Below are 907,871 nucleotides of genomic sequence, written 5' to 3'. Positions count from 1 at the left end.
GTGGCGGCCAGCAGGCCCCAGTTCGACGCGAGCCAGCTTTTCTCCTTTGGCGAAGCCGGGGCGGCCGGCCGCGCGGACGGTTGAGCGGCAACAGACATAGGTTTTCTCCGAAGCATGAGCCTGCTTGGAGCGCCATGATCCGTCGCGATGGCCCGCTCGCGTTGAGCAAGATCAAAAATGTGGTAGCCGAGAGATCAGGAGAACTGCGTATCGGCCGCGCTGCACTGCGTCATCGCGTCGTCACAGCCGGAACACCTCGCGAAAGACAAAGGCGCGCGCCGCGCCTCATCGGAGGCCGCAGCCGCGCGCCTTTTCCACGCTCCTGATGGTCAGGCAGCGGACTTCACTTCGACCTTCTTGGCTTGCGCCGGCGCCGGCTTCGGCACCGTCACCTTCAGCACGCCCTTGGCGATAGTGGCCTTGATCGCGTCGGCGTTGACGCCTTCCGGCAATTGGAGCGACCGCTCGAATGCACCGTAGCTGCGTTCGACCAGGCGATAGTTCTTGTCCTTCTCTTCCTTCTCGGCCTTCTTCTCACCGCGGATGGTGAGGAGATTGTCGGCGACGTTGATCTGAACGTCCTTTTCCTCGAGGCCGGGAAGTTCGGCCGTGATCTCGATCTCCTTGTCGGTCTCCGTCACGTCCATGCTGGGCAACAGCTTGGCGGCGCCGTTGCCGCCGAGTGCCGGCAGTCCGCGCGAGAAGTCATCGAACAGACGATCGATCTCGCGCTGCAAGGATACGAACGGGCTGACCGAGCCGGCAAAGCCGTGCTCACGGCCAACCGGGAGCATTGATTTGAGGTTCATGAAAGTCTCCACCGTTTTCGAACAGAGGGAGCCGGGCATGTCCTGTCCTGGCGGCTGTAGAACACCACCAGCGATGCTCGGCCTCCTTGAGGCAAGTCAAACGGCATGCGCTACACCGGACGCACGGGACCCGCCGGGCGCACACGCGCAACGAACGGGAGCGCCAGAATTATTCTATCTTTACTTGGCCGCGAGCGCTTTTAGTCTCACGTTTATTACGTCGCGATGCGCGAGAAAACCCCGATTTTATTGACTTATATTCATCTCGGTGGTGCAGGACAACCACCCGGCGCGGCCATTCAGTTCATGAGCGATTTACCGGCCAGCGCTATCTCATGCGTGGGCGCGACTATGTCGATCGGTGACACCGATGCGCAAGCTCGTGAGCAGGCTGCAAGTTACATCCCGTGCATTCGCGCGATCGAAACGCGGCAACGTCGCCATCACATTCGCGCTGGCCGCGATACCGCTACTCGGCTTTATCGGCGCGGCCATCGACTATAGCGCGGCATCCGCTGCGAAGGTCGATCTGCAATCGGCGCTGGATTCCACCGCCCTGATGTTGGCGCGCGAGGCCGCATCCGACAGTTCCAGCCAGCTGCAGACCCATGCGTCGCAATACTTCACCGCGGTATTCCGGAAGCCGCAAGCCTCGAACGTTGCGATCACCGCCACCTACACATCGAGCGGCGGCTCGCAGGTGACGGTCGCCGGCTCCGCCAGCATCGCAACCGCGTTCATGTCGATCCTCGGCTTCCCCTCGCTCAACATCAGCGGCTCCTCGACCACCAAATGGGGCATGTCGCGTCTGCGCGTCGCGCTGGTTCTCGACAACACCGGATCGATGGCACAATACGGCAAACTGAGCGCGCTGAAGACCGCGACGCAGAACCTGCTGTCGCAGCTGCAAGCCGCCGTCACCACGAACGGCGACGTCTACGTGTCCATCATCCCCTTCGTGAAGGACGTCGATCTTGGCGCCGGCAACTATGCCGCGTCGTGGGTCGACTGGACGGATTGGAACAGCAATAACGGGACCTGCAGTTCCGGATGGGGCTGGGGCGGCACCACCAAGAGCACATGCAGCGGGACCTGGACGCCGGCAAACCACAATACGTGGAACGGCTGCGTCACCGACCGCGGGACGTCATCGGCGCCGAGCTCCGGCAATTACGACACGAACGTCGTCGCCCCCTCCACCGCCATCGTCGCGACGCTCTACGCCGCCGAGCAGTATTCGTCCTGTCCGCAGGCGGCGATGGGCCTCAGCTATAACTGGTCGGCCATGAACACGCTGGTGAACAACATGGCGGCGAACGGCAACACCAACCAGGCCATCGGGCTTCAGCTCGGCTGGATGTCGCTGGTCGGCGGCGGTCCGTTCACCGCTCCCGCGCAGGACCCGAACTACACCTATTCGCAGATCATCATTCTGCTGACCGACGGTTTGAACACTCAGGACCGCTGGTACAGCGATCAGGGCTCGATCGACGCTCGTCAGCAGATGACCTGCAACAACATCAAAGCGGCCGGGATCACGCTTTACACCATTCAGGTGAACACGGACGGCGATCCGACCTCGACGCTCCTGCAGAACTGCGCCAGCAGCACGAGCGATTTCTTTCTGCTGACCTCGGCCAATCAGATCGTCACGACCTTCAATACGATCGGCACGAATCTGAGCAAATTGTACGTCGCCAAATAGCGCGCCCCACACCGCGACCGGGCTGCGCCTTATATCGATGGAAAAGGAATGCCCGCCGGGAGTCCTGGCGGGACAGGCAGGCGGCCTCCCATCGCGGCGCGAATTGGAGTGGGACGGACCGCACCGTCGGATTCGATCTCTTATTGACTTAAAACTTCTTTCTTGTTCGGCTGGGTTGCCGGCCACCATGACGATTTGCACCGGGGGCGCGATCGTCGATGCCGTATGCGCCGCCGTCTGGCGCGGCCGCGGGCCAGGAGGGGACATGTCCGCGGACGCGACAATTCGCGAATGCAGCCGTAAGAAGCAATGGCGCGCCGTGATCGCGGCCTCGATCGGCAATGCGCTCGAATGGTTCGACTTCATCGTATTCGGCTTCTTCGCCGGCACGATCGCGGGCTTGTTCTTTCCGACCGGCAACGAGACCGTCTCCCTGTTGCTGACCTTCGCCACCTTCGGCGTGACTTTCTTCGTCCGGCCGCTCGGCGCCGTCGTGCTCGGCACCTACGCCGACCGGCACGGCCGCAAGGCGGCTTTCAGCCTGACGATCGTGCTGATGATGGCCGGGACGGCGATTATCGCCGTGACGCCGAGCTACGCGTCGATCGGCGTGCTGGCGCCGGCGTTGATGGTGGTGGCGCGTCTCCTGCAAGGCATCTCAGCCGGCGCCGAGTTCGGCAGCGCCACGGCCTTTCTCGCCGAACAGAACCCGGCGCGCCGCGGCTTTTTCGGGAGCTGGCAGTTCGCGAGCCAGGGTTTGACGACGATCCTGGTGACGATCGTCGGCTTCGCACTGACCAGCACGCTCACGGCCGCGCAGATGTCCGATTGGGGATGGCGCGTGCCGTTTTTCCTCGGCCTGCTCATCGGCCCTGTCGCTTATTACATCCGCCGCCACGTCGACGAGACGGCCGAGTTCAAAGCCATTCAGACCAGCGAGCGCCCGCTGCAAGAGACCCTCGCCGGCGGCAAGAAAAGGCTCGCGATCGCCTTCGGCGCCGTGGTGCTGTGCACGGTCGGCATGTACACGATTCTGTTCATGCCGACCTATGCGACGCGCCAGCTCGGCCTGCCGGCCGCCGGCGCTTTCGCCGCCGGCTTCTTGAGCGGCGTGATTCAGTTCGCGCTTATTCCGATTGTCGGCGCCTGGAGCGATCGCATCGGCCGTCTGCCGGTGGCGTTCGCGTCCGCGACCGCGGTGCTGATCGCGATCTATCCGCTGTTCTGGTGGCTGACGGAACAGCCATCGATCGCAACGTTGCTCGTGGTCGAAGCGATCATGGGCTTGCTGCTCGCCGGCTATATGGGCGGACTGGCCGCGCTTCTATCCGAGTTGTTCCCGACTCGCATGCGCACGACGGGCCTGTCGATCAGCTATTCCTTCGCGGTGGCTTTGTTCGGCGGCTTCGCGCCGTTCATCAACGCTTGGCTCATCGGCGTCACGAACAACAATCTCGCGCCGAGCTTTTATCTCATGTTGGCTGCCACACTTAGTCTCGTCGCGCTCGTCGCGGCGCGGAAGCTCGGCATCAGATGACCGAGCCGACACATGCGAATTGCGTCGTCGGTACTTCCGTACAGCGATATGCACAGCCATAGCGCGTAATATTACAAACAACATCCATCGCGCTAACCGCTTAACGGCGTATTAGCCAGTTTAAATCTCGATACGGCACGCGGTTCCTTAAGAACTTTGCACAATGATACGTTCGCTTTTCTCAATCACGGACTGGGCACTTCGTCGGAATCGATCATGCGGCGTCCGCCAATCATATCTCGGATTGCCGACCGCCTGACCGGCTTCACGCCGGATCGGGATTTGCATTTCGAGTTGGTGCGGGGACTCTACAACGCCACCAGCACGCCCAATGCCATTCTGGGCGCGACCGCGGCAGCGCTGGTCGTGGTCGGCACCGCGGGCGCGCTGAGCGACGACAAATTCTTCACCATCTTGTTCTTCGGCTTCCTGCTTGTCGGCATCGCGCGAAGCCTGGGCAGCAGACGCTATTTCCAGATCGAACACGACCCGACCGCCATCGACGAAACGAAGCGGTGGGAACTGAACGCGCTCGCCGGCGCGTGGTCGTTCGCCCTCCTCGTCGGCATTACCGGCGCCTACGCCCTGTTCAACCACGCCGGCACCGACGTCGAGATCCTCATCAGTTGCTGCGTCATCGGCTATATCGCCGGCGCATCGTCGCGCAACGCCAGCCGTCCGCTGATCACCATCGGCCAGATCAGCCTGACCTGCCTGCCCTTCCTTGCCGCGTTGATCCTGCGCGCGGACGTCGTGCACACGATACTCGCGACGTTCATCGCGATCCTGTATTTCGGAACGATCATCGTCAGCCGCAGCGTGTTCGAGAACATCGTCCAGCGCCATCTCGCGTTCAAGCGCGTCGAAACGCTGGCCCGTCGCGACGCTCTGACCGGTATCTGGAACCGTGGCGCTTTTCTCGAGCTCATCGAGAAGCGATTTGCCGCCTCCGCCGGCGCTAACGGCCACCTTGCGCTGATTTCGATCGATCTCGACCGCTTCAAGGACATCAATGACACGCTGGGGCATCCGGTCGGCGACAGCGTGTTGAAGGAAGTCGCCGAACGGATTCAGTCCGTCGTCATGCCGGGCGACGAAGTATCGCGGGTCGGCGGCGACGAGTTCCTAGTGATGCTGGCGGATGGGCGCGCGCGCGACGTCCATAACGTGGCCGAAGCCATACTTGCCGTGTTGGAAGATCCGTTCTTCACCGCCGAAACGCGGAGCATCTGCGGCGCGAGCATCGGCTATGCGGTCGCGCCGCAGGATGGCGCCTCGCTCGATGTCCTGCTGCGCAACGCCGACCTCGCGCTCTACAAGGCGAAGAACATCGGCCGCGGGCAGATCGTCGCCTACACAGCGACGCTGTCGACCGACTACGACAAGCGCGTCGCGCTCGAACACGAGCTGCAGTTCGCGCTGGATAACCACGAGCTCTATCTCGAGTATCAGCCGATCGTCGACCCGAGATCGGGCCGCGCGATTTGTTGCGAGGCCCTGCTGCGTTGGCGGCATCCGACGCTCGGCATCATCCCGCCGGATGTGTTCATCCCTATCGCCGAGGCCACCGGCTTGATCGTGCCTATCGGCACATGGGTGTTGGTGACGGCTTGCACCGAAGCCATGACCTGGCATTCGGACGTCAAGCTCGCGGTCAACCTGTCGCCGGTCCAGTTCCGGCGCGGTCGCGAAATCGTCGATTTGGTGACCCGCATCCTGACCACGACAGGGCTGCCGCCGCGGCGGCTCGATCTCGAGATCACCGAATCCGTTCTGCTCGACGACAATGCGGCAACGATGTCGCTGCTCGAGGACCTGCGCTCGCTCGGCGTCGGCATCTCGCTCGACGACTTCGGCACGGGCTTCGCCTCGCTCGCTTACCTCAACGACTTCCCGTTCTCGAAGATCAAGATCGACCGGAAATTCACGCAGGATATCGACGAGTCGCCGCGCACGCTCGCGATCATCAAGGGCATTTCGCAGATCGCACGCGAGCTCCATATCGAGCGGGTCGCGGAAGGCATCGAGACCTTCGCCCAACTCGAGCGCGTGCAAAGCTTCGGCATCAACGCCATTCAGGGTTACGTATTCAGCAGGCCCGTCGCCGCAGCGGTGCTGCGCGAACTTATCAAGCAGCCGATCCTGCCGATCGTCGGCTCGCCGTCCACGGCCACGCACCACACCGGCATCGGCAAACGCAACAGGATCGCGTCTTAACGACGGCGACCCTCGTCCCTGCTCCGTGTGCGCTTATCGCGACAGCAGGCGGTGCAGCACGGCCATGCGCATGAACTTCGACAGGCGCACCTGTTCGAAATACATGGCGTTGGGCAGCTTGTCGCAAGCCGGCGCGATCTCGTCGAAGCGCGGCAGCGGGTGATACAGAAGCGCGGTCGACCGCGTGCGCTCGATCTTCTCGGGCGTGATCGTATAGGCCTCGGGCGTCGCGTGCGGCGCGACATAATCCGACGCGGCCGGCTCGCCGATGGCGGACATGTCGTACGGCGCCATCATGATGGCGTCGCACTCGATCAATGCCGTCTCGATCGTCGAGATGCGCCGATGCGGGATCTGGAACTCGGCGATGGCCGAAAGCACGTCCGCGGGAATGTCGTATTTGTCCGGCGGACAGAACACGATCTCGCGCGGCCCCTCGAAACGCAACAGCTGCATGAGCGAACGCACCACGCGGCCGCGTGGATCGCCGCCGAACGCCAGGCTCTTGCCGCGCAACGTGCCGAGGCCGCGCCGCAACGCATAGATGTCGATGAGGGCCTGCGTCGGATGCTCGTTCCAGCCGTCGCCGGCATTGATCACCGGCGCCTCGGCGTGCGCCGCCATACGCGCCGCTGCGCCGGGCTCGTGGTGACGCACGACAATGGCATCGCACAGACGCGAAACCACGGCCGCGCAATCTTCCAGCGACTCGCCGATCTTGGCGTTGGAGCGCGACGCCGACATGTCGTCCATGCCGATCGCGTGCGCGCCGAGCGCCACCGTGGCCGCTTCGAAACCGAGGCGCGTGCGCGTGCTCGATTGAAAGAACAGCAGGCCCACCGCGCGCCGGCTTAGTTGTGCGGGAAGAAAGCCCGCTTCGAAATCGTCGGCGAGTTGGCAGAAGTCGTCGACGTCGTCGATCGTGAATTGGCTGGCGCTGAGAATGTGATTGAACGGCGCCTTGCGGACCGGCTCCACCAGCCGATTGCCAGGCGCGCCGACGGCTTTGTCAAAATACTCGAACGAGACATACGCCATGACACACCTCACTGCCGAAAAAGGCAGTTAACAAAAGGTTAACGCAACCACCCCGCGTTAACGAACTATTAACCTAAAGTGCATGAGGTGTAAATTCCCGACTGCCGAACCTTGCAGCGTTACTAACCGTAACGCAGCAACGATTCGATCAATGGTTGCGTTTTTATCATCTGCGCGGATTGATGAGTCGCGATCGACTACGCTTTGCGGCGCGCGCGTTTGGAACGGCGGCCGCCATTCGCCGCGCGATGGAACTTCCGCTCTGTCGCAGCAAATTGTTCCGAACGGCTACATCGTCGACGCATGTCGCCGGGCTGACGATGGGAGGAATAAACCTGTCGACCACGGCGCGACACGCGTCGTGCGCGATAGGTGCGACGCAGCGCGCTACCCGTGGCTCAGCGGCAGAATGTGTTGAGAAACCTATGCGCCTGAATGGCGGCGGAAAAGCAAAGCGAGGCGCTCCCTGTCCAGAGACGCCTCGCAATGATGATCGCTAGTGCTTTATCACCGGCTCCTGATCCTGCGCCTCGATGATCATGCCGGAGGTCGGCTCGACCCAGACCAGGTGGTCCTTCACCGCCTTCACGCCTGCGGTGTTCTCGGCGCATACTCTCAACGCATCGCGCTGACGCTCGTCGACGATAACGCCCCACAATTCGACGATGCCGTCGTGCACGACGACATTCGTCGTCGCGATCGGCGCCCACTGCTCTTTCTTCATCTCAGCCAGAATGTGTTCTCGGATCGCCGCGTCGCCCTGTTCGGCGCCCGGCGTCGTGCGCGCGAGACTGACCATCGCATGCATGAGGTTCGAACGCGTAACGATGCCCACGACCTCCTTGCCGTGCACGACCGGCACGCGCTTGATGCGGTGACGCTCCATCAGCTCGACGATCGTCTCAAGCGCCGCATCCTCGGGCACGGTCACGACATTCTCGGTCATCACCTCGGCGACCTTATTGCCGTGGCTCTGGGTGTACTCGGAAGCAATCTTGCCGGGGCCCATCAGGAACTCGAGCCAGCGTGAGCGGCGGCGCTCGGTCGCCGTCTCGCGGCGGCGCAGAAAGTCGCCCTCCGACAGAATACCGACCAACCGGCCCTCGGCATCGATCACCGGCAGACCGCTGATGTGCTGCTGCAGCATCACCCGCGCCGCCTGCAGGACTGTCGCGTCCGGCTTCACCGAAACGACATTACGGGTCATCACATCGACAGCTTTCATGGCACGCCTCCTTAGGGACACATGAAGCTGACCACGCCCGGCCGCCTGGTATGTTGATGCAGGTCAATCGGTTGACGGCCCGGCGGTTTGTTTTCCCGGCCGGCCGATCGCCCGCATTTCAAGGCATGCGCCGATCGCTCCGCCCCGGGCGGTTTTTCGCGAGATGCAAAATGGGCCGTGTGGGCGCGAACCATCCATTGCCAATTTGCCGCCGCGTCGCGATCGGCGTTAGATTCAAAAAAAATCAGAGCTGCAGCGATGCAGACAATTCGGGGAAGAAACGCGATGACCAAGATGCAGATCGACCGGCGCATCATGCTTGCCGGCGCGACGACGCTCGCTGCTGCGACGCTGATGCCGCCGCGGGCGGGCGCGCAACCCGCTCCGGCCGCCGCGGCTCAGGCCACGCTGCCGGCGCGCGGCGCCTTCGTTATCCGCGGCGCGCACGTGCTGTCGATGGATCCGGCCATCGGCGATTTCGAAAGCGGCGATGTGCACGTGCGCGACGGCGCCATCGTCGCGGTCGGCCCGCGCCTGCCGGCGGACGGCGCCACCGCGATCGACGGCAGGGACATGATCTGCATGCCCGGCTTCGTCGACACACACTGGCATCACTGGACCACGCTGCTGCGGCCGGTCATGCGCGCCGACGATCCGAAGAAGACCTATTTTCCGGTCACTCTCGCGCTCGGCGTCCACTACACGCCGGAGGACAGCTATCGCGCCGTGCGGCTTGGCCTCGCGGAAGCGCTCAGCGCCGGCGTCACCACCTCGCACAACTGGGCGCATAACGTCCGCAGCCCGGCGCATGCCGACGCCGAGGTCAAGGCGATGCGGGACAGCGGCCTGCGCGGCCGGTTCTCATACGGACCCGCGCAGGGCATGCCGAGCACACAGATGATGGACTTCGCCGACATCGCGCGCCTGAAGCGCGCAATCGGCGACGACCCGTTGCTGACGCTGGGCGTGAACTCGCGCAACATCGACGGCAACAACACGTCGCGCGGCGCGATCAACGCCGAGATGGCAAAGGCCGAATGGGGCAAAGCGCGGGAATTAGGCCTGCCCGTTACGTTGCACACCAGCGGCAGCGCATCGATCCAACTCCTGAAAGACGCGAATCTGCTCGGTCCGGACGTGCAGCTCGTGCATCCGCTCAACACCAATGCCGCGGATTGGGACGTGCTGGCGAAGCACGGTGTGCACTATTCGACCTCGCCGCTCGGCGAGGCCGGCCGTACCGGGCAGATGCAGTTCCCCGAAATGATGCAAGCTGGCGTGCTGGTGTCGATGTCGATCGACAACGTCACCGCCGAGCCCTGCGATTGCTTCGCCTGCATGCGCATGTTGCAGACCATCAACAAGCATCGCACGGGCGGCAAGTTCAAACTGCCGACAAAGAAGCTCGTCGAAATGGCGACCATCGACGGAGCGCGCGACCTCGGCCTGCAGGCCACCATCGGCTCACTCTCTCCCGGAAAGCGGGCCGACCTCATTCTCGTGCGCACGACGGCGCCGCACATGGGCGCGATCGGCGATCCTTACGATGCGCTGGTGCAGCTGGCGCGCCCCTCCGACATCGATCTCGTCGTGGTGGACGGCCGCATCCTTCACCGCAACCGGCAATTCACCGCGCTCGATCACAGCAAGCTTCTCGCCGATGCGGCCCAGTCGGTCGCCGCGCTCAAGGCCAAGGCCAACTGGAGCTGAGCGGATTCCTCCCAAAAAAAAGCCCCGGACACCGAAGGTGCCGGGGCAGTCTGGCCGAACAGTAGGTCGGGGAGAACGACGTTCGGCTTAGAGAGGTTGAAACCCGTTCAAGCGTTCAGACGGCTCAGCGCGGCGCGGTTGCGCAGCACGATGCGGCGCGACGTCGGCACGGCGATGGCGGCGGAATTTTCGAGCTGCGTCAGGGTGCGCGACACGGTCTCGATCGTCAGACCGAGATAATCGGCAATGTCCTGGCGCGACATCGGCAGATCGACTTCGGTGGACGCCGCCGAGCGGCGCGCCATCTCGAGAAGGAAGCCGGCGACGCGCTCCTGCGCGGTCTTGATCAGCAGCATGATGTGATCCTGCGCACGCTGCAGCTCACCGGCGGTCATGGTCCAGAGCTGCCGGGCGACTTCGTTGTCGCGGCCGGCCAGCGACACCAGCGCGCTGCGCTTGACCACCAGGACCTTGCAGTCGACGATCGCCTCGGCCGAGAACGTGTGCTCCTCACCGATCTCCAGACCGAAGATATCGCCGGGGAGGTAGAAGGCGCCGATCTGGCGGCGGCCGTCGTTGAGAACTTTGTAGGTGCGGACGGTGCCGCTGAGCACCTTGTAGAGATACTCGGCCGGCTCGTTCTCGCCGTAGATTTCGGCGTTACGGGCGAAGGGCATCGGCGCACCCATCAGCTCGATCGAGTTGCTGAGCGTGGCCACGGGGGCCGGCGCGACGGGACGACCGTTACGCCCCTCCGGCTGACGCGAGGAAACGCGGTTCGAGGCGGTGGTCTGGGTGAGCATGGCGCTTGGCCCTCGGTAAGGTTGACGATGCTTGGATACCGCTGGCATCACGGGGCCGAAATTCAGATAATCTCCATAGGGGTTTTACCGGAGGTCACCGCCGCCGGTTAATGCCAGCCGAGGCGCAGGCATGTCACAAGCATTTGAAAAACATAGATTTTTAGACCTTTACGAACGGTCTCTGCTGAGTCGTTACGGTATCGCGCCGGTGGTGGTGGCGCTGTCGCTCGCCATGCGCGCGCTGCTGCTGCCGGTCCTCGAGGACGACACCGTCTATCTCTACTTCGTACCGGCCGTGCTGATCTCCGCCGGCCTGGGCGGTCTCGGCCCCGGCCTGCTGGCAACGGCCTTGAGTATCGCCGCCGCGATCGTCGTGGTCCGCGGCGAAGCCGATCCGTTCGCGACGGCGATGGTGGTGAACGGTGTGGCGTTCGCCGTCATCGGCACCGGCATGTCATGGGGCGGCGAGCTGCTGCGCAGAAGCCGCGCGCGCACCAACATCATGACGCGTGACGCGCTGGCCAGCGCCGCGCATGTGCAATCGATCCTCGACACGATCCCCGAGGCCATGATCGTCATCGACGAACACGGCATCATGAGTTCGTTCAGCACGGCCGCCGAACGTCTGTTCGGCTACACCGCATCGGAAGCCCTCGGGCAGAACGTGAAGGTGCTGATGCCGTCGCCTTATCGCCAGCACCATGACGGCTACATCGAGCGATATCTGAACACGGGCGAGCGGCGCATCATCGGCATCGGCCGCGTCGTGGTGGGTCAGCGCAAGGACGGCACCACGTTTCCGATGGAGCTCGCGGTCGGCGAGATGCGCAGCGGCGAACGGCGCTTCTTCACCGGCTTCATCCGCGATCTCACCGAGCGGCAGAAGACGGAAGCGCGGCTGCAAGAGCTGCAATCCGAGCTCGTGCATATTTCCCGTCTTACCGCCATGGGCGAGATGGCCTCCACGCTCGCGCACGAACTGAATCAGCCGCTGTCGGCGATCTCGAACTATCTGAAGGGCTCGAAGCGCATGCTGGACAGTGCGACCGACGACAAATCGGTGACGCTGCGCGACGCGCTCGACAAGGCCGCCGATCAGGCGATGCGCGCCGGTCAGATCATCCGGCGGTTGCGCGAATTCGTGCAGCGTGGCGAAAGCGAACGCCGCGTCGAAAGCATCACCAAGCTGGTGGAGGAGGCGAGCGCGCTGGCCCTGGTCGGCGTCAAGGACCGCGGCATCCGCGTGCAGTTCAAGTTCGACCCGGCGGTCGACCTGGTGCTTGCCGACCGCGTGCAGATCCAGCAAGTGCTGCTCAACCTCATCCGCAATGCGATGGACGCCATGGAGGCCTCCACGGCCCGCGATCTCGTGATCACGGTCGTGCCGGTGGGCGACACCCATGTGCGCGTCAGCGTCGCCGATACCGGCAGCGGTATTGCGCCGGAGGTGGCGGAGCAGCTATTCCAGCCGTTCATCACGACCAAGCGTCACGGTATGGGGGTCGGGCTTTCGATCTCGCGCACCATCATTGAAGCCCATGGCGGCCGCATCTGGGTGGAGCCCAATCCGGGCGGCGGCACCATCTTCAACTTCACGCTTGTCGTCGTAAAGGAAGGGGATGTCGACGATGCAGCCTGAGCCTGTCATCTATGTGGTGGATGACGACGAAGCCGTCCGGCAGTCGCTCGAGTTCCTGTTGAAGACCGCGAACATGACCGTCCGCGGCTTCGATTCGGCTCAGGCCTTTCTGGACGTTCTGTCGGAGGTTCGCTTCGGCTGCGTCATCACCGATGTCCGCATGCCGGAGATCACCGGCATCGACCTGCTCAAGCGCGTGAAAGAGACGAAGCCCGAGTTGCCGGTGATCGTCATCACCGGTCACGGCGACATCGCCCTCGCGGTCGAGGCGATGAAGATCGGCGCCATCGATTTCCTCGAGAAGCCGTTCGACGACGATCATCTGCTCGTCGCCGTGCGTTCCGCGCTCGACAAGGAAGCCGACGCGGTCAAGCGCAGCGCCGAGGTCACGGAGATCCACGACAAGCTTGCCGCGCTGTCCAATCGCGAGCGGCAGGTGCTGGAGGGACTCGTGGCCGGTCACGCCAACAAGAACATCGCCTTCGACCTCGGCATCAGCCCGCGCACCGTCGAAATCTATCGCGCCAATCTGATGACCAAGATGGGCGCCAACAGCCTGTCCGATCTCGTGCGCATGGCGATGACGGCCGGCATTCTCGAGAGCAGCAACAAGTCGCGGTAATTCGGCCCGGACGCATCTTCGCACCAAGGCATTGCGCCGCACGTCCGTTCTCAGTAGCTGAAATTCAGAGCGCCCTTTTAACGCGGTGAAAATCCATTGCACCGCGAAAGTTCTCCCTCCGTGTTCGCAGGCATTGCCCCATCAGGAGCGAGCGCCTACGCTCGCGGGATAATCGGCACACCATAAAACAACGCCGAATATGGGGAGGCTAGCATGACTCGTTTCATGGGTGGCTCCGCGCCGACACGGCGCAACGTTATCAGAGCCGCCGCAACGCTTGCCGCTGGCGTCGCCCTGCCAGCAATACATATCCGCTCGGCTTTCGCTGCTTATCCGGATCGGCCTGTCAAAATCGTCGTCGCGAACACACCGGGCGGACCGTCCGATCTGGTCGGACGCATGATCGCCGCCGCTCTCGAACAATCGACCGGCAAAACTTTCATTATCGAAAATCGCGGCGGCGCCGGCGGCAATATCGGCATGGGTTATGTCGCCCATGCGGACCCCGACGGTTACACCATGCTGCTCGCGACCAACGCGTTGTCCGTCAATGTCGGGCTGTACAACAAACTGCCGTTCGAACCGCGCAAGGATTTCGTCGCCGTCAGCGAGGTGGCCGGCGCGCCGAACATCTTCGTCGTTCGCAAAGAGTCGCCCGCGAAATCGATGAAGGAATTTGTCGCGCTCGCGCGCGCGCATCCGGAGCAATATAATGTTTCGGTGCCGCCGATCGGCACCACGCCGCAATTGCAGGCTTCGCTGCTGAAGTCGCGCGAGAAACTGCCCAAGCTCGAAGAAGTCGTGTTCAAAGGCGGCGGCGATGCGTTGCAAGGACTGCTGACGGGCACCGTGCAACTGGCCTCGAATTCGCTCGGGCCGTCGGCGCCGCACATCAAGGCCGGCACGCTACGCGGCCTCGCCATTTGCGCCGAGACGCGCTGGCCGGAATTTCCCGATATCCCGACCATGCGCGAAGCGGGTTATCCGGACTTCGTCTTTGCCACCGACATGGTGCTGATGGCGCCGGCACAGACGCCGTCGGACATGGTCAAATGGCTCGAGCAGCAGACGCTGCAAGTGCTGAAAGAGCCGGCCATGCAGGAGAAGTTCTTGAAGGCCGGCTTCCTGGTGCGTCCGAAGGGCGGCGCCGATGCCTGGGCGCGCGTCACCAAGGAAATGGATACGTTCAAGGACATCATCGAAGGCGCCGGCATCAAGAAGCTATGATGCCGGCGTTACGAACCGCGGCCCCTACATGCGCATAACATCCATCGAACCGATCGCCGTCAGCCTGCCGATGAAGAAGCCGGTCATCATGGCCGGTGAGGAAGTGCGGCGCGCGGACAACATGCTGGTGCGGATCGAGACCGACACCGGGCTTGTCGGTTGGGGCGAAGCCGCGTCGGCGCCGGTGATGACGGGCGACACTTTGGAGAGCCTGGTGGCGGCCGTCCATCACCTGCGCCCTGCTCTCATCGGCCGCGATGCTGCCGATATCGAGGGCGCCCATGTCGCGATGGATGGTCGCATGTACGGCAACCACGGCGCCAAAGCCGCGCTCGACATCGCGCTGTTCGATCTTGCCGGCAAGTCGGCCGGCAAGCCGGTCCATGCGCTGCTTGGCGACAAGCAGCGCGGCCGCATGCCGTTGCTCGGCGTGGTCGGCGGCGGCGATTACGACGGCGATCTCAAGGACGCGGCAAAGAAGAAGGCGGAAGGCTTCGTCGCCTACAAGATCAAAGTTGGCATCGATACCCCGGAAAACGACGCGGCGCGCACCCGCGCCATCTGCGCGGCGCTCGGGCCGGGCATGCTGATCTCGGCCGACGCCAATCAGGGCTTCAGCACCGAAGAAGCGCTCGCTTACGTGCGCGCGGTCGAAGGCTGCGGTCTCGACTTCTTCGAACAGCCGGTGGCCGCCGACGATCTCGCCGCCATGGCACGCATCGCGGCGGCAACCTCGATCGCCATCGGCGCCGACGAGGGCATTCATTCGCGCGACGACATTCGCCGCCACGCCGAACGCCAGGCCGCGCGGGGCGTCAGCCTGAAGGCGATCAAGCTCGGCGGGGTGCGCGCGCTGGCCGATGCCGGCCGGCTCTGCGGCGACCTCGGCATGCAAGTGAACATCTCGTGCAAGACGGGCGAGTCGAGCATTGCCTGCGCGGCCGCGCTGCATGTCGCAACGGTCATCCCGAACATCGGCTGGGGCCTGACGCTCACCCACATCGGCCTCGCCGCCGACGTGACGGCACAGCCGCTCGTCACCGGACAGGGCCACGCCGGGAGCCTGGACCGGCCGGGTCTCGGCGTTGACGTCGACGAAAGCTGCGTGCGGCGTCACCGCGTGGCGATCGCCGCGCGCGAGCTGGTCACGCCGGCTGGGGCTGCGGCTTATTGAGCGCGCCGAGCTTGAGCTTCGTGTCGGCGTGGAAGGCGCGGCCGATGCCGGCCAACATCGCGTCATCGCCACCCGGCGCCAGCAAGGTGATGCCGAACGGTATGCCTGCGTCGGTGAAAGCGGCCGGCAGCGCCAGCCCGCACAGATCGAGCAGATTGACGAAATTGGTGTAGGTGCCGAGCCGGCTGTTGAGCTGGATCGGATCGGCGAGCACCTGCTGTACCGTGTAAGCCGTCGGCGCCGTCGGCAACGCCAGCGCGTCGACCTGCCGGAAGGTAACGTCGGCGACGCGGCGCAATTCCTCCAGCTTGTAGAAGGCACGGAAGGCGTCGATCGCGGTCGGCCGCAAGCCGCTGAGGATGATGTCGCGCGTGACCGGATGAATGGCGTCCGGATCGGAAGCGAGCAGATCGCCCGCGGCGATCGTGCGCTCGGCGACCCACGGCCCCTCATAAAGCAAACGCGCGGTCTCGTAGAACGGCTCGATGTCGATCTCGACGAGAGCATGGCCGAGCTTGGCGAGACGCTCGAGCGCAGCGCCGTAAGCGGCTTCGAAGGCGCGGTCGCCGAAGAACAGGCACTGGCCCGGCCGCGGCACGCCGAGCGTTGCCGGCGCGCCCGCGCTCACCGTGCCGAGCGGCCGGTTGCGAGAATAAGGATCGGCGGCATCGGCGCCGGCCATCACCGACAGCGCCGCGAAAGCATCGTCGACGGTGAAGGCGAACACCGAGACGCAATCGAGCGTGCGGCAAGCCGGCACCACGCCGAAAGTCGAGATCAGCCCGAGGCTCGGTTTCAAGCCGACAATGTTGTTGAGGCCGGCCGGCACGCGGCCGGAGCCCGCCGTATCCGTGCCGAGCGCCAACGGCACCAGGCCCGCGCCGACCGCCACAGCCGAGCCGGACGAGGAGCCGCCCGGCACCAGCTCTTCCTTGATGCTGTTCTTTGGGATGCCGTAGGGCGAGCGCACACCCACCAGCCCGGTGGCAAACTGGTCGAGATTGGTCTTGCCGACGACGATGGCACCGGCGGCGCGCAGCTTCGCGACGGCCGTGGAATCGCGCCCCGGCTTGTGCGCAAAGGCGGGACATGCCGCCGTCGTCGGCAGGCCGGCGACGTCGATATTGTCCTTCACCGCGACCGGCACGCCGTAAAGCGGCAGATCGGCCTTGCCGGCAAGCGCGCGCGCCTCGGCCAGCGCTTCGGCCTCCTCGCGCAGACTGATGAAGATGGCGCTGTCGCCGCGGGCGCGGATGCGCGCATAGCTGCGGGCGACAGTCTGTTCCGGCGTGGCCGCTCCGGTGCGGTGCGCGGCAACGATTTCAGCGACAGTTTCAGCCAAAGCGGCCCCCGAAAAACGACCCCATGGCGCCGCCCCGGCAAGGGCGCACGGTCTGTTGTGCGAGAAATCACGCGCCTCCGCAACAAATGCACTTCACAATGTTTAGTTGTATTTAGTTGAATGACACGTAAACGTAGCAGGTCACCATTCCGTCGCAACGCAACCCGAGCGAGGATCTCATGGCCGTTTACAACAACTTTGAATGCACGCTTTCGCTGCCCGAATGCGACCCCGAAAAGCTCGATGAGCTTCGGAAAAAGCTGCACGCCCTCATCGATGGCAGCGCTTTCAATGGAGTTATCGAGGACCTGAAGGCGAACGCCGCTCATGCCACGAGCGGCCCCAAGCCAAAGAGCGTCAACGGCGAGGTCAGGGTCTACGCCGAGGCCGGCTCGCATGGTGAGGCACGCGTCGGGGTCTCGGTCGGCATCCGCTTCTGATCGGGTCGCCACGAAGCGCCCGTAGCGAAACAGCTGAGGGCGCGCGAGCGCGCCCTCGGTGTCATCATCTCTATCTCAAGGTCGCGCAGCGGCCGCCCCAGCATAGACGCCCACGACAAACGCGGCGGCGGCTCCCGCGACTGGAACAATCGGCAACACCTTGGCACCGGATGCCTGATCGATAATCGACTGCAGCGTATTGCCGCCTTTTGCCTGCGCCGCTTCCTCGTAAATGCGAATGGCCGCCTGCTCGATTTCGGCGAAGGTCGCCGTGCAGACGATGCGGTCGATACCGGCGTAGTCGGTGGGCATGGCCTTGCTGTCATGAAGATACTGGTGCGCCAGTTGCAGTCCGCCGCCGACGATGGTGCCTGCCGCGGCAGCGCCCAAAGCGAGCACCGCAGGGGCGATCTTCGGCCCATATTCCTTCTTGGCGCCGGCGGCACCACCCTCGACCAGCGCGAGAGCCGGCATATGCAGCCACGACACCGGGATGTTCATCAGCGCAGCTTTCACTTCGTCACTTGCACTCATTGACACTCCTCCCATGTTGAACCGAATCCGGCAGAACGCGCGACGACGCATCCGGCGAAGCGTTGATGGCCGATAGGATCTTGCCGATCTCGTCGAGATGCTGGTTTGCGCGGTCGACCGCAGACCAGCTTCGACAATGAGGGCACTCGGCTTCGTCCTGATAATGAAACCGATCGCAGCGCTCACAGAGGACCAGTGCGTCGAGATTGGCATTCGCACCCGGCGCAATATCCTGAACGTCGTCGCGATCGAACACATCCTGGCCATGCAGTTGGCCGTGTTCGTCTTCGACCATGATGTCGAAGCGGCCGAAGTCGAACGGCGCGCCTTCGGGCGGCGCCTCGCGGTGCACGATGATCTCGCGCCAGCCACGGTCCATCAGCCGCAAGATGCGATAATGGCAGAACGGATTGTTGCCGGGCTTGTTGGTGACGACATGGGTCGTCCAATTGCAGCCGCCGCGGCAGGTCGGGCCGTAGTAGCACTTCTTGCAGAAGCCCCAGCGGCGGGCGCTGCTTTCAACCGGATCGCGCATGAAGGCGAGCTCGGCGCTTTCGCGCCAGATCTGCCCGAACGGTTTGTCGCGCACGTTGCCGCCGGCATAAGGCGCCGTCGGCAGCGAGGGGCAGCCCTTTATTGCACCATCGGCCTCGATGCCGAGACCGGCGCGTCCGGCTTGGCAACCGCCATAGTACTCGGCGCGTCCTGACGTACTGCGCCACGCGGATTCATAGGGGCCAAAGTAACCGATGTTGTTGCCAGGGATGAGCTGCAGGCCACGACCGATCCCCTCACGAAACAGCGCGAACAACTCTGGCAGCACCGTCGCGAGTTCGTAAGGTTGCAGAATGAGGTTCGGATCGTCCGCGGCGTTTCCCATCGGCACCGTGAGCTGAACCTGCCAGGCGCTCGCGCCCGCATCGATGATGGTGTCGAAGATGTCGCGCAGTTCGCCGACGTTGCGACGATTGACCTGCGAGTTTGCCGTCGTCATGAGACCTTGCCGGCGCGAATGCCGGATCGCGGCGACGGCCTGCGCGTGGCTGCCTTTGACGCCACGGAGATCATCGTGAGTTGCCGGCGAGCCGTCGATCGACACGCCGACCGCCTTCAAGCCGGCGCGCGCGGCGGCCGCGATCTTGGCTTCGGTGAGGGCACGGCCGCCCGTTTGCAAGCCGCACAATATGCCGTGACGCGCAAAGGCGGCGACGAGCTCGAGCCAATCCTGCCGCAGATACGCTTCGCCGCCGATCAGCACCGCCTCTTTGGTGCCGGCAAGCGCGAGTTCGTCGATCAACGCCAGGCATTCCGCCGTCGACAGTTCCTGTCGGCGCGGAGCGCCGGCCCTTGAGCCGCAATGGCGGCACTTGAGATTGCAGGAAAGCGTGATTTCCCAAACGACGTACCGCGGCTGCGGCTCGGGCAGGCCCTCGTCCGGGATTGATCGAACGGGCCGCTGTCTCCGTTCCGGCTCACCTTCCACCACCATAAAGGTATCCATTTACTCGGTTGACGAGCATCAATATATTTAATTAACTTTGAGTTGTACAGCAACGGGGAGGCGTCCAATGGCGGACAAGGGTTTTCCAGGCGGAATCATGCTGGCTTACGGCCAGGCAATTGCCGGCGCCTTGGCGCGTGGCACAGCCACGTTGAGCGAACTTGTCTCGCTGCGTTCGCATGCCAAATCGCTGCTGGACGCGCAGGGCGATCTCAGCGCGGCGTTGACGTCACTGGATCAGGAAATCGAACGGCGCGGAGGACCAGGTTCCGAAAAGGCGGCGCCGTCACAGCCCGCACCCGGTGAACGCTTCGTTGTTCAGATTCTCGGCCTGCCGATCCCCGAGGCCGCCAAGGCGCGGATCGAACAGGCGATCAATGCAACCGTGAAGACCGCACTCGCCCGCAGCGATGCCGGCGGCGACCTCGTCATAACACCTCTTTCGGAAATCAAGTCGTTCGGCGGCGCGCTGGGCGGCGCGACTGCGGGCATGATCGCTCGGCCAGAGCTAAGGCGTGGATAGAAAGGGGGCTCCAATGGCTATTCCCTCCCATGCAGGCGGCATGATCGCGCTCTACGGCGTCGCTATCGGCAACGCACTCCACAATCTCACCCACGGCAACGCGACGATCGAGGATCTCGTTTCGTTGCGCGATCAAGCCAAGACGGTCATCGATTCACAAGGCGACTTGGCGTCCGCATTGCGCGCGGTCGAAGCCGAAATTGCCAAGCGCGGCGTCAAAGCCGCCCCCGAGCCCGCCGGTGAGCGCTTCGTCGCGCAAATCGACGGCGTGTCATTGCCCGAGGGCGTGAAGCAGGAGATCGAGGCGGCGATCGAGAAGGCCGTTATGGCCGAGATCGCCAAGATCGACACCAAGGGCGACATGGTGGCTTCGCCGCTGTCGAAGATCGCCGCCTTTGGCACCGGCTTCGGCGCGCATACGCCCGGCCGGGCCATCGTCTCGAAGCAGCTCACGTAACATGGGGGATGCGTGATGACGGAAAAAGCTATTCCGGGCGCGAACATCGCCGCCTACGGCCTGGCGATTGCCTATGCGCTCAACAAGAAAACGACGCCGGTCGAGGAGCTGATTGCGCTTCGCGACACGGCGCGTGGGATCGTTGCGGCGCAGGGCGACCTGATCGCCGCGGTGCGAGAACTCGAAACCGAAATCACAAAGCAGGGCGGAAGCAAAGCCGGGCCGCCGGCCGCCGACGAGCGCTTCGTCGTTCACATCGAGGGCATATCGCTGTCGGATGCGCTGAAGGCCGAGATCGAGCAAGCCTTGCACGCCGCGGTCATGAAGGAAGTGGCTAAGATCGATCACGGCGGCGATCTGGTGGCGACGCCGCTGTCGCAGGCAAAGCTCGGGCCGTCGGTGATCGGCTCGCTCTTTCCACCGCCGGTCATGGGCTTGGTCGCCTACCCACCGAACCTGCGTTGAGCGCGTAGACGGTGGTCACTATGGCCGACGCGAAAGGACCAGCTCTGTGTCCGAGTTCCCGCTGCGAGGAGGGCAATATCCTCCTCGGCTTGGTCAACGCACAGGGCCGCGTCGACTTTATCGCCGAACGCCTGGAGATCGACGCAGCATTTGTGGCCGCCGCACACGAAGGCCGGCCACCCGAGCAACGCTTCCGTTTTTCATCGCCCTGTCTGAAACGCGGGTGCGAGAAATGGGACGGTGAACGGTGTGGCGTTGCCAAGGTGCTGCACGAACGCGGGCCCGAACTCCTGGCGAACGAAGCGGCGGTCGCGTTGCCGCGCTGCTCGATCCGGCCAGGTTGTCGGTGGCACGGCGAATACGGCGATTCCATCTGCGCGATCTGTCCCTGGGTAATCACTGAACGCGGCAATCGCCTCGAAGCGTTGGTCGAACAGGCAAAAACGGAAACGTGAGCGCGCATGGCCAAGGGCATGTCGATCCATTTCGGACTTAATCACCTCGACCCGGCTCATTATGCCGGCTGGGAAGGACGCCTGAACGCCTGCGAGAACGACGCACGCTGCATGCAGCAGATCGCCGAGAAGGCAGGCTATCAGACGAATCTCCGGCTGAGCGACCAGGCGACGCGCGCCGCCATGATCGAGCTCCTGACCAAAGCGGCGACCGACTTGCGGGGCGGCGACATTCTGCTGGTTACCTATTCCGGCCACGGCAACCAAGTGCCGGATCTCGATGGCGACGAGGCCGATGGTCTCGACGAGACTTGGTGCCTCTACGATGGGCAGATCGTCGACGACGAACTCTACCGCCTGTACGGCGCGCTCGCCGATGGCGTGCGGGTGCTGATTTTATCCGACTCCTGCCACAGCGGCACGGTCGCCAAGATGATGTTCTATCAGTCCGTTCTGCCCTCGAACCTCGCAGCCGTCGGCGACGTTACGAAACTCGGCGCGCCGCCCGCGAAGGCGATCGTGTATGGCCCGAAGTTCGTGCCGCCGGACGTGGCGTTGCGGACCCTCCAGCTCAACAAGGAATTCTACGAGAAGATCGGCAATCCCATGCCGAAGGTCGGCCCTGGCGGCAAAGATGGAGAAACGGCGAGAGCCAGCATTCGCCTGATATCCGGTTGCCAGGACAATCAGGTATCGTTCGACGGCGCCGTCAACAGCACATTCACGGCGGCGCTATTGCTGGTGTGGGACAGCGGCACGTTCCAGGGCGACTACGAGGACTTCCACTTGAAGATTCAACGCATGATGCTGCCGACGCAGTCGCCGAACCACTACAAGGTGGGCAAGCTCGACCTCGCCTATGACCATCAGCGGCCGTTCACCATCTGATCAAACCAAGGCGCGGCGGATGCGGGCGCTGACCAGGTCGATGAGAATGACGGCGACGACGACGATGATCACCTGCGCCGCCGTTTCGGCATACTGGAAGCTGCGGATGCTCTCATAGAGCGTCTGGCCGATGCCGCCGGCGCCGACGATGCCGAGCGTGGTGGCCGAGCGGACATTGGTCTCCAACCGGTAGAGCGTGAACGAGCTCCACAGCGGCAGCACCTGCGGGATGACGCCGAAGATCACCTCCTGCACGCGCACCGCGCCGGTGACGCGAATGCCTTCCACCGGGCGCGGATCGATCGACTCCACCGCCTCCGAAAACAGCTTGGCGAAGATGCCGAGGTTATGCACGAACAGCGCCATCACGCCGGCGAACGGCCCGAGGCCGACCGCCACGACGAACATCAGCGCGAACACGATCTCGTTGATGGCGCGGCAGGCATCCATCAAGCGGCGCACCGGCTGCACGATCCAAGGCGGACACACATTGGCCGAGCACAGAATCGCGAAGGGAACGCCGAACACGACGGCGAGCGCGGTGCCCCAGATGGCGATCTGGATCGTCACCAGCATGTCGGAGAGATAGTGGTCCCAGTCGTGGAAGTTCGGATGCAGAAAGGCGCTGCCGAACTCCGCCATGTTGCGCCAGTCGGTGAACAGTGCCGTGACGCGGAACATCTCCGCCGGATTCCAGCTCCACGCCAGAAGGCCGATGACGACGAGCCAGACGAACCACGTCCGCAGCCGGCGCGACAACGGCTGCTGCGGGATGTGTGTCTGCGACGTGGCAGAACGCTCGGTCGGCGTGGCGATATCGGTCATCTTCTTTATCCGTCCTTCCGGAACGCATCGAAGGCGCGGACCCGGAACGGCCCAAATGCAATAAGGGCGCCGGAACGTTTCGCTCCGGCGCCCTGCGATGAAGTTAGTTGGTCGGGGTCTGCGACGCGGCGGCCGCGAACTCGCCGATCAACTTCTTCAGCTCGTCCTGGTTGCCGGCCTTGTCGGCTTCCTTGAAGGCCGCGAGCTTGGCCACGAACGGCGCGTGCTCGGCCTTGGCAGTGAGATCCTGATCCTTCTTGATCTCTTCCTGCAGCGGGGCGATCTGCGCCTGCTTCTGCTCGTCGCTCAGCTTGTCGTCGCCCTTGATCTTCATGATCGATTTGTTGGCTTCGAGGATGCGGATCGGCAGGAGTTGATTGTCGTTCGACGGATGGAACGGCGACCAGATGAGGTTGGCCAGAACTTGCTTGGCCGCCTTGATCTCTTCCGGCGTGCCGACGCGGCCGTAGCTCATGATGAAGGTGTAGATCTTCGTCTTCAGCGCCGGGTCGAGATCCTTGCGCCAGACGATCGGGTCGAGCGGGATGATCGGCGAGGTCCAGATGATGCGGATCTGCTTGCGGGCTTCCGGCGCGGTCTTGTCGAGGCGCTGGAGATCTTCGCTGTTGTTGGTGGCGGCGACGACCTGCTTGTTGGCGACCGCCATGGCGTTGGCCTGGTGGCTGGCGTTGCGTACCGTCTTGAAGCACTGCTTCGGATCGATGTTCTTGGCGGCGAAGATGTAGGAGGTCGGCACCAGGAAGCCCGAGGTCGAATTCGGATCGCCGATGCCGAAGTCGAGCGTCTTGTCGCACTTCAAAATGTCTTCGAGCTTGGTGTACGGGCTGTCGGCGTGCACGATGACATGCGAGTAGTAGCCTTCGCTGCCGTCGCGCGAGACGACCTGCGCGAACACTTCGCCCTGTGAACGGTTGACCGCTTCCATGCCCGACTTGTTGCCGTACCAGGCGATCTGCACCTTGTTGAAGCGCTGCGCCTCGATCACGCCCGCGTAATCGCTGGCGTAGAAGCCGTTGACCTTGACGCCGATCGCCTTCGACATGGCCTCGAGGAAGGGCTCCCAGTTCTTCTTCTGGTTGACCGACGCTTCCGTCGAGATGACGCCGAAGTTCAGTTCCGTGACCTCGGCGCGCGCCGTCGTGGCGACGATACCGGCGGCCATCGCCATAGCCGCGCCGATCAGGGCAAGCTTGCGCATAATGCCTTCTCCTGTTGCAGTCGTTGAATTTTCTGTAGTCGCAGTTCCGGGCCCAAGGCCCACGCTTACGCGGACAGCCGCTCAGCTTCCCTTGTCATAGCCGCGGACGATGCATGCGGCATGACAGCCGGCGGATCGGACCAATGTTGACCGGCGTCGTGCGACGACGCGCTCTGGCCTTCGAACGACGGCAAGAACAGCTCCTCGGACTCGGCGCCATAAAGCTGATTGAGGAACGCAGGCGTCAACGCACTCGACGGACCGTCATAGGCGACCTTGCCGGCCTTCAGCGCGATCGTGCGCGGACAATATTTCATCGCATATTCGACCTGATGAAGCGACACGAGCACCGTGAGGCCGTCGTTCCGGTTCATGTCGGCGAGCAGGTCCATCACCCGGCGCGACGAGGCCGGATCGAGCGAGGCGATCGGCTCGTCGGCGATCAAAAGCTCGGCACCCTGCACGAGCGAGCGCGCAATCGCGGCGCGCTGTTGCTGGCCGCCCGAAAGCTCGGTGGCGCGCTTGAGCGCGTGTTCGGCGATGCCGACGCGCGCAAGCGCCTGCATGGCTTTGCGTTTGTCGCTGTCGTTGAACTGCCCGAGCGTGCCGCGCAATACGGGCAGCTGACCGAGCAAGCCGAAGCAGACATTGGTGAGCAGCGTCAGGCGCGGCACCAGATTGAACTGCTGGAAGATGACGCCGATGCGCGCGCGCAAGGCGCGGCTGCAATTCAGACGTCCGTTCTTCTGAACGGCCTCGCCGAGCATGGTAATGCTGCCGCCATTGCCACGGGCATTACCATCGATCGGAATAAGCCCGGCAAGCGAACGAATAAGCGTCGACTTGCCCGAACCCGAAGCGCCAATCAGCGCGACCATCTCGCCACGGCGCAGCGAAATGCTGACATTATCGAGTACGGCAGTACCGCGCTGGAAGGATTTGGAAATCCCCTTGGCGTCGATGACGGTTTCCAACGACAAAACGGCTTCTCCCCTCTGCTGTCACGATCGCTAACAACAGCACATGACAGAGAAATGAAATTGGCCGGTGATTTGTGACGTTCCGCACATCGACGACGCCTAAATAGCGGGCAAATCGAAGGAACCAACGTCACGAAAGCGAGGCTTCAGCGCAGCGGCGCCTCGTGCACGACACGAAACGGCGACGACTTCCGTTCCTGCCGCGCGATGACAATGCGGTCGAGCCGCAGCATGTGCGCATTTGGCACTTGCTCAAATCGTTCGCACAAGAATCGCAGCGCTTGTTCCCGATCGGGAGGAGGAAGCGCGCCCGTCAACGTCATGTGGAAGCGAAACTCTTCGAGGACGTACGGGTAGCCCCACCGATCGAGATGCTCGATCTGCCGAGCGGTCAGGGGCGAGGCCAGACGCCGCGCGCGATCTTCGGCCGTCAACGGCGCACGAAAGCGATCGAAGACACGAACACAGTCGGCGGCGAGATCGTTGATGCTGTCGGCATCGCCCGCCGGCACGAGCGCGATGAAGGAACCCAACGCGCGCAACGCAAGGGGCGACTCGGCAACCGCCGCCCGCTGCGCGGCAAATTCGGACACGGCCCGCACGAGATCACTCTCGTTGCAGCCCTCGATCAGCCGGATCGGCGCTTTCAGCGTCGCGTGGAACCCATAGACCTTCGGCTCTTTTACGACGGCCGGCCAGGATGCCGTGTCGACGCCGTCAATGAACGGCGTCTCTTGCCCCGTACGACAGTCGTAGCCGAGAACCGATGTGCCGAAACGATAGAGCGGCGTGTCGGCACCCGGAACGAAATAGATCGCGTAGCGTGGATCGCTCATCGCGTCACTGCAGGCGGCCGGCTTCACCGAGATGAACGACGCGCCCGTTGGCGATGGCGGCGACCACTTTCGGACGGCGCGCATCGCTGGCATCGACCGCGATCACATCGGCCCGCTTACCTGCTGCGAGGGCGCCGCGGTCGGTCAAACCGGCCGCCTTGGCCGGCCGCGCCGACACGTAGGACCACGCCTGCTCCAGCGGCGCGACGCCGTCGGCCGCAAGGCGGAAGGCGGCGAGAAGCGGCGCCGGATAGTAATAATCAGAGGCCAGGATGGTGCAGCAACCGCGCGCGATCATGTCGGCCGCGCCGATCCAGCCGATATGGCTGCCGCCGCGCACCACGTTCGGCGCACCCATGACGATATCGTCGCCAGCGGCGGTCGCGTCCTGCGCCGTTTCCACGGTGGTCGGGAATTCGGCGACCCGGCAATTGAGGTCGCGGAACCAGCGCCGTTGCTCCGGGCTCATGTCGTCGTGCGACAGCATCGGCGCGCCGTTTGCGTGCGCCGCGGCGGCGAGCCGTGCAATCGAACCCGGCACTTCGTCGGCCCGGGCGCGAAGCCGCTCGACCATCGCCAGAAAATCCTCGCGCGACAGCCCCGCGCGTTCCGCCATCTGCCCGACTTTGCGTGTGCGCGGCGGCGCCGTCTCGCTCGGCAAATGATCGTTGAAGCCAAGCATGCCGACGCGGCCCTCACCGATCCAGCCAGTCACTTCCTTTTCCGCATCGAGATTGAAGGTCTCGTAGCGCAGGTGAAACCGCGTGTCGGCGCCAAAGGAGGGATCGAGATCTTCGATCGCGCCCAGGATCGTGCGCGCATTATCGATGCTGCGCAGGCCCGGCTCCCACGAACAGGTGACACCGTGAAACACGGTCGTGATGCCGTTGGCGACGCACTGGCGATCGCTCTCCATCAGCGCCACATCGACCGGAAAGCTGACGCCCGGCCGCGGCATCAACTGCCGCTCGAAGGCATCGCCGTGGATGTCGACGATGCCGGGCAGCACATGCAGACCGCGCGCGTCGAATGCACGGCCATTACCCTCGGCACGACCGACCGCGGTGATGACGCCGTCGCCCTCATCGAGGCTGATGTCGGCCTCGACCAGCTTGCCGTCGACCAGCGTTTGTCCACCATGAATGCGCATCAAGCTGCTCCGGCAACAGATTGGGCCGCGTATTTTGCAACGAAGTCGGCGACAGGCAGCTTGCGGAAATCCGGCAACGCGGCCTGCAGTTGCGCGTGCGGCCAATTCCACCAGGCCAAAGCTTGCAGGCCCGCGACGACCTCGCCGGGAAAGCGCGGACGAATGACGCGTGCCGGATTGCCGACGGCGATGGCATAGTCCGGCACGTCTTTGGTCACCACGCTGCCGGCGCCGATCACCGCGCCGGTGCCGATGCGCCGCCCGGCCAACACAATGGCGCCGTGGCCGATCCAGACGTCATGACCGATGGTGACGTGATGCTCGCGCCGCCAAGCGAAGAAATCATCCTCGTCGCTTTCGCCGGCGAAATAGGCGCTGGCGCGATAGGTGAAGTGCGACTGCGTCGCACGCGTCATCGGATGATTGCCCGGATTGATCCGCGTCATCGCCGCGATCGAGGTGAATTTGCCGATCGTCGCGTAAGCGATGTCGCTGTCGTTGACGACGTAAGAGTAGTCGCCGAGCGTCACTTCGAGCAGCTTCGTGCGCGGCCCGACCTCGGTATAAGCGCCGAGCGTCGACTGTTTGACCGCAGCCGTCGGATCGATGAACGGTGCCGTGGAGAGCTTGTTGTTGGCCATGACCTTGAACACAACTTTTTCAAGACAGCCGCGTGACAGCGGCGAATCGCATTAGCTTTCCACGAGCAGCGCGACGCGATCGGCGGGGAAACGCACACGTCCCAACATGATCGGCTCGCCACCTTCCGTCACGTTGAGCCCCTCGGTGACCAGAACGGGCCGGTGCACCGACAGCCGCAGCCTGCCCGCATCGACAGCATCGGCGAAGCCGGCGCTGATGCGCGTCCACTTGCGGCGATAACTGGTGATGCCGAAATGCTCGAGCATGCGCGTGATCGAACGCACGCGGCGAAAGACCTTGGCGGCGTCGCCGTAGCGATCCGCCGGCAGCCAAGTGGTCGAGACCGAGATCGGCACCCGGTCGGCCGCGCGGAGAATTTCGAGGCGCACCACTTCGTCGCCGACATTGAGGCCGAGATCGCGCGCGATGTCCTCGTTCGCCTCTTCGTGTCGATGGCCCTGCAGGCGTCCCTCCGCCTCGTGGCCGGCCGCGGCCACGATCTCGGAGAACTTCATGCGTTGGCTGATCGGATAGTTGAGCTTGTCGGTTTTGACGAACGTACCGCTGCCGCGTTCGGTCCGCACCAGGCCGCGCGTCGCGAGCTCAGCCATCGCGCGCCGCACGGTGTGCCGGTTCACGCCATAGCGCGTGGCGATCTCGCTTTCCGCCGGAAGCTTCGAGCCGTTCTCGTGCTTGCCGACCAGGATCGCCTGCTCGAAATCGTCGGCGATGCAGCGCCACAGCATGACGCCGCGCTCAAGCAGATGGTGCTTGCTCGACTTCAATCCGCGCGGGGTTTTCGTCAGCATTTTGCCGCCGTCATCAGGACGTCACCGGACGTGATCTAGTAGTTGTCTATTAGAGTAGACAAGTTCGCGCAAGTCGCTTATTGAGTTGTCTATTCGAATAGACAACTTTGCGAGACCGACAGCAATGGCCCCCTACCCGATTTCTGGCGAAAGCGGCGAGCGCCGCGCGGTCATGGCGGTGCTGGCGGGGGCGCAGGCGGACGACATTGCCGGCGGCCTCGCCCGAATCGACGGACTTTCGGACTTCACCGAGCTGCGGCCGGCCGAGACCGGCCTGGTGATGCTGCGCGGGCGCATCGGCGGTGACGGCGCGCCGTTCAACGCCGGCGAAGCGACGGTGACGCGCGCGGCGGTGCAGATCGCCTCCGGCGAAAAAGGTTTTGCCTATGTGCTCGGCCGCGACGCCCGCAAGGCGCGGCTGGCGGCGCTCTGCGATGCGCTCTGGCAGTCGGCGGCACATCGGCCGGCCATCGAGCAGCATGTGCTTGCGCCGTTACGTGGCGCGCAAGACGAGCGCCGCGCGCTGCGGCGCGCGCAGACGGCGGCAACGCGCGTCGACTTTTTCACTCTCGTGCGCGGGGAAGACTGATGACAGTGGCAACCGCCAATCCGGCTTTCGAAAGCCAAGCCGCGTTCCGCGCCGCGATGGACGCCGTGGCGCGCCCCGGCGAGATCAAAACATTACGCGGACCGGCCGCACCCGCGCCTTTGGCGCCGGCGACCGCCGCGCTGGTGCGGCACCTCGCCGATTACGAAACGCCGATCTGGCTCGATGAGCAACTGAGCATTCCGGCGGTGAAAGACTGGATCCGCTTCCAGACCGGCGCACCGATCACCGAGGACAAGAGCACGGCCGCCTTCGCGCTCGTCGCCGAACCGCTGCGTATGCCGGATTTGACGCAGTTCGCGCTCGGCACCGAGGAATATCCCGACCGCTCCACGACAGTGATCGTTCAGGTCGAAAGCTTCCGCGGCGCGCCCATTGTCATCACCGGACCCGGCATCAAGGACCGTCGTTCGTTCGCCGCCGAGCCCCTGCCCGACGATTTCATAGCGCGCCTGAGCGCAAACCGGGAGCTGTTCCCGCGCGGCGTCGACGTAATGCTCGTCGCCGGTGGCGAAATCATCGGCTTGCCCCGCTCGGTGCGCATCGCGAAGGAGAACTGACGATGTATGTCGCAGTCAAAGGCGGCGAACGCGCCATCGAGAACGCCCACACCTTGCTCGCCGATGTTAGGCGCGGCGACCGCGATGTGCCGGAGCTGACGCTGACGCAGATCGATAATCAGTTGACCTTGGCCGTCGACCGCGTGATGTGCGAGGGCTCGCTCTACGACCGCGAACTGGCGGCGCTCGCGATCAAGCAGGCGCGCGGCGACCTTATCGAGGCGGTGTTCCTGCTGCGCGCTTATCGCACCACCTTGCCCCGCTTCGGCGCCTCCGAGCCGATCGAGACGGGACAGATGGACATCCGCCGCCGCATCTCGGCGACGTTCAAGGACTTGCCCGGCGGGCAGGTGCTGGGCCCAACCTTCGATTACACGCATCGCCTGCTCGATCACACGCTTGTCGGCGAAAGCGAAGTGCCGCCTGCGGCAACGGCGCGCGCCGATGAAACACGGTTCCGTTCGGTCGCCGAATTGCTGCGCGAGGACGGCCTGATCGAACGCGAAAAGCCCGAGAGCGGCGAGGTCGGCGATCTCACGCGCGAGCCTTTGTCGTTCCCGGCCGATCGCGACTTGCGGCTGCAGAATCTGGCGCGCGGCGACGAAGGCTTCCTGCTGGCGCTCGGTTATTCGACGCAGCGCGGCTACGGCCGCAACCATCCGTTCGCCGGCGAGATCCGCTTCGGCGAGGTCGAGGTCGAGTTCTTCGCCGAGGAAGTGGGCTTTGCCGTCCCGCTCGGCGCCATCGACATCACCGAGTGCCAGATGGTCAACCAGTTCGCCGGCTGCGGCGACGAGGCGCCGCGCTTCACCCGCGGTTATGGCTTCGCCTTCGGCCAGTGCGAGCGCAAGACCATGGCCATGGCGCTGGTCGACCGTGCGCTGCGCGCCCGCGAACTCGGCGAAGAGGTCGGCGCGCCGGCACAGGACGAGGAATTCGTGCTGAGCCATTCCGACAATGTGCGGGCGACCGGCTTCGTCGAGCATCTGAAGCTGCCGCACTACGTCGACTTCCAGGCCGAGCTCGGCCTGCTCCGTAAGCTGCGCGCCGAGTTCTTCGCGCGCGCCGACAATACCGAAACGCCGATGCAGGACGCCGCCGAATGACCGCGCCCGCCTACAACTTCGCTTATCTCGACGAGCAGACCAAGCGCATGATCCGCCGCGCGATCCTGAAAGCGATCGCCATTCCCGGCTATCAGGTGCCCTTCGCCAGCCGCGAAATGCCGATGCCTTACGGCTGGGGCACCGGCGGCGTGCAGGTGACGGCGTCGATCCTCGGGCCGGACGACGTACTCAAGGTCATAGACCAGGGTTCTGACGACACCACCAACGCCGTCTCGATCCGCAAGTTCTTCGTCAAGACCGCCGGCGTCGAGACGACCACCGCCACCGAGGAAGCGACCGTCATCCAGACGCGCCATCGCGTACCGGAGACGCCGCTCACCGAAAATCAGGTGCTGGTCTATCAGGTGCCGATCCCGGAACCCCTGCGCTATCTCGAGCCGCGCGAGACCGAGACGCGCCGCATGCACGCCTTGTCCGAGTACGGGCTGATCCATGTGAAGCTCTATGAGGACATCGCCCGCCACGGCCACATCTCGACCGCTTATGCCTACCCGGTCAAAGTGGACGGGCGCTACGTGATGGACCCTTCGCCGATCCCGAAGTTCGACAATCCGAAGCTGAACGACTGCGCCGCCTTGCAGCTCTTCGGCGCCGGCCGCGAGAAGCGCATCTACGCCATTCCGCCTTACACGCAGGTGGTCTCGCTCGACTTCAAAGACCATCCCTTCGAACCCTACCGGCACGACGCGTCCTGCGAATTGTGCGGCGCGAGCGACAGTTATCTCGACGAAGTCATCACCGACGACCACGGCACGCGCATGTTCGTCTGTTCCGACAGCGACTATTGCGAGACGCGGCGCGCCGCCGGCCACGGCACTCCGGCCAGTGGCGACAACGCGAAGACGGCGCCATGAGCGACGACCTCGCCATTCGGCCCGCTGCCGCGTCCGACCTTCCCGGCGTGCTGGCGCTCTATGCGCAGCCGGGCATGGACGATGGCCGCGTGCTGCCGCTTCAAGACGCCGAGGCGATCTTCGCGCGCTTTGCCCGCTATCCCGATTACACATTGTACGTCGCCGAGAGCGATGGCCGGATCGTCGGCACTTTCGCGCTGCTGATCATGGACAATCTCGGCCATCTCGGCGCGCCGTCCGCCGTGATCGAGGACGTGGTGGTCGATCCGATATGCCAGGGCCGCGGCATCGGCGCGCAGATGATGGCCTTTGCCATCGACCGTGCGCGCGAGAAGCGCTGCTACAAGCTGGTGCTGTCGTCCAACGCTAAGCGCGAACGCGCCCACGCGTTCTACGAGCAGCTCGGCTTCGAACGCCACGGCTACAGCTTCCGCATCGTCTTCGAAGAGGCCATGGCATGACCGTCGATGAAACCGAACAGCCTCTCCTGATCGCGGAAGGCCTGAGCAAATATTACGGCCGGCAACTCGGCTGCCGCGATGCCTCCTTCGAACTCTACGAGGGCGAGGTGATGGCGGTCGTCGGCGAGTCCGGTTCCGGCAAGTCGACATTGCTACAGTTGCTGTCCGGCCAAAACGAACCGAGCGCCGGCCGCGTGCTGTACCGCATGCGCGACGGCTCGGTCGCCGATCTGTGGTCGTTGAGCGAGCCGATGCGGCGTCTCTTGTACCGTACCGATTGGGGCTTCGTGCATCAGGACCCGCAGATGGGCCTGCGCATGGGCGTCTCCGCCGGCGGCAATGTCGGCGAGCGGCTGATGGCGGTCGGCTGGCGCAATTACGGTGACATCCGCAACGTCGCCGCCGACTGGCTCGGACGCGTCGAGATTCCGGAAGAGCGGATCGACGACACGCCGCGCACCTATTCGGGCGGCATGCGCCAGCGCCTGCAGATCGCGCGCAATCTCGTGACTTCGCCGCGGCTGATCTTCATGGACGAGCCGACCGGCGGCCTCGACGTGTCGGTGCAAGCGCGGTTGCTCGATCTCTTGCGCCGCATCGTCTCGGAGATGCGCCTCGCCGCCATCGTGGTGACGCATGACCTCGCCGTCGCGCGGCTGTTATCGAATCGCATCATGGTGATGAAAGGTGGAACGGTGATCGAGCAAGGCCTGACCGATCAGGTGCTCGACGATCCGCATGAGCCCTACACCCAGTTGCTCGTCTCATCGATCCTGCCGGCGTGAGGTCCGACATGTCCGCTCTCGAACTGTCCGCCGTGACCAAATCCTTCACCATGCACCTGCAAGGCGGCTTGCGCCTGCCGGTGCTGAACGACGTGACCTTCACCGTCGCGCCAGGCCAGTGCGTCGCGCTCACCGGCCCCTCCGGCACCGGCAAGTCGTCGATCCTCAAACTGATCTACGGCAACTACAAGTGCGATACCGGCCGCATCCTGGTGCGCACCGGCGATGACCTCGTCGATATCGCCAGCGCCCGGCCGCGCCAGATCCTGTCGGTGCGACAGCGCGCGCTCGGCTATGTCACGCAGTTCCTGCGTGCAGTGCCGCGCGTCTCCGCGCTCGACATCGTCGCCGAACCGCTGGTGACCAAGGGCGTGGTGCGCGAGGAGGCGACGATCCGCGCCAAGGACATGCTACGCCGCTTCAACGTGCCGGAGCGGCTCTGGAGCCTGCCGCCGGCGACCTTCTCCGGCGGCGAGCAGCAGCGCATCAATCTCGCGCGCGGCCTGCTGCCGGAACATCCGATCCTGCTGCTCGACGAGCCCACCGCCTCGCTCGACGCGCATAACCGCGCTGTCGTGGTCGAACTGGTGCGCGAGCGTAAAGCGCAGGGCACCGCGATCGTCGCCATCATGCACGACGACGACGTGCGCGAGGCCGTCGCCGACCTGAATGTCGACGTCACCCGATTTGCCATTGCCGCGTGAACGCCATGACCGAACCCAGTTCCTACGTCCTCGAAAACGCCCGCATCGTGCTGGCCGACCGCATGATCGAACGCGGCTATGTCGCGGTCGAAAACGGCCTCATTGCCGAGATCGGCGAAGGCACGGCGCCATTGCGCGGCTTCGATATCGGCGGCGACCTGCTGCTGCCGGGTCTGGTCGAATTGCACACCGATCACCTTGAGGCCCATTACACGCCGCGGCCCAAGGTGCATTGGGACCCGCTGGCCGCGGTGATCTCCTATGACGCCCAAATCGCCACCAGCGGCATCACCACGGTGCTCGATTCGCTCCGCGTCTGGCGCGAGGAAGGCGCCGAGGAAGCCGGCGGCATGGCTGGCGCCATGGCCGAAGCGATCGACAAGACCCGTTCCGCCGGCCTGCTGCGCATCGAGCATTATCTCCATCTGCGTTGCGAGGTGCCGATGCCCAACGTCGTGGAAGACGCGGCCGAACTGGTCGGCCGGCCGGACGTGCGGCTGATGTCGCTGATGGACCATACGCCCGGCCAGCGCCAATTCCGCGACGAAAAGAAGCTGCGCGACTATTACCGCGGCAAGAGCGGCGGCATGACCGACGCACAGCTCGATGTTCTGTTTGCCCGCCGCCTCGAGAATCATACACGCTACGCGGCGGACAATTATCAGGGGCTGCTCAAGCTTGCCGCCGAATACGGAACACCGCTCGCCAGCCACGACGACACCACGGCGGAGCATGTCGAACAGTCGATCACCGACCGTGTCGCGGTTGCCGAATTTCCGACCACGGTGGAAGCGGCGGCGACCTTGCATGACGGCGGCGTAAAGGTGCTGATGGGCGCGCCCAATCTCGTCCGCGGCGGCTCGCATTCGGGCAACGTCGCGACCGCCGAGTTGGCGGAGGCGGGCCTGCTCGATATCCTGTCGTCCGACTATGTGCCGTCGAGCCTGCTGCTCGCGGCGTTGCGCCTGCCCGACGCCGCCGCGAACTTTGACCTGCCCGCCGCCATCCGCACCGTCAGCAAGACGCCGGCGGAAGTCGTCGGCCTCACCGACCGCGGTGAGATCGCTGCCGGCAAGCGCGCCGATATCATCCGCGTGCATCGCGCGGAGAACGCCGCGGCGGTGCGCGGCGTCTGGAGCGGAGGCCGCCGCGTCGCATGACGTTTGCCCCGACATCGGCGGCGGACGCCGCGCCCGTCGGGCCGGGACGCTTCCTGCTGGTCGTGGGCCCGAGCGGCGCCGGCAAAGACACCGTGCTCACCGGCGCGCGGCTGCGCCTCGCCGGCGATCCCACGGTCCACTTCCCGCGCCGGGTCGTCACCCGCGCCGTGTCGGAAACCGAAGATCACGACACATTGGCAGGCGACGCATTCGACGCCGCCGCTGAAAGCGGCAGCTTCGCCCTCTGGTGGTCGGCCCATGGCTTGAAGTACGGGATTCCGCGCGCCGCCGATGACAGCATCCGCGCCGGCCACACCGTGGTCTGCAATGTGTCGCGGGCCATCATCGCCGATGCCCGCGTGCGCTATGCTCGTGTCGAAGCCGTGCTGATCACCGCGCCGGCGGAGATTCTCGCCGCCCGCCTCGCCGGCCGCGCCCGCGAAAGCGACGGCCGCCTCGAGGATCGCATCAAGCGCAACGACGTCTACGCGAACTTCCAGGCCGATCACATCATCCAAAACGCCGGTCCGCCTGAAGACGCCATACAGGCGCTGCTCGATATCATCCGGGCATGATCCCAGACACCGTTTATTCCCGCGAGAGCGGGAATGAACGGAGAGTGTTTCACACCTGACCACGAACTGATTTAGGCTTGGCGCCCGCTTCGCGGGAGCGCGCGCGGCTTCTCGTCGTGCTTAGCGCATTCACATCCGCTCGAGATTCAGCTCGTCGACCAGACGCTTCCACTGCGATATTTCGCCGGCAATGACATCGCCGAATTTCTCCGGCTCGTCGACAGGGGAAAGCCCGAGCTTCTCGACGAAGGCGACGAAGTCCGGCGACTTGGCGATCGTCGCGAGCTCCGCGCGCAGCCGTTGCACTATCGGCTCCGGGGTATGCGCCGGTGCCGCCAGGCCATACCAGCTCCAGAAATAGAAGCCCGGAAACTTCTCGCCGACGGCCTGCACGTTCGGCAGCTTGCGCACCCGCCTGGGCCCGTTGGTGAACAGCACCTTCACGGAGCCCGCGTCGACATGCTGGGCGATGTCGGAATAAGGCACGAGGCCGACATCAATCTGCCCGGCGATCAGATCGTTGGCGATCGGCGCCGAGCCTTTATACGGCACCACGGTGAATTCGACCTTGGTGGTCTGCATCAGATACTTCATCTGCGGCGGCGACTGGCTGCCGCAACTCAGCTTTCCTGGATTCTTCTGCAGGAAGGCGAGAAATTCATCGAGGTTGTTGACCGGCAGATCCTTGCGTGCGGCAATGACCAGATCCACGGACGCCATGTGCGCCAGGGGCTTGAAATCCTGCTGCAGGTGGAAACCCGGATTGCGGTAGATGGCCGTGTTCTGCGCCAGCGGCGCCAGCAACACGATGAGCGTGTAGCCGTCTGCTTCCGCCCGCGCGACCGCCTGCGCCGCGACGTTGCCGGAAGCACCCGGCTTGTTCTCGACGATGAAGTTCTGATTGAACACTTTGGTGAGCCGCTGGGCGGCCGCCCTGCCGATCGTATCGGTCGGCCCGCCGGCCGCGGCCGGTGCGACGATCATGACCGTCCGGCTCGGATAAGCGTCGGCCAACGCCTTCGATCCGGCCGGCAGCATCAACCCGGCACCGGCCGCCGCGGCGGCCAAGCCAAACTGCCGCCGCGTCATCGCATTACTACATGGCCCGTTGGGCACCTCGTCGTGCTTCGGCATTTCTCTCCCCGTGTCTTTTCATTGTTTTGTCTTGTCGCTTGCAGTCTTGGATCTTGCAGATTTGGCGCTTGCAGACTTGACGCTTGCAGACTTGGCGCGAAGGCGCATCGAGGCGCCTTCGCTTCTCGGTCGCGTGCCGGCGCGGTCAGTCGCGGAAGCTCGGATCGACGCGATCCATCAGCCGCAGATAAGCCGGCCAATCCGCCGAGCCCCGGCCGGCATCATGCGTTTCGAACTGCGCGGCCGCTTTCTCGCAGATCTCGGGCGGGATCTCGATCGCCTCGCCGCCCGTCGCCTCGATGCGGAGCTGGATCTCGGCAGCGCTCATCAGGTACTTCATCAGCACGAAGGCTTCGCGTCCGTTCTTACCCACGGTGGTGAAACCGTGGTTGTGCATGATCAGCGCGCGGTTCTTGCCGAGATGCTTGAGGATGCGCTCGCGTTCGCCGAAGTCCTCGGTGATGCCCTCGTACGGATGGTAGCCGACACGGTTGTAGAACCGCAGCGCCTGCTGCGAGATCATGCGCAGGCCGCGCTTGAGGCCGGCAAGCGCCATGCCGCGATCGGTGTGCACGTGCACCACGCAATTCACGTCGGGACGGCCTTGCAGAATGCCGCCGTGCAGCGTGAAGCCGGGGCGGTTGACGCCGGCGCGCTCGTCGAGATCGGCGGTCATGTCGACCTTGCGCAGGTTGGAAGCGGTGACCTCCTCCCACATCAGTTCGTGCTGCTTCATCAGCAGCATGGTCGGCTCGCCCGGCACGCGCATCGAACAGTGGTTATAGATGAGATCGCCCCAGCCCCAGTGATGGCAGAGCCGGTAGACCGCGGCGAGGTCGACGCGCGCCTGCCACTCCTCGGCGGACATTCCCGCCGGCGGGCTGCTCGTATGCTGCGGCTTGATGTTCGGTTCGTGCAGGTTCATGGCCGTTCCCTCGTGTTATGTTTCTGCGACGACTTTGTTTCTCAGCGTGCCGATGCCGCTGATCTCGATCTCCACGACGTCCCCGACATCGATATTGGCCGGCACGCCGTCCGTCCCCATCCACATCACGTCGCCGGGGTGAATGGTGCAATACTTCGACACCAAGCTGATGTAGGTGGGCGCGTCGAAGATCATGTTATTGGTCTTGAAGCTCTCCGTCACCGCGCCGTTGACCCGGATCGCGGTTTGCATCGCGTCAAGATCGACGTCGGTCTCGATCCACGGCCCCATCGGCTTGAAAGTGTCGGAATTCTTCGCGCGCCATAGCGTGCGGTCGCTGGCCTGCCAGCCGCGTTCCGACACGTCGTTGCCGATGGTCCAACCGAGCACGTAATCGAGCGCCTCCTCCTTGGAGACGTTGCGCGCCGTCTTGCCGAAGACGGCGACCAGTTCGCCCTCGTACTGGAACTGCGGCCCGGCATCGCGCGGCTTGATGATGTTTTCATCGTGCGCAATGAGCGCATTGTTGGAGCGATAGCCGATGTCCGGCTGCTTGGGGAATTCCGGCTCCTTGCCGCGCTTGGCAGCCATGCGGCGCACGTGATCGGCATAATTGACGCCGACGCAGAAGAAGTTCGAGGGCACCGTCGGGATGTCGAGCTTCACCGATGAGAGCGGATAGGAGCGCGTCGTCTTGGTGTAATCGCCAAAAGGGGAGCCGTCGACGGCGATCACCGTATCGCCTTCGATGATGCCAAATGAGACGCCGTTATCGGCTTTGAACCGGCACCACCGCATCCGCGCCCTTCCCTGCGATCGCCGGCGGAAATTCTATGTCCCGCCTTGTGATATGACTTCGTACCTAGCTGTAATTATGAATTACGAACGGCGCGTCGGTCAAGCAAACCGCATCGGCAATCGATTCTGCGCTGCAATACTCAGGCGCCGACCACTTCCATCACGGTGCGCGCGACGTGCGCGAGGTGATCGCGAACGAGAGTCTCGGCCGCGGCGGGCGTGTCGCTCGTCAGCGCCGCCATGATCCCGTCGTGCTCGGCCATGAAGTCATGCCGCCAGTTCATTTGCCGCCCGGTGAAATAACGCGCGCGCTGCAGATGACCGAGCAGTTGCGCGTGAATACGGATCAGTTCCTCGTTGCCCGTCAGTTCCACGAGCCGGCGATGGAAACCCTGGTTGGTTTCCGAATATTGCTTGCGGTTGCGCGTACGGAAGGCGGTCGCGAGCCGCGCATGAATAGCCGTAAGGTCCGCCAAGGCGGCCGGAAGGCGCCGCTCGCAGAACAGCCGCGCGGCATGGCCTTCGATCAGGGCCACGACCTCGAACTTCTGCATCACCGACGCGGTCGTCAGCTTGGATACGACCGCCCCGCGCCGCGGCTGCAACACCACGAGATCTTCCGCGGCCAGCACCTTGAGGGCTTCGCGTAACGGCGTGCGCGAAATCTTGAATTCGGCGCACAAGGCCGGCTCGTCGATCGCCGTATCGGCCTTCAACTCGCCGGAGATGATCATGTCGCGCAGCTTCGCCGCCACCTGCTCGTGCAGGAGGTGGTGTTGAAACGTGATCACTTGCGGCGCGTTCATCGGCGGCTCCGGCTGGCCCGCCCCGACCATAACCTAGGCCGGAGGGACCGCAACCCGGGCGGCGCCTCACGGCGCTGCCAGAAGCCCCGCCGCCTCGACGATGGCTTTCGTCTGTGGCGCGGCCATCAGATCGATCAAGGCCTTAGCGGCCTCCGGCGCGGCCGCGCCCGTGTGCACCGCCGCCGCCAAGGGCACCACGTTCTGCAGTTCCGCCGGAAACGGTCCGAGCACGTGCACGCCGTCGACCAGCATCAACTCGGCCAGTTGCTGCACGGCCATGGCGCATTCGCCGCTCGCGACGGCATGGGCGACGACGCCCGCCCGCAAAGTGGTTTTACGTTTGATCTCGTCGGCGATGCCGAGCTGCTTTGTCACTTTGAGAAAATGCGCGGCGCTCGGACTGCCGGTGCTCGGATCGGCATGGATGATCGACCTGGCATCGAGAAGCGCCCGCTTAAACGCGGCGGATGTATCGATCGCGGGTTTCGGTTCGTTCAAGCCCACGGCCAGGCCCATGATCATGCGCGCCACGACCTTGCTCGACGCACCGTCAACTTTCCCTTCACGCGCCAGCTCCGCGATGCCGTCCGGCGTCGAGATGACGACATCGGCGTTGTCGCCGGCACGCACCATGTCGACCGCGGCGGACGGCGGGCCGAACGCCATGGCGATGCCCTGTCCGGTTTTTTGCGCGAATGCCGGCGCGAGCTTTTCGATCACGCCCTGCATCGCAACCGTTGTGATTACTTTTATGTCGGCCATCGGTGTCTCCCTGAATGGCCGCATAGTGCCATCAAGACCCGAAGCACGCACGCAGATCTCCGTTTCACCATGCAAAAACGGCGCGCCCATGAAGGCGCGCCGTCGACGCATCACGTTGAACCTGATCGGCTCGCTGATCCGCTTTGCTTAGAAGTCCTTCCACTCCTGCTCGGCGTCGAGCGCGGTCGCCAACGCGGTGCGCATGTTGCCCACCGGGTTGCGGCTCGCGCGCGACGGCGACGAGAAGCTCGCCGCCTTGGGCTTCTTTGCAGCCACAGGCACTGGCCTCGCCGGGGCGGACGTCGTGATGGGCGCGGCGATCGCGGCGGCGCGGCTGCCACCGGCAGCCACCTTCGCCACCTGAGCGGCCGCGGCTTCGTCGAGCTTGAAGAAGGCCACCTGCTCGTCCATCGACTGCGCCTGCGTCTCGAGCGCTTTGGCGGTCGCGGCGTTCTCTTCGACGAGCGCCGCGTTTTGCTGCGTGACCTCGTCCATCTGCATCAGGGCTTTGTTGATCTGCTCGAGACCCGTCGCCTGCTCGGTCGATGCGGTAGCGATGTCGGAGACCAGCGCCGCCACCTCCTTCACCGATTCGACGATCTTATCGAGCGCTTCGCCCGCGTGATTGACGAGTTCGACGCCTTCCTGCACCTGACCGTTCGAGTTGGTGATGAGCTCCTTGATGTCCTTGGCGGCCTGCGACGACCGTTGCGCGAGGCTGCGCACCTCCGACGCGACGACGGCGAAGCCACGACCGGCTTCACCGGCACGGGCGGCTTCGACGGCTGCGTTCAGCGCGAGCAGGTTGGTCTGACGGGCGATCTCGTCGATGACGCCGATGATGTCGGAGATCTTGCGCGAGGAGTCCTCGATCTTCGCCATGGCGCTGACCGCCTTGGCGACAACGTCGCCGCCCTGATCGGCAACGTCACGCGCCTGCGCCGCCGAGCGGTTCGCCTGGTCAGCATTCTCGGCGCTCTTCTTCACCGCGGCGGAGATTTCCTCCATCGCCGCGGTGGTCTCTTCCAACGAAGCGGCCTGCTCTTCCGTTCGCTGCGACAGGTCGGTCGTGCTGGTGGAGATTTCGCCAGACGCGTTGTTGACCTCGGTGGCCGCCTGTTTGATCTCGGAGATGGTCTGCCGGACCTGCGCGGCCATGCCGTCGACCGCCTTGGCGATCGCGCCGATTTCGTCGTGCCGGTGCGCGCCGGGAACCGCGACGGCGAAGTTGCCGCCCTTGATCTCCTCGAGCGGCGTAACGAGCGCGCTCAGAGGGCGGCTGATATGCAGCATGACGAGGACGCCGGCGCCGATCGCGATCAGGATCGACATAGCGATAATGGCGATCTCCATGCTGCGCGCGCTCTGGAAGTTCTCGTCCGCGGCCTTCGCCGCCTCCGCCGCGCCGGCCGTGTTCAGCCTCACCAGCTTCTCGATGGCTTCGCCGGCTTGAACGAACGACTGAAGCTGTTCGCCCGAGAAGAGCGCGGTCGCCTCCGCATTCTTGTTGGCGCGCGACAGCCTGAAGATTTCAGGCGTGACCGACTGATGCTTGGCCCACAGCTGCTTGAAGTTTTCGTATCCCGCGCGCTCTTCCGGAGAGGTGATCAGCTTCTCGTATTGAGTCTGCAATTCACGCAGCTGCCCCTCACGATCCTGCAGCGACTTCTCGATCCGCGCCATTTCGGCCGGGTCGGTGGACAGAACTTGGCGCGCGAGACCGTTGCGATAGGCCGACATCGTATAGCCGAGTTGCCCGAGCGACCTTACGGATGGCAGCCAGTTGGTTTGGATGTCGACGGCGGCCTCGTTCACTTGCGAGATTTTGGCCACGGACAGGAGGCCCTGGCCGGCGATAATCACGGCCATGAGGCCGAACAGGCCGAGGAGAATCGACCGGATAGACAAGCGGATCATTGGAGTTACCTGGATTCCTGAAAAATGTTCTTGGCGGGTTTCGGCGTGCGGATTAGGCGGCGGCGGGAACGGCCGGTGCGCCGGCATCCGCGTCTTCAATGAGAAGATTGTTCAGATCGATGATCGCGATCATTCCGTCATCGGCGCTGATCAGGCCCGAGAGGAAACTGACGCGCGCGGATTGGGCAACGGCGGGGACCGGCCGAAGCTGCTCCGGATCGACCGAGACGATGTCGAGCACACGGTCGGCCAAGAGGCCGATCGGCTTTTCGCCGATCTGGACCACGATGACGATGTGCATCGGCGTCGCCTGGGTGAGCCCCTGATTGAAGCGGCGACGAAGATCCATGATCGAAACGACCGTACCGCGCAGGTCGAGCACGCCGCGGATGTAATCCGGCTGCTCCGGCAGGGGAGTAATGTCGACCCAGCCGCGGATTTCACGCACAGCCATGATGTCGACGCCGTACTGGTCGTCACCGATGGCGAAACTGATCAACTGACCGGCATGCGATCCGTCGCGGGCGACGGCATCTGCAGTCGGAGAATTTCCATGATGCATGCTCGAGCACTCGTTGTTGTGGCTCGCGCATAATTAAGCGAAATGTTTAATGATCAGGTTCTGGCACAGGGGTTAGCACCCTCAATTTGTTTTATCTAAAGCTAGAAGAGCGGCGTCGCCGACACCGGACACAAACTACATTAACAAGCGACATTGTCGTTACGCGTCGTTGGTTACGCGATTTTTATATGCGGGGACTTCTTCGCGGCAGCGTCTCAACCGTGGCGCTTGAACACACCGCGGCCGTGCCGAATCAATCACCGAGATGCCCCGTCAACCGTCGGCTCGGCTCAACACCCGCCAGAGCCTGTTCGGACTGAGGGGAATTTCGCAAAGCTCAATCTTCCTCTCGCCAAGACCCAGCGCATCTTCGATCGCCTGCGCGAATAGCGGCCCGACCGGAATGGCGCCGGCCTCGCCCGCGCCTTTGACGCCCATCGGATTGAGCGGCGAGGGCGTCACGGTGTGCCCAAGCTCCATGCGCGGCACCTCGAGCGAAGTCGGCAGCAGATAGTCCGCGAGCGACGCGTTCATGAGCTGACCTTCCTCATTGAACATCAGCTCTTCATAATAGGCATTGCCGATACCCTGCGCGACGCCACCGTGAATCTGACCTGCAAGGATCAGCGGATTGATGACCGTGCCGCAGTCGTGCACGACGACGTACTTCAGAATCTGCACCATCAATGTGTCGGGGTCGATCTCGAGCAGCATTGCGTGCACGCCGTTGGCCGTGGCGCCCTTCGGCGGCCCAAAATACTGCGTCGACTCCAGCCCCGGCTCCGTTCCGGGCTTGACCGCGCCGCGCATCGGGTTGGCACGCATCGCGAGCTCGCCGAGGCGGACCGACTTGCCGGGCACGCCGACGATCGACACCTGCCCGCTGCCGAGCTCGAGATCCTCGACAGCGCATTCAAAATGTTCGGAGGCTTGCTTCAGAATTTTCTCACGTACGACTTTCGAGGCTTCGTTGACGGCATTGCCGGCCACGACCGCGCCGCGGCTCGCAAAGGTGCCGGCGCCCCAATAGAACTGGTCGGTGTCGCCCGTCACCACATCGACGTCGCGCACGTCGACACCGAGCTGGTCGGCGACGATCTGCGCGAAACTGGTGAAGTGGCCCTGGCCTTGCGTGCCGATACCGGTGGCAAGACTGACCTTGCCATTGGCTTGCACCTGGACGCGCGCGCCCTCGTATGGGCCGATGCCGGTGCCCTCGACATAGCAGGCCACCGCGACGCCGACGTGTCGGCCTTGTGCGCGCAGCTTCTTCTGCTCTTCCGTCACGAAGCGGGCGTAGTCGATCGCAGCCAGCGCCTTGTCGAGCACAGGTTCGTAATTGCCGCTGTCGTATTCGAGCGGCGCGAAGTCTTGATAGATGATCTCGTTGTTGTACGGAAAGGCATCCGCCGGAATGAGATTGCGGCGCCGGATTTCCGCGCGGTCGATGCCCAGCTCGCGCGCGGCGAAATCGAGCAGCCGCTCGATCACAAAAACCCCGTGCTGACGCCCTGCGCCACGGTAGGGCGTCACGATCGGCTTGTTGGTAAAGACCGCGGTGAAGGTGCTGTCATAGTTGGGCACGACATAAGGACCGAGCAGAGTGCACTGGCTGTTGATCGGCACCGTCAGTCCGTAAGGATCGTAAGCGCCGGCATCGTGCAAGAACACGTCCTTGATGCCGAGAATCTTGCCGTCGCGGCTCAGCGCGATCTCGGCGTCGTGGATCTGCCCCCGCTCATGCGTCGTGGCGACAAAGTGCTCGAGCCGGTCCTCGATCCACTTCACCGGCCGGTTCAATTTGATCGCAATCCACGGCAGCAGCACTTCTTCCGGATAGAAGATCATGATCTTCGGGCCGAAGCCGCCGCCGACGAAAGGAGCGATGACCCGCACTTGCCGCTCGCCAAGGCCCAGCATCGCGGCGAGGCCGTTGCGGACAAAGACCGGGGCCTGCGTCGTGTCCCAGATGGTGAGTTGACTGGCGCGCGCGTCCCATTGCGCGACGACACCGCGCGTCTCCATCGGCGACGACATGCCGTGATCGTAATGAAACCGGCGGCGGATGATGTGGTCCGCCTTCGCCGCCGCTTTGGCGTAATCGCCCTTGCATTGCCGCACGTGCGCGGACACGTTGGAGCGGACATCCTCGTGGACGAGAGAGCCATCCTTTTCGAGCGCGCGCTCCAGATCGACCACCGGCGGCAGCGTCTCCAGTTGGACATCGATATCGGCGAGCGCGTCCTCGGCGATATAGCGGCTCTCGGCCACCACGATCGCGATCGGCTCGCCGACATGCCGCACCTTATCCTTGGCCAGCGGCACCTGCATGCGCTGGTTGAAGACAATGCCGGCGATCGGTGGCGGCGGCACCAGCAAAGGCCCCGGCTGCCAATAGGCGCCAAGGTCCTCGGCCGTGTAGACCGCAACGACGCCCTTGCGCGCGAGCGCCGCGCTGACGTCGATCGACTTGATGCGGGCATGGGCGACCTGGCTGCGCAGCAGCGCCGCGTGCAGCAAACCCGGCAACTCGACGTCGTCGACGAACAGAGCCTGGCCGGTCAGCAGCCGCCGGTCTTCATTGCGCGGGATCGGCTCGCCGAAATAGCGTGTCGTCACGGCCGCGCCTCCTTGAGGCGCGCTGCCGCCGCGAGCACCGCATCGACGATGTGTTGATAGCCGGTGCAGCGGCAAAGATTGCCCGACAGCGCCTCGCGCACCTGTTCCTCGTTAGGCTCGGGACAGTCCTCCAGAAACGCGCTCATGGTCATCAGGATGCCCGGTGTGCAATAGCCGCATTGCAAACCGTGATGCGCATGCATCGCCTCCTGCAGCACATGCAGCCGGTCGGCCGAGGGCGCGAGTCCCTCGACCGTCGTGAGCGACTTGCCGTTCATCTGCACCGCAAAGACGAGACACGAGCGCATCGGCACGCCGTCGATCTGCACGGTGCAGGCGCCGCAGACGCCGTGCTCGCAACCGACATGGGTCCCGGCGAGGCGCAATTCGTGGCGCAGGAAATCGCTCAGCAGCTGCCGCGATTCGACGCGGCGTTTATAGGCCGTGCCGTTCACGGTCACGGCGATATCGTGCAAATCCTCATCCATGACACGCGCGCTCCAAAGCCGCGGCCAGAGCGCGCTTGGCGAGCACGCCGGCAAGATGACGTTGGTAGCCGGGATCGGCGTGCATGTTGCCGGGCGGATCGACGGCTTGCCGGACGGCCGCGGCGGCGTCTGTGACGGCCGCTTCCCTATCCTGACGGCCGATCAGCACGGCCGCCGCTGCGCTGACATCGACCGGCGTCTCACCGCCGCCGCACAAGGCGGCGCGGACGCGCCTGCAAACACCCGCCTCGTCGACGGCGACGACAACGGCGATGCCGAGCAACGCGAAGTCGCCCTTGCGGCGGGCGACTTCCATGAAACAGGAACCGCTGCGCGCCGGCTGCAACGGCAACTCGACCTCGGTCAGCATCTCGTCGTCGGCCAAGGCGGTCGTCAGCGGCCCCAAGAAAAAATCGGACGCCACGATCCAGCGCTCACCGCGCGCCGATTGCGCACGCAATCGTCCTTCCAGTGCGACAACGATCGCGGGCAGTTCGGACGCCGGATCGGCGTGCGAAAGATTGCCGCCGATGGTGCCGCGATTGCGGACCTGCGGATGCGCGATATGCGGCAAAGCCTCGGCGATCAGCGGAATCTCCCCGGCGATCGCAGCATCGCGCTCGAGCATGCGGTAGCGCGTCAACGCGCCGATGCGTAGTGCATGACCGTTGACGCGACCGATGCTCGAGAGGGCCTCGATTGGGTTGACGTCGATCAGCACCGCCGGCTGCGCGAGACGAAAGTTCATGGCCGGCACCAGGCTTTGCCCACCGGCCAGGAAACGCGCCTCGTCGCCATACTCCGCCTTCACGGCCAAGGCGTGCTCTAGCGATTCAGCGGCAATGTATTTGAAGGGTGCTGGCTTCATGAAGCGTTTGAGCGATACCCGATACAAACACGTCGGGCCGTCACTATGCGAAGCATCGCGGACGAAAGTCAAAAACGAAGCGCCGAACGCGTCATCGGCAAAAGCGATGAGAACATGTCGCCGTCCGATGCCTTTTTAGCCGGTGTTCTGAGTAAATATTGGGCGTGGACGGCTAAACTATGTGCGCGCAAACTCATCGCCGCTTTGCAACGATTGCCCCTCGTATGAATTCGCCGGATCATGAACAGAAGGATCAGCGTCATGCGTCTAAAAATAGCGTCGTTGTTGGGGTTTGCGGTACTCGCCGGCATGACGGCGGCGCACGCCGCCGGCTTCACTTTGTCGGCGCCGCCCAAGATCGCCTTCCTGTATTTTGCCGAAAGGAACGACGGCGGCTGGACGCAAGCCTTCGACGAGGCGCGACCGAAGATCGAGGCCGCCGTCGGCATGAAAATCCCGTTCGTCGAGAATGTGCCGGAGGTCGCGGGCAAGATTAAACCGGCCGCGGAAGGCTTTATCGCCCGCGGCTACAACGTGATCATCGGCACCGCCTTCGGTTATTCCGATACCTTCAAGGAGCTGTCGGAGAAATATCCGAAGGTCGCCTTCCTCAACGCCTCGGGCACGACCAACGGCACCAACCTCGAATCTTTCTACGGCCGCACCTACGAAAGCCAGTATCTGTGCGGCATGATCGCAGGCGGCGTGTCGAAGACGGGCAAGCTCGGCTTCGTCGCCGCGCATCCGATCGGCCCGGTGAACTGGACCATCAACGCCTATGAGCTCGGCGCCAAGGCGATGAACCCGAAAGCGACGGTGACCGTCATCTTCACCGGCGCGTGGAACGACCCGGTGAAGGAACGCGCGGCCGCCTCGGCCCTGGCCGATCAAGGCATCGATGTCATCGGCCAACATGTCGACACGCCGACACCGCAGATCGTCGCGCAGGAGCGCGGCATCTACGGCACCGGCCACCACCGCGACCTGCGTGAGTTCGCCCCCAAGGCGACGCTCTGCTCGTCGGCCTGGACCTGGGACAAGTTCCTGGCGCCTGAACTGAAGAAGGTGATGGCCGGGAACTGGCAGGCGCAGCCCTTCGGCGCCTTCCCCGGCATCAAGGACGGCGGCACCGATATTGCTTGCTGCGGTCCGGCCGTGCCGAAGGAAGTCGTCGACAAGGTGATGAAAGAGCGCGACGCTATCATCGCCGGCAAGCAGATCTTCACCGGGCCGATGTCCGACACGACCGGCAAGGAGCGGCTCGCCGCCGGCAAGCCGATCGACGACGCCGGCCTCTGGAAGATGGACTGGTACATTCCTGGTGTCATCACGCAGAAGTAACGCGAGCGACCGTTCCGCATGACCGAGGCGCTGGCCCTAGAGGGAATCCGCAAGTCCTTTGACGGGGTGGTGGTCCTCGACGAAGCCACGTTCGGTGCCAAAGCCGGGGAGGTTCACGCCCTCCTCGGCGAAAACGGCGCCGGCAAATCCTCGCTCATGAATGTCGCCGCCGGTCTTTATGCGCCGGAGGGCGGCCGCATTCTCATCGACGGCGCTGCCGTTTCGCTCAACGGCCCGGCCGATGCGCGCGCCCGCGGCATCGGCATGGTGCACCAGCATTTCAAGCTGGTGATGCCGTTCACCGTGGCCGAGAACATCCTCCTCGCCAATCAGCGGCCGCGCTACCGCGCCGGCATCAAGGACATTCGCGCGGCGATCGAAGAGCAATCGCGCGCGCTCGGCTTCGCCATCGACCCCGACCGGCGCGTCAGTACGCTCACCGTCGCCGAACAGCAGCAGGTCGAGATCGTCAAGGTGCTGGTCGGCGGCGCGCGCATTCTAGTGCTCGACGAGCCGACGGCCGTCCTCACCGACGCCGAGGCCGATCAACTGCTCAAGACCGTGCAAACGCTGGCGCGTGCCGGCGCCGCCGTGGTGCTCGTGACGCACAAGCTGCACGAGGTGAAGCGTTATGCCGACAAGGTCACCATCATGCGGCGCGGCAAAGCCGTCGCGACGCTCGACCCGTCACAGACGACGGCGGCGGAACTGACCCAGCTCACGGTCGGCGACACACAGCCTTTTTCGCCGCATGTGCGCAAGGCCGACGGCGCCCCAACGCGGCTCAATGTCGGCCGGCTCCGATGCCTGCGCGCGGACGGACGCACGGCGCTCGAGGATGCGACCTTCTTCGTGCGCGCCGGTGAGATCTACGGCATCGCCGGCGTCAGCGGCAACGGCCAGGCGGAACTGGCCGAGGCCTTGATTGGCGCGCGCCAGCCGGCCGAAGGCGAGCTTTTCATCGACGGGCTCGGCAACGTCGCGCAGGCGCCGATGTCGGGCGCGCGCATGGCCGCCGTCGCGGCCATTCCAGCCGATCGATATTCCTTCGCGCTCGCCGGCACCTTGTCGATCGCCGACAACTTCGCCGTCGCCAACATCGGCTCGGGCCGCTACGGCTCGCTCGCCATGGTGGATCGCGGCGCGATTCGGCGCGATGCCACGCAGGCCGTCGCCGACTACGACGTTCAAGGCGTGCGCAGCATCGATCAGCGCGCGGCGCTTCTGTCCGGCGGCAACGCGCAGAAGCTGGTGATCGCGCGCGAGTTCAGCCGCGAGCCAGCCGTTGTCGTCGCCCATAGCCCAAGCCGCGGCCTCGACGCGCGTGCCTGCAACGCCGTGCATCAGCGGCTGCTGGCCGCGCGCGATCGCGGCGCCGCCGTCGTGCTCATCAGCGAGGACCTCGACGAAGTCATGAACCTGTCCGACCGCATCGGCGTGATGACGCGCGGCCGTATTGTCGCCGAGTTCGATCGTCCCGCCGACAGACAAGCCATTGGCCGCGCCATGGTGGACCATGCATGATGTATCCGCCATGAAGGCCGCCGCGCCGGAACCGGCTCACGCCGCCCGTTCACGCATCGTCCTCGACATGCGGCAGAGCCTGCCGGCGTGGAAGCAGGGCCTGTTCCTCGGCGGTTCGCTGTTCGTCGGCCTCGCCATCTCCGTCGCCATCCTCGCGGCGGCCGGCATCTCGCCGCTGCAGCTCGCGGGCGAACTTGCCGGCGCGTTCAACGCCGAGAGCCTGCGCAATATCCTCATCCAGACCGCACCGTTGATCCTGGTCGGCCTTGCCGCCAGCCTCGCCTTCCGCATGGGCTTCTGGAATCTCGGCCTCGAAGGCCAGATGCTGTTCGGCGGCATCTTCGCCACGGCGGTGTCGATGTATGAGGTCGGCCCGGCCCCGATCCGTCTCGGCATCATGCTTGTCGCCGCGGCCATCGGCGGCGCGCTGTGGTGTCTGCTCGCGGCCTTCCTGAAGATGCGCTTCCGTGTCAACGAGATCATCGCCACGCTGCTGCTGAACTACGTGGCGATGTACTTCCTGTTCCATCTGCTCTACGGCGCCTGGCAGGATGCGCGCTCGGCCTTCCCGCAATCGACACCCTACAAGCCGTTCGAGCGGTTGACCGAGATCGGCATCGGCATCAACAGCGGCCTTCTCATCGCGCTCGCCGTGGTGGTCGCGGCCGGCTGGCTGATCCATTTCAGCCGCGTCGGCTTCTACATGCGTTTCATCAGCGCCAATCCGAGCATGGCCAAGGTCGTCGGCATCCCGATCAAATCGATCACCATCTGGATCGTCGGCCTCTCCGGCGCCTGCGCCGGCCTCGCCGGTTTCGTCAATGTGGCGAGCCAGGAAGGCCGTCTGACGCAATCCTTCGCCGACGGTTACGTGTTCTCCGGCGTACTCATTGCCTTCCTGTCGCGCAACGATCCGATCGTCGTTGCCGTCGTCAGCTTTCTCATCGCCGTGCTGTTCATCGTCGGCCAGTCGTTGCAGATCTTCTATCAAATCCCGTTCACGATGGTGCAGTTGATCGAAGCCATCATCGTCATGGCGGTGGCGTCGTCGGAATTCCTGATCCGCCATCGCATTCGCTGGATCCGGTAGAGGCGCGCCGTGCTCGATTTCATCGTCAATTGGCTCGCCAACACCCCGCAGACCGCGGTGCCGTATGCGCTCGCCGCGCTCGGGCTCATCATTTCCGAGCGGTCGGGCGTGCTCAACTTGACCGCCGAGGGCCTGATGCTGGTCGGCGCGCTCACCGGCGCCGGCATTTGCCTGACGCTCGGCGGCTATCCGGCCGTGGCGCTGATCGGCGCCATGCTGGCCGCGAGCGTCGTGTCTCTGCTGTTCGCGGGCCTCGCGGTCGTCCTGCGCATCAACCAGGTGATCGCCGGACTGTCGATCGTGTTCTTCTGCCAGGGCCTCACCGGCCTCATCGGCACGCTCGCCAACTGGCAGAACAAGCAACTGCCCGGGCTCGGCCGGCTGGTGATCTGGCCCCTCTCCGAGATCCCCGTCATCGGCCGCATCCTGTTCATGCAGGACGCCGTCGTCTATCTGACGGTGCTCATCTTCTTCGCCGTCAATTACTGGCTGTTCTCGACGATGATGGGTCTGCGCATCCGATCCGTCGGCGAGAACCCCGCCGCGGCGGACGCGGCCGGCATCAGCGTGAGCCTCAACCGCATCCTCGCCATCGTCATCGGCTCGTCGCTGATCGGCCTCGCCGGCGCATACATCTCTGTCGTCAACGTCAAGCTGTGGGTGACGGGCATGACCGGCGGGCGCGGCTGGATCGCCGTCGCGCTCGTTGTGTTCGCACGCTGGGCGCCCTGGCCGGCCTTCGCCGGCGCCCTGCTGTTCGGCTGCATCGAGGCGGTGATTCCGCACATCGCCGCCGCCGGCATCCGCGTGCCGCAGTATCTGATGCTGATGACGCCCTATCTCGCCACAATCGCGGTCATGATCTGGGTCGGCGCCCGCCAGCGGGTGGCCACGGCCGAGCCCGGCTCGCTCGGCCAGCCGCATGTGCGCGAGGAGAGGCGATAGAACTTCGTCATTCCGGGGCGCGCGCTAGCGCGAACCCGGAATCCAGAAACACGTTCAGTCTTTGTGGCTGGATTCCGGGTTCGCTCGCTGCGATCGCGCCCAGGAATGACAGTGAGGGGACAAAACCATGCGCATCCACGTCTACGGCAAACCGCAGGACACCGGCGACGCCTTCGAGGACTATCTCGACCCGGGAAAGACCGCGATCGTCTCGATCGACATGCACCGCGGGCATCTCGACGAGTCGCCCGACTGTCCCTGCCCGGCGCCCCGTGCGCGCGAGATCGTCAAGCCTATCGACGCGTTCCACGACGCGGCGCGGGCGCTCGGCGTGCCCATCATCCATGTGCGCTCGGTGCTGCGCCAAAGCGGCGTCGACGATCTCAAGGGCATTCCCGCCGCGTGGCGCCGCACTTTCCCGCTGCACGTCGGACCGATCCCAGGCAGCGACCGCCACGCCATCGAGGGCTCGGCGTGGACGGAGTTCGTCACCAAAGTGCTGCCGGAAGACCTGATCGTCGAGACCAAACGGCGGCTCTCCGCCTTCTATCCGACCGATCTCGATTTCCTGCTGCGCAACATGCGCGTTGAAACTGTCGTGTTCGATGGCGGCTTCACCGACTGCTGCGTTCTCAACAGTGCGTTCGACGCCAACAACCACAATTACCGGGTGCTGGTGGCACGCGATCTGGTGCGCGGCACCGACGACAATCTTGAACAGGCGGCGCTCGCCATGGTGTCACTGCACCTCGGCTTGGTGGCGGATTCGGCCGACATCCTGTCGGAGTGGAAGACGCGCAAGGCGAAGCGAGACGCGGCTTAGCAACTTGCGTCATGGCCGGGCTTGTCCCGGCCATCCACGTTTTTCCTTTTAGTTGAACCGGCAAGACGTGGATGCCCGGCACAAGGCCGGGCATGACGACGGATAGGCCGTACCGCCAACTTACTAATACCCCACGCTCTCCAACGCGTCGCTGAGCATGCGCGGCGTGAGCGGGACATGCCGCAACTTGATGTCGCCGAGCGACTTGAGCGCATCTTCGACACCAGAAGCCACCACGGCGCCGACCGCGATGCAGCCGGCCTCGCCGACGCCCTTCACGCCCAACGGATTCAGCGGCGACGGCGTCTCCAGATGCAACACGGAGACAGGCGGGATTTCCGTGGCGTAAGGCACGAGGAAATCCATCAGGCTCGCGTTCGACAAGGTGCCGTCGGGCATATAATCGAGCCGCTCGTAGAGGGCGCCGCCGATGCCTTGCGCGATGCCGCCCATCACCTGGCCCTCGACAATGGTCGGGTTGATCATGTTGCCGCAGTCATGGATGCAGACGTATTTCCGGATCTTGACCGTGCACAAGGCCGGATCGACCTCGACGATCGCCGCATGCACGCCATAGGCCCAGGTCGATTGCGATGGACTGTAATAGTCGGTCGCTTCAATCCCCGGCGCCTGGCCCTCGGCCAAAGGCGGACCATCGTGTTTGCTGGCCGGCGCGAATTGCGTCGCCGCCTGCGCGGCTTCGTTGAAAGCGTAGCGCAACGGGTTGCTGGCGGTGGCGATGGCCGCGAGCGACACATGCCGATTCGAATTCTTCACCCAGGCGGCGGAATCGCGCAGCTCGATATCGTCGATATCGGCTTCGAGCATGTTGGCCGCCGCCTGCAGGATCTTGCCGCGCACGGTGATAGCCGTCTTGTGGATGGCATTGCCGCTCACCACCGCGGCACGGCTGGCGAAGGTCGCCACGCCCCAGTCGAAGGCCTTGGTGTCGCCTTCGACCACGATCACATCTTGCGGTGACACACCGAGTTGATCGGCGACGATCTGCGCGAACACGGTGTCGTGGCCCTGACCCTGCGTCGACAGACCCGTATTGACGTAGACCTTGCCGGTGATCGGATGAACGCGGATGTGTCCGCCTTCGTAGGGTCCAAGGCCGGTGCCTTCGACATAGCAGGCAAGACCGAGCCCGAGGTATTTGCCGTCAGCGCGCAGCTTTTCCTGCTCGCCTGCGAAATCCGCCATATCGAGTTGCGCCGCCGCGAGCGACAAGGCCTTCGCATACTGACCGCTATCGAGCGTCACCTTCAGGCCGTCCGCAAACAGCAGGCCGGCGCGCTCGTAAGGAAATTCCTTCTCGCCGATGAAATTGCGGCGGCGGATTTCGAACCGATCGATGCCGAGGTCTTCCGCCAATTGGTCCATCGCCCGTTCGAGCGCGAAGCAGGCTTGCGGCCTTCCGCAGCCCCGATAGGGCGTCACCTGCACCGTCGGCGTATAGACCGCCTTGAACTCCACCCAGATGTTAGGGATGCGATAAGGCCCGGCGATCGAGGTCGACGCCACCTGCGCCACGGCGATGCCGTAAGGAATGAAGGCGCCGGTGTCGTGCAGGAAGCTATCGCGCAGGCCGATCACTTCCCCGGTCTTCATCGCCGCGAGTTCGATTGTGTGGATCTGCGTGCGCTCCTGCGAGGAGCCGAGGAAGTTCTCGCGCCGGTCTTCGATGTATTTGACCGGCCGGCCAAGCTGCATCGCCGCCATCGGCACCAAGAGTTCATCCGGATAGAACAGCAGCACCTTCTGACCGAAGCCGCCGCCGACGTCCGGCGCGATCACGCGCACCTTGTCCTCGTCGAGCGCGAAGATCGAGGCAAGGCCGCCGCGCACCGAGATCGGCGCCTGCGTGCCGTCCCAGACGGTCAATTCGCCGGAAATCTCGTCCCAGCGCGCCGCCACCGCGCGGCATTCCATCGGCGCCGCGGTCGAGCGATCCACCTGCACGGTGATGCGCGTGACGTGCTCCGCGCGGGCGAAAGCGCCGTCCGGATCGCCGGAGGTCTGCACGAATTCGGCGGCGATGTTGTTCGCCACATCGGCGTGCACCAAAGGCGCGCCGTCGGCGATCGCCTTCGCCATATCCATCTCGACGGCGAAGGGCTCGATCTCGAGTTCGATCAGCGCCGCGGCATCCTCGGCGACGTAGCGGTCGACCGCCACCACCATGGCGATGGTCTGCCCGACATAGAACACCTCGCCGCGCGCCAGCGGGCGCTGCGTCTTCGGGCTCTTCATCGACGGATGGGGAATGAGCAGCGGCATCGGCCGGTCCAGCGGACCGATGTCGGCATAGGTATAGACCGCCGCGACACCCGGGTAAGCCCGCGCGGCACTCACGTCGATGCGCTTGATCTTGCCGCGCGCCACCGGGCTGCGCAGGAAGGCCGCGTGCAGCGCATTGGTCAGCGGGATGTCGTCGACATAGGCGCCTTCGCCGCGCAGCAGCTTCGGATCGATGTTGCGCTCGACGCGTTGCCCGAAATAGCGCGTGGACATGGGACCTACTCCGTCCGCCCCAGCAGTTCGGCCGCGCGGCGCACCGCCGTGACGATGTTGCTGTAGCCGGTGCAGCGGCACAGATTGCCCGACAGCATGTCGCGGATGCCGTCATCCGAGAGATCGAGCGCGCCCGGCTCCTCGAAGCGGCTGAGCACGTTCATCACCATGCCCGGCGTGCAATAGCCGCATTGCAGCGCGTGGCACTCCTTGAACGCCTGCTGCACCGGATGCAAAGCGCCGTCGCCGGCGGCGACGGACTCGATGGTGCGCACCTCGCTGCCGTTCGCCTGCACCGCCAAGGTCAGGCACGAGCGCGCCGCCTTGCCGTCGATGTGCACGGTGCAGCAGCCGCAGACGCCGTGCTCGCAGCCGACATGCGTGCCGGTAAGGCCAAGCTCATGGCGCAGGAAATCGCTGAGCAGCATGCGCACGCTGACGGTGCGGGTGACCGGCTCGCCATTGACCGTCAGTGAGACCGTGACGCGCGGATCTTCGGACCGCTCCGGCAGCGCCGGCTTGATCTTGCCGCGCATCACGGCTGCTCCTTGGGTTTGGCCCGTGCCGCGGCCTTCGCCACCAGACGGCGGATGAGCGCGCCGAGCGCGCGGCGGCGGAACGCGGCCGACGTGTTCATATCGTCGGGCGTGGTGACGGCCGATGCGGAAGCTGCCACCGCCTTGTCGAGATCGGCTGACGCCAAACGTGTGTCCAGCAAAGCCGCTTCCGACGCCTTCAGCCGCACCGGTTTGTCGGCGATGCCGCAAGCGGCGAGCCGGATGGTCTCGACCGTGCCGTTCGCCGCCAGCGCTAGCACGCAACCGACACCGACCAGCGCGTAATCGCCGTGCCGGCGTGTCACTTCGTCGAAGGCCCAGCCGGCGCCCTCCGGCAGCACCGGCAGACGCGCCTCGGTGATAATCTCGTCGTGCATCCGCGCCGTCGTCAGGAAGGCCGTGAAGAAGTCCTCCGCGGCGATGGTTCGCGTGCCCGCTGGGCCGCACGCAGCCAGCGTACCGCCGAGCAGCACGAACAGCAGCGGCATTTCCCCCGAAGGATCGGCATGGCACAGACTGCCGACGACGGTACCGCGGTTGCGGATCGGCACATGCGCCACGTGTTGCAGCGTCTCGGCGATGAGCGGATTGGCGCGCTGCACCGCGACATCGAGCTCCAGCTCGCGATGGCGCACCATCGCCTTGACGACGATCTCGCCTTTGTCGATCGAGATGCCATTGAGACCTTGGACGTGCTGGATATCGACCAGCGCCGACGGATTGGCGACGCGAAAGTTCATCGCCGGCAGCAGACTCTGACCGCCGGCCAGCACCGCGGCATCCGGATCGGCGGCAAGCATCGCCACCGCTTCCGCAATGGTGGTCGGCGCCTTGTAGTCGAACAGCGGCGGTTTCACAGCGGCCTCGCATGCGTCCGCGTCACGTCGAGAAACGTCTCGGCGAGAAGATCCGGCATCGAAAGCTGCGGCGCGTGATCGCTGTCGAGCGCATAGACGGCATTGCAGCCTGTGATCTCCTGCATCTTGCGCTGCAGCGGTAGATGCACGCTGCGATCCTGCAGCGCCTCGATGTAGACACGCGGAATGCTGCCATAGCGTTCCGGCGTCAGGCTGAGCTTGGAGCCGCGGCCGGCCTCCGGCTGCGGCGTCAGCCGCTTGGCGGCGGCTTCGGCCACTGTGCGGTCGGCGAGCTGGTAGAACACGTCGACGGCCGACACCGGATCGATCATCGAACGCAATCCCTCCGCATCGTGCGTGACGCGCTTGTGCGCGCCCTTCATCCAGGGCTCGAGATGCAGCGCGTAGAACTCCAGCACCGACATGTCGTTCGGCAGCATGAAGGCGCAGAGATAGATGGCGAGCGCAACGCGCTCCGGCCGCAGCTCGGACGTCTGCGAGGCGGTCACGCCGCCCATGCTGTGGCCGACGAGAACGATCGGCCCCTCTGTGCCGTCGATGATTTTCGCTACATGATCGGCATAGCGCGCGACCGACACCTCCTGCGGCGGCGTATCGTCGAAGCCGTTACCGGGCAGATCGACCGCGATGGCGTCATGCCCCGCCGCCTTCAAGCGCGGCACGATGGTGTCCCACGCCCAGGCGCCTTGCCAGGCGCCATGCACCAGAATGAAGGTGTAACGTTGCGCCACGGCGGCCTACTTGTAGGTTCGCTTGTACATCTCGCGCATATGCGCCTCGACCGTGATCGGCGGATACTTCGGCGCCTCGCCCGGCGACAGACAGGTCGGAATGCATTCGACCGTATGCGCATAGTTGCCGGTATAGAAGAACGGCACCGAGTAGCGCTCGCGGCCCGACATGTTCACGACGCGATGCACGGTCGAGCGATAACGATCGTTGGTCCAGCGCGCGATCATGTCGCCGAGATTGACGACATAGGTTCCCGGCACGGGAACGGCATGGATCCAGCCGTCGGACGTCTGATCCCACACCTGCAGACCGCCGACATCGTCCTGCCGCAGCAACGTCAGTCCGCCGAAATCGGTATGCGCGCCAGCGCCTTTCTGGTTCGGCCGCGCCTGCGCGGGCTGCGGCGGATAATGCAGCAGCCGCACGGTGGCCATCGGGTCGCGGTTGTAACCGTCGAAATAGTTCTCCGGCAGATCGAGCGACAGCGCGATGCCTTCCATCATGCGGGCGGACAGCACCATCATCTCGTTGAGATAGGCCTGCATCACCGGCTTGAAGTTCGGCCGCTGCGGCGGCCATTGATTGGCGCCGTGATTGAACATGCCGGCAAGCACGCGCGGATCGTCGGGCCCATGATCGGGCCCGACGTAATAGCCCTCTTTCAGATCGGGCGGCGCGCCGGCCTCCAACGTCTGCCCCTGGAGCGTTTCGTAACCGCGATTGCACGGCGATTTCGCTTTGTTGACCTCGTCCTTCTGCTCGGACGGTAACGCGAAGAAAGCAGCCGCTTCGCTGAAGACATCGGAGATCAGATCTTCCGATACCCCGTGGTTCTTGATGTAGAAGAAACCCTTATCGAGACACGCTGCGCGCAAGGCGGCGCCGACCGCTTTGCGATCGGCGATGTTCGCGCTACTCAGTCCCGATATATCGATGATCGGCAGCGTGGCGACGGAAACGCGTGCGGCTTCGAGGGCACTGGTCATCGGCGTTGCTCCGGCAGGTCAACCCGCGTCATCTCAGGATGACGCCAGACCTGCCGAAGCCAAAGCCTCAATGTCGGTCAGCGCTGACCAATTTCGGAGCAGACGAGCCTTCGGCGCGCGGGAAGTCTCCATCGGCTTTGCCGATATGTTCAGACGGGCGGCAAACCAACAGGATGCATCGCCTGGATCAGCTTGGCGATTGACAAAATACGCGGCTCCTCGAAGCGGGCGCCGACAACCTGCAAGCCGACCGGCAAGCCTTCGCTCGTCTTGCCGGCGGGCACACTGCCGGCAGGCAGGCTCATCAGCGTGATCAGGAACGAGCCGGCAATCCAATCGGTATAATTGGCGAGCTTCTTGCCATTGATTTCGGTCGGAAAGTTCTGCGTCACGGGATATTGCTTCACCGGCGAGGCCGGTGTCAGCAACAGATCGAAGCGGTCGAAGAAATCGCGGAAGCGCAAGAACAGCCTGGCCCGCGCTTGTTCCGCCTTGGCGAAATCAAGCGGCGTCACCTTCAAACCGGCCTTCACGTTGCCTTGGAGGTTCGGCCCGAACTCCTCGAGATGATCGAGGTTGGCATATTGCTGGCCGACCATCCACAATCCGCGCCACGCCTGATAAGGCTCGCGGCCTTCGGAGATGTCGAAGCCGATCTCCTCGACGCTGGCGCCGGCGTCCTTCAGCGACATTGCCGTCTTACGGCAGATCGCGTCGATCTCGTTGTCGACGCCGATGCCGGCAAGATCAGACACATAAGCGATGCGCAGGCCGCGCGCGTCCTGACTCGCCACCACTTCCGCCAGCGCACTTTTCCACGGCGGCGCCACCGAGATCGGCGAGATGCGACTGAAGCCGACCAGCGCGTCCAGCACGCGCGCGGCGTCCTCCGCTGTGCGCGTGAGAGGCCCGTGCACCTGGCCCGGATCCCAGGCAAGCGGCATCGGATAATTGGGCGTCAGGCCGGGCGTCGGGCGAATGCCGACGATGCCGCAGAAGGCCGCCGGCATACGGATCGAGCAGCCGAAATCGGTGCCTTGCGCGATCGGCAGCATGCCGGTCGCCACCGCCACCGCTGAGCCGCCCGACGAACCGGCCGGACTCAACTCCGGATTCCAAGGATTGCGCGTCGCGCCGAACACGGGATTGACCGTGTTGGCGCCGGCGGCGAATTCCGGCGTGTTGGTCTTGGCGAGCACGATCGCGCCCGCGGCCTTCAATCGCCGCACCGCTTCGGCGTCCTCGGCCGGCACATGCTCTTTATAGAGCGGCGAGCCGTAGGTCGTGCGGATGCCGGCGGTGGGCGTCACGTCCTTGATGCCGACCGGCAGGCCGTGCAACGGCCCGGTCTCCTCGCCGCGGATAATGGCGTCGCCCGCTTTCAGCGCCGCCTCACGCGCCGGCTCGGCCGCCAACGTGACGATGGCATTGAGCTTCGGATTGATCCGCGCGATGACCGCGAGATGCGCGTCGAGAATCTCGACGGGGGTGATCTCGCGCGATTTGACGAGCGCAACCAGCTCGCCTGCGGTTTTCCGCGTCAGACTCTCGTTAGCCATTGGATTTCGCTATTTCCCGGACCAGTGCACAAATCGCCGCTCTATCAGCAGAAACAGCAGATTGAGTCCATAGCCCAGCGCGCCGGCGGCAAAAATGGCCGCATACATGCGCGGCATTTCGAAGAGCTGCTGCGCTTCGAACACGCTGTGGCCGAGCCCGTCCTGCGAGCCGATGAACATCTCGGCGACGACGATGATGACTAGCGCGAGCGATACGCCGTTGCGCAGGCCGACGAACGTCTGCGGCAGGGACTCAAGCAACATGACGTCGAACAGCACGCGCAGGCGTGAGGCGCCCATCACTTTCGCCGCAAGCAGCCGCGTCTTGCGCGCGTTCATCACGCCATAGGCGACGTTGAAGAGGATGACCAGCGCCGCGCCGAAGGCCGCGACCGAAATCTTGGTCTTGTCGCCGACGCCGAACAGCACCAGGAAGAGCGGGAACATCGCCGACGCCGGTGTCGAGCGGAAGAAATCGATGACGAACTCGAGCGAACGGTAAAGGCGCTCGCTCGATCCGAGCACGATACCGAGCGGGATCGCGATGACGGCCGCGATCAGCGTGGACCAGACGGTGCGCTCGACGGTGCGTACGAAATCGACCCACAGAACACCCCCGTTCATGCCCTTCCACAGGGCGATGAAGGCGTCCTTGGGCGGCGGCAGCAGCACCGGATCGACGAAGCCACCGTACACAGCGACGGCCCAGATGATGAGCAGGCCGACAACGCCGACGATGGGCAAGAAGGGATCGAGAAGGCGCGTCATGACCGCCGCACCTCGCGTTGGAAAATCTCCAGGCAATGCGCCTTGAGGCGCACAAACTCCGGATCCGACAGAGTGGCGTCGTCGCGCGGGCGGGCGCAATCGACTACGGTGAAGTCCGCGACCCGCGCCGGATGCCGCGACAGCAGCAGAACACGATCGGCCAGGTAGACCGCCTCTTCCAGGTCGTGCGAAACGAGCACCATGGTCGTGCCGCTTTCCATGAACAGCTTCTGCAACTGCTCGCGCATGAACAGGGTCATCTCGTAGTCGAGCGCGGAAAACGGCTCGTCGAGAAAGAGAATCTCCGGGTCGACAACCAGCGCCCGCATGATCGATACGAGCTGCTGCTGCCCGCCGGACATCTGGTAGGGGTAGAGATTCAGGTCGAGCTTGATGCCAAGATGGGCGACCAGCCTCTCGACCCGCTCCTGACGCTCCCGCTTCGACACCTTCATCATCTTCAGCGGATAGGCGATATTGTCGAAGGCCCGCATCCACGGGAACAACGCTTCGCGATAGTTTTGAAACACGTAGCCGAACTTGATCTCGTCGAGCAGCATGCCGTCGAACAGGATTTGCCCTGCGTCGACCGGGATGAGGCCCGCAATCATGTTGATGAGCGTACTCTTGCCGCAACCGTTCGGCCCGAACACCGAAATGAGCTTGCCGCGCGGCAGATCGAGATCGAAGTTGTCGTAAATGACGGTGTTGCCGAACTTCTTGCTGAGGCCGCGGATAGTGACGTGCGGTCGGACAACCGCCGACGCAGTGGCCGATTGCGGCAAGGCCTCGAATTGAGACGAGAGAGTCGCCTGCGCCACTGTCATCGTAGCTGCCACTCCTTTAGTGCAGTTGACCCAATCTCGGCTCATTCCCGCGAAAGCGGGAATCCAGCGCGGCATTGAGATGCCCGTGCCCTAGGCCACCAGGTCCCCGCTTTCGCGGGGACGAGGATAGCGGCCGCATCGATCAATAGGCCTTCAGGAACTTCTTGACGTCGACTTTCTCCGGCACAACGCCGATTTGCGTGCCGAAATCCGCGAACTTCTGCAGGTAGCCGAGTTGCGCGGGCGTGAAGTTCCCGACCATCTCGTAGCCCAGCATCGGCACGCTATCGACCAAGTCGTCCGGCGTCATGGTGTTCTTGGCGAGGTATTTGCGGGCGTCGTCCGGGTTCTTCTTGATGTAGTCGACCGCTTTCGCCCAGCCCTGCGCGAAGCGCTTGGCGACATCGGGACGCTTCGCGATGAAGTCCGAGGAGAACGCGCAACCGGCGGCGAAGGCATCGGCCTTCTCATCGCCGAGAACGTATTTGGAGATCACCCCCGCCTCGACGGTCTTGGCGATGCCCATCTTCTCCATCATCGTGGCGCTCGGCTCTAGCGTGTAACCGCCGTCGAAGGTGCCTGCCTTCATGGCGTTCACATGCTGGCCCATGTCGAGCTGATCGATGGAGTATTCGCCTTCTTTGAGGCCGTTCTTGGCGAGAATGCCCTTGGCGGTGTTGAGGTTGGCCGGGCCCGGCGCCGTCATCAGTTTGAGGCCCTTGAAGTCCTTGAGCGACTTCACCTTGTCGGCAAGGCCCGTGCGCACCACGAACTGCTCCATCTTGTACACCGACGTCTGGCTGTGCATGGCGACGTACATCGCCACGCCGGGCTTTTTGACGTCGGCGTTGAGGCCTTCGAGGGTGACCAGAACCGCCGAAACCTCGATCTGGTTGGTCATCAGGCCGGCCACGTTCGGCGGACCGCCCATCAGCCTGATGGTCTCGGGCTCGATATTGAGCTCCTTGAAGTAGCCCTTCTCGATGGCCACAAAATACGGCAGCGACGAACTGATCGGGAAGACGCCGACCTTCACCTTGTCGGCTTCGGCTTGCGCCGCGACCGACAGGCCGCTGAGCGTGGCGGCGACGAGACCCGCGACGAGCACCTGCCGTCGGCTGCGTCCGAACTTGGTCATCTCACGTAACTCCCCCGGTTGACTGGACTTTTCCAGCATATCACCCACGGAACCGGCGACCCGCCGGCGTTCGTTCGTTTGCAAGCAAAGCTCGTGCCGCGGGCCCGTTACGGTCACTCCCCGGCGTCGATGATGGCGATCACCGGGCCACCGCCCTGCGGCCCCTGATGCATGGCGTCGACAGAGACGAAGACGGCCGGATCGCCGATGGCGGTGGCGGCGACGCCACCGACGGCCGCCTTGATATGGCGGTGCCAGGGCACATCGGAGTCGTCGAGCATGATCTGCCGCCGCCCGTGCAGCTTGCCGGTGCGATCAGCCTCGCACTTCATGAAGCAGTTGACCAGCTTGCCGCCGAGATCGGAGGCACGCGGACGCTGCGGCAGCTCGAGGCCGGCGTTGCGGATGGATTCGTAGATGCCGTCGATGTCGAGGGCGTCCTTCATGATCGAATGCCCGATCCGGTAGCGGCCGCCCGCCCCCGCCTTGTTCCCCAGCAGCACGATCTGCGCCTGGGTGAGTTCGACGCCCGAGGAGCAGGACGCCACCGAGGAATAGAGATCGAGGTTGCGGCAAATCTCTTCCGCCTTGGGCATCTTGATCTCGCCGAGCGCCACCGCGATGCCGAGCGCCGTCGTGCCGTTCGACACGCCCATCGACTCGTGCACCTCGCAGGCGACGTCCTTGCCGCGCTTGGCGGCGTCGAGCACCGCGTCGATGGTCAGGAGCGGCGTCTTGGTCTGCACGTAGTGCACATCCTTCGGATCGTCGATGCCGGCATCCTTCATCGCCGCCTTCACGCCCTCGGCGACCTTCTCGACCATGGCGATGCGACCGATGTCTTCCGGCAGCAATTCAGCACTCATGGCGGTGCCGATGGCAAGACGCGCTTTCGAGGCAGGCCCGGTCTTGTCGTTGCGCGCGAAAACCGTGGCATGCGGCGTGATGACACCGTCGCAGCCGCCCGACCACACCATCGGGATCTCGGCGATTTTCGCTTCACCACGGCTGCCGTGCTTCAACAGCACCTTGCGGAAGGCCTGATCGGCCAGAATGCGCGTGAAGTCGTTGACGCCGCCGTTGCCCTCGGTCTTGCCGATGACGGCGATGACGTCGTCCGCGGCAAAACGCCCGGCCTTGATGCACTCTTCGACGCCGCTCGCGTCCTGAACGGTCTTCAATTCGACTTTCGCAACTTCAATCGCCATCGCTTCTGCTTTCCTTGACGCTATTTCATGCGCGGCGGGCATTCGCCGCGCAGCATCTTCTCGAAACCTTCACCGCGATCGATCATCGGCAGAGGCGCAGTCCGCTTCGCCAGCAGTTCCGCACGCTGTTTGAGCGTCGCCGCGGCATCGATCGTGTAGCCATCCTCGTCATCGCCCGGTCGAGGAGCAAGAATGACGCCATAATCGTCGCGCGCGCTCGCAAGCGAGATACGACCTTCGGTCGCATCCTTCGCCACGAGGTCCGGCTCGCGCTCGAGCGCGTCGCCCCAGCCGCCGCCGCCGGTCGTGACGACACGCACGACCTGACCGGCCACGACCGGTTCGCCGTCGACCAGGCCGCCGAGATCGCGCGGCGCGCCTTCAAGATCGACGGTGACGCAGAAGGGCTGTCCCGCCTTGCCGCCATTGAGGCCGTAGCAGCCGAGACGGACGCGATCGGCCGTGACGATGGTGCGGCAATCGACCAGCGCGCGGTAATGCTTCTCGTAGCCGAGACCGCCGCGGCGGAAGCCCGCGCCGCCGGAATCGGTGCGCAAGGCCAGCTTCTCCACCAGCAACGGGAAACGCGTTTCAGTGAACTCGGCCGGCTGGTTGCGCGAGTCCGGCACGATATGGATGGCATCGTTGCCGTCGGCGTAATAGCGCCCGCCCGAGCCGCCGCCGAGCACCTCGCGCGACAGGAACTGCTTGCCGTTCTGGTCCTTGCCGAAGAAGCCGGTGTAGCGGATCGTCTCTTGATCGGCCGGCATGCGGCCGTCGACCGCCTGCGCCACCACGCCGGCGAGCAGACCAATGCAACGCAACAGCACAAAGGAGCGCGCATTGGTCGCCGCCGGCCATTCCGGCGTGATCAACGTGCCTTTCGGCGGGAAGATAACGTCGAAGATCTCGCAGACGCCTTCGTTGACGTGCAACTCGGCGGCGCGCTCGGGCGTCTCGGCGAGGTTGCGCAGGATCGGCGCGATCCATTTGATCAGGAAGGCGCCGTCGGCGTAATCGGCCGGCCAGTTGATCGGCCCCGACGATTGCGGATCGGTGCCGTTGAAGTCGAGCGTGATGCGCCCGCCCTTCTTGATCATCTTCAAGGAGAGCTTGTGCAGCTTGGGATCGGTGACGCCGTCGTGCTCGACGTAGTCTTCCCAGACATATTCGCCGTCGGCGATTTTGGGCAGCAGCTCGTTGCGATAGATGTCGCGGCACTTGTCGAGGATCGCCTGGAAACACGCTTCGACCTGCGCCCGGCCGAAGCGCTCGAACAGCGAGGCCATGCGGCGCGCGCCCATCAGGCAGGCCTGCACCTCGCTGTCGATATCGGCGGCGAGCATCTCCGGCACGCGCGTGTTGCGCTTGAGGATGGTCATCACACCCTCGTTGCACACGCCTTCGCTGTAGAGCTTCACCGGCGGAATGGCGAGACCTTCCTCGAACACGGTGACGGCCGTGCCCGGCATCGAGCCCGGCACGCGGCCGCCGACATCGTCGTGATGACCGAAGGCCTGGATATAAGCGACGACTTCACCGTCGTGGAACACCGGCACGGTCGAGCACAGATCGGGCAGATGGCCGATCGAGCCTTCCGTCAGATACGTGTCGTTCATCAGGAACACGTCGCCGGGCTTCATCGTGTGCGGCGCGAAGTCTCGCACCACCGCATTCGGCATTGCCGAGTAGGAACGGCCGGTGAGCTTGCGGCAGTATTTGTCGAACAGGCCGACGCGGTAATCGTGCGCTTCGCGGATCATCGGCGAGCGCGCCGTGCGCTCGATCGCGAATTCGATCTCGGCTTCGATCGAATTGAGCGTGCCTTCGACGATCTGGAGGACGATCGGATCGACCGCGACCTTGGTGCCCTTTGGCGCTGTCGGCCAGGGCTTCACATCGGCGGGAGAGGCGGCGGCGCGGATGTTCATGGCAGAGCGTCTCCACTCCCCTGCCCCACAAAGGGGGAGGGAACAGAAGCCGCACGCACGATCAGAATGCCGTGTGGGTCGACCTCCAGCGTCTGATCGGGGAACACTACGGTCGTCGACCCGAACTCTTCCACCACCGCAGGGCCTTGCAGGCGGAAGCCCGCGGCCAGCGTGGCGCGATCGTAGATCGGCGTGTCGGCGTAATGGTCGAGAAAATAGACGGGGCGCGTCCCCTTCGGCGCCGCTTTCGCGGTGGCGAGAGACAGCTTCGGCATACTCGGCCGCTCGATGACGCCGAACCCCGAAACGCAGAAGTTCACCAATTCGATCTTCTGCTTGCCGGCATAATTGTAACCGAACGTGCGCAGATGCGCGGCGTTGAAAGCCTCGATCAGTTGGGCCAGGAACGCCGCATCGACGGCGCCGCCGGGCGCCGGCACGCGCACTTCCATCGACTGGCCGGCGTAGCGGACATCGGCTTCGCGCGCGAGACGGATACGCGAAGGATCGATGCCGTCGCGTTTCAAGGTCTCGGTCGCTTCGCGCTCGAGCGCGGCATAATGCGCGGCGATCGCGGCGAGGTCGACGCTATCCTCGTGCATCACCTTGGTGACGATCTGATCGGTGCGCCAATCCACCGCGAGCAGACCGAAGGCGGAGAGATTGCCCGGGTTCGGCGGCACGATGCAGGCCTTCATGCCGAGCAGGTCCATCACCGCCGGCGATTGCGCGGGCCCCGCCCCGCCGAACGACAGCAGCGCGAAGCCGCGCGGATCGATGCCGCGCTGGACTGTCATCTGTCGAATGGCATTGGCCTGCGCCCAGTTGGCGATCTCGATAATGCCGTGCGCCAGCGCCTCCGGCGTCATATTGCCGGGCAGGCGTTTGGCCAGCGCGGCAATGCCGGCGCGCGAACGCTCGATGTTCAGCGCAATGCCGCCGCCGATCAACGCCGGCGGAATGCGGCCGAGCACGAGATTGGCGTCGGTGATCGTGGGCTCGTCGCCGCCGTTCGGATAGCACATCGGCCCAGGCACGGCCCCAGCGCTGCGCGGGCCGACCTTGAGATGACCCTCACGCGAAATCCAGGCAATGGAGCCGCCGCCGATGCCGATGGTCGCAATGTCGATCATCGGAATGCGCACGGGGAAAGGGCCGACCGAACCGCCATTGGTGAGATGCGGTTTGGCCTTTTCGATCAAACAGAAGTCGGTCGATGTGCCGCCGGCGTCGAGCGTCACGAGATCGGGAAAGCCGGCAACCTCCGCGATCACCGCCGAGCCGAGCGCACCGGCGGCGGGACCGGACAAGGCTGTCGTGATCGGCTTGCGCAGGATCTGGTCGGCGCTGGCAACGCCGCCTGAGGATTGCATCACCAGGAACGGTTTGTCGCGCAAGGACCCAAGCTCGTCGTGCACGCGCTTGAGATAACGGTCGAGATAAGGCTTTACGAACGCGTCCACCAAGGTCGTCACCGCGCGCTCGTACTCGCGATACTCCGGCAGCACCGCGCAGGAGAGCGACAACGTCGCTTCCGGATATTCCTCGGCGACGATCTCGGCCACACGCCGCTCGTGCCCGTCGTTGGCATAGGAATGCATGAGGCAGATGCCGATGGCTTCGACGCGCTGGCGCTTGAAGAAACGCGCCGCGGCGCGCACGCTGTCCTCATCCAGCGGGCGCAACTCCTCACCCTTGAAGGTTAGACGGCCGCCGACTTCGCGCACGAATTGCAGCGGCACCAGACGCTCGGGTTTCACCCAGAAATATGAGTTGCCGTAGCCTTCCGGCACCGATTGCCGCGCGATCTCCAGGATGTGCCTGAAGCCCTGCGTCACGATGAGACCAAGCGAACGGATATCGCCCTGAAGCAGCGCGTTGGTGGCAACCGTCGTCCCGTGCGCGAGACCGAGCACGTCACCGGGGCCGGCACTCACCGCATCGAGAATGGCATTGACGCCGCGCACGAGACCGACAGCCGGGTTGGCCGGTGTCGAGGACACCTTGGTAACGCGCATTGCGCCGGTATCGGAATCGACAGAAACGATATCGGTGAACGTGCCCCCGGTATCGATGCCGATGCGAAAACGTGCCTTGTTTGCGGTCATGCCGAAATTATCGACAGCCGCTGCGCGACAAGTCCAAGACTGAATGACGATATGGCTATCGGATTTTCCGATAGCGGCCGGCCGCCCCGTCAGAACGTATTCCGTTTAGACAGAACCGGCCCCTCCTCCCGCGGAAGCGGAGACCCAGCGCCGAATACGCTGACGCTCAAGCTCGCGCGGATTCGCGGTACGCGGGAATGAGCGGACTAAGCTACTTCGCCTTCGACGGCTCGTCCTTGAGCGCGTCACGCAAGGCGTTCAGATAGCCTTCCTTGCGGCGCGAAAGCGGCTGCCGCCTTCGGAACAACGACAGCGCAACGCTGCGCGCCGGTGTGATCGACATCACCTTCAGCACGCCGAGCGCCGCTTCGTTCGCCGCGCAGGCCCGCGGCACGATGGCAATGCCTTTGCCGGACTGCACGATGGCCTTCATCGTGTCGATGTTGTCGACAATGGCGAGGATGTTCGGACGAATGCCGAGATCGGTGAACAGCGACAGCACGACCTGACCGTAGCCGACCGAAAGCTCGTTCATGATGATCGGCTCGGCCACCAGGCCGCCGATATCGATCGGCTGGCGCGAGCGCGCGAGCGCATGCTTCGGATGCACGATCAGCGCCATCTCGACTTCGGTCAGCCGGTCGAAAACGAGGCCGGCAGGCACACGATCCGGTTCGGATTCGATGGCGATGCCGGCGTCGATCCGCTCCTCATGCAGTTCGTTGAAGATGCTTTTCGTCGGCGCGGTGACGATCTCGAGCCGAGCGCCTGGCATCGTCTCTTCGAGATTATTGAAGAGGCGCGGCATGAAGATCTGCGCCGTGCCGGAGCCCATGCCAATGGTGAAGGTGTCGAGCAGCGCGCCGCGCAGGCGCCGCGCGGTGTCGCTCAGGCTCAGGAGATCGCTAGCGATACGTTCCGCTTCGTAGAGGAACGTGCGGCCGCGCTCGGTGACGTCGATGCCGCGCGGCCCGCGCTTGAACAGCGGAAAGCCGGCCTCCTCCTCGAGCAGCTTCACCTGCTCACTGACGGCCGACTGCGAGATGTTCAGGCGTTCGGCCGCCTTGGTGAAGCTGCGCAACTTGGCGACGGCCAAGGCATAACGGATTTGCCGGAATTCCAAGCCCTGATCCCCCGACGGCGGACGCGCAAGGGATCAGCTTATGAGAATGTTCGCGCCGGCGCTATGGCGCCGCCTTGGCGAACGGCACTTTCACCTCGACCAGGATATTCCGATATGTCCACCCGCTGCGGTTGATCAGCTCGTGTGGAATGCCCGGTTCGCGCCACAGCGCCATGCCCGGCTTTTCCTGCGTCGGCTTGCGGCGACCATCGGAAAAATGCATCTCGTTGTCGCCGTCCGTCAGCGGGATCACGATGTAAGGCAGGTCATGGCGATGCCAAGGCTGGCGATCGCCTGGGTCGAGATTGAGGCCCCAGACGCGCACATACTCGTTTTCGAAGATGATTTCGTCGCCGATCGGCCCGAGCGGAGCCGAAGGATCGAAGGTGTCGTCAGCCATACCTCAACTCCGCAGGTTGTTTCAGGCGCTCAGCGCCGTCAGATTGTCCTCGACGACGCGCTTGCGTTCGTCGCCTTCGAGCCAGGCAAGCTGCGCCTGTGGTTCAATGACGCCCATCGGGAACGGCCAATCGGAGCCGAACACGACGTGCTTCTTGCCGAAGATGCTTGCCGCCAGGTGCAAAGCGCCACGTTCGTGGGTAATGCAATCGACCCACAGGCGCTGCAGGGCCACGCGCGGCGGCTCCAGCGACTTATCGACGCCGGGGCGATCCGTATGAAACGCCCGTTCGAAACGTCCGGCGAGCATCGCCGCTGCACCGCCGCCGTGGGCGAAGCAGAACTTGATGTTGGGATATCGCTCGGCGATGCCGCCGAACACGATGTGGGCGATGGCGACGGTCGTCTCGTACGGATTGCCGAGCAGGTTGGTGAGATAGAACGGCGTCAGCCGCGCATCGTCGTTCTCGCCCGGATGGAAGAGAACGAAGGCGTTTGCCTTATCGAGTGCCTGCCACAATGGCGTATAGGCGGCGTCCGAAAGCATGCGGCCCGGTCCGCCGGATGGCGCGCTGAAGCGGTGACGACCCGCGGCGATGGCCCGGGCCGCGATGTCGGCGGCGAGCGCCGGATGTTCGATCGGCAGATGCGGCAGGGCCGTCAGGCGGTTCGCGTGGCGCTGCGCGATATCGGCGAGACCGCGATTGACATAGTCGCACCACGCGGCGGCGGCGCTTTCGGACAGGTGCTGGCGATAAAGCGGTGGCGGCGCCGAAATCCATGCGGCGCCGATGGCATTCGCGTCGAGCCAGGCGATCAGTTTGTCCGGCGCATAGAGCGGCTTCATGCCGAGCGTGTGGCCGTCGACCGTCATCGCGCCGGCGGCCGCATCCCAGGATACGCCGTCGATGCCGGCGAGCGCCGCCGCGTCGACCGGCACCAGATGCGTGTGAATGTCGAGCTTGATCGGCTGCACGGCGCTCTTCCTATTGTCCGACGATGCGCCGGTAGAGATCCTCGGCGAGGCCCTGCTTGATCGGCATCATCGCGGCGATGTGATCGTCCGGCCGCACCAGCACCAAGGTGTCGGGCGGGCAGCCGATGCGCTTGAACAGCCGCCCACCGACGTCGAGCAGCGCGCGGTCGCGCAGGCCGGAGTCGAGCGGCGCGTCCCAACGCGATACGATGTAGTGTTTGAGGCCCGGCAGCGATGCCTTCGGCACGGCCGGCTGCCGCCGCGCGTCGGTGAAGTAGAGCGCGAGGAAATTGTCGTCGACGAGATCGTGCAGCCGGTGCGGTCTGCCGTCCGGGCCGTGCAGGTCGACGTCCGGCATGCGGTCGCCGACCTGAAGCGGCTCCTTGCCCATCTTCACCATCGACCACTGCGCGCTGTCGTCGACGCCGAGGCGGACGCCGAGCAAGGTGCGCGTCGCCGCAAGCCCCCAGTCGCTGCCCGACATGACGGCCGACACGTCGCCCTCGCCGCTCATGTATTTGCGCGCCTGCTCGGCCATCTCGCCCGAACCGTTGACGGCCAGCGGCCGCTGCTCGCGCGCATAACCGTCGAGCAGCGCGTCCGTTGCCCAGCCGCGCGCCACCCAGGCGAGCCGCCACGGCAGACTGATCGCGTCGAGGATGCCGGTATTGAGCCCGAGCGCCCACATCGGCGTGATGAGATGCGCGGCGTCGCCCATCAGGAACACGCGGTCGCGCCGCCACTCGGCGGCGATGCGATGATGCACGCGGTAGACGACGGTGTTGATGACCTCGAGCTTGTCGACGTCGCCGATGAAGCGGCGTACTTTCTCACCGAAGGCATCGTTGGTCGGCGGCTCCGCGTCCGGCGGCAGCGGAAACAGGAAGCGCCAGCAATGCGGCTGGCGCACCAGGATCATCCACTCCTGCGGATCGGAGAAGTAAGCGAGATAGGGATAATCCCGCGGATTGGCGATATCGAGATCGACCTTGAGATCGACCAGCATGTAGCGCACGTCGTGCGACACGCCCTCGACCGGAATGTCGAGCTGCGTGCGCACCGTGCTGCGCCCGCCGTCGCAGGCCAGCAGGTAGGAGCCTTCGACCTCGCGCGGCCCCTCGGGCGTGTCGAACGTCGCGATGACGCCATCGGCCGTCTGGCGAAACGACGTCAGCCGGTGCTTGAGATGCAACGCCCCCGGGCGCCGCGCCTCGAGGCGCTCGCGCAGCACCGGCTCGAGATGATGCTGCGGCAGGTTGATGACGAAGGGATAGCGCGTGTCGTCGACCAGCACCTCGGTGCGCACCGACGAGGTCGGCGTATTGGTCGCGCGATCGAGACCGCCGATCTCGTCGACGCGCAACGCCTTGGCGAGCACGTCGTCCGCCACGCCGTAACGGCGGAAGGCTTCGAGCGTCCGCGTCAGGATCGTGCCCGCCTTGGTGTCGAGCGACAGCGTCTCGTCTTCTTCGAAAAGCCGGAACGGCAGGCCGTAGAAATCGAGCCCCAGCGCCGTGGTCAGACCGACCGGACCCGCACCGACGACAATGATCGGCTTCATGCCACGGCCCTCTTCAATCCTCACGCGCCGGATAAGCGAAGTCGCGACTGACGAGCGACGCCGTCATTGTCGCCGCATCCGACAGCAGGAACATCAGCGGGCCGACGACATCCTCCGGCGCGCCGACGCCGATCGAATTGCGCCAACTCGCGTCGTCCGGACCCGCATTGGCGGCGCGGTACTGCGGCGTATCGATGACGCCCGGCGCGATAAGATTGAAGCGCACCCGATGCGTCGCCACTTCCTTCGCCGCGCTCTTGGCGAAGGCGATCATCGCCCCCTTTGTCGCGGCATAGGCCGACGCTTCCGGCCAACCCTGATGGGCGAGCCCCGAAGAGAAGGCGACGATGCTGCCACGACGGCGCTTGATCATGCCGCCGATCACCGCCTGATAACACCAGACGACGCCGTTGAGGTTGATGTTCAGCACGCGCTGCCACTCGGCCGGGTCCATCGCATCGACCCGCGTGCGCGGCTGGATCGCGGCGGCGCAGACGAGACCGTCGATGCCGCCGTACTCCTTCTCGATCGCCGCGAAGGCGTCCATTACGGCCGCGCGGTCGCTGACGTCGAGGTCGCGCGCGGAAACCGACGGCGCCTCGCGCGCCAGCGAGTCCATTGCCGCCCGGTCGCGATCGAATACGACAACGCGCGCGCCGGCCGCGGCAACGGCCTTCGCCAAGGCGCGGCCGATGCCGTTCGCCCCGCCGGTGACGACGATCACATCATCTTTTGCGTCGAAATGCGCCTTCATCGTCGCAGTCCGCGTGTCAGGCGTTGGGCAGCACGGCGATAGCGTTGATCTCGATGAGATAGTCCGGCGACGTCATCTTCGTGATCTCGACCATGGTCGAGGCCGGCAGCGGCGGCTTGAAGTATTCGCGACGCACAGCGTGGATCTTCTCGAAGTGCTCCATGTTGCGTACATAGACGTCGACGCGGACGATATCGTCCAGCGTGCCGCCTGCCGCTTCCACCGCCGCCTTGACGTTTTCGCACACCTGGCGCGTCTGCTCGGTGATGTCGCCGATGCCCGCGATGGTGCCGTCGGGCTTGCGCGCCGTCATGCCGGAGATGAACACGAGCTTGCCCCGCGCCTCGATGACGGTCGCCTGCGAGAAGTGGCCGTTCGGCTGGCGGAGCTTGTCGCTTGTGATTTGTTGCTTCATGGTTCTCTCCTTAACTGGCCGTGAACATTGCGTTGAGGTCGACGCCGACCTTGGCGCCCGCGTCGATCAAGCTGCGGACGGTCTCGGGGCCGAGCTGGCACCTGCCGGCGCTCTTTTCGCGCGCGTGATATGCGAGCTCGCCCGGGGCATAAACTTGGTCGACGCCAGGCGCGCGTTTGGAGGCGGAGACGCGCGCGATCTGTCCGGCAGTCCGGTCGGCAAAGGCGCCCGCCGGAAAGTGGCCGACATCGATGGCGAGAAACAAATGGCTGCAGCGGTAAGGCTGCGCCGGATCGCCGTAGAGCGGACGCACTTCCGGGCCGATGGCACCGTCGGATAGACCGCCACACAGCATGTCGATCATGAAGGCAAGACCGAAGCCTTTCGGCCCAGCCGCCGGCAGCAGCATGCCCTTGATCGCCGCATTGGGATCGGTCGTCGCACGACCTTCGTTGTCCGCCGCCCATCCCTCCGGAATTGATTTGCCGGCCGCGGCAGCGAGGCGGATCTTGCCCATCGCCGTTGCGCTCAACGCAAAGTCGGTCTCGGCATGAAATGGCCCTTTGGTCGGCAGCGCGATCGCCAGCGGATTGTTGCCGACCAGAGCTTCCGCGCCGCCCGGCGCCGGCATCAGCGGCCGCGTGTTGGACATCACCATGCCGATGCAGCCTTGATCCGCGATCAGCCGCGCGTAGCGACCGGCCGTGCCGAAGTGAAAGGCATTTCGCACGGCGACTGCGGCGAGGCCGATGTCACGCGCGCGCGTAACCGCAAGATCGACGGCTTGATGCGCGGTGAGCTGACCCAACGTATTGCCGGCATCGATGACAATGGCACCGTCTTTATTCCACACCACCTCTCCGGCGGACGCCGTGGAAATCGACCCCTTGAGCAAACGGTCGAGATACATCGGGATCAGCATCACGCCATGCGAGGCGACGCCTTCAAGATCGGCGGCGACGATGTCCTCCGCGACCAGAGCCGCATCGCCCAGCGCGACGCCCGCCGCGGCCAGGATCCGGGCAACGCCTTTTGTGAGCTCCGCCGCGTCGATGGCGACCGGCGCGTCAGCCCGGGCCTCGGCCATCAGCGCGCGTCCTCGTCGTTGTCGTACCAGCTCGGCCGCATCGGATAATGCGGGCCGTCATAGATCTCAACGACAATGGTCTCTTCGTGCGCGATCGTCGGGCCATGCACATTGCCCTTCGGGTTCCAGTAGAACGAGCCGTCGCGCAGCACGAGACCGTTGTGCTTGTACTCGTAGTGCCCCTTCAGCACGAACATGAACTGGTTCGAGGCGTGCATATGCGGCTCGGGAATGCTCGTGCCTTTGTCGAACTTGATGAGGCAGATGGAGGCGCCGGTCGCGTCGTCGCGCCAGAGCACCTTCTCGTAAACGCCTTTCAGCGACTTGGGACGCCAGGTCAGCTCGTCGCTCTTGATCAGAACCTCTTGGAGACTAGGCATGCCGGCGGGCATCTGCGGCTGGGTGCTCACGGTGTTTTCCTCCTCAATCGGAACGATGGCGATCGGCGCGGGCGCCGCCACGCGCATTTTGGATTTGCGACAGACGTTGTTTCAGGCTCGAAATGTGCTCGCGCATGGCGTCAGCGGCCGCGTCGCCGTTGCGCTTGGCGATCGCTTCCGCGATGGCGGTGTGTTGACGGTTGCTGCCCTGGATATCCAGCGTCTGCCATAGATGCAGATACCAGTAGCGCCAGGACCGTTCGTGCAGATTGCGCGCAAAGTCGCTGAGCACCTGGTTGCCCGACATGTCAGAGATCTTGCGGTGGAAGGCACGATCGCTGGTAGTGAAAGCGTCGATGTCGGAGATGTCCGGATCGGACTTCTGCACGCTGGCAAGCGCCTTCAGCTCCGCCGCGGTCTCGGCCGTGGCCCGCTCGGCGGCATGACGCGCCAGCTCCGGCTCCACCGCCATGCGCGAATCGAGAATCTTGATGATCTCGCCGATGCTGTCGGGCAGCACGATGACGCCCTTGCGCGGCATGATCTCGACCAGGCCGTCGATCTCCAGCCGCTGCAGCGCCTGGTGCACCGGGGTGCGGCCGAGGCCGAGCAGCGCGCAAATCGCGCCCTCGTTCAGATATTGCCCGGGCAGGAAATACACCGTGATAATGCGTTCCTTGAGTTCCTCATAGGCGCGCGCCACCAGCGAGCCGCCGCGTTCGCCCTTGGGCTTCTCGCTGCGAACAGACTTCTTCTTCGTCGCCGGCCGGCCCGCGGATTTCGGCCGTCCAACTTTTTTCTTCTTGGTGACCTTCTTGCTCACCAACTGCTCCCTAATGTCGTTCGGCCGCCGGCGGCAGCCAGGGCGCGATCAGCCATTCAGCGCCCTCGACCAGGAGATAAACCAGAAGCCCGAGAATAGAGAGAGCAAAGAGCGCGGCGAAGGCGAGCGGGGTATCGAGCTGCGAGGTCGCCGTCAGCAGCAGAAAGCCAAGGCCCTCGCTCGAGCCGACGAACTCGCCGATCACGGCACCGATGACGGCGAGCGTGATGGCGACCTTCGCGCCGGTGAGGACGAACGGCAGGGCCGCCGGAAATTGCACTTTGAACAGGATCTGCATGCGCGAGGCCTTGAGGCTGTGCGCAAGCTCGATCAACTCCTTGGGCGTCGCCCGCAGACCGGCCGCCGTATCGACGATGATCGGGAAGAAGGCGACGAGCCAGGCGATGGCCAGTTTCGACTCCAGGTCGGGACCGAGCCAGACCAGCACGATTGGCGCCAGCGCCACCTTCGGCACGGACTGAAGGGCGACCAGCAGGGGATAGAACATCAGGTTCAGCGTGCGCGAATTGGCGACCGCAACAGCCATCGGCAGCCCGAGCAGCAGTGCCAGACCGAAGCCGTATAGCGTCTCCTTGAGGGTCACCCAGCTTTCGCTCAGCAGCAGCGGAAAATTGGCGACGAACGAAACGACGACCTTGTCCGGGGTCGGCAAGACCACGGTCGGCAACCGCCCGAGCCAGCACGCGAGCGCCCAGGCCGCGACGACGACGACGAGGCCGGAAAGCGGATAGAAGATCCGCGTCACCACATTCATACTCATCACGCCGCCCCTTCCACATGCGGGACGATGCCGAGGGCTTCGCTGGCGGTTCGCTCCGCCTGCGTGAAGGCGGGGGTGAAGCGTGTCGCCTGGCTGCGTGGATAGGGCAGCGAAACGGAAATCTCCGTCGATACCCGCGCCGGCCGGCGGCTGAACACGATAACCTTGTCGGCGAGATAAACCGCCTCGGCAATCGAATGCGTCACGAACAGCACTGACGCGCCGGTCTCCTTACGGATGCGCAGCAACAGGTCGTTCATTTCCAACCGGGTCAGCTCGTCCAGCGCGCCGAAAGGCTCGTCCATCAGCAAGAGATTCGGCTGATGAATGAGCGCGCGGCAAAGCGCGACACGCTGCTGCATGCCGCCCGACAACTGGTGCGGCCGCGCCTGGTGGAAGGCCGACAGTCCGACGAGCTCCAACAACTCCCCGGCCCGCACCCGCGCCGCCTTGTCGCTGCGCTTGAGAATTTCCATCGGGAACAGAACGTTGTCGATCACCGAGCGCCACGGCATCAGGCTCGGCGCCTGAAAGACGAAGCCGTAATCGCCGAGCGGCTCGTTGATCTCGCGGCCGCCGATCATGACCGAACCCGACGTTTTGGAGATCAGGCCGGCGACGATGCGCAGCAAGGTCGTCTTACCGCAGCCGGAAGGCCCCAGCAGCGCAACGAGCTCGCCTTTCTCGAACGTGAAGCTCGCGTCGTCGAGGGCGACGACCGGCTCCTTGCCGCCGGAGCCAGGGCGAACCGGAAAAACCTTGCGCACGTTTTTGATCGTACCGAACGCCATCGGGCCCCGTTCAATTCCATCGAGGACTCGTTCACCCGCCGGCCCGGGCACAAGCCTTGCTTGCTTCAGATGTTTCCGCTCGCGAAGTCCTGCGGGACAGGCCGGGCGCTCGAAGTTGCCGCCGAAAGCAGCACTCCGGAGGCGCCGATGCCCACCCATCAAGCTTGCATGTCATCTGAAATATCTCATAGTATCTCACCTGTCAATCGAGCGAGAGCGTCGATTTAGTCCGATTTCATCGCATGTTTTGCGTGACGATGACGTGCAAGGGGAGAGCGGTCATGTCGAAATTCAAGGTGCTGGCGGCGCTCGCGCTGACGGCGGTCACGATGCTCGGAGCGCCGGTCAGGGCGCAGGAACGGGACGTCAAATTCATTCTCGACTTCATCAGTCTCGGCCGTCACGCGCCGTGGTACGTCGCGCTCGGCAAGGGCTACTTCAAGGAAGAAGGCCTCAACGTCACCATTCTGCCGTCCAAGGGCACGGCGGACGCGATCCGCTCCGTCGTTTCCGGCATCGCCGACATCGGCTTCATCGACGTACCGAGCTTGGTCGCCTCCGGCTCCGCCGGCGGCGCCATCAAGATCGTCGCGGTGAACTACCAGAAGGCGCCTTACTGCGTGTTCACGCTCGATCCGGGCGCCAACATCACCGAGCCGAAGCAACTCGCCAATCTCGAGTTCGGCTCGAGCACCTCGTCGTTCCTGCCGCGCATCGTCCAGGCCTTCATGGAAATGAACGGCGTCGACAGCAAGACGCTCAAGGTCATTAACATCGACGGCGCGGCGCGCGTCCCGATGCTCGCGGCGCGCAAGGTGCCCTCGATCGATCAGTTCATCATGAGCGAGCCGTCGATCCGCCGCGCGGTGACCGACGCCAAGCCGAAATGCCTGCTGCTCAGCGACTTCGGACTCGACATCTATTCCAACTCGATCGGCACCACCGAAGAGTATCTGACCAAGAATCCCGACGTGGTGAAGAAGTTCGTGCGCGCGGCGCTCAAGGGCTGGCAGTACGCGCTCGCCCATCCCAAGGAAGCGGCGCAGATCCAGATCCAGTACGTGAAGGCGCTCAATCCGGACATCATCGCGGAGGAGGTCGAGATCCTCAAGCGCATCGCGATCACGCCGGAGGTCGAGAAGAACGGCTTCGGCATCGTGTCGCTCGACAAGATGAAGAAGACCGTCGACTTCATGAACAACAATGTCGACATCCCGGGCGAGAAGCTGACCGCCGAGCAGATCTACCGGCCGGGCTTCCTGCCGGAAAAGCCGATCCTGCCGCAATAAGTAAGAATGTACCCACCTCCCGCGCCGCGGTAGCGGCGTGGGAGCTTTCCATTGGCAAGATGTTGGGAGTGAAAGCGGTGCGCATACGTCATATGTGGGCGGCGCTCGTCCTGTTCGTCGCCGGCACGGCGGCGGCCGGCGCCCAGACCTTCCCCAGCCGGACGGTCACCATCGTCTCGCCCTACCAGGCCGGCGGCACCAGCGACATCATCGCGCGCCTGATGGCGCAGAAGCTCCAGGAGCGCTGGGGCAAGCCCGTCATCGTCGAGAACAAGCCCGGCGCCAACGGCGGCGTCGGCGTCAACACCGTCACAAGCGCCGCCCCCGACGGCCACACGCTGCTTGCCGTGGCCTCGAGCGCGCTGACGCTTAACCCGATCTTCTATCCTAAGTTAAGTTACGACGTAGCGCGTGACCTCGCGCCGATCACACGCACCGGTCTCGTCGCCAATGTGCTGGTCGTCACACCCTCGCTTCAGGCCAACAACGTGCCGTCGCTTATCGCGCTGGCAAAGGCCAAGCCCGGCATGCTGACTTATGCCTCGCAGGGAAGCGGTTCGAACGGCCAGGTCACGGGCGAACTGTTCAAGCAGCGCGCGGGGATTGATCTGCTCCACGTGCCGTACAAAGGCAGCGCGCCCGCCGTGCAGGATCTGCTCGCGGGCCAAGTTAATATGATGTTCGACAATCTGCCGTCCGTGCTTCCGCTCATCCGCGCGGGAAAGCTCCGCGCACTCGCGGTCACTACAGCACAGCGCGCCCCGCAGCTGCCTGATACGCCGACAATCGCCGAATCCGGATTACCCGGCTTCGACACCAGCGCGTGGTTTGCACTGCTTGCGCCGAAGGTGACGCCCGAGCCTTTACGCGCAGAGATCGAACGCGCCGCAATCGCCGTTCTCATGGCGCCCGACACACGCGATCGCCTGCGCGAGCTTGGCGTCGAAGTCGCCGCCGACGGCTCAGCCGAGCTTCAGCGACGTATCATCGCCGAATCGGCGATGTGGCGCGACGTGATCACCAAAGCGGGCATGAAGATCGAATAGCTCGCGCTAGACGAACCTGAAATCGTCGGCTGTCAGGTTCTGCACTGTCGTGTTTTGCAGTTCGACGGAGTTGTCGGCGTCGAGCGTTATGACCACGCTCGTTCCCTCCTGCGCTGCGTGCGCCTGCACGGCACCGAAGTCGGCGAACAAGGTGTGGTCGAACTGAATGGTATCGTGCGTATCGCCGGTGTTCTGAAAATCGGTGATGACGTCCTTGCCGAAATTCGGCGAGAACACGAAAGTGTCGTTACCGGTCCCGCCGGAGAGAAGATCGTTACCGCCGTTGCCCATCAGCTTGTCGTTGCCGCTGCCGCCATAGAGGAACTCATTGCCGGTCCCGCCTTGCAGGGTGTCGTTGCCGTCGTCACCGAATAGCTGCGCGGACGCAGTGCCGCCCTTCAGGCTGTCGTCGCCGGCGCCGCCGTGCATGATATCCGCGCCGCCGCCGCTCGACAGATAGTCGGTGCCGTCGCCGCCGTTGATGACGTTGACAGCGCCGCTGCCATAAAGCTGGTCGCGGCCGGCATCGCCGTTCAGCGTCGTGCCGGTGTCGCCGGTGCCCGTCTTGATGATGTCGTTGCCGTCGCCGCCGTTGATCACGCCGCCGCCGGCGCCGCCGACGAGCGTATCGTTGCCGGGACCGCCATTGATGAAATCGTCCCCGGCGCCACCCGAGATCGAATCATTGCCGGGACCGCCGTCCAGCGTGTCGTTGTCGGTCGCCGCCCCGTAGAACAGGTCCTGGTGGCCGGCCATGTCGTAATGGATCGCCCGGTTGCCGTAGAGGTTCCAGGTGCCCGGCGACGACGGATTGGTGGCATCGGCGACGGTCAGCTCATGCCCGTTCACCGTGATGCCCTTGATATACAGGTTCCGGTCGCCGTCCGCGGTGGCGATGTCGTTGACAAAGCCGACATCCAGGCTGTCGATCGGGCCCGAATTGTGGAAGCTGAACGTGTAGCTCTGATAGTCGGACGGATCGGCAGCGTTGTGGAACTCCACCGTGTCGCCGATCTGCTGGCCGTTGACCCGCAATTGCATCTGCGCACCGACGCCATCCACGACCGAGCCGTAGCCCTTGATCGTTACGACCGTCTCGGTCAGCGGCGCGATCTTGTCCGGGCCGCCGACGATCGTGTCATCCCCCGCGCCGCCGCGGATCACGTCATCGCCGAGCCCGCCACTCAGCACGTCATTGCCACCGCCGACGTCGATCAGATCGGCCACCGGCGAGCCGTCGTCGTGGATCGCGGGCGGCTGTTCGTGGCCGCCGAACCAGTCGGCAATGAGCTGCTCGGCCGGCTTGCCCATCGGCGAGTAGCCGGTCGGCGAGTACAGGTTGTCGGCGTCCCAGTTCCAAATCTCCATGCCCTTGAACCAGCTGCCGCCGTGCGAACTCATCACCTGGAACAGCGCGTTGAACGCATCGGCCTGCTCTTGCACGTCGGTCGCGCCATCGCCGCGCCAGCCACCAGGGCTGATATTGGTGCCGTCCAGGCTGCGATAGCCGACCTCGGTGAAAAGCACCTGCTTGTCGTACTGAGTCGCCAGCGAGTGAAAAAAGTCGACCGGCGATTGGTAATCCATCGCCGCCGCCCAGTAATTGTCCTTCGGCATATTGTTCCACGCCGCCATCATTTCAGAGACGGACGGATCCAGTTCCGACGTCAGCGGCGGATAAGCGTTGATGCCGATGACATCGACCTGATCCCAGAAGCTGACATTGTGCGCCTCGTCGGTCGCCGCGGAATAGGTGATCTCGCCGTGATAGACCGCGCGCACCTGGTCGATGAGACTGGTCCATTCGTCGTGGTACTGCGCGCCGGTGAAGCCGCTCATCTCGTTGCCGATGGAGAACGATTCCGCGCCGGCCTGCTCGGCAACGCGGGCATATGCCACGATCTGCTGCGTATACGAGGCAAAGAAGGCATCCGGATCGGTCGGCGTGAGCTGTCCGGGCCCGGCGCCGTCGAGGCTCGACAGCATCGGTTTGACCATCACCGAAAGCCCGAGCGCGTGCGCATTGGCGATCGCGGCCGCGACGTTGTCGACCGTCTCGGTCTTGGCCGGATCGGCGACGACGTCATTCGAGCTTCGCGACTGGGTAAACAGACGCGGCGCCAATTCGATCGAATTCGAATGAGTGCTCGCGATCTCCCCCATCGCCGACTGCGCCGCGCTGCTCAAGAACTGACCATTATAGTTCGAGAGAAATCCGAAACCTTGAACATCGAAAACGCCGGCCATGGCGCGCACTCCGTATTTGCCGCGGACATCAACATTCGGCCAACTCGTTGCCGATTGAACCGTTCCGCAATCGGACTGTTATCGCCTCGACAAAGCTTCGGCGTCTTCGTCCGCGCGAGTGCAAACATTTGACCCATTCACAGCCGACGCTCAACGAGAATACGATCGCGCGAGGCTGCCGGCTCGACGTTCCAACTCATTCGATTTTTAGCGATCGCGCACTGTCGCATACCTGTCAAAGCGCAGACATTGTCGCGATCGAGGAGATGACCGATCATTGCAGCGAGTGGACCGTGACGGATGGGAATGCATGAAAGAACCGTCGGCGTGGGCGCGCCGACACGCCGGAACACACGCATCGCCGAGCGCCTGAAGGAATGCCGTGGCGCCTTTGTCGCCGTCGGTATCTTCAGCGCGGCAATCAATGTGCTGATGCTCACCGGCTCGCTCTTCATGTTGCAGGTCTACGACCGGGTCCTGCCGAGTCACAGCGTCCCGACTCTCGTCACCCTCTTCGCCGTCGTCGTTCTGCTCTACGCGGCGCTCGGTCTTCTCGACATGATTCGCGCGCGCATGCTGGTCCGCATCGGTCATGCGCTCGACGAGGAGATGAGCGGCGACGCGTTCCGCGCCGTGGTTCAGGCGCCGTTGCACGCAAAGGTCGGCGCGGATGGGCTCCAGCCCCTACGCGATCTCGATCAAATCCGCTCGTTCCTGTCGAGCGCCGGCCCGTCGGCTATACTCGATCTGCCGTGGATGCCGTTCTATCTGCTCTTGTGTTTCGCGTTCCATTGGTGGATCGGCGTCACCGCCACTGCCGGCGCACTTATTCTTATCGCCACCGCGCTGCTGACCGAGCTTCTGGTTCGCCGCGCGACAAGGACCATCACCGCCGACGCCGCCGCGCGGCTGATGCTGGCGCAAGCAAGCCGGCGTAATGCCGAGGCGCTCACCGTCATGGGCATGGTGAACCCGGTTGGCGCGCAGTGGCAGGCCGCCAATCAGCGCTATATGCACGGCCATCGTTGCGGTTCCGACATCGCGGTCACGCTGGGCGCCTTCTCGCGCGTACTGCGAATGCTGCTGCAATCCGCCGTGCTCGCGGTCGGCGCGCTGCTGGTGATCCGCCAGGAAGCGACGGCTGGCGTGATCATCGCGAGCTCGATCCTGACATCGCGCGCTCTGGCGCCGGTCGAACTCGTTATCGCCCATTGGAAATCGTTCGTGGCGGCGCGCCAAAGCGGACGACGGCTGTCGGAACTATTGTCAAAGCTGGATGCGGGTGCTGTCCCGCTGGCGCTGCCAGCGCCGACGCGAACGCTCGATGTCGAGCTTATCAGCGTGCGCCCGCCCGGACGCGCGACCAATGTCGTTCAAGGCGTGCGCTTCACGCTCAAGGCCGGGCAAGCCCTCGGCGTGATCGGACCGAGCGCTTCCGGCAAATCGTCCCTCGCCCGCGCACTGGTCGGCGCCTGGCCGACAGTCGCAGGCAAGGTGCGCCTCGATGGCGCGGCGCTGGAACAGTGGCCGGCGGAAGCGCGCGGCCGTCACATCGGCTATCTGCCGCAGGACGTGGAACTGCTCGATGGCACGGTCGGCGATAACATCGCCCGCTTCGAACAGAATTCCGACGCGGCGGCAGTGATCGCGGCCGCGCGCGCCGCCGGTGTCCACGAGATGGTTCTGGCGCTGCCGCATGGTTACGAAACGCGCATCGGCGAAGCGGGCCAGGCCTTGTCCGCCGGACAACGCCAACGCATCGCGCTCGCGCGGGCGCTCTACCGCGACCCGTTCCTGGTCGTGCTCGACGAACCGAATTCGAATCTCGATGCCGACGGCGAACGGGCGCTGACCGCTGCGATCGCCGGCATTAGGACGCGCGGCGGCGTCGTGGTGGTGATCGCGCATCGGCCCTCCGCGCTCATGGCCGTCGATCGTGTGGCGGCGATGGCGAAGGGTGAGATCCACGCCTTCGGCGAGCGCGATGATGTGTTGCGCCAAGTTCTGCGGCCAGCCGCCGGCAGCCGCATCAATGCCGCGTCCGAACCACGGTTGGCAACGCCATGAACGACGCTCGCAAACCGCGCGACGCCATGCGTTCGGCCTATCGTCACGCCCTCGCCGGTGTGCTCGCTCTGGTTTTGCTGGTCGGCGGCTTCGGCGGCTGGGCCGCGACAACACAGATCGCCGGCGCCGTGATCGCGTCCGGTGTCGTCTCGGTCGATACGGAGGTCAAGAAGGTTCAGCATCCGACCGGCGGCGTCGTTGGCGGACTGTTCGTGCGCGACGGCGACGCCGTGAAGGCCGGCCAAGTGGTGGCGCGGCTCGACGAGACCGTCACGCGCGCCAACCTCGCGATTGTCGTCAAAAGCCTCGATGAGTTGATGGCCCGCGAGGCGCGACTCGAAGCCGAGCGCGACGGCGCCACGGCGCCGGTCTTTCCTTCCGCTTTGATCGACCGCGCGCAAGACGCCGAGATCGCACGGCTGATGACCGGCGAACTGCGGCTGTTCGCGCTGCGCAAGAGCGCGCGGCAGGGACAGAAAGATCAGCTCAAGGAGCAGATCGACCAGCTCAACGAGCAAATCCAGGGCCTGACCGGCCAGGCCGAGTCGAAGAGGCGCGAGATCGAGCTCGTCTATCGCGAGCGCGACAGCGTGCGCGAGCTTTGGCACAAGAATCTGGTGCCGATTTCCCGCATCACCGCGCTCGAACGCGACGCGGCGCGGCTCGAAGGCGAAGGCAACCAACTCGTGGCATCGATCGCGGAAGCCAGAGGCCGAATCTCGGAGACGCGGCTGAAGATCATCCAGATCGATCAGGATCTGCGCAGCGACGTCGCCAAGGAATTACGAGAGATCCAGGGCAAGATGGCCGAACTCGGCGAACGCAAGATTGCGGCGGAAGATCAGCTCAAGCGGATCGATATCGTCGCGCCGCAGGAAGGCTATGTGCACGAGCTTTCGGTGCATACGATCGGCGGCGTCATCTCGGCCGGCGAGCAGATCATGCTGATCGTCCCGGATCACGACGCCTTGACGGTGGAAGCGAAGATCGAACCGCGCGACATCGACCAGCTTTATGTCGGCCAAATCGCCAGGCTTCGCTTTCCCACCTTCGATGTGCGCACGACGCCGGAGGTGGACGGCGCCGTCGCCACCGTGTCGGCGGACACAAGCCAGGACGAGAACACGCATGCGAGCTACTACAAAGTGCGCATCCGTTTGCCGGCCCAAGAGATCGCGCGACTCGGCGGCAGGAAACTTGTGCCAGGCATGCCCGCCGAAGCCTTCATCGAGACGGATGCCCGCACACCGCTGTCTTATCTCAGCAAGCCGCTGACCGACCGGCTCACCAGGGCCTTTCGCGAAAAGTAGAAAGTCGCTTTGCCGCGCGGCCGCGCGGCCGCGCGAGACCAACTTGCTACGCCGCTTCGATCCAGGTCAGGATCGCTTTTGCGATCGCATCGCTGTTCTTCTCAAGCATCATCATGTGGCCATTGCCGCTGATCCCGTGGTCGGCGAGCATCCAGAAATCGGCTTTGGCGCCATTCTGGTTCAGCCATGCCGCGATCGGTTCGTCGAGTTCTCGGGGATGATCGACGTCGTCGGTACCGATCACGATCAAGACACGCTTGCCGGCATACTTCGAAAAGTCGACGACTTTCATCTGTGCGCCGCCGATGTTGAGCCGCTGGTAGAGCAGCCGCGGCGCGATCGGCTGCAGCGACGCCGCATAGCGGGCGACATATTCGCGTGGGAACTGCGTGCTCTTGCCGACAAGCTTAGACAGCGTGAAATTCGACGAAGCGACGAACGGCGCCTTGCGGTCGAGCGTGTAGTTCGTCGTGCCGCGCACCTCCACCGTGTCTGGCGTCTCGTTCACGATTGACGCAGCCGGTTGGATATTGCCCGGCGGACCGGGCGCGACCGCGACCAGTTTGGCGATATGATCGCCGTAACGTTCAAGCAACTTCCAGCCATAGGGGCCGGACATCGAATGCGTCATCACAATCGCCGGCTCGCCGAGCGTTTGGAGCGCCTTACCCAGCCCATCGACGATCGTTTCACCGGTGAGCTTGTCGCTCGGGACGTAGCCGCTGCGGCCACTCCCCGGCCAATCGACAATCATCACGCGATGACCGGCTTGAGCGAACACGTGCGCCCATCCAGGACGCCCGTCCGCCGTCATCAAGTAGCATTGGCCGGTATGCGCGCCGCCGTGGACCAGGAATAAAGGAGGCTTCTTCGTGGCACCGCCGGCCGGCTCGATCACTTCATAATATGTGACGGGCTCCTCTGTTAGCCCGCTGGCGTAACGCAGTCCTGCGCGATCTTGCGCGTCTGCCGATGTGGCGGCCGGCAGCGCGAAAGCCGTCAGCCCGATCAACTTCCCCGCCTCACGCCGCGAGAAACCGCGCGCGTCCGAACGCTCCTTCATCCTCGGCTCCTTCAACGGCCCACTTGGGACAGGTCGGCACCACGGCGGCTTAGAGGTCATTTTGCCGGTTTGTAGAGAATGTCGAACAGTCCCTCGACATCCTTCGGCGTCATCGGCTGCGCGATGTAGCGATACGTGACGGCATCTTTCAGTGCGAGATCGAGACCCTTGATCTCGCCGACCTGCATCGTCGCTTTCGGATAGAACTCGTCGCGCACGTGACGCGCCGTATCCACCGACACCTTCGCGATCTCCGCGTAGTGCTCGAGCGCTTTCGGATTCTGATAGGCCCAATCGATCGCGCGGGCATAGGCTTTCATATAACGCGTGAGGGCATCCCTTTTGGCGGCCACCGTTTCGGCCGTCGCCAAATTGACGCGTATAGTCTGGTTGGTGAATTCGGGCAGATCGCTGCCGCGCGCCACGATGGCGATCTTGCCTTCGGCGATTTCGCGCAGGCCGAAGGGCGGCACGGACCAGCCTATATCGATCTGCTTTGTCATGACCTGCGTGAAGGTCGCGGGCGTGCCGCCCGTCGCGACGGGCTTGCCGTTGACCCCCGCGCGCTTGAGCAGCGCGAGCAGCATGAGATTGGTCGACGAGCCCGGCGAGGAGAAGGCAATGCTCTTGCCGTCGGCATCCTTCAGCGATTTGATGCCGCTATCGGTTCGCGCATACCAGAAGGCATCGGTGGCGCCTGTCATCTCGGCCGAGATGACGCGCAGTGGCGCGCCTTTGCTATAACGGCCGATCACGCCGAGCAGACCGTTCGACATGCCGACGTCGACGCTTCCCGACATCACGGCCGCCAACGTCGCGGCGCCGCCATCGGTGTAGAAGAACTCGACGTCCAGCTTCTCGTCCTTGAAGAAGCCTTCGCGCTGCGCGAACTCGACGAACGAGCTGTCCCAGAACCCGCGTTGGGATACGGCGACCTTCAGACTTTGCGCATGCGCCAGGGGAGCAACGAAAAGGGCGAGTGACGAGACGGCAATTGCGGACAGCCAGCGCATATTTTCCTCCCACAGTATGATTATGTCGCTCGCGACGGAACGAGCGTCGGCCTGTTGGCGGCCGCTTGTATTACTCAGTATACGCTTAATCAGTACGCTCGCAATGTCGTCGGACCGCGGAACTCGGCCGAGATCCGCGCCAAAATCCGCGCCAAGACAGGGCGCCCAAGACCAAGCGCCACGACCCAGCGCCCAAGACCGGACGTCAAGACGTCCGCCACGCCCGGCTCAGCAGCCATACGCGTGGGTTTGCCGGCGAGCCTTGACCAGCATCGGCCCGTACCCCAGGACGAACAACCCGAACGCCGCGATCCACCCGGCCGCTGCCATATAGAGAAGCTCGGTGATGTAAGCCGGGACGAAGGGCACCGACACCCGGGCAATCGCGGCGACGACAATTGCAGCGTAGATCGCGCTTGTGAGCGGGGTCGATTCGATGGCGTACCCGGTATGGCCGCGCGTCGCGCGCGTCATGATGGCGAGGGTCATCACGCCCATCGCGCCCGTGGTCCATGCATGCAACGCGCCCGTCGCTGGCAAGAATTCGGGCCATAAGATCGAGACGGCCAGGGCAAGCGCACCCAGCGGTACGAAAGCGTAGCCGACATGCAGGATCAGCACGATCGGCTCCCGCCAGGTATGCAATCCCGCCCAGCGCGACAGCCGGATCGTCTGCAGGATGGCTGCAACGAGAAGAGCCGCGCCCGTTCCGCGCCATTCCGGCGCGACAATCCACAGCACAAGAGCCAACGCCGTCACGCCGATCGACATAAAGTCGAAGCGCCCGAGCGATGCCGGCCTCTGTGTGACGGCGCGCCGCGCCAGCCAATTATGCGTGAAGCTCGGCGTCACACGTCCGCCGATCAGCATGATCAGAGCGACGATGCCGGCGATACCGAGTCGGACACCGTAATCCGGCGCGCCAGTGAGAATGACTTCCGAGTGGAACAAGACGTTGGCGAGAGCGACCAGCCCGACGAGGACGACGACTTTGAGGTTACGCCAGTTCTTGCCCGCGAGGATCTCGCGCACGATCGCCGCGGTCAGCACGAACAAGTAGACGGCATCGACGATCGCCGCAGGCACAGTGCCGATGACATCCGTCATCAGCATCGCCACCCGCCCGGCCATCCATAGCGTCACGAGACCGAGCAGCGGGCCGCCCTGCAACGGCATCCGCCCCGTCCAATTCGGAATCGCGGTGAGCAGGAAGCCAGTCATCACGGCCGAGACGTAACCGAACAGGAGTTCGTGCGCGTGCCAGGCCACCGCGCCATATCCCGTAGCGAAACGCCAAGCGCCGCTCAAAAGCCCGATCCAGCCGATCATCGCTACACAGGCCCAGACCGCCGCGCCAAGGAAGAACGGCCGGAAGCCGTAGCTCAGCAGCGGAAGCGACGCCGGGCGGAGACGCGGAATGCCCTTGGCAATGCGGCTGGAATCAGTCGCGGACGAGGTGGTGTTTGTCATCGCACTTCTCTCCCGCGCGAATATCGTCCGCCAGGACGAAAGCGAACGCCCGCTTCATGCAGGCAACACCAGGATCGCCGGCGCGTCCAAGCGTGGCCATCAACGTGACCCATTCTTCGTCCGATGCATTGGCCGCATAGTGGCGCACCGAACTTGCCGCAAACTCGCCAAGGGCGCGCTCTTGCGCATCGGCTTCTTCCCGCAAGCGTGCGACCAAGCCAAGATCGTCCAAGCGGAGAAGCATCTCGGCCGCCATCGCATCATCATCGAATTGTGCCAGAACATCGCCTAGCAGCATGGCGTCACCTCAACTGACCCGGTGGGCTTCCGCGCCCGCGATTTCGATGCCGGCGATGCTGGCGCTCGATACCAGCCGCGCGATGTACTGTGCGGTGGCGCGACGGGATACGGCCTCGCGCAAATATTCAGCAATGCGGCTGGCCACCAGTTCGAACGGCAATGGCTGGCCATCGATTTTGCGGGCCAAACGGATGATGTGAAATCCGTAGCGCGTCGGCACCGGGGATTCGCTCATTTGCCCCGGCTGTAGAGCGACCAACGCCCGCTCGAACTCCGGCGTCGTGTCTCCACGCGTAAGCTGACCGAGATTGCCGCCCTGTGCCGCCGATGGGCAGCGCGAATAGGCTTGCGCAAACGCTGGGAAGCCCTGCGGGTCCTCCTGAAGCGTCGCCAGAACGGCCTCGGCATCGGCGCGCGCCTGCGCATAGGCTTCCTTGTCGGACGGCAGCGCCGCGAACAGGATGTGCGCGGCCTCGTAGAGATCGGACGAGCGGAAGCGCGCCTTGTTGTTCTCGTAATAGCGCCGGCAGGTGGCGTCGTCAGGCTCGGGCACCGCGACTTCATGTTCGACGACGCCGCGCATCAGCGCCTCCTCGTCGGTCTCGCGGCGGCCGTCGTCGTCACCGATCGGCGCCGGCACCAGACCGAGCACCGCGGCGCGCTGCAACAGCAGCTCGCGCACCACCAGCGCCCGTGCCGCCTGTTGCCAGGCAGCAATTGGTCTGTCGGCGGGATGGTTCTGCATTTCGCGGACGATGGCGTCGCGCGCGATTGCCGTACCGTTCACGCTGACGGTGACCGGCTTACCGGCGGGAAATTGCACATGGATGGAACAGGACATGAATGCTTACTCCGCCGGAACCGTGCCGGGACGCGCACCGGGCGCCGGACGCACGGCGCGGACAGCCTGCGTGACCTGCAGCGAATGCCGGCTGGCCGCGTGCTTCGGGAACGGCCCCGCTCGGCGCGTGCGCACGACCTGATAGCCGCGGCGGCCGAGATACCAGACCGGCGCGCTCCAGATGTGCACCAGGCGCGTGAACGGGAAGAGCAAGAAAATGGTCATGCCGAGGAACAGGTGCGCCTTGAAGATCGGATGCACGTCGGCGATTTGCGCCGAGACGCCCGGCTGCAAGGTGAGGATGCCCTGCGCCCAGGTCATGAACTTCACCATTTCATGGCCATCGAGATGATTGAGCGACACGAAGATGGTGCTGAGGCCCAGGATGAGCTGCACATAGAGGATCAGCAGGATGGCGATGTCGCCGAAGGACGACGTCTTGCGGATGCGGACATCGAACAGACGGCGGTGTACCAGCAGCGTGATGCCAATGAAGCAGGCGACGCCGGCGACGCCGCCGATCGAGATGGCCATCCATTGCTTGAAAGTGTGCGAGACACCGAGCGTGTCGAACACCCAGATCGGCGTCAGCAGGCCGACGAAATGCCCGGCGAAGATCATGAGGATGCCGACGTGGAACAGGTTGGAGCCCCACGTCAGCTGCCGCCGCCGCAAGAGCTGGCTGGAGCCGCTGCGCCACGTGTACTGCTCTCGGTCAAAGCGCACCAGGCTGCCGAGCAGGAACACAGTGAGGCAGAGATAGGGGTACCAGCCGAACACGATATAGTTGATGGTGTCGCGCATGATGCTTCCTCACGAGCGCCGGTTGGGCCTGGGCATATCGGGCGCAGGGCGAAGCGCGCCGCGCACGCGGGCAATGAGGCCGTCTTTGCAGCCGTCTCCGGAGCCGGGACCGAAATTAACCGGCTCGTCCTCCCAGGCCGCGTCGAGTGCCGCGAAGTCGTTGGCGTCCGGGTCGGGCAACTGCAGAAGCGCCGAAACCTCGCCCTCCTTCGGCTTGGCCGTCGACAGTGCAATGAGTGCGCGGAAGACCGCCTCGTAAGGCGATTGCCGCTTGCGCAGCCGCTCCGCCAGCGCACCGAAGATGTGCGCCGGCTGGCCGAGCGTTTCGCACGCTTCCTTGAGCGGCCGCGTGCCCAGATATTCGAGGAACAGCGGCAGGAAGTCGGGCAGTTCGGCCGTACTCATGAACAGTCCGGCCTGCTCGTATTGCGTCTTCAGATCGATCATAGCATGACCTCGGTCGCGGCTTTCGCCATGCACATGCTCGAACAGATGCAGCGACAGCGAGCGTGTGCGGTCGAACAGCAGCACGTAGCGCTCCTGCAGATCGTAGAGATCCCCGCTGCCGATCTCGTTCGCCAGCTTCTGCACGTCGGCGCGGATGCGGGCCGGGAGCAGCTTGTCAGCCTCCAACACGGTCGCCATCACGCTGGAGACCTTTTGCAATTCGGCGGTCGGATAGGTCAGTAGCGCCGACAAGACCTTGAGAGTGAGGTTCATCACGCCATCTCCATCGGGTTCTTGGCGCGCTTCGGCGTGCCAAACAGATTGGGCTCGGAAGCGCCGCCGGAGCAGCCGTTGCCGAACGAGAAGCCGCAGGAGCCGCGCAGGTCGTAGGCGTCCTCGTCGAGCTCACGGTGTGCGGTTGGGATGACGAAGCGGTCCTCGTAATTGGCGATCGCCATCACGTGGTACATGTCGTCGATCTGCTGGCCGGTGAGGCCGACGCGCTTGGCGATGCTCTCGTCGATGACGCCGTCGATAGTCTTGGCCCGCATATAGGCGCGCATCGCCAGCATGCGTTCGAGACCGAGCGCCACCGGCTCCTCTTTGCCCGCCGTCAGGAGATTGGCGAGATACTTGAGCGGGATGCGTAGCGAACGCACGTCCGGCATCTCGCCATCATGGCCGATCTTGCCCGCCTGCGCGGCCGATTGAATCGGCGACAGCGGCGGCACGTACCAGACCATCGGCAGCGTGCGATATTCCGGATGCAGCGGGAAGGCGACCTTCCACTCCATCGCCATCTTGTAGACGGGCGAACGCCGCGCGCCCTCCAGCCAGTTCTCGGCAATGCCGTCGCGACGCGCCTGTTCGATCACTTCCGGATCGTGCGGGTTCAGGAACACGCCGAGCTGCGCCTCGTACAGGTCTTGTTCGTCCGGCATGCTCGCGGCCGCTTCGATGCGGTCCGCATCATAAAGTACGACGCCGAGATAGCGGATGCGGCCGACACAGGTTTCCGAGCACACCGTCGGCTGTCCGGCTTCGATGCGCGGATAGCAGAAGATGCACTTCTCGGATTTGCCGCTCGACCAGTTGTAATAGATCTTTTTGTACGGACAGCCGGACACGCACATGCGCCAGCCACGGCATTTGTCCTGGTCGATCAGGACGATGCCGTCTTCCTCGCGCTTGTAGATCGCGCCCGAGGGGCAGGCCGCGACGCAAGTCGGGTTGAGGCAGTGCTCGCACAACCGCGGCAGATACATCATGAAGGTGTTTTCGAACTGGCCGTAGATCTCCTTCTGGATGCCGTCGAAATTGTAATCCTTTGAGCGCTTGGCGAACTCAGTCCCGAGGATCTCCTCCCAGTTCGGCCCCCACTCGATCTTCTCCATGCGCTGGCCGGTGATCAGCGAACGCGGCCGCGCCGTCGGCGCCGCCTTGAGCTCCGGCGCCGTTTGCAGGTGCTCGTAGTCGAAGGTGAAGGGTTCGTAGTAGTCGTCGATCTCCGGCAGGTCGGGATTGGCGAAGATGTTCGCCAGCACCCGCCATTTCGAACCAATGCGCGGCTCGATCTTGCCGTTCTTCTTGCGGTTCCAGCCGCCGTTCCAGCGGCTCTGGTTCTCCCAGTCCTTGGGATAACCTATGCCGGGCTTGGTCTCGACGTTGTTGAACCAGGCGTATTCCATGCCTTCGCGGTTGGTCCACACGTTCTTGCAGGTGACGGAACAGGTGTGGCACCCGATGCATTTATCGAGATTCAGCACCATCGCGATTTGTGCGCGGATTTTCATTCTGCGGCCTCCAGGTTCGCCTTCGGCGCGACGGTGAGCGGGGTAGGCTGATCGGCCGCCGGCTCGTCGAGCCAATCGACCTTCGACATTTTGCGGATGATGACGAATTCGTCGCGGTTGGTGCCGATCGTGCCGTAGTAGTTGAAGCCATAGGCGAGCTGGGCATAACCGCCGATCATGTGCGTTGGATTCACCACCACGCGCGTCACCGAATTATGGATACCGCCGCGCTGGCCGGTCACTTCCGATCCCGGCACGTTCACGATCTTCTCCTGCGCGTGGTACATCAGGCACATGCCGTCCTTCACGCGCTGAGAGACCACGGCGCGCGCAACCAGCGCGCCGTTCGAATTGTAGGCTTCGATCCAGTCATTATCGGCGATGCCCACACTCTTGGCATCGTTCTCGCTGATCCAGACGATCGGACCGCCGCGCGACAACGTCAGCATCAGCAGGTTGTCGGTGTAGGTGGAGTGGATCCCCCACTTCTGATGCGGCGTGATGAAGTTGAGGACGATCTGCTTCTCGCCGTTCGGCTTGGTATCGATCACCGGCTTGACCGCCTTGAGATCGACCGGCGGCCGGTAGACGCAGAGCGCCTCGCCGAAAGCCCGCATCCACAGATGATCCTGATAGAGCTGCTGGCGGCCGGACAAGGTGCGCCAAGGGATCAGTTCGTGCACGTTGGTGTAGCCGGCGTTGTAGCAAACCTTCTCTGACTCCAGGCCCGACCAGGTCGGCGCCGAGATGATCTTGCGCGGCTGCGCCACCACGTCGCGGAAGCGGATCTTCTCGTCCTCCTTCGGGACGGCGAGATGCGTGTGGTCGAGACCGGTGGTCTTTCCCAGCGCGTCCCAGGCCTTCACCGCGACCTCGCCATTGGTTTCCGGCGCCAGCGACAGGATGACTTCGGTCGCGTCGATGTCAGTGTCGATGCGGGCGAGGCCCTTGGTCGCCCCCTCCTCCGTCACCTCGCCGTTGAGGCGCTTGAGCAATTCGACTTCGTGCTCGGTGTTCCAGGCCATGCCCTTCACGGCGTTGCCGAGCTTCTGCATCAGCGGACCGAGCGCGGTGAAGCGCTTGTAGATGTTGGGGTAGTCACGCTCGACCACCGTCACCGCGGGCATCGTCTTGCCGGGGATCGGCGCGATCTCGCCTTTCTTCCAATCCTTGACGTCGAAAGGTTGCGCGATCTCGCCGGGCGAGTCGTGCTGGATCGGCGTGAGCACCACATCCTTCTCCAGCCCGAGCACTTCCGGCGCAACTTCGGAGAACTTCTTGGCGATGGCCTTGTAGATCTCCCAATCGCTCTTGCATTCCCACACCGGGTCCACTGCTGACGTCAGCGGATGGATGAAAGGATGCATGTCGGAGGTGTTGAGATCGTTCTTTTCGTACCAGGTCGCGGTCGGCAGCACGATGTCCGAGTAGACGCAGGTCGTCGACATGCGGAAGTCGAGCGTCACCAGGAGATCGAGCTTTCCCTTCGGCGCGTTCTCATGCCACTCGACTTCGCGCGGCTTCTTCTTGCCGGTTTCGCCGAGATCCTTGCCCTGCACGCCATGTGTGGCGCCGAGCAGATGTTTGAGGAAGTATTCGTGGCCCTTGCCGGAGGAACCCAGCAGGTTGGAGCGCCACACGAACATGTTGCGCGGCCAGTTGTCGGGATGGTCCGGGTCCTCGCAGGACATCTGCAATTCGCCGGACTTCAGCGCCTTGGCGACATAATCCTTCGCCTCGAGGCCCGCGGCCTGCGCCTTGGCGGCAAGGCCAAGTGGGTTCTGCTTGAGCTGCGGCGCCGACGGCAGCCAGCCCATGCGCTCGGCGCGCACGTTGTAATCGATGAGCGCGCCATCCCACGGGCCCGGAGGCGCGGTCGGCGACAGGATCTCCTCGACGCCGACGGTCTCGTAACGCCACTGGTCGGTGTGCGCATAGAAAAATGAGGTCGAGTTCTGCTGACGCGGCGGCCGGCCCCAATCGAGGCCGAAGGCGAGCGGCAGCCAGCCCGATTGCGGCCGCAGCTTTTCCTGGCCGACATAATGCGACCAGCCGCCGCCCGATTGGCCGATGCAACCGCACATCACCAGCATGTTGATGACGCCGCGGTAGTTCATGTCGCAATGGAACCAGTGGTTCATCGCCGCGCCGATGATCACCATCGAGCGCCCCTTGGTCTTTTCGGCGTTAAGGGCGAACTCGCGCGCCACCGTGATGATCTGATCGCGCGGCACGCCGGTGATCGTCTCGGCCCAGGCCGGCGTATAAGGCACGTTATCGTCGTAGGATTTCGCGACATGCTCGCCGCCGAACCCGCGATGGAGCCCGTAATTGGCGACGAACAGGTCGTAGACCGAGGCGACCAGCGTCTCGCCATCCTTCAGCGCGACGCGCTTGGCCGGCACCTTGCGCACCAGCACGCTCGGATGATCGGTGCCGGCGAAGTGATCGTGCTCGCGATTGCCGAAATACGGGAATGCGACGTCGGCGAGTTCGTCGCGGTCATCGGCCAGCGAAAGCTGGAGCTTCGTCGGCGCGCCGTCCGACTTCTTCTCTTCCAGATTCCACTTGCCCTTCTCGCCCCAGCGGAAACCAACGGAGCCGCGCGGCGCGACGATCGACTTCGACATTTCGTCGAAGGCGACCGTCTTCCATTCCGGATTGTTGGTTTCGTCAAGATTGCCGGTGAAGTCGGAGGCGCGTAGGAGCCGCCCAGGCACCAACTTGCCGTCCTGCTCCACCAGCTGCACCAGCATCGGCATATCCGTGTACTGGCGCACATAGTCTTGGAAGTACGTCGCCTGCCTGTCGATGTGGAATTCGCGCAGGATGACGTGGCCCATCGCCATGGCGAGCGCGGCGTCGGTGCCCTGCTTCACCGAGATCCACAGATCGGCGAACTTGGAGGCTTCCGAATAATCGGGGCAGATAACGACGCTCTTGGCGCCGCGATAGCGCGCTTCCGTGTAGAAGTGGGCATCGGGCGTGCGCGTCTGCGGCACGTTCGAGCCCCACAGGATGAGGAAGCCGGAATTGTACCAGTCGGCGCTCTCCGGCACGTCGGTCTGCTCGCCCCAGGTTTGCGGTGAGGCCGGCGGCAGGTCGCAGTACCAGTCGTAGAAGGACATGCAGACGCCGCCGAGCAGCGACAGGTAGCGCGAGCCCGCGGCGTAGGAGACCATGGACATTGCCGGGATCGGCGAGAAGCCGATGATGCGGTCGGGGCCATGCTGCTTGATCGTATAAGCGTTGGCCGCCGCGATGATCTCGGTGACTTCGTCCCAGGTCGCGCGTACGAAGCCGCCGAGGCCGCGCTTGCTGGTGTAAGCCTCGCGCTTCTCCGGCTCCTCGACGATCGAGGCCCAGGCCGCGACCGGCGTGCGCAATGCGCGCGCCTCGCGCCACAGCTTGAGCAGCCGCGAGCGCACCAGCGGATATTTCACGCGGTTGCCGGAGTAGAGATACCAGGAGTAGCTGGCGCCGCGCGAACAGCCGCGCGGTTCGTGGTTCGGCAGTTCGGGCCGCGTGCGCGGATAATCGGTCTGCTGCGTCTCCCAGGTGACGATGCCACCCTTGACGTAGATCTTCCACGAGCAGGAACCGGTGCAGTTGGCGCCATGCGTCGAGCGCACGATCTTGTCGTGCTGCCAGCGCTTGCGATAGCCGTCCTCCCAGCCCCGGTCTTCGTTAGTGACCTGACCGTGGCCGTCGGAGAAATCGTCAACGACCCGATTGAAGAAGGTCAGGCGATCGAGAAAGTGACTCATGTTCCGATTTCCTTATTCGGCCGGTTGAGGCGCGGCGGGCGGCAACGACTTGCCGCGTTCGACGTCGTGGAGAAGCCCGCCACGGCGCGTGTAGAAGCCCCACGTGATGCCGACGCAGGTGACGTAGAAGGCCATGAAGCCCCACAGCGCCACCTCAGGCCCGCCGGTGAGCGAGATCGATGAGCCGTAGGCCTTCGGGATGAAGAACGCGCCGTAGGCCGCGACCGCGGAGGTGAAGCCGATGATCGCCGCCGACTCCATTTCGGCCTGGCGCTGTCGCGCGGGCAGTGCGAGCGACGACTCGAGCCGCGGCATCTCCGTGCGCATGATCGCGGGGATCATCTGGAAGGTCGACGCATTGCCGACGCCCGTCGCGAAGAACAGGATCATGAACATCGCGAAGAATCCCCAGAAGGCGTAGGGCTCATCTTTGACGCCGAGGAAGTAGAGGACGCCCGCGACCGCGGCGATCATCAGCCCGAAGACCCAGAGCGTGACGCGCCCACCGCCATAACGATCCGCCAGCCAGCCGGTGGCCGAGCGCGACAGCGCGCCGACGAGCGGACCGAGGAAAACGTATTTGAGCGAGTCGACCTGCGGGAACTCTGTCTTGGCCAGCAGCGGAAAACCGGCGGAATAGCCGATGAAGGAGCCGAAGGTGCCGGTGTAGAGCCAGCACATCAGCCAATTGTGCTTGCGCTTGAAGATCACCGCCTGGTCGGCGAAGGACGCCTTCATCGCCGCGATGTCGTTCATGCCGAACCAGGCGGCCGTCGCCGAGATGGCGATGAACGGCACCCAGATGAAGCCGGCGTTCTGCAGCCAGAGCTTCGCGCCGGCGCTCGCCGGCTGCGGATCGCCGCCGAGCCAGCCGAACACGGCCGTTGTGATGACCAACGGGATGAGGAACTGGCCGACGCTGACGCCGAGATTGCCAAGGCCGGCATTGAGCGCGAGCGCATTGCCTTTCTCCGCCTTCGGAAAGAAGAAGGAGATGTTGGCCATCGACGAAGCGAAGTTGCCGCCGCCAAAGCCGCAGAGCAGCGCCAGCGACAGGAAGATGATGTACGGCGTGTCGGGCGACTGCACCGCCAAGCCAATGCCGACGGCTGGGATCATCAGCGACCAGGTGGAGACCGAGGTCCATAGCCGCCCGCCGAAGATCGGCGGCATGAACGAGTAGAAGATGCGCAAGGTGGCGCCCGACAGGCCCGGCATCGCCGCCAGCCAGAACAACTGATCGGTCGTGAACTTGAAGCCGACGGCCGGCAGCTTGGCGACGACCACCGACCACACCATCCAGATCGCGAAGGCGAGCAGCAGCGCCGGGATCGACAGCCATAGATTGCGGCGCGCGATGGCTTTGCCTTTGGCCTCCCAGAAAGCCGGATCCTCCGGCTTCCATTCGGTGATCATACCGGCTAGCGCGCCGACATGCTTCTCTTCGTGGATGGGCACCATTTCGGGGAATTGCGGCAGCCGCTCGAGGCTCGGCGCCAGCGCCTCGCGCTCCATCCGGCGGATGGCGAGATGCATCCAGATCAGCGAACCGGCGGCAATCAGGAACAGCAGCATGAAGCAGCTCGTCCAGATGCCGGTGAGATCGTTGAGCACGCCGAAGGCGATCGGCAGCACGAAACCACCGAGGCCACCGATCATGCCGACGAGACCGCCGACGGCGCCGACATTCTTCGGGTAGTAGACCGGGATGTGCTTGTAGACCGCCGCCTTGCCGAGGCTCATGAAGAAGCCGAGCACGAACATCAGCGTCACGAAGGTGACGACACCGGTCGCCATGTGGAAGGTGATCGGCCCTTTGATGCCCTGGATCGTGTATGTGGTCGGCGGATAAGCCAGGATGAAGGTGATCAACACCGACACGCCGAACATCCAGTACATGATGCGGCGCGCGCCGTATTTGTCGGACAGATGTCCACCATAGGCGCGGAACAGGCTGGCCGGGATCGAATAGGCCGCCGCCAGCATGCCGGCGGATTCGATATCGAGCTTGTAGACGCCGATCAGATAGCGCGGCAGCCACAGCGACAACGCGACGAAAGCGCCGAACGCGAAGAAGTAATAGAGCGAGAAGCGCCAAACCTGGACGTTCTTGAGCGCGTCGAGCTCGAGCCACGCACTGCGCGGACGTTCGCCCTTGGCCCGCCGCGCGAGCTCGACTGGATCCTCCTTGGTCGCGAACCAGAAGATCACGCCCATCACGGCGATCGCCACGGCCCAAACCTGCGCCGTGGTCTGCCAACCATAGGCGACGAGCACGAATGGCGCGCAGAACTTGGTGACGGCGGCGCCGACATTGCCGGCGCCGAAGATGCCGAGCGCGGTGCCCTGCCTCTCCGGCGGATACCAGCGCGACACATAAGCCACGCCGACCGCGAACGCGCCGCCGGCGATGCCGACGCCAAGCGCCGCGATCAGTATCTGCGTGTAGGTGTGCGCGTAGGTCAGCAGGAAAGTGGCGAGCGCCGCTGTCAGCATCACCACCGTGTAGACGCGGCGGCCGCCATATTGGTCGGTCCAGATACCGAGGAAGATGCGGACCAGGGAGCCGGTCAGGATCGGCGTGCCGACCAGGAGACCGAACTCGGTCTCGTTCAGATTGAGCTGCTGCTTAATCTGGATGCCGATGATGGCGAAGATCGTCCAGACGGCAAAACACACCGTGAATGCGATGGTGGACATCCACAGCGCGCGGCCCTGCCCCGCTGTTCCCGTAACCGTTTGCTCTTGCATGGCTTGCGCCCCTGTTGCTTCGGAACATCGAAGCTTTCAGGCGCAAGAGAGCGTGATTTTACCGCGACTACTTTGAGGTCGATCAAAAACTACTGAAGGTTTTGTCGCGACGCACAGTATTGATTTTCATCTATACTGCGTTTGATTTCTACAAAACTATTGCTTGATATTTATCAAGGCGCCAACCCGGCCATTCATTATCAGTTTACGAGCCGAGGGGCTCGAAAGGGAGCGACAGTTCAATGCGTCCGTCCGACGGGTCGATCATTCGCGCGCTGCCGTTATTCAGCGACATCGGCGAAAGCAATTTTGCTGCATTGATGAATGCCGCGTTCCTGCAACGCTTTCCCGCGCATGTGAGCCTAATCGCCGAGGGGGATCCGGCCGATTTCCTGCACATCGTCGTCGAAGGGACGGTTGAACTGTATGCGCGCCACGCCGACCGCGAGACGACACTCGACGTCATCGGCCCGGTGACGACGTTCATTCTCGCGGCGGTCATCCGCGACGACGTCTACTTGAAGTCGGCGCGCACCTTGTCGCCGGCGCAGATCCTGATGGTGCCGGCGCAAACCGTCCGCGACGTTTTTGACCGCGATGCCGCCTTCGCACGTGCCATCGTCACCGAACTGGCGGACCGCTATCGCGACTTTGTTCGCGCGCTCAAGAACGAGAAGCTGCGTACCAGCACCGAGCGGCTGGCGGCCTGGATTCTCAAGGCAGACGGCAAACACAACGGTGAATACGTCATAGAGATGCACTGCGATAAACGCACACTGGCATCCCAGCTCGGCATGACGCCGGAGAACCTCTCCCGCAGCTTCTCATCGCTAAAGAAGTATGGCGTCCGCACTTTAGGCCGCGGCATCGTCGTCGAGGACCCATCCGCGCTAAGGCGGATTGCGCAGCTCAATCCTCTCATCGATGGACCGGACTCCTGCTTATAAGCAATCTCTGCGCGCGCCTGCGCGAGAATAAGACCAACATAAGAGTCCGAACGAAGCCGATCGCTGACGCGCTAAATCTTCTCAAAGTGCATCGCCGAGCGATGCACTCCAGATTGCAGCGAGAGACCGTCGTAGACCTGGACGGCGAGATTCTGACCTCTCGCGTTCACTGAGAGACCGGGGCCCGCCGGACGTCGGCCCACTGCTCAAACGCCACGAGAGCGGCACCGAGGAGCCGCGTGGCGTCGCCAGGATCGCACGTGCCAAGGCTGAGCTTAATCCCGCTCTCGCCAACGAGCGCGCGGCTCATCCTGCCCGTCGCGGGATGCCGCCAGCGACAGTGTCCTTGCCAAAGCCAGGTGCACCACCCGTGCGTCCCAATCGGGCAGAGCCAACCCTTTGATTCTCAAGAAATTTATCTTCGGCCATGACTTGGCAGGCGATTGGCGGAGAGGGAGGGATTCGAACCCCCGATACCCTTGCGAGTATGCCGCATTTCGAGTGCGGTGCTTTCAACCGCTCAGCCACCTCTCCGACGCCCATAAAGGGCCTGAAATACCCCTTACCGGACGGCGCTATGTAACCAAGCAAGTCAAGACAGACAAGGGCGGACATCGTAATATCGTGCGGCCGGTGAATTCCGCCCGTTGCGGACCCGTCAGGAACCTCGACCAACAGCGATGGCCAACGTTTCGAACTCCAACCGCATTTCGAGCGAGGCCCGCGGCCTGACGCTGACCTTCGCGCTCGTCGCCGTCACTACGGCAGTGCTTTTGATCCTGATCCTGAAGGCCGGGCTGACCCGCGGCAGCATTGTCTATCTTATTCCGGTCCTGATCGCGGCTTTGCGCTGGGGAATGCCGGCCGCGCTTTTCGCCGCCGTGCTCGGCGTCGCGGCGTCGGCCTACCTGTTCTTCGATCCGCTGTTCAGCTTCGAGATCCGCGACCCGCAGGAAATCATCAATCTCATCCTGTATGTCATCACGGCGACCGTGGTGAGTCAGCTCGCGGCCCGCCTGAGACGGCAATTGGAACTCGCCCATCAGCGCGAGATCGACCTGCGCGATCTCTACGCCTTCTCCCGCCGGCTGGCGGTGGCGTTCGACGTCTCCGATATTCATGCCGCGATCGAGGACCACTTAACGACGGTGCTCCAACGCAAGGTGGTCTGGTTCGGCAGCGCGCGCGAGCCGACAGCGGAAATCAACCGCCGCGCCAGCGCCAAAGTGCCCGAGACGGTCCGCGCCGAGGTCGAAGCGATCGCCAGCGGCCGGCGCAATGGCGCCGCAGCGGCGACGGTGCAGGATGGAGCCGGCGGCACGTGGCTGGTGCGGGCGGTGTCGCCGCAGAGCTTGGAGTTCGGCGTCATCGCCGTGGACCTCGGCCGGCAATCAAAGCCGGCCATGGATGAGCTGCGCAGCCGGATCGACGCCGTCCTGGCGGACGCCACCGCTACGCTCGAGCGCTTGGGCGTCGCGCACGCCATCAGCGAAGCGCGCATGCGCGCTCAGACGGAACAGCTGCGCGAGGCCCTGATCGGCTCGGTCAGCCACGAATTGCGGACCCCGCTCGCCTCGATCCTCGGTGCCGCGACCGTGCTCAGTGGGGCGCCCGCGCTGCAGAACGAGAAGAAACTGAAGGCCCTCGTGCACGATGTGCGCGACGAAGCCGAGCGGCTCAACAACGACATCCAAAATCTGCTCGATGCCACGCGCATCAGCAGCAACGGTATCCGGCCACGCCTGGAATGGGCCGATCCGGCCGACATCGTCAATTCAGCGGTTGAGCGCTGCGGCCGCAGGCTCGCGGACCGCCGCCTGACGCTCGACCTGCCGTCCGATCCGCCGCTCGTTCACGTCGACCCGGTGCTGGTCCAACAAGCGCTGGTGCAGATTTTCGACAACGCGGTGAAGTATTCGCAGCCCGGCTCGCGCATCTTCGTCGCGGTGCGGGCGCATGACCGGCGCATCGTGCTAAGCGTCACCGACCAAGGTGCCGGCCTCACCGCCGACGAGCAGAACCGGATGTGGGACCGCTTCGTCCGTGGCGAACGACTCGCCGCGACGACATCGGGCTCCGGGCTCGGTCTCTGGATCGCCAACGCCTTTATCGCCGCCAATGGTGGCACGATGCACGCCGACAGCGAGGGGCCGGACCTCGGCACCACCGTCAGCATCGAGCTGCCTGTTACACAGGCCAATGTTCCGCAACTGGAAGCTGACGCAGATGAGTGAACCCGCTCCCATCGTTCTGATCGTCGACGACGAAATCCAGATCCGGCGCTTTCTGCGCACGGGCTTCGAGCTCAACGGCTTCGTGGTGAACGAAGCCGGCACCGGCGCCGACGCCATCCGTTCCACCACCTTGCGTCCGGTCGACCTCGTCATCGTCGACCTCGGCCTGCCCGACATGGACGGCGCCGAAGTGGTCGAGCGCATCCGCTCCTGGTCCACAGTGCCGATCATCGTTCTGTCGGTGCGCTCCACCGAAGCGGAGAAGGTGCGACTGCTGGAGCTTGGCGCCGACGATTATGTGGTGAAGCCGTTCGGCATGGCCGAGCTGCTCGCCCGCGTGCGCGTCGCGCTGCGCCGCCAGTCGCGCGCGCAGAGCGGCGAACCGACTGTCACGGTCGGGCCGCTGACCATCGATCTCGCTGCCCGCGTCGTCACGCTCAACGGTCAGCGACTGACGCTGACACCGAAGGAATACCGGCTGCTCCAAGTGCTGGCGCAGCACGCGGGCAATGTGGTCACGCACCAGCACCTGCTGCGCGAGGTGTGGGGCTCAATCCACGTCCACGACACGCATTATCTCCGCATCTTCGTGCGCAAGCTGCGCCAGAAGATCGAACCGCTGCCCGACTCGCCGAAGATCCTGGTCACCGAGCTCGGCGTCGGCTACCGCCTCGCGGGGGAAAGTGAGAGCGTCGGCGCCTGGCCACGCCCCCCGGTCGCCGCCGCCCCGGTCAAGTCCGAGACCTGAGTGCCGCGGAACCGGCAAGAGCCTGAAAACGCCGGGTTTCCTTGACTCTTTGCGCCTTTCCGCGCATATGAGGCCCACAAGCGCGGGCCCGCAAGGGTCTGCGTGCTTTTGTGTGGGCTTAAGCCCCTCAAAACACACGTAAAAACCCGACTGAAAGAAGCCGGCCCGGGCTATTCCGAGGCCGGAAAAACGAACACTTAAGGACAAAAACGATGTTCGCAGTCATCAAAACGGGCGGCAAGCAGTACCGCGTCGCCCCGGAAGATGTCATCCGGATCGACCGCGTCGCGGCCGAACCCGGCCAGGTTGTTGAGTTCGGCGAAGTTCTGCTTGTCGGCGGCGATACCCCGACGGTCGGCGTGCCGACGGTTCAGGGCGCCACGGTCGCTGGCGAGCTGTTGCAGCACGAGCGCGGTGACAAGGTCATCGCGTTCAAGAAGCGCCGCCGCAAGAATTCGCGCCGCAAGCGTGGTTACCGCCACGATTTCTCGGTGGTCCGCATCACCGAGATTCTGACGGACGGCGCCAAGCCGTCGCAGACTCCGCCGCCGCGCGCCAAGCGCGTCGCGAAGCCGAAAGCCGCTCCGGAAGCCACACAGGCCGCCGAATAGGCTCGGGCTGACAAGAAGTGAAGTGATTCCGTCACGGAATCGGTGTAGTTAGTTCACGACGAATTCGAGAGATTTACGATGGCTCACAAAAAAGCAGGCGGTTCTTCGCGTAACGGTCGTGATTCGGACGGCCGTCGCCTTGGCCTGAAGAAGGCCGGCGGCGAAGTTGCTTTCGCCGGCAACATTCTCATCCGTCAGCGCGGCACCGTGTGGCATCCCGGCCTTAACGTCGGCATGGGCAAGGACCATACGCTTTTCGCGCTCGTCGACGGCAAAGTTCAGTTCGCTACCAAAGCCAAAGGCCGCACCTACGTGTCCATCGTACCGATGGAAGCAGCGGCCGAATAAACGGTAGACCAAAATTGAGGTCCGCCGGTCACCTAAGTCGATCCGGCGGGCCCAAAACGGGCTCCGAGAGGGGGAGACGGGTGACCGGCTCCCCCTCTTCGCTTTTCCGGTGCGGCAGTCGCGCCGGTGAACCTGGAGCCTGCGCCATGACACTGCTGGAAATCTCACCCGGGAGCTTCCGGGAAGCGAGTATCCCCGTCCTCGAGACCAAGCGGCTTGCTCTGCGTGCCCCGCGCCTCGAGGACGCTAAAACGGTAGCCGCGCTCGCCAACGACCGCCGCATCGCCGAAAACACCGCGCGCATTCCGCATCCGTACAAGGTTTCGGATGCCGAGGGTTTTATTACCGGCGTCAACAAGACCGGCGGCGAAGCGGCGTTTCTGATCACGCTGCACGATGACACGATCATCGGCGCCTGCGGGCTGATGAATCAGGACGGCACGCCGGAGATCGGTTACTGGCTCGGCGCCCCGTACTGGGGCAAGGGCTATGCCACCGAGGCGGTGCATGCCGTGATCGACTACGCCTTCACCGATCTCGCGCACGAGGCGCTGCAAGCCGGCGCGCGCGTCACCAACCCGGCCTCGCGCCGCGTGCTGGAGAAGTGCGGTTTCCAGTGGACCGGCGTCGGTCTTTACCGCATCCGCGCCATCAACTCGTCGGCGCCGATCGACCGGTTCCGGCTCGAGCGGCGCATCTGGTCCGCGCTCAAGGAGTGGGGACGGGTGTCGTGAAGCGCACGGCATGACGACAGCGATATGATGGCCGGGCCTTCAATGCCCGGCCATCGTCGTTTCAAGGCGGCTCGATCAGCGCCAGATCCTTCGAGGTTTTGCGCTCGTGCAAGAAGATGTAGATGCCGGCGGCGATGATGATCGCCGCGCCGACGAGCACGGACAGGCGCGGAATATCGCCGAAGAAAATGAAGCCGAGAATGACCGCCCAGAAGATCGTCGAATACTGATAGGGCACCACGACCGAGGCCGGCGCGAGCTTGAGCGAGCGGTTGACGCAGACATGCGCAAACAGTGCGGTGGCGCCGAGTAACGCCAGGAGCAGCGCGTCGCGCATGTCCAAGGCCACCCAGGTGAATGGCGCCGTCACCGCACCGAACACCAGCGCCCCGGCCGTCTGCGTCGTCACCAGCACGAGGTCGGACGTGCCGCGCACCAGCCGGGTGCAGATCATCAGCAGCGAGAACGACAGGCTGCCGGCGATCGCCACCAGCGCCGCCGGCGTGAACGAGCCGGCCGACGGATTGAGCGCGATCATCACGCCGGCAAACCCGGCGACGACCGCGAGCCACTGCCGCCAGCCGACGCGTTCGCCAAGCAGCCAAGGCGACAATGCCGTGACGTAGATCGGCCCAGCCAGATAGAACGTCATCACATCGGCGAGCGGCATATAAGCCAGCGCCAGATAGAAGCAGCCAACCTCGAAGGTTGCGAAGGCGGCGCGCAACAGCTGGATGCCGGGTCGCGGCATCCGCCGGAATGCGCGCAGGTTGTCGCCGCGCATGAACGGCACAAGGATGACGAGGGCCGCAACGCTGCGGATCAGGAGGAGCTGGCCGACCGAATAAGTCGCCACCAGCCACTTCCCCAGCGCGTCGTTGAGCGCGAAGAAGAAGATGCCGGTCAGCATCAGACCGATGCCGGCCATCACATGGTCGCGCCCGCTCCGGCCGGGCGTGTGCGTGGTCATGCCTGCGGTATATACGGCCCGCGGCGCGCCGGCGATGGCTTTAGCGCGCGCCGCTGATCTTCACCCGCAACGTATAGCGATTGGCCGGCGCGACGTGCTCCCAAGGCCGGGCATAGTCGAACACGATCTTGACGCCGCCGGGTGCTTTCGCCGTGACGCGCCAGCGATGCACGCCGGGCGCGCCCGGCATCTGGCCGGGTCCCGACTGATAACCGATCTCCTCGACCGCCACGGCGCCGAGATTGACGCTACGCGCGGTGTTTATGCGCCATCCGTAGCCGGTGGAGGGGTTGGATGCGAGCGTCACCATCGTTGACTCACCGACGGTCAGGCGGACCGTTGCGCCGCCTGACTTCGCATGGGCCGGTGCGCCAGCGATCAGCGCCATCAGGACCGCGGCCAGAAGCCATACCTTCGTCGCCATTTGCTCCTCCTTCGGTTTGGACCGGGGCAAACCCGCATGCGGTATTCCCCGCAATGTACCGGAGAGAGAGTCAACGAACTCCGCAACCCGCGTATTGACGTCCGTCAACTACCGCCAAGGCGACGCACGGGTCGTGCCGATGCAAATCATCACTGCCCGGCGCCACGCGCCGCAGCGATGAACTTCGCGCCGAACTCTTCGAGCTCGTCCCGACCGAGATCGCTGACGGCCAGCAGATCCAATCCACCCTCGTTCCAACGCAAGATGTTGTATCCCTGCACGGTCGCCAGTTGCGGCGTCGGCGAGCGCACACCGAGCCCCTGCGCCACGAACAGATTGATCACGTGCACGCGGCGCCGATAGACGATGGCCGCCGCCGGCTTGCCGTCGATGAAGTCGAGCCGACCACCGACCAAAGTGAAGCCTTGGCCGGTGAGGTCGACCACCGGCGGGGCGAGATCGATGCGCCCGTTGAACCACGGCTTGACCGTGTGCTGATCGGTCGACGGCACGTCCGTCAAATGATCGGCTTGCAGCGACCGCAGATGCGCCGAGATCGCCTCGCCCAGAATGACGTCGTCGCGCCCCTGCCGCACGACCACGAAGGCGACGCTCGCGGCGGCCAAGGCCGAAATGGCGCCACCGGCGACGAAACCCTTAAGCAGCGTGCGCCGATCGGCCCTGGCCGGCACGGGCACCGTACCCTCGATACGCGCACGCAGCGAAGCCGGCGCGGCATAACGCAACTCGCGCGCCGGCAGCGCCTGGCGCAACGCGCGATAGGCCGCGACCTGCTGAGTACAACGCCCGCAGCCGGCGATGTGCGCCTCGACCGTGCGGGCATGGCCGGCATCGAGTTCGCCGTCGATCAGCGCGTGAATGAGAACCTCGTCGCAGTTCATGTCTCCTTCTCCTCGGCCAACCAGGCCGCCCGCAGCAGAGCGCGCGCCCGCGCCAGACGCGACATCACCGTGCCGACCGGCGCACCAACGACGTCGGCGATCTCGCGGTAACTCAGATCGTTGATCTCGCGCAGCACCAAAGTCTCGCGGAAAGGCGGCGGCAGGTCCGCGATCAGCCGCTGCACGCTGGCTGCATCGAGGTGGCGCAAGGTCTCGGCCTCGGGAGAAGCGGACGCCTCCTCCCAAAGCCCTTGCGTCGCCTGCTCGGCGGCATCGTCCTCCTCGCCTTGCATGAAGGCCGAGGCATTACGGCGTGCATATTCGGCGCGGCAGACGTTGCGCAGGATTGCCAGCAGCCACGGCTTGATCGGCCCGCCGCGAAACGTCGCAAAGTGCCGGAACGCACGCAGGTAGCATTCCTGCACCGCGTCGTCGGCGTCGTGCGGGTCACGCAGCAGATAGCGGGCGAGCGTGTAAACGTCGTCGAGATAGGGCAGCGCCGCGGCACGAAACCGCTGCGCCGCCCCGTCATCATCTTTTACGTCCGGCGCCATAACGACTTTCACCAGAACGCACGCGGCTACTGCGGCGCGTTGCTGCCGGTCGCCCCCTCCACCACGATCGACCCTGTCATGTGTGGATGCAAGCCGCAGAAGTACTTGTAGGTGCCCGGTGTCGTGAACGTGAACGTGAAGCTGTCACCGGTATCGAGCGCCTTCGAGCGCAGGCCTTGCGTGGTGGAGGCGACGGTATGGGGGATGTCGTCGTCGTTCACCCAGGTGACCTTGGTGCCCGCCTTTATCGTCAGGATCTGCGGCGAGAAGACGAAATTGTCGATCTTGACCGTCACCTCTTCGGCTTTCGCCGACACGATAAGCAACGGCATGACGACAGCGACGGCCGCCCAACGCAAAAGAAGCGATGTTCTGATCATGGGTGGCCTTACGCTTTGAGCGGTGTGTCGACGATGGCGAGCCGCTGTTCGTTTTGCTTGAACGTGATGTCGGCGGTGCCGAGCAGCGTACGCAATTTGTCGTCGGCGACTTTCATCGGTCCGGGCGACGGTGCCGTGCCCGGCGCCGGCTGCGGGAACGCGGTAGAGCGCGCGGTGTGGAAGGTGACGTTGCCTTCCACTTTCTGCATGACCTGATGAATGTGCCCGTTGAGCACGGTCACCGAGCCGAAGCGCTTGAGATAACCGAGCGCCTGCCCGCCGTCGTCCGTGCCCCAACCCCATTCCGGATAGACCGTCCAGAGCGGGATGTGCGCGAACACGACGACCGGCTGCGACGCAGATCGGCCCCGCAAATCGCTTTCGAGCCAGGCGAGTTGTTCGGCGCCGAGATTGCCGAGCCCGCCGCCCTTCAGATCGACGACATTGACCAGGCCGACGAAGTGCACGCCGTTGGCGTCGAACGAATAGTAGCCGTCGCCTTTGGTGCCGCGACCGTAGCGCTCGCGGTAGAGCTTGCCGCGATCCTCGTCGATGAGGTCGTGCTCGCCCGGCACATAGTGCACGTCGAGCTTCGCCTGCGAGATGATCTTGTCGGCGTCGTCGAACTCCGACGGTTTGGACAGATGCGAGATGTCGCCGGTGTGGATCATGAAAGCCGGGCTGCCGGGCACCGCCCTCACCCGCGCGATCGCCTCCTCCAAGGTGCTTTTGACGTTGGGGTTGGCCGGCTTGTCGAAGCCCATATGGCTGTCGCTGATCTGGAGGAAGGTGAAGCCCTTGGCCTGCTGCGCCACGGCCTCGTCGATAAGGCCGAGCGACGCCGGCACCCCGCCGGCCACCGTCCAGAGCACCCCGGTTCCGGCCCAGGTCATGCATTCGAGCACTTTACGGCGGCTCGGGCCGTCATCCTGGAGGGTCATGCCGACCTCCCTGCGTTGGTGAAGCTGCAGGACGAGATCGGCGGGAGCGGCTTTTTATTCCCGGAAATCTTTCGCGATCGGCGGCGCGATCAGATATATGCTAATGCCATGAAATTCCTCGACGAAGCCAAGGTGTACATTCAGTCCGGCGCGGGCGGGAACGGTTGCGTGTCGTTCCGGCGCGAGAAGTTCATCGAGTTCGGCGGCCCCAATGGCGGCGACGGCGGCCGGGGCGGCGACGTCGTGGTCGAGGCCGTAACCGGCCTCAATACGCTCATCGACTACCGCTATCAGCAGCATTTCAAGGCCCAGCGCGGCGGCAACGGCATGGGCAAGGACCGCCACGGCGCCAATGGCCGCGACATCGTGATGAAGGTGCCGGTCGGTACCCAGGTCTACGAGGAGGACGGTGAAACCCTGCTCGCCGATCTCACCGAAATCGGCCAGCGCGTCACCATCGCCAAAGGCGGCAATGGCGGCTTCGGCAACGCCTACTTCAAGTCGTCGACCAACCGCGCGCCGCGCCATGCCAATCCCGGTCAACCAGGCCAGGAGCTGACCATCCGACTGCGGCTGAAGCTGATCGCCGATGCCGGTCTCGTCGGCTTGCCGAATGCCGGCAAGTCGACTTTCCTCGCCTCCGTGACGGCGGCCAAGCCGAAGATCGCCGACTATCCCTTCACCACGCTGCACCCGCAGCTCGGCGTCGTGCGCGTCGACGAGCGCGAATTCGTGCTCGCCGATCTGCCCGGCTTGATCGAAGGCGCCCATGAGGGCGTCGGCCTCGGCGATCGCTTCCTCGGCCACACCGAGCGCTGTCGCGTGCTGCTGCATCTCGTCGACGGCAATTCCGACGACGCCGGCCGCGACTACAAGACGGTGCGCGCCGAACTCGAAGCCTACGGTCACGGTCTCGAGGACAAGCCCGAGATCGTCGCGCTGTCGAAGTCCGATTCGATGACACCGGAGCAGATCAAGACGCAGACGGCGAAGCTCAAGAGAGCCTGCAAGAAGACGCCGCTCGTCCTGTCCTCCGCCTCCGGCAAAGGCGTGCCGGAAGTGCTGCGCGCGCTGTTCAAGGTGATCGACGAGGCGCGCGCCGACGACGCCGAAGAAGCAACCGAAGCGGCGTGGCAGTCGTAAAGCGCACCAACCGACATGGCCGGGCTTGTCCCGGCCATCCCCCTCTTTTAGTGAGATAGCCACAAGGCGTGAATGCCCGGGACCGACCGGGGCATGACGCAACAAATTGTGCAGGAGCCATTCGCATGAAGACCCGCGCCGCAGTTGCCTGGAAAGCAGGCGAGCCCCTCACCATCGAAACCATCGACATCGAGGGCCCGCGCGCGGGCGAGGTGCTGGTCGAGGTCATGGCGACCGGCGTGTGCCACACCGACGCGTTCACGCTCTCCGGCGCCGATCCGGAAGGCTTGTTTCCGGCGATCCTCGGCCATGAAGGCGCGGGCATCGTGCGCGAAGTAGGCGCCGGCGTGACGACGCTCAAGCCCGGCGATCACGTCATCCCGCTCTACACGCCGGAATGCCGGCAGTGCAAAACTTGCCTGTCGCAGCGCTCGAATCTCTGTACCTCGATCCGCGCCACGCAGGGCAAGGGCCTGATGCCCGACGGCACGTCGCGCTTCCGCTGCGACGGCGACGCCGTGTTCCACTACATGGGCTGTTCGACCTTCGCCAACTTCACCGTGCTGCCGGAGATCGCGCTCGCGAAAGTGCGCGAGGACGCGCCGTTCGACAAGATCTGCTACATCGGCTGCGGCGTGACGACCGGCATCGGCGCGGTGATCTACACCGCGAAGGTCTGGCCGGGCGCGAACGTCGTCGTGTTCGGTCTCGGCGGCATCGGCCTCAATGTCATCCAGGGCGCCAGGATGGTCGGCGCCGACAAGATCGTCGGTGTCGATCTCAATCCGGCCAAGCGCGCGATGGCCGAGAAGTTCGGCATGACCCACTTCATCAATCCGGACGAGGTCGGCCGCGACAAGGTCGTGCAGGCGATCGTCGACGTCACCGGCGGCGGCGCGGACTTCTCGTTCGAATGCATCGGCAACGTGCACACGATGCGCCAGGCGCTCGAATGCGCCCATCGCGGCTGGGGCGAAAGCATCATCATCGGCGTCGCCGGCTCGGGGCAGGAAATCTCGACGCGGCCATTCCAGCTCGTCACCGGCCGCGTCTGGAAAGGTTCGGCTTTCGGCGGCGCGCGCGGCCGCACCGACGTGCCCAAGATCGTCGACTGGTACATGGAAAAGAAGATCAATATCGACGATCTGATCACGCACACCATGCCGCTCGACCAGATCAACGATGCCTTCGATCTGATGCACGAAGGCAAGTCGATCCGTTCGGTCGTAGTGTACTGACGCCCGCTCATTCCCGCGAAAGCAGGAGTCCAGGGGGCCCTACACGTTCGCACGTTCGCGCCGGGTCCCCGCTCAGGCGGGGACCAAGCGTTGGAACTTGAGCGGGACGCAGCTAGACAGCTGCGGCCCGCACAGCCACGGTGCAGAGCATCTCGTTCGCGGCGTTCCTGACCTGGACGTGAGAACCGACCCAATCGTCGGTATCGGACACACCGAGATCGGCGGCGATCAGCTCCGCCATCTGCGCCGCTTCTTCGGGCCTGAGAAACTCGCGGCCGTGGTAATCATAGCTGCGTGAACGCTCACTGAGGACATCGAAGAAGAAACGCATTGCTCGTGGTTCCCAGGTTCAGAAAGCATAGTCCTACCCCTGGGTCTGTTTGCGTTTGCTTGCGTCGATGTCGCCAATTTCATTCAGATTGCGGGCGCATTCGCTTCAAATCCGGCGACTCTCAGCGCAACCGGCTACCACTAATGCGGCCGGGCCGGTGGCGGCGGATCTTCGCCGAACGCCTCGCGGTAGGCCGAGACGAACTGCGCAACGTCACGGAACCCACAAGTCCAGGTGACGGCTTCCACACTGGCCTCGCGTCTGAGCAGACGTGCGCGCGCCTCCTGCAACCGCGCCCGCTTGAGATAATCGAACGGCGAATAGCCCCGGCGCTTGCGCGATGTTTGAAAAAGGCTGCGGCCACTAAGACCGCTCGCGGCGACAAGATCCTCGAGCGGCAATGGCCTGTCCCAATGCGCCTCGATATGCGCCTCGGCCGCACGCAGCTGCCGTTCGTCGCCGTCGCGGACGTCGGACTCGAGCAAATGACTGCAATTGTGACGGTTGGCGATCAGGAACATCACCATTAAGGTTTGCTCGAACTCCGCCAGAACCAATGGCGGCAGAACAAGACCCGCATCGACCTGCGCGACCAGAAACATGAAATTCTGCCGCAGACTTCGCGCCAGCGGCGCATTCAAATCGTGACGTGGCTCGAACGTCAAAGGTCCGCTCACGCACGTTCCGGCCAGCGCCGATAGCTTTGCGCATGCGGCACGCTCGTCGACCAACAGCATCAACCGTTCATACCCGGGCGCCGCGAGCACCCCGTATTCGCTCGCATGCGCCGAGACCACGGCACCGCCGTCGCGTCCAACGACGACGGTCGTGCCGTCCACGGTTACTTCCGCGCTCTGTCCGACCGGATAGATCTGCGAGATGATCTTCGGCTCGGGATTCTGGAAGCGGATCGCGGCACCATAGCGGCCATAACTGATGCCGACGCGGTCCATGCGATAGTGGTTCTGCACCGCCCCGAGCGGGCGGTCGCGGCCGATCTGCTCCACCACCGGATTGGAAAGCAGACGGGCCAGCGCGCGGCACAACGCATCGAGCTTGTCGGTCCGCACCAGAGGATATGCCGTGAGAAATTCGGCGCCCGTCACCAGCCGGCTCCGTGCTTCGCGCGCACTTGCGCCGCATACTCCAAGGGGGAATAACCCCGGAATTTTCTGAAGGAGCGGAAAAGACTAAAGGCGTTCACGCCGACGATGTCGGCAAGTTGCTCCAATGTGACCGGACGATCCCAATACGCCTCGATGTATTCCTCGACGCGGCGGATCTGCCAAAGCGCAGCCTCCACCGCATCGTCTTGCATCAAGTGACTGTAGTTATGCCGATGGGCATGCAAGAACATCGTCATCAGCAGCTGCTCGGTCTGCATTTCCCACCATGGCGGCAGCGGAGCCACGGCGGCGCTCAGCGTATCCACCAGGACCGGCAGATATTGCTGTAGGACCTTCGCCTCCGGGCGCGTGCCGTCGAAGATGGGCTCGACCTGCAGCGGCTCGTCGACGACGGCGCCGGTCATGGCGACGAGCTTGTCGGTCAGAGCCTGCTTGTCGATCTTGAGGACGAGCATCTCGTAGTCGGCGCCGTAATGAACGCGGAATCCCGAGTCGGGGGAGATCGTCGCGCTGCCGCCGGCGAACAACGGCAACGTCGAATGCTGCGAGAACAGCGCGCCCGTGCCGCGCACCGGCAGCATCTGCACAAAGTAATTGGCGGGAGGAAACTCGAAATCGATGGGCACGCCGAACCGGCTATAGACCAGCCGCACATTGCGCAGCCGGCACTCATTCAACACCGCCCGAACGCCGCCGTCGGAAACCGGCGAAGCGAGCGTCGGCTTCACGTAGATGCGGGCCAGACCCTCGCGTGCCTCCTCGACATCGAAGGTGCGAATGACCGGGAAATTGTCCAGCGGCCTGATCGAGTCCATCGTCATCCAAATTGCCAAGCGGCCGCTATCGGTCGATCGCTGCGGTTATATAGAGGTTGAGAATCGACGGAGTCGAATCGTCGCCGGCCGCCCGCTGTGGTTATCGACTCCGTTATTATCAAGCAATGAATCCGGTGCGATAATGCCACGTATTCAAGCTGCTTCGGCCCGCAGCCATCGCGGCAGCAATTCGACCAATCGGAACGCATCTGTCGGCGCCGCACTCTTCTGATCGTTGTCGAAGTAGACATAGACATCGCGGCCCTCGCGCCGCCAAGCCGCGATCTTGCGCGCCCATGTGCGCAACTCGGCATCAGGGTAATGCCCCCTGTAACGGCCACCCGGCCCGTGTCCGCGCACGTAGACATGCGACGCGGTCGCGACCCACGGCGCGGGCGCATCGTGATGATCCGACAGACAGAGCGCGATATCGTGGCGGCGGAGCAGGTCGCAGACCTCGTCGGTGTACCAACTACGGTGGCGGAATTCGAAGGCATACCGCCGGCGCTTCGACAGCAACTTGATGAACGATTTCAATCGATCAGCATCGGCTTCGAACCGCGGCGGCAGCTGAAAAAGTACCGGCCCCGCTTTCGGCCCGAGGACTCTCAGGCGCTCCTCGATCAGCGCCAGGGAGTTGCGCGACTTGTCGCTAAGCCGCTTCCAATGCGTGATGAACTTCGACGCCTTCCACGCGAACACAAACCCGTCCGGCGTCTGATCGCGCCAGCCGCGCACCGTCTCGAGCGATGGCGTGCGATAGAAGACGCCGTTGAGTTCTGCGCTCGCAAACTGCGTGGCATAATAAGCGAGGTGATGCTTGACCATCACTTCCGGCGGGAAGAAGGGTCCGCGCCAGGAGGAATAGCTCCACCCCGACGTACCGATGAACAGCCCTGTCTGCTTGCTCGCCCTCTTCGCCATCGCGCCATGCCCGCTCCGAAACGCAACCCGGATTACCGTCGGAAGGTTGCACCCGGCACGCCAAATCCCCCAGAAATGGCCGCATTATCGCCCCGCAATGCGCACATCCCCTGCCTATCAGCGGCGCCGGTCGGGGGGCCAAGTATCGGGGAGTTCACTGTATGGTTGCACGACTGACCGCCGCGCTCTGCGGCGCAGCGATCATTTTTGCCGCGCCACTGGCGGCGCAGGCGCAATCGGGAATCGCGTCCATCTACGCCTATAAAGGCGGCAAGACAGCCAGCGGCGAACGCGCCACGCCCGGCCGCCTCACCGCCGCGCACCGCAGCCTGCCCTTCGGCACGCATGTGCGGGTCACCAACAAACGCAACGGCCGCAGCGTCGTCGTGCGCATCAATGACCGCGGGCCGTTCGTCCGCGGGCGCATCATCGACCTCACGCCTGCCGGCGCACGCGCGCTCGGCTTCTCGGGGCTTGCTCCGGTGACGGTCGAAGTCGCCGGCTAAGTCGACGCTCGCGCGCCGCACGCGCCAGCGAGCGCTTCACGCGACGACAGCGTCCGGCGTTCACCGACAAAGACAGGCGCCCTCGAGTGCCTGTCTTTTTTCTTTCATGCCAGAGTCGCGAACGCTTCAAATCGTCTGTGTCATCGCGTGCCGCGAACGGCGTCTACTCGCGCCGTTCGAATCATTTGAAGAGAAGTTTACAGTTACTTGCGTGATACCGCCTTCAGCGTTGAACCGCATGTTGGTCACCAACGAATGCGCGATAAGCGCATGGAACTGGAATGGCAGTGATGCGCCTCCCAGAATTGACCGGTTCCAAACGGCGACCTATCGTTTGAATTGGATCTGGCTGGGCAGGCTTTTCATTTCATGTCGACCGATAGCGCGTTCACCGCAACGCGACGTCACTTCCTGACGTCTGCTGCCGCAATCTCACTCGTCACCGTTTCGACTCACGTGCGCGCGCAATCGATCTCCGGCGTGCTGCCGTGGCAACCGTTCGCGGCGGAGCCACCAACGCCGATTGGACCGCAAGGCTGGGTGTTCTTCACACCGGCGGAAGCCGCCGCGGTCGAAGCCATCGTCGATCGTCTCATTCCGACGGACGACCTCAGCATCGGCGGCAAGGAAGCCGGCTGTGCCGTCTTCATCGATCGGCAGCTTGCCGGCAGTTACGGCAGCTCGAGCCGCCTCTACATGAAGGGCCCCTTCCTGCCGGGTCTGCCGACGCAGGGCTATCAAGGCAAGGAAACGCCTGCCGCGCGCTATCGCGAAGGCCTTGCCGCCATCGACGCCTATTTGCGCAAGACGATGAACGGCCGCAGCTTCGTGCATCTGAATGCGGACGAACAGGACCAGTTCCTGAAGGCCATGGAAGCCGGCAAGGTCGATCTCGGCGGCGGCATCAACGCGACGCGCCTGTTCGACCTGATCCTCGGCAATACCATGGAAGGCTTCTTCGCCGATCCGATCTACGGCGGCAACCGCGACATGGTCTCGTGGAAGATGATCGGTTTCCCCGGCGCGCGTTACGATTATCGCGACCGCATCAGCAAGCACAATCAACGCTACCCGCTGGGACCAGTCTCCATCGCGGGCGGCCGGCCCGAATGGTCGCGGTAGGAGTCGAACGGCATGGCCCGTAAACTGCCCCCGAAGGATGTCGTGATCGTCGGCCTTGGCTGGACCGGCGCGATCCTCGCACACGAATTGACCGAAGCCGGTCTCGACGTCGTCGCGATCGAGCGCGGGCCATGGCGCGACACGGCCACCGACTTCAACATCGGCTACGCGCCGGACGAATTGCGCTATTCCGTGCGCCGCGACCTGTTCCTGCAGCCGGCGCAGGAAACGCTGACCATGCGCAATACGTCGTCGCAGACCGCGCTGCCGATGCGCGACTTCGGCTCGTTCCTGCCCGGCACCGGCGTCGGCGGCGCCGGCACCCATTGGAACGGTCACACCTGGCGCTTCTTCCCGAGCGACTTCAATCTCAAGAGCCATCTCACCGAGCGCTACGGCGCGGCACGGATCGCCAATCTCACCATTGAGGATTGGGGCCTCAGCTACGACGAGCTCGAGAGTTCGTACGACCGGTTCGAGTACCTGGCCGGCATCTCCGGCAAGGCCGGCAATATCCAGGGCAAGTTGCAGGACGGCGGCAATCCGTTCGAAGGCGTGCGGCAACGCGAATATCCACTGCCGGCGATGCAGATGAGCTACGCCCCGACCTTGTTCGCCGAGGGCGCACGTTCGATCGGCTTCCATCCGTTCCCGACGCCGTCGGCCAACCTATCGAAAGCCTATGTGAACCCGCTCGGCATCGCCATGGGCCAATGCACGGCCTGCGGTTTCTGCGAGCGCTTCGGTTGTGCCAATTACTCGAAGGCCAGCGCACACACGACCATTCTGCCGGTGCTGATGCGCAAGCCGAACTTCGAGGCCCGCTGCAGTAGTGAAGTGTTGCACGTCAATCTCGACGCCACGCGCAAGATGGCCAAGAGCGTCACCTACGTCGATGCTTCGGGCGAGGAGTGGGAGCAGCCCGCCGACCTCGTGCTGCTGTGCGCCTATGGCCTGCACAATGCGCGGCTGATGATGCTGTCCGGCATCGGCAAGGTCTACGATCCCTCGACCGGCGAAGGCACGGTCGGCCGCAATTATTGCTATCAGACCAATGCCGGCGTGCAGCTCTTCTTCGACGACAAGAATTTCAATCCCTTCATCGCCTCTGGGGCACTCGGCCAAACGGTCGACGACTTCAACGGCGATGCGTTCGACCACGGCTCGGTCGACTTCGTCGGCGGCGCCGGCATCAACTGCATCCCGACCAATGGACGGCCGATTGGTTATCGTCCCGTGCCGCCGGGCACCCCTCGCTGGGGCAGCGCCTGGAAAAAGGCGACGGCGGAAAACTATCTGAGCGTGCTCGGCTTCAGCTCGCAAGGATCGAGCTACGCGACGCGCGGCAACTATCTGGACCTCGATCCGACCTATACGGACCGCTTTGGCCGGCCTCTGATGCGGATGACCTTCGACTTCCCCGATAACGATATCCGCATGTCGCATTGGGTCAGCGATCGCATGGAGGAGATCGGCAAGGCGCTCAAGCCGCGTCAGATGGTCTCGTCGCGCCGGCAGAAGTCGTGGAATTCCGTGCCTTATCAGAGCACGCACAATACCGGCGGCGCGATCATGGGCACCGATCCGAAGAAGAGCGCGGTCAACCGCTATCTGCAGAGCTGGGACGTGCCGAACGTGTTCGTCATCGGCGCTTCCGCCTTCCCGCAGAACGCCGGCAAGAACCCGACCGGCACGGTCGGCGCGCTGGCCTTTTGGGCGGCCGACGCCATCCGCGACAAGTACCTTCGCAATCCCGGCGCGCTGGTGTCCGCATGAGATTGTCATTCGCCTTCGCTGCGGCCACCGCGCTGATCGCGAGCTTCGGTGCCAATGCCGCCGAGAATCAGTTCGATCAACTCGAACGCGGGCGTTACATGGCCGTGCTCGGCGATTGTGCCGGCTGCCATACGCTGCCGGGCGGCGCGCCTTTCGCGGGCGGCGTCGCGTTGCAGACGCCGTTCGGCAAGTTGGTCGCGCCCAACATCACGCCGGATCCGGAGACCGGCATCGGCAACTGGTCGGCGGAAGACTTCCGGCGGATGATGAAGACCGGCATCGGTCACAACGGCATTCGCCTCTATCCGGCGATGCCTTACCCCGCCTATAGCCGCATGAGCGACGGCGACATCGGCGATCTCTGGGTCTATCTGAACGCGCTGCAGCCCGTGAAGAACGCGGTCGTGGCCAATCAGCTGCCATTCCCCTTCAACATCCGATTGTCGCTGATCGGCTGGAACTGGCTGAATTTCACGCCGGCCGACTTCACGCCCAATCCGCAGAAATCGGCGGAGTGGAATCGCGGCGCTTATATCGTCGAGGGTCCCGGGCATTGCGGCGTGTGTCACTCGCCGAAGACCTGGTCGGGCGCCGACAAGACCAACGTCGCGCTCGCGGGTGAAGTGCTGCAAGGCTGGATGGCGCCGAAGATAACGTCCGCGCCGCGTGACGGTCTCGGCCAATGGAGCCTCGACGACATCACCGGTTATCTCAAGACCGGGACCAACCGTTTCGACATCGCCTCCGGCCCGATGGCCGAAGTGGTCAGCAACTCGACCTCGAAGATGACCGACGCCGATTTGCGCGCCGTCGCGGTCTATCTGAAGGACCTGCCCGGCGAAACCCAAACACGGAGCGCAATCGCCGCCGACAGCGCGGCGATGCGCACGGGCGCGGCAATCTACGCCGACAACTGCTCGGCCTGTCACGGCGGCAACGGCGAAGGTACGCCCAAGTTGTTCCCGCGCCTTGCCGGCAACGCGCTGACGCAGCAAGCGGACGCCACGAGCCTGATCCGCGTCGTGCTCGCAGGCAGTCAAGCCGGGGCGACACATGCGGCGCCGACCGCGCCGGCGATGCCGTCGCTCGCCTGGCGCCTCAACGACGCCCAGGTCGCGGATGTGCTGACCTATGTGCGCAACACCTGGGGCAATGCCGCGACCGCCGTGCCGGCCGAAGACGTCGCGAAGCTCCGAAGGCAATTGCAGTCCGGCAACTGACGCATGCAGCGTAGCGCCTTGCGCCGGCGCTACTGCTCGATCTTCACGTCGGCTTTCACGACCAAGTCGCCCATGCGCTTGGTCTCGGCCTCCATCAGCGACTTGAACTCGGCCGCCGTGCCGCTTGCCGGCGTGACGTAGACCTTTTCCAGGCTCGCGCGATAGTCCGGCTGCTGCGCGATCGCTCTGGCTTCCGCGTTCAGTTTGTCGACGATCGCTTGCGGCGTACCGGTCGGCGCCAGCAGACCGAACCAGCCGACGAACGTAAGGTCGTCGTAGCCCAGTTCCTTGGTGGTCGGCACATCGGGCAATCCGGCCGCGCGCTTGGGCCCGGTGACCGCCAGCGCCTTGAGCTTGCCGGCCGCGAGCATGCCGGTGATCGGCGGCACGCCTGCGACCACCATGTCGACGCGGCCGGTCATCACGTCCTGGAATGCGGTCGGAAACGCCCGATAGGGAACGTGCGTCATCTTGAGATTTTCGTTGATGCGCAGCAACTCACCCAGCAGATGCAGATTGGTGCCGACGCCGGGCGAAGCGAACGTGAAGGTGCGGCCCTTTTTGGATGCTTCGATGAAGTCCTTCAGCGAGTCGATACCGAGCGACGGCGATACCACGAAGGCATTGTCGATGGCGCCGAGCAGCGAGATCGGTACCAGCGCCTTGTTCGGATCGAAGTTGCGCTTGGGATAAAGATGCACCAGGACGGCGTTGGTGTCTTTCGAGCCCAGGAACAACGTATAGCCGTCCGGCTTCTGCTGCGCGGCATATTCGGTGCCGATCAATCCGCCCGCGCCGAGCTTGCTTTCCACCACAACCGGCTGCCCGACGCGCTTCGACAACGCGTCGGCGAATTGCCGCGCGATGAGGTCCGGCGTGGTGCCGGCCGCAAACGGACAGACGATGGTAATGGCGCGCGACGGATAGGTCTCTTGCGCATGGGCCGGCACTATGAGCGCGACAAGCGCCAGCAGGATCAGACGCACCATGAGCCGTTCTCCCCGATTTTCTGTTTTTGCGCCGGCTTGTGAGCGCCGGCTGCCGGCCACGGTCTCACAATTAGAATTTAAAGTCCATACTTATGCCCTTTATGTCGCCGCAATCCGTCCACACGCATGGGCTAGCAATCTTTTATCGAGCGGAGCCGGGAGACGCTTCCATGCGCCATGCGTGCGCGCTTGCTGTCATCATCAACTGCTTCTGGGCCGGCGTGGCATCGGCGCAGGAGGATCTGTTCAAGGACCGGCCGGCTTTATCGCTCGGCGATCAACCGGCGCAGCGATCGGCCACTTGCAGCGAAGTGCGCGCCATGACCGAGGGCCTGCCCGACACCGATATGAGAATAGACCTGTCGATTGTCGGCGTGCTCGAACTCGTGAAGACCGACGGCGCCCTCTGGTATTTCGGCATGTGCGCGCCACCGCATGTGCGCGTGCTTTGCGTCGCCTACCAGGAGAACGGCATGAAGGTCGGCGACAAGGTCTACATGAAAGGTGGATTCCGCCGCCTGGGTCCGAACAATATCGTGCTCGATCCATGCCTCGCCAATTGGCCGGAGGACAACGAGAACCAAAGCGACGACAGCGATGGCAACTAGCCATCCGGCCGGGCCCGCGCGTGAGCCCGATTGGCGAATAGCTGGAAACCACAGTATCCCTGGCCCCATGACGGCATCGCGAAAGCCATGCTAAAGACCCCGCATATTCGAACGCTCGCCGGGACCATGTCCAAGACGCCTGTACTCAAAGACTTCCGCCGCATCGTCGTTAAGGTCGGCTCCGCGCTTCTCGTCGACCATGCGGCGGGGGGCCTTAAGCGCGACTGGCTCGACGGGCTCTGCGCCGATATCGCCGACATCCACGGCCGCGGCCGCGACGTTCTGGTGGTGTCCTCCGGCGCGATCGCGCTGGGGCGTGCCGTGCTCGGCCTGCCGCGCGGCGCGCTCAAGCTCGAGGAGGCGCAGGCCGCCGCCGCGGTCGGGCAGATCGCGCTCGCGCGTGCGTGGTCGGAGGCGCTCGGCGCGCATGGCATCACCGCCGGTCAGGTGCTCGTGACCCTCGGCGATACCGAGGAGCGCCGCCGTTATCTCAACGCGCGCTCGACCGTCGCGAAGCTGCTCGAATGGAAGAGCGTGCCGGTGATCAACGAGAACGACACCGTCGCGACCACCGAGATCCGCTACGGCGACAACGACCGCCTGGCGGCGCGCGTCGCCACCATGGTGAGCGCGGACCTGCTCGTCCTGCTGTCCGACATCGACGGGCTTTACGACAAGCCGCCGGCGCATAACCCTGACGCCAGGCTGGTGCCGGTGGTGCCGCGCATCTCCGCGGAGATCGAAGCCATGGCGGGGGCTTCCGGCTCCGAGCTCTCGCGCGGCGGCATGGTGACCAAGATCGAAGCCGGCAAGATCGCGACCACCGCCGGCACCCATATGGTGATCGCCTCCGGTCACGTGCAAAGGCCGCTCAAACGCATCGCCGATGGCGGGCCGTGCACCTGGTTCCTGACGCCGGCCAATCCCGTCACCTCGCGCAAGAAATGGATCGCCGGTTCGCTTGAGCCGCGCGGCGCGCTGCATATCGACGCCGGCGCGGTGCGCGCATTGCGTTCGGGCGCGAGCCTGTTGCCGGCCGGTGTCACCAAAGTGGAAGGCGCGTTCGAACGCGGCGATGCAGTGATCGTGCGCGGCCCCGATGGCGCCGAGGTCGGCCGCGGCCTCATCGCCTACGACGCGCTCGATGCCGAGAAGGTCAAAGGCCGGTCATCGGCCGACGTGCGCGATTTGCTGGGCTACGAAGGCCGCACCGAAATGGTGCACCGGGACGACCTGGCCCTCGCCGGGGAATAACTGTCGTCAGCCGAGCCCGGCGTGGCGCTTTGCAAACGCGATAAGCGTGGCAAGGCCCTCACGCGCCGCTGCCGCCTGCGGATCGCGCGTGATGAACATATGCGGCGCGCCGACATATTTGTGCAGGTCGATCTGGCCGCCATGCGCGCGATAGCTGGCGGCGAACATGTCGGCCCGCGCGTGCTCGACGTTTTCGTCGGCCGTCCCCTGCAGCATCAACAGCGGCGGCAAGCGCTCGACCTCGCCGCGATCGAGCATCATCTGCGGATTGGCCTTTTCCATCGCCGCTTCATCCGGCCAGAAGGCGTGATGCGCGTTGACGAGATTCGAAATGCCTCTCGCCGTCGCCATGCGGTAGCGCGCGAGCGGATCGGCCACCGGCCAGCATGTGATGGCGAATGCGAGTTCGCCGTCTTGGCCGCGCGGCGTTGCATCCGGCGGCGCGTGATCGTCCGGGCGCAACACAGTGGTCAGCAACAGATGGCCACCGCTCGACGTGCCGATGCCGCCGAAAACCGTCGGCGTGAAGCCGAGTTGCGCCGCATTGGCCTTGAGCCAGCGAATGGCGAAGGCGACGTCTTCCAACGCGGCCGGATAGCCCGCGACCGGCGGCATCCGGAAATCAATCGCAAAGACCGCAATGCCGGCCTCGGCCAAAGCGCGGTCAATCACGGTGTTATTGAGCCGGTCGCCGCTGGTCCAGCCGCCGCCATGGACGTCGATCATTACCGGAAAGCGCGTTCCACCGGCCGGGCGGTAAAGACGGCCCAACAGCGTCAGGCCATCGATGCGGCGATACTCGAGATCAGTCGTCTGAACGGCATCGTCGGCTTGCATGCGTCATCCCATATCGGACGGTGTCCGGCTGATGGCCGCGTTCAATACAGGAAAGTCGCACGCGTCACAGGGTTGGCGTGCGGCGGCGATCAATTTGATGTCGGGAAAGGAGGGGCCGCTCGGGGCGGCTCACATCTCGGCAGTGGAGCGGCGCGCGGCGGACGGCGCCGACATCCGCGACAATCTGATCCACGTGACGTTTTGGCGGATTGCCCGGGGCAAACGCCTGAGCTTCATTTGGCGGCATGGGGCCGTGAGCGAACAGCGCACCGCAATGCATCCCCCATGCCGCTGACGGCATCGATCAACCGACACAACTACCCCCAGGGGCCCATGGGCCCCTTCTTTTTTTGTAAATTCAGGAACTTAGGCAGCGCGCCGCTTGCCGCGGCGGCGCACGGGCGGCCGCTCGGGCTGCGGCGGCAGCCGCACTTTGGTGCCGTCGGGAAACTCGAGATAGCGCTTAACCTCGCCGTCGCGGCCTTCGACGATGAACTTGGTACCGACCGGAAAGCGGCTGGGAAGCCGGCTGAGACGATACGCCATGTGACCCTCCTCACTTGCGCCCACGTTCGGGACGCAAATTCAAGTTGCTGCCAGCGTGACAGCTCAATGTGTAGGTCAATTGATCGGTTTCGCGTCGTGGCGCGTTGCCCCCGCTGTCCCCGATATCCCCACGGCGGGTCGCAGCTATGCCGGCTTTACCGGCATCTCGCAGGCGGAACAGCGACGTGTTAGGTAAGCCCTTCGGGGCCGTGCACGTATGGCCCGGATATTTGGAATTTCGATGACAGCGCCGCTGAAAAGCATTGATGGAACTGGCGATATTTCCGTCCTGATGGCCGGCATCGGCCGCGAGGCGCGCGCCGCCGCGCGCGTTCTGGCGCTTACCCCGGCCGAGCAGAAGGACCGGGCCCTGACGGCCATGGCCGCGGCCGTGCGCGCCCGGAAGGCGGCAATCCTGGCCGCCAACGCCGAAGACATCGCCGAGGCCAAGGCCGGCGGCGCCGCCAAGGCCTATCTCGACCGCCTGGCGCTGAACGAAGCCCGCGTCGAGGGCGTCGCCGCCGGCATCGAAGTCGTGGCCGCGCTGAAGGATCCGGTCGGCCAAGTCACCGAGGCCTGGACCCGGCCGAACGGCATGCGCGTCGAGCGCGTGCGGGTGCCGCTGGGCGTCATCGGCATCATCTACGAGAGCCGGCCCAACGTGACGGCCGACGCCGGTGTGCTGTGCCTCAAGGCCGGCAATGCCGCGATCCTGCGCGGCGGCTCGGACTCGGCCCGCTCCTCACGCGCCATCCACGCCGCGCTGGAGGAAGGCCTGCGCGCCGCCGGTCTGCCCGAGGCGGCGATCTCGTTGGTGCCGACCCGCGATCGCGCCGCAGTCGGCGAGATGCTCGCCGGGCTGGACGGCAATATCGACGTCATCGTGCCCCGTGGCGGCAAGGGCCTGGTCGCGCGCGTCCAGGCCGAGGCGCGCGTGCCGGTGTTCGCCCATCTCGATGGCAATGTGCATGTCTACATCGACAAAGCTGCGTCGCTCGACATGGCGAAGACGATCGTTCTAAACGCGAAGATGCGTCGCACCGGCGTCTGCGGCGCGGCGGAGACCTTGCTGGTCGATCGCGCCTGCGCGGCCACGCACCTGAAGCCGCTGATCGAAATGCTGCTCGATGCCGGCTGCGAAATCCGCGGCGACAAGGCCGTGCAGGCGGTCGACAACCGCGTAAAGCCGGCGAGCGAAGAAGATTGGTCGACCGAATATCTCGACGCCATCATCGCCGCCAAGGTGGTCGACGGCATCGACGATGCGATCGCGCACATCGAGCGCTACGGCTCGCACCATACCGACGCGATCATCACCGACGACCAGGCCGCCGCTGACAAGTTCCTCGCCCAGGTCGACTCGGCGATCGTGCTGCACAACGCCTCGACCCAGTTCGCCGATGGCGGCGAATTCGGCTTCGGTGCCGAGATCGGCATTGCCACCGGACGCCTGCATGCCCGCGGGCCGGTCGGCGCCGAACAGCTCACCACATTCAAATACCGCATCCGCGGCACCGGTCAGATACGGCCGTGAATTCTCAAGAACTAGACCGCTCCGAGCGCGTCCTGCCCCCCCACGCGCCCGGCATGAGAATCGGGCTGTTCGGCGGAACGTTCGACCCGCCGCATCGCGCCCATCTCGCCGCGTCGCTGCTCGCGCTCAAGCGCCTGAAGCTCGATCGCGTATGGTGGCTCGTGACCCCGGGCAACCCGCTCAAGAATACCCGGAACCTGGCGCCGCTCTCGGAGCGCATCGCCGCCGCCCGCGCGCTGACGCACCATCCGCGTATCGACGTCACCGGCCTCGAGGCTGTCATCAAGACGCGGTACACCTACGACACCATCTCCTGGCTGCGCGCCCGCTGCCCGGGCGTGCGCTTCGTCTGGATCATGGGCGCGGACAATCTGCGGAGCTTCCACCGATGGCAGAGGTGGCGCGGCATTGCGAACCTGGTTCCGATCGTGGTCGTCGACCGCCTGGGCCCAAGCCTCTATGCCGGCGCCAGCCCGGCCGGCCAGGCGTTGCGTACCTTCCGCTTGCCCGAGCAGGCAGCCACCACCCTGCCCGACCGGAAAGCGCCGGCCTGGGCCTTCCTGCACGGTCTGAAGTCGCCGCTCTCGTCCACGGCCCTGCGCGCTTTACGCGACGAGCCCAGCCCCGCCGATTGATCGACCGGCGCCTGGAAAAAACCGCCGAAATCGCTATCTTTACCTTGGTCCCGGTTTCAACCGGGTCGAGTGCGACAACCTGAAAGGACGAGCACCCCTGGCTACACAGGCACTCTCTCGGGCAGCGAAGAAGACCGCACCCGAAACCGTCTCCAATGCCCTCAGCGCGCAGGAGACACTCCGCATTGCCCTCGCCGCCGCCGAAGACATGAAGGCCGAGGACACTGTCAGCATCGACCTCGCCGGCAAGACTTCGATCGCCGATTACATGGTGGTGACCAGCGGACGATCGGACCGCCATGTCATCTCGGTGGCCGATCGCGTGGTCAAGGACCTGGAAAAAGCCGGCGTGAAACGCATCCGCGTTGAAGGCGCCAAGCAAGGCGATTGGGTCCTGATCGATGCGGGCGATATCATCGTCCATGTGTTCAAGCCCGAGGCGCGCGAGTTCTACAACCTCGAAAAGATGTGGTCGGGCACGCCCGACGCACGCCGTCCGAGCTGATACAGTCCGGCCGCGATGCGTATTGTCGTGGCTGCCATTGGACGTCTGAAGGGCGCGGAAACCGAGCTTTCCGAGCGCTATCGGAAGCGCGCGGCGCAAACCGGCCGCCAGCTCGGCTGGCGCGACGTTGAAATCGTCGAAATCCGCGAAAGCCGCGCCGACGACGCCAATAAACGCATGCTCGAAGAGTCCATTGCCCTGGCCAATGTCATTCCGCAGGGCGCAGCCGTCGTCCTGCTGGACGCGCGCGGCGACAACCTCGACAGCACGGCCTTTGCCAACCAGCTGGCGCAATGGCGGGCCGCCGACAAGCCGGCCACGGTTTTCATCATCGGCGGCGCCGACGGGCTGGCGCCCAGCCTGAAGGACAAGGCGACCCTGCGGCTCGCCTTCGGCACGGCGACCTGGCCGCATCAAATGGTCCGGGCGATGCTTCTGGAACAGATATACCGCGCGGCCACGATCCTGACCGGCCATCCCTATCATAGGGCGTGAATCGATTTAACTCGCCGACCCCGATTTGGTCTTAATCGCAGCGCAAGAACCACCGCAATGACCTTGCCGTCCCATATTGCGGGCGTAACGTGACTGCGATGCCCTGCTTAAGCGAATCGCTCCGTTTCAGCTCGTATGCCGCGCTGGTTGCGGCTCTTATGCTGCCGCCGCCGAGCGCGAAGGCACAGGTGCGCCGCCCGCTGGTTCTGGCCCAAGCGGATGCCGCCGATAAAGCCGATACGCTCAAGCAGCGCGAAAGCGAGTTGCAGGCCGCGCGCGATGCGCAGCGTCAATCGGCCGAAGCCGAGGCCGCGCTCAAGCGTGAAATCGAGCAGATTGGTGCCGACCGCCGCAAGCTCAACGAGGCACTGATCGACACGGCCACCAAGCTGCGGAGTGTCGAGGCGAAGATCACCGCCACCGAAGAGCGGCTGAAACCGCTCGACGCCAACGAGCAGGTCATTCGCAAATCGCTGGAAGGGCGCCGCGCCGTCATCGGCGAAGTGCTGGCCGCCTTGCAACGCATCGGCCATCGTCCGCCGCCGGCGCTGATCGCAAGTCCCGAAGATGCGCTGCAAGCCGTGCGGACGGCCATGGTTCTCGGTGCCGTCCTGCCCGAAATGCGCCAGCAGGTCGATGCGCTGGCGCGCGACCTGCTGGGTCTCGTTTCCGTGCGCAAGCAGATCGCCACCGAACGCGAGCAACTCAATGCCGAAGTCGCTTCGCTCAATCAGGAGCGCACGCGCATGAGCGCGTTGGTCGACGAGCGTCAGCGCCAGGAAGCCGACCGCGAGAAGGCGCTCGCCGCCGAGCGCACGCGCGCCACCGACCTCGCGCGCCAAGTCGACAATCTCAAAGATTTGATCGCCAAACTCGAGCAGGGCCTCGATGCCTCGACGCGTGCGGCGCGCGAGGGCAACCGTGGCGATTCCAGGGGTGCGCTGTCGGCGCTGCACGATCCCGGCCGCCTTTCACCGGCCGTCGCTTTCGCATCGCTGCGCGGACGAGTTCCGGTTCCGGTTAACGGCGTCAAATTGAAGGAATACGGCGCCCCCGATGGTATCGGGGGAGTGGAGAAGGGCCTGTCCATCGCCACGCGCGCCGGGGCTCAGGTTACCGCGCCCGCCGACGGCTGGGTTGTCTATGCAGGGCCGTTCCGTTCCTACGGCCAACTCTTGATCCTCAATGTCGGCGGCGGGTATCATGTGTTGCTCGCCGGGATGGAGCGGATTTCAGTCGACCTCGGTCAATTCGTGCTGACTGGGGAGCCCGTTGCAATGATGGGAAATGGCTCCCATCTTGCCGCTGTCCTCGCGACTGGATCCAACCAGCCGGTGCTCTACATCGAATTTCGTAAAGACGGGGCTCCCGTCGACCCCGGCCCATGGTGGGCTGCTGGTGAAGGTGAAAAGGTTCGCGGATGATGCGCAAGACCTCCCTTATTCTGCTCGGCGCGGCGGCGGGTGCAGCAATGACGCTGCTCGCGGTTTCGCCCCGCGTAGTTTTCGTCGGCGCCAACGCCCAGGCCGCGGTCGCCGACACCTACCGCCAGCTCAATCTCTTCGGCGATGTCTTCGAGCGTGTACGCGCCGACTACGTCGAGAAACCGGACGACGCCAAGTTGGTCGAATCGGCGATCAACGGCATGCTCGCCGGTCTCGATCCGCACTCGAGCTACATGGACGCCAAGAGCTTCCGTGACATGCAGGTGCAGACGCGCGGCGAGTTCGGCGGTCTCGGCATCGAAGTCACCATGGAAGATGGCCTGATCAAGGTCGTGGCGCCGATCGACGATACGCCCGCCGCGAAGGCCGGCGTGCTCGCCAACGACGTCATCACCAAGCTCGACGACGACCAGGTACAGGGCCTCACGCTCAACCAGGCGGTCGAGAAGATGCGCGGCCCGGTGAACACCAAGATCAGGCTCACCATCATGCGCAAGGGCCAGGACAAGCCGGTCGAGGTGTCGATCACGCGCGACATCATCCGCGTGCGCTCGGTGCGCTCGAATGTCGAAGGCGACGATGTCGGCTACATCCGCCTGACGCAGTTCAACGAGCAGACCACCGACGGCCTGAAGAAGGCGATCGCGGACATCTCGGCGAAGATCAGCGACGACAAGCTCAAGGGCTACGTCCTCGACCTGCGCAACAACCCGGGCGGCCTGCTTGATCAGGCGATCTCGGTGTCGGACGCGTTCCTGCAGAAGGGCGAGATCGTGTCCACCCGCGGCCGCAATGCCGAGGAGACGCAACGTTTCAATGCCCGCCCCGGCGACCTCACGAAGGGCAAGCCGGTGATCGTGCTGGTCAACGGCGGTTCGGCCTCGGCCTCGGAAATCGTCGCCGGCGCGCTGCAGGACCACAAGCGCGCGACCATCCTCGGCACGCGTTCGTTCGGCAAGGGCTCGGTGCAGACCATCATCCCGCTCGGCTCCGGCAACGGCGCGCTGCGGCTGACTACGGCGCGCTACTACACGCCGTCGGGCCGTTCGATCCAGGCCAAGGGCATCACGCCGGACATCGAAGTGCAGCAGGACGTGCCGGACGACCTCAAGGCCAAGACCGACACCAAGGGCGAAGCTTCGCTGCGCGGCCACCTCAAGGGTGACGAGGGCAAGGAGCAGACCGGCTCGCAGTCCTACGTGCCGCCGGATCCGAAGAACGACAAGGCGCTCACGATGGCGGTCGACCTGCTGCGTGGCGTGCAGGTGAACTCGGCCTTCCCGCCGAACGCGAAGACCCCGATCCCGAACTGATCCGGGACCGGACAAGCAATCTCCAAGGGCGGCCGCAGGGCCGCCCTTTTTGTTTCAAGGCGTCACTTCGTTCGCTTCGCCGGCGGGAGAAGGACCACGGCGTGATAGAGTCGCGCGATGATTCGCCAGGATCGCCGCCGTGGCCCCGGATGACCTGAACGCGCCGCTGGGCCAGGACAAATCGAAGAAGCCGTCGAAGCTGGGGAAGCCTTCGATCGGCATTCCGCAACTGTTGGCAGGCGCGCTCGCACTCTCGGGCGTCGTCGTGATCGGTTGGGCCGCCTTCGTCGACGATCCGCTCGGCGGCGAGCCGATGGCGGTGGTGTCGACGAAGCCTGAACCCGGCGCCGCCGTCGATGCGAGCGCGCCCGAAGCAGCCGTCGCCAAGATCGCCCCATCGGAAACGCCGGCGCCGCCTCCGAACGGCACAAAGACCGTGACCATCATCGACGGCTCGAGCGGCAGCCGTCAGGAAGTCGCCATTCCAGGCAACCAGTCCGGCGCAACGCCAGCGGCACCGAGGATGTCGGCCGATCCGAAGCTGCTGGAGACCACGCGTCACGGCGCCATTCCGAAGATCGGCGCCGATGGCGCGCGCCCGTCCATCGTCTATGCCAAGCCGCGGCAACTCTCCGCTGCGGAGAAGAACATCCCGCGCATCGGCATCATCGTCGGCTCCGTCGGCATCAGCGCCTCCGGCACCGCCGACGCGTTTTCGAATCTGCCGGCCGCGGTGTCCTTTGCGATCGCCCCCTACGGCGCCGATATCGACAAGCTTGCCGCGCGGGCACGCAGCGAGAACCACGAAGTTCTTCTGCAAGTGCCGATGGAGCCGTTCGACTTTCCGAACAACGATCCCGGCCCCCAGACACTGCTCGCATCGCTCACCAGCGACCAGAATATCGACCGCCTGCATTGGCTGATGAGCCGGTTCCAGGGATATGTCGGGCTGATGAACTACATGGGTGCGCGGTTCGTAACCTCCGAGCAAGCGCTCGGCCCGGTAATGCGCGATGTCGCCAAGCGCGGCTTGATCTTCGTCGACGATGGCGCGTCCTCGCGCAGCGTCGCCGGGCAACTCGCCGGCGGCCAGAACCTGCCTTTCGCCAAGACCGACATCGTGCTCGACGCCGTGCCGACGGCCGTGGAGATCGACCGGGCACTGGCGCGGCTCGAAGCCATCGCGCGCGACAATGGTAGCGCCGTCGGCCTTGCGACCGCGCAGCCGGCCACCGTCGCGCGCCTCGCCGAATGGGCCCAGAAGGTCGAGAGCCGTGGCTTCGTGCTGGTGCCGATCACGATGATCGCGGTGAAGCCGAAGTCGTCGTAACGGCGAATAGGGCATAGCGAGTAGCGAATAGAGGGCGTAGCTTGCGAGCACTCTTTGCCACTCACTATTCACTGGTTCGACGTCATGCGCTCCTACGAAGCCCTCCCTTATCGCCCTTGCGCCGGCATCACGGTGTTGAACCGTGCCGGCTTGGTGTTCGTCGGCCGCCGCGCGGGCGGTCCTGAGCATGTCGACCGCACGCATGTCTGGCAGATGCCGCAAGGCGGCATCGACGACGGCGAAGACGCCTATCAGGCGGCGCTGCGCGAGCTCTATGAGGAGACGAACATCCAGTCGGTCGAGAAGCTCGGCGAAATTCCCGACTGGCTCACCTACGACCTGCCACCCGAAATCGCGGGCGAGGCCTGGGGCGGCAAATATCGCGGCCAGAAACAGAAGTGGTTCGCACTGCGTTTCGTCGGCGAGGACCGCGAGATCAACATCACCACACCCGCGAACGGCCACCATCCGCCGGAGTTTATCGATTGGCGTTGGGTGAAGATGAGCGAACTGCCGGATTTGGTGGTGCCGTTCAAGCGCGCCGCCTACGAGCGGATCGTCGCCGAATTCCAGCACCTCGTTTAGGTCGCAGCGCCTTTCATCAGTCGCATCGCGGTCACTTTGCCGCGGCTCTGCGGGACATTGAGCCGCAGCATTCCGCCTTGGCGCCGCCCTGACCGCTTCCTAGCTGATCCGCTCGGACGTAGGACAAGGGAGGCTTTATGTTCGATGCGAAGAGTTTGCTCGACCACTTCATCGGCGGTCAGCAGCAAGCAGGGCCCGGCAGGCAGAACAGCGGCGATCTCCTGCAGCAGGCGACGCAAACGCTGGGCGGCTTCGGCGGTGGCGCGCTGACCGGCGGCCTCGCTGGGCTGCTGCTCGGCTCGAAAGGCGGCCGCAAGCTCGCCGGCAACGCACTGACCTATGGCGGCCTGGCGGTCGCCGGCGCGCTCGCTTATCGGGCCTATCAGAACTATCAGGCCGGCAAGGCGGCTACGCCCGCCGCCTCCGCGCAGCCCCCGCTGCTGCCGCCGCCGGCGGACACGCCCTTCAATCCGGCGAGCGAGGCGGGGCAACAGGCGCTTGGACGCAACCTTTTGCGTGCGATGATCGCCGCCGCGAAATCCGACGGTCACATCGATGCGGCCGAGCAAGGCACTATCTTCGCGCAGATGGACAAGCTCAACGTCAGCGCGGAGGACAAAGCCTTCGTCATGGACGAACTGCGCAAGCCGCTCGACGTCGACGCGGTGGCTGGTGCCGCGCGCACGCCCGAGGAGGCCGCCGAGCTCTATACGGTGTCGCTGATGGCGATCGACGTCGATAATCCGGCCGAGCGCGCCTATCTGTCTTTGCTCGCCGCTCGTCTCGAGCTTGACGAAAAGCTCGTCGCTCACTTGCACGCGAGCGTCGAAGGCGCGACGCAACCGGCCCGCATTTCTTGAGTGGCCGACGTCGGGTCCCCACTTTTGCGGGGACGAACGGGAGCAGACAGAGTCCGCAGCCCAAAAAGACAAGGTCGCCGGAATTTCTTCCAGCGACCGCTGATGTCGACGATGGCGTCAGCCGTGCTTAATGCGCCGCCGTGCCGATCAGATGGCGATCGATCGTCTTGTAGTGGTCGAGGCGCTCGATCAGCTTGTCGAGTTCCGAGCCGGCCGAAGTCTTGGCGATGCGCTGCTCGAGCTCGCTGATGCGCGTCGTGATCGTGGCGCGGTCGATGTCGGCGACGTTCTCGGCGACGTCCGCGAGCACGGTCAGACCTTCGGGCGACACTTCGGCGAAGCCGCCAAGCACGACGATCTTCCGCTCACCGTTCGCGCCGCGCACGGTCAGGATACCCGGCCGCAATGTCGCGACCAGTGGCGAATGACCGGCGAGCACGCCGAAGTCACCCTCGGCGCCGGGGACATCCACCTGGTCGACCTCGCCGGAGAACAGGAGCTTTTCCGGCGAAACGAGATCGAAATGAAAAGTGGCCATAGCAGCCTCTACAAATCCCTAGCCCTGTCCCTCATCCTGAGGAGAGCGCGAAGCGCTCGTCTCGAAGGATGAGGCCGAGGTCCTCATCACCTCATCCTTCGAGACGCGGGCCTGACGGCCCGCTCCTCAGGATGAGGTAACTGAACGCGAAATTACGCCGCTTCCGCCGCGAGCTTCTTGCCCTTCTCGACGGCTTCTTCGATCGTGCCAACCATGTAGAAGGCGGCTTCCGGCAGGTAGTCGTACTTGCCTTCCACCAGGCCCTTGAAGCCCTTGATGGTGTCGGCGAGGTCGACGAACTTGCCCGGCGCGCCGGTGAACACTTCGGCGACGTGGAACGGCTGCGACATGAAGCGCTCGATCTTGCGGGCGCGCGCCACGGTCAGCTTGTCCTCTTCCGACAGCTCGTCCATGCCGAGAATGGCGATGATGTCCTGGAGCGCCTTGTAGCGCTGCAGCACCTGCTGCACCTGACGGGCAACCGCGTAATGCTCCTCACCGACGACCAGCGGCGACAGCATGCGCGAGGTCGAGTCGAGCGGATCGACAGCCGGATAGATGCCCTTGGCGGCGATGTCACGCGACAGCGTGGTGGTCGCGTCCAAGTGGGCGAACGAGGTCGCCGGCGCCGGGTCGGTCAAGTCGTCGGCCGGCACGTAAATCGCCTGCACCGAGGTGATCGAACCCTTGGTCGTGGTGGTGATGCGCTCCTGCAGCGCGCCCATGTCGGTCGCGAGCGTCGGCTGGTAGCCCACCGCCGAAGGAATACGGCCGAGCAGCGCCGACACTTCCGAACCGGCTTGCGTGAAGCGGAAGATGTTGTCGACGAAGAACAGCACGTCCTGGCCCTTGTCGCGGAAATCCTCCGCGATGGTCAGGCCGGTGAGCGCGACGCGCGCGCGCGCGCCCGGCGGTTCGTTCATCTGGCCGAACACGAGGGCGCACTTGGAGCCTTCGCCGCCGCCCTTCTTGTTGACGTTCGATTCGATGAACTCGTGATAGAGGTCGTTGCCTTCGCGGGTACGCTCGCCGACGCCGGCGAACACCGAGTAACCGCCGTGGGCCTTGGCGACGTTGTTGATCAGTTCCTGAATGAGCACGGTCTTGCCGACGCCGGCGCCGCCGAACAGGCCGATCTTGCCACCCTTGGCATAGGGCGCGAGGAGATCGACGACCTTGATGCCGGTGACGAGGATCTGCGCTTCGGTCGACTGGTCGGTGTAGGCCGGGGCCGGCTGATGGATGGCGCGCTTGGCGGTCGCCTTCACCGGACCGGCTTCATCGATCGGCTCGCCGATGACGTTGATGATGCGGCCGAGCGTGGCCTCACCGACCGGCACTGCGATCGGCGCCTCGGTGTCGGTGACTTCCTGGCCGCGCACCAGACCTTCGGTGACGTCCATGGCGATGGTGCGCACGGTGGATTCACCGAGATGCTGCGCGACCTCGAGGACCAGGCGGTTGCCGCCGTTGTTGGTTTCGAGCGCGTTCAAAATCGCCGGCAGGTGGCCTTCGAACTGAACGTCGACGACGGCGCCGATCACCTGGGTGATCTTGCCGGACTTGTTGGAGCCCTGTGCTGTGGCCATGCTGTCCTCTTACTCTCGATCTGTCTGCGTCAGAGCGCTTCGGCGCCGGAGATGATCTCGATGAGTTCTTTCGTGATCATGGCCTGGCGCGTGCGGTTATAGGTAATGGTCTGCTTGCGGATCATGTCGCCGGCGTTGCGCGTCGCGTTGTCCATCGCCGACATCTGCGCGCCGTAGAACGAAGCGTTGTTCTCGAGCAGCGCGCGGAAAATCTGGATCGCCACGTAGCGCGGCAACAGGTCGCCGAGGATTTCCTCTTCCTCGGGTTCGTATTCGTAAGGCGCGAGCGCCGCCGCAGGCTTCGACGCATCGAGCTTCGGCGGAATGACCTGCTGCGCGGTCGGCACCTGGGAGATCACCGACTTGAACTGGGCGTAAAACAAGGTCGCGACGTCGAACTCGCCGGCCTCGAACATCGCCAAAACCTTATCTGCGATCTGCGAGGCGTTGACGTAACCGAGCGTGCGCACGCCGCGCAGCTCGACGCGATCGACGATGAGCTTCTCGAAGTTGCGGCGGAGCTGCTCGTAGCCCTTCTTGCCGACGGTCAGGATCTTGACCGTCTTGCCTTCGGCTTGCAGGCGATTGATGTGCTCGCGGGCCAGACGCACGATCGAGGAGTTGAAGGCGCCGGCAAGACCGCGCTCGCCCGTCGCCACGATGAGCAGATGCACCCGGTCCTCGCCGGTGCCGGTCAGCAGCTTCGGCGTTGCGTCGCTGCGGACGATGCCCGCGGCGATGTTGCCGAGCACGCGATCCATGCGATCCGCGAACGGACGCGCGGCCTCGGCCGCCGTTTGCGCGCGGCGCAGCTTGGAGGCGGCCACCATCTGCATGGCCTTGGTGATCTTCTGCGTCGCCTTGGTCGCGGCGATGCGGACGCGCATATCTTTGAGAGAGGCCATGTCTTCTCAGTCGCCCTAAATCAACATCATCCTTTATCGTGGCCGGGCATTGCCCGTCGAAGACGGGCGTAAACGCCCTTATGTCCCGGCCATCTTACTCAGGCAGACACCCTGCCCTCCTTATCGGGATCACCGGGGCAAACCCGGTGCCGACAAGTCTCAGGCAAAGGTCTTCGCGTAAGCGTCGACGACTTCCTTGAGCTTCTTCTCGTTGTCCGACGACAAGTCGCCGGACTTACGGATGCCCTCGAGGATTTCGTTGTTCTTGGTGCGCAGCAGGGTCAGCAGACCGTGCTCGAAGTCGCGCACCTTCGCGACCGGCAGCGGATCGAGATAGCCGTTGGTGCCGGCCCAGATCACGCACACCTGCTCTTCCATCTTCAGCGGCGAGAACTGCGGCTGCTTCAGGAGCTCGGTCAGACGCGCGCCGCGGTTCAGCAGGCGCTGCGTGGTGGCGTCGAGGTCGGAGCCGAACTGCGCGAAGGCCGCCATTTCGCGGTACTGCGCGAGCTCGCCCTTGATCTTGCCGGCGACCTTCTTCATCGCCTTGGTCTGCGCCGACGAACCGACGCGCGACACCGACAGACCGACGTTCACCGCCGGGCGGATGCCCTGATAGAACAGGTCGGTTTCGAGGAAGATCTGACCGTCGGTGATCGAAATCACGTTGGTCGGGATGTAGGCCGACACGTCGTTGGCTTGGGTCTCGATGACCGGCAGCGCGGTCAGCGAACCGGCGCCCTTCTCGTCGTTCATCTTTGCCGCGCGCTCGAGCAGGCGGCTATGGAGATAGAACACGTCGCCCGGATAGGCTTCGCGGCCCGGCGGGCGGCGCAGCAGCAGCGACATCTGACGATAGGCGACGGCCTGCTTGGACAGATCGTCATAGATGATGACGGCGTGCATGCCGTTGTCGCGGAAGAACTCGCCCATGGCGCAGCCCGAGAACGGCGCCAAGAACTGCATCGGCGCCGGGTCGGACGCGGTGGCGGCGATGACGATCGAATATTCCAGCGCGCCCTGCTCTTCGAGCACCTTCACGAACTGGGCGACGGTCGAACGCTTCTGACCGACGGCGACGTACACGCAGTAGAGCTTGGTGCTCTCCGGCTGGCCGGCGGCATTCAGCGGCTTCTGGTTCAGGATGGTGTCGAGCGCGATCGCGGTCTTGCCGGTCTGACGGTCGCCGATGATCAGCTCGCGCTGGCCGCGGCCGATCGGGATCAGGGCGTCGATGGCCTTGAGGCCGGTCGCCATCGGCTCATGGACCGACTTGCGCGGGATGATGCCGGGCGCCTTGACGTCCACCTGCTTGCGGAGGTCCGCCTGGATCGGGCCCTTGCCGTCGATCGGATTGCCGAGCGCGTCGACGACGCGGCCGAGCAGGCCCTTGCCGACCGGCACGTCCACGATGGCGCCGGTGCGCTTGCAGGTCTGGCCTTCCTTGATCTCACGGTCGGAGCCGAAAATAACGATACCGACGTTGTCGTTTTCGAGGTTCAGCGCCATGCCGCGCGTGCCGTTCTCGAACTCGACCATTTCGCCCGCCTGGACGTTGTCGAGGCCGTAAACGCGGGCGATACCGTCACCGACGGACAGCACCTGGCCGACTTCCGAGACCTCGGCTTCCTGGCCGAAGTTCTTGATCTGGTCTTTCAGGATGGCGGAAATTTCTGCGGCGCGGATGTCCATCAGCGTGCCTCTTTCATCGCGAACTTGATCGCATTGAGCTTGGTGCGGAGCGAACTATCGATCATGCGGGAGCCGACCTTCACGACCAGCCCGCCGATGATGGCGGGGTCGATCTTGACGTCGAGATCGATGTCCTTCCCCCCGGTGACGTTCTTGAGCACGCCCTTGAGCGCCTCGAGATTCTGGTCGCTGAGCTTCTCAGCGACGGTAACTTGTGCGGCGACCTCGCCTTTGTGGCGGGCGACCAGCGCACGGTAGGCGCGGACCATATCGCGCACCGCGAACAGGCGGCGGTTGGTGGTGATCACACGCAGGAAATTGGCGGCCAGGCCGCCGATGCCGGCCTTGTCCAGGATCGCCGACAGCGCCTTGAGCTGCTCGTCGACGCCGAACACCGGCGACCGCACCAGACGGTTGAGGTCCGGGCTCTCGGCGATCAAAGCATCAAACCGATCGAGGTCGGCTTTCACCGCGTCGGTCGACTTGGCGTCGCGCGCGAGCTCGAACAGTGCGCTGGCGTATCGGCCAGCCATGCCGGAGATAAGGGGGTCTTCGCCTGCCACTTTGACGCTCGTTTTTCGTTACTTGGTTCACAGGCCGGACGCCGTCGCAGAACGGCGGCGCAACCCATTGGAATTCAAGCAGGAATTCCGACCTGCAAGGACGTCGCGGGAGCCCGCGGAAAACCTTGCAAAATCGAGCGGGTTGCTAACACAGCGGCGGGGGCGGTGCAACAACGGTGGCCGATTCCGTAGGCGGTCCGGCGCGGCTTTCAGCACCGGCCAGGTGTAGGGCCTCAAATCTGCATCGCTGGATTGCCTCGCTCCCCGCAAAAACGCAGGCTAACTTGCCGTACTGGCCGCCGGGACCTCTGACACAATGCCGCACGCCGACATGAAGGCCGCCGGGACCGGCACGGCCAAGCTTCTCATTTTACCCCTGGCCTTCGCCTGGGGATTCATGTGGATCGCAACCGCGATCGGACTGCGCGAAATTCCCCTGTGGACGCTGCGCTTTGTCGGCACCGGTCTCGGCGCCCTAACGCTCTTCGCCTTTGCCGCGCTAAGCGGCGTCGATCTGCGCGTGCCGCGCGGCGAGCGCCTGCACGTCGCCATCACCGGGTTCTTCAATGTGGCGTTGTTCAACCTGATGGCGGCGTTTGCACAGATGACGGGCGCCACGAGCCGGGTGGTCATCGTCACCTACTCGATGCCGATCTGGGCGGCGCTGTTCAGCCGCTTCATGCTCGGCGAACGCCTGGATACCGCGCGGCATGTCGCGCTCGGCCTCTGCTGCGCCGGCCTGCTGACCCTGATGTGGCCGCAGATCGCGGACGGGCTGTCGCCCTCGGTTTTCCTGGCACTGGGCTGCGCGCTGAGCTGGGCCTTTGCCAGCGTCTATCTGAAATGGGCGAAGGTTAAGGTCGCACCGCTGGCCAACGCGGCATGGCAGCTCGCGGCCGGAACGGCCGTCATCACGGTCGGCATGCTGATCTTCGATCACTATCCGCGCATCTGGCCGCTCCATCTCTCTTCGTTGCTGGCGATCGTCTACATCGGCCTCATCGGGGTCGGGCTCGCGCATTTTCTGTGGTGGTCGATCATCGGCAAGGTGTCGCCGGTGACCGCTTCGATCGGCGCCCTGCTGGTGCCCGTGATCGGCGTCGTCGCGGCGACGCTCTTCCTTGGCGAGCGGCCGACGGCATCCGATGTCGTCGGTTTCATCCTGATCTTCGCAGCCGCCGCCTGCGTGCTGTTGCAGCCGGCTGGTAAGAGCGAGATGGCCGAGCAGCCTTGACGGCGATTGCCGCCGCTTGCCCGCATTTGCCGGGCAGTCATCCCATAGTCGAACCGGCAAATCCGAACATCTGGTCTGCGCCGCACCGTCCTCATGGACGGGCCGGCAAACACCTATCTGTACGGCGCGCAGGCCTGCGCACCGACATCCGTTCGAAGGTTTTCTTTAAAATGAATCCGAAGCTATCCGCTGCCCTCGCTGCGGCGATCTGGGGCACGACCTACATCGTTACCAGCACGATACTGCCGCACAACCCTGTCTTCGTCGCCGCCGTGCGGGCCCTCGGTGGCGGATTGCCGCTGCTGTTCATCGACCTGCGGCTGCCGCCACGCGACTGGCTGCTCAAGGTGACCCTGCTCGGCACGCTCAACTGCGGGATCTTCTTTGCCTTCTTTTTCATCGCGGCAGAGCGCCTGCCCGGCGGCGTCGCCGGCACGCTGCAATCGCTGGGCCCAATCTTCACCGTGCTGATCGCCTGGCCGCTGCTCGGCCAAAGCCCGTCCCCTATCCGTCTCGCCGGCGTTGTCGCCGGTGCCATCGGTGTCATGTTGCTGTTGACCCACGGCACGGTCGCACTCGACCTCATCGGCACCGTCGCCGGCATTGGCGCGGCCGTATCGCTCGCGCTTGGCGGGGTGCTGCTCAACCGCTGGGGCCGGCCCGCGCCGTTGCTCGCCTTCACGGCTTGGCAATTGGTCGTCGGCGGCATCGAACTGGCGGTACTCGCGATTCTGATCGGTGACATTCCGACGACAGTGACGGCGCAGAACATCGCCGGCTTCGCTTATGTCGCATTGATCGGAACCAGCACGACCTACGCGCTTTGGTTCTATGCGATCGACAAGGCGGGCGCGCCGTCGGTGGCGCCGTTCTTCCTTCTCATCCCGGTCGTCGCCTTCGCGCTCGACGCTTCGATCAAAGGCTTCGTGCCGACCTTCGTACAGGGCATCGGCGCCCTTATTGTCCTCGGCAGTCTTCTAATCGGCCAGCAGGCCGGCAAACCGAGGGCGACACCGGCCGAATAGCGGATACAGCACTGGAGTAGCGCCATGACGGCTATCGAAACCACGACGATCCCCGGCATTGATCTCGCACCTTCGCGCGTTGCACTCGGCACGTGGGCCATCGGCGGTTGGATGTGGGGCGGCAGCGATGACGCCCAATCGATCCGCACCATTCAGGCCGCCGTCGATCGCGGCATCACGCTGATCGATACCGCGCCCGTCTATGGCTTCGGTCATTCGGAAGAGATCGTCGGCAAGGCGCTGGCCGAGGGTGGCCGCCGCAACAAAGTGGTCATCGCCACCAAGGTCGCGCTCGATTGGCGGGATGGCAAGGTGTTCCGCAACGCCAGCCGCGGCCGCATCCTGACGGAGATCGACGACTCGCTGCGCCGGCTGAAGACCGACGTGATCGATCTCTATCAAGTGCACTGGCCCGATCCCAATGTGCCGATCGAAGAAACCGCCGGCACGCTGAAGGACCTGGTGAAGGCCGGCAAGATCCGCGCCGTAGGCGTCAGTAACTTCTCGCCTGAGCAGATGGATAAATTTCGCGCGGTGACGCCGCTCGCCACCGATCAGCCGCCCTACAATCTGTTCGAACGCGAGATCGAGCGCGATATTTTGCCTTATGCACAGCGCAACAACATTCTGACGCTTGCTTACGGCGCGCTGTGCCGCGGCCTGCTCGCCGGCAAGATGACGAAGGATGCCAAGTTCAGCGGCGACGACCTGCGCAAGAGCGATCCGAAATTTCAGGAGCCGCGCTTTGCGCAGTATCTGAACGCCGTCAGCGCGCTCGATCAGTTCGCTCAAGAGCGCTACGGCAAACGCGTCGTGCACCTGGCCGTGCGCTGGATCCTCGACAAGCAGGGCGACGGCTTTGCGCTGTGGGGCGCGCGCCGGCCGGATCAACTCGATCCCGTCGACGGCGTTTATGGCTGGAAGCTCGATGCCGCGGCGATGAAGGAAATCGACGCCATTCTTGCAACGCACATCAAGCAGCCGGTCGGCCCTGAATTCATGGCGCCGCCGGAACACGCGGCGGCTTAAACTCGATCCTCAGGTGAGGAGCGTCGCGCAAGCGACGCTCCTCGAACCATGAGGATCGGCTCATCCTCGAGACTTCCGGCTTTGCCGGCCCCCTCAGGATGAGGCTCATGCCCTCAAAAGAAACTCTGCGGGTCGACGTCCACTTCGAGCTGCAGGCTGCCCTTCGTCTTCGGCGCCTGGCTGAGCCAGTCCCGCAGATAGCCGGACAGATCGTAAGCGCGCGGCGCCTTCACCAAGATACGAAAGCGGTGCCGGCCGCGCATGACGGCGATCGGCGCTTCCGCCGGCCCCAGCACGCGCACCTGTTCGTCCTTCGGCGCCAGGCCGACCAATGCCCGTCCGTAGCTTTCCGCCGCATGCTTGTCGGCGGCGCTGACGACCAGGCCCGCCAACCGCCCGAACGGCGGATAGGATGTCGCCTCGCGCAGCGCGATTTCGTTCTCGTAGAAAGCCTCGCGGTCGCCGCGGATGAGCGCCTGCATCACCGGATGCTCCGGCTGATGCGTCTGCAAGAAGCCGACGCCGCGCCCCTCTTCTCGGCCGGCGCGGCCGACCACCTGATGCAGCATCTGGAACGTGCGTTCGGCGGCCCGCGGGTCGCCATTCCCTAAACCGAGATCGGCATCGACGATGCCGACGAGATTGAGCTTGGGAAAGTGGTGTCCCTTGGCGACGAGCTGCGTGCCGATGACGAGATCGAACCGCCCCTCCGCCACGTCGTCGAGCTCGCTGCGTAAGCGCTCGACCGATTCAACAAGATCGCTCGACAGCACCAGAATGCGCGCCTGCGGAAACAGATCGGCCGCCTCCTGATGCAGCCGCTCGACGCCGGGACCGACCGCTGCGAAGCTTTCAGTCGCATGGCACTGCGGACATTCAGCGGGCGGCGGCATGTTGAAACCGCAGTGATGGCAAACGAGCCGGCGCTTGAAGCGGTGATCGACCAGCCAGGCATCGCAGTTCGGACATTGCAGGCGAAAGCCGCAGGTGCGGCACAGCGTCAGCGGCGCGAAGCCGCGCCGGTTGAGGAACAGCAGCGCCTGTTCCTTGCGCTCCAAAGTATTCTGTACAGCCTCCGCCAGACGCGGCGAGATGAAGCGACCGCGCGGCGGGCCCTCGCGGCGCAGGTCGATCGGCTCGATATGCGGCAGATGCGCGCCGCCGAAACGCTCCGGCAGATGCAGCCGGCGATAGCGGCCTTTGCGCGCATTGACTTCCGATTCCACCGACGGCGTCGCCGACGCCAGGATCACCGGAAACTTGGCGATGGAGCCGCGTACCACCGCCATGTCGCGCGCGTGATAGTGGGCACCGTCTTCCTGCTTGTAGGCGGGATCGTGCTCTTCATCGACGATGACCAGGCCGAGATCGGCATACGGCAGGAACAAGGCCGAGCGCGCGCCGACGATCACCGGCACTTCGTTGGCGGCAACAGCCGCCCAGGTGCGCGCGCGCTTGCGGGCATTGAGTTGCGAATGCCATTCCGCCGGCCGCACGCCGAAGCGATCGGCAAAGCGATCGAGAAAGCCGGCGGTCAACGCGATCTCGGGCATCAATATCAACGTTTGACGCTTAAGGCGGATGTTCTCGGCGACAGCCTCGAAATAAACTTCCGTCTTGCCGGAGCCGGTGACGCCGTCGAGCAGCGTTACCGTATAGCCGCCTTGATCGACCGTGGTGCGCAACGCATCCGCTGCTGCCAACTGTCCCAGTGAGAATTCCGGTTTGCGGAATTCCGGATCGGGCACACGCATCAATGGTTCCGGCGGCAGCACCACCGTTTCCAGCGTGCCTTCGTCGATCAAGCCATCGACAACGCCGGCGCTGACACCGGCTTCAACCGCCGTTTCGCTTTTCGAGCGGATGAGGCCATCGGCAAGCAACTCAAGCACGCGTGCCCGCGCGGGCGTCATGCGCTTCGGCTTGGGGCCGGAAAGCCGCACGCCGACACGCTCACGGCCGGGATTGCCGTCGCCCATGCGCAGGGCCATGCGCAGCACCATGCCGCGCGACGACAACGTGTAATTCGACACCCAGTCGATGAAGCTGCGCAGCTCGGCCTTGAGCGGCTCGACGTCGAGCTTGGCCTCGACGTCCTTGAGACGGTTGTGCAGGCGCGGATTCGGATTGGGATTTTCGGCCCAGACCACGCCGATGCTTTCGCGCGCCCCGAGCGGCACGGCGACGACGTCGCCCGGCGACAGCTCCATCCCCGCCGGCACCCGGTAGGAATAGGCCTGGTCGAGCGCGACCGGCACCAGGATATCGACGACGCGCATACTCATGAGGGTGGTCTAGGCCGATTCCGCGCGGTTAAGGAAGGGTGAAGGATGGGCTCCTACTGTCATCCCGGCCAAGCGCCCAGAGGGCGCGCGAGCCGGGATCCAGTACGCTGCGCCGTCTGCGATGGGCTGCGGCGTACTGGGTCCCCGCTTTCGCGGGGACGACCGAGATTGTCATGGACCTACAGCTAAGCATCGCCGCCGATGTCGCCAGCGAGATCACGCGCTGGCTCGATTACCTCGGCGCGGAACGGCGGATGTCGCCGAAGACGCTGGAAGCCTACCGGCGCGATGTCGGCCAGTTCCTCGCCTTCATGGCGGAACACCTTGGCGGCCGGCCCAATTTGACGCAACTGGCCAAGCTCACGCCCGCCGATGTCCGCGCCTTCATGGCGGCGCGGCGCGGTGACGGCGCCGGCAACCGCACGCTGATGCGCTCGCTTGCCGGCGTACGATCCTTCGCCCGTTTCCTCGAGCGCAACGGCAAGGGCAAGGTCGGCGCGCTCGCCGCCGTGCGCACGCCGAAGCTGCCGAAAACCTTGCCGAAGCCGCTCGCCGCCTCGTCCGCCAAGCAGATGACCGACATCGATGTGCGCGCGGGTGAAGAACGCGAGACATGGGTGCTGGCGCGCGACGCAGCCGTGCTCGCTTTGCTTTACGGTTCGGGGCTTCGTATCTCCGAAGCGCTCGGTCTCAAGCGCAAGGATGCGGACGGCCGCGACGCGCTCACCGTGCTGGGCAAAGGCAACAAGACCCGCATGGTGCCGGTGCTGCCGCAGGTCACCAAAGCGATCGCCGACTACGTCGCGCTGTGCCCCTACGATTTGCCGCCGGACGGCCCACTGTTCTTGGGCGCCCGCGGCGGACCGCTGTCGCCGCGCATCGTACAACTGGCGATGGCGCGTCTGCGCGGCGCACTCGGACTGCCCGATAGCGCAACGCCGCATGCGCTGCGGCACTCCTTCGCCACCCACCTTCTGGCGCGCGGCGGCGATTTGCGCGCCATCCAGGAATTGCTTGGCCACGCGTCGCTGTCGACGACGCAGATCTATACCGCGGTCGACGCCGAACATTTACTCGACGTTTATGCGAGCGCTCATCCTCGCGCCTAAAAACACCGCCATATAAGGCCTAAACGGGCCTCGTCCCCCTTGTATGTGACCGCGCTTTGCTATCATCGTGCGGCAATTCAGGGGGTGCATGATCTTATCCGAGACCGGTTAGGGATCATGCACGCAAGGGGGCGACAATGGCTGGACCGCACGAAAATCTCGAACACGCCGAACATGCCGAGCACGCCTCGCATGGCGGCAACAAGAAGATCGCGCTGCTGATTTCGGTGATGGCGCTGTTCCTCGCCTTCTCCGAAACTTTGGGCAAGAGCGAGCAGACCGCCGGCATCGCCGAGAACATCAAGGCGTCCGACACCTGGAATTTCTTCCAGGCCAAGACCATCCGTCAGACGGCGCTGCGCACGGCGGCGGAAGGGATGGCGACACAGCTTGCGACCATCAACAACGACGAGGCCAAGGCGGCGATGACCAAGCAGATCGAGGCTTGGCGCGCCACCGTCGCGCGCTACGAATCCGATCCGAAGGAGAAGGACGGCCGCAAGGAATTGCGGGAGCTCGCCGAACATCACGAGCACATTCGCGACCTGCATCTGGCGCGCTATCACCTCTACGAGTTCGCTTCGGCGGCGTTCCAGATCGGCATCGTGCTCGCGTCGGCGGAAGTGATCACCAGCATGGTCGTGCTCGGCTGGCTATCGGGCCTCGTCGGCATCTTCGGCCTCGGCTTCATGGGCCTCGGTCTTTGGGCACCCCATGCCCTGAGCTTCCTCGGCGGCCATTAGGCGCACGGGCGTGTCAGATAATGTCTAAGCCGCGCTGTCGCGATAGGCGCGGCGGCGCAGGCGCAGGAAGCGGCGGAAGAAGCGGCCGGCGCGCTGCGGCCCGAACAGCGACGCCAGCTTGTGCATGCGCTGGCGGATCGGCTCAGTCTGCGCATGCGCCCAGTCGCGCGCCCACATGGACCAATCGTAGAGGCGCGCGAACCACGGCATTTGCAAAAGCTTTTCGCGCGTCGCGTCGAACACGAAGGCCGTGACGCCGAGGCCGAGCAACTTGGCCAACACCAGCACGAAACCGGCCGCGATCCATTGCCGGCTGGCGAGCAGATAGACCTCTAGGAATTTCAGCGGCAACAGCACGATGAACGGCACGACGAACACAGCCAGCGCCGCATAAGGCGGCAGGCGCTCGATCGTCCGCCGCAACGCGGCCTTCAGCCGCGCCCAGGGCAGCAGGTCGACGAACCAGGCGACCAGCGGCTTGAGATGGTCCCACAGCCACGCTTCCAGCAGGAAGAACAGCGCGAGGAGCGTCCAGAAGGGGCGGAGCCAGCGGCGATGCATGCCCCGGAATATAGGGCCATCCGGCGCGGAAGTAAGGCGGGGGCTGTCTTCCTTGCCCTCCCCCTACTCGCGCTTTAGCGAGAGCAGTCGGGGTGGGGTCGGGCCCAATCGCGCCTACCCCATCCCGCTCACTTCGTTCGCGACCCTCCCCACACGGGGGAGGGTAAGCAACTCACATATGGATCGCGCGCTTGGCGACCGCGAGCGCGGCTTCCTTCACCGCCTCGGGCAGCGTCGGATGCGCATGGCAGGTGCGAGCGATATCTTCCGCCGACGCGCCGAACTCCATGGCGACGCAGGCCTCGGCGATCATGTTGCCGGCGTCCGAGCCGATGATGTGCACGCCGAGGACGCGGTCGGTCTTGGCGTCGGCGAGGATCTTCACGAAGCCATCGGTCTGCTGGTTAGCCTTGGCGCGGCCGTTCGCCGTGAACGGAAATTTCCCGACGTTGTACGCAACGCCGGCCGCCTTGAGATCTTCCTCGGACTTACCGACCGCGGCGATCTCCGGCATCGTGTAAACCACGCCCGGAATGACGTCGTAGTTCACATGACCGGCCTGGCCGGCGAGAATCTCGGCGACCGCAACGCCTTCGTCTTCGGCCTTGTGCGCCAGCATCGGTCCGACGATCACGTCGCCGATGGCGTAAATGCCCGGCACGTTGGTCGCATAGTGATGGTCGACCGTGACGCGGCCGCGCTCATCGAGCGTAACGCCGGCTTCCTTGAGACCCAGGTTTTCGGTGTACGGCACGCGCCCAGTCGAGACGAGCACGATGTCGGCTTCGATCGTCTCCGCCGCGCCACCCTTGGCCGGCTCGATCGTCGCCTTCAGTTTCTTGCCCGACGTATCGACGCCAGTGACCTTGGACGACAGCTTGAAGGTCATGCCCTGCTTCTCGAACAGGCGCTGTGCTTGCTTACGCACCTCGCCGTCCATGCCGGGCAGCACGCCGTCGAGGAATTCCACCACGGTGACCTTGGCACCGATGCGGCGCCACACCGAGCCGAGCTCGAGGCCGATGACGCCGGCGCCGATGACGAGGAGATGCTCCGGCACCTTGTCCAGCGACAGCGCACCGGTCGACGATACGATGCGCTTCTCGTCGATCTCGATGCCGCGAAGCTTCGCCACATCCGAGCCGGTGGCGATGACGATGTTCTTCGTCTCCAGTGTCTGCGTCTTGCCGTCGTTGCCCTTCACCTCGACCTTGCCGGGCGCGGTGATGCGGCCGGTGCCGATAAAGGCATCGATCTTGTTCTTCTTGAACAGGAAGTCGACGCCCTTCACGTTGCCGTCGATGGCATCCTGCTTGAACTTGAGCATGGTCGGCAGATCGAGCTTCGGCGCGGGAACGCCGATGCCCATCTTCGCGAAGGAGTGCCCGGCTTCCTCGAACAGCTCGGACGCATGCAGCAGCGCCTTCGACGGGATGCAGCCGATGTTGAGGCAGGTACCGCCGAAGGAGGTCTTTTCAACCACCGCGGTCTTCAGCCCGAGCTGCGCCGCGCGGATGGCGCAGACATAGCCGCCAGGGCCGGTACCGATGACGATAAGATCGTAGCTCATAACAAACGTCCTGCTCAGAAATCAGCGCTCGCGCGCCTGTCGGTATGGTTTCGCTTCAGGCGCGCGCCTGCTTTTCGGCGCAACGCTGCAGCGAATCGAGAATCGCCGAGAGGGCGTGCGGATCGGTCGGCGTCCGCTCGCCCCATGGCCAGAAGTAAACCACCGTGGCCAACACATCGCGAAGCTCGTTCGACACGATGGCGTCGAGCTTACGGACCTTGTCGTCGATTTCGCCGCCGAACATCGGCATGCGATGCATGACGATGTCGGTCAGCGGATGGTCACCTGGTTTACCGTTCGGCATCTCGCCCTCACAGATCGAGGACAAGCCGCGTCGGGTCTTCCAGGCATTCCTTGACGCGCACGAGGAACGTGACGGCCTCGCGACCGTCGACGATGCGGTGATCGTAGGAGAGCGCCAGATACATCATCGGGCGGATCTCGATCTTGCCGCCGACGACCACCGGACGCTCCTGGATCTTATGCATGCCGAGGATGCCCGACTGCGGCGCGTTCAGGATCGGCGTCGACATCAGCGAGCCGTAGATGCCGCCGTTGGTGATGGTGAAGGTGCCACCCTGCATCTCGTCGATCTTGAGCTGACCGTCGCGCGCGCGCTTGCCGAAATCGTTGATCTTCTTTTCGACGCCGGCGAGCGAAAGCTGGTCGGCGTCACGCACGACCGGCACGACCAGGCCCTTCTCGGTGCCGACCGCGATGCCGATGTGATAGTAGTTCTTGTAGACGAGATCGGTGCCGTCGATCTCGGCGTTGACCGCCGGGATGTCGTGCAGCGCCTGGATACAGGCCTTCACGAAGAAGCCCATGAAGCCGAGCTTCACGCCGTTCTTCTTCTCGAACAGATCCTTGTACTGCGCGCGCAGGCCCATCACCGCGCTCATGTCGACCTCGTTGAAGGTCGTGAGCATCGCGGCGGTGTTCTGCGCGTCCTTCAGGCGGCGCGCGATGGTCTGGCGCAGCTTGGTCATGCGCACGCGCTCTTCGCGCGCGGCATCGTCGGCCGGCGACGGCGCACGCATCTGCACGGGCGCCTGAACCGGCGTCGGTTGAGAGGCAGCGCGCTCGATGGCGTTGAGCATGTCGCCCTTGAGCACCTGGCCACGCACACCCGAGCCCTCGACCTTCGACGGATCGATGCCCGATTCAGCGGCAAGCTTCTTCACCGACGGCGGAGCGGGCATCGTCGTGCCGGCCGCTGCGGCTGGCGCGGCGGCCGCCGGGGCGGGCTTCGGTGCTTCGGCCGGCTTGGCGGCGGCAGCCGGTGCAGCGGCAGGCTTAGCGGCTGCGCCGCCTTCCTTGATCGAGCCGAGCAAGGCGCCGACCGCAACGGTGGCGCCGCCCTGTGCCGCGATATCGGACAGCACGCCGGCGGCCGGCGCCGGCACTTCCAATGTCACCTTATCGGTCTCGAGTTCGACCAAGGGCTCATCGACGGCAACGGCGTCGCCGGGTTGCTTGAACCATTTGCCGACGGTCGCTTCGGTGACCGATTCGCCAAGGGTGGGTACGCGGATGTCAGCCATGAGTGTTCTCTTGCCTAAAATGTTTTCGTCATGGCCGGGCTTGTCCCGGCCATCCACGTCTTCGACTTTTGAAACTCCGCCCAGACGTGGATGCCCGGCACAAGGCCGGGCATGACGGAGTGCAATTGATCAGCCCAGCGCCTCGTCGAGGAACTGCTTGAGCTGCGCGAGGTGCTTCGACATCTGCCCGACCGCGGTCGACGCCGAGGCCGGACGGCCCGCATAGCGGACGGCGCGGTGCTTGGCGCTGATCTGGTTCAGAACCCACTGCAGGAACACGTCGACGAAGAACCACGCACCCATGTTGCGCGGCTCTTCCTGACACCAGACGATCTCGGCCTGCTTGAAGCGCGACAGCTCCGCCATCAACGCCTTGGTCGGGAACGGATAGAGCTGCTCGATGCGCAGCAGATAGATGTCGTTGATGCCGCGCTTCTCGCGCTCGTCGTAAAGGTCGTAATAGACCTTGCCCGAGCACAGAACGACGCGGCGGATCTTGTCGTCCGAGACGAGCTTGATCTTCTCATCGGCGCGCTGCTGGGCATCGTCCCACAACAGGCGATGGAACGTGGTGCCCGTCGTCAGTTCGTCGAGGCGCGACACGGCGCGCTTGTGGCGCAGCAGCGACTTCGGCGTCATCAGGATCAGCGGCTTACGGATCTCGCGCCTCAGCTGCCGGCGCAGGATATGGAAGTAGTTCGCCGGCGTCGTGCAGTTGGCGACCTGCATGTTGTCCTCGGCGCACATCTGCAGATAGCGCTCGAGACGCGCGGAGGAGTGCTCCGGACCCTGGCCTTCATAGCCGTGCGGCAAGAGGCAGACGAGACCGGACATACGCAGCCACTTGCGTTCGGCGGACGAGATGAACTGGTCGAACACGACCTGCGCGCCGTTGGCGAAGTCGCCGAACTGCGCTTCCCACATGGTCAGCGTGTTCGGTTCGGCGGTCGAATAGCCGTATTCGAAGCCAAGCACCGCCTCTTCGGACAGGCTCGAATTGATCACTTCGTAGCGCGACTGCTTCTCGTCGAGATGGTTGAAGGGCACATAGCGATCTTCGGTCTCTTGATCGAACAGCACCGAATGGCGCTGCGAGAACGTGCCACGTTCCGAATCCTGGCCCGACAGGCGAACCGGATTGCCCTCCTTCAGCAACGTGCAGAACGCAAGCGCTTCGCCCGTCGCCCAGTCAATTCCCTCGCCGGTCTCGATCGCCTTGGCGCGGTTGTCGAGGAAGCGCTGCACCGTGCGGTGCACCTGGAAGCCGTCCGGCACCTTGGTGATCTTGGCGCCGATATCCTTGAGCACCTTTTCGTCGACGCCGGTGTTGCCGCGGCGCGGATCGTCGGCGTCCACAGCCGGCTTCATGCCGGCCCAGCGGCCGTCGAGCCAGTCGGCCTTGTTCGGCTTGTAGCCCTGGCCGGCTTCGTACTCGGCATCGAGGCGCGAGCGCCAATCCGCCTTCATCTTGTCGACTTCGCCCTCGGTCACGACGCCTTCGGCGATCAGCTTCTTGGCGTAGATTTCGAGCGTCGACGCATGCCCGCGGATCTTCTTGTACATCAGCGGCTGGGTGAACGAAGGCTCGTCGCCCTCGTTGTGACCGAAGCGCCGGTAGCACCACATGTCGATGACGACCGGCTGCTGGAATTGCATCCGATACTCGATCGCCACCTTGGCCGCGAACACCACCGCTTCCGGATCGTCGCCGTTCACGTGCAGGATTAGCGCCTCGATCATCTTCGCGACGTCGGACGGATACGGCGACGAACGCGAGTAGCGCGGATAGGTGGTGAAGCCGATCTGGTTGTTGACGATGAAGTGGATCGAGCCGCCGGTGCGATAACCCTTCAGACCCGACAGGCCGAAGCACTCGGCCACCACGCCCTGGCCGGCGAAAGCCGCGTCGCCGTGCATCAGCAGCGGCAGCACCGACGTGCGGTCGTCCGGCGGGCAGTTATGCTGATCCTGCTTGGCGCGCACTTTGCCGAGCGTCACCGGATCGACGATTTCCAGATGCGAGGGATTCGGCGTCAGCGACAGGTGGACCTTGTTGCTGTCGAACTCGCGGTCCGCGGACGCACCGAGATGGTACTTGACGTCGCCCGAACCTTCGACCTCGTCCGGCGTCGCCGAGCCGCCCTTGAATTCGTGGAACAGCACGCGGTGCGGCTTGCCCATCACCTGCGTGAGAACGTTCAGGCGGCCGCGATGCGGCATGCCGAGCACGATTTCCTTCACACCGAGATTGCCGCCGCGCTTGATGATCTGCTCGAGCGCCGGGATCAGCGCTTCGCCGCCATCAAGACCGAAGCGCTTGGTGCCGGTGTACTTGACGTCAAGAAACTTCTCGAAGCCTTCCGCTTCGACAAGCTTGTTCAGGATCGCGCGCTTGCCTTCACGCGTGAAGGTGATCTCCTTGTCGCGGCCTTCGATGCGCTCCTGAATCCAGGACTTCTGCGCGGCGTTCGAGATGTGCATGAACTCGACGCCGACAGTCTGGCAGTAGGTGCGCCGCAGAATGGCGACGATCTCGCGCATCGATGCGAATTCGAGGCCCAGCACCTTGTCGAGGAAGATCTTGCGGTCCATGTCGGTTTCGGTGAAGCCGTAGGACGCGGGCTCGAGCTCCTCTTCGTTCGGCTCCGCCTGGATGCCGAGCGGATCAAGCTTGGCATGGAAGTGACCGCGGATGCGGTAAGCGCGGATGAGCATCAGCGCGCGCAGCGAATCGCGCGTCGCTTGCATCACGTCGGCGCTGCCGAGCTCGACGCCCTTGGCTTGCGCCTTGGCGCTGATCTTCTCGCCGAGCTTCTTTTCAGTTTCGGCCCAGTTGGCATCGAGCGCCCACACCAGATCGCCCGATGGGCGCACCGGCCAGTTCGGCTGCTTCCAGGACGCGCCCTCGGCGCTTTTGACGACGTTGGCGCGGTCGTCCTTCAGGCTCTGGAAGAAATCCCGCCACTCGGCGTCGACCTTTGCGGGGTCGGCTTCGTACTTGGCGTAGAGGTCCTCGATATAGGCGGCATTACCGCCGTAAAGGAAGGAAGTGAGGGCAAAAGCAGCGTTGGCGTCCTGGCGGGACATTGTCGTTTCCTTGCGCGAACTCGGGAAAAGCGCGCGTTTTCCATCGGGCCGGCCCGGGAAGGTCGGCAATTGGCGGCGGGCGTTCTTTTAACGCTATTTATGGCGGCTGTAAGTCTACAAAAGCCTAAGGAGTGAACCTGGATTCCAGCACTTTAGAGCCATTTCCAGGCCACTCCGACCTGGATGTAACCCTCTTTCGGGTGATTTCGTTGCCGGATTTTTGGCTTTACGCGCCAAAACAAAACGGCGGGGCCGAGGCCCCGCCGTGCGGTATCGAAGTAAACTTTTCGCGTTCTGCTCAGCCCTTGAGGACTTCCACCAGCGTCTTGCCGATGCGGGCGGGCGACGGCGACACGCGAATGCCGGCCGCTTCCATCGCCGCGGACTTCGACTTCGCATCGCCCTTACCGCCGGAGATGATCGCGCCGGCATGACCCATGCGGCGGCCCGGAGGCGCGGTGACGCCAGCGATAAAGCCGACCATCGGCTTCTTGCGGCCCTTCTTGGCTTCGTCGATCAGGAACTGCGCGGCGTCCTCTTCGGCCGAACCGCCGATCTCACCGATCATGACGATCGATTCGGTCTTCGGGTCGGCGAGGAACATCTCCAACACGTCGATGAACTCGGTGCCCTTGACCGGATCGCCGCCGATGCCGACGGCCGTGGTCTGGCCGAGGCCTTCGCGCGTCGTCTGGAACACCGCTTCGTAGGTCAGCGTGCCGGAGCGCGACACGATACCGACCGAGCCGGTCGAGAAGATGTTGCCCGGCATGATGCCGATCTTGCATTCGCCGGAGGTCATCACGCCCGGGCAGTTCGGCCCGATGAGGCGCGACTTCGAACCCGACAGCGCGCGCTTCACCTTGACCATGTCCAGCACCGGAATGCCTTCGGTGATGCAGACGATGAGCGGGATCTCCGCCTGGATGGCTTCGCAGATCGCGTCGGCGGCGCCCGGCGGCGGCACGTAGATGACGCTCGCGTCGCAACCGGTCTTGTCCTTGGCCTCGGCGACCGTGTCGAAGATCGGCAGATCGAGATGCGTGCCGCCGCCTTTGCCGGGCGAGGTGCCGCCGACCATCTTGGTGCCGTAGGCGATCGCCTGCTGCGAATGGAAGGTGCCGTTCTTGCCGGTGAAGCCCTGGCAGATGACCTTGGTGTTTTTATCGATGAGGACGGACATTACGCAGCCTCCTTCACGGCCTTGACGATCTTCTGCGCGGCATCGTCCAGGTCGTCACCGGAGGTGACGTTGAGGCCCGATTCCTTGATGATTTTCTTGCCCAGTTCGACGTTGGTGCCTTCGAGGCGCACGACCAGCGGCACCTTCAAACCGACTTCCTTCACCGCGGCCACCACGCCTTCGGCAATGACATCGCACTTCATGATGCCGCCAAAGATGTTGACCAGGATGCCCTTCACGTTCGGATCGGAGGTGATGATCTTGAACGCCGCGGTCACCTTCTCCTTGGTGGCCGAGCCGCCGACGTCGAGGAAGTTCGCCGGCTCCATGCCGTAGAGCTTGATGATGTCCATCGACGCCATGGCGAGGCCGGCGCCGTTGACCATGCAGCCGATCTGACCGTCGAGCGCGATGTAGTTGAGGTCGTATTTCGACGCCTCGACTTCCTTGTCGTCCTCTTCGGTGATGTCGCGCAGCGCCATCACGTCGGCATGGCGATAGAGCGCGTTGTTGTCGAAATCGACCTTCGCGTCGAGGCAGACGATCTTGGCGTCCTTGGTCACGACCAGCGGATTGATCTCCAGCATGGACATGTCCTTGGCGATAAACGCCGCATAGAGCTTCGGCAGAATGTCGCCGATCTGCTTGGCGAGATCGCCGGTCAGCTTCAGCGCCTGCGCGACGGCACGCGAGTGATGCGGCATCAGGCCGGTGGCCGGATCGACCGAGAACGAAACGATCTTATCGGGCGTGTCGTGCGCGACCTGCTCGATGTCCATGCCGCCTTCGGTCGAGACGACGAAAGCGACACGCGAGGTTTCGCGATCGACCAGCGCGGAGAGATAGAACTCCTTGTCGATGGCCGAGCCTTCTTCGATATAGAGGCGGTTGACCTGCTTGCCCTTCGGGCCGGTCTGATGCGTGACCAGCGTCGAGCCGAGAATGCGGGTCGACTCCTTCTTCACATCGTCGATGGACTTGACCACCTTGACGCCGCCGGCCTTACCGCGGCCGCCGGCGTGGATCTGGGCCTTCACCACCCAGACGGGGCCGCCGAGTTCCTCGGCTCCCTTGATCGCCTCGTCGACGGTGAAGGCGGGGACGCCGCGCGGCACGGGCACGCCGAATTCGCGCAGCACTGCTTTAGCTTGATACTCGTGGATGTTCATTGTCGCTATCCAACTCCATGGCTGCCATGCCCCGCGCGAGCGGGGCATCCAGTATTGTCCTGACTTAAGGCTCGCTCTCGAACTCGATGAATACTGGACCGCCCGCTTTCACGGACGATGACACCGTGAACTAGGCCAGGCTCGGCGCGATCTTCTTGCAGGCCTCGATGAGCCCCTGCACCGAAGCGGCGGACTTCTCGAAAGCAGCGCGTTCAGCGCTGTTGAGCTCGACCTCGACGACGCGCTCGACGCCCTTGGCGCCGATCACCACCGGCACGCCGACATAGAGGTCCTTGAGACCGTACTCGCCGCTGAGATAGGCGGCGCAGGGCAGCACGCGCTTCTTGTCGAGCAGATAGCTCTCCGCCATCGCGATGGCCGAGGCGGCCGGGGCATAGAAGGCCGAGCCGGTCTTGAGCAGGTTGACGATCTCGGCGCCGCCATTGGCGGTGCGCTTGACGATCTCGTCGATGCGGGCCTGCGTGGTCCAGCCCATCTTCACGAGGTCCGGCACCGGAATGCCGGCGACGGCCGAATAGCGGGTGAGCGGCACCATGGTGTCGCCGTGGCCGCCGAGCACGAAGGCCGTGACGTCCTGCACCGACACGTTGAATTCGTCGGCCAGGAAGTAACGGAAGCGCGCCGAATCGAGCACGCCCGCCATGCCCACGACCTTCTGCGCCGGCAGGCCGCAGCTCTTCTGCAGCGCCCACACCATGGCGTCGAGCGGGTTGGTGATGCAGATGACGAAGGCGTTCGGGGCGTACTTTTTGATGCCCGCGCCGACCTGGTCCATGACCTTGAGGTTGATGTCGAGGAGATCGTCGCGGCTCATGCCCGGCTTGCGCGGGACGCCGGCGGTGACGATGCAAACATCGGCGCCTTCGATCGCCTCGTAGCTGTTGGTGCCGCCGAATTTGGCATCGAAGCCGTTGACCGGCGACGACTGGGCGATGTCGAGCGCCTTGCCCTGCGGGATGCCTTCCGCGACGTCGAACATCACGACGTCACCGAGCTGCTTCAGACCAACGAGGTGGGCGAGCGTGCCGCCAATCTGGCCGGCACCGATCAACGCAATCTTATTACGCGCCATGGTGGGAAAACTCTCGAGCTGGTGCTGCCGCGGAGCGCGGCCGAGTGGTGGTTATCCCGTTAGGCATTTCGCGACAAGGCGCCCGCGCGCGGAGCGAAGATGCGCGCCTTGGTATCAAGTATACATAATACCAGCAGACGCCTTGATGACTGTCCAGGGGGCGGGCCTCGAAAATTCAGAAAAATGCGCATTGCATCGCAATAAGTTGCGTGCGGCGCAGCGTAAAAGTTGGGGCTTCACGCGCGCCCGTTGCTTGCCCGCATCGGCCGAGGGCGCATGATCTTTTTTTTGGATTCGTGGGGACAAGGCGGCTCTGCATGCGTGGCATATGGCGGGCACTCGGACCGGGATTGGTGACGGGGGCGGCCGACGACGACCCAAGCGGCATCGCGACCTACTCGCAGGCCGGCGCGCAGTTCGGCTTTGCGTTGCTCTGGACGATTTTTCTGACGCTGCCGTTCATGGCGGCGATTCAGATCATCAGCGCGATCATCGGCTGGGACACACGCCAGGGACTGGCCCGCAATCTGTCGCGCGTCGTGCCCAAACCCGTGCTGTATCTGCTGATCTCGGCGCTGCTGGTCGCCAACACGATCAACATCGCCGCCGATCTCGCCGCCATGGGCGAGGCGCTGAACCTCGTCATCGGCGGTTCGTCGCTTCTGTACGCGGTGCTGTTCGGCGCGGTCTGCCTGATCGCCGAAGTCTTCATCCCCTATCATCGCTATGCCGGCATCCTGAAGCTGATGACGCTCGTACTGCTGGCTTACGTCGCGGCCGCGTTCAGCGTGCAGATTCCCTGGGGCGACGTCGTTCGGGCGACCGTCGTCCCGCAAATGAAGTTCGACCAGGAAACGCTGCTGATGATCGTTGCCGTGTTCGGCACGACGATCAGTCCGTATCTGTTCTTTTGGCAGGCATCGCAGGAGGCCGAGGAGTCGGCGCTGAGTCATCGCCGCAGATATGCGAGCCATCCGACCCAACGAAAGCGCGCCTTCCGTACCATCTCGGTCGACACCTGGACCGGGATGGTGTTCTCCAATCTCGTTGCGTTCTTCATTATCGTCACCACCGCGGCAACGCTGCATACCCATGGGGTCACGCATATCGACACGGCCTCGGAGGCCGCCGAGGCGCTGCGGCCGATCGGCGGCCCGTTGACCTTCGCGCTGTTCGCCCTCGGCATTATCGGCACCGGACTTCTTGCCGTGCCGGTGCTCGCCGGCTCGGCCGCTTATGCGGTCGCCGAATTGTTCAAGCTGCCGGGCAGCCTGGAACTGCCGGTCAACCGCGCCATCGGCTTCTATGCCATCGTCGCAGCGGCGACGCTCGGCGGCGCGGCTTTGCTGGCGACCAAGATCGATCCGATCGCCATGCTGTTCTGGGCGGCCGTGATCAACGGCATCGTGGCGGTGCCGATCATGATCGCGACCATGTTCGTCGTCGGCAGCAAACGTGGCATCCGCCTGCTGGCGGCGCCACGCTGGCTGATCGTCCTGGGCTGGCTCGCCGCGGTGCTGATGGCGGTCGCCGTCGTGCTGCTGATCTGGTCGAGTCTTTAGGTCTCGACGATCTTTTCCGACCAGGCGACGCCCTGGCGCGGCCCGTGCGGCAGGCCGAGATAGGCTTGCGAACGCATCTCGATCAGGCGCGAGGCGGTGCGCTTGAACTCGTTGGCCTCGTAGCCCTCGGTGCCGGTGTAGAGGTGATCGGGCTGCGCCTCCGCGGAAGCCAAGAGCTTGACCGCGTGATCGTAGAGCGTGTCGACCAGGATGATGAAACGCTTGGCCTCGTTACGCCGCGCGAAATCCATCACCGGGATATGGTCGATGATCAGCGTGTGAAACTCGTGCGCGATCTTGAGGAAGTCCGAGGCCGCCAGCGGCCGCGCGCAGAGGTCTTCGAAGGCGAAGCGCGCAACGCCCATCGCGGCCATGGGCACGCGGATAACGTGCCCCTTCACCACCAGTTCGTGCGCGGCGCCATGACCGTCGGCCAGCCGCTGCCACGCGTCGTCGAGCGCGGCCTTGGCCTTCTCGTCCGGCGGCACGTACCAGGTCGGCACGCCGGTGAGCTTCTCCAACCGGAAGTCGACCCGCGAATCGAGCCGGGTCACTTCGCAATACTTCTGCAGCAGCTCGATGAAGGGCAGGAACAGCGCCCGGTTGAGACCGTCCTTGTAGAGATTGTTCGGCGCCTGATTGGAGGTCGCGACCACGACCACGCCGAGCTCGAAGAGCTTGGTGAACAGCCGGCCGAGAATCATCGCGTCCGCGATGTCGGTGACGTGAAATTCGTCGAAGCAGAGCAGCCATGACTCTTCGGCAATGGCCGCGGCGGCCCGCTGGATCGGATCGGGGCCGTTGCTGCCCGTCTTCGCTTCCTGGCGGTAGGTGTGCACGCGCTCGTGCACGTCGGCCATGAACTCGTGGAAATGGGCGCGGCGCTTGCGCCGGACCGCCACGCTGTTGAAGAACAGGTCCATCAGCATGGTCTTGCCGCGGCCGACCTCGCCATAGACGTAGAGGCCCTTCAGCAGCGGGCGCTGCTTCTCCCGCTTGCCGAACAGCCAGCCGAGCGAAGACGATTTCTGCGCCAGCCGGTGCTCGGTCAGCCGCCGCTCGAGCGCGGTCATGGCGCGTACGAGTTCGGCCTGGGCCGGATCGGCCTCGATCTTTCCGGCGGCAACGAGCGCCTGGTAGCGGTTGCTGAAATTCTCGGACATTGACTTGGGTTGGGAGTGGGCGGGGCTACCCCGCTTGAGGCGGCGCGGCGCTGGACACCTAGGGGCCGGAGCGCCTTCTGTAAATCGCCCGATCGGCGAATTCGCCGAAAGACCGCTTTGCTGCACCCTTTGCTGCAGCATTGCTGCGGGTCTTGCTGCACTGCACCATGGCCTTTGCTGCAGCCTATGCTGCAGAAATCGCCGCAACAATTGCCTTGCTGCTCTTCGCCGGAAGAACGCCGGCCAGGGGCCCAAAAGCTTAATTAAGTCGCTGCCAGTTATGCATTTTCCGCGCAGGAGGAAGGCGCATGGGTATGAAGGCGCCATCGCTTTTTTGCTGCATTGCACCATATAAAGGCGTGGCGAGCGACTCGGCCCTGAAGGGCGGCGCCGGCGAGGGAAACGCGAAGGTAGGGCGATGAACGATCGATTGGAGACCCAACCTATGCAAGAGCCCCTGCCCGACGGCGGCCTCGTCCGTAAACTGTGGCTCGGCGAGGCCGACGCCTACCGCGACCACCTGCTCCGGCTCGACCCCGACAGCCGGCATCGGCGCTTTTCCGGCGCCGTCGCGGACGACGTGATCATCAAGCACGCCGCCACTGCCGACGACCTCGGGGTGGTCATTCACGGCTTCTTCGTGGACGGCGTGCTGCGCGGCGCGGCCGAGCTGCGGCACTTCGGCGACATGTATTCCCGCCAGGCCGAGGCCGCCTTCAGCATCGAAAAGGAATGGCAGAGCCACGGCGTCGGCACCGCACTCCTGGAGCGCACGCTGCTGTCCGCCCGCAACCGCGGCGTCAAATCGCTGCAGATGAACTGCCTCGCCGACAACCGGCGCATGCAGCAACTGGCCAAGAAGTTCGAGGCCGACCTGAAGTTCGATTTCGGCAGCGTCGTCGGCGAACTGGAAGCGCCGCGCTTCACACCGCTGTCGGTTATGCGCGAGGCCGTCGAAGACGCCCACGGCATGACCTCCGCCTGGCTCGACGCGTCCTCGCGTCTATTCAAGACGGCGTAAGGCTTTCTCTCCACGCCGCATAGCCTTCGCCACGGTCATTGCCGGGCTCGACCCGGCAATCCATGAGGCGGCGGCGCCGGCACTGAAGAGCGTACGGCTTTCGCAAGTGGCGATTCATCATGGATGCCCGGGTCAGGCCCGGGCACGACGCCGTGCGTGCGGCGGATCCCTCACGCCAGCGGGTAGCTCTCCTCGATCACATAAGGACCGCCGCCCATCGAGGCGCGGGACGAATACAGCACGAAGCGCGAGACGTGGAACGACGGCGTGCGGAACAGGCCGTGCGTCGACAGGTAGGCCGCGACGTCCTGGCTCGAGGACGCGCGCAGCCGCGCAACGGTGACGTGCGGCGTGTATTTGCGGCCCTCGGGTTCGAGGCCGATCCGCTGCATCAGCCGCTCCTGCTCCGCCTGCAACTCGATCAACGCTTGCGACGATGCCACGCTCGCCACGACGGCGCGCGGCTTGCGCCCACCGAACGCGTCGAGCCCGTCGAAATGCAGATCGAAGGCACGGCGTTTGACCTGATCGAGCGTCGCGGCAACCTCACGCGCCACGCCATCGTCGACATCGCCGATAAACCGCAGGGTCACGTGGTAGTTCTCGGCGTCGATCCAGCGCGCGCCGGGCAGGCCGCCGCGCAGCATCGATAGCGACATCGCCACGTCGGGCGGAATTTCAATGCCGGTGAACAGACGGGGCATTTTTCGGACTCGTCCGGTCTTCGTGCGCGATCAGGAGGCCCTTGCCGCGCGCGCCCGCGCGACCAGTTCTTCCACCTTCGGCAGGATGCGTTCGACGATGACGTCGACGCCGGCCGCATTGGGGTGCATGCCGTCGGCTTGATTGAGCTTCGCATCGGCCGCCACCCCGTCGAGGAAGAACGGATAAAAAATGACCGGATACGCGGCCGCGAGGGCCGGATAGATCGCGTCGAACTTGGCGGCGTAATCGGCGCCCATGTTGCGCGGCGCCTTCATGCCGGCGAACAGCACGGCGATATGGCGCTCCTGCAGCTTCTTGAGGATCGCATCGAGCGCCGCCTTGGTCAGCGCCGGATCGAGCCCGCGCAGGGCGTCATTGGCGCCTAGTTCAACGATGACGGCCTCGGTGCCGTCCGGCACCGACCAGTCCAGGCGATCGCGGCCGCCGGAGGCGGTGTCGCCGGAGACCCCCGCATTGGCGACATCGACGGCGACGCCTTTGGCTTTCAGCGCCTCGGCGAGCCGGGCGGGGAAAGCCGCCTGGCCGGGCAGGCCGTAGCCCGCCGACAGCGAATCGCCGAGCACCACCAGCTTGACCGGCCCATCCGCCGCCCGGCCTGCTTGCGGCACCAGAACGCAGGCGAGAAAGGCCAAAGCGACGGCCAGGTCCTGGACCCTGGCCCATATGTTCCCATATGAGCGAAGGTTTAAACGACGAGGTCTCATGACCGATTCTTCCCAGGCGGGGCCCGCCATTACGCTGGCCGGCGTCAATCTTTCACTCGGGCAAGGGGCTGCCCGCGTTCATATCCTCAAGGATATCAGCCTCCATATAGGCACGGGCGAGGCAATCGGCCTCATCGGACCGTCCGGCTCGGGCAAATCCACCCTGCTGATGGTCATGGCCGGGCTGGAACAGGCCGATTCCGGGACGGTGACCGTGGCAGGTGAGAACCTGACCGGTCTCGACGAGGATGCGCTGGCCCGCTTCCGTGGCCGCAACATCGGCATCGTCTTTCAATCTTTTCATCTCATCCCCACCATGACCGCCTTGGAAAACGTGGCGGTGCCGATGGAGCTGACCGGCGCGCCCGACGCGCAGGAGCGCGCCCGCGAGGAGCTCGTGGCCGTCGGCCTCGGCGCGCGGCTGAACCATTACCCGGCACAGCTTTCGGGCGGCGAGCAGCAGCGCGTCGCGGTCGCCCGCGCACTCGCGCCCAATCCGGCGATCCTCGTCGCCGACGAGCCGACCGGCAATCTCGACGAGGACACCGGCAAGCAGATCGTGGATCTCCTGTTCGAAGGTCAGGCACGGCGCAACACCACTCTGGTGCTGGTGACGCACGACGCTGGCCTTGCCCGCCGCTGCGGACGCACGGTGCGGCTGCGCTCGGGGCGCATCGATGGCGAATAACTTCTCTTATGCCTCCCCCGGCAAGGAGGAGGGAAAAAGAAACTGGTGGCTACCGCTCCGCTTCGCGCTGCGCGAGATGCGCGGCGGCCTGCGCGGTTTCTATGTCTTCATTGCCTGCATCGCGCTTGGCAGCATGGCGATCGCCGGCGTCGGCTCGCTCGCGGCGTCTCTCGCTGACGGCCTCGCGCGCGAGGGCCGGGTCATCCTCGGTGGCGATCTCGCTTTCACTTTGATCCAACGCGAAGCGACGCAGCAGGAACTCACGTTTCTACAGGGGCGCGGCCGTGTCTCAACGGCGGCGACCTTGCGCGCGATGGCGCGCACCGAAGACGGCGGCGCGACGCTTGTCGAGATGAAAGCAGTCGACAGCGCCTATCCGCTCTATGGCGACACGGTGCTCGATCCCGCCGGCCCCTTGGCCGATGCACTCACCGAACAGGACGGGGCCTTCGGTGCGGTCGCCGATCCCGTGCTGATGGAGCGTTTCGGTCTGAAGCCCGGCGCGCACCTGACGGTGGGCGATGCCAAGTTTATCGTACGCGCCACGCTCACCAGCGAGCCGGATAAGCTCGCGGGCGGCATCGGTTTCGGCCCGCGCCTGCTGGTCAGCGAAGCGGCGCTGCGCGCAACCGGCCTGTTGCAGCCGGGCAGTCTGGTGCGTTGGACTTATCGGCTGCGTCTGCCCGACCAGGACGCTTCCGACGCCCGCGCGAGAGCCGTCACGGCAGAGGCACGCGCCGACCTGCCGCAAGCGGGCTGGGAAATCCGTTCGCGCAGCAACGCCTCGCCGCAGCTCGAGCGTAACGTCGAGCGCTTCACGCAATTCCTCACCATCGTCGGCCTCACCGCGCTACTCGTCGGCGGCGTCGGCGTCGGCAACGCCGTGAAGAGCCATCTCGATCGCAAACGAAATTCCATCGCGGTTCTCAAGGCGATGGGAGCCAGCGGTCGCCGCGTCTTCGCGATCTATCTCACCCAAGTCTTGATGCTGGCCTTGATCGGCGGCGTCATCGGCACAGCGATCGGCGCCCTTCTGCCGTTCGCCATCGCGTGGATGTTCGGCGCCATCATTCCGCTGCCGATCATACCGGCATTGCACGCGGGCGAACTGCTGCTGGCGCTCGTCTACGGCCTGTTGACCGCGCTCGCCTTCGCACTCTGGCCGCTCGGCCGCGCGCACGATGTGCCGGTGGCGGCGCTGTTCCGCGACGGCGTGTCACCGCAACCGCGCAAACCACGCCCGATGTACGTCGCCGCGACGGTCGCCGCCGTCGCCGCGCTGGTCGCTCTCGCTGTGCTGCTCGCCTACGACCGCCGCGTGGCGCTGATCTATGTCGGCGTTGCCGCCGTGGTATTCGTCCTGCTCCGCCTGGTGGCGACGTTGCTGATGGCGCTGGCGGCGCGTGCGCCGCGCGCCCGATCGACCGTGCTGCGCATGGCGGTCGCAAACATCCACCGGCCGGGCGCGCTCACCCCGACCATCGTGCTCTCGCTCGGCCTCGGCATCGCGCTCCTGGTCACGGTCATCGAGATCGACGCCAACTTGCGCCGGCAGTTTTCGAACGAACTGCCGGCCAAGGCGCCCGCCTTCTACTTCCTCGATATCCCATCCAGCGACGCCGAGAAGTTCCAGGACTTCGTCCGCGTCCAGGCACCGACCGCCGCGATCGACGACGTGCCGATGCTGCGCGGGCGTATCATCTCGGCCGCCGGCATTCCGGCCGAGCAGATCAAACCGAAGGAAGACGCCGCCTGGGTGCTGCAGAGCGATCGCGGCATTACCTACGCCAACGAGGTCCCGGCGGGCTCGCGTCTGGTCGAAGGCCATTGGTGGGAACCGGGTTATGACGGCCCGCCGCTGGTCTCGTTCGAAAAGAAGATCGCCGACGGTCTCGGCCTCAAGCTCGGCGACACGGTCACCGTGAACGTGCTCGGCCGCAACATCACCGCGACGATCGCCAACATGCGCACGGTCGATTGGCAAAGTCTGAGCATCAACTTCGTGATGGTGTTCTCGCCCAACACGTTTCGCGGCGCCCCGCATACCCACCTGGCGACGCTCACTTATCCCGGCGGGGGTACCGCGGCCCAGGAGGGCGCCATGCTGCGCACGGTCGCCGCGACGTTCCCCATGGTCACCACGGTGCGGGTCAAGGACGCGCTCGAAGCCATCGGCGGCCTCATCGGCAACCTGGTCCTGGGCATTCGTGGCGCCAGCGCCATCACGTTGCTGGCCGCGGCGCTGGTTCTCGGCGGCGCGCTCGCGGCGGGACACCGTCACCGTGTTTACGACGCGGTTATACTCAAAACGCTGGGGGCGACCCGGGCCCGGCTGCTGGCCGCATTTACCATCGAATACCTGCTTCTGGGTGCGGCCACGGCGCTGTTCGGCATGCTGAGCGGCTCATTGGCGAGCTGGCTGATAGTCACCGAACTGATGCATCTGCGCTTCACATGGTTACCGCTGCCGGCGCTGGTTGCGGCGGTAAGCGCCGTGGTTGTGACAGTTGTGCTCGGTCTCCTCGGCACTTTCAGCGCACTGGGTCAAAAACCCGCGCCAGTTTTGAGGAATCTCTAGCGATTTTGCGACATTCAGCCGCGCAGGCCGCCACCCTTCGAAAGGCCATTCTGCGTTATATTTATTGTCGATAGGCTCATTAAGCTTTGGCAAGAATGGGGGTCACAAACGGGCCACATCTGGCGCAAATGCTGAGAGCCAACTAAATTTATGGAACACGAGCGCGAGGGCAGATGCCGGCGCGCCTGACGTGTAGCCGGCTCGGCGGAGCCGGATTGGAGAGAGGAAAACTTCGATGTCGGACTTCGACCGTAACGTAGCTGCCCGTGGCTTCGGCGCCACGCGCGCCGCGATCGATGTGGGCCTGCGCGCCTACATGCTTCGCGTCTACAACTATATGGCGGCCGGCGTCGCGCTCACCGGCGTCGTCGCCTGGTTCACCTACAACGCTGCCGTCGTCACCGACGCCACTGGCCGTATCACCGGCCTGACGTCGTTCGGACAGACCATCTTCAGCGGCCCGCTGACGATCGTCCTGTTCCTGGCGACGCTCGGCATCGTGTTCTTCATGAGCTTCCGCATCGACCGCTTGCAGCCGTCGACGGCGCTCATGCTGTTCATGGGTTACGCCGCGCTGCTCGGCCTGATGCTGTCCTCGGTGTTCCTCGCCTATACGGGCGCTTCGATCACCCGGACGTTCTTCATCTCGGCCGCCTCGTTCGGCGCGCTGAGCCTGTATGGCTACACGACGCAGCGTGACCTGTCGCCGATCGGCTCGTTCCTGATCATGGGCCTGTTCGGTCTGATCCTGGCCATGGTGGTCAACATCTTCCTGAAGAGCACTGGGCTCGACTTCGCGATTTCGGCCATCGGCGTTCTGATCTTCGCCGGCCTGACCGCGTGGGACACCCAGAAGATCAAGGAGATGTACAGCGTGAACGACGACGGCACGGTCGCCGGCCGCAAGGCCGTGATGGGCGCGCTGACACTCTATCTCGACTTCATCAACCTGTTCCTGTTCCTGCTGCGCTTCATGGGCGACCGGCGCTAACGCGCCGTTGGGCAACCGCCGCCAAGCCAGCAACGCAGAACGAATGTTTCAACGCCCGGGCCAAAAGCCCGGGCGTTTTGTTTAGCGACGCTCGTCATTGCCGGGCTTGACCCGGCAATCCATGATGACGTTCAACACCGAGAGGCCGTAAGGCTCCTTTTTACGGCGCTTCATCATGGATGCGCGGGTCAAAGCCCGCGCATGACGCCCCCAAATGTCCGACCTCACCATCCGCCCCGCAACCCTCGCCGATATCCCCGCCATCACCGCCATCTACGCCCACGCGGTCCGGCACGGCACGGCCACGTTCGAGCTGGAACCGCCGACCGAGGCGGAAATGACCAAGCGCATGCAGGCGCTGCTCGATGGCCAATTCCCGTATTTCGTCGCGGAGGTAGACGGTCGGATCGGCGGCTATGCCTATGCCGCGCTCTTTCGGCCGCGGCCGGCCTATCGCTTCACGGTCGAAGATTCGATCTACATCGCGCCGGACATGCACCGGCGCGGCATCGGCAAGGCGCTGCTGCTGAAGCTGATCGAGGTTTGCACCGCCATGGGCTTCCGGCAGATGATCGCCGTCATCGGCGATAGCGATCAGGCGGCATCGATCGGCGTGCACAAATCGTGCGGTTTCGAGCCGGCCGGTAATCTGCGCAACGTCGGCTGGAAGTTCGGCAAGTGGCTCGACACGCCGCTGATGCAGTTACCGCTGGGGCCGGGCGCGCGGACCGGGCCGGAATAGGCAAGGCCTCGTTCGGCCTCATGCCGCGGAGGCCGCGCAGCGACCGTCTCGAAGCGTCGGGCCGGCCATCCTTCGAGACGCGCACTTCGTGCGCTCCTCAGGATCAGTTGGAGAGAGGCGAACGGCGGTAAGAGCTACCCCGCCACCAGCGACAGCGACGACTTGTCGATCACGCGCAGCACGCGATCGAGTTCATGGCCACGGCGCAGAATATGACCGCTGGCGGAAATGACGCTGTAAGCGCCCTGACGTTGCGCCAGCTTGGGGTCTTTCTCGATGCGGTATAGCGGCACTTCGGATGAACGGCGGAAAACCGAAAACACCGCTTTGTCCTTGAGGAAGTCGATCGCGTAATCGCGCCATTCGCCGGCGGCGACCATACGGCCGTAGAGATCCAGGATGCGGTTGAGTTCGCGGCGATTGAAGGTGACCTGGTTCAGGGGGGAACGCACCGCTGGTCCGCCCCCCGAAAACTGGCTGGGTTCAGTATCGCCGGTCCCGATCGCCATGCGGCGCCTCCTCGTAATCGAAGTGTCATGATCGCCCCGCCAACGGCCGACGGCAAGAGCCTCGTTTACCGTTCATATCGGCGCTGCGGAGAGCGAATTGCCGCGCGTAAACGATCACGAAGTCGTTAAAGCGCCCCACAATAACGCCTCATTCCGGTCAACCGCCGGACACGCTGCATTGGGATAACAGCATCGTTGCCTCATGGCCCGGTCCGGTACGAGCGCCGGATTCCTCAGCCCCCCAGCCCCCCGGGGTTCGGCCGACCGGGCCAGTTGAGTTCAGCGTACGGTTCAATCCCCAAGACTCGGGCCGGCATGACCGGCCCTAATTTTTTTCAGCTCCCCCCGCGAACACACAAACTCAAAAAGCCGTGCATCCTTCGAGGCGCGCTTGATAGCGCACGCCTCAGGATGACGGCTTCGATGCTGCTTGCGGAGAAGAACTACTTCAGGTTCGCCGTGGCGACGCCGAGCATCGCACCCGGCTTGGCGGCCGCGCCGCTCTGGACCAGCACGGCGGCGTGATCGACATTCGCATCGCCTTTGGTCACGTCGGCGACCGGCACCGTGAAGCTTTCGGCGCCACCCTTCCAGTCACCGAGCTTCACCCAGCGACGCACGACATTGTAGTAGGTGAAGGTGCGGCCGCTGTTCTCGCCACGGCCGATCGTCACCTCGGCCTTGCTCGCATAGGGGCACAGCCACACTTCCCCGCTGCGTTGACCGTTCGCAGAAGGCACATGAACCGTGACCTTGCCGTCGGCCACCGTCATCGTCACCGGGACCGTCAGCGGCGCGTCCATCGTGCGCGTTTCGTTGATCGCTTTTTCGATCGCGGGCTTATCGCTGCCCAGCACGTGGATCATGCCGTTAACGACGACCTGCGGCGTATAGACCTCGCGGTCACCGCGGGCTTCGGCATAGGCGCGCTGCCGCTTCGAGTGGCCATGCAGCGCGAGCGTGTCCTTCCAGCCGAGATAGTCCCAGTAATCGACGGGCAATGTCAGCGCGACCACGGACGGGTCATGCGCGAACTCGCCCAGCAGCTTGTCCGCAGGCGGACAGGACGAGCAGCCCTGACTGGTGAAGAGTTCGATGACAGCGCGCGGCTCGCCGGCATAAGCCGGAATGTTAACGGCGCACAGTAATGCGACCGCAAAGGCCGTGTGGCGATTATTCATGCCGATCCCACGATCCCCCGTGCCCACAAGGCACCATATAAGGTACCTCGCCGTACACACGCCACTCACTTCGCAGTGAGTGGCGTCCAGAATGTGGGAGGCCCAACAATTGGCGGTTAGCCGGCCAATTGACGGAGCACGTACTGCAGAATGCCGCCGTTCTTGAAGTAATCAAGCTCGTCCAGCGTATCGATCCGGCAGATCAGCGGAACACGCTTGAGCGTGCCGTCGCCCATCACGATCTCGGCGATCAGCCGCTGGCGCGGCTTGAGCTCACCATGCAGACCGCGGATGGTGACCTGCTCGTCGCCCTTCAAGCCGAGCGACTTCCAGGACGTGCCTTCTTCGAATACCAGCGGCATCACGCCCATGCCGACGAGGTTCGAGCGATGGATGCGCTCGAAGGACTCGGCGACCACGGCGCGCAGGCCGAGCAGCACCGAACCCTTGGCCGCCCAGTCGCGCGAGGAACCCGAGCCGTATTCCTTGCCGGCGAACAGCACCAGCGGAACCTTCTCGGCCTTGTAGCGCATCGCCGCGTCATAGATCGGCATGCGTTCCTTGGACGGGTAGTGGATCGTGACGCCGCCCTCGACGCCCGGCACCATCTGGTTCTTCAGACGGATGTTGGCCAAGGTGCCGCGCATCATGACTTCATGGTTGCCGCGGCGCGTGCCGTACTGGTTGAAGTCGACCGGCTTCACCTTGTGCTCGACCAGATACTTGCCGGCGGGCGAGTCGATCTTGATCGAACCGGCCGGCGAGATGTGGTCGGTGGTGATCGAGTCGAGCAGCAGCGCCAGGACGCGGGCCTCGACGATATCCTCGAGCGGGGCCGGCTGTTTCTTCATGCCGACGAAGTAAGGCGGGTTCTGCACGTAGGTCGACTTCTTGTCCCACGCGTAGGTCATGCCGCCCTTGACCGAGATCTTTCGCCAGTTGGTGTCGCCCTTGAAGACGTTGGCGTACTTGCTGGCGAAGATCTTCTTGGTGACGTTCTTGGCGATGAAGGCGTCGATTTCCTTGTTGGACGGCCAGATGTCCTTGAGGAAGACGTTCTTGCCCTTCTGGTCGACGCCGATCGGTTCCTTCGTCATGTCGACATACATCGAACCGGCGATGGCGTAGGACACGACCAGCGGCGGCGACGCGAGGTAGTTCGCGCGCACGTCGGGATTGACGCGGCCTTCGAAGTTACGGTTGCCCGAGAGCACCGCGGCGGCAACGAGATCGCCTTCGTTGACGGCCTTCGAGTTTTCCGGCGGCAGCGGGCCGGAGTTGCCGATGCAGGTGGTGCAGCCGTAGCCGACCAGGTTGAAGCCGAGCTTGTCGAGGTCCTTCTGCAGGCCGGACTTCTCGAGGTACTCGCCGACGACCTGCGAGCCGGGCGCGACCGAGGTCTTCACCCACGGCTTGGCGGTCAGGCCCTTGGCCACCGCCTTGCGCGCGAGCAGGCCGGCGCCGATCATCACGCTCGGATTGGAGGTGTTGGTGCAGGAGGTGATGGCCGCGATCACCACGTCGCCATTGCCGAGGTCGTAGTTCTTGCCTTCGACCGGCACGCGCTTGGTGAGTTCGGAGGCCTTGTTGAACTCCTTCTCCATCGACGTCGTGAAGCCGGCCTTCACGTCCTTGAGGGGCACGCGATCCTGCGGACGCTTCGGGCCGGAGAGCGACGGCAGCACCGAGCCGAGGTCGAGCTTGAGCACGTCGGTGAACACCGGATCGGGCGTCGTCTTGACGCGGTACATGCCCTGCGCCTTGGCGTAGGCGGCCACGAGCTTGACGACTTCGGCCGAACGGTTGGTGTTCTTCAGGTAGGCGATGGTGTCGTCGTCGACCGGCGAGAAGCCGCAGGTCGCGCCGTATTCCGGCGCCATGTTGGCGAGCGTGGCGCGGTCGGCGATCGACAGATGCTGCAGACCCGGGCCAAAGAACTCGACGAACTTGCCCACGACGCCACGCGCGCGCAGCATCTGCGTGACGGTGAGCACGAGGTCGGTCGCGGTTAGGCCTTCCTTGAGCTTGCCGGTGAGCTTGAAGCCGATAACCTCAGGCAGCACCATCGACAGCGGCTGGCCGAGCATGGCGGCTTCCGCCTCGATGCCGCCAACGCCCCAGCCGAGCACGGACAGGCCGTTGACCATCGTGGTGTGCGAATCGGTACCGACCAGCGTGTCGGGATAGGCGACTTCCATCGCCACCGACTTGCCGTTCAGCTTCATCTTCTCCTTCTTCGTCCAGACGACGCGGGAGAGATATTCGAGGTTCACCTGGTGGCAGATGCCGGTGCCGGGCGGCACGACGCTGAAATTGTCGAACGAGCGCTGCGCCCACTTCAGGAACTCGTAGCGCTCCTGGTTCTGGCGGTACTCTTCGTCGACGTTCTGCTTGAACGCTTTGTTGTTGCCGAAATAGTTGACCACCACCGAGTGATCGATGACGAGGTCGACCGGGATCAGCGGGTTGATCTTCTTGGGATCGCCGCCGAGGTTCTTCATCGCGTCGCGCATGGCGGCGAGGTCGACCACCGCGGGCACGCCGGTGAAGTCCTGCATCAGCACGCGGGCCGGGCGGAAGGCGATTTCACGCTCGGAGGTTTTGGCCTTGAGCCATTCGGCCACCGCCTTGATGTCGTCCTTGGTGACCGTGCGCCCGTCTTCGTTGCGCAGCAGGTTCTCCAGGAGCACCTTCATCGAGAAGGGCAGGCGCGAGATGCCTTTGAGGCCGTTCTTCTCGGCGACGGGCAGGCTGTAATAGACATAAGACTTGCCGCCGACCTTCAGGGTCTTGCAGCATTTGAAGCTATCGAGAGAGGTCATGGGCTGTTCCATTCCCGGGCGGGATCGGCGGCGCTGGCGCTTCGTCCAAGTGCGAGGAAGGATGGAAAAAATTCCAACCGGCCAAGACTTGCGATCGAAGTCCGATTTCGTGACGGCGCAGGTGCGGGCTTATAAGGTCTTTTCGCGCCGGGCGCCATATTTACTGGAACGGTTCTCAAAGATGCGCAGAAATTTGCGGCTTCCGCACAATGCTGATCTGCGTACGGCGCTTACGGCGCGGCCGACCTGATGCAGCTTCGCGCCGAGAACCTGGCCTGCAGCCGCGGCGGCCGCACGGTATTCACAGGCTTGAGCTTCGCGCTCGGCGGCGGCGAGGCCCTGCTGGTGACCGGCCGCAACGGTGCCGGCAAGTCGTCTTTGCTGCGCATGATCGCCGGCCTCGTCCGAATCGCGGACGGGCGCCTGAGCCTCGACGGCGGCGCGGACGACGCGAGTATCGCCGAGCAGACGCATTACCTCGGGCATCATGACGCACTGAAGCCGTCGCTGTCGGTGGCGGAAAATCTGTCGTTCTGGACCACTTTCCTCGGCGGCGGGCACGGCGGCGTCGGACCGGCGCTCGAAGCCGTCGGCCTGGCTCCCCTGGCGGGTCTGCCAGCGGCCTACCTCTCCGCCGGCCAGCGGCGCCGTTTGTCCATCGCCCGGCTGCTGGCGGCGAAGCGGCCGATCTGGCTGCTGGACGAGCCGACCTCGGCGCTCGACACCGCGTCGCAAACACGGCTGGCCGAGCTGATGCAGGACCATCTCGCCGGCGGTGGACTCATTGTCGCAGCGACCCACGGGCCCATCGGCCTCCGAGATCCGCGCGAGATGCGATTGGGGCCGGCGATATGATCCTCGACGAAGCAGCCACCTGCCGCAGCATGGTCCCCTCCCCCTTGCGGGGAGGGGTCAGGGGTGGGGGTCCTTCGGGCCGAGCACAGTTCGTCCACGGCTACCCCCCTCCCCAACCCTCCCCCACTAGGGGAGAGGGCGCGCGTCGTGCGTGGGGCAATCAGCCATGACCACATTTTTGACCCGGAGACGCGCGTGAACGCGCTTTTGGCCCTGCTCCTGCGCGACATGCGCCTGTCGATCCGCGTCGGCGGTGGCGCGCTGATGGGCGCGCTGTTCTTCCTCATCGTCGTGGTGATGATGCCGTTCGCCGTCGGCCCCGACCTCAATCTGCTCGCCCGCATCGGCCCGGCCATCCTCTGGCTCGGCGCGCTGCTCGCCAGCCTGCTGGCGCTCGACCGGCTTTTTGCGGTGGATCATGAGGACGGCTCGCTCGACCTTCTAATGATGGGCGCCATGCCGCTCGAACTCGCCGTTCTCGCCAAAGCCATCGCTCACTGGCTGACCACCGGGCTGCCGCTGGTGATCATCGCGCCGGTGCTGGGCCTCATGCTGAATGTCGAGCTGAAAGCCATGGGCGTCGTCGCGCTCACTTTGCTCGCCGGCACGCCGGCGCTCACCTTCATCGGGCTGATCGGCGCCGCCCTCTCGGTCGCGCTTCGCCGCGGCGGCCTGTTGCTGGCGGTGCTGGTGCTGCCGCTGACCATCCCCGTCCTGATCTTCGGCGTAGCGGCGGCCAATGCCGCCATCGTCGGCCCGGCCCCGTTCGGCCCGCCTTTCACCATTCTTTGCGCGCTATCGCTCGGCAGTCTCGTGCTCGGTCCGGTCGCGGCAGCGGCGGCGCTCCGACACGGGCTGGAGTAAGACATGGCCGCATTGCCCGCGATCCCGCACACGACTAGATAGCCGCCATGGCCCTGATCGACTTCGCCAATCCGACGCGTTTCCTGCGGCTCGTGAACGCCGTCCTGCCCTGGCTCGCGGCGGCGACCGCGATCCTGTTCGCCATTGGCCTCTACCGCGCGATCGGTGCGCCTGACGACTATCAGCAGGGCGCCACCGTGAAGATCATGTTCCTGCATGTTCCGGCGGCGTGGCTTGGCATGATGGGCTGGGGCCTGATGAGCGTCGCTGCGCTCGGCACTTTGGTCTGGCGTCATCCGCTCGCCGACGTCGCCGGCAAGGCCGCCGCCCCGATCGGCGCCGCGTTCACCTTCATCTGCCTCGTTACCGGCTCGCTGTGGGGCCGGCCGACCTGGGGAACCTATTGGGTGTGGGACGCGCGCCTCACCTCGATGCTGGTGCTGCTGCTGCTCTATCTCGGCGTACTTGCGCTCTATTGGACGGCCGAAGATCCCGGCCGCGGCGCGCGCGCCGCAGCGATCCTGTCGCTGGTCGGGGCGGTCAACCTGCCCATCATCAAGTTCTCCGTCGACTGGTGGAACACGCTGCACCAGCCGGCTTCGATCCTGCGCATCGGCGGCTCGGCCATCGATCCGTCGATCCTGACGCCGCTGCTGATCATGGCGGCCGCGTTTACTTGTTTGTTCTTCACGCTGCATCTTGCCGTCATGCGCAACGAGATCCTACGGCGACGCGTGCGCACCATGCAGCTCATGGAAGCGCAGCGCTTCGCGGAGGCCGGCGCATGATCCCGAAAAGGGGGAACCGGTTTTCGGACGAGGTCATGCGCGAAGGAAAAAGCGCATGAGCCTCGGGCCGCATGCCGACTTCATCATCGCTTCCTATGCGCTGACCGCCTTCGTGATCGCGGCGATGGTTGCCTGGGTCGTTCTCGATTACAGCGCGCAGCGCCGCGTGCTCGGCGAACTCGAGGAGCGCGGGGTCGGGCGCCGCGCACGGAACGAGGGCCAGTCGTGAGCACCGAAGCCGAACAGACGTCCCCGAGCCGCCGCGGCATCCTCGTGCTGCTGCCGCTTATCGTCTTTCTCGCGCTGGCCGGACTGTTCTTTTTCCGTCTCGGCAGCGGCGATCCCTCGCGCATTCCCTCCGCGTTGATCGGCCATCCCGCGCCGAAAACTGAACTACCGCCGCTTGCCGGCATCGAGCACGATGGCAAACCGGTATCCGGACTCACCAACGATGCCTTTAAAGGCCAGGTCACTTTGGTGAACGTGTGGGCCTCGTGGTGCGTGCCGTGCCACGACGAAGTGCCGTTTCTCGACCAGCTCGCCAAGGACAAGCGCATCCAGCTCGCCGGCATCAACTACAAGGACTCGGCGGACAACGCGCGCCGTTTCCTCAACCGCTATGGCAACCCGTTCGCCGTCGTCGGCCGCGACGACAACGGCCGCACCTCGATCGACTGGGGTGTCTACGGCGTGCCCGAGACCTTCCTTGTCGGACGCGACGGCCACATCGCCTACAAGCTCGTCGGGCCGATCACCGCCGACAATCTCGCCCGGGTGCTGATGCCGGAGATCGAGAAGGCGCTGAAGCCATGACTCAGAAAGAGCTGCCCCTCTCGGAGGTGTATGCTCTCATCGAGCCTGGTCCCGTGGTGCTGCTCACCACCGCCCGCAAAGGCCATCCTAATGTCATGACCATGTCGTGGCACATGATGGTCGAGTTCGAGCCACCCCTCATTGCCTGCATCTGCAGCGGCGGCGACTATTCGTTCGAGGCGCTGCGGGCGACCGGCGAATGCGTGATCGCGATCCCGTCGCGCAAGATCGCAGCCAAGGTCGTGAAGGTCGGCAACTGCTCAGGCCGCGACACCGACAAATTCAAGGCCTTCAAGCTCACGCCACGGCCGGCCGCGCAAGTACAGGCGCCGCTGATCGAGGAATGCTTCGCCAATCTCGAATGCAAAGTGATCGATAAGCGAATGGTCAACCGCTACAACATGTTCATCCTGGAAGTCGTGCAGGCCTGGCGCGATCCCAAGCAGAAGAACGCCAAGACCATCCATCACCACGGTTACGGCAAATTCGTCGTCGACGGCCCGGCGATCACGCTGAAGTCGAAGATGCGGTGAGAGCGTCGTCGCGCCGGAGCGGGAATGAACGGCGTTTACCGAGCCGCGCGCTGGGTGCTGAACACCGCGTAAGTGACGCCGAGCGTGATGCTGTAGGTCAGCACCATCGCCAGTGAGAACAACGTCGGCGCGAGACCGAGCGGCGTCTGCGCCGCAAACAAGCCCTTGCCGATGGCGGGAAAGAAGACGAGCCCCATCAATATCCAGACGCCGAGACCGAAGATCGCGCCTTTACCCGCGCCGGTGCGTGCAGGCAGATAACGATGCAGACGGCCGAAGAGGAAGCCCAGGACAACCGAGCCGTTGAAATAGGACAGCGCCCAAACGGCGAGCGGCGGCACGGCACCGCCAACCAGGCGCGCGAGCATCGCCTGCAGGTCGTCATAAGGCGAGAACGACGGCAAGAGGCCGGCTGAGGCCTTGAACGCCATCAGCGCTGTATGCGCGAGGCTGCCGCAGAGACCGGCCGCCATTGCATTCCAGAATCGTGTGAGATCCATCCCGGGCCCAGGCTAGCGCTCGGCATCCTGCGGCGCGTTCGACCTTTTCGAAAGCAGATTGCCGATCAGCGACGACGTGATGCCCGGAATCTCGCCGGGCCGGAACGGCACCGGCCGGCACAGCCCCATCGTCACGAGACCGAGCCGCGCCATGCGCTGCGCGGCATAGGCGGATTCCGCCGCGTCCGTCGCCAGACGTTCGAGCACCGCGCCGCCGAGATGCTGCGACAACGCCGCGCCCGCCAGGTCGATCGCACCGAGCTTGCCGGCCTCGCCGATCAGCCGCCGGATCAGATGGCCCGTGGCGAAAGCCGTCGGCCGATGGCCGTAGCAGGCCGCGACCTCGCGCAACATGCGCACCGCTGTGTAGATGAAGAACACGGCATCGGTGACCGCGGTCGGGCTGATGGCGGTGATGCCGAAGGCGCGCGTTGAGGCGCGGCGCACGATCGCCTCGGCGCGGCGGTCGAGCGGCGCCATCATGGTCTGCGACAGCAGCTCGACCTGCTGCGTCGGCGTATGATGCCGCTGCACCTGACGCTGGAAGGCTTCGATCGCAGCGCGGCTTTCGCGATCCTTCGGCAACTCGGCGATGACCTCGCGGATGGCACGTTGCACGTCCGACGCCAGCATCGTTTCCGCCGGCGCGCCCAGCACACGTTGATGATCCTCGACATGCTTCAGGTCGAGATAGCTGCGCAGTTCGCGGATGGTCAGCGCGCCTGCCGCCGCGACGCCGGTCGCCACCGTCGCCGTTGCGGCCCAGCCGAGCCCATTGCTGTAACCGAAGGCCTGCTCGATCCAGAGATAGAGATCGATGCCGAGCCAGGCGGCGACCGCAGCCGATAACCCCGTCCATGCCACCTTCCGCAGCAGACTGCCCCGGCGCTTCGCCGGCTTGGCGGCGACGGCCTGCTTGGCCGGCCGCGCCGGCGCAATGCGCCCGGTCTGCTCGGTGACCATGACGCGCGGCGCCGTCGGCTGGCCCGCATCCGCCGCGTGCGACTTCTCCGCCGTGAAGACCTGCGGCCGCAGGCCCGGTTGCTCGTCGTCCTGGCGGCTCATGACAGCCGATCCCCAATGAGATAATCGAGCGCGAGATCGAGATTCATATGGGGAATGCCGTCGATCGGCGAAACATCGATCGCCGGCGGCTCGAACACCGGAATATTGAGGAAGGGCTTGCCCCAGAGTTCCGGCCGCGGCGGCTTGGCCGGCACGTTGCCGACGAAGAACTTGGCGCGCGTCTCGCTGCCGACCGGCTTGCCGACCACGACCTGCACCCGTTGGCCGTCGATCTCCTGCGTGTCTTCTTCCGTCGAGATGACGGAGGCAAGCGCCGTCACATCCATCGCCGCATTCTGGCTGCGTACGTCCAGCGCCGGCAGCGCGATCATGCTGCGCAGGAGCGAGCCGAGATGATCGCGCTGCACATCGGGCACGTGATCCGCCTTCGTCGCGGCAAACAGCACCTTCTCGATGCGCGCATTGCCGAGCAGCCGGCTGATGATGCCGCCCCGGCCGTAGCGGAAGCTTTCCAGGATGGCATCGAGCGCGTGCTGCGTGTCGTCGAACACCTCGCGACCGGCCAGCAACGCGCCGAGCACGTCGACCAACACCACCTGCCGCGAGAAGTTGCGGAAGTGCCGGTGATAAAACGGCGTCACGACCTCGGCCTTGTAGGCCTCGAAGCGGCGCTCCATCAGCGCGCCGAACGTGCCATCGGCGGGCCGGTAGACGCCCTCCGGGATATCGAGCGGCGCAAAGCAAATGAGATCGCGGCCGGCGAGCGCGCCTGGATCGAGGAAGCGGCCCGGCTGCAAGAAGCTGAAGCCATGCTCGTCGCGCGCCGCCCGCAGATAATCCCGATAAAGCTCGTGCGCGCGCCGCGCGTCGTCGTCGCTGGCCGGCGTGGTGTGCGGATGATCGGACAGGAACGCAAGATAATCGCGCGCCACCTCGGCACGCAGACCGTTGCGGCAGAGCTTAAGCGTCGCGCGCGACCAGTCGGCGTAACTCTGCGACAGCAACGGCAGATCGAGCAACCATTCGCCCGGATAGTCGATGATCCTCAGCCGCAGCGTCGCCATGCCGCTGCCGATACGGCCGAGCACGAAACCGAGCGCGCCGGAAGGCACGAACCGGATGTCGATCTCGATGTCGCTGATGTCCGTCGTGCGCGCCGGCCAATCCGCCGGGCTCGTCGCCATGCGCTCGATATTGCTCTCATAGGGAAAGCGCGGCAGCGCGATCGTTCCCGGCACCAGCTTGGCGGCGACAAGGCGGCCTTCGCCGACGACTTTCAACAGCGGCATCCGATGCGGCTGATGCAGCGCGCTCAGGAGATTGTGCACCAGGCTGGTGATGAACACGGTCTTGCCGGCGCGCGACAATCCCGTCACCGCGAGATTGACGGCCGATCCCTTGACGAGCTCGGCGACGTCGGGCGCATTCGCCAGCCAATCCGACAGACCCGCTCCGGCACGCTCGAACATCGACATCGTCAACCGTTCCTTTTGCCGCGGGCGGCCGCGCTATTCCTTCTTGTCCGCGCTGTATTTCACCAGCAGCGGATACTGCAGGGCGGCGAAGACGAAAGTAAGCGGCACCACGCCGAACAATTTGAAGCTGACCCAGAAATCCGTCGACTGCGTGCGCCAGACGACCTCGTTGAGCACCGCCAGCACGAAGAAGAAGATCGCCCAGCGCCAGGTGAGTTTGCGCCAGCCTTCTTCGGTGAGATTGAAGACGGAATCGAACAGCATGCCCAGCAGCGGCTTGCCGAACAGCATGCCGCCGACCAACGCGCCGCCGAACAGCACGTAGATGATGGTCGGCTTGAGTTTGATGAACAGATCGTCGTGGAACACGAGCGTCAGCCCGCCGAAGATCAGCACGACCACCGCGGTGACCACCGGCATGATCTCGACGCGCCGCGTCAGCGCATAGGCCACGGCCAAGGCGAGCAGCACCGCCACCATGAACACGCCGGTCGCGGCATAGATGCCGAGCTTGGCGTTGATGGCAAAGAACAGCACCAAGGGCCCGATATCGAGCACCAGCTTCAGCGTGGGATTGAGTTTTTGCTTATCGGCCATGAATTGTCTCTAGCGCCATCATCTGAGGCTGTCATGCCCCGCGAAAGCGGGGCATCCAGTAATCACAAAGGCCTCGGCCTCGATTGCCGCCGAGACTACTGGATCATCCGCTTTCGCGGATGATGACACTGTGTCCTACTACTCCAGCCCCACCACCGCTCGCGCGAAGTCGCGCGCGGTGAAGGCGGCGAGATCATCGACGCCCTCGCCGACACCGATGAAATGGACCGGCAGCTTGAACCGGTCGGCGATGGCGACGAGGATGCCGCCGCGCGCGGTGCCGTCGAGCTTGGTCATCACCAAGCCGGTGACGCCCGCGGTCTTGCCGAAGATCTCCACCTGGCTCAGCGCGTTCTGACCGACCGTCGCATCGAGCACGAGCAACACCGCGTGCGGCGCGGTCGGCTCGACCTTGCGCATCACGCGCACGATCTTTTCCAGCTCGCTCATCAGCTCGGCGCGGTTCTGCAGGCGGCCGGCGGTGTCGACGAGCACGACATCGGCTCCTTCCGCCTTCGCCGCGGTGATCGCGTCGAAGGCGAGGCTCGCCGGATCGGCGCCAGCCGTGCTCTTCTTGATGGAAGCGCCGGTGCGCTCGGCCCAGATGCCGAGTTGCTCGATGGCCGCGGCACGGAAAGTATCGCCCGCGACCAGCATGACCTTCTTGCCTTCGCTGCGGAACTTGGCCGCGAGCTTACCGATGGTCGTGGTCTTGCCGGAGCCGTTGACGCCGGAGACGAGGATGACAAATGGTCGCGCGGTGATGTCGAGCGGCTTGGCGACCGGCGCCATCACCTTCTCGATCTCGCCGGCGAGAATGTCGCGCACTTCGTCGGGCGAGATACCCTTCTCGAAGCGGCCGCTGCCGATGATACCGGCGATGCGTTCCGCGAACGCCGGGCCGAGGTCGGCGCGGATCAGTTCCGCCTCCAGATCCTCGAGCGTGTCGGCATCGAGCTTGCGCTTGGTGACCAGGCCGGCAATAGCGGACCCGAGCTGCGAGGACGTGCGCTTGAGCCCGCTGCTGAGGCGCTTCCACCAGCTTGTCTTCTGTGTCTCGTCGTTCATGCGCGCCCGTGATACCCGTTTCGGCCTGAAGCAGGAAGCGGTAACGATGCTGACCTATTCCCGTCATCCTGAGGTGCTCGGCCGGAGGCCGAGCCTCGAAGGATGAGCGGCCGAAGCTTTGAAAACAGTGGCCGTTGCCTTTCGAGGCTCGCTTCGCTCGCACCTCAGGGTGACGGGACCAAGGCCGCAAAGCGAGACGACCAAAGATGACTCCGGAAGAGGTGCAGGCCCGCCTGCTTTACCGCGACGGGCTGATGCTCATCGTCGACAAACCGCCCGGCCTGCCGGTGCATCGTGGCCCGAAGGGTGTGGAAGCCTTCGAGGACTATTTCGACGCGCTGCGCTTCGGCCTGCCGCGTGCGCCGGCGCTCGCGCACCGGCTCGACCGCGACACCACCGGCTGCCTGGTGCTCGGCCGCCATCGCAAGGCGCTTGCCCTCCTCGGAAAGCTGTTCAAGCAGGGCAAGATCGGCAAGACCTATTGGGCGGTGGTCGAGGGTGGGCCAGAGGCCGATGAGGGCCGCATCGACATTCCGCTCTCGAAACGCGACGAAAGCCGCGGCTGGTGGATGAAGGCCGACCCGGAAGGCATGCCGTCATCGACCACGTGGAAGGTGATGGGGCGCTTCTTCTCCCCTCCCCCTTGTGGGGAGGGGTCGGGGGTGGGGGTAGCGGCAACGACAGAGATTACGTCTACCCCCCTCCCCAATCCTCCCCCGCAAGGGGGGAGGGAGCAGGCCGCGGCAAGCGGTGAGGCATCGCAGTTAAAGCACTACACCTGGCTCGCGCTCGAGCCGCTCACCGGCCGCACGCATCAGCTGCGCGTCCACTGCGCCGAGATGGGTTTTCCCATCATCGGCGACAATATCTACGGCACCGCTCCCCGCAGCGGCGGACCGATCCTGCATCTGCATGCGCGCGAAGTGGTCGTGCCGATCTCGAAGAACAAGCCGCCGGTGACGATCACCGCGCCGGTGCCGCCGCATATGCGTGACTTGTTGAACGCCTGCGGATGGAAAGGCGAGACCGACTCGGCCGACACTCAATCGCCGCAGCGTTGATAGGTCAGCGTGTCCCAACTGGCCGCATCGATGTGCAGCAGCAGTTCCGGGCGCGGATCGGTCTTCTCGAGCACGACGAGAATAACCTCTTTATCGACCTTCGCACCCTCGCCCTCGCATTGCAGCTTGAACCGGTGCGCCGTCGCACCCGAACGCGACAGGCGGCGCGACGACATCACGCGGCAGGTGCTGGCGTAATACTCGAACTGCTTGGCCGTGAAGGTTGCTTTGAGATCGTCCGTGCCGACGCCGTCGCGGCAGGCATCCGGCCCTTCGACGCCCCACTTGCCGACATAGGCCGGACCAGACTGCGCCGCAGCGGCTGACATTCCAGTGATCAAGGCAACGATGCAGGCAGCAGACTTCATGACCAGACTGCGCAGCGCCACTAGTACAACATCGACTTGATGCGCTCCGGCGCGGCGCGGTCGTATTCGTCGCCGCCCATCTTGCCTTGACTCACTTCGGCAATGATGGCGCCGGTCGAGGGCAGGCTCTTGCGGTCGATCTTGCTCGCCTCATCCCAGAGCTTCGAACGCACCACCGCCTTCGAACAATGGAAGAAGCAAGTATCGACGTGCACGATCAGCACGCTGCGCGGCAGCTTGCCGTTGACGGCGAACCGCTGCATCAGCTCAGGCTCGATCGAGATCGACGCGCGGCCATTGACGCGGAAGGTCTCGCCGACGCCGGGAATCAGAAACAGCAGCGCGACGCGCGGGTCCTTCAGGATATTGCGGAAGCCATCGATGCGGTTGTTGCCGGGCCGGTCCGGCAGCGCCAGCGTCTTCTCATCCAGCACATGCACGAAGCCGGGCGCGTCGCCCTTGGGCGAGCAATCAAGCCCGTCGGGACCGCCGGTCGCCAGCGCCACGAAAGGCGCCGCCTCGATCAATTTGCGATAGATCGGCGCGATATAGTCGAGTTCCTTGGCGATCGATGGACCGAAAGGCTGTCCATAGAGCGCTTCGAGCTGTTCGACCGTGGTGATCAGATGCTCGTTCGCGCTCATTGCCTTCTCCCTAGGCGGCCAAAAGTTGCCGTCCGTCGTGTCCAGTGACTGTCAGGTCGAGGATCATACCCGGCGCCAGCGGCGACGCCAGCTTCACCGGCGTGAACTGCGCCGTGCGGGCGATGCCGCCGCGCTCGGTGAGAACCTGATGCGTGCCACCGACTTGGCGCTCGAGATGTCGCGCCAGCGCGGCGGCGCCCTTCTCGCGCAGGCGCCCGGCGCGTTCCTTGATCACCGTGCGGTCGAGCTGCGGCATGCGCGCGGCGGGCGTGCCAGGCCGCGGTGAAAACGGAAAGACGTGAAGCTGCGTCAGGCCGCATTCGTCGACGAGGCCGAGCGAGCGCGCGAACATGTCTTCCGTCTCGGTGGGGAAGCCCGCAATGATATCGGCGCCAAACGCAACATCGGGGCGCAAGCGACGCACCTCATCGCAAAATCGGATCGCGTCGGCGCGCGAATGACGGCGCTTCATGCGCTTGAGGATGATGTCGTCACCATGTTGCAACGACAGATGCAGATGCGGCATCAGCCGCGCATCGTTCGCCAGCACATCGAGCAGGTCGGCATCAACCTCGACGGAGTCGATCGAGGACAGACGCAGCCGCGCCAGATCGGGCAGTTCCTTCAACAGCCGCTTCACCAGCGCGCCGAGGCGCAATCCGCCATCGTCATAGCTCGTGATATCGACGCCGGTCAGCACGATTTCACGATAGCCGTTGCCGACCAGGCGACGCGCTTGCATAAGCACTTCCTCGATCGGCAGCGAACGCGAATTACCGCGGCCGAATGGGATGATGCAGAAGGTGCAGCGATGATCGCAGCCGTTCTGCACCTGCACGAACGCGCGCGTATGGCCTTCGAGATGATCGATCGGATGCGGCCGCGCCGCCGTCGTCGCCATGATGTCGGAGACGGCGACGCGCGCACCGCTTTGCCATGCCGCCGTGCCTAGCTTCTCTTCGTTGCCGAGCACGCGATCGACTTCCGGCATCGCCGCGAAAGCTTGCGCGTCCGTCTGCGCCGCGCAGCCGGTGACGATAACGGAGACGTCGGGTCGCTCGCGCTTGATGCGGCGGATATTCTGCCGCGCCTGGCGTACGGCCTCGGACGTCACCGCGCAGGTGTTCACCACCACGGCGTTGTCGACGCCGGCCTGCTCGGCCCGATGGCGGATCACTTCCGACTCGGCGATGTTCAGCCGGCAGCCGAAGGTGACGAGATCGACACTCACGGCGCCGGCGCCTTGTCGAACAGCTGCGGATCGAACGTGCCGGCGAACTCGAACTCGACCGGCCCCGTCATCAGCACGTGATCGTTGTCGGCGCGCCATTCGATCGTGAGCTCGCCGCCCGGCAACGTCACGCGCACCTTGCGTTCCGTCCGCTTCAAGCGCGCCGCCGCGACCGCCGTCGCACACGCAGCCGAACCGCACGCCTTGGTCAGCCCAGCACCGCGCTCCCACGTCCGAATGACGATGTGCTCGCGCGAGACGATGTGCGCCAAAGTGATGTTGGCGCGCTCGGGAAAGATCGGATGGTTTTCCAAGAGCGGGCCGAACTTGGCGAGATCGTAGGCATTCACGTCGTCGACCCAGAAGATCGCGTGCGGATTGCCCATGTTCACCACCGCCGGCGAATGCAGCACCGGCTTGTCGATCGGCCCGATCTGCAATTCGATCGCGCGCGTGTCGCGGAATTCCTCCGCCAGCGGAATCTCGTTCCACTTAAAGCGTGGCGGCCCCATGTCGACCGTGTACAGGCCGTCACCCGCCTTCCAGCAATTCAGAATGCCGGCCTTGGTCTCGAAGGTGAGCGCGTCCTTGCCGCTTTCGTTGAACACGAGCGAGGCAAGGCAACGCATGCCGTTGCCGCAGGCGCCCGCCTCGGAGCCGTCGTTGTTATAGATGCGGATGAAGCCGTCGGTGCCGGCGATGCGCGGCGGATAGAGCGCCATCAGTTGGTCGTAGGGCGCGCCCTGCGGACTGGCAGCCGCGCGCGCCTCCTCGGGCGCGATCGCCGGCGCGCCCTTGCGCAGGTCGACGACGACGATCTCGTTGCCGATGCCGTTCATCTTGACGAAGGGTTGGTTGGCGAGCGCGCCCATTCTTGAACCCAATAGCCTGTTTGGTAGCGGGTTATTGCCCGGCTTTCGCCCGGTTTATATGGCGAATAAACGCGATCGGCCAAGTACCACCCCCTCCGCCGTGATAAAGTCCCTCAAAGCAGCGCGAATCGCCGGATCGCCGCGCCACCAATACGGAGAATAAGATGTCCACGACCCGCCTGGCGGCGACGTTGGCTGTTGCCCTATGCCTGACCGCCAGCGCACAGGCGCAGACCCCCGCCGCGCCGATGCCGCCACCGGCCCCCTCGGAGGGCGCGGCCGTTCCGGCGCCACTCGAGCCGGGCGATGCTTTCGGCGAGGAAGTGACGCTGCCCGAGCGCAACATCGTCTACGTGACCGGCCACACCAATTGGGATGCGGCCTTCGATAGCCTCGTCGCCGCTTTCAAGTCGCTGCAGGACTATGTCGGCAAGCAGGGCCTGACGCCGAACGGTCCGGCCATCACCATCTACACCGAGACGGACGATACCGGGTTCTCGTTCCGCGCTGCCTTGCCGCTTGCCGAGAAGCCGAAGGAACCGCCGCCGGCCAACATTGCCATCGGCACCGCGCCGGGCGGCAAGGCGCTCAAGTTCGTGCATCGCGGTTCTTACGACGCAATGGACACGACTTATGAAGCGATCACTAACTATCTCGACGACAAGCGTCTGGAAGCCAAAGACCTCTTCATTGAGGAATATGCTACTAACCCGGTTTCGGCGAATCCGGATAAGCTTGTCGTGAACGTATTCGTGCCGATCAAATAAGGACTTTTCGATGCTCCGCGCCCCGTATCTCGCCCGGTTGATCGCCGTCGCAATCTTCGTCGCGACCTTGGCGCCGCTTGGTGCACGCGCCGCCGACAGGACGGTGACCGTCAGCGGTGAAGCGACGCTGTCGGTTGCGCCCGACACCGCGATCATCCGCATCGGCGTCACCAGCCAAGGCAAGACCGCGCGCGAAGCCAGCGACGCCAACGCGCATAAGATGACCGCGGTGCTCGGCACGATCAAAGAAAGCGGCATCCCGGATCGCGACGTGCAGACCTCGCGGCTGACCTTGCAGCCGCAATACGATCCGAACAAAGCCGGCCCCGCGCGCCTGCTCGGCTTCCAGGTCACCAATCAGGTGACCGTGAAGATCCGCGAAATCGACAAGCTGCCCAACATTCTCGACAAGGCCATCGGCGCCGGCGCCAACGAGATGTCGGGCATCGAGTTCGTCGTGTCCGAGCAATCCAAGCTGCTGGACCAGGCCCGCGACGAGGCCGTGGCCGACGCCCACCGCAAGGCGGAGCTCTATGCCAAGGCCGCCGGCGCCAAGCTCGGGCCAGTCGTGGCCATCGCCGAGGAAGGCGTGCCGAACCCGCCACGTCCGATCGCGGCCATGCGGGCCGCGGCCGTGCCGGTCGCCCCCGGCGAGCGCGAATTGCGCGCCGTGGTGACCGTCAGCTACGAACTGAAGCAGTAAGCCGCTGATCCGGCACGGGAAACAGGCTTTGTCTTGACTCCCGGACGGCGCGCCCCTAGTTTCCGCGCGTTCTCGATAGAGACGTGAAATTCTGATCCGCCGACCGGTCCTGTGAGGCCGGAGGCCAACGCCCGACAGCGCGATGCGCCCTCGGGCGCCATTGGTGTTTGAGCTTATGTTCGACTCACTGTCGGAAAAACTGGGCGGCATTCTCGACCGTCTCACCCGCCGCGGCGCGCTGACCGAAGCCGATGTCGACGCCGCGCTGCGTGAGGTGCGCCGCGCGCTGCTCGAGGCCGACGTCGCGCTCGATGTCGCTCGGGCCTTCACCGACCGCGTGAAGAAGGACGCCGTCGGCGTCACGGTGATGAAGTCCGTGACCCCGGGCCAGCTGGTCGTGAAGATCGTGCACGACGAACTGGTCAAGACGCTCGGCTCCGACAGCCAGACCATCGATCTGAACGCCGCGCCGCCAGTCGCCATCATGATGGTCGGTCTGCAGGGCTCCGGTAAGACCACCACCACCGCCAAGATCGCCAAGCGCCTCACGACCCGGCAGAACAAGAAAGTGCTGATGGCATCGCTGGACGTGCGCCGTCCCGCCGCCATGGAGCAGCTCGCCGTGCTCGGCCGCGATGCCGAGATCGACACCTTGCCGATCGTCGCCGGTCAGTTGCCGCCGCAGATCGCCAAGCGCGCCATCGAAGCCGCGCGTCTCGGCGGTTATGACGTCGTGCTGCTCGACACTGCCGGCCGCACGACGCTCGACGAAGAGATGATGAACGAGGCCGCCGAGGTAAAGCGGGCGGCCGATCCGCATGAAGTACTGCTCGTCGCCGACTCGCTTACCGGCCAGGACGCGGTCAATCTTGCGCGCGCCTTCGACGAACGCGTCGGCCTCACCGGCATCGTGCTCACCCGCGTCGACGGCGATGGCCGCGGCGGCGCCGCGCTGTCGATGCGCGCCGTCACCAACAAGCCGATCAAGCTGATCGGCGTCGGCGAAAAGCTCGACGCTCTGGAAGAGTTCGATCCTTCGCGTATCGCCGGCCGTATCCTCGGCATGGGCGACATCGTCGCGCTGGTCGAAAAGGCCGCCGCCAATATCGACGCCGAAAAGGCGATGCGCGCGGCCGAGAAGATGCGCAAAGGTCAGTTCGATCTGGCCGACATGCGCGAACAGCTGCAGCAGATGCAGGCGATGGGCGGCCTCGGCGGCTTGATGGGCATGATGCCCGGCATCGCCAAGATGAAGAACCAGATCGCCAATGCCGGTCTCGACGAAAGCATTCTGAAGCGTCAGATCGCGATCATCGATTCCATGACGCCGCAGGAGCGGCGCAACCCCGACATCCTCAAGGCCAGCCGCAAGAAGCGCATCGCCGCCGGCTCCGGCACCTCGCCGGAAGCGATCAACAAGCTGCTGAAGATGCATCGCGGCATGGCCGACATGATGAAGGCGATGGGCCAGGGCAAGCGCGGTCCGCTCGCCGGCCTCGGCCAGATGCTGGGCCTCGGCGGCGGCATGCCGTCGCCCGAACAGATGGCCGAACTCGCCAAGAAGATGCCGGGCGGTCAGTTGCCGCCAGGAATGCCTGGTGGCGGCGGCCTGCCGCCCACCATGCCGAAACTACCGCCGAACATGCCGGGCCTGCCCGGTCTCGGCGGCCCGAAATTCCCCGGACTGCCGGGCCTGCCCGGCATGGGGAAAAAGAAGTGAGTGCAACGTGCACAACCTCACACCGTCATCCTGAGGTGCGAGCGAAGCGAGCCTCGAAGGATGGCGGCCACGAATGCCCGGCCGTCGCCCTTCGAGGGCCGGCTTCGCCGGCCACCTCGGGGTGACGGGTCAACCGACCGAACAAGTTCAACGTAAAAGGAAAATTGAAATGCTCGTTATCCGTATGGCCCGCGCCGGCACCAAGAAGCGGCCGTTCTATCACATCGTGCTCGCCGACTCGCGTTCGCCGCGCGATGGCCGCTTCATCGAGCGCCTCGGCTACTTCAATCCGCTGATGCCGAAGGACAAGGAAGAGCGCCTCAAGCTCGACCTCGACAAGGTTCAGGCGTGGATGAAGAAGGGCGCGCAGCCGTCCGATCGCGTGCTGCGCTTCCTCGACAAGGCCGGCATTGCCAAGCGTCCGGCGCGCAGCAATCCGGAGAAGGCAGTGCCGCGCAAGGAGCGCAAGGCCAAGGCCGCCGAAGCCGCCGCCGCTCCCGCGGCGTAATTCATGGTAGCCTCGTCCTGAGGAGGCCGGCGAAGCCGGCCGTCTCGAAGGACGGGGCGGTCCCATGGGTGCGTGGCTCTACATCCTTCGATGCGCGGATGGCGCCTATTATACCGGCACCACCCGCGCCGATTTGGAACGGCGCGTCGCCGAACATCAGTTCGGCAAATATCCTGGCTTCACTGAGCAACGGCGGCCCGTTGTGCTGGTCTACAGCGAATACTTTGAACAGATCGTCGACGCGATCGCCGCCGAACGAAAAGTCAAAGGCTGGTCGCGTGCGAAGAAGGAAGCGTTGATGGCCGGCGACTTCGACGGACTCAAAGAGCTGGCGAAACGGCGCTCGACCTTCCGACCTCATGGTTCGAGACGCGTCGCTCCGCGACGCTCCTCACCATGAGGTCGGACAAAGTCCGCGTCGCCCGTATCGGGGCGGCGCATGGCGTGCGCGGCGAGGTCAAGCTGTGGTCCTTCACCGAGGACCCGCTGGCCGTCGCCGATTACGCGCCGCTCGAGACGCGCGACGGCAAGCAGCAATTCGAGATCGAAAGTCTGCGGCCGGCGAAGGACTTCCTGGTCGCACGGCTCAAAGGCGTCGGCGATCGCAACGCCGCCGAGGCGCTGCGCAATGTCGAACTATTCGTGCCGCGCGAGCGGCTGCCGGACATCGACGAAGACGACACGTGGTACTACGCCGATCTGGTCGACTTAGCCGCAGTCTCACCCGATGGCGCGGCGATCGGTACGGTGCTCGCGGTCCATAACTTCGGTGGCGGCGATATCGTCGAGATCCAGCCCGCCGCTGGCGGCAAAACGCTGCTGCTGCCGTTCACGCAGGCTGTCGTGCCCGAGGTGGATATCAAAGGCGGCCGCATCGTGATCGTGCTGCCGGCGGACGAGACGGAAGAAGAACCTGTCGTCCCGAACGCCGCTCATTCCCGCGAAAGCGGGAATCCGGCGTGATAAAGGCTATTGCCCGCGTTGTGGCCCCTGGGTCCCCGCTTTCGCGGGGACGAGCGGCCATGTGGTGAGAGCGAGCCATGTGGCGCGCATCGGTGCTGACCATTTTTCCGGAGATGTTTCCGGGCCCGCTCGGCGTGAGCCTCGCCGGTAGGGCGCTGGCCGCCGGCCTGTGGTCGCTGGAGGCGCGCGACATCCGCGATGCCGCCACCGACAAGCACCGCACCGTTGACGACACGCCCGCGGGCGGCGGACCGGGCATGGTGATGAAAGCCGACGTGCTGGCCGCCGCGCTGGACGCCATCCCCCAGGACGGCCGACCCCGCCTGCTGACCAGCCCGCGCGGCCGGCCGCTGGCCCAGTCCCGCGTCCGCGAACTGGCGGCCGGCCCCGGCCTGGTCGTCCTCTGCACCCGCTTCGAGGGCGTCGACGAGCGCCTGATCAAGGCCCGTCAGCTCGAAGAGGTCTCGCTCGGTGATTTCGTCCTGTCCGGCGGCGAACCGGCCGCCCTCGCCCTCCTGGATGCCTGCGTGCGGCTGATCCCGGGGGTGATGGGCAAGGAGGCCTCGGGGGTCGAGGAAAGCTTCTCGGAGGGGCTGCTCGAATACCCGCAATACACACGCCCCGCCGTTTTCGAGGGCGAGCCGATCCCGGAGATCCTGACGTCGGGCGACCACGCCAAAGTCAGGGCGTGGCGGCGGGAACAGGCGGAAAAGATCACTCGGGAGCGCCGGCCAGACCTTTGGGAGGCCTATTCCGCCCAAAAAGGCCCCAAATGACGGACCGGGCGGCTACGACAAAGCACTGCAAAAGGTCGAGCCCAAAACGACGACGAAGGCGTGACAAACCACAGTTTTTCGTCTAGAAGCCCGGCCGACCCATTCAGATTTCGACCTAGGAACCGCGCGCCGGTTGCTGGCGCTGCCGACGGAGATTTAGCCATGAACATCATCCAGACGCTCGAGAAAGAGCAGATCGAGAAGCTTTCGGCTGGCAAGGATATCCCGGACTTCGGTCCTGGCGACACCGTGCTCGTCAACGTGAAGGTCATCGAAGGCGACAAGAGCCGTGTGCAGGCCTACGAAGGCGTGTGCATCGGCCGGTCGGGCGGTGGCCTGCATGAGAGCTTCACGGTGCGTAAGATCTCGTACGGCGAGGGCGTCGAGCGCGTGTTTCCGCTCTATTCGCCGATGATCGACTCGATCAAGGTCGTGCGCCGCGGCAAGGTGCGTCGCGCGAAGCTGTATTATCTGCGCGGTCTGCGCGGCAAGAAGGCGCGCATCGTGGAAGCCACGAGCAATGTCGGCGCGGAAGCCGCGAAGGCTTAAGCTTTCGCGGATCGCTGAGTGTTACGAAACGCGGCGCTTCGGCGCCGCGTTTTTTATTGCCGTCACCGCGCGCCATGCCAGTGCTCCGCGCGAACGAGCGGCGTGTGTTGCGGCGCTGTCGCTATGTGTCAGAGCGTGCGCAGCCGCGCGATCAGCCGATCGACATCGCCGGCGTTGTGATAAAGGCCAAAACCGACACGCAGCCGCGTGCCGCGCACATCGGTGACGATGCCGGCGTTGTGCAGGCGCTCGTACCAGGCGCCCGCCTCATCGTGATCGAAGGCGAGGAAATTGCCGCGCGCGGCTTGGCTCAACGGCACCACCAGATGAGTTGCCGTGAACGGTCCCCACGGTTGCTCGGCCATTGCCGCCATGAACCGCGCTTGCAGCGCTTCGACATGCGCATGAATAAGCGCGGCATCGATGCCTTCCCGCGCCAACCAATCCAGCACCGCGCGCATGCGATAGAGGCCTGATGGATCGAAAGTGGCGCCCATGAAGCGCCAGCCGTCCTCGGCGTAAGGCACGCCTTTGTGCGCGGCGGCAAGATGGCCGAAGCCCGCATACCAGCCGGTGTTGCGCGGCCGCGGTGCAAAACCCGGCGGACAATGCATGAAGCAGGCGCCTTCACCGGCCATCGCGTATTTGTAGCCGCCGGCGATATAGAAGGCGCGATCCGCAATGGACGCCAGATCGGTCGGCCGCGCCATGAAGCCGTGATAGCCGTCGATCACGACCAGCCGTCCCGGCGCCGCGACCGCATCGACGAGACCTTCAAGATCGGTCAGCGCATAGCCCGAGTTGAAGAACACCTGGCTGACGAAAACGAGATCCGGCGCCTGCGCATGCACGGCCGCGATCAGCCGCTCACGAAAGCCGGCGAAAGGCTCCGTCGCCACCGTCGTCAGCGCGATGACGCCGTCTTCGGCGAGGCGTTCGGTCTGGCGCCTGAAAGAATGAAATTCGCCGTCGGAGGTGACGACGCGCATCGGCCGGTCCAGCGGGCCGCAGGACAGAAGCCGGTTGACGAATTCGAACGTATTCGGCGCCGGCACGAGCGTGTTGGGATCGGGCAAGTTCAGATGGCGGGCGAGCCCCGCGCGAACAGCCGGCCAGACCTCGCCCAGCACATGCTCCCATTTGTCGTCGGCGAGGCGCGCCGCGTCGGCCCAGGCCAGCGCCTGCGCCGCCTCGGTCGCGTCCGGCCAGAAATGGTGGCTGTGCGCGGCAAAATGCAGACGATGCGGATCGGCCGAGCGGAAGCGGTTGAACGCGTGGGTGAGATCGAGCGGGACGTCGCGTGCCATGACCCTTCCAAAGACTAGCATTCGGAGAACTACCGGCCGAGAAACTTTAAGCTTAAAGTATTGCGCCGGGCTTTGTCGAACCGAAGGTTTTCACGCGAGGACGATGTGATGGACGAACAAAAGCCGCCGGCCACCCGCGTCGAATCCGACATGCATGTCGATCTCGCCGGCAAGCTCAGCTACGGCGCTTATCTCAATCTCGATCAACTTCTGGCGGCGCAACGGCCGGTCACGCAGGAGCACGATGAGGTCGCCTTCATCGTCATCCATCATGTGCAGGAGCTGTGGCTCAAGCTGGTCGCGCACGAACTCGGGCTGGCGATCGCCTCGATCCGCCGCGACGACCTGCCGCCGGCCTTCAAGGCGCTCGCGCGCGTCACCCGCATCCAGGAGCAGCTCATCCGCGCCTGGGACGTGCTCTCGACCATGACGCCGGCCGACTACCTCGCCTTCCGCGACGCGCTCGGCCCGGCCTCCGGCTTTCAGTCGTACCAGTACCGGCTGGTGGAATTCCGCCTCGGCGCCAAGGACGCCAAGATGCTGCTGCCGCACCGGCACCACGCCGAGCACCACGATCTGCTGGCCAAGGCGCTGGCCGAGCCGAGCGTCTACGACGAGGCGTTGCGGCTCCTGGCCCGCCGCGGTTTCCCGGTGCCGGCCGAGGTGCTGACCCGCGACGTGAGCCAGCCTTACGTCGGCAATGCGGCCGTGCGCGGCATCTGGCTGTCGATCTACCGCGACGCGCAAAAGCACTTCGACCTTTACGAACTGGCCGAAGAGCTGGTCGACATGGAGGACTGGTTCCAGCAATGGCGCTTCCGCCACATGAAAACCGTCGAGCGCATCATCGGCTTCAAGCGCGGGACCGGCGGCTCGTCCGGTGTCGCCTTCCTGAAAACGGCCCTGGAGCGCTCGTTCTTCCCGGAACTATGGGAGCTGCGGACGGAGCTGTAGCCCGCCGGCGCGGGCCTGGCCTGCTTTAGAACCGGCCCAGATTGATTGTCGCCCGGCCGGCGATTGGCTATATAGCCGCCATGCTTTCGCGAGCGCAGCGCATCATCATCGCCGATCACGCCCGGTTGCCGTGGCGCTTTTTCGGCCGCCTGACCGCCGTGCAAGTGGGCCTTCGAGCGGGCCTTTGACCGCCGCGCGTCGCGCGCCGCCCACGTCTGCCGCCTCTTTCGACAAGCCATTCACCTGAACAAGGCCATAACGCCATGAAGCCACGCACGCTCTACGACAAGATCTGGGACGACCATCTGGTCGACGAACAGCCGGACGGCACGTGCCTCCTGTATATCGATCGTCATATCGTCCACGAGGTCACCTCGCCGCAAGCCTTCGAAGGCCTGCGCACCTCCGGCCGCAAGGTGCACGCGCCGGAGAAGACCTTGTGCGTCGTCGATCACAACGTGCCGACCACCGATCGCTCCAAGCCCAATCCGGATCCGGAGAGCGCCGAGCAGATCAAGGTGCTGGCCGAGAACGCACGCGACTTCGGCCTCGAGTACTACAACGAGTTCGATAAGCGGCAGGGCATCTGCCACATCATCGGCCCCGAGCAGGGCTTCACGTTGCCCGGCACGACGATCGTCTGCGGCGACAGCCACACCGCGACGCACGGCGCCTTCGGCGCGCTCGCTTACGGCATCGGCACGTCCGAAGTCGAGCATGTGCTGGCGACGCAGACGCTGATCCAGAAGAAGTCGAAGAACATGCGCGCCATCGTCGACGGCAAGTTGCCGGAGGGCGTGACCGCGAAGGACATCATCCTCGCCATCATCGGCGAGATCGGCACCGCCGGCGGCACCGGCTATGCGCTCGAATACGCCGGCGAGGCGATCCGCGCGCTGTCGATGGAAGGCCGCATGACCGTCTGCAACATGTCGGTCGAAGGCGGCGCCAAAGCGGGCTTCATCGCGCCGGATGAGACGGCCTATGCGTTCCTCAAAGGCCGGCCGAAGGCGCCGCAGGGCGATGCCTGGGATCAGGCCATGCGCTACTGGGAAACGCTGCGGTCCGACGACGGCGCGCATTTCGACCGCGAGATCCGTCTCGATGCGGCCAAGCTGCCGCCGATCGTCACCTGGGGCACCAGCCCCGAGCAAGTGATCTCCATCAGCGGCCGCGTGCCGGTGCCGTCGGAGATCGCCGACGACAACAAGCGTCAGGCCGCCATTCGCTCGCTCGACTACATGGGTCTCAAGGGCGGCGAGAAGATCACCGACATCAAGATCGATCGCGTCTTCGTCGGCTCCTGCACCAACGGCCGCATCGAAGACCTGCGCGCCGCGGCCAAGATCGCCGAGGGCAAGCACGTCAACGGCAACGTCAACGCCATGATCGTGCCGGGCTCCGGCCTCGTGAAGGAGCAGGCGGAAGCCGAAGGTCTCGACAAGATCTTCAAGGCCGCCGGCTTCGAATGGCGCGAGCCGGGCTGCTCGATGTGCCTCGCCATGAACCCGGACAAGCTGGCGCCGGGCGAGCGTTGCGCCTCGACCTCGAACCGCAACTTCGAAGGCCGCCAGGGCTACAAGGGCCGCACGCATCTCGTGTCGCCCGCGATGGCCGCGGCCGCGGCGATCGCCGGCCACTTCGTCGACGTGCGCGATTGGAAGTAAGCGGGCCTGAGAGGCTTGGACGAGAAAGGCCCGCCGATCGGCGGGCCTTTTTTTGTAGCGACTACCAGCAGCGCCAGACCCGGCGGATAACCCAATAGCCGCTGCGCCAGACACGCACGCGCACATAACCGCAGCGGGCGGGCGGGCCGTAATAGTAGGAAGGGCCCGGGGCGTAATAGCCGTACGGATAACCCCAGCCCCAGCCGGACCCTACGCCGATGCCGAGGCCGATCGCGGGGCCCCAGCCCCAACCGCCGCCCCAGCCGCGGCGGTAATAACCGCCGCGCCAGCCGTATCCACCACCGCGCCAACCACCGCCGTGCCAACCACCCCCGTGGTAACCGCCATGGCGCTGCGCTTGAGCTGGACCGGGATTGAGAACGAACAAGCCGCCGACCAACGCGACGGCAGCGATCAGACCGAGAAATCTTGACATCGTTAGACCTCCGATGCCTCGCCCCTCAGGAAACTATAGCGCAAATTACGGCAAGAAGCGTGCGGTCGCGCGCCTACTGCCACCAGCATTGCATCTTGGGCACGATCACCGTGCCGCTGACGCGGTACTCTTTCGCCAGCCACGAGCGGCAGTAGCGCTTGGCGTTCGGCCCCGGCGAAGTCGTGCGCGGCTGGATCGTGATGCGCGGGCGCGTCGTCTGTGCCGCGAATTCGTGCGTGTAACGGGTGCTGGTGCGGGCGCGGTAGTCGCTCGGTTTGCCGATATAGCTGGCGACAACCTTGCCGCCCTTGTCGTTGCAGCCGAAGAACTCCGCCGAAGCCGGCACCGTGCTGAGCGTCACCGTGGCAAGAGCCACAGCCAGCCCCAAACCGGTCCAGATTTTCCCCATTGGCAGCCCCTATGTCTCACGCCACAATGGTTAACGGTCGCCTATTCCCGCAGTCCCGTCAACCGCTTGGTTCGGACCGGCCGGTCCCGTAGAAGAGGCTCATGACCGGCGACAGACCCCCTCGGCGGACCTGGAAGGACGCCGCCGCCCCGAGCTTGGCCGATTTCGAGGCCTTGGCCTCGGCGGCCTTCGCGGCCCTGCCGGAGCATTTCCGCGCGCTCTGCGCCGACCTTGTGATCCGGGTCGAAGACTTTCCGACCGACGAGGTCCTGGATGCAATGCACCTGAAGAGCGAATTCGACCTCCTCGGGCTGTTTCAGGGCGTCGGCCTGCCGTTTCAGGCGCCGTCGGCCCCAACCGCCATGCCGAACATGATCTGGCTCTACCGGCGGCCGATCCTCGACTACTGGGCCGATCACGAGGACACCCTCGGCGACATCGTCACCCACGTCCTGGTGCACGAGATCGGCCACCATTTCGGCCTGTCCGACGACGACATCGACGCGATCGAGGCGAGCGCCGACTAACGCGCCCGCCGCTTGCGCTTCTGCTGCGTCGGCTCGGCGCCCAGCAACTGATTGCGCTCGCAGACGCCGCCCATGACGCCGGCAATGGCGAGGCAGTGCCGGGCGGTCGGGAACGTGCAGTTGGTGTACTGCGGGCCGCTGAAATCGCGGTAGCACCAGGGCTGATCGTTGGCCGCGTGAGCTGCCTGGGCTGCGCCCAGGGACCCGAGCGCGGCGAGAATGGCGACAGCCGGAATACGCATGACTAACCTCCGTTCTGGGATGCTATTGACCAGAACACCGGACGTCTGATGAAACAGAGCCGTTCTAAACTGCCGAGGCCGGAGGCCCAAGGAACTATGGACAAATTCACGACCCTGGAAGGCGTCGCGGCGCCGCTGCGGATCATCAACGTCGATACCGACATGATCATCCCGAAGCAGTACCTCAAGACCATCAAGCGCACCGGGCTCGGCAAGGGCCTGTTCTCGGAGCAGCGCTATCTCGACGACGGCGCCGAGAACCCGGAGTTCGTGCTCAACAAGCCGGCCTATCGCAAGTCCAAGATCATCGTCGCCGGCGACAACTTCGGCTGCGGCTCCTCGCGCGAGCACGCGCCGTGGGCGCTGCTCGACTATGGCATTCGCTGCGTGATCTCGACCTCGTTCGGCGACATCTTCTACAACAACTGCTTCAAGAACGGCGTTCTGCCGATCCGCGTTTCGCCGGAAGATCTGGAGAAGCTGTTCGACGACGCCGAGCGCGGCGCCAACTCGACGCTCACGATCGATCTGGAGAAGCAAGAAATCCGCGGTCCGGATGGCGGCACGGTCAAGTTCGAGATCGATGCCCATCGCAAGCACTGCCTGCTCAACGGTCTCGACGATATAGGCCTGACCAAGCAGAAGCAGACCAAGATCGACAGCTACGAGAAGAAAGCCCAGGCCGCCCGGCCGTGGGCCTGAAACTCCCCGGGATCGTTGTCATCGGCGCGGCCTTAGCCGCGCCGATTGCTTTTGTGCAAGGAGCGGCGCAGGCGGCCGACGCCTTCGCCACCGCCGAGCGCATCATCAAGCAGCACCGGCTGCTGACGCCCCAGCAGCAGAAATGCTCCAAGCTGGTGCTGCGCGAAGACAGCAACAAACGCATTGCGAAGGTCGGCATCTACGAGCGGCACGACGCGACGTGTGGCGGCGATCCAGACGCCGAGCACCGCTTGTTCGATATGGAAATCAACATGCGGTCCGGCGCGGCGACGTGGGACAACAACGTCGATATGGAAATGCGGCCGGTGCCGGCCCGCCGCCGTTGATATCCAAGCTCGGACATCCCGTTAAGCCGGATGCACTCGGTAACCCGCTCGCGCCCGCGAAAACGTGGACCCGGCGCAGACGTGCCAGTATTTCAAATGCCGCACTGGATTCCCGCTTGCGCGGGAATGATCGGCGATCCGGGCGAAGCAATCGCAAAAACTGCTCTAGATGACGATCTTGCCGTAGATCGTCACGTTCAGCCCGATCTTCTCGCTCGAGAATGTGACGCCGGTAGTGATCGGCTCGTGCGCCATCAGCTTGCCGCTGGCTGCGGCGGCGCGCACGGCCTTTTCGACTTCGCCGCGCGCGCTGTGGGTCACGCTGCGCAGGAATTGGTCGACCGCCGCCTTTACTGCCGCTTCGTTCATGGCATGTCCCCTGACGGCATTCATAGTGCGGCGCATGCGTCACGATACAGCGTCTTTTTCGCCGCTAGTTAACCGGCAGCGTTAATGCCTAAGCGCCGTCGGCCGCATTAGCACTAATTCCCGTTTTTCGCTGCCCGCTACGCATAGTCGTATTACCGTTGCGTCGCACGTTTAAGTCCCGTCAACGGCAGCCCGTCGCCGGCGCCGCGGCCGCCCCGTATCCGTCAGGAATAGGAGAACCGCCGTGAGTTACTTCTCGTCGACCAAGTCCGATCGTACCGTAGCGAAACCGCAAGCCGCGCTCGAACCGCGCGTGGAAACCAAAGCCGCAACCAGCAAGCCACAGGAAACGATGTCGGCCATCGGCGCCGGCGTGCTGATCACCGGCAACATTGTCGCCACCGGCGCGGTGCAGGTGTTCGGCCATGTCATCGGCGACATCCATGCCGCCCGCCTCGTCATCTGCGAAGGCGCCCAGGTCGAGGGCAAGGTGATGGCGCAGGAAGCCGTCATCGAGGGCAAGTTCAAGGGCACGCTCCACGCCAATGCCGTGAAGCTGCAGGCGACCGCGTTCGTCGAAGGCGAAGTCTACAACAAGTCGCTGAGCATCGAGCAGAACGCGCAGTTCGAAGGCATCGCGCGCCGGCTCGACAAGGCCATCGACGCCCCGACCACCGCGCAAACCCAGCCGGCAGCGGCCATTCCTTACGCCTCCGCGCCGGCGACCGTGTATGCGACCGAGCCGGTGACCAACGGCCAGGCTTACGCATCGGCCACCGAAGAACGCCGTCAAAGCTGGACGAGCTGAGACAGCGGCCCGTTTAGAACGTCGTCATTCCGGGGCGCGCCGAAGGCGCGAGCCCGGAATCCATAATCCCTATCGCTGCGGCGTATGGATTCCGGGCCCGCTTGCTTCGCAAGCGTCCCGGAATGACCAATAGCAACTCACCCCGCCGCAATCGCCTCGGCGATCGCCACGGTGCGCCGCGCCATGTCGGCGTGCAGCCGCTCCACCATGCGGCCCTCGATCGACACCACGCCCTTGCTCTTGTTCTCCGGCAGATCGAAAGCCGCGATCATCTTGCGCGCCTGCGCGATCTCTTCCTCGCTCGGCGAGAACGCCTTGTTGCAGGGCTCGATCTGGTTCGGATGGATGAGCGTCTTACCGTCAAACCCGAACTCGACGCCCTGCTGGCACTCCATCAGAAAACCATCGGTGTTGCCGATGTCGTTGTAGACGCCGTCGAGGATGTCGATGCCGTGAATGCGCGCAGCGGCGACGCAGTTGGCGAGCCAGCCGGCCATCGGTGCGCGGCCCGGCACCAGACGCGCCCGCGTGTCCTTGGCGAGATCGTTGGTGCCCATGACGAAGCCCGACAGCCGCGTCTCGGAATCGCGCGCGGCCGCGGCGATCGGCAGGATGTTGAACAGCGCGAGCGGCGTCTCGATCATCGCCCAGACGCGCGTCTTGTGCGCGGTGCCCATGTCGAGCAGGCGCCGGCCGATCAGCTCCAGCGTCTCGGGTGACGACACTTTGGGAATGAGGATGGCATCCGGCGCGGCATGCGCGGCGGCAGCGAGATCGTCGGCGTGCCACGGCGTATCGATGCTGTTGACGCGGATGAAGACCTCGCGCCGGCCGAAGCCGCCGTCCTTCACCACGGCCACGACCTGGTCGCGCGCCGCCACCTTGGCATCCGGCGCAACCGAATCTTCCAGATCGAGGATGACGCCGTCGGCGGGCAAGGTCTTGGCCTTCTCCAGCGTGCGAGCATTGGAGCCAGGCATATAGAGTACGCTGCGGCGCGGACGGATGGTCATTGCAAGCTCCCCAGTGATTGCCCGGCAAGCCTACCGCCCGCGTCGCATGCATGCCACTGTCCCGGCGATGAACGAGACCAATGACCTATGGCTGGCCGGCGTCGACGGCTGCCCGTCCGGCTGGATCGCCGCCTTCGTGCGGCCGACGGGTGAGGCCTGCGAGGTCGCGATCTTTCCGCGCTTCGCCGATATCGTCGCCGCGCGACAGATCGCGGTCGTCGCCGTTGATATGCCGATCGGTTTGCCGGCGCGCACGGGCTTGGGCGGCCGCGCCGCCGAGAACGCTGTGCGGCCGCTCTTGGGCGCGCGGCAATCGTCCGTGTTCTCGGTGCCCTCGCGCGCGGCCATCGAGGAGACCGATTATCGCGCCGCCTGCGATACCGCACTCGCCACGTCCGATCCGCCGCGCAAGGTGTCCAAGCAGCTGTTCAACATCGCGCCGAAGATCCGCGAAGTGGATGGCGCGTTGCGGACCGACGCGGCGCTTGCCGCGCGCGCATTTGAGGTCCATCCAGAACTCGCCTTCTGGCGGTTGAATGGCGAGCGGCCGTTGACGGAACCGAAGAAGGTGAAGAGCCGCTGCTATGAGCCGGGTCTCGCCTTGCGCCGCGATCTGCTGATCGCCGCTGGATTACCACCGGCTATCGTCCACGGCGCGCCGCCGAAAGGCGCCGGTCCCGACGATCTGCTCGATGCGCTGGCCTGCGCCGCCATTGCCCGCCGCGTTCACGCGGGAACCGCACACCCGTTTCCGACACAAGTCGAACGCGACGCCTTCGGCTTGCCTATGGCGATCTGGGCCTGACTGTGCGATGCAGGCCGCAAACAAGACGGGGTCTCCGCATGTCCTTCCCGGCTCATTTGATCGACGGTTATCGCGCCTTCCTGGTCAGCCGCCTTCGCCACGAACAAGATCGCTACCGCGCACTGTCGGAGCGCGGCCAGTCACCGCAAGTCATGGTCATCGGCTGCTGCGACTCGCGCGTCTCGCCGGAGGTGATCTTCGATGCCGGCCCGGGTGAGCTGTTCGTGGTGCGCAACGTCGCCAACATCGTGCCGCCTTACGCGCCGGACGGGCAGGCGCACGGCGTGTCCGCCGCGCTGGAGTTCGGCATCGCCGCGCTCAAGATCAAGCACATCGTCGTGCTCGGCCACGCGCAATGCGGCGGCGTCAAAGCCTTTGCCGAGGACGCGCAACCTTTGACGCCCGGCGACTTCATCGGCCAGTGGATGGCGTTGATGGCGCCGGCGGCGGAGAAGACGGGACCGAAGGGCTCATTGTCGCCGGCCGAATACCTGACGCGGCTCGAGCAAGCCAACGTCGTCAACAGCCTGAATAACCTGATGACCTTCCCGCGCCTGCGCAAAGTCATCGAGCGCGGCGAAGTCGCCGTGCACGGCGCTTACTTCGGCGTGGCGACGGGACAGTTGTCGGTGCGCGACGAGGCGAGCGGCGAGTTCCTGCCGGTCGCGCAGGAAGAACACGCGCGGCTGTTCGCGACGCCGCGGTTTTAGCTTCCACGGCCGTCGTCCCCGCGAAAGCGGGGACCCAGTACGCCGCAGCTTAGCGAGAGCACACGGGATACTGGATCCCGGCTCTCGCTTGTGCTCGGCCGGGATGACGGCCGAGCAACCGTTTGCTTGCGAGACTTACGCCGCCTGCTTCTTGGCGCTGATCAGCTTGCGGTTGATCAGGCATTCGGCGATCTGCACGGCGTTGAGCGCGGCGCCTTTGCGCAGGTTGTCGGAGACGACCCACATCTCGAGACCGTTCTCGACCGTGCCGTCCTCGCGGATGCGGCTGATGTAGGTCGCGTCCTCGCCGACGCATTCGTACGGCGTCACGTAGCCGCCCGGCTCGTGCTTGTCGATGACGAGGCAGCCCGGCGCGGCGCGCAGCACCTCGCGCGCCTCATCGGCCGTGATCGGGTTCTCGAACTCGATGTTCACGGCTTCCGAGTGGCCGACGAAGACCGGCACGCGCACGCAGGTCGCGACCAGCTTGATCTTCGGGTCGAGGATCTTCTTGGTCTCGACCACCATCTTCCACTCTTCCTTGGTAAAGCCGTCTTCCATGAAGACGTCGATCTGCGGAATGAGGTTGAAGGCGATGCGCTTCGGAAACTTCTTGCTCTCGACCTCGTCGAGCGTGAACACCGACTTGGTCTGCGAGAACAGCTCGTCCATCGCATCCTTGCCGGCGCCCGACACCGACTGATAGGTCGCGACGACGACGCGCTTGATCTTGGCCTTGTCGTGCAGCGGCTTCAGCGCGACGACGAGCTGCGCCGTCGAGCAGTTCGGATTGGCGATAATGTTCTTCTTGGTGAAGCCGGCGACCGCGTCGGCGTTCACCTCCGGCACGATCAGCGGCACGTCCGGGTCCATGCGCCAGGCCGACGAATTGTCGATCACCACCGCGCCCTGCGCGCCGATCTTCGGCGACCACTCCTTCGACACCGAGCCGCCGGCCGACATCAGGCAGATGTCGACGTCGGAGAAGTCGTAGTGGTCGAGCGCCTTCACTTTCAGGGTTTTGTCGCCGAACGAGCATTCCGTGCCCGCGCTCTTGCGCGAGGCCAGCGCGACCACTTCCGAGGCCGGGAAATTGCGTTCCGCCAGGATCGCGAGCATCTCGCGCCCGACATTGCCGGTGGCACCCACCACGGCGACCTTGTAACCCATTGTTAACTCTCCAGAAAAATTCCGTCGGCCAGCCTTTGCTGCGGCAACCGAACGGCAGCGCTTCTAAGCGAGAACTTCAAGCGATACAATGGCGGCTTGCCAAGGACTTGAGGCCATGCACCCGGCCCTGCACTCCTGGCGCGACGACCTGCCCTCCGTCCTGATACGCCTCCTGGCTTATCTGGCGGCTGCCGCGCTTTTATCCATCGCCGCGGCCCAATATTTTCAATCAAAAAATGGCATCACTGCCATCGACCCCGCCGATAAGCGGGCCTGGATCGACATCGAAAAGCCGTTCCCGGCCTTTGCCTTGGCGATCCCCGAGGCCGCCGACGCGCCCTCGAGCTACGCCATCCGCCGGCACGCCGAAGGCAACGGCCGCAAGGACATCCTCACCCTCGGCGACGCCGACGGCATAGCGCCCTATCTTTCGGTCGAGATTTACCGCCCGGGCACCGAGATCGACAGTTTCGCCGCGCCGGAAACCGAGATCGCCACCAGCGCCAAACCGCTCGGGCCGGTGAACGTCGTGCGGAGCGACGAGCCGCTCGAGAGCAAGTTCGGTCCTCTCACCATCGTCACCTTCGCCACGTCGGTCGGCACGCCGCGTCAGTGTCTCGCCTTCGTCCGCGCTTACCCCGATCCGCGGCTACAGATCTCCGGCTGGTTCTGCCAAGGCGGCGAGAACGGCGGCACGCTCGTCGAGCGGTCGACGTTGAGCTGCGCGCTCGACCGTCTCACATTGCTCTCCGCCGGCAGCGAGCCGAAAGTCGGCGCGTTGTTCGCGCAAGCCGAGTTGCAACGCACCTATTGCGGCCAGCGAGACACGATCCTGGCGCCGACACCGAAGTACAAGGTGCTCTGGAAGGCGCTGGAGACACGCCCCGAACCGCGCCGCATCGGCCGCTGACGCGCAACGCTGCAGGCCAACGATTCGCGCTGCAGTGCGGTGACACCGAGCGTGCCACGCGCGAACGGCGATTGACCGCCCTGTAAAATCATCCGATCCTATTCAAATAAGAATATGCAAGCGCCGGTGATGACCGGTCGCTTGCGACAGACCTCTGAGGAGAGGAAACAATGATCACGCGACGTCACCTGTTGGGGACGGCCGGCGCGACGCTGGCTGTATCCGGACTAGGACTGCCGAGCTTCTCGGAAGCGCAAGCGGCACTCGCCGAACTCACACCGGGCGTACCCACCGGCGTCGAGAGTTACGCCAAGATGGCGACGCTGCCCGGCAAGAAACCGCTGATCGAACTCGCCGACCGGCCGCCAAATTACGAATCGCCGCTCGAATATTTCCGCACGCCGATCACACCGAACGATGAGTTCTTCGTTCGCTATCATCTCGCCGACATCCCCGAGATCGATCCCAAGACCTACAAGGTAAAGGTCGGCGGCGACGCGGCCGGCACGCCGATCGAGCTGTCGCTCGACGACTTGAAGGCATTACCCGCCGTCGAAGTCGTGGCCGTCAATCAATGCTCCGGCAATCGCCGCGGCTTGTCGAAGCCGCACGTCGCGGGCGTCGAATGGGGCTATGGCGCAATGGGCTGCGCGCGCTGGAAAGGCGCCAAACTCAAGGACATTCTCGCCAAGGCCGGCATCAAGAGCGACGCGATCGAAGTGTCGTTCAACGGTGCCGACGGCCCGGTCGCCGACAAGACACCGGACTTCATCAAGAGCATTCCGGCTTGGAAGGCGCTGGAGGACACGACCATCGTTGCCTACGAGATGAACGGCCAGCCATTGCCGCATCTCAATGGCGCGCCCGCGCGCATCATCGTTCCGGGCTGGACCGGCACCTATTGGATGAAGCACATCACCGAGATCAACGCGCTCACCAAGCCGCTCGGCGGCTTCTGGATGGTCGCGGCCTATCGCATTCCGCTCGGCAAGTTCCCGATCCGCGATCGCTTCGTCTCGCAGGAGACCGCTGCCAACACGCCGATCACCGAGATCGTCGTCAATTCCTTGATCACCAGCCATCGCGATGGCGCGAAAGTGAAAGCCGGCAAGGTCGCCGTGTCAGGCATCGCCTGGGACGGCGGTTACGGCATTCGCTCGGTCGAGGTTTCGACCGACGGCGGCAAGACCTGGGTGAGCGCCAAACTCGGCGAGGATCTCGGCAAGTTCGCGTTCCGGCCCTGGAGCATCGACGTCGATACCAAGCCGGGCAAGAACACGGTGATGGTCAACGCCACCAACGCCATCGGTCAGAGCCAGACGTCGGAACTCATCTTCAATCCGGCCGGCTATCACAACAACGTCATGCAGAACATCACGCTGACGGCGAGCTGAGGGAGAACGCATGATGACCAAGATCACGATTGCCCTCGCCGCCCTGGCTTCGCTCGCCGCCGTGGGCGCCTCCGCGCAGGAAGTGAAGCTCAAGCAGGCGCCCGGCGTCGACGCCGTGGAGGCGAACTGCCAAGCCTGTCACACGCTGGCCTACATCCCGATGAACTCGCCGTTTCTTAATGCCGCCGGCTGGGACGCCGAGGTCACCAAAATGATCAAGGCGTTCGGCGCGCCGATCGACGACGGGGACGCCAAGGCGATCGCCGACTACCTGAAGAAGAACTACGGCACCTGAGGCCCAGGCACCCCCGGCCCCATCGCATTACCGGCCCCGCTCGCCCGCGAGCGGGGCATTTTCTTTGATATTTATCAGTGCCGGCGCGTGGACAATTGCCTGTGATAAGGCCCTGTTGCGCCGAACCGAACCTAGCTATTGTGCATTGCAGATTCAGGTAGGGATTCTGGGGCCCGAAGGGGCGAATGCTGAGGACACCATGCGCTTGAAAGTTTTCGCCACCGCCACCGCTCTCATCGTCGCCGCCGGCCTGCTGGCGACGGCGGCCGATGCCGCCCCGAAGAAGCGGAAAGTGGTGTATTCGAACCCCAACCGCACCGTGGTGGTCACCCGCGGCGAAGATGGTCGTACGCGCACCCGCGTGATCGTGGAAAAGCGCTCTTATCTCGACCCCGGCACCGAGACCTTCCCGGGCGAGCCCGGCAATTTCGGCTACGCCATCACGCCGACCCACCGGGCCAGCGGCATCCAGGACAACACCAGCTTCGGCATCAACCAGAGCGCCCTGCCCGGCCCGTTCGACCTGCCGAGCCGCAACAATCCCTGGCTGCAGTACTGAGTTCTTGCCAGCGGTTCAGATACAAACGCGGCCCTCGGGGGCCGCGTTTTTTGTTTCGGGGTGCCTCAATCCATTCGCCGCTCATTCCCGCGAAAGCGGGAGTCCAGCAGGCCTTAGCAGACTTGCGGCGCCGCGCTGGGTCCCCGCTGTCGCGGGGACGAACGGAGCGCGAGAAGCCGTCATCCGCTGAGGTGCGAGCCGCCATCAGCGCGTTCACGCCCGTCTTCGACGCGCTATGGCGGCGTGCCTCGAAGGACGACGGCGGGCATATGCTCCATTCATCCTTCGAGAGCTTCGCATCGCAGCCAAGTTTACGCAGGCTGCGCCTGCTATGGCGAAGCCACCTCAGGATGACGGGTTCGATGCTGCGCTCTCACCGCGCCGCGACGCGATCGAATTGCGACCAGACTCCATCCTCGCCGTCCCACGAGCCGCGGCTGGCGCCCTTGGAATATTCCGTCGCGCGCTGCTCGAAGAAATTAGCGTGCTCGACCCCGTTGAGGATCTCGACCAGCCAGGGCAGCGGATGCGGCTTGACCTGGTTGTAGCCGCCCTCGGTCATCTCGAAATAGCCGAAGGTCGTCGGCAGCTTGAGCTGTGTTAGCCGCCAATCGGCGACGTACCGGACGTAAGCGTGAATGTCCGCCGGCGTCATGCCGTCGATGCCGCCCAAGCCGAAGGCGAGGTCGACGAAGCGCTCCTCGAGACCGACCATTGTCTTGGCCACGTCGACGATATCGTCGCGCACCGCGCGCGTGACCGCGCCTGTTTCTCGATTCCATTCGTGAAACAGACGGATGATGCCCTCGCAATGCAGGCTCTCGTCGCGCACCGACCAGCTGACGATCTGGCCCATGCCGTTCATCTTGTTCTGGCGCGGGAAGTTCAGCAGCATCGCGAAGCTCGCGAACAAAGCCATGCCTTCGGTGAAGGCGCCGAACATCGCCAGCGTGCGCGCGACATCGGCGACGGTATCGACGCCGAACTCGTGCATGTAATCGGCCTTGGCGCGCATCTCCGAGTAGTCGCGGAACGCCTCGAACTCGGTCTTCGGCATGCCGAGCGTCTTGAGCAGCAACGCATAGGCGTCGATGTGCACCGTCTCCATGTTGGTGAAGGCGGCCATCATCATCTGCACGGCGAGCGGCTGGAAGATCGGGATATAGCGCTTGAGGTAGTTGTCGCCGACCTCGATGTCCGACTGCGTGAAGAAGCGGAAGATCTGCGTCAGCAGCGCGCGTTCGTTCGGCGTGACGCGGTCGGACGCCCAATCCTTGAGGTCGGAGCCGAGCGGCACCTCCTCCCCCATCCAATGCGTCTGCTGCTGCCGCTTCCAGAACTCATAGGCCCAGGCGTAGCGGTCGACGTCGTAGGTGCCCGTCGTCTCGAGCAATCCGACGCGACCGGTGCCGATGAGAACACGCGGATCGAAGGCGGTCAGGTCGACCGTTACTGACATGCAAGACACTCCTCGTAGTCGGTCGGCGCCGACGCTTTCAATCCCTCGTCCGGCTTTGCCTTGTCGCCGAGCTTGCCGGCGAAGGCCGCGCGTGAAATCGACTTGGAGCGGCAGTAATAAAGGCTCTTGATGCCACGCTTCCACGCCGACCAGTGCAGCATGTGCAGGTCCCATTTATCGATGTCGGCCGGCAGATAGAGGTTGATCGACTGGCTCTGGCAGATGAACGGGGCGCGATCGGCGGCCAGCTCGATGATCCAGCGCTGGTCGATCTCGAAGGCGGTGCGGTAGATCGCCTTCTCGTGCTCGCTCAGCATGTCGAGATGCGCGACCGAGCCCTCGTGTTCGATGATCGATTGCCAGACCTCCGCCGTGTCGGCGCCTTTCGAGGCGAGCAGCTTGGCGAGATAGGGATTGCGTACCGAGATGGCACCGGACAACGTCTTGTGCGTGTAGATGTTGGCCGGGATCGGCTCGACGCAGGCGCTGGTGCCGCCGCAGATGATGCTGATCGAGGCGGTCGGCGCGATCGCCAGCTTGTGCGAGAACCGCGCCATCACGCCGCGTTCGAGCGCGTCCGGGCACGGGCCGCGCTCCTGCGCCAAAGCGACCGACGCCGCGTCCGAGTCGCGGCGGATCTTGCGGAACATCTTCATGTTCCACGACTTCGCCATCGCGCTTTCGAACGGGATGCCCTTCGACTGCAAGAATGAGTGGAAGCCCATGATGCCGAGGCCGACCGAGCGCTCGCGCAACGCGGCGTAACGCGCGCGCTTCATGCCCTCCGGCGCCACCTCGATGAAGTGCGTCAGCACATTGTCGAGGAATCGCAGCACGTCCTCGATGAAGCCGGGCTCCTCCGCCCACTCGTCCCAGGTTTCGACATTGAGCGACGACAGGCAGCACACCGCGGTGCGTTCCTCGTCGCGATGATCCTTGCCGGTCGGCAGCGTGATTTCGCTGCACAGGTTGGAGGTCGAGACCTTCAAGCCCAACTCGCGCTGATGCTTGGGCAGCGAGCGGTTCACCGCATCGATGAACAGCAGATACGGCTCGCCGGTCTGCAAGCGCGTTTCTAGGATGCGCTGCCAGAGCTGGCGCGCATCGACTTCGCGCATCACGGCGTTGGTCTTCGGGCTGCGCAGCGCGAACTTGGTGCCGTCCTTCACCGCCTCCATGAAGGCATCGGTGATGTTGATGCCGTGATGCAGGTTCAGCCCCTTGCGGTTGAAGTCGCCGGAGGCTTTGCGGATTTCGAGGAACTCCTCGATCTCCGGATGGTGGATGTCGAGATAGACCGCCGCCGAGCCGCGGCGCAGCGAGCCCTGGCTGATGGCGAGCGTGAGGCCGTCCATCACATGGATGAAAGGGATGATGCCCGACGTCTGCCCGGTCTTCACCTGCTCGCCGATCGAGCGCACCTGACCCCAATAGGTGCCGATGCCGCCACCGTTGGAGGCAAGCCACACGTTCTCGTTCCAAGTCGTGACAATGCCGTCGAGCGAATCCGGCACCGCGTTGAGAAAGCAGGAGATCGGCAAACCGCGCGTCGTGCCGCCGTTCGACAGAACCGGCGTCGCCGGCATGAACCACAGCCGCGACATCGCATCGTAAAGCCGTTGCGCGTGATCGACATCGTCGGCGAAGGCGCAGGAGACACGCGCGAACATGTCCTGGAAGCTCTCGCCCGGCATCAGATAGCGGTCGGTCAGCGTCAGCTTGCCGAAGGTCGTGAGCAGGTCGTCGCGGCTGCGATCGAGCGTGAGATCGGCGGGCTTGGGTCTCGGCGCGAGCGGATACGGCAATGGCGCCTGATGCGGCCGCGGTTGCGGCGTCGGCACGACGCGCAGCTCCGGTGCGGCGCGCGTGGGCGCGGGCGACGGTTTCGATGCCGCCGGCTTCGGCTGCACCAGTTGTCCGGTCTGATCGAAGTCGAAGCTGAAGGCCATCAGCAACCCCGTGATGTTGGGGCGGAAGGCGCAAGGAGGAGGCTTGTCAGGAAACCGCGCAGGCGCGCGGTGAGCCGCAAGCGACCGCCGGGGCACCCCGCCCGAGGACGTATTCATCGCTCACGGCAGGTCTCCTGGCTCGCGGGTCGCTGCGATCGTCATGTCTTCCCGGCGCGCTCGCACCAGTGACTTCATGACCGAGGTCATATGACGATCGCTCGCCGCTTACAGTTGCGGGGGCAGCCCCGGCCTTGCCATTGCTGGCGCACCGGGTTCCCTCTTAGCTCTCCACTCTACAATATGTAGAGACAGAAAGACCGTGACGCCTACATATGGCGCCACGGCCCCTCGATTCGTCAAGCGCGTTGTGGTGATGGCAGCCCCCGCTGCGAACTGCGGGGAAAACTTCTCAACCGAGCAAGGTGCTACGCCGCCAGCTTCTCCAGCTCTTCGATGATCGCCGAGCCCATCTCCTCCGTGCCGACGGTCTTCATGCCCGCCGAGGCGATGTCGCCGGTGCGCAGGCCCTTGCCGAGCGTCGCCGCGATAGCCTGATCGATCATGTCGGCTTCCTTGCCCATATCGAACGAGTAGCGCAGCGCCATGCCGAAGGACGCGATCATCGCGATCGGGTTGGCGACGCCCTTGCCGGCGATGTCCGGCGCCGAGCCGTGCACGGGCTCGTAGAGCGCCTTGCGCTTCTGCGTCTTCGGATCGACCTCGCCGAGCGACGCGGAAGCCAGCATGCCGAGCGAGCCGGTGAGCATCGCCGCGATATCCGACAAGAGGTCGCCGAACAGATTGTCGGTGACGATAACGTCGAACTGCTTCGGGTTCTTCACGAGCTGCATGCCGCCGGAATCGGCGAGCTGGTGCTCGAGCGTCACGTCCTTGAACTCGCGGTCGTGCGTCTGCTGCACGACTTCCTTCCACAGCACGCCCGTCTTCATGACGTTGTGCTTTTCCATCGACGTCACCTTGTTGCGCCGCTTGCGCGCGAGCTCGAAAGCGACGCGCGAGATGCGCTCGATCTCGTAGGTGTCGTAAACCTGCGTGTCGACCGCCCGCTTCTGGCCGTTGCCGAGATCGGTGATCGTCTTCGGCTCGCCGAAATAAACGCCGCCGGTGAGCTCGCGCAAAATCATGATGTCGAGCCCTTCGACCAGCTCGCGCTTGAGCGCGGAGGCGTCGGCCAGCGCCGGATAGGTCACCGCCGGGCGCAAATTGGCGTAGAGCGCGAGATCCTTGCGCAGGCGCAGCAGGCCGGCCTCCGGGCGCGCCTCGTACGGCACCTTGTCCCACTTCGGCCCGCCGACCGCGCCGAAGATCACGGCGTCCGCGGCCTTGGCCTTCTCCATCGTCTCGTCGGTGATCGACACCTGATGGGCGTCGTAGCAGGAGCCGCCGACCAGCCCCTCGTCATAGGTAAAGCGGTTCGGGCCCTTTTTATTGAGGAATTCGATGATCCGCTTCACCTCGGCCATCACTTCAGGACCGATGCCGTCGCCGGGGAGAAGAAGAAGGTTGTAGGTTGCCATGGGGGCCTCGTGTGAGCGTTTCCTCCGTCATGGCGGGTATTCCTGCCACGACGCCAGCTAAGGCACGGATTGCTAAAGCCTCGCTTCTACCTTGGCAACTGCTCCGGCCGCCCCGACATTGAGGGTAAGGCCTGCGTCAAACGGATGGGTGTGAGATGGCCCTCAGCGTCCCGAGAATCGTCGTCGTGGGTGCCGGCTTCGGCGGATTGGAAGCCGCCAAGGCGTTGGACCGCGCGGCCGCCGAGGTGACCGTCATCGACCGGCACAACCATCACTGCTTCCAGCCGCTGCTCTATCAGGTCGCCACAGCGGCGTTGTCGCCGGCCGATGTCGCTTGGCCGATCCGCCACATCCTGCGGGACCAGCGCAACGCCACGGTGCTGATGGAAGAGGTCGTCGCGGTCGACGCCGCGCGCAAATACATCCGCACCACCATGAACGAGATCCCGTACGACTATCTCGTGCTCGCCACCGGCGCGACCCACTCCTACTTCGGCCACGACGAATGGGCGCCGGTCGCGCCCGGCCTCAAGCGTATCGAGGACGCCACGCGAATCCGCCGCAGCATCCTCATCGCCTTCGAGCGGGCCGAGGCGATGGCCGATCGTGCCGCACAAAATCGCCTGCTCACGTTCGTCATCGTCGGCGGCGGCGCAACCGGCGTCGAAATGGCCGGCGCGATTGCCGACATCGCGCGACAAACGCTCGCCGCCGACTTCCGCAATATCGATCCGCGCGCGGCGCGCATCGTGCTGATCGAAGCGGGGCCGCGCCTGCTGCCGGCGTTTCCGCCCGACATGTCCGACTATGTCCGCGCGACGCTCATGAAGGCCGGCGTCGACGTACGCACGGATACGATGGTCACGAAATGCGACGAGGGCGGTGTCGATACCAATGCCGGCCGCATCGATGCCGGCACCGTCATCTGGGCCGCGGGCGTAGTCGCGTCCCCCGCCGCCCGCTGGCTCGGCGTCGAAGCGGACCGCGCGGGGCGCGTGAAAGTCGGGCCCGATCTGTCGCTGCCGGACCATCCGGAAATTTTCGTCATCGGCGACACCGCGGCGGTATTCGCCAGCGACGGACATCCGGTGCCCGGCATCGCACCGGCCGCCAAGCAGATGGGACACTATGTCGGCACGCTCATCGCGGCGCGCGTCGCAGGTCAGTCAGGCGGCAAGCCGTTCCGCTATCGCCATCTCGGCGATCTCGCCACCATCGGCCGCCGCGCCGCGGTGGTGAAATTCGGCCGCCTGCAATTGAAGGGCTTCGTCGGCTGGGTGTTCTGGAGCGTCGCGCACATCTATTTCCTGATCGGCCTGCGCTACCGCTTCATGGTCGCCTTCACCTGGTTCTGGGACTACCTCACCTTCCAACGCGGCGCGCGGCTCATCACCGGGTCCGAGCAGCCGCGGCAGAAGTAGCGAGCACCACGGTCAGGCGACGTAATCGGCCTCCGCCGTCTGGTCCGCCGCGTTGCGCGCGGCGGCGATGGCATTGAAAACCGGCGTCAGCACAACGGCGATCAGCAAGTTGAGCACGACCGTGTAAAGCGCCGTGTAGCCGGGCAGCGAGAAGCCGGCGATGACCAGCGGATAAGTCGGCGTCAAACCGGTTGCCGCCGCCATGATGGTGCCGAGCGCGATGCCGACCGCCCAACCAACCAGCAGCGCCCACGAATTGAACCAGCGCGTGAAGGCGCCGAGCATCACCGCCGGCAAGGTATGGATAATCCAGATGCCGCCGAGCAATTGCAGATAGATCGCGTATTTCGTCGGGATGAACAGGATGAACACCAGCGCGCCCGCCTTGACGATGAGCGATACCCATTTCGCCATCTGCGTTTCCTGCTCCGGCGTCGGGTTCTTATTGATGAACTCGCGGTGGATGTTGCGGGTGTAGAGGTTTGCCGCGGCGATCGACATGATCGACGCCGGCACCAGGGCGCCAATGGCGATGGCCGCGAAGGCGACGCCGACGAACCACGACGGGAAGGCGTGCAGGAACAGCGCGGGAACCGCGTAGTTGTTGCCGAACTCCTTGAAGCCCTCGGCGAACTGCGGCAGCCCCGCGACGCCGGCGGCGATGGCGAAGAAGCCGAGCAGCGTCAGCAGACCAAGCACGAACGAATAGCCGGGCAACAGCGCCGCATTGCGGCGGATCGCGTGGCCGCTCGAGGCGCTGAGGATGCCGGTGATCGAGTGCGGATAGAGGAACAGCGCCAGCGCCGAGCCGAGCGCGAGCGTGGCATAGGCGCCGTACGCGCCGGTCGAGTTCGGGCCCGGCATGGCGAGCAGGAGCTTCTCCGGCGGCACCGCCGAGAACACCTTGCCAAAGCCGCCGATCTCGATCGGGATGATGATGATCGCGGCGAAGACCGTAATGTAGATCAGGATGTCCTTGACGATGGCAATAGAAGCCGGCGCGCGCAGGCCGCTGGTGTAGGTGAAGGCCGCAAGGATGAGGAAGGCGATGATCAGCGGCAGTTCGCCCAGGAGGCCGGAGCCGCTGACGCCCATCGCGCCGACGACGACCTGCATGCCGACAAGCTGCAACGCGATGTAGGGCATGGTGGCGACCAGCCCCGTGACCGTGATCGCAAGCGCAAGCCAGCGATTGCCGAAACGACCGCGCACGAAGTCACCGGCGGTGATGTAGCCGTGCTTGTGACAGACACGCCAAATGCGCGGGAAAACGACGAACAGCAGCGGATAGATCAGGATCGTATACGTGATCGCGAAGAAGGCGATGGCGCCAGCACCGAACGCCAAGGCCGGCACGGCGATGAAGGTATAAGCCGTATAGAGATCGCCGCCGATCAGGAACCAGGTGACCATGGTGCCGAAGCGGCGGCCGCCGAGGCCCCATTCATGCAATTGATCGAGATCGCCCTTGCGCCAACGCGCGGCGGCGAAACCAAGCCACGTCACAAACCCGAACAGCAACACGAAGACGGCGAGCGCGACCCAATTAATGTTCTGCAAATCCAAGTTCCTTTTCGAGCGTCGTTCGGGCGCGCAGCGCGTTCATTCTTCGGTCGCGAAATAGACGACAGCGGTCACCACCGCGCCGGCGAGGATCAGCGCGAGTTGAAACCAGTAGAAGAAAGGGATGCCGATCAACGTCGGCTCGATGCGGTTGAAGAACGGCGGCCACAACGATACGCCGCAGAGGAGAATGAAGAGCAGGTACCACCAGCTCCAGAGGCGGCGTTTTGGCTGTTCCCGGTCCATCGCAATCATCCTTGGTCGGAGCGCGAAATATCGTTCGCGCGCGCGATTGGTGCTCGCGCACCGGGCGTCATGCCGGGTGTGGGGCGGGTCGCGCAAGAATTATCGTGCGACCGGATGAGCGGAGATGCAGCAGGGCGCTTGCGGCAACGGCGTGTCGCTCATCGGCGCGCCGGTGTGCTAACGGAAGAGATCGGTTATGACAAGCGATCCGCCCGTCTTCTCATCCTAAAGAACGAGAGCGCGGCGGGATCAAAGCCCCGAGAACCAGTTGTAGCCCTGGTTCTCCCAATAGCCGCCTTTGTCGACGTTGGTGACTTCCATCGCCACCACGTATTTCGGATTCTTGAAGCCGAGCTTGGTGGGGATGCGGATTTTCATCGGAAAGCCGTAGGCGCGCGGCAGGATCTTGTTGTCGAACTTGAACGACATCTGCGTCTGCGGATGCAACGCGGTCGGCATGTCGATGGTGTTGGTATAGCCCTCCGCGCACTGGAACCAGACGTATTTCGCGCGCGTGTCGGCGCCGATGCGTTTCAGGAAGTCGGCGAGCGAAGCGCCCTGCCACGAGCCGATCGCGCTCCAGCCCTCGACGCAGATGTGACGGGTGATCTGCGACACCTCCGGCAGCGCATGAAGCTCCTTCAGCGTCCACGGCTTCTTGTTCTCGACGAGGCCTGAAATCTCGAGCTTGTAGCTGTCGCCGTCGACCACCGGCGCTTCGTCCTCACTATAATAGGCGTTGAACGGGAATGGCCGCGTGATGTCGCTTTCCTTGTAGGTCGGCGCCAGCTTGGTGCGGCTGAACAAAGCCGCCTGCGCGCCGTCGTTGAACTCCGACACCTTGCGCAAGACGCCTTCGGCCGTGTCGCCGTCGACGATGTCGCAACCGGTCAAGAAGGCGAGCGCGCCCAAACTCGCCGCACCACGCAGGAAGCCGCGGCGCGAGGCATCAGGCATCAGCTTGGCGGCGTCCTTGATCAGGAGCTTGGAATCGACGCCGGGAATGATTTTGCGGATACGCATATCGCTTCTCCTACTTGCCGGCGACCATCGCGCGCAGGCTCTTCGGCACCAGCAGCGCGAGCGATACATGAACGACCAGGAAGCCGACGATCGCCGCCATGCAGGCGAAGTGAACATAGCGGGCGACGTCGTAGCCGCCGAACAGCGCGGTCAGTTCCTGGAATTGCACCGGCTTCCAAATCGCGAGACCGGACAACACGATGACCGCGCCCACGAGAAGAATGCCGGCATACAGCAACTTCTGCACGGCGTTGTAATGCGACAGGTCCTCATGGCTGAGCTTGAAGGTCAGCGCCGCCTTGGTATCGGCCAGCACCGCGCCCGGCGAGATGGGCAGCAGCTTGCGGCGGAAGCGGCCGGTAACGAAGCCGAGCGTCACATAGACGAGCCCGTTGACGACCAGCACCCACATCGCCGCGAAATGCCACTGCAACGCACCGCCGAGCCATTGGCCGAGCGCGATCTGCCGCGGGAACGTGAAGCCGAACAACGGTGAAGCATCGTAAATCTGCCAACCGGAGCCGATCATCACCAGGATCGCCACCGCGTTGATCCAATGCGCGATGCGAACCCAGACCGGATGAATGACGGCCGTACGTTCGGTCCTTGTGGCGATCGCCTGCACGCTCATGACGCTCTCTCCGTGACATTCCTTGCGCAGCTACGAGGCGACCGGGCCCGCGGATGCAGCACCCGGCCGCCCCAAGCACGGTTATTTCTTCATGTGGTCCTTGGACATGGAATCCTTGGACATGTTGTCTTTCGACATGGAGTCCTTGGACATCGAATCCTTCGACATCGAGTCCTTCTTCATGTTGTCCTTGGACATGCTGTCCTTGGTCATCGTGTCTTTCTTCATGCTGTCCTGCGCGAAGGCGCCGGGGGCGACGGCGAGCGTGAAGCCAACGGTCGCGGCGGCCAGGGACAGGATGATGCGGGAACGGGTCATGGTTACTCCTCCAGAGGATGTGCGATGACGCCGTTGCGCCATCTCCTCCTCTTCGGTCGCACCCCGCCCGCGGTTACATCGGCCGCGAAAAAATCGGCGCGGCGAACACCCGTCCGCCGAGCACACGGTTAGCGGCGACGACCAGGCCCACGGCGAACGCGTGAACGGCGAGATCGGTTGCCGCCGCATCGAACGGATGGAAGAAATTGAGCAAGGTCGCCGCAGCCGCGGCAACCGCGAGGCCGCCCATCGCCGCGGTTAGTCCCGGCTGCAACGGACAGGCCCGGCGCAGCATCACCAGCATCAACGCCGACAACGGTACCGACAACGCGACGATGAACACGAGGCAGTCCCGCGACTCCCCCATCACCGCGACATGCGTGTCCGGCAATACCCACGAGCGCAGGCAGCCGAAGCCGCTGGCGCCGATCCACAACAACAAGCCCGGCACAGGCAGCCAGGCCCAGTCACGGCGTGCGTCGGGCAGGCTCAGTTCGAAGGCGGCGATACTGGCGAGAACTGCCGTCGCGATCGATCCGATGACGGCGAGCCACATATCGGGCGCCATGGTGATCCGCTCCCACATGGCGTGGAGATCGGCGAAGACGGCAAGCGCTATCGCAACAGCGCCGACGGCGCCGAGCCAGCCGAGCGCCCGCAACGCAGGCGCCGGCAACGGCCGCACCGGCGTCAGGTCGGCGGCGAGACCCTGGATCAGGCGATCGTGGGGCGAGCCGGTCATGGCGTCCACTCCGTTCGCGCGAGCTTGCTACGCAGCGTCTTGAGCGCGCGATGCAAGTTCACTTTCAGCGCCACTTTGGTGCGGCGCGTGGCGATCGCGGCTTCCGTCAGTGTTTGCTCCTGTAGCACCAAGGTCTCGACCGCCTCGCGCTGGCTCGGCGGCAGTCCCGCCAGCGCCTCGCTCACCCGGCCCGAGACCTCCGTCTGCGCGACACCGCGCGCGGGGTCGGCATCTTCGTCGGGATAGGCGTCGAAGGCCAGCGGTGCGTGCACCTCACGCAGATCGTTGCGGCGCGTCCGGCGCAATACATCGATCGCACGGCGCTCGGCGATGACGCGGAGCCAGGCGGTGAACGGACGGGACGGATCGTAGGTATGGCGCGCGCGGTGGATCGTCAGCAACACATCCTGCACGACATCGTCTCGGCGGTCCCGGGGCACACCCTGCCGGCCGGCAATGGCCTTGATCAACGGCACGCAATCGCGCAACAGCGCCTCGTAGGCGGCACGGTCGCCCGCCTGCGCCGCCGCCATCTGAGCTGAACGGCGGAGGTCGTCGGCGTTAAGGGACTGCGTTTCAGCCGTCGTCATGGCACGCCGCGCTCGTGGACTGCGCCCCGACATGTCCGCAAATGGCGCAGGATGCAACGCACACTCGCTACACGGCGCCATCACGTTCGGTTGAAACGCCTGGCCGCTCATACGATCTCCTTCGACCGGCGCAACGCACGGCCGGATTCCCGATGCCTCCTATTCGGTCGATGAGGGCGGCCGGTTACATCGCGTGCCGGGATTTTGGCCTTGCGCAGTAAGGCCGCGGGCCGTGTAAGATGAAAGCATCGGCCAAATCCGCGCAAAACGGCTCTTCCCCATGAATTCCAAGACCAATCCGGACAATTTCTTCGAGGATTTTCGGCTCGGCCAGGAGATCCGCCACGCCACACCGCGAACGGTCACCGTCGGGGACGTCGCGCTTTACAACGCGTTGTTCGGTGGGCGCTTTGCGGTGCAATCCTCCGATGCCTTTGCGCAGGCGACCGGCTATCCGCGCGCGCCGATCGACGACCTGTTGGTGTTCCACATCGTGTTCGGCAAGACGGTGCCGGACATCTCGCTGAACGCGGTGGCCAATCTCGGTTACGCCGACTGCCGTTTCCTCAAGGCGGTGTATCCGGGCGATACGCTCAACGCGGTGTCGGAGGTGATCGGCCTGCGCGAGAATTCAAACCGCAAGAGCGGCATCGTTTACGTGCGCTCGCGTGGTTTCAACCAGCGTGGCGAGGCGGTGCTCGACTACGCACGCTGGGTGATGGTGCGCAAACGTGACGAGAGCGCGCCTTCGCCCGGCGACACGGTGCCGGATCTGCCGAAAGCGGTGGATGCGTCGCTGCTGGGAGCGGCTTGTCCGCCGATCAAGGCGGATGCGTATGACCTCACGCTTTCCGGCAGCCAACATCGTTTCGGCGATTATCAGGTCGGCGAGAAGATCGATCATGTCGACGGCATGACCGTTGAGGAAGCCGAGCATATGATCGCGACGCGCCTCTACCAGAACACGGCCAAGGTGCACTTCAACCAGTTCGCCCAGAGCAAGGACCGCTTCGGCAAACGGTTGATCTACGGCGGCCACGTGATCTCGCTTGCGCGCGCGCTGTCGTTCAATGGACTCGGCAATGCGTTCCATGTCGCGGCCATCAATGGCGGGCGGCACGTCGCACCTTTGTTTGCAGGGCTGACCGTGTTTGCCTGGTCGGAGGTGCTGGCCAAGGCCGACATCCCGGGCCGCAGCGACGTCGGCGCGTTGCGCCTGCGCACGGTGGCGACGAAGGATCGGCCTTGCCCCGATTTTCCGTATAAGTCGGGCGACGACTACGAGCCGGAGGTTATTCTCGACTTGGATTATTGGGTGCTGATGGTGAAGTGAGGCGCTGGCGCGAACACGCCCTCATACACCGGCCCTCAAATGATCCACCAACTGCCGCGCATAAGGCGGCAGCGCCTCGATATCGCGTACGCAGATGGTGAGATCGCGCTGGGCCCATGGGTCGGTCAGCTGGACCGCGCTGATCGCCATGTTGCGCATCGTGCGTTTCACCGTGGTCCCCGGCACAATGCCAACACCGACATTGGCTTCGACCAACCGGCAGATGGCGTCGAAGCTGCGCAACTGAACGCGCAGCTTGATGGCACGGCCGATGCGCGCGGCGCGGTCGGCCAGGAAGCGTTGGATGGCGCTGGCGCGATCGAGCCCGATCATGTCGTAATCGACGACATCGGCGAAGGCGACCCCCTCCGAGCCGGCGAGCGGATGCTGGCTGGACACCACCAGCACGAAACGATCGCTGCGGAACGGAAACGTATGCAGCCCGCCGTAATCGACCGTGCCGGCGACGATCCCGATGTCGCCCGTCCCTTCCGCGATCAAGCCGACGATCTCGTCGGACAGGCGCTCCTCAAGGTCGACGCTGATGTCGGGATGCGACATCAGGAATGAGCTCAAGGTCTCCGGCAGAAATTCAGTGAGCGCATTGGTGTTCGACAGGACACGGACCTGGCCGGCGAGACCGCGAGCGTAAGGCGACAAGTCCTCCTGCATGCGTTCGGTCTGCGCGAGGATACCGCGTGCGTGCTGTAACAACGTGCGGCCGGCCTGCGTCGGCGTCACGCCGCCGCGCCCGCGCACCAGGAGCTCGGTGCCGAAGGCCAGCTCCATCTTGCGGATGCGGGTCGAGGCCGCCGCCAGCGCCAAGTTCGTCCGTGCGGCGCCGTGCGTGATGCTCCCGGCCTCCACGATATGGCGGAAAAGATTCAGATCGGTGAAGTCGTAGCGCACGGAACCCTATCCTTCTTATTTTGCGAAGGCTATCTACGTAAATCACATATTGAACAGACACTTTACACCTTCTATTTTCGTATTTGAAGAAGTTAGAACAATTTCAGTTCGAAGCTGGCTGCGACTTCAACCATTAAGTGCGTTGCGGTCGGCGCTCGCTTTGGCTACCAACCGGCCGCGACCACCGACAGGGATCCGGTGGTGCGGAGTGGGAGATCGACAATGGCCGAGCTTGAGGCGAGCACCACCACGGGAGCGCGCCGAGCGCGCCCCACCTCGCCCCACCTGCAAATCTACAAACCGATGCTCACGATGATGATGTCCATCGTGCATCGCATCACGGGCGCCGGATTGTATTTCGGCACGCTGCTGCTCGCCTGGTGGCTGATCGCAGCGGCTTCCGGGCCCAACGCCTACGCCAATTTCGAATGGTTCATCGGCAGCTTCATCGGCCGCCTGGTGCTGTTCGGGTATACGTGGGCGCTTCTCCACCACATGCTCGGCGGCATCCGCCACCTGATCTGGGACACCGGCCACGGCTTCGAGCCTAACGAACGCGAAATGCTCGCGGTCGCTACCATCGTCGGCTCGGTCGCGCTGACCATTCTGGTGTGGATCGTCGGCTATCTCGCCATGGGAGGCCCGCGATGATCGGCCAGCGTCCAAACGAAATGCGTACTCCGATGCGCCGCGTGCGCGGCCTGGGCGCTGCCCACTCCGGCACGACGGGTTTCTGGCATCAGCGGGTCACCGGCTTCGCCGGCGTGTTCCTCTCCGTCGCGCTGATCGTGATCGTGATCAGTCTTCTCGGCCGCAGTCACGCCGCCGTGGTGCAGATCCTCGGCTCGCCGCTGGTGGCCGTGATCATGTTGTTGTTCATCGTCAATACCGTCTACCACATGTGGATCGGTATGCAGGAAATCATCCTCGACTACGTGCACGAGGATAAGCTGAAGCTCTTGAGCCTGATGGGAAATACCTTCTTCTGCTTCGCCGTCGGCCTCGCCTCTTGCTTCGCCATCCTGAAGCTTTCGTTTGGAGTCTAAGTCATGGCGGGCAATGAAAAAACGAATGGCGGACCGGCAGTAAACGGCCGCGCCTATCCGATCGAAGACCACAGCTACGATGTCGTCGTGGTCGGCGCCGGCGGCTCCGGCCTGCGCGCCGTCGTCGGCTGCTCGGAAGCCGGCTTGCGCACGGCCTGCATCACCAAGGTGTTCCCGACCCGCTCGCACACCGTCGCGGCGCAGGGCGGCATCGCCGCCGCGCTCGGCAATATGAGCGAGGACGACTGGCGCTGGCATATGTACGACACCGTCAAGGGGTCGGACTGGCTCGGCGACCAGGATTCGATCGAGTACATGTGCCGCAACGCGCCGGCTGCCGTGTATGAGCTCGAGCACTGGGGCCTGCCGTTCTCGCGCCGCGAGGAAGACGGCAAGATCTATCAGCGCCCGTTCGGCGGCATGACCACGCATTACGGCAAGGGCACCGCGCAGCGCACCTGCGCCGCGGCGGACCGCACCGGCCACGCGATGCTGCACACGATGTACGGCCAGGCGCTGCGCCATAACGCCGAGTTCTACATCGAATACTTCGCTATCGACCTGATCATGGACAGCGAAGGCCGTTGCCGCGGCGTCATCGCGCTGAACATGGACGACGGCTCGATCCACCGCTTCGCCGCCAACCAGACCATTCTGGCGACCGGCGGCTATGGCCGCGCCTACTTCTCCTGCACCTCCGCGCACATCTGCACCGGCGACGGCGGCGGCATGGTGCTGCGGGCCGGGCTGCCGATGCAGGACATGGAATTCGTTCAATTCCACCCGACCGGTATCTATCCGGCGGGCTGCCTCATCACCGAGGGTTCGCGCGGCGAAGGCGGCTATCTGACCAACTCCGAAGGCGAGCGCTTCATGGAGCGTTACGCGCCGTCGGCCAAGGACCTCGCCTCGCGTGACGTGGTTTCGCGCTCCATGACCCTGGAGATCCGCGAAGGCCGCGGCGTCGGCAAGGACAAGGACCACATCTTCCTGCACCTCGACCATCTCGATCCGAAGGTGCTGCACGAACGCCTGCCAGGCATCTCCGAAACCGCGCGCATCTTCGCCGGCGTCGACGTGACCCGCGAGCCGATCCCGGTGCTGCCGACCGTGCACTACAACATGGGCGGCATCGCCACGAACTATCACGGCGAAGCGGTCACCCTGAAGGACGGCAATCCGGACCAGGTGATCCCCGGTCTGATGGCGCTCGGCGAAGCGGGCTGCGTCTCTGTGCATGGCGCCAACCGCCTCGGCTCCAACTCGCTGATCGACCTCGTGGTGTTCGGCCGCGCCGCCGCGCAGCGTTGCGCCGAGATCCTCAAGCCCGGCGAGAAGCAGCCGGATCTGCCGAAGGACTCGGCCGACCTCGCGCTGTCGCGGCTCGATGGCCGCCGTTACGCGTCCGGCGGCACGCCGACCGCTGAACTGCGTCTCAAGATGCAGCGGGTGATGCAGAACAACTGCGCCGTCTTCCGCACCGGCGACGTGCTGAAGGAAGGCGTCAAGCTCATCCACGACGTCTACGAAGGCATGCCGGATGTGAAGGTCAACGATCGTTCGCTGATCTGGAATTCCGATCTGATCGAGACTCTCGAGTTGGACAACCTGATCGTTCAGGCCCTGGTCACGATGGAGTCGGCCGAGAACCGCACCGAAAGCCGCGGCGGCCATGCGCGTGAGGACTTCCCCGAGCGTGACGACAAGAACTGGATGAAGCACACGCTGGCGTGGGCGGACGAGAAGGGCAACGTGAAGATCGACTACCGCCCCGTCCACACCTACACGCTGACCAACGAAGTCTCGTACATCGAACCGAAAGCGCGCGTTTACTAATCGCGCCAACCCGCGGATCGTCACATGGCTGAATTTACGCTGCCCAAGAACTCCAAGATCACCGAAGGCAAGAAGTGGCCGCACGGCCCGAAGGCCAAGTCCGGTGAAGAGACCGAGTTCCGCGTCTACCGCTGGAATCCGGACGACGGCGCCAATCCGCGCGTCGACACCTATTACGTCGACCGCAACGACTGCGGCCCGATGGTTCTCGACGCGCTCATCTGGATCAAGAACAACATCGATCCGACGCTGACCTTCCGTCGCTCCTGCCGCGAAGGCGTGTGCGGGTCGTGCGCGATGAACATCGACGGCACCAACACCCTCGCCTGCACCAAGGCGACCGACGATGTGAAGGGCACGGTGAAGATCTATCCGCTGCCGCACCAGCCGGTGGTCAAGGATCTGGTACCGGACCTGAAGAACTTCTACGCCCAGTACGCGTCGATCGAGCCGTGGCTGCACACGACGACGGCGACGCCGGAGAAGGAATGGCGCCAGAGCCACGAGGACCGCAACAAGCTCGACGGCATGTACGAGTGCATCCTGTGCGCCTGCTGCTCGACCTCCTGCCCGAGCTACTGGTGGAATTCGGATCGTTATCTCGGCCCGGCCGCACTGTTGCAGGCAAACCGCTGGGTGCAGGACTCGCGCGACGAAGCGACCGGCGAACGCCTCGACAATCTCGAGGATCCGTTCCGCCTCTATCGCTGCCACACCATCATGAACTGCTCGAAGGCCTGCCCGAAGGGCCTCAATCCGGCCAAGCAGATCGCCGAGTTGAAGAAGGCGCTGGTCGACCGGCAAGTCTAAGCCTCGGCAGCATCGTAGAGTTTGCGAATGGCCGGGCGAAAGCCCGGCCATTTTCGTTATGTCGCAATCGGCACGCGTAGCAGCTCCGCTGCGCAACGCGCCCTTGATTGACGGGTCCGCCCTGTCGCAAGCTGCGTCCATAAAACAGGCGGCGAACAAGACCGCCCTCATGGGAGGATCAGCTATGGCGAATGCCGTTCGCAGTTTGCTTTGTTTATCGCTGTTGGCCGGCTTGGTGGCCGGCGCGCCGCAGATCGCATCGGCGCAAAAATATCCCGACCGTCCCGTCCGCATCATTCTGCCGCTCGGCGCCGGCGGCGTTGGCGACATCTCGACACGCATCGTCGCCGACAAGCTGGGCGAAAAGCTCGGCCAGCGTTTCATCGTCGAGAACATGCCCGCGGCCGGTGGCATTGCCGCTGCGAAGGCGGCGATCTCGGCGCCGGCCGATGGCTACACGCTCATCCTGTTCACGGGCGGCGTCTCGAGCTCGGTGCCGCTGTACAAAGACCTCGGCTACGATCCGCTCAAGGATTTCGCCCCGATTTCGTCCATGGGCTATTTCGATTGCCTTGCCGTCTCCAATGGCGAGTCGCAGTACAAGTCCCTGCAGGACTTCCTGAAGGCATCGAAGGAAAAGCCGGGCACGCTCAACGTCGGCGTCATCAGCGGCGGCGGCGTGCAGATGCTGACTGCCAACTATCTCAAACAGACCGCGCAGGCCGACTTCGTCATCGTGCCGTTCAAGACGACGCCGGATGCGATCATCGCACTGCTGCGCAATGACGTGCAGATGGTCATCGACTTCTATGCGGCGCTGAAAGGCGGCATTTCCGACGGCAAATTGCGGCCGATCGCCTGGATGGGCCCGACGCCTTCGCCTGCCTTGCCGGACGTGAAGACGGCCGACCAGCAGGGCGCGAAGGGCCTGCGCGCGCAGTCTTGGAATTCCTACTATGTGAAGGCGGGAACGCCGCCTGCCGTCATCGCCACGATCAACAAGGCGTTGCACGAAGTCGTGGCCGATCCCGGCGTAAAGAAACGCCTGCTCGATCTCGGCATCGACTCGCGCGCCAGCACGCCCGAGCAGATGGACGCGCAGATGCGTGGCGACATCAAACTTTGGACCGACGTCATCGAAAAGGCCGGCATAGAAAAGCGCTAGGCCGAGAACCTACGTTTATTCAGAAGGTTATGAGCGGCGGGCGATACCCCGTCGCTCCGCCCCGGCACAACCGGCGGGCCAGTGCCTACAACTCATGCTTGCCAATAGGATGTAGCTAACGCAAGCTTCGCCCGGGCGGGGAATGAAGTGTTGCGTTGGGGTCGCTGGTCATTGGTGGTCGCGAGCGCGCTCGTTGGCGCGCAGTGCGCCATGCCGATCTCGCGCCTGCCGCAACTGCCGGAAAACGAAATCGACGCCGAACGTCGTATCCAGCAGGTCGCCCAGATGCGCGAATATTACGGACAGCTTCATCGCGTCGACAACGTTGCCTTCCGCATCCGCACCGCCAACATTGCCGATTGCGGCGAGCACGTCGCCGCACAGATCGGGCTCTATGCGACGACGCCGCAGAGCCTGCCGCGGCGCTACCGTTCCTATGCGCGCGAAGCGCTGGGCATGACCTGGTCACGCCCGACCGTCATCTCGGTTTCCGACGGTTCGCCTGCGGCGCAGGCCGGTATCGTCAAAGGCGATGAAATCATATCGCTCAACGGCGAACTCATTGCGGTGACCGGCACCGCCCGATGGCTGCGCAAATGGTTCGCCCGCAATGGCACGAAACCGGTCGAGGCCGTCATCCGCCGCGCGGACGAAGACCAAACCGTTACGGTCACGCCGGTGATGGGCTGCTCTATTCCGATCAATTATGTGACGGCGGAGGAGGCCAATGCGGCGACAGATGGCGAGCAAATTATCATCCAGTCGGGAATGGTCGAGCTCGCCAAGACGGACGCGCAGCTCGCGAGCATCATCGGGCACGAACTGGCGCACGCCAATCTCGGCCATATCGAGAAGCAGCAGATCAACACGCTGATCGGCTTCGCCGGTGGCGTGGCCATCGACGGCGGCTTTGCGCTCGGCGGCATCTCAACCGGCGGCGCCTTCCGCCGCGAGCTCACCAAAGCCGGCGGCCGCGCCTACAGCGTGGCCTTCGAACGCGAAGCGGACTATGTCGGCGCTTACTACATCGCACGCGCCGGCTACGATCTCACGGGCGTCGAGGACCTGTGGCGCTTGATGGCCATGAAGAATCCAAGCGGCATCCAGCTCGCGCGCACACACCCGACGTCGCCGGTTCGTTTCCTGCAGATGCGGAAAGTGGCGGCGGAGATCGCCGACAAGAAGGCGCGCGGCGAACCGCTCACTCCCGATCTGCGCTTCGTGCAGACCGAACAACCGCCGTCGCCGTCGGGCGAATTGATGCGCTAGACCCGCGCCTCAGCGCGGTTTGCCCTTGCCATTCGCCTGCGCGAGCAGCCGATCGATGAACCACCGGCCCGCCGGGCCCGGCGGCGCGTCGGACCGATAGACGGCGGACATTGCCACGGAAAGTCCGCCCGGAGTCCCGTTCTCCAACGTCAGCGGCACGAGCGCGCCACTGGTGAGGTCGGCGCGCGCGATGTGCTCCGGCAACGAGCCCCAACCGAGACCCGCCCGAATGAAAGCGTGCTTGGCGCCGAGATCCGTGACCCGCCAGGTGCGCGGCGACATGACGCCGTAATCGCGGCCGCGCGACAAGGTCGACCGGTCGGACAGAACCATCTGCAGATGCTTGGCCAGTTCGGCTTGCGGGATCGGCGGCGGCACTTGCGCGAGCGGATGCGTCGGCGCCGCCGTCATGATCAGCTTGGCCGGAAACAGATGCTCCGACGTAAACTCCGCCGGGATGAGCGGCACCGCGGCCATGATGCCGAGCTCGCATGAGCCGTCGAGCACAGACTGCGCCACGGCGCCGAGCGCTTCGACTTCGAGACGCAAGGGGGTCTCGGGAAACTTGGCATGGAAGCCGGTGACGGCATCGGTCAATGCCGCGATCGGAAACATCACGTCGACGACCACATTGAGCTGCGGCTCGAGACCTTCGGCGAGGCTCTTGGCGTGCGCCTTGAACAGATCCACGTCGCCCGTGATGGCGCGCGCCAGATCGAGCAAGGCGCGTCCCTGCTCGGTGAGCGTGGGATAGCGGCCCGAGCGATCGAACAGCTTAACCCCAAGCTGCCCTTCGAGATTTGCCAGGGTCTGGCTGATGACCGACTGCGCGCGGCCGAGCCTCCGGCCGGCCGCGGAGAAGCTCCGCTCGTCTGCGGCCGCAATGAAAGTACGAAGCTGATCAAACGTAAGGCCGTCGAGCATATCTGTTTAGCCGATGGATAACATCCAAAGATATAGGCTAACCGAATAAGCCTTCCAGTCCCATATCAGGATCATCGAGGCAGCCAATAACGGCTAACCCTCTGATCTGAATAGATAATGGGAGACAAGACCATGACCAAGACCTACGTCCTCGCTGCCATCCTGGCCGCCACCCTGTCGGGCTCCGCCCTCGCTCAGTCCTACAATCCGGAATTCGGCACCGCCAACGTGACGGCGGAGGTCCAGGCCCCGGTTGCCGACCAGGCGCTGCAGGCTCACGCCGAGGCGATCGATAACCACCGCCATGTGGTGCGTCCGGCCTTCACCGACAATGAGCGGGCCCTCTTCAACCGCATCCGCCCCTACTAACCAAATCCCCCCAACAACGCACGACATCTAGAGACTTACGGAGAAAGACCATGACCAAGACCTATGTCCTTGCGGCCGTCCTGGCTGCCACCCTCTCGGGCTCTGCCCTGGCGCAGTCCTACAATCCTGAATACGGCACCGCCAATGTGACGGCGCAGGTTCAGGCGCCCGTCGACCAGGCTCTCCTGGCACACGCCCAGGTGCTCGACAGCCGCCATCAAGCGGTCCGCCCGGCCTTCACCAAGGATGAGCAAGCGCTCTTCAATCGTATCTCCCGCGAGTGATAAGCGCGCACTCGTCCAAGAAACCGACCGGCACCGCCGGTCGGTTCTCTTTTTTGCGGTGACGGATCGAGGCGTTTCGCGCCGCTAGCTGCAGCTCTTCGCCAGGCAATACTTTTCCAGTTCGGGCCACGGCTTGTAGACGGCGCCCTGGCACTGCCCTTGGTCGGCGGCGATAAGCTGATTGAGCGAACCACCGTAGTAGTAAGCGATGCGCTCTTTCACGCCCTCGTAGTGGCGACTGCCGTTACGGGCGTTGTAACGCACGCACACCGTATAGCGCTGCTCTTTGCCCGCCTGCCGCAAGACCGGATCGGTAATGCCGGCATCCTTCACGTTGGTCGGATCGTCGAGCTTGTTGGTGAGCGTCAGCAGCAGTTCGCGTTGGTAGTCCTTCGGGAAGACGTTCGGATCTTCCGCAGTTTTATTGCTGTCGCTCGAGCACGCAGCGAGCAGAAACCCAAACGACAGCAAGCCCAACACCACGACGCCAGGACGCATCACTTCACCTCGTATTACCCATTCAGCTTCTTATTGCGCTGGCCGAGCGTGCGCAGCCGCAACGCGTTGAGCCGGATGAAGCCTTCGGCATCCTTTTGATCGTAGGCGCCCTTGTCGTCCTCGAAGGTGACGAGCGTCGACGAATAAAGCGAAGCCGGGCTTTCACGGCCGGTGACGATGACGTTGCCCTTGTAGAGCTTGAGCCGCACTTCGCCCTCGACCATCTCTTGCGACTTATCGATCAGCGCCTGCAGCATCTCGCGTTCGGGTGTGAACCAGAAGCCGTTGTAGATCATCTCGGCATAACGCGGCATCAATTCGTCCTTGAGATGGCCGGCGCCGCGGTCGAGCGTGATCGACTCGATGGCACGATGAGCCTGCAGCAGGATGGTGCCGCCGGGGGTCTCGTAGACGCCGCGCGACTTCATGCCGACGAAGCGGTTCTCGACCAGATCGAGCCTGCCGATGCCATTGGCCTTGCCGAGATCGTTGAGCCGCGCGAGCAAGGTCGCCGGCGACATCGCCTCGCCATTGAGGCTCACGGCGTCGCCCTTCTTGAAACCGATGGTGATCTCGGTCGGCTGGTCTGGCGCGTCCATCGGCGAAATGGTGCGCTGATAGACAATGCCCGGCGCTTCCTTGGCCGGATCTTCGAGCACTTTGCCTTCCGACGACGAGTGCAACAGGTTGGCGTCGACCGAGAACGGCGCCTCGCCTTCCTTGTCCTTGGTGATGGTGATCTGGTGATCGCGCGCGAACTTCAGAAGTTCTTCGCGGCCCTTGAAGGTCCACTCGCGCCACGGCGCGATGATCTTGATGGACGGCTCGAGCGCGTAATACGAAAGTTCGAAACGGACCTGGTCGTTACCCTTGCCCGTGGCGCCGTGGCACACGGCGTCGGCGCCGACCTTGCGGGCGATCTCGATCTGCTTCTTGGCGATCAGCGGCCGCGCGATCGACGTGCCGAGCAGGTACTGACCCTCATAGACCGTGTTGGCGCGGAACATCGGATTGACGAAATCGCGGACGAATTCCTCGCGCAGGTCCTCGATGAAGATGTTCTCCGGCTTGATGCCTGCGCGCAGCGCCTTTTCACGGGCCGGGCCGAGCTCCTCGCCCTGGCCGAGATCGGCAGTGAAGGTCACCACCTCGCAGCCATAGGTGGTCTGCAGCCACTTCAGGATGATCGAGGTATCGAGGCCGCCGGAATAGGCCAGCACGACTTTCTTGACGGACTTCTTGGCGTCGCCGTTGGGCATTGAGAACTCTTTCTATCGGGATCTTCCGACCCGGGCAGGCGCCCGGCCGCCGTCGACGGTCAACGGCGCGGTGACCGTGTGTTGAACTCAGGATGGCAGCGGCGGTCAAGGGCTCCGCATGCGCCGCGGATGGGCCGATTGCGCAAAGCTCCGCCGCCGTATTGTTTGGCAGGCGCCGGGTACGCCCTTCCTCCCTTGGCCCTCCCGTCACGGGAGGGAGACGGCGCGCCCTGCGGCGCGACGTTTCTTCGTAAAACCGCGCCTCGTTGCCGAAGCGCGGGCGCCGCAAGGCGCGCCATCGCGGCGGTTTCCAACGGCGGGCCGCGCTTTCAACGGAGGCCCATCCAAAGCGTGTGGGACCTCGGTGTCAGCGAGCTCCTCGCAGGGGGTCCTAGTGCCCCCGGGCGGGATCCGCCGCCGCTCGGGAGCGGAGGTTGCGTAAGGGCCTCCACCCGCGAGCGCCGCATCCGGCTCCGCCAGCATGACGCCTCATGACAGCGCCCTCGGTCGAGCCGGATGCAAGGACGATATTCTTAGCTTGAAGACCAGGCAAGAGGGGATAGGAATATTTTTCGCGGGGTGCCGTCGGCTTGGGGCCGCCATTCGCCGATGCCCGATCCCGGGGCCCGGGCCGGAGCCAGCCTCGCACGCATACCGCCCCGCCGAAAACGGCGCCGGCGCGCCTAGCCCGTCACGTCTCGATAGACGTCCATCTCCGCCGTGCCGGCCAGCATCTGCTTCCAGCCCTGGAGCCAGGTCCGCACCATCGGATCGCTGGCTACTTTCTGGCGGTTCAGCTCGAGTTCGACATCCGCCTCGTATTCGACCTCGACCAGGAGCTGGTTGGGATCGTCGACATTCTGAAGATAGCGGAAGCGGGCACCGCCGAACGCCTTGTAGAACTGTGCTCCGCTGTGCATCAGCGCCAGCATCTGCTGCGGATCGCCCAAAGCCCGGATTTTGATCTGCAACAGGCGGGTCACTTTGGGGGCATCCGGCATGGGCACGTCCTCGGCGGGGTACAGAATCACTCGAGACGCCAGCATCGCGCACAACGAGTCCCGCGTGTAGCCGTAACCCTAAGGATTAGCGTTACCACGCGAACGCTCTGACGCGAGCGGCACGTCACGATACACCATTGCGTGCAAAAAAACCGCATGAGCTGACGGGGTACGCCATGACCATCCGTATGCTGACGCTGGCAACGCTGCTCACCCTGAGCGCCGCGCCGGCTTTCGCCGCGCAATGCAACACGCCGGGCGGTTTTCCCGCCTTTCTCGACCAGATCAGGAAGGAAGCGGCGAGCAAAGGCGTGTCGCCGCGCGGGCTTGCCGCGCTCGACGGTTTGACCGTCGACGACGCCGTGCTGGCCGCCGACCGCCGGCAGCACGTTTTCAATCAGACCTTCGAACAGTTCTCCGGCCGCATGATCAGCCAGGATCGCATGACCAAGGGCGCGCGCCATATGCAAACGCATGCGGCGACGCTCAAGCGCGTCGAGCAGCAGTTCGGCGTGCCGGGCGCCGTTGTCGTGGCGATCTGGGGGCTCGAGACCGACTACGGCGTGGTGCACGGCAAGCGCTCGGTCGTGCGTTCGGTGGCGACGCTCGCTTACGATTGTCGCCGCACCGAGAAATTCCAGGGCGAACTGATCGACGCGATGCGCATCATCGACCGCGGCGACATGAAGGCCGAGCAGATGATCGGCGAATGGGCCGGCGAGATCGGACAGACGCAATTCCTGCCGTCGTCGTATTACAAATACGCCGTCGACTTCGACGGCAACGGCCGCCGCGATCTCATCGGCAGCGTGCCGGATGTGCTCGCCTCGACCGCGAACTTTCTCAAGGGCCACGGCTGGCAGCGCGGCCAGGGCTGGAGCCCGGGCGAGCCGAACTTCGCCGTCATCAAGGAATGGAACAAGGCGGAAGTCTACGCCAAGACCATCGCCTTGTTCGCGCAGAAGCTCGACGGCGGCAACAAGCGCGCGGAGCGGTAAGCGTCCGCGCGCAAAGGCGCTATTGCAAAGCGAGCCCGGCGCGCGTGACGAGCGCCTTCACGGCCGGCACTTCCGCCGCGAGACGATCGCCCAATTCCTTCGGCGTGCCGGCGATCACGGTGAAGCCGATGCCGCGCGCTTGTTCGTGCGCCTCCTTGGTGGCGAAGGCATCCTTGCAGGCTTTGGCCAACAGATTGACGATGTCCGGCGGCGTTCCGGCCGGCGCGAACAAAGCCGAGAACGTAACTGACACGAAGCCCGGATAGCCGGATTCGATCAGCGTCGGTACATTGGGCAGATCGGGCCAGCGCTCCGGTCCCGTCACCGCCAGCGCCGTGAGCTGACCGGATTTGATCATGGCCTCTGCCGCCGGCAACGCGACCGAGCCGACCTGCACCGTCCCTTCGAGCACCGCCAAAGCCGATGGACCCGCGCCGCGATAGGGCACGTGGGTCATCGTGATGTCCGCGCGCTGCTTGAGTTCCTCGCCGGTCAGATTCGATTTCGTGCCGACGCCGGGCGAGGAATAATTGAAGGTGCCGGGCGCGGCCTTGGCGCGCGCGACCAGGTCGGCAACCGTCTTGATGCCGCTGCTCGGCTTGACGACGAGCACGTTCGGAGAATTCACCAGCTCCGAGATCGGCGCGAAGTCCTTGAACGGATCGTAGGACAGCTTCTTGTAGATCGCCGGATTGACCGCAATGGCGGTCGACGTCAGCAGCAGCGTATAGCCGTCGGGCTGCGCGCGGGCCGCCATGCTCATGCCGATGTTGCCGGCGGCGCCCGGCCGGTTGTCGACGACCACCGACTGGCCAAGCGAGCGACTGAGCGATTCCGCGAGAATACGCGCGATGATGTCGGTGGGACCGCCGGGCGCGAAGGGCACGATGAGCGTGATCGGCCGGTCGGGATAGGCCAAGACCGCGCTGGTCGGCAGAAGGCTCAGCATGAATGCAAGCAGCGCCGCGCCAAAGGCGGCGCAGGTTCGTTTCCTCATCCCTGACCTCGTTATTTTTTTAACGTCAGGGGAAGTCTAGCATCGCGTGCGCGGCTTAGCGATGCAATCACGCGCGCCGTCCATGCCGGCGTCGCGGAACAAACGGGCAATAGATGCCGCTCTACAGATCCGTTTTGCGCCTGCGGAAAATGCCGACGATGAAGCTGTATCCCGGCATCGCAATGCGCTCGAGCGCGCGCTCGACATCCGCGTCTTCAAGACGCGTGCGCGGCCAGCGATAGATCAACGCATAGCACAGCCAGATGATCAGGAACGTGAAGACGCCGGCGAAGATCACATCGGACGGAAAGTGCGCACCCGCCATCATGCGGAAGCATGCCATCACGGTTCCGAGCGCGATCGCCGCGCCGTAAGCGATGGCGCGGACTTGCGGCGGCGTCAGCGCGGCCGGCGCGATGGTCCAGAACGCGCCGGCAACGTCGCCGGACACAAACGCGCAGTTGCTCGGGCAATCGCCGCCCGGCTTCCACCACGGCATGAAATGCTCGACGCCGCCGAACTCGGTGACGTCGATCGGCCGCGGCCGATCCCAATGATCCTTGAGAATGACATTCACCAGCAGCCCAGGACCGAGCGCCATCGTCGCCGTGAGGAAAAGGATGGCGCGGCCGGAGATCAAGAGCTTGGTGCGCGGCAGCAACAGCTTGATCACCAATGCCGCCACGGACGGCGCGATGAGAATCGTGCCGACCCACAATCCCGCATCGCGCGCCATCATCAGCGGCGGATAAAGCCGCCAGGCAAAAGTGTTCTGGGCGCTGTCGACAACGCGGTAGAAATAGCCGGAGATCGCCAGGTCGAGCCCGGGAAAGAGCCCGAACACCAGACCGGCGACGACGCCGATGGCCAGGACGATGAGGAGACCGGTACGGTTCATGCGGGCTGCGGTCTAGCCGAGGCCGGTGAAAATGGAAAGACGGCGGGTTACAGTGCGGCCTATGGGCACACTCGACTTCTGGTTTGAGTTCGCGTCGACCTATTCTTATCCGGCGGCCATGCGCATCGGCCCGCTGGCCGAAAGCGCCGGCGTCACCGTGCGCTGGCGGCCGTTCCTGCTCGGCCCCGTGTTCAAGGCGCAACAAGGCTGGGAGGATTCGCCGTTCAACATCTATCCGGCGAAGGGGCGCTATATGTGGCGCGATATCGAGCGCATCTGCGCCGCGCAGAAACTGCCGTTCGTGAAGCCCGCGGTGTTTCCGCAGAACACGCTCGTCGCCGCGCGCGTCGCGCTGATCGCGCTCGCGCAAGGGTGGGGTGAAGACTTCTGCCGCGGCATCTATTCGGCCGAATTCGGTCGCGGCCGCGATATCGGCGAGGCCTTCGCGGTCGCCGACGTCATCAATGCGCTCGGACGCAATCCGGATGCCGTGATCGAGGAGTCGCGCACGCAAGCGAACAAGGACGCGTTGCGCGAGCAGACGGAACAGGCATTGCGGCTCGGCATCTTCGGCGCGCCGAGCTTCATCACCGCCGACGGCGAATTGTTCTGGGGCAATGATCGATTGGAGGCCGCGCTCGCCTGGGCGAACGGTCAGGGCTAAGCGGAAGGCTGCCGCCGCTCGCGCCAACGGCCGGCATTGCGGCCGGCGAGCAGCCAATAGACGAAGCCGAACACCGCGCCCGAGGCTGCCGCGACCTCCAAGGGACGCGTCAGCAACGGCGGCGGCGCATCGATCGATTCCTCGCCGCCGATGGTCGGGCCGCCGGCCGTGCCGAGCAGCAACAGCAGCGCGCCGACGCCGGCATAGACGAGGGCCGAGCGGATCTTGAAAGTTTCGGCCAGCGCCACGAGCATCATCACGGGCAGGAAACCGACGGCGCCGGTGAAGCTGACGCCGAAGAACACAAGAAACCAGAAGCCGACACGCTCGACGATGTCGCCGGTGAAGCCGTGCCAGTTCGGCCCCAACAGGCCGATGGCAATGGCGATGCCTGCGGCCAGCATGGCGAAGAGCAGCGCGAAGGCGATGACGAAGAGGCGTCCGAGGAAGGACATGAGATTCACTTGTCCGGCAAGCGGCTCACTCATCCACCATCGCCATCGCGCGCAACGCCATGCGCTCGCGGGCGGTGAGCTTTTCGGTCGCGCTTTTGAGCTGGCCGCAGGCGGCGAGAATGTCGCGGCCGCGCGGCGTGCGCACCGGCGAGGCATAGCCGGCATCGAACACGACCTGTGAGAACTTCTCGATCTGCTCCCAATCGGAGCATTCGTACTTGCTGCCGGGCCAGGGATTGAACGGGATGAGATTGATCTTGGCCGGGATGCCCTTCAGCAGCCGCACCAGCGCCTTGGCATCTTCGATCGAGTCGTTGACGTCCTTGAGCATCACGTACTCGAATGTGATGCGCTTGGCGTTCGACGCGCCGGGATAGTTGCGGCAGGCGTTCAGCAGTTCCTTGATCGGATATTTGCGGTTGAGCGGCACGAGCTCGTTGCGCAGATCGTCGCGCACCGCATGCAGCGAGATCGCCAGCATGCAGCCGATCTCGTTGCCGGCGCGCTCGATCATCGGCACGACGCCCGAGGTCGACAAGGTGATGCGGCGCTTGGAGATGCCGATGCCGTCGCCGTCCGAAACGATGAGCAACGCATCGCGCACCGCCTCGAAATTATAGAGCGGCTCACCCATGCCCATCATGACGATGTTGGTGACGCAGCGATCGCCTGTCGGCACCACGCCGTCGGTCGGGCGCACGCCGCCGGGCCAATCGCCCAGCTTGTCGCGCGCCGCCAACACCTGACCGACGATTTCACCAGCGGTCAGATTGCGCACGAGACGCTGGGTGCCGGTGTGGCAGAAGGAGCAGTTGAGCGTGCAGCCGACCTGGCTCGAAACGCACAAAGTTCCACGCTCGGTATCGGGAATGTAGACGCACTCGACCTCGTGCGGCCGGCCGCTCTCGGGATCGCCGGGCAGCCGCAGCAGCCACTTGCGCGTGCCGTCGACCGACACTTGTTCGGCGATGACCTCGGGCCGGTCGAGCGTGAAGCGCTCGGCGAGCTTGGCCCGCAGATCCTTCGACACGCTGGTCATCTCGTCGAAGACGGTGAAGCCGCGGAAATAGATCCAGTGCCAGAGCTGCTGCACCCGCATCTTGCGCTGGCCTTCCGGCACGCCGAGCGTGCCGAGCGCGTCGGCAAGCTGCGCGCGGCTCATCCCGACCAGCGACGGCCGCTCGGGCGCGACATAGCGCTCCAGCGGCGTCTTCTCGACGAAGCCGGGAATGGCAGGCGCGGTATGGGTTTCGAGCAGCGTCATCGGAACTCAATCAACCTCAACGGAATACGAGGCATCGCCACTTGCTCTCTTCCCTTCTCCCCTTGTGGGAGAGGGTGGCGAGCAAAGCGAGCCGGGTGAGGGGTCGGCGCTTCAAGGCAGAACCCCTCACCCGCCCTCGCTCGGCTTCGCCTCCGCTCGGGCACCCTCTCCCACAAGGGGAGAGGGAAAGCCAGTCTGCGGCCGGGCTTACTTAAGCATTGACGGCGCTACTTGCACTCCTCGGCGACCTTGTCGAGCGCCTCGCCGAGGCCCTTGAGCGAATAGGTATCCGTCGTCTTGGTGCCGCGGCCGGACTCGCTCTTGACCACGAGGGTCGCGCCCTTGCGCATGGCGGTGACCATCTGCGCCTCTTCGGCCGCGTTCTTCACCCAGGCGCCGTCATTCTGCGTGTAGAGCACATAATTGGCGTTGCCGATGGCGGCGGAGGCCTCATGGCCACCCTTCTGCGGGTAGCCGACGATCACCGATACCTCGTTCTTCACCTTCTCGGCCGGCCGCGTCGACACGAAGGCATAGGACGGATCGCGCGGGCGACCCGCGGGTTCGGTCGTCGCCGAGGTCGGTTTCGACAGCGCAAAGCACACTTTCTTGCCGCCTGGCGTCGCCTTGTAGGCGCCCCAGTCGCCGAACTGGCCGAGCAACACGGCCTGCTCGGCCGGGTTCTTCGATGGCTGTGCCATGGCCATACCGGCGAAAGCGGTCGCAGCAAACATGGCCAGGGAGGTGCGGAACAAATACTGAGTGGTCATCGGGCCCTACCGGTCAAAGGGTGCGACGGTTCGCAAACCGCCCAAACCAAATAAGTGGCTGGATATTAGCCCATTAGGGGCGAATATCGGCAACAAGGCGGCAGACCGCCGCCTTTGGCGAACCTAGCCCCAGATCGTTAACACGATCTCGCCCCGACGCGGCCCACCCGTGCTAGATCGACGCACGTGTTTTCCAAGAGCCTGACACCATCCATGAAAGCCCTGCTCTGCACCCATTACGGCACCCCCGACGATCTGACGCTGGCCGAGGTCCCGGAGCCCGCGCCCAAGCCGGGCGAAGCCGTGGTGCGTATCCATGCAGCCGCATTGAATTTCTTCGACACGCTGATCATCGCCGGCAAGTATCAGACGAAGCCGGAGATGCCGTTCTCGCCGGCCGCCGAGTTCGCCGGTGTCGTCGAGAGCCTGGGCGAGGCCGTCACGACGCTGAAGCCCGGCGACCGCGTGCAGGGCTTTTGCAGCTACGGCGCGGCCCGCGAAAAGATTGCATTGTCGGCCGAGCGCCTGGTGAAGGTTCCGGATGCGCTCGATTTCGATCGCGCCGCCGGCCTCACGGTCACCTACGGCACCACGCTGCACGCGTTGAAAGACCGCGCCAAGCTCAAGCCCGGTGAGACGCTCGCCGTGCTCGGTGCGTCTGGCGGCGTCGGCCTCGCGGCAATCGAGCTCGGCAAACTCATGGGCGCGCGCGTCATCGCCTGCGCCTCATCGGCGGAGAAGATCGCCTTCGCCAAGCAACATGGCGCCGACGAAGGTATCGACTACGCCAGCGAAGACTTGAAGGAGGCCTTGCGTCGCGCCACGCAAGGCAAGGGCGCCGATGTGATCTACGATCCGGTCGGCGGCGCCTACACGGAGGCGGCGCTGCGCGCGATTGCGTGGGAGGGCCGCTTCCTTGTGATCGGCTTTGCCGCCGGCGACATCCCGAAGCTGCCGCTCAACCTCGTGCTGCTGAAAGGCTGCGATCTGCTCGGCGTGTTCTGGGGGTCGTGGCTCCAGCGCGATCCGGCCGGCCACCGCGCCAACACCGAACAGCTCATGCAATGGTGCGCCGATGGCAAGTTGTCGTCGCATGTGCACGCGGTGTATCCGCTGGCCGACGCGCCGGCAGCCCTCAAAGCCATCGCCGCGCGGCAGGTGATGGGCAAGGTGATCTTGAGGCCTTAGCTGTTGGCGCCAGCGCCGCCCGCATTCGGTCATGCGCGGGCTTGACCCGCGCATCCATGAAGCCGCACCGCCAATCCGACCTTACGTCCGGCTTCGTGTGTGGAAACGCATCATGGATTGCCGGGTCAAGCCCGGCAATGACGCGCAGCGGCGCGCTACTTGCGCGTCACGATGCGATGAACAAGCTTGCCGGACGATGCACTGACCACTTCCTCGTCGAGCAGGATCGTCGCCTGGCGCAACTCGTTGCGCACGAACTCGGCATCGAAGGCCGAATAGAGCCGCGCGTTATCGTCGCGCTGCGCCGCGCCCGTCGTCACGCGCCAGCTGAGAAACAAAATGCCGCCGGGCTTGACGATGTCGATCAACCGCCGCACCGACGGCGCGATTTCATTGACCGGCAGATGCATCAGCACCGTTTCGCACAGCACGTTGTCGAACGAGTTGGCGGCGATCGGCGTCAGCGCCGGCAAGGCGGCCGCGCCAAACTTGGCGCCTGGATAACGCCGCCGCGCTTCCTTCAGCAGTCCCTGCGACGCGTCGTAACCCACCGCGGGATAGCCATTGGCGTTCAGCCAATCGACTTCGCGGCCGCTGCCGCAGCCGATGTCGGCGGTCGACGCTTTCTTGAAATAGAGACGGATGAGCGCGTGCAGATCGGCCGGGGGCGGCTGGTCGTGCCAATCCTTGGCGTAGTCGGCGGCAGCGGAATCGTAAGCGGCAAGGGTGGCGCGGTCCATACGCGCCACTTCTAGCTCAAGCGCCGGCTGACTGCCCCTTCATGGCTGCAAGTCTGTCCCGCGCCGCGTCGCGGTGTTCGGGCCGGATATGACTGGTGACGAGCTTGATCGCCGCGGCAAGCACGGCGGCATCGTCGGTGAAGCCGAGCAGCGGCAGCATGTCGGGAATGGCGTCGAACGGCAGCACGAAATATGCGAGCGCGCCGACGAGCGACGCCTTCACCGGCAACGGCGTCGCGCGGTCGAAGGCGCAGTAATAGGCGGTGAGCAGATCTTCGGCGAACGGCACCTGCGCCAAGACAACGCCGAACTTGCGCCAGAAGTTGCGGCGCAGCGTTTCGTCGTTCGTTTCGTCGCGCGTTTCATCGCTCTTGTCGCGATGCCAGAAGGCGGTGCGTGCGGTGGCCATGGTCCCTATGTGGTTTCGCGGCGCGCGCGCCGCAAGCACCTACCCTCTCCCCTTGTGGGAGAGGGTGGCGAGCGAAGCGAGCCGGGTGAGGGGTCGGCGCTTCAATGAAAGGCAGGCCCCTCACCCGCCCTCGCTCACTTCGTCGCTCGGGCACCCTCTCCCGCAAGGGGAGAGGGGAAGCGAGCAAGCGGCGCAGCCTGAATTACGACCCCGCGATCCTATCCATCGCCTCGGCGAGCTTGATATCGAGCGCCGTGACGCCGCCGGCGTCGTGCGTGGCGAGCGTTACCTCGACCGTTTTGTAGACGTTGAACCACTCCGGGTGGTGGTCCATTTTTTCGGCCACCAGCGCCGCGCGGGTCATGAAGCCGAAGGCCGCGTTGAAATTCTTGAACACGAATGTCTTCGTGATGGCGTCGCGGCCGGGCACGTCGGCCCACCCCTCGAGCTTGCTCAAGGCGGCCTTGCGGGCATCCGGACCGAGTTTCTGTGCCATGATCGACCTCAATGCGCGCCGCCGCGGAAACCCTCGCAATGGGTTCGCACCGATATTACCTTTAACGGGCTGCGCTGACAGTACGAGGCTTCCATGTCCTGGTCATTGAGCATCGGCAAGGTGGCGGGCACGGTGGTGCGCATCCACCTGACCTTCCTGCTGTTTCTTGCCTGGATTTTCGCGGCCAGCTACGCCTCGGGCGGCTCGGCCACCGCCTGGGACAGCCTGCTGTTCATGGTGCTGCTGTTCCTCTGCGTGCTGCTGCATGAATTCGGCCACATCTTCACCGCGCGCGCCTTCGGCGTGCAAACGCCCTATGTGACGCTGCTGCCGATCGGCGGCGTCGCGCAGCTCGAGCGCATCCCGGAAGAGCCGGGCCAGGAATTCCTGATCGCGATCGCCGGGCCGCTGGTGAACGTCGCCATCACGCTGCTGCTCATCGTTGCCTTTGGCGCGGACCTGCAGATGAGCGCCGCGACGTCAGTCGACAATACGGCGATCCCGCTGGTCAACCGCCTTGCCGCGGTGAACCTGTTCCTGGCGCTGTTCAATCTGATCCCGGCGTTCCCGATGGACGGTGGCCGCGTGCTGCGCGCGCTGCTCGCCAGCCGCTTCGGCTACGTGCGCGCGACCGGCATCGCCGCATCGATCGGCCAGTTCGTCGCCTTCGTGCTCGGCTTCATCGGCCTTCTGGCGAACCCGATCCTGATCTTCATCGCCATCTTCGTGTATCTCGCCGCCGCGTCGGAAGCGCACATGGTGTCCTTACGCGCCGTATCGCGCGGCGTGCCGGTGAGCCACGCCATGATGACGCAGTTCGCGACTTTGTCGCCCGAGGCGCATATCGACGAGGCGGTGCAGACTTTGCTGCAAACCAGCCAGGGCGAGTTCCCGGTGGTGGACGGCGCGGGCAAGCCGGTCGGCGTCCTCGATCGCGCCGCGCTGGTGCGTGCGCTCAAGACGCTCGGTCCCGACGCGCGTGTCGGTGACGCGATGACGCCCGACGTGCCGGTGATCGGCTATCGCTCGACGCTGGAGCAGGCCTTCAAGTTGTTGCAGGAGAAGTCGGCTCCCGCCGTGGCGGTCACCGACAGCGCCGGCAGGCTTACTGGACTCATCACCAGCGAAACCATCGCCGAGATGATGATGCTGCAAGAGGCCATGCCGGACGGCGTCAAGCTCGGACCGTGGAGCAAGCCGCAGGGGGTGTAGCGCCACCGCCGAGACGGCGTCGACGGCATATGCTGTGCGGTGTCACCCCCGTGTCATCTGGGCGTCGACGGACTGTCAGCACCGCCGCCCACTGTCACGCTTCCAATTCGAAACTGGAGGCAGACATGGGCATCATCACCACACGCCGGCGTTTTCTCAGCACCACCGCCGCGGCAGCGGCTTTCACCGGCCTTGGCGGCGTTGCCGCTCCCTTTGTCAGCCGCGCCAATGACCGGCCCCTTGTCAGCCACGGCGTGCAGTCGGGCGACGTGACCACCGATAGCGGCATGGTCTGGGCGCGCGCCGACCGCCCCTCGCGCATGCTGGTCGAATGGTCGACCACCGACAGCTTCAAGAACGGCCGCCAGGTCGCTTACGTCGACGCGCTGCCGGAAAGCGACTTCACCGCCAAGCTGCTGCTCGAAGATCTGCCGGCGGCGCAGGACATTTTCTATCGCGTGCGCTTCCAGGATCTCTCGTCGCCGGCCATTGTCGGCGAGCCGGTCACCGGCCGCTTCCGCACCGCGCCGGCCGATCGCCGCTCCATCAGCTTCGTGTGGTCGGGCGACACCGTCGGCCAGGGCTGGGGCATCGACGAAGCCCGCGGCGGCATGCGCACCTACGAAACCATCCGCAAGAACCGCCCCGACTTCTTCATTCACAACGGCGACAACATCTACGCCGACGGCCCGATCCAATCCGAGGTGAAGCTCAAGGACGGCACGATGTGGAAGAACATCGTCACCGAGGACAAGTCGAAGCCGGCGGAGACGCTCGCCGAATTCCGCGGCGCCTATAAATATAACCTCATGGACAAGAATTTCCGCGCCCTCTACGCCGAGGTGCCGGTGTTCACGCAGTGGGACGACCACGAAGTGTTCAACAACTGGTGGCCGGGCGAGCCGATGAGCCGCGCCGAACTGGTCGCCAAGAAATACGTCGAGAAGAACGACCTCATCATCGCCGCGCGCGCGGCCCGCGCCTTCCACGAATACATGCCGATGCGCGAGACGATCGCCGAAGCCGGCCGCGTCTACCGCAAGATCGCCTACGGCCCGATGCTCGACGTGTTCATGCTCGACATGCGCAGCTATCGCGGGCCGAACGCCGAAGGCATGGAGGACAAATACGGTCCGGCCGCCTACTTCCTCGGGCCGACCCAGATGGCCTGGCTCAAGCGAGAACTCTTGAACTCGAAGGCGACGTGGAAGGTGATCGCCGCCGACATGCCGATCAGCCTCAAGGTGGTCTATGACGGCGTCAAGAAGTGGGGCGTCGAGGCGGTGGCGCAGGGCGACAACGGCGCGCCGCGCGGCCGCGAGCTGGAGATTGCCGACCTCCTGTCGTTCATCAAGCACGCCGGCGTGAAGAACACGGTGTGGCTGACCGCCGACGTGCACTACACCGCCGCGCATTACTACGATCCGAACAAGGCGGCGTTCCAGGACTTCGAGCCGTTCTGGGAATTCGTGTCCGGTCCGCTGCACGCCGGCACCTTCGGCCCCAACGACCTCGACGCCACCTTCGGGCCGCAGCTCGTCTACATCAAGGCGCCGAGCAAGGAGCAGGGCCAGAACCTGCCGCCGAGCGACGGCTACCAGTTCTTCGGCCATGTCGGCATCGACGGCACGACCCAGCAGATGACCGTCACGCTGAAGGACCTCGACGACAAGGCGCTGTGGGCCAAGACGCTGGATCCAGTGTTCGGCTAAACGCCGGTCGATGACGGCACGATCAGCCCGCCGCGGCGCCTCGCGCGCAGCGGCGGGCGCTTCATTCGGAACGGTATTGTTTGTTTTATATTTTGCGCCCGGCATAGACGCCGATACCGACGGTTGATCTGCCTCAACGCGCAAGCCCGTCGGCATTTTAGCGTCGCACCGTTCTTGCAGGGTGCGACCATGATCATCACGCCATCCGGGAAGCCTTCGCCGAACCGCAACACGTCCTTCGTCACGGCGCTGCTCGCCGCCACACTGCTCGCCGCATCGGCGGCGCAGGCGCGCGATGTGCGCCTCTACGTGCTGGCGCCGCAACCGCCGGCATCGCTGAAGACGGTCGAGACGCAAGGCTCGGACAAACCGGCCTATGCGCACTCCTATGCGCTGTCCTACGATGCGCTCGAGCATAACATCCGCAACGAGATCAAGAAGACCGATATCGATCTCGGCGGCACGGTCAAATGCGAGGGCGCCTGCCCCGACGTGCATTGGCACGTCAGCGTCAATACCGATTTCTCGTTCACGCAGAAGAACCAGCCAACCGTGGCCGCGTTCGGCAACGCACAGGACAACGGCGTCGATGCGGCGCTGCAGACGCAGTTCAAACTGCACACCGTCATCAGCGGGCGGTTGTGGGCCAGCCCCGTCACCGGCGATGTGGAAGGCAAGGTCGATATCCCGATCGACCTCGTCATCGGCTTCCAAGCCAACTCCAAACTCGGACTCTGGCCGGAAGTGAAGTCGATCGCCGCTTATTGCGAGAGCACGAAGCTGCAGGAGACGGTTTGCGTCAAGCTGACGCTCGACGACAAGAATATCGATCTGTCCGACGCGCACGGCGTCGCGGTCGCGGTCGGCACCGCCCTCGGCGGCCTGATCGGCGCCTCGCCGCTCGCCGCCGGCATCGGAGATCCGCTCAGCGGCATGATCGTCGGCGCGCTGATTTCCAACGAGGCCGCCAAGATCGCCGAGCAGAAAGTTCAGGACGAGGCCAACAAGGCGCTCAATGAGGCGATGAAGGTCGCGTCGATCCGCGCCACCTGGATCGCCGGAACCTATGTCGATGCCAAGGTCACGCAGGTCAACGCGGTGAAGAGCAAGTTGCTCGACAGCAAGCTGCCGGGTGTCAACAAGTCCTTGGCCGAACTGGCGACCGCGTTCGGGCTGTCGCTCGACGTGCAGACGAAAACCTCGAGCAGCGACGTCACCGTTATCGTCACGCCGCGCTTTGCCGCCAATCCCGCCGGCGGCACGCTGACCGGCAAGCTGCGCATGCCGAAGGAAGCCTGCGTCTATGGCGAATGGCAGTACGGTACGATTCCGCTCGGCCTCGCGACGGTCGATGCCAATCGCGATCTCGCCGGCAAGGTCGGCACGCCCTGCGCTGCGCTCATGCCAGGCTCCGACGTCAAGCTCGCCGGCTATCTCGGCGCCGATCCGAAGATCCTGAAAGTCGGGGCCGATCCGCTGCCGAACTGGAAGTCGTCCGGCAGCTTCAAGCTCACCGGCAACCTCAGCGAGGTCAAGCACGGCAACGTGCTGTCGTCGCAGGTGCGCCAGAGCGGCACCAAGCGGCACACCGCGACCGGCTATTACGAATGCAGCTTCGCGATTACCGGCCTGCCGGGCGCCGATATCATCGAGCTCGACTTCAAGGGCAAGGCCGCCGAGCGGATGGCCGGCTTCCAGCAGCACCCGCATCGCTATCTCGAGGTGGCGGCCGCCGGCGTGGCCGCCGCGCTCGACGACGGCTGGCAGAAGGCCGGACCGCCAGTGATCATCGGCGGCGACGGTAAATGCGGCGCCGGCACCGTGAAGGTGCCGCACTACGAGCCCGAGAGCTGGCTCGACCGCATCGGCGATCTAATTGACATGGACAAGTGCGCGGTCTGCGGCATCAAGCTCGACGAGGGCATGCTCAAGGCCTCGAACATGAAGCCCGTGCTGGAAAATCCGGCGCTGAAGCCGCTGTTCGAGGCGCTGGCGGCGGGCCGCGCCCTGCCGGCGGCGACCCAAACTCCCGCTGCCCAAACTCCCGCTGCCCAAGCTCCGGCCGCCCAGGCCCCGGCCGGCAGGCAGGCCCCAGCGTCCGGCCTGCAGCAGCATGGGCCGGCCCTGCGGCCTGAACTCCAGCGGCCGGGCCTACAAAAAGGCGTCACGACGCCGAAGTAACCTGGTCCGCGGCCGTCGCCGGCCCTGGCCGGACTTAACCGCGATGAGCGGGACGGCCGCCGTGGCGGTTGCTTCTGGGCCGTCCATGACTATATTGCGCCGCGAAAGCGCATGCGTCGCGGGCCCCAAAACGGCGGCCCGCGCTTTGGTTTTTGGAACCCTGCGCATGACCGAAACCGGTCGGGCGCATAGCAAAAAACGAGGCGGGCCGGACACCGCCTCCTGAACAGGCATTTTTATGGACCTTCGTAACGTCGCCATCATCGCGCACGTCGACCATGGCAAGACCACTCTCGTCGACCGTCTGCTGCAGCAATCCGGCGTCTACCGCGAGAACGAGCGGCAGGTTGAGCGCGCCATGGACTCCAACGACCTGGAGCGCGAGCGCGGCATCACCATTCTGGCCAAGGCCGCCTCGGTCGAATGGCAGGGCACCCGCATCAACATCGTCGATACCCCCGGCCACGCCGACTTCGGCGGCGAAGTCGAGCGCATCCTCAACATGGTCGACGGCGCTCTGGTGCTGGTCGACGCCGCCGAGGGTCCGCTGCCGCAGACCAAGTTCGTGGTCTCCAAGGCGCTCAAAATGGGCCTCAAGCCCATCGTCGTGATCAACAAGGTCGACCGCCCCGACGCGCGGGCGAATGAGGTCGTCAACGAGGTGTTCGACCTGTTCGCGGCGCTCGATGCCACCGACGAGCAGCTCGACTTCCCGATCCTCTACGGGTCGGCCAAGCAGGGCTGGATGGCGACGAGCTTGGAAGGTTCGCACGAGGACGGCATGAAGCCGCTGTTCGATCTCGTGCTGCGCCACGTGCCGGCGCCGAAGGTCGAAGAAGGTCCTTTCAAGCTGCTCGGCACCATCATCGAAGCCAACAACTTCCTCGGCCGCATCATCACCGGCCGCATCACCTCCGGCGGCGTGAAGCCGAACCAGACGGTCAAGGTGCTGGCCCGTGACGGCAAGCTGGTCGAGAATGCCCGCGTCAGCAAGGTGCTCGCGTTCCGCGGCCTCGAGCGCGTTCCGATCGAGGAAGGCGTGGCGGGCGACATCGTCGCACTCGCCGGCATGCCGAATGTCACCGTCGCCATGACCGTGTGCGACCCGTCGGTCGATGCGCCGCTGCCGGCGCAGCCGATCGATCCGCCGACGCTGGCCATGACCTTCCGCGTCAACGATTCGCCGCTCGCCGGCACCGAAGGCTCGAAGGTCACCGGCCGCATGATCCGCGACCGCCTGCTGCGCGAAGCGGAAGGCAACGTGGCCCTGCGCGTTCAGGAGTCGGACGACAAGGACGCCATGGAAGTCGCCGGCCGCGGCGAATTGCAGCTCGGCATCCTGATCGAAACCATGCGCCGTGAAGGCTTCGAACTGTCGGTGTCGCGGCCGAAAGTGCTGCTGCGCAAGAACGAAGCCGGCGAGACCGAAGAGCCGATCGAAGAGGTCACCATTGACGTCGACGAGGAGCACTCCGGCGTCGTCGTGCAGAAGATGTCCGAGCGCAAGGCCGAGATGACCGAGCTCAAGCCGTCGGGCGGCGGGCGCGCGCGCCTGGTCTTCCATGCGCCGACGCGCGGCCTCATCGGCTACCAGGGCGAACTGCTCACAGATACGCGCGGCACCGCGATCATGAACCGCATCTTCTACGGCTACGCGCCGTACAAGGGCGCGATCCAGGGCCGCCGCAACGGCGTGCTGATCTCCAACGACAAGGGCGAGGCGGTCGCCTACGCGCTGTGGAATCTGGAGGATCGCGGCCCGATGATGATCGAGCCGGGCTGGAAGGTTTATGCCGGCATGATCGTCGGCGAGCACACGCGCGACAACGACCTCATCGTCAACGTGCTCAAGGGCAAGCAGCTCACCAACATCCGCACCACGTCGAAGGACGAAGCGGTGCGCCTGACGCCGCCGATCAAGATGTCGCTGGAGAAGGCGCTCGCCTACATCCAGGACGACGAGCTGGTGGAAGTGACGCCATCATCGATTCGCCTGCGCAAGAAGCTGCTCGACGAGAACGACCGCAAGCGGGCCGAGCGCGCCAAGGACGCCGATGCGGCCTAATGGCGTTACCTCTCCCGTCCGCGGGAGAGGTAAAAGCAGCACAGCGAATTGGTCCAATTCAACAGCCGCGAATCAGCTTCGCGCGCGATTGATGTACTGGCCATCAGCGAGCAACGCGGAACGCCCCGTTTATCAAGGCGTTCCTTTTTGGCACAGCGTACTTTATCAAGCAGCGCCAATGGCTCAGCGGCATATGTGGCCATTAATCCACACCGTTAACTGATCGTTTACGATAGGGCTTGAAGGCCCCCGGGTTCGTTGCTTCTATTCGCGCATGAGCACAACCCTGATCGAGATCCGCCGCGCCAAGACTTCGGACGCGGGTGACGTTGCGGCAACGCATGACGAGGCGTGGCGTACGGCCTATCAGGGCATCATCCCCGGCAACGAGCTCGACAAGCTGATCAACCGCCGTGGCCCCGAGTGGTGGGACTCGGCGATCCGCAAAGGCAGCCGTATCACCTTGCTGCAGTTCGGCGACCGCGTCGCCGGCTACGCCAATTACGGCCGCAACCGCGCGCGCAGCCTGTTCTACGACGGCGAGGTCTACGAGCTGTATCTGCGACCGGAGTTTCAGGGCCTCGGCTTCGGCCGCCGCCTGTTCAACGCGGCGCGTAAGGATCTGATGCAGAGCGGGCTCAAGAGCCTCGTGGTGTGGGCGCTTTCGGATAACGAGCCGGCGCTGGAATTCTATCGCGCGCTCGGCGGCCGCGCCGTCGCCCGCTCGTCGGAGCGCTTTGGCAGCAAGACGCTCGATAAAGTCGCCTACGCCTGGCAGGGCTGAGGCTTCGTCGCTTCCGTCATCAACTGAACCGGCTCCGTCATCCTGAGGTGTGAGCACGCCGACGGCGTGCGAGCCTCGAAGGATGAACGGCCTCGGCCGTCGCCCTTCGAGGGCCGCTACGCGGCCACCTCAGGGTGACGGATCAAAGGTTTAGCGCCGGCAATCCGTTGAGCGCGCGGGCGGCGCGGAGCGTATTCAGAAGCAGGCAGGCGATCGTCATCGGCCCCACACCGCCCGGCACCGGTGTAACGGCGCCAGCGACCTGCGCCGCCTCGGCAAAGGCCACGTCACCGACGATCTTCGATTTGCCCTCTTTGCCCGGCACGCGGTTGATGCCGACATCGATCACGATCGCGCCGGGCTTGATCCAGTCGCCGCGCACCATTTCGGGCCTGCCGATCGCCGCCACCAAAATATCGGCGCGCCGGCACACCGCCGGCAGATCGTGCGTCTTGGAATGGGCGACGGTGACCGTCGCGTTCTCCATCAGCAGCAGCTGCGCCACCGGCTTGCCGACGATGTTGGAGCGGCCGATCACCACCGCTTCCAGTCCCGCCAGCGACGGCCGCACCGACTTCGCCAGCATCACGCAACCGAGCGGCGTGCAGGGCGCCAGTGTCGGCAGGCCGCTCGCCAGGCGTCCGACATTGAGCGGATGGAAACCGTCGACATCCTTGCCGGGATCGATGGCCGAGATGATGCGATGCGAATCGATCTGCGGCGGCAGCGGCAACTGCACCAGAATGCCATGCACCGCAGGATCGGCATTGAGCGCGGCGATCAGGGCCAGCAGTTCGGCCTCGCTCGTCGTGACCGGCAGCTTCTTGTCGATGGCGCGCATGCCGGCTTCTGCGACGGCTTTCGCTTTCGTGCGGACATAGACTTCGCTCGCCGGATCCGCGCCGACCAGCACCACAGCGATGCCCGGCACGATGCCATGCGCCGCATTGAGATGCGCAACATCGGTGGCGATCTTGCCGCGCAATTGCGCCGCGATCGTTTTGCCGTCGATGATCGTCGCCGTCATGTGCTCCGACTATTCTGCCTTCACAAGCTCTTCCAGACGCGTTGTGAACTTTGTCGTATCCCCGGCGACCGTCAACCGCTTTACGCGCGCGGTCGCGCCTGCCGTCAACACCACGTCGCGCGGCGGCACGCCGAGCATCTTCGCGATCAACCGACAGAGCGCGTCGTTGGCTTCACCTTCGGTTGGCGCCGCACGCACGCGCACTTTCAGGACGCTGCGGCCATCGGCCAATCGATCGACGCCATCTATCGCATCGCGACCGCCCTTAGGCGTGAGCCGTACGGCCAACGCGATGCCACCGGGCACCGCCTGCCAGGGCGCCGTCACTTAGATGAACAGCTTGAGGTAGGCCCAGAAAATGAACTGCTTCAGGAACAGCAGCAGGATGATCAGAATGACCGGCGAGATGTCGATGCCGCCGAGATTCGGCAACATGTTGCGGATCGGCCGCAAGGCCGGCTCCGTCACCCGATAGAGAAATTCGCCGATATTGTTGACGATCGGGTTGCGCGTGTTGACCACATTGAACGCGATCAGCCAGGACAATACGGCCGACGCGATCATGATCCAGATGTAGATATCGATGATCGTATCAATGAGCCATAAAAAGGGGTTCATCGCGTGCTCCGTCGGTGGCAGGGGTGACGAATAACCGCTCGGCTGCCTCAGGGAAAGGGGGCACGCGGGTGCCGGTGTCCGCCGCCCCAGGCGCGGCGGCCGGAGCGTCCTTGACAGGCCAAACAGCCGGCCCTAAATGGCGCCCACTTGCGGAAATACCGGGCGGTGCCGTCTTCGGCATCCGCTCAAGCGTCGGTTGGGGCCATAGCTCAGCTGGGAGAGCGCCTCGTTCGCAATGAGGAGGTCGGCGGTTCGATCCCGCCTGGCTCCACCAACCTTCGCCCGCTTCGTGAGCTCCCGCGAGCCGGCCGGCCTGCAAGGACCTTTCCACACATCCGGACTCAAGAAGCGCGCCGCTGTGCGCCCGCGGCCAGTCGCGCGGCGAAGGCCGGCGAGCGACCGCCGGCCCCGGGCATGTCGGCGACCCTGCCCTCCCCTTATTCCGGTTTGAGCTTGGCCGCTTTGACCACCGCCGCCCATTTGTCGGTCTCGGCGGCGATGAATGTCTTGAAGTCGGCTGGAGAGCCACCCATCGGCCGCGTGTCCATCTCGGTCAGGCGCGTCTTGACCGCCTCGTCGGCGAGAATCGCGTTGACCGTCTTGTTCAGGATGGCGACCACCTCCGGCGGCGTGTTCTTAGGCGCGGCAAGGCCCATCCAGAAGCTGGCCTCGAAGCCCGGCACGAACTTGCTCAGCGGCGGCACGTCCGGCAACTGAAGCGAGCCGGCGTCGGTGCTCACACCGAGCGCCCTGAGCTTACCCGCCCGCACGAACTCGCGCGACGACGGCACCGTGGTGAAGATCATCTGCACCTGGCCACCCACGGTGTCGCCGAGCGCGGCGCCCGCGCCCCGGTACGGTACGTGGACGAAATCGACGCCGGCCTTGGTGCGGAAAAGCTCGGCGACCATGTGCGGCCCGGTGCCGACGCCGGGCGACGCCAATGTGAGCTTGCCGGGATTGGCCTTCATATAGGCGATCAGCTCCGGCACCGTGCTCGCCGGAACCGAGGGATTGACCTCCAGCACCTGCGGCGTGCGCGCGATCGCCACGACCGGCTCGAGGTCGCGCAGGAAGTTATAATTCAGCTTCTCGTAAAGCGACGCATTGATCGCATCGTTGGGGGCGACCAGCAGCAGCGTGTAGCCATCGGGCGCCGCCTTGGCGACGGTGTCGGTGCCCATGTTGCCGCCGGCACCCGCCTTGTTCTCGACGATGAAGCGCTGACCGAGGCGATCCGACAGCCATTGCGCGAACAGGCGCGCGACGATGTCCGGCGCGCCGCCCGGCGAAAAGCCGACGACGATGCGGACAGGCCGTGCCGGATAGGTTTCGGCATGCGCCCAGCGCGGCAACGCCGCGGCACCGAGAACACCGCCACCGATATTGAGAAGCGTACGACGCGACAATTCCATTTGGACATTTCCCCCTTTATTGGCCACCTGACTAGCGTCCGGAAGGAAACGTCGCAATCGATGGCGTGCACGGCCGCGACGATTATGTGTGACCTGTCGACGCGCACGGTACCGACGTACAGAAAGATAGAACGTAGCGCCCGGCCTTTGCAGCCAAAGCGTGCGAGCGCAGCGCCAAGCCGCGCGCACTCTCCCATCTGCTGCGACTGAAGCGCGCGGCCAGCGGCCCGTCCCTGCGTTACGCCGCCGCTTCCAGAGGAACGACGATTTCGCAGCGCAAGCCCGCCGGCGCAAAGTGCAGCTTGGCGCTGCCACCCAGCTCGGCGGCGATGCTGCCTTCAATCAATTTGGAGCCGAAGCTGCGCTGCGCGGGCTCTACGACCGGCGGCCCGCCCTGCTCCACCCAATCGATCCGCAACTGCCGCCGGCCATCCGCCTCGACCGCTTGCCACGTGATCTCGACGCGGCCGCTCGGCGCCGACAGCGCGCCGTATTTGGCGGCGTTGGTCGCCAGTTCGTGCATCGCCATGGCCAGCGTCAGCACGATGCGCGGCCGCAGCACCACATTCTCGCCGCGGAGCACGACCCGTTCCGGCACCGTGCCGAGGTAAGGCCCGAAGCTCGCCGACAACAGACCGCGCAAGTCGGCGCTTTCCCAGTGATGCTGCGTGAGCTGATCGTGCGCCTTCGACAGCGCGATCAATCGGCCTTCGAAGCGCTCGCGGAAAATCGCGGGCGTCACGGCTCCGCGCGCGGTTTGCGCCGCCAGCGACTGCACCGTGGCGAGGGTGTTCTTCACGCGGTGATTCAGTTCGTCGATGAGAAGCTTCTGCCGCTGCTCGGCCGCCTTGCGTTCGGTGATATCCTGCACCACGCGCACGACGTAGAGAAGCTGACCGTCGGCCGCGCGCACCGGGGAGGAACGCACCGCGATCCAGATGATGCGGCCGTCCTTGCGGATGAGCCGCTTCTCCACCGAATAGAATTCGAGCTTGCCCGAGACCTGTTCCTCGAAGGCGGCGCGATCGATGTCGCTGTCGTCCGGATGCGTGTGACGGAACAGCCAACCCGACAGCATCTCGTCACGGCTGTGCCCGGTGATCGCGCACATCGCTTCGTTGACCCGCAACAGCTGCCCGTTCGGCGCGATCTCGCTGATGCCGATCGCCACATGCTCGTAGGTGGCGGCCAGACGCTGCTCCTGCTCCAGCACGTGCAGGCGCGATTGCTCGAGCGCCGCGTCCATGCGCTTGCGCTCGGTGATGTCGAGGAAACAGTTCACCGCGCCGACGAGCTCGCCCCTGGCGTTGCGCAAAGGATCGATATTCACGGACACGATGATCGTCGTCCCGTCCGGCCGCTCGACGATGCGCTCCGCGTCTCGTATCGAACGCCCGGTCGCGAGCACGTCGGACAGCAGCGAGCGCGCCATCGGCGTGCCGTCCGCCTCGCGATAGCGCGTATTTTCGTTAAATTGCTCGTGCGTCTGACCGGGCCTGGGCGTCCGGCCCCAGATCTCAACCGCGCGCTGGTTGTATTGCAGGATGGTGCCGCGCGCATCGGTGATGAAGGTCGCGACCGGCAAGAGGTCGAGCACGCCGTCCGACCCACGCAGGATCGCGGTAAGGGCGGCGGTGATCGGACGCGGCGGCGGGCGTCCGGTATCGCTCGCGTCCAACATCCACGCGCCTCCTCGCGTACGCCCTCGACCGCCCCCAAGGACAAACCGAGCAAGCCATCCGGTGATTTGTCAAGCCGCCCGGCAGCGCCTCAGGAAGCGATCGCGCGCTGCGCCGCGACCGCCGGCTTGCGGCCGATCCAACAATCGATGAAGGCGGCCAGCCAGTTCATCGCCGCCGGATCGTAGACGAAGCGGTCGGCGATGTGCTCATGCCGCTGCTTGGTACCCGGCAGATCCATGCGATGGGCGCCGCGCACCAGCCAACGATACATCATCGCATGCGTCACTTCGGGATGGAACTGTAGCGCATAGCCGGTGCCGTAGCGGAACGCCTGCACCGAGAAGGCGTCGCCCTCAGCAAGCAGTTCGCCGCCGGCCGGCAGCTCGAAGCCCTCGCGGTGCCATTGATAGACGCGGTCCGGCCACTCGGCGCACAGCGCGCGGCCAACGTCCGTCGGACGGATCGGATAGTAGCCGACCTCGGCGTGACCTTGCGGATGCGGCGAGACGCGCGCGCCGAGTTGACGCGCCATCATCTGCGCGCCGAGACAGATGCCGAGATAAGGCTTCTTGTCGCGCAGCGGCACGGCGATCCAGTCGATCTCGCGTTTGACGAACTCGTCGTCGTCATTGGCGCTCTGGGGCCCGCCGAAGATCACCGCGCCGGCATGATCGTCCATGCTCTCCGGCAACGGATCGCCGAAACGAGGGCGGCGGATGTCGAGGGGATAGCCGAGCTTCGCCAGCACCTGACCGACACGGCCGGGGGAAGAGTGCTCCTGGTGCAGGACGAGGATGACGGGCTTCAGCATGGCGTCCGTTGCGCGAAAACCGCGCAACAAAGTAGTAAGCTGTTCGCTGCGGTTTGCAACCGCAGGCGGCGGCCAGCCGCTATGTGCCCTGCGCGGCCTGGCGGCGTTTCTGCCGCGCGGCGATCGCTTGTAGCAACCTGCGCCGCGGCACGAGCTGGACGGCCACCGTGACGGCCCTGTTGACGAGACCGGGGATGACCACGCGCCGGCCGGCCATCAGGCCCCGATAACCGGCGTCGGCGACTGCCTCCGGCGAGCGCAGCAACACCGGGGGCGAATGGGCTTCGTCGACCCCGGCGCGGGCGGCAAACTCGGTCTGCACCGGGCCGGGGCAAAGTGCGGTGACGCGGATACCGCGCGGCTTGAGCTCGCAGTGGAGGGCTTCGGTGAAGGACAGCACATAGGCCTTGGTCGCGTAATAGACGGCCGAGCCGGGGCCCGGCATGAAACTGGCGATCGACGCGACGTTGAGCAGGCCGCCACGATGGCGGGCAAGCGGATCGACAAAGGCGAGCGACAGGTCGGTCAGCGTGCGAACGTTGAGGTCGATCATCGCGAGCTGCTCCTCGCGGTCGTGCTCGATCACCGGACCGACGAGGCCGAAGCCGGCATTGTTGACCATGAACTGCGGCTCGGCGCCCTGCGCCGCGAGCGCCGCACCGATGCGGGCGCCCGCGCCCGCCACCGCGAGATCGTCGACGATCACCAGCGGCCGGCTGACGCCCTTGGCGCCGATCTCGTCGGCCAAGGCGTTGAGCCGGTCGGCCCGTCGCGCCACCAGCGCAAGTTCATGGCCGGCCCGCCCAAACACCTGCGCCAGCGCGACGCCGATGCCGGCCGAAGCACCAGTGATCACCGTGACGGGGCGCAGGCCGCTCATACGTCAGTTGTTCTCTTCTTCTTGGGTCTTGAGACCCGACACGCGCTCGCGTAGCGCGATGCGTTCCTCGCCCGGCACATGCAACAGATCGGCCGCGCGCCAGATCAGATTATCCTCGAACTCGGTCGCGGCGCCATCGGCAAACACGATCTGCCACATCATCTCGACCACGCGCGCGCGCCCCTTCTCGTCGAGCGAACGATTGAGCCGGGCGGTGAAGTGGTAAAGGTCGATCGCCTGCTCGTCGGCTTCGATCGCTTCGGCCACCAGTTCGTCGGTCGCCTCGTCGTCGAGCTCGAAGCGCTGCTTGATCACCTCGTGCAGCCGGGTGCGCTCGGGCTCCGAGATGCTGCCGTCGATCGCGGCGGTATGCACCAGCAGCGCGGCCGCGGCGACGCGGTAATCGTTTTCCTCGAAACGGCTCGGGTGCTTGCCGTCCTCGGTCAGGTCGGCAAGCAGCTTACGGACAGCCTCGAACATTCACGGACCTACGGTTTTGCCTCACGCACGCCCCCGGGGAGGGACACCCTTATGTATGGGTAAACGCGTCCGGCCGGAAGCCGCGGGACGCCCCAAACGGTCCGTTCCATTGTGAAAAATCGGAAAGGTTCGGCGCCTACTCGACCGCTTTGGCCTCGCCGGCACTGGCGGCGAGCAGCTGCAGATTGTTCTGCACGAAGCGGTTGGCGGGATCTTTCCGCTGCGCCATCAGCAACGTTTGCCGCGCGCGCTTGAGATCACCGCGCAGCATGTAGGAGTAGCCCTGGTTGTTCAGGATCTCGACCGTCGGCCCAACAAGGCGGATCGCCTCGCTATAGGCGCGGTCGGCCAGGTCGAAACGGCGCAGCCGGTCGTAGGCGGCAGCCAGCCCGATCCAGGACTCGGCGTCGCGCGGATGCAATTCGACGGCACGGCGGAAGTAGCGCTCGGCCATGCCGTAGTTGCCGACGCGGAAATATTTCTTGCCCTGGTTGAGATCGTCGCCAGGATTGCCGCCGAACAAGCCTGGCTCGGTCGTGGTGGTATCACCGGTGGGCAGCGCCTCGGCTTTGGCGATGTCAGGCGAAGCCGACGCAAAAGCATCGCTACCGTCGCTCTTGAGGCCGAGCCCGTCCGATTGCGTGGTGGTCAGGGCGTTGCAGCCGGCGAGCCATAGGCCGAGAGCTGCGATCACCAGCGTGCGGGGCATTAGAATACGCATCACGAGCCTACCGGAGACGCCGGACCTTTCGAGCTTAGGAAACCGCAGTTAACAAACCTTCCCCGCATCTTCCTCGCCGACATCAGTGCGCGCCACCGGTCAGCCGGACCACGACGGGCAGCAGGATCACCACGAAGATGACAGGGAATATGCAGATCATCATCGGCAAAGAGAGCTTGGCCGGCAGCGCATAGGCCTTCTCCTCCGCACGCGACAGGCGCTTGTGCCGCATATCCTCCGAATAAACGCGCAGTGCGTCCGTGATCGAGGAGCCGAGATCGATCGACTGATTGATCAAGGTCGCGAAGGCGCGCGCTTCTTCCAACGCCAGGCGCTCGGCAAAGCGCTCGAGCGCTTCCTTCAGGTTACGGCCGGCGCGGATTTCGAGGTTGGTAATGTGAATGTTCGACGTGAGCGACGGATAGCTCTCACCCAGTTCGCGCCCGACGCGTTCGAGCGCGGCTTCCATCGACAGGCCGGAATCGGCGCAGACCACGAGCAGATCCATAAAGTCCGGAAAGCCGGATTGGTGCTCGACTTTACGGGCCGCGATGCGCCGGTCGAGATACATGCTCGGGCCGACATAACCGACGATGCCGGCGCCCATCACCATCATCCAGAACATGCCGCCGGTGACCGGCCGAAACAGCGGCAGCAGCAGAAACAGCGCCGTGGCAAGACCGACCGCCAGCGCGGTGCGGATCAGAAAGAAGAAGGCGACGCCGCGCGGATCGTAGATGCCGGCCTGGACAAGGCGCTGGCGCAGCACCTTCATGGCGCCGTCGTCGCTCGCGGCATAGTGCTTGTTGGTGTAATCGATGAGCCGCGCCACCGCCTTGACGCTGGAATGGCGCAGCGACCGGCTCGGCGTGCGTGCGCTGTCGTCCACGAGCCGCGCCGCGCGGCGCTTGACCGCTCCCCGCACGCGCACCACCGCCATGAGCGAGAATGCCAGAATGCCGGCCGTCAAGAAAACCAGAATGCCGAGCATCAGGCTGCTGCCGTCGCTAAACATCGTGGCGAAGATGGAAGCGGCTGTGTCCATCGTCAGATCTTGAAGTTGACCATGCGGTACATGATGAAGTTGCCGATGCCCATCCAGGCCCCGGCGCCGGCCAGCGCGATCTTGGTCAGGCTCTCGTGCCAGACGCTGGCGTAGAAGTCTGGCACCATGAAATTGATCACGCCGAACATCAGGATCGGCAGCGACGACAGGATCAGCGCCGAGGCGCGGCCTTCCGCCGCCAACGAGCGGATCTTGCGGCGCATCTTGAAACGCTGGCGGATGACAGATGACAGGTTTTCGAGAATCTCGCCGAGATTGCCGCCGGTCGAGCCTTGAATCGCCACCGCGGTGACGAACAGCGGCAGATCGTCGGTGCCGACACGATAGTAGAGGTTGCGCATGGCGCCTTCGAGGTCGGCGCCGTAAGTGATCTCGTCGGTGACGAGGCCGAACTCGCTGCCGACCGGATCGGCCATTTCACGCGCCACCATATTGATGGCGACCGGCACCGGATGGCCGGCGCGCAGCGAACGCACGATGATGTCGATCGCATCGGGGAACTGCGCGCCGAACTTCTTCTGGCGCCGCGCCCGCATGAACTTGAGCAGCATCAGCGGCAGCACGAACCCGCCGAAGACGGCGCCGAACAGCGCATGCGAAATCTTGCCGTCGAACATCATGGTGCCGACGAAAGAGCCGACCGCCAGCACCAGCACGATGAGCACCAACTTGCCGAGACCGATGGTCAGACCCGACTGCAGCAGCAGTTGATTGAGATTGACCAGCGGCAGCCGGTAGTCGCCGCTGGCGGTCAGGCCGCGTTCGCGGCGGAGCTGCACCAGCACATCCTCGCGGCTCGTCTTGCTGGCATCGATGATCTTGAGGCGGCGGTTGATGTTCTTGCGGTAGGACGCCTTGTTGTAGAACAGCAGATAGGCGCCTTCCGCCAGCATCGCCGCCGACAGGCCGATCAGGATGTAGAAGAGATAGATCGGGTCGAAGTTCATGAAGCTCACCGCTCATTCCCGCGCGAGTCCAGCCCGGCCTTTCGGAGAAGGAGAGACGGATGCCCGCTTGCGCGGGCATGAGCGGAGACGGTGCTCATAGCGGCTGCGACGGGTCGAAGTAGCTGCCGGGAATTTTGATGCCCATGGTCGAGAGATGCGACAGGAAGCGCGGGCGCACGCCGGTCGCCTGGAAGTGACCCTCGACACTGCCGTCCGGCTTGGTGCCGGTGCGCACATATTTGAAGATCTCCTGCATCTGGATGATATCACCCTCGAGCCCGGTGATCTCGGCGATCGACGTCACCTTGCGTTTGCCGTCCGACTGACGCGAAAGCTGCACGATAAGGCCGACGGCGTTGGCGATCTGACCGCGGATCGAGGCGACGGTCATCGGCAAGCCGGCCATGCCGATCATCTGCTCGAGACGCGTGACGGCGTCGCGCGGCGTGTTCGCGTGGATGGTCGCCATCGAGCCCTCGTGGCCCGTGTTCATCGCCTGCAGCATGTCGAAAGCTTCCTCGCCGCGGCACTCACCGAGGATGATGCGGTCGGGACGCATACGCAGGGCGTTCTTGACGAGATCGCGCTGACGGATCTCGCCTTTGCCTTCGATGTTCGGCGGCCGCGTCTCCATGCGACCGACATGCGGCTGCTGCAACTGCAGTTCGGCGGCGTCCTCGATGGTGAGCAAGCGCTCCTTCTCCGAGATGAAGGCGGACAGCGCGTTCAGCATCGTCGTCTTGCCGGAGCCGGTGCCGCCCGAAATGATGGTCGAGATGCGGGCGCGCACCGCCGCGGCGAGCACTTCCGCCATCGGCGGCCGCAACGCGTCGACCTCGACCAGGCGCGAGAGGTCGAGCTTCTTCTTGGAGAACTTACGGATCGAGACCAGCGGCCCGTCGACGCCGATCGGCCGCACCGCGACGTTGACGCGCGAGCCGTCCTGCAGACGCGCGTCGCAGAGCGGGTGCGATTCGTCGACGCGCCGGCCGACCGCCGAGACGATCTTGTTGATGATGCGCAACAGATGCTGCTCGTCCTTGAAGCGCACCGGCAGCGGCTCGAGCATGCCATGACGCTCGACATAGACGCATTCATGACCGTTGATCAGGATATCGGCGATGCTCGGGTCTTTAAGCAACGGCTCAAGCGGACCAAGCCCCGTCATCTCGTCGAGGATTTCCGAGACGAAGTCCGCAAGCTCCTGCGCGTTGAGCGCAAGCCGCTCGGAAAGCACATATTGCGACACGAGCCCCGTCACGTGCCGCCGCACCTCTTCCTCCGGCAGTTTATCGATGGCCGAGAGGTTGATCTCCTCGATCAGCTTGCGGTGCAGGCGCACTTTGGCATCGAGCAGCTTGCCGCTGAGCAGCGGATTGGCCGGCTGCAACGGCGGCGCCTCGACCGGCGACGCTTCCGGCAGGACGCTGAAGGTCACGAGCGGCGCCGGCGGCGGCGCCTCGGCAACGGCGGCGGGCTCGGATGCGGCTGCGCGTTTGCTGAAACGGCCGGACATGACGCTAACCCGCCAAAGAGAGTTTGAGCTTCTTCAAGAGCGGCACCGGTTTGCCTTCGGCCGCGCGGTTCTGCTCGATCACCAGCTTCTTGAGCTGCGCGGTGATCTTGTTGCCGGCCTTGACCTCATCGAGCGGGACGCCGCGATCGATCGCCTCGCGCACCAGCGCGTAATCGTTGGGGATCGCACTGACGAAGGCGTCACCCATGGTCTGCTGGATGTCGCTCATGCCGAGGCCCGACGCGAACATCTTCTGCGCGAAGCGGTTGACGATAACCTGCGGCTGCGGCCCGCCGTCGAGCCGCTCCTTGATCGCGGCCACCAGCTGCTTGGCATGACGCAGGCCCGGCACCGTCGTCTCGCTCACGATGTAAAGCTTGTTAGAGCCGAGCAGCACGCTGTCGGTCCAGGCAAACCAGGTGCGCGGCATGTCGAAGACGACATACTCGAAATGGCTCGACACCAGATCGAGCAGACGCGTCACGACATCCGGATCGAACGAGCGCATCTCGGCCGGCCGGTTCGGCGCCGCGACCACGGCGAGGCCTGATGCATGATGCGAGAGCATCACCTCGAGCAATTGCCGGTCGAGACGGTCCGGGCTCGGCTCGATTTCGGCGAGGTTCAGCCTGGGTTCGAGATCGAGATAATCGGCGATCGCGCCATGCTGGAAGTCGAGGTCGACGAGACAGGTCGACGGCTTGTTACGCGGACCGCCGCTGCCCAGCAGCAACATGGCCGTCTGCACCGCGAGCGTCGTCGCACCGGCGCCGCCTACCGCCGACAGAAACGTATAGATCTGCGCCTCGGTCGTCGGCGCGCCGGCCGACTTTGCCGCGCGGGCGCAGGCGCGCACCAGATCGATCGGCTGGATCGGCTTGAGCAGGAAGTCCGAGACGCGCATCTGCATCAGCGTGCGCGCGACGGCGGCATCGAAGCTCTGCGTGATGGCGATGACCGGCACCGCCGCGCCGAGCCGCACACTCAGCCGCCCCAGGGCATCGAGCGCGCCGGGCTGCGCGTCGTCACAGTCGACCACCACCACGGCGGCGCCGTCGACATTCAGCTTTGCACCCTGGTCGGCAATGCTGCCCGCGAGCAGCACGAGATCAATCGCCTTCGCCGCGCCGAAAGTCGAACGCACGACGCCGGCGAATTCGGCATCGGGCGTCAGAACGACGACACGCGTGCTCGGATTGGAGTTTGAGGCCATGGTCACCGTCGCGGTTACTTGGTGGCGCCCGATTGGTTGACGGTCGGCCCCAGCGGCGTGTTGTTGTTGCCGTTGTTCTGCTGCTGATAGGTGGTCGAGGTGCCGGTGCCGCTCGGCGAGATGACGCGGCCCGTGCGATAGCGCGCCACGGCCGTCTGCATGACCTCGCCGTTGAAGGCGATGTTGCGGTTGGCGGCGTGCGGCGGCCATGGATCGACCATCTGCACGACCTTGTCGTTCTGCACGGCGTTGCCGCCGTATTCGGAAATCATGTCGCGCCGGTCGGTGTATTCCGAGCAGCCGGCGAGCGCGCCGGCGATCACCAGAACGGCCGCCAGCTTACTGAATGGCGCCATCGGAAATTCCCCCCTTCGGCAGATCGAGCATGTGGCCGGTGAACGGCCGGCTTTCGGCTTTGGCAAAGTGCGACTGCTGCGCGCCGCCGATGCGCGCCTCGGACGGTGCAATCTCGGTCTTGCCCATCAGGAAGAAGTCGACGTCGTTCGGCGGCGCCGTGTCTTCGGCCGGCGACTTGATGTTGTCGCCCGGCCGTCCCGGCCGCACGAGGCGTGGCGTCACGATGATGACGAGGTCCGTCTGGTTCTTCTGATAGGACTTCGATGAGAACAACGTGCCGAGCACGGGCACGGTGCCGAGCCACGGCAGTTGCTCGACCTGGTTCTGATTGACCGTCTGCAGCAGGCCACCGATGGCGAAGCTCTGACCGTCGCGCAGCTCGACCGTGGTCGCGGCCCGCCGCACGGTCAGCGCCGGCACGGACACGCCGTTCACCACCTGAATCGTGTGGTTCGTATCGATCTGACTCACCTCGGGCTCGATCTTGAGATTGATCAGGCCGCGGCTGAGAACGGTCGGCGTGAAGGCGAGGCCGACGCCGTATTTCTTGTAGGCGACCGTGATCTGCCCGAACGTGCCGGCGATCGGGATCGGATACTCACCGCCCGCGAGGAAACTCGCGGTGTCGCCGGACAAAGCGACGAGGTTCGGCTCGGCCAAGCTGCGCGCAATGCCGCGCTGCTCGAGCGCTTGAAGCATGACGTCGGTCGTCGAGCCGTTTGCCACGATCCGACCGAGGATGAAGCCGAAGGGCGCCGCGCCGGAAATCAGCCCCGCCGCTTGCTCCGTCGTCGCCAACACCGGCAGGCCGTTGGTGCGGTTGCCGACGTTGGTGATGCTCTGTTCGCCGAAGCGGTTCCACTGCACCCCGAGCTCGCGGCCGGCGTTGCGCGAGATTTCGATGAAGCGCACCTCGAGCATCACCTGCTGCGGTGAGGCCACCGACACGGCATTGATGATCTCGGGTCCAAACTGACGCGCGATGGTCACCGCCTGATCGAGCGTCGGCGCATCGGTGACTTCGCCCGACAGCATAATGCGGCCGTTGACCGGCGAGACACGCAGACGCGATCCCGGGAAACGACGATTGAGCTCGTTGGTCAGCCGCGTGACGTCGTAGGTCACCTCGATATCGAAGATGCCAACGAGCTTCTTGTTCTCGGCATAGACCGACACGCGGGTGGTGCCGATCTTCTTGCCGAGAATCGACAGCGACTGATCAGTGAGCGGGTTGACGTCGGCAATGTCGGGGTCGCTGACGATGACGTCGACGAAGCCCTTTTCGGTGTGCACGTCCTGCGACTTGCCGACGGCGACCGTAAGTGCCGTCGTGCGCCCCGTGCCACCGACCCTGATTTCGCGCGTCTGCGCCGGGGCGTTCGCCGCGATGAGCAGCGTCAAGGCCAGCGTCAGCGCCCAGGCGGCCCATGTCTTCTTGATAGTCACGATGGATCTCACAGTTCTTGTGATCGTTGCCGGCGGCCTCAGTAGGCCGCCTGTCTGCCTTCGAGCTCGCTCACCGCTTCCTCGGTCGGAACGGTGTATTGCTGCTTGGCGCCGGCGCGCGTCACCGACACCGTGGCCGTCGGCCCACGCGAACCGCCGTTACCGAGATCCTTGAGCGTGACCTTCGTCGTCTTCATCTCGGTGGTTTCGCCGGCCTTGCGCAGCAGCAGCGAGAGGCTGCCGACCGACGAGGCAAGCCACAGCTTTTGCGCGTTCAAGGTCGTGACCTCGAGCGTCACCGACTTCGCCACCGTCGCCTTGGCGGCGCGCTCATCGGCGACCTGATCGATGGCGAGGACGCGCGTGTTCTGCAGCACCACCTCGGTCGTCGCGTCGCCTTTGTCGATGGTGCGCGTCAGCGCGACATCGACATGGTCGCCCGGCAGCACAAAGCCGCCGACGCCTTCGACGTCGTTGACGCGGATGGTGACGGCCTTCATTCCCGGCTTGACCAGCGCCGAGAGCGTGGCGCGCTGCCCGGCACCGGTGACCTTGAGCGCCAGCACCGGTTCGTGCGGCTCGATCGCGGCGAGCACCACCCGGCGGCCGCCGCCGAGCAACGAATTGATGGTGTTGAAGGCGCCGGCCGGCACCGCGTCCGCCGGCCACGGCACTTCCTGCAGCATCGCCGCGCTGAGTTCGGTACCGAAGCGCAGCGACTGCTTGGCGACGACGATGGTTTGCGTCGCCAATTGCTTTTCCGGCTCGCGCTTCACCTGCATCTTCGCCTGGTTGCTAAGCCAGATTTGAGCGACGAACACGGCAAGCAGGCCGAAGACGACCGCAAAGCCGATCATGACGATTGTGCTGGCACGCACTTGAGTTGTTCCGTTTGCCGCGACCGATGAGTTCTTGTTGGTTCTTTCGGCGACGACCCTAGGTTCCCGAACAGTATGAAATTACTAAACGGCGTTAGGCACCTCGCTCTATCGCTTACGGCCGGTGTGCCGGATGCCTCCAACTTGAATCGAAGCGCGCGCGTCCGTTAGCGACGTCAATTTGCACTTGATGAAAATTTTAAGAGCTGGCGCGTCTGCGCGCGCACAAAATGCGGGCAGTTCTGGCGACGTTGTTGCGAGCTCATGAAAGAACGGCACGGCGATGGTTACCGGCGTTGCCCAAGGCGGCCGGTTACGGCAACATAGTCCCATAACAAAATGGTCGCATCGGCAACGATGCGCCGCGAAAGCTGTAAGGGAGGAATGCGGCGATGTCGAAACCTCGCATCAGCTACGTCGACCCTGCGTCGGTCACCGATCCCGCAATGGTCGCCGAATTCGAGCGTTGCGCCCGCGAGGGCACGCCTCGACCCGAAAGTCAGGCGGTCCGCGCCCACGTCCCCGCCACGTTCTGGTCCTTCGCCAATACCTGGCGCGACGTATTCAAGAACGGCGTTGCCGATCACAACATCAAGGAGCTCTGCCGCATTTACGTGTCGCGCTCGGTCCTGTGCGAGTTCTGCGGCAATCAGCGTTCGATCAAGGCCGCCAAGGCGGGCCTCAAGGAAGACGACTATTCCGACCTGATCAATTTCGAGTCGTCCTCGCGGTACGACGAGCGGCAGAAGGCCGCGCTCGCTTATGCCGAAGCGATCACCTGGGATCTGCCGGCCGGCGATACGCTCTGGGAGCGTCTGCACAAGCACTTCAGCGAGCCCGAACTGGTCGAGATCGGCTACTTCGTCGCCATCACCATGGGTCAGCAGCGCTGGCTGCGCACGCTGAACATCGAGCATCACCAAATACTCGCCGGCCAGGACGGCTCGATGGCGCCCGGCTTTGAAACGATCGACGCTTTGCAACAATCGAAGCAGTCGCCGGACTACTGGGCGAAATCGACCCCTAAACCCACAGCAACACAGGCGGCAGAGTGAGCATCCAGGAAGCGACCCTTACCACCGCGCGGCCGCCCGACGCGGATGTTTCACGCATTCGCGTCCGCGGCTTGGGCAAACGCTATGGCGCGCTCGAAGTCTTCCGCAACATCGACTTCGACGTCGGCGCCCGTGAGATCGTCGCCATCGTCGGCCCTTCCGGCTGCGGCAAGACCACCTTGCTCCGCTGCATCGACGGCTTGCTGCCACACGATGCCGGCGAGATCTGGGTCGGCGATCAGCGCGTCACGGAGCCGATCGCCGGCGTCGCCATGGTGTTCCAGCATTTCGGCCTGTTCCCGTGGAAGACCGTCTACGAGAACGTCGCCTATGGCCTGCGCATGGCCGGCGCGCCGAAAGCCGAGATCGAGCGCAAGGTGCCGGAGTTCGTCAAGCTCGTCGGACTGGCCGGCTTCGAGAAGGCGTTTCCCTATCAGATGTCCGGCGGCATGCAGCAGCGCTGCGGCCTCGCGCGCGCGCTCGCCGTCGAGCCCAACGTGCTGCTCATGGACGAACCCTTCGCGGCCGTCGATGCGCAGACGCGCGAGATATTGCAGTTCGAGCTCGTGCGCATCTGGGAAGAGCGGCCGACGGCCATGATCTTCGTCACGCATTCGATCGAGGAGGCCGTGCTGCTCGGCCATCGCGTCATCGTGCTCAAGGGCCGCCCGTCCTCGATCCACGAGACCATCACCATCGATCTGCCGAGCCCGCGCACGCGCGACACTTTGCGTCACCCGCGCTTCGCCGAATTGCGTGAGCGCGTGTGGAACACGTTGATGCGGGAGGCGCGGGAAGCCGAGTTCGTGCTCGAACGCTGACAATCAAAACAACACGACCAGGGAGGATTCAAATGATCCGCAGACAATTCACGGCGCTCGCGGGCGGCGCGCTCGTCGCCGCGTTGATGATGGGGGCGGCGCCCGCCCTCGCGCAGGGCAAGAAAGTCACTGTCGCGGTGCCCGGCATTCCGCCGATCTTCTCCGCCACCATCGCCTATGTCGCCGAGAAGCAGGGCTTCTACAAAAAGTACGGCGCCGACGTGGAGCTGAAGCAGTTCGATAACGGCACCGCCGCCGCGCGGGCCGTGGTCGCCGGCGACATCGACTTGGCTTGGTCGCCGACGCCGCCTGTCATCAGCCAGGTGTCGAACGCCGACGTGCCGCTGGTCGCCATCTACGGCATGCCCAACCCCGATTGGGTGGTGGGCACCACCGAGACCGGCAAATCGTGCAAGGATCTCGCCGGTCAGGATGTCGGCGTCGACTCCATTGGCGGCGCGCGCTCGGTCGCTCTTCGCTCGATGCTCACCGGCTGTCCTGGCGTGAAGATCGAGGACATGAAGCAAGTTGCTCTCGGCTCGACCTCGGGCCCGGCGCTCATCGCCGGCCGCCTGAAATACGCCGTGCTGCATCTTGACGATCTCGCCGCCATCGACGCGCAAGGCAAGAAATTGAACATCCTCGTGGCGATGAAAAACACAAACCCGACCAGCCACTATCTCACTTTGGTGGTGCGCAAGGACAATCTCGCCAAAAATCGCGACGCCATCGTTCGCACCGTCGCCGCCATGGTCGATGCGGCGCGCTTCATGCAGGACCCGAAGAACGCCGATGCGGTCGCGGAGGCGGCGCAGGTCACCGGCCACAACAAGGCCGTGGCGAAGGAGGCGCTCAAGGAATTCCTCGCCATCGACTTCTGGGCGGCCAAGGACGACGGCCTGCCGCGCGACAAGATCACAGCCGTCTCTCAACTGATGAAGAAGATCGGCGCGGTCAAGGAAGGCAAGGAGCCGGTCTCTTACGAGAACTTCGTCGACGCCAGCGTCTGGAAGGACGCGAATGCGATGGTGAAATAGGAGCGCGTCGGCAAGCACGGCCTATCTCCGTCACCCTGAGGTGGCCGCGCGACGCGCGGCCCTCGAAGGGCGACGGCCACCAAGCCGGCTTGCCATGGCCGTTCATCCTTCGAGGCGCGCCGATGGCGCGCACCTCAGGATGACGGAGATGGGCTGTCGCTAGCTGCTAATGTGGAATGACATAAGTGCCCTACACCTACCTCCGCCGCCATCTGCCCTTCTGGATCAGCATCCTGATCGGCATCGCCATCTGGGAGATCGCCGGCCGTTCGACCAGCCAGGCGTTCATGGTGCCGTTCTCGGAAACCATCGTCACGCTGTGGCAGCTCATCAAGAGCGGTGAGTTCGGACGCCAGCTTTTGGAATCGGCCAAGCTGTTCGTCACCGGTTTCGTCCTGGCGCTTGCCGTCGGCATGCCGCTCGGGCTGCTGCTGGCGCGCGTGCGGTTCCTGCGCATCGGCGTCGAGCCCTACATCATGGCGCTCTACGCGACACCGATGGTGGCGCTGATCCCGTTCATCTTGTCGCTGATGGGCTTCGGCTTCGCGCCCAAGGTGCTGGTCGTCTTTCTCTTTGCCGTCTTTCCGGTGCTCTACAACACCGTGGAAGGCGCGCGCAGCATCAAGCCGGAACTGATCGAGGTGGCGAAGTCGTTCCGCTCCAGCGAATGGGCGCTGTGGCGCGAGGTGATGCTGCCTTACACCTTGCCCTACACCATGACCGGCGTGCGGCAATCGATCGGCCGCGCGCTGGTGGGCATGATCGCGGCCGAGTTCTTCCTGTCGTCGACCGGCCTCGGCCAGCTCATCATGACGGCATCGCAGAACTTCGATACCGGCGGCGTGTTCGCCTCCATCTTCGTCATCGGCTTGATCGGCGTCGGTCTCATGCGGCTCGGCCTGAAGATCGAGCAGCACTTCGTGCGTTGGAGGCAGGGATGAGCGAGACCGCCCTCACCGCCGTGGCGACCTCGGCCCCCGCGCCCGCAACGGCCGAGCGCAAGCGCTCGCGCTTTTCCGATCTGGTCCTGCCGCGGCTCGTCGTCGGCGCCATTATCCTGCTCCTGTGGGAAGGCGTGGTGCGGCTGTGGGCGCCGGCCTATGTCGCCAAGCCGAGCACCGTCGCGCTCGTCATCCCGAAGGTGATCGTCGATCCCGCCTTCCTCACCGCGACCGGCATCACACTGTCGGCCGTGGCGCAGGGTCTCGCGGTCGCGCTGGTCCTCGGCACCATCATCGGCCTGCTGATGGGGCGCAGCCCGGCGCTCGAGCGCGCCATCCGCCATTACGTCAACGGCTTCTACGCCATCCCGATGATCGTCGTGCTGCCGCTGTTCTCGCTGTGGTTCGGCTATTCCGGCGCGACGCGCATCGCCATCATCATCTTCGCCGCGATCTTCTCCATCATCATCAACGTCGCCGACGGCGCCCGCGCCGTGCCGCGCGAATATCTCGAAGTGTCGCGCTCCTTCCGGTCGAACCGGGTCAACGTGCTGTTCGGCATCGTGCTGCCCTCGTCGATGCCGTATCTGCTCGCCGGCATCAGGCTCGCCGCCGGCCGCGCGCTGATCGGTGCCGTGGTGGCCGAGTTCTTCATCTCGGCCGGCGGCCTCGGCTATTACATCCTCTACAATTCCCGCACCTATCATCACAACGAAGCCTTCGTCGGCGTGCTGCTGCTCGGCGCGTTCGGCGTCGGCTTCGAAGTGCTGGTCGGCTGGGTCACCCGCCGCTTCCTGCCCTGGTACCGCCGCGACGAAAAGGCGGGCTGATCGTGCTTTCAACGCCGCATCCCTCTCCGCTCATTGCCGCGTAAGCGGGAATCCAGCGCTGGCTCCCCGCGGTCGCGGGGACGAACCGATAACGAGACCCTTCAAAGGAAACGTCGCATGTCCACCGACCCGCAGCTTCAGGCCGCGATCGCGCATTGGGGCCCGCGCTTTGTCGCCAATGGCGTGGTGCTCACCGACTTCGAGGAACTGACCGCCGCGATGTCGTCCTACGACGACTGGTGCCGTATCTGGTCGGAGCGCGCCGCGCATCACGAGCAGCTCGGCCGCGAGGCGATGGCGCGCGGCCACGCGCTCACCGCCGGCGAGTGCCTGCAACGCGCGGGCGTCTACTATCACTTTGCCTCGTTCCTGTTCACGCGCGACCAGGCGCAGATGAAAGCCGCGCATGCCAAAGCCGTCGCCTGCCGGCAGGCGGCGTTGCCGCACCTGAAGCCGCCGGGCGAGCGCGTCGCGATTCCCTATCAGGGCAAGACGCTCGCCGGCATCCTGCGCAAGCCGGCCAGCATCGAGAAGCCGCCGGTCGTCGTGATGGCGGTCGGCCTCGATTCGACCAAGGAAGAAGGCGACGCCTACGAAGCGCCGTTCCTCGCACGCGGCGTGGCAACGCTGATGTTCGACGGCCCGGGCCAGGGCGAAGGGCAGTACGACTTCGCCATCCGCGGCGATTACGAGGTGCCGGTGAAGGCCGTCATCGATTACATCGAGACGCGCGGCGATCTCGACACGAACCGCATCGGCATGTGGGGCGTGAGCCTGGGCGGCTATTACGCACCGCGCGCCACCGCGTTCGAGAAGCGCATCAAGGCCTGCATCGCGCTCGGCGGCCCGTTCAACTGGGGCGCCAACTGGGACAACCTGCCAGGCCTGACGCGCGAAGCCTTCAGCGACCGCAGCCACGCCAAGAGCGAGGCCGAGGCGCGCAAAAACGCCAACACCTTGTCGCTCGAAGGCATCGCCCAGAACATCACCTGTCCTTTGTTCGTGGTGAACGGCCGCCGCGACCGCATCGTACCGGCGGCCGACGCCGAACGCCTCGCCCGCGAGGCCAAGGGGCCGGTGACATTGATGATGATCGAGGATGGCAACCACATCGCCACCAACCGCGCCTATCGCTGGCGCTCGCAAAGCGCGGATTGGATGAAGGAGCAGTTGGGCTAGGCCCGCGCGCGTCTCGGGCTGAGAGGCCCCGCTCTCGCGGGGCATGCAATACCCCGCAGCTGCCCCGATAGAGCGGCACCGTTTGCGATTGCAGGGCCGCCCGCGTTCGCGGGCGATCCAGTCCGGAAGTTGATTGCCACGCAAGACCCGCTAACGTGCGGCTCCAAGCGTTAAGGAGCTTCCGATGGCCGCCACGATTTTCGATTCGCACGTCTTCCGCGACATCTTCACCACGGAGGCCATGCGCGCCGTGTTCTCGGACGAGAACCGGGTGCAGAAATATCTCGACTTCGAGGCGGCGCTGGCGCGCGCCGAGGCCGGCCTCGGACTGATCCCGAAGGACGCTGCAGCCGAAATCGTCAAGCATTGCGCGGCCGATAAGATCGATATGGCCAAGCTGAAGGAAGCGACCGAGAAGATCGGCGCACCGGTGCTGCCGGTGACCAAGCAGCTCACCGCGCTCTGTGCCGGCAAGCACGGCGAATGGGTGCATTGGGGCGCGACCACGCAGGACGTGACGGACACCGCCACCGTGCTGCAGATCAAGGAAGCCTTGGCGCTTGTGGAAGGCGAGATCGATGCGATCTGCGATGCGCTCGCCGAACTGGCCAAGAAGTACCGCGACACGCCGATGGCCGGCCGCAGCAAGCTGCAACAGGCGGTGCCGGTCACGTTCGGCTACAAGATGGCGACCGTGCTCGCCGCCTTCGCGCGCCACAAGCAAAGACTGAATGAGATGAAGCCGCGCGTCCTGGTCGGCGAGTTCGGCGGCGCCGCCGGCACACTGTCCTCGCTCGGCAACGACGGGCTGAAGGTGCAGGAAGCGCTGATGCGCGAGCTTGGTCTCGGCGCGCCGGATATCACCTGGCACACCGTGCGCGACACCTTCGGCGAAGTCGGCTGCTTCCTCGGCCTGCTGACCGGCACCTGCGGCAAGATCGCGCTCGACGTGAAACTGTTGATGCAGACGGAGGTCGGCGAAGTGTCGGAACCCGCCGGCGAAGGCCGCGGCTCGTCGTCGACGATGCCGCAGAAGCGCAATCCGATCTCGTCCGTCTACATCACGGCGCAAACCGCGATCGTGAAGCAGCTGGTCGCCGCGCTACTCGAAGCGCAGGTCGAGGATCACGAGCGCGGTACCGGGCCGTGGGAGATCGAATGGATCGTGCTGCCGGAGATCTTCATGCTGACGGCCGGCGCACTGAAGCAGACGCGCGTCATTCTCGAAGGCATCGAGGTCAACGCGAAGAAGATGCGCGACAATCTCAACATCACTAACGGCCTGATCATGTCGGAGGCGGTGATGATGGGCCTCGGCCACGCCATGGGACGCGACACCGCGCATCATCTCGTGTCGGACCTGGCCAAGGAAGCCGCGAAAACCGGCAAGCCGTTGATCGACCTGCTCGCGGCCGACAAGGAAATCGCCAAGCACGCCGACCGCAAGAAACTGGAAGCCCTGATGGATCCGGCGAACTATCTCGGGGTCGCCGGCGCGATGGTGGATCGGGTGGTGGCGAAGCGTAAGAAGAAGTAATGGCGCGTTGCGCCTCGCCGCTGTCATGCCCGCGAAAGCGGGCATCCAGTAGCGTCTGCCTCTCGTCAATCTCGAATGTCCGCGGATACTGGATCGCCCGCTTTCGCGGGCGATGACAGCTCCGAGGATGGCTTCGTCTTCCAGATCGCGAAGGCCACGACAAGCGTCGCGGCGCCGAGCCCCAGGAACAGCATCGGCAATGTCGCGCCCAACTTCTGCATGATCGCGACGACGACGGTGGCCGCGGTCATGAACGCCGCGTTGATCACGTTCACCGCGGCCACGTTGCGCGCGCGATAATCGGGATCGGACCACGCCTGCACGGCGGCGAAGGCCGGCACGATGAACAAGCCGCCGGCGATCGCGAGGCCGACAAGATCGACTGCGGTGCGAATGCCCAACCCGGATGAGAACACGACGTCCGGCGACCGCAGCCCGGCGGCCGGCATCGCGCCCCAGGTCGCCAAGCCGATATCGATGGCGAAAACGCCAAGCAGCACGCCGCCGACGACCGTAATGGTGAGCACGATCCGCCCGCGCGCCAGCGTCGCCGCCAGACCGGAGCCGCAGCCCACCGCGACCGAGAACATCGCGAGATAAATGGTGACCGTCGCTTCGTCGCCACCGATCAGCGTCTTGATCAGCGGCGGCAAGAGCGAGAGCACGACGATGCCGGCGAGCCAGAACCAGCTCGTCACCATGGCGCCCCACCACAGCCGCGCGTCGCTGCGCAGATGGCGGATCATGAAGGCCGTCGATGCGGCGATGTTGATATGCACCTTCAGATGCGGCGCGCCCTGTCCGCTCGGGGGAATGAGCAGCGCGGAAATCCAACACGCGAGCGAGAAGCCGATGACCAGCGGCGCAAAGGCGAAAGGTCCGCCGCCATTACGCGCGGCAAGGCCGCCGACGATGGTGCCGAGCAGGATGGCGACGAAGGTCGCGCCTTCGACCAGCGCATTGCCGGCGGGCAGCTTCTCGCGCGGCAGATGATCGGGAAGGATGCCGTATTTCATCGGCCCGAACAGCGAAGCGAGAACGCCGAAGCCGAACAGCGCGGCGAACAGAATGGGCAGCGACTGCGTCGCATAGCCCCACACCGCCAGACCGGCGACGAGCATCTCGACGAATTTGATGACTTGGGCGACGCGCGCCTTGTCGTAACGATCGGCAAGTTCGCCGCCCAATCCCGATAAGAAAAAGTAGGGGGCGATGAAGATGGCGCTGGCGATGGTGATCAACGCTTCCGCGTCCGGATGCTCCCGGAACAGGAGGAGGAAGACCAGCGCGGTCTTCAGAAAATTGTCGTTGAAGGCCGCGAAGAACTGGCACCAGAACAACGGCGCGAAGCGCCTCGATAACAGAAGTGGCGGCATGCGCCTTGATTAAGTCAAAGTTCCAAATCGCGCGAGCGTAAAAATTTGTTCTCATCGGAAATAAAAAAGGGCGGCCCGACGGGCCGCCCAGGTGGTCGCTACCGAATGAGAAACTAAAGCCCTGATTGTTCCCCTTGGGAATCGAGCATGAGGGCGCCAAGGCCCAGGCCGAGCGAGATGCCGACAACGATGCTGAAAAGTGCGATCCACATCATTCAGTCTCCTCTTAGCACCTAATGGAGCGGGGGGAGTCTGGCGGTAAAAACGCCGGCCGATGCGCGCGCGTTCCAACCTCATACAAATGTGAGCGATAGTTGAGTGAGAAAGTTCCTGCCGGAAACGATCGAATTTGAATGAATTTCAGACGCGCAGTGTGATCGACGAGCGCAAATCGGCCAACAGAAGCCTCAGATCGAGTTCGCGGAACTCACGGTAGATCTTGCGTCGCCACAGCTCCAACTGCTCGAGCGCCTCGGGCGGCATGCCCTTCGCACGTGCAACATCGGCGAAAGAGAACGGCGGCATGTCGGTGAACTTGCGTACCTGGGGCGGTAACGCCGGCAGGCGCACGATTTTATCGCCGATGCCGAAGCCGTAGCGATCGCCGTGTTGCGTCGGACCGAAGATCTCGTTGTGCACCGGCACCAGCGCCGCGCCGGGCATGCGGCGGCGCAGGCTGCGGAAGGCTTCGATCGCGGTGCGGTCGGGCGTGATCAGGAACAGCACCGCCGGCACGATGCCGCGCGCGAGCGCCTCTTCGCTGAAGCCGATGTGCTCGGCGACCTCGAAGAACGCCTCGAAGGTTTCGTGGCCGAGATCGACGACACGCGTCACGTCGTCGGGCTTCACCAGCGTGTCGAACAGCGCGATCTGGCCCCGGATATCGGCGATGGCGGAGGCGCGCGTCTGCTTCGGCAGGAACTCGCGCAGCAGGCCTTCGCCTTTGTTGAGGTCGAACGCTTCGACGGTCCGGCCTTCGTGGCGATGAAAATCGGCGGTCGCGCGCGCCAGCAACGTCTTGCCGACTCGCGGCCGCGGCGAGGCGACGATGGTCACGGAGGTGCGGAACGACATCGGTCGCCTATCCAGCAGCGTGTTCCAACCGCACTTCTGGATCCCGGATCGCCGCGTCCGATCCCGGGCTAACCGAGATCGTTTTCGAGACCCCAAGCCGGCGAGCGCCGGCTTGGAATGGCATCCGGAATGACAGAGAAGATGTCAGCCCACGGCCGCCTGACGGACGGCGTTGTCCATCTTCGGCGCCACGAGGTCGATCAGCTTGACGCGGTCGTATTCGCCCCAGACGTTGCCGAGCCAGTGGCGCACGTAGCCGCGCAACACGAACGAGTAGTTCGCCTGTTCGGCCTTCGCGCTCTTGTTCGCAACGAAGGAGACGTAGGGCACGCTCGCCACTTCCACCTGCTCGCAGGCCATCTCGTTGAGCTTCGGAATGACGATCTCCTCGGCGCCTTTGATCTCCTTGAAGTAGGAATCGTAAGTCGCCGGATCCCAATCGAAGAACGAGGTGTTGTTGATGAAGTTCTTCACCAAGTAGTAGTTGGCGTCGCCGACGAACCGCGCGGTTTCCGAGATTTCGTCGAGCGAGGCGATCGATGGCCCAAGGATGTGAAACACCGCGAAGGTGATCTGGCCCTTCTTGGCCGATTCAAGGAAGCCGATGTCGGACAGCGATTGCAGCGTCGCCGACAAGAGCCCGGCGCGCACGTCGATCACCGTCACCTTGGCCGGCGCGGTGCCGAGCGTGTCGAAGATCTTCATCTGGTCCGGCACCGCCGTCACATCCACGACTTCCGTGATGTCGGGATGGAAGCGCTTGAGCGTGCCGCGCGGCGACTCGGTGTCGAAGGCCCGGGTCGGCGTCTGGTGCGCGCCGAAATAGTCGAGCAGGGTGCGGGCAACCGTGGTCTTGCCGACGCCGCCCTTGTCGGCACCGACGAGAATCACTGCGGGTCTGGCCATATGCGGCTCTCTCGAAAGAGGAAACAGCGGGCAATAAAACGCACCCGTGATTCGGAATCATAGCGAGCGCGGAGATTTGAGAAAATGACAAGATGAAGACTGTCACCAACTGATATGGGATGCGCCCACACCTTCGGTGCGCGGATGCCAGTCGAATCGTTTCGTCCGAGAGGCTGGCTTGCCGATCGAGGCGGCATGGGCCGCGAAGATTGGTGCCGACGGAGGGATTTGAACCCCCGACCACCCGCTTACGAAGCGGATGCTCTACCGCTGAGCTACGTCGGCTGAAGCGAGGCCACTACTATCGGCGCGGGCCCGCCTTGGCAAGCAATACGCCGGAGGGATTGAGACCCCGTTACTACAGCCTTTGACGCAGGCGCCAGGCCTCGCCCGAAGTCCCCGGTTCCGTCAGGTCGCCGTCGGCCGCGCCGTCCGGGCCCGGATCGTCCGGCGCGTGGACCAGCGGGATGACGGCTTCGGCCGGCGGAATCTTGGGCTTGGCGGCCTTGGCCTCCGGCGCAGGCGGCGCATCCTTGGGCTGTTCGGCGGCCGGCGGCGCGATCTCCACCGGGGGAGCGGGCGGCGCCGACGCCGGCGCCGGCGCCGGCGCCACCACCTCGATCACGTCGCGGCTGCCCCCAAGCTCCGCCAGCGGCACCCGCCACGCAAAGCCGTCCAACCGGCCGTTCGGCGTCACCGGCAGCCAGCGATCCGACACCACGCCGTCCGCCGTCCAGACGGGATCGCCGGCGGCGCGCATGGCCCGGCCCATCCATTCCCGCACCCGGCCGGTATCTCCGTGCTCCGCTTCCTCGATTTCGGCCATCAACGTCGCCACACGCCGCGTCGGTGCCGACAGATAGGGCGCGAGCGCCTGGCGGGCGGTGGCGAACTCCTTGGCGTCCAGCGCGGCGCGCGCCAGCGCCAGCGCACCCTCGCGCTGACCGGGCACCTTGTCGGCGAGCTTCTGCATCCGGGCCAGGCGCTCGCGCGCAGAATCGCCGAGCCGCAGATCGGCGTAGGCGGCGGCCAGATCGGGATGCGGGCTGATTTCCCAGGCATGTTCGAGTATGCGCCGGGCCTTGCGCTGTTCGCCGGCCTCACTCAGGCGCCGGCCGGCCAGCGCCGCCGCCGGCACCAGATCGGGTGCAAGCTTCACCGCCTCCAGCACGCTTTCGCGTGCCGTGTCGCGCTGCGTATCGCCGAGCGCGATGGCGCGCGCGGTCAGCAGCACCGCGCGCTTGCGGCGGTAGTCCGCCTTGTCCATCGCCGGCTTGGTGGCCTCGAGCGCATCGAGCGCCCCGCTCCAATCCGACACCGCACAGCGATCTTCCAGCACCGCCTGCGTGGCCCAGGTCAGCGCCGGGGCGGCGCGCGCGGCTTCCTCGGCGACACGGCGCGCGGTGACGGCGTCGTGCCGGCGCTGCGCTTCGATGTAGAGCCCGCGCAAACCGAGAAGCTTGGTGTCGTCGCGCCGCGCCATCTCGCGGAAGGCGCGCTCGGCGGCGGCGGCATCGCCGGACAATTGCGCCGCCTGGGCATTGAGCAGCAACGTCAGCGCTTCGTTCGGCGACAGACGCGCGGCATCGTCCGCGGCACGCCGGGCCAGCTTCTGATCGCCGGCACCGATGGCGATGAGGCCGCGCGTGATGGCGCCATGGCCTTTCATCGCGCGGCGATGGCGGAAGAACAGCGACATCTGCTCCGGTGAACGCAGGATCGCGCGCAGGATCGACCAGGCGATCATCAACGCGATGACCAGAACGATAAGCGCGAGCGCCGCGACCAGCAGCGACGTCTCGATGCGATAGCCCATCCAGGTGAGGACGATGTCGCCGGGACGATCGGCGAACCAGACGACGCCGGTGGCAACCAGCGCGACAGCAACGAGGAAGACGACGACACGGATCATGATTGCCTCACCGCGTGCCGAGCGCGCGCATCGTATCGGCGGCCAAATCGCGCGTGCCCGCGAGCGCTGCCTCGCGCGCTTTCGCTTTATCGATGAAGCCCTGCGCGGGCGCGCGCACGGTTTCCGGCAGCTTGCCGAGATCGATGAGCGCGGCGGCGATATCCGCATGCGCGGCCGCGACTTCGAGCCGTGCCAGCACCGCGGACACATCGTCGCCGGCCGGCGCATCGACCGGCGTGATCTTCACGAGCTTGCTGGCATTGGCCTGCAAGCGTTCGAGAAAGCCGCCAGCCGGCGCCTGCGCGCCGGCGAGCTTGGCCATTTGCGGCAATTGTGCACGGAGTTCCTGAGCCAGCGCGGCGGCACTCGGCACGCCCGTCGAAGCGAACGGCGACAACGGCGCGAGATAGCGCTCCGGCGCACCGAGCGACTTGGCCTGCGCCAGTTGGCCGGCGAAGGGAGCGCCGGTGACGACGGCCGTGCGGAGAGCCGACGCGGCAAGCGCGAGGCGCGTCGTCTTTTCGCTGGCGACAGCCTTGTCGATGTCGGCATGCGCCGTCTTCGTCGTCTGCTCGAGCGCGGCCAGACGCTGCGTCAGCGCATCGATCTGCGCCGGCGTGACGGCCGACGATGCATCGCGCGCCACGTCCTGCACGCTACCGCGCAACTGCGTCACCGCCTTCTCCGCGGCGTCGGCCTGCTCACGCGCACGCGCGGCATTGGCCGACGCATCGTCGTTGCGCTGATTCAATGCGGCGAGCGTAACGCCGAGCGACTTCATCGCGTTCTCGGCGGCGGTCAATCGTTCGGCGACGTTCGTGTCACCCGCCGGCGTCGTCTTCAGCGCATCCTCGATTTTGCTGACGCGCTGTGTGACCGCATCGATGGTGCGCGTATCGGCTTGCGCGGCGGGCCGATTGCGCAAGGCATCTATCTGCTGCTGCAGCGCCGCGATCTGCGCGCCGGCATCGTTGCCGACGGTCGCGGACGGCAAGACGCCGCCATACCAAAGCGCGCCGAAGACGGCCGCGGCGATAACGCCGCCGGCAGCACCGGCGCCGATCAAACGCGGCCATGCGGACGGCGCAACAGGGCCCGCGGTTTCAGGCGCGGGCTCGGCATCGGCCGCGGCGGACGCCGGTTCTTCCGGCGGCGGCGCCTCACTGGCGGCAGCGTCGGCAGGCGACGGCTCGGGCGCCGGCGGCGTCATGTCCTTGGCGGTGAGGTCGATGGTCGGCGCCTCGCGCTTGCGGCGGGGCGCACCATCGGACGCCGTCTCATCATCTGCCATGGCGGTCTCCTGGTGCCTGAATCTACCCACCCGCAATCAGGCAATAACGCAAATGGCGCAAGGGCGCCAATGACTTCGCATGTCAGGGACGTGACGGCGCGAGGAGCGCGAGCAGCGATCCCTCGTCCGGATGCGCGGCGATGGCAACTTGGACGGCACCGGCCTTCACCAACGGCGCCGCGGCGGATTCGGCCAGGCAAATATGGCGTGGCTTGAGCGCGGCTTCCATGATGTTCGCGGCTGCGGCGCCAGCGACGTAGTTGTCGGCGCTGCGGCGGGAGTAATGAAGCACCGCATCGATCTCATCGGCGCGCAGCGCTTCGATCAGATCGTCAGGAAAAGGCGCGGTGACGGCGCGGTAGACCACGCGCATCTCGGCTTTGACGCCATGCGCGGCCAGTTCGCCGACGACATCGGCCGCGCGATCTTCACCCGCGAGATAAAGCAACGGCAATGCAGCGCCGCCATGGCGTTGAACGATAAGGCTGACGAGAGCGCGCGCGTCGCCGCCGGCCGACTCCACATCGCCGAAACCGGCTGCCTGCGCCGCTTCCGCGCTGCGGTCGCCCACCGCAAAGAGTTTCAACTTGTACAATGCCGGCGCGGCCGGATTGTCCGCGATCGCTTCCGGCGCATTGGCGCTGGTGATGATAACGGCGCTCCAATCGCCATCGAGCTCGGCGGCGATCGGTTCGACGCGCATCAACGGCGCGACCAGCACCTCGTGTCCCTCGTCACGCAACGCAGTTGCCGTACGTTCGGCGTCGGCTCGAGGGCGGGTTACCGCAACGCGCATCATGTCTCCTTGCGCATGAGCTTCTCCGGAACCGGGTCCGGATCAGACGCTAATCGAAGAAGCCGGGGCCCGCGCGATGCTTGAGCGCGCGCCCGGCATCGGCGCCGATCGCCGCCGCATCTTTGCGATGGCCGGTACCGGTGATGTCATGCGCGGCCGTGCCATCGGGCCGCGCGATCAAGCCGCGAAATTGCACCGTGTCGCCGCTGATCGTCGCGTGACCGGCGATCGGCGTCTTGCACGATCCGTCGAGCACGGCGAGGAAGGCGCGTTCGCAGGCCACCGCCGCCGAGGTGTCGGCGTGATCGATACGCGCCAGGACCTGGCGCGTGCGCGCGTCGTTCTCGCGCGCTTCGATGCCGATGGCGCCCTGCCCGACCGCTGGCAGGAATTCGTCGGCGCTCATCACCGCCGTCGCGTGCTCGGTCAGCCCGAGCCGGCGCAAACCCGCGAGCGCCAGCAACGTCGCATCGACTTCGCCGGCATCGAGCTTGCGCAGCCGCGTCTCGACATTGCCGCGCAGCGGCACGACCTTGAGATCGGGCCGCAGGCGCTTGGCGATCGCCTGACGGCGCAGCGAGGCGGTGCCGAGGGTCGCGCCTTGCGGCAGCAGCGCGAGCGACGGCGCCGTACGGCTGATGAACGCATCGCGCGGATCTTCGCGCTCCAGACACGCGGTCAGCATCAAGCCCGGCTGCGAGAAGGTCGGCATGTCCTTGGTCGAATGCACGGCGACATCGACGCGGCCTTCCAAAAGCGCTTGCTCGATTTCCTTCGTGAAAAGTCCCTTGCCGCCAACCTCGGCCAACGGCCGGTCCTGGATGGCATCGCCCGTCGTCCGGATAACGACGATCTCGATCGCCGTCTCCTCGACCCGCATGGCGGCCGCGAGCCGCGCCGCGACCATGCGCGCCTGTGTCAGGGCGAGCGGGCTGCCGCGTGTGCCGATACGCAGAACGGCTGTGGATTGCGTCAAAGATTGCAACCTGGGACCTCTCGATGTTACGCCACCTTTTAGTGCACCCTCCTCCGAAAGGGGAGAGGCCTGGAATAGACCGGGCCGACATAGAGGATCGAATGCTCGTTCTCGGGATCGAGACGACCTGTGACGAAACCGCCGCGGCGGTCGTGCAGCGCGCCGAAGACGGCCGCGGCACGATTCTGTCCAACGTCATCCTCAGCCAGGTCATGGAGCACGCGAAATTCGGCGGCGTGGTGCCGGAGATCGCCGCGCGCGCGCATGTCGAAGTGCTCGATGCCGTCATCGCGCAGGCGATGGACGAGGCAAACGTCACCTTCGAACAGCTGGACGGCGTCGCTGCTGCCGCCGGCCCGGGCCTGATCGGCGGCGTCATCGTCGGCCTTACCACCGCCAAGTCGATCGCGCTGGTGCGCAACAAGCCTCTGGTCGCCGTCAACCACCTCGAAGCCCATGCGCTGTCGGCGCGGCTCACCGACAACACCGCCTTCCCATATTGCCTTTTCCTCGCGTCCGGCGGTCACACGCAGATCCTCGCCATCCGCGGCGTCGGCGATTACGTGCGGCTCGGCACGACGCAGGACGACGCCATCGGCGAAGCCTTCGACAAGACGGCGAAGCTACTCGGGCTTGGCTATCCCGGCGGGCCGCAGGTCGAGCAGGAAGCGACCAGGGGCAATCCGCGCCGCTTCCCGCTGCCGCGGCCGATGCAGCATCGCAAGGATGCCGACTTCTCGTTCTCGGGCCTGAAGACCGCATTGCGTCTCGAAGCCGAGGCGATCGCTCCGCTGACCGACCAGGACGTGTCGGACCTGTGCGCCTCGTTCCAGCAGGCGGTGGTCGACGTCGTGCAGGACCGCCTGCGCTCCGGCCTGCGCATTTTCCGCGCGCAATATGGCGCACCGACCGCGCTGGTCGCCGCCGGCGGCGTCGCCGCCAACCAGGCCATCCGCAAGGTGCTGCACCGCCTCGCCTTCGAAGTCGGCACCGTCTTGGTCGCCCCGCCGATGGAATTGTGCACCGACAACGGCGCCATGATCGCGTGGGCCGGCGCCGAGCGTCTCGCGCTCGGCATCACCGATCCGCTGGAGGTCGCGCCGCGGGCACGGTGGCCGCTCGACGAGATCGCTTCGGCCAAGGGCCGCACGCAACGCACCGCGGCATATAAATGACCGACAATATCCAACACATTGCCGTGCTCGGCGGTGGCGCCTGGGGCACGGCGCTGGCGCAAACCGCCGCCCGCGCCGGACGTGACGTGGTGTTGTGGGAGCACGACGCGGCCAATGCCGCGCAGCTCGCCGCCAAGCGTGAGAGCGCGTATCTGCCGGGCGTGACGCTCGATGACAAGATCAAGGTCACGCATGCGCTCAAGGACACGACGCAAGCGCAGGCGATCTTGCTCGTCATTCCGGCGCAGGTGCTGCGCTCGGTCGTCGGCGCGCTCGCGCCTTTGATCGCCGATCGCACGCCGCTGGTCGCCTGCGCCAAGGGCATCGAGCACGGCACGCACAAATTCATGACCGAGATCATCGCCGAATGCGCGCCGAAGGCGGTGCCGGCGATCCTCTCCGGCCCGAGCTTCGCCGCCGACGTCGCGCGCGGCCTGCCGACCGCCGTCACCATCGCCGCCACCGATGCCGATATCGCGCACGCGCTGGCGCATGCGATGAATTCCGGCACCTTCCGGCCTTACCATTCGAGCGACGTGCGCGGTGTCGAGCTCGGCGGCGCCACCAAGAACGTGCTCGCCATCGCCGCCGGCATCGTCAATGGCCGCGGCCTCGGCGCGAGCGCGCTCGCCGCGATGACGACGCGCGGCTTTGCCGAGCTGGTGCGCTTCGGCAGAGCCTGCGGCGCCAAGACCGAGACGATGATGGGCCTCTCTGGTCTGGGCGATCTCATTCTTACGTGCGGCACACCGCAGTCGCGCAACTTCTCGTTCGGCGTCGCGCTCGGCAAAGGCGAAACGGCGGCGACCGCAGCGCATGGCAAGCTGGCGGAAGGCGTGTTCACCGCGCCGGTGCTCCTGGAGATGGCGCGCGAGAGGAATATCGAGATGCCGATCTCGGAAGCCGTCGCCGCCGTGATCGCCGGCAAACTGAGCGTCGACGCCGCCATCGAGTCGCTGCTGACGCGCCCGCTGAAGGCGGAGGAGTAGGCTTCCGCCTGTCATGCCCGCGAAGGCGGGCATCCAGTACGCCGCAGCGTTTGCATTCGATTGCAGAACCAGTGATTACTGGATCACCCGCTTGCGCGGTGATGACGTCCGAGGAATTTGCAATGGCCTACTGGCTGATGAAATCCGAGCCCGATGCGTGGTCATGGGACCAGCAGGTCGCCAAAGGCGCCAAGGGCGAAGCTTGGAACGGCGTGCGCAATCACACCGCCAAGCTGAACCTGATGAAGATGAAGAAGGGCGACCGCGCCTTCTTCTATCATTCCAATATCGGCAAGGAGATCGTGGGCGTCCTCGAGATCATCCGCGAGCACTTCCCCGATCCGACCGCGGACGCCGGTTCGCCCTGGGTGGTCGTCCAGGTGAAGGCGCTCGAACCGGTACCCAAGCCGGTGACGCTCGCGGCCATCAAGGCCGAGCCGAAGCTGAAGGACATCGCGCTCTTGAAATACTCCCGCCTGTCCGTGCAGCCGGTAACGCCGGACGAATGGAAACTGCTTTGCAAGATGGGCGGGATGTAGCGCGCGCTTATCCCTCCCCCGCAAGCGGGGGAGGGTGGCGAGCGAAGCGAGCCGGGTGGGGGCAGAGATTAATTGCCACATAACCCCACCCCGATCGCGCTAGCGCGATCGACCCTCCCCTTTCAGGGGAGGGATAAGCAAGCGTCGGCCTTGACCCAAATCAACGCCGCGCCCCCTGCCAAAGTGGGACAACCCGCGCCTTGTAGGGCCTGGGAGCGGCGTCGCATAATGGGCCGAAAGCCTTATATGCGACAAGCGCGGACGGGCCGGCCGTTGCGCGCGCGGGAGGATCAGCGATGTCCGACGACAAGATTTATGACGTTCCGGCCGAGTGGCGCCAGCGCGCCTGGGTGGACGACGCCAAATACCAGGAAATGTATGCGCGTTCGGTGAAAGACCCGGACGGCTTCTGGGCCGAGCAGGCCAAGCGCATCGATTGGATCGAGCCCTTCACCAAGGTGAAGAACACCACCTACGATCCGCACAACGTGTCGATCAAGTGGTTCGAGGACGGCACGCTCAACGCTTGCTACAACTGCATCGATCGTCATCTGCCCGAGCGCGCCGATCAGGTCGCCATCATCTGGGAAGGCGACGATCCGAAAGACAGCAAGAAGATCACCTATCAGGAGCTGCACGACGAGGTCTGCCGGATGGCCGACATCCTGCGCAACCGCAACGTCGAAAAAGGCGACCGGGTGACCATCTATCTGCCGATGATCCCCGAAGCCGTGTACGCGATGCTCGCCTGCGCGCGGCTCGGCGCCGTGCATTCGGTGGTGTTCGGCGGCTTCTCGCCGGAATCGCTGGCCGGCCGCATCGAAGATTGCCAGTCCAAGGTCGTCATCACCGCCGATGAAGGCGTGCGCGGCGGCCGCAAGGTGCCGCTCAAGGCCAATGTCGATGCCGCGATCGCCAAGGTCGGCGGCGTCGACTTCGTCGTCGTGGTGAAGCACACCGGCGGCGCCATCGACATGGATCCGGTGCGTGACGTTTGGTACCACGAAGGCGCGGCCGTCGTGACGTCCGAGTGTCCGTGCGAGGAGATGAACGCGGAGGATCCGCTGTTCATCCTCTACACCTCCGGCTCGACCGGCAAGCCGAAGGGCGTGCTGCACACCACCGGCGGCTATCTCGTCTATGCGTCGATGACGCACCAATACGTGTTCGACTATCACGACGGCGATATCTACTGGTGCACCGCCGACGTCGGCTGGGTCACCGGCCACAGCTACATCGTCTACGGCCCGCTCTCCAACGGCGCCATCACGCTGATGTTCGAAGGCGTGCCGAACTACCCGACCAATTCGCGCTTCTGGGAAGTCTGCGACAAGCACCAGGTCAACATTCTTTACACGGCGCCGACGGCGATCCGCGCGCTGATGCAGGGCGGCAACGACCCGGTGACGAAGACATCACGCAAGTCGCTGCGCCTGTTGGGCTCGGTCGGCGAGCCGATCAACCCGGAAGCCTGGGAATGGTACTACCACGTGGTCGGCGACGATCGTTGCCCGATCGTCGATACCTGGTGGCAGACCGAGACCGGCGGCATCCTCATCACGCCGCTGCCCGGCGCGACCAAACTCAAGCCGGGTTCGGCGACGCGGCCGTTCTTCGGCGTGCAGCCGGAGATCGTCGATGCCGAGGGCAAGGTGCTGGAAGGCGCCACCACGGGCAATCTGTGCATCGCCGATTCCTGGCCGGGGCAGATGCGCACGGTCTATGGCGACCATCAGCGCTTCATCGACACCTACTTCAAGACCTATCCCGGCAAGTATTTCACCGGCGATGGCTGCCGCCGCGATGCCGACGGCTATTACTGGATCACCGGCCGCGTCGATGACGTGATCAATGTCGCCGGCCACCGCATGGGCACCGCGGAAGTCGAGAGCGCGCTGGTCGCGCACACCAAGGTGTCGGAGGCGGCGGTCGTCGGCTATCCGCACGACATCAAGGGCCAGGGCATCTACGCTTACGTCACCTTGATGGCCGGCGAGAAACCGACCGAAGAATTGCGCAAGGAGCTGGTCGCCTGGGTGCGCAAGGAGATCGGTCCGATCGCCTCGCCCGATCTGATCCAGTTCGCGCCTGGTCTGCCGAAAACGCGCTCGGGTAAGATCATGCGCCGCATCCTGCGCAAGATCGCCGAAGACGATTTCGGCAATCTCGGCGACACGACGACGCTTGCCGATCCGGCCGTGGTCGACGACCTCGTCACCAACCGCCAGAACAAGAAGACGGCAAAGGCGGGGGCGTAGTCTTCTCCCGCTTCATCCTGAGAGGCCCGCCGACGCATCAGCGAAGGCGGGCGTCTCGAAGGAGCGTGCGGCCTCCTGCTTCGAAACGGCGCTTCGCGCTGCTCCAGCATGTTACTGTAAGCGGCTGTCACGTTGTTCTTCGACCGCCGCCGGTCGTCCGCGCCGCTGCGTTAACGAAGATCAACCCGTTTTCAGCCCTCATTTACGTTACTTTTCGCTTTCACGGACAGCTAGCGTCCGCCGCATTATCAATGCACCTCGTTAGTGCTGGCGGGGCGTGTCGTGGCTTTGGTGCTCAGAAGGACGGCGCTGTTCGTCGTTATCGTGCTGATGTGGGCGCTGGTCGCAGCCGCGATCGCGCACGCGTCGCCGCGCGACGTCGTCGCGTTCTCCGGCTTTGCGCCCGGTACGATCGTGGTGAAGACGAACGAGCGCCGGCTCTATTTCGTGCTCGACCCCTATCACGCGATGCGCTTCCCGGTCGGCGTCGGCAAGGCCGGCAAGTCTTGGACCGGCATTGCACGCGTCGAAGGCAAATTTATCCGGCCGGCCTGGTCGCCGCCTGACGAAATCCGCCGCGACAAGCCGAATTTGCCCGAGGTCATTCCCGGCGGGTCGCGCCACAATCCGATGGGCGCGGCGGCATTGACGCTGCGCGGCGGCGAATACGCGATCCACGGCACCAACAATCCGCAGTCGATCGGCGGCTTCGTGTCGTATGGCTGCATCCGCATGCACAACCGCGACATTGTCGCGCTCTACGACATGGTGCAGGTCGGCACGCCCGTGATCGTGGAGCGATGAAGCTCGCCCGACATCTCGCGGTCGCTCTTCTTGCCTGGCTGACCTTCGCGGCGCCGGCGGCGGCGCGCGATATTGTGCCCTTCGGCGGCTACGCGCCGGGGACGATCGTCATCTACACGGGCGCGCGGGCGCTCTATTACGTGACGAGCGGCGGCCAGGCGATTCGCTACCCGGTCGGCGTCGGCCGCGCCGGCATGGCCTGGCACGGACGCGCCAACATCGCCCGCAAATCTCTCCGGCCGGGGTGGGGACCGCCGGCCGATATCGCCCTCGCCAATCCGCATCTGCCGCTGTTCATCCCGGGCGGCTCGCCGCGCAACCCGATGGGCGCCGCCGCCATGGGCCTCTCCCGCGGCAACTACGCCATCCACGGCACCAATGACCCGGGCTCGATCGGCCATTTCGTCTCCCACGGCTGCATCCGCATGTACAATGAGGATGTGCTGGACCTTTACGGCCGCGTCCGGGTCGGCACCGAGGTCGTCGTGCTGCGCTGAGAGGCGCAGCATAAATCGCATGCTGCGCAGCAAAGTGCGCGTCTTGTGCACAATTCACCGGCCGGGGGCTGCAACAGGCCCGCCCGCAACTTAAGTGTTGTGCCGGGCAGACCGTCTAGCCCTGTGAATTTGTGACGTTTTTTGTCCCGGCTTCGCGACCTGGACACAATTTACCGGCAATGATCCCAGCCATGGCGCGCCCGCGCACTTCTCCTCAGCCGGAAGTCCCCGGCCTCGCAGCCCGACGCATCGCAGCAGACATTCTCGACGGTGTCTTGCGTCGCCGGCTTGCGCTCGACGAACAGCTTTCCGGCCGCAGTGCCCATCCGGGCCTTCCTGCGCTTGCCGATCGCGATCGCGCGCTCATGCGCCGCCTCATTGCGACCGTGCTGCGCCGCCTCGGCACCCTGCGCCATGTTCTCAGCGGCTTTCTCGAGAAGGGCTTCCCGGCCGATGCGCCGCGGACGGAGACCGTCCTGCTCCTCGGCGCCGCGCAGATTCTCTGGCTCGACGTGCCCGACCACGCGGCGGTCGACCTATCGGTGCGCCTCGCGCAGGCCGACCGGCGCGCCGGCCGCTATGCCGGCCTGGTCAATGCCGTGCTGCGCCGCGTGGCGCAGAATCGCGACAGCTTCGCCCTCGACGACACCGTCCGCGACACGCCGGAGTGGCTGCTCAAGCGCTGGTCCGCCCACTACGGCGCCGAGGTCGCGCAAGCGATCGCGCTGGCCAACGGCCACGAGCCCGCGCTCGACCTCACCGTAAAAGGCGACGCCGCGAGCTGGGCCGAGCGCCTGCGCGGCCGGGTGCTGCCGACGGGCACGGTGCGCACCATTGCCCATGGCGCCATCACGCTCCTGCCCGGCTATTCCGAAGGGGCGTGGTGGGTGCAGGACGCCGCCGCGGCCCTGCCGGCGCACCTGTTCGGCGACCTCCGCGGCAAGCGTGTCGCCGATCTTTGCGCCGCCCCCGGCGGCAAGACGGCCCAGCTGGCGCACGCCGGGGCCCAGGTCACGGCCATCGACCGCTCGCCGGCGCGGGTCGCCCGCCTGCGCGAGAACCTCGCACGGCTGTCGCTTCACGCGAAAACCGAAGCGCTCGACGTGCTGGAATGGCAGGCCGAGCCGTTCGACGCCGTGCTGCTCGATGCGCCCTGTTCGTCCACAGGCACGATCCGCCGCCATCCCGACGTACCGTGGCTCAAGGGCGAAACTGAAATCACCGTCCTGACCGGGCTGCAGCAAAAGCTGCTCGACCGCGCCGTTGCGCTGACCAAGCCCGGCGGAACTCTGGTCTACTGCGTCTGCTCGTTGGAACCTGAAGAAGGCGAGCAACAGATCGAAGCCCTGCTTGCGCGCAATCCCAATGTCGCCCGCGCGCCCATCACAGCCGCCGACGTGTTCGGCCAAGGCGACTTCATTTCCGCACAAGGCGACCTTCGTACCCTCCCGCAGATGCTGCCCGACGCCGACCCGCGCTGGGGCGGCCTCGACGGTTTCTTTGCCGCCCGCCTTGTCCGCGCGGCCTAATTCTCGGCCGGGACAGGTATATTGGACCTTCGTCGACCCTTCGATATCGTCGTTCGTGCGCGGGCGAATCAGGCCCCCGCGCAGGGGACGGACAACTTAATGGTCGCAATAACGGTCGCGGAAAGAGCCAGGCTCTCCGCGCTCATCGGGCGCCGCGCATTCCGCAGCCTTCTCGGCCGCGTCAATGCCCACCCGTTGCTGCGCTGGCGCTTCGGCTCGACCAAGACCGACCGGCTGGTGATCGCGCCGCAAGATTTGCGCACTGCCGATGCGACGCGCGCCGCCGAAATCTATTCCGGACGCTTCGCCTTCGCCGGCAAGGTGGTGATCTGCGATCGCCGTTCGCCTTTCGAGATGACGCCGCCGTCGGATGAATGGGCGGTCGTGCTGCTCAGCTTTGCGTGGCTGCGCCATTTGCGCGCCGCCGATTCGGCGATCACCCGCGCCAATGCGCGCGCGTTGATCGACGACTGGATCAATCAACAAGGCGGCTGGCATCCGGTCGGCTGGCGACTCGATATCCTGTCGCGGCGCGTCATCTGCTGGCTCAGCCAAGCGCCCTTCGTGTTGCAGGACGCCGATCCGCGCTTCTATCGCCGCTTCATCCGTTCGCTGTCGCGCCAGGTGCGTTATCTGCGCCGCACGCTGAAGGAAACACGCGACGGCCTGCCGCGCCTGCAGGCGATCATCGCACTCAATTATGCGGCGCTGTGCATTCAAGGCCAGTCGGGCGGCTTGCGCGGCCATGCGCGCCGGTTGATCGATGAACTGCGCATGCAGATCCTGCCGGACGGCGGCCACATCAGCCGCAATCCCGGCGCGTTGATCGAACTCCTCGCCGATCTGCTGCCGCTGCGGCAGTTGTTCTCGGCGCGCAATCTGCAGCCGCCGCAGGCACTCAACAACGCCATCGACCGCATGATGCCGATGCTGCGCTTCTTCCGGCATCCGGACGGCAACTTCGGTCAGTTCAACGGCATGGGGCCGACGCCCGTCGATCTGCTCGCCACCGTGCTCGCCTATGACGACACGCGCGGCGCGCCGTTGTCCTACGCGCCGCATTCCGCCTTCCACCGCATCGACGCCAACAACACGGTGATGTTGATGGACACCGGCCGGCCGCCGCCGGTCGGCGTCAGCCAGGAGGCGCATGCCGGCTGCCTGTCGTTCGAATTGTCGTGGAAGCAGCAGCGACTGGTCATCAATTGCGGCCTGCCGGCGGTGAACAAAGAGAACTGGCGGCAGGTGGCGCGGCAGACCGCGGCGCATTCCACCGGCACGCTCAACGACAAATCGTCGTGCCGCTTCCTCGAATCCGGCACGGCCCGCAAGCTGCTATCGGGCACGCCGATCGTCGCCGGGCCGCGCGACGTGCGCAGCGAGCGCGACGAGAACGCCGAGGGCACGCTGCTGCGCGCCTCGCATGACGGCTATGTCGACGACTTCGGCATCGTGCACACACGCACCATCCGGCTGAGCCAGGACGGCCGCTTGCTCGACGGCGAGGACAGCTTCGCGCCACCCGACGGCCGCGCGTTGTCGGTCAATGTCGGCGACGAATATGCCGTGCGCTTCCATTTGCACCCGGCGGTCAAGGCCAACCGCCTGTCCGACGGCCGCGGCGTCATCCTGCTGCTGCCGGACAAGGAAGTGTGGACCTTCGCCACCATGGCGGAATCGGTGCAGCTCGAGGAGAGCGTCTACCTCGCCGGCACCGACGGTCCGCGCCGCACCGTGCAGATCGTGATCTACGGCCATGCCCGCAGCGAGCCGACGGTGCGCTGGAGCTTCCGCCACACCCCGCCGGCCCCCTCGGGCGGCCGCATCGAGCGCGCCGACGAGCCGGAATTGCCGCTATAGGCGGTCCTCACGCGCCGCTGCCATGCCCCCCGAAGGCGGGAGATCCGGTCGACATTGAGATGCCGGCGGTACTGGATCGCCCGCTTTCGTGGGCGATGACGCCGCGCTTGTGGACCCGCCGGATGCCCTTAAACGCCCGCATACCCATCGCCCCGCTTCTTGTGCTAGCAGCCTGCGCATGATCACTCATCCGCGCCGCATCACCCGTGCCCTCCTGTCGGTATCCGACAAAGCGGGCCTCCTCGACTTCGCCCGCCAGCTCGCCAGCTACGGCGTCGAGCTCGTCTCGACCGGCGGCACCGCCAAGGCCCTGAAGGACGCCGGCCTGCGCGTCATCGACGTCGCCGAGCTCACCGGCTTTCCCGAGATGATGGACGGCCGCGTCAAGACGTTGCACCCGAAGGTGCATGGCGGCCTGCTCGCCATCCGCGGCAACAAGGAGCACGCGGCGTCGATGGAAGCGCACCACATCAAGCCGATCGATCTGCTGGTGGTGAACCTCTATCCGTTCGAGGAGACCGTAGCGAAGGGCGCCGGCTACGACGACTGCATCGAGAACATCGACATCGGCGGGCCGGCGATGATCCGCGCCGCCGCCAAGAACCATCACGACGTCGCCGTGGTGGTCGACACCACCGATTACGCCAAGGTGCTGGCGGAGCTCGCCGAACATAGCGGCATGCTGTCGCTGGAGCTGCGCAAGAAGCTCGCGGCGAAAGCTTACGCGCGCACCGCGGCTTACGACGCCGCGATCTCCAACTGGTTTGCCGAAACGCTGCAAGACGACGCGCCCGATTACCGCGCCTTCGGCGGCAAGCTCATTCAGCCGCTGCGTTACGGCGAAAATCCGCACCAGACGGCGGCGTTCTACAAGTCGCCCGGCGAACGTTTCGGTGTTGCCTCGGCGCGGCAAGTGCAGGGCAAAGAGCTGTCCTACAACAACATCAACGACACCGACGCGGCTTACGAGTGCATCGCCGAGTTCGATCCGGCGCGCACCGCGGCCTGCGTCATCGTCAAGCACGCCAACCCGTGCGGGGTCGCGGAGGGCGACACTCTCTCGGACGCCTATGTAAAAGCGCTGGCCTGCGACTCGACTTCGGCTTTCGGCGGCATCGTCGCGCTCAACCGCACGCTCGATGCGGAGGCAGCGAAAGCCATCACCGAGATCTTCACCGAGGTGATCATCGCACCCGACGCCACCGACGAAGCGATCGCCATCGTCGCCGCCAAGAAGAACCTGCGGCTGTTGCTCGCCGGTGGTTTGCCCGATCCGCGCGCCAAGGGGCTGACCGTGAAATCGGTTGCCGGCGGCCTGTTGGTGCAATCGCGCGACAACGCCGTCGTCGACGACATGACGCTGAAGACCGTGACCCAGCGGGCGCCGACCGCCGCGGAGCTGGCCGATCTGCGCTTCGCCTTCCGCGTCGCCAAGCACGTGAAGTCGAACACCATCGTCTACGCGCGCGACCTTGCCACCGTCGGCATCGGCGCCGGTCAGATGAGCCGCGTCGATTCCGCGCGCATCGCGGCCCGCAAGGCCGAGGATGCCGCGCGCGACCTGAAGCTGTCGGCACCGCTCACCAAGGGCTCGGTGGTCGCTTCCGACGCGTTCTTCCCGTTCGCCGATGGCCTGCTGGTCGCCATCGAAGCCGGCGCCACCGCGGTGATCCAACCCGGCGGCTCGATGCGCGACGCCGAGGTGATCAAAGCCGCCGACGACCACGGCATCGCCATGGTGTTCACCGGGACGCGGCATTTTAAGCATTAGCTGCGCGGAGCCACGCGCACGCTTCGCCCGCGCCCCAAGCATAATGTCATGCCCGGGCTCGACCCGGGCATCCATGATGAGTGTCCGCGCGTGAGAGCGTTACGTACTGCTATGCTAGCGGCACGGCCTCATGGATTGCCGGGTCAAGGCCGGCAATGACCGTGTGGAGAGGCGGCAAGAGCTGCTACTCCCTCGCCAAATCGCCCAGCAAACTCGCCGCCACCGAGAGCTTCGACAAGGTGAGCCCCGAGCCCGCGATCTCGTGGATCGCACTACGGATACGCTCCACTTCCGCGTGACGCGGCTTGATCCATTCCTCCACCGCGCCGGCACCGGCGTGACCGTTGCCGACCATCGCCGCCGTCAGACGCCGCTCGGCATCGCCGATGGAGTCGAGCGCACGGTCGAGCGCGAGGCGATCGAAATAATCCGCCACGACGATGCCCGGCACCGCGCCGGCAACACGGTCGAGTTGGAAGAACGCTTCCGTCGCAAAATACGTCGCGGTGACCTCAGCGAGCGGCTTCTTGGCACGGTCGGCGACCTGCACGATGTCGGGCGCCGGCTTAAGCGCCGGCAGATTGGCGATACGCTGCGCCAATGCCTCCGGCACACGTTGCTCGATCAGCTCGGCAACCTTGGCGTCGCGCGCCGCACGCGCGCTTTTAGACAAAGCGGTATCGAGCGCGCCGGACACAGCGGCAATGCCTTCGCGGTAGTGCGCAACGATGGCATCGAGCCCCTTATGCAGATCGACATTGCGCAGGAACCAGACCAGCCGGTCGAGCAGCAAGTCCTGCACGGCGGCATAAAGCGCGAGCTGCGTCTTGCCCGACACCTTGTTGTCGAGCGTATCGATCTCCGAGTTCAGCTCGATCAGGCCATAGCTGTTGCGCACCGCCGCGAAGGCCGCCGCGATCGACGCCGATGACGCCCCGGTCTGATCGGCGATACGGACGATCAACGTGGCGCCGCCGCGATTGATCATCGAGTTGGTCAGCTGCGTGGCGATGATCTCGCGCCGCAGCCGGTGGCCGTGCAAGGCATCCTCGAAGCGCTCGGACATCTCCTTGGGGAAATAACGGTTGAGCTCGCGGCCGAGATAAGGATCGTCCGGCACGTTGGAGTCGAGCAATTCGCTGTAAAGCGAGAGCTTGGCGTAAGCGAGCAGCACCGACAGCTCCGGTCGCGTCAGCGCCGCGTTGCGCTTGCGCCGTTCGGCGAGCGCCAGTTCGTCCGGCAGATACTCGACCGCACGATCAAGTTCGCCGCGCGTCTCCAGGATCTGCATTAGACGCTGCTGGAAGCCGAAGTCCTCCATGCCGCGCCGCTGCGCCAAGGACAGCGCCAGCGTCTGCTGATAGTTGTTGCGCAGGACGAGCCGCGCCACTTCGTCGGTCATTTCGACGAGGAGCGCATTGCGGTCTTCCAGCGTCAAGGTGCCGGCGCGCACCGGCGCGCTGAGCGCGATCTTGATGTTGACCTCGACGTCGGAGGTGTTCACGCCCGCCGAATTGTCGATCGCGTCGGTGTTGAGACGAATGCCGGCCATGGCCGCCTCGATACGGCCGCGCTGCGTCATGCCGAGATTGGCACCTTCGCCCACCACCTTGCAGCGCAGGTCGCCGCCGGCGATACGGATCGGATCGTTGGCGCGGTCGCCGACCTGCTCGTCGCTCTCGTTCGACGCACGCACATAGGTGCCGATGCCGCCGAAGAACAGCAGGTCGACCTCCGCCTTCAGGATCGCCTTCATCAGGTCCTGCGGCGTCACGCTCGCGCCGAGGCCGAGCAGCTTCTGCGCCTCGGCGCCGAGCTTGATTTCCTTCGACGACCGCGAATAGACACCGCCGCCGTTGGAGATCAGACTCTTGTCGTAGTCCTGCCAGCTCGAGCGCGGCAGATCGAACAGACGCTTGCGCTCGGCGAAGGCCTTTTTCGGATCGGGATCCGGATCGATGAAGATGTCGCGGTGATCGAACGCGGCCACCAGTTTGATGGTGTCTTCGCGCAACATGCCGTTGCCGAACACGTCGCCCGACATGTCACCGACGCCCACGACGGTGAACGGCGTCTGATGGATGTTGACGTCCATCTCGCGGAAGTGGCGCTTCACCGATTCCCAGGCGCCGCGCGCGGTGATGCCCATCACCTTATGGTCATAGCCGGCCGAACCGCCGGAGGCGAAAGCATCGCCCAGCCAGTAGTCGTGCTCGAGCGACAGGCCGTTGGCGATATCGGAGAAAGTCGCCGTGCCCTTGTCGGCGGCAACGACGAGGTAAGGATCGTCACCCTCGTGCCGCACGACATTGACCGGCGGGATGATCTTGCCGTCCGCTTCGATATTGTCGGTGATGTCGAGCAGCGAGTTGATGAACAGCTTGTAGGTGGCGATGCCCTCGGCCATGAACTGGTCGCGCGTCGGGCTCTTCGGCATCAGCTTCGGCACGAAGCCGCCTTTGGCGCCGACCGGCACGATGACCGCGTTCTTGACCTGCTGCGCCTTGACGAGACCGAGCACCTCGGTGCGGAAGTCCTGCGGGCGGTCCGACCAGCGGATGCCGCCGCGCGCCACCTTGCCGAAGCGCAAGTGCACGCCCTCGACCCGCGGCGAATAGACGAAGATTTCGTAGAGCGGCCGCGGCAGCGGCACGTCGATGAGCTTGCGGCTCTCGAACTTGACGGCGATCTGCGCCTTCGGCTGACCGTCGGCGTCGGTCTGATAGAAATTGGTGCGGATCGCCGAGTCCACCGCGTTGACGAAGTGGCGCAGGATGCGGTCCTCGTCGAGGCTGTCGACCTTCTGCAGCGCCTCTTCGATACGTGCGCCAATGTCCTTTTGCTTCTCTTCGCGCACGCGCTCGGCCTCCGCGCGGGGATCGAAACGCGCATGGAACAGCTCCACCACATCGGCGGCAATGCCGGCGTGCTTCACCAAGGTCGCCCACATGTAATCTTGCGAATAGGCGATCCTGATCTGCCGCAGAAAGCGCGACAGCGCGCGGATCAAGGCGACGTCGCGCCAGGCCATGCCACCGAACAAGGTCAGCGCGTTGTAGCCGTCGCTCTCGGCGAGGCCACGCATCACCATCAGGAACGACGTTTCGAGCCGCGCGCCGGAGTCGCTGAGATCGATCACGCCGCCGTCGTGCCGTTCGAGCAGCATGTCGTGGAACCAGACGCCTTCGCTGCCGTCCGGCGCGATGTGATACGTGCGTTCGTCCACCACCCTGAAGCCCATGTTCTCCAGCACGGGCACGCGCTCCGACAGCGGCAGCGGCCGGGCATAGCTCCACACCTTGAGGCCGACCGTCTGCGGTTCTTCCTCGAGCCGATGATGGAAATCGACGCCGAGCGGCCGTTGCTCGGAAAGGCCCTCGATGGTGCGGACATCGCCGGCCGCGACCGTCGCCGGATAGGCTTCCTGAAAGCCGCCGGAGAACGCCTCGCGGTAACGCGTATACAACGCATGCGCCCGCGACGGCGGATTGGCGAGCGCGAGCGCCTCGTTCAGCGCATCGCTCCAGGTGCGCACGATCTCGGCAACGTCGCTTTCGAGCTTGGCGCGCGGCACGTCCACGGCAGCGCCGCCCGCGCGGCCGATGATGAAATGCACGCGCACCAGCGGCCCTTCCGGGAAGAAGGGATAATAGGCGGTGACCCGCCCATTGAACATGCGCGCGAGATAGTCGCCGATCCGGATGCGGGTGTCGCTGTCGTAGCGCTCGCGCGGCACATAGACCAGCACCGACACGAAGCGATCGAAGCGGTCGCGGCGCGCAAGGACGCGCACGCGCGGATGCTCGTCGAGCTGCAGAACGGCGAGCGCGAAGCGGTAGAGCGTGTCTTCGTCGAGTTGAAACAGCTCATCGCGCGGATAGTGCTCGAGCACATTGGCAAGCGCCTTGCCGGAATGGCCGGCCGCCGAGAAGCCGGCGCGCTGCTCGACCGCCGCGATCTTGCGCCGCAGATACGGAATGCTGCGCGCGGTGCGCGTATAGGCCGTGGACGTGAACAGGCCGAGGATGCGGTGCTCGCCGATCAGCCGGCCGCCGGCATCGAAGCGTTTGACACCGATATAGTCGAGATAGACGCGCCGGTGCACCCGCGCCTGGATGTTAGCCTTGGCGATGATCAGCGGCCGCGGCTCCTTCAGGAACGCCATGATCTCCGGCGTGATTTCCAGTGTCTCATCGCCGCGCTTGAGCACGGGCAGGTCGCGCGAACGCATGACGCCGAGCGCGGAGTCATGATCCGGCTCCAGCGCCTTGCCGTCGAAGGTGTAGTCGCGCAGGCCGAGGAAGGTGAAGTTGTCGTCGAGCAGCCATTGCAGGAACTGGATGGCCTCGGCGATCTCGTCCACCGGCAGCGGCGGCGGATTGCCCTTCAGCTCGGTGACGATGTTCTGCACCCGCGCGCGCATCGACCGCCAGTCGGTGACGGCGAGCCGCACTTCACCGAGCACCGTCGTCAGCGCGGCGACGAGCGCGGCGCACAGGCTGTCATCGGCGACGGTCTCGATATGAATATGAATGAAGCTCTCGCGGGTATCGGCATCCGAGCGGCCGAACGCGGCGAGCTTGCCGTCGTCGCGCATCACGTCGAACACCGGATGCGCCACCAGCCGCACCGGCAAACGACGTTCGCCGAGTTCGCCCATCACCGAGTCGACCAGGAACGGCATGTCGTCGTTGACCACCTCGACGACGGTGATCGCCTTGCGCTCGGCCGAGTCGGTCAGCGGCACGGTCGCGCAACGGATCTTCGGCGTATTCGGCGCGCGTTCGGCGAGAAAGTCCCACGCGCGTTCGGCGAGCCGCGCGAGATCGGCGGCGCCGTAATGCACGATATCTTCCGGCACGGTGCGACCGAAAAGCTGCGCGGCGAAGTCACGCGGCACGTCTTCGCGCGCGGCGGCGAGCGCCGTGTCCGCCTGCCCGATGAGGCTGCGTGCCAGCCCTTCTACTTCGTTGCCGGACAATTCTTGGGACATAGGGCCTCACGCTCTTGAATTGAGAGAATCGGTCGCTGCCGAAGGCGAGTTTTCACCTTCCCGGCCGGACCGTCGAGAGCAACCCACCTTTTGGTGACCGCATTGCGACAAGTGCACGGCGCAGTATCGAAGTTTCTGATCTGCAAGCCGAAAACGCCGCTCGAACGCGTTTCGCACCCCGCCGGAACGATGTAGGCTCCGCCGCGCGAAACCAGCCGAGGGAACTGCCATGGGCAAGGCCAAGGACAAGCCGCAGTTGCGCGCCATCAAGGGCGGCAAGGCGGCCAGACCAGTCGCGGCAAAGGCGGCGCTGGTGCGCCCGGACAAGCCGGCCAAGACCGTTGCGCTGGCGGCCGTGAAGGACGATCAACCGGTGATTGCCCTCGACCTCGGCGCCGCGAAATTGTCGCCGGCGATGACCGCTTACTTCCAGAAATGCCAGGACAAGCTCGGCTTCGTGCCGAATGTGCTTGTGGCTTACGCCTTCGACACGGTGAAGCTCGAGGCCTTCGTCGCGATGTACAACGACTTGATGTTGGGGCCGAGCGGCCTCACCAAGCTCGAGCGCGAGATGATCGCGGTGGCGGTGTCGTCGCAGAACCGTTGCTACTACTGCCTCACGGCGCATGGCGCCGCAGTGCGCCAATATGCCGGCAATCCGCTGCTCGGCGAGCAGATGGTCATGAACTATCGCGCCGCGCGCCTGCCGAAGCGGCAGCGTGCCATGCTCGATTTCGCCGTTAAACTGACAGCCGAGCCCTGGAGCGTCGAGGACGTCGATCGCGAGGCGCTGCGCCGCGCCGGTTTCAGCGATCGCGACATCTGGGACATCGCGGCGATCACCGGTTTCTTCAACATGTCGAACCGCGTCGCCTCGGCCACCGACATGCGGCCGAACGAGCAGTATCACGGGCAGGCGAGGTAAGTAGGATGACCGTCATCCCGGCCAAGCGAGCAGTAGCGAGCGCGAGCCGGGATCCAGTACCCCGTGCCCTTTCGATAGTGCACTGGGTACTGGATCCCCGCTTTCGCGGGGATGACCGATGAAATTTATCGTTTCCGTCTGTCTCGCGCTGCTCTTCAGCGCAGGCGCCTACGCGCAGTCGACGCCGCAGCTCGACGCCACGTTGCGCACCATCCCGCCGGCGCAAGGGATTCTTGCCCACAGCGGCATGGTGGTGGCGCAGGAGAGCCGCGCCGCTCGCATCGGCGTCGAAATTCTCGACCGCGGCGGCAATGCGGTCGACGCGGCGGTCGCGGTCGGCTTCGCGCTTGCCGTCACTTATCCGCGCGCCGGCAATCTCGGTGGCGGCGGCTTCATGGTGATCCATCTCGCCAAATCCGAGCGCAACAAGGACAACAAAGACATCGCCATCGATTATCGTGAGACCGCGCCCGCGGCCGCGACCGAAAGCATGTTCCTCGATGCGCAAGGCAATCCCGATCCGAAGAAGTCCCGCGATTCCGGCCTCGCCGTCGGCGTGCCGGGCACGGTCGCGGGGCTCGCACTCGCGCATGAGAAATACGGCTCCGGCAAGCTCAGCCTCGCCGACCTGATCGAGCCGGCGCTGCGCCTCGCGCAAGACGGATTTCCGGTCGAAGACGACACCGCCGATTCCCTGCCGATCGTGCGCGAGCGCCTGGCGCGCTGGCCGTCGACCAAGAGCATCTTCTTCATCGGCGAGCAGCCTTTGGGCGAAGGCGACCGTCTGATTCAGACCGATCTTGCCGACACGTTAAGCGCCATCGCCAAGGACGGCCCGCGCGCGTTCTATCAGGATCACATCGCCCAGCGCATCGCCGACGCAGTGAATCGCGCCGGCGGCGTGATGACCGCCGCCGACCTCGCAAATTATCACGCCATCGAACGCCCGGTCGTGCGCGGCACCTATCGCGGCTACGACATCGTGTCGATGCCGCCGCCCTCCTCGGGAGGCGTGCATCTCATCGAGATGCTCAACATTCTCGAAGGCTACGATCTCGGCAAGCTCGGCCGCGGAGCCGAGTCGCTGCATCTGATGATCGAGGCGATGAAACGCGCTTACGCCGACCGGGCCGCATTCATGGGCGATCCCGACGCGGTGAAGATGCCGATCGCCGGCCTCATTTCCAAATCCTATGCCGCGAGCCTGCGCGGCAGCATCACCGACCGCGCCACGCCGTCGGCCAGCATCCGCGCCGGCAAGCCCGCGGATTACGAAGGCCGCAACACGACGCATTTCTCCGTCATCGACCGCGACGGCAATGCCGTATCGAACACCTACACGCTCAACTTCTCCTACGGCCTCGGCCTCGTTGCCGATGGGACCGGCGTCTTGCTCAACAACGAGCTCGACGATTTCACCGCCAAGCCCGGCGCCAGCAACGCCTTCGGCCTCGTCGGCTACACCGCCAATCTGCCGGGTCCGAACAAGCGGCCGCTGTCGTCGATGTCGCCGACCATCGTCCTCAAGGACGGCAAGCCCGTGCTCATCACCGGCTCGCCCGGCGGCAGCCGCATCATCACCACCGTGTTGCAGGTGATCACCAATGTCATCGACTTCCACATGCCGATCGCGGAAGCGGTGTCGGCGCCGCGCCTGCACCAGCAATGGCAGCCCGAAGACGTGTTCGTCGAACCGGGCTTTGCGCCATCCGTGCTCGATGCGTTGAGGCAGCGCGGGTATATCATCACACCGACACGACCGGCATCGTCCGCCAACTCCATCGCCGTGACGCCGCAGGGCATCGTCGGCGCGGCCGATCCACGCACGCGCGGCGCCCTGGCGGCGGGATACTGATGCTGCCGCAGGCGCTGTGCCGGCCCTTGAAAGAGTGGACCGGTCTGCGCTTGACTAGCGTCAAGGCCGCGGCTCGCACGCGGCGCCAAATTCTGCTCGACTTGAAATCGGACAAAGGATTGGCGTCATGAATGCTGCGTCGTCAAACGCGGGTGTACGCCGCGTTGCCGTCATCGGTGGCGGCACCATCGGGGCGAGCTGGGCGGCTTATTTCCTCGCGCATGGTCTTGAGGTGGTCGTCAGCGATCCCGCACCGGGCGCAGCGGAGGCCATCCGCACGCGCATCGCCGAAGCTTGGCCGGTGCTGACGGCGCTGGGTGCGCGGGCCGATATCGATATGAACGGCTGGCGTTTCGAGGCGGATCCAGTCGCAGCGGTCGCTGGCGCCGACTTCGTCCAGGAGAACGCGCCGGAACGCTACGACGTGAAACAGAAGCTGTTGCCGCGGATCGATGCCGTACTGCCGCCCGAGGTGGTGATCGCGTCGAGTTCATCCGGCCTGCTCGCCAGCCGCATTTCCGAAGGTTGCCGCTATCCCGAGCGATGCCTGATCGGCCATCCGTTCAACCCGCCGCATCTCATTCCGCTGGTCGAAGTGGTCGGCGGCGCCAAGGCGAGCCGCGCCGCGATCGACCGCGCCATCGCCTTCTACCGTGCCATCGGCAAAAGCCCGATCGAGATCCGCAAGGAAGTGCCGGGCCACGTGTCGAACAGACTGCAAGCGGCGCTCTGGCGCGAGGCGATCTATCTCGTCGAACAAGGCGTCGCCTCGGTCGCCGATGTCGACGCAGCAATTTCCGAAGGACCGGGCCTGCGCTGGGCTTTGATGGGGCCGCATCTGACCTTCCATCTCGGTGGCGGCGAAGGCGGCATGACCCAGTTTCTCAAGCACCTGCTGCCGGCCGTGGAGAGCTGGTGGGCCGATCTCGGCACGCCGAATATGACGCCCGAACTGCAACAGCGCCTGATTGACGGCATTGATCAGGAAGCGGGCGGACGGTCGATCGACGAATTGCAGCGCTGGCGCGACGGGCTGCTGATGCAGATCATCGCCTTGCGCCAGCAGGCCGCGGCCAAATAGCGGCTGAGCAAGAGAGCGTCGGAAGCGATGCGCCGCATCGTTTCGCAACAGAAGGAAAGAGGTGTGTGATGGCTTACAACGTCGCGGTTCTGGTGGGCAGCCTGCGCAAGGAATCGTTCAATCGAAAGATCGCCAATGCCTTGATCAAGAGCGCGCCTGCGTCGCTCAAAGGCGAGATTGTCGAAATCGGCGCGCTGCCGTTCTATAACCAGGACCTCGATGAAGGAGGTCAGCCGCCCGAAGCCTGGACTGCGTTCCGCCAGCGCATGAAGACGGCCGATGCGTTCCTGTTCGTGACCCCGGAATACAACCGCTCGGTCCCCGCCGTGCTCAAGAACGCGCTGGACGTCGGCTCTCGCCCCTATGGCCAGAGCATCTGGGACGGCAAACCGGGCGCCGTGGTCAGCGCGTCGCCCGGTGCGATCGGCGGCTTTGGCGCCAACCATCACCTACGGCAGTCGCTCGTCTTCCTCAACGTGCCGACCATGCAGCAGCCGGAAGCCTATATCGGCGGCGTCAACAAGCTGCTCGATGCGTCGGGCGATCCCGCGGACGACAACACCCGCAAGTTCCTCAGCACCATCATCACAGCCTTCGCCGCCTGGGTGGAAACCAACCATAGGCGCTAGGGGCTCCTACTACCCGTTCGTCCCCGCGAAGGCGGGGACCAGCGCTGACTATAAACTCTGCGCTGGATTCCCGCTTGCGCGGGAATGATCGGAGCGTGGCTCAGCCGCCCGAGCCGGCTACTGCTCCAGCATCAGGCGGTCGCTCTCGTCCTTGAGTTGGACGCCGGAGAGCCGCCTGACGCGCATCGCCTGCAGCAGCGCGACGATCTTGAAGGCCGCGTCGGCATAGCCGATGCCGTCGGGACGGATATTGGAGATGCAGTTGCGATCCGCGTCGGTCGTGGCCGGCTGCGGCTGCCACGTGAGATAGGCGCCCATGCTGTCCGGCGATGACAGGCCGGGCCGCTCGCCGATCAACACGATCACCGCGTCCGCTTTGAGCCGCGCAGCAATTGCGTCGCCAATGGCAACGCGGCCGTGACGCGCGATGACAAGCGGCGCGACGCGCCAATCCTGCCGCCGCAATGCGCCGAGAATATTGTGCAACACCGGCGCCGCGTGTGCCTGCACCGCGCGCGCCGACAGCCCGTCGGCAACAACGACAGCCACATCGTAAGGGCCGCGATGCGGCGCCAACACGGAGTCGGCGCCTTGCCCAAGCTGCCGTCCGAGATCCGGCCGCATCAGATACTGCGCGCGATCCGTGACCGCGCTCGCGATCTTGAGCACCGGCAAGTCCAACGCATCGAGATCGGCCGCGAGTTTGTCCTCGTCGAGCGCCTCATGCACGGCATCGCGCGCCTGCGCATGCGCGAGCGCGAACTGCAGCAGCGGCGCCGTCGACAGCGAGGCGCCGCTGCGGGCAAGCCCGATGCGCGCGGCGGTGAGGCGCCGCAGCTCCGCCCAGGCGTTAGGTTGCGTGACGTCGTCGCTCATGCCGGCAACAGGGCCTTGAATTGCGCCGGCAGCGCCTGCGGCCGGATGCGCGCCGCATCGTCAAGCAATCCCTGCCGAGCCAGCCAACGCGCAAATTCCGGCGCCGGCTTCTTGCCCAACAGATCGCGCATCGCCAGCGCATCGTGAAACGACGTGCTTTGATAGTTGAGCATGATGTCGTCGGCGCCCGGCACGCCCATGACGAAGGTGACGCCGGCCGCCGAGAGCAAAGCCAGCAGCGCGTCGGCATCGTCCTGATCGGCCTCGGCGTGATTGGTGTAGCAGACGTCGACGCCCATCGGCACGCCGAGCAGCTTGCCGCAGAAGTGATCCTCGAGCCCGGCGCGCGTGATCTGCTTGCCGTCGAACAGGTATTCGGGCCCGATGAAACCGACCACCGTATTGACCAGCAGCGGCTTGAACGCCCGCGCGACCGCGTAGGCGCGCGCCTCCAAGGTCTGCTGATCGACGCCGTGATGCGCGTTCGCCGACAAGGCGCTGCCCTGCCCCGTCTCGAAATACATCACATTGTCGCCGACGGTGCCGCGCTTGAGTGCCAATGCCGCCTCGCGGCCCTCGCGCAGCAGCGACAGATCGATACCGAAGCTCTTATTGGCGGCCTCCGTGCCGGCGATCGATTGGAACACCAGATCGACCGGCGTGCCACGCTCGATCAGCGCCAACGTCGTGGTGATATGGGCCAGCACGCAGGACTGCGTCGGAATATCGAGCTTGCCGATGATGTCGTCGAGCATCGACACCAAGGCATGCGCCCGCTCTGGACTGTCGGTTGCCGGATTGATGCCGATCACGGCATCGCCCGCGCCCAACAACAAACCGTCGAGAATGCTGGCGGCAATGCCGCGCGCATCGTCGGTCGGATGGTTCGGCTGCAGCCGCACGGACAGGCAGCCGGGCAGACCGATGGTGTTGCGGAAGCGTGTGACGACCGAGCACTTCGCCGCCATCACCATCAGATCCTGCAGCCGGCTGATCTTGCTCACCGCCGCCGCCATTTCCGGCGTCACGCCAGGCGCGAGCGCGGCGAGCCTGTCCGTGGTCGCCTCATCGGACAGCAGCCAGTCGCGGAACCCGCCAACGGTCAACGCGGCGATCGTCGCGAAGGCGGCGCGATCGTGCGTGTCGATGATGAGCCGCGTGACCTCGTCGCTCTCATAAGGCACCACCGCCTCGTCGAGAAAGCGCGTCAGCGGCAGATCGGCGAGCGCGAACTGCGCCGCGACGCGCTCCTCGCCCGTTTCGGCGGCGAGGCCGGCAAGCCGATCGCCGCTGCGCAACGGCGTCGCCTTGGCGAGCAGCGTCTTGAGATCGGGAAAGCTATAGCGCCGCTGGCCGATCGTGGCGGAATACATCGCGGCTCCCACTGAAGCGTATCGCATCACCGACAGATGACGTTACCGCACGCGGTGCGAACGGTCATCCGTCCCGCCGCACCCGCCACGTGCCGGTTGCCGTCCGCTCGATGGCGGGATCGTCGGCCTGAATGTTCTCGCTCAGGAAATCGATGAAGGCGCGAACGCGCGCCGGCAGCGGCCCGCGCTGACCGAGATAGACGGCGTGGATGTCCTCGCGGTCGCCCGGATTGAAGTCTTCGAGCACAGGCACCAAACGGCCCGCCTCGATATCCGGTGCGACATGGAACAAAGCGAGCCGCGCCAGGCCGATGCCGCCGAGCGCGAGCGAGCGCGCGGTCTCGCCATCGCCCGCGCGCGCCACCGGCGGCGGCACCATGGTTTCGACGCCATGCGCGGTTCGAAACGGCCAGCCGCTGAGGACGCGGGAGAAGGTCCAGCCGATGCCGGCATGATCGGCGAGATCGTCGAGCGATGCCGGCGTGCCGCGCAGCGCGAGATAGTCGGGCGTCGCACACACCACCATGCGGCTGGAGCCGAGCTTGCGCGCCATCAGGCTGGAGTCGCGCAGCGGCCCGACGCGGATGGCGACGTCGGCGCGTTCCTGCAGCAAGTCGATGACGGTGTCGGTGAAAACGAGATCGAGCGTGATCTCGGGATTCTGCGCCAGGAACCGCGGCACCAGCGGCATCACGTAGCGCGTGCCCCACGGCAGGTTGCTGTTGACCCTGAGATGGCCGCGCGGATGCGCGCCGGTCGCCGCCTCGCGCTCAGCCTCGTCGAGATCGGCGAGAATGCGCACCGCTCGGCCGTAGAACGCTTCGCCCTCCGGGGTGAGCTGCAGGCGGCGGGTCGAGCGGTTGACCAGGCGCGTAGCAAGGCGCGCTTCGAGCCGCGACATCAGCTTGCTTACCGCCGAGGGCGTCAGGCGGAGCTGCCGTGCGGCCGTGGTGAAGCCGCCGAGGTCGACGACCCGGACGAACACCTCCATTTCAGCGATCCGGTTGGTCTCGCGCGGCGCCATGATGACTTAAAGTCATAAGTGATTGTCCGGGAGCCATTCTAGTCCCAAATCGGCCACACGGCTATCTCTCCCCGGTTCCCATTCCGCTCATGGAGCCCGTGCCGTGCCCCTCGCCGTTTATGCCCTCACCGCCGGTGCCTTCGGCATCGGCACCACCGAATTCCTCATCATGGGACTCCTGCTGCAGGTCGCCGGCGACATGCATGTGTCGGTACCCACGGCGGGCCTGCTCATTTCCGGCTACGCCCTGGGCGTCTTCGTCGGCGCGCCGATCCTGACGGTGGCCACGCGCCGCATGCCGCGCAAAGCCGTGCTGTTGACGCTGATGGCGATCTTCACGCTCGGCAACGCCGCCTGCGCACTGGCGCCGAACTACGCGCTGCTGATGGCCGCGCGCGTTTTGACCTCGCTCGCGCATGGCACCTTCTTCGGCGTCGGCTCGGTGGTCGCCACCGGCCTCGTCGCGGAGAACAAGCGCGCCTCCGCCATCGCCACCATGTTCGTCGGCCTGACCGTCGCGACCTTGCTCGGCGTACCGTTCGGCGCGTGGTTCGGTTTGCAGTTCGGCTGGCGCGCCGCGTTCTGGGCCATCGCCGGCGTTGGCGTGCTCGCCTTTGTCGTGCTGGCGCTGCTGGTGCCGAACAAGGTCGGCGCCAATGACGCGGTCGCGCCGCTCCGCGACGAGCTCAAAGTGGTCGTACAGCCGCAGGTGCAACTCGGCCTGTTGATGACGACGCTCGGCTTCGCCGGCCTGTTCACGGTCTTCACTTACATCCAGCCGGTCCTCACCCGCGTCACCGGCTTTTCGGAAGCGGCCGTGTCGCCGATCCTGCTGGTGTTCGGCGTCGGTCTCGGCATCGGCAACATCGCTGGTGGCCGCTTCGCCGACCGTGGTCTGCCGCGCGCGTTGATCGGCACGCTCGCCGGTCTTGCGCTGGTGCTGGTCCTGTTCGCGCCGGCGATGCCGTCCAAGGTCCTGAGCATCGTGGTGCTGACGGTGATCGGCGCCGCGTCGTTCGCGACGGTCGCACCGCTGCAGCTGCGCGTCTTGGAGAAGGCCGGCCCGACCGGACAGACATTGGCATCGAGCCTCAACATCGCCGCGTTCAATCTCGGCAATGCGTTGGGGGCCTGGATGGGCGGCGTCACCATCGATGCGGGTTTCGGCCTCACGGCTTTGCCGCTGGTGGCCGCCGCCGTGACCGCGGCCGGCCTCGTCATCGCGCTCGTGAGCCTGCGTCTCGATCGGCCGCGCAGCACCGCTGACGCCGTCGAGGCCCGCCCCGCCGGATGAGCAGCTTGAGCAGCAAGGAATAGCGCCGGCCCGGCCGGCCCGGCTTCGGGCCATCGGCCGGCACCCCGGTTCTTGACGGGGGCCAGTATACAGTTTAACTGTACAGTTATTCTGTATAGATGTTCGATCATGAGCAAGGCGCATCAACCTCCCTACTCCCCGGAACTCACCGCTCTCGCAGGCGAGTTGCGGGTCGTCGTCGGCAAGCTCCTGCGCCGGCTGCGAGAGCTAGGGCACGCGGGCGATTTCACGCATGCGCAAAAGTCCGTGCTTCAGCGGCTGGAACGTGACGGCCCCGCGACGGTTTCGATGCTGGCCCGCGCCGAAGGCGTGCGCCCGCAATCGATGCGGATGACCGTTGCCGCGCTCGAAGCGGCGGGCGCGGTGGCGGGGAAGCCCGACCCTCAGGATGGCCGGCAGACCATCATCAATTTCACGCCCGCCTTTGTGAAGCGCGTCAAGAGCGGCCGCGCGGCGCGAGAGGACTGGCTGGTGCGGGCGCTGCAGCAGCAGCTTTCGGCCCGCGAGCACGAGCAACTTGCCGACGCGGTCAAACTGCTCAGCAGGCTTGCCGACTTCTAATCGAACGCAACGGAAGGTGAAGCATGAATTGGATGCATCTCTTGTCGTATTTTTTCGGCGGCGCCTTCCTGTCCAACGCAATTCCCCACATCGCCAGCGGGTCGATGGGCCGCCCGTTTCAAAGCCCTTTCGCCAAGCCGCCCGGAGAAGGGCTTTCATCGTCGACGGTCAACGTGGCGTGGGGCTTTCTCAATCTCGCCGTCGCTTATCTCCTGATCTGCCGCGTCGGCGATTTCAGCCTGCGCTCGACCGTCGATGCGGCGACGTTAGGGCTGGGCTTTCTTTTGCTGGGCTTGTTCGCCGCGCGTCACTTCGGTCGCTTCCATGGGGGCAATTCCCCTGAGTGAACGAGTGACCGAAAACGGCGAGGAGCAGCGCGAAGCCGCACAAACCGCGCCACACCTCTGGAAAATTTCGTCCGTCGCCATACTCGGGGCATTTCTTGCCCAGATGGACGCGACGATCGTCAACGTCTCGCTTTCGAGCCTTGCACTCGAACTGCACACGACCCTGTCGAACATCCAGTGGGTGACGAGCGGCTATCTGCTCGCGCTTGCGCTGACTTTGCCGTTGAGCGGCTGGCTCGTCGACCGCATCGGCCTCAAAGCTGTGTATCTCTGGAGCTTTGCGGCATTCACGCTCACGTCCGCGCTCTGCGGCCTCGCCTGGTCCGCGAATTCGTTAATCGGCTTTCGTATCCTGCAAGGTGTGAGCGGCGGCTTGCTGGCGCCGATGGCGCAGTTGCTCGTGGTCCGCGCCGCCAAAGATAGAATGACTCGCGTGCTCAGCTTCGCCGCGATGCCCGTTCTGCTTGCGCCGCTTCTGGGACCGACAATCGCGGGCGCGTTGTTGCACTTTGCGTCCTGGCGCTGGCTGTTTCTGGTCAACCTGCCGTTCGGCGCACTCGCCTTCACACTCGCCGCTTTGTTTTTGCCGCAGGACCGGCACGAGAGGAGGCCACGCCGCCTCGACCTGATCGGCCTCGGCTTGCTGTCGCCCAGCATCGTGCTTTTTCTTTTCGGATCGGAACGCTTAGCGGCACCGGCCGGTCTTGCCGCTCTCACACTTTCGGCGCTGCTGTTCGGCGTCTTCTTGTGGTGGGCGAGAAAAAGAAAGGACGAGGCGATCGTCGATCTGCGTCTGTTCAAAGACAGGTTCTTTTCCGCCGCGGTCGGGGCGACGTTCTTGTCGCAAGGCGTTTCCTTCGCAGGTCAGATGCTCGTCCCGGCGTTCCTGATGCGCGTGGCGGATCTCTCGCCGGGTGGAACGGGCTTGCTGCTCGCCGCGCAAGGTCTTGGCATGATGATCAGCTACCCTCTCGTGGGATCGCTCGTGGAGCGGCTGGGCAACCGCCTCGTGTCGGTCGGCGGCGCGCTGACGTCGCTGGCGGGCACCTTGCCGTTCATCTATTTGTCCGGCCACGGCCCTGCTCACACCCTCATCGCCGGCGCGTTGTTCGTGCGCGGGATGGGCCTAAGCTGCATCGGCATTCCGTCTATCTCGGCAGCCTACGTTTCGGTCAAACGCGAAAACCTGCCGATGGCGACCACCACGCTCAACATCGTCATGCGCATGGGTGGGCCGACACTGACGACGATATGCGCGACATTCCTCGGCTGGCGTCTGACCGCATCGGCAACGGCGCCGGTTTCGACGGCGTATGGCGCCGCCTTCGTTCTGCTCTGCGGTTTCCATCTCGTTTTATGCGCCGCTGCCATGCGTCTGCCGCGCCGAGCCGGCAGGGCATCTGCTCAGCCCAGGCCAGCAAGCGCCGAGACAGGCAACGGCGGTTGAGGCCGATCCGGCACGGCAGAGGAGCCGGTTCGCACTGGCGATGCCGCTTTGGATCAAAAGGGAAATATGAGAGTTCGCGGCAGCACGATCTTAGGATCGTGAGCCAAATTGGAGCGGGCGAAGGGATTCGAACCCTCGACCCCGACCTTGGCAAGGTCGTGCTCTACCCCTGAGCTACACCCGCATCCGGTAGTGATTTGCCGTTGCCCGTCGCCGGGGGCGGCTGCCAGGGCGCTCCTATAGCCATTCGCCGCGCCCCTTGCAACCGTTTGACACGATTAACGTCAGCTGTGCCGGGCCCGGTGCCGCCGGACCTTGTGGGGCGCCGCTTCCGGCGGGTTCCAGGCTGGATTGATATTGCAGAAGCCGCGATTCCCGGCCAGCACGTTCGGCCGGCAGGCCTCGAAGGACGAATATTGGCAGTCCCAGTAGGCATCGTCGTTGCCGAGCGTGATCACGGCGCACCAGGGCGCCGCCCCAGAGGCCGCGGCCGGCGCCGGATGCAGATTGAACAGCATGGCGGTCACGAACGTGCCCGCGATCAGCAATATTTTGCGCATGGTTACCTCCCGGTGGCGGGATGCTAGGTAGAACACCGGTCCTTGCCGAATTCTTGCGAGCACACCCGAAAAATTGATGCCGAAGACCCCCGCCGACCTGTTCGCCGCCCTCGATTCGCTGGCCATTACGCATACCACGGTCAAGCACCCGCCGCTGTTCACGGTCGAGGAGGCCCGGAGCCTGCGCGGGAGCGTCCCCGGCGGCCACACCAAGAACCTGTTCCTGCGCGACAAGAAGTCCAGCCTTTATCTCGTGGTTGCGCTGGAGGACGCATTGATCGACCTCAAAGGGCTACATCGTCTGCTCGTCGCCACCGGCCGCTTTTCCTTCGGCTCGGCCGATCTGCTGCGGGAGGTGTGGGGCGTTGCGCCCGGCTCGGTCACGCCTTTCGGCGCCATCAACGACACCGAGGGCCGTGTCACCGTGGTGCTGGACGCCGCCATGATGGAGCACGAATTGCTCAACTATCATCCGCTCGACAACACCATGACCACCACGATCGGCCGCGCGGATTTAATCAAATTCTTGCGGTCTACCGGTCATGAGCCCCGTATCGAGCGGGTCTCGGGCGTGGCCGCCGAGGCAGAGTAGCCGATTGCATTCGCTTGCCGGATGACCATCTAATCCGGCATTGGAACTTACGAAATCCGGCCGGGACGGCCGTCAGGGCGAGGGACGATGTTGGAGAACGGCGGGACGACCGCGGCGGCAGCCGACGTGGTGAAAGACATCACCACGCAGAGCTTCATGAAGGACGTAATCGAGGAGTCGCGGCGCCAGCCGGTGCTGGTCGACTTCTGGGCGCCCTGGTGCGGTCCCTGCAAGCAGCTTACCCCCGTGCTCGAAAAGGCGGTCAAGGCCGCCAAGGGCAAGGTCAAGCTCACCAAGATGAACATCGACGAGCATCCGGCCATCCCGGGCCAGATGGGCATCCAGTCGATCCCCGCCGTCATCGCCTTCGTCAACGGCCAGCCGGCCGACGGCTTCATGGGCGCCCTGCCAGAGAGCCAGGTGGTCCAGTTCCTGGAGCGGCTGACCAAAGGCAAGATCGGCAACGAAGAGGCGGACTTGCTGAAGGCTGCCGACGCCGCGCTGGTCGAGGGCAATCCCGCCGCGGCGGCCGATATCTATGCGCAACTTCTGGCCGAGGACAGCAACAACGTCCACGCGCTCGCCGGCCTCGCGCGCTGCTATGTCGAGACTGGCGCGCTCGAGCAGGCCAAGCAGACCTTGGCGATGGTGCCGGAGGCCAAGCGCAGCGAGGCGTCCGTCGCCGCGGCCCGCGCCGCGCTCGAAGTCGCCGAGCAGGCGCAATCGCTCGGTCCGTTCGCCGAGCTCGAGGCCAAGGTGCTCGCCGATCCGTCCGATCACCAGGCGCGCTTCGATCTCGCTGTCGCGCTCAACGCCAAAGGCGAGCGCGCGGAAGCGGCCAATCATCTGCTCGAGATCATCAAGCGCGACCGCAAATGGAACGATGACGGCGCGCGCAAGCAGCTCGTGCAATTCTTCGAAGCTTGGGGTTTTGCCGATCCCGCCGCGGTCGAAGGCCGCAAGCGGCTGTCGTCGATTTTGTTTGCTTGACCTTAACCCGTCATCCTGAGGTGGCCGCGCAGCGGCCCTCGAAGGATGAACGGCCAATGAGCTGCCCAATCGTCCTTCGAGGCTCGCTGCGCTCGCACCTCAGGACGACGGCGGCGAGGTGGGTGAAAACATCATGCCCATGAACGCCCAGTATCGCGGGCCGATCGAGATGCCCGAAGTGATCCCGGTGTTTCCGCTGCCGGGCGCGCTGCTATTGCCGCGCGGGCAGATGCCGCTCAACATTTTCGAGCCGCGCTATCTCGCGATGATCGACGACGCGCTGCGCGACGGCCACCGCCTCATCGGCATGATCCAGCCCGATCCGGCGCAGGCGGGCTCCACCGACAAGCCGGCGCTCTACGCGGTCGGTTGCGTCGGGCGCATCACCCAGCTCGCCGAGAGCGGTGACGGCCGCTACCTCATCGAGCTCACCGGCGTCGCTCGCTTTCGGATCGTCGAAGAACTCCATGTCGCGACGCTCTACCGCCAATGCCGCGTCACCTTCGCGCCCTTTGCCGACGACTTCGTCGCCCGCAAGGGCGAAGACAAGGTCGACCGCGAGGCGTTGCTTGGGGCGTTGCGCGCTTTCCTGTCGGCCAACGACCTGAAGGCAGACTGGGACGGTATCGAGAAGGCGCCGAACGAGGCGCTGGTCAACGCGCTGTCGATGATGTCGCCTTACGGCACGGCGGAGAAGCAGGCGCTGCTGGAAGCGCCCGACCTGAAGACGCGCGCCGAGATCCTCGTCGCCATCACCGAGATCGAACTCGCCAAAAAGAACACCGAAGGCGAGCCGCAGTTGCAGTAACGGCTCACATCGTCGCCGCGAAGGCGGGGACCCATACGCCGTGTCCTATCGAGATGCTGCGGCGTATGGGTCCCGGGCCTCGCGCAAGAGCGCGCGCCCGGGACGACAATGCATTGGCGGCACGCCGTGCTATAACTGCGGCAACACCCGCCGGGAGACCTCATGTCAAACCTCGCCATCCCCGACCGCCCCGCCGGCAGCGTCGATCCCAAGCTCCTCGAAATCCTGGTCTGTCCGCTGACCAAGGGCCCGCTCGAATACGACGCCGAGAAGCAGGAGCTGATCTCGCGCAAGGCCAAGCTCGCTTATCCGATCCGCGACGGCATACCGATCATGCTGCCGGAAGAAGCGCGGCGGTTGGAGTAACCTCGTATGCTCGTGTCATCGCCCGCCAAAGCGGGCGATCCAGTAACCACCGTCGTCTAAAACCAAAGCAAGCAGAGAGTACTGGATGCCCGCTTTCGCGGGCATGACAGTCCAGGGAGAACGCATCAATGCTCAAGATCTGGGGCCGCAACAATTCGATCAACGTGCAGAAGGTCATGTGGACCATCGGCGAGCTCAAGCTCGAGCATACGCGGCTCGATGTCGGCGGCGCCTTCGGCAAGACCAAGGAAGCGCCTTATCTGTCGATGAACCCCAACGCGCTGGTGCCGACGCTGGAAGAAGACGACGGCTTCATCCTGTGGGAGTCGAATTCGATCGTGCGTTATCTTGCCGCCAAGCACGACAAGGCCGGTGCGCTCGAACCGAAAGACCTGAGAGCGCGCGCGCTCGCCAGCCAGTGGATGGACTGGCAGCTCTCGGTCGCCAATCCGGCCATCACGCCGGTGTTCTGGGGCCTCATCCGCACGCCGCCGGAAAAACGCGACCACGCCGTGATCGAGACGCAGACGAAGAAGACCATCGAGGCGATGGCCATGCTCGACGAGCGTCTCGGCAAGTCGCCTTACGTCGCGGGCGATGCCTTCTCCTATGGCGACATCCCGGTCGGCTGCGTCTGCTATCGCTTCGTGAACCTGATCAAGGACCGCCCGCCGATGCCGAACCTCGACCGCTGGTTCGCATCGATCTCATCGCGCCAAGGCTTCAAGGATCATGTCGGCAGCGTGCCGCTGACGTGATCTGCTGTCGCTAACCTATAACCTATCCGCTGTCATTGCCGGGCTTGACCCGGCAATCCATGAGGCCTTACGTCATCGTAAGGCCGAACGTACGGCCCTCATGGGTGGAAGCTCATCATGGATGCCCGGGTCAAGCCCGGGCACGACGCAGAGTGTGCGGCAGCGCCAGCTAGAGCCCCTCGCCCTTCAGCAGCTTCGGCACGTCGCCGGTAAACCCCGCTGCCTCGCGAATGAAGGCCTGCTTCAAGCGCGGCAACCGTTCGACCACGCCCAAGCCAATGTCGCGCACGAAGCGCAGCACATCGGAGCGGTTGGAGAACAACTTGTTCAGCCCGTCCGTTGCCACGCCCATCATCGCCGTGTCGAAGCGGCGCCAGCGCTGATACCGCGCAAGAACGTCCGGCGCGCCGATATCGAGGCCGAGCCGGGCCGCGTCCGCCACGGCTTCCGCCAATGCCGCGACGTCGCGCAGGCCCATGTTGAGGCCCTGTCCGGCAATCGGATGAATGATATGCGCGGCGTCGCCGACCAGCGCCAGCCGCTCGCCGATGAACGAGCGCGCCGTGAACAGACCGAGCGGAAACGCGCGCTTCGGCCCGACCACCTGCAAATCGCCGAGATGCAAACCGAAGCGCTTCTCCAGCTCATAGAGAAACTCGTCGTCGGGCAATGCCACCATGCGCTCGGCTTCGCGCCGCTTTTCGGTCCACACGATCGAGGCACGATTGCCGGTGAGCGGCAGGATCGCGAACGGACCCGACGGCAGAAAATGTTCTTCGGCGCGGCCGTTATGCGGCCGTTCATGCGCGACCGTCGTGACGATCGCCGATTGATCGTAGTCCCAGCCGTGCGTGGCAATGCCGGCATGCTCGCGGATAAGCGAGCGTCCACCGTCGGCGCCAACGAGCAAACGCGCCGACAAGGTCGCGCCATCGGCCAAGCTCACCTCGACGCGATTGCCGGCATTCTCGAAGGTCGTCACCGAAGTCGCACGCAGATCGATGCCGAGCGCCTTCGCCTTGGCGACCAGCGCATCGACCAAAAGCCGGTTCTCGATCATGTGGGCGAAGGGCTCACCCTCTTCGACTTCACCGCCGAAGGTGAGAAAGGTCGGGCGGACGACGTCGTCGAGCTTCGAGTCGGTCACGACCATGTCGAGGATCGGCTGCGCCTCCTCTTCGACCGCCTGCCAGACCTCGATGGCGTCAAACAGCCGCCGGGCCGCCGCCGCGATCGCCGAGGCGCGGGGGTCCTTCGACTTCTCCTGCGCCAGCGCCGGATCGGCGACCGTCACGGTAAAGCTGTCGCCCAGCCCTTGCCGCAGGGCGATCGCCAGCGCCAGGCCCGCAAAGCCCGCCCCACCGATCACCACATCCCGCCGTTCTCGCTGTCCCGCCATGATCCGGTTCCTTCAACTTACCGCGGCACTCTAGTCTATTCAGGCCTTTGCAGCACCTGAGGAAATTCGCGCAGTGGGCGCTTGGAAGGCGGCCGCCCGCGACGCTGACGTCTCCGCCGGTGTGGCTTGACTTCGCGCCGTTACGGGGCGTCTTTGACTGACCTTGTCAAGGAACCAGCTCAATGTCCGGCGCCGTCGACCACCTGCTTTCCGTCCTCGATCTCGAGCCGCTCGACCTCAATCTGTTTCGCGGCCGCTCGCCGCAGGACGGCTGGCAACGGGTCTACGGCGGCCAGGTGATCGGACAGGCGCTGGTCGCGGCCATACGCACGGTCGATCCGAGCCGGCGGGCGCATTCGCTGCACGCTTATTTCATCCTGCCCGGCGATCCCAAGGTGCCGATCATCTACGACGTCGATCGCATCCGCGACGGCAAGAGCTTCACCACGCGCAGCGTCACCGCCCGGCAGCACGGCCACGCCATCTTTTCGATGCTGGTGTCGTTTCAGGCGGATGAGCAGGGCCTCGATCACCAAGTCGAGATGCCGCAGGTAACGCCGCCCGAAGAGCTCCCGAACGAGAGCGAGATGCGCAAGAACCTGCTGCCGCATATGCCGGAGCCGGTCCGCCGCTATTTCGAACGCGATCGCCCGATCGAGATGCGGCCGGTGGAGTTCGATCGTTATGCCGGCAAGAAATATCCGAACGGACTTTTTCATCTGTGGTTTCGCGCCACCGGCCGGCTGCCGGACGATCCGGCGATCCATCAATGCGTGCTCGCCTACGCATCCGATCTGACGATCCTCGATGCGTCGCTTGCGCGCCATGGCCGCACCCTGTTCGAGAAGCAATTCATGGCCGCAAGTCTCGATCACGCGTTATGGATTCACCGGCCGTTCCGCGCCGACGAGTGGCTGCTCTATGCGCAAGATTCGCCTAACCTGCACGGTTCGCGCGGCTTCTCGCGCGGTCTTATCTTTACGCGCGACGGCACGCTGGTGGCTTCGGTCGCGCAGGAAGGTCTGGTGCGTGAACGGCGGGAGTAAGCTGGCGACGATGACGCACCCCGCGCTCGGCTTTCTGACCCTCCCCCTTGCGGGGACGGCCGCTCGCCATAACGCCAGCGCAGGCGAGCGGGGCGGGAGTCCACGCCTGTTCGATGAGACGAGCCACGCCGCGTTGACCGCCATCCCCGATCCCTCCGCACAAAGGGGAGCGAAGAAGAAGAGCCAGCGGCAGCGGCGCGCGAAAATGGCCGTCGCCATTGCGATACTGGCGTTCTTTGCACATCCTGCACAGCCGGTTCACGCCGCTTCCAACCGCGAGCGGCCGCCGCACGGCAGCGTCGCGGGCGCGCCGCCGCAATACACGCGGTTCACCCGGGCCGAGCTCACGCGTGGCTTCATGGCGCTCGCCTTCGGCTCGGATCTGCGTATCGGCGCCAGGCCGCGCGGCATTCGCCGCTTCGAGCATCCGATCCGGGCGCGCGTTTACGCGGGCGGCAGTGTCGATCGCGTCGCCGAGATGCAAGCGGTTGTCGAGGACTATGCGCGCGCCGTGCCGGCACTGAACCTATCGCTGGCACAAGGCGCGCAACAGGCCGACATCGACATTCGCCTGATCGATGAGAAGGACTTCCGGTCTGCGCTGGAAGAAGCGTTCGGCGCCAAAGTCACGCGCGAATTTGTGGCGCGCACCGATCCGCAATGCATGACCAGCGTCAAGTCGACCGCCGACGGCGACATTGTGCGCTCGGTGTCGTTCATCATCGTCGACAAAGGCGATCAAGTCTTCTTCGACTGCGCCTATCATGAACTGCTGCACGCCTTCGGTCTGTCCAACCATGACCAGCGCAATCCGTTCACCACGCTCAATCAGGGCCGCATGGTCGGCTACCTCACGGTCTACGACCGTTCGCTGCTACGGCTGCTCTATGACCGCCGCGTGACGCCCGGCATGAGCCCGGTGCAGGTCCGCGCCCTGCTGCCGCAGGTCATCAAGGATCTCGGGCTGGCGACGTCTGCGCGATAAGGCGATAATGCCGGCTTGATTTGCCTGAACGCGGCGCTTTGCGGGCGGGCGAGCCAACAACGATGCTTTAGTCTCAAGGCCGCCGGGCGCCCGCCTGGAATAGGCCGCAACGCCGGGGAGGCTCATGAAACTCGTCATCGCCATCATCAAGCCGTTCAAGCTCGACGAGGTGCGCGATGCCCTCACCCGTCTCGGCATCCACGGCATGACCGTGACCGAGGTGAAGGGCTACGGACGGCAGAAGGGCCATACCGAGATCTATCGCGGCGCCGAATACGCCGTGAGCTTTCTCCCCAAACTCCGGGTCGAAGTCGCGGTGGCCGCCGACCAGGTCGATCGCGTGGTCGATGCGATTTCAAATTCGGCCAAGACCGGCCAGATCGGCGACGGCAAGATCTTCGTCACGCCTGTCGAGCAGGCCGTGCGCATCCGCACCGGCGAGACCAACGTCGACGCTCTCTGAGCGGAGGTACCGCGATGGGGACGCGTCCGCGCGGGCCGCGCGTCCCCTCGCGCCGTCAGGGCGCAACGAACCCCTTCAATATCCAAAGCTATTGGCGCTTGTAGAGGCGCCAATATGGGTGCCTGTAAAACCGCACTCCCAGGCTGATCATTTTTTAATCAGACTGCCTATTTCTTGATGCAAATTCATGCGGCAGCTGCTGCCCCTCTGAGGGCTGGATTCCGCCGCGGCCGATTAGCGTAACCGAATCAGTCCGATAGCGAAGACGCGGCGATCTGGCACGGCGTTTGATTCCCTTATCGCGGTCGTGCCTGCGAAGTGCGCTTTGTTGGGTGGGGCTCAGTGAAAACGCCCGCACTGGCGAGGTAACGAAAGGGGCTCAAGTGGGGATCGAATCCATGAAAATCGTCATGGCCATCATCAAACCCTTCAAGCTGGACGAGGTCCGTGACGCTCTGACCTCCATCGGCGTGCAGGGTCTGACTGTTACTGAGGTCAAGGGGTATGGGCGTCAGAAGGGGCACACGGAAATTTATCGTGGCGCCGAATATGCGGTGAGCTTCCTCCCGAAGATTAAGGTCGAAGTCGCCGTTTCTACGGATCAAGTCGACAAGGTTGTCAGCGCCATCAGCGGTGCCGCCAAGACCGGCCAGATCGGCGACGGCAAGATTTTCGTCTTCGGCCTCGATCACGCCGTGCGCATCCGCACTGGCGAGACCGATGCTGCGGCGCTCTGACACCCGCACAGAACAAGATCGATAGGAGTAAACCATGACGTTGAAGAAGTTTACGACAGCGGGGCTAGTCGCACTTGGCGCCCTCGCCGTCGGTCTCGCTCTCGCCGACGGCGCGTTCGCGCAAGCGGCCGCACCGGCTGCTGCCGCAGCTCCTCCCGCGCCGAAGCTCGACACCGGCGATACGGCCTGGATGCTGACTTCGACCGCGCTCGTTCTGATGATGACCATCCCGGGCCTCGGCCTGTTCTACGGCGGCATGGTGCGTAAGAAGAACGTGCTTGCCACCGTGATGCAGTCCTTCGCCATCACCTGTCTCGTCACCGTGCTCTGGATGATCCTCGGCTATTCGATGGCCTTCACCGAAGGCAGCATGAACGCCTACATCGGCAGCTTCTCGAAGCTGTTCCTCGCCGGTGTCGGCGCCGAAACGACGAACTCGCTCGCGGCCACGATCCCCGAGACCGTGTTCATCACCTTCCAGATGACCTTCGCCATCATCACGCCCGCCCTCATCGCCGGCGCCTTCGCCGAACGTATGAAGTTCTCGGCGATGATGTGGTTCATGGGTCTCTGGCTGATCTTCGTGTACTGCCCGATCGCGCACTGGGTCTGGGGCGGCGGCTTCCTCGGTTCGGCCGGCGTGCTCGACTTCGCCGGCGGCACCGTGGTGCATATCAACGCTGGCGTTGCCGGCCTGGTGTGCGCGCTGATCCTCGGCAAGCGTAAGGGCTACGGCACCGTCTCGATGGCGCCGTATAACCTGGTCTATGCCTTCATCGGCGCCTCGCTGCTGTGGGTCGGCTGGTTCGGCTTCAACGCCGGTTCGGCTGCGGCCTCCAACGCGCTCGCTGGTGCGGCCATGATCAACACCCAGGTTGCCACCGCTGCGGCGGCGCTCGCCTGGATGTTCGCCGAGTGGATCATCGCGAAGAAGCCGAGCGTCCTCGGCATCGTCTCCGGCGCGGTTGCCGGTCTCGTCGCCGTCACCCCGGCTTCGGGCTTCGTCAATCCGACCGGCGCGCTGATCATCGGCCTCCTCGCTGGCGTCGGCTGCTACATCGCCGCCGTCCATGTGAAGAAGGCGCTGGGCTACGATGACTCGCTCGACGCTTTCGGCGTCCACGGCGTCGGCGGCATCATCGGTGCGATCCTGACCGGTGTCTTCGCTGATGCGGCGGTCAACCCGCTCGGCAAAGATGCGAGCGTCGGCACGCAGATCTACGGCGTCGCGGTGACGATCATCTACACGGCGATCGTGACGGCGATCATCCTCTACATCGTCAAGGCGGTGATCGGCCTGCGTCCGACCGAGCAGGGCGAAGAGGAAGGCCTCGACATCACGCTGCACGGCGAAACCGTGCAGTAAGCCGGCAACGGCGTAAGAGTTCGGTAGGGGCGGAAACCCGGCACTGTCCCTTCCGTAAGAGGCCCCGGTTCGCAAGGACCGGGGCCTCACCTTTTTTTGGAGAGCTGTTCGTCGCTTATGAGCGGACGATCTGCGTCGGGTGCTGTTACGCGCCTTGCGCCACGCGCATCAGCCAGGCGCGGAACGCCGCAAAGCCCGGCTCGTCGGTGCGGGCCCGATCGTAGACCAGATACCAGCGCTCGCCTTTCGGCACGGCGAGATCGAACGGCGCCACCAGGCGCCCCGCCGCCAGATCGTCATCGATGTACGGACGAATGCCCATCGCGACGCCCAGGCCGTCGACGGCCGCTTGCAAGGCCTGCCCGTAATATTCGAATTGCGACCCGGTAGGCGCAAACTGCGCGACGCCGGCGGCCTTGAGCCACAGAGGCCAGTCCTCCGCAGCGTGCGCGACGCGCAACAGGCTGGCGTTCTTCAAATCGGCGGGCTTTCTCAGCGCCTTGGCGAGCGGCGGCGCGCACACCGGCACAAGGTCGGCGGCAAACATCGGCTCGGCGATCAATCCCGGCCAATGGCCGTCGCCGAGATAGATGCCGCAGGTCCAGTCGGCGGCGAACGGCGCCGCGGCGCCGCCCGTCGTGATGCGCACCTCGATGCCCGGATGCTCGCCGTAGAACGAGGCGAGCCGCGGGATAAGCCAACGGATCGCGAAGGTCGGACCGACGCCGACGGTGACGCCGGGCGAGCCGAGCGCCGCAACCTGCGCGGTGAGGTTGGCCAGCGCGTCGAAGATCTGGGTCAGCCCTGCCTGATAGGCGCGGCCCGCCGCGGTCAGCAGCAGGCCGTTCGGCTTGCGCTGAAACAGCGACAGCCCCATCCGCTCCTCGAGTAGCCGCACCGATCGGCTGACCGCCGCCGGCGTGACGTGCAGCTCAGCGGAAGCCTGGGCGAAGCTGCCCGTGCGCGCGGCGGCCTCGAAGGCCTTGATACCATTGAGGAATGGTAGCTGACGCATTGTCTCGACCATCAGGAAAAGTAAGCCTGAGCCTCAGCTAACGCCGTTTGCACGGCGCCGGCAAGCGGCGCAGAAAAAGCACCGGAGATAGAGAGCCGATGTCCGTTGCCCTGATGGCCGCGCTTGCGGCGTGTATGCTCGCGACAGCGTTCCTGTCCGGCATCTTCGGCATGGCCGGCGGCATGATCCTGATCGGCGTGCTGCTCGCGGTGATGCCGGTGGCGGATGCGATGGCCCTGCACGCCGTCACCCAGATGGCATCGAACGGCTGGCGAGCGCTGCTGTGGTGGCGCTATGTGCGACCGCGGGCGGCGGCGGCTTTTCTCGCCGGCGGGCTATTGGCGCTCGTGGCCTGGGCGTTCTTCCAGTACGTGCCGGACAAGGCGGTCGCGATGCTGCTGCTCGGCACCTTGCCGCTCGCCGTGCGCGCCTTGCCCGCGCGGCTGAAGCCCGACGCCGAACGCATCGACCACGGCCTCCTTTACGGCGCGATCTCCATGACCTCGATGCTGCTCACCGGCGTGGTCGGGCCGCTGATCGACACCTTCTTCCTCGGCGGCAAGCTCGGCCGCCGCGAGATCGTGGCCACCAAATCGTTCTGCCAGATCGTCGGCCACACCTCGAAGCTGTTGTACTTCACGGCCTTCGCCGCGCAGGCCACGATCGACACGACGATGATGGCGGTGGCGATCGCCTGCTCCGTCATCGGCACGACGGTCGCGCGCCGCTTCCTGGAGGCGATGAGCGATACGCAATATCGCACCTGGACATGGCACATCATCACCGGGGTGTCCGGCATCTACGTGCTGCAAGGACTGTATCTGTTGGCGATACCAACGCTGGAGGCGGCGCCATGACAACCAAGACAATGAGAGCGCCCGACCGTGCGCTCGACAGTCTCGTGCTTGACTTGCTGGAGTGGCTGGCGCGGGAGCCGCGCACGTATACGCAGACGATGGATGCGTGGCGCACATCCTGTCCGCGTCTGGCCGTGTGGGAGGAAGCGCTCGACCGAGGCCTCATCGAGCGCAAGCCGGCGCTGGACGGACGCATGCGCATCGCGGTGACCGGACCGGGCCGGAGCTTCATGACGCGCAATGGCAGGCTCGGCGCGCTGAGTTAGTTGCTGTCATTCGGGCCGCGCGCCGTTAACCGGCCCCCAACACGGTCACCCCCGCGAAAGCGGGGGTCCAGTACGCCGCAGCATATCGATAGGCGCCGCAATACTGATGGGGCACGGCGTACTGGATTCCGGGTTCGCTCGCTAACGCTCGCGCCCCGGAATGACGGCCGCAGGCGCTACACCTCGATCGTCGCCGTCACCGGCACGTGATCCGACGGTTTCTCGGCGCCGCGATAATCCTTGAAGATCTTGATCTTCGACACTTCGCCGGCGATCGCATCCGACGCCCAGATGTGATCGAGCCGCCGGCCGCGATCCGACACGCGCCAGTTCTCCATCGCGCGATAGCTCCACCACGTATAGAGCTTCTCCGGCTCGGGCGTGTGCACGCGCATGGTATCGACCCAATTGCCGGCCTTCTGCGCGGCCGCGAGCTTCTCGCATTCGATCGGCGTGTGCGACACCACTTTCAGCATCTGTTTGTGGCTCCACACGTCGTGCTCGAGCGGCGCGACGTTGAGATCGCCAACAAGAATGGCGCGCTCCTTGTCGGCGGGACGCAGGCCCATATGCGCCTGCATCTCATCGAGGAACGACAATTTGTGTTCGAACTTCGGATTGATCGTGGGGTCGGGCTCGTCGCCGCCCGCCGGCACATAGAAATTATGCAGCGTGAGCGGATCCTTCAGACCGGCTCGCTCGCCGAGCACCACCGACATATGCCGGCAATCCGTCTTGCCGCAGAAGTTATCGAACTTGAAGCTCTCGAACGGCGCGCGCGAGACGATTGCGACGCCGTGATAGCCCTTCTGCCCGTTCAGCGCGACATGCTCGTAGCCCAGCCGATGGAAGCGCTTCAGCGGAAAGGCGTCGTCCGGACACTTGGTCTCCTGCAGACAAAGCACGTCCGGCCGCACGCTCTTGAGAAATTTGGCGACCAGATCGATGCGCAGGCGGACGGAATTGATGTTCCAGGTGGTGATCTTGAAGGACATGGTCCGAATTTAGGATGGCGAAGGACGCTTTGCCATGCGTCTTACCCGGCGGCCGCGCGGCCATCCACCCTTTCCTCCGGCGCGAACGGCAGGCCGGCGCGCGTCCGCTGGGCCACCGCCCGCAGCGCCGCGACGAAGGCGAGCGCCGGTGCCAAGGCAAAGGCGAGCGGCAGCCAGAAGGCGGCGCTGGCGGCCCCGACCATTTTGTCCGCCTGCGTCAGGCCGGCGAGATTGGCGGCCAATCCGGCCGTCGCCGCGCCCATGGCCATCGCAAAGAGCTGCACCGTCGTGACCGCGCCCGCGGCGCGATTGCGCTCGCCCTCCGGCGCAAACTGGAACACGCGCGCCACCAGATGCGGCCAGCTTTGGCCGATGCCGACGCCGGCGAGCAAAAGCGCCGCGCAGATCGGCAGAAGGTTCGCCCAATCACCACCCTTGCTGACCATCGGCAACATAACCGCCAGGGTGCCCAGCGCCGCCACCATCATCAGCGGCGACGCCACGATCAGCCGGCGCGCGCGCGCAGCGGAAGCGTTGGCGTTGAAGACCGAACCGAGCGTCCAGCCCATCGCCGTCAGCGCGGCGAGATAGCCGGCCGCAAGCGGCGATTGACCATGCAGCACTTGCAGGAAATACGGCACGAAGATTTGCGGCTGCATGCCGATGATGAGCAGCGCCATCGTCGCATAGAGGGCCGCAAGCGGCGTCGCAAAGCCATGCGCGCTGCTTGGCAGAATCCGCCGTCCACTCCGCTTTTCGGCAAAGACCAGAAGCGCCACCAGCACCAGCGACACCGCGGCGCCAACGATATTCCACACAAGGCTTGGCGCCGCGCTCGCGCTCGACAACACCAGCACCGCCAGGATCAACAATCCGATCTGGACGAACGGCAAACCACCGTCAGCGGCCTTGTCGCCATCGCGCTTCGGCAGCGCGACGAAAGCGAGGACGGCGAATGTCGCGCTGAAGGGAATGGCGACCCAGAACGCGAAGCGCCAGGCGCCCATTTCGGCAAAGGTCCCACCGACCGCCGGCCCGATGAGCGTGGCAACGCCCCAGATGGCCGACATCAACCCAATGGCGCGCGTCCAAAGCGCTTCCGGCAACACGAGACGGATCACGACATAGGCCAGCGCATACAGCGCGCCGCCGCCGAAGCCCTGCAGCACGCGGCCCGTCAGCATCACCGGCATGCTCGGCGCCATGGCACAGATGGCGGTGCCGACTGCAAACACGAGTGCCGCCACGCTGTAGGCGCCGCGCGGACCGGTAACCTGCAGCAAGCGGCCGGAAAACGCCGAACCGAGAATGGCCGCGATCACGAACAAGGTCGTGCTCCAGGCATAGTAATCGAGCCCGCCGATATCCTCGACCGCCGACGGCAAGACGGTCGCGGCGATATAGATGTCGAGGGCGTACAGCATCACGCCTCCGCCAAGAATGACGATATAGACGAGATGGGCGCGCGACAGCAGCGCGCTCCAACCGGGCCCTTCGGTCCCCATGAGGTTCTCCTTCGGCACGTGACGTGCTGACCTCATGACGAGCGAGCGCGGACGGATGTGACACCGGGCGCTCTCGCCGACCTTACTTTTTTGCTTGCTTGGCGGCTATGCGCCGCGCTCGCGCATCGCCTCCACCGTTTCAGCGATCTTCGCCGGTTCCAAAACCGGCAGCGAGCACGTCTCGGCCACGCAGACGAACGCCGCGCTGCCCGCCAGCGCCTTGAGCTTGTCCTGCGCGGGATGCGCGGCCGGTAGATCGGTGCTCGCGGCCGCGCGCAGCACGATGCGATCGAGGAACGGCAGACGCAAGGCCAGCTGCGCGAAATGCTCGGCCTCCGACCCCACGCAGACGATCTCGGCCGCGCGCAGGCGTAAATCGAGTGCGTTCAGAAGCGCCACGTGACCGAACAGATTGCGCGCCGACGCCGCCAGGATATGGTCGAATAGACGATCGGCCCGGGCACGGAAAGCATCGTCGCCGGCAAGCACGGCCAGCCGCAGCAGATTGCCGGCCGCGACGGCATTTGGATTGGGTGTCGCGTCATCGCTGGTCGAATGCGGCCGCAGCAGCAGATCGGTGGCATCGTCCGCCGTGAGGTAATAAGCGCCCGTCTCGTTGTCCGAATAGTGCGCATCGAAGGCGTTCTGCCACGTCAGCGCCTGCTCGCGATAAGTCTTCTCGCCGGTCGCTTCATAAAGCGCGAGCGCGGCGCGGATCATCGCGGCGAAGTCAGAAGCCAAACCTGGAAACAGCACTTTGCCGTCGCGATACGAATGGCCAAGGCGGTCACCGCGCGTCATCGATTGCGCGATGAAGGCGAAGGCACGCTTGGCCATATCGAGCCATTCCGGCTCTTCGAGAATGATGCCCGCGTTCACCAGCGCGGCGATCATCAGACCATTCCAATCGGCCAGCACCTTGTCGTCGAGCCCCGGCCGTACGCGGGCCGCGCGCGCGTCGAGCAGGATGTCGCGCAGCTGCGACAGCCGTTGCTCCTCGGCCGGACCGCGCTCCACCGGCTGCAGCCGATTGAGAATGTTGTGGCCCTCGAAATTGCCGTCGTCGGTCACATCGTAATGATGCGCGAAGAACTCGCCGGCATCCGGTCCCAGCAATTCGATGACCTCGTTCTTCGACCAGACGTAGAACTTGCCCTCTTCGCCTTCCGAGTCCGCGTCGAGCGAGGCGCAGAATGCGCCCTCCTTCGTCGTCATCTCGCGTTTGAGCCAGCCCACCGTTTCACGGGCGCGCGTTGCGAACAGTTCCTTGTGGCTGCGCTGGTAGGCGAGCGCCAACAGGTCCAAAAGCTGCGCATTGTCGTAAAGCATCTTCTCGAAATGCGGCACCAGCCAGCGCTCATCGACCGAATAGCGCGAGAAGCCGCCGCCGAGATGATCGTAGATGCCGCCTTCGCTCATACGTTCGAGCGAATGCTCCGCGGTGTCGAAGAAGCGCGCATCGCCGGTACGCAAACCGGCGCGCCACAGCATCTCGAGCAGACCCGGCTGCGGAAATTTCGGCGCGCCGCGCAAGCCGCCGAGCACCGAGTCGAACATGTTCCCTATCTGCTTGGCGGCGCCGTCGAGCTCTTCGATCCCGATGACGACCTTGCCTTCGGGCCGCGCCTTCTGCGCAAGACGCGCGAGCAGTGCCGCGCGGTTCTGTTCGACCTTCTGCGGCTGGTCGCGAAACAGACGCGAGACCTCGTGGAGAATGTCGACGAACGCCGCGCGGCCGTAGCGCGATTCCTTCGGGAAGTAAGTGCCGCCCCATACCGGCTCGCCGGCGGGCGTCAGAAACATGGTCAGCGGCCAGCCGCCCTGCTCGCCCAGCATGTGCAAGGCGCTCATGTAGATCTGATCGATGTCGGGCCGCTCCTCGCGGTCGACTTTGATGTTGACGAACAGCTCGTTCATCACGCGCGCGGTCGCTTCGTCCTCGAAGCTTTCATGCGCCATGACGTGGCACCAATGACAGGCCGCATAACCGACCGACAGCAAGATCGGCCGATTGCTGCGCTTGGCTTCCGCCAGGGCTTCCGGTCCCCATTGCCACCAATCGACCGGATTGTGCTTGTGCTGCAGGAGATAGGGCGAGGTCGCCTGCGCCAGGCGGTTTTCGTGCGCGGTGTTTTGCGGTGCTGACATAAGGGTACTCTAGCGCCGTTTGTATTCACATTGAAACGTGCGGCGAGACGCGTGGTTCGCGGGCAAAGCATGCCGCTTGCGCTCTTCCCCTCTCCCCGTGCGGGAGAGGGTGCCCGAGCGTCGCGAGGGCGGGTGAGGGGTCGGAGTTTCAGATGAAGCGCCGACCCCTCACCCGGCTCGCAGCTAACGCTGCTCGCCACCCTCTCCCGCAAGGGGAGAGGGAAAGCCGTGCGCGCGGCTAATCTTGGCAAATTATTTCTTCCGCAGCATCTCGATCCGGCCGAGCATCAGCCCGCCATCCGGCGAAAGCTGATACGCTTTGATAAGCATCGCCGCCTCACTCAGGGCATCCCCGGCATCGCAGCCGCGCGACGCAAACCAGATCAACGCGTTGAACTGGTCGCCGCGGCCGAGCTGTCCAATAAGCTGGTCGTACGGACGGGGGTCGTCCGGCTTCGGCCGGTAGACGGCGGCAAATTGCTTACGCAAGTTGTCAAGCCCGGCGCGGCAGAGCGCCGGCGTCGGATCGAGATCGAGCCGGCCAATATTCTCCGTCAGCACGCGCGCGACGAACTCGTCGGTCGCGAGAATCTCGATGGCATCGGCGGTGCGATGATCGAGCTTGGCAGCGCCGGCGATCGCCGGCGTGCGGGTGCTCTGGTCGTCGGCAAACTTCAGCCAGGCCTTCAGATGCGCGCGTGGCGTCAGCTGCGAGAACTTTTCCGGATCTTCATAGAGCGCGCGGCCGAGCCGCTTCGCGTCCTTGAGGTCGCGCAGTTCGTAGATCGCATAGCGTGGATCGCGATAACCCTTGGCCATCGTCTCCCAGGCCTCGGCTTCCGGCATCGCCGCGCAATCGTAATCGATGAGCCAGCGCAAGGCCGCGACCGCGCCGTCGACTTCCATTGCGATATCGCTGAACGGCTTCGTCTCCGGCGCCGCCAATGTCAGAGCCGCGGCGCGACCGCGCAGTTGGGCGCGCGCCTTTTCACAAAGCGATGGCGTTGCATCGAGATCGAAACGGCCGAGATAAGCGAGCGGAAAGTCGCCGCGCGCGAGCATCGTCTCCGCTTCGGCTTGCCGGTCCGGCAAAGCGCGAATGCGCGCCAGGACTTCGTCGAGCTTGACGTAATTGCGCGTGTCGAGAAACGGCGTCAGCGCCCACAGCGGCGCGCCGGCTGGCACGGCATTGAGCGCCGCTTCGTACTTCGCCAAATCCGCCGCTTCGCGCGCATGGGCGGCGTCGCGCGCCCGCTGCATCGGCAGGTATGCGACGCACAACAGCAGCACCAGGCCCCAGGCGGCACCGCCGGCCAGCGGCGCGGGAACATAAGTATGCGTGCCCGGCAACAAGGCCCACAGACAAAAGGCAATGACGAGAGGCGGCATCGCCGCCGGGATGACCAAGGGCCAGCGATAGGGCGCGAGCTGAGGTTCGGTCATGAGCCCGAGAACGCCGAAGGTGACGAGCCCCGAGACGGGGATCAGCACGGCCGCGGCCACTGCGGCCCAGCCGGGCATATCGCCCTTGACGAAAGCAATGAGCGCGATGAGCGCCAGAAGGCCCCACAGCAGAATGATCGCGATGGCCGCGAAGCCCTGCGCCATGCCGTTGCCGGCGGCATCGCTGCCGGTGAGGCTGTCGAGCATGGAGACGTGGAGCAGCCAGAGCAGCAATGCGATGACGCTCAGCACCGCAACGATGGTGACCGCGACTGGCGAGACTTGGATTGGCGAGACTTGGATCGACGACGTCATGCGAATCCCCCGCGCCCGCGTCGGCGGGCCCGCACTGTGTCGCATCAGGCGGGGCGGAGGTTCAACCAGGTTCGGCACGGAACGGATGCTCGCGCATCCTCGTACCTCGACTGGTAGCTGGCCGATTCTGGGGGCCTATTGCGTCAGTATCGACGGATAGAGCTTTTTCCAGAAGGCGCAGTTGCTCTCGACGCTGGCGTCGAACGGACCGACCTTGCCTGGATCGAAGCGCATCACATCGCCGTCGGCCTTGAACAGCCGCCAGGCCGGCGAATCCTTGGCCACCGGCTTGCCGTCGCGCGCGAAGCTCGTCCAATAGGCCGTCATCTGCTTGGCCAGGGCGAGCGATCCCGGCTTCAGGTCCGGGCCCGCCACCTTGCTGGTGTTGTCGAAGTGCGGGAAGAAATACGGCAGTTCCGACGAGTGTACCGCGCCCATCTCAAAGCCCGGATCGGTCGTCACCGGCGGCGCATCGCGGTCGGCGAAGACCAGCTCATACACCGGCACGCGCTTGCGCATCAGCTTGCCCTGCTCGAGATAGATGCAGTTGTTCAGGCCGACCGACGGATTGAAATCCGACATCACGCTGCCGAGCGCGGTCGGCGCCGACGAGTAATTCGACGCCGGATACTTCGCCAGCACGGTGTCGGTGTTGGCGCCGTAAATCGTCTTCAGCTTGTCGGCGTAATTGTCGGCGGTGATCTTGTCGCCGGCCTGCACGTCGTAGGCGACGTAGAGACGCAACTCTTCGCGCGTACCGCCGTTCATCACCGGCACGCGCACGAATTTGCCGGTGCGGAAAGCTTCCGCCGCCTGCAGCGGCACGGTCTTGGTCCCGACCGCCGGCGCGAAGGCCAAGAGATCGCTGCCGCCGACTTTGCTCGCCGCGGCCGTCAGCTCGGCCACCGGCTTTGCGCGCATGCAGGCGACCGCTGTCTTGGCATCGCTGCAGCCGACGGCTTCGGCGACTTTCGTGCCGATCTTTGCCGCGTCCGCAACCGTATGCAGCGGTGAGGCACACCCCGCGCTCTGCATGATCGCGCGCTTGTAGAGCCCCTGCGTTTCGGCCGGCGCGATGAGATGCATGCACACGCCGGCGCCGCCGGCCGACTCGCCGGCAATGGTGATATTGTCGGGGTCGCCGCCGAACGCTGCGATATTCTTCTTCACCCAGGTCAGCGCGAGACGCTGATCCTTCAAGCCATAGCCGCCGTTGTAAGCCTTGCCGAATCCCGGATGCGCCATGAAGCCGAACACACCGAGCCGGTAGTTCATCGACACCACGACGAGGTCGCCGGCGGTGGCAAGATTGCCGAGCGGATAGAGCGCGCTGGAGCCGCCGACGAAGGCGCCGCCATGGATCCACACGAACACCGGCTTCTTGCGAGCCGACTTGCCGTCATAGGGCGCGGTGACGTTGAGCGTCAGGCAGTCTTCGTCGTTGCTCGCCTCGGTGAGGCCGTAGCGCGATACCTGCGGACAGGCGGCGCCGAATTGGCTGGCGTCGCGCACATCTTTCCAAGGCTTCACCGGCTGCGGCACTTGCCAGCGCAGCGCGCCGACCGGCGGCTGCGCATAGGGGATGCCTTTGAACTCGCGCAGGCCGTCATGAATGACGCCGCGCACCGGACCGGATGCGGTGCGCACCACCGCCGGATCGGCCTTCTGGGCGAGCACGACCTGGCCGCTGAGCAAGAGGACGCCGATCGTGAAAGCCGCCCGCAAGAATGTCGTCATCGTGTCCCCGCCCTGTGTCGCTTCGCGAGTGCGCATCACACCCGCCAATCGGCAAGATTTGATTAAGCGGCGCAGGGGTTCCGCGTGCGCGGGCGCGGCTTGCGTCTACGGCAAAATGGCGAAAGCGCGCGCCGGGAAACCAAGGCCCTGCTTCACCTTCGGCCACGTCACCACGATCAGCGCGCCCTTCGGCGGCACCTTGTCGAGATTGGCCATCACCTCGATCTGATAATGCCCCTTCTCGAGCAGATAGGTCTCCGACAGCATTTTCTCGGTGGTGTCGGTGTCGAGCGACTCGTGGCCATTGGCGACGATGCCGCGCTGCTCATAGAGAAACTTGATGGTCTCGAAGGCCCAGGCCGGGAACGGCTGGCGCTTGAAGCGCTCCGGATTCGCATCGAAGTCCTTGGCCATGTCGGTGCGCAACGCGACGAACGCGCCCTTCGGCACGCGGCCATGCTTCTTCTCCCAGGCCTTGAGATCGTCGACCGAGAAAGCGTGGTTCGGGTCCTTCGCCTGATACGGCGTATTGTCGAGCACGATCAACGGCAGGATCATCTGCTTGAGCGGGATCGCGTCCATGGTGATGCCGCCTTCGGCGAAATGCGCCGGTGGATCGACATGCGTGCCGTATTGCCCGACCATTTCATAAAATGTGCTGCGAAAGCCGTCTTCTTTGATCGTGTACGGCTTCTTGGTCTTGGGGTCTGCGGCAGGCGACATCTTCGCCTGGCCGAAGCCTGACCAGACCGGCGTATCCGGTCCGAAACTGTGCGTGAGATCGACGAACGTCTTGCTGGCAATCGTGCGATAGGCACGGGCGAGGTCGCTTTGCGTGGCAGCGGACGATGCCGCTGTGGCGACCGCGAAGAAGACGGTAACGAGGGCCGCAAACGGCTTAAGCACGGGCACGGAGGACCTCCCCAAGGGCATCAACCACGTGTTGATCATAGCATCGCGTCCCGATGCGGCGACTTGCGCCGATACCGCAGCTTCCGACGACCGGAAGTGCTATAGTGTCACAAAGTGGTGCCAGTCTCGCAGACGGCCGCTGCCGCGGAACCGAACAGCGTTGCTCGTGGTTCGGTGCGCAGCGTCCGATGAAGTGAATTGGGAGCATCCCTTGCCACGTTTGTCGACTCGCGGACCGCGGCTTTCCCGGACCCTGCTGACCGGCGGCCTGCTGCTGACCCTCATCACCGCGATCTCATTCCCCGCGCCGTCCGGTTGGGCTGCCTCGGGACCTTTCGCCGACTTTGCCGGCGCCTGGTCCGGCACCGGCACCTTGCGCCCAAGCGGCGGTCAAGCCGAGCGCATTCGTTGCAACGCGACGTATCGGCAACGCGGATCGAGCGAGCATCAGATCGATTTGCAGCTGCGCTGCGCCAGCGACAGCTATAATTTCGACCTCGTCGGCGAATTCTCCGCCGACGACAACAACCAGATCAGCGGCCGGTGGACCGAGCGCAGCCGCAATGTTGGCGGCACCGCCGTCGGCAATGCGCGCGGGGAGCGCTTGCAGCTTCATATCGAAAGCTCCGGCTTCGCCGCCACCTTGGTGATGCTGACGCGTACCCGGCGCCAGAGCGTCAACATCGATTCGCAAGGCGGCGGGCAGACCATCAAAGCGTCCATCACGCTGAGCCGAAACTGAAGGCATCGCAACGCGGCCCGGGAATGCGTTCATGGAGAACACCGCCCGCTACACACTCATCGGCCTCTTCACCCTCGCCTGTCTGTTCGCCTCATTCGCGTTCGTCTATTGGATCAAGAACGTCGGCGGACTCGGCGAACGCGCGATCTACACCGTCCGCTTTGAGCAGCCGGTGTCGGGCCTCACCGAAGGCGCCTCGGTCTTGTTCAACGGTATCCGCGCCGGCGCTGTTTCCCGCATCGCGCTCGATGCCGGCGATCCGAAGCGTGTGACCGCTACGATCTCTCTCGATCCGGCGGTGCCGGTGCGGGCCGATACGCAGGTCGATATCGCCTATCTTGGCCTTACGGGCGCCGCCGCGGTGTCACTCAAGGGCGGCTCGCGCGAAGCGCCGCGTCTAATGCCGCAGAACGGTCGACCGCCGGAGATCGTCGCTGGCGCGGGCGCCGGACGCACCTTGAGCGAGTCGGCGCAGGACACGTTGCGTCATATCGACGACATCATGAATCAAAACGCCACGCCGCTGAACACGGCCATCACCGGCATTGCCACCTTCGCCGACATGCTCGGCCGCAATGCGCCGCGCGTGGAGGGCCTTATCGGCGGCCTCGAGAAACTGACCGGCACCGGCGCGCCAACCAAAGGACCATCGGTCTACGACCTCACGGCGGCCAACAATTTTCCCGCGGGCGAAAAGAAGATCGCGCAACAACTCGTCGTGCCGGATCCGAACGTGCTCCTCTTGTTCGACTCGCAAAAGATCCTGACCCGCGCTGGCGACGGCACCTACGGCAACATCACCAATGCGCAGTGGGCCGACAATTTGCCGAAGCTTGTCGAAGCCCGTTTGGTGCAAAGCTTCGAGAACGCGCGACAGCTCAATATGGTGAGCCGGCCGATCGACTCGCTGAACCCTGCTTTCCGATTGGAAACGACCATCCGCAGCTTTTACATCGCAACCGAGCCCACGCCACAGGCGGTCGTCGAAGTGACGGCGCGGCTCGTCAGCGACAAGGGCGACGTCGCTGCCGCGCGCGTGTTCAACGCCACCGTGCCGGCCAAGAGCATCCAAGCGCCGGATGCAGTGGCTGCACTCAACGAAGCTTTCACAAAGGTCGCCGGTGAAATGGTGACCTGGGCGGTGGATTCGATTTAGGCGGCGGGCGTTATTTCCGGCCTCCGTGCCGTCATGCCAAGGCGCTCGCGTCGCAAGCCAGCGCAAGTTGGCGATGGCCGACTTGCGCGTTATCGATCCGAGCGCGGGTAAACCCGAGATCGGTGGGCGACGGCTCCAGCACTTTGCGCCGCTCACCCTTCGAGGCTCGCGCAAATGCGGTCACATCTCAGGATGTCGGAAAAGGCTTAGCCTGGTTCGCAAAATCGCCCGCACACGACAGCTCACCTGCAGGCGGGCGGGCACACTCGGAAAGATATTTCGCTCGCAATGATCGATCGGCAGTGCGTCGGCCGATCTCAGCCCGCATCAGTGGGGCGAAACGAGCGTTCGATTGGACCCGGTACGCAGCACGCGGCCGCAGCGGCGAATGTGCGACTCGCGAGAACGTTTCCGCTTATGCGACATGGGCTTCGCCGTTTCGGTCTTGCAGGAGCGGCAGCGGTGCATCGTGGCCGAGCCGTCGCTCGCAACACGCACCATCGCATCCCCGCAGACCGGGCACCACTTTGTAAGGCTCAGAAATCCAGTCATGTCATCTCGTCGCTGCCAACGTTCCCCATGAACGCTGCCCAGCCGACCGCTCCCCGCGCCGTTATCGGCATCCCCGCACAGACGTGTATTGAGCAGAGTCAAATAAGTCCACGAGGAACCGTCGTCGTAGCGCTGTTCCGCGAGGTAACCTTTACCCGGCGCGATAACGACGCGGCTTGGTTCTTGACCTGCCCCCCTCCCCGGCGCTTCGGTGCGTCACGATGTCAGATGATCTCCGCCCCACCATCTTCGCCCTGTCCTCCGGACGCGTGCCCGCGGCGATCGCCGTCATTCGGATCTCCGGCCCACGCGCGGGCGACGCGCTGACGGCGCTGGGCGTCAAAACGCCCGAACCGCGCAAGGCCGGGCTCGCACGCGTGCGCGACCCGCAATCGGGCGAGATAATCGACGAGGCGCTGGCGCTGTGGTTTCCCGGACCGAACAGCGAGACCGGGGAGCACGTCGCCGAGCTGCAGCTCCACGGCGGCCGCGCTGTCGTCGCCGCGACGCTCGCCGCGCTCGGCAAGATCGAGGGGCTGCGTCCGGCGGAGGCGGGCGAGTTCACGCGCCGCGCTTTCGAGAACGGCAAGCTCGACCTCACCGCGGTCGAAGGGCTCGCCGACCTGGTCGGCGCCGAGACCGAAGCACAGCGGCGGCAGGCGTTCCGGCAAATGAAGGGAGCGCTCGGGCGGCGCGCCGAGACTTGGCGCGAGCGGTTGATCCAGGCGCTGGCGCTGGTTGAGGCGCGCATCGATTTTTCCGACGAGGGCGATGTGCCGGAGGATCTGGTGCGGCCCGCGCTCGAGATCGCGCGGACGCTCGCGGCGGAGATTGGCGGGGCGCTCAACGACGGCACGCGCGGTGAGCGCCTGCGCGAGGGGCTGGTGGTGGCCATTGCCGGGCCGCCCAACGCCGGCAAGTCGACGCTGCTCAACCGCATCGCGCGGCGCGAGGCGGCGATCGTCTCGCCCTATGCGGGGACCACGCGCGATGTGATCGAGGTGCATCTCGATCTCGACGGCTGGCCGGTGACGCTGCTCGACACCGCCGGGATTCGCGAGACCGATGACCCGGTGGAGATGGAAGGCGTGCGCCGGGCGCAGGACCGCGCCGCGGGTGCCGACCTTGTGCTGTGGGTCGAGGACGCTGGCGGGCCGCAGGCCGGGGAGGGCGGCCCGGGCAATACGACGATGGTTCAGCGCGGCGATGGCGTGCCGTTCAGGCCGGGTGGTGCGGCTGGTGCTGCCTCGGCCGGCCCGGGGGCGGGTCAAAACGGGCCGATCAGCTGGCGGGTGCACAATAAGGCCGACCTTTTGGGTCACTTCAAAAGGAATGATTTTGGATTCATCACTAATCTTAATAATGAATCCGTTTTATTATCTAACGAACCGTTAAAAAACGTGGTTAATCAATCGTTACTACATAATAATGAACCGATTATTGAAAATATAGAACATGAGTTCATTATTTCGGCAGGCACGGGCGAGGGTGTTGATGCGCTGCTTCGGGCGTTGACAGACTTCACCGCGAAGTTTCTGGCCGGCACCGAGTCCGGCCTGATCACGCGAGAGCGGCATCGTCTGGTGCTCAGCCAAGTCTACCAGGCCTTGACGCGCGCCTTATCCCTGACCGGTCAGGAGGATCTTCTGGCCGAAGAGCTTCGAACGGCTGCGGCGGCGCTCGGCCGGCTGACTGGGCGCGTCGATGTCGAAGATATTCTGGACGTGATCTTCCGCGACTTCTGCATCGGTAAATAGCCTGAGGCTATACCGATGTTTCACGTGAAACATCGGGGACGGCGGGCGCCTTGGAGCGGCGCCTCGGTTCCGCGCCACAACGTCGGCCGCCAGCCCGGGAACCGGTCCCAATTTCGAAAGGCGGCTGCTCCAACTCGGCAGCGGCTGACCTGACGCTCGGCGAGGTGACTGCCTCCGTGTCGTTGAGAAGCGCCGGTCGCCGATACCCGGGTGACCGGGGCTACGACCGAGGGCGGGTCGAAGTCGCCGACCATTTTACCAGACGGCCGAGCGCCGGTCGCCGAACTACATCCCTCCGCACTGGGGCCCCGCTATCGCAACGCCGAGGGAAGAGCCGCTCAACTCCGGCGAAACGAATCCGCTCGCGTCTCTCGGCCGGCCTCCGGCGGCGGCCCGGAGGCTCACCTCGACCGGGCCGCCCGTCACGCGACGAGGCGCCCAGTATGCCCACGCAGGTCGGGGTGATTTGAACCAGCCGCGGTCCAGCGCGAGCAGAGAGGTTTGGCCACCGTCTCTCTACCCAACGTTACCGGAACGGCGCTGCGCCTAGAAAGCTCTGACAGTCGTTCACGTCGCCCATGGCGGCGGGCCGAGTTCTTTGTCAAAGGCCCCAACGAGTGGCCCCGGCCTGCCACCCGCAGCGTTTGCACGGGCACTTGCGGACCGCCCGGCTCAGACGACAACCGCCGTGCGCGGTCTCCCCCGAAGCGCCATCGGTCGACGCCGAGACCGAGACCGACACGAGAGGGCGGTGCAGGCCGCCCAGGTTAGGAGAGGGCGCCGCGCGAGACTGGCGCGCCGTCTCACTCCTAGAGAGGCGCTGGCTATAGAGAGATGCGGCGGCGCCCCTCCAGGCCCATCTCTGGATACTCCTCGACCCGTTGCGGCCGCCGGTGGCGAGGCTCGATCACCACGCGGTGACGTCCTGCAATCCACCGCGACCGAAGGCGCCCGGTGAAAAGCCGTCGGAGTCGAGAGCCATCTCCCAGAGCCGGACCGAAGTCCAACGTCTGCTGCCAGGCCAGGCACCTGCCACGGATCTCGGCGTCATATTGGAGCCAGACGGTATAGTGGGGCCGGACAGTTCGCCGCCTACAGACGTTCGGGTGGGCTCACCTTACCGATCGCCGAATGATGGCCTGGGCGGGTGCCGTCTTTGCCCCGGGCCGCGACCGACATCGGCGTCTGCGTCCCCCTTATGCCGGCCATCCGCCGTCATCGGCCACATCCAAAGCCGAGCCACCACCGGCTGACGCGCGGGCGCCCTCGAACGGCTGCCAATTCCGTCCGGGCTGTTCACCTCTATTGGCCAGAGCCGTCGGGCTATCGGCGACGGGGGGGCCCGTTCGAAGAGAATGTTTCACGTGAAACACTCACGCCGACGTCCCGCCACGGCCCGCCGAATGGCGTCGAGCCTGTAGACCCTCCGCCAATCCTCGGCTAAAAGCGCCGCATTCAAGGACACCCCCGATGGATGCGCGCTTCGACGTTGTCGTGATTGGCGGCGGCCACGCAGGCTGCGAAGCGGCGGCTGCGTCGGCTCGCACGGGTGCAACGGCTGCGTTGGTGACGCATCAGTTCGCGACGATCGGCGCGATGTCCTGCAATCCGGCCATCGGCGGGTTGGGGAAGGGCCATCTGGTCCGCGAAATCGATGCGCTTGACGGCCTCATGGGCCGCGTGGCCGACGCCGGCGGCATCCAATTCCGCGTCCTCAATCGCCGCAAAGGCCCCGCCGTGCGCGGCCCGCGGACGCAGGCCGACCGCAAGCTCTATGCGCAGGCCATGCAGCGGGAGCTGCGCGCCACTCCCAACCTCACCATCATCGAGGCCGAGGCCGACGATCTCATCGTCAAAGATGGCCGCGTCTGTGGAGTCATCTTCAAGGATGGCCGCGAGATCGCCACCGGCGCCGTCGTTTTAACGACGGGCACCTTCCTGCGCGGCCTCATTCATATCGGCGAGAAGCAGATTCCCGCCGGCCGGGTCGGCGAAGAGCCGGCCATTGGCCTATCGAAGACCCTCGAACGCGCCGGCTTTGCCTTGGGGCGTTTGAAGACCGGCACGCCGCCGCGCCTCGATGGCCGCACCATCGATTGGCAAAGCATCGAGATGCAGCCCGGCGACGATCCGGCCGAGCCGTTCTCGATGCTCACGCAACGCATCACCAATCCTCAGATCGAATGCGGCATCACGCGCACGGTCGCCGCGACGCATGCGATCATTCGCGACAACGTGCATCGCTCGCCGATGTATTCGGGCCAGATCGCGAGCAGGGGGCCGCGCTACTGCCCGTCGATCGAAGACAAGATCGTCAAATTCGGCGAGCGCGACGGCCATCAGATCTTCCTCGAGCCGGAAGGCTTGGAGGATCACACCGTCTATCCGAACGGCATCTCGACATCATTGCCGGAAGACGTGCAGCACGCGCTTGTCGCGACGATCCCCGGCCTCGAGCGCGCGCAGTTCATCCGTCCCGGCTACGCCATCGAATATGATTGCGTCGATCCGCGCGAGTTGAAGCCGACGCTCGAAACCAAGCGTCTGACGGGCCTTTTCCTCGCCGGTCAGATCAACGGCACGACCGGCTACGAAGAGGCCGCCGCGCAAGGACTACTTGCGGGTCTCAATGCAGCGGCGCTCGCCGGCAACAGCGATGCGATCACCTTCGATCGCGCCGAAGCCTATATCGGCGTGATGGTCGACGATCTCACGACGCGCGGCGTCAGCGAGCCCTATCGCATGTTCACGTCGCGCGCCGAGTATCGCTTACAGCTCCGCGCCGACAATGCCGATCAACGTTTGACCGACAAAGGCATCGCCATCGGCTGCGTCGGTGCTGCACGCACGCGATTCCATGAGGCAAAGAGTCGTGCATTGAACGACGCGCGCGCGTTCGCGAAGTCGGTGTCGCTCACGCCGCGCGAAGCCGAGCAACATGGTCTGGCGCTCAACAAAGACGGCCAGCGCCGCACCGCGTTCGAGCTGCTGTCGTATCCGACGATCGCCATCGCCGATCTCGCGAAGATCTGGCCGCAGCTTGGCGCGCTCGCGCCGAACATCGCCGAGCAGATTGAGATCGACGCCAAGTACGATGTCTATCTCTCGCGCCAGGCCGCGGACGTCGCCGCGTATCGCCGCGATGAGTCCTTCACGCTGCCGGACGATCTCGACTACGCCGCGCTGCCCGGGCTGTCGAACGAGGTGAAGCAAAAGCTTGCGGCGCAAAAACCGCGCACCATCGGTCATGCGGCGAAGATCGACGGCGTGACCCCGGCGGCGCTGACGCTGCTGGTCGCCCATGTGAAGCGCGGCCGCGGCAAGCCGGCGAAGAGCGCGTGAGTAAGCGCGCGTGAGCAAGAAAGCCGCGGCGCCGGACCTTGCCGCCGACAGAGCGAGAGCGCTGGCGCTGACGCCGGTTTCACCGGAAACAGCCGTACGGCTGGATAAGTTCGTCGCGCTTTTGCTGCAGTGGCAGGCCGCAACAAATTTAATTTCACCTGCAACTATGCTGCACCTTTGGGTGCGGCATGTTGCTGATTCACTTCAGCTTTTGGATTTGGCACCCGCCAACGCCAAAATCTGGGTCGACTTCGGCTCCGGCGGCGGCTTTCCGGCGCTGCCGCTCGCCTGCGCGCTCGCCGAACGGCCCGGGGCCATGGTGCACATGGTGGAGAGCAACGGAAAAAAAGCCGCGTTTTTGCGCGAGGCTATCCGCGTCACCGGCGTGCCCGCGATCGTACACGCCAAGCGAATCGAGGATACTGGGGATAGCTTTGGGGATAGGGTCGATGTGGTCACCGCCCGGGCCTTGGCGCCGCTGAAACTGTTGTGCGATCAAGCGCATCCCCTGATTGAACGCGGCGCCATCGGCCTGTTCCCGAAGGGACAAGATGTAGATGCCGAATTGACCGAAGCCGCTAAATATTGGACACTTGCGGTTGAGAAGGTGCCCAGCAAGACGAGTCCCGAAGGCTGTATCGTGGTGGTCCGGGGGCTGTCGCGGCGGCAGGCTTGAGAGAATTGAGGCCGTTCGTCCCCGCGCAAGCGGGGACCCAGGGCCAGAAGCGGAGAGGCTGTGCTGTGTGACCCTGGGTTCCCGCTTGCGCGGGAACGAACGGAGTGTGGGGCGCCGGCAGGCACACAGAGAGCCAACACGGTGGAAAGCCGAGGACTAAGCCAATGACCGACACGATCGATCCGCCCGAAGCAGCGCCCGCCGAACCGCAGGTCGTGCCCTTCACCAAGCCCGTGGCCACGGCGCCTGCCAGCGCGCCGCGCGTGATCGCCATCGCCAACCAGAAGGGCGGCGTCGGCAAGACCACCACGGCCATCAACCTCGGCACCGCGCTCGCCGCCATCGGCGAACACGTGCTGATCGTCGATCTCGACCCGCAGGGTAACGCCTCGACCGGCCTCGGCATCGAGCGCAAGCAGCGCCGCACCTCGACCTACGACGTGCTCACCGGCCACGCCCCGATGCGCGATGCCGTGATCCCGACCGCCGTGCCGCAGCTTCACCTCGCGCCGTCGACCATGGACCTCTCGGGCCTCGAGCTCGAGATCGGGCGCGAGCGCGACCGCGCTTTCCGCCTGCGCACCGCGCTTCACAACATCAACAACGGCACGCCGGCCTTCAACTTCACCTACGTGCTGGTGGACTGCCCACCGTCACTCAACCTCATCACCGTCAACGCGATGGCCGCGGCCAATTCGATCCTGGTGCCGATGCAGTGCGAGTTCTTCGCGCTGGAAGGCCTGTCGCAGCTTTTGAAGACGGTCGACGAGGTGAAGAAGAACCTCAATCCGAACCTGTCGATCCACGGCATCGTCATGACGATGTTCGACTCGCGCAACAACCTTGCCAACCAGGTCGTGGCCGACGTCCGCCAGTTCATGGGCAAGCAGGTCTACGAGACTGTGATCCCACGCAACGTGCGCATCTCGGAGGCGCCGTCCTACGGTAAGCCGGTGCTGGTGTACGACCTCAAATGCGTCGGCAGCGAAGCTTACTTGCGGCTCGCCACCGAGATCATCCAGCGCGAGCGCGCGATGAAGGCCGCGGGCTAATCCCTCCCCACCGAACTCGGGTTTACCCGAGTTCGGAATTAAAGTGGCCGAAGTCGGAAACATCCGACTTCGGCGCGGGGAGGGTGGCGAGCGCAGCGAGCCGGGTGAGGTCGCTTCGCAACGAGAGTAAGCCCCACCCCGATCCTCGCTTTGCTCGGATCGACCCTCCCCTTTCAGGGGAGGGATGAAGAAGAGAGCAGCGCAACGCTCCGTGATAGCGTCAACGAAAAAAGGAAAGTAGCGTGTCGGGCAGACCAGGAGCGGCGGCCATGGCGGATCATTCACGATTGGGGCGCGGTCTCGCGGCGCTGATCGGTGACGTCGGCGAGGAATCGAACACCGCTGCGACGCCTGAGGCCTCGCGCAAGCCGCGTCGAGCCCCCATCGAGACGCTCAAGCCGAACCCGCGCAACCCGCGCCGCACATTCACCGAGGCGGAACTCGCCGAGCTTTCCGACTCGATCAAGGAGCGCGGCATCATCCAGCCGATCGTCGTGCGCGAAGTGCCGAACGAGCGCGACTCTTACGAGATCATCGCCGGCGAGCGGCGCTGGCGCGCCGCACAGCGCGCCGGTCTGCATGAAGTGCCGATCGCCATCGTCGACGCCACCGACACGCAGTCGCTCGAGTTCGCCATCATCGAGAACGTGCAGCGCGCCGACCTCAACCCGATCGAGGAAGCGGCCGGCTATGTCGCGCTGATGGAGCAGTGCAACCACACGCAGGAGCAGGTGGCGCAGATCATCGGCAAGAGCCGGCCGTACATCGCCAACCTCGTGCGTCTGCTCAAGCTGCCCGATCAGGTGAAGCGCTGGGTACGCGAGGGCAAGCTATCGGCCGGCCACGCGCGTCTGCTCGTCGGCCACCCGAACGCCGAACTCTTCGCCAGCATGGCGATCGAGGAAGGCTACAGCGTGCGTCAGCTCGAAGAGTGGGTGCGCCAGGAAGAACAAGGCCAGCCCGGCGACAAGACCTTCGACGGCATCAAGAAGAAGATCGAGCAGAAGCTTGGCAAGGCTGAAGCGCCGAAAAAGGATCCCGATACGCTGGCGCTGGAGCGCCGCATGTCGGACATCCTCGGTCTCGACGTATCCGTCGACCATCAAGGTGACGGCGGCACCCTGCACATCAAGTACACGGATCTCGATCAGCTCGACGCTGTGCTTCGTAAGCTCGGCGGCTAGATCAGTTTATAGTCAGGTGTGAAACACGCACCGTTCATTCCCGCCACCTATCGTGCGCAAGTCGCGCTACAGCCGACTTGCGATGGACATCGGGTTTACCCGATGTCCACCACCTATAGTACGCAAGTCGGCTACAGCCGACTTGCGATGGACATCGGGTTTACCCGATGTCCATCACCTATAGTACGCAAGTCGGCTACAGCCGACTTGCGATGGACATCCAGCGCGGCATCTGAATATCGGTGCTTTTGGCCCTGGGCCCGCGCTTTCGCGGGGGCGAGCGGAATGTGAGCCGATTCCAACTAAACGAGATACGCTCTAACGTCGCGTCAGCAATAGCCGAACGACATTGGCATCAGCGCACGACGTCAGCCGTGTTTGAGATCAGGCCACGCGCCGGCTGACGTCGCTGTCTTCCGACCGCACATGCGCTTCCGGCATGGCGACGAATTCGACACCGACTTGGTCGTCGGAGCGCCACTTGACGCGGCACCAGCGGCGCAACTCATTATTCAGAACGAGCATGAACTCGTTCGGCAGTACGGTCGCACAGTCGACCGTCAGGCGCGCGCCGAGCGCCGAGACGTCGCTCAGCACGCATTTGATCGGTGCTTGAACCTCGACAACGAGATCGATCGGTCGGCGTTCGTGTTGGCGTTGCTCGTCCTGCATGGACGCGACACTAGCCGGCAGGGCTGTAACGCCGGTTAATCCGGCCGCAAAAACACATGGCGCAGCCGCGAAATTTCGCATGCCGACCATGCCGGCGGCGCAGCGGTATCTTGATGCGAGCTCCCCCATGTCCGGCGCCGTGATCCCGTCCCTGCTCTCCTCCCATGCCATGCGCCCGCGCCGTCCAGCCCAAGCCCGACGCCGAAAACACAACTAACCTCCGCGACACCTCGAGGTCCTGGGAGCATGCGATGACCGAACGATCTGGCAGCCACTGGCGATTGATGGCGATCGTGAGCGCGGCGGTCGTGCTGTGGCTGATCTATACGATCAGCACGCAGACCGAGGCGCCAAGCGGTGCATTGATGGTCATGCAATATGTATTCTTGATCGGCTGCCTCATCGGCCTTGGCGGCGCCGTCTACAGACTGCTCAAGGAGCAATGACGCCAATGGCTCTGCTGTTGCTGCTTGTCCTTGCCGTGGCGGCGGTCGCCTGTTTGCCGCGCTGGTCCCATAGCCGCCGCTGGGGCTATTTGCCGGCGAGCTTCTTCGGCCTGTTGTTGATCGCGATGATCGGCCTGCTGATCATCGAACGCATCGCGCGTTAGCGCGCCGCGAGCGCGTATTGAATGAGACCGGCGCCGCCGACCGGGCCCGGCAGCCAGTCCTCGCCCGGCAACAACGTCACGCGCACGTCGGCGAGCAAGCCGCGGCGCAGGAACGGATCGAAGTAGCGCATCGCGCGCTCATTCAGATCGATGACGCGGCCGGGCTTCAACGGACCGACATCGTTGATCTTCACGATCGCCTGCCTATCGTCGCACTCAACCAGAACGTAAGCCGGCCGGTAGAGGCGGCCATAACGCACGCCGCCGAACTGCACGCGCAGGCTCGTCTGGATGGCGGCGGTCCAGCCGGTCGGATCGTAGAACTCCCCGGAGGCCGTCTGCACACCGCCTTCGGTCGGGCCATCGCGATAGGGATTGTAGGTGGAAGCGATGCCGGTGATGGAGGCGCCGTCGCGCAAGCGCGGCAGGTCGATCAGGGCCGCGAGCCGGCGCAGCGAGCGATACTCGGCGGCGAACGTCGGTCGCGTCGCCATGCGATGGTCGACGACGGCACTTGCCTTGAGCAGCGAGGCGAGATTCTCCGCAGCCGCGGGAGCGGGGGAGGGCGCGGCCACGGCCGGCGCCGATGTCTCAGGCCATGAGGCCGCCGTCGCGAGCGACACGATCACCACCTCCGGCCGCGCCTCTTGCGGAATGGCAGCGACAGCCATCGCGGCGCTGTCGCCGGCTTCGGACCAAAAGACGCCGCCCGCGAGCGCGACAGCAAGAAGACCGGACAGTGCTGCCCGGCGGCAGAGCGTGACGAATGCGCGAGAATAACGCCGTGACGACGATGCTTCCGATGACATCTAAACCGCCGGCTGGTGCCCCCCAGTCCTGGCGGTAGCTTCCGATACCGGCGCTAAAACTCGCGTAAAACGCGGTCGCAAATTGTGCCGATAATTTTAGGCAAATACCGGCTCCCCTCCGGTGCGCGGGCGCTGACGCCCGCGTCCCGGAGCGGTCGCGGTTGCTACTCCGTCTCGGAGGTCGCTGGCGGCTCGAGCTTGTCGCGCAACTTGCCGGTGTCGCGGATCGTATCGGTGAACACGCCGAACACGCCGGCGACGCGCTGGCCAAGTGTCTTCGGCTTCGTGCGGCGCTTGGCCTTCTTCACCGTTTTGCGTTTGGTCTTCGCAGCGACTTTTCGCGCCTTCGAAGAGGTCCGGCGTTTTGCCGCCGCCCGCTTGACCGTCTTCGCTTTCGCCTTCGTCTTTTTTGCCTTCTTGGCCTTCTTCCGTTTCTTCGCCATCGTCAGCCCCCTCTGTTGTGGAACATCAACCATAGAACCGGGCGATATTAGGCGCCAGGGCGGCGGCGGCCACTTTGACTCTCGTCAACGGGCTGGATCGAAGGGGCGCACCGCTGCTAAAGAGCGAGACAACAGACCAACAAGGTCGGGGAGAACGAGGAATGCCCGCTTCAATGCAAGGCCCGCTGCAGCCGGGTGTCTACCGCTTCAAGCTCGGCGGCTTCGAGATCGCCACCATCCTGGATTCCAAGTCGGTGCGCGAGGGCGTGCATCCGTTGTACGGCGCCAACGCCTCGGCCGGTGAGGTCGAGGCTCTCGCCCGGGCCAACAACATCGACCCGGCGCGCCTCGAGCATCCGAACGTGCCGACGCTGGTGAACACCGGCAAGGAGCTCGTGCTGTTCGACACCGGCAACGGCGCGCTGCCCCGCGAATACGAACAGCTCAAGACGCGCATGCCGGCGGGCAATCTGATCGCGCGGCTCGCCGAGCTCGGCCACAAGCCCGAGGACATCGACGTCATCGTCACCACGCACGGCCACCCCGATCACATCGGCGGCCTCACCGAAGGCGGCCAGCCGGTGTTCAAGAATGCGCGCTACGTCTTCGGCGCGACGGAGTACGATTTCTGGCAGAAGAACGAGGGTGTGCGCGAGGCGCGCAAGTTCAATCGCGAGCTGTTCGTCAAGATCTGCACACCGCTCGCCGACCGCGCGACCTTCATCAAGCCCGGCGATCAAGTGGCCGCGGGCATCACCGCGGTCGACGCATTCGGCCATTCGCCGGGACTGATGGCGTTCCACATCGAAAGCGACGGCAAGCGCTTCATGATCACCGCCGACACCTTCACGCATTTCGTCATGGGCGTGCAGCGGCCGGACTGGTTCTTCGACATGGATGACGACAAGGACAAGGCCGTCGCGACGCGCAAGCGCATCCTCGACATGCTGGCGACGGACCGGCTGATGGTGGCCAGCTTCCACATGCCGTTCCCGTCGCTGGGCTGGATCGATCGCGCCCAGGGCGGCTATCGCTGGGTGCCGCACAGCTATCAGCTCAATCTCTAGGCCTCAGGCGCTCAGCGCCCGCCCCAGGAGAATCTGTGCGGGCGGATGTCGAGCTTGGAGGCGGCGGTCTCGCCGGGCCCAGCCGGCTGTGGCAGCACCTCTTCGCAGCGGCCGAGCTTGTCTTGCGACGCCTGGCCGAGGTTGTTGTCGAAAACGGTGTAGCGGCAGGTGTGGCCGTCGGGCAGCCGCCGCAAGAACTGTCCGGACGGACGGACACCGGCTGGCGCGGCCGCATCGATATGCAGCGGCGGCGGGACCAGCATCGAGCGGCCGAAGACCAGCGCGGCGCCGATCAGAACGAGCAGCGCGGCGGTGACCGCGCCGATGTATCCATAGAGGTGGCGTGGATCGACCCGGCCGCCATACGCCAGGCCCGCCCGTTGTAGGGCCCCTCGCCACCCGCGCAGATCTTTTGGGTTCGCCTGCATCCTACTTTGCTACCGCAGAAAGCTTTACCGCAACGCCCAGCGGCGCCCGGCAATTCGCGCGGTTCGAGCAAGCAAAAGCTAACGTTTGAACGGCGGATCAGCCGCGTTTGCGGGCGTTCACCGCGAGCGATAGCAGCGTGCGCTGTGCGATCGCCTCCGCCAGCACGGCGTTGCGGCGGGCATCGAGCGAGGCCTCGGCGAGCTGCTGCATGGCGCGGACAAGACGCGGCGCGGTCCACAGACGCAAGGCATCGCCGACCAGCTTCTGGCGGCTGAAATGCACTGGCGGCGCGCCCCGCTGCATGGCGAAGTCGACCGAGTCACCGCCATCCACTGCCAGCTTCATCTTGTGCAGGCTGGCGATATGCCGGATCGCCGCTGAGATAATCGCCGCCGGCGACGAGCCTCCGGCGCGCGCCTTGAAGAACTCGCCATCGACATCGGCCGTCTTGCCGGCAAAGGCGGCATCGATCACGCCGTCGAGCGCCAGCGCCGAGGCGTCGGCCACCACCGCCATCACGTCCGCGACCTCGATCCGACTTTGACCCTGCGCATAGAGCGCCAGCTTGCGGATCTCGTTGCGCGACGCGAGGCGATCGCCGCCCAACAGCGACAACAGCGTGGCGCGTGCATCCGGCGCGATCGAAAGACCGGCCGCGCGCATCTCGTCGTCGATCAGCCGCGCCAGATCGCGCTCGTTGTCGACGTAACAGGGCAGCGCCGCCGCAACCTTCGCTTTCTCGCACATCGCGCGCAGCGGCGACGACTTACGCAGGTCGCCGGCCTCGATGATGACGCGGCATTCCGGCGACGGTGCGTTGACCACCATCTCGACCGCCGCGGCGATGTTGCGCGAGCCGGCCTTCACCAGCACGGCGCGGCGGCCGCCGAACAGCGGCACCGTGTGCGCCTCTTCGACCAGCCGCGACGGATTGCCGGACAGGTCCTCGCCCTCGATGCGCACGAAGGCAAACGGATCGTTGGGGTCGTCGACCGACACCTTGACCAGCGCGTCAACGCGCTCGCGCACCAGGCCGGCGTCGGGCCCGTAGACCAGCACGATCGGCAGCGCCGGATCTGGCTTGGCAATGAAACGGTCGATATCGGCGGCTTTGACGGCGGTCATCGGCCGCAAGCTAATCGCCGCGGCAGGCGAGCGCAACGCGGCCGCGCCTGACGTCTCATGCCGGCGCGAGCAGCACCTGCTCGCTGGAGTGGTTGGTTTCGGCGCGGGCGATCCGGTAGCCGGCCTGCGCCGCCAAGGGCGCAAATCCTTCGAGGCCGCGCGGGAACAGCTTGAAGCGGCTGAGCTTCAACATGCGCCGGCGCGCGGCATGGCTGGCCGTCACCGAACCGGCGACAGCCATTACGCCGCCGGCATGCAGGGCGCGCAGGTTCGCGATGATGGCCTCGTCCGTTCCGTACTCGAACAGGCCACCCTCGCTCGACGCCGCGGCGACGGCATTGGCTGCCGTGACCTCGCGCAACAGCGCTTCGAGCGTGGCGGTATCGGTCCAATCGTAGAGACGGTGGTCGAAGGTGATATCCAGTTCGGCCAAAGGCGCGCCGGGTTGCCTCAGCGCCGCGAGCGCGTTGCGGCCGAAGAAAGGGCCGGCATCTTGCTGATCGAGCACGTGAATGACGATCGGCCGGCGCAACAGGGCGTCGTTGCGCCGGCGTAGCATCATCAGGGCATTCAAACTGTCGATCGTAGTGCCACCGGCGATGTTGACGAGGCGCAGCGGCGCGGACGGCGCGCGCTCGAGTGCGGGGACCAGCGCATCGGCCAGAAGTCCGGCGACCTGCTGGGTCCGCAACCGCAACAGCGTAAGGTTGGGGGAGGCTGCGATGCGCCTGTCCGCGGGACTGTCGTAGGACGGCGGCAAATTGTCCGGCCCGAGCTTCATCACATAAGTGCTGATAGCGTCGAGGAACGACGTGTTCTCACCGAACAGCGCCCGCAACAACCGCGAGCGCTTCGCCGCGCGGCGCAGCATCCAACGCAGGATGAATTTCGGAACGTGGCGCCGGCGACGTTCCTCCTCGATCACCGTGCCGAACAAGCGTTCAAGGCTTGCCGCATCGTCCGGCACCGTGAAGCGCGGATCGGTGAGGTCGAGTACCGGCAGCACGAGGCCGTCACGCGTGGCGGCGGTGAGGAGGGGGCGCGGCGGAAGACCGTTGTTGTTTGCCATGTGGGTCGACAGTGGCACCACTCCGCTTTCCGTCACCCTGAGGAGCGAGCGTGCGTGAGCACGCGAGGCTCGAAGGGGCTCTGACTCCCGGAAACGAGAGCAACCGAGATGCTCAGACCCTTCGAGGCTTGGCGCGTTCCGCGCCAAGCACCTCAGGGTGACGGGAGAGGTTGTGTGCGCCGTGCGTATTGCACGGTCTTATGTCCCCGCCGTGAAATACGAGGCGAGGCGATTGCGGATATTCTCCGAGATCACCTTGGCGGCGCGGTTTTCGGCGTCGCGCATGCCGCGGTCGCCGGCGAAGCGCTGCATCTGACCCGGGATGTTGTAGGACACGCGCGCAAAGGTCTGGCTCGTGACCACCGTCTTGCCCGTCGCGATTTCAGTCAGCGTGTAATAAGCGTCGAGACCGTAGTTCTGAATGTCCGGACGGCCGCTGGTGATGTCGACGATGACCTGCTGCAGGCTCGACGACAAATTCACGTTCAGGCGATACAGCGGCGCCGACCCACCGCTACCACCGGTGAGATCGAAGATCAGATTGTTGCGCACCTCGTTCGAGATGCGCGCCAGGCGCGAGCCGGACGGCGCCTTGATGTCCGGCACTTCGACCGAATCCATCTGGGTCTTGATGCCCGGCGCGACGGCGCTGCCGACGGCGGTCTGCTCCGCATACATCGGCTGGAAGCAGCCGGCGGTCAGGCCCGCGAGGCCAATGACGACAATCAATCTCATTGTCATTCCGGCCGAGCGGCAACGCCGCGAGAGCCGGAATCCAGAACGAGGGTCAGACGGCTGCGTCTGGATTCCGGGTTCGTCCGCCTTCGCTTCGCTGCGGCAGACGCCCCGGAATGACAGCAGATGGTTAAGCGACCACATTCACGATCCTCTGCGGGACAACGATGACCTTTTTCGGGCTTTTGCCGTCCAGGGCCTTTTGTACCGCATCGAGCGCCAGAACGGCAGCCTCAATCTCGTCCTTCCCGGCCTCCCGCGGCACGGTCACATCGGCGCGCTTCTTGCCGTTGATCTGCACGGGCAGGGTGATGGTGTTCTCGACCAGGAGGTCGCCCTCGACCTGCGGCCAGGCCTCGGTCGCGACCAGGGTCTTGTGGCCGAGCGTGGCCCAGCACTCCTCGGCGAGGTGGGGCATCATCGGGTGGAAGAGCCGCACCAGGATGTCGCCGGCCTCGCGCAGCGCCCAGGCAAGGTCATCGGCAGGGGCGGTCTCGACCGAGCCGATCCCCTCCGACAGCGCGTTGGCGAATTCGTAGATGTGGGCGACGCAGCGGTTGAAGCGCAGGCGGGCGATGTCGTCGGTGACATTGTTGAGCGCGCGGTGCGCCGCCTTGCGCAACGCCAGCGCCTGCTCCGAGAACTGCGCGGGCCGCGCGGCGACCACCGGCACATTGGCGATCTCGCCGACGAGGCGCCAGAGCCGCTGCACGAAGCGCCAGGCGCCTTGCGCGCCTTCCTCGGTCCAGATCACGTCGCGCTCGGGCGGGGAATCCGACAGCATGAACCAGCGCGCGGTGTCGGCACCGTAAGCGCCGATGATGTCGTCGGGGTCGACCGTGTTCTTTTTCGACTTCGACATCTTTTCGATCGAGCCGATCTCGATCGGTTCGCCGGTCGCCGTCAGCTTGGCCGTGCGCGCGTCACCCATGCCCTCGATGGTGACATTGGCCGGCTCGACCCAGTTGCCGGCCTTGTCGCGATAGGTCTCGTGCACGACCATGCCTTGCGTGAACAAGCCGGCAAAGGGCTCGTCGATATTCACGTGGCCGGTCTTGTGCATCGCGCGGGTGAAGAAGCGCGAATAGAGAAGATGCAAAATCGCGTGCTCGATGCCGCCGATATATTGATCGACCGGCAGCCAGCGATTGGCGACAGCCGGCGTCGTCGGCTCGGCTTCGTTCCACGGATCGGTGAAGCGCGTGAAGTACCAGGACGAGTCGACAAAGGTGTCCATGGTATCGGTCTCGCGCCGCGCCTCGCCCCCGCAGGACGGACACTTCACGTGCTTCCAGGTCGGATGCCGGTCGAGCGGATTGCCCGGCTTGTCGAACGTCACATCGTCCGGGAGCTTCACCGGCAGGTCGGCGACCGGCACCGGCACGACGCCGCACTGCTCGCAGTGAATGATCGGGATCGGGCAGCCCCAGTATCGCTGACGCGAAATGCCCCAGTCGCGCAGGCGATAGTTCACCTGGCGCTGCGCCACCGGTCGATTGCCGCGCGTCGTCGCGGCTAGCGTATTGGCCACCGTGTCGAAAGCCTTCTGCGGCGTCATGCCGTTGAGGTCGACGACATCGTTCTTCGAATTGAACATCGTGCCGTCGCCGTCATACGCGACATCGGTGACGGCGAAAGTCTTCGGGTCCTGGCCTGGCGGCAGCACCACCGGCGTATTACCGAGACCGTACTTGTTGACGAAATCGAGGTCGCGCTGGTCGTGCGCCGGGCAGCCGAAGATGGCGCCTGTGCCGTAGTCCATCAGGATGAAGTTGGCGACATAGACCGGCAGTTTCCAATTCGGATCGAACGGATGCACGGCGCGAATGCCGGTGTCGAAGCCCATCTTCTCGGCAGTATCGATCGCTTCCTGCGCGGTGCCGATCTGCTTGGCCTCGGCGATGAATTCGGCAAGCTTTGGATTCTTCGCTGCCGCTGCCTGCGCCAGCGGATGATCCGGCGCAATGGCCATGAACTTGGCGCCGAACAAGGTGTCCGGCCGCGTGGTGAAGATCTCGAGTTCGGTCTCGCCTGACGGCGTCGTCGCCGTATCGAGCATGAAGCGGACGAGCAGGCCTTCCGACCGACCGATCCAGTTCTTCTGCATCAGCCGAACCTTGTCCGGCCAGCGGTCGAGCGTGTCGAGCGCCTCGAGCAGGTCCTGCGCGTAGTCGCTGATCTTGAAGACCCACTGATAGAGATCGCGCTGCTCGACCAGGGCGCCCGAGCGCCAACCGCGGCCATCGATCACCTGCTCGTTGGCGAGCACGGTGTGGTCGACCGGGTCCCAGTTCACCTTGCGATATTCGCGCGCGACCAGCCCCGCCTTGAGGAAGTCGAGGAACATGCGCTGCTGGTGCTTGTAATAAGTCGGATCGCAGGTCGCGACCTCGCGCGCCCAGTCAAGCGACAGCCCCATCGACTGGAGCTGTTTCTTCATCGCCGCGATGTTGGCGTAGGTCCATTCCTTCGGATGCACCTTGCGGTCGATGGCGGCGTTCTCCGCCGGCATGCCGAAGGCGTCCCAGCCCATCGGGTGCAGCACGGCGTTGCCCATGGCGCGCTTGAAGCGCGCGACCACGTCGCCCATCGTGTAGTTGCGGACGTGGCCCATGTGGATGCGCCCCGACGGGTAGGGGAACATCTCCAGGACATAATATTTCGGGCGCGGATCGTCGTTCTTGGTGGCGAAGATGCCCTGGGCGTCCCAGGCCTTCTGCCAACGGGTCTCCGCCTCGCGGGCGTTATAGCGGTCGGCGCGCTCGTTTTTGCTCGAATCGGCAGTCATTTCCGGCTCTTTTTGCGGCGCCGGGGTGGTCGCATGGAAGCAGCGCTGGGTCAACGGGGACATGCCCTCCCCCCGGGGGCGCCGGCCGGGAGGCCGCCGCGGGCCTCGGCAGGCGCTGCGCCATCAGACGAGGAACGGTCCCGCCCCACCTGGGTTGACTCCGCAGCAACCCAGGGAGCCATTCAATGGTCAATACGCAACAGATCAAGGAACATATGGAAGTCTGCGGATCCGACGGCGCGCATGTCGGTACGGTCGACCACCTCGACGGCGCTCGCATCAAGCTGACGAAGGACGATCCAAAGTCGGGCGGCAAGCATCATCTGATCCCGGTCGACTGGGTCGATGAGATCGACGAGAAAGTGCATCTGAAGAAATCGGCCAAGGATGCGATGGCCCAATGGCAGGCGGCGGCCTGACCGGCGCGATCACTTGCTTAGAAGAGCACGTGCGACGGCTTGTATCAGCAACGCCGTTTCGTACGGCTTGCTCACCACCGGCGCGTGCGGAAATCGTGCCGTGTGCACGTCGTCGCCGCGCACGCCGGTGAGAAAGACGATCGGCGTGCCGCGTTTGGCCAGCGCGTCGGCGACGACCAAGCTGGTCGGCGGCGTGCCGCTCAGCTTGAGATCGAGCACGGCGATGTCGAATGGGGTGCGCTCCAGGGCCGCAAGCGCATCGGTGACGTTGCCCGCGCAGACCACGTCGCCGGCACCCGCCGCTTCGAGGATTTGTTGAATATCGAGCGCAATCAGAAACTCGTCGTCAAGCACAAGACAGCGCTTGCCGTTCAGCACCACGTCAGATTGTGACATCGGGATTCTCGTGCGACCCCGTCCAAGCGGGGCGGGGTCCTTCTCCTACGAATTTCGGAGGGCGGCATTTAAAAATGACATACCGGGCGTGAAATGGCGCAACACCGGCACATTGCCGTATGATATGCGGCTGCCACTCAACAGCAGAGGCATCGACATACGATGGCATTGGGGCCGGGGCGGACAAACGGGCAGGCGACGCCGTGTGAATTTTGCCCGCTGCGTCGCAGACCGAACCTGCGGCCGTTCACGCCGGACGAACTGGCGTTCGTCAAAACGTTCAAGAGCGACGAGTTGCGCATCGAGCCGGGCGAGAGCTTCCTGCGCGAAGGCACACAGAGCGAGTATCTGTACACCGTGCTGTCGGGCTGGGCGTTCCGCTACAAGATGCTCGATGACGGCCGGCGGCAGATCCTCAATTACGCGTTGCCGGCCGACATGGTCGGCCTGCAGGGCACGGTCATGCGTGAGATGGAGCACTCAGTCGAGGCGCTGACGCCGCTGACTTTGTGTGTCTTCCCGCGCAGCAAATTGTGGGACCTTTATTCCCGCTTCCCCTCGCTCGCCTTCGACATCACCTGGCTCGCCGCGCGCGAGGAGCAGCTCATCGACTCGCATCTCGTCAGCCTCGGCCGCCGCACGGCGCTCGAGCGCACGGCCTATCTGCTGCTGCATCTTTATGTGCGTGCCGAGGAAGCCGGCCTCGCCAAGAACAACGCGATCCAGTTTCCCTTCACGCAGCAGCATCTCGCCGACACGCTCGGCATGTCGTTGGTGCACACCAACAAGACGCTCAAGCGTCTGCTCGCCTCGCAGTCGGTGCGCTGGCACAATCGCATGTTTGAAATCATCAACCGCAAGCTCCTGGTCGAGATCGCCGGCGAGGACATGGCCGAAAACAGGCCGCGGCCGTTCATCTGACGGCCCGGCGACCGCGAGCCGATCGCCTACGATTCCGCCAACGCCGCGACGCCCGTGCGCGCATCGAGCCGGTGCGACACGATCGCCAGCACCAGCGCCGCAGCGGCGAGCGCCGTGCCGATCCAGGGCAGCTGGGCATAAGGCAGACCCGCCGTCAGCACCACCTCGCCGATCCACGCGCCGGTCGCATTCCCCAGATTGAAGGCGCCTTGATTGAGAGTCGAAGCGAGATTGGGCGCGCGCGCGGCCTCGATCACCACGCGCATCTGCAACGGCGGCACCAGCGCAAACGCAAGGATGCCCCACACGAAAATGGTCGCCGCTGCCGCCCAGGCCCAGGCGCTGGTAAAGGCGAACAGCGCGACCGTCGGTGCGAGCAGCACGAAGACGCCGATCACCGTCGGCATCAACCGCCAGTCGCCGAGCCGGCCGCCGATGAAATTGCCGAGCGTGAGGCCGGCGCCGAACAACAGCAGCATCAACGTCACGGCGTGCGGCGACAGCCCCGTCACGTTGAGCAGAATCGGCGCGATATAGGTGAACACGCTGAACAGGCTGGCCGAGGCGAGCACGCTGATCGCCATCGCGAGGATGACCTGCGTGCTCCCGAGCGAGCGCGCCTCCTGCGCGAGCTGCATCCGCGGCACCGGAATGGCGCGCGGCAGCCATGCCGCCAGCGCGAGCGCGGCGGCGGCGCCGATGACGGCGACCGCCCAGAAGGTCGTGCGCCAACCGAGCGCATGACCGAGACCCGTTCCGAATGGCACGCCGAGGATGTTCGCCACCGTCAAGCCGGCGAACATCATGGCGATCGCTTGCGCTTTCTTCTGAGGCGGAACCAGGGAGGCCGCGACGACCGAACCGAGGCCAAAGAAGGCGCCGTGACACAGCGCCGTGACGATGCGCGCGCCCATCAGCAGCCAATAGTTCGGCGCCAGGGCGCACAGGATGTTGCCGAGGATGAACACGCCGGTCAGCACCAGCAGCGCCTTGCGGCGATCCATCTTCGCGGTGGCCACTGCCAGGAAGGGCGAACCGAAGGCGACGCTGAGGGCATAGCCGGTGACGAGCAGGCCCGCCGTCGGGATGGTCACGCCAAGATCGGCGGCGACATCCGGCAACAGGCCCATGATGACGAATTCGGTCGTGCCGATGCCGAACGACGCCAACGCAAGCGCGAGCAAAGGAAGCCGGGTGGGAACTGGCGAGACAGGTGGCGAGACGTCCATGACCGGCAATTATGATGCAATGCGGTATCGGGAAAGCGTCAATTCATCAGTATTTCGTCGCATGATGCTGCAATGCAACAGGATTGGAGGGGCCAGGCCGGCGCGGCCGTGAGTTGCGCCCATCGCGGCACTTTTGTAGGCACGGTGCCTCATAGAACGAGCCGGCAACGACAGGCATGAACACGGTTACGCCCACCACAGGCCTCGACGCCGTCCGCGCGGACATCGCGCGCGCCTGCCGCGACGCCGGCCGCGATCCGGCGAGCGTGACGCTCATCGCCGTGTCCAAAACCTTCGGCGCCGAAGCGATCGAGCCGGCGATCGCGGCCGGGCAGCGCGTTTTTGGCGAGAACCGCGTGCAGGAAGCCAAGGCCAAATGGCCGCCGCTGCTGGCGAAGAATCCCGACCTGTCGTTGCACCTCATCGGACCACTGCAATCGAACAAGGCGAAAGAGGCGGTAGCGCTGTTCGACGCCATCCATTCGGTCGACCGCGCGAGTCTCTGCGAGGCGCTGGCCAAAGAGATCGCCAAGCAGGGCCGGTCACCCCTGCTGTTCGTGCAGATCAACACCGGCGCCGAACCGCAGAAGGCAGGCATTCTGCCCGAAGCCGCCGATGATTTTCTCAAAGCCTGCCGCGACTCGTACGGGCTGACGGTCGCGGGCCTCATGTGCATTCCGCCGGTGGACGAAGCGCCGGGTCCGCATTTCGCGCTCACGGCGCAGATCGCCCGGCGCAACGGCCTCGAGCTGCTGTCCATGGGCATGAGCGCGGATTTCGCCACAGCGATCGCCATGGGCGCAACTCATGTGCGCGTGGGCAGCGCGATCTTCGGCGGAAGGCATTAGTATTCGTCATCCCGGGCGAGCCAACGGGTCCGCGCAAAGCGCGGCCCGATGACAGGCTCCGCGAAACCCGGGATCCAGGACGCTGTGTGCTATCGATAGACTGCGGCGTACTGGATCCCCGCTTTCGCGGGGATGACGGAAGAACAGGGACGACCATGAGCCAAGCTGAACACGACCGCTGGCAAGAGCGCTACGGCGCACCGGGCTATTTGTTCGGCACCGCGCCGAACGCCTTCGTCAAGCAGCAGGCCCATCTTCTCCGCAAAGGACAGACGGCGCTGGCGATCGCCGACGGCGAAGGCCGCAACGGCGTGTTTATCGCAGAACAGGGGCTTGATGTCCTCTCGCTCGACTTCTCGCCGAACGCTCAGGCAAAGGCGCGCAAGCTCGCCGCCGACCGTGGCGTCACCTTGCGCGTCGAACAGGCCGACGTAATCAACTGGTCTTATCCAGCCGACAGCTTCGACGTGGTGGCTGCGATCTTCTTCCAGTTCGCGACGCCGGACGAGCGGGAGAAGATTTTCGCCGGCATCAAACGCACACTGAAGAAAGGCGGGCTGCTTCTGCTCGAGGGCTACACGCCGAAACAACTCGAATACAAAACCGGCGGCCCGTCGAAGATCGAAAACCTCTACACCCGCGACATGCTGGAGAAGGCATTCAGCGATTTCTCGTCGCTCGACATCCGCGAATACGACGCCGAGATCCACGAAGGCGCCGGCCATGGCGGCATGTCGGCTCTGATCGATGTCGTGGCGGTGAAGTAGTCTTAAAGCGCTGCCGCTTGCGCGCTCCCCTCTCCCCTTGCGGGAGAGGGTGCCCGAGCGGAGGCGAAGCCGAGCGAGGGCGGGTGAGGGGTCAAGGTTTCAATTGAAGCGTTGACCCCTCACCCGGCTCGCGCTTCGCGCTCGCCACCCTCTCCCGCAAGGGGAGAGGGGGAAGAGAGCGCGTGGCGCCGCTCTCCCATGTCGCTGAGCTCAAACGGTTGAAGCGCTACCTATACCGCGACGGAAAACCGGGCGGCGGCGGGTTCGACGAACCGCCGAAGCCAGCATCGAGCGGCTTCTTCAACAGACTCGAGCGCAGCGCGCTCGGCTGCGGCGCAGGCGGCGACGGATACGCGGGTGCTGGCGGCTGATAGGCCGGCGCTTGCGGCGCGTAGGCCGGCTGCATCTGCGGCTGCACCGGCGGCGCGTCGTAGTCCGCATACTCGTCGCCGGCCATGCGATGACTCATCGTCGCGCTGCGCCAGCGGTCGATCACCGAGGAAATCATGTCCCGGCCGATATTGGCGCTCGCATCCGTCCGCGTATTCCCGGAGGCTTCGCTCGCCGGCCGCAGCGCAGGCGGCAATTCCTTGAAGCGCATGCGCGTCGGCAGCGCGACGCCGTAGCCGAAGGCGAACACTTCGCGCGTGCCGAGCGAGGGGATGAACGACAACAGGTTCGCCGCCGCGTCCGAGACCGCCGAGCGGATCAGGGTCTGGTCGCGGTCGTTCGACAATCGCATGACGAACAAGGTCGAGCACTGCGAGATGATGGTCGGGTCGATCTCGGCCGGGCGCTGCGTGATGAGGCCAAGGAACACGCCGTATTTGCGGCCCTCCTTGGCGATGCGCGAGAGCGCGCGGCGGGTCGGACCAAAACCGATGGCCTTGTCGGCCGGCGCGTAGCGATGCGCTTCTTCGCAGACGAACAGAAGCGGCGCGGCGCCATCGCTCCACAGGCCGAAGTCGAAGGCCATGCGGCACAGCACCGACACCACCGAGTCGACGACCTCCGCCGGGAAGCCGGCGAGCTGCATGATGGTCATCGGCTTGCCGTCCGCCGGCAGGCGGAAGAGCGACGAGATGATCTCCGCCATGGTATCACCGCCGATATTCGCGTTCTCGAACATGAACGCGTAGCGCGGATGATTGCGGAAGGTTTGAATGCGGCCGATCAGCTTGTGATAGACGGCTGCGCGCGAGCGGTTCTCGAGCTTGCCCATGCGCTCATCGAGAAGGTTGATCAGATCCTCGATGCGGTAGGGCACCGGCGTGTCGGCGGTGAAGCCGGCATCGCGCGGATCGCGTCGCTTGGCGAGCATGCTGTTGTTGTTGTTGCGGTACTGAAGGTACGCGGCCTTGGCGAGAGGAATGACCTCCGACAAGATCTCGACTTCCTCCTCGACGCCCGGGCGGCCGCCGAAGAACGCATCCACCGTCTCTTCGAAGTTAAACAGCCAGAACGGCAGCCGCAGATTACGCGGCGTCATCACCTGCGCGCGGTCGCCGAAACAGCGGCCGTACTCATTGTGCGGATCGACCAAAAAGATGCGCAGGTTCGGCCGGCGATCGAGAATTTTCTGCAGGATGATGGCGACGCCGCTCGACTTGCCGACGCCGGTGGCGCCCAGCACGGCGAAATGCCGGCTCACCAGCGAGTCGATGTCGATATGGACGCCGATATCGGTATTCTGCTGCAGATCGCCGATCGAGGCGTGGTCGCCGTCGGCCGCGCCATACACTTGGCGCAGTTCGCGTTCGCCCAACGTGTGCGCGCTATCGCCGATATTGGGATACTCGGTCACGCCGCGCTGAAATCGTCCGCCGGCCGGCAGTTCGCCCATCAAATCGAGATGCGCGACCTTACGAAAACCGCCGGCGGGGGCAGGCCCTTCGCTGACCTCGGTGACCATACCCAGAATCAACGCCTTGGATGTGGCAAGGCCCATGAACTTGCCGACCGTCGGCAACTCGCCCGCGCCCGGCCGCATCGTCAGCTCGACGGTGGCGGTCGCGCCGTTGACGGCGACCACACGCCCGATCTGCTCCGGCACTGACAGCGAGGACTGCGGGCCCAGTGGCGGTCTCATATCCATGTGCGGTTCTCGGCGGCGAAGTGTCGCGTGACAGTGCGGGGGCAAACTTGCGCTCAAGCAATGTCCGAACAGTTTACGTGGTTATTACGCCGTACCCTTCGTCACATCAGGCTTAAATAAGGATTACGCTGCGGTAACATTTGCCTGCCGCCGAGGCGTTCGGACCCGACGCGGCCCGACCGGCGCCTAACATTGCCTTAGGTCTTACTGTGATACACGGCCGCGACGACGCGTCCCGCCCGTGTAAGACAATGCCTCGCCGCTACTTTCCCGACATATCACTCCCGCATACCGTCCTGAGATTGCTACGCCGTCACACGCGCCGTTTCGGTCGCGACCGGCGCGGCAACGTGGCCATCATATTCGGGCTCGCGCTGCTGCCGCTTGCGTTCGCGGTCGGCGCCGCCATCGACTACAGCGTCGCCAACCGAACCAAAGCGGCATTGGATGCCTATGCCGACGCGGCGGCGCTCTTGGCCGTCAACAAAGCGTCGCTGTCGGTGTCGGCAACAACGGCGCAGACGAATGCGATCAATTTCTTCAAGGCACAGGTCGCGTCGCTGGCCGGCGTCACCGGCAGCACCGTATCGGTGTCCGTCAGCGACAGCTCGCTCGGCCGCAACTCCATCGTGAACTACGAGGCCGCCGTGCCCACGTCGTTCATGAGCATCGCCAACATCAATTCGCTCGACGTCAGGGGCTCGTCGACCGCCGCGTCGGCCTTGCCGAGCTACATCGACTTCTATCTGCTGCTCGACAACACGCCGTCGATGGGCGTCGGCGCGACGCCCTCCGATGTCTCCAAGATGGTGTCCAACACGTCGGACAAATGCGCCTTCGCCTGCCACCAGATGGATGCGGCGCCGAACGATTATTACGGGCTGGCTAAAAAACTCGGTGTGACGATGCGCGTCGACGTGGTGCGCAGCGCGACCCAACAACTCATGGACACCGCCAGCACCAGCCAGACGGTATCCAACCAGTTTCGCATGGCGATCTACACCTTCGGCGCGGCCGCACAGCAGGCCGGGCTGACGCGGATATTCTCCCTGTCGTCGAGCCTGTCGAGCGCCAAGACTGCCGCCAACAATATCGACCTGATGACCGTGCCGTATCAAAACTATGCCAGCGATACGGACACCGATTTCAGCGTGCTCACCCAGATGAACAGCGAAATCACCTCGCCCGGCGACGGCGCGACGTCGGGCGCGCCGCAAAAGGTGCTGTTCTTCGTCTCCGACGGAGTCGCCGACGCCGACAACGGCGCCTGCACGCAGCCGACGACGGCCGGACAGGATCCGCAGACCAACAAAAAATATACGCGGTGCCAGGAGCCGCTGAATCCCTCTCTCTGCACGTCCATCAAGAAGCGCGGCATCAAGATCGCCGTGCTCTACACGACGTATTTGGCGCTGCCCACGAACGGCTGGTACATGAGCTGGATCGATCCGTTCAACAAAGGCCCGTACGGTCCGTCGCCGAACAGCAAGATCGCGCAGAACATGCAGAGCTGCGCCTCGCCCGGGCTTTATTTCGAGGTCAGCCCGACGCAGGGAATCGCGGACGCCATGACGGCGCTGTTTCAGAAAGCCGTGCAGTCGGCCCGCCTCACCAAGTGATCGGACGACGATGCGCGTGCGATGCGCGCCGCGCGCGTCGTCGACCGGCGCGATACGCTATCTTTTCTTGACAGCCTTTAACCGCGGGCGTACGGCCACTTTGTTCGAAGGCTCTTCGAACAACTCATGTCAGGACAAAATGGACAGCTACCCTAGTCGCGCCACGACGATCGGCATGCCGGTCTTCGGGGCGTCCAGCCACATCAAGCACGTCGTTCTCGGACGATCGCTCCGGCTGAACGGGAGTCGGGTCTAAGCACCCGCCGCTCGCTCACCTCCGCGGTCAATCGGGACCGGACGGGAGGTGAGCCATGAAGCTCGCACGCACGCCATTTGTCGTCGTCCGCAACGACGATTCCCGCCGTGAGGTCCGCCACCCGCGGCGGCCAACACACGCCCGCGCCCCAGCATTCACGATCGTTCCCCGGCCCGTGCCGCTGCGGCTCGCCGCCGCATGGCACCTCGATCCGCGGACGCAGCGGCTCGTCTGCGCGTGGTCGATGGAGGCCGATGTCGCCGACGAGCCGATAAGTCGCAGCCCCTGCTATGGCCGGCGCGGCGGCGCGGCGGCCACCGTCACACAGCGGATACATAATCGTGGGGTGTTGCCCGCGATCAATGCCGGGCGCGCTCGCCGCGCGCCCGATCGCGGTCGTTAACACTGCAGCCGGAGCCCCGGACAAATGCGCGGCGCCATTCCAATTTCCGTTACACAGGCCGACCGGCGCTTCACGCGATGGGACGCACTGGCCGTGCTGATCACCTTGGCCATGCTCGTCTTCATCTCCGAAGCGAGCCGGCATCTGCTGCAGCCGCTGGCCGAGCTGCAGACCGCACCGCTGTCGCTGGCCCCGGAAAATCTGCCGGAATACGCGGCGCGCACGACCTTGCGCATGCTGGTCGCGCTGGTCCTGTCGCTGGTCTTCACCTTCACCTACGCGACCTTGGCGGCCAAGAGCCGCCGCGCCGAGGTCATCCTGGTGCCGCTGCTCGACATCCTGCAGTCGGTGCCGATCCTCGGCTTCATCTCGGTGACGGTCGTCTTCTTCATGTCGCTCGCGCCCGGCCGCGTACTCGGCGCGGAGTTCGCGGCGGTGTTCGCGATCTTCACCAGCCAGGCCTGGAACATGGCCTTCTCGTTCTACCAGTCGCTGCGCACCGTGCCGGTCGAGCTCACCGAAGCCTCGCGCGTGTTCCGCCTGTCGCGGTGGATGCAGTTCTGGCGCGTCGAGGTGCCTTTCGGCATGCCGCAGCTCATCTGGAACATGATGATGTCCATGTCCGGCAGCTGGTTCTTCGTCGTCGCGTCCGAGGCGATCAGCGTCGGCGACACCACCGTCACCTTGCCCGGCGTCGGCTCCTACATCGCGCTCGCCATCAAAGAAGAGAACCTCGCGGCGGTGACATGGGCCATCGTCGCCATGCTGGCGGTGATCCTGCTCTACGACCAGCTTCTGTTCCGGCCGCTGGTCGCCTGGGCCGACCGCTTTCGTGTCGAACAACAGGCCGGCGTCATGCCGCCACGCTCATGGGTGCTCGACGTGCTGCGCCGCTCGCGCGTGGTCGCGCTGCTGATCGCGCCGTTGGCCAGTGTCTGGCGGCGTACCTTTCAGTGGTCGCTTGCCGGCCGGAGCGATGAAAAGCCGGCGCCTGTCCGCAAGACCGGTCCTTGGGCCGACCGTCTCTGGAACGGCTTCGTCATCGTCGTGACGCTCGCGCTCCTATGGCAGGTGGCGCACTTCGTGTTCACCAGCATCGCCTGGGCCGATGCGGGCACGGCACTGCTCCTCGGTTTCTTCACGCTCGTCCGCGTCATCGTCCTTATCGCGCTGGCGACCGTAGTCTGGGTGCCGCTCGGCGTCATGGTCGGCACGCGGCCGCGGCTCGCGCAATTCATTCAACCGGTCGCCCAGTTCCTCGCGGCGTTTCCGGCCAACGTGCTGTTCCCGGTCGCGGTCTCGGCGATTGTCTACTTCAGCCTCGATCCCAATATCTGGCTGAGCCCGCTGATGATCCTCGGCACGCAGTGGTACATCCTGTTCAACGTCGTGGCCGGCGCCTCGGCGATCCCGTCGGAGATGCGCGACGTCGGCACCAACCTGCAGGTGCGCGGCTGGCTGTGGTGGAAGAAGATCGCGCTGCCGGCCGTGTTTCCCTACTACGTCACGGGCGCCATCACCGCGTCGGGCGGCTCCTGGAACGCCAGCATCGTCGCCGAAGTCGCAAGCTGGGGCTCGACCAAACTGCAAGCGAGCGGCGTCGGCGCCTACATCGCGCAAGCAACCGAGGCCGGCGACTATCCGCGCATCGTGCTCGGCATCGCCGTGATGAGTCTCTACGTGGTCCTCGTCAATCGCCTGTTCTGGCGTCCGCTCTATTGGTACGCCGAACGCAAGTTCCGGCTCGACTGAAAGGAAAGCCGCCATGAACAACGCATTGCTGCAAATCCAATCGTGCTGCCAGGCCTTCCCCAAGCCGGACGGCGAAAGCCTGCTGGTGCTCAACGACATCAATCTCACGCTGAAGGAAGGCGAGATTGTCGGCCTGCTCGGCCGCTCCGGCTCGGGCAAGTCGACCTTGCTGCGGCTGATCTCGGGCCTCGCGCAGCCGGTGTCCGGCCAGGTGCTCTATCACGGACAGCCGGTGCGCGGCCCCGCGCCCGGCATCGCCATGGTGTTTCAGACCTTCGCGCTGTTTCCGTGGCTGACGGTGCTCGAGAACGTGCAACTCGGCCTGGAAGCGCTCGGCCTGCCCGAAGCGGAGATCCGCCGGCGCGCGCTCGCCGGCATCGATCTCATCGGCCTCGACGGTTACGAGTCCGCTTATCCGCGCGAACTGTCGGGCGGCATGCGCCAACGCGTCGGCTTCGCGCGCGCCCTCGTCGTGCATCCCAACATTCTGCTGATGGACGAACCGTTCTCGGCCCTCGACGTGCTGACGGCTGAGACGTTACGCACCGACTTCCTCGATCTGTGGTTGGAAGGCCGGCTGCCGATCAAAGGCGTCGTGCTGGTCACGCACAATATCGAGGAGGCGGTGCTGATGTGCGACCGCGTGCTCGTGTTCTCGCGCAACCCGGGTCACATCATCGAAGAGATCAAGGTCGATCTGCCGCATCCGCGCAGCCGGCTCGAACCGGCCTTCCGCGATCTGGTCGAGCGCATTTACGTCGCGCTCACCGCGCGGCCGGTCGAACAGCCGCCGCGCGTCGTGGCCGGCGGCTTCCCCGGCATGGGCATCGACATGGTGTTGCCGCGGGTATCGCCCAACACGATGTCCGGCCTCATGGAGGCGGTGGCCGGCGCGCCCTATAACGGCCAGGCCGACCTGCCGGTGATCGCCAGCACTTTGCAGATGGAAGTCGACGATCTGTTTCCGGTCGCCGAGGCGCTGCAGCTCCTGCGTTTTGCCGACATCGAAGGCGGCGATATCAAGCTGACCGAGTACGGCAAGCAGTTCGCCGAGGCGGGCGTCGACGACCGCAAGAAGCTCTTTCAGGCGCAGCTTCTCGCGCACGTGCCGCTGGCGGCGCATATCAAGCGCGTGCTGACGGAACGCGCGCACCACGTCGCGCCGCGCCGCCGGTTCATCGACGAGCTGGAAGATCATATGGCGGAAGAAGATGCCGAGCGGACGATGCGCGCGGTGGTGGCCTGGGCGCGCTTCGCCGAAGCCTTCGCCTACGACGACCGCTCGCACACGTTCAGCCTCGATAATCCGAGTTGAGTGTCATTCCGGACGCCGCATAAGCGGCGATCCGGAATCCAGAAGCGAACACGGACCTCATGGCTGGATTCCGGGTTCGCTCGCAAGTGCTCGCGCCCCGGAATGACGATTGCTACTCGATCACGATCTCCGTGCGCGGGCCGAGCTGCGCCAGCAGCCGGCGCAGCGCCGGCGTCGTCAACGCGACGCAGCCGGCGGTCGGTTTGAAGCCGGGACGCGCCACATGGATGAACACGGCGCTGCCGCGCCGGGCAACACGTGGCCGCGTGTTGTGGTCGATCTCGACAATGAAGTCATAAAGTCCGTCATCGCGGGTGAGGCGGTCGGCGCTGCTGCCGGCCGGCACCTTCACGGGCCGGTTGTAATGACGATCGCCGGGATCCTCGCACCAGCCATCGTCCGGGCGGATCGGCTTCACCGGCAGGCGGGTCGCCGGGCGGGGGAATTTGTCGGCCCGCCACCACAGCCGCAGCGGGCGGAAACGACCGCGCGGGGTGCCCCCGTCGCCCTCGAACTTATTGGCCTTGATGCTGCCACGACCGAGCGCCACAGGCAGGGACAATGGTCCTGCCGTGAGCCATCCACGGCTGGGGTGACCCGGCTTGCGGCGGACGATCAAACGAGAAAATGTGCGATTTCGCATAAAATAACGCAAATTCGTGAGGGTAGGACGTAGTTCTAAAGGCCGATCACCCTTGCTCTTTTACCCCCGAATGCTCTACTTCGCGATTGACCAGCAATATCCAATATTTTAGGGGCCCAATGCCCAACAAACGGACAATCCTGATCGTCGACGACGATGCCGACATGCGCGAGGCGCTGGTCGAGCAATTGGCGTTGCACGAGGAATTCGAGCCGCAGGCCGTCGAAACGGCGACCAAGGGCGTCCAGTCCGCCAAGAACGGCCAGGTCGACCTCGTGATCATGGACGTCGGCCTGCCTGACGTCGACGGCCGTGAAGCCGTGCGCATGCTGCGCAAGTCGGGCTTCAAGGCGCCGATCATCATGCTCACGGGCCACGACACGGATTCGGACACCATCCTCGGCCTCGAATCCGGGGCCAATGACTACATCACCAAGCCGTTCCGCTTCGCCGTCCTGCTCGCCCGGATCCGGGCGCAACTGCGGCAGCATGAAGCGAGCGAAGACGCCGTCTTCAACATCGGCCCGTACAGCTTCCGCCCGTCCTCGAAGCTGCTGCTCAATCCGAAAGGCAGCAAGGTTCGGCTGACCGAAAAGGAAACGGCAATCCTGCGCTATCTCTACCGGGCCGGCCAGAAGCCGGTGTCGCGCGAGACCCTGCTGCAGGAGGTCTGGGGCTACAATTCCGGCGTCACCACCCACACGCTGGAAACGCACATCTATCGTCTGCGCCAGAAAGTGGAAAATGACGCGGCGACGCCGCAGATCCTGGTCACGGAAGCCGGCGGCTACAAGCTCGTGCCCTGATCGACCATGTCATTCCGGTGTGCGCCGCGCCCGGAATCCAGAAGCCAAACCCATACACTTCATAGTATGTCTGGCTTTCGGGTTTCGCCCGCCGCCTCGCGTCGGCGGACGCCCGGTGTGACGGAGTAAGATGGCTCTCGAAGACGACATCGCTTTTTTCGAGCAGGTTCCGACGTTTGCGGCGCTTGGCCGGCAGGCTCTGCAGGTGCTCGCCATTGGCGCCGAGGCCCGCCATCTGCAAAGCGGGTCCGTGCTGTTCTACGCGGGCGAACTCGCCGATGCCGCCTATCTGGTGCAGGAAGGCTCGCTGCTGCTGGAGCCCGGCACATTCACCGAACGCGAGGAGCACGTCGCCGGCCCGGGCGCGCTGATCGGCGAACTGGCCCTGCTGACCGACACTGTCGCGCCGGCCACCGCTATCGCCCGCGAGCCGACGACGGTCGTGCGCGTCCCACGCAATCTATTCCGTAAAACGCTCGAAGGTTATCCCGCCGCCGCCCAGCGCCTGCGCGATCTGCTCGCCGCGCGCGTCGATACCTGGACGCAGGACTTGGACAAGGTGCGCCGGGCTTTGAAGAAAGAGACGTAAGTCTCGTCCACACTTGCGTCGGCCTCGATGGGCACCACGAAGCGCGCGCTAACGCGTATCATCGTTCGTTTGGTTGAATTGCCCAATGCTCCGTTCGCCAGCGCGAAAGCGGGACCCAGGGCCAAACGGGCGAACGTTTCATGTGCCGCGCTGGATTCCCGCTTTCGCGGGAATGAGCGGCTCTAGTTCAACAGATCACAACCTGCGCTCGCGCTTTGATGCGCTGACTGCTTTGCCTCAAGCGTCAGGCGGAATTGTTGCCGGCACGCCGCCTTCGAACACCGGCAGCAGCCGGTGCGACCGGAAACGCCAGCGGCCGTCCGCGCCGCGTTCGCACACGGCAACGACATCCGCGATCATGATAGCGGGCAGCGACGGCAGCACTGGCCTGCCGTCCGCCGCATAGAGGCACATGACGCATTCTAACGTGGCGCGGTCGCCGTCGAGGGCGGAGAGCCGGCAATTGCTGACGAGGTGACGCGCGGTGCGCTCGCCGCGCGATTCCCGCCAACGATAGAAGCCCGCCACACCCTCTTTGCCGCGCATGACCTTGTCGCCGATGACGAACTCGCCGTCATCGACATAGAAGTCCTGTGCGTTGCGCCCCCAGTTGCGGTCGACTTCGTACCAATAGTCGACCACGAAGGCGGTCAGCGTCGTCAGCGCGGCGAGATCGGCCGGACGCGAGAGTTCTTGTGCCATCGCTGCTCTTCCTCTGCCGCGTCAGTCGCCGACCTTGATGTTCGCGGTTTCGATGATCTTCTTATTAAACGCCAGCTGCTCATGAACGAACTTGTCCAGCTCGGCGGGGGTCGATCCGACGCCTTGGACAATGAGCTCGTCGAAGCGCTTCTTGATGGCGGGATCCTGCACCGCTTTGCCAATGGCCGCGGCCAACTTGTCGACGATCGGCTTGGGCGTCTTGGCCGGCGCGAACACCGCGACCCACATCGGATATTCGAAGCCTTTCAGCGTCTCGCCGATGGTCGGGATGTTCTTCATCTGCGGCGCGCGCTCACGCGTTGACACGGCCAGCGGCACGACGCGGCCGGACTGGATGTTGCCGATCTGTGGCGCGAGCCCGTCGATCGTCAGATCGATTTCTCCCGCCAACAGCGCGGCGCTGGTCGCGCCGCTGCCGCGGTAAGGCACGTGCACCATGTCGAGACCGGCCTGCTCCTTGATGGCCTCCAGCGGGATATGCGAGGCGCCGCCGACGCCGCTCGAGCCGAAGGTGTACTTGCCGGGCTTGGCCTTCACCATGGCGATGAACTCGGGCAGCGTCTTCACGCCGAGCTTCGGATTGGTGGTGAGCACCAGCGGATAGGTCGCGACCAACGATACGGACGCGAAGTCCTTGTTCACGTCGTAGCCGGGATTGCGATGGATGTAAGGGAGCGCGGCATGGCCGGGTCCCTGGAACAGGAAGGTGTAGCCATCGGCGTCGCCTTTGGCGACGAGACGGGTGGCCACCAGTCCGCCGGCGCCGCCGACATTCTCGATCACCACCGGCTTGGGCAATTGCCGGCTGAGCCCGTCGGCCAGAATGCGCGCCATCAGATCGATGCCGCCGCCCGCGGCCGACGTGACGATGAAGCGGATGGGCCGATCCGGCCAGGCGTCCTGGGCCACAGCCGTGTGAGCCGTCGCCAGCATCAGAGCCGCCGGCACAAGGGCAGTCAAAGTCGAGCGTCGCGTGAAGCGCATCGTTTCCTCTCCCGTATTGGCCGCATTTTTTGCGGCTCTGCGGCTGACGGCATCCTTCGCCGTCCTTGACCTCTTAATTATTAATAATTAATCATTCAACATCAGGCAAGCCCCTTCCGCGCGGCCTTTGCACGCGGGCGCCTTTATCGAGGAAACGAGGAGGAGAGATGACCCAACAAAAAACGCTGGCGTGGCCGAACGGAAAACGCGTCGCCGTCGCCGTCACGGTGATGTACGAGACCTGGGCCGAAGGAAAAGCGCCGAACTACTCGGTGCAGACGACGCATCTGAAGCCCGGCACCGTCGATCTCGCCGGCCGCGCCTGGTCGACTTACGGCGCGCGCGTCGGCGTGTGGCGCGTCATCCGCACGCTCGACCGGCTGCAGATCCCGGGCACGTTCTTCACCAATGCGCGGCTTGCCGAACTTCATCCCGATACGGTGAAGCAGATCGTGAAGTCCGGCCACGACGTCGGCGGCCACAACTACACGCAAGATGCGCTGCTGGCTTACATGGAGCCGGAGGAAGAGCGCGCGACGATCAAGAAGTGCATCGACATCCTCGGCGACGTGAGCGGCAAGCGGCCGACCGGTTGGCTGAGCTCGGTGCTCGCCTTCACCGAGCATACCGTCGACTTCCTCGCCGAGCAGAAGCTGTCGTTCCACGCCGACGTCACCTACACCGACCTGCCGATCAAGCTCGACACCAAGCACGGCGCCATCGCCGCCGTTCCCAACAGCGACTTCACCGATAATCGCGTGCTGCGCTCGAGCCCCCGCGATCTGTGGGACGTCTACAAAGGCACGTTCGACTATCTCTACCAGAACGAGCCGATGTCGTTGTTGGTGCTGACGCTGCACACGCATTTCGGCGGCCGACCGATGATCACGTCGGTGTTCGAGGAGGTCATCGGCTACATCAAGCAGCATCCGGACGTGTGGTTCGCGCGCCATGAAGAGCTCGGCCAGTGGGCTCTCGCGCAGAAGGACCCGCACAGCTACCAGAGCCGCTTCTTCTGACCCGGTTGCCGTGGTGGCGACCACCGTGCTTTTATCGCCGCCACGGCTACACTTTCCGGAATGCCTCAATCGATGACGCGGGCGACGAAGAATGTTAAGCAAGACCGCCCGAAATCAAAGCCGGCGCGGCCGCCATCTGCCGAGGCCGAAGATGTCGCGCTTCCGGCGGAGACGCAGGACCCGCAACGCTTCTCGCGCACCGGCTGGCTTGCCGGCATCCTGCGCGAACGCATTCTCAACGGCACCTATAAGCCCGGCGAACGCATTCGCGAGGTGCAGCTTCGCACCGAGTTCGGTTTCTCGAACGGGCCGATCCGCGAAGCGTTACAAGCGATCGTTGCCGACGGCCTCGCCGAGCGCGCGCCGTGGCACGGCGTCCGCATCAAGACGCTGAGCGAACAGGAGCTGCTCGAACTGTTCCAGGTGCGTCTGGCGCTCCTCGAATACGCGGCCGAGCTCGCGGCGCGCAACCACTCGCCGGCACAGGCCGAGAGCGTCAAAGCGATCAAACGCGATATGGATGCCGCCTTCGACCGGCTCGACGGCACCGGCGGTCATCCGTCCTTCAACGGCCGGCTGTCGCAATGGCTGCTGACCGCGGCAGGCAACAAGGCGCTGCACGAGGTCTGGGACAAGACCATGCAGCAGACGCTGATCTACGTGAACGCGTCCTTCGTCCGCGCCCATAGCCGCAAAAGCCGCGCGCTGATCTATGACCTCATCGATGCGATCGGGGCGGGCGATGTCGCGGCGGCACGCGCCGCCGCACGGACCCTGACCTCCCAGACGATCCTCGATCTCGGCCTCAAGGGCACGGTGTAGCGCGACACGGCAGGCAGACACCGCCGCACATTCGCCGGCGTCTGGGGATAAGCGGAAAACGCCAGCAACGGCAGAGCCTTACTGGCCGAGGCGCCGCGAAATCTGCGCTCTTGATGCCACCGGGGCCCGATGGTTAATCGGGTCTTAACCTCGCACTCCGTAATGTGGCTAACCATAAGGCGGCGGGCCTCGAAACCCGCCTCGTAACCGCATGTCTCAGATGACCGCCCAGCGCGCGCCTCAACCGACCTCCGCTCAAGCGGCTGAATCGCGCTCGCCCTTCGTGCGCCTGACCGAACTGATTGCCGGTATCGAGCCGGCTATGCCCGTCATCAATCTGTCGGTGGGCGAGCCGCAGCACGGCGTGCCCGCCTTCGTCGGTCCGGTGCTTGCCAAACACATCGCCGACTTCGGCAAATATCCGGCGAACAAAGGCATCGAGCCGTTCCGCAAGGCGGTCGCCAGCTGGCTCGGCCGATATTTCAAACTGCCGCGCGCGGTCGATCCGGAAAACGAAGTGCTGGTGCTCAACGGCACGCGCGAAGGACTCTTCCTCGCGGCCATCGCCGCCACGCGCTATGTCGAAGCGCGCGCCGGCAAACCGGCGATGCTGATTCCCAATCCGTTTTATGCCGCTTACTCCGCCGGTGCGCTCGCCGCCGGCTGCGAAGCGGTGTTCATGCCGACGACGCGGGAAACCGGCTTCCTGCCCGATCTCGACGCGCTCGACGAGACGCTGCTCAAGCGCACCGTCGCGTTCTATCTGGCATCGCCGTCAAACCCGCAGGGCGCCGTCGCGAGCCTTGCTTATCTCGAGAAGCTCGCGGGTCTCGCGCGGCGTTACGGCTTCCTCGTCTTCGCCGACGAGTGCTACGGCGAGCTGTACAGCCATCAGCGGCCGGCCGGCATGCTGGAGGCCTCGGGACCCGACTTCACCAATGTCGTCGTGTTCCACTCGCTGTCGAAGCGCTCGAATCTGCCGGGCATGCGCGTCGGCTTCGCCGCCGGCGACAAGAAGTTCCTCGCCGCCTTCCTCGAATTGCGCAATGTCGCCGCGCCGCAAGTGCCGGTGCCGGCGCAACACGTTGCCGTCGCTTGCTACGAAGACGACGCGCATGTGGAAGAGAACCGTAAGCTTTACACCGCAAAGTTCGATCTCGCCGACCAAATCATCGGCGACCGCTACGGCTACAAGCGTCCAGCCGGCGGCTTCTTTCTGTGGCTCGATGTATCGAAATATGGCGGCAGCGAAATCGTGACCAAGCGGCTGTGGCAGGAGGCCGGCGTGCGCGTCGTCCCCGGGCGCTATCTCGCGCGCGACCAGGCCGACGGCTCCAATCCCGGCGCGGACTACATCCGCGTCGCCATGGTGCAGGACAAGGCAAGCACGGCCGAGGCGTTGCATCGCCTCGTCGCCGTGCTCGGCTAACGTATGAGAAGTTCGCAGGACTAAGGAATGGCTTCAGCGGATCGCAGCGTCGACGTCGTCGCTTTCGTCACGGATCACTTCCGTGAGATCGTGCGCCGTCGGCTGCGCGAGCTCGCCGGCCTAGCCCTCCTGGGTCTGGCACTGCTCGGCGCCATCGCACTGGCCACCTGGTCGGTGCAGGACCCCTCGCTCAGTCACGCAACCAAGAAGCCGATCGAGAACCTGCTCGGCTTCCCGGGCGCCATCTTCTCCGACATCGCCATGCAGCTCCTGGGGCTCGCAGCGGTGTTCCTCCTGGCCCCGGAGACGCTACTCGGCTGGCGGCTCCTGTCGCACAAGCCGCTGGGCGAACGCTGGCGCGGCCTGATGTGGATCGCGGTGACGTTCTGCGCCGCCGCCTTCGCCTCCACATTGCCCGTGACGGCTAAATGGCCGCTACCGACCGGCCTCGGCGGCGTCGCCGGCGATGCCTTCGTGCGCCTGCCGATGATGGTCTTCGGCGGCGCGGCCGAAGGCATACTCATGACCGTCCTCGCCGTCATCTACGGCGCCGCCACGTTGGTGACGATCACGCTCGCCGTCGGCTTCCGTGTGCCCGTGCGCGCCGAGGAGGACGACGACGAAGAGGAAGAGGTCGCCGAAACCGACGAGGACGAAGAGGACGACACGCCGGATCGCGCCAATCCTTGGCTGGGCATGATCGTGCACGCGCTCCTGAGCTGGAAGGCGCGCATTGGCCGTCTCATCCGCGGCGCCTCGAGCAATGCGCTGCGTGCCGCCGCCTCGGGTCCGCGGCCGCCGCGTCCCGGCGAACGGCAGGAGCCGCGCTTCGATACGCTCGGCCGCGTCGCCGCCCCCGCAACGGCGCCGACCGACGAGGAATACGAAGAAGAGGAAGTCGAGGAGGAAGAAGAAGAACAGGCGCCGCGGCGCCGCGCGGCGGCACCGGCCAAGCCGGCGGCCAAAGCGAATAAGCGCAACGGCGGCTTCACGCTGCCCTCGCACAATCTCCTCTCCGCGCCGAAGGCGTCCGAGCGCACGACGATGCCGAAGGACGTCATCGAAGCCAACGCCACGGCGCTGGAAAGCGTGTTGCAAGACTTCGGCGTGCGCGGCGAGATCATCAATGCGCGCCCCGGCCCGGTGGTCACGCTGTACGAGCTCGAGCCGGCGCCCGGCATCAAGTCGTCGCGCGTCATCGGCCTTGCCGACGACATCGCCCGCTCGATGAGCGCGGTGTCGGCACGCGTTGCCGTCGTCTCCGGCCGCAACGCTATCGGCATCGAGCTGCCGAACGCGACGCGCGAGAAGGTTTATCTGCGCGAGCTGCTCACGACCAAGGAATACAACGAGAGCGCCGCGAAGCTCCCGCTCTGCCTCGGCAAAACCATCGGCGGCGAGAGCGTCATCGTCGACCTCGCGCGCATGCCGCACTTGCTGATCGCCGGCACCACCGGCTCCGGCAAATCGGTCGCCATCAACACCATGATCCTGTCGCTGGTCTACCGGCTCAAGCCGGAGCAGTGCCGCCTGATCATGGTCGATCCGAAGATGCTCGAACTGTCGGTCTATGACGGCATCCCGCATCTGCTCACCCCGGTCGTCACCGATCCGAAGAAGGCGGTGGTCGCGCTCAAGTGGGCGGTGCGCGAGATGGAGGGCCGCTACAAGAAGATGTCGAAACTCGGCGTGCGCAACATCGACGGCTACAACGCGCGCGTCGCCGAAGCGAAGGCCAAGGGCGAGACGCTCTCGCGCACGGTGCACACCGGCTACGACAAGGAATCGGGCGAGGCCATCTACGAGAAGGAAGAGCTCGATCTCGAACCGTTGCCCTATATCGTCATCATCGTCGACGAAATGGCCGACCTGATGATGGTCGCCGGCAAGGACATCGAAGGCGCCGTGCAGCGTCTGGCGCAGATGGCGCGCGCCGCGGGCCTGCACGTCGTGCTCGCCACGCAACGTCCGTCGGTCGACGTCATCACCGGCACGATCAAAGCCAACTTCCCGACGCGCATCTCCTTCCAGGTCACGTCGAAGATCGACAGCCGCACCATCCTGGGCGAGCAGGGCGCCGAGCAACTGCTCGGCCAGGGCGACATGCTCTACATGGCCGGCGGCGGACGCATCAGCCGCGTCCACGGCCCGTTCTGCTCCGACGAAGAAGTCGAGAAGGTCGTGCGCCATCTCAAGGCGCAGGGCATGCCGGAATATCTGGAAGAAGTGACCGCCGGCGATCTCGCCGAAGAGGGCGAAGACGGTGCCGTGTTCGATTCCACCGGCATGGGCATGTCCGAAGGCGGCGATCTCTACAGCCAGGCCGTCGCCATCGTGAAGCGCGATCGCAAGGCTTCTACCTCCTACATCCAGCGCCGGCTGCAGATCGGTTACAACCGGGCCGCCACGCTGATGGAGCGCATGGAGCAGGAAGGCATCGTCGGCCAAGCCAACCATGCCGGCAAACGTGAGATTCTGATCCCCGAAGAAGGGGATTTCGAAAGGTGACGGTTGTCATTTCGAGCCGCGCATCGCGACGGCCGGAGTGACAGCGGACGACGGGTCGCGAAATAGCCACAGCGGCGCCGTATGGGCGTTGGTGATTGTATGGGTAAGGCGGAGAGCGAAATGGCGAAACCGAGGAAGGCGCGATTGGCCCGCGGCGTGGCCTGGGCAGCTTTGTGCCTGAGCCTTACGGCGGCGCCGGCCTTTGCCGAACGCGTGCCGCTGCCGAAGCCGCGTCCGGTCAAGCATATGGCGGCGGCCACACCTGTCCAGCGGACTCTTACCACAGGCTCGATCGCATCCAGGCCGTCCATCCCGCCGGAAGCGCTCGTCGCCCGCGCACAAGCGACCTCGGGCCCCGTCACCAATCCCTTCGCCGCTTTGCTGGGGCAATCCGGCGCCAGCAAAGGCGCGCTCACACCCGAGCAGAAGGCCATCGTCGACAAGGTCAATGCATATCTGTCGAGCGTGCAGACCCTGACCGGCAATTTCGTGCAGGTCGGTCCCGACGGCGGCCGCACCAAAGGCGACTTCTACATGTCGAAGCCGGGCAAGATCCGCTTCGAGTATGACGATCCGAGCCCGATCGAACTGGTGGCCGACGGTCAGTCCGTCGTGGTGCGCGATCGCAAGCTGGCGACGCAGGACGTCTATCCGCTATCGCAGACGCCATTGCGCTTCCTGCTGTCCGACCGTGTCGACCTGATGAAGGATACGAACCTCGTCGCGGTGTACTCCGACGACGTGTTCGTCACCGTCGTGGTCGAGGAACGGAACGGCCTCGTCGGCACCAGCCGGCTGATGATCATGTTCTCGGCCAAGGACATGCAGCTCAAGCAGTGGACCGTCACCGATCCGCAGGGCTACGACACCACGGTCGCGGTGTTCAATCTCGATCCCACCAAGAAGGTGGACCCGTCGATGTTCCGCATCGATTACACGCGGTATCGGAACTGATCGAACCGATCAGCAAAACTGGATGCCCCGCGAAAGCGGGGCATCCAGTATTCCAATAGCGAGTATCGTGATTACTGGATTGTCCGCTTACGCGGACGATGACCATCGATGTTATCCCGCCTTGCGCAGCGGCACTTCGCCGTTCTGCGGCCGCCAGCGGCTCCAGGGCTCCGGTGCGATCACGTCGTCGCTCATCCACACCGGCTGGATGATGTTGTGCGCGCCGAAACGGCCGATGATGGCCGGCTTGTGCAAATGCTGCGTCTCGGCATCGAACCTGACGTCGAAGCCAGACGGCGCGCGGATACTGCGGCCTGCAAGCGCCCGCCGCACCGCCTGGGTCTCGGTGGTGCCGGCGGCGGCCACCGCCTGCGTCCAGAGCTTGAAGCCGATCCAGGTCGCTTCCATCGGATCGTTGGTGGTCGCCGTTGGATCGCCGACGAAATCACGCCATTCGGCAACGAAGGCGTGGTTCTCCGGCGTGTCGAGCGTATGCAGATAGCTCCACGCCACCATGTGGCCGATCAGCCGGCGCTCGGCGAGTGCCGGCAGCTCGGCCTCGCCCAGCGACAGGCTCATCACCGGTAGAATGTCGGCGTCCAAGCCCTGGCGGGCGCGCTCGCGGAAGAAGTGCACATTGGAGTCGCCGGAGAGCGTTGCAACGACGGCGCCGTTGCGGCCGGCAAAGCGGCTGATGCGCAGCACCGTCTCGCTGAACGCGCGCTCGCCGAACGGCACATAGAGCTCGTCCACTGCATCCGGGCCGATGCCCTTGGACTGCAGGTAGTTGCGGATGATGGCGTTGGTGGTGCGCGGATAGATGTAGTCGGTGCCGATCAGGAAGAAGCGCCGACGGCCCATGCCGATGAGGTGATCGACCGCAGGCAGCGCCTGCTGCGCTGGCGTCGCACCGGTATAGACGATGTGCGACGACTGCTCCTGCCCTTCGTACTGGCTGGGATAGAACAGCAACCCGTCCTGCTGCGACAGGATCGGCAGCACCCGCTTGCGCGAGGCCGAGCTCCAGCAGCCGAAAATGGCCGCGACCTTGTGCTCGCGCAGCAGGGTTTCGGCCTGGGCGGCATAGGCGTCGTTATCGGAGCGCGGATCCATGATCGCCGCCTCCACCGGCCGCCCGAGCAGGCCGCCGGCCTGGTTGAGCTGCTCGATCAGCATCACCAGCAACTGCTGCAACGGCCGCTCGCTCGCCGTCAGCGTCCCTGACAACGAATGCAGAATGCCGACCTTGATGGAGCCGTGATCGAGGTCGGAGAAATAGCGCGTCACGGAGGCGGTGAGCGATTGCGCGCTGGCGATGAGATCGTCGGCGGTCGAGAGCACGGCATCGCCCGCCATCGTCACGTCGGTGACGACGGCACGGATGCCGGGCAGCGTCTCGCTGACGGCGGCGGCGACTTTCATCGCCTCGGTGCCGATGACGTCGAGCTGCTCGATCTGCTGCTCCATGAGCCGGGTGATGTTTTCGTTCACCGTGCCCATATCCGCGACGCTGCGGTCGACCGCGGCAATCGCCTCGGCGGTCTCGTTCACGGCATCCTGGATACCGTGAATCTGGTCGCTGATCTCCTTGGTGGCCAGTTCTGTGCGGCGCGACAGCTCCTTGACCTCGGCGGCCACCACCGCGAAGCCACGGCCGGCCTCGCCCGCGCGCGCGGCTTCAATGGTGGCGTTGAGGGCGAGCAGCGACGTCTGCCCGGCGATCGACTGGATGAGTTTGATCACCTGCTCGATACGGCCGGCGACGGCGCCGAGGTTGCGCATGGTCTCGTCGGCGCGCGCCAGCTCCGTGACGGTGCGCTTGGTGGCGGCGCGGGCCTCCTCGACGTGACGGCCGGACGTCACCGCGAGCGTCTGGACGTCGCGCGCCGCGGCGGCGACGCCGGCGACGTCTTCCGCCGCTTGCGCGGCCGTGTCCGAGGACTGCGCCACCTGCTTCGCCATCAGCCGGTTGCTCTGCGTCAGATCGACCGCCGTGCCACGGATACGCTCGCCGGCGCTGGTGAAGGCGTTGACGACATCGTCGATGGCGCGGCGGAAATTGCCGGTGAAGAACACGCGGCCGGCGTGATGCAGCCGCGCTTCGGTCTCGCGCCGGCGCTGATCGACGGCGAGCGTATCGGCGGCGATGAGCGCGCTCCGAATGCTCTCGGCGGTCGCGTTGAAGGATTGGAGGGCGCCGTCGCCGACTACCTGCGGCAGACTGGTATAGCGGTCGCCGCTGGCGATCTTGCTGATCGACGCGGTGATGTGGTGCAGCCGGTACTCCGCAAAGCAGCCGATGGCGAGCGCACCGAAGGCGCCGAAGCCAACCGCGACAAACGTCGATGCACCGAGGCTGAAGAGCCCGGCAACGATCAAGGCGACGCCGAATACCGGGATGGCGATCCACAGCGCCGGACGGGGCAATCGCAGGCGATTGTGCTGTGGCATCGGATTCCCGCAGAGGTATTAGCGAGTTCCAATTCGCCAGAAGATGGTTTCGAAATTCTTTCTCGCACGTGCAAAAACCCGCATGAAATAAGGGCAAATGCGCTCAAACTTTAGGCGGCCTTCTTAACCGTCCGGGCGAAAGCGCGGGATAGGCGAGGTTCTCACATACCGGGGTAAGCGTTCGTTCAGCGGCATCCTGATACGCCCGGCCCTGCGTCATCCGGTCGAGGAGGCCGCGCCTTTGCCACCCCAGACACATCCTGCTTTGCCGCCCCAATCGCCTTACGGCGTCGACCGGCGCATCGTCGCCCTCGACGGCATGCGCGGCCTGATGACCATCCTGGTGGTCCTGTCGCACTATTTCGCCGAGGTGCCGAGCGGCCTCACCGCGCTGATGCTCGGCCGGCTCGCCGTCGAGATGTTTTTCGTGTTGAGCGGCTTCCTGGTCGGCACGCTCATTCTCGACAAGCTGCACAACGACAACTTTTTTCTCGTGTTCTATGTCCGCCGCATCTGCCGGACGCTGCCGATCTATTTCGTTTCGGTGCTGCTCGTGTCGGCCATCCTGGGCGCATGTCACGCGGCCTGGGCGCAAGATCCGACGACATTTCCGATCTGGGGCTATCTGACTTTCACTCAGACGTTCTTCATGGCGAACACGCAAACGCTGGGCGCACATTGGCTGGCGCCGACCTGGACGCTCGCGGTGGAAGAGCACTTCTATTTGCTGGCGCCCCTGACGTTTCTTCTGGTGCCGCGGCGCCATCTCGCCAAGGTGCTGATCGCCGTCGCGATCGGCGCCGTGTTGGCCCGCGCGGCCGTGCAATTCGCGAACGTCGGCAACCCAATCGCGGTGAACGTGTTGTTGCCGGGCATTGCCGATATCCTCGTCGCCGGCTTGCTCGCCGCGCTGGCGGCGAAGTCGAAAGCAGTGCGCTCCGGCCGCTTCGATTACGCGTTTCGGGTCGCACCGGTCGTATTGCTGCTGACGGTGTCCTATCTCGGGTTTTTCGCCGGCCGCACCAACGCGATCTTCGTCATCTTCAGCCCGTTGCTCAGTGCGACCGCCTGCGCCTTGTTCCTGCTCGCGATCGTGCGCAATGCGCCGGAAGCCGCACGCTTCCGCTCGCCAGTGCTGCGCTTCTTCGGGCGAACCTCCTATGCCGTCTATCTCACGCATCTGCCGATCCTCGGCCTGATGCATGGGCTCATCCTCAACGAACGGCCGGATATAGCCAGCGTATCGCAGTGGCTGGTGACGATCGCGGCCTTGCCGGTGTGCGTGCTTGCCGGCTGGTTGCTGACCAAATGGGTCGAGGAACCGATCACCCGCTACGGCCGCACCTGGGCCTGGAGCCAGCGTCCGCGTGCGGTCCGCGGCGCAGTCGTCGCCGAACCGACGTGACGTCCGGCATAAAAAATGGCCGGGCTTGAGGCCCGGCCACTAAACCGCAACGGCGCCGGGCGCCTTACGTATTCATCGAGTCGAAGAACTCGCTGTTCGTCTTGGTGTTGCGCAGCTTGTCCAACAGGAAGTCGATGGCGTCCATCGTGCCCATCGGATTGAGGATGCGGCGCAGGACGTACATCTTCTTGAGCACATCCTTTTCCGTGAGCAGCTCTTCCTTGCGCGTGCCGGAGCGCGTGATGTCGATCGCCGGGAAGGTGCGCTTGTCCGCGACCTTGCGGTCGAGGATGAGTTCGGAGTTACCGGTGCCCTTGAACTCTTCGAAGATGACTTCGTCCATGCGGCTGCCGGTATCGATCAGCGCCGTGGCGATGATGGTCAGCGAGCCGCCTTCCTCGATGTTACGGGCGGCGCCGAAGAAGCGCTTCGGGCGCTGCAGGGCGTTGGCGTCGACACCACCGGTCAGCACCTTACCGGAGGACGGCACCACCGTGTTGTAGGCGCGGCCGAGGCGGGTGATCGAGTCGAGCAGGATCACCACGTCGCGCTGATGCTCGACCAGGCGCTTGGCCTTCTCGATGACCATCTCGGCGACCTGCACATGGCGCGAGGCCGGCTCGTCGAAGGTCGAGGAAATGACCTCGCCCTTCACCGAGCGCTGCATGTCGGTAACTTCTTCCGGCCGCTCGTCGATGAGCAGCACGATCAGATAGCACTCGGGATGGTTGGCGGTGATGGAGTGCGCGATGTTCTGCAGCAGCACCGTCTTACCGGTGCGCGGCGGCGCGACCACCAGGGCGCGCTGGCCCTTGCCGATCGGCGCGACGATGTCGATGACGCGGGCCGACAGATCCTTCTTGGTCGGATCGTCGTGCTCCATCTTCAGCCGCTCGTCGGGATAGAGCGGCGTCAGGTTGTCGAAGTTGATCTTATGACGCGCCTTATCGGGGTCTTCGAAGTTGATCGTGTTGACCTTGAGGAGCGCGAAATACCGCTCGCCTTCTTTCGGCGAACGGATGTGGCCTTCCACGGTGTCGCCGGTGCGCAGGCCGAAACGGCGGATCTGCGAGGGCGAGACGTAGATATCGTCCGGTCCGGAGAGGTAGTTCGACTCCGGCGACCGGAGAAAGCCGAAACCGTCGGGGAGGACCTCGACCACGCCCTCGCCGATGATGTCCACTTCCTGCGTCGCGAGCTGCTTCAGGATGGCGAACATCAACTCCTGCTTACGCAGGGTGGAGGCGTTCTCGACCTGGTGCTCTTCGGCGAAGGCTAGGAGTTCGGCTGGCGTCTTGGACTTAAGGTCCTGGAGCTTCATTTCCCGCATAGGGGCATTGGTCCTGTAGAGCGGAAGTGGCGGCGTCTGAAAAAAGGGAGAACTGCCGCGGCTAGATAAGGGTAGTTCGCAGGTTTGGATTGACTTGAGGGCGCGCTTTGGGAAGTCCCTAGGGCCCGATGCTGCATCCGGTCCGAAAGGCTCGGTGCCGGAACGCGATCGCATCCGCCTGCGTTCGGTGGGATGCCGTCAACATAAGTTGAGCCGCGATTTTCCGCAAGGGCCCGGCAACCGTGCCGTGAAATTTTGGTTTCCGGGCCGGGGTCAGAACGGCTTCACCACCACCAAAATGACGATCAGGATCATCAGAACCGTCGGTATCTCATTGGCAATGCGGTAGAATTTCTGGCTCCGGCGGTTACGGTCGGCGGCGAAATCGTTGGCCCAGCGCCCGAACAGCCCGTGCATGACCGACATCGCCACGACCAAGGCGATCTTGGCGTGAAGCCAGCCGGCGACGAACCAGTGGCCCTGAATCGCCAGGACGATGCCGAGCACCCAGGTCACGCCCATGGCCGGGCCCATGATGGCCTTGAGCAGCCGCCGCTCCATCACCTTGAAGGTCTCGGACTGTGCCGAACCGGGCTCGGCAGCAGCGTGGTAGACGAACAGGCGCGGCAGATAAAGCAGTCCGGCCATCCAGGAGATGACCGCGATGATGTGCAGCGCTTTGAGCCACTCGTACATGATGAGCCTCTATCCCTCCCCCGCAGGGGGAGGGTGGCCGCCGCAGGCGGCCGGGTGGGGGTGTCTTTCCCGCAGAGCCGCGTGGATGGTTTCCAGCACACCCGACAGGTTCTGATCGACATCGCTATTCCAAAAGCGGAGCACGAGAAAGCCGCCCACGGTCAACTTGTCATCACGTTCCCGATCGCTTGCCTGCATGCCATCGTAATTGTGTTGACCGCCGTCGAGTTCGACGACAAGTCGATGCTTCAAGCAAAGAAAATCGACGACATAGCCAGCCCGCGGCGCTTGCCGCCGAAAATGGAATCCGTGGCTTCGCCACGTGCGAAGGTGGTTCCACACCTTCACTTCCTGCGGCGTCATAGTTTTGCGGAGACGTCTGGCGATCTCGTTGGCCATTCCCCCACCCGGCCGCTTACAGCGGCCACCCTCCCCCTGCGGGGGAGGGATCAAGAAGCACTAACCCCTCACCCTTTTCAGCATCCGCTCGACATGAGCGATCGGCGTTGGCGGCAGAATGCCGTGGCCAAGATTGAAGATGAACGGGCCGCCGGCCAGCGCCTGCATCACCGCATCGATCTCGCGATCGAGCGCATCGCCGCCAGCCAGCAAGGCCAAAGGATCCAGATTGCCTTGCACCGGTTTGAGCGTCTGGATGTGCTCGCGCGCGTAAGTCAGCCCCTGCATCCAATCGAGACCGACCGCATCAACGCCGGTATCCTTGACGTAACGCCAGAGCTTGCTGCCGACGCCGCGCGGAAAGCCGATGATTTTCGCACCCGGCACGCGCGCGCGGACGCCATCGACGATCTTTTTCGTCGGCATCAGACACCAGCGATCGAACTCGGCTTGCGACAAGACACCGGCCCAGGTGTCGAAGAGCTGCACGCATTCGGCCCCGGCTTTGAGCTGACCCGTGAGATAGTCGATCGAAGCGTCCGCCAGGCGATCGATCAATCGCGCAAACGTATCCGGATCGCGGTAAGCGAACATCCGGGCCGGCGCCTGATCGGGTGTGCCTTCGCCGGCCACCATGTAGGTGGCGACCGTCCACGGTGCACCGCAAAAACCAATGAGGGTGGTCTTATCGTCGAGCGCGGACTTCACGCGCGTCACGGTCTCGTAGACTTTGCCGACCACCGCCTGATCGATTTCCGTCCGCAGTGTTCCCAGTCCGGCCGCGTCGGTGAGCGGCTCGAGCTTTGGTCCCTCGCCGACAAGGAACTCGACCTTCCGTCCGAGCGCCAGCGGCACCACCAGGATGTCGGAAAACAAAATCGCGGCGTCGAAGCCGAACCGACGGACCGGCTGCAGCGTTACTTCGGCCGCAAGTTCGGGATTGAAGCAGAGATCGAGAAACCCGCCGGCCTTCTCACGGACAGCGCGATACTCGGGCAGGTAGCGCCCCGCCTGTCGCATGAGCCAGACCGGCGGCACTGCCTCGCGATGACCGGAGAGCACGTTAAGAAACTTTTTACCCACATGCACGGCCGATCAGGCTCCATCTCTCTAGAATCTTAGAATCTTAGGTTTAGTGGTTATTAAACGGTTGATTTGACTCATGCTTATGGCTCAACAGCCTGTCCACCGGGCATGAAATGGCGATCAAGAATCCCGCGCTATCGGTCCGGTTACCGTCCACACTCGTACAGGGCCATTTACGGCTGATTTCGACCGCTATCCCCCGCTTTCCCCAGACCGTTGTCCACATGGGATAGGCGATCCGGCAGGCTTTGCCAAACCGTCGTCCCGCAACGAGCGATGTGGACGGTTATTGAATGAATCCGCCCCGGCGGCTTGCCTATCCCCAAAAGGCATGGCCTCCTCCCCAATAATTCACACTTCATCCGGCGCCTGTCCCTATGCCCGACACTGGCTACTTTCATCTTCATCTCGTTTCGGACGCGACCGGAGAAACCCTGATCACAGTGGCGCGCGCCGCCGCGGCGCAATACGCGAACGTGCAGCCGGTCGAGCATCTCTACCCCATGGTGCGGTCGAAGAAGCAGCTCGACCATTGCCTCGCCGAGATCAGCGAAGCACCGGGGCTCGTCCTCTATACTTTGCTCGAGGAAGACCTGATCCAGAGCCTTGAGGACAAATGCCGCGAGCTCGGCCTGCCGTGCATGTCTGTGCTGGGGCCGGTCTTGCGGCTGTTTCAATCCTATCTCGGCGCCGAGACCATTCATCGCGTCGGCGCGCAGCACGTGCTCAACGCTGAATATTTCCAGCGCATCGAGGCGCTGAACTACACGATGATGCACGACGATGGGCAGCAGGTGGAGGGGCTGGAGGAAGCCGATGTCGTGTTGATCGGCGTGTCGCGCACCTCGAAGACGCCAACGTCGATCTATCTCGCCAATCGTGGCGTCAAGACCGGAAACGTGCCGCTGGTGCCGCGCGTGCCGTTGCCGCCATCGGTGGAGAAGCTGACGCGGCCGCTGGTCGTCGGCCTCTACGCCAGTCCTGAGCGCATCGTGCAAATCCGGGAAAACCGGCTGCTCGGCCTCAAGGCGCATCGCGACGACGATCAGTACATCGACAAGACCGCGGTCACCGAAGAGCTCCAGTATTCGCGGCGGCTCTGCGCGAAGCACAACTGGCCGACCATCGACGTGACGCGCCGCTCGATCGAGGAAACCGCCGCGGCGGTGATGCGGCTCCTCAGCGAGCGTCGGCGCGCCCCGATCTCTTGAATCCGTTCCCCGTTTGGGGGTCGTCGCCCAGGTGGTGGGTGGGGGTGGTTTTTTGTCGATTGCGGCGCGATAACCCCACCCCGTCGTGCACCCGAACTCGGCCATAGCCGAGCTCGGCCCTTTAATCTGAGCGAAGTCGGATGTATCCGACTTCGGGTGCGCGACAACCTTCTCCTTCCGGGGGAGGGATCAAGAGAGAGATGTTCATGCCGCTTTGGCTTTCACGTCAGCCTTTGGTGCTCGCTTCAAAAAGCGATATTCGCGGCAAGATCCTCGCCGCCGCGGGGCTGCGCTTTGAAATACGGCCGGCGCACATCGACGAACGGGCGGTGGAAGCCGAGGCTGGCGTCAGCGATGCCGCCGCTGCGGCCCGTGTGCTCGCACGCGCCAAGGCTGACGCCATCGCGGCGACGGTGCCGGGCCGGCCGGTGCTGGGTGCCGATCAGACGCTCGCCTGCGGCGACATGCGCCTGAGCAAGCCGGTGGACGCCGCCGCTGCTGCCGAGCAATTGCGTGCATTGCGCGGGCGGACGCACGAGCTGCATTCGGCGCTCGCGCTCGTGCGCGATGGCACGCTGTTGTTTTCCTGCATCGAGACCGCACGGCTGACGATGCGCGACTTCTCCGACCGCTTCCTCGAAGAGTATCTCGATATGGCTGGCAACGCGGCGCTGACAAGCGTCGGCGCCTATCAGCTCGAGGGCATCGGTATCCATCTGTTCGAGAAGGTCGAAGGCGACTACTTCACGATCCTCGGCCTGCCGCTGTTGCAGTTCCTGGAATATCTGCGCGAGCACGGCTTCGTCGATGGGTGATCTGTGCTTTTTCCGCGCGCGCATCGTCATCCTGAGGTGCGCGTCCTTGCGCGCCTCGAAGGATGACGGGCACTGTCGGGGCCGTCGCCCTTCGAGGCTCGACCTTCGGCCGAGCACCTCGGAGTGACGGGTCGAAGCAAGACAATGAGCAACATGTTCGTCCTCGGACTCACCGGCTCCCTCGGCATGGGGAAATCGACCACGGCGAAGTTCTTCGCCGAGGAGGGCGTGCCGGTGCACGACGCCGATGCCTCCGTGCACAAGCTCTACGAGGGCGAGGCGGTGCCGCTGATCGAAGCGGCGTTTCCGGGCACGACCGCGAACGGCAAGGTCGACCGTGAGAAGCTCGCCAAGCAGGTGCTCGTCAACGCCGCCGCTATCCAGCGGCTCGAGGCGATCGTGCATCCACTCGTCGCCGAGGTGCGCGAGCGGTTCCTGCGCGAGGCCGAGCAGGCTGGCGCCGAAGTGGCGGTGCTCGACATCCCGTTGTTGTACGAAACCGGCGGCGACGCGCGGTGCGACGCGGTGGTGGTGGTGTCGGCGCCGGCCGACGTGCAACGCGCCCGGGCTTTCGAGCGCCCTGGCATGACCGAGGAAAAGTTCGCGGCCATTCTGGGCAAACAGATGCCCGACGCGGAGAAACGCGCCCGCGCCGATTTCGTCGTGGATACGTCGCAGGGCTATGAGGCGGCGCACCAGCAGGTGCGTGAAATTCTCGCGCGCATCGCTAAGATGGCGAATCGAAAGAGCTGACAGCCATGCGCGAGATCGTCCTCGACACCGAAACCACCGGCCTCGATCCCAACCAGGGCCATCGCCTGGTCGAGCTCGGCTGCGTCGAGCTGCTCAACCGTATTCCGACCGGCGCGACGTTCCACGTCTACGTCAATCCGGAGCGCGACATGCCGGCCGAGGCCTTCGCGGTGCACGGCTTGTCGGAAGAGTTTCTGCGCGGCCACAAGCGGTTCCACGAGGTCGTCGACGACTTCCTCGCCTTCATCGGCGATGCGCCGCTCGTCGCCCACAATGCGAACTTCGACTACGGCTTCATCTGCCACGAACTCAAGCGCGCCAACCGCGCGATCCTGTCGCGTGACCGGCTGGTCGATACCTTGATGCTAGCCCGCCGCAGGCATTCGGCAGGACCCTACAATCTCGACGCCCTCTGCTCGCGTTACGGCATCGATAACTCGCGTCGCACCAAGCACGGCGCTTTGCTCGACGCCGAGATTCTGGCCGAGGTCTATCTCGAGTTGATCGGCGGCCGCCAGGCTTCGCTCGGCCTTGCGGATGTCGGAGTCGAACAGCCGGTCGGCGTCGATGGCGTCATTGTCGTGCGACAGCGTCCGGTGCCTCTCACGCCCCGCGTGTCCGATGCGGAGCGCGAAGCGCACCGCGCTTTTATCGCAACGCTGGGCGAAAGCCCGATCTGGCGCGCTTATCTGCCGGAAAGTGGCGGCTGATCAGGCTGCGGCCGCGCTCGCGCCGAGGGACAGCGCCTGCGACGGACAATCCGGCACTGCGTTCATTTCGTTTGTCAGTATCCGCATCTGCTCGCGGATGCGTTGGGCCTGTTGCGTCACGCCGGCAGCGGCGTCGTTCAACTTGTTGGCCGAGCGCGAGGCTTCATTGGCCATGTTTTCGATTTTGCCAATGGCGCCGCCGATCTGCACCACGCTTGCCGCGGCGGCATTGACGTTGGCGGCAATAGCGTGGGTTGCGTCGATCTGCTGATCGACCGTATCGGCAATGACCGAGGAGAACTGGTGCAGTTCCCGGATTGTCGCTGATATCTTTTGAATCGCCGTGACCGAGCGCGTGGTCACCACCTGCATGGCGTTGATGCGTTGTTCGATCTCGTCGGTTGCGCTGGCTGTCTGCGCCGCGAGTATCTTCACTTCCTGCGCGACGACCGCGAAACCGCGGCCGGCGGCGCCGGCGCGCGCCGCCTCGATCGTGGCGTTCAACGCCAAGAGATTGGTCTGCCTGGCGATGGAACTGATGAGGTCGGTGACCTTGCCGATCTCGCCAGCGACCGCCGCGAGTTCGTCGATCGTGGCGGTGGTATGGGCCGCCTCGGTGACGGTCGCCGTTGCAACCTGAGAGGAGCGCGCCGCGTTCGAGCCGATGGCGGCAATCGTTTGCGCCAGTTCGTCGCCGGCATTTGCCGCTGATTGGACCTTTTCGGCGGTTTGTTCGGATGCCGTGACGACGGTGGCGGACTGCGTGTTGGTCTGCGCCGCCGTCTTGTCGAGGCCGTCGGCATCGTGCTGCAACTGCTGGGCGGCCTCGTAGAGCAGATCGGTCGATTCCGTGATCTCGTGCTGAAAGCGCGCGAGAAGTTGCGCCAATCGATCGGCGCGGTAGGTCGTGGCGGCGAGTTCACGTTCGCGTTCGCGCGCATTCGCCGCGAGAGCCTCCGCCGCTTCCTGCACCTGACGTTGCGCCGCATCGGCGCCCGTGAAGGCCCCGCGGATAGCGATGCTGATCCGGATCAGCATGGCGGTCTCGACGATAACGACGGCGGCGTGAAAGCCGACGCGAAACAGGTCCGCGCCGCCCGGATAGATCGCCGACGGTAGCAAAAAGTTCAGGCTCAGGTGGTGCAGCGCAATCAAGCCGGCGGCCACCACCAGCACCGGCCACTCGCAGAAGCCGGACAGCAGCGCCAACACCGTGAAATAGTAAAAGTGCATCTCGACCTGCCAGGGATGGCCGTCGAAGATGAAAACCAGCAGCGAGGTCTGTCCGATCAGAGCGATACAGAGCGCAATGGCGACGACGATGGTGGGCCGCTTCAGCAACATTGCCAGGACCGGCGCGGTGGCAAGCGCGGCAGCAATGAAAACATTCGGCCAGACCGGCCTGCCGATGGCGGCGGCGAACAGGCCGAGCAGCGGTACGTGCGCGAGTGCCAATACCGTCAGCGTTTGCGCCACCGCGTGTTGAAAGGCAGCAAGGCTTTTCATGTGGCCGACGCCAAAGGTGAGAACACGCCGGCGCATGCCGCGAGCAGGCGTGAATCGAGAACGAGCCAGGCGCCGGTGGCGAGAGTTTCATCGGCGTAATGATCGTCGTCGGGCATGACCACGGCAATGAACGGTACGCCGCCGAAACGCATGAACCGTCCACGATGCGCGACGGACTGTGCCACGGTGTCGGCCGCGCTCGTCCACGGTGGGAAGATGACGGCGACACTTGCGCTCGGATCGCGCGGTGCCAGACCGATCCGCGCGCCAAGGTAAAGACCGCCGAGTGAAAGGCAGGCCAAGACGCTTACATCAATGAGTTTGTGAAGGAGGCTGTATGGGCGGCTCAAGACGGACCAACACGTCATCCGGCTATTCACAGATAAGGAATTGCAGTTAATGGAGTATTGCGGGACGTCGCGTTTATCGCGATTGTTTTGCGTGCAATTGTCTATGCGTCGATCGGAAAACGAGCGCGCACAAGGCACAAAAAAATGGCCGGGACGTATCCCGGCCATGACAAACGATAGCGCTCGAGGACGTACGCGGCTTATGCCTGCGGGAACTCGCTCGGCTGCAGCTGTGCCATCTTCTGACGATACAGCGCGACGAAGTCGACCGGATCGAGCAGCAGTGGCGGGAAGCCGCCGTTGCGCACCGCCGTCGCGATGATCTCGCGCGCGAATGGGAACAACAGACGCGGGCACTCGATCAGCACGATCGCGTTCAGACTTTCCTGCGGCACATTGACGATGCGAAAGACGCCGGCGAAATCCAGTTCGAAGCCGAACATCAGGCTGCCCTGGAGCTCAGCCTTGCCTTCGAGCTTGAGCGACACCTCGATGTCAGTGTCGGAGAGCGGCTGCGCCTCGACATTGATCTGGATGCCGATTTGCGGCGGCTCGGTGCCGCCCTGCAGCGAGCGCGGCGCGTTCGGGTTTTCGAACGAAAAATCCTTGATGTACTGAGCCACAACGTTGAGCTGCGGCTGATTGTCCTGGCTCGGGCCGCCATTGGTCGTCGACATGAATTCTCCTCGCGTGGCGGCAGGGCGCCCGGACGTTTAAGGAAGGGTCGGCGCCCCCGCATGCTGCGGAATGCGCGCGGCGGTTGGCTAACATAGGGCCCTGAGGCGAACAAGGATGCGCGGTGCCCACCGCCGGGGCCGGTTAACCGGGTCGGCGCCCGGGATCGCGGTCGTCGCGCAAGGCAGGTTCGGGGACCCGGTGCCATTGCTCGGGGTCGAGGTCGACGACCCCGTCGGCGCGCGGCGGCGGATCGCGGCGGGCCCTGAAGAGGGTCGACAACAGGACGCCCAACGCCACCACGTCGGTGATAAACCCTGGAACTAACAGTAGAATCCCCGCGAGAATCACAAGGCCGCCGGTCGTGTCCGCCGCCAGGGAGGAGATACTGCCTTCGGCCATCGCCACCCGCATGCGGGCGATGTGGTTGCCGCCGGCATGGCGCAGCACCAGCGCGCCGGCGAATGACCCCGCCAGCAGCAGGATCAGCGCCCAGCCGAAGCCGATCGTCGCCGCCACGGCGCCGAAGGCCAGCAGCTCGAGCACTGGCAGCGCCAGCACAACCCAAAGCAGGACTTTCGCCACATTCATCGCGTCTTACTCACATCGGCGCTCCCGTTGCCTCAAATCGCAGAGAGCGGCTGGAATACGGCCGTAACCGTGCGTATTTCGGTACCTGGCGCCGGCAGGTGTGTGGTTGGCGTCGGTGGCCCGGATCGTCTAAGCTTCGGCAGGCCGATAGCGCCTGCATATTTGGCGCATTTGTCCTATGGATCGGCGCGGCTACCCGCTTACATAGGCATAAATAGTATGCGTGAACCCGGCCGCCACGCCGATTCCATCCGCGACCGGGCGGCGGTCCTGGCCGATCCGCTGTCACAGTAGCCGAAAGCATGCGAGACGTGTTCGACATCTACACCATCATCTTCCTGGCACTCGCAGTATTCATTTTCCTGCGTCTGCGCAGCGTGCTCGGTCAACGCACCGGCCGGGAGCGCCCGCCTTACGATCCTTATTCGCGTGAGCCCGTGCGGCCGGCGCCGGAGAATGTCGTGCCGCTGCCGAACCGGCAGGCCGAGGCCAGCACACCGAAGGTGAACGAGCCGGTCGAGCCTGCGGAGAGCGGTGTCCGCTGGAAGGGAATCGCCGAGCCCGGCTCCGCGATCGCCAACGGCCTCGATGCCGTGGTGGCGGCCGATTCTTCTTTCGAGCCGAAGAACTTCCTCACTGGTGCCCGCGCAGCTTACGAGATGATCGTCACGGCTTTTGCCGAGGGCGACCGCCGTTCGCTGAAGAATCTGTTGTCGCGGGAGGTGTATGACGGCTTCGATGGCGCCATTAGCGCCCGTGAGACACGCGGCGACAAGGTGGAGACGCGGTTCGTCTCGATCGACAAGGCCGAGATCACGGCCGCCGAGATGCGCGGCCGCAGCGCCCAGATCACCGTACGCTTCCTTTCGAAGCTGATCACCGCCACGCGCGACAAGAACGGCAACGTCATCGAAGGCAGCGCCGACAGCGTGACGGATGTCACCGACGTGTGGACTTTCGCGCGCGACGTTTCGTCGCGTGATCCCAACTGGAAACTGGTCGCCACCGAAGCGGGGCAGTGAACGGATGCTGGGGCGCAGCTCTCGTCGTGCCGTCCACCTGAGTGTCGCTTTCGGCCTTTTGGCCGCCACGAACACACTGGCGATGGCGCGAGAGTTGCCGCCCAAGATCCGCAGCGCACAGATCGACACATTGTCGTTCGACAAGCTGCCGGGCTGGAAGGACGACAATCACGCGGAGGCTTACGCCGCCTTCCTGATGAGCTGCCGGGCCATCCTCAACGGCACCAAGGCGATGCGCAAGGCGCGGCCGGTTTATGGCGGACTGTTCGACGTCTGCGAACGCGCCAAAGCCGCCGGCGCGCTCGACCGCGACAAGGCGCGCGTCTTCTTCGAACATAACTTCAAGCCCGTGCGGCTGGCGCAACCGGGCGAGACGCAGGGCTTCTTCACCGGCTACTACGAAACCGAGATGCACGGCTCGCGCGTTCCGACGGCGGAATACAGCGTGCCGCTTTATGCCGCGCCGGAAGCGACGGTGCGCAAGAAGCAGAGCAAGGTGTTCGCCAATCTCGATCGTACGCAGATCGAGGAGGGTGCGCTCAAGGGCAAAGGCCTGGAAATCTGCTGGGTGAAGAATCCGATCGACGCTTTCTTTGCGCAGATTCAGGGCTCGACGCGCGTGAAGCTCGAAGACGGCAAGCTGCTGCGCCTCAATTATGTCGCGTCGAACGGCATGAAATATTACCCGGTCGGGCGCGATCTCGTCGACCGCGGCATCATCGCCAAAGACGACATGTCGATGGACAAGATCCGCGCCTGGATGGAAGCCAATCCGGAAGAAGCCCAGGCGTTACGGCGCAAGAACAAATCCTTCGTATTCTTCACCGAGACGTCGCTGGCGGCGCATGAGGAATGCATCGGCGCACAAGGCGTGCCGCTGACGCCGTTGCGTTCGCTCGCCGTCGACAAAAAGCTGCATGTCTACGGCACGCCGATCTGGATCGATGCCGAACTGCCGATCGAGAGCGAAAAGCCCGAGACGAAATTCCAACGCCTGCTGATCGCCCAGGATACCGGCTCGGCCATCGTCGGACCGGCGCGCGCCGACATCTATTTCGGCGCCGGCGAGGAGATCGGCAGCATCGCCGGCCGCATCAAGCAGTTCGGCAACTTCGTCATGCTGGTGCCGCGCACCGTCGCGACGAAAGGCAACAATGCGCCGGACGTGCCGTTGCCGAAGGCGCGGCCGAAGGATGTCATTGCCGACGCGGGCACGGGATCGACCGCGGCCTCGGCCAAATCACGCCGGTAAGTCATGAGCACGCGCGACGGCAACAGGCGCCGACCCTTGTCGCGCGAGGAGCGGGTGTTGTGGAAGGCGGTGACACAGTCGATCGTGCCGCGCCGCCAGCCGACCGAGATCGACGACGAAAGCGAAGCCGCCCCGCCGCCCGCGTCTGCGACACGCATCAACAGTGTGAAGCCGCAACCGATCGCCGCACCGCCCCGCGTGGAGATGCGAGCGCCGCCGCCGCTGGCGCCGCTCGGCCGGCGCATGAAGCAACGCGTGGTGCGCGGCAAGGACTCGATCGACGGACGGCTCGATCTGCACGGTCTCACGCAAAGCGAGGCGCACGGCGCTTTGTTGCGTTTTTTGCGGGCGGCGGTCGCGCGCGATGCGCGTTTGGTGCTGGTGATCACCGGGAAGGGCCGGCGTGACGGCGAAGGCGAACGCGGCGTGCTCAAGCGTCAGGTGCCGCATTGGCTGGCCTTGCCGGAATTCCGCGCCCTTGTGATTGGCTTCGAAAATGCGCACATCGCTCATGGCGGCGAAGGCGCGCTCTATGTGCGGCTTCGGCGCTCGCGCGATTAGCGAACGCGGTAAAGGGTGTCAGGCGGAGAATCGACGATGACGACGCATCCCGAAAAGAACAAGGGCGGCAGCAAAACCGGCAAGCCGGACAAGCAGACGCTCGAGCGCGAGCTCGAGGAAGGGCTCGAAGATACCTTCCCCGCCTCTGATCCCGTGGCGATTACCGAGCCCGCGGCCGATCACGGCGTCACTCGCAAGAAGAAATAGGACGGCGTCGCAGCCGTCCGGTGGCATGACCGCGTCTGAGCCGCGCCACGGCGCGGCGTGACGTCCTTGCCGCCGCCGGCTGATGCGGCCGACATCGGCGACTGTCGCGCAGCGACTCGCGCAGCCGCGAGATGCCGATCCAGAGCTGCAGTAGCTCGACTTCCATGGCGTCGGCGGGATCGTGCTGTCCTGCCGAGCTGCGTCGCGCGGACCTGCCGGGTCCGGACGCGGTCTTGCCCGTCGAATTCGCCATGTGTCGCCCTCCACCTTGGAAAAAGCGGTTTCATCCGCGCGTCTCTACAACCAAGGATACTGGGCGGGACGGTGCTGTCAAATTTTATTTATCATCGATTAGTCAAACGGAGACGACGACGGCCGTCTAGGCGCACTCTTCAGCCTTCCCGATCGGGGGCACGCGCTATGATCGGCGTGGCGCTGAGCGGCAGGATCTCGACGCTGATCACCGGATCGCCGCTGCGAAGTTCGAAGTGCCGGGCGCTCGCGTTGAAAATGCAGAATTGCAGATTGCCTTTGAAGCCTGGCCCGATCTGCAGACCGTGTGAGGCCATGATGCCGGCGCGCGCGAGCGCTGTTCGCGCGCCGACGTGGCCGATGTAGTCGTAGGGAAGCTCCAGCCACTCCCTAGTGCTGACGTTCACGGACTGACCGCTGCGCAAAGTGAAGCTCTGTCCATCGCTGATGTCGACCTTCGCGCCGTCCGCGGTGACGACGAAATCGTCGAGCGTGAAATCGATCGACGCCATCTGCACATGCGTTTCGTCGAACGGCTCGATGCGGATCACGCCATCATGCACCGCGCGGACGATCTGATGATTCACCAGGATGCCGACGCCGAGCGGCCGGCCGGCGGGCTCGAACGCGGCGCGCTTGCCGCGCGAACTCGTCGGCGCCTTTGCGCGTGGAAAGGTGGAGCGCAGCCAGTAATCGGAGGAGTGGCCGGTCAGACGCGCGAGCTTGCCGGCCATCGCCCGCGAGATCGGCTGACGGCCGTTGACGATATTGTTGATCGACTGACGCGAGACGCCGGTGGCTTGGCTGACCGCGACCTGATCGAGGCCGAGCCGTTCGATTTCCGCCCGAAGATGTTCGCCCGGGGTCAGATCGCCGCCAGCGACCGCCGCGGCACCCCGGAGATCTGCGGACATAGGACGCTCCTCAGCCAAATATTTATTGCCAGATCGCGACCGCTGTAAATCTGGATTTGACACCGTAAATCTGAGTTTGACAGCGCGGTTGTGGTCGGAACAGCGCGGCCTGATAAAATACAGTGCATAATCGTATTTAAAGATCCAAAGGATTGTCAGTGCGTTAGCACCGAACCGCCGCCCGGTTACCGCCGCGCGTGACGAAAATGCCTCCGGAGCGCGGCGCGGACTCTACTAAAACGTGCAAAATCTTATGCACGAGTTGTAGCGCCGCGCGGTCCGCCGACGCTACAGAATGAAGCGGCTCAGATCCGTGTTCTTCGCCAGATCGCCGATGTACTTCTGCACGAAGGCGGCATCGACCTTGACCGTCTCGCCATTGCGGTCCGGCGCCGAGAACGAGACTTCGTCCAACACCCGCTCCATCACCGTCTGCAGGCGGCGCGCGCCGATGTTCTCGACCGAGGCATTCACCGCCACGGCGATATCGGCGATCGCATCGATGGCATCCTCGCCGAATTCGAGCGTCACGCCTTCGGTGGCCATCAGCGCGACGTATTGCTTGATCAGCGAAGCTTCCGGCTCGGTCAGGATGCGGCGGAAATCGTCACGCGTGAGCGCCTTGAGTTCGACACGGATCGGCAAGCGACCCTGCAACTCCGGTAACAGATCCGACGGCTTGGAGATGTGGAATGCACCCGACGCGATGAACAGGATATGATCCGTCTTCACCGGCCCATGCTTGGTGTTGACGGTGGTGCCTTCGATCAGCGGCAGCAAATCACGCTGCACGCCTTCGCGTGAGACATCGGCGCCGGAGCGGCCTTCGCGGCCGGCGATCTTGTCGATCTCGTCGAGAAAGACGATGCCGTTCTGCTCGACCGACCGGATCGCCTCGATCACCAACTGCTCGTCGTCGAGCAGCTTGTCCGATTCTTCGTTCACCAGGATCGGATGCGACTCCTTCACGGTGACGCGGCGCGTCTTGGTGCGGCCGCCGCCGAGCTTGCCGAAGATGTCACCGATGTTGACCGCGCCCAATTGCGCGCCCGGCATGCCGGGGATCTCGAACATCGGAATGCCGCTGGAGCCGGCCTGCACCTCGATCTCGATCTCCTTGTCGTCCAGTTCGCCCGCGCGCAGCTTCTTGCGGAAGCTTTCGCGCGTCGCCGGGCTCGCGCCGGGCCCGACCAGCGCGCTGAGAACGCGCTCTTCGGCCGACATCTCCGCGCGCGCCTGCACGTCCTTGCGTTTTCGTTCGCGCGTCAGCGACAAGCCGATCTCGACAAGATCGCGCACGATCTGCTCGACGTCGCGGCCGACATAACCGACCTCGGTGAACTTGGTGGCTTCGACCTTGAGGAACGGCGCGCCGGCGAGCTTGGCAAGCCGCCGCGAAATCTCGGTCTTGCCGACGCCGGTGGGGCCGATCATCAGGATGTTCTTCGGCAGCACCTCTTCGCGCAGCTTGTCGTCGAGTTGCAAACGGCGCCAGCGGTTACGCAGCGCAATGGCGACGGCGCGCTTGGCGTCGGCCTGACCGACGATATAGCGGTCGAGTTCGGAAACGATTTCGCGGGGGGAGAAGTCGGTCATCGGTAGACTTTCAGATGCTGGGGCCGTCGCCCTTCGAGGCTCGGGCTTCGCCCTCGCACCTCAGGGTGACGGGACGAAGGCTTTTCGCCGTCATCCTGAGGTGCGAGCGTCAGCGAGCCTCGAAGGATGGCGGCGGTGGTACTAACCTTTCAAACTTTCAATCGTGACGCTGCGGTTGGTGTAGACGCAGATGTCGGCCGCGATATCGAGCGAGCGGCGCACGATGGTTTCGGCATCGTGCTCGCTGTCGAGCAGAGCGCGCGCGGCGGCGAGCGCGTAATTGCCGCCGGAGCCGATGCCCATCACATTCTGCTCCGGCTCGAGCACGTCGCCGGTGCCGGTGAGCACCAACGACACGTTCGCGTCCGCGACGATCATCATGGCCTCCAGCCGGCGCAGATAGCGGTCGGTGCGCCAATCCTTGGCGAGCTCGACGGCAGCGCGCGTGAGCTGGCCGGGATATTGCTCGAGCTTCGCTTCCAGGCGCTCGAACAAGGTGAAGGCATCGGCTGTGGCGCCGGCGAAACCGCCGATCACGTCGCCCTTGCCGAGTTTGCGTACCTTCTTGGCGTTGGACTTGATGATGGTCTGGCCGATCGAAACCTGGCCATCGCCGCCGATCACGACCTTGCCGCCTTTGCGGACGGTGAGGATGGTGGTGCCGTGCCAGGTGGGAATTTCGTTGGATGCCATTGAGAGGACCTTCTGCGTTCCGGACATGTAAGCGTCCCCGATCGGGTATGCAAACGGCCGGTTTCGGTCCGCAGACGCGCCGGACCCGCTCCATTGACAAGGCGGATTGCGTGTCTAGATTTGCGGCATGATTACCCAGGCGCGTTACGCAGCACGGCGTTTTTCCCGCGCGGGTCTCCTGCAAGCAGGCAGGTAGCCCGGGCGACTTCTGTCGTCCCGGGTTCTTCTGACGTCTTCCCACATTCCGTCGTCACGGACGCTCGCGAAGCCCATGCGAGCCGGGGGGAACCGCGTCCATCACAAAAGTTCATCGGCGCGTCCGTCGCGCTCCTCGCACAACACGTACAAAGAAAGGCAGACAAATCATGACACTCACACGGAAGGAATTACCGCCGATCACATTGAGCGGCATCGATTGCGAACGTCTCGACCGTCTCGCGAGCGCGGCGACCGCGACGTTTCCGCGCACGGCGGAATTCCTCGCGCGCGAGGTCGCACGCGCGACGATCGTGCCGTCCGGTTTCCTGTTGCATGGCGTCGTCACCATGGGCTCGCAGGTCGAGTTCAAGGATGACACGACCGATCAGACGCGCACCGTTACGCTGGTCTATCCGGAGGACGCCGATCTCGCGGAAGGCAAGCTGTCGGTGTTGTCGCCGGTCGGCGCCGCGTTGATCGGCTTGTCGGTCGGTCAGTCGATCGAATGGCAGACGCCGGGCGGCGGATGGCGCTCGCTGACGGTGCTTGGCGTTCGTTCCTGACGGTTACGGCACGTGTGCCGTGACGATCGGCGCGATGCGCTCAGCGACGATGCGATTGCCGGCTTCGTTGAGATGTACGGTGTCGAGAAACAGTGGCTGGGCGGCCTGCTGGAAGGTGTCCGACAGATCGAACACGCGTCCGGGCGGACCGGACGCGACGGCGTCGCGATACATTTGCCGCGCCAGGACATCCATCCGCGGATAGATGCGCGCGAGCGTCGCGGCCATGCGTGCCTCAGCGCCTGGATGCACCGGGCGGTCGAACATCATCGGCTGCAGCGCGAAGTCGCAGACGAGCTTGGCTTCGCGGCAATAGGCGTCCGTCGCCGCGATGCCGGCGCGTAACGTGTTCTCTTTGATCGCTGCGGGCAGAACGGCGTCGTCAAGCCATTGCAGCGTTGCCGGCGCGGGGGCTGTCGCGACCGCCTGCAGCCGCACCAGCGTCTTCATCAGTTCGAACGAGACCGTGGTGCCGACCCAGGGGCCATAGCGGCTGTTGGTCGCGCTCATATAGGCCGAGAACACGTCGTTGGCGCCGGTGTAGAACAGCACCTGGTCGATCTCGTAGAGCGCGCGGAAATGCTGCAGCAACGCGAGTTCGCGTTTCAGCGTCGCGCCGCCGATGCCGAAATTGTACACGGTGACGTTGCCGTGGCCGCCGCGGCGCAGAAGGCCCTGTAAAACGACCGCAATGGTGTCGGCGTCGATCACGCGCCAGCCCCAGGCCGCCGAACCGCCGCTGACGGCCACGCGCCATTCGCCGGGTTGTTTGGGTGAGGGCATCGCGGTGCGCAGGCCGAGCGCGTTGAAGCTGATGTCGCCGTTGCGCCACGGGTGATAGAGGACGAGGCCCTCCGGCGTTGTGTAGTAGCTGGTCTCGCTGAGCAGATGCTTAGGCCACGGCTTTTGGTTCGCCAGCGTCGACGTATCTTCGAGCGGCGCCACCACATCGGCGAGCCGCACCGCGACCGCGCCGGCCTCGAGCCCGGCCAAGAGGACAAACGGAAAGGCTAGCGCCGCCGCATAGAACGTTGCGCGGCGCAGCCGCCCTTGCGTCGCGGCGGCGAACGCGATGATCAGCAGGAACACGACGAAGGCCAGGCTGATGACGGTGACGCGGAACGACAGGTCGGCGCGGCCGGTCGCCAGCGCGATGCCTTGCGGGCTGACGGCGAGGGCAGCGCAGACGAACACGGCCGCCACGCCGTACTCGATCAGCCTGCCCGGACGTGTCATCGGCCGTCCTCAATCGAGTTCGAAAGCGTCGCGGTAATCCTGCTTCAGAGCCGCGTCCTGATCGCTCTTGCGCAGCAGGCAATTGCCAATGGCGAGCAGGTCAAGATCGGTGCCCATGAAGCAACGGAAGGCGTCTTCCGGCGTACCAACGATCGGCTCGCCGCGGACGTTGAAGCTGGTGTTCACCAAGATCGGGCAGCCGGTGAGCGCCTTGAAGCGATCGATCAGCGCGTGGAAGCGCGGATTGGTCGCGGCGTGAACCGTCTGAATGCGCGCCGAATAATCGACATGCGTCACGGCTGGGATATCGGACCGCGGCACGTTGAGCTTATCGATGCCGAACAAGGCCTCTTCCGCCGCGCTCATGCCCCGCCGGTGCGGTTCGGCCACCGGCGCGACCAGCAGCATGTAGGGCGAGTCTTTATCGAGGTCGAACCAGTCGGCGACATCCTCGCGCAGCACCGCCGGCGCGAACGGCCGGAAGCTCTCGCGATATTTCACCTTGAGATTCAGCGTCTTTTGCATCGCCGGTGCCCGGGGATCGGCGAGGATGGAACGGGCGCCGAGTGCGCGCGGACCGAACTCCATGCGGCCCTGGAACCAGCCTACGGCCTGGCCGTCGCTGAGCGCGCGCGCGGTGCTGTCGATCAGCGCGTCATCGCTTGCGATGCTGAAGCGGGCGCCGGCATCGGTGAGCCGTCTTTCGACCTCGGCCTGCGCGAAGGCGGGGCCGAGATAGGCACCGCGCATGCCGTCGGGTCCATTGGTCGATACGCGCGGCAACTTCTCGTGCTGATGACAGGCAGCCAAGGCCGCGCCTATGGCGCCGCCGGCATCGCCCGCCGCTGGCTGAATCCAGATGTCGTCGACGATGCCGTCGCGTAGCACTTTGCCGTTGGCGACGCAGTTGAGCGCGACCCCGCCTGCAAGACACAGGTGGCGCATTCCGGTCTCGGCGACGAGGCCGCGTGCCAGCCGCAGCACGACCTCCTCGGTGACGGCCTGGATCGATGCGGCGAGATCCATCTCGCGTTGCGTGAGCCACACTTCCGGCCGGCGCGGCGGGGCGCCGAACAGCGCATCGAAACGCGGGTTGGTCATGGTCAGCCCGGTGCAATAATCGAAGTAATCGAGATTGAGCCGGAACGAGCCGTCGGCTTTGAGGTCGATGAGATTGTCGAAGATCGTCCGCGCGTATTTCGGTTCGCCGTAGGGCGCGAGGCCCATCACCTTGTACTCGCCGGAATTGACCTTGAAGCCGGTGTAGTAGGTGAAGGCGGAATACAGCAGACCAAGCGAATGCGGAAAGTGGATTTCCTTCGTGATCGTGAGGCCGCTGCCGTGGCCCAGGCCCGCCGACGTCGTCGCCCATTCGCCGACGCCGTCCATCGTGAGCACGGCGGCCTGTTCGAACGGCGACGGATAGAAGGCCGAAGCGGCGTGACTGAAGTGGTGTTCGGCGAACAGCAGCCTTTCGGCTTCGCCGAGCGCTGGATCGATGGCGCGCAGCTCCTTCAGCAGCATGTCCTTCTGAAACAGCTTCTCGCTCAGCCAGACCGGCATCGCCGTTCTGAACGAGCGGAAGCCGCGCGGCGCGAAAGCGAGATAAGTCTCGAGCAGGCGTTCGAACTTCAGGAACGGCTTGTCGTAAAACGCGATGCGATCGATATCGCGCGGCTGCAATCCGGCATCGGCGAGGCACCAGCGGATGGCTTGTGCCGGAAAGCCGGGATCGTGCTTCTTGCGTGTGAAGCGCTCTTCCTGCGCGGCGTTGACGATGACGCCGTCGTGCACCAGCGCGGCGGCGCTGTCATGGTAGAACGCGGAAATGCCGAGCACATTCATGCCGGCGCCGCGCTCAGAACAGCGTATAGATGAAAGGCGCGACGGCGGAGCCTTTCGTCAGCACGATGAGGCCGCCGAATGCCACCATCATGACGATGATCGGCATGAGCCAGAATTTCTTGCGGCTGCGGATGAAGTCCCAGAGCTCCGCCACGAACGACATTGCCACCCTCTAAAACTGCTTGTTCATCGATTGCGGCGCCGGGCCCGGCGGGTCCCGGACGATCCAGTAGGAGGCCGCGTCGGGGTCGCGCTTGAGGCGCAGCAGGTCCTTGCCCAGCGCGCGCAGCAACAAGGCCATCGGCAGAATGGCGCCGTAGAACATCAGCGCCATGATCAGCGGATTGACGATGTGGTGCAGCAGCAGGCCGAGCTTGAACCAGATCCGGTTCAGCGGCTGCAGCCAGCGTGGCGCCAGCATCGCCACAGCGGCGAAAGCGGCGGCGATGGCGAGCGCCCAGAGGCGCGGCGGGCCGCCGCGGATGAGCGGCAGCAGGGCCACCACGCCGAAAAACCCTGCGAAGACGAGGCCGAAAGAGCGGTCCGAACTCGCGGTCACTTTGCGATGTGCGACGGTCGGTTCGCTCGCGGCCATGCATCCCACCCCGGCATTTCCCCGGAGCAAATAGAGATGGTAGCCGACAGATAAGTCAACCCAGGGATGTGGTATTACGTTCCTCCCGTCGGCGCCTTGGCGGACGGTTAAGGGCGACCGCCGGCTTGTGTGGCCAACGCCGGTAGCCCCTGATAAAAGGCGCCGGACTCGAAGGATTTCAGGGCTTTGCCAAGGGACTGGCTATGCGCAAAGGCGCCGTGAAACGGAAGACCAAGGAAACTGACATCGACGTCGCGATCGACCTCGATGGAACCGGCTGTTCGCAGATCGCGACCGGCATCGGGTTTCTCGATCACATGCTCGATCTGCTGGCGCGTCATTCGCGCATCGACATGACCATCAAGGCGGTGGGCGACCTGCACATCGACCAGCACCACACCACCGAGGACGTCGGCATCGCGCTCGGCCAGGCGGTGAAGCAGGCGCTCGGCGACATGAAAGGCATTACTCGCTACGCCGACGTGCATCTGCCGATGGACGAGACGCTCAGCCGGGTGGCGCTCGATATTTCGGGCCGGCCGTTTCTGGTGTTCAAGGCGACGTTCGGCCGGGAGAAGGTCGGCAACTTCGACACCGAGCTGGTGCGCGAGTGGTTCCAGGCTTTCGCGATGAATGCCGGTATCACGCTGCACGTCGAGACTTTGTATGGCGCCAACGATCACCATATTGCGGAGTCGTGCTTCAAGGGGCTGGCGCGGGCCCTGCGCGCAGCCGTGGCGATCGATCCCCGCGCCAAGGACGAGGTGCCGTCCACCAAGGGTTCGCTGGGCGGGTAAGTGTTTCGCTCTCCCCCTTGTGGGGAGGGCGGCGAGCGACCGCAGGTCGCGAGCGGGCGGGGGTGGTTGCGTTATTGGATGAGTGACCCTTCATAAGGCCGATCCCACCCCGCTTGCCCCGCTGTCATTCGGCAAGCGACCCTCCCCACAAGGGGAGCGTAAAGAGAGTAGCAATGCCCACATACACCGTGCACGCCCCGCCGCCGAAAAGCGGTGACACGACGAGCGCTCCCGAGCGCTTTCGCTTCGTGCGCGACGGCTTCCATTTCTGGGCGTTTTTGCTGACGCCGCTGTGGCTGCTGGTGCACCGGCTGTGGCTGGCGCTCGTCATCTATGTCGTGCTCTACGCTGCGCTCGGCTTCGGGCTTGCCTCCTTGCGCATTTCTCCGAGCGTGCAGTTGCTCGTCGGCGTGTTGATCGCGCTTGCGATGGGTTTCGAGGCATCGAGCATCCGGCGCTGGACCTTGTCGCGGCGCGGCTGGCGGCAACTCGGCTTCGTGGTCGGCGACGACGAGGAAATGGCCGAGCGGCGCTTCTACGCCGAGTGGGCCAAGCGCCCGAACGACGCGCCGCCGGCGCCGGTATCGCCGGAACCGACTTACACGTCGACGGTGCGCCATGAGCCGCCGGGCGGCCATGACGTGATCGGTTTGTTTCCCGAGCCGGAGCGGCCGCGATGACTGTCGCTATCGTCGATTACGGGTCGGGCAATCTGCACTCGGCCGCCAAGGCCTTCGAGCGTGCCGCCCGTGACAGCGGCCACACGCAGCCGATCGCGGTGACCAGCGATCCGGCCATCGTGGCGAGGGCCGACCGTATCGTGCTGCCCGGCGTCGGTGCTTTCGCCGACTGCCGCAGCGGGCTCGATGCCATTCCGGGCATGGTCGAAGCGCTCAACGAAACCGTGCTGCAGCGCGGACGGCCGTTCTTCGGCATCTGCGTCGGCATGCAGCTCATGGCCGAGCGCGGACGCGAATATCAGGTGACGCCGGGTCTCGGTTGGATTGCCGGCGAGGTCGATCGCATCGCGCCGAGCGATGCGAGCCTCAAGATTCCGCATATGGGCTGGAATACGCTCAACATGCTGAAAGCCCATCCGCTGCTCGACGACATTCCGCTCGGGCCCGACGGGCTGCACGCCTACTTCGTGCACTCCTATCAACTGAACGCAGCCAAGCGCGACGACCTGGTGGCGCAGGCCGATTACGGCGGCCCGCTCACCGCCATCGTTGGCCGCGACAACATGGTCGGCACGCAATTCCATCCCGAGAAGAGTCAGAAGCTCGGCTTGCGGCTGATCGCGAATTTCTTGAAGTGGATGCCATGATTCTCTTTCCCGCTATCGACCTCAAAGAAGGCCTCGCCGTGCGTTTGCAGCAAGGCGACATGGCGCGCGCGACGGTGTTTCATCGCGATCCCGCCGCGCAGGCCCGCGCCTTCGAACAGCAGGGCTTCGAATATTTGCACATCGTCGATCTTGATGGCGCCTTCGCCGGCAAGCCGGTGAACGCCGGCGCGGTCGATCGCATCCTCGAGACCATCGGCATTCCGGTGCAGCTCGGCGGCGGCGTGCGCGACATGGCGACGGTCGAAGGCTGGCTCGGCAAAGGCGTCACGCGCGTGATCATTGGCACCGCGGCGGTGCGCGATCCGGCGTTCGTCAAACAGGCGGCGAAGGAATTTCCGGGCCGCGTCGCTGTCGGGCTCGACGCCCGCGACGGCAAGGTGGCGGTGCAAGGCTGGGCAGAGGCGTCCGAACTGTCGGTGCTCGACATTGCGCGGCGCTTTGAAGACGCGGGCGTTGCCGCGATCGTCTACACCGACATCGCCCGCGACGGCATGCTCCAAGGGCTCAATCTCGACGCCACCATCGCGCTGGCCGAAGCGATCTCGATTCCGGTGGTCGCATCCGGTGGGCTGGCCTCGATCGACGACATCAAGGCGATGCTCGAGCCGCGCGCGAAGAAGCTCGAAGGCGCCATCGCCGGCCGCGCGCTCTACGACGGCCGGCTCGATGCCGCGGAAGCGCTCACGCTCATCCGCAATGCGCGCAAGGCGGCCTAATGTTCAAAGTTCGCGTCATTCCCTGTCTCGACGTCAAGGACGGCCGTGTCGTGAAGGGCGTCAAGTTCGTCGATTTGCGCGATGCCGGCGACCCGGTCGAAGCGGCGATCGCCTATGACGCCGCCGGCGCCGACGAGCTGTGCTTCCTCGACATCACCGCGAGCCACGAGAACCGCGACACCATTTTCGATGTGGTGACGCGGACCGCCGAAGCCTGCTTCATGCCGCTCACCGTCGGCGGCGGCGTGCGCACGGTCGATGATATCCGCAAGCTGCTCACCTGCGGCGCCGACAAGGTGTCGATCAACACCGCGGCGGTGAACCGGCGCGCTTTCGTCAAGGAAGCGGCGGAGAAGTTCGGCGACCAGTGCATCGTCGTGGCGATCGACGCTAAGAAAGTGTCGAAGCCCGGCGAGACGGATCGCTGGGAGATCTTCACCCATGGCGGCCGTAATCCCACCGGGCTCGACGCGATCGCATACGCCAAGGAAGTCGTATCGCTCGGCGCCGGCGAAATCCTGCTGACGTCGATGGACCGCGACGGCACCCGCGTCGGCTACGACATCGCGCTCACGCGCGCCATCGCCGATGCCGTGACGGTGCCGGTCATCGCCTCGGGCGGCGTCGGCAATCTGCAGCATATGGTCGAAGGTATTCGCGATGGCCATGCCACCGCGGTGCTTGCGGCCTCGATCTTCCATTTCGGCGAGCACTCGGTGCGCGAAGCCAAGGAATTCATGGACAAAGCCGGCCTGCCGATGCGGCTGGATGCGTGAGCCGCCCTCGTCCTGAGGAGCCGGCGAAGCCGGCGTCTCGAAGGACGGGGCGGCCCATGGTTCGAGACGCCGCGCTGCGCGCGGCTCCTCACCATGAGGCCGAGCAAATGCCGCGGAATGACGCTTGAATGGATCAGTGCTAAGAAACGCCTCGAAAAGGCTGACCCTCATGACCTTCACCCTCGCCGACCTCGAAAAACGCATTTCCGAGCGAATCCACACCACCGCGGCGGAATCCTACACGCGCAGTCTGATCGACAAGGGCATCGCCCACTGCGCCAAGAAGATGGGTGAAGAGGCCTTCGAGACCGCCATCGCGGCGGTCCAGGAGGACAAGGGCCGCTTTGTTTCCGAGGCGGCCGATCTTATCTACCACCTGATGGTGCTGATGGAGGCGCGCGGCGTGGTGCTTAAGGACGTCGAAGCCGAACTGGAACGGCGGACCGCGCAATCGGGTCACGCTGAAAAAGCATCGCGCAAGGGGTGAGGCGAGCGGGTTCGATGGAGCAGCGGACCGAGGAAATCCTGTCGCCCTACCGCGTGTATTCGCGCGATCAGTGGGCCGCCTTGCGTGAAGACGCACCGATGACCTTGACCTCGGAAGAGGTCATGCGGCTGCGTTCGATGCACGATCGTCTCGACATCAAGGAAGTCGAGGAGATTTACCTGCCGCTGTCGCGGCTGTTGTCGCTGTACGTGGCGGCGACGCAGCGTCTGTTCCGCGCGCAGCAGAACTTCCTCGGCACCGAAGACACCAAGATGCCGTATGTGATCGGCGTCGCGGGTTCGGTGGCGGTCGGCAAATCGACCACCGCGCGCGTGCTCCAAGCGCTGTTGGCGCGCTGGCCGAACGTGCCGAAGGTCGATCTCGTCACGACCGACGGCTTTCTCTATCCGAACGCGATCCTCGCGCGCGAAGACCTGATGGAGAAAAAGGGCTTTCCGGAAAGCTACGACCTGCCGGCGCTGTTGCGATTCCTCACCGAGGTGAAGGCCGGTAAGCGGCCGGCGCGCGCGCCGATCTATTCGCACTTGATTTACGACGTGGTGCCGAACCAATGGGTCGAGGTCGACCGGCCGGACATCCTCATCGTCGAGGGTCTGAACGTGCTGCAGACCGGCCGTCCGCCGAAGGACGGCAAAGCGGTGCCTTTCGTGTCGGACTTCTTCGACTTCTCGGTCTATCTCGATGCCGACGAGGAAGTGTTGAAGGCTTGGTACATCGACCGCTTTCTTACTTTGCGCGGCACGGCCTTCCGCGATCCCAAATCATACTTCCATCGCTACTCGAACTTGTCGGATGACGAGGCGATCGTGACCGCGACCTCGATCTGGGAGCGGATCAATCTCGTCAACCTGCACGAAAACATCCTGCCGACGCGCCAGCGCGCCGATCTCATCCTGACCAAAGGCGCGAGTCATCTGGTCGACTCGGTGGCGCTGCGGCGGTTGTGAGACTTAGGTAGCGCGCCGCCGCCCCCATCACCGTTCATTCCCGCGAACGCGGGAATCCAGCACTGGGTCCCCGCTTTCGCGGGGACGAACGGACAACAAAACGGTTCGGCTATAAGAGCTTACTGCCCGTTGCCTTCGACCTTGCCGCCAGCGGCTTTCAGCGCTTCCGGCTGCGGCATGGCGATCACGTTGTAGCCACTGTCGACGAAATGGATCTCGCCGGTGACACCGGCCGACAAATTCGAGCAGAGATAAAGCCCGGCGCCGCCGAGATCCTCGAGGCTCACGCCGCGGCCGAGCGGCGAATATTTCTGCTGGAAGGCGAACATGTAGCGCGCATCGCCAATGCCGGCACCGGCGAGCGTGCGGATCGGACCCGCCGAGATCGCGTTGACGCGGATGTTCTGGTGGCCGAAATCGACGGCGAGATAGCGCACTGACGACTCGAGCGCTGCCTTCGCCAGACCCATGACGTTGTAATTCGGCATGGCGCGATCGCCGCCGTTATAGGTCAGCGTCACCATCGCGCCGCCATTGGGCATCAGCGCCGCCGCGCGCTTGGCACTCTCGGCGAAGGAGAAGCAGGAGATCACCATGGTGCGCACGAAATTCTCGCGCGTGTTGTCGGCGAAGCGGCCCTTCAGTTCGTTCTTGTCCGAGAAGCCGACCGCGTGAACGAAGAAGTCGATGGTGCCCCACTTCTCCTTGACCGTCTCCCACACCGCGTCGACGCTGGCGATGTCCTCGACGTCGCAAGGCATCAGAAACGACGAGCCGACCGATTCGGCGAGCGGCTTGACACGCTTATGCAGCGCGTCGCCCTGATAGGTGAAGGCGAGTTCGGCGCCGTGTTGATGCAGTGTCTTAGCGATCCCCCAGGCGATGGAGTGGTCGTTGGCCACGCCCATGATCAGCCCGCGTTTTCCGTTCATCAGCCCAGACATTCGCAACAACCTCGGATGATGTCACCCGCGCAAAGCGGGTAACCCAGTACTCTGTTTACTCACAATCAAGACGGCCGGTGGCTACTGGACGTCCCGCTTTCGCGGGGCATGACAGCGATTACCGGTCAGTAGGAATTACGCATCCAACCGCTTGAAGATCACCGATGCGTTGGTGCCGCCGAAGCCGAAGGAGTTCGACAGCACCGCGCCGAGTTCGACGTTGTCGCGGCGCTCGCGCACGATCGGCATGTCCTCAAACACGGGGTCGAGATTCTGAATGTTCGCGCTCTCGCAGATGAAACCGTTGTTCATCATCAGCAGCGAATAGATCGCTTCCTGCACGCCGGCGGCGCCGAGCGAGTGGCCGGTCAGCGACTTGGTCGCCGAGATCGGCGGGCACTTGGCGCCGAACACTTCGCGGATCGCCTCGATCTCCTTGAGATCGCCGATCGGCGTCGCGGTGGCGTGCGGATTGATGTAGTCGATCGGCGCCTTGCAGGTCTCGAGCGCCTGTTTCATGCAGCGCATCGCGCCTTCGCCCGACGGCGCCACCATGTCGTGGCCGTCCGAGGTCGCGCCGTAGCCGGCGACTTCGGCGTAGATCTTGGCGCCGCGCGCCTTGGCGTGCTCGAGCTCTTCCAGCACCAGAACGCCGGCACCGCCGGCGATGACGAAGCCGTCGCGGTCGCGGTCGTAAGCGCGCGACGCGGTCTGCGGCGTGTCGTTGTACTTGGACGACATCGCGCCCATGGCGTCGAACAGGTTGGACATCGTCCAGCTCAGCTCTTCCGAGCCGCCGGCGAACACCATGTCCTGCTTGCCCCACTGGATGAGTTCGGCGCCGTTGCCGATGCAGTGGTTCGAGGTCGCGCACGCCGACGAGATCGAATAGTTCACGCCCTTGATCTTGAACCAGGTGGCGAGCGTGGCGGAGGGCGACGACGACATCGCCTTCGGCACGGCAAAGGGGCCGATGCGCTTGGGCGAATTGTTCTTGCGCGTGATATCGGCGGCGTCGACGATCGTCATCGTCGACGGACCGCCGGCGCCCATGACGATGCCGGTGCGCGGATTGGAAATGTCTTTTTCTTCGACGCCGGAATCGCGGATGGCTTGTTCCATCGCGACGTGATTCCAAGCCGAACCTTGGCTGAGGAAGCGCATGGCGCGGCGATCGACCGATCCCGACGGATCCAAGGTCGGCATGCCTTGCACCTGGCAACGGAAGCCGTGCTTGGCGAATTCTTCGGCGTGCGTGATGCCGGACTTTGCCTCGCGCAAGCTGGCCAGCACTTCCTGCGTATTGTTGCCGATGGAAGAGACGATACCCATTCCGGTGACGACGACGCGCCGCATGGTCACAATACCTTCATTTCCGTCGGGGATTTAGAGCGATTGCTCCACAGATTGACCGGCCAAGACGGTTTCGCAAGACCCTTGCCGCAAAACGGGTAGGTCAGGCAAGCCGGCCGTGGAGCCGCGCGGTCAGCCGCCGCTCGGCTGCAGCGCGTCGTCCTGCTTGAACAGGCCGACTTTGAGATCGCTGGCGCGATAGATCACGGTGCCATCGGCCGACAGCCAGCCATCGGCAATGCCGAGCACCAGCTTCGAGCGCATCACGCGCTTGAAGTCGACGCCATAGACGACCTTCTTCACGCTCGGCAGCACCTGGCCGGAAAACTTCAGTTCGCCAAGTCCAAGCGCGCGGCCCTTACCGGGTGCGCCGAGCCAGCCGAGAAAGAAGCCGACCATCTGCCACAGCGCGTCGAGGCCGAGGCAGCCCGGCATCACCGGATCGCCTTTGAAATGACAAAGGAAAAACCAGAGGTCCGGCTTCACGTCGAGCTCGGCGCGCACCATGCCCTTGCCGTGCTCGCCGCCCTGCTCCGAAATCTCGGAAATCCGGTCGAACATCAGCATGGGGGGAAGCGGAAGTTGGGCGTTGCCCGGTCCAAACAGTTCCCCGCGGCCGCAAGCAAGCAAGTCCTCGTAGCCGAAGCTGTGACGTCGATTGTCCATCAATGAAGCTTCCCCTTGTGGGGACCTTGGCTGGATTTCCATGGCCGAACTCCTAACACACCCCGTCTAGCGGGCAAAGATGGCGGCAAGGGGGGTACCGGACGGTTTTCCTCACCGGCGGCTGCGACACGGAGTCCGGCGCGCAACTGCGAAGGAGTTGCATCTAGGAGCACACTTCGTATATGTTGCGGATGAAACGGTTTTCTGCCGGTTTGTTTTGGCCGGATGACTGGGCGTCGACATGACCGAAATGCGTACCATGGTGTTCCCGAAGCTTCCCGACATGCGGGCCGATGATCATGGCGACCGCACGGGCTGTCCATGGCACGACGTGAAGTCGATGCTGCGGCAGGTCGGGCTGCGTCCGACGCGCCAGCGCATGGCGCTCGGTTGGATCCTGTTCGGCAAGGGCGACCGCCATCTCACGGCGGAAATGCTCTACGAGGAGGCCACGCGCGCCAAGGTGCCGGTGTCCCTGGCGACCATCTACAATACGCTGCATCAGTTCACCGAGGTCGGTTTGCTGCGTCAGGTCGCGGTCGACGGTTCCAAGGCCTATTTCGACACCAACGCGTCGGCGCATCATCACTTCTATGTCGAAGGTGAGGATGCGGTGCTCGATATTCCGGGCGAGGACGTGATCGTCGGCAATACGCCGACCCCGCCGGAAGGCTACGAGATCGCGCGCGTCGACGTGGTCGTGCGTCTGCGCAAGAAGAGCTGATTGTCAGCGGTTATTTGTGTGTGATGGCCGGGCATGTCCCGGCCATTTTCTTTTTGTCGTGGCACACGACCCGTCATCCTGAGGTGCGAGCGCAGCGAGCCTCGAAAGGGCGACGGGACTATTACTCGACCTTTTCGTTCGGGTAGGCGCCCCAGAGGCGTTCTTGCTGGATATAGCCGCTGAAGTTCTTGCCTGAGAATTGGCACCAGGCGCCGTCGCAGGACTTGAGCGAACCGAGCACGCCGGATTGCAGCCGCGCCACGACCGCGGATGTGGTGTCGGCCTTGTCGTAAAGCGGCACCAGTTCCGCATTGAGCTTCGGCACCACGACGGCCGTCCGTTTGCCCGACAGCAGCGAGTGATAGACCCAGCCCTCGGCGCCTTCCCAGTCGCGAATGCGCCGCCAGTTCTCGAACTCGGCGGTAATTTCGACCGGCATGCCGGCCCGGGTGTAGACCCAGCGGACGTCCTGATCCTTGTTCGGACCCCCGCGGACATTGACGCGGTCCGATTTGAGGCTGACGAAGCGCGGAATCGGCAGGCCGCTCACCGTGCCGGTCGGGACGTCGCCGGCGGCCACGGCGGACGACATGGCGGCCGCCAGAACGACAACGCTCAAAAGGGCGCCGCCGAGGCTCCGGATCGCGGCCCCAAAACTTTGTGTTGCGACAGCCATCTGATAGGAAAAGTACGGATTTCGTTGCCTGCAGGAGCGCCCGTACACTGTGGGCGAGCAGGGTTAAAGAGGACTGAATCGGCGCGTTTCTTTGACAGCCGATATTGGTGCCGTCGCGGTAAGGGGATCATGGCGAAGGGTAAGAAACCGCTGGTCGTCGTCACGCGTAAGTTGCCTGACAACGTCGAACTGCGCATGCGGGAACTTTTTGATGCGCGCCTCAACACCGACGACAAGCCGCTGACGCAAGCGGAACTCGCCGAAGCGGTGAAGAGCGCCGATGTGCTGGTGCCGACGATCACCGATCAGATCGACGCGTCGGTGCTGTCCAAGGCCGGCGAGCAGCTCAAGCTCATTGCCAACTTCGGCAACGGCGTCGACAACATCGATGTCGCGACTGCCGTGCAGCGCGGCATCACCGTCACCAACACGCCCGGTGTGTTGACCGAAGATACGGCCGACATGACCATGGCTCTGATCCTCGCGGTGCCGCGCCGTCTCGTCGAAGGCTCGCACGTGCTGACGTCGGAAAAGGACTGGGCGGGCTGGTCGCCGACCTGGATGATGGGCCATCGCATCTGGGGCAAACGCCTCGGCATCATCGGCATGGGCCGCATCGGCCAGGCCGTGGCGCGGCGCGCCCGCGCCTTCGGTCTGCAGATCCACTATCACAACCGTCGCAAGGTCGCGCCGAAGATCGAGGAAGAGCTCGACGCGACGTATTGGGAGAGCCTCGACCAGATGCTCGCCCGCATGGACATCGTGTCGGTCAACTGCCCGCACACGCCGGCGACGTATCATTTGTTGTCGGCGCGGCGGCTGAAGCTGCTGCGGCCGCAGGCTTATGTCGTCAACACCGCGCGCGGCGAAGTAGTCGATGAAAACGCGCTCGCGCGCATGCTGGAGTCCGGCGATCTCGCCGGCGCCGGCCTGGACGTGTTCGAGCACGAGCCCGCGGTGAATCCGAAGCTGGTGAAGCTCGCGCGTCAGGGCAAAGTCGTGCTGCTGCCGCACATGGGTTCGGCAACGCTCGAGGGCCGCATCGACATGGGCGAGAAGGTGATCATCAACATCCGCACGTTCATGGACGGCCATCGTCCGCCGGATCGCGTGCTGCCGTCGATGCTGTGATCGTCATTTCTGGGGGGCGCAAAAGGGGGCGACTCCCGGGATGACAGGTCATGGCCACGGATCTCACCTATCCGCCGCTCGATTGTCTCAAGCCCATTGCTGAGGCCGTCTGGATCGTCGACGGGCCCGTGATCCGCTTCGGTCCGAAGCCGTTCGCCATGCCGTTCCCGACGCGCATGACGGTGCTACGGCTTGCGGAGGGGCTTTTCGTTCATTCGCCGACGCGGCTGACGGCCGAGCTCAAGGCGCAGGTCGACAGGATCGGCGCCGTGCGCTGGATCGTCGGTCCCAATCGCATTCACTATTGGTGGATACCCGACTGGCATGCGGCGTTTCCGGCCGCCGAGGTCTATCTCGCCCCGCGCATCAAGGAGCAGGCGGGAGAGCGTATCGACTTCTCGTGCCGTCTGCTTGAACGGCGTGACGGTTATCCGTGGGACCGTGAGGTCAGGACGCTGACGGTTGCCGGACGCTATATGACCGAGGTCGAGTTCTTTCACCGCAACAGCCGCACGCTGATCCTGACGGACCTCATCGAGAGCTTCGAACCGGCGAAGTTGTCGTTTTTCATGCGTCTGATGACGCGCCTCGGCCATGTCCAACATCCGGACGGCCAGATGCCGCGCGACATGCGCCTGACCTTCGATCGTTCTGTTTTGAAGATGGCCGTCGAGCAGATGCTTGCATGGCAGCCGGAACGCATCGTCATCGCGCATGGCCGATGGCTCGAACGCGACGGCACGGCCGAACTACGGCGGGCGTTCCGGTGGCTGCTCGACTAGATCGAATGCGATCAACGGTCAGGCGTGAATGGACAAATCCGTGATGGTCGGCGTTCTGCCGCTCAACGGATTGTCCGGGTCCCACGCGTAGTCGAGCGTTTCGAAGCGCATCGAACGCGCATCGATCATCAACAGCCGGCCGACGAGGCCTTCGCCGAAACCGACGATCTCGCGGATCACTTCCAGCGCCATCAGCGAGCCGAGCACGCCGGGCATCGCGCCCAGCACGCCGGCTTCGGCGCAAGCGGGAACCATGCCCGCCGGCGGCGGTTCGGGAAACAGACAACGATAGGTCGGATTGGGCGTGCCGTCGGCTTGGCGTTCGTGCGCGCGGATCGACGTCAGCGAGCCGTCGAATGTGCCGAGCGCAGCGGTGATCAACGGCTTCTTGGCGAAGTAGCACGCGTCGGCGACGAGATAGCGCGTGGCGAAATTGTCCGAGCCGTCGGCGACGATGTCGTAGCGCGATATCAGGTCGAGCGCGTTGGCGGCGGTAAGCCGCGTTTGATGCGTCTCGACCTTCACATGCGGATTGAGCCGCGTGACCGCATCCGCCGCGCGATCCGCTTTCGGCGCGCCGATATCGTCCGTGCTGAAGATGACCTGGCGCTGCAGGTTCGACAGCGACACCGCGTCGTCGTCGATCACGCCCAGCGTGCCGACGCCGGCCGCGGCGAGATAGAGCAAGACCGGCGCGCCAAGACCGCCGGCGCCCACGACCAGCACGCGGGCGGCTTTCAGCTTGGCCTGGCCGGGGCCGCCGACGTCGCGCAGAACAATGTGGCGCGCATAGCGTTCGAGTTCTTGGGGGTCGAGCATCGCCGTAAACCTAACTCAAGCTTGAGGAAATTGGGAATCTTTCGCCCGTTCACGCTAATCCGTCGGCTGCCTTGCGCCGCAGGGGCCATGGGCTAAGCTGTCCTGCTGGATATGGTTAGGGTGGCGTTAAAGACCATGCAGGGGGCCGCATTCACGGTCATCGTCGGTCTCGTGCTCGCGGCTGGCGCTGCGGTCGCGGGCGAACCTGCGCCACGGCTGCCAACGCCGCGGCCGCAGATCGGTCAGGCCGAGAGCAAGCCCGCGCCGAAGGATGGCTTCGCGACGGCCTCGTTGCCTAAGGCCGACACCATCAAGCCTGAGACCGCCAAGGTGGGAGCGAACGCGCCGGTCTTCGCGGGCATTCCTTTTGACGAACGCATCAAGATCCAGGCGGCGCTGTTCTGGTCGGGCGACTATGCCGGCGCGACGAATGGCGAAGACCCGATGTTGGCCGCGGTGAAGAACTATCAGAAGCGCGCCAAGGGCAACGTCACCGGCGTGCTGACACCGGTCGAACGGGCCGCGCTCGTCGCCGCCGCGCAGAATTACGAGAAAGAGTTCGGCTGGAGCGTGGTGGTCGATCCCGCGACCGGCATCCGTATCGGCCTGCCGACCAAGATGGTGCCGCAGGCGCGCGATGCCGCGCGCGGCACGCGCTGGTCATCGGCCTATGGCGAGGTGCAGGTCGAGACCTTCCGCATCAAGGATCCGAACTTGAAACTCGCCGCGGTGTTCGAGCAGGAGAAGCGTGAGCCGGCGACGCGCCGGGTCGAATACAGCGTGCTCAACGACGACGGCTTCTTCATCAGCGGCATCCAGGGCCTGAAGAAGTTCTCGGTGCGCGCCAAGATCCGCGACGGCGAAGTGCGCGGGTTCACCTTGTCGTTCGATCAGATGATGGAGACCATCGTCTCGCCGATGATGGTGGCAATGGCGAGTGCGTTCTCGCCGTTCCCCGAGCGCAGCGCGCCTTTCGCCGCGCTGGCGAAGTCGGTCGAGTACGGCAACGGCGTCGTCGTCAGCGAACGCGGCCACATCGTCACCGATCGCCGGTTGACCGAAGGCTGCCAAGTGATCGTCGCCGCGGGCCTCGGCGACGCCGAGCGGGTGGCGGACGACAAGGACAAAGGCCTCGCCCTGCTGCGAGTCTACGGCCCGCGCAAGTTATCGCCGGTTTCGCTCGCCGGCGCTCCGCCGAAGTCCGGCGACATGACGCTGATCGGCATTCCCGATCCGAAGGAGCAGGGCGGCACCAAGGCTTTGACCGAGGTGAAAGCGCGATTGGCCGACGAAGCGACCATTGAGCTGCAGCAGCCGGTGCCGATGGCCGGATTCTCCGGCGCCGCGGCCATCGATGCGCAAGGCCACTTCCTTGGTGTGACGGAGATGCGCAACTTCGTGCTGGCGAGCACCGAGCCGGCCGCGCCGCCGGTGCATCTCGTCAGCGCGGACACGATCCGCGCGTTTCTCAACGCGCGTAATGTCGAAGTCGCTTCGACAACCGGCCCCGACGCCAAGGCGTCGGTCGTGCGCATTATCTGCGTAAGGAAGTAGCGCCTCTCCGCCTTACCCTGAGGCGTGCTCACGTCAGTGAGCGCGTCTCGAAGGATGGGGCGGCCTCATGCTCCGAGGCGGCTGCTTCGCGGCGCTCCTCAGCATGAGGGCCGAGAAAGGCTGCGCCGCGTCCGGGCGCGCCTTACTTGTTCTTCCAATCCGGCTTACGCTTCTCGACGAAGGCCTTCATGCCTTCCTTCTGATCCTCGGTCGCGAACAGCGAATGGAAGATGCGCCGTTCGAAGCGCACGCCTTCGGCCAAGGACGACTCGAACGCGGCGTTGACCGATTCCTTGCCGGCCAGCACCGATGGCAGCGACATGCCGGCGATCGTCTCGGCAACCTTCATCGCTTCGTCCATCAGGCTCGCGGCCGGCACGACGCGCGCGACGAGGCCGGCACGCTCGGCTTCCGCCGCATCCATGTTGCGGCCGGTGAGCACGAGGTCCATCGCCTTGGCCTTGCCGACCGCGCGTGTCAGGCGTTGCGTGCCGCCGATGCCGGGAATGACGCCGAGCTTGATTTCCGGCTGACCGAACTTGGCGGTGTCGGCGGCGATGATGATGTCGCATTGCATGGCGATCTCGCAGCCGCCGCCGAGCGCGAAGCCGGCGACCGCCGCGACGACCGGCTTCCGCGCCTGCGCGATGCCGTGCCAATCGGCCGCGAAGTTGCCGCCATAGGCGTCGATGAAGCTCTTGTCCGCCATCTCCTTGATGTCGGCGCCGGCGGCGAAAGCCTTCTCGCTGCCGGTGAGCAGCATGCAGCCGACAGCGTCATCGGCGTCGAACGCCTGCACCGCTTGCGTCAGCTCCGCCATTAGCGCCTGATTGAGCGCGTTCAGCGCCTGCGGACGGTTGAGCCGGATGATGCCGACGCGGCCTTTGGTTTCGACGAGGATGTTTTGATAGCTCATGATTGGCTCCGGACTCTCCAAACAGTCATTGCCGGGCTTGACCCGGCAATCCATGAAACATGCGTTCCTATACGATCGTACGGTCGAACCTGTTGCACCTCATCATGGATGCCCGGGTCAAGTCTTACGGCCGGGCCGGCCAGAGGCCGGACCCGGTTGCCCGGGCATGACCGTGGGGAGAGCCTCATTTCTGGCATGACGGACAATAGAAGGTCGAGCGCCCGGCCTGCACGATGCGTTTGACCGTGCCCCCGCAGCCGCCAGGGCAGGGCTGACCTTCGCGGTCATAGACCAGGAAATTGTGTTGGAAGTCGCCGAGCGAACCGTCGGCGCGGCGGTGATCGCGCAAGGAGGAGCCGCCGGCCTTGATGGCGTCCTGCAACACCGCCTTGATCGCCGGCACGAGCGCTTCGGCGCGCGCATTGGGCTTGCCGTGGCGGTCGGCGATCGTGGAAGCGCGCCGTTTGGGCGAGAGCCGCGCGCGAAACAGCGCCTCGCAGACATAGATATTGCCGAGACCGGCGACCACGCGCTGATCGAGCAGCGCCGCTTTGAGTGACGTCTTTTTGCCGGCGCAGGCCTTCGCCAGCATCGCCGCATCGAATGCGTTGCCGAGCGGCTCGGGTCCGATGCCGCGCAGCAAAGGCTCCTGGTCGAGCTTGGCGCGCGGCACGAGCTTCATCGAGCCGAAGCGGCGCGGGTCGTTGAAGGTCACGATCTCGCCGTTCGAGAGATGAAACACGACATGGTCGTGCGCCGTGCTCTTCGACGTCTCGTGATAGTAGATGCCCGGCCGCGACTCATGACCGACGCGGAACGAGCCCGACATGCCGAGATGCATGACCAGCACGTCGCCGGACGACAGATCGGCGATGAGATACTTCGCGCGGCGGCCGAGACCCTCGACCGTCTGCCCCTCGATGCGCTGCTCGAAGTCCTTGGCGATCGGCCAGCGCAGGCCGCGATGGCGCACGTCGACCTTGTCGATGCGCGCGCCTTCCATGGCGGGCGCGAGACCGCGGCGGACGGTTTCGACTTCGGGGAGCTCGGGCATTAGGTGTTGCGCGCCGTCATTTCGGTGGGCTCGCCGAAGGTGATCCGGTTGTTGAACGGGTCGACGACGGTCACCTCGGTCATGCCCCATTCCTGCTCGTCCAGGCCGGGGCGGTTGTAACGGTACTTCTTTTCGTTCAGTTCGCGGTGCAGCTCGGCTACCCCGCTCACGGGCACGTAGGCGATGGAGCCGGGCGTACCGTCACCATGGTGCTCGCTGAGGCGCAGCGTAAAACCGCCGCGAGAGACCTGCATGTAAACCGGCGCCTCGGGTTCGAAACGGTGCTCCCAGTCGATCTTGCAACCGAGAAAGTCGAGATAGAACTCGCGCGCCTTCTCGAGCGAAAAAATCCGAAACGTCGGAATAGCGGCTTTGAACGCGATTGACATCTGGACCCCTTCCGTACCGCTCGTTAAGGCATCGCGGCGACCTTTCTAGCGCCCGCCGCCCGCCCGCGCTATGGTCCGGGCCGCAAAGGACAATTGGCGATGCCCACGACCCGCGAAGAGACCCATTTCGGCTACGAGAACATCCCCCTGGAGGAAAAGCAGGGGCGGGTGGACGACGTCTTCCATTCGGTGGCGCGCCGCTACGACCTGATGAACGACCTGATGTCCGGCGGATTGCACCGGCCGTGGAAGGACGCCCTGGTCACCGCGGTGAACCCGCCGAAATCGGATCGTGCGTTCCGGCTGCTCGATCTCGCGGGGGGTACGGGCGACGTCGCTTTCCGCGTCGTGGACGCGGGCGGCGACGGCACGCGGGTGACGGTGTGCGACATCAATGCGGAGATGCTGGCAGTCGGCCGCGAGCGCGCGGAGAAGCGCGGCTATGACCATGCGGTGACCTTCGAGCAGGGCAATGCCGAAGAGCTGCCTTATGCCGACAAGACCTTCGACTGCGTCACCATCGCCTTCGGCATTCGCAACGTGCCGCGTATCGAGCGCGCGCTGGCGGAAGTCTATCGCGTGCTCAAGACGGGCGGGCGCTTTCTCTGCCTTGAATTCTCCGCGGTCGATGTGCCGGGTCTCGACAAGATCTACGAGCTCTATTCGTTCAACGTGATCCCGCGCGTCGGCCAGGCTGTCACCGGCGATCGCGAGGCCTATCAGTACCTCGTCGAATCCATTCGCAAGTTTCCCAAGCCGCGGCGCTTCGCCGCGATGATCGAAGCAGCCGGCTTCCGCCGCGTCTCGTTCACGCAGATGACCGGCGGCGTCGTCGCGCTGCACTCGGGCTGGAAATTGTGATCGCGGCCTTCTCTCATCTCATCCGCCTGTCTCGCGCCGGCTATGTGTTCGCGCGCGAGGGCGTGCTCGCGCTCGTCGACACGCGGCCTTTGCCGCTGCCCGCGCGCACGGCGATCGCGCTCGCGCGGCTCATCGAGCGGCCCGGCGCCAAGGATGGCGGTGCCCGTCTCGCCGCGGCGCTCGGACGGCTCGGCCCCACTTACGTCAAGCTCGGGCAGTTTCTGGCGACGCGGCCCGACGTCGTGGGCCCCGCGATCGCGCGCGATCTGCAAAGCCTGCAAGACAAGATGCCGGCGTTTCCGCAAGCCGAAGCGGAAGCCGTGGTTGCCGCGGCGTTCGAGAAGCCGCTCAACGCCGTCTATGCCAACTTCGGACCGGCGGTGGCGGCGGCTTCGATCGCGCAGGTGCATCCGGCGCAGGTCGAGAAGGATGGCGTGCGCCAGCAGGTCGCGGTGAAGATCCTGCGGCCCGGCGTCGAGCGGCGTTTCAAGGTCGACCTCGACGCTTTCTTCTTCGCGGCGCGGCGCGCCGAGGCGATGTCGCCGGAAGCCGAACGCCTGCGTCTGGTCGAAGTCGTCAACACGCTCGACCGTTCGGTGGCACTGGAGATGGATTTCCGCCTGGAGGCGGCGGCGCTGTCGGAGATGGCCGAGAACACGCGCGAGGATGTCGATTTCCGCGTGCCGCACATCGATTGGGATCGCACGGCGCGCGAAGTGCTGACGCTCGAATGGATCGACGGCACGAAGCTCAACGATCGCGCCGCGCTCGAGGCCAAGGGCTTCGATCTGCCGGCGCTCGGCCGCAACGTGATCCAGAGCTTCCTGCGCCATGCGTTGCGCGACGGCTTCTTCCACGCCGACATGCATCCCGGTAATCTGTTCGTCGATGACGATGGCCGGTTGATCGCGGTCGACTTCGGCATCATGGGCCGGCTCGGCGTCAAGGAGCGCCGCTTCCTCGCCGAGATCCTGTTCGGGTTCATCACGCGCGACTATCGCCGGGTCGCGCAGGTGCATTTCGATGCCGGCTACGTGCCGCGGCATCATTCGGTCGATGCCTTCGCGCAGGCGATCCGCGCCATCGGCGAGCCGATCCATAACCGCACCGCCGAAGATATCTCGATGGCGAAGCTGCTGACGCTGCTGTTCGAGGTGACCGGCATTTTCGATATGCGCACGCGGCCCGAGCTGATCCTGCTGCAGAAGACCATGGTCGTGGTCGAAGGCGTCGCGCGTTCGCTCGATCCCAAGCTCGACATGTGGAAGACGGCCGATCCGGTGGTGCGCGAGTGGATCGCGCGCAATCTGGGGCCGGTGGGCATCGCCGAAGGCGCGGCGCGCGGCGCCGGCGAGATCGGCCGTTTCGTCGCGCAGGTGCCGTCGCTGCTGACGCGCGCCGGCTTCATGCTCGATCAGCTCGACGACATCACGCGCAACGGTCTCGTGCTGGCGCCGGAGACGGTCGAGGCCATCGGCCGGGCCGAGCAGCGCCGCAACCGTTGGACGGCCGCGGCGCTGTGGGTCATCGCGCTGCTGTTGTTCTGGATCGCGTGGCTGTTGGTGTAGGCGCGACAGCCTTAATCGGTTGCCTGCTGGACCCACACCCCGCTCACTCCTGCGCGAGTGGAACGGTTCTACCGGATGCCGTGCGGATCAGAGCGCGACAAGGGTCTTGAAGCCGCCGAAGATCATGCGCTTGCCGTCGAATGGCATATCGCCCTGCATGTCGGCTTTGAGGCGCTCGTCGCTCATCACCTTCTTCAGCACGCTGTCCCGCTGCTTGCGCGAGCGATAGACGATCCATGAGAACATCACCGTTTCGCCGGCCTTCAGCTTGACGCTACGCGGAAACGACGTCCACTTGCCTTTCTTGACGTCGTCGGCGACGCATTCGCGGAATTCGAGCGCGCCGTGTTCCAGCCAGATCTTGCCGGCCTTGCGCGCCATCTTGCGATAAGCCGCGATCTTCTTCTTCGGAACCGGCACCACGAATCCGTCCACGTAGGTCATGCGCTCCTCCGTTATTCGCCTTTGAAGGCCTTTTTGATGGCCGCCATGTCGAACTTCTTCATCGGCATGAAGGCGTTCATAACACGCGCGGCGGCGGCGCGATCCGGTCCGGTCAATATGTCGCCCATGAAGTCGGGAAACACCTGCCACGACAGGCCGAACTTGTCCTTGAGCCAGCCGCATTGGCTTTCCTGACCGCCGTCGGCGGTCAGCGCGCTCCAATAGTAGTCGATTTCCTCCTGCGTCTCGCAGGGGATCTGCAGCGAGATCGCTTCGTTGAATTTGAACATCGGCCCGGCATTGAGCGCCATGAACGCCATGCCTTCGAGTTCGAACTCGACCGTCAGCACGGAATTGGCCGGCTTGGCGTGAATGTCCTGCCCGGCGTCGGGGTAATAAGCGGTGCGGCCGAGCTTCGCGTTCTTGAACACGGAGCAATAGAATTTCGCCGCTTCTTCCGCCTGCTTGTCGAACCAAAGACAGGTCGCGAGTTTTCGTTTGGCTAAGGCCACTATTTCCTCCTTGTGCATTTCGTGAGATCGGCAGCGCTCAGCGGCCGTAGTCGAGTTTCGGATACCAATGCGGCTTGCGGCCTTCCGGCGTGCAGTCGAGCACGGTCCAGAGCGGCATCAGGTCCGGCGCGCCGCGCGAGTCCTGACCCGGATCGGCGGTGGAGCCGTCCATTTCGCCGCTCCAGAAATGACGCAGCGTGCCGTCGCGCCGGGTGAAGACATGCAGACCGGGCCACTCCTCGCCGTTCGGACCGAGGGCGTTGAAGTCGCGGCTGAACTCGCCGGACGGATCCGAATAGAACTGGAGGTCGCGCCACCCGCGCTCGCTCTTGAAGTGCCGCAGGCGCTCGATCGGCGAGCGCGCCGTCACCGCCAGCGCGACATTCTGCATGATGTCCTGCGCCTCGCCCTCGAAAGACGACAGCAGCGACGTGCACATCGGGCACGGCCGCTCGCGCTGCGGGCCGTACATATAGGTGTAGATGACGAGCGTCTGCTTGTCGCCGAAGAGATCGGCGAAGCCGACCGGTCCTTTTTCACCGATGAAGCGATAGTCCTTCACCGCGCCGCCGGGCGGTAACGCCCGGCGCTGTTCGGCAACCCGCTCGATGTGCCGCCGCAATTCGATCTCCTCGGCCAGCAGCGCTGTACGGGCCTTGCGGTATTCGGCGCTCTCGTTCGGAATGCGGACGTTGCAATTGTCCGCGAGCTCTTGCGCGGATGGCAGCGTCGTATGTTTGTCGAGCATCGTTCCTCCTTCGGGCTCGCGCGCTGATGCGAGCGTGGGTGCGGCGCGCTTAGTGCTGCGGAACAACCACCATCCAGCCGACGCCGAATTTGTCGGCCAACATGCCGAAGCTGGAGGAGAAGAAGGTCTTCATCAGCGGCTGAAGCACCGTGCCGCCTTCGCTCAGCGCCTTGAATTTCTGTTGAGCGTCGGCGTCATCCTTGACCGAGAGCGCGAGCGAAATGCCTTTGAAATCCGCCTTGCCGCTCGCCATGCCGTCGGTCGCCATGATGACGGCGTCGCCGACCTTGAAGCTCGAATGCATGATCTTGTTGGCGTCAGGCATCGGGCCGGCGCAGCCCTCGCCGGGGCTGTCCATCGGCGGCGCTTCCTTGAAACGCATCATGACCTCGACCTGCGCACCGATCGCTTTCTTGTAGAAGTCGAGCGCTTCCTCGCAGCGGCCTTCGAAGCTCAGATACGGCTGAACGTTCATGTCTCTCTCCCTCGCGTGTCGGTGGGCGTTGCGCCCGTCGTTTCATGTGGACGGCTGCGGCCGGGGCGGCCGGAACCTCATTGACAAAAACGTTGATATCAACATATTTGAGTCATGTCAAAACCCGACCCCGTGTCCTTTGCGAGCACCATTCTGGTGCGGGACGCGTGTCTGTGCCTGCACGCACAACGCGCGGCGCGGGCGTTGGCGCGTCATTTCGACGACGTGCTGCGGCCGGTGGGCATCACCAGCGGGCAATTTTCGCTGCTGATGTCGCTCAACCGCCCGGAGCCGCCGAGCATCGGCAGCGTGGCGCAGTTGCTGGCGATGGACCGCACGACGCTCACCGCCAATCTCAAGCCGCTGGAGCGGCGGGGGTTGGTCAAGGTCGCCGTCGACCCGGAAGATCGCCGCAGCCGCCGTCTGGCGTTGACCCCGGAAGGCCGCAATGTGCTCGCCGAGGCCTTCCCGTTGTGGAAGGGCACCCACGCGGCCATCGAACAGAAGATCGCCGAGAGCGGCCCGGACCTCGTCCGCACGGCCTTGCGGGCGCTGTCCTAGCTGGCAAAAATAATTCAAAAGTCGTGAGCGAGGCGCCTGACTCGATTACGACAAGAGAGGCATGGAGCCCCCCGCACGCCGTCGCGAAGGTCTCCGGCCTGAAAACGTCCTGATGAAATCGAACCGCGCTTGGCTGCGCTTATTTGAGCTTAATCCGGCCTGCCTTAACAAGGCGAACCAGGTCTGCATGTGCCCGATATCGCCGTAGATTATTGTGGTCGCGGTCCTCGTCCATTGGCCACTCATCGGTGGGCCAACCCGTAGTATGTGCGAGGCGACGTCCGAGCGCGCCCCATACGCCAGCGATTTCCTGACGACTGAGCCCAGTCCGGTCTGCAAGCTCAATTACGTTCACCCAGTTCGGATAGGCATCGACGATTGTTCGCCAAACTTTGCTTTGATTTTGAGATAGCGGAATACGGCTGAAAGCATATTCGATTATCTCGGAGCTAAGAGCCGCAGCCTCCGATTCACCCTTCGCGGTCTTCGCAGGAATTTGGCTCGAGGCGGCGTCGGGCTTTGCGGCCGACTCGTCCCCGAAAAGGTGGGCTACCTCTTTGTATTCCTGTGCAGTTCCAACGAATACCTTCATGACGGCAACTCTCCCGTTGAGCTTCTTAAATAAAGACTAGACTTTGTTCAAAAAATGTCAAGTAAGCTTGTAATAAGCTGAAGCTAACTCTTCGAGCAAATTGATTGCATTGATTGCATCGCAATCATTCCAGTGCTATGGGTTCGCCATCCGGGAGTTTTCCGATGGCGTCGCTCACTGTCCGCCAGCTCGACGAGAGGCTCAAGAAGCTGCTGCGGCTGCGTGCCGCGCGCCACGGCCGTTCGATGGAGGACGAAGTCCGCACCATCCTGCGCGAGGCCGCGGACGCGACCGGCCATGAAGCGCTCGATCTCATCGTCCCGCCTAATCCGCCAAAGGAGGGGGCCGAGCAACGGTCCGTCATCGAGGCCGACGTCCGCCACGTGCTGCTGATCATCGGCGGTGGCATCGCGGCGTACAAGTCGCTCGATCTCATCCGGCGGTTGCGCGAGCGGCGCATCGCCGTGCGCTGCATTCTCACTAAGGCGGCCGAGCAATTCATCACGCCGCTGTCTGCCGGCGCGCTGACCGGCGAGCGCGTGTTCACCGATCTGTTCGACCAGACCTCCGAATTCGACGTCGGTCACATTCGGTTGGCGCGCGAAGCGGATCTCATCGTCGTCGCGCCGGCGACCGCCGATCTCATGGCGAAGATTTGCGGCGGCCACGCCGATGATCTCGCCAGCGCGGTGTTGCTCGCGGCGGGCACGAATGTGCTGCTCGCGCCGGCGATGAATCCGCATATGTGGGCGAACAAGGCGACGCAGCGCAATCTGGCGCAGCTCAAGGCCGATGGCTTTGCTTTCGTCGGACCCAACGAAGGCGAGATGGCGGAATCCGGCGAGCGCGGCTTGGGCCGCATGGCCGAGCCGCTCGAAATCGCCGCCGCTGCCGATAATCTCTTGTCGCTCGAAGCAGCACAGCCGCTCAAAGGCGTGCGTGTTCTCATCACCTCCGGCCCGACACACGAGCCGATCGATCCGGTGCGCTACATCGCCAACCGTTCTTCCGGCAAACAAGGGCACGCCATCGCCGCCGCCGCCGCCCGCGCCGGCGCCGAGGTGACGTTGGTGAGCGGGCCGGTGAACGTGCTCGATCCGACGGGCGTGAAGATCGTCAAGGTGGAGAGCGCGCGCGACATGCTCGCGGCTGTCGAGCAGGCGCTGCCCGTCGATGTCGCGATCTTCGCGGCGGCAGTGGCCGATTGGCGTGTCGCCAATGCGGGCGAGCAGAAGATCAAGAAAAAGGCGGGTCAATCGACGCCCGAACTGGCCTTGGTCGAAAATCCCGACATTCTGTCGACCATCGCGCACCGTACGCAGCAGCGTCCGCCGCTCGTCATCGGTTTTGCCGCCGAGACCGAGAATGTCGTCGCCAACGCCAAGGACAAACTGGCGCGCAAGGGCTGCGATTGGATCCTCGCCAACGATGTGTCGCCGGCGACCGGCATCATGGGCGGCGACCGCAACACCATTCAGCTTGTCACCGGTGCGGGCGTGGAAGCCTGGCCGACGCAATCGAAAGAAGAAGTGGCCGCGATGTTGATCGATCGCATCGCGGCTGCGCGCAATGGAGCGAAAAAGTGAGCACGTCCGAAATCCGCGTGATGCGATTGCCGCATGGTTACGATCTGCCGTTGCCCGCCTATCAGACCGCGCACGCGGCCGGTGCCGATCTGCTCGCCGCTGTGCCGGACGATGCGCCGTTGACGATCGCGCCGGGTTCGCGCGCCCTGGTGCCGACCGGCATCGCTATTGCGCTGCCCGTCGGGACGGAAGCGCAGGTGCGGCCGCGCTCGGGCCTTGCCGTGAAACACGGCCTGACCGTGCTCAATGCGCCGGGAACGATCGATGCCGATTATCGTGGTGAAGTGCAGGTGTTGCTCGTCAATCACGGCGGCGATCCGGTCGTCGTCACGCGCGGCATGCGCATCGCGCAAATGATCGTCGCGCCGGTTTTGCAGATGGTGCTGCGCGAAGTGGCGTCGCTCGACGAGACGGCGCGCGGCGCCGGCGGTTTTGGTTCTACCGGAGGTTGAGGAAATTTTTTAAAATTGAACGCTGGACGTGAGACTAGCTGTAATCTATTACCTCTAGCATCGTTGCAAGTGCGACTGGTGCTGTCCAATGCCGCTCGTTTCTCGCAAGGGCATTCTTGCGATAGCTGCTGTCATCGACGTTGCCATTAACGCCCGCGGCCGGCCGGTGTCGGCGAAGGCCTTGGCGGCGCGTCACAAGCTTCCACCGCGCCATCTCGAGCCGGTGCTGCAGGCATTGGTGCGTGAGGGCATCCTCAAGGGCATCCGTGGGCCGCATGGCGGCTACGAGATCGCGCGCGAGCAGAGCCGCATCACCGTCGACGAAATTCTGCGCGCCGCGAGCCGCGCCGAAGAGGCGGAAGATCCACCGCTGCCGCCGTCGTCGATCGTCAGCGAGGTGGTGCAGCCGGCGCTCATCGAAGCCGAGCGCACATTCTCGGCCGCGCTCGGCAAGATCAACGTCGAAGACATGGCCAAGCGCGCTGCTCCGGCGAAGTAATTTCGCGTCGCGCGCCGCTTCTTTACCCGTTCACGGTCTGGACTCTTTCGGCAGGAGTCCCCCGGGCGCTAAAGTCTTGTGATTCGCGAATGGTGTGGCGGACACCGCTCGCAATTCCTGGGGCAGGCCCGAATATGCCGGAGATAATCCGGACGGCGAACGAGAGGCTGCGTTCTCGTCCGTGGCGAGGCGGATTCTTAACCGCCTTCGCAACCATAAACCTTTGTGGGACGTTCCTGACGCCGGCGCGCGCCAGCGTCGGCCCTGCGCTTGCGGTGATCGAGCCGCTGCGCTCGCTCGCCGGTGCCTTTGGCAGCCAGGAGATGGCGACGCTCACCTTGACCCTGGGCCTGGGCTGCTTCGCCGTTCTCTCCACCGTGGCGCTGATGCGTGCGCGCCGTCGCAACAGCTTGCTCGAGAGCGTGTCGCGCGACGAAGCGATGGCGCTGCACTCCGAGATCGATCGGCTCAAGGCCATGCTGATGGCCGAACCGCAGGTGTTGGTCGCCTGGGCTGCCGCGGCCGATGCGCCGGACATTCTCGGCGAGACGTCGATCGTCGTGCCCGGCGGTGTGCCCGAGCGCGTCCTTGCGTTTGGCACATGGCTCGAGCCGGCGGCGGCGCAGCAGATGGAGCACGCGGTCGAACGGCTGCGCAGCGAGGGCCATGGCTTCGTCATGAATCTGACGACGCGGATCGGCCGTCCCATCGAAGCGGAAGGCCGCGCCGTCGGCGGCAGCGCCATCCTGCGTCTGCGCGACGTCAGTGGCTTCGAGCGCGATTTGATTGAACTTGCCGCCCGTCACGAAAAGCTGTCGAGCGACGTCGCAACGATGCGGGAGCTGCTCGACTCGCTGCCCGCCCCGGTATGGGCACGCGACCAGCACGGCCAGTTGGTGTTCGTGAACGAGGCTTATGCGCGCGCCGTCGAGGCCACCGATCCGACCGACGCCGTTTCGCGCTCGCTGGAATTGCTCGATCGCAACGCGCGCGCCGAGGTCGTGCGCGCCCGCGCGGCCAACGAAACGTATGCAGGGCGCGTCCCGGCGATCGCGGCCGGCGAACGCCGCATCTTCGACGTGGTCGATGCGCCGGCCGGCAAAGGCAGCGTCGGCATGGCGCTCGACCGCACCGAGGCCGAAGGCATGCGCGGCGAACTCGCGCGCATGGTGGAGGCGCATCGCCGCGTGCTCGATCAGCTCGCGACCGGCGTCGCCATCTTCAATGTCGATCGCAAACTGATCTTCTACAACGCCGCCTTCCGCTCGCTGTTCGAGCTCAATGCCGGCTTCCTCGATCAGAACCCAACCGATTCGGCCGTTCTCGACACCTTGCGCGCGAACCGCAAGCTGCCGGAGCAGCAGAATTTCCGGGAATGGAAGCAGCAGCTTTACGAAGCCTATCGCGCCGTCGAGCCGCAGGAGCATATGTGGCACCTGCCCGATAACCGCACGATGCGCGTCGTCACCACGCCCAATCCCGAAGGCGGCGTCACTTATCTCTACGATGACGTGACCGAAGGCCTCGATATGCACCGGCGCTACGACGCGCTCATCAAGGTGCAGAGCGAGACGCTCGACCATCTTGCCGAGGCGGTGGCGGTGTTCGGCTCGGACGGCCGCGTGCGCCTGCACAATCCGGCCTTCCAGCGCATGTGGAAGCTGACGCCGGAGGCGCTCGATCAGCACCCGCACGTCGAGGCGGTGACCGCCTGGTGTCAGGTGCAGCACGACGACAATCTCATCTGGCGCAATCTGCGCGGGGCGGTGACGGCCATCGACGGCCGCGAGCCCCTGGTGGCGCGCATCGAGCGTCGCGACGGCATGATGATCGATGTGACCACGATGCCGCTGCCGGACGGCGCCACGTTGGTTACCTTCCAGGACGTGTCCGACACGGTGAATGTCGAGCGCGCGCTACGCGAGCGCAACGAAGCGCTAGTGGCCGCCGACTCGATCAAGATCGATTTCGTGCACCACGTGTCGTACGAACTGCGCTCGCCGCTGACCAACATCATCGGCTTCGCGCACATCCTCGGCGACGCGGCCTTCGGCCCGCTCACCGAAAAGCAGCGCGAATATCTCGGTTACATCACCACTTCGACCAACGCGCTGCTCGCGATCATCAACAACATCCTCGACCTTGCCACCATCGATGCGGGCGCAATGACGCTCAATCTCGGCGAGGTCGATATCCGCGCCAGCATGGTGGCGGCCGCCGAAGGCGTGCAGGACCGGCTCGTCAAGAGCAACATCACGCTCGACATCCGCGCGCTGCCCACGATCGGATCGTTCACCGCCGACGAGCGGCGGCTGCGGCAGATCCTGTTCAATCTCCTGTCCAATGCGGTCGGCTTCTCGCCGGAGGGTGAGACGATCACCTTCGCCGCCGAGCGGCGTCCGGACGCGGTGGTGTTCTCCGTGATCGATCACGGGCCCGGCATTCCGCCGGAGGACAAGGAGAGGGTGTTCAAGTGGTTCGAGACCGATCCGCGCGGGTCGGAGCATCGCGGCCCGGGCCTGGGGCTGTCACTGGTGCGGTCGTTCGTCGAGCTGCATGGCGGCACGGTCACGATCGACTCCGTGCTCGGTCAAGGCACGACAGTGACCTGCGTCTTTCCGGTGGCGCAGCAGGCCAAGCAGTCGGCGGCATAATTCAGACGCTCATAGCAAGATGGCCGGGCGTGAGCCCGGCCATCAATGCGCTTTAGCTGAAAGCGACCGTCGGCATCAGCGATAGCTACGGCGGTGATGGTGACGGCGGTAGGGGCGGTCCGGACCGGGCTCGTTGTAGCTCACCCGATCACCCACATACTGACCGTTCACGCAGCGGCCGTGGTTGAGATCGAACAGCGCCTGGAAGCCGCTGCACGGCTGCATCCAACCGCCGATGAAGGCGACGGTGCCCATGGCCGCGACGCCGCCAACGGCGGCTGCGCCGACAGCGCTGGTCGGCAGCGCGGCGCCGGCCGCGCCCCAACCCGTGTACCAGCCGTTATAGGCGCCGAGCGCGACGGCAGTGCCGGCCGCGGTGCCAAGAACCCACGGCGCGGCCGCACGGGCGTCAGCGGAGGCGTAATCGTTGTGGCCGTACGGCTGCGCCAGGGCGGGCGTGGCAAATGCCGCCGCGGCCGCGAGCGGAAGGGCGAAAAGTGCTTTGCGCATACTAGAACTCCTTGATGATCTGCAAAGGCGTGATCGTTTTGCAAACGTCCACGAGCGGAAGGTGTTCCTGTCCAGACGGGGCGAAACCGTGACATTCCCGTGGCAATATCGGCGACGCAGGGGTGATATGTCCGTGACAGGACCCTCGACGACAACGCGCTGACAGCCCGCGTGATTCACTGGCGGTGCGATTGCGCTCAAATGCGAACGCGGCGTCCCGCGCGATGACGATCGCGTGAGCCAGCGCGGGGCTTGCGCGAATTCACATTCACCCGTGTGCAAATTTGAACGGCGATGCGGGCGGCTGCCCATCGGTGTGTGGGGGCCGTTTGGGGCGTAAAGCGTCGCGGTTGGGGCAATCCGGCGCGCCTTCCGCCACACGCAATCGGCGCTTGATCCGTGCGGCGGGACAGGCGAAATAGCCCCGCCCTGCGGCACTTTTGCCGCGGCTTGAAAAGAAGAAGACGATGGCAAAGCACAAGATCTTGATCGCCGGTGCCGGCCTCGGCGGTTTGGCGGCCGCTTCCTTTCTCATGAAAGAAGGCCACGACGTCGAAGTCTACGAGCAAGCGCCGAAGTTGGAGGAAGTCGGGGCTGGCATCCAGATCTCGGCCAACGCCATGCACGCGTTGCGCTCGCTGGGGCTCGAGGAGGCGATCACCAAGGTCGGCGTGCGTCCCGAGGCTTACGAATTCCGCCTGCACGACACCGGCGAGCTGATCCAACGCTTCGCGCTTTCGGCGGAGCACGAGCGCCTGCACGGCGCGCCCTACACGCAGCTTCATCGCGCCGATTTCCACGGCATCCTCGCCGATCGTGCCCGCGCCTTCAAACCGGATGTGGTGCAGCTCAACAAGCGCGCCACGGGCTTCACCGAAACGGCGGACGGCGTGACGCTGAATTTCGCCGACGGCTCGTCGGCCAAGGGCGACATACTGCTCGGCGCGGATGGGCTGAAATCCGTGGTGCGCAAGCAGATCGTCGGCGAAGTGCCGGCGACTTATACCGGCGACGCCGCCTGGCGCATCATCGTCCCGGTCGAGCGTCTGCCGAAGGATTTCCTGCCGCAGGTGATGTCGGTGTTCATGGGCCCGGGCGGCCACATCGTCTGCTATTACCTGCGCGGCGGCGCGCTGTTGAACTTCGTCGGCATCGTCGAAACCGACGAAGTGTCGGACGAGTCGTGGACGCTCAAGATGCCGTGGGAGCAGTTGAAGGCCGATTATGCCGGCTGGCATCCGGCGATCCAGACCATCATCGACAAGGCCGACAAGGACAAGTGCTACCGCTGGTCGCTGCACAACCGGCTGCCGATCAAGAACTGGAGCACCGAGCGCACCACGCTGCTCGGCGATTCCGCGCATGCGACCTTGCCCTATCTCGCGCAGGGCGCGGTGATGGCGATCGAGGACGGCGCCGTGCTGGCGCGCGCGCTCAACATGGAGAGCGACATCGCCGCGGCGCTGCAGCTCTATCAGCGCAACCGCATCGAACGCACGTCGCGCATCGTCCTGCAGTCGAGCGACAACCGCCGGCTTTTCCACCTGCATTCGGAAGCCGCGATCCGCGCCGAATTCGCCAAGCGCGACGAGGGCAAGGACCGCAACAAGTGGCTCTACTCCTATAATCCGCTGACGGTGGAACTGACCTGAGGGCGACCGGCTGGCCCCCGGCCGCCGGTGCCGTCTATAAGGGCGCAGGGCCCTTAAGACGGATGATTCGATGCCCTCGACGAGCGGCAGCTACAGCTTCACGGTCGAGGTCGCCGACGAGCAGGCGACCTATCGGCTGATGGCCGATATCGCCGGCGCCATCGAGGCCGGCGATCTCATCACGCTGTCGGGCGACCTCGGCGCGGGCAAGACGACGTTTGCCCGCGCGCTCATCCGCTATCTCGCCGACAATCCGACCATCGAGGTGCCGAGCCCGACCTTCACCTTGATGCAGGCCTATACGCTGCCGCGCTTCAACCTGGTCCACGCCGACCTCTATCGTCTGTCCGGACCGGATGAACTGACCGAGCTCGGCTTCGAGGAGTTCGGCGACAACGCGGTGACGCTGCTGGAGTGGCCCGACCGTGCCGGCAGCCAGCTCGCGGCCGATCGTTTCGACATCGCCTTTACGCTGGACCCCGACAAGGCGCGCAGCTTCCGCCATGTGCATGTCACCGGCTACGGCAGCTGCGCCGCGCGCGCGGAGCGCATCGACACCGTCCGGCGCTTTCTGATCGGCAACGGCTTCGGCGTTGCAAGCCGCATTCGTATTCAGGGCGATGCCTCCACGCGCTCCTACGAGCGGCTGGTGCGCGACGGCGCCAGTTATATCCTGATGAATTCGCCCAAGCGTCCGGACGGACCGCCGGTGCGCGACGGCAAGCCCTACAGCGCCATTGCCCATCTTGCCGAAACCGTGACGCCGTTCATGGCGATCGCGCGGGCGCTCCACGAACGCGGCTTCTCGGCGCCGAAGATCTTCGCCGCCGACAGCGGCGACGGCCTGATCGTGCTCGAAGATCTCGGCAACGAATTGGTGGTCGACGGCGAGCCGCCGGTGCCGATCGAGGCGCGTTACGGCGTGGCAACGGACGTGCTTTCAGCGCTGCATGCGATGAAGCTGCCCGACACTTTGCCGGTGTCGCCGGGCGTGATCTACACCGTTCCGCCTTACGATATCGGCGCGATGCTGATCGAAGTCGAATTGTTGCTCGACTGGTATCTGCCGAAGCTTCAGGCGCCGGCCGCACCTGAGCAGCGCGCGGAATATGTGGCCCTCTGGCGCGAGGCGCTCCAGCCCGCGATCGAAGCGGCGCCGACCTGGGTGTTGCGCGACTATCATTCGCCCAATCTCCTGTGGCTGCCGGAACGCGAAGGCATTAAACGCATCGGCCTTTTGGATTTTCAGGACGCGGTGATGGGCCCGCCGGCTTACGACGTCGCGTCGTTGCTGCAGGACGCGCGCGTCGACGTGTCGGAGAAGCTCGAGCTGACTTTGCTCACGCGCTACCTGCGTGCGCGGCACGCGGCCGATCCGGGCTTCGACGCGGGCGCCTTCGCGCGGCTTTATGCCACGATGGCGGCGCAACGCGCCTCGAAGATTCTGGGTATCTTCGCGCGCCTGGAGAAGCGCGACCACAAGCCGCAATATTTGCGTCATCTGCCGCGCGTATGGGGCTATCTGCAGCGATCGCTGGCGCACCCCGCGCTGGGGCCGCTCCAGGCCTGGTACCGGGCCAATGTGCCATCGCTGAATTCGCTTTGAGCCGCATGAACACGATTCCGCAAACCGCCATGGTGCTCGCCGCCGGTCTCGGCACGCGCATGCGTCCGCTGACCGACACCATGCCGAAGCCGCTGGTGAAGGTCGCCGGCAAGGCGCTGCTCGATCACGTGCTCGACCGCCTCGCCGAGGCCGGCGTCGAACGCGCCGTGGTCAACATGCATTATCTCGGCGAACAGATCGAAGCGCATGTGAAGGGCCGGGCGAAACCGGCAATCGTCCTGTCGGACGAGCGCGGCCTTTTGCTCGGCACCGGCGGCGGCGTGGTCAAGGCATTGCCTCTGCTCGGGCCGGCACCGTTCTTCCACATCAATTCCGACACCATCTGGATCGACGGCGTGCGGCCGAATCTCGTGCGCCTCGCCGAAGCCTTCGATCCTGACGCGATGGACGCGCTGCTGCTGCTGGCATCGACGACGGGGAGCATCGGCTATAGCGGCCGCGGCGACTTCATCATGCAAGGCGACGGCCGGCTGCGGCGGCGTAGCGAGCGCGAAGTGGCGCCGTTCGTCTATGCCGGCGCCGCCATCCTGTCGCCGGCTTTGTTCAAGGATGCGCCGCAGGGCGAATTCTCGCTCACCGATCTGTTCGACCGCGCCGCCGAAGCGGGCCGCCTGCACGGCCTGCGGCTGGAAGGCCTGTGGATGCATGTCGGCACGCCGGACGCCGTCGGCGAGGCGGAAAAGGCGATCATCGCCAGCGCGCAGTGATTGTCGTCCCGGCCAAGCGAGCGGTAGCGACCGCGAGCCGGAGCCCATAACCACCACGCTCTCGACTCAAACTGAGGACAGTGGGTATGGGTCCCGGGCCTCCCTCGCGAGCGCTCGGCCGCCCGGGACGACAGGGTATATGCTTTCGTCATGGCGACTCGTCCCAACGTCTTCAACATCCCCGCCTCGGCGCCGTTTCTCACGGTGCTGATCGACGCGTTGCGCGCGGGCAAGCTCGTGCCCGGCTTTCCGGCCTCGCGCGAACCGTTGGAATTGGCGCGGGCGACGCTCTATCTGCCGACGCGGCGCGCCTGCCGCCTCGCGCGCGATGTTTTCCTCGACCGTCTCGACGGCGACGCGGCGATCCTGCCACGCATCGTGCCGCTCGGCGATCTCGACGAGGACGAGATCGCCTTCGCGCAGGCCGCGACCGCTGAATTGGCGGAAACGGCGCTCAGCCTGCCGCCGGCGATCGAGCCGCTGGAGCGGCGGCTGTTGCTCGCCGAGTTGATCCTGAAGTGGGCGAATTCGCCGGAGGTGCGCAGCGCCGCCGGCTCGCCGCTCGTCGCCAACACACCGTCGGCGGCGCTGGGACTCGCCGACGATCTCGCGCGGCTGATGGACGACATGACGACGCGTCAGGTGTCGTGGGACAAGCTCGACACCTTGGTGCCGGACGATCTCGACTCGTATTGGCAGCTCTCGCTGCGCTTTTTGAAGATCGCGCGCGAGGTCTGGCCGGCGATCCGTGCCGAGCGCGGCGCCATCGAGTCCGCCGAGCGGCGCGATCTGTTGATCGAGGCGGAAGCGCAGCGCCTCGCCGGCAGCAATGCGCCGGTGATCGCCGCGGGGTCGACCGGCTCGATGCCGGCGACCGCTAAGCTGCTCGCCACCATCGCCTCGCTGCCGCATGGCGCGGTCGTGCTGCCCGGCCTCGACATGCATCTCGACGAGACATCGTGGCAGCGCATTTCCGGCGACGGCGGCGACAAGACGCATGACGGCGCGCCGTCGGCCGGCCATGCGCAGTTCGCGCTGCAAGCGTTGCTGCAGCGGATGAACATCACGCGCGCCGAGGTGACGCAGCTTGGCGCGGGCGGCGGTCGTGAGGCGTTGGCATCGGAAGCCTTGCGGCCGGCGGCGACGACCGAGCATTGGCAGCTTTCGCGCAAGGCCGATGACTTCAACAGCGCGATCGATTCCGCGCTCGGTACCGTGGCGCTGATCGAAGCCGCCAATGCCGAGGAGGAAACGCTCGCCATAGCGGTGGCAATCCGCGAGACGCTCGAGCCGCCACAGAAGACCGTGGCACTGGTGACGCCGGACCGTGCTTTGGCGCGGCGCGTGCTCGCCGCGCTCGAGCGCTGGCGCATCGCGGTCGACGACTCCGGCGGCGACAGCCTTGCCGACACGGCGGCGGGACGTTTCGCGCGGCTCGCCGCGGCGGCGGCAATCAAAGGCCTTGAACCGGTCACGCTGCTCGCGCTGCTCAAGCATCCGTTGTTGCGGCTCGGTGCAGAACCGGGCGCGCATGACCTGGCCACTGCCGCGCTCGAGCGCGCGCTGTTGCGCGGGCCGCGGCCGAAACCCGGCACGCCGGCGCTTAAAGCTGCGCTCGCGCATTTCCGCGCCAACCGTCACGACATGCACAGAAGCGATCCGCGCTGGCTGCTCGATGAGGATGCGCTCGATGCCGCCGCCGAACTCATCGAGCGGCTCGCCGCCGCGCTCGCGCCGCTCGAGACGCTGACGCGCGAACATCCGCTGGCGACCTTGGCCACGGGCCATCGCCAGGCGATTGTCGCGCTCGCCGGCGAGGAGGCGTTCGACGGCGTCGATGGCCGTGCGTTAGTCGATGCGCTGGACGACCTGATTGCCAGCCCGTCGGCGCAGAGCCTCGCCATCGCGCGCGGCGATTATCCGGATGTGTTCCAGGCCGCCATCGGCGACCGCGTCGTGCGCCGGCCGGAAACGCGCGACGTGCGCGTGCACATCTACGGCCCGCTGGAAGCGCGTTTGCAGACGGTCGACCGCGTCATCCTCGGCGGCCTCAACGAGGCGACGTGGCCGCCGGAGACGCGCAGCGATCCGTGGCTGTCGCGGCCGATGCGGCGCGATCTCGGGCTCGATCCGCCGGAGCGGCGCATCGGCCTGTCCGCGCACGACTTCGCCCAGGCGCTCGGCATGAACGAAGTGATCCTGACGCGCGCGCAGAAGCTTGCCGGCGCGCCGACGGTGACCTCGCGTTTCGTGCAGCGCATCGGCGCGCTCGCCGGCGAAGCGCGGTGGCAAAGAGTGATCGCGCGCGGCGATCAATATCTCGAGCTTGTCCGCGCGCTCGATCAACCCGCTCAGGTGAAGGCCGTCGCGCGGCCGGAGCCGAAGCCTCCCTTGGAGGCGCGGCCGACGCGCCTGTCGGTCACCGCCATCGAGGATTGGCTGCGCGACCCTTATACGATCTATGCCCGTTACATTCTGCGGCTGATGCCGCTCGACGCGGTCGACACGCCGCCGGGAGCGCGCGACCGCGGCACCATCATTCACGGCGCCATCGGCGATTACACGCGGATCTTCGCCGACGGCGCGCCGGCCGATCCGATGAAGGAACTGACGGCGCTCGGCGACGAGCGGTTCAAGCCGCTCGCCGATTATCCGGAGGCGCGTGCTTTCTGGTGGCCGCGCTACGAGCGCATCGCGCAATGGTTCGCGCAATGGGACGGCGCGCGACGTGCGAGCATCGCCTCGCTTTATGCCGAGATCAAAGGCGAGCTGAAGTTCGAAATCGGCGATCGCACCTTTACGCTCTCGGCCGTCGCCGACCGCATCGAAAAGCGCACCGACGGCACTTACGCCATCGTCGATTACAAGACCGGGCAGGCGCGCACCGAAAAGCAGGTACGCACCGGCCTCGCGCCGCAATTGACGCTGGAAGCGGCGATCCTGCGCGCAGGCGGGTTCAAGGACGTGGCGCCTGGTTCGGTATCCGCGATCACCTATGTGACGCTGAAGGGCGGCGAGCCGGCCGGCAAGGAACAGCCGATCGACTTCAAGGAGGGCACGCCCGACACGCAGGCCGAGCACGCCCTGGCGAAGCTCAAGGCGCTCGCCACCACCTTCGAGAACAAGGATGCGCCTTATCTCTCGCTCGTGCATCCGATGTGGCGCACGCATTACGGCGACTACGATCATCTCGCGCGCGTGAAGGAATGGTCGCTCACCGGCGGCGCGGACGAGGGGGAGGGGTGATGGCGTATGACGTTTCGGCGCGATCTCCCCTCCCCCCGCGCGCTCTTGCGCGTGGTGGGGAGGGGTCGGGGGTGGGGGGCGCAATGCTCGCCGCTCGCCGTGGTTCGCCCCCCACCCCACCCGCCTTCGCTGACGCTTCGGCGGGCGACCCTCCCCACCGCTTCGCGGGGGGAGGGATGGGGGCCGTGCCATGACATCTTCCCGCACCATTCCGCCCGATGTGCGCCGCGTGCAGATCGAAGCGGCCGATCCGGACATCTCGGCCTTCGTCTCGGCCAACGCCGGCTCGGGCAAGACGCACGTGCTGGCGCAGCGCGTCATCAACCTGCTGCTGCGCGGCTGCGATCCGGCCAAGATCCTCTGCATCACCTTCACCAAGGCGGCGGCGGCCAACATGGCCAACCGCGTGTTCGACACGCTTGCCGAATGGACGACGCTCGACGATGCCGCGCTCGACAAGCGCATCGAGCAATCGACCGGCAAGAAGCCCGGCCCGAGCGAACGCGCGCGGGCGCGGCGGCTGTTCGCCTCGGCGCTGGAGACGCCGGGCGGGCTGAAGGTGCAGACCATCCACGCCTTCTGCACGCGGCTGCTGCATCAGTTTCCGTTCGAGGCCAATGTTGCCGCGCGCTTCACCGTGCTCGATGAAGCCTCGACCACGCAGTTGCTCGACCAGCTGACGCTCGACGTTCTGCAGGAGGCCGCCGCCGACCCGGGCAGTGCGCTCGGCAAGGCATTGGCCACCGCGATCGTCGTCGCCGCGGATCAGACCTTCAAGGACGTCATCACCGACGCCATCAGAGAGCGCGATGCGCTGGCCGCCTGGATCGGCAAAGCCGGCAGCGTGGCGGCGGCGATCGACGAGCTGTCGGCGAGCTTCGGGCTCGATCCCGCCGACACGCGCGAGAGCATCGAAGCCGAATTCTTCGACGCCTCGCATGTTCCGCCCGGCGACTGGCCCGGGCTGATCGACATGCTCGCCTTGGGTTCGGCCAACGACAAGAAACACATTGCCGCGCTTCAGGCGGCGCGCGTTGCCGTCGGCCGCGATCGCATCGAGCAATATCTGAAAGTGTTCTGCACGAGCGAGCTCGAGCCGCGCAAGAACATCATCACCAAGGCTTTGGCGAACGACTATCCGCACTGGCTCGAGCGGCTTCAGGCGGAACAGGGCCGCGTCTGCGCCCTGCTGGCGCGCGAACGGGCACTCGGCGCGCGCGACCGCACCAGCGCGCTCGTCACCATCGCGGCCGAGGTCATCAATCGCTACAGCAAAGAGAAGAACCGCCGCGCGCTGCTAGATTACGACGATCTCATCGACAAGACGCTGCCCTTGTTGTCCGACGGCGCGTCGGCGTGGGTGCACTACAAGCTCGATCTCGGCATCGACCACATGCTGATCGACGAGGCGCAGGACACGAGCCCGCAGCAATGGCAGATCATCCAACTGCTGGCGTCCGAATTCTCGCCGGGCGGTGCGCGCGACAACGTCAAGCGCACGGTGTTCGCCGTCGGCGACGAGAAGCAGTCGATCTTTTCTTTCCAGGGCGCGCGGCCGCGTGAGTTCGACGCCATGCGGCGGCTGTTCGAGCGTCAGTTCGACAACCCGGCGCAGGGCTGGCGCTATCTGCGCTTTCATCGTTCGTTCCGTTCCGGCCAGAGCGTGCTGGGCTCGGTCGACCAGGTGTTCAAGGCGCGCGAAGTCTACGCCAGCATCACCACCGACGAAGTCGGCATTCCCGAGCATCAGGCGTTGCCGGATGCCGCGCCGGGCTTCGTCGAGTTGTGGCCGCTGATCCAGGCCGCCGACCGGCGCGAGATCGAAGGCTGGGACGCGCCGTTCGACACCGAAAGCGAAGAGAGCCCGCGCGTGCGGCTCGCGCGCAAGATCGCCACCAATGTGAAGCGCTGGACGGCGCAAGGCCTCAAGGCCGGTGACGTGCTGATCCTGGTGCGGCAGCGCGGGCCTTTGTTCGAGGCGATCATCCGCGCGCTGAAGGAAGCGCGCGTGCCGGTCGCCGGCGCCGACCGGCTGGTGCTGACCGAGCATATCGCGGTGATGGATCTCCTGGCGCTCGCCGACTGCCTGCTGCTGCCGGACGACGATCTCGCGCTCGCGAGTGTGTTGAAGAGTCCGCTGTTCGGCTTATCGGAAGAGCAGCTGTTCGCGCTCGCCTGGAATCGCGACGGCGCGCTGCGCGCCGCCCTGCGCGACAATGCGGATTTCGCCGAGACCGAACGCGCGCTAGCGGACATGGCGCGCGCCGCCCGCCACAATACGCCGTTCGGCTTCTTTGCTTACGTGCTCGGCGCGCGCGGCGGCCGCAAACAATTCCTGGCGCGGCTCGGGCTCGAAGCGAACGACGCGCTCGATGAATTCCTCAATCTCGCGCTCGATTACGAGGCGCGCGATACGCCCTCGCTGCAAGGATTCGTCGACTGGCTGCGCAAGGCACAGAGCGAAGTGCGCCGCGACATGGAGATGGCGCGCGACGAAGTGCGGGTGATGACCGTGCACGGCGCCAAGGGCCTCGAGGCCAACACCGTCATACTCGCCGACACCACATCGGCGCCGACCGGGCCGCGCGATCCGCGCCTGCTGCATCTGCCCGGCGGCCCCGTGGTCTGGGGCACGGCGCGATCCGACGATGTCGGTGCGATGAGCGAGGCGCGCGAGCGCGTGCGCACCGACGCGCGCGACGAATATCGGCGCCTGTTGTACGTGGCGATGACGCGCGCGGCCGAGCGGCTGATCGTGTGCGGCACGCAAGGGCGCACCAAGATTCCCGATGGCTGCTGGTACAGCCTCGTCTGCGATGCGTTGGAATTGGACTGCACGACCGAGCCTGCGGACGATGGCGACGGCGAGGTGCTGCGCTATCGCAAAGGCGAGGCGCAGCCTGCTGCGGCCCAGCCGCGCGAAGAGATGCAGCAGCCGGGTCTGACATTGGTGCCGGCATGGCTGTCGCAGGCGGCGAAACCGGAGCCGGTCGCGGTCCGTACGGTGACACCGTCGACGGTGGAAGAGGCGGTTACGCGCAAGCCCGGCGCCACCGCCGATACGCTTGCGCTAGTGCGCGGGCGGCTGACGCACCGGCTGATGCAGGCGCTGCCAGACATCCCGGCTGCGCGCCGCGCGCCGGCCGCCGCGGATTATCTGGCGCGCGCCGGCACGGAGTTGCCCGCAGGCGAGCGCGATGCGCTCGCCGCGCAAGTGATGCGGGTGCTCGAGCATCCGCGTCTGGCGGCTTTGTACGGGCCGGAAAGCCGGGCCGAAGTTCCGATCGTCGGCCGGCTCGTTCTGAACGGCGAGACGATCCAGGTAAGCGGCCAGATCGATCGTCTTGCGATCACCGAAGACACGGTTTTTATTGGCGATTTCAAAACGAATCGGCCGCCCCCGACGCGAATCGACGAGGTGCCGCGGCCTTACATCACCCAGCTCGCGCTCTATCGCGCCGTGCTGATGAAGTTATACCCGGACAAGGCCGTGCGGGCCGCGCTGATCTGGACGGAAGTGCCTGATCTGATGGAGCTTTCCACGGAGACGCTGGAAGCCGCATTGGCGCAGGTCAAGCCCGCGTGAGGGCCGCTTGACGGTAGGGGGGGCGCTCCATAGGTTTCGACTCCAATTCCTAGACGCTTTATGCGCCGCGACACACAACACGAGGTATTCCCATGGCCGTCGGCAAAGTCTCAGATGCCACCTTCGAAGCTGACGTGCTGAAGTCGGCTGAGCCGGTCGTGGTCGACTTCTGGGCCGAATGGTGCGGCCCGTGCCGCATGATCGCTCCGGCGCTGGAAGAGATCGCCGGTGCGCTCGGCGACAAGGTCAAGATCGTCAAGCTCAACGTCGACGAGAATCCGAACACCGCCGCCAAGTACGGCATCATGTCGATCCCGACACTGATGATGTTCAAGAACGGCGAGATCGCATCGCGCCAGGTCGGCGCCGCGCCGAAGCAGAAGCTGCAGCAGTGGATTTCCGGCGGCGTCTGAGGGCGTTACCGCCAAAACTTTCGAAGCGGCCGGCCGAAAGCCGGCCGTTTTGCTTTTGCAGGGTGTCGCGCTTTTTCTTCACCTCCCCTGGAGGTGGGAGGGCGAAGTGCGCAGGCGTCAAACGCCGACATGCGAACGAATTCGGCCGACACTTTCTCAACCGAAGCCGTTGTCGCGCGTTAACGAGGGTCATGACCCGCGCGCTCCGCCAACCTTTCGCTCCGATGGAAGCCTTGTCCGTGGCCGAGATCCCGGCGGGCAAGCAATGGCAGTACGAGCCGAAATGGGACGGCTTTCGTTGCCTGGTGTTTCGCGACGGCGACAAAGTCGCGCTGCAATCGAAATCCGGCCAGCCGCTCACCCGCTATTTTCCCGAGATCGTTGCCGCGGCCGCCGCGCTGAAGGCCAAGCGCTTCGTGCTCGACGGTGAGATCGTGGTGCCGCAGGGGCGCGTCTTCTCCTTCGACGATCTGCTGCAGCGCATCCATCCGGCGGCGAGCCGCGTGCGGCGTCTGGCGGAAGAGACGCCGGCGCTGCTGATCGTGTTCGATCTGCTGCTCGACGCGGACGGCGATGTGTTGACGAAGGACGTGTTGCCGGATCGCCGGGCGCGGTTGGAAGACTTCGCCAAGAAGTACTTCCGCGGGCAACGGAGCATCCGGCTATCGCCGGCGACGACGAAGCTCGCCGACGCGCGGAAATGGCTCAAGCAGGTCGGCGGCACGCTCGACGGCATTATCGCCAAGCGGCGCGATGTGCCTTACGAGAGCGGCAACCGCCATGGCATGCAGAAGATCAAGAATTTCCGTTCGGCCGACTGCGTGGTCGGCGGCTTCCGCTACAACGAAGGCAAGAAGACCGTCGGCTCGCTGCTGCTCGGACTCTATGACGACAAGGGTTTGCTCAACCATGTCGGCTTCACGTCGTCGTTGAAAAACGAAGAGAAGAAGGCCCTCACCGACAGACTGGAGAAGCTGATCGCGCCGCCGGGTTTCACCGGCGACAAGCCCGGTGGCCCGAGCCGCTGGTCCACCAAGCGCTCGTCGCAATGGCAGCCTTTGAAGCCGAAGCTGGTGGTGGAGGTTTGCTACGATCACTTCAGCGGCGGCCGTTTCCGTCATGGCACGCGGCTCGTGCGCTGGCGGCCCGACAAGGCGCCGAAGCAATGCACCATGGATCAGGTGCTGCAGAAGAAGGCGGATCTGATGAAGTTGTTGAAGTGAGGTGTCCCTCCCCTGAAAGGGGAGGGTCCGGCGCGTTAGCGCCGGGGGTGGGGTCACATCACAATCAAATGCAGCCCCCACCCGGCTCGCTTCGCTCGCCACCCTCCCCCGCGAGCGGGGGAGGGATAAGAAGAACTACGACGGCAAGGTTCCATTCTCGCGCAGCACATCGCCGGCGAGATACAGCGAACCCGTGATCAAGATGCGCGGCGGCGGCTCGAGATCAAGCTTGCGCACGGCGTCCAACGCTTCGCTGAGATTGTCGCGGCTGGTGGCGGGCAGGCCGATATTGCGCGCGCAGTCGGCGACCGCCTCCGCGGTCAGCGGCTTGTCGGCGCCCGGGATCGGCACCGCGATCATGCGGCGCGCGAGCCCGGTGAAATTGCGCAGGAAGCCTTCGCAGTCCTTGGTCGCGAGCATGCCGACGATCAGCACCAGCGGCCGCGACACGCGCTCTTCGAGATCGGCGAGCGCCGCGGCGATGGCGCGGCCACCATCCGGATTGTGCCCGCCGTCGAGCCACAATTCGCTGCCCGGAGGCGCGAGGTCGACGAGCTTGCCCTGCGCGAGCCGCTGCATGCGCGCCGGCCAATCGGCTTTCACCAGCCCCGCCTCGTAAGCGGCCGCGGGAATCTTCAGCGACGGGATCGCGCGCAAAGTGGCGATCGCGAGGCCCGCGTTCTCGAATTGATGCCGGCCGTAAAGCTTCGGCGCCGGCAGATCGAGCAGGCCATTGTCGTCCTGATAAACGAGGCGGCCGCGTTCCTCGGTGGCGGTGAAATCCTCGCCGGAAATCTTGAGCGGCGCCTTGAGCCGCGCCGCCTGGCGCTCGATCACACGCAACACATCGCCATGCTGCGCGGCGATTATGGCCGGGACATTCCGCTTGAGGATGCCGGCCTTCTCGGCGGCGATCTTCTCCAGCGTGTCGCCGAGGAAGTCGACGTGGTCCATCGATATGCGCGTGATGACGGTGGCGAGCGGCGCGTCGATGACGTTGGTCGCATCGAGCCGGCCGCCGAGTCCGACTTCGAGCAGGAGCACGTCGGCCGGATGGCGCGAGAACAGCAGCAGGCCGGCGGCCGTCGTGATCTCGAACACGGTGATCGGCGCGTCCTTGTTGGCGCGCTCGCATTCCTCCATCGCCCCGGCGAGTTCGTCATTGGAGACGAGCGCGCCATTCAGCCGGAAGCGCTCGTTGAAGCGCGCCAGATGCGGCGAGGTGTAGACGTGCACGCGCTTGCCGGCGGCTTCCAGGATGGCGCGCAGGAAGGCGACGGTCGAGCCTTTGCCGTTGGTGCCGGCGACGTGGATCACCGGTGGCAGTTTCTTCTCGGGATGTCCAAGCGCGGCCAAAAGCTGCTGCAAGCGATCGAGCGAGAGATCGATGCGCTTGGGATGCAGCGCGGTCAGCCGCGCGAGGATGGAGTCGATGGGGGTCATCTAGATCTTTCTGTCATGCCCGCGAAAGCGGGCATCCAGTAAGCACAGGCGTCGCAATCATAGGACACCGGGAGTACTGGATCATCCGCTTTCGCGGATGATGACGTCCGTGTGCGATCACGCGTGCGCGGGGATCGGCAAAAGCTCCTGCGCCGGCGCGGCCGGCGCCTTGGTCATGAGGCGGCACAAGCGGGCCAGCGTCTCGCGGAGTTGGTGACGGTGCACGACCATGTCAACCATGCCATGCGCGGCGAGATATTCGGCGCGCTGGAAGCCTTCCGGCAGCTTCTCGCGGATGGTCTGCTCGATCACGCGCGGCCCGGCGAAGCCGATGAGCGCGCCCGGCTCCGCAATATGCACATCGCCGAGCATGGCGTAGGAGGCCGTGACGCCGCCGGTGGTCGGATTGGTGAGCACGACGATGTAGGGCTTCTTGGCCTCGCGCAGCATCTGCACGCCCACGGTGGTGCGCGGCAACTGCATCAGCGACAGGATGCCTTCCTGCATGCGCGCGCCGCCCGAAGCCGCGAACAGGATATACGGCGTCTGTCGGCGCACCGCGGTCTCGAAACCGGCGATGATCGCTTCGCCCGCGGCCATGCCGAGCGAGCCGCCCATGAAGTCGAAGTCCTGCACGCCGATGGTGACCGTCTGGCCTTCGAGTTTGCCGACGCCGACCTTCACCGCGTCCTGATAGCCGGTCTTGGTGCGGGCATCCTTGAGGCGATCGACGTAGCGGCGCTCGTCGCGGAATTTGAGCGGGTCGAGCTGCACATCCGGCAGCGGGATGTCCTCGAACTCGCCGCTGTCGAACATGCCCTTGAGCCGCGACGGCGCCGAGATGCGCATGTGGTAGTTCGACGCGGGAATGACGAACTGGTTGGCCTCGACGTCCTTGTAGAAGACGAGCTGGCCGGTCTCCGGGCACTTGATCCAGAGATTTTCGGGCGTCTCGCGGCGCAGGAAGCTGCGAATCTTCGGCCGGACGACGTTGGAGATCCAGTTCATCGGAATCCTTTAACTTTCAAAGGCTTGGCCGGCCGCAGCCCGGCCGTCACCCCCGCTATAGCGCGGAAACCGGCCCGTATATAGCCACCCCGGGCGGCGGAGTCATGACGCGGTTACGCTGTCCGGCAGAGTAGCCTAACCCCGTTATCCGGAGGTGGCCGGCGCAGCCGGCCCTCGAAGGATACGGCCCCGGAATCACCGTCCGTCGCCCTTCGAGGCTCGCTTCGCTCGCACCTCAGGGTGACGGCCTCACTTCTTGCGCGACCGGCGGCCGCCTTTGGCGGCGAGGCGCGAGATCTGCCGGGTCGAGGGCATACGCTTGTCGGTTTCCTGCTCGTGACGGGCGAGGTTCTCGATCACGGCCAGCAACACCGTGCGGGCGGCGGCGATGTCGGCGGTCTTCACGCCTTCGACGGCGATGCGGTTGACCTCCTCGGCCTGCGGCACCAGGCGCTCCTTTAGCGCGCGGCCGGTGGGCGTGAGGAAGACGTAGACCTTCTTGCGATCATTGCCGAGTTGACGCCGTTCGACATAGCCGAGCTTCTCCATCGTCTTGAGCGCGGAGAAGGTGGTGGGCTCCATCACGCCGGCCTGATCGCTCAACTCGCGTTGCGTCAGGCCGTCGCCTTCCCACAGGATGCGCAGGAACGACCAATGGCCGAACGACACGTCGTGCTCGGCCAGGCGCACGCTGAGCGCGCGCACGAGGGAGCGCGCGGCATCGCGCACCAAGTGCGCCAGGCGATCGTCCGGCACGGCCTCGCGCCAGTGGCGGAGGATGGTCTCCATGCCGGAAGTCGGCGGCGTACTCATGCGCGGTCCCGCGGCAAGCCGGTTTGATGCGACAGCGCGATGTCGGTGCCGTTGCGCGCCGAGCGCAACATGGCGAGACAAACTTCGAGGGTCGCCATCGCCCAGCGGCCGTCATGCAGCGGCGCGCGCTTGTTCACGACCGCCTCATAGAGCTCATCGATCACTTCGACGCGCGGTACCGGCGGCGGCGGCAGCTCGTCGAGCCGGCCGATGCCCTGCTGATACACCATCACGCCATCCGGCGTCGGACGCAGCTCGCCGCGCTCGCAGCTCACCAGCACGAGGCCGAAATGCTGATGATGCTGCGGCGGTGCGCTGGAGGCCGGCTGATAGCCGGAACCACCATAATTGCGGGCATTTTTCGCCGCCGCTTCGACATCGGGATCGTCGTAGCGCTGCAGCACGCGCGGCCCCTGTGCCTTCTTCTGTTGGCCCATCTCGCCGACCCAGCCTTGGAATTCGTCGGAATCGAAATGGCCGTAGCCGTCGTAGGTGAGCGAGGCGAAGACACCGTCTTCGAACGTCAACAAGGCTGAGAAGGCGCCTTCGGTCGGCCGCGTCGGATCCCATGCGCCGGTCTGCGCGCGCACGGCCTTGGCGCGGCCGCCGCCGAGCAGACGCACGACATCGACTTGGTGCGGTGCCTGAGAGAACAGCGCGCCTCCGCCCTTGGCCGTATCGAGCTCTTCCGGCCGGCGCGGCCGGTAAAGGAAGTCGGTGTAGTTGAGCGCGGTGATCATGCGCACGCGGCCGAACGCGCCGCTGTCGATCAGCTTGCGGCAATGCAGGATCGGCGCGTTGAACGAGTGGCTGTGGCCGACGATGAGATGAACGCCGGCCGCGCGCGCCGCTTCGATCATCTCTGTCGATTCGGCGAGCGAGATCGCAATCGGCTTCTCGACGAGAATGTGTTTGCCGTGTGCTGCCGCGCTCTTCACATGCGCGGCATGAAGCTGATGCGGCGTCGCGACGTAAACGACCTCGACATCCGGATCGGCGCAGAGCGCTTCAACATCCTCATAGCTGCGCGCCTCGAACTCGGCGGCGAAGCGCTCGCGCGCCTCGGGTCGGGGATCGGCCGCCGCGACCAGCTTGATGCGCCGGTCGCGGGCCAAGGTTGGCAACATCACCGTGAAGGCCCGGCCGAGACCTGCAACCCCCAGGCGCAATTGGCGTTTCTCGTTCACGCTTCAACCCCGCTCGACAAGGGCGTTTCCTTTCACTAGTCTTATTCTTAGATATCTAAGAATAAGCACGCGGCGACGGCTTTGGCCAGCCACGGCTCGCAAGGGAGAAATGCCGCCATGACTCCGGAAGAAAACGATTTGCTCTGCCGTGTCGAGGGGGATGCCCCGATGGGGCAGATCATGCGCCGCCATTGGGTGGCCGCCTGCCTGTCCGAGGAACTAACCGCCGACGGTAAGCCGATCCGCGCGCGGGTCCTCGGGGAGGACCTGGTGGTGTTCCGCGATTCGAAAGGCCGCGTCGGCGTGCTCGACGAGTACTGCTCGCACCGCCGCGCCTCGCTGGTCTACGGACGCAACGAAGAATGCGGCCTGCGCTGCCTCTATCACGGCTGGAAGTTCGACGTGGAAGGCAATGTTGTCGACATGGCTTCGGAGCCGGTCGACAAAGCCGACCCGTGCCGCGTGAAGCAGAAGTCCTATCCGGCGCGCGAAGCGGGCGGCTTCGTCTGGACCTATATGGGCCCACCGGAGGAAATGCCTGTGTTCGAGGCGCCGGCTTTTGCGCCGACGCCGGATGCGCGCGTGAGCGCCACCAAGGTGCGCGTGCGCTGCAATTGGGCGCAGATCCTGGAAGGGCAGATCGACTCGGCGCATTCGTCCAGCCTGCATTCGTCGGACATGGTGCCGGCGCAAGTCGATGGCGCCCAAGCCACCGATGTGAACTGGCTGCGGCCGTCCACCGACAAGGCGCCGCGTTTCCAGATCGAGCGCACCAGCTACGGCTTCCGCTATGCCGCGATCCGCCGCCCGATCATGAACGAGGCGACGCACGATTACATCCGCACCACGGTCTATGTCGCGCCCTTCACGGCGCTGATCCCGCCCAACAACGTGCACAACGTCGCGACGCTTCTCACGCCCGAGGACGACGAGACGACGATGTTCTACTTCATCGCCTGGAACGGCCCCGACAAGCCGGGCGTGCCGCCCGACGTCTGGCGCAAGTTCAACAGGCTGGAGTGGGGCGTCGACGTCGATCAGAACTTCGACAACCTGCGCAATCGCGCCAACGATTACGGCCAGGATCGCGTGCTGATGAAGGAGGGCAACTTCACCGGCATCGCCGGCATTCCCAATCAGGACATCGCGATGTGGGAATCCATGGGCAAGATCGGCAAGCGATCCTCCGAACGCATGGGCGCGAGCGACGTCGCCGTCGGCGCATTCCGCCGTCTGATGGTGGATGCCGCGCGCACGATGAAGGAAACCGGCAAAGCCATCGGCACGCAGGCGCCGCGCATCCCGCACGCGTCGATCAGCTCGTTCGAGGGCGTGGTGCCGAAGACAACGAATTGGCGTTCACTGGGAGGAGGAAGCGAAACGGCGCCGGCGCGCGCTCCGCAATCCGTTACGGCATAACGAGCGACGGATTGAGGCGCGCCTGCCGCATGCACGGCCTGCTGTCTCTCCCCTGTGGGGAGAGGGTGGGGGTGAGGGGCTTCTGAAGCTCGAACTTTGTAACCCCTCACCCGGCTCACTTCGTGAGCCGACCTCTCCTATGGGGGAGGTGAAGAGTGCATGTGGCGCCGCAAGACGACACATGCTTAACGATAAACAAAAAGCTCAACAGGGAGGAATAGAATGAATCAGAAGCGTTGGGCCGGCATGATCGCCGGCGTCGCGATGCTGGCTGCCATGCAGGCGGCATCGGCCGAGGACACGGTGAAGCTCGCCGTCGGTCAGCGCGGCAACTGGGACACGTCGGTATCTGAGATCGGTCAGCGCGCCGGTATCTTCAAGAAGCACGGTCTCGTGCTCGAGATGGTTTACACCAACGGCTCGGGCGAGACGCAGCAGGCGGTGATTTCCGGCAGTGTCGACCTCGGCATCGCCGGCGGCATCATGGGCGCGCTCAGCGCTTATGCGAAGGGGGCGCCGTTGCGCATCCTGAGTGCCGAGACCACCGGCGCCGGCGACCTCTATTGGTATGTGAAGGCGGATTCGCCGATCAAATCGATCAAGGACGTCGACGGTCACACGATCGCCTATTCGACACATGGCTCGTCGACCAACGGAGTCGTGCTGGCCTTCATCAAGCAGTACAAGCTCGATAAAGCCAAGCCGGTGGCGATGGGCGGTCCGGCGGCCAACATCACCGCGGTGATGTCGGGCCAGGTCGACGTCGGCTGGGCGGCGCCGCCGTTCGGGCTTGATCAGCTCGACAAGGGCGACATCCGCATGATTGCCACCGGCAATGATGCCGATGTGTTCAAGGGCCAGACCGTGCGCGTCAATCTTGTCAACGCCAATTACCTGAAGGAGCACCAGGACATCGTGAACCGTTACATGAAGGCGTACCGCGAGACGGTCGCGTTCATGTACAAGGATCCGAAGGCACTCGAGATTTATTCCGATTGGCTCAAGATCAGTGTCGCCAAGGCCAAGCGCACGCGCGACGACTTCTTCAAGCCGCCGGCGATCGAGCCGGACAAGATCGTCGGCCTCGATCAGATCGTGAAGGATGCGGTGGAACTGAAGTTCACCGCCGCGCCGCTCACCAAGGATCAACTCGCCGACTTGATCCGCATTCCGCCGCAGTAAAAGTAGTGAATGAAAGAAGTGGGCCCCGGGCTCGCTTCACCTCTCCCATAGGGAGAGGTCGACCGCCGAAGCTTTAGCGAAGGCGGGCGGGTGAGGGGTTACAATATTCGAGAGGCAGGAACCCCCTCACCCCAACCCTCTCCCCACAGGGGAGAGGGAGCCGGCCGTGCATGCGGCCATTCTGAATTCAAATCAGCAGCTACTCCGCCGCCGCCTTGGCGCCACGCACGCCTTGCGACAGATCGGCGACGAGGTCCGCGACCGCCTTGACCGTCAGCGGCGTGGCCTTGCCATCCTTGTCGAGGCTGGCGCGCAGCACATCGACCAGTGCCGAGCCGACCACGACGCCATCGGCGCCTTGCGCGATCATGCGCGCTTGTTCAGCCGTACGCACGCCGAAGCCGACCGCGACCGGCAGCGTGGTATGGCGCTTGATGCGCGTCACCGCGGCGGCGACCTTGGTCGCATCCGGCGCGGCCGAACCGGTGATGCCGGTGATCGACACGTAATAGACGAAGCCCGACGTGTTGTTCAGCACCGCCGGCAGGCGCTTGTCGTCGGTGGTCGGCGTCGCGAGGCGGATGAAATTGACCCCCGCTTTCAGAGCCGGGATGCAGAGCTCTTCGTCTTCTTCCGGCGGCAGGTCGACGACGATGAGGCCATCGACACCGGCGGCCTTGGCATCGACCAGGAAGCGATCGACGCCGTAGATGTAGATCGGATTGTAGTAGCCCATCAGCACGATCGGCGTGTCGTCGTCCTCGGTGCGAAAGTCGCGCACCATGGCGAGCGTCTTGCTCAGCGTCTGCCCGGCCGCGAGCGCGCGCACGCCGGCGGCTTGGATCGCCGGGCCGTCGGCCATCGGATCGGTGAACGGCATGCCGAGCTCGATCAGGTCGGCGCCGGCCTTCGGCAACGCCTTGATGACGGCGAGCGAGGTCGCCGTGTCCGGATCGCCGGACATGGTGAAGGTCACCAGCGCGGCGCGTCCTTCCGCCTTCAGCGCGGCGAAACGTTTTTCGATACGGGTGGTCATCAGTGGCTCCGCGTGTAGGCCGTCGCCCTGAGGTGCGAGGCCGCAAAGCGGCCGAGCCTCGAAGGGTGGTGGCCGTCGTCCCTCGAGGTGCGCAAGGGCGCACACCTCAGGACGACGGTGACAGGTGTGAGTTCGCTGCGCGAGCGACCTCTCCCCGACGGGGAGAGGTTTCCATGCGGCTTCGCCGTCATCAGCCTCTGGCCTCGAGCCAGGCTTCGACGCTGGCGAGGTCCTTGTCGCCGCGGCCGGAGAGATTGACCACCATCAGGTGATCCTGCGGTTTCGTCGGCGCGATCTCCAGCACCTTGGCGAGCGCATGCGCCGGCTCGAGCGCCGGGATGATGCCTTCGAGCCGGCTGCAAAGCTGGAACGCCGCGACGGCTTCAACGTCGGTCGCGGACAAAAATTGCACGCGACCCATGTCGTTGAGCCACGCGTGTTCGGGGCCGATGCCGGGATAATCGAGGCCGGCGGAGATGGAGTGCGCCTCCATGATCTGGCCGTCCGAGTCCATCAGCAGATAGGTGCGGTTGCCGTGCAGCACGCCAGGGCGGCCGCCGGCGATCGACGCCGCGTGCTGGCCCGACGGAATGCCGTGACCGGCCGCTTCGACGCCGTAGATCTCGATGCCGCGGTCGTCGAGGAAGGGATGGAACAGACCCATCGCGTTGGAGCCGCCGCCGATGCAGGCGACGAGCGAATCCGGCAGGCGCCCTTCGGCGGCCTGCATCTGCGTGCGCGTCTCGTTGCCGATGATGCACTGGAAGTCGCGCACCATCGCGGGATAAGGATGCGGGCCGGCGACGGTGCCGATGCAATAGAACGTGTCGGCGACATTGGTGACCCAGTCGCGCAGCGCTTCGTTCATCGCGTCCTTGAGCGTCTTCGAGCCCGAGGTGACCGCGCGCACTTCGGCGCCGAGCATCTTCATGCGCAGCACGTTCGGCTTCTGCCGTTCGACGTCGACCGCGCCCATATAGACGATGCAGGGCAGGCCGAATTTGGCGCAGAGCGTCGCGGTGGCGACGCCGTGCATGCCGGCGCCGGTTTCGGCAATGATGCGGGTCTTGCCCATGCGCTTGGCCAGCATGATCTGGCCGAGCACGTTGTTCACCTTGTGCGCGCCGGTGTGGTTCAGCTCTTCGCGCTTGAAGTAGATCTTGGCGCCGCCGCCCGAAAGGCCGGAGGCCGTCTTTCTTAAATGTTCGGTCAGGCGCTCCGCGAAATAAAGCGGGGAGGGCCGGCCGACGTAAGTCGCGAGATGACCGTCCATCTCCTTCTTGTAGGCGGGATCGGCCTTGGCCTCGTTATAGGCGCGCTCGAGATCGAGGATGAGCGGCATCAAGGTCTCGGCGACGAAGCGGCCGCCATAAATGCCGAAATGCCCGCGCTCGTCGGGTCCGGTGCGGAACGAGTTGATCTGCTGAACGCTCATACGCTTTTCAATCTCTCATTTGCTCGGGCTTCGTGCGGCCTGCGCGGCGCCCAGTTCGAGCGGTGGCGACGACAGCGCCGCATCGGCCGCGCGCGCGGCGCGGATAAAGGCGCGGATTTTGCCGACATCCTTGATGCCGGGCGAACGTTCGACGCCGGAGGATACATCGACGCCGGGCGCGCGCGTAACGCGCAGCGCTTCCGCCACGTTCTCGGCATCCAGTCCGCCCGACAGCATATAGGGAATCTTCAGGCCGAGTCCCTTGAGAAGCGTCCAGTCGAAGGTTTGGCCGAGGCCGCCCGGCCGGGTCGCCGTCTCCGGCGGCCGCGCGTCGAACAACAGGCGGTCGGCGACGGCGGCGTACTCGCGGATCGGCGACAGGTCGGCGCGCTCGCCGATCGGCAGCGCCTTCATCACGGGGATACCAAAGCGCGAGCGGATGACCGCGACGCGCTCGGGCGTTTCCTTGCCGTGAAGTTGCAGGATGTCGGGCTTGAGCGCCTCGACGATCATCGCCAGCGTTTCGTTGGTGGCGTTGACCGTCAGGGCCACCTTGGCCACGCGGCCCTTGACCCGCGCCGCCAGCGAGCGCGCGAGTTGCGGCCCGATATGACGCGGGCTCGGCGGGAAGAACACGAAGCCGACCATGTCGGCGCCCGATTCAAGCGACGCATCGAGCGCTTCGGGCGTGCTGAGACCGCAGATTTTGACCGTTAGTGCCATGCTGGCCGGGGTTCTAGCGTCTTATCCCGCCGCTCGCAAAGCGCGAATGGCGCCGTCTCAGGCCGCCGGCGGCGGGATCACCGGATAGCGGCTGGCGGCAGGCGCGGCGGTCTCGCGGCGGCGCAAGGCCTCGAGCTCCTGGTGCAGCGCGCGCACGTCGGCATCGAGCCGGTGAGCGACGCGCCGCCATTTGGCCTGCCGCAGCCAGGCGGCGGCGCCGCCGATGACGACGCCGAAGATGACCAGCACGAAAACCAGGATGAAGAGCGGCAGGGTGGCGGCGAATGCCGGGTTCGCGGACGAGAACGGATCGAAAGACACGGTCACGAACTGGCGGTTCGCGACCGCGAAGGCGATGAGGATCAACGCCAGCGGCACGACGATGATGGCAGTGACGATCTTACGGAACATGGGCGTTCTTGCCAGTCGCCGGCGCTAAGCCGAACGTGCGCGATGGATTGCGGCGCACTCTAAAGACGTTGACGGCCGGAACAAGGCCGGCCGCGGCATCAGCTCAAGGTGCTGCAGCTCGAGGTGCCGCGCCGCGCCGCCCGGGACACGCGCCCCGGCGTCACTCCGCCGCCGATTCGGCGGCGCCGTCGAGCTTGTTCAGCCGCTCGCGCATTTCCTTGCCGGTCTTGAAGAACGGAACCGACTTCTGTTCGACCGAGACATGGGCGCCGGTGCGCGGGTTCCGTCCGGTGCGGGCCGGGCGGTGCTTGACCGAGAACGCGCCGAAACCGCGCAGCTCGACGCGATCGCCGCGGGCCATGGCCGCCGTGATCTCGCCGAGGATGGCGTTGACGATATTCTCGACGTCGCGCTGATACAGGTGCGGGTTTTGCGCCGCGATCCGCTGCACGAGCTCTGACTTGATCATAGACACCGGCTTATCCCATCAGTTGGAAGTCGGAGGGTGCCAAAGCGCTAAGAGCCCGTCAAGATTGAGTCTTTCGACCGCCTCGCTGCCGCCCCATTGTTCGATGGCGCGCGCCACGGCATTCAGCCCCACGTTGTCGAGGCTCCAGGCCGCCAGATGCAGGAACGAGAAGTCGCTGAAGCGCGGCGTGAGCGCGTAGTCCCGTACCGGCGTCGAGACGGGAATGTTCTTGGCCTGCGCCAGCCAGGCGCGCGCCGCCTTCTCGTTGCCGAGCGCATCGACCAGCTTGAGGCCGACGGCCTGACGTCCGGTGAAGACGCGGCCGTCGGAGACGCTGGCGAGCTGGGCGTCGTCCATCTTGCGGCGGTCTTTCACCAGTCCTTTGAACCAGTCGTAGGAATCGCTGACGATCGCGGCGATGGCGGCGCGTGCTTCGGGGCTCGTCGGCTCGAAGCCGTTGGGCGCCGCCTTCAACGGCGAGGATTTGACCTCTTCCATCTTGATGCCGATCGTCTTCATGACGTCGGTGAAGTTCGGATACTGGAACAGCACGCCGATCGAGCCGACCAGCGAGGTGTCCTGGGCGATGATGTGCTCGGCCGACAGCGCGGCGATATAGGCGCCCGAGGCGGCGAGCCCGTCGACCACGACCACCATCGGCTTGCGGGCCTGCAGGTCGCGTAACGCGTCATAGAGTTGTTCGGAGCCCGCCGTCGTGCCGCCGGGGCTGTCGATGTGCACGATCACCGCGCGGGCGTTCGAGCGCGACAAGCGCGTCAGGGCTTCCACGCGCTCCTGGTTGTTGCGGATCAATCCCTGGATCTTGATGCGTGCGACGTAGTTCGGATTGGCGCCGATGCGCGTGGCCGGCAGCGCCAGCAGCGCGACGCCGACGATGGCGATGAGCGCGATCAGCACCGCGCCGACGCGCCAGAAGGTGAGCTTACGCCGCAGGCGGCGGCGATCGACGATGGCATCGGCATCGAGCGACATGGCGTGATCCTTTTCTAACCCGTCATTCCGGGGCGGCCCGAAGGGACGAACCCGGAATCCATACGCCGCGGCGCTGCGGCGTATGGATTCCGGGCCCGCTCGCCATGGCGCGTAAGCACGCTTATGGCTCGCGTCCCGGAATGACAGCAACCATAGCTTTCTCCGCCATTCTTGGCACGATCATGTCGCAATAAAAAACCCCCGGGGCATGGCCCCGGGGGTTCTTGGTTTCGAGCCGGTAACCGGCAAAGGCGGGATCAGTCTTCCGCCTTCTCGCTCTCGCGCTGCTTGAGCGCTGCGCCGAGAATGTCGCCCAGCGAGGCACCCGAATCGGCGGAGCCGTACTGCGCGAGGGCTTCCTTCTCCTCGGCCACTTCGAGGGCCTTCACGGAGACGGCGACCTTGTGCGTCTTGCGGTCGAACTGGGTGACGCGCGCGTCCACCTTCTGGCCGACGGCGAAGCGCTCGGGGCGCTGCTCGCTGCGGTCACGCGCAAGCTCGTTGCGCTTGATGAAGGCGGTGAGGTCGGTATCGACGATCTTCACCTCGATGCCACCCTCGTTGACGGCGGTGACTTCGCAGGTGACGACCGAGCCCTTCTTCATCTCGCCGGCCGCGCCGGTCGACATGACGTCGCCCGCGAGCTGCTTGATGCCGAGCGAAATGCGCTCCTTCTCGACGTCGACGTCGAGAACCTGCGCCTTCACCATGTCGCCCTTCTTGTAGTCGTCGATCACCTGCTCGCCCGGACGCTTCCAGTCCAGATCCGAGAGGTGGACCATGCCGTCGACGTCGCCGTCGAGGCCGAGGAACAGGCCGAACTCGGTCTTGTTCTTGACCTCGCCTTCGACCACCGAACCCGGCGGGTGCTTCTCGACGAAGAGCTCCCACGGATTACGCATGGTCTGCTTGAGGCCGAGCGAGATGCGGCGCTTGACCGGATCGACCTCGAGGATCTGCACTTCCACTTCCTGCGAGGTGGAGACGATCTTGCCCGGATGGACGTTCTTCTTCGTCCAGGACATCTCGGAGACGTGGATGAGGCCTTCGATGCCCGGCTCCAGCTCCACGAAGGCGCCGTAGTCGGTGATGTTGGTGACGCGGCCCTTGAACTTGGCGCCGACCGGATACTTGGCCTCGATGCCCTGCCACGGATCCTCGAGCAGCTGCTTCATGCCGAGCGAGATGCGGTGGGTCTCGTGGTTGATCTTGATGATCTTGACCTTCACCGTCTGACCGATGTTGAGCACTTCGGTCGGATGGTTGACGCGGCGCCACGCGATGTCGGTGACGTGCAGCAGGCCGTCGATGCCGCCGAGATCAACGAACGCACCGTAATCGGTGATGTTCTTGACCACGCCGTCGATGACCTGACCCTCTTCGAGGTTCTGCACCAACTCCTGACGCTGCTCGGCGCGGGTCTCTTCGAGAACCGTGCGGCGCGACACGACGATGTTGCCGCGGCGGCGATCCATCTTCAGGATCTGGAACTGCTGCGGCACGTTCATCAGCGGGGTGACGTCGCGGATCGGGCGGATGTCCACCTGCGAGCGCGGCAGGAAGGCCACGGCGCCGTCGAGGTCGACGGTGAAGCCGCCCTTGACCTGGTTGAAGATGATGCCCTGCACCTTCTGCTGATCGTTGAAGGCCTTCTCGAGCTTGCCCCAGCTTTCTTCGCGGCGCGCTTTGTCGCGCGACAGGACGGCTTCGCCGAGCGCGTTCTCGACGCGCTCCAGGTAAACCTCGACTTCGTCGCCGATCTTGATATCGGCCTGGCGGCCCGGGGCCGCGAATTCACGGAGCGCGACGCGCCCTTCGGTCTTGGCGCCGACGTCGATGACGGCGAGGTCCTTTTCGATGCCGACGACCTTGCCCTTAACAACAGTCCCTTCCTGGGGGCTGCCCTGGGTGAAGGACTCTTCGAGCATCGCGGCGAAATCTTCACGCGTCGCAGTAGCTGTAGCCATGTAGTCTCCTAAAAGCCGGCGCCGGCAGGTTTGAATGGCGTTCGACAATGCGGGCCGATGGCCTTGGCAACGCCAACGGCGGCCCCAGGAATCCCGGTGGGCCGGCGCAAAGTCCGTGCTGTCGAACGATTGGGTTTACGGGCAAGCCTTACGCAGAGGCTCGAGCGGGGCTTTTGTCCTCCAACACGAGGGGCGTTAATCGCGCCCTCGGCCCGCCCGGCTGGCCTCGACGATGTCGATGGCGGCCCGGATGGCTGTGGATATATCCATATTGGTGGTGTCGAGCAAGTGTGCATCCGCCGCTTGTTTCAGGGGGGCGGCGGCACGCCCCATGTCGCGTTCGTCGCGCTTGCGGATGTCCGCGAGCACCGCGGCCTCGTCCATCGGTGCGCCGCTGGCGGCGAATTCGAGCGCCCGGCGATGGGCGCGCACCTCCGGCGAGGCGGTGACGAAGATCTTCACGTCGGCGTCGGGGCAGATGACGGTGCCGATGTCGCGGCCGTCCAGAACCGCGCCGGGCGGGGTGGCGGCGAAATCGCGCTGGAAGGCGACGAGGGCGGCGCGGAGTTCCGGGATGGCCGAGACGACCGAGGCGACCTCACCCACGGCCTGCGCCTTGAGCGCGGCCGGTTCGAACCGGGCGGGGTCGAGAGCGGCGGCGGCGGCAACGGCGGCGGTCTTGTCGTCCGCTGGCCGACCGTCATCGAGCAGCGCTTTGGCCACGGCGCGGTAGATCAGGCCGGTGTCGAGATGGCGCAGGCCGTAATGGGCTGCGAGCTTCTTACCGAGGGTGCCTTTGCCCGAGGCGGCGGGGCCGTCGATTGCGATGATCATGGCGCCTCTTTTGCCGCGATTTTTCCAATTGTCTCGATAAGATTATCTTATTGCGACGCACAAAAGTTCTGAGTCGACTTATCATTGTGCGAAGCAATATGCTGGCTTTTGCGCCGCAACAAAAAGATGTTGCATACGCGTTTCACAACTTGAAATAAGGAATGGGCAGACTCATGCTTGGAATTGGCGAAAAACTCCCCTCGTTCTCGGTGACTGGCGTGAAGCCCGGCTTCAATGCTCACGAGGAAGGGGGCCAGTCGGCCTTTGAGCCGCTGACCGAAGCGAGCTTCCCGGGCAAGTGGAAGGTCATCTTCTTCTATCCGAAGGACTTCACCTTCGTGTGCCCGACCGAGATCGCCGAGTTCGCCCGTCTCGGCAAGGAATTCGCCGACCGTGACGCCGTCGTGCTCGGCGGTTCGACCGACAACGAATTCGTCAAGCTTGCCTGGCGCCGCGATCACAAGGATCTCAACAAGCTCCCGATCTGGAGCTTCGCCGACACCAACGGTTCGCTCGTCGACGGCCTCGGCGTGCGCTCGCCGGACGGTGTTGCGTTCCGCTACACCTTCATCGTCGATCCGGACAACGTCATCCAGCACGTCTACGCGACCAACCTCAACGTCGGCCGCAATCCGAAGGACACGCTCCGCGTCCTCGACGCGCTGCAGACCGACGAGCTCTGCCCGTGCAACCGCGAAGTCGGCGGCGACACGCTCAAGGCGGCCTGATCGCTTTTGTGCTAACGCGGGCGGCGTTCGCGCCGCCCGCAGTCTTCGCGTCTGTCGTTTGAAATTTCCGGAGAACGTGTCTTGCCCATCGAGAGCCTCAAAGAGCGCCTGCCTGCCTTCGCCAAAGACGCGAAGCTCAATCTCTCGTCGATGCTGTCCGATGAAACGCTGAACCCGCAGCAGCGCTACGGCCTGTTCCTGGCCTGCGCGATCGCGACGCGCAATGCCGACGTCGTGCGGGCCTTCGAGGCGCTGGCGCGTCAGCACTTGAGCCCGCAGGCGCTCGACGCCGCGCGCGCCGCCGCCACCGTGATGGCGATGAACAACATCTATTACCGCTTCGTGCATCTCGCCTCGAACAAGGCTTACGAGAGCAAGCCGGCGCGGCTGCGCATGAACGTGATCGCCAATCCCGGTGTCGACAAGGCCGATTTCGAGTTGTGGTCGCTGGCCGTGTCGGCGATCAACGGCTGCGGCAAGTGCATCGACGCGCACGACAAGGTGCTGCACGATGCCGGCGTGAGCGAGGATACGGTGCACACCGCGGTGCGTTTCGCCGCGATCATCCAGTCGGTCGCGGTCGGTCTCGAAGCCGGCGAAGCCGCGGCGTCGCTGTCGGAAGCGGCTGAGTAAACGAGAGCGCATCTCGTTTAGCTGGAGTTGCCCCACATTCCGCTCGCCCCCGCGAAAGCGGGGGCCCAGCTCTGACGTTATGAGAACCGCCGCGCTGGCTTCCCGGTTGCGCGGGAATGAGCGGGCTGGATGCTCGGCGGAACGGACTACGCCAAATCCGCGCCCAGCCCACGCATCAGCCCGGTGAAGTCCGGAAAGCTGGTGGCGATGAAGGCCGAGTCGTCGATGCGTACCGGCTGCTCGCTGGCGAGGCCCATCACCAGCGCCGACATGGCGATGCGGTGATCCATATGCGTCTTCACCTCGCCGCCGCCCTGCACGCTGCCTTTGCCGTGCACGATGAGGTCGTCGCCTTCGATCTCGACCGCGATGCCGTTGACGCGCAGCATGTCGGCGGTCGCCTCGAGGCGGTCTGACTCTTTCACGCGCAGTTCTTTGAGGCCGCGCATGCGCGTCGTGCCGTTGGCGAAGGCGGCCGCGACGCCGAGGATGAGATACTCGTCGATCATCGCCGGCGCGCGCTCCGGCGGCACCTCGACGCCCTTGAGCTGCGATGTCGTCACGCGCAGGTCGGCGACTTCCTCGGCGCCGCCGTCGCGCTTCTCGACGACCTCGATCTTCGCGCCCATCTCCTTGAGCGTGGTGAAGAGGCCGGTGCGCAGCGGGTTCATCATCACATTCTCGAACACGACGTCCGAGCCGGGCACGATCAGCGCCGCAACCATCGGGAACGCGGCGGAGGAGGGATCGGCCGGCACCGTCACGTCAGCCGGCTCCAGCTCGGGCTGGCCCTGCAGCGTGATGCGGCGGCCGAGCTCGCCGTGCGGCTTGCTGACGATCTTGGCACCGAAATGCTTGAGCAGGCGCTCGGTGTGGTCGCGCGTCGCCTCGGCTTCGATGACGGTGGTCTCGCCCGGCGCGGCGAGGCCGGCCAGCAGCACCGCCGACTTGAGCTGCGCCGACGGCACCTGCGATTCGTATTCGAGCGGCAGCGGGTCGCGCGCGCCCTGCAGGGTCAGCGGCAGACGCCCGCCTTCGGCCTGTTCGAGCACCTGCGCGCCCATTTTCTCCAGCGGATCGAGGATGCGGCGCATCGGGCGTTTGCGCAGGGAGGCGTCGCCGTCGAAGCTCGCCTTGATCGGGCAGCCGGCGACCGCGCCGATGACCAGGCGGCAGCCGGTGCCGGAATTGCCGAAGTCGAGCGGCGCCTCGGGTTCGGCAAACCCGCCGACACCGACGCCCCGGACGCGCCAGACGCCGTCTTTGTCGCGGTCCACCTTGGCGCCGAGGGCGCTCATGGCTTTGGCGGTGTTGAGCACGTCCTCGCTCTCGAGGAGGCCGGTGACGGTGCTCTCGCCCACGGCCATGGCCGCGAGGATCAGCGCGCGGTGGGAGATCGACTTGTCGCCCGGGACGCGGACGCGGCCCTGCAAGGGGCCGCCGCGGCGAGCGGTGAGGGGGGTCAAGGCAGTGGTATTCACCGGCAGGTATCCTTAAAAACCGCGCCCTCCTACCACGCAGCCGCGCGCGGCGTCATCCCGCCCGCCCTGGCGTATTCCATGTGTGACGGCCTATTGACAGGCCGCTCGCAACTAGCCAAGTGAAGCACCGATTTCGCGACATTCCGAGGAACCCTGACCCGTGGCCAAACCTGAGCTCGGTACCAAGCGCATCTGCCCCGACACGGGTCGTAAGTTCTACGACCTGAACAAGACGCCTGTGATTTCGCCCTATACCGGCAAGGTCGTCCCGATCGCGGTGGCGCCGACGCGCGGCGCGCGTCCCGAGGCGGCGAAGGCCGTGCAGGACGAGAGCGAGACGCTGGTGCCGGAGACGACGGACGCCGAATTCGTGTCGCTCGAGGACGCGGAGGCCGAGCAGCAGGGCAAGAAGAAGCCGGCGACGGCGGGCGCTCAGGTCGAGGAAGACGACGTCGAGATGGACGACGACGAGAGCCTGGACGATGCCGCCTTCATCGAAGAAGAAGAGGAAGGCGACGCCGACGTGACCGATATCATCGGCGAAGGCATCGAAAAGGAAGAAGAGACTTGATTGGCCGCGCCGGTTAGGGTACCGGCGCATACGCGGGCCGCGCGCGTTCCCTGCCGCGGCAAGAATTCGAGATTGGGGCCATAGCTCAGCTGGGAGAGCGCCTGCATGGCATGCAGGAGGTCAGCGGTTCGATCCCGCTTGGCTCCACCAACTTTGGCTCGTTTCGCGAGCTACGGCTGGCAAGCCCGATCCAACGAAGGCTTGCCCATTTCTCAACTTGAAAGCCGCTCCTCGTGGGCGGCTTTTTTATTGCGCCGGTGCTGACAGCGGCGGCGGCGACAATGCATGATGCGGGTCCCTTAACCGCCCCGAGAGACCAGCTTCATGCAAGGCAAGATCGCACTCGAAGAACATGTCGCCATCGAAGCGACGCTCAACGACTCCAAGGTCTTCGGGACGCATGTCTGGGACACGCTCGGGCCGCGCCTGATCGACGTCCAAGGGGCGCGGCTGCGCGAAATGGATCAGCACGGCATCGAGATGATGATCCTGTCGCTCAACGCGCCGGCGGTGCAGGCGATCCCGGACGTCAAGCGCGCCGTCGACGTCGCGCGGCAGGCCAACGACGCGATGGCCGCGGATGTCGGCAAGCATCCGGACCGCTTCGCCGGCTTCGCGGCGCTGGCGATGCAGGATCCGGAAGCGGCGGCCGCCGAGCTCACGCGCTGCGTCAAGGAACTCGGCTTCGTCGGCGCGCTGATCAACGGCTTCAGCAATGTCGGCAGCGCGGACAACGTCACCTACTACGACTTGCCGCAGTACCGGCCGTTCTGGCGCACGGTGGAAGCGCTCGACGTGCCATTCTATCTGCACCCGCGCAATCCGCTGCCGAGTTGGACCAAGTTCTACGAAGGCCACAACTGGATGCTCGGGCCGAACTGGGCCTTCGCCGCCGAGACCGCCTTGCACGCGCTACGCCTGATCGGCTCCGGCCTGTTCGACGAATGCCCGAACTTGAAGATCGTGCTCGGCCATCTCGGCGAAGGCATTCCGGTGCAGCTCTGGCGCATCGACGGCCGCAACGGCTGGATGAACGCGCCGCATAACTATCCGGCCAAGCACGGTGTCGCGCATTACTTCCGCAAGCATTTCTATCTGACGACGTCCGGCAACTTCCACACGCCATCGCTGATCAATGCGGTGACCGAAATGGGCGCGGACCATGTGATGTTCTCGGTCGACTGGCCGTTCGAGGATGTCGGTCAAGGCTGCGAGTGGTTCGACAAGGCGGAGATCGGTGAGGCCGAGCGCGCCAAGATCGGCCGCGACAATGCGGTGAAGCTGTTCAAGCTGAAGATTTAGAGCAGTTTGCGATTGGGTTGCCCCAATCTCCGCTCATTCCCGCGAAAGCGGGAATCCAGCAGGCCCTAACATACTTGCATCGTTGTGCTTGGTCCCCGCTTTGGCGGGGACGAGCGGCGGCTAGTGATTACCTCTTATTAAACGCCGCGGTCTGCGCCCTGGCCCAAAGCGGCTCATCCGAGCCGTTGCCCCAGGCATAGGGCCGGTAGAAATTGTGAATGCCGAAGCGCACGTTCTTCTTCATTTCACGTGCCCAGATCGGACGAACATAGACGGCGTGATAGTGCGTCGAGGTGCCGACGGCGGTTTCGTAAAGCTGTCCGTCGAGCGCCTGCTTGGCGATGCGGTTGGCCCGCGCCCATGCGCCGCGCTCGTGGATGGCCTTGCTCTTGCCGTCGCAGGCGAAGGTGAACTGGCAGGCGAGATGACGGTTCGCATTCTGATAGACGACGCCGCAGATGTCGTTGGGATAGAAGCCCGAAAAGGCCCGGTTGATGACCACCTGCGCCACGGCGATCTGGCCTTTGAGCGGCTCGCTGCGTGCCTCGAAATAAATCGCGTTGGCGAGGCAGCGTTCCGCCCGCGTCCGCGCGGTGCCTTCGAGCTTCAACCGTTCGGCCGGCGTCGGCGGCGCGACGCCCGGCGCGGGCGGCGGCAGCACGGCGATGAGATTGGGCAGCGATATCTGTCCCTCCGATGTCGCGCGCGTGGCCAGCATGCTGCTCGACGGCAGTGCGCCGGCGTCGGCGCTGGCGAGCCGATAAGACGCCGGCGACGCGCCGAACGCGACAGCGGGTTCGGGCTTGGCCGACATCATCGTGTTCGCCGATGCCATCGCAAACTCGATCGCGTCTTCGTGACGGACAGCGGCCAGTTCGGCGATCGCCGCACGTGGCGGCTTGGGCGCCGCCTGCGCGATGACGGGCGGTGCAATGCGGCCGAGCATTTCTTGCACGTCGGCGCGCGGGATCAGGACGGCGACTTCGGTCGGATAAGTTTTGAAGGATGGCAGCGAGAAGTTCTGCACGCCATCGATGACCGCATCGGGCAACTCGGCCACGGTCGCGCGTCCGTCGCGAATATAACGCGCGGCCGCTTCCACGACCGGTACGTTCATCAGATCGAGGGCGCTGATCGTCACCGCCAGCCCGGCGAAGCCGAAACAAAAACGCTTGGCAGCCTGAAAGATTTTTTCGTCGAACGTCAGCCCATACGGATCACTGTCGATACTTCGCATCAGCACTTGCAACCCCCACGATGCTGAACGAATTTTCGCTCGCGATATTAGCGAAGCTTTGAATGTTGCGACGCGCGTTTAGAAATTTTTGACCAAACAAGGCAAACGACGATGATTAATTTAACGATGTGCCATGGGTTTTTTGCGCGCTCGCGCGATGCAAGTACCGGTGTCGTGGCGCGTTCATGATTAATGCGCCGACTGTCCCGGATTGCGTCAGCACGTAAACCATGGCGCGTGGTCACGCCTGGTGCGTTAACCACCGCCACGTCGTGACGCGAACGTCCCGCGGTTGGTTTGGCTCGGGTGATGGGAGCGGCGTGGCGTTCGCTTGCCGGCCGGGGCGGGTCCCTGGCAGGCGCGCGGCGGCCCGCCAGGCCATCCGGGACGGATTTTCCCGTGTTCTTGAACCCTTAACCGGGGCGGCCCATATTAGGAACACTGGCGGGCAGGGTGCTCGCTGGATGGGGTGCCAAACGGGCCCCAAACGTCAAAGTCGCTTCAAGCGAGGGCTTTGAGACCAATGTCACGAGTTCCGTCCCTCTCCAGCCCGTTTTTGTTGGGTTTCGACGAAATCGAGCGATTGCTCGACCGCGTCGCCAAGGGCGCCGACGGCTATCCGCCCTACAACATCGAACGGCTGCCGCGTGACGGGAACAATCCTGAGCGTTTGCGCATAACACTGGCGGTCGCCGGTTTTACCAGGGATCAGCTCGACGTCTCCGTCGAGGAGAGCCAACTGGTGATCCGCGGGCGGCAGCAGGACGACAAGACCCGTCAGTACATCCACCGCGGCATTGCCGCACGCCAATTCCAGCGCACCTTCGTGCTGGCGGAAGGCATGGAGGTGCTGGGTGCTGACTTGAAGAATGGGCTGTTGTCGATCGATCTCATCCGGCCGCAGCCGGAGCGGATCGTGAGAACGATCGCCATCAATGAGTTGGAATGAACCCGCTGACGCACTCGTGAACAGGACTCGACCACGTCAAGCGTTACATCGAGGAAGGAGTCGAGGGCCATGACCAAGACCGACAAGATTGTTGAACTGGATGCCGTCCATCCCGCCCTGACGCAGGAAGCGCTTGCGCAGCTCGGCGACGGCCAACTTGCCTACGTCAAAGAAATTCGCTCCGAGGACGTCGCGGAGATGTTTCCCGAAGCGCCGACATTGCAACCGGGCATGACGCTGTTCGCGCTGCACGCCGCCGATGGCACGCCGATCATGCTGACCGATACGCGTGAAGCCGCTGTTGCCAACGCCTGGAGCCAAGAGCTCGAAACCGTGAGCGTGCACTAAGCGGATATGACCGCTGCCGTCGTGCCCGCGAAGGCGGGACGCATGACGACGAATGTCGCAAGTGACGAAAGCGCAGCCACAGTGCTGCGCTTTTTCTTTTCAGTTCTGAGGATAAGCCGCGGTGCATCGATCCCCGCCCGCGCGGGGACGACGTTTGTTCAAGCCGCCGCGCCGGTCGGCGGCATCGACAGCACGGCGTAGATCGCGTCGGCGTCGCGTGACTCACGCAGCTTGCGCGCAATGTCGCTATCGCGCAGCAGGCGCGCAACGCGCGCCAGTGCCTTGAGATGGTCGGCGCCCGCGGCTTCCGGCGCGAGCAGAAGAAACACGAGATCGACCGGCTGACTGTCCAGCGCTTCGAAATCGATGCCGCGCTCGAGCCGCGCGAACAAACCAAACAGCCGGCCGAGTTTCGGCAGCTTGCCGTGCGGTATCGCGACGCCATTGCCAACGGCGGTCGAGCCGAGCTTTTCGCGCTGAAGCAGGATCTCCAAAATCTCACGCTCGCTCTGACCGGTCAGCTCGGCGGCACGTGCCGCGAGCTCCTGCAGGGCCTGCTTCTTGTTGTTGACCTTGAGCGCGGGAATGACCGCGTTCGGTGCAACAAGATCGGTGAGCGTCAGGGACATGAGCGATGATCGTAAGAGACGGCGACGGTTTGCAAGGGGGGTTGTGGAAGGCGGCGGACCATAAGAGCGGCTCGCGACGGAAGTCAATGGGGCGGCGTTAGGCAATAGGTGCCGTTTTCCCGTGCATATTGTCGGCTACCGCTCATCCGCCACGGCGGGCTTGACTGTCCTTTTTCCGGCGTTTGTAGCGGCGCAGACGCTTTTCGATGCGATCGGCGGCCTCATCCGCGCTTTCATAAGCGCCGGCGGCCATACCCTCGGCTTCGAGGGTCGCGCCCGAGTCCAGACGTAATACGCAGTCGGTGCGGAAGCCGAAACCGTCACGTCCAATTGTGGCGTGGCCGGAATAACCACCGTTGAAATATTTCGAGGTTGCTTCTTCGACTCTTTCAGAGATGCGCTGTTGTAGCGCGGAGCCGACATTGATGTTCCGTCCCGAAACGCGCAAGGGCATGTGGCCATCTCCCTCTTGCCGGGCGGGCCTTCCGCCCGATTATGCCATCGCTAAATATTTGAGCGCAGAAACGTTCCTTGCGCAATGCGACGCAGGGTGGGTCATACCGCCGCCTGCTTTTCGCGCCGACGCTGTACCGAAGACGGAATCCGCATGGCTTCCCGATACTTGGCCACGGTTCGCCGCGCGATATCGATGCCGGCGCCGCGCAGCTTTTCCACGATTGTATCGTCGGAGAGAATGTCACTGACGGTTTCGCCGTCGATGAGCTGCCGGATGCGATGACGTACCGCCTCGGCCGAATGCGCTTCGCCGCCATCGGCCGAGGCGATGGAGGACGTGAAGAAGTATTTCAATTCGAAGATACCGCGCGACGTCGCCATGTATTTGTTGGCGGTGACACGTGACACCGTCGACTCGTGCATGCCGATGGCATCGGCAACCGTCTTCAAGTTCAGCGGCCGCAAATGCTGTACGCCTTTGGCGAAAAATCCGTCCTGCTGGCGAACGATCTCGCTTGACACTTTCAAGATCGTCTTGGCGCGTTGGTCGAGCGCGCGCACGAGCCATGTCGCCGTCTGCAGGCAATCGGCGATGTAGCTCTTGTCCTTGTCGTTCTTCGTGCCTTTGCTGACCTGCGTATAATAGCGCTGGTTGATAAGCACTTTCGGCAAGGTGTCGGAGTTCAGTTCGACTTGCCATGTGCCGTCGGGCGCGGCGCGCACCAGAACATCCGGTACGATCGGCTGTACATTGGTCGAGCCGAAGGCCAGTCCCGGTTTCGGATTGAGGCTGCGGATCTCCGCGATCATGTCGATAAGATCTTCGTCGTCGACGCCGCACACGCGCCGCAACGCCGGCAGATCGCGCTTGGCCAGAAGATCGAGATGCGCGACCAGCGCTTGCATCGCCGGATCGAAGCGATTGCGTTCCTTCAACTGCAGCGCCAGGCACTCAGTGAGATTGCGCGCGCAAGCGCCGGCTGGATCGAGCGACTGCAGAATGGCGAGAACGTCTTCGACCTCACGCAGCGAAGCGCCGAGCTTCTCGGCCACCGAGATGAGGTCGCCGGTGAGATAACCGGCCTCGTCCACCATATCGATCAAGTACTGGCCGATCATGCGGCGCGCCGGATCGGGGATCGCCAACGCCATCTGCTCGGCGAGATGAGCCGCCAGCGTCGTCTCGGCCGACACGAAGGCTTCGAGATTGTAATCGCCGTCCTCGGCGCCGCCCGAACCGGTGCCCGACCATTCCGAATAGGCCGGTGCCGGGGCCTCCGGCATTGCCGGCTTGTCGCCGCCGTCGTCCGGGAAGACGTTCTCGAGCTCGGTGCCCAGGCCCTGCTCCAGGGCGCTGCGGCTGGTCTCCAGCTCCTCGCCAATCCAGTCGGTGGCGGTGTCGTCCCGGGCCTCGACGGCGGGCTCAGGCGGCTCGGTGCCGGGAAAAGGGGTGTCGTCGTCGCTGCTGCGCTCGAGCAGCGGGTTGCGCTCGAGTTCGCCTTCCACATAGGCCACCAGATCGAGGCTGGAGAGCTGCAGCAGCTTGATGGCTTGCATCAGCTGCGGCGTCATCACCAGCGCTTGGGTCTGACGGAACTCCAGTCTTTGCGACAAAGCCATGGGGTTTCCCGGCGGAAACTGGTCCGATTCTTGCTAAGAAAAGGCTACACCAGTTCAGTCGGGTTGCGCCATGTGATTCCGCAGTGCGGGAATGCACAAATGTTGTGCATGCGGCCTGGGCTGCCGCAATTACAGGCGGAATTCCTCGCCCAGATAGAGGCGACGCACGTCCGGATTGTTGACGATGTCGTCGGGCGTGCCCTCCATCAGCACCTCGCCCGAGTAGATGATGTAGGCGCGGTCGGTCAGGCCAAGCGTCTCGCGCACGTTATGGTCGGTGATCAAGACGCCGATACCGCGATTGGTGAGGTGCCGCACGAGCTGCTGGATGTCGCCGACGGCGATGGGATCGATGCCGGCGAAGGGCTCGTCGAGCAGCATGTAGCTCGGCCGCGTCGCCAAAGCGCGCGCGATCTCGACGCGGCGGCGCTCGCCGCCTGACAGCGCGATGGTCGGTGTCTTGCGCAGCCGCGTGATGTTGAACTCTTCGAGCAGCGCGTTGAGATCCGCGTCGCGGCGGCGGCGGTCGGGCTCGACGACCTCGAGCACCGCGCGGATGTTTTCTTCGACATTGAGGCCGCGGAAGATCGACGCTTCCTGCGGCAGATAGCCGATGCCGAGACGCGCGCGCTGGTACATGGGCAGCGGCGTGACGTCGTAGCCGTCGAGCTCGATGCGGCCTTTGTCCGCCGCGATCAGCCCGGTGATCATGTAGAACACGGTGGTCTTGCCGGCGCCGTTGGGGCCGAGCAGGCCGACCGCCTCGCCGCGCCGGACATAGAGCGTGACGCCGCGCACGACCTTGCGCGTGCCGAAGCTTTTCTCGACGCCATGGGCGGCGAGATAGGCATGGCGCGCCTGCTGCTGCTGGCCGCCGCCGTCGCGGCGCGGCTGCGCGGTGGCCGGGCGCTGTTGTGGGGCCGGCTGTTGCGCCGGCCGCGCCTGCTGCGGCTGCGCATAAGCGTGACCTTGCCCCGGTTGCGGTTGCGGCTGCGGCTGCGCGTAAGCGTGGCCGTGCCCCGGCTGGGGCTGCGCGTAGCCATGCGCCTGTTGCTGCGCCGCCTGCCGCGCGAGCGCCGCCTGCTGCGTGCGCACCTCGGCCGGCGTCAGCCGCCTCCGGGCGGGCGCCGGGCGCCGGCGCTGGAACAGCGAAAGGATATTCACTGGTCTACCTCGCAGCGCATCGGCCGGTTCGGCGCTATCCCCGCGAGCCGCGAGGCATTCAAGAATAGCTGATTCCGCGACGAAGGGCGCGGGCCCCTGGCGCGCGATGTCAATTGGTGTTCCGTCCCGGCGCCGGGCGGGCCGGCTGTTGGCCCGGCGTCGCGCCCGGCTTTATGTCGGTGCTGCCCGGCAGGAACAAGCCCTGCACGCGGCCGCCATTGCCCTTGCCGGATTCGACCCGCGAAACGCCGGTCGCCATGTCGACGACGAGCTTCTCGCCCCGCAGGACATTCTGGCCCTGGGTCATGATGACATTGCCCGTGAGCGTGACGGTGTTGGTCTTCATGTCGAAGATGCCGAGCTCGCCGGTGGCGGTCTGCTCCTTTTGGGTCACCACCACCTGGCCATGCGCCTCCAGGCGCTTGATGCGCTGCTCGCCGTTCGGGCCGGGCGTTGCCGCCGTCATCGTCTTGTTGTCTGTGGCCTTGCTGCCGTCGGTGGCGTTGTCCTGCTCATAAAAGACGATGAGCCGCTTGCAGCGCAGGCCGGTATCGCCTTGCTTCACGCGCACATCACCCGTGAAAGTCGCGACCTTTTCCTTGTCGCGCACCTCGAGCGTCGCCGCCTCGATATGCACCGGCTGATCGCGGTTCTGCGAAAAGCCCTGCAATGCATTGGGCGGGCCCTTCGAGGCCTGGGATTGCGGTTGCGCCAAAGCGGCGCCCGCGGCCGACAGACTCAGCAGAAGAATAAGCGCGCGAAGCATCATTTCTTCGCGGCCTTTTTCTTGGCCTCGTCGCTGAGCAGCATGTCCATGACAACGCCGCCGTGAAACCGCACGAGATCGCCGTTGTCGACGATCTCCAGCTTGTTGGCGTTGAGCGTTCCCTGCAGCATTTCCAACTCGACCGGCTTGTCGGAGACGACATGACCCTTGCGGGTGTCGATCGTCGCCTCGCTCAGCTTTCCTTTATAGCCGTTCGTCGAGGACAGGAAGATGTCGCGCTGAAGCTGCAGAATCTCGGTCTTCGAATTGTAGAGGCCGGTTGCGGCCGTCATCAGCATCGAGGTCTTGTCTTGCATATCCATTTTCGCGCGGATGCCGCGCAGTTCTATGAAGTCGGGTTTGGTCATATCCTGCGCCGCGGCGTCCGCCGAGAGTTCGTAGGCGCGGGAGTCCTGCGTGAAGCCGGACAGGCGTGGCTTCTCCATTGTGACCTTGGTGCCCGAGACGATCAGATCGCTGATGTCGATGGGCAGCTTGGCGAGCATGCGTAAAGGATTGAGATAGGTAACCAGGAACAGCAAAGCGAGCGTTGCCACCACGGTGATCGGAATGGCAATGCGCAGGACGCGGACCAATTGGCTGTGCCGGCGCGCGGCGCGGAAGGCGCGGTCGCTGTCGCGGCTGCTCATCGTCCAATGCGAGCGCGCCGTCTGCGGGTCGGTCCGGGCTGTAATCACACGGTTCATCGTGATGGCGCGGCTGCCTGACATTCGATCGAGCATACGGGCATCGGTTTAGCGGTCCTCGACCCGAGCGCCCGCGCTTCGCTGGCTGTTCAATGCGTTGGAAGTCCCGCCCCCGCAACGCAACATGACCGATGAATATGGCCCATCGGCGGCAATGACGACGAGGCATCGGGCCGCGGCCGGTCCGAATACGCCGCCCAATCTACACCGAATGCGAGAAAATGTCCTGCTCGGCCCAGCCGGCGAGGTCGAGTCGCACCCGATCGGGCAGGAACCCGAAGCAGGCAGCCGCCAGCGCCGCGCGGCCCTCGCGCGCGAGCATGACGTCCAGTTTTTCCTTCAGCGCATGCAGGTGCAGCACGTCGGTGGCGGCATAAGCCACCTGGGCGTCCGTGAGCGCGTCGGCGCCCCAATCGGACGACTGCTGCTGCTTGGACAGGTCGACGCCGATGAGTTCGCGCGCCAGGTCCTTGAGGCCGTGCCTGTCGGTGTAGGTGCGCACGAGGCGCGAGGCGATCTTGGTGCAATAGATCGGTTCCGGCATGACGCCGAAGGTCTTGGCCAGGATGCCGAGGTCGAATCGCGCGAAATGGAACAGTTTGAGCACCGATTTGTCGGCCAGCAGGCGCTCGATATTGGGCGCGCGCGTCTGGCCGGCGCCGATCTGCACCACGTCGGCCGAGCCGTCGCCGGGCGAAAGCTGGACGACGCAGAGGCGGTCGCGGTTCGGGTCGAGACCCATGGTCTCGGTGTCGATCGCCACGGAGCCTTTGTAGGCGGAGAGGTCCGGCAGGTCGCCGCGGTGCAGGCGGATGGTCATGGGCGATGGATACTGACCGGGCGGAACAGATGCAAGCCGCCGTCCCAAAAACAAGAAGCAGCCCCGCGAGGCCGCTTTGCCGGTCGTTTAATGCCCAGGAGAGGAATGTCCCTGCCGCACTTAAAACAGAATAAAATCAATTATTTGAGACGCGTTAGGCTAAGTCCTTCGTACCGCCATGGTCGACCAAGAGCCGATCCAATTCGCCCCCAACCGCACGCCCGAGTCCTGCGGGATCCTGATATCCCCGTAATGGCCGGGCCCGGAGGCGCCACTTTCATTGTGCGCTTCATAGCCGGCCCCCGACGGGCTCCAGCCTCAGCGCTAGCCAAGCGACCTGGGACACACCGGATTGATACTGAAGGGCATCAGCCAAAGCGGCGCTGGCCGCAGGAAGGGGCTCCGGGCTGCCCCGACCCATACTCATCGCTCCGTTGACGGTTCGGCGGCGCGGTGCAGTCGCGTCAAACAAGCAGCAACTAAAGGGCGACCGGGTGACCCCGGCCTCCCTGCCAAAAGGTTTTGCCGATCCGAGACGGCCGACGGCGTGGCACTCCGGGTTTGAGCGCATGTGCAGGTCTTCAAGTTTTGCCGGTTACCGGCAAAGCTCTGCCCGCGGCAGATAAAGTCTCCCTCGGGACGTCCACCAAGTTTGAGCGAAAGGAAGCAAACTGAAGGGGGCTCGTGTCGTATCGAACAATCCTACGGGTGCAATACTCACGAAACGACATAGATAAATTGTCTGCCAAACAGCTTGACTGAGCGCTCGATGCCTTCGTTCCTCATCAAACGAAGCGACTGCATCTAGTCAGCCGTAACGAGCGCCCCGGACTCGAATCGACAACCAGACCGTTATCAGCCGCGGAGCATTGCCGGCTGACTTTGATATCATTGCGGCTTCGTCCAGTGTGACCACGTTCGTCACGTTCCACCGCGAGTATTTCTGGCGAAACTGGTGCGGCGCGAATTGTCTAACCGTGCGGCTTTCAATCCATGCATTCATATTAGCTAGTACGAACATGCACGCGGACGGCGCAAATGACACGACCTATGCCGTGGTATGGTTTGTCCTCTCCCTCGATCCAATCGACCGCGAAGACGCCTCCACATAGCGTCGCCGTTGCCGTGTTTAAGGCGGCGGTCAGAGGATCGAAACATGCAATTGGACACAATCAAAAGCCCCGGTGGATCGGGGTCCGAAGAGTTGGTCCCATCGCGCTACGCGGTGCGGGTCGGTGACATTGAAGTGCTGGTGGTCAGTGATGGCGTGCTCCCACTGCCGACGCAGATGTTGGGACACAACGCCGACCCGGCCGTGCGGTCGGCCTGGTTGAAGGAAATGTTCCTGCCGCAGAAGGCATTCGACTGGGCGCTGAATGCGGTCCTGGTACGCAGCGGCGACAAGACCATCCTCATTGACGCTGGGCTGGGATCCGACCCAGACCTCCACCTGCCGCGGGCCGGGCAGCTGATCAACCGACTGCAAGCCACCGGCATTGATCTTACGTCCGTGACCGACGTGGTGCTGACACACATGCACATGGATCACGTTGGCGGGTTGCTCGTCGAGGGCGTGAAGGATCGGCTGCGTCCGGACCTGCAGATCCATGTGGCGGCTGCCGAGGTCAAATTCTGGGAGGCGCCCGATTTCTCCCACACCGCCATGCCGCCGGGATTCCCCGACGCGCTTCGGGCGGCGGCCAAGCAGTTCACGAAGGTCTACCACAACCATCTGCGGCAGTTCGATGAGGAGCACGAGGTCGCGCCAGGTGTCGTCGTCCGTCGCACCGGCGGCCATACACCCGGGCATAGCGTGGTCCGCGTGGCGTCCGGCGGCGAAGCACTGACGTTCGCCGGCGACGCTGTGTTTGCGGTCGGGTTCGAGCAGCCTGACTGGTACAACGGCTTCGAACACGATCCGGAAGAAGCGGCGCGCGTCCGCATCCGTCTCTTGCGCGAGTTGGCCGGCACCGGCGAGATGCTGGTGGCCACTCATCTGCCGTTCCCCTCAGTCGGCCATGTGGCAGTCGACGGCGATCACTTTCGGTGGGTGCCGGTGTTCTGGGACTACTGACTGTTTGTCGCATCGCAGCCGTACGAAGGCGTGGGCTCATCGCGTTGATGAGTTCACGCCCTGCTGCGGCGCGACCTTTGATTCTGACAAGTACGGACGGAGAAAGCGCCATGGCCGCTAGACCGACAAGGATTCTGCTTCAGACGACGATTCCGACAACCGAGGATGACTGGTCGATCAAGCGGTTCAGTCGGCTTGCGGCGCTCCTGAGCAGCGCGCGCGATGAGGCGGGCAATACGCTATATGACGTGACAGTGCGGGATCGCGAACCGCCGGGGCGGCCCGATCCGATACTCTCGACGATCGATGCCGGCAACGTCGATCAGTTGTGGCTGTTCGCCGTCGACAGCGGTGACGGGCTGACGCCAGAAGACTGCGCGGCGATCTCCCGGTTCCGCGCGCGGGGCGGCGGGCTGCTGGTCACGCGCGACCACATGGACCTCGGGTCTTCCGTCTGCACACTCGGCGGCATTGGCAAGGCGCACTACTTCCACACGACCCATGCGGACCCGGATCCGGCACATCACAAGATCGACGATCCGTTCACGAGCCACATCTCCTGGCCGAACTTCCACTCCGGTGCGAACGGCGATTATCAGGCGATAGAACTTATCGGCCCGCCCCACCCAATTCTCGCGAACGAGACATCACCGACAGGGGCGATCCGCTTCCTGCCCGCTCATCCGCACGAAGGCGGGATCGGCGCGCCCGAGGGAGAAGCTGCGCGCGTGATCGTGCGAGGAACGAGCAAGGTCACCGGCGCCCGCTTCAACATCGCCGTCGCCTTCGAGGCGGGCAAGTACGGTGGTCCCGGCCTCGCGCAGAGTACCTTTCATCACTTCGCCGACTACAACTGGGACACGCGGTCGGGTTGCCCGAGCTTCGTGACCGAGCCGCCGGGAGACGGAATGCAGCGCTTTCCCGAAGCGTTGGCCGACACGCAACGCTACGCTCTCAACGTCGCGGCCTGGCTCTCGGGCCGGCGCTGACGCCGGTCCGAGGGGGGAGGACATCGTTCAATTGGCCTCGGTCACACAAGGCTGATGCCGCCATCGACGGCGAGATTGACCCCCGTAACGAAGGTGCTATCGGCCGATAATAGGAACATGGCAGCACGCGCGAGCTCTTCGGCTTCGCCCAATCGCCCCAGCGGAATCGTTTGGGCCACTTGCCGCTCGAAGTCAGGCAGAGCGTCGGCCGCGACACCAAGTTTCTTGATGATCGGCGTGGCCGTCGGCCCTGGGCTGAGCACATTCACGCGAATGCGCCTGTCCTTGAGCTCTAGTGCCCAGCTTCGGGCGAAAGCTTCCACCGCTGCCTTGCTGCCGGCATAGACCGCATGCCCCGCCAGCACCTTACGCGCGGCAATGGAACTGGTTAGCAGGATCGCGCCACCGTCGCGCAGCATTGGTACGATCTTTTGTACGCCAAAGAACGTGCCGCGCGCATTCGTGAAGAACTGCGCATCGAAATCCATGGGGCGGACCTCGGGACTGGCCTGGATGAGATTGATCCCTGCGTTCGCAACATAAATGTCGGCGCCGCCGAACCGCTCCGCCACCAGCGCGGCGACGCGATCGTGCGTCGCAAGATCGCTGACATCGCCGGAAAGACCGGTCGCACGACCGCCGAGCGCCGTGACGGCGGCTTCCACGGCATCCGCCCGACGGCCGACCACCACCACCTCGGCGCCCTCTGCGACCAACGCTTGCGCAATGGCGAAGCCAATTCCACTGTTGCCGCCAGTGATGACGGCAACCTTGTTCGAAAACCTCTTCATGCGAGTCTCCATCTGTGAGCGGCAAGCCGGCGCCTGATGGCGCTCAGACTCCACTCCCGATCGAGACTGGTCGATTGGCTCGAAGCATGGGGCGACCTAATCATTGGTTTAGCCCCATCGTGCCTCGACACGTTCGATTTGCTTACGGTTGAGTTGCGCGCCCCTTGATGTCGCCGGGCAGCACCTCCCAGGCGCGAATGAGCTCGCCGACCGAAGCAGCCTCCATCTTGCGCATGACGTTGCCCCGATGGAGTTTCACGGTCACTTCACTGATGCCAAGATCGAAGGCTATCTGTTTGTTGAGCCGTCCGCGCGCCACCTCCGCCATCACTTCCCGCTCGCGCGGCGTGAGCGTTTCAAGGCGTCTGACCGTGCTCTGCACGACCGCGGCTCTGGCTCTGTCGGCGGCATCGCGCTCGATCGCGGCAATTACCGCATCCAACAATGTCTGATCCCGGACCGGCTTGGTCAGGAAATCGACGGCGCCCGACTTCATCGCCTGCACAGTCATCGGAATATCGCCGTGGCCCGTCAAGAAGATGATCGGCTTGGTGCTCCCTTTATCCGTCAGTTGACGTTGTAGATCGAGGCCGCTTGCGCCAGGCATGCGGACATCGAGGATGAGACACCCGGGCAGGTCAAGAACATCGGCCTCGAGAAACTCCCGCGTCGAAGAAAAACACATCGGCTGCATTCCCGCCGAGAGAAGCAGCTCCTGAAGCGCCTCACGAACTGCGAGATCGTCGTCAACGATAATGACCAGCGGATCGTCCCCCTTGCGCTCAGACTTGGACGGCGTCTTTCTCCGAACCTCACCTTGCTCCGTCATCGTCATCTCCAACTGTTACGCGTAAGGCGTCACCGAGAGCTGCCAATAAAGTGGGCCCGTCAAAGGGCTTACGAAAGAAACCGCTGATGTCCTTTGCATTCGCGCGCTTCTGATCGCCGATTTCATGTCGGCCCGTGATCAGGAATACCGGCAGATCCGGCCGGGCCTTTTTCGCGAGATCGAGAAGTTCGAAGCCGTCTATGACAGGCATGCCGATATCGGTGATGAGGCAGTCGATCTCCGACAGTCCGCCGTCCAATAGCGCTTTGGCCGAGGCGAACGTGCGCACCGAATAACCGGCCGATTCGAGCAGGTTCTCCAGCGACTCCAGAAGCCTCATGTCGTCGTCGACGACGGCAACTGTTCCTTTGCCACTGTTCACCGGTCGCTCCTCTCCGCGCGGCGCGAATGAGTGACCGGAATCTGGAGCTTCTCAGCCATGCGCACGAGATCAGCGAGCGAGGCAGCCGCCATTTTCTGCATTACATTCCTTCGATGGACCTGGAGCATGACCTCGCTGATGCCCAGCTCTGCCGCTGCTTGCTTGTTGAGAAGGCCGCTGACGACCAGCGGCAGGACGTCCCGCTCGCGAGGTGTTAGCGTCTCGTAATGCTCCCGGATATTCGTCAACTCGGCGCGCTCAATCCGCGCATGCCGGTCCTGCGACAGGCAGGTGCGTACGGCCGCTAGCAAATCTTCGTCGCTGAAGGGTTTGGTCAGAAAGTCGACAGCGCCGCTCTTGATCGCGCGTACCGACGACGGGATATCGCCGTGCCCGGTAATGAAAACGATCGGTGGATGGTCGCTGCCGCCGATCTGCTTCTGCAATTCGAGGCCATTGATATCAGGCAGCTCCACGTCGAGGATAAGGCTCGCCGGCAAATCGGGCTTGTCGGCCTCCACGTATTCGCCCGCCGACCCATAGGCAACGGCGCGTATGCCGTGCGCCTCCAACAGCTCGCTCAGCGCCTCGCGGATCCGCGCATCGTCATCGACAATGTAGACAATATGGTCGCCCATCGTCATGGCGCGCTCGAAGCCCCGATCGGCAAGGTGAAAATGAAGGTCGCCCCGCCGTCGTCGTTGTCTTCGACCAGCAATTTGCCTCCATGCGATTCTACAATCGAACGGCAGATCGCCAGCCCCATTCCCATGCCACTCTCTTTTGTTGTGAAGAACGGCTCGAATATCTTCTCGGGGTTCTCTACTCCTCGTCCGCGGTCGCTCACTTCGATCTGAACAACATTGCCGTTTTTGCCCGCCCGTACACCCAGCGTCTTGGTGTCGGCGCTAGACTCCATCGCCTCCATGCCGTTGCGCATCAGGTTGATCAGAACCTGTTGAATCTGCACGCGGTCCAACGCGAGAGGTGGAATATCCGTCGCCATATCGACGTCCACACGCACGCTACGCCGCTGCGCCTCCTCGGCCAGGAGACCGCATGCGTCCATGATGATTTCGCCAACGGCCGTCGAACTCCTGACTTCCATCGATCTTTTGAAGAGCGCGCGAATTCGGTTCACGACATCAGCAGCGGCGTTCGCGTCGCGAATGATGCGCTCCACGGTCCTTTGCGCGCGTTCGAGATTCGGTGGTTCGATCGTCAGCCAGCGCTGGCACGCGTGAGAGTTTGCCACAACGGCGGCGAGCGGTTGATTGACCTCGTGCGCAATTGAGGCCGACAATTCGGCGAGGCTCGCCGCTTGACTGGCGCGCGCCATCTTTTCCTGAGCCAAGCGCAACTCTTCCTGCGTTCTGACCTCGCCGTCGATGTCCAGGCAGACGCCGTTCCATTGGACAATGTGCCCCTCGGAATCGCGCAGCGGCGTGGCGCGCGTCTCGACCCATCGCCACTTTCCATCAAAGCGCCGCAGGCGATGCCTCGCCGCATACTGCTCACCCGTCGACAGCGAGTGCGCATACTTTTCGTTGATCCTTGCCAGATCGTCGGGGTGAATCACAAAATTGAGCGTCGATTCGAGACGTGAGTTGCCCGACCCATCCATGTAATCAACATCGAACCCAAGGAATTCGCGGAGCAGCTGACTGCGATAGGTCGGTTCGCCGTCCGGCGTCGCGCAGTAGATCATCGCCGGCAGCGTTTCGACGAGTTGCCGGAGCGAGCGTTCGCTTTCGCGCAAGGCCTGCAGCGCGCGCACCTCGTCTTCGAGATCGATCGAAGCGATATACCATTGCACGATTGCACCATCTTCATCGCGCAGCGGCTGCGCGCGCGCCTCTATCCAGCGATAGACGCCATGTATGTCGCGCCGACGAAACCGGTTCACGAAAGGCTCGCCGGTCGCGAAGCCATGTGCTGCCTTCCGGTGCATTGTCGGAAAATCTTCAGGGTGAGCGAGATCCTTGGCGAGTGCATCGAAGTCCTGAATGTGCGCCAGCGGCGAACCGACCATCTCCAGATAGCGCTTGCTTGTGTACGTGATCTTGCCCGAAGGATCGAAGCTCAGGACATTGACGGGTATGGCGCTGATCATTTGCTCCAGTTGCCGCTTGCTGTTCCGCAGCTTTTCTTCGGCCCGCATCTGATCGTCGATATCGATGGAAACCTGGTACCAGCGCACGATCGCTCCGTCTTGATCGCGCAGAGGGTCGCACCGCCCCTCTATCCAACGATAGTTGCCGCCCTTCCAGCGCCGGCGATACCGCATGACGAAGGGCGCGCCGGTTTTGAGGCACTCGACCGATTTGCGCAGCACTTCGGGGGCATCTTCCGGATGAACCCGCTCTTGTGCCACCTTGGTGACGTCTTCAAAATGCGCCCCGGAGATGCCGAGATCCTCTAAAGATCGCTTGTTGACGTAGGCCAGCTTGCCGTCGGGCGTCCAACTCCAGATGTGGATTGGCAAGGCATCGACAAGCTGCTGCAGCTCGCGTTCGCTCCGCTTCAGTCCCTCCTCGGCATACATCTGATCATCAATATCGTGGCAAAGGCCGTACCATTGCACGATCTGTCCGTCGGCACCGCGCATCGGCACCGCACCGCTCGACATCCACCGGTAGATGCCATCGACGCGGCGCAGACGATATCTCATCGCAAACGGCTCGCCGGTCGCGAGGCAGCGCTCGAGCTTTTCTCTGAACTCAGCCGTGTCATCCGGATGCACGGCATCTATCAGCGCCTCTATCCCTCTCCCGTTCGGTCTCTCTGTGCCGGCAGCATCGAAGCCGAGGAAGTCCACCATGCGCTTGTTGAAGAAGATCGGCTCGCCATCCGGGGCCAGCCGCCAGAGATGGCTCGGGACCATGTCCACAAGTTGCGAGAGCTCCCGTTCGCGGCCGCGCAAGGCCTCTACCGTCTTCTTGTAGACATCGTTGTCGAGCGCGATGCCATACCATCCCGTGATCCGACCTTGGCTGTCGCGCGACGATCGCGCCGCCGTTCTGGCCCACGCATAAAGGCCGGTCGCCCGTCGAAAGCGAAACTCAATGTTGAAGTCGTCGCCGGTCTCAAGGCAGCGACGCCACTCGGCGGCAACCCGGTCATAGTCCTCCGGATGAAGCAACCGTTTCCAAGCGGTGTGCCCCTCTTTCAACGATGCGTTCAGATCGTCGAGCGTCACACCGAGAGATTTCTGAGCGAAAGGATGCAGAAAGATCCACCGCCCGGCCGGATCGAACGCCCACCCATTTCCGAACAAGCTTTCGACAACCTTGGCCGACTGCAATGGCTCGACCTCAGTTTCGGCTGACGCGCCCAACGCCGTCGTTGGCTCCGTCCCTGTCACCACGTCGTCGATATCGACACTCACGCTGTATCCCGGCTCCGAGCGTGTCTCCGTCCAACGATAGCTGCCGTCGGCCTGGAGGCGCCGATATCGTTTGACTTGAGGAACGCCTGTCCAGAATGCACGGGCGGCTGCATGCGCCGCCGTGGCTCTGTCGTCCGGATGGATGAGGTTCTCGCCTCCGCGAGAGCTCGATGCCGCAACGGTGATAGGACGCGCGCTGTTTCCCGCGGCGAGCCGAAGGTTTCCGTCAGACGCCAATGCAGCACTGGTCGTTACCACCGCGCCGATGCAGAGAGCTATGGCAAAGAACGTCGCCCATGCGCTGGCGGGAGCGTGTGTGACACCGTCGTAGCCTGTCTGGAGTGTCGCAACGAGCACCGAAGCCATCAGTCCAAAGGACATTGCCGCATGAAGCATCCAGATTGTGCCGCCGCGGGCGAATAGAAAAAGCGCGGCCAAGGGCGCCAGCAAACCGAACGGAGCCGCGGTGGTCCAAACCGCGGCGGTGCCCACAACAGCCGCCGCGCCGGCTATCACAATGCGCCTCTGGATGAGTACTGGTTCCATGATCGGCCGCTCCTGTTGGGCCGACCTTTTCTCTGCGGCCTCGCCATCCAGTCTAGCACTCGCGCCGCACGCCGGGTTTGCCGTTCACCCGCGACACTAACGTCTGCCGGAGGGCTGGCCACCCTATGGAATTCCATAGGCCCCTCGTGTGCATGGCGGTTCCGGCTGGCGCGAGATCATGAATGCCACGCCGTCCGGCGATGGGTGCTGGACCAGACCTCGGCGAGCCCTGACCTAACGGACAGCTAACGATCCGGCCGATAGACCCTGCGCCCCCCGGCGCCGCATACCCCCGCACAGCGCGCGCCTGTCGCAACGCTTAAGCGCCCTACATCTTGGCATTGCCAAAGAGATGCCTCTGTCGAATAGGCCGCAGCAGCCGAGGAGCGCATCCTTGTTGCGCTAACGCTGACGACGTTCATCGCACACAAGGACTAGATCGATGACTAAAGGCACGCTCTCCTCGGAACATGCAACGCGCCGCGATGTCGTGCTTGGCACGTTGATGGCCGCCGTCGCGTCCGGAATGCCGTCGGTCGGCCTCGCCGACATGGCGCGTACATCTCCCTCTCACACAAACACGGACACGAACACCATGGGCACGATCACGACCAAAGACGGCACGGAGATCTTTTACAAGGACTGGGGCCCGAAGACCGCCCAGCCGATCGTCTTCCACCACGGGTGGCCGCTGAGCAGTGACGATTGGGACACGCAGATGCTCTACTTCCTCAGCAAGGGCTTCCGCGTTGTCGCCCATGACCGGCGCGGCCATGGCCGCTCGGCGCAGGTGAGCGACGGCCACGACATGGACCATTATGCCGCCGATGCGTCCGCCGTGATGGAGCACCTCAATCTGAAGAACGCCGTTCACATCGGTCACTCCACCGGCGGCGGCGAAGCGACCCGCTACGTCGCCAAATATGGCCAGCCGCAGGGCCGCGTCGCAAAGCTCGTGCTCATTGGCGCCGTGCCGCCGATCATGGTGAAGACATCGGCTAATCCGGGCGGCCTGCCGCTCGAAGTGTTGGACGGCTTGCGGAAGACACTCGCGGCCAACCGTGCGCAATTCTATATCGACTTCCCGAGCGGCCCCTTCTACGGCTTCAATCGTCCCGGCGCCAAGCCGATCGTGGGCGTGATCCAGAACTGGTGGCGGCAGGGCATGGCTGGCAGCGCCAAGGCGCACTACGACGGCATCAAGGCCTTTTCGGAAACCGACTTCACCGAAGATCTGAAAGCCATCAACGTGCCGACGCTCGTCATGCATGGCGAAGACGACCAGATCGTGCCGATCGCCGACTCGGCGCTGCTCTCCGTCAAGCTCCTGAAGAAGCCCACGCTCAAGGTCTACAAGAACTATCCGCACGGCTTGTGCACGATCTATGCCGACGTGGTGAACCCGGACCTTCTCGCCTTTGTCACTGCGTAGCCGGGCGACTCGTCACGGCAGCGCGAAAGAGGTCGCCGGTCCACTGTCCCCCCGTGTGGATCGGCGGCCTCTCCTTCAGACAGCACCACAGAGAGAGAAAATACCATGCTTATGCGAGTCCTTTGCGCGACCGCGCTGACAGCTAGCCTTTCAATGGCGGCATTCACCGCTAATGCTCCGGACGATGCACGGATCACGCTCGTCTATGACCAGCCGTTGCCGAATGTCCCTGGCAAGAGCATCAGGGGCGTGCTGGTCGAATACGCCCCCGGCGGCACGTCCTCGGCGCATGTCCATCCGAGTTCTGCGTTCATCTATGCAACGGTCCTGGCGGGCGCGATCCGAAGCCAGGTCAACAATGGGCCGGTCAAGACATACCGCGAAGGCGAAAGCTTCTCGGAATTTCCGGGTGACCGCCACCGCGTGAGCGAAAACGCGAGCGCTACTGAGCCTGCGCGCCTGCTGGCGGTGTTCGTGGTCGATACCCAAGAGACCATTCTGACGCGTCCTATCAAATAGCCGACAGAGAAGCACAGGCGCGCATCAGGAGAACGGCAATGGATACGACATCGACCGCGACGCAAATCATGGCTGGCATTGAGGTTCCGGCAACGCCGATCGTCGGCCAAGCGATAGAGTACGCCCGCGAGAAATGCGAGCCTTACCTCTTCAATCACGTTGTCCGCTCCTGGTTATTTGCAGCGCGGCTCGGCCAATTGCAGAACCTAGAGCACGACACGGAAGTCGTCGCCGTTGGGAGCCTCCTGCACGACATCACGCTCAACGAGGCCTTCGCCGGGCCGCGCCGTTTCGAGGTCGAAGGCGCGGATCTCGCGCGCAGCTTCGTCACCGAGGCAGGGTTCGACAAACGTCGCGCTCAATTGATCTGGGACAGCGTCGCCCTCAACTCGACTCCCTCGATTGGCCTATACAAGGAAGCCGAGGTTGCCTTGTGCACGGCCGGCATCTGTTTTGACGTGGTAGGCCTGCAATATGGTCGCATTCCATCGGGCGAAGTCAGGAAGATTGTCGACGAGTTTCCGCGCCTCGGCATGAAGTCTCGGATGACGAATCGCTTCTGTTGCATTGCACGGTCATGCCCCGAGACCAGCTACGACAACTTCGTCCACGATTTCGGCGACCGCTTTGTCCCTGGATATCGGGCTCCCTCTTCCGTCGACCTCGTCATGAATGCGCCGTTCGACGAGTGACTGCCGCGCCCAGCCCGCCCACGGGAGACGAGACGATGTCCCAAACACAAGCAGATATTGCCTCCGCTGGATTCCTTGCGGCCCGCGCCGAACCGATCGCCGGTCTTGTCCATGACTTGGGCAATCTGATTCAGATCGCTTCAGCGGCGGTGAGCATCGTCGCACGGGATCCGACGATCCGCACCGCCGGTCTCGATTCCGTTCTCGCTGGGGCGACGACCTCGCTCGAACGGGCCGGCGCGCTCGTGCGGCGGACTATCGGCACCGCGAGCGAACGCGCCGCCGCGGTGCGAGCGGTGACGCTCGCACCCTATCTCGACGAGGTGGAGAGGTTCATCGGCCTTGCATGGGATCGCACGATCGCGCTCGACGTTCAGGTGTCTCCCGATCTGCCGGCGGTGATTTGCGATCCTCTGGCTCTACAAAACGCGTTGCTCAATCTTCTGTTCAACGCCCGCGATGCCATGCCGGGCGGAGGGATGATCTCGATACGCGCCGAGGCCGCCGCGCTCGATATCGGCCAGGTGATTGAGCTGCGCGTCGCCGATACCGGCATCGGCATGACACCGGAGACCGTCGCCCGGGCCTTCGATCCCTTCTTCACCACCAAATCCGGCGGATTAGGTGGCGTGGGCCTGTCGATGGTCGCACGATTTGTCCAGGACGCCGGCGGTCGCATTATCATTGAAAGTAAGCACGGCTTCGGCACGACGGTGATACTGCAATTGCTGGTCGCCTGACGGATCGAAGCCCGCCGCGCGGCCTTGCCAGCATTACCCCATTTCGCCCACGCAACAGGGGTGCCTCACGGCGAAAAGGCCGACCGGTTGCCTCTCGGTTCTGGTGTCACTGATAGCCGACGCCATCAATATAGTTCTGTAACAGTCGCTCCTGGTACTCTTCGTTCATGAAGAGTGCCCGGAGCGCGTCGCGAATATCGAGGACGCCGAGCGGCATCAAATCGGCGTCGAGCACCGGCATATTCTGAAGGCTCCGAGCGGTCATCTTTTGCCAGGTTGCATACAAATCGTCTTCGGGACGGCACGAAACGACACCCCGGCTCATCACGTTGGCGGCGGAGGCCTCGGTTATGCCAGCATTCGTCAAATGCCGGATGACATCGGACTTACTTAGAACTCCGGCCACCCGCCCGCTTTCATCACAGACGATAAGAAGTCCAACTTGAGGACGAGACAAGACGCGAGCCGCGGTGAGGAGCGTCGCGTTCGCTGTTACCGTCGCGAGACGCGCCGATGTCATCGGACGCAATGTTTCGATCAGCATGACCCGTCTCCCTAAGTGCTGCGCCATCGGAGCGAGTCTGCTTTCCATAGCGTGCGCCGAGAATCATCCTCAAGCATCGGGTTGGCCCCCCGATGGTGTAGGCGCATCGGGGGCCCGAGCGATTCCGAATGCGATCGCCTGATCGCGCGCGGAGATAGCGCCGTCGCCGCCAGCCATCCAATCCTGCATCGTTGCCGCGCCCAACCCGCCCGGTCTTTGCAACGCTAACCTAAGGTTTAGGTCTCTCCAGCCCATCGGCTGGCGGCGTATGGCCACTTGCACGATAGCGACGAGTTGGCTGCGCATGCGACGCCTTCGTGCTCGCTGATGAGCCCGCGCCGCGATGCAAGCGACGGGCGAAATCGACGGCCAGGAACAAACGAAGTGCGACGAAACACCCTCGCGAATGCTCACCGAGAGGAAGAGGTCATGAAGATAGTTGTTATTGGCGGAACCGGTCTCATTGGGTCCAAAGTTGTCGAGAAGCTGAAACAGAAGGGGCACGAGGCGATTGCCGCCGCGCCCAGCACTGGCGTCAACACGATTACGGGCGAAGGCCTGGCCAAAGCTCTCGCCGGTGCCAAGGTTGTCGTCGATGTCGCCAACTCACCGTCCTTCGAGGACAAGGCGGCAATGGACTTCTTCCAGACCGCCGGCAAGAACATCACCGCGGCTGAAGTGGCGGCTGGCGTCCAGCATCACGTCGCTCTTTCGGTGGTCGGCACCGAGCGGCTGCAGGACAGCGGCTATTTCCGCGCCAAGCTCGCCCAGGAGCAGCTCATCAAGAGCTCACCTACGCCGTACACGATCGTCCATGCCACGCAGTTCTTCGAGTTCATCCGCGCGATCGCACAGTTCTCGACCACGGATGGTGTCGTGCGTTTGCCGCCCGTATTGTTCCAGCCGATAGCGGCGGAGGATGTCGCTTCAGCGGTCGCGGCGGCCGCCCTTGCTGTGCCGGCAAATGACACGATCGAGATCGCGGGCCCCGGCACATTCACCTTGGACCAGGCGGTCGGGAAGGTCCTCGAATACGATCATGACACGCGTAAGGTGATCGTCGATCCGCAGGCGCCTTATTTCGGCATCAAGGTCGGCGAGGCAGCGCTCGTTCCAGGCGGCGCCCACCCACGCCTCAGCTCGACCACGCTCGACTGGTGGCTCACGCACGTCCCGCCGCCGCCCGCTCAGTAAGACGATCGTGTTCGCGACGAAGTCCATCCGTCCGGCGTGACGGCAGCTGTCGTGTCGGGCGGAATGGACCGTAAATTGACGAGCGAGATTTTGAGCCTCCCTTTCCGTCAGCCGTCGCGGGCTGGCGGCAAGGTTATCCCAGCGTTGCTCCACGGCCGCCAATGCGACGGCGAGCCTCTTCTTGGCCTCGCCATGCTCCCGGGTCTTAAGGCTTAGCTTCTCTGCGACCTTGCCGACGACCTCTTGGAGATGCGCCGGCACGCGTTTGCGGAGCCGATAGATCCCGGTCTCGGGTGATTCCGAGGTCGCGTCATCGGCAGAGGCATATGAACCACCCTGGTGCGTCACGCGGGCGGCCACAACCTACTGAACGGTCAAAAAAATTATTGATTTCAATGAGCTAGGAGCTCTTTGGTGCCCAGGAGAGGATTGTCCCTGCTGCACTCATAGCTTAATGAAATCAATTAGTTGCGGCGCGCTCGGCTAAGTCCTGTGTACCACCAGCGTGGACCAAAATCCAACCCGATTCCGCGCCCATCACACGCCAAATCCTGCGGACTGCACATCCGCGTAATGGCGGCGCGCGGACGCGGTACTTTTCAATCGCCACCCCTTAGGTGAGCCGGTCAGTACACAAGCGAAAGCGACGAGAACCAGCCTTCCGCGCGCCGGTCGCCGTTGATGCGAAGGCGATACTGTACGTTGAGATCCAGATAGGACATCGGAGCGGTGTAGTGGTCCTCTCTAAACCAAGCCCTCAGATTGAGGCCTGGCCCCGCGCCAACGGCTTGGCGGGTGGCGAGCGTCGTGTCGTATGCCGCGCCGACGGCGACGAACGGCGATAACACAACGTTGGGACTGATTGCATCCAGCCGAAAGGAGTGCCCGTAGCGAGCCTCCGCGCTGGCCAGGATCTGATGCGCCTGCGCAAAGCCGTTTATTTCAGAATAGACTTGCCAATAGCGCCAATGGTTTACGTCCCAGCGCAGGTCACCGCCTTCATTGGCCGAGTAGGCCACCCGGAACTGCCAGTCGTTGCGTGCGTACTCGCCGATCTTCAACATGCGGCCGACTTCGAGAACCAAGTTGATGTCTGTGATCGGCTTCCAGCGGGCGCCGAAAGCACCTTGGGTCGTGTTGCTTCCTGTTGGACCGCCGGTCGCGTCATAGAGCGTGGTGAACGCGCGGCCAAAAAGCTCGAAGGTCGCGCCGTCGCGGAATCCGATACCGGGCGGCCGCCAGTAAAATTCTTCCCCAAGCTGCAACGTTCGCCCTACCGAAGGGAACGAGACAGGTAGGCCTGGCACGACGCCGATCGAGCCGAAGATCAGCGCGGCCGTAGCACCCCATGTCCGACTGACCGTGGCGACGTCCCGGCGCACCTCGAACAGACGTTGTCGGTCGAGATTAATCTCGCCCCTGTCGTTGGCGTCGATCGCGCGCCGGAAATAGTTGATGGCCGCCGCGTTGTCGAACTGGCTGCGCGCGAGGTAGCCGGCGTCGAGCAAAGCCCTTCCACGCAGTTGTCCTTTCGTGTCGGCTTGCTGGAATAGCAGGAAGGCCAGAGGTCGATCGTCGACTTGTTGCGCTAGGTAAGCGAGATCGACGCTGCTTGTGTCGGCGAGTTCTCCGGCCTCGTATGCCTGCTTGAAGCGGGTACTGGCCTCTTCCTTGCGACCGAGCGCCACCAGCGCGCCAACGCCGCCCCGGATCGCCGCTGCGCGTTGTGGGCCGCGTGTCGCGTGTCGGCGCGCAACGTCGAAGGCGCGCAGCGCGTCTTCCTGACGCCCCAACGCCTGGTAGGCATAACCCTGTCGGATAGCAAAGTCGTACCCTCGGGCGGGCGACAGCGGCGCGAGGGCGGTCAGGGCCTCTCGTGGCCGCTTCTCTGCAAGGAGGACGTCGACCAGCGAGAGCCGGGCATTGCGCCTCTGCTCAGCCGTCAGTGATCGTGCATCGACGACAGCCTTGAAGTCGGCACCGGCGGCGCCGGGCCGATGCAGCCGTTGCCTCAAATAGCCGCGCTGCAACTGGAGGCTTGCCTCGTGCGGAAAGCGGGCGAGAGCGGCGGTCGCTTCGCGCTCCGCTTCTTCAAGGCGTCCGAGCCCCTGCAGCGCGTCGATCCGCAAAGCGTAGTAATTAGGCCGGGACGGATCCTGCGCTATCGCGCTCTTGGCGGCTGCGAGCGCCGCGCGATAATTGCGCCGTGCATAAGCACGATATCCTTCTTCTGCCGCTTTATACGCTGCCTGTGTACGTCCCGACTGCTGACCGGCTGCAATCTGCGTTTTGAGCGACTGTCGCAGAGTTTCGAGTTCCGCATCCGACGCCTTGTCGGCTACTGCCTTATCTGCTTGTTCCAGCGCGCCGGTGAGGTCGCCGGCCGCAGCGAGTGAGTTGATGAGCAGCCGCCGCAATTGCGGCAAGTCCGGCCGTAGCTCAATCGCTTGCCGCGCTGTATCGATGGCGCGCGCATAGTCGCGCGAGTCAAAGGCGCGATAGGCTTCGTCGGCGAGCGACCAGGCATTGCCGACAAGGGGGGCGTTTTGCGCGGATGCAGGGGCAGACGTTGCCCAACACAATGTTACCACAGCCGCTGCGGCAACAATGGTTCTGAGGCCGTAACCACTTCTCCGCAGACTTACGGAGCCACGACTGCCACGGCTGGATGACGGCTGAACCGACAATGCTTGCAACCCTGCATGAACCAACGGGACGCAAACACACCACGGACGGCAATCACAAAAGAGCGGTACGCTCCTTACGAGAATCGTGAACGAAATCTAACGTTTTAGGGTAACCCCAGCAACGTGTAATACGTTAGCCAAGACAGCGGTAAGAGCGCTTGTTGGCTGCTGCCGTCAGACGCCCGCCAAGGGGCGCCGCAAGACAAAATGCGCCACCGATCAGGATGAGTTGCGTCGTCGGTTGCCATAGAATCGACGCGAACGCGATCCAAGCAAACACAATTGCGAGGGCATCGCGGCCAACTTTCGACGGGGTTCGATGAGGCCAAGAAGCCTGACATGACGGAGTTCCGTACGTTCTCTCGGTTCCGTCATGTTGGTACAAACCGGTAACGACGGGACGTTCACGTCCCATTTCCGAGCCGGCATCCATTGGCCATCCCCTGCGCACCTGAACGGTAATGATAGTGGGCGGTTGCCAGTATCCCGTTAGCCCTAGTCGGCCATTTGAAGGCATTTGCTTTTGAACTTGTTAAGCGTACCGGCGGCAGGTTTTCGATGCCGGGCCGCTTGAGGCGTTTCCAGCCAACTGAATGAGTATGATGTGTTTAGGCCGCTTCTTATGATCGTCGCCGGGGCAGCCTTGTTCATTATGCTGGGTTTTGTGGGGGCCTATCTTGCCGGAATGGCAGGCGCTCTGCTTGGCATGCTTGCCGGGATTGCCGCGTTCTTTCTAATTAGTGCGCACATTGTTGGCCGATAACGGAGCGTTCATGATGATGGCGTCCCGGGCAGCAACCAAGCAGTCTCCGCTGTTCGTCTGCATCATCGGAACGCGGCCCGAAGTCATCAAGATGGCACCGATCATTCGGCGCTTGCGGGAAGTGCGCTGGGCTGACGTCCGGGTCGTCGCCATCGGCCAGCACCTCGAATTGCTCGATCAGGCAATCGCCGATTTCGAGCTTCAGATTGATCATCGCATCGCGGTCGAGCGACAACGTAATTCGATCATCGAGATCGCGGCGAAGATCATGGAGCGCTTCGACGTGCTCGCCGATCGCTTGTCGCCGACCTGCGTCATCGCCCAGGGCGACACTACAACGGTGATGGCGAGCGCCATGGTCGCATTCCACCGTCGGCTGGAGTTCATCCATGTCGAGGCAGGTCTGCGGACGGGAGTTCTGCGCGCTCCTTTTCCGGAAGAATTCAATCGCCGCGTCGTCGCACTTGCGGCGACGCTTCATTGCGCGCCGACGGCCCAGGCTGCGGCCAATCTGCGAGCCGAGGGCGTGCGTGAGCAAGACTGCATCGTCACTGGCAATACGGTGATCGACGCGCTTTTGTATATGGCCGGCCGCACCCTGCCGCTGCCCGCCGACTTTCCCGACGTGCCAAAGCCCATCCTCTTGACGGCGCACCGTCGCGAGAATGCCGGCGCGCCGCTTGAGCGCATGCTCGGCGCTCTGCGGGCCGTGGTCGAGCGCTACCCTGATGTCGGGCTTTACTTCCCAGTCCATCCCAATCCCGATACGCAGCGGCTCGCCGAGCGGGTGATGTCGGGCCACGAGCGAATTCGGCTGGTGCCTGCGCAAAATTATCCAACGCTCGTCGCCGCGCTGAAGGCGAGTTGGCTTGTAGTGACCGACAGCGGCGGTCTGCAAGAAGAGGCTCCGGCGCTGGGTAAACCCGTTCTCGTACTGCGGGACGTGACAGAGCGGCCGGAAGCAGTCGATTGTGGAGCGGCGCGTTTGGTTGGGACGCTCCCCGATCGCTTACATCACTCAATCGCGGAACTGCACGACAACAGCCAAGCGTATCAGGCGATGGCACAGCCGCGCTTTCCCTATGGCGATGGGCATGCGGCAGATCGCATTGTCGCCGCCATCGCGGAACGTATCCACATTCGCGATCCTTCATCGACCATTAGCGGTCAAGTACTCGGGGCGGGACCCGTCGACCCGACGACTGTATCGTCGGATGAGAATTCTATCGATTGAAAAGAGAGGCATTCCGTGTCTATCCGCTTCTTCGTCACGGTCGTCGCTTTGCTGGTGTCTCTTTGCGCGTCGACACTGGCTGCCGAGCCGCGCGCAATCAGCGTCGACCTGCAGGATCGCGGTTTCTCCACCGGGATCCAATTGCGCTCGCGTGCGTCGACGACCGTTTTCTTTTCGTTGCCAGGCCCCGAGTCCTTGTCGCAGCTCAGGCTTAAACTCCACGGTCAGATTTCCGCACCGAATCTTTTTCGCGGAAGCCTGCTCGTTACGGCCAACGGCCAGCCCGTTGACTCGATCGCGATCAAGCAGGCCGACGGCCTGCAGCCACTCGATCGCGATATCGCGATCGACCGCAAGCTGATCGCGGCTAATGGTGCGCTCAACATTCGGTTCGAAGCTGAACTACTCGCTAACGGCGATCCTTGCGCCAACGATTCCGACATCGCCAACATTATTTCAATCCTGCCAACGACTGGCATTAGCTTCAACATCAATCCCGATCAGATTCAGTCTCTCGTCGACGCCGTGAGGCTTTTGCCGCACAATGCCGAGATTGTCCTGCCCAAAAGTACTCCACTGAATCCCAGGGCCGCACAAGCGGCGCTTCATCTAGCCGTCTTGATGATCGCGGACGGGATCAATCCGCGTATTCAAAGCACACGCGACAACAGTCCGGCGGCCATCCGGCTGGAGCGCGACAAACGGGCGCCGATCGATGAGAACGCCGCAGTGCTCGTGCGGGATAACGACAAGCTCGACATCGTCATCGATCCATCGAGGGACGTCGTCGCCTTGACGAAACTCTGGCAGATGGCGCCGGGCACGATTATCGGCAATGCGGCCATCGCGTCACGCAGTCCGAACGGCGTGAAACCGGTTGGCGACAACTTTCGGGAGTTTTCATCCCTGCCGCCGGCACAGAATATCGGCCAAACTGGCGAATGGACTCTGAACTTTCCGCTTCTGGCGGAAAGCGGCCGGTTGGCGAGAAGCGTGAAGCTTCGCGTCGCAGTGGCGCCGGATTGGAGTAGCGAAGCCCCGATCTTGACCGTGTATCTGAACGGCCAACTGGTCACCGCAGCACGCTTGCGGCCGGGCGACAATGAGATCAGCTTCCCCCTGCCGAGCCAGGCGCTGAACTTCAGCAACAGCTTGCGCCTCGTCGTCGATCGCGCCACGGAGCGCGGCTATTGCGTGCGTCCTGGCGGAGGCAATGCCGTGCAGATCATGCCGGGCTCCGGTGTGACATTCGATGACGATTCGGGAAGCGGCTTCTCGGCGGTCGCCCGCGGCTTGGCGAAGGGAGGCACCGTCGTCCTACCCGACGCTGCACGCGATCCGGACGTTGCCGGCCGCTATCTTGCGTTTGCTGCGCGGTTGCTTGCTGTCTTCGGATCGACGGCGGAAGACATTGACGTCCGTTTCGGCTTATCGCCGAGCGACCTGGCGAGCCTGACCAAAACAGCGATAATCTTCGAGGTGGCCGGCTCGGAAGGATTGAAGATTCCGATCCCGTCCCGTGCTGAGAGCTTAAATCTGCCTCCTGTCGCGTCGTCGGCGCTCGCCGGCTTGTTTTCCGACCCTAACGGCAAACAGCTGCGTGTTGTTCTCTCCGAGCCGGATCAGATTCCGACGCCACCGGCTCTCTATCTTCGCGGCGGCGGCGCCAATGCATTGGTGTCCACGAGCGGTGTAGTCTGGAGCGATGCGCCATCGGTCTCCAGCCCCTTGTTCGGGACACTGCAAAATTCGGCGTCGGGTCTGCAGTCTTTGGCGGAGCGCTACGGACTGACCGTGTTGATTGTCCTCGCCGTCCTGGTCGTGATTGTGTTCGTGGCCAGAAAGGTACTCGTGCTGTACTTCCGCGGTCGCGCGAGCAGATGATCTCGCATGTCTCTCTACCTATATCTCATCGTTACGTTTCAGCACGCGCTTGAGGTGCTGACGGTCATCGTGACGGTGGTAATTCTGCTGTCCAGCCTCGATGATGCCTTCGTCGATTGCTATTATTGGTTGCGAGAGTTCTATCGGTGGTTTTGGATACGGGCGCGCTATGCCTCTCTGTCGGCAGAGGCCTTGAGGGCAAAGCCTGAGGTGCCGATCGCCATCATGGTGCCGGCATGGCAGGAGAGCGACGTCATCGCCGCGATGCTGGAGACCAGCAAGACGCTGATCCAGTATGACAGCTATCGCATATTCGTTGGCGTGTACCAGAACGATCCGCGCACGATCCAAGAGGTGGAAGACGCGGTCAAGCGATTCTCCGGCGTATCGATGTCGATCGTTCCCCGTGACGGTCCCACCAGCAAGGCGGATTGTCTTAATGTCATATTGGGAGACATTTTATCTTACGAGGAAAGGACCGGGACCCATTTCGGCGGGATCGCCATGCATGACGCCGAAGACGTCATCCATCCATACGAACTTCGGCTGTTCAATTATCTCCTCGATCGAATGGATCTGATTCAGCTACCGGTCTATTCGTTCCAGCGCAGCCTTACGGAGCTTGTGGCCGGCACCTATATGGACGAGTTCGCCGAGTGGCATTCGAAGGACCTCGTCGTACGCGAGAGCATTACGGGGACTGTACCGTCGGCAGGGGTTTCGACGTGCTTCAGCCGCCGCGCGATATCGATGCTTCGGGCCGACCGGGAGGGCGAGGTATTCTCAACCTCCAGTCTGACGGAAGATTACGACATCGCCTTTAGACTGAAGAAGCTAGGCATGCGCGAAATCTTCGTGCGGTTTCCTGTGCGTTTCACGATCGAGACCTCGAACGAAATCTCGCAGCCCATCCGCGTCGAGCGCGAGCTTCCAATCGCCACGCGGGAGTTCTTTCCGTCCGATTTCCGTGCCGCGTATCGCCAGCGCGCGCGCTGGCTGCTTGGTATAGCCTTCCAAGGCTGGTCGGAGCACGGTTGGGGTGCGACCGTTGGCGCCAAGTACTTCTTCCTGCGGGACCGCAAGGGGCTCTTGACCTCGCCGACTGCCGTTCTCGCCTATATCGTGATGTTCGGCCTTATTGCCGTGGAATTCTTGTTTTCGTTTGTGCCGCCCGCGGAGCGGGCGCCATATTGGCTTCTCGGCACGCCCACCTACGGCGTTCTTCTTTCAATCAATATTGCGTTCCTAATCAATCGCATTTTCCAGCGCATGTATTTCACGACGAGAATATACGGCTTCGGTCAGGGCGCGATGGCCGGGCCGCGCATGCTGGTGTCCAATATTCTCAATTTCTTCGCCATGCTTCGCGCCAGCTACGTGTTCATTCAGCACACTGTCACGGGAAGGTCTTTAGTGTGGGATAAGACCGCCCACATCTATCCGATCCGGAAACTATCCGACGCGCAAGCGCTGGCGGTCGATGCGACGGTGCCCGAGCCTGACCGTGACCCGGCGGCATCTTGATAAGTGTTTTCAAGTGCTATCTAGCTCCAGATGTACCTTTGTGCGAGTTCAAGTGGGCGGACCCTTGGGTCACGAAGCCGTGCAGTGGCCCGCCGAATCCTAATCCGGGATCAAGCGAAGCTGGCGATAGTCCCCGCACGTCCGACCATCAGCATCGTCACGAATTCAAGTGGCGCTCGACTCCATAGCGTCCCGGCACAAGCGAGCCGACGCAGTATGCGAGCAGTATTCCCGCTCTCCAGTCGCGGAAGACAAAACCCGATTTCCGATTTTTGCGGCGCCCGCAAACATTGTCGCCGAAGTTTATGACGCCCTACGAAATGGCCTAGCCGCTCCGATCTCATCCTGAGATGGTCGCTATCCTCATTCGGCACTTTTTCGCGGCCGGACATTCCCCGATGGTCCGACGGTTGAAGGAGGAAACGGATGAAGATTGCGAGGTTCGACGGCGGCCGTATCGGCGTCGTCATCGACGGGACCGTGCGCGACGTAACGGCCGCGGCGGGGATCGACCCCGAGGAATGGCCCCCGGTCGGCCCGGTGCGGTTGATTGCCGATTTCGACAAGCTCAAGCCGGCGCTGCTGAAGGCGGCCGCAGGCGCCAAGCCCGTCCCGCTCGATCAGGTGCGGTTCGAGACGCCGGTGCCCTGGCCGAACAAGCTCATCGCCTATCCGGTCAACTACCGCGACCACGCGACCGAGATGACGTCCGTCGGCTTCGCCAATGTGCAGGGCTTCTTCCTCAAGGCCAACTCCTCGCTGTCGGGTGCGGCCGATCCGATCAGAGCCGCCGCGCGACGCCAACTTGCTTTCGACATAGTATATGTTAAAAGAAACCCATGAAGATTGCTGAACTCTCTGTGGCGGCCGACGTCAGCATTCGCCAGATCCGCTTTCTCATCGCGGAAGGTTTCGTGCCTGCACCTGAGGGAGGACGCACTTATGCGACCTATGGCGATCCGCATGTGCGCGCGATCCGACGCTTCCAGCGCCTTAAGACACTGGGATTTCCAAATGCTGCAATCCGGTTGCTGATGAACGCGCGGGAGGGCGTGCCAATTCCCATAGCGGACGGCATCACGTTGGTGGTCGCGCCCGACATCATCGGAAATTGCTCTGATGCCGAGCGCCTCGGCGATCTGGCCAAGGTCCGTCTGAGCGAGGTGCTGACAGAGCAAAGATCGATCAAGCGTCGGCGTACGGCTGGCGCGGGGAAGGGGTAGGATGGACAGCTCCGGCGGTGACGGGCCATCGATCCGGCCCATCGGGCTAACCGACCCACTCGCGCCTTTGCTGCGTCCGGCGCCGATTCCAGTGCCGCCTCTGTTGCTTTCGGCCACCGAGATGCGCCTTCGACTGGTGCCACCTGCCGCGCGGCTGATCGTCGAGCGCCGTTTCTCCAATACGGAGACCGTTCTGATCGAGGCCGTGCTAACGCTTCCGCCGACGATCGACAGGGAGATTGTGCACGGCGTTGCGGTCGGTATTGGCGATCGGATCTGGCGGGCCCGCGCGCAGGCGCGTCGCCGCGCGGAGAACCGCTACGACACGGCGGCCGTCGACGGCCATCGCGCTATCCTCTTCGAGCAGCTCAAGGGTGATTGGCGCACGCTCTCGATCGCAGGCATCCTGCCCGGCGAGCATGTCTTGGTCCGGACAGAGAGCGTTGTCGCGCTGCCAGCAGGCATCACGGTCCTGACACTCCGTCCGGGCGCCGACCCTGACCGCGCCGTGCCGGCTCTGCCGGATCACCTGTCACCGCGCCTGACAGACATCTCCCACAGGGTGACTCTGATCGTCGAGGCTGAGCCGAATATCGATGTTCGAGTGGATGGGCACGCAATTGCACGCGATGCGGTGATTGCAGTCGGCGCGGGGCCAATTGCGGTTGCAGTGGCCGTCCCAGCAAACATTGGGCGATCGATCGCAGCCGAAGATGAAGCGGCTGAAGTGGCACTCGAAGCCACCCGAAAGATCGCGGCTTTCGGCCAGGCCCCGATCGATCCCGCGCATCGTGACGAGATTCGCACACTCGCGCTCTCTGCCAACCTGATGACGGCAGAGACCAGCCTGGTTTTCGTCGGACCGGATGGCGAAGCCAGCGGTGTCTTGCCCGTGATGCGCAAGGTTGCGCTGTTGGCTTCCAGTGGACCGTTGCGGCCGATCCCAGCGACGACGGCTCCCGAGATCCCTGCCGATACGTCCGTTGCTCCGGTTCTGCCGCCCGACGACGATCATATTGCCGGTCGGCCACGACCGGGGCGATCCGAACGATCGGTCTGGCGGTGGCCGCTCTTCGCACGTCAAACTCCTCCACTACTCGTTCGATGGCGCACTTGGCTGGCACATCGTGGCCGTGCGGCCGTTTATGAGCCCGAGCTTTCGGACTTGGGCCGATCGCTGATCCGGTCGGCGCAGACTGTTACTTGGCGCCCCGATGGCCTACTTGCGCTGCGCAGCGGCGACCCGGCGCATCTTTCGGATTCGACAGCAGAGCTGATGCGCGAGGTCGCTCGCCACACACCGGTGCGTGATGCGGCCTACGGCTTGCATCTGACACCAGAGCACATCGCGATCGCGCTGCTCGCGATCGCCGCTGGCCCGACGGAGCCCGTCGCCGTCCACGGTCTCAGCGAACTATTTCCGGAGGATCGTGGACAGCTCAAGCCGGTGATGCGGACGCTCGCGCGCCAGTTCGGCCTGCAATGCTGAGTCAAGCTGGCAGCACCGCGCCGTTCACATCCAGCCGCCGTTCGCTGGAGAACGGGCGTCGGCATCGTCCGTGGATCGAGTATTGGAAGCTATTCGATCGGCGCGTAGGGCACGCCGCGGCGCTCCAACTCCTCCCTTACGGCCATCTTCCATGCACTTTGGCCCGCGTCAAACATGCTGAGAGTCTGGCTCCAATCCTCGAGCAATTCACCGTTGCTCATGGCCGCCGCAAGGGCCCGATAGTCCGGTGCGCGGCGGACAGGTTCGAACACCGCATAGTCCGCACATTCGCCGGAGCCGTCGTCGGCTAGAATCTGCGGGAAGAATCCCGTCAATACACATGAATGTTCGGAGTAGGCTAGGGCTGTGAACGAATGGCGATCAGACGGCACATGAAGCACGGGAGCGCCCGAGAATACGATGCCGCCGAGGCAGTCGAGTTCGATGGCCTCGCAGTCGGAAACGTCGACTACCGGCGGCAGAAGCGAGCCGAGACTATTCCATGTCGCGTAGAAGATGCCGATGGCAGTTTGCTTCTGCGCGAGCCGCACGAAGTAGAGTTTCAGTGCATCGGCTGCAATCAGGTCGCTCATCCGATTTCCCCACGAAAGCTGTTTCGACGAATGCGCTGCCGGGTTTCATTAGCTGCCGCCGCGAAGGCTGTCGTCATGGCCGCGCCGGCGTATCGCGCAGTTCTACGGACGTCGTTCGATGCGCCACGCAATCGGTACATTTTCAAGTTTACAGAACATGTATCACTTGCAATTATTACCGCCGTGCTGGGGCAACTCTCTGTCGCTCGGAATTCGCCCTTCCGATGTCTGTTCGTATTTTGTGACGATTGTAACAACGCGGATCGCCCGCAGGAGATATTGCATTGACGAGCGATAATGCTGCCGGTGCACATCCCCCGGTCGTCGGGCTACCCACATCGTCTGATCCGCTTTCAGATCCGTTCAACCCGATCTGGCCCGCTGTTCCGTCACGCAGCCGCGCCAGGATGATCGCGATGTGTGCAGCGGCGGCCGTGATCACATTGCTCACACTGATTCTGCCTTATGGCTCGGCAGGTGCTGCCCTTTTATTAGACCGTCAGCCCTACAGCATCTTCCCGTATCCCTTCACGATTCAGAACATCACTTATCTGCTGCTGGCCTGGTCGCTCGCTGATCTGTTCGTGCGTTGGCGGATGACACAGCGAGAGCGCGCCTTCCTCGCCGCGAAATTTCTGCCCGAAGATTCGACGACGATGCTCGAAGTCCACGAGCTCGGGCCGATCCGCATCCGTGTCGCGCCGCTGCACGATGCAGACAGCGGCTTCCTGCCGGCGTTGATGGACATGACGATCCTGCAGCTACAGGCCAGCAAATCGGTCGAGCAGTCGATGACGCTGCTGACCAATGCGCTGAGCCTGATGAGTGATCGCGTCGATCTGCGTTACCAGATGCTGCGCTACATGGCGTGGCTGATCCCGACCATCGGCTTCCTCGGCACCGTCATCGGCTTGTCGCTGGCGCTGCATCTGATCGATCCCAAGAACATGGATCTCGGACGCGTCGTCGGCGGGCTGTCGGTGTCGTTCTACACGACGCTGGTCGCGCTTCTCGCCAGCGCCATCCTGGCTTTCGCGCAGCACAGCGTCCAGGAGCAGGAGGAACTGGCACTCAACGCCGCGGGCCAATATTGCCTCGCGAACCTGATCAACCGCGTCTACATCGATCAGGAGATGCCGGGCGCCGCGTCATGAAGCGGCGGCGGCGCCAGTCCGACACCAGCGAAGTCGCGCTGATGGCGGTGATGACGAAGGCCATGGGCGCCTTCCTCATCCTGATGGTCTTCGCCATGCAGTACTACATCCCGGACTTCACTGCGGAGCAGATCGCCGCCATCGTCAACAGGTCGATCGGGGGTGTGCGCCAGGAGCTTGCGGGCGTCGTGGACCGCATGAAGAAAGGCGATTTCACCAAGCAGGACCTCGATGCGTTGCAGCGCCAGATCGAAGTCAGCCTCGCCAAGCTCGCCCAGGCCGAAGGCGATATAGCGCGGCTGCAGACGCGGCTCGATCAGTCGGTATCGCAGCTCAAGCGGGTCGAAGCAGAGCGCGCGCGTCTCGAGTCCGAGGCGCAGGCTTTGAAGGAAGAGGTGGCGCGGCTACGGGCTTTCGATCCTGCGGTGCTGCAGGCGAAGATCGTCGCGCTGCAGGAGCAATTGAAGACCTGGGAAGACGCGACAGCCGTGTTCCTGGAGCTACGATATCCCGACTGCGGCGATGCGATCATCGATCTGAGAGTCTCGCGCAGACTCCCTGACGGCTCGAGCGTGGCCTCGCTTGTACCGGAATCCGGGGCTCAACCATTCGATCCGATCTCGCGCGGCCCTCTGCGTGAGCGCGGTTATGACGATTATGCTCGGAGGTTTGCGGATCGCGACCCGGCCGTCGGGTTGACCTTCAGCAGTGCATGGAATGCGAGACGAGTGCGCAGCGGAGAGGTTCTTGCGGTCTACGCCGCGTATCTGAATGCCGAAACCAGGAGCGCGGCGAACAATTCCGACGGCCCGAGTTTGAACCGCAGCTATTGCGCTGCCGAATTCCGTGCCCTTGCCACCAACAGCGGGACGATCTCCGCTTCGGTCCAAATCGGCAGGAGCAATCCCTTTCGTCTTCTCACTGTAATCAAGGCGACAGAGAACGGTCTCATTCAACAGCAACTGAGCGCGGACGAGCAGCGCTGGTTCCAGCAGCGGATCGACAATGCTCCCTGCGATTCTCTGACCTGCGCTCCCGACTCTGCCGTGTACCGCAAGGAGGTCGCGAAGATTCTCTCTCAGATGTACCGCGTTCGCCTCAACGCGGCGCCGTCGCAGCAGCAGGCTACGAATACGGAAGCCACGAACCGGTTGATCGACGATCTGACGGGAAGGTTCGCGGCCGGGAGTATCAACCAGTCGCAACTGACCGACTATGCGGCACTGCTCACACCCCCTAAATCGGGAAATTCCGCAGGTATCACGCCCAGCGCCGACACGCTCGACGCTTCCCGACGGCGACTGACCGCGGCGGCCGTCCCGCCGCTTCTCGCCCAGGAGTTTCTTACGCGCGCCTCACGCGGCTGGTGGAGCGCCGACGAATTGGAGCGTCGCATCCGGAGCGTCGAAAAACAGCCGACTCCCGCATCGACGCGGAACGCGCCGGCGCCCGCGGAAAATCCCGGCCGCATGATCGCGCTGCTCAGGTCGATGAGCGAGACCGGCGCCATCACCGCCGGCGTTGCCTCGCAGTGGATCGGATTGGTGATGCAGCCGCCATCGCCTGGCGCCGCTGCTCCACCCGCGACCGTCAAACGCGATGATCTGGTCGCGCAGATGAGCAGCAAGGGCTTTCCGCCGGAGTTTGCCTCGTTCATCGCCAACCGCGTGATGGCCGGCACGATCAAGCTCGACGACTATGCGAGCGCCATGAAGATCACGAAAGGAAACGCGCCCCGATGACCCGGCGAATGGTTCGTTGCGTCCAGGGGCACCCCTTCGACGCCGGCGCACACGAGACCTGCCCAATCTGCGCGTCGCGCGAGGCTAAGAGTAGTGCTGCCTCATCGTCCGACTTAGCCACCGGTGGTCAACGGCAGGAGCCACCACCGCCTGTGCAGTGGTACAAGCACCCCGGCGTGCTGGCCGCCGTCGGCGTTGCCGCGCTTGGTGCAGTCGTCTATGCGTTGCAGCCGAAGGCGGTGCCGCCCGAGCCACCAAAGCAAACTGCTCCCGAGCCGCGGCCGGCTCCCGCCCCGCCGCAACCAGCCCCGACTCCACCGGCGCCAGCTCCGCAGCCGGCCCCGCCAGCATCGCCCCCGGCCGTGCCCGAGCCTGCCCCGGCCCCCGCTCCGGTCCGGCCGCCGTCGTCCTCGCAACAATCCGGTCCGGCCGCCGATAGGGCGCTTTACACGCAGCGCATCCTGGTTGGGCTGGCGCAAAATTCGACCGATATCGCGCCGCCCTGGATCAAACGCCGAGAGCCGGCCGACCAATGGGCTGTCGGCACGCTCGACGAGGTTACCAAGAAGGCTTTCGACGCTGCGCAACCCAATGCCGACGCGACGAAGGCGCTGATGCTGCTGATGTCCGGTTACTTGGCAATGTCGAAGGACGACATGCCTGCGGCGCTCGGCCGTTTCGAAGCCGGCTATTACTTCGGCTGCGGCATCTGCGCCTACGCGCTGGCGTCGAACATGATCAACAACCCAGCTTATCAACGTCAGCGCGACCGGGCGATTCTTTGGATGGCCATCGCCGAACGGATCGGTATCGCCGAGGCGGGGCATTACGTAGCATTCTACGGCCAGGGCGCGACGGAGGTGAAGCTCATGCGTGCTCCCACACCGGCCGGAGGCATGAAAGTTGGCGCCTACACACCACGCGAAAGTTTTCTTCTTTCTTACGCCCGGATGTCCCATTATTCGCTGGAGATGGTCGATCTCGCACGCCGCGGTGATCAGACCGCGAAAAACACGCTGCAACGGATCGGGGTCGACGTTCGACAGCTCCCGCTGACGACCTACGAATTGGCGACCCAGATCTTGCGGGCCGGCAACGCCCCCCGCAAAGAAGATCTGTCCGGGTTGGTCGATATGGCCGCGAGCGGCGATGCCGCAGCTTTGAACATGCTGGGTGAGAAGTATCCGCCGAACCCGGCGTTCGAGTTCGACTTCAGCATGCAGGTCGCGATGAATCAGGCGGCCGCACTACGTGGTAAGGAGCTGGCGATGCTCACGACCGCGACGCTCGTCAGCTCGATGGGGCGTCCCGAAGTCGCCACGCCGGGCGGCGTGATGACGAACGTGGATAGCGCCATCTTCGCCTTCGCCGGACTGGCGCTCGCCAATTCGGCAAACAGCAAACCGCTGGCGGCGCAGCTCGAACGCTATTTGGCTCGATTGACTCCGGCGGAGCGCGGCGCGCTCGAACCGTACTTCAAATCGTTGACGCCGGTTTTCGGGAAGAAATGGTAACTCGCGGCGGCTCGAATAGAACCTTGGTAGCGGCATCCTTGCGATATTCTCAAGAAAATTTGACGGCAGATCGCAACGACGGCGGCACTCGCCCCTTTCCGCACCGCGCTTGTGCCGCGAGAGATGGCGATGCCGGCGCCAGTCGCCGCGTAACTTGTGGCGAGCCCTGCTTCGGCTGTCCGCAATAGATCGCTCAGAACAAACTGGAAGTGTCGGTCCTTAAGGAAAGGCCGGTCCTTGGTCTCTTGGTATGCAAAACCAACCCGATGATGCGTCGACTAACGAGGCGTGCGTGGCACCCCTAGAGCGGCTTCCTTGCCCTCATGGCCGGGAACTACGATCCTAACCTCGTGACCGTCCTTTATGGCGTTGGAAGCGGCCATGGCGATCGCTTCAAAGGCGGCCTCCTTAGAGATGTAGGAGCCGCCCAACTCGCCGTCGTGTTCCACGCTCCAACCGTCCTTTGCGCGCTTCACACTATATGCAGCGATGCTCATGGTGTTCTCCGTGACTGCCCCCTCACACACAAACCGACAGAGCCACGCGCATGTTCCCGCCGCAGCGCATTTCAGGCGTACTCAGGAACTGCACGGAAATTCGGCGGTTGACCTTCAATCAACCGTCTTCTTCCAGGCAGCCATCTTCTCCGAGGTCCCATGTCGCAAACCGTTAGCGATTTTATCGTGCAACGCCTCGCTTCGTGGGGCGTGCGCCGCATCTTCGGTTACCCGGGCGATGGCATCAACGGGGTGTTTGGCGCCTTGCAGCGCGCTAAGGGCAAGATCGAGTTCGTGCAGGCGCGGCACGAGGAAATGGCCGCCTTTATGGCGTCGGCGCATGCCAAATTCACCGGCGAACTCGGCGTCTGCATCGCCACGTCCGGGCCGGGCGCAACGCATCTCGTCACCGGGCTCTACGATGCTCGACTTGACCACATGCCGGTGCTGGCGCTCTGCGGACAGCAGGCGCGCAACGCCATAGGAGGCCACTATCAGCAGGAGGTCGATTTGCCGGCGCTGTTGCACGACGTCGCCGGTGCTTTCGTGCAGCAGGCGTCGGCACCCGCGCAGGTGCGTCACCTCATTGACCGCGCGGTGCGCATCGCCGTCGGCGAACGGCGGGTGACGGCGGTGGTGCTTCCGAACGATCTTCAGGAAATGCCCTACGAAGAGCCGCCGCGCGCGCATGGTACCTTGCATTCGGGCGTCGGCTATACAGCGCCGCGGGTCGTGCCCTTCGAAGCCGATCTGCGCCGCGCCGCGGATATCCTCAACAAGGGCAATAAGGTCGCGATGCTGGTCGGCGCCGGCGCGCTCGCCGCCACGGACGAACTGATGGCCGTTGCCGATCGGCTCGGCGCGGGCTGCGCCAAGGCGCTCCTCGGCAAGGCGGCGCTGCCGGACGATCTGCCTTGGGTAACCGGCCCGATCGGCCTGCTCGGCACCAAGCCTAGCTACGACCTGATGGCCGAGTGCGACACCCTGCTAATGGTCGGCTCCGGCTTTCCCTATGCGGAGTTCCTGCCGAAGGAAGGCCAAGCCCGGGGCGTGCAGATCGATCTCAAAGCCGACATGCTGAGCCTCCGCTATCCGATGGAGCTCAACCTCATCGGCGACAGCGTCGAGACTTTGCGCGCGCTGCTGCCGATGCTTGAGCAAAAGACCGATGGCGGCTGGCGCAAGACTATCGCCGGATGGACCACGGAGTGGTGGCAGACTTTGGAGCAGCGGGCGCTCGCAGAGGCCTCGCCGATCAACCCGCAGCGGGTGACGTGGGAGTTGTCGCCGCGGCTTCCAGGCGATGCGATCGTCACCAGCGATTCCGGATCATGCGCCAACTGGTATGCGCGGGACATTAAAGTGCGGCGCGGCATGAAATGCTCGCTTTCAGGCGGGCTGGCGTCGATGGGCGCGGCAGTGCCGTATGCCATTTCGGCAAAATTGGCCTACCCCGATCGGCCGGTGATCGCGCTGGTCGGCGATGGCGCGATGCAAATGAATAACATGGCCGAGTTGATCACCGTCGCCAAGTATTGGAAAGAGTGGCGGAATCCCGTGTGGGTTTGCGCCGTCTGGAACAACGAAGACCTTAATCAGGTTACGTGGGAGCAGCGCGTCATGGAAGGCGATCCAAAGTTCGACGCGTCGCAGAAAATCCCGAACGTACCGTACCATAGGTTCGCCGAGCTGATCGGTCTCAAAGGGATGTATATCGATGAGCCGGGCGGCGTCGCCCGCGCCTGGGAGGAGGCATTGACATCGGATCGGCCTGTAGTGCTGGAATTCAGGACTGACCCGAATGTCCCGCCGTTACCGCCCCATATTACGTTGCAGCAGGCCAAGCATTTTGCATCAGCTTTGCTGAAGATCGATCCGGATGAGAGCAGCATCATCGCCGGCGCTGCAAAGCAGCTATTCGCCGCCATCCGGCCCGGCGGAAAGTCATAAGGCAAGTCGCGAAACCGGCGCTGACGGGCCCAGCCGCCGTAGAGAGGGGCTCCTGCGCGCATCCTATGTGGCTGCCCCAAAAATGCCTCGTCGGTGCATCTGCATCATTCCGTTAGGAGACGATCCGCAGATTGCGGCCTGAGAGCATATATTCGACTTCGCTTGCTGGTCTAGGCTCGCTGAAATGAAAGCCTTGTACCTGGGTGCATCCCTCCCGCCGAAGGAGGTTCACTTGTTCGGCAGTTTCCACGCCTTCCGCCGTCGTCGGGATGCCGAGGCTACGGCCTAGTCCTGTCACCGCGCGAACAATTGCCATCGCATCCGCCCGGCTCGTTAGGTCCCGGATGAAGGAGCGATCGATCTTGATCTTGTCGAAGGGGAAGCTGCGCAGATAGCCGAGCGACGAGTAGCCCGTGCCGAAGTCGTCCATGGAAATCCGGACGCCGAGATTACGGAGTTGGTGAAGCATTCCGAGAGTGGCGTCGCTCTCATCCATTAGTACGGCTTCGGTGATTTCGAGCTCAAGCCGGGCCGCCGGCAATTCCGATGTCGAGAGCGCCGCTTCCACTGAGCGCAGAAGCGCTTGGCTCTTGAACTGGACCGGTGACATATTCACCGCCACGCTCAGCGGACGGGACCAGGCGGCAGCATCCTTGCATGCGCGCGCGAGGACCCAATCGCCAATCTGGGTGATGAGCCCGGTTTCCTCCGCAACGGGGATGAAGTCCATGGGGGCGACAAAGCCTCTGAGCGGGTGCTTCCAGCGGATCAGAGCTTCCATCTCGATAATTTCGCCGCTTTCGAGATCCTGGATGGGCTGGTAGTACAGTTCGAATTCCTGTCGGGCGAGCGCGCCCCTTAGTTCGAGCTCGAGCAGCCGCCGGGCCTGCGCCTTTGCATCCATGCCAGGCTCGAAGAACCGATAGGTGCCACGACCGTCGGCCTTGGCGCGGTACATGGCCAGGTCCGCATTCCTCAGCAGTTTCTCCGCGACGGTGCCGTCCTCTGGGGCGAAAGAAATGCCGATGCTGGTGCCGATGACGATCTGATTGCCTTGAATCTCATAAGGCGCGCTAACGACCTCGACGATGCGCCCAGCCAGGGCCGCTACATCTGAGGCGTGCAAATCCTTGCCGGACTGCACGATGGCGAACTCATCGCCGCCGACGCGGGCGACCATGTCCCCTTCTCGAAGACATCCAACAAGGCGACGAGCTACCTCATTCAAGAGGTCGTCGCCGACTAGATGGCCAAGTGTGTCATTGACCGACTTAAAGCGGTCGAGGTCCAGGCACAGAATGGCGGCGCATTCGTTCCTGTTCACCCGCGTAAGAGCAGCTTCCAGGTGCTCCCTAAACAGAACGCGATTGGGCAGGTTGGTCAGCGCGTCGTGGCGCGCCATATGAAAGATCTTTTCCTGGGCCTTCTGCCAGTCGGTGATGTCCTCCAGGGTGGCCACCCAGCCACCGTCCTTCATGGGTCCTGTAACAGCGCGAATGATGCGGCCATTATGGTGTTCAACGAGGGTGTTCAGAGGTTCGCGCTTGCGCGCGGCGCTGATAATCCGGCTGGCAAACCCCTCCGGGTCTTCGATTTTCGCGCCGGTCTTCTGCTCACTGAGAATATCGATCAAGGTAGAATGGCGTAGTGTATCGGCTGGGATTGAGGTTATCTCGACATATTTCTCATTGAAGAGCAGGACACGACCTTCGGAGTCGAACATGCATAGGCCCTGCGACATGTTCTCCAACGCCGTATCAAGTTGTCCCTTCTGCTGACGCAGTCTTTCACGCGTTCGCCAGTCGGAAAGTGCGAAGATGAGACAGAGGCCAAGGAAAAGGATGACCGCGACAGCAATCACAAGGGAGAGCGAGGCCGGTACGAGGTCCGTATTGTCTATCGAGATAGTCGGATCGTAAGCGAACGTGACGGCGGCCATGGCGGTGAAATGCGTGCCGACGATGGCGAAGGTGAACGATAAGATGGCAACGACGGATCCCATCCAATTGAGCCGATACGCAGCGACGTAGAAGGCCGCGGCGGCAAGGCAGATGCCGAGCGCCAGCGACAAGAGCACGAGTGGGTACGACCACGAAAGGTGCGCTGGAACTTCCATGGCGCCCATGCCGAGGTAATGCATTGCGGCGACGCCGGCGCCGATGAGTCCTCCGCTGGCGATGGTGGCAGGCCGACTACCTGCTTGAAGCACAAGGTATTGCCCAATGCCGGTTATGAGAGCTGCGACACCTAACGAGAGCATCGTGAGCGTCAGGCCATAACCGATGGGAAATGGTGGTTTGAATGCGAGCATCGCGATAAAGTGTGTCGCCCATATACCAAAGCCCGCCGAGATCGCGTCGAGGGAGAGCCATGCCAAGCGGCTACGGCCTTCAGATGCTTGGGCGCGACGAAACAAACCTACGGTGGTGATTGTGGCAAGGAAGCAGACGCCAATTGCCAGTGCGACGAGTTGCCAATCGTGCTGGGAAGTCAGGCAATTGATCATCTGATACATCCGGGTGATCCGCTTGCTCGGAACGAAGCCAGATAAACGGTAAATAACGCTTGATTATTGTCAATTGTCCGCCCGCGCGGTTGCTATGTTTAATGCGGGGTAAACCAGCAAGGATGGCTGCGTTCGCGCGGGGAGTTTGGGTGGCCGAAAATTGATCTATGGCGACGAGAACTCCAATCACGGCAGATATAGCGCCGAGCGAGTTTCGGACGGCATAAGCTTAAATAGTTGTATAAGTGCATAAACTTCGATGCGGTATTTTGAAGAATTGGAACCCGGTCTTCAAGAGTTCTATTTCGATTTTACCGAAGGTGTCGAAACAGAGGAGCAACTGGCGTTGGTCCCTTCTGAAGGCTGTTCGGAGGCGCAAGGTTATCTCCTTGGACGACATCGACCTGTAGACCGAGTGTGGGAGCTCTTTAGCGGTGCAGCCGTGCGATAGCCGGGCTTCGAACAGAAGTGGCGCGCGAGTGCAAGCAAGGCGGAATCGAGTCGCTCGAAGGCTTCGGCGGCGTAGAATCGTACACCCGTGTACTATCCTCGATCCGCTAGACTGCCAAACGAAGCTGGAGGACGAGGAGACGGACAATGCGCCCCTTCGTGATCGCGGTCGTCCTGACAACCGTTCCAACACTCGGGTTCGCCGCGCCGGACGATACGCAACGTGGCCAGAAACTGGCGCGGGAGCAATGCGCTCAGTGTCACAACATCAGCAAAGAACCTTCGAGCAATGTGCAGAGAGCCCCGGCATTTCGCGATATCGCGCGATCGCCATTGAATGCCAATCAGTGGGTTGTCTATTTGGCATTTGGTCACTCGCCAATGGGAGCCGCACGCATGGCTGCAATTAGCCCCGGCGATGCCGGCGACATTGCTTCCTACATCGTTACTCTACGTCCTCACTGAGGCGACGCCGCGGCCGCGCGATCATTAAGCGCGGCAGTCCTGGCGAATGCGGCCGTCTGGCCGCATTCCGCGCACTCGCCAAATCGAATGCTTCACAAGTACCTGCGCGCGCCACTGTCTCGGTGCGCCGGAAGCTCAGCGGCAGCCTGCACTTGCGACAAACGGGCAGCACGTTCCTGTCGGTGGTGGACATGATGAACTCCCATTGGGCCTCACGCATGCTCTACTCAACTTGCAGTGAAATCGATCGCGTTACGGCGCGATGCGCCAACCGTGCTCACGTCTCAAACTCTACGCCGACAACGTCCCATTCGCGCCAGATCACGCGACATTTTCGCTCGATCAAACCGTGGCCACTTAGCAACAGGATGAAGGCATTGGGTAGCGCGATCTTTGCCGTGCTAACGCGCGCGCCTCTCCAGGTGAGTTCGAGCAAAGTGCAGGGCAACGGCTCTCCATCCATTCTTGCAATATGGGCGGGGATTTCAGCCGGGCATGCGGGTAACCGCCGCACCGGAAATGCTATTACGTTCATGGACACTAGGTACCGGTCAGACCTGAAAAGCAGGTTGAGATAAGTCCTTACTGCGCGGTGGGCCGCCTCTATAAATTGCGATCAAGCCGGAACTTGTGTATTTTTGTACCCCGCTGGGAGCTTGAAACGTTACCGGCCAGGAAGCGTTGCTTCCGCATCATCGGCCGATGTCAACGGGGCGTCGGTGGCTGAGAGACGCATCGCGCCTCCCGCCGGAGACGGGAGCGATTCGATGAGCACGCCCTTCGTTTTCTATCGTGTCTTCCAAGAAGGCGACGATTGGCGGTGGGAGATCATCGAAAATTTCCGGATCGTTGCATACGGCTACGAGAAGACCTCCGTAGCCGCGCGGGTACAGGCGATGATTTTTGCTCTCCACGCAGGAACGGCCGTGGCGGAACGTTAGTTCTCGGTCTAGTCGAGAGAAGGCTGCGCAAGTGCCCCGTTATTATTTCCTGGTGCAACCGGACGGCCCTATTGATGCCGAAGGTGAGGAATTGCCCGATGACGCAGCTGCTATTTGCATGGCCGCGCTTGTGGTCAATGATATAACAAAAAACTATCCGGGTGGGGCACAAGACGTTTATGCGTCCGCGACGAAACCGGCCGTGTGGTGGAAGTGCTCGATCTCGTGAAGTGACCGTCACCGGAGGCAACGCCTCTTCAGCCGTCTTAGCCCTGCACGAGCCGAAGCTTCGGTCAAGGCCGGCACGTAGTTACGGTTGTAACGGCCACCATAGACCGCGATAAGGCGTCGGCGAACAAGAACTCGTGCCTCAAAGTGGGTCCAAATTTCTTCCAAGGGCCGTGATTTGAGTCAAAATGTTTCGGCGCGTAGACGGGCAGATTTCGTGGATGTGGCAACGAGCCTCGACAGCGCCATTCGACCGGGACCTGGAACTCGCCGTTATCGACGCGGACGGTGAACATGCGCTCGTCTTTCCTTGCCGCCACATCCTCAATGGTTGGATGAATGCCATGACAAGGGAACGGCTGGATGTTCAGCCGACCCACTGGCGGCCGTGGGATGAACGGCACCAGCCGCTCGGCTGACGCAGACCGCTTAGGGGCTTTCATACGCGCGGTTGGCGGCCTCAAGCTTGGCCTCTTCTTCCACCAATAGCCGGAGAATCGTCTCGCGCTTTTGCTGGTCGGTCTCGGCTTCTAGCAGCCGCCGAAAATGCTCAATATTAAGCTTGGCGATCGTACGGTCCATGATTCACGCCGGCGTGGTGTATCGCCTCAATCTTTACCACCATATTCTGGGATTGGAACGTTTCAGAACCACGCGCCAGCGATAGCTGCAATCGATTAAAATACGCAGATGCTCGCCGTGTCGGCATCACATACGCAGCGTTTGCAAGGAAGGCCTTCAGGCGCCCGCTTCCAGCCTGCACCTCGCCATTCTCGAGACCGACAACCTCCTCCGGCGCGCCCCGTCTAGGAACCAGGGGGAACCTTGGCGCTCCGGTCCAAGCAACACAGAATTACCGCTGCCCCATTTGTTTAGAAAGTCGCGACTCATGTTGGTTTTGGCTATCCTTGATGTCACCTAGGGAGGGCTCGGATCGCCCCACCCCCTTGCCCACTTGCCGAGCCCGGAGGCCGCCTAGTTGGCGGCCTCTTTCGTTGCCGTTGTCCTGGGACGGATACGAGACTGCGCGATGGCTACGCCGGGATACACGTAACTGGCATCAGTGGGACGCACGCGGCCGCAGGTCTATGCGCGATCGTCGGTCAGATCGTAGGCGTGTGCGCTGAGCTCCTGATGTGACCGGCATAGTGGCGGTGCTTCAACTGCCCCGGCCACCTTGGGAAAGCACATGAATTGTCGTCCCGCGCCGTTCGGCGACACGGGTCCCCATCTCACCTTGGAAAAATAGTCAGCTCCTGCATTGGTGGAAACCCACTTATCACCAGGATCAACTTGCTTGGTCATTCGCCAAAGCATGTTGAGCGTTGTCTGTGCCTTATCGAGCTGGCCCACCCAAGTGGTGATCGCTTGGAAGTCATTCCAATGCACGACCGCCAGAATCAAATCCCCCAGCGCTCTATACCCAGAGCGCCCACGGCGACCGCCTCGCCCGCGAAGCCGGGCATCTGCCGGGGAACGCTGCGAACATCTATTCCCTCACCTATGCGCAAGGTGAGGGCCAGGGCCAAAAAAGCCCAGTGGAATCAATATCGAAAAAGAAGATTGGTGCGGTCGAGAAGTGACAAAATGCGGCCCTGCAAGCACTTAGCCGAAGGTGAGGGTCAAAACGGGCCATTGAGTAGCAAAAGGAATTTCAGGCCGCACCCGCACCTCATCGGCCATGAGACGCCGTCCTCCGGCACCCATGCTGGTGACACCCGACCTGCCGACGCGAGGATGGAAGGCAGTATCCAGTGCAATCAAGCTAAACCGACTCCGACGACGGTGTCGTTACCGTTTCGAAAGTTACCAAACGCTGAATGTCGTCGGACAAGATTCCGGTCGCGGTCGCGTGTCGTACGCCGGGGATTACCTGCACATCGAATAACTCCGTGACCTCGCCTTCTAACTTAATCCATTCGACAATGTTGCCGGTGGCTAACTCGACGATCTGTATCCCACACCAAGGCTCGGCATTGCGCTTATTCAGTTCGAGGTCGAGTGCGAGCCCCGAGAAAGACCCGTCGCGCGGCAGCGACAGGCCCACAAGCGCGTAGCCATTGTGGAACGCAAGTCCGCGCAAGAATCCCGGGCAGAACGTTAGTGGAGTAAATTCACCATTCGTCAGATCAATGGTACCCAGGTAACCGGTGCCAGCATTGAGTACCCAAAGCCTGCCCTGATGCAAACGCGGGCTGTGCGGCATGGACAGGCTTTCGCTAACGATTGCGTTGCTGTGTACGTCGATCACGCAGCCTCCATTGGCGCGCCGATCGCGCCAGCCGTTGACCACATCGCTTTGGCATACTGCGGTAACATAAGCAGGCGCGCCGTCACGCATGGCCAGCCCATTCAGATGGCAACGGTCCTCGGGCGCCAGCTTGGAGATGAAGGGCGGCTTCCAGAATACGCGAAAGGAATGGGTCGGACTAAGTAGCGCCAGGCACGAATAGCTTGTGTTGACGAATACAATGCGACCATCAGCCATGACGGTCACGTCATGAATGTCGAGATCGCCGGTCGTGTGGGCGATCCGTGGCACATAATGGCGGTCTGCGCCCTCGTTAGTCCGCTGGTCCGGACCGAGAACGTTCTCTAATCGCCAGATTTGAAATAGCGTTGCCAGCAAGATGCGCTGCGGATCGGCCCATAGCCCCATAGAACGGGCAAAAAAACGCTCGTGGAATGAAATGCGTTCCTGTCTGTCAACGCCAACCAGATAAAGCCGACCACTCTGATAAGAACTGAAAGCGATACTGACATCGTTGCGCAAAAGCCAGGCCGTCAATCCGCGCGTGCAGCTAATTTTAGTGGACGGCGGCGCTTCCGGCGCAACTGTTGACTGTTGTAGCGTGTCCGCTCCTGCTGACATGGAATGGACGGGTGCCTTCTGCCCACCATCGGCACCAATCAAACATTCATCCATTGGGTCACCTTTGCGATTAGAACGATGCCGCCTAGACCGGTCTCGTCCCTGCTCGATTCTCTTCCGTCCGGCGCGGCATAATTGATGGCTGCGTCCGCGCGCGGCATCGCCGCATGTGAGCCGTAGCGATCGCGGGTGAGGTCGCCGTGAGCATTCAACTCAAATGCCGGACCCAGCGACGAAAGACCATGGTTTCATCATCGCTTTCGTCGGCGTCCAACGTAACGGGCAAGCCGACGCGGGCGTCACGCGGGCTGAAGCCGAATTTCTGCCGGAAGACGCGGCTGAAATGCGCTTCGCTGACAAAGCCGTACTGGTACGCGATTTCGCTGATGCTGCGCATTTCCCGCGGGTCGTTGAGGAGGACATGGATCGTTTCAAGGCGCCGCTTTCGAATGTAGCTGGTTACGCCTTCGGCGTGCATGAAAGCGCGATAAAGGCGCGCTTTGGAAATGCCGAGTGCCTTACAAACGCCTGAGGGGTCGAGCTTGGGCGAGGTCAGGTTCTGTTCGATGTAAGTCTCAGCGCGGTGACGGACGTCGGCCACGCGCCGGCTCAATGGCGTCGATGACGCGTCAGACGCCGTTTTCAAACACGCCGCCACCAGGTGAACCAGGGTGCGGCTAAGGGCCGGAGCATCCGCGGCCGCCATCTGCGGAAGCTGCCGTACCAGCGAGAGCATGTAATCGGCCAGCAGGCGTCCCCAGCCGCCTTCGATCAAGAGCCCGTGATGCGGCGGAATCTCCTGCACAGCCTGCCGCATTGCGCGTCGCGAAACGGCGCAGGTGATGACCTCGTGCACGGTCGTTTCCGATCTGAAATCCCGTGTCATATCGAAGACGATGATTTCACCAGGGCCAACGGTGCGCACAAGATCACCCTGATCGAGGGTAAACACCGTCGTCCCGCCCAACTGGAATGCCAACGAGACCCAGTCCTCGGCGTCGGCGCGCGCCATCTCAGGCGTGCGCGCCAGACAAACCGCGGGCAACCGCGAATGCGCGAGCACGATCTCTCCAAGGGTCCAGGCGTCGACGAGCGCGGTGAACCGGGCCGGATCGGCACCTTCCGGCAACCAGACCCGGTGTGCGTGCACGGCCGAACGCCAGGCGTTGAAACGGTCATTCTCGGGGAGATCGTTGGTGTCGAAGTGCACCGCGGGGGTCGGTGCGTTCATTGCGATTCCATGTCACTGCCAGATCACGTTGAACAATCTCGTGGACGGCGGAGCCGCGCAACCGGCTTGGAACGAATAGACAAGTCTTTGAGACTGCCAGTCAATGACGAATAGACAGGAGGCGGTAAAATTCAAAATGTGTTCGACCGGCGAATCTTGTCGTCACGGCCCCCGCCCAGCGCTCTAGGAGCCGCTGTCACGGCGCACCGAGGCGCCGACTGCTTGTGTGCCGATGCGCACGAAGGCGCGCGGGGCGAGGAAATTGCCGCTGGTCGGGAATGGACATGGGGGAATGAATGCGGTGTCGGTCGAAAGCTGAGGGGCGCGCGGGCCCCGATGCGGCGGCGCGCCGCGACAATGCGAAAATTGCTGCTGTGGGTGCGTCGTTGCGCGGCCGGATCACTCCCAATGGCCTCTATAACTATCACGCCCTGGCCGGCCACGGCTCTGATACTTTCCGTGGGCTAAACGAGGGGCGGAGTTGGCGCGCGGCACTCTTGGGCACTGTGGCGACTGGCGCGCTCTGGATGATGACGCCCCGTCCGGCCAAGGCCGGACCGGCGGCATGTACAATCGCCGGCACGACAGCCACCTGTACCGGCGATCAGTCTGGAGGCGTCAGCAGCACCACTGATTTCAACGGCGCCACTGTTGACACGCTCAACGTCAATTCGCTGACCACCAACATCACACCGGCCGCTGGCACGGCCGGCATCCTGTTTTTTCGGTATGGCGCAAGCGACACCGTCACGATCAACAGCAACGTCGCGCCGCACTCCATTTCGGCGGTCACCTTACCCGGCATCACTGCATCCGCTTATGGTGGGGTCACGATCAACAACACCGGCGACATCCATTCGATCGGCGCCGGCATCAGCGCACTCTCGCTGAACGGGGGCGCTGGCGGCACGATCACCATCATCAATAGGGGCGCCATTACGGCGTCAAGCTTTGGTATTCTCGCGAGCGGGGATGCCGGTGTCACCGTGCAGCAGACCGGCGATCTCACCTCGGGTAGCAATAGCAATGGCATCCGGGCCACGTCATCCAACGGGCCGGTCTCGGTCACCAACCTTGGCAATCTCACTGCCGGTGCCTTCGGCATCTCCGCTAAGTCGGATGTCGGTACGGTATACGTCAACAACAGTGGCAACATCACCAGCGGAGGGCTCAACGCCAGTAGCATTTATGCGCGCGGTGTCCTCGACGCGACGGTTCGTAACGATGGCAACCTCACCTCGAACTCGCCCACCGGCCGAGGCATCTTTGCTTATTCGAGCACCGGGGTCGTCACTGTCACCAGCAGCGGCACGATTTCGGGGGGCGGTGACGGCATTTATGCGCACGGAGCTCACGGTGTCACGGTGCAGCACACCGGCGATATCACCACGACCCACGCGGGCACGGGCACCGGCATCCGCGCATTTTCGGGCAGCGGTGCCGTGAACGTCGGCATTATCGGAAATATCAGCACCGATAACGACGGCATCTATGCGAGGGCTGCGGGTGGTGCGGCCACTGGCAATGTCACGGTGAGTAGCGCCGGCAATATCGCCTCGGCCCACGGGCGCGGTATTTATGCCAATGCGGCAAGCGGCACAGCAGTATCTGTGACCAGTACCGGCGCCATCGCCGCCTTTGGCGACGGCATTTTTGCGCGAAACAGCTTCAATAATGCGAGTGCCAGTGTCGCAGTGACGCACACCGGCGATATCACCTCGGCCACGGGCCGCGGCATCTATGCCAATGCGGCAAGCGGCTCCAGCGCCGTCGTCACCAGCAGCGGCAACATCACGGCACAGGGCAACGGCATCGATGCGCGCGCTACTGGCGGCGGCGGCGATGTTACGGTGACGCACACTGGCGATATCCGCTCGAATGGAGCAAGCGGCATCTATGCAAGAGCCTTTGGCACGGCCGATATAACGGTGAATGGCGGCACGATCTCCGGCGCAACGGCCGGTATCCAGACCGCCTTTAGCATGTCTAACATCACCATCAGCTCGGGCGCGACGGTGACCGGCGGCACGGCCGCGATCCTCGGCGGCGGCGGCGGCGACACCGTGAACAATTCGGGCATCATCACGGGCGATGTAGATCTTGGCAGTGGCGTCAACATCTTCAACAATCTTTCGGGCGGCCTCTTCAACAGTGGTTCGACGGTCAACGTCGGCGCCGGCAACGCGCTCACCAACAGCGGCACGCTGGCGCCGGGCGGCGTCGGCACGTTGCAAACAACAACCCTCACTGGCAATTTCGTGCAGAACGTGGGCGGGACATTTGCTGTGGACGTAAACGCCACCGGCATGACCTCCGACCGGCTCAACGTGAGCGGCACCGCACAGCTCGCCGGCACTGTGGTGCCGCACTTCCTGAACATGAGCATGAACTCGATGTCGCAGGCTTTCACCATCGTGTCTGCGGCCGGAGGCACAGCCGATAACGGCCTCACCGTGCACGACACGGCCGTGATGAAATTTCAGCTCCTTTACCCGAACCCGACCGACGTTCAACTGAACGTGCTCGCCGTTAATTTCGCGCCGCCGGGAATGACCCAAAATCAACAGATGGTAGGGGATAATCTCCAGCAGGCTTTTGTCGCCGGCGGTGGCAGTCTCGGCAGTATGTTGACATATCTCGCCGGGCTAGATCACGGCGCCTTCGTCAACGGTCTCGATCGTCTTACGCCGGAAGCCTATCTGGCGCAGAGCCAGGCCGCGCTCTGGTCAAGCTTTAGCTTCGCCAATTCGCTGTTCAGTTGCCCGCTGTCGAGCAGCCAAGCCTCGTTGATGGGCGAAGGGAATTGTTACTGGCTGCGGCCGAGCGGGCATGTCGCGACGTTCGGCGGGCATGATGGCTACTCCGGCTTCAAGGAGAGCGCTGCCGGCCTCACGGGAGGCGTGCAAGGCGAGTTTGCGCCCAACTGGTATCTCGATGCCGGTGCCGGCTACGAGCGCTCCTCGATCGACACCGACACCTCTTCTGCAAACGGAAACATTTTCCATGGCGGTGCCGCGCTCAAATACATCCGCGACAACTGGCTTGTCGCCGGCAGCGTGAGCGGCAGCCTCGCCCGCTACGACACCAGTCGTTACGGCATCCCCACCGCTGGCACGGCAGCCGGGAATGCGGATACGGGCACGCTCGATCTGCGGCTGCGTTTTGCCTATGCCTTTGGCACGCTGGCCTTCTACGTCAAGCCGCACATCGACTTCGATGCGGTGGGACTATGGCGCGGCGGTATTAATGAAAGCGGAGCAGGTGCCCTCAACCTGAATGTGCGGAGCCAGAACGACTGGGTGCTGTCTGCGGCGCCGGCGGTCGAGATCGGTACGCAATGGCAGCAAGACGGCTACACATGGCGGCCGTATGTGCAGGCCGGCGTACGGTTCCTGAACAAGGACGATTTCCGTGCGACGGCGAGCTTCGAGGGCGCGCCGGCGAGCATTGCACCCTTTACAGTCACCTCGCCGCTCGATCAGGCGCTGGCCGAGGTTTCTGCCGGCTTCGACGTCTGGAAAGGCAAGAATTTGAGTCTGCGCGTCAGTTATGACGGGCGCTTCAGCAGCCATTCCAGTAGCAACGGTGGATCGCTCGAGGCCCGCGCCGCATTTTGAGCTGAACGCGCGAGTCGCGAAAAGAGGCCAGGTCAAAAGGAAACATTTTTCCTGGCGCTTTTCGATTGTGGAAACGCACCGCACTATTGGCCGAAGGGCAAGAAGCGTGCGCGCGCCCTCACGGAAGAATACAGGCGGCTCAACCAGCAACCACGATGCGGCTATTCCTCGCAAGCGTCATTTCTCGCCCTCGTGATGGGCTGGTCCGTGCTCTTTGGATCTCTCGGCTTGATGGCCGGCGCCGCAATCAGTCAGCTCCCATCGTACAAAGTTCTATCAACAGCCCTATCAAGATTGTTCGCTTATTTATTGGTACGGCGAGACTAGGAGCAAAATACCCGCACGAGAGCGATCGGGCCTCCATGCGGGTCAACGGCGGCAGGCGCATTATTGTCCATCCGGCCCGTTGGCGTGAAAGGCGGGACGACTTGAGCTCAAACAGCTCAGGCACTCTGACAAGCCGGTCCGCCGAATGGCGCAAACATTCCCGATTGATCGCATAGAGTCGGCGAGCCATCCCCCCACGGGACGACTAACGCGGCTCAAACTGGACCTCGAGGGCGTCGGCCATCATCTCCCAATAACGGGCTAATTGTTCCCACAAGGCCCGCTGTTCTTTATCGGGCGCTCCGAACGCCCGCTCGAAGCATTGCGCAGCTTGTGCTCGGTACAGATCCGCCATCTGGCCCACTTCAGTAATCCTCCGCCACCCGCGAGGAATACCGAGTTACAGACAGGCGCGTTGATTTAACGCAAACCCGTAGCCGTGCGACCCATTGCAACTGCCACCGAATGGTCCCGATTACGGGCTCTCAGTACTTGGAAACGCTAATTACCAGCCCCAACCGCTGATCATCGGAGAAAGCGCGCCGCAGCAAGAGTTGTCCTACTGCTAACATCATCCGACATGAGCACGTGCAGCCAGGGCGGACCGCGGAGCCCCGCCTTCGCACACGTCAAGCAGATGCCTTGCGACCGCCTTGCGCGTGAAGGCTATATAATCCGGGCACTTCTGCAGCCGGCACAGACTTGCTGAACAAGAACCCTTGGGCCTGCTGGCAGCCTTGCCTTATCAGTTCATCACATTGGCTGCGGCCCTCGACGCCTTCTGCGGTAATGGTGAGCCCGAGCCCGTTGCCAAGCCCACCAATGCCCTCACAATCGCGGTACTCTCCGCTCCGACGCCATGGCGCTGGTAAAACTGCTGTCAATTTGATCTTGTCGATCTTGAAGTTGCGCAGGTGATACAAACTCGAAGAGCTCTCCCGCAAAGCGGAGGAAAGGAGCTTGTACCGCGCGCGCACATCGCCACAATCGTCGAACATAGCTGCATCAAAGGAACATGGTGTCCGGACAGAGGCCACACGCCGATGACTGAAAGCAGCCTGCAAATCGCCGTCCGTCGCGTCATTACCGGCAAGCGGATTCAACATGGCGCGCTCACACTTTGGATAGCGGAACGCCTAACGTGTGGGAGAACGTATGGACAATAGCAAACTCAACCGCGGCATCCACGACCGCGGGCGGATCAACGTCGGCGAAGATTATGAACTCCACTACTGGAGCCAGAAATTTGGGATCACCGGACTGTCTTAAGAAGATCGTGGACTGCGTCGGCGATTCGGTGAGCGCCATCGAGGCGGCGTTGAGTGAGCGTCGGGAGTTCTAGCCTGGTTAGATTAGGGCACCAGCAATTGGTGCAAATGATCGATAATTTCGGTTTTTCCACATTTCGAGCATTGAAAGTGGTGAATAGGCCTCGCTTTGTTGTAACTTCAAGTTATCTCCGATCGATCCATAGCGCCCTAACAATGCGCACAGCGTGGCGCGGCCGGCTTCCCGCTCGCCTCATAGCCGCGTCGCATAGACTGCCCGTGCGCCTTTGAACGAATGCAATCGCGAAATCCGCGGCCTACGGCATTGATCCTGCACGTTCGATCCAATGTACTTATTGAACGAAGGTTCAAAGGTGACCTCGATCGCGTCGGCGCGATCCGAGCACCTAATCAGGGGTGTCCCAGGACGCCACGGCCGAGCGGTCGTTAATGTCGTTCTATGGCTTTGGCTGCTTGGTATTCGTGATACACGTGGCCAAACGGCCGCATGCCATGCATTCAAACACGTCAAGCTCTTCGTGAGAACCTGCGCGCGCTACCCTCTCCGTGCATCGGTATGTGAGCGGCAGGTCACACCTTGGGCAAACGGCCAGCACAGCCGTGGACATGATGACCTCCGATTAATACCACTGCCAATGTTGCACTCGGCCTTCGCAAAGTCGATCTTATTAAGGCACACCGCATCAATACGCTCATGCCTCGAATTCCACACCAACAGCGTCGGGCCGCGCGACAAATAGGTTGAAGGCAATTGGCAGCACAATCTTTGGCGTGCTAGCGGTGTGGTGGCTCGTCGCTAGCGCGGCTTGTCGTCAAATCATGGCCCGTCTAAACTCCAATCATCGGTATAGCGCGCCAGAACGTCGGTAGCCGAGAGACTTGCTAGCGCTCCCGCAATAGAATCCTCGGGGTTGCATGTACCTGATAGAGCAGAAATCCAGCAGATTCGGTGCGCATGACGTTCTCGCCTGCAAGCTCTGTCATGGCCAGATGTTGCTGACGCGGCGATCGCCACATCCAAAGCTGGGCGACAAATATGAGTTGCAACGCTTTACCTGTCAGCAGTGTCACCACGAGGCAAGCAGATCCGTTGACGCCGACGGCAATGCCCTCCTCGAATACCCGAACTAACACTGCCCTCCAGTCGGCTCCTTCATCCAAAGGCGAGCACCGTCGTCGTCGACGAAAAAGGCGCGCGGCTGACCTTACTCACGTGTGAGGCATGGCTTCACCTTGGCGCTAACGTCTACGGCGACCTTCGGCTGCTCGGTCCTTGCTCACGATGATCTCCTCCAACAAGTCGGCGATGCTGCGCCGCAGCTTCGCATCTGAGATGCTGGAAAGCGCAGTTGCAATGCGCACACCTTCCTGGGTGCTTAGGGCCTCGTGGATCGCCTCCATTTCAGCGTCCCCCGCAGACGCCGCGAACTGCGGCCCTTCAAAGAAATACGACACCGCGACACCCAGCACCTCAGCCATCGCATGAAGCCGACCGGGCCCGATGCGGTTCTTGCCCGTTTCGTATTTCTGGATTTGCTGGAAGCTGAGGCCTACGGCTTGACCCAAACTCGTTTGGGTGAGCCCCTTGGTCATGCGGGCCATCCTCAGCCTCCGGCCGACCAGCACGTCCACGGCAGTTAATGAACGGTCTGCCATTACATGCCCTGGCATCGACGTTGTAGCCCATACAAGCACAATTTTAGCGGGCCTCAACCAAAAGATAGCACCTATCCAAGGGGAGAAGGGGCGCCTCGAGCCATCCATCCGACGGCATGGGAGCTCGACGGTCTCCTCACCCGCACGGTCCATCGGACAACCCCGCCTCGTGTGGATTCCGTGTTGACGAAACCCGGCAGCGCCTTGTGGACGGCGCTTGAGCTCTTTGCCTAGTGGAGTTGAGATTAACTCCACAGCCGAGGACAGCCGGCGCGGGGCCGTTCCTCAGGTCGCAGCAGCCTTCGAAATCTCTATGCAGAACTCGAGGAAGGCCTCGGTTTTGGCAGGCGCCAGTCGACGCGACGGCCGCACCGCATAAAGAGGAAAGGTTTCGTCGGGCCAGTCTGGGAAAAGCTCGACCAGGGAACCGTCCGCCATATGCCTTTCGACGCCGAAGGCGAGCACCTGGGCGATACCGGTACCAGCCAGGCAGGCCGTGATCATCGTATCCACATCGGTGAAGGTGAAACGGCCATGGTTCTTCACCGCAACGGCTTGCGCATCACGCCGGAACTCCCACTCGAACGGACGGCCCCGTTGGGGATCCACAAACTCAAGACACTCGTGCTTTTCCAGGTCACCGGGCGTGCCGGGACGGCCGCGCGATGTGAGGTAGGCCGGCGACGCCACAGTCAGGACGCGGGTTTCTAGGAGCAGCCGTGACGACATGGTCGAGCCGGACTGCGGGCCGAACCGGATCGCCACATCGATCCCGTCGGCGATAAGATCGCCGGCATCAGGATGCTGGATCAGGGTGAGTTGGAGCCCCGGATAGCGCTGGGAGAACTCCGGCAAGCGAGGGGCCAGCACATTGCGGGCAAAGATCGGATTCACGCTGGCGCGCAGCGTGCCTCGCACCTGTCCGAGTGTGCCAGCCGTGAGGTTGGCCGCCTCCTCGATGCCGAGAAGGTGCGGCGCGGCAAGTTCATAAAGCCGCTCTCCCTCGCTCGTAAGTCTCAGCGATCGTGTGCTCCGATCCAGCAGACGCACCCCAATGCGCTCCTCCAGCCGCGATACCGACCGGCTTACGCCGGACGGCGACAGGCCGAGGATCTCGCCTGCGCGCGTGAAGCTGCCGCTCTCTACGACGCTGGCGAGAACGCTAACCCCGTCAAGAAGTCGGCCGTCGAACGCCATAAATCTATTCCAGATCTTTCCGCAAAAGTGATTTGAGTCTCCCTACGCTAATGCAAAGCCCGCTCGGGCGCTATCTCCCGGGTCGGAACCTATGAAGCACGGAGATGAAGATGTTCGCCATTGCGGGAATAACGGGAAAGGTCGGTGCGGTCGCCGCGACCGCTCTGCTTAATGCAGGTCATCAGATCCGCGCCGTCGTACGGAGCGAGGAAAAGGGCGCCGCGTGGAAAGCACGCGGCTGCGAGATCGCGGTCGTTCCCGATGCTGGCGACCAAACGGCGTTGGAACGCGCCTTCGAGAGGGTTGAGGGCCTGTTCCTGATGAACCCGCCCAATTACGATTCCGACGCCGCATTCACCGACAGTCGGCATCGTGTCGCTGCCGCGGCGCGCGCGATCTCGAAGGTCAAGCCGGCCCGTGTGGTATTGCTCTCCACGGTCGGGGCTCAGGTGCGCGAGTTCAACCTCCTCAACTGGGGTGGGATATACGAGCACGCCCTTGCGGAAACCGGCATTCCTGTCGCCTTCCTGCGCGCAGCCTGGTTCATGGAGAATGCGTCTTGGGACGTGGCGGCGGCGCGTGAGGGGCAAATCCATAGCCATCTGCAGCCGCTCGATCATGCGATAGACCGTGTGAGCGTCAAGGACATCGGTCGGGTCGCGGCAGAGCTACTGCAGGAAACATGGACAGGCACGCGCACGATCGAACTCACAGGCCCGCGCAAGTACAGCGCCAATGATGAGGCCGCCGGCTTCGCCGCTGCGCTTGGGCGTTCCGTTGAAGCGGTCGCTATCCCCCGCGAAACCTGGGAAGCGCAGTTCCGCGCGCAGGGGATGCAGCATCCGGCCGCTCGTATCCGGATGCTCGACGGCTTCAATGAGGGCTGGATCGATTTCGAGCGAAACCGGACCGAGCAGCGCACGGGCACCGTCACGTTCGAAACGGTGCTTCGCGAATTGATCACGCAGCACTGAACTCCCCTACAAGGAGACTTTGATGTCACGCATCTTCATAACTGGCTCATCCGAGGGGCTTGGCTTGATGGCCGCGCATCTTCTCGTCGAACAAGGTCATCAGGTTGTTCTCCATGCCCGCAACGGCAAGCGCGCGGAAGATGCGCGCCGGGCACTGCCGGCCGCCGACGCGGTCGTGATCGGAGATGTCTCGACGCTAGCCGGCGCGCGGCGTGTCGCCGAAGAGGCCAACGATTTAGGGCGCTTCGAGGCTGTCATCCACAATGTCGCCATAGGCTATCGCGAGCCGCGGCGCCCTGTGACCGAGGACGGCCTCCCGCATCTTTTCGCAATCGACGTTCTGGCCCCGTACGTTATCACAGCGCGCATGAGGCGACCGCAGCGGCTCGTCTACCTCAGCTCCGGAATGCACCATCGCGTCAGCGCCAACTTTCGCGATCTGCTATGGGAAAAGCGGCCGTGGGACGGATCGACGGCCTACGCGGAGAGCAAGCTCTACAATGCGATGATGGCCTCGGCGCTCGCCCGGCGCTGGCCCGATGTGCTTTGCAATGCGCTGGAGCCGGCTGGGTGCCGACGAAAATGGGCGGCCCGGCCGCGCCAGACGACATGGATCAGGCGCATCGCACCCAAGCCTGGTTGGCGGTCAGCGACGATCCGCAAGCGCGGGTGACAGGCGAGTATTTCTACCACCTTAATCGGCGCGCGCCGAACCCCGAAGCTCTGGATGAGAACCTTCAACATCAGCTCCTCGCAGCCTGCGAGAATTTGTCGAGGATCGCACTGCCCGCTTAGCGCAAGCGCAGAACGCCGCCGTTCTCCCGCAGGTCGCTCATAGTCCGCTTCTTGATCCTCTGCTCGCCCTGCCGCCGCGCTGACCCGGCAAGCGGCCGCCACGTCGCTTTACGACCCCGACCCTTAGCTACATGGGCAGGCTTGATCGAGCCTTCGAGGAAATAGCACACGGGAAACCCGAGCTCCTCGGCCATCGCATGGAGGCGCCCGGTCCCGATACGGTTCTTGCCTATCTCCTATTTCTGGGTTTGTTGAAAGGTGAGGCCGACGGCCTGACCCAAATTCGTTTGGGTGAGCTTCTTGGCCATACGGGCTATCTTCAGCCGCTGACCGACCGCCACGTCCACGGCGCTCAATGGACGGCCTGACATCACAGCCCCATGGCGTCGAGGTTGCGGCACATCCAAGTACAGTTTGGCGCGTCTCAAACAAAAAGATGACGGCTATCAGCGACTGTTTAACAGGTATGACGAACGCGACTCGACGGTCGCAGGACGGCTGGACTCACCTCCTTGCCCGCGTACGCGCGGCTCAACTAGTTCGAACTAATAAAACGTACGCCTCGCCCACTTTCTAAGGCAGCCACCCTAGTGAAGAGCGGCCTAGTCCAAAGCGACCGCTGCAGCAATGCTAGCCTTCCGACCCGGCCAGATCGGCAGGCGCGCCCTGCGAGCGAGTTTCCTGGACTGAGCTATTCACCACAACCGGATAGAGCACGTGGCAAGCGGTACATTGAAACTCATATATATCCTTATCCGACTTCGTCGGACTTTTTCGAGCTTCCCTTAGCCGAGTGGGAGCGCCACAGAGGGGACAAACTGGTGGCTCAATGATGCCGGCTTCGATCATAGGCATGCTTCCTCCTTCCGTGGAGGCCAAGGAGTATCCGTATTGGAGAGAGAAAAATCCGGCGGGTTGTCTGCTGAGAAAACGCGTTAGAACCCGCGGCGGTTCAGATCAATCCGACATGAAATGAGAGTGAGAGCCTGGAACCCGTCCCGGAGGCGATGGGCTAGTGAGTTCCTCTTTGGAACCAGAGAAAAATCGTCGCGTTATGACGCGGGGCAGTCGGGTCTAGAGGGCGGAGATGGGCGTTGATTTCGTGCCGGCGGCGATAACCGCCTCGCAATGGCGACAAATCGTCAACAGCGCCCGAGACACCGCCATCATCAGCACCGATCAGGAAGGGCGGGTCACGAGCTGGAGCACGGGCGCCGAGAGGATATTGGGCTGGTCCGAACACGAAATGCTTGGTCAACCGCTTAATCGGATATTCGTCGATGGGGACCTGCGGCAGCTCGAAAAGGAAATAGCGGACGCGACCCGTATCGGGCGCGGCGGCGGTGAGGAAGGCTGGCGCGTCCGCAAGGATGGCACGCGCTTCTGGGCCTCCGGCGAGCTTTCGCCGATCATCGAGGCGGACAGGGGGCTTGTCGGTTTCGTCAAAATCCTGCGGGACCGCACCACGCAGCGCCTGACGGAAGATGCCCTGCGCGAAGAACGCCGGGCGCTGGAGGTGCTAAACCGCACCGGCTCAGCATTAGGGGCGGAGACAGATCTTCATCGCCTCGTGCAAGTCGTAACCGATGCGGGCGTCGAACTAACCGGCGCGCAGTTCGGAGCTTTCTTCTACAATGTCGAGAACGACGCGGGCGAAAGCTACATGCTTTATACCTTGTCCGGGGTTCCCCGCGAAGCGTTCAGCAAATTTCCGATGCCGAGAAATACCGATGTGTTCGCGCCGACGTTTTCGGGGGTCGGCATTGTACGCTCGGACGACATCACGAAAGACCTGCGATACGGACGCAATGCACCGCGCAAGGGGATGCCGGAGGGTCATCTCCCGGTGCGTAGTTATCTCGCGGTCCCGGTGATGTCTCGCAATGGCGATGTGCTCGGCGGCTTGTTTTTTGGGCATGCGCAAGTCGGGATATTCACCGAACGATCCGAGCGCGGCCTGGCCGGTCTAGCCGCTGAGGCCGCTGTCGCGATCGACAATGCCCAGCTTGCGCAAGCATCGCGCAAAGAGATCGAGCACCGGAAACAAGCACAACAAGCTCTGCATGAACTCAACGCAAATCTTGAGGCACAAATAGCCGAGCGCACACGGCAACTGCAGAAACAGGAAGAGGCCTTACGTCAGTCTCAAAAAATGGAAGCAGTCGGCCAGCTTACCGGAGGCGTCGCGCACGATTTCAATAACCTACTTCAAATCATCATTGGCAATCTGGAGGCACTGCTGAGAAACTTGCCCGAGAACTCGGGCCGATTGCAGCGGGCCGCCACGCTCGCCATGAATGGCGCGCGTCGCGCGGCTTCACTGACCCAAAGGCTGCTTGCTTTCGCGCGCCGCCAACCACTTGATCCGAAACCGGTCGATCTCAACGTCCTAGTTGCCGGGATAGCGGAATTAATCACACGCACCCTGGGAGAATTGGTGTCCGTCGAAGTAGTTCGCGGCGTCGGACTGTGGCGTGTGGAGGTCGATCCTAACGAGCTTGAATCCGCCATCATCAATCTCGCGGTAAATGCGCGCGATGCTATGCCGGATGGCGGCAACCTGACGCTTGAGACCGCCAATGTGCATATCGACGAGGCCTACGCGCTCCAACACGCCGAGGTGACTCCCGGACAGTATGTCCTGATCTCGGTCTCTGATACCGGTATGGGTATGGACGCCAAGACCCTGTCGCAAGCGTTCGAACCATTCTTTACGACCAAGCCAGCGGGCCATGGTACTGGTCTGGGGCTCAGCCAAGTTTATGGCTTCGTCAAGCAGTCCGGCGGACATATCAATCTCTATTCCGAATTGGGCGAGGGATCGACCGTTAAGATTTATCTGCCACGCTGGGGTGGCTCGCATGAAGCGGCAGATATCGCCCCGCAGGAGCCTGTGCCGGAGGCTGACGTGGCGGAAGTCATCCTTGTTTTGGAGGACGATGATGATGTCCGCACTCACTCAGTAGAAAGCCTTCGAGAGCTTGGATATACCGTGATTGAGGCCCATAACGGGCCGGCCGCGCTCGAACTGATCCGCAAGCAACCGCGTCTCGATCTGCTTTTTACCGATGTCGTTCTGCCCGGCGGGATGACCGGCGCTCAGGTCGCGGCTCAAGCCGTCGCGTTACGTCCTGGATTGCAGGTCCTGTTCACCACCGGCTATGCCAGAAATGCAATCATCCACCACGGGCGGCTCGACAGAGGCGTTCATCTCATTACAAAGCCCTTCAGTTATAGAGACCTGGCGGCGAAGGTGCGCGATGTCCTCGATGGCGCGTGCCCTTCAAAGTAATGCGGCGGCAGAAAATCCGCGCCGAAAGGTTCCGGAACGGAATAATGTTTAGTTCGATGCCGTGGCGCGCGATATACTATATATCTCTATTAATTGATGGTCGGCGGAAACTGCGCTCGAGTAATAAAGTCGACGCCCGCGAGCCATAGTAGCACGAACAGCCAAAGCACGCCGGCGGCAGCGAAGGCGATCACCAAGCCACGCATGTCGCGCAATTCCATGAAGATCGCTGCGACGACCAGGACCTTGAGGCTCGCGATGGCGAGCGCGATGGGAAAGTTGAGAGCCCCGAGCGGCTGATAGGCGATGAGCAAGGTCAGCCCGAGCAGTGCCAGCAGGGCAAGCCAGGACAGCAGCAGTGCGCGTGGCGGAGCCCAGGTCATGCGCCGCTCCGTCCCGGTAGATAAATCAGGGCGTAAAGTACGACCCATACTGCGTCGACGAAATGCCAGTACAGTCCGGCGACCGTCAGCGGCGCATGGTAGTCGGCGGAATAGCGCTGCTGTCGTGCGCGGTTCGCAATCGCCAACAGGATCGCAATGCCGACCGCCACGTGGATCGCGTGCAGCCCGGTTGCTACGAAGTAGAACACGAAAAAGAGTTGCGCGCCGCGCGCGTGCGCGGCATCGAAGCTGAAGTTAAGCGCGGGAACGAGGCGCTCACGATACTCCTCGCTGTACTCTAAACCTTTCAGCGCCAGGAAAATGAGGCCCAAGCCGGCCGCGGCCGCGAGCAATACGGCGGCGCCGCGACCAAAACCAGTTTTGCCCGCCGTCACAGCCCAGGCGACGAGAAAGCTGCTGGTCAGCAAGATCGCCGTATTCGTCGTGCCAAGAACGATCTTGGTGTGACGGGCCGCGGCGTCAAAGTCCTGCGGATATCCGTAATGGTAGACGAGGTAGGCTAGGACGAGACCGCCGAAGAAGAGGATCTCGGTGGCAAGGAAGGTCCACATGCCGAGTTGCGCCGCTTCGTGCTGTTGCGGCAGCGTTGCGTAAGGAAAGGCTGGTTGCGCTTCAGGCATTTTGCGGAACCGGATCCGGTGTGTACTCGTAGGGGCCGCGCCGGACGACCGGCGTCTCGATGAAGTTGTGCTTTGGCGGTGGCGACGACGTCTGCCATTCCAACCCGGTGGCCCGCCATGGGTTCGGCCCAGCCTTGCGGCCCCAGAACAGTGACCAGCCGAGATAGAACAGCGGCAAAGCATAGGCGATGGCGAGAACCGAGGCACCGGCCGACGACAGGACGTTCCATACCTGCAGCGCTGGATCGTAGGCGTGATAGCGGCGCGGCATGCCGAGAATCCCGAGAATGAATTGCGGAAAGAACGTCATGTTGAAGCCGAAGAAGATCAGGATGGCGGCGGCGCGCGCCCAGTATTCGGGATAAAGCCGGCCGGTGATTTTGGGCCACCAGTAATGCAGGCCGCCGAAATAAGCCGTGACCATGCCGCCGACCATGATGTAGTGAAAATGGGCGATGACGAAGTAAGTGTCGGTGACCCAAACGTCGAACGCGAGCGAGGCGAGGAAGAGTCCGGTCAGCCCGCCAATCGTAAACAGACCGATAAAGCCGAGCGCATAGAGCATCGGCGCATCGAAGTGGACCCAGCCTTTGTGCAAGGTGGCCGTCCAATTGAACACCTTGATTGCCGAGGGGACGGCAACCACGAAGCTCATGAACGAGAAGACGATCCCGGCGAATACAGACTGACCGCTGACGAACATGTGGTGGCCCCAGACGAAGAAGCCGACGGCGGCGATGGCCATGCTGGCCCAGGCGACGAATTTGTAGCCGAACAACATCTTGCGCGAGAAGCAGGTGACAAGCTCTGTCACGACACCCATGCCGGGCAGGATCATGATGTAAACGGCGGGGTGCGAGTAGAACCAGAACAGGTGCTGGAACAGCAGCGGGTCACCACCGAGCTTGGGATCGAAGATGCCGACCCCGGCAAGACGTTCTATCGCCACCAACAACAGAGTGATGGCAAGGACCGGCGTCGCCAGAACGAGAATGACCGACGTCGCATAGAGCGACCACAAGAAGATGGGCAGCCGATACCAGGTCAGTCCGGGGGCCCGCAGCCGGTGAATGGTGACGATGAAATTCAGGCCGGTCAGGATGGAGGAAAAGCCGGTGATGAATACGCCGATCACGGCGAGGACTACGTGACCGTTGGAGTACATGGTCGAGAACGGCGTGTAGAACGTCCAACCGGTGTCGACACCGCCGGTGAATAGCGCATAGAGGGTGACGGCGCCGCCGATCAGAAACAGGTACCAGCTCGTAAGATTGAGGCGCGGGAAGGCGAGATCGCGCGCACCGATCATTAGCGGCACCATGAAATTGCCGAACGTCGTGGGGATCGAAGGTATCAGGAAAAACCATACCATGATCACGCCGTGCATGGTGAAGAGCCGGTTGTAGACGTCGGAGGTGACCAGATCGCCGCGTGGCGTCAACAGCTCAAGTCGAATGAGGGTGGCGGCGGCCCCGCCGAGAAAGAAGAAGAGAGTGATTGTAGCGAAGAAAAGCAGCGCCACGCGCTTGTGGTCGGTGGTGACGAACCACGATCTGAGCCGGAAGTCGGCGGTCAGGTAGTTCGGCTCGGCCGCGCTCATGGTTTTGCCTCCGCGCCGTTGGCCAGCGATTTGATATAGGCAACCAGTTTGATGAGCCCTTCTTCGTCGACGCGCCCGGCGAACGATGGCATCACCGGATCGTAGCCGGCAGCAACCTCGGCGCGTGGCTGGAGGATGGAGTCGCGGATATAGCGTTCGTCAGCGACCACGACCCTGCCATCCGCGAGCGGCACCGGACGCCCATACAATCCATCGAGATGTGGCGCGCGCACCGTACTGGTGCCCATATGGCAGCCGCTGCAGCCGAGCTCGCGGAAAAGCGCGCTTCCTTGCGCCGCAAGCGTGCCGTCGACGTCTTGTTGTGACAACCAGCGCGTATAGTCGTCCGGCTTCATGACCACGATGCGTCCGGTCATAGCGGAATGGTCGGTGCCGCAGAACTCCGCGCATAGAAGCTGGAAGACGCCCGTCCGTTCGGCTTTGAACCATAGCGATTGATAGCGGCCGGGCACGACGTCGTGTTTCACGCGAAACGCCGGGACGAAGAAGCTATGGATCACGTCCTGTGAAGCGAGCGTCAGTCGCACCGTACGGTCGACCGGAATGTGCAACTCGTTGATCTCTCGCTGGCCGCCGGGGTGTTGCGCCTTCCACATCCACTGTTTCGCTACCACGTAGATCGACAATGCATGGTCCGGCGCCTCGAATATGCGCAGATAGAGAGTCGCGCCCCAAACGAATAGACCGAGGAAGGCGACGAATGTGGCCGTGGTCCAGCCAACCTCCCAGTGCCAGCTCTTCTTGATCCGATGGCCGCGGTCGGCGTCCCTGGTGGCCCGGTAGCAGATCGCGAAAGTGAGCAACAGCGTGAACAGCAACGCTGTCACCAGCAGGCTGACCGTCAGCAAGCCAATGAACAATAAATCGACGTCGCCGCCATAAGAGGAAGCGCCTGAGTGCCAGAAGGGGATCCAATTACGCCACATCGCTGCCTTCGCCGGCGGACGGATTTATCGGGACCAGCCGGGAAGTCCGCGCTCGACGAGGATCCCTTGTGCACGTTCGATTGGGATGTGCACGGTTCGACGACCTGGATCCGCCCAGCCATATGTCGACAGCCGTACATTCTCTGACGCGCGAAACGTGGCGAGGTCTTGCGCGGGATCGACCTGTAAATGCGGAGCGGAAGCGTCGATCGACGGCGCTTGGAACACTTGGCTCGGGACTGCGCCGCCGTAGATCAACCAGAGCGCCGCGGGCGTAGCAATGAGAAAGCCGACGAGTCCGCATGCGAGCGCCGCGAGCAGACGTACATCGACATCCGAATTTTCGAATGAGGGAGCGCTATGAAGGTCGGTCATTTTGGAAAATGTCCCCGTCGCGCCTGGTGCCCCAACGCAAGGCCGGTGAACTTTGTTCCCATGGCGAGGAACGAGTGCGCGACCGCTCCGTTGTGCCGAGGGGCGAAGTATTTGTGGGCGTCGAGCAGCCGAGATGACCCAGATATTCAGCTCAGCGGCGGACGCATGGCTTCGCTTGCTGGCCGCAGGAGGACTGGCTTTGGCGGCTGGAACAACCGTAGCCGCGGTCGGTTTCGCCCGGTCCGACTACTACACCGGTGCGAATATCCATCCCATGTCGCAGCCGGTTCCCTTCAGCCACCAGCACCATGTCTCGGGTCTCGGCATAGACTGCCGCTATTGCCATACGGGCGTCGACACCGGCGCGCGTGCCGGTCTGCCGCCGACACATACTTGCATGACCTGTCACTCGCAGGTGTGGACCAACGCCCCTCTGCTCGCGCCTGTGCGGCACAGCCTCGCTGAGAACAAGCCGCTGGCGTGGCGCCGCGTCGCGCGGCTGCCCGATTACGTGTACTTCCGCCACGACATTCATATCGCGAAAGGCGTGGGTTGCGAGACCTGCCATGGCCGCATCGACGAGATGCCGCTCACCGCGAAGGCGAAGGCCTTCACGATGCAATTCTGTCTCGACTGCCATCGGGATCCGGCGCCTAACCTGCGGCCGCAGGATGCGATCACCACGATGAACTGGAAGCCAGACGCGAAGACACCGGCCGCAAGCCAACTGGCGGCCGCCTACCATCTGCGCCTCGGTGAGATCACGCATTGCACGGTGTGCCACCGATGACCCAGCGATCCGCCCCATTCGATCTCGCTGCGATCCGACACAGGTTGACCCAGGGTGGTAGCCGGCAGTGGTCGAGCGTCGAAGAACTGACCGACGACGATGAGTTTCGGCGCTGGGTGGAGGCGGAATTTCCCGCCGCTGCCACGATCCTTGCCGGCACCGGCCGTCGCACGTTTCTCAAGCTGATGGGCGCGTCGCTGATGATGGCGAGCCTCGCGGGTTGCGGCGAAGGTCGCTCTGATGCGGCGTTGCCTTACGTCAACCAGCCCGAGAACGCGCCGCCCGGTATCGCACGCCACTTCGCGACCGCGGTGACGTTCGAGGGTTACGCCCAGCCGGTGCTGGCAACGGTCTATAATGGGCGGCCGACCAAGCTCGACGGCAACCCGGAGCATCCGGCGGCGCGGGGCGCGAGCGACGCCTTCATGCAGGCGGCGCTGTTGCAGCTCTATGACCCGATGCGCTCGAAGACGCCTCTGCAAAAGGGGCAGCCGACAACATGGGCCGCTATCGAGAGCATGGTGAACACGGCCCGCGCGCAGTGGACTGCGCAAGGGGGAATGGGGCTGCGCTTTGTTGTTGGCGATATCACGTCGCCCACAATCATCCGTCAATTGCGAACGCTGATTAGCGCATTGCCGGAGGCACGGATTCACCGGTTCGAGCCGGTCGGTTGCGCCAATCGGCAAACGGCCATGCAGCTTGCTTTTGGCCGCGTGGCAGAGCCGATCTACGCGCTCGAGCAATGCGACGCGATCGTCAGTCTGGACGACGATCTGTTGGGGCCCGGCCCGTGGCAGGTGTGGCATGCGCAAGGGTGGGCTAAGCGGCGCGGCGAGGTGAAGCCGGGCGAAGGCCGGGCGCGCGTGCACGTGGCCGAGTGCGTGCCAGGGTTGACGGGCGTCGTGGCCACGACGCGCCTCGCGGCCGATCCGCCGCGCATAACGTTGCTCGCGGGGGCAATCGCGGCGCGGCTCGGCGTGATGCAAGGCCAATCTGCTACGCTGAGCGAGGCGGAGCAGCAATGGGTGACGCGTGCCGCAGAGGATCTCGACGCGCATCGCGGCCGCTCACTGTTCTCCGTCGGTGCGCATGCGCCTGCGCCCGTGCAAGCGCTGGCTTGTGCCGTCAATGAGAAGCTTGGCAATGTGGGCCGAACGGTTCGCTATCGTGAACCGATGGCGGCGCTCGAAGGCGACAGCTTCGCCGATCTGGCGCGTGACATGCAGGCAGGCGCCGTCACGACTGTCATCGTGCTCGACTGCAATCCCGCTTATGCCGCGCCCGCCGAACTGGGATTTGCGGAGGCGCTAGGCCGCGTCCCGACCACGCTCCATGCCGGCCTTTATGCGGACGAGACCGCAGCAGCTTGCGGCTGGCACGTTCCTCTCAGTCACGTGCTGGAAAGCTGGGGCGATGCGCGCGCCGTCGATGGCAGCGCGACCATCCTCCAGCCTGTCATCGGCCGGCTGTATCAATCGCGCACCGTGCCGGAAGTGCTAGCTATGCTGTCAGGCGCGGTCGGGCCGGATGCGCAAGCTCTGGTGCGCGAGACGTGGGCCGGCACCTTTGGCGACGATTTCGACGGACGTTGGCGACAGGCGCTGCACGACGGGATCGTGCAGGAAGAGCAGCCCGCGCCCCTGTCGCTGAGCGCCAGGGTCCCGGATATCGCGACTGAACCCGCGCGGGCCGAAGGCATCGACATCGTCTTTCGTCCGGACCCTTGCGTTTGGGATGGACGCTTCTCCGATGTGGCGTGGCTTCAGGAACTGCCGAAGCCGCTGACCAAGATCACTTGGGACTGTCCGGTCGCTATCAGCCCGCAGCTTGCCGATACACTCAAAGTCGGTAACGGCGACTTGGTTGAACTGGCGGCCGGCCCGCGCAAGATCGCGGGCCCTGTCTGGGTGATGCCGGGGCAGGCTGCCAATACGGCCGCTGTGTTTCTCGGCTACGGCCGCGCCGTGCACGGGAATCTCTCCCATGGCCTTGGCTATGCAGCTTCGGCACTGCGCGGTGCCGACGATCCGTGGCACGTCGAAGGGACGATCCGGCGCGTGGATGGTCACCGCAGCTTTGCGACGAGCCAACTGCATCATCGCATGGAGGGGTTCGACTTCGTCAAAGAAGTCACAGCGTCGCGACCAACCACACCGCCGCCCAAGCCGCAGCCGACTCTTTACCCGGAGAAATCGCCGGAAGGCTATGCCTGGGCCATGTCAATCGATCTCGATCGTTGCATTGGATGCAATGCTTGCATCGCCGCCTGCAATATCGAGAACAATGTTCTCGTTGTCGGGCGTGACCAGGTGGCGATGGGCCGCGAGATGTTGTGGCTGCGTGTCGACCGCTACTACAGCGGTGACATCGAAGATCCGCGCAGCTACTTCCAGCCGGTCCCGTGCATGCACTGCGAAATGGCGCCCTGCGAAATGGGCTGTCCGGTCAACGCGACGACCCACAGTCCGGAGGGCTTGAATCAGCAGATCTACAACCGCTGTATCGGCACGCGAACCTGTTCGAGCTACTGCCCTTACAAGGTCCGCCGCTTCAATTGGTTTGATTATCGCAAGATCGATCCGGCGACCGATGCCGCGCATAATCCGGACGTCACCGTGCGCTCGCGCGGCGTCATGGAGAAATGCACGTACTGCGTCCAGCGCATCGAGGCAGCGCGCGCGGCTGCGAACAAAGAGAACCGCGATATTCGCCCCGGCGAGGTAACGACTGCGTGTCAACAGGCCTGTCCGACGCAGGCGATCAGCTTCGGCAATATGAACAATGGTGACGAGGAGGTGAGCAAACGCCGGAGGAGCGGTCGTCATTATGTACTGCTCGAAGAGGTCGGCACGCGCCCGCGCACCACCTATCTCGCCCGTTGGAATGACGATCCCAGCGGGGAGGGCGCGTGATGGCAATGTCCGAAGCGCCCATTCTGCCGCGAGACCAGTCGCTTGGCGATGTCACCGATCAACTCGCGCGCATCCCGCTGCACTTTCCGACGCGGCGGCGTTGGCTCATTGCGCTGTCGCTATCAATGCTTCTCTTGACGCTGTTCGCCGTGTCGGTGGTGGTACTTTTCACCCGCGGCGTCGGCATCTGGGGCATCAATATTCCCGTCAATTGGGCCTTTGCCATCCACAATTACGTCTGGTGGCTCGGGATCGGCCACGCCGGCACGCTCATCTCGGCCCTATTGTTGTTGATGGGCCGGGAATGGCGCAACTCCCTCAACCGGTTCGCCGAAACGATGACGTTGTTCGCGGTCGTTTGCGCGGGCATCTACCCCGTTCTGCATCTCGGCCGTCCTTGGTATCTCTATTGGATGTTCCCGTATCCGGCGACCATGGGTGTTTGGCCGCAATTCCGCAGCCCGCTGGAATGGGACATTTGGGCAGTACTGACCTATCTCACCGTCTCGGTCGTTTTCTGGTACGTCGGCCTGATCCCCGATCTGGGTGCGGCGCGCGATCGTGCCAGACGCCGCGGCTGGCAAGTTTTCTTCGGCGTGTTATCGCTCGGCTGGCGCGGATCGGCGGTGCATTGGCTGCGCTGGCAACAGGCGTATCGCCTGCTCGCCGCGCTCGCTGTGCCGCTCGTTGTGTCCGTGCACAGCGAGGTGTCGCTGCTATTCGCGGCCGGCACGATTCCCGGTTGGCACTCGACGATCTTCCCCGCCTACTTTGTGCTCGGCGCGGCGTTTTCAGGCTTCGCCGTCGTTGCGATGATCGCTATCGTCATCCGCAGCCTGTTCTCCTTGAAGAATCTCGTCACCGACGATCACCTGGACATTCTCGGCAAGGTGCTGCTCGCCACCGGATTGATGACTGCCTACGGTTATGTTTTTGAGTTCTTCGATGCGTTCTATTCCGGTGAGGCGCATGAGATCCAAACGGTGCACGACCGCATCGCCGGCGCATATGCGTGGATCTATTGGGGTGCGATCGTCTTCAATTTCGTCTTTCTTCAATTGCTATGGTGGCAGTGGGCGCGGCGCTCGCCGTTAGTACTATTCCTGGTCAGCACCAGCGTAGCGATCGGCATGTGGCTCGAGCGCTACATGATCCTGGTCACCAGCCTCTATCGCGACTTCCTGGTGTCCTCCTGGGGCAGTTACACGCCGACTTTTTGGGATTGGTCGATCTATATCGGCACCTTCGGCCTGTTCATGGTGCCGTTCCTGCTCATCATCCGCCTGTTTCCCGTGATCGCGATCTCGGAGACAAAGGAGGTTTTGCACGAAGAGCAGGCGGAGGCGAGCCATGGCTGAGGCGCACGCCTACGGCCTCCTGGCCGAATTCGACACGCCCGAGGCGTTACTCGACGCCGCACGGCGCGCGCGTGAGGATGGCTATCGTGACCTCGACGCCTTTACGCCGTTTCCCGTGCATGGCTTGGCCGAAGTTCTCGATATCCGAGATACGCGGGTGCTTTGGCTCGGTCTCGCAGGGGGCGGTTTCGGGTTTGCTCTGGCGCTGCTCATGCAGATCGGAACCAATTGGAGCTACCCGCTCGATGTCGGCGGCAGGCCGGTTTATGCCCTGTCGGCCTTTGCGGTCATCGCTTTCGAACTGACGGTTTTGTTCGCCGCTCTTTTTCCGGCGATCGGTATGCTGGCGCTGAACGGCCTGCCGCGGTTGAATTATCCCGTTTTCGCCGCCTCGCGCTTCCACTTGGCGTCACGAGATCGCTTCTTCCTCTGCGTCAGGGCGGGCGATGCGCGCTTCGATCCGGAGCAAACCGCGCAATATCTCGGTCGCATTGGTGCCAGAACGGTCGAACTGGTGCCAGCATGAAGCGCGCGCTGCTCATATCGTGTCTGCTGCTCACCGGTTGCGGTCAGAACATGACGGATCAGCCGAAGAACCAGCAATACGAACCGTCGGCGTTGTTTCGCGACGGCAAATCGTTGCTGGCCCCTGTCGCCGGCACGGTAGCGCGGGAGGACGTCGCTCATGATCAAGCAACCACGCACAAGCCTCGCCTGACCGCCGCTTTACTGGCGCGCGGGCATCAGCAGTTCGACGTCTTCTGCTCCCCGTGCCATGCGCGCACCGGCGAGGGCAACGGCATGGTGGTGCAGCGAGGCATGCCGTCTCCGCCGAGTTATCACATCGATCGCTTGCGCTCGGCTGACGATCAGCACTTCTTCGACGTGATCACCAACGGCTATGGCGCCATGTATCCCTATGCCGCTCGTGTCGCGCCGCGCGACCGCTGGGCAATCGTCGCCTATATCCGTGCGTTGCAGTTGAGCCAGAACGCCAAGCTCGACGACGTTCCTGAGCAGGAGAGGGCGAAGCTCTTGGCGGAGGCGCCGCCATGATGTCCGTCGATCGCCGGCTAATCATCGCGGGCATTCTCGGTCTAGCCGGCTGCGTCGTCGCGGCCTGGCTCGACGTGCACGCCTTGATGCTCGGCTGGTTGTGCGTCGCAGCCACGTTGAGCGGCATCGCCGTCGGAGCGATGGCTGTGCTGATGCTGACGTACCTCGTACGCGGCCCGTGGACCGAGGGGCTGCACGCGCCGCTCGTGGCCACGTCGATGACGATCCCGGCTGTCGCGGTGCTGTTCGTTCCCGTGCTCGTTGGTGTGCCTTGGCTTTACCCGTGGGTGGGCAAGGGCGTTGTCGATCCCGGAAGCTTCAAGGCGATTTACCTGACGCCATGGTTCTTCATCGCCCGCACTGTGTTCTACTTCGGGGTCTGGACGGTCCTCTCGTGGTGGACGCGGGCGGCATGGGGTTCGCCGCGACGGATGGTCGCCAGTGCCGCGGCGGGGTTGATTATTTATGCACTGACGGCGTCGTTCGCAGGAATCGACTGGCTCGAGACGCTGACGCCCGAGTTTCATTCCTCGCTCTACGGCCTGTTGGTCCTGACATTCCAATTGCTGGCCGGATACGCGTTTGTGTTGGTCATTGGTCTATCCCGGCGCCGTGCGGAGACTGATAGCTACGGTGCGACTTTGCTCGCGGTGTTGTTGTTGTGGGCTTACAATCACGCGATGCAATACATTATCGTCTGGTCCGGCAATCTGCCGCGCGAAACGGTATGGTACGAGGCGCGTGAGCACGGCGTATGGGGCGCAGTGTTGTGGACGTTGATCTTCTTGCAGTTCATTCTGCCCTTCTTCGCGCTGCTGACCGGCAAGGTGCGCAACGCGCGCCGTCCGCTCCTCGTCATCGCTTCGGCGACGGTCGGCTTGCGTTTGGTAGAGGCGTGTGTTCTCGCCCTGCCTGAAACGGCGGGCGGCAGGGCGGTTATCCTGCTTGCCGTCCCTGCGTCGCTGTTGCTGGCCGGCGCGCTGTGGCTAGGCGCGTTTGCAGGTCTCTACCGGCGCGTGCTCGTGTCGGCGCACGACCGCCAGACTCTAGAGAACGATTTCGATGCTGCGGGAAGTCCGCTGCCGTCATCGCGGCCGTGACCGGCGCGCCGCGAAGGCGAGCCATGCGATGCCTCCTGCGAGGACGGTAACGGTCACCGCGCCGGAGGCCGCGAGCGCGCGCTGGATCGAGAGAGTATAAGCGCCGACGCTCGGATCGAAGCCGTAGCACAGCAAGCGGACGTGATCGGCGAAGCTGCCGACCAAACCGCGGCCGGCTTCGGTCAAAGCCAGACGAAGATCGTTCGGAGAGATGCCAAGCGCCGACACGACGCGCACGACGCGACCATCGCCGCTCACGGCGAGGATGGCGGCGGGGTGCGCGTATTGATCGTGCTCGGCATCATACGTGTAGCGGTATCCTATGGCTTGCGTCGCGGCGTGAATCGTCTGCTCGTCGCCGATCAACATCGTCAAAGGCAGGTCTTTGCCGGGGGCCTCACGCTCGCGCATGGCGCGTGCGTCGGCTGCGCTGTCCTTGGGATCGAGGCCGAGAACGATCAGGCGGTAGTCCTTGGCGGTGAGACCCGATTTCTCCAGCGCGTCGCCGACGAAGGCGAGGGCGGGGCCGCACAGGCTGCTGCAAGTGTAGTCGGCGAACAGCACCAATGTTGGTTTGCCGCCCATCGCGGCGCCCAAGGAGGTCTCGCGTCCATCAAGGTCACGCCAGCGCGGTTGCAGCGGCAGGCGCGCCTCTGGCGGAGGCGAGACGCCCACGGCGGTAAGTGCGGATTGCAGGAGGCCTGCATGCGCCCCGGTTGCGCCGAGCGCGAGCATGAACGCGGCGACGACAATGCGCATGAGCGAGGTCCCAGAAAGCCCCTCTGCTAACCGCCATGCGCGGGCGCTGGTTCCGCCGGCGCGGCCGAACGATACCGGTTAATGCGCGTTGGCCGACATGGTCCCCCCTTGGCTGCACGTTCTTGCGATCGCCTGCCTAGCCGCGGGCATAGGCTGCGCAACGATTATTGCGACGGATGAGTTCCGGCGGCCGCAGCATATGTGGATCATGAATGTCGTGTGGCCGGTGGTTGCTCTGTTCGGCGGCGTCCTCGTCCTCTCATTCTATTTTCAGTACGGGTGCCTGGGGACAAGGAAGTACATAAAGGCGGCGACGAGTCGCGAGCAGCGACAGCCGCCGAACAAGGCGGGCACGCCGTTCCCGATGATGGTGGCCAAGGGCGCCTTGCATTGTGGCGCGGGCTGCACGCTAGGCGACATCCTCGCGGAGACGCTCGCTTTCTTCCTGCCTGCGGTTCCGTTGTGGTTCGGTTGGAAGGCGTTGTTTTCGGAGAAGATGTTCGCCGTCTGGATTCTCGATTACATTTTTGCCTTCGCGATCGGCATCGCCTTTCAGTACTTCACCATTAAGCCGATGCGGCAACTGTCGGTCTGGGAGGGCCTCGCGCAGGCCCTCAAGGCCGATGCTTTGTCCCTTACCGCTTGGCAGGTCGGCATGTACGGCGTCATGGCCATCGCCAAGTTCTATCTGTTCGGCATCTTGCTCAACGCGCCCCTCGAGACCGACAGCGTTGAGTTCTGGTTCACGATGCAGATCGCCATGATCGCGGGTTTCGTCACCAGCTATCCGGTGAATTGGTGGCTCATCACGGCGAAAATCAAGGAGCGGATGTAGCGGTTACGCCTGCCTTGCCGCACGGGCCACGCGCTAAAGTGCGTCGATCTGCATTGCCTCTCTTTGCGGCCTACAGGGGGAACACAAATAGGTTGTTTTACCCCTGAACATGTCGCGCCTGGGTACGTTGTCGTCATGGTCATCCCCCTATCGAGCGGACGGTCATGAAAGCACTGGCGTGGCACGGCAAAGGCGATATCCGATGTGAGGAGGTTCCGGATCCGAAGATCGAACATCCGCGCGACGCCGTGATCAAAGTGACAGCGTGCGCGATCTGCGGTTCGGACCTGCACATCTACGGCGGCATCATCCCGGAAATGAAGAGAGGCGACGTGCTCGGCCACGAGACGATGGGAGAGGTGGTCGAGGTCGGCGCCGAGAACAAGAAGCTGAAGGTCGGTGATCGGGTGGTCGTACCCTTCACGATCGCCTGCGGCGAATGCTTCTTCTGCCAGAATGGGTTCTTTTCCGGCTGCGAACGCACTAATCCCGGTCACAAGAAGGCGTCGAAGTTGTGGGGGAACTATCCCGCCGGTCTCTTCGGCTATTCGCATCTCACCGGCGGCTACGCAGGTGGTCAGGCGGAATATCTGCGCGTTCCCTATGCAGACGTCGGCCCGATCAAAGTGCCGGATGGCCTGTCGGACGATCAGGTGCTCTTTCTCTCGGATATCTTTCCGACCGGCTTCATGGCCGCCGATTTTTGTCAGCTGAGAGGTGGCGAAACGGTTGCCATCTGGGGCGCAGGCCCGGTGGGTCAATTCGCGATCCGTAGCGCGTTGATGCTCGGCGCCGAACGCGTGATCTCGATCGAAACCGTTGCCGAGCGCAAGGCGCTCGCGAAACAATCAGGCGCCGCCGTCGTAATCGACTTCCTCGAGGAGGATGTCTACGACCGTATTATGGAGCTGACCAACGGACGCGGTGCCGATGCCTGTATCGACGCGGTCGGCACGGAGGCGGAGCCCGCAGCCAGCCTCGATTCCCGTTGGGACCGTGTGAAGACCGCGACCTTCATGGGAACGGACCGGCCGCATGTGCTGCGGCAGGCCATCCATTGCTGCCGCAACTTCGGCACGGTGTCTATCGTCGGCGTCTATGGTGGCTTTCTCGACAAAATTCCGATGGGCTCGGCGATCAACCGAGGATTGACGTTCCGCATGGCGCAGACGCCGGTGCAGGCTTATCTGCCGAGACTGATGAAGTTGATCGAAGAAGGCAAGATTGATCCATCCTTCGTCATCACGCACGAAGCTCCGCTCGAGGCGGGGCCTGAACTCTACAAAACCTTCCGCAACAAGGAGGACGGCTGCATCAAGGTCGTCCTCAAACCCGGCATGACGGAAACTCGCAAGGTGAAGAAGGAGATCGCTTATGCTTGATGCGACGAAGAAATTGGCGGTCGTCACCGGCGCATCGACGGGTATCGGCTTCGAACTCGCCAAGCAATGCGCGCGACATGGATTCGAGGTTGTCGTGACGGCGAACGAACCGGAAATCGCCGATGCGGCCGACCTCCTACGACGCGAGGGCGTCGGCGTCGAAGCCGTTACTGCGGACTTGGCGACGGAGGCCGGGGTCGACAAGCTTTATGACGCGATCGGCGGCCGGACGGTTGCCGTCTTGATTGCCAATGCCGGTCGAGGACTTGGCAAAGCGTTCCTTGACCAGGACTGGAAAGACGCGCGTTACGTCATCGATACCAACGTCACCGGGACGCTCTATCTCATCCAAAAAGTCGGCCGCGATATGCGCACGGCAGGGGACGGGAAGATTCTCATCACCGGCTCGATCGCCGGTTTCATGCCGGGCACGTATCAGGCCGTCTATAATGGCACTAAAGCGTTTCTCGACTCGTTTTCGTATGCCTTGCGCGAGGAATTGAAGGACACGCGCGTCACCGTTACCTGTCTTATGCCTGGGCCCACGGATACGGAGTTCTTCCGGCGTGCCGACATGATGGATACTAAGGTCGGCACCGAAGAAAAGGCCGATCCGGCCACAGTGGCGAAAGACGGATTCGAGGCCATGATGGCGGGCGAAGGCGGTGTGGTGAGCGGCTGGCAGAACAAGATGATGGCCGCCGCCTCGCACGTCATGCCGGCGGAGGCGCTGGCAAAGCAGCACGCGGGCATGGCAGCGCCGGGGACAGGCGAGAAGTAGCAGAGGGCCGCTTGTCCTCCTTCGTGCGACCGGTGCGGCTTCCGCAATAACGGGCCGCATATGCCCTAGACCAAGGCACGGACGTCATCCGCGCAAGTGGTCGGTCGTCGCGAGGACCTCCATCAACAGCTTTTCGCGCAGGCGTGGCGCGCGCAGGCCGGCGTGCTTGCGCGCCAAGGCGTGCAACATACCGGACTCGAAAGCCTCAACGACCGCGGCGTGCACGTAACTCTTGCGACAGACCGACGGCGTATTGGCGAGTTCGGCAGCGACACATCGCATGGTGGCCAGAATCTGACGCCGACGTCCTCGGATGCTGCTTTTGGCCTCGATCGCGGCCAGCTCTTGCAAGGCGATGGCTGAGCCGTTCAATGTCCGAAAGTCCTTGAGGGTTATGGGCTGTTTCGTGATCGCCCGCAGGGCAATGTTGATGTCGCGCCGCCGCAGATGACGAACAACACCGTCCTCGGCGCGATATTGAAACAACCGCTTGCCAGGAACCGCGCAAAGGAGCTTGAGGGCCCGCGCGAGCGGGCGCGACTCCACCGTTTTCTCGATGGCCTTGCCGCCCTTGCCCCGAAAGCGCAGGACAATGGTCGCCCCTCTGATCGACATGTTGGACTTGAGCAGAGTCGCGGCGCCGCGTGTGCCATGCTGTTGGACGTAAGCTTCGCTGCCTGGCCGCAGGGCCGTTGCGGCGACAAGTGCGATGACGGATGCGACCGCAAAGTCCTTCGTGGGCTCGACGCCGCGGAGTTGTCGCGCGACCCAGGAACGCACCTTCGGCAGCAGCACGGCAAGCTTGGCCAGCCGCCGCGCCTTGCGCAACTCCCGGACCTTTTCCCAATCGGGATGGTAGCGATACTGCGCGCGCCCAGCGCTATCGCGGCCGCGGGCCTGCAGGTGTGCGTGTGGATCGTCGGCGTAGACGACGTCTTCATACGCCGGCGGAACGGCGAGCCGCTTTAGACGATAGATCGTCCGTTCGTCGCGCAGCCGACGGCCCCGACCGTTGACATAGACGAAACCTGTGCCGTTGCGGCGGCGCCGGATCGTCAGTTCCTCGACCGTCGCGTACCGCAGGCCCAGTGAGCGCATGAAGACGTTATCGCGAGAGGTTGTCCGGGCGTTTTGATGCATGGCATTCGGAGGAATGCAGTTCCCCGCCGCCGGTTCCATTGCAAGCTACCGTCATTTAGTCATGACGTCGGCCGGTGCAGCCGCGGAGAGTTCCTGACCGCAACGCGTCTTGGGCACAAAGACGACGCCGCAACTCGTTCCACGTAAGGGAGAATGTCGAATAGGAGAACAAGGGCAATGATTATGTCGACCTCGACCCTAAGCGGAAAGGCGATTTTCTCCTTGTCGAAATGCGGCGGGCGCGTTCGGTGCGTTCTCAAAAATGACCGAACTTTTATCGCGCGTGCACAAATTGCCGCAATCGCCGAACATAGCTGCAGGTAGGGAACATGGTGCCCGGACAGAGGCTACAAGCCGATGACTGAAAACCGCCGGCAAATCGCCGTTCGTCGTGTCGTTACCCGCCGGCGGATTATCGCCGCGCAGGAGAGACGCATCGCCGAGCTGCCAGCGCTCGACCGTGAGATCAACGTGCCGAAGGCCTGCTCACCATCTACAGGACAACTCGGGACCTCTTCGGGCAAGACTTAAAGAGACTGCGTGACGAGGCCAAGATCTTCACGTAATGCCTTAAGCAAGACTCCTACAAATTTCCAGAACGCACGGCCGTTTTCGGAAGGCGGCTCTTAAATGCGGCTGTCAACATGACGCACTCACACTTTGGATAGCGGAACGCCTAACGAGTGGGAGAACGTATGGACAATAGCAAACTCAACCGCGGCATCCACGACCGCGGGCGGATCAACGTCGGCGAAGATTATGAACTCCGCTACTGGAGTCAGAAATTTGGGATCACGCCGGACTGTCTTAAGAAGATCGTGGACCGCGTCGGCGATTCGGTGAGCGCCGTCGAGGCGGCGCTGAGGAAGTGAGCGAGGGCAGGCGGAGTGCACCGGCCGGTACTTCGGCATCATAGTTCCGATGCACAGATCCGGAGCTCCTGCTGAACCAGCGCGATCTCCGGCCGTATTGTACAGCTCTGTCGTGTCGTAGAACGTTGGTAGCACAGCCGTCAGCGTTGCCCTTCATTTGGGCTAGGGCCGTCCGCAATTATCCCCCCTCGTGCTGAACTGTCACCCGAACGGGGACCGATTTCGCCGCCGGCACCTTGCTCTCCTTTGCGAAGTGCCAGAGCGGAATGAGCACATTACATTCGGGATAATAGCCCGCGATGCACTTCTCCGGGATGTCATAAGGCAGCACGATTAGGCCGCCGAGTTCCCGCCGAATGCCATCGTCGACCGCCGTCGATAAGATCAGCATATCGCCTTTTTTCAGCGCGAGCCGCGCCATGTCCTTCTCATTCATCAGGACGACGTTGCGTCCGCCCTTGACGCCCCGGAAGCGATCGTCTTCGCTATAGACGGTCGTGTTGAACTGCCCGTCGGCGCGCAACGTGACGAGCTGATAGATATCGGCTCCCTGTTCGCGGCGATTGGTAAGGCTCTCCGGCACGGTGAAATTCGCCTTGCCATTCGGTGTCTTCCAAACGCGCTCGCGCGCCTCAATGGGCCGCGGAAAGCCGCCCGGTGTGAACATCCGCTTATTGAAATCCTTGAACTGATCCGGGTAGGTCGCCTCAATCGCATCGCGTACGAATGCGTAGTTGCTGACCCATTTGTCCCAGTCGACGGAAGGATTGGGGGGCAACGTGGCTTTGGCAAGGCCCGCCACGATGAAGGGCTCGGAGCGCACGTGCTCGCTTACCGGCTCGCGCTGGCCGCGCGATCCGTGGATGCAAGCGGTCGAGTCCTCCATGGAAACCGCTTGCGGACCAGTCTCCTGTCGGTCGATCTCGATGCGACCAAGACACGGCAACAGATAGGTGGCCTCGCCTGGCAGAAGATGCGTTCGATTGAGCTTGGTGGCAATCTGCACCGAAAGCCGCATCTTCATCCAGGCCGGTTCGATCAGTGATCGCTCGGGCACGGCGCGCGCAAAATTGCCGCCTAGTGAGATGAATCCCCGCACCGTGCCGTCGAGGATGCCTTTGCAGGCGTCGACCGTCGCCAGGCCGTCCTCCCGGGGCGGCTCGAATTGGTAGAGTTCCTCCAGCGCATCCAGCGGGACCAACTTGGTCTTCTCGCTGATGCCGACCGTGCGTTGTCCCTGCACGTTCGAGTGACCGCGCACGGGTGAGATACCTGCGCCCGGCTTGCCGATATTCCCGCGCAGCAGCAGCAAATTGACGATCATCTGCACCGTCTCGACACCGTACTCGTGCTGGGTCACGCCCATGCCGTAGTTTGCAATGACGGCACTCGCGTGGATATAGGCGCCTGCCGCGCGACGGATCTCGGCCTCGCTGACGCCCGATATCCTTTCGAGATCGGCCCACGCCTGATCCCGGCAGCACGCCGCAAACGCCTCGAAGCCGTGCGTGTGTTCTTCGATGAAGCCCACATCGAGAATACGCGGACCTCCGATCTGCTTCGCCACATCGTCGGCTTCGATGACGGCCTTGCACAGTCCGACGATCGCCGCGATATCGCCGCCGACGCGGACCTGACAGTATTGGGAGGAAATACGCGTGCCCCCGGCGATCATCTGCGTCGGGCTTTGCGGATCGACGAAGCGCTCCAGCCCCCGCTCGCGCAGGGGATTAAAGGTGATAATTGGCACGCCCCGTTTAACTGCGCCCTGCAACGGATGCAGCATGCGTGGCGAGTTGGTCGTCGTGTTCTGCCCGAAGAAGAAGATGCATTCGGCCTTATCGAAGTCCGACAGGAGCACTGTGCCGACCGGAGAGCCGATCACCGGCGGCAAGCCAACCGACGTCGACTCATGGCACATATTGGACGAGTCGGGGAAATTGTTGGTGCCGTACATGCGACCGAATAACTGGTACATGTAGCTCGCTTCGAGCGACGCACGGCCGGACGAATACATGACTACCGACCTGGGCTCAAGCGCCTTAAGCTCGGCGCCGATCGCCGCAAACGCTTCGTCCCATCCGACCGGCACGTATTTATCGCTGGCGGCGTCGTAGCGCATTGGATGCGTCAGCCGGCCGTTTTGCTCCAGCGCATGGTCCGACCATGTACGCAATTCGCTGACCGTATGCTCGGCGAAGAACTCGGGCGTGGTACGCTTTTCCGTAATCTCCCAAATCGTCGCCTTGGCGCCGTTCTCGCAGAATTCGAACGCATGCGGCTCTGCCGGCTTGGCCCATGAGCAACTGACGCACATGAAGCCGTCCGTCTTATTCTGCTTCATCAAGATTTCGGTGCCGAGTGCTGGCACCTGTTCACGCGCAAGAATGCTTGTCAGGGCGTGCACCGAGCCCCAGCCGCCGGCGGCGTCCGGCTTTTGTTCGACCTCGGGCTCCGTACGTGGGCGCGATGACATAAGACACCTGCTTGAATGAATGCGAAACGGATCGTCGCCCTGTCGCATCAACAATTCTGTCAGGACCACGTTCCGGGAACCGGTTGATTTCTCGCGCGTCTATTAAGGTGAGACGTCCGGGAGCCTGCGATGACCGCCGATACCGTTGACGAGCCGATGGCGGCCGAGACCGTCCCCTTCAGCGGACGCAACGAGGATGGGAGGGGTTTCTTCTCGACCCGCGCGCTCGTCCAAGAGACCGCAATCGCCTTCGTTTACAACGGTACGACCGAGGCGGTGATGATGGCGACGCCCGCCGATCTCGAAGACTTCGCCATTGGCTTCAGTTTGAACGAGGGCTTGATCGAAGGCCTGGAAGAGTTGGACGCGCTCACGGTCCAGCCGGCGGAACATGGCATCGAACTGCGCCTCTGGTTGAACAGCGCACGCACGGCGGCTTACCAGACCCGTCGACGCCATCTCGCCGGTCCGACCGGCTGCGGCCTATGTGGCATCGAGAGCCTCTCAGAGGCGATGCGGCCGCTGAAACGGGTTGCGGCAGATACTACCGTTTCCGAGAAAGAAATTGCCGATGCGGTCGCTTCTCTCGCTGCGTTGCAAAGACTTCATCAAGCGACTCACGCCGCCCACGCAGCCGGCTACTACTGCCCTGGCCGCGGACTGATCGCCCTCCGAGAGGACGTCGGCCGACATAATGCGCTCGACAAGCTGGGCGGGACGCTGAAACGCGACGGCGTCGATGCGAGTCGCGGGCTGCTCGTCATTACCAGCCGGGTCTCTGTCGAAATGGTGCAGAAAACGGCTGTGATCGGTGCGCCCGTCCTGGTCGCCGTGTCAGCGCCGACCGCCTTGGCCGTGCGCACCGCCGCCGCCGCTAACGTCACCCTCGTGGGCGTCGTCCGTGGCGATACTTACCAGGTGTTTTGCCACGGGCATCGGATCACCGATGGTGCATTGGCGCAAGTGATCGATGGCGCGCACGACCACGACCAGGGTTCCGCTCATCGCTGACGCCCGCGTTGGCCGATCCTTGTCGCGGAACGTCCGCTATCGCAAGCGCTTAGAGTTCTATACGGACAACGCGCCGGCGGAAAGCGGTGCGCGCCCTAACATTCATTGGGAACTGCACCGGCCATGGAGCAAAGCGAGCGCCTTCCACGCGAGACCGATGGCTCGGTCAATCGGCTACGAAATGCCATCGATCACGGCCGCACACGCGACAAGGTGAACTGGCCTGACCCGGCCGCAGCACCCCTCGGCACGGACGAAGAGGCTGCGGGCACGCCTGTGCGCTCAGAAGCGGTCACGACGGCAGCGGCAAGGGAGATCAAAGCTAACGATGATGCCGAGCCGCGTCGGCACGTAATGGGCGCGGCCTGGATTCTGGTTGCCGTCGTAGCCCTCACGGCAGTAGCGCTCGTAGCCTCCCTGCTGTTACTCGCAAACTCCCTTCTGTTATGACACGTCGATCCGGCACACACGTCAGAACGTTGTACCCACTTTATTCCTTTCTCCGTCCTCGAACCGGGCTGTAGGCGCCTTTGCGGCTACGCTGGAGGCCCTCAGGCACGCTTTCATCCGGAGGATCCGTCTCGGGCATGGCAGCCGAACCACGCTGCGGCTCGTGACCATCTCTATGCTCTTTGAGCGGTGTTGATGATGGCGGCACGACATTGTCGTAAGCGCCCTTCCTTCGGTCAACGAGATCCGACTTGGGCGGCGTCTGCGAGGCGTCGGAGTTGCGTTTCAACATTGCCAGATCCTTATGTGGGGCAGATGATTTAAGGCGGACCGCCGGAACAGTAGCTTCCGCATGCGTGGCACTGGGACACAGCCAGTAAAACCACCGAGGTCGTCCGGCCGTTCCTTGGCGACGCCGGACAAACGACGGTGGGATGCGACGCCTCTGCGACTTTGGCGCTGCGGAACAAGAGCAAGTTCGCCCCGTTGGCCTGGAAACGAGGGAAAGCCATGGGTATTCAAGAAGCGTTGTTCGGCGCCGGCGCACTTATCCTTCTCGCCATACTGGTCTACGGCGTGCGGCGCAGTAAGCGTCCAAGGCAGGCGCAGGGCACGGCCGACGAAGCCACACGCCGCAACTTCGACCGCCGCTGATCTGTCGCACCACGCCGTCCGCGGCGTTACCGTGATCACGCGAGCACAAATGCATCTAATGGCTTCCGAAGTTACCCAAAACACCCTGATGTACTTCGTCCTGCCGCTGTGGCTCGCGGCGGGCTTTGCCGATTATCTGTGTCATCGCCATGCGGACATCGAACACACGAGCGGCTGGAAGGAGTCCCTCCTTCATTTGTTACAGTTCGGAGAAATGGCCATTCCGGTGCTCGCGGCCCTTTTTCTGGAGATCAACACGCTCGTCATCGCCGTGATGATCATTTGCTTCGCACTGCACGAGGTGACGGCACTATGGGACGTCCGCTACGCAGTCGCGACGCGCGAGGTCACACCGCTCGAGCAACACATTCACAGCTTCCTGGAGATGTTGCCTCTGATGGCGCTGCTCATGGTGGTGGCCTTGCATTGGGACCAGTTCATCGCATTGTTCGGCATGGCGCCCGCGCGATTTGATATCGCATGGAAGTCGCCACCCCTCGGAGTGACCTACGTCGTCACAATCCTTGCCCTTGTCCTCTTGTTCGAGGTCCTGCCTTACCTGGAAGAGCTATGGCGGGGGCTTCGCGCAGAAAGAACCTCACGGTCGGACAGCATCCGGCGCGACAGCTAGGAACCGATCACACCTGCCACGAAGCGGGCTCCGCTCCTGCGTGGACCGCAATGGTAACCGCTTGCAGCTTAACTGATCGGCACGATGGCGATAATGCGTTGCGTACTCGTTTCAACGATCACGAAGCGATCACCGGCAACCAGATACTGATCCCGAGCATAAGACGGCAGCGCCTGGCCCAGGTCCCCGGGCATGTCGTGAACTTCCACGTTCCGCGGGACCGCTGCACCGACCGATAAAGTGAAGGTCCCCGGCTCGACCTGCGGAGCTGAGCCTGCAAACTTCTTGATCGTGTCAACTTGCTGCGAAGTGAATGCAACCGAAGCGCTACTCGAAGCTGTGATATCCTGGTTCCGACCCACGGTCGCCGGCGACGATGCGTTGGGGCTCGACGCAGGCGGCGGTGGCGTATCGCGCGCAACAGTGCTTGTCCCCTGCGTCTGGACCGAGCGTCCGCCGGCCGATTGATCCGTCCTCCTTTCGGAAATCGGGACGACCAGCCACACGAACGACAGCAATATGAGCACGACAGCGACGGACATGCCCCAGACCAACACCTGGGATGTGCCACGTTGTTCCTGCTCACGCGATAGATCATCTTTCATTTCCACTACTCGTCATATCCACTGAGCAAACGCACCTAAGTGCAACAATCCCGCCTTATAAAGGTTCGGCGTCTCCGCATTGGAACCCTCGGAGAGGAACTGTGCGCCTCCGAATGCCGTGCATCAAAACGCCTCGACAGCTTCACGCGATAGCGCTTCCATGCGCTCTTTCGGCGAGGGTTTCCGGTCTGAGGCCTCGACTTGGAGGTTCTCAGCTCAGCAAGTGATTTTGCTGATCGACTCCGCCGTGCATCTGCCAAGACTTAAGCAGGCGCAACTGAGGACCATTGCCGCTGACCGTCGATATCCCGAGGCTCCGTCCAAGGCGGGCGACGGCACGGACGATAAATAGGCAGCGGACTGAAGGATGTGGTGCAGCTAGGCGGGGCGATCCTTGAGGCCACACTCTAGGCCCGTTTGGAAGAACAGATGAAGCGTGGGGCTTTCGGAAAAAAGGGCTATTGCGCTTTTTGCACGAACACGATGCCGGCGCGAAGAGCGGAGCGCTGGCGCGCGACTACGCGCGGACTCAGAAGCGGAGTTACAAACACCATACTTCCCCGCCCAAACTCTCCGCTCGATTTCATGGTCGAAATCCGAGAGGACAGACTGAGATCTTGCTCCTGCACACAAGTTCTAGAGCCCCGGATTGAATCTCCAGGCAGTCAGAGGACTCCTGGAGAGCGCCCCATGCCCTTCATACGGCCGATGCTAGCCCGCAAATATTGCGGCAAGCTGCCCGACCGCTTCTTCACACAACCCAAGCTCGACGGAGTGCGCGCAATCGCGGCGGCCGACGGCCTGTGGTCGCGCTCCGGCCGCCGGATTACTTCTTGTCCCCACATCGAGCTAGCCCTAAAGGCGGTCTTCGACGGACATCCGGATTTGATACTCGACGGCGAACTGTACCATCACGATCTTTGCGACGATCTTTTTTCCATCATCAGCGCGGCAAACAGACGGATGCCGGCGCCTGCCGGAAGTGCACCATTCCTCCAATTCCATGTGTACGATGTCCCTTCATCGCCCGCGTCGTTCTCGGAACGAGTGAGCATTCTTGACCAACTGCGGTCATTCCTTTCCGGCCCGCGAAGTCCAATCGGAGTTGTCGAGACGTCTTCTGCTTCCTCTCGCGACGAATTGGACGCTCATCTCAAAACGGCGCTCGCGGACGGCTATGAAGGCGTGATGATCCGCAGCGATTCCCAATACGTCCAAGGCCGAACTTCCAACCTTCTCAAACTCAAGCCCTTTGATGACGATGAATTTGATATTCTGGGGTTTGAGGAGGTTGGAGGAGCGGCCTCCGGCTTTGCTCAACGCGTCACCCTGCAGCTTCCGGATGGAAGAACCTTCAAGGCAAACCTAAAGTGCGATCGCTCTTATGCGAGAGCCTTGTTAAACGGCGACTTCAAGTCGGCGACAGTCCGGCATTTCGGATTAACGCCTAACGGGATTCCTCGCTCTCCGGTGGCGGTTGCCTTTTATCGATCGCCGAAAGCTGCGGCCGGTAGGGCGCTAGCGGTGCCACCAATCATCTGAGGTGGGGCGAAAACGCAGTCGACAGCGTTGCCGCCTTGCCATCCTGCTCATGTTGAATCCAGGTCGCGTTCAAACCCGAGGAGAGCGGTCCACGCAGAGTGGACGATCTTCGCAAAAAGGCTCGATTAGGTCGCGGGACGAGGCGTTCGGTAAAGTTCGGTGACCTAACACTGAATAAAGGGCGACAAGGAGTCGCCCATGACACAGTCCTCGAGTGCGAAAGCTGAACGAATTCGACAGCTGAATGACAGCTTCCGGCGCACATTTATCGGCGGCAGAGTTATGATCACGCCCGGCGTCGAAGAGCTTGATCTTGCCGTCAGAAATGATCTCCTCCGTCAAGTGCGTGAGTTCACCGCATTTGAGGGCGACAATGATCCCTATAGCGAACACGATTTCGGCGCCGTCACCGTCGGCGAACAATCGTTCTTCTGGAAAATCGATTACTACGACCGAACTCTAGAAGGTGGATCGGACGATCCTGCCGATCCCGGCAAGACGACCCGCGTCCTCACCATCATGCACGCGTCGGAGTACTGAAAGCTCCTCTCGAACGTGAGTAGCCCGATGAGAGCCTCCTTTATGCAAGAATGTATGAGTTTTAGTAGATACAGTGAGAGCCCTGCGCACATCGCGACGTCGAACTCAGTTGCTCCCCATACGCACTCCGTAAGAGCGCTCACTGCCGTCACTCGAGCGAGCAAGCGAAGTTCTCATCGGATGGCTCCGCTCCTCCTACGGCTCACCCTGATGGAGAGCGCCGCCATTGCTCGACGGGTCATTTGGATCAGCTCCTTGTGTCTATCCAGCTACCGCTTCCGGAAGTTCGAACCGCCGGCCGCGCGCCGACTTCCCGTGGTCAGATGACACCCCAGTCATTGGGTGCCCGCTATTTTCCACCGACTGAACGTTGTGACGGGGCCTCCAACATCTAGTCCACTCGGATCAGGGCTGCGACTTCTCGTTCAAGCAGGCATCTTCCGCCTTCGTCGGCGAAGTTCTCTTGGAGCAGTACGCCGGCAATGTCGGACCAAAGCGCCATAACGCCCTGCTTTTTCCGAAACGCGCGCTCCTTCAGGTGCTGACAGAGGCGCTGAAGGAGTGCTTCATCTAAAAAGTGGAGCGCCGGCTCATCAAACCGGATAGGTCGAGAGTTCACCATTGATGCATATAGACGGGCCCAAACTCCTCGCAACCTTGAAACTAAAGTCGCTATGGGAAAGTCGGTCGAAAACGAATCCCGCTGTTCCTCGTTCGGGGACCTCTCGAACAGTTTCAACCAATACGATCCTGCGCTATCCGCCCAATCGATATCGAAGATTTGGCGAATGTGCCGTGCATCTACATTGGCGTCATTTGAAAGACTATCAAGCGCGTGAGCAATCAAGCCCGGCAGGCCTCGGCTTCCAACAACAAAAGAGTCAAACGCATCGTCATCAAGCCTGACGTTCCCCCGGGCGCTAAGCATCCGCGCGATTAAGCAACGAGCTTCGATGTCAGGGAGCGGTCGAAGACGCTCGACCTCACATCTCGATTGCCCGGCCTGGCGCACCCCCTCAAGCGTTTCGGTAAGAAAAATGACCGTTGTAGGTGTGGCCGGCGCTCTCTCGTTCTCCTCCTTCTCGAGCGGCTTAAGAAGCGCGTCAACCAATTCCGGCGACGCACGCTCGAAGCCGTCGACGATCAAGATATGACGGGGACCAATGGGGACTGTGCGGAGCCACTCGCTCAGCTTTTCCTTCAACTCACGAACTCTCTCTTTGGCGCTGCTGATGCCCGCTTCGATTTCGAGACAATCGAAGTTGTTGCCTACGGGAGTTCGACAGGCAGAACACACTCCGCACGGTACAGCCGAATCTGCTCTCGGCTGGTCGCACAGCAATGCCCTCGCGTACAGGTTGGCGACGGTCCGCTTGCCTACGCCATCAGGGCCGTAAAGAAGAAGTGCTGTGTCATGCTGATTGCGCCGAAAACGGCTTCTAAGCCGCTCCACTACCTGTTTCTGCCCGACGATGTCAGCAAGAGAGCGGGGCGGAAAACATGAATGCTCAATATCAGGCGTCAATATCGTCATGCTGCGGACCGAGCGAGCTCCCGTTCACGACGCTCCCGAGCGGCGCTCCCAACAAGTGATCCGAGTCTTGCAACCCACGCCGGACTGTCGGCTCCGTTCCCAATGGCGGCCAGATTGGTCGCAAGTTGCAACACCGTGCGCTCTTCTGGGGTCAGCCACCGACGCGGCTGGCATTCGGCAAAGTTCATCAGAATAGCGTCGAGCTCCTCCCACCAATCTGCGAACGGATTGGTCGTCGCTCGAATGCGCTGGCGTGAATGAAAGTCGCGGCAGAGAAGATCGAACGCTGTCACGAGGCCGTCCGCATGTGGCGTGATGTCCTCTTGTGCCTCGTTCAACAATGCATTCAAGCGTCGACCCCCGACCAACACGGCCACCGCCCACAGCAAGTGGCTCTCTGGGCTACGTATCACGCTAGCCTCATTCGAGAGCAGTTCGCGCGTGAACCGATACAAGTCAGCGATGGCATCGACCGGGCGCCCTTCGCGCTGGCGTAGCCGATCCGCAACGCTTCTTACAAATTGGTCGATGGCATCCCGTTCCTCGTTCTCGACAAGACGACGAAGTGGTCGGAGAAACGCACGACGTTCGGAAGCCTGCGTGCTTATAGCTAGATCGGAAAAGGTGCCTGTAACTTCGTCAAAATACACCAGAAGCTCGTCTAAGCGGCGCCAGAACTCATTGAGCTCCCACTCCTCCTGCCAATTCATTAGCGGCCACAGCAAGGCTTCGAACGCGCCAGGATTAATTGGACCGAATGGCATGTCCGTTGTTGACCAGAAGTAGCTCATAACTGCCGACATAGTCGACGGCGTCACGAGCGGCTCCTCTATGATCTGGCACCGCTTGCCAATCTCCGTCCAAAGAGGGTCATCGAACAGCGGATTGTTATGGGCGATGAAGAGAACCATTTTCTTGCCATTCGGAGCCGTCAGATTTTCTTTGACCGCCTCTGACACTTGGCGGGTTTTTACATCGCAGAACGCGGCCATCTCAAATAGCTGCGTCGAGATAAGAAACTTGTCCAAACCCGAGAGGGGAACGCCCTCGAGAATCAGCCCCTGGCGGTCGAGTTCAGATACGATCGCGCGCATCACACGCGACACTAATATACCGGATCGATATCGATAGATGATCGCTCCCGCAAAATGCGGTCGCATTAAGAACTCCACGTCGAGCAAGAAACCACCCCACTACTGCTGCCACCAAACCGGCCAACTTCTCAGCCGGAATTTGGCGTCTGATGGCCACTTTCCAAGCAAGACGTCTTGCTCTTGCTTTAGTTGATCGCCAGTGAATTGCCGCGATAAGGACGCGAATTTCGTCTGCCGATCATTGAACTCGCGACGCCGGTCTGCAGCCTCTTTTAGCTCCCAGCCGTCACGAATGCGATCGAAGGCACTATCATCATAAGCGGACAAAAACGTCATGTTGAAGCGGCTCGCCTCTTGCAAGGCTTCATCTGTCAGCCCGCCAATGAAACTAAGACGCGGTGGTGATATTGGCCGCGGATCACGTCGATCCTTAACCCGGACACCGAGCCTATCGAGAATTCCGCGGCGAGTGCTCGCAAATGAACTATCGAGCCCCGGTTCGTAAAGGCTGGCGCACAAATCCAGCACGGCCTTCCAATGAAACCGGAGAGCCTGCTTTCCGCCCGCCGGCGCAACCTCGCTCTGGATTTCGCAATCGCCATCATCGGAGGCGCGGCGCCTGCATTCGCCGAGAAATTGTTCGAACTCTGGCCGGAACTGCTCGGCAACACCCGGAACATGGCCTGTAAAGCGGGCGTGAACGCCCCTTTCTTCGCTGCGATCAATCAAGATCGCGCCGCCCCACCCATCCTCACCTTTTGCCGACAACACGCCGGCAAGTTTACGTCGGAATGCAGCAATCGCCTCAACGGCTTCCGGTTCCGAGGCTGCAAAGGGACGCATAGTCAGAGCAACATTGAAGAGCTTTCCATGGTGCTGGATGAAGAATGATGCGCGATTGATAATCTCGCGGACCTCCGCCGCACTCATATACTCTGAGGCAGATCGAATGACAGTGCATCCCATTGCATCGGAGCTCGCTTCTACCATCGGCGGCGGCGCCACAGGGACGATGGGAGAGCGAGATGCGCTCAGAGGCGAATCGTCGCGCAAGATATCGATCTGCCGTTCAAACAATGCGATCGTCAGTTGTGCGCCGGCGTCGTCATCGAGACGATGACGAGCCCAAAATTGCAACAGGCTTTCCCAGTGTTCCCGGAGATCCCTGCCTGCGGTCAGCCCCAGGCGTTGCTGTAGCTCTGATACGACCGCACCCTGTTCCCGGATCGCCCCGTGCAGCAAGGGATCGACCACCACATCCCGACCCAAAACCACATTGTAATAGAGGGATACAATATAGTTTCGAATCCATTCAGCTTTTCTAAGAGGGCTTTCCTGCCAAGCGGATAAAATCTCGCTCGCGCGATCAAACTGCCCTTTGGCAAATGCTAAACCGTAGGCATGCAGGATGTCGATTTGATCGACGCCAAACGCTTCCTTGACCAGTTCGACGGTGATCCGATCGCCAGGGCCGGAAATCTGCTCAAGTCCAATGACGAGATCACGCGGATAATTCCTCTTTACGGCGGCCAGAAGCTGCAGCGCCTTGGGATCGTAATCAATGCTTTGCTTTGCTGCGATATCCCTGAGCAGTTGTAGGGCAGTGTCTGGCGCGAGAGCCCGTACCCTATGGACCATCAGGCGGGAGATCAGCGCCTCACCCAGCTTGGCAGGGGCCGTCGTGGCTAAGCAAAACACAAAGCCGTGCCGATCATCCTCGATCTCTTTCAGAAGTAGATCAATGGCGTCGTCATCTAGGGCATGTGCTTCGTCGAGGAAAATGACCTTAACGCTGCCTCGACATTTCGATATCCGTGCTTGGGCCAGAAGGGCACCAATGCTCTCGCGCTCTTCCTTATTAAGGCCGGCGGTGTCGTATTCGAACAGACCACCACCATTGGGATCCCTGCAGGTTTCGCAGGTGCCGCATGCCGATCCATCTGGCAGATTGCTCTCACAATTGAGAGCCGCAGCGTAAAGCCGCGCCAAGGTAGTCTTGCCTGCCCCCCGATCGCCGCACAAAAGCAGATTGCGCCGAAGCTTATTCCGTCCAATCAGTGATCGGAGATGACGCACTATGTCGTCTTGACCCAAAACCTCCGAAAACGTTCTAGGTCGATAAATCTTGTCGTAGCGTTCTGGATCGGTAGTCATGGATCAACTGTAGGGCGTGTAGGGTGTGTAGCCGTGTAGGCCTGCGAGACGACGAGCGGAAGCGCCTCGCAGGCCTGATCATCATCGCGGCGATTTCAGTACATAGTAACGCGCGTCGTTGGAGCGCTCCCGTGCAGAAAACGGAATCCCAGGCAGCCCGGCATCGATGTAGCCCTTGACGGCCTTGCCGAACGACGTGTTGGTGACCGGATCGTCGGCCTCATCGCAATAAAGCTTATAAAGCTTCTCAGCATAAATCTTCTGCCCACCGTCACCGTGAGGCGCCGTGATGTTCCGAACGGCCTCGGAAGAAGGATCAAACGACATAAGCCACGTCAAGATGGGATCCGGCGGCACATAGCTGGCCTGATATACGTGCAACTGGTCAAGCACCGCTTTGATCGGCTCCTCACCATCGATCGGAACCGATCGCCACATCAGATCAAAGTCCAAACTGTTAATGGTCGACCATACTTCCGGCGATCCGCCCTTCTCGACCGCACCGTTCTTCATGGGAAGGAGCAAGAAGCGACGGTGGCCGGTCTCATCCGGCACCAACGAGAGGATGTTCTCGTTGGTCGAGGCGATGAAGCTTGCCAGATTGACGATCCGCCGCTGCTTCGAAGTGCCAAGCACACGGTTCTGCTTGTGCATCGCCGTAATCGCGGCTTTGAGGTCCGGCACGTTGCCGCTCTTCAAGCGCCCCGCATCATCGATATTCACGACAGCATAGGAGAATAATGCGCTACTACGGGGATCGGCGACCTCGGAAAACGGAACGGGATCGCTTGCCAACTCCTCGAGCGGCTTCAACATACGGAGAACGAGCTCCGACTTGCCGGAGCCCTGCACCCTGTTCATGATGATCGGCATCAGCGGGTGGCCGACCTTCTCCTGAAGCTGCTTGCGCTTGACCTGGAACATGAACTGCTTCAGACCGCGAACTACGATCGCTTCCGGCGCATCGAAAACCGTGGCGAAGAGCGCGAAGTGCTTGTCCGCACGCATGGTCTCCTCTCGCGTCAAGCCGGTTTCGATCAGTCGTTCCATGACCGCCGCCCGGCGCTCGACCGCGCGGTCCTGAATGGTCAGACGTACGGCACGGGAGATGTCTGCCTTGGCAAAGGCGTAGCCGGCGCGCGCGCAGAATTCGACAATCTCGTCGGTAAGTATTTTGTCATCGATGGGCTTGATACGAAGTCGCACCCTCATATCGGCCCCGACGGGGACCGCGCGTCTGAGATTGGCATCGGCAGTTACTATCAACCCATGATAGTCGAGATATATCGGGACCAATGAACGGGGGCCGGTGACCGCCTGGAAGGGATCGGCCAGTGCCGCCGGCGCCAGGGGCGTCGAAGGGTTCTCAGGAAGGTCGTCATGGGTTGGGGCTGGTTGCAGTGAATAGTCAGAATCGTGAGACATGATAGAGCCGGTACAGTTCGACGCTCCCGTCCGGAATGAACGGGGCCGTACCAAGGAAAAAATATAAGCTCTTTATCAGATGCGATCAGTTGGAGCGCCGGCCAACGTCGGAAGGGGCTAGGGCGCACGTAAATCACCCAAACGATCCGCTAAAAGAAGGAAAGGCGCCTTTCGGCGGCTCCATCTGTTGTCTTGAGACGCAAGGCCGTGCGGGACCGCCTCGCGCTAAACCTATGACCAAATTTCCGCGGCAAACGGCCACGAACGTTGAGCCAAACCGCCGAAATGGCGACTTCGTCTCCACCACCGAATTCGCCATATAGCTCGTCTTCGCGCGTCAGCAACTAGCCGGCAGCTGAGCTGAATCCTGGGCATGACCCAGATCAACTTCCGCTTTGCCTATTCGTGCCGTCGTTGCGGTGAGTGCTCCCTCATCGCGGCTTCCCCTCCGAACCGGCACTTCCGGCACGTCATGACACCGGTGCTGGTCTGCAGAGAGTGCGGCGCCAGCGATCTTGAATTCTTTTCGATCGAGGACCCCACGAAGGAGGACATTTGGGGTGCCAGATCGCGGTCCACGCCGGCTGATTGACGGGCATCTGATATTGAATGTGCGACGCGAGGGAGCCGCACTATATCCCCCATCCCCCATCCCCCACTGGCAGACCTATCCCACCCACCAACCCATGCAACTCACTAAACCTACCTATTAATCCCTTTACATACCTATCTCTTTATCCATTTCCGTATCCGCCCTTCCTCCGCCGAGCTGGCCATCTTCCGCGCTGCTACCCCTCGACCGCGACGACGCCATATTCGCCGGCAGCCATGGTCACTTTGAACAGCGCGTCGAAGCCGTCCGGTCGTGAGTGAAGGCCGGATATCCGCTTCCTTGATGTAAATTGCTGTCCCCCTCGACCGAATCCCTCCCACCATCCACGAGGGACTCTTCATGTCGACCGCTGCACTCGGCCGCGTGCCGTTCATCCCCGAAGCCATTCTTCGGGCTCACCACGTCCACGAACCCGCCGACGACCGCTTCCGCGCCGCCGCCCGCACACGCCAAGCCCTGCTTCGTGAAGCCAAAGGTTGGCCCATCGGACTCTGGGCGACCGACACCGACAAGGCCCGCGAACTCGGTTCATTCCTCGCGCCGGAGCACGGCGACGCCAACTTCATCACCCCCGAGATCGCCAAACTCGCACGCCGCGAGGTCGCCTGGCGCGAGGATGACGCCCTCATCGACACCGAGCGCCTCTACCGCAATATGCTTTCGTCGATGCCGGCGTGCTTCAATCTCATCGGCCCACTCGCACTGGACCCGCGCCTCGCCACCGCCGTCCTTCGTCGGCTCGCACCCGATTTCGTCAAAAAGGTCAACGCCACCCTCTTTGAGCACAGCCCAGCGCGCCGGCACCCGGCCTTCACTCATGACCGGACCGCATTCGACACGCTGTTCAAAGTCACCACGACTGCCGGCGAACACGGCTTCGTCGCGGTCGAGGTCAAATATACCGAGTCGTTGAACGAGCCGCCGGCAAGGCTCCGTCCACGCTACGACGAAGTGTCACAAGAATCCGACCTCTTCGTCGACCCCAATCACCCACAGCTGCGCACCGCGCCGCTTCAGCAGCTCTGGCGACAGCATCTGCTCGCCTACACGATGGTCAAGAACGGCCTCTACACCACCGGCCGGTTCATGGTGATCGCCCCGTCGCTGAACCGGGTCGCGCAGGAGGCGATCGCCCTCTACCGAACCCACCTCCTACCCGGCGGCATCATCCCGTTCGAGGCCATTTCGTACGAACAGTACATCGAGGCGATCAGGCGCTCCGGGGCCGCCAACATCGCGGCCCTACTTCATGACCGCTACCTCGACTTCACTGCGGTCGACGCCCTCATCACTGACTGACCAGTCACCGTACCCAAGGTCGCCGGTCACTCGGCCGGCGACCGCCATCGGCCCACAATTCCCTCGTTCATGTCCCAGACACGACCCAAACTCATCGCCCGCTGCACCGGCTGCGGCGGCGACAATGTCCTTCGTGATGCCTGGGCCTGCTGGTCCAACGAACAGCAGGAATGGGAGCTCGCCCAGGTCTTCGATCATGCCTTCTGTGAGGCCTGCGAGACCGATTGCCAGATCGAGCTGGTCGAACCCTAACCACCCCTCGTCGTCCCCCCCAACCCGACCATTCATCGGAGCCCACTGAGATGACTTCCAAGACGATGCCCGACTTCAAGTGCTACACGACCATCAAGCGCGAGGGCCAAAAGGACGTCTGGATCGACGTCGGCGCCGCCTTCCTTCATCAGGACGGTGCCGGCCTGAACGTCATCCTTCAAGCCTTGCCGCTTGACGGCAGAATCGTTCTTCGGCCATTCGTCAATGAGGGCCGCAAGGATACCGAAAACTAGGCCACACCGGACTGACGATGCTCACGTTTGCGATCGGCGACATTCATGGCTGCCAGGATAAGCTTATAAAGCTTCTCGACGAATGCCGCCGGTACGCGAACGGGATCCCCACCAAATACATCTTCCTAGGCGACCTCATCGACCGAGGGCCCGACTCCCGTGCGGTCGTACAAACGGTCATGGACCTCCAGGCCCATGACCCGGAGAATGTCATCGCCCTCACCGGCAACCACGAAGAGCTTCTCCGGGCCTCCGACACCTCGCATGGCTTGCGCCAATGGCTCGCGAATGGCGGATCGGAAGCTCTCGGTTCGTAAGGTGTCACCTCGCCGAGGGACCTCCCCGGGCGGCATCTCGTTTCTGCATAATCCGCCGACACACTACGATGACGGCCGGCGATTCTTCGTGCACCCGGCATTCGGCCCTCTGTGTCGCTCGATCAACAAAACGCGACGAAGTACTGTGGATTCGTGAGCTGCTCAGCAATGAGCGCGGCAAGCAAGGTGTCGGCTAAGCCGCGCCGCCCTACGCTGTCATGCTTGCCATGATGAGCGGCGGTCAGATTCACGGGCAACCGTGGAGAACTCCTCAGCCAATCCTTCGGATTGTCTCGGCTTCCTCTTAAGGCCCTGGCCTGCCGAGAGACGTAAAGTAACAGCCCGTTGGCTTATTTGGGACGCCGGCCGCTCTTCAGGGGAGCAGGCTTTTTGTCGCCTTTCGGTGGAATGAGCAGGAAGGCGGACACGTCCTCATTGAGCGCTGCGGCCAACTTTTCAAGGAGCCCGACGGTCGGATTTTCAATTCCGCTTTCCAGGCGTGAGATGTACGAAACGTCGACGTTCGAATCCACGGCCAAGCTCTCCTGCGAGAGCTTCCGGTCAACCCTCAGCCTTCTCAGATTCCAAGCTACGCGCTTCGCCGCCTTCATCAGGCGATTGAGGCGAGTTTGCCGAGCGTTAATCCATGGATTATGGTCCAACCAATTAAGCGGCCCACGTCATTAGCTCAGTAAAGTTTTCTGGGCTGTCATTGAATTTTCATGTGAGCCATCAGGGGGATCGACGATGTCAGATGCTGCCATTGAGCAATCCGCGCCGGCGGAGTGGTTCTACACTCAGTCCGGCCAGCGAAAGGGGCCTGTCGCCGCGGCCGAGATACACGCTCTGCTCGCGGACAAGGCCATCGACGCCGACACCCCCGTCTGGCGTAAGGGGCTTTCGGATTGGCTACCGCTGTCCAAATCCGAACTTGGCGGGGTTCTCCGCGACGAACCGCCGCCGGTCGCCGCGACCCACATAAACAATGGCTTCGTTTGGGCGCTTGCCGTTGCGCCGCTCGCCTACTTCCTGATCGAGGCCATGATCCTCGGGTACCAGCTCAACACCCCGTATGAAGATCACCAGCTCTCGTCGGCGCTGCTCTGGATCATTCCCGCTGCGGCGAATGCCATCCTCTGCCTGCTGGACCAGCAGCAGCTCAAGGCGGCCGGATACAACTCAGCCTGGATCACGTTCTTCGCGGTGCTCCTGGCGCCGGTCTACCTGTTCGTGCGCGCCCAGCGCCTACGTCAGACGCCAACATATGGATTCGTTTGGGTGGCGACGTTTGTCGTGTCGATCCTCTTGCGCGCGGCTTAGAGGAGCGATCGATGCCCAATTCAGACGCGATTGTCCTCGGCCTGTTTTTTATCGCGGTCGCTGTAATCTACGTCTTACCGACGGTCGTCGCCTTTCGGCGACGGCATCCGAACCGTTACGTGATTCTCGTCATCAATGTCGCGTTCGGTGGCACCATCATTGGTTGGGGCATCGCCCTGGCCTGGGCGCTTCACGCCGTTCATCGGCCGAAAGACGCGCCGAGCGGCGGCGAATCAGGGCTCAATCTCTTCATCAATGACCCCAAGAAGGTCCAGCTCGTAGAGCCTCCGCCGCTACCGCCATCGACGGGCCAGGAGCTCGAACGCCTGCACCGTCTCCTTGCCGAAGGCGCGCTTACCCAAGCCGAATTCGACGGCCTCAAAGCCAAGCTGATCAGCGCCTGAGCCATTCCCGCGCACCATTGGTGCGCTCTCTTCTCGCGATCCGTAACAAACCTCCAGGACGATCCATGACCAAGACTACTGTATCGAACCGCTCCGCTCGCACTGTGCTGTCAACCGCCATGGTGTTCTCCATTGCAGGCCCGCTTATGGGATGTGGGAATCAGCTCGATTGCTCTGCAGATGAAACACGCCAACTCATCTATCAAATTGCAGGCAAGCGCTATCGCGACATCTTGGCGCTCCCCGACAACTGGACGCATCCCGCCCTCAAGTTCTCACTGGTCGACATCGTCACAAGAGAGAAAGGTCAGAACAAAGCGGTCTGCGCAGCCACACTTCATCTGACCGGACCATACGACCCCCGCGCCAAGTCTAGCTCCGAGCTAGTCGAGCGGGATAATGAGATCACCTATCAGCTCGAGCGGACCGATGACGGCCGCCTCTATGCGCGAATGTACGGCTTCTGAACACTTAGCACAAATTTACAATCTATACGAAAGCCGCGAGAGCGACTGCTCAAAACCCTGGCGCGCTCATTAGTGTCCTCGTAGTTCGAGGCGTCCAAGAAGATCGTGCCCGGCATTTGGCGACTAGCTCAGAGCTACGGCGTTGGCCTGTGAGAATTCCAGGGCGCGTGTCTTTAGAGATTCAAAGAGGGGATTTTCTCCAACTCGCGCTGCAGCTGCCCCTCGTGCACGCCTCTTCGCTGGGATCTGGACCAACTGGACCTCAGTCCGGAAGGTCACGGAAGGCGAGACAACGAACGACTTTTACGGATTCTTGACGACGGAGCCGGAGGAGATAGAGATTGGCTCACCGCCCCGGCCAGGAAGCATTGCAGTTGCAACGCCCGTTACCGGACGGCAAGCTTAGGATCGCCATCGGCTCCAACAAGGACGGGGTTATCGGTGACGGGGGAAATCGATGAGCCGCGATCGGCACGACCTGCAAGGTCTTGGACGAAGCAACTGCGCTCGGGGCGATTTAAATGTTCGAACCGAACAAACCTACGGCCTGATTTCTTTAGTCTTGGTCATCGTCCAATGGCTCTTTAATAAGTGCCGAAAAAAGGAAAAGGCCGCCAATTAGGGCGGCGTTACGCGCGCCAGCTTCGGTACCATCGCTGCAGTTCGCCTTGCTGCGCCATCTCCCGCCATCGCCTCGCCACGTCGAGGTAGACTTGTTTTGCCGCAAAGTCCCGTGCCGCCTCCGCCTGGCATTGGCGCCTGCGACTAAAACTTCGTGCCCCCGCTAAACCGGAAAATCTGGGTACTGTCGCACACCTCTCCTCCGTTCGTCTGCTTGGCGCAGTATTTGGTGATCGGATAAGCAAGATCGAAGCGTAAAGGCCCCAGTGGCGAATCCCAGAGGAGGCCGACGCCGACTGAAGACCGAATCATCGAAGGGCTGTCGAGGCCGACCTGCACTGTTTCTCCGGTCACGCTCCAAGACGTCGGCCCCTTGTATCCCCAAACGGAGCCGGCATCGGCGAAGGCCGCGAGCTTGATACCGATCTCTTTCGGAAGGAAATGGAGTGGCGTCTGCGCCTCCATGCTCGCGCCCCAGTACATGCTACCGCCAAGGGCATCGTTGTTGGTACCGGCCGTAACGTCGCGCGGACCGATGCCGTTGGATGCAAATCCGCGCACCAGGTTTGGCCCCATCTGAAAGTGATCCAGCATGCGCAGATCTTTGCCGCCCCAGCTCGCAATGGTGCCGCCCTGCACCTTCATCACGCTGACGACATCCGGGAACACTTCGTAATAGTTGCGCGCTTCCGCCTGCGTACGGATAAAGTTTACATCGCCACCGACACCCGCGAGGTCCTGCTTGATTTCGGCATACAGCCCGCTGGTCGGCATTTTAACGTTGTCGAGGGCGTTGTAGGACACCGTGTAGCCGACCGATGACACCGTCACCGGACCATTGGCCAGCTCCTTGCGAATGGCAATCGACGCCTCACCATCCGAATAGCACGAGTCACCGGGCTTGACGCCCGTGCCGCCGTTGACGATCGCATTCGCGGAATTGACGCAGTTGTTATATTCGCTTGCGAGCGTGATTTCCTGCCAATAGAGCGAATAGCGTGGCTGGAAGGCGATCTCTTCTGTCAGACTGAGACCGAGACTGAGATTCGTTCCGTAACTCTTCGTGCCATAGGATACGGTGGACGTCGCCTCCGTCTGTCTAAAGTAAAGACCGACACTGCCGGACATCCTGTAGCCCAGAAGATATGGCTCTATAAAGGACAGATCGACGCCGCGCGTATTTTCGCCATATGTCACCGACGCTTTAGCATACTGACCACGACCCATGAGGTTGCGATCCGCGACGCTGACCTCACCGACGACACCGTCGGACGTCGAATAACCACCCGATATCGAGAACTCGCCGGTGGCCATTTCTTCGACGTCGACATTGATCACCACGCGGTCCGGCCCGGAACCGGGCTCGTTGCTAAGCTTGACCGTCTTGAAGTAGCCGAGATTCTTCAGCCGGCGCTCGGCGCGGTCGACCAGCGCGCGGTTATAGGCGTCGCCTTCGGCAATATCGAATTCACGGCGGATGACGTAATCGCGCGTGCGGGTGTTGCCACGGATGTTGATGCGTTCGATATAGGCGCGCGCGCCCTCCTCGACAGTGAAAGCGAGATCGATGGTCCTGGTCTCGGCATGACGGTCCCCGTGGGGCCGCACACTGGCGAAGGCAAAACCCCGCTTGGCGGCCTCGATGGTCATGCCCTCAACGCTCTTCTCGACGAGGTCGGCATTATAAACGCTGCCGGAGGAAAGCTTGAGCCGGCTGCGCAACAATGCCGCGTCAATGGCCTGCACGTTGGAAACAATATTGACGGTACCGACCTTGTACTGCGCACCTTCGTCGACAGTGAAAGTAATGATAAATCCCTTTTTGGCGGGATCATATTCGCCGACAGTCGATACGATTCGAACGTCGGCATAGCCGTATTTCAGGTAAAATCGACGCAGCAGGTCCCGATCGGCTTCGAGGCGATCCGGATCATAGATGTCCGTCGTCTGCATAAAGCTGAACCAGTTGCTCTCCGCCGTCTTGATGACGTCCTTGAGGCGGCCGCTGGAAAAGGCCTTGTTGCCGGCGAAGCGGATCTCCTTCACGCCGGTCTTCTCGCCCTCCTTGATCTCGAACACGAGGTCGACCCGGTTGTTCGGCAGCTCGATGATCTTCGGATTGACGGATATATCGAACCGACCGCTGCGGTGATAGATTTCGATGATGCGCTGGACATCCGCTTGAACGGTCGGCTTCGATAACGTGCCGCGCGGCTTCGACTGGACTTCCGCCTTGAGTTGATCGTCCTTAGCTTTTTTATTGCCCTCGAAAGCGACGCGGTTGATCACCGGGTTCTCGACTACGGTGATGAAGAGGCGGCCGCCGGCTTTGTTGACCTGCACGTCGGCAAACAGACCCGAGGCGTAAAGCCCCTTGAGACCTTCGTCGATCTCGACGGGGCCAAGACGGCCGCCCGCGCCGGGATGGAAGTAGGAGCGTACGGTGTCGGCCTCGACCCGGCGGTTGCCTTGCACGATGATAGATTTGATCGTCTGTGCGACGGCTGCTTGCGGACGCAAAACACCGATGAGCCCGACAGCAAGCAAAAGGCAAACGGCCAACCACTGCAGCGGCGATATACATAGTCTCATGGGCAACGCGGCCTCTTTCCGGCGCAACGTGGTCTGCTAATGATTGTTGAAAGTTAAGCTGGACGGCCATTTTTCGGCCTTATCTCCAGCGCCTCGTCCGCAGGAGGCCAGATTTTCGCCGTCGGTCTAAGGCGTCACGAGTCTTTGCTGTATCACACCGACGATGGGTTGTTCCTAAATGTACTGCATTCAGTTCGAGACAACACATCATCCAAACGCCTCATCGCCAATTGACTATACAAGATGGCGCACGACGATCGTTTGTCTGGGCTTGTCCTGAGGGACCAACGAAGGTCGTTCCAATGTGCTGTCGAGCTTGGTATGGGGTATTTGGCGCAAAAATAGGTCTGTATGCTTGCAGAATGTTTCCGTTCGTTTCGATGTAAGCACATGGGCCATTCGGCGCGATAGCCAATTAAGAACAGAATTACGTAGCTGCCACCTTGCGTCGTTCGCATTCGCTTTGATCGAGCGCACTGCTGTACACCGACTTATGTTCGATCGTATTTATTCAGCCGACTGAGTGGGCTCAACGGAGGAAAACGTCGTGATTGGCTGGTTCGTTCGGATCCTGTTGCTGGCGGGCGGCGTTGTCGCAGGCTGGTTCGTGCCGCGAGACGAACTCGGCTACACCATCATTCAATTTGTCGTCGTCCTGCTGATTATTCTGGCGGTGTCGGTCGCGACATTGTACCTGCCGGTGCTCCGCAAATGGCGGAGAGACGCGACCGACAAGCCCGAGTAACCTTACGCTCCGTGGGAGTCGGCCACCTCGCCGCTCTGCGCATCGTCGCCGCTCTGACGCCCGCGGGCGAACAGACGCCGCACCAGCACGAAAAGAAGCGGGATGAAGAAGATGCCCAGCACCGTCGCCGCGATCATGCCGCCCATCACGCCGATGCCGATGGCGTTCTGCGCGCCCGAGCCCGCGCCGCTCGCGAAAGCCAACGGCGCCACACCGAGAATGAAGGCGAACGACGTCATGAGGATCGGCCGCAGACGCTGACTGGCCGCCTCGAGCGTCGCCTCCACCAGGCCGAGACCGGATTCATGTCGCTGGATCGCGAACTCGATGATCAGGATGGCGTTCTTCGCGGCCAGGCCGATGGTCGTCAGCAGGCCCACCTTGAAGTAGACGTCGTTGGTTTGGCCGAACAGCAAAGCCGCGAGCAGCGCGCCGAAAATGCCGACCGGAACCGCCAGCAAGACGGCAAAGGGGGTCGACCAACTCTCGTAGAGCGCGGCCAGGCACAGGAAAACGACGAGAACCGAGATCGCGTACAGCGCGGACGCCTGGTTGCCCGAAAGACGCTCCTGCGCCGAAAGACCGGTCCACTGGTGGCCGTAGCCCGCCGGGAGCTGCGTCATCAGGTTATCGATTTCGTTCATCGCCGTGCCCGAGCTCACGCCCGCGGCTGCTTCGCCCTGAATCTCGACCGCGGAAGCGCCGTTGTAGCGTTCGAGCCGGGGCGATCCGAACTTCCAATGGCCTGTCGCGAAGGCGGAGAACGGCACCATCACATTCGATGAGTTGCGCACATACCAACGCCCGAGATCGTCCGGCTGCATGCGGAAGTTCTTGTCGCCTTGCAGATAGACTTTCTTGACGCGGCCACGGTCGATGAAATCGTTGACGTAGCTGCTGCCCCAGGCCGTCGACAAAGTCGCGTTGATATCACCCAGGGACACGCCGAGCGCGCTGGCCTTTTCCTCGTCGATCTCGATGGCGTATTGCGGCTCGTCTTCCTGTCCGTTCGGACGCGTATTGGCAAGCAGCTTGCTTTGGCCGGCGGCCGCCAGCAGGCGATTGCGGACCTCGATCAGCCTCTCGTGGCCCGCGCCGTTGATGTCCTGCAGATAGAAATCGAAACCGTTGCTCGTGCCCATGCCCTGAATGGCCGGCGGCGCGAGCGCAAAGACCATGCCGTCCTTGATCTTCTGGAATGCCATCATGGCGCGCCCGGCCACGGCCTGCGCCGAAAGGTTCGGCGACTTGCGTTCGTCGAACGACTTCATCCGGACGAAGGCGATGCCGACATTCTGCCCCTGTCCGCTGAAGCTGAAGCCCGCAGTCGTGAACACGCCCTCCACCGCGTCCTTCTCCTGCTTGAGGTAATAGTCCTTCACCTGGTCGAGCACGCGCAGCGTCCGGTCCTGGGTCGCGCCGACCGGAAGCTGGATGATGGTCATCAGGATGCCCTGATCTTCCTGCGGCAGGAACGAGCTCGGCAGGCGCACGAACATCACGCCAACGCCGCCGATCAGCACCAGGAAGAGGACCAGGAAACGCATCGATCGTTGGACGATCGCCTGCGTGCCGCGACGATAGGCGCGTGAGCCGCGATCGAACATCCGGTTGAACCAGCCGGAGAAGCCGGTCTGCGCGCCGTGGCTGTCGCGCTGCCGCAGGATGGTGGCGCACAGGGCCGGCGTCAGGATCAGCGCGACGAGTACCGACAGGACCATCGCGGAGACGATCGTGACCGAGAACTGCCGGTAGATGACACCGACCGAGCCGCCGAAGAACGCCATCGGCACGAACACGGCGGACAGGACCGTGGCGATGCCGACCAACGCACCCGTGATCTGGTCCATGGACTTCCGCGTCGCTTCGCGCGGCGAAAGCCCCTCCTCTTCCATGACGCGTTCGACGTTTTCGACCACGACGATGGCGTCGTCGACCAGAAGGCCGATCGCCAGAACCATCGCGAACATCGTGAGCGTGTTGATCGAATAGCCGAACACGGCCAGCACGCCGAATGTACCGAGCAGCACCACGGGGACGGCTAGCGTCGGAATGATGGTGGCGCGAATGTTCTGCAGGAAGACCAGCATGACAATGAAGACGAGAATGATCGCCTCGATCAGCGTCTTGACCACCTCTTCGATCGACAGCCGGACGAACGGCGTCGTGTCATAGGGGTAGACGACCTCGACACCCGGCGGAAATGTCGAGGAAAGCCGACCAATCGTGTCCTGCACCGCCTGTGCCGTGCTGATGGCGTTGGCGCCGGTCGCCAGGTTGATGGCAAGGCCGGCGGCCGGCATGCCGTTGTAGCCCGCGCTGGTGACATAGCTTTCCGCACCGAGCTCGACGGTTGCGACGTCATTCAGGCGGACGAGCGAACCCTCGGTCGTGCTCTTGAGGATGATGTTGCGGAACTGCTCCGGCGTCTGCATGCGGCTGCGTGCGGTCACCGTGGCATTGAGCTGCTGGCCTCCCCGCGCTGGCAATCCGCCGAGCTGGCCGGCCGACACTTGCGTGTTCTGCGCCTCGATCGCGGCCGAGACATCGCTCGGCATCAACGCGTATTTCGCGAGCTTGTCCGGATCCATCCAAATCCGCATCGCGTAGCCGGAGCCGAAGAGCTGCGTGTCGCCGACGCCCTCGACTCGCCGAAGCGTATCGTTGAGCGTGCTGCTGACGAAGTCGGCGAGATCGTCCGAATTCAACTTCCCGTCCGTCGACACGAACGCGATCACCATCAGGAAGCCAGTAGACGACTTGGTCACCGAGATCCCGGTGTTCTGCACCGTCTGCGGCAGCATCGTCGTCACCAGTTGCAGCTTGTTCTGCACCTGCATCTGCGCGGTGTCGGGATTGGCCGCATTGGTGAAGGTGATCGTGATCTGCGACTGCCCGGTCGAGGTCGACGTCGAGGTGATGTAGTCGAGATTGTCGATGCCGGTCATGCCCTGCTCGATGACCTTCGTCACCGAGTTCTCGACTGTCTGCGCATCGGCGCCAGCATAGTTCGCCGAGATGCGCACCGTGGTCGGAGCGATCTGCGGATATTGCGAGACCGAAAGTGTCTGCAACGCCAACAGGCCACCGAGCATGATGACGATGGCGATGACCCAGGCGAAAATCGGTCGGTCTATGAAAAAACGAGACATGCGCTACTTCCCCGCCGAGGAAGCGCCCGACGTCCCACCACCCTGCGCCGTTTGCGTAGAATCGAGCGAGCCCTGCTTGCGCTCGAGCACCTCGCCCGTGTTCTCGTCGATCGTCACTTCGGTCCCGGTGACATCCTGACCCGGCCGCACGCGCTGCGCGCCTTCGACGATCACCCGGTCGCCGTCCTGGACGCCGGCGCTCGCCAGCCAGTTGTTGCCGACATTGCGGTCGATCGTCAGCACCCGCTGCACCACTTTGCCGTCCTTGCCGACGAACATGGCCGTCGCTTCACCCTTGGTGTCGCGTGTGACGGCGCGCTGCGGCACGACATAGCTGTTCTCGGCCACGCCCTGTTCGATAATTGCACGCACATACATGCCGGGCAGCAGCAGCCGGTCCGGATTGGGGAAGGTCGCGCGCAAGGCGAACGTGCCTGTGGTCTCGCTGACGTTCGACTCGACGAAAGCGAACTTGCCGAGGTGCGCGTAGGTCGTGCCGTTTTCGAGCAGCAACTTCACGCTTATGTCGGGTCCCGCGAATTTCAGCCGCCCCTCGCCGATGGCCTTGCGCCAGTTGAGCAGGTTGGTGCTGGACTCCGTCACGTCGACGTTGATCGGGTCGATGGTGCGGATGGTGGTGAGAATTGTAGTTTGGCTTGCGGTCACCAACGCGCCCGGCGTGAGCGACGATTTGTCGATCCGACCGCCGATCGGCGCCGTGATCTTCGTGTATTCGAGATTGATACGGGCGGTTTCGACGCTCGCCTTGCCCGACGCGACGTCCGCTTGCGCTTGTGCCAACGTTGCCAAGGCGTCATCGAGGTCCTGCTTGCTGACGGCGCTCTGTTTGGCCAAGGATTGATAACGATCGACCTTGGCCTGCGCGCTCGGCACAGACGCTTCCGCCTTCCGCAAGGACGCCAATGCGCTGTCTAGAGATGCTTGATAGGGAGCCGGATCGATCTGATAGAGGACATCGCCGACTTTGACTTCGCCACCCTCCTGAAACAGGCGCGATTGAATGATGCCGCCGACCTGTGGGCGCACTTCCGCCGTCAGCGATGCTGTCGTGCGGCCCGGCAACTCGGTCGTGATCACCACGGATTGCGGATGCAGCGTAACGACACTCACGTCCGGGCGCGGCAAGACACTGGTCTTTTGCGCGCTCTCCTGACCGCAGGCGGCAAGCGACAAAACGAACACGAGCGCCACGGCGCGGCCGCGCGCCCTGGCGGAAAAGAATTTGCTTTCATGCATCGACGAATGCATCCGCATTTACAGTACTGTTTGGTACTATTATTATCACTGGCGCGAAGAGTCAACTTAAGAACGGTATCCGAATTTAAATGCCGAAATCCCGTACAAGCCCCGACATCGTGAAAGCTGCGAAAAAGCCACAATCCGCGCATCGCCGGCGCGGACGACCAAAGGTGATGCCGGACGACACGCAACGCGCAAACATCATTGCATGTGCGGGCCGCCTGCTCGTGGAAAAGGGATACGGACGGACCACGACAGATGACGTTGCCGCACTATGCCGAATCTCGAAGCAGACGCTGTATCGCCTATTCCCAAACAAAGCCGCAGTGTTAGCTGCCGTCATTGACGCACATCGGCAGAGCGTGCTTGCACTCCCGGGCGACTACGATGCGCTGCCGCTCAATGTCGCGCTCGAGACCATCTTCAAGATCGATATCAGCGCTCAGACCAATCAGGAGCGGATCGCCGTCATTCTTGCGATCATGGCGGAAGCACCGAAGTTCCCTGAACTTCAGCGGATCGTGCGACGGCACGGCGTCGACGCGTCACAGGCCGAATTGGCGGCATGGCTCGCCGGCGAGCAGAAGCGCGGACGCATTGCCATTGACGACGTCGACAGTGCCGCGTCCATTCTCATGGATATGGTGTTCAGCCGGATCTTCAGGCCCGGCCTAGGACTTACCATGCCGACGCCCAAAGAGCTGCAAACGCACATCCGACGTTGCGTTTCGATATTCCTCCACGGAGTCGCTCCGCACAGGACCATGATCTAGGCCTCGTGAATACCTTTACGTTGCCGTCTACTCCCGCGATAACGCCACGACAGGATCGAGCTTCGATGCATTGCGCGCCGGCATATAGCCGAATGCGACACCGATTATCGTCGAAGACACGATGGCGACCACAACCGACGTCGTCGAATAGATGAGCCTAAAGCCCACGTCGAAGACGTTGAACACCGCGCCGAAACCAACAGCGAGGCCGATCCCGAGCGTGCCGCCGATCAGGCACACCAGCACGGCCTCGATCAAGAACTGCTGCAGGATATCGGTCTGGCGGGCGCCAACCGCCATGCGCACACCGATCTCACTGATGCGTTCGGAGACGGACACCAACATGATGTTCATCACCCCGATGCCGCCGACGATCAGGGAGATCACGGCGATGGCTGCGACCAGCAACGTCAGAATCTGGGTGGTGCTCTGGATGGTGCGTCGAATGTCGTCGGTGTTGAGAATGAAGAAGTCCTTGGCGTTGTGGCGCTCGGTCAGCAGACGCGTGACCGCCTGCTCGGCCGCATCCGTCGATGTCGTATCGTTGACGCGGACGCTGACGCTGCGGAGCGACCGATCACCGAGGAAGCGCGCCTGTACCGTGGTGTAGGGCAGATACACTGTCGGATTGGCGCTGGAACCGAAGCCGCTCTGCTGCTGACGGGTGACACCAACAACGCGGCACGGCACTCGACCGACGAGGATGACCTGGCCTACAGGGCTTGTCGTGCCGTCGGGAAACAGCGCCTTGCGCGCGTTGTCATCGATCACCGCATCCTGGGCATAGCTGCGCACGCTGTCCGCATCGAGGAAGCCGCCCTCGGCAAGTTGGGTGCCCTTGACCTGAAAGTACTGTTCGCCGACACCGCTGATCTGCGCACTGGCCTCGATCGCGCCGAACCGAAGCGTGCTGGAGGTCGACACTGTCGGCGCCACAGCGGCCACATAAGGCTGTTGCGCCAGCGCCCGCGCATCCGCCACCACGAGGGTCTTGATCTTGGCCGAGCGTGTATCGCCAAAATCCTTGCCCGGAAAGATCTCGAGCGTATTGGTGCCGAGGCTGTTGATATTGGCCAGTACCCGCTCCTGCGAGCCCGACCCCAGTGCGACGACGCAGACCACCGAGGCGACACCGATGATGATGCCGAGCATGGTCAGGAGCGCGCGCAGGCGATGGGCATTCATCGACGACAGCGCCATGCGCAGCGCTTCCCAAAAACGGCTCAATCCTGCGCGCCAACGTGGTGCCCGCGGCACACCAATTCCGGCGCCTTGGACACCGGCCGCACGCATCTTAGCAACGGCGGCGTCATCGTCGGCATTAGGACGATCCGAGACGACCGCGCCGTCGCGCAACTCGATGATCCGCCGCGCGCGCCGGGCCACCGCCATGTCATGCGTGACGATGATCACCGTGCGGCCTTCGGCGTGGATCTCGTCCAAAATGCGCAACACCTCTTCGCCGCTGCGGCTGTCGAGTGCACCGGTCGGTTCGTCGGCCAGGATCACGTCGGCGCCGTTGATCAGGGCACGCGCGATGGACACACGCTGCTGCTGACCGCCTGAGAGCTGCCCCGGCGTATGCGCCTGACGCTTGTCCATGCCGAGACGATGAAGCAAGCCCGCCGCACGGTCGTGGCGATCGGCGGACGACAGCCCGGCATAGACCGCCGGCATCTCTACATTGCCGATCGCGGTGAGCTCGCCGAGCAGATGATAACGCTGGAAGATGAAACCGAAGTGCTCTCGCCGCAGCGCGGCGAGTTCGTCCCCATCGAGGGAGGCGACATCGCGGCCGGCGATGCGGTAATGACCGGAGGTCGAACGATCGAGGCAGCCGAGGATGTTCATCAGCGTCGACTTACCCGAGCCTGATGCACCCACGATCGCGACCATCTCGCCGGCGTCGATGCGGATATCGATACGATCAAGCGCGACGACGGTGGATTCGCCCGAGGTATAGACGCGGCTGACCTTGTCGAGAACGATCAGAGGCTCGCCCATACTTACATCCCTGGCGGCGGGCCGGCCGTTTTCTTCGACGTGGTGTCGGTAGCCGCAGTGCCGATCACCACCTGCTCGCCGGCTTTAAGACCATCGCAAATCTCGGCCGTGATCTTATTATTGAGGCCGACTTTCACGGCGCGCGTGGCGACGGACCCGGATGACTCGACCACCCTCACCTTGTAGATATCGCCTGCTCCGGCTTCGCCCAGCGCAGCCGCAGGAACGGTCAGCACATTGTGCACCTCGCCAAGCACGATATGGACCTCCGCGGTCATGTAGGTGCGCAGATCGCCGTCGGGATTCGGCACATTGAAGATGCCGTTATAGTAGATCGCCGACGACGTGGATGATGAAGAGGAGGAAGAGGAGCTGCTGCTCGACGAGGACGTGGTGGTGGACGTGAAACTGCTGTCGGTCTTGACCGATTCCGGCGCCGGTTCGATGAATTCGAGGCTCGCGTGATAGCGGTGTCCCGGATCACCGAGAATGGTGAAATAGACCTTCTGGCCGAGCCTCACCCGCACGACGTCGGCCTCGGATATCTCGGCGCGAACGGTCATGGTGTCGACCTGGCCGAGCACGACGATGGTCGGTGCCGACTGCACGGCGTTCACTGTCTGGCCTTCCTGGGTGACAATCGAGAGCACGGTGCCGTCGATGGGCGCGGTGATGTGGGTGTAACCGAGATTGACGCGCGCCGTCTCGATCGCGACCTCGGCCTCGATGATCTGGGCATCGAGCTGGGCAATCTGTGCCCGCGTGGTCTTGACGTTGGCTTCCGCGGTGTCGTAGTCGGCGCGTGACGACGCCTTTTGCGCCAACGTCATTTGCTGGCGCGCGAGATTGGCTTCGTAGAGCGTGAGGAGCGCTTCCTTCTCCGCACGCTGGGCGCGGGTGTTCTGCAGCGCAGCCTCGTTGGTGCGCAGCGTGTTTTGCTGCGTCACGGAGTCGATCTCCGCGATCAAATCCCCGACCTTGACCTTTTGGCCGAGCGCGACCTTCAGCGACACGACCCGGCCGGAGACCTGCGCCCCGACAGCCACGAGCTTGACCGGCTTCAGAGTGCCCGTCGCAAGAACGGTCTGCTCGATATCGCCGACAGTGACCGGCGCCGTCATCAGATTGGCGGTCGGACTGGGCGACAAGGCCGCCTTTATGCCCCATCCGATCGCGACCACCGCCAGCACAGCGGCCGCGAGCAACACGCGCCGCCGTATCGGCGACTTGCGGCGCGGCGCTGGCACAACTGGCGGCGGGTCGTTTGCCGGCCGTGGGGGAAAATCGACGGCGGCGGCACGATCGGCTTTTGCCTTGGCGACATCGTTGATCATCTGCATGGCCAGCGCTAGCGCCTCAAGGATAGATCGTCCGATCGAAGCTCATCGGAGCGCTCCGGGAAGATGCGGACCGGTGTCGGTATCGACCACTTCCGGCTTGCCGGCATCGATTGCGCCGTCCCAACCGCCACCAAGAGCCTTCGCCAGCGCGACATAGTCCTTGGCGATGTTGACCCGGCTCTGCAGCAACGTGTCCTCGGCGGAGAACTGCGAGCGTTCGGCATCGAGCACATCGAGGAAGCTGCTCGATCCGTTTTCATAGAGCGTATGCGACAGCCGCGCGGCCTCGCCATAGCGCTGAGCCGATTCGGTCAGGCTGCGGATCTTGATGCGCTCCTGCGCAAGCGAGACCGTGGCGTTCTCGACATCCTCCAGCGCCGTCAGGACGGCGCTACGCCAGGCGACGTGATATTCATCGCGCTGCGCCTCTGCGACTTCGACGGCGGCGCGCAGCTTGCCACCGTTGAAAATCGGAACGCTGACCGTCGGACCAAACGACCACCCGATGGTCGAGTTCTTGCCGAGATCACCGAGCTTGAGCGCCGTGGTCGAGACCGACCCGCTGAGACTGACATCCGGATAGAGCGCGGCCTCGGCCTGGCCGATCTTGGCGGTGTATTGCGCAAGCTGCCGTTCGGCCTTACGCACGTCCGGCCGCATCGTCAGCACATCCGCGGGGATGCCCCTCGGCAACGGCAAGCGCGGCGCCGGAATTGGCGTCACGCGCGCAAGCCGCGACGCCAGCGCTGTCGGATCGCGCCCCAGCAGCACGCCAAGCCGATGGAGAGACTCCCTGTAGGATGCCTCGTTGGTCGGGACGTTGGCCTCGGTGCTCGCAGCCTGTGCCAGCGCCTTGGCGGTATCGACGGCAGACGCCGAGCCCGCGTTGAACTTATTCTGAGTCAGAGCGGCGGTTTCCCGCTGCGAGATGGCGGTTCGGCGCGCCAACGCGGCGCGGGCCTGATAGCCGCGGGCGTCGACGTAATACGACGCGACGTCGCCGATCAGGGTCAGCAGGGTCGAGCGCAGGTCATCCTCGGACGCATCGACGTTATATGTCGCCGCTTCGACCGCGCGGCGGTTGGCGCCGAACAGGTCGAGCTCCCAGCTTGCATCGAAGCCCGCCTGAAATTGATTGCCCGTACTCGGCGGCGTCGTAATGTCGTCCGTGGTGGTGGTAGCCGTGCGGCTGCGGGTGGCCGAGCCCGAGCCCTCAATCGAAGGAAACAGCGCACCGATGGCCTGCCGCCGCGAGGCACGCGCCTCGCGGATGCGCGCCTTCGCGGCCGCAACGTCCAAATTGCCCTGCACGGCTTCGTCGATCAGTTGGTTCAGCAACGGATCGTTGAGCCGCCGCCACCACTGCGCCAGCACGGGCGGCTGCGGCTCTCGCTTGTTCTTGTCGCCGCTCCAGCGTGTGGGCAAGTCGAGCGACGGGCTCCGGTAGTCGGGCCCTACGGCGCAGCCGGCCGGCAATAAGGCAAAAGCAAGCAGCATGAAAACGCGGGTTCTTTTCAGAACGACTTTCATTGTCGCCTATCGAGTTATTCAGCTGTTGGCCATGGACGGGCGCATTCTTCTACGGCCACTGCGCCCAATGCAGTTGCGACCAACCCAGGTGCTGAGCCGAACGCTTCGCAAGTGGCAGGTTTCCTGCGCGTCCCGATCACGATCTTGGCGAACCTGAGACCCTTCCGAAGGGCATAGTCATGACCAGCAACTGGCCGAAATCTCCGGCGAGCGATTTGACAACTTCTTGGGCCTCAACGATCAGCGGATTCGCGCCGCGCACAAGAACACTGCCGGCAAGGCGTGCTGCGACTTGGCGATAGAGGCCTCGCCTTCGCTGTCGCGCACTAACGATTTCGCAAAGATGCCGTTAGACGCCCACATGTCTTTGCAGGACGAGAACAAACCTCTCTTAGTCAACGGCGCAGGGACGCTCTTCGTTGACTGCTCGATTGTCGGCATTGAATACGCGGAGGGAAGGCAGGCTCTCGAGCCCAACTTAAGGCTACAAAGCGCGTCAACAGCGCATCCTAGACTGACGCAAACACACATCAAGACACGCGACATTGACTACCACCCGAGTCTTGAATCTGTTGGATCGCAAATGATGGCAATTCTCATCATTGAGGGTCTCATTCTCCATATCCTTTCCCACCGCTTCCCAGTCGATTGATCTAACTCAGGGGACCTCCTCGAACGCTCCAAAGTGCGCGCCCTCCGGACAACTTGGTGCAACAGTACGATTCGGACCCAAGGCTTTGGGTTAAGAAATGTAAAAATAGGTTTCTATCGTCGATCCGACGACTTATTTTGGCCGCCTTACAAAATTAGTCGGTTCGCATGCTAGTCAATCGCAGCGCATAGGCACAAAACATCACGCGGCCGCGCCGTTCGAACCCCTGCCCCTCAAATTCGAAGACTTCGCGCACGCGGGCTTCCGACAAAGCGGGCCGCTCGATCGACAAAACCGCGACGATCTACTGCGGAGTCGTGAGCCGTTTCTGTCTTCCGCCGCAAACCATGACCGTCTCATTGTGCACGGCCATACTCCAATCCGCTCCGGCCAGCCCGACATTCGCCTGAACCGGATCAACCTCGACACTGGCGCCGTCTTCGGTCGCGCGCTTACTGCGGCGGTGTTCGTCGAAGGCGAACTTGCCGCAGTCGAATATCTCCAAGTTTAGGCCCACGTCCGCGGGAGCCTGCCAATTTATTGCTTCTTTCGTCCACGCCTTAGGGTCTCCGGCTTCTTGTCGCTACCCTTGACAGGCAACAGCAGTTCGTAAGGGTGAACCCCCAGCACATCCGCAAACTTTTCGAGCGTCTCGACGGTAGGATTCTCAAGTCCGCGCTCTATTCGCCCCACGAAAGACCGGTCGACGCCAGCGTCTACAGCAAAAGCCTCTTGCGAGAGGGCCATCCCGACCCTCAGGCGACGCAGATGCCAACCCACCAGTTTGCCCGCTCTCATCCCTCCAGGTGAGGGCCTAGCGGACTATAAAAACACGCACTATAAGTCCCCATTTAGGAATCAGGCTCCTGCGCGAGGCAACTTCTTGGGGCCAACAAAGAATCAGTGAGTGAGACCGAAAAAAGGGGGCAAACTTGACGGACATTCCGACCGACACTTCGTGGTTCTACACTCAGTCCGGCCAGCGAAAGGGGCCTGTCGCCGCGGCCGAGATACACGCTCTGCTCGCGGACAAGGCCATCGACGCCGACACCCCCGTCTGGCGCAAAGGGCTCCCGGATTGGCTACCGCTGTCCAAATCCGAACTTGGCGGGGTTCTCCGCGACGAACCGCCGCCGGTCGCCGCGACCCACATAAACAATGGCTTCGTTTGGGCGCTTGCCGTTGCGCCGCTCGCCTACTTCCTGATCGAGGCCATGATCCTCGGGTACCAGAGCAAGACGCCGTATGAAGACCACCAGCTCTCGTCGGCGCTGCTCTGGATCATTCCCGCCGCGGCGAACGCCATCCTCTGCCTGCTGGACCAGCAGCAGCTCAAGGCGGCCGGATACAACTCAGCCTGGATCACGTTCTTCGCCGTACTCCTGGCGCCGGTCTACCTGTTCGTGCGCGCCCAGCGGCTCCGCCAGACGCCAACGTACGGTTTCGTTTGGGTGGCGACGTTCGTCGTATCGATCTTCTTGCGCGCGGCCTAGAGGAGCGATCGATGACTTCCGACAAAGTCGGCCTCATCCTCTTCCTCATCGCTGTCGCCGTGATCTACGCCTTACCCACAATCGTCGCGTTTCGACGCGGGCACCCGAACCGTTACGTCATCCTCGTCATCAATCTCGCCTTCGGCGGCACCATCATCGGCTGGGGTGTCGCCTTGGCCTGGGCGCTTCACGCCGTTCATCGGCCGGAAGAAGCGCCGAGCGGCGGTGAATCCGGGCTCAATCTCTTCATCAATGACCCCAAGAAGGTCCATCTTGTCGAACCGCCACCGCTGCCTTCGTCTATGGGCCAGGAGCTCGAACGCCTGCACCGTCTCCTTGCCGAAGGCGCGCTTACCCAGGCCGAATTCGACGGCCTCAAGGCCAAACTGATCGGCGGCTAACCATGATCCAGTTCAAACGCACGCTTTTAGCGCTAGCCCTTACCTCTCTCCTCGGCGCCTGGTCCCCACCGGTATCTGTACTCGGCAGCCCGCTTTTCATGTTCTTTGGCGACCCAGACCGCGGCGACCCAGACCTTCGTCCCCTCAAGATGACCCCCAATGACATCGCCTTGGCATGCGTCCGTTACCGCAGTGGCACGGTGTCATATCGCTCAGAGGACGAGCGGCGGACCTTTTCGTTGACCTGCACAATACCGGCCCAGAAATCGACCCCGCGCAATCTGACCCGGTTCTATTTCTTCGTCGTCGCACCAGACAGCGATAAGCCCGCAAGCGCGCTCGGCAAGATCGAAGTCTATGGGTCCAACCTAGGCAAAAACAAATGGGTGAAGTTCGATGACCCCGACGAGAAGAGCCTCATGAAAAGTATTCGCGATATGCTTCAGAATGACGGCCTGATCGATCCCCCGGACGAAGGTCAGGATGCATTTGGGAGTTGGCGCATTTGCAGGAACGACGATGACGTCGATTGCTATCCCAAGGCGAAATTCTAACATGCTCTCTGGATGCTTCGCCGCCTCTCTTCTCGTCCCTTTTATCCTTAGCCGGACGCCTCCAGCCGCTGAGCACCCAACGGCGACGCTCGCCACCATCAGGATTTCGAGGAGCATGACGCTTACCAGCAGCGAGCGCAGTCCCACTCCTCCAGGACAAGTCACGGATACGCCGGGCCCGGTTGATGAACCGGCGATAGTCCACAGTTGCCGCCGCCTCACGGTCGAACGCCTTCAACGCATCCGCGGACCGTAGTCAGGCTGGCGCAGCTCGGGAGAGGTCGCCACTGCGTTGGCGTCCGGACGCGCAGGAGGCCAGGATGGCACGCTTCTCGTCCACCCTCAAATCGGGGTCGGCGGCAACCTCTTGGGGATACCTGAAAGCGCGGGCGGAGTGAAGCAGTTGGTCGAGGTCGAATCTGTCCTTGCTGGTGGTAACGTACCGGAATTATGAGGTTATGGGATACCGTTCGCAGATTGCAAATATTTGTGCGTGCGATGCACGAAAGGGCTAGGCGAACCAGGCGTTCACGTGTTGTGAATACGCGTGCTAGGACAAGTTGTCTTAGGTGACTAAAGCGGGTCCAGGACCGCTTTTCTTCAAGGCCGCCTGCGGGCGGAAAAGGTGAGGGCCAGCGGACGTCTCCACTGGCCCCCGGTGCCCCGCTCGTCGGGGCTGCGGACTACAGCGGGCGTACGATCCTTCTGTAGCCCGGGTAGGGCCCTCCGTCTCCGAGCCGGAGGGTACTTTGGGGTGGCGTCACGCCCCCAGCGCCGTCAGCGCGCCAGCTAGACTACTTTGGTACGGGGATGGGCCGCGAACCCATCCCCAACGCCAGCCTAGCCCTTCGACTCCTAATCGCGCGCGGCAGTTCCGCAAGCGCAAAATGTGCTTGCGCACAGCCCTGTTCACGGCGAAACGCCTTGCGAATCAGTGCTATTTGTTTGTGTGGGGACCTGAGTCATGGCTAAAGAGCCCGGAAAACCGACGCGCGATGATGTTCTTTTGCGTCTGTTAAAGACGGCGCCGCAGCCAAAAGCATCAAAGCCCAAGATCGAGCCAACTCCGGATAATGACGATCCAGAGGCCCTGATGGATTGGGCAAAGCGGCATATCCAGAAGGAATGAGAGTGCTCCCGCGCGTGCGGACGGCGCTGGTGCCACTGCTCAGCATGTAAATGCTTCTGTGGGCTGCGGCGACTACCCCTCTCTACTTATGATTTCAAATATCGCTATGATGCTGACTGGGGCCCAGAACGGTCGTCTTCCGGGATACGGACCTTTTGGGCATTTGGGAGGAAGTCATGGCGGATATCAGTCACGGATTAATGATCAAATTTGGATTGGCGAATGCGCCGTCCGAGTCATTAAGTGAACGTTGGGCGTCTTTAACTCGGATTTACATCAACGGTGGAATGGATCGAGAGGCGGCCGGTGACAGAGCCGCAAAAGAATTATTCCCCGACTATCAGACGCGCTTCTATGCCTCAGAGGCAGATACCATTTCATATCTGCTGCAACAGGCTGGCGATAAAAAATGAGTGGTGACCAGGCTCTGACCTTATTGGGCGCTCCGAATGTCTGGTCAGTGGTGACATTCGTCACTGGTGGGGTGATGGGCTTCTTCGTGAAAGTGCTTGCAATGAGCGCGAGCGAACGCAGCGCTCACAAGCAGCGCCTGTATGAAAATAGTAACGCGCACAAGCGCGAGCGAGAGAGACGATATCTAGATTATACCAATGCGATTAGCGCGTATTGCTTAAAAACAGACAAGCCAACTTTGGCGGATTTTCAAAGCGTCGCCACCACCGGAGAGCTTTATTTCAACGAATTGAAGATCATGGCGGCGGCGGTCTTGGATGGCCGCACCGATCCTGCATCCGCGAAAAACTCCTTTGTTCCAGACATCGTTGAGGCCTTGGAAAAGAGCATTCCAAGGCACTATGAGACATTGAAAAAGATGGCCGATCTGATTGGCGCGCCGTACGAAGGCAAATTCAAACGTTCCAATTATGAGGTACTTTTCGCGGTGGCAGAAAAGTATGCCAGCAATCGTACCCTTCCTCCCATAGGCGCATAAGGTTTCGGCTCACTTGAGCCTAACCCATGTCGGCCACATAGCGGCTGTGTAGATGTCGGCGGTCGCCTTAGTTAGGCCGTCGGTAAGTTAGTCTCTTTCCCTTCGCGCCTTCGAGAGCCTTAGCGGCGCGGGCGGCATCATCAAAGCCGCAGGCGACGCGATAGGAGTCGCGGAAATCGAATTCGCTGAGATATCGGTGAAGGTGGCGTTCTGAGCGGTGCTGGTAGACGCCCCTCATGCCGCGTTTGAAGATCGAATAGTAGCCTTCAACCGTGTTCGTCGTGACATTGCCGCGCACATATTCGTCGGCCTCATGGTTGACCGTTTCGTGCTTGGCAACGTCACCTTTGAGCCCGCGATACCAAGACGCCTGATCGGTATGCAGCGTGCTTTCGCGCACGATGTTCATGCGGATGATCGGAATGGGCGTGCCGACAGTTGCCGTCGACATGGAAGCTACGGGCGGCGCCGCCGCGCTCAACAAGGGTCAGGACAATATTGCGGTGCTGGCTGCCGCCACGGGTGATGCGCTTGGGCGCGCCTTCGACCTTGCCGATGATCGTTTCGTCATTCTCGACCGTCTCGCCGTCGCCGCCCATTGGCGTGAACTCAGTCGGGCGCATAGCCTCACGAATGCGATGGGCAAGAAACCAAGCGGATTTGTAGGTCAGGCCGAGCATGCGGCTTAGCTGGTGAGCCGAAATGCCTTTCTTGCTGCTGGTCATCAAATGCCCGGCAGGAATGACTTTCTCGGTCCTTTTGGGCTATTTGGGACGCCGGCCGGATTCCGGGCGGAACTAGCCGCGCAACCCCACATTAAATCATCAACAGTCATCTTTGCGGGGACCGAATCAGTTGGCTAGGATTGAAAAATGGGACCTCTTGTAAACCTTCTAGCCGAGCGCGATGACAGTAACAGTCCGGCGGTGAAGCCTATTTCACCCCTTCGGGAGCTTGGAGCCTATGAAGCTCTCTGGTTGGAAAAAGGGGCGACCTTTAAGACAATTGCTGAACGCTTTGCCGCCGATCCCACGGCATTGCCTTCCGATTTCATTAGCCCTGCCTTGGCCGACCAGTGCGCGAGGCAGGTGTTGGCAAAGCTGAAAGGAAATGGGGTGGATCAATTTGGCGTTCGCATCAATCATGCGGGCGACTATCCAAAGCGGCTTCGAGACGCAAAGCACCCCATTGAGGTTTTGTACTATCAAGGCGCTTGGGAATTGTCGGAAACTCGCGGCGTCGCGGTCGTTGGCACTCGTGAACCCACGGACGAAGGAAAGGAACGCGCAAGGCGGATTTCCCGCGCGCTCGTCGAAAAGCATTTCACCGTTGTATCCGGACTTGCGAATGGGATTGATACCGTTGCACACACCACAGCAATCGAGTTGGGCGGCCGCACGATAGCTGTGATTGGGACGCCACTTGGTCAGTACTACCCCCCGGAAAACAAGGAACTTCAGAAAAAGATAGCGCGGGAATTCCTCTTGATTTCGCAAGTGCCAGTGCTTCGGTATTCGAAGCAAGCAGTCCCACAGAACAGACTTTTCTTTCCCGAAAGAAACGTCACGATGAGCGCCCTAACGGACGCCACGATCATTGTTGAAGCGGGAGAAACCTCGGGAACGCTGACGCAGGCACGCGCCGCATTGCATCAGGGGCGAAAACTATTTATTTTAAACTCGCTTTTTGAGCGTAGGGATCTGACGTGGCCTGCGACTTTCGAAAGTCGCGGTGCAATTCGCGTCAGAGAGCTAGATGATATTTGGAAAGCCCTAGGTTGACCGCGCGATTCCAGAAAATCGACGATCAAAATCGCCCAGACCACTTCCATCTGACTCCAGATGATGAATGTTATTTTTTGTACGAATACACTTCAGGCAAAAATTACCAATTCAGCGCAACGAATAGCCTGATTTCGAATCTCAAGAAAAAGCCGTCGCTGGCGAATACGCCTCAGTACAAATATAAGCATGAGGCTATGAGGGCTTGCGCAAAGGATTTTGGTGAAGCTATCAATTCTAAGTGGCTTGACGGCGCGACTCTAGTTCCGGTTCCTCCTTCGAAAGCGGTGGGGGATGTGGATTATGACGACCGAATTCACAAAGTCTGTCAGGCAATACCTAGCGCCAGTCCGGTCGATGTTCGCGATCTTGTCATTCAAACAAAGTCGCTGAATGCTGCGCATGAAAGCAGTGACAGACCGACAGTGGAAGATCTTTTGGCAGTCTACCAAATTGACGAGACGAAGGCCGAACCGGCTCTAAAACGCATTGCTATAGTAGACGATGTTCTAACGGCAGGAACACATTTCCGCGCGGTGAAATCGGTTTTGGAAAAGAGGTTTCCGGGCGTTCCGATAGTCGGCTTCTTCGTTGCCCGACGCGTTCTGCCAAACCCTTTCGATGAATTTGAAGACGAGACTTTGTGAAAATTGTTCTGTTTGGCGGGGATTTGTCCTCGCACTTTTGTGTGGGAAGTCCCTAGAAATCCGCCTCAGCCGCTTTCCTAGATGAGACGTCCATTAGCCCGTTTTCAATCAAAATCGACGTTGTGCTGCAATCGTTGCAAAGATAGTAGCCATAGTGCTCGTCAGAATTATATCCGTCATACCCTTGTAGAAAAACGTTTCTGCTTTTGCATCTTGGGCAACGCATTCGTCTTTTTCGTAATTGCGTATTGACCAACTCAACCGCGTCGTCTGCAAAGAAATAGACAAAATAATAGATTGCACCAAAGCCAATTAGAATAATTGGATTTAGCTTAGTAAAGCAAAGGGCCAAAACCAGAAGCAAGATCGGAATGACGATCTTCGCGTCGTCTCGATCAAACTCATATTTGAATTGCCAGAACTCTAGTTTCACGGCTTAATTTCTTTTTCCGGTTCTTTGTTCAAATTTGCTTTCTAAAGCCATCAAACGCCGAAGCGTCTCATTCATAAAGTCATCGTGTCGCTCTTGGGAGGGGTCGCCGATCACAAATGCAAGGAATTCGACAAGCGACCCTCCAGCGACCGGTAATGCACCGACACCCGCGCGAATTCCGCGATTAATGAAGTCTTCCGGCTTGTTTTTGAACGCGTCGTCCATTTGTTTCTATCAATATCTCTAACGTAGATATGAAAAATAGAAATAGCCGCCGAGCAACGCTGCAAAGCCGGCAAAGACAAGAGCATTCCGCCAATTGTATCGCGCGCGCCACGGCAACGCGCGGCGTCGGGCTTCGGCATCAGACTCGTAGGCATCCCAAGCTCGCCAACCCATTCTACCTTCCTGCCTCTTTGGCGCGCTCATGCGCAGCATCCATAAAACTTCGAATCTGCGAACCTTTTTTCGCGGCGTCAGGAGCTTCCGGCTGAGCAAGTTCGGGGGTGCAGCGCAGCGTCGGAGGGTTGCCGCATGTTCTGGCGAGTGCGGACCATCCGACGCACTTTCCATTTGGTCCCCGATAGCCGGGGCCGCCTTTTTCGCCGCAAGCTCCGAACGCACCCTCTGATAGGAGACAAAAAGCACAAAGCGCTAAAGCTCGTAATTGCCTCCGTCGCGACCTCATTCAAACCTCTTCGGATGAGTTATCTTCGCTCGACATAGATTGGTCCTCGGGTCGGCGGTTCATATTTTTTCGGGACAGGATGATTAAAAGTGCCCGTCTTCTAATTCGTCTCCACGAACCACTCGCATATAACCATTCCGAGCTGGTCTTCTCCCGCTACTGTCATTGGCGGCCCACCGGATTCGACCTGAACCACGTCGCCCGGCTTTCATGGATTTTCGTCACTCATAGTTCTTTCTCCGTCTCATTAAAGTCAGCAGAGCTAGCTTGCTTGAATTCCAATTTTGGCGGCAAATCCGTTATGGCGTAATGAACAAACTGGTCGCCTAGTGCAGTCAGCTCGTATTGTTCTTCCTCATCAAAAGCTGATTTCATAGCCTTTGTTTCGCCCTTCGATGTTGAAGTGCGTAGGGACCGCTTAGCGATAAAATGTCCCGCGTAATCAGTCTCGCGATGTTGGCGAATTATTCCACCGGTGCTCAAATCACGAATCAAAAGTCGGAAAAGATCGGCATCCGAAGAGTCTTCACGAACAATGGGGCGGCCCAGTTTTCGCCAAATGCTGCCGCGCGTAATTCCGGCGCTATTGTAGACCGCGCCTATTACTGCGAAGTGCAGTTCAGAATAGTCTTTTATCCACTCTAGAAATAACTTTATCACGTCGTCACTCGCGAGTGTAGCTGATGCTGCGTTGGCGAGCAGATTGCGAATCAGAACTCGTTTTTCCTCGCTTTCAGTTCCCGCCCAATCTCTAAATGCTTTTCTGAGCAATGCTTGATATTCCGGACTTTCGACTCGCTTGGCCGTTTCTTCATCCCGCATATCCAAGCGTGCAGTGATCTCCAATATAGTCTGCTCTTTCTCGTGCATTTCAGCGGCGAGCATTTCAATCCAATGATGTAGAAATTCGTTGATGCGATTCTGTTCGCGCTCCGACCAGGCGCTTGCTGCGGCCGACAATAGTCCGCCTGCAAATGGGATTGCGCCGCTGACAGCATTTAAAATGCCGCGCGTCGTCTTGCCGCCTTTTGCCCCTTGCGGCAATTCCGGCACGCCGTCTAGTTTTTTATTTTCGTCCATCGCATAGCTTCGCCATCGTGAATCATCGGAACAGCGCCCGTGCCGTTAGCGATTTACTTTGAAGGATAGCCGTTTGTCGCGTTCTGCTTCTTTCGCAATTTGCGCTTTGCGCGAATCTGCCATCTGTTGAATGGTCTGACCTAACTGAGGTTTAGCTTGCTCATATTCGGCGCGAATCTTATCGAGATTTTGATTCAGTTGGGTCATTACTGTATCGACTTCGCGTTGCGCATTTTGATCGTCAGGAATTGTAAATTTGAGTGAGTCCCGGCCGATGCTGATGCGCTGCATAATCACTGCGGCACGCGAGGGCGATAGCCGAAACGAATCGAGATCGCCTGAGAATGGAATCTCCACATCAAGGAGGCTGCGCTTGCCGGTATATCGATGACCGTAGTCGGAGCCCTGAAATTCTTCTTCTCGTGCATCTGCGCTGATTGCTTCCCGATCAATGCGCGCAACATCGAGTGAATATTTTTCGACAATCCTCTGAAGTTCGCCAGCCAGCGCAGGATCGGAAAAAAACTTTCGATCAAGGTTGTTCACGTCATCGGCTGCCGCTCGTAAAACGTTTTGCCACCACCCATGCAAAGAATGCTGAAAAAGTTGGTCCGACATTATTAGCTCCCGGAGTTGTAGCGGACGATAATGTGTAGCCCTCGTTCTGAAGCTTCAAGTTGTACTTTGGCGGTCCCTAGTGATCGGCTCGACCAAGGTTCGCATTTTGTTCTAATGGCTGTCGAGTCCCTAGGTGAAGCTTATGATCACGGTTGGCGTGTGAATGTCCGATGCGCGTGGGGACCGCATGACGGCATGAAGCGCGTTCGCGAATGCGTCTATGGTGCTGAGCTTGATCTGGCGACACTGCTATGGACGCGCGGCCGTGACTTCCCATTGGCCCGGCTCGAAAGCCGTTTGAAGTGCCCGCGTTGCGGATCGCGCCGCGTCCGGTTGGCCTTCAGCGTGCCGAGCGAGTCCAATCGGCAACGGGCATAGCTTTGCAACTTTGGCCGCCCGGCCGATTTTGAATCTTTGTTTGCAACTTTTGAGAAAAAGCTTTCGCCGGAAAAATCGCGAAAAGCACTGATTTGACTGGAGCGGCGAAGGGACTCGAACCCTCGACCTCGACCTCGACCTCGACCTCGACCTTGGCAAGGCAAGAGCTACGCCATTCACGTCAACCGTGCCCTACGGACAACCACCTGCCTCTAGTAGTCCTTCATGAAACAGGAAAACGTTACCCAATGCGGCCACAGCTGCATTCGTCGCGTGCAAGTTCAAAAACTCAAAGAGGGGATTTTCTCCAATTCCCGCTGCAGCGCAGAGGCTGGAAACTCCCCGTAACTGTCGGCGACGGTCCGTCGTTGGTGACCAACCATAGCGTCGACCACGTCGGTTGCGAGACCGTGGCGGCGGGCTAGCGTCTTGAAGCGGTGTCTCCAGGAGTGGTTAGGCGATATTCGCTCATCGACGATTCCGAGCGATCTTACCCACGGGCCCAAGACCTTCGTGGCGTTACCGCCGCGGCTCCCGAACTTGTCAGGTCTGATCTGCGTAAAAAGCGGTCCTGAAGGCACCGTGCGAGCGAAATCCAGAAAGCCCTCTGCAAGCAGAGCGGAGTGGAGCGGGATGATCCGTTCGGAACTCAACGTCTTTAGAGGCCCGGCTTCGGGAGTGATTCGCACGCACCAAACGTCCTCGATCGTTACGACGTCCTCGCGCCGAAGCTGGCTCAGCTCTGCAATTCGTGCCCCGGTGAACGCTGAAAGCCAGGGCAGCCACCTCAAAACGGGGTTTGCCTCCAAGCGAGCCGCCGGCAAAACAACTGCTACTTCCGTTTCAGAAAAGCCGCGCTTCATTTCCAGGGCGCGCTGTCGGACGTCAATTGAAACGCCTGCGGCGGGGTTCTGGGAAATGCGCTTGTTATCTGCGCCCCACTGCAGAACGGCCCGGACCGGGGCAAGCTTCGCATCACGGATGGTCTTGGGGCTTAGTTCCTGAGCGACAAGCTCAGCCTTCCACCTGACGATGTCCTCTGCCGTGACGCGCGCAGCATTGTCATGGCCTAGGAATTTCTGGAGTTGTCCGACGACCCGTGTCCATTCGTACTGGGTCTTCTTGGCGGGCCGGGTTTCCGCGATCCATCCTTTGAGGAGGTCGTCAAACCGAACGAGCGGTAGGGTGGCCGGCCGTTGTGCGGGGGCTGCGGTGGTGGCCTGCGGCTCTATGAGCTCTCCGCGACTGAGGCGTTCGAGTTGAACGCTCGCCCGCTGCATTGCTGCCGATACGGCAACGGCCAGGACCTTTCGATCTTCCTCGGCCGCCGCCCTAAGACCGTTCGCGGTGAGCAATTGGTCTGCTTGTCGAAAGCACCAGTCGCGCAGTTGGGTCCGCTTGGAATCTTCTGGGGTGGCTCGGAGGAGATCCGCCGTGCTCAAACTTAAATCCACAGGCGGGTCGGCCCACAGGACCCCACCGAGGCCTATCGGCCAGAAATCCTGCTGGGACGGGTTGGCTTCATAGAGGGCTAGCCACTCGACCGCCAACGGGCGGGCGAGGTCATGGGCTTCTCTTTCCGTCAGCCGCCGCGGCCCGGCGGCAAGGTTTTCCCAGCGTTGCTCCAAGGCCGCCAACGCGACGGCGTGCCTCTTCTTGGCTTCGCCGGGTTCCCGGGTCTTAAGGCTTAGCTTCTCTTCGACCTTGCCGACGAGCTCTTGGAGATGCGCCGGCACGCGTTTGCGGAGCCAATAGATTCCGGTCTTCGGATGCTTGAAAGGTCGCGTCATCGGCAGAGGCATGTGGACCACCCTTGTGTACCACTCGGGCGGCCGCAACCTACTGAAAGGTCACAAAATTTATTGATTTCAATGAGCTAGGAGCTCTTTGGTGCCCAGGAGAGGACTCGAACCTCCACGGTGTTACCCGCTAGTACCTGAAACTAGTGCGTCTACCAATTCCGCCACCTGGGCACAGGCGGGGCGATAGGTACGGAGCCGCGTTCGCCTTGTCAATTGAGGGTTTCTTCCCGCCCACGCCCCTGTACAGCCCCCGACCGATCCTGTATTGCCCGGTTCGACGAGATCCCTCCCGAAATTCAGCGAGAGCGGCATGACCGCACGCAGTCCTTACGACACCCTGGTCACGGTTTACGGCGGTTCCGGCTTCCTCGGCCGCCATGTGGTGCGCGCGCTGGCCAAGCGCCATTACCGCATCCGCGTCGCCGTGCGGCGGCCGGAACTCGCCGGCCATCTGCAGCCGCTCGGCCGCGTCGGCCAGATCAACGTGGTACAGGCCAATCTGCGCAACGCCGCCTCGGTCGAGGCCGCGGCGCGGGGCGCCCATGTGCTGATCAACCTGGTCGGCATCCTGTTCGAGCGCGGCCGGCAGAAATTCGATTCGGTGCACACCTACGGTGCCGAGCAGGTGGCCCTGGCCGCGACGGCGCACGGCGCTTCGATGATCCAGGTTTCCGCCATCGGCGCCGACGAGAATTCGCCCTCGCATTATGGCCGCTCGAAAGCGCAGGCCGAGAAGCTGGTGCTCGCGGCGCAGCCGCAGGCGGTGATCGTGCGGCCGTCGATCATGTTCGGTCCGGAGGACGACTTCTTCAACCGCTTCGCCTCCATGGCGCGCATGTCGCCGTTCCTGCCGCTGGTCGGCGGCGGCGCGACGCGCTTCCAGCCGGTCTTCGTCGGCGACGTGGCGCGCGCGATCGCGGACGCGGTGGACGGCACGCTGCGTGGTGGCGCGACCTACGAGCTCGGCGGTCCGGAAGTGAAGACCTTCAAGGAGCTGATGCAGTTCGTGCTCGCGACCATCGAGCGCAAGCGCATCCTGTTGCCGCTGCCGTTCTTCGCGGCGAAGATCCCGGCTTATGTCGCGCAGTTCATGCCGACGCCGATGATCACGCCCGACCAGGTCGAATCGCTGCGCGTCGACAACGTCGTCGCGGAGCAGGCGATCAAGGAAGGCCGCACGCTGCCCGGCATCGGCATCACGCCCGATTCGCTGGAAGCGATCGTGCCGTCTTATCTCTGGCGTTTCCGCAAGACCGGCCAGTTCCGCGCGCAGCCGACGGTTTAGAGCGTAAGCGCACGTCAAACGCACGGCATCTCCACTTGGTCATTGCCGGGCTTGACCCGGCAATCCATGACGCCGCGCCGCATTCGCCTGACGTACGGCTCTCATGCGGGGAAATGCATCATGGATGCCCGGGTCAAGCCCGGGCATGACGGTGGAGAGGCTTCGGTCGCGAGCACCGAAGACCGATCAAGCACTCACATAAAATACAGCGCGAAAATCCCGAAGCTGCCGAGCAGGATGCGCCACCACGCGAACACCGCGAAGGTGTGGCGCTGCACGTAGCCGAGGAACGTCTTCACCACGATCCAGCCGAAGATGAACGAGGCGATGAAGCCGATGGCGATCAGCGTGATGTCGCCGTGCATCAGGTCGGCGCGGCTCTTATAAGCCTCATAGGCGAAGGCGCCGACCATGGTCGGCATGGCCAGCCAGAACGAGAACTCCGCGGCCGAACGGCGGTCGGCGCCGAACAGCATCGCGCCGACGATGGTCGCGCCGGAGCGCGAGACGCCGGGGATCATCGCCAGGCACTGGATGACGCCGATGCCGAAATACATCGGCAAGGTGAACTCGGTGGCGTCGAGATAGCGCGGCTTGAGCGCCATGCGGTCGATCCAGATCAGCACGAAGCCGCCGACGATGAGCGAGATGCAAACGATGCGGACGTCGAACAGATACTGCTTGATGTAAGAGCCCGCGATGGCGCCGATGACGGCGGCCGGCAGGAAGGCGAGCAGAACGCCGATGACGAAACGCGCCGCTGCCCAATCCGTGAACATGTTCTTGGCCAGCCCCAGGAGGCGGCCGAAATAGATGGTCAGCAGCGCCAGAATGGCGCCGAGCTGGATCAGCACGGCGAAAGACTTGCCGAAGGCATCGTCGCCCCAGCCGAGCACGTGTTCCATCAGCAACAGATGCCCGGTGGATGATACCGGCAGGAACTCGGTGAAGCCCTCGACCACGCCGAGCACTGCGGCCTTGACCATGTCGATATGCGGCCCGCTCAGACCGACAAGGGCCGCCTTGATAGCGTCTAAATTCATGGGAGTTTGGCTCCGGAGATCTCGCTCGCCGCGGGGGCCGATGCGCGATTCGTGCAGGAATGGAGGGCTTTTGGCGTATCGGACTTATCGAGGCAAATTAAAAAGGCGTAGCTGGGGCCAATTTGCGCTGACGGGGCGTCTACCTATAGTGCCATCCACCGATTCTCGTGCGTGCGGCCGTCGCGGCCGCTTTACTCCGGCCATTTCATGCTGACGTTGTTCCAACACCCGCTTTGTCCACGCTCACGCTACGTGCGCCTGATTCTCAATGAGTATGGGATCGACGTCCGGCTGATCGAGGAGCGCCCGTGGGAACGGCGCGAGGAATTCCTCCTGCTTAATCCGGCAGCCGAACTGCCGGTCTTGGTGGCGGATGGCCAGCCGGCCGTGCCGGGCGCGGGGATCATCGCCGAATATATTGAGGAGACCCAGGCCGCCGATCTGATCGAGGGCCGTCTGTTGCCCGAATCGATCGGCGCGCGGGTGGAGGTGCGCCGGCTGGCGAACTGGTTCAACGATAAGTTTCACGAGGAGGTCAGCGGCCCGCTGGCCCTCGAGCGCGTGTTCAAGCGTCATATGACGCGGGAGCAGGGCGGGGGACCGCCGGACACCGACTCGCTGCGCGCGGCCCGCCGCAATATCCGCTATCATCTGCACTACATCGGCTGGCTGGTGCGCACGCGCGATTGCCTTGCCGGGAACGAGATCACCTTGGCCGATCTCGCCGCGGCGGCGCATTTGTCGGTCTGCGATTATCTGGGCGAAGTGCCGTGGAACGAAGACGAGGTAGCGAAGAACTGGTACGCGCGGGTGAAGTCCCGCCCGTCGTTCCGTCCGCTGCTGGGCGAGACCCTGGCCGGCATTCCGGCGTCGGCGACTTACGCCGATCTCGACTTCTGACCGATCCCGAAGCGATCAGGCTGGCGTTGACCGGGGAGGCGCGCCTCCTCGGTTTCGATTGCATTGGCATCACGCGGCCGGACGCGGTGCCCGAAGCCAAGGTCCGGCTCGAGCGCTTCATTGCCGACGGCGCCTATGGCGACATGACGTGGATGGCTGAGACGGCGGCGCGGCGCGCATCGCCGCTGGCGCTGTGGCCCGAAGTGCGGTCGGTGATCATGCTCGGCATGAACTACGGGCCGGATGAGGACCCGCTCGCGGTTTTGAAAGAGCGTACGCGCGCCGCGATCTCGGTCTACGCCCAGGGCGACGACTACCACGACATCATCAAGAAGCGACTGAAGGAGATCGCGCGCTGGCTCGTCAGGCAGGCGGGCGGCGACGTGAAGGTGTTCGTCGATACCGCGGCGGTGATGGAGAAGCCCCTGGCCGCCAGCGCGGGCCTGGGCTGGCAGGGCAAGCACACGAATCTGGTGTCACGCCAATACGGCTCCTGGCTGTTCCTCGGCTCGATCTTCACGACGCTTGAACTGCCGGCCGACGGCCCGATGGATGGCACCTGCGGCTCGTGCCGCGCCTGTCTCGACGTTTGTCCGACCGCGGCATTTCCCGCGCCGTACCGGCTCGATGCGCGCCGCTGCATTTCGTATCTGACCATCGAGCACAAAGGGCCGATCCCGCGCGATCTCCGGCCGCTGATGGGCAATCGCATCTATGGCTGCGACGATTGTCTCGCGGTGTGCCCCTGGAACAAGTTCGCGCAGGTCGGCCGCGAGGCGAAGCTCGCCGCGCGCGATGCGTTGCGCGCGCCGGGTTTGGCGGAGCTGTCGCGACTCGACGATGCGCAGTTCCGCGCGCTGTTCTCCAAGAGCCCGGTCAAACGCATCGGCCGCGATCGCTTCGTGCGCAATGTGCTCATCGCGATCGGCAATTCGGGCGACGCGTCGCTTGCCGTTGAAGCCGAGCGGTTGCTTGGCGACGAGTCGCCGCTGGTGCGCGGCGCGGCGGTGTGGGCGTTGAGCCAGTTGGTGACGCGCGAAGAGCTTGAGAAGCTGAGTCGCCACGACAACGATGACGACGTCAAAGGAGAGTGGGCTGCAGCGGGTCTTTAGGACGTGACGCGCAACCACCAACTCCGTTCGTTCCCGCGAAAGCGGGAACCTAGGGGCGTCCGGCAAGAGCTTAAGAACTGGGTCCCCGCTTTCGCGGGGACGAACGAACAAACATACGCCAGCTAAAACTCCTTCACCGCCGCGATCAGCCGCTCGATGTCCTCGGGACGCGACAGGCGATGATCGCCATCCTTGATCAAGGTCAGCACCACGTCCTCGCGTGCCAGGCGCGTGACCAGCTCCTGCGCATGCTGCCAGGGCACGTCGGGGTCCTGCACGCCCTGTAGGATGTGCACCGGACAGCGGGTCTCGATCAGGCCGCCGAGCATCAAGTGCTTGCGGCCGTCCTCGATCAGCCCCTTGGTGATCGGATAGCCTTCGCCATCATAGGCGGACGGGCGCGTCCAGAAGCCCTTCGTCTCGATTTCCTTTTTGATCGCCGGAGAGAACTGCTTCCACATCAGTTCCTCGGTGAAATCGACAGCCGGCGCGATCAGCACCATGCCGGCCAGCGGCGCGGATCCCTTCAGCGCGTGCAATCGCGCTGCCAACAGCAATGCAAGCCAGCCGCCCATCGATGAGCCGATCACGACCTGAGGGCCTTTGGCGAACTGCGTGTAGACCGCGATGCTTTCTTCCAGCCAGCGGCCGATGGTGCCGTCGATGAAGGCGCCACCGGATTCGCCATGACCGGAATAGTCGAAGCGCAGGCAGGCGCGGTCGTTCTCGGCCGCCCAGGCATCGAGCGCGGCGGCCTTGGTGCCCTTCATGTCGGACTTGAAGCCACCCAGCCAGAACAGGCCGGGAGGGCTCTTGCCCTCGCGCAGCCGCACGGCGATGGTCCTTGCGGGTGGGGGTGATTCTATCGTCAGCGTCGTCAGGCGCGCCTCGCTCATGGTCGCTTCAGGCCTATGCAGGGATGATGGCTGGTTGGGCATCTTGTCGCCGCAAGCGCGCCTCGCGCGCAAGGGGGTGGCGTTGAATTGGCCGCCTCAGCCTCGCTCGCTCGCCGGCGCCACTATTCTCCAGATCGTGCCGGCCCTGCGCGACGATGCCGCCGGTCACGCCGCCATCGATATCGCCGTGACGCTGCTGAAGTCCGGCGCGCGGGCCGTCATCGCCGGCGACGACGGCCCGCTGGTCGGCGAGTTGCGCGCGGCGGGCGGCGAGTTCTTGCATATGGTGAACGACACCATCGATCCGCTGCGGATTCGCAAGAATGCGCGCCTCCTCGCCTCGCTGATCGCGGGTCAGCGCATCGATATCGTGCATGCCCAGAGCGCCGGCGCGGCCTGGAGCGCTTTGCAGGCGACGCGCCGCCAGCCCGTCTTCCTGGTGACGTCGTTTCCCGATCGTCTCACCGCGGACAATTTACCGCGCCGGATGTACCGCGCGTCGCTGGCGCGCGGGGGCCGCGTGATCGCGCCGTCGAGCTACGTCGCGGTGGCGATGATCGAGCGCTACAAGATCGCGCCGCAGCGGATCACCGTCATACCGCGCGCGGTCGACACCGCCGCGTTCAATCCCGCCGCGATCACTTCCGACCGCATTGCGGCGATGCGGCGCGTCTGGGGTGTCTTGCCGCATGTGCGCGTCGTGCTCGTTTCAGGCCGCGTCGCGCCATGGAATGGCCAGATGGGCATGGTCGATGCCGCGCGGCTTCTCGTCGCCGAGAGCGATCGCAACATCGCCTTCGTCTTTGCCGGCGAAGACCGCAGCAACTTGCGCTATGCGCACGCGCTGCGCCGTCGCGCGGAGGTTCACGGTATCGACACACTCTGCCGTTTCATCGGTCATTGCGCCGACATGCCGGCGGCGCTCGCCGCCGCCGATGTCGTCGTCGTGCCGGCTTTGCAACCGCCGCTCACCGGCCGCGCGGTTTCGGAAGCCCAGGCGGTGGGCCGCCCGGTCGTCTCGACCGCGATCGGCATGCTGCCGGAAAATCTGCTGGCGCCGCCACGCATGCGCGAGGCATTGCGCACCGGATGGGTGGTGCGTCCGGGCAATGCGGGCGAACTGGCGCGCGCGGTGCGCGCCGCGCTCGCGCTCGATACCACGGCTTACGAGGCCCTCGGCGCGCGCGCGCGTCAATTCGCCGAGTTCATGTTCTCCCCACAGAGCGTTGCCGACGCCATCCGTGGGGTTTATACCTCGGTTCTGGCTCGCGACGCCTGACTTGGATCATCGCCGCTTTTCGCGGAACAACGATGCGGTCGGCGCAGCCTTTGCGAATTCACGTGTTGCCACGTTGACGCACGTCGTCCGACGGTTCGGCCAAGTTCGAAATTCGAGGTTGCTGAGCGCATGTCAAGCCTGCCCGTCTCCGAAGCGCCGAAAAGACCGCAGCCGATGCTGCGCGACGTCGCGCGTCCGGATGGCCGCGGCGGCGAGGGGACCTTCAGCGTGCTCATCGTTACGCCGACGCTCGATGGCGGCGCATCCGATGCCGGCGCGGTCGAATTGACGCGCGTGCTCGCGCAAGCCGGTTATCGCGCCATCGTCGTTTCGCAGGCCGGCCGTCTCGTCGCGGATGTCTCGGCGATGGGCGCGCGCTTCGTGCCGCTCGACGTCGGCAGTAACAATCCGGCCGTGATGCTGCGCAACGCGTTCGTCTTGATGCGGCTCGTGCACGACGAACGGGTCGGCGCCATCCACGTGTTCGGCCGCTCCGCCGCCTGGAGCGCCTGCATCGCGGCGCGCCCGCGCCGCGTGCCGGTGCTGACGAGCTGGTTCAAGGGCTTTCGCGAGCAGAACGTCTTCAAGCATTACTATAACGGCGTGATGGCGCGCGGCGATCGTGTGCTGGCGGCGAGCGAGCAGATCGCGCAGCTGATCAACGACCGCTACGGCACGCCTTGGGACAAGATCGCTGTCGTTCCTTGCAGCATCGATCTCGACCGCTTCGATCCGACGCGCGTGTCGCAGGAACGCATCGACGCGATGCGGCACGTCTGGGGCGTCTCGCGCGACACGAAAGTGATCCTGATCACCGGCCGCATCCTGCGCCGCAAGGGCCACACGCTCGCGGTGAAGGCGGCGAAGCGGCTCAAGGAAATGGGCCTCAAGGACTTCCTGTTCGTGTTCGTCGGCGAGGATCGCGGCCGCACGCACTATACGGGCGAGCTGTGGGACCTGGCGCTGGCCACCGGCACCATGGACGTGATCCGCATGGCGGCGCCGGTCGCCGACATGCCGGCGGCCTACGCGGCGGCCGCGGTGGTCGCTTCGGCCGCCGTGCAGCCCGAGGGCGCGCCGCGCGCGATCCTGGAGGCGCAGGCAATGGCGCGGCCGGTCATCGTCTCCGACCTTGCCGCCGGCCCCGACGTCGTGCTGACGGCGCCGTCCGTGCCGGAAAGCCGGGTGGCCGGCCTGCGCTTCCAATCCGGAGACGATGCGGCCTTTGCCGCCGCTTTGCTGCGGCTGTTCGCGATGCCCGAGCCGAACCGGGCCATGCTCGGCCAGCGCGGGCGCGACTGGGTGCTCGGCCATTTCGACCGCGACACGGTCGCCGAACAGATCCTGCGCATCTACCGCGACCTCGGTGCAGCCGACGCTGCCCGCAAAAGGGCAGGGATCTGAACAATTTGCGCTTGATTTTTGCGTCTTTTGGCGTCCCGCGCCATGGAAGCGCGTTGACTTATTCGCCGTTTGTACCAATCTCTCGCTTTCCGGCGGTCCGCTGACCGCACCGGAAGCCGACGCTTTAGATTCACCGCTTTAGTTGAAACAGCAAGAGGAGAAGGTAGCCATTCGTCGTCCGATGAAAGCTGCGCAGCCCGCCCCGAAGGACGGTCCGCGCGTCAATGAGGAGATCCGCGTCCGCGAGGTACAGCTGATCGATGCCACAGGCCACAACCATGGCCCCACGCCGATTCAAGCCGCGCTAGAAATGGCGCAGGCCGCAGGTCTCGATCTGGTCGAGATCGCCCCGAATTCAGCGCCGCCCGTCTGCAAGATCCTGGACTACGGCAAGTATAAGTTCCAGGCGCAGAAGAAGGCTGCGGAAGCCCGTAAGAAGCAGAAGGTCGTCGAGATCAAGGAGATCAAGCTCCGCCCGATGATCGACGATCACGATTACGACGTGAAGATGCGCGCGATGAAGCGCTTCTTCGAGGAAGGCGACAAGGTCAAGATCACGCTGCGGTTCCGCGGGCGCGAAATGGCGCACCAGGAGCTTGGTTACAAGCTGCTGCAGCGCGTGAAGGAAGACGTCGCGGAGCTTTCGAAGGTGGAGTCCGAGCCGCGCTTCGAAGGCCGCCAGATGGTGATGCTGCTGGCGCCGCGCTGAGATTGCCGGACTGAAATGAGCGCGCCGCAAGCGGGAGCTTGCGGCGCGCTTTTTTTATTGGCTTAGCGGGCCGCCGCCGCCCGGCGCGTCGGGCGCTCGGCCCGCGCCCGTTTCAGCACCGCGGGACCGAAGCTTCCCAGCACATTGGTGCTGACATTCCAGAGTTTGTTGGCGCCGCTGACCACCGAGATCGCTTTCTGAATGGGCTGGCGGTCGATCTCCGCCTGCGGACGCGAGAGAAACAGGTTGGCGTGGTAAAAGCCGTCCGTTTCGCAGCCATAGGAGTCGATGCCGCGTGCCTCGACCGCCCGCACCGTGGCCTCCATCTCCTCGCGATTGGCAAAACGCCGCTGGACGAAGGTGGCGCCTTCATAGGGCTCGGTGACGAGGCCGCGCTCGGCCAGGGTGGCGACGATGCCGTCGTAGGGGAACATGCGCAGGACGAAGGATACCACCCACGGATCGCGCATGACCTCAATCAGCCGCCGGAAGGTCTTCTGGGTGACGTAGCCGACGCAGCCGGTCGAGACGATCAGATCGACGCCGGACAGCAGCTCGGCTTCAGCCGGGGTGAGGTCGCGGTTTTCGAGATCGATGGAAAGGCCATGGTCGAGAATGCCGCAGCCTTCCGCGTAGCGGACCGCATTGGCCGAAATATCGAGGCCGATGACGCGGACGTCGGGGTGCTTCGGCCAGGCGCGATAATAGGCCTCATCGAGCGCCAGCATCTCCTCGCCATTGAGCGATTGCAGGGCCGGCGCCGTGTAGCGCTGGCGAAGCTGCTCGTAGCCGACGGCATATTTCATCAGGGCGCCGTTGATGGCGTAGGAGCAGCCGAGGTCGAGCACGGTTACCGGCCGGTCCTGAAGCGCCCGGCGGCTGCGGATCAGCTGGCGGAAGATCGGCTGCGCTAAATGCGGAATAATATAGTCTAGCTGCCCCAAGTACTTGAAGTATTCCCTTGGATCTGTCGATGTATAAAGGTCGGAAAAGTCCATCTTTCCTTTATTCAGCTCGGAATAGCTGACGATATTCATAGCAATAGTTCTCCTTCCGCGCGCGGGCCGGTCACCCCATGGTCCAATTTTGTGCTAGTTTTGGTCTTATAGGCCGAGGTATCCTTGGGATCAACCCCGGAATACCTCTAAAATCATTGCGAATAGCCACAGCGCTGGGCCTCTGGCGTGCAATGACGTTCGACGCAACCGTTCTGCGGCTCAGGCGCGAGCATTCAGTTGTCAACAGGCGGCGCGTCTGCCATAACGCCGCCCTTCGTCGCCCGGCTGATCAAGGGCTGCCGTGGCGACGATATCCGCTCAATCCCGAGCACCATGCCTGAGACTTCGCGTCTCGGGCTTATTTTCGGCCGCGCGGCTTGCCGCGTCCGGTCGTGTAGGAGAGCAAAATGCCCAAGCTGAAGACCAAATCGGGCGCTAAAAAGCGCTTCAAGATCACCGCGTCCGGCAAGGTGAAATACCAGCAGTCCGGCAAGCGTCACGGCATGATCAAGCGGACCACCAAGCAGATCCGCGAACATCGCGGCACCAACGTGCTGTTCAAGACCGACGGCGACAACATCAAGAAGTACTTCCTGCCCAACGGCTAACCGTACTTCCGGCCTTCGAAGGCCGTCGCCCCTTTCAACGTTTGCTAGATCAGCTTTAGGAGTTTCATCATGGCCCGCGTCAAACGTGGCGTCACATCGCACGCCAAGCACAAGAAAGTTCTCAAGGCCGCGAAGGGCTATTACGGCCGCCGCAAGAACACCATCCGCGTCGCCAAGCAGGCGGTGGAGAAGGCCAACCAGTACGCCTTCCGCGACCGCAAGCGCCGCAAGCGCACCTTCCGCGCGCTGTGGATCCAGCGTCTGAACGCCGCCGTGCGTCCGTTCGGCCTGAACTATTCGAAGTTCATCGACGGTCTCGCCAAGTCCGGCCTGATGGTCGACCGCAAGGTTCTGTCGGATCTCGCGATCCACGAGCCGGCGGCCTTTGCCGTGATCGTCGAGAAGGCCAAGGCCGCGCTGCCGGCCTGAAGGCAAGCACCGCTTGTCGTCCCCGCGAAAGCGGGGACCCAGTAACCACCGGCCTCTCGTAATCTCGCTTGCGCCGGGGTTACTGGATCGTCCCCTTTCGGGGACGATGACGGTCCGTGGACTGTGAAAGGCCGTGCTCAAGACAATGTCCGACATCGCGCAACTTGAACAAGATCTGCTGAGCGCCGTCGGCGCCGCCCAAGACGAGGCGGCGTTAGAGACCGTGCGGGTATCCGCGCTCGGCAAGAGCGGCTCGGTCTCCGCGCTGCTCAAGACGCTCGGCGGCATGACGCCGGACGAGCGCAAGGCCAAGGGCCCCGCGATCAACGGGCTCAAGGACAAAGTCACGGCCGCCATTACCGCGCGCAAGGACGCGCTGGCGACGGCCGCGCTCGACGCCAAGCTCGCCAGCGAGACGGTCGACGTCACGCTGCCGGTGCGCGAAGCGCCGGCCGACACCGGCCGCGTGCACCCGATCAGCCAGGTGATCGACGAACTGACGGCGATCTTCGCCGACATGGGCTTTGCCGTGGCGGAAGGTCCCGACATCGAGACCGACGACTACAACTTCACCAAGCTGAATTTCCCGGAGGGCCATCCGGCCCGGGAAATGCACGACACGTTCTATTTCCCGCAGAAGGCCGACGGCTCGCGCCTCTTGCTGCGCACGCACACATCGCCCGTGCAGGTGCGCACGATGCTGTCGCAGAAGCCGCCGATCCGCGTCATCTGCCCCGGCCGCACCTATCGCAGCGACAGCGACCAGACGCATACGCCGATGTTCCACCAGGTCGAGGGCCTGGTGATCGACAAAAGCGCGCATCTCGGCCATCTCAAGTGGATCCTCGAAGAGTTCTGCAAGGCGTTCTTCGAAGTCGACAATGTGAAGATGCGTTTCCGTCCGTCGTTCTTCCCCTTCACCGAGCCGTCGATGGAAGTCGATATCCAGTGCCGGCGCGGCAAGGATGAAATCCGCTTCGGCGAGGGCGAGGACTGGCTCGAAATCCTCGGCTGCGGCATGGTGCATCCGAACGTGCTGAAGAATTGCGGCCTCGATCCCAACGAGTACCAGGGCTTTGCCTGGGGCATGGGCATCGACCGCATCGCCATGCTGAAATACGGCATGAACGACCTGCGCGCTTTCTTCGAGGCCGATGTGCGCTGGCTCAATCACTACGGTTTCCGTCCGCTCGACTTCCCGACATTGGCAGGCGGCCTCAGTCCGTGACGATCCTGATGGAGTAATGTCATGGCTTGGTGGTTCGATCGTCCATTGCTGAGTGCGATCACGCGCAATTGGGACGAGGCCGCGGTCAAGAACTATCCCGAGCGCATCCGCCGGCACGAAGAGTCGATTCCGACGCCGATCTCGGAAGCGCTGCAGAATATCGACGCGAAAGCGACCGGGTTGCTCACTCACGTGTCGATGATGATCGCCGGCCTTGGTTTGATCGCGCCGCTGGTCGCGAACCATCGTTTTGAAGAGGCCATCATCGTCGGCGAGATGGCGGTCTATCTGATCCTCGCCGTCGGCTGCCTGCGTTGTTTGACGATCTTCGGCCCGCGCGACCTGGGCGTCGACACGGGTCTGGCGGGGATCGGTTCGGAATTGCTGCTGCGGCGCGAGCTTTATGCGCTGTGTGTGCGCGCTGCCATCATCATCACCATGCTTGTCGTCATCACGTTGCCCGTTCTGTACTTCTGGTAGTCGAATGAAATTCACCCTGCCTTGGCTCAAAGACCATCTGGAGACGACGTCGTCGCTCGACGAAATCGTCGACAAGCTCACCATGATCGGCCTCGAAGTCGAGGCCGTCGAGGACAAGGCGAAGGAGTTCGCGCCCTTCAAGGTCGTGCAAATCCTCGAAGCCGTGCAGCATCCGAACGCGGATCGCCTGCGCGTCTGCAAGGTCGACAACGGCACGGGCGCGCCGCTGCAGATCGTCTGCGGCGCGCCGAACGCGCGCGCCGGCCTCAAGACCGTGCTCGGCCTGCCGGGCACCTATATCCCGGCCAAGGACATCACGCTGTCGGTCGGCAAGATCCGCGGCGTCGAAAGCCAGGGCATGATGATCTCCGGTGCGGAGATCGGCCTCAACGACGACCATAGCGGCATCATCGAAATGCCGGCCGATGCGCCGATCGGCGCGCCTTTCGCCGAAGTGCTCGGCCTGGGCGACGCGGTGATCGAGATCAATCTGACGCCGAACCGTCCCGACTGCACCGGCGTCAACGGCATCGCGCGCGATCTCGGCGCCGCGATGATCGGTACCTATAAACAGAACGCGCCGAAGCCGATCAAAGGCACGTATCCGTGCCCGGTGAAGGTGACGATCGAAGCGCCCGAATTGTGCCCGGCCTTCGGCCTGCGTCTCGTGCGCGGCGTCAAGAACGGCCCGTCGCCGGAGTGGCTGCAGAAGCGTCTCACTGCGATCGGCCTGCGTCCGATCAATGCGCTGGTCGATATCACCAACTACATCACCTTCGACCGCGGCCGGCCTTTGCATGTGTTCGACGCCAAGAAGGTGACCGGCAATCTCACCGTGCGCCGCGCGCAGAACGGCGAGCAGTTGCTGGCGCTGGACGGCAAGACCTACACGCTCGACCAGGGCATGTGCGTGATCGCCGACGCGCGCGCCGTGGAATCGCTCGCGGGCATCATGGGCGGCGAGGAGTCGGGCTGCGACGAGAATACGACCGATGTGTTGATCGAGTCGGCGCTGTGGAGCGAGATCAACATCGCGCAGACCGGGCGCAAGCTCGGCATCAACACCGACGCGCGCTACCGTTTCGAGCGTGGCGTCGATCCGGCGTTCATGCTGCCGGGCCTCGATCTGGCGACGCAGATGGTGATCGATCTGTGCGGCGGCGAGCCGTCCGAGGCGGTCGTTGCCGGCGATCCGGCGCCGAAGGATCGGCTGATCGACTTCCCGCTGTCGGAGATTCCGCGCCTGTCCGGCCTCAAGGTGCCGTTCCCGGAGGTGCGCCGCATTCTGGAGCGGCTCGGCTTCTTCGTAGCCGGCCAGGGTGACCAGGTGAAAGTCGCGGTGCCGTCCTGGCGTCCCGACGTGCACGGCCGCGCCGACATCGTCGAGGAAGTGGTGCGCATCGTCGGCGTCGACGAGGTGCCGTCGACGCCGTTCCCGCGCGGCGAACATGCGCGCAAGCCGGTGCTCACCACGATCCAGAACCGCACGCGTAAGGCCAAGCGCGCGCTCGCAGCGCGCGGGCTGACCGAAGCGGTGACGTGGTCGTTCGTGTCGAAGCGCGAGGCGGAATTGTTCGGCGGCGGCGCGGCGGAGCTGGTGCTTGCCAATCCGATCGCGGCCGAACTCTCCGACATGCGGCCGAGCCTGCTGCCGGGCCTCATCGCCTCGGCACAGAAGAATGCCGACCGCGGCTTCAACGATGTCGCCTTGTTCGAGGTGGGCCAAATCTTCAAGGGCGAGAAGCCGGAGGATCAGTTCACCGCCGCGACCGGTCTGCGCCACGCTTTGGCCAAGCCGGAAGGCATCGGCCGTCATTGGTCGCTGCCGGCCAAATCTGTCGATGCATTCGACGCCAAGGCCGACGCCTTCGCCGTGCTCGCGGCCGCCGGCGCGCCGATGGCGGCGTTGCAGATCGTGCCCGGCGGACCGGCCTGGTTCCATCCGGGACGCAGCGGCACCATCCAGATGGGCCCGAAGAACGTCATCGGTTACTTCGGCGAACTGCACCCACGCACGCTGGCGGCGCTGAAGGCGGAAGGTCCGCTTGTCGCGTTCGAAGTGCTGCTCGAGGCGATCCCCGAGCCGAAGGCGCGCGCGACGCGCGCCAAGCCGTTGCTCGAGCTGTCGCCGTTCCAGCCGGTCGAGCGCGACTTCGCGTTCCTCGTCGATGCGGGCGTGAAGGCCGCCGAAATCGTGCGCAGCGCGCAGAACGTCGACAAGAAGCTGATCACCAATGTCGCCGTGTTCGACGTCTACGAGGGCAAGGGCATCGAGCCCGGCAAGAAGTCGATCGCCGTCGCCGTGACGTTGCAGCCGCGCGAGAAGACGATGACCGACGCGGAGATCGACGCGCTCGGTCAGAAGATCGTCGCTGAGGTGAGCAAGCGCACCGGCGGCGTGCTGAGGGCTTGACCTAGACCCGTCACCCTGAGGCGGCCATGCGAAGCATGGCCCTCGAAGGGCGACGGCCCCGGCCGTTCATCCTTCGAGGCTCGCTTCGCTCGCACCTCAGGATGACGGGACGAGGTCCGCATACGCGAATCCGTCGCGCTCGACGCGTTCGCCGACCGTCACCGCGATCCGCCGCGACAGCATCGGCCCGGCGACGACGCAGGTGTGAAACTCGCCGTTCTCGCCGCACGGATCGGCGTCATCCGGCAGCGCCGCGAGCAGCGCGCCGTCGAAGCGCCTGCCGGCAAAATCGGCGGGCAATTTCTTCAAATCGACCGTGGCCAGGTGCGCCTCCAGCCCGCCGGCGATCATGTCGCGCGCCAGCGCCTCGGTCGGCCGCTGCCACAGCGGAAACACCGGCGTGATGCCGATGGCCTGCAGCTTCTCCTCGCGATAGGCGCGGATGTCTTCGAGGAACAGATCGCCGAAGATGACATGGGTCACGCCGCGCGCCTTGGCGGCATCCATCGCCGCCGCCATCTGGCGCTCGTAAACGTCGTTCGTGCACGGGTAGGGGATCGGCACCACGATCTGCTCCAGCCCGGCCGCGTCGACCTGTGCTGCCAGCACGGCGTTGCGCACGCCATGCATGGCGACGCGTTGATGCGTCTCGTTCACCGTGGTCAGCGCGCCGACGATGTCGTAGTCGCCCGCGCGCCGCGCTTCATAGAGGGCCCAGGCGCTGTCTTTGCCGCTCGACCAGGCGATCAAGGCTTGCGGGCGTGTCATTGGCTGTTCCGACGTGGGCGCGAGCTTTTCGATTTGCGGCGCGCGGGCTTTTGCTCGCCGTCTTCCTTCGCGCCGCCGAGCCGGCGCAACACGGCGTCCGCGGCGCGCGTGCCGGAGTCCCAGGCGCCATTGACCGTGCCCCATTGCGTCTCGTGCAGCGCTTCGCCGGCAAAGAACACGCGGCCGCCAAGCGGCTCGGCCAGGATCTTGCGGGCATCAGACGCGCCCGGCGCGGCCGATGAGATCGCGCCGAGCGCGAGCGGATCGGCGTCCCAACGCGTGGCGTGGCTGCGCTTGATGGCGCGCTTGGCCTCGGCGCCGAAGGCGTTGCTCACCCATTCGGTGGCGAAATCGACCATCGCCGCTTCGCCTTTGGCGGCAAGCTCGCGGCCGAAGGCGCCGCCCACCTCGACCACATGCAGATCGGTGCCGCCGATATTGGCGAGCAATGCCGCCGTGCGCGCGCCGCTCGCCTGCTCGAAGACGATGTCGTCGCGTTGCAGCCCGAGCGGATTGCCCGGCATCTCCAGCGCGATGTGGTTGAGCGAGCCGAGCGACAGCTTGCCGGCGGCGTCGAGTTGCCGCTTCGGCAGCGGCGGGATGAACTCGATCGCATCGGACGCGAGCACATTGGTCGACACGGTGAGGATCACCGTTCGCGCGTAAAGATCGCCCTTCGCCGTCTCCACGGTCACGCCTTGGCCGGCGACCCAGGACACCATGCTGACGGGATTGGACAGCTGCACCGTCACATCGCCCGCGAGCCGCGCCAGCAGCCCGCCATAGCCCTGCCGGCAGAACGCGTCGCCGTCGCGGTCCACCGCGCGTGCGAGATCGAAGGCCGAGACGCCGCTGAGATCCTTGCCGAGCGCATAAGGCCCGAACATGAACTCGATCGCCGGCTGCCAGGGGCCGAGATCCTTCGGCAGCGCGCGCTGTGCCGGCATATCGGCTTTCGCCTTGCCCGCATCGACGATCGCGCGTTGCGCCCGCACCTGTGCCGCGAGAAAGCTCTCGAGTTCGGAATCGCGCGCGCGGCGCGGCCCGACACGCAAGCCTTGCGCGCGCGGCGCGGCATAGATGTCGAGGCCGTTTTTGGGCGCGGCGGCGACCAGCGGATTGCTGTCAGGATTGTGGATCCAATGCGCGCCGAGATCGAAGGGCACGCCGAAGGTCTTGGTGTCAACGGCGCAGCGGCCGCCGACGCGGGCGGAGGCTTCGATCAGGCGATAGCTGCGTTTGGCGGCGGCGATGCGGCGCGCCGCGGCGATACCGGCCGCGCCGGCGCCGATGATCGCGACATCGACGTCAACCGTGGCGGCTTCGACATGCACCGCCGGCGCGGCGACGAGCGCGGCGGAAGCAGCGAGGAACGTGCGGCGGCTCAGTCGCGACATGGTATCCGAAAGCTTTCCGAATGACGGTGGCAGAATGCACGAACCCGCGTCCCGCCGCAATTTCCATGGCTAACGCTTGGTAAGTTTGCAAGGGCGCGCAATGAACTAATTTGCAATGAGTCCGCATTAATTTAAACGTCAACTAGACGCGTGGGGAACGCGCGCAGGGGGAACACGCGTCGCGTTGTCGCGCCAAAGGATTGGCGCCAAGGACGGGTCATGGGACGGATCGTCGATGGGGTCGGGCACTTCATCGCCCGCTATCTGGAAAAGCCGGTGCAAGGCTATGAGCCGTTCACACCGAGCGATCCCAGCGCGCTGCGCGCGACGCTCAAGCCCGGCGATGTGCTGCTCGTCGAAGGCAACAATCACATCTCCGGCGTCATCAAATATCTCACGCAATCGACCTGGTCGCACGCAGCTTTATATGTCGGGCCCATTGGCGACCGTGTGACAGGCAGCGGCGAGCCGCTCGTGCTGGTCGAAGCCAATATCGGGCAGGGCGTCGTGGCGGCGCCGCTCTCCAAATACGCGCGGTTCCATACGCGCATCTGCCGGCCGACCGGATTGACCGAAGACGATCGCGCGCGGGTCTGCACCTACGCGGCCGAGCGTATCGGCTTCGACTATGACCTCAAGAACATCATCGATCTGATGCGCTATTGTTGCCGCTGCCGGTGCCACAGCGCTGGCGCCGTCGCATGATGGCGCTCGGCTCGGGCCATCCGACGCGCATCATCTGCTCGGCGCTGATCGCGCAAGCGTTCGAGGCGGTGCGCTATCCGATCCTGCCGAAGGTGACGTTGCTCGGGAGCGAACAGGCGCGCGAGGAGATCCTGGAGATCCGGCATTCGTCGCTCTACGCGCCGCGCGACTTCGACATCTCGCCTTATTTCGAGGTGGTGAAGCCGACGCTCGTGCACGGCTTCGACTACAAGGCGGTGGCCTGGGTGGACCAGGCCGAGGTACCGCTGGCGCCGGAGGCGAGCGAGCGGTTCGAGCCGGCGGCGTAGTTTTGTGTAGCGTTGCCGCTTGCGTGCTTCCCCTAGAGGGTAACAGAGCGTGCGGCATGGCCTTGCCCCATCCACATTCCCGGCATAGTTCTGGATCATGTTCGACGCCGCCGCCAAAGCCCTCTCCGACATGTTATCGCCGCCGTTGCGCGCGGTGCTGTTCAAGTCCGTCGGACTTGCCCTTGGCGTCATCATCGTCATCGGTGTCGTGCTGCAGCGGATTCTGGCCTCCTTCGCCGAGACCGGCGCCAACTGGGCCGAGCAGACCTCCGGCTTCGCGCCGCATTCGGTGTGGGCCGCGCTCGCCTGGATTTTGTCGATCATGGCCGGCCTCGGCATCATCACCGGCGGCCTGTTCCTGATGCCGGCGGTGACGGCATTCGTCGGCAGCTTCTTTGTCGATGAGATCGGCGAGCAGGTCGAGCGCATGCGCTATCCGGCCGAGCCGCCGGGACGGCCGTTGCCGATCCTCAATGCGATGGTCGAGGGTATCAAGATTGCGCTGCTGTCGCTTGTCGTCTACGTGGTCGCGCTGCCCTTCGTGCTGTTCGCCGGCTTCGGCCTGTTGGTGCTGTTCGTCGCCAACGCTTATCTGCTCAGCCGCGAATATTTCGAGCTCGCCGCCATGCGCTTTCGCACGCCGCTCGAAGCCAAGGCGATGCGCAAGGCCAATGGCGGCTACGTGTTCGCTTGCGGGCTTGTCATCGCGCTGTTCGTGTCGATCCCGATCGTCAATCTGGCGACGCCGATCTTCGCCATGGCGTTCATGGTGCACATCCACAAGCGGCTTGCCGGCAAGCGCATCGAGTTGATCGAGCCGATCTAGCCGTCGTCCTGAGGTGCGAGCGAAGCGAGCCTCGAAGGACCTCTGAGTCAGAGATCCTTCGAGGCCGGCGCTGCGCGCGGGCTCCTCAGGATGACGGGAAGGTCAGTTTGCCACCGTCTTCGCCGGCCACTTGCATAGATCGGCGATGATGCACTTCTCGCACAGCGGCTTGCGCGCGATGCACGTATAGCGGCCGTGCAGAATGAGCCAGTGATGGGCATGGCGCTTGTAATGCCCCGGGATCACGCGCTCGAGCTTCTCTTCCACTTCGAGCGGGGTGGCGCCGGTCGCGAGCCCCGTGCGGTTGCCGACGCGGAAGATGTGCGTATCGACCGCGATGGTGTGCTCGCCGAACGCGGTGTTCAGCACCACGTTCGCGGTCTTGCGGCCGACACCAGGCAGCGCTTCCAGCGCCTCGCGCGAATGCGGGACCGTGCCGCCGTGCTCGTGCACCAGGATTTCCGACAGCGCGACGACGTTCTTGGCCTTGGTGCGAAACAGGCCGATGGTCTTGATCAGGTCGCGCACTTTGTCTTCGCCGAGCGCGGCCATTTTTTCCGGCGTGTCGGCGAGCGCGAACAAAGCGGGCGTTGCTTTGTTCACGCCGGCGTCCGTTGCTTGCGCCGACAGCACCACCGCCACCAGCAGCGTGAACGGATTGACGTAAGTCAGCTCGGTTTTCGGTTCCGGGTTGGCGGCCTCGAAGCGGCGGAACGCCTCTTCGATTTCCGCCGCTGTCCATTGCGGCAGGACGCCGTGGCTGGCCTTGGCATCGGCCTTCGCCCGCGTCGTCGCGCCCTTCACTTTGGCGGCCTCGCCCTTGCGAGCCTTCGCCATCGCCTTGGCTGGCTTGGTGCGGGCCGGCTTCTTGGCGGACTTCAGGGTCTTGCGGGTGGCCACTTTCGCCATCATCTCGGTATAGTGAGCACCATGACCGACCACAACGCCGACGAACTCGAACCCACGATCTTTTCGACCGTCATCACCCCGCACCGGTCGCTGCCGCGCGTCGGCTTTCTGGTGCTGATGATCGCGTTCGGCGCGGCGAGCTTCATTGCCGGCATGGTGTTTCTGATCCTCGGCGCGTGGCCCGTGTTCGGCTTCTTCGGGCTCGACGTGCTGCTGCTCTACTGGGCGTTCCGACTCAACTACCGGCACGGCGACGCCTATGAGGAGGTCAAGGTCACGCCCTCCACGCTCATGGTGCGCAAGGTCAGCCATCGCGGCCGCGTGCGCGAATGGTCACTCAATCCGCTGTGGGTGCGGCTGGAGAGGGTCGCGCACGAGGAATTCGGCATCGAGCGGTTGTTCCTGGTCTCGCGCGGGCGGCAGCTCACCATCGCGAGCTTCCTTGGCCCGGACGAGAAGGCGGATTTCGCCAAGGCGCTCACGGCGGCGCTGAACGAGGCCAAGCGCGGCGTGAGCAGGACGGCGGTTTCTTAAATCCCTCCCCTGAAAGGGGAGGGTGGCTCCGCGCGCAGCGCGGAGACGGGTGGGGTGGCAATTGAGAATGCCCCCACCCGCCTCGCTACGCTCGGCACCCTCCCCCGTAAACGGGGGAGGGATTAAGAGGTCAGAAATCGGGTGGTTGCCGTCTCGGTCCCGGCCTAGATACGGTCCATGAACCTGGACACGCGCCCCATGACCAAAACGCAGATTGCGCTCGCGAACCATCTGCCTGAGTTTGCGCCGCTGTCGACCGCGGCCGCCGACTACGACGTCGTGCGCCGTGCCATCGCGCATATCCGCAACAATTGGCGCGCGCAGCCCGAGATCGAAACCATCGCCAAGGCGTCAGGCGTCAACGCGACCGAGCTGCATCATCTGTTCCGCCGCTGGTGCGGGCTGACGCCGAAAGCCTTCCTGCAGGCGCTCACGTTGAACTCGGCGCGCGAATTGCTGCGCTCATCGGCCAGCGTGCTCGACACCGCCTATGAAGTCGGCCTCTCCGGACCCGGCCGGCTGCACGATCTGTTCGTCACGCATGAGGCGATGTCGCCTGGCGAATGGAAAGCGGGTGGCGAGGGCCTGATCCTCACTTATGGCTATCATCCGTGCCCGTTCGGCATAGCCCTGGTTATGACGACGCCGCGTGGCCTCGCCGGTGTTGCGCTGGCCGACGCGGGCAAGGAGCGCGCCGCGCTCAACGACATGAAGTCGCGTTGGCCGAAGGCGCGCTATGTCGAGGACTACGCCGCGACCGCCGCCACCGCGCGGCGCATCTTCGACGCTTCGTTGTGGCGCGCGGACCAACCGCTGCGCATCGTGTTGATCGGCACCGACTTCGAAGTGCGCGTGTGGGAGAAGCTGCTCACCGTTCCGATGGGCAAGCTGACGACCTATTCCGACCTCGCCCAAAAAGCCGGCTCGCCGAAGGCGGCGCGCGCCGTCGGCGCGGCGGTCGGCAAGAATCCGATCTGCTTCGTGGTGCCGTGCCATCGTGTCATCGGCAAGAACGGCGACATCACCGGCTATCACTGGGGCCTGACGCGCAAGCGCGCGATGCTCGGGTGGGAAGCAGGCATGGCCGCGAGCGGTTGATGCTTACGCCATCACCGTAGTTGCCAACGAACCTTTCAAAACCGGCGCATTCTGTTACGGAACGGACATTCGCAAACGTGCGTTGCATGCGTGAACTCAGCAAGAGGAGGCATGTATGCGGGTTCGTTTTGTGGTGACACTTCTCGCCGCGACGGCAATGGCGCCGGCCGTGGCCCTGGCTCAGAACAACGCGGTCGGTGGCGCGGTCAGCGGCGCTGTGATCGGCGGCGTCGTCGGCGGTCCCGTTGGCGCTGCTGTCGGCGCCGGCGTCGGCGGTACGGTCGGCGCGGCGACCGAACCCCCGCGGGGCGCAATTACCTACGTCGAGCGTGAGGATGTTCCGTCGGTTGAAGTGCACGAGCGCGTCGTTGTCGGCGAGCCTTTGCCGGGCACGGTCGAGCTTCGTCCGATCCCCGAGTACAGGGAATATCGCTACGCGGTGGTGAACCATAGGCGCGTCATCGTCGAGCCGCGGACACGCAAGATCGTGAAGATCATCGAATAGGCGCGATATCAATAAAAAGCCCCATCGTTTGATGGGGCTTTTTTACTTGAGCGTTCGACGCGATTGGCGCGGTTTGCCGTTACGCTGCCAGATCGAGCTTTGAAGCGACCAGCGCGTCCGCGCCCAGGTGGTAGATGATCGGCGCGCCGGTGCCGATCTCACGCTTGAGGATGCTCTCTTTGTTGAGCTTCTCCAGCACCATGATCAGCGCGCGCAGCGAATTGCCGTGCGCCGCGACCAGCACGCGCTCGCCGCGCAGCACGCGCGGCAGGATATCGGTGACGTAGAACGGCAGCGTACGCGCGAGGGTGTCCTTGAGGCTTTCGCCGCCCGGAGGCGCTACGTCGTATGAGCGACGCCAGATGTGCACCTGCTCCTCGCCCCACTTGGCGCGCGCGTCGTCTTTGTTGAGGCCCGAGAGATCGCCGTAGTCGCGCTCGTTCAGCGCCTCATCCTTGATCACCGGAATGTTGGTCTGGCCGAGCTCTTCCAGCATCAGGCCGAGCGTGCGCTGCGCGCGCTTGAGCGCCGAAGTGAACGCGATGTCGAAGGTGAGCCCTTGCGCCTTCAGCTTGCGGCCGGCTTCGCGCGCTTCCTTGATGCCCTGCTCGGTCAGGTCGACATCGCGCCAGCCGGTGAACAGGTTCTTGAGGTTCCATTCGCTCTGGCCATGGCGCACGAGCACGAGAAGACGGTCGGACATTGCATTACACCTCGACTTTGCAACAGATTGGAACCTATTCCGGCCTCATGGTGAGGAGCGGCCGCAGGCCGCGTCTCGAACCATGGGGCCGCCCCATCCTTCGAGACGCATCGCTTCACGACGCTCCTCAGGATGAGGGCGGAGAGAGTCAGAAATCCTTCAAGCCCAGCACATCCAGCATCGAATAAAGCCCGGGCTTCTGATTGCGCGCCCATTGCGCCGCGTGCAGCGCGCCGCGCGCGAAGATCATGCGGTCCTCCGCCTTGTGCACGAGCTCGATGCGCTCGGCGGGACCGGCGAACATCACCGTGTGCTCGCCGACTACGGTGCCGCCGCGCAAGGTGGCAAAGCCGATGTCGCCGGCCTTGCGTGCGCCGGTGTGGCCGTCGCGGCTGCGCACCGAACGCTTGGCGAGATCGATGCCGCGGCCGTCTGCCGCCGCGTGGCCGAGCAGCAGTGCGGTGCCCGACGGCGCGTCGATCTTCTGGTTGTGATGCATCTCGAGGATTTCGATGTCGAAAGTCTGGTCGAGCGTCCTGGCAACGCGCTTGGTCAGCGCCGCGAGCAGGTTGACGCCGAGGCTCATATTGCCGGACTTGACGATGGTCGCGGTCTTGGCCGCGGCGGCGATCTTCTCTTCGTCGGCGGCCGAAATGCCGGTGGTGCCGATGACGTGTACTTTGCCCGCCTTGGCGGCCTGCTCGACCAGCGCCAAAGTGGCGGCCGGAATGGTGAAGTCGATCACGGCGTCGGCCTGCGTCAGCAGCGCCCCGGCGTCGCCGGTAAGCTTGATGCCGTTCTCACCGAGCCCGGCAAGCGTGCCGGCGTCCCAGCCGAGCAGGGGGGAGCGGGCATCCTCGAGCGCCCCGGCCAGCGTCAGACCGGGGGTGTCGGCGATCGCTTTCACCAGCGTGCGCCCCATGCGCCCGCCGGCCCCCGCCACGATCAACCGCATATCCGACATTGCTTCCGCTCCCGGCCTGTGCCGGGAGGGTATAGCGGGGCGAGGTCCGCCCTGTCACCCCTAGGGCTGCGGGCCGTCGTAGCCCTCGATGATGACCAGGTCGGCGAACGAGTGCGGCTGCCGCACCTTGATGTTGGCCTGGTATTCCGGCGAATTATAGCAGGCGAGCGCACTGGCGTAGTCGGGGAACTCGATCACCACATTGCGCGAGCGTGCGTCGCCTTCCGGGTTCTCGAACGGGCCGCCGCGCACGATGAAACGGCCGCCGAACTTCTTGAAGATCGCCGGATTGGCGGCGGCGTAAGGCTTGTAGCCCTCGTCGTTGTGCACCTCGACGCGCCCGATCCAATAGCCCTTGGCCATGATGTTCTCCTCGCGCTTACGCGCTCGCCTGTTCGATTTCGCCGACGATCTGGTCGGCGGCAGCTTTCGGATCGCGTGCTTCCACCACCGGCCGGCCGACGACGAGATAGTCGGCGCCCGCCTGAATGGCTTTGGCCGGCGTCATGATGCGTTTCTGGTCGCCGGTGGCGCTGCCCGCCGGCCGGATGCCGGGCGTCACCAGCACCATGCTCGGCGCGATGACGCCGCGCAGATTGGTGGCCTCCTCGGGCGAACAGACGAGGCCGTCGACACCCATGTCGCGCGCCTGCGCCGCGCGCGCCGCGACCAGTTCGCCGACGGTCATGTCGAAGCCGGCCGCGGCGAGATCGCTGTCGTCATAGGAGGTGAGCACGGTCACGCCGAGGATGCGCAAGGTCGAACCTTGCTTGCCTTCGACAGCCGCTTTCATCGTCTGCGGATAAGCATGCACGGTGAGAAAGGTGGCGCCCATCTGCGCGACGGCTTCGACGCCCTTCTGCACGGTGTTGCCGATGTCGTGCAGCTTGAGATCGAGGAACACTTGTTTGCCGGCGGCGATCAGTCCGGCGGCGAAAGGCAGACCGCCGGCGAAGGCGAGCTGATAACCGATCTTGTAGAACGACACGGTGTCGCCAAGCCGCATCACCATGTCTTCCGCCGCTTTCACCGTCGGCAGATCGAGCGCCACGATCAGCCGCTCTCTCGCATTTACGCTCACGCTTTGCTCCTCATTTGGCTTCGAATGCCTTTCCTACGCTCGCGTCACCTCTGCCTGAGGCAGAGGAGCCCGCCGCGCGGGTCGCTCGCGCCTTGGTTCCAATCGCTATCGCATCAGCTGCGCCATCTCGACCAGATGGGCGAGCTGCGCCCGGAACTGATTGGCGAGCCCCACCTCGGCGATATTGTCCATGGTGTCAAAAGCTGTGTCCGCCTGCGGGATGGCGACCTGCTCCGGGATCACCAGCGCCCCACAGCCCAGCTCGAGGATTTGTCGCAGCGCCATCAGCGAAAGGTGGCCGCCGCTGCGCTCCGTCGAGGCGCTTGCGATCGCGAAGACGCGTCCTTTGAAAGCCGCGTAGAGCGGATCGCCGCGTTCGCGCACGCGCGAGACCCAGTCGATCATGTTCTTCAAAAGCGGCGTAACCGACGCAACGTATTCCGGGCTCGCAATAAAGACGCCGTGATGCGCGGCGAACATCTGCTTGAGCTTCAGCGCATTCGCGGGCTGACCGTTGCGCGCATCGAGGTCGGGATCGTAAAGCGGCAGCAGATAGTCCTGCAGCGAGATGCGCGTGACAGCGGCATCGAGCAGCGTCAGCTCTTTCGTCGCCAGCGCCGCCAGCCGCGTGTTGTGCGAGCCGGTGCGCAGGGAGCCGGACAGCACGAGGATTTTCGGATTGGTCATTGCCAAGTCCTACCTTCGTCATGGCCGGGCATAGCCCGTCGAAGACGGGCGTGAACGCCCTTATGTCCCGGCCATCCACGACTTGAATATCAGGCTAGCCTAAAGACGTGGATGCCCGGCACAAGGCCGGGCATGACGGTGGATGGGCAGTGCCAGACGAACTTACTGCCCGCGATAAACCCACACGCGGGCCGGCGGCAGATTGAGCCAGATGAGATTGGACGGCTCGGCGGTAATGCTGGAAAGCGCCTTCGGGATCGGCGGCATCATCGCATAGGTGAATTGGATGAACGGTGCGCTCTGTTGCAGCAGCGACATCGCGTCGGCGATCAAGCGCAAGCGCGTGCGCAGCGGCTTGGTCATCAGCGGCAAACCGGAGACCACCGCCGCGGCCGGCTCACGCACCGTGGCCTCAAGCAGACGGCGCAGCCGATAGGCGTCGCCCTGAACGATCGTCGCTTCCGGATAACGCGCGCGCAGCAGACGACAGAAGTCCGGATTGAACTCGACCAGCACCAGACGCTTGGGGTCGACGCCGTGTTGCACGAGTGCTTCCGTCACCGGACCGGTGCCGGGACCGAGCTCGATGACAGGGCCGGTGGATTGCGGATCGACATAACCCGCCATTGTGCGCGCGAGCGCTTTGCTCGACGGCATCACAGCGCCGGTACGCAGCGGCTTTTCCATCCAAGAGCGGATGAAGGCCACCTCGTCATCGAGGCGCAGCGGCTTCTTGGCAACGCGGGCGAAGGAGGGCGAGGACATGCTGCAGGTCACGCGTACTGTCGTACGGGGCTAAACCCCGAGCCTTTCAGGGGTATCGCCCGCGGGGCGAGGGGTCAAGGTCACTGCTCGGGTTGCGCCCCGCGATTTCCGAGCCCGTCCAGGAATTCCCGGACGCGGCTGAAGAAACCTGCCGATTCCGGCTGGTTCTCCTCGGACGAGAGCTTGTGAAACTCGGCCAGGAGATCGCGTTGCTTTTTACTGAGGTTTTGCGGCGTTTCCACCACGACCTGCACGTACATGTCGCCCATCTGTTTTGAGCGGAGGACCGGCATCCCTTTACCGGTCAGCCGGAAGCGGCGGCCGGTTTGCGTGCCGGCGGGGACCTTCACCTTGGCCTTGCCGCCTTCGATCGCGGGAACCTCGAAGTCGCCGCCGAGGGCGGCCGTCACCATCGAGATCGGCACGCGGCAGTGCAGATCGGCGCCGTCGCGCTGGAAGAACTCGTGAGGCGCCAGCGACAGGAAAATATAGAGGTCGCCGGGGGGGCCGCCGCGCACGCCGGCTTCGCCTTCGCCGGCCAGGCGGATACGGGTACCATCCTCGACGCCGGCCGGAATGTTGACGGACAGGGTGCGCTCGCGCATCACGCGGCCAGCGCCACCGCAGGCCTTGCACGGATCTTCGATCACCTGACCGCGGCCCTGGCAGGTTGGACAGGTGCGTTCGAGCGTGAAGAAGCCTTGGGCGTGGCGAACCTTGCCCATGCCGCCGCAGGTGGCGCAGGTCTTCGGCTTGGTGCCGGGCTTGGCGCCGGAGCCTGAGCAGCTTTCGCAGGTGACCGAGGTCGGAATGCGCACCTGTGCGGTCTTGCCCTCGTACGCTTCCTCGATCGTGATCTCCATGTTGTAGCGGAGATCGGAGCCGCGCTCGCGTCCGCCGCTGCGGCCGCGCTGCTGCGCGCCGCCCATGCCGAAGATGCCTTCGAAGATGTCGGCGAAGGTCGTGCCGAAATCGGCACCGAAGCCGGGTCCACCGCCCATGCCGCCCTGCTCGAACGCGGCGTGGCCGAAGCGGTCATAGGCAGCGCGCTTGTCGCCGTCCTTCAGGACGTCATAGGCTTCGTTGATTTCCTTGAACTTGTGTTCGCAGTCGTTGTCGCCCGGATTGCGATCCGGGTGATACTGCATCGCGAGCTTGCGGAAGGCAGCCTTGAGCTCGACCTCGGTGCAGGTGCGCTCAACGCCCAACACTTCGTAGTAATCGCGTTTGGACATGTGGCTGTCTCTACCCGACTGAGGCGCAGCATCGCCGCGGGCGAGGCGCATTCCCTCCCCCCTTGCGGGGGAGGGTTAGGGAGGGGGGTAAGCAGTCAAGCGAGGCATTGCAACAAACAACCCCCGTCCCAACCGCTTCGCGGTCGACCTCCCCCGCAAGGGGGGAGGTGAGCCGTGCACGCGCCGCGCGCATCGCCAATCAGCGACTAACGTTAGGCCGACTTCTTCTTGTCGTCGTCGACTTCGGTGAACTCGGCGTCCACCACATCGTCTTCCGACTTCTCACCCGTGGCACCGGCGGCGGCACCCGGCGCCGCTTCCTGCTGGGCCTTGTACATCGCTTCGCCGAGCTTCATCGAAGTCTGCGCCAGCGTGTTGGCCTTCTGCTGGATGGCGTCGGCATCGTCGCCCTTGAGCGCTTCCTTGAGGTCCGCCATCGCGTTTTCGATCGCGCTGCGATCGGCATCGCTGACCTTGGAGCCGTGCTCGGAGAGCGCCTTCTCGGTCGAGTGGACGAGAGCCTCGGCGTGGTTCTTGGCTTCAACCGCCGCCTTTCGCTTCTTGTCGTCCTCGGCGTGGGCTTCCGCGTCCTTCACCATCTTCTCGATGTCGGCTTCGCTCAAGCCGCCCGAGGCCTGGATGCGGATCTGCTGCTCCTTGCCGGTCGCCTTGTCCTTCGCCGACACGTTGACGATGCCGTTGGCGTCGATGTCGAAGGTGACCTCGATCTGCGGCACGCCGCGCGGGGCCGGCGGAATGCCCATCAGGTCGAACTGGCCGAGCAACTTGTTGTCGGCCGCCATCTCGCGCTCGCCCTGGAAGACGCGGATGGTCACCGCGTTCTGACTGTCCTCGGCGGTCGAGAAGGTCTGGCTCTTCTTGGTCGGGATCGTGGTGTTGCGGTCGATGATGCGGGTGAACACGCCGCCCAGCGTTTCGATGCCGAGCGAGAGCGGGGTCACGTCGAGCAGCAGCACGTCCTTGACGTCGCCTTGCAGCACGCCGGCCTGGATGGCGGCGCCGATGGCGACGACCTCATCCGGGTTGACGCCCTTGTGCGGCTCCTTGCCGAAGAACTGCTTCACGACTTCCTGGACCTTCGGCATGCGCGTCATGCCGCCGACCAGAACCACTTCGTTGATCTCGCCGGCGGAGACGCCCGCGTCCTTGAGCGCCTTGCGGCAGGGCTCGATCGTCTTCTGCACGAGATCGTCGACCAGCGCCTCGAACTTGGCGCGCGTCAGCTTCATCGTCAGGTGCTTCGGGCCCGAGGCATCCGCCGTGATGAACGGCAGGTTGATCTCGGTCTGCGTCGTGGACGACAGCTCGATCTTCGCCTTCTCAGCGGCTTCCTTCAGACGCTGCAGCGCGAGCTTGTCCTTGCGCAGGTCGATGCCCTGCTCCTTCTGGAATTCGTCGGCCAGGTAGCTGACCAGACGCATGTCGAAGTCTTCGCCGCCCAGGAACGTGTCACCGTTCGTGGACTTCACTTCGAACACGCCGTCGCCGATCTCGAGGATCGACACGTCGAAGGTGCCGCCGCCGAGGTCGTAGACCGCGATGAGACCGGTCTTCTGCTTGTCGAGGCCATAAGCGAGCGCGGCCGCGGTCGGCTCGTTGATGATGCGCAGCACCTCGAGACCGGCGATCTTGCCGGCGTCCTTGGTGGCCTGGCGCTGGGCGTCGTTGAAGTAGGCCGGAACGGTGATGACCGCCTGGTCGACCTTCTGTCCGAGATAGGCCTCCGCGGTCTCTTTCATCTTCTGCAGCGTGAAGGCGGAGATCTGCGAGGGTGAATAGGGTTTGCCGTCCACCTCGACCCAGGCATCGCCGTTCGACGCCTTGGCGATCTTGTAGGGGACGAGCTTCTTGTCTTTCTCGACCATCGGGTCGTCGTAGCGCCGGCCGATCAGGCGCTTGACCGCGAAGATGGTCTTTTCGGGATTCGTGACTGCTTGGCGCTTGGCTGGCTGACCGACGAGACGCTCGCCATCGTCCGTGAAAGCGACGATCGACGGCGTGGTCCGCATGCCTTCGGCGTTCTCGATCACCTTCGGCGTCTTGCCTTCCATCACGGCGACGCAGGAATTGGTGGTGCCGAGGTCGATACCGATGACCTTGCCCATGATGTTAATTCCTCTCTTTTGCGGCAGGCCGGGTGGGCCCTGATAAGCGCCCAAAGGGGGAACGTCGGCTCATCCGCTGATCCCCTATCCAGCCCCCTGGATACGCGATTCACCGCTGGTTTTGCGGCTCATGGCTCATATAGGAGGGCCCCTAGGGGCCGCAAGTCGGCTGCTCACGAATCCGCGAGCGGCCGGGTCGCTTGGCCATGTCTCGGGTGCCCCTCCGACGGGATCGGCGGCGCCCGCAGCGATCGTTCGGCGAGGATGCGCCGGCATAAGGCCTCAGAGGCCGGCGGCCGGCGTCGTTAACGCTGCCCGCAGAAAGACCGCGGCATGGCCCGCGGGCTGCTCGGTCATTGCATGGCCTTCTTCGTCCGGTTACTCAGGTTTCAGGTTGGCGATTTGGGACCAAAAACCCGCCAGCCGGGAAGGTCGGCGTTCCATGGCGCTATGCCGCTCTATCGTACTCCTGGCCGCGTTCTTCGCGGCGACCGTGCTATCGGCGCACGCCGAAGTCCTTTATCCGCCCGGCTCGCGGATCGGGCTCGACCCGCCCGGTAACGCCACGCCCAGCAAGCGCTTTCCCGGCTTCGAGGACACCGATCGCAAGGTCGCCATTACCATTCTCGACCTGCCCGGCGGCGCCTATTCGGACCTCGAGTCGGCAGCGTTCGGCAGCGGCCAATCCGCCCTGAAGGACGTGAAGCGCGAAGCCTTTCCGTTCGAGACCGGCATGGGCTTTCTGATCAGCGGCCGCGGCGAGGTGAACGGCGTCAAGCTGCGCAAATGGGTACTCTTGGCGACGGCCGGCATCGGCAGCAGCGTGCCCAATCTGACCACCCTCATTACGGTCGAAGTGCCGGAGGACGCGCTTGCCGTCTATACCGAGGAGGCGGTGCGCAAGGCGTTGCAAAGCGTGACGTTCCGCCCGACGCCCATCGACGAGCAGCTCGGCTACCTGCCGTTCAAGTTCAACGATCTTGCCGGCTTTCGGGTCATGCAGGTGCTGCCGGAAGGCGGCGTCATCCTCGTCGACGGCCCGACGGATAACATCAGCGCGCATCCTTACATGATCGTCGGCATCGGCCGCGGCGGTCCGAGCGATCCTTCGGATCGCGGCCGCTTCGCACGCGACATGCTGTCGGCGGCGCCGGTGCGCAATCTCGAGGTGCAATCGGCGGAGTCGATGCGCGTCGGCGGCTGGCCCGGCTTTGAAATCCGCGCGAACGCCCAAGGTCTCGACGGCAAGCCGCTGAAGCTCGTGCAATGGGTGCGCTTCAGCGCCGGCGGCTTCATGCGCATCATCGGCGTCGCGCCCACCGGTCAATGGGACGATTTGTTCACCCGCTTCCGGACGGTGCGCGACGGGATCGATACGAAGTAGCGGTCAGTTCGCTGTGTTGTCCGACGGCGCGTTGTTGTTGGACGGTGCCTGCTTCGGCGCGCCCTTGGAAACGCCGACCAAGGCCGGACGCAGCACGCGCTCGCCGATCATGTAGCCGGCCTGCATGACCTGGGCGACATGGCCCGACGGTACGTCGGCGGTCGGTATTTCGAACATCGCCTGGTGGACGTTGGGATCGAACTTTTCACCCTGCGGCGAAAATTTGCGCACGCCGTTCTTCTCGAGCGTATTGAGAAGCTCGCGCTCGGTGAGCTCGACGCCCTCGATCAGCGCCTTGACCTTGGCGTCGGCCGCGGCCCGCACCGCCGGATCGATCGTCTCGAGCGCGCGGTGCATGTTGTCGGCCACGGCGAGAACGTCGCCGGCGAATTTCCGGATGCTGTAGGCACGGGCGTCCGCAACCTCGCGCTCGGTGCGCCGGCGCAGGTTTTCCATCTCGGCCAAGGTCCGCAGCAGCTTGTCTTTGTACTCGGCGGCCTCGCGACGGGCCTCGGCCACGGGATCGGCCGCCTGCGGCTGCGTCGGCGCGCCGTCGGTGCCAGCATTCTCGGGCTGATGCGCGGTCTCATCCGTCATCGGGCTTGGTCCATCCTCAAAAATTGCTTGATGGCCCGGGATATCATGTTTCCGGGCGGAAAAATCAAGCTTCCAGGCTGCCTTTAGCCGGATAGAAGCCGGGTGACCACCCGGGCGGTATAGTCCACCATCGGGATGACGCGGGCGTAGTTGAGGCGGGTGGGGCCGATGACGCCGATGACGCCGACGATGCGGCCGGTGCTGTCGCGGTAGGGGGCGGCGATGGTCGAGGAACCCGACAGCGAGAACAGCTTGTTCTCCGAGCCGATGAAGATGCGCACGCCCTCGGCCAGCTCGGCGCGGCCGAGCAAATCGATGACGCCGCGCTTGGTCTCCAGCGCGTCGAACAGGGAACGCACCCGCTCCAGGTCCTCGAGCGCGTGCAGATCCTCCAGAAGGTGCGCGTGGCCGCGGACGATGAGCTGGCGGTCGTCGCCGGCGCCGCCCGACCAGCTCGCCAGCCCCGCGGCAATCACCTTCTGCGTCAGCTGGTCGAGTTCGGCCTGGCCTTCGGCGACCGCCTTTTCGATCTCGCCGCGCAGTTCGGCGAGCGTCTTGCCGCGCAGGCGCGCGTTCAGGAAGTTGCCCGCCTCGATGAGCGACGACGTCGGCAGCCCGGCGGGCACATTGAGCACGCGGTTTTCCACCTGCCCGTCCTCGCCGACCAGCACCGCGAGCGCGCGTTCCGGCTCGAGCCGCACGAACTCGATGTGCTTGAGCCGCACATTGTGCTTGGCCGTCAGCACGACGCCGGCCGAGCGCGTGAGGCCCGACAGCATCTGCGTCGCTTCGGTGAGCACCGTCTCCAGCGACTTCGGTGTGCCTGAGCCGGCCACCTGCGCCTCGATCGAGTGGCGGTCGGATTCCGACAGGTCGCCGATCTGCATCAGCGCGTCGACAAAGAAGCGTAGCCCCATCTCGGTCGGCAACCGGCCAGCCGACGTGTGCGGGGCGAAGATCAGGCCGGCGTGCTCCAGGTCCGACATGACGTTGCGGACCGAGGCCGGCGACAAGGTGATCGGCAGGATGCGCGACAGATTGCGCGAGCCGACCGGCTCGCCGGTCGCCAGGTAGCTTTCGACGATCTGCCGGAAGATCTCGCGCGAGCGCTCGTTCAGCGCCGCGAGGCTCGCCGGATTCGCACCGATGGGGATATCGTGGGACGCCACCGCTAACTCCTCGTATCTCCCCAAGAATTGACCATTGCCGTGGGCTTGTTCAAGCCGGACTTGCCGGCCGGCACACAACAATGCCATGTTGTCGGGGCAAAGAGCACCGTTGTTCTCGTTGAGCGGATAAGGCGGTTTCGACCGGGATGTTGGTTCTGTTAACCAGCAAATGGCGTCGGCGGGCGGCGGCCTTCATGGCCGTTCTGTTCGCGCTGTTCCTGTTGTCGCCTGTCGCCGCCTTCGCCTTCAGCAACGCACCGGCGCATTGCCTGGAGTTGGGCGAAGCGCCGCAAGTGGCCAGCCAGGCGCGCAGCCACCACCACGGCACTGGCGATTACGCTGCCATGGCACACGAGCACATGGACCATGGCACGCAAACCACCGACAGCACTGATTCGGCCGTGCCGGCCAAATGCTGCGGTCTGTTCTGCGTGACCGCACTGACACCGCCGGCTTTCGGCGTGTCGGATATGCGGCGCATCGCGACCACTGAAGTCGCGCTGCCGGTTACGGCCAGCCTGCTCGGCCGCGCCGTCGACGGCATCGACCGCCCACCACGATCTCTTCTGTCGCTTTGAACGCCGGCGCTGCCGCGGCCTGAAGCCGTCGCGCGTGCCTGTCATCAATCGATGGACGAGGACATTCAATGTCTGCCCGACTTTGTTCGCGGCTGGCCGCATCCTGGCGGCAGCCGAACCCGTGGCGCTATGGAACGCACGCGGTCACCTTCTCTGCCTTGCTGCTGCTGCCGGCTTGCGCCACTTTCTCACCCGACGGCGGCATGGCTGTGCCCGCCGACATTGCCGCGCAACATCTGCGCAAGGACGTCGTCGCCATTCGCGACGATGCGGATGCCGATGCCGCGCGCGCCACGGTCGACCGGCTCATCAAGCGGCCGCTGACCGCGGATACGGCGGTTCAGATCGCGCTCGTGAACAATCGCGGGCTGCAGGCGGCCTACAACGAACTGGGCATGGCCGATGCCGCGCGCGTGCGGCAGTCGTTGCCGCCCAATCCGACGCTGTCGGCGACGCGCCTGACAGGCGCCGCCGAAGCCGAGTTGGATCGCGAGATCGTCGCCAGCATCCTCGCGCTGGCCACGCTTCCGGCCCGCACCGAAATCGCCAATGAGCTTTTCCGCCGCGCGCAACTTGTGGCGGCGCTTGAAACCTTACGCGTCGCGACCGAAGCGCGGCGCGCCTACTACCGCGCCGTGACGGCCCGGCAGCTCGTGCGCCTGCTGACGGAAGCGACGTCCGCCACCGCGACCACGTCCGAGCTGTCCAAGCGCATGGGCGAGAGCGGCGCCATGAACAAGCTCGACCAGGCGCGCAACCAGGTGCTGCACGCCGATCTGTCGAACGAGCTGACGCGCGCGCAGCAGCGGGCCAATGCTGAGCGTGAGCGCCTGATCCGCGCGCTTGGCCTGTCCGGCGGGGACCTTGCTTTCGCGCTGCCGTCCTCCTTGCCGGCCTTGCCCAAACGCACTCTGGCTTTGCCGAAAGCGGAGCAGGAGACGATCGACCGGCGCGTCGACGTGCAGATCGCGCGCAGCGAGCTCGCGATGTTGGCCAAGTCTTATGGGCTCACCAAGGCGACGCGGTTCGTCAACGTGTTGGAAGCAGGCTTTGCCGATAAGATCACCGACAACCGCGAAACCGGCGAACACGCGCACAGCCGCGGCTTCACGCTGACCTTGGAAGTGCCGATCTTCGACTTCGGCGAAGCGCGCGTGCGGGAGGCCGAGCAGGGCTACATGCAGGCGGTGAACCGTCTGGCACAGAAGGCGATCGATGCGCGCTCGCAGACGCGCGAAGCCTATCGCGGTTATCGCCTGAGCTACGACATCGCCACACGCTATCAGCGCGAAGTGTTGCCGCTGCGCAAGATCATCTCCGACGAGATGATGCTGCGGTACGGCGCCATGCAGGTCGACGTCTTCTCGCTGCTCGCGGAAGCGCGGCAAAAGATCGCCGCCAATGTCGCGGCGGTGGAAGCGCAGCGCGACTTCTGGCTCGCCGGCGCCGATCTGTCGGCGGCGATATCCGGGGCTGGCGCGCCCGCATCGGCGCCGGCATCGAGCACCGCAAATCTTGCCGGCGACACCGGCGGCCACTGAAGGCGGAGAACGATCATGATCTCACGACGCAATCTCATTGGGTCTTCGGTGATGCTCGCGGGCGCGGCGGCCGTCAGCGGCCGCGTGCAGGCGGCCAGCATCCCGGAAGCCGTCACCAGCACGTCGCCGGCGATGCAGCCGCCGCCGGCGCCATCGACCGGACCGCATTTTCAGCCGGTGGTCACGCTCAACGGCTGGAGCCTGCCGTGGCGTATGAACGGCGACTGGAAGGAGTTTCATCTCGTCGCTGAACCCGTGCGGCGCGAATTCGCGGCGGGCATGACGGCGCGGCTGTGGGGCTACAACGGCCAGTCGCCCGGGCCGACGATCGAAGGCGTCGAAGGCGACAAGGTGCGCATCTTCGTCACCAACAAATTGCCCGAGCACACTACGGTGCATTGGCACGGCATGCGGCTGCCGAATGGCATGGACGGCGTTGGCGGCTTGACGCAGCCGCACATCAAGCCGGGGCAGACCTTCGTCTACGAGTTCGTGCTCCAGCGCAGCGGCACGTTCATGTACCACCCGCACGCCGACGAGATGGTGCAGATGGCCATGGGCATGATGGGCTTCTTCGTCGTGCATCCGCGCGACGTGAAGGAGCGGCCCGTCGACCGCGACTTCGTCTTCCTGATGGCGAGCTACGACATCGACCCCGGCACGTCGTTGCCGAAGGTCATGACCATGACCGACTTCAATCTATGGGCGTGGAACAGCCGTGTGTTTCCCGGGATCGATTCGTTGGTGGTGCGGCAGGGCGATCGCGTGCGCATCCGCATCGGCAATCTCACCATGACCAACCATCCGATCCACATGCACGGGCCGCACTTCGAGGTGACCGGCACCGATGGCGGCTGGGTGCGCGAAAGCGCGCGCTGGCCGGAAGTGACGACCGACGTGCCGGTCGGCGGCATGCGCGCGATCGAATTCGTCGCCGACGATCCCGGCGACTGGGCGATCCATTGCCACAAGTCGCATCACACGATGAATGCGATGGGTCACGACGTGAAGACCTTCATCGGCACGCCGCAGAAGGATCTCACCAAGGCGATCCGCAAGCTGGTGCCCGACTACATGCCGATGGGGTCGGCCGGCATGGCCGAGATGGGCTCGATGGAAATGCCGATGCCCGACAACACGCTGCCGATGATGACCGGCTTCGGCCAATACGGTCCCCTCGAGATGGGCGGCATGTTCTCGGTGGTGAAGGTGCGCGAGGACGTGGCGCCCGGCGATTACAAGGATCCCGGCCCTTACAAGCATCCGCCCGGCACGGTCGCCTACGAGTTCAAGGGCGATGTGCCCGAGCCGTCACGGCGCAGCGATCTTCCAGCAAAGCCAAGTCAGGTCGAGTTCTCGGTCGTGAAACCGGGATCGAACGGCCACAACCATCATTAACAAGGAGAAGACAGATGAGATCGATCACACTCGCTATCGCTCTGGTGCTCGGCACCGGCAGTTTGGCTACCGCATATGCGCATGAGGGGCATTTCTCGGCGGGCGAGCCGGGCGATCCGAACATGCCGGCGCGCACCGTCACCGTCACCATGCGCGACGACGACGGCGCGATGCGTTTCGAACCCGCCCGTATCGAGGTCAAGAAAGGCGAGCAGATCCGCTTTGTCATCGCCAACAAGGGCGTGCTCAAGCACGAGTTCACCTTGGCGAGCGTCGCGGAGAACAAAAAACATGGCGCGATGATGCAGAAATTTCCCGACATGGAGCACGACGATCCGAACGCCAAAAGCGCCGAGCCCGGCAAGACGGCCGAGATTCTGTGGCGCTTCACGAACGCGGGCGCATTCGAATTCGCTTGCCTCATTCCGGGTCATTACGAAGCCGGCATGCACGGCGCGGCGATCGTGAAGTAATTCCGCTTAGACAAGAAGGAGACTTGAAATGAAGAATGCTCTCGCGATGCTCGCGCTCGCTTTGGCCCTCGTCTTCGGCGCGCTGACGCCGACTGCCGCCAAGGCTCAGTCGTTGATCGATGGCACGGTGACCAAGGTCGATGCCGGCGCCAGCAAGATCACCATCCGCCATGGACCGATCAAGAAGCTCGGCATGGACGAAGGCATGACCATGGTGTTCACCGCCAAGGACCCGGCCCTCGTCGGTAAAGTGAAGGCCGGCGACAAGGTGAAGTTCGACGCGGACAACGTGAACGGGCAGTTCATCGTCACCGCGATCGAAAAGGCCAAATAAGCGGCTGAAGGTCCGGGCTTGCCGGGTCCGGCGGCGCCTCCTAAAAGGCTCGCCGGAAACCCGCCCACAGCAGGAGTGAGCCCAATGCGGCCGAGCCGCCGACAAGTCGACGAATTGCGCCCGGTGTCGCTCGAACGCGGCGTCGTCAAATACGCCGAGGGCTCCTGCTTCGTGAAGTTCGGCGATACGCATGTGCTGGTCACCGCCAGCCTCGAGGAGCGGCTGCCGCCCTGGCTCAAGGGCCAGGGCCGCGGCTGGGTCACGGCCGAATACGGCATGCTGCCGCGCGCGACGTCCGAGCGCACGCGCCGCGAGGCCTCCGCCGGCAAGCAGGGCGGCCGCACGGTCGAGATCCAGCGCCTGATCGGCCGCAGCTTGCGGTCGGTCGTCGATCTCGTGGCGCTCGGCGAGCGGCAGATCACCATCGATTGCGATGTGATTCAGGCCGACGGCGGCACGCGCACGGCCTCGATCACCGGCGCCTGGGTCGCGCTGGCCGATTGCTTCACCTGGATGAAGGCGCGCGACATGTTCAAGGGCGGCGAGCCGATGCGCGATCACATCGCCGCGGTGTCGTGCGGCGTCTACAAGAACACGGCGGTGCTCGACCTCGATTACGCCGAGGACTCGGAAGCCGAGACCGACGCCAATTTCGTCATGAGCGGCAACGGCAACATCGTCGAGATCCAGGCGACCGCCGAGAAGACGCCGTTCAGCGAGGAACAGTTCCTCGCTTTGCTGGCGCTGGCGCGCAAGGGCGTCGGCAAGCTGATCGATCTGCAGAAGATGGCGGTGGCGTAAGCGCGCCATGCGCAGTGGGCCGTCATGCCCGCGCTTGTCGCGGGCATCCACGTCTTACTAAGAGTCACACAGGAAGGCGTGGATGGCCGGGACAAGCCCGGCCATGACGAAGAAACCGAATGCCCCGCAAACTCACCGGCCCCGTCGTCATCGCCACGCACAATTCCGGCAAGTTGCGCGAGATGCGCGAGTTGCTCGCGCCTTATGGCATCGAAGCGCAATCGGCCGGCGAGCTCGGGCTTCCCGAGCCGGAGGAAACCGGCAAGACCTTCGCCGCGAATGCGCGCATCAAGGCCGAAGCCGCGGCCAAGGCCACCGGCAAGGTCGCGTTCGCCGATGATTCCGGTCTCGTGGTCGAGGCGCTCGGCGGCGAGCCGGGCATCTATTCGGCGCGCTGGGCAGGGCCCGACAAGGACTTCCGCGGCGCGATGAATCGCATTCAGACGCTGCTCGTCGAAAAAGGCGCAAAGGACCCGGCGCAGCGGCGCTGTCATTTCGTCGCTGCGCTGTGCCTCGCCTGGCCCGACGGGCACACGGAAGAATTCGAAGGCCGTGTCGACGGCGTCGTCGCCTGGCCGCCGCGCGGCGAGAAGGGCTTCGGCTACGATCCGCTGTTTCTGCCGGATGGCTTCGATATCACTTTCGGCGAGATGACCGCCGAGGAGAAACACGGCCTGCCGCCGCGCGGCAAAGCGCTGTCGCACCGCGCGCGGGCGTTCATCATGCTGGCGGATGCGTGTTTGAAGTGAGCCCCCTTGCGGAAGTTCCCGATCGTTACAATTTTAAATAGTTCTCCGCAGCCAAATTTGCGGCCCGCTGGCCGCGCGCGGCGAGGCCGCCTATGATGTTTACATGTCGTTAACGATTCCAGAGCCCTTCGCCATCTACGTGCACTGGCCGTTTTGCCTGTCGAAGTGCCCGTATTGCGACTTCAACAGCCACGTGCGCCACGGCGGCTACGACGAAGCGCGCTACGTGCGCGCCGTCGCCGCCGAATTGGCCGCCAATGCGGCGCGCACGCCGGGTCGTACCGTGTCGACGGTTTTCTTCGGCGGCGGCACGCCGTCGCTGATGCAGCCGTCGTCGGTGCAGGCGATCCTCGACACGATCGCCAAGCATTGGAGCGTTGCGCCTGACGTTGAAGTGACGCTGGAGGCCAATCCGACCAGCGTCGACTCGACCCGCTTCCAGGGTTACCGCACGGCGGGCGTCAATCGCGTTTCGCTCGGCGTGCAGGCGCTGGACGATGCGGCGTTGAAGGAACTCGGCCGCCTGCACACGGCGGAGGAGGCGCTCGACGCGGTCGCGGTCGCGCGCTCGATCTTCGATCGTTATTCGTTTGATCTCATTTACGCGCGGCCGCGGCAGACGCCGGCCGAATGGGGCGCCGAGCTCAAGCGCGCCATCGCCGAAGCGGCCGAGCATCTCTCGCTGTACCAGCTCACCATCGAGCCGGAGACGGCGTTCTTCAATCTCTACAAGTCCGGCAAGCTGATCGTGCCGGACGAAGACACCGGCCGCGATCTCTACGACATGACCCAGGAGGTTTGCGCCGCCGCGGGTCTGCCGGCTTACGAGATTTCCAATCACGCGCGGCCCGGCGCCGAGTGCCGGCACAATCTCGTCTATTGGCGCGGCCACGATTACGTCGGCGTCGGTCCGGGCGCGCATGGCCGCTTGACCGTCGACGGCTATCGCTACGCGACCGAAACCGAAAAGCGTCCCGAGACCTGGCTCATGCGCGTCGAAGCCTCGGGGTCGGGCCAGATCGTCGACGAGAAGCTCACGCCGGGCGAGACCGCCGACGAATATCTCTTGATGGGTCTGCGTCTTGCCGAAGGCATCGATCCGCTCCGCTTCGAGCGGTTGTCCGGCCGCACGCTCGATCCCAAGCGCGTCTCGATCCTGCAAGGCGAGGGCGCGGTGGAGACCACGGCCGATGGCCGCTTGCGCGTGACGCAATCGGGTTTCCCGGTGCTCGACGCGGTGGTCGCGGATCTGGCGGCTTAAGCCTCTCCCCGTCATCCTGAGGTGCGAGCGAAGCGAGCCTCGAAGGATGACTGCGATCATGGGGCCGTCGCCCTTCGAGGCTTGCGCTGCGCGCAAGCACCTCAGGGTGACGGAGAGAGGTTGTGCTTGAGGCTCCTACGTCCCCGGCTGGAACGACTTCGGCGCCGGGCTGATGATCTGGCCGCCGCCCGGGGCGACGCGCAGCACGGCAAGGCCGCGCTCGTTCAAGCCATCGGCGCGGAAGCGGAACACGCCGTCGATGCCGGAGAAGCCCGACGACGTCGTCAGCACCTGCTCGGTGAAGCGTTGCGTGCCTTGTGTCTTCACCAGCGCCGCCACCAGCGCCACCGCGTCATAGGACAGAGTCGCGGTGCGTACCGGCTCCTGACCGTAACGCGCGCGATAGCGTTGCGCGAAGCTGCGATAACCGACCGCGTCGGGTGCGGCGAACCAGCCGCCCTGCAACTGTGCATTCGACATGATGCGCGGATCGTCCCACAGCCCGGTGCCGAGCAGTTGCACGCGCTTCGTCACGCCGGCGGCGGCAAGGCTCTGCGCCACCTGCGGCACGGCGTCGGCGCCGTCGGGAATGAAGATGGCGTCGGCCTGGCTCGCGGCCTGCGCGACCCGTCGCACAGGCTCGGCCATGCGCGCGGCATCGAGCGGATATTTCTCGAGCGCGATGACGCGGCCGCCGCGGCGCGCCACTTCCTGCTGGAACGCGGCTTCCACCAAGTTGCCATACGCGTTGTCCGGTAAAAGCGCCGCGAACGAGCGTTTGCCATGCGACACGGCGTATTCGATGATGCGCCTGACGTCCGACTCCGGCAGGAAGCTCAGGAGATAGACGCCACGCGTCGCGACGCTCGCGTCGGTCGAAAAGGCGATCACCGGAATGCCGCGCTGACGCGCAACTTGGCCAACCGCGCTCACTGATTGCGCGAACAACGGTCCGATGATGATCTCGGCGCCTTCGGCGATCGCCTGCTGCGCGGCGGCCTGCGCGCCCTGCGGCGAGCCGCCGTCGTCCTTCACCAGCAGTTGGATATTCGGTTGTTTGAACTCGGCGAGCGCCAGCTCAGCCGCGTTCTTCATCGACTGCGCGGCAACGCCGGCATTGCCTTGCGCCGACAGCGGCAGGATCAGGCCGACGCGAATCTCGCCGGTGCCGATCGATGCACCCGGCGGCGGCTGGTTGGCCATTTGCGGCGGCGGCGCGCTGGTCGTGTCGACCGTGCCCGCGCAGGCGGCGAGAGCGAGCGCGGCAGCCGAGAAGCATAAGGCGGTGCGTGCCCGGCCGAGTCCGCGCCACAGCCGCGCTGCCAATGCTTTTCCGCGTTCGCCAAATCCAGCCAAAGCGGCCAATCCCCTGTAAGACAGCACCATGTCAGTCCTAACCGGTATCGGCAAGTTTGTCCCGCAAAAGTTAAGGCTGTGAAAAGACGAAGGAATTCGTCCCGGCATGACGCCGCGCGGCGACGCGTCTAGAGTGCTTGCAATGACCAAAGACGACGAAAAACAACCGCCGCGCGCGCGACAATTCGCGCCCTTCGGCGCCGCCATGCCGGCGGCGAAGGCTAAGCCCGGCCTCTATCTCGTGGCGACGCCGATCGGCAATCTCGGCGACATCACCTTGCGCGCGCTGGAGGTGCTGGCCGGCGCCGATGTGATCGCCTGCGAGGACACACGCGTCACGCGCAAGCTCGCCGAACGCTACGGCATCGAGACGCCGCTTACCGCCTATCACGAGCACAACGCCGCCGAAGCGCGGCCGAAGCTGCTCGCGCGTCTCGCGGCGGACCAGGCTGTGGCGTTGGTGTCGGACGCCGGCACGCCGTTGATTTCCGATCCCGGCTACAAGCTCGCCCGTGAAGCCGGCGAGGCAGGCTATACCGTTACGGCATTGCCGGGGCCGTCGTCGGTATTGGCCGGCCTGTCGTTATCGGGCCTGCCGACGGATCGCTTCTTCTTCGAAGGCTTCCTGCCGCCGAAGCAGGTCGCACGACAAAAGCGCATCGCCGCGTTGGCGACGATCCCCGCAACCTTGGTGTTGTTCGAGACCGGGCCGCGCATCGCCGAAGCTCTGGCCGATCTGGCCGCTGGCCTCGGTGCGCGTGGTGCGGCCGTCTGCCGCGAACTCACCAAGCTGCATGAGGAAGTGCGGCGCGGCGATCTTGCCGCGCTAGCGCAGCACTATGCGCAAGGCGGCGAAACGCGCGGCGAGTTCGTGGTCGTCATCGCACCGCCCGTCGAGGAAGAAGCGCAGGACGCCGACGTCGATGCCATGTTGCGCGATGCCCTCGCACGCGTGTCGGTGAAGGATGCGGTGGGTGAAGTGGCGCTTGCCACCGGACGGCCGAAGCGCGAGGTCTACCAGCGCGCGCTCGAACTGGCCAAGAACAACGATGACTAGCAACGATGACTGATCCGCGTAATTTCCGATCGCCGGGCTTGCGGCCGAAGCCGGCGCCGAAGAGCGATGCCGATCCGGAACGGCAGATCGCGTTTCGCTTCGGCATATCGGCCGAAAGCCGCGCCGCCGCTTTCCTCGTTGCCAAGGGCTTTCGCATTCTCGCGCGGCGCTGGCGTAGTCCGGTCGGCGAGATCGACATCGTCGCGCGCCGTGGCCCGCTGCTGATTTTCGTCGAAGTCAAAGCGCGTCATACGCTCGACGATGCGGCTGAGGCGGTGACCGAACGGCAGCGCGGACGCATCATCGCCGCGGCCGAAGCGTGGCTCGCCACATATCCCGACCCGTCGGTTCAAGACATGCGTTTCGACGCCGTGCTGGTCGCGCCGAGCAAGATGCCGCGGCATATACCGGGTGCGTTTGAGGCTTAACCGTCGTCCCGGCCAAGCGCCGCCCTTGCGGCGCGTGAGCCGGGACCCATACGCCGGAGCGTCTCGATAGGGCAGGGATTATGGGTCCCCGCTTTCGCGGGGACGACAGACGCGCCTACGCGCTCAACCGGTCAAAGAACACATCCACCTGCGCGCGGATGCGGCCGGCGACGCTGCCGAGATCGTCGGCAACCATCTTGACCGCGTTGGCGCTGGTGCGCGTGTCTTCGGTCGCGCCACCGACCAGATTGACCTCGTTGGCCGTCTCGAGCGTGCGTTTGGCGGCGATGTCGACGCTGCGCGCGATCTCCTGCGTCGCCGCGCCCTGCTCGGTGACCGCGGCCGCGATCGCGCCGCTGATCTCGCCGATCTCGCGGATGGTCTGTTCGATCGCGTTGATCGCTTCGATCGAGCGCACCGTGGCACGCTGCATTCCCGCGATCTGCGCGCCAATTTCTTCCGTGGCGCGGCTGGTCTGCCCGGCCAGGGCTTTCACTTCACCGGCGACAACGGCAAAGCCGCGGCCGGCTTCGCCCGCGCGCGCCGCTTCGATGGTGGCGTTCAGGGCCAGGAGGTTGGTCTGTTCGGCGATGTCGGTGATGAGCTTGACGACATCGCCGATACGCGCCGCCGCTTCGTCGAGCTCTTTCACCGCGGCGTTGGTGGCCTCGGCCTCATTCACGGCTTTCGTCGCAATCGCGTTCGACTGAGCGACCTGACGATCGATTTCATTGACGGACGCGGACAGCTCGTCCGCGGCCGAGGCGATGTCGCGGACGTTGGCGGATGCCTCGGACGAGGCCTCTTCGGCGCGGGCGGTTTTCGTCGAGGCGTTGTCGGCGGCAGCGGCAAGCTGGCTGGAGGCGTCGAGCATCTGATCGGAAATGCGGCCGAGCTCCGACAGGCTCGTTTCGACTTCGGCGGAGAAGCGCGCGATTTCCTTGGTGATTTCCTGCTGGCGGCGTCCGCGCTCCTCGCCCTCGCTGCGGACGGCATGGTTGAGCTGTTCGTTGTGCCGCATCGCCTCTTGGAAGACGCCGACCGATCGCGCCAATGCGCCGAGCTCGTCGCGGCGATCCTGGAAGCCGATGGGGTCCAGGCAGCCGCTGGCGACCGCCTCGGTCATCTTCGTGATTTCGCCGAGCGGCCGGACGACGCTGCGGGACAGGAAGAAGGGCCCGGCAAACGCCAAGGTGACGGCGAGCATGGCGAAAGCGCTGAGCCACATCGCGTTGCGATCAATGCCCGAGCCGAGTTCGGCCGAAACGCGGGCGGCGCGGTTGCGGTACAGCTCAGCCAGATTTTCGAGATCGCGGTTGAGTGCCTTGCGGGCCTCCCGTTCGGAATCGACGTCGCCCCAGGCGCGCGCGGCCGCCGGGCTGACTTCCGCTCCGAGCCGCGCCAGCTCCCTGCGGAACGCGATCATCTTCGTGATCCGCGCCGAGAAGGACGCGAACGATTCGGCGTCGTCGTCGCGAACGTGCTTCTTCCATTCCTCGATCAGCCCGGCGATCTGATCGGTGTAGAAGAGAAGGCCGGCGGCGTAAGTCTTGGCCGTCGCCATGTCGGGCGACATGTAGATGCCGCGCGACTCCATCACCATGGCATAGGTGAGGGCATTGACCCGCTCGATGTTCAGTGTGCCGTTGTTCGCGGTTTCGAACTGCTGCGTCAGCGTGGTGTGCCGGTAGGAGTTGAGCGCCGCGAGCACCGCCAATGCGACGGTGGTAGTGGCCATCAGGGCAAAGATGGCATAGAGCTTGGCGCCAATGGAAAGCTTCGAAAGTCTCACGTCCTGCCCCTACCCGCGCGTGCGCAATCCCCGCCGCCATAGTGGCGGGAATTTGTTAAGGCTTTGTTTTCCTTTACATCCCTCCTCCTCAATCGGTCGCCAGAGCCAGCCATGAGTCTCAAAGTCGCAGTGCAAATGGATCCGATCCAAAGGATCAACATCAAGGGCGACTCCACCTTCGCCCTTTTGCTGGAGGCTCAGAAGCGCGGCCACGCCTTGAGCTATTACACGCCGGACCGGCTGGCGCTCTTGAACGGGCGCGTGTTCTCGACGGTCGAGCCGCTCGCGGTGCGCGACGAGGCCGGCAATCACTTCTCGCTGGGCGAATCGCGCCGGGTCGACCTGACCGAGTTCGACGTGGTGCTGCTGCGCCAGGACCCGCCGTTCGATCTCAATTATGTGACGACGACGCATCTCCTGGAGCGCATCCACCCGAAGACGCTGGTGGTCAACGACCCGGCGCATGTGCGCAACGCGCCGGAGAAGGTGTTCGTCACCGAGTTTCCGGATCTGATGCCGCCGACCTTGGTGACGCGCGATCTTGCCGAGATCAAAGCCTTCCGCGCCGAGCACGGCGATATCGTCATGAAGCCGCTCTACGGCCATGGCGGCGGCGCGGTGTTCCGCATCACGCGCGAGGATCTCAATTTCGGTTCGCTCTACGACATGTTCTCGGTCACCTTCCGCGAGGCATGGGTGATCCAGAAGTATCTGCCGGCGGTGAAGGATGGCGACAAGCGCATCATCCTGGTCGACGGCGAATATGCCGGCGCGGTCAATCGTATTCCGGCGGCCGACGACCTGCGCTCCAACATGGTGCGCGGCGGTTCGCCCGCGAAGACGGAGCTGACGCCGCGCGAGCGCGAGATTTGCGATCGTCTGGGGCCGGCCTTGCGCGAGCGCGGGCTCCTGTTCGTCGGCATCGACGTGATCGGCGATTACATCACCGAGATCAACGTGACGTCGCCGACCGGCGTGCGCGCCATCAAGAATCTCGGCGGCCCCGACATCGCCGCGCTGATCTGGGACAAGATCGAATCGAAGCGGAAGGGCTGAGCGGGGGCACAACGAGGGTGCTTCCGTTCCGCTCGTCCCCGCGCAAGCGGGGACCCGGCGCGGCGGTGCAAACGTCTTCGTGCCTGCTGGATTTCCGCCTTCGCGGGAATGAGCGGAGGTTTTGCGCGCTACCGCGCGCCGCTCTTCTTCAGCTTCGCGAGTGCCTCGCGGATCGCGGCGAACGGTCCGTATTTGTGGACCTTCTCGCTATATTTGTCGGCGTAGGGGCCGAACGGCGTGTCGACCGGCTTGAGCAGCAGGTCGGGAAAGTCCTTCTCCTGATCGGCCTTATGCGGCCGCGGCTGCGACACCACATAGCCCGCGACGTCCCACGCATCCTCCACCGACAGCCGCGGGTCGAGATAATCGGCGCCATGCGGCATGTTGAAGTGCACGAAGTTGGCCAGCGTGATGATTCGCGACATGCCGGCGCCGTCGTTGAAGCTGTCCGGTCCCCACAGCGGCGGCATCATGTAGCCGAGATCGGTCGACGGCGCGCTGTTGCGGATGCCGGAGCCGTCGGTGTTGTGGCAGGCTTGGCACACGCGCGCATAGATGATGCCGCCGCGCGTCGGGTTCGCGGCGCGCGACATCTCCGGCATCTTGCCTGTGCCCATGCCGGGAAGCTGCTTGCCGTCGGGCACGCCGCTGCTGAGAAACTTGATGTAGGCGACGATCGCCTGCATCTCCGACGCGTCGTCGGGCATCGGTTTGCCGTTCATGCTCCGCGTCATGCAGGAGTTGATGCGGTCCTCGATGCTGATGTCGCGGCCCGAGCGCGCGCTGTATTGCGGGAAGTCGCCGAACAGGCCGAACAGCGGGATGCCGAACTTCTTGGTGCCCGCCATCAGATGGCAGTTGCCGCAGGCGAGATTGTTGCCGGCATAGCGCTTGGCCGGATCGGACACGTTGGGGCCGATATAGGCATAGGTCGCGGTGATCAGATCGCGCCCTTGGCGCACTTGCTGGCCATGCGCATCGCGCGGCAGCGCGCCGATTTCCGGCACGGTCCATAGCGGCTTGCTCTGCGCATGCGCCGCTAACGGGACGATCCCGAACAAGGCGATGAAGACGACGGCGCGCAGAAATGTGTTCGCCACGGCAGCCCCCCGGCTCGCGCCGCCGACAGCAGGGGCGGCGCGGCCGATTATGCGCGGGGACCGGCGGCTTGGCTATGCCGCCTTCGGTGCCAGGGTCGGAGTCGCGTTCGTCGAACGGCCGATGCACAGCGCCAGCAACGCGGCGACGATGCACATCGCCCCCGCGGCGAAGAACGCCGGCAGGTAGGTGGCGAACTCCGTGCGCGTGTAGCCCGCGCCAAAGGCGGCGGTGGCGGCGCCCAACTGATGGCCGGCGAAGATCCAGCCGAACACGACGCCGGCCTTCTCGCGGCCGAAGCGGTCGGCCGTGAGCTTCACGGTGGGCGGCACCGTCGCCAGCCAATCGAGGCCGTAGAATACCGCGAACAGCGACAGGCCGTAGAAGGTGAAGTCGGTGAACGGCAGATAGAGCAGCGACAGCCCGCGCAGGCCGTAATACCAGAACAGCAGCCAGCGGCTGTCGAAGCGATCCGACAGCCAGCCCGAGCCGATCGTGCCGATCAGGTCGAAAATGCCCATCATCGCCAGCACGCTCGCCGCCGTGACGGCGACGAGGCCGTAATCGCTGCACAAGGTGACGAAGTGAGTCTGGATCAGGCCGTTGGTGCTGAGGCCGCAGACGAAGAACGTGGCGAACAGAATCCAGAAGGTGCCGGTGCCGGACACTTCCTTGAGAACGCTCACCGGCGTCACCAGCAGCGCCGACAAGCCGACCGTCTTTGCCGGGGCCGGCGTGATGTCGGTCTCGCCATACAGCGGCAGGCCGAGATCGGCAGGCCGGTCGCGCATCAGCAGCAGGACGACGACGCCGGTCACCGCCAGAATGGCACAGACGAAAAGCAGTGCGACGCGCCAGCCGTAGTCGGTGGTGATGGCGGCGAACAGCGGCAGGAACACCAACTGGCCGGTGGCGGAGCTCGCCGCCAGCATGCCCATCACCAGACCGCGGCGGTGCGTGAACCAGCGCGTCGCCACTGTCGCGGCGAGCACCATGGCGGTGAGGCCGGTACCGACGCCGATGATCAGGCCCCAGCACAGCATGAGCTGCCACAGCTCCGTCATGCGCAGCGAGCCGAGAAAGCCGATGCAGATCAGCGTCAGCGCGACGACGATGACGCGTCTGACGCCGAAGCGATTCATGAAGGCGGCCGCGAACGGCCCGAGCAGGCCGAACAGGATCAGACGCACCGCAAGCGCGATGGAGATCTCCGAGGTGGTCCAGCCGAATTCCTTCTCCAGCGGCACGATGAGCACGCCGGGCACGCCCATCGCGGCGGCGGTGACCAGCATCGTGAAGAAGGTCGCGCCGACGACCACCCAGCCGTAATGGATGCGGCGGCGGCCAAGCGTCGCGGCAAGCGCAGTCGAAACCATGGGATATGCCCTGTATGCGGCCCGCGGCGAGCGCAAGACGCCGTTAAATGATGACCATCATCTATTGAACATAAATGACGGGCATCATATAACTTGTCAAGCCGTGCGGCGAGGGGAACAGCGCATGCGTGTCAGTCGAGAGAAGGCGGCCGAAAACCGCGAACGCATCATCGCAGTGGCGGGCACGCTGCTGCGCGAGAAGGGATTCGACGGCATCGGCGTTGCCGAGATCATGAAAGCCGCCGATCTCACGCACGGCGGATTTTACGGGCATTTCGACTCGAAGGATGATCTCGCCGCGCAGGCCTGCCATGCGGCTTTGGCGAAGTCGGCGGCGCGCTGGACCGAGGTGCGCGACAGTGCGGGCGACAAAGCCTTCGAGGCCATGATCGCGCACTATCTGTCGCCGCGGCAGTACGACAGTTCCGGCCGCGGTTGCGCGCTGGTCGCGCTCGGCGCCGAAGCGCCGCGCCAGGACAAATCGATCCGCGCCGTGTTCCGCGACGGCCTGCTGAAGCTCATTGATGTGCTGATGGATGTGCTGCCGGGCCGCAAGGCGGCGCGGCGGCGCAAGGCGCTGGCCGTGATGGCGCAGCTCGTCGGCGCCGGCGTTCTGGCGCGCGCGGTCAACGACGCGGCGCTGGCCGAGGAAATCCTCGGCGCGACGAAAGAGGATTTGCTCGCCCGCTCTTAAGCGGCGGCGAGTTCCTGCTCGAAGCCGGCGATCGAGAACACCATTCGCTGGCGGCCGAGCTGGATGTGCTGGATTTCCCAGATCAGCTCTTCGACATCGGCATTGGCCGCTTCCGCCTCCAGCCGCGCCTCACGCGCCAGCTTGAGATCCTTCGCCATCGCTTCACGGTCGATCATGGTGTCCACCGGTTGTCCGACAGGTCCTTAGCGAGGGATCATAACGGGAATATTTTGTTCTGCAAATGTTCTTGTCGCCGTCCACAACTTGCGCTACTACTTTTGCGGGAAGTGCAGGGGCGGGACAATGGTTCAGCGGATCGGCACCGTGGCGTTCGAGGGCATCGAGGCCCGCGCTGTCGACGTCCAGGTACAGGTCGCGCCCGGTCTCCCAGCTTTCAATATCGTTGGTTTGCCGGACAAGGCCGTGTCCGAGGCCAAGGAGCGCGTGCGCGCGGCGCTGGTGGCTTCCGGGCTCGCGCTGCCGGCGCGGCGCATCACCGTTAATCTGGCGCCGGCCGATCTGCCGAAGGAAGGCAGCCATTACGATCTGCCGATCGCGCTCGGTCTGATGGCCGCGATCGGGGCCGTGCCGCAAGACGCCGTCGCCGGTTACACCGTGCTCGGCGAGCTGGGGCTCGACGGCTCCATCGCGCCGGTGGCCGGCGTGCTGCCGGCGGCGATCGGCGCCAATGCGCGCGGGCAGGGGCTCATTTGTCCATCGGCTTGCGGCGCGGAAGCGGCGTGGGCCAGTCCGGAGATCGAGATCGTCGCGGCACAATCGCTCATCCAACTCGCCAATCACTTCAAGGGCACGCAAGTACTGTCGCGGCCGCAGCCGAAGATCCGCGAAGTCGGCGGCGCGCTGCTCGATCTCGCCGACATCAAGGGACAGGAGAGCGCCAAGCGCGCGCTCGAGGTCGCGGCCGCCGGCGGTCATAACCTGCTGATGGTCGGCCCGCCCGGCTCGGGCAAATCGATGCTCGCCGCGCGATTGCCGACGATCCTGCCGCCTCTGTCGCCGACCGAGCTCCTCGAAGTGTCGATGATCTCGTCCGTCGCCGGCGAGATCGAAGGCGGCGCGCTCACCAACAAGCGGCCGTTCCGCGCGCCGCATCATTCGGCCTCGATGCCGGCTCTGGTCGGCGGTGGCCTGCGCGCGCGGCCGGGCGAGATTTCGCTCGCGCATAACGGCGTGCTGTTTCTCGACGAATTGCCGGAGTTCACGCCGCAGGTGCTCGATTCGCTGCGTCAGCCTTTGGAGACCGGGGAAGTCGCGATCGCGCGCGCCAATCATCGCATCACCTATCCCGCGCGCTTCATGCTGGTCGCGGCGATGAACCCGTGCCGCTGCGGCCGCGCCAACGATCCCGGCTTTGCCTGCCGGCGCGGGCCGAACATCCGCTGCGCCGCCGAGTATCAGAACCGGCTGTCGGGACCGCTGCTCGACCGCATCGATCTGCACATCGAAGTGCCGGCGGTCACCGCGGCCGATCTGATCCTGCCGCCGCCGTCGGAGGGCAGCCGCGAAGTGGCGGCCCGCGTTGCCCGCGCGCGCGACATCCAGGCCGAACGCTATGCCGCGCTGGGCCTCGACGATGTGCGCACCAATGCGCAGGCCAATGGTTCGACGCTGGAAGAGATCGCGCGCGCCGACAAAGCGGGCCTTGCTTTGTTGCGCGATGCCGCCGAGCAGATGCATCTGTCGGCGCGCGGCTATCACCGCGTCCTGCGCGTCGCGCGCACGCTGGCCGATCTCGACGGCGCCGCCCAGGTCGGCCGCGTCCATCTCGCCGAAGCTTTGTCCTACCGCGCGCTGTCCGACGAGATGCGCCGGGCCGCGTGAACCGCGCGCCGGCGGTCGTCCTTTAAGCGAAGTTTAAGCGGCTTCTTGTAGTCTGTTGGCTTGCGCCGATTCGGCGTGCGCTTGGGGGGCGCGCTCATGAATCGTATTACCGTTGCCACGATCTTCGGCCTGGCCGCCGCCGTACCGGCCGGTGCCGCCGGCGTCTATCTCAGCAAGCCCGCCGACACGGCGCCCTGCTTTGCCGCGCCCACCGGCGCTTTCCGCATCACCGACAAAGCCGCCGATTACACGGTGCGTGTCGAGGCCGCCGACGCCGATCCGTCGCTACGCCTGCAACTCGTCGACGATCCTGCCGTTGCCGATTTCGTCCTGGTGGACGATGACGCGCCCGCCTGCCCGAGCGGCGTGCCGCTCAAGAGCGTGCGGGTCGATCCTGCCGCCACGGCGCCGGACCTTACCGTCGCGCTGTCGCGCGAGCCGGCCGCCAAGAAAATCTACGTGAAGTCGGCCCGGTTCTCGGACCAGCAGGCCGCCGCTCTGTTCGCGGTAACATCCGGCGCCCGCGCGGTTACGGCGCGCGCGCTCATCCGCTGAATCGGCCGCTGCGACGGACCGTATCGGTTCCGGTTTACCGGCGCTTCACCATAGCGGCGCGAACGCCGCCTGCCGGCGCGGCCGGGGAATAAAACGGCAAGCCTCCCGGTGCGACACTGCGTTCCTTGTGAAGCGCCGGCGCATGGCCGGTCCAGGACCCACGATGCCGCGAGCGACCTCACAGAGCGCATCAGCCGCCGCAACACGCGCGCGCAACATCGCGGCGCTGGTGCTATTCGGGCGCACCGTGATCGTGACCTGGGCGGTGCTCTCCGCCGGCCTCGGTTTTATCGCCGGCGTCGTCATCCAGCGCGAAAACTACGACCCTTATGCCTTCGGCACCGGCGTCGCGGTGCTGTTCGCGGTCGCCTGTGCCGTGATCGCGCTGTTGTTGATGCGGCGGCGTGATTACGCCGCCAAGCGGCGGGTTCTCGAATCGCTGATCGAAGAACTCGAAGACAAGAACTGGGAATTGCGCGAGGCCGAAGAGCGCGTGCGCAGCCTCATCGAATCGCAAGGCGATGTCATCGTGCGCCGCGATGCGTCAGGCCACGTCACCTATGCGAACGAAGCCTTCTTCGCGCTCACTGGACAAGCGCGTACCGATCTCCTCGGCAAGCCGCTCGCATTGCGGGTGCGCGAGCAAGGCCCGGTCACCGTGCTCGCCGACGGCACGCGCATGCACGATCAGAAGATCGCGACGGCGGAGGGCGCCCGCTGGTTCGCCTGGCGCGAAGTCGTGGTGCGCAGCGAGGCCGGCGCCGAGGTGCAAGGGGTCGGCCGCGATGTCACCGACCGCGTCGACGCGGAGCAGGCGCTCAGCGCGGCGCGCGACCAGGCCGAAAGCGCCAGCCGCGCCAAGTCGCGCTTCCTCGCCACGGTCAGCCACGAAATCCGCACGCCGCTCAACGGCATGCTCGGCATGGCCGATCTGCTGCTCGACACGCCGCTCACGCCGGAGCAGGTGACGTATGTCAAAGCCGCGAAGACGTCGGGCGAAACCTTGCTGTCGTTGATCGAGGAGATCCTCGACTTCTCCAAAATCGAAGCCGGCCGGCTCGATCTCGATGTGAAGCCGTTCGCGCTCGCGCCGCTGATCGAACAGGTCATCGAGCTTCTGGCGCCGCGCGCGCAGGCCAAGGGTATTGAGATCGCCTGTTTCGTCGATGAGAAACTGCCGGCGCGCGTCATGGGCGACGCGATGCGGCTGCGGCAAGTGCTGCTCAATCTCGCCGGCAACGCCATCAAGTTCACCGAGCACGGCGGCGTCTCGGTCATTGTCGAACGCGGCGACGCGCACGACCTGCGTGTCGTCGTGCGCGACACCGGCATCGGCCTCAAACAAGAAGACGTCGCGCGCATCTTCCTCGAGTTCGAGCAGGCCGACGGCTCCTCGACACGCAAGTTTGGCGGCACGGGCCTTGGCCTTGCGATCACCAAACGCATCGTCGAGCGCATGGCCGGCCGTATCGAGGCGACGAGCACGCCCGGCGCCGGTGCGGCCTTCACGGTCACGCTGCCGGTCGAAGCCGCGGGCCATCTGAGCGAGGCGGAGTTCGCCGCGCCCGATCTCACCGGGCAGGCGGTTCTGATCGTCGCCGCGGCGCAGATCGAAGCACAACTGCTCGCGCGCCGGCTCGGCCAATGGGGCGCGGTGACACACATCGCGGCCGATCCGCAGGAAGCCGCCGCGCTTTTGTCCACGCGCCGCTGGCAGGGGCTGCTGGTCGACTTCCCTTTGGCGTCATCGATGCTGCAGGAGGGCACGCCGCCGCTGGCGGTGCCGCGCCGCATCGTGCTGATCAAGCCGACCGAGCGGCATGAACTTGCCGCGCTGAAGGACGCCGGCTTCGCCGGCTATCTCGTCAAGCCGGTGCGCGCGGCGTCGCTCGCGGCGCGCTTGCGCCCCGCCGATGTGTTCGAGGACGCGGCCGCGCCGGCGGAACGCGCGGTTGTCGCGGCCTCAGGCAAAGGCCTGTCGGTGCTGGTGGCGGAAGACAACGACATCAACGCGTTGCTGGCGCGGGCGCTGCTGGCGCGCTTGGGGCACCGGCCGGAGGTTGTGGAAAACGGGGCGGCCGCTGTGGATGCCTGGCAGCGCGCCCGCGTGGCAGGTATGCCCTACGATTTGGTGCTGATGGACATCCAGATGCCCGGCATGGACGGGCTCGAGGCGACCCGCCGTATCCGCGCCGCGGAAGCCGGGGAGGCCGTGCCGACGCGGATTCTGGCGCTGAGCGCCAATGCCCAGGCCGAGGACCGCGACGCGGCGCTGGCCGCCGGTATGCAGGGGTTGCTGACCAAGCCGCTCGATCGCGAACGTTTGCAGGAGGCGCTGGATGCAACCAGCGGCAGCGGGCGCAAGACGCTTGCGGCGTAACGGAACTTTCCCCACATTGTCATAATTCGGTATCCGGCCCATGGTGTACGGGTCAGCGGACTTTATGTGGCGCTGATTCGACTTTTGATTGGCAAGTACCCCCACACGCGTAACCGGATCCGGAAATACCTCCATGGCCACTCGCCTGAACCCTTCGCGCAACCTGTTTGGCCGCTTTCGTCCGGCCGGGGGTGGGGCTGCCGGCGTCCCGGGCCTGATCACCACGTTCCAGGCCTATAGCGGCCTGCAGGCCTTCGCCGCCCGGGCGCACCGGCCGGCGCAGACGCTCGGCCGCATCGGCTCGCTGGAAGTGCGTTTGGCGCAGACCGCGGCCGAGGTGCGGCAGGCGCAGAAGCTGCGCTACCGGGTGTTCTACCAGGAGGGCAGCGCTATCCCCAATCCGGGCCGGCTGTTCGCCCGCCGCGATGTCGATTCCTACGACGCCATCTGCGACCACCTGCTGGTCATCGACCACGATGCGCGCGATCGCACCGCGCTCAACCGGCCCACGGTGGTCGGCACCTACCGGCTGCTGCGCCAGTCGCTCGCCGAGGATCACGGCGGCTTCTACACCGCCGGCGAATTCGCCATCGGTGGGCTGATCGAGCGTCACACCAATTTGCAGTTCCTCGAGCTCGGCCGCTCTTGCGTGCTGGCGCCCTATCGCAACAAGCGCACCGTCGAGCTGCTGTGGCACGGCATCCATGCTTACGTGCAGCATCACCGGATCGACGTGATGATCGGCTGCGCCAGCCTGGAAGGCACCGATCCGCATCGCCTGGCGTTGCCGCTGTCGTTCCTGCATCACTACAGCCGCGCGCCGGAGGCCTGGCGCGCGCGCGCGCTGCCGGCGCGCTATGTCGAGATGAACCGGCTGTCGAAGGAAACCATCGATCCGAAGGATGCGCTGCGCGCGTTGCCGCCGCTGGTGAAGGGCTATCTGCGCCTCGGCGCTTACATCGGCGACGGTGCGGTGATCGACCACGAGTTCGGCACTACCGACGTGCTGGTCGTGCTGCCGTTCGCCGAGGTGAAGCAGAAGTACCTCGAGCACTTCGATCGCAGCCGCCGCGCGGCCTGACGCAACATCATTCTGGAACCGGCGCAGGCTTGCGCTTCGACGAACGAAGCGCAAGCGCGTTCGCATGCGTCGAAGATGACGTTCCGATGGCAGCGCATCATCGGGTCAGATGACGCGGCGCATCGCTTTTTGATCTAGATCGTATCGCGGCCGGACTCACGGCGTATGCAGGGAGCAGTCCCGCATGCCGGAGTTCCATCATGGCCAAGAAGATGAAAGCCGCGATCTTCGTCGAGCCCAATCGCATCGTGCTCGATGAAAAGCCGATTCCGGAAATCGGTCCGTTGGATGCGCTCATCCGCATCACGACGACGACCATCTGCGGCACCGACATTCATATCCTCAAGGGCGAATATCCCGTCGCGCGCGGCCTGACCATCGGCCACGAGCCGGTCGGCATCATCGAGAAGCTCGGCGCGTCGGTGCAAGGCTTCAAGGAAGGCCAGCGCGTCATCGCCGGAGCGATCACGCCGAGCGGCCACAGCGCGGCTTGCCTCTGCGGCTGCTCTTCGCAGGACGGCCCCGGCACCAAGCACGGCTTCAAGGGCATGGGCGGCTGGCGCTTCGGTAACACCATCGACGGCGCGCAGGCCGAGTATCTCCTGGTGCCCGATGCGATGGTGAACCTCGCGCCGGTGCCGGAGGGCCTCACGGACGAACAAGTGCTGATGTGTCCGGACATCATGTCGACCGGCTTCTCGGGCGCCGAAAGCGGCAATGTGCGCATCGGCGACAGCGTTGCCGTGTTCGCGCAAGGTCCGATCGGTTTGTGCGCGACGGCGGGCGCGCGGCTCCTGGGCGCGACGACCATCATCGCGGTCGACAAGGTCGCGCCGCGCATGACCATTTCGCGCAAGATGGGCGCGGATCACGTCGTCGATTTCTCCACGGTCGATCCGGTCGAGGAGATCATGCGCCTCACGGACGGCCGCGGCGTCGACGTCGCCATCGAAGCACTCGGCCGCCAGCAGACCTTCGAATGGGCGCTGCGCGTGCTGCGACCGGGAGGCGCCTTGTCGTCGCTCGGCGTCTATTCGGCGGATTTGAAAATTCCGCTCGATGCTTTCCTCGCCGGTCTCGGCGACCACACGATCCGCACGACGCTCTGCCCCGGCGGCAAGGAGCGTATGCGCCGGCTGATGGACGTTGTCGCTTCGAACCGGATCGATGCGCGGGCGCTGGTCACGCATCGGTTCAAGCTCGACGATATCGAGAAGGCGTATGACCTGTTTGCCAACCAGCGCGACGGCGTGTTGAAGGTGGCGATCACGCCTTGATCCTCCGTCGTCCCCGCGAAGGCGGGGACCCAGTACGCCGCTGCGGAATCGATAAGGCGCGGAGTACTGGATCCCGGGTCGCGCTTCGCTCGCCTGGGATGACGCGAGGAAAAACAAAAACGGCCGGGGATTCCCCCGGCCGTTTCATTTCATGTCAGCGATGCGCTGACGCCTAGGCCGCCTTTTGCGTGCCGGCCCCGACGAGATCGAAGCGGTCGGCGTTCATCACCTTGGTCCACGCCGCCACGAAGTCCTTCACGAACTTATCCTGCGAGTCGGTGCAGGCGTAGACTTCGGCGAAGGCGCGGAGCTGCGAGTGCGACCCGAAGATGAGGTCGACGCGCGTAGCGGTCCATTTCAGGTCGTGGCTCTTGCGGTCACGCCCTTCATAGGTGCCGTCGGCGGCCGGCACCCACTCGGTGCCCATGGTCAGCAGGTTGACGAAGAAGTCGTTCGTCAGCGAGCCGACGCGGTTGGTGAGAACGCCGTGCTTGGCGCCGTTGGCATTGGCCCCTAACACGCGCAGGCCGCCGACGAGCACCGTCATCTCGGGTCCGGTCAGCGTCAGCAGTTGCGCACGATCCACCATCGCCTCTTCGGGATGCATGAACTGCCGCTTGCTGCTGATGTAGTTGCGGAACGCGTCGGCGCGGGGCTCGAGCGGAGCGAAGGATTCGACGTCGGTCTGGTCCTGCGACGCATCCGTGCGTCCCGGTGCGAAGGGCACCTTCACATTGGTGCCGCCATCCTTCGCCGCCTTTTCGACCGCGGCGTTGCCGCCGAGCACGATCAGGTCGGCGAGCGACACCTTCTTGCCGCCCGAAGCCGAACCGTTGAACTCCTTCTGGATCGCTTCGAGTTTCGACAGCACCTTCGCGAGTTCAGCCGGCTCGTTCACTTCCCAGTCTTTCTGCGGCGCCAAGCGAATGCGCGCGCCATTGGCGCCGCCGCGCTTGTCGGAGCCGCGGAAGGTCGAGGCCGAGGCCCACGCCGTGGACACGAGTTGCGGCACGGTGAGGCCGGAGCCGAGGATCTTCACCTTCAACGTCTCGGCATCCTTGTCGTCGATCAGCGCGTGATCGACGGCGGGGACCGGATCCTGCCAGATCAACGTCTCCTTCGGCACAAGCGGGCCGAGGTAACGGGCGCGCGGCCCCATGTCGCGATGCGTGAGCTTGAACCAGGCGCGGGCGAACGCGTCGGCGAACTGATCCGGATGCTCGTAGAAGCGCCGCGAGATCTTCTCGTAGGCGGGATCGAAGCGCAGCGCCAAGTCCGTGGTCAGCATCGTCGGCTTGCGCTTCTTCGACGGATCGAAGGGGTCCGGAATGTCCGCTTCGGCGTTCTTGGCCGTCCACTGCTTGGCGCCGGCGGGGCTCTTCGTCAGCTCCCATTCGTATTTGAACAGGTTCTCGAAGAAGTAGTTGCTCCACTTCGTCGGCGTCTGGGTCCAGATGACTTCGGGGCCGCCGGTAATGGCGTCGCCGCCGATGCCGCTTGCGTACGTGCTCTTCCAGCCGAGCCCTTGGTCCTCGAGTGCGCCGGCTTCCGGCTCCGGCCCGACCAGCGACGGATCGCCCGCGCCGTGCGTCTTACCGAAGGTGTGACCGCCGGCGATCAGCGCGACGGTTTCTTCGTCGTTCATCGCCATGCGGAAGAACGTTTCGCGGATGTCCTTGGCCGCGGCCACGGGATCGGGATTGCCGTTCGGGCCTTCCGGATTGACGTAGATGAGGCCCATCTGCACGGCACCGAGCGGCTCCGACAGCTGACGCTCGCCGCTGTAGCGTTCGTCGCCGAGCCATGTGCCTTCCGGACCCCAATACAGTTCTTCGGGTTCCCACACGTCCTTGCGGCCGCCGGCGAAGCCGAAGGTCTTGAAGCCCATCGACTCGAGCGCGGCATTGCCGGCGAGAACCATCAAGTCGGCCCAGGAGAGTTTGCGGCCGTACTTCTGTTTGATCGGCCACAGCAAGCGGCGCGCTTTGTCGAGGTTGGCGTTGTCCGGCCACGAGTTGAGCGGCGCGAAGCGCTGCTGGCCCGCGCCGGCGCCGCCACGGCCGTCGGTGATGCGATAGGTGCCGGCGCTGTGCCAGGCCATACGGATCATCAGGCCGCCGTAATGACCGAAGTCGGCCGGCCACCATTCCTGCGAATTCGTCATCAGCGCCGTGAGGTCCTTCATCACGGCGTTGAGGTCGAGGCTCTTGAACTCCTTGGCGTAGTCGAAATCGCCACCCATTGGGTCGGAGAGAGTCGAATTGCGATGGAGCATCTCGATGCTCAATGCATCCGGCCACCAATCGCGATTTGCGCGGCCGCGCGTGCCGCCCGAGAACGGGCACTGGCCCCCGCTGGTGCTCACCTTGGTCTTGTCATCCATGCTTGAGGCTCCTCTCGTTGACGTTTGTCGTTGTGTCCCGTTGTAATGCAGGCGGTTACAACTAGAACTATTATCGCTCCAAACCGGGATCAGGTCTAATCGCATTGTTTAGGGTTCTCGATAAGGCTACCTTATCGGCATGATCACATTGCGACAGTTGCGTTACCTGACCTCGCTTGCCCGCCATCGCCATTTCGGCCGCGCGGCCGAGGATTGTGCCGTCACCCAACCCGCGCTCTCGATGCAGGTACGCGAGCTGGAGCGTGAAATCGGCGCGGAACTTGTCGAGCGGCGGCCGGGCGACATCGTCCTCACCGAAACCGGGCTCGAGGTCGCGCAACGGGCCGAGCGCATTCTGGCCGCGGCGCGCGATCTCGTCGACTTCGCGCGCCACCGTGACGTGCTCACCGGGCAATTGCGGTTCGGCATCATTCCGACGCTCGCCCCTTATGTCTTGCCGCGCGTGCTGCCGCGGTTGCAAGAACGCTATCCGGCGCTGCGACTTGAAGTTCGCGAGACGCAAACGCGATTACTGCTCGACGAATTGTCGAGCGGGGAACTCGACTGCATCATGCTAGCGCTGCCGGTCGAGGGTGTCGACGTCGAGACATTGAAATTATTCGACGACCGTTTTCTGCTGGCCGCGCCGTCGAGCGAACCGTTGCCCGCGCGCAAGCGCGTCGCTGTCGACGATGTCGATCAAAGCCGGCTCATCCTGTTGGAAGAAGGCCATTGCCTGCGCGATCAGGCGCTCGCTTTCTGCGCCACCAAGGGGCGTGATCTCCCGGCTGGTCTCGGCGCGACGTCGCTCACCACCGTGATGCAGATGGTGGCGAACGGTTACGGCGTCACGCTGTTGCCTGAAGTGGCGGTGGAGACAGAAGCACGCGACAGCCGTGTGAAACTCCTGCGCTTTACCGAACCGGAACCCGCGCGCGCGGTGGGACTCGCATGGCGTCGCACGTCACCGCGCAAAAAGGATTTCGAAGCGCTTGGAACAATTATCGGCGAAGCACTGTCGCACGGCCGCTTAATGCAATCTGCGCAACGTAGCGAAAGCGCTCATTAACAATATCCCACTACCGTCCCCGTCGATTTCGCATTCGCGGCTTGCGCAATCGATGATCGACCATGTCCGGTGCGGTCGTCTGGCAATGAATTGAGCGCGTCGTTACGCCACGGCGATGCGCGGAAGCCGCCCGCAGACCGGAGGCAATCAACATGAAACGTCGCGACTTTCTGCTCGGGGCTTCGGCCGTCGGTTTGACGTCACCGGCGTTATTCAAGGCCGCGATCGCGCCCGCATTCGCGCAGCCCGCGCCGGCCGGCGCGCGCATTGTCCGCGCCGCGATCTTTCCCGCGATCGGCTTCTCGCGCGTCGGCAATGGCGACGAATGGTTTCTCGCGCCGGAAGTTCCCGGTCTCTTGAACGAGCCGCAGGGCGGCTTCAAGCAGAGTCCGTCGCGCGTCAAGAAGCAGGTGCAGCGCTTCCGCGTCTATGGCTTCGACGATCAAGGCCGCGTCGTGCGCGAACTCGGCACCGCGGATAACGTTCGCTGGACGGTGCACGTCGCCAACAGCAAGGCGGCCTGGTACGGCTTCTCGAACGCGATGGACCGCGGCGATATCACGCCGGGCATTCCGGGCGCGCAGCGCAACAATTTCATCGCGCCGGACAAGCGCGAGGAGATGCTGATCATCAATCCCGGCCCGGTGCAGATCAGCGGCGCGTCGGTCAATGCCGGCGGCAGCGATGCCAAGTACAACATGGCCGGTCAGTTCTGGAAGAAGCTGCCGGTCGGTCTCGGTCATCTGCGCACGGACGATGCCGGTCGTCTGCTGGTGTTCCCGGCGAGCGGTGTGTCGCAAACGGCGCTGCCGCAGAACCCGGTGAAGGACTTCACCAACAATGACGGCTGGCACGACGATTGGGCAGACGGCTGGGTCAAGGCGACCGTCCGCGTCGGCGGTGCCGATGTCGAATGCGATCCGGCGTGGGTCGTCTGCTGCGGTCCGAAGTTCGCGCCGCAGATCGAGCCGATCGTCAGCCTCTATGACGTCGGCCGCGAGGTGATGATCTCGACCGGACACATGAAGGCCATTGCCGGCCAGGTGTCGTTCCGGCGCGACGTGCTGCCGATCCTGCGCCGCGCGGGCATGATGCAGTGGGTTGCCGATGCGTCATATCTCATTGCGGCCTGGCTCGATCTCGATGACCTGTCGAACCCCGACGTCATCAAGAAGCTTGCCGTGGCCGACGCGGCGGCGCGTCCCGCGCGCGAAAAGGTGCTGGCGGCATTCCGCAAGCCGGGCGGCGGCGACCAGCGCGTCAAGGCTGTGCCGCTGATGCTCGGCGACGGCGTCAATTATCCCGGCAGCCGCGACAGCTGGCTGACGCTGACGCCGAGCCAATACGCCATCCTCGGCGCCTGGGCGAAGGGCGACTTCGTCAACGACTACGAAGACGCCAAGGCCGACGCTGTGAAGCAGCTCGACGACATGCCGCTCGCCATGCGGCCGGAAGCGCTGACGCGCGCCGCGCTCGACGCCTGCTCGGGCGGCGCCTTCCATCCAGGCGTGGAAATCACCTGGCCGATCCGTCAGGCGGCGCTCTATCGCACGCCGAAGGACACGCCGTTCCCGTTCCGCATCGCGATCTCGACACGCAAAGGCTTGGCGCAGGACGTCGGGCTGCAGCTCAATCCGCAGAACGTGTTCGCCGGCAATCCGTCTCGGCCTGACGCGGGCGCGCCGATCGGCCCGCAAGCGCCGGGCGATCTCACCCGCTGGATGGGTGTGCCGTGGCAGGGCGACGCTTTCAGCTGCCAGTCGGTGCTGACGGCCGACGGTTTCCCGACGCCGGTGTGGTGGCCGGCGCTGCTGCCGGTCGATGTGCTGCCGGAGGAGTTCTACAAGCGCATGATGCGTACGGATCTGCCGGTCGAGGAGCGGCTGCGCTTCTATCACGCGCGCGCACCGTGGTCGCGCGGTGCCGCCGGCATCGGTCTGCATGTCGAAGCGGGCTACACCGATGGCCTGCGGCGCATGATCGAACTCTGGACGCAGATGGGCGTGGTCGTGCGCCGCACCGGTCCGAAGGACGTGCCGGGCGTGCCGGAAGAGGTCTATGTCGAGGTGCAGCGCGGCTCGATGAACCTTGCCTCGGACAACTGAGGCGGCATGACGCGTATAGTCGTCGTCGGCGCGGGCATGGCCGGCATGGCTTGTGCCCGCGGCCTGCAGCGGCGGGGGCTTCGCCCCATCCTGATCGCGCCGCCGCAGGCGGCGCATAATCGCGGCGAGACGTTGTCGTCTCGTGCGCGTCCTTTCCTCGAAGCGCTCGGCTGGCTGCCGCTGCTCGATGACGCGACCACGCTGAGTTGCGAAGGCCGTTATTCGATCTGGGGCAACGCCACCCTGCGGCGCGACGACACGCAAGGCGAGGCCGAAAGCGGCTGGCATATCGACCGGCGCAAGCTCGAAGCGCGCATGATGGAGACGCTCGATGCCGATGGGATCGAACGTGTCAGCGGTACGGTGCGCACCGTCACGCGCATGCGCCATGGTGCGTCGCTCGATCTAGCCGACGGGGCCCGGCACGAAGCTGATTTCGTTATCGATTGCAGCGGCCGCGCGTCGGTGAGCGCCGGCGACGCAAACTTGATGCGTCTCGACAAGCTCGTCGCTTGTTACGCCATCGCTACGCTCGATGACGATGCCGAGGTCGCGGCGGCGACGTTGGTCGAGGCCGTGGCCGACGGCTGGTGGTACATGTCGGCATTGCCGGGGCGGCGCGTTCTCGTCGGCTTTTTCACGGACTCGGATCTGTTGTCGTCCGGCTTGCGCCGGGATCCGGCGCGCTGGGCGCAGATGGCGTCCGAAACCCTTGCGGTGTCGCAACGTGTGACCAGCCTCGGCATTGATCTCGCGCGGTCGTCGTTGCAGTTCGCCGCGTCGAGCACCGTGACCGCGACGCGGATCGTCGAACCGAGAGTCATCCGCGCCGGCGATGCGGCGAGTGCGCTCGATCCTCTGGCGGCGAATGGACTCGCGACAGCGCTGTGGAGCGGCACGCAAGCCGCGGACAGTGTCGCCGAACTGATCGCCGGCAACGGCGCCGTCGCCGCGCGCTACGAACAATCTTATCTACAGGGCATCGCCGCGCATCTCGCGGCGCAGCGTTCGCTTTATGCATCGGAGCGGCGCTTTCGCACGCTGCCGTTCTGGCAACGACGCAACGGAATCGAACCAAGTCATGCGTGAGTCATAAGCGTCGCGAGTTATCGCGGCGCCGATGCAACGCGCCGTTTACGAGATGCCGATACACGCGATCTGTTTTTGTTCAACCCAAGGAGATGACAACCATGCCGAAACTGTCGCGCCTATTCGCCGTTCTCCTGAGCTGCTCGATGATCGTCGGCGCCGCCGCGGCGCATGCGGAGAACGTCAAGATTCTGTCGCCGGTCGAAGGCGGCATCAAGCCCAGCGGCAGCTGGAGCGTCGGCGCGCTGGCCGGCGGGTTCATCTTCGTCGGCGGCATGCGCGGCGTCGACCCGGCGACCAACAAATTGGTCGAAGGCGACGAAGCGCGCATCCGGCAGATGTTCATCAATGTGAAGCAGGTCGTCGAAGCCCAGGGCGCGACGTTGCAGGACGCCGTGCGTTTGACGATCTACGTGTCCGACGTCGTCAAGTACCGGCCGATGGTCAACAAGGTGCAGCAGGACGAAGCGTTGTGGGGCAAGGGCCCTTATCCGCCGCGCACCGTGCTGGAAGTGCGTAAGCTCGACCAGGACGATATCGCCGAGGTCGACGCGACGTTCTTCGCGCCGCAGAAGAAGCGTAAGGGCAAGAAGTAACGCCGGCTCGCGCCATCGATACCGGGTCGCGTGTTTCCCGCGCGGCCCGGCGATGGTGCGCAACCGGTGCCTTAAAGCACCTCGAACACGTGATAGATCGGGCCGCTGGCAAGCCGGTGGCCGGTTGCGACCGCAATCACGTTGTTGAGCCAGTCGTATTTGTCCGATGCCGTCTCGAACAAGGGTATGGCGCGGAAATAATAGTCCGACGGGCTGACGCTCTCGCCTTTGGCGATGCGGTCGAGCGCCGCCTGCGGTCCGTGGCGGATACCCTTATAGGTCATGCCGATGAGGTGACCGTCGTCGGTCTCCATCACGAGACGCACGTCGAGCACCCACGATCCGTCGCGCCGCACCGTCTGCCAGTCGCTGCCGCCGGACAGCACTTTGCCGCGCAGGCGCTCGCCTTCGAAGGTGCCACCGGTGATCTCGCCGACCCGGCGGTCGATGCTCGGCGTCTGGCCGATGACGCTCGGCTTGTTGACGTTGATCCGGAAGACGAACAGCGGCTGCAGTTGCAGCGATTGCATTTCTTTCGGCAGCTCGGCGGCGAGCGAAGACATTGGCGTTTCCCCGATGATCATTCTTGTGCGGGAAGCCTAGACGGCGCGCGCGCAAAGAAAAAGGGCGGCCCGAAGGCCGCCCTTTCGCATTCGTTGCGGTGAGACTTACTCCGCCGCGCCTTCGGCCGGAGCGTCGGCCTTCTGCTTGGCTTCGAGGTCCTCGCCGGTCGCCTGGTCGACGGCCTTCATCGACAGGCGCACCTTGCCGCGCTCGTCCATGCCGAGGAGCTTCACCTTCACCTTGTCGCCTTCCTTGACGACGTCGGAGGTCTTCTGCACGCGGCTCGCGGCGAGCTGGCTGATGTGCACCAGGCCGTCGCGGGCGCCGAAGAAGTTCACGAAGGCGCCGAAGTCCATCACCTTCACGACGGTGCCTTCGTAGATGTGGCCGACTTCCGGATCGGAGGCGATCGACTTGATCCAGTTGATCGCCGCCTTGATCGAGTCGCCCGAAGCGGAGGCGACCTTCACCGAGCCGTCGTCCTCAATGTTGATCTTGGCGCCGGTCTTCTCGACGATCTCGCGGATCACCTTGCCGCCGGTGCCGATCACTTCGCGGATCTTGTCGGTCGGGATCTTGAAGGTCTCGATGCGCGGCGCATGCTCGCCGAGCTCGGCGCGCGCGGCCGAGAGCGCCTTCGACATTTCACCGAGGATGTGCACGCGGCCGTCCTTCGCCTGGGCGAGGGCGACCTTCATGATCTCTTCGGTGATGCCGGCGATCTTGATGTCCATCTGCAGCGACGTGACGCCTTGCTCGGTGCCCGCCACCTTGAAGTCCATGTCGCCGAGGTGGTCCTCGTCGCCGAGGATGTCGGACAGCACGGCGTAGCGCTGGCCCTCGAGGATGAGGCCCATGGCGATGCCGGCGGTCGGACGCTTCAGCGGCACGCCCGCATCCATCAGCGCCAGCGAAGCGCCGCAGACGGAGGCCATCGACGACGAGCCGTTCGATTCGGTGATCTCCGACACCACGCGGATGGTGTAGGGGAACTCGTCCTTGCCCGGCAGCACCGGATGGATCGCGCGCCAGGCGAGCTTGCCGTGGCCGATTTCGCGGCGCTTGGTGCCGCCGAGGCGGCCCGTCTCACCGACCGAGTAGGGCGGGAAGTTGTAGTGCAGCAGGAACGATTCCTTGTAGGTGCCCTGCAAGGCGTCGATCCACTGTTCGTCTTCCGCGGTGCCGAGCGTCGTGACGACGAGCGCCTGGGTCTCACCGCGGGTGAACAGCGCCGAGCCGTGGGTGCGCGGCAGCACGCCGACTTCCACCTGGATCGGGCGCACGGTCTTGAGGTCGCGGCCGTCGATGCGCTTGCTGGTGTCGAGCACGTTCCAGCGGACGATCTTGGCCTCAAGCTCCTTGAACACGCCGGCGACGCGCTGCTTGTCGTAAGCGGGCTCGGCGCCTTCCGGGAAGAAGTGCGCCATCACCTTTTCCTTCACCGCGCCGACCGCCTTGTAGCGGTCCTGCTTCACGGGGATCGAATAGGCGGCGCGCAGATCCTTCTCGGCGATGCCGAGGATTTCCTTTTCGAGCGCGGCGTTGTCGGGCAACGTCAGCTCGCGCGGCTCCTTGGCGGCCTTCTCGGCGAGCTTGATGATCGCCTCGATCACCGGCTGGAAGTGGCGGTGGCCGAACATCACGGCGCCGAGCATGATCTCCTCGGACAGCTCCTTGGCTTCCGATTCGACCATCAGCACGGCGTCGGTGGTGCCGGCGACGACGAGATCGAGCTGGCTCTCGGTCATCTCGTCGAGCTGCGGGTTGAGCACGTATTCGCCGTTGATGAAGCCGACGCGGGCGGCGCCGATCGGGCCCATGAACGGTGCGCCCGACAGGGTCAGCGCGGCCGAGGAGGCCACCATCGCCAGGATGTCGGGATCGTTTTCGAGGTCGTGCGACAGCGTGGTGACGATCACCTGCGTCTCGCAGCGCCAGCCATCGGCGAACAGCGGACGCACCGGACGGTCGATGAGGCGGGAGACCAGCGTCTCCTTCTCGGTCGGACGGCCTTCACGCTTGAAGTAGCCGCCCGGAATGCGGCCGGCGGCGTAGAATTTTTCCTGGTAGTCGACGGTGAGCGGCAGGAAGTCGATACCTTCGCGCGGCGCCTTGGCGGCGACGACGGTGGCGAGAACGGTGGTTTCGCCGTAAGTGGCAAGAACGGCGCCGTCGGCTTGACGCGCCATGTGGCCGGTCTCGAGGGTCAGCTTGCGGCCGCCCCAGTCGAGCTCAACGCGGTGAATATTGAACATCGGTTCTTCTCTCATGGTTCTGGGTCAAAGCCCTGAAGCCATGAGCAAGACGGCAAGACGCTTCTCGCGGGCGCGTCAGGCGGCGCACCGGGCGAATAAAGCGTCTTGCGATCCTGCCATGGCGTTCCGAGCCTTGCCTTGGCGCAAGAGCCGATCACATTCGGCTCCTGCTCTTGCCGGCGGCGTCCTTCGCCGCCGGTCATCAAAAGCGAATGCAACCTACGCATACGCTTCACAAACGCGCGGCGGCTTCATGCGCGCCGCGCGCGACATTATCGGCGGATGCCGAGCTTCTCGATCAAGGACTTGTAGCTGGCTTCGTTGCTGCGCCGCAGATAGTCGAGCAGCGTGCGGCGCTGACTGACCAGCTTGAGCAGACCACGCCGGGAATGGTTGTCCTTGGTGTGGGTCTTGAAGTGCTCAGTCAGATTGGTGATGCGCTCGGACAGGATCGCGATCTGTACTTCCGGCGATCCGGTGTCTCCGGCTTTCGTGGCAAACGTCTTGATAACTTCAGCCTTACGGCTGGGCGTCACCGACATCGGTCATCCTTTCTTACGGGCGGCACGGCCTACAAGGCCGACCAGGTTGAACACGCGCTTGGGGACGATTTCGCCGTGGTCCAGTTCGGCCAGGGCCAGAAGCTGACCCGCTACGTTCACCGAAACAGTGCCGCGGAAATTGGGAGCGTCCCGTCCGCGCAACAAAACGGATTGGCCCCTTGCGAGCCTCCCCGCATCCTGCCGGCTGATGGCCAGCGCCGGGATGTCGTCCAGCGCGGTCTCAACTGGCATGAGTGCATCGGCAAGGCTTCCCTCGCCGGTGGCGGCTCTATGGCACAGAGCCTCCAAATCTTCCAGTAGAATCATGGTTTCCGGGCTGAAGGGCCCGACGGCGGTACGCCTGAGCTGGCTGACATGGCCGTAGCAGCCCAGCGCCCGGCCGATGTCGCGGGCCAGGGACCGGACATAGGTACCCTTGCCGCATTCGGCCTCGAGCACCGCGTGGTCGGCGTCCGGGATCTCGACGACCTCCAAACGCTTGATCTCGACCGGCCGGGGCTGCAGTTCCACCGTTTCGCCGTCGCGGGCGAGGTCGTACGCCCGCTCGCCTTCGATCTTGATGGCCGAATACCGGGGCGGGACCTGCTGAATGGTGCCGATGTAATTGGGCAGGACGGCGTTAATGGCCTCGGCGCTCGGGCGCTGCTCGCTCTGGGCGATGACCCGGCCTTCGGCGTCGTCGGTGTCGCGTTCCTCGCCCCACCGCACGGTAAATCGATACAGCTTGCGGCCGTCCATCACGAAGGGGACCGTCTTGGTGGCCTCGCCCATGGCGATCGGCAGCGCGCCGGAGGCGAGCGGGTCGAGCGTGCCGGCATGGCCGCAGCGGCGGGCCGAGAACAGCCGCTTGATGACGCTCACCGCGTGGGTCGAGGTCATGCCGACCGGCTTGTCCAGCACGACCCAGCCGTGGACGTCGCGCTTGTCGCGCTTGAACTGCTTCTTGTGCGGGCGGCGGCCCTTCGGTTCGCCCTGGGGCGCGGGAGCCGCGGGGGGCGCGGCATCGATCTCTGCCGTGTCGGCGTACTGGTCGGCACCGTCAGTCATTGTCGTCCTCGTGGTCCAGGTCGCGCTGCACGTCCGGCGAGCGCAGAAGCTTGTCGATGCGCTCGGCTTCGGCGAAGCGGTCATCGACCCGGAAGCGGAGGTCCGGCGCGAATTTCAGGTTGATGCGATGCGCGATCTCGGCGCGCAGGAATTTCTTGTGGCGCTCGAAAGCGGCGACCACCGCCTCGGCATCCTTGCCGCCGAGCGGCATGACGTAGACCGTGGCGAGGCGAAGGTCGGCGGTCACCTTCACCTCGGGAACGGTGATCATGTGCCCTTCGATGACCGGATCATGGACGTCGCCCCGCGTGATCATCTCGGCGATGGCGTGCCGCACCAGTTCGCCGACGCGCAGCTGCCGCTGCGACGCGCCGCCGGGCGTCGCCTCGTGGCGACCCGTGTTTTTCTGACGAGACATCGTAATCCTCGCGGTCATCGTCCGCGAAAGCGAACGATCCAGTAACCCCGGCGGTGACCTGGGTTACTGGATGCCCCGCTTACGTGGGGCATGACGGTGTTAGTGTTTGAGGCGGTCGATTATACGCGCGCGTGAGATTTGGACTCACAGCGAGCGTTGAATCGTCTCCACCCGGTAGCATTCGATCACGTCGCCTTGCCGCATGTCCTGGTAGTTCTCGAAGGCCATGCCGCATTCCATACCGGCGCTGACTTCCTTGACGTCGTCCTTGAAGCGCTTGAGCTGCGAGAGCTTGCCTTCGTGGACGACGACATTGTCGCGGATCAACCGGACATTGGCGCCGCGTTCCACGGTGCCGTCGGTCACGCGGCAGCCTGCCACGTTGCCGACCTTCGACACCTTGAAGACTTCCAGGATCTGCGCGTTGCCCAGCATGGTCTCGCGCAAAGTCGGCGCGAGCAGACCGGACATCGCTTTCTTCACGTCATCCACGAGGTCGTAGATGATGTTGTAGTAGCGGATTTCGATGCCGGCACGTTCGGCCGCCTCGCGTGCTTCCTTGTTGGCGCGCACGTTGAAGGCGATGATCGGCACGCCCGAGGCTTCCGCCAAGGTGACGTCCGACTCCGAGATGCCGCCGACGCCGGCGTGCAGCACGCGCGCCGCCACTTCGTCGGTCGCCAGCTTGTCCAGCGCGCCGATGATGGCTTCGACCGAGCCTTGCACGTCGCCCTTGATGACCAGCGGGAATTCCTTGCGGCCCGCGGTCTTGGCCTGCGCCATCATCTGCTCGAGCGAGCCGCGCATGCCGGTGGCGCGCGCCGCCATCTTCTCGCGCTTCTGACGGGCGCGATACTCGGTGACCTCGCGGGCGCGGGCTTCGTTCTCGACCACGGCGAGACGGTCGCCGGCATCCGGCGTACCGGAGAAGCCGAGAATCTCGACCGGCATCGAGGGGCCCGCGCTCTGCACGGTCGCGCCGGTATCGGAGACGAGCGCACGCACGCGTCCCCATTCGGCGCCGGCGACGACGATGTCGCCGGGGTGCAGCGTGCCGCGCTGAACCAGCACGGTGGCCACGGGACCGCGGCCGCGATCGAGCTTGGCTTCGATGACCGTGCCTTCGGCGGGGCGGTCCGGATTGGCCTTGAGGTCGAGGAGTTCGGCCTGCAGGCCGATCATCTCGAGCAGCTTGTCGATGTTGATCTTCTTGGTGGCCGACACCTCGACGTCGACGACATCGCCGCCGAGCGATTCCACCTGGATCTCGTGCTGCAACAGCTCGGTGCGCACGCGATCGGGCGTCGCGTCCGGCTTGTCGATCTTGTTGATGGCAACGATGATCGGAACCTTGGCCGCCTTGGCGTGATGGATCGCTTCGACCGTCTGCGGCATGACACCGTCGTCGGCCGCGACCACCAGCACCACGATATCGGTGACCTTCGCACCGCGCGCGCGCATCGCCGTGAACGCGGCGTGGCCCGGCGTGTCGATGAAGGTGATCTTGGCGCCGGACGGCGCCGACACCTGATAAGCGCCGATATGCTGGGTGATGCCGCCGGCTTCGCCCGCCGCCACTTCGGCGGAGCGGATCGAATCGAGCAGCGAGGTCTTGCCGTGGTCGACGTGACCCATGACGGTCACGACCGGCGCGCGCGGCGCCAGATGCGCCGGATCGTCGGCGACGTCGAACAGGCCCTCTTCCACGTCCGCTTCGGAAACGCGGCGCACGGTGTGGCCCATTTCCTCGGCGACGAGCTGCGCCGTGTCGGCATCGAGCGTGTCGTTGATCGTCGCCATCTGGCCCTGCTTCATCAGCAGGCGGATGACGTCGACCGCGCGCTCGGACATGCGGTTGGCGAGCTCCTGGATCGTGATCACATCCGGGATCGTCACCTCGCGCACGAGCTTTTCCTTCTGCTCGTTGGCGGCGTGGCCCTTCAAGCGCTGCGTGCGGCGGCGGAACGAGGCGATTGAACGCTCGCGCACTTCATCGGCGTTCAAGGCGTTGATGACGGTCAGGCGGCCGCGCTGCTTCTCGGCGCCCGCACGGGGAGCGGCCGGACGCGGCGGCACGGGCCGCGCGGCACCGCCGCCAGGGCGGCGCGACACGCGCGGCGCTTCTTCTTCCTCGACTTCGAGGGCCGGCCGCGCAGCCGGGGTTGCCGCCGCCGGCCGCTTGGCGGGCTCTTCGTCGCCGAGACGCTTCTTGGCGACCTCGCCGGCTTTGCGCTTGGATTCCTCCTCGCGCTTGTGGCGTTCTTCTTCCTCGCGCTTGCGCGCTTCGGCGGCCTCCCGATCGGCCTTTTCGATGGCCTCGCGGGCGGCCCGGATCTTGGCCTCTTCCTCGGCGATCTTGCGTTCTTCGGCTTCGCGCACGCGCGAGTCGGCGAGCGCATGCGCACGCGCCGCGCGTTCTTCCTCGGTGAGCGTGCGCAGCACGACGCCGGACGAGCGCGGCGGCGCTTCGGTTGGACGCGGGCGCTGGGGGGCCGGCCGCGGCGCCGCGGCGGCGGGCGCGGGCTTCTTCGGCGGCTCGACCGGCGCGGCCGGTTCGTGCTTGGCCTCAGGCTTGCCGATGGTGCGGCGCTTCACGGTCTCGACCACGACCTGCTTGCTGCGGCCATGGCTGAAGCTCTGGCGCACGACGCCCGTCTCCGTGCGCGGCTTCAGCGTCAGCTTGCTGCCGGACACACCGAGTTTCTTTTCGCCAGGGTTCTTGGTCTCAGTCATTCAGTACTTTGTCCTTATGCGCCGTCCGTCGGCGCATGCGCGCTAACTGCCTCGGGCGATTGTCCGGTCCGATAGCGCACAAGGCGCGACACGCGAGCGAGAAAAGTTTCGCTCCCGGGCCCGGCAAGCAGCGCTGCATGTACCACATTTGGGCGGTTCAGTGCCAAATCCAATTGCACGCCGGAAAATTCGCCGACCAGGGCGATTTCACGTGCGATTCCGTCAGTTTCCTCTCGAATCCGGCGCAAAGCGCCGTCGAGCTTGCGTTTGCCGTCCGCCGCGCCGTCGCTGGCGTGCAGCAACGCCACGGCCTCGTTCCGCGCGAGCGCCGCCTCGACCTTGGCGAAACCCGCTATCGCTAGGCCCGCTTTGCCCGCCACGGCGAGCGCGTCGAGCGCGGCCCGTTCCAGCATCGCTTCGGTCTGCGCCGGCAGGTCGGTGGCGACCTTCACGTTGCGTTTGAAGCCGCGGGCGAAGACGTTCCGTTTGACCGCCTCGGTCAGCGACTTGCGCGTCGCGGTGATCCAAAGCCCGCGGCCGGGCAATTTACGTTTGACGTCGGCGACGACCGTGTCGCCGGGTCCGACCACGAAGCGGATCATCTCGGACACCGGCTGTTCCTTGCGCGTGAGCGCGCAGGTGCGCTGCGTGCCGGGGGCGACAGTCGTCGCCCCGCGGTCGAGCTCATCCTCCTGCGTTGTCACGCGCGGTTCGGTCGCCAGCATCCATACTCCTTGGTCAGGCCGGTTCGGCGGCGGGTTCTTCCGCCGGCTCGGCCTCGGCCCGTTGCGCAGCCAGTTCTTCCTCGGTGATCCAGCCCGCCTTCAGGCGCGCCTCCATGATCAACGCTTCGGCGTCCTCGCGCGAGATGTCGATGCCATCGAAGAAGCCCGGCTCCTTCTTGGTCTCGCCATCCTTGCGTTCGGTCCAGCCGGTGAGGTCGTCGGTGGCGCAGCCAGCGAAATCCTCGACCGTCTTCACGCCGTTCTCGCCGAGGGCGACCAGCATCTTCATGGTGATGCCGGGAATCTCCGTCAGCTCGTCGGCGACACCGAGTTCCTTGCGCTTGGCATCGAGCTCGGCTTCCTGCGCCGCGAGATATTCCTTGGCGCGCTCCTGCAGCTCGGCGGCCGTCTCCTCGTCGAAACCTTCGATCGAGGCGATTTCCTTCTGGTCGACCAGCGCCAGTTCTTCGATCGAGCCGAAGCCTTCCGACGCCAGCAATTGACCGACCACTTCGTCGAGGTTCAGGGCGTCGACGAAAATCTTGGTGCGGTTTTCGAACTCGGCCTGGCGGCGCTCGGATTCTTCCTGCTCGGTCAGGATGTCGATATCCCAGCCGGTGAGCTGCGAGGCCAGACGCACGTTCTGGCCGCGACGGCCGATCGCCAGCGACAGCTGTTGATCCGGCACGACGACTTCAATGCGTTCCTTGTCTTCGTCGAGCACGACCTTGGCGACTTCCGCCGGCGCCAGCGCATTGACGACGAAGGTCGCGATATCCGGCGACCACGGGATGATGTCGATCTTCTCGCCCTGCAGCTCGTTCACCACGGCCTGCACGCGCGAACCGCGCATACCGACGCAGGCGCCGACCGGATCGACGCTGGAATCGCGCGAGATCACGGCGATTTTGGCGCGCGAGCCCGGGTCGCGGGCGACCGCCTTCACCTCGACGATGCCGTCGTAGATTTCCGGCACTTCCTGCGCGAACAGCTTGGCGGTGAATTGCGGATGCGTGCGCGACAGGAAAATCTGCGGGCCGCGCGGCTCGCGGCGCACGTCGTAGATATAGGCGCGGATGCGGTCGCCGTTGCGGAACACTTCGCGCGGCAGCAGTTCGTCGCGGCGGACGATGGCCTCGCCGCGGCCGAGATCGACCACCACGTTGCCGTACTCCACGCGCTTGACGACGCCGTTGACGATGTCGCCGATGCGATCCTTGTACTCGGCATATTGCCGGTCGCGCTCGGCCTCGCGCACCTTCTGCACGATCACCTGTTTGGCCGACTGCGCGGCGATACGGCCATATTCGAGCGGCGGCAGCGGATCGGCGATGGTGTCGCCGACCTGCGCGGCCGGATGGCGCTTGCGCGCGTCGTCAACGGTGATCTGGTTCGACGGGTTCTCGACCGCATCGACCACCAGCATGTGCCGGGTCAGGCGCAGGTCGCCGGTCTTCGGCTCGATCTCGGCATGCACGTCGGTCTCGGCGCCGTAGCGCGAGCGCGCCGCCTTGGCGATCGCGTCTTCCATCGCCGCGATCACGATGCCGCGGTCGATCGACTTCTCGCGGGCAACCGCGTCGGCGATCTGCAAAAGCTCGAGCCTGTTGGCGCTGACAGCCATAGCTCACTCTCCTCCTTTGTCGGCAGGCCTCTGCGGCCGGTGCCGGGAATGTCTCTCTTCGCGTCTTTCTTCACGTTTGGCGGCGCGCGCTTCGCGCTTGGCCGCCTTCTCGCGCCGCAAGGCTTCGGTCACCAGTTCGTCGGTGAGCACGAGCTTCGCGTCGCTCATATCTCCGATCGGCAGCAGCACGTCGGCTTCGTCGCCCTCACGGGCATCGTCGCGGTGCAGCTTGGCCAGATCGCCCTCGGTGCCGGTGAGATGGCCGCGGAACCGTTTGCGGCCATTGATCGGCACTTCCATCTCGATGCGCACCAGGTGGCCGGCGTAACGGTCGAAATCGGACTTGCGCACCAGCGGCCGGTCGATACCCGGCGAGGAAATCTCGAGCCGGTAGGCTTTTTCGATGGGGTCGGCGACGTCGAGCACCGGCGAGAGCGCGCGCGAGATGTCTTCGCAGTCGTCGATGGTCAGCGTGCCGTCGGGACGCTCGGCCATGATCTGCATGGTGGAGCTTTCGCCGCCGGAAACACGCACCCGCACCAGCCGATAACCGAGCTGCTCCAGCACCGGCTCTGCGATGTTGGCGACACGCGCCGACAACCCCGGCTCGGTAATCAGCCGCGGTTCGGTTGCATCGGCGGCGGCCGAAGCCGCCATCAGATCATCGCTTTGCGCCATTCCGTAACAAAAAAGAGCGGGCCCGGGAGGACCCACTCTCAAAACCCGATTTGGTTATGAGGGTGTCTTACGTACCGGCGCAATATAGCGAATTTCCTCGTTTGTGCAAGGGTTTTGCCGGTTCCGCAGGCTAACTCTTCCTTCAGAAATCAAGCCTAAATTCTCGTAAAACCGCGGGTGAATGCGCGGTTGCGGCTGTTTTTGTGAGTTATCGTATGGGTTCCCCAGCCTCGCTCCTGCCCGAACTGGAAGACGTGGTCCAGCACGGCACGGCCGAGAAGCGGGCAGAGACCCTGCGCCGTATCACCAGCCTGTTTCTCGACGGCGCGCCTTCTTTCCGCGACCACCATGTCGCGCTGTTCGATGACGTCATCGGGTACCTCATTGAGGAAATCGAGGCGAAGGCGCTGGCCGAGCTCGCGCGGCGGATCGCGCCGGTCCCGAATGCGCCGGCGCATGTCGTCAGCAGGCTCGCCAACAGCGACGACATCGACGTCGCCGGCCCCGTGCTCAAGCAGGCGCGGCTCGACGAACCGGAGCTGATGCGGATCGCCGAGACCAAGAGCCAGGCGCACCTGCTTGCGGTATCGATGCGCCTCGGCATCAGCGAGTCGCTGTCCGACATCCTGGTGGCGCGCGGCGACCGCGAGGTCGCGCGCTCGATCGCCACCAACCACAATGCGCGCCTGTCCGAGCAGGCCTTCACCACCCTGGTGCAGCGCGCCGAGCAGGATGGCGTGCTGGCCGAGAAGGTTGGCCAGCGCACCGACATTCCGCCGCGGCTGTTCCGGCAGTTACTGATGCGCGCGAGCGACGTGGTGCAGAAACGCCTGCTGGCGCAGGCCAAGCCCGAGACGCAGCTCGAGATCCGCAAGATCCTCGCCAAAGTCACCGACGAGGTCGGCGCCAAGGCGGCACCACGCAACTATACCGCCGCGCTGGCCAAGACGCGGGCCCTGCACAAGGAGCGCAAGCTCACCGAGGCCGATATCGCCGAGTTCGCCAACAGCGGCCAGTACGAGGAAACCATCGCGGCGCTGGCGACCGTCTGCGCCGTGCCGGTTGAGGTGGTGGATCGCCTGATGAACGGCGAGCGCGCCGATCCGGTGCTGATCCTGGCGCGCGCGGTGGGCTTCGGCTGGCCGACGGTGAAGGCGGTCATGAGCGCGCGGCCGGGGATCAAGGTGAATGCGCAGCTCCTCGATGCGGCGTTCGAGAATTTCGAGCGGCTGACCGCGGCGACGGCGCAGCGCGTCGTGCGTTTCTGGCAGGTGCGCCAAGGCACGGGCGAGTAACCCGGTTCGCCGGTGCGGTTGTCTGCAGCACCGGCTCGCCTTAGATTAAGATGATGAAGGTATCGCCGATATCCCGCGACGCGAACGTGATGGGCGGCACACCGGTATTCGCTGGGACGCGGGTACCCGTCCAGACGTTTCTCGATTATCTCGAAGCCGGCGACAGCATCGACGAATTCCTTGTCGGCTTTCCGTCGGTTAAGCGCGAGCAGGTCATCGCCTTTCTTGAGGAGGCGAAAGATCGGCTCGTTGCATCGGTCTCGTGAGGATCTTTCTCGACGAGTGCATCGATTGGCGCTTGTTGCGCGATATTGTCGGCCATGATGTGAAAACGGCCCGGCAGATGGGGTGGGCGACGATCAAGAACGGCGAGTTGCTGGTTCTTGCTGCGCGTTCGTTCGATGTATTTGTGACAGTCGATCGAAATCTGTCGTTTCAGAACAGCATCGGCGCGCTACAAATTGCGGTCATCGTTCTGCGGGCCAAAAGCAATCGCTTGAGCGATTTAAGGCCGCTCGTTCCGGGTCTTCTAGTACTTCTTGAAACAGCTCGGCCGGGCGAGGTTTTGGAGGTTGCGGCGCCCGGCTAACTGCGTCTGAAAATAAAATACGCCGGGGTGCGGCCTTCGCGGATCGCCTTGGCTTCGTAGCGCGTGCGCACGAAGCCCGCCCACGGTTTGCGCCAATCGTCGGCGCGTTCGGCCGTCCAGGTGAAATCGCGCGAGCGCAGAATGCGCATCAATACGTAATCGGCGTAACTCGGAATGTCGGTGGCGAAACGGAATTCGCCGCCATCCTTCACGATGCGGGCGAGGCGTTTCAAGCTTTCGTCCTGCACGAAGCGCCGCTTCCAATGCCGCTTCTTCGGCCATGGATCGGGATAGAGCAGGTCGATCCGGGTGAGCGCCGCGACCGGCAGCCAATCGAGCAGCGCGCTGGCGTCGCCGAAATACAGAAGGATGTTGGTCAGCTTGCGTTCGTCGATCGCCACCAGGGCCTTGGCGACGCCGTTCAAGAACGCATCGGTGCCGATATAGCCGACATTCGGATTGGCCTCGGCCTGCGCGATCAGATGTTCGGCGCCGCCGAAGCCGATCTCCAGCCGCACCTCGTCGACGACGCGCGGGAACAGAGCGCGCAGATCGGCGGGCGCCGGCTTGCCCAGATCGAGGCCGATCGTCGGCAGCAGCGTCTCGAACAAGGCCGCCTGACGCGGCTTGAGGGCATGGCCCTTGCGCCGGCCGAAGAAGGCGCGCTGCGAGGTTTCGTTCGGGTCTTCGCTCATGAGGCGATTGGGATGCCCCGCTTAGCCGGGACATGACAACATAAAAAAGCGAATGGCCGGCGTTGCGGCCGGCCATTCGTCGAATGTGTACCGGTGCGAAGAAGCTTACTGCACCGCGCTCTTGATCGCCGCCGCGAGGTCCGTCTTCTCCCAGGAGAAGCCGCCGTCGGCTTCGGGCTGGCGGCCGAAGTGGCCGTAAGCCGCGGTGCGACGATAGATCGGACGGTTCAGCTTGAGCGTGCGGCGGATGTTGGTCGGCGTCAGGCGGAAGAGCTGCGGCAGCACTTCCTCCAGCTTGCTCTCCGGCACGAGGCCGGTGCCATGCGTGTCGACCAGGACCGACATCGGATCGGCGACGCCGATCGCGTAGGCGATCTGGATGGTGCAGCGCTCGGCAATGCCCGCCGCCACGACGTTCTTGGCGAGATAGCGCGCGGCGTAAGCGGCCGAACGGTCGACCTTGGTCGGGTCCTTGCCGGAGAAGGCGCCGCCGCCGTGCGGGGCATAGCCGCCGTAGGTGTCGACGATGATCTTGCGGCCGGTCAGGCCGCAGTCGCCGTCCGGACCGCCGACAACGAAGTTGCCGGTCGGGTTCACCAGGAAGTTGGCATCCTTCGGCATCCAGCCTTCCGGCAGCGCCGAAGCGACCGCGTCGGTGATCATCTCCTTGATGAGGCCGGGCGTGTACTTGTTGCCGTTGCGGCTTTCGGCGGTGTGCTGCGTCGAGACCACCACCTTGGTGGCGCCGACCGGCTTGCGGTCGACATAACGCACCGTCACCTGGCTCTTGGCGTCGGGCTGCAGGTCGTGCAGCTGACCGGATCGGCGCTTGTCGGACAGGACCTTGAGGATCTTGTGCGAGAAATAGATCGGCGCCGGCATGAACGAGTTCTTTTCGTAGACCTCGCTCTCGGTGCAGGCGAAGCCGAACATCATGCCTTGGTCACCGGCGCCTTCTTCTTCGCCGCTGGCGTGCTTCTTGGCGTCGACGCCCATGGCGATGTCGGGCGACTGGCCGTGCAGCAGCACTTCCACGTCGGCGCCATAGTAGGAGAAGCCGTCCTGGTCGTAACCGATGTCCTTGACCACATCGCGCGCGATCTTAGTGATCAGTTCGCGATCGACGACGGCCTTGTCGCCGTGTTTGCGGAAGAGCGGCGACTGGCCGCGGCCTTCGCCGGCGATGACGATCTTGTTCGTGGTGGCCAGCGTTTCGCAGCCGAGGCGCGTGTTGACCAAGCTATCGTCGGAGATGCCCAGCTTGACGTCGTTCTCAAGAAACGCGTCGAGGACCGCGTCCGAGATCTGGTCGCAGACCTTGTCCGGATGACCTTCGGAAACCGACTCGCTGGTGAACAGGTAATTGGTATGAGCCACCGCTGAAACTCCTCCATCGCACGGCCGATGTCGGCCGCGCCGTTTTTATGCAGCGGTGTTTCTTGCAGTGACCGTCCGCAACGTCAAGGTGCGGGCAAAAGTGGGCAACTTCCACTCTCGCAATGGGATCACGCGGGCAATTTATTCCTCGCCGGCGATCTGCTCGACCAAGTCAACAATGCGGCGGCGCAGCTTGCTGTTCTTGATGCGCATGAACGACTTTGTCAGCGACAAGCCGTCGGACGTGGCGAGAAAGTCGGAGACGTAGGCGGGCGACGGAGCTTCGCTCATGCCGGGGGTGACTTGGCCGCCCGGAGCAAGCGGCGCGCCTTCGAAGAAGAAGGAGACGGGAACCTGGAGGATGTGTGCGATCTGTTGAAGGCGGCTCGCACCGATGCGGTTGGTACCCTTCTCGTACTTCTGAACTTGCTGGAAGGTCAGGCCAAGGGCATCCCCGAGCTTTTCCTGACTCATGCCCAGCATCATCCGACGCATACGCACACGCGAACCGACGTGCTTGTCGATCGGATTGGGTGCCTTCTTAGCCATAAATATCTCCTATGCCTCCATCGTGGCCCGTAATGTACAACTTGCGGAACTCGCGCTGGGGGTCAAGTCCCGTCTACGTGGTAACAAAAAATGGCACAGTCAAAATGGCGAGTATCAGGTTACCAGTTTGACCTTTTGAAGCTGCTATGTACGGTTCCCGACACCGTAATTTTTATTTAGTGAAATCAGACGGTTGTGCTGAGAAACGCCTGATTCAATCTAGGCACGAAATCGGCGGCGGCCCACCAGCAACACACTTACCACCAAAAAGAGAATCAAGGCGGAATTCCCAAATTTCACATATATAGTTTTTGCAATCGCACGTGGCAGGCCGGCGTCGAATACACCTTCAACCCCAAGAGGCAGTGACGCCGTTACTCGCCCGACGGGGTCGATGACCGCGGAGATGCCGGTATTGGCCGCGCGCACCAGCGGCAAGCCCTCCGCGATGGCCAAGGCGCGTGCTTGCTGGAAGTGCTGATACGGCCCGGAGCTGATGCCAAACCAGCCATCATTGGTGACGTTCACGAGCCAGCCGGGCCGCTCATTGTCGGGCACCGCTTCGCCGGGAAAAACCGCCTCGTAGCAAATCAGCGGCATCATCTTCGGCGCGTGGCCGACATCCATCACGCGGCGCCGATCGCCCGACAGGAAACCGCCGGCTTGCTTGGTCAGCTGTTGCAGCCCGAGGCTCTCGAGGAAGCTTTGAAACGGCAAATATTCGCCGAACGGCACCAGGTGCACTTTGTCGTAAATGCCGCGGATGGAGCCATCAGGATCAATCACATAGACGGAGTTATAGGCGCGGATCGCGCGCGACCCCGGCACCGGCGGCACGGCACGGACAGCGCCGGTGATGAGCTCCGTGCCGGGCTTGAGCAGCGCTACGATTTGCGCCAGCGCATCGGGCTCTTGCGCGAGAAAAAATGGAAATGCCGATTCGGGCCAGATCAGATGCGTGACGCCGTGCAGTCCTTCGGACTGCGGTCCGGTGGATCGTCCCGATAGCGACAGATAATGCGCCATCACTTCGTTCTTGGCGGAGTAGTTGAACCGCGCATCCTGCTGCAGATTGGGCTGCATGATGCGCAGCTTCACGCCGCTCACGAATGCGGTCGGATGCAGCCGCAGGCGCGTGCCGCCATAACCCGCGAGCGCCGCGAGAATGACGAGGCCGACAACCGGCCAGCGATAAGGATGACGCGTGTCTTCGGGCTCGTCCGCGAGCACGGCCGGGCTCGCGCATATGGCGAGTGCCAAAAAAGTCAGCCCCCAAATGCCGACCAGCGAGATGCTTTGACCGAGCACCAGCGGTTGCATGAACGCGTAGCCGAAAGTATTCCACGGAAATCCCGTGAGTACATGACCGCGCAGCCACTCCGCGATGGTCATCGTGGCCGCCAAGGCCAGGATGCGCGCGGGTCCGCGTATCCAAAGCAGGCGCGCGGCGGCAAGGCCCAGGGCCGTATAGATGGCGAGGTACGCGGGAAGGCCGGCGACCGCGACCGGCAGCAGCCAGCCGAAGGTCTTGGCATCGACCAGGAAGGCGTAGCCGACCCAATAGAGCCCGGCGACGAAGTAGCCGAAGCCGAAGCACCAGCCGGCGAGCGCCGCGGTCCCAATGCCGCCCCAGCGGCCGGCGGTGGAGCCGTCCACCAGCCACACCAGCACGGGGAAGGTCAGGAAAAGGACCGGCCAGGCACCGATCGGCGCCATGGCGAGAACGGACACGGCGCCGGCCACGAACGCGATGATGGCCCGCTGCCAGCCGAAGGCGAGCACGACCTCATGTGCGGCACGGGTGGCGAGACGAATGGGCGTCACGGGCGCGGCGTGCCCGGTGAGGCTGAAATCTCGCTGTCCTTCGCGGCGTCCTCACCCGGCATCGGCGGCGGCGCAACGCCGGCGAGCACGGCATCGGGTTCTCGCCGACGCCCGTCGCGGGAAGCCTCACGCGACGCTTCGCGCGGTTCCTTCAGACGCGTGATGCGCACGCGCTTGATGCGGCGCGGATCGGCATCGAGCACTTCGAACTCGAACAGGTCGGGGCCGGCAATGACTTCACCGCGCAACGGCAGACGTCCGGCGCGCGTCACCAGATAGCCGCCGAGCGTGTCGACTTCTTCGGCGGCGTCGCCGGCCTGGAAATCGTTGCCGACGATATTGACCACATCCTCGAGGCTGGCGCGGGCATCGGCGATGTAAGAGCCGTCCGGCTGACGCACAACGCTCGGCATTTCGTCTTCGTCGTGTTCGTCGGCGATCTCGCCGACGATCTGCTCGACGATATCCTCCATCGAGATCAAGCCGTCGGTGCCACCATATTCGTCGACGACGAGCGCGAGATGGATGCGCGTCGCCTGCATGCGCGCGAGCAGATCGATGGCGCGCATCGACGGCGGCACGAACAGGATTTCGCGCACGATCTTCGCACTCGACATGGGTATCGCGAGATCGATGGCCTTGAAATCGAGGCCCGCCGGCAACGGCTTCTTGCGCTTGGCGTTCTTTTCGGGATCGACCGCGGCGCGCGCCGTCATGAAGGCGATGAGGTCGCGGATGTGCACCATGCCGACCGGATCGTCGAGCGTGTCGTTGTAGACGACAAGACGCGAATGGCCGGCGCCTTCGAAGGTGCGCACGAGTTCGCCGAGCGGAATGTCCTGCTGCACCGACACGATGTCGGCGCGCGGTACCATGACGTCGCCAACGCGGCGCTCGCGCAAGCCGAGGATGTTCTTGAGCATCCGGCTCTCATCCGGCGAGAAACCGGATTCGCTCGGCGGCATCTCGTCGAGCACGTCCTTGAGGTCGGCGCGGATTGAACCGTTACGCCAGCCGAACAGGGAGCGGATGGTGCGGATGAACCAGCCGTCGCCGCCCTCGCGCGGGGGCGGGACGGGCACGGGCAAATGGCGCGGCTCGTAAGACGCGCCGGTGGAGCTGGTACTGGAGGGTTCGCTGTCAGGCATGGCAGTTCAGGCGTTATCGCCCTCGCGCGCCCGGTAGGGGTCGGCGATGTTTAGACGGGCAAGAATTTGGCGCTCAAGCCCTTCCATGGCCTCGGCCTCTGAATCGGTCTCGTGATCGTATCCCAAGAGATGCAGATAGCCATGCACGACGAGATGGGCCAGATGATGAAGGACGGGTTTTTTTTCCTCGTCTGCCTCGCGGGCCAGGGTCTCGTAGGCGACGACGACGTCGCCGAGCAGCGCGGGAACCCCGGCGATCTTCGGCGTAGCCGCCGGAAATGACAGGACATTCGTCGGCTTGTCGAGCTTGCGCCAGTCGCGGTTGAGGACGCGGATCGAGGCATCGTCGGTGAGGATCACGCTCATTTCGCCGGCCGCCGGCTCGAAAGCCGCGGCGGCCGCGATGGCCGTGCGCACGGTGTCTTCCGCTTCCGGGAGCTGGTCCCAGAGCGGCGATTGCACGTCGAAGTCGATCTCAGGCGCGGTCACGCGCTGCTTTACCGCTGCGCTCATGCCTTGCTCTTGGTCTCGGGGATGACGCGGTCGTAGGCCGCGACGATACGCGCCACCAGTTCATGCCGGATGACGTCTTCATGACCGAAGGCCACGTGGCCGATGCCCTCGACGTCCTTGAGCAACCTGATGGCTTCGGCGAGGCCGGACATCTGGCCGCCCGGCAAGTCGACCTGGCTCGGATCGCCGGTCACGATCATGCGGCTGTTCTCGCCCAAGCGGGTCAAGAACATCTTCATCTGCATCGATGTGGTGTTCTGGGCTTCGTCGAGGATGACGCAGGCATTCGCCAACGTACGGCCGCGCATGAAGGCGAGCGGCGCGATCTCGATCTCGCCGGCCTGCAGCGCGCGTTCGACGATGCGCGCATCCATCAGATCGTACAGCGCGTCGTAGATCGGACGCAGATAAGGATCGACCTTCTCGCGCATGTCGCCGGGCAGGAAGCCGAGCCGTTCGCCCGCTTCCACCGCCGGCCGCGACAGGATGATGCGATCGACTTCCTTGCGTTCGAACATCTGCACGGCTTGCGCGACGGCGAGCCAGGTCTTGCCGGTGCCGGCGGGCCCCGTGCCGAAGACGAGCGAATGGCGCTTGAGCGCGCGGATATAGGCGCTTTGCGCGGCCGTGCGGGCGCGCACCGGCCGCTTGCGCAGATTGATTTCTTCGAATGAGGGCCGCGCGCCTTCGCCTGCGTAATCGAAAAGCGAGCCTTGCGCGATCGCCTGGCGGATGGCGCCTTCGACGTCGCCCTGACTGAGGTCGCGGCCGCGTTTGGTTTGCTCGTACAAACCCTCGAGCACATGGCGCGCCTGCTCGCAGCCCGAGCGCGAGCCTTCGAGCGTGACGTGATTGCCGCGCTGGTCGGCGACGACGCCGAGCCGGCGCTCGATCAATGCGAGATTTTGCCCGTACTGTCCGAAGAGGATGGAGGCGAGCTTGTTGTCCTCGAAAGCCAGCACGACTTGCGTGGTCGCCGTCTCTTCCGAGGTGGCGGCGGTCGGGATCACGGGATCCGATGTGCGCAAAGGTGGCTCTATGCTCCAGCTTCAGCCAGGAGCGGCGCCGCGGCGCCGCCGGCCAGTTCCCCAAACAACGTGTTGGTGCCCAGCGACGTGATCGCCACCGGAACGACGGTGCCGATCAGCGCAGCAGGCGCCATGACCTGTACTGCCTGCAAATATGGGGTCTTGCCGACCAGTTGCCCAGGGAGCCGGCCGGCCTTTTCAAGCAGGATAGGGACAGTTTTTCCGACGAATGCGGCGTTAAAGTCACGCTGCTGGCGGGCGATCAGGGCCTGAAGGCGGTACAAACGCTCGGTTTTCTCCTCCGGCGGCACCTGGTCCTCGATATCCGCCGCCGGGGTGCCGGGGCGGGGGGAGTAGGCGAAGGTATAGGCCCCCGCGTAGCCGACCGCGTCGACCAGGCTGAGCGTGTCCTCGAAGTCCTGTGCCGTCTCGCCGGGGAAGCCGACGATGAAATCGGAGGAGAAGGCGAGGTCCGGCCGCGCCGCCCGCAGCCGCGCCACAACGTCGAGATAGTGCTGGCGCGTGTGCTTGCGGTTCATCGCCGCGAGGATGCGGTCGGCGCCCGACTGCACCGGCAGGTGCACATAGGGCATCAGCTCCGGCAGATCGGCATGCGCGGCGATCAGGTCGTCGTCCATGTCGTTCGGATGGCTGGTGGTGTAGCGCAGCCGCGCGATGCCCGGCACGCGCGCCAAGCGGCGCAGCAATTGGCCGAGCGTTGCCGGCGCGCCGCCCCCGTCGGCGCCATGATAGGCGTTGACGTTCTGGCCGATCAGCGTGACTTCGCGCACGCCCGCGTCGGCGAGCCGCGCGACTTCGTCGGCGATCTTCTCGACCGGCCGCGAGATTTCGGCGCCGCGCGTATAGGGCACCACGCAGAAGGTGCAAAACTTATCGCAGCCTTCCTGCACCGTGACGAAAGCGGCGATGCCGCGCTTGGCGATTTCTTCGCGCTTGGGCGCCGCCAGCGCGTCGAACTTGTCCTCGACTGGAAACTCGGTGTCGATGACTTTCTCGCCGCGCGCGGCGCGCGCGATCATCTCCGGCAGGCGGTGATAGTTCTGCGAGCCGACGACCAGATCGACGGCGCCGGCGCGGCGCATGATCTCGCGGCCTTCCGCTTGCGCGACGCAGCCGGCAACGGCGATCAGCATCTGCCGGCCTTCGCGCGCGGCTTCTTCCTTCATCACCCGCAGCCGGCCGATCTCGGAATAGACCTTGTCGGCCGCCTTCTCGCGGATGTTGCAGGTGTTGAGGATGACGAGATCGGCCCCCTCCGGCCCCGCGGCCTCGGCGAACCCGGCCGGCGCCAAGGTGTCCGCCATACGATTGGAGTCGTAGACGTTCATCTGGCAGCCGAAGGATTTGACGTGGACTTTGCGCGCATTCGCCATGGCGGCGCCTGATAACGCCTTTTTGGGCAAAAATAAACGCCGCTCCAGCGGGATCGGCCGGGCCTAGCCTGCGGTGGGCCGGTAGTGGTCCTCGCGCCAGCGCTGCCACCGCCGGCGCAACTCCCCGGGCCGGAAATCGCCGCTTTCCGCAAGGAACGTCATGTCGACGATCCGGTCGGCGCGAAAGTGCCTGAAATCGCCCCGCAACTCACACCAGGCAACCAGCAGGCAGGTGGCGTCGGTATAGCCGAGAATGACCGGCGAGACCGTGCGCTCGGTCTCCTCACCCGCCTCGGAGCGGTAGCGCAGGCGCAGCTTCCGACCCTCCCGGATGGCCGAGCGCAGGCCGGCGGTATCCAGGTTTTGAGCCGGCGCGGGCTTTATCGGCTTCAGGCCCACGCTGGGGTCGGCGATGTAGGGGCGAAGATCCTCGGGCACCACGGCTGCGATCTTGGCGACGAGGTCGCGCGCGGCATTCGCAAGCGCCTTGTCGGGTTGACCGGCGACCCACTGCGCACCGAGCACCACGGCTTCCAACTCGTCGGGCGTCAGCATCAAGGGTGGCATGTCGTACCCCGCGGTCAGAACGTAGCCGAATCCGGCCTCCCCTTCGATCGGGACGCGCTGGCTCATGAGATCGCTGATATCGCGATACACCGTACGCCGTGACACCTCGAGTTCGTCCGCAAGCGCCGCCGCCGTCACGGGTCGCGGCGTCCGGCGCAGGATCTGGATAATCTGGAACAGACGATCGGCGCGGCGCATGCTGACTCCTGCTGACAATATGCTGGCAGGAGGGTGGTGCGACAAGGCGGGAAAGCGCGGCGCTCGCTGCGCGCAAAGACAGGAAGCAGTCGATGAAATTCGCATCCACCCGCCTCGTCGTCGCCGACATGAAGGCGATGGTGTCATTTTATGAAAGAGTGACGCAGCAGACCGCTGACTGGCTCGCGCCCGTTTTCGCCGAGATCGTGCTGCCCGGCGCGGCGCTCGCCTTCAATGCCACGCAGACGGAACCGCCGGGTGCCGGCGCAGCCGGCGCCAATCGTACCGCCTGCATCGAGTTTCAGGTCGACGACATCGACGCCCACTATGCGCGGCTAAAAGATACGGTGCCGATCGTGCAGGACCTGATGCTCATGCCATGGGGCAACAAGCGGTTCATGTTTCGCGATCCCGAGGGCACCATCGTCTCGCTCTACGCGCCGGCCACTGATGACGCCAGGAAACGCTTCGGCGCGCGCTAGGCACTGATCTTTTCCTGCGCCACGAGATCGACGGTGACGCTTGGCGCCACCGGCTGCGGCTGGTTCGCCGGGATTGGCCGGCCGCGCAGGGCGCTGACCATCAGGCGGCGCACGTCCTCGTGCAGCTTGCGCGTCATCGCCTTGCGGTCGAGCGTGCCGTCGGCGGGAACCGGCGGGCCGTAACTGACCACCGCGTCGACCACGCCTTCGCCGACGAAGCGTTTGATGTGCGGCATGAAGTCGAGATCGCCGTACCACGCGACGAGCGGCCGCTGGCTGCGGCGCATCGGCATGCCCTGCTGGCCCGTATAGGTGATCGCGATCGGCTGAATCAGGATGGCGTCGGCGCCGCCTTGGTGCGCGGCGGCCGCATCCTCGACGCTGCCGAGCAGCGCCGAACGGAACGGCAGCACGCGGTTGCCGTCGCTGGACGTGCCCTCGGCGAACAGCACCACCGACGTGCCGCCCTTCAAGCGCTCGACGATCTGGCTCACGGCGTCGCCGGTCTGGTGACGGCGCGTGCGATCGACGAAGACCGTGCGCTGTATTTTCGCGGTGATGCCGACCAGCGGCCAGCTCGCCACTTCGCGTTTGGCGACGAAAGCGACCGGCGCGAGTGAGCCGATCACGACGATATCGGACCACGAGACGTGATTGGATACGTACAGCACGGCGCGGCCGTGCACCGGCGTGCCGACGACGCGAACGCGGATGCGCAACAGCCCGCGCAGCACCTTGTAATAATTCGACGCGATGAAGCCCCAGCCGGGCAGGCCGAGTTTGCCGAGCACCCATTGGATGGAGATCAACAGCGGCGTCATCGTGCAGAAGAACGCCGCGATGAACAGGCCGCGCATCACGTCACCATGTCCGCGCGTCCCCGCGAAAGCGGGGACCCAGCGCTGGATTCCCGCTTTCGCGGGAATGACCGGGGACGGGGCCAGCGCGTGCACATGAAGGAAGGTCTTATTTCTTTTCGTCGGTGAGCGGTACGGCGTAGAGCTCGAGCCGATGATCGATGAGCTTGTAGCCGAGCTTGCGCGCGACTTCCGCCTGCAGGCGTTCGATCTCTTCCGATTGGAATTCGATCACTTCGCCGGTGCGCAGATTGATGAGATGGTCGTGATGCGCCTCCGACGAGGTCTCATAGCGCGCGCGGCCGTCGCGGAAGTCGTGCTTCTCGATGATGCCCGCGTCTTCGAACAGCCGCACGGTGCGATAGACCGTCGAGATCGAAATGCGGTCGTCGACTTTGGCGCAGCGGCGGTACAGTTCCTCGACGTCGGGATGATCTTCCGATTCGGCCAGCACGCGTGCGATGACGCGCCGCTGCTCGGTCATGCGCATGCCTTTGGATGCGCAAAGCGTCTCGATATTCTTGCGTTCAAGCGGGATTTTGTCCGGCGTCGTCACGTTTCCAGCACTCGATTGTTCGCGGGCCCGGCCCTTCTAGCACACCGCGCCCGCCGGGGAATGCGCTGATTGCGGGTCAGACAAGGTCGCGGCGCAGAACCAATGCCGCCGAAGGTTTGCCCGTCGCGCCGGGATAATAATTGGGTCTGCGGCCGACGTCGCGAAAGCCTGCGCGGCGATAAAGCCGAATCGCGGCCATATTATTTTCGTCAACTTCCAAGAACACGCTGGCAACGCCGAGACCGGCGAGTCGCCGCAGATGCAAAGTCAACAGGCCGCGGCCGATGCCACGTCCGCGCCGCGCGCCGCTTACCGCGACCGATAGGATTTCCGCCTCATCGGCCGCGCGGCGTGACAGGATGAAGCCGGCGAAGGTGCCGCCCAGCATCGCGCGATGCGCGACCACGGCGCGATCGAGAAGCAGCGTCTCGACCTCCTGCTCGCTCCAGCCGCGGTGGAACGAGACGGCATGCAAGGCGGCGATCGCGACGGCATCGCGCGGGCTTGCCTCGACGAAACTCGGCTCGCCGCGCCCGAACAAGTTTCGGAAAAAGCCGATCATCGCCGCGATAGCTGTGTGGCTTCCTGCGGCTGCGCGTCCGGCGCCTTGAGATAAAGCGGCCGCGGCGCCACGCCGGTATCCGCGACGGCCGCGCCGACCTGTGCCACCCAGTCGATATCCGGCGCGCCCTTCTGTTCGACCGCGCGTGGCTTGCGCTCATCGGCCGGCCACGCCGCCGCGATCAGCTCGGCCGCGGTACCCACGATGCGTGGGGCGCCGCTGTTGGCGGCGGCACGGACGGCTTCGCGCAAGGGCGCAATGCGCGGCGCCACCAAAGTGCGGCCGCCGGGGCCGAAGACCTGCAGATAGACCTGTTCGTGCCGCGCATCGATCGCGGCGACGACCGGAATCGTGTCGTCGGCGGCAATCAGCGGTGTCGCGTAAGCGGCGAGCGTCGACAGGCCGACCGCCGGTTTGCCGGCGGCCAGCGCGATGCCGCGCGCGGCGGCGATGCCGACGCGCAGGCCGGTGAAGCTGCCGGGGCCGATGGTGACGGCGACGCGATCCAGCTCGGTGAAAGCCAAGCCGGCATGGTCCATCACGCGCTTGATCAGCGGCATTAAAGCTTCGGCGTGACCGCGCTGCATGGGCATCTGCTCATGCGCGACGATGCCGCCTTGCTCGGTGTCGAGCACGGCGGCTGAACAGGCTTCGAGTGCGGTATCGATGGCAAGGACGCGCATGGGATTCACATTAGCATCGTCGCGCGTCTGGCGAATGCATTCTCTCTTGTCGTCCCCGCCAAAGCGGGGACGACAGTACGCCGCAGCAACGGGCCGCCCCATCGAGACGCGGCCCTCGGCCGCTCCTCAGGCTGAGGGCGGCACGAGACGCTGCCAATGGGTTGCGCGAGCGCGCCCGGGACGACGGTCCGTCAAATCGGCCGGACTTCGGTCACTTCCGGCACGAAGTGGCGCAGCAGGTTCTGGATGCCGTGCTTGAGCGTCGCCGTCGAAGACGGGCAGCCGGAGCAAGCGCCTTTCATGTGCAGGTAGACGATGCCTTCCTTGTAGCCCTTGAAGGTGATGTCGCCGCCGTCGCCGGCCACTGCCGGGCGCACGCGCGTCTCGAGCAGATCCTTGATCAACGTGACGGTCTCTTCGTCGGCGGCATCGAAGAACTCGTCGTCGGCCTTGGCCTCTGCGTCCTGGGCCAGCAGCGGCGCGCCGGAGAGGTAGTGCTCCATGATGGCGCCGAGGATCGCCGGCTTCATCTGCTGCCACTCGCCCTCGGTCTTGGTGACCGAGATGAAGTCGCTGCCGAAGAACACGCCGCCGACATGCGGAATGTCGAACAGCCGCTGGGCGAGCGGGGACTGGGCGGCGGCCTCGGGACTCGCAATATCGAGCGTGCCCTGGTCGAGCACGGCGCGGCCGGGGAGGAATTTCAGCGTCGCCGGGTTCGGCGTCGGTTCAGTCTGGATGAACATCGTTTGGCTCTCCTTGCGGGTTCAAGGCCCGTGGATGGCTGGGTACCCTGGATAGATGGCGCGTGCGGCGGGCGGGGTCAACCTATCGGGCCTGGCCTCACGCCATCGCCTCGAGTTCCTCGTCGTTGAGGTGGCCGGGCACGATGGCCACGGGAATGGGGAAGCTGCCCGCGCTCTTGGCGACGCTGGCGACGAGCGGGCCGGGGCCGTCCTTGGTCACGCCAGCGGCGAGCACCAGGATGCCGATATCGGCGTCGTCGTCGATCAGCTTGACGATCTCCTCGGCGGTATCACCTTCCCGGATCACACGGTCGGGATTGATGTCGGCAATCTCCTTCGCGCGCACCGCGAACTGATCGAGCGCGGCGTTCGCCGCTTCCATCTGCTCGGCCTTCATGATGTCGGCGACGCCGAGCCATTGCTGATTGCGGTCGCCCGGTTCGATCACGCGCAACATCACGATCTGCGAGCCGGTGCGGCCCGCGCGCTTGGCGGCCCAGAACAAGGCACGGTCGCACTCTTCGGTCTCGTCGATGACGACGAGATATTTGCGCTTGTGACCGGCTTCGAAGCTGCGCCGCTTGATGCTCATACTCACCCCCGTTCGTCCGCTGTTCGCCGAGCAGCTGACTCACAAGCTACGGATGGTGGCATGGCGCCGTTCGTGGGGACAAGTAGCCTCTCACCGTCGTCCTTCGAGGGCCGCTTCGCGGCCACCTCAGGATGACGGTGAAAGGGGAGACGGCGAGAAGTTCAGCGCCGCACGAAGCCGACGATGTCCTTGACCGCCTTCATGGTATCGGCGGCGATCACGCGGGCGCGGTCGGACCCTTCGGCGAGAACCGAGTCGATGTAGACCGGATCCTGCACCAGCTTCTTCATCTCGGCGCCGATCGGGCCGAGCTTGGCGACCGCGAGATCGACCAGCGCCGACTTGAAGGTCGAGAACTGCCCGCCGCCGAATTCGCCGAGCACCTGCGCCTTGGTCTTGTCGCTCAGCGCCGCGTAGATGCCGACGAGATTGTCGGCCTCCGGCCGCGGTTCCAAGCCTTTCTCTTCGCTCGGCAGCGGTTCCGGATCGGTCTTGGCCTTGCGGATCTTCTGCGCGATCGCATCGGCGTCGTCGGTGAGATTGATGCGCGAGTAATCCGACGCGTCGGACTTCGACATCTTCTTGGCGCCGTCGCGCAAGCTCATCACGCGCGTCGCCGGTCCTTGGATGATCGGCTCCGGCTGCGGGAAGAACATGTCGCCGTAGCCGTGATTCTGAATCGACGCGCCGTAGTCGTTGTTGAACTTCTGCGCGATGTCGCGCGCGAGCTCGAGATGCTGCTTCTGGTCTTCGCCGACCGGCACATGCGTCGCGCGGTACACCAGGATGTCGGCGGCCATCAGGTTCGGATAGGCATAGAGACCGACCGAGACGTTCTCGCGGTCCTTGCCGGCCTTCTCCTTGAACTGGGTCATGCGGTTCAGCCAGCCGAGGCGGGCGACGCAGTTGAACACCCAGGCGAGCTCGGCGTGCTCGGCGACCTGGCTCTGGTTGAAGACGATGTGCTTCTTCGGATCGATGCCGCAGGCGATGAACGCGGCGGTCACCTCGCGCGTCGCATGCGCGAGTTCGCGCGGCTCCTGCCAGACGGTGATCGCGTGCATGTCGACGACGCAATAGATGCAGTCGTAATTGTCCTGGAGCGCCACGAACTTCGTGATCGCGCCGAGATAATTGCCGAGGTGCAGATTGCCCGTCGGCTGCACGCCGGAAAACACGCGCTCTTTGAACGCCATAGCCTGTCTCCTCAGGGACCGTGGCGGGCCACATCGCATGACGGCGTTCGCCACGCAACCCCGGCCGTGGCATCGGGACGTGTCGGGGCCGGGCACGGCGGGGCGGGCGATATCAAAGCCGTTGCCGTTCCGTTATAGGTGGTCTCGAACAATCGGAATCGCAGCAGCAGGCGGAATTTGATGAGCAAGGACGAACTGGTCATCCAGCTGGTGAAGGTGGCGCTGGGCATTTTGATCGGCGGGTATTTTCTCTGGTGGAGTCTCGAAGTGCTGAACAGGCTGCCGCCGCCGCACTGACGCGCGTTCTGTCGGGTGGCCGCGCGCCGCTCGTCCCCGCGAAAGCGGCACCCAGGAGCCAAGGATACAGATATCGGTGGGCATTGGCCCCGGTCATCGCGGTGTGGCCGGCATGACCACGCCATCGCCCAACGTTGCCTCAGCAAATCCAGCCGATATAGTGCGCCGCGCTTAACAGAGGACCGCATATGACCGCTTCCCGCTACGACGTGCTCGGCATCGGCAACGCCATCGTCGACGTTATCGCTCGCGCCGAGGACGATTTCCTCGTCGCGCAGGGCATGAACAAAGGCGCCATGACGCTGATCGATGAGGCGCGCGCGGAAGCGATCTACGCCGCGATGGGTCCGGCGGTGGAAAGCTCGGGCGGCTCGGCGGCCAACACCATTGCCGGCGTCGCCAGCTTCGGCGCCCGTGCCGCCTTCGTCGGCAAGGTCAAGGACGACGTCCTCGGCAAAGCCTTCGCGCACGATATCCGTTCGATCAACGTCGCCTTCGATACCAAGGCGGCGAACGATGGCCCGGCGACCGCGCGCTGCTACATCATGGTGACGCCGGACGGCGAGCGCACGATGAACACTTATCTCGGCGCGGCGCAGGATCTGCGCCCGGCCGATATCGACGAGGCGCAGATCGCCGCGGCCGAAGTCGTCTATCTCGAGGGCTATCTGTGGGATCCGCCGCAGGCCAAGGAAGCCTTCGTCAAGGCCGCGGCCATCGCGCACAAGAACGGCCGCCGCGTCGCGCTGACGTTGTCGGATTCGTTCTGCGTCGACCGCTATCGCGCCGAATTCCTCGACCTCATCCGCAAGGGCACCGTCGACATCGTCTTCGCCAACGAGCACGAGCTGCACAGCCTGTACGAGACGTCCGACTTCGCCGTCGCCACCATGGCCTTGCAGAAGGACGCCAAGCTCGCCGTCGTCACGCGCAGCGCCAAAGGCTGCGTGGTGGTCACGGCGGACCGGGTCGAAGCCGTGCCGGCGGCGCCGGTCGCGCAGGTGTCCGACGTCACCGGCGCGGGCGACCTGTTCGCCGCTGGCTTCCTGGTCGGCCTCGCGCGCGGCAAGGACCACCAGACCGCCGCCCGGCTCGGCGGCCTCGCCGCCGCGGAAGTGATCCAGCACATCGGCGCGCGTCCGGCGGTGTCGCTCAAGGCGCTGGCGGCCGAGAACGGCCTGGCGGTGTAGACCGCCTTCGCCGCCCTGAAGGGCTCGGCGCTTTTGCGCCGCGCCTCGAAGGGGGGTGCGTGTCAGGTCATCCTTCGAGCCCCGCGCTACGCGCGGGCACCTCAGGATGGCGGCTTTCACTTGTATGATTGATGGGGAGAGGCCTTCGGCGTGAGAGCCGGGAGTGTCGCCCCCATTGCTCTCACGCTGGTCGGTGGTCTGCCAGCCTAAATGAGGCCGGTTGCAAGGCCTTACGCCTGCCGAGATAGGGCCGGCACAGGCGCGCCGCAAGCGCTTGGTAACGACTTGGTAACCGAACGTGGTTAGCGATTGGTGAACAACCGATTTGCGAGGACCACGGCCATGGCCGACGAAAGCGAGAAGAGCGCCGCCGACGATACCTCGGCGAAGTCCAGCAAAGACAATCAGGCGAAGGGCTTGCCGTCGGTCGAGTCGCCCTCGATCTCGCCGGCCGAACCGGAACGCGTGCCGGACATCGAGCCCGCAATGTCCGTCGTGCCTTTCACACCGCGCGCCTTCGACGACATCGAGGAGCCGGCGCCGCGCAGAACCTTCCGCCTGCGCCACAAGCTTTATGGCGCGATCGCTGCGTCGATGCTGATCGCGGGCGCCGTCGGCGCCATCGCCGGCGTGGCGGCGAGCGGCAGCTTCGCCACCAAGCCGGAGCCGCCGAAGGTCGACACCGCCGCGCTCAAGGAGCGCGAGGCGATGCAACAGTCGATCGCCAAGCTGAACAAGGAAATCGGTACGCTGAAGTCGAGCCTCGAAGCCGCCAACAAGTCGGCGAACACGCAGCTCGCCAAGATGACCGAGAAGCTCAACGAAAAGCTCGCGCGCGAAGCGGCCGAGGTCACCGGTTCGATCGCCGCGCCGCAGACGACGGCGCCCGCCGCGCCGACGCCGGTGCAGGCGGTGACGCCGCTTCCGACCCCGCGTCCGACGCGGGTCGCGGCGGTCGAGCCGCAGCGCCAGGCGATCGTCCCCAACTGGTCGGTGCGCGGCAACCGCAACGGCTACGTCTATGTGCAGAACGACCACGACATCTATCAGGTCGTGCCGGGCGCGATGCTGCCGGGCCTCGGCCCCGTGGAACAGATCAAGCGTCAGGACGGCCGCTGGGTCGTGATGACGCCGCGCGGCATGATCGTCCCGCGCGAGCGCAGCTTCTTCGAATAGCAATCCTGCTCAGAAAAGCGGCGAAGCGGCGCCCAACGGCGCCGCTTTTCATTTGTGCGTGAGCGCGACGTCTCGTGGCCTTGGCCTTGCCCCTTGAACCGTGTCAGATTTTGCGCGGCACCAGCGGCGGGTATTCGACATGCGCGGCACGCTTCTCAAAGTCGTGATGATCTTCGGCGTGCTCGTCGGCGCCGTCGCCTCGGCAGCCGCGCAAGGCGCGGCGCCGGCGCCGCCCAAACCGGACGCCAAGCCGGAGATGACGGAGAGTTGCCCGGGGCTCATCGCCACGCGCTCGCCGCTGTTCATGCCGGCGTCGCTGCGGCTCGCCGCGCTCGAGCGCGATCAGCTGCGCTTCACCTTCATCGGGCACGCGACGTTCCTGCTCGAGAGCCCGCAGATGGTGCGCATCGCCACCGACTACAACGACTACGTCAGGCCGCAGGTGCTGCCCGACATCGTCACGATGAACCACGCGCACTCGACGCATTACACCGATCATCCCGACTCCGGCATCAAATACGTGCTGCGCGGCTGGGCGGAGGATCAGAAGCCGGCGCGCATCGATGTGACGTACAAGGACGTGCGCGTGCGCAACGTGCCGACCAACATCCGCAGCTATGACGGCGGCACCGAGCGCCATGGCAATTCGATCTTCATCTTCGAGATCGGCAGTCTCTGCGTGGCGCATCTCGGCCATCTGCATCACACGCTGACGCAACAACAGCTCAACGAGATCGGCCGCGTCGACGTCGTGTTCGTGCCGGTCGACGGCAGTTACACGCTCGACCTCGAAGGCATGATCGAGGTTTTGAAATCGCTGAAGGCGCCGTTGATGGTGCCGATGCACTACTTCAGCGCCTACACGCTCGATCGCTTCCTCGGCCGCATTCGCCAGGAGTGGGATGTCGAGGTTGCGGAAGTGCCATCCGTTGTGGTTTCGAAGGCCAGCCTACCGTCCAAGCCCAAGGTGCTGGTGCTGCCCGGCCGCTAATCCGGATATCCCCCGCGGTTTTGACAACGATCAAAACGCCCCGTCCGGCGGGCCCTTAACTACGTTATCCCTATGTGGAACTAACTCGCCGGCTTCGCGTTCTTGCAGGTCGAGTTTGATGTGAGGGCCTTTGCATGCAGAGCTGGAGCAGCTGGAAGCGCTTCCCCGACGCGCACAGCGGGGGACATGTGGAGGCACCGATCGGTCCCGGCGTTTATGAGGTGCGTCATACGCTTACGGGCCGCGTCATTGCCTTCGGTCATAGCGGCAATGTCGCCAATGCGCTGTCCGAATTGAAGCTGAACGGCGGGGTCGGGACGTTCGCGCGTCTCTTCCGCAAGCAGCCGTTGGTGTCACGCGTCGCCGATCTCGAATATCGCACCTGCGCCGCATCGACGCGGGCGGAAGCCAAGGTCACGGCCAATCGTCTGCTGGGCTTGCGTCAAACAGCGTGGCGGCGGCGATTGGATCTCGGTTCCGCCGCGCGCGCGAACTGATCAGAACGTGGCCGTGGCTATTTTCTAGCCCCGGCTCAAATGAGCTGACTGGCCAGATCGTCGGCGAGCGCCCGCAATCGCGGCAGAAACACCTTGCGCATGGTGTCGAGCGGCACGCGCTGCGCGTGAACGCCGACGTTCAAGGCCGCGATCGTCCGGCCGTCACGCCTTTTCAGCGGCACTGAGATCGAGCGAAATCCCGCCTCCGCCTCCTGGTCGGCCAGCGCGAAGCCATCCATGCGCGCCTTCACAATGGCGGCGCGCAACTCGGCCTTATTGGTGACGGTCGACGGCGTCAGCTTGGCGACTTTGGCCTGCGCGATGAATTCGTCCGCTTGTTTGTCGCCAAGCGCCGCGAGAAGCACGCGGCCGAGTGACGACGACAGCGCCGGCAGGCGATAGCCGACCTGCGCGCTCACCGACAGCATCCGGTTCGGTGAAGCGTGTGCGATCATCACGACATCGGCGCCGTCGAGCACGGCGGCCGAGCAAGCTTCGCCGATCTCGTCGCTCAAGCGTTCGAGCGCGGGTTGGACGATGTCGGTGATGGTGTTCGACGAGAGATAAGCGCCGGCGAGGGCCAGGATGCGTGGCGTCAGCCGGAACAGCCTGTCGTCCATCTCGGCATAACCCAGCTTCACCAGCGTGTAGAGCGTGCGCCGCACCGAGGCCCGCGGCAGATCGACCAGCCGCGCCACGTCGCTGAGGGTCAGCCACCGCCGGTCGCGGCCGAAAGCTTCGACCACGCGCAGGCCGCGCGCCAGCGCCTCCAGGAATTCCTCGCCGGTCTCCTCGGCGCGCTTCTGTTCGGCTGGCGATCGCTTGATGCGCGGCATGACGCTCAATTTGTGGGCTTGGCGGACGGCTCCGAATGCGATTAAATCTAATTCCGAACATCTGTTCGGTCAACGAACGATGCCCCTGCGGCGAACAAAGCCTTGCGACGCCAACGCGAGAGACGAGGAGCGAGACCATGCTGAGCGCGGAGCAGAACCAACTCATCACCCATACCGGCCCGGGCGCGCCGGCCGGGACGTTGATGCGCCGCTACTGGCAGCCCGCCGCGCTCGTCGAAGAACTGGCGGGCAACCGGCCGATCAAGCCGATCCGGTTGCTGGGCGAAGACCTCGTGATCTTCAAGGACGACAAAGGCGGCTACGGCCTCGTCGGCCGTCATTGTCCGCATCGCGGCACCGATCTCGCTTACGGGCGCTTGGAAGACGGCGGCCTGCGTTGCCCGTTCCACGGCTGGCTGTTCGATACCGCGGGCAACTGCCTGGAGACGCCGGCCGAGCCGCCGGAGAGCAACCTCTGCGCCAACATCAAGCAGAAGGCCTATCCGGTCGTCGAGAAGAACGGCATCCTGTTCGCCTATATGGGGCCCGGTAAGCCGCCGGCCTTGCCGGCCTTCGACTGCTTCGTCGCGCCCGACAGCCACACCTTTGCGTTCAAGGGGCTGATCGACTGCAATTGGCTCCAGTCATTGGAAGTCGGCGTCGACCCGGTCCACACCTCGTTCCTGCATCGCTTCTTCCACGACGACGACCCGACCAAGAGCTACGGCAAGGTGTTTCGCGACGTCACGCGCGATAGCGACATGCCGATGTCGCGCATCATGCGCGAATACACCCGGCCGCAGATCGAAGTCGAGCCGACGCCCTATGGCTTCCGCGTCGTGACCTTGCGCGAGATCAGCGATGCCAGCACGCATGTGCGCGTCACCAACCTGATGTTCCCCAACGCCTTCGTCATCCCGATGAGCCGCGAGATGACGATCACGCAGTGGCACGTGCCGATCGACGACACCAAGCACTATTGGTACGCGATCTTCACCTCGTTCGGGCAGCCGGTGAACAAGGAAGAGATGCGCCGCCAGCGCCTTCAGCTCTATTCGCTGCCGGATTACGTGCCGAACCGCAACAAGAGCAACGACTACGGCTACGACCCCAACGAGCAAGAGCACGACACCTATACGGGCATGGGCCCGGACATCAACGTGCACGACCAATGGGCCTGCGAGTCGATGGGCGCGATCCAGGATCGCACGCAGGAGCATCTCGGCACGTCGGACAAGGCGATCATCGCCTATCGTAAGCTGCTGCGGCAGGCGCTCGATCAGCAGGCCAAAGGCGAGACGCCGTTGATGGTGCTGGACGAGAAGCAGGCCGCCAGCATCACCGGCCCTTCCGCCGTCGACGGCATCGGGCCGACCGAGGATTGGCAGGGCTATTGGCAACGCTCGGAAGCCGACAAGCGCCAAGGCGCGAGCTGGATCGCCTAGACTGTCATCGCCCGCGAAAGCGGGCGATCCAGTACTCCCCGGAAGATGCAATTGCGCATGGCATGCAATCCCATGATAGGCTCTAGCGTACTGGATGCCCCGCTTTCGCGGGGCATGACGGTTTGTGAGCGAGGCAATGCCCCCGCGTAAGCCCGCCAAATCCGCCGCCACCTTCGTCGACCGTCACGGTCTCTGGTCCGCCGACCAGGCGCGCATGGCGCTGGACGTCGAGCGCCAGATCAAGAAGCACAAGCTCGAACTGGTGCGTTTCTCGTTCGCCGACCAGCACGGCGTGCTGCGCGGCAAGACCTTGCTGGCCGACGATGCGATCGGCGCGCTGCGTTCGGGCGTCGGCATGACGTCGACCTTGCTCGCGAAGGACACCTCGCATCGCAGCGTGTTTCCGGTGTTCACCGCCGGCGGCGGCTTCGGCATGGCGGAGATGGAAGGCGGCGCCGACTTCACGATGGTCGCCGATCCGGCAACTTTCCGCGTGCTGCCGTGGGCCGCCAATACCGGCTGGGTGCTGTGCGACATCTATTTCGGCACCGGCAAGCCGGTGCCGTTTTCGACGCGCGCGCTCTATCGCAAGGCGCTCGAGACGCTGGCCGATGCCAGCTACGATTTTCTCGCCGGGCTCGAAGTCGAATTCCATCTGTTCAAGATCGAGAACCCGCGGCTTGCGCCGGCGGACGTCGGCTGGCCGCCGGAAGTGCCGGACGTGAGCCTGATCACGCAGGGCTATCAGTATCTGACCGAGTCGCGTTTCGACATGCTCGACGTGGCGATCGAGCCGCTGCGGCGCGGCGTTGCCGCGCTCGGTCTGCCGTTGCGCTCGGTCGAAGTGGAGATGGGGCCGAGCCAGTGCGAGTTCACCTTCCGCCCGCAACTGGGTCTCGCCGCCGCCGACACGATGATCCTGTTCCGCTCGGCGCTGAAACAAATCGCGCGCCGCAACGGCATGCTGGTGAGCTTCATGTGCCGGCCGGCGCTGCCGCACGTGATGTCGAGCGGCTGGCATCTGCATCAGTCGCTTATCGAGGCAAAGACCGGTCGTAATGCCTTCGTCCATGCCGACGGATTGTCGCCGCTCGGTCGCCATTTCCTCGGCGGGCTCATCGAACATGCGCGCGCCGGCGCCGCGTTCACGACGCCGACGGTGAATGGCTACAAGCGCTATCGCCCCTATTCGCTGGCGCCCGATCGCGCCATCTGGGGCCGCGACAATCGCGGCGTGATGCTGCGCCTGCTCGGCCAACCGGGCGATCCGGCAACGCATTTGGAAAACCGCGTCGGTGAACCGGCGGCGAATCCTTATCTCTACATGGCCTCGCAGATTCACGCCGGGCTCGATGGCCTCGTGAAGAAGCGCGATCCAGGTCCGTCGGCCGACACCCCCTATGAGACCGACGCACCGCTGCTGCCGAAGTCGCTGGGCGAAGCGACCGCGGCGTTGCGGGGGGACGAATGTTTCCGCGCCGGCTTCGGCGCGGGCTTCGTCGACTATTACGCGCACATCAAGGAAGCGGAGCTCGCACGCTTCACCAAGGAAGCGCCCGACACGCCTGATGTCACACCATGGGAGCAGAAAGAGTATCTGGATCTGTTCTGACGCCGATCCGTCATCCGAGGTGCGAGCGAACCGATCCTCGAACCGGCGGGTGACGGAATCGCCTGTCGTGCCATACGACGAGCCTCCGACGCGTTCGTCGCGGCAAAAGCTTGCGCCAGATCATGGAACTCGGGACGCATTTCGCGCTTAAACCCCGCGACCAAGCGTGAGGAGCCGACAATGCTGAAATGGGCCTTTGTCTTTCTGATCATCGCCATCATTGCCGGCATCTTCGGCTTCACCGACGTTCAGGCCGCCTCGGCGACCATCGCGCAATGGCTGTTCGGAATCTTCCTGGTGCTGTTCCTCGGGGCGGTCATTCTCGCCTTCGTCATCGGCAAGAGTCTCACGTCTTAACGCCGGAGCCCGCGCGTTTACCGCTTCCCTAGTAACTTCATACCAAAAACCCGCAAAAACACACGGTTTTGGCGTTGCCGATACCACTTCGTGCGCCTGGATTATGGTTAATATTAACCATAATCGTTCGGGGAATTTTGTCCTGCGTGGTCAGGGAGTGTGTCATGCGTGCAGCGTTGGCAATCCTGTGTACGTGCGTGCTATTTGCCCTCGGCGTTTTCGTCGCGCCCGCCGAAGCCGGCGACTATCGTTACGGCGATGGCTATCGCTACGGCGACGGCTACTATCCCCGTTATCGCGGCAACGTCTGCTACAGCAGCAACTGCTGCTACAAGAAGATCGTCCGCCACGTGCGCGACGTGCGCTACGTGCGCGTCGAGCCCTGGCGCCGTTACGGCTACTACGGGCGGCCTTGGCGCGATGGCTATTACGGTGGCTATCGGCCGTGGCGCGAAGGCTATTATGGCGGCGGTTATCGGCGGCCGGTCGGCTACACCGACGTCTATGTCGGTCCGGCGCGCCGCTACGAAGGCTACCCGCCGGGCTACTTCAATCGCGGCTATAATGGTTACGACGGCTACGACGCGTACAACGCAGCCACCTGCATTCAACGTCGCGTCCCCGTGCTCGATGGCAGGGGTGGTTGGGTCTGGGGCTTCAAGCAAGTCTGCAACTGACCGCCGCAAGGAGGCTCGCCCGACTCTGGCATGCGCTCATGTGATGAGCGCATCGCCCCAGTCGAGACGTTTCGCGGCCTTGTAGGCATCCTTGTCGCCGCGGCCGATCGCGATGTCCGCGGCCGCTTCCGGTGCGCAAAGCGTCAGCGTTATGGCGGCTTTGCCGACGCGTGGGGTCGCCAGAATGCGCCGGCCACGCACGAGATCGCCGAAGCCTTTGCCGGCGACGAGATAGCTGAACTTCTCATCCTCGAACGGCACGTTGGCGCCCTTCGTCGACAGATGGTCGCGCGAGCGTGGCAGCCGCGCGCTGAAATGGCACCAGCGATCGCCGGTCGCCAGCGGGCAGACGCCTTCATGTGAGCAGGGCGCGACAATCGCCGCACCCTGCGCGAGCAGCAGATTGCGATAGGCGAGGATTCGCTTGAAGCCGTCCGGCGTGCCTGGCTCGACGATGACGAGCAGCTTGTCGGTCAGCCGCCACAGCGCGGCGGCGGCTCGCATGGCGGCGTCGAGGGCGAGTTCGGTGAGCACGTAGCTCGCCATCACGACCTCCGCCGTCTGTGTCTCATTGAGCGCGTCGGCGATGCTGCCGCGCCGGACCGACATGTCCGCTTGCGGCGCGCCGGGCGCCTGCCGGAATTCGTCGGCGAGGTCGAGCAGGCGCGGATTGCTGTCGACGAGCGTCATGCGCGCGAGCGACGGCCAGGTATCGGCGGCGGCCCAGCTCGCCGTGCCGGGCCCGGCGCCGACATCCAGAAGCGAGTGCGGCGCAAAGCCGGGGATGACATCGACGGCCTGCGCCAATGCTGCGCGCACGGCCGCGTAGGTCGCCGGCATGCGCACCAGGGCATAAGCCAGTGAGTCGTCCTCGGTGCGGATGACGCTGCTGTTGCCGCCGCTGCGGTAGGCATCGGAAATCGCCTGCGCCCGGCCGCGCAATGCCGCGCGGGACACGTTCTCGAGCTTGTTGCCGAGGGCGGCGCCGAGGAAGGCGGGCAGGGCGGTCATCGGGCGGCGGCTCGTTCTGTTTGATGTTCTTGTGCGGGAACCCGCGACATGCCGGACATTCGCACCTCCACCCGGTATCTCGCGCCGCTATCGTCCGCCAATCCCGGCGCCACGCCGCTCGCAACATTCTCGATGAAGGCTTCGCTTGGGGAGACGCCTTGAGAACGTGCCCCGGATTGCTTTGTCACGGTCGTGGTCTTGTTGCCACCTGTTTCCTCTCTCTGCTGCCGCTGACGGCAATAGCCGAACCTTTGCAAAGCGCGCCGCGCTGGACCCTCTCGCTCGAGGCCATCGTGTTGCAACGCTCGGGCGGCACAAGTCGCACGCTCGTCGAGCGCGTGCCGGGGACGGTGCCGTTTCTCACGACCTTCACGACCCCCGGGACCGAGGCGTTCAACAGCAGCCAGTTTGAACAGGGCTTCGCCGCCGGACCGAAGCTGCGCCTGATGTACCGCGATCCCGCGGGCTACGGCGTCGAGGTCGCGTATTTCAACGTGTTCACGCGGACAGCCACCACGACCATCGGTCCCGACACGCCGGCCGACTGGCTGGTGATGCGGGCGCCCGGCCTGTTCTGGCAGACGCAGGATTTCCCCTACCAGGGCATGACGTGGAGCAATGCCACGAACCTCTACAGCGCCGAACTCAACGGCCGCTGGGATCTCTCCAGCCGCGTCACGGTGCTGGCCGGCATCCGCTGGCTGCAGTTGAACGACAAACTCGTCGGTACCTTGAGCCCGCCGGACCTCACCGCGCCGTCATGGAAGCAGGCGTGCAAGTTCTGCAACATCTTCCAGATATTCCCGGGCGGGACCGCCGGAGACTATCCGGACTTCTGGACCACCAGCACGACGAACAATCTCTATGGCCTTCAGCTCGGCGTGGACGCCACGCTCCTGGCGATCGATCGCTTCTCGCTGCAGGGACAGATCAAGGCCGGGCTCTTCGACAATGTCGCCTCGCAGCTGACCGGAATCAGCCTGCAGAAAGTGGTCTATCCGGCGTCGGCCACGACGAACCGCCTCGCCTTCGCCGGCGAAGCCGGCGTGCAACTGAAATATCGTATCGGCGACGAGGTGGCGCTGAAGGTCGGTTACGAGGCGTTATGGCTTGCCGGCGTCGCGCTGGCGCCGGCCCAGATCGACAAGACCTATACGTCGGCGACGGTCAGCGCCTTGGGCGTCGACGCCGGCGCGAACGTGCTGTTTCAGGGAGTCACGTTCGGCCTGGAATACGCGTTCTAGCCCATTTGCGATTGGGTCGAACCAACCTCCGCTCATTCCCGCGAAAGCGGGAATCCAGTGCCGATGCTGATGCAATTCGTATTTGTGTATCGTGGGCCCCTGGGTCCCCGCTTTCGCGGGGACGAGCGGAGCGCAGGGTGGCCGCCACCCAAATGAAGCGCGTTCTAGTCCGGCAGCGCCCCTTACACGTCGACGCTGGCTTCGAGCGCGTTGTTCTGGATGAAGACGCGGCGCGGTTCGACCTCGTCGCCCATCAGTTCGGCGAACAGGTTCTCGGCCTCGTCGATTTCCTTCACGCGCACCTGCAGCAGCGAGCGGGCATTGGTGTCGAGCGTGGTCTCCCAGAGCTGCTCCGGGTTCATCTCGCCGAGACCTTTGTAGCGCTGCATCGAGATGCCCTTGCGGCCGACGGCGGTGGCCGCCTCGAACAGGCCGACCGGCCCGAAGATCGGCGTCGTCTCGTCCTTGCGGCGGAACATGGCCGGCGGCGTCGGGCGCGGGAAGATCGCCTGCAGCTCGGGCGCATACTCGTCGAGCTTGCGCGCCTCGGCCGAGCCGAGCAGCGCCAGGTCGATGATGGCGACGTCCTTGACGCCCCGCACCGTGCGCTCGAAGTGGAAGCCTTCGTCGTTGAAGGTGCCGACCCAGCCGCGCTCGGTTTCGTCTTCCAGCGCGTCGAGGCGCTTGGCGATATAGGCGGCGGCCTGCGCCGCGGTTTCCGTGTTGTCGGCGATGCCGGGCGACAGCACGCCGGCGATCGCCGCCTGCTCGATCACCTTGCGGTTATAGCGGCTGTGCAGCCCGCCCAGGATGTTGCGGATGGCGCGCGCGTCCTCGACCAGCTTGCGCAGGTCTTCGCCGGCGCGCTCCTCGCCATTGGCGAGACGCAGCACCGCGTCCTCGAGGCCGCTGGCGATCAGATAGTCTTCGAGCGCGCGCTCGTCCTTGAGATACTGCTCGGACTTGCCGCGCGAAACCTTATAGAGCGGCGGCTGCGCGATGTAGATGTGGCCGCGCTTGATCAGCTCTTCCATCTGCCGGAAGAAGAACGTCAGCAGGAGCGTGCGGATGTGGGAGCCGTCCACGTCCGCGTCCGTCATGATGATGATCTTGTGGTAGCGCAGCTTGTCCGGGTTGAACTCGTCGCGGCCGATGCCGGTGCCGAGCGCCGTGATCAGCGTGCCGATTTCCTGGCTCGACAGCATCTTGTCGAAGCGCGCGCGCTCGACGTTGAGGATCTTGCCGCGCAGCGGCAGCACGGCCTGGAATTCGCGGTTGCGGCCCTGCTTGGCGGAGCCGCCGGCCGAGTCGCCCTCGACGATGAACAGTTCGGATTTCGCCGGATCGCGCTCCTGGCAGTCGGCGAGCTTGCCCGGCAGCGACGACACGTCGAGCGCGCCTTTGCGCCGGGTGAGTTCGCGCGCCTTGCGCGCGGCTTCGCGCGCGGCGGCGGCTTCCACCACCTTGCCGACGATGACCTTGGCTTCGGACGGGTGGGTCTCGAACCAGTCCGACAGCGCCTGGTTGACGACGTTCTCGACCACCGGCCGCACTTCCGAGGACACGAGCTTGTCCTTGGTCTGCGACGAGAATTTCGGATCGGGCACCTTCACCGACAGCACGGCAGTAAGGCCCTCGCGGCAGTCGTCGCCGGTGAGCGCCACCTTCTCCTTCTTCGAGGAGCCGGCGCCCTCGGCATATTGCGTGATCTGACGCGTCAGCGCGCCGCGGAAGCCGGCGAGATGCGTGCCGCCGTCGCGCTGCGGGATGTTGTTGGTGAAGCAGAGGACGCTCTCGTGATAGCCGTCGTTCCACCACAGCGCGCACTCGACGGTGATGCCGTCGCGCTCGTTTTTGAGCATGATCGGCGCCGAGATCAGCGGCGTCTTGCTGCGATCGAGGAATTTGACGAAGGCTTCGACGCCGCCTTCGTACATCATCTCTTCGCGCTTCTCGACCGCGTGACGCTTGTCGGACAGCACGATGCGCACGCCGGAATTCAGGAACGCGAGCTCGCGCAGACGATGCTCGAGCGTCGCGAAGTCGAATTCCGTCATGGTGAAGGTGTCAGGCGAGGGCAGGAAGCTCACTTCCGTGCCGCGCTTGCCGTTTGACGGGCCGACTTCCTTCAGCGGCGCGACCGTGACGCCGTCGCGGAATTCGATGAAGTGCTCCTTGCCGTCCCGCCAGATCGTCAGCTTCAGCCAGGTCGACAGCGCGTTCACGACGGACACGCCGACGCCGTGCAGGCCGCCGGACACCTTGTAGGAGTTCTGGTCGAATTTGCCGCCGGCGTGAAGCTGGGTCATCACCACTTCGGGTGTCGACACGCCTTCCGAATGCATGGCGGTTGGAATGCCGCGGCCGTTGTCGAACACCGAGCAGGAGCCATCGGCGTTCAGCGTAACGGACACTTCCGTCGCGTGGCCGGCCAGCGCCTCGTCGATGCCGTTGTCGACCGCCTCGTAGACCATATGGTGCAGGCCGGAGCCGTCGTCGGTATCGCCGATATACATGCCCGGACGCTTGCGCACGGCATCGAGGCCCTTGAGGACCTTGATCGAGTCTGCGCCATAGTCGTTCGGGTCGGACGGGATATTGCGGGCCGGTTCAGCCATCGACGGCACCTTGAAGGCGGACGGAAAAATGAGTCGGGACGACGTGTTTGTGTGACACGAAAACAGAGTCTCGTACAGGGTAAAGTGAGTGCTCCTAATATGTTGATCGGACGTCATTTTTTCAAGGTTTGGCGCGCGAAAAATCCGCCCGGATCGCGGCCCCTAAAAAGCCTCTTGAACCCATGGCGCCCGTTCGGCGTTTGCAATGAATGCAGGACTTGTCAGACGTGCGTCCCCCATGCCTATTGGCCGACATAAGAAGGAAAATCGGCCAAGTGGATCAGCCCCGCAAAACCAGCCTTCAGGGCCTCCGGATCCTGGTCGCCGAAGACGAAAGCCTGATCGCGTTCGATCTCGAGACGACGTTGGACCATTTCGGCTGCGAGGTCGTCGGCCCCGTGGGCCGCATCGAGGACGTGGTGCGCTTGGCGCGCGCGGGCAATCTCGACGGGGCGCTGCTCGACGTCAATTTGCGGGGTAGCCAGATTTTCAGCGTCCTGCCCGAACTTCTCGATCTCGGCCTGAAGGTGGTGCTGACCTCGGGCTATGACGACGCGACGTTGTACCCGGACGCCTATCGCGCCCTGCCGCGCCTGTCCAAGCCGTTTGACGAGCGGAGGCTACGCCAGGCCTGCGAGAAGCATTTCCTCGCCTAGCCGAGCGCGGCTGTGGAGGCGGGAGGGTCCTGCAGGGAGAACCGAGGGCCGGCGATCGGGAAGCTCAGCGTGCACACCAGGCCGCTCGGCTGGAAGTCGAGCCCGGCGGAACCTTCGAGGTCGTAGCTCATCACACGCTCGATCAGCTTGGTGCCGAAGCCGCGGCGCGTACCCCCGGCCACGCGCGGGCCCCCTTCTTCCTGCCAGACCATCTGCACCGTCGCCGGTGCCTCGCTCTTTTGCCAGGTCAGAAGGATGTGGCCCGACGACGACAAGGCGCCGTATTTGGCGGCGTTGGTCATCAGCTCGTGCAGCACCATCGACAGCGGCACGATGCTTTGCGAGGACATGACCAGCGGCGGCCCCTCGATGCTGACGCGCTCGCGGTAAGGCGACATGATCTCCTTCAGCAGCTGCGTCACCTCGACGCCGCCCCATCGCGTCTTTGTCAGCACATCGTGGGCCACCGACAGCGCTCGCAGGCGGCCGCCGAAGGTTTCCTTGAAGCCGTCGAGCGAGCCGGTATTCCGGACGGTCTGCGTCGCGATCGACTGCACGATGGCCAAAATGTTCTTCACGCGGTGATTGAGCTCGGCGACGAGCATCGTCTGCTGCTCTTCGGCTCGTTTGCGGGCCGAGATATCGGTCAGCGTGACGATGGAGCCGACCACCTGCTTGGCCTGATCGAGCAGGGGGCCGGCGCTCAAGAGAAAAGTGCGGGCGTTACTGTCATCGCTTTCACGGCCGCGCAGACGCACCTCCAGGCCGTGGAAAGGACGGGTCGCGAGCAGCGAATCCAGCATCGGGGCGGAATAGCGCTCGAGCGCGCCGGCCTGGGTGGGATCGGCCGTGACGAGCGGAAAGGCGTCCGAGAACTGCCGTCCGATCGGCGAGGTCTGCACCAACTGCTCGGCCGCCCAGCTCGCATGCGTGATGCGGCCGCTCGGATCGAGCACCAGGATGGCGTCGGTCGCCTGTTCGAGGATCGAGCGCGCGAAGCGCTCGGCAACCGCGATCTCGTCGGCGCGCCGCTGCACGGACAGGTCGCTGATCGTCACCAGCGCCGCCGGCCGGTCGCCGAGCGCGACCGGACCCGCCCACACCGAAACCGGCAAGGATGCCGCCGCGCCGCGCGCGAGATTGGCCTCGTAGCGCACGCCGCCGTCGGCCGGCTGCGTCCAGCTGTTGATGTCCTCCGGCACGGCGCCTGCGAACAGGGACGCGAACTGCTTGCCGATCAGCGCGCCGGCCTCTTCGCCGGTCATCTCCGACAGGCGCCGGTTGACGTAGAGGATCACGCCTTCGGTCGAGACCGTGAGCGCGCCGTCGGTCATGCGCTCGACGATAACGCGGTAGGGCTCGTCGGCGCCGCTCAGCGTCACGATCTGCGGGCCGTTGCGGCCCTGCACCACGACCGCATCGACCGCGCCCTGGTAAATGGCGCGGACCGTTTCTTCCGCGTCGGAGGCGGTGTGGAGCAGCGCGAGGCGATCGATGTCCGGTTTATCCAACGTCGTTCTCCGCACCGTCAGGTCGGGGCGATGTCGAGGCCGACCAGCACTTTCTCTGCGTTGGAGAGATCGCCGATGATGCGCTTGAGCGGCTCCGGCAGATGACGGATCAGCGTCGGAATCGCGACGATCTGATCGCGCTGCGCCAGCGCCGGGTCCTTCATCAGATCGATGATCGTGATGTTGTAGCGGCCGGGCAGATGCGTCTCACAGATCTTCTGGAGATTGGCGATGGCCGCGACCGACTTCGGCGTCTGGCCCGCCACATAGAGACGTAGATTGTACCCCTCGGTCGGAGCGACCATTGCTATCGGCCTTTTTCTTGGTTGTCTTGACGGGACGCGCTTCTGTTGAGCGCGAGTTGGGCCCGGTCCTTCGCCAGTCGCTGCTCGCGCGCGGTCGCTTCGCCCTCGAGCATGCCGGCCTCCTCTTCTTCACCCGCCAGCTGCGCCTGCAGAACCTCGATCTGCGCCGCGATCTGCCGCCGCCGGCGCTCGATCTCGCGGGCCCGCCTTGTCGCTTCCTGGTCGCGGTGCAGACGTTCGGCCGTTTCCTTTGCCTCCTGCTGTATGCGCGCCGAGCCGGTGAGAACGCCGGCCGGCCCCACATAGACATCGCGCAATTTGATGCCTTGGGAGGTGATGAGGAACTCGCGGACCTGGTTCGAATGCGCGATGCCGCGCGCCTTCAGCAGGTAGAGTTCGCGGTTATGCTCGCCATTGCTCTCGCGGTTATAGAGCAGCAGCCAAGCGTCCATCAGCGACGAAATGGCAATGTCGGTCGTCGCGTTCTCGGTCTTGCCGTGCGTCAGGTTCGTGAAGAACGCGGTGATGGCCCGCGCTTTCAGGAAATCGACGAGTCGCAGGATCATCGAATGGACGTCGCCGGTGACGCCGGCGCCGAGCAGCGCCGATATGGGGTCGACAACAACGCTAGAGGGATCGAACAGCTCGACGTCGCGATGCATGGACGCGAGATGCGTCTCGAGCCCAAAGAGGCTCGGCCGCTTCGCGGAAAATTTCAACAGGCCGTTGTCGACCCATCGCTGCAAGTCCAGGCCGATCGCGCGCATGTTGCGGATGATCTGCGTGGGCGACTCTTCCATCGCGAAGTAGATGCAGCGTTCGCCGCGGCGGCATGCGGCATCGGCAAAATGCGCCGAGGTTGTCGACTTGCCGCTGCCGGCCATGCCCGAGATCAGGATGCTGGAGCCGCGGTAGAAGCCCTTGCCCTCCAGCATGGCGTCGAGATCGGCAATACCGCTGGTGATCCGTTCGGTCGAAGCGTCGTGGGAGAGGCCGGTCGAGGTGATCGGCATCACCGTGATGCCTTCCTCGTCGATGATGAACGGGTATTCGTTCGTGCCGTGCGCCGAGCCGCGATATTTTACGATGCGCATGCGGCGGGTGGCGAGCTGGTCGACGACGCGGTTGTCGAGCAGGATGACGCAGTCCGAGACGTATTCCTCGAGACCGTGCCGGGTGAGCGTCCCGTCGCCGCGTTCACCGGTGATGATCGCCGTGACGCCTTTTTCCTTGAGCCATTCGAACAAGCGCCGCAGCTCGGCGCGCAGAATGGCCGGATTGTCGAGGCCGCCGAACAATGTCTCGATGGTGTCGATGACCACCCGCTTGGCGCCGATCGAGTCGATGGCGAAGCCGAGGCGGATGAACAGGCCCTCGAGGTCGTAGTCGCCGGATTCCTCGATCTCGTTGCGTTCGATGTGGACGTGATCGATGGCGAGCTTCTTCTCGGCGATCAGCCGCTCGACGTCGTAGCTGAGCGAGCCCACGTTCTTGATGAGATCGCCTGGCTGCTCCTCGAAAGCGATAAAGACCCCCGGCTCGTCGAACTGGACGGCGCCGTTGTACAGGAACGTCATCGAGAACAAGGTTTTGCCGCAGCCGGCCGAGCCGCACAGGAGCGTCGGCCGCCCCTTCGGCAGGCCGCCATAGGTGATCTCGTCGAGGCCCTGGATGCCCGTCGGAGCCTTTTCAATCGTCGGCAGTTGTTCGGATTTTACGTCGGCTTTCACGCAACCCCCCGCACACGCGTTCGGGTCCTGCGCCAAGCCGGACCTCGTTTACTACCCCACCAAAAGTTGAGAATGCGCAGCCCAGGATTCGGTTCCATCCGGCGCAAGAATTATCGGCAATTCGCTTGCGCGCGGTCGCGAGTTGGCCTCTAAGCAAGCAAATTCCGCGTCCCTGTCGTGCGTGTCGATGCGTTGGTTCAGCCCCAAGCTTGAGAAGCCACCGAGCCGGCCCTTCGAGGTCCCGCATCGGCTGCGCGCGATCGTCCGCGCCCGGGAATCCAGCATTATCCTGCTGGCGGTGGTGGCCGGCGTGACCGGCGGTCTCGTGATCGCCGCCATGAGCGAGCTGGTCGGGTTGATGCACACCCTGCTGTTTCGCATCGGCCCGGGGGAGCGCCTGTCGGCGCAATCGTCCATTAACCCCCTTTACGCGGTGCTGGTGCCCAGCATCGGCGGCCTGCTGTTCGGCATTGTCGCGGCCTACATCGCCCGCCGGCGCGGGACCGAGGTCGACCCCATCGAGGCGAACGCCCTGCACGGCGGGCGGATGTCGATCCGCGGCAGCCTGATCGTGGCCGCCCAGACCATCTGGTCGAGCGGCATCGGCGCCTCGGTCGGGCTCGAGGCCGGCTACACCCAGCTCGCCAGCGGCATCTCGTCCGGGCTCGGCCGCGCTTTCCGCCTGCGCCGGAGCGATATGCGCGTGCTGGTCGGCTGCGGCGCGGCGGCGGCCATCGCCGGGGCTTTCGGCGCGCCGCTCGGCGGTGCTTTCTATGCCTTCGAGCTGGTGATCGGCACCTATTCGATCGCCAGTTTGGCGCCGGTCGGGGTCGCCTCGCTGGTCGGCTTTCTCACGGCCCAGGCCTTCTCGCCCTTCCCCTTCGGCATCGAAAGTAAGGCCATCGCTGTGGTCGGCGTGCGCGATGTGCTGATCGCCGCCGGTGTCGGCTTGCTGGCGGCGATCATCGGCATCGCCATCATGCGCGGCGTCGCCGCCTGCGAGCGCCTGTATGTGCGGCTCAAAGTGCCGTCGCAGTATCGTCCGGCCATCGGCGGCACGCTCGTCGGTCTGATGGCGCTGGTCACGCCGCACATCATGGCCTCCGGCCACGGCGCCCTGCATCTGGCCGGCCTCATCAAGCTGCCGATCACGATGCTGGCCACCATCTTCGTGTTGAAGGCGCTGGCCTCGATCATCTCGCTCGGCTCCGGCTTTCGCGGCGGCTTGTTCTTCGCCTCGCTGCTCTTAGGGGCGCTCGGCGGGCAATTGTTCGCCAGCGGGCTGGCCCTGGTCCTGCCCAACGCGACGGTCGACCCGGACGTCTATGCCATCATCGGGCTCTGCGCGCTGTCGGTGTCGGTGATCGGCGGCCCGCTGACCATGACCTTCATCGCGCTGGAAGCGACGGGCGACCTCTGGCTGGCGACGGCGGTGCTCATTGCCGCCATCGTTTCCATGCAGGTGACGCGCGAGTTCTTCGGCTACTCGTTCGCGACGTGGCGCTTCCACTTGCGCGGCGAAACGATCCGCAGCGCCGCCGATGTCGGTTGGATCCGCGATCTGACCGTGGGCCAGATGATGCGCGCCGATGTGCGCACCAGCCCGGTCGAGACGCCGGTCTCCGCCTTCCGCGAAGCCTTTCCCATCGGCTCGACCAACCAGGTGATCGCCGTCGACGAAGACGGCCGTTACGCCGGCATGGTGCTGGTCGCGGAGGCGCACGCGCCCGAACTCGGCGCGACGGTGTCCCTGCGCGATATCCTGCACCACAAGGATCACGTGCTCTTGCCGCAAATGACCGCGCAGGAAGCGATCTCCGCGTTCGACCGCTTCGAAGCGGAAGCGCTGCCCGTGGTGGATTCGTCGGAGCGGCGGCAGGTGCTGGGCCTGCTCAGCGAGGCGCATGCGCTGCGGCGTTACTCCGATGCGTCGGAACGGCAGCGGCGCGAATTGCTCGGCGAGGTCTAGTCCGAGGTTCCCAGCTTGTGAACGCCGCGGGTGGCGTGCCGGATATGCAGGAATGTCGGCTCGTATTCGGGGATGGGCCGGGCAAACACGCTCAAGGCTGCGGTAAGTATTTCCACACGGTCCAGATCGTGCCGCATGCGGTCTATGGTGCGATGGAGTTCTTGTTTGATCTGCTCTGTCGTATCGTTTTCCACGGTCGCACCCCTTGATCCTATCGCGTTCGCACTCCTCGCTTTTGCTGGAGCTACGGCATCCCGCCGCATGTAAGATAGAAATCTCAGCGCGCGTTTATAGTTCCGGCGCCGCCGCTCTCAACATTTCTCGATGAATGGGAACAGCGGTACTAGTTGGCACCTGCCGGGGCCACTTCTCCCGGACGCACCACAAAGACCTGCGCGCGATCGGTGATGTCGCCGAAGGCTGCCGGGTCCGCGCCCGTCATCCATACTTGCGCGCCGAGCGCCGCCAACGCGTCGTAAAGCGCGGCGCGCCGCCCCGGATCGAGATGCGCCACCACTTCGTCGAGCAGCAAGAGCGGCGCGTAACCGGTCATGTCCTTGATCAGCGAGGCATGCGCGAGCACGAGACGGATCAGCAGCGCCTTTTGCTCGCCGGTCGAGGCGTTGCCGGCGGCAACGCCCTTGTTCACGTGCGTCACGATCAGGTCGGAGCGGTGCGGACCGTCGAGCGTGCGGCCGGCGGCGGCATCGCGCGCGCGGCCGTCTTTCAGCAGCGCGCGATAGCGGTCTTCGATCTCGCCGGCGCTGTAAGCCGGCAGCAACTGCTCCATCCAGCCATCGAGCCTGATCTCGGCGAAGGGAAAGGCCGGCGTCTGTTCATGCGCGACGGCGAGGGCGCCGGACAGGCGGTTGACCGTCTCGGCGCGCGCGGCGGCGACGGCGACGGCGACTTCCGCCGTCTCGTGCTCGACCGCGTCGAGCCAATGCGGATCGCTCTTGGGATCCTCCAGCAGCCGGTTGCGCGAGCGCAGCGCGCGCTCGAGCGCCGAAACGCGGCTGGCGTGCTGCGCGTCGACCGCCAGCACCAGGCGGTCGAGAAAGCGCCGCCGTTCGGAGGCGGGGCCGTTGAACAGGGGATCCATCGACGGCGTCAGCCAGACGACGCGCAGATGATCGGCGAAAGCGGTGGCCGACGAGACCGGCTCGCGATCGATGCGGCATTTGCGCGACGTCGAGCCGTCTTCGCCCGCCGGCGCATCGATGCCGGTGCCGAGCGTTGCAAGGCCGAGCATGCCTTCGATCTCGGCATTGATCGCCCAAGTGCCTCCGCCTTCCGAAAAAGCCAGCTCGTCCATGGTGGCGCGGCGCAGGCCGCGGCCGGGCGCGAGCATGGAGATAGCTTCGATCATATTGGTCTTGCCGGCGCCGTTCGCGCCGGTGAGCACCACGGGACCGGCGCGGTCGAGCCTCACCTGCGCGGCGTGATAGCTGCGGAAGTTGCTCAGCGTCAGGCGGCGGATGAAGGCAGCGGTCATTGGCTGTGCCGCGCCATAGGCCGCAGCCGACCCTCTCCCCTTGCGGGAGAGGGTGGCGCGCAGTCGAAGTCGGATTTATCCGACTTCGACCACTCTAAAGTGCCGAACTCGGCTATAGCCGAGTTCGGGCGCGCGCCGGGTGAGGGGTCAGTCCGTGCCATTCGTGAGACGCGCGAAAATGTCTTCCAAGACGGAATTGGGTGTCTGCAGAACTTCGTTATTCCAATAGCGAAGGACGCGAAATCCCTCGCGCGCAAAATGCCGATCCCGCTCTTGATCGCGTGGTGACGAGAAGTGCTGGCTGCCGTCAATTTCGATGATGATGCGGTGGTCGAAGCAAACGAAGTCGATGATGGAGCCATCCAGCGGTACTTGGCGACGGAACTTGAACCCTGCGAGTCTGCGGTCGCGCAGCAGCCGCCACATTCTGGCTTCGGCTTCGGTCGGAGCACGGCGCATCTGCCGCGCGAAGCTGCGGCTCTTCTTCGCCGTCGGACGATGGTGAAAGCCTGCTGGCACCGACCCCTCACCCGGCGCGCTATCGCGCGCCACCCTCTCCCGCAAGGGGAGAGGGTACCCGAGCAAGCGGCGACGGCGCTACACCCGCATCGGCATCAGCACGTAGAGCGCGCCCTTGGCGTCGCGGTCCTGGATCAGGGTCGGCGAGCCCGGATCGGCAAGCTTGAGCACGGCCACCTCGCCCTCGATCTGCGCGGCGATGTCGAGCAGGTAGCGCGAGTTGAAGCCGATATCGAGCGGCTCGGAATCGTAGTCGACCTCGAGCTCTTCGGTGGCGCTGCCTGAATCCGGATTGGTCACCGACAGCACCAGCCGTCCGCCGGTGATCGACAGCTTCACCGCGCGGCCGCGTTCGCTCGACACCGTCGAAACGCGGTCGACCGCCGCCTCGAAGTCCTTCTTGTCGACGACGAGGCTCTTGTCGTTGTTGACCGGGATGACGCGGCCGTAATCGGGGAAGGTGCCGTCGATCAGCTTCGAGGTGAGCACCACCGGGCCGATGGTGAAGCGGATCTTGCCGGCCGACAACTCGATGGCGATCTCGCCTTCGCCGCTGTCGATCAGGCGCTGCACTTCGCCCACGGTCTTGCGCGGGATGATGATGCCCGGCATGCCGGCCGCGCCCTCGGGCAGCGGCAATTCGCATTGCGCGAGGCGGTGGCCGTCGGTCGCCACCGCGCGCAAGGTCGCGGCATTGGCCGCGCCCGCCGCGTGCAGGTAGATGCCGTTGAGATAGTAGCGCGTCTCCTCGGTGGAGATCGCGAACTGGGTCTTGTCGATCAGCCGCTTGAGGTCGGCGGCCGGCAGTTTGAACGAATGCGTCATCTCGCCGGCGGCGAGATCGGGGAAGTCGCTCTCCGGCAGCGTCTGCAGCGTGAAGCGCGAACGTCCGGCGCGGATCGACAGCACGGCGCGGTCGCCGGACCCTTCGATGACGATCTGCGAGCCGTCCGGCAGCTTGCGCACGATGTCGTAGAACATATGCGCCGGCACGGTGGTCGAGCCGCCCGGCGTCACCTCGGCGGCGATGGTGTCGGTGACTTCGAGGTCGAGGTCGGTCGCCTTCAGGCTCAGGGCGCCCTTGTCGGCCTTGACCAGCACGTTGGCGAGAATTGGGATGGTGTTGCGCCGTTCGACCACGCGGTGGACGTGGCCCAGCGACTTCAACAGTTCAGCACGCTCGACAGTAACTTTCATGGAAGACCCGCTTAGGCGCCGGAATAAGCCCGGGAACGGGCGTGACACCAAGCCGGCCGCCCGCGGAATGCGGGCGCCGGGGGGCAAAGGTGGCAAGAGCGGGGCAAATGCGCAAGGGCGCGTTTTTGCTCCCCGCTCCTATCCCCAGGCGGTCCACAGGGCAGCGCCGCGGCTGTGGCCCCTGATCCGTCATCCTGAGGTGCGAGCGAAGCGAGCCTCGAAGGATGACGGGCACGGGCTGTCCCCCTTCGAGGGCCGCCTTGCGGCGGCCACCTCAGGGTGACGGTCAGACGTCGGTACGAGACCCCTTTTACTCCTGCAGCTGGCGCTTCAGGATCTCGATCTCCTCGGCGAGCGCGACGTCGTTGCCGACGAGGCCCTCGATCTTGCGCACCGCGTGCAGAACGGTGGTGTGGTCGCGGCCACCGAAGCGACGGCCGATCTCCGGCAGCGAGCGCAGGGTCAGCGTCTTGGCGAGATACATCGCCACCTGACGCGGGCGCACGACGTTGGCCGTACGGCGCGAGGACAACAGGTCGGAGCGGCTAACATTGTACTGCCGCGCGACGATGCGCTGGATGTCCTCGATCTTGACGCGCTTGGGTTCCTGCGGCCGGATCAGGTCGCGCACTTCGCGCTCGGCCATCTCCAGGGTCACCGGGTGACCGGTCAGCTTGTTGTGCGCCAGCAGGCGGTTGAGCGCGCCTTCGAGGTCGCGGCCGTTATGCGTGACGGTCTTGGCGATATACGACAGCACCGGCAGCGGCACGTCGAAGCTCGGATGATGCGCGCGGGCCGCGAGCACGCGGGCCTTGAGGATTTCCAGGCGAAGTTCTTCGCCGAGCGTGCCCATCTCGACCACGAGACCGCCGGCCAGACGCGAGCGCACGCGATCGTCGAGGCTTTCGAGATCGGACGGCGGCCGGTCGGAGGCGATGATGACCTGACGGCCGGCATCGATCAGCGCATTGAGCGTGTGGCAGAACTCGGCCTGCGTCGACTTGCCCTGCAGGAACTGCAAGTCGTCGATCACCAGCACGCCGATACCGCGAAGGGCTTCTTTGAACGCGAGTGCGGTCTGCGTGCGCAGCGCCGACACGAAGCCGTACATGAACTTCTCGGCGGTAAGATAGAGCACCTTGCGCTCGCCCGCCGCGTTGCCGGCCCAGGTGATGGCCTGCAGCAGATGCGTCTTGCCGAGGCCGACACCCGCATGGATGTAAAGCGGGTTGAACATCACGGGATCGTTGCGGCGCGCGATCGCCACCTGCTTGGCGGCGGCGTGCGCGAGCGTGTTCGAGCGGCCGACGACGAAGCTCTCGAAGGTGAGGCGCGGATCGAGCGGCGAGCCGCCCAGCGCATCGTGCATGCCCGGGTCGCCGACAGTCGACACCCGCCCATGACCGTTGCCGTTGATGCCGGCATAAGCGCCGCTGCCATTGCTGACGGCAGCCGGCATCGGCTCGGCTTTCTTCACCACAGGCGCGGCCGGCTTCAGCACGGCGGAGCGCACGATCAGTTCGATACGGCCGACTTCCGGCTGCTGCGCTTGCCAGCAGGCGAGCACGCGCTCGGCGTAGTGCGACTGGATCCAGCTCTTGAGGAAGCGGGTCGGAACCGAGAGGCGGACGCCGCCATCCTCGATGCCTTCCAGGTCCATGCGGGCAAACCAGCTCGAATAAACGTCGTCGCCGACTTCGGCGCGCAGACGTTCTTTGACTCGTGACCAGCTATCCTGATCCGCGTTCGACATTCTACCTGCTCTATCCGCTTCTATTGTTGAAATGAACTCGGGTGGCCCCGGCACAAGCGGCATACAGCCGCCGACACGCCGGATACGCGACGCAACTACTCACTCGATGATCTCTTTGGAGGCAACGGTACATGCAGCGGGCATCATGCCCGAGCTGACAGCGGCCGCGGTCGAGAGAGCCTTGCGTCTCAACCCGCGGGTGGGGAAACCGCTCCGCGGATGCCCCGGACACGCATCAGCGACAACGGCGTCAGGGAATCCACGTAGGAGGAGAATGACGGCACGACAGGACAACACGGACAAGCATCGAACACTTCGTGTCCAACGCGGTCGGACTTGGTCGCCGACACTGTCCCTGCATCTGTCATTGTCATCCCCCTCAAATGTTCTTCGGGCAATGGGGGCCCGGATCAGTTACGTGCTCAACTACACGGTAGTTGGATCAGTTCCTCAGTCTTCGCATCATCCATCAAGCTTACGTACGTCTGCTGCGCCGACCTCCCAGGGAACAAGTCCAACGCTCTGACGTCTGTTCGCGGCTTTTTGTTGTGCCATCGTGATCGCATTTGCGATCGGGCAAATAAAAGCCGTTCTCATGCGCCGATGAGCGTGCCGTTGACCTTTTGCTGTAACGCGCCGCGGAGAAGCCGGGGCGCCGAATGAAGATACACGAGCGAAGCATGTGAGCAACGGCTTTATGCGTCGGTGTTACGTGTATGTCGTAATTGCCGCGACGGTGTTGCTCTGCTGCGTCGCAAAGAGATTTCCAAACTGTTGATCGTTCGTGCGGAATCTGTGCGCGCGACGAGATTCTTGAATGTGTCGCCGGACTTAAAAAAATTTCATCGCGGGTGATGTCGTCGATGCTTGATAGGATGATTTTTCCGGTCCCGCGAATTCATGCTCGATAAGTCTTTAACTTGCCGACGAGATTCATGATCGTTTTACAATGTAGCCGTTCGCGAGAAAGCGTTGCGGCACAGGGCTTAGCGCGCGGATGAGCGAATATCCGTCAAGTAAAATCGGAGCGCTCAAAGTTTTCTGACGGCGGAATGACCGTTCTGCAACATAGAAAAAGGCTGCCGTCCGCCTCATGAAAAGCGGACGACAGCCTGAACTTTATTCTCTGAGCTGTAATAGAAAAGCCCCGCGACGGCGGGGCTCTCAGCGCAAGGCAGTCTTATGTTACTTGCCGAGCTTAGCCACCCGGTGCGCGAGGCGCGAGACCTTGCGGCTGGCATTGTTCTTATGAACGACACCGATTTGCGCGGCGCGCATGATCACCGGTTCGGCGGCCTGCAGCGCGGCGGCGGCGGTGTTCTTGTCGCCCGACGCGATCGCTTCCTCGACCTTGCGGACCGACGAACGCAGCACCGAACGGCGCGCCTTGTTCACTTCGGTACGGCGCGCGATGACGCGCGTGGCTTTGCGGGCGGACTTCGTATTGGCCATCTGATCTCTCGTTGGCGTCGGCGCTCTCGGCGGGAATTCCGCTGCAGCGGCCTAGATATATAAGAAAAGGTGCGGGGCCGGGCGTATCCCGGCCGCCAAGACGCAGGCTTATAAAGAGACCCCGCCCGGGCGTCAACGCCCGTCGGGGCCTCAATTTTCAGGCCACCCGGCGGGCCCGGACGGCGTCGTAGCCGGCCGCGACCGCGGTCCGGTCGGCCGCCGGCAGCGGCGCCAGCGGCGGTTTCATGCGGGCCAGGGCCGGATCGCCGTGGATATGCGCGAGCAGGGCCTTCACGCCGGAGACCAGCGGCTTGCCCTCGAACAGCCGGCGGATGGCGACCGCGGCGTCGAGCGCGGCGGCGTCGCCCGCGCCCCAGGCACGGGCGCACAGGTCGGGGTTGAGGTTCGCGGTGGCCGAGATGCAGCCGGCAAAGGTGCCGCCGCGCGCCTCCAGCAGGCAGGCCTCGGTGGACGGGAACACCGCGAAGTCCTTCGACAGCGCGGCGGCGGCGCGCGCGTAGTCCATGTCGCCGGAGGAGTCCTTCAGGCCCACGATACGGGAGGGGTGCAGTTCCAGCAGACGTTTGATCAGCGGGATGGTCCAGGGCAGGCCGGACATCGCCGGGTAGTGGTAGAGATAAAGCGGGATCGGCCTGTCCGCCGTCGCCGTCACGATGGCGTCGATGTACGCGACGAGGCCGTCATCGGGCACGCCCTTGTAATAGAAGGGCGGCAGGACCAGCGCGCCACCGAAGCCGAGCGCGGCGGCATGACGCGTCAGCGCGACGGCGTCGGCGGCGGCGGCGGCGCCGGTACCAACCATCAGCCGCGAAAGCGGCAGGCCGTTCGCCTTATAGGCGTCCATCACCGCCTGGCGTTCCGCCAGCGCAAACGATGTGGCTTCGCCGGTAGTGCCCAACACATTCAAGCCGTCGCACCCATTGTCGAGCAGGAAGCGCGCGAGCTTGATGACGCGCGTCAGATCGGGCGCGCCGGTGTCGTCGATCGGCGTGGCGATGGCGGCGATGACGCCGGAGAGCGTTTTATTGGACATGCGTTTCCTCTCGGCATGCGTGATGCCCGGTCTTGTGCCGGGCATCCGCGTTGCTCTTTTGCGTAACATAGAAAGGCGTGAATGGCCGGGACACAAGGGCATTTGCGCCCGTCTTCAACGGGCTATGCCCGGCCATGACGAACGCCGTTAGCCGCTCACATTGAACGCCGCGAGCGCCGCCAGATTGACGAGCTGCGTGTCCTTGGCGCCGAGCGGCACGATCTGCACCGGCCGGTCGAGGCCGACCAGCAGCGGGCCGATGACGGTGGCGCCGCCGAGTTCCTGCAGCATCTTGGTCGAGATCGACGCCGAGTGGAACGCCGGCATCACCAGCACGTTGGCCGGCCCCGACAGGCGGCAGAACGGATAGGCCGTCATCAGCTCGGGATTGAGCGCGACGTCGGCGGCCATGTCGCCGTCGTATTCGAAGTCGACACGGCGGTGATCGAGGATTTTCACCGCCTCGATGACGCGCTCCGAACGCTCGCCCTGCGGATGGCCGAAGGTGGAGAAGGCGAGCATGCCGACGCGCGGCTCATAACCGAGCCGGCGCGCGACGCCCGCGGCTTCGACCGCGATGTCGGCGAGATCCTCGGCGGCGGGCATTTCAGTGACGGCGGTGTCGGCCACCAGCACCGTGCGGCCGCGCGTGACCACCAGCGATACGCCGATGACGCGATGGCCCGGCTTGGGATCGATCACCCGGCGCACGTCCTCGAGCGCGACCGAGAAGTTGCGGGTGACGCCGGTCACCATGGCATCCGCATCGCCGAGCGCGACCATGCAGGCGGCGAAGTGATTGCGGTCCGTGTTCACCAGCCGCTGGCAGTCGCGGATGAGATAGCCGTGCCGCTGCAGCCGTTCGTAGAGGTAGTTGATGTACGCCGTGTTGCGCGTCGACAGCCGCGCGTTGATGATCTCGATGCCGTCGAGATCGATGCCGTTATCCGCCGCGGCTGCTTTGACGCGGTCCTCGCGGCCGACCAGCACCGGCGTGCCAAGGCCCTGGCCGACGAAGTTGGCGGCGGCGCGGATCACCTGCTCCTCTTCGCCCTCCGCGAACACCACGCGCTTGGGCTGACGGCGCACGCGGTTGTAGACCTGCGTCAGCGTCGATGCGATCGGGTCGCGGCGCGCCGAAAGCTGCTGGCGATAGATCTCCATGTCGACGATCGGCTTACGCGCGACGCCGGTATCCATCGCCGCCTGCGCCACCGCCGGCGGCACGTAAGAGATGAGGCGCGGATCGAACGGCACCGGAATGATGTAGTCCGGGCCGAACTTCGGCCGCGCGCCGTAAGCGGAAGCGACCTCGTCAGGGACGTCCTCGCGCGCGAGATCGGCGAGGGCGCGAGCGGCCGCGATCTTCATCTCCATGTTGATGGCGGACGCGCGCACGTCGAGCGCGCCGCGGAAGATGTAGGGGAAGCCGAGAACGTTGTTGATCTGGTTCGGATAGTCCGAACGGCCGGTCGCCATGATGGCGTCGTCGCGGATCGCGGCCACTTCTTCCGGCGTGATTTCGGCGTCCGGATTGGCCATGGCGAAAATGATCGGGTTCGGCGCCATCGACTTGATCATTTCCGGCGTGAAGGCGCCTTTGACCGACAGGCCGAAAGCAACGTCGACGCCCTCAAAGGCTTCCGCCAGCGTGCGCTTATCGGTCTTCACCGCATAAGCCGACTTCCACTGGTTCATGCCGTCGGTGCGGCCCTGATAGATGACGCCCTTGGTGTCGCACAGGATCAGGTTTTCCGGCTTGAAGCCGATGGCCTTGAGCAGTTCGAGGCAGGCGATGCCGGCAGCGCCGGCGCCGTTGCACACGAGCTTGGTGTCCTCGATGGTGCGGCCGGTGATGTCGAGCGCGTTCAGGAGGCCGGCGGCGGCGATGATGGCGGTGCCGTGCTGGTCGTCGTGGAAGACCGGGATGTCCATCAGCTCGCGCAGGCGCTGCTCGATGACGAAGCACTCCGGCGCCTTGATGTCTTCCAGATTGATGCCGCCCCAGCCTTTGCCCAGCAGCTTGACGCAGTTGATGATCTCGTCGGTGTCCTCGGAATTGACTTCGAGGTCGATGGAGTCGATGTCGGCGAAGCGCTTGAACAGCACCGCCTTACCTTCCATCACGGGCTTGGCCGCCAACGCCCCGCGATTGCCGAGGCCGAGGATGGCAGTGCCGTTGGTGATGACGGCGACGAAGTTGCCCTTGGTGGTGTAGTCGTAGGCGCGGCTTTCATCCTCCGCGATTGCCAGCACCGGTACCGCCACGCCCGGCGAGTAAGCCAGCGACAGGTCGCGTTGCGTTGCCATCGGCTTGGTGGCGATCACCTCCAGCTTGCCGGGACGGCCGGACGAGTGAAACTGCAGGGCTTCCTGGTCGGTAAAGGTCGGCCGTTTCAGGCCGGGGGGCTTGGCAGGCATTTCAACTCCTAGAGCGGGGGAAGGCTGAAGGCCGGGGACCGTAGCGCAATTTCTCGAAAGGTGGGAACCTATTCTCGGAAATAAAAATGCGCGATATTTTGTTGCAGGGCTAGGCGATTGACCGTTCTCAAGGGCAAAACGTAGCCGAACGGCTTCGGCTCACTCAAGGCAGGCCCCCTCTGCGTGTCTTGCAACCCGGCCGTCCGACCGTTAACTCGGTGCCGTTGACGGTGTTTCTGTACAAACGACGGCCGCAGGCGATGATCCGGTTTTTCTTCAGGTTTCTTGGTCTCTTGCTGCTGGCGGCGGCCTTCATCCTGGTGATCTATGACGGCACCAAGTCGATCGCCGCCAACAACCTCTATTTCACCAGCATGCGCAGCGCCTGGGAGCTGGTGAATGCCGGCAGCCTCGCCGCCGTGCGCCCGCTCATCAGCCCTTACGCCGGCGGCGTGCTGTGGGACCCCGGCATGGTCGTCTTCCTCGCCGCGCCAGCGTGGAGCGTGCTCGGCTTCCTCGGCGTCGTCTTCATGTTGCTCGGCCGCCGCAAGAAGCCGCTCATCGGCTACGCCAGGTCGTAACGACCAGTCCCCGAAGCTACTTGTCAGGACGCTGGTCGCCAGCGCCTCGCCCCGCATCTTCGTGATCGCCGCCCGCGTTTCGAAAACGCGGGCGCGCGCCTATATTTGCCGCAAAGCAATTGGGAGAACCAAAAATGTTCGGCTTCAAGAAAGTGACAATGCCGACTGCCGCCGATGCTCTTCCCGGCCGCTCCAGCGCCATCCCGACCGCCAAGGACCATTTCGTCAATCATCACCCGCTCAAGGGCCCCTATCCCGCGGGCCTGGAGACGGCGGTGTTCGGGCTCGGCTGCTTCTGGGGTGCGGAGCGTAAGTTCTGGGAGTTGGGCGACGGCATCTACGTGACCGCGGTCGGCTATGCCGGCGGCATCACGCCCAATCCGACCTATGAGGAGGTCTGCTCGGGCCGCACCGGCCACAACGAAGTGGTGCTGGTGGTCTACGATCCGAAGAAGATCTCGTACGACGCGTTGCTCAAGACGTTCTGGGAGAACCACGACCCGACCCAGGGCATGCGCCAGGGCAACGACATCGGCACGCAGTATCGCTCGGGCATCTACACCTTCACGCCGGAGCAGAAGAAGGCGGCCGAAGCCTCGAAGGCGATGTACGAGCCGGAGCTGAAGAAGAAGGGCTACGGCGCGATCACCACCGAGATCGTCGACGCGCCGCCGTTCTACTTCGCCGAGGACTATCACCAGCAGTACCTGGCGAAGAATCCGTTCGGCTACTGCGGCCTCGGCGGCACCGGCGTGTCCTGTCCGATCGGCACCGGCGCCAAGCTGGCCGGCGCGGCGGTTTAGCATGCTCTTCACCCTCCCCTGGAGGGGGAGGGGCGCCGCGACCGATAGCGACCGGCGGGGTGGGGCGATCTGCGAAGGCCATTCATCCCACGCTGGCCCGCAGTTCGCTTCACTCAATGCTCGCCGACCCTCCCCTTCCAGGGGAGGGTGAAGGTCGGTCAGACTTTCTTAACCATAATGAGGCGTTAATGGGCCTTAAGTCCTTTTGACCGGCCCGGATTCGCTTCATGCGAACTGCCAAACTGTTGTTGCCGATACTGTTCGCGCTTGCCGCCGCTGGATGCGCGCGCCAGCAGCAGACGTATTACATCATCGATCCGCAGACCGGGCAGCCGGTGCCGGTGGTGGCGCAACAGGCGCAGCCTTACGGGCCGCAGGGCCAATACGCGCAGCAAAGCTACGAGCAGCAGCCGGCTTACGAAGCCGCCGCGCCGCAGCCGCAATACGCGCCACAGCCTTATCAGCAGCAATATGCGCAGGCGCCGGCGGCGCCGCCGAGCGGCAGCAGCGCGCGCGGGCTGTTCTCACGCTCTCCCGCTTACGCGCAGCAGAGCTATCAGACCTATCAGCAGCCGGCTTATGCGCCGCCGCCCGCCGCGCCGACGCGATCGGCCTCGGGCCGCGGTTTCTTCACATCGGGACGGCCGGTGTATCAGCAGCCGGCGCCGCAATATAGCGGCGGACCTTATGTCGCCGCGCCGCCGGCGGCCGCTTACGCTGCCGCGCCATCGACGTATCCAATGGCTTACACGCTCGATTCGGGCGACAAGCTGCGTGTCGTGGTGTTCGGCCAGGAAGGTATCACCAACAGCTACATCGTCGGCGTCGACGGCAACATCAACCTGCCGCTGATCGGCGGCGTCCAGGCGCGCGGCCACACCACGCAGCAGCTGTCGCAGACGATCACCGCGCGGCTCAAGCAGGGCTATGTGCGCGAGCCGCATGTGAGTGTCGAGGTCGAGACCTATCGGCCGTTCTTCATTCTCGGCGAAGTGACGACGCCCGGCCAGTATCCGTACGTGCCCAACATGTCGGCGGAGACGGCGATCGCTATCGCCGGCGGCTTCTCGCCGCGCGCCAGCAAGCGCACGGTCGAGCTCACGCGCAATGCGCCCGGCCAGCAGTTCAAAGGCGAGGTGCCGCTGAACTATCCGCTGCGGCCCGGCGACACGATCCTCGTCAAAGAACGCTGGTTCTGATCTTCCGAATTTCGGTCGTGCCGGGCGAACGCTCATCGCGCCGCGGCGATGACCGCTCCGGCAAAGCCGCGCCCCGTCATTGATGCGAGCGGCGAGACCTCTCGGTCTCGCCGCTCGCTGCGTCACGAAATGGGCTGGCTTAGCGGCCCGTATAAGGTTTGCACCGGCCGTCCTGCACGGTGTAGCCGGGAGGGCAGCCGTTCCAAGTGCGGCCGCGCGGCTGCTGGCGATAGTGACGATCACCCCGATAGCCGCGATCGTAACCGTAATCGCGATAGTGACGATGATAGTGGCGATGATGGTGACGCGGCGGGCCGTCGTAGTAACCGCCCCAATACTGAGCCGAGGCGACGTTCGCCGTTCCCATCACAGAAGCAGCAGCAAGCACGATCAAAGCGAGTTTGCGCATCGATAAATCCTCCCACGCATGTCAAAACACGCTCACCTCGCGTTATGTTCCTTTTGAGGCGAGTGCTTCGGCAGCGAAGGTTGAGAAAAATAAAAAAGCCCCGGCGAACCGGGGCTTTTTCGTTCATCGTGTATTCATCTTTCAAGTGCAGCGCGCGGTGGCGCGCGACACTTACTTCATATTCTTCGCGAGGAAATCCTGCGTGCGCTGCCACGCGAGATCCGATGCTTCCTTGCGGTACGACGCGCGCTCGTCGCAGCCGAAGCCGTGCGGCGCGCCTTCGTAGATGTAGGTTTCCGCCTGCGGCTGCTTCTTCTTGATCTCTTCGACCGTCGTGAGCGGGATGCCTTCATCCTTCTCGCCGAAATGCATCTGCAGCGGACACTTCGGCTTCTCGTCGGCGAACTTGCCGATCTGGCCGCCGTAATACGACACAGCCGCGGCGATGCCGGGAATGCGCGTGGCGGCGAGGAAGGCCGCGGTGCCGCCCATGCAGAAGCCGATGACGCCGACCGGGCCGGTGCCCTTCAGCTCTTCCTTCGCGGCGGTCATGTCGAGGACCATCTTGTCCCAGTCGAGATTGCCGAGATAGCTGCGCGCGTTGGCGATCTCATCGGGCGTGTAGCCGCATTCGAAGTCGCGCACGAAGCGATCGAACACCGCCGGCGCGATGGCGACATAGCCCAGCGCGGCGAGGCGATCGCACACCGCGCGGATGTGGTGGTTCACGCCGAAGATCTCCTGGATGACGATCATGCCGCCTTTCGGCGTGCCGGCCGGATCGGCGCGATAACCGCCGAGCGTGTGTGCGTCGGTTGTGGTGAGTTTGACATGTTGACCCAAGGGAACCTCCACTCATGGCAATCGAGGATGAAATCCGCGCGGCTTGTAGCATGCCGCTATTGCTTCGTCATTCCGGGAAGCTGCGAAGCGGCGGGCCCGGAATCCATACGCCGCAGCGCTGCGGGTTATGGATTCCGGGCTCTCGGCCTCGCCCCGGAATGACGGCTATTTGAAAACGTCCGCCAGCAGCTCGTACGACCGTTTGCGCGCGGCGTGGTCGTAGATCATGGTCGTCACCATCAGCTCGTTGGCCTGCGTCGCCTCGAGCAACGGCGCGAGCCTGGCTTTGACGGTGGCGGGCGAGCCCACCGACAGCCGGCGCCGGTTTTCCGCGATGCGCGCGCGGTCGACCGGCGCGTAGTCGTAGGCCAAGGCCTCCTCGGGCGAGGCGAGCGGCTGATATTCGCCCTTGGCGCGCCGCACGATGTTGAGGTCGACGGTCGCGGCCAGTCGCTCGGCCTCTTCGTCCGTCTCGGCGCACACCACATGCGTCGCCAGGATGGCGTAGGGCGTCGTGTGCGAGACCGACGGCTTGAAGCTGTCGCGGTAAATCCGCATCGCGGTGGCCGCGTCGAAGCTGGCGAAGTGGTGGGCAAAGGCGAACGCCGCGCCGATATGCCCCGACAGTTGCGCGCTGTAGTCGGAGGAGCCGAGCAGATAGATCGGCGGCAGCTTCACGTCGGCCGGCATCGCCCGCACTTTGTGAAACGGATGGCCGGCCGGAAAGCCGTTCGTCTCGAACAGCATCAGCTCGTTGAAGCGCTCGAGGAAGTCGTCTTCCTCGCTGATGCCCTGGCGCCTTCTGAGCGCATAGGAGGTGGCGGGATCGGTGCCCGGCGCGCGCCCGAGGCCGAGATCGATGCGGTCGGGATAGAGCGCCTCCAGCACTTTGAAGCGCTCGGCGACCGTCAACGGTGCATGGTTGGGCAGCATGACGCCGCCGGAGCCGACGCGCAGGCGTTCAGTAGCCGCCGCGATCTGCCCGATCATGATGTCGGGCGCCGAGCTCGCGATGGCCGGCATGTTGTGATGCTCGGCCACCCAGTAGCGGGTGAAGCCGAGCCGGTCGGCAAGCTGCGCAAGATCGAGCGAATTGCGCAAGGCTTGCGCACCGGTCGAGCCGGCGGCGACGGGGGAGAGATCGAGAACGGACAATGGGATCATCGGTCACATCTGGGATAGTGCGCGGCCGCTGGCAAGGGTCGCGCCGGACATGCCTGCCCGCGCAAGCTTGTTGGCCGGAACGGTCAGGCACATTTGCGGTTTGTACCAGACCCATCCCTGGATAATATGTGACGGACGATACAAGAACGCGCGGAAGCACGCATGGCCTCAGTGACCGAATGGAAAGTGCCGTCGGCTTCGCAGCCGCGACCCGAAGATTACGAGTACGATCTCGAGCGCGCGCTCTCCTCCGTGGTTGGGCTGCACACGATCATTCCGTCCGACGCCTTCACGGCCGAGAGCCTCGGCACCGAACGCGCCGGCAACGGCGTGTTGATCGACAAGGGTCTGGTCCTGACCATCGGCTATCTGATCACCGAGGCGGAGACGTTGTGGCTGCATGTCGGCGACGGCCGCGTGGTGGAAGGCCATGCGCTCGGCATCGACAGCGAGACCGGCTTCGGTCTGGTGCAGGCGCTGGGACCGATCGATCTGCCGGTGCTGCCGCTCGGTTCGTCCGCCGCGGCGCAGGTCGGCGATCGCGTCGTGCTCGGCGGCGCCGGTGGACGGACGCGCTCGCTCGCCGGGCACATCGTCGCGCGTCAGGAATTTGCCGGCTATTGGGAATACGTGCTGGACGAGGCGATCTTCACGTTTCCGGCGCATCCCAACTGGGGCGGCACCGGTCTGATCTCGCCCAAGGGTGAACTGATCGGCATCGGCTCGCTGCAGCTCGAGCGCGAACGCGCCGGCCAGAACGAGCACCTCAACATGGTCGTGCCGATCGATCTCTTGAAGCCGATCGTCGAGGACCTGCGCAAGTTCGGCCGTACGCAAAGTCCAATGCGTCCGTGGCTCGGCGTCTACTCGACCGAAGTCGAGGACAAGGTCGTCGTCGTCGGCATGGCGTCGAAGGGCCCCGCCGCGCGCGCCGAGCTCAAGCCGGGCGACGTCATCCTCGCCGTCGACGGCGAGCGCGTGTCGACGCTGGCGCAGTTCTATCGCAAGGTCTGGTCGCTCGGCGAAGCCGGGGTCGAAGTGCCGCTCACGCTCTATCGCGAGGGGCTGACCTTCGACGTGCGCGTCAACTCGTCCGATCGCGCGAAACTGCTCAAGGGGCCGCGGCTGCATTAGCGCAGCATCTCCGCGCCGTTTGCGCGGGCGCCGGCTTGAGAGGCGCGGTCCTCACTCCTCGGTGATGGCGTCGACGCAGTTCGGATAGAACGCGAGATAGTCCTTGATCTCGGCCATCGCCGGATACGGCGTCTCGTAGCTCCACACGGCGTTCTCCGCGCGCTCGCTGCCGGCCTGCAAGGTGAAATAGCTGGCGTCGCCCTTATAGGGGCAATGCGTCTGGTGCTCGGTGCGGATGAACGCGCTCATGTCGGCATCGGCGCGCGGAAAATAATGCACCGCCGGATAATTCGCTTCCTTCAGTGTCAGCGTATGCGTGCTGTCGGCGACGACCTTGCCGCCGAAGGTGACGCGGAAGCGTTTGCTGCTCGGCGTGATGGTGATCGGATGGTCCGGTCCCGGGATCTTCATGGCAACCTCGTCTGTGACACCGGCAATATAACACCTCGGCGTGCCACGGCGCGGCTGCGCACCGAGATGTGATCGACATTGACCTATGTCAGCGTACGCAATGTGGCCGTCCCTAGGATCGCGCTCACGCTTCCGCGGAGATCCTCCATGATGACCCGTGTGCTTGCCGCCCTGGCGCTGATCCTTGTGCCGTTCGCCGGTTCCAACATCGCCGCCGCATGTTCGCGCGTGCTGTGGGGCGCCAACGACCAGGCGGTTCTGGTCGGCCGCAACATGGATTGGTACGAGGACATGCGCAGCGATCTGTGGGCCTTTCCGCGCGGCATCGCCCGCTCGGGCCTTGCCGGCGACAACTCGGTGCAATGGACCTCGAAATACGGCAGCGTCGCCGCCAGTGTCTATGGCGTCGGCACCGCCGACGGCATGAACGAGAAGGGCCTCGTCGCCAACCTGCTGTGGCTGGCGGAAGCCGATTACGGCCCGCGTGATCCGAAGCTGCCCGGCCTGTCGATTTCGCTGTGGGTGCAATACGCGCTCGACAACTTCGCCACGGTGGCGGAGGCGGTCGCCGCGGTCGAGCGCGGCGGCCTGCAACTCGTGTCAGCGCGCCTGCCGGGCGAAACACGTATCGCCACCGTGCATCTGTCGCTGGCCGATGCCTCGGGCGACAGCGCCATCATCGAGATCGTGGAGGGCGGCAAAGCCAGCGTGCACCACGACCGCGCTTATACGGTGATGACCAATTCGCCGCGGTTCGAGCAGCAACTCGCCAACATGAAGACGTTCGAGGGTCTCGGCGGCAAGACGCCGTTGCCGGGTACGAGCGATGCCGCCGACCGCTTTGTGCGCGCGGCCTATTACGTCGGTAGCCTGAACAAGCCGCGCGACCTGCGCGAAGCCTATGCCAGCCTGCTGTCGGTGATGCGCAACGTGTCGCAGCCTTTCGTAACGGCGACGCCGGAGAAGCCGGAAGCCTCGCATACGATCTGGCGTACGCTCGCCGACGCCACCCACCGCGTCTATTTCTTCGAGTCCTCTTTGCGGCCGAACATCATCTGGGTCGACCTCGACGCGATCGATTTCGCCGATACCCGGCCGGTGCGCAAGCTCGACCTCGTCAATGGCGGCGACCTGGTCGGCGACGTGACGGCCTCGTTCGCGCCGTCCCCGTCATTATCCTTCATGCCGGGCGATCGTTGAGATCATCCTTAACGGGGCGTTGCCGCGCGCGTCGTAACGCCCGCTGTTGTGTCGATTTCGAACGACTCGGGCGGTATGACGAAACCTCGTGTCGTTGAATATGAAAAATTGAAGCAATCATCTTCATAAAATCCAAGAGTCTCGGAACTAAGGTGGACCCGTTCGTGTGGGGGTTCGAGATGCCGTCCAGGCCGTTCGACAAAGAAATCCAGGGTCTGACCATCCTGGTTGTCGACAACAATCATTATATGCGGCGGCTCACCCGCGCGATGCTGGTGAACCTCGGGGCGAAGTCCGTGCTCGAAGCCTCCGACGGTCTCGCCGCGCTGGAAGCGATCCGCACCTGCGATCCGGACGTCATGCTGCTCGAGTGGGACATGCCCGTGCTCGACGGCATGGAAGTGATGCGCATCGTGCGCTCGCCCGGTCTCTTCCCGCGTCCGAACCTCCCGATCATCATGCTCACCTCCCGCGCCGAGCGTTCGGCGGTGACGCAGGCCCTGCGGGCCGGTGCGCACGAGTTTCTGCTCAAGCCGACCTCGCCGCAGGCCCTGCGCGATCGCCTGACCTCGATCGTCTTCAATCCGCGCCCGATGGTGAAGCTCGGCGAGTTCTATGTGCCGCGCCCGCGCCGCCAGCCGACCAACCTCGAGCTGATGAAAACGGCCTGAGGCGCTCCGCCGGCGGCCTCGTCGTGCCGCCATCCGAGATCCATCTCCGAGCTGGCCGCGCTTCGATTCAGGCCACGACGTTCAACGCCAATCGTTCGACTGAACGTCGACGCGCAGACGTCGGCAGAGCTGGGAGCTCCGCTGACGCCGCGAATGCGAACGCCGGCGGTGGGTGATAAAAAGACGTGCGGGTTTAAAGCGCGGCTGTCCCAAGTCGTCCGGTCGGGGCGTTCACGGTGCAGCGGCCTCTCTTTGCCCGCGTGCAGGGTTCTTCGGCATGGCTGCGTGTGGCGCATCCGTCGCGAGGATCGGCCACGGCGCACGTGCGACCAGGTCTTTGCCGCCGATTTCTTCCCAGAGCTCTTCCGCCATATGGGGCGCGAACGGGGCAAGCATGGTGACGAGGCAACGAATGCCGTTGGCGAATGAATCGCGTGGGGCTGACGGTCGATTCGACAAGCGCTCGGCCTCGGCTTCCAGGCGGACGATCAAGGTCTGAATTTCCTGGAGGCAGCCGGCGTACTGATAGCGTTCCAGGAATTCGGTGACGCGGCGTGCGGCGCGGGCTGCGGCCTTATCGAGCGGTGATGGCTGTGCGCTGGCGTCCATCGGCGGAGCGTCCGCCGTCGTCCGCACTTCAAGCGCGTGCCTCGTGACGAGCTTCCAGACGTCGAGGAGCAGGCGCTTGGCGCGTTGCAGTCCCGCCTGCGACCATTCAACGCTCTTCAATGGATTGGCGGACCACAGAACGTGAACGCGCAGCACATCCGCGCCTTCTTTTTCGATGACCGCATCCGGCGAAACGACGTTGCCGTGGTGCTTGCTCATCTTGCGGCCGTCGAGGAGCACGGCATCATGGCCGATATAGCAACGGATCGGCTCTGGCTCGGGCAGGACCGCCATCTCATGCAAGACCTGCCCGAGGAATCGGTAGAGGTGCATGTAGAACAATGAATCGAGCCCGTTGTGGAACCAGTCCACCGGAGTCCAATCCGCGAAGTCGGAGGCCTGGAATTTGAAGTCCGGCTTCAGGCCGTTGGCGCAGGCCAAGAAGCACCAGACAACGTCGAAATAGCAGTCGAGTGTATCGGTTTCGCGGCGCGCCGGCTTGCCGCAGCATGGACATTGCGCGGCGGCAAAGCCAGGCACCGCGGCGAGACCACCCGGCGGCAGGTTTGGCGTCAGGATCGGCACGCGAACGGGGAGGGCTTGCTCTGGCACCGGCACCTCGCCACACGCTTCGCAATGGACGATGGGAATAGGTGTGCCCCAGGCACGCTGGCGTGACACCAGCCAATCGCGCACACGATAATGTGTCGCCGGCCGGCCCTTGAGCGGGGATCCGGCATTGGGCGGCGCGCACGCGATCTTATGGCGTTCGGCGAATTGCCGCGCGCGCGGGTCCGCGGCCGGATATCCGATCTCGACTCCGGTGGCGAACGCTGGGTCCACATGACGCGCCACGAACACGGGCAATCGCACCCCGGTGTGAGCCTCGACCGCTTCAAGTCCGGTATCGAAACCATCGAGCGGCGGTTGCGCGGCGGCCTGCGCCCGGCGCCGCTGGTTCATCGGGCGCAAGGCATCGGCCTGCGTGCGCGTAAGCAGGTCTGCAAGCGCGGGATGGCCCGGGGCGACGGCGAGATAAGACGGGACGGCGTCCACGTATTCCGCGCGCGCGAAGGCCGTCAGCGTCACCTCCGGGTGGCCCCGAATGACAAAGTCGAATTCCAGGCCGGGGGTCTTGCCGATGAAGCCTTGCAACACGTTGCGCACGCGCGGGCTGAATCCCTCCATGCGTTCGAGGCTGTCGGACAGGATCGCCGAATATCGGCCGAGCGCCACGAACCATTGCGTCAACTTGCGCGATTCCACCGGCGTGTCGCAGCGCCAGCAGCAGCCGTCATCGACCTGCATGTGGGCGAGCGTGGTGTGGCAACTCGGACACCAGTTGAGTTCGGCCGGCATGCGATAAACGAGTCCGCGCTCGCGCAGCTTCAGGAACAGCCATTGGGTCCAACGGTAGTAGGCCGGGTCGCATGTCGTGACGACGTGATCCCAGTCGTAGCTGAGACCCAGCCGGATCATCTGCCGGGTCATCTGCGCGATATTGCGGCGCGTGAGTTCTTCGGGCGCGATGCCGAGTGCGTTGGCGGCAAGTTCGTTCGGCAGACCGAAGGCATCGAACTCGAAGCAGTAAAGGACGGCATCGCCGCACATGCGGCGATAGCGGGCCATCACGTCGCCCAGGGTAAAGGTGCGCACGTGGCCCATATGCAGGGCACCGTTCGGAAAGGGCCCGCCGTCGAAGTTGAAGAACTTGCGTTGCCGCTCGTCCGCCGTTGCCTTGAAGCATCCGGCGTCCGCCCAGCGCGCCTGCCATTTCGCTTCCACCGCCGCCGCGTCGTAGCTGGCGGTCGCCGCCGCCGCGCGTGCGTCGGGTCCACTCATGTCGCGAAGTTTGCCGCCAGGGGTGCCGGCGCGCTGCTCCGCGGCGGCAACACCGGGTGGTCGTAGGCGCGTTGCAGTTCGTGCGGCGATAGGCCGATCTGTTCGAGATAGGCCCATTTCTCGGCGAAGTCCGGCGTCGGCAGCAAATAGAAGGCGGAGAACAGGTCCGGCCGGCTTGCGATCATCTCATGCAGCCAGGCTTTGTCCTTGCCTTCGTAGAACTGAAGCTGTGACGAATAACGCGGGTCGAAGTAGATTTGATCGCGGTGCTGCCGGTAGAGCGTCGAGTACGAGTATGGAAGCACCAGGTTCAATTGCGGCGAAGCGCCGACCGACGTCAGATAGAGCAACAGTGAAACTGTCTGTTGCAGATCGTCCATCGACTCGGTGGGGAAGCCCCAGACGAACGACGCGGTGATGAACGGGAAATGGCGCAGGGAGCACGCGACCATATCGGTGATGGTGTCGACGTCGGTTTCCTTGACGATGTCGCCGAGCACCTGGTCCGAGCCGGATTCGACGCCGTAGAACACCTTTCGGCATCCGGCGGCCGCCATCCGGGCCATCAGTTCCTCGTCCATCAGGTCGACGCGGGCGTAGCACCCCCATTCGAAGCGAAGGTCGCGGCTGATGATCTCGTCGCAGAAACGGACGATCGATTTGCGCGACAGCACGAAAGTGTCGTCGACGATGAAGACGTCGTGCGCGCCATGGCGGCGCACCAGTTGCTCGAGCTCGTCGACATAGTGTTCGATCGGCCGATGCGTATTGAGCCGGCCCCAATACGGCGCGATGTCGCAGAAGCTGCATTTGAAGGGGCAGCCGCGCCCGAACTGGCTGTCCACCAGGCGATAATTCGACAGGTCGACGCGATGATAGGCCGGCGCCTTGAGCTCGGTCATCGACCCGATGCGTGGTCGCGCGGCGGTGGCGACGGCCCTGCTGCCATCGCGGCAGACGATGCCGGCCACCGAGCGCAGGTTGCCGTTGGTCTGGAGGCAGCGGATGAGATCGACGATGGTCCGTTCGCCCTCGCCGTCGACGATCACGTCGATCTCCGGACAGAATTCGAGCAGCGCACCGCCCGCGCCGGAAGGGCCGATGCCGCCGAGCACGATCGTCTTCTCCGGATGGCGGCGCTTGATCAGGCGCGCGGCTGAGATCACCAGCGGCAGCGCATAGCTCATGCAACTGAATCCGATGATCGGCGCGCTGCGCTCGACGAAACGCGCCAGCGCCGCGGGCTCCCACGGGTCGTCATAGCCGCAGAGTTGATAGTCGCGGATGTCGACCGCGAAACCGGCGTCCTCGATCGCCGCGGTGAGATACAGGATGCCCTGCGGCGGCACCTTGACGTCGCTCGGGAACACCGTGTTGACGAGCGTGATGTCGCTCATGAGGCCACCTGCGTTAGCGGTCGGGCGTTGTTGTGATAATCGGCGACGATGACGTCATGGGCGCGGTCGAGGTCGACGGTGTTGACCGCGAGGCATCGGCACGCTTCCGCCAGGCGGCAGCACGTGTCGAAGTTCAGAGGATCGATGGTGAAGGCGTCGGCATCCGCGCCGAGGGGCATCATCAGATTGCGCAGCAGCGCGAGCGCGGCGTCGGCCTGCGGCATCGGGCGGATGTCGCCGGCTGCGCGGGCCGGATCGCGGGCGACGAAATAGAGCGTCGTCGGCTGGAACGGCATGCCGACCGCGTCCCAACGCTCCATCAGCCAGCGCGGCTCGTCGAGCAGCGACAGATCGGGCGCGCGCCCGCGCAGCGCGGACGGCCCCGGCAGGCCGGTCGTCAGGTCGCCGCGTACGATGAAGGCCATCGGGAAGGGCAGGCAGGCGAGGTCGCGGCGGCGGATGCAGGTCGTGTCGTCCGCGCAGTAACGGAAGCCATCGTCGATCAAGCGCAGCGTCAACGTCGTCTTGCCGGCGGCCGCCTCGCCGAGCAGCAACAGGCCGCCGCCCCACGGCGCGCTCAGCGAAGCCGCATGCAGCGTGACGACCTCGGGATGCCAGCGTTCGACGATGCGCAGCCGTAGAAGTTTGGACGCGTAATAGTGCAGCAAAGCATGGTTCGCGATGCGCAGGCCCTGTCCAAGCCAACTGGCGATCAGAATATGGCCGTCGAAATCCTTCGCATCGCGGCCGAGCGCCGCGGCGAGCGTCGTGGCCTCCGCCGTGCCTTCCTCGATGAGGAGCAATGTGTCGCGCTCGCTCCCGCCGGCGGCCTCGTGCGTCGTGTCGAGGAAGTGCCGATAGACCCGGCGCAGCGTGGCGATGGCGCGGTCGGAGGTCGAGGCGATGTCAACCGGCGCGCCACAGAAGTCGAGCGCGAAATGGCTCGGCAGGCGGCCGACGATATCCGCGCCGCTTTCCAGGTCCGAGGGCAGCGCGAATGCGGCCTTCATGACGGCCCCGTCGGCGCGAGTTCGGCAAGCGTTACCGCGACCTGCGGGAACACCGCGAGATAGGCGTCGCAATAAGCGTCGGGCGAGTGGATCTCGCCATTGGCGCAGAAGGCCGAGGCGACGCTGCCGCCGCGACAGATTTGCCGCCAGACGCAGTCGCGGCATTTCGGCGTCTTGGCGTCGCGATCGAGCAGATCGTTATAGAGCGTGCTCAACACCTCGGAGTCGAGCAGGGCGCCAAACGCGGTGTCCCGGATGTTGCCGAGCCGGAAACGCTCGACCGCGCCGAACGAGCTCGGAAACACCTCGCCGCTGGAGGTCACGCGCACGCCGCGCCACAGCGGATGCAATTCGCTGGAGGCGCGGCTTTCGGTGAATTGACTGAGGATGTTGCGCGTGTCGTTGAAGTCGATTTCGACCTTGCCGATCCAATCGATCGCCTTCTCGTAGACGGTGCGGATCAACCGCAGCCGGTCCGCCGCGTCCATCGTCAGCATGTCCGTATAGTCGACGGCGCGACCGACCGCTTCGTACAGCGACAGGTTCAGCCGGCGGATGCCGCGCTGCTCGATGAAGTCGAACAGCTTCGGAAGTTCGCCGATGTTCGCCTTCACCGGTGTGAACGACAGGATGAAGCGGTCGGGGCCGACGAGCCGTAACGTGCGGTCGATCGCGTCGATGGCCTTGGCGGGGCTGCGGCCGCGGATCGCTTTGTTCACCTCCGGCGTGATGCCGTCGACGCTGATCGCGACGTTGAAGCCGAGGCGGTCCAACAGCTGCAATTGTTCCTGGCGCAACGAGATGCCGTTGCTGATCACGGTGCCATAGAGGCCGAGCTCGGCGACGTGCCGGGCGATGGCGGGGAAGTCGCGGTAGAGGATCGGCTCGCCGCCGGACAACGTCACGTATTGCCCGCCATGCGCGGCGAAGTCGTCGAGCAGGGTGAAGACCTGCGCCGGCGTCAGTTCTTCTTCCCGTTCCGGCGCGCCGCCCATGAAGCAGTGCACGCAGCGCAAATTGCAGCGCGCGAGCAGCTCGATATAGACGTGCTCGACGCGATAGTCGGCGCGCGGCCGAGGTTGGGCGCGCGCGGTGTCGCCGGTCAGCAGGCCGGCTTGCGCGAGACTGTCCAGCCAGCCGGCGAGTTCGGACGGCTCGACCGTACCGAAACGCGCCTGAAAGCCGGCGTGCAGATCGGCGAGCGTGCGACCGCCGTCGCTCTCGCAGGCGCGCAGCAGGCTGGCGGCCGTTTCGTTGAGAGCGGCCCAGCGCGATTGCACGCGGCTGATGGCCAGCGAGCGGTCGGCATGCTGGACCCAACCAAGCGGTACCGCGGAATAGCGGCGATCGCTCACGGCGCGACCTTGAGTTCGATCAGGCGCAGATCGGTCAAGAGCTGGAGCGTGTTCGCGACGTCGTCGCCGACGGCGCCGCGATCGGCGTTGAACTCCGCGGCGATGGTGGCGGCGATGTCGTCGCCGGAGTGCGTCCCGTCCGCCAAGTCCCAGATGCGGCCGGCGATGTGATTGAGGACGTGATATTGCTTCAAGAGGAGGTGGACGACGAGCGTGTCGCGTCCGACCTTGCGGGCCTGCACATGCTCGGACCGCTGCGGACATGCGTCCGCCGACATCTCTGCGGGTGCCAACATGGGATACGCTCCGTGGCGGCTGTCGAGAAGCCGCTGACGCAACACGAACCTTAATCGGCCAGGCCCGTCCGGTGACGAGGCACGAGCAGGCCTGGCCGCACGAAGAGTGGCTTATCCCGCGAAGCCGCGTGCCGGGAACTTCGAGCCTTTGTTCACGGCTTGCACGATGTCGCGTTGGCTCAGCGTCTTCACTTCCGGCTTTTCGTAGGCCGGGGTGCTGTTCTCAGTGCATTCCGAGGTCTTCACTTCGGTCTTTGTTTCAGACATGACGTCCCTCGTTTGCTGATCACGACTTTCCAGTGAGACGAAAGGCGTTCGGCCATGGACGCTGGTCCTGGCCCAACGCTTCGATTGGTACGCCCGACGGGACTCGAACCCGCAACCCACGGCTTAGGAGGCCGTTGCTCTGGAAGTTGACGTCGGGTGCCGACCCCTTTGCTCGAACCTTTCGCGAAAACCGGCTCCGGTGCACCGTGCGCTGAGTTTCGGTTGTCGAAAGGCTGCCTGCCGACCACGAGCCTGCTCCCAGCGAGCCGGTTGACGTGTCGGACGAATTTGTCCGCGACCTGCAAAGATCTCGAGCCGTGGTCGTCACCGCGGGCCACCTTCTCTACCCTTGAGCTACGGGCGCATACTCATGCAGGCGATGTCCCATCCCCTCGGCCTATTGCACGAACGCCGGCCGGACGACGGGAGCCTGCCATTCCAATTGCGTCGTTCCCGGTGCTGGGAACCGGGAGCGCATTCGTTCCGAGCACCCCGTCCCGCGTTGCTGGGACAGTGAGGCGGAATGCTGCGTCGTCCGGCTGGGACGGACGACTGATTGGGAGCGGACTCTCAGCTTCGTCGTGCTGGGAACGGCGAGGCCTGTTCCGTGACGATGGCTTGCGGCTCTCGCTGGCTGGGACGTCGAGAGACACAGAACGCCATCATATCTCGCGCTACCACCTTCGGCTGGGACAAAGGCAGTGACGGCTTACGCTTTGCCGAGCTTGCGTTCCATCCTGGCCGCTAACCTGGCGGCCATCCTTTCAGTAAGCTCGGTTCCGCGTTTGAATTGACTGGACGCTTCGGCAAACATCCTGCCCATGAGGCTTTGCCTCTCCGCCAGTTGCTTCATGAAGTCGGCTTGCATCCTGGCGAGAATACTCATCCTCTCGCCGATCTGCTTGACCAACTCCATTTGGAGTTTTTGGTCATCATCTGCCATTTACTGCCACTCCTTATCGATGCACCTCATCGTTGATGGACCGATGCGCGAGGGATCAAGGATCGTTTGCCGTCAGCGGCTGCAGTAACGTCAGCGCGCCTCCAGCTGGATGATACTACCCCTGATTGCGCAACTACAGGCTAGGGTCGTGCAGATATGTCTGTCAAGTCACGCCCGAATGGCTGTCGCCGTTCCGACGCGGCTTTCGCTGCCGCGCGCGATGCAACCCTTGGGTGATAGAGGACGGGCACCGGCCGGCCGATCCGCGTCAATCTGGCGTCGGCCAACGGTGCCAATGCCGCGCCGATGCATCGCGGCAAGCGACATGCTTTGTCGCTTCACGATCCACCGGTGTGATTTTGTTGGAAATGGCGCGCCCGAGACGATTCGAACGTCCGACCTTTGCCTTCGGAGGGCAACGCTCTATCCAGCTGAGCTACGGGCGCGTGCCGCCTAGATAAACGAATCTCCGGCCAGCGGCAATGTCGGCTCTTGGGCTTGGCACGCGGGCGCGGCGGGAGCCGGCGCAGCGTGTCGCGCCCGTCGGCGAGGTGCCGATTCGGCCCGGTTTACAAGGCCGAAAGCGGTATCAAGCTCAGGCGAGGGGCCAAAAATGCCCGCCGAATCGCACTTTTTGTCTGCTTTCTGTGGTTAAGTCCCGAATTTAGGGCGCGGAAACGCTTGCAAGACCACGCGAATCTCGTAGTGCTTCGGGCTCTCTACGCGCATGGTGCGCTCAAGGAGTTTACTGCAATGGCAAAAGCTGCCGCCTCAACCAAGCCGAAAGCCGCCAAGCCGGTCACGACCCGTCATCTGGCCGCCGCGCTCTCGGAGACCCACCAGCTCACCAAGAAGCAGGGCCTCGAGATCATGGACAACCTGATCACGATGATCACCAAGCACCTCAAGAAGGGCGAGCGGGTGAAGATCGCCGGTCTCGGCATCCTGCAGGTGCGCAAGCGCGCCGCCCGCATGGGCCGCAACCCGGCCACCGGCGAAGCGATCAAGATCAAGGCGTCGAAGAAGGTCGCGTTCCGCGCCGCCAAGGATCTCAAGGAAGCGATCTAATCGCTCCTTCATTCAGTTTTTGCGTACCCAAGCCCCGTCGGCATCACGCCGGCGGGGTTTTGTTTTGCTTTCTTATCCGTCCCCTGAAAGGGGAGGGTGGCGCGCGGTAGCGCGACGGGTGGGGTGAGCCGTTCGCTTCTCTTTCCCTCTCCGCGTTCTTCACGGGGAGAGGGCGCCAGCGCATTAGCGCGGGCGGATGAGGGGCGCTTCATCGTGCGCGGCGATGCCACAAGCAAGGCGTCATGCCCGGGCTTGACCCGGGCATCCATGATGACGTTCCACGAATGAGTGCCTTACGTTTGCTCTGCCTGTGAGGGCCGCCTCATGGATTGCCGGGTCAAGCCCGGCAATGACGGAACTAGGCTTCGGGCGTGCGTTCAGTGCATCCCGGCGTCGCTAGGCGGCTGCATCAAAATATTCCTATTTCCTCTTGCTCTATATTCCCTTATAGAATATAGTCCTTGCATCCGGTTCGCTTGAGGGCGCTGTCATGAGGCGTCATGTTGGCGGAGCCGGATGCGGCGCTCGCGGGTCGGGAGACGAACGCATCTCCTGACGCTCGAGCGGCGGCGGCCACCGCCCGGGGGCACTAAGACCCCCTGCGAGGAGCTCGCTGACACCGAGGACCCACACCACTTGCGATGGGCCTCCGTTGAAAGCGCGGCCCGCCGTTGGAAGACGCCGCGATGGCGCGCCGAGAGGCGCCCGTGCTTCGGCAACGAAGCGCGGTCTTACGACCAACGTCGCGCCGCTCGGCGCGCCGTCTCCCTCTCATTTGAGAGGGTAGGGGGAATGAGGGCGTACCCGGCGCCCGCCAAAGAACACGGGCGGCGGAGCTTTGGCTCTCTGTCATCCCCGGCGAGCGCGTCAGCGCGAGACCCGGGATCCAGTACGCCGTGCCCTATCGATAGGCTGCGGCGTACTGGATGCCCGCTTTCGCGGGCATGACAGCAGAGTGTCCGAGCTAGCCGCGTGTCGCGCCCCACGAGGCGTAACCAAAGTTCACTGCAACCGGGCCATGCAGGGGTGCCGCCCGGCGCCGGGAACCATGCGTCTTCCCACTCTTGCCCGGCCCCGCGCGGGTCTATAATCACCTAGCGTTCAGCGAGGAGAGAATGATGTCGCAAGCCGCCGAGAAGCGCGAAGGCAAGCCCCCGATCCTGAAGGATAAGGACTTCAATTGGGAGGACCCGCTCGGGCTCGAATTCGAGCTCACCGAGGAAGAGCGCATGGTGCGCGACACCGCCAAGGGGTTCGCCGAAGACTACCTGATGCCGCGCGTCATCAAGGCGTACTCCGACGAGAAGTACGACCCCGACATGATGCGCGAGATGGGCAAGCTCGGTCTGCTCGGCCCGACCATTCCGGAGACCTACGGCGGCGCCGGTCTCGGCTATGTCGCTTACGGCCTGATCGCGCGCGAGGTCGAGAAGGTCGATAGCGGCTATCGCTCGGCGATGTCGGTGCAGTCGTCGCTGGTGATGTATCCGATCTACGCCTACGGCTCGGAAGCGCAGCGCATGAAGTACCTGCCGAAGCTCGCCTCCGGCGAGTTCATCGGCTGCTTCGGCCTGACCGAGCCCGACCACGGCTCCGACCCGGGCTCGATGATCACCCGCGCCGAGAAGGTCGACGGCGGCTACAAGCTCAACGGCGCCAAGACCTGGATCTCGAATTCGCCGGTCGCCGACGTCGCGGTGGTGTGGGCCAAGCTCGATGGCGTCATCCGCGGCTTCATCGTCGAGCGCGGCATGAAGGGCTTCTCGACGCCGAAGATCGAAGGCAAGCTTTCGCTCCGCGCCTCGATCACCGGCGAGATCGTGCTGGCCGATTGCGTCGTGCCGGAAGAGAACCTGCTGCCGAACGCCAAGGGCCTCGCGGGTCCGTTCGGCTGCCTCAACAACGCCCGCTACGGCATCGCCTGGGGCGCCATGGGCGCGGCCGAGTTCTGCTGGCACCGCGCGCGCCAGTACACGCTCGACCGCAAGCAGTTCAACCGGCCGCTCGCCGCCAACCAGCTGATCCAGAAGAAGCTCGCCGACATGCAGACCGAGATCGCGCTCGGCCTGCAGGGCGCGCTGCGTCTCGGCCGCATGCTGGAGAACGGCCAGGCCGCGCCGCCGTCGATCTCGCTGATGAAGCGCAACAACTGCGGCAAGGCGCTCGACATCGCGCGCATGGCCCGCGACATGCACGGCGGCAACGGCATCTCGGAGGAATTCCATGTGATGCGCGTCGTCGCCAACCTCGAGACGGTGAACACCTACGAGGGCACGCACGACATCCACGCGCTGATCCTCGGCCGCGCGCAGACCGGCATCCAGGCGTTTTTCTGAGGAAGCCGTCATCGCCACACACTCAGCGTCATGCGCGGGCAACCGGGTCCGGCCTTTGGCCGGCCCGGCTGTAAACTTGACCCGCGCATCCATGATGGGGCTCAGCGCCGAAGGGCCTTACATCAGCAGTCGGTGTGGCGCTTCATCATGGATTGCCGGGTCACGCCGCTGCGCGGCGGCCCGGCAATGACAAGCACATGACCCTCCACTCCTTCCTCATGCTCGCCCTCGCCGGCATTGGCGGCGGCATGTTGTCGTCGATGGTCGGCGGCGCGGCGGTGGTGACCTATCCGGCTTTGCTCGCCGCGGGCCTGCCGCCGGTCACGGCGACAACCTGCAATCTCGCTGCGTCGTTTCCCGGCATCCTCATCGCGACCTTGGCGGATCGCAAGCAACTGCCGCCGGTCAACCGCGCCTTCGTCGGCATGCTGATCGCGTCGATGCTGGGCGCGGCCGTGGGGGCCGGCCTGCTGCTGATCACGCCGCAGCACACGTTCGCGGTGCTCGTGCCGATCCTGCTCGGCTTCGCCACGCTGATGTGCGCCGTCGCCGAGCCCATCGGCAACTGGCTGCATGCGCGCGCGCAAAAGCGCGGCAAGACCATCGACTTCAGCGTCACCAATCTCAAGATGCTTTTGCCGGTGTCGCTCTATGGCGGTTATTTCGGCGCCGGGGTCGGGGTGCTCATCCTCGGCGTGATGTCGATCGCGACGCGCGGCAATTATCGCGCCGCCAACGTCGCCAAGAATCTGGTCGGCACGGTCAACAATGCCACGGCCGCCGCGATCTTCGCGTTTCAAGGACAGATCATGTGGCCGCAGACCTTGGCGCTCGCGGCCGGCACGGTCGCCGGCGGCTTCGCCGGGGCGTGGCTCGCGCGCATCATGCCGCGCGCGGTGATGCGCGTCGCCGTCGTCGTCACCGGCGCCAGCCTCACCGGCTACTTCGCCTTGAAATACTGGTTCTAAGCGGGCATCGGTCTCCGCTCATTCCCGCGCAAGCGGGAACGAGCGGACGAACTAAAGCGCAATGCCTTGCACCTGGCGCGCCAACTCGACCACGCGCTGGGTCATCGCGCTGGTCGGGTCGGCAAGTGGATCGATGACGTCGAAATGGTTCTTGCCCGCGATCTCTTCGTAACGTGTCTGAACCATATCTTGCCGCCAGGCCTCGGCGATCGTTTTGCTTTGGCGCAGGAACTCGCTCGATTCAAGGCCGCCGACAACGGCGTCCAGCACGCGCCCGGCCGGGACTCGCCAATAGATCGGCGACAGTTCGTGCGCGGTCGTTTCGGTCAGCTTGAGATCGGCATTGACCGAGATCTGCGTCAGCGGTGCAAGATCGAACACGCCGGAGATCGCGTAAGCGGCGGGCACGAGATCGTTGGGCGCCGTTGGGTCGAGCGTCTTCCATTCGGTCGCCAGCATGCACGCGGCGAGATGCGCGCCCGCGGAATGACCGACGGCGAGGAAGCGTTGCCGCCGCTTGCGCCAGAGATAAAGACATGCGGCACGAACCTGACCGATGATGTCGGCGAGGGAGCAGCTGGGGCACAGCTCGTAACCGATGACCGCGACCGTCACGCCATGCGCGTTCGCGCCCTTGGCCATCTGGCTGAACTGGTCGGGCTCGAGCGAGCGCCACCAGCCGCCGTGAATGAACAGCATCAGCGGCGTGGTCGGCCCGTCGTTCGCGGCGGGAAACAGATCGAGCGTTTGTCGCGTGGACGGGCCGTAGGAAAGCCGCTCGAGCTTGGGCGAAGCGTTGCGGTAGGCTTCACCCTCGCGGAACCAGCGCGCGAAGATCTCCGGATGCTCGGGCACCCGCGCGCGGTTGTCGTATTCGACTTCGTAGTCGATGGCCATGCGTGACCTCCGGCGACGGGTGACAATGCGGTAAAGCGCGCCCGCAGGCAAGGGGACGACAAGCTAACGAAAACGGGCTAAATCGGTTTTATGAAAATCGACGGAAAACCGACACGCACGATCTGGGTGGAAGGCGATGGTGACGCCGTCGGCATCATCGATCAGACGCAATTGCCGCATCGCTTCGTTACGACGCGCGTCGCGACGCTCGAGGAGGCCGCCCACGCGATCAAGTCGATGCAGGTGCGCGGCGCGCCGCTCATCGGTGCGGCCGCGGCCTACGGGATGTGGCTGGCGCTCAAGGCCGACGCCTCCGACGAGGCGCTGGAGCGCGCTTATGCCGTGCTGCATGCGACGCGGCCGACGGCGATCAATCTGAAATGGGCGCTCGACGAGGTGATGGCGGTGGTGCGCAATCGCCCGCGCGCCGAGCGCGCCGCGGCGGCGCTCAAGCGCGCCAACGAGATCGCCGAGGAAGACGTGGCCATCAATCAGGGCATCGGCCGCAACGGCCTCAAGCTGATCGAGGGCATCGCGGCGCGCAAAAAGAACGGCGAGCGCGTCAATGTGCTGACGCACTGCAATGCCGGTTGGCTGGCAACGGTCGATTGGGGCACGGCGACGGCGCCGATCTACATGGCGCATGACAAGGGCCTGCCGATCCACGTCTTCGCCGACGAAACCCGGCCGCGCAATCAGGGCGCCTCGCTGACGGCGTGGGAGCTCAACAAGCACGGCGTGCCGCACACGGTCATACCCGACAACACCGGCGGCCATCTGATGCAGCACGGCATGGTCGATCTCGTCATCGTCGGGACCGACCGCGTCACCGCGCAAGGCGATGTCTGCAATAAGATCGGCACTTATCTCAAGGCGCTCGCCGCCCGCGACAACAACGTGCCGTTCTATGTGGCGCTGCCGTCGCCGACCATCGACTTCACCGTCAGCGACGGCGTCGCCGAAATCCCGATTGAGCAGCGTGGCCCGGAAGAGGTCGCGATGATGACCGGCAAGACAAAGGACGGGCGCATCGAGACGGTGCAGATCGTGCCGGACGGGTCGGATGTGGCGAACTATGCCTTCGACGTCACGCCGGCGCGGCTCGTCACCGGCTTGATCACCGAGCGCGGCGTGCTCAAGGCCGAGCGCGCGGCGCTGAAGGCGGCCTTTCCCGAGCGGGCGTAAGTTGGCTAGACTTCCGGCATGAGCCTGCCCGCGCAGAAACTGGAACTACCCGTCGACGGCCGCCAGTCGGAGACCGCGCTTGCCGTCGCGCGCGGCACGGCGCGGCTGCTGCATGCACACGGTTTCTGCGTGGTGAGCGAACTGCCACTGCCGTCCGGCCGGCGCGCCGATCTGGTGGCGCTCGATGGCGGCGGCCAGATTTGGATCGTCGAAATCAAATCGTCGATCGCCGATTTTCGCGCCGATCAGAAGTGGCCGGATTACCGGCTGCACTGCGATCGGCTGTTCTTCGCCACCTCGCTCGAGGTGCCGTGCGAGATCTTCCCGGCCGACACCGGGCTGATCGTGGCGGATGCCTTTGGAGCGGACTTCAAATGCGAAGCGCCGGAGCACAAGCTGCCGGCGGCGACGCGCAAGGCGATGATGTTATTGTTTGCCCGCGCTGCGGCGATGCGGCTGCAATCGCTCGTCGATCCCACCGGGCCTTATGGCGATTGGGATTAACGGTGCCGCATACTCCGTTCATTCCCGCGAAAGCGGGAATCCAGTTCTGAGTTACAACTGGGTCCCCGCTTTCGCGGACGATGACAGTGCGAGGAGCTGCGCTTACTTCGGCGCGCGTTTCGCGAGAATGCGCTGCAACGTGCGGCGGTGCATGTTGAGCCGGCGCGCGGTTTCCGACACGTTGCGGCCGCACATCTCGTAAATGCGCTGGATGTGTTCCCAGCGCACGCGGTCGGCCGACATCGGATTTTCCGGCGGATCGATCTTGCTGTTGTCCTGCGCCAGCAGCGCCGCGACGACGTCGTCCGCATCGGCGGGCTTGGCGAGATAATCGACCGCGCCGAGCTTCACCGCGTTCACAGCCGTGGCGATGTTGCCGTAGCCGGTGAGGATGATGGCGCGGGCTTCGGGCCGGCGGGTCTTGAGCGCCGATATCACGTCGAGGCCGTTACCGTCGCCGAGACGCATATCGACAACGGCGAAAGCGGGTGCCGCCTGCTCGACCTGCAACAAGCCTTCCGCAACGGATTCCGCGGTATTGACCACGAAGCCGCGGCTCTCGAGGGCCTTTGCCAGCCGCTGCAGGAACGAACGGTCATCCTCGACGATCAGCACTGTGCGCTCGCCGGGAATGGCATCTTTCAGGGCCACCGCAGAGACGTCGTCGACAGCTATATCCACGCTTTCCACCCATCCTTGTTAAGCCTTGGCCGCCATTTTAGCGGCTCGGGAGACGCTTCAGTATAAAGAAATAGTGATGGTTCCAGGGCGGACAAGCCGCGTCATCACGCCGCGGCAGCGGCGCGAAGCCGCTCGAGTTCCGCCCGCGGCCAGCGGACGGTAACGACGGCGCCGCGATCGGGCGACGGCAGGTTGGCGAGCGCCAGCGTTGCGCCCGCGCGTTCGAGCAGCGTCTTGGCGATGAAAAAGCCAAGGCCCAGTCCGCCGGGTTCCTCTTCGGGATCGTTCGGCTTGCGGCGGCGGCTGGTAACGTAAGGCTCGCCGATCTTGTCCATGACTTCCGGTGCGAAGCCCGGACCGTCATCGATGATGGTGACCTCGATCTCGTCGTCGTTCCACTGCGCGCCGACCACGACCCGGTTCTCCGCGAAGTCGACCGCGTTCTCCAGGATGTTGCCGAGACCGTACAAGATAGCCGGGTTGCGCTGGACCACGGGTTCGTTGCTGCGATCCTCCGGCGCGGTCACGCCGATGGCGACGCCGAAATTGCGATGCGGCGCGACCACCTCCTCGATCACCGTCATCAGCGGCAGACGATCGAACGGCTCGAGGCCCGACGACAGCTTGGTCAGCTTGGCTAGAATGTCGCGGCAGCGCAGCGCTTGCTCACGCAGCAGGCGGATGTCGTCGGCATGTGGCGACGAGGCGGGTATCGCGTTCTGCAACTCCTTCGCGATCACCGCGATGGTCGACAACGGCGTGCCGAGTTCGTGCGCGGCGGCGGCGGCAAGACCGTCGAGCTGCGTCAGATGCTGTTCGCGGGCGAGGATGAGTTCGGTTGCGGTGATGGCGTCGGCGAGTTGGCGCGACTCTTCGGTGATCTGCCACGCATAGACGCCGATGAAGCCGATCGCCAGCAGGATCGAGAACCAGACGCCCATCATGTAGAGCGACGGCAATTCCAGCGGGTCGTCGCTGTCCCACGGCAGCGGATAATGCACGAAGACCAAGACCGTCGCGCAGGCGATGGCAAAGCCGCCGAGCATCACCGTGAAGCGCGCGGGCAGCGCCGTCGCCGATAGCAGCACCGGCCCGAGGAACAGGAACGCGAACGGATTCTGCAAACCGCCGGTGAGGAAAAGCAGCACCGCGAGCTCGGCGATGTCGAAGGCGAGCAGCCAGGCGGCGCGGTCGGGGTCGAGCCGCTGCGCGGTGTGGAAGCGCAGGCGCAGCGCCACGTTGAGCCAGGCCGACAGCACGATGACGGCCATGCAGGCCCAGATCGGCAGATCGAAGTCGAGGCCGAGATAGACCACGAGCACGGCGATGGTCTGTCCGCCGATGGCGAGCCAGCGCAGGCGCACCAAGGTGTCGAGACGCACATTGCGCCGGGGGTGGTGATGGGCGAGCTCGGGCGTGGTCATGGGGTCACTGTAATGGCCGGAGCGGTCGGCTCCAAACGCGACTCTTTGACCTCGCTGTCTGCCGCTCGTCCCCGCGAAAGCGGGGACCCAGCGCTGGATTCCCGCTGGCGCGGGAATGAGCGGAGGCTGTGGCGTCACCAAGACGACGCATTGAAGTCTTGCCATTCCTGCGGCGCGGCGTCACATCTGGCGTGTCATGGACGCGCAGAACACCTCCGCCATCGTCGTCGACAGCCTCGTCAAGCGCTACAAGACCGGGACCGCCGTCGACGGCATCTCGTTCCGGCTGCCGGCGGGCTCGGTCACCGGGCTGCTCGGCGGCAACGGCGCTGGCAAGACCACCACCATTGCGATGATCATGGGCCTCGTCACCCCCACCTCCGGCACCGTGCGGGTGCTAGGGGCGGAGATGCCGAACGAGCGTTATCGCGTTCTGCACCGGATGAATTTCGAAAGCCCCTATGTCGATCTGCCGATGCGGCTGACGGTGCGGCAGAACCTGTCGGTGTTCGCGCAGCTCTACGCCGTGCCCGACATCGAGGGGCGTATTCGCGAGCTTGCGGCCGATCTCGATCTCGTCGATCTGCTCGACCGCCCGAGCGGCAAGCTGTCGGCGGGGCAGAAGACGCGCGTGTCGCTGGCCAAGTCGCTGCTCAACCGGCCCGAGGTGCTGTTGCTCGACGAGCCGACGGCCTCGCTCGATCCAGATACCGCCGATTGGGTGCGCGGTCGGCTCGAGCATTTCCGCCATACCTATGGCGCGACCATCCTGCTCGCCTCGCACAACATGCTCGAGGTGGAGCGGCTGTGCGAGCGCGTCATCATCATGAAGCGCGGCAAGGTCGAGGACGACGATACGCCGGCGCAGCTGCTGACGCGCTACGGCCGCGAGACATTGGAGGATGTGTTCCTCGATGTCGCGCGCGGGCGTAACCGGGAGGCGGCGCAATGAATTTAGTTCTCGTCGTCCCCGCGAAAGCGGGGACCCAGTACGCCGCAGTCTATCGAGAGGGCATGGCGTACTGGATCCCGGGTCTCGCTGCGCTCGCCCGGGATGACGGCTTCAGCAAGTATCGAGCAGAGTGAACTTATAATGAGCGCCTTGCCTGCCGCCTCACCAGCCTCGTTCTCGTTGACGCGCGTTGCCGCGATGGTGCGGCGCTATTGGTATCTGCTGCGCTCGTCGTGGCCGCGCGTGCTCGACCTGATCTATTGGCCGACGGTGCAGATGCTGATGTGGGGCTTCCTGCAGCTCTACGTCTCGCAGAACGACAGCTTCTTCGCGCGCACCGGCGGCGCCTTCATCGGCGCCGTGCTGCTGTGGGACATTCTGTTCCGCGGTCAGCTCGGCTTCTCGATTTCGTTTCTCGAGGAGATGTACGCGCGCAACCTCGGCAACATCATGATGTCGCCGCTGCGCCCGGTCGAGTTCATCGCATCGCTGATGATCATGAGCATCATCCGCCTCGCGATCGGCATGGTGCCGGTGACGATCCTCGCCATCTTCTTCTTCGACTTCAATTTGTGGTCGATGGGCTTCGCGCTCGCGGCGTTCTTCATCAATCTCATTCTGACGAGTTGGTCGATCGGCATCTTCGTGTCCGGTCTGCTGCTGCGTAACGGTATGGGCGCCGAGAGCTTGGCCTGGACCATTATGTTTTTGTTCCTGCCGCTGACGTGCGTTTATTATCCGGTCGCGGTGCTGCCGCACTGGCTGCAATACGTCGCGTGGGCCTTGCCGCCGACTTACGTGTTCGAGGGCATGCGCGCCCTGCTCATTAACCACGTGTTCCGCGCCGACCTGATGGCGGAGGCCTTCGTCTTCAATGTCGTCTTGTTCGCAGCTGCATCATTCGCATTCATGAAGCTTTTGCAGAGCGCGCGCGAGCAGGGCAGCCTGCTCCAAACCGGCGAATAGTTCAAATATGCGTTATATTACAGTCGCTTAATTGTAGCGGTTGGCGTTGTAAACCGGGCGCCAAGAACTTATCTCTATGTTGACGCTATGACGGAAAAGCGACAGGGTGCCGCGGTGCAAAATAGGCCGGGGCCTAAATCGATGGCAATTGGTGAATTTGACGGGGCGGCGACGCTGCCCGGCGACAGCGGGCTTTTGCTCGCGACGCCGATGTACTGGCTCTACGAAATGGGCCACGCGGCGCTTAATCCGGCGCGCGCCTTGGCCGACGCGACGCGCCTGTTCTACAAGAACCCGGTCAATCCGCTGACGCACACGACCTATGGCAAGTCGATGGCCGCCGCGGCCGAGCTGTTCGAGCGCTCGACGCGCCGTTACGGCCGTCCGGAATGGATGATCGACGATACGACGGTCGGCGGCGAGAAAGTGCCCGTGCACATCGTGCCGGTGTGGGAGCGTCCGTTCTGCCGTGTGCTGCATTTCGAGCGCGCGTTCACGCGTCCGCCGCGCCGGCCGCAGCCGAAGCTTTTGATCGTCGCGCCGATGTCGGGACATTACGCGACGCTGTTGCGCGGCACGGTGCAGGCCTTCCTGCCCAACCACGATGTCTACATCACCGATTGGCGCAACGCGCAGCTCGTGCCGCTCGCCGAGGGCCGTTTCGATCTCGACGACTATGTCGATTACATCATCTCGATGCTGCACGCGCTGGGCGGCGACACGCATGTGCTCGCCGTGTGCCAGCCGTCGGTGCCGGTGATGGCGGCCGCGGCGCTGATGGAGGCCGATAAGGACCCTTACGCGCCGAACTCGATGATCCTGATGGGCGGGCCGATCGATACGCGCATCAATCCGACCGCGGTCAACAAGCTCGCGACCACGCGCGACATCGAATGGTTCCGCAGCCACGTCATCACCAAGGTGCCGTTCCCGCATCCGGGCGTGATGCGCGATGTCTATCCGGGCTTCCTGCAGCTTCACGGCTTCATGAGCATGAACCTCGATCGCCATATCGAGGCGCATCACAATCTGTTCCTGCATCTGGTCAAGGGCGACGGCGACTCGGCGCAGAAGCACCGCGAATTCTACGACGAGTATCTCGCGGTCATGGATCTGTCGGCTGAGTTCTATCTGCAGACCGTCGAGACCGTGTTCATCGAGCACGCGCTGCCGAAGGGCGAGATGACGCACCGCGGTCGTCCGATCGAGCCAAAGGCGATCGAGCGCGTCGCGTTGATGACGGTTGAGGGCGAGAACGACGACATCTCCGCCGTCGGCCAGACCAAGGCGGCGCAGGATTTGTGCGCCAACCTGCCGGACGAACTGCGCGCCCACTACATGCAGCCGGGCGTCGGCCATTACGGCGTGTTCAACGGCTCGCGGTTCCGCTCTGAGATCGCTCCGCGCATCGCCGACTTCATGCTGTCGCACAACGGCCAGAAGCGCCGTGCCGGCAACGGGGCTGCCAAGCACTGATCGCGCACCATTGGGTGGCGAATCGTGGCACACTGGCGGCCCCGCCTGATGCGGGGCTGTGATCGCTGAAGTGCTGCCAATGTTGCGCGCTCTCTTTCAGAATCGTGGAACCGCGGAGCCCGCGGCCATCGACGTCGTCTTTCAAGACGACGTGTTCGCCGTGCGCGTGCGCCGGCACCGCCAGGCGCGTCGCTACACATTGCGTATTCATGCCGCGACGCGCGAGGTCGTGCTGACCATGCCGCCCCGCGGCAGCGTTAAGCAGGCGTCCGAATTCGCGCACAAGCACGGCGCCTGGATCGCGGCGCGTCTCGCGCGGCTGCCGCAGGCCGCTCCCTTTGCGCATGGCACGATCGTGCCGCTGCGCGGCGTCGATCACCGCATCGAGCACCGCCGCGGCGCGCGCGGCACGGCATGGACCGAATGCGGCGACGATGGCGCCGCCATGCTCTGCGTCGCCGGCGGCGAGGCGCATGTGGCACGGCGGGTGCGCGACTTCCTCAAGCGCGAAGCCAAGCGCGACCTCGAGGCGGCGAGCAGGGCCGCCGCGCAGGCGCTCGGCGTCACGGTCGGCCGCGTTTCGGTGCGCGATCAGACCAGCCGCTGGGGTTCGTGCTCGTCGACCGGCGTCTTGTCTTATTCCTGGCGCCTGATCATGGCGCCGCCATTCGTGCTCGAATACCTTGCCGCGCACGAGGTTGCGCACCTGATCGAGATGAACCACTCGCGGCGCTTCTGGCGTCTGGTCGAGCGCATCTGTCCCGACCTCAAGCGCGCCAAGGCCTGGCTCGACGCGCACGGCGCCGAACTGCACCGCTATGGGCTGCAGGAGTGAGGCGCTGGCGCCCGCTTCGGGACTGAGGTAGTTCATCGTCATGGCCGGGCTTCGTCCCGGCCATCCACGTCTTTGAGGCACCGACGTGGATGCCGGCGCCCGTCTGCGACCGGCCATGACGAGGAACGATTATGCTGCGTCCCGGAACATTCGCGCTCACGGCCTTGCTGGCTGCCCTGAGCGCCTACGGGCCGCTGACCACCGACATGTATCTGGCCTCGATGCCGGACATCACGCGGCAGTTGTCCACGACGCCCGCGGCGGTGCAGTTCACCATCTCCGCCTATTTGTTCGGCCTGGCGTTCGGCCAGATCTTCTACGGCCCGATCTCCGACCGCTACGGCCGCAAGCCGGTGCTGCTCGGCGCGCTCGGCATCTATAGTCTCGCCGGTCTTGCCTGCTCGCTGGCGGCTTCGATCGACCTGTTGATTGCCGCGCGCGTGTTTCAGGCATTTGGCGCCGCCGGTCTTCTCGTCGTCACGCGCGCCGTCGTGCGCGATCTCTACACTGGCGCGCGCGCCGGCCGCGAGCTGTCGGTCATCGCCGCAGTGATGGCGCTCGGCCCCGTGCTGGCGCCCGTGGTTGGTGGCTTGCTGCAAACCGCGTTCGGCTGGCGCTCGGTCTTTCTCGCGCTCTTGGTCATCGGCCTTGCCGGCATCGGCGCCGTTGTCTTCCTGCTGCCGGAGACTCTGCGCCAGCGCTCGTCCGACAATTTCTCGCTGGCGTCGATGTTCGGTTCGTTCGGCGTGCTGCTGCGCCACCCTGCTTATCTTGCTTATCTCGGCCTCGGTACGTTCAGCTATGCCGGTCTGATCGTCTGGATCAGCAGCGCGGCTTTCGTGCTACAGGATCTGTATGGCCTGACGCCGGTCAGCTTCGGTATTCTGTTTGCGCTCGGCGCACTCGGCTACATGTCTGGCTCGACCTTCGCGGCGCGACGGGTGACGCATCTCGGCCTCGATAAAGTGGTGGGCATCGGCAGCGCGCTGCTGGTCATCGGCAGCGTCGCGATGCTCGTGGCTCTGGCGTTGACGCCGACATCGGCGATCGCGCTGACGGTGGCGATGGCCATCTACATCGCCGGTCTCGGCATGGTGCTGTCGCAATCGATCGCCGGCGCCTTGTCGCCGTTTCCGGAGCGGGCCGGCGCGGCGTCGTCGCTGTTCGGCGTCTTTCAGCAGAGCATCGCGGCAACGGGCGGCGCCGGCATCGGCGCGCTGATGGGACACAGCGCCTGGCCGGTCGCCATCATGATCGGCATGTTCGGCGTGCTGACTTTCGTCCTGTGGTTTGCCTCGCGCACGGCGCGGCTGAAAGCCGTGAAGTTCTAGCGGCGGCCGAACAGGTTCTGCAGCAGATAACCGTCGAGGCTGGCGCCGTCGCGCGCGGGCGGCGCGTTGTTGGCCGATTGAACCGGCGCGGGCGGTGTCGGTGCCGCGGTAGCGGAGCGCGGTGCGGGTGCATCGTTGCCGCCGCCGAACAGATTCGACAGGAAGCCGCCGCTGCTGCGCATCTCGCTGCCCGGCAGGTTTGCGACCGGCACGCCTTGGTGGGCGGCGCGCATGAAGCGGCTCCAGATCTCGACCGGCATGCCGCCGCCGGTCACCTTCTTGGTCGGCGAGCCGTCGTCATTGCCAAGCCACACGCCCGTCACGAGGTTTGACGTGTAGCCGATGAACCAGGCGTCGCGGAAATCTTGTGACGTGCCGGTTTTGCCGGCGGCGGGCCAGCCCGGCAACGTCGCCTTGTGCGCGGTGCCGATGGTCAGCGTCTCGGTCATCATCGCGTTCATCATCGCCACATAGCGCGCGTCGATGATGCGGCCGAATTGCTGATTGCTGCGCGCGTAGAGAACCTTGCCGTTGCTCAAGGTGACTCGGTCGATGACGTGCGGCACGATGGCGTAGCCGCCGTTGGCGAAGGGCGCATAGGCGCCGACCAATTCGAGCATCGATACTTCCGACGTGCCGAGCGCGATCGAGGCATTGGCCTCAAGTCGGGAGGCGATGCCAAGCCGATGCGCGGTGCGGATCACCGCCATCGGCGTCATTTCCATGGTCAGCCGCACCGACACCGTATTGAGCGACATCGCCAACGCCTTGGTCAGTGTGACCGGGCCGTAATACTCGCGGCCATAGTTCTCGGGCTGCCAGCCTTTGATGTTGATCGGCCGGTCTTCGCGGATCGTGTCGGGCGTGAGCCCGTGCTCGAGCGCGGTGAGATAGACGAAGGGCTTGAACGCGGATCCGGGCTGGCGCTTGGCGGCGACGGCGCGATTGAACTGGCTTTCGGCGTAGTTACGGCCGCCGACCATGACGCGCACGGCCCCGTCCGGGGTCATGGCGACGAGCGCGCCTTGCCCGACACCGGCTTTGTCGCCTTTGGCGGCGAGCTCCTCGGTGAGCGCCTTTTCCGCTGTCGTCTGCAAGGCGCCGTCGATGGTCGTGTAGACGATGACGTCCTGCTCGACATGGCCGAGTACGTCGTTGAGCACGTCCATAACCCAGTCGGCGACGTAATTGATCGAGCCGTTGGCGGCCTGCGCGACGATGCGCGGCGGTTTCGCCAAGGCCACCTTCTCGGTCGCGGCGTTGATGAAGCCGAGCTCGGCCATGGCGGCGAGCACGATCTTGGCGCGGTTTTCGGCGGCGTCGAAGTTGCGTGTGGGCGCGAGTCGCGACGGCGACTTCACGAGTCCGGCAAGCAGTGCCGCTTCCGCGACGGTGAGTTGCTTCGCGGATTTGCCGAAGTAGCGCTGCGAGGCCTGTTCGATGCCGTAGGCGCCCGCGCCGAAATAGACGCGGTTGAGGTACAGCTCCATGATCTGCGTCTTGGAGAACTTGCGCTCCAGCCACAGCGACAGCAGCGCCTCCTGCACCTTGCGCGTCAGCGTGCGCTCTTGCGTGAGGAACAGGTTCTTGGCGAGCTGTTGCGTGATGGTCGAGCCGCCTTGCGCGACGCCGCGATGCAGGACGTTGGCGACAAGCGCACGCGCAATGCCCAGCGGATCGACGCCGTAGTGATCGTAGAAACGCCGGTCCTCGATGGCGACGAAGGCGCGCGGCACATAAGGCGGCATTTCCTTCAGCGACAACGGCGCGCCGGCGAGATCGCCGCGCCGCGCCAGGGCATGGCCGTCATCGTCGACGATCTGAATCGACGGCGGCCGCTTCGGAATCTCCAGCGATTGGATCGGCGGCAGATGCGCGCCGACATAGAGCACGGCGCCGAGCGCGCCGATGCCCAGCCAGAGGCCGAGCACGAGGCACCAGTAGGCCATGCGCACCAAAAGAGGGCGCCGGTTGCGCTTCGACTTCTTCGATTTCTTGCGGCGCGGAGCAGGCTTGTTGCTGCCGCCAGAGGGCCGCTCGCCGGCGGACACGCGCACCGGCGGTGCGGCATCGAAGGCCGGCTCTCGCCGGCCGCCTGACTGTCCCCGTCCGGAGGCCATACGCAACCCAAAACATGCCGGTCGGTCATGAACGCCGCCGGTCCCCAAAAGGCACGCTAGAGGCCGCGGTTTAAGGCGGTGTTAAGCGGGAATTCGGCTTCAAAATCAGCCTGTTCCATATGACCTGGATCAAGCCCGCGAGGACCGCCCGGCCGTATCCTGTTCCGCAACTCTTGAGAACGGGAACCGCATGGACGCCAGCACCGACAAGCCGCCGCGCCTGAAGATCAGGCGGGTCAATCTCGATACCGGCCGCGAGAACGTGGTGGTGCTCTCGCGCCGGTCGGTCGCGCTGCGGCCGGACGTATTCCGCGGCTTCTCCCGCGTCGAACTCAAGGCCGGCGACCGCGAACTGCTGGCGACGCTGCTGCTCACCGACGACGGCATGGTCGGCCCCGACGAACTCGGGCTGTCGGAGCCGGCGTTCCGCCGCTTCGGCCAGCCGGTCGGCGGGCTGGTGTCGGTCAAGCCGGCGACGCCGCCCGAAAGCCTCGACTATGTGCGTGCGAAGATCCAAGGCCACTCGCTGCAGCCGGCGGAAATCGGCGCCATCATCGACGACATCTCGCACTATCGCTACTCGGACATGGAGATCGCGGCTTTCCTGATCTCGTCGGCGAGCTTCATGACCAGCGGCGAGTTGCTGTCGCTGTCGCGCGCGATGGCCGATGCCGGCACCGAGCTCAAATGGGACCGGCCGATGGTCGTCGACAAGCACTGCATCGGTGGCATCCCGGGCAACCGCACGTCGATGGTGGTGGTGCCGATCGTCGCGGCGCACGGGCTCACCATCCCGAAGACGTCGTCGCGCGCCATCACCTCGCCGGCCGGCACGGCCGACACGATGGAAGTGCTGGCGCGCGTCGATCTCGGCGTCGATGAAATGCGCGAGGTGGTGAACACCTGCCACGGCTGTCTCGTCTGGGGCGGCCACGTGAACCTGTCGCCGGCCGACGATATCCTCATTTCGGTCGAGCGCCCGCTCTCGCTCGATACGCGCGAGCAGATGGTGGCGTCGATCATGTCGAAGAAGCTCGCCGCCGGTTCGACGCATCTGCTGATCGATCTGCCGGTCGGCCCGTCGGCCAAGCTCGCGACCGCGATGGATGCGATGCGTCTGCGCAAGCTGTTCGAGTTCGTCGGCGATCATTTCGGCATCGCCGTCGAGGTGATCACCACCGATGGGCGCCAGCCGATCGGCAACGGCATCGGGCCGGTGCTGGAGGCGCAGGACGTCATGGCGGTGCTGTCGAACGATCCCTTGGCGCCCAAGGACTTGCGCGAGAAGTCGCTGCGGCTTGCCGCGCATCTCATCGACTACGATCCGGAGATGCGCGGCGGCAAAGGTTATGCGCGGGCGCGCGAGCTGCTCGACAGCGGTGCCGCGCTCAAGCAGATGCACAAGATCATCGACGCGCAGGGCCCGTCCGGCTGCTCTACGACGGTCGGCACGCTCGCGGCTGACATCAAGGCCGAGCGCGACGGCATCGTGCAGGCGATCGACTGCCTGCGCTTCAACCGCCTGGCGCGCAGCGCCGGCGCGCCGATCGACAAGGGCGCCGGCATCAGACTGTTCAAGAAGATCGGCGACCGGGTCGAGCAGGGCGAGCCGCTCTATCGCATCCATGCGGTCGAGCAGGCCGAGTTCGATCTGGCGGTTGCCGCGGCGAACGCCGATTCCGGCTACGCGATCGGCCCGCGCGACGGCGGGAGCGCGCGGTGAGCGGTACCGTAATTCAGTGTCTGCCCGAGGGCGCGGCCGATGCCGCGCGGCTGGCGAACAAGCTTGGCGTACCGCTTCACGTCGTCGGCGTGCATCGCTTTCCCGACGGCGAACTGCGCGTGACCGTCGGGCCGGCGGCGCCGTGCGTCATCCTTTATGCGCCGCTCGATCATCCCAATGACAAGCTGATTGCGCTGCTGCTCGCGGCCGAGGCGTTGCGCCGCGGCGGCGCCAAACGGCTGGTGCTGGTCGCGCCATATCTCTGCTACATGCGGCAGGACAAGGCCTTCCATGACGGCGAGGCGGTCAGCCAGAAGGCTATCGGCAATCTGATTGCCGCGACAGTCGATCGTGTCGTTACAGTCGATGCGCATCTGCATCGCACGCACGACATCCGAACGGTGTTTCCGGGCATCGAGGCTGAGGACCTGTCGGCAATGCCGGCGATCGCTACCGCTTTGCGTGGCGTCGACTGGAGCACGGTCGTCGTCGGGCCGGACGAAGAATCCGCGCCATGGGTCGGTGCGCTGGGCGATAAACTGGGGCTTGCCTTTGCGGTCGGCCGCAAGACGCGCGGCGGCGACCGTTCGGTCCAGATCACCTTCCCCGATCCGGAGTTGTTCAAGGGACGGCCGGCGCTGCTCGTCGACGACATCGTGTCGTCCGGCGGCACGCTGACGGTGGCGGCGAAAGCTTTGCGCGACGCGCATGCCGCGACGATCGATGCCGTCATTGTGCACGCGCTATTTCCCCCGGAAATGATCAAGGACTTCCACCGCATCGGCATTCGCAGCGTGCACTCGACCTCGAGCGTGCCGCACCCGACCAATGCCATCCCGCTCGACGACGTTCTCGCCGCCGCGCTGACCAAGGAAATCAGCCTATGAGTGTGACTTTGCGCTTTTGCGGTGCGTCCCGCACCGTGACCGGATCGTGCTATCTGTTCGAAACCGCGGCTGGGCGCATGCTGGTCGATTGCGGCATGTTCCAGGGCTCGAAGACGCTCAAGACGCTCAATTATGGCGCCTTTCCCTTCCGGCCCGCCGAAATCCATGCCGTGCTGCTCACGCATGCGCATATCGACCATAGCGGCCTGTTGCCGAAGCTGACGCGCGAAGGCTTCACCGGTCCGATCTACGCGACGCGCGGTACCATCGACCTATGTTCGTACATGCTGCCGGACGCCGGCAGCATCCAGGAATCGGAAGTCGTCTCGCTCAATCGCCGCAGTGCCGCGCGGGGCCGCGCGACGGTCTCGCCGATTTACACCAAGGTCGATGCTATCGCATCGCTCGATTCCTTCCGCGCCGTCGAATACGAGCATTGGTTTCAGGTGATGAGTGGTGTGCGGGCGCGCTATTGGAACGCGGGGCATTTGCTCGGCTCGGCCTCGATCGAGCTCGAGTTCGAAGATGGGGGCAAAGATGGAGCGCCGCTGCGCCTGCTTCTGTCGGGCGACATCGGCCCGGATGCCAAATTGCTCGAGCCCGACCCTGAGGCGCCGGCCAATCTCGATTACGTCGTCTGCGAATCGACCTACGGCGATCGTGATCGGCCGCCGGTGACGGCGGCCAGCCGCCGCGCACGTCTGGCGGAGGAGGTGCGCGATGCGCACAAGGCGGGCGGTGCGCTGCTCATCCCGGCCTTTGCGGTCGAGCGTACGCAGGAGCTGATCGTCGATCTCGTCGACTTGATGGAGCGCGGTGAGATTCCAGACGGGCCGATCTTCCTCGATTCGCCGCTCGCCATCCGCGCGACTGAAGTTTTCCGGCAGCACACCGAGTCCTTGCAGGCCGACGTCAATATCGACCGGCTGCTGTCGTCGCCGCATCTGCACGCCACCGAGACGGTGGAGGAGAGCAAGGCGATCGCCAAGTTCACCGGCTTCCACATCATCATTGCGGCGAGCGGCATGTGCGACGCCGGCCGCATCCGCCATCACTTGAAGCAATGGTTGTGGCAGCGTTCGGCAACCGTGTTGCTCACGGGTTTCCAGGCGCAGGGCACGCTCGGGCGTTTTCTCAATGACGGCGCCAAGGCCGTGCGCATCCAGGGTGAGGAGATCAAAGTCGCCGCGCGCATCCGCCGCATCGACGAATACTCCGGGCACGCAGACGGACCGGAGCTCGCGCGCTGGATCGCCTCGCGGCGGCCGATCACGCGCGGCGTATTCCTGACGCACGGCGAACAACCGGAGCTCGACGGCCTGTCCGCCCGCATCGGCGAGCGCACGGTCCCCGCCGCCAACGTGTTCATCCCGATCCTCGACGACATCTACGAATTGACGACCAAGGCGCCGACGCCGATCGACGGCACGCATCGCCGGCGCCTGATGCCCGAGGCTGTGGTCGCGCTCGACTGGCACAACGACATGTCGCGGCTCATCCTCGACATCAACGCCGCGGTCGAGCAGGCGGCGGACGACCGTGCGCGTGGCGTCATCATCCGCCGGCTGAAGCGCGCGTTGGAGACCCAAAGCTAAGTCAGAGGGTGCCGGCCAGCGCCCGCTGGACCTTTTCCGCCAGTTCGCCGGTGACAAACGGCTTCCCGATGATATGGCCGTCTTGCACACCGGCCAGGGCGCTCCGCTCGGCGAACCCGGTCACAAACAAGACGGGTAATTCGGGTCGTCGCGCTTTTACGCGACGTGCCAGCTCGGCACCGCTCATGCCCGGCATCGCGAAGTCGATGATGATGAGGTCGCAGTGTGTGCGGTCATCCAGCAGCTGAAGAGCCGACGGTCCGCTGCCGGCTTCGATCACTTGATAGCCGAGCTCATCCAGCATTGCGGCGGTGACTTCGCGTACGGCGTTGTCATCGTCGACCAGCAGAATACGGCCGCCAGCTCGTTCCGGCACGGGCGCGACAGCCGGTGCCACGTCGGACTCGTCCGCACTTATGTGCGCGCGCGGAAGGTAGATGTGAACCGATGTGCCGCGACCCGGAGTCGAATTGAGACGGATGCCGCCGCCGGACTGCTTGGCAAAGCCGAGCACCTGGCTCAAGCCGAGGCCCGAGCCTTTGCCAATCTCTTTGGTGGTGAAGAAGGGTTCGAAAACTTTCGCCCGCACCTCCGCGGTCATGCCGTGGCCATCGTCGCTGACACAGACCTCGACATAGTCGCCGGCGGCCGGCTCCTCCGGGGCCCGCGGCGCTCGCAAGGTCACATTGGCGGTCGATAGTTCGATTGTGCCGTCCGCGCCGAGTGCGTCTCGGGCATTGATGGCGAGGTTGAGCACAGCCAATTCCAACTGGGTTGGATCGACGAAGGCCGGCCATAGCGCCGCCGCAAGCCGCATTTCGATACGGACCGAGCCGCCGATCGTGCTCTGCAGCAGGTCCCGCATGTTGCCGACGGTGCCGGAGAGGTCCAGCGCCTTCGGCTGCAACCGCTGTCGCCGGGAGAAGGACAGCAGATGGTCCGTGAGCTTGGCGCCGCGCTCGGCCGCCGTGCGCATGTAGCCGAGCCGCTGGGCCATCTTGCCGTCGATGCCGTGTTCGGTGAACTTCTTGTCGAGGAAATTGATGTTGCCCAGGACGACGGTGAGCAGATTATTGAAGTCGTGGGCGACGCCGGAGGTCAGCTGACCGACCGCTTCGAGCCGCTGCATCTGACGCAGCGTCATCTCCACACGCTCCCGCTCCTCCATTTGCGAGCGCAATTGACCGTTTGCTTGCGCCAGTTCGGCCGTCCGTTCCTGTACGCGCAGTTCCAGTTCTTCGTTGAGACGGCGGCACTCATACTGACGGCGGCGGCCGCGCAGGTTGTTTTGCACCACGCTCACCAGGGTGGTCGGGTGAAACGGCCGCTCGAGAAAGCTCACATTGCCCAATGCCGCGGTGACTTGCGCCGCATGCGGGTTGCGTTCGATGCCGCCGCCGTGACGCGTCAGCACAATGAATGGGAAGTCCGACCAGGCCGGCTGCTCGGAAACCCAGCGTATGAGGCCGCGCGCATCGCCGCGAAGCACTTCCTCGGTGACGACGGCGGCCTCGGCGCCCTCATCGAGTCGGGCCAGAAGGGCCTCGAGATCGCGGCAGATTTCGACGGCGATGCCCGCATCCTCGAGAATGTCGCGCGCGACGCCGGCGTCGCGGCCACTGGGCGCGAGCACCAAGACCCGCTCGGTGGCGGTGGCGAGGGATGTTGCCGTTTTGACGTTCACCTGCATGGCGGACCACTCGCTCACGTTGTGGTTATGAGCTTTTCGGCCTGTCCGACGAAGGTTGGCACACCACGCAGAACGCCCTGGAACTGGTGCAACGGCTCGCCCATGACCAGCCCGTTGCCGTTGATGGCGAACTCGCGGATCGTGTCCTCATGGGCGCCGCCGCGTTTTTTCACCACGGATATCGCGCGGCGGACCCGTCCGAGCGCCTCGAAATAGCGGAGCATGATCACGCTGTCGGCGAGATACGTCAGGTCGACCGGCGCCTTCATTTCACCGACCATGCCGGACTGCGCCAGCGTGAGGAAGGTCGTGGCGCCGCGCCGGTTCAGGTACTGCAGCAGTTCGTGAACATGCAATGTGAGGAACTGCTCTTCCGGCATGGCGGCCTGATAGCCGTTGAGGCTGTCGATGGCGACCGTGCCGATTTTATCTCTGTCCATCGCGGCCCGCACGCGATGGGAGAACTCGCCTGGCGAAAGTTCGGCGGCGTCCATCTGCGCAACGTGGAGCGCGCCGGCATCGCGCATCGCGCCCAGGTCGATGTCCATGCTTTTGGCGCGCGAGAACAGAAGCCCGAGTTCTTCGTCGAAGACGAACAATGCCGCGCGTTCGCCGCGCTGGACCGCGGCCTTAAGGAATTGCAGCGTGAGAAGGGTCTTGCCGGTGCCCGACGGCCCCATGATGAGCGTGCTCGAGCCCACGGGGACGCCGCCGCCGAGCAGGCTGTCGAGTTCGGGGACGCCACTGAGGAGCGTTTTGCCGGAGTGGCCTTTGCGTTGTTCGGCGGCCACCAGCCGCGGGAAAATGAGCACGCCCTCTTCGGCAATGGTGAAGTCATGGTAGCCGCCGCGGAAAGACTGGCCGCGACATTTGGCGACGCGCATGCGTCGACGTTCGGCGCCGTAGACCGGCGCCAATTGATCGAGCTGCACCACGCTATGCGCGATGCTGTGCACGGCCCGGTCGACAGTCTCGCCCGTCAGGTCGTCGAGCATGATCACGGTCGAGTTGTGTTTCGCGAAGTAATGCTTGAGCGCGAGGATTTGCCGCCGATAACGCAGCGAGCTCTGCGCGAGCAGCCTGATCTCCGACAGACTGTCGATGACGATGCGCTGCGGCTTCAGTCGTTCGATGGCGTCAAAAATGCGCGTGACCGCCTCGCCCAACTCCAGATCGGACGAGTACAGCAAACTCTGATGCTGCGCGGGGTCGAGCACGCTTTCCGGCGGCACGAGTTCGAACACTTCGATCTTGTCATTGAGCGTCCAGCCATGCGATTGCGCGCCGTCGCGCAACTCGCGTTCGGTTTCCGCCAAACTGATATAGATTCCGGTTTCGCCAGCCTGCGCTCCCGCCAGCAGGAATTGCAGGGCGATGGTCGTCTTGCCGGTGCCGGGGGCACCTTCGAGGAGGTGCAACCGGCTACGCGCCCAGCCGCCACCCAGGATGTCGTCCAATCCCGAGATACCGGTACTCGCGCGCGGCAATTGTACGAACGTGGCGTCCATGGTGACGTCCCGCAAAGTCCTGTGCTGACAGTGAAGTCGCCGCGCACGAACTGCGGGCGACTGTGAGTGCGGGAAGGAAACGCGACCCATTTGGCCGAGTTCCATCACGCCGTCGTCAGCCGTAAATTTATCTTTTGAATTCAGTCCGTTAGGGACCGCATTAAGCGGCGCCGGCCTTGCCTTCGCCGGCGAACAGCGCGATCAGCGCGCGCTTGATGGCGGCCTGGCGCGTCGGCGAGGTGATCTGCGCGCCCATCAGATCGGTGACGTAGAACACGTCGACCGCGCGTTCGCCGAAAGTGGCGACGTGGGCGGAACCAATGTTGAGGTTGAGCTTCGATAAGGTCGCGGTCAGCTCATAGAGCAGACCGGGCCGGTCGAGCCCGGTGACTTCCACCATCGTGTAGCGGTGCGACCACTGGTTGTTGATGGTGACGTTCGGCTCGACGGCAAAGGCCTTGATGCGGCCCTTCGAGGCGGCGCGCTTGCTGACGAGATCGGGCAGCCGCAATTCGCCGCGCAGCGCCTTCTCGATCGAATCGGCGATGCGCGTCGCGCGCCGTTCCTCGTCGTCCTCGCGCTCGAACTCGCGCGACAGCGCGATGGTGTCGAGCGCGCGGCCGTCGGTGGTGGTGTAGATCTGGGCGTCGACGATGTTGGCGCCGGCCATGGCGCAGGCGCCGGCGATGATCGACAGCAGCCACGGGTGGTCGGGCGCGAAAACGGTCAGCTCGGTCACCGCGCGCGTATTGTCGAAACCGACCATCGTCGCGAGCGTCTTGGCAGCCTCCTCGGTCGACTGCACGAAGCGCGCATGCTCGATCTTGTGCGGCAGGTCGACCTTGAGCCAATAGGCCGGATAGTGCTTGGCGATATAGGCCTCGAGCCGCTCGGGGCGCCAATCCTTCATCGCCTCGCGGAATTCCGTCTGCGCCATCTCGACGCGCTGGGCGCGATTGACTTCCGAGAAGCCGCCGGTGAGCACCGGCTCGGTTTCGTAATAGAGCGTGCGGATGAGCTGCGCCTTCCAGCCGTTCCAGACGCCGGGGCCAACGGCCTTGATGTCGGCGGTGGTCAGGATGGTGAGTAGCTTCAGGCGCTCCGCGGTCTGCACCACGGCAGCGAAATTCTCGATGGTCTTGCGGTCCGACAGATCGCGCGACTGCGCGACGCTCGACATCACGAGGTGGTTCTCGACCAGCCAAGCGACCGTCTCGGTGTCGGCAGCCGACAGGCCGAGCCGCGGACAGAAGCGCCGCGCGATGCGCGCGCCGGCGATCGAGTGATCCTCGGGCCGCCCCTTGGCGATGTCGTGGAGGAACAGCGCGACGTAGAGGACGGCACGGTTCTCCGGCCGGATCTTATGGATGAGCTCGTTCGACAGCGGCGTGTCGGTGCCCGCGCCGCGATCCATCTCCGCCAGCACGCCGATGCAACGCAACAGGTGCTCGTCCACCGTGTAGTGGTGATACATGTTGAACTGCATCATGGCGACGACCTTGCCGAAGGCCGGCACGAAGCGGCCGAGCACGCCCGCTTCGTTCATGCGCCGCAGCACGGTCTCGGGATCGTTCTTCGATGTCAGGATTTCGAGGAAGAGCTGGTTGGCCTCCTCGTTGTCGCGCAGATCCGCGCCGATGAGCTTGAGCGAGCGCGTGATCGCGCGCATCGCGTCCGGATGGAAGGCGAGATTATGCTTCTGCGCCAGATGGAAGATCCGGATCAGATTGACCGGATCGCGCTCGAAGACATTGGCCTTGGCGCAGAGAATACGGTTGTGCTCGGCGATGAAGTCCTTGGTGCCGGAGATCTCGTGGCGGCGGACCGGCCGCAGGCGCGCCATCATGCGGCTCAGGACCGGCGTGCTCTTGGCGTGGCTGTCCTCGAGCTCGGCGCACACGATCGCGGTCAGATCGCCGACGTCCTTGGCGATCAGGAAGTAGTGCTTCATGAAGCGCTCGACATCCTGCTGACCCGGATGCTCGGTGTAGCCGAGGCGTTGCGCGATCTCGCGCTGGATATCGAAGGACAAGCGCTCTTCCGGGCGGCCGGTGACGAAATGCAGATGGCAACGCACCGACCATAGGAAATCTTCGCAGCGCTGGAAGAGCTGATATTCCTGCTTGTCGAAGACGCCGCGCTCGATCAGCTCTTCGGGCTCGTGCACGCGATAAACGTACTTCGCGATCCAGAACAAGGTATGCAGGTCGCGCAGGCCGCCTTTGCCGTCCTTCACGTTCGGCTCGACGAGATAACGTGACTGGCCGGCACGGCGATGACGTTCCTCGCGCTCGGCGAGCTTGGCGGCAACGAATTCGGCCGCGGTGTTGCGCACCACCTCGTTGTCGAAGCGGGTCACCATCTCGTCGAACAAAGGCCGGTCGCCGAGCAGGAAGCGTGCTTCGAGAATGGCGGTGCGGATGGTCATGTCCGCCTTCGACTGGCGGATGCACTCGTCAATCGAGCGTGTGGCGTGGCCGACCTTCAGGCCGGTGTCCCACAGGCAATAGAGGATCGCCTCGGCGACCGACTCGCCCCAGGCGGTCTGCTTGTAGGGCAACACGAACAACAGATCGATGTCGGATCCCGGCGCGAGCAGGCCGCGGCCATAGCCGCCGGTGGCGATAATCGCCATGCGCTCGGCTTCGGACGGGTTCTGCGACGGGTAGAGATGCTTGCGCGTGAATTCGAACAGGATGCGGATGATCTCATCCTGCATGTGGCAGATGCGCGCCGCGCAATGGCGGCCGCGGCGGTCCTTGAGCAGGAGCTGCTCGGCCTTGGCCTTGCCGGCGACAAGGGCAGCCTTCAGGCGCTGCGCCAGCACCGTTCGCAACTCGCGCTCGCCGCCCGTATGCGCAGCCGCCAGCGCCTCGAGGTCGGCCATCAGCGCGGTCGAATCGATCAGGTCGCCGAGATCCTTGGCGGTGGGCTCAAGGGTGGGGCGGGCATCACGTTCGAGGGCTAGGGAGGCCATGTCATCAACCAGAGCAGCGGAAGCGATGTCTTACGTCATCGATTGCTAAGAAAGATAGTTGCGAGACCGCCAGATTGCAGGATTCCGGGCACAAATTTTGGGCGGTTTGTGCACATGCGAAGGGGATTTTGGGCGCATATACGACGAAATCCGGGCATTGCTGTCTTGCTCGGGGCCGTGGTGACAGCGGCGGGTATCGGGCTATCCTGCCCGTAACGAGAGAGCTGGGAGCGAAACGACAATGCGCATGTTCCAAGTCTGCGTGTGCGGCGAGCCGCTGAAACTCAACGAGCAGCCGACGCCGGCGCCAAAGGGGTCTGAGGTTCTGCTCAAGGTGCTGGCGGCGGGTGTCTGCCACAGCGATTTGCACCTGGCGGACGGCTGGTTCGATCTCGGTGGCGGCAAAAGGCTGAGCCTGCAGGACCGCGGCATGAAGCTGCCCGTGACCCTCGGTCACGAGAATGTGGGCGAGGTGGTTGCGGTCGGCCCCGAGGCCAAGGGCGTGAAGGTGGGCGACCGCGTGCTGGCCGATCCATGGATCGGCTGCGGCACCTGCGCCGTGTGCCTGCGCGGCGAGGACAATCTCTGCCGCGCCATGAAGAGCCTCGGCGTGTTTTCGGACGGCGGCTACGCCGACTACGTGATGGTGCCGCATCCGCGCTATCTGTTCGATATTGGCGACCTCGATCCCGCGCGGGTGGCGCCGCTCGCCTGCTCGGGCGTCACCACCTTCGGCGCCTTGAAGAAGGTGCCGACGCTGAAAGAAGAGCCGACGGTGATCATCGGCGCCGGTGGCCTCGGATTGATGTGCCTGGCCCTGCATCAGAAGATGGGCGGGCATAGCGCGATCGTCGTCGATATCGATCCGGTCAAACGCGCCGCCGCCAAGAAAGCCGGCGCCGCGCATGTGATCGATGGCGGCGCGCCGGATGCGTCGCAGCAGATCATCGATCTCACCAAAGGCGGCGCGTGGGGGGTGGTCGATCTCGTCGGCTCGTCGCAGAGCGCGCGCGTCGGCTACGACAGTCTGATCAAGGGCGGCAAGTATGTCATCGTCGGCTTGTACGGCGGCGACCTCACCGTGTCGCTGCCGCCGATTCCGATGCGGGCTTTGACCATCCAAGGCTCTTATGTCGGCAGCCTGCACGAGATGCGCGAGCTGATGGAGCTCGTCCGCCGCACCGGCCTGCCGGACGTGCCGGTGGCGACGCGACCGCTCGACGATGTCAACACGGTGATGTCCGACCTGCGTGCGGGCAAAATTGTCGGCCGTGTCGTGCTGACGCCGGCGTAAGCTCCGGCGTTTGTCGTCCCCGCGAAGGCGGGGACCCACACGCCGTGTCCTCTCGATAGACTGCGGCGTATGGGTCCCGGCCCTCGCAAGCGCTCGGCCGGGACGAAGCAACTCTTCTTTATACGCGAGCAGGAATGCCCCTCGACCTTCCCTTTGGCTTCATTCTCATCCTGCGGATGGCGGTCACCGCGGTGTTCGTGCTCGCGGCCACGGTGACGGCCGAGCGCGCGGGGCCGCTGGTCGGCGGGTTGGTGGCGACTTTGCCGCTCGGCGGTGGGCCGGTCTATGTGTTCCTGGCGATGGACCATGACGCCGATTTCATCGCCGCCAGCGCCATAACCAGTCTGGCGGTCAACGCCGTCAACGTGTCATTTGCGCTGATCTACGCATTACTGGCGCAGACGCGTTCGCTCGCCATCAGTCTGTCGCTGGCGCTCGTGGCCTGGTTCGCCTTCGCGCTGGCGATCTACACCGTGCCGTGGACCCTGACGACGGCGATCATTCTCAACGTCGTCGTGCTCGCGGTCTGCATCACTTTGGCAAGGCCGCTGCGCAACGTGAAAATCCCGTTACTGTACCGCCGCTGGTACGACTTGGTGTTGCGGGCGAGTCTGGTGGCCGCGCTGGTCGGCATCACCGTCACGCTGAGCTTCCACATCGGCCCCTCCGGCAGCGGCATCATTGCGATTTTTCCGATCATCCTAATCAGCGTCATCTTGATCCTGCATCCGCGCGTCGGCGGCAAGCCGACGGCGGCGGTGATGGCGAATGCGGTGCTCGGTCTGGTCGGGTTTGCTTTCGCTTGCATCACGCTGCACCTCACCGCGGTGCCGCTCGGCTCGGCGATCGGGCTTTCGCTCGCGCTCTGCGCGTCGGTGGCTTGGAGTCTTCTGGTGCTGCTCGCGCGCCGGCATGGAATTCCGGTGTGACGGCTTTACTCGTTCCCCTGCTGCTCAAGGTCCTGCTGACCGCCGCCATCGTGGTGGCAGCCTCCGTCGTCGTCGAACGCAGCGGTCCTTTCATCGGCTCGCTCATTGCGTCATTGCCGACGGCCGGCGGCGCGGCCCTGATCATTCTGGCACTGGAGCATCCACCTTCCTTCGTTGCGCAGAGTATGATCGGAAGCGTGGTGGCGAATGCGGTCTGTGCGGTGTTCGCGCTGGTCTACGCGGCGCTTGCGCAGCGCAACAGCCTGGCGGTGAGCCTGGGCTCTGCCTATGGCGTGTGGTTTCTTGCCGTCTATGCGGCGCGCTTCGTCGACTGGACCATGGCGCGTGCGGTTCTGCTGAGTGCCATCGTGTTTCCGTTGACGATCATCGCCGGCAGGCACTTCCGTGTCGTCGGCACCGCCAAGCGGATCAGCCTGACGGCCAAGGATCTCGCGGGCCGCGCCATCGTCGTCACCGTCTGCGTCATCACCGTTACCGCCGCCGCTGCGTCAATCGGCAGCTTCGTCTCGGGCATCTTTGTTTTCTTCCCCGTCGCGATGGGGTCGTTCTTTATCATCCTGCATACGCGGGTCGGCGGCCCGATCGCCGCAAGCGTCGCCGCGCATGTGCAGGTGCCGCTGATCGGTCTCGGGCTCGGGCTTCTGACGGTGTATCTGTTGGCGGAACCGGCCGGTGTCTGGTGGGCGTACGGCCTTGGCCTTTGCGTCGGTCTCGGCTGGAACGTGATGTTGTGGCTGGTTCGTCAGCGCCGCCGCTAGACGATTAATTCACGTCCGCTCCGGCCAGCTTGGCCTTGAGCGCATAGAGCGCTTCCATCGCCTCGCGCGGCGACATGTCGTCGGGATTGAGCGCAGCGAGCGTCTTGAGCAGCCCATCGTGGGCGCCATCGGCCGCCGGCTGCGCGGCCTTGTAGGGCGTCGCGAACAACGGCAGGTCTTCGAAACCCTTCGGCGCGGCGCGGTCTTCCTGTTCGAGCTTGGCCAGCACCAGCTTGGCGCGCTCGATCACCGGCGCGGGCAGGCCGGCGAGCTTGGCCACCTGGATGCCGTAGGAGCGATCGGCGGCGCCGGCCGTGACCTCATGCAGGAAGACGACGTCGCCCTTCCATTCCTTCACCTTCACCGTCGCGTTATGCAGACGCGGCAGCCGGGCCGAAAGCGCCGTCAGCTCGTGGTAGTGGGTCGCGAACAGCCCGCGGCATTTGTTGATGTCGTGCAGGTGTTCGACCGTGGCCCAGGCGATGGACAGGCCGTCGAAGGTTGCGGTGCCGCGGCCGATCTCGTCGAGGATCACCAGCGCGCGCGGGCCGGCCTGATTGAGAATGGCGGCCGTCTCCACCATCTCGACCATGAAGGTCGAGCGGCCGCGTGCGAGATCGTCGGCAGCGCCAACGCGCGAAAACAGCCGATCGACGACGCCGATATGCGCATGCCTTGCCGGCACGAACGAGCCCATCTGCGCGAGGATCGCGATCAGCGCGTTCTGACGCAGGAAGGTCGACTTGCCGGCCATGTTGGGGCCGGTGATAAGCCAGATGCGGCCGGCCTCGCCTTCCTCGGGTGGCGACAGATCGCAATCGTTGGCGACGAACGGCGTGCCATCGCGCGCGAGCGCCTGCTCGACCACAGGATGGCGGCCGCCTTCGATGGTGAAGGCGTGGCTGTCGTCGATATCGGGCCGCGCGTAATCGCGTTCGGCGGCGAGCTGCGCCAGCGCGCCGGCGACATCGAGCCGCGCCAATGCTTCGGCGCAGTCCTTGATGGCGTCGCCTTCGGCAATCACCGCGGCGCAGAGCCGTTCGAAGATGTCGAGTTCGAGACCGAGCGCGCGGTCGGCGGCGCTGGCGATCTTGGCCTCCAGCTCGCCGAGCTCGGTGGTGGTGAAGCGCACTTGGCCGGCCAGCGTTTGACGATGGATGAACGTCGCGTTGAGCGGCGGCGCCATCAGCTTGTCGCCGTTTTGCGCGGTCACCTCGACGAAATAGCCGAGCACATTGTTGTGCCGGATCTTGAGCGCCTTGATGCCGGTCTCGTCGGCATAGCGCGCCTGCAAGGCCGCGATCACGCGCCGCGACTCGTCGCGCAGCGCGCGGAGTTCGTCGAGCGCGGCGTCGTAGCCTTCGCGCACGAAGCCGCCGTCGCGCTTGATCAGCGGCAGCTCGTCGCCGAGCGCGCGGGCGAGTTCGTTGGCGAGCGCGCGGCTCGGGCGATGGCACGACTTGATCGCGTCGGCGATCTCGGCCGGCGTCTCCTTGAGTGCGTCGAGCGCGCGCGTGAGGTCGGCGGCGGCCTGAATGCCGTCGCGGATGGCGGAGAGGTCGCGCGGACCGCCGCGGCCGAGCGCGAGACGCGACAGTGCCCGGGCCAGGTCCGGCGCCGTCTGCAAACGTGACCGCAGGTCGGCGCGCACGGCGAGGTCGCCGACCAAGGCCGCGACCGCGTCGAGCCGGCGATCGATCTCGGCCGATGCGGTCAGCGGCGCGGACAGACGCTGCGCGAGGAGGCGCGAGCCGGCCGAGGTGACGGTGCGGTCGATGGCGTCGAGCAGCGAGCCGCGCCGCTCGCCGCCGAGCGTGCGCGTCAATTCGAGATTGCCGCGCGTCGCCTGGTCGATCGCCATGCTGGCGCCGGCGCTTTCGCGCATCGGCGGCGACAGCGGCGGACGCTGACCGAGCTGCGTGCGCTCGACATAGGTGACGCAGGCGGCGGCGGCGGTGAGTTCGAGACGGGTCAGCGCGCCGAAAGCATCGCTGGCGGCGACGGCGAAGAAGGTGGTCAGGCGCCGTTCGGCGGTCGCCGAGTCGAAAACGTCGCGCGTCAGCGGCGTCACCGCCGGCAGCGAACGCCAATAAGGCACCAGATCGGCATCGCCGTAGAGGGCGTCGGAGACGAGGATCTCGCCCGGCTCCAGCCGCGCGATCTCGGCAGCGAGCGCGGCGCGCGTCGTCTCGGTGATGCGGAACTCGCCGGTGGAGATGTCGATCCAGGCCAGCGCGAAGCGCGCCTCTTCGCCGACCGACGACAGCCGCGCGCGCGCGACCGCGAGCAGGTAGTTGTTGCGGCGGGCGTCGAGCAGCGAGTCTTCCGTAAGCGTGCCGGGTGTGACGAGCCGCACGACGTCGCGCTTCACCACGCTTTTGGAACCGCGCTTCTTGGCTTCGGCCGGATCCTCGAGCTGCTCGCACACCGCGACGCGATGGCCGAGCGCGATCAACCGGTGCAGATATTCGTCGGAGCGGTGGATCGGCACCCCGCACATGGGGATGTCCTGGCCGTGATGCTTGCCGCGCTTGGTCAGCACGATGCCGAGCGCGCGCGCCGCGATCTCGGCGTCCTCGAAGAACAACTCGTAGAAGTCGCCCATCCGGTAGAACAGCAGGCAATCCGGATTGGCGGCCTTGATCTCGATGAACTGCGCCATCACCGGCGTGACGTGGCCCGTCGTCTCCGGCGCAGGCTGTGCGGCGGGCGGGGTCTCGTCAGGCTCTTCAAGGCCGATGGGGTTGGTCAGCGCCATGGGCGCGGACGTTAGCAGATACCCGGCAGGATTTCATGCCGTGCCGGATTTTTGCGCCCGTCATGCCCGGCTTTATGCCGGGCATCCACGTCTTTCTTACTCGCCGGGGGGCTTCAAGACGTGGATGGCCGGGACAAGCCCGGCCATGACGCCAGAATCGCGGCGGGGCTTCTACTTCTTGAACGTCACGCCGGTGATGCGCTCGAGGTTGCCGTGCCAGACCATGTCCTTCTCGGCCTTCGGCATGTCGCGTTCCTCGATGAAGCGCAGCGCATCGCGCGTATACATCGTGCCCTTCTCCGGATCGAACGGGCAATCCGACGCGAACACGATCTTGTCGAGATCGTAGAAGGCGAAGCCCGCGTCGAGCGCCGGCTTGGCCGAGAACGTGGCCGTGTCGGCGTAGAAGGTGTGCTTGAAGTAGTCGAGCGGGCGCTTCTTGAGTTCCTTCAAGAGCACCGTGAGATCTTCATCCGACGTACGCGCACCGAGCTGATCCCAGCCGGGGCCGATGCGGCCTTCCAGCATCGGCACGATGCCGCCGAAATGGTGGGTGATGATCTTGAGTTTCGGATACTTGTCCATGATGCGCGAGAACACGAGGCGCGCCATGGCGGCGCCGGTCTCGTAGGACCAGCCGAAGGCCCACCAGATCTCGAACTTCGACTTCTTCTCGCTGGCATAGTCGGCGAACGCCGCGCCGCGCGCCGGATGCAGCCAGATCGGCTTGTCCATCTTTTCCATGGCCGCGAAGAAGGGCTCGAAGGCCGGGTCGTCGAGCGGCTTGCCGGCGACGTTGGTGTAGATCTGCACGCCGAGGGCGCCGTTCTTGATGGCGCGTTCGGCTTCCGCGACGCCGGCGTCGGCCGAGCCGAGGGCGCCTTGCGCGACCCAGCCGGGGAAGTGGTCGCTGTGCTTGGCGCAGATTTCCGCGAACTCGTCGTTGATCAGCTTGGCATCGGCCTGAACCTGCGCGCCGTCGCCCTTGGCCAGCATTTCCAGCGGCGGCATCGGATAGGACAGGATCTGCGCGTAATCCTTGAACGAATCGACGACGCGGCGGCGTTCGTCGAGGTCATGGATGCACGGCACTTCGCGCATGCGCTTGCCGATGTCGGGATAGCCGGAATCGACCAGCTTCTTGAACATCCGGCTCGGCATGAAGTGAGTATAAGCGTCGACGCGCATGCGTTACTCCTGGCGGGTTCTTGGTGTCGCGATGTTCTAGTAAGGCGTGATGACGTTGAGAAGGGCCTGCCGCTTCTCGACCTCGACGGCATGGCGGGCGCGTGCCAGAGCCTCCGGCAAATCGGCCGGCTTCTCAACGCGTTGCGTATAGGCGCCTTGCGCCTTCGCCATCTCGTCGAAGGGCGGCGAGGGGTTGAGGTCCGCCAAGGTGTTGCAGTCGTATTCGCCGGCGACGCTGTCCTTGAACATCGACATGGTCGAGTTGCGGACCGCGCCGTAGCGGCTGTTGTTGAAGACGATGGTGAGGATCGGCAGATTGTGCGCGGCCGACACCCAATGCCCAACCATCGGATTGGAGAACATGTAGGCGCCGTCGCCCAAGGTCGCGACGATGAGCTTATCCGGCGCGGCGAGTTTGGCGCCGAGCGCGGCGCCCAGGCCCCAGCCGAGGCCGCCTGCCGGACCAAGCGCGAACAAGGTGTCCGGCTTTTCGCGCGGGCAGTGATCGGCGCGCAGCGGATATTCGTTGAAGATGACGGCGTCGTCGCCGACCGCCTCGCCGATGGCGCGCGACAGATAAGCGGGCGAGATCCGTTCGCCCGGCGCCGAGTCCTTCTTCAGTTGCGCTTGCCGATTGCGCATGCGCTCGGCGAGGCGCGTACGGCGCGCGCCGATGCGTGCATCGGCCGTTGGCAGCTTTTGTCCTACCGCTTCGTTCAGTGCCGCGAGGGCGTTCACCACGCCGGCCTGGATAGTGACGTCGCTCGGGAACGAGCGCATCGGATAGCGCACGAAGAACGGATCCTCGCCGATATGGGCGATGCGCGCGCCAGCCTGCGGCTGTTGCAGGTGCGGCATCCACGGCACGTCGGAGTCGAGCGCGATGACGAGATCGGCTTCGGTGAGCAGCGTGCCTGTTTCGTAGCCGAAGTGCATCGGATGGCTCGAGGGTAGGCAGACGCTGCGCGGGTTCTGCGTGATGACCGGTATGGCGCAGCGCTCGGCCAGTTGTGACAACGGTGCGACGGCATCGGCCGGCAAATTGGAGGTGATGATCAGCGGCCGTTCGGCACTCGCGATCCATTCGGCGAGCGTGGCGATCGCTTGCGGATCGGGATACGTCGCCGCGGCCTGCGCGCGCGGCTTCATCGGGCCGAGCGGCTCCGGCATCGGCGCCGACAGCGGCTCGCGCGGCAGCACGAGATAAGTCGGGCCGCGTGGATGCGCCATCGAAACCTCGACGGCGCGCGCCACCACGTCGCCGACCTGGCCGGGCATGCGCAGCTCGTAATCCCACTTCACCACTTCGCGCAGCATGCCGGCCTGATCGAACATTTCCTGCGCCCAATGGATCGGGCGCGAGCGCGAGCCGAATTGACCCTTCTCGGTGATCGGCGTGCGGCCGGCCGCGAGCACCAGCGGGATGCGGTCGCGGTAGAGATTGGTCACGTTGTTGATCGTGTTGGCGGTACCGACGTTGACGTGCACCATGACGGCCTGCGGCCGGCCGTTCATCAAATAGGCCCCGTGGGCCATCGCCACCGCGAGATTCTCGTGCGGCACCAGCACCGGTTTAGGAACCTTGGCGTTCGTCTTTTTGGCGCGGTCGAACGCCTCGACGATGGGCGGGAAGTCCGTCCCGGGATTGGCGAAAAAATAGTCAATGCCGTGATCGGCCAACGCCCGGAGGAAAGCCTCGCCCGCAATCGTGGGCCGTGGAGTGGGCGCAGCAGTCATGTGTTTCTTCCCTTCGGTGACGGCCTGCGACGCAGGCGCGTTTTTATTTGCGCGCGTTTTAACCGACGGCGGAAGGGCTTACAACGGCGCAGAACGCATGTCGCTACGCGCAGAGAACATATGCGCGAGATACATCGTTAGGCCGGGTCGCTTCACAAATGCGGAATTTTTACGTCGAGCACCGCGCAACGCTTTTCCTCGCGTACGACGCGGAGTGCTTCGGCAATGGCGGCGTCGACGTCCTCCGGTTTCTCGACCTTGCGGGCGTAGGCGCCGCCGGCCGCGGCGGCGATGCCGCCGTGATCGGGCTCCGGATCGAACTCGACGCCGATCGCATTGGCGCGGCTCGCATAGCCTTTGGGATGCACGGCCAGCGCCGACATCTTCGGTGAGCGCCAGCCGCCGTTGTTGTACACGACCTGCAAAAATGGCGTGCCGTATTTGCGCGCCATCCAATGCACGGACGATGGCACCGAAAACATATAGGAGCCGTCGCCTGTCAGGTTGATGACAGTCTTATCGGGCGCGGCGAGTTTGGCGCCGATCGCGGCGCCGCCGTTCCAGCCGAGGGACGAGCCGCCGCTCAGAAAGAACGTCCCCGGCCGCGACGGCCGCAGGTGATTGGCGATGGTCGGGTAGTTGGTGATGGTCTCGCTCAATACGATGGTGTCGTCGTCGACATATTTGCGCAGACAGGCGGTGAAATATTCACCGGTGAGCACCGAGCCTGGCTGTTCGCGGCGCTCCAGTTCTTGCGCCCGCTGCCGATGCAGTTTGCCGTAATGCGCCGTCCGTTCCTGCACCGCCGCGGTGTCCGGTTTCATATGGTCGAGCGCGGTATTGATTTGCATGAGCGCGGTGGCAGCGTCGGCCCGCAGCACGCGTTGTGCCTTGATGTACCAGAGCGGAATGTCGTCTTTCAGCGGATCGACGTCGATGTGGAATATCGCGGCGTTGTCATTCGGCTTGCTGGTCGACGGAATCCAGGGGGCATCGCTGTCGATGACCAGCACGACGTCGGCCTCCGCCAGCACCGGCTCCTGGTACGGCTCGCTCCAGCGGTTGCCCATATAGAGCGGGTCGTCGGGTGGGAAGTTCACGTTGGTCGGCGACTGCTCCAATACGGCGATGCCGAGCCGGCGGCATAATTGCGTGAGTCCGGCGACCGCCGCCGGATTGCGGCCGAGATAGCTCGTGACCACCAGGGGCCGTCTTGCGCGGGCGAGCGCATCGGCGATGGCTCGTGCATCCTCCTCGCGGATCGGCAAGGGCGCGATCGGCGGCCATTGCGTCACGTCGATGGCGACGGGCGTCGCATCTTCTTCCATCACCTCGCGCGCGCCGACGAGATAGACCGGACCCATCGGATCGCTCTTGGCGAGCTGCATGGCGCGGTGCACGACCTGCTTGACGTTGCGGCCGGTACGGAATTCGTAGTCGAACTTGACGTAGTTGCGCATGATGCCGCGCTGATCCGCGATATCCTGGATCCATTGGATCCATTCGTTGCGCGACCCTTTCAGTTCACCTTCCTGCGTATAGGGCGTGGCGCCGGCGAAGATCAGCACCGGCACGCGGCCGCGCAGCGCATTGTGCACGGCGCCGCCGAGCGCCTGCGTGCCGCATTCGACATGGACGATGACCGCCTGCGCCTGGCCGCTCACTTGGGCAAAGCCGTGGGCCGCGCTCAAGGCGACCATCTCGTTGGGACAGGTGAGCAGCGACGGAAAGCCGCGGCCGCTGGCTTGGCCTTCCGCGATCGATTCGACGATGGCCGGATGATCGCTCCCGAGATTGGCGAAGACATAGGAGACGCCGGCCTCCTTCAATGCCTCGAGGAATGCGGTTCCGGCTGTGTACACGTGGTGACTTCCTTGATTGCGCGGAATGGTTGGGGCTTCAACTATCTCAGATGTCCCAGCAGAGAAAGGCGGCACAATGTTCCGGCGTTTGCGGTTGACGCGGGTGTCTCGTGGGCAGGGCCCTACATGTGCGACGGCAGCCACGTCGCGAGGATCGGAAACGCGATCAGGATCGCCAGCCGTAGAATGTCTGTCAGCACGAACGGCATCACACCGTAGAAGATGGTCGATAGTTTCACGTCCTTGACCACGCTCTTGATCACGAAGACGTTCATGCCGACCGGCGGATGAATGAGGCCGAGTTCCACCGTCATCACAATGATGACGCCGAACCAGATCGGGTCGAAGCCGAGCGCCTTGATCACCGGAAAGACGATCGGGATCGTCAGGATGATCATCGCCATGGCATCCATGATGCAGCCGAGCACCAGATACATCAGCATGATCAGGACCAGGACGCCGTACGGCCCGAGGCCGAGGCCGGTCAGGATCTCGGTGATCTTCTGCGGCGTCTGCGTGATGGTAAGGAAGTAGCCGAAGATCAGTGCGCCGATGAGGATCGTGAACACCGAGGCGCTTGTGCGCAGCGACTCGATCAGGCTGCGCATGAACTCTTGGCGCGACAGCTTGCGGCGCAGCACGGCGATGATGAAAGCGCCGGCGGCGCCCATGCCGGCCGCCTCGGTGGCGGTGAACATACCGGCATAAAGGCCGCCGATGATGAAGGCGAACAGCAGCACCACCGCCCAGATGTCGCGCAAGGCGGCGAAACGCTCGGCCCAGCTATGCCGCGGCGTCTTCGGCAAATAGCCTGGGCGGACGACGGCGATGATGTTGATGGTGAGAATGTACATTCCCACCGCCAGGATGCCCGGCACGACGCCGGCGATGAACAGCTTGCCGATATCCTGCTCGGTGATGAGGCCGTAGACCGCGAACACCGTCGACGGCGGGATCATGATGCCGAGCGAGCCGCCCGCCGCGATCACGCCCGTGGCGAAGCTCTGCGGATAGCCATATTGCCGCATCTCGGGATAGGCGACCTTCGAGAAGGTGGCCGCGGTGGCAACGGATGAACCGCAGATGGCGGCGAAGCCGCCGCAGGCCGCGATGGTGGCGATGCCAAGGCCGCCGCGTAGATGGCCGAGGAAGGTGTTCGAGGCGCGGAACAGCTCGCGGCTCATGCCGGAGGACGAGGCGAAAGCGCCCATCAGCAGGAACAGCGGGATGACGGCGAATTCGGCGTCCGTGGCGGTGCGGATCGGCGACTGCGCCAGGAGGCGCAGGGCCGGCCCCATATCGCCGACCATGTAGCCGAAGCCGAGAACGCCGACGGTGCCCATGGCGATGCCGACCGGCACCCGCAACATCATGAGCGCGAAGAGGGAGACAAAGCCAATGGCGGCGACCGCGTCGGTGCTCATAACCGGCCTACTCGACTGAATGGATTTCGTCGGGGCGGGCCAGTATCTCCGGCCAGAAAATCAGCCTTATCGTGCGCGCGATAAGCAGAACGACCGACGAGGCGAGCCCGATCCAGGCGATCAGGTAGTAGATCCAGACCGGCTGCCGCAGATCGAAAGTGCCGACATTGTCGGCGCGTGTGCCGATGACTTTGACCGCGAACATCCATGTCAGGGCGATCATCGCGATCAGCGTGACGACGGCCGCGAACACGTCCATCGCGCGCTGCGCCCAGGCCGGGGATGCGCTCCAGAGCAGGTCGACTGTGATGTGGTCGCCGCGATAGCCGGCAACGGCGATGCCCCAGAAGATCAGAATGCCGAGCAGCAGACGGGTGAAATCGTAAGCATCCGGAATGGACCAGGCGAAGAAATAGCGCAGCAGCACCGACACGAAGGTAAGCAGTGTGACGACGGCGAGAAAACTCGCCGCCGCCACTTCGATGGCATCGATGAAGCGGTCGACCGGACCGCGACCCGCTTGCCCGCGCATCAGTAGGCCGATTTGAACTTGACGAGCTCGGCCTTGAGCTCGTTCATGATCGTGTCGGGATTGCCGCCGGCCTTCTTGACGCTATCGGCCCAGCTCTTATGCAGCGGTTCGGCCGCCTTCTTCCATTCGGCGAGCTGCTCCGGCGAGATCGTGTAGACGTCATGGCCTTCGGCTTTGAGCTTGGCGATGCCGCTGTGCTCGAAGTCCGCCCACGGGCTCGCGACCCGCAGCGCCCACTCGTTGGTGCAGTGGTTGTCGATCACCTTCTTCTGACTCGCGGACATCTGATTGTATTTGTCCTTGTTGAAGACGAAGGCGAAGGTCGTCACGTAGAGTGGCACCTCCATATGATATTTGGTTACCTTGTCGATGCCGAAGAGCGGGATCGAGCCCCAGGGGAAGGTGACCGCGTCGGCAACGCCCTTCTCCAGGATGTCGCGGACTTCCGGCGCGCTCGATTGCACATTGGTGCCGCCCAGCTGCGTGACGAAGGTCGCCATGGTGGCGTGGGCCGGGCGGATCTTCATGCCCTTGATGTCGGCCGGCACCATGATCTTCTTGGATTTCGAATGGAACGTGCCCGGATCGTGGACGAAGGCGAGGCAGAACTTGACGTCTTTCATCTCGCGGTCGGCGTATTTGCGATACCAGGCGTCGAGGGCTTGCGAGCCGCCTTTGCCGTTGGCGATCAGGAACGGCAATTCGCCGGCGCCGATGATCGGAAAGCGGCCGGGTTGATAACCGGGATTGATATACGTGAGATCGGCGATGCCATCCCGCGCCATGTCATAATGGTCGAAGGCTTTGCCGAGCTGCTGGGCGGGATAGACCTTGAACTTGATCGTGCCGCCCGAGTCTTTCTCGACCGAGGTACCCCAATCTTCCAGCGCCTTCTGCAGCGGATGAGAAGGCGGTACCCAGTGCGATAGTTTTAATTCGAATGTTTTGTCTTGCGCGAACGCACCGGAAGTGACGACCGTTGCCAAAGCGGCAGCGTAGACATATCCCGCGAAACGGGCTTTCATGACTTCCTCCCTCGGTTCGGTCGGCTTCACGCCAACTTTTCCGATATTTGAGCCGAATGTCGGGGAGGTTGTAAAGGGATAGTTTGATCTCAAACTAATAGCGGTCTCGAACTTTAAAGAAAAGACGTCGGTTCCGGGAGTGACGGTCACGGTGCGTAAAGGCAATGGCAAGGGGGCGGGACGTCCGCCGCGCAACGGCGATGCGGCGGCAAGGCCGGTCGATTTCGGTCCGCTCGCAACCTGGGTCGGGTTCAATCTGCGCGTGGCGCAAGAAGCGACATTTCAGGCGTTTTCGCACCGCTCGGCGGAAATAGGCGAAAGCCCCGGCCGTTTCAGCACGCTGACGATCATCGCGCGCAATCCCGGTATCAGCCAGACCGAACTGAGCACGGCCAACGGCCGCGACAAGTCGAGCCTCACGCCGGTCATCGAAGATTTGGTGCGGCGCGGTATGGTCGAGCGCAAGCGTATGGACAACGACCGCCGCACCTATCGGCTGACGTTGACCGCCGCCGGCAAGAAGACCTTGGCGTTGATGACGCGCGCGGCGCGCCGACACGAGCGCAATCTCGACCGCATCATCGGCCTGCGCGACAAGAAATGGTTCCTGGAGATTTTGAAGCGGATCGCAGGGGAGATCGAGTGAAGCACTGCGTTCGTCCCCGCGAAAGCGGGGACCCAGTACGCCGCAGCCTCTCAAGAGGACACGGAGTACTGGATCCCGGCTCGCGCGATGCTGTGCATCGCTTGGCCGGGATGACCGCTAGGCTTCTTGAAACTTCTCCAGCACGGCGGCCGGAATCGGAAACGATTTGAGCCGGCCTTCCGCATCGCGGAGCGTCCAGACCCGCTTGTCGGTGCATTCCACGCACAATTCGCCGTTCAGCGTCAGCTTGTGCTCGACGTCGAAGCTCGAGCGGCCGAAGGTGATCGTGCTTGTCACCACAACGTCGTCGCCGAAGCGGGTCGGCTTGTGGAAGCGCGCATGCGTGCGCACCATCGGCCAGCCGGAGAACTCGAGCTGCTTGAACATCTCGAACTTGGTGATGCCGAGCGCCGCTTCGAACACCAGGGCGGTCGAGGCGTCGAAGATCTCGAAATAGCGCGGGTAGAAGATGATCCCGGCGGGGTCGCAATCGCCCCATTCGATGCGCACGGTGCGGCTGAAGGTGAAGGACATGCGGGTAAGCTTCCTGTCGCGGCCGCTGTCCTCTTAGCCGTCTTTGTCGCGGCGGGCCAGCCAGACGGTGTGACCGCCGCAGGCCGGGTCTTCGGCGACGTGGTCGACGACCGAGAAGCCGTTGGCGGCGAGCAGCGAGCGGTATTCGTCCGGATCGAGGCTGGCGTGGTACAACGGCTCGCCATGCAGGTTGCCGATGGCTTCGCCATGGCGCGGGCCGCTGGAAAACCACAACGGTGCGCCCGGCAGCGCGTGCGCGGCGAAGATCGGGAACATCCGCCGCTGGTCGTCATAGGTGAGGTGAAAGAAGCTGTCCCAGGCGATGACGCCCTGAAAGCGCCTGCGGAGCGCGAGATGCCGCATGTCGCCAACCAGCCAGTCGTGGTCGGGGAAATTGCCGCGGGCAAGCGCGATCATGGTCGGCGACGAATCGATGCCGGTTACATCGTAGCCTTGGCCGATGACGTAACCGGCGATCGGTTGGCCGGCGCCGCAGCCGATGTCCAGCACCGTGCCGCCGGCCGGGACGAGCGCGAGGAAGCGATCGAGCCAGCCTTTTTCCATCAACGAGCGCTGAGCCGTGCGATCCGCGACCCAGGCGCGGGCCTTGCGCTCGTAGAGCCCGACGATCGCTCGGCGTCGTCCGACATTTCGGGCTTAGCGCGGCGCCATGCGCAGCGCGCCGTCGAGACGGATCACTTCGCCGTTGAGATAGGTGTTGTGCACGCAGTGCAGCACCAAAGCCGCGAACTCGCGGGGTTCGCCCAGGCGCTTGGGGAACGGCACGGCGGCGCCCAGCGAGTCCTGCGTTTCCTGCGGCAGCGCGGCGAGCATCGGCGTCTTGAAGATGCCGGGGGCGATCGCCATCACGCGGATGCCGAACTGTGCGAACTCACGCGCGGCCGGCATCGTCAGCCCGGCGACGCCGCCCTTCGACGAGGCATAGGCTGCTTGGCCGACCTGGCCTTCGAAGGCGGCGACCGACGCGGTCGAGACAATGATGCCGCGCTCGCCGTCGGCAAGCGGCGGGAGCGACTGCATGGCGTGGCCCGCGAGCCGCATCATGTTGAACGTGCCGATCAGGTTGATGCGGATGACGCGCTCGTAATCGGCGAGCGGCATCGGCCCATCCTTGCCGACGATACGTTTGGCCGGTCCGACGCCGGCGCAATTGACCAGGATGCGCGCCGTGCCGATGGCGTCATTGGCTTTCTTCACTGCGGCTTCGCCGCTGGCGCTGTCGGCGACGTCGCAGGCAATGGCGATGCCGTCGATATCCTTGGCGACCTGCGCGGCCGCCTGCTCGTTGATGTCGAGCAGCGCGACCTTGGCGCCGGCTGCCGCGAGCGCGCGCGCCGTGGCGGCGCCCAGGCCCGAGCCGCCGCCGGTGACGATCGCGCTGTGTCCTTTGATGTCCATTAGTCGTGTTCCTTTGAGTCGCCTCACGCTCCGTTCATTCCCGCGAAAGCGGGGATCCAATTGGACGGCCCAACTGGGTCCCCGCTTTCGCGGGGACGAACGGCACGGTTATCAAGCCGCGTCCGGATTCTCGATCAGCAGCGCAATGCCCTGGCCGCCACCGATGCAGGCGGAGGAGATACCATAGCGCAGGCCGCTGCGCTTGAGCTCTCGCGCCAAGGTCAAGGTCAGGCGCACGCCGGTGGCCCCGAGCGGATGGCCGAGCGCGATGGCGCCGCCGTTGACGTTGAGCTTGTTCTCGTCGATCGGCAGCGCGCGGGCGCAGGCCATCACCTGCGCGCCGAAGGCTTCGTTGATCTCGAAGCGGCCGATGTCATCGAGCGTGAGGCCGGCGCGTTCGACCACGGCCTTGATCGCGGGCACCGGACCGATGCCCATGATCTCAGGCGGCACGCCCACCGCCGCGCTGGCGACGATGCGCGCGAGCGGTGTCTTTCCCTGCCGGCGGGCGTAGTCCTTGCTGCCGACCAGCACGGCGGCCGCGCCGTCGACGATGGCCGAGGAGTTGCCGCCGGTCTGCACGCCGCCAAAGGCCGGCTTGATCTTCGCGAGCGCCTCCACCGGCGACGGCCGCACATGCGTATCAGACTTCACTTCGTCCTTGATGCGGATGCCGCGTGTCGTGAAGCCGTCGACCTCGAACTTCTCCGTAGCGACCGATGCGATCTCGCCGTCGAAAAAGCCGCTCGCCTGCGCCTTCAGCGCCCGGTCGAACGAGCGCGACGCATAGGCGTCCACTTCAGGCCGTGTGATCTGGTACTGCTTGGCCAGATTCTCCGCCGTGTCGCCCATGGTGCAGTTGACGCCCGGATCGAGCAGCGCTTCCCACAGGAAGTCCTTGAACTCGATCTGGCCCATACGGAAACCGCCGCGATGCGTATAGGCGGCGACCGGATTGCGGCTCATGCTCTCCGCGCCGACGCAGAGCGCGAGCTCGGCGCGGCCGAGCGAGATCGCGTCGGAGGCTTGCGAGATCACCTCGATGCCGGTGCCGCAGACGCGCTGTACCAGATGCGCGGGCGTCTCGACCGGCACGCCTGAATAGAGGCCGATGTGGCGCGGCAGCATGTAGGCGTCGAAGCTCGCCTGCGCCATGTTGCCGGTGATGACCGTGCCGACATCCTTGGGCGACACGCCGGACTTCTTGAACGCCTCGCGCGCGGCCTTGATGCCGAGATCGATCGGCGAGACCAGAGCCAGCGGGCCGTTGTAATCGACGAAGGGCGTGCGCACGCCGTCGATCAGCCAGGCGTCTTCGAAGGTGGCGCCGATACCGGCGGATTTCGCTGTCACTCTCTTTCACTCCTCAAATGCGGATCACGCGCGTCGAGATCTCGTCGGCGTAAAGTTCCTCGACCAGGGCGGCGCGGTTCTTGAGAACGGCGCGCTGGTTGATCGAGCCTTTGTCGGTCATCTCGCCGCTGTCCATCGACGGCGGATCGGTCAGCAGGATCATGCGGGCGACGCGGTTGGACGAGCCCGTGCTCGCCTTCGCCATGTGCGCCAGCAATGTCGTGAAGTGCTGCTGCACCAGATAGTGCTGGATGATCTGCTCCGCCGGCGCTTCTGGCGCGCGATGGGTCAGCTTGCGGCAGGCCTCCACGTCCGGGAACACCAGGGCCGCAATGTGATCGCGGTCGAGCCCGGCGAAGACCACGTCGCGCACGTAAGGCTTGAAGGCGTCGACGAACTGCGCACGCAAAGGGCCGACATTGACCCAGGTGCCGGTCGCGAGCTTGAAGTCCTCGGCGATGCGGCCGTCGAAGAGAAGACCCTGTTTGGGATCGCTCGGATCGGCGAACTTGAAGGTGTCGCCGAGGCGGTAGAAGCCTTCCTCGTCGAAGGCGGCCTTGGTGAAGTCCGGCTGGCGCCAATAGCCGGGCGTGATGTTGGGGCCGCGCACCCGCGCTTCCATTTTGCCTTCGAACGGCACCAGCTTGAGCTCCATGCCGGCGGCGGGCAGGCCCATATTGGCGGCGTTGTCCGTCGCCCAGGTGCGCGCCAGCGCGCAGGGCGCTGTCTCGGTGGCGCCGAACCCGGTCAAGAACATGATCTGCTCGCCGCAGGACTGCACGGCGAGCGCATTCATCTCGTCGAACACGTGCTGCGCAATGCCGGCGCCGGCGAACCACAGCACCTTCACCTTGCTGAAGAAGGTGTGGCGCAGCTCGGCGTCGGCGCGCAGATGCGGCAGCAGCGCCTCGTAGCCTTTCGGCACGGTGAAGTACCAGGTCGACGGCACCTCGCGCAGATTGCGCACGGTCTCTTCGATGGCGCCGGGCAGCGGCTTGCCTTCGTCGATGTAAAAAGTGCCACCATTGAACAGCACCAGGCCGACGTCGTGGTTGCCGCCGGCGGTGTGATGCCAGGGCGCCCAATCGACGATCACCGGCGGCTCGTCCTGGAAATAGGCGAGCCCCTGCCGCAGCATCACCTGATTGGCGCACCACATGCGCTGCGTGTTGATCACGCATTTCGGGATGCCGGTGGAGCCGGAGGTGAACAGGAACTTGACGATCGTGTCGGGCCCGACCGCATCATGCGCGGCATCGACGGCGGTGCCCGGCGCTGCGCGCAGATCTTGGAACAGCGAGGTGCGGCCGGCGATCGGATTGCGGCCGACCACGACCGCGACGTTGCTCGGCACAATGGTCTCGATGGCGCGGGCGAATGTCTGGCCGTCGGCGGCGTAGACGAGGCCCGGCGTGATCAAATCGAAGATCGCCCGCAGGCGGGCGAAATCCTGCGACACCAGCGAATAGGCCGGTGAGATCGGCGCATAAGGCACACCGATGTAGATCGCGGCAAGACCGATCAACGCATGTTCGATGTCATTGCCGGAAAGGACGACGATGGGACGATCGGTCGAGAGGTTGTGCTGAAGCAGCGCCTGACCGATGGCGCGCGCACTTTCGAGCGCCTGCGCATAGGTCACCGTACGCCAGCCGCCGCTGGCATTGCGCTGTGCCATGAAGGTGCGATCGGGCGTGCGCTCGGCCCAGTATTCGAGCCGTTCGGTCAGCTTCTTTGGATACGGCCCGAGCGGCTGTGGCGAACGCAGGATGAGCGTGCCGTCGGCGCGCCGCTCGACCGTGACGTCCTGCGGGCCGAGTTTGACCGGGCGGTGTGCCGTTTTGGTGGACGGAGCGCGGGTGGCTTCCAGGCTCATGCTGCCGACCTCTGCCCGTTCGCCAACTTCTCCCCGTCATGCTGAGGTGCGAGCGCGCAGCGCGAGCCTCGAAGGATGAGCGGCCCCAGATGTTTCGGCCGTCGCCCTTCGAGGGCCGCCTGCGGCGGCCGCCTCAGGGGGGCGGGACGGATGCTGAGGACGCGAGTTCTCAACGCACGACTCCGATGACCTTGTTCGAGAGCGGCGCCGCATAAAGCTCATCCACCAGCGCCGCGCGGTTCTTCAACACCGCGCGCTGGTTGATCGAGCCCTTGTCGGTCATCTCGCCTTTGTCCATCGACGGCAGGTCGGGCATCAGCAGGGCGCGCATGACGCGGGTCGACGAGCCGGGGCTGTCGGCGGCGAGTTGCGTGAGGCGCTCGGTGAATGTCTTACGCACGGTCGCATCGGCGACGATCTGCGCCGGTGTCGCGTCGGGACCGAGACCGGCCAGCTTGCGGCAGGCTTCGACGTCCGGGAATATCAGCGCGGCGATGTCGTCCTGGTTCTGCCCGGCGAAGACGACATCGCGCACATATGGCGCGAAGAAGTCGATGAAGCGCGCGCGCAGCGGGCCGACGCTGACCCACGTGCCGGTCGTCAGTTTGAAATCTTCGGCGATGCGGCCGTCGAACAGCAGGCCTTTGAGCGGATCGTCGGGGTCGGCGAATTTGAGCGCATCGCCGATCTTGTAGAAGCCTTCGTCGTCGAACGCATCGCGGGTCAGGTGCGCCTGCCGCCAATAGCCGGGGGTGATGAGCGGGCCGCGCAGCCGCGCTTCTAGCTTGCCCTCGTTCGGCACCAGCTTGAGCTCGACGCCCGGCGCCGGCAGGCCGATATTGCCTGAGCTCTCGAAATCCCAGGTGCACGCCAACGCAAGCGGCGCGGTTTCCGTCGAGCCGAGCGAAGAAAGAAAGACGACACGCTCGCCGGTGGTCTCGATCGCAATCTTGTTGAATTCGTCGCGCGTCATCTGGTTGAGCGCGGCGCCGGCATAGAACAGCACCTTCAGCCGGCGGAAGAAGTTATTGCGCAGCGTCTCGTCGGCGCGCAGGTGTGGGATCAGCGCTTCATAGCCCTTCGGCACGTTGAAATAGATGGTCGGCGCGATCTCGCGCAGGTTCCGCGCCGTCTTCGGCACGCCCGGCGGCGTCGGATTGCCGTCGTCGATGTAAAGCGAGCCGCCGTTCACGAGCACCATGTTGAAGTTGTGGTTGCTGCCGAACGTGTGACTCCAGGGCAGCCAGTCGAGCACGACCGGCGGCTCGTCGGTGACGAAGGGGAAGCCGGCGGCGAGCATCGCCTGATTCGAACACATCATGCGATGCGTGTTGATCACGCCTTTCGGCGTGCCGGTGGAGCCCGAGGTGAACAGGAACTTGGCGATGGTGTCCGGCGTCACGGCATCATGCGCGGCCGTAACGCCCGCACGGTCCTCTGAGCCGATCAGTTCGGCGAATAACGTGACCTTGCGGTCGGCAGGCGCATTGCGCGTCACCACCACTTCGACATCGGCAGGAACGATCGCATCGATGGCGCGGGCGAAGGCCGTGCCGTCGTTGGCGAAGACCAGGCCCGGCGTCAGCAAATCGAGGATCGCGCGCAATTTGCCGAAGTCGCTCGACATCAGCGAATAGGCCGGCGAGATCGGCGCGTAAGGCACGCCGACATACATGGCGGCGAGGCCGAGCAGCGCCTGCTCGATGCAGTTGGACGACAGCACGGCAATCGGCCGCTCCGCCGACAGGCCGCGCCGCAGGATCGATGCGCCGATGCGCTTCACCGCATCGAATACCTGCGCGTAAGTCAATTCGCGCCACCGTCCCTCGCTGTCGCGCTGCGCGAGGAACACGCGATCGGGCGTCGCTTTCGCCCAATGCTCCAGTGGCTCACTGATCTTGTCGTGATACGCGGCGAGCGGCTTGCCGGCGCGCACGTAGAGCGTTCCGTCCGGCCGACGCTCCACGACGGCGTCAGGCGCGCCGAGGCGCACCGCGCGGAGCGGTGCGGCCGTGAATTCTACCTGGCGGTTCGGCAATGGCATTTCATCCCTGATCTTGTTGTCGTTGTCTTGCGCAACGTTACGAGGCGCCGTCCGCGGGCCTCAAGAGAAGCTTATTTCCGGGCCGGCTTGAGGCGCGGCCTGGCATCGGTCGTCACGAGCGCGTGACCTTCGGTGCGCGCTTTTCAAGAAATGCCTTGAGCCTGTCTTTCGCCATCGGATCGGCCTGCGCGATGGAGGCCATCAGCGCTTCCATGGCAAAGCCCGAACCAGGTGCCATTTCGGCGATGCGTGGCAGCGCCTGCGTCACCGCGAAGTTGGTCAGCGGCGCGTTTGAGGCGATGCGGGTGGCGAGTTCCAGGCCCTTGGCAAAGCCTTTGCCGGTCTCAACGAGGTAGGTGGTGAGGCCGATCGCCAAGCCTTCTTCGGCCGAGTAAGTGCGGCCGGTCAGCATCATGTCCATCATCCGCGCGACGCCGATAAGGCGCGGCAGTCGCACCGAGCCGCCGCCGCCGACATAGATGCCGCGGCTGCCTTCCGGCAGCGCGTAATAGGCCGAGCGCTCCGCGACGCGCACATGGACCGACGCGGCGAGCTCGAGGCCGCCACCGACCACGGCGCCGTGCAGCGCAGCGACGACCGGAACGCGGCCGTACTGGATCTTCTCGAAGGCGCGGTGCCAGACGCGCGAATGCGCGATGCCCTGTTGGATGTCGCGCTCTTCAAGCTCGCTCAGATCGAGACCTGCCGAGAAGTGTTCACCATCGCCGCACAGCAGTACCGACAGGACGTCGTCGGGCAGGTTGTCGAAGAAGGCTTCGATACCGAGCACGGTTTCGTCGTCGAGCGCGTTGCGCTTGTGCGCGCGGTTGAGGCGCAGGATCGCGACCGGCCCTTGCCGCTCGGCTTGGACGGAAGACGGCAGGGATGCCTGCCAGTGATCGGTAGACCGCGTCGAATTCACTTAACACTCCTGCTGACGCCGCTGCCGATCGTGATGGGCAGCGGCGCGATCATGTGACGATGTCGTTTGCCAAGCAACGGCTTCACGAACCTGTGCGGTTACTTGGCGCCGGCAACCAGCGGGCAGCCGCCGTCCGCCAGCGGACGGAATGCTTTGTCGGCCGGAATGGTGCCGGTGATCTTGAAGGCGTCCCATTCGCTCTTCGATTCCTCCGGGGATTTCACCTGCAAGAGATAGAGCGGGTGGATCTTGCGGCCGTCGGCGCGAATGGTGCCCTTGCCGTAGAGCGGATCGTCGGTCGGCATCGCCTTCATCGCGTCGACCACGGCCTTGCCGTCGGTCGGCGAGCCGACCTTGTCGACGGCCTTGAGGTAATGCAGCACGGCGGAATACACGCCGGCGTGCATGTGGTTCGGATACATCTTCTTCGGGTGACGCTCGGCGAAACGCTTGGCGAAGGCGCGCGTGTCGTCGTTGAGATCCCAGTACCAAGCATTGATCGCGGTCAGGCCCTGCGCGGTCTTCAGACCGATCGCCGGCACACTCTGCAGGTCGAAGATCAGCGCGACGATCTTCTGCTTCTCGCCGATCTTGAAGTCGGCGGCCTGTTTGATGGCGTTGACGGTGTCGCCGCCGGCATTGGCGAGCGCCACGACGTCGGCCTTCGACGCTTGTGCTTGCAGCAGGAACGACGAGAAGTCGTTGGTGCCGAGCGGATGGCGCACGACGCCAAGCACCTTGCCGCCGCTGGCGTTCACCTCATCGGTCGCCTGTTTCTCGAGGTCGTGGCCGAAGGCGTAGTCGGCGGTGATGAAGAACCAGGTCTTGCCGCCCTGTGCGAGCACGCCGCGCGCGGTGCCGTGACCGAAAGCCCAGGTGTCGTAGGTCCAATGCACGAAATTGGGCGAGCAACGCGGCCCGGTCAGCGCGGCGGTGCCGGCGCCCGAGCCGATCACGACCTTGTTCTTCTCACGGCCGATGTCGGAGACGGCGAGCGCCACCGCCGAGTTCGGCAGGTCGATGACCATGTCGACGCCTTCGACGTCGAACCAGCGCCGCGCGATGCCGGCGCCGACGTCCGGCTTGTTCTGGTGGTCGGCCGAAATCACCTCGACCTTACGCTTGGATTGCTTGGCGAAGTCCTCGACCGCGAGCTGGGCGGCGAGCACCGAGCCCGGGCCCTGGAAGTCGGCGTAGACGCTCGACATGTCGTTCATGACGCCGATGCGCAGCGTGCCGTTCTGTTCGGCCAGCGCGGGCGCGGCGATCAATGCGGCCGCCAGCGCGGCATAGCGAAGAGAGCTCAGCATGGGGTCCTCCCGGGGACGTGAGCGGCGTGGTGGTATTTTTTGTCTGCCGTGGGCGAATGTTGTCAGGGACAACAAAATTCGTCAAGATTGTTGTCGCCGACAACAATTCACGCGCAGGTGCCGGGAGGCCGCGCTTCGTCCGGTCGCGGCTGAGTTACAGGACTTCGTAGACGTCGAGTTTGACCGCACGCGCCTCGCGCTGCCCGTGGGCGATGGCCAGGATGCGATTCATCCAGTCGACCGCCGGTTCGGCGGTTTCGAAGCGCATGACGGTGCGGAAATAGTACAGCGTCGGGTCGACATTCTCGCCGCGCGCGAGCCGGGCCATGACTTCCGGTGGGCCGTGACGCAGGCCCTCGCTCGAAACGAGAATGCGCGCGCCGGCATCTGTCTCGATGGTGTAGCGCGCCTGGATGTCGGCAGCGCCGTCGGCACGGATGATTTGCCAATCGGCGCCGCCGGGCAGCACCCGGCCGTTGAGTTTAGGTCCGGTCACCGGCCCGCCGAGAATATTGATGATGCGGCGCTCGCCCAATGGCGTTTGGCCGAGGCTCATGATGCCTTCGAGTTCGCAGCGGATCGTGAAGATGGGTTGCGCGGTAAGCATGGCAGGCGATTGTCGGAGCCCCAATTAAAAGGAGGTGCATTTGACCCTGTCCGGGCCGGGCCGTAAATACGGGGCCGCGACCGAGAAGCGTGCGAGTTCGCTCGTTTTCGCCTCAGGACGGCGTAATAGCGATGGAGTTAGGAAGCGATTATGCGTGACGTTTTCATCTGCGATGCAGTTCGTACCCCCATCGGCCGTTATGCAGGCGCGCTCGCCAAGGTGCGGACCGACGATCTGGCCGCCATTCCGATCAAGGCGCTCATGGCGCGCAATCCGAAGGTCGATTGGAGTAAGCTCGACGAGGTGTTCCTCGGCTGCGCTAACCAGGCGGGCGAGGACAACCGCAACGTCGCCCGCATGGCCGCGCTGCTCGCAGGGCTGCCGGTCGAGGCGCCGGGCGTGACGCTCAACCGCCTTTGCGCCTCCGGCCTCGATGCGGTGGGAACCGCCGCCCGCGCCATTCGTGCGGGCGATATGGACTTCGCGATCGCCGGTGGCGTCGAGTCGATGACGCGCGCGCCCTTCGTACAGGGCAAGGCCACGGAAGCCTTCTCGCGTTCGGCCGAGATCTTCGACACGACGATCGGCTGGCGTTTCATCAACCCGTTGATGAAGGCGCAATACGGCGTCGATTCCATGCCGGAGACCGGCGAAAACGTCGCCGAGGATTTCCAAGTCACGCGGGCCGATCAGGATGCCTTCGCATTCCGTTCGCAACAGCGTGCCGCCAAGGCGATTGCCGCCGGCTACTTCGCCAAGGAGATCGTCCCGGTCGAGATCGCCGGCCGTAAGGGTGAGGTGGTCAAGGTCGACAAGGACGAGCATCCGCGTGAAACCACGATGGAGCAGCTGGCCAAGCTGAAGACGCCGTTCCGCAATCCCGGCACGGTCACCGCCGGCAACGCGTCCGGCGTCAACGACGGCGCGGCCGCGCTGATCATCGCCTCGGAAGCGGCGGTGAAGGCGCATGGGCTGACGCCCCGCGCGCGCATTCTGGGCATGGCTTCGGCCGCCGTGCCGCCGCGCATCATGGGCATCGGTCCCGTTCCGTCGACGCAGAAGCTGATGGCGCGGCTGGGGCTCAAGATCAGCCAGTTCGATATCATCGAGCTCAACGAAGCTTTCGCCTCGCAGTCGCTCGCGGTGCTGCGCCAGCTCGGGCTGTCCGACGATGCCGAGCACGTCAATCCGCATGGCGGGGCTATCGCGCTCGGCCATCCGCTCGGCATGTCGGGTGCACGGCTGGCGTTGACGGCGACGCATGGTTTGGAAGAACGTGGCGGCAAGCTCGGACTTGCCACCATGTGCGTCGGCGTAGGCCAGGGCGTGTCGCTCGCAATCGAACGCGTCAGTTAAAGAACGGGCCCAAGGACTAAGGAACAACAACAATGTCGCTCATCTACCCGCGGGAAAGCCTGAACGCTTATCCCAAACATCTAACCCCGGAATACAAGAGCACGGTCAAGCGCTCTCCCTCGAAGCCGCTGATCATTGTGCCGCACACGTTGTCCGAGCTCACCGGACCGGTTTACGGCCACGATGCGATCCAGGAAGGCGACAACGATCTGACCAAGCAGGCCAAGGGCGAGCCGCTCGGCGAGCGCATCATCGTACACGGCCGCGTGCTCGACGAGGACAAGCGCCCGATCCCGGACACGCTGGTGGAGATCTGGCAGGCCAATGCCTGCGGCCGCTACGTGCACATCGTCGACCAGCATCCGGCGCCGCTCGATCCGAATTTCACCGGTGCCGGCCGCACAATCACCGACAAGAACGGCTACTACAAGTTCATCACGATCAAGCCGGGCGCCTATCCGTGGGGCAACCATCACAATGCCTGGCGGCCGAACCACATCCACTTCTCGGTGTTCGGCCACTCGTTCTTGTCGCGTCTCGTCACGCAGATGTACTTCCCGGGCGACTACCTGTTCCCGTTCGACCCGATCTTCAATTCGGTCCCCGACGAGAAGGCGCGCATGCGCATGGTGTCGACCTTCGACCTCGAAAACACCGTTCCCGACTGGGCGCTTGCCTTCCACTTCGACATCGTCCTGCGCGGCCGTGAAGCCACCCCTCTCGATACGGACAAGCACTAATGTCGGAAATTACTCCCTCGCAAACCGTCGGTCCGTTCTTTGCCTATGGCCTCACGCCGAAGGGCCGCGCCCATTGGGATCCGGATGGCACCTATAGCTGGAAGGAAACCGTCGGCGACGATTTGATCACGCCCGACGCGACCGGCGAGAAGATCCGCGTCGAAGGCCAGATCGTCGATGGCGACGGCAAGCCGATCAACGACGCGATGATCGAGATCTGGCAGGCGGACGCACAAGGCCGTTACGCGAGCCCCTATGACAGCCGCCGGCCGAACACGCAGTTCAAGGGCTTCGGTCGCTCCGCCACCAACAAGGAAGGCGTGTTCGGCTTCTCGACCATCAAGCCCGGTTCGGTGCCCGGGCCGAACGGCAAGCCGCAGGCGCCGCACATCGTGTTCTGCATCTACTCGCGCGGCATGCTGCGGCAGGTCTACACCCGCATGTATTTTGCCGGCGAAGCCGCGAACGGCAGCGACCCGATCCTGGCACTGGTGCCGGCCGATCGCCGCGACACGCTCATCGCCAAGAAGCAGACGCAGGGCGACGCGACCGTCTATCGCTTTGACATCCGCGTCCAGGGCGATAACGAGACCGTGTTCTTCGACGTCTAGCGCGTCGATCCGGACGCATGATTGCTGATTTTCAGGGGTGGAGCGTACGGCGCTCCGCCCCTTTTCTTTTGCCCACTCGAGTGGGTCTTGGCCCACTGCAAAATTTAATGTTTGCGTCTTGCATTGCGGGAAGTGGCTGATTTCGAGCAAAAATATTACGTTTGAAGCCTATTCTGCGTTGCCCACTGTTGCTGCCCAACTTTCTTTACGACGTTTTGTGGTTGACGGCGGGGGGCTGAATTGTTTCGCTTGAGCGCATAACGGCCGGTCAGAGCCGATTTGGAAACGCGCCAAGGACAGTGCTTATGAACGAGCAAATCCTTCAGGAAATCACCGATTTCTGCCGCCTGCGCGGGCTCGCCGAATCCACCTTCGGCCGCCGTGCCGTCAATGACGGAAAACTCGCCAGCCGCCTCCGCAATGGCGGCCGTATCACGACCGACACGCTCGAACGCATCAGGGCATTCATGACAACCAGCGCCGAAGATGCGCCGGGCCGCCGGCGCGTACTGTTCGATCCTTCAAGTACGTCCGGCGCGACGCCGGGTACGCCCAGCCACACCTCGGCGCTGCCACAGATCACACCGCCGGCGCCGCCGGTCGCGGAAGGCCAGGCCAGCGACGATCCGCAGCGGAATTTCCGCTTCTTCGATAACCGGCAGAAATATCTGCTGTTCGTGAACACTTGCAGCGAGAAGTGGGAAGTCGCGAACCGCGTCAGCCAGGAACTCGCCAACATCCATCCGCATCCGCCGGCGGTGCGCCTGTTCGATGCCGGCGTCGGCGACGGCACGGTGCTCGCGCGCGTGATGCGCTCGATGCACGACCGCTTCCCGACCATGCCGTTCTACATCGTCGGCAAGGAGATCAGCCTCGAGGACGTGCGCCTGACGTTGCAGAAGCTGCCCGACCGTTTCGTCGAGCATCCGGCCAGCGTCGTCGTGCTCACCAACCTCGCTTATGCCGAGGCGCCGTGGCTGGCGACCAAGTCGCTCAGCGCCGCCACCAGTCTGATCTGGAAGGAAGTGGCGATGGACGGCAACACCGCCCATTCCTTCGAGAAGCAGATCACCGATCTCGAGCCGTTCCTGGCGGAAAGCTGGAAGGCGCGCGTGTCGGCGAAGAGCGGCAACCCGGTCTATGAGCGACCGGTCATTCTGGTGCTCTATCGCAACGACCACAAATTCCTGCTCGACCAGGTCATCCCGAAGCCCGGCGGCACGAATGCCGACTACGATCTCGTCATCGCCTCGCAGCCTTATCGCGCGCGTGCCTCGCTCGAGTTCAAGGCCAAGCGCGTCTTGGCGCCGCTTGCCCGCGCACTCGGCCCGGGCGGCCGCATGATCACCATCCAATCCTACGGCAACGATCCGGGCATGGAGGTGATCCACAAGGTTTGGCCGGAGGATAATCCGTTCATGCACAACCGCTACGACCTCTTGAAAGCGGTGAAGCACGAACTCGGCGCGGGCGGGCGCGATCTGAACTTCAACGCCTATTCCGACCAGCGCGCGCTATTCCGCTACGAAATGCACACGCTGCCGTCGGAGATTTCCTCGTCGATCGGCACCTCGACGTTGCTCGCCGCCTGGAACGCGGCGATCTACGTGGCGCAGGTGGAGGACGACCGGCTGTCCGATGTGAACGCCGACCGCCGCTATATCGACGCCACACGCGACGTGCTGCAGCAGCACGGAGGCCTGTGGTTCTATGACGAATCTTTCGTCATTTCCCGCCGCCGCGATTAAACGGCGGTCCGCGCCGATGACCGCGCCCGCGCCAACCATGGATTTCGGGCGCCGCTTCTCGATCGAAGCGACGCGGCCGGATGCAAACGAGGTCGCGGCTTTGGCCGCGATCCTGCCGGCCGGCACCGAGGTCTATTTCACCGCGGTGCCGACCGTCGGACTTGCCGAAATCATCCAGGGCGCGGCTAATCTGCGCAAAGCCGGCCTCGAGCCGGTCATCCATATTGCCGCGCGCCGGCTGCCGAACGAACAGCATCTCAAGGAGCTCATCGGCGGCCTGCGCGGTGAGGCCGATGTGCGCCGGCTATTGGTGATCGGCGGCGACGTCGACAGCGCCGGACCTTATCAGGACGCGCTCGCGGTGTTGCAGAAGGGCCGCCTGCGCGAGGCCGGTATCGAAACCGTCGGGATCGGCGCTTATCCCGAGGGCCATCCGCGCATTTCGCCGGGGCGGCTCGAAGCGGCGCTCGACGCCAAGATCGCGGTGGCGGTGGCGCAGGGCCTGTCCGTTCACCTTGTCAGTCAATTCTCGTTCTCGCCGGAGCGCATCCTGGCATGGCTGCAGCAATTGCGAGCGAGTGGCATCAGGCTGCCGGTGAAAGTCGGCATGGCCGGGCCGACCAGCGTGCCGGCGCTCTTCCGTTACGCCAAGCGCTGCGGAGTCGGCGCCTCGCTGCGCGGTCTCGTGTCGGGCGCGGCGACGGGCCTCATCGGCAATGTCGGCCCGGATCGCATCGTCGACACGCTCGCCGTGGCGTCAGGTCTCGGCGACATCGCCCCGCATTATTTTTCCTTCGGCGGCGTAGTTGAAACCGCGCGCTATGCATGCGAAGTGGCGCGCAGGACGCACGGTGAAACCCGTGCTATGGCTCACCCATCTTAAGGCCCGCCGCGTCCGCGGCCGGGGTATTTCGCGGAGGAAATTATGGCTCAACGCACCAAGCCGCCGTTCCGGGCGGATCATGTCGGCAGCATTCTGCGCACCGCGCCCGTCAAGGAAGCGCGCGCCAAGCACGAGAAGGGTGAGATCAACGACGCCCAGCTCAAGGAAGTCGAAGATCGCGAGATCGAGAAGATCATCAAGAAGCAGGAAGAGATCGGTCTCGAGGCGATCACCGACGGTGAATTCCGCCGCTCGTTCTGGCATTACGATTTCTACGGCATGCTCGACGGCGTGGACGTGGAGCTGTCCGACCACGGCATCCAGTTCCAGGGCATGCAGACCAAGATGAAGGTGCTGAAGGTCACGGGCAAGATCGGCTTCGCCGCCAATCACCCGATGATCGAGCACTTCAAGTTCGTCAAGGCGCACGCCACGAAGACGCCGAAGATGTGCATTCCGTCGCCGACGGTCATGCACTTCCGTCTCGAGCCTGGTTCGGTCGCCGCGAGCGCCTATCCGAACCGCGACGCCATCTTCGACGACCTCGCCATCGCCTATCAGAAGGCGATCAAGGCGTTCTACGACGCCGGCTGCCGCTATCTGCAGTTCGACGACACCGCCTGGGCCTATCTCTGCTCGCAGGAAGAGCTGAAGAAGGCGCGCGAGCGTGGCCTCGACGTCGATCACCTGCAGGACACCTACACCAAGTGCATCAACAAGGCGCTGGAAGCCAAACCCGCCGACATGGTCATCACGACCCATGTCTGCCGCGGCAACTTCCGTTCGACCTTCATCTCGTCCGGCGGCTATGAGCCGGTGGCGCAAAGTCTGCTCGAGAAGTGCAACTACGACGGCTACTTCCTCGAATACGACACCGATCGCGCCGGCGGTTTCGAGCCGTTGCGCTTCCTGCCGAAGGGCAACAAGGTCGTGGTGCTCGGCCTGATCACCTCCAAGAGCGGCACGCTGGAGAAGAAGGACGACGTGAAGAAGCGCATCGAGGAGGCGACCAAGTTCGTCGCGCTCGATCAGCTCGCTTTGTCGCCGCAGTGCGGCTTCGCTTCGACCGAGGAAGGCAACGTGCTGGCCGAGGACGAACAGTGGGCCAAGCTCAAGATGGTGGTCGACCTGTCCAAGGAAGTGTGGGGGAAGTAACCTCATTGCCGATGCTGTCATCGCCCGCGAAAGCGGGCGATTCAGTATTCCCTCTGGATATTTGAGCCGATAGGCTCCGAATACTGGATGCCCCGCTTTCGCGGGGCATGACTGCCGAGAATAAGGTGCAGCGGGGCTAACCCGCGCGCCGCTGAGCAGGGAGCGAAACCACATGTCCGCCCGGACCACGCCACCCTTTCGTGCCGATCACGTCGGCAGCCTGCTGCGCCCGGCGCCGCTGAAAGAAGCCCGCGCCAAATTCGCCCAAGGCGCGATCGACGCGGCGGCGCTGAAGGAAATCGAAGACCGCGAGATCGAGAAGATCGTCGCCAAGCAGGCGGAGATCGGCCTCAAGCTCGCCACCGACGGCGAGTTCCGCCGCTCGTGGTGGCACTTCGATTTCTTTCGCGGCCTGCAGGGCGTCGACTTCATCGAAGCGCCGCCGATCAAATTTCACGGCGTGCTAACCAAGAGCGAGGCGGTCAAGATCAACCGCAAGGTCGACTTCGCCGGCCACCCGCATCTCGAGCACTTCAAGTTTTTGAAGAGCGTGTGCAAGACCGTGCCGAAGATGACGATCCCGGCGCCATCGACATTCCACTTCCGCCAGGGCCGGGTGATGATCTCGAAAGAAGTCTATCCCGATCTCGATCAGTACTTCGCCGACGTCGCTGCGACCTGGAAAAAGGCGATCCGCGCCTTCTACGACGCCGGTTGCCGCTATCTGCAGCTCGACGACACCGCCTGGGCGATGATCTGCGATCCGAAGGAGCGCGCGCATTCGCGTGAGCGCGGCGACGAGCCCGACAGTCTACCGGCCAAGTATGCGGAGGTGACCAACGCGGCGCTGGAAGGCAAGCCGGCGGACATGACCGTCACCATGCATTCCTGCCGTGGCAACTTCCGCTCCACCTTCATCGCCTCGGGCGGCTACGAGTTTGTCGCCGAACACTTGCTCGGCAAGGTCAACATCGACGGCTACTTCCTCGAGTTCGATACCGACCGCGCGGGTGGTTTCGAGCCGCTCCGCCATCTCAAGGGCAACAAGCAGGTGGTGCTGGGTCTCGTGACCTCGAAGAGCGGCAAGCTCGAGTCCAAGGATGACATCAAACGCCGCATCGACGAGGCGACGAAATTCGTGCCGCTGGAGCAGCTGTGTCTCTCGCCGCAATGCGGCTTTGCCTCGACCGAAGAGGGCAATGTGCTCGCCGAGGAAGAGCAATGGGCCAAGCTGCGGATGATCGTCGAGTTGGCGGAAGAGGTGTGGGGAAGGTAGCTCTCTTATCCCTCCCCCGCTTGCGGGGGAGGGTGGCGAGCGAAGCTCGCCGGGTGGGGGCCATTATCGAGCGACACCCCACCCGTCCGCTCGCTAGCGCTCGCGTCCACCCTCCCCTTTCCGGGGAGGGATAAGGAAGAAAAAGGGAGAGAAACAAGCATGTCTCAACGCACCAAGCCGCCCTTTCGCGCCGATCATGTCGGCAGTCTGCTGCGTCCCGCTGCGCTGAAGGAGGCGCGCGACAAGGCAGCCAAGGGTGAGATCGACGCCGCCGCCCTGAAGGCGGTGGAAGACCGCGAGATCGAGCGTGTCATCAAGAAGCAGGAAGAGGTCGGCCTCAAGTCGATCACCGACGGCGAGTTTCGCCGCTCATGGTGGCATCTCGACTTTCTGTGGGGGCTCGACGGCATCGACAAGCATGTGATGGACAGTGGCGTTGCGTTTGCCGCGGTCAACACGCGCAACGAGGGCACCAAGGTCACCGGCAAGATCGGCTCGGCGCATCATCCGATGATCGAGCATTTCAAGTTCGTTGCCGCGCACACCAGGCAGACGCCGAAGATCACCATTCCCGCGCCGTCGGCACTGTGGGGCCGGCCGATCCTGACGCCGGTCGACAAGGGGGTCTATCCGCAGCTCGACAAGATGTTCGAGGATCTGGGCCTCGCATACAAAAAGGCGGTGCGCGATTTCGCCAATGCCGGTTGCCGCTATTTGCAGCTCGATGAAGTATTCATCGCCATGCTTTGCGACGAGAAGTACCGCCAGCAGATGCGCGATCGCGGCGATGATCCGGAGAAGCTTGGCGAGCTCTACGCCGATCTCATCAATGTCGCCATGTCGGACATTCCCGCCGACATGACCATCACCATGCATATGTGCCGCGGCAACTACAAGTCGACGTATATGGGCGCCGGCGGCTACGAGGCCGTGCAGGAGATCCTGTTCAATAAGATCAAGGTGCACGGCTTCTTCATGGAGTACGATTCGCCGCGCGCCGGCTCGTTCGATCCGCTCAAGCTGCTGCCGAAGGATAAGACGGTGGTGCTCGGCCTCGTTACGACGAAGACCGGCAAGCTCGAGAGCCGCGACGAGATCAAGCGGCGCATCGACGAGGCCGCCAAGTTCACGTCGCTCGACCAGCTCTGCCTGTCGCCGCAGTGCGGCTTCGCCTCGACCGAGGAGGGCAACGCGCTCGCCGAGGAGGAGCAGTGGGCGAAGCTGCGCATGATCGTCGAGTTGGCCCAAGAGGTGTGGGGGTAACCCGCGCAAGGTGCCACTCACGATACCTCCGTCATGGCCGGGCTTGTCACCGCAAGTCGGGTTTACCCGACTCGCGGTGATATTGACTTGACGCAACTCGGGCGGGCCCGAGTTGCGTATGCCATCCCGCTTAGGTAGGCACTGTAGCAGCATAAGCGGGATCACCGGGACTCGCGGTTGCGTGGCGGCCCGGTGATGACAAGAATGGGTCCCCATGACCAAGCCCCATACCGACATCGATCCTTATGCCGATATCCGCGAGAGCGTGCGCGCGTTGTGCGCCAAGTTTCCCGGCGATTACTGGCGGGAGCTCGATCGCGAGCGAGCCTATCCGACCGCCTTCGTCAAGGCGCTGACCGAGGCCGGTTATCTCGCCGCGCTGATCCCGGAAGAATACGGTGGCAGCGGCCTCACGATCAGCGCCGCCGCGGCGATCCTCGAAGAAGTGCATGCCTCCGGCAGCAACGGCGCGGCCTGCCATGCCCAGATGTATACGATGGGTACGATCCTGCGGCACGGCTCGCCGGCACAGAAGGAGCGCTATCTGCCGAAGATCGCGACCGGCGAGTTGCGCCTGCAGGCCTTCGGCGTGACGGAGCCCACGTCCGGTACGGATACCTTGTCGCTCCGTACGACGGCGCGCAAAGAGGGCGATCACTACGTTATCAACGGTCAGAAAATCTGGACCTCGCGCGCCGAGCATTCCGATCTGATGTTACTGCTCGCGCGCACGACACCGCGTGAGCAGGCGCAGAAGCGCACCGACGGTCTATCGGTGTTCCTGGTCGACATGCGGCTGGCGCAAAGCACCAACATGTCGATCACGCCCATCCGCACGATGATGAACCATGCGACGACGCAGATCTTCTTCGACGACCTGCGCGTGCCGGCGGAGAACCTGATCGGCGAGGAAGGCAAGGGCTTTCGCTATATCCTGTCCGGCATGAACGCCGAGCGCATCCTGATCGCGGCCGAGTGCATCGGCGATGCCAAGTGGTTCATCGCCAAGGCAACGAACTACGCCAAGGAGCGCGAGCTGTTCGGCCGGCCGATCGGTAAGAACCAGGGCGTGCAGTTTCCGATCGCGCGGGCATATGCGCAGATGCGCGCAGCCGAATTGATGGTGCACGAGGCGGCGCGCAAATACGAGGCGGGCGCCGACATCGGCGCGGAAGCCAATATGGCCAAGCTTCTGGCGGCGGACGCGTCGTGGGCCGCGGCCGACATGTGCGTGCAGACGCATGGCGGCTTCGGCTTCGCCGAGGAATACGACGTCGAACGCAAATTCCGCGAGACGCGGCTTTATCAAGTGGCGCCGATCTCGACCAACATGATCCTATCGTATCTCGCCGAACATGTGCTCGGGCTGCCGAGGTCTTACTAATCGTCGTCCCCGCGGAGGCGGGGACCCATACGCCGTGACCTATCGATAGACTGCGGCGTATGGGTCCCGGGTCTCGCTTCGCTCGCCCGGGACGACAGTGAATTGTTGTGAGTTCTCAAATGACTCTCCCCCTCTCAGGCCTCCTCGTCGTTTCCGTCGAACAAGCCGTTGCGGCGCCACGCTGCACCTGCCAGCTCGCCGATGCCGGCGCGCGGGTGATCAAGGTCGAGCGGCCGGAAGGCGATTTCGCCCGCGGCTACGATCATCTGGTGCATGGCGAAAGCGCGTACTTCGTCTGGCTCAATCGCGGCAAGGAATCGGTGGTGCTCGATATCGGCAGGGCCGAGGACAAGGCGCTGCTCGAGGCCATGCTCGCCAAGGCCGACGTGTTCGTGCAGAACCTCAAGCCCGGTGCGCTGGCTAAGCTCGGCTTCGCAGTCGAGCGCCTGCGCAAGGATTATCCGCGGCTCATTTGTTGCTCGATCTCCGGCTATGGCGAGAGCGGACCTTATGCGCAGCGCAAGGCGTATGACCTCCTGATCCAGGCCGACAGCGGCCTGTCGTCCATCACCGGCGGACCGGAAACGGCGTCGCGCGTCGGCGTGTCGGTGGTCGATATCGCGACCGGCATGAACGCCTATCAGGCGATCCTGGAGGCGCTGATCGCGCGTGGCCGTACCGGCGAAGGCGCGGCGATTGCGGTGTCGATGTTCGATTCGATGGCCGACTGGATGACGGTGCCGCTGTTGCAGCACGAGGGCGGCAAGACTCCGCAACGCATCGGCCTCGCGCATCCCTCGATCTCGCCTTACGGCGTCTTCAAGAGCCGCGACGACGCCGACATCCTGATTTCGATCCAGAACGACCGCGAATGGCGCGCGTTGGCCGAAAAGGTCATGGGCGACAAGGCGCTCGCCGCCGATCCCGCTTTCGCCACGAATGTCGAACGCATGAAGCGCCGCGGCGAGACCGACGGTCGGGTGGCGGAGGCGTTCGCGGCCCTGGATGTGGCCGAGCTGGAGCAGAAGCTCGCCGCCGCCGATATCGCGTTCGCACGCGTCAACGATACGGCGCTGCTGGGCCGGCATCCGCATTTGCGGCGTCTCACGGTCGGCTCGCCCACGGGTCCGGTGTCGACACCGGCGCCGGCGCCCATGATCGCGGGTGACGCGCGAACGTATGGCGCCGTGCCGGCGCTCGGCGAGCATACGGAGAGGGTGAGGGCGGAGTTCGGAAAGTGAGCTCTGTCGTCTACGCGAAGGCGGGGATCCGGTACGCCGCAGCTGTTCGATAGGCACGGAGTACTGGATTCCGGCTCTCGCGCGGTGCGCTCGCCCGGAACGACCGCTTTGATTAGTCGATCACCACCGGCTCATCGTCATGCGCGCCGCCCGTGGCCTGCTTGCGGCTGGTGCCGATGATCCACACCAGCGGGATCATGATCAGGGTCAGGTACATCAGCAATTTGTAGTCGTTGAGGTAGGCGATCAAATTCGCCTGCTGCGTGACGATTGAGTCGAGCAGCGCCCGGCCGGTGTCGCTTTGCAGGTTCAGCGTGCCGGCAACGTCCGGCATCTGCAGCGCGTTGTTGAAGGGCGTCACGTTCTCTGTCAGCCGCGCGTGCATGTATGTCGTGCCGCTGGTGAGCTGCGCGATCACCATGGAGATGCCGATCGAGGAGCCGATGTTGCGCACCAGAGTCAGCATGGCGGTGCCGCCGGTCCGCAGATGGCCGGGCAGGGTCGTGAACGCCACCGAAGTGATCGGCACGAACAAGAGGCCGAGGCCGACGCCCTGCACGATGCTCGTCACCACGATCGTGGTCTGCGTCGTGTCGAGCGAGAAGGCGGTCATGTGGTAGAGCGTCGCGCCGGTGAGCGCGAGTCCGGTTAGGATCAGATAGCGGCTTTCGATCAGCCGCATCAGCCGCGGCGCCGCCATCATCGTCAACAGCGTGCCGATGCCGCGCGAGCCGAGTAGAAAGCCCGCGGTCTGGATCGGATAGCCGAGCAGGTTCTGCATGAACGGCGTGACGAGTGCCATGGTGCCGAACAGCACCACGCCGATCACCACCATGAACACGACGCCCGAGACAAAGTTGCGGTCCTTGAACAGCTCGAAGCGGACGAAGGGTTCGGGCGTCGTCAGCGAATGAGCGAAGAAGTAATAGAAGCCGACCGCCGAGATGATCGCCTCGATCCAGATCTCGTTGGAGTCAAACCAGCCGACCTGTTCGCCGCGGTCGAGCAACAACTGCAGCGAGCCGATGCCGACGGCGAGAGCGATGAAGCCGAACCAGTCGAAGCGCAGATGTCCCTGCGTCTCGGTCTCGTCCATGAACGTCATCAGGCCGAGCACGGTGATGATGCCGATCGGCAGGTTGATCAGGAATACCCAGTGCCACGAGTAATTGTCGGTGAGCCATGCGCCCAATGTCGGGCCCATGATCGGGCCGAGCATCACGCCGATGCCCCAGATCGCCATCGCCTGGCTGCGTTCCTCGACCGAATAGGCGTCTAGCAGCACCGATTGGGACAGCGGCACCAGCGCAGCGCCGGCCATGCCTTGCAGCAGACGGAACAGCACCATCTGCTCGATGTTCTGGGCGAGAGCGCAGAGTAACGAGGCGACGGTGAAGCCGGAGACGCAGGTGATGAACAGCTTCTTGCGGCCGAAACGGTCCGACAGCCAGCCCATCGGCGCCGTCATGATGGCGGCCGCGACGATGTAGGAGGTAAGCACCCAGTTGATCTGGTCGAGCGACGCCGACAACGAGCCCTGCATATAGGGCAGGGCCACGTTGGCGATCGTCGTGTCGAGCGCCTGCATGATCGTGGCCGTCATGGCGCACACTGTGATCAGCGTGCGCCTGAAGCCCGGCGCCATCGCTGAACCGGCCGTCATTGGGCGTCCTTCGCCATGGCGGAACCGAACGGCAGGCGGCTATGGCCGGTGTCGATCGACACGTTGACGCTCATGCCGGCGCGCAGACGTCGGATCGCCTCATCCTTGTCGAAGGCGATGCGCACGGGCACGCGTTGCACGACTTTGACCCAATTGCCCGACGCGTTCTGCGGCGGCAGGATCGAGAACTGCGCGCCCGTGCCGGGGCTGACCGCGACGACGTGACCGGTGAAGGTGTGGTCCGGGAAGGAGTCGACGTCGAGCGTCACCTTCTGCCCGACGCGGAGATAGGTGATGTCCGTCTCCTTCGGATTGGCATCCACCCACGGCGCCTGATCGTCGATGACGCTGAGGATCGGCGTGCCAGCGGGGACGAAGCGACCGATCTGAATGTTGTCGACCTGCGTCGCGGTGCCGGAGATCGGCGCGCGCACGATCGTGTGGTCGTAGTTTCGCTGCGCGTCCGCGAGCGCAGCCTTGGCTTGCACATACTCCGGGAAGCGCTCGAGCGGCAGCTCGGGATCGCCGAGCAACTGGCTCAGCGTCGTGTCGCGCTGCTGGACGGTGAATTGCGCGATCGTCTGAGCTGTCACCAGCGAGGCGGCCGCGGTGTCGACGTCGGCGGCGGAGCCGGCCTGTGTGGCAACGAGCTTGGTCTTGCGGTCGAGATCGCGTTGCTTAAGCTCGACGCTCTTCTGCGCCAAGTCGGCCATGCTGCGCAGCGACTTGAGGCTGGTCATCGCTTTCTCGTAATCCACGCGCGCGGCATCGACCTTTGCCTTGGCCTGGTCGAGAGCGAGAGAGAAAGGCACCTGGTCGAGCGTGAAAAGTTCGTCGCCCGGCTTGACGTGCTGGCCTTCGCGCACGGCGACACGCACGATCTTGCCGGCGATGTCGGGCGTGATCAGCACTTTCTGGGCGCCGACATACGCATTGTCGGTGGAGATGTAGCGGCCGCCGGTCAGATAAATGCCGATGCCCGCCAGAACCGCGATCAGCGGCAGCACGATCAGCAGGATCATGCGCAGGCGCTTGCGGTCCATGCGTGGCGCCGCGCCACTCTGGGCGGAAGTATCGGCCTCGCTTTCGGGCGCCGACTTCGCCTCCGGCTGGGGAACGACCTTCAGGGCTTTGTCACTCATGATATGAGAACTTTGTTGGTTTGCGGTTGGGCGTTGCGGTTGATGGCGGCGCGAAGGTTGTCCTTCAAGACGTTGAGATCGCGCGCGAGCCGCTCACGCGATTCGGCGCCGAGTCCGTCCAGCACGGTTTCCATCAGGCGTTTGCTGAGTTCGCCGAGTTGCTCCAGCATCGGGCGAGCAGCCGGCGTCAGATAAAGGCGGTTGGCGCGGCGATCATTCGGATCCGCGCGGCGTTCGATCAGGCCATTGTCGGCGAGACGGTCGAGCAGACGGGTGAGCGAAATCGGCTGGAGGTCGAGCAACTCGGCGAGTTCGGACTGCTTGAGACCCTCGCTTCGATCCAGCCGGACCAGCACGCTCCACTGCGCACTCGAAATCCCAAAGTCGCGTCCCTGCTGGTCGGCATAGGTCGCCAGCATCCGGGATACGTCCTTGAGAGCAAAGGCAATTTCGCGCTCGATCGGGAACTTTGGCATGGGCCTAACTCTTTATCAGCCTCGATATAATAAGCACGCTTATAATAAGTACAATAGTCCTTTAGGATGATCCTAAGTTGTTAATGGAGGAACAATCGCGCAGACGGGGCGCCCTTTGGGGGCTTGAGGTGTTTGGCTCTTTCCCCGGCCCGGGAGAAGGTCGGCCAAGGGCATGGCTGCCGCCCATGACGCCGACGAAAGAGGGTTAAGCCAGCCCTAACGCGGCGATGGCCGCCGTGTGATGGGCGGCGCTGTCCTCAGAGAAGCAGCAGAAGATCGCGCGGGCGAGCCCCCGCGGCTGCGTGGCAACCACCGATGCCACTGTTTCGACGGCGATGCGCGCGGCCCGCTCCCCCGGAAAACGATAGACGCCGGTCGAGATAGCCGGGAAGGCAACCGACGCGAGCCGGTGCTGCGCGGCGAGATCGAGCGCCGTGCGATAGCAGCTCGCCAGCAGCGCGTCTTCATGGCGACCGCCGCCGTTCCACACCGGTCCCACGGCATGGATCACATGGCGCGCTTTTAGCCGATAGCCGCGCGTGATTTTGGCGTCGCCGGTGTCGCAGCCGCCGAGCGTGCGGCACTCATCGAGCAATTGCGGCCCTGCAGCGCGGTGGATCGCGCCGTCGACGCCGCCGCCACCGAGCAGGGAGCGGTTGGCGGCGTTGACGATGGCATCGACGTCGAGCGTGGTGATGTCGGCGACGACGATATCGAGTTGCGTGTTGCCGATCGTGGCGGTGGGGTGGGGCATGGTCGAAGAATAGCACGGTCATTGTCGGCCCCGCGAAGGTGGGAACGCTATGCTCCCTCCGACACGAGTTCCGACTTGAGATCGATGCTCGAACGCACGCCGATATTGTCGTAATGGGCGTCGAGGAAGCGGCGCGCCGCACGCTCGCCCAGCTTGCGCAGCAGCTCGAACGATTCGTAGTCGTTGCGCAGCTTGCTTGCGCCGGCGAAACGTTCGCCGAGGCCCTCGAGCACGATGCGATGGACTTTGATCTGGCGGTACTCGTTCTCGCCGGTGCCGCGCGGCAGCCGCTTCTGTTCGATCAGCCGGTTGACGAACTCGATCGCGCGCAGTTCCGCCATCAGCGCCGAATTGAAGGTGATCTCGTTGACGCGCGCGACGATATCGCGGGTCGTGGTCGGTACCTTCTTGCGCACCAGCGGATTGATCTGAACGATCAGCACGTCCTCGGTGTCGGTGGTACGGAAGAAGGGAAACAATACCGGATTGCCGAGATAGCCGCCGTCCCAATAGGGCACACCGTCGATCTCGACCGCGCGGAACACCGCCGGCAGGCAGGCCGATGCCATCACCGCTTCGGCGGAGATCTTGTCGCGCGGGAAGATATGCAGCTTGCCGGTCTGCACATTGGTGGCGGCGATGAAGAGCTGGCGCGTGTCGGCACGCAGGCCATCGAAATCGACGAAGCGCTCGATCAGATCCTTGAGCGGATTGATGTTGAGCGGATTGAGATCGTAAGGCGAAAGATAGCGCGACCAGTTGCTGAGCCAGTCGAAGGTCGGCAGGCCCTCGCCGGGCAATAGCGAAAACAGCCGGTTGAGCACCGTGCGCTGAAGGGGCGGCAGGTCGCCGCCCAAGCTCGCTGCCTGCCAGAAATCGGCCAGCCGTTTGCGCGCTTCGTCGGGTCCGCCGCGCTTGAGGCCATCGGCCAGCATCACGGCGTTGACGGCGCCGGCCGACGTGCCGGAAATGCCTTCGACGAGAAGGCGGCCATCTTCCAGAAGATAATCGAGCACACCCCAGGTGAAAGCGCCGTGCGCGCCGCCGCCTTGCAATGCGAGATTGATGCGCTTTTCGCCGTTCGGCCCCGTGGCTTTGCGTCTGTTGCCGCGGAGGGCGCGCGAGATGATGTCGATCATGCGGCGGCGTCCGCGCGCAGGCGGGGACCTTTACGCCGCAGGCTATCGATCGGACAAGGCGTACTGGGTCCCGGGTCTCGCCATAGCGCATCGCAGACGCGCGTGAACGCGCTTATGGCTCGCCCGGGACGACCGACCATCACTGCGCGACCCAGCCGCCGTCGATCGAATAGGCCGAGCCGGTGATGCTCTCGGCCGCGTCGCCCGCCAGGAACACGGCGAGGGCGCCGATATTCTCCGGCTTGGTGAACTTGTGCATCGGCTGCTTCTCGGAGAGCAGCGCGATCTCTTCATCGCGCACGCTCTTGCCCGACGCCTTGGCGCGATCGTCGATCTGCTTTTGCACCAGCGGTGTGAGCACCCAGCCGGGGCAGATGGCATTGCAGGTGACGCCGTCGTTCGCCGCTTCCATTGCCACCACCTTGGTCATGCCGACCAGGCCGTGCTTGGCCGCGACGTAAGCGACCTTCTGCGTGCTCGCGACCAAACCATGCGCCGAAGCGATGTTGATGATGCGGCCCCATTTGCGTTTCTTCATGCCGGGCATGGCGGCACGGATGGTGTGAAACGACGACGAGAGATTGATGGCGATGACCGCGTCCCACTTCTCGACGGGGAAATCCTCGATGTTCGCCACGTGTTGGATGCCGGCATTGTTGACCAGGATGTCGAGAGCGCCGAACTCCTTTTCGGTCGCGCTCACCATATCCGCGATCTCGGCGGGCTTGGTCATGTCGGCGGCCGAATAGCGGGCCTTGATCCCGAATTCCTTCTCCAGCCCGGCGCGTTCTTTTTCGATCGCATCCTTGTCGCCGAAGCCGTTGAGCATCACGTTGGCGCCTTCTTTCGCGAAAGCGCGCGCGATCGCCAATCCGATGCCGGATGTCGATCCGGTGATGAGCGCAGTCTTGCCTTTAAGCATTGGCCGTCCTCGTGGGAATTTGCGGCCGCCGCGGGCCGCTGAAGCCGATGGTCGGATATGAGGGGCGGAACCTGCCCCTATTTGTTTTGCGGTGCAATATATATCTAGAGGTGGTCGTTCAGCTTTCCGCGATTGAGGCAGCCCGCTACAGTCCGGTGAGAACGGAGCAAGCTTTGGCGAAAAAAGCGCATTCCCACGCGGTATTTCCGGCGCCCGACCACGATCATGGTCGCTGTGCTAGCGATGCCATTGCTCACGCCGAGGCGGTCTGCACCGCCCGCAAGGAGCGCCTGACGCCGATCCGCCGGCAGGTGCTCGAGGCGTTGCTCGAACGGCATCAGCCGCTTGGCGCCTACGAGCTGATCGATCGGCTGGCCGAGGACGGCGCGAGGCCCGCGCCGATCACCATCTACCGCGCGCTCGACTTCCTGCGCGAACAGGGCTTCGTCCACCGCATCGAAAGCCGCAATGCGTTCGTCGCCTGCGGCCACAATCACGATAGTGGCGATCCGGTCGTGTTCCTGATCTGCGAGAAATGCGGCGCCGTCGGCGAAGCGGCGTCCGCTACGGTGGCGGAGACGATCCGGACAGCCTCGCGTGCCGTCGGCTTCACGCCGAAGACGCCGGTCATCGAGATCTTCGGCACCTGCGCCCACTGCAGCGCGAACTGAGAGCTCTCGCGGTCGTCGCTGCCGGCACGCGCCGCGATTGCGGAACTGTGGCGCCGCGTGGGCAGGCGGGATAGAACATCCGACGTCTCGCCGGGAATTCCTCTTCGTGTCCGCCACCGCAAGTCACGTCACTCGTCCGCTCGATGCGCTTGCCGCCGGCGTCGTGGTGGTGCTGTGCCTCTCTTGGGGCTTCAACCAGGTCGCGGTGAAGCTCGCGCTGCCTGAGATCCCGCCTTATACGCAAGCGATGATCCGCTCCATCGGCGCCACCGTGCTGGTGGCAGGATGGTGCAAGCTGCGCGGCATCCCGATTTTCTCGCGCGACGGCAGCCTGATGGCGGGGATCGCCGCCGGCATCGGCTTCGGCCTGGAATTCGTCTTCGTCTTCCAGGGCCTCGTCTACACCACCGCGACCCGGGCGGTGCTGTTCATCTATCTCGCGCCGTTCTTCGTCGTGCTCGGCACGCGAATTTTCCTGCCGGCGGATCGCTTCAGCAAATTCCAGTGGCTTGGGCTGGGACTGTCCTTCGCCGGCATGCTGCTCGCGTTCGGTCTGCCGACGCCGGCGCTCGATCCGCGCCAGATGCTCGGCGACGTGATGATGGTGGCGGCTGCTGTGGCCTGGGCGTTCACCACCTTGGTGATCAAGGCGAAGCTGACGCGCATCTCGTCTGAGAAGGTCATGCTGTATCAGCTTGTCGTCTCGGTGGTGATGCTCGGCTTCTGCGCGGTGGTGGCCGGAGAGCGCATGACCCACATGCCCTCCGCGCTGGCGCTCGGCGCGCTCGCCTATCAGACCATCTGGGTGGTGAGCGTCACCTTCGTCATCTGGTTCGCCCTGGTGGTGCGCTATTCGGCCAACCGGCTGTCGGCCTTCACCTTCCTGACCCCCTTGTTCGGCGTCGCCGCCGGCCATCTGGTTCTGAACGAGCCGCTCACGCCGGCCTTCGGGGCGGCGGTGGCGCTGGTCGCCGCCGGGTTGGTGCTGGTCAACCGCGCCGGGAAGGCCTAGGGAACGGCTAAGTGGGCGCTCAAGTCATCGGAATGTCTTGATTTGGCACCAGTTTCGGCCCCATGGAACAGTTTCCGGGGATGCCCCGTTGGGCATTATCGGGGAAAGTGTTAGTAAGCCCGCATCGCGGGCTCTCGCGTCCAGAACAGCAGGCTTCAGCACGACAATGAGCACTTCGGCACAAGCGCGGCACCGGACGGTTCCGGTCGACGTTGGCGGCGTTTTGGTGGGCGGTTCGGCCCCGATCGTCGTGCAATCGATGACCAACACCGACACAGCCGATGTCGAGGGCACCGCGCGCCAGGTGGCGGCATTGGCCCGCGCCGGCTCCGAGCTCGTGCGTATCACCGTCGACCGTGACGAGGCCGCCGCCGCTGTGCCGCACATCAAGGAGCGGCTTCTGAAGATGGGTGTGAAGGTGCCGATCGTCGGCGACTTCCACTATATTGGCCACAAGCTGCTCGCCGATCACCCCGGCTGCGCCGAAGCGCTCGACAAGTACCGGATCAATCCGGGCAATGTCGGTTTCAAGGACAAGAAGGACAAACAGTTCTCACAGATCGTCGAGATGGCGATCAAGCACGGCAAGCCGGTGCGCATCGGCGCCAATTGGGGCTCGCTCGATCAGGAATTGCTCACGCACCTGATGGACGAGAACTCCAAATCCGAAAATCCGCTCGGTGCGCGCGAGGTCATGCACGAAGCGATGGTGCAGTCGGCGCTGCTGTCGGCCGCGCGCGCGGAAGAGATCGGCTTGCCGAAGAACCGCATCATCCTGTCGGCGAAGGTCTCGGCCGTGCAGGATCTGATCGCCGTCTATGCCGAGCTGGCGCGCCGCTCCGATTACGCGCTGCACCTCGGTCTCACCGAAGCCGGCATGGGCTCCAAGGGCATTGTCGCGTCGTCCGCCGCCATGGGCGTGTTGCTGCAGCAGGGCATCGGCGACACCATCCGCATTTCGCTGACGCCGGAGCCCAATGGTGACCGCACCCGCGAGGTGCAGGTGGCGCAGGAGCTGCTGCAGACCATGGGTCTGCGCACCTTCGTGCCGCTGGTCGCGGCGTGCCCCGGCTGCGGCCGCACGACGTCGACGACCTTCCAGGAGCTTGCGTCCGACATCCAAGGCTTCATCCGCACGTCGATGCCCGAATGGAAGACGCGCTATCCCGGCGTCGAGACGCTCAACGTCGCGGTGATGGGCTGCATCGTCAACGGCCCGGGCGAGAGCAAGCACGCCGACATCGGCATCTCGCTGCCCGGCACCGGCGAAACGCCGACCGCGCCGGTGTTCATCGACGGCAAGAAGGCCGCGACCTTGCGCGGTCCTACCTTGAGCGCCGAGTTCAAGCAGATGGTGATCGATTACATCGAGCGCCGCTTCGGCGCCGGCGGAGCGAATCGGACCGCCGCCGAGTGAGAGCCAAGCCGTTCTTCGTCCTGTTCTTCGCTGTCGCGCTCGGCCTCGGCGCGCTGTCGCTCTACATGTATCTGACGATCGAACGCGCGGATAAGACCGTCACCGCCGTCGTCTCGCCGGACAACAAGTTCAAGGCCGTGCGCATCACGCTCGCCGGCGGCGAGCCCAAGCCATTCTGCTTCGATAGCATCTCGGTGCTGCTCGCGGTCTATCCGGACGGGTTCGCCGAACGCAACAAGGCCTATGAAGTGTTCTCGGGGCCGTGCGACGTGCCGGAGAAGCGCAAGGATTCGCCGAAGATCGAATGGCTGACGGACCGTACGTTGCAGATCACGTATTCGCCCGAGACGCCCGGCTTCAACGAGAAGAAGGCGGTCAAGAAGCATCTCGACGTGACGAAATCGGTGAAAGTGACGTTCGAGGAGAAATGAGGCTCACGGGTCGCGCCGCCGCGCGGCGCTCCTCGCCATGAACGACTGAGCTAAATCCAGCCACCGCCGTCCTTTGCCCGGTTGTTCAGGCTCGCCTCCTCGAGGTCGAGTTCGTATTCGATCCGCCGGCGCGCCTCGTCGGTGATCTTCCCGTCGCGCAGAAGCTGGAAGATGAAGGCGCGCTCCGCCTCGATCAACTCGCGCTTGATGGCGGCGGCGGCACGCGCCCGCTCGACGCCCTCCTGAAGATTGTCCGGCACCACCTGAATGCGGTGAGTGTTACGCGTGCGCAGATGTTCGAGGATGCCCTCGGTCAGCCCGCGGTCGCTGGCTGTGGTTTCGAGCCGCCGGACAACATCCTCGAGCGCGGCCTTCCGCCCAGCGATCTCCGCTTCAATCTCGTGGCGTCGTTCGGCCTTGCCCAGTTTGTTCAACCCCAGCCAGCGAACCACGGTGGGCAGCATCAGGCCTTGCCCAACCAGCGTGACGATGATGACACCGAAGGTGATGAACAGAATCAGCTCGCGATGCGGAAAAGGCGCGTCGCCGACGATGGCGTAAGGCAGAGCGAGCGCGGCTGCGAGCGAGACGACGCCGCGGATGCCGGTGAAGGATAACAGGAAGACTTGTTGCCAGGGCGGCGAAGGGTCGCGTCGGCGCAAAGAGGCGCTCGCCCAGCGCGGGACATAGGTCGCCGGGAAGACCCAGACGAAGCGCGCGGCGATGATCATGAGCGTCGTGCACGCGGTCGCAACGATGAGCTCGCGGATGGTGAAGGCCTGTGCCTGTTCGAGAAGCGCCCGCGCCTGCAGGCCGGTGAGCAGGAACACCATGCCTTCGATCAGATAGACGATGAGGTCCCAGAAAAAGATGCCCTGCAGGCGCGTCGTCGCCGAGATCGTCAATGGGCCGTTCCAGCTCACATAAAGCCCGCAGGCGACGGTGGCGAGCACGCCGGAGCCGCCGAGATGCTCGGGGATCCAGAACGCGAAGTAGGGCGTGAGCAGCGATAGCGTGATTTCTACGCGCGGATCATGCGCCCATTTGCGCAGGCGGAGGCTGAGCCAACCGGTTGCGATACCGAAGGCGATTTCGCCGACCACGATCAAGGCGAACGTGCTGACAGCCGCCGTCGGCAAGAAGACCGTGGTACTGACCGCCGCCACCGCAAAGCGGTACAGGATGAGCGCGGTCGCATCGTTGGCGAGGCCCTCGCCTTCCAGCACGACCACCAGACGGCGCGGCAACGTCAGCTGCCGGGCAATCGTCAGCGGCGCGACCGTGTCGGGCGGCGCGACGATGGCGCCCAGCACAAAGCCGATGCCCCAATCGAATCCGAGCAGATAGTGCGCGGCCGTCGCCACGGCGCAGGTCGTAAACACGACGCAGCCGAAGGCCAGCAACGTGATCGGTCGCAGGTTGAAGCGGAACTCGCGCCAACTCATGGACACGCCGGCGGAATAGATCAGCGGCGGCAAAAAGACGAGCAGCACCACTTCCGGCGCCAGCCGGATGGGGGGCAAGCCCGGAATGAGCGCCATGCCGACGCCTGCGACCACCAGGAGGATCGAGGGCGCGACGTTCAGCTTGCGCGCGGCGACCGCGACGGCGGCGAGCACCGTCAGCATGAAGAGTACGGTCTGCATGATCGCCGTCATGGCGTCATCCTAGATGATGTTCGACACCATGTTCACGGTCAGCGCGAGCACGGTCAAATTGAAGAAGAACGACAGCACGCCGTGCAACGCCGCCATGCGGCGGATCACTTTGCTGGTGATGGCGACGTCCGAGACCTGCGAGGTCATGCCAATGACCAGCGCGAAGTACAAGAAGTCGAGATAGTCCGGCTCGTCGTCTTTCGCGATCTGATCGTCGTGCGGGAAGTTCAGGCCGCCGATTTTGCCGCCCCGCTCGCCGTAATATTCATGCGCGTAGTGAAACGAAAAGATGGACTGCATGAAGGTCCACGACAGGAGGATGGTTGTCGTCGCCAACAGGACATGAAGCGCGGCTTCGACACCCTGCGCATGCTTGGACGCGCCGAGCTCGAAGACGATGGCGACGAGGCTCGCAAGCGTGGCGCCGATCGACAGCACCAGAATGACGAGCGCGCTTTCGTCTACCTGTGCGGCGCGGCGTTTGATATGCGCCACATCGGTGCGGCGCATCATACTGAAGGCCAGGATCAGATCGACGGCGATGCCGACGTTCCAGCCGACCAATAATTGCGTGGGGAGCCGCAGGCCGGTCGGCGTCAACAGGAGGGCGACGGCAGCCCCCACAACGCAAGCAATAACCAGCTTGCGATGCAGGGTGAGAATTTGAACCGGCATCATGCGCAAGGGCTGCCGATTCTCGGTGGCCATGGGTGCGTCTTAGCTCTTGCGCGCGGCGATGAAGCGCGCCGCGAACTTCAGAGTATCCGCCTTGGCGCCGAACGGCGCCAGCACGTCTTCCGCCTCGGCGATAAGTTCGTCCAATCGCTTATGCGCGCCGGCGATGCCGAGGATAGAGACCAGCGTCGCCTTGCCGGCCGCGGCGTCCTTGCCGGCGGCTTTGCCGAGTGTCGCGGTGTCGCCTTCGACATCGAGCAGGTCGTCGGCGATCTGGAAGGCCTTGCCGATGGCAATGCCGTAGCGGTCGAGGGCCTCGAAGGCTTTGGCGTCGGCGCGGCCGAGGAGGGCGCCAGCACGGCAGGCATAACGGATCAGAGCCCCGGTCTTCATCGCCTGCAAGGTCAGAATCTCGTCCTGCGTGAGCGCACGCTTCGCTTCGAATCGGCCTTCGGCAGCCAGATCGAGCATTTGCCCGCCCACCATGCCGCCGAGCCCGGCGCCGCGCGCGAGATCCAGCACGAGTGCGCTCCGCACTTGCGGGTCGCTGTGCACTTCGGTGCGCGCCAGGATATCGAAGGCCAGCGTCAGCAGGGCGTCGCCGGCCAGGATCGCCGTCGCCTCGTCGAAGGCCTTGTGCGCCGTCGGCCGTCCCCGGCGCAGATCGTCATTGTCCATCGCTGGCAGGTCGTCATGGACCAGCGAATAGCAATGCACGCATTCGAGCGACGCGCCGGCCAGCAGCGCGCCGGCCCGGCCGGCGCCAAACAGCGCCGTGCTCTCCACCGCCAGGAAGGGGCGCAGGCGTTTGCCGCCGCCGAGCGCTGCGTGCCGCATGGCAGCCAGCAGCCGCGGCGGTCGCGCGAGCTCCCCAGGAAGGGGCGGGTCGGAGAGCAGCTGCTCGAGCAGTGCTTCGGTGTCGGATGCAACGGCGGTGAGCCGCTGCGCGAAGTCATCGTGAGATCGTGCGTCCATAGGTGCTAATTAGCCCTAGCCCTGGTTCCCCCGCAATTGCCGAACGATTGGGCTAAGGTCCAGGCATGTTTCGCCCGTCCAAGAATTCCAGCCGGTCGCTCCGGGTTCCAAGGGTCCTGCGGACCGTTTTTCTGGTCCTGCTGGCGCTCGTGCTTCTGCCGTACCTGCTGACGCCGCTCTACGCCGTGATTGATCCACCCTCGACCTTGACGATCTGGCGGCGCGTCACGGGCGAGCGGGTCGAGCAGACTTGGGTGCCTTTGTCGCGGATCTCGCCGCATCTGCAGTTGGCGGTGATCGTTGCCGAGGACGGGCGCTTTTGCACCCATTACGGCATCGATTTGGCTGAAATCCAGGACGCCATCCAGGACGCCGACAACCTGGATGACGTGCGTGGCGGCTCCACCATCACCCAGCAGGTGGCCAAAAACCTGTTCTTGTGGCCGGGCCGCAGCTTGGTGCGCAAGGCGCTGGAGGCGCCACTGGCGCTCTGGATCGACTTAGTGCTGTCCAAGCGCCGGATCCTGGAAATCTACCTGAATGTCGCGGAAATGGGTCCGCAGGGGGAATTTGGGGCGGAAGCCGGCGCCCGGCGCGCCTTCGGCCGCTCGGCGCGGGATTTGACGTCCTATCAGGCGGCGCTCCTGGCGGCCTCGTTGCCCAATCCGGTGACCCGCAACGCGGCCAGGCCGGGCCCCGGCCTCCGGCGCCTCGCCGGCCTCTATGTCGGCCGGGCGGCGCATGCGCCGGGCCTGGCCTCGTGCGTTCGGGCGGGCCGTTGACCCACTAGCGCAATCGCCACCCTTCCTCTATAAGCCCGCCCAAATCCCCGAACAGATCGCGCCTTTTTCAGGAGTTTCGTCCCATGGCTGTGCCAAAAAAGAAAACCTCGCCGTCGCGTCGCGGTATGCGCCGCTCGGCCGATGCCCTCAAGCGGCCGGCCTATATCGAGGACAAGGACTCGGGCGAGCTGCGCCGTCCGCACCACATCGACCTGAAGACCGGCATGTACAAAGGTCGGCAGGTCCTCAAGGTGAAGACCGAGGCGTAACGCCCGGCCGCAGGTCCAGCGGGAGAAAGCTGCGCTCATGTTCATGCTCGGCTTTCCCCTCCTGCTCGTTCCTTTCGCCATCTACAACATCATTGCGTTTTTGATGCCGGGCGTGAGCTGGACAGCCACGATCACGTCCGTGCACATGATGTCGGACGCCGACTGGACCATGTCAGCCGGCGACATGCTGCTTGTGTTGTCGATCCTGTTGCTGTTCGGCGAACTGATGAAGTCGACGCGGATCGGCTTGCGCAGCGTGGTCGATCACGGCCTCTCGCTGCTGCTGTTTTTGGCGGCCCTCGTCGAGTTTATCCTTGTCCGCCAAGCCGGCACCTCGACCTTCTTCCTGTTGCTCGTCATCATGTTCGTCGACGTGCTCGGCGGCTTCGCCGTGACCCTGCGCTCGGCGCAGCGCGATCTCACGGTCGAAGGCGTCGCCTCTTGATCTGACTTCCCTACAATGCTGGACCTGCCATGAGCCGCGATTTCCAACTCCCCGGCCGTTCGCCCGTCATTGCCAGCAACGGCATGGCCGCGACCTCTCATCCACTCGCGACGCTCGCCGCGATCGACATGTTGCGCGAAGGCGGCACGGCGGCTGATGCCGCCGTGGCGGCGGTGGCGACCTTGTGCGTCGTCGAACCGGCGATGACCGGCATCGGCGGCGACTGCTACACGCTGGTGTCGAAGCCGGGTCACGATGTCTGGGGTTATAATGGCTCGGGCCGCTCGGGCGCCAAGGCGTCTTACGAAGCGCTGCGCGCGCAGGGTCTCACCGAGATCGGCACGTCAATTCATGCCGTCACCGTGCCGGGCGCCATTGAAGCCTGGGAGCAGATTCTCAAGGCGCATGGCCGCTTCGGCCTCGACCGCGCGTTGCGACCGGCGATTCAATATGCCGAGAACGGTTTCCCCGTTGCGGCGCGGGTTGCGCGCGACTGGCGCTATTACGTCGGCAAGCTCAAAGCCAATCCCGCCGCGACGAAGCATTATCTGGTCAACGGCGAGCCGCCGCAGGAAGGCGACGTCATGCGTTTTCCGGCGCTGGCGCAGACGTTGAAGACGATCGCCGCCAAAGGCGCCAAAGGCTTTTACGAAGGCGAGATCGGCGCGGAAATGGCGGCGACGGTCGCCGCGCGCGGCTCGTTCCTGACCGAAGAAGATTTCGCCAATCACCGCGGCAACGCCGTGACGCCGATCTCGACCAATTATCGCGGTCTCGACCTCGTCGAGATTCCGCCGAACGGGCAGGGGCTCACCGCGCTGGTGATGCTCAACATCCTCGAGAACTTCGACCTCAAGTCGCTCGATCCTTACGGTCCGGAGCGTTTCCATCTCGTGCTGGAAGCGGCGCGCTTGGGATTTGCCGTGCGCGACACCCACATCGCCGACGAACTGCATATGCGCACGCCGGTCGCGGCGCTGCTCGACAAGGCGTGGGGCAAGAAGCTCGCCTCGCTGATCGACATGAACAAGCGCGCCAAGCTGCCGCCGCACCCGGCGCCGGGCAGCAACACCGTCTATCTCACGGTGGTCGACAAAGACCGCACGGCGGTGTCGTTCATCAACTCACTCTATTCGGGTTTCGGCACCGGCATCTGCACCGAGAAGTCCGGCATCCTGCTCACCAACCGCGGCGCCTGCTTCACGCTCGCGCCGGATCATCCGAACACCTTCGGTCCGGACAAGCGGCCGCTGCATACGATCATCCCGGCGTTGGCGATGAGGAACGGCCGCTGCGACATGAGTTTCGGCGTCATGGGCGCGCACTATCAGCCGATGGGGCACGTGCAGATCATCCTCAACATGCTCGACTACGGCATGGACGTGCAGCAGGCCATCGATTGTCCGCGTTTCTTCTTCGAAGGCGAGAAGACGGTCGTCGAGAACGGCACGTCGCGGGCGACGATCGACGGACTCAAGGCGCGTGGCCACGACGTCGCGATGGCCGATTCGCCGTGGGGCGGCGGCCAGACGATCAAGATCGATTGGGACCGCGGCACGCTGACCGGCGGCTCCGACCCACGCAAGGACGGCTGCGCGCTGGGGTATTGAGGTGGCGCTTTCAATCGCGCGCGGCCTCTGTGGTCACGCCAAGCGATCTCAAGACGCTTAGCCTCAATTCTGCCCTCCTTGTCGACGTTATATTATAACGGTTATCTCTTCTTCTGCCTTCATTCGGGGAGCCGCCGGCAACCAGGGGCGTCGTTGCGGCGGTGTAAAGCGTGCAAGAGATCTGTGTCGATTCGCGCCGCGACGTGTCGCCGTTGCCGTGCACGCTTCGTTTTGCCCAAACCGCGCCGCCCGCGGGCGATGTGCCGGATGCCGCAGCGATGCGGGTTCAATTTCCATGATGGTCTGGTGGCGGAGGCAGCCACGCCGGTCGCGCGATAGCAGCGTTCCCGGTCTCAGCCATGGGCAGCGTTTCGGGGATGCCGAATTCCACCCCATAAACGGTCCGCATGCCGCACGCCATCCTGTGAATATGAAGTGGTTGGCGTCGCTGCTTCTGCTGGCCGGTGCGGCCGCCGTGATGCTCGGTGCAATATGGACCTGGCTTGGCGCCGGGTTTTCGGTTGCGCTCGTGCCCGAGTTTGCACGGCCTACGGTCAACGGCGATGACGCGCCGCGTGCGGACCGCTTAGCCGGAGCATCGCCCGAGCGTGGGATCGTGCGCTCGCGCATCGAACAGCTTGCCGATGATGTTCATATCCTGCGGCGCTTCAACTACGTGATGGTGCACCTCGCGCAGGCTGTCGCTCCGTCGTCAGGCCTGAAGGATCCGCGTGACGATGCGGCTCCGAGCGCCGGGGGTGCGCCGGCGCAGGGGGCTAGATATCCAAACGTGGCATCGGCGATCGCAACAGACGAGTCGCTGCCGCCCGAGATTCGTTTCGGCGCCTCGCGGTCTGTACGGCACCCGCATGTCAGCGCCTATGCCGATGAGGATGCCGTGGTTGCGCCTGCTGCGTTACCGGGAGTGCCGATCAATTTGTCGGTGGTCGGCAAATCAAAAGAGACCGTGAGTGGCGAGCGCCACGTCATTGTCGCGCGTCGCGGCAACACCTTGGAGAGCATGCTCTCGGCAATAGGGGTGACGGCACACGATGCTCAAGCCATAGCGGCCGTGCTGACGCCATCCTGGTTCGGCCGGGCCAGCTTCGCCGGTGGTGAAGTGATCACCGTGATGGAAGAGGACGTCGACGGAGAGGTGCGTCCAAGGCAGGTCGAATTGACGCGCGATGGAAAGCCCTTGCGCGTGGCGGTGCTCGCCGATGACGGCACTTACGTCAAAGTCCAACCGCGGCCTGTTGCCACGCCAAGCGGTAACTCAGACCTTGCATGGGCCGGCGCAATGCTAAGGCCGGCGCTTGATGCCGGAGACTCCTTGAAGTTAGACCAAAGCTTCGACCGGCTGGCGCGCGACAATCGGCTGGAGCCCTCTCTCGTCAACGAAGTCATGCGGCTATGCGCGCAGGACGTCGAACATGGAGTGGCGATCGCGCGTGACGATACCGCGGAGATGCTCTACAGCTCTGGCGCCGATGGCAGGCCTGTGCTGGCCTTTGCCGCCCTCACCCACAACGGGTCCACCCATCGTTATTATCGCTTCACCTCGCCGGACGACGGTGACACCGATTACTACGATTCCAACGGGCGATCCGTGACCGGCATGTTGATGAAGAAGCCGGTTGCGAGTGGTCGCCTCGGCGATGGCTTCGGCTGGCGCGTGCATCCGATCTTGCGTGACCGCCGCTTCCACGACGGCGTCGACTATGCGGCGCCGTACGGCGCGCCCATATTGGCCGCCGGTGATGGTGTGATGGAATATATTGGCGAGGAGCCGGGCTACGGTAAGTACGTCCGCGTGCGGCACGATTTCGGCTACGAGACGACCTACGCCCATATCTCCGGCGTTCCGCAAGGGCTCAAGATCGGAGCCCGTATTCATCGCGGACAGACTATCGCCTATGTCGGCTCGACCGGCTTATCGACCGGACCTCACCTCTACTACGAGCTTCGCGTCAACGGGCACTACGCCGATCCTCTGCAGGCCAATCTGCGTGCCGGCCGCGTTCTTGGCGGCGGCGCGCTGGCCGCGTTTGAAAAGCTTCGGCGGCGCACCGACCGGCTGGTGCAGACGAGTGCGCTGGTCGCAACCTCTCACCCTTAGCGGACGAACTGCGGTCGCGTTCAGCGGGGCTGCTCAGGCGACAAGCTTCGCCACGGCCCGATAGGCCGCCAGCGCTTCCGCCGGCTCCGCGCGGCGGCGGCCGCGGGTCTGCGGCACCTGCGCCTTGGTGGCGATCAGCTGGGCGAGGAAGGGCGCGTCGCGGTAGGCCATTGGCCGATCCTGCGCCGTGGGCGCCGGCTCCGTCAGAACAAGCGCACGGCTCGCGGCCTTCGGCGCATCGGCCGGCGCGGGCGCCTGCTTCGACGATTTGTCGTCGCTGTGGCCGAAGGTTGCGCCTATGGCATTGATCCGCATGAGTCTGCCTGTGTCGAAACGGGACATGATCAGCCCCTTTAGCTTTGACCTCGCAATCGCCGTGCCGCCAGTGAAACGTTAGACAATTCAGAGCTTTCTTCGCGTTTTCCTGATTGTTTAAAGTTTCTTCCTAGATTGGCCGCCGAATCTTGTACGAGGAGCAACGTCGGGCTTCGGCCTAACGTTCCAAAAAGGGGCGGTCGTGACCCGTTTCGAACTGCCGGCCAGCGGTCCCGATGCCGCCGAGATTCTCCGGTCGATCGGCGACGCCGCCTATCACTGGCAACTCGACACCGATGTGCTGAGCTGGACGGGCAATGCCGCGGCGTTGCTTGGCGTCGATGCGGCCGAAATCGTATCCGGTGCTGCTTATGCGCGCCGGGTCGCGGTCGAAGGTGGTCAAAGCCGCGTCGACGCCATCGCGCGGTCGAGCCAGCGCGACGGCGGCGAGGGCGTCGCCTATCAGGTGCAATACGCCTTCAAGTGCGGCGACGAGGCCATTTGGGTCGAGGACACGGGCCGCTGGTTCGCCGGCCCCGACGGCCGGCCGCATCACGCGCATGGGCTCATTCGCCGCATCGACGAGCGGCACGAAGCCGAGCGCCGGCTGACCCAGCTCGCCAAATTCGATCCGCTCACCGGCGAATTGAACCGGCCGTACCTCAACGAAGTCTTGGCGGCCACGGTCGAGGAGGTCGTGCGCTTCCGCGAGTCGTGCGGTTTTCTGCTGATCTCGATCGATCATCTCGGCCGTCTGAACGAGGCCTATGGCTTCGATGTCACCGAAGAGGTGATCGCGCAGGTCGCCAAGCGCATTCGCGCGCGGCTGCGCGGCAAGGATCATCTCGGCCGCTTCTCGGGTAACAAGTTCGGCGCGGTCCTCACGCGTTGTACACCGGATGAATTGGCCGTCGCGGCTGAGCGGCTGCTCGCCGGCGTGCGCGACGAGCCGATCGTCACGGCGGCCGGCCCCGTCGCGGTGACGGTGACCATCGGTGGCGTGACGGCGCCGCGCCACGCGCGCAGCGTCGCGGAGGTCGTCAGCCGTGCGCTCGATGCGCTGCATGGGGCGCGCACCAAGCGCTACGGTTCGTTCGCAGCCTACAGGCCTAATATCGAGCGCGATGCCATGCGCCGCGAGAGCGTGCGGGCAACCGACGAGATCGTCTCGGCGCTCAACGACCGCCGCATCGCGCTGGCATTTGAGCCGGTGGTCGAGACAGCGGGCCGGGAAGTTGCCTTCTACGAGTGCCTGATGCGGGTTTATCGGCCCGATGGCGCCATCGCACACGCGAACGAGATCATCCCGATCGCCGAGCAGGTCGGCCTCGTCCGTATGGTCGACTATCGCGTGCTCGAACTGGTCGTGGCGGAACTCGCGAGCGAACCGGTGCTGAAGGCCAGCGTCAACGTCTCGCCGGCCTCGACGGTCGATCCCGATTGGTGGACGTGTCTGGCCGGCCTCCTCCGCACCAACAGCGGCGTGGCGGAGCGGCTGATCATCGAGATCACCGAGACGGCCGCGATCCAGGACATCGACGACGCGCGCGGCTTCGTCACGCGCGTGAAGGATCTCGGCTGCCGTATCGCCATCGACGATTTCGGGGCCGGGCACACGTCATTTCGCAATCTGCGCAAGCTCGGCGTCGACATCGTCAAGATCGACGGCGCCTTCGTGCAGAACATCGTGAAGTCGGCGGACGATCGTGCGTTTGTGCACACGCTGATCGATCTGACGCGCCGGCTCGGCCTCAAGACCGTGGCGGAGTGGGTGCAGGACGAGCAGGCCGCGGCGGTGCTCGCCGGCTTCGGCTGCGACTATCTGCAGGGTGCGCTGATCGGTTTGGCGAACATCGATCGGCCGTGGGTGCGTACGAGCGCGAATACCGCGTGCGGGTAAGTCCCGTTAGGGCATAGCCTCTCCACCGTCATTGCCGGGCTTGCCCCGGCAATCCATGAGGCCGCTCATCAAGCAAAACGCTTGTCGCCTCCCGGTGTGGAAACTCATCATGGATCGCCGGGTCAAGCCCGGCGATGACACAGATAGGGTATGCGCCGGCGGCTTATTCCTTGCCGCCGAGCTTATCGAGGCGCTTCTGCATCTCGTCCAGTTGGCGCTTCAAGTCGTCCATCTCGTTCGTCGATGACGCAGCCGGCTTTTCCGTCGTTGCTGTCGGCGTAGCCCGCTGGCCACGGGCGAAGGGCGCGAACATGGCGAAGGTCTTCTCGAACATCTCCATGTTCCGACGCACCTGATCTTCGAGCGGACCGAAGCCGCCGAAAGCGTGGGTCATCTGTTCGCGGAACTTGCCTTGTTCCTGCGTCAGCGACTGCATGGACTGCTCAAGGAAGCGCGGCACCAGCATCTGCATGCTGTCGCCGTAGAAGCGGATGAGCTGCCGCAAGAAAGTAATCGGCAGCAGGCTCTGCCCTTCCTTGTTCTCTTGTTCGAAAATGATCTGCGCCAGGACCGTCCGGGTGATGTCCTCGCCAGACTTGGCGTCGTAAACGATGAAGTCCTCGCCGGCCTTGACCATCGAGGCGAGGTCCTCGAGCGTGACGTAGGTGCTGGTACCGGTATTGTAGAGCCGCCGGTTCGCGTATTTCTTGATTGTGACCGGCTCTTTTTCGTCTGCCATGTGGATCACACGTTCCCCTGCCCAGACCGTCAGCATAACCAGCTTCCCATTGGCAGGGCTAGCCTTTTTGTGGCGTCGCGGAAGATAGATTTCCGCGCCGCGGCATCACTTGCGCGGGGGCCCGAAAAGCGCCAATTCTGAAGGGTCAGCCGGGATTGCCGTTGTTGACCGGGGTCTCTGCCGGGTCTGAAGTTTTTGCACCGCCAAACAGGCCGTTTCGCCCCGCAACCGACCGCATGAGGAGTTTCGGATGAAAGACGATATCGTCATTGTGAGCGCCGCCCGTACGCCGGTCGGGTCCTTCAATGGGGCATTTGCGAACCTGCCGGCGCACGAACTCGGCAAGATTGCCATCAAATCGGCCCTTGAGCGCGCCGGCGTCACCGGCGACCGCGTCAGCGAAGTGATCATGGGGCAGATCCTCACCGCTGCTCAGGGGCAGAACCCGGCGCGCCAGGCGTCGATCGCGGCCGGCATTCCGGTGGAAAGCCCTGCGTGGGGCGTAAACCAGCTTTGCGGCTCGGGCCTGCGCGCGGTCGCGCTCGGCTATCAGGCCATCCTCAACGGCGATAGCGACATCGTGGTCGCTGGCGGCCAGGAGTCGATGAGCATGGCGCCGCATGCGCAGCACCTGCGTGCCGGCGTGAAGATGGGCCAGGTCGAACTGGTCGATACCATGATCAAAGACGGTCTTTGGGACGCCTTCAACGGCTATCACATGGGCAATACCGCCGAGAACGTCGCTAAGCAGTGGCAAATCACGCGCCAGCAGCAGGACGAGTTCGCAGTGTCGTCGCAGAACAAGGCCGAAGCCGCGATGAAGGCCGGCAAGTTCAAGGACGAGATTACGCCCGTCACGATCAAGTCGCGCAAGGGCGATATCGTTGTCGATACCGACGAGTATCCGAAGGCGGGCGTAACGATGGAATCCATCGCCAAGCTGCGTCCGGCCTTCGACAAGGAAGGCACGGTCACGGCGGCAAACGCTTCGGGCATCAACGACGGCGCCGCGGCGGTGGTGTTGATGACGGCCTCGGAAGCGGCCAAGCTCGGCAAGACGCCGCTCGCCCGCATCGTGTCTTGGGCCCATGCCGGCGTCGATCCGGCGATCATGGGCACTGGCCCGATCCCGGCCTCGCGCGCGGCGCTCAAGAAGGCTGGCTGGAAGACCGATGACCTCGATCTGATCGAGGCCAATGAGGCCTTCGCCGCGCAGGCCTGCGCCGTGAACAAGGACCTCGGCTGGGATACCGACAAGGTCAACGTCAACGGCGGCGCCATCGCCATCGGTCACCCGATCGGCGCCTCGGGGGCGCGCGTCCTGGTGACGCTGCTTTACGAAATGCAGAAGCGCAACGCCAAGAAGGGTCTTGCCACGCTCTGCATCGGCGGCGGTATGGGCATTGCCATGTGTGTGGAGCGTTAGCGAACGACCACACGCCAAGGCAGGTGCGTCGGGCCGTAACGGAACGTGAATGCCCAGCCGGGGACGATGCGTCTCGGGCGCCGTGTGAGCGCCGAAAAGTCACACGGACGCAACACCTCTGAGCGTCTATTGATCTTAATCATGCCCGGCCTTGTGCCGGGCATGTACGTCTTTAAGCTGTTCGCGATGTGGGACAGCTCGGCACAAGGCTGGGCGGATGACATCCTGAGAGGGGAATCAGGTCATGGCGCGCGTTGCATTGGTCACAGGCGGGACGCGGGGTATCGGGGCGTCCATTTGCAAGGCGCTCAAAGCGGCCGGTTACAAGGTGGCTGCCAATTACGCCGGCAACGACGAGGCGGCGCAGAAATTCAAAGCGGAGAGCGGCGTCCCCGTCTTCAAGTGGGACGTGTCGTCCTTCGAGGCCTGCTGCGATGGCATCAAAAAGGTGGAAGCGGAGCTGGGCCCGGTCGAGGTGTTGGTCAACAACGCCGGCATCACCCGCGACGCCATGTTCCATCGCATGACGCTGGAGCAGTGGCAGCAGGTGATCAACACCAATCTCGGCTCGCTGTTCAACATGACGCGGCCGGTGTGGGAAGGGATGCGCACGCGCAAGTTCGGCCGCGTGATCAACATCTCCTCCATCAACGGCCAGAAGGGCCAGATGGGTCAGGTGAACTATTCGGCGTCGAAGGCGGGCGATCTCGGTTTCACCAAGGCTTTGGCCCAGGAAGGCGCCCGCGCCGGTATCACTGTGAATGCAATCTGCCCCGGCTACATCAATACCGAGATGGTGCAGGCCGTGCCGAAGGACGTCCTGGAGAAGTCGGTGCTGCCGCTGATCCCGGTCGGTCGGTTGGGTGAGCCCGAAGAGATCGCGCGCGTCGTCGTGTTCCTGGCTGCGGATGACGCCAGCTTCATCACCGGTTCGACGCTCACCGCCAACGGCGGGCAATATATCGCCTAGGGTCGGCACGGCGGCCGGTGCGAAGGGCCGCATTGTCGCATGCGTGCGGTTCGCGTAAGCGAAGGGCCCCGTTTGGGCTTTTCGGATGTCCTCCGCTCGCGCCACCATCATCGGCTTTTCCGCCATTCTGATGTGGTCGCTGCTGGCCGTGCTGACGGTCGCGTCCGGCCGCGTGCCGCCGTTCCAGCTCGCGGCGATGACCTTTGCGGTCGGCGGCGCCATCGGTGCGGCCTGGGTCGCGCGCACGGGCGCGTGGAGGGCGCTGCGGCAGCGGCCGGTGGTGTGGGCGCTCGGCGTCGGCGGGCTGTTCGGCTATCACGCGCTTTACTTCATCGCGCTCCGGCTGGCGCCGCCCGCCGAGGCGGGACTTTTGAATTATTTCTGGCCGCTGTTGATCGTGCTGTTCTCGGGGCTGCTGCCGGGCGAGCGGCTGCATCTGCATTCGGTGATCGGCGCGCTGCTCGGCCTTGCCGGTACGGTGATCCTATTCCTCGGTAAGGGCCTCGCACCGGCGCTCGCTTACCTGCCGGGCTACAGTGCGGCTTTCTGCGCCGCCTTCGTCTGGTCGGGCTATTCGGTGTTGTCGCGCCGCTTCGCCGCGACGCCGACGGCCGCCGTCGCCGGTTTCTGTCTGGCCACCGCCTGCCTCGCGGCGCTGTGCCATCTCGCGCTCGAAACCACGGTGTGGCCGGAGAATGGGACGCAATGGATGGCCGTGCTCGCGCTCGGCGTCGGGCCGGTCGGTATCGCATTCTACGCTTGGGACGTCGGCGTGAAGCGCGGCGACATTCGCCTCCTCGGCGTTACGTCCTACGCGGCGCCGATTCTGTCGACGGTCTTCCTGGTGCTCGCCGGCTATGCCGAAGCCAGCACCACGCTGGGGCTCGCCGCTATTCTCATTGCCGTCGGCGGCCTGTGGGCGTCGCAAGACATGCTGCGCAGGAAGCCGGCTTAGCGGCGCGGCGTCCAGTCTTTCGGCGCCAGTTCGAAAGCGCCGAAATCGAAGCCCGGCGCTACCGTGCAACCGACCAGGGTCCAATCGCCCAGACTCTCCGCCGCCTGCCAGGCACGCGCCGGTACCGTCACCTGCGGCACTTCGTCGTTATGCACGTCGGGGCCGAGTTGCAGAATTGCTTCTTTGACGCCATCGACCACCGACAGCCTGAGCGGCGCGCCGGCGTAATAATGCCAGATCTCCACCGCGTCGATGCGATGCCAATGCGAGCGCTCGCCGCGCGCAAGCAGAAACAGGATCGCGGTCGACGCCGCGCGACCGTTGATCTGGTGCGTATCGCGGAAGGTCTCGCGATAATGGCCGCCTTCCGGATGCGGTTTGAGGTCGAGCTTGCGGATCATCTCCGCGGCGGTGGGGTAGGGTTTGGACATGTGCGGATATCGCGTTGTCGTCATTCCGGGACGCGAGTGAAGCGAGCGGGCCCGGAATCCATACGCCGCAGCGCTTCGGATTATGGATTCCGGGCTCGCGGCTTAAAGGCCGCGTCCCGGAATGTCAGAGATCAAAACTTATTCTTTCTTGCGCGGATCTCAGTGAACACGTCGACCGGCGCTTTGCCTGCCATTCCAATGCCCGATGCGACCTCCGCGATGTCGGCGCGCAGAAAGCAATTCTCGCGCTTCTCGTCGCCGATGGTGGTCGGGATCGTCGGCTTGCCGGCATCGACCTGCTGCTTGGCCTGCGCTTCGCGGGCTGCCAAATCTCTGTTGTTGGGCTCGATAGTGCGCGCGAATTGGATGTTCGACAGCGTGTATTCGTGGCCGCAATAGATCGCGGTGCTGTCGGGCAGATCGCGCAGCTTCTTCAGCGAGTCCCACATCTGCGCCGGCGTGCCCTCGATGACGCGGCCGCAGCCGATGGAGAACAAGGTATCGCCGACGAAGACCAGATTGTCGCCATGGAACCAATAGGCGATGTGGCCGAGCGTATGGCCCGGCGTCTCCAGCACATTGGCGGACAGCGAGCCGACTTTCACGGTGTCGCCTTCGCGCACGGTCTCGTCGACCGCCGGGATCTTGGCGGCTTCGCCCGCGGGCGCGACCACGCGGCACTTATACTTTGCCTTCAATTCCTCGATGCCGTCGGTGTGGTCGGCGTGATGGTGCGTGACCAGGATGTCCGTCAGCTTCCAGCCGGTCTCGGCCAGGGCCTTCTCGATCGGCGCCGCTTCGGGCGCATCGATCGCCGCGGTCGCACCGGTCGCGGGATCATGCAGCAGCACCCCGAAATTGTCGGACCGGCACATGAAAAGGCGGGTTTCTGCGGGCATGGGAGCGTCCTCGTCTTGTCGCAAAGAGCATCAACCGTACCACGCGGATCAAGACAGATGCACGTCCGCGCGTTCCCGCCGGTTAGCATTTTGCCGCCCCGATTCGTGATAATTTGAACCCATGTCGATCGACGTCGTGGACCTGCGCAATTTCTACGGTCAGCGCCTCGGTGTGGTGGCGCGCCGTTTCGTCAGCCGTGCCATCCGCACGCAGTGGCGGGATACGGCCGGCCAGCGCGTTGTCGGTATCGGTTATGCAACGCCCTATCTCGGCCTGTTCCGCGAGGAGGCGGAGCGCTGTCTCGCCTTCATGCCTGCGGCGCAGGGCGTGCTGAAGTGGCCGACGACGCGGCCCGCGCTCTCGGCTCTCGTCGACGAGAACGAACTGCCGCTGACCGACGCCGCGGTCGACCGCGTGCTGCTGGTGCACGCGCTGGAAATGACGAACGATCCAGCCGCACTGTTGCGCGAGGTCTGGCGCGTACTGGCGTCAGGTGGGCGGCTCCTGGTCGTCGTGCCAAATCGCCGCGGGTTGTGGGCGCGAATGGATACGACGCCGTTCGGTCACGGTCGGCCTTATTCGCGGCCGCAGATCAATCAGCTTTTGCGAGAGACTTGGTTCACGCCGACCGGATGGGACGAAGCGCTGTATGTGCCGCCGATCGGCCGCGGGTGGTTTTTGCGTTCGGCAGGGGCCTGGGAACGCACCGGTGCGACCTTATCGGCGCCGTTCGCCGGCGTGCATCTCGTCGAAGCTGTGAAGCAGGTCTACCGCGCCATCCCTGCGCGCCGCGCTAAACGACGTCTGGTGCCGGCGCTTGAGCCGGCCTTGGCGCCATCGCCGGGCGCGACGGCAAGAACGAATCTTGATCCGTCATCCTGAGGTGCGAGCGTGCGCAACACGCGAGCCGCGAAGGACGATCGGCCGTGACGGCCTTGCCGGGTCTCCGTTCATTCCCGCGAAAGCGGGAATCCAGCGCTGGGTCCCCGCTTGCGCGGGGACGAGCGGACTGCTGCGATTCCGTCCGTCGGAATTGGAGAGCCAACTACTCCGGCTGGTTCGACTCGGCGCCTTCGCCCTGACCGGCGAAGTCCTGCCGCTCGCCGCGGAAGCCGCTGCGGTGACGCCGGCGCCGCCGATGGCCGAAGCGTTCGCCACGTTCGCCCGCGCCCTGCTCATGGCCGTTGGTACCGTTGACCGGCTGTGGCTGACCGCCGCCAGTGATGAAAGCCGGCAGGCCGGTCGCATCGCCTTCGGCAGGCTGCGGATAAGGCTGCTGCTGCGGCTGTTGCTGGGGACGTGCGTGCTGCTGCTGATCGCGCGGCGGGAAAGGCTGCGCATCGCGCGGCAAGTAGGGCTGTGGCTGCGGCGCGTAGCTCGGCTCGTTCTGCCCCATGAAGGTCGGCTGACCGCCGTCTTCATCGTCGCCGTCGAAATCGTCAGCGGCGCCTTGCGGCGTGCCCGGCTGTTGCTGTTGCGCGTAGTACGGATTCTGCTGCCTGAACTGCTCCTGCGCGGCGGCGATCAGGCGGAAATAATGTTCGGCGTGCTGATAATAATTCTCGGCCGCGACGGGGTCACCGGAGCTCTGCGCGTCGCGCGCAAGCTGAATGTATTTTTCAGCGATGTGAGAGGCTGTACCGCGGATTTTAACGTCGGGCCCGTTCGACTCGTAGACGCGCGTCAAAGGATTCTGGCTCTTACGGTGGCCGCCGCCGTTGTTGCGACCCCGCATGCGCTTCTGACCGTTTCTCATGATGTCCCTGTTCGCCGACCTTTCAGTCTGTCGCGGCGTTCACCGCCGAATGCCCGTCATTCAAACCGCAAGTCCAAACGTAACGTAATGTCATGGCGCAGGCGGACCTGCATCGTGTCCGCGCCATTGGCGATTCTTTTGCGTTACCGATATCGCTTTGACCGCAGCAACCCCATAGCCGCAGTTCTTCCGCGGCGTTGCCAATCTCTCGTTACGCGCATCGCTCTCTGTTCAGAATGGTGATGCGCCCAACCGGTGAAGCGTCCAGACCCATTGCTGGCGGTTTTCGTTGCCGTCTTTCGCTTAAGTCGGCGTTTTCGTCTTCCGCCTCGCGCCGCCGCCTCGCAGAGCTTTAGCAGCTCCGGGTTTCAGGCGATGCAACCCAACGGGTCGATTCCGTGACCGGAAGCTAGTCGTTCCTGGGGCATAATCCAAGTGGTTTTTTCGCCGGTCCCGAGCCCTGCATTTCGGCAGAGCGACAATGCTCAGGCGTCATGACGGCTTCATGGAATGGTCTTTTGGCCAACCAAAGCGCGCGGGATTCCCGCAAGGTCGGCGCGCGCGGGCGACACCGTTAACCCCGATTGCTGGAAAAGGGCGGCGACGGCTGATTCTTGTCCCATACCGAGCTCGACGATCAAATGGCTTCGCGGTGCCAGAATGCGCGGCGCGTCACGCGCGATGGCGCGATAGGCATCAAGTCCGTCGGTGCCGCCATCAAGCGCCAGGTTCGGATCATAGTCGCGCACCTCGGGCATCAGCGTCGCGATCTCTCCATGCGGGATGTACGGCGGGTTGGAGACGACGAGTTCGAATGGCCCCGCCAGGCCATCGGCGATGTTGCAGACGACAAAATGGACGCGGCGCGCCAAGTCGTTGCGTTCGGCATTGCCGCGCGCAACGGCGATCGCCGCTTCGCTGACGTCGCTGCCGATGCCGACGGCGTTCGGGAGCTCTTGCAGTAATGCCAGCAGGAGCGCGCCGGAGCCCGTGCCGATGTCGAGGATACGCAGTTTTTCCAGCCGCATGCCGCTGCGAAGCACGATGTCGAGTGCGGCCTCCACCACAGTTTCGGTTTCCGGACGCGGCACCAGCACATCGGGACTCACATAGATCTCAAGGTCCCAGAACTCGCGATGCCCGAGAATGCGCGACACGGGCTCATGCTTCAATCGTCGCGCGGCCAACGCCGAGATCGCGTTGATTTCGCGCGCTTCGAGAATGCGGTCGGCGTGGGAGAGCAATTGCGCGCGGCTGAGCTTGAGCGCATAGCCGATCAGCGCGCGTGCATCGACGAGGGCTTCGTCAATGCCGGCGAGCTTGAACATCTGCGCTACAAGACGGACGGCTTCCTCGATCGAGGCGCCGTCTTTCAGGCCGGGGATGATCCGCATGGGTTTGCTCCGCCATTCCGCCGCGCGTGCCATTGCACCGTCGCGGAACGACCCGCCACTACATCACGCGGCACCTTCGGCCGCCAGCAATTCCGCCTGGTGTTCGGTCACCAGCGCATCGATCAGCTCGCCCAGTGCTTCCCCCTCCATCACCTGCGGCAGCTTGTAGAGCGTTAGATTGATGCGGTGATCGGTGACGCGGCCCTGCGGGAAGTTGTAGGTGCGGATGCGTTCCGAGCGATCGCCCGAGCCGATCTGTCCACGGCGCTCGGCAGCGCGCGCGCTGTCGAGCTTGGTGCGCTCCTGGTCGTAGAGCCTGGCACGCAGCATCGTCATGGCGCGCGCCTTATTCTTGTGTTGCGAGCGCTCTTCCTGCACGTAGACCACGATGCCGCTCGGAATATGCGTGATGCGGATCGCCGACTCGGTCTTGTTGACGTGCTGGCCGCCGGCCCCTTGCGCGCGCATGGTATCGATCTTCAGATCCTTCTCGTCGATGTCGATATCGACATCCTCAACCTCGGGCAGCACCGCTACGGTGGCAGCCGACGTATGGACGCGGCCAGAGGCCTCGGTGTCCGGCACACGCTGCACACGGTGCACGCCCGATTCGAACTTCAGCTTGGCGAACACGCCGCGGCCCTGCACCGAAGCGACGATTTCCTTGAAACCGCCTTTGGTGCCCTCGCTCATCGACATGATTTCGGTCTTCCAGCCCTGCTTGGCGGCATAGCGCTCATACATGCGGAAGAGATCGCCCGCGAACAAAGCCGCCTCGTCGCCGCCGGTGCCGGCGCGGATTTCCAGGATCGCCGAGTGGTCGTCCATCGCGTCCTTGGGCAGCAGCGCGATGCGAATGTCGTGCTCGAGCTTCTCGCGCTTTTCTTGCAGCGCCGGCTTCTCGGCTGCCGCCATGTTGCGCATTTCGGCGTCGACCGAGGAGTCGTTCATCATCGCATCGAGGTCGGCAATCTCGGCGGTGGTGGCGCGATAAGCTTTGATGGCGCTGACCACGGGGCCGAGCTCGGAGAATTCGCGCGACGACTTGACGTAGTCGTCGGGCGACAGGTTCGTCGCCAGCTCACGCTCCAGCATCGCGTGGCGGGAGAGTAGGGCGTCGAGACGATGTTCCGGCAGGGAAGCCAAAGTGAATTTCCTATCGACCGTCATGCCCGGCCTTGTGCCGGGCATCCGCGTCTTTCCTTGTTTCAGCTCAAAGGACGTGAATGGCCGGGACCCAAGGGCGTTTTCGCCCGTCTTCGACGGGCTTTGCCCGGCCATGACGCCTTCAGTGCGTAGCTATAACTGCAATCCTTCCGCCGCCGCGAAGCTTTCGAGCTTGTGGCGGATCGAGACGCTGCCGATCGGCTGTTCGAGAAGCGGCAGGATTTCCTTTTCGCCCTTCCGGCAGTCGAGCTCAAGCAACATCGCCTTCACCGGGCCGACGGCGGACGGCGACAGCGACATCTGCCTGAAACCGAGAATGGCAAGCGCCAGCGCGCCGATCGGTTGCGAGGCGAGTTCGCCGCACAAAGCGACGGGCTTGTTGTGCTTTTTGGCCTTGTCGATCACGTCCTTCAACGCACGGAGAACCGGCGTCGACAGCGGATCGAAACGGTCGGACACGCGCGTGTTGCCGCGGTCGGCAGCGTAGAGGAACTGCATCAGGTCGTTGGAGCCGACCGAGAGAAAGTCGACGCGCTCGAGCAGCTCGTCGAGCTGGAAGAGCAGCGACGGCACTTCCAGCATGGTGCCGACATGGACACGCTCCGGCAGCATGTGGCCATGCCGGCGCAGATGCGTGAGCTCCAATTCGACCAATTCCTTGGCCTTGTCGAACTCCTCGACCACGGCCACCATCGGAAACATCAGCCGCAATTCGCGACCGCCGGCGGCGCGCAGCAGCGCGCGGACCTGGCTGCGCAGCAGGCCGGGCCGGTCCAATCCAAGGCGGATGGCGCGCCAGCCGAGCGCCGGATTCTCCTCGTCGATGTTGCGCATATAGGGCAACACCTTGTCGCCGCCGATGTCGAGTGTGCGGAAAGTCACCGGCTTCTTGCCGGCGGCGTCGAGCACGGCGCGATAGAGCGAGTATTGCTCGTTGGTACGCGGCAGTGCGTCTGCGACCATGAACTGCAGCTCGGTGCGGAAGAGGCCCACACCGGCGGCGCCGGTCTCCTCGATGTGCGGCAGGTCGATGGTGAGGCCGGCATTGATCATCAAGGCAACGGCACAGCCGTCCTTGGTGACGCAGGGCCGGTCGCGCAATGCCCGATATTGCGCCTGCCGCCGGGCGCGAAGCTTCACGCGTTCGCCGTAAGCCGCCTCGATGTCGGATGGCGGCCGCATGTGCACGTCGCCCGTCGAGCCGTCGACGATGATGGCATCGCCGGCCTCGACGAGCCCGGTCGCGTTCTCGATCTCGCCGACTGTCGGAATGCCGAGCGCCCGCGCGACGATCGACACGTGCGACGTCGGTCCGCCTTCTTCCAGCACCAAGCCGCGCAGCCGCTTGCGATCGTAATCGAGCAGCGCGGCCGGCCCCATCGAACGGGCGACGACGATGGCATTCTCGGGCATCTGATCGCGCCGGGGCGCATGGTCCTGGCCCATGAGCACGCGCATCAGCCGGTTCGCGAGATCGTCGAGGTCGTGCAGGCGCTCGCGCAGATAGGGATCGGAGGCGCGCAACATGCGTGCGCGGGTGTCGGACTGCACGCGCTCGACACCCGCCTCGGCCGTGAGACCGGTGCCGACCGCTTCGCGGATGCGATGCAGCCACCCCTGATCGTAGGAGAACATGCGGTAGGTCTCGAGCACGTCGCGGTGCTCGCCGCCGTCGGCGAGATCACGGTGCTCGACCAGGCGGTCGAGATCGGCGCGCAGGGTGGCGATGGCCGCGTCGAGGCGCTTGAGCTCGCGCTGCACGTCGTCGGCGATGACGTTGGTGATGACCACGCGGGGCTCGTGCAGCACCACATGGCCGAGCGCGATGCCATCGGCGAGCGAGGTGCCCGAGACCTGCATCGCATGGCGCGCGGCGGGCTCGGCGCCGGGACGGGCGAGCGAGGACAACTCGCCCGACGCAATCATCTCGGCGAGCACCATCGCGGTGGTCTGGAGCGCTTCTTCCTCTTCCTCGGTGTAGGTACGGCGGGCGCGGTTCTGCACCACCAGCACACCGAGGGTGTTGCCGGCCCGTAGGATCGGCACGCCGAGGAAGGAGTGGTAGATTTCTTCGCCCGTCTCCGGCCGGTAGGAGAAGGCCGGGTGCGCCTGGGCGTCCGACAGGTTGATCGGGTTCGCTTCGCTGGCGACTAGGCCGACGAGGCCTTCATGGGTGCGCAGCACGGTCTGGTGGACGGCTTCGCGCTTCAGGCCTTCGGTCGCGTATAGCTCGAGCGTTCCGTCTACGCGCAAAACGTAGACAGAGCAGACCTCCGCCACCATGTTGGCGGCGATCAACACCACCACTTTGTCGAGGCGATCCTGCGCGCTGACCGGCTCCGCCATAACCTCGCGAAGCCGGCGCAAGAGCACGCGCGGACCGCCGAGCGCGCCACGCATTCGTCAGGTCCCGGTGGGGCCGCGAACGGCCCAAAAGCCCTCTATGTCCCAATCATGTACGAAGAACGACCGTCGAGACTAGCGTCCTGATATCGCCCATAAATCAGGCTATGCCAAATGCTTATGCAAGGGGCAAGCCAGCGGATTTGCCGAGCTTATGGCAAGGCGGCAACGATTCGGAACCAGGGATGCGCCGCCGCGCCTCGCTGGGCTCATGCTGGTATGCCTTTGTGGCGGTCCCTCAGCGATCCGGCGCGCCTGGGCGTCGCCCTACGTCAGCAGCCCGCCATGGGTGCCAGGCCTTTTAGGACCCGGGGGCGGCGGCTTCGTCGCCGGAACGGCTTAAGAAGGCTACTTATCCAGCCCGTAGAGCGTGTGCAGCGTGCGCACCGCTTGATCGGTCTGCGACGCCTTGATCAGCACCGAGAATTTGATCTCCGAGGTGGTGATCGCAAGGATGTTGATCTTCTGCTCGGACAGGGCCTTGAAGGCCATCGCCGCGACGCCGGCGTGGCTGCGCATGCCGATGCCGATCACCGACACCTTGGCGACGTCGGTCGCCCCGTCCATGCGGTCGAAGCCGATGGCGTCCTTGGCCTTCTCCAGCGTCACGCGGGCGCGTTCGTAGTCGGCGGACGGCACGGTGAAGGTGAGGTCGGTGGTGGCGCCGTCGGCCGAGACGTTCTGCACGATCATGTCGACGTTGATGTTGGCATCGGCGAGGGGGCCGAAGATGGCCGCGGCGACGCCGGGCTTGTCCTGCACGCGACGCATCGAGATCTGCGCTTCGTCCTTGGAGAAGGCGATGCCGGTGACGGTCTGCTGTTCCATGATTTCACTCTCGTCGCAAATGAGCGTCCCCGGAGGCGGCAGCTTCGGGTCGATGTCTTCAGGCTTCACGAAGCTGGAGCGCACGAAAATGCGCACCTTGTGCAGCATGCCGAGCTCGATGGAGCGGACCTGCATCACCTTGGCCCCGAGCGAGGCCATCTCCAGCATTTCTTCGAAGGCGATCTTGTCGAGCCGGCGCGCCTTCGGCGCCACGCGCGGATCGGTGGTGTAAACGCCGTCAACGTCGGTGTAGATGTCGCAACGCTCGGCGCCGATCGCCGCCGCGACCGCCACGGCCGAGGTGTCCGAGCCGCCGCGGCCGAGCGTGGTGATACGGCCGGTCTCCTTGTGCAGGCCCTGGAAACCGGCAATGACCGCGACCTGCTTCTGGTCGGCGAAGCGCTTGATCAGTTCGGCGCCGTTGACGTCCAGAATGCGGGCGGAGCCGTGCGCGTTGCTGGTGAGGATCGGCAACTGCCAGCCCTGCCAGGAGCGCGCATTGACGCCCATGCCTTCCAGCACGATCGACAGGAGGCCCGCAGTGACCTGCTCGCCGGTCGCGACCACGGCATCGTATTCGCGCGCGTCGTGCAAGGGAGCTGCATCCTTGCACCAGGCGACGAGCTGGTTGGTCACGCCCGACATTGCCGAGACGATCACGGCGACATCGTAGCCGGCGTCGACCTCGCGTTTGACGTGGCGCGCCACGTTGCGGATGCGGTCGAGGTCGGCGACGGACGTGCCGCCAAATTTCATTACCAGGCGAGGCATAGCGTTCCCGGACGTAACAAGCGGCCGGCGCAGGGTTTTTCCCGAGGCGCCGGCCCGAAAAGGTGCGTATTCATAGCGATGCCGTCACGGCGCTGCAACATGCGCCCGCCGCCCCCGCTCGAAGGGGGCTCAGGCTGCTCTGGCGAGGGCCGGCAAAGCCAGCCGGACCTGCGTGAGGTCGTCGACGAACCGGCGGTACTCGGCGGCCTGGGCGGCGGCGTCCGGCAGCCGCAGCAGATAGGACGGGTGCACGGTGAAGAGCACGCTCATGCCGTCGCGCAGGTGCACGGTGCGTCCGCGCATCTGGGTGATCTTCACGTCCTTGCCGGTCAGTGCCCGCGCCGCAGTGCCGCCCAGCGCCACCAGGAGCTTGGGCCGAATGAGAGCCAATTCGCGGTCGAGCCACCAGCGGCACCGTTCGACCTCGCCCGTATTCGGCTTCTGGTGGATGCGCTTCTTGCCGCGCGGCGTGAATTTGAAGTGCTTCACGGCATTGGTGACGTAAGCGCGGCTGCGATCGACGCCGGCTTCCGCCATCGCCCGGTCAAACAATTGACCCGCCGGGCCGATGAAGGGCTGACCGGCCAGATCCTCCTGATCGCCCGGCTGCTCGCCAACAAACACCACCGGTGCGTCGGCTGGGCCTTCGCCGAACACGGTCTGCGTCGCGTCACAAAACAGCGGGCAGCGCTGGCAGGCCGCCGCCTGCGTTTTGAGCGCGGCCAGGCTTTGCGCCTCGCCGCCCTCCTCGGCCACGGCACTCACCGGCGCCCGGACTTTGCGCGGGGCCGTCGGCGCGGCTTCGATCATGGTGCCGGTGCGCTGCTCGGCTTGCGCCAGCAATTCCGGAATAAGCGAAGCCTCCGGCAGGTTCTTCCAGTAACGCACTGGCATTTCGGTCTTCATCATTTTCGGATTGGCGCGCGCCGGATTGAAAGTGGCGCGATAATAGCTGCGCCACCATTCCTCCATGCTGTCCTCGGCGGGCGCCTGCGCTTTCGTCACGGCCGGCCCGAATGCCACCACGCGGCCGTTCCAGTGCATCGAGCCGTCGGGCGTCAGTACCGACCAGCGCATGTTGGCGAATCGCTTGACGAAGAATTCGGCGGCCGGCTTGAGGATCAGATGCTGCGGCTCGAACCAGGCAATAAAACGTTCGCCGTCGTCGTCCTCGATTTTGCGGAAGCGGAGGAAGGCCGTCATCTTGTGCAGGTCGCGGCCGACCGCTTTCTGCATCTGGCGCAGCTTGTAAACCAGCGGATCGGAGAAGATCGACAGCAACATGCGGTCTTCGTGCAGCAGCCGCCACAACAACGTGTAGAGCAGCGAAAAGCGCTGCGGATCGCGGTGATGCAGCACCTCGCGCGCCAGTTCGACATAGGCGCCGGGCACCGTGAACTTCGGGATTTTTGCGTCCGGCAGCGGTGTCGCGCCGAACAGGTCGTCACCCGTCGTCATCCAGGTCACGGCGCGCGGTGCAACCCGCGCGGCAATGAGCGCCCGCACATGCTCGCGAAATTCCTCGAGCGACGTTTCCTCATGCATGACGATGCGATACTGCGTGCTCATCCGAACAAACTCATCTGCACGGGCTTCGGGGCAAGCCGGGCGCGGAGCAGCGCGCTGTCGGAATCGGCGACCGGCCGGTGGTCCGGCGTGATGATGAAGGGCCGGGCGCGGCGCACCGCGCCGGTCAGCCGTGCGATATCGTCCATCCGCAATGTGCGATGCCGCCGCGCGTCGATCAGCCAGTCGACGGTGCGGGCGCCGAGGCCTGGTACGCGCAACAGCAATTCGCGATCGGCGCGGTTGATGTCGACCGGAAAGCGATTGCGGTTGCGGAGCGCCCAGGCGAGCTTCGGGTCGATTCCGAGATCGAGCATGCCGTCGGCGCTGCCTTGCACGATCTCGCTGGCCTCGAAGCCGTAATACCGCATCAGCCAATCGGCCTGATACAGCCGATGCTCCCGCTGCAGCGGCGGCGCGGCAAGCGGCAAAGCCTTGCTCGAGTCGGGGATCGGGCTGAAAGCGGAATAGTAGATACGCCGCAGGCCGTAGCTCGCGTAAAGCGTCGCGCTCGTCGAGAGGATGGCGGCATCGTTCGCGCCGTCGGCGCCGACGATCATCTGCGTGCTTTGTCCCGACGGTGAAAAGCGCGGCGCCTTGCGTTCGCCTTTGACCGCGTCGATCTTCAGCTTGAGGCCGGCCATCGTGCTGCGGATCGTGCTCGTGCGCTTCTCCGGGGCGTAGCGCTTGAGCCCGGTTTCAGTCGGCAGCTCCACATTGATGGACAGCCGATCGGCGTGACGCCCAGCCTGTGCGATGAGGTCTTGGCTCGCCTCGGGAATAGCCTTGAGATGGATGTAGCCGCGGAAGCCATGCACGTCGCGCAATTGCCGCGCGACCTCAACCAATTGCTCCATCGTGTAATCGGCATCGCGGATGATGCCGGACGAGAGAAACAGGCCTTCGATGTAGTTGCGCTTGTAGAACTCGAGGGTGAGCATCACGACTTCTTCGACCGTGAAGCGCGCGCGCCGCACGTTGCTCGAGCGGCGGTTGATGCAATAGGCGCAGTCGAAGATGCAGGAGTTCGTCAGCAGGATTTTTAGGAGCGACACGCAACGCCCATCGGGCGTATACGAATGGCAGATGCCGGCGCCGGTGGTCGATCCGATCCCTTTGCCATTCCGCGAGTCGCGCTTCGGCGCACCGGAAGAGGCGCAGGACGCGTCATACTTGGCGGCGTCGGCGAGAATTTCGAGTTTCGACTGCAAGGCCGAAGGCATCATGTTCTCTGTTTGTTCTATTGCCGACGGCGAGTCAACACGGAACTTTGTCATGTGTTCCCAAGGGATTAGTTCGCATGAGCGCCACTGAACGGGCTTCGGTCGACGCGCGCGAAATCGAGCGCTTTTCGCGCATGGCCGCCACGTGGTGGGATGCGCGCGGGCCCATGGCGGCGCTGCACAAGCTCAATCCGGTGCGGGTCGGCTACATCCGCGACGAGGTCGCGGGTTACTTCGGGCGCGATGCCAGGAAGCTCGACTGCCTCAAGGGTCTGCGCATGCTCGACATCGGGTGCGGCGCGGGGATTCTGTCCGAGCCATTGGCGCGGCTTGGCGCCGAGATGGTCGGCGCCGACCCCGCCGAGGAAAATATCGAGGCGGCGCGCGCGCACGCGGAGGAGGGCGAGCTTTCGATCGACTATCGCGCGACGACCGCCGAGGCATTGGCGGAAGGGGGCGAGCGTTTCGACGTGGTGCTGGCGATGGAAGTCGTCGAGCACGTCGTCGACGTCACCGATTTCATCCGCACCTGCGCTTCAATGGTGAAGCCGGGCGGCCTGCTCGTCGGGGCGACGCTCAATCGCACGCTCAAGAGCTTCGCGCTGGCGATCGTCGGTGCCGAGTATGTTCTGCGCTGGGTGCCGCGTGGCACTCATCAATGGGACAAATTCGTCACGCCGCAGGAATTCGAGAGCGCGATCGAGCTTAACGGGCTGCGTGTGATCGGCGAGCGCGGCGTCGTATTCAATCCGTTCGCCGACCGCTGGCAATTGTCGTCAGACATGGACGTCAACTACATGCTGGTCGCAGCGCGGGATAACGCGGGAGAGGCGGCATGATTTTGGAGTTGGTCGAATTCCCTTCACCGAAGGGCTGGACGCGCGAGCAGGTCGCGGAAGAGGCCAAGCACGTCGTGCCGAAATGGCAGGCGAACAAGGAATTGCTGCGCAAGCACTTCCTGCTCGAACTCAACGGCAAGACCGGCGCTGGCGTTTATATCTGGCCGTCGGTCGAGGCGGCACAGCGCGCTCACAACGAGGAATGGCGCCAGTCCGTGATCAAGCGTACGGGCGCCGCGCCGACCATCCGTTATTTCGATCTCATGCTGCTGGTCGACAATGAGCAGGGCAAGGTGACCGAGTTTCCGGCGGCGGCGGAGATCAAGGTGAGCGCGGCTTAAAACTTGGCCTCCGCTGCCTCTCTCCGTCATCCTGAGGTGCGCGCCTTTGCGCGCGTCGACGGATGACGGACACTGCCTGCCCGGCCGTCGCCCTTCGAGGCTCGCTTCGCGCACCTAGGGGGACGGGTCAAAGGCATACTAACCGTCATTGCCGGGCTTGACCCGGCAATCCATGAGGCCTCACACCAAGCACCATCGCAGGGCTCTCGCGCGTCGCGAGCCATTATGGATGCGCGGGTCACGTCCGCGCATGACCGGGGAGAGGGAATGCTCTGGGCCATCTTCACGCTGATTGCCGCAGCGGCGCAGACGGTGCGCAATGCCATGCAGCGCGAGTTGACCGCGACGCTGGGCACCGTCGGTGCGACGCATGTGCGCTTCCTGTTCGGTTTTCCTTTCGCGATCCTGTTCCTCGCCGGCGTGTTGATCGTCACCGGCCAGGGCTGGCCGTCGACACCGGCGATGTTCTGGCCGTGGGTGGTGTTCGGTGCGGTGACGCAGATCGCCGCGACCGCGACCATGCTGTCGGTGATGGGCGAGCGCTCGTTCGTCGTTGCTTATGCCTACATCAAGACCGAGCCGGTGCAGGTGGCGATCTTCGGCCTTATCTTCCTGGGCGATCATGTGACGCCGATGCTGGCCGCGGCCGTCGTCATCGCCACCGCTGGTGTTATCCTAATCTCGCTCAAGCCGGGCGCGGGCAAGACGACCACGACGCGCTCCACGGTGATCGGTCTTGGCTCCGGCGCGCTGTTCGCGCTGTCGGCGATCGGTTACCGCGGCGCCATTCTCTCGCTCGGCCATCCGCATTTCGTGCTGTCGGCGACCTATACCCTGGCGGTCGGTCTCGTGATGCAGGCGGCGATGTTGTCGCTGTATCTATGGCTGCGCGATCCGCCGGTGCTGCGCGCCATCGCCAGGGCTTGGCGGCCATCGCTGTTCGCCGGATTCATGGGCGCGTTCGCTTCGGAATTCTGGTTTCTGGCGTTTGCTATCGCGACAGCGGCAAGCGTGCGCACATTGGCGCTCGTCGAAGTGCTGTTCGCGCAGGCCGTCACGCACTTCTGGTTCAAGCAGCCGACAACGCCGCGGGAGATCGGCGGGGTGGTGCTGGTCGTGTTTGGCGTATTGCTCTTGGTGTGGAGTTACTAGGTTCTCATGATTCCCTGGAAGCATTTAGATACGGCTCAAGTGCCTGGCGGAGCCGCGCTGAAGCTGATGCAGCGCGGTGAGGAGTTCTCGATCAAGCTCGGCAGCAACGTGCTGATGAACAGCCAGTTGACCGCGACCGAACAGGCGCTCGCGACGATGGCCTGTGACAAGATCAGGTCGCACGCGGCGGCGAAGATCCTGATCGGCGGACTGGGCATGGGCTTCACGCTGCGGGCCGCTCTCACCGTCCTCGGCGCGGATGCGCGCATCGTCGTCGCCGAGCTGGTGCCGAAGGTGGTCGCCTGGGCGCGCGGCCCGATGGCGGCGCTGTTCGGCGGCAGTCTCACCGATCCGCGCGTGACCATTCACGAGCAGGATGTCGTCGACCTGATTGCGGCGGGGCGCGCCGATTACGACGCGATCCTTCTCGATGTCGACAACGGCCCCAACGGCATCGTGCGTAAGGCCAACGACCGGCTCTATGACGTCAACGGACTCGCCGCCGCGCACAAGGCGTTGCGGCCCGGCGGCGTGCTGGCGGTGTGGTCGTCGGCGCCGGATGTGAAATTCACGGGCAGGTTACGCAAGGGCGGCTTCGACGTCACCGAGAACGCCGTGCGGGCCAAGGGGCCGCAGGGCCGCGCGCAGCATTTCATCTGGATCGCGACGCGGCGGGGGTGAAGCGTTTTCTGTCATGTCCGGGCTTGTCCCGGGCATCCACGTCTTGCTTGCGGAGGCACATAAAGACGTGGATGCCCGGCACAAGGCCGGACATCACGGCGGAGACGCCTACCATGTGGCGATTAATTCCGCTCGTCCGGCAGCACCGGGATCGGATGGAATTCGACGCCTTCCTCGGCGAGTTCCTTGGCCTCCTCGGGCGAGGCTTCGCCGTAGATCGAGCGATGTTCGATCTCGCCGTAATGCATCTTGCGCGCCTGTTCGGGAAACTTCGCCCCGACATTTTCGGCGTTCTTCGTCAGGTGATCGCGCAGCTCTTTCAGCTTGGCGCGAAACTCCTGCTCCTGCGGCGACATCATCGCCACCGGCGCGGCGGTGGGCGCTTCGGCGGCAGCCGGCGTCTCCGCCGGTATTTGCATCTCGATGGCGCCCTTGCGCTGCTTCGATGTCGCGAGGCGCGGCGCCATGATCGCCTTCTCGACCTTGGCCGAGTTACACGCCGGGCAGGTGACGAGCTTGCGCTTCACCTGCTTGTCGTAGGCGGCGCTATCGGCGAACCAACTTTCGAACTCGTGGCCTTTATCGCAGACCAGGGCGTACTTGATCATTCGGCGCCCCGGACCACGTGCAGATGCGTCGGCTCCGCCAGGGGCTCGACGATGTCGAAACGCCGCCCGTGCTGCAGCGACGGAATGCGTGCACGCGCCGTGGCGACGGCGGCGGGATCGATCTCCGCCATCACGATGCCCGGCTCGGTTCCGCCTTCGGCGAGGATGCGGCCCCAGGGATCGACGATCAGCGAATGGCCGAAGGTCTCGCGGCCGTTCTCATGCTTGCCGCCTTGCGCGGCTGCGAGCACGAAGCAGCCGTTCTCGATGGCGCGGGCACGGTTGAGCACATGCCAGTGCGCTTCGCCTGTTTGCTGCGTGAAGGCCGAGGGGATCGCCAGCATGGTGGCTCCGGCTTCGGCGAGCGCGCGGTAGAGCGCGGGGAAGCGCAGGTCGTAACAGATGGTGAGGCCCACGCGTCCCCAGGGCAGGTCCGAGAGCACGGCGCTCTCGCCGGGCCGGTAATTGTTCGACTCGCGGTAGCTCTCGCCGTTGGCGAGGTCGACGTCGAACATATGGATCTTGTCGTAGCGTGCGGCGATGTTGCCCTGCGGATCGATAAGGAAGCCGCGGTTGGCCGCCTTCTCCGCGCTCACCTTGATCGCCAGCGAACCGATATGCAGGAAAACGCCGAGCGTGCGCGCGAGATCGCGGAACGCCGCGAGCGCGGGATCGGCGTCTTCGTCCACGATCTTGGCAAAGAGCTGCTCGCGCTTGGCCGCGAGGATGTTCGTCATCTCCGGCGTCTGGACGTAATCGGCACCGGCGGCCCTGGCTTCGCCGATCAGCTTCACGGTGGCGTCGATATTCACGGCGGGCTCGAGGCCCACGCGAAGTTGGATCATCGCCGCCTTGAAGGTCGCCTTCGCCGTCATGCCGGCTGTCCTTTGCTCGGTCCGTCGCCCAGCCCTTCGTCCTTGAGCAGCGGGTCGAGCTTGCCGTCGTAATCGAGCTCATGCAGGTCGTCGCAACCGCCGACGTGCATACTGCCGATGAAGATCTGCGGCACGGTCGTACGGCCGTTCGCGCGCTGGATCATTTCGTCGCGAAGTTCCCAATTGCCGGCGAGGTCGATCTCTTTGAAGTCGACGCCCTTGCGCTTCAGCAGCGCCTTGGCGCGCGTGCAATAGGGGCAATAGCGGGTGGTGTAGATTTCGACGGGAGGCATGGAGACAAATTCCGCGTTACCGGTCAGCAGCTTATATGGTGCTCTTGGCCGCCGCCACAACCCGGGCGAAGACCAGAACGTCGACCAGGACGAGCCGCCGGCCGGCGACCGCCGCCTTCCCCTGGGCGTCAATGCGGAAGGCGCCTTGGACGTTCTCGGCGCGCTGCGCCTGCGACAAACCGACCTGCTGCCGGGTTGCTCGTAGCCGCCGCAGGGCGCCATGCAGGACCGGGACGCCGGCAATGTCGGAAATGACGCCGGCGAGCGCCGCCGACTGGTTGAAGCGCCGCCCCCAGAGCCGGCGCCAATGCAGCGGCACCGGCACGAGCCCGTCGGCGCCGGAGAGGAGCTCCCGTCCGGCGCGGGCCATCCAGCGGCCCATCATGGGGGCGAGGTCGAGCCGGTCGCTGTATTTGAAGCCGTGCACCAGCGTCTTCGCGACCTCGTCGTAACGGACGGCCGCCCGCGCCCGCTGATAGGCCGGCGGATTGGCGATGGCCTCCATGGACAGAAGGCCGGGGCCGGGGTCGTAGACGAACGGGATGCCGAGCCGCGCGCAATAAGGCGGTTCGATCAGCGACAGCTTCGACCAGCAGGCGGCGCAGAGCCCGGCGCCGTCACCCAAAGGCTCGCGGCAGGACGGACACAACGGCGGCAGCGCGACGTCGAGTGTGAATCGGAATGCGGCGCGCAAGCCGTGACCGGCGCGCGCGAGAATTGAGGACTCCTGACTTGTCGAGCCGGGCCCATTCATAGACAAAGGCTACCACAACAGAGGCGTCATTGCCCGCGCAAGCGGGCAGTCCAGTACCCATATGAAGCGCGGTGATTACTGGATGCTCCGCTTGCGCGGGGCGTGACAGGACGGAATGTGAGCCAAGGCCCCATCATCTTCGATCGCCATCTTCTGCGCGCCCGTCGCGCCCGCGCCCGCAAGCTCGGCCCGGCGACGTTCCTCGTCGATCGCGTGGCCGACGATTTGGCCGAGCGCCTGGCGGCGGTCCTGCGCAGTTTCGACGTCGGCATCGATCTCGGCACGCCGACCGACGCCGTGCGCCGCGCGGCGGCGGCGGGCGGAAAGGTCGGCACATTGATCGCGGTCGAGCCCGACGTGGTCTCGCAGGGGAAGGGGTTTCTCCGCGTCGCCGCCGACGAGGAGGCTTTGCCCTTCGCCGACGCCTCGCTCGACCTTGTCGTGTCCGCGCTGTCGCTGCAGACGGTCAACGATCTGCCCGGTACGCTCATCCAGATCCGCCGCGCGCTCAGGCCGGATGGGTTGTTCCTTGCGGCGCTGATCGGCGGCGACAGCTTGAGCGAGTTGCGTGAGGCCTTTGCGCAGGCGGAGAGCGAGATCGAAGGCGGCCTGTCGCCGCGCGTGGCGCCGTTTGCCGATCTGCGTGATCTCGGCGGCTTGCTGCAGCGTGCCGGTTTCGCGCTGCCGGTGGCGGACAGTGACCGGCTGACCGTGCGCTACGACAATGCCTTTGGCTTGATGCGCGATCTGCGCGCGATGGGTGCGACCAATGTGCTCACCGAGCGCCGCCGCGCGCCGCTCAAGCGCGCCACCTTGTTGCGCATGGCGCAGATCTATGCCGAGCGCTTCGCTGACAGCGATGGCCGGTTGCGCGCGACCTTCGAGATCGCCTGGCTGTCGGGCTGGGCGCCGCACGAAAGCCAGCAGAAGCCGCTAAAGCCAGGCTCGGCGACGGTTCGGCTCGCCGATGCACTCGGCACCAAGGAGCTCCCAACCGGCGACAAGCCGGGCGACTGATGGTCGCTTGCCGCAGGCGCGCTTCACCTCTCCCATAGAGAGGGGTCGACGCGCGTCAGCGCGTCTGGTGAGGGTTACAAAGTCCGAGATTCATGCCGCCCTCAGAGGGAGCAAGCCATGCCTGCGCACGAACGCCGGCGGCACGGTGCGCCGTTGTTCGCTTGTGTCGCGTGAAAGCGGTCGGGTCGAGAGGCGCCCTAGAAAAGCGCGGCGACCTTGTCGAAGAGAGCACCGACTTGCGACCCGAGGGTCGTCACAGTGCCGACAATGGCGATGCTGATGCCCGAAGCGATGAGCGCGTATTCGATCGCCGTGCTGCCGTCTTCGTTCGACAGAAACCGGCGGACGTTCGTCATGGACATCAGTCGGTGCATCGGGGCCTGCCTGTGCGGCCGGGAACTACAAAAGCGCCATCAGATGCGAGACCAGCGGCACGTCGGCCGGTGGCATCTCGTATTCCTTGAGCCGGTTCGGCCTCACCCAAGCGAGCTTCTGCCCCTCCAGCGGCGTGACCGTCCCCTCCCAGCGCCGGCATACAAAAAGCGGCATCAAGAGGTGAAAGTCAGGATAGGCGTGGCTTGCGAAGGTGAGCGGCGCGAGACACGGCTCGCTGACGCTTATTCCCAGCTCCTCTTTGAGTTCGCGGATCAACGTTTCCTCGGGCCGCTCGCCTTGCTCGATCTTGCCACCGGGAAATTCCCACAGGCCCGCCATCGGTTTGCCTTCCGGCCGTTGCGCGATCAGCACGCGGCCATCGACATCGATGAGGGCGCAGGCAGCGACAAGAACAAGCTTCAGACTCACAGCCCTTCACCGTCGAGCATAGGGACGCCAAGGTTAAGGCGCTCTTCGGAGCGCCGGTGCGGTGGTATGTGGGCGGAGGCCACGGTGAACGACCGGTTAAGAGCGGTAGTCGCCATTGATGGCGACATACTCCTTGGTGAGGTCGCAGGTGAGCACCCGGTCGCGACCCTTGCCCATGCCCAGCGCCACCTTGAGGAAGATCTCAGGCTTCTTCATCTCGGCCGAGACCTTGGCCTCGTCGTACCCCGGATCGCGCGCGCCCTTGTGGGCGACGCGGATGCCGCCGAACCAGATCGACAATTTGTCGCGGTTGGCCGGTTCGCCGGCCTTGCCGACGGCCATGACCACGCGGCCCCAGTTGGCGTCCTCGCCGGCGATCGCGGTCTTGACGAGCGGCGAATTGGCGATCGACATCGCGATCTTGCGCGCCGACTTGTCCGACACCGCGCCCTCGACCACGATCTCGATCAGCTTGCGCGCGCCTTCACCGTCGCGCGCGACCTGCTCGGCAAGATCGGCGAGTACGTCGTGCAGCGCCTTCTTGAACGCCTTGAGCTGGGGGTCGGCGGCACGCGCAATCTTCGGGCAACCCTTGGCCTGGCCGGTGGCGAACATCATCAGCGTGTCGGAGGTCGAGGTGTCGCCGTCGATGGTGACGGCGTTGAAGGTGGAGCCGACGCCTTCCTTGAGTAGGCCCTGCAGCGCCGGCGCGCTGATCGCGGCGTCGGTAAACACAAACGACAGCATGGTCGCCATGTCGGGCGCGATCATGCCGGCCCCCTTGGCGATGCCGCAGATCGTCACTTTTGCCTTGCCGATCCTGGCTGTCGCGGTGGCCACTTTCGGAAAGGTATCGGTGGTCATGATCGCCGAGGCGGCTTCATGAAAGAAGGTGCCGGAGACGCTGTTGGCGAGGCTCTGCATCACCGGCGCGAATTTGGTGGCGTCGAGCGGTTCGCCGATGACGCCGGTCGAGGCGAGGAAGATCTCGTTCGGCTTGCAGCCGATGGTCTTGGCGGCGATGTCAGCGGTCAGCTTGGTCGCGGCCCGCCCGGTCTTGCCGGTGAAGGCGTTGGCATTGCCGGAGTTGACCACCAGCGCCCGGGCTTTGCCTGACTTCAGATTAGCGCGGCACCATTCGACCGGCGCCGACGGACACTTCGAGGTCGTGAACACGCCGGCCACCGTGGTACCGGGGTCGAACAGCGCCAGCAGCACGTCGGTGCGGCCCTTGTAGCGGATGCCGGCTTCGGCGGTTGCCATGCGCACGCCGGCGATCGCCGGCATGTCGGGCACGTGTGTCGGGGCGAGGGGGGAGATAGCAGAGGACATGGCAAGACCTAGCGAGTTGTCATCGCCGGGCTTGTCCCGGCGATCCCGATAAGCTGGGCATCACAGTGCCTACCTAAGCGGGGTGGCACACGCAACTCGGGCTTGCCCGAGTTGCGCTCTTTTTACGCCGAAGTCGGGTAACCCCGACTTCGGCGACAAGCCCGGCCATGACAAATGCAAAAGGTCCCGCCAGTACGAAAATGCCCGGCACTAGGCCGGGCATCTCTTGCTTCTGTGTAACGTGTGTGACGCTTACTTTTTGTCAGGCGCCGGTGTTGCATCGCCGGGGACCGCCGGCGGCGGCGGGACGGTGTACATCTTCTCGATCTTTGCCTTGGCGCGCAGCGAGGTGACGAGGTCGGCCTGCGCCTTGCGCTGGACGTATTGTTCGATCTGCGGCTTCACGTCCTCGAACTTCGGCGGCGCCTTGGTCCGCTTGTCCTCGACCTTGATGACGTGCCAGCCGAACTGGGTCTTCACCGGGTCGGAAATCTGACCCTTGTCGAGCTTGAACGCCACTTCGGCGAATTCCGGCACCATCTGCTCTTTGCTGAAGTAGCCGAGATCGCCACCGCTGGACTTACCAGAGGGGTCTTCGGTGGTCTCGCCCGCGACCTTGGCGAAGTCCTCGCCCTTCTTCAGGCGGACGATGATCGCCTTGATCTTGTCCTCGGCTTCCTTGCTGGCCTTGTCGTCGCCGGCGGCGGCCCGGATCAGAATGTGCCGGGCATGGACTTCCTGCTCGGTGCCCATTTGCTTGATGGCGTCGTCGTAGACCTTCTTCATGGCGGCATCGGTCATCGCCTCGTTGCCGGCCGAAGCCAGGAGCTGTTCCATCAGCAGCTTCTTACGGGCGAACTCGAGTTTGGCCTTGAAAGCGGGCGTATCGCCCAGTTTCTTGGCCTCGGCCTCCTTCGACACCAGGATCATGTCGGTCAGCAGCGTGACCAGATAATCCTTCTTGGCGTCCGCCGACATCGGCGGAAGCTGACCGGCTTCTTCCTCGACGGCGGCAAGATCGCTTTCGTGGATCTCGACACCGTTGACCTTGGCCACCAGCGGGTCCTTGTCCTGGGCCGCCAGCGGGCCGGCGGACGCAAACAGCAGCGCCAGCAGGCAGGCCAAGCCGGCGGCGAGGGCGCCGGCACGGCGCGCCGGGCGTCCGGTTGGAAGGGTGGTCGTCATGAACGGTCCTTTGGAATTGGAAGCGTCCGCAAAACGCGGGCGCGAGCCGACTTGTCACCCAACAACCATGGCTTTGCAATGGCAGCGTGACAGGGGGAAACTTCACGGTCCCGGCACCGAATGCGAGGGTTAACGGCGTAGGGAGCCAACAATTGACAATATTAGGACCCCCTCCTATCTCTCGGAACGACCTCGGCTGAATTGGCTTAAACAAGCGCGGTTCGCGCCGAAATTGCCCGAAAAGAGCCGTTTTCCGGAGCGCCGGAAGCCAAATCCGGCCGCGGCGGCGTGGTAAAACGCCCCGGCCATTGAAGACCAGGAGTGCCCCTATGATCGGCGCCGTTGCCCGCAAGCTGTTCGGCTCCGCCAACGAGCGGCGGATTCGCAGCTATCAACCGCGGGTCGCTGCGATCAACGCGCTCGAGAAAGAGGTCGCGGCGCTCACCGACGAGCAGCTCCGCGCCCGCACCGAGGAGTTCAAGAAGCAGGTCGCCGAGGGCGCCTCGCTCGACGATATCCTGGTGCCGGCTTTCGCGACCGTCCGTGAGGCGGCCAAGCGCACCCTCGGCCAGCGGCATTTCGACGTGCAGCTCATCGGCGGTATGATTTTGCACGAGGGCAAGATCTCCGAGATGAAGACCGGCGAAGGTAAGACGCTGGTCGCGACCCTGCCGGTTTACCTGAACGCGCTCTCCGGCCGCGGCGTGCACGTCGTGACGGTCAACGACTATCTTGCCAAGCGCGACGCCGAATGGATGGCCCAGGTCTACGGCTTCCTCGGTTTGACCACGGGCGTGATCGTGCACGGCCTCGACGACGCCGAACGCAAGAAGGCCTACGATTGCGACATCACCTACGGCACCAATAACGAACTCGGCTTCGACTACCTCCGCGACAACATGAAGTACCGCCTGGAAGACATGGTCCAGCGCGGTCACGTCTACGCCATCGTCGACGAAGTCGACTCGATCCTGGTCGACGAAGCGCGGACGCCGCTCATCATCTCCGGTCCGCTCGACGACCGTTCCGAGTTTTACAACACGATCGACGCCTTCATCCCGAGGCTGGACAATAGTGACTACGAGGTGGACGAGAAGCAGCGCACCGTCACCATGACCGAAGCCGGCATGGAAAAGATGGAAGTGATGTTGCGGGAGGCCGGCCAGCTCAAGGGCGGCAAGCTGTACGATGTCGAGAACGTCTCCGTCGTGCACCACGTCAACCAGGCTCTGCGCGCACACAAGCTGTTCCAACGTGACAAGGACTACATCGTCCGCAACGGCGAGGTGGTCATCATCGACGAGTTCACCGGCCGCATGATGCCGGGCCGCCGCTATTCGGAAGGCCTGCATCAGGCGCTGGAGGCCAAAGAGCGCCAGCCGATCCAGCCGGAGAACCAGACGCTCGCCTCGATCACGTTCCAGAACTACTTCCGTATGTACGAGAAGCTCGCCGGCATGACCGGTACGGCGCTGACGGAAGCCGAAGAGTTCCTCGACATCTATAACCTCGATGTGCTCGAGGTGCCGACGAATAAGCCGCTGGCGCGTATCGACGACGACGACGAAGTCTACCGTACGGCGGCGGAGAAATACCGCGCCATCATCACGCTGATCGACGATTGCCGCAAGCGTGGCCAGCCGGTGCTGGTCGGCACGACCTCGATCGAAAAGTCCGAACTGCTCGCCGAATTGCTGCGCAAGGAAGGCTGGGAACAGCACGACTTTGCCGACACCAATGCGTTCCGCGACCTTTACTCCGGCGACACGCAGAAGAAGGTCTTCGCGATCCTCAACGCGCGCTATCACGAGCAAGAAGCCTATATCGTCAGCCAGGCCGGCGTGCCCGGCGCGGTGACGATCGCCACCAACATGGCGGGCCGCGGCACCGACATTCAGCTCGGCGGCAATGCCGACATGCGCATCCGCCAGGAGATCACCGACATTACGGATTGGGGCGAGCGCGACCGGGATCCGCGCGCGGCAGCCATCCGCGAGCAGATCAAGCACCTTAAGGAGAAGGCGCTCGCCGCCGGCGGTCTCTTCGTGCTCGGCACCGAACGGCACGAGAGCCGTCGTATCGACAATCAGCTGCGCGGCCGTTCCGGCCGTCAGGGCGACCCGGGTCACTCCAAGTTCTTCCTGTCGCTCGAAGACGATCTGATGCGCATCTTCGGCTCCGACAAGCTCGACGGCATGTTGACCAAGCTCGGCTTGAAGGAGAACGAGGCGATCGTTCATCCCTGGATCAACAAGGCGCTCGAAAAGGCGCAGCAGAAGGTCGAAGCCCGCAACTTCGACATCCGCAAGAACTTGCTCAAGTTCGACAACGTGATGAACGATCAGCGCAAGGTGATCTTCGAGCAGCGGCTCGACCTGATGCGCGACGAGACGGTGGACGAGACCATCGTCGGCATGCGTCACGAAGTCATCGAGGAGATGGTCGCCAAGCACATCCCGCCGAACGCCTATCCGGAACAGTGGGACACCGCCGGGCTCGACGAGCAGCTCCGCGAGGTGCTCACCCTGGCGTTGCCGGTGCAGGACTGGGCCAAGGAAGAAGGCATCGCCGACGAAGAGGTGACCGACCGCATCAAGCGCCGGGCCGATGAGTGGATGGCGGGCAAGGTGGCCAAGTGGGGCCCCGACGTCATGCGCTATGTCGAGAAGTCGATCCTGTTGCAGACGCTCGACCATCTCTGGCGCGAACATCTGATCCAGTTGGACCATCTGCGTCAGGTGATCGGCCTGCGCGGCTACGGCCAGCGCGATCCGCTAAACGAGTACAAGGCGGAGGCGTTCGCCCTGTTCGAAAGCATGGTCGGGCATCTGCGCGAGGCCGTCACGGCGCAGCTCATGCGCGTCGAGGTCGTGCAGCAGCCGCCGGAAGAGCAGGATCAGACCTTGCCGCCGATGCAGGCGCATCACCTCGACCCGAATACAGGCGAGGACGAGATGTCGCTGTCGCCGCTGTCGGCGACGCCAGTGCTCGCTCCCGGCGACGGTGGCACGGCGGTGCTGGAGCGAAATCCGAAGGACCCCACGACCTGGGGCAAGGTCGGCCGCAACGAGGTCTGCCCCTGCGGCTCCGGCAAGAAGTACAAGCACTGCCACGGCCGGTTCGCATGAGGGCGCTCTGCGCCCTCATGATGTGAGCTGCCGCGACGCCCCTTCTTCGTCTGCCCGGAGCGGCGGCGAAGACGCTATTTGGTGGCGATGTAATTCGTCGGAATGGCGGTCGTGTACTTCATTTCTTCCATGGCGATGGCCGAGCTGATGTCCGAGAACTCGAGCCGGCTGATCATGCGCTGGTAGACGACATCGTAGGTTTCGATGTCGGGCACGACGATGCGGAGCTGATAGTCCGCTTCGCCGGTGAGCCGCCAAGCCTCGACGATCTCCGGGATGTCGGCGATGAGCTTGCGGAACGCCTGAAGCCACTCGACCGCGTGTCGCGGCGCTTTCACGGCGACGAATACCGTCATCGGCACGTTGGCTTTGCGCCGGCTGAGCAAGGCCACCCGGCGGGTGATGACGCCGTCTTCTTCCAGCTTACGAATGCGCCGCCAGCAGGGGGCCGTGCTCATACCGACCCTCTCAGCGATGGTGGCGACGGGGATCGAGGCGTCGGCCTGGAGGATGTCGAGGATCTTGCGGTCGGTGGCGTCCATTTGAGGTGGGGCGAATGCCGTTTGTTTAGGTTTCCAAATTAGTGAAATATTATAGCTCATATCCAAAAATAGAAGAAAAATAATAGCCTGAAATATTCAATATGGCCGAATCTTCGCTGCTAAGATTGCGCGCTATCTTCGTTATTTTCCTACCGCAAATCGGCAGGAATGGAATTGAAGGCAATGCGAATAATCGGCCTCTTGGGCGGCATGAGCTGGGAAAGCACCGCGGTTTACTACCGGCGTATCAACGAACAGGTGCGCGACCGGCTGGGCGGCTTGCACTCGGCGGAAGTGCTGATGCGCTCGGTCAATTTCGACAGCATCGTTGGCCTGCAACGGGCCGACGAGTGGGACCAGGCGGGCCAAGTCCTCTCGCGGTACGCGCGCGAACTCGAACAGGCCGGCGCCGCCTGTATCGTCATCTGCACCAATACGATGCACAAGCTCGCGGACATCGTCCAAGGCGCGGTCTCCGTGCCGCTCCTGCACATCGCGGATGTGACGGGTGACGCCGTGAGAAAATCCGGCGCGCGGCGGCCCCTTTTGCTCGCGACCCGCTACACGATGGAACAGGATTTCTATTTGTCGCGCTTGCGTGAAAAATTCGATCTCGATCCGCTGGTGCCCGATGCCGCGGATCGCGCCGTCGTGCATGCGACGATCTTCGACGAGCTGTGTCAGGGCATCGTGCGCGATAGCTCGCGTCAGAGTTTCAAGGATGTCATCGCGCGTGGCCGCGTGCGGGGCGCGGACTCCGTCATTCTCGGTTGCACCGAGATCGGACTGCTCATCGGCGAGAACGATATCGACCTGCCGGCGTTCGATTCGACGCTTATCCATGCCGACACCGCAGTCGACTTTTCGCTTGCGCAAAATGGCTCGTCGCGCTTGAACGCGGCGTAACGGAGAGGATGCGGTCGTGGCGAGCGGCAGGGATCTGGCGAGGCGGATAGAGCCATGACGCAAAGGCGCGTGCCGTCCCTCGCGCATTGGGGCGCGTTCAACGCGCTCGTCGAGGATGGACGCGTCGTTGGCTGCGAGCCCTTCGCCGGCGATCCCGCGCCCTCGCCGATGCTCACGGCGATCCCTGAGATGGTCCATTCGCCGTTACGCATCGCGCGGCCCGCGGTCCGCGAAGGGTGGCGCGAAGGGAAGCCGCGCACGGGTAACGATCGTTTCCACGAGATCTCCTGGGACGAAGCACTCGATCTCGTCGCCGGCGAACTGACGCGCGTTCGCCGCGACTTCGGCAACACGGCGATCTTCGGCGGCTCCTATGGCTGGTCGTCCGCCGGCCGCCTGCATCATGCGCGGACGCTCACGCGCCGCTTTCTGTTTCAAGGCGGTGGCTGCGTCGATCAGGTCGGCAATTACAGCTGGGGTGCGGCGCAATTCCTGCTGCCGCACGTGATCGGTACGTATCAGCCGGTTGCCGGTCGCGTTACCGACTGGCCCTCCATCGTCAAACATACCAAGCTTGTCCTCTCCTTTGGCGGCCTTGCCTTGAAGAACGGCCAGGTGAGCTCGGGCGGCGCCGGCGCGCATGTGCTCGAGCAATGGCTGCGCCGCGCCAAGGCCGCCGGCATTCGCTTCGTCGTGGTGAGTCCGCTGAAGGCGGATGCGCCCGACTTTCTCGACGCCGACTGGATCGCCATCCGGCCCAACACCGATACAGCGCTCATGCTTGGCATGGCGCACACTTTGATCGCCGAAGGCCGGCACGACGAGGCCTTTCTCGCGCGCTATTGCGTGGGCTTCGACCGGTTCAAGCGTTATGTCACGGGCGCGGACGACAACACGCCCAAGGATGCGGCGTGGGCTTCGCGCATCACCGGCGTCGCCGCCGAAACGATCCGTGCATTGGCGCGCGACGCCGCAGGAACGACCAGCCTCGTCACGGTCGCCTGGTCGTTGCAGCGCGCGCATCGCGGCGAACAACCTTATTGGGCCTCGATCGCGCTTGCCGCGATGCTCGGCGGCATCGGTACGCCCGGCGGCGGCTTCGCCTTCGGTCACGGCTCATTGAACGGCGTCGGCGTGCCGCGCGCCGAATTGCCAGGCCCGGAGATCGCCACGCCGCCAAACCCGGCCGCGGCGTCCATTCCCGTCGCGCGCATCGCCGACATGTTGCTCAATCCCGGCGCTGACTATGAGTTCAACGGGCGCCGTGCCGTCTATCCGGATATCCGGCTTGTCTATTGGGCGGGCGGCAATCCCTTCCATCATCACCAGGATCTCAACCGGCTGCGCTGTGCCTGGCAAAAGCCCGAGACCGTCATCGTGCATGAGAGCTGGTGGACGCCGACGGCGCGGCATGCCGACATCGTGCTGCCGGCAACGACGACTCTCGAGCGCAACGATGTCGGCGGCTCCTCGCGCGATCCGTATATTTTCGCGATGCACCAAGCCATCGCGTCCGTCGGTGAAGCGCGTTCCGACTTCGACATCTTCCATGCATTGGCGAAGCGGCTCGGCTATGCAGAGGCCTTCGCCGAAGGCCGTGACGAAATGGCCTGGTGCCGTGCGATCTACGAGCGCGTCGTCGCCGGCGCGGCGCGCAAGAACGTGGCGCTGCCGTCTTTCGACGATTTCTGGCGTCAGGGCTTCGTCGAGTTGCCGCCGCCCGACGAGGACTTCGTGTTGTTCGCCGATTTCCGCCGCGACCCCGAATTGCATCCGTTGAACACGCCGTCCGGCCGGATCGAAATCGCATCGGAGAAGATCGGCAGCTTCGGCTACGACGATTGCCCCGAGCATCCCGCATGGATGGAGCCGTCGGAATGGCTTGGTGCCGCAGACGCCGCGCAATGGCCGCTGCATCTGATCACGCATCAGCCCGTCGATCGGCTGCACAGTCAGCTCGATCCCGCGCGCCTCTCCCGCGGCCACAAGATCAAGGACCGCGAGACGGTCCGACTCAATCCGGATGATGCCGCGCGCCGCGGCATCAAAGACCACGATATCGTACGCGTATTCAACGCGCGCGGCGCCTGTCTTGCCGCTGCCGTGATCGATACCGGCGTCATGCCGAGCGTCGCCGTGATGCCGACCGGTGCGTGGTTCGACCCGGGGGATGCGGATGGCGCGCTCGAGCGCCACGGCAACCCCAATGTGCTGACGCGTGACATCGGCACTTCGCGGTTGACGCAAGGGCCCAGCGCCCTCAGCGCGCTGGTCGATATCGCGCTTTGGGACGGCGACTTGCCGCCGACCGAGGCCTTTACCCCGCCAACCATTGTTCGTGCCGGTACGGTTCCGGCATGATAGCCTCACCTAAATTGCCCATGATGGAGATATGAAATGGCGAAAAAGCTGATGACCGGCTCCTTCGTTGCGCTGATCACTCCGTTCAACAAGGACGGCTCGGTCGATTTCGCGGCCTTCCGCACGCTGCTGAAGTTCCATGAGGACAACGGGACCTCCGCCATCCTCATCATGGGCTCGACCGGCGAAACCTCGATGCTCTCGCCCGAGGAGAAGAAGAAGATCATCGTCGAATGCGCGAAGATGAAGACGGCGAAGATGCCGATCTTCTTCGGCTGCACCGGCAACAACACCGAGTCGACGATCGCCAGCGTGAAGTTCGCCAAGGACAACGGCGCCGACGGTGCGATCCTGGCGGCTCCTGCCTATATCTGTGCGCCGGAGGCCGATATCGAGCGCTTCTTCCTCGAGGTCGCCGACGCGACCGATCTGCCGCTCGGCATCTACAACAATCCGCCGCGCGTGAAGAGCGATCTGCACTGGGACAACCTGATCCGCATCTTCAAGCATCCGAACTATGTCGTGCACAAGGAGTCCACGACGCGCGTCGGTCAGGTGGCGCAGATTTTGGCGGCCAAGACGGGCGTCGCGGTCATGTGCTGCGACAGCCCCAATCTCGGCCTCGTCGTGCCGACCATGAGCCTTGGCGGCCATGGCACCGCGAACATGACCGGCAATGTCGCGCCGGGTGAGGTCGCCACCATTTCGACGCCGTGGAAGAGCTACGCCGAAGCCGAGGGCTTCAAGAATGCCTATCTCGGCCTCTTGCCGCTGCTCCACTACACATACTCGGCAATCAATCCGGTCGCGGTGAAGTCGCTGATGAAGGCGCTCGGCATGCCGGCCGGCGATCTGCGCAAGCCGCTCTCCGGCCTCGAAGGCGAAGCGCTGGCCAAGGGCTTGCGCATCGTGCAGGAGCTCGGCCTCGACAAGAAGTACGGCTACAACATCAAGCCGTTGTCGGTCGCGGCCTGAGACCCACGCATGGATCTCGGGATCGCCGGCCGCAAGGCCCTGTTGAGCGGCGCGAGCCGTGGCCTTGGCAAAGCCTGCGCGATGGCGCTGGCGAAAGAGGGGGTCGACGTCACGATCGTCGCGCGCACGCGCGACGTCCTGGAACAGGCGTGCGATGAGATCCGCGCGGCGACGGGCGTGAAGGTCACCCCCGTCGTCGGCGATATCACCAAGCCGGAAGGCCGGCAGGCCGCCATTGCCGCCTGTCCGGCGCCGGACATCCTGCTCAACAATGCCGACGGTCCGGTGCCCGGCGATTTCCGCAACTGGACGCGCGACGACTGGCTGGGCGCGCTCGACTCCATGATGCTCGGGCCGATCGAGATGATCCGGCTCACCGTGGACGGAATGATGAATCGCCGCTTCGGCCGCATCATCAATATCGTTTCGCGCAGCGTTAAGATTCCGCAGCATGAGCTTGGGCTCTCGAACGGCGCGCGCTCCGGCCTTGTCGGCTTCGTCGGCGGTCTCGCGCGGCAGACGGTCGAGCACAACGTCACGATCAACAATCTTCTGCCCGGCATCTTCGACAGCGACGGCCAGCGCCGGCACATCGAAGGCATGCTGGTCGAGGGCGGCAAGAGCTTCGATGAAATCTGGCAGGCGCGCGCCGCCGGCAACCCCGCCAAGCGTTACGGGCGTCCGCCCGAGCTGGGCGCATATTGCGCATTTATCTGTTCCGAACACGCCGGGTTCGTCACGGGCCAAAACCTATTGGTCGATGGGGGAAGCTATCCAGGGACTTTCTGATCAAGACCCCTGAAAGGAAATCGTTATGAAACATATCGCTTTTGCGGTGGCGCTGGCCGGCGCAGTCATTGGCGTTGCCGCTCCGGCGCTCGCTGAAACTTATCCCAACCGAACCGTCAGTATGGTCGTGCCTTATCCGGCCGGCGGTTCGGTCGATGGCGTCGCGCGCATTCTTGCGCAGAAGCTGGGCGAGTCATTCAACTCGTCGGTCATCGTTGAAAACCGCGCGGGCGGCGCTGGCGGCACGGTCGGCGCCAATGCCGTCGCGAAGGCTCAGCCCGACGGCTACACGCTGCTGCTCACCGCCTCGATTCACGTCACCACGCCGTTTCTGTTCAAGAACATTCCCTACGACGTGGTCAAGGACTTCACGCCGATCTCTTTGGTCGCGGTCGGTCCGCTGGTCGTGTCGACGGCGCCTAACGTTCCGGCCAACAATCTGAAGGAATTTTTCGAGCTCGTTCGCAAGGCGCCCGACAAGTACACCTTCGCCACGTCCGGCTTCGGCTCGGCCGGCCATCTCGCGGTCGAGCTTCTCAAGCGCCGCGCCGGCGTCAATACATTGGTCATCGCCTACAAAGGTGCGGGACCGATGCTGAACGATCTCATGGCCGGCCAAATTCAGCTCATCGCCGATCCGATGCTGTCGTCGCTGCCGTTGGCGCAAGGCAAGAAGATCAAGGCGCTCGCCATCACCAGCCTTAATCGCGTGGAAGCCGCGCCGGAGATTCCGACGGTCGAAGAGTCCGGGCTCGACAAGCTCGAGTTCGTCTCGTGGTACGGCCTCTGGGGTCCGAAGAACATGCCGCCGGCGCTTGTCGCCGACATTCAGGAGCATGTCGCGAAGGTGCTGGCGCAGCCGGAAGTGAAGCAGCGCCTGGGCGTGCTCGGCTTTGAAGCCAAGAGCTCGACCTCCGACGCGTTTGCAAAGTTCATCGACAAGGAAATGGCGACCTACTCCAAGATCATCAAGGACGCCAACATCAAGGCCGAATGAGCGACGTGTCTTGAAAGTCCTCGTTCTAGGCGCGGGCGTCGTCGGCACAGCCTGCGCCTATTACCTTTCCCGCGACGGTCACGAGGTGACGGTCGTCGATCGCCAGCCCGGCGCGGGGCTTGAAACGAGCTTCGCCAATGCCGGTGGCGTCTGCCCGGGCTTCGCGGGCCCGTGGGCGGCGCCGGGCATGCCGCTCAAGGTGTTACGCTGGCTATTCGCGCCGCATGCGCCATTGATGCTGCGTCCGCGGCTTGAGCCTGCGCAATGGCGCTGGCTGGCGCAGTTCGTCGGCAACTGCACGGCGGAACGCTTTGCGCGCAACAAGGCGCGGATGCAACGCGTTGCGCATTACAGCAAGGCGTGCCTCGTATCCCTTCGCGAGGAGACCGGCATCGCCTATGACCACGGCATCGGCGGCGTATTGCAGGTCTTCCGCACCGAGGAGGAGTTCGAGGGCGGCCGCCGCGCAGCAAAGGTGCTCGAGCAGTTCGACGTCATGCATCGCCTGTGGGGAGCGGATGATGTGCTCCGAATCGAGCCGGCCTTGGGAAAAAGCGAGGTGTCGTTCGCGGGTGGGCTGCATCTGCCGACCGACGAGACCGGTGACTGCCATCTGTTCACGACGCGGCTTGCGGAGCGATTGAAGGCCGCGGGCGTTACGTTCCAGTTCGGCACCGACGTGCAGCGCTTTGTCCACGACGGCAGTCGCGTGACGGGCGTCGCCACGAGCCGCGGTCTGCTCACCGCGGATCGTTATGTCGTCGCGCTTGCCAACGACGCGCCCGCCTTGCTCGAGCCGCTCGGCATCGATCTGCCGATCTATCCGGTCAAGGGCTACGCGATCACGCTCGACGATGTGCAAGTCGACCATGCGCCGCGCTCGTCGGTCATGGACGAGCACAGCAAGGTCATGGTGACGCGGCTGGGCGACCGGCTGCGCGCCGCTGGCGTTGCGGAAATCGCGGGGCACGATCGCTCGGTTAATACGGGCAAGGCGGCAGGCGTGCTCGCGGCGGCCCGCGCGTTGTTTCCGGCGGCCGGCGATTACGACCGCGTTTCCTACTGGGCGGGCTTGCGTCCTATGACGCCGGATGGGCCGCCTTATCTCGGCCCGACGCCGTTCGCCAATCTGCTGCTCAATGTGGGGCAGGGATCGAACGGTTGGACGCAAGCTTGCGGCTGCGGTCGGATTGTCGCGGATTTGGTCAGTGGGCGTCGGCCTGGCATCGATCTCGAGGGGATGACGCTGGGCGGCCGCTGACGTGCAAGCTTTATTCCGGCTCCTAGTGCCATCCTGCCGCAGCGCTAAAGCAAAATGGCCGGCGATGCACCGGCCATTTTCGATTTGTGCCATTGGATGAGACTAACCGCGCTCACTCCGGCGTAATTTTCGCGGTCTCGATCAGTTTGCGCTTCTGCTCGAGGTCCTTGGCGATGAAATCGCTGAACGCTTGCGGCGTGCTGCCGACAGCTTCGAAGCCGGCGGCATCGATGAAGCGCGCCTTGAACGCCGGCTCACTGAGCGCTGCCGCGGCGGTTTGCTGGATCTTGGCGACGATGTCGGGCGGCGTGCCGGCCGGGGCGAACAGGCCGAACCAGGAAAGCGGCTCGGCATTGGCGAAGCCCGCTTCCTTCAATGTCGGGATGTCAGGGAAGTCCTTCAGGCGCTCGCCTTTGCCGACAGCGAGGGCCTTCATTTTTCCGGCCTTGATATGCTGGCCGACGACCGCGGGACTGCCCAGCGTCATCTGAACCTCGCCGTTCAATGTCGCTAGAATGGCGGGCGCAATGCCGCGAAACGGCACCGGCAGAATGCTCGCTCCGGTCTGCGCCTTCACGGTCTCGAACAGCAGATCAGGCTGGCTGCCTTTGCCGTACGATCCATAGGACAGCTTGTTCGGGTTGGCTTTGGCGTAGTCGGCAAGTTCCTTGAGCGTGCTCACCGGCACGCTCGGATGCACCACCACGATCTGATGCAGGTCGATCAACTGCGTGACCGGCGCCAGATCCTTGACCGGGTCATAGGGCTGGCGCTTGAACAGGAAGGGATTGCTGGTGATCGAGGTGTCGCTGGTCAGCAGCAGCGTGTAGCCGTCCTTCGGCGCACGCGCGACGGCTTCGCCGCCGAGCATCGTGCTGGCGCCGGACTTGTTTTCGACGATCACGCTTTGATTCCACGCGCGGGAAAAATTATCCGCGAGAGCGCGCGCGAGCCCGTCGACGCCGCCGCCCGGCGCGTAAGGAACGATGATGCGGACCGTGTGATCGGGATAGGGCGACGCAGCGGCGGCAAATTGCGGCGCACTCACCAGAAGCGCCGCGATGAGAAAGAGTCGCGATAGCATGTCAGCCCCTTGATTGTTCGAAGACGAAGGCCAGCCCGCCGGTTTCCTCGGCAGGCAGCACGAGACGCCCGTCCACTTCCGCGAACGGCAATGCAAGACGGCCAAGACGCTCGCGTTGCCCCTGCAGGTCGCGGGTGACGAAGGAGACCGCGGCAATACACGGCGGCGGCGGTATCAGGCTTCCCGGCAGCAGTTTGCGCGCCTGCTCGCTCGTGATCAGCAGCAGCCGCGAGCCTTCCCTGAATTCGAAAACCGTCACGCCGTTCTCTTGTCGGGCGGGTCTGCTGAGATAGCGCGCGTACTTGTCGGCAAATCGCTCTACGTCGTCCGTGACCAGATAAGTGTCGCGCAGCATCTCGCTGCCGTTGGGATGCGCCGTATAGCGCGGCTGGTAGATGTACTCCGGCGTCAGGTGCCGTGCCGCCTGAATGTAGCCTTCCGGAGACTCGTTCGGCGCGAATTGGACACGCTGGAATTTGGCTGTCTTCACGCCGTCCGGTGTGTCGATCTCGCGTTGCAGCGGGATGACTCCCGACGTGCTGACGCCATTGGCGCGCAGGCGCTGATCGACCTGCTCAGGCTTCTCGGTGTTGAAGCAGATGATATGCGCGCCTTGATGGCGGTTCAGAAAGTTCGAGATGCGCGGCGCCGGCGCCGCGGGGTTCTCGCTTGCCAAGATCTCGAGATAATTGTCGCCGAACATGATGCAGCGATTGCCGGAAGCCAGGGACTGCACCTTGTCGCCCGGCTTCCATGCGCCGGAATGCGGTGAAAACGGCGTCAGAATGAAGCCGAGCTCTTCGAAGCGCGTTGCGATCGCCTTCAGATCTCTGACCGCCATGCCGACGTGATTGACGTGATCGATATCGTCCGAGCCGGCATTGCCTGCGCCAAAGTGCATTGCGTTCGTATCCCCCATCACGGCCGAATTACCGCAGAGCGGTGTTGTCGAAACAAGTCCGCAATTGCTTATTCATTCAGAGCCGCATCTTATAGATTGGACCGTGCGCTCGACGGCGCGCGCTGCGAACGCGGTCTCCTGCTCATCATCTGAGCGGCGGCGATCGGCCCCGTCGCCATTCCGAAATCGGCGTGTCGCGCGGCTGGCGCGCAATCTCGCCTAAGCGCGCCGGCGTCATCGAACACGGCCTTGCCGCCGGCCGCCATGCCAGTGGTCCTCTCCGCTTCCGTCGGCAGGCTGGTGGTCTCAAACCTGGCGCGCAAACGGGCGGTGCCCGCCAAAAACTAGGGCTTGCCAAAATGTATGATTAACCCAACAATCCCCCAACTAGATGACGGGACGGCGACGCCCATGCAGGACTCGACCCAGAGCTTGGCGCTACCGGAGGCCGAATGGGCCCAGCCGCCGCTCGACCGGTCGTCGCCGTTGCCGCTTTATGCCCAAATAAAACAAAGGCTTATCGGACTGATTCTGCGCTGGGAGCAGCCGGATCGGCGCTTCTATTCCGATGAGCAGCTGTGTGCGTTCTTCTGCGTCTCGCGCGACACCGTGCGCCAGGCGCTCTCCGAACTGGTGCGCGAGGGGCTGCTCACGCGCAGCCGGGGGCTCGGCACTTTTGTCGCGGTCAAGAAGCTCGAAGAACGCTTCGGCCCGGGAATGGACTTCATCCAGCAATGGGCCGCCAAGGGCACGCCCATCCAACCGACGCTCCTGGTGTTCGACCGTCGCGGCGCAGACGAAGACGTCGCTGCTGCACTCGAAATCGAGGTCGGGTCTCCCATTCTCTTCATCAAGCGCACGCGTGCGGCCGCCCGCGTGCCTGTCGCCATCGACTATCGTTATCTGCCCGCCGATCTCGTCACCGATTGGGACGAAAGCTCCGCGCTTGGCTCACCGCTGCATCTGCTCTGGCGGCGCCTCGAGTTGCGCACCGGCGATTTCGAGATCGAAGCCGGCATCGCGGGTCCGGAAGAGGTCGAATACCTGCACCTTCCCGCCGGCGCGCCGGTGCTCATTCGTTCGCTGCGTTATCGCGATGCAACCAATCGCTTGGTGATGGCCGGCCACACCGTGCACCGCGCCGATCTTGTTCGATATTCGCTCAGTGTTCCGCTGTCGCGCGAAGGTGTGGGTACCCCGCGCGAGATCGACTCCAGCGGAGTGCATAACGACTGAACTTGCCGGTCACGTGAATGCAACGGGCCGCCATTCGGCGTCCATTATCGGTGGAGGGGTATCGTGACTCTTGGAAGACGTACGTTCCTGCAACTGATCCCCGGCGCGGCGATTGCCGCTTCCGGCGTGCGTGTTGGCTGGGCCGCCGAACCCCTGCGGGTCGGCTCGATCCTGTCCGTGACCGGACCAGCCGCTTTTCTCGGCGAGGACATGAAGGCGGGCCTGCAACTCGCTGTCGACGAGATCAATGCCGCCGGCGGCATCAACGGCCGGCCGATCGCCTGGACCTTCTACGATGCGGAAAGCCAGACGCAGAAGGCGATTTCAGCGACGCGGCGTCTCATCAGCCAGGACAAGGTCGAGGTCATCGTCTCCGGCGGCAACATGAGCGGCATCGCGCTCGCGATGGCGCCGATGGCCGAAGCAGCCAAAATCCCGTTCATTTCCAGCGAGGGCGCGCTCGCGATTGTCACCCCCGTCGCCGATCGCAAATGGGTGTTCAAGAGCACCGTCGACGACGAAGACGTGCTCGAGCGGATTGCTGACTACTTCGACAAGAAGAAGATCAAGAAAGTCGCGTTGCTCGCGGATTCCAGCGGCTTCGGCCAGGGCGCCGTCACGCAGATGAAGAAGGTCGCGCCGCGCCGCAACCTCGACGTCATGTACGAGACGTTCGATCCGGCCGACACCGACATGCTGCCGCAACTGACGCGCATCCGCGACGGCGGCGCCGATGCAATCATCTGCTGGACCGTCACGCCCGCGGGCGTGGTGTTCATCAAGCAGGCGCAGCAGCTTGGCCTCGACAAGAAGACGCTGATTCACAGCTACGGCTTCGTCTCGGCCCACTACATGAACCTCGCCGGCGACGCCGCGAAATCGATCCTGCTTGCCAGCCTCAAGCTTCCGGTCGGCGACCAGTTGTCCGACAGCGATCCGCTCAAGGCGGGCATTCTCAAGCTGTTCAAAAACTATCAGGCCCGGTTCAATCGCCAGGCTAGCCTCTATGCGGCCGAGTCCTACGATGCGGCGATGCTCGCCAAAGAGGCGCTGATCAAAGTAAACGGCGACGTATCAAAGCTTCCGCAAGGCCTTGAGCAGATCAAGAACTTCGCGGGCACCAGCGGCGAATTCACGTTCTCGCCGGAGAAGCATTCCGGCCTGTCGAAGAAGGACATCGTGCTCGTCAACTGGCGCGACGGTCGCTTCAACCTGGTGGACTACGACTGAACCGCGTAACGATCTGGAGGTAAGTCATGGCGTTGTCTCGTGATATGTCGGCCGATCAGGCGTTCGAAGTCGTGCAGACCTTGCTCGATGGTCCGGAGAACCGGTTTCCGCTGACCTTCAATTCCGACCTGCCGCGTATTCGTGAACTCTTCCACGCCGCGACAAGGAACCAGTGGGATCCGAAAACCGACGTGGATTGGGACCAGCTCAAACCGGAGGCTTACACAGACGAGCAGCGCTATGCGGCGCGGCTCTACTGGAGCCGCCGGGCTTGGAGCGAATACGGCGCCATTTCCGAAAGCCCATCGCTCCAGCTCCGGTTCGGCCTGGAAAACCGGCCCTCGGACATGCAGCTCTTCTTCACGATCCGCTCGCAGGAAGAAGCGCGGCATGCCGAGGTCTGCCACACCATGGCGGAAAAGCTCGGCGGCTATATCGAGAAGCCGGTGCAACAGCTATTCGAGGGCTCGGTTGCGACGCATGGCGTGCGCCGTGCGACGCTGAATGCCGACGTGCCACTCGAAGGCATCATCGCGGCGCTGGTCTGCACCGCCGAGGAAATTGCTTTCGACGTGTTCAAGCACCTCGACGATGTAACGCGCGATCCTGTCGCGCGGCAGATCGTGCGCTTCATCATGCGCGACGAGTCGCGTCATTGCGCGTTCGGCTGGTACTTCCTCGAGGCGATCTGCGAGCAGCTCACGCCGGAGCAAAAGAAGATGATCGAGAACTCGGTCATCACGATGATGGAGAAGGTGGAGCTCAACGGCTACCACAGCGCCTGGCTCGCGCCGGAAAATCCCGCGTCCCGTTCGGAGGTCGATGCCGACCGCATCACATACGAGGCCGGTCTCGGCTCGACGGTCGAGGAAGAGGAAAAGCCGGTCTTCGTTGCCACCGTGCAGCGCATCCGCGAGCAGATGAAGCCGCTCGGCATTAATCTGCCCCCGTTCAGCCATCCGAAGCTTGGGACGATCTGACGTGGAACGCGTCCTGCACCTGGTCAAGCCGAGCCTGCCGCCATCGCATCTGCTGATCGAGCGGCGCTTCCCGCTCGAGATGAATGTTACGTTGCCCGAGATCCGGGAGCTTTACGACAGCGGCAAGGCGGGACGCTGGAATCCGCTGCGTGACATCGATTGGACAGCGCTTGCGCCGGAGCCGTACGACGAGACTGTACTGCAGGCAGCGCGGCGGACCTGGAGTCGCCGGCTTTGGGTCGAGGCAACGGGGCTGACCGAGACGCCGGCGCTGCTTATGCGCTTCTGTATGGAGGCCGGCCGCGAGATCGATCCGAAGTTCTATCTCACGGTGCGCAATACCGAAGAAGCCTGGCACGTCGAATGCTTCGACCGCATCGCCGAAAGCTTCGGTGGCCGCATCGCGGCCCCGGCGGATCGCGCATACGAAGCCGCGTTCAACCGCAACCTGCATCGGCGCATCATGAACGTGGAGCAGAACCTCGACAGCTATGTCGCTTGCTTCGCCGCGTTCGAAGACGGGCTGGAGCTTGAGCTCTGCCGCACCTGGCGGGCCAAGAGCACCAATCGGGCCATCGCCGAAGTGCTCGACCGCGTCATCGCCGATAAGGAGCGCCATGCCGCCTTCGGCTGGCTTTACCTTGAATCGCGCGCGTCGCATTGGTCCACCAAGGAACGTGCGTTGATCGCCGAAGAGCTCACGGCGCATGTGCGAGAAACCGAGCTGAAGGGCTATCACTGCCCCTGGCTCGCGCCCGAGCATGCGAGCGCCGAAGCGGATGCCGACGCCATCACGGCGGCCGCCGGACTTGGCGCCGCGCCACGCGCGGCCGAGGAGCAGGCGTTGGCGAGCTATGTCGCCAATGCCCGCGCCAAGCTTGCCGAGTTGGGCGTGACGCTGCCAATGTTCGAATCGAACCGTATGCGGACGTTCTGAACGCCATGCACACCGGATCCGCTGTCCTCCAACTTTTGGTCGCCGGCATCGGCACGGGCAGCATCTACGCGCTCATCGCGCTCGGCTTCAACGTGGTCTTCAAAAGCACGGGTGCGATGAACTTCGCGCAAGGAGAGTGGGTCGTGATGGGCGGCATGACCTCCGCCCTGCTGTTTGCCGCAACGAACAACATCCTGCTTGCCTGCCTTGCTGCGGTGCTGATCATCATCGTGGTCGGCATAGTGTCGGAGCGCCTGGTGATCTGGCCGTTGCGGCGGCCAAACGCCTTGCTGATTACCTTGGTCAGCATCGGGCTCGCCATCTGCACGCGCAGCCTCGTGATGTTGGTTCTCGGCAAGAAGCCGGTCGGCTACCCGGGCTTTTCGTCGACGGCGACACTTGAGGTGGCCGGCATCACCGTGCAGACCCAAACCCTCTGGATCATCGGCGTAACGCTCGTCTTCTTGATCGCGATGCATCTCTTTTTCGAGCGTAGCATCATGGGCAAGGCCCTGCGCGCCGCGGCGGCCGACCGCGATGCCGCGGCCATCGTCGGCGTCCGCGTCGAGACGACGGTGATGCTGTCCTTCGCCATCGCCGCTTTGGCTGGCGCACTGGCCGGCGCCATCATCACGCCGCTGACCTTGTCGTCCTATGATCAGGGGGCGATGTTCGGCTTCAAAGGCTTCTCGGCCGCGATGCTGGGCGGCGTCGGCAGCCTGCCGGGCGCCATTGTCGGGGGCCTCGCACTGGGGCTGCTCGAAGCCTTCGGCAGCTTCTACATTTCCTCCGACTTCAAGGATGCGATCGCCTTTGCTGTGCTGCTGCTGATCCTGTTCGTTCGCCCGTCCGGGTTCCTGGGCCGTGCCGACGTGGTCAAGGTCTGAGCGCATGACGGTGTTGCCCATGAACACAGCCGTCACAGCTCGTGCCGCACGTCCGTGGCATCTCTCGGATCATGCGCGGTTGTTGATCGTCTGGTTCGCGTTGCTGGTGATTCCCTTCCTGGCGCCGAATGCCTATGTGGTCTCGCTCGCGAACATGATGTTCATCAACATCATCCTGATCGCGAGCCTCAATCTGCTGATGGGCTATGGCGGGCAGATTTCGCTCGGCCATGCCGGGTTTTATGGCCTCGGCGCTTATGTGAGCGGCGTGCTTGGGGTGAAGTTCGGCCTCAGCGCCTGGGTCGGCCTGCCGGCAGCGGCGTTGATCACGGGCCTCGCCGCGCTGCTGATCGGCATTCCGGTGTTGCGCCTGCGCGGGCTTTATTTGTCCATGGCGACGCTTGGCTGGAACGCCATCCTGGTCGTACTGTTCAATCGTCTGGTCGACATCACCGGCGGCCCCAATGGCCTTCTCGGTGTCAGGCCGTTCAGTTTCGGCGACTTCGCGCTCGACAACGATTTCCGTCAGTTCCCGCTGGTGTGGCTGGTCGCGCTCCTGGTCATGCTGGCGATCCTCAATTTCCTGCGCTCGCGCATCGGCCGCGCCGTGCGCGCGGTCGCGACCAACGAGTTGGGTGCGGACGCCGTCGGCATCGACAGCTTCCGCACCAAGCTGCTCGTGTTCGTGCTGACGGCGGGCATGGCCGGCATCGCCGGTAGTCTCTACGTCCACGTCAATCAGTTCGCGTCGCCGGAAACTTTCAGCGTCTCCAGTTCCATCCTGCTGGTGGTGATGGTGGCGATCGGCGGCAGCGGCAGCTTCTGGGGGCCGATCCTCGGCGCGGCGATCTACACTGCCGTGCCGCAGGTGCTGCTCGACTACGAAGACGCCGAGCTGATGCTGTTCGGCCTGGCGATGCTGATCGTGCTGATCATCTCGCCCACCGGCCTCGCCGGCATACCCTCCGCGCTGCGCCGGCGGTTCGCCCGGAGGGCGGCATGAGCGACAGCCTGCTGCGCGTCGAATCGCTCAACTGCTATTTCGCCGGCTTGCGCGCGGTTGCCGAGCTGAGCTTCGACGTGCAGCCTGGCGAGATCAAAGCGGTGATCGGGCCGAACGGCGCCGGCAAAAGCACGTTGTTCAATATGATCGCCGGCGTCACGCGGCCGACCTCCGGCGAGATCTGGTTTGACGGTAGCCGCATCGACAACCTACCGACCTTTCGTCGCGCGCGTCTTGGCATCGCCCGGACATTCCAGAACCTGCAGATTTTCCGCGAGATGACTGTCTTGGAAAATGTCATGGTCGGGCGGCACATGCAGGGCCAGTCCAGTGTGATGGGCGCGCTCTTGTACACACCGGCCCTGCGGGCCGAGAATCGCGCGATGACGGAAACCGCGCTCGATCTGCTGGCGCGGTTCGAACTCGACACCAAGGCACAGGTCCTCGCCGGCGATTTGAGCTTCGGTCAGATGAAGGTGCTGGAGTTGGCGAGAGCTCTCGCGTCGAAGCCGCGCCTGCTGTTATTGGACGAGCCTGCCGCCGGCCTGCCGCAAGCTGAAGCCGAGCACATCGGCCAAATCATCACAGCGCTGAACCGTGACGGCATGACCGTGCTCCTGGTCGAGCACAATATGCGCATGGTGATGTCGCTCTCGCACGACATTCTCGTGCTCAACAACGGTCTGCGCATTGCGGAAGGCGACGCCGATCACGTACGTCGCCATCCCGACGTGCTGGCCGCTTATCTGGGCGACGCTGAATATGCTTGAGGTTGATTCGCTCACTGCCGGTTATGGCAACACTCAGGTGCTGCACAGTATCTCGCTACGCGTTGAAGCGGGGCAGTCGGTCTGCCTGATTGGTGCCAACGGTGCGGGCAAGACGACGTTGTTGCGTTGCCTTGCGGGCCTGTTGCGGCCGAGCAAGGGGCACATCCGCGTCGAAGGCAAGGATGTCGCCCTGGCCTCCGCCTCCGCGCGTCTCGACCATGGCGTCACGCTGGTGCCCGAGGGCCGCCGCGTTTTCACGCCGATGAGCGTCCGCGAAAATCTTGAGATGGGGGCCTTCCGCCGTTTGTGGCCGCGCCGCGATCGCGCCGTCGCTGCCGACATGGACATGGTGTTCGAGCTCTTTCCGCGGCTGCGCGAGCGACAGAGCCAGATCGCCGGCCTGCTGTCCGGTGGCGAGCAGCAGATGTTGGCGATCGGTCGCGCGCTGATGTCGCGGCCGCGGTTGTTGCTGCTCGATGAGCCGTCGATGGGCTTGGCGCCGAAGGTCGTACAGGAAATCTTCGCCACCATCCGGCGGCTGAACAAAGAAGGCATGTCGATCCTGCTTGCCGAGCAGAATGCCAACATGGCGTTGCGAAGCGCGGACTGGGGTTACGTCATCGCCGAAGGCGAGATCGTGCGGCAGGCCGAAAGCGACGCGCTCACGCGCGATCCCGCGGTACGCGCAGCCTATCTCGGACTTTAGTAATGCATTCTGGAAGCCGGACCTTGCAAGCAATCGATGACGCCCTCGAGGCGCAATACGCGCTGCGCAAACGCCACCCTGAACGTGACGAGGTTTACGACGACCACCGGCGCCGCAGCGCGGCGCTGCGTGCGGACGGCAACTGCAAGCTGGACGTTCGATATGGCGGGGGGGCGCGCTGCCTGCTGGACATCTTCCCGGCCGGGGAAGGCGCGCCGGTGCTGTTCTTCATCCACGGCGGCTATTGGCGCGCGCTCGACAAATCCTACGTCTCGTTCATCGCCGAGCCGTATCGGGCCGCCGGGATGACCGTGGTGCTCCCGGGTTACGACCTCGTGCCGGCGGTGAGCGTCGGCGGCATCGTCGACCAGATCCGGGCGGCCTTCGCCTGGGTTGTTGAGCATCTTAAGCCGGACCGCATCGTCGTTGCCGGCCATTCGGCCGGCGGCCAATTGGCGGCAATGCTGGCCCTCGATCAGGCTGGGCGTGGGGAGGGGCCGATTGTCGGCTTTGTCGGCATTAGCGGCGCCTTCGATCTGCGCCCGCTGTTGCAAACTTCGATCAATCACGATTTGAAGCTGTCGACGGACGAAGCCGCCGAGGCGAGCCCGCTCTTGCGTCTCTCGCGCCTGCCCGCCGGTGCGCCTTTGGTGCCGTTCTTGGGCGCGGTCGGTGGCGCGGAGACCAACGGATTCAAGCAATGGACCGCCGATCTCGTTACCGACTGGCGCGCGCGCGGCGGGACGGCTACTTATTGCGAGCTTCCCGGCTGTAGCCATTTCACCGTATTGGACCGCATGGCCGAGACCGATAACGAGGTGCTGCGCGCCATCGCTGGCTTTCTTGCCTGAACAGGATACGAGGCAACCATGCTCGAACCTATCTCGCCCAATCCGGAATCCGACGCCAAGCTCGCTTACAGCCAAGGCATGGTCGTGCGGGGTGAAACGCGCACGCTCTATATCTCGGGCCAAGTCGCCGCCGATGCCGCCGGGCAGGTCGCGCCAGACTTCGAAGGTCAGGTACGGCAGGTTTGGACCAACCTGATTGGTGTGCTCTCGGCGGCGAATATGAAAGTGACGGACCTGATCAAGGTCACGGCATTTCTGACCGACACCAAGGACTTTCCGGTCTATGTTAAGCTGCGGGCTGAGTTTCTCTCCGGTCATAAACCGACGTCGACCTTGCTGGTCGTGTCGGCATTGGCTCGCCCGGAGTGGAAGATCGAGGTCGAAGCCGTGGCGGTGAGTACGTCGGGCTGACCTCCGCCCGAAAGCACGGTTATTCGTCTACATAATCGATTGGCGCATAGCCGAGGTGCGCTGATCCGCCGCGCATTTTAAGCAATCTTTCACTTCACGAATTTACCTTCCCCACCGGAGTACCACGTGGTTTTTGGGGGGCGTGCGCACGACAGTGCGCGCCGGGGCATCTCAACAAACACGCGATATCAGGACCGAATTGCGCGAACTGTTCGCGCAAGCGGACGCTTGTTGCCAACTTCGGGGCAGAAGGCCAGCAAATGTCGAAATTCGCCGATCTCAAGATCCTGTACAAGATTCTCGCCTGTTTCATCCTGTTTGCGATTGCGAGCGTCGGGTCGATTTGGTTTGCGACCTCGAAAATGGCGATGATCGACGGCCTCTATTCGACCTTGCTCAGCAAGGAAGCGCGGGCGGCGGACAACGCGACGCGGGCCAACGCGGTTCTGACCCGTTTCATCCTGTCGAACTACCGAATCATCGCCGAGGTAAATGCCGCCGATATGCAGAAGGCGATTGCCGAGAAGGAAGCGAACGAGAAGCGCTTCCTGACACTGCTGCAGCTTGTGAAGCAGCAGGTGCCGGATCAAGTCGCGACTTTCGACGGCTACCAGAGGAAGTTCGAGGCAATGTTGCCTCAGTATAAGAATGTTGAAGCGCTCGGCCTCTCCAATAAGAACGACGAGGCGCGTGCCGCTATCGCTAAGATCGCGGTGCCGATGGCCGAATTGCAGCGGCAGTTTATCGAAACCTCCAACGATCTGGTCAAGCGGGTCGACGTAGCCTCGGACGCGGCGAGCGCCACGACGAATCAGACGATCTATTTGACGTATGCCGCGATCGCTATCGCGATGGTCGCGGTCTTCGGGATCGCAATCCTGATCGTACAGACGATGATCGCGGGGCCGCTTTCACGGCTCGTGCCCGAATTGAACAAGGTCGCGGAGGGCAACTTCAACGTTTCCCTGCAGTCGACCAACCGCAAGGACGAGATTGGCCAGATCACCACTGCCGTCGAGTTGGTGGTGGAGAAGGTCGGAACGACCATCAGCGGCATTCGGATGTCGGCCAACGAGGTGACCAATGCCTCGGCCGAGATTTCGACAAGCACCACCGATCTGTCGCAGCGCACGGAAGAACAGGCGGCGAGCCTCGAGGAGACGACCGCGTCGATGTCGGAAATCTCCGATACCGTACGCAAGAACGCCGACAACGCGCGTCAAGCCAACGAATTCGCCACCGAAACGAGCGTCGTCGCCGAGCGTGGCGGTGCCGTGGTCAGCGAGGCGGTCACCGCCATGGCGCATATCGAAGAGTCGTCGCGCAAGATTTCCGACATCATCGGCGTCATCGACGAGATCGCCCGCCAGACGAACCTGCTCGCCCTCAACGCGGCGGTCGAGGCCGCGCGCGCTGGCGAGGCCGGCCGTGGTTTCGCCGTGGTCGCGTCGGAAGTCCGCAGCCTCGCGCAGCGTTCGTCGCAGGCGGCGAAGGACATCAAGGATCTCATCACGAACTCCAACAGCCAAGTGAAAAGCGGTGTCGATCTGGTCAACAAGGCCGGTGAATCGCTCAGCGAGATCACGGCGTCGATCAAGAAAGTCGCTACCGTTGTCGCCGACATCGCGAATGCCAGCATCGAGCAGTCGACCGGCATCGAACAGATCAACCGCGCCCTCACTCAGATGGACGAGGTGACGCAGCAGAACTCGGCTTTGGTCGAGGAAAATGCCGCGACCGCGCGGACGCTGGAATCGCAGGCGAAGTCGATGGACGAACGCGTGGCGCAATTCCGCTTGCGCGGCAACGAGAGCATCGTCCGCAACGTGCGCCAGGCCACGCCCACCGCTGCGGTCGAGATGCCAGTCAAACCGGCGCCGACAGCCGCGCCGAAGCGCGCGGTTGCGCGGATGGCGGCAGCCGGCGGCGCGCGCCGGATGCAGAGCGCGCTTGCGGCAGCCGTGCAGTCCGACGAGTGGAAAGACTTCTGATCTCTCCAATTGGCGCGGCCGGCTCGATGCACGAGAGCATTGCGGCCGGCGCGCACGATTGTCACCTCGCTTGACATCTGCGTTGTAAAGCCCGTGCAAGCCGGCGACTGCACACTGTCGGAGACGCTTGCCCGATATGCGGCGGTACCTCTCCCCATCTTGATTCCGTGAAACCGAAGTGCCGGTCAGCGCGTTGCCGCAAAGGACCGTGCACGAGGGCTGGAGATGGGGTTCCGGATCGTCGTTCTGCTGCTTCTTCTTTCGACTGGAATACCAAGCATCGCGTGGTCCCAGGACTGGAACCAGAATAGCCGCGACAACGATTCGCGTCGCGACCAGCAGTGGGACAATCAGCGATGGGATCGCGGCGGCGATAATCGCGATAATGGTAATCGTGATAACGGCAATGTCACCGAGGCGCAGAAGCGGGCCTGCGAGCCAGAAGTCTTCCGCCTATGCAGCTATTATATCCCGAACCGGGATGCCATCACGGCTTGCCTTCACAAGAACATCAGCAAGTTGAATGCGGACTGTCGCGCCGTCATGGAAGGGCGGCTGCGCTAACGGAAGCACTGCGCGAGGTTCGTCCCGAACCAAATTCCCGAACCTGAATTATCCTTGTGCAACAACACGGGGTTCGGCGATGCAAATACCGGTCGAGATCGCATTTCATAACGTATCGTCTTCGGACGGGGTCGAAGATGCGATTCGCGAGCATGTCGACCGGCTTGAGCGCATTTACAGCCGCATGACGACATGCCGCGTGCGGGTCGATCAACGCAATCGGAATTCGAACGAGACGATTCCGCCTGTCGTGCGCATCGAAATCTCGGTGCCCGGGCACAAGGACATCGTGGTGTCGCACGAGCCAGCGCATCTCCAGCGTAAATTCCAGGCGCCCGATCTGAACAATGCGATCAATGAAGCATTCCGGATTGCCGAACGGCGTCTCACGAAGCACAAGGATAAGCTTTGCGATCACGGCACTGCGGAAATGGTGCACGAGGCGTCCAATGAATTTCGCGGGCAGATCGCGGATCTGCCGCCGGAAAAGGACTTCGGCTTCCTCATGACAAAAGAGGGTGGCCTGCTCTACTTCCACCGGAACAGCCTGCTCTCGGGCGACTTCGATTCGCTGCAGCGTGGCGATCAGGTCTCCTACGTGGAAAGCATGGGCGATACCGGTCCGGTGGCGAGCAAAGTCAGAATGCTTGGGTGACGCCGCGCCAGAGCAGATTATGGTCAGGTTGGAACGCCCTCCGTTCATTCCCGCGAAAGCGGGAATCCAGCGCGGCATCTGAAATATCGGCGCTTTGGCCCCTGGGCCCCCGCTTTCGCGGGGGCGAGCGGAATGTGAGGTGATTGCAGCTAAACGAGATGCGCTCGGGTGGTTAAGGTTCGTGTCTCGGCTAGCCTCGCCCGAGACTAGCCGTTTTCTTTGAAAGTGGTGACCAGCGATTTGCGAAAGGCGCGGTCGCGCTTGAGATGCCACTCGCGGCTCATGGCTTCCTGCCGTGTGGCGAAGCTCTCCGAATGCAACAAGACCCAGATGCGGCCGCGTGTCGAGCGCGCTCCCTTGCCGGCGTTATGCCGCGCGAGCCGTTTCTCGATGTCGGTGGTCCAGCCGACGTAGGTGAGGTGACGATCTTTGCCGAAGCTGCCGAGGACGTAGACGTAAGCGTGCATGCGTGGCCCAAATGCCGTGTCAGCCATGGCGGCTGACACACGTCACACAACACTCAACGAAAACTAACTCAGCGGAAGCCGGTGCCCACCCAGCGGCTGGCGAAGCCACCGACCGGCATAACCGGCTGGGCGCCGGAGAGTGGGGCGCTCGGCGCCGGGGCCGGAGCGGAATAGGCCGTGCGCAATTCCGGCGCGGGCGCACTCGACGCCTCATCCTTTTCGGTCGGCTTGGCGCGCGCGACCGGCGTGGCACTGGCGACGGTCGCCGCCGGCTTGGCCGGATGGTGAGGCTTCGGCGTCGACGCGGTCTGATAGACCGGCGAACGCTTGGGCTTGGCGGCCATATCGGTGTTGGTGCCGCGCAGGGCCGGCGCGGCGTTGTCCGCAGCCTTGCTCTCTTCCGACGCGTTGAACATGCCGATCAGGCCGGCGATCGAGCCGGGCTTGCCCGCGCCTTCGCCGCTGTCCGATGCGGTCGCCACTTGCGTCGTCAGGTTCTTCGGCACGGTCACGTTCGTGGCCGGGATGGGGCCGTTCTCGCGCGGCAGCGAGCCGGGCGCGGCGGCAACCTGCACCAGATTGCCCTTGGCATCGTAGCCTTCCTGGGTATTGAGCTTGGACGCGAACACCGGGTTCATGCCGCCGTCGATACCGGCGCGCGATGCAGCGGTGGACACGCCCTCGGCGATGTACTTCGCCATCTTGTACTGTTCGTCGCGGCGCATCTCGAGCACCGCATCGGCGACGTTCTTATCGAGCTGATAAGCCGGGCAGGCGCCTCTGGGGTTGAACGACAACGGCCTGGTCGCGCCGTCCGGCTCAGCCGGATCGAACACGTAGCGCCGGTCGCAGACCGCGACCTTCGTCTCAAGCTTGGTCGCTTCGAAGTGGTCGTAGCCTTCCTTCAGCATCTTCCAGAATGCGAAGTTCGGGTTGTTGCGATGCTTGGCCATGTTCAACGCGGTCATGCGGAACGGGAAGGCCTGCAATTGGAACGACTTCTGGCCGCCGAAGAACGACTCGCGCGCCAGCGCGTAAATTTCCTGGATCTGCTCGTCCGTCATCGCGTAGCAGCCGCGGGAGGAGCAGTCGCCGTGCACCATCAGCTCCGAGCCGGTGTAGCCCATCGCGCGGTCGTAGGCGTTGGGGAAGCCGGTGTTGAAGGCGAGATAGTAGCTGGAGTTCGGATTCATCTGCCCGGGCGTGATCGTGTAGAAGCCCTCCGGCGCCTGGCGGTCGCCTTCCTTCTTCTTCGGGCCGAGATCGCCGGACCAGCGGCAGATGGGATAGGTCTTCAGCAGGGCGTACTGGCCGTCCTTATTCTGCTTCCAGACCTCGAGTTCGGATTCTTCCTTGAACAGCCGGACAAGGATCGGCGACCCCTTGTCCATGTTCTTTTCCTGGATTTCGGAGATCGTCTTCTGCGACAGCGGCGCCATCGCGCGTCCATTGGTCGGGACGTCATTCGGATTGCAGCCGGCAAGAGTCACCGCGACGGCCACAGCCGCCGACGCCAACAGCGCGCGTACGAATGAAGCTTTCAAACGCTGGTACTCCCCGAAGGCCGGGCCCTCATTGAGGTATCGTTAGCCATAACATGTGGCATCCGCAAGGCAAACAAGTCCCGGCCCCTTTGGCACTAAGCCTATGGTAAACCACGCCTAAAGCCTGATCCAGCGCCAAACGGCGACAGCTGGTATCTTGGTAGCGCGCTACCCCGCATTTCGGACCATCGTCCGGCCCATAGCGAGGAATTTCTCTCGGCGCTGTTTACGGACGGTTTCGGCGCTGAGGCCGTGCAACTCCCCGAGGGAGTGGGCGATGGCATCACCGGTCGCGGCGATCGCCGCCGCCGGGTCGCGGTGGGCGCCGCCGGTCGGCTCCGGCACGATCGTGTCGATGACGCCGAACCGCACCATGTCCTGAGCGGTGATCTTCATATTGGTGGCGGCTTCCTGCGCCTTTGTCGTGTCGCGCCACAGGATCGAGGCCGCGCCTTCCGGCGAGATCACGCTGTAGATCGCGTGCTCCAGCATCAGCACCCGGCTGGCGGTGGCGAGCGCGATGGCGCCGCCCGAGCCGCCTTCGCCGAGGATCACCGCGACATTCGGCACCCCGAGACCGAGGCACACGTCGGTCGAGCGCGCGATCGCTTCCGCCTGGCCGCGCTCTTCGGCCCCGATGCCGGGATAGGCGCCGGCCGTATCGACCAGCGAAAGCACAGGAATATCGAAGCGTTCGGCCATTTCCATCAGCCGCACCGCCTTGCGGTAGCCCTCTGGCCGAGCCATGCCGAAATTGTGCTTGAGACGGCTCTCGGTGTCCGAGCCCTTCTCGTGGCCCAGCACGCAGACGCTCTCACCGCGGAAACGACCGAAGCCGCCGATGACGGCCTCGTCGTCGCCGAACTTGCGGTCGCCGGCCAGCGGCACGAAATCGGTGATCAGCGCGCGGACGTAATCCAGGCAGTGCGGTCGCTGCGGATGGCGCGCGACCTGCGTCTTCTGCCAGGGCGACAAATTGTCGTAGAGGTCTTTCAGCGCGAGCGCCGCCTTGGCCTCGAGTCGGCCGATCTCGTCGCCAATGGCGACAGCGGTGCCGCTTTCACCCATAGCGCGCAGCTCCTCGACCTTGGCCTCCAACTCGGCCACCGGCTTTTCAAAATCGAGATAACTGCGCATGGGACGACTATTGGTCTTTCAAAGTTAATTGTTTGGGGTGGGCGGGGGGACACTGGCCATTGCCGGAGCCGCGAGTCAACCGCACGCCTTGCCGGTCACCGGGAGAAATCTTAGGTACGGTGGCGGTCGGGACGGCCCGACCGCCAATCTATCCGCGCGGGGACGGCCCCCATCGACGTGAATGGAGGCGTCTTCATGGCGTGGATTATTCTTTTGGCCGCCGGTCTTTTCGAGGTTGTCTGGGCGGTAGGATTGAAGGCTGCCAATGGCCGGCCCTTGATCCTTGCGATTACCATCGCGGCCATGATTGCCAGCGTGGCGCTGCTCTATCTCGCCTTGCGCGATCTGCCTCTCGGTACCGCCTATGCGATATGGACCGGCATCGGCGCGGTCGGCACCGTGCTCGTCGGGATTGTTTGGTTCGGCGAGTCGGCCGATCCGCTGCGCGTTGCTTGCATCGCGCTCATTTTCGCCGGCATTGCCGGCCTGAAGTGGGCGACGCCCTAGCTCTCGGCGAGCGGGTGGAGATCGCGCACCAGCGACTTCAACCGCTCTTCCAGCACATGCGTATAAATCTGCGTGGTGGAGATATCGGCATGGCCGAGCAATGTCTGCACCACGCGCAGATCGGCGCCGTTGTGCAGGAGATGGCTGGCGAAGGCGTGCCGCAGCACATGCGGTGACAGGCGCGCGCCGTCGATGCCGCACGCCGCGCCGAGCGCCTTCAAGTCGCGGGCGAAATGCTGGCGCGTGAGGTGTCCGCTCTCACCGAAGGATGGAAACAGCCATTTCGACGACGCGTCGGTTTTGGCATCGGCGCGGAGCGCGAGGTATTCCGCCATCGCACGCTTGGCCGCCTGGTTGAGAGGCACCAGCCGCTCCTTGCCGCCTTTGCCGCGCACCACCAGCATGCGCTGATCGCGGCGCGCCGCCGACGCCGGCAGAGCGACGAGTTCGGACACGCGCAGGCCGGTGGCGTAGACCACTTCCAAAAGGCACAAAAGACGCGCCGAGCGCAGGCGCTGCGCGATCGGTTGCTCGGCGTTCTCCGCATTGGCGCGTGCCTGCGCAAGCAAGCCGTCGACTTCTTTGATCGACAGGACTTTGGGGAGGGTCCGTGCGCGCTTGGGGCCTTCGAGCACGGCGGCCGGATCGTCGCCCCGTTTTCCTTCCGCGTACAGGAAGCGATAAAGCTGCCGCGTTGCCGACAGCCGCCGTGCCAGCGATGAGGTCTTGAAGCCGCGCTCGTCGAGGCTCTTGAGGAAGCCGCGCAGGTCGTCGGTGTCCGCATCGGCAATGGCAACGCCATGCGCGCGCAGATGCGCCGACAAATCCTCGAGATCGTTGCGGTAGGCCGCGAGCGTATTCTCGCCGGCGCCGCGCTCGGCCGCCAGCATGTCGAGGAAGAGCTCGATCGCGGCCTCGTCGTTCGCGCGTGGACGGCCGGTCATGCCGTGCCCCGTCAGTGCGGCTGTTTGACGAATTTGTCGGGCGGTATCGTCTGCACGATTTCGCGCGGCTTGAACGGTACGAAGTTGGCGAGTGCGAACACCGCCGCGTAGCTCAATCCGCCGATGATGCCGACGACGAACAGGAATCTGAAGAGACTCGGCATGCAGGAATCCGGCGAAGGAGCAAAGCGTATGGTTAAGGCCGAAAGGTTACGACCACGTTCCCCGGCCTTAGGCAAGGGGCGCCATCGCCGCCGGGCCGTTGCTGCTATATAGGGAGGCGAGCCGCCGACCCGGAACCCAGATATGGTTAACATCGCCGTCCAGAAACCCGCAGCCGACTCGCAGGAGCGGGCGGTCGTGCGCGCGCTCGGCGCGCGCTCGGTGGTGCTGGTCGGCATGATGGGGGCCGGCAAATCCTCGATCGGGCGGCGGCTTGCGCACCGGCTGGGCGTGCCCTTCGTCGATGCCGATACCGAGATCGAAAGCGCCGCGGGAATGTCCATTCCCGAAATTTTCGACAAACATGGCGAGCCATACTTTCGTGCCGGGGAGGCGCGGGTGATCGCCCGTCTGCTCGACCAGGGTCCGCAAGTGCTGGCGACCGGCGGCGGGGCGGTCATGGACCCGCAGACCCGTGGGCTCATCCGCGACAAGGGCATCTCGATCTGGCTGAAAGCCGATATCGACGTGCTGCTGAAGCGCACCAAACGCCGCTCCGACCGCCCGCTCGTCGACCGTATCAAGGACTTGATGCCTCAACGCGAACCGATCTATGCCCTGTCCGATCTCGTGGTGCAGTCCCGCGACGAGCCGCACGAGATCATCGTGGATGAGATCATGGCCGCCCTTGCCGCATATCCGGGGTGTGGCGGCGGAGGAGAGCAAGGTATGACCGCGCCCCTGCGCAGCAACGAGCCGATCACCGTTGAGGTGGCGCTGGGCGAGCGCACCTATGACATCGCCATCGGCCGCGGGCTTCTCGCGTCGCTCGGCGCGCGCATCAAGGCGCTGCGTCCCGGTGCGCGCACAGTCATTGTCACGGATGAGAACGTCGCGAAGCAGCATCTCCCGGCGGCCCAGGCGGCCTTGTCCGAGGCCGGCGTCGAGTCGTCGGCCATCGTCGTGACGCCCGGCGAGGGCTCCAAGAAGTTCGCGACCTTTGAGCGTGTGTGCGAAGACATCATTGCCGCGCGCATCGAGCGCGGCGATCTTGCCATTGCGCTCGGCGGCGGGGTGATCGGCGATCTCGCTGGCTTCGCGTCGTCCTGCGTGCGGCGCGGACTCGACTTCGTGCAGGTGCCGACATCGCTGCTGGCGCAGGTCGACTCGTCGGTCGGCGGTAAGACCGGCATCAATTCGCGCCACGGCAAAAATCTGATCGGCGCATTCCATCAACCGGTGCTGGTCATTGCCGACACGGCGTTGCTCGACACGCTGCCGGCGCGCGAGTTCCGCGCCGGCTACGCCGAGGTCGCCAAATACGGACTGCTCGGGGATGAGGCGTTCTTTGCCTGGCTCGAAGCCAATTGGCGCGAGGTCTTCGCTGGTGGTCCCGCGCGCGAGCACGCCATCGCCGTGAGCTGCCGCGCCAAGGCGGGCGTGGTCGCGCGCGACGAGCGCGAGACCGGCGAGCGGGCGCTGCTCAATCTCGGCCATACATTCGGCCATGCGTTCGAAGCCGGCTGCGGCTTTTCCGATCGTCTGCTGCATGGTGAGGCGGTGGCGCTCGGCATGGTGATGGCGTTCGACTTCTCTGCCCGCAAAGGTCTGACGAGTCAGGCCGAAGCCGATCGGGCGCGCGCGCATCTTGCCGCTGTCGGGCTGCCGACCCATGTCAGAGACGTCGCCGGTGGCGTACCGGGCATCGATGCTTTGATGGACCTGATTGCGCAGGACAAGAAAGTGAAGCGCGGCAAGCTTACGTTCATCCTGGTGCGCGGCATCGGCCAAGCCTTTATCGAGAACAATGTCGATCCTGCCGAGGTGCGCGCCTTTCTCGCCGAACAAGTTGCCGGATGAGTGCGGGGCGCATCCGGCAGACTGTCACTGACGCCGCCTTGATTGCCAAACGACGATGAACGCCACGATCGTGAATCTGCTGCTGGCGCTTTTTCTGCTCGCGGCCAACGCGTTCTACGTTGCGGCTGAGTTCGCGCTCGTCAAAAGCCGCGGCTTCCGCATCGATGCCATGGTCGAGCAGGACCGCTTCGGCGCTCGGCTGGTTCAGCACATCCTCAAGAATATCGAGGCCTATCTCGCCTGCTGTCAGCTCGGCATCACCATGGCCTCGCTTGGTCTCGGCTGGGTCGGCGAGCCGACCGTCGCGGCTTTGCTGAGTCCTGTTTTGGAGCCGCTCGGCCTGCCTGAGCAGGCGCTCCATGTCACATCGTTTGTGGTCGGCTTCCTGGTCTTTTCCTCGCTGCACATCATCCTCGGCGAGCAGGTGCCGAAGACCCTGGCTATCCGAGAGCCGGAGCCGGTGTCGCTGTGGATCGGCTATCCGCTCTACTTCTCATATATGCTCTTCTGGCCGCTGAACTGGCTCCTCAACGCGGCATCGCATTCGATTTTGCGCATGCTCGGTGTTCAAGAGGCTTCGCCGCACGAGATTCTGACAGACGTCGAGATCGAGGGCCTCGTCGAGGTATCGGCGGAGCACGGCAAGCTGGAGGAAGGTCAGGCCGAGTACATCCAGAACGTCTTCCGCTTCGGCGAACTCGAAGTCTCCGACGTGATGGTCCACCGGACCAATATGATCACGCTCAACGCGGACGACCCCGCCGAGGATATCGTCAATGACGTCATCGCCTCGCCGGTGACGCGTCTGCCGCTGTGGCGCGGTAACCCGCAGAACATTATCGGCATCCTGCACGTGAAGGACCTGCTGCGTGCCTTGCACGCGGTCGACGGCGACCCAAGCAAAGTCGACATTGCGTCGTTGCTGACCGTGCCTTGGTTCGTGCCGGAGACACGCCCGGTCTCTGAGCAGCTCCAGGCCTTCCGCCGCCGCAAGACGCCGTTCGCGTTGGTCGTCGACGAGTACGGCGAGGTCGAAGGTCTGGTCACGCTCGAGGACATCCTCGAGGAGATCGTCGGCGACATCACCGACGAGCACGACGTTGCGATGCCTGGCGTGCGCAAGCAGCCCGACGGTTCCGTCAATGTCGACGGCGCCGTGCCGATCCGCGACCTCAATCGCGTGATGGACTGGAATTTGCCGGACGAGGAGGCGACCACCATCGCCGGTCTCGTGATTCACGAGGCACGTTCTATCCCCGAAGTAGGCCAGAGCTTCACCTTCCACGGCTTCCGCTTTCGCGTGCTGCGCAGAGCCCGCAACCGCATCACCGCGCTGAGGATCCAGCCGCTGTCACGCCAGCAGCAGGCGCAGGCGAGTTAGGCGCCGCCGGTTGCCGGGCGCGTGAATGCGCGGATGTGGTCGATGAACAGCTCGACGACCGGACTCAAGGTGCGGCCTTTCAGAGTGACGACCGCCACCGGCCAAGGCCGCTCAGGCAATGCAAGCGGCAGTTCCTTCAAAGCGAGACGATCGGCATTGAGGCGCAGCACCGACGCCGGCAAGGCGGTGACGAACGGTCCGTCCGCCAGGAGGGTCGTGCGCAGCGGCACCGAAAAAGTTCGCGCCACGACGCGCGGCATGGCGACGCCCCGTGCGCTGAACGCGTCCATGATGACCTTGTAATTCCAGGTGCCGGGGGCCGTTAGAATCCACGGCGCGTCGGCAAGTTCGGCAATGTCGATCGTGCTGCGTTGGGCCCATGGACTGCTCGCGCCGGCAGCGACCACGATCTCGTCGTTGAAGAGGATCTCGACATTGAGCTCGTCATCCGCGCCGTCCATGCTCGGCGGACGGACGAGCCGGGCGAGCACAAGGTCGAGTCTGCGGTCCCGCAACTGCGGGAATTCGAAGGTTGGTGTCGCCACCTGTACGACATCGAGCGCGATGTGCGGATGCCGCTCGTAAAAGCTCTGTATCGCCGGCGGCAGAATAGCTGCCGCGATGGACTCGACGCAGCCGATACGCACCTCGCCGACGCCTGGATCGGCGAGATATTCGATGTCGCGCAGCCCCTGGCGCAATTCGTCGAAGGCCATCAGGCCGCGCTTGAGCAGCGCGTGGCCGTACATCGTGCACGTCACGCCGCGCGGGCTGCGGTCGAAAAGCTTGACCCCGAGCGCGTGTTCGAGATCGGCGATGGTCTCGGAAATTGTCGGCTGCGACACCCCCAGTTGGGCCGCGGCCTTGGCCATGCTGCCGCGCTGAACGACCGTGAAGAACACGTGGAGATCGCGCAGCCGCAGGCGGCGACCAATCTGGTGGTCCCAGTCGATGGACTCCGTCATAGGTTTTTCCCTATATCGCTAGAGCGATATTGATAATTCCCTTATGACGGTCTCCGGCTACTGTTGCAAATGCCTCTCGCTATCATGCCCAGCCGGGTGGGTGGGATGGCCAGTCGCTGCCGGTTTGTGAACTGCAATCCAGGAGCCCACCATGCCCACCCGTAGAACTATCCTGACTTCGCTGGCCGGCCTCGCCGCTTCGGCCGCGCTGGTCCGTCCGTCCTTCGCCCTCGACTGGCCGACCCGGCCGGTGATGTTGATGGTCCCCTTCGCCGCCGGCGGCAACACTGACGGCCTTGCCCGTATCGCCGCGCAGCGCCTCACCGAGGCTTTCGGCCAGCAGTTCCTGGTCGAGAACAGGCCCGGTGCCGGCGGCGCGCTTGCGGCGGAGGCGGTGCTCCGCGCCGAGCCCGACGGTTACACGTTGTTCTTTTCCGCCTTGCCGCAGATCGCCATCGTGCCGGCCATGCAGCGCGTCAAATACGATCCGGTGAAGGATTTCATGCCGGTCTGTAACCTCGCGTCTAATCCGTTTGTGTTGCTGGTGCACAAAGACATGCCGGTCAAAACGATCGGCGAGTTCATTGCGCATGTGAAGGCGCAACCCGGCAAGATCGCTTACGCCTCGGCCGGTGCCGGCAGCGTCGGTCATTTGGCGATGGCGCTGTTCTTGAAGATGGCAGGCCTCGACATGATTCACGTTGGCTACAAGGGCAACGCACCCGCTCTGGCCGACGTGCTCGCGGGTCATGTGCCCGCGATGTTCTCAAATCTGGCCGATGCAATTCCGCATGCGCAAAGCGGCGCCATTCGCATACTTGCAGTCTCGGGCGCGAAGCGCGCAACGCAACTGCCCGATGTGCCGACGGTCGCCGAGTCCGGTTTTCCGACCTACAAAGCGCAAACCTGGAATGGGATCCTCGCGCGTCGAGGCACCCCAAAGGAGATCGTCGACAAGATGGCGGGCGAGTTGGGGCGCGCCGTGAAGGAGCCGAAGTTCGCCGAGCGTCTGGCGAGTTTTGGTACCGATCCGCTCGGCGACGGTCCCGACGTTTTCGCTGACACCATCAAATCCGATATCGCCTTGTGGGCGCAAGCCGTCGAAGTCGCCGGCGTGAAACAACAATAGGCGAGGGAGATTCATCGTGTCCGAGCAACCAATTCTCGTCGCCGGTGGTGGGCCGGTGGGCCTCGTCGCGGCGCTGGCGCTGGCGCGCCAAGGTCACGCCGTCGAGGTGTTCGAGGCCGAGACCCAGGTGAACGATGCGCCACGTGCCTCGACCACCCATCCGGCAACGCTCGAAATGCTGGCCAATCTCGGCCTGATCGACGACATCATCCGTCTCGGTCTCGTCGCGCGTACGTTTCAGTTCTGGGACCGGCCTTCCGGGCAGGTGGTTGCGGAGTTCGATCACGCGATCCTCAAGAACGACACGCGCTTTCCTTTCGTCGTCCAGTGCGAGCAGCACAAGCTGGCGAAGCTGGCGATAGAACGCCTGCGCGGCACGACCAACGCAAAGGTGCACATGGGCGCGCGTGTGTCCGGTCTCGACCAGGATGCCAACGGCGTGCGCCTGCATATCGAGCATGACGGCAAGACGGAGACGGTCTCCGGGCGCTATCTGATCGGCGCCGACGGCGGCCGCTCCACGGTGCGCAAGGCGCTCGGCATCGAGTTCGAAGGCTATACGTTCCCGGAGCGCTTCCTGGTGCTGACCACGGCTTTCGACTTCGAGGCCGGCGTCGGCGCGGGCTATCGCAGCTATTTCTCCGATCCGGACGAATGGGCGAACCTGTTCAAGGTGTCGGGCCCGGACGGCAAAGGGCTATGGCGCTCGGTGTTCCCGACGCGGCCAGGCGATACCGATGAGGCCGTGTTCGCCGACGAAGCCGTCGAGCAGCGTCTGCAGAAATTCTTCCCGAAGGAAGGCGCGTACCCGATCGTTCACCGCAACATCTACAATGTCCACCAGCGGGTTGCCGCGAGCTTCCGGCAGGGACATGTGTTCCTCGCGGGCGATGCGGCGCACGTGAACAATCCGATCGGCGGCCTCGGCCTCAACTGCGGCATTCATGATGCCGTTGAACTCGCCGCATTGCTTGATCGCGTGCTTCGTGGCGAACCGGAAGCCGTGCTCGACGAATACGACCGCCGCCGCCGCCCGATCAACATCGAGTACGTGCAGCAGCAGACGGTCGCCAACAAGAAGCGGCTGGAGGAAAAAGACGAGCGCGTCCGGCAGGAAAACTTCGCCGCCTTGCGTCGCATGGCCGCCGATCCGACGGCGCACCGTGCCTTCCTGCTGCGCACATCCTTGCTGGCCAGTGTCGGCGTGGCGCAGGCCGCCTGAACCGCTCGTTGAATTATTGCGCTGGTCCCCGCTTCGCGGAGGTCAGCGGCGCTTCCACGAAATGCAGCGTATTCTACGCCGCGCCGCCTTCACCCGGCGCGGCGGCGTGAATTGCCAGCGCGTGCACGCCGCCGGCGAGTTCAGACGAAAGAATACCGTTGATCATGCGGTGACGCTCGATCCGGGTCTTTCCTTTGAATGCCTCCGATACGATATAGACCCTGTAGTGAGTTTGCCCGCCCGGCCGATGCCCGGCATGGCCCTCATGTCGGTGAGATTCGTCCTCGACCCTCAGGCTTTGCGGCGAGAAAGCCTCGGTCAACTTCTGTGTGATGATATCGCTGGTGCGCATGCCGTCCGAGTTATGCAAGGGCGGCGCGCGCGTCAATGCTTCGTGGCGAAATCGCGTTCGACCGTGACAAGTCAAGTCTTGAAGGCGTCACCGCGAAAGGCGCATAGTGTTGGGTCATGAAATTCGACTCGGATATTTTTGATCGTGTACGCGTCAAGCCGGCGCAGGACCGCCGTATCAAGACGGAAGGTCCTTCCTGCCAGTGGCACGGATGCAAGGAGCAGGGCACGCACCGTGCGCCGAAGGGGCGTGGGCGCGAGCATGAGCATTGGCGTTTCTGCCTTGATCACGTGCGTCAATACAATCAGTCCTACAATTTCTTCGCCGGCATGAACGACGATGCGGTGATGGCGTACCAAAAGGACGCGCTCACCGGTCATCGTCCGACCTGGAAAATGGGAACCGGCAAGGGCCGCAGCCGCGCCGATGCGGAGTCCCTTGCCGCGGGCGCCGATCCGTTCGGATTATTTTCCGAAGGGGTACGCGCCGAGCAGAAGCAGCGTGCCGAGGCGGCGCGTCCGGTGCGCAATGCCGAGCGCAAGGCGCTCGATACTTTGGGGCTCGAGGTCGGTGCGACGCCGCAGCAGGTGAAAACCAAGTTCAAGGAGCTGGTGAAGCGTCACCACCCTGACGTCAATGGCGGCGACCGCTCGACCGAGGACCGGCTGGTCGAGATCATTCAGGCCTATAACTACCTGAAGTCGGTAGGTTTCGGCTGAGCCGCCAGTCCCTCCCGGAAGGGGGCGGCGCGTCAGCGTCGTGGGGTGGCAGACCTCTGAAAACAACGCGCCTCTGCCCCGGTTTGCCGGCGCCCGCCACCCTCCCCCACAGGCGGGAGAGGGATCAGAAATCTAAAATCAACCCAGCCCCGCCTTCCGCACAGGCCTGAAACTCCCTATCTTATTGAAATAATTGATGGTGTTATTCGCGAAGCCGGGTTTTTCGCGTCGGCGGCGTCTGCTAAGTTTGCGCTCCTATCAGCCGGACCGTAACGTCGGACCCGCATAAGGCTTCGGCCGATCCGAAGCCACGGAGGATCAATGACAGCCGCAGTACAGGAAGTTGCCGGCCTGCCGGACATGAAGGTGTCCGTCCGGCAAGTTTTCGGAATCGACTCTGATTTGGAAGTGCCGGCCTATTCGCATGCCGACGAGTACGTGCCCGAGGCCGATCCCGATTACCGTTTCGACCGTCCGACGACGCTTGCCATTCTTGCCGGGTTCGCCAAGAACCGCCGAGTCATGGTGACCGGTTACCATGGTACCGGCAAGTCGACGCATATCGAGCAGGTCGCCGCCCGGCTCAACTGGCCGATGGTGCGCGTCAACCTCGATAGCCATATCAGCCGTATCGACCTGATCGGCAAGGACGCCATCGTCATCAAGGACGGTCAGCAGGTCACCGAATTCCGTGACGGCATTCTGCCCTGGGCCTATCAGCACAACGTCGCGCTGTGCTTCGACGAATACGACGCCGGCCGCCCGGACGTGATGTTCGTGATCCAGCGCGTCCTGGAATCTTCGGGCCGGTTGACGCTGCTCGACCAGAGCCGCGTGATCAAGCCGCACCCGGCCTTCCGCCTGTTCGCCACCGCCAACACGGTCGGCCTCGGCGACACGTCGGGCCTCTATCACGGCACGCAGCAGATCAACCAGGCGCAGATGGACCGTTGGTCGATCGTGACGTCGCTGAACTATCTGCCGCACGACAACGAAGTCGACATCGTCCTGTCGAAGGCCAAGCACTATCAGAACGAGAAGGGCCGCGAGATCGTCTCCAAGATGGTCCGCGTCGCCGATCTGACGCGCAATGCCTTCATGAACGGCGATCTGTCGACCGTGATGAGCCCGCGCACCGTGATCACCTGGGCGGAGAACTCCGAGATCTTCAACGATGTCGGTTTCGCCTTCCGGCTGACCTTCCTGAACAAGTGCGACGAGCTCGAACGCCCGATCGTGGCCGAGTTCTATCAGCGCTGCTTCGGCCAGGAGTTGCCGGAAAGCGCCGTGAACGTGGCGCTCAGCTGACGCTTGTCGTCCCCGCGAAAGCGGGGACCCATAACCCTGGTGGTTGGAATAAGCCGCGTGGCTTGTGAGTGTGGGTTCCGGGCTCGCCGCTAGGGAGCGGCGCCCCGGAACGACGGAAGAGAGATGGCCTCCAACATCAAAGGCAAAGCCCCGGGCAAGGAAGCGCCGACCGAGCCGTTCAAACGAGCGGTTCAAGGCTGTCTGCGCGCGCTCGCGCGTAAGCCGGATCTTGAGGTGGCCTATGCCGCCGAGCGGCCCGGTCTTATCGGCGGCAAGGCGCGGCTGCCGGAGCCGGCGCGTAAGCTGACCAAGGCGGAAGCCGCCATCGTGCGCGGCAATGCCGACTCCATCGCGCTCAAGCTCGCCTGCCACGATGCCACCCTGCATCGCCGCTTGCAGCCCGCCGGCCAGCAGGCACGCGCGGTGTACGAGGCTGTCGAGCAAGCGCGCGTCGAGGCGATCGGCGCCCGGCGCATGGACGGCGTCGCGAGCAACCTCACCGCCATGCTCGACGACCGGTTCCACCGCGCCAAGTTCGATACCGTGACCGAACGTGCCGATGCGCCGATCGAGGAAGCATTGGCAATGATGGTGCGTGAGCGCCTGACCGGGCTCGCGCCGCCGAAGTCGGCCAAGAAGCTCGTCGATCTCTGGCGCCCGCTGATCGAGGAGCGCGTCGGTCCCGACCTCGACCGCCTCGAAGATCTGATCGAAGACCAGCGCCATTTCAGCGACGTCGTGCACGAGATGCTCGACTCGCTGGAGATGGGCGAAGACCGTTCGTCCGAATCCGAGGACGAGGACGAAGGCGAAGAAGAGCAGCGCAAGCAGGACTCCGGCGAGGAGGGCGAAGCCGCCGAGTCGGACGACATGCAGCGCACCAGCATGGAAGACTCGCAGGTCTCCAGCGAGGAAATGCCGGACAGCGCTGCCGAAGCGGTTGAAGCGCCGACCGCCGACATGGCTGACGACACCGACATGGGCGATGCCGAGACGCCGGGCGAGCCGCAGCGGCCACGCCAATTCGGCGCCAACGAGCCGCGGGGCCCGGACTATCGTGCTTTTACATTGCGGTTCGACGAGACCATCGCGGCGGAAGACCTGTGCGAGGCGGAGGAGCTCGATCGCCTGCGCGGTTATCTCGACAAGCAGCTTTCCAATCTGCAGGGCGTCGTCGCGCGCCTCGCCAACCGGCTGCAACGCCGATTGATGGCGCAGCAGAACCGCTCGTGGGAGTTCGATCTCGAGGAAGGGTTGCTCGACCCGGCGCGTCTATCGCGCATCGTCATGGATCCGATGCACCCCTTGTCCTTCAAATGGGAGAAGGACACGCAATTCCGCGACACGGTGGTGACGCTGCTGCTCGACAATTCCGGCTCGATGCGCGGGCGTCCGATCACGGTTGCGGCGACTTGCGCCGACATCCTCGCCCGCACGCTCGAGCGATGCGGCGTGAAGGTCGAGATCCTCGGCTTCACCACGCGTGCCTGGAAGGGCGGGCAATCGCGCGAGCACTGGCTGTCCGCGGGCAAGCCGGCCAATCCCGGCCGCCTCAACGACCTGCGCCACATCATCTACAAGGCCGCGGATGCGCCCTGGCGGCGCGCGCGCAAGAACCTCGGCTTGATGATGCGCGAAGGGCTCCTCAAGGAGAACATCGACGGCGAGGCGCTCGATTGGGCGCACAAGCGCCTCTTGGCGCGGCCCGAGCAGCGCAAGATTCTGATGATGATCTCGGACGGTGCGCCGGTCGATGACTCGACGCTGTCGGTCAACCCCGGCAATTATCTTGAGCGCCATCTGCGCTGGGTGATCGAGGAGATCGAGACCCGCTCGCCGGTCGAGCTGATCGCCATCGGCATCGGTCATGACGTCACGCGTTACTATCGCCGCGCCGTCACCATCGTCGATGCCGAGGAGCTTGGCGGTGCGATGACCGAGAAGCTCGCCGAACTGTTCGAAGAACACGCGCAGGCCGAGCGCGCCGGCACGTCACGGCGGAGACGCGTGGCTTGAAGCTGACGCGCCGCCGCGGCCTGATCGCCGGTTTCTCGCTCGTCGTTTTCGTCGCGGTGGCGGCGAGCCTCGCCTGGGGCCAGCTCCAGCGTTATGCACTCGAGCCGGTCGCCATCACCGTCGAGGCGACGCCGATCACGTCGTTCGACACGCGCGATCCGGCGCAATTGCGCTTCGGCGCGCTGATGTTTCGCGGCGGCTTGGCGCTGACATCCAAACATCCGGCGTTTGGCGGGATTTCGGGCCTCCATATGGAGCCGGACGGCGCTCATTTTATCGCCGTTACCGATCGCGGCTCCTGGCTGCGCGGCCGCATCGTCTACGACAGCAACGGCAAGCCCGCCGGCATTGCCGATGCCGAGCTCGCTCCTATTCTCGGCGCCGACGGCACGCCGCTCGCCGCCCATAAATGGTTCGACAGCGAGTCTCTCGCCGAGCGCGACGGCATGCTCTATGTCGGCATCGAACGCGTCGAGCAGATAGTCCGCTTCAATTATCGCCGCGACGGGCTGAAGGCGCGCGGCGAGGTCATGAAGGTGCCGGCCGACTTCAAGACTTTCACCAACAACAAGAGCCTCGAATGCCTGGCAGTGCCGCCGCACGGCGCGCCGCATGCGGACGAGTTGATCGCGGTCACCGAGGAAAGCCTCGATGCCGACGGCAATCTGCGTGCCTTTGTGCTTAAGGGCGCCGCGACAGAACGCTTCTCGGTCAAGCGCAGCGACGAATTCGACGTCAGCGATTGCACCGTTCTGCCGCCGGGCGATCTGTTGCTGTTGGAGCGCCGTTATTCGATCGCGCGCGGTGTGGCCATGCGCCTGCGTCGCGTGCCGTTGGCGGCGATCAAGGAAGGCGCCGTCGTCGATGGTCAGGCGCTGATACAGGCCGATCTCGCTTACCAGATCGACAACATGGAAGGTGTCGGCATCCACCGTACGCCACAGGGCGAGACCGTGTTGACGCTCGTTTCGGATGACAATTTCGCGCCGATCCAGCGCAATCTGCTGCTGCAGTTCACGCTGGCGGAGTGACGAACTTGTAGCTTGTAGGGCGGGTTGGCGCCGAAGGCGCCTAACCCACCCTAGGCAGCCGCCCAAAACAAAAACGCCGCCCGAGGGCGGCGTTTGCGCATCCCGTGAAGAAACCGCGCGGATCAGGCCGCGGCGGCGTCCTTCTTCTTGGCAAGTTCGCGCTTCACCTTCAGCATCTTCGGCGACAGCTCAGCGTCCTTCGCCTTGAGCAGGAAGTTGTCGAGACCGCCGCGGTGGTCGACTGACTTCAGTGCATTGGTCGACACCCGCACCTTGAAGCTGCGGCCGAGCTCGTCCGAGATCAGCGTCACGTTCTGCAGGTTCGGCAGGAAACGCCGCTTGGTCTTGATATTCGAATGGCTCACCTTGTGGCCAACGAGCGGCCCCTTGCCGGTGAGATCGCAACGCCATGACATGGCTAAACCCTCGAAAATAACGGCGCCCGCAGGCGCCCGTCCGATCCATATGGTCTGGAAAGATTGCGGGGACGTATAGAGAGCGCGGCGTGACGCGTCAAGTCGCTCGCAAGTCTTTGGAAAATATCACGTTTCGGGAGCGCTTGCGGCCTTTTTCATGCGGGGCACCGTAATCGATCAAACATTCGACCAATTTTGAAGCGCCTCATAGCGGCGGCGACGGTGCATCTTATCTGTGCGGCAGTCTCCCCACCGGGCCGGGGGACCCTTGCATGCCGGGTTAGGCTGCTCGACATATAACACGCTGGACCTGCGGAACTCCGGCCAGCGCGTGGAAGGAAGGTAGCTTCGTGCTGGCTTCGCGCATCGTCATCGGTTTTGTCGCTTGTGGGCTTGTGAGCGTGGTTGCCGCGCCGGATGTGGCGCGCGCGCAGGCCAAGCTGGACGCTCAGTACACCGCCACGCTTGCGGGTCTCCCCATCGGTAGCGGAAACTGGGTGATCGAGTTCGGCGACACGAATTATTCGGCCGCCGCCAACGGCACGACCACCGGGCTTTTGCGTGCCTTCACCGGTGGACAGGGCACGACGGCGGCGCGCGGGACCTTGAGCGGCAGCCGCGCGATGTCCTCCATCTACGCGGCCACGATTTCCACCCGCAGGAAGAGCGACGAAATTCGGCTCACCATCGCCAACGGGTCGGTGAAGGACTTCAAAGTCGATCCGCCGCAGGACGACGACCCCGAGCGCGTGCCGCTCACGGAAGCGAACCGGCAGAACGTCTTGGACCCAATGACCGCCTCCATGGTCCGGGTTTTGGGCAACGGCGACCTGCTGACGCCGGACGCCTGTCAGCGCAAGCTTTCGGTGTTCGACGGTCGTATGCGCTACGATCTCGATCTCGCCTTCAAGCGTATGGACAAGGTAAAGGCCGAAAAGGGCTATGCCGGCCCAGTGGTGGTCTGCGCGATCTATTTCGAGCCTGTGGCCGGCCACATTCCGACGCGCACGGCTATCAGGTACATGACCAATCTGCGCGATATGGAAGTGTGGCTCGCACCTGTCGCCGGCACCCGCATGCTCGTGCCGTTCCGTGCGCAGGGGCCGACGCCGGTCGGTGAGGCGGTTCTCGAGGCAACGCAATTCGTGTCGCTGCCGCTGCCGACCAAAGCCGCAGTCACCACCAGCCCGAAGACCGAGTAGATCGTCCGCGGCATCTCGGTGAAGGGGGCGTCGGCTGAATCCTGTTGACTCTTCGGCCCGCCACCGACTCGCGTCTATCTTAACGTTTGTGGCGGACAAAAAGCCGCTGAGCCGGCGTTTTCTACCCGATCTTGTGGGACTCCTTCGCAGCTCTGCCACATGTCGCCGTGAACGAATCTCTACTGCCACGCGGTCAGCGATTCGGCCGCGATTCGTTCCAGACTCGTTCCGGAGCTTAACGGCTTACCGTTTCGGCGTAGCATTGTGAGACAAGCGAGTGCACGTGGATGGCGGTGGTGTCTTCACGCGCGAGCGCACATGGAGGCACACGCGAAACTCCCCGGTGTTAACGGGTGGCGGGTCATTGAGCTGCAAGCTTGTGGCCCTTCTGGGCCTTCCGCCTGGCGCCACTACCACATCTGGTCGTGAACGAAGCCCGCACCGCAGTGTTAACGGCGATTCGGACGCGGTTCGTTCGGCCCGTGTTCCATACCTTAACGGTATGTCGTGGAGGCGTCGCATTGTGGGACTCGGCCGAAGTGCAGGTTTTCGCGACGTAGCCTGCGGGGGGGCCGCGTCCGCCTTAACCAATAGAGCGTCGATTTCACGCGCCATCAGCGTTCATTGCGCAATGCTGGTGGCGGTGGCGCGGTTCGTCCCTACATATCGCCGTGAACGAATTCCGACACAGGCCGCACAAGCGATTCGGGCGCGGTTCGTTCCAGAGCCGTTCCGAAGATTAACCGCCCGCGTTTTTGCCGTCGCGTTGTGATACAGGGTGTGCCTCAGGCGGAGCGCCGGTCGTTGGGGCTCCACCAATCTGGATGCGTAATGGCCATTACTTTCTCTTCGCAGCCTGCCCGCGCCGGTAAGGCACGTGGCGCCGGCGTCACCGCCGTTCTCGGTCCCACCAATACCGGTAAGACCCACTTGGCGATCGAGCGCATGCTCGCGCATTCGTCGGGCATGATCGGCCTGCCGCTGCGGCTGCTCGCACGTGAGGTCTACAACAAGGTCGTCGATCGGGTCGGCGCACCGCTCGTCGCGCTCATCACCGGCGAAGAGAAAATCAAGCCGCCGACGGCGCGTTACTGGGTCTCGACCGTCGAGGCCATGCCGCGCGACCTCGATGTCGCGTTCCTGGCTATCGACGAAATTCAATTGGGCGCCGATTTCGAGCGCGGCCATGTCTTCACCGACCGCATCCTCAATCTCCGCGCCCGCGAGGAAACGCTGGTGCTGGGGGCCGCCACCATGCGGCCGATGGTGGAAAAGCTGCTGCCCGGCGCGCACATCATCAGCCGGCCGCGGCTGTCGATGCTCACTTATGCCGGCGACAAGAAGATCACCCGGCTGCCGCGCCGCTCGGCCGTCGTCGCCTTCTCGGCCGACGAAGTTTACGCGATCGCCGAATTGATTCGCCGCCAGCGCGGCGGCGCTGCGGTGGTCCTGGGCGCGCTGTCGCCGCGTACGCGGAACGCCCAAGTCGCGCTCTATCAGTCCGGCGACGTCGACTATCTGGTCGCGACCGACGCCATCGGCATGGGGCTCAATCTCGATGTCGATCACGTCGCTTTCGCGTCCGATCGCAAATTCGACGGCTATCAATTCCGCAAGCTCAATCCCGCCGAGATGGCGCAGATTGCCGGCCGCGCTGGCCGCGCCGCGCGCGACGGCACCTTCGGCACCACCGGACGCTGCGATCCCTTCGAGCCTGAACTGGTGCAGGCGCTCGAGAGCCACACCTTCGAGCCTGTCCGCCTTTTGCAGTGGCGAAACGCCGATCTCGATTTCTCGTCGATCGGCGCGTTGCAGGCGTCCCTTGCGATGGCGCCGCAGGAGCAGGGACTGACGCGCGCACCCGTCGGAGAGGATATTCTGGTGCTGGAGCACGCCGCGCGCGATGAAGATGTACGGGCGCTCGCGCGCAACCGTGCGGCGGTCGAGCGGCTTTGGGACGTCTGCCAGGTTCCCGACTATCGGAAGATCGCTCCGGCGACCCATGCGGAATTAGTGGTAGCGCTCTATGGATTCCTGATGCGAGAGGGTAATATCCCGACGGATTGGTTCGCTCGCCAAGTCGCCCTTGCCGATCGAACCGACGGCGACATCGACACTCTCTCCACCCGGATCGCGCATGTCAGAACTTGGACTTTCGTTGCCAACCGTCCGGATTGGCTTGCCGATCCGGAGCACTGGCAGGCAACAACACGTGCGGTCGAAGACAAATTGTCCGACGCGCTGCACGAGCGCTTGGCCGAGCGTTTTGTGGACCGCCGTACCAGCGTATTGATGCGGCGGTTGCGAGAGAACACGATGTTAGAAACTGAAATCGGTAAAACCGGCGAAGTCACCGTTGAGGGCCACATGATCGGCCGTCTCGATGGGTTTATGTTTGCGCCCGACGCATCCGCGGCCGCGGGTTCGGAGGCCAAGGCGTTGAACGCCGCCGCCCAGAAGGTGCTGGCAGTCGAGATCGAGGCACGCGCGACGCGTCTGTCGCAGGCGCCCGCCGACCAAATTGTGCTGGCGAACGATGGGGTCATCCGCTGGCTTGGCGATGTGGTTGGCCGTCTCACGGCCGGCGATGACACGTTGCGACCGCGCGTGCGCATCATTGCCGACGAACATCTCACTGGCCCGTCCCGTGATTTGGTGCAGACGCGGCTCGATCTCTGGCTGAAGAGCCAGATCGAGAAGCTGCTTGCACCGCTGTTCACGCTCTCGGCGGCGGAAGACATTACCGGCATGGCGCGCGGCGTCGCCTTCCAGGTCGTGGAAGCGCTCGGCGTGCTCGAGCGCCAGAAGGTTGCGGAAGAGGTGAAGGGCCTCGACCAGCCGTCGCGCGCGACGTTGCGCAAATACGGCGTGCGCTTTGGCGCCTATCACATCTATCTGCCGGCACTGCTCAAGCCGGCGCCGCGCGCGCTCGCGACGCAGCTCTGGGCGCTCAAGCACGAAGCGCCGGATGCCAAGGGCGTCGCCGAGTTGTTGCACCTTGCGGCTTCCGGTCGCACCTCGATCCCGGTCGACAAGGAAACGTCGAAGGCGCTCTACCGCACCGTCGGCTATCGCGTGACCGGCGAGCGTGCGGTGCGCGTCGATATTCTGGAGCGACTAGCCGATCTCATTCGCCCGGCGCTGTCTTGGCGTGAGGGGGCACCGGGCCCCAAGCCCGACGGCGCGGTCGATGGACGCTCGTTCACGGTCACCGGCGCAATGACGTCGTTGACCGGCGCCTCAGGTGAGGACTTTGCGACCATTCTGCGCTCGCTCGGCTATCGCATGGAACGGCGGCCGAAGCCGCCGGAGCCTGAGGTCACGCCAGCGGCGGCCGGCATGGCACCTGTCGCGCCTGAGGAAGCGACGACCGAGGCGCCAGTCGAAACAACAGCGCAGACAGAGGCCTTGGACGCGGCCATCGCCGGCGACGAGGCAGCCGTGGGCGAAGCCACGTCCGCGCTGACCACGGTGCCGGATGCGGAAGTGATGCCGCAGGTCGAAGCGGTGGCCGAATCGGCCGCTGCCGAGGCCCCTGCCGCGCCGGCCGAAGCCACGCCTGACGCTCCGACCGAGGCTGCTGCGGCCGCGACGGAAGGTGAAGCTAAATCCGACGAACCGGCTCTCATCGAGGTCTGGCGTCCCGGCGGCCGCCCGGAAAAGCGCCCGCCGCGTCCACAACATCACCGGCGGCCACAGCATCGTCACGGCGCCACGTCGGCGCCGGCGGAAGGCACCCAGGAAGGCGCGACAGCGGCGCCGGTCGAAGGGGCTGCGGTACCGGCGGAAGCAGGCGGGCCTGAGCGCCGCGACCGCCAAGATCGCCGTGACCGCCATGAGCGCCATCAGAAGATGGACCGCCAGCATCAGCGCGGCGACCGCCAGGATGCCCACGGGCGTCCGGACCGCGGTCCGCGCCGAGGACCGCGTCGCGACCGCGATTCGGGTCCCGACCGGGCGGACCGCGAGAAGTACTACGCCAAGCCGCACGGTTCGGATCGTCGCGACAAGCAGCCCGATCCGAATTCGCCCTTCGCCAAGCTCGCCGCGCTCAAGCAGCAGCTCGAGCAAGGCGGCAAGGAGCCTTCTTGAGCGCCCCGGCGCCAGGATCCGAGCGGCAGCGAATCGACAAATGGCTCTGGCATGCCCGCACGGTGCGCACACGCACCGATGCGGCTGCGTTGGTCGAGCATGGCCACGTCCGGCTCAACGGCAGACGCGTGACCGCGGCCAGCCAGCCTGTCCGCGTCGGCGACGTGCTCACATTGGCGCTCGATCGCGCGGTGCGGGTGATGCGGGTGGATGGCTTCGCCGAAAAGCGCAGCGGCGCGAGTGACGCGCGGGCGCTCTATAGTGAGCTGGCGGGAGGCCCCGAAAGGTATAACGCGGGTCAGACGTCCGGAACTGCATGACTATCGGCGTCGACGGCTTGCGGCGTACCTATCGATGCGATACGCAGCGCTAAGCGAATTTGGCGGAGCGCGTGATGACCTACGTCGTCGTCGAAAACTGCATCAAGTGCAAGTACATGGATTGCGTCGAAGTGTGTCCGGTGGACTGCTTCTACGAGGGCGAGAACATGCTCGTCATCCATCCGGACGAGTGTATCGACTGCGGGGTGTGCGAGCCCGAATGTCCGGCCGAGGCCATTAAGCCCGATACCGAGCCGGGCCTGGAAAAGTTCCTCGAGCTCAATGCGGAATACGCCAAGACCTGGCCCAATATTACCGTGAAGCGCGACTCGCCCCCCGACGCCAAGGAGTTCGACGGCGCGCCCGACAAACTCAACAAATACTTCAGCCCGAAGCCGGGAACCGGCGACTGAAAAGTTCCCGCGTTAATCGGGGCTTACCCGGGAACCGGCAGGCGAGGCAATTTTGGCCCGCCAATGTTAACCGAACTGCCGCTTAACTAAATTATTGCAGGCGGATTGCACTTTTGCGTCGCCATAACGCTTTGAAAGTGCCCAAAAATGTGCTATATATAGCGCAATCCGATGATGACAAAAAAGAGCCGCTGCCGGAGCGCTCCCTGATCGGGAGCCTTATTTTTCACGGCAGAAGAAGTCCCAAGGGTCTGGATAGAGGGCGTGCGATCCACGCGTCAAGCAGTGGCAGGAAAATCGCGTCAGAAAGCTAAGAAGGGTCCTTCCGGCACGAGCCGGGGTCCGAAAAATCCCGCCGCGCCTCGGCGGGCCTCTCATGCCTCCCGCGGTAACGTCCGCGGCGGGGCTTCCGCAGCCAAGATGCCCGTCCCCCGCAAGGGAGCCGGTGAAGGAGTTTTGCCCGGAATGTCCGCCAATAAAAAGACTACCCAGCGCCAGGGTTTCAAGACCAACGAGTTCATCGTTTATCCGGCCCATGGCGTGGGTCAGATCATGGCGATCGAGGAGCAGGAGATCGCCGGGGCGAAGCTCGAGCTGTTCGTCATCAACTTCATCAAGGACAAGATGACGCTCCGCGTCCCGACCGCGAAGATCGTGTCGGTTGGCATGCGCAAGCTCGCTGAGCCGCCGCTGGTCAAGAAGGCGCTCGAGACGCTCAAGGGCCGCGCTCGCATCAAGCGCACCATGTGGTCGCGCCGCGCTCAGGAATACGAAGCAAAGATCAATTCGGGCGACATCGTCGCCATCGCCGAGGTCGTGCGCGACCTGTACCGTTCGGAGAGCCAGCCGGAGCAGTCGTACTCGGAGCGTCAGCTGTACGAAGCTGCGCTCGACCGTCTGTCGCGCGAGATCGCCGCGGTGCAGAAGATCACCGAGACCGAAGCGGTGAAGGAGATCGAGGGCGCGCTCGCCAAGGGCCCGCGTCGTGGTCCCAAGCCGGCCGAGGAAGGCTCTTCCGAGGAAGGCGTCGAGGACGAAGCGGCCTAAGCCGATCGCCTGCGCAAAGATACGAAAGCCCGGCAGCGATGCCGGGCTTTTCGTTTTGGTGTTGTCCGGATTTTTGTTCCGGGCGGAGATCGCGCGATCGGCGTCACGTGCTTCGGGTTGTGCTCAGCTTCTTGCGGTGGTGTGGCGTCGCCCCATTCTCGACGTCATGCCCGGGCTCGACCCGGGCATCGATGATGACTATCCGCGTGGACTAGCCTTACGAGAGTTCTTCTTCGGAGCGAGGCCTCATGGATTGCCGGGTCAAGCCAGGCAATGACCGCGCGGGGGCAATGACCTGCGTGCGAGTGCAGTGACCGTAGCTGCGCTGATTGCCGCGAGGCGGCGCAAACCTACGGCTCGACGCCCAACTCCTTCAACATGTCACCGGCCTGCCGCAGATTGAGCTTGAGCGCCTGCCTGTAGTCGGCGACGGCGCGCTCCTTGTCGCCGCTGTCGAGCCACGTATTGGCGCGATTGTAATAGGCTGCGGCATAGCGCGGATTGAGCCTGATAGCCGTGTCGTAATCCGCGATGGCCTGCTTGTAGTCCTTTTTGTCGCGCCAGGCATTGCCGCGATTGTTGTAGGCCTCGGGATCGTTCGGCGCGAGCTTGATCGCCTCGCTGTGGTCGGCGATCGCTTCGTCGAGATGACGAAGGCCGCGTTGCGCATTGCCGCGCCCCGTGTAAGCCGAGGCTGAGGTCGGATCCCGCCGGATTGCCTCGCTGAAGTCCGTATAAGCCGCCCCGTATTGGCCCAGCCGCCGGTACATGCTGCCACGCTGGAGATAGACAACGGCGGCGGCGCCTTCTTCGCCCGATGCTTTGATGAGCGCTGTGCACGAAGAGATGATGCGATCGATCGCCGCACGATCGAGTTCGGTGCCGGACGACGGGAAAATGCATTCACTCGGGTCGACCACGGGGGCGGGGCGTGCCGGCTCCTTGCCGTAATCCTCCCGAATCTTGTTCTGCGTTTCGATCGCGGGCCGGTAATTGGGCGCCAGTTCCAGCGCTTTCTCGACGGCGATCATCGCGTCGCGATGCTGACCCAGCTCATTGAGCACCGCCGCGCGGTTCACATGAGCAAGTGGCTCCCTGGGATCGAGCTTGATGGCGTGATCGAAATCGGCGAGCGCCCGTTTCTTCTCCCCTTGCATGCTCAGCGCGGCGCCGCGGTTGAGGTAGAGCGTGGCGTCCTTGTCGTCCAGGCGTAGCGCCTGCGTAAAATCGGCAACTGCGCCGGTCAGGTCGCGGGTCCCGAGCCGGATGAAGCCGCGACCGCGCCAGCCACCAGGGTTTTTCGGCGCGATCGCGATTGCTGCGTCGTAGTCGGCAGTTGCTGCCGTCATCTTTTTCTTATCGCGCAACGCGTCGCCGCGGTTGATCAACGCTTCGGCATCATTGGGCGTCAGTTTGAGCTTTTCGTCGTAATCGGCAATGGCGCGGTCGTCCTCGCCCATGCGATGATAAGCGCGCCCCCGCAGGATGATCACGTCGGCGCGGACGCTCGGCCGCAGTCGCATGAACTCGGTATAGTCGGCGGCCGCCCGCTCGTATTGGCCAAGGTTCATTGCGGCGCCGCCGCGCACGAAATAGGCGAGGGGCAGGTTGGGATCGAGGCGGATTGCCTGCTCGCTGTCGGCGAGCGCCCGGTCGGCCTTGCCCATGACGGTCCAGAAATTGGCGCGGTTGACGAAGGCCTGCGGCAAAGTCGGGTCGATCCGCACCGCCTCGTCGAGATCTTTCTGCGCCTGGTCGAGATTGCGTTTCAGGGTGTGGGCGAAGCCGCGTTGGGCATACGCGGCCGCGAGTTCGCGACTGCTGGTGCTGGCTGAGGCAATGAGGGCGGAGCAGGCGGTGATCCAGCTCTCCGGCGTCCCACTTGCGGCCACGCAAGCCGGTAGCAACGCGCGATCCTGCGCCCGCAGCGCTGTTGGCACGGTCAAGACGAGCGCCGTCAAGGCGGCCGCGATAGCCTTTCGACCTCCCATGGCGCCATCCCTCGGGCAAACCGCATGTGCCGGTCGATTGTATCGCACGCCTGTCGTTTTAAACCGGTTACCGGCCGGATGGGCCGCTCTATGTTGGGAGGGGCGACTGCTCTCGGGACCCGTCACTGTGGTGGTTGGCGCGCTCCACGTAGTTCGGGTAGAATACTGCCAAAGCGACAAAGAGATTTTTCAAGGGAGTAAGCAATGACAGCCATTGGAGGCTATGTGGCGCCGACCGCCAAGGGGGACGAGTTCGGCATTCACTCGCTCGACCAGTTCGTGCTCGCCGTCCCGGACGCCAGCAAGGCCGTGGATTTCTACGGAAATTTCGGCCTCGATGTTCAAACCAAGGACAATGTTCTTCAGCTCAAGACGTTCGGCCATCACCATCGGTGGGGCTCGGTCGTCGAGGGCGTCAAGCAGAAGGCGCTGCATCATCTGTCGTTCGGCTGCTATGCCGAAGATCTGCCGCGTCTGAAGGCGCGCATCGAAGGGCAGGGCATCACGCTCGTCGATCCGCCGCCGGGCTTCGAGTCCAACGGCATCTGGTTCCGCAATCACGAAGGCGTGCTGATGGAAATCAAGGTTGCGCCCAAAGTGTCGCCGGACGAGAAGGCCAAGAGCGAATGGGTCACCGTTGGTCCGGGCGTCGCGGCCGCGACCGTGCGCGACAAGGCGCCCGCCGTCCGCCCGCGCCGGCTGTCGCATGTGCTGATCTTTACGGCTGATGTCGACGCGTCGATCAAGTTCTACGAGCGCACGCTTGGTCTGCGTCTGTCAGACCGCGCATCCGACATCGTCGCCTTCATGCACGGCATTCACGGCAGCGACCACCATCTGCTGGCGCTGGTGAAGTCGAACGGTCCCGGATTCCATCACTGCTCCTGGGACACCGCGAGCGTCCAGGACATCGGCCTCGGCGCCATGCGCATGCATGACAAGGGCTATCAGAAGGGCTGGGGCCTTGGCCGCCACGTGCTCGGCTCCAACTACTTCCACTACATCATGGATCCGTGGGGCAGTTTCTCGGAATACTCCTGCGATATCGATTATATCCCGAAGGAAGAGCGCTGGCCGGCAGCCGACCACAAGCCGGAAGACTCGTTCTATCTGTGGGGTCCGGATGTGCCGCGCGAATTCACGCTCAATGCCGAGATAGGCGAGCACTAAGCCGCATCCGGCGGGCAATCTTTCGCGTGCAATGGCCGGGCTTGTCCCGGCCATTTGCGTCTGTCATGCGAGCGCTGGCCGGAGATGAACATTCATTTCCACACGGCCTGGTTCAATCTTCGGGAGGGACGGCGTCGCTTACTCGACGACGATCTTTACCTTGATGCCGGGCGTAAGTTTGTCGTTTGGCCCAAGTCCGTTCAGCACCCGGAATGTATCGAGCGCCCGGTCGGGCACCGCCATCTGTTGGGCGAATTTTTCCGGCGTGTCGCCGTCGGCGACGGTCACGATCTGCAGCCGTAGCGGACGAATCTGACTGCTTTCCTGCAAGCTGAGGCGCCGGAACGTCATCACAGAGTCGCGGAACTGACGGTCGATCTGCGCGCTCTTGCTCTTGGTCGCGAAAATGAAGCGGTAAACGTCGCTGCCGAAGCGCACGGCGTAAATCCGGAATGACCAGTTGTCGCCACCCGCCGTCGCCGTTGCTGCCGGGAAGCCGTTAATGGTGATGTCTTCGATGCTGGCGGGATCGACCTTGTCCATCCAGCCGGATTTCAGGTAAGCGGTCAGCGGCTGTTCCGCCGGCACGCTGACGACATCGAGGCGCATCGCTTCGCCGCCGCCTTCCTTAAGACCGAGCACCGCCTGCGCCGTATTGTCGAGCGTGAAGCCCGGCGGAGCCGTAAAGGTGAATCCGAGCTTGGGATGCACGAAGCGCCGGCCGCGTACGAAACCTTCGCTCTGGTCTTCGCCGTAGACCATGTCGTTGAGGTCGTCGAGATACTCGGCGTGATCGCGGATACCGCCGCCGGGAGCGCTGTATTGGCGGGCGTTGGCGAGCGCGTTCTTGACGCGGTCAGCCGTGCCCGGATGCGACGACAAGAAGTCGATCGCGCGCGGGTCGGTTTGCCCTGACCTCAATTCGGCATTGCGCTGCATGCTGGCGAGAAAGCGCGACGCGCCGAATGCGTCGAAACCGGCGCGCGCCGACATGCCGACGCCGATGCCGTCCGCTTCGAATTCTTGCGCGCGCGAGAAGCTCGCCAGGGTCAGCTTGGATTTGGCGAGCGCCAGCGCGCCGGCGTTCGGGTCGGTGAGCACATCGCTGACGACGTGGCTGATGATCGCCGCCTGCCGCGCCTGCTCTTCGCGGATCGCGGCGTGACGGGCAATGACGTGCCCCATTTCGTGCGCGAGCACCGATGCGAGTTCGGCTTTGTCGTTGGCGAGCGCCACGAGGCCGCGCGTGACATAGAGGCTGCCATTCGGCAGCGCGAAGGCATTGATGGCCGGCGAGTTGAGCAGCGTGACCCGGTACTTCAGCTCGGGCCGCTCCGAGGCGGCAACAAGCTTCGCCACCGTCTGCTCGATCAGCGACTGCAGCTTCGGATTTTCGTAGGCGCCGCCGTAAGAGGCGAGTATACGCGCATTCTCGCGCTGGGCAGCCGTCGGTTTCGGCGCCGGGCTCGGCTGAGGCACCGGCAGCGACACCTGCTTCAAGTCGGGTGAGCTGGCGCAACCAGCGAGCAGCAAGAGGCCGAGGAGGCAGGCGGCCGCGCGTGTTCGCCTTGCCCGCATTGCCCGTACTGTCACCGCCGCCGCCGCCACCATGGCTGCAATTTCACTCTGTTACTCGGCGAGCTCGATCTGTTCCGGCGCGGTCAATTCGATGGTCGGCCCGCTGCGCTGTTCCAGCCATCCGCGCACCAGCACGCGCCGACCCTCCAGCCGCTTCGCCTCCACACCCGCCGCCGCGAAACGCCTCGCGTCGCGCCGCAACATGGTCGCAGTGAGCGCCTGTGTCCAGCGCCGTCCAAAGTTCATATATATGGTGCCGCCGCTTTCGCGGACCGACAAGACCTTGCCCTGGACCAGCACAAAACGCCCCCGCTCAGCCTCCAATCTGCGAAGATTTTCCGCCGGCAAAGGGGCAAAATTGGGATTGGCCCAGAGGCCACGGCCGGCACGGCGGGCCTCGCGCTCCGCGGCGAGCAGGCCGTCGGCGCAGCTTTTGTCGCCGACCCGGGCCGCCACCCGGGCCTGCCCTTGCGCGAGCAGCGCCTGCTGGACCGATTGCGGCTCCTCGCCGGCGAAGGCGAAGGCCACAGTCCGGCCGTAACGGTCTTTCGCCTCGCCCAAGGCCGCCAGCCGCAGCGATCGGCCGCCGATGGCAGCCTCCAGCGCGGCGCGACTCTCGTCGCCGGCCTCGATCGCGACAAGCCGCAGTTCGCGGCCGTCCTTGAGCATCAGCGTGCGGCCGTCGCGCACGGCGGCCACTTCCGCCGTACCGAGCGGCGTCAGCCTGCATGGCTCCTCGGCCGCGTGCGCCATTGTGCCGGCGAGCGAGGTCACGAGGCAGAGCGCGATGCGTTCGACCGTCTTCATGTGCACGATTGTCGGGCCGCCGGCGGGATCGTCAACAGGCCACGGCGCTGCAATGCAGCGTCGAATGTTGCTTGCGGCAAGAGGCTCGCGGAGCCTGTCATCGGACCGCGCTTTGCGCGGACCCATTGGCTCGCACGTTAGGGTGACGGGGTGGCGCCGCGATTCGGTCTCATCGGATCACCCCCCGGCGTCGGCTACGCGCCTGCTTTCAGTGTGAGCGCCTGCTGGCGCAGCTTGGCGATGATGCTATCGAGCGCGGCGGCTTCGTCCGGCGTCAGCGCGGCCAAGAGATAATCTTCGCGCGCCGTCACCAGCGGCGTGATCTTGTCGTAGAGGGCGCGCCCCTGCTTGGTCAGTTGCAGGATGTTGCCGCGGCGGTCCTGCGCATCGGGCTTGATCGCAACGAGTTTCTTCTCTTCGAGCCGCGCCAGAGCTCTACTCATCTGCATCTTGTCGAGGCCGGCATGGCGGCCGACTTCCTTGGCCTGCATCTCGGCGTGATTGCCGAGCCAGGCGAGGATGCGCCACTGGTCGCGCGTCAGATCGAAACGATCGACATAGACCTGAGCGATCGTCGCCGAGACGTCGTCGGCCAATACCGCCAGCCGGTAGGGCATGAAGCGCGCCAGGTCGAATGACCGCGCGCGCGCTTCTTCCAGCTTTCCTTTGCGTGACGACTTTCCGCTGCTCATGGTCCCGGTCCGATAGGCGTGGCTGGCATCGATCGCGAGGGAAGCCCGCGCGCCGGCCTCCTTGCGGCTTTATGGCCGGATTTTCGGCGCCCGGGAATGGCATTGACAATTAGTAACATTTGTTACTATATGGCGGGCAAGACGAGGGCGGGACAAGACGCCCACACCCGGAGGACCGCGCCATGAAAGTCGAACAGATCCACCACGTCGCCTATCGCTGCAAGGACGCCAAGGAAACGGTCGCGTTCTACAAGCGCGTGCTCGGCATGGACCTGATCGGCGCCATCGCCGAGGACAAGGTGCCCTCGACCAAGGCGCCGGACCCTTACATGCACATTTTCCTCGACGCCGGCGGCGGCAACATTCTCGCCTTCTTCGAATTGCCGAACTCGCCGCCGATGGGCCGCGACCCCAACACGCCGGACTGGACGCAGCACATCGCTTTCACGGTGAAGGATATGGCCGCGCTCGACGAGGCCAAGGCCAACGCCGAGGCGGCGGGGCTGGAGGTGGTCGGGCCGACCGACCACAGCATCTTCCAGTCGATCTACTTCAAGGATCCGAGTGGCCACCGGCTCGAAGTCGCCACCTGGACGACGACGCCCGAGGAACTGGAGCGGCTGAAAGCCGTCGCTCCGGCGATGATCGAGGAATGGAGCCGCACCAAGAAGCCGCCGCGCCACGCCGCCTGGCTGCACCAGAAGGAATTCGCCGACGCCTAGCGGAGCGCGAGCGGCGCAAACCGCCCGCAGCTTTACTAAGCAGACTTCTTCAGCGCGGAACTTTCGATCTTGTCGAAAAGGAGCCGGTTGGTGTTCAGAACCGACATCTGCACGATGTCGTCTTCCTTGACGCCATGTTTCTGCAGTTCGGTGAAATACTCGCGCAGCGCCTCGCCGACCGGGGGCGAGAATATCTGACCGACGTCCGAGGAGAGGATCACGCCCTGCGGGCCGACCGCCTCGATGACGGCGATGTATTGATCGTAGGTGAGGTTATCCATCGCCAGGTTGACGAAGGCGAGTTCGCTGTAGGCGCCGTACATCTCCCACATGCGCTTCATTGTTTCGGGTTCGAGTTCGGTCGCCTGGAAGAGGGGATGCGTCATGATGATGCGGCGGATGCCCATCTCATACGCCACCTTGACGACGGTCAGCGTCTCATCGTGATCGAAATGGCCGGTGGCAAGAATGAGATCGTGGTCGAGCACGACCTGCAGCGCGCGGCGCAGCGCCGTCATCTTGTCGCTGTCGGCGGGATCGAGCGTATAGCCGGTGCCTTCGGCATAGAACTTCGTGTATTCGGGCTTCACGCCCCAGGCCGTCGAAATGTCGCGGCGATTGTAGAGCCGCAGATGCGCCTCGCAGCATAAAGTCGGCATCCAGACGACGAAACGTTCGGGATCCGGATCGGCGGCCGTCACGTCACGCTTCCAGCCGGACAATGCAGCGCGCACGCCATGATCGTCGACGCCGCCGCAGCCGAAATTGAGAGCGACGGAACCGACCAGGGCAACCTTGTCGTCCGGCCGGCGCAGCTGGCTCACTTGGCCCGTTGTCGGCTGAAAGTGGTTCTTCATGACCACGCCGAAGCCCTCCCGCCGCGCCTCCGCGGCCAGCGTTTCGGCGCTGTATTTGCGGCGCAGAAATTCGGGGCCGATGTGACAATGCATGTCGATGACCGTCTTGCCGTCGACGTTGGGCAGCGCCTTCATGATCAACCTCGCAAATGCTTCAGCCTTTCGGCTGTTGTACGCGAAAGCCGCTGTTTGTTGTCAAGCCGGAGCACACGCAGGACGCGAGACGCTCATGGATTGGCCGGAGCATGGCCAAAGGAACTTCAGGCCGACGCTGCGGGAACCTTGTTCACCCAAATGTCACATGCCATTACTCGCCCGCCGGTCTGGCCTGGAGAGAAATGATGTCGGTCGAAGCCACGCCCGTTTCGGGCGCCCCGCGCGCGGGTGTCGATACTGTGGATCCTTATGCGCGCAAGGCGCTCATTGCGTCGAACGTCGGCTATGCGATGGATGGCTTCGACCTGCTCATCCTCAGCTTCATGCTGCCGGCGATCGTCGCCGGATTGTCTCTCACGGGCTCGGAAGCTGGCTCGTTGATCACCTGGACGCTGATCGGGGCCGTCATCGGCGGTCTCGTCGTCGGCGCGGCGAGCGATCGGTTCGGGCGCGTGCGCGTGTTGTCCTGGACCATCTTGCTGTTCGCGGTCTTCACCGGGCTCTGCGCACTGGCGCAGGGCTATTGGGACCTCCTGATCTATCGCACCATTGCCGGCATCGGCCTTGGCGGCGAATTCGGCATCGGCATGGCGCTCGTTGCCGAAGCCTGGCCGGCGCATAAGCGCGGCCGCGCATCGTCCTACGTCGCGCTCGGATGGCAGTGCGGCGTGCTGGCCGCGGCCTTGCTCACGCCGTTACTGCTGCCCGTGATCGGCTGGCGCGGCATGTTCTGCGTCGGCCTCGTGCCGGCGATCTTCGCCTTCGCGCTGCGCCGCTATCTCCACGAGCCGGAATTGTTCGTGAATGCCCAGAAGGCCGCGCCGCGGGGGGACAATCCCTATCGCTATCTTTTCGCCGACGCCGAGGCGACGCGCGCGACGATCGGCATCGGCATCATGACCTCGGTGCAGAATTTCGGTTACTATGGGATGATGATCTGGCTGCCGTCCTATCTGTCGACGCAGCTCGGCTTCAGCCTCACCCGCTCCTCGCTGTGGACGGCTGTCACCGTGATCGGCGGCATGGTCGGCATGGTTATTTTCGGCCAGTTGGCCGATCGTGTCGGCCGCAAGCCGCTGTTCATTGTCTTCCAGGCCGGTGCGCTGGTCATGGCGCTCGTCTATCCGCAACTGAGCGATCCGACGCTGCTGCTGATCGCCGGCGGCGTGACCGGCATCTTTTTGTCCGGCATGATCGGCGGCTACGGCGCGCTGATATCGGAGAGCTATCCGACGCGCGCCCGCGCCACGGCGCAGAACGTTCTGTTCAATGTCGGCCGCGGCGTCGGCGGTTTCGGACCGCTCGTCGTCGGCATCCTGTCGACGCAGTACTCGCTTTCCATCGCGCTGAGTCTGCTGGTCGTCGTCTGGGCGATCGACATCGTCGCCACGATCATCCTGATCCGGGAGCGCAAGGGTCAGCAACTCGCCTGAGACAGGCGCGTTGCTCCCTAGTCCAACAGGACTTCCGCTTCGATTTCGACCGGAATGTTGAAGGGCAGCTCGGCGACGCCAACCGCCGAGCGAGCGTGTTGGCCGCGCTCGTGTCCGAACACTTCGATGATTAGGTCGGAGAAGCCGTTGATGACCGCCGGCATCTCCTGGAAGCCGGGGGCGCTCGCCACCATGCCGAATACGCGGCCCCAATAACGGATCCTGTCGAGGCTGCCGAGTTCGCGGTGTAAGCTGCCGAGGATGGCAAGCCCCGTGAGACGCGCCGCGCGATAGGCTTGCTCGCGCGTCACGTCGAGACCGACCTTGCCGAGCGGCATCGCGAAGCTGCCGTCGGCTTCCGTCGGGCCGTGTCCGGAGATGAAAGCGCGCCCGTCACACACACGCACCCAGCCGAAGGGCAGCACGACGCCCGGAGGAATGCGCGGCGGCGGCGGCAATACGAGGCCGAGTTCCGTCAAGCGTTGTGCGATCGTCATGGGGCATATCCTGAGTGGGTCGTGCGCCATCCATGCCGTGCCGCGCGAGCCGGCGCAACAATCGTCGACGCGGCGGATTTGGTGACGGGTTCAACAAAAGGCCGCTACGCGCAAGACCGCCTTCTGCATGGAATGAGACAAGAGGGATGGCATGGCGCTTGCTTGCAAAATCCCCCGAAATGGCTTGCGCCCTCATTGATGTGGCGATCGGCTCAAGCTTTGACGTCACGACCGGAGGAGCGTTGGCTATGGCGGTAGCGCCGCGTGTTGCGATGATTGGCGGATTGATGCTGACAGCTCTTGTGTTGTCGGGTCCATCCAGTGCGGAAGATTGGCCCACAAGGCCGGTCACGATGGTCGTCCCATTCGGCGCGGGCAGCGCAAGCGATACGGTCGGCCGCGTACTCGCAGCCGCCCTTTCCGAACAGCTCGGCCAACAAGTCATCGTCGAGAACGTGGCCGGCGCTGCCGGCATGACCGGCACGGCGCGAGTGTCGAAAGCGGCTCCGGACGGATACCAGCTTGTTCTCGCAAGCGTTGATTCGATGGCGATCGCGCCAGCCCTGCACAAAAAGCCACCCTACAATCCGCTCAGTGATTTCACGCCGATCGGCCTTGTCGTCGACCAGCCAATCGTACTGGTCACGCGAAAAGACCTGCCGGCTCACACGCTGCAAGAGTTTGCCTCTTACGCGAAGCACAACGCCGCGAAGATGCAGTTCGGCTCGTCGGGTGTCGGCGGAGGATCGCATTTCGCTTGCGCGCGGCTCAATGCGGCGATGGGTGTGGAGCCTATTCATGTGCCGTACCGCGGATCCGCGGCGGCCCTCCAAGATCTAATGGCAGGACGTATCGATTATCTCTGCGCGCCCGGAGCAGGCGCGATCGGCCCGATTGAAGGCGGCACGGCGAACGGGATCGCGCAATTGACGAGCGAGCGTTCTCCATTGTTCCCGGATTTGAAGACGGCACGGGAGCAGGGGGTGTCCGGCGCCGAATCGTATTTCTGGACCGGCCTGTTCTTCCCGAAGGGCGTTCCGGCCAGCATCGTCGGCAAACTCGACGGGGCGATAGACAAGGTCTTGAACAATCCGCAGGTCGTCGAGCGGCTGCAAAAGAGCGGCGCGTCCCCGATCGCTGGCGACCGCCGATCAGCTGACTATTTGAAGACCCTGCTGGTGTCCGAGATCGATGCCTGGAATAAAGCAGTGAAGGCCAGCGGCATCCAGATCGAATAATTGAATATCCGCATTGGCGTTCTCCTCCCCTGTTCGCGCTTGGGCATGCCGGGCGTCCAATGCCGGGTGCGGGCCCCGGACGCGAGCGGGCACCGGTCGGCCGCGCCGGGCGCCGCAAGGGCGCGCTCGACCCGCGACGCAAACCGGCGGAGCACGGCGGTGTCGGGGATGCACCGCCGCCGCCGCTGTGCTAGACACCCGCGCGCGGGTCCCGTAGCTCAGCTGGATAGAGCAGCGGTTTCCTAAACCGAAGGTCGGAGGTTCGAATCCTCTCGGGACCGCCATGATTTCAGATAATGTTTCGTTTTTAATCCGTCCCATACCCTTCAGTCGGCCGTCGTGCGTCGGACCTGTTGAATTGCGTCCCACACGCGCAAGGGCGTCAGCGGCATGTCGATGTTCTCGACGCCTAGCGGATGAAGTGCATCGAGCACCGCATTGACGATCGTCGGCGGAGCGCCGATCGTGCCGGACTCGCCGATGCCCTTGATGCCGAGCGGATTGGTCTTGGCCGGCACTTCTTCCAAGGCCGAGACGATGTGGGGCATGTCATGAGCGCGCGGAAGTCCGTAATCCATGAACGTGCCGGTGACCAATTGTCCGGACGAGTCATAGGCGATGTTCTCGATCAGCGCCTGTCCGACGCCCTGCGCAATGCCGCCCTGGATTTGTCCCTCGCAGATGAGTGGATTGATGATCATGCCAAGATCATCGACCGCGGCGAAACGATCGATGATGACAAGACCGGTCTCTGGGTCGACTTCGACCTCGCAGATCTGACAGCCGTTGGGATAATTGGGGGCGCCGCCCGGGACGCCGGAATAAGAGCCGGCGGCATCGAGCCCCAGGCCGAATTTGATCACCGGACCGGCCGGCGCGAAGAATGCCTTGGCGACCGCGGTCAGCGGGATGGTCTTATCGGTGCCTTTGACGGTGAAGTTGCCGTCCTTGAACTCGATATCGTCGACGGCAGCTTCCATCAGCACGCCAGCCATCGCCTTGCTCTTGGCGATGATGCCGTCGGCCGCCACGCGAAGAGCCGAGCCGCCGACCATCGAACTGCGCGCCGCAAACGTGCCGCGTCCGACCGGGACCTTCTCGGTATCGCCCTGAATGTAGCGGATCGACTCGAAAGGCACGCCCAACCATTCGGACACTAGTTGGGCGAACGCTGTGGCGTGGCCCTGCCCGTGTGAATGGGTGCCGGCAATGATGGACAGCGTACCGCTCGCGTCGAAGCGCAGCTCCATGCGGTCGTTAAAGACGCCGGCGATCTCGACGTAGGGCGTCACGGCGCGGCCGCGCAGCTTGCCTTTGGTCTTGCTCGCTGCTTGACGCGATTCGAACCCGTTCCAGTCCGCGAGTTCCAGGCAGCGATCCATCAGCCGCTCGAATTCGCCACTGTCGTAGTTCTGGTGCGTCGGCGTGTGATAGGGCAGCGTGCCGGGCTTTATGAGATTACGACGGCGCAACTCGACCCGGTCGATGCCGGTTACACGGGCGGCCTGATCGAGCATGCGCTCAATGAAGTAAATCGCTTCCGGCCGGCCGGCCCCACGATACACAGACGTCGGCGCAGTGTTGGTGAAGACAGCGTTGGTGCTCAGGTCGATCGTCTGGATGTCGTAGACGCTCGGGATCATGAGCAGCGAAAAGAACAGCGGGGCTGTAACCGCGGCCCACCAATAGGCACCGAGCGCTTGGTAAGCCTTGGCACGCACAGCAAGGATCTTGCCGTGCTCGTCCAGCGCCAGCTCGCCGTAGACGATCTGATCCCGCGCATGCGTATCGCACATCAGACTTTCGGAGCGGGTCGCGGTCCATTTGACGGGGCGTCCACAACGCTTTGATGCCCACAGCACCAGGACGTCGTCGGGATATAGATTGGCCTTCATGCCGAATCCGCCGCCGACGTCGGGCGAGATCACCCGAATCTTTGATTCTGGATTATTGAAGACAGCGGACGCTAAAAGGCTTCGGACTCCGTGCGGATCCTGCGAGGTGGTGTAGAGCGTGTAGCTGCCACTGGCAGCGTCATAGGCGCCGATCGCAGCGCGAGGCTCGATCGCACTGGCCGTTACGCGATTGTTGTGCAATTTGAGTTTGGCCACGTATTTCGCCGCGGCAAAGGCCGCATCGGTGGCCGCCTTATCGCCGAGGGCGATCGTGGCGCCGATATTGCCGTTGTCGCACTCTTCCCAAATCTTCGCCGCCGTAGGGCTCGCTGCCGCCTCGATATCGACGATCGAAGGCAGCGGCTCGTAGTCGATCTGCACGAGCTCGGCGGCATCGCGCGCCTGCGCTTCGGTTTCCGCGACGACGAATGCGACCCGTTCTCCCAGACAGCGCACGCGGTCGGTTAGCAACACCGGGCGAATTGTCGCGAAGCCCTTCGGTCCGCCCCAAGAGTCCGGCATGAAATGCGGAGGAATGCCGCCGATACTATCGGCCGCCGCATCCGCACCAGTCAGGACACAGACGACGCCCGGTGCCGAGCGGGCCGCGGCGACATCGATGCTCTTGATCACCGCGTGCGCATGCGGCGACAGGACGGCAACGCCGTAGCATTGCCGGGGTAATTCCATATCGCTGACGTATGAGCCGGCGCCGGTCAGGAAGCGTTGATCTTCGACGCGACGAACAGCCTGGCCGATGCCGAATTTCGTCATCCCTTACTCCCGTACATCCCTCGTTTATCGGCTGGACGGCTCCGGCCGGCAGCGGACTCGTAAGCGCGTTACGAGCATTTGCCCGTTTGGCGATTTGCAACGCCGAACGACGTGTCCATTTACGGGAGCTTTGGTTTGTGGGCGCTGCAGCGCGATTTGGACGCGTTGCTGCACGCGGCCGGCCGCCGCAGACATACTACCTCCCCGCCCGCGTGCCGGTTCGTAAGTGGCCTGGCCGTCACAATTTTCTCGACGCGCTGACTCGCGGATAAAAATGATCGTGCTCATTTTTGAGCGCGATCATTTAAATGTCAAGCGGACTTCCGGCGTGCGATAGCGCCCGGGCGTCGGCGCGACCATCGCGCGCGGCGCCACTGCGCGGCCGCCTTTGCGCAGCGGGCGGCATAAACTGTTCACGACGCTGATGCTCTTCGGAGCCGGCCATGCGACATCGCGAAGGCGGTTCCGTAGCTCAGCTGGATAGAGCAGCGGTTTCCTAAACCGAAGGTCGGAGGTTCGAATCCTCTCGGGACCGCCAGTCTCCCTAGCGCGTTTCGCCGCTCTGCGGCGCCTCGTCGAGCCGGCTGAGGCCGCCGGCCTCCGCCGCTTCGCGCCCGGCGTCTTCCTTGCGGCCGAAGAACTTCTGCACGACGACGAAGAACAGCGGCACCATCAGCAGCGCCAGGATGACGACGGCGATCATGCCGCCCATCACGCCCGTGCCGAGCGCCTGCTGGCTCTTGGCGCTGGCGCCGGAGGCGATCACCATCGGCGCGACGCCGCAGACGAAGGCGATGCCGGTCATCAGGATCGGCCGGAAGCGCAGCCGCGCGGCGGTGAGGGCCGCTTCCGCCAGCGGCATGCCACGGTCGCGCAGATCCTTGGCGAATTCGATGATCAGGATCGCGTCCTTGGCGGCGAGGCCGATGATCGTCAGCAGCCCGATGGTGAAATAGACGTCGTTCGGAAAGCCGCGCAGCATGACGGCCACAACCGCGCCGAGGATGCCGAGCGGCACCACGAGCAGCACCGAGATCGGAATCGACCAGCTCTCGTACAGCGCGGCAAGGCAGAGGAACACGACCAGTGCCGACAGGCCAAGCAGGAACGGCGCCTGCGCGCCGGCCGATTTTTCCTGCAGCGACTGGCCGGTCCATTCGAAGCCGAAGCCGCGGGGCAACCGGCCCGCCAGGCGCTCCATCTCGGCGATGGCGTCGCCGCTGGTGTAGCCGGGCTTGGCCGAGCCGCTGATGCGCACCGACGGATAGTAGTTGAAGCCGACGATCTGGGTCGGTCCGAGCGACCATTTGAGGGTCGCGAAGGACGACAAGGGCACCAGCCGGTTCTGGCTGTTGCGCACATTGAAGTTGAGGATCTCGTCGGCCTGCATGCGGTCCGGCACGTCGGATTGCACGATCACGCGCTGCATGCGGCCGCGGTTGGGGAAGTCGTTGACGTAGGCCGAGCCGAGATTGGTGGAGACGGTGTTGTTGATCTGCTCGAAGGTGACGCCGAGCGCTGCCGCCTTCTCGCGGTCGATCACCAATTCGACCTGCGGCGCCGGCGACAGACCTTCGACATAAACGTCCTGCAGCACCGGGCTGGCGTTCGCCAAGGCCAGGAGCTGGTCCTTGGCCCGCATGAGCTCAGGATAGCCCTTCTGGCCGCGATCCTGCAGGCGGAAGCTGAAGCCGCTGGAATTGCCGAGGTTGTCGATCGGCGGCGGCTCGAGCGCGGTGATCTTGGCGTCGCGCACGCCGGACAGGCGGCGGTTGATGTCGTCGACGATCTTGCCGGCGGAATCCTTGTCGCTGCGTTCGGACCAGTCCTTGAGCGTGATGAAGGCTTGCGCCGTATTCGCGCCCTGGCCGAGGAAGCTGAAGCCGGTGAGGAAGGTGACGGTGTCGATGCCTTCGCGCTTGGCGAGGAACGCCTCGGTCTGCTTGACGGCTTCGAGCGTGCGATTGAAGGAGGCTTCCGACGGCGTCTGCACGTCGGTGGTGATGAAGCCTTGGTCGTCGATCGGCAGGAAGCCCGATGGCAGGCGCACGAAGGCGTAGCCCGTCGCCGCGACGACGGCGACGTAGATGATCAGCAGGCGGCCGCCGCGGCGCAGCGTCCACTGCACCACGCCGCCATAGCCGTCCTTCGCGCGCTCCATGCCGCGGTTGAACCAGCCGAATGGGCCGCGCTGCGTATGGTGGTGGCCGGCCTCGACCGGCTTGAGCAGCGTGGCGCACAGCGCCGGCGTCAGCGACAGCGCCATCAACGCGGAGAACGAGATCGCCGCCACCATCGTCACCGAGAACTGCTGATAGATGATGCCGACCGAGCCGGGGAAGAACGCCATCGGGATGAACACCGCCACCAGCACCAAGGTGATGCCGATGATCGCGCTGGTGATCTGACTCATCGCCTTGCGTGTCGCGGCGCGCGGCGACAGCCCTTCCTCCGACATGATGCGTTCGACGTTCTCGACGACGACGATGGCGTCGTCGACCAGGATTCCGATCGCCAGCACCATGGCGAACAAGGTCAGCATGTTGATCGAGAAGCCGAGCAGCAGCAGCACGAGGCAGGTGCCGAGCAGGGCGACCGGCACGACCAGGGTCGGAATGATGGTGTAGCGGATGTTCTGCAGGAACAGCAGCATCACCAGGAACACCAGCACCATCGCTTCGACGAGGGTCATGATGACCTTCTTGATCGACGCTTCGACGACCGGCGTGATGTTGTAGGGGATCTCGTACTTGATGTTGGTCGGGAAGAAGCGGGCGAGTTCGGCCATCTTCGCCTGCACCGCGTTCGCGGTGGCGAGCGCGTTGCCGGTCGGCGCCAGCAGCACCGACAGGCCGGCGACCGGCTGGCCGTTCAGGCGCGTCGTGAACTGATAACCCATGCCGCCGACTTCGATGCGGGCGACGTCGCGCAGCCGTACCGTCGATCCGTCCGGATTGGCGCGCAGCACGATGCGTCCGAACTCGTCGGGATTCGACAACTGGCCCTTGACCAGGACCATGACGGAAACCGGCTGCGAGCGGCGGCTGGGTTCGGCGCCGATCGCGCCCGAGGCAACCTGCGCGTTCTGGGCGTTGATCGCCTGGGTCACGTCGTCGGCGGTGATATTGTAGCCGACCATCTTGTCGGCATCGAGCCAGATGCGCAGCGAACGTTCGGTCGAGAACAGCGTCGCGCGGCCGACGCCCGGAATACGCCGGATTTCGCCGAGCACGTTGCGCACCATGAAGTCGCCGAGGCCGACCTCGTCGAGACTGCCGTCGGTCGAGCGCAAGGTGATGATCTGCAGCACCGCGCTGGAGGCCTCCTCGACCAGGATGCCTTGCTGGATCACGGCGCGCGGCAGGCGCGCCTCGACCCGCTTGATGCGGTTCTGCACTTCGACCGACGCCATGTTCGAGTCGGTGCCGGGCACGAAGTTGGCGGTGATCTCGACCTGGCCGAGCGAGTCGCTGGTCGACTCGAAATTGAGGATGCCCGCGGCACCGTTGAGTTCTTCTTCGATCAGGCGCGTGACGCTGTTGTACAGGTTCTCCGGCGACGCACCCGGATAGCTCGTGCTGATCGCGATCGATGGCGGCGCGATGATCGGATACTGCGAGATCGCGAGGAACGGAATCGCGAGCACGCCGCCCAAGCAGATGAAGAGCGCGACCACGACCGCGAAAATCGGCCGATCGATGAAAAAGCTGGGCATCGGGATATCAGCGCGTGACGGACTGCGGCGGCGCGCCGGCTTCGCGGGCGCGGTCCTTCGTTTCCGCCGCTTCCGCCGTCGTCGTGCGCCACGGCACCGGCCGCACGACGTCGCCGGGTGCGAATTTCTGGAAGCCTTCGACGATGACGCGGTCGGACGGCTTCAGTCCGTCTTCGACGGTCCAGTTATTGTCGATGAGGCGGCCCAGGCGGACCGGTTGCACGACAGTGCGGTTATCGTCGCGCACGAGGTGGACTTCGCTGTTACCGGTGTCGTTGAAGCGCACGGCCTGTTGCGGCACGCTGAGCGCATCGGGGTCGATGCCCTGCACGACCTGCACCCGCACATACATGCCCGGCAGGAGCTCGTGGTTGGGGTTTGGGAACTCGCCGCGCAACGTCACCTGGCCCGTGCTCGGATCGACGGTGACGTCGGAGAACAGGAGCTTGCCGGAATAGCGATAGATGGTGCCGTCATCGAGCACGAGATTCACTTTGGCCGCATCGGCCGATGCTTGCTCGACCGTGCCGGCGGCGAGTTCACGCCTCAATTGTTGCAACTCGCCGACCGACTGCGTGAAGTCGGCATAGATCGGATCGAGCTGCTGCACTGTCGACAAATGCGTTGCTTCGTCGCGGCCGACATAGGCGCCTTCGGTGACCAGCGCCTTGCCGACGCGGCCGCTGATGGGCGAGCGCACATTCGTGTATTCGAGATTGAGTTTGGCGCGCGCGACGTCGGCGCGCCGCGCTGCGACGTCGGCTTCGGCCTGGCGCTTGACGGTAATCGCGCGTTCATACTCCGCTTGCGAAACGGCTTGCGTGCCGATGAGGCGCGACATGCGTTGCGCCTGCTGCGTGGCGTTCTCGAACTCAGGCACTGCTTTGGCGAGCGCCGCCTCGGCGACGTCGAGCTCGACGGCGAAGGGCTTGGGATCGATGCGGTAGAGGATGTCGCCGGCCTTCACGTCGGCACCTTGCGTAAAGGTCCGTTCCATGACGATGCCCGCCACACGCGCGCGGATCTCGGCGATGCGCGTCGGCGCAATGCGGCCGGGCAATTCGCGAATGTAGGGGCGCGGTCCAGGCTGCACCGTCAGCACGCTGACCTCGGCTGGTGCCTCTTTCGTCTCCGCTGTCTCCGCCACCGCCGACGGCTCGTCACAGCCGGCGAGCAAAGTCAAAGCGCCAGCGAGAGCGATCCAACCAGAGATCGCCCGTACCCGAGTCGTCATACGAGTTGCTCCTATTCGAAATAAGGGAAAGCCCCACCATCGCCGCCGAGTCGGCGGGCGATGAACACCGAACCAAAACATTGTGGCGGGTTATTGCAATGCAACATTTCGTTGCTGCGGCGCATGGACGCAGAAACAATCACGCAAAAATGAATCGGAATCGGCACGCTGTTTGCTCTTAGGCAATCGGGCCGTTGTGCACTTGGACCAAAATGAATTTGTCGCCCGATCCTTCGGGCATCGCATGCTTTTGCGTCAACAACGGACGTGCGCGACACGAGTTAGCGGCGCATGAGCGACGTCCTGTCGCATGATGCGGGGCGTGGATCGTGTCCGCGCCGCTCGAGGGGGCTCGCCTTAATCGGCGAGCGCGAGGATCACGCGATCGAGCAAAAGGCCAAGCTGCTTGAGGTCGGCCGCCGATAACGATTGGCGGATCCTCTTTTCATGCAGCGCGGCCGTCGCGCGGAGTTGCTCCGCCTGCTTGCGTCCCTTGGGTGTCAGCTCGATGTAAACCAAGCGTCGCTCGGTCTCCGAACGCTTGCGAAGGATGAGGCCATCGCGCTCGAGCCTATCGAGTGCGCGGCTCAGCGCCGATTGCTTCATCAGCACGAGCTGGCCGATCTCGGTGATCGTGCGCCGCTTTCCGAGCGCGGAGGTCAGGATGCGCCAGGTCGGAACGGACACGCCATAGCCGGCGAACTGATCGTGCAAGCTCGACGTGACGAGATGGCTGGCGCGGGCCAGCTGATAGCCGAGATAGTCCTCGGGGAAACGGCCGCCGTCGGGTTGAGGCGTTGGCTTCTTCGCCGTCTTCGTCGCCGATAGAGCCGCCATGGACGTCTTTCGTCTCGCTGTCGATGCGCGCGACCATAACGCGACCGTCGGCAAGCGTCCATGCAGGGCGCCGGCAAGGCCGATACATGACTTTACAATACATGATTTTTCATATATTAACCCATGAAATAATGCCGGCAAGTTATCGTGATGCTTCGGTGCCGCATGGCGATTCCGCCATTGAGTGGTCGAGACGTTGATCTGCCCGCCGGCTTTGCTGGCCGCCACAGCCGTTCGGCATCCGCTTTAGGCGCATTGCGCCGCTCCCGCGGAATGGGCAGGCTTTCCCTTCATCTTCTTATTGCGTGTGCCGAGCGCATCTCGGGTCGCAAGGAGCGTAGCCGGTCATGAGCACATCCGCGGCGGGTTCGATTGCGGTCGTCTTCCTGCAAGGCATCGGCGGCGCGGCAAAGCTGTGGGATCCGCAGGTCGCCGGCTTCAAGGCCGCCGGGTACGAGCCCGTGGCGCTCGATCTGCCCGGTTACGGCGCGCGGCCGCCGGTCGATGCCATGACGTTCGACATGCTGGCGGCCGACGTCGAAGCGGCGATCGACGAGCGCAAGCTCGAGCGGCCGGTGATCGTCGGCCATTCGCTTGGCGGCATGATCGCGCAGACGTGTTTGCGCCGCCGGCCGGATGGCTATCGCGCCGCGGTGCTGTCGGGCACGAGCCCGGCCTTCGGCAATCCAAGCGGCGATTTCCAGAAGAAGTTCGTCGCCGACCGCCTGGCGCCGCTCGATGCGGGCGGCACGATGGCCGACATGGCCGAGGGCGTCGCCAAGCAGCTGATGGGTCCGAACGCGGATCCGACGAACCGGGCTCTGTTGATCGAGGTGATGGGATCGATTTCGCCGCGCACCTACCGCGCGGCCGTGCAGTGCCTGGTCGGTTTCGACGAGCGCGGCAATCTCGGTCAGATCAAAGCGCCGGTGCTGTGCCTCGTTGGCTCGCTCGACAACAATGCGCCGCCGCCGGTGATGGAAAAGATGGCCTCGAAGATTCCCGGTGCGCGCTACACGGTGCTGCCCGGTCTCGGCCACATGCCGAACCTGGAAGACCCGAAGGCCTTCAATACCGCCATTTTCGATTTCCTGCGCGAGGCGCTGCCGCGCGCCGCCTGAGTGGAGTAGAGCGATGAACAAGCCTCTCGACAGTCACGATCAGGATGCGCCGATCTTCGCGCCCGATGCCTTTCGTCTCACCGACGCGCAAGCCGAGCTGATCGCCAAGGCGCGTCGTTTCGGAAAGGCGAAGCTTGCGCCACGCGCGGCTTTGCACGACCGCGAGGCGACGTTCCCGATCGAAAACTTCCGCGACATGCATCCGGAAGGGTTGCTCAAGATCTGCATTCCGAAGGAAGACGGCGGCCTTGGCGCCGACTTCCAGACCTATTGCCTGACCGCCGCCGAACTCGGCCGCTATTGCGGCGCCACCGCGCTGTCCTGGAACATGCATGTGTGCTCGACCTTGTGGTCGGGCCCGCTGTCCGACGATCTCGACATGACGCCGGAGGATCGCAAGGCGCACATCGCGCGCCGCCGCGTTCACTACAAGCGCATCATCGACGATGGCGCCATCTACGCGCAGCCGTTCTCGGAAGGCGGCGCCGCGGCGGCCGGCGCCGTTGCCTTCGGCACCGAAGCCAAGCCCGTCGACGGCGGCTTGGTCATCAACGGCAAGAAGATCTTCGCCTCGCTATCGGGGTCGGCCGACTATTACGGCGTGCTTTGCACCGAGCGGGCGGAAGGCGAGGCGGCGAGCCGCCGCAATACGCTCTATCTCGGCGTACCCGCCAATGCGCCGGGCGTGTCGGTGGTCGGCGAGTGGGACCCGCTCGGCATGCGCGGCACGGTCTCGCGCACCTTGATCTTCAAGGACGTGTTCGTGCCGGAAGATGCGATGTTGATGCCGCACGGCGTCTACTTCCAGGCGGCGTCGAAATGGCCGCACATGTTCATGACGCTGACGCCGACTTATATGGGCCTCGCTCAGGCGGCCTACGACTTCACCGTTTCGTACTTGCGCGGCGAACTGCCCGGCATGCCGCCGGTCAAGCGCCGCATGTATCCGACCAAGCAGATTGCCGTCGCCGAGATGCGCATTATGCTCGAGCAGACCAAGGCGCTGTGGTTCCAGGCGGTTACCGAGGCGCGCGCCAATCCGACGAAGGAGCAGGTGTTGCGCGCCTATGCGGCGCAGCACACCGTGATGGAGAACGCCAACGCCATCGCGGTGAAGGCGATCCGCACCTGCGGGGGGCAGTCGATGCTGAAGTCGCTGCCGCTGGAGCGCATCTATCGCGACAGCCGCTGCGGCGCGCTGATGCTGCCGTGGACGTCGGAGATCTGCGTCGACCGCATCGGCCGCGAGTCGCTGTACGAGCCGGGTGAGAAGGATGAGTAGCGTTTCTTCGTCATGGCCGGGCTTGTCCCGGCCATCCACGTCTTTGCTAGTGTAGGGAAGACGTGGATGCCCGGCACAAGGCCGGGCATGACGCCGAGATTGTCGCAGGCCCTTTATGAACCTCTCCGATCTCATCGACCGCAACGCCGCGTTCACGCCGGACAAGACGGCGCTGCGCTTCGCCGGCCGCTCGCTCGGCTATGGCGCGTTCGCGACGCGTGTGGCGCAGGCGGCGCGGGCGCTGAAATCGCGGCTCGGCGTCGGCCGTGGCGATCGCGTCGCGATCCTCAGCCTCAATCATCCCGACTATCTCGTCGCGCTCTATGCCTGCGCGCGGCTGGGGGCCATGCTGCTGCCGCTCAACTGGCGCCTGGCGATCCCGGAGCAGGTGTTCATCCTCAACGATGCTTCGGCGAAAGTGCTGATCGTCGAGCAGGAGTTCGCGGCCGTGCTGGCGCCGCTGAAAGAGGCGCTGCCGGATATCCGCGTCGTCGGCTTGGGCGAGGCGACCGGTGCGGAAGGCACGTTCGACGCGCTGCTTGCCGCCGGTTCGGGCGACGGCCGCAATCCGCACATCGATGAAAGCTGCCCGCTTTTGCTGGTCTACACGTCCGGCACCACCGGCCGGCCGAAGGGCGCGGTGTTGCGGCAGGAAGCGCTGCTGTGGAACGGCGTGATGAGCCAGCACATGCACGACCTGCGAGCTGAGGATCACATCCTCACGGTGCTGCCGTTCTTCCATGTCGGCGGGCTCAACATCCAGACGACGCCGGCGTTGCATCTCGGCGCCACCGTCACCATCCACGCGCGCTTTGCGCCGGACGCGACGCTCGCCGCCATTGCCGCGGACAAGCCGACCCTGACGGTGCTGGTGCCGGCGACGATCCAGGCGATCGTCAATCATCCCGCCTGGGCGGCGACCGATCTGTCGAGCCTGCGCGCGGTCTCGACCGGCTCGACGCAAGTGCCGGTGCCGCTGATCGCGGCGGTGGAAGCGCGCGGCATTCCGGTGTTGCAGGTTTACGGTTCGACCGAGACGTGTCCGGTCGCGGTCTATACTCGCGCCGGCGGCGATCTCTCGCGCAAGGAATCGACCGGTCTGCCCGGCCTCTATTGCGAGGCGCGCGTCGTCGACGACAAAGGCCGTGAGGCACCGGCGGGCCAAGCGGGCGAGGTCGTGGTGCGCGGGCCCAACGTGTTCTTCGAATACTGGGGAAACGAGGCGGCGACCAGCGAGGTGCTGCGCAACGGCTGGTATCATACCGGCGACATCGGCACGCGCGACGCCGACGGCTACTTCTACATTCACGACCGCAAGAAAAACATGATCATCTCCGGCGGCGAAAACATCTATCCCGCCGAGGTCGAGCGCGTGTTGCACGAGCATCCCGCTGTTGCCGAGGCGGCGGTCATCGGCAAGCCCGATCCGAAATGGCAGGAGGTGCCGGTCGCGTTCATCGTGCGCCGTGCCGGCGAGACCTGCGATGCCGCAACGCTGATCGCGCACTTGAACAGCCAACTCGCGCGCTTCAAGGTGCCGCGCGAAATCGTCTTCGTCGATACCTTGCCGCGCAACGCGCTCGGCAAGGTGCAACATTTCATTCTGAAAGAACAAACGACAACAGCAGTCCCGTCGTCCTGAGGTGCGAGTGTAGCGAGCCTCGAAGGATGACGGCCACCGCACCCTTCGAGGCTCGGCCTACGGCCGAGCGCCTCAGCGTGACGGTGGAGAGAAGTTGGGAGAACTGAAATGCGTATTGCCGTACTCGGGGGCGGAAACGGCTCCTTTGCCGCCGCGGGCGACTTCGCGCTCGCCGGTCACGACGCGCGCCTGTGGCGCCGCGATGCCGACGCCGTTGCCAAGCATCAAGCCGCGGGCTCGACCATCGTCGTCAAGGACTTCGCCGGCAAGCACGAGGCGAAGCTGTCGCTGGTGACGACCGACATCGCGGAGGCGGTGAAGGGCGCGGCGTTGATCGTCTGCCCCGCGCCGGCCACCGCGCAGCACGACATCGCCAAGGCTTTGGCGCCGCATCTTACCGACGGCCAGGTGGTCTATCTGCCGCCGGGCACGTTCGGTTCGGTGATCTTCGCCAAGGCGGCTTACGAAGCCGGCAACAAGGCCAAGGTCGCTTATGCCGAGACCGGTACCTTGCCCTGGCTGACGCGCAAGCATGGGCCGTTCGAGGTCGCCATCACCATCCGCGCTAAGCGGCTGCCGACGGGTGTGTTCCCGCTGACGCTGAAGGATCACGCGCTCAAAGTGATCGGCGAGGCGTTCCCCGGCGTCATCGAGGATTGCGGCGACGCATTGTCCGGCGCGCTGATGAACGCCGGCCCGATCATCCATCCGCCGCTCATCACCATGAATGCCGGCCCGCTCGAGCACTTCGACAAGTGGGACATTCATAAAGAGGGCACGCAGGTCTCGATCCGCCGCGTCACCGATGCGCTCGATGCCGAACGCATCGCCGTGCGCGAGGCGCTGGGCTATGGCGCGCCGCATTTCCCGCTGGCCGACCACTACGCCAAGACCGGCCCCGAGTGGATGTACGGCCGCGGTTCGCACGACAAGCTCACCGACTCGGGCGATTGGCGCGAGCATATTGTGCTGACGAAGCATCGCTACATGCTCGAGGACACGCGCATCGGCCTGTCGTTCTTCGCCTCGGTTGGCGCGCTCACCGGTGTCGATACCAAACTGATGCGCGGCTTCCTTGCCATCGGTGGCGCCGTGTGCGGCGAGGACTTCATGCAGACGGGCCGGCCGTTGGCCTCGCTCGGCCTCGGCGCACTCGACCGCGCGCAACTGCAGGCGCTGCTGCGCGTGGGGTTTTAGTGAACTGGGCCGCGCTACGAACGAGGCGTGCTCCCTCCCTCCCTCGCGGGGGAGGGGGGCCTATCTTCTCTCCGTGCGTGCCTTCACCCCCCTCCCTGTCCCTCCCCCGCAAGGGGGGAGGGGACGATAGAGCCGAGCCGTTCATGCCAAGGGTCGCGCAATGACCATCCGCGAAAAAATCGCCTGTCTCGGTGCCGGCCGCATGGGCCGCGGCATCGCAGTGGTGTTCGCCTATGCCGGCCATGATGTCGCGCTGGTCGACTTCAAGCCGCGGTCGGAGGCCGACTTTCAGAAGCTCGCCGGCGAAGCGATGGCGGAGGTCGAACGCACGCTGGCAACGCTCGCCAAGCTCGGCCTGTTCGACGCCAGCGCCGCGAAGACCATTGCCGCACGTGTGCATGTGGTGCCGCAAGCCGGCGCGCAGGCGGCGTTCTCGTTGGCGGATGTGATCTTCGAAGGTGTGCCGGAAGTGCTCGACTTGAAGCGCGAGGCGCTCAAGCAATGCGCCGAATTGGCCGGACCCAAGCCGATCATCGCCTCGACGACATCGACCATCCTGGTCGACGACCTGTCGGATGCTGTGCCGCATCCGGAACGCTTCCTCAACGCGCATTGGCTCAACCCGGCCTATCTCGTGCCGCTGGTCGAGCTCTCGCCGGGCAAGCACACCGATCCCGCCGTCACCGCGAAGCTCAAGGCGCTGTTGGAGCATATCGGCAAGGTGCCGGTCGTCTGTGCCGCGCGGCCGGGCTACATCGTGCCGCGCATCCAGGCGCTCGCCATGAACGAGGCGGCGCGCATGGTGGAAGAAGGCGTGGCGACGCCGGAAGAACTCGACAAGGCGATCAAATACGGCTTCGGCTTCCGCTTCGCCGTGCTCGGGCTTTTGGAGTTCATCGACTGGGGCGGCGGCGACATTCTCTTTTATGCCAGCCGTTATCTCACCAAGGCGCTCGATAGCGACCGCTATGCCGCGCCGGAGATCATCGAGAAGAACATGCGCGAGGGCCATATCGGCCTCACCACGCGCAAAGGCTTCCTCGATTACGAGAACCTCGATCTCGATGCCTACCGGGCCGAACGGCTCAAAAGCTTCGTCGGCATGCTGGGCTTCCTCGATCTGGTGAAGCCGCCGGTGTTGGAGAAAGAATAGAGGAGGCAAGCCTCTCACCGTCATCCTGAGGTGCGAGCCCGAAGGGCGAGCCTCAAAGGATGACGGGTGGGAGGTTGTGCTCGTTAGAGACTAACCAAACACATCCTGCATCACGCCGTCCTTGATCACCACGGTGTCGTCGACCGTGATGGTCGTCTTCATCACCGGCAGATCGAAATGCCCGGCGGTGTGGCGGCCGGCGAACTCATTGGCGCCGGTCGAGAACAGGAAATTGCCCGGCACGGCGCGCAATTCGGTGCCGTTGGTGTCGCGCTGGCCGTACATCGCCAGCGCTTCGTAGCGCGCGCCGGGGTTCATGCCCCAGCCGACATGCGACACGGCGTAGGCATCCTTGTCGCCCCAGGCGGCGAAATAGCCGCGCATCATCTCGACATCGGGGCCTTCGCCCTCGATCTTGACGACGTAATCCTTCTCCAGCGTCAGCGCGATGCGGTCCTGCAGATAGCGCTTGAAGGTCAGGTTGATGTCGCCGCGGTCGAGCACCAGGGTGCCGTCGACCGTGCCGCTCTTGGGAAAGCTCACGACGATGCCGCCCGGCCAATGCGCGAGCGTGCCGGGCTTGTCGGTCCAGCCCCAGACGCCGACGGTGGAGGCGCCCTCCATGTTGACCTTGAGATCGGTGCCGGCGGCGGAGGTCACGGTCATGCGCTTCGACGAGCGCAGCATCTTGGCGGCGGCGCGCACGCGTTTTTCCAGCGCCGGATCGGGACGCATGCGCTCAAGCGCTTCCGGATGCTCGTTGGAGATGACCTGGATGCGCGCGCCGGCCTTGAGAATTTCCGGCGTCTCCGGCGCATGCATCAGGCCCTCGAGCGTGCAGTCGACGACGAAGCCCGCCTGCGACAAGGCCGAGACGACTGGCGCCAGGCGCCCGATCGCTTCGCTCGAGCCGGTCGAGCGCACCGGCACGGGATAGGGATTGCGGGGCGTCGGCACGACGATGTGGAAGGGCTTGGCGCCGAGCCGCATCAAAGCGAGCTCGGCGAGATGCACGTTGATCGGCCGGGATTGGGTCTCCGACAGGATTGCCGCCGTGTCGCCCGGCTTCACCGCGCATTTCTCGAACAGCTCGGTGAAGGCGTCGATCCACTTGCCTTCGATACGGTCGGCAAACATGACGTAGTCTCCTAGCTGCGCGTCGAGAACCCGATCAGCAGACGGGCACTCAAGAGATTGAACAGCCCATTGAGCGCGAGCCCCAGCAAAGAGATGGCGATGATCGGCACGAACATGTCAACCGTTTGGAAGGTGCGGCCGGCCTTCACCAGCATCTGGCCGAGGCCGTCGGTCGACATGATCATCTCGGCCAGGAACACCACGATACAGGAGATGACGAGGCCGATGCGCGCGCCGGTCAGGATCGACGGCAGGGCCGCCATCAGCACGACGGTGAACAGGCAGCGTGTCGACGAGGTGCCGGCGGCACGCGCCGACCAGACGAGCTTCGGATCGACCGAGACCGCGCCCTGATAGGTCGCGAGCAGGATGGGAAACAGTGCGTCGGCGACGACCAGCGCTACCTTGGACGAGTGGTCGAAGCCGAGCGTCAGCACCAGCGCCGGATAGAGCGCGATCTTCGGCAGCGGCGCCAGCACCCGCACCAGCGGCTTGACCACGGCGCCGACAACGCGGCTGCCGACGGCGAGGATGCCGATCGCGACACCGAGCACGACGGCGATGCCAAAGCCGGTGAACAGTCTGAACAAAGTCACGCCGACATTGTGCAGAAAGGCCGGATCGCCGAGGAGTTGAACGAAGCGGACGAACACCGCGACAGGCGAGGGCAGCAATGCCGGCGGCACGAAATGGCCCGCCGACAGGATGTACCACGGCACCAGAATGCACAGCACCGGCACGAGGCCCGCGAGCCCCTCGGTGACGCTGCGGCGAAGCGCGATCGTATTCATACCGACCCCACGGCAATGGTGTGCGCCGAATCGGCCCATGACACGAGCCAGCGGCGGACAGCCTCGAACGCCCAGTCGCAGACGAAGCCGAGTACGCCGATGAGGATGATCATGGCGTAGACGTCGTTGTATTGCGCCATGTCGAGTGCGGTGAAGAAGATGTTGCCGATGCCGGTTTGCCGCGCGATCATTTCGCTGGTCACCATCGTGATCAGTGCGAGCACGAGCCCGGTGCGGCAGCCGACCATGATCTCGGGCAAGGTCGCCGGCAGCACGATGCGCAACATGCGGCCGATCGGTCCGACGCCCATCGCGGCGGCCGACCACAGCATCTTCTCCTCGACGGCCTTGGCGCCTTGAAACGAGTGATAGACGACGGGCAGCGACACGCCGAGAAAGATCACCAGGATCTTCGAGGCGTCGCCGACGCCGAGCCACAGCATGATGATCGGCATCAGCGCCGCCTTCGGCACGGGATAGATGACCATGAACAATGGGTTGAACGCGGCCGCGGCCAGCCGGCTGCGGCCCATCCAGAGCCCGATCGGCATGGCGAAGGCCACCGCCAGGACAAAGCCGATGGCCATGCGCTTGAGCGAATCCGCGATGTTCAGCAGCGCTTCTGGGTCGGTGAGGATGCCCGGCAACTGCCGGAGGGCGTCGAGCGGCGGCGGCAGGCCCTCGATGGCGAAGGCGCGCGTGAAGATGTCCCAGACGATGAGCAGACCGATGCACGCGAGCAGCGGCGGTACGCCCGGCAGCGACAGAGCGCGCGACATCTCAGGCGAACTCCTTGTCCTGCTCGTCGAGCAGGCGCTCGATCGACACTACGTAGTCTTGATAACGGCGATCGAGCAGCAGCTCGGAGCGCACGCGCGGGCGCGGCAGATCGATCTCGTAGACCTTGCGGATGTGGCCGGGTGAGGGAGTCATGACGTAGACGCGGTCGGACAGGAACACCGCTTCCTCGACACTATGCGTGATGAACATCACCGTCTTGCGGTCGCGCTCCCAGATGTCGAGCAGTTCGTTCTGCAGCCGCGTGCGCGTATAGGCGTCGAGCGCGCCGAACGGCTCGTCCATCAACAGGATGTTCGGCTTGTAGGCGAGCGTGCGCGCCAGCGCGACGCGCTGCTTCATGCCGCCCGAGAGCTCCTTGGGATAGAAGCTCTCATATTTGGCGAGGTGCACCATCGTCAGCAGTTGGCGCGCCCAGGCTGCGGCTTCCTTCTTCGGCATGCCCTGTTCGAGCGGCCCGTACATGACGTTCTCGAGTACCGTCTTCCACGGAAACAGCGCGAATTCCTGAAACACCGGCCCTCGATCGGGGCCGGGGCCGGTGACGGGCGCGCCTTTGACCGTGATGCTGCCCGCGCTGACCTTGACAAAGCCGCCGACCATATACAGCAGCGTGGATTTGCCACAGCCGGACGGCCCCAGGATCGAGACGAACTCCCCCTCGTTGATCGTGAGGTTCACGTCGTCGAGCGCCAGATGGCTGCCGCGTTGCGACGTGTTGTAGGTCTTCGATACCGAGGCAATGTCGATCATCGCGTTCGACGGTGTCTGCATCAATTGCGTCTTTCCATTGCCGCGTGCCGGCGTGCTGATCTGTTGTGGCGGCGCGTCCATTAATAACCCCATCGCCGGATGGCGCAATCGCGGTCCGCAAGCGCGCTGGCCATTTGGCGAGCACGATGCGCCGCGGTTCGATCAAAATGAGAGCTTGCGAACTTGCGGCCGTCATCGTTCCATGTCGGCCAGGCCCGCGCGGCCTTGTGGTGCCTATTCACACCGATACCGGAGGACTTTCGATGAAACGGTTCTTTGCGTTGCTTGGCTTGGCGGCCGGCACGTTTATGACGCTGCCGACGCATGCGCAGGACATTCCCACCATCCGCGTCGGATGGACCATTCCGGCCGAAGAGGCCAAGTACTGGATGATGCGGCGGCCGGATCAATTCCCCGACCTCGGCAAGAAGTACAAGATCGAATGGTCGCAATTCCAGGGTACCGCGGTCATGTCGCAGGCGCTGCAAGCGGGCGCGCTCGATTGCGCGACGCAGGGCGTGCTGCCGATCCTGCAAGGCGCCGCCAACAACTCGCTCGCGGTTTACGTCGTGGCGCAACACGTCGGTGAGCGGCCGGGCAGCTTCTCGGTCTATTGGGCGGTCAAGGACGACAGCCCGATCAAGACCGTCGCCGATCTCAAGGGCAAGACCATCGGCATCAACGTCATCGGCGCCGGCACGCAGGGCCCGCTCAACGTGCTCTTGAAGAAGAACGGCGTCGATCCCGAGAAGGACGTGAAATGGGTCGAGGTCAGCTTCCCGCTGTCCGAGCAGGCCGTGCGTACCGGCCGCGTCGACGCGGTCAACATGAACCAGCCTTTCGCCGCGCTCGCCGAAGCCAAAGGCGGCCTGCGCAAGCTCTTGTCGCTGTCCGAGGCGCTGCCCAACATCGTGCACATCCTCGAAGCGTGCCGGAAGGACTTCGTCGACAAGAACCCCGAACTGACGAAGATGTATGTGCGTGACATCACGCGCGGCATGAAGCTCGCTGTCGCCAATCGCGAGGAGACCTTGAAGGTCGTCAACGAGCAGATGAAGGCGCCGATCCAGGTGCTCGACACCTACTTGCTCAAGAGCAACGACTTCGCCCGCGAGCCCGGCGCCAAGCCGAACTTCGACGGCATCCAGGCGATGGCCGACGTCTATGCGCAGACCGGCATGGTCAGCAAGCGCATCGACGTCAGTGTGTTCAAGGGCCCGGTCACCGCGCCGATCGAGTAAGCCGGCCACGCAAGAAACGTCGCCGCGAGCCATGGCCTCGCGGCGACGGACGGCTTCGGCAGCGATCATGCAGTCCTCGCTCACGCGCGCTCGACCTACCCTGACGATCCGACCCTCGTGCGCTTGCGCCGCGACGGCCGGACATTCCCCCGAAAATCATGCAGCAAGCATGCCACCGGCGCCTTTGGCGCTGCGGTTATTTTAGGCATAAATATTTTATGTTTGTAATATCTTTCCGCCTGTTGCATCCTGCCTTTTGCCCGGCGAGCCTGTTCAGGCTCCAGGGCTTCCGGGGCGGCTTTTAGGCGGCGAAAGCCAGGCGCTCCTCACTTCTTGAACGTTGTTGCGGCGCGAAAAGTCGCGGCGCGGCGGCGTTTGCGTCGGGGGTTATTTGATGGGCGTTCTCGACCATCGGCATGCGCTCGTCACGGGCGGCGGTACCGGCATCGGCGCGGCGATCGCGAAGGTGCTCGCCGGCGCCGGCGCGGCGGTGTCGCTGGTCGGCCGCCGCAAGGAGCCGCTCGAGGCGCTCGCCGCGCAGTTGCCGAAGGCGAGCGCCGTCGTCGCCGACATCACCCGCGAGGCCGATTGCACCGCCATGGTGGAGGCCGCGCGCGCGGCGCACGGGCCGATCGACATCGTCATCGCCAATGCCGGCGTCGCGCCGAGCGCGCCTGCCGGCAAGACCAGCCTGGCGCTGTGGGAAGAGACGATCGGGGTCAATCTCACCGGATCGTTTCTCACCGTGCGTTCGGCGCTCGCCGACGTCACCCGCGCCAAGACTAATGGCCGCATCGTCTTCATCTCGTCGACGGCGGGCCTCAAGGGTTACGCTTACGTCTCGGCCTACTGCGCCGCCAAGCATGGCGTCGTCGGTTACGCGCGCGCGCTCAGCGTCGAACTTGCGCCGACAGGCGTGACGGTGAACGCGGTGTGTCCGGGGTTCACCGATACGCCGCTGCTCGCGGGCGCCGCCGACAACATTTCGGCCAAGACCGGCCGCAGCGCCGACGAGGCGCGCGCGACCTTGGCCAAGGACAATCCGCACGGCCGCCTGATCACCCCGGAAGAGGTTGCAAGCACTGTGCTGTGGCTGTGCTCTCCGGAAGCCGACTCGATCAACGGCCAGGCCATCGCCATTGCCGGAGGTCCGGCGTGACCGTCGCCAAGCTGCGCGAGAAGACTGTATCCCGACCGGCCAGCAAACTGCGGCTGCGCCTGTGGCTGCGGCTTCTGCGGTCGGCGCGCGCGATCGAGACGGAGTTGCGCGAACGGCTGCGCCGCGAGTTTTCGGTCACGATGCCGCAGTTCGACGTGATGGCGGCGCTGGCGCGCACCGAGGACGGCATGACCATGACCGAATTGTCGCGCCGCCTCATGGTGTCGAATGGCAACGTCACCGGCATCATCGATCGCCTCGTCACCGAGAAGCTGGTCGCGCGCCAAGCGCCGGTAACCGATCGCCGCTCCTTCATCGTGCGGCTGACGCCGAAGGGCGCCTCCTACTTCGCCAGCATCGCCAAGGTGCACGAGGGCTGGGTGGACGAACTGCTCGCCGACTTCGATCCGGCGGAGGCCGAGCGCGTGATCGGCGATCTCGATGGACTTGCGCGGCGCACGCGCAATGGAGAAGCGACATTATGATGATGAAGGACTTCAAGCCCGATCATTACGATTGGCGCGTCGACGGCACGACCGCGATCATCAACTTGCGCCGTCCGGAGCGCAAGAATCCGATGACGTTCGAATCCTATGCCGAGCTGCGGGACACCTTCCGCAAGCTCGTCTATGCCGACGACATCCGCGCGGTCGTGTTCGGGTCCAATGGTGGCAACTTCTGCTCCGGTGGCGACGTACACGACATCATCGGCCCGCTGTTCGACCGCGACATGAAGGGGCTCCTCGAATTCACCCGCATGACCGGCGATCTGGTCAAGGCGATGAAGGCCTGCCCGCAGCCGATCATCGCCGCGGTCGACGGCGTCTGCGCCGGCGCCGGCGCCATGATCGCGCTGTTCAGCGATCTGCGCATCGGCACGCCCGCCGCCAAGACCGCCTTCCTGTTCACGCGCGTCGGCCTTGCCGGTTGCGACATGGGCGCCTGCGCGATGTTGCCGCGCGTGATCGGCCAAGGCCGCGCCGCCGAGCTTCTGTTCACCGGCCGCGCCATGAGCGCGGAGGAGGGCGAGCGCTGGGGCTTCTTCAACAAGCTGACGGCGCCGGAGCAACTTGCTGACGACGCGCTGGCGCTTGCCAAGCGCCTCGCCGAAGGCCCGACCTTCGCGCATATGATGACCAAGACCATGCTGAATCAGGAATGGTCCATGTCGCTCGAGCAGGCGATCGAGTCCGAGGCGCAAGCGCAAGCGATCTGCATGCAGACGCAGGATTTCCGCCGCGCCTATGAGGGCTTCGTGGCCAAGCAGGCTCCGAAGTTCGAGGGGAACTGACGCGATGCCGTGGCGCCGTCCCATCCCCGCTCGTCCCCGCGAATGCGGGGACCCAGCGCTGAGGTGGCTCAATGAGAGATTAAACCGGCTTCCCGCTTGCGCGGGAATGAGCGGAGCAAGGTAAGCTGGCCATGCCCGATCGTAGCTTTTTGACTTGGCCGTTCTTCGAGGATCGCCACCGTGCCTTCGCGGAGAAGCTCGACGCTTGGGCCGCGGTCAATGTCGCCGACATCGATCACCACGACACCGACGCCGCGTGCCGCACGCTGGTGGCGCGGCTCGGCAAGGACGGCTGGCTCAAGCACACGGCGCCGAGCGTCGACGGCAGCGAGCGCATCGATGTGCGGACGCTGGCGCTGGCGCGCGAAACCTTGGCGCGTCACGGCGGCCTCGCCGACTTTGCCTTCGCCATGCAGGGGCTGGGCGCCGGGCCGATCTCGCTCTTTGGCAACGACGCGCAGAAAGCGGCTTGGCTGCCGAAGACGCGCGCCGGCACGGCGATCGCCGCTTTTGCGCTGACGGAAGCGCCATCGGGCTCCGACGTCGCCAACATCACCACCACGGCGACCCGCGACGGCGACGGCTACGTCATCGACGGCGAGAAATATTGGATATCGAACGGCGGCATCGCCGACCTGTATGTCGTCTTCGCCCGCACCGGCGAGGCGCCCGGCGCGCGCGGCCTGTCGGCCTTCATCGTCTCCGCGGACAATCCCGGCCTGTCGGTCACCGAGCGTATCGACGTGATCGCGCCGCACCCGCTGGGCCGGCTGCGCTTCGACAAATGCCGCGTCGGCGCCGACGCGCTGCTTGGCAAGGCCGGCGACGGCTTCAAGATCGCCATGTCGACGCTCGACGTGTTCCGCACCACGGTCGGCGCCGCCGCGCTCGGTTTCGCGCGCCGCGCCTTTGACGAGGCGGTGCAGCGCGCGTCGACGCGCAAGATGTTCGGCGGCGCGCTGGCGGACCTGCAGATGGTGCAGGCGCATATCGCCGACATGGCGCTCGAGATCGACGCCGCGGCGCTGCTGATCTATCGCGCCGCCTGGACCAAGGATATGGGGGCCGCGCGGGTGTCGCGAGAAGCCGCCATGGCCAAGCTCTACGCGACCGAAGCCGCGCAGCGCGTCATCGACACCGCCGTGCAGATCCACGGCGGCGACGGCGTGCGCTCCGGCCATCCGGTCGAAATGCTGTATCGTGATATCCGCGCCTTGCGCATCTACGAAGGCGCGTCCGACATCCAGAAACTCGTCATTGCCCGGGCAGTTCTCTCTTCATCGGAGCGTTAAGATGGCTTTGGCTTGGGGTAATCCACCGCTTGGTCCGACGGCGCATGTCGACACTTTCGCACGCGACAATCTTCCGCCATTCGATCTGTGGCCGAAGCTGCTGCTCGACCGGCCGGAATTCCAGTATCCGGAATATCTGAATGCGGCGGTCGAGCTGACCGACCGCAATGTCGAGCGCGGTTTTGGCGATCGCATCGCGCTGATCGGCAACGGCCGCCGCCGCACCTACAAAGAGCTCACCGACTGGACCAACCGGCTGGCGCATGCGCTGGTCGAGAACTACGGGGTGAAGCCCGGCAATCGCGTGCTCATCCGCTCGGGCAACAATCCGGCGCTGGTGGCCGCTTGGCTCGCCGCGACCAAGGTCGGTGCCGTCGTCGTCAACACCATGCCGATGCTGCGCGCCGGCGAGCTCAAGAAGATCGTCGACAAGGCGGAGATTTCGCTGGCTTTGTGCGATAGCCGCATCGCCGACGAGCTCATCGCCTGCGCCAAGGACAGCAAGTTCCTCAAGCAGGTGGTCTCGTTCGACGGCACGTCGAACCACGACGCCGAGCTCGACCGCGTTGCGCTCGACAAGCCGGTGACCTTCGAGGCGGTGAAGACCGGCCGCGACGACGTGGCGCTGCTCGGCTTCACCTCCGGCACCACCGGCGAGCCGAAGGCGACGATGCACTTTCATCGCGACCTCCTCATGATCGCCGACGGCTATGCGAAGGAAGTCCTCAAGGTCACGCCCGACGACGTCTTCGTCGGTTCGCCGCCTCTGGCCTTCACCTTCGGTCTTGGCGGACTGGCGATCTTCCCGCTCCGTTTCGGCGCCACGGCGACGCTGCTCGAGAACGCCTCGCCGCCGAACATGATGCAGATCATCGACACCTATAAGGCGACGATCTGCTTCACCGCGCCGACCGCCTATCGCGCGATGCTGGCCGCCTTCGACAAGGGCACGGCCGACCTGTCGTCGCTGCGCATCGCGGTGTCGGCCGGCGAGACGCTGCCGGCCCCGGTCTTCGAGGAGTGGACCAAGAAGACCAAGAAGCCGATCCTCGACGGCATCGGCTCGACCGAAATGCTGCACATCTTCATCACCAACCGGATCGGCGATTCGGTTGCCGGCGCCACCGGGCGTCCGGTCGGCGGCTATGAAGCGAAGATCGTCGACGACAACATGAAGGACCTGCCGCAGGGCGAGGTCGGCCGCTTGGCCGTGCGTGGTCCCATCGGCTGCCGTTATCTCGCCGACAAGCGCCAGACCGGCTACGTCAAGGAAGGCTGGAACCTGACCGGCGACACCTTCATGCAGGACAAAGACGGGCGCTTCCATTTCGTCGCGCGGGCCGACGACATGATCGTCTCCGCCGGCTACAATATCGCCGGCCCGGAGGTCGAGGCGGCGCTGCTCACGCACGAGCATGTCGCCGAGTGCGCGGTGATCGGCGCGCC

General features: G+C 64.2%; 853 protein-coding genes, 9 tRNA genes, 7 pseudogenes and 1 riboswitch (2 of these 870 running past the window's edge). Of the genes and pseudogenes, 434 read left to right on the top strand and 435 right to left on the bottom strand.

The genetic code is table 11. The features are described from left to right. Nucleotides 1-98, bottom strand: the 5' portion of a protein-coding gene (locus tag DW352_RS20755; RefSeq protein ID WP_115693119.1) for a DASS family sodium-coupled anion symporter. 1,420 nt of this gene lie to the left of the window's left edge; the window shows 98 of its 1,518 coding nt (coding positions 1-98); its start codon is at nt 96-98; its stop codon lies off the left edge, out of view. Between the two features lie 231 nt (nt 99-329). Next, complete coding sequence (locus tag DW352_RS20750; RefSeq protein WP_115693118.1) at nt 330-809, bottom strand: Hsp20/alpha crystallin family protein; 480 nt, start codon at nt 807-809, stop codon at nt 330-332. A 370-nt stretch (nt 810-1,179) separates the two neighbouring features. Here DW352_RS20750 and DW352_RS20745 point away from each other — a divergent pair, with 370 nt between their 5' ends. The 3 genes from DW352_RS20745 to DW352_RS20735 all read left to right on the top strand — a co-directional run bounded on the left by DW352_RS20745 (nt 1,180) and on the right by DW352_RS20735 (nt 6,268). Then, nucleotides 1,180-2,514: a pilus assembly protein gene (locus DW352_RS20745; RefSeq protein WP_115693117.1), complete on the top strand. Its 1,335-nt coding sequence runs from the start codon at nt 1,180-1,182 to the stop codon at nt 2,512-2,514. A 265-nt stretch (nt 2,515-2,779) separates the two neighbouring features. Continuing rightward, the gene (locus DW352_RS20740; protein WP_115694525.1) at nt 2,780-4,051 is read left to right on the top strand and encodes an MFS transporter; all 1,272 of its coding nucleotides are present in this window, start codon (nt 2,780-2,782) and stop codon (nt 4,049-4,051) included. 216 nt (nt 4,052-4,267) lie between these two features. Next, complete coding sequence (locus DW352_RS20735; RefSeq protein ID WP_162827097.1) at nt 4,268-6,268, top strand: putative bifunctional diguanylate cyclase/phosphodiesterase; 2,001 nt, start codon at nt 4,268-4,270, stop codon at nt 6,266-6,268. A gap of 33 nt (nt 6,269-6,301) precedes the next feature. On the opposite strand, the gene DW352_RS20730 is transcribed toward DW352_RS20735, so the two are convergent. Both DW352_RS20730 and DW352_RS20725 read right to left on the bottom strand, forming a co-directional pair. Next, complete coding sequence (locus DW352_RS20730) at nt 6,302-7,306, bottom strand: aspartate/ornithine carbamoyltransferase family protein (protein WP_115693115.1); 1,005 nt, start codon at nt 7,304-7,306, stop codon at nt 6,302-6,304. A gap of 496 nt (nt 7,307-7,802) precedes the next feature. After that, nucleotides 7,803-8,531: a CBS domain-containing protein gene (locus DW352_RS20725; RefSeq protein ID WP_115693114.1), complete on the bottom strand. Its 729-nt coding sequence runs from the start codon at nt 8,529-8,531 to the stop codon at nt 7,803-7,805. Nucleotides 8,532-8,816: 285 nt separating this feature from the next. Here DW352_RS20725 and DW352_RS20720 point away from each other — a divergent pair, with 285 nt between their 5' ends. Further along, nucleotides 8,817-10,241, top strand: a complete 1,425-nt coding sequence (locus DW352_RS20720; protein ID WP_210209866.1) for an amidohydrolase family protein — start codon at nt 8,817-8,819, stop codon at nt 10,239-10,241. A gap of 107 nt (nt 10,242-10,348) precedes the next feature. On the opposite strand, the gene DW352_RS20715 is transcribed toward DW352_RS20720, so the two are convergent. After that, nucleotides 10,349-11,044: a helix-turn-helix domain-containing protein gene (locus tag DW352_RS20715; RefSeq protein WP_115693113.1), complete on the bottom strand. Its 696-nt coding sequence runs from the start codon at nt 11,042-11,044 to the stop codon at nt 10,349-10,351. A gap of 130 nt (nt 11,045-11,174) precedes the next feature. Between DW352_RS20715 and DW352_RS20710 the strand changes: the two genes are divergently transcribed. From DW352_RS20710 to DW352_RS20695, 4 genes are all read left to right on the top strand, one after another. Then, nucleotides 11,175-12,683 carry a PAS domain-containing sensor histidine kinase gene (locus DW352_RS20710; protein ID WP_115693112.1) on the top strand — a complete coding sequence of 503 codons (1,509 nt, stop codon included), beginning with the start codon at nt 11,175-11,177 and terminating at the stop codon, nt 12,681-12,683. Further along, the gene (fixJ, locus tag DW352_RS20705) at nt 12,673-13,305 is read left to right on the top strand and encodes a response regulator FixJ (protein WP_115694523.1); all 633 of its coding nucleotides are present in this window, start codon (nt 12,673-12,675) and stop codon (nt 13,303-13,305) included. Before DW352_RS20710 ends, fixJ begins: the two co-directional genes overlap by 11 nt. A gap of 213 nt (nt 13,306-13,518) precedes the next feature. Beyond that, a complete protein-coding gene (locus DW352_RS20700; RefSeq protein ID WP_115693111.1) occupies nt 13,519-14,532 on the top strand; it encodes a Bug family tripartite tricarboxylate transporter substrate binding protein in 1,014 nt (337 codons plus the stop codon). Next, nucleotides 14,456-15,706: a mandelate racemase/muconate lactonizing enzyme family protein gene (locus tag DW352_RS20695; RefSeq protein ID WP_115693110.1), complete on the top strand. Its 1,251-nt coding sequence runs from the start codon at nt 14,456-14,458 to the stop codon at nt 15,704-15,706. Before DW352_RS20700 ends, DW352_RS20695 begins: the two co-directional genes overlap by 77 nt. Here the strand turns inward: DW352_RS20695 and atzF are convergent. Continuing rightward, nucleotides 15,690-17,048, bottom strand: a pseudogene (gene atzF / locus DW352_RS20690) (allophanate hydrolase); the annotation flags it as partial. The gene DW352_RS20695 and the pseudogene atzF sit on opposite strands and share 17 nt — an antisense overlap. A 179-nt stretch (nt 17,049-17,227) precedes the next feature. Here atzF and DW352_RS20685 point away from each other — a divergent pair. Further along, nucleotides 17,228-17,488: a hypothetical protein gene (locus tag DW352_RS20685; RefSeq protein ID WP_115693108.1), complete on the top strand. Its 261-nt coding sequence runs from the start codon at nt 17,228-17,230 to the stop codon at nt 17,486-17,488. A gap of 75 nt (nt 17,489-17,563) precedes the next feature. Here the strand turns inward: DW352_RS20685 and DW352_RS20680 are convergent, their stop codons facing one another. Next, complete coding sequence (locus tag DW352_RS20680) at nt 17,564-18,022, bottom strand: hypothetical protein (protein WP_162827095.1); 459 nt, start codon at nt 18,020-18,022, stop codon at nt 17,564-17,566. After that, nucleotides 18,009-19,511 (bottom strand): radical SAM/SPASM domain-containing protein, encoded by a 1,503-nt coding sequence (locus DW352_RS20675; RefSeq protein WP_245434500.1) that lies wholly within the window; start codon nt 19,509-19,511, stop codon nt 18,009-18,011. Before DW352_RS20675 ends, DW352_RS20680 begins: the two co-directional genes overlap by 14 nt. 79 nt (nt 19,512-19,590) lie before the next feature. Here DW352_RS20675 and DW352_RS20670 point away from each other — a divergent pair, with 79 nt between their 5' ends. From DW352_RS20670 to DW352_RS20650, 5 genes are read left to right on the top strand one after another with little or no spacing between them, the layout of a single operon-like run. Continuing rightward, a complete protein-coding gene (locus tag DW352_RS20670; protein ID WP_115693105.1) occupies nt 19,591-20,046 on the top strand; it encodes a DUF1843 domain-containing protein in 456 nt (151 codons plus the stop codon). A gap of 13 nt (nt 20,047-20,059) precedes the next feature. Further along, nucleotides 20,060-20,503, top strand: coding sequence for a DUF1843 domain-containing protein (locus DW352_RS20665; RefSeq protein WP_115693104.1), 444 nt, complete (start codon nt 20,060-20,062; stop codon nt 20,501-20,503). A gap of 15 nt (nt 20,504-20,518) precedes the next feature. Then, a complete protein-coding gene (locus DW352_RS20660) occupies nt 20,519-20,968 on the top strand; it encodes a hypothetical protein (protein ID WP_115693103.1) in 450 nt (149 codons plus the stop codon). Between the two features lie 20 nt (nt 20,969-20,988). Next, a complete protein-coding gene (locus DW352_RS20655) occupies nt 20,989-21,423 on the top strand; it encodes a hypothetical protein (protein ID WP_162827094.1) in 435 nt (144 codons plus the stop codon). 6 nt (nt 21,424-21,429) lie between these two features. Further along, the gene (locus tag DW352_RS20650) at nt 21,430-22,311 is read left to right on the top strand and encodes a caspase family protein (protein WP_115693101.1); all 882 of its coding nucleotides are present in this window, start codon (nt 21,430-21,432) and stop codon (nt 22,309-22,311) included. On the opposite strand, the gene phnE is transcribed toward DW352_RS20650, so the two are convergent. The 7 genes from phnE to phnF form a co-directional block, all read right to left on the bottom strand. Next, the gene (gene phnE, locus DW352_RS20645; protein WP_115693100.1) at nt 22,312-23,136 is read right to left on the bottom strand and encodes a phosphonate ABC transporter, permease protein PhnE; all 825 of its coding nucleotides are present in this window, start codon (nt 23,134-23,136) and stop codon (nt 22,312-22,314) included. A 103-nt stretch (nt 23,137-23,239) separates the two neighbouring features. Next, nucleotides 23,240-24,355 carry a phosphonate ABC transporter substrate-binding protein gene (phnD, locus tag DW352_RS20640; RefSeq protein ID WP_210209865.1) on the bottom strand — a complete coding sequence of 372 codons (1,116 nt, stop codon included), beginning with the start codon at nt 24,353-24,355 and terminating at the stop codon, nt 23,240-23,242. Nucleotides 24,356-24,420: 65 nt separating this feature from the next. Next, complete coding sequence (phnC, locus tag DW352_RS20635; RefSeq protein ID WP_115693099.1) at nt 24,421-25,335, bottom strand: phosphonate ABC transporter ATP-binding protein; 915 nt, start codon at nt 25,333-25,335, stop codon at nt 24,421-24,423. Between the two features lie 146 nt (nt 25,336-25,481). Then, nucleotides 25,482-26,198 carry a DUF1045 domain-containing protein gene (locus tag DW352_RS20630; RefSeq protein ID WP_245434200.1) on the bottom strand — a complete coding sequence of 239 codons (717 nt, stop codon included), beginning with the start codon at nt 26,196-26,198 and terminating at the stop codon, nt 25,482-25,484. Continuing rightward, complete coding sequence (locus DW352_RS20625) at nt 26,176-27,321, bottom strand: alpha-D-ribose 1-methylphosphonate 5-triphosphate diphosphatase (protein WP_115693098.1); 1,146 nt, start codon at nt 27,319-27,321, stop codon at nt 26,176-26,178. Before DW352_RS20625 ends, DW352_RS20630 begins: the two co-directional genes overlap by 23 nt. After that, nucleotides 27,321-27,962, bottom strand: a complete 642-nt coding sequence (locus DW352_RS20620) for an LbetaH domain-containing protein (protein WP_115694520.1) — start codon at nt 27,960-27,962, stop codon at nt 27,321-27,323. The genes DW352_RS20625 and DW352_RS20620 overlap by 1 nt, the downstream gene beginning before the upstream one ends. Before the next feature lie 51 nt (nt 27,963-28,013). Beyond that, nucleotides 28,014-28,772 (bottom strand): phosphonate metabolism transcriptional regulator PhnF, encoded by a 759-nt coding sequence (phnF, locus tag DW352_RS20615; protein WP_115693097.1) that lies wholly within the window; start codon nt 28,770-28,772, stop codon nt 28,014-28,016. Nucleotides 28,773-28,896: 124 nt separating this feature from the next. Here phnF and phnG point away from each other — a divergent pair, with 124 nt between their 5' ends. Genes phnG through phnN form a run of 9 tightly spaced genes read left to right on the top strand, consistent with a single transcriptional unit; the run spans nt 28,897 to nt 35,605 of the window. Next, on the top strand, nt 28,897-29,361 hold the full coding sequence (gene phnG, locus DW352_RS20610; protein ID WP_115693096.1) for a phosphonate C-P lyase system protein PhnG: 465 nt from the start codon (nt 28,897-28,899) through the stop codon (nt 29,359-29,361). Continuing rightward, nucleotides 29,361-29,939, top strand: a complete 579-nt coding sequence (gene phnH, locus DW352_RS20605) for a phosphonate C-P lyase system protein PhnH (protein WP_115693095.1) — start codon at nt 29,361-29,363, stop codon at nt 29,937-29,939. The genes phnG and phnH overlap by 1 nt, the downstream gene beginning before the upstream one ends. Before the next feature lie 2 nt (nt 29,940-29,941). Beyond that, nucleotides 29,942-31,045: a carbon-phosphorus lyase complex subunit gene (locus DW352_RS20600; RefSeq protein WP_115693094.1), complete on the top strand. Its 1,104-nt coding sequence runs from the start codon at nt 29,942-29,944 to the stop codon at nt 31,043-31,045. Next, the gene (locus DW352_RS20595) at nt 31,042-31,920 is read left to right on the top strand and encodes an alpha-D-ribose 1-methylphosphonate 5-phosphate C-P-lyase PhnJ (RefSeq protein WP_115693093.1); all 879 of its coding nucleotides are present in this window, start codon (nt 31,042-31,044) and stop codon (nt 31,918-31,920) included. The genes DW352_RS20600 and DW352_RS20595 overlap by 4 nt, the downstream gene beginning before the upstream one ends. After that, nucleotides 31,917-32,381, top strand: coding sequence for a GNAT family N-acetyltransferase (locus DW352_RS20590; protein ID WP_115693092.1), 465 nt, complete (start codon nt 31,917-31,919; stop codon nt 32,379-32,381). Before DW352_RS20595 ends, DW352_RS20590 begins: the two co-directional genes overlap by 4 nt. Next, complete coding sequence (gene phnK / locus DW352_RS20585; RefSeq protein ID WP_115693091.1) at nt 32,378-33,166, top strand: phosphonate C-P lyase system protein PhnK; 789 nt, start codon at nt 32,378-32,380, stop codon at nt 33,164-33,166. The genes DW352_RS20590 and phnK overlap by 4 nt, the downstream gene beginning before the upstream one ends. Nucleotides 33,167-33,174: 8 nt before the next feature. Beyond that, entirely contained in the window at nt 33,175-33,870 is a 696-nt protein-coding gene (gene phnL, locus DW352_RS20580) for a phosphonate C-P lyase system protein PhnL (RefSeq protein ID WP_115693090.1), read from the top strand. A gap of 5 nt (nt 33,871-33,875) precedes the next feature. After that, nucleotides 33,876-35,030: an alpha-D-ribose 1-methylphosphonate 5-triphosphate diphosphatase gene (locus tag DW352_RS20575; RefSeq protein ID WP_115694519.1), complete on the top strand. Its 1,155-nt coding sequence runs from the start codon at nt 33,876-33,878 to the stop codon at nt 35,028-35,030. Next, entirely contained in the window at nt 35,027-35,605 is a 579-nt protein-coding gene (phnN, locus tag DW352_RS20570; RefSeq protein ID WP_115693089.1) for a phosphonate metabolism protein/1,5-bisphosphokinase (PRPP-forming) PhnN, read from the top strand. Before DW352_RS20575 ends, phnN begins: the two co-directional genes overlap by 4 nt. A gap of 129 nt (nt 35,606-35,734) precedes the next feature. Here phnN and DW352_RS20565 read toward each other — a convergent pair whose 3' ends face one another. The 10 genes from DW352_RS20565 to DW352_RS20520 all read right to left on the bottom strand — a co-directional run bounded on the left by DW352_RS20565 (nt 35,735) and on the right by DW352_RS20520 (nt 46,484). Then, nucleotides 35,735-36,739, bottom strand: coding sequence for a Bug family tripartite tricarboxylate transporter substrate binding protein (locus DW352_RS20565; RefSeq protein ID WP_115693088.1), 1,005 nt, complete (start codon nt 36,737-36,739; stop codon nt 35,735-35,737). Between the two features lie 145 nt (nt 36,740-36,884). Continuing rightward, nucleotides 36,885-37,664, bottom strand: a complete 780-nt coding sequence (locus DW352_RS20560; RefSeq protein WP_115693087.1) for a class II aldolase/adducin family protein — start codon at nt 37,662-37,664, stop codon at nt 36,885-36,887. Nucleotides 37,665-37,679: 15 nt separating this feature from the next. Then, nucleotides 37,680-38,462, bottom strand: coding sequence for a fumarylacetoacetate hydrolase family protein (locus DW352_RS20555; RefSeq protein WP_115693086.1), 783 nt, complete (start codon nt 38,460-38,462; stop codon nt 37,680-37,682). A gap of 140 nt (nt 38,463-38,602) precedes the next feature. After that, nucleotides 38,603-39,268: a GntR family transcriptional regulator gene (locus DW352_RS20550; protein WP_162827093.1), complete on the bottom strand. Its 666-nt coding sequence runs from the start codon at nt 39,266-39,268 to the stop codon at nt 38,603-38,605. Nucleotides 39,269-39,334: 66 nt separating this feature from the next. Beyond that, nucleotides 39,335-40,030, bottom strand: coding sequence for a substrate-binding domain-containing protein (locus tag DW352_RS20545; protein WP_162827091.1), 696 nt, complete (start codon nt 40,028-40,030; stop codon nt 39,335-39,337). 147 nt (nt 40,031-40,177) lie between these two features. Then, complete coding sequence (locus DW352_RS20540; RefSeq protein WP_162827090.1) at nt 40,178-41,947, bottom strand: methyl-accepting chemotaxis protein; 1,770 nt, start codon at nt 41,945-41,947, stop codon at nt 40,178-40,180. Between the two features lie 52 nt (nt 41,948-41,999). Beyond that, the gene (locus tag DW352_RS20535; RefSeq protein WP_115693082.1) at nt 42,000-42,509 is read right to left on the bottom strand and encodes a chemotaxis protein CheW; all 510 of its coding nucleotides are present in this window, start codon (nt 42,507-42,509) and stop codon (nt 42,000-42,002) included. A 273-nt stretch (nt 42,510-42,782) separates the two neighbouring features. Then, nucleotides 42,783-45,128, bottom strand: a complete 2,346-nt coding sequence (locus tag DW352_RS20530; RefSeq protein WP_115693081.1) for a xanthine dehydrogenase family protein molybdopterin-binding subunit — start codon at nt 45,126-45,128, stop codon at nt 42,783-42,785. After that, on the bottom strand, nt 45,125-45,616 hold the full coding sequence (locus DW352_RS20525; RefSeq protein WP_115693080.1) for a (2Fe-2S)-binding protein: 492 nt from the start codon (nt 45,614-45,616) through the stop codon (nt 45,125-45,127). The genes DW352_RS20530 and DW352_RS20525 overlap by 4 nt, the downstream gene beginning before the upstream one ends. Next, the gene (locus tag DW352_RS20520; RefSeq protein ID WP_115694518.1) at nt 45,609-46,484 is read right to left on the bottom strand and encodes an FAD binding domain-containing protein; all 876 of its coding nucleotides are present in this window, start codon (nt 46,482-46,484) and stop codon (nt 45,609-45,611) included. The genes DW352_RS20525 and DW352_RS20520 overlap by 8 nt, the downstream gene beginning before the upstream one ends. 261 nt (nt 46,485-46,745) lie before the next feature. On the opposite strand from DW352_RS20520, the gene DW352_RS20515 reads away from it, so the two are divergent. The 5 genes from DW352_RS20515 to DW352_RS20495 all read left to right on the top strand — a co-directional run bounded on the left by DW352_RS20515 (nt 46,746) and on the right by DW352_RS20495 (nt 52,207). Then, entirely contained in the window at nt 46,746-47,825 is a 1,080-nt protein-coding gene (locus tag DW352_RS20515; RefSeq protein ID WP_245434199.1) for a BMP family ABC transporter substrate-binding protein, read from the top strand. A gap of 18 nt (nt 47,826-47,843) precedes the next feature. Continuing rightward, nucleotides 47,844-49,349 carry an ABC transporter ATP-binding protein gene (locus DW352_RS20510; protein WP_115693078.1) on the top strand — a complete coding sequence of 502 codons (1,506 nt, stop codon included), beginning with the start codon at nt 47,844-47,846 and terminating at the stop codon, nt 49,347-49,349. Beyond that, nucleotides 49,342-50,439 carry an ABC transporter permease gene (locus DW352_RS20505; RefSeq protein ID WP_115693077.1) on the top strand — a complete coding sequence of 366 codons (1,098 nt, stop codon included), beginning with the start codon at nt 49,342-49,344 and terminating at the stop codon, nt 50,437-50,439. Before DW352_RS20510 ends, DW352_RS20505 begins: the two co-directional genes overlap by 8 nt. 9 nt (nt 50,440-50,448) lie before the next feature. After that, nucleotides 50,449-51,384 carry an ABC transporter permease gene (locus DW352_RS20500; RefSeq protein WP_115693076.1) on the top strand — a complete coding sequence of 312 codons (936 nt, stop codon included), beginning with the start codon at nt 50,449-50,451 and terminating at the stop codon, nt 51,382-51,384. A gap of 127 nt (nt 51,385-51,511) precedes the next feature. Then, complete coding sequence (locus DW352_RS20495) at nt 51,512-52,207, top strand: cysteine hydrolase family protein (protein ID WP_115693075.1); 696 nt, start codon at nt 51,512-51,514, stop codon at nt 52,205-52,207. Between the two features lie 123 nt (nt 52,208-52,330). Here DW352_RS20495 and cutA read toward each other — a convergent pair whose 3' ends face one another. From cutA to DW352_RS20380, 23 genes are all read right to left on the bottom strand, one after another. Further along, nucleotides 52,331-54,724 carry an aerobic carbon-monoxide dehydrogenase large subunit gene (cutA, locus tag DW352_RS20490; RefSeq protein ID WP_115693074.1) on the bottom strand — a complete coding sequence of 798 codons (2,394 nt, stop codon included), beginning with the start codon at nt 54,722-54,724 and terminating at the stop codon, nt 52,331-52,333. 5 nt (nt 54,725-54,729) lie between these two features. Then, entirely contained in the window at nt 54,730-55,260 is a 531-nt protein-coding gene (locus DW352_RS20485) for a (2Fe-2S)-binding protein (protein ID WP_115693073.1), read from the bottom strand. Next, nucleotides 55,260-56,138, bottom strand: coding sequence for an FAD binding domain-containing protein (locus DW352_RS20480; protein WP_115693072.1), 879 nt, complete (start codon nt 56,136-56,138; stop codon nt 55,260-55,262). The genes DW352_RS20485 and DW352_RS20480 overlap by 1 nt, the downstream gene beginning before the upstream one ends. Further along, nucleotides 56,135-56,890 (bottom strand): alpha/beta fold hydrolase, encoded by a 756-nt coding sequence (locus DW352_RS20475; RefSeq protein ID WP_115693071.1) that lies wholly within the window; start codon nt 56,888-56,890, stop codon nt 56,135-56,137. The genes DW352_RS20480 and DW352_RS20475 overlap by 4 nt, the downstream gene beginning before the upstream one ends. A gap of 6 nt (nt 56,891-56,896) precedes the next feature. Then, on the bottom strand, nt 56,897-57,877 hold the full coding sequence (locus DW352_RS20470) for an isopenicillin N synthase family dioxygenase (RefSeq protein WP_115693070.1): 981 nt from the start codon (nt 57,875-57,877) through the stop codon (nt 56,897-56,899). 149 nt (nt 57,878-58,026) lie between these two features. Beyond that, nucleotides 58,027-59,436, bottom strand: coding sequence for an amidase (locus tag DW352_RS20465; RefSeq protein WP_115693069.1), 1,410 nt, complete (start codon nt 59,434-59,436; stop codon nt 58,027-58,029). Between the two features lie 9 nt (nt 59,437-59,445). Beyond that, entirely contained in the window at nt 59,446-60,204 is a 759-nt protein-coding gene (locus DW352_RS20460; RefSeq protein WP_115693068.1) for an ABC transporter permease, read from the bottom strand. Continuing rightward, complete coding sequence (locus DW352_RS20455; protein ID WP_115693067.1) at nt 60,201-61,031, bottom strand: ABC transporter ATP-binding protein; 831 nt, start codon at nt 61,029-61,031, stop codon at nt 60,201-60,203. Before DW352_RS20455 ends, DW352_RS20460 begins: the two co-directional genes overlap by 4 nt. A 142-nt stretch (nt 61,032-61,173) precedes the next feature. Beyond that, nucleotides 61,174-62,169 (bottom strand): ABC transporter substrate-binding protein, encoded by a 996-nt coding sequence (locus DW352_RS20450; RefSeq protein ID WP_162827088.1) that lies wholly within the window; start codon nt 62,167-62,169, stop codon nt 61,174-61,176. A gap of 113 nt (nt 62,170-62,282) precedes the next feature. After that, a complete protein-coding gene (gene atzD, locus DW352_RS20445; protein WP_115693065.1) occupies nt 62,283-63,377 on the bottom strand; it encodes a cyanuric acid amidohydrolase in 1,095 nt (364 codons plus the stop codon). A 20-nt stretch (nt 63,378-63,397) separates the two neighbouring features. Continuing rightward, on the bottom strand, nt 63,398-65,308 hold the full coding sequence (locus DW352_RS20440; protein WP_115693064.1) for a hydantoinase B/oxoprolinase family protein: 1,911 nt from the start codon (nt 65,306-65,308) through the stop codon (nt 63,398-63,400). Next, entirely contained in the window at nt 65,305-67,416 is a 2,112-nt protein-coding gene (locus tag DW352_RS20435; protein WP_115693063.1) for a hydantoinase/oxoprolinase family protein, read from the bottom strand. The genes DW352_RS20440 and DW352_RS20435 overlap by 4 nt, the downstream gene beginning before the upstream one ends. Nucleotides 67,417-67,627: 211 nt before the next feature. Then, nucleotides 67,628-68,539: a LysR family transcriptional regulator gene (locus tag DW352_RS20430; protein ID WP_115693062.1), complete on the bottom strand. Its 912-nt coding sequence runs from the start codon at nt 68,537-68,539 to the stop codon at nt 67,628-67,630. 61 nt (nt 68,540-68,600) lie between these two features. Next, entirely contained in the window at nt 68,601-68,939 is a 339-nt protein-coding gene (locus DW352_RS20425) for an AraC family ligand binding domain-containing protein (protein WP_115693061.1), read from the bottom strand. Nucleotides 68,940-68,960: 21 nt separating this feature from the next. Beyond that, the gene (locus DW352_RS20420; protein ID WP_162827087.1) at nt 68,961-69,914 is read right to left on the bottom strand and encodes an amidohydrolase family protein; all 954 of its coding nucleotides are present in this window, start codon (nt 69,912-69,914) and stop codon (nt 68,961-68,963) included. Nucleotides 69,915-69,924: 10 nt separating this feature from the next. Then, nucleotides 69,925-71,475: an FAD-dependent monooxygenase gene (locus DW352_RS20415; protein WP_115693059.1), complete on the bottom strand. Its 1,551-nt coding sequence runs from the start codon at nt 71,473-71,475 to the stop codon at nt 69,925-69,927. Nucleotides 71,476-71,488: 13 nt separating this feature from the next. Beyond that, nucleotides 71,489-72,229, bottom strand: a complete 741-nt coding sequence (locus DW352_RS20410; RefSeq protein ID WP_115693058.1) for an SDR family NAD(P)-dependent oxidoreductase — start codon at nt 72,227-72,229, stop codon at nt 71,489-71,491. Between the two features lie 16 nt (nt 72,230-72,245). Beyond that, entirely contained in the window at nt 72,246-72,644 is a 399-nt protein-coding gene (locus tag DW352_RS20405; protein WP_115693057.1) for a RidA family protein, read from the bottom strand. Nucleotides 72,645-72,654: 10 nt separating this feature from the next. Beyond that, on the bottom strand, nt 72,655-73,731 hold the full coding sequence (locus DW352_RS20400; RefSeq protein ID WP_115693056.1) for an Ldh family oxidoreductase: 1,077 nt from the start codon (nt 73,729-73,731) through the stop codon (nt 72,655-72,657). Beyond that, nucleotides 73,731-74,141, bottom strand: coding sequence for a cupin domain-containing protein (locus DW352_RS20395; protein WP_245434198.1), 411 nt, complete (start codon nt 74,139-74,141; stop codon nt 73,731-73,733). The genes DW352_RS20400 and DW352_RS20395 overlap by 1 nt, the downstream gene beginning before the upstream one ends. A gap of 13 nt (nt 74,142-74,154) precedes the next feature. Beyond that, entirely contained in the window at nt 74,155-74,934 is a 780-nt protein-coding gene (locus tag DW352_RS20390; RefSeq protein WP_162827085.1) for a GntR family transcriptional regulator, read from the bottom strand. Between the two features lie 10 nt (nt 74,935-74,944). Next, nucleotides 74,945-75,715, bottom strand: a complete 771-nt coding sequence (locus tag DW352_RS20385) for an ABC transporter permease (protein WP_115693054.1) — start codon at nt 75,713-75,715, stop codon at nt 74,945-74,947. Next, nucleotides 75,715-76,506, bottom strand: coding sequence for an ABC transporter ATP-binding protein (locus DW352_RS20380; RefSeq protein ID WP_115693053.1), 792 nt, complete (start codon nt 76,504-76,506; stop codon nt 75,715-75,717). The genes DW352_RS20385 and DW352_RS20380 overlap by 1 nt, the downstream gene beginning before the upstream one ends. A 281-nt stretch (nt 76,507-76,787) precedes the next feature. Here DW352_RS20380 and DW352_RS20375 point away from each other — a divergent pair, with 281 nt between their 5' ends. Next, complete coding sequence (locus tag DW352_RS20375) at nt 76,788-77,795, top strand: ABC transporter substrate-binding protein (RefSeq protein WP_162827084.1); 1,008 nt, start codon at nt 76,788-76,790, stop codon at nt 77,793-77,795. Nucleotides 77,796-77,872: 77 nt separating this feature from the next. Then, nucleotides 77,873-78,841, top strand: a complete 969-nt coding sequence (locus DW352_RS20370; RefSeq protein ID WP_162827083.1) for a Bug family tripartite tricarboxylate transporter substrate binding protein — start codon at nt 77,873-77,875, stop codon at nt 78,839-78,841. Between the two features lie 6 nt (nt 78,842-78,847). Here DW352_RS20370 and DW352_RS20365 read toward each other — a convergent pair whose 3' ends face one another. Next, the gene (locus tag DW352_RS20365) at nt 78,848-81,088 is read right to left on the bottom strand and encodes a glycoside hydrolase family 113 (RefSeq protein WP_115693050.1); all 2,241 of its coding nucleotides are present in this window, start codon (nt 81,086-81,088) and stop codon (nt 78,848-78,850) included. 306 nt (nt 81,089-81,394) lie between these two features. Between DW352_RS20365 and DW352_RS20360 the strand changes: the two genes are divergently transcribed. Beyond that, nucleotides 81,395-83,155 carry a type I secretion system permease/ATPase gene (locus DW352_RS20360; protein WP_115693049.1) on the top strand — a complete coding sequence of 587 codons (1,761 nt, stop codon included), beginning with the start codon at nt 81,395-81,397 and terminating at the stop codon, nt 83,153-83,155. After that, entirely contained in the window at nt 83,152-84,465 is a 1,314-nt protein-coding gene (locus DW352_RS20355; RefSeq protein ID WP_115693048.1) for an HlyD family type I secretion periplasmic adaptor subunit, read from the top strand. Before DW352_RS20360 ends, DW352_RS20355 begins: the two co-directional genes overlap by 4 nt. 46 nt (nt 84,466-84,511) lie before the next feature. Here DW352_RS20355 and DW352_RS20350 read toward each other — a convergent pair whose 3' ends face one another. From DW352_RS20350 to DW352_RS20310, 10 genes are all read right to left on the bottom strand, one after another. Beyond that, nucleotides 84,512-85,528: an alpha/beta fold hydrolase gene (locus tag DW352_RS20350; protein ID WP_162827082.1), complete on the bottom strand. Its 1,017-nt coding sequence runs from the start codon at nt 85,526-85,528 to the stop codon at nt 84,512-84,514. 56 nt (nt 85,529-85,584) lie between these two features. After that, nucleotides 85,585-86,541: an ABC transporter substrate-binding protein gene (locus DW352_RS20345; RefSeq protein WP_115693046.1), complete on the bottom strand. Its 957-nt coding sequence runs from the start codon at nt 86,539-86,541 to the stop codon at nt 85,585-85,587. A gap of 228 nt (nt 86,542-86,769) precedes the next feature. After that, nucleotides 86,770-88,011 carry an NnrS family protein gene (locus tag DW352_RS20340; protein ID WP_115693045.1) on the bottom strand — a complete coding sequence of 414 codons (1,242 nt, stop codon included), beginning with the start codon at nt 88,009-88,011 and terminating at the stop codon, nt 86,770-86,772. Then, a complete protein-coding gene (locus DW352_RS26950) occupies nt 87,983-88,309 on the bottom strand; it encodes a hypothetical protein (protein ID WP_162827081.1) in 327 nt (108 codons plus the stop codon). Before DW352_RS26950 ends, DW352_RS20340 begins: the two co-directional genes overlap by 29 nt. A 9-nt stretch (nt 88,310-88,318) precedes the next feature. Then, nucleotides 88,319-89,152: a peptidylprolyl isomerase gene (locus DW352_RS20335; protein ID WP_115693044.1), complete on the bottom strand. Its 834-nt coding sequence runs from the start codon at nt 89,150-89,152 to the stop codon at nt 88,319-88,321. A 6-nt stretch (nt 89,153-89,158) separates the two neighbouring features. Further along, entirely contained in the window at nt 89,159-89,956 is a 798-nt protein-coding gene (gene narI / locus DW352_RS20330) for a respiratory nitrate reductase subunit gamma (RefSeq protein ID WP_115693043.1), read from the bottom strand. A gap of 9 nt (nt 89,957-89,965) precedes the next feature. Continuing rightward, nucleotides 89,966-90,676 (bottom strand): nitrate reductase molybdenum cofactor assembly chaperone, encoded by a 711-nt coding sequence (gene narJ / locus DW352_RS20325; RefSeq protein WP_115693042.1) that lies wholly within the window; start codon nt 90,674-90,676, stop codon nt 89,966-89,968. Then, complete coding sequence (narH, locus tag DW352_RS20320) at nt 90,676-92,196, bottom strand: nitrate reductase subunit beta (protein ID WP_115693041.1); 1,521 nt, start codon at nt 92,194-92,196, stop codon at nt 90,676-90,678. Before narH ends, narJ begins: the two co-directional genes overlap by 1 nt. After that, complete coding sequence (locus tag DW352_RS20315) at nt 92,193-95,963, bottom strand: nitrate reductase subunit alpha (protein WP_115693040.1); 3,771 nt, start codon at nt 95,961-95,963, stop codon at nt 92,193-92,195. Before DW352_RS20315 ends, narH begins: the two co-directional genes overlap by 4 nt. A gap of 12 nt (nt 95,964-95,975) precedes the next feature. Beyond that, a complete protein-coding gene (locus tag DW352_RS20310) occupies nt 95,976-98,714 on the bottom strand; it encodes a nitrate/nitrite transporter (RefSeq protein WP_115693039.1) in 2,739 nt (912 codons plus the stop codon). A gap of 242 nt (nt 98,715-98,956) precedes the next feature. Between DW352_RS20310 and DW352_RS20305 the strand changes: the two genes are divergently transcribed. Beyond that, nucleotides 98,957-99,661, top strand: a complete 705-nt coding sequence (locus DW352_RS20305; RefSeq protein WP_115693038.1) for a cyclic nucleotide-binding domain-containing protein — start codon at nt 98,957-98,959, stop codon at nt 99,659-99,661. 444 nt (nt 99,662-100,105) lie between these two features. Here DW352_RS20305 and DW352_RS20300 read toward each other — a convergent pair. After that, a tRNA-Ser gene (locus tag DW352_RS20300) sits at nt 100,106-100,195 on the bottom strand. A 146-nt stretch (nt 100,196-100,341) separates the two neighbouring features. Between DW352_RS20300 and DW352_RS20295 the strand changes: the two genes are divergently transcribed. The 5 genes from DW352_RS20295 (at nt 100,342) to DW352_RS20275 (ending at nt 104,336) form a co-directional block, all read left to right on the top strand. Further along, nucleotides 100,342-101,895 carry a DUF4118 domain-containing protein gene (locus DW352_RS20295; protein WP_115693037.1) on the top strand — a complete coding sequence of 518 codons (1,554 nt, stop codon included), beginning with the start codon at nt 100,342-100,344 and terminating at the stop codon, nt 101,893-101,895. Continuing rightward, nucleotides 101,888-102,643: a response regulator gene (locus DW352_RS20290; RefSeq protein ID WP_115694516.1), complete on the top strand. Its 756-nt coding sequence runs from the start codon at nt 101,888-101,890 to the stop codon at nt 102,641-102,643. Before DW352_RS20295 ends, DW352_RS20290 begins: the two co-directional genes overlap by 8 nt. 212 nt (nt 102,644-102,855) lie before the next feature. After that, the gene (rplU, locus tag DW352_RS20285) at nt 102,856-103,254 is read left to right on the top strand and encodes a 50S ribosomal protein L21 (protein ID WP_115693036.1); all 399 of its coding nucleotides are present in this window, start codon (nt 102,856-102,858) and stop codon (nt 103,252-103,254) included. Between the two features lie 78 nt (nt 103,255-103,332). After that, on the top strand, nt 103,333-103,602 hold the full coding sequence (gene rpmA / locus DW352_RS20280; RefSeq protein ID WP_115693035.1) for a 50S ribosomal protein L27: 270 nt from the start codon (nt 103,333-103,335) through the stop codon (nt 103,600-103,602). A gap of 146 nt (nt 103,603-103,748) precedes the next feature. Further along, a complete protein-coding gene (locus tag DW352_RS20275) occupies nt 103,749-104,336 on the top strand; it encodes a GNAT family N-acetyltransferase (protein ID WP_115693034.1) in 588 nt (195 codons plus the stop codon). Between the two features lie 61 nt (nt 104,337-104,397). Here DW352_RS20275 and DW352_RS20270 read toward each other — a convergent pair whose 3' ends face one another. From DW352_RS20270 to DW352_RS20245, 6 genes are all read right to left on the bottom strand, one after another. Continuing rightward, the gene (locus DW352_RS20270; protein WP_210209864.1) at nt 104,398-105,306 is read right to left on the bottom strand and encodes a DMT family transporter; all 909 of its coding nucleotides are present in this window, start codon (nt 105,304-105,306) and stop codon (nt 104,398-104,400) included. Between the two features lie 40 nt (nt 105,307-105,346). Next, nucleotides 105,347-105,730 (bottom strand): protease inhibitor I42 family protein, encoded by a 384-nt coding sequence (locus DW352_RS20265; RefSeq protein ID WP_115693033.1) that lies wholly within the window; start codon nt 105,728-105,730, stop codon nt 105,347-105,349. A gap of 149 nt (nt 105,731-105,879) precedes the next feature. After that, nucleotides 105,880-106,632 carry an anti-sigma factor family protein gene (locus DW352_RS20260; RefSeq protein ID WP_115693032.1) on the bottom strand — a complete coding sequence of 251 codons (753 nt, stop codon included), beginning with the start codon at nt 106,630-106,632 and terminating at the stop codon, nt 105,880-105,882. Then, nucleotides 106,629-107,186: a sigma-70 family RNA polymerase sigma factor gene (locus tag DW352_RS20255; RefSeq protein ID WP_115693031.1), complete on the bottom strand. Its 558-nt coding sequence runs from the start codon at nt 107,184-107,186 to the stop codon at nt 106,629-106,631. The genes DW352_RS20260 and DW352_RS20255 overlap by 4 nt, the downstream gene beginning before the upstream one ends. A gap of 26 nt (nt 107,187-107,212) precedes the next feature. Continuing rightward, nucleotides 107,213-107,518, bottom strand: coding sequence for a cupredoxin domain-containing protein (locus DW352_RS20250; protein ID WP_425374669.1), 306 nt, complete (start codon nt 107,516-107,518; stop codon nt 107,213-107,215). 56 nt (nt 107,519-107,574) lie between these two features. After that, on the bottom strand, nt 107,575-108,507 hold the full coding sequence (locus tag DW352_RS20245) for a metallophosphoesterase family protein (RefSeq protein ID WP_115693029.1): 933 nt from the start codon (nt 108,505-108,507) through the stop codon (nt 107,575-107,577). Nucleotides 108,508-108,615: 108 nt separating this feature from the next. Here DW352_RS20245 and obgE point away from each other — a divergent pair, with 108 nt between their 5' ends. Next, nucleotides 108,616-109,650, top strand: coding sequence for a GTPase ObgE (obgE, locus tag DW352_RS20240; RefSeq protein WP_115694514.1), 1,035 nt, complete (start codon nt 108,616-108,618; stop codon nt 109,648-109,650). 125 nt (nt 109,651-109,775) lie between these two features. Next, the gene (locus tag DW352_RS20235) at nt 109,776-110,888 is read left to right on the top strand and encodes an S-(hydroxymethyl)glutathione dehydrogenase/class III alcohol dehydrogenase (protein WP_115693028.1); all 1,113 of its coding nucleotides are present in this window, start codon (nt 109,776-109,778) and stop codon (nt 110,886-110,888) included. 112 nt (nt 110,889-111,000) lie between these two features. On the opposite strand, the gene DW352_RS20230 is transcribed toward DW352_RS20235, so the two are convergent. The 4 genes from DW352_RS20230 to DW352_RS20215 form a co-directional block, all read right to left on the bottom strand. Continuing rightward, on the bottom strand, nt 111,001-111,219 hold the full coding sequence (locus DW352_RS20230; RefSeq protein WP_115693027.1) for a DUF6894 family protein: 219 nt from the start codon (nt 111,217-111,219) through the stop codon (nt 111,001-111,003). Nucleotides 111,220-111,359: 140 nt separating this feature from the next. Next, a complete protein-coding gene (locus DW352_RS20225) occupies nt 111,360-112,325 on the bottom strand; it encodes an AraC family transcriptional regulator (protein WP_115693026.1) in 966 nt (321 codons plus the stop codon). Further along, nucleotides 112,322-113,074 (bottom strand): cupin domain-containing protein, encoded by a 753-nt coding sequence (locus DW352_RS20220; RefSeq protein WP_162827079.1) that lies wholly within the window; start codon nt 113,072-113,074, stop codon nt 112,322-112,324. Before DW352_RS20220 ends, DW352_RS20225 begins: the two co-directional genes overlap by 4 nt. Before the next feature lie 240 nt (nt 113,075-113,314). After that, nucleotides 113,315-114,085 (bottom strand): DUF72 domain-containing protein, encoded by a 771-nt coding sequence (locus tag DW352_RS20215; RefSeq protein WP_115693024.1) that lies wholly within the window; start codon nt 114,083-114,085, stop codon nt 113,315-113,317. Between the two features lie 161 nt (nt 114,086-114,246). Here DW352_RS20215 and DW352_RS20210 point away from each other — a divergent pair, with 161 nt between their 5' ends. The 4 genes from DW352_RS20210 to DW352_RS20195 all read left to right on the top strand — a co-directional run bounded on the left by DW352_RS20210 (nt 114,247) and on the right by DW352_RS20195 (nt 118,709). After that, complete coding sequence (locus DW352_RS20210; RefSeq protein WP_115693023.1) at nt 114,247-114,591, top strand: septal ring lytic transglycosylase RlpA family protein; 345 nt, start codon at nt 114,247-114,249, stop codon at nt 114,589-114,591. A gap of 369 nt (nt 114,592-114,960) precedes the next feature. Further along, complete coding sequence (locus DW352_RS20205; protein ID WP_115694513.1) at nt 114,961-115,713, top strand: gluconate 2-dehydrogenase subunit 3 family protein; 753 nt, start codon at nt 114,961-114,963, stop codon at nt 115,711-115,713. Nucleotides 115,714-115,725: 12 nt separating this feature from the next. Beyond that, nucleotides 115,726-117,489: a GMC family oxidoreductase gene (locus tag DW352_RS20200; RefSeq protein WP_115693022.1), complete on the top strand. Its 1,764-nt coding sequence runs from the start codon at nt 115,726-115,728 to the stop codon at nt 117,487-117,489. Next, complete coding sequence (locus DW352_RS20195; RefSeq protein ID WP_115693021.1) at nt 117,486-118,709, top strand: cytochrome c; 1,224 nt, start codon at nt 117,486-117,488, stop codon at nt 118,707-118,709. Before DW352_RS20200 ends, DW352_RS20195 begins: the two co-directional genes overlap by 4 nt. A 29-nt stretch (nt 118,710-118,738) precedes the next feature. Here the strand turns inward: DW352_RS20195 and DW352_RS20190 are convergent, their stop codons facing one another. Then, entirely contained in the window at nt 118,739-119,698 is a 960-nt protein-coding gene (locus DW352_RS20190; protein WP_115693020.1) for a Bug family tripartite tricarboxylate transporter substrate binding protein, read from the bottom strand. A 170-nt stretch (nt 119,699-119,868) separates the two neighbouring features. Between DW352_RS20190 and DW352_RS20185 the strand changes: the two genes are divergently transcribed. Together DW352_RS20185 and proB are read left to right on the top strand one after the other, a co-directional pair. Beyond that, nucleotides 119,869-120,306, top strand: coding sequence for a hypothetical protein (locus tag DW352_RS20185; RefSeq protein ID WP_115693019.1), 438 nt, complete (start codon nt 119,869-119,871; stop codon nt 120,304-120,306). Between the two features lie 126 nt (nt 120,307-120,432). Continuing rightward, nucleotides 120,433-121,560 carry a glutamate 5-kinase gene (proB, locus tag DW352_RS20180; RefSeq protein ID WP_115693018.1) on the top strand — a complete coding sequence of 376 codons (1,128 nt, stop codon included), beginning with the start codon at nt 120,433-120,435 and terminating at the stop codon, nt 121,558-121,560. A gap of 6 nt (nt 121,561-121,566) precedes the next feature. On the opposite strand, the gene DW352_RS20175 is transcribed toward proB, so the two are convergent. Further along, complete coding sequence (locus DW352_RS20175; RefSeq protein ID WP_115693017.1) at nt 121,567-122,397, bottom strand: alpha/beta hydrolase; 831 nt, start codon at nt 122,395-122,397, stop codon at nt 121,567-121,569. Nucleotides 122,398-122,428: 31 nt separating this feature from the next. On the opposite strand from DW352_RS20175, the gene DW352_RS20170 reads away from it, so the two are divergent. Further along, nucleotides 122,429-122,692: a hypothetical protein gene (locus DW352_RS20170; protein WP_162827078.1), complete on the top strand. Its 264-nt coding sequence runs from the start codon at nt 122,429-122,431 to the stop codon at nt 122,690-122,692. 71 nt (nt 122,693-122,763) lie between these two features. On the opposite strand, the gene DW352_RS20165 is transcribed toward DW352_RS20170, so the two are convergent. Continuing rightward, nucleotides 122,764-122,943, bottom strand: coding sequence for a hypothetical protein (locus DW352_RS20165; RefSeq protein ID WP_115693015.1), 180 nt, complete (start codon nt 122,941-122,943; stop codon nt 122,764-122,766). 241 nt (nt 122,944-123,184) lie between these two features. Here DW352_RS20165 and DW352_RS20160 point away from each other — a divergent pair, with 241 nt between their 5' ends. From DW352_RS20160 to DW352_RS20120, 9 genes are all read left to right on the top strand, one after another. Next, a complete protein-coding gene (locus DW352_RS20160) occupies nt 123,185-124,477 on the top strand; it encodes a glutamate-5-semialdehyde dehydrogenase (protein WP_115693014.1) in 1,293 nt (430 codons plus the stop codon). 53 nt (nt 124,478-124,530) lie between these two features. Beyond that, a complete protein-coding gene (locus DW352_RS20155; RefSeq protein WP_115693013.1) occupies nt 124,531-125,112 on the top strand; it encodes a nicotinate-nucleotide adenylyltransferase in 582 nt (193 codons plus the stop codon). Nucleotides 125,113-125,320: 208 nt separating this feature from the next. Further along, nucleotides 125,321-125,617 carry a ribosome silencing factor gene (gene rsfS, locus DW352_RS20150; RefSeq protein WP_425374618.1) on the top strand — a complete coding sequence of 99 codons (297 nt, stop codon included), beginning with the start codon at nt 125,321-125,323 and terminating at the stop codon, nt 125,615-125,617. 15 nt (nt 125,618-125,632) lie between these two features. After that, nucleotides 125,633-126,112, top strand: a complete 480-nt coding sequence (rlmH, locus tag DW352_RS20145; protein ID WP_115693011.1) for a 23S rRNA (pseudouridine(1915)-N(3))-methyltransferase RlmH — start codon at nt 125,633-125,635, stop codon at nt 126,110-126,112. 188 nt (nt 126,113-126,300) lie between these two features. Next, on the top strand, nt 126,301-127,536 hold the full coding sequence (locus DW352_RS20140) for a murein hydrolase activator EnvC family protein (RefSeq protein ID WP_342634879.1): 1,236 nt from the start codon (nt 126,301-126,303) through the stop codon (nt 127,534-127,536). Further along, nucleotides 127,533-128,870, top strand: coding sequence for a S41 family peptidase (locus tag DW352_RS20135; protein WP_115693009.1), 1,338 nt, complete (start codon nt 127,533-127,535; stop codon nt 128,868-128,870). The genes DW352_RS20140 and DW352_RS20135 overlap by 4 nt, the downstream gene beginning before the upstream one ends. 139 nt (nt 128,871-129,009) lie before the next feature. Further along, complete coding sequence (locus tag DW352_RS20130) at nt 129,010-130,200, top strand: divergent polysaccharide deacetylase family protein (RefSeq protein ID WP_115693008.1); 1,191 nt, start codon at nt 129,010-129,012, stop codon at nt 130,198-130,200. 84 nt (nt 130,201-130,284) lie between these two features. Beyond that, nucleotides 130,285-130,785 carry an RNA pyrophosphohydrolase gene (locus DW352_RS20125; protein WP_115693007.1) on the top strand — a complete coding sequence of 167 codons (501 nt, stop codon included), beginning with the start codon at nt 130,285-130,287 and terminating at the stop codon, nt 130,783-130,785. A 137-nt stretch (nt 130,786-130,922) separates the two neighbouring features. Then, the gene (locus DW352_RS20120) at nt 130,923-131,645 is read left to right on the top strand and encodes a tellurite resistance TerB family protein (RefSeq protein ID WP_115693006.1); all 723 of its coding nucleotides are present in this window, start codon (nt 130,923-130,925) and stop codon (nt 131,643-131,645) included. A gap of 127 nt (nt 131,646-131,772) precedes the next feature. On the opposite strand, the gene DW352_RS20115 is transcribed toward DW352_RS20120, so the two are convergent. The 5 genes from DW352_RS20115 to DW352_RS20095 form a co-directional block, all read right to left on the bottom strand. Then, nucleotides 131,773-132,183 (bottom strand): F0F1 ATP synthase subunit epsilon, encoded by a 411-nt coding sequence (locus tag DW352_RS20115; protein WP_115693005.1) that lies wholly within the window; start codon nt 132,181-132,183, stop codon nt 131,773-131,775. Nucleotides 132,184-132,335: 152 nt separating this feature from the next. Further along, nucleotides 132,336-133,772 carry a F0F1 ATP synthase subunit beta gene (gene atpD / locus DW352_RS20110; protein WP_115693004.1) on the bottom strand — a complete coding sequence of 479 codons (1,437 nt, stop codon included), beginning with the start codon at nt 133,770-133,772 and terminating at the stop codon, nt 132,336-132,338. A 29-nt stretch (nt 133,773-133,801) separates the two neighbouring features. Continuing rightward, nucleotides 133,802-134,677: a F0F1 ATP synthase subunit gamma gene (locus DW352_RS20105; RefSeq protein ID WP_115693003.1), complete on the bottom strand. Its 876-nt coding sequence runs from the start codon at nt 134,675-134,677 to the stop codon at nt 133,802-133,804. A gap of 159 nt (nt 134,678-134,836) precedes the next feature. Then, nucleotides 134,837-136,369 carry a F0F1 ATP synthase subunit alpha gene (gene atpA, locus DW352_RS20100; RefSeq protein WP_115693002.1) on the bottom strand — a complete coding sequence of 511 codons (1,533 nt, stop codon included), beginning with the start codon at nt 136,367-136,369 and terminating at the stop codon, nt 134,837-134,839. Then, nucleotides 136,369-136,932 carry a F0F1 ATP synthase subunit delta gene (locus DW352_RS20095; protein ID WP_115693001.1) on the bottom strand — a complete coding sequence of 188 codons (564 nt, stop codon included), beginning with the start codon at nt 136,930-136,932 and terminating at the stop codon, nt 136,369-136,371. Before DW352_RS20095 ends, atpA begins: the two co-directional genes overlap by 1 nt. Before the next feature lie 316 nt (nt 136,933-137,248). Here DW352_RS20095 and DW352_RS20090 point away from each other — a divergent pair, with 316 nt between their 5' ends. The 3 genes from DW352_RS20090 (at nt 137,249) to DW352_RS20080 (ending at nt 140,220) form a co-directional block, all read left to right on the top strand. Then, complete coding sequence (locus DW352_RS20090) at nt 137,249-138,166, top strand: DMT family transporter (protein WP_115693000.1); 918 nt, start codon at nt 137,249-137,251, stop codon at nt 138,164-138,166. A 170-nt stretch (nt 138,167-138,336) separates the two neighbouring features. After that, on the top strand, nt 138,337-139,191 hold the full coding sequence (locus tag DW352_RS20085) for a DMT family transporter (protein ID WP_115692999.1): 855 nt from the start codon (nt 138,337-138,339) through the stop codon (nt 139,189-139,191). Nucleotides 139,192-139,215: 24 nt separating this feature from the next. Further along, nucleotides 139,216-140,220: an aldo/keto reductase gene (locus tag DW352_RS20080; protein WP_115692998.1), complete on the top strand. Its 1,005-nt coding sequence runs from the start codon at nt 139,216-139,218 to the stop codon at nt 140,218-140,220. Nucleotides 140,221-140,333: 113 nt separating this feature from the next. On the opposite strand, the gene DW352_RS20075 is transcribed toward DW352_RS20080, so the two are convergent. Next, nucleotides 140,334-142,505 carry a primosomal protein N' gene (locus tag DW352_RS20075; protein ID WP_115692997.1) on the bottom strand — a complete coding sequence of 724 codons (2,172 nt, stop codon included), beginning with the start codon at nt 142,503-142,505 and terminating at the stop codon, nt 140,334-140,336. A 173-nt stretch (nt 142,506-142,678) separates the two neighbouring features. Here DW352_RS20075 and DW352_RS20070 point away from each other — a divergent pair, with 173 nt between their 5' ends. Both DW352_RS20070 and DW352_RS20065 read left to right on the top strand, forming a co-directional pair. Continuing rightward, entirely contained in the window at nt 142,679-143,614 is a 936-nt protein-coding gene (locus DW352_RS20070) for a tyrosine recombinase XerC (protein WP_115692996.1), read from the top strand. A 137-nt stretch (nt 143,615-143,751) separates the two neighbouring features. Beyond that, nucleotides 143,752-144,357, top strand: a complete 606-nt coding sequence (locus DW352_RS20065) for a DUF4337 domain-containing protein (RefSeq protein WP_115692995.1) — start codon at nt 143,752-143,754, stop codon at nt 144,355-144,357. Between the two features lie 24 nt (nt 144,358-144,381). Here the strand turns inward: DW352_RS20065 and DW352_RS20060 are convergent, their stop codons facing one another. From DW352_RS20060 to mdh, 8 genes are all read right to left on the bottom strand, one after another. Continuing rightward, nucleotides 144,382-144,918 carry a hypothetical protein gene (locus tag DW352_RS20060; RefSeq protein WP_115692994.1) on the bottom strand — a complete coding sequence of 179 codons (537 nt, stop codon included), beginning with the start codon at nt 144,916-144,918 and terminating at the stop codon, nt 144,382-144,384. A 172-nt stretch (nt 144,919-145,090) separates the two neighbouring features. Next, nucleotides 145,091-146,488, bottom strand: a complete 1,398-nt coding sequence (gene lpdA / locus DW352_RS20055; RefSeq protein WP_115692993.1) for a dihydrolipoyl dehydrogenase — start codon at nt 146,486-146,488, stop codon at nt 145,091-145,093. A 55-nt stretch (nt 146,489-146,543) separates the two neighbouring features. Continuing rightward, nucleotides 146,544-146,792, bottom strand: coding sequence for a hypothetical protein (locus DW352_RS20050; RefSeq protein WP_115692992.1), 249 nt, complete (start codon nt 146,790-146,792; stop codon nt 146,544-146,546). Between the two features lie 7 nt (nt 146,793-146,799). Then, complete coding sequence (gene odhB, locus DW352_RS20045; protein WP_115692991.1) at nt 146,800-148,032, bottom strand: 2-oxoglutarate dehydrogenase complex dihydrolipoyllysine-residue succinyltransferase; 1,233 nt, start codon at nt 148,030-148,032, stop codon at nt 146,800-146,802. Nucleotides 148,033-148,161: 129 nt separating this feature from the next. Next, nucleotides 148,162-151,119, bottom strand: coding sequence for a 2-oxoglutarate dehydrogenase E1 component (locus DW352_RS20040; RefSeq protein WP_115692990.1), 2,958 nt, complete (start codon nt 151,117-151,119; stop codon nt 148,162-148,164). Nucleotides 151,120-151,417: 298 nt separating this feature from the next. Then, a complete protein-coding gene (gene sucD / locus DW352_RS20035; RefSeq protein WP_115692989.1) occupies nt 151,418-152,302 on the bottom strand; it encodes a succinate--CoA ligase subunit alpha in 885 nt (294 codons plus the stop codon). After that, nucleotides 152,302-153,471: an ADP-forming succinate--CoA ligase subunit beta gene (gene sucC / locus DW352_RS20030; protein WP_115692988.1), complete on the bottom strand. Its 1,170-nt coding sequence runs from the start codon at nt 153,469-153,471 to the stop codon at nt 152,302-152,304. Before sucC ends, sucD begins: the two co-directional genes overlap by 1 nt. A 130-nt stretch (nt 153,472-153,601) precedes the next feature. After that, nucleotides 153,602-154,564: a malate dehydrogenase gene (gene mdh / locus DW352_RS20025; RefSeq protein ID WP_115692987.1), complete on the bottom strand. Its 963-nt coding sequence runs from the start codon at nt 154,562-154,564 to the stop codon at nt 153,602-153,604. A 317-nt stretch (nt 154,565-154,881) separates the two neighbouring features. On the opposite strand from mdh, the gene DW352_RS20020 reads away from it, so the two are divergent. Then, on the top strand, nt 154,882-156,126 hold the full coding sequence (locus DW352_RS20020; protein ID WP_115692986.1) for an NRAMP family divalent metal transporter: 1,245 nt from the start codon (nt 154,882-154,884) through the stop codon (nt 156,124-156,126). Here the strand turns inward: DW352_RS20020 and zapE are convergent. Further along, nucleotides 156,123-157,289, bottom strand: a complete 1,167-nt coding sequence (gene zapE / locus DW352_RS20015; protein ID WP_115692985.1) for a cell division protein ZapE — start codon at nt 157,287-157,289, stop codon at nt 156,123-156,125. The genes DW352_RS20020 and zapE overlap by 4 nt on opposite strands. A gap of 445 nt (nt 157,290-157,734) precedes the next feature. Between zapE and DW352_RS20010 the strand changes: the two genes are divergently transcribed. Beyond that, nucleotides 157,735-158,310, top strand: coding sequence for a GNAT family N-acetyltransferase (locus DW352_RS20010; protein ID WP_115692984.1), 576 nt, complete (start codon nt 157,735-157,737; stop codon nt 158,308-158,310). A 170-nt stretch (nt 158,311-158,480) separates the two neighbouring features. Here the strand turns inward: DW352_RS20010 and thpR are convergent, their stop codons facing one another. Beyond that, on the bottom strand, nt 158,481-159,014 hold the full coding sequence (gene thpR / locus DW352_RS20005; RefSeq protein WP_115692983.1) for an RNA 2',3'-cyclic phosphodiesterase: 534 nt from the start codon (nt 159,012-159,014) through the stop codon (nt 158,481-158,483). Between the two features lie 30 nt (nt 159,015-159,044). After that, complete coding sequence (locus DW352_RS20000; RefSeq protein WP_115694512.1) at nt 159,045-159,740, bottom strand: arylesterase; 696 nt, start codon at nt 159,738-159,740, stop codon at nt 159,045-159,047. Here DW352_RS20000 and DW352_RS19995 point away from each other — a divergent pair. From DW352_RS19995 to DW352_RS19980, 4 genes are all read left to right on the top strand, one after another. Beyond that, nucleotides 159,739-160,428 carry an ABC transporter ATP-binding protein gene (locus DW352_RS19995; protein ID WP_115692982.1) on the top strand — a complete coding sequence of 230 codons (690 nt, stop codon included), beginning with the start codon at nt 159,739-159,741 and terminating at the stop codon, nt 160,426-160,428. The genes DW352_RS20000 and DW352_RS19995 overlap by 2 nt on opposite strands. Further along, a complete protein-coding gene (locus tag DW352_RS19990) occupies nt 160,418-163,006 on the top strand; it encodes an ABC transporter permease (protein WP_115692981.1) in 2,589 nt (862 codons plus the stop codon). Before DW352_RS19995 ends, DW352_RS19990 begins: the two co-directional genes overlap by 11 nt. A gap of 235 nt (nt 163,007-163,241) precedes the next feature. Next, on the top strand, nt 163,242-163,997 hold the full coding sequence (locus tag DW352_RS19985) for a Bax inhibitor-1/YccA family protein (protein WP_115692980.1): 756 nt from the start codon (nt 163,242-163,244) through the stop codon (nt 163,995-163,997). A 214-nt stretch (nt 163,998-164,211) separates the two neighbouring features. After that, the gene (locus tag DW352_RS19980) at nt 164,212-164,739 is read left to right on the top strand and encodes a GNAT family N-acetyltransferase (RefSeq protein WP_115692979.1); all 528 of its coding nucleotides are present in this window, start codon (nt 164,212-164,214) and stop codon (nt 164,737-164,739) included. Between the two features lie 134 nt (nt 164,740-164,873). Here DW352_RS19980 and DW352_RS19975 read toward each other — a convergent pair whose 3' ends face one another. The 3 genes from DW352_RS19975 to acnA form a co-directional block, all read right to left on the bottom strand. Next, nucleotides 164,874-165,248 (bottom strand): DUF2794 domain-containing protein, encoded by a 375-nt coding sequence (locus tag DW352_RS19975; protein WP_115692978.1) that lies wholly within the window; start codon nt 165,246-165,248, stop codon nt 164,874-164,876. A gap of 443 nt (nt 165,249-165,691) precedes the next feature. Next, nucleotides 165,692-166,429 carry a DUF1223 domain-containing protein gene (locus tag DW352_RS19970; protein ID WP_115692977.1) on the bottom strand — a complete coding sequence of 246 codons (738 nt, stop codon included), beginning with the start codon at nt 166,427-166,429 and terminating at the stop codon, nt 165,692-165,694. 116 nt (nt 166,430-166,545) lie between these two features. After that, nucleotides 166,546-169,251, bottom strand: a complete 2,706-nt coding sequence (acnA, locus tag DW352_RS19965) for an aconitate hydratase AcnA (RefSeq protein WP_115692976.1) — start codon at nt 169,249-169,251, stop codon at nt 166,546-166,548. A 249-nt stretch (nt 169,252-169,500) separates the two neighbouring features. On the opposite strand from acnA, the gene ccmA reads away from it, so the two are divergent. The 6 genes from ccmA (at nt 169,501) to DW352_RS19935 (ending at nt 173,104) form a co-directional block, all read left to right on the top strand. Continuing rightward, nucleotides 169,501-170,106, top strand: coding sequence for a heme ABC exporter ATP-binding protein CcmA (ccmA, locus tag DW352_RS19960; RefSeq protein WP_115692975.1), 606 nt, complete (start codon nt 169,501-169,503; stop codon nt 170,104-170,106). Nucleotides 170,107-170,301: 195 nt separating this feature from the next. Continuing rightward, the gene (gene ccmB, locus DW352_RS19955) at nt 170,302-170,970 is read left to right on the top strand and encodes a heme exporter protein CcmB (RefSeq protein ID WP_115692974.1); all 669 of its coding nucleotides are present in this window, start codon (nt 170,302-170,304) and stop codon (nt 170,968-170,970) included. Between the two features lie 47 nt (nt 170,971-171,017). After that, nucleotides 171,018-171,758, top strand: coding sequence for a heme ABC transporter permease (locus DW352_RS19950; protein WP_115692973.1), 741 nt, complete (start codon nt 171,018-171,020; stop codon nt 171,756-171,758). A 55-nt stretch (nt 171,759-171,813) separates the two neighbouring features. Continuing rightward, nucleotides 171,814-171,987 (top strand): heme exporter protein CcmD, encoded by a 174-nt coding sequence (ccmD, locus tag DW352_RS19945; RefSeq protein ID WP_115692972.1) that lies wholly within the window; start codon nt 171,814-171,816, stop codon nt 171,985-171,987. Next, on the top strand, nt 171,984-172,571 hold the full coding sequence (locus DW352_RS19940) for a DsbE family thiol:disulfide interchange protein (RefSeq protein ID WP_115692971.1): 588 nt from the start codon (nt 171,984-171,986) through the stop codon (nt 172,569-172,571). Before ccmD ends, DW352_RS19940 begins: the two co-directional genes overlap by 4 nt. Continuing rightward, a complete protein-coding gene (locus DW352_RS19935; protein WP_115692970.1) occupies nt 172,568-173,104 on the top strand; it encodes a flavin reductase family protein in 537 nt (178 codons plus the stop codon). The genes DW352_RS19940 and DW352_RS19935 overlap by 4 nt, the downstream gene beginning before the upstream one ends. Before the next feature lie 35 nt (nt 173,105-173,139). Here DW352_RS19935 and DW352_RS19930 read toward each other — a convergent pair whose 3' ends face one another. From DW352_RS19930 to ftsY, 5 genes are all read right to left on the bottom strand, one after another. Continuing rightward, entirely contained in the window at nt 173,140-173,604 is a 465-nt protein-coding gene (locus DW352_RS19930; RefSeq protein WP_245434195.1) for a DUF1440 domain-containing protein, read from the bottom strand. A 12-nt stretch (nt 173,605-173,616) separates the two neighbouring features. Continuing rightward, nucleotides 173,617-174,669: a TIGR01620 family protein gene (locus DW352_RS19925; RefSeq protein ID WP_115692968.1), complete on the bottom strand. Its 1,053-nt coding sequence runs from the start codon at nt 174,667-174,669 to the stop codon at nt 173,617-173,619. After that, nucleotides 174,666-176,105 (bottom strand): YcjX family GTP-binding protein, encoded by a 1,440-nt coding sequence (locus DW352_RS19920; RefSeq protein ID WP_162827077.1) that lies wholly within the window; start codon nt 176,103-176,105, stop codon nt 174,666-174,668. The genes DW352_RS19925 and DW352_RS19920 overlap by 4 nt, the downstream gene beginning before the upstream one ends. A 33-nt stretch (nt 176,106-176,138) precedes the next feature. Beyond that, nucleotides 176,139-176,702, bottom strand: coding sequence for a septation protein A (locus DW352_RS19915; protein ID WP_115692966.1), 564 nt, complete (start codon nt 176,700-176,702; stop codon nt 176,139-176,141). A gap of 138 nt (nt 176,703-176,840) precedes the next feature. Beyond that, nucleotides 176,841-177,770, bottom strand: coding sequence for a signal recognition particle-docking protein FtsY (gene ftsY / locus DW352_RS19910; protein ID WP_115692965.1), 930 nt, complete (start codon nt 177,768-177,770; stop codon nt 176,841-176,843). Nucleotides 177,771-177,976: 206 nt separating this feature from the next. On the opposite strand from ftsY, the gene DW352_RS19905 reads away from it, so the two are divergent. After that, nucleotides 177,977-178,831: an RluA family pseudouridine synthase gene (locus tag DW352_RS19905; protein WP_115692964.1), complete on the top strand. Its 855-nt coding sequence runs from the start codon at nt 177,977-177,979 to the stop codon at nt 178,829-178,831. Here DW352_RS19905 and DW352_RS19900 read toward each other — a convergent pair. From DW352_RS19900 to dapF, 4 genes are read right to left on the bottom strand one after another with little or no spacing between them, the layout of a single operon-like run. Further along, nucleotides 178,813-179,199, bottom strand: coding sequence for a hypothetical protein (locus tag DW352_RS19900; protein WP_162827076.1), 387 nt, complete (start codon nt 179,197-179,199; stop codon nt 178,813-178,815). The two genes, DW352_RS19905 and DW352_RS19900, sit on opposite strands and share 19 nt — an antisense overlap. A gap of 20 nt (nt 179,200-179,219) precedes the next feature. Next, nucleotides 179,220-179,843, bottom strand: a complete 624-nt coding sequence (locus tag DW352_RS19895) for a pyridoxamine 5'-phosphate oxidase family protein (RefSeq protein WP_162827075.1) — start codon at nt 179,841-179,843, stop codon at nt 179,220-179,222. A gap of 10 nt (nt 179,844-179,853) precedes the next feature. Further along, nucleotides 179,854-181,074, bottom strand: a complete 1,221-nt coding sequence (gene mtaB, locus DW352_RS19890; RefSeq protein WP_245434194.1) for a tRNA (N(6)-L-threonylcarbamoyladenosine(37)-C(2))-methylthiotransferase MtaB — start codon at nt 181,072-181,074, stop codon at nt 179,854-179,856. Next, complete coding sequence (gene dapF / locus DW352_RS19885) at nt 181,071-181,946, bottom strand: diaminopimelate epimerase (RefSeq protein WP_115692961.1); 876 nt, start codon at nt 181,944-181,946, stop codon at nt 181,071-181,073. The genes mtaB and dapF overlap by 4 nt, the downstream gene beginning before the upstream one ends. A gap of 164 nt (nt 181,947-182,110) precedes the next feature. On the opposite strand from dapF, the gene DW352_RS19880 reads away from it, so the two are divergent. The 8 genes from DW352_RS19880 to rplS all read left to right on the top strand — a co-directional run bounded on the left by DW352_RS19880 (nt 182,111) and on the right by rplS (nt 187,932). Further along, complete coding sequence (locus DW352_RS19880) at nt 182,111-182,713, top strand: GyrI-like domain-containing protein (protein ID WP_115692960.1); 603 nt, start codon at nt 182,111-182,113, stop codon at nt 182,711-182,713. Between the two features lie 10 nt (nt 182,714-182,723). Then, nucleotides 182,724-183,416, top strand: a complete 693-nt coding sequence (locus tag DW352_RS19875; protein WP_115692959.1) for an SIMPL domain-containing protein — start codon at nt 182,724-182,726, stop codon at nt 183,414-183,416. Between the two features lie 175 nt (nt 183,417-183,591). Beyond that, complete coding sequence (gene ffh / locus DW352_RS19870) at nt 183,592-185,136, top strand: signal recognition particle protein (RefSeq protein WP_115692958.1); 1,545 nt, start codon at nt 183,592-183,594, stop codon at nt 185,134-185,136. Nucleotides 185,137-185,305: 169 nt separating this feature from the next. Further along, nucleotides 185,306-185,644: a 30S ribosomal protein S16 gene (gene rpsP, locus DW352_RS19865; RefSeq protein ID WP_115692957.1), complete on the top strand. Its 339-nt coding sequence runs from the start codon at nt 185,306-185,308 to the stop codon at nt 185,642-185,644. A 64-nt stretch (nt 185,645-185,708) separates the two neighbouring features. Next, the gene (locus DW352_RS19860) at nt 185,709-186,044 is read left to right on the top strand and encodes a GIY-YIG nuclease family protein (RefSeq protein WP_115692956.1); all 336 of its coding nucleotides are present in this window, start codon (nt 185,709-185,711) and stop codon (nt 186,042-186,044) included. Continuing rightward, nucleotides 186,041-186,607, top strand: a complete 567-nt coding sequence (rimM, locus tag DW352_RS19855; protein WP_115692955.1) for a ribosome maturation factor RimM — start codon at nt 186,041-186,043, stop codon at nt 186,605-186,607. Before DW352_RS19860 ends, rimM begins: the two co-directional genes overlap by 4 nt. Nucleotides 186,608-186,684: 77 nt before the next feature. Continuing rightward, the gene (trmD, locus tag DW352_RS19850) at nt 186,685-187,383 is read left to right on the top strand and encodes a tRNA (guanosine(37)-N1)-methyltransferase TrmD (RefSeq protein ID WP_115692954.1); all 699 of its coding nucleotides are present in this window, start codon (nt 186,685-186,687) and stop codon (nt 187,381-187,383) included. A gap of 162 nt (nt 187,384-187,545) precedes the next feature. After that, nucleotides 187,546-187,932: a 50S ribosomal protein L19 gene (gene rplS / locus DW352_RS19845; protein WP_115692953.1), complete on the top strand. Its 387-nt coding sequence runs from the start codon at nt 187,546-187,548 to the stop codon at nt 187,930-187,932. Between the two features lie 128 nt (nt 187,933-188,060). On the opposite strand, the gene DW352_RS19840 is transcribed toward rplS, so the two are convergent. Further along, complete coding sequence (locus DW352_RS19840; RefSeq protein ID WP_115692952.1) at nt 188,061-189,239, bottom strand: aminotransferase class V-fold PLP-dependent enzyme; 1,179 nt, start codon at nt 189,237-189,239, stop codon at nt 188,061-188,063. Nucleotides 189,240-189,347: 108 nt separating this feature from the next. Between DW352_RS19840 and kynA the strand changes: the two genes are divergently transcribed. Both kynA and leuC read left to right on the top strand, forming a co-directional pair. Beyond that, entirely contained in the window at nt 189,348-190,193 is an 846-nt protein-coding gene (kynA, locus tag DW352_RS19835; protein ID WP_115692951.1) for a tryptophan 2,3-dioxygenase, read from the top strand. A gap of 263 nt (nt 190,194-190,456) precedes the next feature. Further along, nucleotides 190,457-191,860, top strand: coding sequence for a 3-isopropylmalate dehydratase large subunit (gene leuC, locus DW352_RS19830; protein WP_115692950.1), 1,404 nt, complete (start codon nt 190,457-190,459; stop codon nt 191,858-191,860). Nucleotides 191,861-191,921: 61 nt separating this feature from the next. On the opposite strand, the gene DW352_RS19825 is transcribed toward leuC, so the two are convergent. Continuing rightward, complete coding sequence (locus tag DW352_RS19825; RefSeq protein WP_210209863.1) at nt 191,922-192,296, bottom strand: hypothetical protein; 375 nt, start codon at nt 192,294-192,296, stop codon at nt 191,922-191,924. A gap of 73 nt (nt 192,297-192,369) precedes the next feature. Further along, on the bottom strand, nt 192,370-192,705 hold the full coding sequence (locus tag DW352_RS19820) for a hypothetical protein (protein WP_162827074.1): 336 nt from the start codon (nt 192,703-192,705) through the stop codon (nt 192,370-192,372). A 101-nt stretch (nt 192,706-192,806) separates the two neighbouring features. Between DW352_RS19820 and DW352_RS19815 the strand changes: the two genes are divergently transcribed. After that, on the top strand, nt 192,807-193,232 hold the full coding sequence (locus DW352_RS19815; RefSeq protein WP_115692948.1) for a metallopeptidase family protein: 426 nt from the start codon (nt 192,807-192,809) through the stop codon (nt 193,230-193,232). Here DW352_RS19815 and DW352_RS19810 read toward each other — a convergent pair. After that, nucleotides 193,229-193,474 carry a DUF3551 domain-containing protein gene (locus DW352_RS19810; RefSeq protein ID WP_115692947.1) on the bottom strand — a complete coding sequence of 82 codons (246 nt, stop codon included), beginning with the start codon at nt 193,472-193,474 and terminating at the stop codon, nt 193,229-193,231. The two genes, DW352_RS19815 and DW352_RS19810, sit on opposite strands and share 4 nt — an antisense overlap. Before the next feature lie 96 nt (nt 193,475-193,570). Here DW352_RS19810 and leuD point away from each other — a divergent pair, with 96 nt between their 5' ends. Next, complete coding sequence (leuD, locus tag DW352_RS19805; protein ID WP_115692946.1) at nt 193,571-194,176, top strand: 3-isopropylmalate dehydratase small subunit; 606 nt, start codon at nt 193,571-193,573, stop codon at nt 194,174-194,176. Further along, the gene (locus tag DW352_RS19800) at nt 194,167-194,523 is read left to right on the top strand and encodes a hypothetical protein (protein WP_115692945.1); all 357 of its coding nucleotides are present in this window, start codon (nt 194,167-194,169) and stop codon (nt 194,521-194,523) included. Before leuD ends, DW352_RS19800 begins: the two co-directional genes overlap by 10 nt. A gap of 165 nt (nt 194,524-194,688) precedes the next feature. Here DW352_RS19800 and DW352_RS19795 read toward each other — a convergent pair whose 3' ends face one another. Continuing rightward, nucleotides 194,689-194,892 carry a DUF6494 family protein gene (locus DW352_RS19795; RefSeq protein WP_115692944.1) on the bottom strand — a complete coding sequence of 68 codons (204 nt, stop codon included), beginning with the start codon at nt 194,890-194,892 and terminating at the stop codon, nt 194,689-194,691. 244 nt (nt 194,893-195,136) lie between these two features. Between DW352_RS19795 and DW352_RS19790 the strand changes: the two genes are divergently transcribed. Continuing rightward, on the top strand, nt 195,137-195,700 hold the full coding sequence (locus DW352_RS19790; protein ID WP_115692943.1) for a bactofilin family protein: 564 nt from the start codon (nt 195,137-195,139) through the stop codon (nt 195,698-195,700). Nucleotides 195,701-195,837: 137 nt separating this feature from the next. On the opposite strand, the gene DW352_RS19785 is transcribed toward DW352_RS19790, so the two are convergent. After that, nucleotides 195,838-196,713 (bottom strand): HpcH/HpaI aldolase/citrate lyase family protein, encoded by an 876-nt coding sequence (locus tag DW352_RS19785; protein ID WP_115692942.1) that lies wholly within the window; start codon nt 196,711-196,713, stop codon nt 195,838-195,840. 46 nt (nt 196,714-196,759) lie between these two features. Between DW352_RS19785 and DW352_RS19780 the strand changes: the two genes are divergently transcribed. Next, nucleotides 196,760-197,518, top strand: a complete 759-nt coding sequence (locus DW352_RS19780) for a DUF429 domain-containing protein (RefSeq protein ID WP_245434193.1) — start codon at nt 196,760-196,762, stop codon at nt 197,516-197,518. A gap of 38 nt (nt 197,519-197,556) precedes the next feature. Continuing rightward, nucleotides 197,557-198,228 (top strand): carbonic anhydrase, encoded by a 672-nt coding sequence (locus tag DW352_RS19775; RefSeq protein ID WP_115692941.1) that lies wholly within the window; start codon nt 197,557-197,559, stop codon nt 198,226-198,228. Between the two features lie 135 nt (nt 198,229-198,363). On the opposite strand, the gene DW352_RS19770 is transcribed toward DW352_RS19775, so the two are convergent. Continuing rightward, the gene (locus DW352_RS19770; RefSeq protein ID WP_115692940.1) at nt 198,364-199,398 is read right to left on the bottom strand and encodes an aspartate-semialdehyde dehydrogenase; all 1,035 of its coding nucleotides are present in this window, start codon (nt 199,396-199,398) and stop codon (nt 198,364-198,366) included. A gap of 115 nt (nt 199,399-199,513) precedes the next feature. Here DW352_RS19770 and DW352_RS19765 point away from each other — a divergent pair, with 115 nt between their 5' ends. The 4 genes from DW352_RS19765 (at nt 199,514) to DW352_RS19750 (ending at nt 202,556) form a co-directional block, all read left to right on the top strand. Then, the gene (locus DW352_RS19765; protein ID WP_115692939.1) at nt 199,514-200,308 is read left to right on the top strand and encodes a hypothetical protein; all 795 of its coding nucleotides are present in this window, start codon (nt 199,514-199,516) and stop codon (nt 200,306-200,308) included. 170 nt (nt 200,309-200,478) lie between these two features. Next, nucleotides 200,479-201,702: a molybdopterin-dependent oxidoreductase gene (locus DW352_RS19760; protein WP_115692938.1), complete on the top strand. Its 1,224-nt coding sequence runs from the start codon at nt 200,479-200,481 to the stop codon at nt 201,700-201,702. A gap of 10 nt (nt 201,703-201,712) precedes the next feature. Next, complete coding sequence (locus tag DW352_RS19755; protein ID WP_245434192.1) at nt 201,713-201,997, top strand: c-type cytochrome; 285 nt, start codon at nt 201,713-201,715, stop codon at nt 201,995-201,997. Between the two features lie 199 nt (nt 201,998-202,196). Next, entirely contained in the window at nt 202,197-202,556 is a 360-nt protein-coding gene (locus DW352_RS19750) for a hypothetical protein (RefSeq protein WP_115692937.1), read from the top strand. A 373-nt stretch (nt 202,557-202,929) separates the two neighbouring features. Here DW352_RS19750 and DW352_RS19745 read toward each other — a convergent pair whose 3' ends face one another. The 3 genes from DW352_RS19745 to leuB form a co-directional block, all read right to left on the bottom strand. Continuing rightward, nucleotides 202,930-204,015 (bottom strand): ribonucleotide-diphosphate reductase subunit beta, encoded by a 1,086-nt coding sequence (locus tag DW352_RS19745; protein ID WP_162827073.1) that lies wholly within the window; start codon nt 204,013-204,015, stop codon nt 202,930-202,932. After that, a complete protein-coding gene (locus DW352_RS19740; protein ID WP_115692935.1) occupies nt 204,006-205,964 on the bottom strand; it encodes a ribonucleoside-diphosphate reductase subunit alpha in 1,959 nt (652 codons plus the stop codon). Before DW352_RS19740 ends, DW352_RS19745 begins: the two co-directional genes overlap by 10 nt. Nucleotides 205,965-206,071: 107 nt before the next feature. Further along, nucleotides 206,072-206,301: riboswitch (cobalamin riboswitch) on the bottom strand. An 88-nt stretch (nt 206,302-206,389) separates the two neighbouring features. Further along, the gene (gene leuB / locus DW352_RS19735; protein ID WP_115692934.1) at nt 206,390-207,502 is read right to left on the bottom strand and encodes a 3-isopropylmalate dehydrogenase; all 1,113 of its coding nucleotides are present in this window, start codon (nt 207,500-207,502) and stop codon (nt 206,390-206,392) included. A gap of 155 nt (nt 207,503-207,657) precedes the next feature. On the opposite strand from leuB, the gene DW352_RS19730 reads away from it, so the two are divergent. Further along, a complete protein-coding gene (locus tag DW352_RS19730; RefSeq protein WP_115692933.1) occupies nt 207,658-208,923 on the top strand; it encodes an NAD(P)/FAD-dependent oxidoreductase in 1,266 nt (421 codons plus the stop codon). A gap of 12 nt (nt 208,924-208,935) precedes the next feature. Here DW352_RS19730 and mctP read toward each other — a convergent pair whose 3' ends face one another. The 7 genes from mctP to DW352_RS19695 all read right to left on the bottom strand — a co-directional run bounded on the left by mctP (nt 208,936) and on the right by DW352_RS19695 (nt 214,147). Then, nucleotides 208,936-210,483, bottom strand: a complete 1,548-nt coding sequence (mctP, locus tag DW352_RS19725) for a monocarboxylate uptake permease MctP (RefSeq protein ID WP_210209862.1) — start codon at nt 210,481-210,483, stop codon at nt 208,936-208,938. A 42-nt stretch (nt 210,484-210,525) separates the two neighbouring features. Continuing rightward, complete coding sequence (locus DW352_RS19720) at nt 210,526-210,732, bottom strand: DUF3311 domain-containing protein (protein WP_115694507.1); 207 nt, start codon at nt 210,730-210,732, stop codon at nt 210,526-210,528. A 249-nt stretch (nt 210,733-210,981) separates the two neighbouring features. After that, on the bottom strand, nt 210,982-211,755 hold the full coding sequence (locus DW352_RS19715; RefSeq protein ID WP_115692932.1) for a molybdopterin-dependent oxidoreductase: 774 nt from the start codon (nt 211,753-211,755) through the stop codon (nt 210,982-210,984). Between the two features lie 10 nt (nt 211,756-211,765). Beyond that, nucleotides 211,766-212,386 carry a cytochrome b/b6 domain-containing protein gene (locus tag DW352_RS19710; protein WP_115692931.1) on the bottom strand — a complete coding sequence of 207 codons (621 nt, stop codon included), beginning with the start codon at nt 212,384-212,386 and terminating at the stop codon, nt 211,766-211,768. Nucleotides 212,387-212,467: 81 nt separating this feature from the next. Further along, nucleotides 212,468-212,704 carry a pentapeptide MXKDX repeat protein gene (locus DW352_RS19705; protein WP_115692930.1) on the bottom strand — a complete coding sequence of 79 codons (237 nt, stop codon included), beginning with the start codon at nt 212,702-212,704 and terminating at the stop codon, nt 212,468-212,470. A 73-nt stretch (nt 212,705-212,777) separates the two neighbouring features. Further along, nucleotides 212,778-213,446 carry an NrsF family protein gene (locus DW352_RS19700; protein WP_115694506.1) on the bottom strand — a complete coding sequence of 223 codons (669 nt, stop codon included), beginning with the start codon at nt 213,444-213,446 and terminating at the stop codon, nt 212,778-212,780. Then, a complete protein-coding gene (locus DW352_RS19695; RefSeq protein WP_245434191.1) occupies nt 213,443-214,147 on the bottom strand; it encodes an RNA polymerase sigma factor in 705 nt (234 codons plus the stop codon). Before DW352_RS19695 ends, DW352_RS19700 begins: the two co-directional genes overlap by 4 nt. Before the next feature lie 169 nt (nt 214,148-214,316). On the opposite strand from DW352_RS19695, the gene DW352_RS19690 reads away from it, so the two are divergent. Further along, on the top strand, nt 214,317-215,369 hold the full coding sequence (locus tag DW352_RS19690) for a MaoC family dehydratase (protein WP_115692928.1): 1,053 nt from the start codon (nt 214,317-214,319) through the stop codon (nt 215,367-215,369). Between the two features lie 21 nt (nt 215,370-215,390). Here DW352_RS19690 and DW352_RS19685 read toward each other — a convergent pair whose 3' ends face one another. Then, nucleotides 215,391-216,278: a LysR family transcriptional regulator gene (locus tag DW352_RS19685; protein ID WP_115692927.1), complete on the bottom strand. Its 888-nt coding sequence runs from the start codon at nt 216,276-216,278 to the stop codon at nt 215,391-215,393. 222 nt (nt 216,279-216,500) lie between these two features. Between DW352_RS19685 and sdhC the strand changes: the two genes are divergently transcribed. From sdhC to DW352_RS19655, 6 genes are all read left to right on the top strand, one after another. After that, nucleotides 216,501-216,929, top strand: a complete 429-nt coding sequence (sdhC, locus tag DW352_RS19680; protein ID WP_115692926.1) for a succinate dehydrogenase, cytochrome b556 subunit — start codon at nt 216,501-216,503, stop codon at nt 216,927-216,929. Further along, complete coding sequence (gene sdhD, locus DW352_RS19675) at nt 216,926-217,324, top strand: succinate dehydrogenase, hydrophobic membrane anchor protein (RefSeq protein ID WP_115692925.1); 399 nt, start codon at nt 216,926-216,928, stop codon at nt 217,322-217,324. Before sdhC ends, sdhD begins: the two co-directional genes overlap by 4 nt. 3 nt (nt 217,325-217,327) lie before the next feature. Continuing rightward, nucleotides 217,328-219,160: a succinate dehydrogenase flavoprotein subunit gene (sdhA, locus tag DW352_RS19670; RefSeq protein ID WP_115692924.1), complete on the top strand. Its 1,833-nt coding sequence runs from the start codon at nt 217,328-217,330 to the stop codon at nt 219,158-219,160. A gap of 24 nt (nt 219,161-219,184) precedes the next feature. Next, nucleotides 219,185-219,970, top strand: coding sequence for a succinate dehydrogenase iron-sulfur subunit (locus tag DW352_RS19665; protein WP_115692923.1), 786 nt, complete (start codon nt 219,185-219,187; stop codon nt 219,968-219,970). A 184-nt stretch (nt 219,971-220,154) separates the two neighbouring features. Continuing rightward, the gene (locus DW352_RS19660; protein WP_162827072.1) at nt 220,155-221,135 is read left to right on the top strand and encodes a Bug family tripartite tricarboxylate transporter substrate binding protein; all 981 of its coding nucleotides are present in this window, start codon (nt 220,155-220,157) and stop codon (nt 221,133-221,135) included. Nucleotides 221,136-221,282: 147 nt separating this feature from the next. Continuing rightward, entirely contained in the window at nt 221,283-222,404 is a 1,122-nt protein-coding gene (locus DW352_RS19655; protein ID WP_162827071.1) for a M48 family metallopeptidase, read from the top strand. A gap of 9 nt (nt 222,405-222,413) precedes the next feature. Here the strand turns inward: DW352_RS19655 and DW352_RS19650 are convergent, their stop codons facing one another. Beyond that, a complete protein-coding gene (locus DW352_RS19650) occupies nt 222,414-223,328 on the bottom strand; it encodes a LysR family transcriptional regulator (RefSeq protein ID WP_115692920.1) in 915 nt (304 codons plus the stop codon). A gap of 132 nt (nt 223,329-223,460) precedes the next feature. Here DW352_RS19650 and DW352_RS19645 point away from each other — a divergent pair, with 132 nt between their 5' ends. Together DW352_RS19645 and DW352_RS19640 are read left to right on the top strand one after the other, a co-directional pair. Beyond that, nucleotides 223,461-223,697 (top strand): hypothetical protein, encoded by a 237-nt coding sequence (locus DW352_RS19645; protein WP_162827070.1) that lies wholly within the window; start codon nt 223,461-223,463, stop codon nt 223,695-223,697. Nucleotides 223,698-223,747: 50 nt separating this feature from the next. Then, nucleotides 223,748-223,981, top strand: coding sequence for a hypothetical protein (locus DW352_RS19640; protein WP_115692918.1), 234 nt, complete (start codon nt 223,748-223,750; stop codon nt 223,979-223,981). A gap of 84 nt (nt 223,982-224,065) precedes the next feature. Here DW352_RS19640 and DW352_RS19635 read toward each other — a convergent pair whose 3' ends face one another. The 3 genes from DW352_RS19635 to DW352_RS19625 all read right to left on the bottom strand — a co-directional run bounded on the left by DW352_RS19635 (nt 224,066) and on the right by DW352_RS19625 (nt 226,739). Further along, complete coding sequence (locus DW352_RS19635) at nt 224,066-224,479, bottom strand: hypothetical protein (RefSeq protein WP_115692917.1); 414 nt, start codon at nt 224,477-224,479, stop codon at nt 224,066-224,068. 14 nt (nt 224,480-224,493) lie between these two features. Further along, the gene (locus tag DW352_RS19630) at nt 224,494-225,738 is read right to left on the bottom strand and encodes an argininosuccinate synthase (protein WP_115692916.1); all 1,245 of its coding nucleotides are present in this window, start codon (nt 225,736-225,738) and stop codon (nt 224,494-224,496) included. Nucleotides 225,739-226,421: 683 nt separating this feature from the next. After that, nucleotides 226,422-226,739 carry a hypothetical protein gene (locus DW352_RS19625; protein WP_115692915.1) on the bottom strand — a complete coding sequence of 106 codons (318 nt, stop codon included), beginning with the start codon at nt 226,737-226,739 and terminating at the stop codon, nt 226,422-226,424. 176 nt (nt 226,740-226,915) lie between these two features. Between DW352_RS19625 and DW352_RS19620 the strand changes: the two genes are divergently transcribed. After that, nucleotides 226,916-227,737: a lytic murein transglycosylase gene (locus DW352_RS19620; protein ID WP_115692914.1), complete on the top strand. Its 822-nt coding sequence runs from the start codon at nt 226,916-226,918 to the stop codon at nt 227,735-227,737. A gap of 19 nt (nt 227,738-227,756) precedes the next feature. Here DW352_RS19620 and DW352_RS19615 read toward each other — a convergent pair whose 3' ends face one another. Both DW352_RS19615 and DW352_RS19610 read right to left on the bottom strand, forming a co-directional pair. Next, entirely contained in the window at nt 227,757-228,734 is a 978-nt protein-coding gene (locus tag DW352_RS19615) for a Bug family tripartite tricarboxylate transporter substrate binding protein (protein WP_115692913.1), read from the bottom strand. A 121-nt stretch (nt 228,735-228,855) separates the two neighbouring features. Then, entirely contained in the window at nt 228,856-229,632 is a 777-nt protein-coding gene (locus tag DW352_RS19610; protein ID WP_115692912.1) for a phosphatase PAP2 family protein, read from the bottom strand. Between the two features lie 61 nt (nt 229,633-229,693). Here DW352_RS19610 and DW352_RS19605 point away from each other — a divergent pair, with 61 nt between their 5' ends. Then, the gene (locus tag DW352_RS19605) at nt 229,694-230,296 is read left to right on the top strand and encodes a 2-hydroxychromene-2-carboxylate isomerase (protein ID WP_115692911.1); all 603 of its coding nucleotides are present in this window, start codon (nt 229,694-229,696) and stop codon (nt 230,294-230,296) included. On the opposite strand, the gene DW352_RS19600 is transcribed toward DW352_RS19605, so the two are convergent. The 3 genes from DW352_RS19600 to DW352_RS19590 form a co-directional block, all read right to left on the bottom strand. Further along, nucleotides 230,293-230,751, bottom strand: a complete 459-nt coding sequence (locus DW352_RS19600) for a hypothetical protein (protein WP_162827069.1) — start codon at nt 230,749-230,751, stop codon at nt 230,293-230,295. The two genes, DW352_RS19605 and DW352_RS19600, sit on opposite strands and share 4 nt — an antisense overlap. 25 nt (nt 230,752-230,776) lie before the next feature. Beyond that, entirely contained in the window at nt 230,777-232,015 is a 1,239-nt protein-coding gene (rlmN, locus tag DW352_RS19595; RefSeq protein ID WP_115692909.1) for a dual-specificity RNA methyltransferase RlmN, read from the bottom strand. A gap of 227 nt (nt 232,016-232,242) precedes the next feature. Then, nucleotides 232,243-232,785 carry an invasion associated locus B family protein gene (locus DW352_RS19590; RefSeq protein WP_115692908.1) on the bottom strand — a complete coding sequence of 181 codons (543 nt, stop codon included), beginning with the start codon at nt 232,783-232,785 and terminating at the stop codon, nt 232,243-232,245. A 213-nt stretch (nt 232,786-232,998) separates the two neighbouring features. On the opposite strand from DW352_RS19590, the gene DW352_RS19585 reads away from it, so the two are divergent. After that, the gene (locus DW352_RS19585; protein ID WP_115692907.1) at nt 232,999-233,973 is read left to right on the top strand and encodes an NADPH:quinone oxidoreductase family protein; all 975 of its coding nucleotides are present in this window, start codon (nt 232,999-233,001) and stop codon (nt 233,971-233,973) included. Between the two features lie 155 nt (nt 233,974-234,128). On the opposite strand, the gene DW352_RS19580 is transcribed toward DW352_RS19585, so the two are convergent. From DW352_RS19580 to DW352_RS19570, 3 genes are all read right to left on the bottom strand, one after another. Then, the gene (locus DW352_RS19580; RefSeq protein ID WP_115692906.1) at nt 234,129-234,713 is read right to left on the bottom strand and encodes a class I SAM-dependent methyltransferase; all 585 of its coding nucleotides are present in this window, start codon (nt 234,711-234,713) and stop codon (nt 234,129-234,131) included. A 16-nt stretch (nt 234,714-234,729) separates the two neighbouring features. Next, a complete protein-coding gene (locus DW352_RS19575; protein ID WP_115692905.1) occupies nt 234,730-235,122 on the bottom strand; it encodes a YkvA family protein in 393 nt (130 codons plus the stop codon). Between the two features lie 202 nt (nt 235,123-235,324). Then, entirely contained in the window at nt 235,325-235,618 is a 294-nt protein-coding gene (locus DW352_RS19570) for a 4a-hydroxytetrahydrobiopterin dehydratase (RefSeq protein WP_115692904.1), read from the bottom strand. 93 nt (nt 235,619-235,711) lie between these two features. On the opposite strand from DW352_RS19570, the gene DW352_RS19565 reads away from it, so the two are divergent. The 5 genes from DW352_RS19565 to DW352_RS19545 all read left to right on the top strand — a co-directional run bounded on the left by DW352_RS19565 (nt 235,712) and on the right by DW352_RS19545 (nt 243,572). Further along, the gene (locus DW352_RS19565; RefSeq protein WP_115692903.1) at nt 235,712-236,830 is read left to right on the top strand and encodes a site-2 protease family protein; all 1,119 of its coding nucleotides are present in this window, start codon (nt 235,712-235,714) and stop codon (nt 236,828-236,830) included. 125 nt (nt 236,831-236,955) lie between these two features. Beyond that, nucleotides 236,956-238,542: an alkaline phosphatase D family protein gene (locus tag DW352_RS19560; RefSeq protein WP_115692902.1), complete on the top strand. Its 1,587-nt coding sequence runs from the start codon at nt 236,956-236,958 to the stop codon at nt 238,540-238,542. A gap of 189 nt (nt 238,543-238,731) precedes the next feature. Next, entirely contained in the window at nt 238,732-240,723 is a 1,992-nt protein-coding gene (locus DW352_RS19555; RefSeq protein ID WP_115692901.1) for a hypothetical protein, read from the top strand. Between the two features lie 238 nt (nt 240,724-240,961). Continuing rightward, entirely contained in the window at nt 240,962-242,788 is a 1,827-nt protein-coding gene (typA, locus tag DW352_RS19550; protein WP_115692900.1) for a translational GTPase TypA, read from the top strand. Nucleotides 242,789-243,062: 274 nt separating this feature from the next. Next, the gene (locus tag DW352_RS19545) at nt 243,063-243,572 is read left to right on the top strand and encodes a GNAT family N-acetyltransferase (protein ID WP_115692899.1); all 510 of its coding nucleotides are present in this window, start codon (nt 243,063-243,065) and stop codon (nt 243,570-243,572) included. Nucleotides 243,573-243,714: 142 nt separating this feature from the next. Here DW352_RS19545 and folD read toward each other — a convergent pair whose 3' ends face one another. From folD to DW352_RS19530, 3 genes are read right to left on the bottom strand one after another with little or no spacing between them, the layout of a single operon-like run. Continuing rightward, nucleotides 243,715-244,599, bottom strand: a complete 885-nt coding sequence (gene folD, locus DW352_RS19540) for a bifunctional methylenetetrahydrofolate dehydrogenase/methenyltetrahydrofolate cyclohydrolase FolD (RefSeq protein ID WP_115692898.1) — start codon at nt 244,597-244,599, stop codon at nt 243,715-243,717. Nucleotides 244,600-244,608: 9 nt separating this feature from the next. Beyond that, entirely contained in the window at nt 244,609-244,926 is a 318-nt protein-coding gene (locus DW352_RS19535; RefSeq protein ID WP_115692897.1) for a DUF167 family protein, read from the bottom strand. Then, entirely contained in the window at nt 244,927-245,217 is a 291-nt protein-coding gene (locus DW352_RS19530) for a YggT family protein (RefSeq protein ID WP_115692896.1), read from the bottom strand. Between the two features lie 198 nt (nt 245,218-245,415). On the opposite strand from DW352_RS19530, the gene DW352_RS19525 reads away from it, so the two are divergent. After that, nucleotides 245,416-245,491: transfer RNA gene (locus DW352_RS19525), tRNA-Ala, on the top strand. A gap of 163 nt (nt 245,492-245,654) precedes the next feature. Here the strand turns inward: DW352_RS19525 and DW352_RS19520 are convergent. The 13 genes from DW352_RS19520 to cpaB form a co-directional block, all read right to left on the bottom strand. Further along, nucleotides 245,655-246,632: a Bug family tripartite tricarboxylate transporter substrate binding protein gene (locus DW352_RS19520; RefSeq protein WP_115692895.1), complete on the bottom strand. Its 978-nt coding sequence runs from the start codon at nt 246,630-246,632 to the stop codon at nt 245,655-245,657. 238 nt (nt 246,633-246,870) lie between these two features. After that, entirely contained in the window at nt 246,871-248,313 is a 1,443-nt protein-coding gene (locus DW352_RS19515) for a sensor histidine kinase (RefSeq protein WP_115692894.1), read from the bottom strand. 89 nt (nt 248,314-248,402) lie between these two features. Continuing rightward, the gene (locus DW352_RS19510) at nt 248,403-249,125 is read right to left on the bottom strand and encodes a glutamine amidotransferase (RefSeq protein WP_115694505.1); all 723 of its coding nucleotides are present in this window, start codon (nt 249,123-249,125) and stop codon (nt 248,403-248,405) included. 79 nt (nt 249,126-249,204) lie between these two features. Next, the gene (locus DW352_RS19505; protein WP_115692893.1) at nt 249,205-250,005 is read right to left on the bottom strand and encodes an SDR family NAD(P)-dependent oxidoreductase; all 801 of its coding nucleotides are present in this window, start codon (nt 250,003-250,005) and stop codon (nt 249,205-249,207) included. Between the two features lie 3 nt (nt 250,006-250,008). After that, entirely contained in the window at nt 250,009-250,485 is a 477-nt protein-coding gene (locus DW352_RS19500) for a tellurite resistance TerB family protein (protein WP_115692892.1), read from the bottom strand. Nucleotides 250,486-250,621: 136 nt separating this feature from the next. Beyond that, nucleotides 250,622-251,206 carry a tetratricopeptide repeat protein gene (locus DW352_RS19495; protein WP_245434190.1) on the bottom strand — a complete coding sequence of 195 codons (585 nt, stop codon included), beginning with the start codon at nt 251,204-251,206 and terminating at the stop codon, nt 250,622-250,624. A gap of 82 nt (nt 251,207-251,288) precedes the next feature. Beyond that, the gene (locus DW352_RS19490; protein ID WP_115692890.1) at nt 251,289-252,251 is read right to left on the bottom strand and encodes a type II secretion system F family protein; all 963 of its coding nucleotides are present in this window, start codon (nt 252,249-252,251) and stop codon (nt 251,289-251,291) included. 2 nt (nt 252,252-252,253) lie between these two features. Next, nucleotides 252,254-253,219, bottom strand: a complete 966-nt coding sequence (locus DW352_RS19485) for a type II secretion system F family protein (protein ID WP_115692889.1) — start codon at nt 253,217-253,219, stop codon at nt 252,254-252,256. Nucleotides 253,220-253,313: 94 nt separating this feature from the next. Next, nucleotides 253,314-254,735, bottom strand: a complete 1,422-nt coding sequence (locus DW352_RS19480; protein ID WP_115692888.1) for a TadA family conjugal transfer-associated ATPase — start codon at nt 254,733-254,735, stop codon at nt 253,314-253,316. Nucleotides 254,736-254,739: 4 nt separating this feature from the next. Then, a complete protein-coding gene (locus tag DW352_RS19475; protein WP_162827068.1) occupies nt 254,740-255,954 on the bottom strand; it encodes a CpaE/TadZ family protein in 1,215 nt (404 codons plus the stop codon). Nucleotides 255,955-255,962: 8 nt separating this feature from the next. Beyond that, nucleotides 255,963-256,304, bottom strand: a complete 342-nt coding sequence (locus tag DW352_RS19470) for a hypothetical protein (RefSeq protein ID WP_115692886.1) — start codon at nt 256,302-256,304, stop codon at nt 255,963-255,965. Further along, nucleotides 256,288-257,751, bottom strand: a complete 1,464-nt coding sequence (locus DW352_RS19465) for a type II and III secretion system protein family protein (RefSeq protein WP_162827067.1) — start codon at nt 257,749-257,751, stop codon at nt 256,288-256,290. Before DW352_RS19465 ends, DW352_RS19470 begins: the two co-directional genes overlap by 17 nt. A gap of 38 nt (nt 257,752-257,789) precedes the next feature. Next, entirely contained in the window at nt 257,790-258,629 is an 840-nt protein-coding gene (cpaB, locus tag DW352_RS19460; RefSeq protein ID WP_245434189.1) for a Flp pilus assembly protein CpaB, read from the bottom strand. A 392-nt stretch (nt 258,630-259,021) separates the two neighbouring features. Here cpaB and DW352_RS19455 point away from each other — a divergent pair, with 392 nt between their 5' ends. The 7 genes from DW352_RS19455 to pcaB all read left to right on the top strand — a co-directional run bounded on the left by DW352_RS19455 (nt 259,022) and on the right by pcaB (nt 266,029). Next, nucleotides 259,022-259,684, top strand: a complete 663-nt coding sequence (locus DW352_RS19455) for a carboxymuconolactone decarboxylase family protein (RefSeq protein ID WP_115692883.1) — start codon at nt 259,022-259,024, stop codon at nt 259,682-259,684. Further along, complete coding sequence (locus DW352_RS19450) at nt 259,681-260,505, top strand: ABC transporter ATP-binding protein (RefSeq protein WP_245434188.1); 825 nt, start codon at nt 259,681-259,683, stop codon at nt 260,503-260,505. The genes DW352_RS19455 and DW352_RS19450 overlap by 4 nt, the downstream gene beginning before the upstream one ends. 32 nt (nt 260,506-260,537) lie before the next feature. Next, the gene (locus DW352_RS19445) at nt 260,538-261,542 is read left to right on the top strand and encodes an ABC transporter substrate-binding protein (RefSeq protein ID WP_115692882.1); all 1,005 of its coding nucleotides are present in this window, start codon (nt 260,538-260,540) and stop codon (nt 261,540-261,542) included. A 185-nt stretch (nt 261,543-261,727) separates the two neighbouring features. Continuing rightward, nucleotides 261,728-262,483 (top strand): ABC transporter permease, encoded by a 756-nt coding sequence (locus DW352_RS19440; protein WP_115692881.1) that lies wholly within the window; start codon nt 261,728-261,730, stop codon nt 262,481-262,483. Then, nucleotides 262,480-263,313: an ABC transporter permease gene (locus DW352_RS19435; protein WP_115692880.1), complete on the top strand. Its 834-nt coding sequence runs from the start codon at nt 262,480-262,482 to the stop codon at nt 263,311-263,313. Before DW352_RS19440 ends, DW352_RS19435 begins: the two co-directional genes overlap by 4 nt. Nucleotides 263,314-263,430: 117 nt before the next feature. After that, on the top strand, nt 263,431-264,492 hold the full coding sequence (locus tag DW352_RS19430) for an alpha/beta hydrolase family protein (protein ID WP_115692879.1): 1,062 nt from the start codon (nt 263,431-263,433) through the stop codon (nt 264,490-264,492). 184 nt (nt 264,493-264,676) lie between these two features. Continuing rightward, on the top strand, nt 264,677-266,029 hold the full coding sequence (pcaB, locus tag DW352_RS19425; protein WP_115692878.1) for a 3-carboxy-cis,cis-muconate cycloisomerase: 1,353 nt from the start codon (nt 264,677-264,679) through the stop codon (nt 266,027-266,029). Nucleotides 266,030-266,094: 65 nt separating this feature from the next. Here pcaB and DW352_RS19420 read toward each other — a convergent pair whose 3' ends face one another. The 8 genes from DW352_RS19420 to hemC all read right to left on the bottom strand — a co-directional run bounded on the left by DW352_RS19420 (nt 266,095) and on the right by hemC (nt 274,369). After that, nucleotides 266,095-267,405 carry an MFS transporter gene (locus tag DW352_RS19420; protein WP_115692877.1) on the bottom strand — a complete coding sequence of 437 codons (1,311 nt, stop codon included), beginning with the start codon at nt 267,403-267,405 and terminating at the stop codon, nt 266,095-266,097. 360 nt (nt 267,406-267,765) lie between these two features. After that, the gene (locus tag DW352_RS19415) at nt 267,766-268,479 is read right to left on the bottom strand and encodes a hypothetical protein (protein WP_115692876.1); all 714 of its coding nucleotides are present in this window, start codon (nt 268,477-268,479) and stop codon (nt 267,766-267,768) included. A gap of 144 nt (nt 268,480-268,623) precedes the next feature. Beyond that, nucleotides 268,624-269,385: a P-loop NTPase family protein gene (locus DW352_RS19410; protein ID WP_115692875.1), complete on the bottom strand. Its 762-nt coding sequence runs from the start codon at nt 269,383-269,385 to the stop codon at nt 268,624-268,626. Nucleotides 269,386-269,595: 210 nt separating this feature from the next. Then, nucleotides 269,596-269,670 (bottom strand) — tRNA-Thr (locus DW352_RS19405). A 73-nt stretch (nt 269,671-269,743) separates the two neighbouring features. Then, complete coding sequence (locus DW352_RS27505; protein WP_115692874.1) at nt 269,744-271,297, bottom strand: heme biosynthesis protein HemY; 1,554 nt, start codon at nt 271,295-271,297, stop codon at nt 269,744-269,746. 7 nt (nt 271,298-271,304) lie between these two features. Then, nucleotides 271,305-272,588: a COG4223 family protein gene (locus DW352_RS19395; protein WP_115692873.1), complete on the bottom strand. Its 1,284-nt coding sequence runs from the start codon at nt 272,586-272,588 to the stop codon at nt 271,305-271,307. An 82-nt stretch (nt 272,589-272,670) separates the two neighbouring features. Then, nucleotides 272,671-273,330, bottom strand: coding sequence for a uroporphyrinogen-III synthase (locus tag DW352_RS19390; RefSeq protein WP_162827066.1), 660 nt, complete (start codon nt 273,328-273,330; stop codon nt 272,671-272,673). Nucleotides 273,331-273,433: 103 nt separating this feature from the next. After that, nucleotides 273,434-274,369: a hydroxymethylbilane synthase gene (gene hemC, locus DW352_RS19385; RefSeq protein WP_115692871.1), complete on the bottom strand. Its 936-nt coding sequence runs from the start codon at nt 274,367-274,369 to the stop codon at nt 273,434-273,436. Between the two features lie 92 nt (nt 274,370-274,461). On the opposite strand from hemC, the gene tsaD reads away from it, so the two are divergent. The 9 genes from tsaD to purH all read left to right on the top strand — a co-directional run bounded on the left by tsaD (nt 274,462) and on the right by purH (nt 285,782). After that, on the top strand, nt 274,462-275,535 hold the full coding sequence (gene tsaD / locus DW352_RS19380) for a tRNA (adenosine(37)-N6)-threonylcarbamoyltransferase complex transferase subunit TsaD (protein WP_115692870.1): 1,074 nt from the start codon (nt 274,462-274,464) through the stop codon (nt 275,533-275,535). Then, complete coding sequence (locus DW352_RS19375) at nt 275,532-276,524, top strand: NAD(P)H-dependent glycerol-3-phosphate dehydrogenase (protein ID WP_115692869.1); 993 nt, start codon at nt 275,532-275,534, stop codon at nt 276,522-276,524. Before tsaD ends, DW352_RS19375 begins: the two co-directional genes overlap by 4 nt. A gap of 122 nt (nt 276,525-276,646) precedes the next feature. Then, complete coding sequence (locus DW352_RS19370; protein ID WP_115692868.1) at nt 276,647-277,063, top strand: EVE domain-containing protein; 417 nt, start codon at nt 276,647-276,649, stop codon at nt 277,061-277,063. Nucleotides 277,064-277,359: 296 nt separating this feature from the next. Continuing rightward, a complete protein-coding gene (gene acs, locus DW352_RS19365) occupies nt 277,360-279,321 on the top strand; it encodes an acetate--CoA ligase (protein ID WP_115692867.1) in 1,962 nt (653 codons plus the stop codon). A gap of 330 nt (nt 279,322-279,651) precedes the next feature. Continuing rightward, nucleotides 279,652-280,125 (top strand): L,D-transpeptidase, encoded by a 474-nt coding sequence (locus DW352_RS19360; protein ID WP_115694503.1) that lies wholly within the window; start codon nt 279,652-279,654, stop codon nt 280,123-280,125. Continuing rightward, nucleotides 280,122-280,622, top strand: coding sequence for a L,D-transpeptidase (locus DW352_RS19355; RefSeq protein WP_115692866.1), 501 nt, complete (start codon nt 280,122-280,124; stop codon nt 280,620-280,622). The genes DW352_RS19360 and DW352_RS19355 overlap by 4 nt, the downstream gene beginning before the upstream one ends. Nucleotides 280,623-280,813: 191 nt before the next feature. Then, entirely contained in the window at nt 280,814-282,151 is a 1,338-nt protein-coding gene (locus DW352_RS19350) for an RsmB/NOP family class I SAM-dependent RNA methyltransferase (RefSeq protein WP_115692865.1), read from the top strand. Between the two features lie 108 nt (nt 282,152-282,259). Further along, a complete protein-coding gene (locus DW352_RS19345) occupies nt 282,260-284,011 on the top strand; it encodes a heparinase II/III family protein (protein ID WP_425374668.1) in 1,752 nt (583 codons plus the stop codon). A 178-nt stretch (nt 284,012-284,189) separates the two neighbouring features. Continuing rightward, nucleotides 284,190-285,782: a bifunctional phosphoribosylaminoimidazolecarboxamide formyltransferase/IMP cyclohydrolase gene (gene purH / locus DW352_RS19340; RefSeq protein WP_115692863.1), complete on the top strand. Its 1,593-nt coding sequence runs from the start codon at nt 284,190-284,192 to the stop codon at nt 285,780-285,782. Between the two features lie 184 nt (nt 285,783-285,966). On the opposite strand, the gene DW352_RS19335 is transcribed toward purH, so the two are convergent. Then, nucleotides 285,967-290,775 (bottom strand): NAD-glutamate dehydrogenase, encoded by a 4,809-nt coding sequence (locus tag DW352_RS19335; RefSeq protein WP_115692862.1) that lies wholly within the window; start codon nt 290,773-290,775, stop codon nt 285,967-285,969. 415 nt (nt 290,776-291,190) lie between these two features. Between DW352_RS19335 and DW352_RS19330 the strand changes: the two genes are divergently transcribed. From DW352_RS19330 to DW352_RS19315, 4 genes are all read left to right on the top strand, one after another. Then, entirely contained in the window at nt 291,191-291,700 is a 510-nt protein-coding gene (locus DW352_RS19330) for a peroxidase-related enzyme (protein WP_245434497.1), read from the top strand. 118 nt (nt 291,701-291,818) lie between these two features. After that, on the top strand, nt 291,819-293,555 hold the full coding sequence (ggt, locus tag DW352_RS19325; protein WP_115692860.1) for a gamma-glutamyltransferase: 1,737 nt from the start codon (nt 291,819-291,821) through the stop codon (nt 293,553-293,555). 127 nt (nt 293,556-293,682) lie between these two features. After that, nucleotides 293,683-294,636 (top strand): 3-hydroxyacyl-CoA dehydrogenase NAD-binding domain-containing protein, encoded by a 954-nt coding sequence (locus DW352_RS19320; protein WP_115692859.1) that lies wholly within the window; start codon nt 293,683-293,685, stop codon nt 294,634-294,636. Nucleotides 294,637-294,704: 68 nt separating this feature from the next. Continuing rightward, nucleotides 294,705-295,265 carry an NADPH-dependent FMN reductase gene (locus tag DW352_RS19315; RefSeq protein WP_115692858.1) on the top strand — a complete coding sequence of 187 codons (561 nt, stop codon included), beginning with the start codon at nt 294,705-294,707 and terminating at the stop codon, nt 295,263-295,265. A 117-nt stretch (nt 295,266-295,382) separates the two neighbouring features. Here DW352_RS19315 and eutC read toward each other — a convergent pair whose 3' ends face one another. The 3 genes from eutC to DW352_RS19300 form a co-directional block, all read right to left on the bottom strand. Then, nucleotides 295,383-296,141 carry an ethanolamine ammonia-lyase subunit EutC gene (eutC, locus tag DW352_RS19310; protein WP_115692857.1) on the bottom strand — a complete coding sequence of 253 codons (759 nt, stop codon included), beginning with the start codon at nt 296,139-296,141 and terminating at the stop codon, nt 295,383-295,385. Then, nucleotides 296,138-297,514 (bottom strand): ethanolamine ammonia-lyase subunit EutB, encoded by a 1,377-nt coding sequence (locus DW352_RS19305; protein WP_115692856.1) that lies wholly within the window; start codon nt 297,512-297,514, stop codon nt 296,138-296,140. Before DW352_RS19305 ends, eutC begins: the two co-directional genes overlap by 4 nt. A 64-nt stretch (nt 297,515-297,578) precedes the next feature. After that, the gene (locus DW352_RS19300; protein ID WP_115692855.1) at nt 297,579-298,538 is read right to left on the bottom strand and encodes a LysR family transcriptional regulator; all 960 of its coding nucleotides are present in this window, start codon (nt 298,536-298,538) and stop codon (nt 297,579-297,581) included. A 103-nt stretch (nt 298,539-298,641) separates the two neighbouring features. Here DW352_RS19300 and DW352_RS19295 point away from each other — a divergent pair, with 103 nt between their 5' ends. From DW352_RS19295 to DW352_RS19280, 4 genes are all read left to right on the top strand, one after another. Beyond that, nucleotides 298,642-299,832, top strand: a complete 1,191-nt coding sequence (locus DW352_RS19295; protein ID WP_115692854.1) for an MFS transporter — start codon at nt 298,642-298,644, stop codon at nt 299,830-299,832. A 129-nt stretch (nt 299,833-299,961) separates the two neighbouring features. Beyond that, nucleotides 299,962-300,414, top strand: coding sequence for a MarR family winged helix-turn-helix transcriptional regulator (locus DW352_RS19290; protein WP_115692853.1), 453 nt, complete (start codon nt 299,962-299,964; stop codon nt 300,412-300,414). Nucleotides 300,415-300,437: 23 nt separating this feature from the next. Further along, entirely contained in the window at nt 300,438-300,761 is a 324-nt protein-coding gene (locus tag DW352_RS19285; RefSeq protein ID WP_115692852.1) for a hypothetical protein, read from the top strand. 4 nt (nt 300,762-300,765) lie between these two features. Then, complete coding sequence (locus tag DW352_RS19280) at nt 300,766-302,208, top strand: DHA2 family efflux MFS transporter permease subunit (RefSeq protein WP_210209861.1); 1,443 nt, start codon at nt 300,766-300,768, stop codon at nt 302,206-302,208. 109 nt (nt 302,209-302,317) lie between these two features. On the opposite strand, the gene DW352_RS19275 is transcribed toward DW352_RS19280, so the two are convergent. Both DW352_RS19275 and DW352_RS19270 read right to left on the bottom strand, forming a co-directional pair. Next, nucleotides 302,318-302,392: transfer RNA gene (locus tag DW352_RS19275), tRNA-Gly, on the bottom strand. Nucleotides 302,393-302,492: 100 nt separating this feature from the next. Beyond that, the gene (locus tag DW352_RS19270) at nt 302,493-302,768 is read right to left on the bottom strand and encodes a DUF3551 domain-containing protein (RefSeq protein ID WP_162827065.1); all 276 of its coding nucleotides are present in this window, start codon (nt 302,766-302,768) and stop codon (nt 302,493-302,495) included. A 76-nt stretch (nt 302,769-302,844) separates the two neighbouring features. Between DW352_RS19270 and DW352_RS19265 the strand changes: the two genes are divergently transcribed. From DW352_RS19265 to DW352_RS19245, 5 genes are all read left to right on the top strand, one after another. Then, a complete protein-coding gene (locus DW352_RS19265) occupies nt 302,845-303,360 on the top strand; it encodes a prolyl-tRNA synthetase associated domain-containing protein (protein WP_115692849.1) in 516 nt (171 codons plus the stop codon). 87 nt (nt 303,361-303,447) lie between these two features. Next, nucleotides 303,448-304,350, top strand: a complete 903-nt coding sequence (gene trxA / locus DW352_RS19260; RefSeq protein WP_115692848.1) for a thioredoxin — start codon at nt 303,448-303,450, stop codon at nt 304,348-304,350. A 133-nt stretch (nt 304,351-304,483) separates the two neighbouring features. Further along, nucleotides 304,484-305,158 (top strand): LON peptidase substrate-binding domain-containing protein, encoded by a 675-nt coding sequence (locus DW352_RS19255; protein WP_115692847.1) that lies wholly within the window; start codon nt 304,484-304,486, stop codon nt 305,156-305,158. Between the two features lie 162 nt (nt 305,159-305,320). Next, nucleotides 305,321-305,524 (top strand): Trm112 family protein, encoded by a 204-nt coding sequence (locus DW352_RS19250; protein ID WP_115692846.1) that lies wholly within the window; start codon nt 305,321-305,323, stop codon nt 305,522-305,524. Nucleotides 305,525-305,652: 128 nt separating this feature from the next. Next, nucleotides 305,653-306,282 carry a glutathione S-transferase family protein gene (locus DW352_RS19245; protein WP_115692845.1) on the top strand — a complete coding sequence of 210 codons (630 nt, stop codon included), beginning with the start codon at nt 305,653-305,655 and terminating at the stop codon, nt 306,280-306,282. A gap of 169 nt (nt 306,283-306,451) precedes the next feature. On the opposite strand, the gene DW352_RS19240 is transcribed toward DW352_RS19245, so the two are convergent. Further along, nucleotides 306,452-307,681: a ubiquinone biosynthesis hydroxylase gene (locus DW352_RS19240; RefSeq protein WP_115692844.1), complete on the bottom strand. Its 1,230-nt coding sequence runs from the start codon at nt 307,679-307,681 to the stop codon at nt 306,452-306,454. A gap of 182 nt (nt 307,682-307,863) precedes the next feature. Between DW352_RS19240 and tesB the strand changes: the two genes are divergently transcribed. From tesB to DW352_RS19215, 5 genes are all read left to right on the top strand, one after another. Beyond that, nucleotides 307,864-308,727, top strand: a complete 864-nt coding sequence (gene tesB, locus DW352_RS19235; protein WP_115692843.1) for an acyl-CoA thioesterase II — start codon at nt 307,864-307,866, stop codon at nt 308,725-308,727. Between the two features lie 205 nt (nt 308,728-308,932). Further along, nucleotides 308,933-309,712, top strand: coding sequence for a DUF2927 domain-containing protein (locus tag DW352_RS19230; RefSeq protein ID WP_162827064.1), 780 nt, complete (start codon nt 308,933-308,935; stop codon nt 309,710-309,712). A 124-nt stretch (nt 309,713-309,836) separates the two neighbouring features. Then, nucleotides 309,837-310,175, top strand: a complete 339-nt coding sequence (locus DW352_RS19225) for a P-II family nitrogen regulator (RefSeq protein WP_115692841.1) — start codon at nt 309,837-309,839, stop codon at nt 310,173-310,175. A 398-nt stretch (nt 310,176-310,573) separates the two neighbouring features. After that, entirely contained in the window at nt 310,574-310,912 is a 339-nt protein-coding gene (locus DW352_RS19220) for a P-II family nitrogen regulator (protein ID WP_115692840.1), read from the top strand. Nucleotides 310,913-311,102: 190 nt separating this feature from the next. Beyond that, nucleotides 311,103-312,278 (top strand): ammonium transporter, encoded by a 1,176-nt coding sequence (locus DW352_RS19215; RefSeq protein ID WP_425374667.1) that lies wholly within the window; start codon nt 311,103-311,105, stop codon nt 312,276-312,278. Between the two features lie 145 nt (nt 312,279-312,423). Here the strand turns inward: DW352_RS19215 and DW352_RS19210 are convergent, their stop codons facing one another. Then, nucleotides 312,424-313,293, bottom strand: coding sequence for a LysR substrate-binding domain-containing protein (locus DW352_RS19210; protein ID WP_115694502.1), 870 nt, complete (start codon nt 313,291-313,293; stop codon nt 312,424-312,426). 98 nt (nt 313,294-313,391) lie between these two features. Here DW352_RS19210 and DW352_RS19205 point away from each other — a divergent pair, with 98 nt between their 5' ends. Further along, on the top strand, nt 313,392-314,150 hold the full coding sequence (locus tag DW352_RS19205; protein WP_115692838.1) for a sulfite exporter TauE/SafE family protein: 759 nt from the start codon (nt 313,392-313,394) through the stop codon (nt 314,148-314,150). After that, a complete protein-coding gene (locus tag DW352_RS19200) occupies nt 314,147-314,416 on the top strand; it encodes a hypothetical protein (RefSeq protein ID WP_245434187.1) in 270 nt (89 codons plus the stop codon). Before DW352_RS19205 ends, DW352_RS19200 begins: the two co-directional genes overlap by 4 nt. A gap of 176 nt (nt 314,417-314,592) precedes the next feature. On the opposite strand, the gene xth is transcribed toward DW352_RS19200, so the two are convergent. The 6 genes from xth to DW352_RS19170 form a co-directional block, all read right to left on the bottom strand. After that, nucleotides 314,593-315,411, bottom strand: a complete 819-nt coding sequence (gene xth, locus DW352_RS19195; RefSeq protein ID WP_115692836.1) for an exodeoxyribonuclease III — start codon at nt 315,409-315,411, stop codon at nt 314,593-314,595. Nucleotides 315,412-315,452: 41 nt separating this feature from the next. Continuing rightward, nucleotides 315,453-316,916: an MFS transporter gene (locus DW352_RS19190; RefSeq protein WP_115692835.1), complete on the bottom strand. Its 1,464-nt coding sequence runs from the start codon at nt 316,914-316,916 to the stop codon at nt 315,453-315,455. A 105-nt stretch (nt 316,917-317,021) separates the two neighbouring features. After that, nucleotides 317,022-319,064, bottom strand: a complete 2,043-nt coding sequence (locus tag DW352_RS19185) for a thioredoxin domain-containing protein (protein ID WP_115692834.1) — start codon at nt 319,062-319,064, stop codon at nt 317,022-317,024. A 252-nt stretch (nt 319,065-319,316) separates the two neighbouring features. Then, the gene (locus tag DW352_RS19180) at nt 319,317-320,822 is read right to left on the bottom strand and encodes a hypothetical protein (protein WP_115692833.1); all 1,506 of its coding nucleotides are present in this window, start codon (nt 320,820-320,822) and stop codon (nt 319,317-319,319) included. A 135-nt stretch (nt 320,823-320,957) separates the two neighbouring features. Continuing rightward, nucleotides 320,958-322,559, bottom strand: a complete 1,602-nt coding sequence (locus tag DW352_RS19175) for a carboxylesterase/lipase family protein (protein WP_115692832.1) — start codon at nt 322,557-322,559, stop codon at nt 320,958-320,960. 105 nt (nt 322,560-322,664) lie between these two features. Further along, nucleotides 322,665-323,471, bottom strand: a complete 807-nt coding sequence (locus tag DW352_RS19170) for a cyclase family protein (protein ID WP_245434186.1) — start codon at nt 323,469-323,471, stop codon at nt 322,665-322,667. Nucleotides 323,472-323,682: 211 nt separating this feature from the next. On the opposite strand from DW352_RS19170, the gene DW352_RS19165 reads away from it, so the two are divergent. From DW352_RS19165 to DW352_RS19135, 7 genes are all read left to right on the top strand, one after another. After that, complete coding sequence (locus DW352_RS19165; protein ID WP_162827063.1) at nt 323,683-324,213, top strand: hypothetical protein; 531 nt, start codon at nt 323,683-323,685, stop codon at nt 324,211-324,213. Nucleotides 324,214-324,244: 31 nt separating this feature from the next. Next, entirely contained in the window at nt 324,245-325,369 is a 1,125-nt protein-coding gene (locus tag DW352_RS19160) for an ABC-type transport auxiliary lipoprotein family protein (RefSeq protein ID WP_115692830.1), read from the top strand. Between the two features lie 773 nt (nt 325,370-326,142). Then, complete coding sequence (gene mnmE / locus DW352_RS19155; protein ID WP_115692829.1) at nt 326,143-327,678, top strand: tRNA uridine-5-carboxymethylaminomethyl(34) synthesis GTPase MnmE; 1,536 nt, start codon at nt 326,143-326,145, stop codon at nt 327,676-327,678. Between the two features lie 1,470 nt (nt 327,679-329,148). Beyond that, nucleotides 329,149-331,020, top strand: coding sequence for a tRNA uridine-5-carboxymethylaminomethyl(34) synthesis enzyme MnmG (gene mnmG / locus DW352_RS19150; RefSeq protein ID WP_115692828.1), 1,872 nt, complete (start codon nt 329,149-329,151; stop codon nt 331,018-331,020). 10 nt (nt 331,021-331,030) lie between these two features. Beyond that, nucleotides 331,031-331,696: a 16S rRNA (guanine(527)-N(7))-methyltransferase RsmG gene (gene rsmG / locus DW352_RS19145; RefSeq protein ID WP_115692827.1), complete on the top strand. Its 666-nt coding sequence runs from the start codon at nt 331,031-331,033 to the stop codon at nt 331,694-331,696. Between the two features lie 164 nt (nt 331,697-331,860). Next, the gene (locus tag DW352_RS19140) at nt 331,861-332,748 is read left to right on the top strand and encodes a ParA family protein (RefSeq protein WP_115692826.1); all 888 of its coding nucleotides are present in this window, start codon (nt 331,861-331,863) and stop codon (nt 332,746-332,748) included. Between the two features lie 269 nt (nt 332,749-333,017). Further along, nucleotides 333,018-333,932, top strand: coding sequence for a ParB/RepB/Spo0J family partition protein (locus tag DW352_RS19135; protein WP_115692825.1), 915 nt, complete (start codon nt 333,018-333,020; stop codon nt 333,930-333,932). A gap of 384 nt (nt 333,933-334,316) precedes the next feature. On the opposite strand, the gene DW352_RS26945 is transcribed toward DW352_RS19135, so the two are convergent. After that, nucleotides 334,317-334,604: a PilZ domain-containing protein gene (locus tag DW352_RS26945; protein WP_162827062.1), complete on the bottom strand. Its 288-nt coding sequence runs from the start codon at nt 334,602-334,604 to the stop codon at nt 334,317-334,319. A gap of 251 nt (nt 334,605-334,855) precedes the next feature. On the opposite strand from DW352_RS26945, the gene DW352_RS26940 reads away from it, so the two are divergent. Continuing rightward, nucleotides 334,856-335,050, top strand: coding sequence for a hypothetical protein (locus DW352_RS26940; RefSeq protein WP_162827061.1), 195 nt, complete (start codon nt 334,856-334,858; stop codon nt 335,048-335,050). Nucleotides 335,051-335,055: 5 nt separating this feature from the next. Continuing rightward, nucleotides 335,056-335,214: a DUF3309 family protein gene (locus DW352_RS19125; protein WP_162827060.1), complete on the top strand. Its 159-nt coding sequence runs from the start codon at nt 335,056-335,058 to the stop codon at nt 335,212-335,214. Here the strand turns inward: DW352_RS19125 and DW352_RS27390 are convergent. Together DW352_RS27390 and DW352_RS19115 are read right to left on the bottom strand one after the other, a co-directional pair. Next, a complete protein-coding gene (locus DW352_RS27390) occupies nt 335,211-336,023 on the bottom strand; it encodes a septal ring lytic transglycosylase RlpA family protein (protein WP_245434185.1) in 813 nt (270 codons plus the stop codon). The two genes, DW352_RS19125 and DW352_RS27390, sit on opposite strands and share 4 nt — an antisense overlap. Before the next feature lie 164 nt (nt 336,024-336,187). Then, a complete protein-coding gene (locus tag DW352_RS19115; RefSeq protein ID WP_115692822.1) occupies nt 336,188-336,466 on the bottom strand; it encodes a hypothetical protein in 279 nt (92 codons plus the stop codon). A 161-nt stretch (nt 336,467-336,627) separates the two neighbouring features. On the opposite strand from DW352_RS19115, the gene DW352_RS19110 reads away from it, so the two are divergent. Then, nucleotides 336,628-337,533 carry an MBL fold metallo-hydrolase gene (locus tag DW352_RS19110; protein WP_245434184.1) on the top strand — a complete coding sequence of 302 codons (906 nt, stop codon included), beginning with the start codon at nt 336,628-336,630 and terminating at the stop codon, nt 337,531-337,533. Nucleotides 337,534-337,544: 11 nt separating this feature from the next. On the opposite strand, the gene DW352_RS19105 is transcribed toward DW352_RS19110, so the two are convergent. The 5 genes from DW352_RS19105 to leuS form a co-directional block, all read right to left on the bottom strand. Continuing rightward, nucleotides 337,545-337,961 (bottom strand): hypothetical protein, encoded by a 417-nt coding sequence (locus tag DW352_RS19105; RefSeq protein WP_115692820.1) that lies wholly within the window; start codon nt 337,959-337,961, stop codon nt 337,545-337,547. Between the two features lie 97 nt (nt 337,962-338,058). Continuing rightward, nucleotides 338,059-339,087, bottom strand: a complete 1,029-nt coding sequence (holA, locus tag DW352_RS19100; RefSeq protein ID WP_115692819.1) for a DNA polymerase III subunit delta — start codon at nt 339,085-339,087, stop codon at nt 338,059-338,061. Between the two features lie 55 nt (nt 339,088-339,142). Then, a complete protein-coding gene (locus DW352_RS19095) occupies nt 339,143-340,174 on the bottom strand; it encodes a hypothetical protein (RefSeq protein WP_162827059.1) in 1,032 nt (343 codons plus the stop codon). A gap of 180 nt (nt 340,175-340,354) precedes the next feature. After that, on the bottom strand, nt 340,355-340,891 hold the full coding sequence (locus tag DW352_RS19090) for an LPS assembly lipoprotein LptE (protein WP_245434183.1): 537 nt from the start codon (nt 340,889-340,891) through the stop codon (nt 340,355-340,357). A gap of 130 nt (nt 340,892-341,021) precedes the next feature. Then, a complete protein-coding gene (gene leuS, locus DW352_RS19085) occupies nt 341,022-343,679 on the bottom strand; it encodes a leucine--tRNA ligase (protein ID WP_115692816.1) in 2,658 nt (885 codons plus the stop codon). Between the two features lie 185 nt (nt 343,680-343,864). Between leuS and DW352_RS19080 the strand changes: the two genes are divergently transcribed. Continuing rightward, on the top strand, nt 343,865-344,098 hold the full coding sequence (locus tag DW352_RS19080) for a DUF2171 domain-containing protein (RefSeq protein WP_115692815.1): 234 nt from the start codon (nt 343,865-343,867) through the stop codon (nt 344,096-344,098). A 9-nt stretch (nt 344,099-344,107) separates the two neighbouring features. Here DW352_RS19080 and DW352_RS19075 read toward each other — a convergent pair whose 3' ends face one another. Further along, the gene (locus DW352_RS19075; protein ID WP_115692814.1) at nt 344,108-344,494 is read right to left on the bottom strand and encodes a response regulator; all 387 of its coding nucleotides are present in this window, start codon (nt 344,492-344,494) and stop codon (nt 344,108-344,110) included. Between the two features lie 162 nt (nt 344,495-344,656). Here DW352_RS19075 and DW352_RS19070 point away from each other — a divergent pair, with 162 nt between their 5' ends. Next, entirely contained in the window at nt 344,657-345,415 is a 759-nt protein-coding gene (locus DW352_RS19070) for a Crp/Fnr family transcriptional regulator (RefSeq protein ID WP_115692813.1), read from the top strand. A 26-nt stretch (nt 345,416-345,441) separates the two neighbouring features. On the opposite strand, the gene DW352_RS19065 is transcribed toward DW352_RS19070, so the two are convergent. Further along, nucleotides 345,442-346,644 carry an MFS transporter gene (locus DW352_RS19065; RefSeq protein WP_115692812.1) on the bottom strand — a complete coding sequence of 401 codons (1,203 nt, stop codon included), beginning with the start codon at nt 346,642-346,644 and terminating at the stop codon, nt 345,442-345,444. A gap of 176 nt (nt 346,645-346,820) precedes the next feature. Here DW352_RS19065 and DW352_RS19060 point away from each other — a divergent pair, with 176 nt between their 5' ends. Together DW352_RS19060 and DW352_RS19055 are read left to right on the top strand one after the other, a co-directional pair. Beyond that, nucleotides 346,821-347,492: a YggS family pyridoxal phosphate-dependent enzyme gene (locus DW352_RS19060; protein WP_115692811.1), complete on the top strand. Its 672-nt coding sequence runs from the start codon at nt 346,821-346,823 to the stop codon at nt 347,490-347,492. A gap of 155 nt (nt 347,493-347,647) precedes the next feature. Next, nucleotides 347,648-348,259 carry a class I SAM-dependent methyltransferase gene (locus DW352_RS19055; protein ID WP_115692810.1) on the top strand — a complete coding sequence of 204 codons (612 nt, stop codon included), beginning with the start codon at nt 347,648-347,650 and terminating at the stop codon, nt 348,257-348,259. A gap of 226 nt (nt 348,260-348,485) precedes the next feature. Here the strand turns inward: DW352_RS19055 and DW352_RS19050 are convergent, their stop codons facing one another. Continuing rightward, complete coding sequence (locus tag DW352_RS19050; RefSeq protein WP_115694499.1) at nt 348,486-350,348, bottom strand: ATP-binding protein; 1,863 nt, start codon at nt 350,346-350,348, stop codon at nt 348,486-348,488. Between the two features lie 302 nt (nt 350,349-350,650). On the opposite strand from DW352_RS19050, the gene DW352_RS19045 reads away from it, so the two are divergent. The 4 genes from DW352_RS19045 to DW352_RS19030 all read left to right on the top strand — a co-directional run bounded on the left by DW352_RS19045 (nt 350,651) and on the right by DW352_RS19030 (nt 355,699). After that, nucleotides 350,651-351,973: a TadE/TadG family type IV pilus assembly protein gene (locus DW352_RS19045; protein WP_425374666.1), complete on the top strand. Its 1,323-nt coding sequence runs from the start codon at nt 350,651-350,653 to the stop codon at nt 351,971-351,973. Nucleotides 351,974-352,284: 311 nt separating this feature from the next. Beyond that, nucleotides 352,285-352,632 (top strand): hypothetical protein, encoded by a 348-nt coding sequence (locus DW352_RS19040; RefSeq protein WP_162827058.1) that lies wholly within the window; start codon nt 352,285-352,287, stop codon nt 352,630-352,632. Between the two features lie 24 nt (nt 352,633-352,656). Then, entirely contained in the window at nt 352,657-354,384 is a 1,728-nt protein-coding gene (locus DW352_RS19035) for an ABC transporter permease (protein ID WP_115692807.1), read from the top strand. Between the two features lie 13 nt (nt 354,385-354,397). Next, nucleotides 354,398-355,699 carry an ABC transporter ATP-binding protein gene (locus DW352_RS19030; RefSeq protein WP_115692806.1) on the top strand — a complete coding sequence of 434 codons (1,302 nt, stop codon included), beginning with the start codon at nt 354,398-354,400 and terminating at the stop codon, nt 355,697-355,699. A gap of 112 nt (nt 355,700-355,811) precedes the next feature. On the opposite strand, the gene DW352_RS19025 is transcribed toward DW352_RS19030, so the two are convergent. Then, on the bottom strand, nt 355,812-356,342 hold the full coding sequence (locus DW352_RS19025; protein ID WP_115692805.1) for a L,D-transpeptidase family protein: 531 nt from the start codon (nt 356,340-356,342) through the stop codon (nt 355,812-355,814). A 119-nt stretch (nt 356,343-356,461) separates the two neighbouring features. Here DW352_RS19025 and DW352_RS19020 point away from each other — a divergent pair, with 119 nt between their 5' ends. Together DW352_RS19020 and DW352_RS19015 are read left to right on the top strand one after the other, a co-directional pair. Next, entirely contained in the window at nt 356,462-357,148 is a 687-nt protein-coding gene (locus DW352_RS19020; RefSeq protein ID WP_115692804.1) for a response regulator transcription factor, read from the top strand. A gap of 130 nt (nt 357,149-357,278) precedes the next feature. Continuing rightward, the gene (locus tag DW352_RS19015; RefSeq protein WP_115692803.1) at nt 357,279-357,737 is read left to right on the top strand and encodes a cyclic nucleotide-binding domain-containing protein; all 459 of its coding nucleotides are present in this window, start codon (nt 357,279-357,281) and stop codon (nt 357,735-357,737) included. 237 nt (nt 357,738-357,974) lie between these two features. On the opposite strand, the gene DW352_RS19010 is transcribed toward DW352_RS19015, so the two are convergent. Next, entirely contained in the window at nt 357,975-358,439 is a 465-nt protein-coding gene (locus tag DW352_RS19010) for a nuclear transport factor 2 family protein (protein ID WP_115692802.1), read from the bottom strand. Nucleotides 358,440-358,460: 21 nt separating this feature from the next. Continuing rightward, nucleotides 358,461-359,444 carry a Bug family tripartite tricarboxylate transporter substrate binding protein gene (locus DW352_RS19005; protein ID WP_115692801.1) on the bottom strand — a complete coding sequence of 328 codons (984 nt, stop codon included), beginning with the start codon at nt 359,442-359,444 and terminating at the stop codon, nt 358,461-358,463. A gap of 167 nt (nt 359,445-359,611) precedes the next feature. Here DW352_RS19005 and DW352_RS19000 point away from each other — a divergent pair, with 167 nt between their 5' ends. The 5 genes from DW352_RS19000 (at nt 359,612) to DW352_RS18980 (ending at nt 366,176) form a co-directional block, all read left to right on the top strand. Beyond that, nucleotides 359,612-360,463 (top strand): polysaccharide deacetylase family protein, encoded by an 852-nt coding sequence (locus DW352_RS19000; RefSeq protein ID WP_115692800.1) that lies wholly within the window; start codon nt 359,612-359,614, stop codon nt 360,461-360,463. 72 nt (nt 360,464-360,535) lie between these two features. After that, complete coding sequence (locus tag DW352_RS18995) at nt 360,536-361,285, top strand: GntR family transcriptional regulator (RefSeq protein ID WP_162827057.1); 750 nt, start codon at nt 360,536-360,538, stop codon at nt 361,283-361,285. A 220-nt stretch (nt 361,286-361,505) separates the two neighbouring features. Then, on the top strand, nt 361,506-362,714 hold the full coding sequence (locus DW352_RS18990) for an aminotransferase class I/II-fold pyridoxal phosphate-dependent enzyme (protein ID WP_115692798.1): 1,209 nt from the start codon (nt 361,506-361,508) through the stop codon (nt 362,712-362,714). A 27-nt stretch (nt 362,715-362,741) separates the two neighbouring features. Then, entirely contained in the window at nt 362,742-365,222 is a 2,481-nt protein-coding gene (locus DW352_RS18985) for an FtsK/SpoIIIE family DNA translocase (RefSeq protein WP_115692797.1), read from the top strand. Nucleotides 365,223-365,342: 120 nt separating this feature from the next. Next, nucleotides 365,343-366,176 (top strand): outer membrane lipoprotein carrier protein LolA, encoded by an 834-nt coding sequence (locus DW352_RS18980; protein ID WP_245434180.1) that lies wholly within the window; start codon nt 365,343-365,345, stop codon nt 366,174-366,176. Between the two features lie 111 nt (nt 366,177-366,287). Here DW352_RS18980 and DW352_RS27500 read toward each other — a convergent pair whose 3' ends face one another. Continuing rightward, a complete protein-coding gene (locus DW352_RS27500) occupies nt 366,288-368,627 on the bottom strand; it encodes a transporter substrate-binding protein (RefSeq protein WP_115692795.1) in 2,340 nt (779 codons plus the stop codon). Nucleotides 368,628-368,868: 241 nt separating this feature from the next. Between DW352_RS27500 and DW352_RS18970 the strand changes: the two genes are divergently transcribed. Then, entirely contained in the window at nt 368,869-370,032 is a 1,164-nt protein-coding gene (locus tag DW352_RS18970; RefSeq protein WP_245434179.1) for an acyltransferase family protein, read from the top strand. Between the two features lie 64 nt (nt 370,033-370,096). Here DW352_RS18970 and rho read toward each other — a convergent pair whose 3' ends face one another. From rho to hemE, 4 genes are all read right to left on the bottom strand, one after another. After that, nucleotides 370,097-371,362: a transcription termination factor Rho gene (gene rho / locus DW352_RS18965; protein ID WP_115692794.1), complete on the bottom strand. Its 1,266-nt coding sequence runs from the start codon at nt 371,360-371,362 to the stop codon at nt 370,097-370,099. Between the two features lie 273 nt (nt 371,363-371,635). After that, the gene (hemJ, locus tag DW352_RS18960; protein ID WP_115692793.1) at nt 371,636-372,058 is read right to left on the bottom strand and encodes a protoporphyrinogen oxidase HemJ; all 423 of its coding nucleotides are present in this window, start codon (nt 372,056-372,058) and stop codon (nt 371,636-371,638) included. Nucleotides 372,059-372,067: 9 nt separating this feature from the next. Then, entirely contained in the window at nt 372,068-372,457 is a 390-nt protein-coding gene (locus DW352_RS18955; protein ID WP_115692792.1) for an endonuclease domain-containing protein, read from the bottom strand. Between the two features lie 60 nt (nt 372,458-372,517). Continuing rightward, nucleotides 372,518-373,546 carry a uroporphyrinogen decarboxylase gene (hemE, locus tag DW352_RS18950; RefSeq protein ID WP_115692791.1) on the bottom strand — a complete coding sequence of 343 codons (1,029 nt, stop codon included), beginning with the start codon at nt 373,544-373,546 and terminating at the stop codon, nt 372,518-372,520. Nucleotides 373,547-373,920: 374 nt separating this feature from the next. Between hemE and DW352_RS18945 the strand changes: the two genes are divergently transcribed. The 4 genes from DW352_RS18945 (at nt 373,921) to dnaQ (ending at nt 377,032) form a co-directional block, all read left to right on the top strand. Further along, nucleotides 373,921-374,754: a pyruvate, water dikinase regulatory protein gene (locus DW352_RS18945; protein ID WP_115692790.1), complete on the top strand. Its 834-nt coding sequence runs from the start codon at nt 373,921-373,923 to the stop codon at nt 374,752-374,754. Between the two features lie 206 nt (nt 374,755-374,960). Continuing rightward, a complete protein-coding gene (locus tag DW352_RS18940) occupies nt 374,961-375,569 on the top strand; it encodes a Maf family protein (RefSeq protein ID WP_115694497.1) in 609 nt (202 codons plus the stop codon). A 153-nt stretch (nt 375,570-375,722) separates the two neighbouring features. After that, nucleotides 375,723-376,322 (top strand): dephospho-CoA kinase, encoded by a 600-nt coding sequence (coaE, locus tag DW352_RS18935; RefSeq protein ID WP_115692789.1) that lies wholly within the window; start codon nt 375,723-375,725, stop codon nt 376,320-376,322. Between the two features lie 5 nt (nt 376,323-376,327). Further along, nucleotides 376,328-377,032 (top strand): DNA polymerase III subunit epsilon, encoded by a 705-nt coding sequence (gene dnaQ / locus DW352_RS18930; RefSeq protein WP_115692788.1) that lies wholly within the window; start codon nt 376,328-376,330, stop codon nt 377,030-377,032. On the opposite strand, the gene DW352_RS18925 is transcribed toward dnaQ, so the two are convergent. The 4 genes from DW352_RS18925 to DW352_RS18910 form a co-directional block, all read right to left on the bottom strand. After that, nucleotides 377,033-378,538, bottom strand: a complete 1,506-nt coding sequence (locus tag DW352_RS18925) for a methyl-accepting chemotaxis protein (protein WP_162827056.1) — start codon at nt 378,536-378,538, stop codon at nt 377,033-377,035. Continuing rightward, the gene (locus DW352_RS18920) at nt 378,535-378,840 is read right to left on the bottom strand and encodes a hypothetical protein (protein WP_115692786.1); all 306 of its coding nucleotides are present in this window, start codon (nt 378,838-378,840) and stop codon (nt 378,535-378,537) included. Before DW352_RS18920 ends, DW352_RS18925 begins: the two co-directional genes overlap by 4 nt. Before the next feature lie 248 nt (nt 378,841-379,088). Continuing rightward, nucleotides 379,089-379,565, bottom strand: a complete 477-nt coding sequence (gene secB, locus DW352_RS18915) for a protein-export chaperone SecB (RefSeq protein ID WP_115692785.1) — start codon at nt 379,563-379,565, stop codon at nt 379,089-379,091. A gap of 142 nt (nt 379,566-379,707) precedes the next feature. After that, on the bottom strand, nt 379,708-380,154 hold the full coding sequence (locus DW352_RS18910; protein ID WP_115692784.1) for an FxsA family protein: 447 nt from the start codon (nt 380,152-380,154) through the stop codon (nt 379,708-379,710). A gap of 302 nt (nt 380,155-380,456) precedes the next feature. Between DW352_RS18910 and DW352_RS18905 the strand changes: the two genes are divergently transcribed. The 4 genes from DW352_RS18905 to DW352_RS27100 all read left to right on the top strand — a co-directional run bounded on the left by DW352_RS18905 (nt 380,457) and on the right by DW352_RS27100 (nt 383,196). Then, a complete protein-coding gene (locus tag DW352_RS18905) occupies nt 380,457-381,176 on the top strand; it encodes a Tim44/TimA family putative adaptor protein (RefSeq protein ID WP_162827055.1) in 720 nt (239 codons plus the stop codon). A gap of 94 nt (nt 381,177-381,270) precedes the next feature. Beyond that, on the top strand, nt 381,271-382,428 hold the full coding sequence (gene mltA / locus DW352_RS18900) for a murein transglycosylase A (RefSeq protein ID WP_162827054.1): 1,158 nt from the start codon (nt 381,271-381,273) through the stop codon (nt 382,426-382,428). A gap of 3 nt (nt 382,429-382,431) precedes the next feature. Further along, a complete protein-coding gene (locus DW352_RS18895) occupies nt 382,432-382,989 on the top strand; it encodes a Smr/MutS family protein (RefSeq protein ID WP_115692781.1) in 558 nt (185 codons plus the stop codon). 36 nt (nt 382,990-383,025) lie between these two features. Then, entirely contained in the window at nt 383,026-383,196 is a 171-nt protein-coding gene (locus DW352_RS27100) for a hypothetical protein (RefSeq protein ID WP_170153528.1), read from the top strand. A gap of 392 nt (nt 383,197-383,588) precedes the next feature. Here the strand turns inward: DW352_RS27100 and DW352_RS18890 are convergent, their stop codons facing one another. The 3 genes from DW352_RS18890 to hslV all read right to left on the bottom strand — a co-directional run bounded on the left by DW352_RS18890 (nt 383,589) and on the right by hslV (nt 386,651). Then, nucleotides 383,589-384,362, bottom strand: a complete 774-nt coding sequence (locus DW352_RS18890; RefSeq protein ID WP_115692780.1) for a HigA family addiction module antitoxin — start codon at nt 384,360-384,362, stop codon at nt 383,589-383,591. Nucleotides 384,363-384,650: 288 nt separating this feature from the next. Next, nucleotides 384,651-385,958 carry an ATP-dependent protease ATPase subunit HslU gene (gene hslU, locus DW352_RS18885; RefSeq protein ID WP_115692779.1) on the bottom strand — a complete coding sequence of 436 codons (1,308 nt, stop codon included), beginning with the start codon at nt 385,956-385,958 and terminating at the stop codon, nt 384,651-384,653. Between the two features lie 141 nt (nt 385,959-386,099). Continuing rightward, nucleotides 386,100-386,651, bottom strand: a complete 552-nt coding sequence (gene hslV, locus DW352_RS18880) for an ATP-dependent protease subunit HslV (RefSeq protein WP_115692778.1) — start codon at nt 386,649-386,651, stop codon at nt 386,100-386,102. Nucleotides 386,652-387,016: 365 nt separating this feature from the next. On the opposite strand from hslV, the gene rnk reads away from it, so the two are divergent. Then, nucleotides 387,017-387,412, top strand: coding sequence for a nucleoside diphosphate kinase regulator (gene rnk, locus DW352_RS18875; protein WP_115692777.1), 396 nt, complete (start codon nt 387,017-387,019; stop codon nt 387,410-387,412). A gap of 3 nt (nt 387,413-387,415) precedes the next feature. On the opposite strand, the gene DW352_RS18870 is transcribed toward rnk, so the two are convergent. The 4 genes from DW352_RS18870 to DW352_RS18860 are packed head-to-tail and all read right to left on the bottom strand — an operon-like array spanning nt 387,416 to nt 391,088. Next, the gene (locus tag DW352_RS18870) at nt 387,416-388,648 is read right to left on the bottom strand and encodes an SGNH/GDSL hydrolase family protein (protein ID WP_115692776.1); all 1,233 of its coding nucleotides are present in this window, start codon (nt 388,646-388,648) and stop codon (nt 387,416-387,418) included. Nucleotides 388,649-388,657: 9 nt separating this feature from the next. Beyond that, nucleotides 388,658-390,493 (bottom strand): carbamoyltransferase family protein, encoded by a 1,836-nt coding sequence (locus DW352_RS18865; protein ID WP_115692775.1) that lies wholly within the window; start codon nt 390,491-390,493, stop codon nt 388,658-388,660. A 13-nt stretch (nt 390,494-390,506) separates the two neighbouring features. Continuing rightward, the gene (locus DW352_RS27095; RefSeq protein ID WP_170153527.1) at nt 390,507-390,656 is read right to left on the bottom strand and encodes a DUF5989 family protein; all 150 of its coding nucleotides are present in this window, start codon (nt 390,654-390,656) and stop codon (nt 390,507-390,509) included. A 9-nt stretch (nt 390,657-390,665) separates the two neighbouring features. After that, nucleotides 390,666-391,088 carry an SxtJ family membrane protein gene (locus DW352_RS18860; protein WP_115692774.1) on the bottom strand — a complete coding sequence of 141 codons (423 nt, stop codon included), beginning with the start codon at nt 391,086-391,088 and terminating at the stop codon, nt 390,666-390,668. A gap of 203 nt (nt 391,089-391,291) precedes the next feature. Between DW352_RS18860 and hisB the strand changes: the two genes are divergently transcribed. The 7 genes from hisB (at nt 391,292) to coaA (ending at nt 396,180) form a co-directional block, all read left to right on the top strand. After that, nucleotides 391,292-391,885 carry an imidazoleglycerol-phosphate dehydratase HisB gene (hisB, locus tag DW352_RS18855; protein ID WP_115692773.1) on the top strand — a complete coding sequence of 198 codons (594 nt, stop codon included), beginning with the start codon at nt 391,292-391,294 and terminating at the stop codon, nt 391,883-391,885. Nucleotides 391,886-392,058: 173 nt separating this feature from the next. Continuing rightward, complete coding sequence (locus DW352_RS18850) at nt 392,059-392,565, top strand: DUF2628 domain-containing protein (protein ID WP_115692772.1); 507 nt, start codon at nt 392,059-392,061, stop codon at nt 392,563-392,565. Continuing rightward, nucleotides 392,562-393,212 (top strand): imidazole glycerol phosphate synthase subunit HisH, encoded by a 651-nt coding sequence (hisH, locus tag DW352_RS18845; RefSeq protein ID WP_115692771.1) that lies wholly within the window; start codon nt 392,562-392,564, stop codon nt 393,210-393,212. Before DW352_RS18850 ends, hisH begins: the two co-directional genes overlap by 4 nt. Further along, nucleotides 393,209-393,949, top strand: coding sequence for a 1-(5-phosphoribosyl)-5-[(5-phosphoribosylamino)methylideneamino]imidazole-4-carboxamide isomerase (hisA, locus tag DW352_RS18840; protein WP_115692770.1), 741 nt, complete (start codon nt 393,209-393,211; stop codon nt 393,947-393,949). The genes hisH and hisA overlap by 4 nt, the downstream gene beginning before the upstream one ends. After that, entirely contained in the window at nt 393,949-394,725 is a 777-nt protein-coding gene (gene hisF, locus DW352_RS18835) for an imidazole glycerol phosphate synthase subunit HisF (protein ID WP_115692769.1), read from the top strand. Before hisA ends, hisF begins: the two co-directional genes overlap by 1 nt. 169 nt (nt 394,726-394,894) lie before the next feature. After that, nucleotides 394,895-395,212, top strand: a complete 318-nt coding sequence (locus DW352_RS18830) for a phosphoribosyl-ATP diphosphatase (RefSeq protein ID WP_115692768.1) — start codon at nt 394,895-394,897, stop codon at nt 395,210-395,212. A 14-nt stretch (nt 395,213-395,226) separates the two neighbouring features. Next, complete coding sequence (gene coaA / locus DW352_RS18825; protein ID WP_115692767.1) at nt 395,227-396,180, top strand: type I pantothenate kinase; 954 nt, start codon at nt 395,227-395,229, stop codon at nt 396,178-396,180. Between the two features lie 119 nt (nt 396,181-396,299). Here coaA and fabI read toward each other — a convergent pair whose 3' ends face one another. The 3 genes from fabI to fabA form a co-directional block, all read right to left on the bottom strand. After that, nucleotides 396,300-397,124, bottom strand: coding sequence for an enoyl-ACP reductase FabI (gene fabI / locus DW352_RS18820; protein WP_115692766.1), 825 nt, complete (start codon nt 397,122-397,124; stop codon nt 396,300-396,302). Between the two features lie 135 nt (nt 397,125-397,259). Further along, nucleotides 397,260-398,480, bottom strand: coding sequence for a beta-ketoacyl-ACP synthase I (gene fabB / locus DW352_RS18815; protein ID WP_115692765.1), 1,221 nt, complete (start codon nt 398,478-398,480; stop codon nt 397,260-397,262). Between the two features lie 129 nt (nt 398,481-398,609). Further along, the gene (fabA, locus tag DW352_RS18810; protein ID WP_115692764.1) at nt 398,610-399,143 is read right to left on the bottom strand and encodes a 3-hydroxyacyl-[acyl-carrier-protein] dehydratase FabA; all 534 of its coding nucleotides are present in this window, start codon (nt 399,141-399,143) and stop codon (nt 398,610-398,612) included. 250 nt (nt 399,144-399,393) lie between these two features. Between fabA and irrA the strand changes: the two genes are divergently transcribed. After that, nucleotides 399,394-399,867, top strand: coding sequence for an iron response transcriptional regulator IrrA (gene irrA / locus DW352_RS18805; protein WP_281011488.1), 474 nt, complete (start codon nt 399,394-399,396; stop codon nt 399,865-399,867). A gap of 121 nt (nt 399,868-399,988) precedes the next feature. Here irrA and DW352_RS18800 read toward each other — a convergent pair whose 3' ends face one another. Next, nucleotides 399,989-400,459, bottom strand: a complete 471-nt coding sequence (locus tag DW352_RS18800) for an SH3 domain-containing protein (protein ID WP_115694496.1) — start codon at nt 400,457-400,459, stop codon at nt 399,989-399,991. A gap of 213 nt (nt 400,460-400,672) precedes the next feature. Between DW352_RS18800 and DW352_RS18795 the strand changes: the two genes are divergently transcribed. Continuing rightward, nucleotides 400,673-401,674: a 2-hydroxyacid dehydrogenase gene (locus DW352_RS18795; protein ID WP_115692762.1), complete on the top strand. Its 1,002-nt coding sequence runs from the start codon at nt 400,673-400,675 to the stop codon at nt 401,672-401,674. A 50-nt stretch (nt 401,675-401,724) separates the two neighbouring features. Beyond that, on the top strand, nt 401,725-402,456 hold the full coding sequence (locus tag DW352_RS18790) for a DUF4336 domain-containing protein (protein ID WP_115692761.1): 732 nt from the start codon (nt 401,725-401,727) through the stop codon (nt 402,454-402,456). An 18-nt stretch (nt 402,457-402,474) separates the two neighbouring features. Here DW352_RS18790 and DW352_RS18785 read toward each other — a convergent pair whose 3' ends face one another. Then, nucleotides 402,475-403,275: a HesA/MoeB/ThiF family protein gene (locus DW352_RS18785; protein ID WP_115692760.1), complete on the bottom strand. Its 801-nt coding sequence runs from the start codon at nt 403,273-403,275 to the stop codon at nt 402,475-402,477. A 120-nt stretch (nt 403,276-403,395) separates the two neighbouring features. Here DW352_RS18785 and DW352_RS18780 point away from each other — a divergent pair, with 120 nt between their 5' ends. Then, nucleotides 403,396-404,829: a serine protease gene (locus tag DW352_RS18780; RefSeq protein WP_162827053.1), complete on the top strand. Its 1,434-nt coding sequence runs from the start codon at nt 403,396-403,398 to the stop codon at nt 404,827-404,829. Nucleotides 404,830-404,971: 142 nt separating this feature from the next. Here the strand turns inward: DW352_RS18780 and DW352_RS18775 are convergent, their stop codons facing one another. The 3 genes from DW352_RS18775 to DW352_RS18765 all read right to left on the bottom strand — a co-directional run bounded on the left by DW352_RS18775 (nt 404,972) and on the right by DW352_RS18765 (nt 407,188). Next, nucleotides 404,972-405,745, bottom strand: coding sequence for an enoyl-CoA hydratase (locus tag DW352_RS18775; RefSeq protein WP_115692758.1), 774 nt, complete (start codon nt 405,743-405,745; stop codon nt 404,972-404,974). A gap of 184 nt (nt 405,746-405,929) precedes the next feature. After that, a complete protein-coding gene (gene mutM, locus DW352_RS18770; RefSeq protein WP_115692757.1) occupies nt 405,930-406,799 on the bottom strand; it encodes a bifunctional DNA-formamidopyrimidine glycosylase/DNA-(apurinic or apyrimidinic site) lyase in 870 nt (289 codons plus the stop codon). After that, nucleotides 406,799-407,188, bottom strand: coding sequence for a glyoxalase superfamily protein (locus DW352_RS18765; RefSeq protein WP_115692756.1), 390 nt, complete (start codon nt 407,186-407,188; stop codon nt 406,799-406,801). The genes mutM and DW352_RS18765 overlap by 1 nt, the downstream gene beginning before the upstream one ends. Before the next feature lie 99 nt (nt 407,189-407,287). Between DW352_RS18765 and ubiE the strand changes: the two genes are divergently transcribed. After that, complete coding sequence (gene ubiE, locus DW352_RS18760; protein WP_115692755.1) at nt 407,288-408,049, top strand: bifunctional demethylmenaquinone methyltransferase/2-methoxy-6-polyprenyl-1,4-benzoquinol methylase UbiE; 762 nt, start codon at nt 407,288-407,290, stop codon at nt 408,047-408,049. Next, nucleotides 408,046-409,617, top strand: a complete 1,572-nt coding sequence (ubiB, locus tag DW352_RS18755; RefSeq protein WP_115692754.1) for a 2-polyprenylphenol 6-hydroxylase — start codon at nt 408,046-408,048, stop codon at nt 409,615-409,617. Before ubiE ends, ubiB begins: the two co-directional genes overlap by 4 nt. Nucleotides 409,618-409,704: 87 nt before the next feature. Here ubiB and DW352_RS18750 read toward each other — a convergent pair whose 3' ends face one another. Genes DW352_RS18750 through DW352_RS18735 form a run of 4 tightly spaced genes read right to left on the bottom strand, consistent with a single transcriptional unit; the run spans nt 409,705 to nt 411,796 of the window. Beyond that, entirely contained in the window at nt 409,705-410,061 is a 357-nt protein-coding gene (locus DW352_RS18750) for a DUF1428 domain-containing protein (protein ID WP_115692753.1), read from the bottom strand. A gap of 11 nt (nt 410,062-410,072) precedes the next feature. Continuing rightward, nucleotides 410,073-410,573, bottom strand: a complete 501-nt coding sequence (locus DW352_RS18745; protein ID WP_245434178.1) for a VOC family protein — start codon at nt 410,571-410,573, stop codon at nt 410,073-410,075. 37 nt (nt 410,574-410,610) lie between these two features. Further along, nucleotides 410,611-411,321 (bottom strand): DUF899 family protein, encoded by a 711-nt coding sequence (locus DW352_RS18740; protein ID WP_115692751.1) that lies wholly within the window; start codon nt 411,319-411,321, stop codon nt 410,611-410,613. A gap of 49 nt (nt 411,322-411,370) precedes the next feature. Further along, nucleotides 411,371-411,796 carry a VOC family protein gene (locus tag DW352_RS18735; RefSeq protein ID WP_115692750.1) on the bottom strand — a complete coding sequence of 142 codons (426 nt, stop codon included), beginning with the start codon at nt 411,794-411,796 and terminating at the stop codon, nt 411,371-411,373. 114 nt (nt 411,797-411,910) lie between these two features. Between DW352_RS18735 and DW352_RS18730 the strand changes: the two genes are divergently transcribed. Next, nucleotides 411,911-412,357, top strand: coding sequence for a MarR family winged helix-turn-helix transcriptional regulator (locus DW352_RS18730; protein WP_115692749.1), 447 nt, complete (start codon nt 411,911-411,913; stop codon nt 412,355-412,357). A gap of 139 nt (nt 412,358-412,496) precedes the next feature. Here DW352_RS18730 and DW352_RS18725 read toward each other — a convergent pair whose 3' ends face one another. Next, nucleotides 412,497-412,949: a hypothetical protein gene (locus DW352_RS18725; RefSeq protein WP_115692748.1), complete on the bottom strand. Its 453-nt coding sequence runs from the start codon at nt 412,947-412,949 to the stop codon at nt 412,497-412,499. Nucleotides 412,950-413,113: 164 nt separating this feature from the next. Between DW352_RS18725 and coaBC the strand changes: the two genes are divergently transcribed. The 4 genes from coaBC (at nt 413,114) to DW352_RS18705 (ending at nt 418,140) form a co-directional block, all read left to right on the top strand. Then, nucleotides 413,114-414,535, top strand: a complete 1,422-nt coding sequence (coaBC, locus tag DW352_RS18720) for a bifunctional phosphopantothenoylcysteine decarboxylase/phosphopantothenate--cysteine ligase CoaBC (protein WP_115692747.1) — start codon at nt 413,114-413,116, stop codon at nt 414,533-414,535. Nucleotides 414,536-414,555: 20 nt separating this feature from the next. Continuing rightward, nucleotides 414,556-414,987 carry a dUTP diphosphatase gene (gene dut / locus DW352_RS18715; RefSeq protein ID WP_115694495.1) on the top strand — a complete coding sequence of 144 codons (432 nt, stop codon included), beginning with the start codon at nt 414,556-414,558 and terminating at the stop codon, nt 414,985-414,987. Nucleotides 414,988-415,075: 88 nt separating this feature from the next. Next, nucleotides 415,076-415,486, top strand: coding sequence for an RrF2 family transcriptional regulator (locus DW352_RS18710; RefSeq protein ID WP_115692746.1), 411 nt, complete (start codon nt 415,076-415,078; stop codon nt 415,484-415,486). A 134-nt stretch (nt 415,487-415,620) separates the two neighbouring features. Then, nucleotides 415,621-418,140, top strand: coding sequence for a PAS-domain containing protein (locus DW352_RS18705; protein WP_115692745.1), 2,520 nt, complete (start codon nt 415,621-415,623; stop codon nt 418,138-418,140). Between the two features lie 75 nt (nt 418,141-418,215). On the opposite strand, the gene DW352_RS18700 is transcribed toward DW352_RS18705, so the two are convergent. After that, on the bottom strand, nt 418,216-418,650 hold the full coding sequence (locus tag DW352_RS18700) for a hypothetical protein (RefSeq protein WP_115692744.1): 435 nt from the start codon (nt 418,648-418,650) through the stop codon (nt 418,216-418,218). 467 nt (nt 418,651-419,117) lie between these two features. Here DW352_RS18700 and DW352_RS18695 point away from each other — a divergent pair, with 467 nt between their 5' ends. The 7 genes from DW352_RS18695 to DW352_RS18665 all read left to right on the top strand — a co-directional run bounded on the left by DW352_RS18695 (nt 419,118) and on the right by DW352_RS18665 (nt 431,104). Next, complete coding sequence (locus tag DW352_RS18695) at nt 419,118-420,302, top strand: FAD-dependent monooxygenase (RefSeq protein ID WP_162827052.1); 1,185 nt, start codon at nt 419,118-419,120, stop codon at nt 420,300-420,302. A 70-nt stretch (nt 420,303-420,372) separates the two neighbouring features. Beyond that, entirely contained in the window at nt 420,373-421,908 is a 1,536-nt protein-coding gene (tsaE, locus tag DW352_RS18690; RefSeq protein WP_115692742.1) for a tRNA (adenosine(37)-N6)-threonylcarbamoyltransferase complex ATPase subunit type 1 TsaE, read from the top strand. A 5-nt stretch (nt 421,909-421,913) separates the two neighbouring features. Continuing rightward, nucleotides 421,914-422,636, top strand: a complete 723-nt coding sequence (locus DW352_RS18685; protein WP_115692741.1) for a nucleotidyltransferase family protein — start codon at nt 421,914-421,916, stop codon at nt 422,634-422,636. A gap of 150 nt (nt 422,637-422,786) precedes the next feature. After that, nucleotides 422,787-425,882: a double-strand break repair protein AddB gene (addB, locus tag DW352_RS18680; protein WP_115692740.1), complete on the top strand. Its 3,096-nt coding sequence runs from the start codon at nt 422,787-422,789 to the stop codon at nt 425,880-425,882. A 190-nt stretch (nt 425,883-426,072) separates the two neighbouring features. Next, nucleotides 426,073-429,468: a double-strand break repair helicase AddA gene (gene addA, locus DW352_RS18675; RefSeq protein WP_115692739.1), complete on the top strand. Its 3,396-nt coding sequence runs from the start codon at nt 426,073-426,075 to the stop codon at nt 429,466-429,468. A gap of 92 nt (nt 429,469-429,560) precedes the next feature. Beyond that, nucleotides 429,561-429,881: a thioredoxin gene (gene trxA, locus DW352_RS18670; RefSeq protein WP_115692738.1), complete on the top strand. Its 321-nt coding sequence runs from the start codon at nt 429,561-429,563 to the stop codon at nt 429,879-429,881. Between the two features lie 224 nt (nt 429,882-430,105). After that, nucleotides 430,106-431,104, top strand: coding sequence for an ATP-dependent DNA ligase (locus tag DW352_RS18665; protein ID WP_245434494.1), 999 nt, complete (start codon nt 430,106-430,108; stop codon nt 431,102-431,104). Nucleotides 431,105-431,239: 135 nt separating this feature from the next. On the opposite strand, the gene DW352_RS18660 is transcribed toward DW352_RS18665, so the two are convergent. The 4 genes from DW352_RS18660 to DW352_RS18645 form a co-directional block, all read right to left on the bottom strand. After that, nucleotides 431,240-432,547, bottom strand: coding sequence for a bifunctional folylpolyglutamate synthase/dihydrofolate synthase (locus DW352_RS18660; RefSeq protein WP_115692736.1), 1,308 nt, complete (start codon nt 432,545-432,547; stop codon nt 431,240-431,242). Nucleotides 432,548-432,664: 117 nt separating this feature from the next. After that, nucleotides 432,665-433,555, bottom strand: coding sequence for an acetyl-CoA carboxylase, carboxyltransferase subunit beta (accD, locus tag DW352_RS18655; RefSeq protein ID WP_115692735.1), 891 nt, complete (start codon nt 433,553-433,555; stop codon nt 432,665-432,667). 249 nt (nt 433,556-433,804) lie between these two features. Beyond that, the gene (locus DW352_RS18650; RefSeq protein ID WP_115692734.1) at nt 433,805-434,368 is read right to left on the bottom strand and encodes a MarR family winged helix-turn-helix transcriptional regulator; all 564 of its coding nucleotides are present in this window, start codon (nt 434,366-434,368) and stop codon (nt 433,805-433,807) included. Next, nucleotides 434,365-435,555, bottom strand: a complete 1,191-nt coding sequence (locus DW352_RS18645; RefSeq protein WP_115692733.1) for a Gfo/Idh/MocA family oxidoreductase — start codon at nt 435,553-435,555, stop codon at nt 434,365-434,367. Before DW352_RS18645 ends, DW352_RS18650 begins: the two co-directional genes overlap by 4 nt. Nucleotides 435,556-435,672: 117 nt before the next feature. Here DW352_RS18645 and DW352_RS18640 point away from each other — a divergent pair, with 117 nt between their 5' ends. Both DW352_RS18640 and DW352_RS18635 read left to right on the top strand, forming a co-directional pair. Next, nucleotides 435,673-436,974, top strand: coding sequence for a Rieske 2Fe-2S domain-containing protein (locus tag DW352_RS18640; RefSeq protein WP_115692732.1), 1,302 nt, complete (start codon nt 435,673-435,675; stop codon nt 436,972-436,974). Nucleotides 436,975-437,196: 222 nt separating this feature from the next. Next, nucleotides 437,197-438,156, top strand: a complete 960-nt coding sequence (locus DW352_RS18635; protein WP_245434177.1) for an ABC transporter substrate-binding protein — start codon at nt 437,197-437,199, stop codon at nt 438,154-438,156. A 199-nt stretch (nt 438,157-438,355) separates the two neighbouring features. Here DW352_RS18635 and trpA read toward each other — a convergent pair whose 3' ends face one another. The 8 genes from trpA to cmk form a co-directional block, all read right to left on the bottom strand. Beyond that, nucleotides 438,356-439,192, bottom strand: coding sequence for a tryptophan synthase subunit alpha (trpA, locus tag DW352_RS18630; protein WP_115692731.1), 837 nt, complete (start codon nt 439,190-439,192; stop codon nt 438,356-438,358). 190 nt (nt 439,193-439,382) lie between these two features. Then, nucleotides 439,383-440,627 carry a tryptophan synthase subunit beta gene (gene trpB / locus DW352_RS18625; RefSeq protein ID WP_115692730.1) on the bottom strand — a complete coding sequence of 415 codons (1,245 nt, stop codon included), beginning with the start codon at nt 440,625-440,627 and terminating at the stop codon, nt 439,383-439,385. A gap of 15 nt (nt 440,628-440,642) precedes the next feature. After that, a complete protein-coding gene (locus tag DW352_RS18620) occupies nt 440,643-441,350 on the bottom strand; it encodes a phosphoribosylanthranilate isomerase (protein WP_115692729.1) in 708 nt (235 codons plus the stop codon). Nucleotides 441,351-441,407: 57 nt separating this feature from the next. Next, on the bottom strand, nt 441,408-441,761 hold the full coding sequence (locus DW352_RS18615) for a lipopolysaccharide assembly protein LapA domain-containing protein (protein ID WP_115692728.1): 354 nt from the start codon (nt 441,759-441,761) through the stop codon (nt 441,408-441,410). Between the two features lie 160 nt (nt 441,762-441,921). Beyond that, nucleotides 441,922-442,230: an integration host factor subunit beta gene (locus DW352_RS18610; RefSeq protein ID WP_115692727.1), complete on the bottom strand. Its 309-nt coding sequence runs from the start codon at nt 442,228-442,230 to the stop codon at nt 441,922-441,924. Nucleotides 442,231-442,248: 18 nt separating this feature from the next. Further along, nucleotides 442,249-443,223: a signal peptide peptidase SppA gene (sppA, locus tag DW352_RS18605; protein WP_115692726.1), complete on the bottom strand. Its 975-nt coding sequence runs from the start codon at nt 443,221-443,223 to the stop codon at nt 442,249-442,251. Between the two features lie 257 nt (nt 443,224-443,480). Beyond that, nucleotides 443,481-445,190 (bottom strand): 30S ribosomal protein S1, encoded by a 1,710-nt coding sequence (gene rpsA / locus DW352_RS18600; RefSeq protein WP_115692725.1) that lies wholly within the window; start codon nt 445,188-445,190, stop codon nt 443,481-443,483. Nucleotides 445,191-445,385: 195 nt separating this feature from the next. After that, nucleotides 445,386-446,024, bottom strand: a complete 639-nt coding sequence (gene cmk, locus DW352_RS18595) for a (d)CMP kinase (protein ID WP_115692724.1) — start codon at nt 446,022-446,024, stop codon at nt 445,386-445,388. A 173-nt stretch (nt 446,025-446,197) separates the two neighbouring features. Between cmk and DW352_RS18590 the strand changes: the two genes are divergently transcribed. Both DW352_RS18590 and ahpD read left to right on the top strand, forming a co-directional pair. Next, complete coding sequence (locus tag DW352_RS18590; RefSeq protein ID WP_115692723.1) at nt 446,198-446,752, top strand: peroxiredoxin; 555 nt, start codon at nt 446,198-446,200, stop codon at nt 446,750-446,752. 81 nt (nt 446,753-446,833) lie between these two features. Continuing rightward, on the top strand, nt 446,834-447,385 hold the full coding sequence (gene ahpD, locus DW352_RS18585; protein ID WP_115692722.1) for an alkylhydroperoxidase, AhpD family: 552 nt from the start codon (nt 446,834-446,836) through the stop codon (nt 447,383-447,385). Between the two features lie 146 nt (nt 447,386-447,531). On the opposite strand, the gene aroA is transcribed toward ahpD, so the two are convergent. Then, entirely contained in the window at nt 447,532-448,866 is a 1,335-nt protein-coding gene (gene aroA / locus DW352_RS18580; protein ID WP_115692721.1) for a 3-phosphoshikimate 1-carboxyvinyltransferase, read from the bottom strand. Nucleotides 448,867-449,026: 160 nt separating this feature from the next. Here aroA and DW352_RS18575 point away from each other — a divergent pair, with 160 nt between their 5' ends. The 3 genes from DW352_RS18575 (at nt 449,027) to DW352_RS18565 (ending at nt 450,739) form a co-directional block, all read left to right on the top strand. Further along, complete coding sequence (locus tag DW352_RS18575; RefSeq protein ID WP_115692720.1) at nt 449,027-449,437, top strand: TIGR02300 family protein; 411 nt, start codon at nt 449,027-449,029, stop codon at nt 449,435-449,437. 74 nt (nt 449,438-449,511) lie between these two features. After that, nucleotides 449,512-449,587, top strand: a tRNA-Ala gene (locus DW352_RS18570). A 174-nt stretch (nt 449,588-449,761) separates the two neighbouring features. Then, nucleotides 449,762-450,739 carry an amidohydrolase family protein gene (locus DW352_RS18565; RefSeq protein WP_115692719.1) on the top strand — a complete coding sequence of 326 codons (978 nt, stop codon included), beginning with the start codon at nt 449,762-449,764 and terminating at the stop codon, nt 450,737-450,739. A 127-nt stretch (nt 450,740-450,866) separates the two neighbouring features. Here the strand turns inward: DW352_RS18565 and DW352_RS18560 are convergent, their stop codons facing one another. Next, the gene (locus tag DW352_RS18560; protein ID WP_115694493.1) at nt 450,867-451,976 is read right to left on the bottom strand and encodes a cell wall hydrolase; all 1,110 of its coding nucleotides are present in this window, start codon (nt 451,974-451,976) and stop codon (nt 450,867-450,869) included. Between the two features lie 523 nt (nt 451,977-452,499). Here DW352_RS18560 and DW352_RS18555 point away from each other — a divergent pair. Both DW352_RS18555 and DW352_RS18550 read left to right on the top strand, forming a co-directional pair. Next, entirely contained in the window at nt 452,500-452,925 is a 426-nt protein-coding gene (locus DW352_RS18555) for an Hsp20 family protein (RefSeq protein WP_115692718.1), read from the top strand. Between the two features lie 69 nt (nt 452,926-452,994). Continuing rightward, complete coding sequence (locus tag DW352_RS18550; RefSeq protein WP_115692717.1) at nt 452,995-453,273, top strand: BQ00720 family protein; 279 nt, start codon at nt 452,995-452,997, stop codon at nt 453,271-453,273. Between the two features lie 158 nt (nt 453,274-453,431). On the opposite strand, the gene ptsN is transcribed toward DW352_RS18550, so the two are convergent. From ptsN to DW352_RS18510, 7 genes and pseudogenes are all read right to left on the bottom strand, one after another. Then, nucleotides 453,432-453,896, bottom strand: coding sequence for a PTS IIA-like nitrogen regulatory protein PtsN (gene ptsN, locus DW352_RS18545; protein ID WP_115694492.1), 465 nt, complete (start codon nt 453,894-453,896; stop codon nt 453,432-453,434). Nucleotides 453,897-454,053: 157 nt separating this feature from the next. Beyond that, nucleotides 454,054-454,356, bottom strand: a pseudogene (gene hpf / locus DW352_RS18540) (ribosome hibernation-promoting factor, HPF/YfiA family); the annotation flags it as partial. A 101-nt stretch (nt 454,357-454,457) separates the two neighbouring features. Next, entirely contained in the window at nt 454,458-455,978 is a 1,521-nt protein-coding gene (gene rpoN / locus DW352_RS18535; RefSeq protein ID WP_115692715.1) for an RNA polymerase factor sigma-54, read from the bottom strand. 129 nt (nt 455,979-456,107) lie between these two features. After that, a complete protein-coding gene (gene lptB / locus DW352_RS18530; RefSeq protein ID WP_245434175.1) occupies nt 456,108-457,142 on the bottom strand; it encodes an LPS export ABC transporter ATP-binding protein in 1,035 nt (344 codons plus the stop codon). Nucleotides 457,143-457,251: 109 nt separating this feature from the next. Next, complete coding sequence (locus DW352_RS18520) at nt 457,252-457,908, bottom strand: LptA/OstA family protein (protein WP_245434174.1); 657 nt, start codon at nt 457,906-457,908, stop codon at nt 457,252-457,254. After that, nucleotides 457,908-458,651, bottom strand: a complete 744-nt coding sequence (lptC, locus tag DW352_RS18515) for an LPS export ABC transporter periplasmic protein LptC (RefSeq protein WP_245434173.1) — start codon at nt 458,649-458,651, stop codon at nt 457,908-457,910. The genes DW352_RS18520 and lptC overlap by 1 nt, the downstream gene beginning before the upstream one ends. A 166-nt stretch (nt 458,652-458,817) precedes the next feature. Continuing rightward, nucleotides 458,818-459,435 (bottom strand): ribonuclease D, encoded by a 618-nt coding sequence (locus DW352_RS18510; RefSeq protein ID WP_115692712.1) that lies wholly within the window; start codon nt 459,433-459,435, stop codon nt 458,818-458,820. Nucleotides 459,436-460,591: 1,156 nt separating this feature from the next. Here DW352_RS18510 and DW352_RS18505 point away from each other — a divergent pair. Both DW352_RS18505 and DW352_RS18500 read left to right on the top strand, forming a co-directional pair. Next, complete coding sequence (locus DW352_RS18505) at nt 460,592-461,509, top strand: MBL fold metallo-hydrolase (protein ID WP_115692711.1); 918 nt, start codon at nt 460,592-460,594, stop codon at nt 461,507-461,509. Nucleotides 461,510-461,619: 110 nt separating this feature from the next. Next, nucleotides 461,620-462,498, top strand: a complete 879-nt coding sequence (locus DW352_RS18500; RefSeq protein ID WP_115692710.1) for a hypothetical protein — start codon at nt 461,620-461,622, stop codon at nt 462,496-462,498. 41 nt (nt 462,499-462,539) lie between these two features. On the opposite strand, the gene DW352_RS18495 is transcribed toward DW352_RS18500, so the two are convergent. The 5 genes from DW352_RS18495 to DW352_RS18475 form a co-directional block, all read right to left on the bottom strand. Continuing rightward, nucleotides 462,540-463,289, bottom strand: coding sequence for an SDR family NAD(P)-dependent oxidoreductase (locus DW352_RS18495; RefSeq protein WP_115694490.1), 750 nt, complete (start codon nt 463,287-463,289; stop codon nt 462,540-462,542). 142 nt (nt 463,290-463,431) lie between these two features. Further along, on the bottom strand, nt 463,432-464,118 hold the full coding sequence (locus DW352_RS18490; RefSeq protein ID WP_245434172.1) for a response regulator transcription factor: 687 nt from the start codon (nt 464,116-464,118) through the stop codon (nt 463,432-463,434). Then, nucleotides 464,102-464,458, bottom strand: coding sequence for a response regulator (locus DW352_RS18485; protein ID WP_245434493.1), 357 nt, complete (start codon nt 464,456-464,458; stop codon nt 464,102-464,104). Before DW352_RS18485 ends, DW352_RS18490 begins: the two co-directional genes overlap by 17 nt. 38 nt (nt 464,459-464,496) lie before the next feature. Beyond that, complete coding sequence (locus DW352_RS18480) at nt 464,497-465,144, bottom strand: response regulator transcription factor (RefSeq protein WP_115692707.1); 648 nt, start codon at nt 465,142-465,144, stop codon at nt 464,497-464,499. Further along, on the bottom strand, nt 465,141-468,434 hold the full coding sequence (locus DW352_RS18475) for a PAS domain-containing protein (RefSeq protein ID WP_210209856.1): 3,294 nt from the start codon (nt 468,432-468,434) through the stop codon (nt 465,141-465,143). Before DW352_RS18475 ends, DW352_RS18480 begins: the two co-directional genes overlap by 4 nt. 595 nt (nt 468,435-469,029) lie before the next feature. On the opposite strand from DW352_RS18475, the gene DW352_RS18470 reads away from it, so the two are divergent. The 4 genes from DW352_RS18470 to DW352_RS18455 all read left to right on the top strand — a co-directional run bounded on the left by DW352_RS18470 (nt 469,030) and on the right by DW352_RS18455 (nt 471,817). Next, nucleotides 469,030-469,866: an alpha/beta fold hydrolase gene (locus DW352_RS18470; RefSeq protein ID WP_115694488.1), complete on the top strand. Its 837-nt coding sequence runs from the start codon at nt 469,030-469,032 to the stop codon at nt 469,864-469,866. 105 nt (nt 469,867-469,971) lie between these two features. Further along, nucleotides 469,972-470,385 (top strand): cupin domain-containing protein, encoded by a 414-nt coding sequence (locus tag DW352_RS18465; protein WP_115692706.1) that lies wholly within the window; start codon nt 469,972-469,974, stop codon nt 470,383-470,385. Between the two features lie 38 nt (nt 470,386-470,423). Next, nucleotides 470,424-471,077, top strand: coding sequence for an HD domain-containing protein (locus tag DW352_RS18460; RefSeq protein ID WP_115692705.1), 654 nt, complete (start codon nt 470,424-470,426; stop codon nt 471,075-471,077). A 35-nt stretch (nt 471,078-471,112) separates the two neighbouring features. Then, on the top strand, nt 471,113-471,817 hold the full coding sequence (locus tag DW352_RS18455) for an ATP-binding protein (RefSeq protein WP_115692704.1): 705 nt from the start codon (nt 471,113-471,115) through the stop codon (nt 471,815-471,817). A 106-nt stretch (nt 471,818-471,923) separates the two neighbouring features. On the opposite strand, the gene DW352_RS18450 is transcribed toward DW352_RS18455, so the two are convergent. Beyond that, a complete protein-coding gene (locus tag DW352_RS18450; RefSeq protein WP_115694487.1) occupies nt 471,924-472,361 on the bottom strand; it encodes a CBS domain-containing protein in 438 nt (145 codons plus the stop codon). A gap of 429 nt (nt 472,362-472,790) precedes the next feature. On the opposite strand from DW352_RS18450, the gene DW352_RS18440 reads away from it, so the two are divergent. After that, nucleotides 472,791-473,555 (top strand): SDR family oxidoreductase, encoded by a 765-nt coding sequence (locus DW352_RS18440; RefSeq protein ID WP_115692702.1) that lies wholly within the window; start codon nt 472,791-472,793, stop codon nt 473,553-473,555. Nucleotides 473,556-473,744: 189 nt separating this feature from the next. On the opposite strand, the pseudogene DW352_RS27655 reads toward DW352_RS18440, so the two are convergent. Further along, nucleotides 473,745-473,816, bottom strand: a pseudogene (locus DW352_RS27655) (hypothetical protein); the annotation flags it as partial. A gap of 365 nt (nt 473,817-474,181) precedes the next feature. After that, complete coding sequence (locus DW352_RS18435; RefSeq protein WP_162827051.1) at nt 474,182-476,242, bottom strand: bacteriophage N4 adsorption protein A; 2,061 nt, start codon at nt 476,240-476,242, stop codon at nt 474,182-474,184. A gap of 773 nt (nt 476,243-477,015) precedes the next feature. Here DW352_RS18435 and wecB point away from each other — a divergent pair. The 6 genes from wecB to DW352_RS18405 all read left to right on the top strand — a co-directional run bounded on the left by wecB (nt 477,016) and on the right by DW352_RS18405 (nt 484,359). Next, nucleotides 477,016-478,239, top strand: coding sequence for a non-hydrolyzing UDP-N-acetylglucosamine 2-epimerase (wecB, locus tag DW352_RS18430; RefSeq protein WP_245434171.1), 1,224 nt, complete (start codon nt 477,016-477,018; stop codon nt 478,237-478,239). Between the two features lie 15 nt (nt 478,240-478,254). Beyond that, nucleotides 478,255-480,123, top strand: a complete 1,869-nt coding sequence (locus DW352_RS18425; protein ID WP_115692700.1) for a cellulose biosynthesis cyclic di-GMP-binding regulatory protein BcsB — start codon at nt 478,255-478,257, stop codon at nt 480,121-480,123. Nucleotides 480,124-480,129: 6 nt separating this feature from the next. Continuing rightward, complete coding sequence (locus tag DW352_RS18420) at nt 480,130-481,647, top strand: glycosyl transferase family protein (protein WP_115692699.1); 1,518 nt, start codon at nt 480,130-480,132, stop codon at nt 481,645-481,647. Nucleotides 481,648-482,073: 426 nt separating this feature from the next. Further along, nucleotides 482,074-482,490 carry a fumarylacetoacetate hydrolase family protein gene (locus DW352_RS18415; protein ID WP_115692698.1) on the top strand — a complete coding sequence of 139 codons (417 nt, stop codon included), beginning with the start codon at nt 482,074-482,076 and terminating at the stop codon, nt 482,488-482,490. After that, the gene (locus DW352_RS18410; RefSeq protein WP_115692697.1) at nt 482,487-482,870 is read left to right on the top strand and encodes a helix-turn-helix domain-containing protein; all 384 of its coding nucleotides are present in this window, start codon (nt 482,487-482,489) and stop codon (nt 482,868-482,870) included. The genes DW352_RS18415 and DW352_RS18410 overlap by 4 nt, the downstream gene beginning before the upstream one ends. 1 nt (nt 482,871) lies before the next feature. Continuing rightward, nucleotides 482,872-484,359 (top strand): VIT domain-containing protein, encoded by a 1,488-nt coding sequence (locus DW352_RS18405; protein WP_115692696.1) that lies wholly within the window; start codon nt 482,872-482,874, stop codon nt 484,357-484,359. A gap of 89 nt (nt 484,360-484,448) precedes the next feature. On the opposite strand, the gene DW352_RS18400 is transcribed toward DW352_RS18405, so the two are convergent. Next, complete coding sequence (locus tag DW352_RS18400) at nt 484,449-484,952, bottom strand: hypothetical protein (protein WP_115692695.1); 504 nt, start codon at nt 484,950-484,952, stop codon at nt 484,449-484,451. Nucleotides 484,953-485,386: 434 nt separating this feature from the next. On the opposite strand from DW352_RS18400, the gene DW352_RS18395 reads away from it, so the two are divergent. The 3 genes from DW352_RS18395 to DW352_RS18385 all read left to right on the top strand — a co-directional run bounded on the left by DW352_RS18395 (nt 485,387) and on the right by DW352_RS18385 (nt 489,362). Further along, the gene (locus tag DW352_RS18395) at nt 485,387-486,106 is read left to right on the top strand and encodes a MotA/TolQ/ExbB proton channel family protein (RefSeq protein WP_210209855.1); all 720 of its coding nucleotides are present in this window, start codon (nt 485,387-485,389) and stop codon (nt 486,104-486,106) included. After that, nucleotides 486,103-487,848 (top strand): coiled-coil domain-containing protein, encoded by a 1,746-nt coding sequence (locus DW352_RS18390; protein ID WP_115692693.1) that lies wholly within the window; start codon nt 486,103-486,105, stop codon nt 487,846-487,848. The genes DW352_RS18395 and DW352_RS18390 overlap by 4 nt, the downstream gene beginning before the upstream one ends. Before the next feature lie 152 nt (nt 487,849-488,000). Then, a complete protein-coding gene (locus DW352_RS18385; protein ID WP_115692692.1) occupies nt 488,001-489,362 on the top strand; it encodes a hypothetical protein in 1,362 nt (453 codons plus the stop codon). Nucleotides 489,363-489,640: 278 nt separating this feature from the next. On the opposite strand, the gene DW352_RS18380 is transcribed toward DW352_RS18385, so the two are convergent. Beyond that, a complete protein-coding gene (locus DW352_RS18380; RefSeq protein ID WP_115692691.1) occupies nt 489,641-489,859 on the bottom strand; it encodes a hypothetical protein in 219 nt (72 codons plus the stop codon). 159 nt (nt 489,860-490,018) lie between these two features. Between DW352_RS18380 and DW352_RS18375 the strand changes: the two genes are divergently transcribed. After that, the gene (locus DW352_RS18375; protein WP_115692690.1) at nt 490,019-491,809 is read left to right on the top strand and encodes a thiamine pyrophosphate-requiring protein; all 1,791 of its coding nucleotides are present in this window, start codon (nt 490,019-490,021) and stop codon (nt 491,807-491,809) included. A 112-nt stretch (nt 491,810-491,921) separates the two neighbouring features. Here the strand turns inward: DW352_RS18375 and DW352_RS18370 are convergent, their stop codons facing one another. Next, complete coding sequence (locus tag DW352_RS18370) at nt 491,922-494,324, bottom strand: bifunctional diguanylate cyclase/phosphodiesterase (protein WP_115692689.1); 2,403 nt, start codon at nt 494,322-494,324, stop codon at nt 491,922-491,924. Nucleotides 494,325-494,912: 588 nt separating this feature from the next. Between DW352_RS18370 and DW352_RS18365 the strand changes: the two genes are divergently transcribed. Both DW352_RS18365 and DW352_RS26935 read left to right on the top strand, forming a co-directional pair. Then, nucleotides 494,913-495,230 (top strand): c-type cytochrome, encoded by a 318-nt coding sequence (locus DW352_RS18365; protein ID WP_115692688.1) that lies wholly within the window; start codon nt 494,913-494,915, stop codon nt 495,228-495,230. A gap of 767 nt (nt 495,231-495,997) precedes the next feature. Continuing rightward, on the top strand, nt 495,998-496,171 hold the full coding sequence (locus DW352_RS26935; RefSeq protein ID WP_162827050.1) for a hypothetical protein: 174 nt from the start codon (nt 495,998-496,000) through the stop codon (nt 496,169-496,171). 657 nt (nt 496,172-496,828) lie between these two features. On the opposite strand, the gene DW352_RS27090 is transcribed toward DW352_RS26935, so the two are convergent. The 4 genes from DW352_RS27090 to DW352_RS18340 form a co-directional block, all read right to left on the bottom strand. Further along, nucleotides 496,829-496,981 carry a hypothetical protein gene (locus DW352_RS27090; protein ID WP_170153526.1) on the bottom strand — a complete coding sequence of 51 codons (153 nt, stop codon included), beginning with the start codon at nt 496,979-496,981 and terminating at the stop codon, nt 496,829-496,831. A 504-nt stretch (nt 496,982-497,485) separates the two neighbouring features. Next, the gene (locus DW352_RS27650; protein WP_425374665.1) at nt 497,486-497,752 is read right to left on the bottom strand and encodes a hypothetical protein; all 267 of its coding nucleotides are present in this window, start codon (nt 497,750-497,752) and stop codon (nt 497,486-497,488) included. Nucleotides 497,753-498,164: 412 nt separating this feature from the next. Next, nucleotides 498,165-499,325 carry a TIGR03032 family protein gene (locus DW352_RS18345; protein WP_210209854.1) on the bottom strand — a complete coding sequence of 387 codons (1,161 nt, stop codon included), beginning with the start codon at nt 499,323-499,325 and terminating at the stop codon, nt 498,165-498,167. Between the two features lie 154 nt (nt 499,326-499,479). Further along, a complete protein-coding gene (locus DW352_RS18340; RefSeq protein ID WP_115692685.1) occupies nt 499,480-500,502 on the bottom strand; it encodes a helix-turn-helix domain-containing protein in 1,023 nt (340 codons plus the stop codon). Nucleotides 500,503-500,798: 296 nt separating this feature from the next. On the opposite strand from DW352_RS18340, the gene DW352_RS18335 reads away from it, so the two are divergent. Further along, nucleotides 500,799-504,119, top strand: a complete 3,321-nt coding sequence (locus tag DW352_RS18335; protein WP_115692684.1) for an autotransporter outer membrane beta-barrel domain-containing protein — start codon at nt 500,799-500,801, stop codon at nt 504,117-504,119. 532 nt (nt 504,120-504,651) lie between these two features. On the opposite strand, the gene DW352_RS26930 is transcribed toward DW352_RS18335, so the two are convergent. Together DW352_RS26930 and DW352_RS18330 are read right to left on the bottom strand one after the other, a co-directional pair. After that, nucleotides 504,652-504,801 carry a hypothetical protein gene (locus tag DW352_RS26930; protein ID WP_162827048.1) on the bottom strand — a complete coding sequence of 50 codons (150 nt, stop codon included), beginning with the start codon at nt 504,799-504,801 and terminating at the stop codon, nt 504,652-504,654. Between the two features lie 274 nt (nt 504,802-505,075). Continuing rightward, nucleotides 505,076-505,552 carry an EAL domain-containing protein gene (locus DW352_RS18330; protein WP_115692683.1) on the bottom strand — a complete coding sequence of 159 codons (477 nt, stop codon included), beginning with the start codon at nt 505,550-505,552 and terminating at the stop codon, nt 505,076-505,078. Nucleotides 505,553-505,601: 49 nt separating this feature from the next. Between DW352_RS18330 and DW352_RS27180 the strand changes: the two genes are divergently transcribed. Continuing rightward, on the top strand, nt 505,602-505,715 hold the full coding sequence (locus DW352_RS27180; protein WP_210209853.1) for a DUF3606 domain-containing protein: 114 nt from the start codon (nt 505,602-505,604) through the stop codon (nt 505,713-505,715). Between the two features lie 902 nt (nt 505,716-506,617). Here the strand turns inward: DW352_RS27180 and DW352_RS26925 are convergent. The 3 genes from DW352_RS26925 to DW352_RS18305 all read right to left on the bottom strand — a co-directional run bounded on the left by DW352_RS26925 (nt 506,618) and on the right by DW352_RS18305 (nt 508,588). After that, the gene (locus DW352_RS26925) at nt 506,618-506,896 is read right to left on the bottom strand and encodes a hypothetical protein (protein ID WP_162827047.1); all 279 of its coding nucleotides are present in this window, start codon (nt 506,894-506,896) and stop codon (nt 506,618-506,620) included. Nucleotides 506,897-506,974: 78 nt separating this feature from the next. Then, nucleotides 506,975-507,328, bottom strand: a complete 354-nt coding sequence (locus tag DW352_RS26920) for a helix-turn-helix domain-containing protein (RefSeq protein WP_162827046.1) — start codon at nt 507,326-507,328, stop codon at nt 506,975-506,977. A 348-nt stretch (nt 507,329-507,676) separates the two neighbouring features. Next, entirely contained in the window at nt 507,677-508,588 is a 912-nt protein-coding gene (locus tag DW352_RS18305; protein ID WP_115692680.1) for a LysR family transcriptional regulator, read from the bottom strand. 104 nt (nt 508,589-508,692) lie between these two features. On the opposite strand from DW352_RS18305, the gene DW352_RS18300 reads away from it, so the two are divergent. The 4 genes and pseudogenes from DW352_RS18300 to DW352_RS18285 all read left to right on the top strand — a co-directional run bounded on the left by DW352_RS18300 (nt 508,693) and on the right by DW352_RS18285 (nt 513,649). Further along, the gene (locus DW352_RS18300; RefSeq protein WP_245434170.1) at nt 508,693-509,562 is read left to right on the top strand and encodes an NmrA family NAD(P)-binding protein; all 870 of its coding nucleotides are present in this window, start codon (nt 508,693-508,695) and stop codon (nt 509,560-509,562) included. A gap of 22 nt (nt 509,563-509,584) precedes the next feature. Further along, nucleotides 509,585-510,357 (top strand): annotated as a pseudogene (locus DW352_RS18295) (SDR family NAD(P)-dependent oxidoreductase). 131 nt (nt 510,358-510,488) lie between these two features. Continuing rightward, nucleotides 510,489-510,725 (top strand): hypothetical protein, encoded by a 237-nt coding sequence (locus DW352_RS26915; protein WP_162827045.1) that lies wholly within the window; start codon nt 510,489-510,491, stop codon nt 510,723-510,725. A 719-nt stretch (nt 510,726-511,444) separates the two neighbouring features. Further along, the gene (locus DW352_RS18285; RefSeq protein WP_115692678.1) at nt 511,445-513,649 is read left to right on the top strand and encodes a PAS domain S-box protein; all 2,205 of its coding nucleotides are present in this window, start codon (nt 511,445-511,447) and stop codon (nt 513,647-513,649) included. Nucleotides 513,650-513,738: 89 nt separating this feature from the next. Here the strand turns inward: DW352_RS18285 and DW352_RS18280 are convergent, their stop codons facing one another. The 5 genes from DW352_RS18280 to DW352_RS26910 all read right to left on the bottom strand — a co-directional run bounded on the left by DW352_RS18280 (nt 513,739) and on the right by DW352_RS26910 (nt 517,595). Beyond that, on the bottom strand, nt 513,739-514,032 hold the full coding sequence (locus DW352_RS18280) for a cytochrome C oxidase subunit IV family protein (protein WP_162827044.1): 294 nt from the start codon (nt 514,030-514,032) through the stop codon (nt 513,739-513,741). Next, nucleotides 514,029-514,673 (bottom strand): cytochrome c oxidase subunit 3, encoded by a 645-nt coding sequence (locus DW352_RS18275; RefSeq protein WP_115692676.1) that lies wholly within the window; start codon nt 514,671-514,673, stop codon nt 514,029-514,031. Before DW352_RS18275 ends, DW352_RS18280 begins: the two co-directional genes overlap by 4 nt. After that, the gene (locus DW352_RS18270) at nt 514,666-516,273 is read right to left on the bottom strand and encodes a cytochrome c oxidase subunit I (RefSeq protein ID WP_115692675.1); all 1,608 of its coding nucleotides are present in this window, start codon (nt 516,271-516,273) and stop codon (nt 514,666-514,668) included. The genes DW352_RS18275 and DW352_RS18270 overlap by 8 nt, the downstream gene beginning before the upstream one ends. Beyond that, nucleotides 516,270-517,142, bottom strand: coding sequence for a cytochrome c oxidase subunit II (gene coxB / locus DW352_RS18265; protein WP_245434168.1), 873 nt, complete (start codon nt 517,140-517,142; stop codon nt 516,270-516,272). The genes DW352_RS18270 and coxB overlap by 4 nt, the downstream gene beginning before the upstream one ends. A gap of 102 nt (nt 517,143-517,244) precedes the next feature. Beyond that, nucleotides 517,245-517,595: a hypothetical protein gene (locus DW352_RS26910; RefSeq protein ID WP_162827043.1), complete on the bottom strand. Its 351-nt coding sequence runs from the start codon at nt 517,593-517,595 to the stop codon at nt 517,245-517,247. Nucleotides 517,596-517,728: 133 nt separating this feature from the next. Here DW352_RS26910 and DW352_RS18260 point away from each other — a divergent pair, with 133 nt between their 5' ends. From DW352_RS18260 to DW352_RS18235, 6 genes are read left to right on the top strand one after another with little or no spacing between them, the layout of a single operon-like run. Then, nucleotides 517,729-518,385 (top strand): cytochrome c3 family protein, encoded by a 657-nt coding sequence (locus DW352_RS18260; protein WP_115692673.1) that lies wholly within the window; start codon nt 517,729-517,731, stop codon nt 518,383-518,385. Further along, nucleotides 518,382-521,300: a TAT-variant-translocated molybdopterin oxidoreductase gene (locus DW352_RS18255; RefSeq protein WP_115692672.1), complete on the top strand. Its 2,919-nt coding sequence runs from the start codon at nt 518,382-518,384 to the stop codon at nt 521,298-521,300. The genes DW352_RS18260 and DW352_RS18255 overlap by 4 nt, the downstream gene beginning before the upstream one ends. After that, nucleotides 521,300-522,658, top strand: coding sequence for an NrfD/PsrC family molybdoenzyme membrane anchor subunit (gene nrfD, locus DW352_RS18250; protein ID WP_245434167.1), 1,359 nt, complete (start codon nt 521,300-521,302; stop codon nt 522,656-522,658). Before DW352_RS18255 ends, nrfD begins: the two co-directional genes overlap by 1 nt. Beyond that, on the top strand, nt 522,651-523,184 hold the full coding sequence (locus DW352_RS18245) for a DUF3341 domain-containing protein (protein ID WP_115692671.1): 534 nt from the start codon (nt 522,651-522,653) through the stop codon (nt 523,182-523,184). The genes nrfD and DW352_RS18245 overlap by 8 nt, the downstream gene beginning before the upstream one ends. Beyond that, the gene (locus tag DW352_RS18240) at nt 523,181-523,714 is read left to right on the top strand and encodes a c-type cytochrome (RefSeq protein ID WP_115692670.1); all 534 of its coding nucleotides are present in this window, start codon (nt 523,181-523,183) and stop codon (nt 523,712-523,714) included. Before DW352_RS18245 ends, DW352_RS18240 begins: the two co-directional genes overlap by 4 nt. Then, a complete protein-coding gene (locus DW352_RS18235; RefSeq protein WP_115692669.1) occupies nt 523,711-524,814 on the top strand; it encodes a hypothetical protein in 1,104 nt (367 codons plus the stop codon). Before DW352_RS18240 ends, DW352_RS18235 begins: the two co-directional genes overlap by 4 nt. On the opposite strand, the gene DW352_RS18230 is transcribed toward DW352_RS18235, so the two are convergent. Continuing rightward, the gene (locus tag DW352_RS18230; protein WP_210209852.1) at nt 524,800-525,573 is read right to left on the bottom strand and encodes an SCO family protein; all 774 of its coding nucleotides are present in this window, start codon (nt 525,571-525,573) and stop codon (nt 524,800-524,802) included. The two genes, DW352_RS18235 and DW352_RS18230, sit on opposite strands and share 15 nt — an antisense overlap. A 97-nt stretch (nt 525,574-525,670) precedes the next feature. Here DW352_RS18230 and DW352_RS18225 point away from each other — a divergent pair, with 97 nt between their 5' ends. The 3 genes from DW352_RS18225 (at nt 525,671) to DW352_RS18215 (ending at nt 528,571) form a co-directional block, all read left to right on the top strand. Further along, on the top strand, nt 525,671-526,408 hold the full coding sequence (locus DW352_RS18225; protein ID WP_115692668.1) for a DUF4396 domain-containing protein: 738 nt from the start codon (nt 525,671-525,673) through the stop codon (nt 526,406-526,408). 164 nt (nt 526,409-526,572) lie between these two features. Then, nucleotides 526,573-527,790 (top strand): zinc-dependent alcohol dehydrogenase, encoded by a 1,218-nt coding sequence (locus DW352_RS18220; protein ID WP_115692667.1) that lies wholly within the window; start codon nt 526,573-526,575, stop codon nt 527,788-527,790. Continuing rightward, nucleotides 527,783-528,571, top strand: coding sequence for an SDR family NAD(P)-dependent oxidoreductase (locus DW352_RS18215; RefSeq protein WP_115692666.1), 789 nt, complete (start codon nt 527,783-527,785; stop codon nt 528,569-528,571). The genes DW352_RS18220 and DW352_RS18215 overlap by 8 nt, the downstream gene beginning before the upstream one ends. Nucleotides 528,572-528,655: 84 nt before the next feature. On the opposite strand, the gene DW352_RS18210 is transcribed toward DW352_RS18215, so the two are convergent. Further along, entirely contained in the window at nt 528,656-529,669 is a 1,014-nt protein-coding gene (locus DW352_RS18210; RefSeq protein WP_162827042.1) for a DNA topoisomerase IB, read from the bottom strand. A gap of 399 nt (nt 529,670-530,068) precedes the next feature. Here DW352_RS18210 and DW352_RS26905 point away from each other — a divergent pair, with 399 nt between their 5' ends. Beyond that, nucleotides 530,069-530,242: a hypothetical protein gene (locus DW352_RS26905; RefSeq protein WP_162827041.1), complete on the top strand. Its 174-nt coding sequence runs from the start codon at nt 530,069-530,071 to the stop codon at nt 530,240-530,242. Between the two features lie 164 nt (nt 530,243-530,406). Beyond that, a complete protein-coding gene (locus DW352_RS18205; RefSeq protein ID WP_115692664.1) occupies nt 530,407-530,583 on the top strand; it encodes a DUF3606 domain-containing protein in 177 nt (58 codons plus the stop codon). A 178-nt stretch (nt 530,584-530,761) separates the two neighbouring features. On the opposite strand, the gene DW352_RS18200 is transcribed toward DW352_RS18205, so the two are convergent. After that, entirely contained in the window at nt 530,762-533,059 is a 2,298-nt protein-coding gene (locus DW352_RS18200) for an FdhF/YdeP family oxidoreductase (protein WP_210210016.1), read from the bottom strand. Nucleotides 533,060-533,188: 129 nt separating this feature from the next. Here DW352_RS18200 and fdhD point away from each other — a divergent pair, with 129 nt between their 5' ends. Then, the gene (fdhD, locus tag DW352_RS18195; RefSeq protein ID WP_245434166.1) at nt 533,189-534,070 is read left to right on the top strand and encodes a formate dehydrogenase accessory sulfurtransferase FdhD; all 882 of its coding nucleotides are present in this window, start codon (nt 533,189-533,191) and stop codon (nt 534,068-534,070) included. A gap of 490 nt (nt 534,071-534,560) precedes the next feature. Here the strand turns inward: fdhD and DW352_RS26900 are convergent, their stop codons facing one another. Next, on the bottom strand, nt 534,561-534,812 hold the full coding sequence (locus DW352_RS26900) for a hypothetical protein (protein ID WP_162827040.1): 252 nt from the start codon (nt 534,810-534,812) through the stop codon (nt 534,561-534,563). A gap of 218 nt (nt 534,813-535,030) precedes the next feature. Between DW352_RS26900 and DW352_RS26895 the strand changes: the two genes are divergently transcribed. Both DW352_RS26895 and DW352_RS18185 read left to right on the top strand, forming a co-directional pair. Further along, complete coding sequence (locus DW352_RS26895) at nt 535,031-535,174, top strand: hypothetical protein (protein ID WP_162827039.1); 144 nt, start codon at nt 535,031-535,033, stop codon at nt 535,172-535,174. A 58-nt stretch (nt 535,175-535,232) separates the two neighbouring features. Further along, nucleotides 535,233-535,805 carry a diguanylate cyclase gene (locus tag DW352_RS18185; RefSeq protein WP_115692661.1) on the top strand — a complete coding sequence of 191 codons (573 nt, stop codon included), beginning with the start codon at nt 535,233-535,235 and terminating at the stop codon, nt 535,803-535,805. Between the two features lie 68 nt (nt 535,806-535,873). On the opposite strand, the gene DW352_RS18180 is transcribed toward DW352_RS18185, so the two are convergent. Beyond that, entirely contained in the window at nt 535,874-536,410 is a 537-nt protein-coding gene (locus DW352_RS18180) for a DUF1236 domain-containing protein (RefSeq protein WP_115692660.1), read from the bottom strand. 690 nt (nt 536,411-537,100) lie between these two features. Here DW352_RS18180 and DW352_RS18170 point away from each other — a divergent pair. Then, nucleotides 537,101-537,952, top strand: coding sequence for an ATP-dependent DNA ligase (locus DW352_RS18170; RefSeq protein ID WP_162827038.1), 852 nt, complete (start codon nt 537,101-537,103; stop codon nt 537,950-537,952). A gap of 198 nt (nt 537,953-538,150) precedes the next feature. Beyond that, a complete protein-coding gene (locus DW352_RS18165; RefSeq protein ID WP_115692657.1) occupies nt 538,151-538,492 on the top strand; it encodes a DUF3768 domain-containing protein in 342 nt (113 codons plus the stop codon). A gap of 391 nt (nt 538,493-538,883) precedes the next feature. Here DW352_RS18165 and DW352_RS18160 read toward each other — a convergent pair whose 3' ends face one another. From DW352_RS18160 to DW352_RS18145, 4 genes are all read right to left on the bottom strand, one after another. Beyond that, nucleotides 538,884-540,026, bottom strand: a complete 1,143-nt coding sequence (locus DW352_RS18160) for an AAA family ATPase (RefSeq protein ID WP_115692656.1) — start codon at nt 540,024-540,026, stop codon at nt 538,884-538,886. After that, nucleotides 540,023-541,207, bottom strand: coding sequence for a hypothetical protein (locus DW352_RS18155; protein WP_162827037.1), 1,185 nt, complete (start codon nt 541,205-541,207; stop codon nt 540,023-540,025). The genes DW352_RS18160 and DW352_RS18155 overlap by 4 nt, the downstream gene beginning before the upstream one ends. A gap of 12 nt (nt 541,208-541,219) precedes the next feature. Next, the gene (locus tag DW352_RS18150) at nt 541,220-543,274 is read right to left on the bottom strand and encodes an AAA family ATPase (protein ID WP_115692654.1); all 2,055 of its coding nucleotides are present in this window, start codon (nt 543,272-543,274) and stop codon (nt 541,220-541,222) included. 81 nt (nt 543,275-543,355) lie between these two features. Continuing rightward, on the bottom strand, nt 543,356-544,699 hold the full coding sequence (locus DW352_RS18145; protein WP_162827036.1) for a VapE domain-containing protein: 1,344 nt from the start codon (nt 544,697-544,699) through the stop codon (nt 543,356-543,358). A gap of 952 nt (nt 544,700-545,651) precedes the next feature. Between DW352_RS18145 and DW352_RS18140 the strand changes: the two genes are divergently transcribed. The 4 genes from DW352_RS18140 (at nt 545,652) to DW352_RS18125 (ending at nt 547,434) form a co-directional block, all read left to right on the top strand. After that, nucleotides 545,652-546,611: a PGN_0703 family putative restriction endonuclease gene (locus DW352_RS18140; protein WP_115692652.1), complete on the top strand. Its 960-nt coding sequence runs from the start codon at nt 545,652-545,654 to the stop codon at nt 546,609-546,611. A gap of 69 nt (nt 546,612-546,680) precedes the next feature. Next, nucleotides 546,681-546,863 (top strand): hypothetical protein, encoded by a 183-nt coding sequence (locus DW352_RS18135; protein WP_115692651.1) that lies wholly within the window; start codon nt 546,681-546,683, stop codon nt 546,861-546,863. A 50-nt stretch (nt 546,864-546,913) separates the two neighbouring features. Next, the gene (locus DW352_RS18130; protein ID WP_115692650.1) at nt 546,914-547,117 is read left to right on the top strand and encodes a hypothetical protein; all 204 of its coding nucleotides are present in this window, start codon (nt 546,914-546,916) and stop codon (nt 547,115-547,117) included. Between the two features lie 17 nt (nt 547,118-547,134). Continuing rightward, complete coding sequence (locus DW352_RS18125) at nt 547,135-547,434, top strand: metallophosphoesterase (RefSeq protein WP_115692649.1); 300 nt, start codon at nt 547,135-547,137, stop codon at nt 547,432-547,434. Between the two features lie 350 nt (nt 547,435-547,784). Here the strand turns inward: DW352_RS18125 and DW352_RS18120 are convergent, their stop codons facing one another. Then, nucleotides 547,785-547,967, bottom strand: a complete 183-nt coding sequence (locus DW352_RS18120) for a helix-turn-helix domain-containing protein (protein ID WP_245434165.1) — start codon at nt 547,965-547,967, stop codon at nt 547,785-547,787. 214 nt (nt 547,968-548,181) lie between these two features. Here DW352_RS18120 and DW352_RS18115 point away from each other — a divergent pair, with 214 nt between their 5' ends. The 4 genes and pseudogenes from DW352_RS18115 to DW352_RS27370 all read left to right on the top strand — a co-directional run. Continuing rightward, nucleotides 548,182-548,754, top strand: a complete 573-nt coding sequence (locus DW352_RS18115; protein ID WP_115692647.1) for a DUF4339 domain-containing protein — start codon at nt 548,182-548,184, stop codon at nt 548,752-548,754. Beyond that, nucleotides 548,709-549,158 carry a superinfection immunity protein gene (locus DW352_RS18110; protein ID WP_162827035.1) on the top strand — a complete coding sequence of 150 codons (450 nt, stop codon included), beginning with the start codon at nt 548,709-548,711 and terminating at the stop codon, nt 549,156-549,158. Before DW352_RS18115 ends, DW352_RS18110 begins: the two co-directional genes overlap by 46 nt. Nucleotides 549,159-549,223: 65 nt before the next feature. After that, nucleotides 549,224-549,625: a hypothetical protein gene (locus DW352_RS18105; RefSeq protein ID WP_115692645.1), complete on the top strand. Its 402-nt coding sequence runs from the start codon at nt 549,224-549,226 to the stop codon at nt 549,623-549,625. 235 nt (nt 549,626-549,860) lie between these two features. Then, nucleotides 549,861-550,086, top strand: a pseudogene (locus DW352_RS27370) (SOS response-associated peptidase); the annotation flags it as partial. Nucleotides 550,087-550,390: 304 nt separating this feature from the next. Here the strand turns inward: DW352_RS27370 and bamA are convergent. Then, on the bottom strand, nt 550,391-552,838 hold the full coding sequence (gene bamA / locus DW352_RS18095; RefSeq protein WP_115692644.1) for an outer membrane protein assembly factor BamA: 2,448 nt from the start codon (nt 552,836-552,838) through the stop codon (nt 550,391-550,393). Nucleotides 552,839-553,385: 547 nt separating this feature from the next. Between bamA and DW352_RS18090 the strand changes: the two genes are divergently transcribed. Continuing rightward, nucleotides 553,386-553,583, top strand: coding sequence for a hypothetical protein (locus DW352_RS18090; RefSeq protein WP_162827034.1), 198 nt, complete (start codon nt 553,386-553,388; stop codon nt 553,581-553,583). 2 nt (nt 553,584-553,585) lie between these two features. Here DW352_RS18090 and DW352_RS18085 read toward each other — a convergent pair whose 3' ends face one another. Both DW352_RS18085 and DW352_RS18080 read right to left on the bottom strand, forming a co-directional pair. Continuing rightward, nucleotides 553,586-556,735 carry an efflux RND transporter permease subunit gene (locus DW352_RS18085; RefSeq protein WP_115692642.1) on the bottom strand — a complete coding sequence of 1,050 codons (3,150 nt, stop codon included), beginning with the start codon at nt 556,733-556,735 and terminating at the stop codon, nt 553,586-553,588. A 3-nt stretch (nt 556,736-556,738) separates the two neighbouring features. After that, on the bottom strand, nt 556,739-557,992 hold the full coding sequence (locus tag DW352_RS18080; RefSeq protein WP_115694479.1) for an efflux RND transporter periplasmic adaptor subunit: 1,254 nt from the start codon (nt 557,990-557,992) through the stop codon (nt 556,739-556,741). A gap of 89 nt (nt 557,993-558,081) precedes the next feature. Between DW352_RS18080 and DW352_RS18075 the strand changes: the two genes are divergently transcribed. Further along, nucleotides 558,082-558,768: a TetR/AcrR family transcriptional regulator gene (locus DW352_RS18075; protein WP_115692641.1), complete on the top strand. Its 687-nt coding sequence runs from the start codon at nt 558,082-558,084 to the stop codon at nt 558,766-558,768. A 27-nt stretch (nt 558,769-558,795) separates the two neighbouring features. Here the strand turns inward: DW352_RS18075 and DW352_RS18070 are convergent, their stop codons facing one another. Genes DW352_RS18070 through DW352_RS18060 form a run of 3 tightly spaced genes read right to left on the bottom strand, consistent with a single transcriptional unit; the run spans nt 558,796 to nt 563,609 of the window. Then, nucleotides 558,796-560,772 (bottom strand): MacB family efflux pump subunit, encoded by a 1,977-nt coding sequence (locus DW352_RS18070; protein ID WP_115692640.1) that lies wholly within the window; start codon nt 560,770-560,772, stop codon nt 558,796-558,798. Between the two features lie 2 nt (nt 560,773-560,774). Further along, nucleotides 560,775-562,106, bottom strand: a complete 1,332-nt coding sequence (locus DW352_RS18065) for an efflux RND transporter periplasmic adaptor subunit (RefSeq protein WP_425374664.1) — start codon at nt 562,104-562,106, stop codon at nt 560,775-560,777. Nucleotides 562,107-562,154: 48 nt separating this feature from the next. Then, entirely contained in the window at nt 562,155-563,609 is a 1,455-nt protein-coding gene (locus tag DW352_RS18060; RefSeq protein WP_425374617.1) for an efflux transporter outer membrane subunit, read from the bottom strand. A gap of 259 nt (nt 563,610-563,868) precedes the next feature. Here DW352_RS18060 and DW352_RS18055 point away from each other — a divergent pair, with 259 nt between their 5' ends. Beyond that, entirely contained in the window at nt 563,869-564,294 is a 426-nt protein-coding gene (locus DW352_RS18055; RefSeq protein ID WP_115692637.1) for a hypothetical protein, read from the top strand. A gap of 304 nt (nt 564,295-564,598) precedes the next feature. Here DW352_RS18055 and DW352_RS26890 read toward each other — a convergent pair whose 3' ends face one another. Next, nucleotides 564,599-564,799: a hypothetical protein gene (locus DW352_RS26890; RefSeq protein ID WP_162827033.1), complete on the bottom strand. Its 201-nt coding sequence runs from the start codon at nt 564,797-564,799 to the stop codon at nt 564,599-564,601. 32 nt (nt 564,800-564,831) lie between these two features. Further along, entirely contained in the window at nt 564,832-565,041 is a 210-nt protein-coding gene (locus DW352_RS18045) for a helix-turn-helix domain-containing protein (protein ID WP_245434164.1), read from the bottom strand. A 185-nt stretch (nt 565,042-565,226) separates the two neighbouring features. Here DW352_RS18045 and DW352_RS18040 point away from each other — a divergent pair, with 185 nt between their 5' ends. The 6 genes from DW352_RS18040 to DW352_RS18025 all read left to right on the top strand — a co-directional run bounded on the left by DW352_RS18040 (nt 565,227) and on the right by DW352_RS18025 (nt 568,823). Next, nucleotides 565,227-565,787 (top strand): DUF4339 domain-containing protein, encoded by a 561-nt coding sequence (locus tag DW352_RS18040; protein ID WP_115692635.1) that lies wholly within the window; start codon nt 565,227-565,229, stop codon nt 565,785-565,787. An 11-nt stretch (nt 565,788-565,798) separates the two neighbouring features. Further along, on the top strand, nt 565,799-566,188 hold the full coding sequence (locus DW352_RS18035; protein ID WP_115692634.1) for a superinfection immunity protein: 390 nt from the start codon (nt 565,799-565,801) through the stop codon (nt 566,186-566,188). Between the two features lie 2 nt (nt 566,189-566,190). Beyond that, nucleotides 566,191-566,742 carry a hypothetical protein gene (locus DW352_RS18030; protein WP_115692633.1) on the top strand — a complete coding sequence of 184 codons (552 nt, stop codon included), beginning with the start codon at nt 566,191-566,193 and terminating at the stop codon, nt 566,740-566,742. 964 nt (nt 566,743-567,706) lie between these two features. Beyond that, nucleotides 567,707-567,871 (top strand): hypothetical protein, encoded by a 165-nt coding sequence (locus DW352_RS26885; RefSeq protein ID WP_162827032.1) that lies wholly within the window; start codon nt 567,707-567,709, stop codon nt 567,869-567,871. A 176-nt stretch (nt 567,872-568,047) separates the two neighbouring features. Beyond that, nucleotides 568,048-568,284 (top strand): hypothetical protein, encoded by a 237-nt coding sequence (locus tag DW352_RS26880; protein WP_162827031.1) that lies wholly within the window; start codon nt 568,048-568,050, stop codon nt 568,282-568,284. Further along, a complete protein-coding gene (locus DW352_RS18025) occupies nt 568,281-568,823 on the top strand; it encodes a hypothetical protein (protein WP_115692632.1) in 543 nt (180 codons plus the stop codon). Before DW352_RS26880 ends, DW352_RS18025 begins: the two co-directional genes overlap by 4 nt. Before the next feature lie 67 nt (nt 568,824-568,890). Here the strand turns inward: DW352_RS18025 and DW352_RS27365 are convergent. Continuing rightward, a pseudogene (locus tag DW352_RS27365) lies at nt 568,891-569,572 on the bottom strand (IS1595 family transposase); the annotation flags it as partial. Nucleotides 569,573-569,695: 123 nt separating this feature from the next. Between DW352_RS27365 and DW352_RS18010 the strand changes: the two are divergent. Together DW352_RS18010 and DW352_RS18005 are read left to right on the top strand one after the other, a co-directional pair. Beyond that, a complete protein-coding gene (locus DW352_RS18010) occupies nt 569,696-570,604 on the top strand; it encodes a DNA-processing protein DprA (protein WP_115692629.1) in 909 nt (302 codons plus the stop codon). Next, entirely contained in the window at nt 570,601-571,251 is a 651-nt protein-coding gene (locus DW352_RS18005) for a hypothetical protein (RefSeq protein WP_115692628.1), read from the top strand. Before DW352_RS18010 ends, DW352_RS18005 begins: the two co-directional genes overlap by 4 nt. Nucleotides 571,252-571,687: 436 nt before the next feature. On the opposite strand, the gene DW352_RS26875 is transcribed toward DW352_RS18005, so the two are convergent. From DW352_RS26875 to DW352_RS17975, 6 genes are all read right to left on the bottom strand, one after another. Further along, nucleotides 571,688-571,909 carry a hypothetical protein gene (locus DW352_RS26875; RefSeq protein ID WP_162827029.1) on the bottom strand — a complete coding sequence of 74 codons (222 nt, stop codon included), beginning with the start codon at nt 571,907-571,909 and terminating at the stop codon, nt 571,688-571,690. A gap of 563 nt (nt 571,910-572,472) precedes the next feature. After that, a complete protein-coding gene (locus DW352_RS27645) occupies nt 572,473-572,538 on the bottom strand; it encodes a hypothetical protein (protein WP_425374663.1) in 66 nt (21 codons plus the stop codon). Nucleotides 572,539-572,597: 59 nt separating this feature from the next. Next, nucleotides 572,598-573,452, bottom strand: coding sequence for a hypothetical protein (locus tag DW352_RS17990; RefSeq protein WP_162827028.1), 855 nt, complete (start codon nt 573,450-573,452; stop codon nt 572,598-572,600). A gap of 45 nt (nt 573,453-573,497) precedes the next feature. Beyond that, nucleotides 573,498-574,070 carry a hypothetical protein gene (locus DW352_RS26870; RefSeq protein ID WP_162827027.1) on the bottom strand — a complete coding sequence of 191 codons (573 nt, stop codon included), beginning with the start codon at nt 574,068-574,070 and terminating at the stop codon, nt 573,498-573,500. 659 nt (nt 574,071-574,729) lie between these two features. Then, the gene (locus DW352_RS17980) at nt 574,730-576,250 is read right to left on the bottom strand and encodes a site-specific integrase (protein WP_115694478.1); all 1,521 of its coding nucleotides are present in this window, start codon (nt 576,248-576,250) and stop codon (nt 574,730-574,732) included. Between the two features lie 86 nt (nt 576,251-576,336). Continuing rightward, a tRNA-Leu gene (locus DW352_RS17975) sits at nt 576,337-576,421 on the bottom strand. A 139-nt stretch (nt 576,422-576,560) separates the two neighbouring features. On the opposite strand from DW352_RS17975, the gene DW352_RS17970 reads away from it, so the two are divergent. Next, nucleotides 576,561-577,535, top strand: a complete 975-nt coding sequence (locus DW352_RS17970; RefSeq protein WP_115692623.1) for a complex I NDUFA9 subunit family protein — start codon at nt 576,561-576,563, stop codon at nt 577,533-577,535. 194 nt (nt 577,536-577,729) lie between these two features. Here the strand turns inward: DW352_RS17970 and DW352_RS17965 are convergent, their stop codons facing one another. Further along, entirely contained in the window at nt 577,730-578,578 is an 849-nt protein-coding gene (locus tag DW352_RS17965) for an undecaprenyl-diphosphate phosphatase (protein WP_115692622.1), read from the bottom strand. A gap of 207 nt (nt 578,579-578,785) precedes the next feature. Between DW352_RS17965 and DW352_RS17960 the strand changes: the two genes are divergently transcribed. Then, nucleotides 578,786-579,478, top strand: coding sequence for a glutathione S-transferase family protein (locus tag DW352_RS17960; RefSeq protein ID WP_115694477.1), 693 nt, complete (start codon nt 578,786-578,788; stop codon nt 579,476-579,478). Beyond that, complete coding sequence (queG, locus tag DW352_RS17955) at nt 579,376-580,590, top strand: tRNA epoxyqueuosine(34) reductase QueG (RefSeq protein WP_115694476.1); 1,215 nt, start codon at nt 579,376-579,378, stop codon at nt 580,588-580,590. The genes DW352_RS17960 and queG overlap by 103 nt, the downstream gene beginning before the upstream one ends. A gap of 122 nt (nt 580,591-580,712) precedes the next feature. Here the strand turns inward: queG and DW352_RS17950 are convergent, their stop codons facing one another. After that, nucleotides 580,713-581,486 (bottom strand): alpha/beta hydrolase, encoded by a 774-nt coding sequence (locus DW352_RS17950; RefSeq protein ID WP_115694475.1) that lies wholly within the window; start codon nt 581,484-581,486, stop codon nt 580,713-580,715. 82 nt (nt 581,487-581,568) lie between these two features. Here DW352_RS17950 and DW352_RS17945 point away from each other — a divergent pair, with 82 nt between their 5' ends. The 3 genes from DW352_RS17945 to infC all read left to right on the top strand — a co-directional run bounded on the left by DW352_RS17945 (nt 581,569) and on the right by infC (nt 584,878). Further along, nucleotides 581,569-582,765, top strand: coding sequence for a glycosyltransferase (locus DW352_RS17945; protein WP_162827026.1), 1,197 nt, complete (start codon nt 581,569-581,571; stop codon nt 582,763-582,765). 129 nt (nt 582,766-582,894) lie between these two features. After that, nucleotides 582,895-584,169, top strand: a complete 1,275-nt coding sequence (locus tag DW352_RS17940; RefSeq protein ID WP_245434163.1) for a glycosyltransferase — start codon at nt 582,895-582,897, stop codon at nt 584,167-584,169. A gap of 169 nt (nt 584,170-584,338) precedes the next feature. Next, nucleotides 584,339-584,878: a translation initiation factor IF-3 gene (gene infC / locus DW352_RS17935; protein ID WP_210210015.1), complete on the top strand. Its 540-nt coding sequence runs from the start codon at nt 584,339-584,341 to the stop codon at nt 584,876-584,878. Between the two features lie 62 nt (nt 584,879-584,940). Here infC and DW352_RS17930 read toward each other — a convergent pair whose 3' ends face one another. Continuing rightward, nucleotides 584,941-585,915, bottom strand: a complete 975-nt coding sequence (locus DW352_RS17930; RefSeq protein ID WP_115692619.1) for an SAM-dependent methyltransferase — start codon at nt 585,913-585,915, stop codon at nt 584,941-584,943. Nucleotides 585,916-586,283: 368 nt separating this feature from the next. Here DW352_RS17930 and rpmI point away from each other — a divergent pair, with 368 nt between their 5' ends. From rpmI to pheT, 5 genes are all read left to right on the top strand, one after another. Beyond that, entirely contained in the window at nt 586,284-586,484 is a 201-nt protein-coding gene (gene rpmI / locus DW352_RS17925; protein WP_115692618.1) for a 50S ribosomal protein L35, read from the top strand. A 69-nt stretch (nt 586,485-586,553) separates the two neighbouring features. Further along, nucleotides 586,554-586,913 carry a 50S ribosomal protein L20 gene (rplT, locus tag DW352_RS17920; protein WP_115692617.1) on the top strand — a complete coding sequence of 120 codons (360 nt, stop codon included), beginning with the start codon at nt 586,554-586,556 and terminating at the stop codon, nt 586,911-586,913. A gap of 145 nt (nt 586,914-587,058) precedes the next feature. Next, nucleotides 587,059-588,141 carry a phenylalanine--tRNA ligase subunit alpha gene (pheS, locus tag DW352_RS17915; RefSeq protein WP_115694473.1) on the top strand — a complete coding sequence of 361 codons (1,083 nt, stop codon included), beginning with the start codon at nt 587,059-587,061 and terminating at the stop codon, nt 588,139-588,141. A 21-nt stretch (nt 588,142-588,162) separates the two neighbouring features. Further along, nucleotides 588,163-588,621, top strand: coding sequence for a hypothetical protein (locus DW352_RS17910; RefSeq protein WP_115692616.1), 459 nt, complete (start codon nt 588,163-588,165; stop codon nt 588,619-588,621). Nucleotides 588,622-588,625: 4 nt separating this feature from the next. Then, nucleotides 588,626-591,034 carry a phenylalanine--tRNA ligase subunit beta gene (gene pheT, locus DW352_RS17905; RefSeq protein ID WP_115692615.1) on the top strand — a complete coding sequence of 803 codons (2,409 nt, stop codon included), beginning with the start codon at nt 588,626-588,628 and terminating at the stop codon, nt 591,032-591,034. A 96-nt stretch (nt 591,035-591,130) separates the two neighbouring features. Here pheT and DW352_RS17900 read toward each other — a convergent pair whose 3' ends face one another. Next, nucleotides 591,131-591,802 carry a Dph6-related ATP pyrophosphatase gene (locus tag DW352_RS17900; RefSeq protein ID WP_115692614.1) on the bottom strand — a complete coding sequence of 224 codons (672 nt, stop codon included), beginning with the start codon at nt 591,800-591,802 and terminating at the stop codon, nt 591,131-591,133. Then, a complete protein-coding gene (locus DW352_RS17895; RefSeq protein WP_115692613.1) occupies nt 591,799-593,199 on the bottom strand; it encodes a flavin monoamine oxidase family protein in 1,401 nt (466 codons plus the stop codon). Before DW352_RS17895 ends, DW352_RS17900 begins: the two co-directional genes overlap by 4 nt. Nucleotides 593,200-593,418: 219 nt before the next feature. Between DW352_RS17895 and DW352_RS17890 the strand changes: the two are divergent. Further along, nucleotides 593,419-594,158, top strand: a pseudogene (locus tag DW352_RS17890) (YiiX/YebB-like N1pC/P60 family cysteine hydrolase); the annotation flags it as partial. A 151-nt stretch (nt 594,159-594,309) separates the two neighbouring features. Further along, nucleotides 594,310-595,038 (top strand): sulfate transporter family protein, encoded by a 729-nt coding sequence (locus tag DW352_RS17885; RefSeq protein ID WP_115692612.1) that lies wholly within the window; start codon nt 594,310-594,312, stop codon nt 595,036-595,038. A gap of 102 nt (nt 595,039-595,140) precedes the next feature. Here the strand turns inward: DW352_RS17885 and nth are convergent, their stop codons facing one another. Beyond that, nucleotides 595,141-595,947, bottom strand: coding sequence for an endonuclease III (gene nth, locus DW352_RS17880; RefSeq protein WP_115694472.1), 807 nt, complete (start codon nt 595,945-595,947; stop codon nt 595,141-595,143). A gap of 21 nt (nt 595,948-595,968) precedes the next feature. On the opposite strand from nth, the gene DW352_RS17875 reads away from it, so the two are divergent. The 3 genes from DW352_RS17875 (at nt 595,969) to DW352_RS17865 (ending at nt 598,084) form a co-directional block, all read left to right on the top strand. Beyond that, entirely contained in the window at nt 595,969-596,481 is a 513-nt protein-coding gene (locus DW352_RS17875) for a DUF2244 domain-containing protein (RefSeq protein ID WP_115692611.1), read from the top strand. A gap of 198 nt (nt 596,482-596,679) precedes the next feature. Continuing rightward, on the top strand, nt 596,680-597,579 hold the full coding sequence (locus DW352_RS17870; RefSeq protein ID WP_115694471.1) for a bifunctional helix-turn-helix domain-containing protein/methylated-DNA--[protein]-cysteine S-methyltransferase: 900 nt from the start codon (nt 596,680-596,682) through the stop codon (nt 597,577-597,579). Between the two features lie 115 nt (nt 597,580-597,694). Then, the gene (locus DW352_RS17865) at nt 597,695-598,084 is read left to right on the top strand and encodes a DUF1236 domain-containing protein (protein ID WP_115692610.1); all 390 of its coding nucleotides are present in this window, start codon (nt 597,695-597,697) and stop codon (nt 598,082-598,084) included. Nucleotides 598,085-598,163: 79 nt separating this feature from the next. Here DW352_RS17865 and DW352_RS17860 read toward each other — a convergent pair whose 3' ends face one another. The 8 genes from DW352_RS17860 to dnaK form a co-directional block, all read right to left on the bottom strand. Then, a complete protein-coding gene (locus DW352_RS17860; RefSeq protein WP_115692609.1) occupies nt 598,164-598,787 on the bottom strand; it encodes a 2,3-bisphosphoglycerate-dependent phosphoglycerate mutase in 624 nt (207 codons plus the stop codon). A 148-nt stretch (nt 598,788-598,935) separates the two neighbouring features. Then, on the bottom strand, nt 598,936-599,751 hold the full coding sequence (gene dapB / locus DW352_RS17855) for a 4-hydroxy-tetrahydrodipicolinate reductase (protein WP_115692608.1): 816 nt from the start codon (nt 599,749-599,751) through the stop codon (nt 598,936-598,938). 60 nt (nt 599,752-599,811) lie between these two features. Beyond that, nucleotides 599,812-600,114 carry a DUF1330 domain-containing protein gene (locus tag DW352_RS17850; protein ID WP_115692607.1) on the bottom strand — a complete coding sequence of 101 codons (303 nt, stop codon included), beginning with the start codon at nt 600,112-600,114 and terminating at the stop codon, nt 599,812-599,814. Between the two features lie 16 nt (nt 600,115-600,130). Further along, nucleotides 600,131-600,763: an orotidine-5'-phosphate decarboxylase gene (gene pyrF / locus DW352_RS17845; protein ID WP_245434491.1), complete on the bottom strand. Its 633-nt coding sequence runs from the start codon at nt 600,761-600,763 to the stop codon at nt 600,131-600,133. 174 nt (nt 600,764-600,937) lie between these two features. Continuing rightward, the gene (locus DW352_RS17840) at nt 600,938-601,519 is read right to left on the bottom strand and encodes an NADPH-dependent FMN reductase (RefSeq protein WP_115692605.1); all 582 of its coding nucleotides are present in this window, start codon (nt 601,517-601,519) and stop codon (nt 600,938-600,940) included. 162 nt (nt 601,520-601,681) lie between these two features. Next, on the bottom strand, nt 601,682-602,284 hold the full coding sequence (locus tag DW352_RS17835) for a class I SAM-dependent methyltransferase (RefSeq protein ID WP_115692604.1): 603 nt from the start codon (nt 602,282-602,284) through the stop codon (nt 601,682-601,684). 80 nt (nt 602,285-602,364) lie between these two features. Then, complete coding sequence (dnaJ, locus tag DW352_RS17830) at nt 602,365-603,519, bottom strand: molecular chaperone DnaJ (protein ID WP_115692603.1); 1,155 nt, start codon at nt 603,517-603,519, stop codon at nt 602,365-602,367. A gap of 212 nt (nt 603,520-603,731) precedes the next feature. Further along, on the bottom strand, nt 603,732-605,645 hold the full coding sequence (gene dnaK / locus DW352_RS17825) for a molecular chaperone DnaK (RefSeq protein WP_115692602.1): 1,914 nt from the start codon (nt 605,643-605,645) through the stop codon (nt 603,732-603,734). A 442-nt stretch (nt 605,646-606,087) separates the two neighbouring features. On the opposite strand from dnaK, the gene DW352_RS17820 reads away from it, so the two are divergent. Then, complete coding sequence (locus DW352_RS17820; protein WP_115692601.1) at nt 606,088-607,029, top strand: hypothetical protein; 942 nt, start codon at nt 606,088-606,090, stop codon at nt 607,027-607,029. Nucleotides 607,030-607,032: 3 nt separating this feature from the next. Here the strand turns inward: DW352_RS17820 and grpE are convergent, their stop codons facing one another. Beyond that, complete coding sequence (gene grpE / locus DW352_RS17815) at nt 607,033-607,626, bottom strand: nucleotide exchange factor GrpE (protein ID WP_115692600.1); 594 nt, start codon at nt 607,624-607,626, stop codon at nt 607,033-607,035. A gap of 83 nt (nt 607,627-607,709) precedes the next feature. Beyond that, a complete protein-coding gene (hrcA, locus tag DW352_RS17810) occupies nt 607,710-608,795 on the bottom strand; it encodes a heat-inducible transcriptional repressor HrcA (protein ID WP_210209851.1) in 1,086 nt (361 codons plus the stop codon). A 194-nt stretch (nt 608,796-608,989) separates the two neighbouring features. On the opposite strand from hrcA, the gene DW352_RS17805 reads away from it, so the two are divergent. The 8 genes from DW352_RS17805 (at nt 608,990) to hemW (ending at nt 615,930) form a co-directional block, all read left to right on the top strand. Continuing rightward, nucleotides 608,990-609,373, top strand: a complete 384-nt coding sequence (locus tag DW352_RS17805; protein ID WP_115692598.1) for a hypothetical protein — start codon at nt 608,990-608,992, stop codon at nt 609,371-609,373. Nucleotides 609,374-609,441: 68 nt separating this feature from the next. Continuing rightward, a complete protein-coding gene (locus DW352_RS17800; RefSeq protein WP_115692597.1) occupies nt 609,442-610,914 on the top strand; it encodes a TolC family protein in 1,473 nt (490 codons plus the stop codon). A gap of 15 nt (nt 610,915-610,929) precedes the next feature. After that, nucleotides 610,930-612,312 carry a multicopper oxidase family protein gene (locus tag DW352_RS17795; protein WP_115692596.1) on the top strand — a complete coding sequence of 461 codons (1,383 nt, stop codon included), beginning with the start codon at nt 610,930-610,932 and terminating at the stop codon, nt 612,310-612,312. 14 nt (nt 612,313-612,326) lie between these two features. Further along, on the top strand, nt 612,327-612,785 hold the full coding sequence (locus tag DW352_RS17790; protein WP_115692595.1) for a cupredoxin domain-containing protein: 459 nt from the start codon (nt 612,327-612,329) through the stop codon (nt 612,783-612,785). A gap of 28 nt (nt 612,786-612,813) precedes the next feature. After that, entirely contained in the window at nt 612,814-613,119 is a 306-nt protein-coding gene (locus DW352_RS17785; protein ID WP_115692594.1) for a copper-binding protein, read from the top strand. Between the two features lie 84 nt (nt 613,120-613,203). Continuing rightward, nucleotides 613,204-613,920 carry a ribonuclease PH gene (gene rph, locus DW352_RS17780; RefSeq protein ID WP_115692593.1) on the top strand — a complete coding sequence of 239 codons (717 nt, stop codon included), beginning with the start codon at nt 613,204-613,206 and terminating at the stop codon, nt 613,918-613,920. A gap of 119 nt (nt 613,921-614,039) precedes the next feature. After that, nucleotides 614,040-614,669 carry an RdgB/HAM1 family non-canonical purine NTP pyrophosphatase gene (rdgB, locus tag DW352_RS17775; RefSeq protein WP_115692592.1) on the top strand — a complete coding sequence of 210 codons (630 nt, stop codon included), beginning with the start codon at nt 614,040-614,042 and terminating at the stop codon, nt 614,667-614,669. A 103-nt stretch (nt 614,670-614,772) separates the two neighbouring features. Continuing rightward, on the top strand, nt 614,773-615,930 hold the full coding sequence (hemW, locus tag DW352_RS17770) for a radical SAM family heme chaperone HemW (RefSeq protein ID WP_115692591.1): 1,158 nt from the start codon (nt 614,773-614,775) through the stop codon (nt 615,928-615,930). A gap of 135 nt (nt 615,931-616,065) precedes the next feature. Here hemW and DW352_RS17765 read toward each other — a convergent pair whose 3' ends face one another. After that, nucleotides 616,066-617,256: a penicillin-binding protein activator gene (locus DW352_RS17765; protein ID WP_245434162.1), complete on the bottom strand. Its 1,191-nt coding sequence runs from the start codon at nt 617,254-617,256 to the stop codon at nt 616,066-616,068. A 172-nt stretch (nt 617,257-617,428) separates the two neighbouring features. Between DW352_RS17765 and rsmI the strand changes: the two genes are divergently transcribed. Together rsmI and DW352_RS17755 are read left to right on the top strand one after the other, a co-directional pair. Further along, entirely contained in the window at nt 617,429-618,343 is a 915-nt protein-coding gene (gene rsmI / locus DW352_RS17760; protein ID WP_210209850.1) for a 16S rRNA (cytidine(1402)-2'-O)-methyltransferase, read from the top strand. A 5-nt stretch (nt 618,344-618,348) separates the two neighbouring features. Next, on the top strand, nt 618,349-618,771 hold the full coding sequence (locus DW352_RS17755; protein WP_115692588.1) for a YraN family protein: 423 nt from the start codon (nt 618,349-618,351) through the stop codon (nt 618,769-618,771). Nucleotides 618,772-618,886: 115 nt separating this feature from the next. On the opposite strand, the gene DW352_RS17750 is transcribed toward DW352_RS17755, so the two are convergent. Further along, nucleotides 618,887-620,563, bottom strand: a complete 1,677-nt coding sequence (locus DW352_RS17750) for a methyl-accepting chemotaxis protein (RefSeq protein ID WP_115692587.1) — start codon at nt 620,561-620,563, stop codon at nt 618,887-618,889. Between the two features lie 111 nt (nt 620,564-620,674). On the opposite strand from DW352_RS17750, the gene gshB reads away from it, so the two are divergent. Beyond that, the gene (gene gshB, locus DW352_RS17745; RefSeq protein ID WP_115692586.1) at nt 620,675-621,619 is read left to right on the top strand and encodes a glutathione synthase; all 945 of its coding nucleotides are present in this window, start codon (nt 620,675-620,677) and stop codon (nt 621,617-621,619) included. Between the two features lie 128 nt (nt 621,620-621,747). On the opposite strand, the gene DW352_RS17740 is transcribed toward gshB, so the two are convergent. Both DW352_RS17740 and DW352_RS17735 read right to left on the bottom strand, forming a co-directional pair. Continuing rightward, nucleotides 621,748-622,719, bottom strand: a complete 972-nt coding sequence (locus DW352_RS17740; RefSeq protein ID WP_115692585.1) for a c-type cytochrome — start codon at nt 622,717-622,719, stop codon at nt 621,748-621,750. 72 nt (nt 622,720-622,791) lie between these two features. Then, on the bottom strand, nt 622,792-624,093 hold the full coding sequence (locus DW352_RS17735; protein ID WP_115692584.1) for an MFS transporter: 1,302 nt from the start codon (nt 624,091-624,093) through the stop codon (nt 622,792-622,794). Between the two features lie 124 nt (nt 624,094-624,217). Here DW352_RS17735 and DW352_RS17730 point away from each other — a divergent pair, with 124 nt between their 5' ends. Beyond that, nucleotides 624,218-624,787, top strand: a complete 570-nt coding sequence (locus DW352_RS17730; RefSeq protein WP_115692583.1) for a TetR/AcrR family transcriptional regulator — start codon at nt 624,218-624,220, stop codon at nt 624,785-624,787. Here DW352_RS17730 and DW352_RS17725 read toward each other — a convergent pair. Beyond that, complete coding sequence (locus DW352_RS17725; RefSeq protein WP_162827025.1) at nt 624,784-624,963, bottom strand: hypothetical protein; 180 nt, start codon at nt 624,961-624,963, stop codon at nt 624,784-624,786. The two genes, DW352_RS17730 and DW352_RS17725, sit on opposite strands and share 4 nt — an antisense overlap. A gap of 127 nt (nt 624,964-625,090) precedes the next feature. Between DW352_RS17725 and DW352_RS17720 the strand changes: the two genes are divergently transcribed. From DW352_RS17720 to DW352_RS17700, 5 genes are all read left to right on the top strand, one after another. Next, nucleotides 625,091-626,629: a YifB family Mg chelatase-like AAA ATPase gene (locus DW352_RS17720; protein WP_115692581.1), complete on the top strand. Its 1,539-nt coding sequence runs from the start codon at nt 625,091-625,093 to the stop codon at nt 626,627-626,629. Between the two features lie 96 nt (nt 626,630-626,725). Then, the gene (locus tag DW352_RS17715; RefSeq protein ID WP_115692580.1) at nt 626,726-627,184 is read left to right on the top strand and encodes a hypothetical protein; all 459 of its coding nucleotides are present in this window, start codon (nt 626,726-626,728) and stop codon (nt 627,182-627,184) included. 163 nt (nt 627,185-627,347) lie between these two features. Then, the gene (locus tag DW352_RS17710) at nt 627,348-629,564 is read left to right on the top strand and encodes an ATP-binding protein (RefSeq protein ID WP_162827024.1); all 2,217 of its coding nucleotides are present in this window, start codon (nt 627,348-627,350) and stop codon (nt 629,562-629,564) included. A 133-nt stretch (nt 629,565-629,697) separates the two neighbouring features. After that, nucleotides 629,698-630,645 (top strand): l-ornithine N(alpha)-acyltransferase, encoded by a 948-nt coding sequence (gene olsB, locus DW352_RS17705; protein WP_115692578.1) that lies wholly within the window; start codon nt 629,698-629,700, stop codon nt 630,643-630,645. 200 nt (nt 630,646-630,845) lie between these two features. Beyond that, nucleotides 630,846-631,922 carry an NAD(P)-dependent alcohol dehydrogenase gene (locus DW352_RS17700; RefSeq protein ID WP_115692577.1) on the top strand — a complete coding sequence of 359 codons (1,077 nt, stop codon included), beginning with the start codon at nt 630,846-630,848 and terminating at the stop codon, nt 631,920-631,922. A 172-nt stretch (nt 631,923-632,094) separates the two neighbouring features. Here the strand turns inward: DW352_RS17700 and katG are convergent, their stop codons facing one another. After that, nucleotides 632,095-634,305 carry a catalase/peroxidase HPI gene (gene katG, locus DW352_RS17695; protein WP_115692576.1) on the bottom strand — a complete coding sequence of 737 codons (2,211 nt, stop codon included), beginning with the start codon at nt 634,303-634,305 and terminating at the stop codon, nt 632,095-632,097. A gap of 139 nt (nt 634,306-634,444) precedes the next feature. Between katG and DW352_RS17690 the strand changes: the two genes are divergently transcribed. The 4 genes from DW352_RS17690 (at nt 634,445) to DW352_RS17675 (ending at nt 639,164) form a co-directional block, all read left to right on the top strand. Next, nucleotides 634,445-635,374, top strand: coding sequence for a hydrogen peroxide-inducible genes activator (locus DW352_RS17690; RefSeq protein ID WP_115692575.1), 930 nt, complete (start codon nt 634,445-634,447; stop codon nt 635,372-635,374). 152 nt (nt 635,375-635,526) lie between these two features. Further along, nucleotides 635,527-637,479: a CTQ-dependent glycine oxidase GoxA gene (gene goxA, locus DW352_RS17685; RefSeq protein ID WP_115692574.1), complete on the top strand. Its 1,953-nt coding sequence runs from the start codon at nt 635,527-635,529 to the stop codon at nt 637,477-637,479. A 6-nt stretch (nt 637,480-637,485) separates the two neighbouring features. Next, nucleotides 637,486-638,568, top strand: coding sequence for an NAD(P)/FAD-dependent oxidoreductase (locus tag DW352_RS17680; RefSeq protein WP_115692573.1), 1,083 nt, complete (start codon nt 637,486-637,488; stop codon nt 638,566-638,568). 101 nt (nt 638,569-638,669) lie between these two features. Next, nucleotides 638,670-639,164: a RidA family protein gene (locus DW352_RS17675; protein ID WP_115694470.1), complete on the top strand. Its 495-nt coding sequence runs from the start codon at nt 638,670-638,672 to the stop codon at nt 639,162-639,164. Nucleotides 639,165-639,235: 71 nt separating this feature from the next. On the opposite strand, the gene DW352_RS17670 is transcribed toward DW352_RS17675, so the two are convergent. The 9 genes from DW352_RS17670 to rimP all read right to left on the bottom strand — a co-directional run bounded on the left by DW352_RS17670 (nt 639,236) and on the right by rimP (nt 649,750). Next, complete coding sequence (locus DW352_RS17670; RefSeq protein ID WP_245434161.1) at nt 639,236-639,727, bottom strand: DUF3237 domain-containing protein; 492 nt, start codon at nt 639,725-639,727, stop codon at nt 639,236-639,238. Nucleotides 639,728-639,832: 105 nt separating this feature from the next. Next, the gene (gene pnp / locus DW352_RS17665) at nt 639,833-641,983 is read right to left on the bottom strand and encodes a polyribonucleotide nucleotidyltransferase (protein WP_115692572.1); all 2,151 of its coding nucleotides are present in this window, start codon (nt 641,981-641,983) and stop codon (nt 639,833-639,835) included. A 272-nt stretch (nt 641,984-642,255) separates the two neighbouring features. Then, a complete protein-coding gene (gene rpsO, locus DW352_RS17660) occupies nt 642,256-642,525 on the bottom strand; it encodes a 30S ribosomal protein S15 (RefSeq protein ID WP_115692571.1) in 270 nt (89 codons plus the stop codon). A gap of 3 nt (nt 642,526-642,528) precedes the next feature. Next, nucleotides 642,529-643,593 carry a tRNA pseudouridine(55) synthase TruB gene (gene truB / locus DW352_RS17655; RefSeq protein WP_115692570.1) on the bottom strand — a complete coding sequence of 355 codons (1,065 nt, stop codon included), beginning with the start codon at nt 643,591-643,593 and terminating at the stop codon, nt 642,529-642,531. Continuing rightward, a complete protein-coding gene (gene rbfA, locus DW352_RS17650) occupies nt 643,586-644,011 on the bottom strand; it encodes a 30S ribosome-binding factor RbfA (RefSeq protein ID WP_115692569.1) in 426 nt (141 codons plus the stop codon). Before rbfA ends, truB begins: the two co-directional genes overlap by 8 nt. A gap of 144 nt (nt 644,012-644,155) precedes the next feature. Next, a complete protein-coding gene (infB, locus tag DW352_RS17645; protein ID WP_115692568.1) occupies nt 644,156-646,744 on the bottom strand; it encodes a translation initiation factor IF-2 in 2,589 nt (862 codons plus the stop codon). Between the two features lie 14 nt (nt 646,745-646,758). Beyond that, nucleotides 646,759-647,469, bottom strand: coding sequence for an RNA-binding protein (locus DW352_RS17640; RefSeq protein ID WP_115692567.1), 711 nt, complete (start codon nt 647,467-647,469; stop codon nt 646,759-646,761). Nucleotides 647,470-647,482: 13 nt separating this feature from the next. Next, nucleotides 647,483-649,093, bottom strand: coding sequence for a transcription termination factor NusA (nusA, locus tag DW352_RS17635; RefSeq protein WP_115692566.1), 1,611 nt, complete (start codon nt 649,091-649,093; stop codon nt 647,483-647,485). Nucleotides 649,094-649,096: 3 nt separating this feature from the next. Then, the gene (gene rimP / locus DW352_RS17630; RefSeq protein WP_115694468.1) at nt 649,097-649,750 is read right to left on the bottom strand and encodes a ribosome maturation factor RimP; all 654 of its coding nucleotides are present in this window, start codon (nt 649,748-649,750) and stop codon (nt 649,097-649,099) included. Nucleotides 649,751-649,986: 236 nt separating this feature from the next. On the opposite strand from rimP, the gene DW352_RS17625 reads away from it, so the two are divergent. From DW352_RS17625 to DW352_RS17615, 3 genes are read left to right on the top strand one after another with little or no spacing between them, the layout of a single operon-like run. Beyond that, a complete protein-coding gene (locus tag DW352_RS17625; RefSeq protein ID WP_115692565.1) occupies nt 649,987-651,066 on the top strand; it encodes a DUF2336 domain-containing protein in 1,080 nt (359 codons plus the stop codon). Between the two features lie 50 nt (nt 651,067-651,116). Further along, nucleotides 651,117-651,332: a DUF433 domain-containing protein gene (locus tag DW352_RS17620; protein WP_115692564.1), complete on the top strand. Its 216-nt coding sequence runs from the start codon at nt 651,117-651,119 to the stop codon at nt 651,330-651,332. After that, entirely contained in the window at nt 651,329-651,655 is a 327-nt protein-coding gene (locus DW352_RS17615; RefSeq protein ID WP_115692563.1) for a DUF5615 family PIN-like protein, read from the top strand. Before DW352_RS17620 ends, DW352_RS17615 begins: the two co-directional genes overlap by 4 nt. Here DW352_RS17615 and trmB read toward each other — a convergent pair. The 9 genes from trmB to DW352_RS17570 form a co-directional block, all read right to left on the bottom strand. Beyond that, nucleotides 651,652-652,350 (bottom strand): tRNA (guanine(46)-N(7))-methyltransferase TrmB, encoded by a 699-nt coding sequence (gene trmB, locus DW352_RS17610; RefSeq protein ID WP_115692562.1) that lies wholly within the window; start codon nt 652,348-652,350, stop codon nt 651,652-651,654. The genes DW352_RS17615 and trmB overlap by 4 nt on opposite strands. Before the next feature lie 105 nt (nt 652,351-652,455). After that, nucleotides 652,456-653,727 carry a methionine adenosyltransferase gene (gene metK, locus DW352_RS17605; RefSeq protein ID WP_115692561.1) on the bottom strand — a complete coding sequence of 424 codons (1,272 nt, stop codon included), beginning with the start codon at nt 653,725-653,727 and terminating at the stop codon, nt 652,456-652,458. A gap of 141 nt (nt 653,728-653,868) precedes the next feature. After that, complete coding sequence (locus tag DW352_RS17600) at nt 653,869-654,276, bottom strand: helix-turn-helix domain-containing protein (RefSeq protein WP_115692560.1); 408 nt, start codon at nt 654,274-654,276, stop codon at nt 653,869-653,871. Nucleotides 654,277-654,495: 219 nt separating this feature from the next. Next, nucleotides 654,496-656,100 (bottom strand): apolipoprotein N-acyltransferase, encoded by a 1,605-nt coding sequence (gene lnt, locus DW352_RS17595; RefSeq protein ID WP_115692559.1) that lies wholly within the window; start codon nt 656,098-656,100, stop codon nt 654,496-654,498. After that, a complete protein-coding gene (locus DW352_RS17590) occupies nt 656,097-657,248 on the bottom strand; it encodes a hemolysin family protein (protein ID WP_115692558.1) in 1,152 nt (383 codons plus the stop codon). Before DW352_RS17590 ends, lnt begins: the two co-directional genes overlap by 4 nt. A 6-nt stretch (nt 657,249-657,254) precedes the next feature. Next, nucleotides 657,255-657,761 (bottom strand): rRNA maturation RNase YbeY, encoded by a 507-nt coding sequence (gene ybeY / locus DW352_RS17585; protein ID WP_115692557.1) that lies wholly within the window; start codon nt 657,759-657,761, stop codon nt 657,255-657,257. Further along, nucleotides 657,758-658,789: a PhoH family protein gene (locus tag DW352_RS17580; protein ID WP_245434159.1), complete on the bottom strand. Its 1,032-nt coding sequence runs from the start codon at nt 658,787-658,789 to the stop codon at nt 657,758-657,760. The genes ybeY and DW352_RS17580 overlap by 4 nt, the downstream gene beginning before the upstream one ends. Nucleotides 658,790-658,797: 8 nt before the next feature. Next, the gene (gene miaB / locus DW352_RS17575; protein ID WP_115692555.1) at nt 658,798-660,183 is read right to left on the bottom strand and encodes a tRNA (N6-isopentenyl adenosine(37)-C2)-methylthiotransferase MiaB; all 1,386 of its coding nucleotides are present in this window, start codon (nt 660,181-660,183) and stop codon (nt 658,798-658,800) included. Between the two features lie 63 nt (nt 660,184-660,246). Beyond that, the gene (locus tag DW352_RS17570; RefSeq protein WP_115692554.1) at nt 660,247-660,948 is read right to left on the bottom strand and encodes a helix-turn-helix transcriptional regulator; all 702 of its coding nucleotides are present in this window, start codon (nt 660,946-660,948) and stop codon (nt 660,247-660,249) included. A gap of 92 nt (nt 660,949-661,040) precedes the next feature. Between DW352_RS17570 and DW352_RS17565 the strand changes: the two genes are divergently transcribed. Then, nucleotides 661,041-661,430, top strand: a complete 390-nt coding sequence (locus tag DW352_RS17565; RefSeq protein ID WP_115692553.1) for a VOC family protein — start codon at nt 661,041-661,043, stop codon at nt 661,428-661,430. Here DW352_RS17565 and DW352_RS17560 read toward each other — a convergent pair. The 7 genes from DW352_RS17560 to trpS all read right to left on the bottom strand — a co-directional run bounded on the left by DW352_RS17560 (nt 661,427) and on the right by trpS (nt 666,622). Beyond that, on the bottom strand, nt 661,427-662,287 hold the full coding sequence (locus DW352_RS17560; protein ID WP_245434158.1) for a lysophospholipid acyltransferase family protein: 861 nt from the start codon (nt 662,285-662,287) through the stop codon (nt 661,427-661,429). The two genes, DW352_RS17565 and DW352_RS17560, sit on opposite strands and share 4 nt — an antisense overlap. A 109-nt stretch (nt 662,288-662,396) precedes the next feature. Further along, nucleotides 662,397-662,777 (bottom strand): Fur family transcriptional regulator, encoded by a 381-nt coding sequence (locus tag DW352_RS17555; RefSeq protein WP_115694466.1) that lies wholly within the window; start codon nt 662,775-662,777, stop codon nt 662,397-662,399. Nucleotides 662,778-662,919: 142 nt separating this feature from the next. Beyond that, nucleotides 662,920-663,405, bottom strand: a complete 486-nt coding sequence (locus DW352_RS17550) for a GNAT family N-acetyltransferase (protein WP_115692552.1) — start codon at nt 663,403-663,405, stop codon at nt 662,920-662,922. Further along, complete coding sequence (gene tsaB / locus DW352_RS17545; RefSeq protein WP_115692551.1) at nt 663,402-664,088, bottom strand: tRNA (adenosine(37)-N6)-threonylcarbamoyltransferase complex dimerization subunit type 1 TsaB; 687 nt, start codon at nt 664,086-664,088, stop codon at nt 663,402-663,404. Before tsaB ends, DW352_RS17550 begins: the two co-directional genes overlap by 4 nt. 191 nt (nt 664,089-664,279) lie before the next feature. Then, nucleotides 664,280-664,834 carry a NifU family protein gene (locus DW352_RS17540; protein WP_115692550.1) on the bottom strand — a complete coding sequence of 185 codons (555 nt, stop codon included), beginning with the start codon at nt 664,832-664,834 and terminating at the stop codon, nt 664,280-664,282. Nucleotides 664,835-664,931: 97 nt separating this feature from the next. Next, nucleotides 664,932-665,426, bottom strand: coding sequence for a universal stress protein (locus tag DW352_RS17535; RefSeq protein WP_115692549.1), 495 nt, complete (start codon nt 665,424-665,426; stop codon nt 664,932-664,934). 161 nt (nt 665,427-665,587) lie between these two features. Then, nucleotides 665,588-666,622 (bottom strand): tryptophan--tRNA ligase, encoded by a 1,035-nt coding sequence (trpS, locus tag DW352_RS17530; protein WP_115692548.1) that lies wholly within the window; start codon nt 666,620-666,622, stop codon nt 665,588-665,590. A gap of 485 nt (nt 666,623-667,107) precedes the next feature. On the opposite strand from trpS, the gene DW352_RS17525 reads away from it, so the two are divergent. The 4 genes from DW352_RS17525 (at nt 667,108) to DW352_RS17510 (ending at nt 670,773) form a co-directional block, all read left to right on the top strand. After that, entirely contained in the window at nt 667,108-668,109 is a 1,002-nt protein-coding gene (locus tag DW352_RS17525) for an adenosine kinase (RefSeq protein WP_115692547.1), read from the top strand. A 342-nt stretch (nt 668,110-668,451) separates the two neighbouring features. Further along, nucleotides 668,452-669,285 carry a hypothetical protein gene (locus tag DW352_RS17520; protein ID WP_115692546.1) on the top strand — a complete coding sequence of 278 codons (834 nt, stop codon included), beginning with the start codon at nt 668,452-668,454 and terminating at the stop codon, nt 669,283-669,285. A 139-nt stretch (nt 669,286-669,424) separates the two neighbouring features. After that, nucleotides 669,425-670,276, top strand: coding sequence for an MBL fold metallo-hydrolase (locus DW352_RS17515; protein ID WP_115692545.1), 852 nt, complete (start codon nt 669,425-669,427; stop codon nt 670,274-670,276). Between the two features lie 134 nt (nt 670,277-670,410). Further along, the gene (locus tag DW352_RS17510; RefSeq protein WP_115692544.1) at nt 670,411-670,773 is read left to right on the top strand and encodes a hypothetical protein; all 363 of its coding nucleotides are present in this window, start codon (nt 670,411-670,413) and stop codon (nt 670,771-670,773) included. Between the two features lie 35 nt (nt 670,774-670,808). On the opposite strand, the gene DW352_RS17505 is transcribed toward DW352_RS17510, so the two are convergent. Further along, nucleotides 670,809-671,609 carry an IclR family transcriptional regulator domain-containing protein gene (locus DW352_RS17505; protein ID WP_115692543.1) on the bottom strand — a complete coding sequence of 267 codons (801 nt, stop codon included), beginning with the start codon at nt 671,607-671,609 and terminating at the stop codon, nt 670,809-670,811. A 137-nt stretch (nt 671,610-671,746) separates the two neighbouring features. Between DW352_RS17505 and DW352_RS17500 the strand changes: the two genes are divergently transcribed. The 4 genes from DW352_RS17500 (at nt 671,747) to DW352_RS17485 (ending at nt 675,700) form a co-directional block, all read left to right on the top strand. Then, complete coding sequence (locus DW352_RS17500; protein WP_115692542.1) at nt 671,747-673,054, top strand: aromatic ring-hydroxylating dioxygenase subunit alpha; 1,308 nt, start codon at nt 671,747-671,749, stop codon at nt 673,052-673,054. 136 nt (nt 673,055-673,190) lie between these two features. Next, complete coding sequence (locus tag DW352_RS17495; RefSeq protein WP_115692541.1) at nt 673,191-674,666, top strand: glutamine synthetase family protein; 1,476 nt, start codon at nt 673,191-673,193, stop codon at nt 674,664-674,666. Nucleotides 674,667-674,846: 180 nt separating this feature from the next. After that, nucleotides 674,847-675,023 carry a DUF1328 domain-containing protein gene (locus tag DW352_RS17490; RefSeq protein ID WP_115692540.1) on the top strand — a complete coding sequence of 59 codons (177 nt, stop codon included), beginning with the start codon at nt 674,847-674,849 and terminating at the stop codon, nt 675,021-675,023. Between the two features lie 164 nt (nt 675,024-675,187). After that, a complete protein-coding gene (locus DW352_RS17485) occupies nt 675,188-675,700 on the top strand; it encodes a hypothetical protein (RefSeq protein ID WP_162827023.1) in 513 nt (170 codons plus the stop codon). 36 nt (nt 675,701-675,736) lie between these two features. Here the strand turns inward: DW352_RS17485 and DW352_RS17480 are convergent, their stop codons facing one another. Further along, nucleotides 675,737-676,711, bottom strand: a complete 975-nt coding sequence (locus DW352_RS17480) for a small ribosomal subunit Rsm22 family protein (protein ID WP_115692538.1) — start codon at nt 676,709-676,711, stop codon at nt 675,737-675,739. Between the two features lie 293 nt (nt 676,712-677,004). Here DW352_RS17480 and DW352_RS17475 point away from each other — a divergent pair, with 293 nt between their 5' ends. Further along, a complete protein-coding gene (locus tag DW352_RS17475) occupies nt 677,005-677,955 on the top strand; it encodes a BBP7 family outer membrane beta-barrel protein (protein WP_162827022.1) in 951 nt (316 codons plus the stop codon). 182 nt (nt 677,956-678,137) lie between these two features. Here DW352_RS17475 and gyrB read toward each other — a convergent pair whose 3' ends face one another. Next, the gene (gyrB, locus tag DW352_RS17470; RefSeq protein WP_115692537.1) at nt 678,138-680,573 is read right to left on the bottom strand and encodes a DNA topoisomerase (ATP-hydrolyzing) subunit B; all 2,436 of its coding nucleotides are present in this window, start codon (nt 680,571-680,573) and stop codon (nt 678,138-678,140) included. A 275-nt stretch (nt 680,574-680,848) separates the two neighbouring features. On the opposite strand from gyrB, the gene DW352_RS17465 reads away from it, so the two are divergent. Beyond that, a complete protein-coding gene (locus tag DW352_RS17465) occupies nt 680,849-681,229 on the top strand; it encodes a response regulator (RefSeq protein WP_245434157.1) in 381 nt (126 codons plus the stop codon). Here the strand turns inward: DW352_RS17465 and DW352_RS17460 are convergent. From DW352_RS17460 to kaiC, 3 genes are read right to left on the bottom strand one after another with little or no spacing between them, the layout of a single operon-like run. Further along, nucleotides 681,226-682,740, bottom strand: coding sequence for a sensor histidine kinase (locus tag DW352_RS17460; RefSeq protein ID WP_245434156.1), 1,515 nt, complete (start codon nt 682,738-682,740; stop codon nt 681,226-681,228). The two genes, DW352_RS17465 and DW352_RS17460, sit on opposite strands and share 4 nt — an antisense overlap. Nucleotides 682,741-682,757: 17 nt before the next feature. Further along, nucleotides 682,758-683,045: a circadian clock KaiB family protein gene (locus DW352_RS17455; RefSeq protein ID WP_115692535.1), complete on the bottom strand. Its 288-nt coding sequence runs from the start codon at nt 683,043-683,045 to the stop codon at nt 682,758-682,760. Nucleotides 683,046-683,047: 2 nt separating this feature from the next. Next, entirely contained in the window at nt 683,048-684,775 is a 1,728-nt protein-coding gene (gene kaiC / locus DW352_RS17450) for a circadian clock protein KaiC (RefSeq protein WP_115692534.1), read from the bottom strand. 187 nt (nt 684,776-684,962) lie between these two features. Between kaiC and DW352_RS17445 the strand changes: the two genes are divergently transcribed. Then, nucleotides 684,963-686,744: a chloride channel protein gene (locus tag DW352_RS17445; RefSeq protein ID WP_115692533.1), complete on the top strand. Its 1,782-nt coding sequence runs from the start codon at nt 684,963-684,965 to the stop codon at nt 686,742-686,744. Here DW352_RS17445 and DW352_RS17440 read toward each other — a convergent pair. From DW352_RS17440 to DW352_RS17405, 8 genes are all read right to left on the bottom strand, one after another. Further along, nucleotides 686,741-686,938, bottom strand: coding sequence for a hypothetical protein (locus DW352_RS17440; RefSeq protein WP_162827021.1), 198 nt, complete (start codon nt 686,936-686,938; stop codon nt 686,741-686,743). The two genes, DW352_RS17445 and DW352_RS17440, sit on opposite strands and share 4 nt — an antisense overlap. Before the next feature lie 149 nt (nt 686,939-687,087). Continuing rightward, nucleotides 687,088-688,239 (bottom strand): DNA replication/repair protein RecF, encoded by a 1,152-nt coding sequence (recF, locus tag DW352_RS17435; protein ID WP_115692531.1) that lies wholly within the window; start codon nt 688,237-688,239, stop codon nt 687,088-687,090. A 147-nt stretch (nt 688,240-688,386) separates the two neighbouring features. Continuing rightward, a complete protein-coding gene (locus DW352_RS17430; protein ID WP_115694463.1) occupies nt 688,387-688,758 on the bottom strand; it encodes an endonuclease domain-containing protein in 372 nt (123 codons plus the stop codon). 78 nt (nt 688,759-688,836) lie between these two features. Then, on the bottom strand, nt 688,837-689,955 hold the full coding sequence (gene dnaN / locus DW352_RS17425) for a DNA polymerase III subunit beta (protein ID WP_115692530.1): 1,119 nt from the start codon (nt 689,953-689,955) through the stop codon (nt 688,837-688,839). 310 nt (nt 689,956-690,265) lie between these two features. After that, on the bottom strand, nt 690,266-691,708 hold the full coding sequence (gene dnaA, locus DW352_RS17420) for a chromosomal replication initiator protein DnaA (protein WP_115692529.1): 1,443 nt from the start codon (nt 691,706-691,708) through the stop codon (nt 690,266-690,268). 1,185 nt (nt 691,709-692,893) lie between these two features. Then, nucleotides 692,894-693,160, bottom strand: a complete 267-nt coding sequence (gene rpsT, locus DW352_RS17415; protein ID WP_115692528.1) for a 30S ribosomal protein S20 — start codon at nt 693,158-693,160, stop codon at nt 692,894-692,896. Nucleotides 693,161-693,317: 157 nt separating this feature from the next. Beyond that, nucleotides 693,318-694,214 (bottom strand): dihydrodipicolinate synthase family protein, encoded by an 897-nt coding sequence (locus DW352_RS17410; RefSeq protein WP_115692527.1) that lies wholly within the window; start codon nt 694,212-694,214, stop codon nt 693,318-693,320. Nucleotides 694,215-694,361: 147 nt separating this feature from the next. Next, nucleotides 694,362-696,635 (bottom strand): NADP-dependent malic enzyme, encoded by a 2,274-nt coding sequence (locus DW352_RS17405; protein ID WP_115692526.1) that lies wholly within the window; start codon nt 696,633-696,635, stop codon nt 694,362-694,364. Nucleotides 696,636-696,895: 260 nt separating this feature from the next. Here DW352_RS17405 and DW352_RS17400 point away from each other — a divergent pair, with 260 nt between their 5' ends. The 3 genes from DW352_RS17400 (at nt 696,896) to DW352_RS27175 (ending at nt 699,218) form a co-directional block, all read left to right on the top strand. Further along, complete coding sequence (locus tag DW352_RS17400) at nt 696,896-697,216, top strand: hypothetical protein (RefSeq protein WP_162827020.1); 321 nt, start codon at nt 696,896-696,898, stop codon at nt 697,214-697,216. Between the two features lie 134 nt (nt 697,217-697,350). Further along, the gene (gene msrA / locus DW352_RS17395) at nt 697,351-698,019 is read left to right on the top strand and encodes a peptide-methionine (S)-S-oxide reductase MsrA (RefSeq protein WP_115692524.1); all 669 of its coding nucleotides are present in this window, start codon (nt 697,351-697,353) and stop codon (nt 698,017-698,019) included. A gap of 227 nt (nt 698,020-698,246) precedes the next feature. Beyond that, a complete protein-coding gene (locus DW352_RS27175) occupies nt 698,247-699,218 on the top strand; it encodes a polysaccharide biosynthesis/export family protein (protein WP_210209849.1) in 972 nt (323 codons plus the stop codon). Nucleotides 699,219-699,357: 139 nt separating this feature from the next. Here the strand turns inward: DW352_RS27175 and DW352_RS17385 are convergent, their stop codons facing one another. From DW352_RS17385 to DW352_RS17375, 3 genes are all read right to left on the bottom strand, one after another. Next, nucleotides 699,358-699,627, bottom strand: coding sequence for a hypothetical protein (locus tag DW352_RS17385; protein WP_115692523.1), 270 nt, complete (start codon nt 699,625-699,627; stop codon nt 699,358-699,360). 171 nt (nt 699,628-699,798) lie between these two features. After that, the gene (locus DW352_RS17380; protein ID WP_115692522.1) at nt 699,799-700,470 is read right to left on the bottom strand and encodes a dienelactone hydrolase family protein; all 672 of its coding nucleotides are present in this window, start codon (nt 700,468-700,470) and stop codon (nt 699,799-699,801) included. A gap of 165 nt (nt 700,471-700,635) precedes the next feature. Further along, nucleotides 700,636-701,634, bottom strand: coding sequence for an LLM class flavin-dependent oxidoreductase (locus tag DW352_RS17375; protein ID WP_115692521.1), 999 nt, complete (start codon nt 701,632-701,634; stop codon nt 700,636-700,638). A gap of 162 nt (nt 701,635-701,796) precedes the next feature. Here DW352_RS17375 and DW352_RS17370 point away from each other — a divergent pair, with 162 nt between their 5' ends. Beyond that, complete coding sequence (locus tag DW352_RS17370; protein WP_115692520.1) at nt 701,797-702,768, top strand: S1C family serine protease; 972 nt, start codon at nt 701,797-701,799, stop codon at nt 702,766-702,768. 51 nt (nt 702,769-702,819) lie between these two features. Here the strand turns inward: DW352_RS17370 and DW352_RS17365 are convergent, their stop codons facing one another. After that, entirely contained in the window at nt 702,820-703,179 is a 360-nt protein-coding gene (locus DW352_RS17365; protein WP_115692519.1) for a DUF427 domain-containing protein, read from the bottom strand. A 147-nt stretch (nt 703,180-703,326) separates the two neighbouring features. Between DW352_RS17365 and DW352_RS17360 the strand changes: the two genes are divergently transcribed. Both DW352_RS17360 and DW352_RS17355 read left to right on the top strand, forming a co-directional pair. Then, nucleotides 703,327-704,379, top strand: a complete 1,053-nt coding sequence (locus DW352_RS17360) for a linear amide C-N hydrolase (RefSeq protein WP_115692518.1) — start codon at nt 703,327-703,329, stop codon at nt 704,377-704,379. A 179-nt stretch (nt 704,380-704,558) separates the two neighbouring features. Continuing rightward, a complete protein-coding gene (locus tag DW352_RS17355) occupies nt 704,559-705,050 on the top strand; it encodes a response regulator (RefSeq protein ID WP_162827019.1) in 492 nt (163 codons plus the stop codon). Nucleotides 705,051-705,281: 231 nt separating this feature from the next. Here DW352_RS17355 and DW352_RS17350 read toward each other — a convergent pair whose 3' ends face one another. The 8 genes from DW352_RS17350 to DW352_RS17315 all read right to left on the bottom strand — a co-directional run bounded on the left by DW352_RS17350 (nt 705,282) and on the right by DW352_RS17315 (nt 713,215). Beyond that, nucleotides 705,282-707,501 (bottom strand): class I tRNA ligase family protein, encoded by a 2,220-nt coding sequence (locus tag DW352_RS17350; protein WP_162827018.1) that lies wholly within the window; start codon nt 707,499-707,501, stop codon nt 705,282-705,284. Beyond that, on the bottom strand, nt 707,498-708,898 hold the full coding sequence (locus DW352_RS17345) for a B12-binding domain-containing radical SAM protein (protein WP_115692515.1): 1,401 nt from the start codon (nt 708,896-708,898) through the stop codon (nt 707,498-707,500). The genes DW352_RS17350 and DW352_RS17345 overlap by 4 nt, the downstream gene beginning before the upstream one ends. Next, nucleotides 708,895-709,908, bottom strand: coding sequence for a hypothetical protein (locus DW352_RS17340; RefSeq protein ID WP_115692514.1), 1,014 nt, complete (start codon nt 709,906-709,908; stop codon nt 708,895-708,897). The genes DW352_RS17345 and DW352_RS17340 overlap by 4 nt, the downstream gene beginning before the upstream one ends. Beyond that, nucleotides 709,905-711,263 carry a radical SAM/SPASM domain-containing protein gene (locus tag DW352_RS17335; RefSeq protein ID WP_115692513.1) on the bottom strand — a complete coding sequence of 453 codons (1,359 nt, stop codon included), beginning with the start codon at nt 711,261-711,263 and terminating at the stop codon, nt 709,905-709,907. The genes DW352_RS17340 and DW352_RS17335 overlap by 4 nt, the downstream gene beginning before the upstream one ends. Then, entirely contained in the window at nt 711,260-711,559 is a 300-nt protein-coding gene (locus DW352_RS17330; RefSeq protein WP_115692512.1) for a PqqD family protein, read from the bottom strand. Before DW352_RS17330 ends, DW352_RS17335 begins: the two co-directional genes overlap by 4 nt. 111 nt (nt 711,560-711,670) lie before the next feature. Next, nucleotides 711,671-711,826 carry a hypothetical protein gene (locus DW352_RS26865; protein ID WP_162827017.1) on the bottom strand — a complete coding sequence of 52 codons (156 nt, stop codon included), beginning with the start codon at nt 711,824-711,826 and terminating at the stop codon, nt 711,671-711,673. A gap of 709 nt (nt 711,827-712,535) precedes the next feature. Next, complete coding sequence (locus DW352_RS17320) at nt 712,536-712,769, bottom strand: hypothetical protein (protein WP_115692511.1); 234 nt, start codon at nt 712,767-712,769, stop codon at nt 712,536-712,538. Nucleotides 712,770-713,138: 369 nt separating this feature from the next. Continuing rightward, nucleotides 713,139-713,215: transfer RNA gene (locus DW352_RS17315), tRNA-Arg, on the bottom strand. 307 nt (nt 713,216-713,522) lie between these two features. Between DW352_RS17315 and DW352_RS17310 the strand changes: the two genes are divergently transcribed. The 3 genes from DW352_RS17310 to DW352_RS17300 all read left to right on the top strand — a co-directional run bounded on the left by DW352_RS17310 (nt 713,523) and on the right by DW352_RS17300 (nt 717,141). Next, entirely contained in the window at nt 713,523-713,837 is a 315-nt protein-coding gene (locus tag DW352_RS17310; protein ID WP_115692510.1) for an HU family DNA-binding protein, read from the top strand. Between the two features lie 1,118 nt (nt 713,838-714,955). Then, a complete protein-coding gene (locus DW352_RS17305; RefSeq protein ID WP_115692509.1) occupies nt 714,956-716,173 on the top strand; it encodes an acyl-CoA dehydrogenase in 1,218 nt (405 codons plus the stop codon). A gap of 197 nt (nt 716,174-716,370) precedes the next feature. Then, nucleotides 716,371-717,141 (top strand): sulfite exporter TauE/SafE family protein, encoded by a 771-nt coding sequence (locus DW352_RS17300; RefSeq protein WP_115692508.1) that lies wholly within the window; start codon nt 716,371-716,373, stop codon nt 717,139-717,141. 51 nt (nt 717,142-717,192) lie between these two features. Here DW352_RS17300 and DW352_RS17295 read toward each other — a convergent pair whose 3' ends face one another. Then, nucleotides 717,193-718,038 carry an alpha/beta hydrolase gene (locus DW352_RS17295; protein WP_115692507.1) on the bottom strand — a complete coding sequence of 282 codons (846 nt, stop codon included), beginning with the start codon at nt 718,036-718,038 and terminating at the stop codon, nt 717,193-717,195. Between the two features lie 90 nt (nt 718,039-718,128). Here DW352_RS17295 and mtnA point away from each other — a divergent pair, with 90 nt between their 5' ends. Further along, nucleotides 718,129-719,223 (top strand): S-methyl-5-thioribose-1-phosphate isomerase, encoded by a 1,095-nt coding sequence (gene mtnA / locus DW352_RS17290; RefSeq protein ID WP_115692506.1) that lies wholly within the window; start codon nt 718,129-718,131, stop codon nt 719,221-719,223. A gap of 18 nt (nt 719,224-719,241) precedes the next feature. Further along, a complete protein-coding gene (locus DW352_RS17285) occupies nt 719,242-719,727 on the top strand; it encodes an MmcB family DNA repair protein (protein WP_115692505.1) in 486 nt (161 codons plus the stop codon). Between the two features lie 102 nt (nt 719,728-719,829). Here DW352_RS17285 and DW352_RS17280 read toward each other — a convergent pair whose 3' ends face one another. Together DW352_RS17280 and DW352_RS17275 are read right to left on the bottom strand one after the other, a co-directional pair. After that, on the bottom strand, nt 719,830-720,378 hold the full coding sequence (locus DW352_RS17280) for an ActR/PrrA/RegA family redox response regulator transcription factor (protein WP_115692504.1): 549 nt from the start codon (nt 720,376-720,378) through the stop codon (nt 719,830-719,832). Nucleotides 720,379-720,512: 134 nt separating this feature from the next. Further along, entirely contained in the window at nt 720,513-721,832 is a 1,320-nt protein-coding gene (locus DW352_RS17275; RefSeq protein ID WP_115692503.1) for an ActS/PrrB/RegB family redox-sensitive histidine kinase, read from the bottom strand. A gap of 196 nt (nt 721,833-722,028) precedes the next feature. Here DW352_RS17275 and DW352_RS17270 point away from each other — a divergent pair, with 196 nt between their 5' ends. From DW352_RS17270 to DW352_RS17250, 5 genes are all read left to right on the top strand, one after another. Beyond that, the gene (locus DW352_RS17270; RefSeq protein ID WP_115692502.1) at nt 722,029-722,784 is read left to right on the top strand and encodes an ABC transporter ATP-binding protein; all 756 of its coding nucleotides are present in this window, start codon (nt 722,029-722,031) and stop codon (nt 722,782-722,784) included. A gap of 141 nt (nt 722,785-722,925) precedes the next feature. Continuing rightward, nucleotides 722,926-723,750 (top strand): ABC transporter permease, encoded by an 825-nt coding sequence (locus DW352_RS17265; protein WP_115692501.1) that lies wholly within the window; start codon nt 722,926-722,928, stop codon nt 723,748-723,750. A gap of 141 nt (nt 723,751-723,891) precedes the next feature. Beyond that, a complete protein-coding gene (locus DW352_RS17260; protein ID WP_115692500.1) occupies nt 723,892-725,226 on the top strand; it encodes a polyhydroxyalkanoate depolymerase in 1,335 nt (444 codons plus the stop codon). Nucleotides 725,227-725,305: 79 nt separating this feature from the next. Then, entirely contained in the window at nt 725,306-726,061 is a 756-nt protein-coding gene (locus DW352_RS17255) for a M48 family metallopeptidase (RefSeq protein ID WP_115692499.1), read from the top strand. A gap of 131 nt (nt 726,062-726,192) precedes the next feature. Next, nucleotides 726,193-727,392: a multidrug effflux MFS transporter gene (locus tag DW352_RS17250; protein WP_115692498.1), complete on the top strand. Its 1,200-nt coding sequence runs from the start codon at nt 726,193-726,195 to the stop codon at nt 727,390-727,392. Here DW352_RS17250 and DW352_RS17245 read toward each other — a convergent pair. Further along, complete coding sequence (locus tag DW352_RS17245) at nt 727,389-729,512, bottom strand: transglycosylase domain-containing protein (RefSeq protein ID WP_115692497.1); 2,124 nt, start codon at nt 729,510-729,512, stop codon at nt 727,389-727,391. The genes DW352_RS17250 and DW352_RS17245 overlap by 4 nt on opposite strands. Before the next feature lie 190 nt (nt 729,513-729,702). On the opposite strand from DW352_RS17245, the gene DW352_RS17240 reads away from it, so the two are divergent. From DW352_RS17240 to DW352_RS17230, 3 genes are read left to right on the top strand one after another with little or no spacing between them, the layout of a single operon-like run. Continuing rightward, nucleotides 729,703-731,235, top strand: coding sequence for a thymidine phosphorylase family protein (locus DW352_RS17240; RefSeq protein ID WP_115692496.1), 1,533 nt, complete (start codon nt 729,703-729,705; stop codon nt 731,233-731,235). Continuing rightward, complete coding sequence (locus DW352_RS17235) at nt 731,232-732,122, top strand: ribose-phosphate diphosphokinase (protein WP_115692495.1); 891 nt, start codon at nt 731,232-731,234, stop codon at nt 732,120-732,122. The genes DW352_RS17240 and DW352_RS17235 overlap by 4 nt, the downstream gene beginning before the upstream one ends. Continuing rightward, the gene (locus DW352_RS17230) at nt 732,119-733,717 is read left to right on the top strand and encodes an MBL fold metallo-hydrolase RNA specificity domain-containing protein (RefSeq protein WP_115692494.1); all 1,599 of its coding nucleotides are present in this window, start codon (nt 732,119-732,121) and stop codon (nt 733,715-733,717) included. Before DW352_RS17235 ends, DW352_RS17230 begins: the two co-directional genes overlap by 4 nt. 1 nt (nt 733,718) lies before the next feature. On the opposite strand, the gene DW352_RS17225 is transcribed toward DW352_RS17230, so the two are convergent. The 3 genes from DW352_RS17225 to DW352_RS17215 all read right to left on the bottom strand — a co-directional run bounded on the left by DW352_RS17225 (nt 733,719) and on the right by DW352_RS17215 (nt 739,802). After that, entirely contained in the window at nt 733,719-735,407 is a 1,689-nt protein-coding gene (locus DW352_RS17225) for a response regulator (protein WP_115692493.1), read from the bottom strand. Between the two features lie 14 nt (nt 735,408-735,421). Next, the gene (locus DW352_RS17220; protein ID WP_115692492.1) at nt 735,422-736,915 is read right to left on the bottom strand and encodes an ATPase domain-containing protein; all 1,494 of its coding nucleotides are present in this window, start codon (nt 736,913-736,915) and stop codon (nt 735,422-735,424) included. A gap of 160 nt (nt 736,916-737,075) precedes the next feature. Further along, on the bottom strand, nt 737,076-739,802 hold the full coding sequence (locus tag DW352_RS17215) for a [protein-PII] uridylyltransferase (protein WP_425374662.1): 2,727 nt from the start codon (nt 739,800-739,802) through the stop codon (nt 737,076-737,078). 331 nt (nt 739,803-740,133) lie between these two features. On the opposite strand from DW352_RS17215, the gene DW352_RS17210 reads away from it, so the two are divergent. From DW352_RS17210 to DW352_RS17200, 3 genes are all read left to right on the top strand, one after another. Further along, nucleotides 740,134-741,186 (top strand): alcohol dehydrogenase, encoded by a 1,053-nt coding sequence (locus DW352_RS17210; RefSeq protein ID WP_115692490.1) that lies wholly within the window; start codon nt 740,134-740,136, stop codon nt 741,184-741,186. Nucleotides 741,187-741,320: 134 nt separating this feature from the next. Beyond that, a complete protein-coding gene (locus DW352_RS17205; protein ID WP_115692489.1) occupies nt 741,321-742,115 on the top strand; it encodes a hypothetical protein in 795 nt (264 codons plus the stop codon). Further along, the gene (locus DW352_RS17200; protein WP_115692488.1) at nt 742,112-742,894 is read left to right on the top strand and encodes a hypothetical protein; all 783 of its coding nucleotides are present in this window, start codon (nt 742,112-742,114) and stop codon (nt 742,892-742,894) included. The genes DW352_RS17205 and DW352_RS17200 overlap by 4 nt, the downstream gene beginning before the upstream one ends. A gap of 4 nt (nt 742,895-742,898) precedes the next feature. Here DW352_RS17200 and mutS read toward each other — a convergent pair whose 3' ends face one another. The 7 genes from mutS to DW352_RS17165 all read right to left on the bottom strand — a co-directional run bounded on the left by mutS (nt 742,899) and on the right by DW352_RS17165 (nt 753,420). Then, nucleotides 742,899-745,652 carry a DNA mismatch repair protein MutS gene (mutS, locus tag DW352_RS17195; protein WP_115692487.1) on the bottom strand — a complete coding sequence of 918 codons (2,754 nt, stop codon included), beginning with the start codon at nt 745,650-745,652 and terminating at the stop codon, nt 742,899-742,901. A 171-nt stretch (nt 745,653-745,823) separates the two neighbouring features. Beyond that, nucleotides 745,824-746,840, bottom strand: a complete 1,017-nt coding sequence (locus DW352_RS17190; RefSeq protein WP_115692486.1) for an amidohydrolase family protein — start codon at nt 746,838-746,840, stop codon at nt 745,824-745,826. Nucleotides 746,841-746,876: 36 nt separating this feature from the next. Then, nucleotides 746,877-748,577: a thiamine pyrophosphate-requiring protein gene (locus tag DW352_RS17185; protein WP_115692485.1), complete on the bottom strand. Its 1,701-nt coding sequence runs from the start codon at nt 748,575-748,577 to the stop codon at nt 746,877-746,879. Between the two features lie 152 nt (nt 748,578-748,729). Then, entirely contained in the window at nt 748,730-750,439 is a 1,710-nt protein-coding gene (locus DW352_RS17180; protein WP_115692484.1) for a thiamine pyrophosphate-requiring protein, read from the bottom strand. A gap of 122 nt (nt 750,440-750,561) precedes the next feature. Next, nucleotides 750,562-751,863 (bottom strand): TRAP transporter large permease, encoded by a 1,302-nt coding sequence (locus tag DW352_RS17175; RefSeq protein ID WP_115692483.1) that lies wholly within the window; start codon nt 751,861-751,863, stop codon nt 750,562-750,564. A gap of 7 nt (nt 751,864-751,870) precedes the next feature. After that, nucleotides 751,871-752,395, bottom strand: coding sequence for a TRAP transporter small permease (locus DW352_RS17170; RefSeq protein WP_115692482.1), 525 nt, complete (start codon nt 752,393-752,395; stop codon nt 751,871-751,873). Continuing rightward, nucleotides 752,395-753,420 (bottom strand): TRAP transporter substrate-binding protein, encoded by a 1,026-nt coding sequence (locus DW352_RS17165; protein WP_115694461.1) that lies wholly within the window; start codon nt 753,418-753,420, stop codon nt 752,395-752,397. Before DW352_RS17165 ends, DW352_RS17170 begins: the two co-directional genes overlap by 1 nt. A 151-nt stretch (nt 753,421-753,571) precedes the next feature. Here DW352_RS17165 and DW352_RS17160 point away from each other — a divergent pair, with 151 nt between their 5' ends. Beyond that, nucleotides 753,572-754,066 (top strand): MarR family winged helix-turn-helix transcriptional regulator, encoded by a 495-nt coding sequence (locus DW352_RS17160; protein WP_162827016.1) that lies wholly within the window; start codon nt 753,572-753,574, stop codon nt 754,064-754,066. Nucleotides 754,067-754,183: 117 nt separating this feature from the next. Here DW352_RS17160 and DW352_RS17155 read toward each other — a convergent pair whose 3' ends face one another. From DW352_RS17155 to DW352_RS17115, 9 genes are all read right to left on the bottom strand, one after another. Then, nucleotides 754,184-754,600, bottom strand: a complete 417-nt coding sequence (locus tag DW352_RS17155) for an acyl-CoA thioesterase (RefSeq protein WP_115692480.1) — start codon at nt 754,598-754,600, stop codon at nt 754,184-754,186. Between the two features lie 33 nt (nt 754,601-754,633). Next, nucleotides 754,634-755,164: a class I SAM-dependent methyltransferase gene (locus DW352_RS17150; protein ID WP_115692479.1), complete on the bottom strand. Its 531-nt coding sequence runs from the start codon at nt 755,162-755,164 to the stop codon at nt 754,634-754,636. Between the two features lie 93 nt (nt 755,165-755,257). Further along, nucleotides 755,258-756,019, bottom strand: coding sequence for an SDR family NAD(P)-dependent oxidoreductase (locus tag DW352_RS17145; RefSeq protein WP_115692478.1), 762 nt, complete (start codon nt 756,017-756,019; stop codon nt 755,258-755,260). 111 nt (nt 756,020-756,130) lie between these two features. After that, nucleotides 756,131-757,372, bottom strand: a complete 1,242-nt coding sequence (locus DW352_RS17140) for a thiolase family protein (protein WP_115692477.1) — start codon at nt 757,370-757,372, stop codon at nt 756,131-756,133. A gap of 13 nt (nt 757,373-757,385) precedes the next feature. After that, on the bottom strand, nt 757,386-759,248 hold the full coding sequence (locus DW352_RS17135) for a feruloyl-CoA synthase (RefSeq protein ID WP_115692476.1): 1,863 nt from the start codon (nt 759,246-759,248) through the stop codon (nt 757,386-757,388). Nucleotides 759,249-759,417: 169 nt separating this feature from the next. Beyond that, on the bottom strand, nt 759,418-761,292 hold the full coding sequence (locus DW352_RS17130; protein ID WP_115692475.1) for a feruloyl-CoA synthase: 1,875 nt from the start codon (nt 761,290-761,292) through the stop codon (nt 759,418-759,420). Nucleotides 761,293-761,404: 112 nt separating this feature from the next. Further along, nucleotides 761,405-762,214, bottom strand: a complete 810-nt coding sequence (locus DW352_RS17125) for a crotonase/enoyl-CoA hydratase family protein (RefSeq protein ID WP_115692474.1) — start codon at nt 762,212-762,214, stop codon at nt 761,405-761,407. A 98-nt stretch (nt 762,215-762,312) separates the two neighbouring features. Further along, nucleotides 762,313-763,524 (bottom strand): ABC transporter substrate-binding protein, encoded by a 1,212-nt coding sequence (locus tag DW352_RS17120; protein WP_115692473.1) that lies wholly within the window; start codon nt 763,522-763,524, stop codon nt 762,313-762,315. A gap of 154 nt (nt 763,525-763,678) precedes the next feature. After that, a complete protein-coding gene (locus DW352_RS17115; protein WP_115692472.1) occupies nt 763,679-764,131 on the bottom strand; it encodes a DUF3237 domain-containing protein in 453 nt (150 codons plus the stop codon). A gap of 150 nt (nt 764,132-764,281) precedes the next feature. Here DW352_RS17115 and pcaF point away from each other — a divergent pair, with 150 nt between their 5' ends. The 10 genes from pcaF (at nt 764,282) to DW352_RS17065 (ending at nt 775,788) form a co-directional block, all read left to right on the top strand. Then, the gene (gene pcaF, locus DW352_RS17110) at nt 764,282-765,487 is read left to right on the top strand and encodes a 3-oxoadipyl-CoA thiolase (RefSeq protein WP_115692471.1); all 1,206 of its coding nucleotides are present in this window, start codon (nt 764,282-764,284) and stop codon (nt 765,485-765,487) included. 32 nt (nt 765,488-765,519) lie between these two features. Continuing rightward, entirely contained in the window at nt 765,520-766,227 is a 708-nt protein-coding gene (gene pcaH, locus DW352_RS17105; protein WP_115692470.1) for a protocatechuate 3,4-dioxygenase subunit beta, read from the top strand. Next, nucleotides 766,227-766,838 carry a protocatechuate 3,4-dioxygenase subunit alpha gene (gene pcaG / locus DW352_RS17100; RefSeq protein WP_115692469.1) on the top strand — a complete coding sequence of 204 codons (612 nt, stop codon included), beginning with the start codon at nt 766,227-766,229 and terminating at the stop codon, nt 766,836-766,838. Before pcaH ends, pcaG begins: the two co-directional genes overlap by 1 nt. A gap of 305 nt (nt 766,839-767,143) precedes the next feature. Further along, on the top strand, nt 767,144-768,586 hold the full coding sequence (locus DW352_RS17095) for a hypothetical protein (RefSeq protein WP_115692468.1): 1,443 nt from the start codon (nt 767,144-767,146) through the stop codon (nt 768,584-768,586). Between the two features lie 16 nt (nt 768,587-768,602). Beyond that, complete coding sequence (locus tag DW352_RS17090; RefSeq protein WP_115692467.1) at nt 768,603-769,469, top strand: methylenetetrahydrofolate reductase; 867 nt, start codon at nt 768,603-768,605, stop codon at nt 769,467-769,469. A gap of 42 nt (nt 769,470-769,511) precedes the next feature. Next, nucleotides 769,512-770,624 carry a 5-methyltetrahydropteroyltriglutamate--homocysteine S-methyltransferase gene (locus DW352_RS17085; protein WP_115692466.1) on the top strand — a complete coding sequence of 371 codons (1,113 nt, stop codon included), beginning with the start codon at nt 769,512-769,514 and terminating at the stop codon, nt 770,622-770,624. A 172-nt stretch (nt 770,625-770,796) separates the two neighbouring features. Further along, on the top strand, nt 770,797-771,900 hold the full coding sequence (locus DW352_RS17080) for a 5-methyltetrahydropteroyltriglutamate--homocysteine S-methyltransferase (protein ID WP_115692465.1): 1,104 nt from the start codon (nt 770,797-770,799) through the stop codon (nt 771,898-771,900). Nucleotides 771,901-772,059: 159 nt separating this feature from the next. Next, entirely contained in the window at nt 772,060-773,163 is a 1,104-nt protein-coding gene (locus DW352_RS17075) for a 5-methyltetrahydropteroyltriglutamate--homocysteine S-methyltransferase (RefSeq protein WP_115692464.1), read from the top strand. Between the two features lie 214 nt (nt 773,164-773,377). After that, nucleotides 773,378-774,547 (top strand): acyl-CoA dehydrogenase family protein, encoded by a 1,170-nt coding sequence (locus tag DW352_RS17070; RefSeq protein WP_115692463.1) that lies wholly within the window; start codon nt 773,378-773,380, stop codon nt 774,545-774,547. Nucleotides 774,548-774,666: 119 nt separating this feature from the next. Beyond that, nucleotides 774,667-775,788, top strand: coding sequence for a CaiB/BaiF CoA transferase family protein (locus tag DW352_RS17065; protein ID WP_115692462.1), 1,122 nt, complete (start codon nt 774,667-774,669; stop codon nt 775,786-775,788). A 112-nt stretch (nt 775,789-775,900) separates the two neighbouring features. Here the strand turns inward: DW352_RS17065 and DW352_RS17060 are convergent, their stop codons facing one another. The 6 genes from DW352_RS17060 to DW352_RS17035 all read right to left on the bottom strand — a co-directional run bounded on the left by DW352_RS17060 (nt 775,901) and on the right by DW352_RS17035 (nt 781,884). Beyond that, nucleotides 775,901-777,451 carry a DHA2 family efflux MFS transporter permease subunit gene (locus DW352_RS17060; RefSeq protein WP_115692461.1) on the bottom strand — a complete coding sequence of 517 codons (1,551 nt, stop codon included), beginning with the start codon at nt 777,449-777,451 and terminating at the stop codon, nt 775,901-775,903. Then, nucleotides 777,448-778,593, bottom strand: coding sequence for an HlyD family secretion protein (locus DW352_RS17055; protein WP_115692460.1), 1,146 nt, complete (start codon nt 778,591-778,593; stop codon nt 777,448-777,450). Before DW352_RS17055 ends, DW352_RS17060 begins: the two co-directional genes overlap by 4 nt. Further along, nucleotides 778,590-779,069, bottom strand: a complete 480-nt coding sequence (locus tag DW352_RS17050) for a MarR family winged helix-turn-helix transcriptional regulator (RefSeq protein ID WP_115692459.1) — start codon at nt 779,067-779,069, stop codon at nt 778,590-778,592. Before DW352_RS17050 ends, DW352_RS17055 begins: the two co-directional genes overlap by 4 nt. Nucleotides 779,070-779,274: 205 nt before the next feature. After that, nucleotides 779,275-779,823, bottom strand: coding sequence for an O-acetyl-ADP-ribose deacetylase (locus DW352_RS17045; RefSeq protein ID WP_115692458.1), 549 nt, complete (start codon nt 779,821-779,823; stop codon nt 779,275-779,277). Nucleotides 779,824-779,870: 47 nt separating this feature from the next. Beyond that, entirely contained in the window at nt 779,871-780,962 is a 1,092-nt protein-coding gene (locus tag DW352_RS17040) for a patatin-like phospholipase family protein (RefSeq protein ID WP_115692457.1), read from the bottom strand. 139 nt (nt 780,963-781,101) lie between these two features. Further along, nucleotides 781,102-781,884 (bottom strand): 3-hydroxybutyrate dehydrogenase, encoded by a 783-nt coding sequence (locus tag DW352_RS17035; protein ID WP_115692456.1) that lies wholly within the window; start codon nt 781,882-781,884, stop codon nt 781,102-781,104. 173 nt (nt 781,885-782,057) lie between these two features. Between DW352_RS17035 and DW352_RS17030 the strand changes: the two genes are divergently transcribed. From DW352_RS17030 to DW352_RS17015, 4 genes are all read left to right on the top strand, one after another. After that, entirely contained in the window at nt 782,058-782,555 is a 498-nt protein-coding gene (locus tag DW352_RS17030) for a Fur family transcriptional regulator (protein ID WP_245434155.1), read from the top strand. 106 nt (nt 782,556-782,661) lie between these two features. Continuing rightward, a complete protein-coding gene (locus tag DW352_RS17025) occupies nt 782,662-783,567 on the top strand; it encodes a DMT family transporter (RefSeq protein WP_115692455.1) in 906 nt (301 codons plus the stop codon). Between the two features lie 166 nt (nt 783,568-783,733). Further along, nucleotides 783,734-784,984, top strand: a complete 1,251-nt coding sequence (ispG, locus tag DW352_RS17020) for a flavodoxin-dependent (E)-4-hydroxy-3-methylbut-2-enyl-diphosphate synthase (protein WP_115692454.1) — start codon at nt 783,734-783,736, stop codon at nt 784,982-784,984. Beyond that, nucleotides 784,981-785,415, top strand: a complete 435-nt coding sequence (locus tag DW352_RS17015; RefSeq protein ID WP_115692453.1) for a hypothetical protein — start codon at nt 784,981-784,983, stop codon at nt 785,413-785,415. Before ispG ends, DW352_RS17015 begins: the two co-directional genes overlap by 4 nt. 50 nt (nt 785,416-785,465) lie before the next feature. On the opposite strand, the gene DW352_RS17010 is transcribed toward DW352_RS17015, so the two are convergent. The 3 genes from DW352_RS17010 to DW352_RS17000 are packed head-to-tail and all read right to left on the bottom strand — an operon-like array spanning nt 785,466 to nt 788,723. Beyond that, complete coding sequence (locus tag DW352_RS17010) at nt 785,466-787,073, bottom strand: Na+/H+ antiporter (protein WP_115692452.1); 1,608 nt, start codon at nt 787,071-787,073, stop codon at nt 785,466-785,468. A gap of 9 nt (nt 787,074-787,082) precedes the next feature. Continuing rightward, nucleotides 787,083-787,781: a DUF1345 domain-containing protein gene (locus tag DW352_RS17005; protein WP_115692451.1), complete on the bottom strand. Its 699-nt coding sequence runs from the start codon at nt 787,779-787,781 to the stop codon at nt 787,083-787,085. Nucleotides 787,782-787,790: 9 nt separating this feature from the next. Continuing rightward, the gene (locus DW352_RS17000; protein ID WP_115692450.1) at nt 787,791-788,723 is read right to left on the bottom strand and encodes a polyprenyl synthetase family protein; all 933 of its coding nucleotides are present in this window, start codon (nt 788,721-788,723) and stop codon (nt 787,791-787,793) included. A 65-nt stretch (nt 788,724-788,788) separates the two neighbouring features. On the opposite strand from DW352_RS17000, the gene mtgA reads away from it, so the two are divergent. The 5 genes from mtgA to DW352_RS16975 all read left to right on the top strand — a co-directional run bounded on the left by mtgA (nt 788,789) and on the right by DW352_RS16975 (nt 793,948). Continuing rightward, the gene (gene mtgA / locus DW352_RS16995) at nt 788,789-789,505 is read left to right on the top strand and encodes a monofunctional biosynthetic peptidoglycan transglycosylase (protein WP_115692449.1); all 717 of its coding nucleotides are present in this window, start codon (nt 788,789-788,791) and stop codon (nt 789,503-789,505) included. Between the two features lie 83 nt (nt 789,506-789,588). Continuing rightward, nucleotides 789,589-789,774 carry a 50S ribosomal protein L32 gene (gene rpmF / locus DW352_RS16990; protein WP_115692448.1) on the top strand — a complete coding sequence of 62 codons (186 nt, stop codon included), beginning with the start codon at nt 789,589-789,591 and terminating at the stop codon, nt 789,772-789,774. Between the two features lie 37 nt (nt 789,775-789,811). Then, the gene (locus DW352_RS16985) at nt 789,812-790,219 is read left to right on the top strand and encodes a hypothetical protein (protein WP_115692447.1); all 408 of its coding nucleotides are present in this window, start codon (nt 789,812-789,814) and stop codon (nt 790,217-790,219) included. Between the two features lie 29 nt (nt 790,220-790,248). Beyond that, the gene (ggt, locus tag DW352_RS16980) at nt 790,249-791,829 is read left to right on the top strand and encodes a gamma-glutamyltransferase (protein WP_115692446.1); all 1,581 of its coding nucleotides are present in this window, start codon (nt 790,249-790,251) and stop codon (nt 791,827-791,829) included. A gap of 295 nt (nt 791,830-792,124) precedes the next feature. Further along, complete coding sequence (locus DW352_RS16975) at nt 792,125-793,948, top strand: M23 family metallopeptidase (RefSeq protein WP_115692445.1); 1,824 nt, start codon at nt 792,125-792,127, stop codon at nt 793,946-793,948. Nucleotides 793,949-793,981: 33 nt separating this feature from the next. On the opposite strand, the gene DW352_RS16970 is transcribed toward DW352_RS16975, so the two are convergent. Beyond that, nucleotides 793,982-794,290: a hypothetical protein gene (locus DW352_RS16970; protein ID WP_115692444.1), complete on the bottom strand. Its 309-nt coding sequence runs from the start codon at nt 794,288-794,290 to the stop codon at nt 793,982-793,984. A 175-nt stretch (nt 794,291-794,465) separates the two neighbouring features. Between DW352_RS16970 and DW352_RS16965 the strand changes: the two genes are divergently transcribed. Next, nucleotides 794,466-796,163 (top strand): EAL domain-containing protein, encoded by a 1,698-nt coding sequence (locus tag DW352_RS16965; RefSeq protein ID WP_245434154.1) that lies wholly within the window; start codon nt 794,466-794,468, stop codon nt 796,161-796,163. Between the two features lie 163 nt (nt 796,164-796,326). Here the strand turns inward: DW352_RS16965 and phaR are convergent, their stop codons facing one another. Further along, the gene (gene phaR, locus DW352_RS16960) at nt 796,327-796,902 is read right to left on the bottom strand and encodes a polyhydroxyalkanoate synthesis repressor PhaR (protein ID WP_115692443.1); all 576 of its coding nucleotides are present in this window, start codon (nt 796,900-796,902) and stop codon (nt 796,327-796,329) included. 250 nt (nt 796,903-797,152) lie between these two features. Here phaR and DW352_RS16955 point away from each other — a divergent pair, with 250 nt between their 5' ends. From DW352_RS16955 to yddG, 3 genes are all read left to right on the top strand, one after another. Continuing rightward, nucleotides 797,153-798,328 (top strand): acetyl-CoA C-acetyltransferase, encoded by a 1,176-nt coding sequence (locus tag DW352_RS16955; RefSeq protein ID WP_115692442.1) that lies wholly within the window; start codon nt 797,153-797,155, stop codon nt 798,326-798,328. A gap of 244 nt (nt 798,329-798,572) precedes the next feature. Further along, on the top strand, nt 798,573-799,298 hold the full coding sequence (gene phbB, locus DW352_RS16950) for a beta-ketoacyl-ACP reductase (protein ID WP_115692441.1): 726 nt from the start codon (nt 798,573-798,575) through the stop codon (nt 799,296-799,298). Between the two features lie 85 nt (nt 799,299-799,383). After that, nucleotides 799,384-800,253: an aromatic amino acid exporter YddG gene (gene yddG / locus DW352_RS16945; RefSeq protein WP_115692440.1), complete on the top strand. Its 870-nt coding sequence runs from the start codon at nt 799,384-799,386 to the stop codon at nt 800,251-800,253. Here yddG and DW352_RS16940 read toward each other — a convergent pair. Beyond that, a complete protein-coding gene (locus tag DW352_RS16940; RefSeq protein WP_245434153.1) occupies nt 800,250-800,684 on the bottom strand; it encodes a cupin domain-containing protein in 435 nt (144 codons plus the stop codon). The genes yddG and DW352_RS16940 overlap by 4 nt on opposite strands. A 131-nt stretch (nt 800,685-800,815) precedes the next feature. Continuing rightward, on the bottom strand, nt 800,816-801,583 hold the full coding sequence (gene gloB / locus DW352_RS16935; RefSeq protein WP_115692438.1) for a hydroxyacylglutathione hydrolase: 768 nt from the start codon (nt 801,581-801,583) through the stop codon (nt 800,816-800,818). A 121-nt stretch (nt 801,584-801,704) separates the two neighbouring features. Here gloB and DW352_RS16930 point away from each other — a divergent pair, with 121 nt between their 5' ends. Continuing rightward, nucleotides 801,705-802,466 (top strand): class I SAM-dependent methyltransferase, encoded by a 762-nt coding sequence (locus tag DW352_RS16930; RefSeq protein WP_115692437.1) that lies wholly within the window; start codon nt 801,705-801,707, stop codon nt 802,464-802,466. Between the two features lie 163 nt (nt 802,467-802,629). Here the strand turns inward: DW352_RS16930 and DW352_RS16925 are convergent, their stop codons facing one another. The 7 genes from DW352_RS16925 to DW352_RS16895 all read right to left on the bottom strand — a co-directional run bounded on the left by DW352_RS16925 (nt 802,630) and on the right by DW352_RS16895 (nt 812,692). Beyond that, the gene (locus DW352_RS16925) at nt 802,630-803,340 is read right to left on the bottom strand and encodes a DUF4167 domain-containing protein (RefSeq protein WP_115692436.1); all 711 of its coding nucleotides are present in this window, start codon (nt 803,338-803,340) and stop codon (nt 802,630-802,632) included. Between the two features lie 503 nt (nt 803,341-803,843). After that, entirely contained in the window at nt 803,844-804,734 is an 891-nt protein-coding gene (gene prmC / locus DW352_RS16920) for a peptide chain release factor N(5)-glutamine methyltransferase (RefSeq protein ID WP_115692435.1), read from the bottom strand. Between the two features lie 63 nt (nt 804,735-804,797). Beyond that, nucleotides 804,798-805,880, bottom strand: a complete 1,083-nt coding sequence (gene prfA, locus DW352_RS16915; protein WP_210210007.1) for a peptide chain release factor 1 — start codon at nt 805,878-805,880, stop codon at nt 804,798-804,800. Nucleotides 805,881-806,033: 153 nt separating this feature from the next. Next, nucleotides 806,034-808,301, bottom strand: coding sequence for a phosphoenolpyruvate--protein phosphotransferase (ptsP, locus tag DW352_RS16910; RefSeq protein ID WP_115692434.1), 2,268 nt, complete (start codon nt 808,299-808,301; stop codon nt 806,034-806,036). Nucleotides 808,302-808,652: 351 nt separating this feature from the next. Beyond that, nucleotides 808,653-809,903, bottom strand: a complete 1,251-nt coding sequence (locus tag DW352_RS16905; RefSeq protein ID WP_115692433.1) for an aspartate kinase — start codon at nt 809,901-809,903, stop codon at nt 808,653-808,655. Nucleotides 809,904-810,032: 129 nt separating this feature from the next. Further along, nucleotides 810,033-811,472 (bottom strand): UdgX family uracil-DNA binding protein, encoded by a 1,440-nt coding sequence (locus tag DW352_RS16900; protein ID WP_210209848.1) that lies wholly within the window; start codon nt 811,470-811,472, stop codon nt 810,033-810,035. Further along, nucleotides 811,469-812,692: a putative DNA modification/repair radical SAM protein gene (locus DW352_RS16895; RefSeq protein WP_115694456.1), complete on the bottom strand. Its 1,224-nt coding sequence runs from the start codon at nt 812,690-812,692 to the stop codon at nt 811,469-811,471. Before DW352_RS16895 ends, DW352_RS16900 begins: the two co-directional genes overlap by 4 nt. A gap of 77 nt (nt 812,693-812,769) precedes the next feature. Between DW352_RS16895 and ubiG the strand changes: the two genes are divergently transcribed. The 4 genes from ubiG (at nt 812,770) to DW352_RS16875 (ending at nt 815,705) form a co-directional block, all read left to right on the top strand. Further along, nucleotides 812,770-813,531 (top strand): bifunctional 2-polyprenyl-6-hydroxyphenol methylase/3-demethylubiquinol 3-O-methyltransferase UbiG, encoded by a 762-nt coding sequence (gene ubiG / locus DW352_RS16890; RefSeq protein ID WP_115692432.1) that lies wholly within the window; start codon nt 812,770-812,772, stop codon nt 813,529-813,531. Then, the gene (locus DW352_RS16885) at nt 813,528-813,872 is read left to right on the top strand and encodes a hypothetical protein (protein ID WP_115692431.1); all 345 of its coding nucleotides are present in this window, start codon (nt 813,528-813,530) and stop codon (nt 813,870-813,872) included. Before ubiG ends, DW352_RS16885 begins: the two co-directional genes overlap by 4 nt. Before the next feature lie 267 nt (nt 813,873-814,139). Beyond that, nucleotides 814,140-815,024, top strand: coding sequence for an EamA family transporter (locus DW352_RS16880; RefSeq protein ID WP_115692430.1), 885 nt, complete (start codon nt 814,140-814,142; stop codon nt 815,022-815,024). Nucleotides 815,025-815,030: 6 nt separating this feature from the next. After that, nucleotides 815,031-815,705, top strand: coding sequence for a spermidine synthase (locus tag DW352_RS16875; protein ID WP_115692429.1), 675 nt, complete (start codon nt 815,031-815,033; stop codon nt 815,703-815,705). Nucleotides 815,706-815,827: 122 nt separating this feature from the next. Here DW352_RS16875 and DW352_RS16870 read toward each other — a convergent pair whose 3' ends face one another. The 4 genes from DW352_RS16870 to DW352_RS16855 are packed head-to-tail and all read right to left on the bottom strand — an operon-like array spanning nt 815,828 to nt 818,235. Next, nucleotides 815,828-816,313 carry a DUF1178 family protein gene (locus tag DW352_RS16870; RefSeq protein ID WP_115692428.1) on the bottom strand — a complete coding sequence of 162 codons (486 nt, stop codon included), beginning with the start codon at nt 816,311-816,313 and terminating at the stop codon, nt 815,828-815,830. After that, nucleotides 816,310-817,188 carry a carbon-nitrogen hydrolase family protein gene (locus tag DW352_RS16865; protein ID WP_115692427.1) on the bottom strand — a complete coding sequence of 293 codons (879 nt, stop codon included), beginning with the start codon at nt 817,186-817,188 and terminating at the stop codon, nt 816,310-816,312. Before DW352_RS16865 ends, DW352_RS16870 begins: the two co-directional genes overlap by 4 nt. Next, nucleotides 817,185-817,481: a glutaredoxin 3 gene (gene grxC / locus DW352_RS16860; protein ID WP_115692426.1), complete on the bottom strand. Its 297-nt coding sequence runs from the start codon at nt 817,479-817,481 to the stop codon at nt 817,185-817,187. Before grxC ends, DW352_RS16865 begins: the two co-directional genes overlap by 4 nt. Nucleotides 817,482-817,512: 31 nt before the next feature. After that, entirely contained in the window at nt 817,513-818,235 is a 723-nt protein-coding gene (locus DW352_RS16855) for a ComF family protein (protein WP_425374615.1), read from the bottom strand. Nucleotides 818,236-818,352: 117 nt separating this feature from the next. Here DW352_RS16855 and DW352_RS16850 point away from each other — a divergent pair, with 117 nt between their 5' ends. Beyond that, the gene (locus DW352_RS16850; protein ID WP_115692425.1) at nt 818,353-819,252 is read left to right on the top strand and encodes a methyltransferase domain-containing protein; all 900 of its coding nucleotides are present in this window, start codon (nt 818,353-818,355) and stop codon (nt 819,250-819,252) included. A gap of 197 nt (nt 819,253-819,449) precedes the next feature. On the opposite strand, the gene DW352_RS16845 is transcribed toward DW352_RS16850, so the two are convergent. From DW352_RS16845 to DW352_RS16830, 4 genes are all read right to left on the bottom strand, one after another. Then, a complete protein-coding gene (locus DW352_RS16845) occupies nt 819,450-819,614 on the bottom strand; it encodes a Flp family type IVb pilin (RefSeq protein WP_342634876.1) in 165 nt (54 codons plus the stop codon). Nucleotides 819,615-819,651: 37 nt separating this feature from the next. Next, on the bottom strand, nt 819,652-820,050 hold the full coding sequence (gene mutT, locus DW352_RS16840; RefSeq protein ID WP_115694454.1) for an 8-oxo-dGTP diphosphatase MutT: 399 nt from the start codon (nt 820,048-820,050) through the stop codon (nt 819,652-819,654). Nucleotides 820,051-820,152: 102 nt separating this feature from the next. Then, nucleotides 820,153-821,388, bottom strand: coding sequence for a bifunctional glutamate N-acetyltransferase/amino-acid acetyltransferase ArgJ (gene argJ / locus DW352_RS16835; protein ID WP_115692424.1), 1,236 nt, complete (start codon nt 821,386-821,388; stop codon nt 820,153-820,155). Between the two features lie 252 nt (nt 821,389-821,640). Continuing rightward, nucleotides 821,641-822,573 (bottom strand): peptidylprolyl isomerase, encoded by a 933-nt coding sequence (locus DW352_RS16830; protein ID WP_115692423.1) that lies wholly within the window; start codon nt 822,571-822,573, stop codon nt 821,641-821,643. 329 nt (nt 822,574-822,902) lie between these two features. Between DW352_RS16830 and secA the strand changes: the two genes are divergently transcribed. Then, the gene (gene secA, locus DW352_RS16825; protein ID WP_115692422.1) at nt 822,903-825,701 is read left to right on the top strand and encodes a preprotein translocase subunit SecA; all 2,799 of its coding nucleotides are present in this window, start codon (nt 822,903-822,905) and stop codon (nt 825,699-825,701) included. Between the two features lie 74 nt (nt 825,702-825,775). Here the strand turns inward: secA and DW352_RS16820 are convergent, their stop codons facing one another. Continuing rightward, nucleotides 825,776-826,243: an Lrp/AsnC family transcriptional regulator gene (locus DW352_RS16820; protein WP_115692421.1), complete on the bottom strand. Its 468-nt coding sequence runs from the start codon at nt 826,241-826,243 to the stop codon at nt 825,776-825,778. A gap of 183 nt (nt 826,244-826,426) precedes the next feature. Between DW352_RS16820 and DW352_RS16815 the strand changes: the two genes are divergently transcribed. Genes DW352_RS16815 through DW352_RS16790 form a run of 6 tightly spaced genes read left to right on the top strand, consistent with a single transcriptional unit; the run spans nt 826,427 to nt 833,532 of the window. Continuing rightward, nucleotides 826,427-827,149: an aspartate/glutamate racemase family protein gene (locus tag DW352_RS16815; RefSeq protein WP_115694453.1), complete on the top strand. Its 723-nt coding sequence runs from the start codon at nt 826,427-826,429 to the stop codon at nt 827,147-827,149. A gap of 54 nt (nt 827,150-827,203) precedes the next feature. Then, nucleotides 827,204-829,510: a molybdopterin-dependent oxidoreductase gene (locus tag DW352_RS16810; protein WP_115692420.1), complete on the top strand. Its 2,307-nt coding sequence runs from the start codon at nt 827,204-827,206 to the stop codon at nt 829,508-829,510. Nucleotides 829,511-829,546: 36 nt separating this feature from the next. Next, complete coding sequence (locus DW352_RS16805; RefSeq protein WP_115692419.1) at nt 829,547-830,485, top strand: 4-hydroxy-tetrahydrodipicolinate synthase family protein; 939 nt, start codon at nt 829,547-829,549, stop codon at nt 830,483-830,485. Between the two features lie 9 nt (nt 830,486-830,494). Beyond that, nucleotides 830,495-831,274 (top strand): SDR family oxidoreductase, encoded by a 780-nt coding sequence (locus DW352_RS16800; protein WP_115692418.1) that lies wholly within the window; start codon nt 830,495-830,497, stop codon nt 831,272-831,274. Nucleotides 831,275-831,299: 25 nt separating this feature from the next. After that, the gene (locus DW352_RS16795) at nt 831,300-832,271 is read left to right on the top strand and encodes a Bug family tripartite tricarboxylate transporter substrate binding protein (RefSeq protein ID WP_115692417.1); all 972 of its coding nucleotides are present in this window, start codon (nt 831,300-831,302) and stop codon (nt 832,269-832,271) included. A gap of 10 nt (nt 832,272-832,281) precedes the next feature. Further along, nucleotides 832,282-833,532: a D-amino acid dehydrogenase gene (locus tag DW352_RS16790; RefSeq protein ID WP_115692416.1), complete on the top strand. Its 1,251-nt coding sequence runs from the start codon at nt 832,282-832,284 to the stop codon at nt 833,530-833,532. 112 nt (nt 833,533-833,644) lie between these two features. On the opposite strand, the gene DW352_RS16785 is transcribed toward DW352_RS16790, so the two are convergent. Both DW352_RS16785 and DW352_RS16780 read right to left on the bottom strand, forming a co-directional pair. Beyond that, on the bottom strand, nt 833,645-834,616 hold the full coding sequence (locus tag DW352_RS16785; RefSeq protein WP_115692415.1) for a Bug family tripartite tricarboxylate transporter substrate binding protein: 972 nt from the start codon (nt 834,614-834,616) through the stop codon (nt 833,645-833,647). Between the two features lies 1 nt (nt 834,617). Beyond that, nucleotides 834,618-835,517 carry a VOC family protein gene (locus DW352_RS16780; RefSeq protein ID WP_162827015.1) on the bottom strand — a complete coding sequence of 300 codons (900 nt, stop codon included), beginning with the start codon at nt 835,515-835,517 and terminating at the stop codon, nt 834,618-834,620. A 411-nt stretch (nt 835,518-835,928) separates the two neighbouring features. On the opposite strand from DW352_RS16780, the gene DW352_RS16770 reads away from it, so the two are divergent. From DW352_RS16770 to DW352_RS16710, 13 genes are all read left to right on the top strand, one after another. Beyond that, nucleotides 835,929-836,753, top strand: coding sequence for a GntR family transcriptional regulator (locus tag DW352_RS16770; protein ID WP_162827014.1), 825 nt, complete (start codon nt 835,929-835,931; stop codon nt 836,751-836,753). A 63-nt stretch (nt 836,754-836,816) separates the two neighbouring features. Then, the gene (locus DW352_RS16765; RefSeq protein ID WP_162827013.1) at nt 836,817-837,983 is read left to right on the top strand and encodes an ABC transporter substrate-binding protein; all 1,167 of its coding nucleotides are present in this window, start codon (nt 836,817-836,819) and stop codon (nt 837,981-837,983) included. Nucleotides 837,984-838,009: 26 nt separating this feature from the next. Then, nucleotides 838,010-838,963, top strand: coding sequence for a ferritin-like domain-containing protein (locus tag DW352_RS16760; RefSeq protein WP_162827012.1), 954 nt, complete (start codon nt 838,010-838,012; stop codon nt 838,961-838,963). Between the two features lies 1 nt (nt 838,964). Next, nucleotides 838,965-839,900, top strand: a complete 936-nt coding sequence (locus DW352_RS16755) for a hypothetical protein (RefSeq protein WP_115692409.1) — start codon at nt 838,965-838,967, stop codon at nt 839,898-839,900. Between the two features lie 5 nt (nt 839,901-839,905). Next, entirely contained in the window at nt 839,906-840,787 is an 882-nt protein-coding gene (locus DW352_RS16750) for a branched-chain amino acid ABC transporter permease (protein ID WP_115692408.1), read from the top strand. Between the two features lie 19 nt (nt 840,788-840,806). Continuing rightward, nucleotides 840,807-841,790 (top strand): branched-chain amino acid ABC transporter permease, encoded by a 984-nt coding sequence (locus tag DW352_RS16745; protein ID WP_162827011.1) that lies wholly within the window; start codon nt 840,807-840,809, stop codon nt 841,788-841,790. After that, nucleotides 841,787-842,560, top strand: coding sequence for an ABC transporter ATP-binding protein (locus tag DW352_RS16740; protein WP_115692406.1), 774 nt, complete (start codon nt 841,787-841,789; stop codon nt 842,558-842,560). Before DW352_RS16745 ends, DW352_RS16740 begins: the two co-directional genes overlap by 4 nt. Continuing rightward, the gene (locus DW352_RS16735) at nt 842,553-843,266 is read left to right on the top strand and encodes an ABC transporter ATP-binding protein (protein WP_115692405.1); all 714 of its coding nucleotides are present in this window, start codon (nt 842,553-842,555) and stop codon (nt 843,264-843,266) included. The genes DW352_RS16740 and DW352_RS16735 overlap by 8 nt, the downstream gene beginning before the upstream one ends. 23 nt (nt 843,267-843,289) lie before the next feature. Further along, nucleotides 843,290-844,117, top strand: a complete 828-nt coding sequence (locus DW352_RS16730) for an alpha/beta hydrolase (RefSeq protein ID WP_162827010.1) — start codon at nt 843,290-843,292, stop codon at nt 844,115-844,117. Between the two features lie 18 nt (nt 844,118-844,135). Next, a complete protein-coding gene (locus DW352_RS16725) occupies nt 844,136-844,528 on the top strand; it encodes a RidA family protein (RefSeq protein WP_115692403.1) in 393 nt (130 codons plus the stop codon). A gap of 260 nt (nt 844,529-844,788) precedes the next feature. Further along, on the top strand, nt 844,789-846,519 hold the full coding sequence (locus DW352_RS16720; protein ID WP_115692402.1) for a methyl-accepting chemotaxis protein: 1,731 nt from the start codon (nt 844,789-844,791) through the stop codon (nt 846,517-846,519). A 225-nt stretch (nt 846,520-846,744) separates the two neighbouring features. Continuing rightward, nucleotides 846,745-847,083 (top strand): hypothetical protein, encoded by a 339-nt coding sequence (locus DW352_RS16715; protein ID WP_115692401.1) that lies wholly within the window; start codon nt 846,745-846,747, stop codon nt 847,081-847,083. After that, nucleotides 847,043-847,738: an HPF/RaiA family ribosome-associated protein gene (locus DW352_RS16710; protein WP_245434151.1), complete on the top strand. Its 696-nt coding sequence runs from the start codon at nt 847,043-847,045 to the stop codon at nt 847,736-847,738. Before DW352_RS16715 ends, DW352_RS16710 begins: the two co-directional genes overlap by 41 nt. Nucleotides 847,739-847,944: 206 nt before the next feature. On the opposite strand, the gene DW352_RS16705 is transcribed toward DW352_RS16710, so the two are convergent. From DW352_RS16705 to DW352_RS16695, 3 genes are all read right to left on the bottom strand, one after another. After that, a complete protein-coding gene (locus DW352_RS16705; RefSeq protein WP_115692399.1) occupies nt 847,945-848,232 on the bottom strand; it encodes a GIY-YIG nuclease family protein in 288 nt (95 codons plus the stop codon). Nucleotides 848,233-848,273: 41 nt separating this feature from the next. After that, nucleotides 848,274-849,749 carry a L,D-transpeptidase family protein gene (locus DW352_RS16700; RefSeq protein ID WP_210209847.1) on the bottom strand — a complete coding sequence of 492 codons (1,476 nt, stop codon included), beginning with the start codon at nt 849,747-849,749 and terminating at the stop codon, nt 848,274-848,276. Nucleotides 849,750-849,917: 168 nt separating this feature from the next. Continuing rightward, the gene (locus DW352_RS16695; protein WP_115692398.1) at nt 849,918-850,886 is read right to left on the bottom strand and encodes an acetyl-CoA carboxylase carboxyltransferase subunit alpha; all 969 of its coding nucleotides are present in this window, start codon (nt 850,884-850,886) and stop codon (nt 849,918-849,920) included. A 195-nt stretch (nt 850,887-851,081) separates the two neighbouring features. Here DW352_RS16695 and DW352_RS16690 point away from each other — a divergent pair, with 195 nt between their 5' ends. Continuing rightward, a complete protein-coding gene (locus DW352_RS16690; protein ID WP_115692397.1) occupies nt 851,082-851,393 on the top strand; it encodes a DMT family transporter in 312 nt (103 codons plus the stop codon). Here DW352_RS16690 and DW352_RS16685 read toward each other — a convergent pair. Both DW352_RS16685 and DW352_RS16680 read right to left on the bottom strand, forming a co-directional pair. Then, entirely contained in the window at nt 851,390-852,337 is a 948-nt protein-coding gene (locus DW352_RS16685; protein WP_115692396.1) for a site-specific tyrosine recombinase XerD, read from the bottom strand. The two genes, DW352_RS16690 and DW352_RS16685, sit on opposite strands and share 4 nt — an antisense overlap. Before the next feature lie 11 nt (nt 852,338-852,348). Next, nucleotides 852,349-852,501, bottom strand: a complete 153-nt coding sequence (locus DW352_RS16680; protein WP_115692395.1) for a histidine kinase — start codon at nt 852,499-852,501, stop codon at nt 852,349-852,351. 142 nt (nt 852,502-852,643) lie between these two features. Between DW352_RS16680 and aroB the strand changes: the two genes are divergently transcribed. Both aroB and DW352_RS16670 read left to right on the top strand, forming a co-directional pair. Then, the gene (aroB, locus tag DW352_RS16675) at nt 852,644-854,359 is read left to right on the top strand and encodes a 3-dehydroquinate synthase (protein WP_115692394.1); all 1,716 of its coding nucleotides are present in this window, start codon (nt 852,644-852,646) and stop codon (nt 854,357-854,359) included. Between the two features lie 55 nt (nt 854,360-854,414). Then, complete coding sequence (locus tag DW352_RS16670) at nt 854,415-855,740, top strand: hemolysin family protein (RefSeq protein ID WP_115692393.1); 1,326 nt, start codon at nt 854,415-854,417, stop codon at nt 855,738-855,740. Here DW352_RS16670 and DW352_RS16665 read toward each other — a convergent pair. Beyond that, nucleotides 855,737-856,705 (bottom strand): LysR family transcriptional regulator, encoded by a 969-nt coding sequence (locus DW352_RS16665; protein ID WP_115692392.1) that lies wholly within the window; start codon nt 856,703-856,705, stop codon nt 855,737-855,739. The genes DW352_RS16670 and DW352_RS16665 overlap by 4 nt on opposite strands. A gap of 151 nt (nt 856,706-856,856) precedes the next feature. On the opposite strand from DW352_RS16665, the gene DW352_RS16660 reads away from it, so the two are divergent. Together DW352_RS16660 and DW352_RS16655 are read left to right on the top strand one after the other, a co-directional pair. After that, entirely contained in the window at nt 856,857-857,834 is a 978-nt protein-coding gene (locus DW352_RS16660) for a Bug family tripartite tricarboxylate transporter substrate binding protein (protein ID WP_115692391.1), read from the top strand. Nucleotides 857,835-857,850: 16 nt separating this feature from the next. Further along, nucleotides 857,851-859,056 carry an FAD-dependent oxidoreductase gene (locus tag DW352_RS16655; RefSeq protein ID WP_115692390.1) on the top strand — a complete coding sequence of 402 codons (1,206 nt, stop codon included), beginning with the start codon at nt 857,851-857,853 and terminating at the stop codon, nt 859,054-859,056. Between the two features lie 73 nt (nt 859,057-859,129). Here DW352_RS16655 and DW352_RS16650 read toward each other — a convergent pair whose 3' ends face one another. Continuing rightward, the gene (locus DW352_RS16650; RefSeq protein ID WP_115694451.1) at nt 859,130-859,408 is read right to left on the bottom strand and encodes a BolA family protein; all 279 of its coding nucleotides are present in this window, start codon (nt 859,406-859,408) and stop codon (nt 859,130-859,132) included. A 116-nt stretch (nt 859,409-859,524) separates the two neighbouring features. Between DW352_RS16650 and DW352_RS16645 the strand changes: the two genes are divergently transcribed. The 4 genes from DW352_RS16645 to DW352_RS16630 all read left to right on the top strand — a co-directional run bounded on the left by DW352_RS16645 (nt 859,525) and on the right by DW352_RS16630 (nt 864,482). Continuing rightward, nucleotides 859,525-860,127 carry a J domain-containing protein gene (locus tag DW352_RS16645; RefSeq protein ID WP_115692389.1) on the top strand — a complete coding sequence of 201 codons (603 nt, stop codon included), beginning with the start codon at nt 859,525-859,527 and terminating at the stop codon, nt 860,125-860,127. A gap of 321 nt (nt 860,128-860,448) precedes the next feature. Continuing rightward, nucleotides 860,449-861,435: a cobaltochelatase subunit CobS gene (gene cobS / locus DW352_RS16640; RefSeq protein WP_115692388.1), complete on the top strand. Its 987-nt coding sequence runs from the start codon at nt 860,449-860,451 to the stop codon at nt 861,433-861,435. A 123-nt stretch (nt 861,436-861,558) separates the two neighbouring features. Then, complete coding sequence (gene cobT / locus DW352_RS16635; protein ID WP_115692387.1) at nt 861,559-863,451, top strand: cobaltochelatase subunit CobT; 1,893 nt, start codon at nt 861,559-861,561, stop codon at nt 863,449-863,451. Next, nucleotides 863,448-864,482, top strand: coding sequence for an esterase-like activity of phytase family protein (locus DW352_RS16630; protein ID WP_115692386.1), 1,035 nt, complete (start codon nt 863,448-863,450; stop codon nt 864,480-864,482). Before cobT ends, DW352_RS16630 begins: the two co-directional genes overlap by 4 nt. A 122-nt stretch (nt 864,483-864,604) precedes the next feature. On the opposite strand, the gene rpmB is transcribed toward DW352_RS16630, so the two are convergent. Continuing rightward, nucleotides 864,605-864,898 (bottom strand): 50S ribosomal protein L28, encoded by a 294-nt coding sequence (gene rpmB / locus DW352_RS16625; protein ID WP_115692385.1) that lies wholly within the window; start codon nt 864,896-864,898, stop codon nt 864,605-864,607. Between the two features lie 350 nt (nt 864,899-865,248). Between rpmB and DW352_RS16620 the strand changes: the two genes are divergently transcribed. The 5 genes from DW352_RS16620 (at nt 865,249) to DW352_RS16600 (ending at nt 871,972) form a co-directional block, all read left to right on the top strand. After that, entirely contained in the window at nt 865,249-866,100 is an 852-nt protein-coding gene (locus DW352_RS16620; protein WP_115692384.1) for a DUF3108 domain-containing protein, read from the top strand. A gap of 831 nt (nt 866,101-866,931) precedes the next feature. Continuing rightward, complete coding sequence (locus tag DW352_RS16615; RefSeq protein ID WP_115692383.1) at nt 866,932-870,192, top strand: helicase-related protein; 3,261 nt, start codon at nt 866,932-866,934, stop codon at nt 870,190-870,192. Then, nucleotides 870,189-870,512 carry an RNA-binding S4 domain-containing protein gene (locus DW352_RS16610; RefSeq protein ID WP_115692382.1) on the top strand — a complete coding sequence of 108 codons (324 nt, stop codon included), beginning with the start codon at nt 870,189-870,191 and terminating at the stop codon, nt 870,510-870,512. Before DW352_RS16615 ends, DW352_RS16610 begins: the two co-directional genes overlap by 4 nt. 74 nt (nt 870,513-870,586) lie before the next feature. Continuing rightward, nucleotides 870,587-870,925 (top strand): ferredoxin FdxA, encoded by a 339-nt coding sequence (fdxA, locus tag DW352_RS16605; RefSeq protein WP_115692381.1) that lies wholly within the window; start codon nt 870,587-870,589, stop codon nt 870,923-870,925. 285 nt (nt 870,926-871,210) lie between these two features. Next, the gene (locus DW352_RS16600; protein WP_245434484.1) at nt 871,211-871,972 is read left to right on the top strand and encodes a CarD family transcriptional regulator; all 762 of its coding nucleotides are present in this window, start codon (nt 871,211-871,213) and stop codon (nt 871,970-871,972) included. Nucleotides 871,973-872,322: 350 nt separating this feature from the next. Here DW352_RS16600 and DW352_RS16595 read toward each other — a convergent pair whose 3' ends face one another. After that, the gene (locus DW352_RS16595) at nt 872,323-873,963 is read right to left on the bottom strand and encodes a tetratricopeptide repeat protein (protein WP_115692380.1); all 1,641 of its coding nucleotides are present in this window, start codon (nt 873,961-873,963) and stop codon (nt 872,323-872,325) included. Nucleotides 873,964-874,167: 204 nt separating this feature from the next. Between DW352_RS16595 and DW352_RS16590 the strand changes: the two genes are divergently transcribed. Then, nucleotides 874,168-875,133: a VOC family protein gene (locus DW352_RS16590; RefSeq protein ID WP_115692379.1), complete on the top strand. Its 966-nt coding sequence runs from the start codon at nt 874,168-874,170 to the stop codon at nt 875,131-875,133. A gap of 138 nt (nt 875,134-875,271) precedes the next feature. On the opposite strand, the gene DW352_RS16585 is transcribed toward DW352_RS16590, so the two are convergent. From DW352_RS16585 to DW352_RS16575, 3 genes are all read right to left on the bottom strand, one after another. Continuing rightward, nucleotides 875,272-876,711 carry a M48 family metalloprotease gene (locus DW352_RS16585; protein WP_245434150.1) on the bottom strand — a complete coding sequence of 480 codons (1,440 nt, stop codon included), beginning with the start codon at nt 876,709-876,711 and terminating at the stop codon, nt 875,272-875,274. Nucleotides 876,712-876,762: 51 nt separating this feature from the next. Next, nucleotides 876,763-877,518, bottom strand: coding sequence for a thermonuclease family protein (locus tag DW352_RS16580; RefSeq protein ID WP_162827009.1), 756 nt, complete (start codon nt 877,516-877,518; stop codon nt 876,763-876,765). 194 nt (nt 877,519-877,712) lie between these two features. Further along, nucleotides 877,713-878,210, bottom strand: coding sequence for a MarR family winged helix-turn-helix transcriptional regulator (locus DW352_RS16575; RefSeq protein WP_115692376.1), 498 nt, complete (start codon nt 878,208-878,210; stop codon nt 877,713-877,715). Nucleotides 878,211-878,392: 182 nt separating this feature from the next. Here DW352_RS16575 and DW352_RS16570 point away from each other — a divergent pair, with 182 nt between their 5' ends. Then, entirely contained in the window at nt 878,393-878,932 is a 540-nt protein-coding gene (locus DW352_RS16570) for a VOC family protein (protein WP_115692375.1), read from the top strand. A gap of 35 nt (nt 878,933-878,967) precedes the next feature. On the opposite strand, the gene DW352_RS16565 is transcribed toward DW352_RS16570, so the two are convergent. Next, the gene (locus DW352_RS16565) at nt 878,968-879,924 is read right to left on the bottom strand and encodes a DUF6282 family protein (protein ID WP_115692374.1); all 957 of its coding nucleotides are present in this window, start codon (nt 879,922-879,924) and stop codon (nt 878,968-878,970) included. Nucleotides 879,925-880,130: 206 nt separating this feature from the next. Between DW352_RS16565 and DW352_RS16560 the strand changes: the two genes are divergently transcribed. Further along, nucleotides 880,131-881,378 (top strand): MFS transporter, encoded by a 1,248-nt coding sequence (locus tag DW352_RS16560; protein WP_245434149.1) that lies wholly within the window; start codon nt 880,131-880,133, stop codon nt 881,376-881,378. Nucleotides 881,379-881,395: 17 nt separating this feature from the next. Here DW352_RS16560 and DW352_RS16555 read toward each other — a convergent pair whose 3' ends face one another. Next, nucleotides 881,396-881,875 (bottom strand): RidA family protein, encoded by a 480-nt coding sequence (locus tag DW352_RS16555; RefSeq protein WP_115692372.1) that lies wholly within the window; start codon nt 881,873-881,875, stop codon nt 881,396-881,398. Nucleotides 881,876-882,021: 146 nt separating this feature from the next. Here DW352_RS16555 and DW352_RS16550 point away from each other — a divergent pair, with 146 nt between their 5' ends. Together DW352_RS16550 and DW352_RS16545 are read left to right on the top strand one after the other, a co-directional pair. Next, a complete protein-coding gene (locus tag DW352_RS16550; protein ID WP_162827008.1) occupies nt 882,022-883,113 on the top strand; it encodes a Bug family tripartite tricarboxylate transporter substrate binding protein in 1,092 nt (363 codons plus the stop codon). Between the two features lie 207 nt (nt 883,114-883,320). Further along, nucleotides 883,321-883,397: transfer RNA gene (locus DW352_RS16545), tRNA-Arg, on the top strand. Between the two features lie 42 nt (nt 883,398-883,439). On the opposite strand, the gene DW352_RS16540 is transcribed toward DW352_RS16545, so the two are convergent. Next, nucleotides 883,440-885,782 (bottom strand): xanthine dehydrogenase family protein molybdopterin-binding subunit, encoded by a 2,343-nt coding sequence (locus tag DW352_RS16540; RefSeq protein WP_115692370.1) that lies wholly within the window; start codon nt 885,780-885,782, stop codon nt 883,440-883,442. A 461-nt stretch (nt 885,783-886,243) separates the two neighbouring features. On the opposite strand from DW352_RS16540, the gene DW352_RS16535 reads away from it, so the two are divergent. Continuing rightward, nucleotides 886,244-886,320 (top strand) — tRNA-Arg (locus tag DW352_RS16535). A 6-nt stretch (nt 886,321-886,326) separates the two neighbouring features. Here DW352_RS16535 and DW352_RS16530 read toward each other — a convergent pair. The 4 genes from DW352_RS16530 to DW352_RS16520 form a co-directional block, all read right to left on the bottom strand. Next, a complete protein-coding gene (locus DW352_RS16530; protein WP_115692369.1) occupies nt 886,327-889,497 on the bottom strand; it encodes a multidrug efflux RND transporter permease subunit in 3,171 nt (1,056 codons plus the stop codon). 7 nt (nt 889,498-889,504) lie between these two features. Beyond that, a complete protein-coding gene (locus DW352_RS16525) occupies nt 889,505-890,731 on the bottom strand; it encodes an efflux RND transporter periplasmic adaptor subunit (protein ID WP_115692368.1) in 1,227 nt (408 codons plus the stop codon). 11 nt (nt 890,732-890,742) lie between these two features. Then, nucleotides 890,743-890,898, bottom strand: coding sequence for a hypothetical protein (locus DW352_RS26860; RefSeq protein WP_162827007.1), 156 nt, complete (start codon nt 890,896-890,898; stop codon nt 890,743-890,745). Nucleotides 890,899-891,088: 190 nt separating this feature from the next. Continuing rightward, nucleotides 891,089-891,568: a MarR family winged helix-turn-helix transcriptional regulator gene (locus DW352_RS16520; protein WP_115692367.1), complete on the bottom strand. Its 480-nt coding sequence runs from the start codon at nt 891,566-891,568 to the stop codon at nt 891,089-891,091. 347 nt (nt 891,569-891,915) lie between these two features. Here DW352_RS16520 and DW352_RS16515 point away from each other — a divergent pair, with 347 nt between their 5' ends. The 5 genes from DW352_RS16515 to DW352_RS16495 all read left to right on the top strand — a co-directional run bounded on the left by DW352_RS16515 (nt 891,916) and on the right by DW352_RS16495 (nt 897,963). Then, nucleotides 891,916-892,689, top strand: coding sequence for an alpha/beta fold hydrolase (locus tag DW352_RS16515; RefSeq protein WP_115692366.1), 774 nt, complete (start codon nt 891,916-891,918; stop codon nt 892,687-892,689). Between the two features lie 13 nt (nt 892,690-892,702). Beyond that, a complete protein-coding gene (locus tag DW352_RS16510; protein ID WP_115692365.1) occupies nt 892,703-893,971 on the top strand; it encodes an acyl-CoA dehydrogenase family protein in 1,269 nt (422 codons plus the stop codon). 115 nt (nt 893,972-894,086) lie between these two features. Continuing rightward, the gene (locus DW352_RS16505; protein WP_115692364.1) at nt 894,087-895,613 is read left to right on the top strand and encodes a class I adenylate-forming enzyme family protein; all 1,527 of its coding nucleotides are present in this window, start codon (nt 894,087-894,089) and stop codon (nt 895,611-895,613) included. A 108-nt stretch (nt 895,614-895,721) separates the two neighbouring features. Then, on the top strand, nt 895,722-896,810 hold the full coding sequence (locus tag DW352_RS16500) for an NAD/NADP-dependent octopine/nopaline dehydrogenase family protein (protein WP_115692363.1): 1,089 nt from the start codon (nt 895,722-895,724) through the stop codon (nt 896,808-896,810). A gap of 160 nt (nt 896,811-896,970) precedes the next feature. Beyond that, nucleotides 896,971-897,963 carry a 3-hydroxybutyryl-CoA dehydrogenase gene (locus DW352_RS16495; RefSeq protein ID WP_115692362.1) on the top strand — a complete coding sequence of 331 codons (993 nt, stop codon included), beginning with the start codon at nt 896,971-896,973 and terminating at the stop codon, nt 897,961-897,963. A 90-nt stretch (nt 897,964-898,053) separates the two neighbouring features. Here the strand turns inward: DW352_RS16495 and DW352_RS16490 are convergent, their stop codons facing one another. Genes DW352_RS16490 through DW352_RS16475 form a run of 4 tightly spaced genes read right to left on the bottom strand, consistent with a single transcriptional unit; the run spans nt 898,054 to nt 901,535 of the window. After that, nucleotides 898,054-899,100, bottom strand: a complete 1,047-nt coding sequence (locus DW352_RS16490; RefSeq protein WP_115692361.1) for a 2,5-dihydroxypyridine 5,6-dioxygenase NicX family protein — start codon at nt 899,098-899,100, stop codon at nt 898,054-898,056. Nucleotides 899,101-899,111: 11 nt separating this feature from the next. Further along, nucleotides 899,112-899,891 (bottom strand): ABC transporter permease, encoded by a 780-nt coding sequence (locus DW352_RS16485; protein ID WP_115692360.1) that lies wholly within the window; start codon nt 899,889-899,891, stop codon nt 899,112-899,114. Further along, nucleotides 899,888-900,670 carry an ABC transporter permease gene (locus DW352_RS16480; protein WP_115692359.1) on the bottom strand — a complete coding sequence of 261 codons (783 nt, stop codon included), beginning with the start codon at nt 900,668-900,670 and terminating at the stop codon, nt 899,888-899,890. The genes DW352_RS16485 and DW352_RS16480 overlap by 4 nt, the downstream gene beginning before the upstream one ends. A 1-nt stretch (nt 900,671) precedes the next feature. Beyond that, nucleotides 900,672-901,535 (bottom strand): ABC transporter ATP-binding protein, encoded by an 864-nt coding sequence (locus DW352_RS16475; protein WP_425374614.1) that lies wholly within the window; start codon nt 901,533-901,535, stop codon nt 900,672-900,674. A 215-nt stretch (nt 901,536-901,750) separates the two neighbouring features. On the opposite strand from DW352_RS16475, the gene DW352_RS16470 reads away from it, so the two are divergent. From DW352_RS16470 to DW352_RS16445, 6 genes are all read left to right on the top strand, one after another. Then, the gene (locus DW352_RS16470) at nt 901,751-902,683 is read left to right on the top strand and encodes an ABC transporter substrate-binding protein (RefSeq protein WP_245434483.1); all 933 of its coding nucleotides are present in this window, start codon (nt 901,751-901,753) and stop codon (nt 902,681-902,683) included. A 394-nt stretch (nt 902,684-903,077) separates the two neighbouring features. After that, entirely contained in the window at nt 903,078-903,842 is a 765-nt protein-coding gene (locus DW352_RS16465) for an SDR family NAD(P)-dependent oxidoreductase (protein WP_115692357.1), read from the top strand. After that, nucleotides 903,839-904,327, top strand: coding sequence for a MarR family winged helix-turn-helix transcriptional regulator (locus DW352_RS16460; protein WP_245434148.1), 489 nt, complete (start codon nt 903,839-903,841; stop codon nt 904,325-904,327). Before DW352_RS16465 ends, DW352_RS16460 begins: the two co-directional genes overlap by 4 nt. 2 nt (nt 904,328-904,329) lie before the next feature. Beyond that, nucleotides 904,330-905,133 carry an enoyl-CoA hydratase family protein gene (locus DW352_RS16455; RefSeq protein WP_245434482.1) on the top strand — a complete coding sequence of 268 codons (804 nt, stop codon included), beginning with the start codon at nt 904,330-904,332 and terminating at the stop codon, nt 905,131-905,133. A gap of 131 nt (nt 905,134-905,264) precedes the next feature. After that, complete coding sequence (locus DW352_RS16450) at nt 905,265-906,425, top strand: acyl-CoA dehydrogenase family protein (RefSeq protein WP_115692355.1); 1,161 nt, start codon at nt 905,265-905,267, stop codon at nt 906,423-906,425. Between the two features lies 1 nt (nt 906,426). Further along, nucleotides 906,427-907,871 carry the 5' portion of a benzoate-CoA ligase family protein gene (locus DW352_RS16445; protein ID WP_115692354.1) on the top strand. 205 nt of this gene lie beyond the right edge of the window, so 1,445 of the gene's 1,650 nt are visible here — the first part of the coding sequence; its start codon is at nt 906,427-906,429; its stop codon lies beyond the right edge, outside the window.

Source organism: Pseudolabrys taiwanensis, assembly GCF_003367395.1.
GTDB classification, from domain to species: Bacteria; Pseudomonadota; Alphaproteobacteria; order Rhizobiales; family Xanthobacteraceae; genus Pseudolabrys; species Pseudolabrys taiwanensis.
This window is presented reverse-complemented; position numbering and strand designations above follow the sequence as displayed.

What these genes read in the sequence shown, in the direction of transcription:
- DW352_RS18910 (WP_115692784.1), bottom strand. Translation starts at nt 380,154, where the DNA reads ATGAATGTGGCGAAAGTCCTGCTTTGGGTTGTGCTGGCGCTGCCAGTG.
- DW352_RS19250 (WP_115692846.1), top strand. Translation starts at nt 305,321, where the DNA reads ATGTCAAACCTCGCCATCCCCGACCGCCCCGCCGGCAGCGTCGATCCC.
- DW352_RS17510 (WP_115692544.1), top strand. Translation starts at nt 670,411, where the DNA reads ATGCAGAGCTGGAGCAGCTGGAAGCGCTTCCCCGACGCGCACAGCGGG.
- DW352_RS16745 (WP_162827011.1), top strand. Translation starts at nt 840,807, where the DNA reads ATGAACACAGCCGTCACAGCTCGTGCCGCACGTCCGTGGCATCTCTCG.
- DW352_RS19495 (WP_245434190.1), bottom strand. Translation starts at nt 251,206, where the DNA reads ATGCGTATTCTAATGCCCCGCACGCTGGTGATCGCAGCTCTCGGCCTA.
- DW352_RS20725 (WP_115693114.1), bottom strand. Translation starts at nt 8,531, where the DNA reads ATGAAAGCTGTCGATGTGATGACCCGTAATGTCGTTTCGGTGAAGCCG.
- DW352_RS17000 (WP_115692450.1), bottom strand. Translation starts at nt 788,723, where the DNA reads ATGGACGCACGATCTCACGATGACTTCGCGCAGCGGCTCACCGCCGTT.
- DW352_RS18080 (WP_115694479.1), bottom strand. Translation starts at nt 557,992, where the DNA reads ATGCATGAAAGCAAATTCTTTTCCGCCAGGGCGCGCGGCCGCGCCGTG.
- DW352_RS20405 (WP_115693057.1), bottom strand. Translation starts at nt 72,644, where the DNA reads ATGAAGCAACAAATCACAAGCGACAAGCTCCGCCAGCCGAACGGCCAC.
- DW352_RS19935 (WP_115692970.1), top strand. Translation starts at nt 172,568, where the DNA reads ATGACTCAGAAAGAGCTGCCCCTCTCGGAGGTGTATGCTCTCATCGAG.
- DW352_RS26940 (WP_162827061.1), top strand. Translation starts at nt 334,856, where the DNA reads ATGACCGAACGATCTGGCAGCCACTGGCGATTGATGGCGATCGTGAGC.
- DW352_RS19770 (WP_115692940.1), bottom strand. Translation starts at nt 199,398, where the DNA reads ATGGGTTACAAGGTCGCCGTGGTGGGTGCCACCGGCAATGTCGGGCGC.
- sucC (WP_115692988.1), bottom strand. Translation starts at nt 153,471, where the DNA reads ATGAACATCCACGAGTATCAAGCTAAAGCAGTGCTGCGCGAATTCGGC.
- DW352_RS17165 (WP_115694461.1), bottom strand. Translation starts at nt 753,420, where the DNA reads ATGAAAGCCCGTTTCGCGGGATATGTCTACGCTGCCGCTTTGGCAACG.
- DW352_RS19350 (WP_115692865.1), top strand. Translation starts at nt 280,814, where the DNA reads ATGGCGCGCCCGCGCACTTCTCCTCAGCCGGAAGTCCCCGGCCTCGCA.
- DW352_RS17875 (WP_115692611.1), top strand. Translation starts at nt 595,969, where the DNA reads ATGACCGACCACAACGCCGACGAACTCGAACCCACGATCTTTTCGACC.
- DW352_RS20700 (WP_115693111.1), top strand. Translation starts at nt 13,519, where the DNA reads ATGACTCGTTTCATGGGTGGCTCCGCGCCGACACGGCGCAACGTTATC.
- wecB (WP_245434171.1), top strand. Translation starts at nt 477,016, where the DNA reads ATGATGATGGCGTCCCGGGCAGCAACCAAGCAGTCTCCGCTGTTCGTC.
- tsaE (WP_115692742.1), top strand. Translation starts at nt 420,373, where the DNA reads ATGCCCTCGACGAGCGGCAGCTACAGCTTCACGGTCGAGGTCGCCGAC.
- DW352_RS18260 (WP_115692673.1), top strand. Translation starts at nt 517,729, where the DNA reads ATGACCCAGATATTCAGCTCAGCGGCGGACGCATGGCTTCGCTTGCTG.
- DW352_RS20510 (WP_115693078.1), top strand. Translation starts at nt 47,844, where the DNA reads ATGACCGAGGCGCTGGCCCTAGAGGGAATCCGCAAGTCCTTTGACGGG.
- DW352_RS17560 (WP_245434158.1), bottom strand. Translation starts at nt 662,287, where the DNA reads ATGCGCGGCCTGTTCATCGCGGCGTTCTTCTGCACGATGACGCCGCTG.
- DW352_RS17520 (WP_115692546.1), top strand. Translation starts at nt 668,452, where the DNA reads ATGGCCGACGAAAGCGAGAAGAGCGCCGCCGACGATACCTCGGCGAAG.
- DW352_RS19025 (WP_115692805.1), bottom strand. Translation starts at nt 356,342, where the DNA reads ATGCGAAATCGCACATTTTCTCGTTTGATCGTCCGCCGCAAGCCGGGT.
- DW352_RS16455 (WP_245434482.1), top strand. Translation starts at nt 904,330, where the DNA reads ATGAAGGACTTCAAGCCCGATCATTACGATTGGCGCGTCGACGGCACG.
- DW352_RS16865 (WP_115692427.1), bottom strand. Translation starts at nt 817,188, where the DNA reads ATGACGGCGAAGGCGACCTTCAAGGCGGCGATGATCCAACTTCGCGTG.
- DW352_RS16710 (WP_245434151.1), top strand. Translation starts at nt 847,043, where the DNA reads ATGCGGACTGTCGCGCCGTCATGGAAGGGCGGCTGCGCTAACGGAAGC.
- leuC (WP_115692950.1), top strand. Translation starts at nt 190,457, where the DNA reads ATGAAGCCACGCACGCTCTACGACAAGATCTGGGACGACCATCTGGTC.
- DW352_RS20355 (WP_115693048.1), top strand. Translation starts at nt 83,152, where the DNA reads ATGAACGACGCTCGCAAACCGCGCGACGCCATGCGTTCGGCCTATCGT.
- DW352_RS19110 (WP_245434184.1), top strand. Translation starts at nt 336,628, where the DNA reads ATGCCCGCTTCAATGCAAGGCCCGCTGCAGCCGGGTGTCTACCGCTTC.
- DW352_RS16500 (WP_115692363.1), top strand. Translation starts at nt 895,722, where the DNA reads ATGCGTATTGCCGTACTCGGGGGCGGAAACGGCTCCTTTGCCGCCGCG.
- fabA (WP_115692764.1), bottom strand. Translation starts at nt 399,143, where the DNA reads ATGGACAATCGACGTCACAGCTTCGGCTACGAGGACTTGCTTGCTTGC.
- acs (WP_115692867.1), top strand. Translation starts at nt 277,360, where the DNA reads ATGTCCGACGACAAGATTTATGACGTTCCGGCCGAGTGGCGCCAGCGC.
- dapB (WP_115692608.1), bottom strand. Translation starts at nt 599,751, where the DNA reads ATGTCGGATATGCGGTTGATCGTGGCGGGGGCCGGCGGGCGCATGGGG.
- DW352_RS19930 (WP_245434195.1), bottom strand. Translation starts at nt 173,604, where the DNA reads ATGGATCTCACACGATTCTGGAATGCAATGGCGGCCGGTCTCTGCGGC.
- DW352_RS17340 (WP_115692514.1), bottom strand. Translation starts at nt 709,908, where the DNA reads ATGAAGGCCGCATTCGCGCTGCCCTCGGACCTGGAAAGCGGCGCGGAT.
- DW352_RS19265 (WP_115692849.1), top strand. Translation starts at nt 302,845, where the DNA reads ATGCCGAAGACCCCCGCCGACCTGTTCGCCGCCCTCGATTCGCTGGCC.
- DW352_RS17405 (WP_115692526.1), bottom strand. Translation starts at nt 696,635, where the DNA reads ATGCCTGCCAAGCCCCCCGGCCTGAAACGGCCGACCTTTACCGACCAG.
- DW352_RS19315 (WP_115692858.1), top strand. Translation starts at nt 294,705, where the DNA reads ATGGCTTACAACGTCGCGGTTCTGGTGGGCAGCCTGCGCAAGGAATCG.
- mtnA (WP_115692506.1), top strand. Translation starts at nt 718,129, where the DNA reads ATGAAAATCGACGGAAAACCGACACGCACGATCTGGGTGGAAGGCGAT.
- ccmD (WP_115692972.1), top strand. Translation starts at nt 171,814, where the DNA reads ATGAGCCTCGGGCCGCATGCCGACTTCATCATCGCTTCCTATGCGCTG.
- DW352_RS20555 (WP_115693086.1), bottom strand. Translation starts at nt 38,462, where the DNA reads ATGCGGTGGTGCCGGTTCAAAGCCGATAACGGCGTCTCATTTGGCATC.
- DW352_RS19140 (WP_115692826.1), top strand. Translation starts at nt 331,861, where the DNA reads ATGACCGACACGATCGATCCGCCCGAAGCAGCGCCCGCCGAACCGCAG.
- rpmI (WP_115692618.1), top strand. Translation starts at nt 586,284, where the DNA reads ATGCCCAAGCTGAAGACCAAATCGGGCGCTAAAAAGCGCTTCAAGATC.
- DW352_RS19985 (WP_115692980.1), top strand. Translation starts at nt 163,242, where the DNA reads ATGTCGGACTTCGACCGTAACGTAGCTGCCCGTGGCTTCGGCGCCACG.
- DW352_RS19980 (WP_115692979.1), top strand. Translation starts at nt 164,212, where the DNA reads ATGTCCGACCTCACCATCCGCCCCGCAACCCTCGCCGATATCCCCGCC.
- DW352_RS19330 (WP_245434497.1), top strand. Translation starts at nt 291,191, where the DNA reads ATGACCGCTTACTTCCAGAAATGCCAGGACAAGCTCGGCTTCGTGCCG.
- obgE (WP_115694514.1), top strand. Translation starts at nt 108,616, where the DNA reads ATGAAATTCCTCGACGAAGCCAAGGTGTACATTCAGTCCGGCGCGGGC.
- DW352_RS18650 (WP_115692734.1), bottom strand. Translation starts at nt 434,368, where the DNA reads ATGAGTACGCCGCCGACTTCCGGCATGGAGACCATCCTCCGCCACTGG.
- kynA (WP_115692951.1), top strand. Translation starts at nt 189,348, where the DNA reads ATGGACGAACAAAAGCCGCCGGCCACCCGCGTCGAATCCGACATGCAT.
- DW352_RS17035 (WP_115692456.1), bottom strand. Translation starts at nt 781,884, where the DNA reads ATGCTTAAAGGCAAGACTGCGCTCATCACCGGATCGACATCCGGCATC.
- DW352_RS17735 (WP_115692584.1), bottom strand. Translation starts at nt 624,093, where the DNA reads ATGGTTTCGACTGCGCTTGCCGCGACGCTTGGCCGCCGCCGCATCCAT.
- secB (WP_115692785.1), bottom strand. Translation starts at nt 379,565, where the DNA reads ATGTCGACGACCAATGGCGGCCCGAGCCAGGACAATCAGCCGCAGCTC.
- holA (WP_115692819.1), bottom strand. Translation starts at nt 339,087, where the DNA reads ATGACCGCCGTCAAAGCCGCCGATATCGACCGTTTCATTGCCAAGCCA.
- DW352_RS17330 (WP_115692512.1), bottom strand. Translation starts at nt 711,559, where the DNA reads ATGTTGGCACCCGCAGAGATGTCGGCGGACGCATGTCCGCAGCGGTCC.
- DW352_RS18485 (WP_245434493.1), bottom strand. Translation starts at nt 464,458, where the DNA reads ATGAGGCTTCTGGAGTCGCTGGAGAACCTGCTCGAATCGGCCGGTTAT.
- gshB (WP_115692586.1), top strand. Translation starts at nt 620,675, where the DNA reads ATGAGTCTCAAAGTCGCAGTGCAAATGGATCCGATCCAAAGGATCAAC.
- DW352_RS20520 (WP_115694518.1), bottom strand. Translation starts at nt 46,484, where the DNA reads ATGAAGCCAGCACCCTTCAAATACATTGCCGCTGAATCGCTAGAGCAC.
- atpA (WP_115693002.1), bottom strand. Translation starts at nt 136,369, where the DNA reads ATGGACATCCGCGCCGCAGAAATTTCCGCCATCCTGAAAGACCAGATC.
- mnmE (WP_115692829.1), top strand. Translation starts at nt 326,143, where the DNA reads ATGTCAGATGATCTCCGCCCCACCATCTTCGCCCTGTCCTCCGGACGC.
- DW352_RS19290 (WP_115692853.1), top strand. Translation starts at nt 299,962, where the DNA reads ATGAGCAAGGCGCATCAACCTCCCTACTCCCCGGAACTCACCGCTCTC.
- DW352_RS17295 (WP_115692507.1), bottom strand. Translation starts at nt 718,038, where the DNA reads ATGGCCATCGACTACGAAGTCGAATACGACAACCGCGCGCGGGTGCCC.
- DW352_RS19105 (WP_115692820.1), bottom strand. Translation starts at nt 337,961, where the DNA reads ATGCAGGCGAACCCAAAAGATCTGCGCGGGTGGCGAGGGGCCCTACAA.
- DW352_RS19435 (WP_115692880.1), top strand. Translation starts at nt 262,480, where the DNA reads ATGAGCGAGACCGCCCTCACCGCCGTGGCGACCTCGGCCCCCGCGCCC.
- rpoN (WP_115692715.1), bottom strand. Translation starts at nt 455,978, where the DNA reads ATGGCTTTGTCGCAAAGACTGGAGTTCCGTCAGACCCAAGCGCTGGTG.
- DW352_RS19975 (WP_115692978.1), bottom strand. Translation starts at nt 165,248, where the DNA reads ATGGCGATCGGGACCGGCGATACTGAACCCAGCCAGTTTTCGGGGGGC.
- DW352_RS18700 (WP_115692744.1), bottom strand. Translation starts at nt 418,650, where the DNA reads ATGCGCAAAGCACTTTTCGCCCTTCCGCTCGCGGCCGCGGCGGCATTT.
- DW352_RS18895 (WP_115692781.1), top strand. Translation starts at nt 382,432, where the DNA reads ATGAGCACGCGCGACGGCAACAGGCGCCGACCCTTGTCGCGCGAGGAG.
- DW352_RS18990 (WP_115692798.1), top strand. Translation starts at nt 361,506, where the DNA reads ATGACCGCCCAGCGCGCGCCTCAACCGACCTCCGCTCAAGCGGCTGAA.
- DW352_RS20040 (WP_115692990.1), bottom strand. Translation starts at nt 151,119, where the DNA reads ATGTCCCGCCAGGACGCCAACGCTGCTTTTGCCCTCACTTCCTTCCTT.
- DW352_RS18060 (WP_425374617.1), bottom strand. Translation starts at nt 563,609, where the DNA reads ATGCTGCTTGCTTTTGCCTTATTGCCGGCCGGCTGCGCCGTAGGGCCC.
- DW352_RS18180 (WP_115692660.1), bottom strand. Translation starts at nt 536,410, where the DNA reads ATGAAAGATGATCTATCGCGTGAGCAGGAACAACGTGGCACATCCCAG.
- DW352_RS19795 (WP_115692944.1), bottom strand. Translation starts at nt 194,892, where the DNA reads ATGAACGAAGCGGCAGTAAAGGCGGCGGTCGACCAATTCCTGCGCAGC.
- DW352_RS18790 (WP_115692761.1), top strand. Translation starts at nt 401,725, where the DNA reads ATGGCCACGGATCTCACCTATCCGCCGCTCGATTGTCTCAAGCCCATT.
- ggt (WP_115692446.1), top strand. Translation starts at nt 790,249, where the DNA reads ATGAGCCGCGATTTCCAACTCCCCGGCCGTTCGCCCGTCATTGCCAGC.
- DW352_RS18135 (WP_115692651.1), top strand. Translation starts at nt 546,681, where the DNA reads ATGTCCCAGACACGACCCAAACTCATCGCCCGCTGCACCGGCTGCGGC.
- lptC (WP_245434173.1), bottom strand. Translation starts at nt 458,651, where the DNA reads ATGCTCGATCGAATGTCAGGCAGCCGCGCCATCACGATGAACCGTGTG.
- DW352_RS19270 (WP_162827065.1), bottom strand. Translation starts at nt 302,768, where the DNA reads ATGCGCAAAATATTGCTGATCGCGGGCACGTTCGTGACCGCCATGCTG.
- DW352_RS19700 (WP_115694506.1), bottom strand. Translation starts at nt 213,446, where the DNA reads ATGACCGGCTCGCCCCACGATCGCCTGATCCAGGGTCTCGCCGCCGAC.
- DW352_RS18505 (WP_115692711.1), top strand. Translation starts at nt 460,592, where the DNA reads ATGCAATTGGACACAATCAAAAGCCCCGGTGGATCGGGGTCCGAAGAG.
- DW352_RS18440 (WP_115692702.1), top strand. Translation starts at nt 472,791, where the DNA reads ATGAAGATAGTTGTTATTGGCGGAACCGGTCTCATTGGGTCCAAAGTT.
- coaE (WP_115692789.1), top strand. Translation starts at nt 375,723, where the DNA reads ATGTTCGTCCTCGGACTCACCGGCTCCCTCGGCATGGGGAAATCGACC.
- leuS (WP_115692816.1), bottom strand. Translation starts at nt 343,679, where the DNA reads ATGACTGCCGATTCGAGCAAAAACGAGCGCGCCGACCGCTATAACGCC.
- DW352_RS16670 (WP_115692393.1), top strand. Translation starts at nt 854,415, where the DNA reads ATGAACGCCACGATCGTGAATCTGCTGCTGGCGCTTTTTCTGCTCGCG.
- DW352_RS20200 (WP_115693022.1), top strand. Translation starts at nt 115,726, where the DNA reads ATGGCCCGTAAACTGCCCCCGAAGGATGTCGTGATCGTCGGCCTTGGC.
- DW352_RS16885 (WP_115692431.1), top strand. Translation starts at nt 813,528, where the DNA reads ATGATTTTGGAGTTGGTCGAATTCCCTTCACCGAAGGGCTGGACGCGC.
- DW352_RS17175 (WP_115692483.1), bottom strand. Translation starts at nt 751,863, where the DNA reads ATGAGCACCGACGCGGTCGCCGCCATTGGCTTTGTCTCCCTCTTCGCG.
- DW352_RS18225 (WP_115692668.1), top strand. Translation starts at nt 525,671, where the DNA reads ATGGTCCCCCCTTGGCTGCACGTTCTTGCGATCGCCTGCCTAGCCGCG.
- DW352_RS17045 (WP_115692458.1), bottom strand. Translation starts at nt 779,823, where the DNA reads ATGCCCCACCCCACCGCCACGATCGGCAACACGCAACTCGATATCGTC.
- DW352_RS19505 (WP_115692893.1), bottom strand. Translation starts at nt 250,005, where the DNA reads ATGAGCGGCCTGCGCCCCGTCACGGTGATCACTGGTGCTTCGGCCGGC.
- DW352_RS27095 (WP_170153527.1), bottom strand. Translation starts at nt 390,656, where the DNA reads ATGTCGTTCGTGGCGGAGCTCTGGGACTTCATCCGCAGCCGCAAGAAA.
- DW352_RS18380 (WP_115692691.1), bottom strand. Translation starts at nt 489,859, where the DNA reads ATGAGCATCGCTGCATATAGTGTGAAGCGCGCAAAGGACGGTTGGAGC.
- ubiG (WP_115692432.1), top strand. Translation starts at nt 812,770, where the DNA reads ATGAGCGCCACTGAACGGGCTTCGGTCGACGCGCGCGAAATCGAGCGC.
- DW352_RS18165 (WP_115692657.1), top strand. Translation starts at nt 538,151, where the DNA reads ATGACACAGTCCTCGAGTGCGAAAGCTGAACGAATTCGACAGCTGAAT.
- DW352_RS19625 (WP_115692915.1), bottom strand. Translation starts at nt 226,739, where the DNA reads ATGCCGGATGCCCCCAAAGTGACCCGCCTGTTGCAGATCAAAATCCGG.
- DW352_RS17130 (WP_115692475.1), bottom strand. Translation starts at nt 761,292, where the DNA reads ATGCCATTGCCGAACCGCCAGGTAGAATTCACGGCCGCACCGCTCCGC.
- DW352_RS18450 (WP_115694487.1), bottom strand. Translation starts at nt 472,361, where the DNA reads ATGCTGATCGAAACATTGCGTCCGATGACATCGGCGCGTCTCGCGACG.
- DW352_RS18230 (WP_210209852.1), bottom strand. Translation starts at nt 525,573, where the DNA reads ATGCGCATTGTCGTCGCCGCGTTCATGCTCGCGCTCGGCGCAACCGGG.
- DW352_RS17285 (WP_115692505.1), top strand. Translation starts at nt 719,242, where the DNA reads ATGAGCCTGCCCGCGCAGAAACTGGAACTACCCGTCGACGGCCGCCAG.
- DW352_RS20365 (WP_115693050.1), bottom strand. Translation starts at nt 81,088, where the DNA reads ATGGCCGGCGTTTTCGATGTTCAAGGTTTCGGATTTCTCTCGAACTAT.
- DW352_RS19070 (WP_115692813.1), top strand. Translation starts at nt 344,657, where the DNA reads ATGGCATTGGGGCCGGGGCGGACAAACGGGCAGGCGACGCCGTGTGAA.
- DW352_RS17115 (WP_115692472.1), bottom strand. Translation starts at nt 764,131, where the DNA reads ATGCTTACCGCGCAACCCATCTTCACGATCCGCTGCGAACTCGAAGGC.
- DW352_RS18375 (WP_115692690.1), top strand. Translation starts at nt 490,019, where the DNA reads ATGTCGCAAACCGTTAGCGATTTTATCGTGCAACGCCTCGCTTCGTGG.
- DW352_RS20060 (WP_115692994.1), bottom strand. Translation starts at nt 144,918, where the DNA reads ATGCATCGCCGCTGGCTCCGCCCCTTCTGGACGCTCCTCGCGCTGTTC.
- DW352_RS27500 (WP_115692795.1), bottom strand. Translation starts at nt 368,627, where the DNA reads ATGCCACAGCACAATCGCCTGCGATTGCCCCGTCCGGCGCTGTGGATC.
- DW352_RS18940 (WP_115694497.1), top strand. Translation starts at nt 374,961, where the DNA reads ATGCCGCTTTGGCTTTCACGTCAGCCTTTGGTGCTCGCTTCAAAAAGC.
- DW352_RS18640 (WP_115692732.1), top strand. Translation starts at nt 435,673, where the DNA reads ATGACTCCGGAAGAAAACGATTTGCTCTGCCGTGTCGAGGGGGATGCC.
- tsaD (WP_115692870.1), top strand. Translation starts at nt 274,462, where the DNA reads ATGCTCGTTCTCGGGATCGAGACGACCTGTGACGAAACCGCCGCGGCG.
- fabB (WP_115692765.1), bottom strand. Translation starts at nt 398,480, where the DNA reads ATGCGGCGCGTCGTCGTCACCGGAATGGGTATCGTCTCTTCCATCGGC.
- DW352_RS17910 (WP_115692616.1), top strand. Translation starts at nt 588,163, where the DNA reads ATGGCTTGGTGGTTCGATCGTCCATTGCTGAGTGCGATCACGCGCAAT.
- DW352_RS19990 (WP_115692981.1), top strand. Translation starts at nt 160,418, where the DNA reads ATGGCGAATAACTTCTCTTATGCCTCCCCCGGCAAGGAGGAGGGAAAA.
- DW352_RS16585 (WP_245434150.1), bottom strand. Translation starts at nt 876,711, where the DNA reads ATGCGGGCAAGGCGAACACGCGCGGCCGCCTGCCTCCTCGGCCTCTTG.
- DW352_RS18340 (WP_115692685.1), bottom strand. Translation starts at nt 500,502, where the DNA reads ATGAACGCACCGACCCCCGCGGTGCACTTCGACACCAACGATCTCCCC.
- ispG (WP_115692454.1), top strand. Translation starts at nt 783,734, where the DNA reads ATGAGCACTTCGGCACAAGCGCGGCACCGGACGGTTCCGGTCGACGTT.
- DW352_RS16470 (WP_245434483.1), top strand. Translation starts at nt 901,751, where the DNA reads ATGACGCTGCCGACGCATGCGCAGGACATTCCCACCATCCGCGTCGGA.
- DW352_RS20540 (WP_162827090.1), bottom strand. Translation starts at nt 41,947, where the DNA reads ATGATCCGCTTGTCTATCCGGTCGATTCTCCTCGGCCTGTTCGGCCTC.
- phnL (WP_115693090.1), top strand. Translation starts at nt 33,175, where the DNA reads ATGTCCGCTCTCGAACTGTCCGCCGTGACCAAATCCTTCACCATGCAC.
- DW352_RS17590 (WP_115692558.1), bottom strand. Translation starts at nt 657,248, where the DNA reads ATGCCTGACAGCGAACCCTCCAGTACCAGCTCCACCGGCGCGTCTTAC.
- rpmB (WP_115692385.1), bottom strand. Translation starts at nt 864,898, where the DNA reads ATGTCATGGCGTTGCGATCTCACCGGCAAGGGGCCGCTCGTTGGCCAC.
- DW352_RS20255 (WP_115693031.1), bottom strand. Translation starts at nt 107,186, where the DNA reads ATGGCGCCGGACGTAAAAGATGATGACGGGGCGGCGCAGCGGTTTCGT.
- DW352_RS18890 (WP_115692780.1), bottom strand. Translation starts at nt 384,362, where the DNA reads ATGTCCGCAGATCTCCGGGGTGCCGCGGCGGTCGCTGGCGGCGATCTG.
- acnA (WP_115692976.1), bottom strand. Translation starts at nt 169,251, where the DNA reads ATGACCTCTCTCGATAGCTTCAAATGCTGCAAGACCCTGAAGGTCGGC.
- DW352_RS17990 (WP_162827028.1), bottom strand. Translation starts at nt 573,452, where the DNA reads ATGGACGAAAATAAAAAACTAGACGGCGTGCCGGAATTGCCGCAAGGG.
- trmD (WP_115692954.1), top strand. Translation starts at nt 186,685, where the DNA reads ATGTGGCGCGCATCGGTGCTGACCATTTTTCCGGAGATGTTTCCGGGC.
- DW352_RS20265 (WP_115693033.1), bottom strand. Translation starts at nt 105,730, where the DNA reads ATGGCGACGAAGGTATGGCTTCTGGCCGCGGTCCTGATGGCGCTGATC.
- DW352_RS16830 (WP_115692423.1), bottom strand. Translation starts at nt 822,573, where the DNA reads ATGACGACCACCCTTCCAACCGGACGCCCGGCGCGCCGTGCCGGCGCC.
- DW352_RS19555 (WP_115692901.1), top strand. Translation starts at nt 238,732, where the DNA reads ATGATCATCACGCCATCCGGGAAGCCTTCGCCGAACCGCAACACGTCC.
- DW352_RS17075 (WP_115692464.1), top strand. Translation starts at nt 772,060, where the DNA reads ATGTCTCAACGCACCAAGCCGCCCTTTCGCGCCGATCATGTCGGCAGT.
- DW352_RS26875 (WP_162827029.1), bottom strand. Translation starts at nt 571,909, where the DNA reads ATGGACGACGCGTTCAAAAACAAGCCGGAAGACTTCATTAATCGCGGA.
- DW352_RS19780 (WP_245434193.1), top strand. Translation starts at nt 196,760, where the DNA reads ATGCATGCCACTGTCCCGGCGATGAACGAGACCAATGACCTATGGCTG.
- DW352_RS16805 (WP_115692419.1), top strand. Translation starts at nt 829,547, where the DNA reads ATGGCGAAAAAGCTGATGACCGGCTCCTTCGTTGCGCTGATCACTCCG.
- DW352_RS18985 (WP_115692797.1), top strand. Translation starts at nt 362,742, where the DNA reads ATGGCTTCAGCGGATCGCAGCGTCGACGTCGTCGCTTTCGTCACGGAT.
- dapF (WP_115692961.1), bottom strand. Translation starts at nt 181,946, where the DNA reads ATGGGCGCGCTCGCCAACCAACCCTTCGTCAAGATGAACGGCATCGGC.
- DW352_RS16450 (WP_115692355.1), top strand. Translation starts at nt 905,265, where the DNA reads ATGCCCGATCGTAGCTTTTTGACTTGGCCGTTCTTCGAGGATCGCCAC.
- DW352_RS18725 (WP_115692748.1), bottom strand. Translation starts at nt 412,949, where the DNA reads ATGAAGGTATTCGTTGGAACTGCACAGGAATACAAAGAGGTAGCCCAC.
- rpsT (WP_115692528.1), bottom strand. Translation starts at nt 693,160, where the DNA reads ATGGCCAATACGAAGTCCGCCCGCAAAGCCACGCGCGTCATCGCGCGC.
- DW352_RS20155 (WP_115693013.1), top strand. Translation starts at nt 124,531, where the DNA reads ATGAGAATCGGGCTGTTCGGCGGAACGTTCGACCCGCCGCATCGCGCC.
- DW352_RS17385 (WP_115692523.1), bottom strand. Translation starts at nt 699,627, where the DNA reads ATGCGCAAACTCGCTTTGATCGTGCTTGCTGCTGCTTCTGTGATGGGA.
- DW352_RS20165 (WP_115693015.1), bottom strand. Translation starts at nt 122,943, where the DNA reads ATGGCGTATCGTCTCAGCCGGCTTCCCAGCCGCTTTCCGGTCGGTACC.
- DW352_RS17720 (WP_115692581.1), top strand. Translation starts at nt 625,091, where the DNA reads ATGGTTCAGCGGATCGGCACCGTGGCGTTCGAGGGCATCGAGGCCCGC.
- DW352_RS19605 (WP_115692911.1), top strand. Translation starts at nt 229,694, where the DNA reads ATGGGCACACTCGACTTCTGGTTTGAGTTCGCGTCGACCTATTCTTAT.
- DW352_RS18010 (WP_115692629.1), top strand. Translation starts at nt 569,696, where the DNA reads ATGGGACCTCTTGTAAACCTTCTAGCCGAGCGCGATGACAGTAACAGT.
- DW352_RS20655 (WP_162827094.1), top strand. Translation starts at nt 20,989, where the DNA reads ATGGCCGACGCGAAAGGACCAGCTCTGTGTCCGAGTTCCCGCTGCGAG.
- DW352_RS20565 (WP_115693088.1), bottom strand. Translation starts at nt 36,739, where the DNA reads ATGCCGAAGCACGACGAGGTGCCCAACGGGCCATGTAGTAATGCGATG.
- DW352_RS17050 (WP_115692459.1), bottom strand. Translation starts at nt 779,069, where the DNA reads ATGCCAAAGTTCCCGATCGAGCGCGAAATTGCCTTTGCTCTCAAGGAC.
- DW352_RS20715 (WP_115693113.1), bottom strand. Translation starts at nt 11,044, where the DNA reads ATGCTCACCCAGACCACCGCCTCGAACCGCGTTTCCTCGCGTCAGCCG.
- narH (WP_115693041.1), bottom strand. Translation starts at nt 92,196, where the DNA reads ATGAAAATCCGCGCACAAATCGCGATGGTGCTGAATCTCGATAAATGC.
- DW352_RS18170 (WP_162827038.1), top strand. Translation starts at nt 537,101, where the DNA reads ATGCCCTTCATACGGCCGATGCTAGCCCGCAAATATTGCGGCAAGCTG.
- DW352_RS18765 (WP_115692756.1), bottom strand. Translation starts at nt 407,188, where the DNA reads ATGTCAATCGCGTTCAAAGCCGCTATTCCGACGTTTCGGATTTTTTCG.
- DW352_RS20160 (WP_115693014.1), top strand. Translation starts at nt 123,185, where the DNA reads ATGACAGCGCCGCTGAAAAGCATTGATGGAACTGGCGATATTTCCGTC.
- DW352_RS19175 (WP_115692832.1), bottom strand. Translation starts at nt 322,559, where the DNA reads ATGACGACATTCTTGCGGGCGGCTTTCACGATCGGCGTCCTCTTGCTC.
- DW352_RS16580 (WP_162827009.1), bottom strand. Translation starts at nt 877,518, where the DNA reads ATGAAGACGGTCGAACGCATCGCGCTCTGCCTCGTGACCTCGCTCGCC.
- DW352_RS20185 (WP_115693019.1), top strand. Translation starts at nt 119,869, where the DNA reads ATGCGCCATGCGTGCGCGCTTGCTGTCATCATCAACTGCTTCTGGGCC.
- DW352_RS18590 (WP_115692723.1), top strand. Translation starts at nt 446,198, where the DNA reads ATGCTTGGAATTGGCGAAAAACTCCCCTCGTTCTCGGTGACTGGCGTG.
- DW352_RS19970 (WP_115692977.1), bottom strand. Translation starts at nt 166,429, where the DNA reads ATGAATAATCGCCACACGGCCTTTGCGGTCGCATTACTGTGCGCCGTT.
- DW352_RS19055 (WP_115692810.1), top strand. Translation starts at nt 347,648, where the DNA reads ATGAGCCAAGCTGAACACGACCGCTGGCAAGAGCGCTACGGCGCACCG.
- DW352_RS19135 (WP_115692825.1), top strand. Translation starts at nt 333,018, where the DNA reads ATGGCGGATCATTCACGATTGGGGCGCGGTCTCGCGGCGCTGATCGGT.
- DW352_RS17900 (WP_115692614.1), bottom strand. Translation starts at nt 591,802, where the DNA reads ATGACACGCCCGCAAGCCTTGATCGCCTGGTCGAGCGGCAAAGACAGC.
- DW352_RS19715 (WP_115692932.1), bottom strand. Translation starts at nt 211,755, where the DNA reads ATGCGTATCCGCAAAATCATTCCCGGCGTCGATTCCAAGCTCCTGATC.
- DW352_RS16705 (WP_115692399.1), bottom strand. Translation starts at nt 848,232, where the DNA reads ATGGCTGACACGGCATTTGGGCCACGCATGCACGCTTACGTCTACGTC.
- DW352_RS19900 (WP_162827076.1), bottom strand. Translation starts at nt 179,199, where the DNA reads ATGAAGTCTGCTGCCTGCATCGTTGCCTTGATCACTGGAATGTCAGCC.
- DW352_RS20275 (WP_115693034.1), top strand. Translation starts at nt 103,749, where the DNA reads ATGACACTGCTGGAAATCTCACCCGGGAGCTTCCGGGAAGCGAGTATC.
- DW352_RS20545 (WP_162827091.1), bottom strand. Translation starts at nt 40,030, where the DNA reads ATGGCCGACATAAAAGTAATCACAACGGTTGCGATGCAGGGCGTGATC.
- DW352_RS26865 (WP_162827017.1), bottom strand. Translation starts at nt 711,826, where the DNA reads ATGTCTGAAACAAAGACCGAAGTGAAGACCTCGGAATGCACTGAGAAC.
- hemJ (WP_115692793.1), bottom strand. Translation starts at nt 372,058, where the DNA reads ATGTACGAGTGGCTCAAAGCGCTGCACATCATCGCGGTCATCTCCTGG.
- DW352_RS20495 (WP_115693075.1), top strand. Translation starts at nt 51,512, where the DNA reads ATGCGCATCCACGTCTACGGCAAACCGCAGGACACCGGCGACGCCTTC.
- DW352_RS17185 (WP_115692485.1), bottom strand. Translation starts at nt 748,577, where the DNA reads ATGACTGCTGCGCCCACTCCACGGCCCACGATTGCGGGCGAGGCTTTC.
- rpmA (WP_115693035.1), top strand. Translation starts at nt 103,333, where the DNA reads ATGGCTCACAAAAAAGCAGGCGGTTCTTCGCGTAACGGTCGTGATTCG.
- DW352_RS16465 (WP_115692357.1), top strand. Translation starts at nt 903,078, where the DNA reads ATGGGCGTTCTCGACCATCGGCATGCGCTCGTCACGGGCGGCGGTACC.
- DW352_RS18705 (WP_115692745.1), top strand. Translation starts at nt 415,621, where the DNA reads ATGCCGGAGATAATCCGGACGGCGAACGAGAGGCTGCGTTCTCGTCCG.
- DW352_RS19905 (WP_115692964.1), top strand. Translation starts at nt 177,977, where the DNA reads ATGACTCCGGAAGAGGTGCAGGCCCGCCTGCTTTACCGCGACGGGCTG.
- hslV (WP_115692778.1), bottom strand. Translation starts at nt 386,651, where the DNA reads ATGGCATCCAACGAAATTCCCACCTGGCACGGCACCACCATCCTCACC.
- DW352_RS18305 (WP_115692680.1), bottom strand. Translation starts at nt 508,588, where the DNA reads ATGGCGTTCGACGGCCGACTTCTTGACGGGGTTAGCGTTCTCGCCAGC.
- DW352_RS18145 (WP_162827036.1), bottom strand. Translation starts at nt 544,699, where the DNA reads ATGTCTCACGATTCTGACTATTCACTGCAACCAGCCCCAACCCATGAC.
- DW352_RS20505 (WP_115693077.1), top strand. Translation starts at nt 49,342, where the DNA reads ATGCATGATGTATCCGCCATGAAGGCCGCCGCGCCGGAACCGGCTCAC.
- DW352_RS16695 (WP_115692398.1), bottom strand. Translation starts at nt 850,886, where the DNA reads ATGCGCAGTTATCTCGATTTTGAAAAGCCGGTGGCCGAGTTGGAGGCC.
- hslU (WP_115692779.1), bottom strand. Translation starts at nt 385,958, where the DNA reads ATGACCGACTTCTCCCCCCGCGAAATCGTTTCCGAACTCGACCGCTAT.
- DW352_RS16810 (WP_115692420.1), top strand. Translation starts at nt 827,204, where the DNA reads ATGACGCAAAGGCGCGTGCCGTCCCTCGCGCATTGGGGCGCGTTCAAC.
- DW352_RS20230 (WP_115693027.1), bottom strand. Translation starts at nt 111,219, where the DNA reads ATGCGTTTCTTCTTCGATGTCCTCAGTGAGCGTTCACGCAGCTATGAT.
- DW352_RS17800 (WP_115692597.1), top strand. Translation starts at nt 609,442, where the DNA reads ATGTCTGCCCGACTTTGTTCGCGGCTGGCCGCATCCTGGCGGCAGCCG.
- DW352_RS18905 (WP_162827055.1), top strand. Translation starts at nt 380,457, where the DNA reads ATGCGAGACGTGTTCGACATCTACACCATCATCTTCCTGGCACTCGCA.
- DW352_RS16770 (WP_162827014.1), top strand. Translation starts at nt 835,929, where the DNA reads ATGCAGGACTCGACCCAGAGCTTGGCGCTACCGGAGGCCGAATGGGCC.
- DW352_RS16955 (WP_115692442.1), top strand. Translation starts at nt 797,153, where the DNA reads ATGAAAGACGATATCGTCATTGTGAGCGCCGCCCGTACGCCGGTCGGG.
- DW352_RS19185 (WP_115692834.1), bottom strand. Translation starts at nt 319,064, where the DNA reads ATGTCAGCACCGCAAAACACCGCGCACGAAAACCGCCTGGCGCAGGCG.
- DW352_RS20075 (WP_115692997.1), bottom strand. Translation starts at nt 142,505, where the DNA reads ATGAGTATGCGCGTCGTCGATATCCTGGTGCCGGTCGCGCTCGACCAG.
- nrfD (WP_245434167.1), top strand. Translation starts at nt 521,300, where the DNA reads ATGGCAATGTCCGAAGCGCCCATTCTGCCGCGAGACCAGTCGCTTGGC.
- DW352_RS20170 (WP_162827078.1), top strand. Translation starts at nt 122,429, where the DNA reads ATGGCCGCGTTCAATACAGGAAAGTCGCACGCGTCACAGGGTTGGCGT.
- DW352_RS18800 (WP_115694496.1), bottom strand. Translation starts at nt 400,459, where the DNA reads ATGTCGTCCGCCGTGGCCGCCGGCGACGTCCCGACCGGCACGGTGAGC.
- DW352_RS16560 (WP_245434149.1), top strand. Translation starts at nt 880,131, where the DNA reads ATGTCGGTCGAAGCCACGCCCGTTTCGGGCGCCCCGCGCGCGGGTGTC.
- leuD (WP_115692946.1), top strand. Translation starts at nt 193,571, where the DNA reads ATGGACAAATTCACGACCCTGGAAGGCGTCGCGGCGCCGCTGCGGATC.
- DW352_RS16720 (WP_115692402.1), top strand. Translation starts at nt 844,789, where the DNA reads ATGTCGAAATTCGCCGATCTCAAGATCCTGTACAAGATTCTCGCCTGT.
- DW352_RS19580 (WP_115692906.1), bottom strand. Translation starts at nt 234,713, where the DNA reads ATGGACCGCGCCACCCTTGCCGCTTACGATTCCGCTGCCGCCGACTAC.
- DW352_RS19600 (WP_162827069.1), bottom strand. Translation starts at nt 230,751, where the DNA reads ATGTCCTTCCTCGGACGCCTCTTCGTCATCGCCTTCGCGCTGCTCTTC.
- DW352_RS17895 (WP_115692613.1), bottom strand. Translation starts at nt 593,199, where the DNA reads ATGTCGCGACTGAGCCGCCGCACGTTCCTCGCTGCTTCCGCCGCGCTC.
- DW352_RS19005 (WP_115692801.1), bottom strand. Translation starts at nt 359,444, where the DNA reads ATGCGCTTCACGCGACGCTCGACTTTGACTGCCCTTGTGCCGGCGGCT.
- ccmA (WP_115692975.1), top strand. Translation starts at nt 169,501, where the DNA reads ATGCAGCTTCGCGCCGAGAACCTGGCCTGCAGCCGCGGCGGCCGCACG.
- DW352_RS18500 (WP_115692710.1), top strand. Translation starts at nt 461,620, where the DNA reads ATGGCCGCTAGACCGACAAGGATTCTGCTTCAGACGACGATTCCGACA.
- DW352_RS19320 (WP_115692859.1), top strand. Translation starts at nt 293,683, where the DNA reads ATGAATGCTGCGTCGTCAAACGCGGGTGTACGCCGCGTTGCCGTCATC.
- rpmF (WP_115692448.1), top strand. Translation starts at nt 789,589, where the DNA reads ATGGCTGTGCCAAAAAAGAAAACCTCGCCGTCGCGTCGCGGTATGCGC.
- DW352_RS20620 (WP_115694520.1), bottom strand. Translation starts at nt 27,962, where the DNA reads ATGGCCAACAACAAGCTCTCCACGGCACCGTTCATCGATCCGACGGCT.
- DW352_RS19210 (WP_115694502.1), bottom strand. Translation starts at nt 313,293, where the DNA reads ATGCGTCAGCTACCATTCCTCAATGGTATCAAGGCCTTCGAGGCCGCC.
- DW352_RS18365 (WP_115692688.1), top strand. Translation starts at nt 494,913, where the DNA reads ATGCGCCCCTTCGTGATCGCGGTCGTCCTGACAACCGTTCCAACACTC.
- DW352_RS17360 (WP_115692518.1), top strand. Translation starts at nt 703,327, where the DNA reads ATGATGACCCGTGTGCTTGCCGCCCTGGCGCTGATCCTTGTGCCGTTC.
- DW352_RS18085 (WP_115692642.1), bottom strand. Translation starts at nt 556,735, where the DNA reads ATGTCTCGTTTTTTCATAGACCGACCGATTTTCGCCTGGGTCATCGCC.
- DW352_RS18400 (WP_115692695.1), bottom strand. Translation starts at nt 484,952, where the DNA reads ATGAGCGACCTGATTGCAGCCGATGCACTGAAACTCTACTTCGTGCGG.
- DW352_RS20590 (WP_115693092.1), top strand. Translation starts at nt 31,917, where the DNA reads ATGAGCGACGACCTCGCCATTCGGCCCGCTGCCGCGTCCGACCTTCCC.
- mnmG (WP_115692828.1), top strand. Translation starts at nt 329,149, where the DNA reads ATGGATGCGCGCTTCGACGTTGTCGTGATTGGCGGCGGCCACGCAGGC.
- DW352_RS16485 (WP_115692360.1), bottom strand. Translation starts at nt 899,891, where the DNA reads ATGAATACGATCGCGCTTCGCCGCAGCGTCACCGAGGGGCTCGCGGGC.
- DW352_RS19875 (WP_115692959.1), top strand. Translation starts at nt 182,724, where the DNA reads ATGCTCCGCGCCCCGTATCTCGCCCGGTTGATCGCCGTCGCAATCTTC.
- DW352_RS19225 (WP_115692841.1), top strand. Translation starts at nt 309,837, where the DNA reads ATGAAACTCGTCATCGCCATCATCAAGCCGTTCAAGCTCGACGAGGTG.
- hisF (WP_115692769.1), top strand. Translation starts at nt 393,949, where the DNA reads ATGTTCAAAGTTCGCGTCATTCCCTGTCTCGACGTCAAGGACGGCCGT.
- DW352_RS19815 (WP_115692948.1), top strand. Translation starts at nt 192,807, where the DNA reads ATGACCGGCGACAGACCCCCTCGGCGGACCTGGAAGGACGCCGCCGCC.
- DW352_RS18615 (WP_115692728.1), bottom strand. Translation starts at nt 441,761, where the DNA reads ATGTTCCGTAAGATCGTCACTGCCATCATCGTCGTGCCGCTGGCGTTG.
- DW352_RS18695 (WP_162827052.1), top strand. Translation starts at nt 419,118, where the DNA reads ATGGCAAAGCACAAGATCTTGATCGCCGGTGCCGGCCTCGGCGGTTTG.
- DW352_RS16985 (WP_115692447.1), top strand. Translation starts at nt 789,812, where the DNA reads ATGTTCATGCTCGGCTTTCCCCTCCTGCTCGTTCCTTTCGCCATCTAC.
- DW352_RS19180 (WP_115692833.1), bottom strand. Translation starts at nt 320,822, where the DNA reads ATGACGTCGTCGATCCAAGTCTCGCCAATCCAAGTCTCGCCAGTCGCG.
- ybeY (WP_115692557.1), bottom strand. Translation starts at nt 657,761, where the DNA reads ATGAGCGCAGCGGTAAAGCAGCGCGTGACCGCGCCTGAGATCGACTTC.
- DW352_RS16875 (WP_115692429.1), top strand. Translation starts at nt 815,031, where the DNA reads ATGATTCCCTGGAAGCATTTAGATACGGCTCAAGTGCCTGGCGGAGCC.
- DW352_RS19010 (WP_115692802.1), bottom strand. Translation starts at nt 358,439, where the DNA reads ATGGCACAAGAACTCTCGCGTCCGGCCGATCTCGCCGCGCTGACGACG.
- DW352_RS19995 (WP_115692982.1), top strand. Translation starts at nt 159,739, where the DNA reads ATGACCGATTCTTCCCAGGCGGGGCCCGCCATTACGCTGGCCGGCGTC.
- DW352_RS17205 (WP_115692489.1), top strand. Translation starts at nt 741,321, where the DNA reads ATGCCCCTCGACCTTCCCTTTGGCTTCATTCTCATCCTGCGGATGGCG.
- DW352_RS17445 (WP_115692533.1), top strand. Translation starts at nt 684,963, where the DNA reads ATGCGTTGGTTCAGCCCCAAGCTTGAGAAGCCACCGAGCCGGCCCTTC.
- DW352_RS19765 (WP_115692939.1), top strand. Translation starts at nt 199,514, where the DNA reads ATGCACCCGGCCCTGCACTCCTGGCGCGACGACCTGCCCTCCGTCCTG.
- DW352_RS20560 (WP_115693087.1), bottom strand. Translation starts at nt 37,664, where the DNA reads ATGAACCTGCACGAACCGAACATCAAGCCGCAGCATACGAGCAGCCCG.
- DW352_RS16900 (WP_210209848.1), bottom strand. Translation starts at nt 811,472, where the DNA reads ATGAGCACGCAGTATCGCATCGTCATGCATGAGGAAACGTCGCTCGAG.
- trxA (WP_115692848.1), top strand. Translation starts at nt 303,448, where the DNA reads ATGTTGGAGAACGGCGGGACGACCGCGGCGGCAGCCGACGTGGTGAAA.
- rsfS (WP_425374618.1), top strand. Translation starts at nt 125,321, where the DNA reads ATGAAGGCCGAGGACACTGTCAGCATCGACCTCGCCGGCAAGACTTCG.
- hisB (WP_115692773.1), top strand. Translation starts at nt 391,292, where the DNA reads ATGCGCAAAGGCGCCGTGAAACGGAAGACCAAGGAAACTGACATCGAC.
- hisH (WP_115692771.1), top strand. Translation starts at nt 392,562, where the DNA reads ATGACTGTCGCTATCGTCGATTACGGGTCGGGCAATCTGCACTCGGCC.
- DW352_RS19660 (WP_162827072.1), top strand. Translation starts at nt 220,155, where the DNA reads ATGGCGAATGCCGTTCGCAGTTTGCTTTGTTTATCGCTGTTGGCCGGC.
- DW352_RS16870 (WP_115692428.1), bottom strand. Translation starts at nt 816,313, where the DNA reads ATGATCAAGTACGCCCTGGTCTGCGATAAAGGCCACGAGTTCGAAAGT.
- irrA (WP_281011488.1), top strand. Translation starts at nt 399,394, where the DNA reads ATGCGTACCATGGTGTTCCCGAAGCTTCCCGACATGCGGGCCGATGAT.
- rsmI (WP_210209850.1), top strand. Translation starts at nt 617,429, where the DNA reads ATGACCAAAGACGACGAAAAACAACCGCCGCGCGCGCGACAATTCGCG.
- DW352_RS19080 (WP_115692815.1), top strand. Translation starts at nt 343,865, where the DNA reads ATGGTCAATACGCAACAGATCAAGGAACATATGGAAGTCTGCGGATCC.
- DW352_RS16515 (WP_115692366.1), top strand. Translation starts at nt 891,916, where the DNA reads ATGAGCACATCCGCGGCGGGTTCGATTGCGGTCGTCTTCCTGCAAGGC.
- DW352_RS20380 (WP_115693053.1), bottom strand. Translation starts at nt 76,506, where the DNA reads ATGGCGTTCGGTACGATCAAAAACGTGCGCAAGGTTTTTCCGGTTCGC.
- DW352_RS16475 (WP_425374614.1), bottom strand. Translation starts at nt 901,535, where the DNA reads ATGGGGTTATTAATGGACGCGCCGCCACAACAGATCAGCACGCCGGCA.
- dnaJ (WP_115692603.1), bottom strand. Translation starts at nt 603,519, where the DNA reads ATGTCCAAACGCGATTACTACGAAGTGTTGGGCGTTGAGCGCACCTGC.
- DW352_RS16575 (WP_115692376.1), bottom strand. Translation starts at nt 878,210, where the DNA reads ATGAGCAGCGGAAAGTCGTCACGCAAAGGAAAGCTGGAAGAAGCGCGC.
- DW352_RS17155 (WP_115692480.1), bottom strand. Translation starts at nt 754,600, where the DNA reads ATGTCCTTCACCTTCAGCCGCACCGTGCGCATCGAATGGGGCGATTGC.
- DW352_RS20485 (WP_115693073.1), bottom strand. Translation starts at nt 55,260, where the DNA reads ATGCGCGGCAAGATCAAGCCGGCGCTGCCGGAGCGGTCCGAAGATCCG.
- goxA (WP_115692574.1), top strand. Translation starts at nt 635,527, where the DNA reads ATGAAACGTCGCGACTTTCTGCTCGGGGCTTCGGCCGTCGGTTTGACG.
- DW352_RS17710 (WP_162827024.1), top strand. Translation starts at nt 627,348, where the DNA reads ATGCCGCGAGCGACCTCACAGAGCGCATCAGCCGCCGCAACACGCGCG.
- trmB (WP_115692562.1), bottom strand. Translation starts at nt 652,350, where the DNA reads ATGAGCGAAGACCCGAACGAAACCTCGCAGCGCGCCTTCTTCGGCCGG.
- DW352_RS17150 (WP_115692479.1), bottom strand. Translation starts at nt 755,164, where the DNA reads ATGGAAAAAGGCTGGCTCGATCGCTTCCTCGCGCTCGTCCCGGCCGGC.
- DW352_RS18980 (WP_245434180.1), top strand. Translation starts at nt 365,343, where the DNA reads ATGGCGAAACCGAGGAAGGCGCGATTGGCCCGCGGCGTGGCCTGGGCA.
- DW352_RS17485 (WP_162827023.1), top strand. Translation starts at nt 675,188, where the DNA reads ATGCGTGCAGCGTTGGCAATCCTGTGTACGTGCGTGCTATTTGCCCTC.
- DW352_RS19920 (WP_162827077.1), bottom strand. Translation starts at nt 176,105, where the DNA reads ATGTCGATGTTCGAGCGTGCCGGAGCGGGTCTGTCGGATTGGCTGGCG.
- DW352_RS16570 (WP_115692375.1), top strand. Translation starts at nt 878,393, where the DNA reads ATGAAAGTCGAACAGATCCACCACGTCGCCTATCGCTGCAAGGACGCC.
- DW352_RS20730 (WP_115693115.1), bottom strand. Translation starts at nt 7,306, where the DNA reads ATGGCGTATGTCTCGTTCGAGTATTTTGACAAAGCCGTCGGCGCGCCT.
- grxC (WP_115692426.1), bottom strand. Translation starts at nt 817,481, where the DNA reads ATGCCTCCCGTCGAAATCTACACCACCCGCTATTGCCCCTATTGCACG.
- nusA (WP_115692566.1), bottom strand. Translation starts at nt 649,093, where the DNA reads ATGGCTGTCAGCGCCAACAGGCTCGAGCTTTTGCAGATCGCCGACGCG.
- DW352_RS18565 (WP_115692719.1), top strand. Translation starts at nt 449,762, where the DNA reads ATGCAAGGCAAGATCGCACTCGAAGAACATGTCGCCATCGAAGCGACG.
- DW352_RS18865 (WP_115692775.1), bottom strand. Translation starts at nt 390,493, where the DNA reads ATGAATGTGCTCGGCATTTCCGCGTTCTACCATGACAGCGCCGCCGCG.
- DW352_RS18550 (WP_115692717.1), top strand. Translation starts at nt 452,995, where the DNA reads ATGACCAAGACCGACAAGATTGTTGAACTGGATGCCGTCCATCCCGCC.
- mutM (WP_115692757.1), bottom strand. Translation starts at nt 406,799, where the DNA reads ATGCCCGAGCTCCCCGAAGTCGAAACCGTCCGCCGCGGTCTCGCGCCC.
- DW352_RS20070 (WP_115692996.1), top strand. Translation starts at nt 142,679, where the DNA reads ATGGACCTACAGCTAAGCATCGCCGCCGATGTCGCCAGCGAGATCACG.
- DW352_RS17725 (WP_162827025.1), bottom strand. Translation starts at nt 624,963, where the DNA reads ATGATCGACCGTGAAGCGATGGCGAAGGATCTCAAGCTGGCGCGTGAG.
- DW352_RS16530 (WP_115692369.1), bottom strand. Translation starts at nt 889,497, where the DNA reads ATGCCCAGCTTTTTCATCGATCGGCCGATTTTCGCGGTCGTGGTCGCG.
- DW352_RS16555 (WP_115692372.1), bottom strand. Translation starts at nt 881,875, where the DNA reads ATGACGATCGCACAACGCTTGACGGAACTCGGCCTCGTATTGCCGCCG.
- DW352_RS19230 (WP_162827064.1), top strand. Translation starts at nt 308,933, where the DNA reads ATGGCCGTCGCCATTGCGATACTGGCGTTCTTTGCACATCCTGCACAG.
- sppA (WP_115692726.1), bottom strand. Translation starts at nt 443,223, where the DNA reads ATGTCGCTCGATGCCGATGCCATCGTCGATCGCCGCCGCCTGCGGCGT.
- DW352_RS16925 (WP_115692436.1), bottom strand. Translation starts at nt 803,340, where the DNA reads ATGAGAAACGGTCAGAAGCGCATGCGGGGTCGCAACAACGGCGGCGGC.
- DW352_RS16510 (WP_115692365.1), top strand. Translation starts at nt 892,703, where the DNA reads ATGAACAAGCCTCTCGACAGTCACGATCAGGATGCGCCGATCTTCGCG.
- grpE (WP_115692600.1), bottom strand. Translation starts at nt 607,626, where the DNA reads ATGACGGATGAGACCGCGCATCAGCCCGAGAATGCTGGCACCGACGGC.
- rimM (WP_115692955.1), top strand. Translation starts at nt 186,041, where the DNA reads ATGAGGTCGGACAAAGTCCGCGTCGCCCGTATCGGGGCGGCGCATGGC.
- DW352_RS16590 (WP_115692379.1), top strand. Translation starts at nt 874,168, where the DNA reads ATGACAGCCATTGGAGGCTATGTGGCGCCGACCGCCAAGGGGGACGAG.
- DW352_RS19640 (WP_115692918.1), top strand. Translation starts at nt 223,748, where the DNA reads ATGACCAAGACCTATGTCCTTGCGGCCGTCCTGGCTGCCACCCTCTCG.
- DW352_RS16660 (WP_115692391.1), top strand. Translation starts at nt 856,857, where the DNA reads ATGCCCACCCGTAGAACTATCCTGACTTCGCTGGCCGGCCTCGCCGCT.
- DW352_RS19020 (WP_115692804.1), top strand. Translation starts at nt 356,462, where the DNA reads ATGCCCAACAAACGGACAATCCTGATCGTCGACGACGATGCCGACATG.
- DW352_RS20665 (WP_115693104.1), top strand. Translation starts at nt 20,060, where the DNA reads ATGGCTATTCCCTCCCATGCAGGCGGCATGATCGCGCTCTACGGCGTC.
- DW352_RS19615 (WP_115692913.1), bottom strand. Translation starts at nt 228,734, where the DNA reads ATGAGGAAACGAACCTGCGCCGCCTTTGGCGCGGCGCTGCTTGCATTC.
- DW352_RS17215 (WP_425374662.1), bottom strand. Translation starts at nt 739,802, where the DNA reads ATGGCCGACCTCGAGGCGCTGGCGGCTGCGCATACGGGCGGCGAGCGC.
- phbB (WP_115692441.1), top strand. Translation starts at nt 798,573, where the DNA reads ATGGCGCGCGTTGCATTGGTCACAGGCGGGACGCGGGGTATCGGGGCG.
- DW352_RS20340 (WP_115693045.1), bottom strand. Translation starts at nt 88,011, where the DNA reads ATGACAAACACCACCTCGTCCGCGACTGATTCCAGCCGCATTGCCAAG.
- DW352_RS17860 (WP_115692609.1), bottom strand. Translation starts at nt 598,787, where the DNA reads ATGTCCGACCGTCTTCTCGTGCTCGTGCGCCATGGCCAGAGCGAATGG.
- DW352_RS17540 (WP_115692550.1), bottom strand. Translation starts at nt 664,834, where the DNA reads ATGTTCATCCAGACTGAACCGACGCCGAACCCGGCGACGCTGAAATTC.
- xth (WP_115692836.1), bottom strand. Translation starts at nt 315,411, where the DNA reads ATGTCCTTCAAGATCACCACCTGGAACATCAATTCCGTCCGCCTGCGC.
- DW352_RS16750 (WP_115692408.1), top strand. Translation starts at nt 839,906, where the DNA reads ATGCACACCGGATCCGCTGTCCTCCAACTTTTGGTCGCCGGCATCGGC.
- DW352_RS18025 (WP_115692632.1), top strand. Translation starts at nt 568,281, where the DNA reads ATGAGTGGTGACCAGGCTCTGACCTTATTGGGCGCTCCGAATGTCTGG.
- DW352_RS18300 (WP_245434170.1), top strand. Translation starts at nt 508,693, where the DNA reads ATGAAGATGTTCGCCATTGCGGGAATAACGGGAAAGGTCGGTGCGGTC.
- DW352_RS19375 (WP_115692869.1), top strand. Translation starts at nt 275,532, where the DNA reads ATGACCGACAATATCCAACACATTGCCGTGCTCGGCGGTGGCGCCTGG.
- DW352_RS17550 (WP_115692552.1), bottom strand. Translation starts at nt 663,405, where the DNA reads ATGATCGGCTTTTTCCGAAACTTGTTCGGGCGCGGCGAGCCGAGTTTC.
- DW352_RS18620 (WP_115692729.1), bottom strand. Translation starts at nt 441,350, where the DNA reads ATGGCACTAACGGTCAAAATCTGCGGTCTCAGCACGCCCGAAGCGCTC.
- narJ (WP_115693042.1), bottom strand. Translation starts at nt 90,676, where the DNA reads ATGAACCTCACTCTCAAGGTCTTGTCGGCGCTACTGACCTATCCGACC.
- DW352_RS20455 (WP_115693067.1), bottom strand. Translation starts at nt 61,031, where the DNA reads ATGACAGTGGCGCAGGCGACTCTCTCGTCTCAATTCGAGGCCTTGCCG.
- DW352_RS17065 (WP_115692462.1), top strand. Translation starts at nt 774,667, where the DNA reads ATGACTCTCCCCCTCTCAGGCCTCCTCGTCGTTTCCGTCGAACAAGCC.
- DW352_RS19430 (WP_115692879.1), top strand. Translation starts at nt 263,431, where the DNA reads ATGTCCACCGACCCGCAGCTTCAGGCCGCGATCGCGCATTGGGGCCCG.
- DW352_RS18420 (WP_115692699.1), top strand. Translation starts at nt 480,130, where the DNA reads ATGTCTCTCTACCTATATCTCATCGTTACGTTTCAGCACGCGCTTGAG.
- coaA (WP_115692767.1), top strand. Translation starts at nt 395,227, where the DNA reads ATGGAGCAGCGGACCGAGGAAATCCTGTCGCCCTACCGCGTGTATTCG.
- DW352_RS18490 (WP_245434172.1), bottom strand. Translation starts at nt 464,118, where the DNA reads ATGACGGAGCAAGGTGAGGTTCGGAGAAAGACGCCGTCCAAGTCTGAG.
- DW352_RS26895 (WP_162827039.1), top strand. Translation starts at nt 535,031, where the DNA reads ATGGGTATTCAAGAAGCGTTGTTCGGCGCCGGCGCACTTATCCTTCTC.
- ptsP (WP_115692434.1), bottom strand. Translation starts at nt 808,301, where the DNA reads ATGCGTGGCGCGCTCGGCGGTCCGCGCGTGCTCTTGCGCCGGCTTCGC.
- DW352_RS19840 (WP_115692952.1), bottom strand. Translation starts at nt 189,239, where the DNA reads ATGGCACGCGACGTCCCGCTCGATCTCACCCACGCGTTCAACCGCTTC.
- DW352_RS17365 (WP_115692519.1), bottom strand. Translation starts at nt 703,179, where the DNA reads ATGAAGATCCCGGGACCGGACCATCCGATCACCATCACGCCGAGCAGC.
- zapE (WP_115692985.1), bottom strand. Translation starts at nt 157,289, where the DNA reads ATGTCCGAGAATTTCAGCAACCGCTACCAGGCGCTCGTTGCCGCCGGA.
- DW352_RS17965 (WP_115692622.1), bottom strand. Translation starts at nt 578,578, where the DNA reads ATGAATTTAGACGCTATCAAGGCGGCCCTTGTCGGTCTGAGCGGGCCG.
- rplU (WP_115693036.1), top strand. Translation starts at nt 102,856, where the DNA reads ATGTTCGCAGTCATCAAAACGGGCGGCAAGCAGTACCGCGTCGCCCCG.
- DW352_RS16845 (WP_342634876.1), bottom strand. Translation starts at nt 819,614, where the DNA reads ATGTCCATGACGAACGTCCGCCGGTTTCTGTCGAACGAAGACGGCAGC.
- DW352_RS17055 (WP_115692460.1), bottom strand. Translation starts at nt 778,593, where the DNA reads ATGAGTGACAAAGCCCTGAAGGTCGTTCCCCAGCCGGAGGCGAAGTCG.
- DW352_RS17690 (WP_115692575.1), top strand. Translation starts at nt 634,445, where the DNA reads ATGATCACATTGCGACAGTTGCGTTACCTGACCTCGCTTGCCCGCCAT.
- DW352_RS16715 (WP_115692401.1), top strand. Translation starts at nt 846,745, where the DNA reads ATGGGGTTCCGGATCGTCGTTCTGCTGCTTCTTCTTTCGACTGGAATA.
- DW352_RS17505 (WP_115692543.1), bottom strand. Translation starts at nt 671,609, where the DNA reads ATGCCGCGCATCAAGCGATCGCCAGCCGAACAGAAGCGCGCCGAGGAG.
- DW352_RS20685 (WP_115693108.1), top strand. Translation starts at nt 17,228, where the DNA reads ATGGCCGTTTACAACAACTTTGAATGCACGCTTTCGCTGCCCGAATGC.
- DW352_RS16495 (WP_115692362.1), top strand. Translation starts at nt 896,971, where the DNA reads ATGACCATCCGCGAAAAAATCGCCTGTCTCGGTGCCGGCCGCATGGGC.
- DW352_RS20080 (WP_115692998.1), top strand. Translation starts at nt 139,216, where the DNA reads ATGACGGCTATCGAAACCACGACGATCCCCGGCATTGATCTCGCACCT.
- DW352_RS16855 (WP_425374615.1), bottom strand. Translation starts at nt 818,235, where the DNA reads ATGAATGGGCCCGGCTCGACAAGTCAGGAGTCCTCAATTCTCGCGCGC.
- DW352_RS19480 (WP_115692888.1), bottom strand. Translation starts at nt 254,735, where the DNA reads ATGTCCGGCCGTTTCAGCAAACGCGCAGCCGCATCCGAGCCCGCCGCC.
- DW352_RS20215 (WP_115693024.1), bottom strand. Translation starts at nt 114,085, where the DNA reads ATGGCGAAGAGGGCGAGCAAGCAGACAGGGCTGTTCATCGGTACGTCG.
- DW352_RS27180 (WP_210209853.1), top strand. Translation starts at nt 505,602, where the DNA reads ATGGACAATAGCAAACTCAACCGCGGCATCCACGACCGCGGGCGGATC.
- DW352_RS17885 (WP_115692612.1), top strand. Translation starts at nt 594,310, where the DNA reads ATGTTCGACGCCGCCGCCAAAGCCCTCTCCGACATGTTATCGCCGCCG.
- DW352_RS17270 (WP_115692502.1), top strand. Translation starts at nt 722,029, where the DNA reads ATGGACGCGCAGAACACCTCCGCCATCGTCGTCGACAGCCTCGTCAAG.
- DW352_RS17670 (WP_245434161.1), bottom strand. Translation starts at nt 639,727, where the DNA reads ATGTCTTCGCTCGCCGCCGAGCTGCCGAAAGAAATGCAATCGCTGCAA.
- rdgB (WP_115692592.1), top strand. Translation starts at nt 614,040, where the DNA reads ATGCCCCGCAAACTCACCGGCCCCGTCGTCATCGCCACGCACAATTCC.
- DW352_RS17730 (WP_115692583.1), top strand. Translation starts at nt 624,218, where the DNA reads ATGCGTGTCAGTCGAGAGAAGGCGGCCGAAAACCGCGAACGCATCATC.
- DW352_RS20745 (WP_115693117.1), top strand. Translation starts at nt 1,180, where the DNA reads ATGCGCAAGCTCGTGAGCAGGCTGCAAGTTACATCCCGTGCATTCGCG.
- DW352_RS17085 (WP_115692466.1), top strand. Translation starts at nt 769,512, where the DNA reads ATGGCTCAACGCACCAAGCCGCCGTTCCGGGCGGATCATGTCGGCAGC.
- DW352_RS20470 (WP_115693070.1), bottom strand. Translation starts at nt 57,877, where the DNA reads ATGACCAGTGCCCTCGAAGCCGCACGCGTTTCCGTCGCCACGCTGCCG.
- DW352_RS16740 (WP_115692406.1), top strand. Translation starts at nt 841,787, where the DNA reads ATGAGCGACAGCCTGCTGCGCGTCGAATCGCTCAACTGCTATTTCGCC.
- thpR (WP_115692983.1), bottom strand. Translation starts at nt 159,014, where the DNA reads ATGCCCCGTCTGTTCACCGGCATTGAAATTCCGCCCGACGTGGCGATG.
- DW352_RS17950 (WP_115694475.1), bottom strand. Translation starts at nt 581,486, where the DNA reads ATGAGCGAGGCGCGCCTGACGACGCTGACGATAGAATCACCCCCACCC.
- DW352_RS17820 (WP_115692601.1), top strand. Translation starts at nt 606,088, where the DNA reads ATGGCGCTATGCCGCTCTATCGTACTCCTGGCCGCGTTCTTCGCGGCG.
- DW352_RS16975 (WP_115692445.1), top strand. Translation starts at nt 792,125, where the DNA reads ATGATGGTCTGGTGGCGGAGGCAGCCACGCCGGTCGCGCGATAGCAGC.
- DW352_RS19785 (WP_115692942.1), bottom strand. Translation starts at nt 196,713, where the DNA reads ATGACCATCCGTCCGCGCCGCAGCGTACTCTATATGCCTGGCTCCAAT.
- odhB (WP_115692991.1), bottom strand. Translation starts at nt 148,032, where the DNA reads ATGGCTGACATCCGCGTACCCACCCTTGGCGAATCGGTCACCGAAGCG.
- DW352_RS19820 (WP_162827074.1), bottom strand. Translation starts at nt 192,705, where the DNA reads ATGGGGAAAATCTGGACCGGTTTGGGGCTGGCTGTGGCTCTTGCCACG.
- rpsP (WP_115692957.1), top strand. Translation starts at nt 185,306, where the DNA reads ATGCTCGTTATCCGTATGGCCCGCGCCGGCACCAAGAAGCGGCCGTTC.
- DW352_RS20415 (WP_115693059.1), bottom strand. Translation starts at nt 71,475, where the DNA reads ATGAAGCCGATCATTGTCGTCGGTGCGGGTCCGGTCGGTCTGACCACG.
- secA (WP_115692422.1), top strand. Translation starts at nt 822,903, where the DNA reads ATGATCGGCGCCGTTGCCCGCAAGCTGTTCGGCTCCGCCAACGAGCGG.
- DW352_RS18335 (WP_115692684.1), top strand. Translation starts at nt 500,799, where the DNA reads ATGCGGTGTCGGTCGAAAGCTGAGGGGCGCGCGGGCCCCGATGCGGCG.
- yddG (WP_115692440.1), top strand. Translation starts at nt 799,384, where the DNA reads ATGTCCTCCGCTCGCGCCACCATCATCGGCTTTTCCGCCATTCTGATG.
- DW352_RS18130 (WP_115692650.1), top strand. Translation starts at nt 546,914, where the DNA reads ATGACTTCCAAGACGATGCCCGACTTCAAGTGCTACACGACCATCAAG.
- DW352_RS18730 (WP_115692749.1), top strand. Translation starts at nt 411,911, where the DNA reads ATGTCAAAACCCGACCCCGTGTCCTTTGCGAGCACCATTCTGGTGCGG.
- DW352_RS17350 (WP_162827018.1), bottom strand. Translation starts at nt 707,501, where the DNA reads ATGAGTGGACCCGACGCACGCGCGGCGGCGGCGACCGCCAGCTACGAC.
- pnp (WP_115692572.1), bottom strand. Translation starts at nt 641,983, where the DNA reads ATGTTCAATATTCACCGCGTTGAGCTCGACTGGGGCGGCCGCAAGCTG.
- trpB (WP_115692730.1), bottom strand. Translation starts at nt 440,627, where the DNA reads ATGAGCGTTCAGCAGATCAACTCGTTCCGCACCGGACCCGACGAGCGC.
- DW352_RS18065 (WP_425374664.1), bottom strand. Translation starts at nt 562,106, where the DNA reads ATGATCAACGATGTCGCCAAGGCAAAAGCCGATCGTGCCGCCGCCGTC.
- DW352_RS18635 (WP_245434177.1), top strand. Translation starts at nt 437,197, where the DNA reads ATGAATCAGAAGCGTTGGGCCGGCATGATCGCCGGCGTCGCGATGCTG.
- DW352_RS19610 (WP_115692912.1), bottom strand. Translation starts at nt 229,632, where the DNA reads ATGAACCGTACCGGTCTCCTCATCGTCCTGGCCATCGGCGTCGTCGCC.
- narI (WP_115693043.1), bottom strand. Translation starts at nt 89,956, where the DNA reads ATGCGCGACACCATCAACTATATCGTGTTCGGCTGGTACCCCTATCTC.
- DW352_RS20360 (WP_115693049.1), top strand. Translation starts at nt 81,395, where the DNA reads ATGCATGAAAGAACCGTCGGCGTGGGCGCGCCGACACGCCGGAACACA.
- DW352_RS26950 (WP_162827081.1), bottom strand. Translation starts at nt 88,309, where the DNA reads ATGCTGCTAGGCGATGTTCTGGCACAATTCGATGATGATGCGATGGCG.
- DW352_RS17310 (WP_115692510.1), top strand. Translation starts at nt 713,523, where the DNA reads ATGGCAAAAGCTGCCGCCTCAACCAAGCCGAAAGCCGCCAAGCCGGTC.
- DW352_RS18870 (WP_115692776.1), bottom strand. Translation starts at nt 388,648, where the DNA reads ATGACACGTCCGGGCAGGCTGATCGAGTACGGCGTGGCGGCCGTGTTC.
- lpdA (WP_115692993.1), bottom strand. Translation starts at nt 146,488, where the DNA reads ATGAGCTACGATCTTATCGTCATCGGTACCGGCCCTGGCGGCTATGTC.
- DW352_RS17620 (WP_115692564.1), top strand. Translation starts at nt 651,117, where the DNA reads ATGATGAAGGTATCGCCGATATCCCGCGACGCGAACGTGATGGGCGGC.
- DW352_RS18245 (WP_115692671.1), top strand. Translation starts at nt 522,651, where the DNA reads ATGGCTGAGGCGCACGCCTACGGCCTCCTGGCCGAATTCGACACGCCC.
- DW352_RS16540 (WP_115692370.1), bottom strand. Translation starts at nt 885,782, where the DNA reads ATGACGAAATTCGGCATCGGCCAGGCTGTTCGTCGCGTCGAAGATCAA.
- DW352_RS20550 (WP_162827093.1), bottom strand. Translation starts at nt 39,268, where the DNA reads ATGAACGCGCCGCAAGTGATCACGTTTCAACACCACCTCCTGCACGAG.
- trpA (WP_115692731.1), bottom strand. Translation starts at nt 439,192, where the DNA reads ATGACCACCCGTATCGAAAAACGTTTCGCCGCGCTGAAGGCGGAAGGA.
- DW352_RS17940 (WP_245434163.1), top strand. Translation starts at nt 582,895, where the DNA reads ATGTCAAGCCTGCCCGTCTCCGAAGCGCCGAAAAGACCGCAGCCGATG.
- atzD (WP_115693065.1), bottom strand. Translation starts at nt 63,377, where the DNA reads ATGGCGATTGAAGTTGCGAAAGTCGAATTGAAGACCGTTCAGGACGCG.
- DW352_RS18115 (WP_115692647.1), top strand. Translation starts at nt 548,182, where the DNA reads ATGTCAGATGCTGCCATTGAGCAATCCGCGCCGGCGGAGTGGTTCTAC.
- DW352_RS19355 (WP_115692866.1), top strand. Translation starts at nt 280,122, where the DNA reads ATGAAGCTCGCCCGACATCTCGCGGTCGCTCTTCTTGCCTGGCTGACC.
- DW352_RS16490 (WP_115692361.1), bottom strand. Translation starts at nt 899,100, where the DNA reads ATGTTTGCCGACCGTATCGAAGGCAAGTGGATCGACGCCTTCACCGAG.
- DW352_RS20105 (WP_115693003.1), bottom strand. Translation starts at nt 134,677, where the DNA reads ATGGCCTCTCTCAAAGATATGCGCGTCCGCATCGCCGCGACCAAGGCG.
- DW352_RS20310 (WP_115693039.1), bottom strand. Translation starts at nt 98,714, where the DNA reads ATGCAAGAGCAAACGGTTACGGGAACAGCGGGGCAGGGCCGCGCGCTG.
- DW352_RS20425 (WP_115693061.1), bottom strand. Translation starts at nt 68,939, where the DNA reads ATGGCTGACGACACCTTCGATCCTTCGGCTCCGCTCGGGCCGATCGGC.
- DW352_RS18610 (WP_115692727.1), bottom strand. Translation starts at nt 442,230, where the DNA reads ATGATCAAGTCAGAGCTCGTGCAGCGGATCGCGGCGCAAAACCCGCAC.
- DW352_RS19255 (WP_115692847.1), top strand. Translation starts at nt 304,484, where the DNA reads ATGCCCATGAACGCCCAGTATCGCGGGCCGATCGAGATGCCCGAAGTG.
- DW352_RS18475 (WP_210209856.1), bottom strand. Translation starts at nt 468,434, where the DNA reads ATGGAACCAGTACTCATCCAGAGGCGCATTGTGATAGCCGGCGCGGCG.
- DW352_RS18710 (WP_115692746.1), top strand. Translation starts at nt 415,076, where the DNA reads ATGCCGCTCGTTTCTCGCAAGGGCATTCTTGCGATAGCTGCTGTCATC.
- DW352_RS19395 (WP_115692873.1), bottom strand. Translation starts at nt 272,588, where the DNA reads ATGGCAGATGATGAGACGGCGTCCGATGGTGCGCCCCGCCGCAAGCGC.
- DW352_RS19300 (WP_115692855.1), bottom strand. Translation starts at nt 298,538, where the DNA reads ATGGCGCCGCGCGAGACCAACCGGATCGCTGAAATGGAGGTGTTCGTC.
- DW352_RS20245 (WP_115693029.1), bottom strand. Translation starts at nt 108,507, where the DNA reads ATGACCCTCCAGGATGACGGCCCGAGCCGCCGTAAAGTGCTCGAATGC.
- addB (WP_115692740.1), top strand. Translation starts at nt 422,787, where the DNA reads ATGGCGACTCGTCCCAACGTCTTCAACATCCCCGCCTCGGCGCCGTTT.
- DW352_RS17980 (WP_115694478.1), bottom strand. Translation starts at nt 576,250, where the DNA reads ATGCCTCTGCCGATGACGCGACCTTTCAAGCATCCGAAGACCGGAATC.
- DW352_RS17040 (WP_115692457.1), bottom strand. Translation starts at nt 780,962, where the DNA reads ATGATCGACATCATCTCGCGCGCCCTCCGCGGCAACAGACGCAAAGCC.
- DW352_RS20660 (WP_115693103.1), top strand. Translation starts at nt 20,519, where the DNA reads ATGACGGAAAAAGCTATTCCGGGCGCGAACATCGCCGCCTACGGCCTG.
- DW352_RS19245 (WP_115692845.1), top strand. Translation starts at nt 305,653, where the DNA reads ATGCTCAAGATCTGGGGCCGCAACAATTCGATCAACGTGCAGAAGGTC.
- DW352_RS20440 (WP_115693064.1), bottom strand. Translation starts at nt 65,308, where the DNA reads ATGAACATCCGCGCCGCCGCCTCTCCCGCCGATGTGAAGCCCTGGCCG.
- DW352_RS18070 (WP_115692640.1), bottom strand. Translation starts at nt 560,772, where the DNA reads ATGGGCGAGCCTCTGATCGTTCTCGACAAGGTCAGCCGCGTCTATACC.
- phnH (WP_115693095.1), top strand. Translation starts at nt 29,361, where the DNA reads ATGACAGTGGCAACCGCCAATCCGGCTTTCGAAAGCCAAGCCGCGTTC.
- DW352_RS16520 (WP_115692367.1), bottom strand. Translation starts at nt 891,568, where the DNA reads ATGGCGGCTCTATCGGCGACGAAGACGGCGAAGAAGCCAACGCCTCAA.
- DW352_RS17345 (WP_115692515.1), bottom strand. Translation starts at nt 708,898, where the DNA reads ATGAGCGACATCACGCTCGTCAACACGGTGTTCCCGAGCGACGTCAAG.
- rbfA (WP_115692569.1), bottom strand. Translation starts at nt 644,011, where the DNA reads ATGTCTCGTCAGAAAAACACGGGTCGCCACGAGGCGACGCCCGGCGGC.
- DW352_RS20385 (WP_115693054.1), bottom strand. Translation starts at nt 75,715, where the DNA reads ATGAGTATGAATGTGGTGACGCGGATCTTCTATCCGCTTTCCGGCCTC.
- coaBC (WP_115692747.1), top strand. Translation starts at nt 413,114, where the DNA reads ATGGCGTCGCTCACTGTCCGCCAGCTCGACGAGAGGCTCAAGAAGCTG.
- DW352_RS17865 (WP_115692610.1), top strand. Translation starts at nt 597,695, where the DNA reads ATGCGGGTTCGTTTTGTGGTGACACTTCTCGCCGCGACGGCAATGGCG.
- phnD (WP_210209865.1), bottom strand. Translation starts at nt 24,355, where the DNA reads ATGCGCAAGCTTGCCCTGATCGGCGCGGCTATGGCGATGGCCGCCGGT.
- DW352_RS17840 (WP_115692605.1), bottom strand. Translation starts at nt 601,519, where the DNA reads ATGACCAATCCGAAAATCCTCGTGCTGTCCGGCTCCCTGCGCACCGGC.
- DW352_RS19215 (WP_425374667.1), top strand. Translation starts at nt 311,103, where the DNA reads ATGCTGACTTCGACCGCGCTCGTTCTGATGATGACCATCCCGGGCCTC.
- DW352_RS16970 (WP_115692444.1), bottom strand. Translation starts at nt 794,290, where the DNA reads ATGTCCCGTTTCGACACAGGCAGACTCATGCGGATCAATGCCATAGGC.
- DW352_RS18470 (WP_115694488.1), top strand. Translation starts at nt 469,030, where the DNA reads ATGGGCACGATCACGACCAAAGACGGCACGGAGATCTTTTACAAGGAC.
- DW352_RS19455 (WP_115692883.1), top strand. Translation starts at nt 259,022, where the DNA reads ATGTCGAAACCTCGCATCAGCTACGTCGACCCTGCGTCGGTCACCGAT.
- DW352_RS20065 (WP_115692995.1), top strand. Translation starts at nt 143,752, where the DNA reads ATGGCTGGACCGCACGAAAATCTCGAACACGCCGAACATGCCGAGCAC.
- DW352_RS20675 (WP_245434500.1), bottom strand. Translation starts at nt 19,511, where the DNA reads ATGGTGGTGGAAGGTGAGCCGGAACGGAGACAGCGGCCCGTTCGATCA.
- sdhC (WP_115692926.1), top strand. Translation starts at nt 216,501, where the DNA reads ATGGCCGAGCTTGAGGCGAGCACCACCACGGGAGCGCGCCGAGCGCGC.
- mdh (WP_115692987.1), bottom strand. Translation starts at nt 154,564, where the DNA reads ATGGCGCGTAATAAGATTGCGTTGATCGGTGCCGGCCAGATTGGCGGC.
- DW352_RS16690 (WP_115692397.1), top strand. Translation starts at nt 851,082, where the DNA reads ATGGCGTGGATTATTCTTTTGGCCGCCGGTCTTTTCGAGGTTGTCTGG.
- DW352_RS17480 (WP_115692538.1), bottom strand. Translation starts at nt 676,711, where the DNA reads ATGACCGCCCTGCCCGCCTTCCTCGGCGCCGCCCTCGGCAACAAGCTC.
- DW352_RS17240 (WP_115692496.1), top strand. Translation starts at nt 729,703, where the DNA reads ATGGACGCCAGCACCGACAAGCCGCCGCGCCTGAAGATCAGGCGGGTC.
- DW352_RS20680 (WP_162827095.1), bottom strand. Translation starts at nt 18,022, where the DNA reads ATGAGTGCAAGTGACGAAGTGAAAGCTGCGCTGATGAACATCCCGGTG.
- phnE (WP_115693100.1), bottom strand. Translation starts at nt 23,136, where the DNA reads ATGACCGATATCGCCACGCCGACCGAGCGTTCTGCCACGTCGCAGACA.
- DW352_RS18215 (WP_115692666.1), top strand. Translation starts at nt 527,783, where the DNA reads ATGCTTGATGCGACGAAGAAATTGGCGGTCGTCACCGGCGCATCGACG.
- DW352_RS17355 (WP_162827019.1), top strand. Translation starts at nt 704,559, where the DNA reads ATGCCGTCCAGGCCGTTCGACAAAGAAATCCAGGGTCTGACCATCCTG.
- DW352_RS26945 (WP_162827062.1), bottom strand. Translation starts at nt 334,604, where the DNA reads ATGCAGGACGAGCAACGCCAACACGAACGCCGACCGATCGATCTCGTT.
- rplT (WP_115692617.1), top strand. Translation starts at nt 586,554, where the DNA reads ATGGCCCGCGTCAAACGTGGCGTCACATCGCACGCCAAGCACAAGAAA.
- DW352_RS19240 (WP_115692844.1), bottom strand. Translation starts at nt 307,681, where the DNA reads ATGGCGGGACAGCGAGAACGGCGGGATGTGGTGATCGGTGGGGCGGGC.
- rpsA (WP_115692725.1), bottom strand. Translation starts at nt 445,190, where the DNA reads ATGGCTACAGCTACTGCGACGCGTGAAGATTTCGCCGCGATGCTCGAA.
- DW352_RS16760 (WP_162827012.1), top strand. Translation starts at nt 838,010, where the DNA reads ATGGCGTTGTCTCGTGATATGTCGGCCGATCAGGCGTTCGAAGTCGTG.
- DW352_RS16565 (WP_115692374.1), bottom strand. Translation starts at nt 879,924, where the DNA reads ATGAAGGCGCTGCCCAACGTCGACGGCAAGACGGTCATCGACATGCAT.
- DW352_RS20115 (WP_115693005.1), bottom strand. Translation starts at nt 132,183, where the DNA reads ATGGCCACTTTTCATTTCGATCTCGTTTCGCCGGAAAAGCTCCTGTTC.
- proB (WP_115693018.1), top strand. Translation starts at nt 120,433, where the DNA reads ATGTCCAAGACGCCTGTACTCAAAGACTTCCGCCGCATCGTCGTTAAG.
- DW352_RS20695 (WP_115693110.1), top strand. Translation starts at nt 14,456, where the DNA reads ATGCCTGGGCGCGCGTCACCAAGGAAATGGATACGTTCAAGGACATCA.
- DW352_RS19895 (WP_162827075.1), bottom strand. Translation starts at nt 179,843, where the DNA reads ATGAGCGCGAACGAGCATCTGATCACCACGGTCGAACAGCTCGAAGCG.
- DW352_RS17970 (WP_115692623.1), top strand. Translation starts at nt 576,561, where the DNA reads ATGACCGCACGCAGTCCTTACGACACCCTGGTCACGGTTTACGGCGGT.
- DW352_RS19510 (WP_115694505.1), bottom strand. Translation starts at nt 249,125, where the DNA reads ATGCTGAAGCCCGTCATCCTCGTCCTGCACCAGGAGCACTCTTCCCCC.
- DW352_RS18480 (WP_115692707.1), bottom strand. Translation starts at nt 465,144, where the DNA reads ATGACGATGGGCGACCATATTGTCTACATTGTCGATGACGATGCGCGG.
- DW352_RS27390 (WP_245434185.1), bottom strand. Translation starts at nt 336,023, where the DNA reads ATGTCATCGGAAGCATCGTCGTCACGGCGTTATTCTCGCGCATTCGTC.
- fabI (WP_115692766.1), bottom strand. Translation starts at nt 397,124, where the DNA reads ATGTCTGGGCTGATGAACGGAAAACGCGGGCTGATCATGGGCGTGGCC.
- DW352_RS18750 (WP_115692753.1), bottom strand. Translation starts at nt 410,061, where the DNA reads ATGACCTACGTGGACGGATTCGTGGTGCCGGTTCCGAAGAAGAAGATC.
- DW352_RS17210 (WP_115692490.1), top strand. Translation starts at nt 740,134, where the DNA reads ATGCGCATGTTCCAAGTCTGCGTGTGCGGCGAGCCGCTGAAACTCAAC.
- DW352_RS18735 (WP_115692750.1), bottom strand. Translation starts at nt 411,796, where the DNA reads ATGAACGTTCAGCCGTATCTGAGCTTCGAAGGCCGCTGCGAGGAAGCG.
- DW352_RS16525 (WP_115692368.1), bottom strand. Translation starts at nt 890,731, where the DNA reads ATGACGACTCGGGTACGGGCGATCTCTGGTTGGATCGCTCTCGCTGGC.
- trpS (WP_115692548.1), bottom strand. Translation starts at nt 666,622, where the DNA reads ATGGCGTTCAAAGAGCGCGTGTTTTCCGGCGTGCAGCCGACGGGCAAT.
- DW352_RS19755 (WP_245434192.1), top strand. Translation starts at nt 201,713, where the DNA reads ATGATGACCAAGATCACGATTGCCCTCGCCGCCCTGGCTTCGCTCGCC.
- DW352_RS20210 (WP_115693023.1), top strand. Translation starts at nt 114,247, where the DNA reads ATGGTTGCACGACTGACCGCCGCGCTCTGCGGCGCAGCGATCATTTTT.
- DW352_RS19415 (WP_115692876.1), bottom strand. Translation starts at nt 268,479, where the DNA reads ATGTCGTTCCGCACCTCCGTGACCATCGTCGCCTCGCCGCGGCCGCGA.
- folD (WP_115692898.1), bottom strand. Translation starts at nt 244,599, where the DNA reads ATGACGGCGACGATCATCGACGGCAAAACGATCGCGGCGCAATTGCGC.
- DW352_RS16680 (WP_115692395.1), bottom strand. Translation starts at nt 852,501, where the DNA reads ATGCCGAGTCTCTTCAGATTCCTGTTCGTCGTCGGCATCATCGGCGGA.
- DW352_RS19740 (WP_115692935.1), bottom strand. Translation starts at nt 205,964, where the DNA reads ATGGCCTTCAGCTTCGACTTCGATCAGACCGGACAACTGGTGCAGCCG.
- DW352_RS17555 (WP_115694466.1), bottom strand. Translation starts at nt 662,777, where the DNA reads ATGCGCATGACCGAGCAGCGGCGCGTCATCGCACGCGTGCTGGCCGAA.
- DW352_RS20535 (WP_115693082.1), bottom strand. Translation starts at nt 42,509, where the DNA reads ATGCATCATGGAAATTCTCCGACTGCAGATGCCGTCGCCCGCGACGGA.
- DW352_RS18945 (WP_115692790.1), top strand. Translation starts at nt 373,921, where the DNA reads ATGCCCGACACTGGCTACTTTCATCTTCATCTCGTTTCGGACGCGACC.
- mutS (WP_115692487.1), bottom strand. Translation starts at nt 745,652, where the DNA reads ATGGCGCTGACCAACCCCATCGGCCTTGAAGAGCCTGACGAGACCCCG.
- sdhA (WP_115692924.1), top strand. Translation starts at nt 217,328, where the DNA reads ATGGCGGGCAATGAAAAAACGAATGGCGGACCGGCAGTAAACGGCCGC.
- DW352_RS20125 (WP_115693007.1), top strand. Translation starts at nt 130,285, where the DNA reads ATGCGCTCCTACGAAGCCCTCCCTTATCGCCCTTGCGCCGGCATCACG.
- DW352_RS20050 (WP_115692992.1), bottom strand. Translation starts at nt 146,792, where the DNA reads ATGCCGAACGGTAAACCAGGTGACCATCCGCTGACCGACATCGTCATG.
- DW352_RS20350 (WP_162827082.1), bottom strand. Translation starts at nt 85,528, where the DNA reads ATGAAGGAGCGTTCGGACGCGCGCGGTTTCTCGCGGCGTGAGGCGGGG.
- DW352_RS26880 (WP_162827031.1), top strand. Translation starts at nt 568,048, where the DNA reads ATGGCGGATATCAGTCACGGATTAATGATCAAATTTGGATTGGCGAAT.
- DW352_RS18035 (WP_115692634.1), top strand. Translation starts at nt 565,799, where the DNA reads ATGACTTCCGACAAAGTCGGCCTCATCCTCTTCCTCATCGCTGTCGCC.
- DW352_RS18775 (WP_115692758.1), bottom strand. Translation starts at nt 405,745, where the DNA reads ATGAGCTATCAAAACATCCTCGTCGAAACCAAAGGCCGCGTCGGCATC.
- pcaH (WP_115692470.1), top strand. Translation starts at nt 765,520, where the DNA reads ATGTCGCTCATCTACCCGCGGGAAAGCCTGAACGCTTATCCCAAACAT.
- DW352_RS17570 (WP_115692554.1), bottom strand. Translation starts at nt 660,948, where the DNA reads ATGCGCCGCGCCGATCGTCTGTTCCAGATTATCCAGATCCTGCGCCGG.
- olsB (WP_115692578.1), top strand. Translation starts at nt 629,698, where the DNA reads ATGGCCACTCGCCTGAACCCTTCGCGCAACCTGTTTGGCCGCTTTCGT.
- DW352_RS17255 (WP_115692499.1), top strand. Translation starts at nt 725,306, where the DNA reads ATGTTGCGCGCTCTCTTTCAGAATCGTGGAACCGCGGAGCCCGCGGCC.
- DW352_RS18255 (WP_115692672.1), top strand. Translation starts at nt 518,382, where the DNA reads ATGACCCAGCGATCCGCCCCATTCGATCTCGCTGCGATCCGACACAGG.
- DW352_RS19645 (WP_162827070.1), top strand. Translation starts at nt 223,461, where the DNA reads ATGACCAAGACCTACGTCCTCGCTGCCATCCTGGCCGCCACCCTGTCG.
- DW352_RS19205 (WP_115692838.1), top strand. Translation starts at nt 313,392, where the DNA reads ATGTCCGTTGCCCTGATGGCCGCGCTTGCGGCGTGTATGCTCGCGACA.
- DW352_RS16820 (WP_115692421.1), bottom strand. Translation starts at nt 826,243, where the DNA reads ATGGACGCCACCGACCGCAAGATCCTCGACATCCTCCAGGCCGACGCC.
- DW352_RS20205 (WP_115694513.1), top strand. Translation starts at nt 114,961, where the DNA reads ATGTCGACCGATAGCGCGTTCACCGCAACGCGACGTCACTTCCTGACG.
- dnaQ (WP_115692788.1), top strand. Translation starts at nt 376,328, where the DNA reads ATGCGCGAGATCGTCCTCGACACCGAAACCACCGGCCTCGATCCCAAC.
- DW352_RS19030 (WP_115692806.1), top strand. Translation starts at nt 354,398, where the DNA reads ATGAACAACGCATTGCTGCAAATCCAATCGTGCTGCCAGGCCTTCCCC.
- DW352_RS19420 (WP_115692877.1), bottom strand. Translation starts at nt 267,405, where the DNA reads ATGCCGCCACTTCTGTTATCGAGGCGCTTCGCGCCGTTGTTCTGGTGC.
- DW352_RS20450 (WP_162827088.1), bottom strand. Translation starts at nt 62,169, where the DNA reads ATGACCAAGTTCGGACGCAGCCGACGGCAGGTGCTCGTCGCGGGTCTC.
- DW352_RS16665 (WP_115692392.1), bottom strand. Translation starts at nt 856,705, where the DNA reads ATGACGGAGTCCATCGACTGGGACCACCAGATTGGTCGCCGCCTGCGG.
- DW352_RS17145 (WP_115692478.1), bottom strand. Translation starts at nt 756,019, where the DNA reads ATGGACATCAAAGGACACAGCGCGATCGTCACCGGCGGCGGCTCGGGC.
- DW352_RS17090 (WP_115692467.1), top strand. Translation starts at nt 768,603, where the DNA reads ATGACCGCGCCCGCGCCAACCATGGATTTCGGGCGCCGCTTCTCGATC.
- DW352_RS27100 (WP_170153528.1), top strand. Translation starts at nt 383,026, where the DNA reads ATGACGACGCATCCCGAAAAGAACAAGGGCGGCAGCAAAACCGGCAAG.
- DW352_RS18075 (WP_115692641.1), top strand. Translation starts at nt 558,082, where the DNA reads ATGCCGAAATCCCGTACAAGCCCCGACATCGTGAAAGCTGCGAAAAAG.
- DW352_RS19220 (WP_115692840.1), top strand. Translation starts at nt 310,574, where the DNA reads ATGAAAATCGTCATGGCCATCATCAAACCCTTCAAGCTGGACGAGGTC.
- DW352_RS17455 (WP_115692535.1), bottom strand. Translation starts at nt 683,045, where the DNA reads ATGGTCGCTCCGACCGAGGGGTACAATCTACGTCTCTATGTGGCGGGC.
- trxA (WP_115692738.1), top strand. Translation starts at nt 429,561, where the DNA reads ATGGCCGTCGGCAAAGTCTCAGATGCCACCTTCGAAGCTGACGTGCTG.
- cobT (WP_115692387.1), top strand. Translation starts at nt 861,559, where the DNA reads ATGGCCTCCAACATCAAAGGCAAAGCCCCGGGCAAGGAAGCGCCGACC.
- DW352_RS19305 (WP_115692856.1), bottom strand. Translation starts at nt 297,514, where the DNA reads ATGTATTCCGCCACGATCGGCCAGCGGCGCTATAGCTTTCCCGATCTC.
- DW352_RS19285 (WP_115692852.1), top strand. Translation starts at nt 300,438, where the DNA reads ATGAATTGGATGCATCTCTTGTCGTATTTTTTCGGCGGCGCCTTCCTG.
- DW352_RS19560 (WP_115692902.1), top strand. Translation starts at nt 236,956, where the DNA reads ATGGGCATCATCACCACACGCCGGCGTTTTCTCAGCACCACCGCCGCG.
- DW352_RS20190 (WP_115693020.1), bottom strand. Translation starts at nt 119,698, where the DNA reads ATGGTGCGTCTGATCCTGCTGGCGCTTGTCGCGCTCATAGTGCCGGCC.
- katG (WP_115692576.1), bottom strand. Translation starts at nt 634,305, where the DNA reads ATGGATGACAAGACCAAGGTGAGCACCAGCGGGGGCCAGTGCCCGTTC.
- DW352_RS19635 (WP_115692917.1), bottom strand. Translation starts at nt 224,479, where the DNA reads ATGCGTCCTGGCGTCGTGGTGTTGGGCTTGCTGTCGTTTGGGTTTCTG.
- DW352_RS19125 (WP_162827060.1), top strand. Translation starts at nt 335,056, where the DNA reads ATGGCTCTGCTGTTGCTGCTTGTCCTTGCCGTGGCGGCGGTCGCCTGT.
- DW352_RS19825 (WP_210209863.1), bottom strand. Translation starts at nt 192,296, where the DNA reads ATGTCAAGATTTCTCGGTCTGATCGCTGCCGTCGCGTTGGTCGGCGGC.
- DW352_RS20515 (WP_245434199.1), top strand. Translation starts at nt 46,746, where the DNA reads ATGCGTCTAAAAATAGCGTCGTTGTTGGGGTTTGCGGTACTCGCCGGC.
- dnaA (WP_115692529.1), bottom strand. Translation starts at nt 691,708, where the DNA reads ATGTCGAACGCGGATCAGGATAGCTGGTCACGAGTCAAAGAACGTCTG.
- DW352_RS17265 (WP_115692501.1), top strand. Translation starts at nt 722,926, where the DNA reads ATGAGCGCCTTGCCTGCCGCCTCACCAGCCTCGTTCTCGTTGACGCGC.
- DW352_RS20720 (WP_210209866.1), top strand. Translation starts at nt 8,817, where the DNA reads ATGACCAAGATGCAGATCGACCGGCGCATCATGCTTGCCGGCGCGACG.
- DW352_RS18370 (WP_115692689.1), bottom strand. Translation starts at nt 494,324, where the DNA reads ATGTATCAGATGATCAATTGCCTGACTTCCCAGCACGATTGGCAACTC.
- DW352_RS19490 (WP_115692890.1), bottom strand. Translation starts at nt 252,251, where the DNA reads ATGGACACAGCCGCTTCCATCTTCGCCACGATGTTTAGCGACGGCAGC.
- DW352_RS18495 (WP_115694490.1), bottom strand. Translation starts at nt 463,289, where the DNA reads ATGAAGAGGTTTTCGAACAAGGTTGCCGTCATCACTGGCGGCAACAGT.
- DW352_RS20735 (WP_162827097.1), top strand. Translation starts at nt 4,268, where the DNA reads ATGCGGCGTCCGCCAATCATATCTCGGATTGCCGACCGCCTGACCGGC.
- leuB (WP_115692934.1), bottom strand. Translation starts at nt 207,502, where the DNA reads ATGGCAACCTACAACCTTCTTCTTCTCCCCGGCGACGGCATCGGTCCT.
- DW352_RS18285 (WP_115692678.1), top strand. Translation starts at nt 511,445, where the DNA reads ATGGGCGTTGATTTCGTGCCGGCGGCGATAACCGCCTCGCAATGGCGA.
- DW352_RS19705 (WP_115692930.1), bottom strand. Translation starts at nt 212,704, where the DNA reads ATGACCCGTTCCCGCATCATCCTGTCCCTGGCCGCCGCGACCGTTGGC.
- DW352_RS17850 (WP_115692607.1), bottom strand. Translation starts at nt 600,114, where the DNA reads ATGGCCAAGGGCTATTGGATCGGGCGCGTCGAGGTGCACAACGACGAG.
- DW352_RS18140 (WP_115692652.1), top strand. Translation starts at nt 545,652, where the DNA reads ATGTCGACCGCTGCACTCGGCCGCGTGCCGTTCATCCCCGAAGCCATT.
- DW352_RS18345 (WP_210209854.1), bottom strand. Translation starts at nt 499,325, where the DNA reads ATGGATGAATGTTTGATTGGTGCCGATGGTGGGCAGAAGGCACCCGTC.
- DW352_RS20195 (WP_115693021.1), top strand. Translation starts at nt 117,486, where the DNA reads ATGAGATTGTCATTCGCCTTCGCTGCGGCCACCGCGCTGATCGCGAGC.
- DW352_RS18030 (WP_115692633.1), top strand. Translation starts at nt 566,191, where the DNA reads ATGATCCAGTTCAAACGCACGCTTTTAGCGCTAGCCCTTACCTCTCTC.
- DW352_RS17755 (WP_115692588.1), top strand. Translation starts at nt 618,349, where the DNA reads ATGACTGATCCGCGTAATTTCCGATCGCCGGGCTTGCGGCCGAAGCCG.
- DW352_RS18200 (WP_210210016.1), bottom strand. Translation starts at nt 533,059, where the DNA reads ATGTCATCGCGCCCACGTACGGAGCCCGAGGTCGAACAAAAGCCGGAC.
- DW352_RS19880 (WP_115692960.1), top strand. Translation starts at nt 182,111, where the DNA reads ATGTCCACGACCCGCCTGGCGGCGACGTTGGCTGTTGCCCTATGCCTG.
- DW352_RS17220 (WP_115692492.1), bottom strand. Translation starts at nt 736,915, where the DNA reads ATGGACGCCACGTTCGTACAATTGCCGCGCGCGAGTACCGGTATCTCG.
- DW352_RS17320 (WP_115692511.1), bottom strand. Translation starts at nt 712,769, where the DNA reads ATGGCAGATGATGACCAAAAACTCCAAATGGAGTTGGTCAAGCAGATC.
- DW352_RS20740 (WP_115694525.1), top strand. Translation starts at nt 2,780, where the DNA reads ATGTCCGCGGACGCGACAATTCGCGAATGCAGCCGTAAGAAGCAATGG.
- DW352_RS19745 (WP_162827073.1), bottom strand. Translation starts at nt 204,015, where the DNA reads ATGTCAGTAACGGTCGACCTGACCGCCTTCGATCCGCGTGTTCTCATC.
- DW352_RS20400 (WP_115693056.1), bottom strand. Translation starts at nt 73,731, where the DNA reads ATGGCCGAGGCCCGGGCTGACGCGCCGGTCGCCATCGACGCGGCGGAG.
- DW352_RS19090 (WP_245434183.1), bottom strand. Translation starts at nt 340,891, where the DNA reads ATGAGATTGATTGTCGTCATTGGCCTCGCGGGCCTGACCGCCGGCTGC.
- DW352_RS18660 (WP_115692736.1), bottom strand. Translation starts at nt 432,547, where the DNA reads ATGACCCCCATCGACTCCATCCTCGCGCGGCTGACCGCGCTGCATCCC.
- DW352_RS18740 (WP_115692751.1), bottom strand. Translation starts at nt 411,321, where the DNA reads ATGCTCGACAAACATACGACGCTGCCATCCGCGCAAGAGCTCGCGGAC.
- fdxA (WP_115692381.1), top strand. Translation starts at nt 870,587, where the DNA reads ATGACCTACGTCGTCGTCGAAAACTGCATCAAGTGCAAGTACATGGAT.
- DW352_RS18330 (WP_115692683.1), bottom strand. Translation starts at nt 505,552, where the DNA reads ATGTTGAATCCGCTTGCCGGTAATGACGCGACGGACGGCGATTTGCAG.
- DW352_RS19570 (WP_115692904.1), bottom strand. Translation starts at nt 235,618, where the DNA reads ATGGCACAGAAACTCGGTCCGGATGCCCGCAAGGCCGCCTTGAGCAAG.
- DW352_RS17960 (WP_115694477.1), top strand. Translation starts at nt 578,786, where the DNA reads ATGCTGACGTTGTTCCAACACCCGCTTTGTCCACGCTCACGCTACGTG.
- mtgA (WP_115692449.1), top strand. Translation starts at nt 788,789, where the DNA reads ATGTTTCGCCCGTCCAAGAATTCCAGCCGGTCGCTCCGGGTTCCAAGG.
- phnF (WP_115693097.1), bottom strand. Translation starts at nt 28,772, where the DNA reads ATGCTGACGAAAACCCCGCGCGGATTGAAGTCGAGCAAGCACCATCTG.
- DW352_RS18275 (WP_115692676.1), bottom strand. Translation starts at nt 514,673, where the DNA reads ATGCCTGAAGCGCAACCAGCCTTTCCTTACGCAACGCTGCCGCAACAG.
- DW352_RS19530 (WP_115692896.1), bottom strand. Translation starts at nt 245,217, where the DNA reads ATGAACCCCTTTTTATGGCTCATTGATACGATCATCGATATCTACATC.
- pheT (WP_115692615.1), top strand. Translation starts at nt 588,626, where the DNA reads ATGAAATTCACCCTGCCTTGGCTCAAAGACCATCTGGAGACGACGTCG.
- DW352_RS17170 (WP_115692482.1), bottom strand. Translation starts at nt 752,395, where the DNA reads ATGCGCGGGCAAGCGGGTCGCGGTCCGGTCGACCGCTTCATCGATGCC.
- recF (WP_115692531.1), bottom strand. Translation starts at nt 688,239, where the DNA reads ATGACCGCTGCCTTCATCCGCCGCCTGACGCTGAGCAACTTCCGCAGC.
- DW352_RS26930 (WP_162827048.1), bottom strand. Translation starts at nt 504,801, where the DNA reads ATGGCGGATCTGTACCGAGCACAAGCTGCGCAATGCTTCGAGCGGGCG.
- DW352_RS18410 (WP_115692697.1), top strand. Translation starts at nt 482,487, where the DNA reads ATGAAGATTGCTGAACTCTCTGTGGCGGCCGACGTCAGCATTCGCCAG.
- addA (WP_115692739.1), top strand. Translation starts at nt 426,073, where the DNA reads ATGACATCTTCCCGCACCATTCCGCCCGATGTGCGCCGCGTGCAGATC.
- DW352_RS17700 (WP_115692577.1), top strand. Translation starts at nt 630,846, where the DNA reads ATGGCCAAGAAGATGAAAGCCGCGATCTTCGTCGAGCCCAATCGCATC.
- DW352_RS18240 (WP_115692670.1), top strand. Translation starts at nt 523,181, where the DNA reads ATGAAGCGCGCGCTGCTCATATCGTGTCTGCTGCTCACCGGTTGCGGT.
- rph (WP_115692593.1), top strand. Translation starts at nt 613,204, where the DNA reads ATGCGGCCGAGCCGCCGACAAGTCGACGAATTGCGCCCGGTGTCGCTC.
- DW352_RS19690 (WP_115692928.1), top strand. Translation starts at nt 214,317, where the DNA reads ATGAATTCCAAGACCAATCCGGACAATTTCTTCGAGGATTTTCGGCTC.
- DW352_RS19050 (WP_115694499.1), bottom strand. Translation starts at nt 350,348, where the DNA reads ATGAGACCGCCACTGGGCCCGCAGTCCTCGCTGTCAGTGCCGGAGCAG.
- DW352_RS16940 (WP_245434153.1), bottom strand. Translation starts at nt 800,684, where the DNA reads ATGTCCAAACCCTACCCCACCGCCGCGGAGATGATCCGCAAGCTCGAC.
- DW352_RS17120 (WP_115692473.1), bottom strand. Translation starts at nt 763,524, where the DNA reads ATGCTGAGCTCTCTTCGCTATGCCGCGCTGGCGGCCGCATTGATCGCC.
- rimP (WP_115694468.1), bottom strand. Translation starts at nt 649,750, where the DNA reads ATGGCGGCTTCGGCCGCCGCCGATGCAACCGAACCGCGGCTGATTACC.
- DW352_RS26910 (WP_162827043.1), bottom strand. Translation starts at nt 517,595, where the DNA reads ATGACCGACCTTCATAGCGCTCCCTCATTCGAAAATTCGGATGTCGAT.
- DW352_RS17515 (WP_115692545.1), top strand. Translation starts at nt 669,425, where the DNA reads ATGCGCGGCACGCTTCTCAAAGTCGTGATGATCTTCGGCGTGCTCGTC.
- rho (WP_115692794.1), bottom strand. Translation starts at nt 371,362, where the DNA reads ATGCGGGAAATGAAGCTCCAGGACCTTAAGTCCAAGACGCCAGCCGAA.
- DW352_RS16595 (WP_115692380.1), bottom strand. Translation starts at nt 873,963, where the DNA reads ATGGGAGGTCGAAAGGCTATCGCGGCCGCCTTGACGGCGCTCGTCTTG.
- DW352_RS18465 (WP_115692706.1), top strand. Translation starts at nt 469,972, where the DNA reads ATGCTTATGCGAGTCCTTTGCGCGACCGCGCTGACAGCTAGCCTTTCA.
- DW352_RS26920 (WP_162827046.1), bottom strand. Translation starts at nt 507,328, where the DNA reads ATGACCAAGGGGCTCACCCAAACGAGTTTGGGTCAAGCCGTAGGCCTC.
- DW352_RS17835 (WP_115692604.1), bottom strand. Translation starts at nt 602,284, where the DNA reads ATGTCCTCGCCCTCCTTCGCCCGCGTTGCCAAGAAGCCGCTGCGCCTC.
- DW352_RS16735 (WP_115692405.1), top strand. Translation starts at nt 842,553, where the DNA reads ATGCTTGAGGTTGATTCGCTCACTGCCGGTTATGGCAACACTCAGGTG.
- DW352_RS27090 (WP_170153526.1), bottom strand. Translation starts at nt 496,981, where the DNA reads ATGGACCGTACGATCGCCAAGCTTAATATTGAGCATTTTCGGCGGCTG.
- DW352_RS18455 (WP_115692704.1), top strand. Translation starts at nt 471,113, where the DNA reads ATGTCCCAAACACAAGCAGATATTGCCTCCGCTGGATTCCTTGCGGCC.
- DW352_RS19115 (WP_115692822.1), bottom strand. Translation starts at nt 336,466, where the DNA reads ATGGCGAAGAAACGGAAGAAGGCCAAGAAGGCAAAAAAGACGAAGGCG.
- DW352_RS17795 (WP_115692596.1), top strand. Translation starts at nt 610,930, where the DNA reads ATGATCTCACGACGCAATCTCATTGGGTCTTCGGTGATGCTCGCGGGC.
- DW352_RS18555 (WP_115692718.1), top strand. Translation starts at nt 452,500, where the DNA reads ATGTCACGAGTTCCGTCCCTCTCCAGCCCGTTTTTGTTGGGTTTCGAC.
- DW352_RS17095 (WP_115692468.1), top strand. Translation starts at nt 767,144, where the DNA reads ATGAACGAGCAAATCCTTCAGGAAATCACCGATTTCTGCCGCCTGCGC.
- DW352_RS20120 (WP_115693006.1), top strand. Translation starts at nt 130,923, where the DNA reads ATGTTCGATGCGAAGAGTTTGCTCGACCACTTCATCGGCGGTCAGCAG.
- DW352_RS19650 (WP_115692920.1), bottom strand. Translation starts at nt 223,328, where the DNA reads ATGCTCGACGGCCTTACGTTTGATCAGCTTCGTACTTTCATTGCGGCC.
- DW352_RS19950 (WP_115692973.1), top strand. Translation starts at nt 171,018, where the DNA reads ATGGCCCTGATCGACTTCGCCAATCCGACGCGTTTCCTGCGGCTCGTG.
- DW352_RS20525 (WP_115693080.1), bottom strand. Translation starts at nt 45,616, where the DNA reads ATGGATGAGGATTTGCACGATATCGCCGTGACCGTGAACGGCACGGCC.
- DW352_RS17600 (WP_115692560.1), bottom strand. Translation starts at nt 654,276, where the DNA reads ATGGCTAAGAAGGCACCCAATCCGATCGACAAGCACGTCGGTTCGCGT.
- DW352_RS20600 (WP_115693094.1), top strand. Translation starts at nt 29,942, where the DNA reads ATGTATGTCGCAGTCAAAGGCGGCGAACGCGCCATCGAGAACGCCCAC.
- DW352_RS17565 (WP_115692553.1), top strand. Translation starts at nt 661,041, where the DNA reads ATGAAATTCGCATCCACCCGCCTCGTCGTCGCCGACATGAAGGCGATG.
- DW352_RS18665 (WP_245434494.1), top strand. Translation starts at nt 430,106, where the DNA reads ATGGAAGCCTTGTCCGTGGCCGAGATCCCGGCGGGCAAGCAATGGCAG.
- DW352_RS18235 (WP_115692669.1), top strand. Translation starts at nt 523,711, where the DNA reads ATGATGTCCGTCGATCGCCGGCTAATCATCGCGGGCATTCTCGGTCTA.
- DW352_RS17490 (WP_115692540.1), top strand. Translation starts at nt 674,847, where the DNA reads ATGCTGAAATGGGCCTTTGTCTTTCTGATCATCGCCATCATTGCCGGC.
- fixJ (WP_115694523.1), top strand. Translation starts at nt 12,673, where the DNA reads ATGCAGCCTGAGCCTGTCATCTATGTGGTGGATGACGACGAAGCCGTC.
- DW352_RS19015 (WP_115692803.1), top strand. Translation starts at nt 357,279, where the DNA reads ATGGCTCTCGAAGACGACATCGCTTTTTTCGAGCAGGTTCCGACGTTT.
- DW352_RS20410 (WP_115693058.1), bottom strand. Translation starts at nt 72,229, where the DNA reads ATGAAGGCGCATTTCGACGCAAAAGATGATGTGATCGTCGTCACCGGC.
- rlmN (WP_115692909.1), bottom strand. Translation starts at nt 232,015, where the DNA reads ATGACGCTGCTCGAAACCCATACCGCGCCTGCCATTCCCGGCTTCGTC.
- DW352_RS18160 (WP_115692656.1), bottom strand. Translation starts at nt 540,026, where the DNA reads ATGACGATATTGACGCCTGATATTGAGCATTCATGTTTTCCGCCCCGC.
- pcaF (WP_115692471.1), top strand. Translation starts at nt 764,282, where the DNA reads ATGCGTGACGTTTTCATCTGCGATGCAGTTCGTACCCCCATCGGCCGT.
- DW352_RS20335 (WP_115693044.1), bottom strand. Translation starts at nt 89,152, where the DNA reads ATGTCCTGTTCCATCCATGTGCAATTTCCCGCCGGTAAGCCGGTCACC.
- DW352_RS17535 (WP_115692549.1), bottom strand. Translation starts at nt 665,426, where the DNA reads ATGAGCATCAAGCGGCGCAGCTTCGAAGCCGGTCACAAGCGCAAATAT.
- fdhD (WP_245434166.1), top strand. Translation starts at nt 533,189, where the DNA reads ATGACCGCCGATACCGTTGACGAGCCGATGGCGGCCGAGACCGTCCCC.
- hisA (WP_115692770.1), top strand. Translation starts at nt 393,209, where the DNA reads ATGATTCTCTTTCCCGCTATCGACCTCAAAGAAGGCCTCGCCGTGCGT.
- tsaB (WP_115692551.1), bottom strand. Translation starts at nt 664,088, where the DNA reads ATGCGCGTCCTTGCCATCGATACCGCACTCGAAGCCTGTTCAGCCGCC.
- DW352_RS20315 (WP_115693040.1), bottom strand. Translation starts at nt 95,963, where the DNA reads ATGAGTCACTTTCTCGATCGCCTGACCTTCTTCAATCGGGTCGTTGAC.
- pcaB (WP_115692878.1), top strand. Translation starts at nt 264,677, where the DNA reads ATGGCCGCCACGATTTTCGATTCGCACGTCTTCCGCGACATCTTCACC.
- DW352_RS18460 (WP_115692705.1), top strand. Translation starts at nt 470,424, where the DNA reads ATGGATACGACATCGACCGCGACGCAAATCATGGCTGGCATTGAGGTT.
- DW352_RS19075 (WP_115692814.1), bottom strand. Translation starts at nt 344,494, where the DNA reads ATGTCACAATCTGACGTGGTGCTGAACGGCAAGCGCTGTCTTGTGCTT.
- eutC (WP_115692857.1), bottom strand. Translation starts at nt 296,141, where the DNA reads ATGAGCGACGACGTCACGCAACCTAACGCCTGGGCGGAGCTGCGGCGC.
- ftsY (WP_115692965.1), bottom strand. Translation starts at nt 177,770, where the DNA reads ATGAACGACGAGACACAGAAGACAAGCTGGTGGAAGCGCCTCAGCAGC.
- DW352_RS17060 (WP_115692461.1), bottom strand. Translation starts at nt 777,451, where the DNA reads ATGACGGCCGGTTCAGCGATGGCGCCGGGCTTCAGGCGCACGCTGATC.
- bamA (WP_115692644.1), bottom strand. Translation starts at nt 552,838, where the DNA reads ATGAGACTATGTATATCGCCGCTGCAGTGGTTGGCCGTTTGCCTTTTG.
- gyrB (WP_115692537.1), bottom strand. Translation starts at nt 680,573, where the DNA reads ATGGCTGAACCGGCCCGCAATATCCCGTCCGACCCGAACGACTATGGC.
- DW352_RS19060 (WP_115692811.1), top strand. Translation starts at nt 346,821, where the DNA reads ATGAACACGGTTACGCCCACCACAGGCCTCGACGCCGTCCGCGCGGAC.
- DW352_RS18955 (WP_115692792.1), bottom strand. Translation starts at nt 372,457, where the DNA reads ATGGCCAACGAGATCGCCAGACGTCTCCGCAAAACTATGACGCCGCAG.
- DW352_RS18850 (WP_115692772.1), top strand. Translation starts at nt 392,059, where the DNA reads ATGCCCACATACACCGTGCACGCCCCGCCGCCGAAAAGCGGTGACACG.
- DW352_RS19585 (WP_115692907.1), top strand. Translation starts at nt 232,999, where the DNA reads ATGAAAGCCCTGCTCTGCACCCATTACGGCACCCCCGACGATCTGACG.
- DW352_RS27175 (WP_210209849.1), top strand. Translation starts at nt 698,247, where the DNA reads ATGCGAACTGCCAAACTGTTGTTGCCGATACTGTTCGCGCTTGCCGCC.
- DW352_RS17640 (WP_115692567.1), bottom strand. Translation starts at nt 647,469, where the DNA reads ATGCTGGCGACCGAACCGCGCGTGACAACGCAGGAGGATGAGCTCGAC.
- DW352_RS19665 (WP_115692923.1), top strand. Translation starts at nt 219,185, where the DNA reads ATGGCTGAATTTACGCTGCCCAAGAACTCCAAGATCACCGAAGGCAAG.
- DW352_RS18685 (WP_115692741.1), top strand. Translation starts at nt 421,914, where the DNA reads ATGAACACGATTCCGCAAACCGCCATGGTGCTCGCCGCCGGTCTCGGC.
- DW352_RS16725 (WP_115692403.1), top strand. Translation starts at nt 844,136, where the DNA reads ATGCTCGAACCTATCTCGCCCAATCCGGAATCCGACGCCAAGCTCGCT.
- DW352_RS18185 (WP_115692661.1), top strand. Translation starts at nt 535,233, where the DNA reads ATGGCTTCCGAAGTTACCCAAAACACCCTGATGTACTTCGTCCTGCCG.
- DW352_RS16645 (WP_115692389.1), top strand. Translation starts at nt 859,525, where the DNA reads ATGAAATTCGACTCGGATATTTTTGATCGTGTACGCGTCAAGCCGGCG.
- DW352_RS20010 (WP_115692984.1), top strand. Translation starts at nt 157,735, where the DNA reads ATGCAAGAGCCCCTGCCCGACGGCGGCCTCGTCCGTAAACTGTGGCTC.
- tesB (WP_115692843.1), top strand. Translation starts at nt 307,864, where the DNA reads ATGTCCGGCGCCGTCGACCACCTGCTTTCCGTCCTCGATCTCGAGCCG.
- DW352_RS20260 (WP_115693032.1), bottom strand. Translation starts at nt 106,632, where the DNA reads ATGAACTGCGACGAGGTTCTCATTCACGCGCTGATCGACGGCGAACTC.
- DW352_RS16615 (WP_115692383.1), top strand. Translation starts at nt 866,932, where the DNA reads ATGGCCATTACTTTCTCTTCGCAGCCTGCCCGCGCCGGTAAGGCACGT.
- DW352_RS17070 (WP_115692463.1), top strand. Translation starts at nt 773,378, where the DNA reads ATGACCAAGCCCCATACCGACATCGATCCTTATGCCGATATCCGCGAG.
- DW352_RS17080 (WP_115692465.1), top strand. Translation starts at nt 770,797, where the DNA reads ATGTCCGCCCGGACCACGCCACCCTTTCGTGCCGATCACGTCGGCAGC.
- DW352_RS17010 (WP_115692452.1), bottom strand. Translation starts at nt 787,073, where the DNA reads ATGACGGCGATCATGCAGACCGTACTCTTCATGCTGACGGTGCTCGCC.
- cmk (WP_115692724.1), bottom strand. Translation starts at nt 446,024, where the DNA reads ATGATCATCGCAATCGACGGCCCCGCCGCCTCGGGCAAAGGCACCCTC.
- DW352_RS19630 (WP_115692916.1), bottom strand. Translation starts at nt 225,738, where the DNA reads ATGCCCAACGGCGACGCCAAGAAGTCCGTCAAGAAAGTCGTGCTGGCC.
- DW352_RS17495 (WP_115692541.1), top strand. Translation starts at nt 673,191, where the DNA reads ATGCCCCCGCGTAAGCCCGCCAAATCCGCCGCCACCTTCGTCGACCGT.
- rnk (WP_115692777.1), top strand. Translation starts at nt 387,017, where the DNA reads ATGACACTCACACGGAAGGAATTACCGCCGATCACATTGAGCGGCATC.
- DW352_RS17790 (WP_115692595.1), top strand. Translation starts at nt 612,327, where the DNA reads ATGAGATCGATCACACTCGCTATCGCTCTGGTGCTCGGCACCGGCAGT.
- typA (WP_115692900.1), top strand. Translation starts at nt 240,962, where the DNA reads ATGGACCTTCGTAACGTCGCCATCATCGCGCACGTCGACCATGGCAAG.
- DW352_RS16895 (WP_115694456.1), bottom strand. Translation starts at nt 812,692, where the DNA reads ATGCCTTCGGCCTTGCAGTCGAAACTCGAAATTCTCGCCGACGCCGCC.
- DW352_RS16815 (WP_115694453.1), top strand. Translation starts at nt 826,427, where the DNA reads ATGCGAATAATCGGCCTCTTGGGCGGCATGAGCTGGGAAAGCACCGCG.
- DW352_RS17805 (WP_115692598.1), top strand. Translation starts at nt 608,990, where the DNA reads ATGGCCGTTCTGTTCGCGCTGTTCCTGTTGTCGCCTGTCGCCGCCTTC.
- DW352_RS19445 (WP_115692882.1), top strand. Translation starts at nt 260,538, where the DNA reads ATGATCCGCAGACAATTCACGGCGCTCGCGGGCGGCGCGCTCGTCGCC.
- DW352_RS20750 (WP_115693118.1), bottom strand. Translation starts at nt 809, where the DNA reads ATGAACCTCAAATCAATGCTCCCGGTTGGCCGTGAGCACGGCTTTGCC.
- DW352_RS20625 (WP_115693098.1), bottom strand. Translation starts at nt 27,321, where the DNA reads ATGCGCATTCATGGTGGACAAACGCTGGTCGACGGCAAGCTGGTCGAG.
- DW352_RS19335 (WP_115692862.1), bottom strand. Translation starts at nt 290,775, where the DNA reads ATGTCCCAAGAATTGTCCGGCAACGAAGTAGAAGGGCTGGCACGCAGC.
- DW352_RS17525 (WP_115692547.1), top strand. Translation starts at nt 667,108, where the DNA reads ATGACCGCTTCCCGCTACGACGTGCTCGGCATCGGCAACGCCATCGTC.
- DW352_RS17135 (WP_115692476.1), bottom strand. Translation starts at nt 759,248, where the DNA reads ATGAGCCTGGAAGCCACCCGCGCTCCGTCCACCAAAACGGCACACCGC.
- DW352_RS16650 (WP_115694451.1), bottom strand. Translation starts at nt 859,408, where the DNA reads ATGCGCACCAGCGATATCATCACACAGAAGTTGACCGAGGCTTTCTCG.
- DW352_RS19515 (WP_115692894.1), bottom strand. Translation starts at nt 248,313, where the DNA reads ATGTTGGACGCGAGCGATACCGGACGCCCGCCGCCGCGTCCGATCACC.
- DW352_RS18045 (WP_245434164.1), bottom strand. Translation starts at nt 565,041, where the DNA reads ATGGCCCTCTCGCAAGAGGCTTTTGCTGTAGACGCTGGCGTCGACCGG.
- DW352_RS19575 (WP_115692905.1), bottom strand. Translation starts at nt 235,122, where the DNA reads ATGGCCACCGCACGCACCGCCTTCTGGCATCGCGACAAGAGCGATGAA.
- DW352_RS18390 (WP_115692693.1), top strand. Translation starts at nt 486,103, where the DNA reads ATGAAGCGGCGGCGGCGCCAGTCCGACACCAGCGAAGTCGCGCTGATG.
- DW352_RS17275 (WP_115692503.1), bottom strand. Translation starts at nt 721,832, where the DNA reads ATGACCACGCCCGAGCTCGCCCATCACCACCCCCGGCGCAATGTGCGT.
- DW352_RS16795 (WP_115692417.1), top strand. Translation starts at nt 831,300, where the DNA reads ATGAAACATATCGCTTTTGCGGTGGCGCTGGCCGGCGCAGTCATTGGC.
- DW352_RS18220 (WP_115692667.1), top strand. Translation starts at nt 526,573, where the DNA reads ATGAAAGCACTGGCGTGGCACGGCAAAGGCGATATCCGATGTGAGGAG.
- DW352_RS16505 (WP_115692364.1), top strand. Translation starts at nt 894,087, where the DNA reads ATGAACCTCTCCGATCTCATCGACCGCAACGCCGCGTTCACGCCGGAC.
- accD (WP_115692735.1), bottom strand. Translation starts at nt 433,555, where the DNA reads ATGAACTGGATCTCCAACGTCGTCCGGCCGAAGATTCGCAGCTTCCTG.
- DW352_RS20305 (WP_115693038.1), top strand. Translation starts at nt 98,957, where the DNA reads ATGCGTCCGTCCGACGGGTCGATCATTCGCGCGCTGCCGTTATTCAGC.
- DW352_RS19040 (WP_162827058.1), top strand. Translation starts at nt 352,285, where the DNA reads ATGAAGCTCGCACGCACGCCATTTGTCGTCGTCCGCAACGACGATTCC.
- DW352_RS16880 (WP_115692430.1), top strand. Translation starts at nt 814,140, where the DNA reads ATGCTCTGGGCCATCTTCACGCTGATTGCCGCAGCGGCGCAGACGGTG.
- hemW (WP_115692591.1), top strand. Translation starts at nt 614,773, where the DNA reads ATGTCGTTAACGATTCCAGAGCCCTTCGCCATCTACGTGCACTGGCCG.
- DW352_RS20595 (WP_115693093.1), top strand. Translation starts at nt 31,042, where the DNA reads ATGACCGCGCCCGCCTACAACTTCGCTTATCTCGACGAGCAGACCAAG.
- DW352_RS19810 (WP_115692947.1), bottom strand. Translation starts at nt 193,474, where the DNA reads ATGCGTATTCCGGCTGTCGCCATTCTCGCCGCGCTCGGGTCCCTGGGC.
- DW352_RS16800 (WP_115692418.1), top strand. Translation starts at nt 830,495, where the DNA reads ATGGATCTCGGGATCGCCGGCCGCAAGGCCCTGTTGAGCGGCGCGAGC.
- truB (WP_115692570.1), bottom strand. Translation starts at nt 643,593, where the DNA reads ATGACTGACGGTGCCGACCAGTACGCCGACACGGCAGAGATCGATGCC.
- DW352_RS19590 (WP_115692908.1), bottom strand. Translation starts at nt 232,785, where the DNA reads ATGACCACTCAGTATTTGTTCCGCACCTCCCTGGCCATGTTTGCTGCG.
- DW352_RS18520 (WP_245434174.1), bottom strand. Translation starts at nt 457,908, where the DNA reads ATGCTTCGCGCGCTTATTCTTCTGCTGAGTCTGTCGGCCGCGGGCGCC.
- DW352_RS19410 (WP_115692875.1), bottom strand. Translation starts at nt 269,385, where the DNA reads ATGGCCAGACCCGCAGTGATTCTCGTCGGTGCCGACAAGGGCGGCGTC.
- DW352_RS20000 (WP_115694512.1), bottom strand. Translation starts at nt 159,740, where the DNA reads ATGAGACCTCGTCGTTTAAACCTTCGCTCATATGGGAACATATGGGCC.
- DW352_RS17625 (WP_115692565.1), top strand. Translation starts at nt 649,987, where the DNA reads ATGGGTTCCCCAGCCTCGCTCCTGCCCGAACTGGAAGACGTGGTCCAG.
- DW352_RS19545 (WP_115692899.1), top strand. Translation starts at nt 243,063, where the DNA reads ATGAGCACAACCCTGATCGAGATCCGCCGCGCCAAGACTTCGGACGCG.
- DW352_RS18150 (WP_115692654.1), bottom strand. Translation starts at nt 543,274, where the DNA reads ATGACTACCGATCCAGAACGCTACGACAAGATTTATCGACCTAGAACG.
- DW352_RS18205 (WP_115692664.1), top strand. Translation starts at nt 530,407, where the DNA reads ATGGACAATAGCAAACTCAACCGCGGCATCCACGACCGCGGGCGGATC.
- DW352_RS17410 (WP_115692527.1), bottom strand. Translation starts at nt 694,214, where the DNA reads ATGTCCAATAAAACGCTCTCCGGCGTCATCGCCGCCATCGCCACGCCG.
- DW352_RS20435 (WP_115693063.1), bottom strand. Translation starts at nt 67,416, where the DNA reads ATGACCGCAAACAAGGCACGTTTTCGCATCGGCATCGATACCGGGGGC.
- DW352_RS19750 (WP_115692937.1), top strand. Translation starts at nt 202,197, where the DNA reads ATGCGCTTGAAAGTTTTCGCCACCGCCACCGCTCTCATCGTCGCCGCC.
- DW352_RS17190 (WP_115692486.1), bottom strand. Translation starts at nt 746,840, where the DNA reads ATGCGCGTCGACGCTTATACTCACTTCATGCCGAGCCGGATGTTCAAG.
- DW352_RS20460 (WP_115693068.1), bottom strand. Translation starts at nt 60,204, where the DNA reads ATGACGCGCCTTCTCGATCCCTTCTTGCCCATCGTCGGCGTTGTCGGC.
- DW352_RS20020 (WP_115692986.1), top strand. Translation starts at nt 154,882, where the DNA reads ATGCGTGGCATATGGCGGGCACTCGGACCGGGATTGGTGACGGGGGCG.
- phnN (WP_115693089.1), top strand. Translation starts at nt 35,027, where the DNA reads ATGACGTTTGCCCCGACATCGGCGGCGGACGCCGCGCCCGTCGGGCCG.
- DW352_RS20650 (WP_115693101.1), top strand. Translation starts at nt 21,430, where the DNA reads ATGGCCAAGGGCATGTCGATCCATTTCGGACTTAATCACCTCGACCCG.
- DW352_RS17300 (WP_115692508.1), top strand. Translation starts at nt 716,371, where the DNA reads ATGACCCTCCACTCCTTCCTCATGCTCGCCCTCGCCGGCATTGGCGGC.
- DW352_RS19860 (WP_115692956.1), top strand. Translation starts at nt 185,709, where the DNA reads ATGGGTGCGTGGCTCTACATCCTTCGATGCGCGGATGGCGCCTATTAT.
- DW352_RS19695 (WP_245434191.1), bottom strand. Translation starts at nt 214,147, where the DNA reads ATGAGCGGCCAGGCGTTTCAACCGAACGTGATGGCGCCGTGTAGCGAG.
- purH (WP_115692863.1), top strand. Translation starts at nt 284,190, where the DNA reads ATGATCACTCATCCGCGCCGCATCACCCGTGCCCTCCTGTCGGTATCC.
- phnG (WP_115693096.1), top strand. Translation starts at nt 28,897, where the DNA reads ATGGCCCCCTACCCGATTTCTGGCGAAAGCGGCGAGCGCCGCGCGGTC.
- DW352_RS16780 (WP_162827015.1), bottom strand. Translation starts at nt 835,517, where the DNA reads ATGCACTTTGGCGCAGGCAATGCCGGCTCGGACGATATCGATCACGTC.
- DW352_RS19710 (WP_115692931.1), bottom strand. Translation starts at nt 212,386, where the DNA reads ATGAGCGTGCAGGCGATCGCCACAAGGACCGAACGTACGGCCGTCATT.
- DW352_RS19470 (WP_115692886.1), bottom strand. Translation starts at nt 256,304, where the DNA reads ATGGCGCCATTCAGTAAGCTGGCGGCCGTTCTGGTGATCGCCGGCGCG.
- DW352_RS17250 (WP_115692498.1), top strand. Translation starts at nt 726,193, where the DNA reads ATGCTGCGTCCCGGAACATTCGCGCTCACGGCCTTGCTGGCTGCCCTG.
- DW352_RS20375 (WP_162827084.1), top strand. Translation starts at nt 76,788, where the DNA reads ATGTCGAAATTCAAGGTGCTGGCGGCGCTCGCGCTGACGGCGGTCACG.
- DW352_RS26935 (WP_162827050.1), top strand. Translation starts at nt 495,998, where the DNA reads ATGAGCACGCCCTTCGTTTTCTATCGTGTCTTCCAAGAAGGCGACGAT.
- DW352_RS18785 (WP_115692760.1), bottom strand. Translation starts at nt 403,275, where the DNA reads ATGCTCGACCCCCAAGAACTCGAACGCTATGCGCGCCACATTGTTCTG.
- DW352_RS19370 (WP_115692868.1), top strand. Translation starts at nt 276,647, where the DNA reads ATGGCCTACTGGCTGATGAAATCCGAGCCCGATGCGTGGTCATGGGAC.
- DW352_RS20575 (WP_115694519.1), top strand. Translation starts at nt 33,876, where the DNA reads ATGACCGAACCCAGTTCCTACGTCCTCGAAAACGCCCGCATCGTGCTG.
- DW352_RS16930 (WP_115692437.1), top strand. Translation starts at nt 801,705, where the DNA reads ATGTCGATCGACGTCGTGGACCTGCGCAATTTCTACGGTCAGCGCCTC.
- DW352_RS16550 (WP_162827008.1), top strand. Translation starts at nt 882,022, where the DNA reads ATGGCATGGCGCTTGCTTGCAAAATCCCCCGAAATGGCTTGCGCCCTC.
- ffh (WP_115692958.1), top strand. Translation starts at nt 183,592, where the DNA reads ATGTTCGACTCACTGTCGGAAAAACTGGGCGGCATTCTCGACCGTCTC.
- DW352_RS19485 (WP_115692889.1), bottom strand. Translation starts at nt 253,219, where the DNA reads ATGAACTTCGACCCGATCTATCTCTTCTACATCCTGATCGGCCTGTCG.
- DW352_RS17305 (WP_115692509.1), top strand. Translation starts at nt 714,956, where the DNA reads ATGTCGCAAGCCGCCGAGAAGCGCGAAGGCAAGCCCCCGATCCTGAAG.
- DW352_RS17230 (WP_115692494.1), top strand. Translation starts at nt 732,119, where the DNA reads ATGAGTGTGACTTTGCGCTTTTGCGGTGCGTCCCGCACCGTGACCGGA.
- DW352_RS19925 (WP_115692968.1), bottom strand. Translation starts at nt 174,669, where the DNA reads ATGAGCCGCCAGGACGACGAGCAACCGGGCCTGCGGCCGCAGGTCTTC.
- dnaK (WP_115692602.1), bottom strand. Translation starts at nt 605,645, where the DNA reads ATGGGCAAGGTCATCGGTATCGACCTCGGCACCACCAATTCCTGCGTC.
- DW352_RS20235 (WP_115693028.1), top strand. Translation starts at nt 109,776, where the DNA reads ATGAAGACCCGCGCCGCAGTTGCCTGGAAAGCAGGCGAGCCCCTCACC.
- DW352_RS17715 (WP_115692580.1), top strand. Translation starts at nt 626,726, where the DNA reads ATGAATCGTATTACCGTTGCCACGATCTTCGGCCTGGCCGCCGCCGTA.
- DW352_RS20465 (WP_115693069.1), bottom strand. Translation starts at nt 59,436, where the DNA reads ATGGCTAACGAGAGTCTGACGCGGAAAACCGCAGGCGAGCTGGTTGCG.
- DW352_RS18860 (WP_115692774.1), bottom strand. Translation starts at nt 391,088, where the DNA reads ATGGCCGCGAGCGAACCGACCGTCGCACATCGCAAAGTGACCGCGAGT.
- DW352_RS17870 (WP_115694471.1), top strand. Translation starts at nt 596,680, where the DNA reads ATGACCAAAACGCAGATTGCGCTCGCGAACCATCTGCCTGAGTTTGCG.
- miaB (WP_115692555.1), bottom strand. Translation starts at nt 660,183, where the DNA reads ATGGCGAATGCGCGCAAAGTCCACGTCAAATCCTTCGGCTGCCAGATG.
- dnaN (WP_115692530.1), bottom strand. Translation starts at nt 689,955, where the DNA reads ATGAAAGTTACTGTCGAGCGTGCTGAACTGTTGAAGTCGCTGGGCCAC.
- DW352_RS16480 (WP_115692359.1), bottom strand. Translation starts at nt 900,670, where the DNA reads ATGTCGCGCGCTCTGTCGCTGCCGGGCGTACCGCCGCTGCTCGCGTGC.
- DW352_RS20345 (WP_115693046.1), bottom strand. Translation starts at nt 86,541, where the DNA reads ATGCGCTGGCTGTCCGCAATTGCCGTCTCGTCACTCGCCCTTTTCGTT.
- DW352_RS18280 (WP_162827044.1), bottom strand. Translation starts at nt 514,032, where the DNA reads ATGACCTGGGCTCCGCCACGCGCACTGCTGCTGTCCTGGCTTGCCCTG.
- DW352_RS20270 (WP_210209864.1), bottom strand. Translation starts at nt 105,306, where the DNA reads ATGACCACGCACACGCCCGGCCGGAGCGGGCGCGACCATGTGATGGCC.
- DW352_RS18795 (WP_115692762.1), top strand. Translation starts at nt 400,673, where the DNA reads ATGGCGAAGGGTAAGAAACCGCTGGTCGTCGTCACGCGTAAGTTGCCT.
- argJ (WP_115692424.1), bottom strand. Translation starts at nt 821,388, where the DNA reads ATGTCCTCTGCTATCTCCCCCCTCGCCCCGACACACGTGCCCGACATG.
- DW352_RS26885 (WP_162827032.1), top strand. Translation starts at nt 567,707, where the DNA reads ATGGCTAAAGAGCCCGGAAAACCGACGCGCGATGATGTTCTTTTGCGT.
- DW352_RS18415 (WP_115692698.1), top strand. Translation starts at nt 482,074, where the DNA reads ATGAAGATTGCGAGGTTCGACGGCGGCCGTATCGGCGTCGTCATCGAC.
- DW352_RS18405 (WP_115692696.1), top strand. Translation starts at nt 482,872, where the DNA reads ATGGACAGCTCCGGCGGTGACGGGCCATCGATCCGGCCCATCGGGCTA.
- DW352_RS17400 (WP_162827020.1), top strand. Translation starts at nt 696,896, where the DNA reads ATGATCCGGTTTTTCTTCAGGTTTCTTGGTCTCTTGCTGCTGGCGGCG.
- DW352_RS19760 (WP_115692938.1), top strand. Translation starts at nt 200,479, where the DNA reads ATGATCACGCGACGTCACCTGTTGGGGACGGCCGGCGCGACGCTGGCT.
- DW352_RS19065 (WP_115692812.1), bottom strand. Translation starts at nt 346,644, where the DNA reads ATGGACGTCTCGCCACCTGTCTCGCCAGTTCCCACCCGGCTTCCTTTG.
- DW352_RS26905 (WP_162827041.1), top strand. Translation starts at nt 530,069, where the DNA reads ATGACTGAAAACCGCCGGCAAATCGCCGTTCGTCGTGTCGTTACCCGC.
- rlmH (WP_115693011.1), top strand. Translation starts at nt 125,633, where the DNA reads ATGCGTATTGTCGTGGCTGCCATTGGACGTCTGAAGGGCGCGGAAACC.
- DW352_RS19720 (WP_115694507.1), bottom strand. Translation starts at nt 210,732, where the DNA reads ATGGACCGGGAACAGCCAAAACGCCGCCTCTGGAGCTGGTGGTACCTG.
- DW352_RS17785 (WP_115692594.1), top strand. Translation starts at nt 612,814, where the DNA reads ATGAAGAATGCTCTCGCGATGCTCGCGCTCGCTTTGGCCCTCGTCTTC.
- DW352_RS26915 (WP_162827045.1), top strand. Translation starts at nt 510,489, where the DNA reads ATGGGCAGGCTTGATCGAGCCTTCGAGGAAATAGCACACGGGAAACCC.
- DW352_RS20175 (WP_115693017.1), bottom strand. Translation starts at nt 122,397, where the DNA reads ATGCAAGCCGACGATGCCGTTCAGACGACTGATCTCGAGTATCGCCGC.
- DW352_RS19565 (WP_115692903.1), top strand. Translation starts at nt 235,712, where the DNA reads ATGTCCTGGTCATTGAGCATCGGCAAGGTGGCGGGCACGGTGGTGCGC.
- pyrF (WP_245434491.1), bottom strand. Translation starts at nt 600,763, where the DNA reads ATGGTGATGCGGCTTGGCGACACCGTGTCGTTCTACAAGATCGGTTAT.
- DW352_RS18210 (WP_162827042.1), bottom strand. Translation starts at nt 529,669, where the DNA reads ATGCGCTCACTGGGCCTGCGGTACGCGACGGTCGAGGAACTGACGATC.
- DW352_RS18125 (WP_115692649.1), top strand. Translation starts at nt 547,135, where the DNA reads ATGCTCACGTTTGCGATCGGCGACATTCATGGCTGCCAGGATAAGCTT.
- DW352_RS19500 (WP_115692892.1), bottom strand. Translation starts at nt 250,485, where the DNA reads ATGTTCGAGGCTGTCCGTAAGCTGCTTGCCGACCTGACCGAGGACGGC.
- DW352_RS19190 (WP_115692835.1), bottom strand. Translation starts at nt 316,916, where the DNA reads ATGGGGACCGAAGGGCCCGGTTGGAGCGCGCTGCTGTCGCGCGCCCAT.
- DW352_RS20295 (WP_115693037.1), top strand. Translation starts at nt 100,342, where the DNA reads ATGGCCAACGTTTCGAACTCCAACCGCATTTCGAGCGAGGCCCGCGGC.
- ubiE (WP_115692755.1), top strand. Translation starts at nt 407,288, where the DNA reads ATGCCCACGACCCGCGAAGAGACCCATTTCGGCTACGAGAACATCCCC.
- DW352_RS20090 (WP_115693000.1), top strand. Translation starts at nt 137,249, where the DNA reads ATGCCGCACGCCGACATGAAGGCCGCCGGGACCGGCACGGCCAAGCTT.
- dut (WP_115694495.1), top strand. Translation starts at nt 414,556, where the DNA reads ATGCGATTGCCGCATGGTTACGATCTGCCGTTGCCCGCCTATCAGACC.
- DW352_RS18270 (WP_115692675.1), bottom strand. Translation starts at nt 516,273, where the DNA reads ATGAGCGCGGCCGAGCCGAACTACCTGACCGCCGACTTCCGGCTCAGA.
- DW352_RS17245 (WP_115692497.1), bottom strand. Translation starts at nt 729,512, where the DNA reads ATGGCCTCCGGACGGGGACAGTCAGGCGGCCGGCGAGAGCCGGCCTTC.
- DW352_RS19730 (WP_115692933.1), top strand. Translation starts at nt 207,658, where the DNA reads ATGGCCCTCAGCGTCCCGAGAATCGTCGTCGTGGGTGCCGGCTTCGGC.
- cutA (WP_115693074.1), bottom strand. Translation starts at nt 54,724, where the DNA reads ATGTCCACGCGCTATTTCGGGCAACGCGTCGAGCGCAACATCGATCCG.
- DW352_RS17500 (WP_115692542.1), top strand. Translation starts at nt 671,747, where the DNA reads ATGCTGAGCGCGGAGCAGAACCAACTCATCACCCATACCGGCCCGGGC.
- aroB (WP_115692394.1), top strand. Translation starts at nt 852,644, where the DNA reads ATGGTTAACATCGCCGTCCAGAAACCCGCAGCCGACTCGCAGGAGCGG.
- atpD (WP_115693004.1), bottom strand. Translation starts at nt 133,772, where the DNA reads ATGGCCACAGCACAGGGCTCCAACAAGTCCGGCAAGATCACCCAGGTG.
- DW352_RS19360 (WP_115694503.1), top strand. Translation starts at nt 279,652, where the DNA reads ATGTGGGCGCTGGTCGCAGCCGCGATCGCGCACGCGTCGCCGCGCGAC.
- DW352_RS17225 (WP_115692493.1), bottom strand. Translation starts at nt 735,407, where the DNA reads ATGCAGGTGAACGTCAAAACGGCAACATCCCTCGCCACCGCCACCGAG.
- DW352_RS19520 (WP_115692895.1), bottom strand. Translation starts at nt 246,632, where the DNA reads ATGGAATTGTCGCGTCGTACGCTTCTCAATATCGGTGGCGGTGTTCTC.
- DW352_RS26900 (WP_162827040.1), bottom strand. Translation starts at nt 534,812, where the DNA reads ATGTTGAAACGCAACTCCGACGCCTCGCAGACGCCGCCCAAGTCGGAT.
- DW352_RS16685 (WP_115692396.1), bottom strand. Translation starts at nt 852,337, where the DNA reads ATGACCGGCCGTCCACGCGCGAACGACGAGGCCGCGATCGAGCTCTTC.
- DW352_RS16905 (WP_115692433.1), bottom strand. Translation starts at nt 809,903, where the DNA reads ATGCCTCGCCTGGTAATGAAATTTGGCGGCACGTCCGTCGCCGACCTC.
- rplS (WP_115692953.1), top strand. Translation starts at nt 187,546, where the DNA reads ATGAACATCATCCAGACGCTCGAGAAAGAGCAGATCGAGAAGCTTTCG.
- ggt (WP_115692860.1), top strand. Translation starts at nt 291,819, where the DNA reads ATGAAATTTATCGTTTCCGTCTGTCTCGCGCTGCTCTTCAGCGCAGGC.
- DW352_RS20710 (WP_115693112.1), top strand. Translation starts at nt 11,175, where the DNA reads ATGTCACAAGCATTTGAAAAACATAGATTTTTAGACCTTTACGAACGG.
- DW352_RS19200 (WP_245434187.1), top strand. Translation starts at nt 314,147, where the DNA reads ATGACAACCAAGACAATGAGAGCGCCCGACCGTGCGCTCGACAGTCTC.
- DW352_RS19620 (WP_115692914.1), top strand. Translation starts at nt 226,916, where the DNA reads ATGACCATCCGTATGCTGACGCTGGCAACGCTGCTCACCCTGAGCGCC.
- DW352_RS16785 (WP_115692415.1), bottom strand. Translation starts at nt 834,616, where the DNA reads ATGCTATCGCGACTCTTTCTCATCGCGGCGCTTCTGGTGAGTGCGCCG.
- DW352_RS18995 (WP_162827057.1), top strand. Translation starts at nt 360,536, where the DNA reads ATGACGCGGGCGACGAAGAATGTTAAGCAAGACCGCCCGAAATCAAAG.
- DW352_RS20085 (WP_115692999.1), top strand. Translation starts at nt 138,337, where the DNA reads ATGAATCCGAAGCTATCCGCTGCCCTCGCTGCGGCGATCTGGGGCACG.
- cobS (WP_115692388.1), top strand. Translation starts at nt 860,449, where the DNA reads ATGACAGCCGCAGTACAGGAAGTTGCCGGCCTGCCGGACATGAAGGTG.
- DW352_RS19915 (WP_115692966.1), bottom strand. Translation starts at nt 176,702, where the DNA reads ATGGCCGATAAGCAAAAACTCAATCCCACGCTGAAGCTGGTGCTCGAT.
- msrA (WP_115692524.1), top strand. Translation starts at nt 697,351, where the DNA reads ATGTTCGGCTTCAAGAAAGTGACAATGCCGACTGCCGCCGATGCTCTT.
- DW352_RS17005 (WP_115692451.1), bottom strand. Translation starts at nt 787,781, where the DNA reads ATGGCCACCGAGAATCGGCAGCCCTTGCGCATGATGCCGGTTCAAATT.
- DW352_RS19000 (WP_115692800.1), top strand. Translation starts at nt 359,612, where the DNA reads ATGACCCAACAAAAAACGCTGGCGTGGCCGAACGGAAAACGCGTCGCC.
- DW352_RS17260 (WP_115692500.1), top strand. Translation starts at nt 723,892, where the DNA reads ATGGCAATTGGTGAATTTGACGGGGCGGCGACGCTGCCCGGCGACAGC.
- DW352_RS18510 (WP_115692712.1), bottom strand. Translation starts at nt 459,435, where the DNA reads ATGACCATCCGCCTGCACCGCGGCGACCTGCCGGACCTCTCCGCCTAC.
- DW352_RS18925 (WP_162827056.1), bottom strand. Translation starts at nt 378,538, where the DNA reads ATGAAAAGCCTTGCTGCCTTTCAACACGCGGTGGCGCAAACGCTGACG.
- DW352_RS20135 (WP_115693009.1), top strand. Translation starts at nt 127,533, where the DNA reads ATGATGCGCAAGACCTCCCTTATTCTGCTCGGCGCGGCGGCGGGTGCA.
- DW352_RS18560 (WP_115694493.1), bottom strand. Translation starts at nt 451,976, where the DNA reads ATGCGAAGTATCGACAGTGATCCGTATGGGCTGACGTTCGACGAAAAA.
- DW352_RS18830 (WP_115692768.1), top strand. Translation starts at nt 394,895, where the DNA reads ATGACCTTCACCCTCGCCGACCTCGAAAAACGCATTTCCGAGCGAATC.
- DW352_RS17675 (WP_115694470.1), top strand. Translation starts at nt 638,670, where the DNA reads ATGCCGAAACTGTCGCGCCTATTCGCCGTTCTCCTGAGCTGCTCGATG.
- DW352_RS17370 (WP_115692520.1), top strand. Translation starts at nt 701,797, where the DNA reads ATGGCCTCAGTGACCGAATGGAAAGTGCCGTCGGCTTCGCAGCCGCGA.
- rpsO (WP_115692571.1), bottom strand. Translation starts at nt 642,525, where the DNA reads ATGTCGGTGACGCCCAGCCGTAAGGCTGAAGTTATCAAGACGTTTGCC.
- prmC (WP_115692435.1), bottom strand. Translation starts at nt 804,734, where the DNA reads ATGCGGATCATCCCCGGCCTGAAAGACGGCGCCTCGATCGAGGAAGCC.
- DW352_RS17375 (WP_115692521.1), bottom strand. Translation starts at nt 701,634, where the DNA reads ATGATCCCATTGTCCGTTCTCGATCTCTCCCCCGTCGCCGCCGGCTCG.
- pcaG (WP_115692469.1), top strand. Translation starts at nt 766,227, where the DNA reads ATGTCGGAAATTACTCCCTCGCAAACCGTCGGTCCGTTCTTTGCCTAT.
- sucD (WP_115692989.1), bottom strand. Translation starts at nt 152,302, where the DNA reads ATGTCCGTCCTCATCGATAAAAACACCAAGGTCATCTGCCAGGGCTTC.
- phaR (WP_115692443.1), bottom strand. Translation starts at nt 796,902, where the DNA reads ATGGCAGACGAAAAAGAGCCGGTCACAATCAAGAAATACGCGAACCGG.
- DW352_RS19035 (WP_115692807.1), top strand. Translation starts at nt 352,657, where the DNA reads ATGCGCGGCGCCATTCCAATTTCCGTTACACAGGCCGACCGGCGCTTC.
- DW352_RS26870 (WP_162827027.1), bottom strand. Translation starts at nt 574,070, where the DNA reads ATGTCGGACCAACTTTTTCAGCATTCTTTGCATGGGTGGTGGCAAAAC.
- nth (WP_115694472.1), bottom strand. Translation starts at nt 595,947, where the DNA reads ATGGCGAAAGTGGCCACCCGCAAGACCCTGAAGTCCGCCAAGAAGCCG.
- pheS (WP_115694473.1), top strand. Translation starts at nt 587,059, where the DNA reads ATGTCCGACATCGCGCAACTTGAACAAGATCTGCTGAGCGCCGTCGGC.
- gloB (WP_115692438.1), bottom strand. Translation starts at nt 801,583, where the DNA reads ATGCCCGCAGAAACCCGCCTTTTCATGTGCCGGTCCGACAATTTCGGG.
- DW352_RS20670 (WP_115693105.1), top strand. Translation starts at nt 19,591, where the DNA reads ATGGCGGACAAGGGTTTTCCAGGCGGAATCATGCTGGCTTACGGCCAG.
- DW352_RS17680 (WP_115692573.1), top strand. Translation starts at nt 637,486, where the DNA reads ATGACGCGTATAGTCGTCGTCGGCGCGGGCATGGCCGGCATGGCTTGT.
- DW352_RS17930 (WP_115692619.1), bottom strand. Translation starts at nt 585,915, where the DNA reads ATGAATATCGTCAGCTATTCCGAGCTGAATAAAGGAAAGATGGACTTT.
- infB (WP_115692568.1), bottom strand. Translation starts at nt 646,744, where the DNA reads ATGACTGAGACCAAGAACCCTGGCGAAAAGAAACTCGGTGTGTCCGGC.
- DW352_RS20290 (WP_115694516.1), top strand. Translation starts at nt 101,888, where the DNA reads ATGAGTGAACCCGCTCCCATCGTTCTGATCGTCGACGACGAAATCCAG.
- DW352_RS18105 (WP_115692645.1), top strand. Translation starts at nt 549,224, where the DNA reads ATGACCAAGACTACTGTATCGAACCGCTCCGCTCGCACTGTGCTGTCA.
- DW352_RS20250 (WP_425374669.1), bottom strand. Translation starts at nt 107,518, where the DNA reads ATGCCGTTGCTTATCGTGTCGGCGAAAGCCGAAGAGGTGACGGTCAAG.
- DW352_RS19775 (WP_115692941.1), top strand. Translation starts at nt 197,557, where the DNA reads ATGTCCTTCCCGGCTCATTTGATCGACGGTTATCGCGCCTTCCTGGTC.
- DW352_RS27505 (WP_115692874.1), bottom strand. Translation starts at nt 271,297, where the DNA reads ATGATCCGTGTCGTCGTCTTCCTCGTTGCTGTCGCGCTGGTTGCCACC.
- phnK (WP_115693091.1), top strand. Translation starts at nt 32,378, where the DNA reads ATGACCGTCGATGAAACCGAACAGCCTCTCCTGATCGCGGAAGGCCTG.
- DW352_RS19160 (WP_115692830.1), top strand. Translation starts at nt 324,245, where the DNA reads ATGGAGAACACCGCCCGCTACACACTCATCGGCCTCTTCACCCTCGCC.
- sdhD (WP_115692925.1), top strand. Translation starts at nt 216,926, where the DNA reads ATGATCGGCCAGCGTCCAAACGAAATGCGTACTCCGATGCGCCGCGTG.